This is a genomic window from Azospirillum oryzae (genome assembly GCF_900177515.1).
In the GTDB taxonomy this organism is placed as follows: Bacteria; Pseudomonadota; Alphaproteobacteria; order Azospirillales; family Azospirillaceae; genus Azospirillum; species Azospirillum oryzae_A.
In genome coordinates this window covers 1,895,987-2,782,500 of record NZ_FXAK01000007.1, presented here as the reverse complement: position 1 = coordinate 2,782,500, position 886,514 = coordinate 1,895,987, and the positions used below count along the sequence as shown (strand labels likewise).

The window sequence follows — 886,514 nt, the reverse complement described above, 5'->3', positions numbered from 1 at the left end:
CTTGTGCCGGCCTTGCCGGACCGTCTGGTCTCGCTGCTGGACGGCGTGCCGACCAAGCCGGCGGAGCAGGCTCCGGACCAGTCAACCAGCGCGCTGGGTCAGCCGGCAGCCGCTCCCGAGGTGCCCACGCCGGTGATCGCGTCCGCTTCGCCTTCGTCGACTCCGGCACCTCCCGCCGCGGTTCCGCCGTCCGCAGTCACCGCACCGGTCGCGTCTGCCGCGCCGTCCCTGTCCACCACTTCGCCCGCAGCCGGCAATCCGCAGGACGTCGCGTCGGCGCCGTCCGCGGCATTGCCGCCGCCTGGGCAGCCTGCAGCGAAATCTCCGGCAGCCACCGCGCCCGCTGTGGCAAGCGCAGGGCAGGGCATCGTCAATGTGCCGGCCCCGCCGGCGGAGGATGACGACGAGGCCTCGCCGCAGGACCCGACTCCGCTGAATGCCGCGACGGCTCCTCCGGCCGCGCCCACCGCCCCGACGGCAACGGTGCCGGCCAACGGCAAGGTGTACGGCACGCTGAACACCAACGCGAAGCTGATCCTGAAGGCGACGCAGGACAGCTGGCTGCAGGTGCGCGACGGCGGCGACATCGTGTTCACCCGCGTGCTGAAGCCGGGCGACACCTTCCGTGTTCCCGACAAGCCGAACGTGAAGATCCGCACCGGCAATGCCGGCGGGCTGGTGGTGATGGCCGATGGCGGCGAGAGCCCGCCGCTGGGGTCGGTCGGACAGGTTCTGCGCGACGTCACCATCGACGCCCATGGGGTGGTGCGGCGCTGAATCGGATGGTGGGTGCCAGCCATGCATCGGCGGTGCCCCACCACCGCTCTCCCCTGAAGCCCAGGCCTTGAATCCCGGGCGCCGGAGCGCACTTCTGGCCTGACGCCGGCTGCGCTAGGATGCGGCATCCGGTATTGCTTTCCGCTGTCCAGAGGCTGACCTGAGATGACCGTCCGCGCCTACCGCCAGATCCTTCGCCGCAAATCGCGCCAGATTCGCGTCGGCAACGTGTTGGTCGGCGGCGATGCGCCGATCTCGGTCCAGACCATGACCAACACGCCGACCACCGACGTCAAGGCGACGGTGGAGCAGATCCAGGCGGCCGAGCGGGTGGGGGCCGACATCGTCCGCGTGTCCTGCCCAGACCGCGAGTCGGCGCTGGCGCTGAAGGAGATCGTGCGTCAGGTGAAGGTGCCGATCGTCGCCGACATCCATTTCCACTACAAGCGCGCCATCGAGGCGGCGGAGAGCGGCGCCGCCTGCCTGCGCATCAACCCCGGCAACATCGGCTCGGCCGAGCGGGTGCGCGAGGTGGTGAAGGCTGCCAAAGATCATGGCTGTTCGATGCGAATCGGCGTCAATGCTGGCTCGCTGGAGCAGGATCTGCTGGAAAAATACGGCGAGCCCTGCCCGGAGGCGATGGTCGAGAGCGCGCTGAACCACGCGAAGATCCTGGAAGACAACGATTTCCGCGAGTTCAAGATCTCGGTGAAGGCGTCGGATGCCTTCCTGGCCGTCGCCGCCTACCAGGGGTTGGCCGAGGCCTGCGACTACCCGCTGCACATCGGCATCACCGAGGCGGGCGGCCTGCGGGCCGGTACGGTGAAGTCGTCCATCGGGCTCGGCATGCTGCTGTGGTCGGGCATCGGCGACACGCTGCGCGTTTCGCTGTCGGCCGATCCGGCGGAAGAGGTGCTGGTCGGCTACGACATCCTGAAGTCGCTGGGCCTGCGCCGGCGCGGCGTCACCGTCATCTCCTGCCCCAGCTGCGCCCGGCAGAACTTCAACGTCATCAAGACGGTAGAGTTGCTGGAACAGAAGCTGGCCCACATCACCACGCCGCTGACTCTGTCGGTGATCGGCTGCGTCGTGAACGGTCCGGGCGAGGCGCGGGAGACCGACATCGGCCTGACCGGCGGCGGCAACAACACCCATCAGGTCTATCTGTCCGGCGTCACCGACCACCGGCTGAAGGACCAGGACATCGTTCAGCATCTGGTCGGGCTGGTCGAGAAGAAGGCGGCGGAGATCGAAGCGGCGAAGGCCGAGGCTGAGGCTGCCGAAGCCGAAACCACCGGAGAAACCAAGCGAGACGTGGCCCCCGCCGCGGAGTAAGCTGCCCGGAATTCGGGCAGGGACAGCGACTCCAGGCGTGACCACCACCTCCTACCTCGTCATCGGCGCCAGCCACCGGACCTGTTCCGGTGTCGTCCGCGACCGGCTGTCCACCGACGAGCCGGAAGTGGCGGGCATGCTGGACCGGCTGCGCGCCGCGGGGGTCGGGCAGGCGCTGTGGCTCAGCACCTGCGACCGGGTGGAGGTGCAGGCCGTCCACGAGCGCCCGAACGAGGCGGCGCTGGCGATCGCCGAGGTAATGGCCGACCGCGCCGGGCTGGCGACATCCGATCTGGCACCGCAGCTCTACACCCGAACCGGCATCGACGCCGTGCGCCACCTGTTCGCGGTGGCCTGCTCGCTCGACAGCCAGATCGTCGGCGAGCCGCATATCCTCGGCCAACTGAAGGCCGCCCACCGCAGCGCCGCCGGTGCCGGGATGACCGGGCCCGAACTGGAGGCGGTGCTGCAGGCGGCCTATGCCGCCGCCAAGCGGGTGCGCAGCGAGACGCCGATTGCAGAGGGCGCCACCTCGCTGGCCGCCGCCGCCATCCAGGTGGCGCGCGACCTGCACGGCGACATCAGGCGCTGCGGCGCCCTGCTGGTCGGGTTGGGCGACATGGGCGCCCTGGTGCTGGAGGGGCTGCGCGAGGCCGGGCTGCCGCGGCTGACGGTCGCAGCACCGGTGGATCGGCGGGCGGAAGCGGCGGCGCGGCGGCTCGATGGACATTTCGCCCCTTGGGCCGATCTGGAGACGGCACTGACCGGCGCCGATATCCTGGTGACCGCGGCCGGTCTTGGGCGCTATATCCTGACCGCCCCGATGATGGAGGCGGTGCTGAAACGCCGCCGCCGCCGCCCGGTCTTCGTCGTCGATGCCGCCATCCCGGCCGACGTCGATCCGGAGGTCGCCGGCATGGACGGTGCCTTCGTCTATGATCTGGGCGATCTGGAGCGGGTGGCTCTGCAGGGCCGCGTCGGGCGCGAGGCGGCGACCCAGGCGGCCTGGATGATCGTGGACGAGGCGGTGGCCGCCTTCGCCCGCGACCGTGCGGAACGCGCCGCGGTGCCTGCCGTGGCGGCGCTCCGCACCCATTTCGAGGCGGAGCGGCGGCGCCTGCTGGCCGGCCATGCCGATCTGGACGCGGCGTCGGCGACGCGGCTGCTGGTCAACCGGCTGCTGCACGCCCCGTCGGAGGCGCTGCGGGCGCTGGCCGCCGACGGCAGCGGCGAAGGGCTGGCCGAACGGGCCGCGGCCGAACGGCTGATGTTCCGCCTGTTTGGGCTGGACAGGCTGACCGGCGCGGCACTGGAAGAGACTGAACGGGATAAGGACGAGCGACGTGAGCCTGGACGAGAAGTTCGATAAGGTGATGGCCCGCTATGACGAGCTGCGCGACACGCTTGCGGCCGGCCTGACCGAGTCCGGCGACTTTGCCCGGCTGTCCAAGGAATATGCCGACCTCACCCCGATCGCCGAGGCCATCGCGGAGTTGAAGAAGGGCCGTGCCGAAGCTGCCGATCTCGCAGAGATGATCGCCGCTCCTGATGCCGATCCCGAGATGAAGGCGATGGCGGAGGAGGAATTCCACGTCCTGACCAAGCGCATCCCGGAGTTGGAGCGCAAGGTGCAGATCTCGCTTCTGCCCAAGGACGAGGCGGACGAGAAGAACGCCATCCTGGAAGTGCGCGCCGGCACCGGCGGCGACGAAGCCGCCCTGTTCGCCGCGGAGCTGTTCGAGATGTACCGCCGCTATGCCGGCCTGCGTGGCTGGCGGTTCGAGGCGATGGACGTCAGCGAGACCGGCATCGGCGGCTACAAGGAAGCCACCGCCAACATCACCGGCCGCGGCGTGTTCGCCCGGCTGAAGTTCGAGTCCGGCGTCCACCGGGTCCAGCGCGTGCCGGCGACCGAGGCGCAGGGCCGCATCCACACCTCCGCCGCCACCGTCGCCGTGCTGCCGGAGGCGGAGGAGGTGGACATCCACATCGACGAAAAGGATCTGCGGATCGACGTCTTCCGCTCCTCCGGTCCCGGCGGCCAGTCGGTCAACACCACCGACAGCGCGGTGCGCATCACCCACCTGCCGACCGGGCTGGTGGTGAGCCAGCAGGACGAGAAGTCGCAGCACAAGAACAAGGCCAAGGCGCTGAAGGTGCTGCGCGCCCGGCTCTACGACATGGAGCGCGCCGCCAAGGACGCCGTCCGCGCCGCCGACCGCAAGAACCAGGTCGGCAGCGGCGACCGTTCGGAACGCATCCGCACCTACAACTTCCCGCAAGGCCGGGTGACCGACCATCGCATCAACCTGACGCTCTACAAGATCGACAAGGTGATGGCCGGCGAGGCGCTGGACGAGTTGGTCGACGCGCTGGTCGCCGAGGACGAGGCGGCACGGCTGGCGGAATTGGGGTGAGCGGCTTTCCGCGCCGACACCTAATTCCCTCCCCCGCCCAGCGGGGGAGGGTCAGGGTGGGGGCAAGTGTCCGCACGTCGAACTCCTCCCAAAGCTTCAAGCACGCTCGCCGCCACTCCCTCCGGGTTGCGAAGAACATCGTTGTTCCAGAACCTGAGCACCCGCCAGCCGCGACTCTTCAAAAACGCTGTGCGCGCCTCGTCATAGCCGGAGTCGGCATGCTGCCCGCCATCGACCTCTACCGCGAGACAGACCTCCAGGCAGACAAAATCAAGGATGTAAGGAGGGATCGGATGCTGACGCCTGAACCGCCAGCCGCCAAGCTGGCCATTGCGAAGGTATTGCCACAGATGCCGCTCGGCATCGGTCGGCACCATGCGCATGCCGCGAGCGCGGTGTTTGAGGACGGGGTCGCGCATGGAATGAGTTCGTATGTGTGGGGGGCTTGCCCCCACCCTAACCCTCCCCCGCTGGGCGGGGGAGGGGACGACGTGTCGCATCGGAGGGCTGCATGAACCTCCGCACCCTGCGGGCGCAGGCCGAGGCGCGGCTGCGCGAGGCCGGTGTCGATACGCCGGACCTCGACGCCCGCTACCTGCTGGAACATGCGCTGACCCTCACCCGCACAGACTTCATTACGAAGGCGAAACAACTGATCCCCGACGCCGATGCCGCCCGCGCCCTGGCGCTGGTCGAGCGTCGCGTGGCGCGGGAGCCGGTGGGGCGCATCCTGGGTCACCGGGAGTTCTGGACCATCGACCTCGCCCTCAACGCCGACACGCTGGAGCCGCGGCCGGACACCGAGACGGTGGTGGAGGCGGTGCTAGCCGCGATCCCTGACCGGAAGGCCCCGTTGCGCCTGATCGATTTCGGAACCGGAACGGGTTGCATCCTGCTGGCGCTGCTGTCGGAACTGCCGAACGCCACCGGCCTTGGCGTCGATCTCAGCCCGCTGGCGGTGGAGGCGGCGGCCGGGAACGCCGAACGCAATGGGCTGGCGGATCGCGCCCGCTTCCAGACCGGCGATTGGGCCAAGGGGATCGCGGATCGTTTCGATATCGTGGTGTCCAATCCGCCCTACATCCCCAGCGCCGACATCGCCGCGCTGGAGCCGGAGGTGCGGGAGCATGATCCGCGCCGTGCGCTGGACGGCGGCCCGGACGGGTTGGAGCCTTACCGCATCCTCGCCGCCGACCTTTCGCGCCTGCTGGTCCCCGGCGGGCTGGTGGCGTTCGAGGTCGGGCAGGGTCAGGCGGAGGACGTGGCGGCGCTGGTCGAGGCGCAGGGGCTGGGCGAGACCGCCATCCTGTGTGACCTTGGTGGGGTAAAGCGTTGCGTCAGGGCACGAAAGGCATTGTGAGGCGGTCGCTTATCCAAAAAAACGGTTGGATCGGCGGGCTTTGGCGGGTAGTGTGCGGTACACGACCGCGAACCTATGGCCTGCGGAGCAAGAATCTCGGATGGTTTTCTGCCGAGCGCTGACCGCCATGGCCTGCCGCACGCGATGCGGACGCGTCGTTTGAACCCCGTGAGCGACCCATGGAAATCGTCCATGGCGGGCTCGGTGGCCGGGCCGCAAGGCCGGATGGCCGCCGGAGCGTTCCGGGGACTGCACTTCTCTTGCATGGGGCCTTAAGAGCCGAATGAGACAGGGACCGAACTCCAGGCGTTCGCGTGGTCGTGGCAACAGCGGCGGCGGGGGCAGCGGCGGCGGTGGTGGCGGGGGCGGCGGTGCCGGCCGGCGCCAGAACGTTCCGCTGCGTCATCAGACCTTCGACAGCAACGGTCCCGACGTCCGCATCCGCGGCAATGCGTGGCAGGTGCAGGAGAAGTATCAGGCGCTGGCCCGCGACGCGATGTCGTCCGGCGACCGCGTGCAGGCGGAAAACTACCTGCAGCATGCGGAGCATTATCTCCGCATCATCAACCAGATCCAGGAATCGGAAAACCGTCAGCGTGGCGGCCAGCCCGGCAACGGGCACGGTCATCAGCCGCAGAGCGCCTCGCATGCCGGCGACGACGACGACCAGGGCGGCGAAGACGAGACCGACGGCGAGGAACGGGCGGCCGTCAACGCCTGATACCTGACGGTTATTCGAGCGGCGTGACCGGGTCGCCCATCGCGATCCGGCCGCCGCCGATCACCCGGGCGCGCAGCAGGATTTGGCTGTGGCCAAGCCCGCGCTCCAGAATGTTCGGCAGGCTGAGATCGGCGACGCCGCTGTCCGGGTTCACGTCATTGCCGGGCGTGCAGTCCAGCGCCTCCACCACCTCCAGAGTCGCGCCCCCTACGGCCAGGGTCCGGCCGATCCAGTTCCGTTCCGCCCAAGGATCGATGCCGTCCACCAGCAGGTTGGCCCGCATGCGCCGGGGATCGACCGGCTGTTTGGCGATCCGCTCTTCCAGGTCGCGCAGGCTGGCGAGGTTCAGCAGCGTGACCGACGGCTCCTCGCTGTTGCCGAAGGCGCCGTGCTGCGCCTCGATCAGCCGGGGCATGCCGGGTACGATCCCGGCCAGATAGGCGGCAAAGAACTGTTCCAGCAGCGTGCGGCCCATCGGCTGGTCCAGCCGGCCGCGCGACACCTGCCGTCCGCCGCGGCGGATGATCAGCGCCCGCGTCGCCTCGTCGAATTCGGTCTGCAAGGCCGCCAGCTTTTCCGTGCGGTCCAGCGTGAAGAAGTCCGACGGCAGGCGCCAGCCTTCCGTCTCCGTATCCAGGGCCGCCGGGCCGTGCAGCAGGCCGTAACGGCGGTCGAGTGGGATCGCCTGACCGGCGGTCAGGTCGGTGGCGGGAAGGTCCTGGCCGCTCATGCCCTTGACGGGATAGCGGCGGATGGCGGTCAGTGTGGCGTTCATTGCACTGCACAATGAAAGGGCTGGAGCGTCCCTGTCAACCGATGCGGTGCCAGTTTCTCACGCCACGGCTGGGATATCGGCGGCCGGGAGCGTCCCGGACCGCCCGCTCCAGCCCTAATCTGGTGCCTCTACCAGCGTTCGGCGACCGGTCGGTGCCCGAGAAATTCCTCCAGCCGCCGTCCGGTGGCCGGCGACAGCCCGGCCGGCAGCCGGTCGAGCGGGAAGAACCGGGTCTCGACGATCTCGACCCCATCCGCCCTGGGGCTGCCGCTCCAGCCGCGCACGACATAGACCGCCACATGGTCGCTCGCGCCGTTGCGGAAACGGGCGTAGATGCCGAAAGGCTGAGCGGGGCGGTCGGCGATCAGCCCGACCTCTTCCCGCACCTCCCGCCGCATGGCGTCGACCAGCGTCTCCCCACGTCCGACGCCGCCGCCCGGCAGGTGCCAGCCATCGACATAGCTGTGCCGGATCAGCAGAACACAGGGGGCGGCCGGGTCCGAGTCGTCGATGATGATCGCCCGCACCCCCATGGTCAGCGGCCGGGCGATCCGGTGCCAGGCCCCGCGCAGGGTCCAGGCGAGACGAAGCAGGCGGGCCGTCATGGTCCTGGGCATGGCGTGGTGGGCGGGAACCGGCGACGGTTTCGTGGTGGGCGCGGCGGTGCGCGTGCTGGTGCTGGAGGCGGCCAAATCGGTCATGATGGACATCCGGAAGGACCCATGGACGGCGGGCGGGCGGAAGTCTAGCCGGGCCGGGCGCGTGCCGTGTAGGGGGGCAATCGGCGGTGCGGGTGCTACCCCTTTTCCCCGGTCCTAGGCGGTCCGGCGGAGGGGGCGTCGGCGGCGTTTCTCCAGCGATAACCTTTCTGTGCCGATGGTCTTGCATGGCCCTTTGCCCTGCCTACATCTTCGGCAGCATCCTTGCGGATCGCACAGTTGCGTGGATCGAGTCGACTGGGCTGCCTCGCGGACGGTCGACAGGAGAAGGGGGAGCATCATGGATTTCGAGCAATATACCGAGCGCAGCCGCGGGTTCATTCAGGCCGCGCAGACCCTGGCCGTGCGCCGTGGGCATCAGCGCCTGACCCCGGAACATCTGCTGAAGACCCTGCTGGACGACAAGGAAGGGCTAGCCGCCAACCTGATCCGTGCGGCGGGCGGCGACCCCAAGGCGGCGCTGTCAGCGGTCGATGCCGAACTGGACAAGCTGCCGAAGGTCGAGGGCAGCGGCGCCGGGCAGCTCTACCTGACGCCCGAACTCTCCCGCGTGTTCGAACAGGCGGAGAAGGTCGCCGAGAAGGCCGGCGACAGCTTCGTCACCGCCGAACGCATCCTGCTGGCGCTGGCCATGGCCGACGGCACCCCGTCTGGCAAGGCCCTGAAGTCCGCCGGCGTGACGCCGCAGGCGCTGAACACCGCCATCAACGACATCCGCAAGGGCCGCACCGCCGACAGCGCCAGCGCCGAGCAGGGCTATGACGCGCTGAAGAAGTATGCCCGCGACCTGACCGCGGCGGCGCGCGACGGCAAGCTCGACCCGGTGATCGGCCGCGACGAGGAAATCCGCCGCACCATCCAGGTGCTGGCCCGCCGCACCAAGAACAACCCCGTGCTGATCGGCGAACCCGGCGTCGGCAAGACCGCCATCGTCGAGGGGCTGGCCCAGCGCATCGTCAAGGGCGACGTGCCGGAAGGGCTGAAGAACAAGCAGCTGCTGTCGCTCGACCTCGGCGCACTGGTGGCCGGCGCCAAGTACCGCGGCGAGTTCGAAGAGCGGCTGAAGGCCGTGCTGTCGGAAATCCAGGCGGCGGCCGGCGAGATCGTCGTCTTCATCGACGAGCTGCACACGCTGGTCGGCGCCGGCAAGTCGGACGGCGCGATGGACGCCTCCAACATGCTGAAGCCCGCGCTGGCGCGTGGCGAGCTGCACTGCGTCGGCGCCACCACGCTGGACGAGTTCCGCAAATATATCGAGAAGGACGCGGCGCTGGCCCGGCGTTTCCAGCCGGTCTTCGTGTCGGAGCCGACGGTGGAGGACACCATCTCCATCCTGCGCGGCCTGAAAGAGCGCTATGAGGTCCACCATGGCGTGCGCATCACTGACAGCGCCATCGTCTCGGCGGCGACCCTGTCCAACCGCTACATCACCGACCGCTTCCTGCCCGACAAGGCCATCGACCTGATCGACGAGGCGGCGAGCCGCCTGCGCATGGCGGTGGACAGCAAGCCGGAAGCCATCGACGAACTGGACCGCCGCATCATCCAGCTGAAGATCGAGCGCGAGGCGCTGAAGCGTGAGCAGGACGCCGCGTCGCGCGACCGCCTGACCAACCTGGAGCGCGAGCTGTCGGATCTGGAGCAGGAATCGGCCGAGTTGACTGCCAAGTGGCAGGCCGAGAAGGACCAGCTGCAGGGCGCGCAGAAGATCAAGGAGGATCTGGAGAAGGCCCGCACCGAACTGGAGACTTCGCAGCGTGATGGCAACTGGGGCCGCGCGGGCGAACTGGCCTATGGCGTCATTCCGGGCCTGGAGAAGGCGTTGAAGGATGCCGAGGAGCATGCCAGCAGCCGCATGCTGAACGAAGAGGTGCGCGACAGCGACATCGCCGCGGTGGTCAGCCGCTGGACCGGCGTGCCGGTCGACAAGATGCTGGCCGGCGAGCGCGAGAAGCTGCTGGCGATGGAAGACAAGCTGCGCAGCCGGGTGATCGGCCAGGACGAGGCGATCGTCGCCGTGTCCAACGCCGTGCGCCGGGCGCGGGCCGGGCTGCAGGACCCGAACCGTCCGATCGGCTCCTTCCTGTTCCTGGGTCCGACCGGCGTCGGCAAGACCGAGTTGACCAAGGCGCTGGCCGAATTCCTGTTCGATGACGAGACCGCCATGGTCCGGCTCGACATGTCGGAATACATGGAAAAGCACTCCGTCGCCCGCATGATCGGCGCGCCTCCGGGCTATGTCGGCTATGAGGAGGGTGGGGCGCTGACCGAGGCGGTGCGCCGCCGGCCCTATCAGGTCGTGCTGTTCGACGAGGTGGAGAAGGCCCACCCAGACGTCTTCAACGTGCTGCTGCAGGTGCTGGACGACGGCCGGCTGACCGACGGGCAGGGCCGCACCGTCGATTTCCGCAACGTCGTCATCATCATGACCTCCAACCTCGGCTCGCAGGCGCTGGCCGAACAGCCGGAGGGCCAGGATAGCTCGGCGGTGCGCGACGAGGTGATGGAAGCCGTCCGCGCCCATTTCCGGCCGGAATTCCTGAACCGCCTGGACGAGATCCTGCTGTTCCACCGGCTCGACCGCCGGCATATGGGCGGCATCGTCAAGATCCAGCTCGGCCGCCTGACGAAGATGCTCGCCGACCGCGAGATCACGCTGACGGTGGACGAGGCCGCGACCGAATGGCTGGCGGAGGCCGGCTACGACCCGGTGTACGGCGCCCGTCCGCTGAAGCGGGTGATTCAGCGCGAGCTGCAGAATCCGATGGCGACCCTGATCCTGGAAGGCCGCATCAAGGACGGCCAGACGGTGGCGGTCGGGGCCGAAGGCGGCTCCCTGACCATCGACGGCCAGCCGGTGAGCGGGCTGGTTCGCAAGGGGTGACGTCTGTGCCGGCCGCATTGCACCGATGAGTGCGATGCAGCTTTGTCGGGTGGCTGAACTGTGCGTATGATCGGCGGAACTGTTTAACATATCGAACAGTTTCCGCCGATCCTTCGCGGACGGCGGGCAGTGCCCCCGAACGCCCGAACAGGAAGCCCAGTTCCATGACCGCTCCCGTCAGCACCGCCGGCAATTCCGCCGCCAGCCGCGACAAGGCCTTCGTCCTCCATCCCTACACCAACCTGGATGCCCACGAGACGCAGGGGCCGATGATCATCGAGCGCGGCGAAGGCATCCGCGTCTTCGACGACGGCGGCAAGGATTACATCGAGGGGATGGCCAGCCTGTGGTGCGTCTCGCTCGGCTGGGGGGAGGAGCGGCTGGTCCAGGCGGCGACCAAGCAGATGCGGCAGCTGTCCACCTATCACATCTTCGGCCACAAGTCGCACGAACCGGGCATCGATCTGGCGGAAAAGCTGATCGGGTTGGCGCCGGTGCCGATGTCGAAGGTCTTCTTCGCCAATTCAGGCTCGGAAGCCAACGACACCGCGATCAAGCTGATCTGGTACTACAACAACGCGCTCGGCCGGCCGGAGAAGAAGAAGATCCTCTCGCGCCAGCGCGCTTATCACGGCGTGACGGTGGCGACCGCCAGCCTGACCGGACTGCCCAACAACCACCGCGACTTCGACCTGCCGATCGCCCGCATCATCCACGGCGACTGCCCGCACCATTACCGCAACGCGCTTGAGGGCGAGAGCGAAGAGGCCTTCGCCACCCGCCTCGCCGAACAGCTGGAGGCGCTGATCCTGGCCGAGGGGCCGGACACCATCGCCGCCATGTTCGCCGAGCCGATCATGGGCGCCGGCGGCGTCGTGGTCCCGCCCGCGACCTACTTCGCCAAGATCCAGCCGGTGTTGAGGAAATACGACATCCTGCTGGTCGCCGACGAGGTGATCTGCGGATTCGGCCGCACCGGCAATTTCTGGGGCAGCCAGACCGTGGGCATGCAGCCGGACATCCTGACCTGCGCCAAGCAGCTGTCGTCCGGCTATCTGCCGATCTCCGCCGTCATGGTGACCGACGCGATCTACCGCGCCTGCGTCGACGAGAGCCGGAAGATCGGCACCTTCGGCCATGGCTACACCTACTCCGCCCATCCGGTGGCGGCGGCGGTGGCGCTGGAAACGCTGAAGATCTACGAGGAACGCGACATCGTCGGCCATGTCCGCTCGGTCGCCCCGGCCTTCCAGTCGCGGCTGAAGGCGCTGGCGGAGCATCCGCTGGTCGGCGAGGCCCGCGGCATCGGCCTGATCGGCGCGCTGGAGCTGGTGGCCGACAAGGCGACCCGGATCCCCTTCGACCCGCCCGGCCGCGCCGGTGCGCTGATCAACGGTCTGGTTCAGGAAAACGGCCTGATCGTCCGCGCCATGGGCGATTCCATCGCGCTGTGCCCGCCGCTGGTGATCTCCGAGGCGGAAATCCACGAGGTCTTCGACCGCCTGACCAAGGCGCTGGACGCCGCGGTGCCCGTGCTGCGGGGGTGAGGTGGCACCCTCTCCCGCCCCTCAGATCCCCTCTCCCCCCCTGGGGAGAGGGTTAGGGTGAGGGGGAGGCGCGGCGAGAATTAATTCGGGAACCCGCGCGTCTCGTTTTCCCGTGATCCATGCGGTGCATCCCCCTCACCCCGACCCTCTCCCCGGGGGGAGAGGGAGAAAAGCCCGTGGGGAGAGGGAAATCAGGGGCGCTGCAGGTGCATCTTGCCCAGGCCGCCCAGCGTGTCGAACAGCTGACGGAACTGGGTGAGGAACTGCTCCCAGGTCGCTTTCGTCGTCGGTTCGATGGCGGCGTGCAGGGCGCCCAGGCTGGTCCGGCCGTCGATCCGCGACAGGATCGGGCCGGCCAGCCGGGGCAGGGGCAGCGCCACCACGCTGCCCATCAGGTCGAACTCCAGGCTGCCGCCGGGCGGCACGTTCTTAGCCACCATCGGGCCGTCGATGTCGCGCAGGACCGGGATAACGTCCGGCCCGTCCGGCAGGATGCGGGCGGCCTCAAGATCGGCCGGGCGCAGCAGGTAGGCGATATGCTTGGTGAAGGCGCCGGTGATGCGCTCAGTCCAGGCGGCGCGCTCCAGCATGCCCATTCCCTCCAGCCGCTTCAGCACGCGGGCGTCCTTGACCCACAGCGATGGCTCGTAGCGCAGCGGGTCGATCAGCGTGGCGATGGCCAGCCCGGCGCTGTCCGCCAGTTCCGCCAGCTGCGGCACGCTGTAGGGACGGTCGCAGCTGTGCAGCAGCAGGTCGTAGAGATTGGCGTCGGCCAGCCGGTGGTCGCTGATGTGCGGGTTGTTCAGCAGCCAGTTGGTCGGCGGCAGCGCCTGGATCACCCGGCGGGCCAACGCCACCTTCTCGGCCGGCGGCAACCCCTCGGTCATGCCGCGCAGGGCCTCCTGCATCGGATAGACGCCGGTGCGGCCATAGGGCGCGTAGACCATGATGCCGATGCCGCCGCCGGGCGCCAGCGCCGAGGCCAGCGAGCGCAGGCCGGCCGACGGCTCGTCCAGATGGTGCAGCACGCCGCAGCAGTCGATGTAGTCGAACGGCCCGGCTTCCGATACGAGCCCATCGAGTTCGAGCAGGGAGCCGCGGCGGAAGTCGATGTTGGTCAGGCCGCGCGCCTTGGCCCGCGCCTCTGCGATGGCGCGGCTGGCATCGGACAGGTCGATGTAGCTGATCCGCCCAGGATTGCCGGCGTCGGTCATCTGCTGCGCCAGCATGATGGTGCCGTCCCCCGTGCCGCCGCCGGCCACCAGCACGCGCAGAGGCTTGGAATGATCGATCCGGCCGCCGAAGACGTGCTGGACGACCTCGTCCAGATGGCTGGGCGAGCCGGTGACCAGCCGCTTTGCCTCGTCGGCCGGGTTGCGCGCCGGGTAGGGATAGGCTTCGTATTGGGCGCGCAGGTCGTCGATGCTCATGGGAGGACTGCTCATAAGGAACGGGCGCGGCGACCATAGCACCGCGCCCGCCCAATGACAGCCGTTCGGTGGCGATCCTTGCAGCGCCTCAGCCCGGCCACCCCGCTGCCGGCCGCACCTCGCCCACCTGCGTGCCGGCGCGGTTCAGCAGCGGGGTGGTCAGCAGTTGCGGCACCCGCGCCCATTGGGCGTCGGTCAGCGCCCTGGTCGAGCGGATCAGGGCTGCCAGCGCCACCTCGCGGGCGCGGGCGGCGCCATCTTCGATCTTCAGCGCGATGCCGATGCCCTGCTCCGGGATCACGGCGCAGCCGACCCCCTCGGCCCCGCCCTTGACCAGGACGGCGCCGTCGGCGGCTTCCATCAGCGCGGTGTCGAAGGTGCCGGTGCCGCCGATCAGGAAGGGGTGCCTGCCCCAGGCGGCGGCGATGCGGGTGACCGCCTCGGCCCGCGCGTCGGGCAGGTCGACCGGGTCGGCGATGCGGGCCATGGCATAGGCGATGGCGCCCAGCGGGATGCCGATGGTGGGGATGGAACAGCCGTCGACGCCCCAGGGGGCGCCGAACAGGTCCTGGCCGGTCATCTGCTCCATCACGCCAAGGATACGCTGCTGCACCGGGTGCTCGTAGCGGACATAGCCCTTCAGCCGTTCGCCCTTGTGCTTCGCCGTGGTCAGGAAACCGCTGTGCTTGCCGGAGCAGTTGTTGTGGAAGGCGGTCGGCGCCTCGCCGCGGCGGACCAGATCCTCGGCGGTGGCGGGATCGTAGGGGATCTGCGCGCCGCATTCGTAGTCGTCGAGCGTCAGCCCGACCCGCTCCGCCCAGGACCGCACCAGTTCGGTGTGGCGCGCCTCGCCATTGTGGGAGGAGCAGGCGAGCGCCAGCTCCTCATCTCCCAGCCCGAAGGAGTCGAGCGCGCCGCTTTCCACCAGCGGGATCGCCTGCAGCGACTTGATGGCGGAGCGTGGGAAGACCGGTGCGTCGATGTCGCCCCAGCGCGCCAGCACATGGCCGCCGGCATCGACGATGCAGGCGCGGGCGCGGTGGACCGACTCCACCAGGCTGCCGCGCGTCACCTCGACGGTGATCGGACTTTCAGCCGGGCCGGAAAGGTCGGCGCGGCCCTCGGCCGCCTGATGATGCGACTGGTCGTGGTGGTGGTGGTCACCGCCGCCGCAACAGGAGGAATGGTCGTGAGTATGGTCTGGGGTCATGCCGGCAAGCTTGCCTCGGGCGGGCGGTGGCGGCAAGCTCCCGCCCGGTTATCCTTACCTCGGAATGTGCGGGTTCTTCATGCGTGGTTATTTCGGAATAGGGGTGGAGCGGATCAGCAAGCCGGGCAATGTCGGCAACCTGATGCGCACAGCCCATGCCTTCGGCGCCTCCTTCTTCTTCGCCATCGATCCGGAACCGGATCTGCGGGAGACGAAGCTGGTCGACACCTCGGGCGCCACGCTGCACCTGCCGCTCTATATCCACGAGCGGGTCGCCGACTTCACCCTGCCCAGGGACTGCATGCTGGTCGGGGTGGAACTGACCGACGACGCGGTGGAACTGCCGAGCTTCCGCCACCCGTCGCGCGCCGCCTATGTGCTGGGGCCGGAGCGCGACAGCCTGTCGCCCGCCCTGCTGGCGCGCTGCGACCATGTGGTGAAGATCCCGATGTCCTTCTGCATCAATGTCGGCGTCGCCGGGGCGCTGGTGATGTATGACCGCATGATCTCGCTCGGCCGCTTCGCCGAGCGCCCGGTCCGTCCCGGCGGTCCGCTGGAGGCACCGGCCCAGCACCGCCACGGCCGTCAGATCATGCGCAACGCCGACCGCCGCCGCCGCATCCGCGGAGAGCAGAAGCCGGCGGAGAGCGAGGTCGACGAGTAAGGATGACTCAGAGCGGCAGCGGATCGTCCCCGGCGACGGCGCAGATCCGCTGCACCACCGCGGGCTTCGGCGCCGACACCTCGCCCTGTTCGAAGGCGACCACCTGAAGCACGCCGCGTACGGCCTCCAGCAGCTCGCCGCGGCGCAGCAGGAAGTCGGGGGAAGAGGGGCGGCCGAAGCGGGCGTTGCCGTCGGCGAAAGTCTCGTAGATCAGCACGCCGCCCGGCTCCAGCGCCGCCAGCAGGGCGGGAAAGAGCGGCCGGTGCAGGTAGTTGGTGACGACGATCCCGGCGAAGCGGGCGTCGGCGGGCAGGGGGCCGAGGCGACCTGCCGAATCGGCGGTTTCCAGATCGGACCTTTCAAGATCACCCTGGATCAGGGTGATGCCGGCGGTGCCCTCCAGGTCGGCGACGCCGCCAAGGTCGCAGTCCAGCCCCACCACCGGATGACCAAGCCGGTGGAACAGCCGCAGGTGCCGCCCGCCGCCGCAGGCGAGGTCGAGCACAGGGCCGCCCGCGCGCACCAGCGGGGCGAAGCGCTCCACCCAGGGGGAAGGCGGCGAAAGCGGATGCGGCGTCGGCATGGTCGGATTTCCCTTCGCGGACTTTTCTTCGGCGTTTGCGGGAACGATATCACAGGAGCCGGGTCGGACAGGCCCGTCCGGCGTTTGACGGCGCGGCCCCGCCGTGCTGAATTAGGGCGATTCCCCGAGTCGCGCCGCTACCCGGACCGGCGTACCGGGGCCTGTCCTTCCTGCTGCGGGTTAGTTTGGGGCTTGTGGGGATATGATCCTCTTCGCGTTGAGATGCTCGGCCGACCACCAGTTCGAAGCGTGGTTCCGCAATGGCGCCGCCTATGACGAACAGGCGGCGGCGCACCAGATCGCCTGTCCGATCTGCGGCGACACCGTCGTCGGCAAGGCGCCGATGGCCCCGCGCATCGCTAAGGGAGTCGCCAGGGCCGCCGACCGCGCCCGCGAACAGGCCGAAGCGGTGGCGGCGAACGCCCCGCCGTCCGCTGCCCCGGCCAACGCCGTGCCCACGGCCCTTCCCGCGCCGATCCCCGCCCCTGTCCCTCTGCCGAACGCCGCCGATGTCGTCGCCGCCCTGCCGCCCAGCCTGAACGACGCCCAGCGCGAGGCGGTGGCCGAGGTGATGCGGCAGCTGACCGAGGTGCGGCGCAGCGTGGAAAAGAACTGCGACTATGTCGGCGACCGCTTCGCCGAGGAGGCGCGGCGCATCCATTACGGCGAGTCCGACCCGCGCGGCATCTATGGTGAGGCGTCGGACGAGGAGGTCGCCGAACTCAACGAGGAGGGTGTGACATTTCACCGCATTCCGTGGATCCCGCGCACCGATTCCTGAGGATGGCAGCGGCCGCGCGACCGTGGCCGCGGCACTGATTCCGAACGAAACCATCTGAAAAGCTGACGGTTTGCAAGGCGCACCCGGAAACGGGGGCGCCTTTTCCATATCCCGCCACAGCCCGGCCCAAGCCTGGGTTTCCGGGGGATCGTCCCCGACCGGCCCGCCGTCCCATCGACCAAGGTAGGGGGTGCGCCCAACAATGATCTGTATCAAACAATTGGGCAGGTCAAGGGCGTACGAATTACGGGGAGAAACCCGGACGCGACCGCCCGGACGGCAAATGCCGGACTGTCCCGCAGACGGGGCTCTGAAGGACAGCCGAAAAATTGCCGGCACTCGATGAGGGGACGCACATGAATCAAAACGCACAACGGATTTTGAACAATCCGAAGTTCCAGGAGCTGGTGGCGAAACGGTCCGCCTTTGCCTGGACTTTGTCGATTGCCATGCTGGTCATTTATTTCGGTTTCATCCTGCTGGTGGCGTTCGGGAAATCGTTCCTGGGCACGCCGATCGGCTCCGGCGTCACGACCTGGGGCATTCCGGTCGGCGTCTTCACCATCGTGTCCGCCTTCATCCTGACCGGCATCTATGTCTACCGGGCGAACGGCGAATTCGACGAGCTGAACCGCCAGATCCTGGAGGAATCGAAGTGATGCGCGCCACCACCCGTTTCGCCGCTCCGGTCGCCGCTGCGGCGGCAGCCGCCGGCGCGCTGGTTCCCACCACGGTCCTGGCCGACGCCATCGGCGGCGCCGTGCAGAAGCAGGCGACCAACTGGTCTGCCATCCTGATGTTCCTGGCCTTCGTGCTGTTCACGTTGGGCATCACCTACTGGGCGGCCCGCCGCACCAAGTCGGCCAAGGACTTCTACGCCGCCGGCGGCGGCATCACCGGCTTCCAGAACGGCCTCGCCATCGCCGGCGACTACATGTCGGCCGCGTCCTTCCTGGGCATTGCCGGTCTGGTGTACGCCTCGGGCTTCGACGGCCTGATCTATTCGGTGGGCTGGCTGGTCGGCTGGCCGATCGTGCTGTTCCTGGTGGCCGAGCGGCTGCGCAACCTCGGCAAGTACACCTTCGCCGACGTCGCCTCCTATCGCTTCCAGCAGACGCCGATCCGCACGCTGTCGGCCTGCGGCTCGCTGGCGACCGTCACCTTCTACCTGATCGCCCAGATGGTCGGCGCCGGCAAGCTGATCCAGCTGCTGTTCGGCCTCGACTACATGGTCGCCGTCATCATCGTCGGCGTGCTGATGATCGGCTACGTGACCTTCGGCGGCATGCTGGCGACCACCTGGGTGCAGATCATCAAGGCGGTGATGCTGCTGTCCGGCGCCTCCTTCATGGCCTTCATGATCCTGGCAAAGTTCGGCTTCAGCCCCGAGGCGATGTTCAAGGCCGCCGTCGAGGCCCACCCGAAGGGTCTGGCGATCATGTCGCCGGGCGCCCTGGTCACCGACCCGGTCTCGGCGATCTCGCTGGGCATGGCGCTGATGTTCGGCACCGCCGGCCTGCCGCACATCCTGATGCGCTTCTTCACCGTCGCCGACGCCAAGGAAGCCCGCAAGTCGGTCTTCTACGCCACCGGCTTCATCGGCTACTTCTACATCCTGACCTTCATCATCGGCTTCGGCGCCATCCTGATGATCCTGGCTCCCGACGCCAACGGCGCCTATCCGTTCCTGACGGCGGCCCCGGCGGCCGGCGCCAAGGCGGTGATCGCCAACGTCATCGGCGGCACCAACATGGCGGCCATCCACACCGCCCATGCGGTCGGCGGCGACCTGTTCTACGGCTTCATCTCGGCGGTCGCCTTCGCCACCATCCTGGCGGTGGTCGCGGGTCTGACGCTGGCCGGTGCCTCGGCGGTCTCCCATGACCTCTACGCTTCGGTCTTCGCCAAGGGCCGTGCCAACGAGGCGGACGAAATCCGCGTCTCGAAGATCACCACCGTCGCCATCGGCATCCTGTCGATCGTGCTGGGCATCGCCTTCGAAAACCAGAACGTCGCCTTCATGGTCGGCCTGGCCTTCGTCATCGCCGCTTCGGCCAACTTCCCGATCCTGCTGATGTCGATGTTCTGGAGCAAGATGACCACCCGCGGTGCGGTGCTGGGCGGCGGCCTGGGCCTGATCTCGGCGATCGTCCTGCTGGTTCTGGGTCCGACCGTGTGGAAGGCCGTGCTGGGCAACCCGACTGCCATCTTCCCGTACGACAACCCGGGCCTCTTCTCGATCCTGCTGTCCTTCGCCGGCATCTGGTTCTTCTCGATCACCGACAACAGCGCGCAGGCCCAGAAGGAGCGCAAGGACTTCGAAGCCCAGTACATCCGGTCGCAGACCGGCCTGGGTGCCGAGGGTGCGTCCGCCCACTAAGAAGAACCAAGGAAGGGATCGCGTCTCGCACCGCATCCCTTCCCCCCCTCGGGCAAGCCTGAACCCGGGGGGCCAAGTGCGGGCGGTGACCGAACCACGCCGCCAAATGTCGCACCCGCTTCCGGCGTCCCGCCCGGCGGGTGTATCCTGAAAAGCGCCTCCGGACCCGATCCGGGGGCGCTTTTTTCATGATCAGCCATCTCCCGACCCTGCCATCTCCCGACGGAGTCCGCCCGTGCAGCATGCGATGCCGACCGCTTCTCCGGACTTCGATTTCGGGCGTCCTCCCTTCGACCTGCTGACGGAGGGGCAGCGCGTGGCGCTGGCCGGTGCGCTCGACATCGCGCTCTATCCGCGCGACACCGTCATCCTCAGCCGGGAGGAACCGGCCGACGCGCTCTATGTCGTGCTGCGCGGCGCCGTGCAGGAACGCCGCGGTGGCGAGGTTGCGGCAGTCCATGGTCCGGGCGACCGGTTCGGCTTGCAGGCGCTGTACGCCACCACGGGGGACGGAGCCGGCGTGACCGGCGCCCGCCGCTTCGTCGCGGCGGAGGACTGCGTTTGCCACCTGATCCCGCGCGCGGCGCTGGAGGCGTTGGCCGCCGAGAATCCCGCCTTCGGAACCGCCATCCTCGGCGATTTCGCCCAGCGCATGCGCGATCTGGCTGCCTTGCGCTCCAACCGCGAGATGGCGGCGCTGACCATGGCCCGCATCCGGCAGGCCTATCTTCACCCGCCGCTGTTCGTCGATGCCGCCGCCAGCCTGCGCGACGCGGCCGAGGCGATGCGGCAGAACCGCGCCAGCAGCGTTCTGGTGCGCGGCGCGGATGGCACCACCGGCATCCTGACCGGCACCGACCTGCGCGATCTGGTGGTGCTGGACGGCAGGCCGGTGACCGACCCGGTCGGGCCGCTCGCCCGCTACGGCCTGCTGACGCTGGACCGCGACGACCTGCTGTTCAACGCGCTGGTGCTGATGACCAAGCATGCGGTGCGCCGCATCGTGGTGACGGAGAATGGCGCCATCGTCGGGCTGTTGGGGCAAAGCGACCTGCTGGCGGTGCTGTCCAACCATTCCCAGGTCATCGGGCTGCAGGTGGAGCATGCCACCGATCCCGCCGACCTCCGCCGGGCCAGCCGCTCCATCGTCGAGCTGATCCGCACCCTGCATGCCACCGGCGTGAAGGTCGCCTTCATCGCCGATCTGGTGACCGAGCTGAACCGCCGCATCTTCCGCAAGCTGTTCGAGCTGCTGGCCCCGCCGGAGCTGCTGGCCAACAGCTGCCTGATCGTGATGGGCAGCGAGGGGCGCGGCGAACAGCTGCTGAAGACCGACCAGGACAACGGCCTGATCCTGCGCGACGGCTTCGACTGCCCCGACCTGCCGAGGATCGCCGCCGACTTCACCCGCCATCTGGTCGAGTTCGGCTATCCCCCCTGTCCCGGTAACATCATGGTCTCCAATCCGGAGTGGACCCGGCCGCTCGCCGGCTACAAGGACGCGCTGTTCAACTGGGTCCACCGCCCGGACGAGGCGGCGCAGATGAACCTCGCCATCTTCTACGACGCCGCTCCGGTGGCCGGCGACGCCACCCTGCTGGCCGAGGCGAAGGACTATCTGCTGAGCCGCCTGCAGGACAACCAGATGTTCTTCACCCAGTTCGCCCGGCCGACCCTGTCCTTCGACACGCCGAGCGGCCTGTTCGCCGCGCTGTTCGAACGGCGCCGGGCGGAGCCGGTCGACATCAAGAAGGCCGGCATCTTCCCCATCGTCCATGGCGTCCGCGCGCTGGCGCTGGAAAAGCACCGGGCGGAGACCAACACGGTGGAGCGCATCCAGGTGCTGGCCGAACTGGGGGCGCTGGACCGCAAGATGGCCGCCGATTTGGTGGAGGCCTTCACCATCCTGTCGACCATCCGCCTGAAGGCGCGCGTCGATCTGCCGGAAGAAAACGAAGGAGGGGAGGAAGGGGCGGAACTGGCGATCGACAACCTCGTCCACCCCGACCGGCTGGGCAAGCTGGACCGCGACCAGTTCAAGGACTGCCTGGCGCTGGTGAAAAGCTTCAAGGAGCTGATCGCCCACCATTTCCGCCTGAATCATTGAGGCGGCGACGATGGGACATCCCGATCACGGCGACACCGACCGGCGCGAACGCGTGGCGATCCATTGCGAGGCGACCAGCTTCGATCCGGAGGCCGCAACGCCTCTGGCCTTCGCCGCCATCCGCATCCGCGGCCCCCGCATCCTGACCGGCAGCGCGCTGCTGCTCCATCCCGGTTGCGATACCGGGCTGGCCGAGGCCGGCGACCTGCTGCACGCCTTCATCGGCGACCGTCCGCTGGTGGGCTACTATCTCGACTTCTCCGTCGCCATGGCCGAGCGCCTGACCGGGCGATCGCTGTCGGACGAGCGGACGGAGGTTTCCAGTCTCTATTACGCCCGCAAGCTCCGCAGCATGTCCAAACAGGCGGTCGATTTGCGGCTGGACAGCATGATCCGCGACCTCGATCTGCCGGTGCGGCCCGACGGCGCCTTCGGCATCGCGTTGACCACCGCCATGGCGTGGCTTCGGCTGACGCAGGACGGGCGCTGAGAGATCAGAACCCGAGGCGCTCCACCGCGACGCCGCGGTCGTGGGTCAGCGACGGCACCATGGCGCGGGCCTCCGCCACGCGGTCGAGGTCGAGGTCGGCGGTGATGAAGCCGACATCGGTGCCGGCGTCGGCCAGCACCTCGCCCCAGGGGGCGATCAGCAGGGAATGGCCGTAGGTCTGGCGGCCCTGGTCGTGGCTGCCGGTCTGGGCCGGGGCAACGACGAAGCAGCCGGTTTCGATGGCGCGGGCGCGCAGCAGCGTGTGCCAATGGGCCCGGCCGGTCGGCACGGTGAAGGCGGCCGGCACGGTCAGGATCGACGCCCCCGCCTGGGCCAGCGCCCGGTACAGATAGGCGAAGCGCACGTCGTAACAGACCGTCATGCCGATGCCGCCCCAGGGGCTGGCCGCCACCACCGCCCGCTCGCCCGGCTGGAAGGTCGCCGATTCGCGATAGGATTCGCCGTCCTTCAGCGTGACGTCGAACATGTGGATCTTGTCGTAGGAGGCGACGACCCGCCCCCTGGCATCGAAAAGGTAGCTGCGGTTGGCGGCGCGCCCGTCGTCGAGCAGGACATGCAGGGTGCCGCCGAGAATCCAGGCACCGGTCTCCCGCGCCAGATCGGCGAAGAAGGGGATGCCGGGATGCTCCGACTCGGTGCGGACGCGCTCCATGGTCTTGGCGCGGCCCTGGACGATCCAGCCGACATTCTCCGGCAAGGCGATGAAATCCGCCCCGGCGTCGCGGGCGCGGCGGACGAGGTCGCCCGCCGCCCGCAGGTTCGGCTCAAGCTCCGTCCCCGCATTCACCTGGACGCAGGCGGCCTTCAGCGTGCCGCCGCCAACGAGGTCCGAAGCCGCGCCGTCGCTCATGCGGCGATGCCGAGCAGCGGGTCCAGCTTGCCGGCACGATCCAGCGCGTGGATGTCGTCGCTGCCGCCATAGGGCTTCCCGTCGATGAAGATCTGCGGGACGGTGGTCCGGCCCTCCGACCGCTCGATCATCTCGCTGCGGCGGCCCGGCTGGGCGTAAAGGTCGATTTCCTCGTATGTCACGCCCTTGCCGTCGAGCAGGCTCTTGGCCCGCATGCAGTAGGGACAGAAGGGCGTGGTGTAGATGACGACGTCGGCCATGCCACTGGGCTCCTGTTGCAGGTGGGGAAACTATAGGATCAACCTGCGGGAGGCGCCAGACGTTGCAATCCGCGCTGAGCGCCGGTCAGCGTCGCCGGGCACGCCCCTTTTCAAGCGTCAGCGATGCACCACACGCGCCAGCGTCAGCACGTCGACCCGGGCCGCCCCGGCCCGCCGCAGGACCCGTGCGCATTCCGCCAGCGTCGCCCCGGTGGTCATCACGTCGTCGATCAGCACCAGACGCTGACCGGTCACCGACTGTCCAGGCCGCAGGCGGAAGGCGCCCTTGACGTTGCGGTGGCGGCCCTGACGGTCCAGCCCGCCCTGGGTCGGGGTAGACCGGTGGCGTTGCAGCAGGTCCGGGACGGCGGGGACGCCGCAGTGGCGCGACAGCGCCTGCGCCAGCAGGGCCGCCTGATTGTAGCGGCGGTGGAACAGGCGGGCACGGTGCAGCGGCACCGGCAGCAGCCGGTCGGCATCCTCCAGCAGTTCCCGTCCGGCGCGGGCCAGCCAGACGCCGTAGGCCTTGGCGGCATGGATGCGGTCGCCATGCTTGAAGCCCAGCACCAGCGGCCGGCTGCCGTCGTCATAGGCCAGGACGGCGCGGGCGCGAGCGAAGGGGGGCGGGGAGGCCATGCAGGAGCCGCACAGCGTGCCCTCCTGCGCCTCATACTCGAAGGGAAGGCCGCAGCAGGCGCAGAGCGGTGGGGCGATGAAGGTCAGCTTGACCCAGCAGGCCGCACACAGGCCACCCTGGCGGTCCACCGCCTCGCCGCAACTGAGGCAGCGCGGCGGCAGCAGCGCGTCGAGCAGCAGGGTCGCCGCGCCTGCCGCGGTGCGGCCCAGTCCGGACAGGATCGCGGATGGCTGCATCGCCGCCGCCCCGGTCACTGAAGCATGGCGATGCGTTCGAAGATCACGCCGGTGTAGTCGCGCAGCGCCAGATAGATGGCCGGGCCGGTGACGAACAGGATCACCAGCGTCGCGAAGAACTTGGTGTCCTGCTGCAGCGACGACTCGTTGATGTTGGTGGCGCTCTGGAACAGCATCAGCCCGGCCGACAGCACGGCGGTGATGCCCAGCGGCGGCAGCGAAATCTTCAGGATGACCATCAGCGCTTCGTGGCTGACGGCGATGGCTTCGTCGATGCCCATTCCAATGCCTGTGCGTGGGGTGGCGTGGCGAAGGTGATTTGAAGAAGGTATCTGGGCTGCGAGTGTAGCACGGTTGTCGTGCCGCCGGGCTGGGGTATAGTGCGGGCATGACAAGCCCCGACAGCATGACCGTCTTCGACCGCGCGCTGGTCCGCCGCCGCCGCGACCGCGCCGTCGCCGAATTCACCGACCACGCCTTCCTGTTCGAGGAGATCGCCGACCGCCTGGCCGACCGGCTGGAGGACGTGATCCGCCCCTTCCCGCTGGCCCTCGACGTCGGCTGCCACGACGGGGCGATGGGGCGCATCCTGAAAGGCCGCAAGGGGATCGAACGGCTGGTCGCCTGCGACCTGTCGCCGGACTTCGCGCGTGCCGCCGGCGGTCCGGGCAACCCCACCGTCGCCGCTGACGAGGAGTTCCTGCCCTTCGCCCCCGGCAGCTTCGATCTTGTGGTCAGCAATCTCAGCCTGCACTGGGTCAACGACCTGCCGGGCGCCCTGGTGCAGATCCGGCAGGCGTTGAAGCCGGATGGATTCTTCTGTGCCTCCATGCTCGGTGGCCAGACGCTGGCCGAACTGCGCCGCTGCCTCTTCGAGGCGGAGATGGAGGTGTCGGGCGGCGTATCCCCCCGCGTGTCGCCCTTCGCCGAGATCAAGGACGCTGGCGGGTTGCTGCAACGTGCCGGCTTCGCCCTGCCGGTGGTCGACAGCGACGTCATCACCGTGACCTACTCCGACGCCTTCGCCCTGATGCGCGAACTGCGCGGCATGGGCGAGACCAACGCCGTGCTCGCCCGTCGCAAGGTTCCGGCAACCCGGTCCATGCTGTTCGACGCGGCCCAGCGCTATGCCCAACTCTATGCCGAGCCGGACGGGCGCATCCCGGTGACCTTCGAGGTGCTCTATCTCGCCGGCTGGTCGCCGCATGAAAGCCAGCAGCAGCCCTTGAAGCCCGGCAGCGGACAGATCCCGCTGGGCGACGCGCTGAAGGGCGGCGGTATCCACTAACCGGTGGCGTGAGGCAGGTTTACGCAACCAGCTTCCAGGCCATCCAGCCCAGAACCCCGGCGTTCACCAGCATGATCGCCGGGGCGACGCGGGCGACGGCGGTCCGCCAGGTGCGGCCGGCGATATGGCCGGCCAGCCCGACCGCCAGCAGGCTCGGCACCGTGCCGAGCGCGAAGGCGGCCATGCCCAGCGCGCCGGTCAGCGCGCTGCCGCTCGCCGCCGCGACCGCGATGGCGCCATAGAGCATCCCGCAAGGAATGAAGCCCAGCGCCACACCCAGCCCATAGCCGCGCCAGCCCGTCGGATTGCCGAACAGCGGCCGGGCGACGCCGGACACCCGGTCGCCCCACCAGCGCTGCAGCCCGTTGCCGCCCAAGGACGGGAGCTTGGGGAACCAGGACAGGACGCTGCGCGCGGCATAGCCTAGGAAGAACAGCGCCGCCAGCGCCAGCAACGCGACCGACAGCCAGCGCAGGCCGGGCAGCGCCCCGACATGGCCGGCGACCGAGGCCGACAGCGCGCCGATCAGCGCATAGGTCGACGCCCGGCCGGCATGGTAGGGCAGCACGGCGGCTCCGGTCAGGCGCCGGAACTCCGACATCGCCGACAGCGGCACCCGCTCCAGCCGCGCCGACACCTGGGCCAGCACGAAGGGACCGCACATGCCGGTGCAATGGGTGGTGCCGCCGACCAGCCCGGCGGTCAGCAGGGCCAGCAGCAGCCCACCGTCGCGGTCGATGACCACGGCACACTGGTTCAGTCCGGCATCCAGCAGCGACAGCGCGTCCAAGGCAAGACCTCTCCGGTTCGGGAACTGACGGCGATCATAGGGGGAGGGGGAGGGCGGCCCAATGACGTGCGTCAATGGATTGAAGGGTGTGGGGGAAAGCGACCGGGGGACTGTCGTGGGGCTGCACGATGCCGCCTCCCTAACGCTCCCCCACCTTCGGTGGGAGAGGGGACTGCCGCCGCTTTGCGACTGACTCCCTCTCCCACGAAGAGGGGGAGGGTTGGGGAGGGGGCATTCGCAAGCTGACATCCACCGGTCGCTTAACCCCACGGCGCTCACGCCAGCAGGCGGGCGATGGGCGGGCGGCTGGGATGGAGCACGACGCCGTCATCGGCCGGTTCGACCTTGGCATCCGGATAGGCCGCCAGCGCATATTGCAGGGCCTGGACGAAGCGCGGCTTGAAATGCTTCATCTGGTCGTAGCCGGCGCCGAACTGGGCATAGAGCGACGGCCAGGAGATCGGCTGCGGCCGGCTCAGCGAATGCAGCCGGTAGGCCAGCCAGACATAGAGATCGAGGCTGAGCGAACGGTCCTTCAACTGCCGCACTGCCTCCTCCAGCAGCGGCACCGGGTGGTCGCGCAGGGCCTGGAAGAAGGTCTCGTCCAACTGCACCACGTCGTTCCACAGCGTGCCCTGGCGGTCGTCGCCGAGATCGTCGTGGAAGATCAGGCCGCGCTTGACGATGCCGCCCTTCTCGAACACGTCGGCGTCCTCGCCGTCCCAGAAGAACTTCAAGGTGCAGGCGGAAATGCGCAGCGACTGCTCGCGGAAGCCGCGGAAGGTCTCGCCGCCGACGCTGATCCCCATCCGGGTCAGCCAGTCGCGCATGGACCGGCCCAGTTCGACCTCGCGGCGGCCGGTGCGCACCGCCTGGGTCTGCAGATAGATCAGGATCATGCGCGCCCGCGCGCCATAGGGGACGCCGAACAGCTTCATCTTGCCGTTCACCTTCAGACGGCCCGGTTCGACCAGCAGCGTCACCTGATGGCCGCGCTTTTCCCAGGGAACGTCGTCCGCCAGCTTCTTGTGCGGCAGGCTGGTCAGGCAGAAGCCGCTGTAGGTGATTCCGAGATGCTGGTTCTCGTCCGCCAGGATGTCGGCGGCGATGTCCACCAGCGTCCGCTCCTCCGGCCGGACCAGGGCGCGCGCCTTGTCCCGGCCATGTTCGATCACCAGCCTGTGTATGTCGCCCATGGCAGCCTCACCCGGATGTTGTGGCATCCTGGTGAGCGGCGGGCGGTGGAGTCAATGTGGGGTTAGGCGACCGTGCTAGTCGACGGTTAGTTGTTAGACTTATTAGTTGAGTCGCCGCTTATCCCCATGGGGAAAGCCCGAGTCGCGCCGCTTTTCCCCACGATTCCGACGCTTTTCCCCACAGTGAACGGGGTGGAAAAGGGTGCCGGTCGCTTTTCCCCACGGGCGGCGAGGGGGCGACTCGCGCTGGTTGCGGAGGGACTCGGGGGAGGGGCGGTCGCTTAACCCCACGGACGTGGAAACGATGCCCCCTCCCTCCCCCGCCTTGGGCGGGAGAGGGTGAGTTTGCGAAGCGGCGGCTGTTCCCTCTCCCTCGAAGAGGGGGAGGGTTAGGGTGGGGGCATTCGAAGCCGAATCGTCCTCAATGGCTCATCAGCACCGGAATCGTCATGTGCCGCAGCATGAAGCGGGTCATGCCGCCCAGCACCAGTTCGCGGAACCGGGAGCGGCCATAGGCGCCCATCACCAGCAGGTCGCAGCTTTCGTCGGCCGCCATGTTCAGCAGGGTGTCGCCCGGCTCCACCACGTCGGTGGCGACATGGGTCGCCTCGACGCGGCAACCGTGGCGGGACAGGTGGCGGGCGATGTCGGCGCAGGGCTCGTCGCCCAGGCCGTCCATGCCGGGCTTCGGATTGGCGGCCATCACCACCACGCGCTTGGCGGCGGTCAGCAGGGGCAGGGCGTCGCCGACGGCGCGGGCCGCCTCGCGGCTGCCGTTCCAGCCGACCAGGATCCGCTCTCCGATGGTGGCGAAGCGGCCGGCATAGGGCACGACCAGAAGCGGCCGGCCGCATTCGAACAGTAGGTCGGCCGGCTGGGCGACGGGCTGGTCGCGGTCGCGCTCCGGATCGGGCTGGCCCACCACGATCAGGTCGGCATAACGGCCGCGAACCGCGGCGGTGATGGTCGGATCGCCTTCCTGCGCCAGCCATTCGGACCGGTCGGTCAGGCCATGGTGGCGCATGGCGTCGTCGAAGGCCGCCGCCATCCGGTCCGTCTGGTCCTTGCGGCTCTGCCGGCGGCTGTCGCGCAACTCCTGCGGGATTTCGGCTTCGATATAGCCGGGGAACACCATGTCGGTGAAGGCATAGAGGGCGGTCAGATGCGCATCGCACCGGGTCGCGATCCGCGCCGCAAGGTCGAGACGTGCCGCGGACGCGGGCGTATCATCGACGACGACCAGGAAGTCCTTGAGAGCCATGGCGTGATTCCTGCCCAATTTGTGAGCGTTGCCGTTATCGTCGGGGGGTGTACGACCATGCGGTGCCGATCGGGGCGGCATCCCCAGCCGCGTTGGCCCCACTTGTATTGGCAGTATAAATCCGACCGGCCCGGCCGCCGCCTTTCCATTCCAGGGCACAGCCATGCCCTTGCCGCGTTCCTGCACTGCACAAAAGCGACCTGAGGTCGGATTTCCGATCAAGCTTGCAATCCCAGGCCGCAAGTGGTGTGACAAAGAACGCAGATAAATCCAACGCTCTTACTCTGCGGAACGGAAAACCCGGATTGTGTGCTTTGTTTTGCTGCAACCGCGACTTGAATGAATACCATGATATGCCCATGGTCATCACCATGTGTCTCCGTTGCATCGCCTGTAGAAATGTCCAAGCTCTGTTGCACTATGGCAGCTTTGGTTTTGACGGGCGGGTGACACTTCGCGTAAGTGTTGGGTATCGATTTCCTGATGAGTACCCCACTCTATCCTCGCCATGAGTCCAGATCCCCGAATCTCCGCGCTGGCCGACGCTTTATCGGGTGCCGCTTCCGGTGCGCCGGGGCTTGACGCCCTGCGTCAGATTCTCGACGCCATGACGGTGAAGGTGGCGTTGATGGACCCGCAGCGGCGGCACATCTACGCCAACCGCGCCTATCTGGAGATGATGGGGACGACGCTGGACAAGGCGGTCGGCGGCACCATCGGCGAGCTTTTGGGGCCGGATCTGCTCCGCAACACACAGGGCGCCGCCGAGCGCGCGCTGGCGGGCGAGACGGTGCAGACCGAAGGCTGGATCACCCAGGCCGACGGCCAGCAGCGCTACGTGATGCGGCTGCACGCGCCGCACCGGGCGGAAGACGGCGCCATCACCGGCTATTTCGTCATCCTGCAGGACATGACCGAGCGACGGCAGGTGCAGGACGACCTGTTCCGCCTCGCCTACTACGACCCGGTGACCGGACTCGCAAACCGCCTGATGCTGCTGAAGCACATGGCGGACTATCGCAACATGGGCGAGCCCTTCACGCTCGTCATCCTGGACATCGACCGCTTCGCCGAAATCCGCAGCAGCATGGGGCAGGGTTTCGCCAACGAGCTGCTGGACGGCCTGGCGCAGCGCATGGCGGCGCAGGCCGCGGCCTTCGACCTGATCGCGCGCGTCAGCGACCATGCCTTCGCCATGCTGGCCGGCGGCGTCTGCGACCGGCCGGCGCTGGAAAGCTCCATCGAGGAGCTGGCGGCGGTGGTGCGCTCGGCCCGCTCCAGTTCCGGCGGCACCGTATTCCTGTCCGCCAGCATCGGCGTCGCTATCTCGATGCCGACGCACGAGCGTCCCGACGATGTGCTGCGCGATGCCGAGATCGCAACCGCCCGCGCCCGCGAGCAGGGCGGCGGGCGGCAGGCCTGGTTCGATCCGGCGATGCATTCCCATGTGGTCGAGCAGGTGCGGCTGGAGCACGATCTGCGCGGCGCGCTGGACAGCGGCAGCGACCTGTGGGTCGCCTACCAGCCGATCGTCGAGATGGTGACCGGCGGTCTGGCGGGGTTCGAGGCGCTGATGCGCTGGACCCATCCCGAACGCGGCAACATTCCGCCCGGCATCTTCATCCCGATCGCCGAGAGCACGGGTCTGGTGGTATCGCTCGGCACCTGGGTATTGCGGCAGGCCTGCCTGCAGATCGCTGAGTGGCAGGATCGCCGCGAACCGGGGTCCGCCCCGCTGTTCATGAGCGTCAACCTGTCCAGCCACCAGCTGTCCGACCCCAACTTCGTCCAGGTCGTGCGCGAGGTCCTGCGCGAAACCGGGGTGGAGCCGTCCTGGATCAAGCTGGAGCTGACGGAAAGCGCGGTGATGGACAAGGCGGAACAGTCGATCCGCCTGCTGCGCGACCTGCGGGCGCTGGGCATCAAGCTGTCGATCGACGATTTCGGCACCGGCTATTCGTCGCTGTCCTACCTGCACAAGCTGCCGATCGACAGCCTGAAGGTCGACCGCTCCTTCGTCTCGGCCATGCACCAGTCGGAGGAAAACCGCGCCATCGTCCGCATCATCATGGATCTGGCGCGCCTGTTGGGTTTCGATGTGATCGCCGAGGGCATCGAGACCAGCGCCGACGCCAACCTGCTGCGCGCGCTGGCCTGCGACTATGGCCAGGGCTACCATTTCGCCCGCCCGCTGCCGTCGGCGGAGGCGGGCAAGCTGGTCGGCGGGGAGTTGCCGTGGCGGATGCCGCAGTGAGGGGTGGTTTGGTCGCGTTGGGAGTGGTTTAGCGGTGCCCCATCCCCCTCTCCCTCGAAGAGGGGGAGGGGCAATAGGCCTCCGTCTCCCGACCTCACTTCCCCCGAACGAACTTCGGCGTACCCGCCGCGCTGGGCAGCAGGCGGATGGCGTAGGGGCTGGTGCGCATCTGCGCCACCGCTTGGGCCGGGCCCGGCACGCTCTCGTGATAGCCGACGATCAGGTCGGCGCCCTTCTGCTGCACGCTGTCGATGGCGACGCCGTAGCCGGCCGTATCGCGCGGCCCCAGGAAGACCGCCACCGCCATCCGGCCGCCGGGCAGGGAGGACGGGGCCGGCTCCCCAACCCGCGCCCACAAGGCGCTCCATTCGCCGGCGTCGCGGGCGACGACATAGGCGCGTTCGGCCGCGCTGCTGTGATCGCCCTGCCAGCCGGTGCCGGCCTCCGCCTGGGCCGGCAGAAGGTTGCCGTCGGCACGGTCGTTGCCGCCCTGGCAGGCGGCCAGAAACAGCGCGGGCGTGAACAGCAGCGGGATCAGGCGGAGGCGGAACGGCATCTTCATGGGACGGTCAGGCGCTCCGCGGCAGGATCGTCTCGACCAGCGACGCCCAATAGCTGGCGCCGGTGGTCAGGATCGCGTCGTTGAAGTCGTAGTGCGGGTTGTGCAGGCGGCAGGAGGGCCCGCGATGTCCGCCATGGCCAAGCCAGATGTAGGCGCCCGGCCGCTCCTTCAGCATATAGCCGAAATCCTCCGCCGCCATGGTCGGGTCGGGGGCCCAGACCACATTCTCCTCGCCCACCACCTTGGCCGCCGCGGCCGCTGCGATGCGCGCCTCGGGCTCGCTGTTCACCGTGGCGGGATAGCCGGGACGGAAGCGCAGTTCTGCCTTGGCGCCCAGCCCCTCGGCGATGCTGGAGACGAGGCGGGCGAACTGTTCCTGGATGCGGCGGTGGTTCTCTTCCGAGAAGGTACGCATGGTGCCGAGCATCCGTGCGCTGTCGGGGATGACGTTGGCCGCGGTCCCGGCCTCCACCACCGTGATCGACACCACCGCACTGTCGGCCGGGTTGGTGCCGCGGCTGACCAGGCTCTGCGCCGCGGTGATGATGTGGGCCGACACCAGCACCGGGTCGATGCCGCGGTGGGGCATGGCGGCGTGGGCGCCGTGGCCGGTCACATGAATTTCGAACTGGTTGGCCGCCGCCATCACCGGGCCGGGATGCACGGCGATCTGGCCGGCCGGCAGCTCCGGCCAATTGTGCAGGCCATAGACCTGCTCGCAGTCGAACTGCCGGAACAGCCCGTCCTCGATCATCCGCTTTGCACCGCCCAGCCCTTCCTCGGCCGGCTGGAAGATGAAGTGGACGGTGCCGTCGAAGTTGCGCGTCTCCGCCAGATAGCGGGCGGCGCCCAGCAGCATCGTCGTGTGCCCGTCATGGCCACAGGCGTGCATTTTGCCGGCATGGCGCGAGGCATGGTCGAAGTCGTTGGCCTCCGGCATCGGCAGCGCGTCCATGTCGGCGCGCAGGCCGATGGTCCGGCCGCTGCCGGTCCCCAGCCCCTTCAGGGTGCCGACCACCCCGGTCCCGCCCAGGCCGCGATGCACCGTGATGCCGAATTCCGTCAGCTTCGCGGCGACGATGTCGGAGGTGCGCTTCTCCTCGAACCCCAGTTCCGGGTGGGCATGGATGTCGCGCCGCCACGCGGTCATGTCGTCCTGGAAGGCGGCGATGCGGTTGTTGATCGGCATGTCTCTAACGTCTGGTTGGAACGGCCGGATGGCGTTCGGGGGAACTGGCGGGAGAAGGTGGCAAAGAACAGTGGATGGGCAAGGAAGATGGGGCGTTCGGCCGGAACCGGCCAGATCGGGGCGGGTTCTCCCGGACTTGGCGGCGCCAGTCTGGCCGATTTGTGTGGCGAACGCCAGCGGCAGCAAGGAGCAATTCCGGGACTTAAAACGGTGCGGCTCCGCCGCTGGTGAACAGCGCGGCGCAGCCGTCGGGCTTGACGATCCGCGTGGTAGACGGCGGGCTGGCCACCAGTTTCGACGCCGGACGGATCGGCCGCCGTACCAGCTCGCCCCCGCAGTTCGGGCAGCGCTCCCCCGGCAGACGGGCGCGGCAGTCGGCGCAGAAGGTGCACTCGAAGGAGCAGATATAGGCGTCCGTCGCGTCCGGCGGCAGGTCGCGGTCGCAGCATTCGCAGTTGGGGCGCAGGTCCAGCATGGCGTGGTCTCCGGTTCAGGGATGCGCCATGGAGGATAGCGGGAGTTTCGGCGGCCGGTGAGTGGCGTGAATGCCGATGGGCGTCAAGATCCTGCCAAAGCGTTGCGCCCTGATCGGGAGACGCCAACGATAGGCGGTTCAGCCCGCGACGAGCGCCGCCAGGACTTCGGACGCCAGCAGGCTGGGATTGACCGGCTTGGCGATGACACGGGTCACGCCCAGCTTGGCGAAGGCGGCGGAGGTCAGTTGGGACGGCACCTTGTCGTCGATGGCCGACAGGATGACCACAGGCATTTCCGGACGCAGGGAGCGGGCGGCCTTGATCACCTCGAACCCGTCATGGTCCGGCATGATGATGTCGGTCAGGACAAGGTCGAATTTCTGCACATACAGGATGCCGATGGCCTCCGTGGCGCCGGCGCACAGGGTCAGCTCATGACCTTCGCGCGTCAGGATCGCGCGGATCAGGTTGCGCGTGACCGGATCGTCGTCAACCACAAGCAGCTTGGCCATGCCAGTTCCCGTCGCCCAGTTCCAGTCATTTGGATGCCGCGCGCAGATATAGCCTGAACTTCGGCATAAGCCAGAGGTCCTAGTCAACAGTACGGGCGCCATTCTGCGTGTCAAAATGTCACGCAGTGTCCAGCCCACGCTGTGAGAAACAGACCGGTTCCGGTCCGCCGGCCTTGGAATGCGTTGTCCGATTGGGGTAGTGTCCGCCCGCACCCCACGGACCAACAACGAGCAGACGCAAGACCGATGTTGCTTCCCAACGCCGTCCGCCGAATTGCCGGGGCCGCCTTTGCCGGTTCTGTCCTGTCCACCGTTTTCGCCGCCGCGCTTTTCGCCTCCGGCATGGCCGCCGCGCCGGCCGCCGCGGCCGATCCGCGCCATCTCGGCACCTTCAAGGACTGGAACGCTTTCGTGTTCGAGGAGAAGGGGCAGAAGGTCTGCTACATCTCCAGCCAGCCCAAGAAGACGGAGCCGAAGGCGAAGCGCGGCGACATCTATACGCTGGTCACCCACCGTCCGGCCGAAAAGGCCCTGGACGTCGTCAGCGTCATCGTCGGCTATCCGTTCAAGAAGGGCAGCGAGGCCGAGGTTGACATCGACGGCAAGGACTTCAAGCTGTTCACCGACGGCGAGACCGCCTGGGCTCGCGATGCCGACGGCGACCGCGCCGTGACCGCGGCGATGCGTGACGGCAAGCAGATGGTGGTGAAGGGCGTGTCCAGCCGCGGCACCAAGACCACCGACACCTACAGCCTGACCGGCGTCAGCCAAGCCTATGACGCCATCAACGAGGCCTGCGGCGTGAAGCGCTGATCGTCACAGCACTTTACTCGGTCTTTTTCCCCTCGAGTCTTTTGACTCCGCGCGCGCATGGCCCTATGTAGTGGGGCCATGAGCGCCTCCAATCATGCCTCCGCCTTCGTTCCGCCGGCGACCGATGCCGACGGACGCAAGAACCTTGTCGGCCTGTCCCGCGAAGAGCTGGAAGCCGAGATGCTGTCGATCGGCCTGGAAAAATTCCGGGCGCGCCAGCTCTGGCACTGGATCTATCACCGCGGCTCCACCGATTTCGCCGAGATGACCACGCTGGCCAAGCCGGTGCGGGAAAAGCTGGCCGACGTCTACATCGTGGCGCGGCCGACGGTGGTGAAGGACCTGAAGTCGGCGGACGGCACCCGCAAGTGGCTGCTGCGCATGCCCGACGGGCAAGAGGTGGAGAGCGTCCACATTCCCGAGGAGGACCGCGGCACGCTCTGCGTCTCCTCCCAGGTCGGCTGCACGCTGACCTGCCGCTTCTGCCACACCGGCACGCAGCGTCTGGTGCGCAATCTCGATTCGGCGGAGATCGTGGCGCAGGTGATGCTGGCGCGCGACATGCTGGGCGAATGGCCGGCGCCGCCCGACGGGCGCATGCTGTCCAACATCGTCATGATGGGCATGGGCGAACCGCTGTTCAATTACGACAACGTCGCCAAGGCGTTGAAGATCGTGATGGACGGCGACGGCATCTCGATCTCCAAGCGGCGCATCACGCTGTCGACCTCCGGCGTCGTGCCGATGATGGAACGCTGCGGCGAGGAGCTGAACGTCAACCTCGCGGTCAGCCTGCATGCGGTGACCGACGAGCTGCGCGACATCATCATGCCCATCAACCGCAAATATCCGCTGCGGGATCTGATGGAGGCCTGCCGCAATTACCCCGGCCTGTCGAATGCCCGGCGCATCACCTTCGAGTATGTGATGCTGAAGGGGATCAACGACACGCCGGCCGATGCGCGGGCGCTGGTGAAGCTGCTGGAAGGCATACCGGCCAAGATCAACCTGATCCCCTTCAACGAATGGCCGGGTGCGCCGTACGAGCGCTCGACCGCGCGGGCGATCCAGGTCTTCGGCGACATCGTCAACAACGCCGGCTATGCCAGCCCCGTCCGCACCCCGCGCGGCGAGGACATCATGGCCGCCTGCGGCCAGCTGAAGAGCGCCAGCCTGCGCCTGACCGCAGCCGAACGCGCCGCCATCGCCAACGTCATCGCGGAGAAGGACGCGGCGCTGGTGTCGTGAGGGCCGATTGCCAAGCATCGGCTGCGACATTCAGGATTGACCCGGATTTCAAGGTCTTGTTCTCACTTACGGATGGTCCATCTCCGCATCTTCGGGAATGGCTGACATCCATGTGGCCGGCGTTGAAATCCGGGCAATCGCCGTCCATCTCTTCTTTATATCAAGGCTTTCCGAAAAGCCTGCAGCCGCCGGGAATTGCGGACGGCGCCGTGCTGTGACAGGGTGACGCCACTCCCGCCAACCAGACCCGGCCCCAGCATCGGCATGCCCGCCCCCATCGAGGACATCATCGCCAAGGCGATCAAGGACGCCGACAAGTCCTTCTTCAACGAGGATTACGCCAAGCAGGCGAAGGCCGTGACCGCCGCGCTGAAGAAGGCGGGGTACGAGGTGGCGCCGGTGAAGCCGCCGCCGGGTCTGGTCGAATGGGCCAAGGACAACATTCCGTTCGGCCGTCTTAGGCCCGCGGAACTGATTACGCAGATGTACTCGATGATGGTCGAGAACGTGCGCCGCTTCGACAAGTAGCGGGGAGCCAAGCGCGGCGGCCTGGGACTGGCCTCATTCGCTGGTAATACCACAGAACCGGAAGGCCGTTTCTTTTCAGCCACTTCCCGCGCTGCGCCAAAATCGTCACACCAGCACTTTCGGCCACCCCCCGCCGTTGACTCGGCTGCTGCGGGAGCGTAATTCATTGCGCCAACCAATAGGACGGGACAGCCGTCTTAAAAAGGGCACGCACCACCCAGCCGCCGCGGCAATCGTCATGTTGCGCCGCGTCCGGCCGCGAACAGAGGACGACGCAATGGCAAACGGCAGCGGTCGGCCGCTCTCCCCGCACCTTCAAGTCTACAAACTCCCGTTGACCGCAGTCATGTCCATCACGCACCGCATCACGGGCGTCGGGCTGGCTGTCGGCACGCTTCTGCTGGTCTGGTGGCTGGTCGCCGCCGCCGCCGGTCCGGAGGCGTTTGCGCGCGCGCAGGGCTTCATCGGGTCGTTCTTCGGCCTGCTGCTGATGTTCGGCTGGTCGGCGGCGCTGTACTACCACCTGTGCAACGGCATCCGCCATCTGGTCTGGGACGCCGGCAAGGCGTTCGAGCTGACCGATGCCGACCGCAACAACAAGGTCGTCCTCGGCGCGACGGCGGTGCTGACCGTGCTGACCTGGATCGTCGGCTTGGCCGTGTGGTGAGGAGATAAGACATGGCGTCCAATAGCAAGACCCTCCGTTCGCCGCTGCAGGTCGCGCGCGGTCTGGGTTCCGCCAAGCATGGCACCGAACACTGGTGGTCGCAGCGCCTGACGTCGATCGCCCTGGTCCCGCTGACCGTCTGGTTCGTCTTCGGCGTCATCGGCCATCTCGGTGCCGGTCATGCCGAATTCATCGCCTGGATGAAGTCGCCCTTCTCGGCCGTGATGATGGTCCTCACCGCCGTGGTCACCTTCCACCACGCCCAATCCGGACTGCAGGTGGTCATCGAGGACTACGTGAACGTCGAATGGCAGAAGATGGCGCTGATCATCGGCGTCAAGTTCCTGTCCTTCGCCCTGGCGGCGGCCTGCGTGCTGGCCGTCGTGAAGATCTTCATCGGAGCCTGACGACCATGGCGACCGCCTACAACATCATCGACCACACCTATGACGTCGTCGTCGTCGGCGCCGGCGGCGCCGGTCTGCGCGCCACCTTCGGCATGGCCGAAAAGGGACTGAAGACCGCTTGCATCACCAAGGTGTTCCCGACCCGCTCGCACACCGTGGCGGCGCAGGGCGGCATCTCGGCCGCGCTCGGCAACATGGGCGAGGACGACTGGCGCTACCACATGTACGACACCGTGAAGGGGTCGGACTGGCTGGGCGACCAGGACGCCATCGAGTACATGTGCCGCGAGGCAATCCCGGCGATCATCGAGCTGGAGCATTATGGCGTGCCCTTCTCGCGCACGCCGGAAGGCAAGATCTACCAGCGCGCCTTCGGCGGCATGACCGCGCAGTACGGCAAGACCCAGGCCTACCGGACCTGCGCCGCCGCCGACCGCACCGGCCACGCCATCCTGCACACGCTCTACCAGCAGTCGCTGAAGCATGAGGCGGAGTTCTTCGTCGAATACTTCGCGCTCGACCTCATCATGGAGGACGGCGTCTGCAAGGGCGTGCTGGCCTGGAACCTGGACGACGGCACGCTGCACCGCTTCCGCGGCCAGATGGTCGTGCTGGCGACCGGCGGCTACGGCCGCGCCTATTTCTCGGCGACCTCGGCCCACACCTGCACCGGCGACGGCGGCGGCATGATCCTGCGCGCCGGCCTGCCGCTGCAGGACATGGAGTTCGTGCAGTTCCACCCGACCGGCATCTACGGCTCCGGCTGCCTCATCACCGAGGGCGTGCGCGGCGAGGGCGGATACCTGACCAACTCCAACGGCGAGCGCTTCATGGAGCGCTATGCCCCGTCGGCCAAGGATCTGGCGTCGCGCGACGTCGTGTCCCGCTCGATGACCATCGAGATCCGCGAAGGCCGCGGCGTGGGTGAGCACAAGGACCACATCCACCTGCACCTGGAGCACCTGCCGCCGGAGATCATCCACCAGCGCCTGCCCGGCATCGCCGAGACGGCCAAGATCTTCGCCGGCGTGGACGTGACCAAGGAGCCGATCCCGGTTCTGCCGACCGTCCACTACAACATGGGCGGCATCCCGACCAACGTTCACTGCGAGGTTCTGTCGCCGACCGCTTCGAACCCGGACCAGGTGGTCCCGGGCCTGATGGCGATCGGCGAGGCCGCCTGCGTGTCGGTCCACGGCGCCAACCGCCTGGGCTCCAACTCGCTGCTCGATCTGGTGGTGTTCGGCCGCGCGGCCGCCATCCGCGCCGCCGAGGTCGTCCAGCCGGGCAAGGCTCCTTCGGTCAAGGCCGACAGCTGCGACAAGGCGCTGGAGCGGTTCGACCGCATCCGCAACGCCAAGGGCACGATCAAGTCGGCCGACCTGCGGCTGGAGATGCAGCGGACGATGCAGAACAACTGCGCCGTCTTCCGCACCGGCGAGGTCCTGGACGAGGGCGTGAAGAAGATCGACGCCGTCTATGCCAAGAAGGGCGAGATGGCGATCTCCGATCGCACGCTGGTCTGGAACTCCGATCTGGTCGAGGCGCTGGAGCTGGACAATCTCCTGGGCCAGGCGGTCGCCACCCTGCACTCCGCCCAGAACCGTCCGGAAAGCCGCGGCGCGCATGCCCGCGAGGACTATCCGAACCGCGACGACGAAGGCTGGATGAAGCACACCGTCATCTGGGTCGCGGACAACGGCGAGACGAAGATCGATTACCGCCCGGTCCACATGTACACCCTGACCGACGAGGTCGAGGTCTTCCCGCCCAAGGCCCGCGTGTACTAAGGCCCGCCGGATAAAGGAAATCAGCCATGGTTGAATTCAACCTGCCAGCCAACTCCAAGGTCGGCGTCGGCAAGACCGTCAACGTCGCGAACGGCGCCAAGCGGGCCAAGACCTTCAAGATCTACCGCTGGAACCCTGAGGACGGCCAGAACCCGCGCGTCGACTCCTACGTGGTCGACCTCGACAAGTTCGGGCCGATGATCCTCGACGCGATCATCTACATCAAGAACCAGGTCGACAGCACCCTGACCTTCCGCCGGTCCTGCCGCGAGGGCATCTGCGGGTCGTGCGCGATGAACATCGACGGCACGAACACGCTGGCCTGCCTGAAGGCGATCGACGAGGTTCCGGGCGACGTCAAGATCTACCCGCTGCCGCACATGCCGGTGGTGAAGGATCTGGTCCCCGACCTGAAGCACATCTATGCCCAGCTCGCCTCGATCAAGCCGTGGCTGCAGACCCAGTCGCCGGCCCCGAGCCGCGAGCGCCTGCAGTCGCCGGAGGACCGCGCCAAGCTGGACGGCCTCTACGAGTGCATCCTGTGCTTCTGCTGCTCGACCTCCTGCCCCAGCTACTGGTGGAACGGCGACCGCTATCTCGGCCCGTCGATCCTGCTCCAGGCCTATCGCTGGATCGCCGACAGCCGCGACGAGATGACGGGCGAGCGCCTCGACAACCTCGAGGACCCGTTCCGCCTCTATCGCTGCCACACCATCATGAACTGCACCAAGGCGTGCCCGAAGGGTCTGAACCCCGCCAAGGCCATCGCCGAGATCAAGAAGCTGATGGTCGTGCGCCGCTGACCGCGAAGAGCGGTCGTTTTCCGCTGATCGCGGAGAGCGTTTGCGACAAGGAAAAGGCGCCCCTTCGGGGGCGCCTTTTTCGTTTGTGCGGGGTCAGACGAAGTCCGGATCGGTGGGCCGCGACGGCGGCAGGTCGTTGCCGGGAACCGGGCTGTCGGTGGTGCCGGGGCCGCCGGGGTCGGGCAGGTCGGGATTGTCGGTGCCCGGCAGGTCGGTGCCGGGAATGTCCTCGTGCGGGCCGGGGAACGGATTGGGCGGGGCGGCGCTGAGGCCGGGTTCGGTGATCGGCATGCGATGGGTCCTCTCCGTCGATTGGTCGCGGTCGTGCGCTCCCCTGTATCAACGGCCGAGTCCGCAATCCGCTCCCTCGCACGGGACGATTGCATGCGGACCGGTTGACCGGCGGCGGCGAGGGGGTATGCTCTTCGGGAGATCACCAACGACGACGAACCACGAATGGGCGGTGCCGGCCGGCGGCGCCCAGCGTATGGACACATTTTCTTGTCAGGGAAGGACCAATCATGGGCGGCATGGCAGGCCAGGCGTGGAGCTGGATCCAGGGCGAATGGATGGAGGGCAATCCGCCCATCGTCGGACCGCTGTCCCACACGCTGTGGCTCTCTTCGACGGTCTTCGACGGCGCACGCGCCTTCCAGGGCGTGGCCCCCGACCTCGACCTGCATTGCGCCCGCGCCATCCGCTCGGCCCAGGTGATGGGGCTGGAGCCGATGGTCACCGCCGGCGAGATCGAGGAGCTGTGCTGGGACGGCATCCGCCGCTTCCCCAAGGAAGCCGAGCTGTACATCCGCCCGATGTTCTACGCCGATGACGGATTCGTCGCCCCGGCGCCGGAGAGCACGCGCTTCGTCCTGTCGATCTACGAGGACCCGCTGCCGCAGCCGACCGGCTTCGCCGCCTGCATCTCCACCCGCCGCCGCCCGATCCCGACCATGGCCCCGACCGAGGCCAAGGCCGCCTGCCTCTATCCCAACGCCGGCATGGCGCTGACCGAGGCGCGCAAGCGCGGCTTCCAGAACGCCATCATGCTGGACGCCATCGGCAATGTGGCGGAGTTCGCCACCTCCAACATCTTCATCGCCAAGGACGGCGTCGTGCGCACCCCGGTGCCGAACGGCTGCTTCCTGAACGGCATCACCCGCCAGCGCATCATCGCCCTGCTGCGGGGCGACGGCGTGACGGTGGAGGAATGCACCCTGACCCCGCGGGATGTGCTGGAGGCCGACGAGGTCTTCTCCACCGGCAACCACGCCAAATGCGTGCCGGTGATCAAGGTGGAGGACCGGAGCCTCGCCGCGGGTCCGATCTTCCAGCGGGCGCGGGCGCTTTATTGGGAATACGCCTTCCGCTGATCGAGCAGTGCCACCGCGGCCCCGCGGTGATGGGCCAGCGTGGCGGCCAAGCGGGCCAGCCACGCATCGGTCCGGCAGGTGGTCGCGCTCAGGGCGCCGCGACGCCGGGCCGCGGCGAGCCGCGCTTCGGCCGCGAGGGTGCTGTGCAGATGGAGTTTTGCGGCGCGTTTGACGGCATTGGCGCGGGCAGGGCCGCCAAGCAGGGCGGTGCGAAGCTCGGGCTTCGGTGTCGGGCCGTCATGGGTGCGGTGAAGGCTGTCCAGGCGGGCGGCGCGGTCCATGGGATGGACGTTAGCGCCTGCCCGGAAGGCGGTAAAGGTAAATTTTCCTAGGAAGAATTAGGGTATGGAGAGGCATTGCCCCCTCCCTAACCCTCCCCCGCTCTCAGCGGACCTACGGTCCGCCTGTCGCGTCAGCACAAAGCGAGGCTTTGTGCGAGAGCTTTGCGGGAGAGGGGACTGCCGCCGCTCCGTTGGATAACTCCCGCAAGCGTTCTACCCCCTCTCCCTCGAAGAGGGGGAGGGATGGGGAGGGGGCAACCGAAGCCGAACCCTATCTCACTGGCTCGCCCAGATGATCCGTGCCATCCAGGCGACGTCCGCCATCGGGATGCTGCGGTCGGGGTGGGCGCGGTTGATCGACAGCAGTTCGATCTTGGTCGCCGTCTCGCGGATCAGCTGCTTGGCCATCACCTCGCCGCCCTTGGTGCGGACGACGACGCGGTCGTTGCGGCGGATCTGTGCGGCGGGGGAGACGATGATGGTGTCGCCGTCGCGATAAACCGGCTCCATGCTGTCGCCGGAGATCTCCAGCGCATAGGCGTGCGGGTCGCCAAGGCTGGGGAACAGCAGTTCGTCCCAGCCGCTGCCGGCGGGGAAACCGGCGTCGTCGAAATAGCCGGCCGATCCGGCCTGGGCATAGCCGATCACCGGAACCCGCTGCAGCGGGGCGGTTCCGGCGCCGTCACCGACCAGCGACACGAATTCCGACAGCGACGCGCCGGTGGCGTCCAGCACCTTCGAGATGCTTTCCGTCGAGGGCCAGCGCAGCTTGCCGTCGTTGGTCGTGCGCTTGCTCTTGTTGAAGGTGGTCGGGTCCAGTCCGGCGCGCCGCGCCAGCCCGGAGGCGGAGAGCCCGTGCTGCGCCGCAAGACGGTCGATGGCCCGCCAGATGTCCGTGTGTTTCAGCATGGGACGATAATCTCATAAAGTAGCGACAGCGTCCCTAGGAACTTTTTCATAAACCTGTTGACCGCATGCGTCGGGCGGAACATAACGCAAACGGATGGCGCGACCACACCCCAGGTCCGGCGCCCGCTCTTTCAAAAATCCGAAGCCGCAAGGAGACCAGCATGCTGAGTCCGGCCGCCCCCGCTTTGCCCGCCGCCCGCCTGTCCCAAAGCGTGCCCTTGAAGGCGGAGCCTTACAGTGTCGAAGGCGATCCCTTTGCCGGCGCGGAAGAGGCGTGGTTCTGGGCGGTGCAGGCGCACGACGCCAAGGCGGCGGGGGCGCGGGTCGTCGCCGGCTGCGGACAGGTGGCGCGGCCCTGCGAACCGCAGGACGTGCTGCGCGTGGTCGACCGGCTGTACGGATGCGCAAGCTGATGCGCGACCATCTGCATGTGCTGGTCCATTACGGCCGCCGCCAGAGCGCGCCGGAGCCGGAGCGCTTCCGCGAACAGCGCGCCCATTCCCTGTGGACCGAGGCCTTCGCCGCCATCGCCCCCGCCCTGCGCGACAAGGGCATTGTCCGGGGAATCGCCCGATGACCGCCACCCCCTGGACGGCGGCGTGGGTGGTCTATCGCGGAGAGGCGCCGCTGTGGTGGCTGCGGCCGCTGAAGCCCGGCTTCCGCCATTGCCTGGCCCTGCTGACCGACGGGCGGCGCTGGGTGGCGGTCGATCCCCTGGCGGGCTTCACCGACGTGGCCGTGCTGGACCTGCCGGCCGAGTTCGACCTGCCGGGCTGGTACCGCGCCCAGGGGCTGACGGTGGACGCCGCCCCGCTGCGCCGCCCGGCCGGCCCCGCCCCCTGGGGACCCTTCACCTGTGTCGAGGCGGTCAAGCGCCTGATCGGCCTGCGCGCCCGCCGGGTGCTGACCCCCTGGCAACTGCACCGCCACCTGACCGGAGGAACCCGCGCATGCCCGCATCCGCAACCGTGAAACCGCCCGCCCGCCGAAGCAAGGAACTGTCGGAGCCCGAGGCCCTGCTGGAGCGTTACCGCGCCGCCCGCGAACGCCGCAGGGTGTGGGAAAGCCATTGGCAGGAGTGCTACGACCATGCGCTGCCCAACGGCCGGCCCTTCCGCAGTGGCGGCACGCCCGGCGAACGCCGGGTCGACCGCCTGTTTGACGGCACCGCGCCCGACGCGGTGGAGCAGCTGGCCGCCAGCCTTTTGTCGGAACTGACGCCGCCCTGGTCGCGCTGGTTCGGCTTCCAGCCCGGCCCCACCCTGACTGGGTCGGAGCGCGACCGCGTCGCCCCGCTGCTCGACCGCGCCGCCGGCATCGTCCAGGCCCATTTCGACCGCTCCAACTTCGCGGTGGAGATCCATCAGGCCTTCCTCGACCTCGTCACCGTCGGCACCGCCAGCCTGCTGATGGAGGAGGCCGCGCCCGGCGCGCCGTCCAGCCTGCGCTTCACCGCCGTGCCGCTGGCCGAAGCGGTGCTGGAGGAGGGGCCGGACGGCCGGCTCGACGCCACCTTCCGCCGCAGCGAGGCGACGCTGGCGCAGATCCTCCAGCGCTTTCCCGGCGCCGACCTGCCCGACGAACTGCGCAAGCAGGCCGCCGAGGATCCCGACAGCCGCTTTCCCCTGGTCGAGGCGGTGCTGCCCGACGGCGCGGCCTATCGCTGGGGCGTGGTGCTGGACAGCGGGCTGGCCGAGCCGTCCTGGCTGGCGCAGGGGCGCTTTGCCCAGTCGCCCTTCGTCAATTTCCGCTGGCTGAAGGCGCCGGGCGAGACCTATGGCCGCTCGCCGGTGATGAAGGCGCTGCCCGACATCAAGACCGCCAACAAGGTGGTGGAGCTGGTGCTGAAGAACGCCTCCATCGCCGTCACCGGCATCTGGCAGGCGGACGATGACGGGGTGCTGAACCCCACCACCATCCGGCTGGTGCCCGGCACCATCATCCCGAAGGCGGTGGGATCGGCCGGACTGACGCCGCTGGCCAACCCCGGCCGGTTCGACGTGTCGCAGCTGGTGCTGGACGACCTGCGCGTGCGCATCCGCCACGCGCTGCTGGTCGACCGGCTGGGGCCGGTGGAGTCGGCGCGGATGACCGCGACCGAGGTGCTGGAACGCTCCGTCGAGATGGCGCGTCTGCTGGGCGCCACCTATGGCCGGCTGCAGGCGGAGCTGATGACGCCGCTGGTGCTGCGGGCGGTGTCGATCCTGCGCCGGCGCGGCGAGATCCCGGACATCACCGTCGATGGCCGGCTGGTGGAACTGCAGCACCGCTCCCCGCTCGCCCAGGCGCAGGCCCAGCGCGATGTGCAGGCGGCGCTGCGCTGGCTCGACAGCGTCAAGGCGCTGGGGCCGGAGGCGGAGGCGACGGTGGACGCGGCGGCGACCGCCCATTGGCTGGGCGAGGCCTTCGGCGTGCCGGCCAAGCTGATGCGGGCGGAGGTCGCCGCGCCTGTAGCCGCTCCTCTTGTCACGCCGCCGGCATCCCCCGCGGCGGCGGCCGATGCCGGAGCCTCCAATGGCTGAGCGAGCCACCGGCGAAGAGGCCGGCTGGGACTGGCTGGAGGCGCCGGCCTCCGCCGGTCCGGGCCCTGCCGCGGCATCCGAGGCCGATCCGGCGCCCAGCTTCGCCCGCTGCTTCGCCGGGGGTGACGGCCTGCGGGTTCTGGCGGTGCTGCGGGCGATGACGCTCGACCGCGCGCTTGGTCCCGACGCGCCGGAGGCGGCGCTGCGTCACCTCGAAGGACAGCGCCAGCTGGTCGCCACCATCCTCGCGCTGGTCGCGCGCGGGCAGGCGGGCTGACCGGCGGCGCTGCCGCTCTTCTTTTTCCTTTCCCTGCAGGAGTTGATGATGGCCGACACTCTGCTGACCGAATCCGCAGCCGCGATCGACGGCGTTCCGCCGCTGCCGATTCCGGAGAAGTTCCGCGATCCCAAGACCGGCGCCCTGCGCGTCGAGGCTCTGCTGAAATCCTATCTGGAGCTGGAACGCCGCCTGTCGTCGCAGGGGCGGTCCGGACAGGTGCCGCCGGATGCCGCGTCCGAGTCGGGCTCCGAGGCCGCTCCCACTCCCTTCGATCCCGCCGGCCTCGACCCGGTGCAACTCCGCCGGCTGCTGGGTGCGCCGGAGACGCCGGACGGCTACAGCATCGCCTGCGACCATGGCCTGTTCCAGCCCGATCCGGAGATCAACGGCCGTCTGCATCAGGCCGGCTATACCCCGGATCAGGCGCAGCTTCTGTACGATCTCGCCGCCGAGCGGATGATCCCGCTGATCCAGACGATGGCCGCCGAGTTCCAGGCGGAGCGCGAGGTCGAGCGGCTGGTCGCCCGCTTCGGCAGCGAGGAGCGCTGGCGCGAGGTGTCGCGGCAACTGCTGGCCTGGGCCGGCAAGACCCTGCCGCCGGCTGCGGTGGAAGGGCTGGCGACCACCTACGAAGGTGTCATGGCGCTTTATGCCATGATGACCGGCAGCGAGCCCGCCGCTCTGTCGATGGCGGGCAACCGGCCCGCCGGCAGCGAGGGCGAGGCCGAACTGCGCACCCTGATGCGCGACCCGCGCTATTGGCGGGACCGCGACCCGGCGGTGATCGCCCGCGTCACCGAAGGATTCCAGCGCCTCTACCCCGGCCAGCGCTGAGTTGAGCCGTCGTCGGCCGCCATTCCCGCCAGTACAAGGCGAGTGGCGGCCGACACCAAGTGCGCGGACAGGGACAAAGCGCCGCAGCATGCAACCTTCGTATAGGTTGGACATGTGTCTATTGCGCGTGCGAAGAAAAATTGCATTGCACGACTGAAACGAAGTCGTCACTTTCCCCTCTGCACGACTAACCGTCCGTTTACCGAACGGACAAGAGAGCGACGCCGGGCCCGATGACGCTGCGCCGCAAGATTCGCTGGCTGACCTGGATCGGCCTGATCGGCTGCCTGATGGCGGCGATTCCCGCGCTCTACCTGCTGCGGCAGGGCATGATCGCCGAGCGGGGGCAGGTCGCTGCCGCCCTGGTGGACTCGGCGGGGCTGCTGCTGCGCGATCTGGAGCGGTCGGCCTCCTCCGGTGCGATCTCCGGCGACGAGGCGCGCGACCGCGCGAGGACGGCCTTGCAGGCGCTGTCCGCCAAGCCCTTTCATGTCAGGATTTTCACGGACGGCGTCGTTCAGCCGGGCTGGCCGGCCATCGACCGCGTGGTGACGGCTGAGGGACGGTTCGAGCCCTGGGGCTGGGCCATCGCCGCGGCCGGCGACATCGGCGACCTCGACCGCGATTTCGTGATCGAAGCGTCGGGTTTCCTGCTGTTCCTGGCGGCGTTGCTGGTGCTGAGCTGGCCGGGGTCGCGCTTCCTGTCGCAGCATGTCGTCGGCCCCCTGGAAGCGCTGTCCGACCGCATGCGCCTGCTGACGGAGGGGCGGACCGACATCGACATTCCCGGCTGCGACCGCCGCGACGAGTTCGGCGCGATGGCCCGCGCCATGGAGTTCTTCCGCCGCGCCGCCATCGCCCTGATCGAACGGGACGAGCGGCTGGCCGGCATCATGAACAATGTCGGCGACGCGATCCTGCTGGTCGATGCCCGCGGCCGGATCGAGGAGTACAACCCCGCCGCCGTAGCCCTGTTCGGCGTGCCTGCCGGGGACCTGCGCGGCCGGCCGCTGTCCGGGCTGTTCGCCGCCGCCGACCGCGCGCGCATCGATGCGCTGCTGGCCGGCATGGCGGCGGAGGCGGATGTTCCGGAACCGGTGCGGGAGGAGGCGCTGGGGATCGAGCGCGCGGGAAGCGGCGAGCGGATCGACGCATCGCTCAGCATCTCGCCGCTGGTGGTGCAGGGACGGCGCGGCTTCGTCTGCGCGCTGGCCGACGTGACCGAACGGCTGCGCCATGAACGCGAACTGATGCGTCTGGCCACCCGCGACCGGCTGACCGGCCTGCCCAACCGCGCGATGATCGAATCGCTGCTGGAGGCGGCGGTGGAGCGGAGCCGCCGTTACCGGCGCCCCTTCGCCGTTCTGTGCCTCGACCTGTCGCGCTTCAAGCTGATCACCGACACGCTGGGCCATCAGGCCGGCGACGCGCTGCTGCAGGAGGTGGCGCGGCGGATCGTCGCCTCGGTGCGCGCCGCCGATCTGGTCGGCCGCATCGGCACCGACGATTTCGCCGTCGTGCTGGAGGAGATCGGTGACGCCGACGAGGCGGCGGCGATCGCCGGGCGCATCCTGGACGCCTTCGACGCGCCGGTCACCCTGCCGGGCTGTGAGCATTACGTCCGCCCGGCGGTCGGTATCGCCGTCTATCCGACCGACCTTGCGGGGGAGGGAGCCAGCGATGGCGACGACCCGCAGGCGCTTCTGCGCTCGGCCGAAACGGCGCTCTATGCCGCCAAGCGGATGGGCGGGCGCCGCCATGCCTTCTTCCGTCCCGAACTGGCCGAACAGGCGCGGCGCCAGCTGGCGCTGGACGGCGATCTGCGCGCGGCGCTGGCGCTGAAGCAGTTCCGCCTGCATTACCAGCCCAAGGTGTCGCTGATCGACTATTCGCTTGAAGGCTTCGAGGCGCTGCTGCGCTGGGAGAAGCCGGGGGAAGGACCGGAGCGGGGAGTGATGATCCCGCCCGGCGAGTTCATTCCGGTGGCGGAGGAAACCGGCTTCATCGTGCCGTTGGGCGACTGGGTGCTGGACGAGGCGTGCCGGCAGATGCGCGAATGGCTGGATGCGGGGATGGAGCCGGTGCCGGTCGCCGTCAACATCTCTCCCAAGCATCTGCGCAACCGCACCGCCGAGGATTTCCAGCGCATCATCGACCGCCACGGACTGCCCTCCGGCCTGATCGAACTGGAGATCACCGAAGGCGCCGTCATGCAGGACCTCGACCACGCGCTGTCCGTGCTGGCGTCGCTGAAGGCGATGGGCATCCGGGTGGCGGTGGACGATTTCGGCACCGGCCATTCGTCCTTGAGCTATCTGAAGCGGCTGCCGATCACCACGCTGAAGATCGACCGCTCCTTCATCAACGGCGTGCCGAACGAGCGCGAGGACGCCGGCATCGTCTCCACCATCATCGCCATGGCCGACATGCTGGGCCTGCATGTGGTCGCCGAAGGGGTGGAGAAGACGGAGCAGGCCAATTTCCTGCGCCACCACAACTGCACCCAGGTGCAGGGCTGGCTGACCGGCCGCCCGGTTCCGGCCGAGGCCGCCTGCCGCCTGCTGATGGAGCGGCTGCGGCAGGCGGCGCTAGGGGCTGCCTGACGCGCCGCCTGAAGCCGGGCCAGAAGCTGGGATCGCCTTCCGCCGCGGGCGGGGGATCGTCAGTTCGGCCAGCGTGACCGGGCGGAAATTCCAGACATCGACGCCGACGTCGATCTGTCGGGGCTGCGGTTTTAATTGTCCGTGGCTGTGGCCGTGCAGGTTCAGCGCCCGGCGGTGCATGCCGTTCCAGGTGCGGAAGGCGTAATGGCACATCACCAGATCGGTGCCATCCAGCGTCAGTTCGGCGTAATGCCCGACGCTGGCCCAGCCGGGGAGCGCCAGCGTCGCCGGGCCGTCGTTGTTGCCGGCGATCAGGTGCTTGGTGCCGTTCAGCCGGCCGAGCAGGGCGGCCATGGCCTCGGGCTTCATGTGCAGGGCGAAGTCGCCGAGGTGCCAGACCTCGTCGTCCGGGCCGACGGTGGCGTTCCAGTTCGCCTCCATCGCCGCGTCCATCTCGGCGGTGGACTCGAAGGGGCGGCGGAAACGGCCGCGGGCGCCGCCATGGCCGAAATGGGTGTCGGAGGTGAAGTATACGGTCATCGACCGGTCAACGCCGGCGCGCCGCGGGCTGTTCCCACCGGGAACCCGCCGCGGGCGCGCTGGCCGCCCGATGCTCAGTGCTTGTGGTCGTCCGCCGCCGGGTCGAGGAAGCGGTGCAGGTGGACGATGTAGTAGCGGGTGTGGGCGTCGTCGATGGTCTGGCCGGTGGCGCCGCGCCATGCCTTGTAGGCGTCCTCATAGCTCGGGAAGATGCCGACGATGTGCAGCTTCGACGGATCGACGAACTGGTCCGTGTCCGGACGCACGAGTTCGCCGCCGAACACGAGGTGGAGGAGCTGTTTGTCGGGCATGACCTTTGTCCTTGTAGCCGGGAGTGATTGGGGAGTTATGGCTGTCTTTGCGCCGGCAGGCCGGCTGATGCGTCGCATTCTCATATCCGCCGTCCGGGCGGCGCTTCAAGCCTGTTGACAGGTCCACCGACCTTTGCCACCACGGAACCGCGGCGTTTTCAGGATCAGCATAAAGAATCCGTCCATTTGCCGCAGATGACGAACGCCGAAAATATGGCCGAACACTGCGAGGATCGAGCGATGCCAAGTGGTCATACCGCGACTCGGGAGAAACACGGGCGCGAGCTGCGGGTCTGGGACCTGCCGACCCGCCTGTTTCATTGGGGGCTGGTCGCCGCGGTGGCGGTCGCGATTCTGTCGGCCGAGCTTGGTGTGCTTGATGTTCATATGTTGGCGGGTGAAACAGTTCTGATTCTCGTGCTGTTCCGGCTGGTCTGGGGCGTGGTGGGCAGCCAGACCGCGCGCTTCGCCGACTTCGTGAAGGGACCGGGCGCCATCCGCGACTATCTGAGGCGGTCGCGTGCGGGCGGGGAGGCCGCCTTCACCCTGGGTCACAACCCGCTGGGTGCGCTGATGGTGGTGGCGCTGTTGCTGGTGCTGCTGGTCCAGGCGGGCAGCGGGCTGTTCACCAGCGACGATATCCTGGTCGACGGCCCGCTGGTGCCGCTGGTCTCCGGCTCCATGGTGGCGCTGCTCAGTTCGCTGCACCGGCTGCTCGCCAACGGCATCTTCGTGCTGGTCGGGCTGCATGTGGTGGCGGTGTTCTTCTATCTGCTGGTCAAGAAGGACAACCTGATCCGCCCGATGGTGACCGGCCGCAAGATCCTGCCGGCGCGGCTGGCGGCGGCGGAGCCGCGGCGCGCCCCGGCGGCGCTGGCGCTGGCGGTTCTGGCCGCGACCGCCGGGCTGGTCTTCCTGGTGCTGCGCAGCGCGGGCTGACCCTGCCGGCCGGCAGTAGGGCGGCCCTCCACGGCATATGCCAATGGTTGTGTGCGACAATGCGCCGTCTGGGGCTTCACGTCTTCTAGTCTAGAATAACTCCAGATTGATCCGCCCGAAGCGTCACGAAACCAACGAAGCCGGCCCGACTTCCGGGATCGATTGACCTTTGCCTGAATGAAGCTTCAGGTTGCGGTGAGAATGTGGGCCGGCCGGGAGACCGCCAGTCATGCACGCACAAACCGGACACCGACCGACCGCAGCCCTGAAGGGCCTGCTGGTCGCCACCGCCGCCGCTTTCGGCATCCTGGCCGCCACCGCAGGCGCGGTATCGGCCGCCGATCCGGCCGCATCCGGGGCCGCAACTGGGGCTGCTGCCGGTGGCGACACCCTGATGGGCCGTGCGCGCGAGCTGTTCAAGCCGCTGCCCGCCACCTTGCCCGTGGTCCGCAACAATGCGGTCACCCATGAGAAGATCGAATTGGGCAAGATGCTGTTCTTCGATCCGCGCCTGTCGGCCAGCGGCATCTTCTCGTGCAACAGCTGCCACAATCTGGGGCTCGGCGGTGTCGACGGGTTGGAGACCTCGGTCGGCCATGGCTGGCAGAAGGGGCCGCGCAACGCGCCGACCGTTTTGAATGCGGTGCTGAACGTCGCCCAGTTCTGGGACGGCCGGGCGGAAGACCTGAAGGCCCAGGCCAAGGGGCCGATCCAAGCCGGGGTGGAGATGAACAGCACGCCCGACCGGGTGTTGGCGGTGCTGAACAGCATTCCCGCCTACAAGGCCAAGTTCGCCGACGCCTTCCCCAACGAGAAGAACCCGGTCAGCTTCGACAATGTCGCCATGGCGATCGAGGTGTTCGAAGCGACGCTGACCACCCCCGCCGCTCCCTTCGACCAGTATCTGGAGGGCAAGGCCGATGCGCTGACCGACACGCAGAAGGCCGGTCTGGAGCTGTTCATCGACAAGGGCTGCGCCGGCTGCCACAACGGCGTCAATGTCGGCGGCCACGATTACTTCCCCTTCGGCGTCGTGACCAAGCCGGGGGCGGAGATCCTGCCGCCGGGCGACAAGGGCCGCTTCGCCGTCACCAAGACCGCCGACGACGAATATGTCTTCCGCGCACCCACCCTGCGCAATGTCGCGCTGACCGCGCCCTACTTCCATTCCGGCAAGGTGTGGGACCTGCGGCAGGCGGTTGCGGTGATGGGGTCGAGCCAGCTCGGCGCCACCCTGTCCGACCAGGAGATCGACAAGATCACCGCCTTCCTGACCGCGCTGACCGGCCAGCAGCCGCGTGTCGACTACCCGCTGCTGCCGGCCAGCACCCCGGCCACGCCGCAGCCCGTGTTCAAGTAAGGAGCCGCCAAAGGAAAAGCCCTTCCCCACGCCGGTGGGGAAGGGCTTCTTTCGTCAGGCCGGCCGCTTATTCGGAGCGGTAGCGCTGGTGGCAGGCCTTGCAGCTGTCGGCCATGGCGCCGAACGCCTTGCCCGTCGCGGCCTTGTCGCCGGAAGCGGCAGCGACCTTCAGCGCGTTGGCGGACGCCTGCAGGTCATGCGCCTTGGCGGTGAAATCCGGGAAGTTGGCCCAGATCACTTCCTTGGCCGCCGTCTTGCCCTTGTCGGAGCCCGGCGGGAACAGGCTGGGGATCTTGGCGGCGAAGGCGTCGATGCGGTCGGTGACCGGGCCGATGGCGGCGAGGTCGCCCTTGCCCACCGCGTCCTTGATCTCGCCCATCGCCTTCTTGTAGTCCTCGAACCCGGCCTTGCGGGTCTGGATCACGTCCTGGGCCAGAGCAGCGCCGCCGGTCAGCATCAGCGCGGCCGACGCCGCAAGCACGATACGGGAAAACACGGTTCTCATCCCTTCTTTGAATTTTGCCCCCACGCCAGACGTTACACACCGCCATGCTGAAGCTGTCAAGTGAAGTGGGGGTGACGATGCCGCACCGTCATCACGTTCATTTGTGTTGTAAGAAATAATGCTGCGACGGGTTGGAGCCGGGATTTGCCGGGGGCGGCATCTCGACCCTTGAATGGTTGGAAACGCCGACGACTGCGGCCCGGTACAACGCCGCCACAGGGTGGAAAAACCGCCGATCCCCGCGGTTTTCACCGGCCGAGCGGCCTTGCAACCGGGGTGGAGCGGAAGTAAGGTCCCGCCTCGCGCCTTCCACCCGAAGGGGCAGGCGTCGCACGACGTCTCCGCCACACCGTCTCCATAGCCCTGAGGGGGCCCATCGCCATGTCGATCATCGCGTCCCGCCTGTCCCGCATCAAGCCGTCGCCGACCATCGCCGTGACCAATAAAGCCCGCGAGCTGAAAGCGGCCGGTCGCGATGTCATCGGCCTGGGTGCCGGCGAGCCGGATTTCGATACCCCCGACAACATCAAGGCCGCCGCGATCAAGGCGATCGAGTCCGGCGACACCAAGTACACCGCGGTGGATGGCACCCCCGCCCTGAAGAAGGCGATCTGCGCCAAGTTCGAGCGCGAGAACGGCCTGAAGTACACGCCCGACCAGATCACCGTCGGCGTCGGCGGCAAGCAGGTGCTGTACAACGCCCTGATGGCGACGCTGAACCAGGGTGATGAGGTCATCATCCCGGCCCCTTACTGGGTCAGCTATCCGGACATGGTGGAACTGGCGGAAGGCACGCCGGTCTTCGTCTCCTGCCCGGCCGAGCAGGGCTTCAAGCTGCAGCCCGCCGACCTGGAGAAGGCGATCACTCCGAAGACCAAGTGGCTGATCCTCAACTCGCCCTCGAACCCGTCGGGTGCCGCCTACACCCGCGCCGAGATGAAGGCGCTGACCGACGTGCTGGTCAAGCATCCGCATGTCTGGGTGATGACCGACGACATGTACGAGCACCTGCTGTATGACGGCCTGGAGTTCGTCACCCCGGCCCAGGTCGAGCCGTCGCTGTACGACCGCACCCTGACCGTCAACGGCGTGTCGAAGTCCTACGCGATGACCGGCTGGCGCATCGGCTATGCCGGCGGCCCGAAGGAGCTGATCAAGGCCATCGGCGTCATCCAGAGCCAGTCGACCTCCAACCCGACCTCCATCGCCCAGGCCGCCGCCGTCGAGGCGCTGAACGGTCCGCAGGACTTCATCAAGGAGCGTGGCGAGGCCTTCCGCCAGCGCCGCGACCTGGTGGTGTCGATGCTGAACCAGGCCACCGGCATCAGCTGCCCGAAGCCGGAAGGCGCCTTCTACGTCTATCCGTCCTGCGCCGGCACCATCGGCAAGACCACCCCGGACGGCAAGGTGATCGAGACCGACGAGGATTTCGTCACCTACCTGCTGGAGTCGGAGGGCGTCGCCGTCGTCCAGGGTTCGGCCTTCGGCCTCGCCCCGCACTTCCGCATCTCCTACGCGACCTCGACGGAAGCGCTGGAAGAGGCGTGCAAGCGCATCCAGCGCGCCTGCGGCAACCTGCGCTGATCGCTGCGGTTATCAAGTAAGGAAAAGGGCCGGCATCCCATGGGGTGCCGGCCCTTCTTCTTTGTGGGGTGTTACTTCGCGGCGAGCATCCGGTCGATGGCGCCCAGCGAGAATTTCAGCACCGCTTCGTCGGCCAGCTTGCCGTCCTTGATCTTGTCGGCGACGCTGCCGATGACGACCTGCGGGCCGGCCGTCAGCTTGGCTGGAAGGGCCAGCAGCGTGTCGTTCACCTGCTGATGCGCCCGCACGCCGCCGGTGAAGGCGGGGGAGTTGGAAATGACCAGCACCGGCTTGCCGATCAGCGCCGACTTGCCGTAGGGGCGCGAGGCCCAGTCGAGCGCGTTCTTCAGCACGCCCGGCATGCCGTAATTGTATTCCGGCGTTACGATGACGACGCCGTCGGCCTCCGCGATGGCCTGACGCAGGGCATGGACCTCCGCCGGGGCATCGGGGTTGTCGATGTCCTGGTCGTAGAGCGGCAGGCGCAGGTCGCGGATGTCCATGCTGACACCGGCCGGCAGGGCGTTCTGCAAGCCGCGCAGCACGGCCAGCGAGTTGGAGTTGCTGCGCAGGCTGCCGGGCAGGCCCAGCAGTTTGGCGCGCACCGTTGCGTCGGTCATGAAGCGGTTGCCTTTCTTCAGTTCTTGACGGGTATTCCTGCGGGCCGCTGCCCGCCCTGTCAGGGCGATGGATCCGATGGCGCTGACATGGTCGGTCCAAGCGCAGCTTTCCAACCGGTCATGACCGAATTGTCGATAGGGCAGGTCCGATTTGTGTGCCCGGTCCGGCTGTGACCATCTTGGGATCCGGCTGTTGACGGAGGGGACGGCTACCTAATTAGAGGGTACACAAAGGATGGTGCGCGCAACCGGGCGTGTCCATCGGTTTTGGTCATCTGTGTGGGCGGATCGGAAATAGGGGAGGCGACATGGCGACGCGGCGACTGGATCGGGATGACCACGTCCGTAAACATCTGGCGCTGATGCTGCAGGAATGGCAGGAGCAGACCGGCCGCGACATGGCGACCGCCACCGCCGACCAGCGGCTTCAGCACTGCACCACTCTGCTGATCGACCTGCTGGGCGAGGCGGAACGGGCGGACGAAGCCGCCATGACCGAGGCCTGATAGCTGCGGGAGCGGCCCCGCGGCCTGGAAGCCGCCCCTGCCGGATATGACGTCCTTACTGCGGCGCCATGCGGATGGCACCGTCCAGGCGGATGACGTCGCCGTTCAGCATCTCGTTCTCCAGGATGTGCTGGACGAGGCGGGCGTATTCCTCCGGCTTGCCGAAGCGCTTGGGGAAGGGGACCGTCGCGGCGAGGCTGTCCTGCACCTCCTGCGGCATGTTCAGCAGCATCGGCGTGCCGATCAGTCCGGGGGCCACCGTCATCACGCGGATGCCGTGGCGGGCGAGGTCGCGGGCGGCGCAGATGGTCAGGGCGACGATGCCACCCTTCGACGCGGCATAGGCGGCCTGCCCGATCTGCCCCTCATAGGCGGCGACGGAGGCGGTGTTGACGATCACGCCGCGCTCGCCGCTGTCCAGCGGATCCAGCTTCGCCATGTCGGCAGCGGCAAGCCGCAGGATGTTGAAGCTGCCGATCAGGTTGACCTCGATCACCGCGCGGAAATTCTCCAGCGGCATCGGGCCGTCGCGGCCGACGATGCGCTGGGCCGGGGCGATGCCGGCGCAGTTGACCGCGATGCGGGCCGGGCCGTGGGCGGAGCGCGCCTGATCGAGCGCCCGCTCTGCCGAGGCGCCGTCGGTGACGTCGCAGACCAGACCCAGCCCGCCGATCTCGTGCGCGGTCTTCAGAACCGCGTCCTCGTTGACGTCCAGAACGGTCACCTTGGCGCCGAGACCGGCCAGATGACGCGCCGTCGCCGCCCCCATGCCCGAGGCGCCGCCGGTGACGATGGCGGACAGACCCTGGATGTTCATGGCATCTCCTCCTTAATTGCGACCGGTCCGCGCATGGCGCCGGCCTTGTGTCCAACAGGATGCGATCGCACTTGTTGTTTACCAGATGGCTTGTTTACCAGATGGCCGGCGCACCATACCACACCGTATGGAAGGGGCCATCATGCCGACGACGATGCCGCCGGCCGATTTCCGAATGGGACCGTCTTCCGAAAGGGTTTCAGCGTCCATGACAGCACCGTCCGCCTTCCACTCCCTTGGCCCCTCCATTGGCACCGGCACCGCACTGGCGGTTCCCGATCCCGACCGGGTCGAGCGTGACGAACGGCTGGTCCGCCGCCGTTTCTGGCAGAAGCTGCGCGCCAACCTGCACCGCATTCCCTTCCTGGAAGACCTGCTGGCCGCCTATTTCTGTGCGACCGATCCGGCGACCCCCTATCGGGCGAAGGCGATCCTGCTGGGGGCGCTGGCCTATTTCGTGCTGCCGGTGGATGCGCTGCCCGATTGGCTGCTGATCGCCGGCTTCACCGATGATGCCGCGGTGCTCGCCGCCGCCGTGCAGACGGTGCGCGCCAATCTGACCCCGGCCCATTGGGGGCGGGCGAAGGAGGTCCTGCGCGCCGAAACCGGTAATAGCGACGCGGGGACGACGGGCTAGGCGCGCTGCGCCCGCTCCAGCGCCGTCTTGCGTCCGTCGGCCGCGTCGCGGTGCATGGTGTAGAGGGCGGAGCCGGCGATCACCAGGGCGCCGGCCCACCCCCACGGATCCATCGTCTGGCCGAAGGCGATCCAGGCGACGAAGGCGGTGAAGGGCAGCCGGGCGTAATCGTAGGGCATCATCGCCGAGGATTCGGCCAGCGACAGCGACTTCGTCATCGCCAGCTGCCCGAGCGTCAGCAGACCGCCGAGCAGCGCCAGCCCGCCCAATACGCTCCAACTTGGCCAAGTCCAGACGAACAGCGCCGGCACCAGCGCCATCGGGGTGACCAGAAGGCCCAGGAAGGTGACGATCACCAGCGCGTTGTCCCGCCGGCTGAGCAGCCTCATCTGCAGGATGGTGCCGGCGGCGGCGACGCAGTGGACGACCAGCGCGAGAAAAGCCAGATCGATCGGCGCCGCGCCCGGCCTCAGCACGATGGTCACCCCGGCAAGACCGACGAAGATCGCGGCCCAGCGCCGTGGCCGCACCCGCTCGCGCAGGATCAGCGCCGCCCCCGCCGCAACGAACAGCGGGATGGCGAAGCTGACCGCCGTCGCGGTCGGCAGCGGAATCCGGGAGATCGCGTAGAACCATGCGCTCATGGCGCAGAGCGTGGTCAGTGCCCGTGTCACATAGGGCCCCAGCCGCCGTTCCGCCAGCACCGCCCGGCAGGCGGGCGCCCCGGCCGTCAGCGCCCAGGGCAGCATCCACAGCAGGCTGAACAGGTTGCGGAAGAACACGACCTCCAGCGGATCCATCACCGTCGCGGCCCAATGCACCGCCGTGTTGCCGATTCCGAACAGCAGCGCAGACAGCAACATGTATCCGGCACCGAGCAGAAGCCGGTTGGTTGGTACCCGCAGGCGTGGGCCGGCGTCCATGGGGGAGGTGACGGTCACGATCAATCGTCCCTGACAAGCCGTTGGCGGATGATCCGGTCCAGCGCGTCGCCCGCGGCGTTAGCGCGAACATCGAGCCGTTCGGAACACCGGCAGCCGGTGCGGAGGCAGCGATGATCCTCTGGAGAAAATCGCAAGGACGCAAGTAAAATGTCGGGAACGAACGCGGCATACTCCCTTATGACGCGTACGGGTCCGCCCGGTATGAAACCGTTTGGGGCGGGGATGATGGGATCGGCCGAGTGGGTCGAATCCCGGCTCAGCGAATCGAGTCGTTGTGCAGCACCATCTCGGTCGCCAGACGGGCGGCGCACAGGTCGGCCAGGGCGGTGCCGACCGATTTGAACAGGGTGATCTGGTCGTAGAAACGCCGGCCGGCCCGTTCGCCGCGGCTCAGTTCGAACAGGTCGCCGGCGATGTCGTCGGGGTTCAGCGTGCCGGAAGACACCGGCTGGGCGATGTCGCCGGACTCGGCCGGGGTGCGGTCGCGGCTGTCGACGAAGACGCGGGCGCGGCGGATGCAGCCGTCGTCGGCCTCGCGCATGTCCGGCGTCACGCCGCCCAGCAGGTCCAGATGCTGTCCGGGCTGCAGCCAGTCGCCGCGGATCAGCGGCTCGCGCGCCGTGGTGGCGCAGGCGACGATGTCGGCGCCGCGCACCGCCCCTTCCAGGTCGGCGGTCGCCTCGATGCGGAATTTCGGCCGGTGGAAGCGGGCGGTGAGCTTGCGCGCCTTCTGCGGATCCCGTCCCCAGACCAGCACATGGCGGATCGGCCGCACCGCGGTGTAGGCCTCCACCAGTTCCAGGGCGAGCGCACCGGTGCCGACCACCAGCATCCGCTCGGCGTCCGGCCGCGCCAGATAGGAGGCGGCGAGCGCCGAGGCTGCCGCGCCGCTGCGCCGGCCGAGCGCGGCCGAGGAATCCATCAGCACCTGCGGCACCCCGGTCTTGCCGTCGACCAGCAGATAGACGCCCTGGGTCTGCGGCAGGTCGCTGCCGGCATTGTCGGGAAAGACGCTGTCGATCCGCACCCCGACTGCCTGGTTCACCTCCCAGGCAGGGGCGATCAGCAGGGCGGCGTCACCGGTGCCGTAGGTCTCGACGCGGTGCCGATGGGCCGGCGGGGACTGCACGCCGGCGCGGAAGGTCTGCCGCAGGCGCTCGATCAGCATGCGGTGGTGCAGAACGGATCGAAGCTCGGCGGCACTGACGGTGCGCATGGAACCCCCCTCCGCCGACCGGCGACCTGTCTCGCTCCCTCGGGGAGCCGATCCTGCGACCGGCGACGCTCAGTGAACGGTCGGCGTGCTGTTCTCGGCAGCCGGGACCGGCAGGGCGGAACCGGGCAGAGTGCCGGCGACCGGGCCGGAAACCGGGCGGGTGCTCTCGGCCAGACGCTTTTCGGCGGCGGCGGCGCGGGCCTGCGCCTCCTTCAGTTCACGCTCCAGATACAGGACGCGGTTGCCCTCGCGGCGGGCGCGGCGGCGATGGCGGCGCTGGCTGTTCCAAACGACGAAGCCGCCGGCCAGGAAGCCCAGCACCAGCGCCACCAGCGTGGCCAGATAGACCGGCGTGGCGAGCGTGAAGGGCAGCGGCCACAGCGACAGCGTCACGATCCCGCGGTTGGAGATCGCGAACAGGATCGCGACGAGAGCCACGGGGATGGTGACGATCCAGGAAATATGGCGCAAGGCGAAGGTTCCTTGAAAGATACGGCGAGAGATAGAATGGCCGGGCCGGCGCTCACTCCGTGTTCAGGCGCTCGCGAAGCTGCTTGCCGGTCTTGAAGAAAGGAATGCATTTCTCGCCGACGTCAACCGATTCTCCGGTCCGGGGATTGCGACCCGTGCGCGCGTCCCGCTTCTTGATGGAGAAGGCGCCGAAACCGCGCAGTTCCACCCGGTCGCCGCGCGCCAGCGCTTCGGTGATCTCGTCGAAGATGGTGCCGACGATCTTCTCGATGTCGCGCTGGTACAGGTGCGGGTTCCGCTCCGCCAGCCGTTGGATCAGTTCCGACTTGGTCATGATCGTTGACGTTCCCCCATTCGATGCGGGCGCTTATGGTCGGGCCGCGCCGCGCTTGGACAGCAGCGTGCCACCGGCCGCATGAGGCGTCAAGCCCCACCCGCCGTGCTAAGCCGTTACGACACAATCGTTTTTCCGGACAGCGGAAGTGTTTTTCCGTCTGATTTCCCCACTCCGGCCGAGGGGGTGCGCGGCAATCTCCGGCATGGATCGTGACGGAAATTTGAAAGCAATCAACGGCTTCGCGAAAGAAAACCCGGTGCGGGGTCAGGCGCCGCCCAGCCGCGTCCCCTCCAGGATCGCACCCTCCAGCACCGCCGACGAGCGGTCGCAGCCGGTCAGGTCGGCCAACGTCAGATCGCTGCCCTTCATGTTGGTCTCAGTCAGCGAGGCGCCGGCAAGCCGCGCCCGCACCAGCGACGCACGCATCACCTTGGCCCCGGCACTGACCAGCAGCATGCCCAGATTGGCGCCGTCCAGCCGGCTGTCGATCAGGATGGCGCGGTCCAGCTTCACCCCGCGCAGGTCGGCGCGGCTGAGGTCGGCGGAGCGCAGGTCGGCGCCGTCGAATTGGGCGGCCTGCAGTTGGGCGCCGTTCAGCCGGGCATGGCGCAGCCGGGCGCCGCTGCCCTTGGCCAGCGTCAGGATCTTGCCCGTCAGGTCGGCCCCCTCCAGGTTCAGCCCGGTCAGGTCGAGTTGGCTGCCCTGCTTGCCGCTGGTGCCCAGCCAGATCATGTGCTGGCGCAGCATGCTGTCCAGCTGGTCGACCGGCAGGGCCGGCAGTTCGGCGGCGGCGGCCGTCTCCTCGGGTTCGGGCTCGGGCGCCGGAGCCTGGGGCGGCGTCTGCCGGGCGGCCTGCGCCTGCTCGTCGGTGCGGATCGCCTGTTCCAGCCCGTCCTGATCCAGGCTGGCCCCGTCCAGGATGGCGCCGCGCAGGTCGGAACCGTTGAGGTCCGCCCCGCGCAGGTCGGCGCCGGAGAAGTTGGCGTCGCGCAGGTCGGTGCGGTCCAGCCGGGCGCCGGCCAGCCGCGTGTTGGTGAAGTCGGCCGCCCGCGCGAAGCTGCCGGACAGCTTGGCCCGCGCCATGTCGGCGTTGGTCAGCTTCGCCGACGCCATGTCGGCCGGGCCGGGGTCGAAGCCGACCACCTTCAGCTCGCCGGCGCTGTTGCGGTTGACCATGCTGCCGTCGCGCAGGTCGACCTCCACCATGGTGGCGCCGTCCAGCCGGGCGCCGCGCACGTTGGCGCCGCGCATGTCGGTGCGGAACAGCCGCGCCTCCGACAAATCGGCCCCGCGCAGATCGGCGCCATAGAGGTCGGCATGGTCCAGCACCGCGCCGCGCAGGTCGGCGTCACGCAGGATGGCGCCGGCCAGATGGGCGCCGGTCAGGTTGCGGCCGGCCAGCGACAGGCCGGACAGGTCGAAGAAGGGCAGATTGGCGCGGGCGCCGTTCGGGCGTCCCTCGGCGAATCGGACATGGCGCTCGCACACGCGGTCGAGCTGGTCCTGGGTCAGGCGGATGCGGGATTTGCCGTCTTGCGCCATGGCCGGTCACGCGAACAGGGCGTCGATGTCGGCCTGGGAGATCCCGCCGCCGCCGTCGCCGCCGGTCGGGGCGGCGGGCGGCGGAGGGGGCGGCGGGGCCGGCTTCGCGACGGGGGGTGGCGGAGGGGGTGGCGGAGGCGGAGGCGGCGGAGGCGGCGGTGAGGGCGCCACGTCGGCCGGCAGCGGTTCCGCCCGTTCCGCCACCTCCGGCACGCTGTCGAACAGCGCGTCGATGGCGTCCTGGCTGACCTCCGGCCCGCCCAGCTGCGGACCGTTCAGCAGATGGGCGTCGGGGCGGGTGTCACCCAGCTTGCGGTGCGAGGCGACCTCGCCCGGGGCGTGATGCTGCGGGTCGGCGGCCGTCAGCCGCTCGACGCCCCAGATCTCGATCATCGTGTTCACGCGCTCTTCGATGTAGCGCAGTGTGTTGACGACCTTGGTGGTGCGCTGGCCGGTGATGTCCTGGAAGGAGCAGGCGGTCATGATCTCGATGCACCACGCCTCGATCGCGTCGATCCGTTCGGCCAGATCGTCGTCGTCGCGCGGGATCGACATGGTGATTTCCTGGATCTTCTCCGTCGCGTTCAGGATGTCGGTGGTGGCGCGTTCGGTGGCGGCGACGATCTCGTCCAGCTCGCCGGTCGCCGCCTCGATGCGGTTGGACCCGGTGTCGGTCGCCTTCAGGGCGGCGATGTCGCTGCGCGCCTCGCGCACCACCTGGGTGATGGCGGTCAGCTCCTGCTGGATGCGCGGATCGTCGCCGGGGACGAAGGAGGTGAAGGCGCTGGACGAGGTGCCGCTCAGCCGGTCGACCTGTCCTTCCAGCCTGTCGACCAGCCGGTGGAATTCATCGGAGGCGACGACGCGGCTGCGCCGGTCGCGCATGCGCAGGAAGGCCCGTCCCCGCGCCGTCTGCGACAGGGCCTCTTCCATCTGCAGATACTCTTGCTCGGTCAGTTCGAGCAGTGACCCGCCGCTCATAACGCTCAACCCGTTTTCGACAGCCGCGCCTCCCTGGCATCTCCGGGGGCTGCGCCGACCTTCGTCCTATACCACCGAATTTCTTTACCGGGAGTTTCCGCCGCCACCGCGCTATCATCGCCGCAACGGGGAGGCCGGAGGGCGGCCAGAGGCTGGACAACCTTGAATCGCCTTCCTTTTTGTCCCAAATCAGCCCGATCGAGCGACGATCTGCACAAGAAATTCCCAGCAAGAAAGGAAAAGGCCATGAAGAGGGCGGTGCGTCCGGTGGTGTTTGCTGCGGCGGTCGGACTGGCGGCGGTGACCGGCGGCGCGCTGGTCGCCCCGGCCGACTCGGCGCTGGGCCGGTTCGGGTCCGCCATCGGCCTCGGCGCCTCGCCCGCGGCGGCGGCACTGCCGCTGGGCGCGGTCGGCGGCGGCACCATCGCCCCGATGCTGGAGCAGGTGACGCCGGCCGTCGTGAACATCTCGGTGTTGAGCCAGGCTCCCCAGGCGGAAAACCCGCTGCTGCGCGACCCCTTCTTCCGCCGCTTCTTCAACCTGCCGGACCAGATGCCGCAGTCCCGTCCGCAGGTCAGCGCCGGGTCGGGCGTGATCGTCGACGCCCGCAACGGCTATGTCGTCACCAACAACCATGTGGTGGAGAACGCGCAGGAGATCGCGGTCACCCTGAAGGACCGCCGCCGCCTGCGCGCCAAGCTGATCGGCCGCGACGCCGCCACCGACATCGCCCTGCTGCAGATCAAGGCGGAGGGGCTGACCGCGCTGCCGCTCGGCGACTCGGACCGCGCCAAGGTCGGCGACTTCGTCGTCGCCATCGGCAACCCGTTCGGGCTGGGGCAGACGGTGACCTCCGGCATCGTTTCCGCGCTCGGCCGCAGCGGGCTCAAGATCGAGGGGTACGAGGATTTCATCCAGACCGACGCCTCGATCAACCCCGGCAACTCCGGCGGCGCGCTGGTCAATTTCCAGGGCGAGCTGATCGGCATCAACACCGCCATTATCGGCCCGGCCGGCGGCTCTGTCGGCATCGGCTTCGCCGTGCCGGTCAGCATCGTCCGCTCGGTGATGGAGCAGCTGCGCGAATATGGCGAGGTGCGGCGCGGCCGGCTGGGCGTCGCCATCCAGGATCTGACGCCGGATCTGGCGGAAAGCATGAGCCTGAACGGCGACGAGGGCGCGCTGATCGCCAAGATCGAACGCGGATCGCCGGCCGAGAACGGAGGTTTGCGCAGCGGCGACGTGGTGATCGCGGTCGATGGCCGGCCGGTGCGCAGCGCCACCGACTTCCGCAACCGCATCGGTCTTCTGCGCGTCGGCACGCCGGTGCAGTTGACGGTGGTGCGCGCGGGCGGGCAAAAGTCCGTCACCGTCCGCACCGCCCGGTGACCTTACCCGCTGATCGTTGAGGAGCCACCCCGTACCGGCATGATGCGTTCCAACCCACCCCGCCGCCCGGCCGCCCCGCCGGCGCCCACGCCCGGCCGCAGCGCGGCCCAGCGGCAGCGCGAGATCGCGACGCTGCTGATGCGGCTCGACGCCATGCTGAAGCAGTCGGCGGAGCTGGCGCAGACGGCGCGCGAGCGGGTGTCGGTCGGCGGGCTGGCCCGCTACCGCCGCTTCAGCCGGCGGGTGCGCGACTTCTTCGCGCTGGCCGCTCTGACGCAGGAGCGGCTGGATGCGGCGCCGGAGGAGATGGAGGATCTGATCGATCCCATGACCACGGCGCTGGAGCGTCTGCATGCCCGCATGGTGGTCCAGTTCGTGGAGGGCAGCGCCGGCTTCTTCGCCAGCTTCGCGCGGGTGAAGGCGCTGCCCATCGGCACCCACGAGATGTGCGGGGTGGAACTGCGCGGCGTGCTGGAGATCCGCAAGTTCCTCGACGATCCGCTTTATGAGGGGGAGCGGGGGCAGGCGCTGCGCGCCGAGGCCGACCGCATCGCCGCCCTGATCCGCCGGGTGATGGACCGTATTCCGCCGCTGCCCGATTTCGGCGACGAGCCCAGCATCGGCCCGCGCGGCACGCTGAACAGTCCGCTGAAGGGGCCAAACGCCCATATGCCGCCCGGCCGCGCCGCCCGACCGGCTGTTGCACGGCCGGCCAACATGCCGCCGCCCGCTCCGCCGGCGCCGAATCCGAGTACCGAGGTCCGTTCGCTGAGCCTCGACCAGTTCGAGGACGACGAGGACTAGGAAGGGAAGGGGCGGCGTACCGCCCCCACCGTCCGTTACGGGCGGTGCTTGCCCACATCCGCCGTCAAGGCGCCGACAGCGGCGCCGGCGGCACCGCCCAACAGGCCGCCATAGATCGCGCTGCCGCCGGTGACGGCGCCGATGGCCGCACCGCCGGCCGCACCGATGGCGCCGCCGGTCAGCGCGCGATTCTCGCGATGATTCAGGTTCGAACAGCCGCCGAGCAGGGTCGCGCCGATCAGCAGCGCCGTCGCCCCGGTGGTGAATGTCCGCGTGGTGGTCTTCATCGGTCTCTTCCTTCAAGCATAGGCACGGCAACATCAGGGACCGCCGCCGATGCCGCGTCGTCGGGCAGGGCTGGGCGGTCAAGCTTATGTTTGGTGAGCGCCGGCGCCTGCTGCTGTGACCATTTCGGGGTATCCGGCCTAGCCGGCCGGTGTGCCCCACCCCCTTCGATCTTTCAAAGCTGCGGAAGATGGCCCGCGACGTTCATGCCGTCGCTTATCAGCACGACTAATGTTGATGGCTTGCATTCCCTTTCATCGAATATGGTTATCGAACTATGTGGTAAGACCACATCAATTGTATGCGCGCGATTACAAAGAGACACAAAATTCCCGATGAAAAATCGTTGTGACTTGTCTAGGAAGCCTTTTCGGCCCCCGAAGCATCATGCTTTGGGAAACGGAGATCGGCCGTTGCCGCTTGTCGATGGACACTGCGCAGCGAAAGGCCGGCACAGGGAAGACCAGAGATGACGATCAACGACAGGGATCTGGACGGGGGCGGACCACCTCGCCTGCCATCCGCACCGCCGCCCGATGTGCAAATGGGACGGATCATCGAGATGGCGTTCACCGGCTTGTGGGTGATCCGGCGCCAGGGGGCATTGACGGAGGTCGGCGGGCGGCTCTATTGGCCCGACCGTGCTTCGTTGGAACGCGCGGCGGCGCAGGCCGGCTTGCACCTGTCCGACATCGTCGTCCACACCGGCCGACTCGGTTCCAGCCGGCGATAGAGGGACGGCCATTCTCCTTCCGGGTGATGGGAACGCGACGAACGGACAGTTGCGCGGGTGACAGGCTTCTTCCAATATCCAATGAATCGGCGGCCGTCAGAACTGGACGTTCCGCAATCTCCGCTTCATTGGGGCCTATGGAAGACATCGACCGCCAAAGAACGCTCGCCTATTTCGAAAGGCTGGGAAAAGAGCGGGTTCGACTCTATACCGCCATCGACTGCGACCGTTTTCTCGGTGACTGGCAGGTCCGTGAATTGGCCGACCAGTGGCTTGACGCGAAGAATGCGGAAGACAGGCCGCGTTTGCTCGGCCGGCCGTTGTGGCGGCGGCTGCTGGCCGACCGCCGTCCCTGACCGGTCTTCCCGTCAGCCCCGTTTCGGAACCAGCCCCGGTACCTCGATCAACCGGCGGGCCCGCGTGACGTTGAAGGCGTAGAGGATGGCGATGCCTCCACGTCCGGTCGGATGGTGAGATAGGCCATCCCGTCGATCCGCATAAAACCTGACCCTCCTTGCCGTTCCAGTCGCCACCCCGGCCCTACCAAGGCGGGATGACTTTGTCGGCACCCCGCAATAGGTGGTGGCCGCTGCGGCTTCAACACGGGTAGCGTTCGGCGGAACCGTCACCCGCCGGGCGGTGTTACCGTTTCCGGCTAAGCAAGAAGTGGCCGTATCCCCACATGGTTTCCGAAACGATGCCGTTGCGCGCGCTGCGTTCCCATCCCTCCCCGCTCTACCGGTTGCCCGGTTCGGCGCTGGTCCTGATTGCCTGCACCGCCGCGGTTCTGCTGACCATCGGGCTGTCGGCGGTCTTCGCCTGGCGCGACCGAGACGAGGCGGTGCAGCAGGCGACCGGCGTCGCCGGCAACATCGGCCTGCTGGCGGCGGAGCATGCCGCCCGGCTGATCGAGTCGGGTGACCTGCTGCTGACCCAGACCGCGGCGCTGGCCGGTCCGGCCGGGACGCCGCTGCCCGACGATGCGGCGACGCGCGACCGCATGGCCCTGCTGGCGGCCAGCGCCCCCCATGTGGTCGGTCTGGAGATCCGCGACCCGTCGGGCGCGCTGCGGCTGTCGAGCCTGCCCGAGGCGGCACCGGGCGGCGCCCGGCCGACACTGAGGCCGGACGGCATGGCCATCGGTCTCGGGCGGATGAGCGGCAGGCCAGGGGGGCGTTCGGTCATCACCCTGGCGCAACCCCTGCCGGGAGCGGCGAACGGCGCGCCGCGCGGCTGGGCGGTGGTCGGACTGGATACGCGGGCCTTCCGCGACGTCTACCGTTCGCTCGATGTCGGCTATGGCCACAGCATCGCCATCCTGCAGCCGGACGGCACCCCGCTGCTGCGCGAGCCGGAGGGCGGCGGCACCATGGGCGGCAATGCCGGGGACGACACCGCCAGCCATGCCGACGACATCGTCGTCACCCGTCCGGTGGGCGACACCGGCCTGACGTCCACCGTGACCATCGCCACCGGCAGCGTGCTGCGGCGTTGGAGCGAGCGGCTGTGGATCTACGCCGCCTTCGCCGCCGCGGCCTGCGCCACGGTCGCGGTGATCGGCGCCCTCGCCATCCAGCGCGCCCGGCGCGAGCGCGAGGCGGAGGACGCCCTGCAGCACGCCTATGACACGCTGGAGGAGCATGTTCACCAGCGTACCGCCCAGTTGGAACGCGCCAATGCCCAGCTGGAAGCGGCGGTGACCGACAAGGAGGTCCTGCTGAAGGAGGTGCAGCACCGGGTGAAGAACAACCTGCAGGTCATCTGCAGCCTGCTGCGCCTGCAGGCCGCCCGCATCGACGAACAGGCCCGCCGCGGCTTCGACGAGAGTCTGCGCCGCATCCAGACCATGAGCCTGCTGCACGAGTTGCTTCACCGCTCCGACGAGCCGGCGCACATCAACTTCGCCGATGCGCTGCGCCAGATGTGCGACGGGCTGGTCCGCTCCGACAATCCGACCGCCGCCCGGCTGGAGCTGGAGGCGCAGGACTGGATCGTCGACGCCGACCGCGCCACGCCGCTCGCCATCGCCACCAGCGAACTGGTGTCGAACGCCCTGCTGCATGCCTTCCCGCACGGGCATCCCGGCACCGTCCGCGTGATGCTGGAGCGCGACGAGGCCGGCATGCGGCTGATCGTGCGCGACGACGGCGTCGGGCTGCCGGCCGGCATGCCGAGCCAGCACAAGCGTCCCGGCCGCGGCGGCTCCAGCAGCGGCCTCGGCCTGAATCTGGTGCAGGCGCTGTCCCATCAGGCCGGCGCCACGCTGAAGATCGAGCGCGACGGCGGCACCATCTTCACCCTGACCATTCCCGAACAGACGGCCCGCCAGCGCGCCAAGACCGCGGCGTAGGGAAGCGTCTGCTTGAAAAGGAAAGGGCCTCCCCATCCTGCCGGACGGGGGGCCCTGATCCTGTGCCGTAAACCGCCCTTGCGACGATGGCCCCGACTATTCCAGCATGCTGCGCAGCATCCAGGCGGTCTTGTCGTGGATCTGCAGGCGCTGGGTCAGCAGGTCGGCGGTCGGCTCGTCGCTGCCCTGCTCGGCCAGCGGGAAGACGCTGCGGATGGTGCGGGCGGCGGCCTCGTGGCCTTCGACCAGCTGGCGGATCATGTCGTTCGCCTTGGGAACGCCGACCTCTTCCTTGATCGAGGCCAACTCCGCGAACTGCGAGAAGCTGCCCGGCGCCGGATAGCCCAGCGCGCGGATGCGTTCCGCGATCTCATCCAGCGCGGTCCACAGCTCCGTATACTGGGTCATGAACATGGTGTGGAGCGTGTTGAACATCGGACCGGTGACGTTCCAGTGGAACGAATGGGTCTTGATGTAGAGCGCGAAGGTGTCGGCCAGAACCTTGTTCAGCCCTTCGGCGATGGATTTGCGGTCTGCGTCCGAGATCCCGATGTCGATTTTCATGCTTCGATCCTTCTTGTTGGGTCCTGCATTATACCCCGGCATTGGCGCAGCCGTCAGCGGCCGCCGCCCCGCGGTCCCGGGACAACAGCTTGGGCGCAGGCGGATCGTTTCAAGTGCGATGCGACCAAACTTCGCGGCCAAACCTCAAGAATGGGTGATGAAACCCCAGCGTATAGGCCGACCAACCGGCCCCCATTCAGCCTGCCCGCAGCCGGCCGATGAAGTGCGTCACCTCGCGGTTCAGCGTCGATGCCTGACCGTCCAGCAGTTCCGCGGCGCGCAGGACCTCGCCGGCCGCGGTGCCGGTCTCTCCGGCGCTGGTGGAGACGGTGGCGATGGTTTGGGAGACTTCGGCGGTACCGGCGGCGGCCTCCTGCACGTTGCGGGTGATCTCCTCCGTCGCGGCGGCCTGCTGTTCCATGGCGCCGGCGATGGAGCCGACGATCTCGTCGATGCCGACCACCGTCTCGCCCACCCCCTTGATGGCGGCGACGGCGGCCCCGGTCACCTGCTGCATGGAGGTGATCTGGGTGCCGATCTCCTCGGTCGCCTTGGCGGTCTGGGTGGCGAGGCTCTTTACCTCGCTCGCCACCACGGCAAAGCCCTTGCCGGCCTCGCCCGCCCGCGCCGCCTCGATGGTGGCGTTCAGCGCCAGCAGGTTGGTCTGGGCGGCGATGGAGTTGATGAGGCCGACGATCTCGCCGATGCGGTTGGCGGCGTCGGACAGGCCGACGACATGGGCGTTGGTCTCCTCCACCGCCCGCACGGCACCGCGCACCATGTCGAAGGAGCGGCGGACCTGACCGCCGATCTCGGCGATGGAGGCCGACATCTCCTCCGTCGCGGCCGCCGCCGTCTGGACGCTGCTCCCCGCCTGGGCGCTGGCGGCGGCGACGGTGGCGGCCTGTCGGTTGGCGCTGTTGGCGCGCTCCAGCATGCCGGCGGCGTTGCTGCGCACCTGATGGGCGCCGGCCCCCACCTGCTGCACCACCTCGGCCACGCGGACCTCGAACAGGTCGGCCAGTTCCCGGATGGCGCGGTGCTTTTCCGCCTCGGCCTCCGCCTTCTGGCGCTGCTGGTCGGCGGTCAGCCGCTCCACCTCGCGGGCGTTGGTTTGGAACACCTCCAGCGCGCGGGCCATGGCGCCGATCTCGTTGCGCATCCAGCCGCCCTCGACCGCGGTGTCGAGCTTTCCGGCGGCCAGATCGGCCGTGTTGCTGGACAGCCGCTGCAGCGGCCGGGTGATCGACCGCGCCAGCAGCAACCCTGCCGCCATCATCGCCGCCAGCAGCCCGGCCATCACCAGCGCGAAGTCGCGGCGGGCGGAGGCCGCGGCATCGCGGGTGGCCTGGGTGGCGGCGGCGGTGGAGCGGCCGATGGCCTCCTGCGTCTCCATCACCTTGGCGGTCAGGGCGGCGAACTGGTCGTCGGTGTGGGCCATCATCGGGATGCCGATCAGGCGGTCGATGGCCGCCATCTGGTTCATCTCGTCCACCGCCTTGGCATAGGCGCCGATCCGCACCGACACCTCGTCCAGCATCGCCCGCTCCGTCTCGGCCAGCGGCATGGCGCGCAACTCGGCGATGGCGGTGCGCGCCTTGCCCAGGTTGGCGGCGATGGCATCGCGCATGGCCTGCAGCTTCGCCTCCTCGATGCCGGAGCCGGACAGGGCCAGGTGCCGCGACACGTCGCTGTGGATGACATAGGCGATGGCGACCAGCCGGTCGATCCGGCCCAGCCGCTCCGCCGCCTCGCGGTGAATGGCGTCCACCGCGCCCAGCGCCTGCTCCGACTGGCGGTCGGCCAGCACCAGCGCCGCCACCGTCAGGACGATCCCCATCAGGGGAGCCGCGAAGACCCGGCCCGCCACCGACAGGCCCGACAGACGCGCAAAGACACCGCCGTTCATGCTCACCCCCAAAGATCCACCACCAACGGTTCTACCGGCCGATCACCGCCTTACGCGGCAGCAGCCGTGTCATGCCGTCACTTGTAGATGCCGACATAGGCGACCAGATCCTGGCCGGGCACGCGCTTCACATAGGTGATCTTCGGTTCGATCTTGTTGCTGGCCGGATTCAGCCAGCGATACTCGACCCAGCCCTCGTCCTTCTCCTTGGCGACGGCCAGCACATCCTGGACGATGAAGCGGCCATCCGGATCCTTGACGTTGATGACGCTCTGGCCGACGCCGGCCGGGCGCGGCGGATAGACCTTCCAGACGCCGGCGAAGTCGATGACGTTGACGTAGATCTCGCCGTGCTTGAACGGGCCTTCGGCGTTGAAGGCCTTGGCGGCCTCGTCCAGGCCCTGGGCGGCGATCAGGTCGGCGGCCTTCAGGGTGATCGACTTGGCGTCCTCCTGCGTCGGCTTGGCCTCCTGGGCGACGGCGGGGGTGGACAGAGGGACCGAGACGGCAGTCCCGACGGCAATCAGGGCGGCCGTCAGCAAACGAAACCACAGGCGCATGTGCTCTTTCCCCAGGGAATGGGGGGCGGACGGCGGACGCCGGGCGCCCCATCGATTGTTATCCGGCCGTCATCGCCTTCACGCGCGGCCATTATCACCTGAGGCTACTAGCAGAAGGTTTCATGCGTTTGTCCGTCGCATTTCGATGCGCTCATATTGCATTGCAACATAGCAATGTTACGAATGATCGGCGCAATGAGACAGCTTCAGGAGGTATTCCGTTCATTTTGAACGCTTTAGACGGTCGGTTGACGCTCTTGACGGCGGATGGACGGGCCGGGCTCCGTTCGATGCGGCCAATCGACGCATTGGCCGCGCCGCAGCATCGCGCGTGACGGTTTGCCGCCCCTTTTTTCCATCGACAGCCGTGCCGTTCGGGTGGAGCATCGGAGGTCCGATGCGGGCGCTCCGCCGGCCCCGGACCCGATGCGCGTTTCCGCCACGCGTCCGCCGCCCCCCGATCCGGACGTGCCTGTCTTCTGGACGTGCAAGTTTCTGGAAGTGCCAGTTTCTGGAAGTACAAGTTTTCAAACGGACTTGTCTGAAGAGCCACACGCGAACGGGCCGCCCCGGCGGCCGGCGCCGGCGGCCCATCTCCGGCCCAGGCCCCGTCCCCGGACACGACAGCCCGAAGCTTCGACGGGAGGTGTGAATGCCGCATACGCAAATCCGGACGGCGCGCTGCGCGGCGCTGGTCGGCCCCTATCTCGCCGGCAAGACGACGCTGCTGGAAAGCCTGCTGTTCGCCGCCGGGGCCGTCACCCGCAAGGGCAGCGTGCGCGACGGCAACGCCGTGGGCGACAATTCGCCGGAGGCCAAGGCCCGGTCGATGAGCACCGAGCTGAACGTCGCCTCCTTCGACTATCTGGGGGAACGCTGGTCGATCCTGGACTGCCCCGGCTCGGTGGAACTGACGGGGGAGGCGCAGGCGGCACTGATGGCCGCCGACATCGCCGTCGTGGTGGCGGAGGCGGCGCCGGAGAAGGCGGTGCTGCTGGCCCCGCTGTTCAAGATGCTGGACGACCACCGCATCCCGCATCTGCTGTTCATCAACAAGATAGACACGCTGGGCGACCTGCGCGTGCGCGACGTCGTCGCCGCCTATCAGGAGGTCTCGGCCCGCAAGCTGGTTCTGCGCGAAGTGCCGCTGCGCGAGAACGGCCAGATCACCGGACTGGTCGACCTGGTCAGCGAACGCGCCTGGCGCTTCAATCCGCACAAGCCGTCCGATCTGGTGGCCCTGCCCGACAGCGCCCGCGACTGGGAGGCGGAGGCGCGGCAGGCAATGCTGGAATCGGCCGCCGACTTCGACGACGGCCTGCTGGAAAAGCTGCTGGAGGACATGGCCCCCGACAGCGCCGAACTGTACGAGACGCTGGCGCACGAACTGGCCGACGATTTGATCGTGCCGGTCTTTTTCGGATCGGCGGAGAACGACAACGGCATCCGCCGCCTGCTGAAGGCCCTGCGGCACGAGGGGCCGGAGGTGTCCACCACCGCCGCCCGCATCGACATCCCGGCCGACACGGCGGTGGCGGCGCAGGTGGTGAAGACGATGATGGGCTCCCATGCCGGGAAGCTCAGCCTCGCCCGCGTCTGGCGTGGCACCGTCACCGACGGCATGACCCTGGGCGGCGAACGGGTGTCCGGAATCTTCCAGCTGTTCGGCCGCGACCAGACCAAGGTGCCGCAGGCCGCCGCCGGCGATCTGGTGGCGCTCGGCCGGCTGGAGAAGGCGGCGACCGGCGACCGGCTGACCGAGAAGGCCAACCTCGGCCCGCCCGACGACTGGCCGGCGGCCGCCCCGCCGGTGCATGGGCTGGCGCTCCGCGCCGAGAACCGCAACGACGAGGTCAAGCTGTCCGCCGCCCTGCAGAAACTGCGGGAGGAGGACCCGTCCCTGACGCTCGATCAGTCGGCGGAGACCGGCGAACTGGTGCTGTGGGGCCAGGGCGACGTGCATCTGAAGCTGGCGATGGACCGGCTTCGCAGCCGCTTCAACGTCGCGGTGAAGGGGCAGCCGCCGCAGGTCCCCTATAAGGAGACGATCCGCAAGGGCACCAGCCACCACGCCCGCTTCAAGCGCCAGACCGGCGGCCACGGCCAGTTCGCCGACATCCATGTCGAGGTCCGGCCGCTGCCGCGCGGATCGGGCATCCAGTTCGAGGACGCGGTGGTCGGCGGCGCCGTGCCGCGCCAGTATATCCCGGCGGTGGAGGCCGGCGTGCGTGAGGCGGCGGTGCGCGGGCCGCTGGGCTTTCCCGTGGTGGATTTCGCGGTGACGCTGACCGGCGGCCAGTTCCACGCCGTCGACAGCTCGGACATGGCCTTCAAGACAGTGGCGCGGCAGGCGATGGCCGACGCGCTGCCGGCTTGCGAGCCGGTGCTGCTGGAACCGATCCTGACCATCACCATCGCAGTGCCCAGCGCCTTCACGCCGAAGGTGCAGCGTCTGGTCAGCGGCCGGCGCGGCCAGCTTCTGGGATTCGACGCTCGACCGGGCTGGCCCGGCTGGGACGAGGTGAAGGCGTGCATGCCGCAGGCCGACATGCAGGACCTGATCGTGGAACTGCGGTCGCTGACCTTCGGCGTCGGCAGCTACAGCGCCGAGTTCGACCGGCTTCAGGAGGTCGTCGGCAAGGCGGCGGACCGGGCCGTGGAAATCCGCCGCGACATGCTGGCGGCACAATAAGAAGGAGGATGCTCCACCGCCCGGCTGGCGGGCGGTGGAGCCGGTCCCTGGATCAGCCGATCTTCTGCTTGGCCATCGCGCCCAGGCGCAGGCGGAGCGCGTTCAGCTTGATGAAGCCTTCCGCGTCCTTCTGGTTGTAGACGCTGTCCTGCTCGAAGGTCACATAGTCCATGCGGTACAGCGAGTTCGGCGACTTGCGGCCGACGACCGTGACGTTGCCCTTGAACAGCTTCAGACGGACGGTGCCGTTGACCAGCGACTGGGTCTGGTCGATCAGCGCCTGGATGGCCAGACGCTCCGGGCTCCACCAATAGCCGCAATAGATCAGCTCGGCGTAGCGCGGCATCAACTCGTCCTTCAGGTGCGCGGCACCGCGGTCGAGGGTGATGCTCTCCATCGCGCGGTGGGCCACCAGCAGGATGCTGCCGCCCGGGGTCTCGTAGACGCCGCGCGACTTCATGCCGACATAGCGGTTCTCGACCAGATCGAGGCGGCCGATGCCGTTCTCTCCGCCCAGGCGGTTCAGCTCGGTCAGCAGGGCGGCCGGCGACAGCGCCTTGCCGTCGATGGCGACCGCGTCACCGTTCTTGAACTCGACCTCGATGTAGGTCGGGGTGTCCGGCGCCTTTTCCGGGGCGACGGAGCGGGTGAACATGTCCTCGTCCGGCTCGACCCACGGGTCCTCCAGCGCCTTGCCCTCGTAGGAGATGTGCAGGAGGTTGGCGTCGGTGGAGTAGGGGGCCTCGCCGCGCTTGTCCTTCGCGATCGGAATCTGGTTCTTCTCGGCGTAGTCCAGCAGCGTGGTGCGGCTGTTCAGGGTCCACTCGCGCCACGGCGCGATGACCGTGATGTCCGGGCGCAGGGCGTAGTAACCCAGCTCGAAGCGGACCTGGTCGTTGCCCTTGCCGGTGGCGCCATGGGCGACGGCGTCGGCGCCGACCATGTTGGCGATCTCGATCTGGCGCTTGGCGATCAGCGGCCGGGCGATCGAGGTGCCGAGCAGATAGGTGCCCTCATAGAGCGTGTTGGCGCGGAACATCGGAAAGACGAAGTCCCGCACGAATTCCTCGCGCAGATCGTCGATGAAGATGTTTTCCGGCTTGATGCCCAGAAGCTCGGCCTTCTTGCGGGCGGGCTCCAGCTCCTCGCCCTGGCCGAGGTCGGCGGTGAAGGTCACCACCTCGCAGGAATAGGTCTCCTGCAGCCACTTCAGGATGACCGAGGTGTCGAGGCCGCCCGAATAGGCGAGCACCACTTTCTTGATCTGTTTGCCGGACGCGCCGCTCATGGGACTGCTCTTGCAGTAGAGAAAGGTAAGGCCGCGACCGTACGGCCTTTCCCGCCCGCCTTCAAGCCCCGCCGGCGGCGATCATATTCGGAGAAGAGCCGGGACCGGCTATTCGATCTTTTCGCCGGGGTAGGTGCCCCAGAAATCGGTGCGCTTCATCCAGCCGCGATAGCCCTTCACATCGACCTCGCACCACTCGTCGCGGCACTTCTTCAGCGACCCGACGACGCCGGGCTCCGCCCGGGCCACCACGGCGCTGTCGCCGCGCGGCGACTCATGGATCGCGCGGGTCTGTCCGACGATCAGGATGCCGCGGCGGCCGGACAGCGCGCTCTGGTGAACCCAGCCTTCCGCCCCCTCCCAGTCGCGGATGCGGCGCCAAGTGTCGAATTCCTGGATGATCTCGACCGGCATGTCCTTGCGCTTGAACACCCATTCGATCGGATAGCTGCCGTTGGGGCCGGAGCGCAGGTTCACCTCGCCGACGCGCACGGTGACGAAGCGGGGGATCGGCAGGCCCGACGCGTGGGTCGGATCCTTGCCCTCCGCGGCCAGGGCCGTTACCCCGCCGCCCGCGACAAGCCCCACTCCCAACCCCGCGATCAGGGCCAGGGAGGCGAGGACGGAGCGGCGGACAGGCATGGCGGCACCGGAGCTGACGAGGGGAAAAACCGGGCCGCACTATAGTGACCACCCGTTCGATAGGGCAAGCGCCGCCGCCCCCGGCCGGAGGCGGCATGCGCGTTGTCGCAGGGCGGGCTTTCGCGACGGACTTCTGGACAGTCCCACGACCGCTTGGTATGGCAACCATGGACCGGAGCAGCCCGTGCCGGGACCTCGATGCGGGCGGGCCGGGGCAAGGGAGGACCAGCACCGATGACCGACAAGAAGAAGCCGCTCGTTGTCGTCACCCGCAAGCTGCCGGACGTCATCGAGACGCGGATGATGGAGCTGTTCGACACCCGGCTCAATCCGGACGACGTGCCGCTGACCCCCACCCAGATGCAGGAGGCGATGGCCGTCGCCGAGGTGCTGGTGCCCACCGTCACCGACCGCATCGACCGCGCGCTGATTGAATCCGCCGGGCCGCAGCTGCGGCTGATCGCCTCCTTCGGCACCGGCGTCGACCACATCGACCTGAAGGCCGCGCGCGAGCGCGGCATCGTCGTCACCAACACCCCCGGCGTCCTGACCGAGGACACCGCCGACATGACCATGGCGCTGCTGCTGGCCACCGCGCGCCGCGTGGCGGAGGGCGAGCGGCTGGTCCGCTCCGGCCAATGGACCGGCTGGGGGCCGACCACCATGCTGGGCCACCGCATCAGCGGCAAGCGGCTGGGCATCCTGGGCATGGGCCGCATTGGCTCGGCGCTGGCCAAGCGGGCGCGCGCCTTCGGAATGTCGATCCACTACCACAACCGCCGCCGCGTCCATCCGGAGCTGGAGCAGGAGCTGGAGGCGACCTACTGGTCCAGCCTGGACCAGATGCTGGCGCGGATGGACATCGTGTCGATCAACTGCCCGCACACGCCGGCCACCTATCACCTGCTGTCGGAGCGCCGGCTGAAGCTGCTGCGCCCGCACTGCTACATCGTCAACACCTCGCGCGGGGAGGTGATCGACGAGGTGGCGCTGACCCGCATGCTGTCGAAGGGCGAGATCGCCGGCGCCGGGCTGGACGTGTTCGAGCATGAGCCGGCGGTCAACCCTAAGCTCCTGCGGCTGGACAATGTCGTCCTGCTGCCGCACATGGGCTCCGCCACCATCGAGGGTCGCATCGACATGGGCGAGAAGGTGGTGATCAACATCAAGACCTTCACCGACGGCCACGCCCCGCCCGACCGCGTGCTGGAAGCGCTGCTGTAAGGGCGGGAAGGACCACTCAGGGCGCGGAGGCTTCCAGTGCGGCGGCCTCCCGCGTCGGCACATCCTGCAACGCCGCCTCCAGCCTTGCCTTGGCGGCGGCGGCCAGTTCCTCGTCGGCCCGGATGCGGGCCATGTCCTCCGGTGCCACCGCGCCGGCGGCGATCACCAGCTCGGCGAAATCGGACAGATAGACGCTGCCCTTCACGGTGCGCTGGACCAGCACGTTGCGCTTGTCCTCCGCATCGCGCTTGCGCTTGACGAAGCCCAGCACCGACAGGCGGTCGAGCGCGCGGGTCACCGCCGGTTTCGAGATGTTCAGCAGGGATGCCAGACCGCGCACGGTGTGCGGCGGGTCGGTCAGATAGACCTGGAGAAGGATCGCCAGCTGCCGCGCCGACAGGTCCGGCGCGTCCTTGCGGACGCTGGCGACCAGCGCGGTGCGCCACAACCCGAGCGCCTTGAGGTTCCGTGCCATGCCTCCCCCCGGAAAGCCGCGCCCGGTTCCGCAACCGCAGCACGCGCCGCGAAGTGTCGCCTACCCGAACGATGCAGGCAAGACTTTCGCGTTCGGGATTTTCGCGTTCCCCGGGGAGAGCAGGGCCGGCGCCCGGATCGGTCTATTTCCCTTCGCGCTTCAGCACCACCGGCTTGGCCGTACCGGCGACCAGCAGATTGCCGCCAGCGAGCGGGACGATTGTCAGGCTGGCGCCGGCCGATACCGGGGCAAGGCTGACCGCCTGTTTGGCGGCATTGGGGGCGGGCTTGACGTCCTTCGGCACCTCCTTGGGATCGAAGGGGGCGTCCTCCCCCTGGCCGGCGACGTCATAGCCGCCGCAATCGCTGCCGACGCAGATGGCGGTCTCGTCGATGCGCGCCTTTCCGGCGGGACCAGTGAAGGGCGTGTCCTCGGACCCAGCGCCGCTCCAGCTCCAGTTGCCGCGCAGCCAGTCGGGGAGGCGGGTGTCTTTCTGGAGTTCCAGATTGTCGGTGATCAGGCCGACGCTGCCGCTCAACCCCTGCGCGGCCACCGCCTCGGCCACCCGGCGGGCCTCCGGCATGGCCATGCCGTAGCGGGCGGTGATCCGCGGCGTCCAGTCCGTCACCGTGGCGTCCACCGCCTTGCGCAGGCGGTCGCCCCAGCCGGGCGCGACCCAGCGCGGGTTTGACCAGCCGGCGGTGTCCGTGACCAGCGGCGCCAGTGCCGGTGCGTCGGCGACGAACAGGCGCGGATCGACCGCCGACTTCATGCGGTCGATGCCCATCTGGCGGTAGGCGGCGAAGCGGATGGTGCCGGTGCGGTTGGAGGCCGCCTCCAGCATCGGGGCGAACAACTCGTCCACTGCCTTCCAGGCCGGCGAGGCGAGCAGGGCGTTGTCGTCGGGGCAGGCGGGATAGGCGCCGAAATTGTCGCGGCTGCTGCCATAGAGCGGCTCCATCGCCTTCCAGGCCGCCGCCCCGCGCTTTTCCATCACGGAACAGGGCCAGGCCATCTCCACATCGTCGCTGACGACGCGGAGCGCGGTGAGGAAGCCATCGTCGGTGGCGAGATCGACACCGGACGCGGTTTCGCGGGCATAGGAATCGTCGATGCCCGCGATGGCCTCGCGCAGCAGCGCCTCGGCCTTGGCGCGGTCGGAAGAGGGGCCGAAGCGCAGCAGATAGGCGCTCCACCCCTTGCCCAGCCCGCCGCGGATCTCGGCCAGCCGCTTGGCGGCGCCGGCCGGGTCGGCGGCGATGCCGTCGACGATGGCGGTCAACGCGGCGACCGCCTTGGGCACCGACTCGGACAAAGCGGTGCGGCGGGCGTCCAGCACCGGGCCCAGGCAGGCGCCGGGGGAGGGTGCTGCCGCGCACTGGTTGCGCTGGGCCAGCCAGGCCCGCTGCTCGGTGCGCAGCCGCTCGCGGTCGGCGGTGCCCAACAGATCCTGCAGGGTCTTGTAGGTGTCGGCGATCTCGCGGTCGGCATCGGCCAGTTTGGGATCGGCGCAGATCGCCCTTTCCACCGGCGTGGCGGCCGCCTTGCAGTCGAAGGACGGTTCGGCCCGCGCGGCGCCGGTCGCAACCATGACCGGGAGTGCCAACGCCGCTCCCACGAGTATCGCACGGCCGATCGATCGGCTTCCGACGTCTCTCTGGCCCATCACTGCCCGGCCCATCCTGTTTCCCATGGATCGTGATCCGGGGAAGATACGGAATCGGCAGCCGCTTGTCCCATGCGGCCCCGGCATTTCAGAGACACGCCGATCAGAGAAACACCCATCAAAGAAGCGCCCATCAAAGAAGCGCCCATCAAAGGAACGCCAATGTGATCGCGGCGAAGTGGCAGCCGGCGGCGGTCAGCACCAGCAGGTGCCAGACCGCGTTGTTGTAGGGCATGCGCTCCATCAGGTGGAAGACGACGCCGACGGTATAGACCAGCCCGCCGGCGATCAGCAGCCACAGGGCGGGGGCCGACAATGCCGTCCCCAATGGCTCCAGCGCGGTGACCACCGCCCAGCCGAGCCCGAGATAGAGCGCCAGCCCAAGCCGGTTGAAGCGCCCCGGAAAGCGCAGCTTCAGCGCCGCGCCGAAGGCGGCTCCGCCCCATACGGCGCCTCCCAGCCCAATCCCCTGGCCCAGGCCCAGCGTGAAGGGCGTGTAGGTGCCGGCGATCATCACGAAGATCATGGCATGGTCGATCCGCCGCAGCAGCGCCTTGCCCAGGCCGGGCGGGGCGAGGTTGTAGGCGGCCGACGCCGTCAGCATCCCCACAAGCCCCAGGCCGTAGACGACCAGCGCCAGCGCCGTACGGACCGGAACCGCGCCGGAGAACACGCCGGCGTTCAGCAGCCAGACGAAGCCGGCGACGCCCGCCGTTACCCCGATGGCATGGACGACCGCATCCGCCCGCCGCTCGGCGGCGCTGTAGACGGGAAACTGGTGGGCATCCGGCATCGGCACACCGCTTCGGTCGACGCAAGGAAGGTGGGTGGCCGCCGTAAGGGGGCCTGCGTCGAACATGGTGTGCCGGCCGTGGCGGCGCCACGGGTCCTGTCCGATGGGTGGACCCCCGGCGGCCGGGGCTTCGGCGAACCGCTTATGCGGGATAGATTTTATGCGGGATGGGCCGGGCGGTTATTCCGCCGCGAAGGCCACGGCCGCCGGCGCGCGGTGGCGAGGCATCGGCTCCGACAGGCTGGCGGCCTTGCGGAAATAGCACAGCGCATAGACGCGGACGCAGCCGGTGAGATTGTCGCAGTCCTGGCGTTCGGCATCGATCTTCGAAACCAGTTCGCTCATCGTCATGTTCTCGCGGGCGCAGATTTCCTCGAGCGACTCCCACTCCACCGGCATCAGCTTCATGCTGGTCCGCTTGCCGTTCACCCTGATGTTGCGCATGTGCATGGGGGAGCCCTCCGTTGCCGATGCATAAATGGGTATGTGAATCGGCGGGAAGCCGGCTGTGAAATTCTTCACAGGCGATGGGGCGGCGGAGAGGCCGGGTCTGCTCGGGCGACGAGCGGACTGCATGAAACCGGAGGTGGGCATGACACGGGACGACGCCTTGCGCGCAATCATAAGTGAAGCCGCGTCAGCACGTTCCGCCCTGTGCGAGAACGAACTGGTGATCCGGCTGGACAACATCCTCGCCCTTGCGCGGGCGGCGCTGGAGGGACGGGAATCGGACGAAATGCCGCAGTCGGCGACCGGCGCATCTGCGACAATTGGTCACCGGCAGTCGTAACTCCGCACAACTTCGCGGCCCCATCGATTGCTTGACGGAGTAACCTTTTCGGAGTGCGCCACTGCCGTGCCGGACATCGAGAGGTTTGGCGCGGCCGGTGGAGGGCTTTCAATTGATATAGGAAACTTCGGACCATGGCTCCCGAACCGACACCAACCTGCATCCTCCGCGGCACTTATGTCCGTTCCATGTTCGGCGATGTGCCCGTCGAAAGCCTGAAGATCGGCGATGTGATCCAGTCTTCGGTGACCGGCGAGTTCCGTGCGATCCGCTGGATCGGCCGGCGGCTGCTGGCGGGGTCGTCCTTCGACACCGATCATCTGCGCAAGGTTCACCTACCGGTCAGGATCGCCCGCGGCGCCATCGCCCAAGGTGTGCCCGCCCGCGACCTCTACATCTCCCCCGGTCATGCGCTGCTGATCGGCGAGTATGGTGTCTCGGCCCGCCTGCTGATCAACGGGTCGTCGATTCGGCAAGTCGATGCGATGGAGGAGATCGAATATTTCCACATCGAACTCGACAGCCATGACGGCATGTATGCCGAGGGGCTGCCGGTCGAGACCTATCTCGAAGCTGACAACCGCCAGGCCTACGACAATGCCGCCGAGTACGAGGCGCTCTATCCGGGGGACGATCCGCGCATTCAGGAGCCTTGCGTGAAGATCGACATTCCGCTGGCTGCGCTGGAGCGGATCCGCACCAATGTGAACGAGCGCGCCGCGCAGTTCGAACTGGTTGAGACGGCTTGAAGGGCAGGCAGCCGAGCATGAACAGGGGGCCGTCCGATGGGGCGGCCCTTTGTGCGTCGGCGCCATGGCGGTGACTTGTCCGCCGCCGCAGGACATTGGCAATGCGGTCCGATCATTCCCCCGGCGAGACCCCAGCCCCTGCGCACATAAAAAAACCGCCGCTAACCCGTTGGATTAGCGGCGAGTTGAACAGGGAGGCTTCACGTCTGGGAGACGCTGGGTCCGAGGACCCAACCCCGGAGGGGAGACCTCCGGGACGAAACATCGGATGCTGCGTCGCAACAACCAACGGTCAAAATTTGACCATTCTGCTGCCAACTTTCCAGGCACAAATGTATAAATCTACCATGCAAGACTCGCATGGCTTCAAAATACCCTTAGAAGGCTAATAAAAATGCCGAAATTGACGGTGCCGCTCCGGAAAGTAGGAAGGGCGCCGTCGATTTCGGCAATTCTCTTACAGGATCGCTAAAAATGTTCGTGGTTAGAACGGAGTTTCTGCCACTTTTTTAACCAGGAAGTCGCGGAAGACCGCGATGCGCTTGGAATGGCGCAATTCTTCGGCATAGACGAAATAGGCATCGACCTTCGGCCCGTCGACGTCCGGCAGGATCCGGGTCACGTCCTTGGAGAAGCTGTCGACCAGGAAGTCGGGCAGCGCGCCGATGCCGAGCCCGCTCTCCACCGCGCGATAGATGGCGTAGACGCTGTTGACCTGCAGGATCGGCTTCCGGTTGGGCGAGGGGTCGCCCACCTCCATGATCCAGTTGACGTTCGGGATCGGGGCCCGCACGTCGGGCGGATAGGTGATCAGGTCGTGGCTGTCCAGCTCGGCCGCCGTCTTGGGCGTACCCTTCCTCTTCAGGTAGCCCTGGCTGGCATAGAGATGGAAGCGGATCGACATCAAATGCCGCTGGATCAGGTCCGGCTGGCGCGGCGTGTTCATGCGGATGGCGATGTCCGCCTCCCGCATCGCCAAATCCAGCTCGTCGTCGTCGATCAGCAGCGTCAGCTGGATGTCGGGATAGATCGACATGAATTCGTTGATGCGCGGCGTCAGCCAGGTTGATCCGAAGGCGACGGTCGTCGTCACCCGCAGCGGTCCCTTGGGATGCTCCCGGCTTTCGGTCAGCATCGCCTCGGTCATCGACAGCTTGGCGAACACGTCGCGGGCGGTGCGGTGAAGCAGCTCGCCCTGTTCGGTCAGGATCAGCCCGCGGGCGTGGCGGTGAAACAGCGGAACGCCCAGGCTTTCCTCAAGCGCGCTGATCTGGCGGCTGACCGCCGACTGGCTGAGGTTCAACGTCTCGCCGGCATGCGTGAAGCTGCCGGCTTCGGCCACCGCGTGGAATACCCGCAGCTTGTCCCAATCCATCATGCTGTCCCGCCCCGGTGCGCAGCCGCCCGGAGCCTCCCGTTTATCTTGAGGACGGCGCATGGCCGCCATGCATGTTTATAGCGGGAACGCGCCCGGAACGCACGCGCTAGTAAAAGCGACTCGCACGAAAATTAATCATGATCGCCGGAATTATTCTCATCCGAAGTCACAGCGATCCGGGCATATCCGTATAATGGATAGGGGTGTTTGCGATGCTCGGAAATGGGACGGCGGCCATTCGCCCCCGTCTTTGCTAATCCGCGGCGTCGGTCAGGGCGGCGGCCTTGACGGTTGCGCTGCGGGCGGCGTCACGCCGTGTTTCGGGGGGCGTTCCCGGGCGGGGGGTGCCGATATGTCCGCTGATCTCGTCGCCGGCATCGGCGGGCAGGCGCCAGAAGGGCAGGCTGGAGGCGCAGGCCATCAGCCCCACCGTCAGGAAGGCGGGAACGAAGGAGGACGGGGTCAGGGCGCCGCCGCTCCATTGGGTGGTCAGGTGCAGCGCGGTGGCGCCGACGGCGACGCCCAGGCTCAGCGACAGCTGCTGCATCACGCTGGCGAGCGTGTTGGCCCGGCTGGTCATCGCCTGCGGCACCTCGGCGTAGCTCAGCGTGTTCATGCCGGTGAACTGCAGCGAGCGGAAAAAGCCGCCCAGCAGCAGTGCCCCCAGGATCACCAGATGCGGCGTGTCGGGGCGGAAGGCGCCATAGCCGGCCAGGATCGCGCCGCTGACCAGGGAGTTGAGGGTCAGCACCAGACGGAAGCCGAAGCGCCGCAGGATCGGGCCGGCCAGCGCCTTCATGGTCAGCGCCCCCGCCGCCCCGGCGAAGGTGAGGGCTCCCGACTCGAAGGCGGTCAGGCCGAAACCGATCTGCAGCATCACCGGCATCAGGAAGGGCACCGCCCCGATGCCGATGCGGAACAGCGTGCCGCCGAGGACCGAGGCGCGGTAGGTCGGCAGCCGGAACAGTGACGGGTCCAGCACCGGCCGCGCCACGCGGCGGGCATGGCGCAGATAGGCCAGCGTCGCCAGCAGCGCCACCGCCAGCAGGATCGCCACCGCGCTGGCCGGCAGCAGGTCGCGCCCGACATTCTCGAAGCCGAACATGAAGGCGGCCAGCGCGATGGCGCTCCACAGGAAGCCGCGGGCGTCGAAGGGGTCGCGCTGCTCCTCCTTCAGGTTGGGGATCAGCGCCAGCACCAGGGCGATGCCGACCAGCCCGATCGGTACGTTGATGAAGAAGATCCAGCGCCAGGAGGCATAGGTGGTGATCGCGCCGCCCACCAGCGGCCCCAGCGCCGGCCCGATCAGCGCCGGCAGGGTCATCCGCGCCATCGCCGTCACCAGCTGGTCCTTCGGCACCGTGCGCAGCAGGATCAGCCGGCCGACCGGCACCATCATCGCCCCGCCGATCCCCTGGACGATGCGGGCGGCGACCAGTTCCGCCAGCCCGTTCGACAGGCCGCAGGCGACCGAGCCCAGCGTGAAGACGCCGATGGCGCTGGCGAAGACGGTGCGCGCGCCGTAGCGGTCCGCCGCCCAGCCGCTGACCGGCAGGAACACCGCCAGGGCCAGCATGTAGGAGGTCATCGCCAGACTGAGCCGCAGCGGATCCTCGCCCATCGACCGCGCGATCGCCGGCAGCGCGGTGGCGATCACCGTCGCGTCGAGATTCTCCATGAACAGGGCGCAGGCGATGATCAGCGGGGTGACGCGCGACATGACGGACCGTCAGGCAGGGAGCGGAACCCTACGAATGTGAGACGTTCCGCCGCATTGACCACCGCACATGCGAAAGCCCTGCCATGCGTAAGCGCGCTGTTTCTCGGGGAGTGCGGGATCGGCGGGCAAGATCGACACGGATGTCACGGATTGAAGCACGGAATTCACGGATGTGGCGTTGCCCGGGTGGCAGTCTGACGGGAAGAGCCTGGGCGTCGTCACGATCAAGGAAAATCCGTGTAATCCGTGTCTAAATCCGTGACATCCGTGTCGATCTTGTAATCCGCGACCACACCATTCCCAAAGATCAGCGCCCGGTAAACACCGGCTTCCGCTTCTCCAGGAAGGCGCGGTAGCCCTCGCGGAAGTCTTCGGTGCCGAAGCAGCGGTAGCATTCGGCGATCTCCGCCTCGGTCAGCGGCGCCGGGTCGGACAGGCGGCGGACGTAGCGCTTGTGCAGGGTGGCTGCCAGTGGTGCGCCGGCGGCGATACGCTGGATCGTGGCGGCGATCTCCGCCTCAAAGCCTTCGTCCGCGACGACCCGGTGGACGAGGTTCTTGTCCTTGGCCTCGGCGGCACCGAAGACGCGGCCCTCCAGCAGGATCTCCAGCGCCGCCGGACCGCCGGCGACGTCGGCGACCAGCTTCAGCTCCGTCGGGCCCATGGAGATGCCGAGCCGGCTGACCGGAACGCCGAAGCGGCTGCTTTCCGAACAGACCCTGAGGTCGCAGGCCAGCGCCACCGCCAGACCGATGCCGCAGCAGGGACCGTCGATGGCAGCCAGAACCGGGTGGCGCAAGGACCGCAGCCCGTCCAGCCCCTCGTCCATCAGGTCGCCATAGCCGGCGCCCTGTTCGGGGCTGTTGCGCTCGCTCTCGAACTCCGAGATGTCGGCGCCGGGGGAGAAGGTGCGGGACCCGGTGGAGCCGGGGCCGCCGCGCATCACCACGACGCGGGTTCCCTCGTCGGCTTCAAGCGCGGCCAGGTGGCCGATCAGGGCGTGCCACATCGGCTTGTCGAAGGCGTTCAGCTTGTCCGGGTTGGACAGGGTCAGGGTCGCGACCACGCCATCGCGGGTCAGAGTGATGGTGCCGGCCATGCCGCACTCTCCATCCGTTGCCGTATGGTCGCGTACCATAGCGCGCCTCCGCCGGGACGCAAGGCGCCGGGTGCCGCAGCGTAGCAGGGGCTGGAAGGCTGTCGCGAAAAAAGTGAGAGTGCAGTGAATTTTCCTCTTGCGGCGGAGGCCGCGTTTCCGTAGAAAGCGGCTCCCGGACGACGGGAGCGCGGGCGTAGCTCAGGGGTAGAGCACAACCTTGCCAAGGTTGGGGTCGAGGGTTCGAATCCCTTCGCCCGCTCCAGTTCTCCGGTAGAGAAGCGAAGACCTAAGGGCCGGGCGGCAACGCACCGGCCCTTCGCTTTTTCCGGCCCCGCATTTTCGCGCTCCACAGCTTGGAAACACCGGGCATCCCTTATCGACACTGGCCGTCCGGCGCGCTAGATCCATACCCATGACCGACACTTCCCTCGCCGCCCGCGGCGTTGCGCTCGACTTGCTGCGCGACGTGCTGCGCAAGTCCGTTCCCTTCGACGACGCGTTCGACGCGCATCCCGAACTGGCGGCGCTGCAGCCGCGCGACCGCGGCTTCGTCCGCCTGCTGGTCGCCACCGTCCTGCGCCGGCTGGGCCAGATCGACGAGATGATCCAGGCCAGCCTCGCCAAGCCGGGTCTGCCCAAGGCCGCCATCCACGACATGCTGCGGTTGGGCACGGCGCAGCTGGTGTTCCTGAACACTCCCGCCCATGCCGCGGTCGACACCGCGGTTGAACTGGCGGCGGCGCGCAATGCGGCTCCCTACAAGGGGCTGATCAATGCCGTTCTGCGCCGAATCGGGCGCGAGGGGGCGGAGATGGCGGCGCGGCAGGATGCCGGACGGCTCAACACGCCGGATTGGCTGTGGCTGTCCTGGCGCTCCGCCTACGGCACCGCCCGCACCCGCGGCATCGTCGAGGCGCACCTGCACGAGGCGCCGCTGGACATCACGGTGAAGTCGGACCCGGAGGGCTGGGCCGAGCGGCTGGGCGCCACCCTGCTGCCGACCGGATCGTTGCGCCGCCCGCCCGGCGGGTCGGTGACCGAGCTTCCCGGCTTCGAGGAGGGGGAATGGTGGGTGCAGGACCTCGCCGCCTCGCTGCCGGCCAAGCTGTTCGGCGATCTGGCGGGCAAACGGGTGTTCGACCTGTGCGCCGCTCCCGGCGGCAAGACGGCGCAGCTGGTGGTGCAGGGCGCACAGGTCACCGCCATCGACCGCTCGGCCCGCCGGCTGGAGCGGGTGACGGAGAACCTGAAGCGCCTGCGGCTGGAGGCCGAGGTGCTGGCCGCCGATGCCGCCACCTGGGAGCCGGAGGAGCCGGCCGACGCCGTGCTGCTCGATGCGCCCTGCTCGGCCACGGGGGCGATCCGCCGCCACCCCGACATCCTGCGGGTCAAGACGCCCGACGACATCGCCAAGCTGGCCCGCGCCCAGTCGCGGCTGCTCGCCCGCTCGGTCGATCTGGTCAAGCCCGGCGGCACGCTGATCTACTGCACCTGCTCGATCCAGCCGGAGGAGGGGGAGGCGCAGGTTGCCCGCCTGCTGGAACAGGACAGGCGGGTGGAGCGTTGGCCTGTGACCGCCGACGAACTCGGCGGCTTGTCGGAGCCGATCAACGAGGCGGGAGAGGTGCGCAGCCTTCCGGGCATGCTGGCCGACCTCGGCGGGATCGACGGCTTCTTCGTGGCGCGCCTGCGCCGACGCCCGGACTGAGGCCTTATGCGGTCCGCACCGCGGGATAAATCCCAGGCCTGTCTTGCGGTCCAGACGGCGAATTGATACGACACCACCTATGCTTTCGTCCGTGTTCTCCCGCACCGCATCATCACCCTCCGCCGGCTGCCGACGCCGCTCGCGGTCCTGAAGGAGTCGGCGCAGATGGGCGACGGGAACGGACGGTTTCGCAGCGGCATGGCGCGCCTTGCCTATGGGAATCCCCTCTACGCCCTGATGCTGGGCGGCAAGGCACCGGGGGCGCTGGCGGTGATCCCGCCCGATCCCTGGCCGGGCGACACCGACAACGGCAACGCCATGCTGGCCGGACGGATGAGCTTCGCCGGGCAACCGATCATGGTCGATCCCAACGGCGCCCCCAACTGGCGGCCCCAGGGCGCCGGCGCCGGCTGGCTGCGCGCCGCCCATGGCTTCGAGTGGCTGCGCGACCTGCGGGCGGTCGGCGGCGACACCGCGCGGCGGCGGGCGCGGGTGCTGGTGTGGTCGTGGCTGGACCAGAATGGCGGCTGGCACGCGCAGAGCTGGGCGCCCGACGTGCTGGGCGTGCGGCTGGCCAGTTGGATCGGTCTGCATGACTTCTACTGCGCCTCCGCCGACGACGAGTTCCGTGCGCGGGTGTTCGAGAGCATGGCCCGCCAGCTTCGCCACCTGCTGCGGGTGGCGCCGGCCAAGCTGGACGGCGAACGGCTGATCGGCGCGATCAAGGGCCTGCTCTATGGCGGCTATTGCCTGCCCGACCAGGACAAGGCGGCGCGCGAGGCATTGCGCCTGCTCGACAAGGAGTTGCCGCGCCAGATCCTGCCCGACGGCGGCCATGTGGAGCGCAACCCGTCGATCCAGATGCGGGTTCTGCGCGACCTGATCGACATGCGCGCCGTTCTGCGCGTCGCGAAGGAGGAGGTGCCGGAAAGCCTGCAGCATGCCATCGACCGCATGACGCCGGCCTTGCGCTTCTTCCGCCATGTCGATGGCGGGCTCGCCCTGTTCAACGGCGGGCGGGAAGAGGAGCCAGCGCTGATCGACACGGTTCTGGCCCAGGCCGACGCCCGCGGCCGTCCGCTGAAGAGCGCGCCGCACACCGGGTTCGAGCGGCTGCTCGCCGGGCGCACGCTGGTTCTGCTCGACACCGGCGCGCCGCCGCCGGTCGGGCTGGACCGCACCGCCCATGCCGGCACCCTGTCGATGGAGGTCTCCGTCAGCAAGGAGCGGCTGATCGTCAATTGCGGCAGCCATCCGTCCCAGCGCGGCCCCTGGCGCGCGGCGCTGGCCGGGACCGCCGCCCATTCGACCATGGTGGTGGCCGACACCAACTCGTCGGAAGTGCTGGAGAAGGGCGGGCTGGGCCGCCGGCCGACCAATGTCAGCTGCGAACGGCAGGAATCCGATGGCGCCATGCTGGTGGTGGCCAGCCACAACGGCTACAGCAAGGGCTTCGGCCTGCTGCACCGCCGCCGCGTCTATCTGGCCGACAATGGCGAGGATCTGCGCGGCGAGGACACGCTGGAGCCGGTGATCGGCGCCACGCCGCAGCCGCAGCCCTACGCCATCCGCTTCCACCTGCACCCCAACGTCGAGGTGGTGCCGGTGCAGGGAAACGATCAGGTTCTTCTGCGCCTGCCCAGCGGCAATGCCTGGCGCATGCGGGTAACCGGCGCCGTGCTGGAGGTGGCGGAGAGCGTCTATCTCGGCAGCGGGGAGGAACCGCGCCGCAGCCGGCAGATCATGATGCAGGGACAATGCGGCCCCGAAGGGCTGACGGTGAAATGGGCCTTGCGCCGCGAGCGCAAGGCGGCGTAAATCGCGCCCATCCGCGGTGGCCGGGCCTATTCCGTTCGGAAGAGGCGTGGAAACACGGATGAACACGGGATTTGGGGCACGGACGACCACGGGACTCGTCTCGCCGTGCTTATCCAAGTCCGTCCGGGCCGGCATCGCCGGGGGGCGGGCAGGGATAAGCACAGCCGAGCGGCATTTCCGTGGCCGTCCGTGCTTTTCTTCTTCCGTGCTTGTCCGGGTCTCCCCGGTTGCCTGCGGCCTCGATCCAACACCCGCAGCGATCAGGATGACGCCATGAGCCCGCCCAAAGCCAACCACGCCCCCGCCCCCGACAAGGTCCGCATCACCCGCGCCCTGATCTCCGTGTCCGACAAGGCCGGTCTGGTGGAACTGGGCAAGGCGCTCGCCGCCCGCGGCGTCGAGATCCTGTCGACCGGCGGCTCGGCCCAGCGTCTGGCCGAGGCCGGCGTGCCGGTGAAGGAGGTCTCCGACCACACCGGCTTCCCGGAGATCATGGACGGCCGCGTCAAGACGCTGCACCCGCGCGTCCATGGCGGCATCCTGGCCCGCCGCGACATCCACGCCGACGCGATGGCGCAGCACGACATCCCCGGCATCGATCTGGTGGTGGTCAACCTCTACCCGTTCGAGGCGACGGTCGCCAAGGGCGCGGCCTATGACGACTGCGTCGAGAACATCGACATCGGCGGGCCGGCGATGATCCGCGCCGCCGCCAAGAACCACGACTTCGTCGCCATCGTCACCGAGCCGTCCGATTACGAGGCGGTGATGGACGAGCTGGCGACCCATGACGGCTGCGTCACGCTGGCCCTGCGCCGCAAGCTGGCGCAGCGCGCCTATGCCCGCACCGCCGCCTACGACGCCGCCATCTCCACCTGGCTGGCCGGCCAGTTGGGCGAAACCTTCCCGCCGCGCACCACCCTGTCGGGATCGCTGGCCCAAACCCTGCGCTATGGCGAGAACCCGCACCAGCAGGCGGCCTTCTACGTCACCGGCGAGAAGCGTCCCGGCGTCGCCACCGCCGTCCAGCTGCAGGGCAAGGAGCTGTCCTACAACAACCTGAACGACACCGACGCCGCTTTCGAGCTGGTGGCGGAGTTCGAGCAGCCGGCCGTCGCCATCATCAAGCACGCCAACCCCTGCGGCGTGGCGCAGGGTGCGAACCTGCTGGAGGCCTACAAGTCGGCCCTGCTGTGCGATCCGGTCAGTGCCTTCGGCGGCATCATCGCCGTCAACCGCAGCCTGGACGCCGAGACGGCCGAGGAGATCTCCAAGCTGTTCGCCGAGGTGGTGATCGCTCCGGATGCCGACGAGGCCGCCCGCGCGCTGCTGGCGACCAAGAAGAACCTGCGCGTGCTTCTGACCAAGGATGTGCCGAACCCGGCCGAGCCCGGCATGATGATCAAGCAGCTGTCCGGCGGCTTCCTGCTGCAGAACCGCGACAGCGGCCGCGTCAACCCGGCCGAGCTGAAGGTCGTCACCAAGCGCGCGCCGACCGAGCAGGAACTGGCCGACCTGCTGTTCGCCTTCCGCGTCGCCAAGCACGTCAAGTCGAACGCGATCGTCTATGCCAAGAACGGCGCCACGGTCGGTGTCGGCGCCGGCCAGATGAGCCGCGTCGACTCGGCCCGCATCGCCGCCATCAAGTCGGCCGAAGCCGCCAAGGCCGCCGGCCTGTCGGAGCCGCTGACCAAGGGCTCGGTCGTCGCGTCGGACGCCTTCTTCCCCTTCGCCGACGGCCTGCTGGCCGCTGCCGAGGCGGGCGTCACGGCCGTGATTCAGCCGGGCGGTTCGATCCGCGACGCCGACGTGATCGCCGCCGCGGACGAAAAGGGTTTGGCGATGGTGCTGACCGGAATGCGGCACTTCCGGCATTGATGGTGTGAAGGGGTGGGGGCGCTTGGTTGTTGCCCCCTCCCTAACCCTCCCCCGCTTCGCGGGAGAGGGAACTCCGCCGCCCTTGCACTAAACTCACGTTCTCCCGCGATAGCGAGGGAGGGTCGGGGGTGGGGGCAGCCGGTGCGAAACCCTCACGCCTCCGCCAGCAGGTCGTCTGAATCCTCGACCCGCTTCAGCATCGACTGCCGCAGTTTCAGCAGCGCCCGATGCTCCAGCTGGCGCACGCGCTCCTTGCTGACGCCCAGTTCGCGGCCCAACTCCTCCAGCGTGGCGCCTTCCTCGCGCAGGCGGCGTTCGCGGATGATGGTGCGTTCGCGCGGGCTCAGTTCGCCCAAAGCGTCCGCCAGCCATTGCGACCGGGTGTTGGCGTCGCGCATGCCGATCACCACGTCCTCGGGCGAGGGGCGCTGGTCGGCCAGGAAATCCTGCCAGTCGTCGTCGGAGCCGTCGGCCACCGGCGTGTTCAGCGACTGGTCGGATCCGGACAGGCGCATCTCCATCGCCTCGACCTCCGACACCTCGACCTGCAGTTCGCCGGCGATCCACTCGCGGCCTTCCTTGGTCAGGGGGGCGCCGCTGCCGTTCTGGGTGGCGCTGTCGATCTTGGCGCGCAGTCGGCGCAGGTTGAAGAACAGGGATTTCTGCGCGGCGGTGGTGCCGGTCCGCACGATCGACCAGTTGCGCAGGATGTAGTCCTGCATGGCCGAGCGGATCCACCAGGCGGCGTAGGTGGAGAAACGCACCTCGCGGTCGGGTTCGAAACGGCTGGCCGCCTGCATCAGGCCGACATTGCCTTCCTGGACGAGGTCGCCCATCGGCAGGCCGTAATTGCGGAAGCGCGATGCGGTGGCCACCACCAGACGGGTATAGGCCCGGACCAGCTGATGCAGCGCCCGTTCGTCATGGCCTTCGCGCCATTTTCGGGCGAGGTCGAATTCATGGTCGCGCGACAGCAACGGTTCGCGCATGGATGCCTTGATGAAGCTCAGATTAGCACGCTGAGTCTCCGGATCGTCGATGTATGCCATCCGTCCCTTCCTTCCCGTCTGGGCGGCATCGTGTTCCTTCGCATATCCCCGTACTATCGGGTCTTCGCCGCTTTGCCGCCTGCCCCCGGTCGATGCCGTCGGGTTAGACAACAAGCATGAGCGCGCCCTGTTGCGGAATCATACGCAGGTGTAGGGGGGGCGGATCACAAGGTACGGAGGATTTTTGCCGGCGGCCCATGGGATGGCTGCCGGAAGGATAGCCGGACCTATACGGGGGAAGGGGGCGGACGGGATTAAAGGTCAGGCTGGACCTAAGGATGGATCACGCTTGGAAAAGATCCAGCATCTCGCCGAAAGAATCGAAACAGGCGCAAACGAGGTGGCCACCTCGGCCGCAGCCGCCGTCCAGCGTCACCGTCACCGGTCCGACATCCACGCCGGGGCTTTCCGGCGTCCAGCCGGGATCGTAGCCGCGCACCAGTCGATTGAAGCCGCCATAGGGCTGCTCCAGCCGGGCGAAGGCGGCGCTGCCCCACCAGAAGGCATCGCCCTGGCCAGTCAGCGGGCGCCGGGGATCGATGCCGGAGTTCACCAGCAGCAGGCTTCCGCCGCCCCGGCTGCTGCCGGTCCAGCCTTCGCCGCCGGCGGTCCCATCCGGTGCCCCGTCATTCGCGGTCCCCTCATTCGCGGGCCCGCCGGTGTAGGCGGCGCGGCGCAGGGCGTTGAACAGCTGCTCGTGCCCCGGCCGCGCGGCCACCGCCTGCCGAAGCTCGCGCGTCCAGCGGCCCAGCATCACCGCCCCGCCGCGCGCCCCCGCCATCCCGGCGTCCAGGTTGCCGCCATAGGCGGCCAGCGTCGGCGCCACGCCCTGGCGCAGCATCCAGTCCAGCACGGTGCGGGGATCGGGAGCGAAATGGAGTTGCAGCAACTTCTGCCACATCTCCTCCTGCTGGCCGCGCAGATAGACGATGTCCGACGCGATCATGCCCGGCATCGCCAGCAGGGCGATGCGGAAGGCCAGCAGCCGGTCGATGGTCTCCACCACCCGGTCGCCGAACCCGATCATGTTGCCGAGATAGACCAGCCGGTCGCCGGGGCGGAATCGCTGGCCGATGGCGTTATGGATCAAGTCCAGCCGGTCGGGCTGCGCATGGATGGCGCCGATGGCCCAGACGCGGCGCGGCCGGCCGAGCGAGGCGAAACGGCTGCCGTCCTCGACGGCGCCGACAATGCTCGCGGCATGGCGGCTGGCCTGACGATTGGGAAGAGCAAGGCGCGGCGGCAGACCCAAACTGGATTCCCTTCGACGTCGTTCGCGAAGTCGTTCCGGCGGCGTCTGCCGGAAGGCGGCGGGAGTTTAGGCGTGTCATGCCACGGAAACAAAGGCGAAAAACGAGACGGGCGCGCGGCGTGACGTAGCAGCCGCGCGCCCGTTCGTGTCACAAACGGCTATGTGGAGGCCGGCAACCGGGACCAGGACTCAGGCGGCCTTGGACAGCACCGATTCCAGACGCTCCGTCGCCTTGGTCTCGTCGATCTTCTCGACGGCGGCCAGTTCGCGGGCCAGACGCTCCAGGGCGGCCTGATAGATCTGGCGCTCGCTGTAGGACTGGTCGGACTGGTCGGCACCGCGATACAGGTCGCGCACCACCTCGGCGATGGACACCGGATCGCCGGAGTTGATCTTGGCCTCATACTCCTGGGCGCGGCGGCTCCACATCGTGCGGCGGACGCGCGACCGGCCCTGCAGCGTCTCCAGCGCGACCTTGATGCGGTCCTTGGAGGACAGGCGGCGCAGGCCGGCGTTGCGGGCCTTGGTAACCGGAACCTTGAGCGTCATGCGCTCTTTCTCGAACGTGATCGCGTAGAGTTGAACCTCGAGTCCGGCAATGCTGTGGGTCTCGATCCCTTCGACCCGACCGACGCCATGAGCCGGATAAACGACGAAGTCACCGGCTTCGAAGTCAAGCTTGTTCGACATGTGGATTGGCTCTCACTTCTCGCGATCACGCCATTTTGCCGCCCCGGTGGAAGGGACGAAAAAGGACCCCGGACAGTTGTGGCGCCGTGGGGATGGGACCCATCCACGACGATCACAAAAGCCACAGGTCCTGGAACGTAGGGAAAACCGGCAATGGCGCGGAGGCCGGCTCCGGTCGCGCATTATAGCGATGTTACGCCCGAGTTACAAAGGGAACGCGCAATCTACCGGGCGGAAATCGTCCATCGCCCGGCCATGGCCGCCCCGTCGATTTTGCATAGCAACATCGGCGGGCACAATTGGTTGATGCAGCCCGACTCGGAATAGCCGGGCCGCATCCGCTGGTCCGGCCTCAGCCGCCCGCCTTCGGAGAGAAGTACTTCTCGAACTTGCCGTCGACTCCCTTGAACTCGTCGGCGTCGGGCGGCGCGTCCTTCTTGCGGGTGATGTTCGGCCACTGGCCGGAATAGTCGCGGTTCATCTCCAGCCACTTGGTCGCGCGGTCGTCGGTATCGGGGACGATCGCCTCGGCCGGGCATTCCGGCTCGCACACGCCGCAGTCGATGCATTCGTCCGGGTGGATGACCAGCATGTTCTCACCCTCGTAGAAGCAATCCACGGGGCAGACTTCGACGCAGTCGGTGTACTTGCACTTGATGCAGCCGTCGGTGACGACGTAGGGCATGATCTCTTCTCCGCTGTTCCGGCCGGCGGCGCCGGCGGGACTGGGCACGCGCATGGCACCGGGCCGGATGGCCAACCCGCGCCTGCCTAGCATGCCGCGGACGAGCCGTTCAACCCTGCGCGTGATGTGGGCGACCCTGTCGCACCCGTGGCGGCCTTTTTCTAAGCGGCAACGGAAGCGGTGTCGGTGGAAAAGGCTTCGAGAAAGGCGCGCAGGCTCGCGGTCTCGATGGCGTCGGCGCGGCGCACGAACTGCGTCGGCATGCGGCCCAGCGCTTGCGGGAGCGGCCGGGCGACCAGCAGCTCGCGCCAGGGATCGCGCTCCACCACCGACCGCGGGATGACCGTCACCCCCATGCCGGCGCCGACGCAGCCCAGGATGGCGTCCAGCGCCCCGAACTCCATGACGCGGAAGGGCACGCGCCCGGCCTCGCGCATCGCCATCTCCGCCCGGCCGCGATAGGCGCAGGCCCGGCCGAAGGCGATCAGGGTGCGGCGGGCGGAGTCGGTGGTCAGCCCGGCGGCCGGTTCGGCCAGCACAAGCTCCTCGTCGAAGATGCGCCGGGCGATCAGGTCGGGGTGGGCCACCTCGCCGCCGACGAAGGCGCCGTCCAGCCGCCCGGCCAGCACGTCGCCCAGCAGGGTCTCGGTCGGGCCGGGGGTGATGGTCAGTTCCACGTCGGGATGGTCGCGGTGAAAGCGCGCCAGGATCGGCGGCAACCGCACCGCGGCGGTCGATTCCATGCTGCCCACCGCCAGCCGGCCGCCGCGCCCGGCCGCCTCCGCCACCGCGTCGCGGGCCTGGGCGACCAGCCGCAGCACCCGGTCGGCATAGCCGCTGAGCACCCGGCCGGCCGGCGTCGGCTCCATCCCGCGGCTGAGGCGCAGGAACAGGTCGACGCCCAAATCCTCCTCCAGCCGCTTGATCCGCGCGGTGACGTTGGACTGCACGCAGTTCAGCGCCTCCGCCGCCCGGCTGACGCTGCCGGTGTCGGCCACCGCCTTCACCACCCGCAAACCGGCCAGATCCATCGCGCTGCCTCCTTCGCCGTTCCGTGCATGGCACCCATCACTGAAAGTGGAGCTTATCATCAGAACAATTCATTGGAAATGAGGGCAGTGCCGCGGCCATGATGGAGGACAAATCAATCGGCCGGCCGAACAGTTCCCGATCAAAAGAGCCGGCTGAAAAACCGAGAGGGCGTGGATCATGGTTCGGGTGCTGGTTGGCGGCCTGATCGGGCTTGCCATCGCGATGGGGGTTGCGCGCTTTGCCTTCACCCCGATCCTGCCGGCGATGCAGGACGCCACCGGGCTGAGGGCCGACGGGGCGGGGCTGCTCGCCTCGCTCAACTATCTGGGATATTTCATCGGCGCGCTGGGGGCCGGGCTGGTGCCGCACGGCGCCACGCGCACCGCCGTTTTCCGGCTGTCGCTGCTGGTCAGCGTCGCCACCACCGCGGCGATGGGGCTCGATCTGGGGGACGCCGGGCAGGCGATGCCGGCCTGGCTGGTCCTGCGCTTCCTGTCGGGGGTGTCGAGCGCCGGCATCTTCATCCTGGGCATCGCCATGGTGCTGGACACGCTGACCCGCGGCGGCGGGGAGCGGCTGGCCGGCTGGCTCTACACCGGGATCGGGGTGGGCATCGCCTCCTCCGGCCTGTTCGTCGCGCTGTTCGGCGGGCGGCTGGGCTGGGACGGCGATTGGCTGGCGTTGGGGGCGATCTGCGCCGTGCTGGGGCTGATGCCCGGCCTTTGGGTGCGCGATCCGGCGCCGCAGCATCATGCCAGGGCCGCCAAGGCGGAGGGGGCTGCCCCGGCGCGGGCGGGCGGGCTGTCGGCGCCGCTGCTGCTGCTGACGCTCGCCTACTTCCTGGAGGGTGGCGGCTACATCGTGTCGGCCACCTTCCTGGTATCGATCCTGAAGACCGATCCCGGCACCGCCGCGGTGGGCGAAGCCGCCTGGATGGTGGTCGGCATCGGCGCGATGGGCGCCGGGGTGTTCTGGGCCGCAGTCGCCCGTCGCACCAACAGCTGGTGGTCGCTGATCCTGGCGCACCTGACGCAGACGGTGGCCATCCTGCTGCCGATGACCGGATCGCCCACCGCGTCCGTCGTCTCCGCCCTGCTGTTCGGCGGCACCTTCGTCGGCATCGTGTCGCAGGCCTTCGCGCTGGGGCGGCAGCTTTCGGGGGGCGCGTCGGCGCGGGTGGTCGGGGCGCTGACCGCGGCCTATGGGCTGGGGCAGATCATCGGGCCGTTGCCGGCCGGGCTGGTGGTGACGCGCACCGGCAGCTTCAACGCCGCGCTGCTGGGGGCCGCCGCCGCGGTGGTGCTGGGCACGCTGTTGCTGGTGCTGGGCATGGTGATTGCCGGGCGGCAGTCACCGGCGGGGTCGGCCTACGCCTCGCCAAAAGCTTCGTAAGTATTCGAAAGGTGAACCTGCGACAATCGGCGCCGCTTCTGCTGCGATGCCGTTGTTCTCCCCGATCGTCCGCTTTGGCTACAGTCTGGTCCACAACAACCAGATCATCGGGGGAGTCATGAAACGCAAGCTGGTTCCGGACGTCGTGAAGTCGCAGGAACTGATCCTGGTGCCGGAGGACACCTCCGTCGCCACCGTGTCGAAGATGATGGCGGACAAGAACATCGGCGCGGTGCTGGTGGTCGATCACGGCGCCCTGATCGGCATCGTCACCGAGCGCGACCTGAACAACAAGGTGCTGTCCAAGGACCTCGACCCGTCGGCGGTGGAGGTGGGGACGGTGATGACCCGCAACCCCGACAGCCTGCCGCCCGACGCCGACGCGGTCGACGCGCTGAAGCTGATGCACGACAAGCATTACCGCCACCTGCCGATCACCCAGGGCAAGCGCGCGGTCGGCATCGTGTCGATCCGCGACCTGTTCAAGGTCGCCTACGAGCACATGATGGCCGAACGCGCCGAGGCGTGAGGAAGAAGGGGGGCGCCGGGACGGGCGTCCCCCACCTTGCCGTCAGTGCCCTGGGCTCTGCTTGCGCCGGGCCATCAGGTTCAGCGCCTCCACCAGGGCGGAGAAGGCGATGGCGAAGTACAGGTAGCCCTTGGGGATGTGGAAGCCCAGGCCGTCCGCCACCAGCGCCACGCCGACCAGCAGCAGGAAGGACAGCGCCAGCATCTTCACCGTGGTGTGACGGTTGACGAAGTCGCCGACCGGGCCGGAGGCGAACAGCATCACCGCCATGGCGATGACGACGGCGGCGATCATCACCGGCAGGTGATCGGACATGCCGACGGCGGTGATGACGCTGTCGAGCGAGAAGACGATGTCCAGGAACATGATCTGGACGACCACCGAGGTGAAGGTGGCGTGCTTGGGCGCCGACCCGGTCTCCTCATGGCCTTCGACGGTGTGGTGGATCTCCAGCGTGCCCTTGGCCAGCAGGAACAGGCCGCCCAGGATCAGGATCAGGTCGCGGCCCGACACCTCCCAGCCGGCGACGGTGAACAGCGGCTGGGTCAGCTGCGCCACCCAGGCGATGGAGGCCAGCAGCGCCAAGCGGGTCAGCAGCGCCAGCGCCAGGCCGACGCGGCGTGCGCTGTGCTGCCGTTCGGGCGGCAGCTTCGACGCCATGATCGAGATGAAGATGATGTTGTCGATGCCCAGCACGATCTCCAACGCGGTCAACGTCAGAAGGCTGGCCCAGACATTCGGGTCGGCGAGAAGGTCGAGCATGAAGGGGCGGCGCTCCGGCGGTCAAATGGGTGCAGTCGACAGGCTGCACGCCGGCACCGCAGGGCACCAGCGTGACCGCGACCACATGAGGTCGGCCGCGGTCCGCTGCAAGAGGGGCCGGTTCCATTTTTCCGCCATTCCTCCCCCGTCCTGCCGCCGTCTTGCCGCCGATCCGGGGGGCGGTGCGTTTCACCTCCAGGAGGCTGCGGTCCGCCGTCCGCCCGCTGCGGCGGGGAGGCGGCCGAAGGGGGCCGGCTCCACCTCGTGCCGCTCGACGGTCTGCCGGGTGGCCGTCCTGTCGCGGCTCATCCGATCACTCCAGGCGCGCCGACGGATCGCCATCTGAAGCCGGCAATCCTGGGAGCAATAGAAGGGCGCCGGACCGCGGGCGGACATGCGGACGAAGGGCCTGCCGCAGCAGGCGCAGTAAAGCGTGGTCATGGTCGTTTCCTCCGGAACGGGCGGCCGTTTGCCGGCCTGCCCAGAGCCTTGCGGGTGATCGCCCTTCGGCTCTGCTTGATGCTGTTGGGTGAATTGTGTCGGCTGCCCGCGGGCATCGCCAGCGATCAAAAGACATAAGCCCGACTGGCTTCAAGTATTCGGCGTCGAAAACCGGAGCGGCAGCAGCAGCTTAGATGCACATGCGCGTCAATTCGCCGCGATGCTCTGCCGATCGTTGGCACGCACATTTTTTTCGACATCCGCATCTTTCAACGGAAGCCTGACGGTGCCATTTGTTCCTTTCGACCAACAGCCCGGAAAGACGAGACGCGATGACGCTTGGACGCCTCGCCACCTTCCTGAAAACCGAAAGCGCCAGCGGCGTGGTCCTGATGATTGCGGCGGTGCTCGCCCTGTTGTGGGCGAACTCGCCGGCGGCCCCGCTGTACGACACGATCCTGGCGACGAAGCTGGCGGTGACGGCGGGCGGCGTCGGTCTGGACAAGCCGCTGATCCTGTGGATCAACGACGGGCTGATGGCGATCTTCTTCCTGCTGGTCGGGCTGGAGATCAAGCGCGAGGTGCTGGAGGGCGAATTGTCCAGCCCGGCCAAGGCGATGCTGCCGGGCATCGCGGCTGTGGGCGGCATGGCGGTGCCGGCGCTGGTCTATTGCCTGTTCGCCCAGGCCGAACCGGGCGCCCTGCAGGGCTGGGCGATCCCGGCGGCGACCGACATCGCCTTCGCCCTCGGCGTGCTGGCCCTGCTGGGCAACCGCGTGCCGGCCAGCCTGCGCGTCTTCCTGCTGGCGCTGGCGATCATGGACGATCTGGGCGCCATCGTGATCATCGCCGTCTTCTACAGCCACGGGCTGGTGCCGATGGCGCTGGGGCTGGCGGCGGCATCGGCGGTCGGGCTGTGGCTGCTGAACCGGGCCGGGGTGCGCTCGCTGGCGCCCTATCTGCTGCTGGGGCTGGTGCTGTGGGTGTGCGTGCTGAAATCGGGCATCCACGCCACGCTGGCCGGCGTCGTCCTGGCCTTTGCCATTCCGCTGCGGGTCAAGGATGCCGACGGCAAGCGGGCGGAGGATGCGCCGCTCTATTGCCTGGAGCATGCGCTGCATCCCTGGGTCGCCTTCCTCATCATGCCGGTCTTCGCGCTGGCCAATGCCGGTGTGCCGCTGGACGGCATCACCCCCGCCAGCCTGCTGGAACCGGTGCCGCTGGGCATCGCGCTCGGCCTGTTCGTGGGCAAGCAGGTGGGCGTGTTCCTGGCCGTGTGGATCGCCGTGCATATCGGCGTGGTCGAGCGGCCGGCACGGGCCAACTGGGGCCAGATCTACGGCGTCGCCGTGCTGACCGGCATCGGCTTCACCATGAGCCTGTTCATCGGCACGCTGGCCTTCGCCGACCCGCAGCATGCGGTGGCGGTGCGGCTGGGCGTGCTGACCGGCTCGCTCGCCTCGGCGCTGGCCGGTTATGCGCTGCTTTATGCCGCCGGCACCAGGCGGGAGCGGGCGGCGGCCCGGGCGACCTGATGCCGATCGGCAAAGGTTATCGTCAAAGATAGTTGTTGATGGTATCTGTTGGGTGCGCGAACTTTGTTCCGGAGCGGCGGAACCCGTTGGCCTGCTGGCCGGTTCTTCCTTTGTGGGGAGTCGCGCGGCAGGCGCGGGACCGACAGATCGGGGGGACTTGCGATGATCGACGCCATCCGCACACGCCGGCGCACCGTTGCCGAAGATCCCGCTCCGGGCGGGGCCGGCAGCTCGGTCTCCATCGATTTCCAGCGGCTGGAGCGGCTGCGCCGCCTGTCCCGCCTGATGGACAGCCGCTGGCGTATCCCCTTCACCCGCATCCCGGTCGGGCTGGACGGCATCGCCAGCCTGGTGCCGGTGGCGGGCGACACCGCGACCGCGCTGGTTTCCGCCTACATCATCATGGAAGCCGCCCGCTTCGACCTGCCCAAGACGCTGGTGGCCCGCATGGTCTTCAACGTCCTGCTGGACTGGGCCGGCGGGTCCGTCCCGGTGCTGGGCACGGTGTTCGACATCGCCTTCAAGGCCAACCGGGCCAACCTGAACCTGCTGCACGAGCATCTGGAACAGCGTCTGGCCGCTGCCGCGGCGAAGCGCTGAGGGGGGCGCCTCCGCGATCTTGACGTGGATCAAGGCAGGGGTGGGGGGACTGCGGCACTCTGTCGCTCATGAACGCCATCACCGCCCTGGCCGTAAAGCCGGCCCCCGCCCCGTCCCGTTCCCACGGTGTCGATCCCGCGCTGCTCGCCAAGTATGACGGGCTGCGGGTGCCGCGTTACACCAGCTACCCGACCGCGCCGCACTTCACGCCCGAGGTGAACGGCGACGTCTATGGCGGCTGGCTGGAGGCGATCGATCCCGCCCGCTCGGGTTCGCTCTACCTGCACATTCCCTTCTGTCAGAAGATGTGCTGGTACTGCGGCTGCCACACCAAGATCGTCGCGCGCTACGAGCCGATCGCCGAGTATCTCAGCCATCTGCGGCGCGAGATCGCCATGGTGGCCGAACGCGTTCCCGGCCGGCTGGCGGTGCGCCACATCCATTTCGGCGGCGGCACCCCGACCATGATGGCGCCGGACGATTTCGAGGCGATCATCGCGCTGCTGCGCACCCGCTTCGATGTCGTCGCCGATGCCGAACTGGCGGTGGAGATCGACCCCCGCACCCTGACTGCGGAAATGGCGGCGGCGCTGGGCCGCGCCGGCGTCAACCGCGCCTCGCTGGGCGTGCAGGATTTCGACGAGACGGTGCAGCAGGCGATCAACCGCGTCCAGCCGCGCGCCGTCACCGAACAGGCGCTGGCCTGGCTGAATGAGGCCGGGATCACCAGCGTCAACCTCGACCTGATGTACGGCCTGCCGCACCAGTCGGTGGAGAGCGTCACCCGCTCCGCCCTGATCGCGCTGGAGATGGCGCCCGACCGGCTGTCGGTCTTCGGCTACGCCCATGTGCCGTGGATGAAGACCCACCAGAAGAAGATCGACGAGTCGGTGCTGGCCGGTTCGCTCGGCCGCTGGGAACAGTTCGCCGCCATCGGCGACACGCTGGCCGCCGCCGGCTACAGCGCCATCGGCCTCGACCATTTCGCCCGCCCCGGCGACGAACTGGCGGTGCAGCAGGAGGAAGGGCGGCTGGGCCGCAACTTCCAGGGCTACACCACCGACGACGCCGAGGTGCTGCTGGGCTTCGGTTCCTCCTCCATCGGCGCGCTGCCTCAGGGCTATGTGCAGAACGCGGTGCCCTTCGACCATTACGCCACCGCCATCGAGGAAGGCCGCCTGCCCACCGGCAAGGGCATCGCGCTGACCACGGACGACAAGGTGCGGCGCGACCTGATCATGCGGCTGATGTGCGACCTGTCGGTCGATACCGCCGCCATCGCCCAGGCTCACGGCTTGCCTGAGTCGGCCTTCGACGCGGAACTGGAGGGCATGGCCGATCTGGTCGCCGACGGCGTCGCGGTGGTGGAGGGCCGGCGCGTCCATGTGCCGGAGAGCGCCCGCCCCCTGATGCGCATCGTCGCCGCCCGCTTCGACACCCACCTGTCCAAGGGCGCCGGGCGGCATAGCCGGGCGGTCTGAGGGGCGGGCGGTCTGAGGGCCGTTCTAAAAAAGAAAAGGCGGCCGGCGCCACCCGCCGACCGCCCTTTCCCGTGCCGCGCATCCGAACCCACAAGGCTACGCGGCAACCTCGTTGATGCCCTGCATCAATGTCCGCAGCATGTCGCCGCTCAGGCGGTTGGACGTCACGCCGCCCGCCTGCTGCTGCGTGCCGCCGCCATAGGCGGCCATCCGTTCCTGTTCCGACACATAGCCGTCCTTGTTGGTGTCCAGCGGGTCGTAGCTGGTCGTGCCGCCCGCCGACGCGGTGCCGCTGTCGGACGTGCTGTCGGAAGCGCTGGCCGTGTCGCTGTCGTTGGCGGGCGGCGGGGGAGGCGGCGGTGGGCGGTTGGCGTCGGCTTCCTTCAGCGCGCTGCTCAACTCGTCCTCGGAAATCGATCCGTCCTCGTCGCTGTCGAGGCTGCCGAACAGCGACGAGGCGTCGGTGGACGACTGGCCGGCGGAGGTGAGGGCCGAGGTCAGCTCGTCGGTGCTGATGCCGCCGCTGCTGTCGCTGTCCAGGCTGGAATAGAGGTTCTGCGCGAACTGCTGCTGCATCGCGCTCGCCTGCTCCTGCGCCGCCAGCAGGGCGCTGCCGCTGCCATGGTCGAACCGGCTGGAGAAGGAACTGAACTCCGTCGCGCTGAGCGAGCCGCTCTTGTCGCTGTCCAGGCTGCCGATCAGGCCGTCGACCGCCGAGGACAGCGTGTCACTGTCGGATGCGGCCGAGGTGCCGCCGAGCGCACCGAGAAGCTCGTCCTTGGACAGCGACGAATCGCTGTTGGCATCCGCCTTGGAAAAGAATTTCTGGAGCGTCGCCGCGCTGCTGGAACTGCCGAGGGAAGAGATCATGGCCGGATGCCCCCGCAAGGTGCCGTCGTGATGGTCGAGATACGCGGCGCGCGGCGGAACTCCTGCGCTGAAGCGGTGCGAAAAGATTGGATTTGCGCTAATTTTTTTTTGGGGGCGGGCAACGTGCCCCAAAAAGCGCATAGCGAGGTTGGGTGTGCTGCGGTGGCGAAGAGGGGGGCTCCTCCTGTATGGTCGCGCCGAAGGTCCATTGCTCCTGTCCGCCAACCCCTTTCGCCCTTCCTGCAAATCACCGATCCATAGCAAGGTGAGCGATGATCCGGCGTGTGCGTTCCCTTCCGCTGATGGTGGCCCTGGCCACGCTGATGGTTCCCGGCTGCATGCCGTACCAGCGGATTCCGAATCCGCCGACCGTGCGCACCGCGCCCGATACCGGGACCGGGCTGGAACCGATCTATGGGGAATGGCAGGTGGACAGGCCGACACCGCTGCGCGCCCAGCCGTCCGCCGGTGCGGGCGTCGTCGCCACGCTGGGAGCCGGGCAGGCGGTGACCACGCTGGGCCGGGTGCGCAACAGCGATTGGGTGGCGGTGAAAGCCGGCGGGTCCACCGCCTATGTCCGGCTGCATCTGCTCAGCCTGAAGAGCAACACGCCGCGCGGCAGCCGCGGCACCTCCACCACCCTGGCGAAGCCGACCGACAATGCCGGCCCGACCATCAAGGCCGCCCCGCGCAGCAAGATCGGCGTCACGCCCATCGCCAACTGACCTGAAGGGCCGGCGAGCCCTAGGGCAGTCGGTCACAGAACAAGACAGGAGTCGCAGACTCCCCCTCGACATGGCTCCATGGTAGAACATATCAGGAACATATGCCTGTCGAGCGGAGCCGAGTCATGCCTGTCCAGCCGTCCCCTTCGCCGTCCGCGGAGGCTGCGCCGCGCGATCGTGCCGGCGTGCTGGCCGACCTGCGCGCGCGCATCCGGCGGATCGAAGGGGCGGGCGGGGAGGGTGGGAGGACCCTGCCGTTCGGCATCGATGCGGTCGACGGCCATCTACCCGACGGCGGGCTGCCGCTGGGTTGCCTGCATGCGGTGGCGGCGCAGGATCCGGGGGCGGGCACCGGTTTCGCCGCGGCGCTGCTGGCCCGGCTGGCGACGCCGAGGACGCCGGCGCTGTGGATCCTGCGCGGGCGCGACCTGTATGCCCCAGGGCTGGCGGCCTATGGGCTGACGCCGGACCGGCTGGTGGCGGTGCGGGCGGTTCGGCCGGTCGATGCGCTGTGGGCGATGGAGGAGGCGTTGCGCTGCTCCACCCTGTCGGCGGTGCTGGGCGAATTGGAGGGGCTGGACCTCACCGCCAGCCGACGGCTGCAGCTCGCCGCCGAGTCGTCGGGGGTGACCGGCTTCCTGCTGGATGTGAGTGCCGGCGCCGTCGCGTCGGGTGGACGCAACCGGCTAGCGGCGGGCCGGCTGGTGGAGGGCCGGCGGGCGGAAGGGCTCAGCGCCGCGGTGACCCGCTGGCGACTGGATGCGGCACCCAGCCTGGATGGGGAGGAGGATGCGGTCCCGCGCCCGGCCGGAGGGCCGCCGGGGCTGGGAAAGCCGCGCTGGTCCGTCGCGCTGGACCGTTGCCGGGGCGGACGTCCGGGCCACTGGACCCTCTCCTGGGACGGGGAGGGCTGGCGCGACGCGGGGAAAGAGGATGGAAGCGGCCTTTGGCAGGCCGCGGGAGGCGACTCGGGGCTATGGCCGGCCCGGCATTCGAGGGGGCTGGACTCGATGGCCCTGGACTCGATGGCCCTGGACTCGATGTCCGACAACCGACAGGGTCGTTTGTCGGATCACCGCAGACCGGCTGTCGCGCGCTGAGCGCCGGATCAGTAGTTGGTGGCCCAGTCGGGTTCGCGGCGGGCGGGCTGCTCCGACCCGTCCGGCTCGGTCATCCAGCGCGGGTCATCCGCATCCAATGGCGCGTCCAGCGGGGCGTAGAGCGGCAGCTGGCGGGCGAATTCCGCGCTGTCGGCATCGCGGCGCTGCTTCAGCAGGCGGTCGGCAAGGTGGGCGGGCAGCATGGCAGGTCTCCTTCTGAGCGCCGGATGGCACCGTGGATCAGCCTGACTAAGGCCGGTCCTGGCCCACCCGTCGTCCTGTTTGCCTGGATAATAACTACGCAAGTTCCAGGCCAGCTGTTAAGCGCGTCACACGAGTTCCATGACACACGACGAAGTCTCTACAAACGGTTTATACGAAGCCACTTGAACCCACATGAACCGGTGTGACACGAGGGATTGTTGGGGGATCTGTCGTATGCGCCGTGGCGGCCCTCGCCCTTCGATCGGGCATCGCCGCCGTCCCGTGTGAGATGTGTTCCCTTCCGTGCCGTTCCAACCCATATTCGGGGCCAATCCTCTTCAAGGAATGCGTACCTCCCATGCACAGCGCCACCGCACCCGATTCTTGCCCGACTTGCCTAAAACCTAATCATCTGTGCATTTGCGAGGCAGTGCAGCCGATCGACAACGGCGTGTTCCTGCTGATCCTGCAGCACCCGCAGGAGAAGCGGGAAAATCTGGGCACCGCCCAGATCGCCCATCTGCAGTTCGCCAATTCGATGGTGAAGGTCGGGCTGAGCTGGCCGGGTCTGAAGCGCATCCTGGGGCGGGAGGTCGATCCCAAGCGCTGGGGCGTGCTGTATCTCGGCCCGGTGAAGGATGGCGGCGCTCCCCGGGCGGAGGTGGCGGTGGTCGACAGGAACGGCCAGCCGCTTCGCGACAGCGCTGAGATCCTGGAGGATCTGGAGGGCGTCATCGTCCTGGACGGCACCTGGAGCCAGGCCAAGACCCTGTGGTGGCGCAATGCCTGGCTGCTGAAATGCCGCCGCATCGTGCTGAACCCGCAGTTCCGCTCGCTCTACGGGCAGGCGCGCAAGGAGCCGCGGCGCGACAGCGTCTCCACCCTGGAGGCCGGCGCCTTCCTGCTGTCGCGGCTGGAGGGTGACCAGACCATCATGGACACCGCGCTGAAGCCCTTCTCGTTGCTGCTGAAGAAGCTGCGCACCCGCCGTCCGCGCCCCACGCCCACGACGCCGACGCCGCCGGCCGGCGAGGACGCCGGCCCGGCCGTTTCCGACGGCGTGGGGGACGACGAGGCCTGAGCGTTCCTTCCGCCGCTGCAACCAACCGGCGGCCTGAGCCGTTGATAACGGGTGAGAGGGCCGGCGCCGGCCGGCCGGATCGCCCGTTGCAATGGCGGAAGGAGAGGATTCGTGCGAGGCATTCTGCTGTGGCTGGTCGGCATTCCGATCCCCGTCATTCTCCTGCTCTACCTGTTCAACATTCTTTGACCCGACCGCCGGGTTGACGGCGCTGCCGCACCGGATGCCAAATGCGGGTCTCCAGCGCCCTGTTTTCCTTCCACCGCAATCGAACGAGAGAATGATGGCCAGCGATTTCGTGCCTTTCGGCCTGACCGTCTGCGGTCTCAGCGAACTTTGCAATTTCGGCGGCGGCAAGGTCAGCCACGTCCTGTCCATCCTCGACCCCGAGATGACGGAGCCGAGCGAGTTCGGCGATTACGGCGAGCATGAGCGGCTGGAACTGCGCTTCCACGATGTGATCGAACCGACCCGCGGCCAGATCGCGCCGGAACGGTCGGACGTGGAACGCATCCTGGCCTTCGGCCGCGACCTGCTGGCCGAGCCGGTGGACTGCCGCCATCTGCTGGTTCACTGCCACGCCGGCGTATCGCGGTCCACCGCGGCGCTGACCATGATCCTGGCCCAGGCGCGCCCCGACCTTCCGGCGGCCGACGCGGTGGGGACGGTGGTCGGCATCCGTGCTCAGACCTGGCCCAACCTGCGCATGATCGAGTTCGCCGACGACATCCTCGGCCGCAAGGGCGAGTTGATCGCCGCCGTCCGCCAGCGTCACCGCACGCTGGGCAAGCAGCGTCCGGAACTGGTCCAGTTCATGATCGACAATGGCCGCATCCGCGAGGTCGAGGACCTGATCGACTGAGGGGCGCGGCAGCCCGTTCCTCTCGGCCCGCCCCCTCGGCCTTTCCCTCAGTAGCCTGCCGACTGCTGGCTGCCGAAGACGCCCTTCGCCCAGGCGCCGATGCGGTGGCGCCACTGTTCGTGCCAGATATAGACGCTGCCCTTGACCCAGTTCATCTGGATCGCGCGACGCTGGCCTTCGAAGGGATAGTGTCCGTGCCAGGAGGTGTCGCTGCGGCGGAAGCACATCAGGGTGCCTTCCTCCGGCGGGACCTCGGCGGCGTAATCCTCCAGGTTCTGGGAGCGCAGGATGCGCAGGCGACCGCCGGTCGCCTCCCAGGGCGGGTTCATGTAGATCAGCACGGTGATGACCTTGCTGGCCGAATCCGGATGGATCTTGCCGTCGGTCGGCCGGCACATGCCGCGCGCCGTGAACATGGTCGGGTATTTCGACAGATCCAGATCGAACTTGTCGGAGAAGGCCTTGCAGACCTCCGGCCCCTTCAGTTCGGCGATCAGGCGGTCGAAGCTCGGCCCCTGGGGGAAGACGCCCAGCGGGATCGAACCGGGCTTGTCGACCTTGGGGTAGTCGCGGTGCAGCTCTTCAAGAAACTCCCGCTTCACGAAACCCGGGACGCACAGGAAATCATAGGGGTCGTGCTGCAGGGGGGTGGAGCGGAATTTGTCCAGATCAAGCATGGACATGGCTGCGGAACTCCCAAAGAGCGTGCCGACGATGGCTTTGCCCCCCAAAACCGGCGTCACTTAATCACGACGGAAGTTTTATGCAACAGGTTTGTCGGGGAAGCACAATTCTTGCCGTGCCCGCCATTCGGGGCCGACATAGTTGACGATGATCGATTTGCGCACGCCGTCGATCGGACGTTTCTCGAAGCCATGCCAAGTATTGCTTCCGGGGATGAAGATCAGCCCTTCGTTGAAGGCGTAGGGCGCGCGGGCGACGACCGTCCGGCTCTCGTCCAGCACGTCGGTGCCCCAGTGCGAGCAGTTCGGCCCCTTCGAGAGATAGATCAGCATCGTGTATTTCTTGACGCCGATGTCGGTGTGCGGCTCCAGCCAGAAGCCGTCGGTGTCCTGGCAATATTCGATGCGCAGGCTGGTGCCGGTCAGGTCGACGTTGCAGGTCTTCTGGATGGCGTCCACCACCGGGCGGCTCTGGAAGGCCTGGGCCACCGTTTCGCACACCGCGTACTTCGCGCGGTTCTCCTCACCGAAATAGGTGCGCGACGCGTTGTTGGTCTCGCGCTTGCCGTAGGTGTCGGACACCGGGGGCGGACCCCAGGGCAGGTCGGCGATGGCGTCGGCGGACTCCTCCGGCAGCGCCTCGGCCAGCAGCCAGTGATTGTAGGGCCGGTCGAACAGCCGGCTGTTTTCCAGGCAGCGCAGGAAGGAGGCGGAAACGGCGTCGGGGGTGGTCATGGCGGCGAAGTTCCGGATGGAAGGACGGCCCCGGACCGTGCTTTTCGGAGACGGCCGGTTCGCCAGCGCTTATGGCATGGCCCACGGCGGAACTCCGCACCCAAACCGGTCCTACCAGCGGGGTGCGCGCATTGGTCGCGCCGCACCCCGCCGGCGCCATCACGACAGGCCGAAGCGCTTCCGGTGCAGTGGCAGGCGGCGGCGCACCTCGTCGGCCACCACCTCCGTCTCGTTCAGCGGCGGGTAGCTCCACTGGTCCAGCGAGCCGTCGAAGGGCCGCGTGATGCCGTCCTGGTACAGCCCGTCATGGAAGGCGCGGAACTTGGGCGACCCGCCCTCCAGCTCGATCACATAGACCGGCTTGCCGGTGGAGCAGGCCTCCGACGTCATCGACACGCTGTCGCAGGTCACCACCACCGCGTCCGCCAGACCGAGATAGGCGAAATAGGGGTTCTCACCGGTGCCGTCCCACACCTCCGCCGATAGGCCGGACAGGCGGGCGCGCAGGATCGCCTCGTTGTCGGCGCCGGTGCGGCGCGACGGGGTGACCATCAGCCCGGCGCCGTGGCTGCGCGTCAGGTTGGCCAGCCGTTCGGCCACGTCGCCCATGATGGTGGGCGTCAGGCGGTAGACGCCGTTGTTGCCGCCGATCAGCACGGCGATGCGCGGGTGCGGCAGATGGGCCAGGCGGGGGGCGAAGCGCTCGGCCGCGTCGGCCAGGATGCCGGGCGTCACCCGGTGCAGGGCACCGCGGGTCACCAGCACATTGTCGCCGCGCAGCTTGTCGTGGCGCGGCACGACCACCAGATCGAACTGGCGCGGGTTCATCACCGGATCCTGGATCTGGACGGTGAAGGTCCGGCCGCCCGACTGGCGGCGCACAGCCAGCGAGACGGCGATGGACTGCCGCCCGGTGCCGATCAGCAGGTCGGGCCAGGGCGGTTCCACCGGATCGCCCTTCGGGCCGGCGGCGAAACGGTTGCCGATGCGCCAGTAGGGGGTCAGCTGGCGCCAGGGCGTGCGCAGGTGGACGCGCTTGACGACCGGCGTCAGGCCAAGCGACTCCGCCAAGCCGATGCACTGGTTTTCCATGCCGGCCTTGCCGTCCGACACCACCCAACAGGTCAAAGGTTGCATGAGAACTCGGATCGTTGAGGCTGCGAAGGGGATTGCGGCGAAAAGACCGTTATCCGGGTTGCTCGCCCTTGCGGGGGTTTCCGTCTTGGCGTAGACACCATGCCCGTGTAATATCCTTTCTCCAAATCATCCCCGGAGCGACCGAGTAAACCATGCGGCGGGTCAAACTCGACCGAATTGACCGTCGGATTCTGCGCGATCTGCAGAACGACGGCCGGATGACCAACGTGGAGCTTGCCCGACGTGCAGGCATCTCCGCTCCGCCCTGCCTGCGCCGCGTCCGCGCGCTGGAGGAGGCGGGATTCATCCGTGGCTACCACGCCGACGTCAACCCCGATGCATTGGGGTTCGGCGTCACGGTGTTCGCCCAGGTCGGCCTCAGCAGCCAGGCCGAAGCGGACCTAAAGAAATTCGAGGAGCTCGTCAACAGCTGGCCGCTGGTGCGTGAGTGCAACATGCTGGCCGGCGAATATGATTTCATCCTGAAGATCGTGGCGGAGGACTGGGACGACTACCAGCGCTTCTTGACGACCAAGCTGACGGCGGCCCCCAACGTCGCCCATGTGAAGTCGGCCCTGTCGATCCGCACCAGCAAGCACACCCCCGGCGTTCCCATCGACGTCGATTCGCCCGACATCCCGGAAGGGACCGAGGACGACGAGGACGAGGATTTCGTCGAGGACGAGGCCGAGACGCCCGCCCGCGCCACCCGGCGCTGAGCGGGCTCGGGGTTCTCTTTACAGGGAAGATGCGGCGAGCGCCTGGAGCAGGCCCGCCGCCGCTCCCCCCAGCACCACCCAGTGGATCGCCATGTTGCGGCGGGTCAGCGCATAGAGCGCGCCCAGCATGATCGCCCAGGTCCAGATCATGTGCCCGGCCGTCTGGCCGTCCGGCAGCAGCACAGCCACCCCCAGATAGACGCCCAGGTTCAGGATCACCCCCACCACCGCCGCGGCGATGGCGGCCAGCGCCCCCGTGGCCAGACGGTTATGGATCAGCCGCTCCACATATGGCGCGCCGGCGAAGATGAACAGGAAGCAGGGCAGGAAGGTGACGTAGGTCGTCAGCGCCGCCCCCAGAATCCCCGCCAGTGCCGGCGACAGCGCGCCCGGCCGGTTCCAGCCGGCGAAGAAGCCGACATATTGCGTCACCAGGATCAGCGGTCCCGGAGTCGTCTCGGCCAACGCCAGGCCGTCGACCATCTCGCGCGGGCTGAGCCAGCCATAGGCGTCCACCGCCTGCCCGGCGATGTAGGGCAGCACGGCATAGGCGCCGCCGAAGGTGACGAAGGCCGCCTTGGTGAACAGCGCCGCGATGCCGCGCCAGGGATCGGCACCGAAGGCCAGCAGGACCGCCCCGACCGGAACCAGCCACAGCAGCACGAACAGGCCCGCAAGGGCCGCCAGCCGGCCGCGTCCCGGCGCTGGCTCCACCGGGCCGGCATCGCCGTCGGCCAGCGGATGCGGGTGGGCGAACCAATGGCGGCCCATGCGCGCCGCCACGCCGCCGACCACCGCCGCCCCGCCGATGACCAGCGGGAAGGGCAGGTGCAGCGCGAACAGCGCCAGGAAGGCGGCACCGGCCATGGCGACGGCCGCCGGTCCCTTCAGCGTGCGGCGGCCCATCCGCCAGACCGCGGCGGCGATGATCGCCACCACCGCCGGCTTGATGCCGTCGAACAGCGCGGCGACCGGTCCGGTGTCGCCATGGGCGGCGGCGATCCAGGACAGGGCGAGCAGCACCAGGGCACCCGGCAGCACGAACAGCCCGCCCGCCACCAACCCGCCGCGCACCCCGTGCAACCGCCAGCCGATGTAGGTGGCGAGTTGCTGCGCCTCCGGCCCCGGCAGCAGCATGCAAAAGTTCAGCGCGTGCAGGAACCGGGTCTGGTCGATCCAGCGGCGGCGGTCGACCAGCTCGCTCTGCATCATCGCGATCTGCCCTGCCGGCCCGCCGAAGCTGGTCAGCCCCAGCCGCAGCCAGTAGAGGCAGAAGGCGCCGAAGGGCGGGGTGGGGGGAGTGGATTCGGTCATGGTGCCGCACCCTAGCGCAAACGTCGCCGCAAGGCAGCCAGCCCGGAGACAATTGCGGGGCGCCCATGGTCTTCCGCAGCGCGGAGGATTAATATTGCAACCGCGAGCGCCGCCGTCGTGGCAGGCGCCGGACGTCGGGGACGTTGCAGAATGAAGGCTTCCGCCCGCGGTCGTGCGGCTGTGTTTGGTGCTGCGCTGTGTGCCGGTGTCGGGTTGACGGCTCTTGGGCAATTGGCGCTGGCGGGGCCGGCGCAGGCCGCCGTCGGCGTCCATGCCGAGGAGATCGTGCGCTTTCCCTCCGCCGACGGGGATCTGACCGGCGGAGCGCCGACGATGCTGAGCGGTCGTCTGCTGCGCCCGGCCGGCAACGGCCCGCATCCGGCGGTGGTCATGCTGCATGGCTGCGGTGGCCTCTATGCCCGCAACGGCCGGGTGTCGCCGCGCCATGTCTGGTGGGCCACCCACCTGCAGCGGCAGGGCTTCGAAGTGCTGATGGTCGACAGCTTCGGCCCGCGCGACGTGGAGGAGGTCTGCTCCACGGCGCTGAAGGACCGCACCGTCCGCGCCACGGTGGAGCGCAAGCGCGACGCCTGGGCGGCGCTGGCCTTCCTGCGCAAGCGGCCGGAGGTCGATCATGAGCGCATCGGCCTGATCGGTTGGTCGCAGGGGGCGAGCAGCGTGCTGGCCGCCTATGGGGCGGGCGAGGATGGGCCCGCCGGGACGGAGGACGGTGGCTTCCGCGCCGCCGTGGCCTTCTACCCCGGCTGCAGGGCGCCGCTGAGCGACGAGGACTGGCAACCCGACGGTCCGCTGCTGCTGCTGGTCGGCGGCAAGGACGACTGGACCCCGCCGGAGAGCTGCGTCGAGCTGGCCGGCCGCGACGGGGTCAAGGACAAGGTCGATCTGGTGGTCTATCCCGACGCCTATCACGGCTTCGATGCGCCGGACGCCCCGGTGCGCAAGCGCCAGGACCTCGCCACCGCCCCCGGCGGCACCGCCCATATCGGTACGAACGAAGACGCCCGCTCGGACGCGATCCGGCGGGTGATGGAGTTCTTCAAGGAGAAGCTCAGGGGGTGATGTCCTGAACGTTCCCTCTCCCCCCGGGGAGAGGGTTAGGGTGAGGGGGACGCGTTGCGAGGATTATGTCGGATGCAAGGGCGTAGCGCGACGAGCTACACCACTCTGTGCATCCCCCTCACCCCGACCCTCTCCCCGGGGGGGAGAGGGGGATTTTGGGGGAGAGGGTTACACCCTCAACGGAACTCGACCGAAACGATCTCGTACAGCTTGGAGCCGCCGGGGGTGGAGACCTCCACGCTGTCGCCGACGGCCTTGTTGATCAGGGCGCGGGCCAGCGGCGCCTGGATCGACAGAAGGCGGTTCTTGATGTCGCTCTCGTCCTGGCCGACGATCTGATAGGTCGTCTCCTCGTCCGTGTCCTGGTCGGCCAGGGTCACGGTCGCACCGAATTTCACGGTGTTGCCGGTCAGCTTGGCCGGGTCGATGACCTCGGCGCGGCTGATCTTGTCCTCAAGCTCCAGCACGCGGCCTTCGATGAAGCTCTGACGTTCGCGCGCCGCGTGATACTCGGCGTTTTCCGAAAGGTCGCCATGTTCGCGGGCTTCCGCGATGGCTTTGATGACCGCCGGGCGTTCGGTGATCTTAAGGTGCTTCAATTCCTCCTGGAGGCGGTTGAAGCCCGCCGCTGTCATCGGAACTTTTTCCATGTTCGGTCCATCACCGCTTGCAGTCGTTCGACCTGTCCAAAGCGACATCAAGGACGAAGACGGCGCGGAGGAGGTCCGCCGCGCCGTCGTCCGTCCTTAATACGATCCGCTAAGGTACGACTGCAACGGGGCGACTTCAAGGCTGCCGTTCCGGAGTGCGGCAATCGCTTCCACCGCCGCGCGTGCTCCCGCTACGGTGGTGTAATACGGAATGTTGTAGGTCAGCGCGGTGCGACGCAGGCTGAAGCTGTCGGCCAGCGCCTGGGCGCCTTCCGTGGTGTTGATGACCAGATGCACGTCGCCGTTGATCATGGCGTCGACGATGTGCGGCTGGCCTTCCACCACCTTGTTGATGGTCTCCGCCGGCACGCCGGCATCGCTCAGCACCTTGGCGGTGCCGGACGTGGCGAGGATGCGGAAGCCCATCTCGTGCAGCTTCTTGGAGATCACCGCCAGCGCCGGCTTGTCGTGGTCCTTGACCGAGACGAAGACGCTGCCCTTGACCGGCAGGGTGACGCCGGCGCCGAGCTGCGCCTTGGCGAAGGCCAGCGCGAAGTTGTGGTCGAGGCCCATGACCTCGCCCGTCGACTTCATCTCCGGACCCAGCACGATGTCGACGCCGGGGAAGCGGGCGAAGGGGAAGACCGCTTCCTTGACCGCGGTGTGCGGCGGGGTCGGGCCGTTCAGGGTGAAGGCGGACAGCTTCTCTCCCGCCATGACGCGGGCGGCGATCTTGGCGATGGCGGTGCCGGTGGCCTTGGCGACGAAGGGCACCGTACGGCTGGCGCGCGGGTTGACCTCCAGGATGTAGACGGTGCCGTCCTTGACTGCGAACTGCACGTTCATCAGGCCGACCACCTTCAGCGCATGGGCGAGCGCGTCCGACTGGCGGTTGATCTCGGCGATGATGTCGGCCGGCAGCGTGTAGGGCGGCAGGGCGCAGGCGCTGTCGCCGGAGTGGATGCCGGCCTCCTCGATGTGCTCCATCACGCCGGCGACATAGACCTGCTCGCCGTCGCAGACGACGTCGACGTCGACCTCGATGGCGTCCTGCAGGTAGCTGTCGATCAGCACCGGGTTCTTGCCCGACACCTGCACGGCGGTGCCCATGTAGCGCTGCAGACCGGCCATGTCGTGGACGATCTCCATCGCCCGGCCGCCCAGCACGTAGGACGGACGGATGACGACCGGGAAGCCGATCCTGGTCGCGACCGCCTCGGCCTCTTCCAGCGAGCGGGCGAGGCCGTTGGCCGGCTGCTTCAGGTTCAGCTCGTGCAGCAGCTTCTGGAAGCGCTCGCGGTCCTCGGCCAGGTCGATGGCGTCGGGCGAGGTGCCCAGGATCGGGATGCCGGCGGCCTCAAGGGCGGCGGCAAGCTTCAGCGGGGTCTGGCCGCCGAACTGCACGATGCAGCCCAGCACGGTGCCGTTGCGCTGCTCGACCCGCACCAGCTCCACCACATCCTCGGCCGTCAGCGGCTCGAAATACAGGCGGTCGGCGGTATCGTAGTCGGTGGAGACGGTTTCCGGGTTGCAGTTGACCATGATGGTCTCGATGCCGGCCTCCTGCAGGGCGTAGACGGCATGGACGCAGCAATAGTCGAACTCGATGCCCTGGCCGATGCGGTTCGGGCCGCCGCCGAGGATGACGACCTTGCGCTTGTCGGTCGGCTCGGATTCGCACTCCGCCTCGCCGGTCCCGTCGGTCTCGTAGGTCGAGTACATGTAGGGGGTGGCGGACGCGAACTCGGCGGCGCAGGTGTCGATGCGCTTGTAGACCGGGGTGACGCCGGCCATGCGGCGGGCCGCGGCGACCGCCGCCTCGCTGGTCTTGGCCAGCTCGGCCAGACGGGCGTCGGAGAAGCCCATCTGCTTCAGCTTCAGCCAGCCGGCCTTGTCGGACGGAAGGCCGCCGTCGCGGATCGCCGCCTCACGGTCGGTGATTTCCTTGATCTGCTCCAGGAACCACGGGTCGTACTTGGAGACGGCCTGCACCTCGTCGATGCTGAAGCCGTGGCGGAAGGCCTGGGCGATGACCAGCAGGCGGTCGGGCGTCGGGGTGGCCAGCGCGCCGCGGATGGCGGTGCGGTCCGGGGTCTCGTCGGAGCCGATCTTGACCTCGTTGAAGCCGGTCAGGCCGGTTTCCATCGAGCGCAGCGCCTTCTGCACCGATTCCTGGAAGGTACGGCCGATCGACATCGCCTCGCCCACCGACTTCATCGAGGTGGTCAGCAGCGGCTCCGAGCCCTTGAACTTCTCGAAGGTGAAGCGCGGCATCTTGGTGACGACATAGTCGATCGTCGGCTCGAAGCTCGCGGGCGTGGTGCCGGTGATGTCGTTGGTCAGCTCGTCCAGGCGGTAGCCGACGGCCAGCTTGGCGGCGATCTTGGCGATCGGGAAGCCGGTGGCCTTCGACGCCAGCGCCGAGGAGCGCGACACGCGCGGGTTCATCTCGATGACGATCAGGCGGCCGTTGGCCGGATTGACCGCGAACTGCACGTTCGAGCCGCCGGTGTCCACCCCGATCTCGCGCAGCACCGCGATCGAGGCGTTGCGCATGATCTGGTATTCCTTGTCCGTCAGCGTCAGCGCCGGCGCGACCGTGATCGAGTCGCCGGTGTGGACGCCCATCGGATCGATGTTCTCGATGGCGCAGACGATGATGCAGTTGTCGGCGCCGTCGCGCACGACCTCCATCTCGTACTCCTTCCAGCCCAGCACCGATTCCTCGATCAGCACCTCGCCGACCGGGCTGGCGCGCAGGCCGCCGCGCACGATGTCTTCGAACTCCGCCCGGTTGTAGGCGATGCCGCCGCCGGTGCCGGCCAGCGTGAAGCTGGGACGGATGATGGCGGGCAGGCCCACCAGTTCCAGCGCCTCCATGCCCTCGTCCAGCGTGCGGACCATGCGCGACTTGGGCGATTCGAGGCCCAGCTTGTCCATGGCGTCGCGGAACAGGATGCGGTCCTCGGCCTTGGCGATGACGTCGCGCTTGGCGCCGATCATCTCCACGCCCAGCCGCTCCAGCGTGCCGTCGTCGGACAGCGCCATCGCCGTGTTCAGCGCGGTCTGGCCGCCCATGGTCGGCAGCAGGGCGTCGGGACGCTCCTTCTCCAGGATCTTGGCGACGACGGCCGGGGTGATCGGCTCGATGTAGGTGGCGTCGGCCAGACCGGGGTCGGTCATGATGGTGGCCGGGTTGGAGTTGACGAGGATGACCCGGTAGCCTTCCTCGCGCAGCGCCTTGCACGCCTGAACGCCGGAATAGTCGAACTCGCAAGCCTGTCCGATGACGATCGGACCCGCGCCGATGATGCAGATGGATTTGATGTCGGTGCGTTTGGGCATGGGTCCGCTTCTCTGGAATGTGGTCAGCCGAAAACCCCCCGGCACCGGAGGACCGGAGACGGAGAGCGGGGATGGGCATGTCGTGCAAGGCCCCCTTATAGGGGGTTCCGGGCCGGGGGGGAAGGGGTGGCATGGATGTCACCCTCGCATGACTGAATCTCGGGCAGGGCAGTTCCGGCCCATGCGGCCCTTGAACCGATGGGGAAAGGGACGCATCAATTCCCATTCTCCCGCTTCGCATACCCTTTGGAGATACGCCCCGATGAGCCACGCATTCGCCAAGGACAGCCGCGCCTGCGCCGCCTGCGTCTCGTGGGGCGGGGAGCGCGCGCTGTCGGAGGACAATACGCTGGTGCACGTCGCCCGCCACGGGGTGGAGGGCGAATGCCGCACCGCCAGCAGCCAGGACTACCGCCGCATCACCAAGGGCTATCACACCTGCACCGCCTGGGCGCCGCTGCCGATGCTGAAGAAGCATGGCGGAAGGATCGGCCACACGCCGGCGGGACAGGCGCACACGCTGGTCACCGCCGCGGCGTCGCGGCCGGTGCAGCAGCCGGTCTCTCAGCCGGTGCCGGCGGCGGCTGCCTTCGCGTCGGCGCCGGTGGCTGTGCCGGTGATCGACGCGCCGCCGCCGCCCTGCCGGGCGGATGTGATCGATGTGGAGCAGACGCCGCAGGTCCGCATCCTCTACACCCACTGGGTGCGGCTGAAGCGCAAGCGCCGCATGCCGCTGGCGACCGAGATCGACACCGCTCAGGTGCGGGAGAGCGTTCCGCGCATCGCCCTGATGGAGCCGACCGCCGACGGTGGCGATTTCGTCTACAAATCCTGCGGCCGGGCCCTGCAGCGCCGGCTGGCCGGGCGGCCGACGACGAAGCGGGTGACCGACTGCCATCCGGAACAGGCGGCGCAGCGCTGGCTGTCCGACCTGCGTGCCTGCCTGGAGAGCGGCGAGCCGCGTTGCCTGCTGGTGCGTGACGACCCGATGCTGCCGGGGGCGAAGTTCGTCGAACTACTGCTGCCGCTGGCCGATGTCGAGGGCGGCCCGGCGACGCGCGTGCTCGCCTACCGCCATGTGCCGGGTGGTTGAGGGAGGGCGGCGATGGGGGAGCAGCCGAAGGAAGGGCCGCCGCAGAATGGGCCGGGGCCGGAGATCGTCGGCGTCTGGCCGGCGGCGGTGTGGATCGTCGTCGGCACCGGGCATTACCTGAACGACCCCGACCATTTTGCCGGCTGGAAGGGCGCTCTGTATTTCGTGCTGGGCACGGGACTGGTGGCGCTGGTCGGCGGCATCGCCGGCCTGTCGGCCCGCCGCACCGTTGCCGGCATCCAGGAACGTCTGTTGAAGGAGGTCCGCTATCGGCGCGACCTGACCACCTGGGCCATCGCGCTGGGACTACGCGGACTTGTGGGCTTGGGCGAAGCGGTGCTGGTGACTCTGCTGGCGCTGTCGGTGGTGGGGATGCTGGGGTAGAGTTGGTGTAGGTATGTAGTTACATCGGACTTGTGTCGGGCTGGGGCTACCGTTATCCTCTTCACTAGGGCCGTCTATCGACGCCTGAACAGCGATTTTCGGGAGGGAGACGTCATGGGCCGCATGATTTCCAGCCGGGAATTCAATCAAAACCCGAGCGAGGCCAAACGAGCGGCTGAAGATGGACCCGTGATCGTCACCGATCGTGGTGAACCGGCCTTTGTTCTGTTGCGGTACGACACGTATCGCCGCCTGTCAGGCGAGGGGGGCTCGCTTTTGGACCTTCTGCGGCAGGATGGAGACGAGGCTGATTTCGATTTCGATCCACCGAAACTTCAAGCTATAGCCCGCCCGGTGGATTTGGACTGATGTATCTGTTAGATACCAATGTCGTGTCGGAGTTGCGGCGGCCGGCACGAGCCAATCCCGGCTTGGTGACTTGGGCTTCCGACGTGATGCCGGCCGACTTGTTCATTTCGGCAATCACCCTGTTCGAAATCGAACGTGGCGCCGGGTTGGTGGCGCGGAAGGATCCTGCCCATAGCGCGGCGTTGCGTGGTTGGATCGACGGCCACATCCTGGTCGTGTTCCGGGGGCGGATCCTGCCTGTCGATGCTGACGTGGCTCAGCGTTGCGCCACATTGCATATACCGACTCCGCGTCCCGACCGTGACAGCATGATCGCTGCAACGGCACTGGTCCATCGTTTGACGGTGGTTACGCGAAACACCAAGGATTTCGAGCCGATGGGTGTTGCGTTGCTCAATCCCTGGACCTCCGGTTGACACGTTTCCCGTGAAACGCAAACAGCCCCGCTCCTTTCGGAGACGGGGCTGTTGCGGCAACCTGATCCTTACTTCGCGCTGGTCTTCATGCTCCAGCCCGGCTCGATCCCGTGCATGTCGGGCAGGCGGTGGGCGATGCCCTTGTGGCAGTCGATGCAGGTGTTCTCGCCGGTGAACAGGTAGGTCTCGTGCATCTTCGCGGCGCGCGGATTCTGTTTGGTGATGTCCATCGAATCGGCGCTGTGGCAGTTGCGGCATTCCAGCGAGTTGTTCGCCTTCAACCGCGCCCATTCGTGCTCGGCCAGTTCGCGGCGCTTGTCCAGGAACTTCTCGCGCGTGTCGATGGTGCCGAAGATCTTGCCCCAGACCTCCTTGGATGCCTGCATCTTGCGGGCGATCTTGTCGGTCCATTCATGCGGCACATGGCAGTCCGGGCAACTGGCGCGCACGCCCGACCGGTTGGTGAAGTGGATGGTCTGCTTCAGCTCCTCATAGGGGTTGTCGCGCATTTCGTGGCAGCTGATGCAGAAGGCTTCCTTGTTGGTGGCTTCCAGGGCGGTGTTGAAGCCGCCCCAGAAGATCACGCCGGCGATGAAGCCGCCCAGCGTCAGGAAGCCCAGGCTGAAATGGACGCTGGGGCGGGCGAACAGCCGCCACAGGCCCAGCAATGCGGAGCGGATCGTCATTTCTGGCCGCCTTGGGCATGGCCCAGGACCGAGTCGAAGTCTTGGAAGCTGTTGGGGACGATCGGCTGGGCGTCGGTCTGCGGCACATGGCACTGGGTGCAGAAGTAGCGCCGCGCCGCCACCGTGCCCAGAGTCTGGCCGTCACGGTCCTGGAAATGGGTGACCGACAGCATCGGCGCCTGCGAGCCGGCCGTGTTGCGGCGGTCGTGGCAGGTCAGGCACTTGTTGATGTTCAGGTCGATCTGATAGTCGCGGATGGCATGCGGGATCAGCGGCGGCTGGTCGGCATAGTTGCGCACGCGCTTCTGGTCGTCGGTGATCTCGCGGTGGGTCGCCTCGGCCGGGACGTTCAGGGTGATCGGGTGGTTGGTCGAGGGGACCTTGATCCCCCCGACCGTGCCGGTGCCGGTCGCGGTGGGCTTGTCGGCGGCCACGCCGTTGGTGGCGACGCCGATGGTCAGGGCCGGAACGCCGGCCAGCAGGGCCAGCGCGGCAATCAGGAAACGGGTCTTCATGATGCCGACACTCCTCAGGCGTTCACGGGCGTGATCTTGACCGCGCATTTCTTGAAGTCGGTCTGCTTGCTGATGGGGTCGGTGGCGTCGAGCGTCACCTTGTTGATGAGGACCGTCTGGTCGAAGAAGGGCACGAAGACCAGGCCGCGCGGCGGCTTGTTACGCCCGCGCGTCTCGACCCGCACCCGCACCTCGCCCCGGCGGGAGGTGACGCGCACCTCCTGGCCGCGCCGGACGTTCAGTTCCTTGGCGTCGTCGGGGTGCATGAAGACCACGGCATTGGGGAAGGCCTTGCGCAGTTCGGGAACCCGCATGGTCATCGACCCGCTGTGCCAGTGCTCGATCACGCGGCCGGTGCTGAGCCAGAACGGATAATCGGCATCGGGCGCCTCGGCCGGCGGCTCGTAGGGCAGGGCGAAGACGTTGGCCTTGCCGTCCTTGTTGCCGTAGAAGCGCATGCCCTCGCCCGCCTTTACATACGGGTCGGAGCCCTCGCGGTAGCGCCACTTGGTCTCCTTGCCGTCCACCACCGGCCAGCGCAGGCCGCGTTCCTGGTGGTACTGCTCGAAGGGCGCCAGATCGTGGCCATGGCCGCGGCCGAAGGCGGCATATTCCTCGAACAGGCCCTTCTGGACGTAGAAGCCGGCGTCCTTGGCCTCCTGGTTGTTGTAGGCCGGGTCGAGGTCGGACAGCGGGAAGCGGTCGACCTGACCGTTGCGGAACAGCACGTCGTAGAGGGTCTTGCCGCGCAGCTCCGGCTTCTTGTTCAGCAGCTCCTCCGGCCACACCTCCTCGATCTGGAAGCGCTTGGAGAACTCCATGATCTGCCACAGGTCGGAGCGTGCGCCGTCCGGGGCATCGACCAGCTGGCGCCACAGCTGGGTGCGGCGCTCGGCGTTGCCGTAGCCGCCCTCCTTCTCCACCCACATGGCGGTCGGCAGGATCAGGTCGGCGGCCAGTGCCGTGACGGTGGGGTAGGGGTCGGAGACGACGATGAAGTTCTCCGGGTTGCGGTAGCCGGGGAAGGTCTCCTTCGCCGTGTTCGGGGCCGTCTGCATGTTGTTGTTGCACATGACCCAGTAGGCGTTGAGCTTGCCGTCCTTCAGCATGCGGTCCTGCAGAACGGCGTGGTAGCCGATCTTGTCGGGGATGGTCCCCTCCGGCAGCTTCCAGATCTCCTCGGCGTGTTTGCGGTGCTCGGGGTTGGTCACCACCATGTCGGCGGGCAGCCGGTGGGAGAAGGTGCCGACCTCGCGCGCGGTGCCGCAGGCCGACGGCTGGCCGGTCAGCGAGAAGGGGCCGTTGCCGGGCTGCGAGATTTTGCCGGTCAGCAGGTGGATGTTGTAGACGAGGTTGTTGGCCCAGACGCCGCGGACATGCTGGTTGAAGCCCATGGTCCAGAAGGACACGACCTTCACCTTCGGGTCGGCGTACAGCTCGGCCAGCGCCTCCAGCCGGTTCTTCGGCACGCCCGACAGCTCGTGCGCCTTGTCCAGCGTGTAGGGTTCGACGAACTTGGCGAACTCGTCGAAGGTGATCGGGTCGGAGTCGTTGGCCTTGGCGGCGTTCTTCGCCTTCTGCTCCAGCGGGTTCTCGGGACGCAGGCCATAGCCGATGTCGTCGCGGCCGCGCTTGAAGTTGCAGTGCTTCTCGATGAACTCCTTGTTCACCCGGCCGGTCTTGATGATGTGGTTGGCGATGTAGTTGAGGATCGCCAGGTCGGAGCCGGGGGTGAAGACCAGGCCGATGTCGGCGAGGTCGAAGCTGCGGTGCTCGAAGGTGGACAGCACGGCAACCTTGCAGCCGGGGTGGCTGAGGCGGCGGTCGGTGACGCGCGTCCACAGGATGGGGTGCATCTCCGCCATGTTGGAGCCCCACAGCACGAAGGCGTCGGCGTGCTCCATGTCGTCGTAGCAGCCCATCGGCTCGTCCATGCCGAAGGTGCGCATGAAGCCGGCCACCGCCGACGCCATGCAGTGGCGGGCGTTCGGGTCCAGGTTGTTGGAGCGCAGCCCGGCCTTCATCAGCTTGGAGGCGGCATAACCCTCGTAGATGGTCCACTGGCCGGAGCCGAACATGCCGACGGCGGTCGGACCCTTCTTCTTCAGGGTCTCCTTCCACTTCTGCGCCATGATGTCGAAGGCGGCGTCCCAGGTGATGGGCTCGAACTCGCCGTCCTTGTCGAACTTGCCGTCCTTCATGCGCAGCAGCGGCTGGTTCAGCCGGTCCTCGCCATACATGATCTTCGACAGGAAATAGCCCTTCACGCAGTTCAGGCCGCGGTTCACCTCGGCCTTCACGTCGCCGTGGGTGGCGACGACGCGGCCGTCCTTGACGCCGACCATCACGCTGCAGCCGGTGCCGCAGAAGCGGCAGGGGGCCTTGGACCAGTTCAGCTTGGCGCCTTCACCGGTCAGGATGTTGGCGGCGGATGCGGGCAGCGAGATTCCGGCCGCCGCGGCGGCGGCAGCGGCGGCTTGCGCCTTCAGGTAATCGCGGCGGGACAGGAACATGGCAGGCAGACTCCAGTTTCGGAGGAATTTCGTTCGGGACTGCGCCGCCCTCAGGCGGCGTCGATCGCGTCCGCAGGTTCGTAGTGGTGGTAGACCATGGTGGTGCTGTGCACGCCGGGGACGGCGTTCAGCAGGGCGATGCGGTCGACCACCTCGGCCGCGCTGGCGGTGACCAGCGTCACCACCGCCTTGCCGTTCTCCGCCGCGCACCACTCCAGCCCGGCGACGGAGGCCGCCGCTTCGCGCAGCGCGTCGGTGCGGTCAGGACTGTGCTGGATGACGAGGCTGGAGATGTGGACTTCGGGGGCGCGGGGCATATCGGGGACTCAGTGGGTGAGGAGCTGGTACATCCAGATCGAGAAGCCATAGGCGGCGACGGTGCCGACGGCGATCAACGGCCAGACCAGGAATGCCAGCCACAGGAACATCAGCCCTTCGGCCCGGCGGGTCGGGGCCGGCGCGGAGTCGGTCGCCTTCCGGTCGGACGGATGGGACAGGACGGGGGAAGGGATGGGCCTCATGGCGGCACTCTCGGTCGGAGCGGAACGGGGCGGAGCGGAAATGGTCTGAGCCGGTCCGGGTGTCAGTTCTTTAGCCTGATACTTAGGTACCGGTTTTCGGCCCTTAGTATCGGTACTTTCCGGCGGTCTGGAATTGACCCAGGTCAAGCGGGGCCCTACACGCCCTGTGACGGAATGGCGCCTTGCGCCGCGCGGGCGCGCCGCCTCCGGCTGCGTTAGAGTGATGCCGAGGGCATGAACCGGACGCTCCGGTTTGCGATAGGATGGGCCATGGATTTGCTGCGCTCCTACTGGTCGCCAGCCGAGCTGGCGACCAACGGATTGATTCTCCTCCATCTTTTAGGGGCTTTGGCGGTTGGGCTGCTGCTGGGGTACGAGCGCAGCTATCACGGCCGGGCGGCCGGGATGCGGACCTACGGGCTGGTCTGCCTGGCGTCGGCTGCGCTGACCGTGGTCAACGCCTACCCGTCGATGTGGTATGGCGGCATCGGGACGCAGGGGGCGGCGCAAGGGGCGGCGCTGGTGGGCGATCCGACGCGGGTGATCCAGGGAATCGTCACCGGCATCGGCTTCCTCGGCGCAGGGGTCATCATGCGCGAAGGGCTGTCGATCCGCGGCCTGTCCACCGCCGCGTCGATCTGGGCGACCTCCGCCATCGGCATCACCATCGGGCTCGGCTTCTATGCGGTCGCCATCGCCGCGGCGCTGCTGACCATTCTGGTGATGAGCCTGCTGCAGCCGGTCGAGCGTCTGCTGCCGCACCAGTCGGTGATCCATCTGACCCTGGTCTTCCCGCGCGACAAGGCGCCGCCGCCGGAGGATTTGCGGGCACAGGCCAAGAAGCACGGGTTCGAGGTGATCGACTGGGCCTTCCACCTCGCCAGCGGCAGCGGCCAGTTCGAATGCCAACTGGTGCTGCAGGGAAAGGGCGATCCCGATCCGATGGCGCTGGTCGGCGCCCTCGCCTCGACCGATGCCGTCGTGGAGTTCAGGCTGTCGCCGTCGCGTATCTAAGGCGGCTCAGGAAGGGGCCGCATTCCAGAGGACAAAATACATACCAGCTTAATCTTTTCCTAAAACTTTAGCTTTATTCATACCTTACGATGACGACGGACTTGAACAACGGCCGTGAAGGCGGAAGCGGGAAAGGCAGCTTGCCGGCCCGGCGAACCGTCGGCGGCGCATGCGACGCGGCTCCCGCGGCTGCGATACCCGTTCATTTTCGCCGGATCGCAAGGCTGTTCGTCCTGCTCTGGGCAGTCCTGCCGTTCTTCGCCGGTGCGGCGCATGCGGCGGGAGCGGCCGTGGAGCCATTGCTGCTGGGCCCCGCCACCACCGGCGCGACGCTGGCCGGCCATTTCGCCCGGCTGGTCGATCCCGACCGCAAGCTGGACTTCGCCGACGTTCTGAAGGCCGATGGCGATGGCGGAATGGAGCCGCGGGAGGATTTCCGCGGCGCCGGCCAGACCCGCGACATCCATTGGTACCGCTTCGACCTGATGCGGGAGCCCGGCGCCCCGGCCGACTGGCTGCTGGAGATGGGCGAAGCCTATATCGACCATCTCGACCTGTTCATTCCAAAGGGCATCGGGCCAAAGGGCATCGGGCCGAAGGCGACGGCGGCAGCGGGCCGGCCGCAGGATTCCGCCGCCTACCGGCTGGTCCGGCTGGGCGATTTCGTCCCCTTCAGCCAGCGGCCGATGAAGACCCGGCTGCATGCCCTGCCGCTGACCCTGCCGGAAGGACAGTCGGTCTCGCTCTATCTGCGCGTCGATTCGGTCAGCGCCATCCGCCTGTCTGCGCGGGTGTGGGCGCCGGCCGCCTATATCGGCCACCAGACGACCGATCTGCTGTTCCAGGGGCTGTTCCTGGGGGTGCTGGGCATTCTGGTCCTGGGCTATGTCGCGCTGGGCCTTCTGCTGCGCGATGGGGCACTGCTGGCCTACACCGCCTATGTCGCCACCGTCTTCTGTTACTACCTGTTCGCCAACGGCATCGCCGCCACCCTGCTGCCGGACCTGCCGGGCTGGTTCATGAACATGATGGTGGGCAGCAGCGGTTTCCTGGGCTTTGCCGCGGCGCTGATCATGTGGGTCTATATCCTCGACCTGCGGACCTGGGCGCCCTGGCTGCGCCGCTGCTACCAGGGGCTGGCGCTGCTGGCCCTGCTGATGCTGCCGTCGACGGTTTCGCCGCTCTACACCCTGACCAACCCGATCGTGACGCTGTCGGCGCTGATCGTCGTGGTGGTCGCGCTGGTGCTGACCGCGCGCATGACCTGGCTGAACCGCGCCGACCCGACCCCGCGCTTTTATCTTGCCAGCACGCTGATCTCGCTTTGCGGGCTGCTGTTGACGCAGATGTCGCTGCGCGGTGTCCTGCCGGCCGATTTCGCCGTCGCCGATCCCTATCAGATCTCCTCGATGCTGGCGGTGCTGGTGCTGGGTACCGGTCTGGCCCTCCGCATCGGCCGCCTGCAGACGGAGCGGTTGCGCGCCCGCGAGGAATCGGCCTTCGCCACCAAGCGGGCGGAGGAGCAGCGCAGCTTCGTCGCCATGCTGTCGCACGAGTTCCGCACCCCGCTGGCCTCCATCGACAGCGCCGCGCAGATGATCGAGCTGTCGGGAGCGGTGGAGGCGCCGTCGGCGCTGACCCGGCTGCAGCGCATCCGCAACACCACCCGCAAGATGGCGGATCTGGTGGAACTGTTCCTGTCCGCCGATGCGCTGGATCAGGGGGCGCTGGCCCTGAAGCCGGAACCGGTGGCGCTGGGCCAGCTGTTGGATGAGGTTCGCGCTGGCCTGACGGGGACGGAGGCGGAAGAGCGTCTGGAACTGTCGGTGGAGGCTCCCGACCGCACGCTTCTGGCCGACGCGCCGTTCCTGGGGGTGGCGATCGGCAATCTGGTGCAGAACGCGTTGCGCTACTCGCCTCCGGACACGCCGGTCCGGGTGAGCGCCGGCGATGATGGCGGCGGCATCGTCATCCGCGTCGCCGACCAGGGCCGCGGCATGAGCCCCGACGAGGTGGAGCGCATCGGTTCGATCTATTTCCGCGCCTCGTCCTCACGCGGGACCAAGGGGTCGGGGCTGGGGCTCTACATGACGCAGAAGATCGTCGCCGCCCATGGCGGCACCCTGACGGTGGAGAGCGTGCGCGACGAGGGCTCCGTCTTCACCATTAGGCTGCCGGACGGCGGCGCTCAATTGCCGGTTCCCGGCAGGCTCGCCGCGCAGTAGCGGCCAAGGTTCAGTAGAGCGACTTCGGAATCCGCTCGGCCAGCGACCGGTCATAGGCGTCGCCGCCCTCGCGCCCGGCACTGGCCTCCGCCAGCAAGGCGCCTGTCGACGGCAGGTCGCTCCGCCGTACCTGGGCCGCCGGATCCCATAGGCGGGAGCGCAGCAGGGCGCGGGCGCACTGGAAGAACACCGTCTCGATGGTGACCACCAGCACCGACTTCGGCGCCTTGCCGTCGACGGCGAAGCTGTCGCACAGCGCGGGGTCGGTATCGATCACCGCACGGCCGTTGACGCGCAGCGTCTCGTTCAGGCCCGGCACCAGGAACAGCAGCCCGACCCGCGGATCGGCCAGGATGTTGCGCAGGCTGTCGATGCGGTTGTTGCCGCGGCGGTCAGGGATCTGCAGGGTGCGGTCGTCCGCCACCCGGACGAAGCCCGGCCCGTCGCCGCGCGGCGAGGCGTCCAGCCCGCCCGGCCCGCTGGTGGCGAGGATGAGGAAGGGCGACGCCTCGATCAGCGCGCGATAGCCGGGCGTCAGCGCCGGCACCTCCTTGGCGACGGAGGCGGCGACCGGCTCGCCATAGAGGGCTTCCAGCGCGGCGAGGTCGGTGATGGGGCGGCTCATTTCGCTTCCAGCAGGAAATAGACGAAATCCAGCACCGGAGTCGCCAGCCCGAACTGACCGAGCAGCGTGTGCGCCTGTCCGCGATGGTGGGTCTGGTGGTTGAAGACGTGGGTCAGGACCTGCGCGAAGGGCAGCTCGTACGGCGTGCCGGCCATGCTGCGGTAGGAGAGGACCGACTCGAACCGCTCCGCCGGAGTCGCGGCGACCACGCGCAGGATGCGCTCGTCCTCTGCCTCGCGGGCGGCGCGCAGGCTGGCGAAGTCGTCATGCAGGATTTCGTCGAGTGACGACGGCTTCGGCCCGCCGCCTTCGATCCGCTCCAGCCACACCCGGTCGGCGACCAGGATGTGGTTCAGCGTGCCGCACATCGAGCGGAAGAAGGCGCCGCGATCCTCGCGGAACTGCGCATCGGACAACGGGGCCGCGGCGTCGTACAGGCGGCGGTTGGCCCAGCGGTTGTAGCGGGCGAGGGTCTCGAAATGCGGCTTGGGGTCCATGGGGAGCCTTTTGCAGGGGAGAGAGGATCAAACCCCCGCGCGCTTGGCGGACAGGCCGGCGTGGGACAGCAGAACCTCCCGCTTGCCCTGGTGGTTGGCCGGGCCGACCACGCGTTCGGTCTCCATCCGCTCGACCAGACGGGCGGCGCGGTTGTAGCCGATCTGCAGCTGGCGCTGGATGAAGCTGACCGACACCTTGCCCTCGCGCACCACGAGATTGACGGCCTGCATGTAGAGGTCGTCGCCGGTCGCGGCCGAACCGCCGTCCTCGTCCTCCACCGCGGCGGTTTCCTCTTCCTCCTCGGTGATGGCAGTGACGTAGTTGGGGGCGCCCTGCGCCTTGACGTACTGGACGATCTCCTCGACCTCCGAATCGGAGACGAAGGGGCCGTGGACGCGGGTGATGCGGCCGCCGCCCTGCATGTACAGCATGTCGCCCTGGCCCAGCAGCTGCTCCGCCCCAGCCTCGCCGAGGATGGTGCGGCTGTCGATCTTGCTGGTGACCTGGAAGCTGATGCGGGTCGGGAAGTTGGCCTTGATGGTGCCGGTGATGACGTCGACCGAGGGACGCTGCGTCGCCATGATCAGGTGGATGCCGGCGGCACGCGCCATCTGGGCCAGACGCTGGATCGCCGCCTCGATCTCCTTGCCGGCGACCAGCATCAGGTCGGCCATCTCATCGACGATGACGACGATGTAGGGCAGCGGCGTCGGTTCCGACGGCGTCAGGTCGAAGACATTCTCGGGCTCGCCCGGCGCCGGGGTGCGGCGCGGCATCTTTTCGCCGGCGGCGATCATCTCCGCCATGCGGGCGTTGTAGCCCTCGATGTTGCGCACGCCGAGCTTGGACATCGCCTCGTAACGGCTTTCCATCTCGCGCACGGCCCAGCGCAATGCCACCACCGCCTTCTTGGGATCGGTGACGACGGGGGTCAGCAGATGCGGGATGCCATCATAGACCGACAGCTCTAGCATCTTGGGATCGACCATGATGAAGCGGCAGCGCTCCGGCGGCAGCCGGTAGAGCAGCGACAGGATCATGGTGTTGATCGCCACCGATTTTCCCGAGCCGGTGGTGCCGGCGACCAGCAGGTGCGGCATGCGGGCGAGGTCGGCCACCACCGGCTCGCCGCTGATGTCCTTGCCCAGCGCGATGGCGAGTTGCGCCGTGGTGTTGCGGAAGGCGTCGTGGTCGAAGCTTTCGCGCAGGTAGACCATCTCGCGCACCGGGTTCGGCAGCTCGACGCCGATGACGCTGCGGCCGGGGACGATGGCGATGCGGGCGGTCACCACGCTCATCGAGCGGGCGATGTCGTCGGTCAGGTTGATGACGGTGGCCGACTTGGTGCCGGGCGCCGGCTCGAACTCGTACAGCGTCACCACGGGGCCGGGGCGGACGTCCATGATCTCGCCGCGGACGCGGAAGTTCTTCAGGACGGTTTCCAGCATCCGCGCGTTGCGGGCCAGCACCGATTCGTCATGCTGCTGGACCGGGCGCGGCGGCGGGTTCTGCAGCAGCGAGACGGCGGGCAGCGAATAGACGGCGGGATACTCCACCGGCTCCGCCGGAGCGGCGGGCGCGGCCGGGGCGCAGGGTGCCACCGCCGCCGACACGGGGGCCGGAGCGGGGGCCGCGGCAGCCGGGGCGGCCTCGCACGGGGCGGCGGCGGGCGCTTCGGCCTCCGCCGGGTCGCGCGCCTCATAGGCCCATTCAACGCCCGACAGGAAGGCGAAGCCGGCGACCACCGCCAGCGCCTCGTCCGACAGGTTGGTGGAATAGACGGTGCCGGCGCGCGGCGTGCCGGGCAGGACCTCAACATCCCACATCACCCGGCCGTCGGGGCGCGGATTGGGGACGAGATTGAACGGGCGGCCGTTCAGCGCGCACCACAGATTGAACTCGTCGGCGGTCACCACGCCCGCCTGGGTGGGCGGGGCGGCGAGATGCGGCATACGCGGGGTCATGCCGAGGCTCCCGGCTTCTGAACGGTGAGGGGGACTGGACCGGAGGAGGAGCCGCCTGGAAGTGGGGCACGCGCCGCCAGTTCGCGCGGCGTCATCTCGTAGGCGGCGACCAGCAGCTTGTCGATGCTGACCCCGTCGCTGGACATCGGCAGCACCAGCCGTTCGAAACTGCGGGTGCGCCCGCCGAAGACGGCGGTGTGGACACGGGCGACGGGCAGCCGTTCGCGGCGCACCGTCTCGTATTCCGGCTGCAGCAATGCCCGCTGTTCCGGCGGCAGATCGTCCAGCGTGGCGCCCAGGCGCGACTGGCCGAAGGCGGCGGCCAGCGCCTTGCCGTAATAGGAGTAGACGAAGGTGCCGGATTCCTCCCCGATCACCTCGAACACGGCGATGTTGTCCTTCCACGGCCGCAAGTCGGCCGGGGCGATGCTGCTGGGGACCGGCGGGCGGCCGGCGACGGATTTGGTGAGCCAGAATTCGAGCAGGCCGCTGAGATACGGCGTCGCCAGCTCGGTTCTTTCCTTGGTCATGACAATCGCAGCTGGACGGGCGGCGCTCCCGCGGGGTAACGCCGCCGGAGCTTTCAAGAGCCGCCCGAACCATACCCGCAAGGGCCGGTGCGGCGCAACCGCAAGGGCTAAGCCCGGCAGGGGCGCCGCATCCCATCCTTTACCGGCGCTTCATCAGGCCGCACAGGTGACGCCGGTGCCGCCCAGCCCGCAATAGCCGTTGGGATTCTTGGCGAGATACTGCTGGTGGTAGCCTTCCGCGAAGTAGAAGGGCGGAGCCTCGCGGATCTCGGTGGTGATCGGGCCGTAGCCGGCCTGGGCCAGCCGTTCCTGATAGGCGGCCAGCGTCGACTCCGCCGCCGCCTTCTGGGCGGGGCTGTGGGTGTAGACGGCGGAGCGGTACTGGGTGCCGACGTCGTTGCCCTGGCGCATGCCCTGGGTCGGGTCGTGCGATTCCCAGAAGACGCGCAGCAGATCCTCGACCTTCACCATCGCCGGGTCATAGACGACGCGCACCGCCTCGGTGTGGCCGGTGCGGCCGGAGCAGACCTCTTCATAGGTCGGGTTCGGGGTGTGGCCGCCCTGATAGCCGACGGCGGTCACCCAGACGCCGGGAAGCTGCCAGAATTTGCGCTCCGCTCCCCAGAAACAGCCGAGCCCGAGGTCGATGACCTTCAGCCCCGGCGGGTAGGGGCCGGTCAGGCGATGGCCGTTGACGTGATGCTGTTCGGGAACCGGAACGGGTTGGCTGCGGCCGGGCAGCGCCTCCTCCGGCGTCGGCAGCGTCGCCGGCTTGCGCAGAAAATGCCCCAGCATGGTCGGGTCTCCCATCAGTGACGCGATCCGACGGATCGATGACGATCCGTTGGAGTGACCACTTATGTCGGGTGGAGTCCGGGCCGCGGCAAGGTGGCGCAGGGGAAGAGGATGGGGGGTGCCGTGAACCTTCGCCCGGTTCCGTGCGTTTGAACCTGTAGACCGCCCTGCCCGATTTCCGAGGGCCACCTTTTGAAAAAGGTCAAGAAGGAGAGCCATCATGGCCAGCACCACTGACGACCGCCTCATCCAATCGCTGATCGACCGTGGCCGCCGCAACGGCAACCGCCTGAGCGCCGAAGCGCTGGGCGAGATCCTGCCCGTCGACAGCATGACCCCGGAGGAAACCGCCGCGGTGATCGAGCGGGTGGAGGCTGCCGGAGTCGAGGTCGAATTGGATGATTCCCGCCTGATGCAGGGCCGGCCCAATCCGGCACTGGCGCGCCAGCGCGGCGACTATCACCGTGGCGACGGCGTGGTCGACATGGCGAATCCGGCGGCTCCGGCGGTGTCGGCGCCGGGTGCGGTGCCGTCGCGCCATGGCTGGGCAGACGACATTGCGGACGGCCATGCCGGTAGTCATCACAGCGGTGCGCCGACCTGGAAGCGTGACGGCGTGGAACTGCTGCCGCTCGTCTCCATAGCCGCAGTGGCGGTTGTCATGATCGTCGCGCTTGGTTAAGAAATGGATATGCAGGAAAATTTCTGATCCGCTCAGGTTGTCTTCTTAATGTTGCCGGACGATCATGGCGGACGGTGAGGGGTGCGGAAGCCGACGGGTAACCGGATATGCCGGGTCCAAGGCGTCGGAAAAGACGAAAAACGGCTTCCGCCCTCCGCATTGCGGCCAATGATCGATCGGTGGGGGAAATATGGGCTTTTCAGATGCGCCGGTGTCGGAATCGGCGGTGGTCACGTCCTTTGCCAAGGCGTTCCGCCTGGACCCGGATCAGCTTTACGTTCCCATTCTGCAGGCGCGCAGCTTCATCGCCGGGCGCCTGACCATGCTGCCGCGGATCGGCAGCAGCCTGGAGAGCGCCGACCTGGAATCCGGCCCCGGTCTGGTGGAGTGTCTGAAGGTGCTGGGCGGTCTGGTGATGGTGTCCGAAGGGCTGTCGGTGCTGACCCAGGCCGGGGCGGCGGGCGTGGCGGTCGCGACGATGCTCGGCGTCACCGTGTCCGCCGGTACCGGCATCCTGATCGGGATGGGGCTTTTCCTGCTCGGCGCCTATCTGCTCTACAAAGGGGTGCAGGCGCTGTGGCCCTTCATCCGGCGTCGGCTGCAAGCGGAGCTGGGGCTGTCGCTCAATCTGTTCGCCACCTTCTGACGGCGACGATCCGGCCCCGCCTCAGCCTGCCGTCAGCGCGTGGATGAGGATGGCTGCGGTGGCGGCGACGTTCAGCGACTGGACGCGCCCGCTGCCGGGAATGGTCAGCACCGCCTCGCAGGCCGCCAGCGTGGCCGGCGGGATGCCGTCCTCCTCGTTGCCGAGCACAACTGCGGGGGGCTTGGCTCCCTGCTTGCCGCGCCAGCCGGTCAGCGCGCCGGCATCGACCGTCGGCCGGGTCTGGTCCAGCGCCGTTCCGAACACCCGGTGGCTGGCGCGCAGACGCTTCAGCGCGGCCGGCAGGGCGGGGGCGCGCTCCAGAGTCACCCACTCGAACCCGCCCTCTGCCACGCGATAGGCGGCTTCCGACGGCAGGGCCTGGCCGGGATGGTCCGACACCAGGACGCGGGGCAGGCCGAAGAAGGCGGCAGTGCGCAGGATGGCGCCGAGATTGTGCGGGTTGCCGACGCCGTCGAGGATCAGCAGCGGCTCGGACGCCCGGCGGGCGGCCTCCGTGTCGAACAGCGGCAGCGTCCGCGGCGCCATCAGCGCCACCACCCCGCCATGCAGCACGGTGCCGGCGACCTTCGCCAGTTCGTCCGCCTCCACCATGCGGTAGGGCTTGCGGGCCGCCGCCATCGCCTTGCAGTAGGCGCCCACCGCCGGCTTCAGCCGCTCGTCGAAGAACAGGCGTTCCACCCGCTCCGGCTCATGGGCGAAGAGGGCGGAGACGGCGGCCAGCCCGGCGACGCGGAACAGCTTGCGCGATTCGGTGGGCTCCGGGGCTGACGGAGGGACGGGGGCGGCGATCCGGGAACGGGCGCGGCTGGGTTGGGGCGGGCGTCCGCGCGGAGGCATGGAGGTCCTGTCTGTCTGGAATGGGGTGGCGGCTTACAGCAGCTTCACCACCAGGAAGCCGCCGATCAGCGCCACCGCGAACACGCTGGTGACCAGGGTCAGCCGCTTTTCGATGAAGGCGCGGATCGGCGGACCGAAGAAATACAGCAGCGCCGCCACCAGATAGAAGCGGATCGACCGCGAGATGATCGACGCGCCGATGAACACCCACAGCGGCAGATGCGCGACGCCGGCCGTGATGGTCAGCAGCTTGTAGGGGATGGGCGTCATGCCCTTGATGATGAGGATTTCCGCCCCGTACTCGACGAAGGTGTGGCGCAGCTGCTCGAACTTGTCGGTCAGGTGATAGAACTCGATCACCCAGCGGCCGATCGTCTCGTACAGGAAATAGCCGATCATGTAGCCGGCGATGCCGCCGACGACGGAGGCCAGCGTGCAGATCGTCGCCAGCTTCCACGCGGCCTTGCGGTTGGCGATGACCATCGGCACCAGCAGCAGGTCCGGCGGCAGCGGGAAGAAGGAGCTTTCGGCGAAGGAGACCCCGGCCAGCCAGGCTGTCGAATCCTTCGACGCGGCCTTGGCCATCGTCCAGTCGTAAAGACGCTTCAGCATGAATGGGCCGTCCTTCGTCGCTGCCGTTGCGGTGCACGACGCATCTTTTAGGCGCGACGGTCCCGGTGCGCCAGTGCCCAATTTGACCGCCCCCGGACAGGGTGAAGCCCTCCGGAGGCGTTAGCCCGTTCCGGCGGACTCCTCTCCGGGCTTTGTTCCCCCGGCCTTCTCTCCCCTGGGCTTCTCTGTGGGAGTTTCCTCCTTCAGCACCTCGTCCAGCCAGCGCAGGTGCGGCTCGGCGGCCTTGCGCGCCTCTTCCTGGGTCTGGCGGTAGCGGGCGACCACCTCCTGGCCCAGCGGGGTCAGGCCGGCGCCGCCGCCTTCACGCCCGCCGACGCTGGTGCGGATCACCGGCTCGCGGAAGGCGGTGTTCATCGTCTCCACCAGGAACCAGGCGCGGCGGAAGGTCATGTCCAGCGAGCGCGCGGCGGCGGAGATCGAGCCGGTGCGGTCGATGGTCTCCAGCAGGGCGATCTTGCCGGGGCCGATGGCGCCCGACGGGTGCAGGAAGCGGACACGAAGGTCGGCGGGCATGGTGTTCCGTTGCGAATCCGAAAGGGATGGGAACAACCATGTGGGGTCCGCCCCACCGGTTCAAGCGGCAAGTGGGGCGATAGGGGACACCACCGATGGGGGGTGCGATCCGCCGCACCCCCGGCCGATCAACGCTACTCCGCCCCGGCGGCCTCGGCGAGGCCCAGGAAGGCGGGCAGGTCGTGGGTGATGACATAGGTGGGGATCGGGGCCAGGAAGTCGCGCATCCGGCCCTTTTCCGTAAAGCGCTTGCGGAAGCGCGAATGGGTGAACAGCGTGCCCAGCTTCGGCACGATGCCGCCGGCGATATAGACGCCGCCGCGCGCGCCCAGCGTCAGGGCGAGGTTGCCGGCCACGGTGCCCAGCATGGCGCAGAACATCTCCACCGCCTCCACGCAATGCGGCTCGCTGCCGTTGAGCGCGTTGTCGGCCACCTGCGCGGGCGTAAGAGCGGCCGGTTCCCGCCCGTCCAGGATCGACAGCGCGCCATAGAGGTTGACGAGGCCCGGCCCGGACAGCACCCGCTCGGCCGAGACATGGTCGAAGCTCTTGCGCAGCTGGCCCAGCACGGCGCTCTCGCGGTCGCTGATCGGCGCCATGCTGACATGGCCGCCCTCGCCCGACAGCGCGGTCCAGCGGGCGTTGGCGCCCGGTACCAGACCGGACACGCCCAGCCCGCTGCCCGGCCCCAGCACCCCGACGACGGCCCCCGCCTGCGGCGCGCCGTCGCCGATCTGGCGCCGGTCCTCCTCCGCCAGACGCGGCACAGACAGGGCGACGGCGGTGAAATCGTTGATGACGACCAGCCCCTCCAGCCCCAGGGCGTCGCGCACCCGGTTAACGGAGAACTGCCAGACCAGATTGGTCATGGCGATGTGGTCGCCGGTGACCGGCCCGGCCACTGCGAAAGCGCCGCGCCGCGGCCGGCCGGGGGTGCCGACCGTCGCCAGCCCGACCGCCGACAGATAGGCGTTCGCCGCATCCTCGATCGAGGCGTAGTCGGCGCAGCGCAGCACGCGGGTGTCGCGCACGATCCTGCCGTCGATCAGGCCGAAGCGGGCATTGGTGCCGCCGATGTCGGCAACCAGAATGGGGGCAAGGATGGGAGCCGGGGTGGAGGAGAGATCGGCGGCCATGGATCCGGGTCTGCGTTGTTGGTGGGCCGAGCGGATGCTCGTTTGATGGGCCGAGCGGATGCTCGATTATGGATCGAACTGATGCTCAGGTGACCGGAAAGTCATACGGTGCCCGGGTCAGCGCGTCCACATAGCTTTCACGCCACCAGCTGATGTCGTGCCGGCGCAGGGTCTGCATCAGGGCGGCGTGGCGTTCCTTGCGCTCGCCCAGCGGCATGGTCAGCGCCCGCTGCAGCGCGTCGCCGACGCCTTCGATGTCAAAGGGGTTGACGATCAGCGCCTCGCCCATCTCGTGGGCGGCGCCGGCGAACTGGGACAGCACCAGCACGCCCGGATTGTCGGCGTCCTGGCAGGCGACATATTCCTTGGCGACGAGGTTCATGCCGTCGCGCAGCGGCGTCACCAGCCCGACATTGGCCAGCCGGTAGAAACCCGCCAGCACGCGCTGGCCGAAGCTGCGGTTCAGGTAGCGGATCGGCTGCCAGTCGAACTCGGCGAATCGGCCGTTGATGCGGCCGGCCATCTCCGACAGCTCGCGGCGGATGGCGATGTATTCCGGCACATCCTCGCGCGAGGGCGGGGCGACCTGCAGGAAGGAGACGCGGTTGCAATGCTCCGGATAGCTTTCCAGAAGCTGTTCGAAGGCGGCGAAGCGCTGCGGCAGGCCCTTGGAATAGTCGAGCCGGTCGACGCCGATGATCAGGCGGCGGCCGACCAGGCTCTCGCGCAGACGTTCGGCCTGCCGCGAGCGGCCGGCGGTTCGGGCCAGGCTCTCCAGCGCCTCGGTGTCGATGCTGATGGGAAAGACCTTCGCCAGCAGGGTGCGGCCGAAGGCGCGGATCATCGCCGTGCCGTAGGCGCCGCGCTGTTCCACCGTGCCGTCGGTCTCGGTGCGGATATAGTCGCAGAAGCCGCGCAGGTCGGTGGCGGTGTGGAAGCCGACCAGATCGTAGGCGCACAACTCGCGGATCAGGTCGCGGTGGTTGGGCAGGGCGGTCAGCAATTCCGGCGGCGGGAAGGGCGTGTGCAGGAAGAAGCCCATGCGCTGCGAGCAGCCGCGGCGGCGCAACTCGTCGCCGAAGGGGATCAGGTGATAGTCGTGGACCCAGATCATGTCGTCGGTGCGCAGCAACGGCTCCAGCTTGTCGGCGAAATAGGCGTTGACCCGTTCATATCCTTCGCGCGTGCGCCGGTTCACCGAGATCAGGCCCAGCCGGTAATGGAACAGCGGCCATAAGGTCTGGTTGGCGAAGCCGTTGTAATATTCCTCGTGGTCGCGGCGGCCCAGATCCAGGGTGGCATAGGTCAGCTTGCCGGCTTCCGTCCGTGTCGGTTCCGCCTGAGACTCGCCATCGACGACCTTTCCGCTCCACCCGAACCAGATGCCGCCGGTCTTCTTCAAGGCCGCGAGGATGGCGACGGCGAGACCGCCGGCCGCCTGCTTGCCCTCTTCCATCAGGGCCACCCGGTTCGATACGACGACGAGCCTGCTCACGATGTTCTTCTCCTTATTGGCCGCCGGCAGGGCGTTCCGCAGCCCGCGAGGTCCGGCTGTCCTTGCGGACACCCTATGCGGGACTACTACGAAACGACCATGGGCGGGCTTGGTTCCGAGCGCCGGCCGTCAAGCTCAAGACGCTGGTCCGAAGGTCCGGCGCTCCCTGTCCTTTGGGGCAGACCACTCCACGAAGGGTTATGTTGCATCGCAACATAACATCCCTAGGCGCTATCCGGTTCGCGATACCTCCAACTCCGGTTAACGTGATGTAATGAATAAGAAATTCTTTTTTGGGCTTGAAGCCGGGCCGGGTCGCGTTCATATTGTGCAGTGCGGCAACGGTCGCGCCTCGGCGTGGACGTTGGCGTAACGCACTTCTTGGGCGTTTCCTCCCTAGACTGAGGCCGCGGGTCCGCCCGCGGCCTTTTTTTGTGCGAAAAGCACCCGCTTCCGACGCGACGGCGCGCCGGCCCGGAAAAGGGCGCGGCGGTGCCAAGCCGAAGCTTGGCCCTGACGTGATAGGGCGAAACTGTGGCAGAGACGGGGCAATGGTCCCTTACGGGCGTCTCATCCGCCGATCAGCGCGGACCCAGCCCGTGCGGCGGCAGCAGGCCCAGCGTGTCGACCAGCTCGGTCATGTGGCGGGCGAGAACGTCCAGGTAAGGCAGGCGCGTCAGCGCCGCCTCGTCCATGTAGAGGTCGCGGGCGATTTCGATCTGAAGCGTGTGGATGCCCTGGCGCGGCCGGCCGTAATGGCGGGTGGTGTAGCCGCCGGCATAGGGATTGTTGCGGCTGACGGCATAGCCCAGCCCGCACAGGTATTCCTCCGCCGCATCGATCACCGCCGGGGCGCAGGCGTTGCCGAAACAGTCGCCCAGCACGATGTCGGGATGGCTGCCGCCGCGCCCGCCGCCTCGTCCGTTGCCCCGCCGTCCATCGGTGGTGGCGCTGGCGGACGGCATCGAATGGCAGTCGATCAGCAGTGCGTGGCCGAAGGCGTCGCGGGTTGCGTCCACCAGCTGGCGCAGCGCGTTGTGATAGGGGGTGTAGCAGCGGCCGACCCGGTCCAGCGCCTCGGCGAAGCGCAGCTTGCCCCGATAGATGTCCTCGCCGTTGGCGACCACGCGGGCGATGGTGCCCAGCCCCGCCGCCACCCGGGGCGACCGGGTGTTGACGTAGGCCGGCAGCGGATCGGCGAACATCTCCGGGTCCAGTTCGTAGGCCTCGCGGTTGACATCCAGATAGGCGCGCGGGAACAGGGCGCGGATCAGCGGCACGCCGAAGCCGGGGGCGAAGGCGAAGATCTCGTCGACGAAGCAGTCCTCCGACTTGCGCAGCGCGCGGGCATCCAGGCGGGACGAGGCGAGGAAGGCGGCGGAATAGGCGTTCCCGCTGTGCGGCGACGCCAGCACGAGCGGCAGCCTCTGGCTCTGCGGGGCCAGGATTTCGAAGGCCGGGGCGTTTGGCGGCGAAGCGACGGCGGCCGGATCGGGACCGGCGCCGGCATCGCGCTGCGCGTCGAAGGAGGCGTCCATGGTCGAATGATGTAATGGACGCTGGCCGCCGTGTCACGGGACCTCTGTCACGGGACCGGCTGCCGCTCTACCGCCGGCGGATAAAAAAAGCGGGAGTGGTCATGAAAGGTCTTGCGTGTCGGCAAGGAGGTCGGTATACACCCGCCCACGCCGGACGGAACGACGCCAAGCGCTCCTCCACCGGCCGCTACAGTGGGCGGTTAGCTCAGCGGGAGAGCACTACGTTGACATCGTAGGGGTCACTGGTTCAATCCCAGTACCGCCCACCATTCTGAAGGCCGCGAACCGGAACGGGTTCGCGGCCTTCTCCATTTTGGCGTTCTGCAATTTTGGGGGCCGTCGGGGCTTCGTCACGCGCCCGGCCTGACGGCGATGAACAGGGCCAGCGCGACGATGGCCAATCCGCAGGTCCGGTTGATCCGTCCGATGGCCCGCGCCGTGACGCGGGCGCGCGCCAGTCCGACCGCTCCGCTCAGCACCAGCCACCAAAGCGACGATCCCGCGAACACGCCGGCCGGCAGCGACAGAACCTCCGCCCAACCGGCTTGCGGCTGCGCCTCTGCGGGGATTGCCGGTACCAGCATCATGAAGAAGGACAGGGTCACCGGGTTGGTCAGGGACAGGGCAACCGCCGCAGCGTAGTTGCCGATGGTGCCCTCCACGGCCCGTTTCGGGCTGGCCACGGGCACAGGCAGGGACAGGTCCGGGCCGGTCGCCGAAAGCGCCGTCCGTTCCAGGCTGCGCGACAACATGCGCCAGCCGATCCATAACAGGAAAGCGGCGGCGGCGATCCGGCCATAGAGGTTCCAGATGCCGGCCGCGGGGGCAATATGGACAAGCCCGGCGGTGACCAGTGCCGCATAGAGCGCGTGCACGGTTGCGGCCCCCAGACCGGCGGCGAAGCCTGGGCGAAATCCTCCCGCCAATGTCCGCTCGATGCACAACATGCCCATCGGACCGACCGGTGCCGCGACGGACAGCCCCAGAACCAGCCCCGAGATCATTCCGTCCATGGCTTGCGTCCGTGCCCGATCCTCCCCGCGATCGTGCTATTGCCGGATCAGCCAGGGGCGCGACACTTCGCTCGGCACCATCTCCGTTCCATCGGGGCGCAGCCCCTGGCCCACCCGAACCGCACCCGCCGCCGAATCGTCGTCGGGCCGGAGAGGCGATTGGCCGGCCGATGGTGCGATGACCTGCCCTGGCTGAAGGGCGACGGTGTCCTTTTCCGGGTCGGGGGCGGGACTCCGCTCGGCCGGCGGTGTGGCGGCCATCTGTGGCGGCGCCGGGTCTTCGGCCATGGCGGCTCCTGCCGCGAGCGCAACGAGGGCCGGCAGCAGCGCGCCGGCCACCGCCGCCTGAACCGCCGACCGAACCGCTGACTGGGGAATTCGTAGCCGGATCGCATTCATCTCTGCCTCCCTGCCTCGGGCGGTCCTTCGGGAACGCCATGGGTCCAGCGTTGCAAGGCAATCGCGGAGGAGCATCGTCCGAACGCAGGAGGCATGGCCTTCTGGATGGGCCGGCATCCGAACGGATAACCGTGCCCGGCCGCTCACCGCTGCAGGGTGAAGCGAACCTGTGGCCGGAGTCCCGACAGCAGGCGCACCAGTTCGGCCTGCCGCCTGGTCCCGGTCTTTTCGAAGACATGGCCCAGATGGGTGCGGGCGGTGGTCTGCGAAATTCCAAGCCGGCCGGCACAGGCCTGCAACCCGTCGCCGGCCAGGATCTCCCTCGCCAGACTGGCCTCGGCCGCGGTCAGTCCGAAGCAGGATTGAAGCTGCGCGGCCGATGGGCCGCGGCGGCACCGCGGATCGGCCAGGAACAGCGCGGCCACGGGAAATCCCTGCTTCGTCCCGCGCAGTTCCGCCGGTAGGGCGGCGACGCAGCCCGCCAGCGGTGTCGCGCCGCGGCCGCAGACGATGGGCAGGGCATGTTTTCCGCCGGTCTCCTCCAACTGCAGGCAGGCGGTGACGGCATCCTGCAGAGCCCTGGTTTCGGATCGGCAGGAGGTCTCCACGGTCCCGTTGTGCAACCGAATGGACCGACCCTCCCGCAGCATCTCCTCTGCCGCGCGGTTGGCGAAAAGCAGATGGGCGCCGGCATCGACCAGCAGAACGATCTGGTCGAGCCGGTCAAGCAGCCAAACAAGGGTGAACGCGTCGACGTCCGCAACGGTTCCGGTCGAACGGACGCCCAGGGGGGCTGCCGGTCCCTGATGGTCGGACGCCTCCGCGGATGGCGGAAGTCCCGGTGAGAAGAAAGCCGACAGGCCGGCGGTTGAGTGGGCGGCGAGACCGATCATGACGGACCTCCCATCCGCACCGCAGGACACCGCGGGCGGCTCGTTTGGACTGGTTATGGTAGGTCCAAAAACAGTCCAAAGCCAAGCGATCGTGAGGGGTACGAACAACCGCGATTCGTGGACGCCGTCATCCTCAGGAACCGGCCAGAAAGCGCTCCAGCTCTTCGGTGGTCGGCAGTGCGGCGGCCACGCCGATCCGTCCGGCAACGATCGCCCCGCAGGCGGCGGCACGCTCCAGGCACTCCTCCAGCGGCCGGCCCTGGACCAGTCCGGCCGCCAACCCGGCGGTAAAGGCGTCGCCGGCGCCCAGCGTATCGACCGTCGCGACCGGGAAAGCCGGCTGGTGGAGGGGCGCGGCCCCCCGCCGACAGGCCACGGCACCGCGCGCACCCAAGGTGACGACCACAAGGCCGGGACCAAGGGCGAGAAACGCGTCGGCCGATGCGGCGGCCGACAGCGGCTCGGCATCCATGTCGATATCGAGCCTTGGGGCAAGGGCCTGCGCCATCTGTGCGGCTTCCACCGCGTTCACCACCAGGATGTCGGTGTGCGCCAGCAGGCCGGCGGGCAGGGCGCGGAACGGGGAAGGGTTGAGCAGGGTCCGAACCCCGGCGGCACGGGCAAGGGCGAAGGCTTCGACGATGGCCCCGTCGTCGATTTCGAACTGCGCCAGCACCAGAGCCGCCCTCCGGAGGCCGGTAGCGGCGCGGACATGATCTGCCGACAGCTGGCGGTTGGCGCCGGGATAGACGGCCAGGCAGTTCTCCCCGCCGCGATCGGTGAAGCCGATTCCGGCGCCGGTCGCCCCCGGGCAGCGGCGTATCAGCGCCGGAGACAGTCCGGCGCCGGCCAGCGCCTGTTCCGCCAGCCCGCCGAACAGGTCGTCGCCGACCGCGAACAGGCCGTCCACCCCCACGCCCAGCCGGCGGGCGCCGATGGCGAGGTTCAGCCCCTTGCCGCCGGCTTCCACCGTGAAGGCCTCGGCCCGCAGCGACTCGCCGGGCTGCGGGAATCTGTCGACTTTGGCGGAGCAGGCGATCACGAAACTCCCCAAGACAAAGAGAAACATGTTCTCATCCGTCGAGGCTGTCGCCATGTTGGCCTCCGTCAGTTGGGGGTTCGCCATGTCGAACCGGGTCATTTCTCCACAGAGAGCTGTCGACCACGCCGTGGAACGGGACACCGAAAAGCAGGCCACGGAAACGCAGGCCGCCGGAACAAGGCCGTCGCTGCCCTCGCTGATTCGCCTGCGCGACGATACCGCACAGCCGCTCTATCAGCAGCTTGAGGAACAGCTGCTTGCGCTGATCGAGAACGGGAGCGTGCCAGCAGGTACGACCTTGCCGGCGGAGCGTCAATTGGCCGAAGGACTCGGTGTCAGCCGGGCGACGGTGCAGCGGGCCTACCAGATGCTGCGCCACCGCAAGCTGATCAGCGCCCATGGCCGGCTGGGCTTCATCGTGCAGGGCGACGGGCCGCGGCTCCATCCCGGCATGGACCGGCTGAAAGGCTTCACCGAGGAGATGCGCGAACTGGGACGGACCCCGTCGGCGGATATCCTGGAGCAGCGGGTCGTCAGCGATCGGTCCATCGCCTCCATCTTCGGGCTGCCGTCGACCGCGCAATTCCTGAAGCTGGTGCGGGTGCGCCGGGGCGACGGCATTCCCATGTCGCGCGAAACCGCCTGGTACGATCTGGCCGCCGCCCCCGCCCTGCCGGACTGCGACCTGTCGCGGTCGGTCTATGCCAGCCTCGGCGAGCAGTGCGGCGTTCCCCTGACCCACTGCGACCAGACCATCGAGGCGACGCTGCCGCTGCCGCAGGAATGCGCGGTGTTCGGATTTTCCGAACCGGTCGCCTGCCTGCTCATCAAACGGCGCAGCTACACCGCCGCCGGCCGGATGATCGAATATGTGGAGGGGCTGTTCCGCGGCGACGTCTACACCTACCGGCTGACGCTGAAGGCCTGAGAGGCGCGATCCCTCGTCAAGCGGCGCCGTCTCCTCTAAAGTCCGGCTCTACTGTTCGTTGGCGAAGCAATCTACAGGGAGAAGCCTTCATGCCTGTCCATACCCTGCGCCGCAGCGGCCGGAGCCTGGCCGCCGCCGTCGGCGCGGTTCTGGTCTGTGCCGTCGCCGCCATGTCGTCCACCACGGCCGTGGCGCAGACCGCACCCGCCGCGCAGGCCGCCGGCACGGCAACCGAGACGTCGCGCCTGGACGCCGTGCTGTCGGCCGGCACGCTGCGCGTCGGCACCACCGGCGACTACAAGCCCTTCACCTACCTGAACCCGCAGACCCAGAAGTTCGAGGGCATGGACATCGACCTTGCCGAGGCCATGGGCAAGGCCATGGGCGTCAAGGTGGAGTTCGTGAAGACGACGTGGGGCACCCTGCTGCCCGACCTGCTGGCCGACAAGTACGACATCGCCGTCGGCGGTGTTTCCGTGACGTTGGAGCGGCAGAAGAAGGCGCTGTTCTCCGACGCGCTGATGCGCGACGGCAAGACGCCGATCACCCGCTGCGAAAACAAGGACCGCTTCCAGACCGTCGCCGACATCGACAAGCCCGGCGTCCGCCTGATCGTCAACCCCGGCGGCACCAACGAGAAATTCGCCCGCGCCCACATCCACAATGCGCAGATCGAGGTGCATCCGGACAACGTCACCATCTTCGACCAGATCGTCGCCGGCAAGGCCGACCTGATGATCACCGACGCGGTGGAGACCCGGCTTCAGCAGAAGCTGCATCCGGAGCTGTGCGCCGTCCATCCGGACAAGCCCTTCGACTTCTCGGAAAAGGCCTTCCTGCTGCCGCGCGACATCGTGCTGAAGCTGTGGATCGACCAGTGGCTGCACCAAGCCGTTGCCACCGGCCAGTATCAGGCGGTGTTCGATCGCTGGCTGAAGTAGCCGGCCGGAACCCTGCGGATGCCGCCGTGCCGATTCCTTGCGCGGCGGCATCGCATATGCCCGGCCATTTATCCAGACTGAACCGGCAAGTATGGGCAAAGCCGGCGGTTCGACCGGGAGCATGGTGCAAAAGCATCAAGGGCCCGGCGATTGCTCGCCGAGCCCTTGATCGATTTGGTGGAGCCAAGGAGGATCGAACTCCTGACCTCTACAATGCCATTGTAGCGCTCTCCCAGCTGAGCTATGGCCCCTTTAACTCTGGGGGCCGGTCGTTTCCGTCCGGCCTTGGTGGAGCGGGATAATAGTCAGGCGGTGGAGTGATGCAAGCGGAAAATTCGCCCCGCCGCGCTTTTTTTCACCACCCCGCCGGACCTTCCGCCCCCACCGGAAAGCAGTCACCGGGAAGGGCGCCGGTCAGCGCTCCTCCTCGTCCTCGCCTTCGACATCGACGACCTCGTCCATGTCGTCCTCGCCCAGTTCGGACGTGTCCTCGATCAGGACGTCGTCCTCATCCTCGGTGGCGTCGTCGGCTTCCTCGATGTCGTCGACGGACATGTCGTCCTCGACGTCCTCCAGTTCCGTGGTCTCGGTCTCGGTCTCGGCCTCTTCCTCGTCCTCCGCCACGGCGACCACCTTCTTGGTGTCGTCGGCCGGGGCCGGACGGGCCTTGCGGGACTTCAGCAGAGCCTCGGGATCGAACTGCGCGCCACAGCTCGGGCAGACCGGCGGGTCCTTGCGCATGTCATAGTAACGAGCGCCACAGCTCGGGCAGATGCGCTTGACGCCCCATTCGGGTTTGGCCACGCCACGTCCTCCGTCACAAAAAATCAGGGGGTTCTCAAGAGGCGCCCTTTGCCATGCCCTGAGACGCTTGTCAAAAAAAAGATGAAGCGGCCGGGTGATCGCCGTGCCGCGGCAGCAGCGGGAAAGAGGTATCCCGCTCGGACAGGGGTTGCCTTTACAGGGCGTTAACCATAACTCGCTAGAACGGACCTGCACAGTGTGCAACTCCTCCATTTGGTTTCCTCCTTGAACTCGGGGCCGCCTTCGGGCGGCCTCTTTTCATTGGTGCCCGGCCGTATTTGCCCGGCTCGCCTGAGGGAGGGCCCGAGGAGGGGAGGGGGGAGTGCCCGGCCCTCTCGCATCGGGGCGGGGGCTGTGATAGGAACGGCGGCCATATCCGCTTCCCGTTCCGATCCGAAGGACCCGTCCCATGACGCATGCAAGGCCGCTGCGCTCCACCACCACCGGCGCGATCCGGGGCAGCATCCGCGTGCCCGGCGACAAGTCGATCTCGCACCGGTCGCTGATGCTGGGCGCCATCGCGGTGGGCGAGACGGTGATCCACGGCCTGCTGGAGGGGGAAGACGTCCTGCACACCGCGGCGGCGATGCGCCTGCTGGGAGCGGAGGCGGAGCGGAACGAGAACGGCGTCTGGCGCGTGCGCGGCGTCGGGCTGGGGGCGTTGCAGGAACCGGCGCAGGTTCTGGACATGGGCAACAGCGGCACCGCCGCCCGCCTGCTGATGGGGCTGGTCGCCGGCCATCCGATCACCTGCGTCTTCACCGGCGACGCCTCGCTGAACAAGCGCCCGATGGCCCGCGTCACCAAACCGCTGGAGGAGATGGGCGCCCGCTTCGTCGGCCGGTCCGGCGGGCGGCTGCCGCTGACCGTGGTCGGCAGCGGCGATCTGGTCCCGATCACCTACCGCCTGCCGGTGGCCTCCGCCCAGGTCAAGTCGGCGATCCTGCTGGCCGGCCTGAACACCGCCGGCGCCACCACGGTGATCGAGGCGGAGCCGACGCGCGACCACACCGAACTGATGCTGCGCCATTTCGGCGCAACCGTGACGACCGAGCGGCTGGAGGACGGCGCGCTGGCCGTCACCGTCGTCGGCCAGCCGGAGCTGACCGGCCGCACCATCCATGTTCCGGCCGATCCCAGCAGCGCCGCCTTCCCGGCGGTCGCCGCCCTGCTGCGGCCGGGCTCGGAGCTGCTGCTGAACGACGTCGGCATGAACCCGCGCCGCACCGGTCTCTATGACACGCTGGTGGAGATGGGCGCCGATATCGCCTTCGAGAACCGCCGCGATCAGGCGGGCGAGCCGGTGGCCGACCTGCGGGTGAAGCACAGCGCCCTGAAGGGCGTGGTGGTGCCGGCCGACCGCGCGCCCAGCATGATCGACGAATACCCGGTCCTGGCCGCCGCCGCCGCCTGTGCCGAGGGCACCACGGTGATGCTGGGCCTGAAGGAACTGCGGGTGAAGGAGAGCGACCGCCTCGCCATGGTGGCGGAAGGCCTGACCCGCTGCGGCGTGTCGGTCGAGGTCGGCGCCGACGACAGCCTGACGGTGCATGGCACCGGGGGAACCGGCAAGGGGCCGAAGGGCGGCGCCACCGTCCTCACCGCCATGGACCACCGCATCGCCATGAGCTTCCTGGTGCTGGGCATGGCGACGGAGGAGCCGGTGTCGGTCGACGACGGCGCCTTCATCGACACCAGCTTCCCCGGCTTCGTCGGGTTGATGAACGGGCTCGGCGCGAAGATTGTGGAGGCGTGAGGCGATGACGCAGCCGCTTTCCAACCAGGAGTCGCCGGGCAAGGCGGTCGTCGTCGCCATCGACGGCCCGGCCGCCAGCGGCAAGGGCACCCTGTCGCAGCGCATCGCCGACGCCTTCGGCTTCGCCCATCTCGACACCGGCGTGCTGTACCGCGCGGTCGGCGTGTCGGTCCTGCGGGCCGGCGGCGATCCGGCCGACAATGCAGCGGCGGCGCGCGCGGCCTACGAGCTGCACCCCGAGCACCCGATCCTGCAGGAGGTGGCCCTGCGCACCGACGAGGCGGCGCAGGCGGCCAGCAAGGTGGCGGCGGTGCCGGAGGTGCGGGCGGCGCTTCTCGACTTCCAGCGGCGCTTTGCAAGCCATCCGCCGGGCGGCGCGCCGGGGGCGGTTCTGGACGGGCGCGACATCGGAACGGTGGTCTGTCCCGATGCCCAGGCCAAACTCTTCATTACCGCTTCGGTGGAGGTCCGGGCCGAACGGCGACTCAAGGAGTTGCAGAGACGGGGGATTCCGGCTATATCCTCCGATGTCCTGGAGGACATGAAGGCTCGTGATGCGCGCGACAGCCAGAGAGCGGTGGCCCCGCTCCGTCCGGCTGCCGACGCTTTTGTGCTTGATACGTCCGCTCTCGATGCCGATCAGGTGTTCTCGATGGCGGTCGCCCACATCGGTTCGAAAACCGGCCTGAAGCCCGCGGCGTAACGCGGTCGCTTCCGACCTCCGTTGACGGGCCGCCGGTGGCGGCGCGAACGGGTCCGACTCCCTCCAAGGAAAACCATCAACCAAGTCGCCGGGCGTGGTGCCCGGCGCGGCGGTTCGGTCGAGGTCCCACCCGTTTTGCCGCGGGAGGGACCGGAACGGGGCCGCTTTCGCGCCACCTTTAGGAGTTTCAATGGCACAGTCACTGGCCCGCACGGTCGAAAAGGAAAGCTTTGCGTCTCTGCTCGAAGAGTCGCTGGGCGCGGCCGAGTCGCTCGAAGGTACGGTCGTCAAGGGACGCGTCGTCGCCGTCGAGAACGACATGGTCACCATCGACGTCGGTCTGAAGTCGGAAGGCCGCGTCGCGCTGAAGGAATTCGCCGTTGCCGGCCAGCCGCCCGAGCTGAAGGCGGGCGACACCGTCGAGGTCTACCTCGAGCGGATGGAAGACAAGAACGGCGAAGCGATGCTGAGCCGTGAGAAGGCGAAGCGCGAAGAGGCCTGGGCCCTGCTGGAGAAGTCGTTCAACGACCAGACCCGCGTCACCGGCGTCATCTTCGGCCGCGTCAAGGGCGGCTTCACGGTCGACCTGTCGGGCGCCGTTGCCTTCCTGCCCGGTTCGCAGGTCGACATCCGTCCGGTCCGCGACATCTCCCCGCTGCTGGGCACCCCGCAGCCGTTCCAGATCCTGAAGATGGACCGCTCGCGCGGCAACATCGTCGTGTCTCGCCGCGCCGTGCTCGAAGAGAGCCGCGCCGAGGCCCGTTCGGAGCTGGTGGCCAACCTCAAGGAAGGCCAGATCCTCCAGGGCGTCGTCAAGAACATCACCGACTACGGTGCGTTCGTCGACCTGGGCGGCGTCGATGGCCTGCTGCACGTCACCGACATCGCGTGGCGCCGCATCAACCATCCGTCGGAAGCCCTGCAGATCGGCCAGACCGTCACGGTCCAGGTCATCCGCTTCAACCCGGAAACCCAGCGCATCAGCCTGGGCATGAAGCAGCTCGAAGCCGACCCGTGGGAAGGCGTCGAGGCCAAGTATCCGGTCGGCGCGAAGTTCAAGGGCCGCGTCACCAACATCACCGACTACGGCGCCTTCGTGGAGCTGGAGCCGGGGATCGAGGGCCTGGTCCACGTTTCGGAAATGTCCTGGACCAAGAAGAACGTCCATCCGGGCAAGATCGTGTCGACTTCGCAGGAAGTCGAGGTCATGGTCCTGGACGTCGATCCGCAGAAGCGCCGCATCAGCCTCGGCCTGAAGCAGTGCCTGGACAACCCGTGGGAGACCTTCACCGACAAGTTCGGTCCTGGCACCGAGCTGGAAGGCGAAGTCAAGAACATCACCGAGTTCGGTCTGTTCGTCGGCCTCCCGGGCGACATCGACGGCATGGTCCACATGTCCGATCTCGACTGGAACAAGTCGGGTGAAGAGGCGATCGCCGAGTACAAGAAGGGCGACCGCGTCAAGGTCAAGGTTCTCGACGTCGACGTCGAGAAGGAGCGCATCAGCCTGGGCATCAAGCAGCTGGCCAGCGATCCGTTCGAGTCGGCCACTGCCGGCCTGAAGAAGAACGAGGTCGTGACCTGCACCGTGACGCAGGTGACGGACGGCGGCATCGAAGTGACCGTCGGCGAGGGCTACACCGGCTTCATCCGCAAGTCGGACCTGTCCCGCGACCGTTCCGAACAGCGCCCGGACCGTTTCGCCGTCGGCGAGAAGGTCGATGCCAAGGTCACCCAGATCGACCGCGCTTCCCGCCGCATCTCGCTGTCCATCAAGGCCCGCGAGATGGAGGAAGAGAAGCAGGCGATGGCCGAGTTCGGTTCGTCCGACTCGGGCGCCTCGCTGGGCGACATCCTGGGCGCCGCTCTGAAGCGCAAGCAGCAGAACGACGAGTGATCGTCTGAGGCCATCCTCCCTTACGGTGACGTAGGGGAGGGGGCTCGCGATCTCCCGGAAGAGTAAGAGAAAGGCCGCGTCCCGGTTGGGGCGCGGCCTTTCTCTTTAGAAGTTCGGTGGAGGCGGTTGGCAGTCGGCGGCGTGCCGGGATGTCGGGCAAGATAAACACGGATGTCACGGATTTAGACACGGATTACACGGATTTTTTGGCTTGGTAAACGGACGCCCTGCCGACCGACGAACGTTACGCAAGCCCTGTTCCTGTCGATGGATGCAGTGGCTTTTCATTCCGCAACTGCTTCGCGACGCCACATCCGTGTAATCCGTGACATCCATGTCAAACCTTGTGCCCACACTCTCGATCTCCCGAACCGCCAAGCACCCGTCGCCTACCGCTGCGGCTCCGGACTGCGGGTCAGGGACGTGATGCTGTCGTCGTAGCGGAATTCCGGCATGTCGCGGACGCTGGCGGCGGTCACTTCGCGCAGACGGATCGCCTCGCTGCCGGTGCGCAGGTCGGCCAGGGTCAGGTCGGCCGCGATGTCCTTGCCGCCGAAGCCCAGAATGCCGCCCGAATGGATGACGATGTATTGGGCCTCGCCCTTGTCATCGAGGATCACGTCGGTGACGGTGCCGATCTTCGACCCGTCGGCGCCGACGACGCTGCGATTCATCAACTGGTCGACGCTGGGGCCGGTCTTGCGCTCCACCGTGGCGCCGACGGCCGGAGTCGAGCCGTCGATGATGACCGTCTGTCCGGCCGCCCCCTGCGGAGTCGCCATGCCGACCAGCAGTGTCAGCGCAGGCAATGCAAACCACATCTTGTGGGTGATCTTCAGCATGGGCGCCTCTCCTCCCCCAGGATCGTGTGAGATTCACCTTGGCTCCATGGGCCTCAACCGGGATCGCATGAAATAGTTGCGGGCTCGCTGCCACTACCCCTCTTCCGTGCCGAACCCTCGGCGAAACAGCGGCGACTCGGGGGTGGGAACGACGGGCCTTTTCGAGTCGCCCCTTGGATTCCGGTGGCTTGGTCCGAGTCGCTCCGCGGCGAATCGGTGGTGGGTGCAACAGCATATTGGCAACAACATGTTGATTTTCACCGCAAGGAAGCTCTGGCGGTCGGGCACGTTTTGCGCTCTAATCGGGGGTGCCGCGGTCATCGTCAGCACCGGCGGCCATTGAGTGCCCACAATTGGTGCCTTCCGGCCGCAATGCGGCCCAGCCACCGCCTCCCCAAAAAATTTGCTTGGCAGGCGGGAACAGGATCCCCGGTAACGGGTTGAACACCACAAGATCAAGGTTTTGAGGGGTTCTGTCATGTCAACCACAATATCTAGCAGAGTGGGGCTTGCTTGGCCCCGTCGCGCTGGCTAGGATGCGGCCCACGTGACCCGGCCGGCCTCAAGCGGCGGCCCCGGTCCCGGCAGCACAGCGGCGACGGCGGACAGTCGGGCAAGAGGCCCCTGTTTGTACGGCGCCATCTGCGTTGCCGGGCCGGACGGCGGACAGAACCGCCGGCAGCTTCGGATCGGTACGGGTCGCACCACATTTCCATTCGAGCGCGCCGCGGCGTGCTCCAAGCAGGGGACAGTCTCATCATGCGGATCGAGCGTCGTTTCACGCACGAAGGTCAGGACGCCTACGCCAGCCTCGGTTTCCGCCAGGCGACCAGCGAGATCCGCAACCCGGATGGAACGATCGTCTTCCAGCAGACCGGCATCGAGGTGCCGGACAACTTCTCGCAGGTCGCCAGCGACATTCTGGCCCAGAAGTATTTCCGCAAGGCCGGCGTCCCCGCCGCGCTCCGCGCCGTGGAGGAGAACACCGTTCCGTCCTGGCTGTGGCGCAAGGAAGCGGACCAAGAGAAGCTGGCCGCGCTGCCGAAGGAAAAGCGCTTTGTCGGTGAGAATTCGGCCAAGCAGGTGTTCGATCGTCTGGCCGGCACCTGGACCTATTGGGGCTGGAAGGGCGGCTATTTCGACACTGAAGCCGATGCCCGCACTTTCTTCGACGAGATGCGCTTCATGCTGGCCGCCCAGATGGCGGCCCCGAACAGCCCGCAGTGGTTCAACACCGGCCTGCACTGGGCCTATGGCATCGACGGCCCGAGCCAGGGCCACTTCTACGTCGATTTCAAGACCGGCCTGCTGACCTCGTCCGCCTCGGCCTACGAGCACCCGCAGCCGCACGCCTGCTTCATCCAGTCCGTCGCCGACGACCTCGTCAACGAGGGCGGCATCATGGACCTGTGGGTGCGTGAGGCCCGCCTGTTCAAGTATGGCTCGGGCACCGGCTCCAACTTCTCCAAGCTGCGCGGCGAGGGCGAGAAGCTGGCCGGCGGCGGCAAGTCGTCGGGCCTGATGAGCTTCCTGAAGATCGGCGACCGCGCGGCCGGCGCCATCAAGTCGGGCGGCACCACCCGCCGTGCGGCCAAGATGGTCACGGTGGACATGGACCACCCGGACATCGAAGGCTACATCGACTGGAAGGTGAACGAGGAGCAGAAGGTCGCCGCACTGGTGACCGGCTCCAAGATCTGCCAGAAGCACCTGACGGCGGTGATGGCCGCCGCCCAGTCGGGTCTGGACCCGAAGGAGAACAAGGAGCTGAAGAAGGCGATCCTCGCCGCCCGCAAGGATCAGGTGTCGGAGAACTACATCCAGCGCGTGATCCAGTTCGCCGGCCAGGGCTTCACCTCCATTGAGTTCAAGACCTACAACACCGACTGGGATTCGGAAGCCTATCTGACGGTCTCCGGCCAGAACTCCAACAACTCCGTGCGCATCTCCAACGAGTTCGTGCAGGCGGTGCTGGACGATGCCGACTGGAACCTGATCGGCCGCACCAACGGCAAGGTGGTGAAGACCGTCCGCGCCCGCGACCTGTGGGACAAGGTCGGCTACGCCGCCTGGGCCTGCGCCGACCCGGGCGTGCAGTTCGACAGCACCATCAACGAGTGGCACACCTGCCCGGCCTCGGGGCGCATCAACGCCTCGAACCCGTGCTCGGAGTACATGTTCCTCGACGACACCGCCTGCAATCTGGCGTCGCTGAACCTGATGTCGTTCCGTCTGAAGGACGGCTCCTTCGACGTCGAGGCGTTCGAGCATGCCTGCCGGCTGTGGACCATCGTGCTGGAAATCTCCGTGCTGATGGCGCAGTTCCCGTCGAAGGAAATCGCCCAGCTCTCCTACGAGTTCCGCACGCTGGGCCTGGGCTTCGCCAACCTCGGCGGCCTGCTGATGGCGTCGGGCCTGTCCTACGACTCGGACGAGGGCCGCGCCTACTGCGCCGGCATCTCCGCCGTCATGACCGGCGTCGCCTATGCCACCTCGGCCGAGATGGCGCAGGAGCTGGGCCCGTTCCCGGGCTTCGAGGCCAACCGCGACCACATGCTGCGGGTCATCCGCAACCATCGCCGCGCCGCCAACGGCGAGATGAACGGCTATGAGGGTCTGGCGGTCGAGCCGGTGCCCTTCGTCGCCGACCTCTGCCCGGACCAGGAGCTGGCGCTCGCCGCCGTCCGCGTGTGGGACGAGGCGCTGGAACTGGGCGAGGCCCACGGCTACCGCAACGCCCAGGCCACCGTGGTCGCCCCGACCGGCACCATCGGTCTGGTGATGGACTGCGACACCACCGGCATCGAGCCCGACTTCGCCCTGGTGAAGTTCAAGAAGCTGGCCGGCGGCGGCTACTTCAAGATCGTCAACCGGCTGGTGCCGGAGGCGCTGAAGACGCTCGGCTACACCCCGGAGCAGATCGAAGAGATCGCGCTCTACGCCGTCGGCCACGGCACGCTGAAGAACGCCCCCGGCGTGAACCACGAGTCGCTGAAGGCCAAGGGCTTCACCGACGAGCTGCTGGAGCGTCTGGAAGGCAACCTGACCACCGCCTTCGACATCAAGTTCGTCTTCAACCGCTGGACCATCGGCGCCGACTTCTGCACCCAGACTCTGGGCATCCCGGCGGAGACGCTGGACGCCCCCGGCTTCGACCTGCTGAGCCACATCGGCTTCACCAAGGCGCAGATCGAGCAGGCCAACACCTTCTGCTGCGGCGCCATGACGCTGGAAGGCGCGCCCTTCCTCAAGGACGAGCATCTGGCGGTGTTCGACTGCGCCAACCCCTGCGGCCGCATCGGCAAGCGCTTCCTGTCCTGGGAATCGCACATCACGATGATGGCGGCGGCGCAGCCCTTCATCTCCGGCGCCATCTCCAAGACCATCAACATGCCGAACACGGCGACGGTCGACGAGTGCAAGGACGCCTACCTGATGTCCTGGCGCCTGGGCCTGAAGGCGAACGCGCTGTACCGCGACGGCTCCAAGCTGAGCCAGCCGCTGCAGGCCGCCCTGCTTGACGACGAGGAGGATGGCGAGGCGGTCGAGGCGGTGATCGAGGCGCCGGCCGCCGTCCGCGCCCAGATGGTCACCGAGCGCATCGTCGAGAAGGTGATCGAGCGGGTGGTGGAGCGGAAGAGCAGCTCGCGCGAGCGTCTGCCGCACCGCCGCAAGGGCTACACCCAGAAGGCCAATGTCGGCGGCCACAAGGTGTATCTGCGCACCGGCGAGTATGAGGACGGCCGCCTGGGCGAGATCTTCATCGACATGCACAAGGAAGGCGCCGCCTTCCGGTCGCTGATGAACAACTTCGCCATCGCGGTGTCGATCGGCCTGCAGTATGGCGTGCCGCTGGAGGAGTTCGTGGAGGCCTTTACCTTCACGCGCTTCGAGCCGTCGGGCATGGTGACCGGCAACGACACCATCAAGATGGCGACGTCGATCATCGACTACATCTTCCGCGAGATCGCCATCTCCTACCTGAACCGCACCGATCTGGCGCACGCCACGCCGGAGGATCTGGTGCCTTCGACGGTCGGCAGCGGCGACAAGCAGGGCGACCTGCCGGATACCCCGGTGCAGCCGTCCGACATCGTCCGCCGCATCGCGTCGACCGGCTATGTCCGTAACAACCTGCGCGTCCTGCATGGCGGCCAGACCCAACGGGCCAGCGCCGCGGCGGCCTTCGCCGCCACCGGCACCGACACCGCTGCCGTGAGCGTCACGGCGTCGGCCGGCACCCAGGCTTCCGCCCAAGCGGCCATGGCGGCCAGCCCGACGGTCGCCGCCGCCACTGCCCAGGGCCATGTCGCCGCCACCGCGGCCACCGGCACGGCCTATGGCGGCAGCACCAGCGATCAGCGTTTCGACCGCATCCGCGAGGCCCGCGCCCGTGGTTACGAGGGCGACCCCTGCGGCGAGTGCGGCAACATGACCCTGGTCCGCAACGGCACCTGCCTGAAGTGCGACAGCTGCGGGTCGACCACCGGCTGCAGCTGATCCTCCACAGAGCGCTCCCCCGGGAGCCTCGCCGGACGATGAATGACAAAGGGGAGGGAGCGGGAAACCGCTTCCTCCCTTTTGCTTGTGCACGAACAAGATCACCGCGCGCTGTTTGGAACCGTTCTCGTATGGATGCAACAGGATGGCCGGATGATGAGGGGCCTTGACCGCGCCGCGTGTGTTCATGTTAGCTGACTCCCCCGGGGCGCCGGCGCGGCGTTCCCGAAGCATGTCCGGAGGGATCAGGGGTCATGGATTCGGCCGGGACCGCGCTGGACGACCGCCTGCCGTCCGATCGCCTGTTGCGGGCGACCGCTGCGCAATGGAGCGCGGCCTTGGTCTGGACATCGGCCGACGGCACCATCGTCGGCGCCAATCCCGGTTTCGCCCGGCTGGCCGGCATCCCTCTGGATGCGCTGATCGGCCGCCCGCTGCCCGGCCTGCTCGATTTCGGTGGTCGTGACTGGCTGGCGGTGTGGGATGGGGCGAAGGAGAGCGACCATCCACCGCCCGGCACCGGTGCCTTGCGCGTTCCCCGCCGTGATCCGGTTCCGGTCGATCTGCACTGGCAGCACCTGACCGATGGCGACGACGTCCTGCTTCTGTGCGAGATGCGCGATTTCGACGAGCGCGAGCGGGCGGAGGCGGTGGCACGCCTGCAGCAGAATGTCCTGGAACTGGTGGCCGCCGGCCGGTCGCTGAAACAGGTCCTGGATTTCCTCTGCCGGCAGGTGGAGGCCTGCGCGCCGGAGGTCGCCTGTTCGGTGATGCTGCGTGACGACGAGAACCGCATGCGGGTCGCCGCCGCCCCTTCGCTGCCCGCCGTCTATGCCAATGCCATCGACGGGCTGGCCATCGGCCCCGACGTCGGCTGCTGCGGCAGCGCGATGAGCCGGGGCGAGGCGGTGATGTCCGTCGACATCGCCGAAGACCCGCGCTGGGCGCCCTATCGCGAGGTTCCGCTGGCCCATGGGCTGGCCGCCTGCTGGTCCAATCCGATCAAGGGGCGGGACGCCCGCATGCTGGGCAGCTTCGCGCTCTATTACCGCGAGCCGCGCCCTGCCGCCCCCTTTCACCGCCGGCTGGTGGAGGCCTGCGTGCATCTGTGCGCGCTCGCCATCGAACATGACCGGGCACGGGCGGAGATCAACCGGCTGGCCTATTTCGACATGCTGACCGGGCTGCCCAACCGCCAGCTCCTGGCCGACCGCGCCACCGCGGCGCTGGCGTTGGCCGGGCGGACGCGGCAGCCGGTGACGCTGATGTTCCTGGACATCGACCGTTTCAAGACCGTCAACGATTCGCTGGGCCATGCGGTCGGCGACCGGCTGCTGGTGGAGGTGGCGACCCGGCTGAAGCGCCTGTTCATCGAGGGCGACACGCTGGCCAGGCTGGGTGGGGACGAGTTCGTGGCATTGCTGCCGGGCTGCGACGCCGCCCATGCCTCGCTGCTGGCCGAGCGGGTGCTGGCCACCCTGTCGGTGCCGCTGACGGTGGCCGACCTGACGCTGACCCCGACCGCCAGCATCGGCATCGCCGTCCATCCCGACGATGGCTTGGACTTCGACACGCTGCTGCGCCAGGCCGACGCGGCGATGTACCGGGCCAAGCAGGCCGGCCGCAACCGCTGCCACTTCTTCCGCCGCGACATGAACGAACAGGCGGTGCGCCGGCTGGAGATGGAGGCGGCGCTGCGCGAGGCGCTGGACCGCCAGGAGGCCGGCTGCCCGGACGGCGAGGCACCGTTCGAGCTGCATTACCAGCCCCAGGTCCGGCTGAAGCCGCACTGCCTGCATCGGGTGGAGGCACTGATCCGCTGGACCCACCCGCGATGGGGGGCGGTGTCGCCGGCGGAGTTCGTGCCGCTGGCCGAGGAGTGCGGGTTGATCGACCGGCTGGACAGCTGGGTTCTGCAGACATCGGTGGCGCAGTTGGGCCGCTGGCGCGCGGGGGGGGTGCCGGTGCCGGGGCTGGCGGTGAATGTCTCGGCCGTCCGCTTCGCCCGCGGCGACCTGCCGGATCAGGTCCGTGCCGTGCTGGCCGCCAACGGCATTCCGGCCAATGACCTGACGCTGGAGATCACAGAGCGGCTGATGATGACGGAGGAGGTCGGCGTCCATGACGCGCTGGATGCCCTGCATGCGCTGGGCGTCACCCTGTCGATCGACGATTTCGGCACCGGCTATTCGTCCCTCAGCTACCTGAAGCGCTTCCCCGTCGGCGAACTGAAGATCGACCGCAGCTTCGTCAAGGAGCTGGACATCGACGCCGCCAACCGGCCGCTGGTGCGCGCCATCATCCAGATCGGCGAGGCGCTGGGCCTGACCGTCGTGGCGGAGGGGGTGGAGCGCGAGGCCCAGCACCTCATGCTGGAGGCGGAAGGCTGCGCCATCGGCCAGGGATACCGCTTTGCCCGACCGATGCCGGCCGATGCGCTGGTGCGCTGGCTGGCGGGGGAGGGCAAGCACTGGGTGGAGTGTCCGGTCAACGCCTGCTTCAGCATCTGAAACATTTGCAGTGGAAATGGTCCCGTTTTTCTTTGGATTTACGGGGTACTTCGACCGCATTTCACCATTCGAATCGGTGCTTATGCGGATCCGCCGGAGTAATGGAGATCCGGCAATACGATATAGTCGCAACGCTCCTTTGCCGGCAAAGCGCAGGTCATCCCGTTCTAGACCACGCGACTGTCTTGTGTCCCAACGTTTGGGGCGATAGAAGGTCCACTCAGCGGCATGTGCGGTCAAGCAAACTGACCACGGTGTTTCGCTGAGCGGAAAGGACCCGCCCGGTGGATCGCCCGTGGAGCACAAGGGGAGCACCCGCATGCCGGACGACCATGGGGCGAGAGGAATTCCGCGATGGCGAGCCAGGGTGAATCCAAGTGGGTCTACAGCTTCGGGGCCGGTGCCACCGAAGGACGGGCCGATATGAAGAACCTGCTGGGCGGCAAGGGCGCCAATCTGGCCGAGATGGCCAATCTTGGCCTGCCCGTTCCGCCGGGCTTCACGATCACCACCGAGCTGTGCACCTATTTCTACGCCAACGGCCGCTCCTATCCGCCGGAGCTGACGGCGCAGGTGAACGCCGCCATCGCGCGGCTGGAACAGGCGATGGACGCCAAGTTCGGCGACCCGGCCAACCCGCTGCTGGTGTCGGTCCGCTCCGGCGCCCGCGCGTCGATGCCGGGCATGATGGACACCGTCCTGAACCTGGGCCTGAACGACGCGACCGCCGCCGGTCTCGCCAAGCGGTCGGGCGACGGCCGCTTCGCCTACGACAGCTATCGCCGCTTCATCCAGATGTACTCCAACGTCGTTCTCGACGTTGAGCATCACCATTTCGAGGACATCCTCGACAACCACAAGCGCGACAAGTCCTACAACCTCGACACCGACCTGTCGGCCGAGGATTGGCAGGCGGTGATCGAGGACTACAAGAAGGCGGTCGAGCGCGAGCTGGGCAAGCCCTTCCCGCAGGATGTGCAGGAGCAGCTGTGGGGCGCCATCGGCGCCGTCTTCGGCTCCTGGATGAACGCCCGCGCCATCACCTACCGCAAGCTGCACGACATCCCGGCCGACTGGGGCACCGCGGTCAACGTGCAGTGCATGGTCTTCGGCAACATGGGCAACGACTGCGCCACCGGCGTGGCCTTCACCCGCAACCCGTCGACCGGCGAGAATGCCTTCTACGGCGAGTATCTGGTCAACGCCCAGGGTGAGGACGTCGTCGCCGGCATCCGTACGCCGCAGCACCTGACCATCGCCGGCAAGATCGCCAACAAGTCCGACCTCCCCGCCATGGAGGAGGTGATGCCGGAGGTGTTCAACCAGCTGAACGAGGTCCGCCTCACGCTGGAGAAGCACTACCGCGACATGCAGGACATCGAGTTCACGGTTCAGCAGAACAAGCTGTTCATGCTGCAGACTCGCAACGGCAAGCGCACCGCCCCGGCGGCGCTGAAGATCGCCGTCGATCTGGCGAACGAGGGCGTCATCGACCGGAACGAGGCGGTCCGCCGCATCGATCCGGCCTCGCTCGACCAGCTGCTGCACCCGACGCTGGACCCCAAGGCCGACCGCAAGGTCATCGCCAAGGGCCTGCCGGCCTCCCCCGGCGCCGCGTCCGGCAAGGTGGTGTTCACCGCCGACGAGGCCGAGCAGATGGCGGGCAAGGGCGAGGCGGTGATCCTCTGCCGCATCGAGACCTCGCCCGAGGACATCCACGGCATGCACGCCGCCCGCGGCATCCTGACCAGCCGCGGCGGCATGACCAGCCACGCGGCGGTGGTCGCCCGCGGCATGGGCCGTGCCTGCGTGTCGGGCGCCGGCGACCTGCGCATCGACTACAAGACCAAGCAGATGGCCGTCCGCGGCGTCACCGTGAAGGAAGGCGACATCGTCACCATCGACGGCTCCACCGGCGAGGTGATGCTGGGCGAGGTGCCGACGATCCAGCCGGAGCTGTCGGGCGACTTCGCCACCCTGATGGGCTGGGCCGACGGCATCCGCCGGATGAAGATCCGCGCCAACGCCGAGACCCCGCTGGACGCCCGCACCGCGCGGAAGTTCGGCGCCGAGGGCATCGGCCTGTCGCGCACCGAGCACATGTTCTTCGACCCGGAGCGCATCCTGGCCGTCCGCGAGATGATCCTGGCGGAGGACGAGGCCGGCCGCCGCAAGGCGCTCGCCAAGCTGGAGCCCTTCCAGAAGAAGGACTTCGTCGATCTGTTCACGATCATGACCGGCCTGCCGGTGACGATCCGCCTGCTCGACCCGCCGCTGCATGAGTTCCTGCCGAACACCGAAGAGGACATGGCGGAGGTCGCCCAGGCCACCGGCACCGATCCGCTGCGGGTGCGCCACCGCACCATCCAGCTGCATGAAGCGAACCCGATGCTGGGCCATCGCGGCTGCCGTCTGGGCATCTCGTACCCCGAGATCTACGAGATGCAGGCCCGCGCCATCTTCGCCGCCGCCGCCGAGGTCGCCAAGACCACCGGCGAGGCCGTCATTCCCGAAGTGATGATCCCGCTGATCATCACGAAGAAGGAGTTCGACATCCTCAAGGCGGTGATCGACCGCGCCGCCGAGCAGGTGAAGGCCGAGACCGGCGTGACGGTGGAGTACCTGACCGGCACGATGATCGAGATCCCGCGCGCGGCCCTGAAGGCCGGCGAGATCGCCGAGTCGGCCGAGTTCTTCAGCTACGGCACCAACGACCTGACCCAGACCACGCTGGGCCTGTCGCGCGACGACGCCGGCAGCTTCCTGCCGGAGTACCAGCGCCAGGGCATCCTGGAGCAGGACCCGTTCCAGTCGCTGGACGTCACCGGCGTCGGCGAACTGGTGGAGATCGCCACCGAGCGCGGCCGCAAGGTCCGTCCGGACATCAAGCTGGGCATCTGCGGCGAGCATGGCGGCGACCCGGCCTCGATCTCCTTCTGCGAGAAGGTCGGGCTGACCTATGTCTCCTGCTCGCCCTACCGCGTGCCGATCGCCCGCCTCGCCGCCGCCCAGGCCGCGCTGAACAGCGACACGGTCAAGCGCGACTGAGCCGGTTCGGATAGCTGAAACGACGTCGGCCCTCTTCCCGCACGGGAAGGGGGCCGTTTCGTTTTGGGGCGGAGGTGAAGACAGCAGTGGTGCAAAAGATTTTTGCAAGCGCTCTGTAAGCGCCAACTGGATCAAATGAAAATCATTTCTTGCGCTTTGGATTGAGAATTATATTATTAACAATCGACGAGCACTTCTATGCTTTTTATCATATCGATTTGACCTACGCAGCATACTGTTGTCGTTGGATAAGAGGACTCCATTTCTAGGTGTCTTAGGGTCTTTGTCTTTATATACAAATTGTGTATTATTAAGCTTTTTTCCATATTTCTAAATATTGACCTAGTAATAATGGCGTCGTCCAGTCTAATATCTTTACGCTTCTTTATAGACAAATCTCTTCTATGCTTTAACTTTTCTGTGTTTTGTTCAATGAACAGGTTCCTGTGATAATTGAATTGCTTCGCATGCGCTTCTAATCTTAGATCAAGGACATTTTTGTAATCAGCCTTGATGCTGCAGTATAGGATGCACGGCTTATCAATTCTATTTCGGAAGCATGACCAATCCGCGGCCATGTCTTTTGCTGATGATATGCCGTCTATAAAAAAGTAAATGCCGCTGCCAACCCAATCTTCCTCTCCTTCGTTGACTCGAAATCCCTTATCAAGTATCTCTTTCGCTCTATCAGGCGTAGTGCCATGATACCCGGTTATCTCTAAGTATCGCTTTTCGGACATAGTAGGGCCAAGTATGTTGCGTTATATATTCATTGAACATGCTCATGAATATATTAAGAAGAGGTTAAATCAAGGACCTTTTCTAGTCGCTGCAAAAGGTTTCCTGTGGTTGGTAGCTTTGACCTTGGCAGGTCCAAGCGTAATAGAGATTGTTATTCAAATTTCTATTTTGATTGTCGATTCCAGGTGCGGCGAACAAGGAAAAAGCGTTGCTGCGACAATCCAAAAATTGAACGAACTTGTTCATGGATCCGACAGCATGCTTACTATTATTTTATCTGCTTTTAGCTCGGCATTTTTTGTTATGTCATTTATTTTTGCACGTAAGAAGGAAGTCAAACTAAACAATTTTAAAACAATACGAGGGCCTGTTGAGATTGGGAGCTTTTTAATTTATTGCTATTTGGGAAATGTAGCCCACATAAACGAGGTTGATGTAATTGTTACATCAGAAGATAACAGTCTGGATCTAGGGTCAATATCCGGAACTTCAGTCTCTGGACGCATCAGAAAGCTCGCGGCAACAAAAAATGAAGCTGGAGAAGTAGTAACCGATAATATCAAAATTTTTCTTGATGAATGGAAGAGAAGAATCGGGAAGAGCTCCAATTTCGAATTGGGAACTTGCGTCTTTTTAGATAATTCATATGGTGCGTCGGAAAATAATGTAAAATCAATTATATTATCTGTTGCTATTACTAGAGATGAAAATGGAAAAGCCGACATAAGTGGCGCAGCAATATCAGCTATCATCGATAAGTGCGTGCGCCACGCTCATGCAAGCAACTATGATTCCATTTTCTTTCCGGTGTTTGGGCTTGGTAGTGGTGGGGTCGCGCCTGACAAAGCATTGTCTTATTTTGTAGATGGGATTCTGTCATGTGCAGGAAAATATAAGAGTAAAACAAAAATATATATAGGTGTTTATAGAGAAAATGATATGCGGGATCTTGTTATCTTTCTTGAAAAACTGAAAAGGAAAGCAAGGAGTTCGTCACGATGAGATTTTCCCAGATAATAATTGATATAAAATTATCGAAACCTCAATATTTAGGTTATGTAAGCGGTGTTTTTGATGTTTTCCACCAAGGTCACCAAAAATACATAGAGAAGTGCCAGCAAAAATGCGACGCTTTAGTTATTGGTGTTGACTCTGACCATCGCGTCAAGGAAATGAAAGGTCCTTCCAGACCTTTTGATGATCAGTATCTGAGAGAAAAGAATGTAGAGCGGATAAATGAATATGTATTTGTAAAGATGTTGCCATCTAGTAGATATATTAATGTTCTTCGACCAAATGTTCTATTTTACCCTTCAGATGCTCCGGAGAAGGGTGAGAAACTCACTAAACTACATAAATGTTGTAAAGTTATAATGATTGAGGTAACTCCTTCCGTTTCTAGCACCAATATAATAAATTCTATTGTGAGTTCTCTCTAAAGATTGGTGTAATATTACCGCATCGTAGTTTATAAATATCATATTGGAAGAATATAGAAATATATTTCATACAATCTCGTCATTTTCAAGATATATTGAAAGGTTCTTCAATTATCTCGTCTCCTGAAATGAATTTGAGCAAATGGACATTGACCTTCTTGCTGGTCTTGATTTGGCGAGGTCACTGATAAAAATCACCGCCCCCTCGGCTTCGCCCTGGCGGTCGGCTCGGCCTCCAGCGGGTTGTCGGGCCAGTAGTGTTTCGGGTACTGGCCCTTCAAATCCGCCTTCACCGCCTTGTAGGCGTTGGCCCAGAAGCTCGCGAGGTCGCGGGTGACCTGCACCGGGCGGCGGGCGGGGGACAGCAGGTGCAGCAGAAGCGGAACCCGGCCGCCGGCGATGCGCGGGGTCTCGGCCAGGCCGAACATTTCCTGCAGGCGAACCGCCAGCACCGGCTCCTCGCCGTCATAGTCGATGGGGATGCGGGAGCCGCTCGGCACCTCGACATGGGTCGGGGCCTCGGCGTCCAGGCGGGTCCGCAACTCCCAGGGCAGCAGGGCGCGCAGGGCGCTCGACAGGTCGATGCGCTCCAGATGGGCGCGGCGCGACACGCCGTCGAGGAAGGGGGCCAGCCACTCCTCCAGACCGTCCATCAGGGCCGCGTCGGACAGGTCGGGCCAGTTGTGGGCGTCGCCCTCCCGCGCGCGCAGGAACATCACGCGGGTGCGCCATTTGCGCAGCTCGTCGGTCCAGGGCAGGCAGGCGGGGCCCAGCGCGCGGATGCCCTCGATCATCGCGGCGGTCATCGCGTCGGCCGGCGGCTTGGCCAGCTTCTCGTCCTTCAGGATCAGGGCGAACAGCATGCGGCGGCGCCGCGCCAGCACCATCTGCTCGCGCGCGTCCCAGGCGACGATGGTCTCCGTGCGGATGTCGTCGGCGAAGCTCTCCTCCAGATCGGCCAGCGTGACCGGGGCGGCCAGGAAGATGCGCGAGTCGCGGGCGGCGCCGTCGAGGTCGGCGATGGCGAGCCACTCCTCGGCCGACAGCGGCTCGGCCTCCTGGAAATAGGCGCCGCGCCCGCCCGACAGGCGATACTGCGCGGCAACGCCGCCGGGCTGGCCGCCGGGCCGCCGCTGGCCGATGCGGTCGGGATAGGCGAGCGCCACCAGAATGCCGACGGCGTTCGAGTGCATCGCGTCGTCGTCGCGCACGCCGAGTTGGCGGCGCCACTGCCGGGCCTGCTTCACCGCCTGCTGGGCGCCGCCGCGGTCGACGCTGAGGCCGCGCGCCGCGCCCTGGCCGCCGCGCTCCTCGCCGCGCAGCAGGTCGACGCGCAGGCGCAGGTCGGCGTCGCGGAACCCAGGCTGGCTGCGGACGATGTCGCGCTCGCCGAGCAGGGCCGCGATCAGACAGGCGAGCGCGCCCTGGCCCATCGCCTTGCCGGCCAGCATCATGTGGGCCAGACGCGGATGCACGCCGAAGCCGGCCATGCGGCGGCCGTGCGGGGTGATGGCGCCTGATTTATCGAGCGCGCCGAGGCCGGTCAGCAGCTCGCGCGCCTGGGCCATCGCCGCGGCGGGCGGCTGGTCGAGCCAGGACAGGCTGGCGGGGTCGGAGACTCCCCACACCGCAAGCTCCAGCGCCAGCGGGGCGAGGTCGGCGTCGGCGATCTCCGGCGTGGTGAAGGGGGCCAGCGCCTTGTGCGTCGCCTCCGGCCACAGGCGGTAACAGACGCCGGGCTCCAGGCGGCCGGCGCGGCCGCGGCGCTGCTCGGCGGAGGCCTGGCTGACCTTCACCGTCGCCAGACGGGTCATGCCGCCGCGCGGGTCGAAACGCGGAACCCGCATCAGGCCGCTGTCGACCACGATGCGGATGCCCTCGATGGTCAGGCTGGTCTCGGCGATGGAGGTCGCCAGCACGATCTTGCGCTGGCCGGGCGGGGTGGGGGAGATGGCGCGGTCCTGCGCCTCGGCCGACAGGTCGCCATAGAGCGGGGCGAGGATGACGTTCGGACCCAGGTCGGACTGGTCGAGCAGGGACTGGACGCGGCGGATCTCGCCGACGCCGGGCAGGAAGACCAGGGCGTTGCCGGGCTCCTCGCGCAGGGCGCGGCGGACGGCGGCGGCCACCGCGTCCTCGATGCGGGTGCCTTGGGGGGGCGCGTCGAGGTGGCGGGTCTCGACGGGGTAGGCGCGGCCCTCGCTGGTCACCATCGCGGCGGGGCCGTCCGCATCCGTGAGTAGGGTGGCGACGGGGGCGGCGTCGAGCGTCGCCGACATGACGATTAGGCGCAGGTCGTCGCGCAGGGCGCCGCGCGCCTCCTGCACCAGGGCAAGGGCGAGGTCGCTGTCGATGCCGCGCTCGTGGAACTCGTCGAACAGGACGGCGCCGACGGCGGGAAGCTCCGGATCCTCTTGCAGTTGGCGCAGGAACAGGCCGTCGGTCACCACCTCGATCCGGGTCTTCGGGCCGATCTTGGTGTCGAGGCGCACGCGGTAGCCGACGGTCTCGCCCACCGCCTCCCCCAGCATCGACGCCATCCGGCGGGCGGCGGCGCGGGCGGCGAGGCGCCGCGGCTCCAGCACCAGGATCTTGCGGCCCTTCAGCCAACCGGCCTCCAGCAGGGCCAGCGGCACCCGCGTGGTCTTGCCGGCGCCGGGCGGGGCCTGCAGCACGGCGGTGCCGCGGCGGTCCAGCGCCTCCAACAGGGCGGGCAGGACTGGGTCTATTGGAAGGGGGGGAAGGGCGGGGAAGGCGGGCTTGCTCATGAGGGGGAGTCTGCTGCCGCGAACCGGGGCGAAAGGCAATGCTTTTCGGGAGGCGACGGGCACGGCGCGCGCCAAAAGGTCGCAGGGGCGGGGGAGGGGGACGGGGGCCGCGACCGATGGCCGCAAAAAATGTATGGTTTTGGGGTCGTCGGGCTTATTCGCTTATCAAAGGGATCCATGACCGATATCCACGACGCCGCCCTGTTCCTCGCCCACGCCTGCGCGCTGGAAGAGGACGCCGCCAACCGCTTCGCCGATCTGTCGGAAGCGATGAAGACCTATGGCAACCAGGAGGTCGCGGCCTTCTTCGGCCAGATGGCGAAATTCTCGCGCATGCATCTGGCCGAGGCGCGGGAACGGTCGGGCTTCCGCAAGATCCCCGACCTTGCGCCGGAAGACTTCCAGTGGCCGGACGGCGACAGCCCGGAAGCGGCCTCGATGGAAGGCTCGCACTATCTGATGACGGTGGAATACGCGCTGGAACTGGCGCTGGAGAGCGAGCGGCGCGGGCAGGCCTTCTATGCCGAGGTGGCGAAGACCACCACCGATTCGGAAGTCCGCATGATGGCCGAGGAGTTCGCCGCCGAAGAGGCCGAGCATGTCGCCCAGCTGGAGGTGTGGGCCAAGCGCTATCCGGCGCTGCAGCAGTAGACGGCGTGTGAGGAAGGGGGCGTTGGCGGCCCCCTCCCCTGGTTACTTTGACAGGGCGGACCAGTCGATCTCGTACACCTTGTCGGCCGGCTTGTAGGTCTTGAAGGCGGCGATCACGTCGTCGACGGTGACGTCGCCCGGCACATTCTGGATTTCATAGACGACCGAGCTGCCGCTGGTCGGGCCGACGTCGGCGTTGCGGTGAGCCTGCGAGACCAGCCCTTCGCCGGCCTTCTTGATCATGATGGAAGCCATGCATCCGTCTCCTGTTGCGACTCGCCCGACGGCAAAACCATAAACAAAAAGTGGTTTAACCGGAAGGCGGAAAGCGCGGGGCCGGGTGCACTGCGTCATTTGGGGGCGGCAATTACGGCAAGGGCATCAGGGCAGCGCGGCGGATTCGGTCACCACGGCGCGGCCGGGCATGCGGTCGGGCTGGGCGCCGGCCACCGCGCCGGCGATGCCGCCGGTCAGCCAAGCGGAGAAGGCGCTGCGTCCGTCGGTGCTGGCCTGACCGCAGGCGGTGGCGGGGACGGCGTCCTCGTCATCGTAGTTCCACAGCGGCAGGTTGATGCCGGAGGGTTCGGCGGACGGCTCCGCGGCGGATGCGGTGGCGATCAGGCCGGTGGAGCGCGGGGCGGCGGGGCGGCTGTGCACCTCGATCAGCGCGACGCGGATGCCGGCGGCCCAGGCGCGCTCGATGAAGGCGCGCACCTGCCGCGCGGTGGCGGTGGCGCCGTCGACGGCGCCGGGAGCCCCGCCGGTCAGCCAGGCCGACGGCGTCGGGCCGCAGCCGCGCCGGTATTGCAGCGCCACCTGATCCTGCACATAGGCCTGACCGCGATAGAGCCGCAGCAGGCCGTGGCCGTAGCGCTCCAGCTCGTCGACCGGGCCGCGGCTGGCGGTCAGCAGGTTGCGGTCGAGCAGGATCAGCGTCGGCTTGACGGCGATCAGCCGGTCGAGCAGCGGCTCGAAATCGGCGAACTGGGCCTGCCGGTGGACGATGCGCAGGAACTCCAGGTCGGGCACGCCACGCTCGGCGGCGACCTTCGCCATGCCGCGCTCGTCCAGCGTGGCGTCGCGCAGCGCGGTGTCGCCGAGCGCCACCACCATCACCGAATCGGGATTGCGCGCCGCCCGGTCGGCCATGGCGTCGATGCGGTTCAGGTTGTACCAGGCGAAGGGCTGGTCGTAGAGCATGGAGCCGGCCCACAGGACCGCCAGCACCGCCAGACCGCCCAGCGCCAGCGGTGCCAGCAGCAGCCCGGTCCCCAGCATCCACCAGCGCCGCCGGCCGCGGCGCGGTGTCGCGGCGGAGGTGGTCTCCTCGGCATGGGGAGGGACGGGGGGGAGGTCCTGTTTCGGCTCCTGCGGCTCAAGATGGGACATCGGGCGTCTCCAGGCGTGCTGCGGCTACTCCCACAACGCGCGGGGGAGGAGATTCGACCCGTGGAAATTGGGGGTATCCCCAAGGCCCCCGAACACCCCCGTGGCAGGGTCCCGGTTTGCCGAACGCGCCGTTTCTGTGTAGGCTCCGTCCATCCAGGGAAGCCTTTCAGCAGGGTTGGGCGATGAGCACCGAGATCCGCACCTTCACCATTCCCGACGCCGCCGCCGAAGAGGCGCAGACGCAGCTGTCCGCCTTCCTGCGGACGGTCGAGGTCCAGCGCATCGAGACCGCCTATGCCGACGGCGCGTGGCGGGTGCTGGTGCTGTTCACCGACCTGCGCCGCAAGGAGGAGTCGCAGCAGATCGAGGCGGCCATCGCCGCCGCGCTGAACGGCTGGCGCGACAAGGCCGCCACCCAGGCCGGGGTGACGCGCGACGCCGTGCTGGCCGACGATCTGGTGCAGGAGATCGCCCGCTTCGCCCCGACGACGGAGCATGAGCTGTCGATCATCGTCAACGCCCGCGGCCAGGCCAGCTCGACCTATGGCGGGGAGATCGTGCAGGTGGTCCGCTCGACGCTGGACCTGCTGATCGACTGAGCGGTTCTGCGGGGGAGCCCGGACGGGAAGGTCCTATCCGGTTCGGTCGGGTCCGGGCACACCCAAAGGCTGCGCTGCCGCTGCCGTAAGCGTCAGTTGGTTCCTGAGCCCTGCCGTGTCAGGATTGCGCCCTTCACCGGCATCGACGGATGGGGTGGTTTGTGGCTTCGAAAGATCATCCGAAGGCTCGCGGCACGGCCGACGCGGCGTGGACCACGGTTCCGGACTATCGGAAGATGGCCCTTGAACTGGCCCAACTGGGGGCGGAGGCCGCCCGGCGCGCCCGCACGACCGGCAACGGCCATTACGACCGGCTGGCCCGTACCCTGACCAGCCGGGCGGGAGAAATCCTCGACGATCTGGAGCGCGGCGGGAAGGCGTAGGGGTCTAGGGGGTGGGAAAAAGAAAACGGCGCCCGGGTGGGGCGCCGTTGTCGTTTGTGGGGAGTGGTTGCTGATTTGCCCCCACCCCGACCCTCCCCCGCTGGGCGGGGGAGGGGGATTAAGTGCAAGTGCGACCTGCCTCAGACCACCTTGGCGTCGTGCATGGCGGCGATCTGGTCCTTGCTGTAGCCGAGCTGGGCCAGGACCTCGTCGGTGTGCTCGCCGAGCAGCGGGGAGCCGGTGACCTCGACCTTCATGTCGGAGAACTTGATCGGGCTGCCGACGGTCAGGTACTTGCCGCGCACCTTGTGGTCGACCTCGACGACCGTGCCGCTGGCGCGCAGCGACGGGTCGTTGGCGATCTCCTTCATCGACAGCACCGGCGCGCACGGGATGTCATACTTGCGCAGGATATCGACGGCTTCGAACTTGGTCTTGTCCTTCAGCCAATCCTCGATCACCGCGAAGATGTCGAAGATCTTGTCCTGGCGCGCCTCGGCGGTGTTGTAGGCCGGATCGTCGATCCACTCCTCGCGGCCGAGAGCCTTACAGATCGGCGCCCAGGCATGGCCCTGGATGGTGAAGTAGATGTAGGCGTTGGGATCGGTCTCCCAGCCCTTGCACTTCAGCACCCAGCCCGGCTGGCCGCCGCCGCCGGCATTGCCGCCGCGCGGAACCACGTCGGAGAAGGTGCCGTGCGGGTACTGCGGGTATTCCTCCAGATAGCCGACGCGGTCGAGGCGCTGCTGGTCGCGCAGCTTGACGCGGCAGAGGTTCAGCACGCTGTCCTGCATCGACACGGCGACCTTCTGGCCCTTGCCGGTCTTGGTGCGGGCCATCAGCGCGGTCAGGATGCCGATGGCGAGGTGCATGCCGGTGTTGCTGTCGCCGAGAGCGGCGGCGGACACGGTCGGCGGGCCATCCCAGAAGCCGGTGGTCGAGGCGGCGCCGCCGGCGCACTGGGCGACGTTCTCATAGACCTTCAGGTCCTGGTAGTGGTGGCCGTCGCTGAAGCCCTTGACCGAGGCGACGATCAGGCCGGGGTTCAGCTCCTTGATCTTTTCCCAGCTGAAGCCCATGCGGTCGAGCGCGCCGGGGCCGAAATTCTCCACCAGAACGTCGGATTCCTTGATCAGACGGGTCAGGACTTCCTTGCCCTCGGCCGTCTTGGTGTCGAGCGTCAGGGAGCGCTTGTTGCTGTTCAGCATCGTGAAATAGAGCGCGTCGGCGCCCGGAATGTCACGCAGCTGGCTGCGGGTGACGTCGCCGGCGCCCGGACGTTCGACCTTGATCACGTCCGCGCCGTACCAGGCCAGAAGCTGGGTGCAGGCGGGGCCGGCCTGCACATGGGTGAAGTCGATGATCTTAATGCCTTCGAGCGGCTTGGTCATGACTGCAACACTCCCTTTTTTCACGTTGATTCAGATTGTCTCTTGGATTTGCTCTTCTGCCCGGCCGGCCCACGCCCGGAGATCGGGGGCGTCGAGGCCGCTGCCGGCCGGAATTCACTCAATGCCGCAGGGCGCCGTCAGCCGGCCGTCGCTTCGAGTTCGGTGAGGCGGCGGCGCAGTTTCCGTTCTTCGGTCCAGCGGGCGGTTTCGTCCCGCACCACGGCGACGATCCCGGACACCCCACCGTCGGTCCCGCGCAAAAGCGCGACGGTGAAGGCGATCGACAGGCTGTGCCCGTCCTTGTGCACCGCCGGAACCCGCAGCAGGTCATGGCCGTAGCGGGTCTCGCCGGTGGCCATGGTCTTTTCGTAACCGTCCCAATGACGCTGGCGCTGGCGTTCGGGAATGATGATGTCGAGCGACTTGCCCATCGCCTCGTCGGCGGTGAAGCCGAACATCCGCTCCGCCGCCGCATTCCACAGCGTGATGGCGCCGGCCGGGTCGGACACGATGACGGCATCGCCGATCACCGCCACCAGCTGTTCGCAATCCACAACCGCGGGCGAACCCGCTGCTGCTGTCTGATCCATGTCGATCTCCTTGGCGCTCGCCCCCTCTTGGATTGGGCGCCGGGGGAGCCGGTGCTGCATTGGCCGGAAACCAAGGCTGCACTGACATTATCGATACGGTATACCAGATACCATCGACCATGCAAGAGGATTTGAGCGCTCCGCGAACTGTGGTGAATGCGAACAGATCGGAGGGGTCGGCGGTCGGCGACGGACGCGGCCGGAATGGGCCGGAGACGGGGACGCAGCGGATTTGCTGCAAACATCAATCAATTTTGTGCTTATGATTATCCGGCATAGCGTATAGCCGGTCGGCGACCGATCGGCGGAGGCGCCGGGCACCGATCTTCCGACATCGATGGGGAATGGAATGGCCGCGTTCGACAGCTATTGTGTGGCGCCGTTCAAGCAGCGCATGCCGATCCAGCGGATGTTCCCGTCGGATCACGAGGTCAACAGCGGAATTTGCTTCGGCCTCAGCCTGGAGTGGATCGCACGCCACCGCTCGCACAAGGGCGAGACGTCGAAGGCGCGCATCGCCTACATCGACCTGGACAACACGATCCTGCACGCCAGCATCAAGCAGCGCCTTTACGGCGCCGAACTGAGCCACGATCTGGACCAGTCCTCCGAGCAACTCGGCTCACGCAACCAGGCGATGGCGCAGGCCGGGTTCAAGATTGCCGCGACCAGGACGGAGTGGGTGAGCGTGAACAGTCCGGAAAGCCTCAAAGAGGTGATGAAGGCGATCACCGCCGCCACCGCCGGCCCCCACACCTATCACGTCGTCACCATGATCTTCGAGCAGCGGGGGATGGCGCACGCAACCTGCTGCTACAAGTCCGGCGGCAAGGCCTTCGGACTGGGATCGCACCTGTATTTCTTCGACCCCAACTTCGGCGAATACAAGGCGTCCAGCGGCAGCGTCGGCGACCTGTTCGCCGGACTGGTCGACCGATACCGCAACTTCGTGAAGCGGGATGGGTCGACCGTCGACTATAAAGTCAAGGAGTTCGTGGTGCAGAGCATCTCGTTCAATTGACCCGGCAACCGGCCGGAATCAGCCGACCAGACTGAAGAAGGGCATCGAGGCGTATTTGCTGGACTTGATGTTGGCGACCACCTTGTCCTGCGAATGGCCGCCGGTCGACAGGGTCGCCGGCAGTTTGATCACCTTGCCGACCGCCTTCGACGATTTGCTGATCGGGTCCCACTGCAGGTTGAAGTTGATGATCTGCTTTTCGATGGACGCCAGGTCTTCGGTGGGCACCCGGACATAGGGGCCGTGGATGATGCCGCCGCGCACCATCTTCGACACCGTCGGCGCATTGAAGGCACAGCAGGGCAGGGCGGTCTCGACCGCGACGATGGTGGCAATGGCTCCGCCCAGCGAATGGCCGCACAGGATCGGACGGGCAGCGCCCAGCAGCATCTTCGCCTGTTCCAGCAGAAGATGGGCGGCACGGATGCCGGCCGGCAGGCTTTCGATGGTGTAGAGCGCGATGTCGGTCTTCAGGTTCTTGGTGCCGGCCATCTGGCCCGACGTGCTGCTGCCGACCGCCGTGCCGCGATAGGCGATGATGTACTGGTCGGAGTGCTTTTCCTGATAGACGGCGCCGAAGAAGCCGACGTCGGTATCCTCGTGGGTGAAGATCACCTGGAAGCCGGGCGGAGATCGCCGCGCCCCTTCCGCCTTGCTGAAGGCGGCGGCGTCGTTGCCGCGGCCCTTCTGGAAATTGTAGACGGTGTTCGCGGCAACGGCCAGATCGAGGATATTGACCGGCATGATGGCGCCCTTCGTCGTAAACGGGAAGCCGAGACAATACCGGCACGCAGGGGCTGTCAACGAACCGGAGCGATTGTTATCGGCGTTTACGCCTTTATTTCGGTTGTGGTGCCGATTTCAGCCGGTCGGCCAAAAGAAAAGGGCGCCGTTCGGCGCCCTTCCAGGGTTCCAAGGACAACGGCCCTTGGCATGTGGGTCAGGGGAGGGCGTGTGCCCTCCCTTGCCTCGTTTGGCTCAGACGTCCAGCAGCAGGCGGCGCGGATCCTCGATCAGCTCCTTGATGCGGACGAGGAAGGTGACCGCCTCCTTGCCGTCGATGATGCGGTGGTCGTAGGACAGCGCCAGATACATCATCGGGCGGACCTCGATCTTGCCGCCGACGACGACCGCGCGGTCCATCGTCTTGTGCATGCCGAGGATGGCGGACTGCGGCGGGTTGATGATCGGGGTCGACATCAGCGAGCCGTAGACACCACCGTTGGAGATGGTGAAGGTGCCACCGGTCAGCTCGTCCATCGACAGCTTGCCGTCGCGGCCCTTCTTGCCCAGCGCGGCGATGGTGCCCTCGACGCCGGCGAAGTCCAGCTTGTCGGCGTCGCGGACGACCGGAACCACCAGACCCTGCGGCGTGCCGACGGCGACGCCGATGTCATAGTAGTTCTTGTAGACGATGTCGGTGCCGTCGATCTCGGCGTTGACGGCCGGGATCTCCTTCAGGGCCTGGACGGCGGCCTTGACGAAGAAGGACATGAAGCCGAGCCGCACCTTGTGGCGCTTTTCGAAATAGTCCTTGTACTCGGCGCGGAGCGCGATCGCCGCCGACATGTCCACCTCGTTGAAGGTGGTCAGCATGGCGGCGCTGTTCTGCGCCTCCTTCAGGCGCTCGGCGATGCGCTGGCGCAGGCGGGTCATGCGGACGCGCTCTTCCTGCGCGGCGCGCGGACGGTCGCCCTGGGTGCCGGCGGCCCACACCATCTTCGGCGCCGCAGCCGGGGCCGGAGCGGCCGGCTTGGCGGCCGGAGCGGGGGCGGCCAGCACGTCGCCCTTGGTCACGCGGCCATCCTTGCCCGAACCGGCGATGGACGAGCCGTCGATGCCCTTCTCGTCCGCCAGCTTGCGGGCGGCCGGGCCGGAGGCGGCCAGGTTGCCGGGGGCCGACGCCGGTGCCGGCGCGGCGGCCGGGGCCGGAGCGGCAGCGGCCGGAGCCGGCGCAGCGGCCGGGGCGGCGGCGGCCGGGGCGGCACCGGCGCTGGCGCCTTCGTTGATGACGCCCAGCAGGGCGCCGACCTCGACGTTCGCCCCTTCCGGAGCGACGATTTCCGCCAGCACGCCGGCGGCAGACGCGTTCACCTCAAGCGTGACCTTGTCGGTCTCCAGCTCGACCAGCGCCTCGTCCATGGCGACGGCCTCGCCGGCCTTCTTCAGCCAGCGGGCGACCGTCGCCTCGGAGACGGACTCACCCAGCGTGGGGACCTTGATGTCGGTAGCCATTTCTTATCCTCGTTCGTCTTCTTGTTCGCTTGGGTGATGGTCAGCGGACCGTCAGGGCCTGATCCAGAAGCTTGGCCTGCTCCTGGTTGTGACGCTTCAGCAGGCCGGTCGCCGGCGATGCGGTGGCCGGGCGGCCGACATAGGACGGGCGGCCGGCCTTGTGGCCGACGTCCTTCAGCACGGCTTCCAGGCGGCGGTCGGCGAAATGCCAGGCGCCCTGGTTCTCCGGCTCTTCCTGGCACCAGACCAGCTCGGCGTTCGGATACTTGGCGAACTCGGCCGCCAGAGCGTCCTTCGGGAACGGGTAGAGCTGTTCCAGGCGCAGGATGACCACGTCCTTGATGCCCCGGCTCATGCGCTCCTGCAGCAGGTCGTAATAGACCTTGCCGGAGCAGACGACGATGCGGCGGATCTTGTCGTTGGCGGCCAGATCGTTGGCGGTCTCGCCCAGCACGCGGTGGAAGCTGGTGCCCGGGCCCATCTCCGACAGGTCGGAGATGCACAGCTTGTGGCGCAGCAGCGACTTCGGCGTGAACAGGACCAGCGGCTTGCGGAAGCTGCGGCGGATCTGGCGGCGGAAGACGTGGAACAGGTTGGCCGGCGTCGTCACGTTGCAGATCTGCCAGTTGTCCTCGGCGCACATCTGCAGGAAGCGTTCCGGACGGGCGGAGGAGTGCTCCGGACCCTGACCCTCGTAGCCGTGCGGCAGCAGCATCACCAGGCCGGACATGCGCAGCCACTTGGACTCGCCCGACGAGATGAACTGGTCGATGATGGTCTGCGCGGTGTTGGCGAAATCGCCGAACTGCGCCTCCCACAGCACCAGATTGTGCGGCTCGGCCAGCGAATAGCCGTATTCGTAACCGACGACGGCGGCTTCCGACAGCGGGCTGTCATGGACCTCGAAGGTCGCCTGATCCGGGCCGACGTGGCAGAGCGGGACGTACTTCTCTTCGGTGTTCTGGTCGTACATCACCGCATGGCGGTGCGAGAAGGTGCCGCGGCCGGAATCCTGGCCCGACAGGCGGACGCCGGTGCCCTCGGCGACCAGCGTGCCGTAGGCCAGCGCCTCGGCGGTCGCCCAGTCGATGCCTTCGCCGGTTTCCAGCGTCTTCTTCTTGGCTTCCAGCTGGCGCGCGATCTTGGAGTTGATCGCGAAGTCCTTCGGGTACTCGCAGAGCTTGAAGCCGATCTGCTTCAGCTTGTCGATGTCCACGCCGGTCTCGCCGCGGTGGGCGGTGTCGGCGCCCTGGGCCTGCAGGCCGGCCCACTTGCCTTCCAGCCAGTCGGCCTTGTTCGGCTTGTAGGTGCTGGACGCCTCGAACTCACCCTCCAGCTTCTTCATGAAGTCCTGGGTGATCTGGTCGCCCTCGGCCTGGGTGATCACGTTCTCCTCGACCAGCTGCTTGGCATACAGCTCGCGCGTGGTCGCGTGGGCACGGATCTTCTTGTACATCAGCGGCTGGGTGAAGCCCGGCTCGTCGCCCTCGTTGTGGCCGTGGCGGCGGTAGCAGACCATGTCGATCACGACGTCCCGCTTGAACTTCTGGCGGAACTCGATGGCGATGCGGCTGACATGGACGACGGCTTCGGGATCGTCGCCGTTCACGTGGAAGATCGGCGCCTGCACCATCTTGGCCATGTCGGAGCAGTACACGCCCGACCGCGAATAGGTCGGGTTGGTGGTGAAGCCGATCTGGTTGTTGATGATGAAGTGCATGGTGCCGCCGGTGCGGTAGCCGCGCAGCTCGGACAGGCCCAGCGTCTCGGCCACGATGCCCTGGCCGGCGAAGGCGGCGTCGCCGTGGATCAGCACGCCCATCACCTGCTCGCGCTCCAGGTCGCGGCGCTGCTGCTGCTTGGCGCGCACCTTGCCCAGCACGACCGGGTTGACCCATTCCAGGTGGGACGGGTTGGCGGTCAGCGACAGGTGGACGATGTTGCCGTTGAAGTCGCGGTCCGACGAGGTGCCGAGATGGTACTTCACGTCGCCGGAGCCCTGGACGTCCTCGGGGCTCGACGGGTTGCCCTGGAACTCCGAGAAGACCGCGGAGAAGGGCTTGCCCATGAAGTTGGTCAGCACGTTCAGACGGCCGCGGTGGGCCATGCCGACGACGACTTCCCGGAGGCCGAGCTGGCCGCCGCGCTTCAGGATCTGCTCCAGCGCGGGGATCATCGACTCGCCGCCCTCAAGGCCGAAGCGCTTGGTGCCGGTGTATTTCAGCTGCAGGAACTTCTCGAAGCCCTCGGCCGCGGTCAGGCGCTCCAGGATGGCGCGCTTGCCGTTCACCGTGAAGTCGGTGTGGTTGCGGCCGCCCTCGATGCGCTCCTGGATCCAGGCCTTCTCTTCCGGGTCCTGGATGTGCATGAACTCGACGCCGATCGTCCCGCAATAGGTCTTGTGCAGGATCTCAAGGATCTGGCGCAGCGTTGCCGTTTCCAGGCCGAGCGAGTAGTTCAGGAAGATCGGGCGGTCGAGGTCGTCCGGGCCGAAGCCGTAGGTCGCCGGATCCAGTTCCGGGTGCGGCTCGCGCTTTTCCAGGCCCAGCGGGTCGAAATGCGCGTTCATGTGGCCGCGGACGCGGAAGACGCGGATCAGCATCAGGGCGCGGATGCTGTCCAGCGTGGCGGCGCGCAGCTGCTGCGGGCTGATGCCGCCATAGACCTGCTGGGCGTGGGCCAGCATGGCGCCGTTGCCGGGGCCGTTCATCGCGGCGGCGGCGCCGTTGGCGGCACCATTCGGGGCACCGACGATGAAGCTCTCGGCGACCGGGTCGCGCTTGGCCTTGGGGTCTTCCAGATCGGACACGGTCCAGGACGCGCCGCGCAGCTCGTCCAGGACGGCGCGCGAATCCTCGTCCAGATCCTGGAAGAAGCTGTTCCAGCTGGGGTCGACGGCGGCCGGGTTGGACAGATAGCTGGCGTAGAGTTCGGCGACGTAACCGGCGTTCGAGCCGAAGAGGAACGAGGTCTGTTCCAGATTTGCCGACATGGTTTCACCTCGGGCCGTGAGCCCGGGTCCCTGTGGGAGATGATCGCGGGTGATGAAGGAGGCGGTGGGTCGATGGATACCCATGTGCAAGAACCGGCGGAGACAGCCGGTGGGGTGCCGGGTGCACCGCCGACGCTTGCATATGGGTTCCCAGGACCATCCGTCCAAGAGGATAGGCCGAAGGGGCGGCGGGCGGGGCACCGCAGCGTCCCGCCCGTCGGCCTCTTTCGAGGCATCCTCTTTTCAAAGGCAACCGGCCGCGGGCGTCACCGCTGAGGTGACGCCCGCAGGCCATCAGCCCTTGAACACCTTCAGCATGGTGGAGCCCAGGCTGGCGGGGCTGTCGGCGACGGCGATGCCGACCGACTTCATGAAGTCGATCTTGAAGTCGGCGGTGTCGTTGCCGCCGGAGATCACCGCGCCGGCATGGCCCATGCGGCGGCCCGGAGGCGCCGTGCGGCCGGCGATGAAGCCGACGACCGGCTTCTTGGTGCCCGAGGCCTTGATGAACTCGGCGCCGCGGACTTCGGCGTCGCCGCCGATCTCGCCGATCATGATGATGCCCTCGGTCTCCGGGTCCTTCACGAACAGCTCCAGGCTGTCGACGAAGTTGGTGCCGTTGACCGGGTCGCCGCCGATGCCGATGCAGGTGGTCTGGCCCAGGCCGGCCGCCGTGGTCTGCGCGACGGCCTCATAGGTCAGCGTGCCGGAGCGCGACACGATGCCGATCTTGCCGCGCTTGTGGATGTGGCCCGGCATGATGCCGATCTTGCACTCGTCCGGCGTGATGATGCCGGGGCAGTTCGGGCCGATCAGGCGGGTCTTGGAGCCATCCAGGGCGCGCTTGACGCGGACCATGTCCAGCACCGGGATGCCTTCGGTGATGCAGACCACCAGCGGGATCTCGGCGTCGATGGCTTCCAGGATCGCGTCGGCCGCGAAGGGCGGCGGCACGTAGATCACGGAGGCGTTGGCACCGGTCTTCTCCACCGCTTCCGACACGGTGTCGAAGATCGGCAGGTCGAGGTGCTTGGCGCCGCCCTTACCGGGCGTGACGCCGCCGACCATCTTGGTGCCGTAGGCGATCGCCTGCTCGGAGTGGAAGGTGCCCTGGGCTCCGGTGAAGCCCTGGCAGATCACCTTCGTGTTCTTGTCGACGAGAACAGCCATGTTACGCGGCCTCCTTCACGGCCTTGACCACCTTTTCGGCGGCATCGGCGAGGTTGTCGGCCGAGAGGATCGGCAGGCCGGATTCGGCCAGGATCTTCTTGCCCAGATCGACGTTGGTGCCTTCCAGGCGCACCACCAGCGGAACGTGCAGGTGCACTTCGCGCGCCGCGGCGACGACGCCCTCGGCGATCACGTCGCAGCGCATGATGCCGCCGAAGATGTTGACCAGGATGCCTTCGACGTTGCTGTCGGACAGGATCAGCTTGAAGGCCGCGGTGACGCGCTCCTTCGTGGCGCCGCCGCCGACGTCGAGGAAGTTGGCCGGCTCGCCGCCATACAGCTTGATGATGTCCATGGTGGCCATCGCCAGACCGGCGCCGTTCACCATGCAGCCGATGTTGCCGTCGAGCTTGACGTAGTTGAGGCTGTGCTTGGCCGCCTCGATCTCCGCCGGATCCTCTTCGGCTTCGTCGCGCAGCTCTTCCACGTCCTTGTGACGGAACAGCGCGTTGTCGTCGAAGTTCATCTTGGCGTCGAGCGCCAGGATGTCGCCCGAACCGGTGACGATCAGCGGGTTGATCTCGACGATGGCGCAGTCCAGATCCACGAAGGCCTTGTAGGCGGCCTGGATGAACTTGGCGGCGGCACCGACCTGCTTGCCTTCCAGGCCCAGCGCGAAGGCGACCTTGCGGGTGTGGTAGCCCTGGATGCCCGTGGCCGGATCGACGGCGACCTTGATGATCTTCTCGGGCGTGTTGTGGGCGACCTCTTCGATCTCCATACCGCCTTCGGTCGAGGCCATGATCGTCACGCGGCCGGTGGCGCGGTCGATCAGCATGCCGAGGTACAGCTCGCGCTTGATGTCGGCGCCTTCCTCGATGTAGAGGCGCTTGACCTCACGGCCTTCCGCGCCGGTCTGCTTCGTCACCAGGACGTGGTTCAGCATCTCGGCGGCGTTCTTGCCGACTTCCTCGATCGACTTGACGACGCGGACGCCGCCCTTGCCCTCGGGGTTGTCCTTGAAGCGGCCGGCGCCGCGGCCGCCGGCGTGGATCTGGGACTTCACGACCCAGACCGGACCGCCCAGCTCGCGGGCGACCGTCTCGGCCTCCTGCGGGGTGTAGGCAACGCCGCCGCGGGGAACCGCGACGCCGTACTTCTTCAGCAGGCTTTTCGCCTGATACTCATGGATGTTCATCGGGCGTCCATCTGTTTTTTGGTTCGGCTGACGAGAACGGGTCGACTGAAGGACAAGACGGGCGCACCACCGGCGCCGTCCCTGACCCGGAAAATGGGCCGGGACGGCGCCGGAGACCGCGCGGTCCGTTCCTTAGGAAGCGGCCTTTTCGGCGTCCAGCTTCTTGACGACGTCGACCAGCGTCTTCACCGCGTCGACGGAGTTCTGGAACATCGCCTTCTCTTCGTCGTTCAGCTCGATCTCGATGATCTTCTCGACGCCGCCGGCGCCAATGACCGTCGGGACGCCGACGTAGAGGTCGTCCTGGCCGTACTGGCCGCTCAGGTGGGCGGCGACCGGCAGGACGCGCTTCTGGTCCTTCAGGTAGGACTCGGCCATCTGGATGGCGGAGGCGGCCGGGGCGTAGAAGGCGGAACCGGTCTTCAGCAGCTTGACGATCTCGGCGCCGCCGTCACGGGTGCGCTGAACGATGGCGTCCAGCTTCTCCTGCGTGGTCCAGCCCATCTTGACCAGATCGGGCAGCGGGATGCCGGCGACGGTGGAGTAGCGCACCAGCGGGACCATCGTGTCGCCGTGGCCGCCCAGCACGAAGGCGGTGACGTCCTCGACCGAGACGTTGAACTCTTCGGCCAGGAAGTAGCGGAAGCGGGCCGAGTCGAGCACGCCGGCCATGCCGACCACGCGCTCCGGCGGCAGGCCGGACGCCTGCTGCAGCACCCACACCATCACGTCGAGCGGGTTGGTGATGACGATGACGAAGGCGTTCGGGGCATACTTGCCGATGGCCTCGCCGACCGTCTTGCAGACGCCGCTGTTGATGCCGATCAGGTCGTCGCGGCTCATGCCCGGCTTGCGCGGGATGCCGGCGGTGACGATCACGACGTCGGCACCCTCGATGACCGAATAGTCGTTGCCGCCGGTGAGGCTGGCGTTGAAGCCCTCGACCGGGGAGGTTTCGGCGAGATCCAGCGCCTTGCCGGCCGGCATGCCTTCGGCGATGTCGAACAGGACGACGTCGCCCAGTTCCTTCTGAGCAGCGAGCAAAGCCAGCGTGCCGCCGATCTGGCCGGCACCGACGAGCGCAATCTTCTTGCGAGCCATGGAGCGTTCCCTAAAACGTTTGAGCGTCCCCCATTCAGCGGGAGACTAGAACCGTTGGTCATTCTAACGTCTTAGGGATCCAGCGCCCCGAGATTTCGGAAGCGTAGGTAGCGCGTTTTGTCGCGGAGGGCAAGCCTGACCGCTAGCGAGGCATTGCAGCTTTGCGTCGCACCCCCGATGATCCTTTCCAACGACTGGACCGTTCGGCTTTATACGTATGGTTCGCGTCCGGTCCTTACCTTGTTCAAAGACGGTCGAAGGAGAGCGCAGATGGCCAAGCTCGTGGCCCGTTTCATTCCCGGTCTGACCATGTCGCTGGCGCTTGCCGCCGGCATTGCCGGCGTCTCGACCGCCCAGGCGCAGACTGTCGGCGACTATACCGCTGCCATCGCGGCCGCCCCGATCGTCGATGCCACGGCGGAAGCCAGCATCGCCTATTGCCGGCCGCTGACCAACTACGTCTACACCTCGATCCCCGCCGACCAGCGGGCGAACTGGGTGCTGCCGCTGGTGACGCTGGACGGATCGCAGCCGGCGGAACTGGCGGCCAAGCGCGAAGCCTGCCTGAAGGTGCGCCAGTTGCCGCTGATCGCCTTCGACGCCGGCACCGGCGAGCAGATCGTCACCCCGGCCGAAGCGATGGAAGGCCCGACCGACCGCGGCCCCTATTACAAGGAGGTCTCGCCCGACACCCCGGTGCCGCGCACCGGCCGCGCCACGCCGCGCCAGCCGATCCCGCGCGGGGGGGTGCAGTAAGCTTTGAGGGGGCTTGATGCACTTGCCCCCACCCTAACCCTCCCCCGCTCTCAGCGGACCTACGGTCCGCCTGCCGCGTCAGCACAAAGCGAGGCTTTGTGCGAGAGCCGGGCGGGGGAGGGAAACAACGCTCGCTGACGACACCATGCTTACGGCCCGATGCCGTAGCGTTCCAGGTGTCGGGCCATCTCGGCGGGGGACAGCGGGAAGCCGCTGCCCTGCCGGGCGTTCAGCATGGCGCGCGGGTGGATGCCGGCCGCGCGGGTCTGGATCTGCATGGCGCAACGCATCGACAGGCCGGCACGCCAGACCAGCGCGGTGACCGCCTGCGGGTCGTGGGCGTCCAGGATCAGGTCCACCACCTCCGGCGCCACGCGGGCACGCAAGGTCAGCGCTGCCCGCACGAATCCGGTCTCGTTCCACGACATCGCGTCGCCCAGCGCCGTCTCGTCCAGCTTGCCCAGCCGGTGCAGGCGGACGGCGCGGCGTTCCGGCGACTCGGCCGACTCGGGCGCTTCGGCCCAGTCGATGCGGCGGCGGGTGGTGGCGGCGATCTCCGCCACCGTGGAGTCGTCGAAGTCGGGACGCCGCCGCAGAGTCTCCACCACCGCCAGATCGACGAAATCGGCCAGCCGCAGCGCCAGCCGGCGGGGCAGGGCGGGACGGCGGGCCAGCTTCTCCCGCCAGTCGGGATGGTCGGCCGACCGCTCCACCAGCGATTCCAGCGTCGGTTCGGCGATCACCGCGCCGGTGTTGTCGAGCAGGATGCCGGTCGCCTCGGCATGGCCGCTGCCGGCGATGGCGTCGGACAGGGCGGCGCCGATGCTGTGGCGCCGGGCGATGGCCGACAACGCCCAGCCGGCGGGCGCCGCGGCGACGATGTCCAGCAGATCCTCGTCGCCGAGCGCCGCGCAGCAGCGCAGAACCGGCTCCGCCACCGAGCGTTCGACATCGCGCGCCAGCGTCGCCACCACCGAGGGCGGGGCGCAGGCGATGTCCTTGATCGCCGTCGCCAGCGCCTCGCGCACCCGGACGATGTGGTCGCGGGCCAGTTGCTCCAGCGCGCGGACGGCGACCGTGCTGACGGTGTCGGCCCCGCCCGGCGGCAGGTCGGGCAGCAGCCGGCACAGCTTGCGGGCCAGATTGGAGCGCACGTCGGCGTCGCCCATTCCGGCCAGCCGCGATTCGACCAGCACGTCGCCGACCTGTCGGGCGACGTTGCGGCCGGGCGGCGCGGGAGGAGGGGCCGTGTCGGACGACTCGGCGAACAGGTAGTCCATCAGTTCGGGCGCGACGCCGCAGTCCGTCTCCGGCGGGAGGCGGGGGGAGGGGCGGAACGGGGAGCGCCGGGCTGTCACCGGACCTGAAGCCTTGTGGTTGTGCCGCGGCAGGGTTGGAGCGGCAGTGGTGGGATCATGCGGTCCATCGAAGCGCCCCCCTGGTTAACGGCGTCCTAATTCGGCACCGGCCCGGCTTGTGACAACCGGTACGGCCGGCTGCGGGGCTCAGCGCCGTTTGGCGGCGGGGGTGGCGCCCAGCATGCTGCGTTGCGCCAGCATCGGGCGCGCCACCTGCCGGCCGCCCAGCACGCGGACCGGAACCGACTGCTCCAGCCGGTGCTTGTCGAACTGGTCGAAGATGCGCAGCAGCGCCTCCGCCGTGCCCTCGCCGTAATGGATGTCGGTGCGGGCGCGGTCCAGCTCGGTGCGCAGGCCGTTGCGAAGGCGGCCAAACAGGGCGTCGAACAACGCCTGGAAATGCTCCTCGGCGAACACGAAATGCCGCTCGCGCAGATGGTCGGTCATCCGCCGGATGAAGGTCTGGCGCTGCTGGTGGAACTGGCGGAAGCGCAGCATCACCCGGATGAACGGCGTGTCGGCCAGCACCGCCAGCGTTTCCTCATGGGCCAGCCGCCGCCAGACCTCGGCGTCGCGGTCGGTCCCCAGCCGGTTGAACAGGGCGATGGCGCTGGTGTTCATCGCCTCCCACTCCTTCTCGTAGAACAGGGCGGTCAGCGTCGATTGCAGGCCGGGGAGGATCAGCTGGGGAAAGCTGGCGCCGGTGATCGGGTCCATGCTGTCGGGCAGGCGGGTGCGCAGGGCCGATACCATCAGACGGGTGACGAAATCCCGGCGGCGGCCATCGTGATGAAGAGGCTGTTGCCCGTCTCCCGCCGCGTCTCCCGCCGGCGCGCAGCCGCCGCAGCCGGACGCGGTGCAGGAGGCTGCGGTACAGGATTGGCAGATCGAGGCGAACAGTGGCAGCACCGACGGCCAGTGCGCCATCATCAGCCCCATGGCGCGGGCGAATTCCTCGCGCGACAGCACGCCCTTGGCGGTGAATTGCGGCTCCAGCGCCTCCTGAAAGGTGCTGACCAGAGCCTGCGCCGTGCGATGGTGGCGTTCGAACGGCGGCGGATCGGCGGTCATCCCACGCCCTCCCTTCCGATGCATCCCGGCCCGCCGGCCCTGTGGGCCGGTCACGGTTACTGGAACAATTTATCGGGTATTTTATCTATATTGGCTGTGACGGTCATCACAGGGGGAGGGGCGGGAGCCGGCGGCCGAGCCAAAAAAAAGGGCCGCTGCCCATGCGGGCGCGGCCTTTAGTCTAGGGAGGAAACGCACTGCAAAATGCAGTAACGAGGCGGAGTTTAAGCCGACAGCCGTGTTAGCGGTACCACCCTTTTCGAATTGGTGCGGTGCGACATCCGCATAGCGCGGTATGGAATTTGTTTAGACTCGCCTATCTGGTGAGCGGAAAGGCAGTTTTCCGCACTCTTTTCGGGCATAGGGCCGGTCGCTGGTCAGACGGACGATCGATTGCGAAAATCGTTTCGTTCGGAGCGGTTCGGAAACGAAAAGGAGGCGCCTTTCGACGCCCCCCTTCAGGCACATGGAAACCGGCGGGCGTCAGGCCGCCAGCTTCTCGCGGATCAGCGCCTTGGTCTCGTCGATGCCGTAGAGCTGGATGAAGGAACCCATGCGCGGGCCGGTGGTCTGGCCCAGCAGCACCTCGTACAGCGCCTGGAACCAGGCCCGCAACTCGGTGAAGCCGTGGGTCTTGCCGACCTCGAACACCTCGTTCTGGATGGTGTCGGCGCGGGCGTCGGCCGGCAGCCCGTCCAGCTTGGCCAGCAGGTCCTGCAGGGCGGCGCGCTCGGCATCGGTGGGGGCGCGGAACCGCTTGGTCGGCTTCACCTGATCCTGGTAGTAGCGCACGGCATAGCCGACCATGCTGTCCAGGAAGGGGCTGTTCTCCGGCGTGGCGTCGGGCGCGTAGCGGCGGATGAAGCCCCACATGGTGTCCTTGGTCTCGGCGTTGGCGGCGCCGGCCAGATTGAGCAGCAGGTTGAAGGACACGTCGGAGCGCACGGCAGGCGGCTTGCCGTTGTGGATGTGCCAGGCCGGGTTCTCCAGCTTCTTGGCCGGCTCCTCGCCATGGACCTTGTCGACGAAGGTCAGATATTCGTCGACGGCGCGCGGGATGACGTCGAAGTACAGGCGCTTGGCCGACTTCGGCTTCTGGAACATGTAGAGGGCGAGGCTTTCCTGCGGGGCGTAGGCCAGCCATTCCTCCATGGTCAGGCCGTTGCCCTTCGACTTGGAGATCTTCTGACCCTTATCGTCGAGGAACAGCTCGTAATTGAAGCCTTCCGGCGGGGTGCCGCCGAGGATTTTGCAGATCTTGCCGGCGAGATCGGCCGACGGGATCAGATCCTTGCCGTACATCTCGTAATCGACGCCGAGGCCGAACCAGCGCATGCCCCAGTCGGGCTTCCACTGCAGCTTCACATGGCCGCCGGTGACGGGCAGTTCGACCTTCTTCCCGTCCTCGTCCTCGAAGACGATGGTGCCGGCATCGACGTTGCGCTCCAGCATCGGGACCTGGAGGACCCGGCCGGTGGAGGGGGAGACCGGCAGGAAGGGGCTGTAGGTCGCCTGACGCTCCGCGCCGAGGGTGGGCAGCATCACCGCCATCACCTCGTCGTAATGGCGCAGGATGCCGAGCAGCGCCTCGTCGAAGCGGCCGGACTTGTACCAGTCGGTGGAGGACTGGAACTCGTACTCGAAGCCGAAGCTGTCGAGGAATGCGCGCAGCCGGGCGTTGTTGTGGGCGCCGAAGCTGTCATGGGTGCCGAAGGGATCGGGCACCTGGGTCAGCGGCTTGCCGAGGTTGGCCGCCACCATCTCCTTGTTGGGGATGTTGTCGGGGACCTTGCGCAGCCCGTCCATGTCGTCCGAGAAGCAGAACAGCTTGGTCGGAATGTCGCTCATGGTCTGGAAGGCGTGGCGCACCATGCTGGTGCGCGCCACCTCGCCGAAGGTGCCGAGATGCGGCAGGCCCGACGGGCCATAGCCGGTCTCGAACAGGACATAGCCTTTGGCGGGCGGCGCTTTCGCGAAGCGCGCGACCAGTTTGCGCGCCTCCTCGAACGGCCATGCCTTCGCCTGCAACGCCAGATCCCGTTCGCCGGTCATCGTCGGACCCTTTCGAAACCACATAGATAGAGTTGGGAATGAGGGCAAAGACCCTAGGGCCGGGCGGGCTTGGCGTCAACCGTGGGTGTCCGGCGTGGGTGTCCGGCGTGGGATGTGCGAGGGGGAGTCTTGCGGCGCCCTTCCGCCCGGTCCATCCTGCGTTCCCCGCGGGATCGGCCTTGCGGGATCGGCCTTGCGGGAGCGGTCGGGGTTGGCGGGGTCCTTGGGCGATGAGCTGGCTGTATCTGGTTGTGGCGATCCTGTTCGAGGTGGTCGGCACCTCCGCGATGAAAATGTCGGATGGAATGACGCGGCTGGGGCCGGCGGCGGCGGTGGTCGTCTGTTACGGCATCGCCTTCGTGCTGCTGGCCAAGGCACTGCGCACCATGGAGGTCGGCATCGCCTATGCCATCTGGTCGGCGACGGGCACCGCGGCCATCGCCGCCATCGGCGTGTTCGTCTTCGGCGAGTCGCTGACCGTGATGAAAATGGTCGGCATCGCCCTGATCGTCGCCGGGGTCATCAGCCTGCACATGGCGAGCGGGCCGGCGTGACCGCAATGGTTAGGAATTGACCTAAGTGTTTTCTCCCGCTAGGGTGCCGTCATGGATGCAGCACTCGACAGGACGTTCCGTGCGCTGGCGGACCCCACGCGCCGGGCGGTGATCCAGGCGCTGGGGCGCGGACCGGCATCGGTCGGCGACCTTGCGAAACCCTTCGGCATGGCCCTGCCCAGCTTCCTGCAGCACCTGAAGATGCTGGAGGACAGCGGGCTGGTCGAAACGCGCAAAGAGGGGCGGGTGCGCACCTGCACGCTGAAGCCGGAGGCGCTGGCGGCCGCGGAAAGCTGGCTGGAAGCCCAGCGCAGCCTGTGGACGAGGCGGCTCGATCAACTGGACAGCTTGGTGCTGGACCTGAACAAACGGGAGGAAGGGACACCATGACCACCGACACGCCAGGGGTTTTCAATCCGCAGCTCGACCTTGAACTGAAGCGTGAAGTCGCGGTTCCGCCGGGCCTCGTCTGGCGGGCCTGGACCGAGCCGGATCTGCTGATGAAGTGGTTTACGCCGGCGCCGTGGCGCACCACCGCCTGCGAGATCGACCTGCGGCCCGGCGGCAAGTTCCGCACGGTGATGGAAGGGCCGAACGGCGAGAGGAACGACAACACCGGATGCTTCCTGGCCGTTGAGCCCGAGCGGCGGCTGGTCTTCACCGACGCGCTGGGTCCGGGCTTCCGCCCCACCGGCGGCGGCTTCATGACCGCGTCCGTCACCATCGAGCCGACGGCCGGCGGCACGCTCTATACCGCCGTCGCGCTCCACAAGGACGAAGCGACGAAGAAACAGCATGAGGAGATGGGCTTCCATCACGGCTGGAGTGCCGCGCTCGACCAGCTCGTCACCCTGGTGAAGGGCATGTAAGGAACGGGGTGGCCTTACACCCCGACCTTGAACGGGTTCACCTGCCGGGCGGCGCGTTCGACCGCCTCGGCGGGGCCGGGGCGGCCCAGGTAATAGCCCTGGGCGACGTCGCAGCGCAGGGCGCGCAGGGCCTCCAGTGTCCCGGCGTCCTCCACGCCTTCGGCCACGGCGGTCAGGTTCAGGCTGTGGGCCATCTGGATGACGGCGGCGGTGATCTTGGCGCTGTCGTGGTTGCTGGTGAGATCGGCGACGAAGCTGCGGTCGATCTTCAGCTTGTCCACCGCCAGACGGCCGATGTAGGACAGGTTGGAATAGCCGGTACCGAAATCGTCGATCGACACCTGCACGCCCATCGCCTTGATGCGGCGCAGATTGTCCATCACCAATTCGGTGTTCTGGATCAGCATCGATTCGGTCAGCTCCAGCTCCAGCAGAAGCGGGTCGAGCCCGCTGTCGGCCAGCGCCCGCGTCACCGTGGCGACGAGGTCGTTGCGCTGAAGCTGCAGGGCCGACAGGTTGACCGCCACCGACAGCGACAGGCCGCGGGCATGCCATGCCGCCGCCTGCCGGCAGGCCTCCGTCAGGACCCAGGCGCCGATGGGCACGATCAGGCCGCTGTCCTCGGCGATCGGGATGAAGTCGCCGGGCGGGACCATGCCCTTGTCGGGGTGGTTCCAGCGCACGAGCGCTTCCGCACCCGTGACGGCGCCGCTCTCCAGGCTGACCTGCGGCTGGTAATGGATCAGGAACTCCCCGCGGTCGAGCGCGCGGCGCAGGCCGCTGCGGGTGGACAGGTGGGCCACCGCCTCGGCGTTCATCGCCTCGGCATAGAAGCGGTGGGTGTCGCGGCCGGCCGCCTTGGCGTGGTGGAGCGCGGTGTCGGCGTTCTTCAGCAGGGTGGCGAAGTCCTTGCCGTCGGCTGGGGCCAGCGCCACGCCCGACGACAGGGTCACGGTCAGCTCATGGCCGCCGACCTGGAAGGGTTCGGCCATCGCCTCGTGCAGGTTGGCGACGGCCTCCACCACCGCGTCGATGTCGGGCTGGCCTGACAGCAGCAGGATGAACTCGTCGCCGCCGCCGCGGCTGACCGTGTCGGTGTCGCGCACCGCCGCCTTCAGCCGCTCCGCCACCGCGCGCAGCAGGGCGTCGCCGACGGCGTGGCCGAGGCTGTCGTTCACCGTCTTGAAGCGGTCGAGGCCGCAGGCGACCAGCGCCACCAGCCGGCCGTTGCGTTCCGACCGGGCCAGCGCCTGTTCGGTGCGGTCCTGCACCAGGACGCGGTTGGGCAGCAGGGTCAAGGCGTCGTGGCGCGACAGATACTCCATCCGCTCCTGCGCCGCCTTGCGTTCGGTGATGTCGCGGACCAGGACCAGCAGCCGGCGGTCGTTGCCGTCGATGACGGCGCGCCGCATGCTGACCTCCACCCAGAACAGCGCGCCGTCCAGCCGGCGGGCGTGCCATTCGAACAGCTGCGGCTCGCCGTCGGCCGCCCTGCGGATACGGACGGCGGCGTCGTGCCGGGTGTAGGGCGGCACGCCGGAACTGATCATCGCGACGGTGAGATCCGACAGCGACAGGTCGCCCACCCGGTACATCTCCCGCATCCGGCGGTTGACCTCCAGGATGGCGCCGCTGTCGAGATCGTGGATGAAGATGCCGTCGGTGACGTTGTCGAAGATGGTGCGGACGCGCTCCTCGCTGGCGGTCAGGGCCGCGACCGCGGCGCGCAGGCTTTGCGTCTTGCTTTCCACCTGCCGGCGCAGCAGCAGCACCCACACCAGCGCGCCGAAGCCCAGCACCGCCAGTCCGGTCAGCAGCTTGAGCAGCAGGTCCATCATCTGGGGGCTGACGAGACCGGTGAGGCTGCGGCCGAGCCAGCGCTCCTCGACCGCCTTGCGCTCTTCCGGGGTGATGCGGGCGAAGCCGTCGGTGATCAGGCGGAGCAGCGCCGTGTTTCCCTTGCGCACCGCCCAGTGCAGTTCGCCGGTGTAGAGCGGGTCGGTGTAGCGGAAGCGCCCCTGCACGCCGCGCTTGGTCATGTAATAGCGGGCGGAGGGGTCGTCCATGCAGAAGACGCGGGTTTCCTGCCTTGCGGCGGCGTCCACCATCGCTTCGAAGCCGGGATAGCGCTGGAAGGCGGTGATGCCCTGGTCGGTCAGCCATTCGATGCAGAAATCGGCGTCCTTCACCCCGACCGTGAAGGCGCGCAGCGACTCCACCCCGGTGATGCCGCTGAGGTCGGCGCTGAACCAGATCGGCACGTCGACGCGGGCATAGGGCTTGGAGAAGTCGTAGATCAGGTCGCGGGCGTCATTGCGGAAGATCGTCTCGATGACGTCGGCGCCGCCGCCGTCCATGGTCTTGCGGGCAAGCCCCCAATCGAGCGGAAGCATGCGGACCGGGATGCCGGTCTTCTGCGACCACAGCGTCCACATGTCCTTCACGATGCCGACATGGGCGCCGTCTGGGGTGCGGAAGCTGTAGGGCGGGTAATTGTCGTCCAGCGTCACCCGGATTTCCGCCGGGCGCGGGCCGGCGTCCGGCGTCGCCGCGGCCGTTGCCGGCGTGCTGATCGCCGCCGCCGGGTCGCCGGCCAGCAAGGACAGCAGCAGGATGGCAAGCAACCGCAAGACGGTCCGGCGCGCCGCGGAGCGGATCATGGCGGCGCACCGTCGGGCAGGAGCGGCGGACAGCGCGTGGCGGACATGGACATGGCCCTTGCCGAGGTCATGGACAGCGCAGGCGTGCGAGGCCTTCGCCATCCCACCGCCATCGCCAGCTTATCCAAGAGGGTAACCCGTTCGACGCGCTGCGGCAACGGGGGGTTCTCCCCACCCTGTGACAAGCTCCCGCAGTGGGCGAAATCGCGCCGGGGCCGGCGGGAGGATCAGGGGGTAGGGTCGGCGGAGGGCGGCCGGGCGCCGGTCTGACTATTGGCCTGAGCGCCAGATTGAATACCGGCTTGGGCGCGCAGGGCGTCGCGGATTTCCTCAAGCAGCAGTTCCTGCCGCGGTGGGGCCTTCGGCGCCTCCTTGTGCAGGACATGCAGGCGGTTGACCTGCCGGACGATCATGAACAGGGCGCCCGACACGATCAGGAAATTGATGCAGGCGTTGATGAAGCGGCCGTAGTTGATGGTGGCCGCCCCTGCCTTCTCGGCAGCCTGGAGCGAATCGTAATGGCCGCCCGACAGGCTGATGAAATAGTTCGAGAAGTCGATGCCACCCATGATCCAGCCGATCGGCGGCATCAGGATGTCCTTGACCAGGGAATTGACGATCCCGGTGAAGGCGGCACCGATGATGATGCCGACGGCCAGCTCCACGACATTGCCGCGGCTGATGAATTTCTTGAATTCTTCGAACATGGCGTCCCGTTTTTCCGTGGTCGTGGAAGGGAAACGGGGTGGGGAGGGGTTGGTTTCACATGGGGGAGTGCATGCTGGAATTGCCCCCACCCTAACCCTCCCCCGCTGGGCGGGGGAGGGGACTGCCGCCGCATCGCAAATCGACCCTCTCCCGCAGAAAGCGTGGGAGGGAGGGGGCACCGGCAGATACCCCCACCTCCAAACCCCTTACGCCATGCGGCCGTGGCAGTGCTTGAACTTCTTGCCCGACCCGCAGGGGCAGGCGGCGTTGCGCGGGGTGTTCTCCATCACCTCGGCCGGCAGCGGCTGGTCTTCCGGCGTGCCGGTCAGCGACGAGGCGCGGACCATGCCGTCGGGCAGGGTTTCGCCGTCACCGGCCCCCATGGCCGCCATCGCCAGCGCCGGGTCCGTGCGGCCCTCGTGCATCTCCTGCATCTGGCGGGCGAACAGCTCCTCCTGCGACGGCGCCATGCGGATTTCGACATGCATCAGGATGGTGGTGACCTGCTCGCGCAGGGCCATCAGCATCGAGTCGAACAGCTCGAACGCCTCGCGCTTGTACTCGTTCAGCGGGTCCTTCTGGGCGTAGGCGCGCAGGTTGATGCCCTGGCGCAGGTGGTCGAGCTGGAGGAGGTGGTCCTTCCATTCCTGGTCCAGGATCTGGAGCAGGATGCTCTTTTCCACATGCCGCATCGTCTCGGCGCCGTAGGCCTCCTCCTTGTCCGCATATTTGCGGTCGGCGGCCTCGCGCACGCGCTCCTCGATTTCCGGCTCGGCGATGCCCTCTTCCTTGGCCCACTCGTGCACCGGCAGGTCCATGCCCAGCACGCGGTTGACCGCCTCGTGCAGGCCGTCGATGTCCCACTGCTCGGAGTAGCTGTTGGCGGGGATGGCGGCCGAGACCATGTTGGCGATGATCTGGTGGCGCATCTCGCGGATTTCCTCCGCGATGTCCTCGCTCTCCATCACCTCGTGGCGCTGTTCATAGACGACCTTGCGCTGGTCGTTCATGACGTTGTCGAACTTCAGCAGGTTCTTGCGGACCTCGAAGTGATGCGCCTCGACCTTCTGCTGCGCCTTTTCCAGCGCCTTGTTGATCCAGGGATGGATGATCGCCTCGCCTTCCTTCAGGCCGAGACGCTGGAGCATGCTGTCCATCCGCTCCGACCCGAAGATGCGCATCAGGTCGTCTTCCAGCGACAGGAAGAACTTGGAGGTGCCGGGGTCACCCTGGCGGCCGGAACGGCCGCGCAGCTGGTTGTCGATGCGGCGGCTCTCGTGCCGCTCGGTGCCGACGACATAGAGGCCGCCGGCCTCCTTCACCTTCTCGCGCGCCTCGGCGATCTCGGCCTCGATCTGCTTGATGCGGGCCTCGCGCTCCGGGCCTTCGGGAACGTCGGCCAGCTCGACCTCGATCCGCATCTGGAGATTGCCGCCCAGCTGGATGTCGGTGCCGCGGCCGGCCATGTTGGTGGCGACCGTCACCGCGCCGGCGCGGCCGGCCTGCGCGACGATGTAGGCTTCCTGTTCGTGGTGGCGGGCGTTCAGGACGTTGTGCGGGATGCCGCGCTTGTTGAGCAGCTCCGACAGCAGTTCCGACTTCTCGATCGAGGTGGTGCCGACCAGCACCGGCTGGCCGCGTTTGCGGGCATCCTCGATCAGGTCGATCATCGCATGGTATTTCTCGGTCGCGGTGCGATAGACCTCGTCGTCGTGGTCGATGCGCTTGACCGGGACGTTGGTCGGGATGTCGACGACCTCGAGCCCGTAGATCTCGCCGAACTCCGCCGCCTCGGTCAGGGCGGTGCCGGTCATGCCGGCCAGCTTCGGGTAGATGCGGAAATAGTTCTGGAAGGTGATGGAGGCCAGCGTCTGGTTCTCGCGCTGGATCGTCACCTTCTCCTTGGCTTCCAGCGCCTGGTGCAGGCCTTCGGAGAAGCGGCGGCCTTCCATCATGCGGCCGGTGAATTCGTCGATGATGACGACCTTGTCGTCCTTGACGATGTAGTCCTTGTCGCGCTGGAACAGCATGTGGGCGCGCAGCGCCTGCTGCGAATGGTGGACCAGCGCCACGTTCTGGATGTCGTAAAGGCCGCCGGTCTTCAGCAGCCCGGCTTCGCTGAGCAGCTGCTCCATATGCTCCTGGCCGGCTTCGGTGAAGCTGACGGAGCGGTGCTTCTCGTCCTTCTCGTAATCCTCGGCCACCAGCATCGGGATCAGCCGGTCGACCTGGACATACATCTCCGACGAATCGGTCGAGGGGCCGGAGATGATGAGCGGGGTGCGCGCCTCGTCGATCAGGATCGAGTCGACCTCGTCGACGATGGCGTAGTTGAAGGGCCGCTGGACCAGCTCCTCCAGCCGGAACTTCATGTTGTCGCGCAGATAGTCGAAGCCGAACTCGTTGTTCGTGCCGTAGGTGATGTCGGCGGCGTAGGCGGCGCGGCGCTCGTCGTCGTCCAGCCCGTGGACGATGCAGCCGGTGGTCAGGCCGAGGAAGCCGTACACCCGCGCCATCCAGCCGCTGTCGCGCGAGGCGAGATAGTCGTTCACGGTGACGACGTGGACGCCCTTGCCTTCCAGCGCGTTCAGATAGACGGCCAGCGTTGCGACCAGGGTCTTGCCTTCGCCGGTGCGCATCTCGGCGATCTTGCCGCTGTGCAGCACCATGCCGCCCATCAGCTGGACGTCGAAATGACGCTGGCCCAGCACGCGCTTGGCCGCCTCGCGCACGGTGGCGAAGGCGTCGGGCAGGATGTCGTCCAGCGTCTCGCCCTTGGCCAGCCGCTCGCGCAGCCAGTCGGTGCGACCCTTCAGCTGGTCGTCCGACAGCGCGGCGACCGACGGCTCCAGCGCGTTGATCTGAGCGACGGTCTTGTGCAGCGCCTTGACCGCGCGCGTGTTGGCGGTGCCGAAAATCTTGCGGGCGAGAGCGCCGAACATGAAAACCTCGGGAGTAAAGCGGAATGTGGGCCAGCCTATCGACGGGTCTCACATAGGACTATGGCAAGGCCCTGTCAACGAGACCGGGCCGGCGGGGCGCCGGTTGCGGCAATTGCGCGGCCGGATCGGGCCGGAGGGCAGGGGACGGGGAAGGCGGCGGAGACGGCATGGACCATCCATGACGGCCGCCACCCTGTGCCGGCATGACCGGTTCATGAATTCGCGTCCAGAAAGCGCCGCGGCGGTTGGCCGGTGCCGGCCGGGGCTGGTATCCCCTTGGCGGGGCACACAGCTATAGGGCGATTGCCGGGCATGGGGCGACGGGGACCCTTGCCCCGCGCGGCGTAGCCATGCTTAATCCCCTGCGGAATCGGGCGCGGAGCGGCGGATGGCTCCGATGCCGCAGGCCATGCGAAACGGACGGCGACCCTGCCGCCGCCCATTTGTTGCGAAGCATCCGCCGGAAGGAAACAGACACGCCATGGTTCAACGAGTGTTCCGCACCGCGCTCCTGTCGGTTGCCGCCTGCGGCATCGCGCTGGCCGCCCACGCCCAGACGCCGGCTCCCGCCACCCCCGCGCTGGCAACTCCGGCCCCGGCTGCCGCCGCTGCTCCGGCCCAGGCCGCCCCGGCCGATCCGGTGGTCGCCCGCGTCAACGGCGAGGAGCTGCACAAGTCGGACGTCACCCGCATGGTCTCGCAGCTGCCGCCCCAGGTGCAGCAGATGCCGATCGAGATGATCTATCCGGCGGTGATCGACCAGCTCGTCAGCGGCAAGCTGGTCTCCTCGGCCGGCTACAAGGCCGGTCTGGCCGATTCGGCCGAGGTGAAGGACGAGATCAAGCGCGCCGAGGAGCGCGCGGTCCAGCGCGCCTACATCCAGAAGGAAATCAAGGCCCGCGTGACGCCCGAGGCGCTGAACAAGGCCTATCAGGATTACCTGAAGGAGAACCCGGCGCAGGAGGAGGTCAAGGCCGCCCACATCCTGGTCGAGAAGGAAGACGAGGCCAAGGCCATCATCGCCCAGCTGAAGAAGGGCGCCGATTTCGCCAAGCTGGCCAAGGAGAAGTCCAAGGATGCCGCCGCGGCGGCCCAGGGCGGCGACCTCGGCTACTTCACCAAGGACGCGATGGTCGAGCCCTTCGCCAACGCCGCCTTCGCCATGAAGCCGGGCGAGGTCAGCAAGGAGCCTGTGAAGACCCAGTTCGGCTGGCACATCATCAAGGTCGAGGACAAGCGGACCCAGCCGCAGCCGACGCTTGAAGAGGTGAAGCCGCAGCTGGAGCAGGCGCTGTCGAAGGACATCGTCACCGCTCTGGTCGAAGAGCTGCGCGGCAAGGCGAAGATCGAGACCTTCCAGATCGACGGCTCGCCGATGCCGAAGGAAGAGCCGGCCGCCGCTCCGGCGACTCCGGCCCCGGCCGCGCCCGCCACTCCGGCGGAACCGGCGAAGAAGTAAGGAGACGGGGGCGTATTGCCCCCACCCCGACCCTCCCCCGCTTCGCAGGGGAGGGGGCTGCCGCCGCTCTCCCGCATCAGCACCTCCTCCCTCCTCCGCCCAGCGGGGGAGGGTTGGGGTGGGGGCAAGCGTCGGCGCTCCGACAAGTACCAGCCACGCCACCACCACTCCCCCACCACGGGAATTCGCTTCATGGCCACGACCCTCTCCCCCTTGGCTCCCGCCAGCTTCCCGACGCTGCCGCCCATCGCGGGCGTGCGCATCGCCACGGCGAACAGCGGAATCCGATACAAGGGCCGCGACGATCTGCTGCTGGCCGTGCTGGATCCCGGCACCAGCGTGGCGGGCGTGCTGACCCGGTCGCTGACCTGCTCGGCCCCGGTGATCTGGTGCCGCGACAGCCTGCCCAAGGGCTCGGCCCGCGCTGTGGTGGTGAATGCCGGCAACGCCAACGCCTTCACCGGCAAGGCGGGCGACGCCACCGTGCAGGCGACCGTCACCGCCGCCGCCGATCTGGCGGGCTGCGCCCCGGATGAGGTCTATATCGCCTCGACCGGCGTGATCGGCATCCCGCTGGCCGCCGACGCCATCGGCAAGTGCCTGGCGCCGATGGCGCCCAACCTCGCCGCCGATTCGGCCGCGTGGGAGAAGGCCGCGCGCGCCATCATGACCACCGACACCTTCCCGAAGGGGTCGGTGCGCACCGCCAAGATCGGCGGGACGACGGTGACCATCGCCGGCTTCGCCAAGGGCTCCGGCATGATCGCGCCGGACATGGCGACGATGCTGGGCTTCGTCTTCACCGACGCCGCCATCGCCGCCACCGCGCTGCAGGACATGCTGTCGGAATTCACCGAGCGCACCTTCAACGCCGTCACGGTCGACGGCGACACCTCGACCAGCGACACGCTGCTGCTGTTCGCGACGGCCAAGGCCGGCAACGCCCCGGTGTCGAGCGCCGATGCCGCCGAGCTGACGGAGTTCCGTGCCGCGCTGGAGGACCTGCTGCTCGATCTGGCGCTGCAGGTGGTGCGTGACGGCGAGGGGGCGACCAAGTTCATCGCCATCACCGTGCGCGGCGCCGACAGCGACGCCGCCGCCAAGCGGATCGGCATGACGGTGGCGAACTCGCCGCTGGTCAAGACCGCGGTGGCCGGCGAGGACGCCAACTGGGGCCGCATCGTCGCCGCCATCGGCCGCGCCGGCGAGCGCGCCGACCGCGACCTGATCAGGATCACCGTCGGCGGCACCCTGATCTGCGCCGACGGGATGGAGGTCCCCGGCTATGACGAGACGCCGGTTGCCGCCCACATGAAGGGCAAGGAGATCGACATCGACATCGACCTGGGCCTCGGCAAGGGCACGGCGAAGGTGTGGACCTGTGACCTGACGCACGGCTACATCGACATCAACGGCAGCTACCGGAGCTGACCAGCCGTGACCGCCTGTTTCGATCCCAACTCCACCCCCGCCCGCGGCTCGCTGCCGGTGCTGATGGTGGTCGCGGTGGCGCTCGTCGATGCCGACGGGCGCGTGCTGCTGGCCCAGCGTCCGCCCGGCAAGTCGCTGGCCGGCCTGTGGGAATTCCCCGGCGGCAAGGTCGATGCCGGGGAGACGCCGGAGGCCGCGCTGGTGCGCGAGTTGAAGGAGGAGCTGGGCATCGACACGGCGGCCAGCTGCCTTGCCCCCTTCACCTTCGCATCCCACAGCTACGAGAGCTTCCACCTGCTGATGCCGCTCTATGTCTGCCGGGTGTGGGAGGGCGACGTGATGCCGCAGGAGGGGCAGAAACTCGCCTGGGTCTACCCGAACCGGATGGGCGACTACCCGATGCCGCCGGCCGACGTGCCGCTGGTGGCGATGCTGCGGGATCTGCTGTAAGGGCCAATACCGCGCGTTGAAAATCGGGCCGCGCGGCTGTATATTTTTCGGAGGTGGCCGGCGGGTGCTGCTACACCCGCCGGCACGCTCCCGGTGCTTAGCGACGGATCAGGCGGATTTCGATCCGCCATCGCCGCCACTGGAGCACCAGGAAGAAGGGCATCTTCTTCATGCCAGCTTCCTCTCTGAAACGGCGGATGGCCTATTCCATCCGCCGTTTTCACTTTACACGCGGACGATGAGCGGGCGCCACCTTTTCACACCAATGTGTGGTGGTGCCTGGACAGGTCCGACCTTTGTTCCCAGGCGTGACCCTTTGCGGCTTTGCCGCGGGGGCGATCTGTGCGACATGATGGGGCGTTGAGACGACAAGCCGGATCTCCGGCACCACTTTCCTGAACCGCATCGGCGTGGATTCGTTGTTTTCCTACAGCAACCGGGGTGCGTCGGATGACGATCCCGGTCAACGGCCGGCCACGGCGCTCGACGCGCTGCGGACGGTGTTCGGCTACGACTCCTTCCGCGGCCAGCAGGCCGACATCATCGACCATGTGGTGCGCGGCGGCGACGCGCTGGTGCTGATGCCGACCGGCGGCGGCAAGTCGCTGTGCTACCAGATCCCGGCGCTGGTGCGCGACGGGGTGACGGTGGTGGTCTCGCCGCTGATCGCCCTGATGCGCGATCAGGTGACGGCTCTGCGGGAGCTTGGCGTGCGCGCCGCCTTCCTCAACTCCTCGCTCGGCCCGGCCGAGGCGCGGGAGGTGGAGCGGGCGATGGTGCAGGGCGAGATCGACCTCGTCTATGTCGCGCCGGAACGGCTGGTGACGCCGCGCTTCCTCGACCTGCTCGACCGCACGAAGCTGGCGCTGTTCGCGCTGGACGAGGCGCATTGCGTGTCGCAGTGGGGGCATGATTTCCGCCCCGAATATCTGCAGCTGTCGATCCTGCACGAACGCCACCCGATGGTGCCGCGCATCGCGCTGACCGCCACCGCCGACGTGCAGACCCGCGCCGAGATCAAGGACAAGCTGGGGCTGACCGACGCCCGCGTCTTCCTGTCCAGCTTCGACCGGCCCAACATCACCTACCGCGTGGTGCCGAAGAAGAGCGAGCGTCAGCAGATGCTGGCCTTCCTGCGCGAGAACCACCCGGAAGATGCCGGCATCGTCTATTGCATGTCGCGCAACAAGGTGGAGGATGTCGCCGCCTGGCTGAACCAACAGGGCCGCGAGGCTCTGCCCTATCATGCCGGGTTGCCGGCCGAGGTGCGCGAAGCCAACCAGGACCGCTTCATCAAGAGCGAGGGTCTGGTGATGGTCGCCACCGTCGCCTTCGGCATGGGCATCGACAAGCCGAACGTCCGTTTCGTCTGCCACCTCGACCCGCCCAAGAGCCTGGAAGCCTATTACCAGGAGACCGGCCGCGCCGGCCGCGACGGCCTGCCCGCCAACGCCTGGATGGCCTACGGCATGGCCGACGTGGTGATGCTGCGCCAGATGCTGGAACAGTCGGAGGCCGGCGACAGCCACCGCCGGGTGGAGCGCGGCAAGCTGGAGGCCCTGCTGGGCTTCTGCGAGACATCGGACTGCCGCCGTCAGGTGCTGCTGAATTATTTCAACGAAACGCTGCCGGAGCCCTGCGGCAACTGCGACACCTGCCTCGACCCGGTCGAGACCTGGGACGGCACCATCGCCGCGCAGAAGGCGCTGTCGGCGGTCTACCGCACCGGCCAGCGTTATGGCGCCGGCCACCTGATCGACGTGCTGGTCGGCAACGCCACCGAGAAGGTGATCCAGCAGCAGCATGACCGGCTGAAGACCTTCGCCGTCGGCAAGGATTTGTCGAAGGTCGAATGGCAGTCGGTCTACCGCCAGCTGGTGGCGACCGGTCTGCTGACCGTCGATCTGGAGGGCTATGGCGGCTTCCGCCTGACCGATGCCGGGGTGGCCGTCATCAAGGGGCAGCGGGTGGTGAAACTGCGCAAGGACCCGGTGCTGGAACGCCGCCGCGGCGTCCACGACGCGCTGCGCCGCCACACGGCGCGGGGCGGGTGCATCGGCGGTGGATCGAGCGGGGAGGGCGTGTCGCGCTCCGGCGCCCGCGGTGCGCTGTCGGCGGCGGATGATGCGCTGTGGCACGCGCTGAAGGACTGCCGCACGGCGCTGGCCAAGGCGCAGAGCGTGCCGCCCTATGTGATCTTCCACGACAGCACGCTGTTGGAGATGGTAGCCCAGCGCCCCCACGACCACGCCACCTTCGCCCATCTGCCGGGGGTGGGCGGCCGCAAGCTGGAGCGCTACGCCGACGCCTTCCTGGAGGTGATCCGGCAGCACGGATGAGGCGTTCGGGTGCATGGCAGGCTTGAGAGCGGGCGGTCGATTTTTCCGAAATTCACCGCTTGCATCCCGCGAAGCACCTCGCTATGTTCCGCGCCACAACGACGCCGCAGTAGCTCAGGGGTAGAGCAACTGATTCGTAATCAGTAGGTCCGGGGTTCAAATCCCTGTTGCGGCACCAGTTTCTAAGGCCCTGAAAGGCAACGCCTTTCAGGGCTTTTTCATATCCGGCCGGTGGTGGATACTCTGGGTTGTTCGGCGGTTGCATGGGAAACCGCCCGGGATGGAGGATTGCACTTCAGCTGTGCGATAACTCCAGATCGCCCGAAGCCAGCAACCGTAGCCATGTTTTCCCGTAATCGGTGAGATGCTCGCTTTTTCTCAGGATCTCCCGTGCCGTGAGACCCGCCCCGGCGATGATCTGTCGGGCGCGCGTGGGCTGGTTTGCCTGACGCATGAACAGCTTCAGGCCCATCGACACATAGAGCGAATGGAAAGCGATGTTGTAGTTGCGCGGGCTTTCGAGAATGGCCGTCAACACCATCGATTCCGTCCGGTTGCCATGGTGGGGGTGCGAAAAAATCTTCCGCGTCATATCGGCGATGGAAATGGCGTTGTGAATGTATTCGTGGACGATGTTTTCCGCATAGTCGAGAACGCGCCAATCATCCTTCGGGCTGAGCCAGAACAGCCCCATCAAGGATGAGACGCTGCCACTTTGCCCCTGCCGGTCCAGGCAGACGATCGTTCCGACCGTGTCCACGATGAGGCGGTGAAGCGGTTCATCGACCGCTCTGATGAAATCCAGCGCATCGCCGATGCCTGTGACGATCCGCTTTCGGACTGAGGGGTCGCGGATCGGCTTTGCCGCAGTCTCGGGTGAGGCGATGCCTTCCCGTTCAAGACAGCGCCAGAGATCGGCGCTGTCGGCGAAGGAAACCAGGATTTTGTTGTCCAGATAGGGGATCGGCGACACCTGAACCTGATTCAGCGCGTCGATCAGTTCGGCCTTCAACCTGTCTTCCGCCGGCCGGCGGCCGGTCGTCGCCAGACAGAACGCGCGGCAATTCTCCAGGGTGCTGTCGGGGTCGAAGGGCGGAAGATCGCGAAACCTCGCCTCCCTGATATGGACGGAGGTCAACCGGTCTTTCTCGATGTCGGGGATGGCCGGCATATAGACATGATGGGCATAGCCATCGTCGGCTTCGGGCCGGATCTGCCGGTCGGCGCCATGGATGCCGTGCGCCATATGGGTCCGGCAATACGCAATGACATTCTCTGAAATTTCACACATCGTTCCGGGTATTCCGCTTGCCGGTTGCAGGCGGCCAGGGCAGCCGCGCAACCCGGAATCAGGTTGCGCGGCTGGACCGCCCTGTCCGCGGACGCCGGGATCAAGGCGGTCAGCCCAGGCCGAATGTGCGGGACGGAGCCGTCCTTATTCGGCGCTCGCCACCGCGGAGGAATCGTCGACGGCCGCCTGGGTCTTGCCACCCCACACGTAATTGGCCGTCTTGGTGGAACCCCAGACATACTGCGCCGTGACCGGAGCCGCGGAGTCGATCACCTGCTTGCCGGCCGTCTTCACCGAAACATGGCCATCGCCCGTGATTTCGACCTCGGCAATGACCTTGTTGCCATCCTTAACAGAAAAAGTAACATCCATTCTGAGTCCCCGTCTTAAATATGAGTTCAAATGCGTGAATCCACTCGCAAGTTACGCATGTAACCCACGAACGCCACAAAAAATATGCTAGATATGCATTCCAGAAGAATCAAACGAAAATGTTTGAATACTTTTGTGTCCAGAAGAGTGTATCTGTGAAGACAAATGATTATTATTGTATGATTTAGTACCGCTCGGGCGGCTGTTCGGGAAGGATGCGAGAGGGGGGAGTTGGCGTCGCCATCGGCGGTGCCGGTTCTTTCAAAGCGGTGCATGCGAAAAGAGTTCGGGCGCCGCTTCGGTGGAGAAGCGGCGCCCGAATCAAAGCGCTTTTTCCAAATTGAACAGGTGTCGACCGGCCCGGCCGGAGCGTCAGAGGTTCCAGAGCAGGGAGGTCACTCCACCGCATAAGGCGGCTTGGTGTACCCCGCCGGCGACAGGGTGAAGATCTCCGCGCCGTCCGCCGTCACGCCGATGGAATGCTCGAACTGGGCGGACAGGGACTTGTCCTTGGTCACGGCGGTCCAGCCGTCGCCCAGGATCTTCACGTCGGGGCGGCCGGTGTTGATCATCGGCTCGATGGTGAAGATCATGCCTTCCTTCAACACCAGCCCCTCGCCCGGCTTGCCGTAATGCAGGACCGACGGCGGCTCGTGGAAGACGCGGCCGACGCCGTGGCCGCAGAAATCGCGCACCACCGAGAAACGGTGGGACTCGGCGAAGGTTTGGATGGCGTGGCCGATGTCGCCCAGCGTGGCGCCCGGCTTCACCGCGGCGATGCCGATCATCAGCGCGTCATAGGTGACGTCCACCAGCTTGCGTGCCTTCACCCCGACCTCGCCGCACAGATACATGCGGCTGCTGTCGCCGTACCAGCCGTCGACGATCGGGGTGACGTCGATGTTCAGGATATCGCCGTCGACCAGACGCTTGTCACCGGGGATGCCGTGGCAGACGACATGGTTGACCGAGATGCAGTTGGCGCGCGGAAAGCCGCGATAGCCCAGCGGGGCGGGGATGCCGCCATGGTCGCGGATGAACTGCTCCAGCAGGCGGTCGAGCTCGCCGGTGGTGACGCCCGGCTGCACATAGGGGACGATGTAGTCCAGTGCCAGTGCGGCCAGCCGGCCGGCCTTGCGCATGCCTTCGAATCCCTCCGGACCATGAAGACGGACGCGGTTGGAGTCGACGTGATCCTGTTCCAAGACGAAAGCCCCTATGCCAGGTAACCAAAAGCCGGATGCCGAAGCCCGCCGCAGCCCTAAAGCCGGATCGGCAGCGGCCGGTCCAATTCAATCGATTCGGGCGTGATCGCGCAAGACCAACACAGCGCCTCCACCCCCGAATCCAGCGCGCTGCGCAGACCATCATGATACGTCGGATCGAGATCGGCCGCCGTGCGGAAATGGGAACAATCGCCGCGCTGGACAAGGTAGAGCATGACCGCACGGCAGCCCTGGGCCACCATCGCCGCCATCTCCTCCAGATGCTTGGCGCCGCGGGCGGTGACGCAGTCGGGGAATTCGGCGGCGTCACCATGCGGGCCGTCGGGGCGGCGGAGGTGGACGTTCTTGACCTCGACATAGGCGGGAGGCCGGGCGTCTGGCTTGGCCAGGTCGTCCTCCAGCAGCACGTCGATGCGGCTGTTGCGGCCGTACTTCACCTCGCGCCGCAGCCGGTCGTAGCCGGCCAGTTCCGGGATGGTGCCGGCGGCGATGGCGGCGGCGACCAGCGCGTTGGGATGGCCGGTGTTGACGCCGACCAGCCCCTCGCCCCACGGGGCGGCGGCCTCCACCAGCTCCAGCGTGTAGGCCAGCTTGCGGTTGGGGTTGTCGGAGCGCGACAGCCAGACGATGGAGCCGGGGATGTCCAGCCCGATCATGCTGCCGGAATTGGGGACATGCGCCGTCACCTCCACCCCGTCCAGCAGGACATCGGCGAGAAACCGCTTGTAGCGGCGGATCAGGCGGCCTTGAAGAAGGGGGGTGGGAAAGCGCATCTTGGCCGCGACGCTACCCCTGGCCTTCCCGCTCGACAAGAGCGTTCCACGGAGACCCGCACCGCCATGACGTCCGAGACCGCAGAAAACCCGGTTGCCGCAAACCCGACCGCTGCAAATCCCACTGCCGCCGTCCTGGTGATCGGCAACGAGATCCTGTCGGGCCGCACCAAGGACGCCAACCTCGGCCACATCGCCGAGAAGCTGACGGAGATCGGCGTGCGGCTGCGCGAGGCCCGCGTGGTGCCGGACGTGGAGGAGGAGGTCGTCGCCGCGGTCAACGCGCTGCGCGCCCGCTACACCTATGTCTTCACCACCGGCGGCATCGGCCCGACCCACGACGACATCACCGCCGCCTGCGTCGCCAAGGCCTTCGGCGTGGCGCTGGAGCGCAATCCGGAGGCGGTCGCCCGGCTGGAGCGTCATTACGCCGCCGGCCAACTGAATGAGGCGCGGCTGCGCATGGCCAACGTCCCGGCCGGCGGCATCCTGATCGACAACCCGATCAGCCAGGCGCCGGGATTCCAGATCGGCAACGTCTTCGTCATGGCCGGCGTGCCGAACATCATGCGGGCGATGCTGGACGGCATCCTGCCGCGGCTGGCCGGCGGCCCGGCCCTGCATGCCCGCACGGTGGCCTGCGAACTGGCGGAGGGGGTGATCGCCGCCGAGCTGTCGGCTCTGCAGGACCGCCACCCGGCGCTGGAGATCGGCAGCTATCCTTACTTCCGCGCCGGCTTCTTCGGCGTCAGCCTGGTGCTGCGCGGCACCGACGAGGCGGAGGTGACCGCCGCGACCGACGAACTGGCGGAGATCGTCCGCCGCCTGGGCGGCACGCCCACCGTCACGGTTGGTACGAAAGGGTAGTCGGGCTATGACCGCCGGTATGTCGGCGGGTCGATTGTCGCGGACCGATTCGGTCCTACATTAACTGGCTGTCATCCAAATCAGCTTTGCCGCGGGAGTCCCGCCATGAAGAGCTTCGAGAAAGCAGCGCTGCTGTTTCTTCTCCGCCATCTGTTCGCCGGCATCGTCGGCGCCGTGGTTCTGGCATCCGGGCTCTTGTGGTTCGACGTCGCCAAGCTGGCGACGCTGATCGGCAACAGCGACTACGGCATCACCGCCACGGTGATGCTCTATGCCGGCCTGATGCTGACCTTCGGCAGCGTGTCGATGGGAATCGGCATCATGACGATGAACGAGGACACCCGTCCTTAAACCCGCTGCCGAACGCCCGGCGTCAGTTGCCGAACGGCCCGAAATGGTCGTAAGCCCAGACCAGGGCGACGATCAGCGCCAGCCAGAGCGCGGCATTGCGCAGCACGACTCCGCGGTTCCGGCGAAGAGCGGCCGGCACCACCAGGACCGCGACCATCAGCAGCGCCACCAGCGACATCCATTGCGTCTCGTTCACGCCGCCTCCCTCCCTATGCCGGCCCTGTCCCGGGCCTGTCTCCCAGTTGCGCATCCTTCGATATGGGAATGCCTGCGGTATTGCGAAGGCCTCTTGACCCGCAGCCCCGCGATTGTCTAAGTCATGACCACGGAACGGTGCGTTGCATATGAAAGTATGCAATCTGCGCGGGCAGCGCAGGACCGCTCCGTGGACGTGAGCTTTGCCGTACGGATCCGGTCGCACGGGCTGGATTGCGGTGGCAGAGTCCGGGGCGCGGGCGTGGCGAAACCGGTAGACGCAAGGGACTTAAAATCCCTCACCCTAAGGTATGCGGGTTCGAGTCCCGCCGCCCGCACCACATTGAAAATGTTGGAGAAAACCCGGAATAGCTGCTGGTAGGTGTTCAGCGGTAAATCTGCCAGCAATCACATAGCAATCACGCGGATCGGTTTCGGCGAACTTGGTGCGTCCGTGAGGACGCTGCCGCGTGATTGGCAGTCTCCGATGCCGCTCACTACTTCAGATAGGAGCGGATAGGACGGCCATCCGACAAGCCCGGTACCGCACCGGGTTTCCGCTCCTATCGACCATGCGGCACGCCATGCGGAGGCGTTGACTTGCCCAACCGTTTCCGGATCCCTGGAATTCCGTCCCTTGTCGAGGTTGCCGAGCATTGGAGCCGTTGCCCTGGTGCTCCCGGCTTGATGGAGATCGAGACCGCGCTGTACCGGGCCCTCATGCGCTACGAGTTCATGAAGAGGGAGCGGTCATTCACAGTTATGGCGCATCCGCCAAAAGGCGGGCGTCTTCCCAATGGCGATACCGAATCCTTCTCAGGCAATCCCGTGGAGGGGACATGCACTCGCACGCGAAAGCGCGCGGAGCCTCCACCCTTCATGCAGATCGCCGCGAGAGTGGAGGGCGTTTCTGGAGCGATCTATGACTCGAGCATATGCGGGGAGCGTCGGATCTTGGGGTGGGTTGTCGTGCCTACCGAAGGTGATCCGGTGTCGCCAACTGACCTTCCCGCAGGATCGGAGGAGCAGCAGCGATTCATTTGGTATGCGCAGTCCGACGGTGAAGACCCAACGCAGCCAGACGAAGAGGAAACCGCCGAGTTTGTGCTTGTTCCCTACACCCCTGATCAGGTGGCGTCCGGTATTGCGATGTATGCAAGCGCACACGGCGGCGATCTACCGAAGCTCCCGGCGAATCTTGCACGCTTAAACTTTCGAGACCTTCCAGAATGGGCTCACACCTACTATCTCGACCCACTTCGCATCCGGTGCGAAGACCTTGCGGTGTGGTACGATGCCCACGGCGTGGCGTTGGGCTGGCCCCGCCCAGTTTGGTTGCCGCCGCAGAATCTGTTCCCCGATCTGACGTTCGTCGACGATGGCGCCCCCCAGCCCGATTTCCGCGATAGGAAGGCCAACACCATAAGGGAGGTAGTCCGCGACCTGGAAGACCGACGCGAGGAGGCATTCCTTGCAGACGCCATCCCCGCCATTCGCGCCGGCCGGCTTGCGGTGATGACTCGCGCTCACCGCCGGGACCCGCGTGTTCGGGGCGCGTTGATGCCGGTATCTCCCGAAGCCATAGAGATCATGATGCAGGATCTGAAGGGCGACGACAGAAAGGAGTTCGTCCTTGGCCTTCTGGTGACCAGGGAAGCACTGGCAGCGTGGTATAGCCCGCGAGGGCAGGCGCCAACTTTGGACGAACTTTGGCCCGCGCCGTCCGCTCCGACGGAGGAGGCCTCTCCGTTGCCAGCTGGTGGGACGAAGCACCCAGCGGAGCAGTTGCTCGCCACGCAGCAGGAAACGGAGCATTCGAAACCCCGAAGGGGACGCACGAAGGGAAGCGGCCGGCAAAGAGCCGACGAGCCATACCTTGAGGAGATGCACAGGTTGATGCTGGAAAAGCCAAGCCTTCAGCCACACCCCGCCGCTGAAGAGGTGGCGGAACGCGCCAAACTGAGGGGCGAAGACATAGGTTCAGGCACTTTGAAAAGCGCGGCGAAGAGACTCGCTCTGCGTTATTCAGAAAAATTCAGCGCTCCAAATCGCGCGCAATAAAACGGGATTAAACTGAAGAGACCAAGGATTTTTGGGGTGATATCTTCCTCTTGTTTCCGGCGATTGCCGATCTGGAACGTAAGAGGAAAGATAATCAATGTCGAACCCTCCACGTCTCAATCGAAAGAAGGCAAGTGAATACTTGCTGGACCGACATGGAGTCCGTCGCGCTCCGCAGACTTTGGCGCGATTGGCTTGCGAGGGGCGGGGCCCCGACTATGTGTCGGATGGTCGTTTCGCGCTTTACACCCCAGAGAGTTTGGATCGGTGGGTTGCGTCAATTCTGAACTCATCGCCTGCCAGAACGCCTTCTTTTGGGAGGGCGGCCTGAAATGGACAACTTCAGTTCGTTCGCCGAAGGCTCTCACAACGGCCTCCTTCGGGTTCCTGACAGCAAATGGCTGAGCCGCAGGGAAGCGGCTGATTTGCTCACGGCACTTGGGCTGAAGACGTCGCCGGCCACCCTGGCGACTTGGTTCACTCGCCGCTCCGACGGGCCGCCGGTCCAGCACTTTGGACGCTTCGCCAAGTACCAGGCCGGCCCTCTTCGGGAATGGGCGGTGTCTTGCCTCTCGAAGCCGCGACGCTCGTCGTCCGAGTCGAGGGAGGCCGCGTGATGAAAAACCGCCCCGCGTTGGCAGTACGCGGAGCGGTTGGAACCGGAAACATGGGTGAGCTGACGGCCCATCTTAATCCGGAACCATCCTCATCCGCAATCTTCCCGACTTCGCGACTGATCCGATACTATGGCCTTTCTGCCGCTACCGCGCGCACGCTGGCAGAACTGGCTGGCTGGGTGGCGCCGCTATGACCGCGTCCGTCCTCCGCCTCCCCGTTCGCCGCCGGCTGCGCATCGCCCGGCCGCTGACGCCCGTTCAGACCATCGGCGGCGTGGTCGCTGATCTGGAGGCGCTGCCCCAGCATCCCGCCCCCGCGGAGATCCGCGCCATCGCCGGCCGGCTGACCACGCTGGCCGACCGGCTGGAGGGGGGAGCCTCGGCATGAGCTTCCTCATCCCGATCCGCATCGCCCCCGTCGAGGAAGCCGTGATCGACGCCAGCGCCCCGTCGGAGCGCGTCGGTATCGTCATGCAGGCTTGCGCCGGGTGTCAACCGGCTTCCAATTTCCAGCCGGCATCGGCTTGCAATTTCCAGCCACGCTTGCGGTTGCAGAACCTGTTGTCCAGGGAGTCCACGGGAGGGTCCCGCGCGCGCCGCGGAGTGCCCTCATGGCTGACGCAGCGGCGCGTGTGGGAGGGGCCTGTGGGCCCCCCTGGGCAACGGACGGGGGGAGGGCTTTGGATCAGGAGCGGTTCTTGAACCGCCAGCTCTCGTTGCCGGTTTCCAGGATGTCGCAGTGATGCGTCAGCCGGTCGAGCAAAGCGGTGGTCATCTTGGCGTCGCCAGCGAACACCGTTGGCCATTCAGCGAAGCTCAAGTTGGTGGTGATCAACACCGAGGTCCGCGAGTACAACTGGCTGAGCGCGTGGAACAGCAGTTGGCCGCCACTCTGTGAGAACGGCAGGTAGCCGAGTTCGTCCAGCACCACGAGATCAACGCGGGTCAACTGGTCAGCGAGCTTGCCCGCCTGCCCGATCCGGGCTTCGGCCTCCAGCCGGTTCACCAGGTCGATGACGTTGAAGAACCGGGCACGGGCGCCGCGGCGCACGCAGTTGGCCGTAATGGCGATGCACATGTGCGTCTTGCCGGTCCCGGTTCCCCCGATGAACACGGCGTTGCGCTGGGTTTCCAGAAAGCCGCCATCGTGCAGGTCGCGCACCAGCCCCTCGTTGAGGGGACTGGCGGTGAAGTCGAACTCGGCCAGCGTCTTGGCCAGGGGCAGCTTGGCGGCGCCGAGCTGGTAACGGATCGAGCGCGCCTGCTTCTCCGCCCGCTCCGCCGCCAGCAGATCGCCCAGGATCTGCTGGACGGTGCGCTGCCGCTTCAGCCCGTCGCTCATCACCTCGTCGTAGGCGGCACGCATGCCGGCCAAGCTGAGCTCGGCCATCAGCGCCATCAGCTCATGCCGTTCCATGGCAGCCCTCCCGCACCGCGCGCAGGCGGTCGTAGCGCCCGCAGTCGGCGGCCGGCTCGATGGACAGCGTCAACGCCGTCGGCACCGCCATGGCCGGTGCCGGTGTGACGTCGTGGCGCCGGGCGAGGATGTTCAGGATCACGTCCCGGCTGTGCGTACCGCTCGCCAGTGCCTCGCGGCAGGCGACCTCCACCGCCTCCAGGCCATCGGTGAGGATGGCGGCGAGCACGCCAACGAACTGCCGGTCAGCGTCGTCGCCGCGGCCCAGGCGGGTCCGCACCGTCGCCAGGGCTGGCGGCAAATCCCAGTCCCGGAACGGCGCCCCGTTGCGCAGCGCCCCCGGCTTGCGGACGAGAACCGGCAGGTAGTGCAGCGGATTGTACCGCGTGTGGCCGTGCCCGAAAGCTCGTGGGTGCTCGGCGACGATCGCGCCGTTGAACCACACCACGATCCGTGTCGCGTAGGCGCGGACCTGCACCGGCTTGCCGGCGGCGATCGCGGCCACGCTGTAGCGGTTGCGGTCAAAGTGGATCAGGCAGGTTTTCGAGACGCTGAGCGTGGCCTCGTGGAAGCCGTCGAAAGGATCGCTCACGGTGATCAACGCCGGCCGCTCCGCCTGGAACACCTCCCACACCGTCCGGCTCCTATCCTCTGGATGCGGCGTCTGTTGGGCCCAGACGATCACCTCGTCGTGCAGGCGGTCGTTCACCTCTTCCAGCGTCTTGGCCCGCAGCCGCGGCGTGAACAGCCGCTGGCGCAAGGTGCCGACCTGGTTCTCGACCTGGCCCTTTTCCCAGCCCGAAGCCGGGGTGCAGGCCACCGGCTCGACCAGGTAATGCGAGCACATCTGGGCGAAGCGGCGGTTGAAGCGGCGCTCTTTGCCGACAAATACGGCGTCCACCGCCGTCTTCATGTTGTCGTAGATGCCGCGCTCGCACAGGCCGCCGTAGAAGGCCGCGGCACGGGCGTGGGCGTCGAACACCATCTCCTGGGTCTGGCGCGGGTAGACCGCCACGAACGGCATGCGGCTGTGGCACAGGCGGGCATGGGCCACCTGCACCTTGGTCGTCACGCCGTCCAGGATGATCCACTCTTCCGCCCAGTCGAACTGGTACGCCTCGGCCGGGGCAAAGGTGAGCGGAACGTAGGCGTTCACCGGCCCACTCGGCGGCTGGCGCTGCTTGAAGCGCTTGATGTAGCGCCGCACCGTGTCGTAGCCGCCCTGGAACCCGGCATCCTTCAGCCGTCCGAAGAGCCCCAGATAATCGAGCCGGTCACGCACCGGCCGCCGCTCGTTCTCCGTGATCAGCCGTTCCAGCTCCTCCTGGAACCCGGCCAACTTCGGAAGCGGCTGGTGCTGGCGTTCGTAGCGCGGCGCCGTCTCGCCCGAGCGCAGGTATTTCGTCACCGTCTCCCGCGACACCTTCAGCGACCGGGCAATGGCCCGGATGCTTTTCCCCTTCGCGTGCTCGCGTCGTATCCGTGCGATCGTCTCCACCGTCAACATCCCTGTCCGCCACCCTGTCGTCCAAACCCAGGGTGGTAGTCTGCCAGATCAGGGGTGGCTGGTTATTGGACGCCGATCACCCCTGAAACTGGCCCAGTGTTGCAGGCCGATGCACACATAAGGGGGCATCTGTTGCTGCGTTGGGTGCCGCCATTCTCCTTGGTGGCTGCAACGCGCAGAACGCCAAGGAGGCGGGTGGCGCTATCGGAACCGTGCTGGGGGTGGTTGTCGGGGCGGCCATCGGGGGAAATAGCGATATGGGGGCGGCTGGTGGCGCCCTGTTCGGCGGTGTCGCCGGTTTCATCGCCGGATCCATGGTCGGCCAAATCATCGATGATGTCGATCGAGCCAAGCAACAGGAGGCCACGCAGGCGGCCTTGAATGGGAATGGTTCGACGATCTATTGGGCCAGCCCCAAGAATCCAACGACGGTCTATGGCCGGACCGAAATTCTTGGCACTCGCACCGTCCCCACGACTGTAATGCCGACTCCCACAGGGCAAACGGTTACCATGCCCGTGACGGAGGCGCCCTATACTGGACCGGTTGTCTACTGCGATCCTGGCAACGGCAGGCCGTATCGGCTGGAGGCGCAGCGGTGCCCGAGTAACGGAAGTGTGGTCGAGATTAGTCGAGAGCGTTATCTCGCTATGGTTCCGGACACCATGCCCGCTCCTGCCTCAAAAAGCCAGCAGGAGAACTCCGCTCCGAAGCCATCGCGCGCCAAGAACGGAGACAAGCCGGCGAGGGTGCAGACCGCTTCCGTCCCGGTAGAAAAGACGCCAAAGCCGGCTTCTGTGGTCGAGCCTCCACCGCCTCAAATGGAGACGGTATGTAAGACTGCTCGGGAGGTGATCTACGTTGATGGCAAAGAGCAGGCCGACCAAGTCGAATACTGCCGGGCTCCTGGAGCGGTGGGTTGGACGCGGCGGGCGGCGTGAGTAGAACACAAGTTATATTGGCTATCCTGTTTATCTGGATCGTTGGCGCTTATCGAGGCGCGGACGCTCTGGAGTTCAAGCAGCGGGTGGTCGGCAATGAGCAAATCCTGCTCGCCACTGGCACATTTGTGCCAGACGACGACAAGCGCCTGAAGAGGGCCGTGGAGCGAGCGGGGCGTGTCGACGAAGTATGGCTGTCGTCGGATGGAGGTTCGCTTTACGCCGGTTTGGCGGTCGGTCGTTATCTGAGAAGAACGGGCTTAGCGACACGCGTTCCTCCAGAAGCTATCTGTGCCAGCGCCTGTGCTTATGCTTTTATTGGAGGCGTTTTCCGTGTCGTCGACGGCCGGATCGGAGTGCATATGACAGCCCGAGAAGTTGATCCGGAGCTACTGGCAACTATCACCGTGTTGATTAGGAATTATGGTGCCAACGCAGCACGAGCTATTATTCCACACGTTGAACAATGGGCTGCGAGATCGGCTGCCGCGCAGGCTAAGTATTTAGTTGAGATGTCGGTAAGTCTCGAGCTTATGGTGCCAATCGTTGAGACTCATAAGGATAATGTTCATTGGCTAACGCGAGATGAACTTAAGCGATACAATGTAGTGAACCAATAGGGGGTTGCCTATGCGTGTCGCGTTGTGAGCGATATGACATTGCTTTCTTCCGCTTTGGGATTGCCCTTTTGGGAGTTGAGCGCTGCTGTGATGCGGTTCTCCACCTTGTCCGATAGGGTCCGCAGCGGATCGGCGTCCCGGTTGACGTAACGGCTAGTCATTGCCAGCGTCTTGTGCCCGAGCTTGTCGCGCACCAGGAAGGCGTTGGCTCCGGTCTGGCCGGCGTATGTGCCGACCGTATGGCGGAGGTCATGGAGGCGCATGTCGTCCAGCTTCGCCTTTTCCCGGATACGGCGCCATGCGTTCTCCATCGTGTTTTTCGACAACGATTCTTTCGGGTCCCGGCCGAACAGCACCCATTCTCCGGCCCGCGGCAACTCGTTCAGGAAGGCGATGGTCTGGGCGCCGATGGGATGGACGCGGGCGCCAGCCTTTCCCTTCTCCTCCGGGATGATGAGCGCGCCGGCGGTGAGGTCGACTTCGTCCCAACGCAGCCCCACCACTTCGCCCAGACGACAGCCCGTCAGTAGCAGCAACCGGATGCCGTTGATGACGCCCGGCAACTCCGTCGGCTCACGCTCCGACAGAACGGCGCCCAAGGTGGCGAGTTCGCCTTCGGACAGGAAGCGCTCCCGCTTCGCCTCCTTGTACCGCTCGATCTTCCGGCAGGGGTTCGGCTCGTCCGGGCGAAAGCCCCAGACCTCGGCGAGGTGGAACATCTTCGACATCACGGCCAGCGTCTGATTGGCCTGGCGGGGAGTCGCCCGCATGTCGTGGTGCAGCTTCGAGATATCGGCGCGGGTGACCGCCGAGACGGCAAGCTCGCCCAGGACGGGCTTCACGTGCTTGTCGACCAGCCGGCGGAAGCCCTTCGCCGTGCTGGTCCGGTTCTTCACGTCGACATGCTCTTCGAGGTAGCGCTTGCACAGGTCGAGCACCGTGTAGGCTTGGGCGCGTTGCGCCTTCTCCTCCGCCGCCGGGTCGATGCCGTTCGACACCTTCGCCAGCAGCTTTTCGGCCCTATCGGCGCGGTGTCCGGGGTGAACGGTCCGTGCTTCCCAACGGTGTATCGCTTGGTCGTCGAGCCGCGCCCGCCGAGGCGGTACTGGATGAGATACACCTTGCTGCCGGACGGGGTGACCTTCAGGCCGAAGCCCTTCAGCCCGGTGTCCCAGACGAAGAGTTCCCGCTCACCCGGACCCAAGCTGTCGACGAGCCGCTTCGTGATCTTGGCCTACATGTCGTCCGCCGTCTCTGCGCGTCAGCAATCACCCAGCAATCACCAGGGATCAAGCGAGGGCATCCTACCGCAAACATGAACAAACGAGGAAGGCAGGAAAATGGCAGGATTTCAGCATATTCGCAACGCATGGCAAACTTGCTCAATTCGCCGCAAAGTCAGAGGCTTGAGTATTAAAATCCCTCACCCTTAGGTATGCGGGTTCGAGTCCCGCCGCCCGCACCACTTTGAAAAGAAACAAATTTTCCCGCTCTGTGCGGGGCGGCTCCGGAGGGCCGGAACGCTCCAGGACCCGCTCGCACCCCATCCGTGCGACTCCCGCACCGGCGGTCGCTCACCGCGCCTCGACCGGGCCGCAGGTCCGGCGGTGGGCCAGCAGGCAGTCTTCGGTCTTCGACTGCCGCATCAAGGCATCCATCAGCCAATAGCCCAGCATGAGGACGATCATGATGGCGATAGCGGCGCCGAGATTGGCGGCCATGCGCGGGCGGTCGTCGTTCGGCGTCCTGTCGGGCATCATTTCCTGCCCGGCTTCCGCCTGGTCCGGCCGTTGGCCGCCTCGCCCTCCTTGCGCTGGAGGAACAGGCGGCCGGCCTGCATCGCGGCGGCACGGCTGATGTAGCTGCCGCAGTCGAAGCGCTGGCCGTCGAACATCACCGTCAGGGTGAAGGTCTGCGGGGCGGCTTCATCGACCAAGATCGAGGAAGGGACGGGCTTCATGTGGCGGTCTCTGCTTGTTGCCTGCGGCGTAGGGACTCATACGTCCCCGGCTGCGCACAGGCCAGCGGCTTCGACCGGCCCGCCTCCCGATCAGCGCTCCACCTTTCCGCCGGCATTGACCCAGGCGGCAAAGCCGCCGCGCAGACGGTTGATGGTGCCGGTGTGGCCGGCGGCCATCATGCGCTCCGCCGCCGGGCCGCAGCGCATGCCGCCCTGGCAGTGGAAGACCAGATGCTTGCCCGAGTCGGTGGGCACGCGCGACGGGTCGAACCGCGACAGCGGGTTCAGGATCGCGCCGGGGATGTGGCCGGCCGCGTGCTCATGCGGTTCGCGGACGTCGACGATCACCGCCTCGCCCTTGGACAGCCATTGGATCGCGGTCGCGGCGTCGATCTGCTGGATGCGGCCGGCGCCGCCCTGTCCATCCGAGGGAGCGGCGGGAATCAGGCGGCGGAAAAGCGAGCACAGCGACATGGTTCGTGGTCCTTGCAAGGGAGGAGAGTGCGGCCGCGGTCGGCCCTTGACCTATAGATTAGTATATTCTAATTTATTGTCAATGAATGGCGGTGCCGCCTGGGCACAGATGGTCCGGCGGACGCCATTCGAGAACAGGAGACGACCATGCATAAGAACTGGCCGCAGATGACTGGTGAGTTGTCCGGCGCCATCCGCGAATTGCGCGGTGGTGCGCCCGACGTCATGAAGGCCTTTTCCGGAATGGCCCAGGCGGCGCTGAAGGCGAATGCGCTCGACACCAAGACCAAGGAACTGATTGCGCTGGCCATCGCGGTGGCGATTCGCTGCGACGGCTGCGTCGCCTTCCATGCGGAAGCGGCGATGAAGCAGGGGGCGAGCCGCGACGAGGTGATGGAGACGATGGGGATGGCGGTCTATATGGGCGCCGGGCCGTCGGTGATGTATGCCGCCCAGGCGGTCGAGGCGTTCGACCAGTTCGCCGAAAAGACGGCCGGCTGACCGGAAGCCGGCTGATCCGACAGCACGATCCCAGGTGAGGGGATCGGGTGGTGCGGGCGGTCGGACTCGAACCGACACTCCTTGCGGAACCGGATTTTGAGTCCGGCGCGTCTACCAATTTCACCACGCCCGCAGCGACGCCTCTTCTAACGCAACCGTCCGGAAACGGAAAGTGCAAAAGAACGGGGCGTCCGGGCAACCCCGTCGGGACATCGCAAGGCGTGGGGGACGCCGCCGCGGTGCCGCTTATTCCACGAAGCGGCCGTGGCCCCTGCCATGCCGTCGCAGGAGCGCCGCGGGTGTCGCGGACGTCTGGCCGAACGGCCCAGTACGCGCTACCTTGTCGGCCATGACGACCAAGCCCTTCATGTCCCGCATCTTCGACGATCCCCGCGTGGCCGCCCTGCTGCTGGCGCTGGCCAGCGCCGGGGTGCTGCTGTCGGCCCTGTTCTTCCAGTTCGTGCTGGATTACCAACCCTGCGTGCTGTGCATCATGCAGCGCTGGCCCTATGTGGCGGTGATGGTGCTGGGGCTGGTGACCTGGCTGTTCCGCCGCTGGAAGGGGCTGGGCGACGCGCTGCTGGTGGTGAGCGGGCTGGCCCTGCTGGCCGGCGCCGGCATCGCCGCCTATCATGTCGGGGTGGAGCAGCATTGGTGGGCCGGCACCTCGTCCTGCGGCGGGTCGGCGCCGGCCAATTCGCTGGAGGCGTTGCGCGCCCAGGTGATGGCCGCCCCGGTCACCCGCTGTGACGAAGTGGCGTGGTCGCTGTTCGGGATCTCAATGGCGGGCTACAACGTGGTGATCTCGCTGGCGCTGGCGGCCTACGCCTTCGTCGCGGCACGCATCGCCTACACCCGCACCCCGGTGTCGAGGACCGCATTGTGAGTGAAACGACGTCTGCCTCCGCTGTTTCGCGTTCCGGATCGCTGCCCGGTTCGCTGCCCGGCGATCTGCCGCGGCGAGAGCGGCTGGCCCGCATCGTCCGGGTCGACCATGCCGGCGAGTACGGCGCCAAGCGCATCTATGAGGGCCAGATCGCCGTCATGGGCAAGGGGCGCCACGGCAGGACCCTGCGCCACATGGCGGAGCAGGAGCTGGTCCATCTGGAATATTTCGAAAAGCAGCTGAACCGGCGCCGGGTGCGGCCGACCCTGCTGCAGCCGCTGTGGCACGTCACCGGCTTCCTGCTGGGCGCCGGCACCGCGATCCTGGGCGAGCGCGCGGCGATGGCCTGCACCGTCGCGGTGGAAGAGGTGATCGAGGAGCATTACGAGGCGCAGTTGAAGCATCTCGGCCCCGAGGAGCAGGAGCTGACCGACAGCATCCGCAAGTTCCAGGCGGAGGAGGTCGAGCACCGCGACATCGGGCTGCAGAACGAGGCGGAGCGCGCGGCGGGCTATCCGATCCTGTCGGCGGCGATCAAGGCCGGCACCCGGGCGGTGATCTGGGTGGCCGAAAGGGTGTAGCGGGCGGGCGTAACCGGCGGGCGCAGGGGGGCGACAGCGTCCCCCCATCCGCACCGTGCTACATCGGGTCCAATTCCGAGTCCCAATAAAGAAAATCCCGCCAACTTTCATGGAGGAAGTTTGGCGGGAAGGCGCGTCCGTTCTCTTGCAGCTCATACGCACTGGGCTGGAAGGGCGGACTGAGGGGGATCATGCCGCAGACGTGGGGAAGGCGGTCGCCCTTCGCCAGATTGCAGGCCGAACAGGATGTGATGACGTTTTCCCACGTCGTCCGACCGCCGCGGGACCGCGGGATCACATGGTCGAAGGTCAGGTCGTGGGTGGGGAAGGGGCGGCCGCAATACTGGCAGGTGAAGCGGTCGCGCAGGAAGACGTTGAAGCGGGTGAAGGCTGGGCGGCGCGTGGCCGGGATGAACTCTTTCAGCGAGATGACGCTGGGCAACCGGACTTCGAAACTGGGGGATCTGACGACCCGGTCATAGTGCGATACGATGTTGACCCGTTCGAGAAAGACCGCCTTGACCGCTTCCTGCCAGGACCATAGCGACAAGGGGAAGTAACTGAGCGGGCGGAAATCCGCGTTCAGCACCAGAGCCGGACAGTGATCGGGTGGTGGAGCCAATGGCCACTCCCTTATCTGAAACCGTTGTCTGACGTGTCTGGATCCCGGCACGCGACACTGGTGCGGCTTGTGCGCGGGGTCGTCTCTGCTCCGCCCCGGCGGCCGGATGGCGATCCGGGACAACCAGATACATAGTGGATCAGGGGGCCGGACTCAACATCTTGACCCGGTGCGGCCGAATTTCTTCACCGATGTGTAACCTTTTTTGCGCTGTGGACATGCCCGGAAAGGCGGCAGACCGCCGTCCGGACCTTCGCGCAGGGGCTGTGACATCGACAACGGCATCGGCAGAAAGTCCGCCCATCTCCCTTGCGCGCTTACCCCTCGTTAACCATGACGGCGCCATGGTGGGTCTCGTTGATCCAAGCCGATCCCGCCGGTCCGAGCCGGCCGGAAGCGACCCCGAGGAAAGTCCGCCATGACCGCCGTCATCATCGACCTCGCCCAGAAGCGCCGTGAACGCGAGGAGCGTGAGCGCCAGATCCGCATCGATGCGTTCGATCGCGAGCTGCGCCGCCGTCTGGCGCTGTATCTGGAAGGCGAAGAGATCCCGGTCGAGCCGATCCGCGACAATCCTTACATCTGATCCGCACCCGACCTTCACATCCCGCGCCCGGTCCGGCGCGCGATCCGCTATAAAGCGGGGATGAGCGATCTCGTCACCCGCTTCGCCCCCAGCCCCACCGGGCACCTGCATCTGGGCCATGCCCATTCCGCGCTGTTCGGCTGGACCACCGCCCGCAGCGCCGCCCGTAGCGCCGCCGGCCGCTTCCTGTTGCGGATCGAGGACATCGACCCCAACCGCTGCCGCCCCGAGTATGAGCGCGACCTGATCGAGGATCTGGCGTGGCTCGGTCTCGACTGGGACGGCCCGATCCGGCGCCAGTCCGATCATTTCGACGATTTCCGCGCAGCGCTGGCCCGGCTCGAGTCGCTGGGCGTGCTCTATCCCTGTTTCTGCACCCGCAAGGATATCGCCGCCGAAATCGCGCGGGCCGGTGCGGCGCCTCATGGCCCGGACGGGCCGCTCTATCCCGGCACCTGCCGGCATCGCTCGGCCGATGAGCGGGCCGAGCGAAGCGGCCGTGGCGACGGTTGGGCGCTGCGACTCGATGTGGAGGCCGCCCGGCGGCTGACCGGGCCGCTGCGCTGGCACGACCGGGCAAAGGGTTGGCAGGAGGCGACTCCGGAACTGCTGGGCGACGTGGTGCTGGCGCGCAAGGACACGCCGACCAGCTATCACCTCAGCGTCACCGTCGACGACCATCTGCAGGGGGTGACGCTGGTCACCCGCGGCGAGGACCTGTTCTTCGCCACCCACCTGCACCGGCTGCTGCAGGCGCTGCTGGGCTACGATCCGCCGGACTATCACCATCACGGCCTGCTGCGGAACGCGGCGGGCGAGCGGCTGGCCAAGCGCGACCGCGCCCAGTCGCTGCGCTCGCTCCGCAATGAGGGCCGCAGCCCCGCCGAGGTGCGGGCGTTGGCCGGCTTTCCAGGCAAGGTTTGAAAACCAGGGCTCAGCCCATCTGCGCCACCGGCAGGGCAGGGGCGTGGACGGCGCGCCCGGCGGTGCCGCGCAGGGCCTCCGGCGTCAGGTTTTCCTTGCCCAGCAGGGCTTCGGCCGCCAGACGGCCGGAGATGACGCAGGCTTCCACCCCCGGACCCGGGAAGACGCCGGCGCCGGTCAGGCACAGGCCGGGGATCGGGCTGCGGCGGGTCAGCCGCTGCTGGTCGGGGGCGATGCCGTAGATGCTACCGGCGCTGGTGTGGGCATAGCGGGCGAAGGTGGCGGCGCTGGCCTCCTGCCGCGTGGTGATGTGGCGTTCCAAGTCGGGGATCAGGCGGGCGGCGGCGGCGACCATCGCGTCGCCCTCCGCCCGCTTGCGCGCCTTGTAGGCGGGATCGGCGCGGTTCCAGCCGGCATCGGCCGGGGCCAGCCGCAGCAGGGTCACCGCGGCATGGCCGGCGGGGGCGAGGCTGCGGTCGTGGGTGGAGGGGACGGCGATCGCCATGCCGAAACCGGCCTCATCAGGCGGCAGGAAGGTCATTGCCGGCAGGTCGGGGACGATGTCCAGCCCCAGCGTGACCATGAAGGCCGAGGTCGAGGGACGCAGCGCCGCGCAACGGGCGGCGTAGGCGGCCGGCAGATGCTCCGCCCCCACCAGTTCCAGCATGGTCCGCCGCACGTCGGCGTTGGAGATCACGGCGGGGGCGCGGATGACGCGGCCATCAGCGGTCTCGACACCGGCAGCGCGGCCGTTTTCGATCAGGATGCGGCTGACGGGGGTGCGCAGCCGAACCTCGCCGCCGTCGGAACGGATCGACTGGGCCAGCGCGTCAGCCAGCGCCTGCGACCCGCCGGCGGGATAGCGGCCGCCGTTGAACCAGTAGCCGAAGATCGGCGCCATCTGGCCGGCGGTCAGCAGGTCCGCCCGGTCGCTGAGATAGCCGGTCAGCACCGTCAGCAGGCGCTGGCCGGCAGGGTCGGGGATGTAATGGTCCAGCATCTCCTGGAACGGCCGGCCCATCCATCGGAAGGCATGCGGGCAGTCGGTCACGTAGCGGCGCATCGCGGCTACCGAATCGGGGATGTTGGGCAGGCCGTGCTCGCCACAGCCGCGGAACATCTCGTCATAGATCGCCCGCATCTCCGCCAGGAAGGCAGTGGCGCCGGCGGCGCTGGGCGGGTGGTCGGCGGCGATCTGGGTTGCCAGTCCGTCGGCATCATCGGCCAGTTGGAGCAACCTGCCGTTCATGGCCACGCCGCGGCTGACCGGCTGCCACTCCACTTGGTCCCGAACGCCGAGCGTGCGCAGCAGATGGTCGACCGGGCCGCCGGGCTGGGCGCCGCTGATGTCGTGGACGCCGGCATCGAAGACGTAGCGGAAGGGCTCGGCCCCCGGTTCACTGCGGTTGCGCGCCTTGACCGTCCAGCTGGTGCAGAAGCCGCCGGGGCGGTCATGCGCCTCCAGAACCGTGACCCGCGCCCCGGCCCGCGCCAGCAGCGCCGCCGCCGTCAGCCCGCCGATGCCGGACCCGACCACCACCACGTCGCGCTCATCGGGGGCGGTGCGCGTCCGGTTCAGGATCGCCGGAGCCGGCCAGGGGTGCGGGTCGGACTCGCGGAGCCGGCGGCGCATGCCCATGGTGACGAGCCAGTTCGGCAGCAGCCGGTTGGCGAGCATGCCCAGCGCGCTGGCGCCGACGGAGACCGGCGCCTCCCAGCCGGGCAGGGCGGCGAAGCCGAGACCGCCGACCAGGAAAAGCACGCCCCACACCGCCGTCATCAGCCGGTTGACGGCGACGAACTGCGGCAGGTGCCAATACTCGCGCGGCCAGTCGTCGCGGGCATATTGCAGGGTGAAGGGGCTGCCGATGGCGATGCTGCCGAAGGCCATGGCGGACAGCGCCAAATGGACCGTGAGGCCGATATTGTGCACCGGCCAGTCCCAGCCCAGCGGCGCGCAGAGCGGCAGGGCAGCGAAGAAGGCGGCGGCGACCAGCTCCGGCGCCTTGTAGGAACCGCGCAGCCGGTCGAGGACGCAGAGGGCGAGGCTGGCCGCCAGTGCGGCGAGGGAAGCCGGCAGCAGTCCGGCGAGCGGCAGGACGGCGCCGAACAGCAGCCAGGGGGAGAAGCCCAGCAGGATGCGGAGGATGACGGGGAGTTTGCGCATCGGGATGGTGCCTTCGCGGGGGAGGTGGGTTGCGAAGGACCATCGTCGGCAGGCGGGTGTACGTGCCAGCGTGGGTACGTGGGAGGCGGGCGTGGCTTCGTGAAGTGCGGTGTACGGCGGTTCGCGATGCGTGAAGTGCGGGGGCGTACGTGGCGTGTACGTGTGCCCCCTCCCTCCCACGGCTTCGGCAGCGGAGGGTAAGATTGCGGCAGTCCCCTCTCCCTCGAAGAGGGGAGGGTTAGGGAGGAGGCCGCGTGGCTGGAGCTACAACGGCCGCCGTGCCTTCAACGCCGCGGTCAGCGTGCCGTCGTCGAGATAGTCCAGTTCGCCGCCGACGGGGACGCCGTGGGCGAGGCGGGAGACCGAGACGTCGGAGTCGGTCAGGCGGTCGGTCACCACATGGGCGGTGGTCTGGCCGTCAACGGTGGCGTTCAGCGCCAGGATGATCTCCCGCACCGCCGGGTCCTTGGCGCGTTCGGCGAGGCCGGCGATGTTCAGGTCGTCGGGGCCGACGCCCTGCAGGGCCGACAGCAGGCCGCCCAGAACATGGTAGGTGCCGCGGAAGGCGCGGGTGCGTTCCAGCGCCCACAAATCGCCGGCATCCTCCACCACACAGATGACCGAACGGTCGCGGGTGGGGTCGGAGCAGACGGTGCAGGGATCGCGGCTGTCGAGATTGCCGCAGATGGAGCAGGCACGGATCGACTCGCCGGCCGCCGCCATCGCTTCCGACAATGGCACCAGCAGGCTGTCCCGCCGCTTCATCAGATGCAGAGCCGCCCGCCGCGCCGACCGGGGGCCGAGCCCCGGCAGCTTGGACAGCAACTGGATCAGGCGTTCGATTTCAGGTCCGATCATCAAGCGTACTCGCCTCTCCCCCCCGGGGAGAGGTCGGGCGGCGATAGCCGTCCGGGTGAGGGGGCGGACCCTCTCCCCCCTAGGGAGAGGGTGGCTGCTCCAGCAGCCGGGTGAGGGACTGCGCAACGCCTGGAAAATCCAAGGAACGTATCCCCCTCACCCTGACCCTCTCCCCGGGGGGGAGAGGGGATTTTTACGGATAATTTCGGGATCAGAACGGCAGCTTCATGCCGGGCGGGAGCTTCAGGCCACCCATCATCTTCGAGGTCTCCTCGGCGACGTGCTGTTCGACCTTCTTCTTGGCGTCGTTGAAGGCGGCGACGATCAGGTCCTCCAGCACCTCGACGTCCTCGGGATCGACGACGGACTTGTCGAGCTTGACCTTCTTCATCTCGCTCTTGCCGTTGACGGTCACGACGACCATGCCGGCGGCGCTCTGGCCGGTCACTTCGACCTGCTCCAGGCTCGCCTGCATTTCCTGCATCTTGGCCTGCATCTGCTGGGCCTGCTTCATCATGTTGCCGATATTCTTCATCGGTCAGTACTCTCCTTCGTCGTCGAGGGGGTAATAGACCCCATCGTCCTGCTGCTGAACCATGAAATCGGGTGTCTCGCCGTCATCCGCAACCGCCGCGCTCTCCGCCGCGGCAACTTCGGCGAGGTCGCGGACGTCGATGATCTTCGCGCCGCTGAAGGCGTCGAGCACGGCGCGCACCACCGGGTTGGCCTGCGCCTCCGCCCAGGCGCGGTGCTTTTCGGCCTGATCCTGTTCGGCCAGCGTCGGCTGGGCCGGGCCTTCGGACAGGGCGACGATCCAGCGATGGCCGGTCCATTCGCTCAGGAACTGCCCGACCTTGGCCGGCAGGGTCGGCGGGGCGGCGGGGCGGAGCTTCAGCTCCAGCCGGCCGGGCTCCATGCGGACCAGCTGAACCGTCTCCATCAGGTAGCCGTAGAGCGCGCCCTCGCGCCGGTCGGAAAACAGCTGCACCAGCGCCCGGAAGTCCGGCGGCATCGGCGACAGCTCCTCGCCGGCCGCAATGGGGGCCGGGGTGGCGGGGGCGGGAGCCGCCTGCGCAACGGGGGCGCTCTGCGGCTGGGCCGAACCCATGGAGCGGGCGACCGCATGCGTCGACTGGCTGGCGACCGCGACCGGACCGCCGCCACCGCCGGGGCCGCGGCCCATCGGTGCGCCTCCACTGCCGCCATTGGCCTGCTGGGCCTGGAACTGGCGGATCAGGTCGCCCGGCGTCGGCAGGTCGGCGGCGTAGGACAGGCGGACGATCACCATCTCCAGCGCCTGTTGCGGCACGGGGGCGGCCTGTACCTCGTTCAGTCCCTTCAGCAGCAGCTGCCACGCCCGGGTCAGCGCCGGCATGCCGAGCCTGGTCGACAGGGTGGCGCCGCGCGTGCGTTCGGCTTCCGGCAGGGACGGGTCGTTGGCGCTGTCGGGCACCACCTTCAGGCGGGTCAGATTGTGGACGAGGTCCAGCAGGTCCTGCAGGATCACCACCGGATCGGCGCCGACCCGGTGCAGGTCGGCCAGGATGTCCATCGCCTCGGCGGGCTTGGCGGAGACGGCGGCCTCGAACAGGTCGATGACGCGGGTGCGGTCGGCCAGACCCAGCATGTCGCGCACCTGCTGCGCCGTGACGGTGCCGGCGGCGAGCGCGATGGCCTGATCGAGGAGCGACAGCCCGTCGCGCACCGACCCGTCGGCGGCCCGCGCGATCAGGGCGGCGGCATCGCCTTCGATCTCCGCGCCTTCCATGGCGGTGACGCGGGTGAAATGCTCCTTCAGCACCTGGGCGTCGACGCGGCGCAAGTCGAAGCGCTGGCAGCGCGACAGCACCGTCACCGGCACCTTGCGGATCTCGGTGGTGGCGAAGACGAACTTCACATGGCTCGGCGGTTCCTCAAGCGTCTTCAGGAGCGCGTTGAACGCGCTCTTCGACAGCATGTGGACCTCGTCGATGATGTAGAGCTTGTAGCGGGCCGAGACCGGCGAGTAGCGCACGCCGTCGATGATCTCGCGGATGTCGTCGACGCCGGTGTGGCTGGCGGCGTCCATCTCCATCACGTCGACGTGGCGGTCCTCGGCGATGGCGCGGCAGTTGTCGCAGACGCCGCAGGGAGTGACCGTCGGCCCGCCGGTGCCGTCCGGGCCGGTGCAGTTCAGCGCGCGGGCGATGATGCGGGCGGTGGTGGTCTTGCCGACGCCGCGCACGCCGGTCAGCATGAAGGCCTGGGCGATGCGGCCGGACTGGATGGCGTTGGTCAGGGTGCGGACCAGCGCGTCCTGGCCGATCAGCTCGTCGAAGGTCTTCGGCCGGTATTTGCGCGCCAGCACCCGGTAAGCCTGCCCGGTGGCGGGAGCCGCGGCGGGGGCGGAGACGGCGGTGATGTCGGCGGTGGTATCGGTCACGCGGCTGGCCTGTCGAAACGACGGGAGGGGAATTGCGGGCCGCAGGATAGCGTCCCGGCGCCGCGCTGTCGCCGTCTGTTTCGTGCTGGCAATTTTCGGGTAGGGTGGGAGACTGGACGAACGACCCGAGCCGTAACTCGTTGCGGCTGCTTCCTTCCGGACCTGACCGGGTTGGCGAGGGACTCGTCCGACGCCAGCCTCCCGCCGCTGTTATGGCGATCTGCGCGGGCGGATGCAAGGGGAAACGGTTCGTGTGCGCGGGCGGCTGCGGACTATGGCCGATTATTTTTCGGACTATAATTTATGGTCCCGCCCATAATTGGTCCTAAAGGGTGTGTGGAAGCCTTTGTCCTCCCAGGGGCGGCCAGGACCAATGAAAAAAGGGGGGCGCCGCGGCACCCCCCTTCTCGAACCCGTTGGACCGGGTAACCCTTACTTCTTCAGCGCCGCGACGCCCGGCAGCTCCTTGCCTTCCAGCCATTCCAGGAAGGCGCCGCCGGCGGCCGAGACGTAGGTGAACTTGTCCTCGGCACCGGCATGGGCGAGTGCCGCGACGGTGTCGCCGCCGCCGGCGACCGACAGCAGGCCGCCCGACTCGGTGCGGGCGGCGACCAGACCGGCCACCGCGTTGGTGCCGGCGTCGAAGGGCTGAATCTCGAAGGCGCCGAGCGGGCCGTTCCAGACGATGGTCTTGGCGCCCTGCAGCTTCACGCCCAGGAACTCCACCGTGGCCGGGCCGATGTCGAGAGCCATCTCGTCGGCGCCGATGGCGTCGAAGGCGACGACGCGGTTGGCGGCGCCGGCCTTGAACTCCTTGGCGACGACGAAGTCCTTCGGCAGCAGGATCTCGCAGTTGGCTTCCTTGGCGGTCGCCATGATGGCGCGGGCCTGGTCGGCCATGTCCTTCTCGCACAGCGAGGCGCCGACATCGGTGCCCTGGGCGAACAGGAAGGTGTTGGCCATGCCGCCGCCCAGCACCAGCAGGTCCACCTTGCGGACCATGTTGCCGAGCAGTTCCAGCTTGGTGGAGATCTTCGCACCGCCGACGACGGCGGCGACCGGGCGCTCCGGCTTCTCCAGCGCGAGCGTCAGGGCCTTCAGCTCCGCTTCCATCAGGCGGCCGGCGGCGTTCGGCAGCAGGCGGGCGACGCCCTCGGTCGAGGCATGGGCGCGGTGCGCGGCGGAGAAGGCGTCGTTGACGTAGATGTCGCCCAGCGCGGCCATTTCCTTGGAGAAGGCCGGATCGTTCTTTTCCTCTTCGGCGTGGAAGCGGGTGTTCTCCAGCAGCACGATGGCGCCGTCATGCACCTTGGCGATGGCCTCCTTGGCCTTGTCGCCGACGCAATCCTCGGCGAAGGCCACCTTCTGGCCGACGGCGGCGCTGAGCGCGTCCAGCACGTTGCGCAAGGAGTTCTTGGCGTCCGGGCCGTTCTTCGGCCGACCGAAATGCGACAGGACCACGACCTTGGCGCCCTTGGAGGACAGCTCCTTCAGGGTGGGGGCGAGGCGGTCGATGCGGGTGGTGTCGGACACCTTGCCATCCTGCATCGGAACGTTCAGGTCGGCGCGGACCAGCACCGTCTTGCCGCTCACCTCAAGGTCGTCGATCGTGTTGAAATCGGTCATCGTCACACTTCCCCAAGTATGGCCGGTTCCTGTCGGGCCGGCCGTTTCAGTTTGCGGGAACCCAACCACAGCGCTGCTCGCTTTGCAACGCCCCAAGGGTGGGGTGAAATGGGGCATAATGACCCTGCAACCGCATGTTTGGGGTTCCGTTCCGGTTATCTCGAAACGAACCGGGATGCAGGGGCGGGGAGTACCGCAACCGCAGGCTCCTGCAACATTTCCGTAACTTGACCCTGTCCATAGGCTGTGCAAACACCCAACTGTAGGCCGCTGGGCCGCAAAACGGGGGTTGAAGCGCAGGCGATGGCTGAGGCCGAGATCAACCGCGAGACGGAACTGAAGCTGGCGGCGAAGCCGGAAGACTTCGACAGGCTGCGCGCCGCTTCCGCCATCGCAGACCGGACGGCTGGGCCGGCGGTGACGCGGACCCTGGAAAGCACCTATTACGACACCGAGGACCGGCGGCTCGCCGGGCGGAAGGTGACGCTGCGGGTGCGCAAGACCGGCGACGGCTATGTCCAGACGGTCAAGTCCGCGCCGGACGAGGACGGGCTGGGCCGCGGCGAGTGGGAATGCGCGGTGACCTCCGCCGCGCCCGACCTGACGCTGATCGCCGACGGCGCCGCCATAGAGCTGCTGGGGTCGCTCAGCGACTCGGAGCTGCGGCCGGTCTTCACCTCAATCGTCGAACGGACCACGCAGGACGTGACGCTGGGCGAGGGCGACGATGCCGCGCTGATCGAGGTCGCCTTCGACCGCGGCCGGATCGAACTGCCCGACGGCCGGTCGCGCGACCTGTGCGAAGTCGAACTGGAGCTGAAGAGCGGCACACCCGCCGCGCTCTACGATCTGGCGCAGGAGCTGACCAAGTCCGCCCCGCTGCGGCTGGAGATGCGGACCAAGGCGGAACGCGGCCACGCGCTGGCGAACGGCGCCGCCGACAAGGCGCTGAAGGCTGAAAAGCTGGTGCTGGACCCGGAGACCACGGTGGAAGGGGCGGTGGCGCGGATCGTGCGCGCCTGCCTCGCCCATATGGTGGCGAACGAGGCGGTGACGCTGGCCGGCGAGGATCCGGAGGGCGTGCACCAGATGCGCGTCGCGCTGCGCCGGCTGCGCTCGGCGACCGCGCTGTTCCGGCCCTTCATTCCGGCCGCGCAATATCTGTGGCTGGTCGGCGAGATCAAGTGGCTGGCGGGCAGCCTGGGGCCGGCGCGCGACTGGGACGTGTTCGGCGAGGAACTGCTGGCGCCGGTGCGGGACGCCTTCCACAAGGCCGACGGCCATGGCCGCTCGGCGGTCGAGGATCTCGACACGCTGGCGGCGGCGGCCGAGGCCAAGCGGCTGCGCGCCTATGAGGGCGTGCGCGAGGCGATCCGCTCGGAACGCTACACCGCCTTTCTGCTGGGGGTCGGCAGCTGGGTGGAGAAGCGCGGCTGGCGCGACCAGCCGGTCAGCGAGGAGTCGGTGCGGCTGTTCCAGCCGGTGATCGGGCTGGCCGACCATCTGCTGAACAAGCGCCACAAGAAGGCCAAGCGGGCCGGCCACGGCTTCGCCCACCTGCCGGTGGCCCAGCGCCACCAGCTGCGCATCGCCCTGAAGAAGCTGCGCTATGCGGTGGAGTTCTTCCGCAGCCTGTATGACGACAAGCCGGTGCGCCGCTACATCCAGCAGCTTGCCGCCCTGCAGGACGCGCTGGGGCATCTGAACGACGTGGCGACGGCGACGCGGCTTCTGCACGAACTGCACGACGACGGCAGCCGCTCGGCCCCCGGCGAGCCGCGCGCCGCCGGCATCGTCATCGGCTGGCACGCCCGCGGGGTGGCCGACACCGAGGCGGCGCTGGTCGCCCTGTGGCATGATTTCATCGACACCAAGCATTTCTGGTCGAAGCCGGACGCCGCGGTGTAGAGTCCGCAGCCATGCTCACGATCCTCGTCGCCAACATCAAGGGCGGCTGCGGCAAGACGACCGTCGCCACCCACCTCGCCGCCGCGTCCGCCGCGGCGGGCCTGCCCACCGTGCTGGCCGACGTCGACCGCCAGCGCTCCTCGCTCGGCTGGCTGGAGCGCCGGCCGGAGAAGGCGCCGCCGCTGGTCGGGCTGGACTGGGCCAAGGACTTCACCGACACGCCGCGCGGGACCAAGCGGTTGGTCATCGACGCGCCGGCCGCGCTGAAGACCAAGCAGATCGAGGATCTGGTGAAGATGGCCGACATCGTCGTGCTGCCGGTGTTGCCCGGCGCCTTCGACGAGCAGGCGACCCAGCGCTTCCTCACCAAGCTGGACGAGTTGAAGCGGATCGCCAAGAAGAAGACGACGGTGGCGGTGGTCGGCAACCGCATGCGCGCCCGCACCAAGGCCGCCGACCGGCTCGACCGCTTCCTGGGCGGCGTCGGCCATCAGGTGGTGACGCGGCTGCGCGACAGCCAGATCTACGCCGACGCGGCGGAAAGCGGTCTCAGCCTGTTCGACATGCCGGGCAAACGCGCCGCCGAGCATCGCGGCGACTGGCAGCCTCTGCTGAGCTATATCGACGGGGTTTGATGGCGGGGCGGGTGCCCCCCTACACCCGCACCACCATGAACAGCCATTTGGTCGGGATCAGCGCGCTGCCGCTGGAATGCTCGGGATAGGCGACCTCCAGCCGGCGGCGGTAGGCGGCGAGGAAGCGGTCGAGTTCGGGGCCGGTCAGGCGGTCCATCACCGGGACCAGCGCCGACTGGTGCAGCCATTGCAGAAGCGGGACATCGCCGTCCAGCGCGTGGAAATACTCGGTCTCCCACAGATCGACGGCGGCGGCCTGGGGGCTGAGCCAGTCATAGTAGTCCTGCGGGCCATAGCTGCGGCTGCCGCTTGGCTGGGCAGCGGGCCAGGCGCCGTGCAGACGGTCGGACCAGGGGCCGTCGGCAGCCGTTTCCAGCAGCAGGCGGTGGGCGGTCTGGTCCTGCGGGCGGGGCAGGGCGACGGCGAGGACCCCGCCGGGGCCGAGCGCCTGCAGCAGGTCGGGGAACAGCCGCTCGTGCCCGCCGACATGCTGCAGCCCACCGGCGGAGATGACGAGATCCGCCGGCCAGTGCGGGCGCCAGACGGTCAGGTCGGCCTGCTGGTAGCGCACGCGCGACGGCGTATCGGCGGCCCAGCGCAGCATCGCCGGGGACTGGTCGACCGCCAGCACGTCGGCCAGCGGCCAGCGCGTCGCCAGCAGCCGGGACAGCTGTCCGGCACCGCAGCCGAGATCGACGATGGTGTTCGGAGCCAGGGAGAAGGGAAGCGCCGCCGTCAGGTCCATGACGGGACGACGGCGCAGGACGTCAATCGTCGCGAAGGCGTTGGGGTCCCATGCCATGTTCAGAGCCATGTGGCACCCGCTTGTGTTGGGCGCCTGCCCCCGGGTCTTTCACCCGGCCATCGCGTTACCGGTCGCCTGTGCGGACGGTCAGTGGGCGGAGCCCATGCGGTCGAAATAGCGGCCGATCGACGCGAAGATGAAGAGCACGCAGCCGAGGAAAACGATCAGACCGCCGGCCGCGAAGGCTTCGTCCGCCGCGCGCGAGGAGGCGAGCAGGCCGACGAAGGCCATGATGCCGGCGAGGATGGGGTTGATCCAGAAGGAGAAGGCTTTCACGTCCCGGAGTCCTTTCAGAACAAGGCGTTGTCAGGGTGGAAGCGCCCGCCTCCCGCCCCGCCGGGCTGCCCGCGAACGCTTCGCTGTTGAAGGAATTCTGCGGGAGGGAACCCGCGGAATCAATGCGACACAAACGACTTGTGCGTTGCAACAGCTACCGCAGCGGTGTCCGCGTTGCATTGCGGTATGTCAAGGGCGAAGGCCGTTCCTTCCGAGCCGCTCTCCACCAGCCGGAGATCGCCGCCATGGGCGCGCAGCACCTCGCGCGCGATGGCGAGGCCGAGGCCGATCCCGCCGGCCCGCGCCGATCCGGCGAAGGGCTGGAACAGGTTTTCCCGCGCCCGCGGGGCGAGGCCGGGGCCGTTGTCGGCGATGGTCAGGGTCAGCCGGCCGGATGGTCCTGATTGGGCGGAGAGGCGCACCCGGTCGGCGCCGGCCTGCACCGCGTTGCGGCCGAGATTGACCAGGGCGCGGCCGAGCTGGGCGGCATCGACCTGAACCAGCGTGCCGGCGGGGACGTCGTTGATCCACTCCGCCTCCACCCGGCCGCCGTCGGGGCGGGCGGTGGCGAGCACCTCGGCCCCCGCCTCCTCGGCCAGCCGGTGCAGGTCGGTGGGCGCGGGGGAGAGCGGCAGCACGCCGTCTCGGGTGAAGGACAGGGTCTGGCTGCACAGCTCCACCGCGCGGTCGAGCGAGGCGACCAGCCGCGGCGTCACCCGCCGCACCTCCGGATCGGCGCTCTCGGTCAGCCGCTCCGACAGGAGGGAGGCGGTGGAGAGGATGCCGCGCAGGTCGTGGTTGATCTTCGCCACCGCGGTGCCGAGCGTGGCGAGCCGTTCGCGCTGGCGCAGCGCCGCGCGCACCGTGCCCTGCATGGCGGCAAGCTCGCGCTCCGCCACGCCGATCTCGTCGGCGCGGCTGCCGGGCACCAGCGGCGGGGCGCCGTCGGGGTCGTGGCGGAAGGCGACCACTTCGGCGGTCAGCCGGCGCATCGGCCGCACCAAGAGGGCATGCAGCGTGAGATAGACCAGGATCGCCGCGATCAGCGAGATGGCGACCGACACCGTCAGGATGCGGCGGGAGAAGTCCAGCATGGCGTCGATCAGCGGCCGTTCGTCCATCGTCACCTCGACGCGCTGGGCCGGGTCGTTGGGCGAGCGGTCGATCACCCGGATCACCCGGTCGCGCTGAGGGCCGAAGGCACCCTCCAGGGCGAGCCACAGGGCGTTGCCGGCATCGACGAACTGCATGCCCATGCCGGTGCCGCGCAGGTCGTACACCGCATCGGCCCGTGGTGGCATCGGGCTGGACAGCATGTAGACCCGCGCGCCCGGCTGAATCAGGTCGATGACGTGGGCGCCGGTGTAGGCCAGCAGCTTTGCCTGAAGCTCCTTGGTCACCATCAGGTCGGGGGCGGCCTCCACCGACAAGGCCGCGATGTGGGCGGCGGCCAGCCGCTCCTCCAGGTAGCTCATGCGGAAGCGGGCGATGGAGGGGGCGTAGATCAGCACCTCCGCCAGCAGCACGAACAGGATGGTGAGCAGCAGCAGCTTGGCCGACAGGCTGGTCGCGACGGTGGGACGGGACATGGGGAGGACCAGCGGGGAGGGAGGGGGGTGTTGCCGGAACGCCATCGTACGACGGTGACAAACGAGCGTCACCAGTTCGGAGGCCCCGATCCGCTGGCGTTACCGCTTTGGCATTGGTAAGACAGGCGCCATGAGCGACCTTGCCCGTCACATCGACACCCTGTCGCGCGCCAACGTGCTGTGCCTTGGCGACGTGATGCTCGACCGTTTCGTCTATGGTTCGGTGGACCGGGTGTCGCCGGAGGCGCCGATCCCCGTCCTGCGCGTGGACCGTGAAGTGCCCAAGCTGGGCGGCGCCGGTAATGTCGCCGCCAATCTGGTGGCGCTGGAGGCGGCCTGCCGCTTCGTCTCGGTGGTGGGGCGCGACGGCATCGGCACCGACCTGCTGGCCCTGCTGCGGCGCGAGGGCGTCAGCGACGGCGCCATCGTGGTCGAGGACGGCCGCCAGACCACGGTCAAGACCCGCTTCATCGCCGGCCAGCAGCAGCTTCTGCGCACCGACATCGAGACGGTGGTGCCGATCACCGTCGCCGACCGCGTGCTGGAGCGCGTGCGCGAACTGCTGCCCGAGGTGGGCGGCGTCATCCTGTCCGACTACGGCAAGGGTGTGCTGACCGACGAGCTGGTGGTGGCGGTGATCGCCGCCGCGCGGGACGCCGGGCGCACCGTCGTGGTGGACCCGAAGGGGCGCGACTACCGCCGCTATCGCGGGGCCGACATCGTCACGCCCAACCGCAAGGAGCTGATGGAGGCCACCGGCCTGCCGGCCCGCACGGACGAGGAGGTGATCGCCGCCGCGCGTCATCTGATCGCCACCTGCGGCATCGGCGCCGTCGTCGCCACCCGCAGCGAACAGGGCATGTCGGTGGTGACGGCCGGGGACGCCGTGCATCTGCCGGCCGAAGCGCGCGAGGTGTTCGACGTGTCGGGCGCCGGCGACACGGTGGTGGCGACGCTGACCGCCGCGCTGTCGGTGGGGATCGATCTGGTCGATTCGGCGCGGCTGGCCAACCTGGCCGCCGGCATCGTGGTGGGCAAGGTCGGCACCGCGGTGGTCCGCTCGGCCGAGCTGCTGTCCAGCCTGCACGAGCAGGAATGGCGCCACGGCGAGGAAAAGGTGCTGACCCGCGACGCCGCGGCGGAACGGGCGGAGCGCTGGCGGCTGCGCGGCAAGCGGGTGGGCTTCACCAACGGCTGTTTCGACCTGCTGCACCCCGGCCACATCTCGCTGCTGAAGCAGGCCCGCGCGGCCTGCGATGTGCTGGTGGTCGGGCTGAACAGCGACGCCTCGGTGAAGCGGCTGAAGGGTGAAAGCCGGCCGGTGCAGAACGAGACGGCGCGCGCCACCGTGCTGGCGTCGTTGGGCTGCGTCGATCTGGTGGTGATATTCGGCGAGGACACGCCGGAAACGCTGATCCACGCCCTGCGCCCCGACGTGCTGGTCAAGGGGGCGGACTACACCATCGCCACGGTGGTGGGGGCGGATTTCGTCCAGAGCTATGGTGGAAAAGTGGTGCTGGCCGAACTGGTCCAGGGCCAGAGCACGACCAACACCATCAAGCGCATGAAGGGCTGAGGCAAAAGGACTGAGACAATCGGTCGGGCATTGGCGGCGAGCGTCGATTGTCGCTTGTAAGCTGCCGATGCAGGACCCATCTATGGATGGTCGACGTTGCTCTGGGCTTTGTTATTCTGATCCGTCACACGGATCTGGGTCTCTTCCCCGCAGTGAAATTGATGCGCCTGCGCAAACTCGCGCGGCGCAACGCCAGGAAGGGAACTGACCCATGGCTATCGGAACCGTCAAGTTTTTCAACTCCACCAAGGGCTTCGGCTTCATCCAGCCGGAAGACGGCACGGCCGACGTGTTCGTCCACATCTCCGCCGTCGAGCGCGCCGGGATCAACAATCTCGGCGAGGGCCAGAAGCTGTCCTTCGACGCGATCCGCGATCCGCGCCGCGGCAAGGTTGCAGCCGAGAACCTCCGCGCTCTCTGAGCGCGGCAGGTTCGAAGAGAAAGGGCGGCTCCGGCCGCCTTTTTTTGTATCCGCCCCCTCGGTTGACGATGCCCGGCCCGACCGGCCCCCTGATCTTCCCAAGGATGATCTTCCCGAGGGCTTGGCGAAATTCACGAAATGGATGGACATGAACGGTTTTAAGGATGCAGGGCTTTCGGAGCGTCTGAGCGCGGCCGCCGGCGCGAAGAAGGCACTGTTGGACAAGTTCAAGGCGCAGCCCGGTGTGAACGATCCGGTCTTCGTGGAGCGCGAAGAGGCGCGACGGGCCGTCCGCGTCGCCCGTGAGGCCCGCGAGACCGAACGCAATGCGGCGCGCGAAGCCCGCAAGGCGGCCGAACAGGAAGCGTTGCAGGCCGAACAGGCCGAGCGGGCCGCCTGCGAGGCGCTGGCCGCCCAGGAGATCGCCGAACAGGCCAAGCGCCAGGTTGCGACGGCAGCCGAGGCGAAAGCCGCCCGCGACGCCCGCTATGCGGCGCGCAAGGCCAGGAGCCGCTGACCCGCATCGCTGATGCCGGCTCCGGTCGCCTGACCAAACAAAGCCATGGGGCCTGACGCGGTCGATCCGAACCGCATCGGGCCCCATTGCTGTTGTGTTGGTGATTGTTTTGTTGGGGGCCCCGGAAGGATGGATTTCCAGGGCCGCGCTGACTGCGGACTTACATCTTCTTCTGGACGTTGTCGGCACCGCGTTCGATGGCGCGGCCACCGGCCTGCACGTCCTGGCCGGCGCCCTCCATTGTGTTGCAGGCGGCCAGCGTGGTGCCCAGCAGCGTGCCCAGGACGGCAAGCAGGGCGAACTTCTTGACGGTGGTCATGGTGGTCTCCGTTGCGGTGGCTGTGTGATGTCGATTGGAACGCAAGCGGGGCCGTAAAGGTTTCCGGATTCGAAAGGGGAGGGGGCTTGCGCAAAGGTGGTGCCCTTCGCATCGGCAGAGACATTCCGATATCTGATTCCGGCCGCAACCCTGCATCCAGAGACGAAGTGTCCCGTTGCCACGGGGCGTGAGCGCGGGCATAAATCGCCCCGCGGAATATCTCGCGGCCCTCCCCGCTGGATGGGACGGCTTTTGGCAACGAGCAAGAATGGCGAAAGGAAAGCCTCTCATGGCTGAAAGCACTTTTGACGTCGTCGTCGTCGGCGGCGGTCCCGGCGGGTATGTCTGCGCGATCCGTGCGGCGCAGCTCGGCTTCAAGGTCGCCTGCGTGGAAAAGCGGGGGACGCTCGGCGGCACCTGCCTGAATGTCGGCTGCATCCCGTCCAAGGCTCTGCTGGCCGCCTCGGAGAAGTTCGAGGAAGCGGCCCACGGCCTCGCCAAGTTCGGCATCAAGGTCGGCGGCGTCGAGCTGGACCTGCCGGGCATGCTGGCCCACAAGGACAAGGTCGTTAAGGACAACGTCGGCGGCATCGAGTTCCTGTTCAAGAAGAACAAGGTCACCTGGCTGAAGGGCGCCGGCAAGATCACCGCCGCCAACACCGTCGAGGTCGAGGGCGTCGGCACCGTCACCGCGTCGAAGGCGATCGTCATCGCCACCGGCTCCGACGTGACCCCGCTGCCGGGCATCGCCATCGACGAGAAGCGCGTGGTGTCCTCCACCGGTGCCCTGTCGCTGCCGGAAGTGCCGAAGCATCTGGTCGTCATCGGCGGCGGCGTCATCGGCCTGGAACTGGGCTCCGTCTGGGGCCGGCTGGGCGCCAAGGTGACGGTGGTCGAGTATCTCGACCGCGTGCTGCCGACCATGGACAACGAGCTGTCGAAGCAGGCCCAGCGCATCTTCGCCAAGCAGGGCATGGACTTCAAGCTGAGCACCAAGGTGACCGGGGCGTCGGTGACCGAGACCGGCGTGACCCTGACGGTCGAGCCCGCCGCCGGCGGCGAGGCGCAGACCATCGAGGCCGACACCGTGCTGGTCGCCATCGGCCGCCGCCCCTACACCGAAGGGCTGGGGCTGGAAGCGGTCGGCGTCGAGCTGGAGCGCGGCCGGGTCAAGATCGACGGCCATTTCCAGACCAACGTGCCCGGCATCTACGCCATCGGCGACGTGGTCGAAGGCCCGATGCTGGCCCACAAGGCCGAGGAAGAGGGCGTCGCCCTGGCCGAGCAGCTGGCCGGCCAGAAGAGCCACGTCAACCACGACCTGGTTCCCGGCGTCGTCTACACCTGGCCGGAAGTCGCCGCCGTCGGCAAGACCGAGGAGCAGCTGAAGGCCGCGGGCGTCGCCTACAAGGCCGGCAAGTTCCCGTTCACCGCCAACGGCCGCGCCCGTGCCGGCGGCAACACCGACGGCTTCGTGAAGATCCTGTCGGATGCCTCCACCGATCAGGTGCTGGGCGTCCACATGATCGGCCCGAACGTGTCGGAAATGATCGGCGAGCTGGTGCTGGCCATGGAGTTCAGCGCGTCCGCCGAAGACGTCGCCCGCACCTGCCACGCCCATCCGACTCTGTCGGAAGCGGTCAAGGAAGCGGCCCTGGCGGTGGACGGGCGTCCGCTGCACATCTGATCGGGCTTTTCGTCAGGACCACCGGTGCCAAGCGCCCTCTCCCGCATAAGCGGGAGGGGGCGTTTTCATTTCAGGAGCGTTGGGGACGATGTGATTTGAGGAAGGACAGTGCCCGCTCTGCCGCATCGCGTGCCATGTAGCGCTGCCCTCCGGCTGTCGAATTGATGTCGGCCGCCGCCGCCATGGCATAGTCCGGAAGCAGCCGCTCGACCCGGTCGATGACCTTGTCCATGCGGTCCTCCACCTCCGGCAGGGAGGCTGCCAAGTCCGCAGGATCGCGGTCGAGTACCGCCGCAAGATCGAAGACATCGCGGACCTTGAAAGAAGACGGTCGATAAAAGATCTTTTTGATCGCAATTTCCCACGGCGTCTCAATCAGGATTTCTTCGCCATCAAAAATCCAGGGCCGTGTTGGATTCTCTGTACGGCGCCCGGCGACGATAAAATCGATTTCGCCGCCATCCAGATTGAGTTTGAGGTAGTTGCCCGGATATTCGAATCCACGTCCCGCCAGCAGCGCGCGGGTGGCCGCATTGCGTGCCGGGGTCAGGTCACGCAGCACATCCGAGTCCGATACGAAGATGTCGATGTCGTAGCTGACGCGGTGGTCATATTGTGCGGCGAGCGCCGTGCCGCCGCCGAAGCTCCAGCGCGGTCTGTCCGGGAGCGACCGTAGCAGACGGAGGGCGTCCGCGAGCAATGCAGGCCAGTGTGAGAGCGGCCATTTCTTCGATCCAAGGGTGGTTTCGTCCATCGGTCATGCCCCAAATGCGCGCCGCGCGGTCCAGTTGGTCGAAATCCACCACCCCGGCCAGCACCAGATCGTGCAGCGCCTCGATGGACACCTCGTCGAACAGGGCTTCGATGTGCGGGCGCCAGCGGGGGGCGGGACGGTCGGCGTCGAGGCAGTCGAGCAGCGTCGCCTCGTCCATGGTGACCGGTCGGGGTGCGTTGATGGTGCCCAGCACGAAGTCAATGGCCCGCCTCGCCCGCTCCGACAGCGTCACATCCGACATTTCCGCCTCCGGTCTCCCGCCTCCAGTGTGGGGAGACGGGGGAGGAGCGTCAACATCGCCGGAAGCCGCAGACGGCCAAGGGCTCCCCCGCTGGCTGGCAGGGGAGCCCTTCTGCGGTTCCTTGGGCGGTCAGGCTGCGCGGATGGTCGACAGGAAGCCGTTCACCGCGTTGCGCAGGCGGCCAGCGTCGCCGGCGAGTTGGCCGGACACCGACAGGACGGTCTCGGCGGAACGGCCGGCTTCGACGGCGGCGCTGCGGACGTCGGCGATGGTCTTCGTCACCTCCTGGGTGCCGCTGGCGGCCTGCTGGACGTTGCGGGCGATCTCGGCGGTGGCGGAGCCCTGTTCCTCCACCGCGGCGGCGATGGCGGTGGAGATCTCGTCGATCTGGGCGATGATGCCGCCGATCCCCTTGATCGCGCTTGCCGTCTCGTCGGTGACGCGCTGCATGCCGGTGACGTGGCCGGCGATCTCCTCCGTCGCGCGGGCGGTCTGGCTGGCCAGGCTCTTCACCTCCTGAGCCACCACGGCGAAGCCCTTGCCGGCCTCTCCGGCGCGGGCGGCCTCGATGGTGGCGTTGAGGGCCAGAAGGTTGGTCTGGCTGGCGATGTCCTGGATCAGCTGCACCACCGTGCCGATCTTCTCCGCCGCTTCGGTCAGGCTGAGCACCTGTCCGTTGGCCTGCTGGGCCGCCCCCACCGCCTCGCGGGCGATCTGGGCGGAGCGGTTGACGCGCTCGCCGATCTCCTGGATCGACGCCGACAGCTCCTCGGTGGCGCTGGCGACGGTCTGCACGTTGCTGCTGGCATCCTGGGAGGCATTGGCGACGACGCCCGCCTGCTGGCTGGTCTGGGTCGCGGTGGCGGTCATGGCCTGGGCGGTGCCGGTCATCGACTGGGCGGCGCGGTCGACGCCGTCCACCACATTCATCACCTGGGCTTCCAGAGTGTCGGCCAGCTGCAGCATGGCCTTGCGGCGTTCGGCGTCGGCCTTGGCCTGATCCTCGGCCCGCTGGTCGATCATCCGCTTCAGGTCGGCCAGCATCTTGCGCAGGGCGTCGGCGAGCGCGCCAACCTCGTCGACCTGCCGGATGTCCAGCGTCTGGTCGAAGCGGCCGGCGGCGATACCTTCGGCGAAGGAGACGCTGGCGCGGATCGGCCGGGCGACGCCGCCGGCGACCACCCACATCACCGCGACCGCGCCAAGGGCGACCAGGGCGCCGACGGTGACCTGCCACAGGACGCTGGAGTTGGCACGCCCGCCCAGTTCCGAGGCCAGGGCCATGCCGTCGGCCAGCACGATGTCCTTCGGCACCTGGACCAGCACGGCCCACGGCTTCCCGGTGTTGCCGAGCGTGATGGGCGCGAAGCTGCGCAGCATGTTGGTGGAGGCTTCAATGTCGACATGCGGCTTGCCGGCCTGGACGCTCGTCAGATCGGCCTGCCACGAGCTGTCGAAGGTGGAGATCGGCTGGCCGATCAGGTCGGGCCGCGCGCTGTGGGCGACGATCAGGCCCATGTTGCTGATGATGACCACTTGGCTGCGGCCGTTGAAGACGGCGGCGCTGACCTTGGTCGACAGTTGCTGCACGAAATCGAGGTTGAAGTCGGCGCCGGCCACGCCGCGGAACTTGCCGCCGATGACGACCGGAACCGACAGGGTGGCCAGGAACACCTGCTTGCCCTGCACGACATAGGGCAGGGGATCGAGCACGCTTTCGCGCCCATTCTCCTGCGGGCCGATGTACCAGCCGCCTTTCATCACGCCGTTGGGGTGACGGTCGCGGCTGTCATATTCGACCAGCGGCTGCATGGCGACGTGGCCGTTCTGGTCGCGGTTCCAGTAGGGGATGAAGCGGCCGGTGGCGTCGGTGCCGGTTTCGCGGCGGTTGCGGAACTCCTCGTCCCGGCCGTCGAGCGCGTCCGGTTCCCAGGCCGAATAGGTGCCGTTGAACAGCGGGTTGTTTTTCAGGACCGACAGCAGGACGCCGTTGAAGGCCTCGCGCCGTTTTTCCGGCGGGACGTGGCCGGGCAACCCATCGTCGGCGAGGCTGGCGAAGCTGCTTGCCATCGTCCGCGCGGCGTTCAGCGCGGTATCGAACTCCGACCGCAGCAGGCCGGCCTGGGTGGCCGCGAGGTTCTGCAGGGATTCCGTCGTCTTGCTCTCGATGATCCGTTCGACGTTGTCGGTCACGAACTCGTTGCTGGAGCGCGTCGACAGGACGGCGAAGCCGACGAGCACCGCAACGGTGCCCGCCAGACAGAGCCCGGACAGCATGGCTATCTTGGACTGGATGGACTTTATTTGCATGACGATATCCCCCGCTTAAATCCTGCGCTGGGATGACTGTCATTTTCGCGGATTAACGGAGTGTTAAGGCGAAGTAAGGGGCGGCCCCCTGCGCTTTGCACCAAAGTAGGGTGTCTGACGTTTCTCTGTGCGGATGTTTGAATTACGTGTACAAAATGTTTGTCGGGCGATTGGTTTGTCTTTTGTCTATACTGTCGTATGACCGGACAGTGGTATTCATCGTCGCCGCCGGGAGGAGAGGAGGACTGCGACGGAGCGTAAGTCGCCGTGAATATTAGGGTATGTCTGACCGGTTGCGAAGGCCGGTCCCGGTCATCCCTTCCGCGCCCGAGGATGGGCGTTGCGGTACACGTTCATCAACTGCTCGTTTTCGACATCCGTGTAACGCTGGGTTGTCGACAGCGACGCATGGCCGAGCAGATCCTGGATGGCGCGCAGGTCGCCGCCGTCCGCCAAAAGGTGGGTCGCGAAACTATGCCGCAGGGCATGCGGGGTGGCGCTGTCCGGCATTCCCATCAGAGCGCGCAGCTTCTGCATCTGGTGCTGGGCGACGCTGGCGTTCAGCCGGCCGCCGCGGGTGCCGACGAACAGCGGGCCGTCGGGCGCCAGCGTGAAGGGGCACGACTCGATATAGGCGCGCACCGCCTCCGTCACCGCCGGCAGGACGGGGATCATGCGGTCCTTGCGCCCCTTGCCGGTGACGCGAAGCGTGTCGGTCAGCGGCGCCTCCTTGCGGGCCAGCCCCAGCGCTTCGGAAATGCGCAGGCCGCAACCGTAGAGCAGGGTGAACAGGGCGCGGTCGCGCTTGCCGATCCAGGGTTCGTCGCGGTCGCGCTCGGCCTCCTCCAGCAGGCGGTCGGCATCGATCTCGGTCAGCGGCCGCGGAGCGGGACGCTTGACCTTCGGCGTCGCCAGGGTGGCGACCGCCGGGTTGTGCAGCCGGCCGCTGCGGTCCAGCCAGCGGAACAGGTTGCGCACCGCCGCCAGCTTACGGGCCCGGCTGGCCCCGACCAGACCGTCCATCGCCAGCCGGGACATCCAGGCGCGGAAATCCGCCGCCTTCAGGTCGCCGAGGTCGTTCAGTGAGGGCGGCGAGCCGCCGCGGAATTCGGTGAGGAAGCGCAGGAACTCTCCCACATCGGCGGTATAGGCCGACAGGGTATGGCGGGAGACCGCCTTTTCGCTCTCCATCCAGCGCCGCCAGTGGGCCAGCACGTCCTGGACGTCGGGCTTGGCGGAGAACCCCAGAACTGGCTCGGTCACGCCGGCAGCTCCAGCCAGCCGCGGATCACCCGCTCGATCACGCGGGCGAGGAAGCCGACCAGTTCGGTGCCCTGGCCGGTGTGGAAGGTGTCGGGCTCGCGGCTGCCGAAGGCGAGCAGGCCGTCGGGCGTCTCGCTGGAGACCTGGATGCGGATCAGCGCCTCCGACCGGACGAGTCCGGCGCCGGGGCCGTAGATCTCGGGATCGCCCTGGATGTCGGTGTTCAGCACCACGTCGGCGCGGCCCAGCCGGTCGGCGATGGCGCCCGGCTCCACCACCCGCACGCCGGAGCGGTGGACGTGGGGAATGTCGCTGCCGTTGGATTCGATGACCAGACAGGCGACGTCGAGGTCGAGCAGGACCGCGAGGTCGGTGGTGATGGTCTGGATCAGCTGCTCGAAGCTTTGGGCGTCGAGCAGGAACAGCACCGCGGCATGGATGCGGTTCTGGCTGTTCAGGTTGGCCCGGCTGGTGCCGATCAGCTCGCGCTGCTGGTCCTTGAGGGTGCGGACCTCGGCGCGCAGCCGGTCGACCATGAAGGCCTGGAGGTCCACCACCCCACGCCCGCGGTCGACCGACGGCGGTGTCAGGTGGTGGACCAGATCGGCGTTCTGGGCCAGGAAGTCCGGGTGGGTCCGCAGATAGGCGCGCACATCCTCAGACGAGAGAGACGACGTCCGGTGCGGGCTGTGGCCCGGTTCGCGGCCCCTGTCGGCCATGATCGCTCCGGCCCGCCTTACAGGATCGACTGGCCGGTCTTCTTCCAGTCATCGACGAACTGGGAGAGACCCTTGTCGGTCAGCGGGTGGTTGAACAGCTGCTTCAGCACCGACGCCGGCGCGGTCACGACATGGGCGCCCAGGCGGGCGGCCTTGACGATGTGCATCGGGTTGCGGATCGAGGCGACCAGCACCTCGGTCTTGAAGGCGTCGTAGTTGTTATAGATCTCGCAGATGTCCTTGATGATGCCCATGCCGTCCTGGCCGATGTCGTCCAGGCGGCCGACGAAGGGCGACACGAAGCTGGCGCCGGCCTTGGCCGCCAGGATCGCCTGGGCGGGGGAGAAGCACAGCGTGACGTTGACCATCGTGCCTTCGGACGAGATGATCTTGCAGACCTTCAGGCCGGCCGGGGTCAGCGGCACCTTCACCGCGACGCGGTGGGAGATCTTGGCGATCTTGTGGGCCTCGGCGAGCATGGTCTCGAAGTCGGTGGACGCCACCTCGGCGCTGACCGGACCGTTGACGACGTCGCAAATCTCGGCCACGAGGTCGAGGAATTGACGGCCGGACTTGGCGATCAGGGAGGGATTGGTGGTAACACCGTCCAGCAGACCGGTATCGGCCAGATCGCGGATCTCGGCGATGTCGGCGGTGTCGACGAAGAACTTCATGACGAAGGGTCCATGCTTGCTGATGTTGACCGGAACCGGCCGCGCCGGAAAGCTGACCGCCGCGCCGTCCCGCCCGGTGCCCGGGACATGAGGCCACTCTAGCCGATGCGTTCGACTTCCGCCAGTTCCGCCCCGGGCTTCCAGGGGGATCTTCTTGGGGACACGCCCGAAACGGGGCAGCCCGAAGGCGATTCCGCAGCCAATTCCAGGGCCAATTCCGCAGATTTTCCGGCGAAGCCGCAGCCTCGCGGGTCGGACCGCCGCGTGGCCGTCCTGTTGCCGCTGCCGCTGCGTGAGGCCTACGACTACCGCGTGCCGGACGGCATGGACCTCGTCCCCGGCGATTTCGTCGAGGTGCCGCTGGGTCCGCGCCGGGTGATCGGCGTGGTCTGGGGACCCGGCGCCGGGACGCTGGAGTCCGGCCGGCTGAAGCCGGTGGTGCGCCGGTTCGACGTGCCGCCGATGACCGAGGTCGGCCGCCGCTTCGTCGACTGGGTCGCCGCCTACACCATGACGCCGCCGGGCTTTGTCCTGCGGATGGCGGTCAGCGTGCCGTCGGCGCTGGAGCCGCCCAAGCCGATGCTGGCCTATCTGCGCAAGCAGGGGGCGGAGCCGCCGCCCGGCTTCAAGATGACCGATCCGCGCAAGCGCATCCTGGCCTTGCTGGAGGATGGGCCGCCCCGCACCCCGGCGGAACTGGCCGAGGAGGCCGGCTGCGGCGTGACGGTGGTGCGCGGGCTGGCCGAGGCCGGGCTGCTGGATCCCGTCATGCTGCAGCCGACGCGGCTCGGCCGGCCGGACTGGCGCCGGCCCGGACCCAGCCTGTCGCCCGACCAGCGGGCGGCGGCCGATGATCTGCGGGCGCGGGTGGCGTCCGGCAGCTATTCCACCGTGCTGCTCGACGGCGTCACCGGGTCGGGCAAGACGGAGGTCTATTACGAGGCGATCTCGGCGGCGCTGGAACAGGGCAAACAGGCGCTGGTGCTGCTGCCGGAGATCGCGCTGTCGGCGCAGTGGCTCGACCGCTTCGCCCGGCGTTTCGGCGCGCCGCCGGCGGAATGGCATTCGGAGCTGACCGGCGCCCAGCGCCGCGACACTTGGCGCGCGGTGGCGAAGGGCGAGGTGCCGGTGGTGGTCGGCGCACGCTCGGCGCTGTTCCTGCCCTATCCGGACCTGGGCGTCATCATCGTCGATGAGGAGCACGACTCCGCCTACAAGCAGGAGGAGGGGGCGATCTACCACGCCCGCGACATGGCGGTGGCGCGGGCGCATCTCGGCGGGCTGCCGATCGCGCTGGTCTCCGCCACGCCGTCGCTGGAGACCAAGGTCAATGCCGACAGCCACCGCTATGCCCGCATCGAGCTGCCGGCCCGGCATGGCGGCGCCGTGCTGCCTGACGTTGAGCTGATCGACCTGCGGCGCGACCGTCCTCCCGCCCGGCACTGGCTGGCGCCCAGCCTGCGCAAGGCGCTGACCGACACGCTGGCGGGGGGCGAGCAGGCGATGCTGTTCCTGAACCGCCGCGGCTACGCCCCGCTGACGCTGTGCCGCGCCTGCGGTCACCGCATGCAATGCCCGAACTGCACGGCGTGGCTGGTCGAGCACCGGCTCGCCCGCAAGCTGCAATGCCACCATTGCGGCCTGCAGCAGCCCTTGCCGCACGCCTGCCCGGAATGCGGGGAGGAGGGCACCATGGCTGCCTGCGGTCCCGGCGTGGAGCGCATCGCCGAGGAGGTGGCGGAGCTGTTCCCCGACGCCCGCGCCGCCATCATGGCGTCCGACACCCTGCACGGCCCGCGCGCCATCCAGGAGATGGTGGAAAGCATCGGCCGGCACGAGTTGGACATCATCATCGGCACCCAGGTGATGGCGAAGGGCCACCATTTCCCGATGCTGACGCTGGTGGGGGTGGTCGATGCCGATCTGGGGCTGAACGGCGGCGACCTGCGGGCGGCGGAGCGCACCTATCAGCTGCTGCATCAGGTGGCGGGGCGCGCCGGGCGCGGCGAACGGCCGGGCCGGGTGATGCTGCAGACCTTCATGCCCGAACATCCGGTGATGCAGGCGCTGGCCGCCGGCGACCGCGACGGCTTCTATCAGCTGGAGGCCGAGATGCGGCTGGAGGCCGGCATGCCGCCCTTCGGCCGGCTGGCGGCGCTGATTGTATCCGGCGAGGACCCGACGCTGGTGGAGCGGGTGGCGATGGCGCTGGGCCGGGCCGCCCCGCGCAGCGACTCGGTCCATATATTGGGGCCGGCCCCGGCGCCGCTCGCCCTGCTGCGCGGTCGGCACCGCCGCCGCCTGCTGCTGAAGGCGCCGCGCAGCACCCAGGTGCAGCCGCTGATCGCGGAGTGGCTGGAGCGGGTGGAGATTCCGCCGGCCATCCGGGTGCAGATCGATGTCGACCCCTATAGCTTCCTTTAGGCGCAGTTAGCGCGGACGGGGCAGGCTGCGGCGAATTGACACGATTCGGTCGTGGGAGGGGTCAGGCATGGCACCTGTGACGTTTGGTCCATTGCGCGGCGCCGGACATGGTATTACCACGGCCGGGATGGTTCCGAATCCAAACTTCCTTCCCGGAGCCAAACGTCACAGGCACAGGTTCAGGCTGATGGTCGGCATGCTCTCCAAGCTTCGTCTGCGGGTTCAGCGGCAAACCCTGCTGACCGTCCTGCCTGTTCTTCTGCTGCTGGTGGTCATTGCTTTTGCCGCCGGCGCCCCGGCCCGCACCCGCGGCACCGATGCCGAAGCGCTGACGATGATCGACCGCGCCGAACAGCTGCTGGAGCGGATCGGTCCGGACGCGGCGGCCGAAGCCTTTGCCGCCCATGATAGCGCTTTCACCGACCGCGACCTCTACCCGATGCTGCTGGACGACAAGGGTGTGATGGTCGCCCATGGCTGGACCGCGACGCTGAACGGATCGAACCTGAAGGAGCTGCGCGACGTCGACGGCAGGCCCTTCATCCGCGAGGCGCTGGACGGGGTGGCGCGCGACGGCCGCACCGACGTCACCTATCAGTGGATCGACCCGCTTACGGGCCAGGTCGCGCGCAAGACGATGCATGCCCGCCGTCTGGTTCTGAACGGCAAGCCCTACATGCTGGCGGTCGGGGTCTATCGCTGAGGCGTTTATGAAACTGCTGCGGCGGGATGCCGCAGGCCGCTTTTTTACATGGTGAAAATTACCGCGGCCAAATCGAAGGGACCAAATCCGAGGGGGCCAAATCCGAGGGAGGTCAGGGCGACCGCGGGCGGCGCGGGCGCCAGATCGACAGGCATTCGGCGGCGTTGTCGCCGGCCCCGATGCCGTACCAGCCCGAGCGGTCGTGGAAAGACAGGCTGTAGCGTCCTTTGACGTCGCGCTCGAAGCGGAAGACCGGGCGGTCGACCTCCGGCAACAGCACCAGAAGCCGGTCGTGGGTGCGTGCCGACTCGCGCAGCACGCCGACCCAATGCCCGTCGCGAATCTTCGGTTCGGCCACGGCGGCGAAGGCGTCCAGATCGTCCGGGGTAAAGCGGGCGCGACTGAACTGGATGACGTTCGGCGCGCGCTCCTCCAGCCGGGTGCCGGCGCCGGCGTCGCTGTCCGCAGAGGTGTCGGTCGTCGGCAGGATGGTCATGGCGGATAAGGCCTCTGGTCTCTCGGGACCGGCTGCGGCGGGGCAAAACGACAGCAATACCAAGGTCGGATCGGCCGCCCGCGCGGTTCAGGGCGACCGTGGATCAGATTGGTTAACCTTGAATTAAACCGGGAATAGGGCCACATCGAAGTCACAGCCGGTATGACCAGTCGAGCGTCGCCCGAGTCCTCGGCGAACGCAGTTGCGACCAATGATTCCGCAGTTGCTCAAAACGCCGCAGCCAAATTGTCCAGACCCCGTTGCGTGGTGGCGATTCCTGTGATATTGGACCGCTCGCTTTCGCGGCCGGGGTGTTTGTGCCTCGGGTTGACACCCTATAAGGCCGCCGAATTCACCGTCTACCGAACTCAATTCGAGGGATCAGGTGGCATCCGAAGGAACAGGCGTATCCGAACTCGCCGCGCGTTACTCCACCGCGCTGTTCGAGCTTGCGGACGAAAACCAGGCGTTGGACACGGTCGCGAGCGATCTGGCCACGCTGAAGCAGATCCTGGCCGAGAGCGCTGACCTCCGTCGCCTCGTCCGCAGCCCCGTCATCAGCCGCGCCGATCAGGGCAAGGCCATGGCCGCTGTCCTGGACAGCGCCGGCGTGTCCGATCTGACCAAGCGCTTCATCGGGCTGGTGGCGGCCAACCGCCGCCTGTTCTCGATCGACGGGATGATCGAAGGCTTCCTGGCCGAGCTGGCCCGGCGCCGCGGCGAGGTCACGGCGCAGGTCACCTCGGCCCAGCCGCTGAGCGACGCCCAGCGCAACGCCGTCATCGACGCGCTCAAGGCGTCCATCGGTTCCAAGGTGTTGGTGAACACCTCCGTCGATCCGGAGCTGATCGGCGGCATGATCGTTAAGTTCGGCTCGCGCATGGTCGATACCTCGGTGCGCACGAAGCTGAACAAATTGCAACTCGCCATGAAGGCCTCAGGGGGATCAGTCTGATGGATATCCGCGCCGCAGAAATCTCTGCGATCCTCAAGCAGCAGATCGCGAATTTCGGGACCGAGGCGGATGTCGCCGAGGTTGGTCAGGTCCTGTCGGTGGGTGACGGCGTCGCCCGCGTGCACGGCCTGGACAACGTCCGCGCCGGCGAAATGGTCGAGTTCCCGGGTGGCCTGCAGGGCATGGCGCTGAACCTCGAGACCGACAATGTCGGTATCGTGATCTTCGGCGACGACCGCGGCATCAAGGAAGGCGACACCGTCAAGCGCACCGGCACCATTGTCGACGTTCCGGTCGGCCGTGGCCTGCTGGGCCGCGTGGTCGACGGTCTCGGCAACCCGATCGACGGCAAGGGTCCGCTGGTCAACGTCGAGCGCAAGCGCGTCGAGGTGAAGGCCCCCGGCATCATCCCGCGCAAGTCGGTGCACGAGCCGATGCAGACCGGCCTGAAGGCCGTCGACAGCCTGGTTCCGATCGGGCGCGGCCAGCGCGAGCTGATCATCGGTGACCGTCAGACCGGCAAGACCGCCGTCGTCATCGACACCTTCCTGAACCAGAAGCCGATCAACCAGGGCGACGACGAGAGCAAGAAGCTCTACTGCATCTACGTCGCCGTCGGCCAGAAGCGCTCCACCGTCGCCCAGATCGTCAAGACCCTGGAAGACGCCGGCGCCATGGAATACTCCATCGTCGTCGCCGCCACCGCGTCGGAGCCGGCTCCGCTGCAGTTCCTGGCGCCGTACACCGGCTGCACGATGGGCGAGTATTTCCGCGACAACGGCATGCACGCCCTGATCGTGTACGACGATCTGTCCAAGCAGGCCGTCGCCTACCGCCAGATGTCGCTGCTGCTCCGCCGTCCGCCGGGCCGCGAAGCCTATCCGGGCGACGTGTTCTACCTCCACAGCCGCCTGCTGGAGCGCGCCGCCAAGATGGGCGACGCCCACGGCAACGGCTCGCTGACCGCCCTGCCGGTCATCGAGACCCAGGCCGGCGACGTGTCCGCCTACATCCCGACCAACGTGATCTCGATCACCGACGGTCAGATCTTCCTGGAAACCGGCCTGTTCTATAAGGGCATCCGCCCCGCCATCAACGTCGGTCTGTCGGTGAGCCGCGTCGGCTCCGCCGCCCAGATCAAGGCGATGAAGCAGGTCGCCGGCACCATCAAGATGGAACTCGCGCAGTACCGCGAGATGGCCGCCTTCGCCCAGTTCGCCTCGGACCTCGACGCCTCGACCCAGCGCCTGCTGGCCCGCGGCGCCCGTCTGACCGAGCTGCTGAAGCAGGGCCAGTTCCAGCCGCTGCCCGTCGAAGAGCAGGTCGTGTCGATCTTCGCCGGCGTGAAGGGCTACCTGGACGCCATCCGCGTCGAGGACGTGAACCGCTTCGAGGCCAAGTTCCTGTCGGAAATCCGCGCCAAGGGCGCCGATATCCTGGCGGCGATCCGCACCGACAAGCAGATCACCTCGGCGACCGAAGAGAAGCTGAAGGCCTTCCTCGACGGCTTCGCCAAGGTCTTCGCCTGACCGACCGCGCGCGGGGGCGGGAAACCGCCCCCCATCGTCCTGTAAAGACGGTCGCGGAATGACCTCGAGCGGAATTGAAGGGCCGGCATGCCTAACCTCAAGGACCTAAAGAACCGGATCTCGAGCGTCCAGTCGACGCGCAAGATCACCTCGGCCATGAAGATGGTCGCGGCTTCCAAGCTGCGCCGTGCTCAGGAGCAGGCGGAAGCCAGCGGTCCCTACGCGGAGCGTATGGGCCGCATGCTGTCGTCGCTGGCCGCCAACGTGCAGGACAGCGGCAACGGCCCGAAGCTGATGACCGGGACGGGCGCCGATCAGGTGCATCTGCTGGTCGTCATCAGCTCCGACCGCGGCCTTTGCGGCGCCTTCAACGGCTCCATCGTCCGCGAGGCCAAGCGCCAGATCACCCGCCTGCAGGGCGAGGGCAAGACCGTCAAGCTGCTGACCGTCGGCCGCAAGGCCCGCGACCAGCTGAAGCGCGAATACGCCTCCCTGATCGTCGAGAGCTACGAGGATGTCGGCCGCCGCCGGCTCGGCTTCAGCGACGCCGACATGGTGGCGACGAAGGTGCTGTCGATGTTCGACGCCGGCGAGTTCGACGTCTGCTCGGTCATCTTCAACAAGTTCAAGTCGGCGATCTCTCAGGTCGTCACGGTTCAGCAGCTCATCCCCTTCGCCGTCGCCACCGAGGCCGCCGAGGCCGCCGGTGCGGACGCCAAGGCGATGTACGAGTTCGAGCCGGACGAGGAGCAAATCCTGGCGGAGCTGCTGCCGCGCAACCTGTCCATCCAGATCTACCGCGCCCTCCTGGAGAGCGCCGCGTCCGAACAGGGCGCCCGGATGACCGCGATGGACAACGCGACGCGCAACGCCGGCGACATGATCAACAAGCTGACGATCACCTACAACCGGACGCGCCAGGCCTACATCACCAAGGAGCTGATCGAGATCATCTCCGGTGCCGAGGCCCTGTAACGGCCGCATCCGACACGTAGCGTCCAGCCTATTTGCGCCGGCGACGGCATACCGACACTTACCGAGTTCCTAGGGAGCTTTACTCCATGGCCACCACCAATTCTGTCGGCAAGATCACGCAGGTCACGGGCGCCGTCGTGGACGTGCAGTTCGACGGCGACCTGCCGGCGATCCTGAACGCGCTGCACACCCAGAACGACGGCAAGACCCTCGTTCTGGAAGTGGCGCAGCACCTGGGCGAGAGCACGGTCCGCACCATCGCCATGGACAGCACCGACGGTCTGGTGCGTGGCGCCGAGGTGACCGACACCGGCGCCCCGATCGCCGTGCCGGTCGGCCCCGAGACCCTGGGCCGCATCATCAACGTCATCGGCGAGCCGATCGACGAGCGCGGCGCGGTCAACGCCGCCCGCTCGCTGCCGATCCACCGTCAGGCCCCGGACTTCGTCGACCAGTCGACGGACGCCGAAGTGCTGATCACCGGCATCAAGGTCATCGACCTGCTGGCCCCCTACGCCAAGGGCGGCAAGATCGGCCTGTTCGGCGGCGCCGGCGTCGGCAAGACCGTGACGATCATGGAGCTGATCAACAACGTCGCCAAGGCGCACGGCGGTGTGTCGGTGTTCGCCGGCGTGGGTGAGCGTACCCGTGAGGGCAACGACCTCTACCACGAGATGATCGAGTCGGGCGTCATCAAGCTCGACGGCCCGGGCTCCAAGGTGGCCCTGGTGTACGGCCAGATGAACGAGCCGCCGGGCGCCCGCGCCCGCGTCGCGCTGAGCGGCCTGACGCTCGCGGAGTACTTCCGCGACGAGGAAGGCCAGGACGTGCTGTTCTTCGTGGACAACATCTTCCGCTTCACCCAGGCCGGTTCGGAAGTGTCGGCTCTGCTGGGCCGCATCCCGTCGGCGGTGGGTTACCAGCCGACGCTGGGCACCGACATGGGCGCCCTGCAGGAGCGCATCACCTCGACGAAGAAGGGCTCGATCACCTCGGTGCAGGCCATCTACGTGCCCGCCGACGATCTGACCGACCCGGCCCCGGCCGCCTCCTTCGCCCACCTGGACGCCACCACGGTGCTGTCGCGCTCGATCGCCGAAATGGCCATCTTCCCGGCCGTGGACCCGCTCGACTCGACCAGCCGCATCCTCGACCCGCGCGTCGTCGGTGAGGAGCACTACCAGGTCGCCCGCTCGGTGCAGCGCGTTCTGCAGACCTACAAGTCGCTGCAGGACATCATCGCCATCCTGGGCATGGACGAGCTGTCGGAAGAGGACAAGCTGGTCGTGGCCCGCGCCCGCAAGATCCAGCGCTTCCTGTCGCAGCCGTTCCACGTCGCCGAGGTGTTCACCGGCACCCCGGGCGTGCTGGTCAGCCTGGAAGACACCATCAAGGGCTTCAAGGGCATCGTGAACGGCGACTACGATCACCTGCCGGAGGCCGCCTTCTACATGGTCGGCACCATCGACGAGGCGATCGCCAAGGCCAAGAAGCTGGCCGCCGCCTGATCCTGATCCGGGATCGCGGCATTCCGACCCGGCTCCGACGACCCCGTGACGGGGCCTGAGAAAGCCGGGCGGAAATCGACATCAGCACACCCCCTCTCCCCGTCATCGGGGGAGGGGGTTCCTATGAAGAGGCACCAGGAAACCCATGGCCGATAAAGTCGAATTCGAGCTGGTCTCGCCGGAAAAGCTGCTGAAGTCGCAGCCCGTGGACATGGTCGTGGTGCCGGGTTCGGAAGGCGATTTCGGCGTGCTCGCCGGTCATTCGCCGATGATCTCGACCGTGCGTCCGGGTGTCATCGACGTCTATGAGGGCGACCGCGTGGTCGACCGCGTCTTCGTCGCCGGCGGCTTCGCCGAGGTCACCGAGGCCCGCTGCACCGTGCTGGCCGAGGAAGCGGTGGCGCTGACCGACCTGGACCGTGCCACGGTCGAGAAGCAGATCAAGGATCTGTCCGAGGATGTGGACGACAGCAAGTCGGACGCCGAGCGCGCTGCCGCCGAGTCCAAGCTGGCCGTCGCGCGCGCCAAGCTGGACGCGCTGAGCCAGTCCTCCGCTCACTGAGCGGAGACCGTCGGCCCGCTTCCCGTTCTTGCGGGATCGCGGCGCCAACGGCATATCTCTCTTCGGTCGAACGGGCGGCTTGGGCATCCAGGCCGCCCGTTTGCATTGCGACTTGGTTGCATCGCGAAAAAGAGCGATTACATTCGAAGGCCTGAACCGTGAACCCCGCCGTACCCGACGGCATGAAGGCGGGGACACGGGAGCGGCGAACCCTTTCCCGATATGAACCGGCCGCACCGGCAGCGCGGCCCACAACGAGGCGGTAGAGCGGACATGGCGCGTGCGCATTGGCGGATCGACGAGCTTCCCTGGGACCGTTTCGACGCCGGCAGGATCGATCCCGATCTGGTCCCGCTGATCAAGGCGGCGGCCCTGGTGGAATTCAACGCCGACGACTACACAGCCTATCTGTGCAACGTCTTCAAGGACGATCCGGAGTTCCAGCAGGCCGCCCGCGGCTGGGCGATCGAGGAGGTCCAGCATGGCGAGGCGCTGGGCCGCTGGGCCGAACTGGTCGACCCGACCTTCGACTTCCGCGCGGCGGTGGAGCGCTTCCGCGCCGGCTACCGCGTTCCGATCGACCTCGACGCCTCGGTCCGCGGCTCGCGCACCGGGGAGATGATCGCCCGCTGCATGGTGGAGACCGGCACCAGTTCCTACTACGCCGCCATCGGCGATTCGACCGACGAGCCGGTGCTGAAGGAGATCTGCCGCAACATCGCCGCCGACGAGCTGCGCCACTACAAGATCTTCTACACCTACGCCAAGAAGTATCTGGACCGCGAGGGGCTGAACAAGGTGCAGCGGCTGAAGGTGGCGCTGTCGCGCATCGGCGAGTCGGAGGATGACGAGCTGGCCTATGCCTACTACGCCGCCAACGCCCCGGCCGACGCCGTGTACGAGCACAAGCTCTACAACGCCGCCTACAAGCGCCGCGCCTTTGGCCGCTACCGCCGCAAGCATGTCGACCGCGCCATCGCCATGGTGTTCAAGGCCTGCGGGCTGAAGCCGCACACCCGCCTGTGCAGCGTCGCCTCGCGCGGGGCGTGGTGGTTCATCGACCGTCAGGCCAGGAAGCTGGCGGCTCAGGCGGTTTGATCGCGGGCGGTCCGACCCCCGCCGCGACGCTGGCGGCGCCGATCTCTTTGGGGTAGCCATGACGGCGTGAACCACCCAAAGAGGGTTTCGGAGACATGAAGCTCTATTACAAGCCCGGCGCCTGCTCGCTGTCGCCGCACATCGTCCTGCGCGAGGCCGGGCTGCCCTTCGATCTGGTCAAGGTCGATCTGGCGGCCAAGACCCTGCCCGACGGCAGCGATTTCCGTGCGGTGAACCCGAAGGGGCAGGTGCCGACCCTGGCGCTCGACGAGGGCGGAATCCTGACCGAATGCGCCGTCATCGTCCAGTACGTCGCCGACAAGGCGCCGGACAGCGGCCTGATCCCGGCGGCGGGCACGATGGAGCGCTACCGCGTGCAGGAGCTGCTGAACTTCATCGCCTCGGAGCTGCACAAGGGCGTCGTCCCGCTGTTCCCGATGCTGAAGGACGTGGTGTCGGAGACGTACAAGGGCTTTGCCGCCAAGGTGCTGGGCGGCAAGCTGTCGGTGCTGAACCAGCAGCTGGAGGGCAAGGCCTATCTGACCGGCGAGGTCTTCACCGTCGCCGACGCCTATGCCTATACGGTGCTGAGTTGGCTGCCGCGCATCGCCTTCGACCTGTCGCCCTGGCCGAATCTGGTGGCCTTCGCCGAGCGCGTCGCCGCCCGTCCGGCGGTGCAGGCGGCGCACGCCGCGGAAGCGCAGGGCTGACGGCCGAGCGATCGTAATGAAAAAAGGCCCCGTCTCGCTGAGACGGGGCCTTTTTTCGTGGGTGCTGTCCGGATCAGGCGGCGCTGGGCTTGCGGCGCAGCGGGGTGTTGCCGCCGGGGGTGCCGGCGGTGCGCGGCGCCTGCTTGCCGCTCCCCTGGCTGTTGCCGTGCGACACGGCATGCGGAGCCGGGCGGCGGTCGTGGCGGTTCTGGTCGTTGCGGGCGGCATCGGGACGCGCGCCGCCGGCCGGCTTGCCGGCCTTCTGCGGAGCCGGCTTGCCCGGCTGCTGAGCCGGCTTCGCGGCGCTCTTCGGCGCGGCGTTCGCCGGACGGGCCTGCTGCTGGTTGCGGTTGTTCTGATTGCGGTTGCTGCCCGGCGCCTTGGGGCGGGGCGGCGGCTTGGACGAGGCGTGGATCTGAGCCACATCCACCGCGTGGTAGGGGTGGGTGGTGTCGGACGGGATCGGCTGGCGGATCGTCTTCTCGATGTCCTTCAGATAGCCGACCTCTTCATGGTCGCAGAAGGACACCGCGCTGCCGTCGGTGCCGGCGCGCGCGGTGCGGCCGATGCGGTGGACGTAGCTTTCCGGCTCGTTCGGCAGGTCGAAGTTGATGACGTGGCTGATGCCGTCGATGTCGATGCCGCGCGCGGCGATGTCGGTCGCCACCAGCGCCCGCAGCTCGCCGTTGCGGAAGCTGTCCAGGGCGCGGACGCGGGCCGACTGGGACTTGTCGCCATGGATGGCGTCGGCGGCGATGCCGGCCTTCTTCAGGTGGTCGGCGATGCGGTCGGCGCCATGCTTGGTGCGGGCGAAGACGATGGTGCGGGCCATCGCCGAATCGGCCAGCAGGTCGGCCAGCAGGCGGCGCTTGTCGCTGCGTTCGACGAACAGGACGCGCTGGTTGATGCGCTCCACCGTGGTCGATTGCGGCGTCACCTCGATGCGCTCGGCATCTGTCAGGATGCTGTTGGCCAGTTCGGCCACCGCGTCGGGCATGGTGGCGGAGAACAGCAGGGTCTGCCGCTCCTTCGGCAGCACCGCCACCACCTTCCGCACGTCGCGGATGAAGCCCATGTCGAGCATGCGGTCGGCCTCGTCCAGCACGAACAGCTCGATGCCGCCGAGATTGACGTGGTTCTGCGCCATCAGGTCGAGCAGGCGGCCGGGGGTGGCGATCAGCACCTCCGTCCCACGGGCGATGGCGGCGACCTGCGGGCTCTGGCCGACGCCGCCATGGATGACGGTGCGGCGGATCGGCAGATGGCGGCCGTAGGTGGTGAAGCTGTCGCCGATCTGCAGCGCCAGCTCACGCGTCGGGGTCAGGATCAGGGCGCGCGGCGACTTGGCGGCCACGCGCTTCTTGTTCTGGAACAGCCGCTGCAGGATCGGCAGGGTGAAGGCGGCGGTCTTGCCGGTGCCGGTCTGGGCGAGGCCCAGCACGTCGCGGCCGGCCAGCAGAAGCGGGATGGCGCCGGCCTGGATCGGCGTGGCCGTGGAGTATCCCTCCTCCGCGACGGCGCGCAGAAGAGGCTCGATCAGGCCGAGGCCGGAAAATTCGGTCATGGAAGCGATGGTCCTGGTCACCAGAATGGGGGCCGCGCCAGGAGGGAGCGGCCGGGCTTGCGCGCTCCGCGGCGGGTTGGCGCGGAGCCGTCGGGCGGCGGGCGATCAGGTGCCTGCGCGGACTCGCGCGGCGCCGGGCGCCGTCCGACCCCGGACAGATAGGGCCGGTGGCTTGATTTGGCAAGCAAACTCGTCGCGCGGCAGGGGTGCGCGGAGTGTTGCGTGGGGTCGAGCGGAGACGTGGCAGGAGAGGAAGGGGCGCGAGCCGGCGCCGCGATGCTGCGGCAGATGGTCGCGCCCCGGTGCCGTCCGTCGGCGTTTACGGCTTCTTGATGATGCCGCAGGCGAGGCGGTCGCCGGAATTGCCGGCAGGCTGGCTGAGGTAATCGTCGGGCTGGGCGTGGATGATGATCGAGGTGCCGCCCTGCTTGAACAGGCCGTCGGCGCCGTCGGTCAGGCTGACCATGTGGGTGATTGCCTCGAACCCGGCCTTGCCGGCCTCGTTGGCCCAGATGTTGGGAAGCTCGCCGTAATGCATGTGCTCGGATTCGAGCCCGTGCTTGGAGCCCTGGGCGCCGAAATGGCCGCCGGCCGCCTTGAAATCGGGGGTGCAGGCGCCGTTTTCATGGATGTGGATGCCGTGCCAACCCGGCGGCAGCCCTTCCAGCTGGCCATGCACCAGGATGCCGTGCGGGAATTTGGTGAAGGTGACGGTGCCCAGCGGCTTGCCCTGGGCATCGGCGATGGCGGCCTGGGCGGCCGGAGCGGGCGCCGGGGCGGATTGCTGGGCAAGCGCCGGAGCGGCCGCCAGCGACAGACCGGCGAGCAGCAGGGCCGGGCCAAAGCCCAGATGGCGGCCCAGAAGGCGGTGCGGATGGCGGGGCGGGGTGCACGACATTCCGGTGGGTCCTCCGTCATTGCCGGCGCGCGAGATGCCGCCGGCGGGATCGCGACGTCGCGTCGCTGCGAAACCGCTCTGGGATTGCGAACGGTTTTCAGTATGATGGGGTCTCGGCAAGCAAAGACCAGGGTTGGGGTTATGACGTCGCGTCTGGAAGCATTGTGCATGGAGAAGGGGCTGAAGATGACCGGGCAGCGCCGGGTCATCTCGCAGGTGTTGTCGGAGGCGGACGACCATCCCGACGTCGAGGAGGTGCATCGCCGCGCCGTGCAGATCGACCCGCGCATCTCCATCGCCACCGTCTACCGCACCATGCGGCTGCTGGAGGACGCGCAGGTGATCGAGCGCGTCGATCTGGGCGACGGACGCGCGCGGTATGAAGAGGCGACGGCCGACCATCACCATCACCTGATCGACACCCGCACCGGCCGGATCATCGAATTCGCCAGTCCGGAGCTGGAGGCGATGAAGGAGCGGATCGCCCACGAACTCGGCTACAAGATCGTCGGCCACCGGCTGGAAATCTATGGCGTGCCGCTGGACGACGCGGGTGACGACGCCCAGGATGAGGAGGAGCGTCCATGACCGATCCCCGTTTCCTTGAGGCCGATCAGCCGATCGCCGACGCCATCGCCTGCCGCGACGCGGTGCAGCGCTGCTATTCCGGCCTGTGCCGCTGCGGCCAGCCGGAGCGCTATGCGCTGGAGGCTGCGGTGACGGTGTATCGCTACCATCACCCGGAGATCCCGCCGGCCCAGGCGGAGACCATCGTCAGCCATTGGGTGGCGGGGCCGGTTCGGCATTGAGGGGTTTCGGTGGGTTGATGTCGGCTGACGAATGCCCCCACCCTGACCCTCCCCCGCTCTCAGCGGACCTATGGTCCGCCTGTCGCGTCAGCACAAAGCAAAGCTTTGTGCGAGAGCTGGGCAGGGGAGGGGATCTGTTATGAAAATAGTCCTTGACCGCTCCCGCATAAAATCCTAGAACCAATCCTGTCAAGGCGACGGGTCCGCCCCTGGACCTGCCGCCCGACAGCACCAAAGCTCCCCCCTCGCTTCGGTCTGAAAAGGGCCGGTCGGACACTTCCAAAGTCCGGCCGGCCCTTTTCGTTTTCGCGTTTCGCCCGCGGCCGGCGCTGCGTCCCGCACGCATCCCGACAACCGGACGGCGGAACGATCCCTCCCGCCGCCCCACGAGCGGGAGCCCGCAGGAACGCGAAAGGAAAACATCCCCATGTCGACCAGCATCGCCCAGGCTTTCGTCAAGCAGTTCGAGCGCGAGGTCCACGAGGCCTACCAGCGCATGGGCTCCAAGCTGCGCAACACGGTGCGCAGCAAGAACAACGTGCAGGGCGCCTCCACCGTCTTCCAGAAGGTGGGCAAGGGTGCCGCCTCCACCAAGTCGCGCCACGGCGCGGTTCCGGTGATGAACCTGGACCACACGCCGGTGGAATGCGCGCTGTACGATTTCTATGCCGGCGACTGGGTCGACCGGCTGGACGAGCTGAAGACCAACATCGACGAGCGCCAGATCATCGCCAATGCCGGCGCCTATGCGCTGGGCCGCAAGACCGACGAGCTGCTGATCGCCGAGCTGAACAAGTCCGTCAACTATGCCGGCGGCGCCACCGACGGGCTGACCAAGGCGAAGATCCTGGCCGCCTTCGAGATGATGGGCGAGGCCGACGTGCCGGACGACGGCCAGCGCTTCGCCGTCGTCGGCTGGAAGCAGTGGAGCCAGCTGCTGGGCATCGAGGAGTTCGCCAGCGCCGACTATGTCGGCTCCGACGAGCTGCCCTGGCGCGGCACCCAGGCCAAGCGCTGGCTCGGCACGCTGTGGCTGCCGCATTCCGGCCTGACGCTGAACGGCGGCGTCCGGCTCTGCCACTGAAAGCCAACGACATTGATTTCGCTGCGTTTTTCAGCCGTTTTGCAGGAGTTTGCAAACGCCGTTTTCTACCTAGAAAGCCAAGCAATGCCGCTAAAAACTATAAGATGTTGAATCCAATTTCGGATTACCTAATCTTGATAGGATGCGGCAATAAAAGAACCGGCCGAGCGCCAACTCGGTCGGTTCCTGTGCCGTGACAACGTGTTGCCTTGGCACTGCCTTCTGCATACCTGTGTATGTAAGCGACACGGTGGTCAGGCGTCAAGGCAACTCGCAACCATGTCAGTTGGAGCTGCTATGTTTGACCAGAACCACTACGTTCCCCTTCTGAAATGCAAGCGTGGTGAACTTAATGCTGTTGCTGCGCTGACACCGGCCGCAAGGCGGTGGATGACGCCACTATTTGATCTCCTGTACGAGGCTGATTTCGATCCCAACGCTTCAGGCATTGATGCGGCATTCGATGCTCGCGCTGTGCGATATGTTCCGCAACTCGTTCAAAGCTGGGGCATCAATGCTCCACTCTTCATCGATGCCGGCCAAGTGGAAGCCCATGCCCGTGTCGGTGGTACCACGCACATTGTGACTGCTGTGTTCAGCGATGCGCGAACCGCAGGTCTTCAGGCTGTACCGGTAACGAGCTTCGACCGCGACCCCGCTTATCAAGCGGCGGTGCGGAATGCAGTTTCCATCGATAGCCGAGGGGCCTGCCTCCGGCTTGAACTTGCAGACCTCGATCGACCAAGTCTTGCTCTCGATCTGGCAAACCTAATGGCGTCGATTGGTGCGCCAGCGGATCAGTGTGACGTGATCGTCGATCTCAGCGCGGTCGATTCCGTTTCAAACCCTGGTCTCCTGGCCAGAATGATCGTTGCAGGTCTCCGTGCGCTGCCCTATGCGGCAATTCTGCGTTCGCTGACGTTGGTCGGCGGAGCGTTCCCGCAGGCACTCGGAGGTTACGCGGTCGGCACCCATACAATTCCGCGGATCGACTGGCTGATCTACAACGCTGTTCGCGGGGCTACCCTCCCACGCATTCCTGCCTATGGCGACTATGCAACGGTGCATCCGGTTCTCGGTGACATTGACCCCGTTCTCGTAAACCCAAGCGCAAGTGTTCGTTATACGCGGGAAGATTATTGGCTTGTACTTCGAGGGCAGGGGGTAAAGACGCCGGGCGGTGGTAAGTACACCCAATTCTACACTCACGCAACAACACTAGTTTCTCACCCAGACTACTGCGGTTCTCATTTCAGCGCTGGTGATCAGGAGATCCATGACATTGCTTCGGGCACCGCAAAAGCTGGGAACTTGGAAACTTGGGTCCGAATTGGGGTCAACCACCACATAACCTTCGTGGCGGGGCAGATGAGCGCCATTGCGTCCGGGCCTTCAGGCACGTCCTCACCTGGTCACGGAGCTGCTCCAGCGGCATCACTTCCGTAAGGCGCCTATAAAGTACAGCGCGGCTTTTGCCCTTCATACCCTTGGCTGCTCCTGCAGCTTGGAGGAGGGCAAGAGCCTCGTGGCTCCAGAGAAGGGTCGCAACGGCTTCGGCATCAATTGATCGATTTAGCTTCGGGCGTCTAATATCTTCAAAGTGGACAGCCCGTCGCGGTCCGCCGATAGCTAATTTTAAGCCCCACCAATCCGGAATAATTGCCTCGGCTTTTTCTCGGTGAGCGGCTCCGCACACAAGAGTTACTTTGTCTAAGCTACGGCAGTAAACTTCGATCTGAAAAGGCAACCTTTCCAGGGTATCTGCATCGCTTTTTATCTCGTAACCGTGGATGCTGCCATTAATGACCGCGACATCTACTCTGCAGGTTCCATGCTCAAGCCCAAGCTCGTCTAGAACAAGGGTGTCGGGTTCCTCATGGTGCTCAGCCAACACCTTCCTATGGAGAGCGCTTCTTACTTCGCTATCCTTGACAATAACCTTGCGGCTGCCGCGTTGAGTGGCCTCCGTTGTCATAGCTACCGTTTTCGCCCCGTGGAACCCGGAGCCTGTTCTAAAGCAAAGAGACTCGGCAGTGGAGACGCGATTTTGCAACACTCTTCACTGGAGTTGGGTAGCTCGTGAGGGAGCGCCTAACGCACCAAGGCCACTACGTTTCGATCCCCTGGCTCGGCGGCCGACCGCGCCAGCTTTCCAAACGCCCCCAGCGCCAGCTTCCTCGTCCGGGCCTGATAGTCGCGCAGGCTGGTCTCTGACCGGCCTGCATGTCCGGAGATCGAGGACACTTCGGCGTCGGTGCAGCCGGCCTCATAGAGCCGCGTGATGGCCGTGCCGCGCAGGTCGTGCCAGTGCAGGTCCACATCCTCGCCCAGGACCTTATCGCGCAGCTTGCGCCATTGGTAATCGACGTTGCCGGGCTCCAGCGCCCGATAGCCCCGCTCGCCGTCCCAGGGCAGCAGCGCGCCGCCGCAGTCGGGTAGGGCGAGCAGCTCCTCCATCAGCTCCTGGAGCGGGGGCAGGGCGAAGACCGGGATCCACACCTGGGCGCCGGTCGTCTTCCGCGTTTTCGTCGGGATGATGTGCAGCCAGCCGTCGCGGTATTGGTCGCGCCGGATGCTGCACATGTCCCGCTGGCGCACCGCGGTCAGCAGGGCGAACCGGATCGCCCGCGCCAGATGCGGCGGAGCGGCGGCCAGCAGGGCGGCCTCCTGCTCGCTGGTCAGGATGATGTCCTTGCGGGAGCCGTGGCTGGTCAGGCGCTTGATGCGGGATGCGTGGTTCACATCGACCATGCCGCGGTCGTAGGCGAACTGCAGCAGCAGCGACATGAGGCCGGTGATCTTGTCGGCCTTCGCCGGTGTGGCGGCCAGCTCGTCGCGCCAGCGGTAGAAATCCTCCCGCACGCGCCGGCGGCTGAGATCGGTCAGGGTCTGGAATTCGAACCGGTCGATGATCTCGCCGATCATGCGGTCCCGGTCCCGGCGCGTCTTCGGCACCAGGACGAGGTATTCGGGGCTCTGCTGATAGGCGTGGCCGATGACCTTCCAAGCCGACTCGGGCTTCTTGGCCTTCGCGCGGCGCGGCCGGCCGGCGCGGCGTGCTCGGCGGAGGCTGGCCTCGAACTCGGCGGTGCCCGGCTCTCCCTCCAGCTTCTGATTGGTCGCGCGGTCGTAGTGGTAGAAACGGACGGTGCCGTCAGCGAGCGTGCGCCTGACGCTGTTTATGCCTTTTGGCTTCGTGGGCTTCGCGCCGCCGGTCATAGTCGTCGTCCTCCGCTTCCTGCATCTTCGACGCGAAGGGGCCGGAGTCAACAGCCCGGTCGATTGCGACCCGATCCCAGGTGATCCGGCCTTCCCGGGCGCCGCGTCGGACGCCCGGTGGCCAGATACCGGCGTTCACCTCCTCGTCGAAGGTGGTTGTCGACACCCCGAGGTAGGCCGCAGCCTGCTCACGGCTGAGGAAGCGCGGCCAGAAGGGCAGGGCGGCCATGTCATCGAGTCGCGCGACCATGCTGCTACCGATCCTCCGGGTGGGTGTCGCGCCGGTTTCCAGTTCCGGCAAGGACAAGCGGGGTAGTGTCAACCGGCATCGGCCGGCGGCGGGAGGGCCGGCCCGACGACCCGGCCGATGACGATGACGTTCTCGTGCGAGCGGTATCCCTCCGAGCTTCGGACGCCATCGTCGACGCGCCCGATCCAGCTCAGGCAGTGGTGGAAGAGGAAGTGCCGGTCGGGGGCGTCCTCCAGCAGCGTGTAGAGTCCCAGATTGCCGTTACGAAGTCGCACGGCGACACGGTCGCCCTTCCGGTAGCTGGGTGGCGTCATGTCGATCAGCTGGCCCTGGACGACGGCATAGCCTTCGCGCAGACCCACCAGCCCGGCCGGCGGTGCCGCGGCGATCTTCGGCGCTTCCCTGGTCGATCCCTCGAGGCGGAGCCGGTACTCGTTCGGCGCCTTCTGGTGCGGCCCCTTCCGGCGCCAGAGCAGCTTGCGGTCGACCAGGGCGTTCACGACGGTGCTGACCGAGGAGTAGCGGACACCGCTGCCGGCGGCCACGTCCGACAGGGCGATCGGCATCCACGACTCGGCCGACAGCCGGGGCTCCATGTAGGCCCAGACCAGCCGGGCCTTCTCCGGCAGGTCCACTGAGAGGCCGGGTGGACGACCGCGACGAGGCGCGTCGTTGGCGACCTGGGCGATCTCGCCGGTCAGGAGACCGCGCCGGTAGGCCATGAAGACCTCGATCACCTCTTTGCGGACCTGGGCGGCCTGGGGCGTCCGGGACAGCATGCAGATGACCAGCACCTGACCCTCGTTGAGCCAGTAGATCGTGACCATCGTAACGCGACCTTTGCCGCTACGGATTGGCTCACACGTGGTGTGAACCAATCCGTAGCTCTCTAACTCGGCGCGGTTTCGCTCGATGGATTGACGGATGTTGAGAGGCTGAGCCATGCCAAGCCGCTCTGCGACTCTAAGGTCGCGAATACGAGGCTCGTCGTTCGCGAACCCCTTCAAGTCTGCCGATGAAAGGGGCGCAGTCCCTTCCCGACTAATCAAGCTTGGCGATGCTGCAACGCAAATCATTGCATCCTCCGACCCATATGTGTAGGTTGTGTATGTCACACATTTCATAAGCGACATACACATGTCAAGCATATTGCCTACATCCAGTGTCCCGCTTAGGTTCGGCTGCATGGCTAGCGAACCAAAGACAGAGCGCATTCAGATGCTGATGGAGCCGTCATTGCGGCGCGCGATCCGTGAATGGCGCTTTGCGAATCAGGTCGATACTGAAGGCGAGGCAATCCGACGTCTCATCCAGATTGCACTAGAGGTCGAGGCGGAGAAGAAGCCTTCCTGACCGCGTCGGCCAGCGGTTTGGTGAGTTGGTTCGTGACATGGTGTCGCAAACTGGTTTCTCAGTTCTGCCGATAAACCAAACTGGGCTGTTGGCCTGTGGCCACCGACGATCATTTCACGCGCCGTGTGGAATGATGCACTCGACGAGTGCATCATCAGTGCCCCGAATTTTCTGCTCATACTGAGGCGATTTGCGGGTAACTCCCGCAAATTCTGCATCGCCCCACCGCGGGGCGGCCTGCCCAAACAAAAGCGCCTCCCTGGTTGACCGGCGGGCTTGATGCCCAGCCGCAGGGAGACGCTATGCCGACATGGTGTTTTCAGTCCAGAGCTTTCTAAATCCAATCCGGTATGGGTTATGGCTCCTGTAGTCCGACGACGGTATGGACGGTGTCGAGGTCTTCCTCGGCCACGGTGAACTCCCGCGCCTCCGGCTGGTACTCCCGCAGGACCACGCCCTCCGGTGACCGCCGAACGAATTCCTTGATCAGGATGGCTTGGTTGCGCTTCACGACGATTACGCCGGCGCCGCAGGCCGGGGGCTTGTACGGGTTGATGTGAAGGATCTGAGCCGGTCGGAAACGGGGCATCATCGATTCGCCGACCACATACATACCGTACGGATCGCGGGCGTTCTTCAGGTAGTCCGGTTTCTTCACCCAATCGATGGGGCCGTCCTCCAGGAACATCTCCTGATCGACACCGCCGCGGGCTGCGGCGCGGACTGGCATGTTTTCGTGAGGATTGTTGGGAAGGACTAGGGCTTGAGGCTGCGCGGTGATTGCGTTGCGGAGGGCCCTTGTAGTGTTCTTGAGCTCCGATCCCGATAAAGGGGGCTCTATGAGGCCCAGCCCTAAAAGCGCCGCGGGCTCGACGCCCAACGGCTTCGCAAGTTTCACGGCCCAGTCGACGGTCATCTTCCGCTGACCGGCTTCCAGCTTGTTGATCTGCGGCTGCGAGGTCCCGGCCAGTTCTGCCAGCTTCTCTTGGCTCAACCCGGCGGCCTGCCGCAATTCGCGCAATGTGCTCATGCTTGAACGATACCGTACTGGTATTAGAAAGTCCACACCGGTTTGCACATACCGCTTGCCGCGATAATCTGAATTGGTGTAATCCAATTCGTTATGACGCTGGACCAATGGTTAGCCCTCGCTCGGCACACGGAAACGTCCTTCGCGGCCCTCATCGGTTCGACCCAGGCAGCGGTCAACCGGTACCGGCGCGGCAAGCGCATCCCTCAGCCTGACGTGATGGCCAGGATCGTGAAGGAGACCGGAGGTCTCGTCACGCCGAACGACTTCTACGGCTGCACCCTGGAAGTCAAAGCCCTCGAACCGAAGAGCGCCGCTCCGCAGCCGCGATAGCGCGCTCACAGCCTGGACGGAGACCTGTCGATGGTGGTTCCGATCAACGCGCCGAAGGGCGCGAACGCCCGCGCTTTGCCTATTCTCCCGCTGATCGGCAATGCGGTTGCGCTGGCCCTGCTGTGGGCTGGGCTTCTGGCTTTCAGCCTGATCATCGGCGGGTGAGCCATGAAAGGCCGCCCTCTCATCAAGCTGCTGACGGCCGAGTTGGCCCGGCATGGTATCGCCGATTACCGCCTGGGACGCGCCAAGAAGCACCCCCGCCTGTGCTTCGTGGCGAACGGTCGGAAGCACGCCTTCACCTTCTCCCCGAACGGCTGGGATGGCCCGGTCCGCCTCGTCTACCTCGCCAAGCTGCGCGCCACGCTGCACCGCGCCGGCTGCTCCCCTCTCCCCACCGACTGAAAGCCTTCCCCATGGCCGTGATCCTCGGCATCGACCCCGGCTTGTCCGGTGCCCTGACCTATCTCGACGGACCCTCGATCCGGGTCTACGACCTGCCGGTGCTGCAGCTCGCCCGCGGCGGGAAGAAGAAGACCGAGCCTGACTTCATCGAATTGGCCCGCGTCATCCAGGGCGAGCTGCGCCCCGACGTCGCCGTCGTCGAGCAGGTGGGCGCCATGCCCGGTCAGGGCGTCAGCTCCATGTTCGCCTTCGGCAAGACCTTCGGCGGCATCCTCGGCGCTCTGGCCGCCTTCAACATCCGCACCGAGATGGTGCCGCCGCAGACCTGGAAGCGCTGGCATCGCATCCAGAAGGACAGCGGCAAGGACGCCTCCCGCGCCATCGCCAAGAACCTTTTCCCCACCCAGGCTGGCCTCTTCGCCCGCGTGAAGGACGACGGCCGCGCCGAGTCGGCGCTGATCGCTTGGTGGGGCCTCCACCAGAACTTCACCACCCCCTGACCCGGAAAGGTTCCCCCATGAGCAACCGTGTGACCCTCGACCAATTCCTCGCCATGCAGCATGGCGAACGCGCCGCGCTGCCGGTGGACCAGCTCCACCTCCTGCAAGAGGAAGTCAGCGCCCTCGACAACCGCCTGAAGGCCGTCAAGGCGGCGCTGGAGGCCGCGCTGCTGGTGCGCTTCGGCGAGCGTGCCACCGCCCAGCGCCGCGTCCTCGGCAAGGACAGCGGCAAGGTGACCCTGGCCGTCGGCGATTTCATCGTCGCCGCCGATCTGCCGAAGAAGCCGAAGTGGGACCAGGACAAGCTGGTCGACATCGAGGCCCAGCTGCTCGACATGGGCGAACCTGTCGGCGATTACCTGACCGTCGAGCGCAAGGTCAGCGAGCGCGCCTACACCAGCTGGCCGGCCAGCCTGCGCACCCTGTTCGAACCGGCCCGCACGCTGGAGTTCGGCAAGCCCACCTTCAAGATCGAGCCGGCGAAGGCCGGCGGGGTGGCCGCCTGATGGCTCAGGAACTCCGCATCACCCTGAAGGCGACCATCCCCGTCGAGGACGGCGACGCCTTCGCCCTGGCCGAGCAGGTCGCCGACACCAAGGCCAAGCTGAAGGAGCTGACGGACCACATCGTCGGCGCCGGCGGCGAGGCGATCATCACCTCCAAGCTGGTCTCGCCCCGCAAGCGCGACGACGCGGCCGAGGAGCAGGGCGAACCCGCTCCCACCGGTGCCGAGCCGGGGGAGGGCTGACCCGATGGCTCGGACCAAGGACGAGTGGCTGGCGGCCTGCGCCGCCCGCTTCCAGGCCCGGCAGGCGGCCACCTCGGACGACGCCTGGAAGCTCGCTCCCGCCTGCTTCGACAACGCCGTGAAGATCTTCGGGACGGAGGAGGGGGCGATCGCTTCCTCCCCGGAGGAAGCGGCCGACGAAGAAATCTCCTGCTGGGAGGGCAGCTGACCATGGCCTTCAAGATCACCACCGCGACCGAGCGGATGGAGCGGCCACGCGGCAAGAAAGGCGTCATCGTCGGTCCGTCGGGCATCGGCAAGACGTCGCTCCTGTGGACGCTCGACCCAGCCACCACCCTGTTCGTCAACCTGGAGGCCGGCGACTTGTCGGTGCAGGGCTGGACGGGCGACTCCATCGAGGGCCGGACCTGGGACGAATGCCGGAACCTCGCCTGCCTGATCGGCGGGCCGAACCCGGCGCTGCGCCCTGATCAGCCCTATTCCCAGGCCCACTATGACTTCGTCGTCTCGGATTCCGGCGGCATCGACCTGTCGAAGTACAAGACGCTGTTCGTCGACTCCATCACCGTGGCGTCGCGTCTGTGCTTCCAATGGGCCAAGGGGCAGCCCCAGGCCTTCACCGAGAAGGGAAAGCCGGACACCCGCGGCGCCTATGGGCTGCTCGGCCAGGAAGTCATCGGCTGGCTGACGCAGTGGCAGCACACGCCGGGGCTCAACGTCTGGCTGGTCGGCATCCTCGACAAGAAGGTCGACGACTACAAGGTGCCCTACTGGTCGATGCAGATCGAGGGCAGCAAGGCCGGTTTGGAGATCCCCGGCATCGTCGACCAGCTGATTTCCATGGTCGAGATGCGCCCGATCGACGGCCCGCCTTACCGCGCCTTCGTCTGCCACACCATGAACGAGTGGGGCTATCCGGCCAAGGACCGTTCCGGCCGGCTCGACCTGATCGAAGAGCCGCACCTCGGCAAGCTGATGGCGAAGATCGACGGGCCGGCCCAGCCGGCGGCCGAACGCCTGACGCACACCATTCCCACCAACACCCCCGCGACCTGAAGGAGTTCGAGCGATGCTCGATTTCAACGACGCCGAGCCGCAACGCTCCGGCGACCTGATCCCGCCCTGCTACGCCAAGCTGAAGGGCGTCATCCGCCCCGGCGGCGTCGATGGCTACGCGCCCGGCGACCAGGGTTTGCTGAAGGCCAGCAACAGCAGCGACGCGATGATGCTCGACTTCGAGTTCACCGTGATGATGGGCCCGAACGCCAACCGCAAGCTGTTCACCAACATGGTGGTCAGCGGCGGCAGCGTCGACGAGAAGGGCGTGTCGAAGGGCTGGAAGGTGTCGAAGTCCATCATGCGCGCCATGGTGGAGTCGGCGCTGGGCATCCGCCCCGACGACATGAGCCCCGCCGCGGTGCAGAAGCGCCAGCTCCCCAACTTTGCGGCGTTCTCCGGCATCGAGTTCGCCGCCCTGATCGAGGTGGAGAAGGGCAAGCCGAAGCCGGACGGGTCCGGCAACTACGACGACAAGAACGTCATCAAGACCGTGATCACGCCCGACCGGGCCGAGTGGCAGGCCATCATGAACGGCCAGGACGTGCCGCTCCCGGCGAAAGCCGGTGGCGCTACCGGCGGTGCGCCGGCCGCCGGAAAGCCCGCCTGGGGCGGCGGCGCCGCGACCGCAAGCCCGCCGGCCCAGGCGAAGCCCGCCGCCGGTCCGGCCTGGGGTGGCAACGGTGGCACACAGCCCGCCGCCCAGCAGCAGGCCGCCCCCGCCCAGCAGCAGCCGGCCAAGGCCGCCGGCCCGGCTTGGCTGAACGGCTGATCTCGTGACCGACGACGAGTTCCAGGCACACGCAACCCGGGAAGCGGCGAAGGCGATTGGCGAATGGCTCGAAGCAACCCTCCAACTCGACCGTCAGCTCCGGACACTCCGGCTCTTCGAGTTGGAGGCCATCGCGGCGGCGGCAATCAGCCGCTACGTGGTGGTGGCGTCGGGGGAGGCCGCAAAGGGCAACACGACGCCGGTCGACTCGCTTCTCTACGGCGGATGACCGCGCCGCACGCCTGCGCCGTCTGCGGTTTTCAGGACCGGGGGTTCATCTTCGTGGATCCCCATCGTCCCGCCGCGCCGGTGCGCCGCTTCTGCAGCATGCACCACCTGAAATTCTGGTCGTCCACCTCCAGGAGGAACGACGGCATGGTCGACATGACCAAGATGGAAAAACAGGCCATCAAGGATGCCCGGCGCCCGTTCGCCGAGGCACTGACCGAGCTGGGCCTGATGGAGCCCTTCTTCAACCGCTCGGCCGAGGACATCGACCGGCTGATCACCGCCGCCGTTACCGGCTTCAAGAAGTCGATGGACCGGCAGTCGCCGCTGACCGACGACGAGGTGCCCTTCTGATGGGCGCCGCGCTGATCGACCTCAACAGCGGCTCGGGCTTCGTCCCCGGTCAGGCTCCGGCACCGCCGTCGCTGAACGACCTGATCGACGCCGGCCTGCGCCGGCGGGCGGAAAGGGAGCAGCGGCGGACCTACCTCGGCGGCTCCCGTCTGGGCGTGGAGTGCCTGCGGGCGCTCCAGTTCGAGTTCACCGGAACCCCGGTCGATCCCGGCCGGGAGTTCTCCGCGCAAATCCTCCGTGTCTTCGAGCGGGGCCACCGCTTCGAGGACATGATGGCCGGTTGGCTCCGGCTGGCCGGGCTGGACCTGCGCACCGAGCGCGCCGACGGCCGCCAGTTCGGCTTTCGGACGGCTGGCAGCCGGATCGCTGGTCATATCGACGGCGTCATCGTCGGCATGGCCGACGGCTCGCCCTGTCCCATCGCCACGCCCGCCCTGTGGGAGTGCAAGGCCCTCAACAACAAGTCCTGGCAGGACACCCGCAAGAAGGGCGTCACGATCTCCAAGCCGGTCTATGCCGGCCAGATTGCGACCTATCAGGCGTACATGGAGCTGACCGACGCTCCTGCGATCTTCACCGCGATCAACTCCGACACGATGGAAATCCTCGTCGAGGAGGTTCCCTTCGATCCGGCGCTTGCGCAGCGCATGACCGACCGTGGCGTCCAGGTGCTGGAAGCCACCGACGCCAACGAGCTGCTGCCGCGCATCGCCCTTTCCCGCGACCACTTTGGGTGCCGGTTCTGCAGCTGGCAGGACCGGTGCTGGAGGCTCCCCGCATGACCTCTTTTCCGCTCCCTCCCGGCTTCGCGCTGGACGACATCGTCGCCTTGACCCTCATCGCCGCTGAGATGGCGCGCGTCCGCACCGCGGAGCAGCGTCCCGCCGACGGAGATGCCGTCTACACCGACGGCGACTTGGCCGCCGCCGGTGGCGTCTACCTGCTCAATGCCGGCGCTTCCGATCTCGTGCGGGCCGACTACCCGCCCGGCAAGCCCTGCGACCTCTGGCCCTGGGCCAACGACCAGTGGAAGCCGAAGAGCCCCATCCGTGATGCGGTGCGCGGCTGCGCGCTGGGCGCCTTCGAAATCTCCCGCCGTCTCCGGGCCGGCGAACCGGTGGAGGGTTGATCACGTGACCTCCTCCCCTTGGCCCTTCGGCGAACTGATACCGCTGCGCTATCGCGTGATCTTGGCCGATCCCGCATGGATGTTCTCCCTGCGCAGCCCGAAGGGCGAGGGGAAGTCGCCGCAGGCCCATTACCGCTGCATGCCGCTCGCCGACATCCAGGCCCTGCCGGTGTCGCAGCTGGCGGCGCCGGACTGCGCCTGCATCATGTGGGCGACGGCGCCGATGCTGCCGCAGGCGATCGATACGCTCGCCGCCTGGGGTTTCGCTTTCAAGAGCGCTGGCGCCTGGGCGAAGCAATCGCCGACCGCCGCCAGCTGGGCTTTCGGGCCCGGCTACATCTACCGCTCCGCCGCTGAATTCTGGCTGCTCGGCACCATCGGCCGACCGGCCCAACGCTCCCGCTCCATCCGCAACCTGATCGTCGCCCCGCGCCGCGAGCACAGCCGCAAGCCCGACCAGATGCACACCGACATCGAGGCGCTGTTCGACGGCCCCTATGTCGAGCTGTTCGCACGGTCGCAGCGGCCGGGCTGGGATTGCTGGGGCAACGAAACTACGAAATTCGAGGCCGTCGCATGACCGACCCCATCAAGCCCCCGATGATCCGCACCCATCACTTCGGCGGCCGGGAAATGCCGCTCATCACCGTTCTGCGCGCGCTGGCCGCGCAGGAAGGCAACGACGGCGACGAGGGCAACGCTATGCAGATGGCGGCCGACGTGCTCACCAAGCTGATGACCGAGATCGAGCGGCTGACCGTCATGGCCGACGAGCCCACCACAAAGCGCGTGTGGGACGGCATCCAAGTCATGGCCGCACTCTTCGCCGATCCGGACCACATGCCGACCGTGCTGGAGTTCCAAGCAGCCTTCGAGGCCGCGTTCGTGATCAGCGGCAAGCCCTACGACGTGGAGCGCATCAAGGCGGAGTGGCAGGCCGACTATGCGGCCTTGACGGTCGAACGGGACCAGATGCGGGCGGTACTGACCGGCCTCGCCGATCTGGTGCAGCACGAATGCGGGGTCGAGCCCTGCGCCGCATCCATGGCTCCGGCCGAGCATTACCTCGGGCTGGCCCGTGACCTCCTCCAGCCGAAGGACGCCACCCATGGCTGACATCACCCCGTCCGCCCTGCAGGCCCAGGCCATCGCCGAGACCACGGCTTGGTTCAAGTCGGCCGACAAGAAGCAGCAGCAGGTTTTCCGCATCTTCGGCTATGCCGGTACCGGTAAGACGACGATCCTCAACCTCGCCATCAAGGAGCTGGGCCTCTCCGCCTTCTGCCCGGTCGGTGACGACGTCAAGGAAGGCGAGGACACCGGCGGGCATCAGAGCGGCCGGGGTGTGCTCTACGCCGCCTTCACCGGCAAGGCCGCCTTGGTCATGTCCCGCAAGGGCACGCCGGCCAGCACCATTCACAGCCTGATCTACCGCGTCTCCGAACCCACGAAGGAGGAGATGGAGCGGGTCAAGAAGGAGATCTCCGACATCGAGGGCAAACTGGGTGCGCTGGGACCGGCCGAGCGGATGCTGATGGAGGCGCAGGCCTCCCAGTTGAAGCTCCGGCTGAAGGACATGCACAAGCCTGCCTTCATCCTCAACACCGAATCGGCCGTCCGCGACGCCAGCCTGATCGTGCTGGACGAGGTGTCCATGGTCGGCGACGACATGGCCCGCGACCTGCTGTCCTTCGGCAAGCCCATCCTGGTGCTGGGCGACCCCGGACAGCTCCCGCCGATTAAGGGGGAGGGTTACTTCGTCCAGGCTGAGCCGAACGTCATGCTGACCGAGATCCATCGACAGGCCGGCGAGAGCGCAATCATCCGCCTTGCCACCATGGCTCGCCAGGGCCAGCCGATCCCCTACGGCCAGCATGACGATTTCGTGTGGAAGATGCGTCGCCTGGAGGTGGGGCCGGCGCAGATGCTGAACGGCGGACAGGTCATCTGCGGCAAGAACGCCACCCGCATGCAGCTGAACAACGCCATGCGGCAGGCGGCCGGCTTCTCCTCGATCTACCCGAGCGGGCAGGGCGAGAAGATCATCTGCCTGAAGAACCGGAACGACCTCGGCGTCGTCAACGGCATGTTCCTGACCCTGACCGACATCGAGGACGTCAGCGACATCAGTTTCAAGGCGCGGGTGACGACGGAGGATGGCAACCCGGTCGGCCCACTCGACGAGGACGGCAAGCCCGAGAAGCAGATCCTCTACAAAGGCCACTTCGACGACCATGTCCGCGTCGATAAGGACCGCGACCAGCGGGATTACTGGCACAAGCGGACCCTGATGGAAACGTCGTGGGGCTGGGCCATCACCGGGCACAAGAGCCAGGGCAGCCAGTGGGAGAACATCGTCGTGGTCGACGATGGCCTGGGCCGCACCATGGAGGATCGCTCCCGTTGGCTCTACACCGCCATCACCCGCGCCGAGAAAGGCTTGGTGCTCCTTGGCTGAAGTCCTGCTCCCGGTGCCGCCCAGCGCGGCGGCGCCCTGGATCCTTGACCTGAACCCGGACGAGCCGCCGGCGCGCCCGTGGGTGCTCGACCTCAACCCCGATCCGGACGAGCGGTCGCGCCGGTCTGCCCGTGCGGAGCGAGATGAGATCGACGCGGCGCTTCGTGATCAGGTCGAAGCGCTGGTGACGCACCTCCGCGGCGGCCCGAATCCGGCCCTGTCCACTGACACCCAGTTGCGCTACGGCACCAAGGGCAGCCTCCATGTCTGCGTCGCCGGCAAGGAGAAGGGCCGGATCACCGACTTCGAAGCCGGCGGCGAGAAGGGCATGGGCCCTATCGACTTCATCATGGCCGAGCGGATGCTGCCGGTCGGCGAGGCTTTGCGTTGGGCTGCCGACTGGCTCGGCCTGCAGCCGCCACCCCCGACCCGGCCGGAGGTGGTGGACGAAGGGGAGCCGACCGACACCAGCGCCTGGGCCCGGCAGCAGTGGGGCGAAGCGACCAGCGCCGCTGGCACGGTGGCGGAGCGCTATCTGGTCGATCACCGCGGCATCGCGCTGGAAGCGGTGGAGAGATTGGTCGCGCTCGACCTGATCCGCTTCCACCCCGGACACCGCGCCAGCAGTAAGCCGGGCTCGCGCAGCTGGTCCGCCATCCTGTTTCCGATCTTCGACCAAGCCGGCGAGCTGCAGGCCATCCAGGCGGTGCGGCTGAACCCCGTCACCGGCCGGAAGATCACCGGCACCTCCAAGATCAGCAACGGACCGCTGGCCGGCCATGGGTTGATGCTACCCGGCGATGGTGGCGTCATTCTGGCCGAGGGGCCGGAGAACGGCATCAGCGCGTGGCAGGAAACCGGCCGGCCGGTGCTGATCGCCTTCGGAGGCATCGTCAAGGTGCAGGACTGGCCGCCTGCCGGCGCCGTGGTCACGGTGCTGGCGGATGGCGACGCTGTCGGCTCCGCCGCCGCGAAGTCGCGGGCGAAAGCCTGCGACGCCATGGCCGACCGCGGCGTGACCGTGCTGGTGACCGATACGCCCGACGGCATGGACGCGAACAAGCTGCTGCTCGACCCGGCGGCCGGCGACCTGCTGGCGCTGATCAACCACCCTCTGCATTGGAGCGATCCAGCGCCGGTGGCCGAAGCCGCCCCAACCGCCTGGCAGCCGGTCGACGGCGACCTGTCCGCCCGCATCGGTGCCCTGACCAAGGACACCGCGGCGAACGACCCGGCGGCGATCACGGCGGTGCTGTCGGAGATCGCCGCTTCCCGCATGGACCCGATCCAGCAGCGCGGGCTGCTCGAACGGGTGAAGCGACAGACCGGCATGTCGGTGCAGGTGCTGGAGAAGGGGATCAAGGCCACGCGCAAGCAGGCCATCGCCAACCGGGAGGGCTTCGCCGACATCTGCAAGCGCTACGTCTATGTGAAGGCGACGGACTGTTTCTGGGACCGGGTGACCTGCGAGATGGTGACGCTCCAGTCGGTGCGGAATCACCACTGGCGTGATATGCCGGCCGGCGAAGGCGGCCCCATCAGCCCGCTGGAGGTGATGCTGCAGGACCCGCACCATGGGTGCGACCGGGCCGACAGTGTGACGTTCCTTCCGCGCGCGCCGACCATCATCGAGGCGCCCGGCGGCCTGCGGCAGCTCAACATGTGGACGCCGCCGGACGTTGCGGCCATCGCCGGCGACGTCACGCCGCTGCTGGATCACCTCTGGTACATCCTCGACCAGGACCCGGCGGCGGTGGAGTTCGTCCTGGACTACCTCGCCCACCTCGTCCAGTTCCCGGAAATCAAGATGCGCAAGTGCGTCCTGATCATCGGCGTGCCGGGCATCGGCAAATCCATCGTGTACGAGTGGATGATGCGCCTGCTCGGGCCGAAGAACTGCACCCCCGTGGAGGAAAGCGACCTGCGCAGCCAGTTCAACGACTGGGCGGACGGTGTGCAACTCATCGTCGTGCATGAGCTGATGGCCATGGAGCACAAGGAGGTGATGAACCGGCTGAAGAACTACATCACGGATCCGACCATCCGGATCAACCGGAAGCAGCTCGCGACCTACCGCTATGAGAATCGGGCCAACTTCCTGATGGCCAGCAACCACCGCGACGCGGCGCAGATCGAGAAGGGGGACCGACGCTATTTCATCTGGCACAGCAAGGCCAGACCCCGGCCGTCGACCTACTATGACGCACTCGGCGCGTGGTTCGATAACGGCGGTGCCGAGGCGATGCTGCACTTCCTCGCCACACGCCCGCTCGACCGCTTCAACCCGTTCTCGCCCGCGCCCCTCACCCAGGCGAAGGCCGAGATCATTGAGGAGAGCCGGGCCGGGATGGACGGCTATCTGCACGAGGCCTGGGAGACCGAGCGGGCGCCGTTCCAGCACGACCTCGTGACGGTGAACGACGTCATCGACTTCATGGCCAAGGACAAGAAGATCAGCCTCTCCCACAAGAAGGTGTCGCTCTTCCTGCGCTCCATCGGCGCCGAGCTGCTGGGCAACAAGCGGCTGGACGGCGGCCGACAACAGAAGGTCTGGGCGATCCGTGACCAGGAACGATGGATGGAGGCTCCGGAGCGCGCGATCGCGCTCGCCTACCGATCCGCCTGGACCCTCCCCGATGAATGATCCGCCGCGCCCCTCGCGCCGCCCTTCGCGCCGTCCCGGTCACCATGCCGGGACGGCGTTTCCATTTTCAGCTTGCGCCGGTTCGGGGCAATGCGACGGGTAACGCGACGGATCGAGAAGCGAACGGTCGCAGCAAAAATGCGAGCAATTTCAATGCCTAACATCTATTTGCGACGGTTGCGACGGATGATGTATGTACTATACACGCAGTGAAGAGTGTGTGTTTGATGGGGGGGCCTATATACACACACGTTATGCATTAATAATGGGGAGAAACCGTCGCAACATTCGCAGCCGTCGCGGCACCGATAAAGCTTTGATCTGTCTTTGAAATTCCTGCTGACGTTGGCGCGACGGTTCAATTTAACCTCCGCATAACACCTTTCGTTTAACTTGCATGGTGCGCACTACCTCATTCCCGCGATATAATTCGGGCATGCACCGCCAGGAACCCAACGCCATGCAGCACTCTGTCGAGACGCCGGCCCTTGAAGGCAAGCGCTGGCATGTCGCTGTCGTGAAGCCACAGTTGCAGTATCGGGAGATCGCCCAAAAGGCGCTCAAGGCGCGCGGCTATGGCGTGTTCCTCCCGATGTGCCGGGAGATGGTCGTCAAGGACGGAAAATCTGTGGCCGTCGAGCATACGATGTTCGGGCGTTACCTGTTCGTCGGTGTCGAGCCCGGCCAGGACAGTTGGGACATCCGCTGGACGCCCGGCATTCAGCACATGACCCTTGATGCGCGTCGTCGGCCCGTCACCGTCGGCGTCACGGTCCTACAGGCTATCCTGTCGAGGATGATCCAGGATGGCGGGATTGTGGATCTCTGTCCCAAGCCCGCGGCCATCGGTTCCGGCTTCATCCCTGGCCAACGGGTTCGGATCTCCGATGGAGCGCTCTCCGGGTGGGAAGGGCTTTTCCAGGGCGATCAGGGAGAACGTTGCCGGGTTCTGCTGAACGTTGCCGGTCCGGAATCGGCACTGGTGGTTCCGGCCAAAGACTTGGTTGCGGCGTGACTGTTGACTGCTCCAAACGATAGAGCTACAAGGGTCGCAAGTGGACCCGATTTCCGGGTCCACTGCGGACGCCGTGCAGCGATCCGCCTTCCGCCCGCCCGGTCCCTACCGCGGCGGGTTTCGTCGTTTCGGGGATCACCATCATGGAAAACCTGCCGATCCCCGATGTCGGGGAGACCATCGTCCGCCTTGCAGGCTTGTCACCGGCTGCCCAGGTCGCCGCTGTCGTCGGAATCGCCTGCATCGCCATCGCCTGGATTTGGACGCGCCGGCCGCAGCCTGTGTCCAACGTCGATGCCGCTACCGTGGTCGAAGCCCTGCGCCTTACCGCGCAGGCGCAAGCAGAGATGACCGCCAGCATGGCGACCATCGCGCATAGCATCGAGACTGTCGGCGATGAAGTGCGCCAGCTCACTGGGCTGGTGCTGACCCACCTGAAGCAGACGGCCTGATCATGGAGTTGCTGAACATCCCGTCGGGTGTGCTGGAACGGATGATTGAGGTGGTTGAGAGAGCTGCGTCAGTTACCAGAGCGTCTGAATCGGCGCGCCGTCAGGAGTTCGTAGTGCATCCGGATTTGGGGTTGCCAGGAGCGACGTCCGGTTTGGTCTTCGATGATTGCGCTGGATTGAGCTGAAGCCGGCAGGTGCTGCATGACAAAGCATGCTGCGCTGTCGTAGTCCGGCATTGCGATGCGTCCGAGCATATAGGGGTCTTCGGGCTGCCGAAAAATAACCATGATGTCCATAGTAGCCTCCCCAGCGCACGGCATGCGTGTCAGTGCAACTGTAGGAAATCTATAGGCGTAGTCCGAAAGTATGGTTGACCGACATCAAATGTGTCGGGCGTGAAATAGTACCAGCCTCAGCTCTACCCTGCGTTTGGGCGCGGCAAGCGTCTGGTGAGAAGTCATTGACGATGGCGCGTCTCCGCACCCTCCGCTCGCCCCTGTCCATCTTGGACACCCGCACCGGCAAGGCCCTGGCGCCGGTGGCGTCGGAACAGGACCGCAAGCGTCGGCTGGATAAGACCCGCGGTTCTGCCCGTCAGCGTGGCTATGACCGCGACTGGGAGAAGCTGCGGGATGTGGTGGTGATCGAACGGGGCTGCCGCTGTGAGGCCTGCGGCATCATCGTGGTGCTGCGCAAGCGGGAGGCGACGGTCACCACTCCGGTTGCAGAGGTGGACCACATCGAGAGCATCACCGACAGGCCCGACCTGCGGCTGGAGCGGTCGAACCTGCGGGTGCTGTGCAAGCCCTGCCACTCGGGGCGGACTGCACGGGATCAGGGGTTCGCCCGCGGCTGACCCGATCTGTAACACGACGCAAGAATGTGTCGCTTTGTTACGGGGTAGGGGGCGGTCGAAAGTCTGGGAGGCGGCCGACCGGGGGACCGCGCCTCCCCCCACGCGCAGAATTTTTCCCGGCCAACGAGGGCTGGAGGGATTTGCTAATGTCGCTGACCCCGAAGCAGCTTCGCTTTGTCGAAGCCTATCTTCTTGACCCGAATGGGAAAAAGGCCGCTATCGCTGCCGGCTACAGCGAGAAAAACGCCGCCGTCGAGGCCAGCCGTTTGCTAACCCATGCTAAGGTGGTCGCGGAACTGGAACGGCGTCGCATCCTGCTGCAAACGCGCACCGGCATCACCCCGGAGCGGGTGCTGTCCGAACTGGCCAAGCTGGGCTTCGCCGACATCCGCGATGTGGTCCAGTGGCGCGCGAACGTCCAGCAGGTCGCGGAGGATCCCGAAACCGGCGAGCCGCTGCTGGAGATCGGCAACGAGGTGGTGATCACCGACAGTTCGAAGCTGTCGGCCGACGCTGCCGCCGCGATCCTGGAGGTTTCCCAGACCAAGGACGGCGCGCTGAAGGTGCGGATGCACGACAAGCTCGGCGCGCTGGTGAAGATCGGTCAGCACCTCGGCATGTTCCGGCCGGTCGGGGCACCGGAGGAGAAGGGCAAGAAAGAGAAGGCCGCCGAGGACGCCCGTGCCGTCGCTTCGTCGGATGCCTGGGGCGATGACCTCGCTTTCAACGGCGCGCGGCCGAACTGATGACAGCCTGGAACACCGCCTGTCTCGACTGGGAGGACCGCATCCTCTCCGGCCGCTCGCTGGTGCCTGACCTGCCGTTGAACCAGGAGGAGGCAGCAAAGGCGATCCGCATCTTCAACCGGCTGCGCCTGCCCGACGTGATCGGCACGCCGCTGTTGGCTGACGCGACTGGCGACTGGTTCCGCGACATCGTCGCCGCCCTGTTCGGCTCCTATGACCCGGTGACGCACCGGCGGGCCATTCAGGAAGTGTTCCTCCTGGTGCCCAAGAAGAACGGGAAGTCAACCAACGCCGCCGCGGTGATGGTGACGGCGGCGATCATCAACCGCCGGCCCGAGGCCGAGTTGCTGCTGGTCGCACCGACGAAGGAAATTGCTGACATCTCGTTCCGGCAGGCCGCCGGCATGATCCGTGCCGACGAGGCGCTGAAGAAGCTGTTCCACCCCCAGCGCCACATCCGGACCATCACCCACCGGATCAGCGGCGCGGCGATCAAGATCGTGGCTGCCGACACCGACGCGGTGACCGGCGCCAAGGCCACCTTCATCCTGATCGACGAGACCCACGTTTTCGCCAGCAAGTCGCGCGCCGCCGACGTCTTCGTCGAGCTGCGCGGCGCCCTGGCGGCCCGGCCGGACGGGTTCCTCTTCCAGATCTCGACGCAGAGCAAGACGACACCAGCCGGCGTGTTCAAGTCGGAGTTGGGAACGGCCCGGCGGGTGCGCGATGGGGAGCAGTCTCTGCCCCTGCTGCCGGTCATCTACGAGTTGCCCGCGCGCGTCGCCGAAGGCAAGGGCTGGACCCGGTCGGAGAACATGGGCTTGGTCAACCCGAACCTGGGCCGGTCGGTGAACACCGACTTCCTCGTGCGCGAGTTGGGCAAGGCCGAACGGGAAGGGCCGGACGCCCTGGCGCTGTTCGCCTCCCAGCACCTCAACGTCGAGATCGGGCTGAACCTGCGCTCCGACCGTTGGGCCGGGGCGGACCATTGGGAGGCCCGCGGCGACAAGTCGCTGACGCTCGAGGCGATCCTGGAGCGGTCGGACGTGGTGGTGGCGGGCATCGACGGTGGCGGTCTGGACGATCTTCTCGGGCTGGCCATCCTTGGCCGCGACAAGCTCACGCGGGAATGGCTGCTGTGGGCCCACGCCTGGGCACACCGCGGCGTGCTGACCCGGCGGAAGGAGGAGGCGCCGCGTCTTCTCGACTTCGAGAAGGGTGGCGACCTGACCATCGTTGACAATCTGCCCGACGACGTGACGCAGCTGGTGGACATCATCGCCAAGGTTGACGCGTCCGGCCTTCTAGCGACGGTTGGTCTCGATCCGATGGGTGTCGGCGCCATCGTTGACGCGTTGGCGGAGCGGAAGATCGGCGGCGAGGAGGATTCTTCCGGCAAGGATCGCGTCATCGGCGTGTCACAGGGCTGGAAGCTGACCGGAGCCATCAAGACGGCCGAGCGCAAGCTGGTCGATGGGACCCTGGCCCACGCCGGCCAGCCGCTCATGGCATGGTGCGTCGGCAATGCGAAGGTGGAGCCCCGCGGCAACGCCGTCGTCATTACCAAGCAGGCGGCAGGCGCCGGCAAGATCGATGCGTTGATGGCCGCCTTCGACGCGGTCGCGCTCATGTCCACAAACCCGGAAGCGCAGGGGCCGTCGGTCTACACGACGCGCGGCCTGCTGATCATGTGAGGCGCCGATGGGCCTGTTCGATTTCTTCCGCGGCGGCCGGGCGCAGGGCGGCCAGCGGCCCCAGGCGAGCGGCGGGCAGCTTTTCACCGGCCTGGACGACCCGTCCCTGCTGGAGTTCCTGCGCACGGGAGCCTTGGCCGGCACCACCGTGTCGGTCGACGAAGCGCTGCGCAACTCGGCCGTCTTCCGTTGCGTCGATCTGGTGTCGAGCAGCATCGGCATGCTGCCGGTCTTCCTCATGCGCCGGGAAGCCGGCTCCGTCGTGAAGAACGAGGCCCACCCGCTGTTCGACCTGCTCGCCTACCAGCCGAACAGCTGGCAGACGGCGTTCGAGTTCAAGCAGCTCATGCAGACCTGGGTGCTGGTCCACGGCAACGCCTACGCCATCATCGTGCGCACCGGCGCCAAGATCACCCAGTTCATCCCGGTCGACCCCTGCCGCGTCATGGTGCGGCAGATGCCGGACCTGACCGTGCGCTACGAGATCACCCGCGCCGACGGCTCGCTCGGCTATTACGCTGCCCGCGACGTTCTGCACCTGCGCGGCCTGTCGCTGAACGGCCTGACCGGTCTGTCCCGCGTCCAGAAGGCAGCCGAGACGATCTCGCTCGCCCTCCAGTCCGGCCGCGCCGCGGAGCGCATCTTCCGCAACGGCATGATGGTCGGCGGCAACCTGAAGCACCCCGGCAAGCTCGGGCCCGAGGGCAAGCAGTTCCTGCGCGACTCGTTGAACGAGATCCACGCCGGTCCGGAGAATGCCGGAAAGTGGATCATCACCGAGGAGGGGATGGAGGCGAAGCCCTTCGCCAGCACGGCCAAGGACGGCCAGCTGATCGAGACCCGCGCCTCGCTGGTCGAGGAGATCGCCCGCGTCTTTGGCGTGCCGCGCCCGCTGATGGGGGTGGATGACACCTCCTGGGGCTCGGGCATCGAACAGTTGAGCATCCTCTTCGTCCGTTACGGCCTGGCGCCCTGGTTCCAGGCCTGGGAGCAGGCGATCACCCGGTCCTGCATCCCTCTGGCGGATCGCGGGACCCTCTTCCCCGACTTCGACGAGACCGAGCTGCTGCGCGGCACCCTGAAGGATCAGGCCGAGTTCTTCGCCAAGGCGCTCGGTGCCGGCGGTCAGCGGCCATGGATGGAAGTCAACGAGGTCCGCGAGTCGGTCGGCCTGGGAGCGCACCCCGACGGCGGCGGCCTCATCAGCGCAGGAGAAACCCGCAATGTCGCTCCGTAACCTGCCGGCCGCCCAGGCGCTCGAACGCCCCGAGGGCCTGCATTGGGACCCGCCGTCCGACGCGCTGGAGCGCTGGGCCGCCACCGCCACCATGGCGGAGGCGCCCGGCACCATCGGCATCATGGACGTCATCGGCACGGACAGCTGGACTGGCGAGGGGGTGACGGCCAAGCGCATCTCCGGCGCGCTGCGCTCCATCGGCTCCAAGCCGGTGACGGTCAGCATCAACAGCCCCGGCGGCGACATGTTCGAAGGGCTGGCGATCTACAACCTCCTGCGTGAACACCCGGCCGAGGTGACGGTCAAGGTGATGGGGCTGGCCGCGTCGGCGGCGTCCATCGTCGCCATGGCCGGCGACCGGATCGAGGTGGGGCTCGGCTCCTTCCTGATGATCCACAACGCCTGGGGCGCGGTGGTCGGCAACCGCCACGACTGGCGGGCCGCCGCCGACATCTTCGAGCAGTACGACGCGGCCATGGCCGACATCTATGCCGCCCGCACCGGCCAGCCGGTGAAGGAGGTGGCGAAGATGATGGACGCCGAGACCTTCATGCGGGCGTCGGAGGCCGTCGACAAGGGCTTCGCCGACGCCACCTTCAACGATCCCACCCCCTCTTCCGACGGCGCTTCCGCGCGGGCCGATCTGTCCGCCCGGCGCCGTCTCGACGCCCTTCTCGCCAAGGACGGCATGCCGCGATCCGAGCGGCGGCGCCTGATGCGAGAGGCCCTCGGCACGTCCGGCGCTGCCGAGCCCCCCGCCACGCTCCGCGCTGGCTTCGATCCCGCCGCAGCCCTGCGGCTTCTCGAAACCATTCGTTCCTGAAAGGACGACCATGAAGATGCAGACCGCCCGCAAGTTCCGCGGGATCGCATCGGTGCGCGCGGACGCGGCCGATGCCAACACCATCCTGGCCAACCTCCAGAGGGCCTTTTCCGAGTTCAAGACGGAGAACGACGCCCGCCTGAAGGAGGTGAGCAAGGGCTTCGACGATGTGGTGAAGGCCGAGAAGGTCGAGCGCATCAACTCCGCCGTCACCGAGCTGCAGTCGGCGCTGGACCAGACCAACGCCCAGCTTGCCGCCCTGAAGCTGAACGGCACCGGCGGCAACGACAACGACCCGGCCCGCGCCGAGCATGCCCAGGCCTTCAACCAGTTCTTCCGCAAGGGGGCCGAGGCCAACCTGCGCGACCTGGAGGTGAAGGCGAAGCTGACCACCCAGTCCGACCCGGACGGCGGCTATGTCGTGCCGACGCAGATGGAGAGCGCCATCGACCGGGTGCTCGGCACCATGTCGACGATGCGCTCCCTCGCCACCGTCCGCCCCATCGGCGCCGCCACCTACAAGAAGCTGGTGAATGTCGGCGGCGCCACCAGCGGATGGGTGGGCGAGAACAGCGGCCGGCCCGAGACCGCCACGCCCCGTTTGATCGGGCTGGAGTTCGGCATGAAGGAGCTGTATGCCCAGCCGGGCGCCACCCAGACCATGCTCGACGACGCCGGCATGAACATCGAGCAGTGGCTGGCCGATGAGGTGTCGATCGAGTTCGCCGAGCAGGAGGGCGCCGCCCACATCAGCGGCAATGGCGTCGACGAGCCGCGCGGGCTGCTGTCCTACGACATGGTGGCGAACGCCGGCTATGCCTGGGGCAAGCTCGGCTTCGTCGTGTCGGGCAAGGCGGACGGCTTCGCCGCCACCAACCCGTCGGATGCCTTCCTGGACCTGATCTACGCGCTGAAGCGCGGCTATCGCCAGAACGCCTCCTGGCTGATGAACGACGCTACGATCGGCAAGATCCGCAAGTTCAAGGACGGCCAGGGCAACTACCTGTGGCAGCCGTCGGTGCTGGCCGGTGAACCGGCGTCCTTCATGGGCTACCCGGTGGCGGACGACGACAACATGCCGGACGTTGCCGCCAACACCGTCCCCATCGCCTTCGGCGACTTCAAGCGGGCTTACCTGATCCTGGACCGGATCGGCGTGCGGGTGCTGCGCGACCCCTTCACCAGCAAGCCGAACATCCTGTTCTACACCACCAAGCGCACCGGCGGCGGCGTGCAGAATTTCGAAGCCGTGAAGCTGATGAAGGTCTCCACCTGATCCCCGGCCGAAGGAGGGCCATTCCATGCGCGACCTGATGAACAGCATCGCCCCGAAGCGGGCGATCTCCCCGGCGGTTGCCGTCGCCGACAACACCCCAATCGTCTCCCAGATCATCGACGTGCTGGGCTTTGGCAGCCTGACGTTCCTGATCCTGACTGGCGCCCTGGCCGATGCCGACGCCACCTTCACCGTGCTGGTGGAGCACGGCGACGCCGCCAACCTGTCCGACGCCGCCGCGGTGTCGGATGCCGACCTGCTGGGCACCGAGGCGCTGGCGAGCTTCACCTTCGCCGACGACGACAAGGTGTTCAAGATCGGCTACGTCGGCATCAAGCGCTATGTGCGGCTGACGGTGACGCCGGCCGGCAACAGCGGCAACGCCTTCGTCTCGGCGGTGGCGCTGCTGGGCCACCCGGCGATGTTCCCGACCGCCAACCCGCCCGTCTGACCTGGATGAGGGGGCGACGCCGCCCCCTCGCTTCGGAGCATCCCGCATGTCCATCGTCACACTGGACGAGGCGAAGGCCCATCTGCGCGTTGACGGTGCGGATGAGGACGCCGACATCGCGCTGAAGCTGGCGGCGGCCGAGGATGCCGCCGTGCAGCATCTTAACCGGTCGGTGCCCTGGACGGATGCCGACGGCATCGAGGTGCCGGTCCCGCCTTCGGTGAAGGTCGCCGTTCTGGTGATCCTGGGCGACCTCTACGCCGTCCGCGAGGGCGCGATCATCGGTGCCACCCATGCCGTGAACCCGACGGTGGAGCGGCTGCTCGCCCCCTACCGCAGGATCACCTTCGCATGAAGCCGCTGCTGATCCTGGGCTATGCCGCCTGTCTGTTCGACGATCTGGCGGCGATGGGACCGATCGACGCCGACCTGATGGCCGTCAACCGTGCCGGCCTAGTGGTCGGTGCGCTGGACCATTGGGTGTCGCTTCACCCGGACCAGCTGGCCGGCTTCGTCGCCGCTCGTGCTGCTGGCGGCCTCGTCGGCGGCTTCACCACCTGGGCGCCCGATGCGGGCCCCGGCATCGACCGGGTGACGACCGACGTCGAGCGGTTCGGCACCTCCAGCCTCTATGCCATCCGGATCGCCCTGCACAAGCTGGGCTACCGGCGGGTGATCCTGGCCGGCGTGCCGCTGGACGATGCCCAGCCCTATGCCGACGGATCGCCGATCCCCCGGCGCTTGGGTGGGCACCGCGTCGCTTGGCACCATGCCGTGCCGGAAATGGACGGCCGGGTGCGGTCGCTGTCGGGCTGGACCCGCTCGCTGTTGTGCGCTCCATCGCCCGCATGGTGGGCGGCATGATCGGGGCCGGCGAGCTGGACCAGCGGGTGCGGATCGAAAAGCCGGCCAACATCCCGGACGGCCGCGGCGGCACGGTCAAGGGCTGGGCTGAACTGGCGACCGTCTGGGCCAAGGTCCGGCCGCTCTCCGGCCGGGAGCGGGCCGCCGCCGGCCAGATCGAGGCGGCGGCGACTTATCGCGTGGTCATCCGCCGCCGTACCGACGTCACGGCCGACTGTCGGATCCTCTGGCAGGGCATGGCCATGAACATCCGCTTCGTGCCGGCCAGCGGATCGCGCGCGATGTGGACCGTCATCGACTGCGACGCCGGCGTTCCCGTCTGACCGGAGACCATCCATGGCCCGTCAACGCAGCCGCGTCAAAGGCGCGGCGAAGCTTCAGCGCGTCCTGCGCCAGCTGCCGGACGAGGTGACTGGCGAGGTGAAGGAGGCGGTCGCCGAGAGCGCCTTCGCCCTCTTCGCCGACGCCTATCGGGCGATGCCCAAGCCCGGCACCGGGCACCCCTACGCCGACGGCACGCTGATGCGGAAGTTCCAGGTGAAGTTCACCAAGGGCGGCTTGGCCGCGCGCATCGGCTCCTGGGGCAAGGGCCGCGCCGCCCACATCCACCTTGTCGAGTTCGGCGCCGCACCGCACGACATCCCGATGCCCGACGGTGGTGTGATCCATCACCCCGGCGCCCCGGCGCAGCCCTTCCTGTTCCCGGCCTATGAGGCCAACCGCAACGGGGCGATCAAGCGGGTGCGCGTGGCGGTCAATCGCGCGCTGGGGCGGGTGGTCGCCGCTGGGAAGGGATTGGAATGAGCACAGCCGCCGACACTCTGCAGGCGGCCCTCTACGCCCGCCTGACCGCCGCCCTGGCGCCGGTGCCGGTCTTCGATGGCGCGCCGGCCGGCCAGTCCTACCCATACGCCACCATCGGCGACGTCAGTGCCTCGGCCGGCCCGCTGGTCGATGTCGAGACCGAAGAGCATCTGGTCACCGTCCATGTCTGGTCCGACCAAGGCGGCTATACCGAGACCAACACGCTGCTGGCCAGCATCAAGACGGCCCTGCACGACCGCCCGCTGACGGTCGCCGGCTTCGAGCCGGTGCGCCCGGTCTACCGGAGCTCCACCGCCTTCACCCAACCCGACGGCGTCATCCGCCACGGGGTCATCCAGTTCCGGGCGCTGATCGTTCGCCCGTGATCCCGGCGGCGCCCGCCGTCATCCACCAACAATGAGGACTATCATGAGCGTCCAATCCACGATTGGCACGAAGCTGTTCGTCGGCACCAAGGCGGCCAGCCTGACCACCGACACCTATCTGCGCGTCGGCAAGGTGGAGAACTTCGGCGAGTTCGGCGACGAGGCCGAGGTCATCAAGTTCAACGCCACCGACGAGGGCAAGGTCTACAAGGCCAAGGGCATCGTCGATCCCGGCGCGATGCAGCTGTCCATCGCCGACATCGAGGACGATCCCGCCCGCGAGCGCCTGGAAGCGGCGATGATCGACCCCAACGCCTACAACTTCTATCTGGAAAAGAACGACGTCGACCGCGATCCCGATACCGGCCTGCCGCTGGCCGGGCATCACGGCACCCGCTTCTATTTCCGCGCCCTGGTGACCTCCACCCGTCGCGTCCCCGGCGGCGGCAGCGACACCTGGAAGCGCACGCTGAAGCTGGAACTGGTCGAGAGCTACACCCCGGTGCCGAAGGGCAGCAGCTAAGCCCTTCGCCCGCGTGTGAGGGGCCGGTGGCGTGTCAGGGCGCCGCCGGCTTTTTTCTGCCCGCCCTGACGCCCCGTTTCCCCTGACATTCGAGGACTCCCGTCATGAGCTCCGCTCCGAAGTACGCCCGCGGCGTCGTCACCGTCACCGTCAACGGCGCCGACGTCGCCCTGATCTGCAGCCCGCGCGCCGCCGGCATCATCTCCAAGGTCACCAGCGGCCTGCAGAACGCACTGAACAGCCTGATCGCCGTCGACTACGAGACCGTGCTCGGCATCTACTGCGCCGGCAGTGGCAAGGCCCCGGCGGACGCCGAACAGGAGCTGTTCGACCACGGCATCACCCCGATGGCGCGCGTGCTCTACCAGTATGTGCTGATGCTGCTGAACGGTGGCCGCACCGCCGAAGAGCGCGCGGCCGACGAAGCGGCGGCGGCCAAGCGGGGAAACGGGGACGCGGCGGCACCGGTGCCAATGGCCGACGCCGGCGAGCCCGCCGCTTCCTGACCTTCGAGGACTACCTCGATGACTTGGTCGAGCGCGTGCTGGGCGCCAAGGACTGGCCCCCGGATGTCGTGCTCGACACGCCGATTCCGCTGCTCGAGATCGCGCTCAAGGGAACGACGGCCTTCATCATCGCAACCTCTCCCTTCGGCAAGCCGGCCGAAGAGGATGAGGACGAGGGCCCGGCCGATCCGGCTGAAGCCGTCGAAGATTTCGTCTCGTTCCTGTCGCAGCGCTCCAAGGGAAGGCCGCCTCCGTAACGGGCGGCCTTTCGCATTTCCAGGGGCACCCCATGGCTGAAGATCTGGCCGGTCTTTCGATCCCCATCGAGGCGTCCACCGCCCTGCTGCGCGAGCAGATGGAGGCGGCGGCGCAGGTTGTCGGCGGCACCACCGACCGCATCGACCGGTCGTTGTCGAAGGTCGACAAGGCCTTCGACCGCCTGGATCAGGCATCGCGGGCGGTCAAGCGCGCTGTCGGCACCGTCCAGAAGGATCTGGAGACCGCTGCGGCCGGTGTCGGCACGGTGGCGGAGCGGATCAACCGCTCGCTGGGCATCGTCGGCCAGGGCACCAACACCCGTTCGCGCGCGGCCGACATCGAGGCGTGGGGCCGGGAACTCGACCGGCTGGAAGCCAAGTTCGACCCGGTCACCACCGCCACCAAGCGGTACGAGGCCGAGCTTGCCGATCTGGAGGATGCCCATCGCGCCGGCATCGTCACCGGTGCCGCCTACGAGCAGCAGCTGCAGCGGATCGCCGACAGCTACGATCCGGTGACGGTTGCCGCCCGCAAGCTGAAGGAGGCGGCGGAGAAGGAGGCCGTCGCTTTCCAGGCGCTGGAAGATCGGCTGGACAGCCATGGTGCTGCCGCGCGTCGGGCGGCGGACGATCAGGCCAAGCTGGACAAGGCCCTGGCCGAGGGCCGGATCTCGAACGACCGCTACACCACCCTGACGCGCGCCCTGCGCGACACCGGGACGGCGGGAGAGACGGCGGCCAAGGGCACCAAGCTCGCCTCGCACGAGCTGACCAACCTGACCTATCAGCTGCAGGACGCCGCGGTCACTCTTGCCGGTGGCATGAACCCGCTGATGGTGCTGATGCAGCAGGGGCCGCAGGCAACGTCTGCCGTCGGTGGCGTCGGCCGCGCCATGTCGCTGCTGGCGTCTCCGGCCGGGCTGGCCACGCTGGGCATCGGCGCCGTCGCCGGCGCTTTCGCGCTGGTGGTCGCAGCCGGAGAGTCCTATCAGCGCAAGCTGGCGGAGGTCTCCACCGCCAACCGGATGATGGGCGGGCAGGTGGGAGCGACGGCCGACCAGCTCGAGCAGCTGGCAATCCGCGCCGCCGATGCCGCCTCGATCTCCGTCTCCGCCGCCCGCGATCAGGAAGCCGCCTACATCCGCGCCGGCAAGATCGGCACGGAGTCGATGGAAAAGCTGATCACGCTGTCGCGCGATTATGCCGCCGGCACCAAGCAGAGCGCGGAAGAGGCGGCGGCCGACCTTGCTGGCATGTTCAAGGACCCGGTGACGGCGGCGGAGAAGCTGCAGGCGTCCTACGGTATCCTGACCGCCAAGGAAATGGAGCATGTCCGCCAGTTGAAGGCGACCGGCCGGGAGGAAGAAGCCCGAGTTCTGGTCGCCGACAAGCTGGCGGTGCGGGTGCGCGGGCTGGCCGACACCACCACCACCTTCGCCCAGGCCTGGGAGCGGGTAGGGCGTGCGGTGTCGAACGCCTTCAACGCCGTTGGCGAGGCCGTGGCGCCGGAGACCAACGCCCAGGCGATCCGCCGTCTCGAGGCGGAGCGGCAACGGCTGATCGACGCCCGCAAGCTGGACCGCGCCCGCGTCGATGCCGAGACCGGCGGCGCCGCGTCGGCCGATGCTGTGCCCGTCGACAGCCGCTTCAGCGCGCCCGGTACCGGGGCCGCCGGCAACCAGCGCATGATCGAGATCGAGGCGGAACTCGTCCGCCGCCGCGCGACAGAAGCCCGCACCCGCGAACAGGCGGCGATCCGCAAAAACAACCAAGACCGTGACCGTTTCGGGGTGGAGGCGGCGGAGATCACCCGCGCCGCCCGGCCGCTTGGCGACCAGATCGATCAGGTGACGGAGAAGGTCACCAAGCTCCGCCGCGCCTTCGGGCCCGACATGGCCGGGGCGTCAGACGAGACTAAGCGGGCGCTGAGCGGCTTCGAGAACCAGCTTGCCGACCTGCAGGAAGCCAGCAAGCGGGGCGTCGACCTCGAGGCCTACAAGCGCCAGAAGCTGGCCGACGTCGACAAGCAGGCCGCCGGCATGGTCGGGCCGAGCCGGGAACGGTATCTGGCCGAGCAGCGTACCGCTATCGACCTGATCGGCACCGCCACCTCTGCGACAGAGCGTAAGGCCCAGGTCGACCAAGCCGGCGCCGCCGCCATCAACAGCCAGACCCAGGCCGTCGCCCAGCAGAACGCCCAGACCGCGACGGCGATCAAGGGGCAGGTCGCGGCAGCCGATGCCTATCAGCAGTCGCTGGCGGCTGGGATTGAGGCGGACGCCCGCCGGCAGGCGCAGAGCGAGGCGGTGACGTCGGCGATCGACGTGGAGGCGCGCACCCGACAGATCGTCGCGGAGAAGGCAGCCGATCAGGCGGTGTCGCTGGCCCAGACCACCCGGCAGCTTGATCTGGAAACCGAAGCCCAGCGTCAGGTGGTCAACGCCACCGATGACGGCATCGCCGCCCGGATAGAGGCCGAACGCAAGGCGCAGGTGGCCAAGACGACGTCGGAGGCTCTGGCGGCGGCGCAGGCGGCGGAGGCCACCGGCAACAGCGAACTGGCCAAGAAGCTGCGCGAGTTGGCGGCCGGCTATGACAATGCGTCCAAGGCGGCGTCGGAACTGTCCAAGCTGGACGCGCTGAAGCAGTACAATCAGCAGCAGCGCGACGGGTTGGAGCTGGCGCGCAAGGAAGCGTCTCTGGTCGGCAAGTCGGCCGACGACCGCTCCCGGGCGCGCGCCGCCTATCAGGCCGAACTGCAAATCCGTCAGAACGGGATCGACGTCACCAAGCAGCTATCGGCCGAGCAGCTGCAGGAGGTGGAGCGCACCCGCCAACTGGCGGCCGAGACGGTGGAGTGGCAGATCGCCACCCAGCACGCCGAATCTGCGTGGCAGGGCGTGGGGGACGCCATCGATGACGCGGTGGTGCGGCCGCTCGAGAGCGCCATCGACGCCATCGTCAAGGGTCAGGGCGAGACGGTCAAATGGGGCAACCTGTGGCGGGCCGCCCTGACCTCGCTGGCGGTCGATTTCGGCAAAATGGCGCTGCTGAACCCAGCAAAGAACATGCTGGGGCTGGGCTCCAACTCTCCATCGCTTTGGGACCTGCAGATCTCCGGCGTCAGCGGGCAGGCGGGGCAGGCCAGCGGAGCGGCCGGCACGCTGAACAATGCCTCCACCCTGATCAGCGCCGGACGGGCCGGATGGTCGCTGCTCAACGGCGGCGCCGGGCTGGCGGCGACCCAATACGCCGGCTCCTTCGCCACCAGCAGCCTGGGCGAAGCACTTGGGCTGTCGACGTCGGCGGCCGGGGTGATCCCGGAGGCCGCCGCCACCGACATGATGCTGACCAGCACCGGCAACGCCGTGGTTGGCGCCGCTGGCACCATCGGCGCGGCGATGCCTTATGGCGTCATCGGTGGAATCGGCGGCAGCTACATCGCCAACAATTACCTGGGAGGGTCGAAGGTCGGTGGCGCCCTCACCGGCGCAGCGCTGGGCGCCGGTTCGGCCGGACTGGGCGCATCCATCTGGGGCCTGGGAGCCGTTGGCGGGCCGTGGGGCATCGCCGCCGCCGCTGTCATTTCCGCCATCATGGCGGCGATCGGCACGCAGAAGCCGAGCGTCGGCCCGAACATGTCAGGCAACGTCACCCTTAACGGCAAGGGCGGCTTCCGGAGCGACACGGCCCTGGCGGACAACGGGGCCGACGCCGGTCAGATGCAGTCGGTCACCAACGCCGTCGCTGGCGCCATGAATACGCTGGTGACCGCGATCGGCGGCAAGGTCACCGGCGGCGATGGTCTGAACACCGGCCTGCTGCAGTATTTCGCCAAGGACGACAAGTGGTATGTGACCCCGCAGGTGGGGGACAAGGCCGGACAGAAGGCCGAGTTTGCCTCGCAGGACGAGGCGCTCGCCTACTACATGCGCGAGAGCCTGAAGGGGCTGATCGGCACCGGCCAGCTGACCGGCGCCAATGACGATGTGAAGAAGGCGCTGGAGACGTCCAAGGCGACCAAGGCCGAGGACCTCGCCACCGATCTGAGCTTCGCCGCCGGCTTCCGCCAACAGTTCGACGCCATGAACGCGGCGCTCGATCCGGTCAACAACCAGATCAAGACGTTCACCGAAGCGGCCAAGGCGATCGGTGAACAGGTCAAAACCAACATCACCGACTGGCGCGACAAGGCCAGCGAGCTGGGGCTGGCCACCGAAGGCGATCTGACCGCCGCCGCCCGCAAGGGCATCACCGCCATGATGGGGCTGGGCCCGGCGGTGGAGCCGCTGCGCGGCGTCGCCGCCGTGACCAAGCAGGCGGAGATCGAGTTCGAGCAGTTCCGGCCGGCGCTGCTGTCGTTGGGCTACACCGCGGCGGAGGTGGCCGACCTCGCCACCCAATACACCGCCAAACTGGTGAAGGCGCGGGCCGACGCGGTGGCGCTGACCCAGCGGCAGGGTGCCGCGTCCATCGAAGCGCTGGTCGACCCACTGGCGAAGACCAGCGCACTGGATCGCCTGACCGGTCTGGGGCTGGATCGCAACAACAGCGTCATCACCGGCTTGGCGCAGGCGATCGACGCGGTGGAGGCATCGGCGCGCCGGGGCACGCTGACCATCGGCGAAGAGCGCCATGCGCGCGAGCTGCTCGACCAGCAGCTGGACGCCGGCTATCTGACCGCCGACCAGTACACCACGGCCATCGGCTACCTGACGCAGGCTTGGGCGGACAGCGCGCAGGTGGCGCAGGCGCTCGCCTCCTACCAGTCCGATCTGGCGAGCCGGATGCAGACGGTGCTGGGCAACAGCCGTGGCGCCGGGCTGCTGACCCTGGACGCCCAGCAGGCTCGGCAGCTGGCCGATGCCCGTGCCGCCGGGTATGACGTCGGCCAGCTGATCCAGGTACAGGCGGCGGAGCGCGCCACCAGGGCCTATGAGCTGGCCAACGCCGATCTTCTGGCCGCCTATGATCAGCAGATCAGCGCCCAGCAGGATCTGATCACCGGGCTGCAGGAGGGTGCCGTCGCTGCCGCCAAGGTGGCGGACCAGTTCATCAAGGCGCGCAACAGCCTCGCCATCTCCGACGATGCGCCGATCAGTCCCGGTGAGAAGCTGGCGGAAGCGGCCCGGCAGTGGAACGAGGCCCTGGCCACCGTGCGATCGGACACTGCGTCCGAGAGCGCGAAAACCGATGCCCGGGCAGTGCTGACCCAACTGGGTCCCACCCTGGTCAGCATAGAGAAGGCCAACTCCGCCGGCACCGCGCGCACTTGGTACGACGCGGTGATGCAGGTGTTCGGCGAACTGGGCGACAAGACGGCCTTGGGCGTCGACACGGCGGATCAGCAGCTCGAGGCGGCGCAGGACACGCTGAAGGAGCTGCAGCAGGGGCGCAAGGACGCCGCCAACGCCGCCCAGAAGCAGTATGGCGCGATTACCGACCTCAAGAGCGTGGCCGAGCAGAGCAAGGCCGAGATGCTGGCGGCCCTGGCGCCGCTGCAGCGGCTCAGCGGCTCGGCCGTCACCGCCCCGCACTATTCGGCGCCGGCGCAGGTGCAAGCGGCCTGGGACGGTCTGTCCGGGGCGCAGCAGCTGGGCATCGCCCGCGCCATGGGCTGGGGCGGGCAGCTGGACGAGGCCTTCAATGTCTGGCTGGCGATGGACAGCGGCAGGGCAACGGCCTTCGGCGCCAACGTCACCAGCATCGCCGGCGGCGCGCGATATGCCGCTCCGGAAGATGTCGGCCGGGCCTGGGAGGCGCTGACCCAGGCGCAGCAGCTCGCCGCCGTCCGCGCCGCCGGCTACGACGGCGGAATCGACGGCGGGCTGAACGCCTGGGTGCAACTCGGGCATCACGCCGCCTTCGAGGCGGCGGTGCGGGCACAGGCGCACAGCGCGCAGGTGCCCGGCTTCGCCACTGGCGGCATGCATGTCGGCGGGCTGCGGATCGTCGGCGAGCGCGGCCCTGAGCTCGAAGCGACCGGACCCGCCCGCATCTGGACCGCCGATCAGATCGCCACCGCGGTGTCGGCCGCGCGTGGCGAGCTCGGTCCCACCGTCGTCGGCTTCCTGCCGGCGGCGTTGGGCGGCGGCGGTGGCATCGCCACGCTGGTGAAGGCGGTGGAGGCGGTGGGCGGTCGGATCGACCGCCTGTCCGGCCAGATCGAAACCTTCGCCCGGGCCGGCGCCCAGCAGGCGGCCGACATTGGCACCGACATGGTCCGCGCCCTCGATCGCATCCAAGACGAGCTGCAGGACCTTCCCGTCCGGATCGCAGGAGCAAGCTGAGATGAAACTCCGCCTCTACGAGCTGTCGACCCACCATTGGGCCGACGGGCACACGCACGTCTGGTACCTGTGCGCCGGATCCAAGGGCTACCAGTCCTGGGCCAGCGACACGCCGGCATCGGTGACGTGGCTGCCGCTGGTCGGGCAGTGGGCATCGGTGCTGGTGCAGGCGGCCGGCGGCGAGGCCGGCAGCGCTCCCAAGCGGGACGACCTGTCGCTGATCAACGTGCGATCGGCCGACACCCTGCCGCGCTACGCCAATGTCTGGGACGCCACTGCCGGTCTGTGGCTGCGGGTGCCGCTGGGCGTGCGACCGCTCAACCCGCTGCTGACCAACTATGCTATCCGGACTATCACCGAAAAGGAGGTGGACGAGGCCGCTCCTTACGCGAGCGCCGTGACGGTGTGGACCGCGCGGGCCGGGCTGCCGGCGCCAGATGGGCGCACCGGTATCAAGGTCCCGCTCTACGACCGGCAGGCCGACTTCGACGATCCGGTTCAGGTCGACCGCTACCAGGGCACCGGCGGGCTCGAAGGGCCGGCGGAGCTGAAGGACGTGCTGAAGGAGGCGCCGATCGGTCACTGTCCGCTGGCGGCGCCGACCTATCTCGGCATCATCGACGGCCTGCATGTCTGGTCCGCCGGTGGCGGCCGGGCGATCCAGGCGGTGCCGCGCGCTTGGTCGCTGGCCGTGCCGGTCGTCCCGACCACCGGCACTCCGTCGGCTGGCCAGTTCCGCGTCGATCTGACCACCGGCCTGATCCGCACTGCGGTGAAATACGACGACTTCCGGGTGGAGGTTCAGGGCCGGCTCTTCGGAGGGGTGTGGAAGCACCTGATCGGCGAGACGGTGGCGGCGCTCGCGCTCGAGGCCGGGCTGGTCAGCACGGTGGACACCGCCGGCATGGACAGCACGCCGCGCACCGTCGGCGTCTATCTTCCGGCCGGCGACGGCCGCAGCCACAGGGACGTCTACGACAAGCTGGTGGGATCGGTGGCGCGGGGCCGCTGGTACATCGGCCTGTCCGACCAGTTGGTGGTGACCCGGCTGCCGCGCGGTGCCGGCGCCGCCTCGTCCCGCTCCTACAGCACATCCGACGGCTCCACCCCCGGGGCTAAGCCGCTGACCCGCTCCAACACGCCGCCGGCCAAGCAGGTGGTGTTGCGCTATGCCGAGAACCCCAACCCGGTGTCGCAGACCGCCTACGACGCCACCGACGCCGCGGATGTCGCGGTGTGGACCAAGCAGTGGCGGGAGGTTGCAGGTGAGACCGACGCGGCCATCGTCGCGGCTTACGGCAAGGGCGCCAAGGTGGCGACGGTGGAGACCGCCCTGACGGTGGCGGCCGAAGCGGCGGCCGAACTGCCGGCCTGGGAGGCGGAGAAGCAGGACCCTCCGCAGCCCTACGAGGTGAAGGTCCGCGACGGCGCGCCCGGGCTGTGGATCGGCGACGGCTTCACCGTCACCGACGACATCGCCGGGTTCGAGGCCGGCGCCACGCTGGTCTGCTACGGCCGGACCAACCGCGACCGGGGCGGCGGCGCCACCCTTTATGGGGAGCGCTGATCATGGCGGGCTTCTTCGCCGACACCAACGAGGTGTCCAACGAGCTGGTGAACCCATGCGAGGTGACCAGCACCACCGCGTTCGCCACCACTGCGCCGCTCACCTCGATCCTGACCACGCCGCTCGAGGATCGGGCGGTAACCGACCGACTTGGCACCGCCGACGAGCCGTTGGTGATCGAGATGGAATGGACCTACCCGGTGGACGTCGCCTATGCCGGCCTGTTCCACGCCAACCTCTGGCAGGAATCCTTCTTCCGCATGGAAGCCTTCTGGGATGCCGGCCGGACGCAGAAGGTGGCCGACACACGGCTGCCCAACGGCCGCGACCGGAGGGTGATTCCGGGGCTCTATGATCCCAAGACGCTGCAGCCCGGCTACAGCAGCTGGCTGCGCGGCGGCCTGCCAAACGAGGACTTCCGCCGCTACACCACCAACATCCATGCCAACGTCGGCCTGTGCCGCGCCCGGGTGATCCGGTGGAGCCTGTGGGGCGGCGCCTACAAGCCCGACGGCACCGACGACACTGTCTACCGGCTGGGTCTGGGCTGGGCCGGCAATGGTCTGTCCATCACCCGCCACGCCCCGGGATCGAGCGACGGGGTGAAGCCCAACACCGAGCTGATCGAGCAGCCGGGCGGCTATGTCTGGGCCGAACCCGGCCTGCGCAAGCGCACCGCGGTGATCGATCTGGCGGCGATCCAGCCGACGCTGCGCGACAAGCTGTTCGCCGCCGCCCATCGCGCTGGCAACGAAAAGCCCATCGTCTGGCTGCCGAAGCTTGCCAGCCCGGAAGCCTGCTTCTGGTACGGCGGCCTGTTCCGCCTGATCGGCGATTACCAGCACAAGTACCTGCCGCCGATCTGGGCATCCACAACCCTTAACCTGCTGGAGTGGCGGGAATGAGCCTGCTTTCCGATGCGCTGGACCGGCTGAAGAAATACAATCTCGGCCCGTTCAGCCTCTCGTCCAACCCCTTCGGCCTGACCGGCGCCGGCGGGCCTGACACCAACCTTGAGCCAATGCTGGGCGATGTCGCCACGGTGGGGCAGGCATCGGCGGACAATGCGATCGCTGCGGAAGGAAGCGCTGCTGCCGCTGCTGACAGCGAGGATGCCGCCGCCGGCAGCGCACAAAGCGCCCAGCAGGACGCCCAGGCAACCGCTGCCGATCGGCAGGCTACTGGGCTGGATCGGCAGGCGACCGCCGCCGACCGGCAGGCTGTGGCGCAGGATAGGACGGCGGTGGAGGGTAGTGCGTCGGCTGCCTCCACCAGCGCCACCCTGTCCGGCCAGTATGCCGCAGCGGCCGGCGGCGCCGTCCCATCGGTGCGCCTCGCCTGGGACACCGGCACCGCCGACGCCGATCCGGGCAATGGCAAGGTGCGGCTGAACAGCGCCACGGTCACCGCGGCAACGGCGCTCTATGTGGACAACCTGGACGCTGCCGGCGCCAGCATCACCACCGTGCTGGACCGCTGGACTGCCAGCACCAATACGACCAAGGGCACGCTGCGGATCGCCCACCGCACCGACGCCACCAAATGGCTGGAGTTCCAGGTCACCGGCACCGTGGTCGATGGTACCGGCTATCGCAAGATCACGGTGACCGGTGGCACCGGGCCGGGGGGCTTCGGCGCCGACGATCCGGTCGCGGTGGGGTTCGTCCGAGCCGGTGATGTCGGGGCACAGGGACCGGCCGGGCCCGCTGGGGCTACCGGTCCAACTGGCGCGACTGGCGACACCGGAGCTGTCGGTCCCGTCGGCCCGATTACGACCTACTGGTGCGGCACTGCTGGCGGTACGGCCAACGCGCTGACCGCGATCACCAGCTCCGGTCTGTCCAGCCTGACGCGCGGGCAAGTCGTCGGCCTGAAGATCGGCGCCGCGGCTAACTCCGGCGCGGCCACGCTGAATGTGGATGGCATCGGGGGCAAGGCCATCCAAAAGAATGGGGCCGCGCTGGTCGGCGGCGAGTTGGTCGCGGGCTCGACGCTGTTCCTCCAGTACGACGGCGCCGCGTTCCAACTGGTCGGCGGCTCTGGCAGTGGGCCCGTCAACTTTCCATCGACTGGCCAGAAAACAGGCGCCTACACCGTTACGATTGCCGACGCGGGCAAGCTGATCCCGTGCTCCGGCACATGGACGCTCTCACTGCCGTCCGTCGTGGCTGCCGGCAATGGCGCGGTCATTCCTGTCGCCAATAACGGGACCGGTACGATCACCATCGACCCGGCCGGGACCGAAACCGCCAATGGATCTGGGGCGGTCGCAATCGCGCCGGGAGGCAATGTCATCCTCGTCTCCGATGGTGTGTCCAACTGGACCGTGTTCGGCGCGATATCGTCGATCACGACCCTCGATCCGTCTGCAAAAGGGGCGAGTGTCGTGCTATCGAACGGCAACCTTTCGGCAAAGAACCCGGCCGGTTCCTGGTCCGTCGTGCGGTCGACCGCCTCCGTTCCATCGGGCAAGTTCTATGTGGAAAATCGGCTGGAGGTTACAGACGCAGGCCCGGGATGGGCTATGTTCGGCCTTGCCGCATCAACCGTGTCCATGATCGATGGCAATAACTTGGGCAGCGGCGTCGCCAACTCCTGGTCCCTGTCCGACGCTGGAACTCTGTACAGCAATACCGCGTCAACGTCCGGCTGGTCGCCGGCATGGAGTGCCGCAGGTAAGGTCGTCGGTCTTCACATCGACACTACCAACGTCGCGAGTATCAAGGGATGGTTCTCCGTCGATGGTGTCATGACTGGGGGTGGAGACCCGGCAACAGGAACCAATCCAGCGTTCATAATAACCGGCAGTCCAACCCTGTACCTTGCCATGGCTCTCATCAGCAACATGCAGATGACCTTGAAAGTCGCCAGGAACACTTGGCAATACACGCCGGCTTCCGGTTACAGTTCGTTTCCGTAAAGGTGACGCATGGAAATATTTCAGATCGACCCGCCCTATGACAGTCGCACGCATCGTCGCGCATCCACCCATCAGCCTGACGCTCCGGACCCGGAGAACAACCGGATCATCCGGGTCTGGAATGTGGAGCCGATCCCACTGGGCGAGGTACGGGCAGCTCGCAAGGAAGCCTTGGCTGACATTCGATGGGAACACGAGTGCGGTGGCATCACGATGCCAGACGGCTCTGTCATCGCTACCGACGATAGGTCAAAGACCTTGCTCAATGGGAAGTACCGGACGGCCGAGAAGTATCCGGATCGCTTTCACCGGTGGAAGGGGACAGACGGAACAGAGATCGCTTTGACCAGTGCGCAGGTGATCGCAATCGGTGATGCCGTTTCTGACCACGTCCAGGCTTGCTTCGACCGCGAGTTGGATCTTATCGCTGCCATTGATGCGGCGGACACCGCCGAAGCGGTGCTGGCTGTGGACATCGCCGCCGACTGGCCCTGATCGCGCGACAACATTCCAACTGCCGTGGCGGTCGCGAGTAGGGGGGTAGGGCCATTCCTGAGTTTCCTGGCTTTGCACCGCAGAAGCGCGTGTGTTCTTCTGGGTGCCACTGCCTACGCTATCCACTAAGCACGCCGGAAGGAATTGGCATCTGAACGGCAGTGCTGACAGGTGCATGGCATATATCTGCCTTGTGCTGCCGTACGGATCCGGCTTAGGTGGGCGAGATAACTGGCTAAATCTGGACGCGCGCTAAAAGTATACTTGGCATACATCCTGGAATGCTATTTCTGCAGGTATTCCAGGATGTATGAATTCAATCGAACTACTAGACTTCCAGCGTGTACATGCCCTCGTACTGCGAGAATTTATCCTTTACAAATTCTATAGACTCCGCCGGGCTCATACCAATGAGGGCATCCATACCTTCATTCCAGTAAAACTTCTTTTTCCTATCCTCGCGGTTAACGTAACCTTTCAGATAGGCTTCTTCTGCACTCATGGAAGTGAAATTCACTAGTCTTTTATCAATTAGAAACAAGTTGTTGTATTCAAGCAAATATATCCCGTAGCCGGTTTTTTCTGCCAGCTCTGATACTTTGGAGATACTGCAGCCAAAGAAGTGGTTAACTTGCCACCAATAGTCTGGTCGATACAAAACCGAGAATTTCAAGGGCGGCGGCAGGCTTTCATTAATCTCCATGCAAATAACCGATGGCCGATATTCTTCCAAAAGTCTCTCTAGAACGAACCAGTCGTAGCCATCAATATCAAGGCTGAGAAAACCAAATCTCTTAGGAGCATTGAACGCTGACAAAATGTTCAAGATATTCTCTGGCGTCGCCAAACCTCTAAATAGGCTTGCTCCCTCGAAAGATCTGTAATAATTAGCGAGGCACGCGAACTTATCGGCATTCGCTTCTACAGAAATTCCTGACCACCCACTTGCAACCAGGGCAAATGTGTTGCTCATCTGGATGCCGTTGCTTGCCCCAATATCCACATAGTATCGCTCGCTTCCTGAAATTCCCATCTGAGAGACAATATGCTCTATTATCTTGTCTTCATTCTGGAATGACTGACCTTGCTCAACATCGGGGTACAGGGTGCCGGTACGACTCTTCCCGTCACCATCTTTGAAAGCAAGTTTCTGAAACATCGAAGACCCCATCTAGGCGGCAGCGCCGGGACGATGACAAGCGCATTGCGTACATTGGGCGCAACCAAGAGTCCACAGCATTTAAGCTGTAAGCCGTGCCTTCGACATGCCTCACCCCTCTCCGGCGCCCGCGTGGCGCCTTTTCCATGCCCGGAGTTTGAACCATGGTGACACTCAACACCGAAGCCATCATCGACACCATCCTCCGTCGGGAGGGCTGGCCCCGCTACACCGACCGGCCGAGCGACCGCGGCGGCCCGACGAAGGGCGGCATCACACTGGCGACGCTGGCCAGCTGGCGGAAGCGCCCGGTCACGGCGGCCGATGTCGCCGCCCTGGATGAAGCCGAGGTGCGGGCGATCTACCGCGCCCGCTACATCGAGGAGCCGGGCTTCGCCGGCATCACCGACGACGCTCTCCGCGCCCTGGTGATCGACTCGGGCGTCAACCATGGCCCGACGCGCGCCGGGACGTGGCTTCAGGATGCGGTCAATGATCTGGTCGGCCGGCCGGTGCTGAAAGTCGACGGCGCCGTCGGCCCGAAGACACTGGCCGCGGTCAACGGTGGCGATGCGGCCGGGCTGCGGCGCTCGATCTTTGTGGCCCGAATGTGCTTCTACGGCGACCTAATCTCGGGCGACGCTCGGAAGCGTGGCCGCACCGACGATCAGGCGCTCAACGCCGCCGGCTGGTTCAACCGGCTGGCCGAGTTCATGGAGGCGTAACTCTCATTGCCTCAGCATCACTCGACGAACGTGCCAGCCTTGCTGGTTGAGCTTCCACCGCCCAATCTGCTCAGCCTGTTCTATCAGTCCGCGATCGCGACATTCGTACATCGCCGGCAGAGATACTGCGCAGGAAAGCGTGCCGGTCACGCTATTGGCCGTCACAATCCACAGAACCGCATTCTGTGAGAGCTGGCTCTGGACTTCTTCCGGGGAATTGTACTGCAGCTCCTGCATGTTCAGCCTCGAGACTATGAGCACGCTTAATACGATACCTTGATCACATCTGTAACACATACCCGTCCCGCCCGCGCCATCTCGGCTGCGGGCTTTTTCATTCCTGAAAGGAGGCATCCATGGCCGTCGCCATTCCGCTTATCACCGCTCTGACACCGCTGCTGGCCGATCTGCTGGACAAGATCCCGGACCCGGACGCCAAAGCGAAGGCCGCCGCGTCGGCCAACGCCCAGCTGGTGGCCATGCTCCAGTCCGGCGACTCGTCGCAACTCGCCGTCAACGCTGCGGAGGCCGCCAACCCGAACCTGTTCGTCTCCGGGTGGCGGCCCGCTGCCGGATGGGTCTGTGTGGGCGGCCTGCTGGTCCAGACGGTTGGCTACCCGTTGATGGGCTGGGCGCTGTCGATCTGGTCGCCCGGCACTCCGATGCCGGTCATCGACACTGACACGCTAATGGGGCTGCTGGTGCCGCTGCTGGGTCTGGGTGCTTACCGGAGCTATGAGAAGGTGAAGGGTGTGGCGCGATGATGCTGCGCTTAACCGGCAAGGGCCGCCCTGAAGGACGGCCCTTGCCATATCTATTCGACAACCGCCGTTGAAGTGGCCTCACGCCACTTCGACGGATTCAATCTGCTCGGCGCGTTTATTCACATTGGTGCGGATCTGCTCCAGCGCAGCCAGCGGAATGTCGATCTTCACGCAGGGCTCCTGGACGCGCGGATCGTCCCCCGGATACAGCGCCTCGTACTCGGCGGCGTTGTCGTAAGCCTGACGGTTGTCCGCTTCGAGATAAGTCTCGACCGGCAGTCCCTCGGCGTACATGCCGTCATGGCTGTCGAGTTCGATGTGGAAATACTCGATTTCCTCCATCGCATCGACTTGCCGAATGGACGAGCCGTTGATCAGCAGGCGAGCCGAAACACCGTACTCGCCAATCAGCAGCGCGTGACCGGGGGAGATGTAGAGGTCGCGGGAGGGCAGGCCTTGGGCGATGGCGTCGCGGGCGATCCGCACTGGCAGATGAACCTTGCGCAGATGTTCGGTGTCGAACGACGAGCCAGCCAGTAGCCGCTGCCCAATCCAACGGATGGGGCGGAACTCACCAGTGACGGACGACTTGATCATGTCGCCGATCTTCAGGCTCTCGACAGGCACGTCGCCAAACATGGACCGGACGTACGTGCCGCGGAGGATGCAGGTAGGCGTCGGAAGTGGGGTCATGGTGTTGGGAGCCCTGATCTATATTAGAAGTACCCACATACAGCGAAGTTGAACCTTGTCAGGTTCCCAAACTGTAGGGCGCGCTGCCTATAGGGTAGCCCTTTTGGCTGATGGGGGAACCCTGCAAATGCAGCGAAATGTGATGACTTGCGACTTTTAATTTCGGGCAACAACTGTGCTGCGATGGAGCAAGTGTGTGCGTTTATGCATCCGTTGCTGAAGCCTTAAATCCAGCTGAGGGCTGCCACCGGATCAAGTGCCGCCCCTGATGCGCTCTGGGCAGGGATAAATGCGTCCGCTGTAGGCGGCCGGGACTCAGAGCCGGCCGGGGCGCGAGCACATAGGGGCGGTATCGCTACTGCAGCGACGGGGCGATCCGGTCGCCCCGCCGGCAGCGTGGCGCGCAGAGAACACGGAAAGAACAAACTGCCCAGCAAAAGACTTCGATGTTCTCATCCCGCTGCAAAATGTTCCGCAAAACAGCATGCTAACCGTTTGAAAACACAGGTTTTGCGGCCCGCCACTGGTACCACAAGACGGCGGTCGGCCACGCGGCGGGCGCCGACGTGAAGACCGACATCACCTGGCACGGCGACCGCGCGGCCCACTTCGTCAACAACATGATGAGCCAGGGCGCCGCGCTGATCGACACCACCGGCGTGGTGACCCTGCGCTGCCTGGAGAGCTGATCCGGGGACGGTGATCCTCCCCTTCTCCCGCATCCCCCCAATAGATTCCGGAGACTTCGATCCATGGCCTATGCGTCCAAGGATTTGAGCGTGCTCGCCTATGCCAACGGCTTCACGCTCTGGCACTACACCACGGCCGATGCGGCGACCGATGTCGACACCGCCGGCTATTTCAACGGCGCGGCCGACCTGCTGCGGGTGGGCGACATGCTGCTGGCCAACTGCGCGGTCGGCGGCGCCACGCCGGCAACCGGTGTGCTGGTGGTGGCGGCCAGCGCCAACGGGGCGGTGGATGTCGCCAACCTGACGCCGTTCGGCAGCGCCAACAGCGACTGATCCGCCGATGGGGGAGGGCGCCGCACGTCGACCATAGGGGGCGGCGCCTTTCCGGAACCCTGGAAGGGAGACCAGACCATGGCCCTGACCGCCATCGGCCTGTGCGGCCGGGCGCTGATCAAGCTCGGCGCCACCGCCATCGCGTCCTTCGACGACGGCACAGCGGAGGCGGAGGTCGCCGCCGCCCTCTATGCGCCGACGCGCGACGCGCTGCTGTCGGCCAATGCCTGGAGCTTCGCCAGCGTCCAGGCGACGCTGCCGCGGCTGGCCGAACCGCCGGTCGCCGACTATGCCTGCGCCTTCCAGCTGCCGGCCAATTTCCTGCGGGCGCTGGGGGCAGGCGGCGACGGGCGGGGGCGCGGCCTGTCCTATCGCATCAATGGCCGGACGCTGCTGTGCGATGCCGGCGCCGTCACCCTGTCCTACATCGGCCGCCTGGCGGAGGAGGATTTCCCGCCCTTCTTCGATCAGGTGCTGATCGCCCGGCTCGCCGCCGAGTTCTGCCTGCCGCTGACCGAAAGCTCGACGCGGGCGGAGTTGCTGGCCCAACTGGCCGAAAGCGAGTTCCGCCGCGCCCGCCAGATCGATGCCCAGCAGGACAGCCAGCCCGGCTTCGAGGACTTCACCCTGATCGATGCGAGGGCCTGATGGGACGGCTGCATCAGGTCAAGACCAACTTCACCGCCGGCGAGGTGTCGCGCCGCCTGCTCGGGCGCGGCGATCTCAAGGCCTATGACAACGGCGCGCTGGCGCTGCGCAACCTGTTCATCGACCCGACCGGCGGGGTGACGCGGCGGTCGGGGCTGGCCTTCACCGGGCTGGCCCGCGGCGACGGCCGGTTGGTGGCGTTCGAGCGGAACAGCGAACAGACCTATCTGCTGGTCTTCACCGACGGCTGGATCGACGTGTTCCAGGGTGGGAGCAAGCTGGCGTCGGTTGCCGCACCCTGGACGTTGACGCAACTGGCGCAGATCACCTGGACGCAGAGCGCCGATACGCTGCTGGTCTGCCACCCCGACCTGTCGCCGCGCAAGCTGACGCGCGGCGACGACGGAGTGTGGACGCTGGCGGAGTGGACCTTCGCGGTGGAAGGTGAACTGGTGCGCACGCCCTTCCACCGCTTCGGCGATCCGGCGGTGACGGTGACGCCGTCGGGGACCAGCGGGGCGATCACCGTCACCGCCTCGGCCCCGGTGTTCGACCCGCGCCACGACGGCACCCGCATCCGCATCAAGGGCAAGCAGTTGCAGGTGACCGGCGTGGTGTCGGCCACGCAGGTCAACGCCACGGTGAAGGAGGTGTTGGCCGACACCCAGCCGACGACGCAGTGGGAGGAACAGGCCTTCTCGGGCTTGCGCGGCTGGCCGGTGTCGGCGGCCTTCCATCAGGACCGGCTGGTCATCGGCGGGTCGCGCGACCTGCCCAACCGGCTGTGGCTGTCGCGTTCCGCCCAGATCTGGAACTTCGATTTGGGCGAGGGGCTGGACGATCAGGCCATCGAGTTCGGCATCCTGTCGGATCAGGTCAACGCGGTGCGCGCCGTCTTCTCCGGCCGGCATCTGCAGGTCTTCACCTCGGGCGCCGAGTATATGGTGACCGGCGATCCGCTGACCCCGCAGAGCATGCAGGTCAACCGGCAGACGCGCATCGGCTCCCCCATGGACCGCGCCATCCCGCCGCGCGACGTCGAGGGGGCGACCCTGTTCGTGCCGCGCAACCGGCGTGAAATCCGCGAGTTCCTCTACACCGACACCGAAGCGGCCTATCAGGCCAACGATCTGGCGCTGCTGGCCCGCCATCTGGTGGCGAACCCGCGCGACCAGGATTACGACCAGAACCGCCGGCTGCTGTTCGTGGCGATGGAGGACGGCACGCTGGGGGCGCTGACCGCCTACCGGGCGGAGAATGTCACCGCCTGGACCCTGCTGGAGACCGACGGGGCGGTGCGCTCCGTCGCCGCGGTGGGGGACGAGGTCTATGCGCTGGTGGAGCGGCGGGGCGTGTGGACCGTCGAGCGGTTCGATGACGCGCTGAACCTCGACGCCGCGATCACCGGCGAAAGGGGTGAGGCAACCGCCGTCTGGGGCGGGCTGGCGCATCTGGAGGGGCGGACGGTCGCCATCGTCGCCGATGGGGTGATCCGCAACCCGGCCACGGTGCAGGCCGGCAGCGTCACGCTCGACCCGCCGGCGCGCAAGGTGGAGATCGGGCTGCCCTACACCCACCGGGTCGAACCGCTGCCGCCCAACCTGCTGGGGCAGGCGACCGGGGCCGACATCGTCCGGCTGGTCGCCGTCACCTTCCGGCTGGAGGAGACGGCGGCGCTGCGGGTCGATCTGGGACGCGGGTTGCAGGAACTTCCGCTTCACCGGCTGGGGCCGCAACCGGCCGGCGGGGTGCCGCCGCGCGTGTCCGGCGATCGCCGGCTGCGGGCGCTCGGCTGGCGCCATGACACCGACGTGCCGCTGTGGCGCATCGAACAGGATGCGCCGCTGCCCTTCACGCTGCTTTCCGTGACCATGGAACTGAAGGTGAATGACTGATGGGTGGAATCGCTCCCCTCGTGACCACGGCGCTGCCGCTGGCGAACTCCGTCATCGGCACCGTGCGCAACGCCGGCGCCGGCCAGTCCAGTGCCGCCGCGCAACAGGCTGCCGCCCAGCAGGCCGCAGCCGAGCTTGAGTACAAGCGCCAGCAGGACGCGGCGCAGGCCGCCGCCGCCCAGGCGGCGCTTGAGCAGAAATACCGCGAGGAAGCGGCGGCGGCCGAACGCAGCGCCCAGGCCGCCGCCGCCGCCCGCCAGCAGCAGGCCCAGTTGGAGGCCGAGGCGCAGGCCCGACAATGGGCGCATGACGCCGAGTTGCGGCAACGGGAGGAGGAGCTGCAACGTCAGAAGGACGAGGCCGCCGCTGCGGCGGCTGCGGCGGCGCGGGCCAAGGAGATGGACGATTACCGTTCGTCCCAGGAACAGACGCTGGCCCAGCTGCGCGCCAGCCAGGAGGAGGCGGTCCGCGCCAAGGAGACCGACGCGCAGACCCAGCTGGCGCAGCTGACCGCCGCGGCGGACGCTGCCGAACAGCGCCGGCTGACGGCGTTGCGGCAGGCGGTCAGCAAGACCCGCGCCGGTCTGGGCGCGCGGGGGGTGACCGCGCAGGACGGCTCCGGCGAGGCGATCCTGCTGGGGCTGACCAACTCCAGCGAGACCGAGCGCAAGGACGCCCAGGCGACCGACCAGTTGAAGCGCGCCGCCATCCAGCAGAGCCTGGACGAGGCCAAGCGCCGCAACCTGCTGGAGTTGTCGCAACTCGCCGACCGTCAGCGGCTGGAATACATGAGCAAGTTCTTTTGAGCGCGCTTGTGTCCGTTTTCGCGGAGACCCCCGATGACCACGTCGCTTCTCATCCCGCGCGGGACCCCGCGCGTGCAGTATCTCGCCGACGGCATGCAGCGGGTCTTCACCTACCCGTTTCCGATCTTCGCCGATGAGGACCTGCAGGTCTTCCTGGGCGCCGCGCTCCAGAGCACCGGCTATGCCGTCGGCGGGGCCGGTGCCGGCGCCGGCGGGGCGGTGACCTTTGCCGCGGCACCGGCGGAGGGAACAATGGTGCTGCTGCGCCGCCGGCTTCCCATCGAACGGCGCAGCGATTTCGGCGAGAGCGGGCCGCTGCCGGCCTCTGCCCTCAATGGCGAACTTGACCGGCTGACGGCGATGCTCCAGCAGGTGGCGGGCGACCAGGAGCTGATGCTGCGCTATGGCGACAGCGACCTGCCGGCCTCGCCGCTGCTGCCGGAGCGGGACTTGCGCCGGGGCAAGCTGCTGGCCTTCGACAGCGCCGGCAATCCGACGATCCGCCCACCGGTGGACGAGGAGGCGCTGGCGACCTATGTGCCGCCGGGGGCCGGGGCCACTGCCCGGCCGGTGCGCGACAAGCTGGCCGACCTCGCGTCGGTCAAGGATTTCGGCGCGGTGGGCGATGGGCTGGTCGACGACACGCTGGCCCTGCAGACGGCGCTGACCTCCGCCCGCGCGGTGTTCGTGCCACCGGGGACCTACCGCATCGCCAACACGCTGACGCTCGGCCATGGGCGGACGCTGTACGGGGTGGGGCAGGCGTCGGTGATCCGCGGGGCGTCCAACGGCTTCGACCTGATCCATCTGCCGGACGGCTACGCCACCCTGTCGGGCCTGCGGCTGGAACAGGGCAAGGCGGGGGTGCGGCTGTTCGGGCGCGACGGTCCTTGCGTGCAGAACAGCCTGACCGACCTGACGATCTGGGAGCCGGAGGTGGGACTGCTGTTTGATGGCTACATTGACCCGAACCTGCCCTGCTATTGGAACAACATCGCCCGCGTGCTGGTGGCGCGGCCGTCGCGCCATGGGGTGTGGCTGACGCGGACCGGGGCGGGCGACACGCCGAACGCCAACCGCTTCCACGCCGTGCGGGTCTATTCGCTGTCGGCGCCGATGAGCGGCTGCGGGTTCTTCGTCGAGCAGGGGCGCTTCAACAATGCCTTCTTCGACTGCGAGGCCAACCTGTGGCCGGAGGCTGAGGCCTGCTTCCGCGTCGGCGCCGTCACCGACAAGACGCTGATCGTGAATTTCTACGCCGAGTCGCTGGGCGCCCTGCCGAACCTGCAGCTGGATGCCGGGTCGGTGGAGACGGCGGTCGTCAACCTGTTCTCCGCCGCCGCCGGGCCGGCGATCCTCGACCGGTCGGGCGGGCAGTACACGGCGGTCAACGCCGGCTATCCGGAAAAGAACCGGCTTCAGCGCAGCCGCGTCACCGAACTGGTGGTGGAGGCTCTGCGCTATGACACCGAGTATGTCGAGCCGGCCACGGGCGGGGTGGTGGCGCTGGACCTGACCAGCTCCGTCTATCTGGCCAGCGCCTATGGCGGGGCGGTGGAGTTGCGTCTGCCCAAGGCTGTGGACGCCAACGGCCATGCGGTGACGATCAAGCGCACCGATGCCTCGACCAACCCGCTGACGGTGACGGAGACCGGCGGGCCGGGGCCAGACGGGCGGGCGCTGTCGCTGGGCAATCGGTATGATTTCGTGACGCTGGTGTCGAACGGCGCCGGCTGGTGGATCGTCGCCGGCAACAGCCAGCCCGGCAACGCCCACTATCACGACACCCCCGGCCTGTTCGAGCCGGACCTGAACCAGCAGCTCTATCTGGTCAGCGCCTGGAGCGGGGCGGTGGAGGTGCGGCTGCCGGCCCCCTCGGCCCCGCATGCGGTCGGCCGGACGGTCACCGTCAAGAAGTCCGACACCAGCGGCAACCGCGTCACCGTCACCCAGGCCGGCGGCGGCGGGCCGGACAGCGAGGCCATCGCGCTGATCGCCCAGGGCCATGCGGTGACGGCGATGTCCAACGGCGCCGGCTGGCACATCCTGGGGCGGAATCCATGACGGGGAAGGACGACGACAGCTTTGCCGGCTTCGTCCAGGGCTGGAACGCCATGGTGGAGCTGAAGACCCCCGCCCACCATGCGCGGATGGCCGGCTGGCTGGAGGAGCAATTGGCCGGGTCGAACCGGCGCATGCTGCTGATGGCCTTCCGCGGGTCGGGCAAATCGACGCTGGTCGGGCTGTTCGCGGCATGGCTGCTGCTGCGCGACCCCAACCGCCGGCTGCTGGTGCTGGCCGCCGATTTGAAGCTGGCGATGAAGATGGTGCGCAACGTCAAGCGCATCCTGGAACGCCATCCCGATTGCAGCCATCTGAAACCGCCGACCAGGGAGCGCGACCAGTGGGCGGCCGACCGCTTCACCGTGGTGCGGCCGATGGAGCTGCGCGACCCGTCGATGGCGGCGGCCGGCATCGGCGGCAACATCACCGGCAGCCGCGCCGACGTGGTGATCTGCGACGACGTCGAGGTGCCGCGCAACGCCGACACCGCGGTGAAGCGCGCCGCATTGCGCGAGCGTCTGTCGGAACTGGAGTATGTGCTGGTGCCGGGCGGGGCGCAGCTCTATGTCGGCACGCCGCACGCGCAGGACAGCCTCTATGCCGAGGAGACCGACGACGGCAGCCCGCCCTTCCTGGACGGGTTCGAGCGGCTGGTCCTGCCGGTCTACACCGAGGATGAGCAGGGCCGCCGCACCTACACCTGGAAGGAGCGGTTCGGCGAGGCGCATGTCGCCCGCATCCGCAAATCCACCGGCCCCAACAAATTCACCAGCCAGATGCTGCTGCGTCCGGTCAGCATCACCGACGGGGTGCTGAATGTCGACAATCTCGGACGCTATGACGCGGAGTTGGAGTATCGCGAGGCGCTGGGCCGGGCGGTGCTGACGCTGGACGGGGTGAAGCTGGTCTCCGCCACCTGCTGGTGGGACCCGGCCTTCGCCCGGCCGGCGGGGGAGGGGGACGGCAGGTCGAAAGGCGGCGACGGCAGCGTGGTCGCCGCGGTCTTCGCCGGGGAGGACAAGCGCCTCTACCTGCACCGGGTGCAGTATCTGGCCGTCGATCCCAAGGCGCCGGAGACGGAGGCCGACCAGCAATGCCGGCAGGTCTCCCGCTTCCTGGCCGACAACCATCTGCCGGCGATCCACATCGAGGTGAACGGCCTCGGCCGCTTCCTGCCCGGACTGCTGCGCGAACGGCTGCGCGACGACCGGCTGGCGGCCGGCGTGGTCGAACATTTCAGCCACACGCCCAAGGCGCGCCGGATCATGGAGGCCTTCAACGCCCTGCTGGCCGACCGCCGCCTGCTGGCTCATCGGCAGGTCTGGCAAACCCCGCTGATCCGCGAGATGCGCGACTGGCGGCCCGACGGCCGCTATCGCGGCCCCGACGACGGGCTGGACGCGGTGGCCGGCTGCCTGGGTGCCGAACCCTACCGCTTCGACCGCAGCACCGCCCCGGCAGAGCGCCGCGCCGACTGGCGCGGTGCGGGTGCGGTGATGGCGGAGGCGGATTGGGAGCTTTGAGTCGTTTCCTCACCACACGAACGGGAGACCCCGATGCATGATGCCCTGACCGGAGGACTGGATCTCGCCTGGTGGATTACCGCGGTCGAACTGCCGGCGATGGGCGGGCTGTTCTGGCTGATCGCGCGGGTGCGCAAGGATGCGGACAGCGCGCTGGACGATCTGCGCAGCCGGGCCGAGGAGGCCCAGGCGCAGGTGCGCGAGAGCCTTGCCGCCTACAAGCTGGAGGTCGCGAAGACCTATGTCTCCTTCGCGACGCTCAAGGACGTGGAACAGCGCCTGACCGACCATCTGCTGCGGATCGAGACCAAGCTCGATTCGGGCTTCATGCCGTTCGACAGCGGACGGCGCTGACCTTGACCGTCTGGGCCGGCTCAGTCGGCGTGGTGGATCATCGCCTGGTAGATCTTCCAGGCGACCTCGACCGACACGCCGCCGGCCCGCGCGCCGGCTGCCAGCATGGTGGCGCTCGGCTTCAACGGGACCGCGGTCTGACCCGGTTCGCACAGCGCGCCCATGGCGGTGACCGAGGCGCCCAGATCGCTGTCGCAGGGCTGGCTCTTCTTCATCAGGGTCATGGCAATCGCGTTCATGGCGGGTCCTCCGTTGACTTGGAACCGTCACAGCAAAAGCGGTGCCAACCGATGCGCACGGCCTGAAATCAGGGAATCGCGGAGGTTGAGAGGGCGAAGCGGCCGATCCGGCGGAGAAGGGCGCCGCCGAATTTCAAAAATACCCGCAAAATGCCGAATAGTTTCGAGTGTGCTTTGCAAAATGCAACGCGCGAAGCGTGCGGAATTGCATTCGGGGAGTCGATCTTGCGTTGTGCCGGGATGAGCAGAACGGTGGGTTTCCAAGGCGCGGCAAAGCTGCGGCTTCGAGGTCTCTGGCCGGTGGCCGCGCGTTGCGTTAGTGTCCCACCGCCATGACCGACCGCATCATTCATCACATGTGCCGCGCGGACGAGTGGGACGCCGCCCGCCCGGCCGGCCGCTATCCCGGCTCGTCCCAGGATGTCCAGGACGGCTTCATCCATTTCTCGACCGCCGCGCAGGTGGTGGAGAGCGCCGCCAAGCACCGCGCCGGCCAGGACGGCCTGCTGCTGCTGACGGTGGACGCCGACCGGCTGGGCGACGCCCTGCGCTGGGAGCCGTCGCGCGGCGGGCAGCTGTTCCCGCACCTCTACGGGCCGCTGCCGGTGGATGCCGTGCTGCGCGTCGATCCGCTGCCGCTGGGGCCGGACGGGCGCCATGTCTTCCCGGCCGGCTTCCCCTTCACCCTTCAGGACCTCGTTCCGTGATCGACCTCTATCCGCTTGCCGGGCCGCTGCTGTTCCGCTTCGACCCTGAGACCGCGCATGGCCTGACCATCAAGGCGCTGAAGTCGGGATTGGTCCCGCCGGCCCGCGGCAAGGACGAACCGGCGCTGCACACCCGCGTCTGGGGGCTGGACTTCGCCAACCCGGTCGGGCTGGCCGCCGGCTTCGACAAGAATGCCGAGGTGGTCGACGCCATGCTGAATCTCGGCTTCGGCTTCGTCGAGCCCGGCAGCGTCACCCCGCGGCCCCAGCCCGGCAACCCGCGTCCCCGCCTGTTCCGGCTGGTGGAGCAGCGGGCGGTCATCAACCGCATGGGCTTCAACAACGAGGGGCTGGAGGCCTTCGCCCAGCGGCTGGAGCGCCGCCGCGAGAAGGCCAAGCGTGCGCCCGGCATCGTCGGCGCCAACCTGGGCAAGAACAAGGACACGGTTGATGCCGCCGACGATTACGTGATCGGCGTTCGCCGGCTGGCGCCGCTTGCCGATTACCTGGTCGTCAACGTCTCCTCCCCCAACACCCCGGGCTTGCGCGCGCTGCAGGGCCGCGATCCGCTGCGCGCGCTGCTGGAACGGGTGCTGGAGGCGCGGGCATCCTGCGGCCTGAGCCGCAACCCGCCGCTGCTGCTGAAGATCGCCCCCGACCTGACGGTGGAGGACAAGAGCGACATCGCCGCGGTGGCGCTGGAGTCCGGCATCGACGGGCTGATCGTCTCCAACACCACCATCGCCCGGCCCGACAGCATCCCGGCGGCGATGCGCAGCGAGGCCGGCGGCCTGTCCGGTGCGCCGCTGTTCGAGCCCTCGACCTCCGTCCTGCGCGAGATCTACGCGCTGACCGGCGGCAAGCTGCCGATCGTCGGGGTGGGCGGCGTGGCGACCGGCGAGGACGCCTATGCCAAGATCCGGGCCGGCGCGTCGCTGGTGCAGCTCTATTCGGCGATGGTTTATGCCGGGCCGGCGGTGGTCCACCGCATCCGCCGCGAGCTGGCGGAACTGCTGCGCCGCGACGGCTTCCGGTCGGTCGCCGAGGCGGTGGGGGCGGATCACCGCTGAGGGATCACCGCTGAAGGTCCGCAGGACGCGGCGGGCAGGGACGTAGCATTAACGGATCGTCAAGCGGGTGTCCCGACAGTGGGTCCCAGGGTTGGGACGCCCGCGCGGTTCCGTGTCATGCTCCTGCCGAAGGCTGCGCACCCGTGAAGGCCCTGACCGCCGATCTCCGCCCCGGAACCGCCGCCTTATCCGCGGCCGTTCCCTTCACCCTGGTTCCCGCGATGACCCTGCTGACGCACCTCGTCTATGCGCTGGCCTATCTGATCGCCGGGGTTTCGGCCGGTGCGGCGCTGTGGGCGCTGCGGCCGGAGGCCGATCCGCTGGTGGCGTGGCTGGCCGGCGCGCTGGTGGTGCTGGCCGGCGCCCTTGTCCATGACGTGGTGACGCGGCTGGAGTGCGAACGCAAGGCCGCCCGCCGCATCGCCCGCCTGAACGACCGGGTGGAGGAGCTGGCCCATCTGCTGGAGCAGCGGCTCGCCGCCGAATCCGGCGCCCAGCCCGACGGCGGTACGCGCTACGACGCGGTGATGCAGGAGGTGAAGCTTCTGCAGTCGCTGGTCGCCCGCCTGACCGAAAGACGCGCGCCCCGTCCGCCGGCCGCCAGCGCGGAGCGCCGTCCCGCGCCGGCCCCGTCCGCCGCCGCTCCGTCCGCCACTGCGCCTGTGGCGGCGCCGATGGACGACGCCGCGGTGCTGGAGGCGGTGCGCGACGCGCTGAAGGCCGACCGCATCGACGTCTATCTCCAGCCCATCGTCAGCCTGCCCCAGCGCAAGCACCGCTTCTATGAGGTGTTTTCGCGGGTGCGGGCCGCCGACGGGCAGCAGATCATGCCCGACCGCTATCTCGACATCGCCGAGCGCGAGGGGCTGATCGCCACCATCGACAACCTGCTGCTGGTCCGCTGCGTTCAGCTGATCCGCGAGACGGAGCGGCGCCAGCACGCCATCGGCTTCTTCGCCAACATCTCCGCCGCGACACTGGCCGACGCGGAGTTCATGCGCCAGTTCCTGAACATGATGGCGCAGCACCACGCCCTGGTGCCGAAGCTGGTGTTCGAGTTGAGCCAGCAGGATCTGCGCGCCGGCGGGGCGGTGACGATGGGCATCCTGTCGCAGCTGGCGCGGCTGGGCTTCCGCTTCTCCATGGATCAGGTGACGGACCTCGCCATCGACCTGGACCGGCTGCTGCGCCACGAGTTCCGCTGCATCAAGCTGGACCGCGCCCTGGTGCTCGACCCCGCCAACGCCGGGCGCATCCGCGAGCTGCGCCACCGCTGCGCCGCCGAGGGCATCGACCTGATCGTCGAGAAGATCGAGACGGAGAACCAGCTGGTCGAGGTGCTCGACACCGGCTTCGACTTCGGCCAGGGCTACCTGTTCGGCGAACCGCGGCTGAGCCGGAAGCCGGAGTGAGGTGTCGTTAGACCCCCACCTAACCTCCCCCGCCCAGCGGGGAGGGTTGGGGTGGGGGCAAGTGCTTGAGCCGCGCTCCCCTTGATTTCCGCCACCGCGCTTGACATTCCCCCATGCGGCGATGGAAATTTCGCGTTCCCGGCCAAGTCCGGGCACCCGATGCGGGTGAGACCAACACTAGTGAAATGGTGACTTCGGTGACGTCCAACATCGCCATCACGCTGCCCGACGGCAGCGTGCGGGAGTTCGACCGGCCGGTGACGGGGCTTGAGATTGCCCAGTCCATCGGTTCGCGCCTGGCCAAAGATGCGCTTGCCGTCAAGATCGACGGCACGGTGAAGGACCTCACCACCACCGTCACTACCAACGCCAAGATCGAGATCGTCACGCGCAACCACGCCGACGCTCTCGAGGTCATCCGCCACGACGCCGCCCATGTGCTGGCCGACGCGGTGCAGAAGCTCTATCCCGGCACGCAGGTCACGATCGGCCCGTCGATCGCCACCGGCTTCTATTATGACTTCGCGCGCGACGAGCCGTTCACGCCCGAGGATCTGGAGAAGATCGAGGCGAAGATGCGCGAGATCGTCGGGGCCGACATCCCGATCGTGCGCGAGGTGTGGGACCGCGACGAGGCGGTCGCCTACTTCAAGAAGCTCGGCGAGCATTATAAGGCCGAGCTGATCGCCGCGATCCCGCAGGGTGAGCCGGTGTCGATCTACCGCCAGGGCGACTGGCTGGATCTGTGCCGCGGGCCCCACGCCATGACGACCGGCAAGGTCGGGCAGGGCTTCAAGCTGATGAAGGTGGCCGGCGCCTATTGGCGCGGCGACAGCCGCAACCCCATGCTCCAGCGCATCTACGGCACCGCCTGGCGCGACGAGAAGGAGCTGAAGGCCTACCTGCACCAGCTGGAGGAGGCGGAGAAGCGCGACCACCGCAAGCTGGGCAAGGAACTGGATCTGTTCCATGTGCAGGAAGAGGCGGTCGGCTCGGTCTTCTGGCATCCGAAGGGCTGGACGCTCTACCAGACGCTGGAAACCTACATCCGCACCAAGCTGAAGGCCGCCGGCTATGTCGAGGTCAAGACGCCGCAGCTGATCGACAGCTCGCTGTTCAAGGCGTCGGGCCACTGGGACATGTATGGCGACAACATGTTCAAGGTGGAGGCCGACGGCGGCGAGAAGCTGCTGGGCATCAAGCCGATGAACTGCCCCGGCCATGTCCAGATCTTCCGCCATGGCCTGCGCTCCTACCGCGACCTGCCGATCCGCATGGCGGAGTTCGGCGCCTGCCACCGCAACGAGCCGTCGGGCGCGCTGCACGGCATCATGCGCGTCCGCGCCTTCACCCAGGACGACGCCCACATCTTCTGCACCGAGGATCAGGTGCAGAGCGAGGCGGCCGAGTATTTCAAGCTGCAGCTCGGCGTCTACAAGGACCTGGGCTTCGACACGATCTCGGTGAAGCTGGCGCTGCGTCCGGACGTCCGCACCGGCGCCGACGAGCTGTGGGACCGCGCCGAAGGGGCGCTGGCCCAGGCGCTGCGCGACGCCGGGCTGGAGTATGAGGAGCTGCCGGGCGAGGGCGCCTTCTACGGCCCCAAGGTGGAGTTCCACCTGACCGACGCCATCGGCCGGACCTGGCAGTGCGGCACGCTGCAGTACGATCCGAACCTGCCGGAACGACTCGATGCCAGCTACATCGGCGAGGATGGCGCCCGCCATCGGCCGATCATGCTGCACCGGGCGATCCTGGGGTCGATGGAGCGCTTCATCGGCATGCTGATCGAGCATTACGCCGGCAAGTTCCCGCTGTGGCTGTCGCCGGTGCAGGTCACCGTCGCCACCATCACCAGCGAGGCCGACGGCTATGCCGAGGAAGTGGCCAAGCTGTTGAAGCGCAAGGGCCTGCGCGTCGAACTCGACACCCGCAACGAGAAGATCAACCTGAAGGTCCGCGAGCACAGCCTGCAGAAGGTCCCCCTGATGCTGGTTGTCGGAAAGCGGGAAGCGGATGAACGGACGGTCGCGCTCCGCGTGCTGGGCGGCAAGGATCAGGAAATTCTTGCCCTCGACGCGGCGGTGAATAAACTGGTTGAGGAAGCGAGATCGCCTGCCGGCGATGCCGTGACCGATTCGCCGTTTTAACCGACCGCGCGACGCCGCCGGCCCTCCTCTGGATGGCCGGCTTCCGCGTGGTTTCAGACCATGGAGAAGCGTCCATAGCCAGGATTCCGTCCGAAGCCGCCCCGACCCGCGAAGGCCCGCGGGTTAACCGGGAGATCTCGGCTCGTTCCGTTCGTCTCGTCGGTGCCGACGGCGAGATGATCGGGGTGGTGTCGTTGCGCGATGCCCTGCTGGCCGCTGAGGATGCCGGTCTCGACCTGGTCGAGATTGCTCCCCAGGCGGAACCGCCTGTCTGCAAAATCCTCGACTATGGCAAGTTCAAGTACGAGGCGCAGAAGAAGGCGAACGAGGCCCGCAAGAAGCAGAAGATCATCGAGGTCAAGGAGATCAAGCTCCGGCCGAACATCGATGACAACGACTATGACGTGAAGATGCGCTCGGCGCGCCGTTTCCTTGAGGAAGGTGACAAGGTCAAGGTGACCCTGCGCTTCCGCGGCCGTGAAATGGCGCACCAGGATCTGGGTATGAATGTGCTGGTCCGCGTCCGCGACGAGCTGGAGGCGCTGGCGAAGGTCGAGCAGATGCCGAAGCTCGAAGGCCGCCAGATGGTCATGGTGCTGGCTCCGCGCTGACGCGGGGCGAGGTTGCGGAAAAGGCCCGTCCGGGATGCCGGACGGGCCTTTTTCATTTGTTGCGATGGGGCGGCGCCTCAGCGCAGCGGCCGGTCGTCGACGATCACGACATAGCAGGTGTGGCGGGTGAATTTGGCGCAGTTGTCGAGGGCGGCGCGGCGGGCGGCGTCCTCGCTGGGCATGCCGGCCTTCCAGCCGAAGGCGCCGTCCTGCGACACCGCGAATGCCTTGCGCCCGGCAGCCTCGACATAGGCGCCGAACTTGTCGCGGCCGGAGGCCGACAGTTCCTGCGGCGGCTCCAGCCTGACGCGGGTGCCGCGCGGCGCCTCCGCCGGGGCGGCGACTTCGGCGGTGTTGGCGGCGGAGGCGGCACCGGCCGGGCGGTCGTTGAGATAGGCGATGCGGCAGCCCTTCTGGGTGTGCGACGCGCAATTCTCCAGCGCGCCGTTCTGCGCCTCATCCAGGCTGCGCATGCCGGACTTCCAGCCATAGGCGCCGTCGGGGGACACGGCGAAGGCCTTGTTGCCGCCGGCCTCGACATAGGCGGGGAACTTGGCGCGGTTGGCGGCGGACAGCTCCGGTGGCGGGGGAAGCGCCGGCAGCGTCAGCGCCATCGGCATGTCGCGCAGCACCAGCCCGTTCTTCGCCAGGAACCGGTCGACCATCGGCGTCCATTGCGGGATGGCGGCGCTGAAGAAGCCGTGCCCGTCCTTGCCGTTGGGCGGGGCGGCGATGAACTCCGCCCGCCCGCCCTCGTGGGTGAAGGCCTCCCACAGGCGGCGGGCGAGGTCGGGACCGAAGAACAGGTCGTTCTCGGCATAGATCCACAGGGTGGGAACGCGCGAACTGCGGCCCAGCGTGCCGAAGGCGGCGACCAGCCGCTCCTCCCGGCAGACTTCGTTGTCGGCGACGGAGCCGCGGCCGCCGGCGAAGCTGATGGCCGCCTTCAGTCCCGGCGGCGGGTCGGCGCTGAGCGCGATGCTGGCCAGCCCGCCGGCCGACACGCCGACCGCGACGATGCGGCTGGCATCGGCGAAGGGCTGGGCCGCGACATAGCGGATGGCCTGACGCAGGTCCTCGGCGCTCTGGCGGGCGGAGTGCAGGTAGTCGGGGTTGCTGCAGGCGCCGGTCGTCTCGCTGTAGGGACCGTCCGACCCGCCATAGCCGCGCCGCATCACCGCCACCACCGCCCAGCCGCGCCGCGCGAACTCGCGGGCTTCCGGCAGGTAGCGCAGCGGCGTCATCTGCGCCCGGTCCCCCGGGTTGCGCGGCGTGCCGTGGCTGAGCAGGACGACGGGGTAGGGGCCGGGACCGTCCGGCCGCAGCAGCATTGCCTCCAGCGTGGCGGAACTGCCGTCGGGGAAGCGCACGGGGATCGACAGCGCCGTCTGCGTCAGCCCCTCGGCCAGGGCTTGGCCGCAGCACAGCAGCATGAGCAGCAGGGGGAGCAGGCGGCGCAGGATCATGGTCGGCGCAGTCTTCGCGTGGGGAAGGGCTCTTGCGCCTTTGTACGCCATCTTGGGCTTGGCGTCAGGGGGGAGGTGGGGGCGGGCCGCCTCCCCCCCACCTCCGTTACTCCACCCCCTGCCGCGCCACGCGCAACGCCTCGGCCAGAACCTCTGCGTCGCCGATGTGGTTGGCGAGCAGCAGGATCAGCTTGGCGTTCAGGCGGGTGCTCTGGTCGGGGGTCAGGTCGCGGTGGCTGTCGATCAGCAACTGGTACACGTCGTCCGGGCTGGCGAAACGCTGCTCGGTCATCAGTTTGGCCATGGGAGGGCTCCACGAGTTCAAAAATCAGCGCCCGGTGGCGCGGTTCAGCGCGGCGGACAGCGCGTCCGCGTCGAAGCGGCGCCAGCGGGCGGCGATGTGCTGGTCGGGGCGGATCAGATAGACGCTGCCCGGCGTCAGGTCGTAGCGCTCGCGCAGGCGGCCGGCGCTGTCGACCAGTTCCCCGGCGATGCCGCGCCGCCGCTCGGTCACCGCGTGCCAGGCCAGCGGCAGCGGCCCGGCGGCAAGACCGTCCAGCGCCTCCGCCACCTCCGCCGGGACCGGCCCGCCCATTTCATCGCCGGCGGCGGCGTAGAGCACGGTGAAGCGGCCGTCCAGCGCCTCCATCAGCCAGCCGGCATGGCCGTCGCGTTCCACCGGCGCGTCGGTGGCGGGCGCTCCGGGCACCATCCGGCCGGCGAAGGCGTCGCTGTCCGGCGTGTTCAGCGGGCTGTCGGTGTAGGTGGTGGGGGTGGACAGCCGGCCGGAATTGACCAGCGAGCGGGCGAAGGGCTGGTCGACCGCAAGCTCCAGCACGGCGTCGCGGAAGACGCGGCTCATCTCGCTCTTCGGCGTGATGAAGTCGGTGGAGCGGGTGGAGTTCAGGATGTTCTCCTTCGCCGCCGTGACCCGTTCGTCGCTGTAGCTGTCGAGCAGCGAGTCGGGCGCCTTGCCGTCCAGCACCAGCGCCAGCTTCCACACCAGATTGTCGGCGTCGGGCACGCCGCTGTTGGCGCCGCGGGCACCGAAGGGCGAGACCTGATGGGCCGAATCGCCGGCGAACAGGATGCGGCCATGACGGAACCGCTCCAGCCGGCGGCACTGGAAGGTGTAGACCGACACCCATTCCAGCTCGAACGGCGTGTCGGCGCCCAGCATCGCCTGGACGCGGGGAATGACGCGCTCCGGCTTCTTCTCTTCCTCCGGGTCGGCATCCCAGCCCAGCTGGAAATCCAGGCGCCAGACATTGTCGGGCTGCATGTGCAGCAGGGCCGACTGCTTGCGGTGGAAGGGCGGGTCGAACCAGAACCAGCGCTCCGCCGGGAAATCGGCCTTCATCACCACGTCGGCGATCAGGAAGCGGTCCTTGAACACCTCTCCCTGGAATTCCAGCCCCAGCATCTTGCGCACCGACGACTTGGCGCCGTCGCAGGCGATGACCCAATCGGCCTCCACCGCATGGACGCCGTCGGGCGTCTCGACCTGCAGGACGACATGGTCGGCCTCCTGCTTGGCCGAGATGACGCGGGAGAGCCAGCGCAGGTCGATCAGCTCGCTTTTCCGCGCTTCCGTGACCAGGAAATCCTCCAGATAATATTGCTGGAGGTTGATGAAGGCGGGGATCTTGTGGTCCGGCTCCGGCAGCAGGTCGAACTGGTAGACCATGCGGTCGCCGTTGAAGACCTTGCCGATCTTCCACACCACGCCCTTGTCGATCATGCGCTGGCCGACGCCCAGCCGGTCCCACACCTCCAGCGCCCGCTTGGCATAGCAGACGGCGCGGCTGCCGACGCTGACGGTGTCCTCGGCGTCGAGCACCACCACCGGCACGCCCTTGCGCGCGAAGTCGAGCGCGGCGGTCAGCCCGACCGGGCCGGCGCCGATGACCACCACCGGATGGCGCCGGACCGTGCCGGTGCGCTGTTCCTCCGACGGTGTGAAGCTGTATTTCGGATAGCTGAAGGTCGCGTGCATTGGGCGTTTCCTCCCCCGGAAACCATGACAGGACGCGTTGGCGGCCCGGCCGCGGAGCGGTCGGCTTTGCGGTGATTTGTTATTGTTGCCAACGATACAGTTGCATTTGATACCAATCAAGCCCCGATCCGACGGCCGGAGACGGCGTTGGCGAAGCGATACAGGTATGTTCACTATGACGGAAAATCAGTATCGCGTACAGCGCGCGGCGGTGTAGCCTTGCAGCAAAAGACCGGAAAGAGAAACCGAGGAGCGCCCGACCATGCCCAACCCTACCTTGCCGCGCCCCACCGTCTATGCCATCGACGGCGTGATCCCCGTCATCGACCCGACCGCATTCGTCCATCCCTCCGCCGTGCTGATCGGCGACGTGGTGGTGGGGCCGGGCTGCTATGTCGGCCCCTGCGCCAGCCTGCGCGGCGATTTCGGCAGGATCGTGCTGCAGCGGGGCAGCAACGTGCAGGACAACTGCACGATCCACGCCTTCCCCGGCCATGATGCCATCGTCGAGGAGGACGGGCATGTTGGCCATGGCGCCGTGCTGCACGGCTGCATCGTCCGGCGCAACGCGCTGGTCGGCATGAATGTGGTGGTGATGGACGGGGCGGAGATCGGCGAGGAGTCGATCGTCGCCGCCATGGCCTTCGTCAAGGCCGGCTTCGTCGTGCCACCGCGCACGCTGGCGGCCGGCCTGCCGGCCAAGGTGATGCGCGAGCTGCGGCCCGAGGAGGTTGCCTGGAAGTCGGAAGGCACGGAGGAATACCAGCGCCTCGCCCGCCGCTCGCTCGCCACCATGGTCGCCTGCGCCCCCCTGGAGGCGGAGGAACCCGGCCGCGGCCGCGTGGATGCCGGCACCAGCCAGCCGCTGCACAAGGTGAAGGGGGGCTGAGCGGCTTTACTCCTCCACAGGCTCCACCTGTGCGGCGACAGGCGCCGGGCGGGCGGCCAGCTGGTCGGCGCGGGCCTGCAGCTTGGACAGCAGAGTGTCGAGCTGCGCGCGCTCGTCGATCGACAGGGCGTCGGTGACCTCGTCCTCATAGGTCAGGGCCATCGGCACGATCTCGGCATAGATCGCCAGAGCCTTCGGCGTCAGGGTGAGCAGGGCCTTGCGCCGGTCGGTGTCGCCCGATTCGCGCAGGATCAGGCTCGAGTCGAGCATGCGGCTGATGGCGCGGCTGACCTGCACCTTGTCCATGGCGGTGCGCTGCGCGATCTCTCCCGCGCTCATCGTCTCGCCGCCGCCCAGCACGGCGATGATCCGCCATTCCGGGATGGTGATGCCGAACCGCTTCTCGTACAGCTTGGCCAGCGTGTGGCTGACGGTATTCGCCAGCACCGACAGCCGGTAAGGCAGGAAGCGCGTCAGGTGCAGAGCCGGGATGTCGGCCGGCGCGGCAGCGGATTTCGATGATGCGGTTCTGGAACGGCGGGCGGGCGGCATCGGCTGTCGTCGTCTGTAGGAGGAATCGCGGAGGATCCCATCCTGCGCCGGAATTTGGCTCTTGCAACAGTTTCAAACGAAACTAAAATGGCGGCAACGGAACAAGCCTGCCGGTGCCCGATGCGGAAGCAGCCGGCGGCATGGAATGGGGAAGCGCCATGAAGAACTGGATTTCGTTTCCGAAGGTCGAAGGCAACGCGTCGCGTCAGGCCCATGTCCGGCTCCCCGCCGGCACCTACGAGCGCGAGATGGGGCGCGAGGGCTTCTTCGGCCCGGCGACCCAGATGCACCATGCCCACCCGCCGACCGGCTGGACCAGCTTCGACGGGCCGCTGCGCCCGCGCGCCTTCGACCTGAACCATGTCGACACAATGCCGGGTTGTCCCTTGGAGGCGCCCGCCCTGCTGGGCAACGGGGCGACCCAGCTGCGGCTGTGGCGCTTCAAGGGCAAGATGGACCATCTGGTCCGCAACGCCGACGGCGACGACCTGCTGTTCTTCCACCAGGGCGGCGGCCACCTCTATTGCGACTACGGCCATCTGGAGGTGCGCGAGGGCGACTATGTCGTGCTGCCGCGCAACACCTGCTGGCGGCTGGAGACGGACGAGGCGGTGATGGTGCTGATGGTGGAGGCCACCAACGACGCCTACAAGCTGCCGCACAAGGGGCTGGTCGGCACCCACGCCATCTTCGACCCGGCGGTGCTGGACGTCCCGGCGCTGGACGACGCCTTCCAGGCGCAGAAGCACGAGCGCGAGACGCTGGTCCGGGTCAGGAAGCGCGGGCAGATCTGCGCCATGACCTATCCGTTCAACCCGCTGGACGCGGTGGGCTGGCACGGCGATCTGGCGCCGGTGCGGCTGAACTGGCGCGACATCCGGCCGCTGATGAGCCACCGTTACCACCTGCCGCCCTCGGCGCACAGCACCTGGATCGCAGGGCGCTTCATCATCTGCACCTTCGTGCCGCGCCCCATCGAGTCGGACCCGGAGGCGCTGAAGCTGCCCTATTATCATTCCAACGAGGATTTCGACGAGGTGCTGTTCTATCACCGCGGCCAGTTCTTCTCGCGCGACAACATCCATCCCGGCATGGTCACCTATCACCCCTCGGGCTTCCCGCACGGGCCGCACCCGAAGGCCTATGAGGTGGCGCAGAAGTTCGAGCGCAAGGAGACCGACGAGGTCGCGGTGATGATCGACACCCGCGATCCGCTGGACGTCTATCAGGCGATGGAAGGCGTCGAATGGGGCGGCTACGCCGACAGCTGGAAGGCGAAATGAGCGGCCATAAGGTCGCCGGACGCCGAATTCTGAGGAAGGGAAGAGACGAATGAAGCTGGCAAGTTTGAAGGCGGGCGGGCGCGACGGCACCCTGGTGGTGGTGTCGCGCGACCTGACCCGCGCCACCCCGGTGCCGGAGATCGCCCGCACGCTGCAGGCGGCGCTGGACGACTGGACGGCGCTGGCGCCGAAGCTGGAGGAGGCCTACCGTGCGCTGAACGCCGATCCGGCGATCGGCCAACCCTTTGATCCGTCGCAGGCGGCGTCGCCGCTGCCGCGCGCCTACCAGTGGGCGGACGGGTCGGCCTACGTCAACCATGTGGAGCTGGTCCGCAAGGCGCGCGGGGCGGAGATGCCGCCCAGCTTCTGGACCGATCCGCTGATGTATCAGGGCTGTTCCGACAGCTTCCTGGCGCCGACCGACCCGATCCCGGCGGCGACCGAGGCCTGGGGCATCGATTTCGAGGCAGAGATCGCCGTCATCACCGGCGACGTGCCGATGGGCGTTTCGGCCGAGGCGGCGGGCGGCCACATCCGGCTGCTGATGCTGGTCAACGACGTCAGCTTGCGCAACCTGATCCCGGCGGAACTGGGCAAGGGCTTCGGCTTCTTCCAGTCCAAGCCGGCCTCCAGCTTCTCCCCCGTCGCGGTGACGCCGGACGAGCTGGGCGACGCCTGGGACGGCGGCAAGCTGCACCGGCCGCTGGTGACGACGCTGAACGGCGAAGCTTTCGGCAAGCCGGATGCCGGGGTCGACATGACCTTCGACTTTCCGACGCTGATCGCCCACGCCGCCAAGACCCGCCATCTGGCGGCCGGCAGCATCATCGGGTCGGGCACCGTGTCGAACAAGCTGGACGGCGGCCCCGGCAAGCCGGTCGCGGCCGGTGGCGTCGGCTATTCCTGCCTCGCCGAGTTGCGGATGATCGAAACCATCGAGCACGGCGCGCCGAAGACCCCCTTCATGCGCTTCGGCGACCGCGTGCGGATCGAGCTGTTCGACAAGGACGGCGCCAGCGTGTTCGGTGCCATCGACCAGCAGGTGGTGCGGTACGAGGGGGCTTGAGGAAGGTCAGGCTGTCGGCGTTTCCGGCCGGCGGCGGAGCGGGTAGGGACGGATCAGGGCTTCGGCCGGGATCCGCCACTCCCGATGCAGTTTCCAGGCCTGCTCAAGTGTCAGGTGGCGGGTGCGGTTCATGACCTCGGATGCCCGCGCCTTGGAGCCCAGCAGTTCGGCCAAGTCCTTCTGCCGCTTACCCGTCTGTTCCATGCGGGCGCGCAGGGCGTCGGGTGCTTCGGGCGGGTCGATCGGCCAATGTTCGTCCTCATACCGCTCGATAACCAGGGCAAGCAGGTCGAACCGGTCGGCCTCAGGGGTTCCCGGTTCGGGTTCCTGCTCGAAATACGGCTCGATCTCGCGCAGAGCCCAGTCGTAGTCGGCTTCGGTCTTCAGCGGGCGGATATCCATGGTCAGACGGTCTCCGGGTCGATGCGGTCGTAGTCCTTGTGCGTACCAACGAACTTCACCAGAACGCGCTTGAAGCGATAGGCGACATGGACGATGAGGCGGTATTTGTTGCCGCCGATGTCGAAGATCACGCGGTTGTCCGCAATGAAATCAACCGTGGACCCGAATTCACGCTTGATGTCCGCCGGTGACTGCCATGACGCGCTCTTCACCTGTGCATACCATACCTCCAGCGGCGCTTCCGCCTGGGGATGACGGTCCCAGAACTCTTTCAGCGTTCGCCGGGCTATGATCTGCATGGCATCAGATTAGCAAGTTCCATATTTGGGAACAACGGAAAGAAAACGCCCGGACCAGTGCGATCCAGGCGTTTTCATCGTCGTCGTGATTCACTTTACCCCAGTGCGCCGGCCAGCAGGCGTTCCGGTGGCGGGGCTTCGGGGATGTGCTGGGAGACGTAGCCTTCGCTGTGGATCTGGTCGTCCCGGGCGCCCAGCGCGCGGGCGGCGGCGACGCAGGACTCGACGAAGGCGGGGCTGCCGGCGGTGAAGATGGCGTGGCCGGACAGGTCGGGGAACAGGTCGGGCAGGATGGCGGGGATGCGGCCCTTCAGATGACCGGCGGCCTCCTCGCGCGTCAGGGTCACCTTGACCTTGAAGTTGCGGTATCTGGCCTGCCAGTAGCTGAGCAGCCCCAGCTCATACACGTCGGCCTGCGTGCAGGCGGAGAACAGCAGCGTCACCGGCGGGCGGTAGCCGCGGCGCAGCGCCGCGTCGGTCAGCGCCAGGATGGGGGCGAGGCCGGAGCCGGCGGCCATGCACAGCACCGGACTGTCCACCGACGGGTCGCCGATGAAGGTGCCGTAGGGGCCGGACAGCTTCACCATGCTGCCGACGGTGAGCGTGTCGTGGATCCAGTTGCTGGTCGGGCCGCCATCGACGCGGGTCACCTGCAGCACGATCTCGCCGTCGGGACGGGGCGCGTTGGCGATGGAATAGCAGCGCGGCGGCGCGCCGGCCGCGGCATCGCCCAGCATCACATACTGCCCCGGCCAGTAGCGCAGCGGCTGGCCCAGCGGGCGCAGGCGCAGCTCGACGATGCGCGGCGTGCGCGGGATGCGGTCGGTGACGATGAACAGCACATTCTCGCGCGGCGGGAACAGCTTGGGCTGGGCGTCGGCGGTGCCGTATTCGATCACCAGCTCGTCGGAGATCGGCTTGGCCATGCACATCAGGCCATAGCCGTCCTTCCGCTCGGGCTGGGACAGCGCCATGTCCAGCACCATGCCCTGGTCGAACTGGCCGCTGAGAACCTTGACCTTGCATTCGCCGCACGCGCCGGCGCGGCAGTTGTTGGGCAGGGCGTAGCCGGCCTGTTCCAGCGCCGACAGGACGGTCTCGCCGTCGCGGCACTCGACCGTGCGGCCCGAGGGGTGGAGGCGGATGCGGCTCACCGGGGGGATCCTTGGGGTCGTTTTACAGAGGGACACTTGCCCCCACCCCGACCCTCCCCCGCTTCGCAGGGGAGGGAGCAAGTGCTGATACGGGAGAGTGGCGGCAGTCCCCTCCCCTGCGAAGCGGGGGAGGGTTAGGGTGGGGGCAAGTCGGATCGGCGCCTCAGAACACCGGAATGATCTCGTCCATGTCGACGTCCCGGACTTCCTCGCCGGTGATGCCGACCTCCGGGATCGCCGGGAAGGGGATGCCGTAGCGGTCCAGCACGCCCTTCAGGTTCAGCATGGCGTTGCGCCAGTTCTCCTTCTTCGCCTCGTAATCCGGGATGTGGAAACCGGCGTTGCGGGCGATGGCCTCGGCCTCGCGCTGGGTGGCGATGAAGTCGTCGGGCAGGTCCCAGAACTGGGGCGGCGGCTCGAACAGGACGGCGGACAGGAACAGGTAGCCGGCGCGGATCTGCTTGGTGATGATCGACCGGTCCTCCACCGCCAGATGGGGGTAGTCGCGCTCCATCACCGACATGCAGATCGCCATGTGGCGGCCCTCGTCGCGGCCGATGTTGCGGAATGCCTCCTTGAACACCGGCTCGCTGCAGCCGGCCGCCATCTGGTGGAAGATGGTCGCCGCCGCGATCTCGCCCATCAGGAAGGAGCTGAACAGCACGGCCAGCGAGTATTTCGGAACCGCCTTCTTGTAGCCGTCCCAATAGCGACCGCCATTGTAGTACAGCCAGTGGGCGTTCTTCTGCAGCCGGCGGCCGAGATCGGTCTTCGGCTCGTAGGTCAGCGGGCTGGTGGCCTCCAGCAGCTTGGTGATGGCCAGACCGCACATCTGCTCGTGGTTCTGCTCGTCCCGGGTGACGGAGAAGAAGCAGCGGCGGACGGGATCCTCCTCATGCACCTCGTAGGTCTTGATCAGGGCATGGGCGAAGACCGGCGGGGCCGAGGCGTCGAACACCGACAGGATGGTCCACCAATAGGCGATGGCCTCCCGCTCCTCCCAGCTGTAGCGCGACACGTCGAAGCTGTCCCAGGGCAGCTTGGCCGGATCCCAGTTCTCGCGCTGGGCGGCGGCATAGACCTCTTCCAGCTTCTTGGTCTGCGACACCCAGGACAGCGGGTAGACGTTCGGCTGCGGCGTGGCGGGGGGCAGCTCCATCGTGTTGGCGATGGGGGTGTAGTCCTTGGACATGGGGGCGTTTCCTCCGGGAGCATTCCGCGGGCGCTCACATTACCATCGGCGCCCTGTGGTCTTTATATGACACAAAATTCTTCCTCTATCAACGGTATCTGTATCACGTTAATCAGCCCGGAAAACGGTGCCAAACTTTTGATTTCAAAAGAGAATGCATGCGCATGCGCCGAATTGATCCAGATCAATTCGTTCGCAAAGCGGATTTCATGCGGCAATGCGGTATCGGAAGACGGAGTCTCCGCCGGGGGTCAGGCCGCTTCGAAGAGGGGGATGTTGCCGCGCACGAGTTCGCGTGCCGCCGGATCAATGTCGGCGACGATGCAGGCGTGCATGTAGGCCCGCGCCAGGACGTCCAGCGCGAAGTCGGCGTCATGCGAGCGGCGGCGGAACTCCTCGATCCTGACCGGAGACCCGAAGACCGCCTGCCATAAGGTCGGTGTGTCGAGCGGGCCGAAATTCATCGCCCAGAAGCCGAAATTGGGCTGCCCAACCGTGGTTTCGCGCAGCAGCAGCTCGACCTTGGTGTGGCGGGCGTCGGCGGCGATGTGGGCGAAAAGCGTCTCCACCACATCCGGTTCGCCTTCCAGCACCTGGAGGAAGATGCCCTCGAACTCCACCAGGAAGCCGGTCACGCCCAACTCGCGGTTCTTGCGGGCGCTGAACAGGCAGATATCGGCCAAGGCGCTGTAGGGCAGCCGGTCGACGGCCTCGCTGCGGTAGACGATGGTCAGCATGGGCGGCGTTCCGGTGGTGGTCGGATGACGATCCCAGCTTACAGCGATAGCTTGCATTTTATGTATGAACTTTAGGCCGAGGGGGCGGCCTCCGCCGGTGCCCTTTGTCGCAGATCGCTGGGCAGTCCACCGGTTCAGCCCGCCGGTATGCTCTCCAGCCCGCCGAACCGGCCGTGGAAGGCGGGTTGGGCATCGGGCAGCGGCCCGTTGGCGGTGGTCGCAGCCTGCATCAGGAAGGATTCAGACGGGCCGGCGAGGCGGCGGTAGAGGTTGCGGGTCAGCATCCGCGATTCCTGGCCCGGCCAGTCCGCCGGCAGCAGGTCGGGCGGCAGCATCGGGTCGCGCAGCAGGATGCGGCGGAAATCATGGATCATCAGCGTGCGCAGGACGAAGCAGGCGGCGGGGGCCGGCGCCTCTGCGGCGTCGATCGCCGCCCAGACCGGACGGAAGTGATCCAAAAACGCCGCATAGTCGTGTTCGAGCTGGTCGATGTCCCAGCAGCCGCGCACCAGATCGCGCAGCGCGCCGAACCCTTCCGCCCGGTCCAGGCTGGCCTTCATGTGGACGATCCTGTCGGCGACCCCGAGTTCGGCCAGCGAGCGGTGCATCGCCGCCTCGTCGCAGTTGGGATGGGCGTAGACGGTGGCCGACGCGGCACCGAAGCCCTGCCAGGTCAGCTCCCGCCGCAGGGCGTCGCGCGTCTCGGCGTCCAGCGCGTTGGGCGGCACCATCAGCAGGTCCCAGCCGCGGTCCCATTCACGGGCCAGCGGCGCGTAGATCCGCCGTTCCGCCGCTGCGAAGCGTTCCTTCCCGCTGTCGGTGACGCGATAGAAGCTGCGCCGGCCGATCTGGGTGTTGGTCAGCCAGTCGTCCTTGCCCAGGCGGAAGACCGAGGTGCGGACGATCCGCTCGCTCATCCCGAACAGCCCCATCAGTTCGATCAGGCTGCCCAGCCACAGCGATCCGCCATGCGGCAGCACCGCGTCGCCATAGACGGTGATGATCAGCGACTTCGCCCGCGGCGCGATGGCTTCGGTCAGCTGGGCGGCGAGGTCTTCGGGGCGGCGCGGGCGGGCCATGCGGGTGGGGCGTCCTTATGGGTGCGGCTTGTGATGCGGGCGGAGTGGAACGAGACGGCACGACGGAGTTGTATACGAAACCCGGTGCCGGTTGGGCCAGTGCCACGACAGCGCGGGCGGCCGGGGCGGAAACAGCGGCGGCGGCCGATAGGAGGCAATCCGGACTTTCCGTTTGACAATCATTAATGTGATACACTAGGTTGGTCGTGCAAAGTAAATTTGTGTCATAAAACGAAATGACGATTCCCGTAGCGCAAGCCGGAGGGATCGCAAAGGGAAGGGGAGGCGGGCGGCAACATCCGTACTTCGATTGTGGTCACGCCTGCTGAAATTTTTCTTCCGAAACGATTTCGTTTGAAACATTATGTGAAGCAAATCGTCCCGCAGCACGGGGATCGGGCCGCTGCCCGGCCTGGTGCAAAGGGGGGCAGCACTCGGGAGGACATCATGCGCAAAAGCCTGCTTGCCACCATTGCCTTCACCGCCATGACCGCCATGACGGCGGCGTCCGGCCTGCTGTCCGGGGCGGCGCAGGCCGCGGACCCGATCAAGGTCGGCGCCATCGTCTCTGCCACCGGCCCGGCCTCCTTCCTCGGCGATCCGGAGAAGAAGGTGCTGGAGCTGTACGCCGACCGCATCAACAAGGCGGGCGGCGTCGACGGCCGACAGGTCCAGCTGACCGTCTATGACGACGGCGGCGCGGCCGACAAGGCGGCCTCCTTCACCAAGCGCCTGATCGAGAGCGACGGCGTCGACGTGATCGTCGGCGGCACCACGACGGCGGCGACCATGGCGGCGGTGCCGCTGGTGGAGCGGGCCGGCGTGCCCTTCATCTCGCTGGCCGGCGCGGTGGTGATCGTCGAGCCGGTGAAGAAGTGGGTGTTCAAGACCCCCCACACCGACCGCATGGCCGCGGAAAAGGTGATGGAGGACATGAAGAAGCGCGGGCTGACCAAGCTGGCGCTGTTGTCCGAGGATAGCGGCTTCGGCAAGTCGGGCCGCGAGCAGACGCTGGCCGTCGCCAAGGAGCGCGGGATCGAACTGGTCGCCGACGAGACCTATGGCGCCAAGGACACCGACGTCACCGCGCAGCTGACCAAGATCAAGAACACCGCGTCGGCGCAGGCGGTTCTGGTGTTCGGCCTGGGCCAGGGGCCGGCGGTGGTGACCAAGAACTACCGCCAGCTCGGCATCTCGCTGCCGCTGTACCAGTCGCACGGCGTCGCGTCGAAGGAATACATCCGTCTGGCCGGTGGCGCCGCCGAGGGTGTCCGCCTGCCGGCCGCCGGTCTGGTCGTCGCCGCCCAGCTGCCCGACAGCGACCCGCAGAAGAAGGTCGTGACCGAGTTCACCAAGGTCTACGAGGACAGCTTCAATTCGGAGGTCTCGACCTTCGCCGGCCATGCCTATGACGGGCTGATGATCGCGCTGGACGCGGTGAAGCGCGCCGGCGGCACCGACAAGGCCAAGCTGCGCGACGCCATCGAGCAGACCAAGGGCTATGTCGGCACCGGCGGCACCGTGACCATGAGCCCGAAGGACCACATGGGCCTGACGCTGGACGCCTTCCACATGGTGGAGGTCAAGCAGGGTGACTGGTCGCTGGTGAAGTGAGCCCAGCTCTCTGACGGGCGCAGCGTCCCTCTCCCGCCCCGGGAGAGGGAGGGGACCCGCCGCAGGCGGGGAGGGTGAGGGGTGATCCAAACATGGATCCCTGATCCTTGCCGCACCCTCACCCTTCCCATGCTGCGCATGGGCCCCTTCCCTCTCCCGGGGCGGGAGAGGGAGTTTTGGAACCCAACGATGTTCGCGGAACTGCTGCAATATCTGCTGTCGGGGCTGACCATCGGCGCGATCTATGCGCTGGCGGGGCTCGGCTTTTCGATCATCTACAACGCCAGCCATGTCATCAACTTCGCCCAGGGCGAGTTCATCATGATCGGCGGCATGGCGTCGGCCACCCTGACTGCGTCGGGCGTGCCGCTGCCGCTGGCGATCCTGATCGGCTGCGGCGGCGCCATGCTGGTCGGCGTGGCAGTGGCGAAATTCGCGGTCGAGCGCGCCCGCAACGCCTCCACCGTCACCCTCATCATCATCACCATCGGCGCCTCGATCTTCCTGCGCGGCGTGGCGGAGCTGGTCTGGGGCAAGGATTTCAAGCGGCTGGACGCCTTTTCCGGCGAGACGCCGATCCAGGTCCTCGGCGCCTCGATGCAGCCGCAGTCGCTGTGGGTGGTGGGGACCGCGGCGGTGCTGATCGTCGCCATCGGCCTGTTCTTCAACCGGACCCTGACCGGCAAGGCGATCCTCGCCACCTCGCACAACCGGCTGGCCGCACAGCTGGTCGGCATCGACGTGAAGCGGGTGGTGCTCGCCTCCTTCGCGCTGTCGGCGGCGCTGGGTGCCGTCGGCGGCGCGGTGGTCGCCCCCATCACCTTCTCCTACACCGAGATGGGCATCATGCTGGGGCTGAAGGGCTTCACCGCCGCGGTGCTGGGCGGGCTGGGGAACGGGCCGGGCGCGGTGGTCGGCGGCGTGATCGTCGGGGTCGCCGAGGCGCTGGGCGCCGGCTACATCTCGTCGGCCTACAAGGATGCCATCGCCTTCGTCATCATCCTGGCCGTCCTTCTCTTCATGCCGAACGGGCTGTTCGGCAAGCGCGGCACCGAACGGGTGTAAGGACTTATCTCCGATGAACACACTCCTTCACGGGCGGCTGACCGGGCTTCTGGCACTGGGCGCGGTGATCGCGGTCCTGCCGGCCTTCCTGCCCAACAACTTCTATCTCGACATCGCCATCCTGGCCGGCTTCAACGCCGTGGTCTGCGTCGGGCTGAATTTGCTGATCGGTTATGCCGGGCAGATCAGCCTGGGCCATGCCGGCTTCTTCGGCATCGGCGCCTATGCCTCGGGCGTGCTGGTCGGCGTTTATGGCTGGCCGCCGATCCTGGCGCTGCTGACCGGCGCCGTGGTGGTCGGGCTGCTGGCCTTCCTGGTCGCCAAGCCGATCCTGCGGCTGAAAGGGCATTACCTTGCCATGGCGACGCTGGGCATCGGCATCATCGTGTCGATCGTGCTGCGCACCGAAAGCGGGCTGACCGGCGGTCCCGACGGGATGATGGTGGAGCCTTTCAAGATCTTCGGCTTTGAGCTGTATGGCGAAAAGGTCTGGTACTGGGTGGTCGGCGTGCTGCTGGTCGGCGTGGTCTGGCTGTCCTTGAACCTGATCGACAGCCCGATGGGCCGGGCGCTGCGCGCCGTCCACGGGTCGGAGGTGGCGGCCGAGGTGGTCGGCGTCGACACCGCCCGCTTCAAGGTGCTGGTCTTCGTGGTCTCGGCGGTGTTCGCCAGCGTGGCCGGCAGCCTGTTCGCCCACTACACCGGCCTGATCACCCCGGCCAAGGCCGACTTCTTCAAGTCGATCGAGCTGGTGACCATGGTGGTGTTCGGCGGCATGGCCTCCACCTTCGGCGCCGTCGTCGGCGCCGTGGTGCTGACGCTGCTGCCGCAGGCGCTGACCGTCTTCCAGGATTACCAGCAGATCGTGCTGGGCGGCATCCTGATGGCGACGATGGTGTTCATGCCCAAGGGCCTCCTCCCCACCCTGGCGGCGCTGCTCCCGGCGCGGAGGCGGGCATGAAGATGCTGGCGACCACGGATCTTTCTCCCGACACCACGTCGCAGGCCCGCCGCGTCGGCCCGCCGATCCTGAAGGTGGAGCATCTGAGCCGCGAGTTCGGCGGCGTGCTCGCCATCGGCGATCTCAGCTTCACCGTCGCCGCCGGCGACATCCATTCGATCATCGGGCCGAACGGCGCCGGCAAGACCACGCTGTTCAACCTGGTGACCGGCGTCTACAAGCCGTCGGGCGGCCGGGTGCTGTTCGACGGGGCCGACGTGTCGGGCATGGCGCCCTACAGGCTGGCCGCGCGCGGCATGTCGCGCACCTTCCAGAACCTGCAGATCTTCTTCAACATGACGGCGCTGGAGAACGTCATGGTGGGGCGGCACCTGCACCTGAACACGCGGCTTCTGCCGGCGCTGTTCCGCTTCCCCTCGCTGGTGCGCAAGGACCGCGAGGCGAAGGACCGGGCGGCGCAGCTGATGACCGAGGTCGGGCTGGAGAAATACATCGATGCCGACGCGGCGGCGATGCCCTACGGCGCGCTGAAGCGGCTGGAAATCGCCCGCGCGCTGGCGTCGGAGCCGAAGCTGCTTCTGCTGGACGAGCCGGCGGCCGGCCTGAACGCCACCGAAAGCCGCGAGATCGACGAGGTCATCAAGACCGTCGCGGCGACCGGCGTCACCATCATCCTGGTGGAACACGACATGAAGATGGTGATGGGCATCTCGCATCGGATCACCGCGCTGAACCAGGGCCGCATGCTGGCCGAGGGCACCCCGCAGGAAGTGGCGGCCAACGCCGACGTCATCGCCGCCTATCTCGGCGCAGCACCGTAAGGGAGGCCCGGAGCATGCTTCTGGAGATCGAGGGCCTCAACAGCCATTACGGTCGCATCCACGCGCTGAAATCGGCCAGCCTGACCGTGCGGGAGGGCGAGCTGGTGGCGCTGGTCGGCGCCAACGGCGCCGGCAAGACGACGCTTCTGCGCACCCTGTCCGGCGTCCACCCCGCCAGCAGCGGGCGCATCACCTTCGACGGCTGCGACATCACCCGGATGAAGGCGTCGCGCCGCGTCGCCGAAGGGGTGGTGCAGGTGCCGGAGGGCCGGCAACTGTTCGGTCCGCAGAGCGTGGAGGACAACCTCCGTCTCGGCGCCTACCGCCGCGGCAGCGGCAAGCCGGACGACGACATCGACCGGCTGTACGAGATGTTCCCGGTGCTGAAGGTCAAGCGCGACCAGCCCGCCGGCACCCTGTCGGGCGGCCAGCAGCAGATCGTGGCCTTGTGCCGCGCGCTGATGGCGAAGCCGCGCCTGCTTCTGCTCGACGAGCCCAGCATGGGGCTGGCGCCGCTGCTGGTGGCCGAGATCTTCGACGCCGTGCAGCGGCTGAAGCGGGAGGGCACGACCATCCTGCTGGTGGAGCAGAACGCCCACGCCGCGCTGGCCATCGCCGACCGCGGCTATGTGATCGAGACCGGCGAGATCGTGCTGAGCGACAGCGGCGCCGCGCTGTTGAGCAACGAGCGGGTGCGGCAGGCTTATCTGGGGCTGTGATAGGCTCTGACGCAACACTATCGCCGCGACACATCAACGGACCCAAACCCGTGAAACTCCACACCTATTTCCGCTCCTCCGCCGCCTATCGCGTGCGCATCGCCCTGAACCTGAAGGGGCTGGCGCCGGAGCAGGCCTTCGTCCATCTCCGCCGGGGCGAGCAGGCCAAGCCGCCCTATTCCGACCTCAACCCGGAGCATCTGGTGCCGGCGCTGGAGGTCGACGGGCCGGACGGGCACCATGTGCTGACCCAGTCGCTCGCCATCATCGAGTATCTGGACGAGACGCACCCGACCCCGGCGCTGCTGCCGGCCGATCCGCTGGACCGGGCGCGGGTGCGGGCGCTGGCGTTGGCGGTGGCCTGCGACGTTCACCCGCTCAACAACCTGCGGGTGCTGAACCATCTGAAGACGATGGGCCACAGCCAGGAGGAGGTCGACGGCTGGTACCGGCACTGGATCGCCGTCGGGCTGACCGCGCTGGAGGCGCAGCTGGCCGGCGATCCGCGCACCGGACGCTTCTGCCATGGCGACGAACCCGGGCTGGCCGACATCCTGCTCGTGCCGCAGCTGGCGAACGCCCGCCGGCTCGACTGCCCGCTGGACGGCTATCCCACCCTGTTGCGCATCGACGGGGCCTGCCAGTCCCTGCCGGCCTTCGCCGCCGCCGCACCCGCCCGCCAGCCGGACGCGGAGGCCTGATCCGCCCCCGCGCGAGACTCAGGGCCGCCCTTTGTCCCCGGCAGATCACATCCCCGCCCGTTGGTGTTAGCGGTTTCGCGACACCCTTCCGTGGTATAGAGGTAACCGGAATCGGGTAGGGACGGCGGCCGGACGATGTTGGGCAACTTTTCTTCGATGGCGTACGACCTTGCCGAGAATATTGCGGCAAGCGCCTTCGTCGTTCTCGCCTACACCTTCCTGATCCGCCGTTCCGACGGCTGGGGGCTGAACACCCGCCAGATCGTCTTCGGCACGGTGATGGCGCTGACCGCCGTTTTCTCGATGGTCCACCCGATCCATATCGGGCCGGGCATCTTCATCGACGCGCGCACGCCGCTGATCGGGCTGAGCGCCCTGTTCGGCGGCCCGCTGTCCGCCGCCATCACCGCCGCGACGGTCGCCGGCTACCGCCTCTATCTGGGCGGGGCGGGTATGGAGGCGGGCGTTGCCAACGCGCTGCTGTCCTTCCTGACCGGCGTCGGCTTCGCGATGTGGGTGAAGCGGCGCGGCGTGGTCCTTGGTGCCGTGTCGTTGCTGGGCTTCGGCCTGCTGCTGACGCTGGTGTCGCTGCTGACCCTGCTGCTGCTGCCGACCCTGGATCTGGCGCTGCAGGTGGGGCAGCGCACCGCACCGCCGCTGCTGGCCATGGTCCCGCTCGGCACCCTGTTCCTGGGCGGCCTGCTGCTGCGCGAGCAGCGCCAGCACGATGCCGAGCGGCGGCTGGGCGAGAGCGAGGCGCGTTACCGCCTGCTGGCCGACAATGCCACCGATATGATCCTGGAGATGAAGGCGGACGGGGCGGTGCGTTACCTGTCGCCGTCGGTGCGCGACATCCTGGGCCATGATCCGGCGGAGATCGTCGGCCGCGCCCCGGCAACGCTGCTGCACCCCGACGATGTGGAGAGTGCCGCGACGGCCTTCGCCGGCATGAATCCGGGATCGCCTCCCGTCACCTTCACCCATCGGCTGCGCCACCGCGACGGCCATTACCTGTGGGTCGAATCCAGCATGCGCCCGACGGTCGGGGCCGACGGCGAGTTCGTGGTGGTCGGCGTCGTCCGCGACGTGACCGAGCGCAAGCGCCAGGAGGAGGAACTGTCCGCCGCCCGCGCCGAGGCGGAGGCGGCCAACCGCGTGAAGTCGGAGTTCCTGGCCTCGATGAGCCACGAGATCCGAACGCCGCTGAACGGCGTCATCGGCTTCGCCGACCTGCTGCTGGGCACCGACCTGTCGGCCGAACAGCGCCAGTATGTGGCGCTCCAGCGCGAGGCCGGGCGCGGGCTGCTGGCGATCATCGGCGACATCCTGGATTATTCGAAGATCGAGGCCGGCAAGCTGGAGCTGGAGGAACGCGCCTTCGACCTGCACCGGCTGCTGCGCGACTGCCGCGACCTGATGAGCAACGCCGCCTCGCAGAAGGGGCTGCTGCTGCAGCTGTCGCTGGGCGGCACGGTGCCGCATTTCGTCCATGGCGACGAGGCGCGCATCCGCCAGATCCTGCTGAACCTCGTCGGCAACGCGGTGAAGTTCACCGAACGCGGGTCGGTTCTGGTCTCGGCCGGGCTGCTGTCGGGGGAAGGTGGCGACGGCGGGGCGCCGGTCCTGCTGCGCTTCTCCGTCAGCGACACCGGCCCCGGCATCACGTTTGCCGAACAGGCCAACCTGTTCCAGCGCTTCAGCCAGGGCGACCGCTCCACCACCCGGCGCTATGGCGGCACCGGGCTCGGCCTCATCATTTCGAAACAGCTGTCGGAGCTGATGGGCGGGCGGATCGGCGTGCAGAGCAGTCCGGGCGTCGGCAGCACCTTCTGGTTCGAACTGCCGCTGCCGGTCGCCGCCGCACCGGGGCTGGCCGCCGAACGCCGGGAGGCTGCGGCCACGCGCTGCGCCCGCATCCTGCTGGCCGAAGACGTGCCGATGAACCAGATCGTCACCTCCTCCATCCTCTGCAAGGCCGGTCATACGGTCGAGGTGGTGGAGGACGGCGTGCTGGCGGTCGAGGCGATGCGCAAGGGGGAGTTCGACCTTGTCCTGATGGACATGCAGATGCCACGCATGGACGGCTTGCAGGCGACCGCGGCGATCCGTCAGCTTGGCGGACGGCGGGGTATGGTGCCCATCATCGCGCTGACCGCCAATGCGCTGACCGATCAGCTGCAGCTTTGCCTGGATGTCGGCATGAACGACCATGTGACCAAGCCGATCGAGCGCGACACCCTGCTGACGGCGGTCGACCGCTGGCTCGACGCCGGGGCGGAGGACGCCCTGGACGACGCGGCGGTGCTGGCCGGCGTGGCCCCGGTCTCCGACAATCCGCCGGTGCTGAACCTCGCGACGCTGGAAACGCTGGCCGAAACGCTGGGCGCCGAGGTGCTGCCCCGCTTCGTCAACGGAACGCTGGCCGAACTGGCCCTGCGCGCCGACCGCATCAGCGAGGCGGAGTCGGCGAAGACGGCGGCGGCCGACGCCCACGCCATGGTGTCGCTGGCCGGCAATGTCGGCCTGCTGGAACTGTCGCGCATCGCCCGCAGGCTGCAGCATGCCTGCGAGCAGGATCGGCCGGACGCGCCGATGCTGAAGGCCGAGTTGCGCGACGCCGTCAACCGCGCCTCCGCCGCGCTTCAGGCGGCGCTGCCTACCCTGGGCGTGGCGGCCCTGGGCGTGGCGGTGGAGACGGCGCGCTGAGGCCGCTGCTTACCGGTTGACGATCAGGGCGACGCCGGCCACGGCGACCGCGGCGCCGACCCAGGCGCCCAGCGCCGGGCGCTGGCCCGTCAGAAGCCACATCATCGGCAGGATCAGGACGGGGCTGAGCGCCGACAGGGTGGCGACCACTCCGGCATTGCCGTGGGCCAGCCCGACCAGCAGCAGCGTCATCCCCAGCCCGACGCCCAGCAGCCCGTTGCCGGCGATCTGCAGCATCAGCTTCGGCGTCAGCCCGCGCGGCAGCAGCAGCCCGCCCAGCATCCCGCCGAACTGTCCGCCGGGCAGCCCGCCGCCGGCCATCGCCGCGCCGCCGCCGCGGAGCGCCGACAGGACGCCGATCGCCGTGAACATCAACGCCGCCGTGGTGACCCGCACCGCGGCGGAGGCGATCGGGTCGGCGCCCGCCGCCATCACCGGCTTGGCGATGATCGAGCCGGCGGCCTGCCCGACCGCCGCCAGCAGGCAGACCGACACGCCGGCCAGCAAGCTGCCCTGGATCGCCTCCCAGCTGTGGGTGGAGCCGGAGCGCAGAGCCACCGCCAGCATCACCCCCAGCGTGACCAGCGCCACGCCCAGGACGGTCCAGGGCCCCAGCGCCTCTCCCAGCAGGGCATAGGCGAGCAGGGCGGTCAGCGGCGCGTTGGCGGCGTAGATCACCACGTTGCGGCGCGGTCCCAGCCGGCTGAGCGACCAGAACAGCGCCATGTCCCCCACCACGATCCCCAGCAGCCCCGACAGCGCCAGCGTCAGCGCCGATCCCGTATCCAGCGTCTGCCAGCCGCCCATCAGCGTCGTGGCGATCAGCAGCGCGGTGGCGACGATGGTCAGCCGCACGCGGTTGAAGGCGATGGAGCCCAGCACCCGCACCGGTCCGATGGCGATCAGGCCGCCCGCGGCCCAGCACAGCGCCGCGCCCAGCGCGGCCATGTTGGCGATCATGATGGAAAAATGAACCGATGGTTGAGGAGGGGGAGCAGCACTCTACAGCCGCCACCCGCTGCCTGCGAAATGAGCAAGATGCATGGCCGGGCCGATCTTCCGTCCGTCCGCCGGAACCGCGCCCCGCCCCCTGCCGTTGAGTCGGTCGGAACCCGCCTCTTGTGGCATAGCCGATACGAGGAGCACGCGACCGATGCGGACAGATTTCATGAGGCTTGGCGCCGTCGCCCCCGTCGCCCTGCTCGTGGCGGCGGGGCTTCTCTCCGCCCGGCCGGCGGCGGCCCAGACCGGAGGGGCGGCCCCGGCGGGCTGCGCCGCGATGGTGGAGCAGTTCGCCGCCGACCAGGGCCTGTCGACCGAACCGCCGCCGGTCGCGGTTCCCGGCACCGCCGCGCCCGGCCTGTCCGGCTCCTCGCCGCGCGGGGAAGAGGGGTCGGGCGTCAGCAGCGGGGAGCTGGCGCAGTCCGGCGGCATGGTGGCGCCGCCCGCCGTCGGCGATCAGGCGGTGATCGAACCGCCGGCCATCGGCAGCAACATGCCGACCGCTCCTGCGGTCAGTCCGCAAGCGAATTCGCGCGCAAAGCCGGATAGCGGGCCGGGCGGCTCGGGCGGCGTCGACGGCATGATGGGGCAGGCGGCGCGGAACGCCCAACTGGAATCGCTGGTCACCGCCGCCCGCAGCGCCGCCCACGACGGCGACGAGACCCGCTGCATGAACAGTCTGAACGATGCCCGCCGGCTGTCGCGGACGGCACCCGGCGGCCATGGCGGCTGACCGGGCCGGCAGTTTTCCGATTTTCGCGGTTTTCCGATTTTCGCAGTTTTCCGATCTTCAAGGAGCGATGCATGACGTCAAGGCTTGGACCTTATCCGCCCGCGCCGCCGCGCGAACCGTCCGTGCCCGACGCGCCGCCGCCGGTGCCGGGCGATCCGTCGCGCCCGCCGCTGGGGGAGCCGCCGGGACCGATCCCGGTTCCGCCGCGCGAACCGCCGCCGGTTCCGGACCGCTTGGCTGCGGACAGTGTGATGGACCGCCTGATGGGCTGACGCCCGCCAGCGCGGCGTCACGAATGCGATTTCACACCCCGTCCGGCCTATTCGGAGCGGTCCCGACTTGCCAAGAGCGCCCGGACGGGCGATGTGTCAGGGGTTGGCGTCCGCCGGTCCAGAAGATGGCCGGCATGGGCGCCGCTTCTGTTTGCCGGAGTTCGGGTTTCCCATGCACAATCAGCCGCCCCGCAGCCACGTCTATCGCCAGCCCAACGTCGTCGCCACCCAGGTGACGGCCACCGTGAAATGGTTCAACCCCGAACGCGGCTACGGCTTCGTCAAGGTCGGCGACAGCGGCAAGGACGCTTTGCTGCCGGCCTCGCTCGTCGTTCCCGCCGGCCATACCACCCTGCCGGACGGCGCCACCGTCGTCGTCGACATCGTCGAGGACCGCAAGGGCCAGCAGGTCAGCGTCCTGCATTCCGTCGACCTCTCCACCGCGGCTCCGGCCCGTCCGCCGGCGCGCGACCGCGGATTTGGCGATCGGGGCGGCGACCGCGGCTTCGGCGACCGTGGCGATCGCGGGTTCGGGACGCGCCGCGATGCCGGCGGTCCGCGTGAGCGCAGCTTCGGTGATCGTGGGGGCGACCGCAATTTCGGTGATCGGGGCGGCGACCGTGGCGGCTTCCAGGGGCGCGGCCAGGATCGCGGGTATCAGGATCGGAGTTTCCAAGATCGGGGCCAGGATCGTGGCTTCCAGGACCGGGGCCAGGATCGGGGCCCGCGCCGGCCGCAGGCCAGCGGCCCGACCAGCGAGGTGGGCGCGACCGTGAAGTGGTTCAACGGCGGCAAGGGCTATGGCTTCGCGCAGCCTGACGACGGCGGGCGCGACGTCTTTATTCCCGCCCGCGCGCTGGAAAGCGCCGGCCTGCGTGGCCTGGACGACGGGCAGCGTGTGCGCATGACCATCCGCCAGGGCGAAAAGGGGATGGAAGCGGTCAGCCTCAAGATCGAGTGACCGCTTCCCCCGTTTCGTAACCGGTCGTCAGCTGTCCGACGGCACCGAGGATTGGCCCAGATGCGCCGCCGCCTCCCGCTGGTTGCGGGCGGCGACGTCATCCGGGACCGCCAGCCCGGCTTCCGGGCTGTTGACATGGGGGCCGCCGGAGTTGCGGCGGTCCTCCTCCTCGATCTCGCGCACGGCCTGCGCCCAATGATCGAGATGGCGGTGGTCGGGCCGCCCCTCCTGCTCCCAAAGCTGATAGGCCCGTTCACGGACCCGCGGGTCGTTGGGACCCAGAGTGTGTTCCATGATGGTCGGTTCCTGTTCTGAACGTGAAGGAGGCCGTCAGGTCCGGTCCGGCTGGGAGGGGGAGGAAATCCGCTCCAGCGCATCCTGAACCGCACGGTCGTTCTTGGCATCGGTGGCAAGGTCGCCCAGAGAGACGATGCCGGTCAGCCGGTCGTTGCGGTCCACCACCGGCACCCGCCGGACCTGCTGGCCGGCCATCAGTTCGGTCACGCTGCCGACCGGGTCGTCCTCGTAGCAATAGCGCGGGTTGGCGGTCATCACCTCCGACACCTTGCAGCGGTCGGGCTGCTTCCCGGCGGAAATCGCCCGGACGGTGATGTCGCGGTCGGTCACCACGCCGACAAGATCCCGCCCGTCGCAGACGGGGAGAATGCCGACGTTCAACTGGTCCATCAATTGCGCGGCCCGGCGGATGCTGTCGTCGGGCCGTACCGTCTGCACGTCGCGGGTCATGATCTCGCGGATTTTCATGCGGTGGCTTCCTGGCAGGGGGCGGTGGGCACAGTGGCGGAGGGCACGGTGGCGGAGGGGTGCGGTACTCCTGTCCCGTCCCCAACAGATGCGCCGGTCCGCCGTCCCGCTCAACCTACCCAGTAGAGTGGATCCACCCTGAAGAGCAGGGGGTGCAGCATCAGCATGCCCCCATAGGCGGCAAGCCCGCCGGCCAGCCGCGCCGGCCCCATCTCCGCCAGGCCGCGCAGCGCGCCGCGCCAGCCCTGCGGCCCCGCCAGCGGCAGCAGAGAGGTCTCGGCGCGGAAGGAGCGGCCGGCCGGGGTGCGGCGCAGCACGATCTCGTTCTTCACCAGTGCGAACAGGGCGATGGCCGCCATGGTGCCGAACAGCAGGACGCGGCGCCCGTCGCCGGTGGCATTCAGATGGGCAAGCGCCCACAGCAGCAGCGCCAGGCTGCCCGGCGCGCGGGTCAGGCGGTAGACGCCGCGCGGCGGGTTGGGCTCGCTCTGGCTGCCGAAGCGGGTGGTGACGCGGGCGACCAGCAGCAGGAAGACGATGGGCATCACCACGGCGACCAGCGGGGCCGCCCAGTCGAAGGGGGTGAACACCACCTCCCCGCCGTCGGCGGCGCGGTAGGCCAGCACGAACAGGGCCAGCGTGACCAGGGAGCCGACGGAATGGATCGTTGCGAAGCCGCCGCGGCCGAGCCGGGCGATCAGGGCGGGCCGCACCCCCGGCCAGGACGGCAGGGCATGGCTGAGGAACAGCAGGGCGGCGGCGAGGGTGAGGGATGCGGTCATGATGGAGACACTAAACCGTGGACGAACGCCCCCTGCCTTGATTGGGGTCAAGAAGACGGGAAATGGGGAACGCCCGCGCGGCCCGCGCGGTTCACAGGTGGAGACCGGCTCATCCCCCGACCTTTGTGGACCCCCGACCCCCGTGGACACCATGACCGAGTGGATCATCCAGATCGTGCAGCAGTTCGGCTATCTCGGCATCTTCCTGATGCTGATCCTGGCCCGCGTGCTGCCGCCGGTGCCGGCGGAGACGGTGATCCCGCTGGCCGGCATGGGCGCCGCGACGGGGGAGTTCAACCTGCTGCTGGTGGCGCTGGCCGCCGGCGCGGGCTCCGCCGTCGGGGAACTGATGTGGTATCTGCCGGCCCACTGGATGGGGCGCGAGCGGTTCGAGGCCTTCCTGCGCCGCCATGGCCATTGGCTGACGGTGAAGCCGGAGCAGGTCCACCGCGCCACCGAATGGTTCGCCCGGCGCGGCGGCCTTGCCGTGCTGCTGTGCCAGCCGCTGCCGGGGTTGCGCACGCTGATCTCCGTTCCCGCCGGCGCCTGCGGGCTGCCGATGGGGATTTTCCTGCTCTATGCCGCCGCCGGTGCGGCGCTGTGGTCGCTGGTGCTGGCCGCCACCGGCTATCTGGTGCGGGTGGGCTTCCCCTGGGTCGCCGACTGGATGGTGCCGGCGACGCTGGTGCTGTTCATCGTCCTGCTGGGGACCTATGTGCTGCGGCTGGTGCGCCACCGCCGTGACAACCGTCGGGAGGAACGCCGGGAGGCGCGCAGCGAGCTTCCAGGCGGTGGCGGCTGAGTTCCTGCGGAACCTTCTCCCCGCCTTGCGCGTTTGAGGCGCGAGACATCCCCGAAAGGACATGGCCCCAAAGGACGTCGTCCAGAAGGACATGGTCTTCCGGCCAGACCCCGGTTTCCGGCGTGAAGCCCGATCCGAAAGGAACCGATCCGATGACCCGCAAATCCGCAATGACGATCCGGTGGCGAGCCGCCGCCGTGCTGTCGGCGGCGCTCGGCATGGCCGCCTGCGCCTCCGACGTGCCGCCGCCCACCGCCCAGCTCGGCGCCGCGTCCCAGGCGGTGCAGGAGGCCGAGCGCGCCAACGCGCTGCAGTACGCTCCGGTGGCGCTGCAGAGCGCCCGCGACAAGCTGGCCGCTGCCGACAAGGCGATGCGTGCCGACGAACGGACCCGCGCCCGCCGCCTCGCCGAGGAGGCCCGCGTCGACGCCGAACTGGCGACGGTGACTTCGCAGCGCGCGGTGACGCAGCAGGCCGCCAGCGCGGTGGCCAAGTCCGCCATTCCCAACAGCTCGCGGTCGGCTGCCGCGCCGAACACGGCGCCGGTCTACAGCGGGTCGTCCGCGGGCGCGCCGCCGTACAGCGGGTCGAGCTACGGCACGCCCGCTCCGGCCGGCTCCCTTGGAACCAGTGGCGGGACCAGCGGCGGCAACAGCTGGGGCTACAGCTATCCGGAGGTGCGTCAATGACCGCGTTCGCTCCCCGCACCATCCTCGTGCTGGCCGGGCTGGGTCTCGGGCTTGCCGGTTGCGCCACCCAGCCGACCGACAGTGCCGCCCTGACCCAGGCGCGCCAGGACTACAGCCTCGCCGCCGCCAATCCGCAGGTCGCCGGCAACGCCCCGCTGCAGCTGCGCGACGCCGAGCAGGCGCTGCGCCGGGCCGAGGCGATGCGTGACCAGGGCGCCGACGCCGCCGAGGTCGACCATCAGGCCTACATCGCCAGCCGCCGGGTGCAGATCGCCCAGGAGACGGCCGGGGTGAAGGGCGCCCAGACCGTGGTCGCCAACGCCGACACCTACCGCCTCCAGGCCCGCAACACGGAGCTTGAGCAGCAGCTGCGCGACCTGCAGGCGCAGCGGACCGAGCGCGGGCTGGTCATGACGCTGGGCGATATCCTGTTCTCCACCGGCCGGGCGGAGCTGACCCCCGGTGCTTATGACCGGATCGACCGGCTCGCCAGCTTCCTGCAGGCGCAGCCCGGCCGCACCATCCGGATCGAGGGCCACACCGACAACACCGGCAGCGACGCCACCAACCTGCGCCTGTCGGAGGCCCGCGCCAACGCCGTGCGCGACGCGCTGACCGCCCGCGGCGTCTCGCCGTCGCGCATCGTCACCCAGGGCATGGGCGAGGCGCAGCCGGTCGCCAGCAACAGCAATGACGCCGGCCGCCAGCAGAACCGCCGCGTCGAAATCGTCATCTCCGACGACGGCAGGGTCGCGGAGACGCGGTAAGGGCTCCGCGCGTCCCCCTTCAGGTCCCCGCCCCCCGCGCAGGCGTCAGTCGCGCGGGGGGTGTTTCTTTGCCTGCATGGTCCGGAAGACGCCCCAGGCCCCGGCGGCCAGCCCGACCGTCAGCAATGCGGCGGCGCCGGCCCGCAGGGCGGAGCGCGGTGGCGAGGGCAAGCGCTTCCACGGCGCCCAGGCCTCGTCCGGGTCGTCCGGGTCGGCGATGCGCAGGGCGGCGAAAGCCTGTTCGGTCAGGCTGGGATCGCTGGCCGGCAAATCCGCCAACCGGCGGCCGGATTGCCGGCACAGCCGGTCGATGGCGGCCACCACGCTGCCGGTCCTCGCGATCTCCGCCTCCAGCCGGTCCTGCGCGATGCCCATATGCTCGGCCAGCAGGCGGTTGCGCACGCCCTCGATGGCGGCCCTCGCCCGGTCCCGCTCCGGTCCGTCCTCCTGCGGCGCCTCGATGGTCAGGTCGCATTCGGTGTCGTAGCCCATCGAGCGGTTGTTCAGGTTGGAAGACCCGATGCGCAGCAGCCGGCCGTCGACCGCCACCACCTTGGAATGGACGATCACCGGCTGGCCCTGCTCCGTCACCGGGGTCAGGGCACGCAGCCGGCCGAAGCGGTCGGCCTCGCGCAGGCAGCGCAAGGCGACCGAGCGCGGCGTGTCCATCGCCATGCGGTCGAACCAGCTCGGGCTTTCCATCGACACCACCAGCACCACCTCCGGCCCGTCGGGTTCGGCCAGACGGCGGGCCAGCGCCTCGGCGACGCGGGCGGAGGCGAAATACTGGTTCTCCAGATAGATCGTCCGCTCCGCCGCGGCGATGGCGGCGTAGGTTAGCGCCTCGCTCTCGCGGATCGCCGGCCGCTCGTCGGTCGCCGGCACGGTGCGCGACACGCCGACCTGTGCGTCGGTCAGTACCGGGTGGGCGCAGTCGGGCAGGGGGCAGTCCGGCCAGGGATCATGATCGGCGGAATCCGGATCGGAGGTTTCCATATCTGGAGGAGGGCAGGGTTCCAGCGCCTCGCCGGTGGCGCAGCGCCAGCGCTCCCGCGCCAGCTCGCCGAGCGCGCGGGCGGCATCGCCGTCGACCATCATCATCACGTCGTGGCGCGGGCCATAGGGCTCGCCGTTCGGACAGCGGCGGCGCGGGTCGTCGTCGCGATGCTCGGACGTGTCCCAGCGGTCGAAGGAAAAGTCGATCCCGCCGCAGAAGGCCAGCGCGTCGTCGATCACCAGCAGCTTCTGGTGCTGGGCGGCGCCGACCGGCAACTCGCCGTCCAGCCGGGCGGTCAGCCGGCGGCCGGTGCTGCGGTCCAGCCGTTCCAGCGGCTTGTGCGGGTGGTCCAGCGCGATGGGAAAGGGCATGTCCCATTTCAGCGCCCGCACATGCAGGCCGGCCTTCCTGCGCATCAGCCGGGCGAGGAAGCGGCCCAGCGTCTCCCGGCTGTCGGGATCGAGGCGCATGCGCGGGTCGATGTCCCAGCCGACCAGCAGGATCGACTGCCGCGCCCGCTCCATCGCGGCGCGGGCGGCGACGAAATAGTCGGCGCCGTCGACCAGCACCGCCACCCGCCCGGCCCGTTCCGTCCGCCAGCAGGTGAGACCGGGGCGGAGCACCGGCCCGGCCGCCGGCTGCGGCGGTTCGGGCTGGGAAGACGCAGGTTCGGAGGTGTCGGCGGGGAGGGCTGAGGAATTGAGCTTCATCGGGGCACGTCGACAGTGTGGGCGGCGGCATCGTGGGCGGCATCCGGCGCGAAGACGCGCATCGGAGGGAACGCCCGGGACCGTCCGCCTCGCGGCTTGAACCCCGGTGGAGCCCCGATGTTCCCGTTTCGCCGGCGGGGCGTCCGTATCTCGCCGAAGGAGACCGGTTCGGTACGCTTTTTGTCACCGGCTTCTCAAAAAAGAAAAGGCGAAGACCGAAACCAAGTCAGCGCTGCCCTGTTCTAAACCGATGAAAGACGCGAGGCCTGTGCCGGAAGTCGCGAGGCGGCTAGAGGCGCGGCAGTCGCCCCGTTTTGAAAGACGCCCGAATGCGAGGCGTTGCCACCATGAAGGAGTTCGAGGATGCGTAACCTGATGATCGGCGCCGTTTCAGCGGTTCTCCTGATGGCCGCACCGGCCATGGCCCAGACGGCTCAGTCGGGGAGCCCGGGCGCTGTCAAGAGCAGCGGCGCCTACGACACCGCTCCGGGCAGCAGCAGCAGCGGCTACACCGGCCCGGACGGCGTCGTCCGCACCGCGCCGGGCGCAACCACCTCGCCGTCGGCCGGTTCCTCGACCGGCGGCGTGGACATGCCGGGCACGTCCGGTTCGTCGGGCACCTACAGCAACGGCTCTGGCTCGTCGATGCCGGGCGTGACCACCGCGCCGTCGGGCATGGGCAACAACACCGGCAGCACCGTCCCGCGCGACAACCAGACCGCCACCGGCACCCACTGCCCGCCGGGCACCCCGAACTGCGGCCCGGACCAGGGCGGCAGCCAGTAACCTTCCGCATCGCGGCAGTTACCGCGGGCGCCCCGGAGCCATCCCTCCGGCGGCGCCCGCGTCGTTTTTGGGCATGACGAACGGGCGTGAGAGACCCGGTAGGGCATCAGGCGCGAGCGCGCCGTATCAGCCGGGCATCAGCCGGGAGCGCGGACCGAGCGGCGGGGCGGGGCCTCCGCGAAGTCGTCCAGCGGAGCGGTGCCGGCGGCGGTGGCGACCAGACGGCGGAACAGCGCCTGCTGGCGGTTGTCGGCGACCAGATATTCCGGATGCCATTGCACGCCGATCAGGAAGGGCTCGTTCGGCGCCTCGATGCCCTGGACGACGCCCGCACGTTCGCGGGCGACGACGCGCATCCCGTCGCCGACACGGTCCACCGACTGGTGGTGCAGGGCGTTCACCCGGCATTCGGCGATGCCGAGGATGCGGTAGAGCCGGCTGTCCGGTTCGATCCGGATGCGCTTGCGCGGCAGCACCGTGCGCATGTGCGGCGCCTCCTCGTACACCTCGTGGATGTCGACGTGGAGCGAGCCGCCGCGGTGGACGTTGATCATCTGCGATCCGCGGCAGATGCCCAGCACCGGCAGCGCGATCTTCGCCGCGCAGTCCAGCGCCCGCATCTCCAGCCGGTCGCGTTCGGGATCGATGCGGATGTGCGGGCGGGCGGATTCGCCGTAGAGCGAGGCGTCGATGTCGTCGCCGCCGCCGACCACCAGCGCGTCCAGCCGGTCGATGGGAAAGGGTGACTCGGCCGTGATGCGGACGGACGAGGCGCCGGCCCGCCACAGGGCCAGCCGGTTGGCCATGGCGGCGATGCGGCTGCCATGGATCGAGGCGGTGATGCCGACCAGCGGCCGGGACCTGCCGACGATGGATGCCATGGCGCGCCCCTCAGCCGGCCTGACGGGCGGAGTCGTCCAGGGCGCCGTCCTGGCCGGCGGCGCCACCCGGCGTCGAGTTGCGCAGGCTCGGATTGGCGGCAAGCAGCGCGTCGATGCGCTCGGCCCAGCCGTCCAATTGCTGCGCCTCGGCCGCGCGGCGGTAATCCGTGCCGAGACCGTCCAGCAGGGCGCGGTCGGCGGCCAGCCGCTCCACCGTCACCCAGCGGTTCCAGTCGGCGGCGAGCGACCAGCCGGGGTCGCTCAGCCGCGCGTTCGGCAGCCGGTAATGGAAGGTCGGGCGCGGGCGGACATGCGGGTCCTCCATCGCCGCGGCCAGCCGGTCGCGGTCGAGATGGGCGAACAGCGGGAACAGGTCCAGCTCGCGGTTGCGGGTGGGGTTGTCGGCCAGATAATCGTCGATCAGCCCGCCGAGATCGGGCCGGTATGCCGGATCGACCACCTTGGCGGCGTAGGGCGTCGGGAAGGCGGCGATGAAGCCGGACAGCCGCCGGGTGACGTCGACGCGGATCTCCCGCCGCAGCCAGGGGGCCAGCAGCAGGAAGGACTTCAAGGTGTCCAGCAGGTAATCGCCGTCGGTTCGCGCCACTTCCGGATTGAAATGCAGGCCGAAGGCGAAGAGCGGGCTGGCCTCCGTCCCGGCGGCCCCCAGCGCGCGCAGGCGGGCGACCATCTCCTCCAGTTCCGGCATCTGCTCCACCGTCACCGGCGGCGCGGCGATCTCGAAGGGCATCACCAGGCTGCCGATGTTGCCCCACAGCGGACGCAGCGGGTCGAGCATCGCCACCCCCCCCTTGCCGCTGTGGGCGGAGCGCATGTCCAGCTCCACCGTGAAGTCGCCGAGCCGGGTTCCCGTCACCAGACATCGGTGCGGGTTCTCGACGACGACCGTTCCACCGAACAGCCTGTGCACGCAGGCCGCGGCGGACGGCGCGTCCAGGTCGGCGAATTCAAGTTCCACCCCCACGCGGCGCGGCGTGCCCTGGGGAGTGGTGCGGAGCGGGGGGAGGAGGAAGGGTATGGTCATCGAAAGCCATCAACAGCGCATGCCCTGCGCTGTTCCCTCGCCCGGTCTTCGGCAAAAATCGGGGTTGCGGAAGTCGCCGTTCGACTTGCGTGCGGGAAATCGAGGAAGTGGTGCGGGCATACCCCTTTTGGCTTCAGCCGTCCGATGGTGGTATGTTTGGAGTTCGGATGTTAATGTCGCTCAATTACCGGCACTTTAGAGAAAATCTACCGACTTTCGTTCATGTCCTTCCGCTTATGCTGTGCCGCAGTTCTCTAAATTAACCGGCGCTTAACCATAAGTGCGTTAGCGATAGATGCGCGGCACGGTGGGGCGTCTGCTGTTCCATCCGGTCGGCTTCGCGGAGGAGCCTCGTCTACGCCATGACCCTTCTGGCACGCCTCTTCATCCTGGTCCTGCTCGCGGTGCTTCCGGCGATCGGGATCCAGATCTACAGCGTGCTCGAACAGCGGGCGGAGCGCGAGGCCGACGTCACGCTCCAGGCCGAGCGGCTGCTGCGTCAGGTGGAAAGCGAGCATTTCCGCATCATCGACAGTGCCCGCCTGATGGTCACGGCGGTGACGGAATCGCGGTTCCTGCGCCGGGGCGAGATCGAAAACTGCCAAGCCTATCTGGAGCGGCTGGCCGCCCGCTCCGCCGATTACCGGACCCTGTCGATCACCGACGCCGAAGGGCGCATCCTGTGCAGCGCCGACCCGTCGCGCATCGGCGCCTCGCTGGCCGCCCAGCCGCATTTCCGCCGGGCGATGGCCCAGGGGCGCTTTTCCGTCGGCGAATGGACGATCACCCACTCCGGCGACGCCAGCGGTGAATTGCCGGTGGCCGCTCCCTATGCCGATGCCGCCGGGCGGCGGGCCGGGGTGGTCGCGCTGTCGCTCGACGTGTCGCGGCTGGCCACCATGTTCGCCACCCGTCCGATGCCGGAGAACACCACCCTGACCGTTGCCGACCGCTCCGGCACCATCCTGGTCAAGTTGCCGGGCACGTCGGGCCGTCCGGGAGAACGGCTGCCGGCCAGCTATCTGCCGCTGCTGTCGGGCGCGGATGCCGGGCTGACGACGCTTCCCGGATTGGACAGCGTGCCGCGCATCCTGGCCTACTCCCCGCCGTCCGCCGGCATCCGCGACCTGTTCATCAGCGTCGGCGTCGATCGCAGCGCCGCGATGGGCGCGGTGGACCGCGCCACCCGCGACGGGTTGCTGATGACGCTGTCCGGCTTCCTGGTCGCCGCCGCCGCCGCCTGGATCGGCGGCACCCTGTTCATCCGCCGTCCAGTCGACGCGCTGGTCTGCGCCGCCCGCGACTGGAGCGAGGGCAAGACCGCCACCCGCGTCAAACTGTCCGACCGCTCGTCGGAGATCGGCCAGCTCGGCCACGCATTCGATACGATGGCCGACCGGCTGGAGGCGCGCGAAGCCGCGCTGCGCCAGTCGGAGAGCCACATCCGCGCCGTGCTGGACGCGCTGCCGGCCTTCGTCGGCGTGCTGACGCCGGACGGGGCGGTGGCCCAGGTCAACCGCGTCGCGGCCGACGCCGCCGGGCTGCCGGCCGCGCGCATCATCGGCCGTCCCTTCGACGAGATCTGCTGGCTGTCCTTCGACGATGCCGGGCGCGAGCGGCTGCGGCAGGCCCTGACGCTGGGGGCGGGTGGCCGCTCCTCGCGCTTCGACGCCGGGCTGCGGCTGGCGCCGGGGCGGGACACGGCAGGCCGCGAGACGGCCCTGCGCGAGATGACGGTGGACGTCAACCTGACCCCGATGGTCGACGCCGACGGCCATGTCACCCACCTGATCGCCACGGGCATCGACATCACCGAGCGCAAACGCACGGAGGAGGCGCTGCGCGTCGCCGAGGAGCGCGTGCGCACCGGCCTGCGCAATTCCGGCGTGGTGGTGTTCAACCAGGACCAGGATTTGCGCTACACCTGGGCGCATTCGGAATGGCTCGGCGTCGCTCCCGACGCGCTGATCGGCCGTACCGACGCCGACCTGTTCGACCATGGCGAGGATGCCGACGGCATGATGGCGCTGAAGCGCCGCGTGATGGACAGCGGTGTCGGCGCGCGGGAAGAGGTGCGCATCCGCAGCAAGGGCGAGGACCGCTTCTTCGACCTGACCGTCGATCCGCTGCGCGACCCCTCCGGCCGGGTGGAGGGCGTCACCTGCGCCGCGGTCGAGGTCACCGACCGCAAGAAGGCCGAGGCCGAGCTGCGCCGCGCGCGGGAGGAGGCCGATCAGGCCAACGAGGGCAAGTCGAAGTTCCTCGCCGCCGCCAGCCACGACCTGCGCCAGCCGGTGCAGTCGCTCTACCTCTTCACCGCGGCGCTGAGCGACCGGCTGCAGGGCAATCCGGCCCTGCCGATCCTCGACAACATCCGCCAGGGGCTGGACACGCTGAAGACGCTGCTGGACGGTCTGCTGGACATGTCGCGGCTGGAATCCGGCAAGATCGTCGCCACTCCGGTCGAGGTGCGTCTGAACCAGCTGCTCGGCCGGCTGGTCGCCGAATACGGCCCGCGCGCTGCCCAGAAGGGGTTGGAACTGCGCGCCGTGCCGACCCGCGCCTGGGTCCGCACCGATCCGGCCCATCTGGAACGCATCCTGCGCAACCTCGTCGAGAACGCGCTGCGCTACACCACCAAGGGCAAGGTGCTGCTGGGCTGCCGCCGGACGCCGTCCGGCATGCGGGTCGAGGTGTGGGACACCGGCAGCGGCATTCCCGCCGACCGGCTGGAGGACATCTTCGAGGAGTTCACCCAGCTGGGCGAGCGCAGCGAACGCGGCCTCGGCCTCGGTCTGGCGATCGTCAAGCGCCTGTCGCGCCTGCTCGGCCATCCGGTGACGGTGCGCTCGTGGGAGGGCCGGGGCTCGGCCTTCGCGGTCGAGCTGCCGCGGGTGATCCTGGGCGCTCCCAAGGGCAACTCCCGGAGCACGCCGCGTCCGGCCGGCGGCACCGCCGCCGCCGCTGCGACGCTGGCGCGCCACTCCGTCGCCAACGATGCCGCCGCGACCGCCGCCGCCAACGACCGCGGGCAGGCGATCAGCGCCATCACCAACGCCTTCGGCGGCGGACGGAGCGGCGGTGGGGCCGCGAAGGCGGGAGCGGCGACGATTGCCGCCCCGGCGGCCGGGGCCACTGCGGAAAAGGGCATGGTGCTGGTGATCGACGACGAGGCGATCATCCTGCTCGGCCTCAAGGCGATCCTGGAAGGCTGGGGCTATGACGTGGTGACCGCCAAGTCGGGCGATCAGGCGCTGGAGCGGCTGCGCGCCGACGGCCGCTGTCCGCAGATCGTGCTGGCCGACTATCAGCTCCAGCAGGGCCGCACCGGTCCGGAGGCGGTCAGTGCCGTCCAGACCATGCTGGGCCAGACGGTCCCCGGTATCATCCTGACCGGCGACACCAGCACCGAACGCCAGGAGGAGGCCGAGCGCCGCGGCTTCCGCATCCTGCACAAGCCGGTCTTCCCCAACGACCTGCGCCGCATGATGGCGAGCGCCGGGGCGGCGTGAGGGGGGGCCGCTGCGGGGTTGCCCCCACCCTCCCGCTTCGCGGGCCCCTCCCTCCCCCGCCTTCGGCAGGAGAGGGCAGATTTGCGATGCGACGTCATCCCTCTCTCCCGCCGAAGGCGGCGGAGGGTTGGGGAGGGGGCAAGGTGTAATGCAACCTCCGCACCTCCCACAGAAGAAAGGGCCGCTCCCCGGCGGGGGCGGCCCTTTCCTTATCCGAACTCCGGCAGCCTTACTTCGCCAGATTCCGCAGCACGAAGTTCAGCACGCCGCCGTTCCTGTAATACTCCACCTCGTCCAGCGTATCGATGCGCAGCAGCAGCGGGTAGGTCTCCACCGTGCCGTCGGCGCGGGTCAGGGTCAGGGTGACGTCCTTGCGCGGGCGCAGGTCCTGTTCGATGCCGGCGATGTCGAAGGTCTCCGACCCGTCCAGCTTCAGGTCGGCGCGGGTGACGCCGTCCTTGAACTGCAGGGGAAGGATGCCCATCCCGACGAGGTTGGAGCGGTGGATGCGCTCGAAGCTCTCGGCGATCACCGCACGGATGCCCAGCAGGCGGGTGCCCTTCGCCGCCCAGTCGCGGCTCGACCCCGTGCCGTATTCCTTGCCGGCGACCACCACCAGCGGCACGCCCTCGTCGGCGTAGCGCATGGCGGCGGTGTAGATCGGCAGCCGCTCGCCCGACGGGTAATGCTTGGTCTCGCCGCCTTCCACGCCGGGGATCAGCTCGTTGCGGATGCGGATGTTGGCGAAGGTGCCGCGCATCATGACTTCATGGTTGCCGCGGCGTGCGCCGTAGCTGTTGAAGTCCTGCGGACGGACCTGATAGCTCAGCAGATACTCGCCGGCCGGGCTGGTCTTCTTGATCGAGCCGGCGGGGGAGATGTGGTCGGTGGTGATGGAATCGCCCAGCACCGCCAGCGCCCGCGCGCCGCGCACGTCCGACACCGGGTCCGGCGTCTTGGTCAGGCCGGTGAAGAAGGGCGGCAGCTTCACATAGGTGGAGCCTTCCTGCCACTGGTAGGTCTGGCCCTCCGCCGTGGCGATGGCCTGCCACTGTTCCGGACCCTTGAAGACGTCGGAATAGCGGCTGCGGAACATCTCGGCGGTCAGCGAGGCGTCGATGGCGTCCTGCACCTCGCGGTTGCTCGGCCAGATGTCCTTCAGATAGACCGGGCCGTCGGTGCCCTCGCCGATGGGGTCCTTGGTCAGGTCGATGTTCAGGTTGCCGGCCAGCGCATAGGCGACGCACAGCGGCGGCGAGGCCAGATAGTTGGCGCGGGTGTGCGGGTTGACGCGGCCCTCGAAATTGCGGTTGCCCGACAGCACGGCGCCGACGACGAGGTTGCCTTCCTCCACCGCCGCGGCGATCGGCTCCGGCAGCGGGCCGGAATTGCCGATGCAGGTGGTGCAGCCATAGCCGACGATGTTGAAGCCGATGCGGTCGAGATAGGGCTGCAGCCCGGCCTTGGCGAGATAGTCGGTGACCACCTGCGATCCCGGCGCCAGCGAGGTCTTGACCCATGGCTTTTGCTTCAGCCCCTTTTCCACCGCCTTCTTGGCCAGCAGGCCGGCGGCGACCAGCACCGCCGGGTTGGAGGTGTTGGTGCAGGACGTGATGGCCGCGATGACGACGGCGCCCTGCTCCAGGCTGTAGTCGGTACCCTGGACCGGAACCGCCTTCTTGGGATCGTCGGCCTTGTAGGCCTCGGTCATGTCCTTGGCGAAGCCCTGGGCGATGCCCGACAGGGCGACGCGGTCCTGCGGGCGCTTCGGGCCGGCCAGCGACGGCTCCACCGTTGCCATGTCCAGTTCCAGAACGTCGGTGAAGACCGGGTCGGGGCTGTTCGGCTCGCGCCACATGCCCTGGGCCTTGGCATAGGCCTCCACCAGCGCCACGCGGTCGGGGTCGCGGCCGGTGAAGGTCAGGTAGCGGATGGTTTCGGCATCGACGGGGAAGATGCCGCAGGTGGCGCCATATTCCGGCGCCATGTTGCCGATGGTGGCGCGGTCGGGCAGCGTCATGCTGTCCAGCCCCGGCCCGAAGAACTCCACGAACTTGCCGACCACGCCCTTCTTGCGCAGCATCTGCGTGACGGTCAGAACCAGATCGGTGGCGGTCATGCCCTCCTTCATCCGGCCGGTCAGCTTGAAGCCGACGACCTCGGGGATCAGCATGGAGATCGGCTGGCCCAGCATCGCGGCCTCCGCCTCGATGCCGCCGACGCCCCAGCCAAGGACGGACAGGCCGTTGACCATGGTGGTGTGGCTGTCGGTGCCGACCAGCGTGTCGGGATAGGCCACCGGCTTGCCCGCCGGGTCGGCGTCGGTCCACACGACCTGCGCCAGATACTCGGTGTTGACCTGATGGCAGATGCCGGTGCCCGGCGGCACCACGCGGAAATTGTCGAAGGCCTTCTGGCCCCAGCGCAGGAACTCGTAGCGTTCCAGGTTGCGCTCGAACTCCAGGTCGACGTTCTTCTGGAAGGCGTCGTTGCCGCCGAAATAGTCGACCATCACCGAGTGGTCGATGACGAGGTCGACCGGCACCAGCGGGTTGATCCTCGTGGGGTCGCCGCCCAGCGACGCCATCGCCTCGCGCATCGCCGCCAGGTCGCAGACCGCCGGCACGCCGGTGAAGTCCTGCATCAGCACGCGCGCCGGGCGATAGGCGATTTCACGATCGGACCGCTTGTCGACCAGCCATTGGGCCACCGCCTTCACGTCGTCGACCGAGACGGTGCGCCCGTCCTCGAACCGCAGCAGGTTTTCCAGCAGCACCTTCATGGAGAACGGCAGCCGCGACAGATCGCCGAGACCCGCCTCCTCGGCGGCCTTCAGGCTGAAATAGTCGTAGCTCTTGCCGCCGGCGGTAAGGGAGCGGCGGGTCTTGAGCGAGTCCTGACCGGTGAAGGTGGTCACGGGAAGCCTCCTTGGCGTTTGGGTCGGGCGTGCGCCTTGGTCGGCGCTTGGGAGAGCGCTTCGGTTACGGTCCAGGTGATGACGGTCCAAAGGACGATCGGTCAAATGACCCTAAAGATCGTCCAAAAGACTGGGGCGGCCACGCGGGCGCCCGTACATCATGCAGGCAAGATGTAGGGTGAAGCCCCGGCAGATCAAACGCATGGCTCCAAGAAAGCGCGGGCATGGGCATGGTTGACGGGGGTCGTGCCGTCACCTCCCTGCCGGGCGGCGGCGGGGCCGACCCCGTCCATCATCCTATGACGTCTCTGCGGATTCGTTCTTTACTCATATGAACATTGAGCGAGTCACGCCGGCTTCATCGCCACATAACGGACGAAGCGCAGGCCGCTGCCCAGCACCCGCAGCCGCGCCCACCACAGCGCAAGCTCCCGCTTCAGCGCCGCCAGCACCGGGGCCGGCGGCGGGACGGCGTTCGCCAGCGTGTCGGCCAGCCTGCGCACGCGGTCGATGATGTGGCGGCGGTGCAGCTGGGTCAGATCCTCCGAAATGCGGAGGTCGAGGTTGCGCTGGGTCAGCTCGTCGGCCATGCGGGTGGCGGTCCAGGGATAGACCTCCATCGGCTCCTCCTCCCGCCAGCCGTTCCAGGCGTCCCAGGAGCCGGGAGTGCCGTCGATCACGTAATCGAACAGGGCGATGCCGCCCTTGGGCTTCACGCAGTCGCCAACACGGTCGAGGAACAGCTCCTTGTCGCGCAGCCGGTGGACGATGCGGTCGGCCATCACGAGGTCGAAGCTGCCGGCCTGATTGAAATGCTCCGGATCATACTGGGCGATCGGCGCCTTCTTCGACAGGCCCAGCGCCATCGACCGGTCCATCGCCAGCTTCGCCAGCAGCGGCGACGGCTCCAGCCCGGTCACCCAGGTGTCGCAGCTTTCCACCAGCGCGCGGGCGGTGCCGCCGAGGCCGGCCGACAGGTCCAGCACGCTCTTGGCCGGGTTCAGCCCGAAGGAGCGGACGGAGTCGACCATCCACGCCGCCTCTTCCGGGCCGGTCATGTCCTGGCCCCACAGAAGCTGAGCCCCCTCGCTGCGCGCCGGCGACCAGACGGGTTCGCCGTGGCGGTCGAGCTGCATCAGCGCCAGACGCTCCAGTTCCGGATTGCCGCCGGCCGCCGGGTCAGACGATGCCGGGTCGGGCAATGCCGGATCCGACACCGCCACAGGCCGGACGGCAGTGCCGACCGCATCCACCGGACTGGGATGGCGCCGCTCCGCCAAGTTACGCAGGTCAGACCGGTGCGAGACGCGGGGCAGGCGGGACAGGTCATAACCCTCCCACCAGGCGGCCAAACGGATGCGCCAGTCGGGGTTACGCCACCGCTCCAAATCCTGCGGACTGATCTGCGGAACCACGCATCTGTCCTTTCCAGGTCAAGGGGCGCCCTACCATACCACCCCTTCTGAGGCATGACATAGGCATTCGGCGCTGTGATTTAGAAGTAGGCGTGACCGATTTGTCTGTCAAGAAACCATTATTTAACCATTTCGACTTCGTTTTCTCCAATTGTTTGAAAATTTTACCGGTTTTTGTCTGTGGGCATGCTGTGTGTGGGCATTGCGGCAGAGGTGCTGCCTCACTATACTCCGGCCGCAACCGACGAAGGGGGCTTCGCGTGCCGATCGAAACCGGTGAGGACACCGGCAATCCCTGGACCGTGCTGACCAGCACGACGAAATACGAAAACGCCTGGATGGAGGTGGTCGAACACAAGGTTCTGACCCCGAAGGGCGCCCCGGGAATCTACGGCGTCGTCCATCCCCGCAGCATCGCCACCGGCGTCGTGCCGATCCATGACGACGGCACGGTGACGCTGGTCGGTCAGTACCGCTTCCCGCTGAAGCAATACAGCTGGGAAATCCCCGAAGGCGGCGGGCGCAAGGGGTTGGAGCCGCAGGAATCCGCGGCGCGCGAGCTGCGCGAGGAGACCGGCCTGACGGCGCGGCGCTGGATGCCGCTGATGAAGCTGCACCTGTCCAACTGCATCACCGACGAGGTCGCCTATACCTTCGTCGCCTGGGGACTGGAGCAGGGCGACTCCGCTCCCGACGAGACCGAGGTCCTGGCGGTGCGCCGCCTGCCCTTCGCCGAGGTGATCGACCTGGTGATGGACGGTGCCATCACCGACGCCATGGCGGTCGCCAGCCTGTTGAAGCTGCGGGTCCTGGCGGCGGAAGATGCGCTGCCCGAGGATCTTGCAAGCATTCTGCGCCTGTGACCTGCCTGTTCATCGGATCTCAATGACCGTCATTTCCGGCCACGCCGTCGCCATCGATTTCGAAACCGCCAACGAGACCCGCACCAGCGCCTGCTCCATCGGCGTCGCCTGGATCGAGGACGGCCGCGTGACCCGGACGGAGGAGCATCTGATCCGCCCGCGCGAGCTGCGCTTCAACTCCTTCAACAGCGCCATCCACGGCATCCGGGAGGCGGACGTCGCCGACGCCCCCGAATTCCCGGAGGTGTGGGCGACCTTGCGCGAACGGGTGCAGGGCCGGCTGATCCTGGCCCACAATGCCGCCTTCGACATCAGCGTGCTGCGCCACACCCTGACCGACTATGGCCTGGACTGGCCGGCCTGCGACTATCTCTGCACCGTGGTGATGGCGCGGCGCGCCTGGCCGACGCTGACGGCGCACCGGCTGAACCATCTGGCCGACTTCCTGGGCATCGCGCTGGAACACCACCATGCCGGCAGCGACGCCGAGGCCTGCGGCCGTATCGCGCTGGCCGCCGCCGCGGAGATGGGGCTGCGCGGCTTCGGCGAGATCCATCGCACCGGGATCAATCCGGGCCGCATCGCCCCCGGCGGTTATTCCCCCTGCAAGGGTGGCAAGGCACTGCCGCGGCGTCCGCGCGTGGTGGTGTGACGCTTCAGCCGACGCTTTCCCATCCTCCTTCCCTGCGCTAGGCTCCCGCTCCACCGTATGAAGGAGCGAGCCGCATGCTGTTCATGTTCCATTGCGTCGACAAGGCGGGTGCCGCCGATATCCGCGCCGCCAACCGTGCCGAGCATCTGGCCTATCTGGAGGCCAACGCCGACCGCATCTTCGTCGCCGGTCCGCTGCTGTCGGACGACCAGAGCGGCATGGTCGGCAGCCTGCTGCTCGTCGAGTGCGCCGATGCCGCCGCGGCACAGGATTTCGCCGCCGGCGATCCCTATGCCAAGGCCGGCCTGTTCGACAGCGTGACGATCCGGCCCTGGCGCCGCGTCTACCCCAAGGCCTGAGCGGGAGAGCGCCGGAGATGGCCTATTGGCTGGTGAAATCCGAGCCGTTCAAATATTCCTGGGACCGCATGGTCGCCGACGGCCGGACCCATTGGGACGGGGTGCGCAATTACCAGGCGTCCAACAATCTGAAGGCGATGGAGGTGGGCGACCGCGCCTTCTTCTATCACTCCAACGAAGGGCTGGAGATCGTCGGCATCGTCGAGATCGTCCGCACCTATTACCCGGACCCCAGCGACGAGTCCGGCCGCTTCGGCATGGTCGACGTGGCCCCGGTGATGCCGGTGAAGACGCCCGTCACGCTGAAGCAGATCAAGGCCGACCCGCTGCTGCAGTCGATGGCCCTGGTCCGCCAGTCCCGCCTGTCGGTCTGCCCGGTCAGCGAGGAGGAATGGGCCCGCGTGTGCGATCTGGCGGGAGTGGGTGTTCCGGCTTGAGAGTGTGCGGGGTGAGGTAACACTTACCCCCACTCACCACTTACTTAGAAAGACCTACTCCGCCGCGTCCTGCATCGCCGCGCGGAAGTCGTTGGTCGCCTGCAGCATGCGTCGGGCGATGTCGGCCATGCCGGCGGCGGAGGTGGCGGTGAGGGGCGCGCCCAGGGCGCGCAGCGTGGCGTCGATGGCCGTCAGGCTGATGCCGTCGGCCAGACCGGTCAGGCGGCCGGCGGTGTCGCCCGCTTCGGGAAGATCGTCCGCGTTGGTGGTGCTGGCCATTGCGATCCTTGCCGCCGATGATCGTTACCGTGATGCAGCAACTCTATAGCTGTCGGTCGGTTAAGGTCGGGTTAAGCAAGGGACTGTTCGTTACAGGGCCGACATGGCCCATGCTGCACCGCGGCGCGGCGGATGGTCGCGGCACGCGGTCGTCCATGCTTCGGGCCCGAACGGCGCCGAAAGCTGCGTGCCTTGGTATGCTTGGGGAAGAAACAGTCTCGCGCTGCAAAATCAGCGACACAATCCTCCTTTGGTCGGGGGGCCTGCAGGGGCCGATTTGCTTGTTCGTCCCGCAACTTGTGTGGATAATGCCGCTCAATTCCGGGCGGCGGCCCGCCGCCCTGCAACATCTTCCGGCCAATTCGGAAGCACCACGGGGGAATCGCACTCATGACCGACAACAGCTTCTTTCCGGTGAAGCCCGAGATCGCGGCGACCGCCCACGTGAACGCGGAAGCCTATGCCCGCATGTACGAGCAGTCGGTCAAGGACCCCGAGGCGTTCTGGGGCGAGCAGGGCAAGCGGCTCGACTGGATCAAGCCCTACAGCAAGGTGAAGGACGTCAATTACAATGACGACGTCCACATCCGCTGGTTCTACGACGGCACGCTGAACGTTTCCGCCAACTGCATCGACCGCCACCTGGCGACCCGCGGCGACCAGACCGCGATCCTGTTCGAAGGCGACGACCCCGGCGTTTCCAAGGCGATCACCTACAAGGAACTGCACGAGAAGGTCTGCCGTCTCGCCAACGTGATGAAGAAGAACGGCGTCAAGAAGGGCGACCGCGTCACCATCTATCTGCCGATGATCCCGGAGGCCGCCTATGCGATGCTGGCCTGCACCCGCATCGGCGCCATCCATTCCATCGTCTTCGGCGGCTTCTCGCCCGACAGCCTGAAGGACCGCATCGTCGACTGCGACAGCCACTTCGTCATCACCTCCGACGAGGGCCTGCGCGGCGGCCGCAAGGTGCCGCTGAAGGCCAACGCCGACAAGGCGGTGGCCGGCGCGCCGATGGTCAAGCATGTGTTGGTGGTCAAGCACACCGGTGGCGACGTCGCCTGGACCGAAGGCCGCGACCTCTGGTACCACGAGGAGATGGAGAGCGTCTCCGCCGACTGCCCGCCGGAGGAGATGAACGCCGAGGATCCGCTGTTCATCCTCTACACCTCCGGTTCGACCGGCAAGCCGAAGGGCGTGCTCCACACCACCGGCGGCTATCTCGTCTATGCGTCGATGACCCATCAGTATGTCTTCGACTACAAGGACGGCGAGGTCTACTGGTGCACCGCCGACGTGGGCTGGGTCACCGGCCACAGCTACATCGTCTATGGTCCGCTTGCCAACGGCGCCACCACGCTGATGTTCGAAGGCGTGCCGACCTATCCGGACGTCTCGCGCTTCTGGCAGGTCATCGACAAGCACAAGGTCAACATCTTCTACACCGCGCCCACCGCCATCCGCTCGCTGATGCGCGAGGGTGAGGGACCGGTCAAGAAGACCTCGCGCGCGTCCTTGCGCGTGCTGGGTTCGGTCGGCGAGCCGATCAATCCGGAAGCGTGGCTGTGGTACTACAACGTGGTCGGCGACGCCCGCTGCCCGATCGTCGACACCTGGTGGCAGACGGAGACCGGCGGCATCCTGATCACCCCGCTGATCGGCGCCATCGGCCAGAAGCCGGGCTCGGCGACCAAGCCCTTCTTCGGCGTCCAGCCGGTCGTCGTCGACAACGAAGGCCAGATCCTGGAAGGCGAGACCGAGGGCAACCTCTGCATCGCCGACAGCTGGCCGGGCCAGATGCGCACGGTGTTCGGCGACCACGAGCGCTTCGTCCAGACCTACTTCTCGACCTTCCCCGGCAAGTACTTCACCGGTGACGGCTGCCGCCGCGACGCCGACGGCTATTACTGGATCACCGGCCGCGTCGACGACGTCATCAACGTGTCCGGCCACCGCATGGGCACCGCCGAGGTCGAAAGCGCGCTGGTCGCCCACCCGAAGGTCGCCGAGGCCGCGGTCGTCGGCTATCCGCACGACCTGAAGGGCCAGGGCATCTACGCCTACGTCACGCTGAACGCCGGCGAGACCCCGACGGAAGAGCTGCGCAAGGAGCTGGTCGCCTGGGTCCGCAAGGAGATCGGCCCGATCGCCTCGCCCGACCTGATCCAGTGGGCTCCCGGCCTGCCGAAGACCCGCTCCGGCAAGATCATGCGCCGCATCCTGCGCAAGATCGCCGCGAACGAGCATGACAGCCTGGGCGACACCTCGACGCTGGCCGATCCGGGTGTGGTGACCGACCTGATCGACAACCGCATGAACAACGGTTGATCGGCGGTTGATGGGGAAGAGGGGGCGCTCCGGTTGGGGCGCCCTTTTTCCTTGCGGAGTTGTCGGTTTTTGCCCCCACCCCCTCAACACCGACCCCTCTCAACCCTCCGGCAGCACCAGAGGGGCGGCGGGGGAGATGGCGAAAGCGGTGGGGGAGGGGTGGCGTTCGGCAATCCGCTTGCGGGCGTCCTCCGCGCTGTCGGCGGCGACGGCATAGGTTCGCACGCCGGTCCAGGGGGCGGTGGCGTCCAGCGCCTCCACCGCGACATACCACAGCGGGCCGCTGGAGCGGGCGACGCGGTCGACGCAGTGGAACTCCATCGGCGCCAGGGCCAAATCGTCGGTCATGGCGGACTGCAGGGACAGGATCTCGCCCTCGACCTCCGCCACCTCGTGGCGCAGGCCGGCCAGCGTTTCCTCCGCCTCCACCCGGCGGACGGCGGCGAGCTTGGCGTAATTGGCGTAGACGTCCAGCCGCTCCTTCAGTGCGGCCAGCTTCTCCGACTGGCGGCGGGCGCGGATGCCGAGGATCCGTTCGCCCAGCATGCCGACGCCAAGGCTGGTGACCGCCCCCAGCAGCCAGACGACGGTCATGGCCCGACGGCTCCGGCTCCGGCAACCGCCTCTTCGTCCGCGCCCTCGCTGGAAACCGTCACGCCCACCCCGTCGTGGAAGATGTTGCGGGTCAGCATCTGGGCGGCGGCGAAATCGGAGGCCCAGACCTGCGCCTCGTTCTCGAAGCGCCAGATGGCGGGGTGAACCACCGCCTTGGCGTCGGGACGGGCGGTGAAGCCGGGCGCCATCGCCAGCCGGAAGACGAAGCGGTTGCGTCCCGCTTCCGGCCGGCCGATCTCGTGGATGAAGCGGCGCGTGGTGGTGGCGCGCTTGCCGCCGCGGCGGTTGAGGATAAGCTTTTCGGTCGACAGTTCGACCAGCTTCGCCTTCATCGCCCCGATCTCTGCCTGCATGGCCTCAAGCTCGTTGGCCTGGCCTTCCAGGGAATCGCGTTCGGCGGCCAGGGTGGCGCCGCAGCGGCGGATCTGCCGGTCGGCCCGCAGGATCAAGGCACGGCGGATGCCCAGGAACAACAGAGTGGCGCCGATGCAGAACAGCGCCAGCAGCATCTCCGACGTCATAGGCGCCCGCTCCGCAAACCAATCGGCGAAGTTGAGGAGTTGTAGCGCAATCCGCGCGGGTACGCATCACAAGCAAGTGCCTTGCGACCATGAAAAAACGGCGCCACGGAGGGCGCCGTCATTCGTCACATCAGCGAAGAAGGATCACTTCCGCGCGGCGATGGCGGATTGCGCTGCCTTCACCAGATCGGGGCCGATCTGCTTGGTCCACTTGTCGAAGACCGGCTGGGTGGCGGTCTGGAAGGCCTTCTGCTCCTCCGGCGTCAGTCGCACCACATCGACGCCCTGGGCGGTGATTTCCTTCAGCAGGCTGTCGTCCTCGGCGGTGATGCCCTTGCGGGACAGCGCCACCTCTTCCGCCGCGGCCTGGACGGCTGCGGCACGCACCGCCTCCTGGTCTTCCTTCGACCAACTGGCCCAGACCTCCTTGTTGACGACGAAGATCAACGGGTCGGCGACATAGCCCCACAGGGTCAGGTTCTTCTGGCCCAGCGTCGCCAGCTTGGCAGCGACGAAGATGGCCAGCGGGTTCTCCTGCCCGTCAACGGCGCCGGTGGACAGCGCCGGCTGCGCGTCGGCCCAGCTCATCTGCGTCGGGTTGGCGCCCAGCGCGGTGAAGGTGTCGAGATAGAGCGGCGAGCCGACGACGCGGATCTTCATCCCCTTCAGGTCGGCCGGGGTGCGGATCGGGTGCTTGGAGTTGGAGATCTCGCGGAAGCCGTTCTCGCCCCAGGCCAGCGGCACCACGTCCTTGGTGGCGAGCAGGTCGAACAGCGTCTTGCCGACCTCGCCCTGGGTCAGGGCGTCGAGCGCCTTGTGGTCGGGCATCAGGAAGGGCAGGGAGAAGAGGTTCAGCTCCTTCACCTGGGGCGACCAGTTGATGGTGGAGCCGACCGCCATGTCGATGGTGCCCTGGCGGAGCGCGGTGAATTCCTTGGTCTGGTCGCCGTTCACCAGCGAGGTGCCGGGATACATCTTGATGTTGATGCGGCCGCCGGTCTTCTCCTTGACCAGCTCGGCCCAGCGGTCGCCGCCGACGCCCCAGGGGAAGGGCTTGCCCAGAACGGTGGAAAGCTTGTACTCCGCCTTGTAGTCGGCAGCGTTCGCCGCGCCGGCAACCATGGCCGGAACCGTCAGCGCGGCCAGCGCGATGCCGGCGAGCAGAGCCTTCAGCGATTTCATGCTTGTTTCCTCCCAAGCGCCCTATACGAAAGATACGGACCGGGATCGTACAGATGCACGCAGGACTGTTCCACGAGCAATTTGACACGACCGTCCGCGGTCCGAACAATGCGGCCATGCGGCTGGGCTTGGCTCTGGGTGCTTGCGTCTGGCTGGTCCTGCCGGTCGCGGCGGGCGCCCAAGGCTTGCCGAACCCGGCGATGCCGATGGGGCCGAACCCCAGCGAATGCGAGATCCAGGCGGCGCTGCTCGGCACCACCGGCCCCAATTGCCCGCCGGTGGCGATGCAGCGGCCGGCCGTGCCGCCGCCGGCCACTCCCCCGGCTTCACCTCCGGCCGGGCGGCCGGCGCCGGTGACGGTGCCGCCCCTGCCCGAGCCGGCGGCGGTGCCCGCGCCGGAACTGCGCGCCGCCTTCCGGGTGGAGTTCGATTTCAACTCCGCCCGCATCCGGCCGGAATCGCGGGCGATCCTCGACAAGGTGGCGGCGGTGATGGCGGCGGCCGGCAACACCCGCTTCCGCATTGTCGGCCACACCGACGGCGTCGGCAGCGACGCGGCGAACCTTGCCTTGTCCAAGCGGCGGGCGACGGCGGTGGTCGAGTATCTGGTGTCGCATCACCATATCCGCCGCGACCGGCTGGAGGCGTCGGGCATGGGCGCGCGGGAACTGCTGCTGCCCGACCAGCCCAAGGCGGCGGCCAACCGGCGGGTGGAGATCGTCAATCTGGGCGGCTGAAATTTTTCGCAGCTGGCGGAACCTTCGGCGGTGTGAGGTGTTGCGCAGGGGCGCCACCCGGCCGTGGCTCTGCCGTGGCCGTGCGCGCACCGACCCTCCATCCTCCGACTGGGAGAGCCGATGCCCGACCACACCCCCATTCCGATCGACAGCCGCCGCATCGCAGACGACGAGGTCGGCAAGCCGGCGGTTTTCGGCGCCATCCTGTCCGGCCAGCCGCTGGAGATTCACCGCAACATTTTCGAAGGCGACTATGGCCGCTTCCGGTCGGGGGTGTGGCAGTGCACGCCGGGCCTCGTCGCGATGAAGGACTGGCCCTATCACGAGTTCTGCGTCCTGCTGTCCGGCCGGGTCATCATCACGCCGGAAGGCGGGTCCCCGCGCGAATACAAGGCTGGCGACGCGCTGGTGCTGCCGATGGGCTTCACCGGCACCTGGGAGATCCTGGAGACGGTGCGCAAATACTATGCGGTGCAGGCGCGTCAGCCGCTGATGCGCCGGGTGAAGGAGCGGGTGAAGGGCTGGCTGCGGCCGGGCGCCAAGGGCGGGCAGGCCACCGATGCGAAAGCCGGGGTCGCGTTCTGATGCCTCGCCATCGGCCGGACGCCCGTGTTAGGGTCCGCCGCGCCGTCCGTCGGGGCGGCCATCGAAGACCCTGACACCGGTGTTCCGACCATGACCAAGCCCCCCATGACCCTCACCGAGATCGCCGAAGCGCTGGGCGCCGCGGTCGAAGGCGACGGCTCCCTCACCATCCGCCGCGCCGTCCACCCGTCGGAAGCGGAGGGGCCGGAGGATCTGGCGCTGGCGATGGACAAGGACCTGATGGCCCTGCTGCCAGGCAGCAAGGCGGTCGCCGCCGTGGTCGCCGAGGGAGTCGAGGTGCCGGACACGATCAAGGGCCGCATCGTGGTGAAGCGTCCGCGCTATGCCATGGCCGGGATGCTCGACATCTTCGAGCGTCCGGTCCATGCCGAACCGGGCGTCTCGCCGCAGGCCTATGTGGCGCCCGATGCGGTGGTGGCGCCCGATGCCTCCATCGCTCCCTTCGCCTATGTCGGCCCGCGTGCCCGCATCGGGGCCGGGGTCGTCATCCTGCCGCACGTCACCGTCGGCGCCGACGCGGTGATCGGCGAGGGCTGCCTGCTGCATCCCGGCGCCCGCATCGGCGAGCGGGTGGAGATGGGCGCCCGCTGCATCATCCATCCCAACGCCGCCGTCGGCAACGACGGCTTCAGCTTCGTCACGCCGGAACCGGGCAGCGTCGAATCGGCCAAGACCACCGGCCGCGTCGTCGGCACCAACGTGCTGATCCGCCGGGTGAACTCCATCGGCACGGTGATCCTCGGCGACGATGTCGAGATCGGGGCCGGCGCCACCATCGACCGCGGAACGGTGACGGCCACCCGCATCGGCAACGGCACCAAGATCGACAACCTCGTCCAGATCGGCCACAACGTCCAGGTCGGCACCAACTGCATGCTGTGCGGCCATGTCGGCATCGCCGGCAGCACGATCATCGGCGATCGCGTGGTGCTGGCCGGCAAGGTGGGCGTGGCCGACCATGTGAAGATCGGCAGCGACGCGGTGGTGGCCGCCAATTCCGGCGTCGGCATGGACATCCCGCCCAAGTCGGTGTGGATGGGCTATCCCGCCGTGCCGCGCGCCCGCGCCTTCGAACAATACAAGGGCCTCGCCCGCCTCAAGCGCCTGTACGCGGACGTCTCCGACCTGAAGAAGCGCCTGACCGCCATCGACGGCGGCCCGGTGAAGGTCGAGGCGGAGCCGGCGGAGCAGCAGGAATAGGGGGAGCGCGGGTACGGATTGCCCCCTCCCTAACCCTCCCCCACCTTCGGTGGGAGAGGGGACTGCCGCCGCTCTGCGACCGACTCCCTCTCCCTCGAAGAGGGGGAGGGTTGGGGAGGGGGGCAACAGCACTTGACCTCAAACGAACTTACGTCCAATGACCTCCGGCCAGAACCCCACCCGTGAGTCCATCCTTGGCGGCCCGGCCGTCATCCTGGTGCAGCCGCAGCTCGGCGAGAACATCGGCGCCTGCGCGCGTGCGATGCTGAATTGCGGGCTGACCGACCTCCGCCTCGTCAAGCCGCGCGACGGCTGGCCGAACCCGAAGGCCAGTGCGGCGGCGTCCGGCGCCGACCTCGTCATCGACAACGCGAAGATCTTCGAGACGACGGCCGAGGCGGTCGCCGACCTGGAGGCGGTCTATGCCACCACGGTGCGCACCCGCGACATGATCCAGCGCTTCGTCACCCCGCGCGTGGCGGCCGGCGAGATGCGGGAACGCTATGCCGCCGGGCAGAAGGTCGGCGTGATGTTCGGGCCGGAGCGCACCGGGCTGGTCAACGACGACCTGACCTTCGCCCAGACGCTGGTGACGGTGCCGCTGAACCCGGCCTTCTCGTCGCTCAACCTGGCGCAGGCGGTGCTGCTGATCGGCTATGAGTGGTTCCAGGCCGGCGACCGCACGCCCGACCGCTTCCTGCACACCGGCCAGACCCGCCCGGCGACGATGGCGGAGCGGGTGAACTTCTTCGAGCGGCTGGAGGCGGCGCTGGACCGCACCGGCTTCTTCACCAGCGAGGAGAAGCGCCCCTCGATGGTCCGCACGCTCCGCAACGCCTTCGAGCGGATGGAGATGACCGAGCAGGAGGTGCGCACCTTCCACGGCGTCGTCGCCGCCCTGGTCCAGGGCGACAAGCGGAAAGGCGGGAGCCAGGACTGAAACCCCGCTATAGTGGGCGTCCATGGACTATGCGTTGCAAAACATGGATGTCGGGCTGGTGCTGCTGGACGGCGCGCGGCGGGTGCTGGCGCTGAACCCGGCGGCGGTGCGGCTGCTGGGGGAACGGGCGGCCGGGCTGGTCGGCGCCTATCTGCACGACCTGCACCCGCCCTCGCACCGGGCCAAGGTGGAGTTGCTGCTGGCCGCCGCCGGCGATCCGTCCGCCCCGGCGTCCGCCTGCTCGATGATGGTGGCGCTGCCCGGCCGGGTTCTGGTGGTCAAGGCCACGGCGCTGGCGCCCGCCGCGGAGGTGGCGGAGGGAAGTGCGGTCACCGCCCTGATGCTGATGGAGGCGGGGCGGCCTGTCGCGGCGGAGATCCAGAACCCCGCAGCGCAGCCGACAGGAAATTTGGCCGAACCGTTGGTCAAGCTGCCGGTGGAGAAGGGGCAGGGCATCGTGCTGCTCGACCCGGCCGATGCCGTCTATCTGCAGGCCGACGGCCATTACACCACGGTCCACACCGCCGACGGCGCCTTCTTCTGCGGCCTGCCTTTGTCGGAGCTGGAGGCACGGCTCGACGCCCGGTCCTTTGTGCGCACCCATCGCGGCTACATCGTCAATCTGCGCCATGCCCGCGCGGTGGAACGGCAGGACGGCCGCGCCGCCTTCGTCATGGCCGCCCCCGGCGCCCCCCGCGTGCCGGTCAGCCGCAACCGGGCCGAGGCGCTGAAGAAGCGGCTGGCGCTGTAGGGCGGCACCGTTCGTGCGGCGATCCGGCCGTTCGCGCAGGCCGGATGCGCTTGGTGCAGGGCCGCTTGAGGGTGGGGCCGCGGACGGGAGAGCATCGGCGCAATGTTCCCCACTCCGCACCGCTACAGGAGACCGCCCCCGTGGACAGCATCGACGCGCCCGACCGTTACGTCTCGTTCAAGGGCATCGACTGCGAAGGCAACAGCCGCCGCATCATCGACCGGCTGTACATGCACATCGACGATCCCGCCAAGACCAACGCTTTCTGGGAGCGGTTCCGCGCCAAGCTGGCGGTCGCCGAGGACCCGCTGAAGCGGCAGGCCGACGGGCTGTGCCTGCTCTGCGCCAACATCTACTACATCGCCGACCTGTTCGAGGAGCATGACGACGAGGACGGGCTGGCGATGCTGCGCCAACTGGAGGACGAGTGCTGCTGAGCGTTCGGCGATCAACAGTCAGCGCTTGGGGCCCGCCGCCGGCTCCTTCTCCGCTTCCTTGTCCGCCGCGGCATAGGCGATGCGCCAGACCGAACCGGAAGCATCTTCTGCGATCAGCAGGGCGCCGTCGGCAGTCACTGCCAAGCCGCTCGGCCGCCCCCAGACCTTCGGCGTCTCGTCGCCCTCGGCGGCGCTTCCGGTGGCGGTGCCGGCGGGGCTGGTCACGCGGAAGCCGGTGACGAAGGTCTCGTAGGTGCCCGTCGGCTTGCTCTTGTCGAAGGGCGCAGTATCGAAGGGCACGAAGGCGACGGCGTAGCCGGTGGGGCGCGACCGGTTCCAGGAGCCGTGCAGCGACACGAAGGCGCCCATGCGGTAGCGCTCCGGGAAATGGGTGGCGTCGCCGAAGACCAGCCCGATCGGCGCCGAATGGGCCTGGAACAGCAGCCCCGGCACCAGCGCCGCCTTCACCAGATCGGGCCGCCGTTCGGCGAGGTCCGGCTGCGGGTTGTCGCCGATGTAGGAATAGGGCCAGCCATAGAAGCCGCCCGGCTTCACCATCGTCAGGAAATCGGGCACCAGCTGGTCGCCCAGCCCGTCGCGCTCGTTCACCACGGCATAGAGATCGCCGGTGCCGGGCTTGAAGGCGAGGCCGACCGGGTTGCGCAGGCCCGCGGCGTAGGTGCGCTGGCCGCTGCCGTCCATGCGGAATTCCTGGATGGTGGCGCGCGGTTCGGGTTCCACCCCGATGTTCGATTCCGATCCGATGCCGACATAGAAATGCCGTCCGTCCGGCGCCACCGCGATGGAGCGGGTGTTGTGGCCGCCGCGCCGGCCGAAGGCGCCCTCGGCCGTCAGTCGCCGCCGTTCCCCTGCCTGGACCGTCCCGGCGGTCCAGGGCAGCCGCCACACGCCCGCCAGATCGCCGACCAGCACCGCCCCATCGTGGAAGGCGAGGCCGAAGGGATGGTCGAATCCGTCGGCCCAGACCTGGGCCATCTCCGCCCGGCCGTCGCCGTCGGCATCGCGCAGCAGCGTCAGGGTGCCCGGCCGCTGCTGCGCCACCATCACGTCGCCGTTGGGCAGGACCAGCAGGTTGCGTGCATTCTCCACATGGTCGCGGAACAGGGTGACGGTGAAGCCGCGCGGGACGCGCAGCGGCTGGTCCTCCGGACGCGGCACCTCCACCGCCTGGTTGGCGACGGCGGGGGTGGCGTAGGGCTTCGGCAGCGTTTCGATCCGCACATGGACCTCGGCACCGACCGTCTGCATCGGATCGGAGCGCACCGGGCCGGTCATCGCCGCCTGGGCCAGGGCGGCGGCCGGCAGCATGGCCTGGGCGAGGGCGGAACCGGCGGCCAGCGCGAGCAGGCCGGCCAGAAGAGGCTTGAGCGACGGGGCAGGGCGGTCGGCCATCGGACGGGCGCTTTCACGGCGAAACGGAGGATCGGACGGCGGAGAACCAGACGGGAGATGAGACAAATAGTGGGCGTGATTATGGCGACGATGCCGCAGACCGCACGGAAAGGCAGGCGGTGCAAGGGGGGCTGTACCGGAGGGGTCCCCCGCAAGCGCCGGGTGTCGCCAACGCCATCGTTGCACCCATCAAGTTGCTTGCGGTCTCAGCCGGCGCAAGACCATACTCCGACCGATCTAGGCGGAAGGGCCGGCGGGCGGCGATGATTCGGCAATGATGGACAGACACGGGATCGACGCTGCGGCTCTCACGCTCTCGCCCACGCGGACCCGCCTGCTGCTGGCCGCCGCCTTCGCCCTGATCGCGCTGCTGGGTGCCGGCTTCTGGGGCTCCGTCGTCTGGGCCGACCGGGAAGAGACCCTGCGCCACAGCCGGGAGCAGGCCCAATCCACCGCCCGCCTGCTGCAGGAGCATGTGCGGCGAACGGTCGCAACCGCCGACCTCGCCATCGGCCGCGTGCAGGATCTGATCCATCACCACGGAATGCCGGGGCTGGACGTCAACCGCGAGGCCTGGATCACCATCCGCGACATGGTGGAGAACCTGCCGGAGATCTCGGCGCTGTGGGTGCACGGCCCGACCGGCGACAACATCCTGTCCAGCCGCCAGTTTCCGGCGCCGGGCGGCAACGTGTCCGACCGCGGCTATTTCCAGGCCCACCGCGACGGCGCCGATTTCCATGTCGGCGAGCGGATCACCGGCCGTCTGACCGGCACCCAGTCCTTCACCGTCGGCCGGTCCATCCTGGAGGACGGCCGTTTCCTGGGCGTCATCCACGCCAACATCGAGATCGATTACTATCGGATGCTGTTCGAGGGGCTGGATCTCGGCCCCGGATCGGCGATCGCGCTCTACCGCACCGACGGCAAGCCGGTGCTGCGTTTCCCCTCCACCGAACCGCTGGACGGGCCGGAAGGGCCGACGGTGCTGCGCCATGCGGCGGAGGCCGCGACCGAGACATTCGAGGTGGACGGGCCGGCGGGCCGGCGCGTCCTGTCCTACCAGCGGGTGCCGACCCTGCCGCTGGTCGTCTTCGTCGCCTTGTCGGAGGGGACGGAACTGGCCCCCTGGCGGGACCGGACCTTCCGCGGCAGCCTGCTGGTCGGGCTGGCGGTGCTGGCCTGCGCCGGGCTGGCCTATGCCGCTCTGCGCAGCCTGGAACGCGAGGTCGCCGGCCGCCGGGAACTGGCCGACACCAACGCCGAGCTGGACGCCAAGAAGCGCGAGCTGGAAACCGCCAACGAGGCCTTCGCCAGCGCCAACCGCCGGCTGAACCTGATCCTGCATTCGGCGTCCGACAGCATCTGCGGCGTCGACCGCCAGGGGCTGATCACCTTCGCCAACCCCGCCACCTCCGCGCTGACCGGCTATGCCAACGAGGAGCTGCTGGGCGGCAACCTGCATCTGCTGATCCATTCCCGCCGTGCCGACGGCAGCCATTTCCCGGCGCTGGAATGCCCGGTGACCGAGGTGCTGCTGAGCGGGGAAAGCCGCCGCGGATTGGAGGACACATACTGGACCAAGGCCGGCAAGCCGTTCCTGGTCGAGTACACGGCCTCGCCCATGCTGGCCGACGGCAAGGTGGAGGGCGCCGTGGTGGTCTTCCACGAGATCGCCGAGCGCAAGCGGGCGGAGGCGGCGATGCAGCGCGCCCGTCTGGCGGCGGAGGCGGCGAGCCGCGCCAAGAGCGAGTTCCTGGCCAACATGAGCCACGAGATCCGCACGCCGATGAACGCGATCCTCGGGCTGATCCACCTGCTGCAGCAGACGGAGCTGACCGGCCGGCAGGCGGACTATGTGCAGAAGGTGCGGGTTTCGGCGCAATCGCTGCTGGGCATCCTGAACGACATCCTCGACTTCTCCAAGGTGGAGGCCGGAAAGCTGGAGCTGGAACGGGTCGATTTCCGCCTGGACGACCTCTTGCAGACGCTGGCGGTGATCGTCGGGTCGGCCGCGCAGGAGAAGGACATCGACGTCCTGTTCTCCGTCGCGCCGGACGTGCCGCTGGATCTGATCGGCGACCCGCTACGCCTTCAGCAGATCCTGATCAACCTGACCGGCAACGCCATCAAGTTCACCGATGCCGGCGAGGTGGTGGTGTCGGTCCGGGTGCGGTCGCTGGGCGACGAGCGCGCCGTGCTGGACTTCGCCGTGCGCGACACCGGCATCGGCATCGCGCCGGAGCAGCGCGAGCGGCTGTTCCAGGCCTTCAGCCAGGGCGACAGCTCCACCACGCGGCGGTTCGGCGGCACCGGTCTGGGGCTGGCGATCTGCGCGCGGCTGGTCCGGCTGATGAACGGCGCCATGGATGTGGAGAGCGAACCCGGCAAGGGCAGCGTCTTCCGCTTCCAGGCGGAATTCGGCCTCCAGCGCGGCGCGGCGGGACGACCGGCCCTGCCGCTGCGGCCGGTGCCGCGCGACCTGGCGGTGCTGGTGGTCGACGACAACCCCACCGCCCGCGACGTGCTGGGCGAGATCGCCACCGCCTTCGGCTGGACGGTCAGCGCCTGCTGCGACGGGCAGTCCGCCATCGACGAACTGGAGCGCGCCGCCGCCGCTGGCCATCCCTATGACGTGGTGCTGATGGACTGGAAGATGCCGGGGATGGACGGCATCGAGGCGGCACGCCGCATCCGCGCCGACGCCGAGTCCGGCACGCCGATGATCATCGTCATCAGCGGCTATGGCCGGGAGCGGCTGGGCAGCCGGTTCGAGGAGGCCGGGATCTCCGGTTTCCTGGTGAAGCCGGTGACCGCCTCCACCCTGCTCGACGCCGTCACGGTCGCCTATGCCCAGGCTGGTCGCGTCCTGGCCGCCACGGAAAATGGCGGCGCGGGCGAGATCGGCTCGATGGGCGGCTCGGCGGGCGGCTCGGCGGGCGGCGGTCTCCGCCTGCCGGCTCCGGTCCCGCCGCCCGCCAGGGAGCAGGGTGCCGGATCGCCGGGCGGCGGGCTTTTCGGACCGGTCTGGGATGCCAGCCGGGGGCTGCATGGCCGCCGTCTGCTGCTGGCCGACGACAACGCCATCAGCCGTCAGGTGGCGCAGGAGATCCTCGAACGTGCCGGGGCGAGCGTCACCACGGCCGGCACCGGGCGGCAGGCGGTGGAGTGCGTGCGGACCGCGGAGCAGCCCTTCGATGCGGCGCTGCTGGACGTCCAGATGCCGGACATGGACGGCTTCGCCGCCACGGCGGCGATCCGGGCGCTGCCGGGCGGCAGTCGACTGCCGATCATCGCGATGACCGCCAGCGCCCTGCCGGCCGACCGGCAGCGCTGCCTCGACAATGGGATGGACGCCCATGTGCCGAAGCCGCTCGACCTGTCGCAGCTGTTCACGACGCTGGCCCGCTGGATCGGCCCGCCGCTGGTTGCGGTCCGGCCCTGCGCGCCCTGCGGTGCCGGGCCGATCCCGCCCCGGGGGAAGGCCATGCTGACGGCCGCCGGCGCTTCCGCGTCGGGCATCGCCGCCGCTTCGCCCGCGCCGGCCGGCCGCGGGACCGGGAAAGGGACAGGCCACGGGATCACTTTGCCCGACGAGCTGCCGGGCATCGACCTTGCCGACGCGCTCAACCGGCTGGACGGCGATGCCGGCCTGTTCCGCCGCTTCATCGGCCAGTTCGCCGGCAGCTATGGCGATGTGGTCGAGCGGATCGCCGGGGCGCTGGAGGGCGGCGACCTGTCGGCGGCGAAATCCATCGCGCATGAGCTGAAGAGCGTCGCCGGCAACGTCGGTGCCCGCCGCCTGTCGGAGTCCGCCGATGCGGTGCAGATCGCGGCCCAGCGCGGGGATGCCGCGGCGGTTGAGGCCGAGGTGCCGGTGCTGCGTGCCGAACTGGCGCTGGTGCTGGACAGCGCACGCCGGCTGCAGGCGGAGTCAGTCGGATGGGCGGCCGACGGAGGGACGGGAGATCCGGCCACGCCCGCGCGGTCGGCGGAAAGCCGGCGGCTGCTGGCCGGGCAGCTCCCGCATTTCGCAACATTGTTGCAGGACAGCAACTTCGCAGCGGCGGAAGAGTTCGCTATGCTGGCGCCGTTGCTGACGGACTGGATCGAGCCCTCGACGATGAAGGGGCTGTCCGCCGCCATCGACGCCCTGGACTTCACCAAGGCGCTTGGGATCGTGCAGCGGATCGCACGCGACCTCGGCCTTTCGTTACCGACGGTCTGAACGCGCCCATGGCCGAACCCCGCCCGAAAATCCTGGTGGTGGACGATATCCCGTCCAACGTCCATGTGCTCAGCCGCATCCTGAAGGACGATTACGACATCTATTTCGCCACCGACGGCGAGAAGGCGCTGGATCTGGTCCAGGCGCGCATGCCGGACCTCGTCCTGCTGGACATCATGATGCCGGGGATGGACGGGTTCGAGGTGTGCCGTCGCATCAAGGACGATCCCACCACCCACGACATCCCCGTCATCTTCATCTCCGCCAAGAGCGAGGTGGAGGACGAGACCCGCGGGCTGGAGGTGGGAGCCATCGACTTCATCACCAAGCCGATCAGCCCGCCCATCGTGAAGGCGCGGGTGCGCAACCATCTGCTGCTGAAACGGCAGACCGACCTGCTGCGCAGCCTGTCCTTCCTGGACGGGCTGACCGGCATCGCCAACCGGCGCCGCTTCGACGACACGATGGCGCGTGAATGGCGGCGCTGTGCCCGGTCGCACCTGCCTCTGTCGCTCATCATTCTCGATGTCGACCATTTCAAGGCCTACAACGACCAGTACGGCCATCAGGCCGGCGACGAATGCCTGCGCATCGTCGCCGACGTGCTGGCGGAGCGGGCAAGGCGGCCGAGCGACCTCGTCGCCCGCTATGGCGGCGAGGAGTTCGTCTGTCTGCTGCCGGAGACCGACGGCCCCGGCGCCGCCCGCGTGGCCGAGGGGTTCCGGGCCGGCGTCGCCGAACGCCGCATCCCGCACGCCCAGTCGCCGGTCGCCCCCTATGTCACCATCAGCCTGGGCGTCGCCACCGTGATCCCGTCCGCCGACAGCAGCCCCGAAAGCCTGGCGGAGATGGCCGACCAGCTGCTCTACCGCGCCAAGCGCACCGGCCGGAACCGCGTGCAGGACGCCACGGTGCCGGCGCTGTGACCGCCCCGCCGCCGCCGCCGACTTCGTCATCCGTCCATGACGTCCGTGGCCGCGGCTTCGCCCGCCGCGCGCCGCTGACGGACGCCTGGGATTGGGTCGACGCCCGGGTCGCCCCGCCGCCTGCAAGGAGTCTGCCCCTGGCGGCGTGTGCCGGGCTGCGGCTGGCCGATGCGGTCGCGGCGGCGGGCGATTGGCCGCCGGCCGACCGGGCGGCGGTGGACGGCTATGCCGTGGCGGCGGCTGACACACTGGGGGCCGGCTCCTACAACCCGGTGCCGCTGACGGCGGCGGTGGCGGTGAGCACCGGCGACCCGCTGCCGCCGGGATCGGACGCGGTGATCCCATACGAGGCGGCGCAGACCGTCGGCCCCTTCATCGAGGCGATCGACGCGGTGGCGCCCGGCAGCGGGGTGGAGCGGCGCGGCGCCTGGACCACAGCCGGAAGCCCGCTGCTGCCGGCGGGACGGCGCCTGCGCCCCGGCGACCTCGGCCTGCTCGCCGCCGCTGGGCACAGCACCGTGCCGATCCTGCCGGCGCCGCGGGTGCGCATCCTGATTGCCGGCGGACCCAAGGCCGGCGCGCCGGAGCAGAACGGCGCGATGCTGGCTGCGCTGGTGGCGCGCGACGGCGGCGTGGTCGAGGCGGTCGAGGAGCTGCCCGGCGACCTCGACGCCCTGGCCGAGGCTTTTGCCCGGCCGGGCGCCGACCTGATCCTGTCGGCCGGGCGCACCGGCACCGGTCCCGACGACGTGGCGCCGCCCGCCCTGGCGCAGGCCGGCAGCCTCGACCTGCACGGCATCGCCATGCGGCCGGGCGGCAGCGCCGCGCTCGGGTTTGCGGGCGGGCTTGAGGGCCGCGTTCCGGTCCTGCTGCTGCCGGGCGAGCCGATGGCGGCGCTGGCCGCCTATGAGCTGCTGGCCGGGCGCGCGGTGCGGCATGCCGCCGGCTTGCCGGCCGCTCTGCCCCATGCCACGGTCGAGGCGGTGACAACGCGCAAGCTGGTGTCGGAGATCGGCTGTCTCGACCTGCACCGGGTGCGGCTGGACGAGGACGGCCGGGTGGAGCCGGTGGCCTCGCCCAACTGGCCGGGACTGGCGGCGGCGGCGCGGGCCGACGGCTTCGTCCTGATCGGGGCGGACAGCGAAGGCGTGCCGGACGGCGCGCCCGTCACCATGTATCGTTTCGCCTGATCTTCTTCCGTCCTGATCTTCTTCCGTAAGGGTTTGCCGCGTGCACAGCTCCGACCGCAGCCGTGAGGACATCCGCCGTTTCGTCGCCCAGGCCGCCCGCCAGGACCAGTTTCTGGAGGTGGTCAGCGGGGAGGAGGCGCGCGCCCGTTTCCACCGCCATCTCGACCTGTCGCCGCGGGGGGAGGAGCGGGTGCCGCTGTCCGCCGCATTGGGCCGCGTGCTGTCCGCCGACGTGGTGGCGGAGGTGGACGTGCCCGGCTTCGACCGCTCGGTGGTCGATGGCTTCGCGGTGCGGGCCGCCGATACGGTCGGCGCGGCGGAGGACCGACCCGTCGCCCTGCGCCTGAACGACGAGGTGCTGGCCGCCGGCCATGCCCCCGAACTGACGGTGGAACCCGGCACCGCCACGGTGATCGCCACCGGTGGCATGCTGCCGCGTGGCGCCGACGCCGTGGTGATGGTGGAGACGACCGAGGCGGTGGAGCGGCCCGACGGCCTGTTCGTCACCCTGAGCCGCCCGGCGACGCCCGGCGCCTTCGTCGCCGCCGCCGGCTCCGACATCGGCCGGGGCGAGGTGGTGCTGCGTCGGGGCCAGTCGCTGACCTCGCGCGAGATCGGCGTGCTCGCCGCCATCGGGCTGGCCGAGGTGCCGGTGGTGCGCCGGCCGCGCGTCGCCATCCTGTCGACCGGCGACGAGATCGTGGCGCCGGGCCAGCCGATCCGCACCGGGGCGGTCTATGACAGCAACGGCGCCATCCTGGCCGCCGCGGTTACCGAGCTGGGCGGCGAACCGGTGCCGCTGGGCATCGCCCCGGACGAGGACGCGGCGCTGGAGCGGCTGGTCGCCCAAGGGCTGGAATGCGACGCGCTTCTGCTGTCGGGCGGCACGTCGAAGGGGGCGGGTGACCGCTCGCACCGCATCGTCGCGCGGCTGTCCGATCCCGGCATCGTCGCCCATGGCGTGGCGCTGAAGCCGGGCAAGCCGCTGTGCCTCGCGGTGACCGGCGGCAAGCCGGTGGTGATCCTGCCGGGCTTTCCGACCTCGGCCATGTTCACCTTCCACAGCTTCGTGGCCCCGGTGATCCGCGCCTTGGCCGGCCTGCCGCCTGCGCTCGCCGAAGAGGTGCCGGCCACCCTGCCGGTGCGGCTGGGGTCGGAGCGCGGGCGCACCGAATATGTGATGGTCTCGCTGGTCCATGGAGCCGGTGGGGGCGCCAACGAGGACGAGCTGGTCGCCTATCCGCTGTCCAAGGGGTCGGGCGCGGTCACCGCCTTCAGCCACGCCGACGGCTTCCTGGCCATCGAAGCCCAGGCGGAGGCGATGGAGGCCGGAACGCCGGTGTCGGTCCAGCTGCTCGGCCGCTCGCTGGCGCCGGCCGACCTGATCGTGGTCGGCAGCCAGTGCATCGGGCTGAACGCCGTGCTCGGCCGGCTGATCGGGGAGGGGATGAGCGTCAAGGCGCTGAATGTCGGCTCGATGGGCGGGCTGGCGGCGGCGCGGCGCGGGGAGTGCGACATCGCCCCCGTCCATCTGATGGACCCGGCCACCGGCGCCTACAACACGCCCTTCCTCGCGCCGGGGCTGGACCTCGTCACCGGCTATCGCCGCATGCAGGGCATCGTCTTCCGCCGCGGCGACCCGCGGTTCGAGGGCAGGACGGCGGAAGAGGCGGTGGCGGCGGTCGCCGGTCTGGCCGACTGCATCCTGATCAACCGCAATGCCGGCAGCGGCACCCGCATCCTGACCGACCGGCTGCTGGGCGCGGCACGGCCGACCGGCTATTGGACGCAGGCCAAGTCCCACAACGCCGTCGCCGTCGCGGTGGCGCAGAACCGCGCCGACTGGGGCGTCGCCATCGAAACGGCGGCCAACCTCTATGGGCTGGGCTTCCTGCCGCTGCAGGAGGAACATTACGACTTCGTCATCCCCGCCGCCCGCCGCGACCGTCCGGCCGTCCGCCGCTTCGTCGAGGCGCTGGAGACGCCGGAGGTGGCCGACGCCCTGCGCGCCATGGGCTTCATCAGATAGACTCTGACCAAATCGTCCGGCAAATCCGAACAAAATGGCCAAGGTCGGGTTTTTTCGTGATCCAACGGTCGGACAGTTGCGTACCGAAGGTCACGATGCGACATACAGCCCGGCGTGAAACCCCGCGGGATGCAGGATTGACGCAGGGTCCTTGAAAAAGGGGGCGCTGCCGCGAATTCCGGGAATGGGTGCCATCCCCGGCTTGTGCGGCGGCCGATGTTCCCCTTGAATGGGACCATGCAGGACCAGCACACCCCCGCGGCCGACACGGCCCCCGGCCTGGAAGCCCTGCTCGTCGCCGTCGGGCGCGAGCGGGACAAACAGGCATTCGGGGTGCTGTTCGGCCACTTCGCGCCGCGGCTGAAGACGTATCTGCGCCGGTTGGGATGCGATTCCAGTGCGGCGGAAGAGCTTGTTCAGGAGGTCATGCTGTTGGTCTGGCGTCGTGCCGAAACCTACGATCCGAGGCACGCCTCGGCCGGCACCTGGGTGTTCACCATCGCCCGCAACAAGCGAATCGATGTGTTGCGCCGCGAACAGCGACCGGAGATCGACCCCGACGATCCCGCCCTGGTGCCCGAGCCCGAGGAGTCCGCCGACCGCCGGATCGAGGCGAAGGAAAGCAGCGGGCGCCTGCGCGCCGCGCTGAAGGATCTGCCGCCGGAACAGGCCGAGCTTCTGCGCATGGCTTATTTCGAGGACAAGCCGCACAGCGTCATTTCCGCGGAGCACGGCATCCCGCTCGGCACCGTCAAATCGCGCCTGCGTCTGGCGATGGAACGCCTGCGCCGGTCGCTGAAGGATGTCGGATGAGGCATTTCCGATGAACCGGCCGAGCCACCACCCCGGCGATACCCTGCTGATCGACTATGCCGGCGGCGCCCTGTGCGAAGGCGCGTCGCTGGCCGTCGCCACCCACATGGCCTTCTGCCCCGCCTGCCGCCATGCGGTGGCGGAGATGGAGGCGATCGGCGGCGCCCTGCTGGACGATCTGGAGCCGGAACCGCTGTCCGACGGCTGCCTGGAAGCGCTGATGGCCCGCCTGGACCACGAGCGGCCGGCGCCCTGCCGCCCGGCGGTAAAGCCGTCGCCCGAGACGTCGTGCTATCCGGAACCACTGCGCAGCTATCTGCGCGGCCGGCTCGACCGCGACGGGCGGATCGGGGAGGGCGGCTGGCGCTTCCTTCAGCCGGGCATGCGCTGCATGGATTTGCTGTCGGGTCCGAACGGCACCACCCGGCTGATCCGCATGAAAGGCGGGGTCGGCGTGCCGCAGCACACCCATGGCGGCATCGAGCTGACCGTGGTGCTGGAGGGCGGCTTCTCCGACGAGTTCGGTGCTTTCCTGCCCGGCGACCTCGCCATCGGCGATCCGTCGCTGGTCCACCGGCCGGTGTCGGACCCGGAAGGCTGCCTGTGCCTCGCCACCACCATCGGCGGGCTGAGACTGACCGGGCCGTTGGGGCGGTGGTTCAACCGGTTCGTGAAGTTCTGAGGAGGATGGGCGCCGGAGCGCCCATCGCACGCGCTTTACTGGAACGCGATCTTGGCGTTGTCGCCGGGGTCCGGCGATTGGCCGGTCAGCTTCGCCTTCACATAGCCATAGGCGTAGACCATGGTGCTCGACGGGCTGTCCCAATATTCGGCCTGATCGACCGACACCTTCAGCAGCGCCACCTCGGGATCGTCCGGGCCCTGGGGGAACCAGGTGCTCATGATGTCGCGCCACAGGAAGCGGATCTTGTCGCGGTCGCGCACCACTTCGGCGACGCCGGAGACGGACACGTAGTCCTGCTTGTCGGGGTTGGCGTAGGCGAGATTGACGCGCCAGTGGCGATCGATCTCATCCACCTTTTCGGAATGGGCGCGGGTGAAGAACCACAAGGTTCCGTCTTCGAACCCCGCATGGGACAGCGTCGCCATCGGACGGGAGTTCATCCGGCCGTTGTCGTCCAGCGTCGTCATCATCGCGACCTGAACGCCCTTCATCATTTCCCAGAGCTTCTTCACTTCGCCCTGGTCCGGGTTGTGGCCGGCGGTGGTGCTATGGACCATGGTCTGCCTCTCGTTCGGTAGCCCAACGGAGACTGGGGAACGCCCGCCGCGGTCAGAAAGTTCCGACCTGCTGATTCACTCCCCCGACAGACCAGGATCCTGTCCCGGTGTGATAGTGGTCGATCCGGGTCAGCGACCAGGGGTCGATCCGCAGCCGCAACGCCGCCTCCGGCGTGAGATCCAGCGCCAGGGCCAGCGCGCCGCGGATGCTGCCGGCATGGATCACCGCAACCACGTCGCGTCCGGCATGAAGGTCGGTCAGCCGCCGCAGCGCGGCCGCCGTGCGCTCCATCACCGTGGCGAAGCTCTCGCCGTCGGGCGGGGCGTGGCGGGCCGGGTTGCGCCAGAAGCGGGCCGCCGCCTCGGCATCGCGCGCCGCCGCGGTGTCGTGGCTGATGCCCTCCCACCCGCCGAAATCCTGCTCGGCCAATGCCGGCTCCACCACGGCGGTGCCGGCAAGCCGAGGGTTGCGGCTCCACAGCGCCTGCGCGGTCTGGCGGCTGCGGCGGAGCGGGCTGGTCAGCCACAGCGCGTCGGCGGGGAGGCCGGCCGCCAGCGCCGCCGCGGCGGCGCGGTTGCCGGTGTCGGCCTCGCGGTCGCTCGCCCCGCAAATGACGTTGTCGGGGTTTTGGACCGGCGCATGGCGGATCAGCCACCAGCGGGTGACGGTCAGGGGGGTGAGGCTCACCGTGCTCATGCAACTGCTCCCAGGAAGGCCGACAGAGTCAGCAGCACGGCAGCCTCCGCCACTTGCTGCGCGGCGCCGAAGACGTCGCCGGTGTGCCCGCCGATCTGCCGCCGCGCCAGCGCCGCCACCGCGATCACCGCCAGAAGCGAGGCCGCCAGCGCCGGCAGGGCCAAGCCGCGGAGCGCCACTGCCGCGATCATGACGCCGAAGACCAGCGCCAGGAGAACCGTCGCCATCGCCGGCCGGCCCTGTGCCGCCGCCAGCCCGTCGCGCCGCGCCGGGGACAGGGCGCGCGCCATCGCCGCCAGCCCGCAGCGCGACAGGGCGCCGGCCGCTACCAGCCCCGCTACCGCCGCCGGCACCGGAAGGGCGGCCAGCGCCGCCGCACGGATGCCGATGGAGAAGACCAGCGCCAGCACGCCATAGCTGCCGACCCGGCTGTCGCGCATGATCTCCAGCTTGCGCGCCAGATCGCGTCCGCCGCCGAAGCCGTCGGCGACATCGGCCGCGCCATCCTCATGCAGTCCGCCGGTCAGCCGCACGGTCGCCGCCAGGGCCAGCAGCGCACCCGCCAGCGGCGGCAGGTGCAGCAGCGCCGCCGCCGCGAAGACGGCACCGCCCGCCAGCCCGACCAGCGCGCCGACCAGCGGAAACCATCCCATCGCCCGCGCCGCCGCGCCCTCGGCCAGCGGGCCGTTGAGCGGACCGATGGAGGGCAAGGGCAGGCGCGTCAGGAAAACCAGCGCCAGGGCGGCGTCCTGGGTCCAACTTGGCGGTGGGGGAGGGGCGGTGGTCGCGTCACGCATGATCGGCATCGACTACGCCCAAGCGGCGTCCGGCGCAACCCTGCTCGGCGGGTGGTTCCTCACCCTTCGCACAGGTCCGATTCCTTGACCAAAACACTCGGTCCGCCTACTTTATCTGTTTGAACTCCCCCTATCAGCATCGAGCACCCATGGCCCGTCTTCCGATCCTCGTCGCCCCGCATCCGATCCTGAAGCGCAAGGCGCAACCCGTCGCCGAAGTGGATGCGCGCGTCGTCAAGCTGATGGACGACATGGTGGAGACCATGTACGACGCCAACGGCATCGGTCTGGCCGCCCCGCAGGTCGGCGTGCTCGACCGCGTCATCGTCGTCGACGTCCACGAGAAGGGCGAGCCGGCGAACCCGATCCGCCTCGCCAACCCGGAAATCGTCTGGTCGTCCGACGAGAAGTCGGTGTGCGAGGAAGGCTGCCTGTCGGTGCCGGAGCAGTATGCCGAGGTCACCCGGCCCCAGCGCATCCGCGTCCGCTATCTGGACGAAAAGAACCAGCAGCAGGAGATCGAGGCCGACGGCATGCTCGCCACCTGCATCCAGCATGAGATCGACCATCTGAACGGCGTTCTGTTCGTCGATTACCTGTCGATGCTGAAGCGGAACATCCTGCTGAAGAAGGTCCAGAAGATGCAGAAGGCGACGGCCTGACCCGCCTCGAATTAATGATGACCCCGCTCCGTCTCGTCTTCATGGGCACGCCGGACTTCGCCGTGCCCAGCCTTGCCGCGCTGATCGAGGCCGGGCATCAGGTCGTCTGCGCCTACAGCCAGCCGCCGCGCCCGGCCGGTCGTGGCCAGCAGGTGCAGAAATCCCCCGTCCATCGCTTCGCCGAGGAGCACGGCATCCCCGTGCGCACGCCCAAGAGCCTGCGCAACGCCGAGGCCCAGGCCGAGTTCGCCGACTTGAAGGCCGATGTCGCGGTGGTCGCCGCCTATGGCCTGATCCTGCCGCAGCCGATCCTGGACGCGCCGCGGCTGGGTTGCGTCAACGTGCATGGCTCGCTGCTGCCGCGCTGGCGCGGAGCGGCGCCGATCCAGCGCTCCATCCTGGCCGGCGATGCCGAGACCGGGATCACCATCATGCAGATGGACATCGGGCTCGACACCGGCGCCATGCTTTCGAAAGAGACGGTGGCGATCACCCCCGCCACCACCGCCAGCAGCCTGCATGACGATCTGGCGGCGCTCGGCGCCCGCATGATCGTCCCGGCGCTGGAAGGTCTGGCCGCCGGCACGCTGGCCGCCGTGCCGCAGCCGGAAGAGGGCGTCACCTATGCCGCCAAGCTGACGCGCGAGGATGGCCGGCTCGACTGGACTCAGCCCGCCGCTTACGTCGAGCGGCAGGTCCGGGCGCTGACGCCGTGGCCGGGCTGCTGGTTCGATGCGGCCAACGGCGAGCGCATCAAGGTGCTGGCCGCCGAACCGGCGACCGGCACCGGCACGCCCGGCACGCTTCTGGACGAGCGGCTGACGGTCGCCTGCGCCGACGGTGCGGTGCGGCTGACCAAGGTGCAGCGGCCGGGCAAGGCGCCGGTGGATGGCGCGGCCTTCCTGCGCGGCTTCGCGCTGGCGGTCGGCCAGCCGGTCTCGGCGCAAGCCGTCGCGGACTGACCGCCGTGCAGCGCTGGAAACTGACCGTCGAGTATGACGGCCGTCCCTTCGTCGGCTGGCAGCGCCAGGACAACGGCCCCTCCATTCAGCAGAGCCTGGAAGAGGCGGTGCAGCGCCTGTCGGGCGAGGTGGTGCGGGTCCATGGCTCCGGCCGCACCGACGCCGGCGTGCATGCGCTGGGGCAGGTCTGCCATTTCGATCTTGAAAAGCCCTTCACCGGGCTGAAGCTGCGCGACGCCCTGAACTTCCACCTGAAGCCGGCCCCCATCGCGGTGCTGGAGGTGGAGGCGGTTGCTGAGGACTTCCATGCCCGGCTGACCTCGACCGGCCGCGCCTATGTCTACCGCATCGTCAACCGCCGGGCGCCGCTGGCTCTCGATGCCGGCCGGGCGTGGCACGTCACCCGTCCGCTGGATGCGGAGGCGATGCACGCGGCGGCGCAGGTGCTGGTCGGCCAGCATGACTTCACCAGCTTCCGCGCCGCGCTGTGCCAAGCGAAGTCGCCGGTGAAGACGCTCGACCGGTTGGATGTGGAGCGCCAGGGCGAGGAAATCCGCGTCCATGCCGCCGCGCGCTCCTTCCTGCACCATCAGGTCCGCAACATGGTCGGCACGCTGGAACTGGTCGGCGCCGGCAAATGGAGCGCGGACGACGTCCGCCGCGCGCTGGAGGCCCGCGACCGCGCCAAGGCCGGGCCGACCTGCCCGTCGGACGGGCTGTATTTCATGGCGGCGCGTTACTGAGCGACGGCGCCTCCCGCCAACCGCTCCTTCCCGGCGGTGAAGACCGCCACCAGATGCTCGATCACCGCCCGCACCCGCGGCACCTCGCGGCGGTCGCGGTGGACCAGCAGCCACGCCTCGCGGGTTAATGGTGGGCCGGGCAGCGGGCGGCGCTCCAACCCCGGCACGCCGTCCGCCAACATGCAGGGCAGGAAGGCGATGCCGAAGCCGGCGACCGCCGCCGCAAGCTGGCCCTGCACGCTGTTGGAGCGGAAGGCGACCCGCCGGCCACCGCCATGGCGGTCCAGCCACAGCGCCTCCGGCAACTCCGCCATCGACTCGTCATAGGCAATCAGCGTGTCGGGGGCGTCCGGTGCGGCGTACAGCCCATAGCCCAGCGTCGCCAGCCGTCGCCCGACCAGATCGCCGCGCTGCGGCCGGGCCAGCCGGATCGCCAGATCGGCCTCCCGCCGGGCGAGGCTGAGGGTGCGGTTGTCGACGAGGATTTCCAGGTCCAGGGACGGGTTGGCCGCCCGCAGCGGCCCCAGCCGGGGGATCAGGAAGATGTCGGCCAGCCCCTGGGTCATGGTCAGCCGCACGCTGCCGGTCAGCCCGGCGGCGTCGCCCTCGCAGCGGCGGATCGCCTGCGCCCGCTCGTCCATCGCCTCGGCCAGGGCGCGGACGCTCTCGCCCTCCTGGGTCAGGACATAGCCGTCGGGGCGGCGCTCCATCAGGCTGCGGCCGAGCGTGGTTTCCAGCGCGGCGAGCCGGCGCCCGACCGTGGCGTGGCTAAGCCGCAGGCTGCGCGCCGCCGCCGACAGGCTGCCGGCGCGCGCCAGTTCCAGGAAGACGCGCAAATCGTCCCAGTCGAGCGGGCCTGTGAATTTCTGAACAGTCATCGTGCAAGGATAATGGATGGCCGCGCATCGGTGAACGGGGCAGCATGACGCCCATCACCATTCAACGACAGCGGAGCATCTCCCGATGACGACCCTTCCCGCCCGGACCCTGCGCCAGATCGTCGGCGCGCCGAGCACGCCCGCGCCGCTCGACAAGGCGGTTCTGGTGCTGATCGATCTGCAGCGCGAATACACCGACGGCGCCCTGCGGCTGTCCGGCGTCGATGCGGCGGTGGAGCGGGCGGCGGAGTTGCTTGCCCTTGCCCGCGCCAACGGCGTGCCGGTAATCCACATCGTCCATCACACCGCGGCAGGCGCGCCGGTGTTCGACCCGACCGGGCCGATGGCGGAGATCGTCCCGGCGGTTGCCCCGCGTGACGGCGAGCCGGTGATCGTCAAGAAGCTCGCCAACGCCTTCGCCGGGACGGATTTGCAGACGGTGGCGCGCGATACCGGGCGGACGGAGATGATCGTCGCCGGCTTCATGACCCACAACTGCGTCAGCAGCACCGCGCGGTCGGCGGTGGATCATGGCTGGCGGGTGACGGTCGTGGCGTCGGCCACCGCCACCCGCGACCTGCCGGACGGCAAGGGCGGCGTGGTGCCGGCGGCCGACATCCAGCGCGGCGTGCTGACCGGCCTGTCCGACAGCCTCGCCACCGTGGTGGAGGACGCGCGGGCTTGGGGGTGAGACGGGAGGGGGCGCGGTCGGCGCCCCCGCCGCATTCTTACTTCTTCTCGGCCTTCCAGTAGTAGTTGGTGTCGAAGCTCGGGCCCCAGACGAGGCCGGTGACGTCCTTGCGCTCGGCCACCATCTCGGTCTGCTGGAACATGATGACGAAGGGCGAATCGGCCAGGACCGAGCGCTGCAGTTCCTCGTACATCTTGGCGCGCTTGGCGCTGTCGCGTTCCTCGACCGCGGCGGCGGTCTTCTTGGTCAGTTCCGGAATGTCCCAGGCGTTGCGCCAGGCCAGCGGCTTCGACTTGGCGTCGTCGCTGTTGTCGGGGTTGGAAGCGAAGGTGTCGGCGTTGGAGTTCGGATCCTGGTAATCCGCGCCCCACTGCTGGATCATCAGTTCATGGTTGCGGGCGCGGAACTTGGTCAGCACCTGCTTGCCGTCGCCGGGGATGATCTCGATCTTCACGCCGGCCTTGGCGGCGCTGGCCTGGATCGCCTGGGCCATGTCCTGGGTCGGGTTGGTGTTGCGCACGTCCATGCTGACGGTGAAGCCGTCGGGATAGCCGGCCTTCGCCAGCAGTTCCTTCGCCTTGGCCGGATCGTACTTGTAGGGGTTGTCGTTGACGGCGCCCAGGAAGCCCTTGGGCAGGAAGGCCTGATGGACGGTGCCAATGCCGTTCATGATCGAGCCGGCCATGCCGTCGTAATCGACCAGATACTTGAAGGCCTCGCGCACCTCGGGCTTGGCCAGGGCGGGGACCTTCTGGTTCAGGCTGAGGTACCACAGCGTGCCCTTCGGCGCCTGGACCAGACGGATGGCGTCGCTGGACTTCAGCGGTTCGAACTGCTCCGGCTTCAGGTTGCGCGCGACGTCGACATCGCCCTTCTCCAGCAGCAGGCGCTGGGTCGCCGGTTCCGCGATGTGGCGGATCAGCACGCGCTTCAGCTTCGGCGCGCCGCGCCAGTATTTCGTGTTGGCGTCGAAGGTCAGCAGCTCGCTCGGCTTCCACTGCTTCAGGATGAAGGGGCCGGAGCCGGCGGAGTTGGTCTTCAGCCAGCCGGCGCCGAAATCGCCGTCCTTCTCCTTGCTCTTCACCAGCTTGGAATCGATGACCGACGCGACGTCGGCGGTCAGGCAGTAGAGCACGAAGGTCGGGGCATAGGCCTTGTCGGTGGTGAAGACCAGCGTGTGCGGATCGGTGGCGCGCACCATCTGGTCGACATTGTCCGGGGTCAGGCCGAACTGGGTCAGGATGAAGGCCGGTCCCTTGTTCATCTTCACCGCGCGGGCGAAGGACCATGCCACGTCGTCGGCGGTCAGCGGGTTGCCGGAATGGAAATTGATGCCATTGCGGATCTTGAAGGTGAAGGTCTTGCCGTCGGGCGACACGGTCCAGCTTTCGGCGACCTCGCCCTCGATCTTGCTGACGTCGTTGACGTCGAAATGGATCAGGCGGTCATAGACCTGGGCGCTGTATTCCGCGCCCGACAGCTCGAAGATCTCGCCGGGGTCGAGGCTGACGATGTCGTCGAACTGCCACGCCATCACCAGCGCATCCTTGGGCGTGGCGGCCATGGCGGGGGCGGTGAGGCTGACGAGGGCGAGAGCGGCGGCGCCGAGAACGGTCTGGGCAATAAGGCCGCGCCTGAAGCTGGTCATCCGTGAAGTCTCCCTGGAGGCCCGTTCGGGCACTGTTGAGGGGTGAATCTTCCTGCTGCCTTCCCCGGTATGTCAATCCGGCAGATTGGCCGTTTCCGCCCCGCCTGCCGTTTCCGCCCGGGACGGGTTGCAATTCGTGGGGAAAGCGCCTAGCTCCTATCGCCCCCCGGCACCATTCTTGTATTCGCGGACATTCGGCAGAAGGAAACCACCGTCATGGGCTATACCGTCGCGGTCATCGGCGCCACCGGCAATGTCGGGCGCGAGATCCTGCAAACGCTGGCCGAGCGGAAGTTCCCGGCCGACAAGGTCATCGCCCTCGCCTCGGAAAAGTCGATCGGCCAGGAGGTGTCCTATGGCGAGGACGACATCCTCAAGGTCCAGGATCTGAACAAGTTCGACTTCCATGGCGTCGACATCGTCCTGTCGTCGCCCGGCGCCAAGGTCTCGGCCGTGCATGTGCCGCGTGCCGCCGCCGCCGGTGCCATGGTGATCGACAACACCTCGCACTTCCGCATGGACCCCGACGTGCCGCTGGTGGTGCCGGAGGTGAACCCGGAGGCGCTTGCCGGCTATCGCAAGCGCGGCATCATCGCCAACCCCAACTGCTCCACCATCCAGATGGCGGTGGCGCTGAAGCCGCTGCACGACCGTTACAAGATCCGCCGCGTCGTGGTGTCGACCTACCAGTCGGTGTCGGGCGCCGGCAAGGAGGCGATGGACGAGTTGTTCACCCAGACCCGCGCCATCTTCGTCAACGACCCCATCGCCAAGAGCGTCTTCCCCAAGCAGATCGCCTTCAACGTCATCCCCCAGATCGACGCCTTCATGGAGGACGGTTCCACCAAGGAAGAGTGGAAGATGATGGTGGAGACCAAGAAGATCCTCGATCCCAAGATCAAGGTCGCCGCCACCTGCGTCCGCGTTCCCACCTTCATCGGCCATGCCCTGTCGATCAACATCGAGACGGAGGAGCCGATCAACGCCGAGGAGGCCCGCGTCATCCTGCGCGCCGCCCCCGGCGTGTCGGTGGTCGACCAGCAGACCAGCGACGGCTATGTCACCCCGGTCGAGATCGCCGGCGACAACCCGGTCTTCGTCAGCCGCATCCGCGACGACTTCACGGTGGAGAACGGCCTGTCCTTCTGGTGCGTCGCCGACAACCTGCGCAAGGGCGCGGCGCTGAACGCCGTGCAGATCGCGGAACTGCTGGTGCGGGATTACATGGTGGAGTGACGGGGTAGGCTCAGCTCTTGCCCCCTCCCTAACCCTCCCCCGCCTTCGGCGGGAGAGGGAACTGCCGCCGCTTTGGCACATACATCACGCCAACAAGCATTCGGCCCCCTCTCCCTCGAAGAGGGGGAGGGATGGGGAGGGGGCACCCGCGCGACCACCTTCCCACCCTCCCAAATTGTCGGTAGGCTGAACCATCCCACCTGACCGGGCGGTTCCGTGCCTCGCATCCTGCCGCTGTTGTGCCTCGTCCTGCTGCTCACCGGGTGCGGTGTCGATGCCGACCAGGATGCGCTGTGCCGGAAGCTGATCCCGGCCTTCGACGACGGTCCCGTCACCGGCCTGTCCACCCGCGCTTACGCCGAAGACAAGCGGGTGCTGCGCATCGATTACCGCAGCGGCGGGCAGGCGCACTGGATCGCCTGCCGCTTCGCCGGCACCTCGATGGAAGAGGGGCGGCGCACCCTGGTCGCGGTGGCCACCGACCGCAACGGCTGGCTGACCGGCATCCGCTTCGCCATGCTGCAGCAATGGCTGCGCATCCGGCCGCCGCGCGATGCCGTCGGCGGGGTGGTGGAGATCGACAGACCGCAGCCGACGCGCTGGACGCCCGTCCTGTTCCTGGTCCAGCAAATCATCAACGCCGCCACCGTCGCCTGCGTCTATGGGCTGCTGGCGCTGGGCTACACCCTGGTCTACGCCATCCTCGGCCAGATCAATCTGGCGATGGGGGAGCTGACGATGATCGGCGCCATGCTGACGGCGATGGCGGCGGCCGGGTTGGGCATGGCCGGCTGGGCGACATGGCCGCCGGCGCTGCTCGGCGTGCTGGTGCTGGTGATGGGCTTCACCGCGGTGCAGGGCTGGACGATGGACCGGCTGGTCTTCCGCCGACTGCGCGGGGTGCGCAGCCACACGCCGCTGATCGTCGCGGTCGGGCTGTCCATCGCCTGTCAGGAGGGGGTGCGGCTGCTGCACGGCGCGCGCGACTGGTGGCCGGCGCCGGTAATGACCGGGCGGTACGACCTGCTGAGCGATGGGGCCTTCACCGTCACCGCCCTGACGGCGCAGCTGGCGATCCTGGCGCTGACCGGCGGGCTCTATGCCTTGCTGTGGGGCATCATGCAGCGCACCGCCTTCGGCCGGGCCCATCGCGCCTGCACCGACGACATCGCGGCGGCGGAGCTGGTGGGGGTGGACGTCAACCGGACGGTGGCGGCGACCTTCGCCATCGGCGGCGGGCTGGCCGCGGCGGCAGGGGCGGTGATCGCGCTGTATTATGGTGGGGTGAGCTTCTTCACCGGCTATCTGATCGGCTTCAAGGCGCTGGCCGCGGCGGTGGTCGGCGGCATCGGATCGGTGCCGGGGGCGATGCTGGGCGGCGCCCTGCTGGGGTTGGTTGAGACCTTCTGGTCGGCCTATTTCGCGCTCGCCTACAAGGACATCGTCGCGTTCGGGCTGCTGACGCTGTTCCTGATCTACCGGCCGCAGGGACTGATGGGGCAGGCGCGGGGCAGGGGAGATTAGGCGGGAGGTGCCGGCCGGCGACTCAAGGCCCCGGCCGGCACCGTGACCCTGCTTACCCCACCTTCACCAGCGCATGCCGCTTCTTGCCGGCACTGAGCTTGACCACGCCGTCGGCGTTCAGGTCCGCCGCCGTCGCCTTCGCCGTCTCGTCGGCGATCGGCCCGTCGTTCAGCTTGGCCCCGCCGCCCTTGATCAGGCGCCGCGCCTCGCCCTTCGACGCCGCCAGACCGGCCGACACCAGCAGATCGACCACCGGCAGGCCGGCCTCCAGATCGGCGCGGGCGACCTCGATGCTGGGCAGCCCCTCGGCCGCGGCGCCTTCCTCGAAGGCGCGGCGCGCGGTCTCGGCGGCCTCCAGCGCGGCCTCCTCGCCATGGGCGAGCCTGGTGACCTCGTTGGCGAGGATCTTCTTGGCCTCGTTGATCTCGGCGCCCTGCAGGCTTTCCAGCCGGGCGACCTCGTCCAGCGGCAGCTCGGTGTAGAGGCGCAGGAAGCGGCCGACGTCGGCATCCTCGGTGTTGCGCCAGTACTGCCAGAAATCATAGCTGCCGAGCTTGTCGGCGGTCAGCCACACCGCGCCGGCGGCCGTCTTGCCCATCTTGGCGCCCGACGAGGTGGTTAGCAGCGGCGTGGTCAGGCCGAACAGCTCCGCCCCGTCGGTGCGGCGGCCGAGTTCGACGCCGTTGACGATGTTGCCCCACTGGTCCGACCCGCCCATCTGCAAACTGCAGCCATAGCGCCGCTTCAGCTCCACGAAGTCGTAGGCCTGCAGGATCATGTAGTTGAATTCGAGGAAGGTCAGCGGCTGCTCGCGGTCCAGCCGCAGCTTGACCGACTCGAAGCTCATCATCCGGTTGATGGTGAAATGCCGGCCGATGTCGCGCAGCAGCGGGATGTATTTCAGCTCGTCCAGCCAGTCGGCGTTGTTCGCCATCACAGCGTCGGTCGGACCGTCCCCGAAGGTGAGATAGCGGCCGAAGATGCGCTTGATGCCCGCCATGTTGTTGGCGATGACCTCGTCGGTCAGCAGCTGGCGCGCCTCGTCCTTGCCGGACGGATCGCCGATCTTGGTGGTGCCGCCGCCCATCAGGACGATCGGCTTGTGGCCGGTCTTCTGCAGCCAGCGCAGCATCATGATCGGCAGCAGGCTGCCGACATGCAAGGAGTCGGCGGTGCAGTCGAAGCCGATATAGGCGACGATCGGCCCCTTCTGCGCCCGCTCGTCCAGCGTGGCGAGATCGGTGCACTGATGGATGAACCCGCGCTCCTGAAGGGTGCGCAGGAACTCCGAAGAGGGGGCCGAGGGGGTGGTCGTCGTCATGGCCGCAATCCGGCTGTCGTTGAAATGAAGGGCGAGGAATTCCCGCGGTCTGTTACCACGGAACGGCCACTGCCTCAATGCGGCGGCCGGATCGGGGTGGCGGGAACCGGCGCCGCCGCCGGCCTGTTTTCCGGCTCAAGCATCGCTGCGCTGCCGCAAGTCAAATCCCATAAGTCATGCCGGGGATTTCCCTCATTTCCTTCCCAATCGCAATTGACATTGATTCGCAAAACAGACATCCGGCCTTGACTGTATTTTGTGCAGCTCGCCACCAGCCCAAATGATAGTGACTATCAACTACATTTTTGTTTTCGCAGGAGATTTTTATTGTGCGATTCCTTCGTTTGTGACAAGGTGCGACAAATTATCCATTCAGGAGCATCCCACCATGCAAGGCGATCAAGGGGTCCTGGACCGTTTGAACAAGCTGCTTACCGGCGAACTGAGCGCGGCCGACCAGTATCTGTCCCATGCGCGCAGCATGGAGGACATGGGCCTCAAGGCGATCGCCGAGCGCATCTCGCACGAGCGGGAAGAGGAACTGGAGCATGCCGACAAGCTGATCCGCCGCATCCTGTTCCTGGAAGGCACGCCCGACGTCGCCAGCCGCGACCCGATTCACATCGGCAAGACCGTTCCGGAGATGATGCGGAACGACCTGAACCTGGAATATGAGGTGGTGGCCGCCCTGAAGGAGGCAATCGCCTATTGCGAGCAGGTGAAGGATTACGACACCCGCCGCATCCTGCTGGAACTGCTGGTCGACACGGAAGAAGACCACGCCCACTGGCTGGAGCAGCAGCTTGGCCTGATCGACATGCTCGGCGTGCAGAATTACCTGCAGTCGGCCATGGGCGGCTTCCCGACCTGAGCGGAGGACGGATCATGAAAGGCAACAGCGACGTCATCGCCCAGCTTCAGATCGTCCTGAAGGACCAGCTGACGCAGATCAACCAGTATTTCCTGCACGCCCGCATGCTGAAGAACTGGGGCGTCAGGGCCCTGGGCAAGTGGGAGTATCACGCCTCCATCGAGGTGATGAAGAGCGCGGACGAGATCATCGAACGCATCCTGTTCATCGAGGCGATCCCCAACCTCCAGGACCTCGGCAAGCTGCACATCGGCGAGGATGTGCCGGAGATCCTCTCCAGCGACCTCGCCGCCGAGCGCGAGGCCCGCGACCGTATCGCCAACGCCATCGCCGTGTGCGAGGAAAAGGCCGACTACGTGTCGCGCGACGAGCTGTCCGAACTGCTGGAGGAGTCGGAAGAGCGCATCGACTATCTGGAAACCCAGCTGAGCCTGATCGACGACATCGGGCTGCCGAACTACATCCAGTCGGCGATGGGCGAGTTCAAGGAGTGAGGTTGGGGGTGTCGGAGCTTTGCGGCGCTAGACCCCCACCCTAACCCTCCCCCGCTGGGCGGGGGAGGGGACAAGCGCTTGTTCGGGAGAGTGGCGGCAGTCCCTCCCCCGCCCAGCGGGGGAGGTTAGGTGGGGGTCTAACTCCCCTCAAAGACATCCCCCCTCAAACCCGCCCCAAAATCTCCTCGGCCAGCGCCTGCATTTCGGCCGCCGCCTGGGTCTTGCGTGCGGCTTCCGTCACCGACAGGCCGGTCATCAGCGTGCCGGCATAGGCGGTGCGGTTGCCGACTTGGGCCGCCGCCAGTTCCACCGCCGGCGGATCGACCAGTTCATGCACCTTGGCGATCAGTTCGTCGGCGATGCGGGCGCGCGGCGGCACGCGGTTCAGCACCAGCAGCAGGCGGCGCTTCTCCTGCGCCGCCAGATCGATGGTCGGATGCACCGCCCACAGATCCATCGGGCTCGGCTGCACCGGCGCAACCACCAGCGTGGCGGCACGGACGGCGATGCGCGCCTCCGTCTGGGCGTGCGGCGGGCTGTCGATCACCACGATGTCGTGGGCACGGGCCAGCTTCTCCACCTCGGCCTGGGTGCGCCAGCCGGTGATCTGCACATGGGTGAAGCCGGGCTGCCCACCGGTCGCCTCGGCCCGTACGGCGTGCCAGCGGGTCAGGCTGCCCTGCGGGTCGATGTCGACGGTGGCGACCCTGTACCCGAGCTGCGCCCAGGCAATGGCGAGGTGGGCGGCCAGCGTGGTCTTGCCGGCGCCGCCTTTCTGCTGCGCCACGGTGAAGACCTTGCCCGTCATGCCCGCACCCATCATGTTGTGTTGCTTGATTGCGCACTCCCCTCATAACCTTGGGCATGGCACCGGTGCAACCGCGCGAATTGACACCGGTGCTGCACGGGCTAGAAAGACGCCGTGACCGACCATTCCGCACCCGATACCGGTGAGAAGCGCCCGGCGCTGATCCCGGCCACCCCCGCCGGCATTGCTCGCGCTGCCGAGATGCTGCGCGCCGGCCGTCTGGTCGCCTTCCCGACCGAGACGGTCTATGGCTTGGGCGCCGACGCCACTGACGACCGCGCCGTGGCCGCCATCTTCGCCGCCAAGGGCAGGCCGCAGTTCAACCCGCTGATCGTCCATGTCCCCGATCTGGTCGCCGCCCATTCCTGGGGCCTGTTCGACGACCGCGCTCATGATCTGGCGACGCAGTTCTGGCCCGGCCCGCTGACCATGGTGGTGCCGCGTCCGGCCAACTCCGCGCTGTCGCTGCTGGTCAGCGCCGGGCTGGACAGCATCGCCATCCGCGTGCCCAACCACCCGGTGGCCCAGGCCATCCTGCGTGCCGCCGGCAAGCCGATCGCCGCGCCCAGCGCCAACCGTTCCGGCGCCGTCAGCCCGACCACGCCGCACCATGTGCTGGAAAGCCTGGGCGACCGGGTGGACGGCATCGTCACCGGCGGCAAATGCATGGTCGGGCTTGAGTCCACCGTCATCGACCTGACCGGCCCCGAAGCGGTGCTGCTGCGGCCCGGCGCCGTGCTGCCCGACGAGATGGAGCGGCTGATCGGCCCGATCCGCCTGTCGGCCGGCGACCCGACCGCGCCCAAATCCCCCGGCCAGTTGGAAAGCCACTACGCCCCGAATGCGGCGGTGCGCCTCAACGCCTCGTCGGCGGAAGAGGACGAGGCGTTCCTGACCTTCGGCCCCGACCGCTTCGTCTTCGGCGGCATCACCCGCCTGAACCTGAGCCTGGAAGGCGACCTGAACGAGGCGGCGGCCAACCTGTTCTCGCACCTGCGCAACCTGGACCAGAGCGGGGCGAAGCGCATCGCCGTGATGCCGATCCCGGAGGTCGGGCTGGGCATGGCGATCAACGACCGCCTGCGCCGGGCGGCGGCTCCGCGGAGCTAACGCACCGCGTGGCGGCTGGTCTGCGCAACAGTTGCATGGAAATGGGGGCGGCTAGATTGTAGAAGTGTCGCGCTTCGATGCGCCAACTTCCCTTCTGCCGGACCCCGCGCCATGACCAACATCGCCGCCGCTCTCGATCAGATCCGCGCCATCGTCGGCCCGTCCGGCATCCTCACCGACGCCGCCGACATGGCCCCCTACCTTGCGGAGTGGCGCGGGCGCTTCAAGGGCAACAGCCCGGCGGTGGTCCGACCGGCCAGCACCGAGGAAGTCGCGGCGGTCGTGAAGATCTGCGCCGAGGCCGGCATCCCCATCGTGCCGCAGGGAGGCAACACCAGCCTCGTCGGCGGCTCCATCCCCTACGAGGAGGGGCGGGAGATCGTGCTGAGCCTGTCGCGCATGAACCGCATCCGCGACATCGACACGCTGAACTACACCATGACGGTGGAGGCCGGAGTTGTCCTGACCAGCATCCAGGAGGCTGCGGCCGACGCCGACCGCCTGTTCCCGCTGAGCCTGGGGGCGGAGGGCACGGCGCAGATCGGCGGCCTGATCTCCACCAACGCCGGCGGCATCAACGTCCTGCGCTACGGCAACACCCGCGACCTCGTGCTGGGGCTTGAGGTGGTTCTGGCCGACGGCCGCGTCTGGGACGGCATGCGCCGGCTGCGCAAGAACAACACCGGCTACGACCTGAAGAACCTGTTCGTCGGCGCCGAAGGCACGCTGGGCATCATCACCGCCGCGGTGCTGAAGCTGTTCCCGCGCCCGCGCCAGTCGATCACCGCCTTCGTCGCCGTGCCGAGCCCCGCCGCCGCCATCGAGTTGCTGGCCCGCCTGCGCGCCGCCTCCGGTGACGCCGTGTCGGCCTTTGAGCTGATGTCGCGCCGCTGCCTGGATTTCGCCCTGAAGCACGTCGCCGGCACCATCGACCCGCTGTCGGAGCCGTCGCCCTGGTATGTCCTGACCGAGCTGACCGCCGGCACCCAGTCCGACGCCTTCCAGGAGACGGTGGAGACCGCGCTGGGCGAGGCGTTCGAAGCCGAACTGGCGACCGACGCCACGCTGGCCCAGTCGGACGCCCAGGCCAAGCAGCTGTGGTTCATCCGTGAGGCCATCGTCGAGGCGCAGAAGTTCGAAGGCGGCTCGATCAAGAACGACGTGTCGATCCCGGTGTCCCGCGTCGCCGAATTCATCGAACTGGCCGAGGCCGCGGTGGCGCAGGCTTGCCCCGGCATCCGTCCCACCCCCTTCGGCCATGTCGGCGACGGCAACATTCACTTCAACCTCAGCCAGCCCGAGGGCACCGACACCAAGGCCTATCTCGACCGCTGGGACGAGATCTGCCACGTGGTGAACGAGGTGATCTTCAAGCTCGACGGCTCGATCTCCGCCGAGCATGGCGTCGGCCGCTTCAAGAAGGACGAGATGCCGGTCATCAAGGGGCCGGTGGAGTTCGACATGTTGCGCGCCATCAAGGCGACGCTCGACCCCAAGGGCCTGCTGAATCCGGGGAAGATGCTGCCGTAAGGGCTTAGCGCGTCATAATATTGCGGGGGACAGGCTTGCGGCGAAAGACGTATGGCCGCGCTTGTCCCCGGCGCGACACAAGGCTATGGTGCGGCCTCCGATTGTTCTGCGCCTGTCGTACCGCGAGAGAGAGTTTTTCCGATGTCCAAGCCGCGCACTCTGTTCGACAAGATTTGGGACAGCCACGTCGTGCATCGCCAGGACGACGGCACCTGCATCCTCTATATCGACCGCCATCTGGTCCATGAAGTGACCAGCCCGCAGGCGTTCGAAGGACTGCGCGTCGCCGGCCGCAAGGTGCGGCGTCCGGAAGCCACTCTCGCCGTCCCCGACCACAACGTCCCCACCACTGACCGCTCCAAGGGCATCACCGAGGAGGAAAGCCGGATCCAGGTGGAGACGCTGGACAAGAACGCCCGCGACTTCGGCGTCCGCTATTTCCCGATGGACGACGTCCGCCAGGGCATCGTGCACATCGTCGGTCCGGAACAGGGCTTCACCCTGCCCGGCGCCACCATCGTCTGCGGCGACAGCCACACCGCCACCCATGGCGCCTTCGGTGCGCTGGCCTTCGGCATCGGCACGTCGGAGGTGGAGCATGTGCTGGCCACCCAGACCCTGCTGCAGAAGCCGGCCAAGAACATGCTGATCCGCGTGGACGGCAAGGTGAATCCGGGCGTCACCGCCAAGGACATCGTGCTGGCCATCATCGGCAAGATCGGCACCGCCGGCGGCACCGGCTATGTCATCGAATTCGCCGGCGAAGCCATCCGCGACCTGTCGATGGAAGGCCGCATGACCGTCTGCAACATGGCGATCGAAGGCGGCGCCCGCGCCGGCCTGATCGCCCCGGACGAGAAGACCTTCGAATACGTTAAGGGCCGCGCCCTGGCCCCCAAGGCCGGCGCCTGGGAGCAGGCCGTCCAGTATTGGAAGACGCTGCCGTCGGACGAGGGTGCGGTCTATGACGCCACCGTCGTGCTGAACGCCGCCGACATCGTCCCGCAGGTCACCTGGGGCACCAGCCCGGAAGACGTGCTGCCGATCACCGCGACCGTGCCGAACCCGGCCGAGATCGCCGACGCCGGCAAGCGCGCCGCCGTCGAGCGCTCGCTCGCCTACATGGGCCTGACCCCCGGCCAGCCGCTGACCGAGGTCAAGGTCGACACCGTCTTCATCGGCTCCTGCACCAACGGCCGCATCGAAGACCTGCGCGCCGCCGCCGAAGTCGCCAAGGGCCGCAAGGTCGCCGAGGGCGTGCGCGCCCTGGTCGTCCCCGGCTCGGGTCTGGTCAAGGAGCAGGCCGAGGAAGAGGGTCTGGACAAGATCTTCACCGAGGCCGGCTTCGAGTGGCGCGAGCCGGGCTGCTCCATGTGCCTGGCGATGAATGCCGACCGTCTGGCTCCCGGCGAGCGCAGCGCCTCGACCTCGAACCGCAACTTCGAAGGCCGTCAGGGCCGCGGCGGCCGTACCCACCTCGTCAGCCCGGCGATGGCCGTGGCGGCGGCGGTGACCGGCCATCTGGCCGACGTCCGCGCGCTGTAAGGCTGTCAGGTTTAGCTGCTGAAGGGGCAGGGTCGGGGTTCTCCCCCGATCCTGCCCTTTTTGCTTGAGGCCTCAGCGCGTATGCGCCTCCGGCGGCGCCTTGGTGTCGGGCATCGGCGTGCCGTCGCCGCCCAGGAAGAACAGGTTGCGCAGGAAACCCGGCGCCAGCACCGCCAGCGGGTTGACCGACACGTCCGGGTCGGACAGCGGTCCCTGCACATGCCAGGTGGCGGAGAAGATGCCCTGGCCCTCGCCGCCGCTCAGGATGTCGCCCAGCAGCGGGATCTGGCCGATCAGGCGGTTCAGGCCATAGACCGGGACGATGGTGCCCTGCAGGTTGGCGGTTTCCGTCTCCAGATCGATCTGCCCCTCCAGCGTCAGGCCGAGCGCCGAGCCCGAGGTGCGCAGGTCCTTCAGGTTCAGCAGCCGGCCCTCCTTGCGGAAGTCCGCGACCATGCGGCCGAAGGCGATGCCCTTGCCGCCGCCCAGCAGCTCCGCGAAGCCCGACGGCGAAATGGCGTTCAGGATGCGGGCCAGCGCCGGAACGTCGATCAGCGTGTAATCCCGGATCTCGGCCTTGCCGACGATGGCGGCATCGGCCCGCGGCTCGGCCGAGCGGCCGGTCAGGGTCAGTCGGCCGCCGCGCATGCGGTCGTTCAGATCCATCGCCTGCAGGGCGGAACCCAGATCCTCCGCATTGATTGCAAGGTCGTAGACGCCCTGCGGACCCGGCCGCCATTTCAGCGACACGCCGCCGCCCTCGCTGCGGCCGGTGAGGTCGAGCAGGGTCCAGGCGGAGGCGTTCCGCCGCATGGTTCCCGAGACCTGCCGCAGCCGCCGTCCCTCGCCGAACACAACCGAATCGAACTTGATAGCGACGTCCAGCGGTGTCTTGCGGCCGTCGTCGGTGGGGGAGGGCGGCTTCTTGGGCGGCGGTGCGACGGCGCCCTCGCCGGACGGCGTCTTGCCGGTCAGTCCGCGGGCGTCCAGGCTGGTGCCGGCGATGGTGCCGGCATAGCCGCCGGCCGGCCCGCCCGGCTTGGCGGGAGGCAGCACGGTCAAATCGGCGCGCAGGTCGGTCTGGCCCAGCTTGAAGCTGGGGGCCTGCACCCGCGCCACCCGCTTGCCGCCGTCGGCCAGTTCCAGATTGGCGACGGTCTTCAGCCCGCCGGCATCGACGGTCAGGTTGCTGATGCGGGTCGGGCGGTCCTTGTCGAACTCCAGCGTCAGTTTGCCGGTGCCGGGCTTTCCGGGGGGCTTGGCCCAGCCCAGCTCTTCGATCGAAAGGCGGGTCTTCTCCAGGTTCAGATTGCCGGTCAGCAGCAGCTTGTGCTTGCGGTCCACCGTGAACAGGATGTCGGCGCCGAAGGGACCCTGTACCCGGTCCTCCAGATCGATGCCGTGGGCGCGCAGATCGTCGGCGGTGGCGTCGCCCTTCACCGCGATGCGGGTGCGCGGACCCTTGGCGGCGCTGTCGAAGGACTCGTTCCAGTCGACGGTGACGGGAATGCCGTCCAGCTTGGTGGCGCCCTTGATCTGCATCGCCTTGAGGTCGAGCGCCAGCGACAGTTCGCCGTCGGTGGCATTCAGCCCGGCCGCGACCTTCTCCACCGCCACCTTGTGCAGCTTGCCGGCCACGTCGAGTTCAAGCTGCTCCACCTTCAGGTCGGCCAGCAGGGGGAAGGCAAAATGCAGCTGCGCCTCGGCGGTGCCCTGGGTGCGCTTCGGGTCCATCTCCAGCTTGGTCGGGTAACCCAGCGGCGGCATGTCGATCAGCGTCAGGATGGAGCGCACCGGCCCCTGGACCGGCAGGCGGATGTCCATCGTCTCCTTGCCGACATCCAGCCCGCCGATCACCACCTTGCCGTCGCCGATCTCGATGTCGCCGGACTTGGGGTCGGCGATCCGGCCGCCCTTGGTCTGGATGGTGAAGGTCTTGCCGTCGGTCGTCGCCTCCAGCCCCGCACCGGTGACCGGCGTCAGGTCGTGGAAATAGCGGACGCTGATGTCCTCCCCGGCCATGGTGGCGAGGAAGCGCCTCTGTTCGGGCGGTCCCGACCCGTCGAGTGGTATCGAGAGGTCCGCTTCCGCCCGCGCCTCCGTCACCGTCCCATGCGACAGGTTGCGGGTCACCCATTCCCGCGCGTTGGGACCGGCGACGGTCGGCCAATAGCGGTGCAGCTCGTCCAACGCGACGCCGCGGGCGGTCGCCTGCGCCTCCACCGCCATGCGGTTGCCCTGGCGCAGCGCGGTGCCGCTGGCCTCGACCTTCGGCTGCGGCCCGCCGGATTCGCCCAGCACCGCGTTCAGCCCGTCCAGTTCGATGCGGTCGAGGTCGCCATGCAGGCGCAGTTGGGCCGACTCGACCGGCAGCGGCCCTTCGAACAGGTCGGGGCGGAGCAACTGCCCGCGTCCGGCGGTGATGTCGGCCTTGCCGCCGGTCGGCTGCAGCGACGGGTCGAAGGCGACCTCCACCGTTCCCGACAGCGGCAGGTCTGCCGCCTTCAGCGGTTCCAGCAGCGGGGCGAGACCGGCGACGGCGGCGGGGGTGAAGCCGGTCAGCCGCGCGGTCGCCCGGCCGTCCTTGTCCGGTCCCTGCCGTCCCGACAGTTCCAGCCCGGCGGTCCGGCCGCCGGCGGTCAGCGACAGGCTGGCCCGGAGGTCGCGTCCGCCATCGGTCTCCACCAGTTCGCCCCGGCCGGTCAGGCCCAGCGGTTCGCCGCCGTCCGCCGCCGCCAGCGACAGGTCGTCGATCCGCAGCCGCCGGCCCGGCACGTCCAGGCTGCCGCGCAGTTCCAGGCTGCGCACGGCGACCGGCTCCGGCCGCAGGTCGGCGGGCAGGGCGACGGTGCCGGCGCCGCCGCGCAGGTCCAGATCGACCGTCATCGGTTCGAAGCGCGGGTCGAGCCGCGCCGAGACCGTGCCGGACAGCGCCAGCTTCACCGCCGACAGCGGCGCCAGTGCCGGCCCGACCTCCGCCAGCGCCGCCGGCTCCAGCCCGTCGACGGACAGGGTCAGGTCGGTGGTGGCGTCGGCGATGTTGTAATGGCCGGCGGCGGCGACGGTCACCGCCTGGGGCGTCGCTCCACCGCCGCCATTCCCGAGATCCAGCGTGACGCGGGCGCGGCCCTGGGCGCCCTGGGAATCGCGGGTCAGCACGATGTCCGCGCGGGTGGCGTGCCAGGACAGGTCGAGCATGCGGTTCTCGACCCGCAGGTCGGCGCCGACCACCGACAGCCGGCGCAGCAGCCCCAGCGGCCGGTCGATGTCGGGCGGGCGGCGCAGGCTGTCCAGCGCCTCGTCCATCAGGTCGGGACCGGCAGTGTCGGAGTTGCCGGTGGACTCGGCGTCGGCCCGCACGTCGAAGGCGAGGCTGCCGTCGGCGCGGCGCAGCACGGTCAGGCGCGGCCGGACCAGATCCAGGCGCGTCGGCGACAGCGTGCCGCGGAACAGGGCCGGGATGGAGAAGCCGATGCCCATCTCCGGCACCGCGGCCAGCTCCGCCCCCTCCGCATTCAGCGCCTGCACCCGGCGGGCGCGCAGGTCGAGACGCCGTCCGCCGGTGTTCTCAAGCCCGTCCTCGCCCTCCAGCGACAGCACCAGTTCGCCGATGTCGATGTGGAAGCGGCCGTCGCGGTCGCTCAGCGCCTGCTCGACATAGGGGATCAGCGGGTCGAGCGCGATCGGCCCCTGCGACAGCCGCCACGTGAACAGCCCGCCGGCGGCAAGCGCCACGGCGCCGACCCCGGTCAGCGTCAGGCCGAGGATCTTCGCGGTTCGGCGGATCATCGGGCACCGGCCGAGGGAGAAGAAGGAGATACGCGCGAATCGGCCCGATTGACCTTCCCGTCCGACACGTGCAGCTTTCTGCCCATGATTTGAGCAGGAAAGACGGTTGCCATGCCCAGCCCCATCGCGTTCTCAAGCCCCTTGCCGAAGCCCTTCGACGCCGCGCAGGCGGCGCTGGGGATGGAGCGCTGGCGCCAGCAGGCCGCCGCGGCGGAGCCGGAGATTCGCGCTTGGGCGGAGGCCTTCGCCGATTCGGAACCCGGCCGGGCGCTGATCGAGGCGGTGTGCGGCAACAGCCCGTATCTCGGCCACAGCCTGACGCGGGAGCTGCCCTTCGTCGCCCGGACGGTGCGGGACGGGTTCGACGACAGCTTCGCCGCCCTGATCGCCTCGCTCCATGCCGAGCATGGCGAGGAGAAGTCGATGGACCGGCTGATGGCGGGATTGCGGGTGGCGAAGCGGCGGGCGGCGCTGCTGATCGCGCTGGCCGACATCGCAGGCGCCTGGCCGCTGTTCCGCGTCACCGGCGCCCTGTCGGAGCTGGCGGAGACGGGGGTCCAGCTGGCCGCGAATTTCTTGCTGCGCCGCGCCGGGGAGGCGGGGACGCTGACGCTGCCGGATCCGCAGCGACCGTGGGTCGGTTCGGGCCTGATCGTGTTGGGCATGGGTAAGCTTGGCGGGCGCGAACTCAACTATTCCAGCGACATCGACCTGATCGTCCTGTACGACGACGCTGTTGTGCAGACGCCCCAGCCGGACAACCTCGCGCGAACCTTCATCAGGCTCGCACGCGATCTTGTCCGTATTATGGATGAACGGACCAAGGACGGCTACGTCTTCCGCACCGACCTTCGGCTTAGGCCGGATCCCGGAGCCACGCCGCTGGCGGTGTCCGTGTCGGCGGCCGAAATTTATTACGGCAGCGTCGGCCAGAACTGGGAACGCGCGGCGATGATCAAGGCCCGCCCCATCGCCGGCGATCCGGAGGCGGGGGCGTCCTTCATCCGCTTCCTGGAGCCCTTCGTCTGGCGCCGCAATTTGGATTTCGCCGCCATCCAGGACATCCATTCGATCAAGCGCCAGATCAACGCGCACAAGGGCCACCGCGAGGTGACGGTCAACGGCCACGACATCAAGGTCGGCCGCGGCGGCATCCGCGAGATCGAGTTCTTCGCCCAGACCCAGCAGCTGATCTTCGGCGGGCGCGACCCGCGCGTGCGCATCGCCCCGACGCTGATGGCGAACGAGGCGCTGCGCGATGTCGGCCGGGTGCCGCCGCAGACGGTGGAGGAGCTTGCCGGGGCCTATCATTTCCTGCGCCGTGTCGAACACCGCATCCAGATGATCGACGACCAGCAGACCCACCGTATTCCCGCCGACGATGCCGGAGTGGCGCATCTGGCGACCTTCCTCGGCTATGCCGACCCCGCCGATTTCCGGGCGGAGCTGCTGGCGACGCTGGGGCAGGTCGAGGACCGCTATGCCGAACTGTTCGAGGAGGCGCCGTCGCTGTCGGGGCCGGGCAATCTGGTCTTCACCGGCACCGACCCCGATCCCGGCACGGTGGAGACGCTGAGCGGCATGGGATTCGCCGATCCGGCGCGCGTCATCAACGTGGTGTCGGCCTGGCACCGCGGCCGTTACCGCGCCACCCGGTCGGGACGCGCGCGGGAACTGCTGACCGAAATGACGCCGGCCCTGCTGAGCGCGCTGGCCAAGACGCCGGCCCCCGATTCGGCGCTGATGAACTTCGACGACTTCCTCGGCAAGCTGCCCGCCGGTGTCGGGCTGTTCTCCCTGTTCGTCGCCAATCCCTGGCTCTTGGAGCTGGTGGCGGAGATCATGGGCATCGCGCCGCAGATGGCGAAGACGCTGTCGCGCAACCCGTCGCTGCTGGACGCCGTGCTCTCGCCGGACTTCTTCGATCCGCTGCCGGGCAAGGCGGACGGGCTGGCCGACGACCATGCCCGGGTGATGGCGCCGGCCCGCGACTTCGAGGATGCGCTGACGCTGGCCCGGCGCTGGACCAACGACCAGCGCTTCCGCGCCGGCGTGCATATCCTGCGCGGCATCACCGACGGCGACCGCTGCGGCGCCTTCCTGGCCGATCTGGCCGACATCGTCGTCCCCGACCTCGCCCGCCGGGTGGAGGAGGAGTTCGCCCAGCGCCATGGCCGCATCCCCGGCGGCGCCTGGGTGGTGGTCGCGATGGGCAAGCTGGGCAGCCGGCAGCTGACGATCACGTCCGACATCGACCTGATCGTCATCTACGACGTGGCGCCCGGTGAAGGGCCCCGCCTGTCGGACGGGACCAAGCCGCTGTCGCCGAACGAGTACTACATCAAGCTGACCCAGCGCCTGACCAACGCCATCACCGCGCCGATGGGCGACGGGCGGCTCTACGAGGTCGACATGCGGCTGCGCCCGTCGGGCAATGCCGGGCCGCTGGCCACCTCGCTGGACGCTTTCGTCAAGTATCAGGCCACCGACGCCTGGACCTGGGAGCATATGGCGCTGACCCGCGCCCGCGTGATCGGCGGCGATCCGGAGCTGGGGGACCGCGTGTCGGCGGCGATCCGCTCGGTGCTGACCGCGCCGCGTGATGCCGACCGGCTGCTGTGGGACGTCGCCGACATGCGGCGGCGAATCGAGAAGGAGTTCGGGACGACAAACGTCTGGAACGTCAAATACGCCCGCGGCGGCCTGATCGACATCGAGTTCATCGCCCAGTACCTGCAGCTGCGCCATGGGCACGAGCGGCCCGACATCCTGCACATCGGCACCGCCAAGGCGCTGGGCTGCGCCGCCCGGACCGGCGCGCTGGACCCGGAGGTGGCGGAGGACCTGGAAGCGACTCTGCGGCTGTGGCGGCGGGTGCAGGGCTTCCTGCGGCTGACCACCGCCGGGGTGCTCGACCCCAATCAGGTGTCTCCCAGCCTGCTGGCCGGTTTGGTCCGCGCCGCCTTTCCTGACGAGCGTGAGCCTGGCACTGTTGACTTCCCGGAACTGGACAACAGAATCCGTGCCGTTGCCGCCCGCGCCCATGGCCATTTCAAGGCCCTGGTCGAGGAACCGGCAGGCCGTCTGGCCCCACCCAACACCGCCACGCCTCCGGCCTGAGGACAGAGATCCCGGCCGGCAAGAAGAAGGCCGGCAAGAAGAAGGATAATCGAGCAGCCATGACCGTAGACGTCGGATCGCCCGCCCCGGATTTCACCATGCCGACCGACGGCGGGGGCAGCGTCACGCTGTCGGCCCTGCGCGGCAAGCCGGTGGTGCTGTATTTCTACCCGAAGGACGACACGTCGGGCTGCACGTCGGAGGCCTGCGGCTTCCGCGACCAGCTGCCCGACTTCTCCGCCGTGGATGCGGTGGTGATCGGCGTCTCCAAGGACAGCGTCGCCAGCCACGACAAGTTCAAGGCCAAGCACGAGCTGACCTTCACCCTGGCGTCGGACACCGACGGCGCAGTGTGCGAAGCCTATGGCACCTGGGTTGAAAAGAGCATGTACGGTCGTAAGTACATGGGTATCGACCGCGCCACCTTCCTGATCGACAAGGACGGCATCGTCCGCAATGTCTGGCGCAAGGTGAAAGTCACCGGCCATGTCGCCGCGGTACTAAAGGCCGTGCAGGCGCTGTAACCTCCAACGGGAGGGTGGGGCGCCTTTTTCTCCCGGCATGGACCGGACGGGAAGGGCGCCCTTCCGGCCCGGCTATTCCCCCGGCGTGTGGGCTTACGCCCGAAGGGTATTTTTAGAATCGCCCCAAACAAGCCTACACTTCGTGCATTCCCGCACCAGAGGCCGCGCAACCCACCGCGGTTTTGGTTCTTCGGCTGCCCCAGGGATGCACACGCCATGAACGTTGCGAACATTGCCCGGCGCCTCGTCGCCGGAGAGCTTCACTATGCGCTGGGCCGGTTCGAATCGGTGCGGCGCGGCTACAGTGCTCTGCGCCGCCTGTCTCCCCGGTCTCGCCAGCGGGCGCCGGCCGGCCCGCCCATACCGCTGCCTCCGCTTCCGGTCAGCCTGTTCGCCGGCCAGACCATCGACCGCGCGCTGGCCGACCTGCGGCGCGACTCGATCGCGCTCGGTTTCGATCTGCCCTGGGCGATGGTGGAGGAGATGGTGGAGTTCGCCACCCACTCCCCGCTGCAGCGGCGGCTGCGCGACGACCGCGTGTTCTATCGCCACGATGTCCGCAAGGGCCGGCTGGAGGACGGGTCGCCCGCGGTGATGGGCATCGTCCCCGATCCGCTTGACTGTCCGGCGGTGCGCCGGGTCTGCCGCGATCCGCTGCTGATGCAATGTGCCGGGGCTTTCCTGGGCTTCCCCGCCACCAAGATCATCCCGCGCCTGTTCTGGAGCTTCGTCACCGACGCCACCGATGACGAGCGCCGTCAGCTGGGCCAGACCATCGACTGGCATTACGACGTCCACGACTTCCATTTCTGCTCGGCGCAGTTCTATCTGACCGATGTCGGCCCCGGTTCCGGCGAGCACGCGCTGGTCCGCGGCAGCCATCACGGCAAGTCGCTGCGCATGCTGCTGGGCTCCGCCAACGCCCGCGACGAGCAGCTGTTCACCCGCTTCGCCCGCGACCGCATCCTGGTGGTGGAGGGACCGGCCGGCACCGGCTTCCTCGAGGACACCTCCTGCTACCACCGCGCCACCCCGCCGGCCAGCCGCGAGCGGCTGATGCTGCAGCTCTGGATCAGCTGAGCTAGACTGCGCCGCATCGTCACGAGGGGATGCGGAACGGATGATGGAAGCGAAGGACGGGCTGCGCACGGTCGTCGGCCTGATGAGCGGCACCTCGATGGACGGCATCGACGCTGCTCTGCTGCGCACCGACGGCCGCGACCGGGTGGAGGCGCTGGACTTCCTGACCATCCCCTATGACGACGGCTTCCGCGCCCGGCTGCGCGGCTGCCTGGGCAGGACCGACAGCGACGGGACGGTGGCGGCGGTGGAGCGCGACCTGACCGACGCCCATGCCGACGCGGTGCGCCGCCTGCTGGACAAGGCGGGCGGCGCGGCGGCGGCGATCGAACTGATCGGTTTCCACGGCCACACAATCCACCATGACCCGGATCGGCGCATCACCCGCCAGATCGGCGACGGCGCCCGGTTGGCGGCGGCGACCGGCATCGCCGTGGTCAATGATTTCCGCAGCGCCGACGTTGCCGCGGGCGGGCAGGGGGCGCCTTTGGTCCCGCTGTTCCACCGGGCGCTGGCGCACGGGCTGCCGCGTCCGCTCGCCGTCCTCAACATCGGCGGTGTCGCCAATGTCAGCTGGATCGGTCCCGAACCGGCGGACGGGGAGGCCGACGTCGTCGCCTGCGACACCGGGCCGGGCAACGCCCTGATCGACGATTGGGTGCTGCGCCACGGGCTCGGCCGCTTCGATGCAGGCGGTGCGCTGGCGGCGTCAGGGCAAGTGGATGACGCGGCGCTGGCCCAACTGATGGCCCATCCCTATTTCGGCCGTCCGGCTCCGAAGTCGCTGGACCGCGACGCCTTCGACCCGGCGCCGGTGGCGGCATTGCCGCCGGAGGACGGCGCCGCCACCCTGACCGCCTTCACCGCAGAGTCAGTCGCCCAGGTCGTTCCCCATCTGCCGGCCCCGCCGGTGCGTTGGCTGGTCTGCGGCGGCGGGCGGCACAACGCCACGCTGATGGCGATGCTGGCCGACCGGCTGGGCGTGCCCGTCGAGTCGGCCGATCTCGTCGGCTGGGATGGCGACGCGCTGGAGGCGCAGGCCTTCGGATATCTGGCGGTGCGCAGCCGGCTGGGGCTGCCGCTCAGCCTGCCGGCGACCACCGGCGTGCCGGCGCCGATGCCGGGCGGGGTGTTCCACCCGAAACCCTAATCCGTGGCCGACCCCAGCAGGTCCGCCAGCGCCGCCTGCTGGTCGACGCCGCGGAAGTCGGTCTTGCGCTCCATCGCGGCGGCGAGGCGGCGGCGGTAGTCGGTGCGCGGGATCTCGATGGCGCCGAACCGGCTCAGATGCTCCGTCACGAACTGGGTGTCGAGCAGGGCGAAGCCGGCGGCGCGCAGCCGGGCGACCAGATGGACCAGCGCCACCTTGCTGGCCCCGGTCTCGCGGCTGAACATGCTCTCGCCGAAATAGGCGCCGCCGATCGACACCCCGTACAGCCCGCCGACCAGCCGGCCGTCGCGCCAGCATTCCACGCTGTGGGCGAATCCGCTGTCGAACAGGTCGCCGTAGAGACGGACGATGTCGTCGTTGATCCAGGTCTTCGGCCGGTCCTCCGTCGCCTCGGCGCAGCCCTTGATCACCGCGCGGAAGGCGCTGTCGAACCGCAGTTCGAACGGGCAGCGCCGCAGCGTCTTGCGCAGGCTGCGCGGCACATGGAAGCCGTCCAGCGGCAGGATGCCGCGGAGCTCCGGGTCGAACCAGTGAAGCTCCCGCGATTCGGCGCTCTCGGCCATCGGGAAGATGCCGGCGGCGTAGGCACGCAGCAAAATCGGTGCGGACAGGGTGAACATGCCGGTCACTATACCCGCTGATGGGGCGGAACGCGCAAACGTTCGGCCGAAGTTTGGCTGAGTGATACTGGTGTCGAGACCCCGCGACAGCAATCTCCTTCCATGGTATGCAACGCAGGGAAGCACATCCGTGGGGAAGATCGTCATGAGAAGCGCCGTCGCCGCCATCCTGTCCGTCATGGTTGCCGGACTGTTCGCCGCAAGCCCCTCCTGGGCGCAGAGGCGGGCGGAGCCGGGCAACTTCGACTATTACCTCCTGTCGCTGTCCTGGACGCCGACCTATTGCACCCGCGACAAGTACGGCCCCGATCCCGACCAGTGCGGCGACCGCAAATATGGCTTCGTCGTCCATGGCCTGTGGCCGCAATACAATGACGGAAGCTATCCCGCCACCTGCAGCCGCGACCGCAACCTGCCCAAGGCGGTGGTGGACCAGACCATGCCGGTGATGCCCAGCGTCGGGCTGATGATGCATGAATGGCGCAAGCACGGGACCTGCTCCGGCCTGAACGCCACTGACTATTTCGCCAAGCTGCGCGCTGCTGCATCCAAGGTGGCGATCCCGGAGACGCTGAAGGTTCCCGGCCCGACCGTGCCGGCGACGCAGGTGGAGCGCCTGTTCCTGGAGGCAAATCCCGGCCTGACGGCGGAGGGGGTGGCGGTCATCTGTTCCCGCCGCGACGTGGCGGAGGTGCGGGTCTGCCTGAACAAGGATCTGGGCTTCATCGCCTGCGGCCAAAAGGTGGTCGACCGCTGCCGCGACCGCGACGCCGCCCTCTCCGCCGACGTGGTCCCGTCCCAGCCGCGCCGCAGCGCGACGCCGCCCGCCGCCCCGGCCCTGCCGCCGGCGCCTGCCGCGGCACCCGCCCCGGCGCAGTAAGGCTCAGCTGCCCGTTCCGTCGGCCAGGGACGCCATCACCGCCGGGATTTCCGCCAGCAGTTCGCGGGCGAGGAATCCCAGCGGGCCGATTCGGCGGCTCAGCCGGTTGCCGGCCTCGCCATGCAGGTAGACGCCCCAGATGGCGGCCTGTTCCGGGCTGGCGCCGCGGGCCAGCAGACCGGTGACGATCCCGGCCAGCGTGTCGCCGGACCCGGAGGTCGCCAGCCCGACCGTGCCTTCGCGGTAGGCCCAGGCGCGGCCGTCCGGTGCGACGATGCGGGTGCAGCCACCCTTGAGCGCCACCACCGCCTTGAGCCGCGCCGCCGCCTGCCTGGCGCTGCCGAGCGGATCGGCCATCACTTGGTCGCGCGGGCAGCCCAGCAGGCCGGCCATCTCGCCGGCATGGGGGGTGACGACCACGCGGCCTTCATGGCGGTGCAGCGGCGACGGGTCCTGCCCCAGCCCGGCCAGCGCCCCGGCATCCAGGACGAATCGCGGCCCGTTCTTGTCCCCATCCGGCTCCAGGCGCCTCAGCAGGTCGGCGGTCAGGGCCGCCGTTGCCGGCTCGTCCATCATGCCGGGACCGATCAGCACCGTATCGCAGCGCGAGGCCCGCTCGGCCAACGCCTGGGCCGACTCGGCGGCGATCCCGCCTTCCGGTGTCTCAGGCAGGCCGGCGACCAGGGCCTCCGGCAGGGCGAGGCCCAGATGCGCAGCGACGCTGGCCGCGGTGGCGATCTGCAGCTTGCCGGCGCCGGCGCGCAGAACGCCGATCCCGGCCAGCAGGGCACCGCCCGGCACCGGCACGCTGCCGGCCACCACCAGCGCCCGGCCGCGGGTTTCCTTGTCGCCGTCGCCGTCCGGCTGGGGCAGGGGCATGTCGCGCAGAAGCCCGGCGGTGATGGGGATCTCGGCGTCCAATCGGCTCTCCACGGCGGGTCGTCTTCAGCGGGCGGCGATTTATCGGGCGGCAACGGCGGCATCCGGCTCGGCGGTGACCGGGGCGCCGGCCTCCTCCAGCGGGGCGACGAAGTTGTAGCGGTGCAGCAGCAGTCCGCCGCGCGGCCCGGCCTGGGCATCGAAGCGGTATTCGGTGACGGAGCAGTTGGCGACGTCGCCGGCCGCGTCGATGGCCAGGATTTCCTCCTCCGTCATGTTTTCCAGCAGATAGCGCAGGCACAGCACCACCACCTGATGCCCGACGATCAGCACCCGCCGGCCGCCGTGATGCAAGCTGACGGTGTCGAGCGCGCTGCGCAGCCGCAGGATCACATCGCACCAGCTCTCGCCCCCGGGCGGACGGTGATAGAATTTGCCGAGCAGGCGGCGGAACTCGGCCTGTTCGGGGAATTCCTGACGGATGCCGGCGGTGGTCAGCCGGTCGAGAACGCCGAACTCCTTCTCGCGCAGCCGCTCGTCGATGACGAAATCGGCCGGGTCGATCGGCAGCCCGCCCGACTGGTGCAGCCGTTCCGCCGTGCGCAGCGCCCGACGATAGGGCGAGGTCAGCACCACGTCCGGCCGCTCAACCGCCGGCATGGCGGCGAACCAGCGGCCGAGCGCATCCGACTGCCGCTCACCCAGCGGGCTGAGCGGCACGTCGACGTCGCGCTCGTCGATGTCGATCCGGACATGGCCGGCGGCGTGGGCGGCGTCGCGCGCGACGTTCCCGGCGCTTTCGCCATGGCGGACGATCCACAATCGGTCGGGCCAGCGCTGTTGCATCGGCGATCCCATTCCCTGACAGGCGAAACTGTCGGAAATAACCGCCGGGCGGGCCGAAAGGTCCCTTATCCGTGCCGGTCACGGTATGGCAGCCATGCTGCCTGTTCCGCCGCTGCGGCGACGCGGGACCTTGCCGCTGGCGTCGGCCGGGCCACACTTTCCTGTCGAGTTTCCAACCAGCAGCCAGTCTTCAACCATACAGAATGGATCGGACATGACGGACAGCCAGGACGCGGCCCCCCTGTTCCAGCCGGTGACGGTCGGGCGCCTTACCCTGCCCAACCGCATCGCCATGGCGCCGCTGACCCGCAGCCGCACCGACAACGCCACCGGCGTGCCGACCGCGATGAACGCCGAATATTACGCCCAGCGCGCTAGCGCCGGCCTGATCATCGCCGAGGCGACGCAGATCTCGCCGCAGGGCAAGGGCTATGCCTACACCCCCGGCATCCACAGCGCCGAACAGGTGGCGGGCTGGAAGCTGGTGACCGATGCGGTCCACGCGAAGGGCGGGCACATGTGCCTGCAGCTCTGGCATGTCGGCCGCATCTCCCACCCTGACCTGCAGCCGGGCGGCGCCCTGCCGGTGGCGCCCTCCGCGGTCAAGCCGGAGATGAAGGCATTTACCGTCGACGGCTTCAAGGACATCCCGGCCCCGCGGGCGCTGGAGCTGTCGGAACTGCCGGGCATCGTCGAGGATTACCGCCGCGCCACCCGCAACGCGCTGGCCGCCGGGTTCGACATGGTGGAGGTGCATGCCGCCAACGGTTACCTGATCGACCAGTTCCTGCGCGACGGCACCAACAAGCGCACCGACGCCTATGGCGGCTCGGTCGAGAATCGCGCCCGCTTCCTGTTCGAAGTGCTGGACGCCGTGGTGGCGGAGGCCGGGGCCGACCGCGTCGGCATCCGCCTGTCGCCGCTGAGCCCGGCCAACGACGCCCAGGAAAGCGATCCGGTCGGCACCTTCAGCCCGGTGATCCGCCGCCTGAACAATTACGGCCTTGCCTATCTGCACATGATCGAGGGGGTGACCCGCGGCCCGCATCCCGGATTCGGCGGCGATCTCGCCGAGTTGCGCGGGCTCTACAAGGGCCGCTACATGGCCAACAACGTCTATGACCGCGCCATGGCGATCCAGGCGACGGCCAGCGGCCATGCCGACATGATCGCCTTCGGCCGGCCCTTCATCGCCAACCCGGACTTGGTGGAGCGGCTGCGCATCGACGCCCCGCTGGCCGAGCCGGACCAGAAGACCTTCTATGGCGGCGACCGTCACGGCTACACCGATTATCCGACGCTTGCCCAGTCGGCGGCCTGATCCGGCGGCGCACGGCCTGCGTGCAAAAACCCTCCCGAGTCGCAGCGGGGCAGGCCGGCCGGGGGTGCCGGGCAGGGCCGGCGAGGCGGCACTTCGGTGCCGCTTCGGGAGGGCGGAAGCACCGGGGATGCCGCAAGCGTGAGCCAGGGGTGAGGCATTTAAGGGCGATTTGGTCATCTTTCCTTTGGAAGGCTTGACCTGGGACCCGATCCCTGTGACAAAAGACATTCGGCACACTCTATGAGCTTGAAGACACATGTTCGACCGCCCGCCCCGCCAGGGCTTCCGCGCTCCCGAGATCACCAAGTCCAACGTCACCGCCACCGTGAAGTGGTTCAACCCCACCAAGGGGTTCGGCTTCGTGTCGCCTGAGGACGGTTCGCCCGATGCCTTCCTGCACGTCTCCGCGGTTCAGGCCGCCGGCTACGACGCGCTGGACGAAGGCACCACCATCACCTGTGACCTGGCCCGTGGGCCGAAGGGTCCGCAGGTGGCCTCCATCCACACGGTCGATGCGTCGACCGCTCAGCGTTCGGCCCGTCCGCGGACCGGCGGCTTCGACCGTGGCGGCTATGACCGCGGCGGCTACGATGCCGGCGGCGCCGGTGGCGAAGAAGTCGACGGCACCGTGAAGTGGTTCAATGCCGACAAGGGCTTTGGCTTCATCACGCCCAGCACCGGTGGCAAGGACGTCTTCGTCCACGTCAACGTGCTGCGCCGTTCGGGCATGCAGACCCTTCAGGAAGGCGATCAGGTGCGCGTCACCGTTCGCCAGGGCCAGAAGGGTCCGGAAGCGGGCAAGGTCGAGTACCTGTAAGGCTCCGGGAAACCCGGGCCTCGGCCGTGCGGCGCTCGTCCTCTCCGGACACGCGCCACACCGGTCGGCTCCGCTTGGCTGAATAGCCTCATGGGGTCCTGAGTCGTAACGGCTCCGGACCTCCCGGTGGAAATCCGGATTTTCAGCGCACGGCGCCTCCCTTCGGGGGCGCGCCGTGCGTTCCTGTCTTTTATGCTGCTGCTTTTGCGGTCCTGGCTCGTGAGTGATCCGGCCGTGGCTCTGTTTGCCCCGGCTGTTCGTTGCGTGTGTCTTCCGCTCTTTCTTTTGTTCCTGCTTTCTTCGTGACGCCTGTTCTCCTGCGCCGCCCTTCGGGGCGGCCGGCGCCACGTCTCCCTCCCGTTGCCCCCTTGCTGCCAAAGGTCCGATCCGGCATGAGCGAGGTGCTGACCGACTTAGTCACCGTCCTGGCAGGCGGAGGAGGGGTGGCGGGCGGTGGTTGGTCCGCGGCCCAACTGATCGGCTTCTGCGGCACCATTGGCGGCATGCTCTGGCCATTCTTCCGCAGCCGGGCCGGCATGCTGCTGGTCCAGCTGGTGCCCTGCCTGTGCTTCACCGTGCATTACGCCATGATGGGCGCGCCGACAGCCTCGGCGTTGAACGCGCTTGCGGCGTTGCAGGTGCTTGCGGCGCTGGCGATCGGTGCGCGGCCGGCCTTCCGACTCGTCTATCTGGCGATCCTTCCGGTGATCGCCGCGGTTATGGCCGTCACCTGGACTGGGCTGCCGTCCGTCTTTGCCGCGGCCGGCATGGCGGCGATCAGCCTTGCCCGCTACCAGACGCGGGTCACCCCCTTCCGCGGCATCATGCTGGTGGCTTTGCCCTGTTGGTTCGTGCACAACAGTCTGGTGGGGTCGGTGCCGGCAATGATCTCGGACGTGACCGGAATAGCCGTCAATGGCTGGATGCTGCTGCGCGGCACCGGACTGACGCCGCCCTCACCAACACCAATGCCACCGGCTGCAGCAGCGATGCCGCCGGCGGCCGGGGAGGCGAAGCTGTCATGACCGTCAACCATTCCAACCTGTCGGCGGAAGACGCCGCCGCACTGCGCGCGATCCCGCTGTTCGCCAAGCTGACCGATCGTGCGGTGTCGCTGCTGGGCGGGGTCGCCATCGTGCGCCCGGTGTCGCGCGGCACCACCCTGTTCCTGCAGGATGAGCCGGCCGACCGCTTCTTCGTGCTGCTCGACGGCTGGGTGAAGCTGTACCGCCTGACCCGCGACGGGACGGAGGCGGTGGTCCATGTCATCGGCCCGGCGGAGAGCTTTGCCGAGGCCGCGATGTTCGCCGACGGCAAATTCCCGGTTTGCGCCGAGGCGGTGACCGACGCCCGCGTCATGACCCTGACCGCCGACGGATTCGCCCGCTGTTTGCGCGAGGACGACCGGATCGCCTTCGGCATGCTGGGCTCTCTCTCCGTCCGCTTGCGCCATCTGGTGACGCAGATCGAACAGCTCCAGGTCCAGCCGGCGCCGCAGCGGGTCGCCGCCTTCCTGGTGCGGGTCTGCCCGCCGGGCGACGGACCGGCGCAGTTCCAGCTTCCCTTCGACAAGGCGCTGATCGCGCGGCGCCTGGGCATGCAGCCGGAGACCCTGTCGCGGGCACTGGCCAAGCTGCGCGCCGTGGGTGTGGAAACCCAGGGGCTGACCGTCAGCGTCGCCGAACGCGCTTCTCTGCGCGCCATGGCCGAGGCCGGCGAGGAGGAGTGACGGGGTCGTGTGCCGGCCCCTGTGACAGCGTCGGCGGAGCGGTTCAGACCCGATTGACGGCGCTGTCCCCCCGTGCGAGTTTGCACACCTCCCGGTACCGCATTTGTTCAGGATTTCGAGGCAGCGATGGGCGACAGCAAGACGGTGGAGACGGCATCGGATCCGGCGCAGGATCTGGTGGCCTTCGCCGGTGACCGGCGCTTCGCCACCGTGATGGCGGACCCGCCCTGGCGCTTCGTCAACCGCACCGGCAAGATGGCGCCGGAGCATCGCCGCCTGTCGCGCTACGGCACCATGACGGTGGAGGACATCTGCGCCCTGCCGGTCGCCGACATCGCCGCCCCCACCGCGCACCTCTATCTCTGGGTCCCCAACGCCCTGCTGCCGGAAGGGCTGCAGGTGATGCGCAGCTGGGGGTTCGAGTACAAGACCAACCTGATCTGGCACAAGGTGCGCAAGGACGGCGGTTCCGACGGGCGCGGCGTCGGCTTCTACTTCCGCAACGTCACCGAACTGATCCTATTCGGGGTGCGAGGCAAGAAGGCCCGCACGCTGCCGCCCGGCCGCACCCAGGTCAACCTGATCGAGAGCCGCAAGCGCGAGCACAGCCGCAAGCCGGACGAGCAGTATGACCTGATCGAGTCCTGCAGCCCCGGCCCCTATCTGGAGATGTTCGCCCGCGGCGCCCGGCCCAACTGGTCGGTCTGGGGCAATCAGGCCGACGACGGCTACGAGCCGACCTGGAAGACCTACGCGTTCAATTCCGCGACGGATCGCGAGGCTGCGGCGGAGTAGGGGGCCGCATCAAAGCAGCCCCACCGCCTCCAGATCGCGCCGCAGCGCCTCGGCGCCCAGGAACAGGTGCGCCGACATTCCCACCGACCTTGCCGTCTCGACATTGTCGGGGTTGTCGTCGATGAAGTAGCAGTCTTTCGGTTCAAGACCGTAACGATCCATCAGCAGCCGGTAGATCGCCGGTTCCGGTTTCACCAGTCGTTCCTGACCCGAAACGATGATCCCGTCGAAGCCGTTCAGGAAGTCGAAGCGCTTGCGCGTTAGCTCGAACTTGTCGACCGAGAAGTTGGTGATGGCATAGACGGGAACGCCGCGGGCCTTCAGCTCCGCCAGGATGTCCGGCGTGCCGGGGATCGGGCCGGGCACCATGTGTTCCCACATGTCGTCATAGGCGCGGATCAGCTCGGCGCAGTCCGGATGCTCCTCGGTCAGCAGGGCGACGGCGTCCGCCCAGGGACGGCCGCGGTCCTGCTCCAGGTTCCAGGCCGGGGTGCAGACCCGGTCGAGGAAATCCTCCATCAGGTCTTCGTAGCCGTCGAACAGCTCGCGGTAGAGGTGCCGCGGATCCCATTCGATCAGCACCTGCCCGACGTCGAAAACGACGACGGACGGCTTCGCCTGCTCAGTCATTCCGGTCATGGAACGGTCCGCCTCAGCCCTTGGCGCGGGCGGCTTCGGTCAGCCGCTTCATGTCGTCCAGGCGGATGGCGCCGGGCACCAGCTCGTCGCCGAAGATGAAGGCGGGGGTGCCGCGGATGTTCAGCTTCTCGGCCAGCGCCTGGTTGGCGGCGATCACCTTCAGCACGTCCGGCGACTCCATGTCCTTCTTCAGCCGGTCGGTGTCGAGCCCGACCGACTTGGCGAGGCGCATGATGACGGCCTCGTCCAACTGGCCGCGCTGGGCCATCAGGGCATTGTGGAATTCCATGTATTTGCCCTGCGCGCGGGAGGCCAGCGCCGCCTTGGAGGCGACAACCGAGGCCGGGCCCAGGATCGGGAATTCCTTCAGCACGAAGCGCAGCTTGGGATCGCCCTTGATCAGCGACTGGGTGTCGGCCTGCACCGCCTTGCAGTAGCCGCACTGGTAGTCGAAGAACTCCACCACCGTCACGTCGCCCTGCGGGTTGCCGGCGACCGGATCGGCGGGGTTGCGGGTCAGCTCCTGCTTGTTCTCGATCAGCGCCTTGCGGGCCTGTTCGGCTTCCGCCGTCTTCTGACGCTCCTGCATGGCGTCGACGGCCTGCAGGATCACCTCCGGATGCTCCATCAGGTAGTCGCGGACGATCTTCTCGATGGCGGTCTTCTGGGTGCTGTCGAAGCTCGCCGATTGCGCACGGGCCGGGGCGGTGGCGGACAGCGCCAGCGCCGCGACGGGCAGGGCCAGCAGGGCGGAACGCAGGAACGGCAGGGCGGGGCGCATGAGGGGCGGTCTCCGAAACACGAAGGGAATTGGGCCGAAGGCCGCCCACACTGGACCGACAATCCGGTCCGGACAAGTGCAAAGCGCCTGTCCGGACATCACCTTTCCGCGATCAGCGATTGGCGATCATTTGGCGCGCAGCAGCTCGCCCACCGACAGCAGCGCCATCTCGTCGCCGTCGGCCTTGCCGATGGTCCGGCCGGTGGAGTAGGGCAGGTTGTTGTCGTTGACGACGACGATGTGGTCGGCATCGACGACGTTCACCCCCTCCGGCCCCAGATGGGGCATGACGAAGCGGCCTTCCGGCGCCTGCCCGGAGCGGGCCTTGTGGTCGGGGTCGGCGATGTCGGTCAGGTCGATGTAACCGACCTTGCGGACGAAGCCGTCGGCATCTGCCCCGGCGATGTCGATCTTGTAGATGCGCTTGAAGGCGGCCGGGGCGTTGAAGCAGTCCGGCTTCGCCTCGCCCTGGCAGGCCTGGGTCCTCGCCCCTTCGGTGCTGTCGTCGCGCTCGATCACCAGGGCGCTGCCGGCGTCGATCATCGCCATGTCGGCGACGACGTTGGCGTTGTCCTCCAGCCTGTACTTCCACGACTTGCCGGTGTACGTGCGGCCGGCGACGTCGAACTCCAGGATGCGGGTGTACGCGTGGCCGTCCTTGTTCTCGAAGCTGTTGCCGGCGGCGTTCCACAGCGGGCCTTCCAGCGACGGGTACAGCGTCTTGCCGTCGGGCGACACGCCCATCGGCTCGAACCCGCGGGAGCGGCGGACCTCGAAGCTGACGGCGCCGGGGACCGCCGGCAGGCCGTTGTTGCGGTAATGGTCGGGGGAGCGGGCCGGCTTGCCGTCGATCACCGTCTCATGCGCGGCGATGACCACGCCGTCGCGGCTCAGCTCCAGGATGTACGGGCCGAACTCGTCGCCGATGAATAGGCGGTCGTTCTGGACCACCAGCGATTCGGGGTCGAAGTCGGCGCCGGTCAGATAGCGGCCGGTGCTGTTCTCGTTGACGATGGCGAAGGGGACCTTGCGGTCGGGATCGCGCAGGAAGATGGTCTCCAGCCGCTGCATGGAGCCGCTCTGCCAGTCCGGCTTGACGCGATGGACCATCAGCAGGGCGTCGACGGAGTTCACCTTGCTGCCGAAGCCGTTGTCGGTCAGGGCCAGGAACTCGCCGTTGCCCTGCGGCACGATGGCGGAGAAGCCCTGCACCGCCTGCCCCGCGACCGGCAGCATGATCTCCGTCCCGCGCGGCGCCTTGGGGTCGGCGGCGAAGGAGGTGGCGCGGATGGTGCCCACGGCGTCCACCCGCTTGCGGTCGGCGTTGGTGAACTTGCCGGCGCTGGCGAACAGCGGCCCGGCATCGGCCGGCGGCTGCACCAGCGTGTCGGCCGGCAGCACCGCATGACCGGCGAGCGTGGCGGGATAGCGCTTGGCCTGCTGCTCCTGGGCCAGCGCCGGGATGGCGGCGAGGCTGGCGGACAGAAGGGCCGCGGTGGCGAGCAGGGGGCCGCGCCAGGATTTCGGACGGACGGACGGCATGCGGTTTACTCCGTGGACGGAACCGCGCGCCCGGCCGGCCGGGCGCGCTCGATGTCCGCGGAATAGCAAGCGGCGATGACGTAGCCGGGACGGTTCGGTGACCGTTGCGTTACCGGAAGGACGCTTTCGTCATATGACCCGCAAGCTGGCGTTACTGTCCGCCGCCGGTCTGGCCGCGGATATCCTGGGCGCGCAGCCAACCGGGCGAGCCGGCGGGCAGCAGCTTCTCCGCCCGCTCCGCCTGTGCCTTGGCCATCGGCATGTCGCCGCGCGCCAATGCCTCCTCCGCCGTGGCGTAGGCGACCATGCCGTCGTTCTTCTTCATGCTCCAGGCCTGCGCGGTCAGCCGCCACAGGAAGGCGGACTGCGCCTTGCCCTTGGAAGCGATCTGCAGATTCTTCAGCGCCTCGTCCGCCAGACGGGGATCATGCTGTTCCAAGAGGGCGTGGGCGAGGGAGACGCGGATCGTTCCGGCTTCGGAACCAGCCAGATCGACGGCCTTTCGATACGGGGCCACCGCATCCGGCGCCCGGCCGGTCTGCAGCATCAGGTCGCCCTTCATCTCATAAAGGTAGGGGTTTTTCGGCTCGTCGGCGATCAGCCCGTCGATCAGCGGCGTCGCCTGCTTGATGTCGCCCTGGCGGAAATAGGCATAGGCGCGGCCATAGCGGGCGGCCGGCGACGGGTCGTTCGCCTTGTAGCGCTGCAGGGCGCCGCGCGGGTCGAGATAGCCGTACAGCTTGGCCTGGATGCGCTGCAGATCGGCCTCCGTCGCCGCCGGCAGATGGGCGTTGGCGTAGCGGGAGCGGGCGACGAAGTTCTTCACCGCGTCGATGCGCTCGCGGGTCAGCGGGTGGGTCAGGCGATAGCCGGCGTCGCGGTCGTTCATCAGCGGATCGCCGACGCCCAGCTTTTCCAGGAAGGTCTCCATCCCCTTGGCGGAGATGCCCGACTGTTCCAGGAAGGACAGGCCGGCCTGATCGGCCGAAGCCTCCTGCGTGCGGGAGAAGGACAGGTAGTTCCGCTCCGCCAGATGCTGGCCCAGCATCACGCCGGCGGCGCCCGCCCCGGCATTGCGCGAGGCCAGGCCGCCGATGACGCCCAGCCCCATGCCGAGCAGCGAGGAGAGGAAGGCGTTGTCCATCGCCTCCGCCCCGCGCACAAGATGTCCGCCGGCGATGTGGCCGGTCTCGTGCGCGATCACGCCCAGCAGCTGGTCGGCGTTGTCGACGTCCAGCAGCAGGCCGGTGTGGATGAAGATGTTCTGCCCGCCGGCGACGAAGGCGTTCACCGACGGGTCGTTGACCAGCAGGATCTGCACCGAATCCGGGTCGACGCCTGCCGCCTGGAAGATTGGCCGGGCCATCTTGCGGATGATATGGTCCGTCTCGGCGTCGCTGAGGATTTGCATGTCCGAGCGGCGCTGCGCGCTCGCCGGTGGCGCTCCCCACACCAGCGACATCAGACAAACGGACATGATGGCGACGACCGAAACCAGCCTGCTGGGCTTGCGCACCGTGACGACCTCCGGCTTGGAACAGCGGATTCCCGCGCGCGACCGGCGGAACTCCGGACCGCGATACACTCGCTTGCAAATCTGGCAACGGTTGGGCGCGGTTGCCATAGCTGCATCACTGCTGCCGGGCTGCGTCAATACCAAGTTCAAGACCGACGCCACGGTGCAGAGCTTCGTCGTCGCCGACGAACCCTATGCCGCCGGGGTGGGGCGCGACATCATCGCCCAAGGCGGCAAGGCCGGCGATGCGGTGGCGGCGATGGCGCTGACGATGACCGCCAGCCTGCCGTCGCGGGTCGGCCTGACCGGCGGCGGCGTCTGCGTGCTGTTCGACGCCGCCTCGAAGAAGGCGCGCACCATCGATTTCCTGCCGCGCCCGGCCGGTGCCGGCGGCGTCGCCATGCCCGCCATGGCGCGCGGCCTGTTCGCCGTCCAGGCCTCCGCCGGCGTGATGCGATGGGAGCAGGTCGTCTCCCCGGCCGAACAGCTGGCCCAATTCTCCCCCGGCCTCAGCCGCGCGCTGGTGCAGGACCTGACCGCCTTCGGGGGGCGGCTGGCTCCCGATTCTGAGACGCGGCGGCGCTTCCTCGGCAGCGGCACCCCCGCCGTCGGGGCGGTGGTCGGCCAGCCGGAACTGGCCGCGACCCTGTCGGTCCTGCGGCGGCAGGGGGTGGGCGCCTTCTACAGCGGGCCGCTCGCCGCCACCGTTGCCCAGGGCACCGGCATCGACCCGGCGCAGCTGCGCGCCTATCAGCCGCGCGTTGCCGGAACGCTGACCGTGCCCTTCGACATCAGCGACCTGCATGTGCCCGACCTGAACGAGCCGGACTCCGGCGCCGCCCTGATCCAGGCCTGGAAGGCGGTGGCATCGCTGCCGCCGGCCGAGCGAGCCACCCGCGCCGCCCAAATGCTGGGCGCCACCGGCAGGGGCGCAACCGCCGCCGGAGCCGGGGTGATGGTGATCGATCCGGACGAGAACGGTGCGGCCTGCGCCTTCACCCAGGGTGCGCCCTTCGGCACCGGCCGCGGCATCCCCGGCACCGGCATGCTGGTGGCCCAGGGGGTTGACCGCGGCGGCTTCGGCGCGCCGGCGCTGATCGCCAACTCCATCATCGGCCGCACCCTGTTCGCCGGGGTCGGCACCGCGAGCGGCGACGACGGCCCGGCCGCCGGCCCGGCGGCGCTGCTGTCGGCCGCCCTTCCGGCCGGTCTGGAGGACAAGTCCACCGCCCCGCAGATCCAGGCGGCCCGTCCGCAATCCATCCCCGGACGGGTCAGCTTCGTCGGATGCCGGGTTTCGATCGAGGACGGGGTCCGCTATTGCCAGATGGCAATCGACCCGCGCGCCGCCAGTCTGGGGCTGACGGTCGAAAGCGAACGAAAGCGGGAATGACGCTGCCGGAAAACGGCACGCCCGAAGAGAGCCCGGCCAAAGAGAGCCCGGCCAAAGAAAGTTAGAGACGGACGATCATGAGCAAGCAGCCCAAGGTTTCCAAGCGGGGCGCGATTCCGCCCTTCTTCGTGATGGAAGTGATGCGCGCCGCGGCCGAGCGCGAGGCCGCCGGTCTAGAGGTCCTGCATATGGAGGTGGGGCAGCCCTCCACCGGCGCACCGAAGGGCGTGGTGCAGGCGGCGGCCACCGCGGTGGTGGGCGCCGACCCGCTGGGCTACACCGGCGCGCTAGGCATCCCGCCGCTGCGCGCGGCCATTGCCAAATGGTACAAGGACCGTTACGGCGTCGATGTGCCGGAGCGGCGGGTGGTCGTCACCACCGGATCGTCGGGCGCCTTCCAGCTGGGCTTCCTCGCCGCCTTCGATCCCGGCGACCGGGTGGCGATGGCGTCGCCCAGCTATCCCGCCTACCGCCACACCCTGACCGCGGCCGGCGTGGTTCCGGTGGAACTGCCGACCGGGCCGGAGCATCGCTTCCAGCCGACCATCGAGCTTCTGGAAGCCCTGGATGAGCCGGTGCAGGGCCTGATCGTCGCCAGCCCGGCCAACCCGACCGGCACGATGCTGAGCCGCGAGGAGCTGACCGCCCTGTCCGACTGGTGCCGTGCCAACGGCGTGCGCATGGTGTCGGATGAGATCTACCACGGACTGACTTATGGCACCGACGCGGTGACGGCCGCCGAGGTGAACGATCAGGCGCTGGTGGTCAACAGCTTCTCCAAATATTTCTCGATGACCGGCTGGCGTCTCGGCTGGATGATCGTGCCGGATGACCTGCTGCGCTCGGTCGAATGTCTGGCGCAGAACCTGTTCATCTCCGCCCCGACTCTCAGTCAGGTTTCGGCGGTCGCCGCCTTCGACTGCACGGAAGAGCTGGACGGCCACGTCGCCCGCTATGCCCGCAATCGCAAGCTGCTGCTGGAGGAGCTGCCGAAGGCGGGCTTCACCAAGATGGCTCCGGCCGACGGCGCCTTCTACATCTATGCTGACGTGTCGGACATGACCGACGACAGCGAGGCGCTGGCGAAGCGGATCCTGGAGGAGACGGGCATCGCCTGTACCCCTGGCATCGATTTCGACACCGCCCGCGGCCGCCGCTTCCTGCGCTTCAGCTTCGCCGGGTCGGAGGAGACCATCGCCGAGGCGGCGCGGCGGCTGATCGCCTGGAGGGCGGGGAAGTAAGGGGGCGGCGTTAGCCCCCACCTAACCTCCCCCGCTGCGCAGGGGAGGGACTGCCGCCGCTCTCCCAAACAAGCACTTGTCCCCTCCCCCGCCCAGCGGGGGAGGGTTAGGGTGGGGGTCTGACTCCGCACCCTCAGAACAGATGCTGCCCGCCGGTGATGAAGGTCTCCGTGCCCGTCACATAAGCCGAGTCCGGGCCGCAGAGATAGAAGATCACCGCGGCGACATCCTCCGGCGTGCCCATCCGCTTCAGCGGGATGCGCGGGATCAGCACGTCGTATTCGGGGCCGGTCATCGCGGTTTCGATCTCGCCGGGGGCGACGGCGTTGACGCGGACGCCGATCTCCGCGAACTCCACCGCCATTTCGCGGGTCAGGCCCGACAGCGCCGCCTTCGACGTCGAATAGGCCGATCCCGCAAAGGGATGCACCGAATGGCCGGCGATCGAGGTGACGTTGACGATCGCCCCCTTCCCCCGCGACAGCGGGGCGGCGAAGCCGCGCGCCAGAACCAAAGCGGCGAAGAAGTTCAGCTCGAACACCCGGTGCCAACCCTCGATTGAGCCGTTCAGGCAGCCGAGCCGCTCCTTGATCGGGGTCTTCGGCGAGATCCCGGCGTTGTTGATCAGGGCGTGCAGCGGCGCGCCGTCCAGCGCCTTGTTCGCCTCCTCCACGAAGGCGGCGCGGCTGGCGGGATCCGACAGGTCGGCCGGAATGTGGTGGGTCCAGTTGGGGTCGCGCCGGCAATGGTCCGGCACCTCCTCGCGCGAGCAGGAGATCACGCGCCAGCCTTCGTTGCTGAACCGGGTGACGGTGGCGTGTCCAATACCCCGGCTGGCGCCGGTGAGAATGACGACTTTGCGGTGCGGCATGGGGCTGCGCTTCACGAATGATTGCGGTCGGCGGGGAAGCGGTACCCTGGGAACGGCCTTGGGTTTACGGATGCGGGAGCCTGCGCTCGCGATCCGCCGGTGGTCCACCGCCTGCGGCGATCCTAACCGCCGTCGTTCCGCCTGTCATCCGGCAGTATGCCGGCCACCGGTCCGCCGTCCGGCGCGGCGGAACGACGCAATCGCCGGCCTTGTCCATTGACGTTGCGCCCGACAGCGCCAACCTTGGCGCAATCCCCGCACCGACGGAGCCAGCCCTTGCCGCGCCAGCCCTTCCGTCCCGCCGCGCCCGTTCCGCGCCTCCGCTTCGCCCTGCTGACCGTCGCGGCGCTGTTCCTGAGCGTTCCCGCCGCTCGGGCCACGGAGGCCAGGGCGGAGGACGCCGCGCGCATCGGCTGCGTGCCGCCCGGCGTCTGGGCCGACGGCACCGGCACGGCGGTGGAGCCGGTCCCGCTGCTGCGCCGGATCGCCGAGGCGCCCGTGGTCCTGCTGGGGGAGCAGCATGACAAGCCGGACCATCACCGCTGGCAGCTCCACACCCTGGCCGGGCTCCATGCGCTGAACCCCGATCTCGCCATCGGGATGGAGATGCTGCCGCGGCGGCTGCAGCCGGTGCTCGACCGCTGGGTGGCGGGAGACCTGACGGAGAGCGAGTTCCTGAAGCAGACGGACTGGCGCACGGTCTGGGGCTTCGAACCGCAATTCTATCTGCCGATCCTGCAGTTCGCCCGTCTGCACCGGCTGCCGGTGGTGGCGCTGAATGTCGAGCGCTCGCTGGTCAGCCGAACCGCCCGCAATGGCTGGGCCACCATCCCGGAGGCTGACCGCGAGGGCGTCGGCACGCCGGCCCCTCCGACCGACGCCTACCGCAGCCGCCTGACCGAGACGCTGGCGGCGCACGACCACTCGGAAGCCCGCGCCGCCGCGCCCGACGATGCCCCCAACAAGGCGGCCCAGCGCTTCATCGAGGCGCAGGGCGTCTGGGACCGCGCGATGGCGGAGAAGATCGCCGAGACCCGCCGCACCACCGGCCGCAGCGTGATCGGCATCCTCGGCGAGGGGCATGTCGCTCGCAGGGAGGGCGTGCCGCACCAGCTGGCCGATCTCGGCATCGGCGACGCCGCCGTGCTGCTGCCCTGGGACGCCGACCGCGATTGCGACGAGCTTGACGGCCGCATCGCCGATGCCGTTTTCGGCCTGGGGCCGGAGCGGGAGGATGCCGAACCGCAACGGCCGAAGCTGGGTGTGCAGCTCGACCCGACGCCGGAGGGCATCAGGGTGGGGGCGGTCGGCAACGGCAGCGTCGCCGAGGCCGCGGGCCTGCGCACCGGTGACCGCATCCTGGTCGCCGCGGGAACGCCGGTGCGTGCCCCGGCCGATCTGGTCGCGGTGATCCGCCGTCAGGCGCCGGGGACCTGGCTGCCGCTGACCATCCGGCGCGACGGGGCGGAGCAGGAGCTGGTGGCGAAGTTCCCGACGGAGGGGGCCGGGACGCCTTAAAGCATCTTCTCCCATCGGGCGAGCGCGTCAGGCGTGGGGTTGACCGCCGGCGCGCAGTCCGACCGGCCGAGCCGCTCGTGATGCTCGCGCAGGGCCCAGACGACGGTGGGGAAGGCAAGCTCGCTCCAGGGGATGTCCTTCCAGGCGAACAGGCCGACCTCCAGGCTTTCCGGGCCGGGCTCCACGTCGGGGGACAGCAGGCGGGCGCGGAAGATCATCTGGACCTGGCTGATGCGCGGGATGTCGTAGATCGCCAGCAGATGGTCAATGTCGATGCGCGCCCGCGCCTCCTCCCAGGCTTCGCGGGCGGCACCCTCGCGGGTGCTCTCCCGCTCTTCCATATAGCCGGCGGGCAGGGTCCAGAAGCCCTTGCGCGGTTCGATGGCGCGGCGGCAGAGCAGGATGCGGCCGTCTTCCCAGGTCGCCACCGCCCCCACCACGATCAGCGGATTCTGATAGGCGATATAGCCGCAGTCCGGGCACATCAGCCGCTCGCGATCCTCGCCGGGCGGGATGCCGCGGACGCGCGGGCCGCCGCAGTTCGGGCCGCAATCGGAAGAGCTGGTGTCGGGAGTCGTGTCGTTCGGCATGGCCACCGATATGGCGCCGCATCCTTGGTTGGGCAAGCGGAGAAAGCGGCGGCTCGGCCGCCGCGGCTCCCACTGCGGCTCCCGTTGCGGCGCTCTGTCCGTTCGTGGCCTGTTCCAATTCGCGATTCGTTCCGATAGGCTGCGCCCATATCGGACGGTGAGGGAAATCGGGGTGACGCAGTTCCTGGTGAACGGGATGGTGATTGACGGCCTGTCGCTGGCGGTCGGGCTGGTGGCCGGCCTGCTGCTGGGCGCCGCCGTCGCCTGGGCGGTGATGCGCGCCGCCGCCGGCCGGGCGGAAACCGCCGCCGCCGCCCTGCATGCGGAGTTCGCCACCCGTCTCGACCTTGCCGAACGGACCGAGGACGATCTCCGCGAGGAGATCGAGGCGCGCGACCACCAGATTGCCCGCCTGCATGGCGAGGTCGCCGACGCCCGCGAGCGCCATGCCCAGCTGTCCACCCGGCTGGAGGCGGAGCGAACCGCCGCGGCGGAGAAGATGGCGCTGCTGGAGCGCGCCCAAGCGGCGCTGGCCGACAGCTTCAAAGCCCTGTCGGCGGAGGCGCTGCACCAGAACAACCGCAGCTTCCTCGATCTGGCGCGGGAGACGCTGACCGGCTTCCAGGAGCAGGCGAAGGGCGACCTGGACAAGCGCCAGACCGCCATCGCCGCCATCGTCGACCCGGTGCGGCAGTCACTGGAGGCGATGGACCGCCAAATCCGTGAACTGGAAAGCACGCGGGCCGGCGCCTATGAGGGGCTGAAGCAGCAGGTGCTGTCGCTGGTGGAAACCCAGACCCAGCTGCGGGCGGAGACCGGCAACCTCGTGCGGGCTTTGCGCACGCCGGCGGCGCGCGGGCGCTGGGGCGAAATCCAGCTGCGCCGGGTCTGCGAAATGGCGGGGATGCTCGACCATTGCGACTTCGTCGAGCAGGTTTCAGTCGACAGCGGGCGGCTGCGTCCCGACCTGATCGTCACGCTGCCCGGCGGCAAGACCATCGTGGTCGATGCCAAGACGCCGCTGGAGGGCTATCTGGACGGCATCCAGGCGGTGGAGGAGACGGGGCGGCGCGACGGCATGGTCCGCCATGCCCGCCATGTCCGCGAGCATATGAAGCAGCTCGGCACCAAGGGCTATTGGGACCAGTTCGACGACAGCCCGGAATTCGTCGTGCTGTTCCTGCCCGGCGAGAACTTCTTCTCCGCGGCGCTGGAGCAGGACCCGGCGCTGATCGAGGCCGGCATCGACCATCGCGTCATCCTGGCGACGCCGACCACCCTGATCGCGCTGCTGCGCGCCGTCGCCTATGGCTGGCGGCAGGAGCGGCTGGCCGACAATGCACGCGAAATCAGTGCGCTGGGTGCCGAGCTGTACAAGCGGCTGTCCGACCTCGGCGGCCATATGGAGAAGCTGGGCGGGCAGCTGGACAAGGCCGTCGGCTGCTACAACAGTGCGGTCGGCACGCTGGAATCGCGGGTACTGGTCAGCGCGCGCCGCTTCCGCGACCTGCACGCCGCACCGGAGGGGGCGGAGATGCCGCTGCTGGAACCATTGGACCACAGCCCGCGCCGTCTGCAGGCGGCCGAACTGCGTGCCGTGCCGCCGGTTGAGTCCACCGCCGCCGATTGAGGCGCATCCACTCCGGTGATGCGGCATTTCGCCCCACCGATGACGGCACCCGGCAGCCGCTGATCGACGCTGCGGTGCGGCGGCGGGCGTGCTATCCATGCGGTGTTACCGCCCTTCGACTCCATGGAACCCGCCGATGTCGGACCAGACCGCAACCGACCAGACCGTCCGCTGCGACCGCTGCGCCCACCGCTATCCCGCCGCCGAGGGCGGGTGCCCGCGCTGCCGTTCGATTCGCCGCACCAACTCCGTGATCGTGGCGCTGCTGGTGATGCTGGTGATCCTCACGATCGTCGGCTGGATCGGCACCTTGGTTCTGACCTGAGCCCGCACCCGGCACCTTGGTCTCTCCTTGCGCAGACTCTGCACAATCCGCGTGCAAAGCGCTCAATGAAACATCATTTCCCTTTTACCCGATAATCGAGCAAGTTTTTTGCTTGTCACATTAGGTTTATTTTGAGAATCAACCCTTATGCTGTCGTCTTTGCGCAGGGGTTGCACCATGCTGAAAAACCTCCGGATTGCCGCGCTTACCAATCTGTTCGGGGTGGTGGTCACGCTCGGTTTCCTGGCGGTGGTCGTCACCAGCGCGCTGGCGATCCGCGAGCTGAAGGTGGGTGGGCCGATCTACCAGCGCATCGTCCTGGGCAAGGACCTGATCGCCGACATCCTGCCGCCGCCGGAATATGTGATCGAAGCCTACCTGGAGGCGACGCTGGCGATGAACGACCCGGCGTCGGTCGACCAACGCCGCACCCGGCTGGCGCAGCTGCGCAAGGATTATGACGAGCGGCACGAATATTGGCTGAAGGAGAGCTTCGAGCCGTCGCTGCTCGACCAGCTGACCCGGACCTCCCACGCGCCGGTGATGCGCTTCTGGAGCGAGATCGAGACCAAGTTCCTGCCGGCGCTGGCCCGCAAGGACGAGGCGGCGGCGCGCGCCTCCTATGCGGTCATCGCCGAGGCCTATGCCGCCCACCGCGCGGTCGTCGACCGGATCGTCGCGGACACCACCCGCTACAACAGCGAGACGGAGGTCTATGCCGCCGGCCGCGAAAGCCTGTTCATGACCGCGGTCTGGGGCGTGTCGGCCGTCGTGCTGGCGGTCGTGGTGCTGGGCGTGCTGGGCATCCGGCGCCGGGTGGTGCGGCCGGTGGGCGAACTGACGGTGGCGATGCGGACCCTGGCCCAGGGCAACCTCGCCGTCGCCATTCCCGGCGCCGACCGCGGCGACGAGGTGGGGGCAATGGCCCAGGCGCTCAGCGTCTTCAAGGAGAATGCCGAAGAGGCCGAGCGCATGCGCCGCCTGCGCGACGAGGAGCGCGAACGGTTGGAGCGCGAGAAGCAGGCGGCCCTGCTGCGCATGGCCGAAACGGTGGAGACCGAGGCGTCGAACGCCGTCGACGTGGTCGCCAACCAGACCAGCCAGATGGCCGGCAACGCCACCCGCATGGCTGAGTCGGCCCGCGCGGTCAGCGACAACAGCCAGAATGTCGCCGCCGCCGCGACGCAGGCGCTGTCGAACGCCCAGACCGTGGCCGCGGCGTCGGAGCAGCTCAGCGCCTCCATCCGCGAGATCGCGGCCCAGATCGGCACCGCCACCACCATGACCGGCGACGCCGTCGGCGCGTCGGTCCGGGCGGAGGAGACCATCCAGCGGCTGGCCGAGGCGGTGACCCGCATCGGCGAGGTGACCGACCTCATCAACGACGTCGCCGGCCAGACCAATTTGCTGGCGCTGAACGCCACCATCGAAGCGGCGCGGGCCGGGGAGGCGGGCAAGGGATTCGCCGTGGTGGCGAGCGAGGTCAAGCAGCTGGCCGGTCAGACCGCTCGGGCGACCGACGAGATCGAAAGCCAGATCGCCGCCATCCAGGCCACCACGGCCGAGGCGGTGAACGCCGTGCGCGCCATCGCCGAGCGGGTGCGCGGCGTCGAATCGGTGTCGGCCACCGTCGCCGCCGCCATCGAGGAGCAGGAGGCTGCCACCGGCGAGATCGCCCGCAACGTCGTCCAGACCTCCAATGCCGCGCAGGAGGTGGCGACCCGCATCGCCGCCGTTTCGCAGGAGGCGACGGCCACCGGCGAGCGGGCAAGCGAAGTCAACGCGCTGTCTACCCGTGTCGCCACCAGCATCGACCAGCTCCGCCGCGTCCTGATCGAGGCGATCCGCACGGCGACGCCGGAGGTGAACCGCCGGGCCGCCCCGCGCTACCCGCTGAACCGTCCGGGCCGGCTGATGGTGGCCGGGCGCGATTTGCCGGTGACGGTCGACAATGCCTCAGAAGGCGGCGCCCAACTGAGCGGACTGCCGCAGGAGGCGTGGAGCGGACTGGCGGAAGGAACCGCGCTGCGGGTTGCCCTGCCGGGGCTGGAGCCGGTGCCTGCCGTCGTGCGCGCGGCAGAACGCGGTGCCGCCGGACGCCTGCATGTCACCTTCACCCTGACCGGGGCCGAGCGTGACCGGTTCGCGGCGCAGTTCGGCCGCGGCGTCGCCGGTCTGGTGCCGATGGAGCGCGCGGCCTGAGCGGCTGGCCCGCCACGACGCGGGAAAAGCCTTAAGTATGACAGGGATTTCATGACGTTCGGGCGGGGCGCGGGTCCAGAATGGCCTTGGTTCCAGGGCCTCCCGCCCATGCTGAAAGCCCGTCTGCCATGGTCGACACCACAGCCTGTCCCTATTGCGGGTCCGATTACGGGCATGGTCCCGACGACTGCCCGCTGTGCCGTTCCGCCCGACGCAAGGATCTGATCGTGCGCTGCGTCATCGGGCTGATGTTCCTGATCCCGATCCTGACGCTGTTCGCCACCATCCTGCTGGACAACGGCATGGGGAAGATGCTGTCGATGGATTGAAGGCGGCTGGGAATCGCGGGCAGCCGGCGCCTACAGGTGGCTGATCCGCGCCGACTGTTCCAGCGCCTTGATGTGCGACAGGCCGGGCAGGATCTCCGACTTCACGAACTCCATGCGGCGGTTGGGGCCGCCGCCACCGCGGGCGAAGCGGTGCTTCCACAGGTTCATCTTCACCGCCAGACCGCACAGCACGCCGCCGATGGTGACGTGGTGGGAGGAGATCAGCTCGCGGATCGACCGGAAGGTGTCGGCGTTGATGTCGCTCCAGAAGTCCTTGGAGCGGTTGTCGAAGCTCTCGAACCGGCCGGTGATGGAGGTCGAGATGTCGGTCAGGTCGCGGGCGATGTCGTCCAGCATCCTGATCTGGCGCGGGTCGCGCTTGACCTCGGCGGAGCTGCGGATTTCGCCCATCCAGCCGACGAAGCGCTGCACCTCCGGCACGATCTCGTCCAGGCATTTGCGGAAATAGGCCAGCGACAGGAAGACGTCGCCGTATTCCTCGAGGAACTGCGGGATCTCGCCCAGGCCGATGTCCAGCCGGTCGGCCATCATGCGCAGGTTGCGCAGAGCCTCGTCCCGGTTGGGATTGGCGAACAGCTGGATGATGTCGGTCACGTCGGAGACCTGCACCTCCTCCGTGCCATAGACATATTCCATCAGCGGCCGGGTGAAGACCCGCATGTAGCTGGTCAGTTCCGCCTTCTTGCGGTCGGACAGGGTCAGCGATTCGACATTGTTGACGTCGATGTTCAGCCGCCGCAGCTCGATCCGCGAGGAATAGACGTCGAAGCTGGAGGCGGCGCCGATCTTCTCCAGCTTCACCAGATCGCGTTCGATCTCGTCCTTGTAGGATTCGAAATAAGCGGGGATATGGCGGGGGGAGACCTGCCCGCTGCCGGTCTGGGCATCGCGGAACATCTCCACCACCGTCTGCAGCCGGACATTCTTGATCAGGCGCGCATGCTGCAGGCCGGGCGTTTCCAAAGGGATCGCCGACAAGGGCAGGATGTGAAGGGAATCGCGCGCCTCGTCGTCCCAGGCCCTGCGCTTTTCCGTGTCGGGGGCCGACTTCGCGTCCGCCGCCGTATCGCTTGCCCCGCCGTCCAACCGACCGTCCCCCACTGCCTCTTCGCGTCTTGTCTCGGCGATTATCGCAGAGCGCACCTTACAACAGGAGTCAGGGCTGACAAGGATCGAGATGTGGCGGATTGCAGCGCGACCGACCGGGGACGTCCGCCGATGGCGGCGCCCCGGCCGGAGCGGTCAATGGACGCTGACCGGCTCCATGTCGTTCTGCACGATGGCGGCGAAGGCCAGATCGCGGTCGGCCACCACGCTCAGCGGCGTGCCGTCGGCGGCGTGGATGGCGAAGGCGGCAGTGCCGTCCATCTCGACCGGGCGGACATAGGCGACGTCGCCCAGGCCGAAGCTGGCGAAATCCTGCGGGGACAGCTGGCGCAGCTGGGTGTGGGTATCGTTCATCATGGTCGTGATCTCCCGGCGGCTCCCCGTCATGGGCGGCCGCGCGTGCAGAGTGTCGGGGGTAGAGTGTCGGAGAACAGGGGTGAAGGCAGTGACCTGGATCATCCCAACAGGCGATCAGTCGTCCCGGCCGTCGGCGGACACGTCGATGGTGCGGGGCATGGCGCCGCCGGCGGCCTTCTTCGGCTGCTCGATCTTGATGGTGCGGACCTTCGGCTCCGGCATCGGGCGGGTCAGGTCGATGTTGAGCAGCCCGTTGTCGAGCGAGCAGCCCACCACCTCGATCCCCTCGGCCAGGACGAAGCTGCGCTGGAACTGCCGCGCGGCGATGCCGCGGTGCAGGTAGACGCGCGACTTGTCGTCGGTCTGGCGGCCGCGGATGACCAGCTGGTTGTCCTCGATCTGGACCGACAGGTCATCGGAGGTGAAGCCGGCCACGGCGAGCGTGATGCGCAGGCCGTCGTCGCCGATCTGCTCGATGTTGTAGGGGGGATAGCCTTCGGCCGAATTCTTGGCGATCCGGTCGAGCGTCCGCTCGAACTGGTCGAAGCCGAGCAGAAGCGGGCTGTTGAAGAGCGAAAGGCGAGTCGTCACGACGCATCCTCCTCACGACGGGAGCGAGTTGCGGAAGATGGGCCCGTTTCCGGCGCCCGGCGGGTCGGCGGCCCAGCATCGGCCGGCGCCGCCATGCCTATAGATTGGGAGAGCCGGGGTCGCGGTCAAGAACCCTGTGAGCCTTGAGAATGGTTAAGAATTTCAGGCGCCTCGCCAAGCGCCATCGCCACCGCGTCGGCGATGGCCAGACAGGAGGTCAGGCCCGGCGATTCGATGCCGAACAGGTTGACCAGACCATCCACCCCATGGGTGTCCGGCCCCTGGATCAGGAAGTCGGCCTGCTGCTGCCCCGGCCCGCTCAGCTTCGGCCGCACGCCGGAATAGGCCGGCACCAGCGCACCGTCCGGCAGCCCCGGCCAATAGGCGCGCACCGCGCCATAGAAGGAATCGGCGCGGGTGGGATCGACGGCGTAATCGACGGTGCCCTCCACGTCGCCCAGCCATTCCACGTCGGGACCGAACCGGGCCTGTCCGGCGAGGTCCAGCGTCAGGTGCACCCCCAGCCCGCCCTCCACCGGCACCGGATAGACCAGCCGCGAGAAGGGGGAGCGGCCGGCGGCCAGCGCATAGTAGTTGCCCTTCGCCAGCACGCGCGGCGGCACATGGGCGGGGTCCAGACCCTCCAGCCCGCGCGCCACGCCCCAGGCGCCCAAGCCCCCTGCATTGATCAGGGTGGAGCAGGCGATGCGCATCGGCTCCGCCCCGCCGACCTCCAGTTCGAAGCCGCTGGCGGTGCGGTGCGAGCGCGTTAGCGGGCTCAGCAGCGCCAGCATCGCCCCGGCCTCCTCCGCGTCGCCCAGCAGGGCCAGCATCAGTCCATGGCTGTCGATGATGCCGGTGGAGGGTGACAGCAGGGCGCCGGCGGTGCGCAGGTTCGGCTCCCACGCCCGCGCGGTGGCGGCGTCGATCTCGGTCAGGTCGGTGACGCCGTTGGCGGCGGCCTGGGCGCGGATCGCCGCCAGCTTCGGCAGCTGGTTCTCCTCCGTCGCGACGATCAGCTTGCCGACGCGGCGATGCTCCACCCCATGGGCGGCGCAGTAGTCATAGAGCGCGTCGCGGCCGGGTACGCACAGCCGGGCGCGCAGGCTGCCGGTGGGGTAATAGATGCCGGCATGGATGACCTCGGAGTTGCGCGAACTGGTGCCGGTGCCGATGGCGTCGGCCGCCTCCAGCACGATCACCTCGCGCCCGGCCCGTGCCAGCCGCCGCGCCACCGCCAGCCCGACCACGCCCGCCCCGACGACCACGCACTCCACCCGTTCCATCGCGCCATTCCTGCCTGCAGCTTGCGGTGCCCGGAAGGGGAGCGCAAAAGGGTGGGGGGACGCAAGAAGTTCCGGATATGCCGTCAGGCTTGACTCCGGCACGCCAATGGGTATTGTGCGCGCCTTCACCTCCTGGGAAAGCGGGCGCGCGCAATCTTTGACGCCCCGTCCGCCGCCTGTAACAGGGCGGATGGAACTACCGGGACAACATCAACTCGTGTCCAACGAGGCCTGAGAGTTATGAGCAAGCGTCAAGAGTCCAAGTACAAGATCGACCGCCGCCTTGGCGTCAACCTGTGGGGCCGTGCCAAGAGCCCGCTGAACAAGCGCGAGTATGGCCCGGGCCAGCATGGCCAGCGCCGCAAGAAGCCGTCGGACTACGGTCTGCAGCTGATGGCCAAGCAGAAGCTGAAGGGCTACTACGGCAACATCGGCGAGAAGCAGTTCCGCCGCATCTATGCCGAGGCCGTCCGCCGCAAGGGCGACACCGGCGAAAACCTGGTCGGCCTGCTGGAGCGCCGTCTGGACGCGGTGGTCTACCGCATGAAGTTCGCGCCGACTCCGTTCGCCGCGCGCCAGCTGATCAACCACGGCCACATCCTGGTCAACGGCCGCCGCCTGAACATCGCGTCGGCCCGCATCAAGGACAACGACACCGTCGAGGTGCGCGCCAAGTCCAAGCAGATGGCGCTGATCCTGGAAGCCTCCGCTTCCGGTGAGCGTGACATCCCCGATTACCTGGAAGTCGACAGCAGCGCGCTGAAGGGCCGCTTCGTCCGCGCCCCGCTGCTGGCCGACGTTCCGTACCCGGTCCAGATGGAACCGAACCTGGTCATCGAGTTCTACTCGCGCTGATCGGTCGGCTCCCGCCGAACGCGAAAGGCCGCTCCCTCGGGAGCGGCCTTTTTGCTTTTCGGCCGGTGCCGTCAGCACTGTCAGCGTCGTCCGGCAGGCGGCGTCATTCCCGCCGCGTCAGCAGCAGCGCCGTCAGGTCGTCGTCGATGGGGCCGGTCGCCGCCAGATCGGCGAGCAGGCCGGACAGCAGGGCGGCGTCGTCCGGCTCCTGCAAGCGGCGGGCGAACAGGGTGGCGAGGCCGTATTCGTCCAGAACCTCGTGGCTGTCCTCGCCGCCGATCGGAATCTCGATGGCGGCGTCGGAATAGAGGAACAGGCGGGCGCCGGGCGGCATCGGCATCAGGCGGCTGTCGTAGCTGGCCGACGCCAGCAGGCCGAGCGGCAGGCCGCTGCCGTCGCCCAGCCGCGGTGCCTCGTCGCCGGGATGCCACATCATCGGCGCCGTCGATCCGGCCGAGGCATAGTGGAACAGGCCGGCCGCCGGGTCGATCACGCCGGTCAGCATCGTCGCGAACTGGCCGCAGGGCAGCAGCCCGCACAGCCGGCGGTTCACGGCGGCCAGGAACTCCGCCGGGCTCAGCTCCGTGCTGCCGATCTGGCGGCAGATGGCGTCCAGCCGGAAGGTGTTCAGCGCCGCGCCGACGCCATGGCCGGAGAAATCGACCAGATAGACGGCCACCCGGCCGTCCGGCAGCCGGTCGATCCCCCAGAAATCGCCGCCCAGCTCGGACGAGGGGGCGAAATGGGTGTGGATGGCGATGCCGGTCGCCGCTTCCAGCTCCGCCAGCCGGTCGGGGCCGGGCAGCATCCGGGCCTGCATGGCGCGGGCCAGCTCCAACTCGGCTTCCGTGCAGCTGTGGTACTGCTGCAGATCGCGCAGCATGGTGCGCTTGCGCAGGTGGATGCGGACGCGGGCCAGCAGTTCCACCGCATTGATCGGCTTGGTGACATAGTCGGTCGCCCCGGCGGCGAAGGCGCGGGCGCGGTCCTCCGCCCGGTTCAGGCTGGACTGCACGAGGACCGGCAGCGATTTCCAGCGCGGATCGGCGCGCAGGCGCCGGCACATCTCGAACCCGTCCATCTGCGGCATCATCAGGTCGAGCAGCACGAGGTCGGGCTTGAACCGCTCGATCCGGACCAGGGCGTCGTGTCCGTCCTCCGCCTGCTCGATCAGGGTGATGCCGCCGCGTTCCAGCAATGCCAGCAACAGATGGCGGTTGATGCGGTTGTCGTCGACGACCAATACGCGGGCACCGGCCAGCCCGTCGAAGGCATCGCGCGTCTCGATCGGCAGCAGGCCGGGCGGCGGGGATCCGGTCATGGCGCCGTCTCCCGCTCGATCCACAGCAAGGTGTGGTCGTCGCCGCTGCCCTGACCCAGCGCAAAGCCCAGCGAGCGGACCACCGCGTCGAAACCCTCGCCTTCCGCCACCGCGCGGGCGATCATCCAGCCAAGCCCGATTCCGGTCCCGCCGGCGTCCAGCGCTTCCAGCACGGCGACGGAGTAGAGCGCCAGCACGCCGCCGCGCGGCAGTTCCATCATTTCGCTGCGATAGCGGGTGCCAGGGGCGATGCCGATCGGCAAGCCGGTGGCCAGACCGAAATGCGGCCCGCCGTCGTCGTCCAGGATCATCGGCGGCGCGCCGTCGGCCGAGGCGTGGATGAAGCGCCCGGCCTCGCCGTCCACCACCCCATAGGTCATGGTCGCCTTTTCCCCTGCGGCCAGAAGCCCGGCGGCGCGGTCGTTCAGCGCGGTCAGCAGGCCGGCGGCATCCCGGCCGTGGACGGGGCCAAGCTCCTGCAGAAGGGTATGCAGGCGGAAGGCGTTCAGTGCCGCAGAAACCCCGCAACCCGCGACATTCAGCAGATAGACGCCGAATCGCCGGCCACCGAGCGGCAGAAGCCCCCACAGGTCGCCACCGAGATGGGGGGAGATCACGCTGTGGGCCCGCAGGCGGCAGCCGGCGGCGGCGGCCACCGCATCGCATTGTGCCGGGGTCGGCAGCAGATGCTCATGCATCGACCGGGCGATGGACAGTTCCGCCTCCACCCGCGCCCGATAGGCCTGCAGGCGGCGGATCAGCACCCGGTCTTCCAGATGGATGCGCACGCGGGCCAGAAGTTCGGTGCGTTCCAGCGGCTTAGACACCAGATCGGTGGTGCCGGCGGCGAAGGCGCGGTTGCGGTCCTCGCCGGACGACAGGGCGGTCTGCACCAGGATCGGCAGGTCGGCCGTCTCAGGCATGGCGCGCAGGCGGCGGCAGACCTCGAAGCCGTCCATTCCCGGCATCATGATGTCGAGGATCAGCAGGTCGGGGACGGCGGCCTCGATCATCGCCAGCGCCTCCAGCCCGCTTTCGGCGAAGGAGACCCGGCGGAAGCCGGCCTCGGCCAGGAAGGCGCCGATCAGGGTGCGGTTGAAGGCGGTGTCGTCCACCACCAGGATCGGGCAATCCAGGACGGTGCAGTCGGGTTCCTGGCATTCGCAGGCGTGGCCGTCCGGTCGCGGCGGTTCGGCGATGCTGTCCGGCGGCACCGACATGGCCTCGGAACCGGGGCTATGCCATCCCGCCGCGGTCACAGCCGGAACCTCAGGCGGATGCTGCGGCCGCCATTTCCGATCTCCAGCTCTTCGGCGATGTTGCCGATCAGGTCCAGACCGCGGCCGGAGGCGCCGGAACTGGTGCGTGGGCCGGGGATGAAGCCGGCGCCTTCGTCGGCGACCTCCACCGTCGCCAGTGCCCGGCCATCCTGCGCCGGGCCATCTTCCGCCGGCCCATCTGTTGCAGGATCGATCCGCAACGCGATGACGATGCGGCGGGCGGCCAGGGCCGGGTCGGCAAGACTGTCGCCCAGGTCGCGGGAAAAGCGTTCCAGCTCCTGCGCGCTCAGCTCCTTCATGCCGGCGACGCCCAGGTTGCCATGGACCAGCGCGTTGCTGACCGCCTCATGCAGGGCCAGCTCCAGATCGTCGCGGCGGTCCCCGTCCAGCGGATACCGCGCGTTCAGCGCGGCCAGCAGACGGCCGCCGAGCTGGAGATCATGGGCGGTCGCGGTGGTCAGGTTGAGGTAGAGGTCGTTGCCCGCCGCTTCGGCGAGCAGCGGCGCCAGCCCGGCGGCATCGCTGCCGGCCGGCGGCTCGATCCAGGCGGCGATGGGGGGAAGCCACAGTTCGTCGGCATCGCTGCCGGGAGCCGCGCCGGTCAGCAGGACGGCAAGCGCCGCCGGCCCGGCGGGCTCCGCAACCGGGGCCAGACCCAGAGACTGAGCCAGTCGCCCAAGCCGTTCGACCGGCATCCCGGGAGCCGCGAGGCCGGCGAAGCGGGTGCGGCATCCGACCGTCCCGGCATTGTTCTGGGTCGTACTGTGGGTCGTCCCGCCGCTCACCGGGATCAGTCCTCCATCGGAACGATCTTGGCGATCTGCGCCACGGTCAGCACCCGCTTCACCTGACCGGCGGCGCCCCGCAGAACGAATTGCTTGGCGGCGCGGTCCATCTCCTCCCGCGCGATCAGCAGCATGCCGATGCCGGCCGAATCGACGAACTCCAGCGACGACAGGTCGAGCACCTGACGCTTGAGCTTGTTCTGCCCCATCTCGCCGATCAGGGTCCGCAACTTTGCATGGTCGTTGAAGGTCAGGCGACCGCGCAGGCGGACGACTGCCTCCTGGTCGCGCACTTCTATGCCGTAATCCATGGGCCCGTCTTTCCGGAAAGTGGTTCACTGTACAGGCGGCGGGCGCACCGCGCTAGAAGAGTTCAATATCACCGCCTGAGCCGCTTCCCCCTGCGGCATTGAGGTCGAGCACGCCGTTTTCGTCCAGCGCGGTGCCTTCCAGCAGCAGTTTGCGGACGAAGCGCTCGCGCATCTCGCTGAGCGTGAAGCGGCCCATCAGCTGGTTCAGCCATTCCTGCGGCTCGCGCGCGCCGATGCCGGCGGGCACCTGGGCGCGGATCCGGGTTTCCAGCTCTCCCAGCCCGGCGCCCATGATGGCGAGACTGTCGTTGATCGCCTCGATCCGCTGCTTGGTCAGGTCCTGGAACTGCATGCCGGTGATGACATGGGCGATGGTGGCGGACATGTCGGACGACACCGACGCGGCCGTTTCCAGCACCGATTGGAAATGGGTGGTCTGCGCCACCAGGCTGTCCATCGTCTTGTCGACGCGCTCCTTCGCCAGCATCTGCGGCGACATGTCGGTGTTGGCGATCTGGCGCAGGATGTCGTGGCCGTTGCGGACGCCCTTCACCACGGCGGTGACCTTGCTGCGCATGCGCTCGGCCAGTTCGCCGGTGGAGCGGGAGAGGTGCCGCACCTCCTGCGCCACCACGGCGAAGGTGCGCCCGGCCTCCCCGGCGCGGCTGGCCTCGATGGTGGCGTTCAGCGCCAGGAAGTTGGTCTGGCGGTTGATGCCGTCGATGTCGCCGATCGACTTCTCCAGCTCGGCCACGTCCTTCTGCACGTCGTCCAGCAGATAGACCATGCTCATGGCGTGGCGCGACAGGGTGACGATGTTGGTCACCATGTCGGTGATGATGTCCTGCATGCCGACGACCAGCGTGTCGAGCGGCACACGTTCGCCGTCGATGTCGACCGAGCCGGCCATGGCGACGATCTGCGCCACCCGCTCCGACTGTTCCAGCGCCTTCTGGGCCAGCTCGCGGAAGCGGTCCGACAGGTCGAGGGTGGAAGCCTCCACATGATTCGAGGTGCGCGTCAGCTCGCCCTGCACGACGTCCAGGGTACGGCGCTGCACATCGGCGAAGCCGAGCCATGTCGACAGAAGCTCCGCGGTGACCGCGACCTTGGCGTTTCCGCCCTGGGAGTCGTCCCGGAAATTATCCGGCGTCGCGGGCACGGCATCGGTGGAAGCGGGGGTAAACATACTGGTGCTCCTTGGAAACTCTGCCCGGGGAAACTCTGCCCGGATGCCCGGTGGAATCAGGCGGTGCGGGGGCGCTCGCCGACGGCGTCGAAGGCGCGCAGCATTTCGGCGGGGATTTGGACCAGCGGCAGTTCGACCGCCACGGCGCCGGCCTCCCTGGCGGCCCGCGGCATGCCATAGACGACGCAGCTCGATTCCTGCTCGCCGATGGTGAAGGCGCCGGCCTCATGCATCGCCTTCATGCCGATGGCGCCGTCGCGGCCCATGCCGGACAGGATGACGCCGACCGCATTGCCGCCGGCCGCCTTGGCGACGGAGGCGAACAGCACGTCGACCGACGGCCGGTGGCCGCTGACCGCCGGGGTGTCCTGGATGTGGCAGATGAAGCCGGCGGTGTCGCGGACGACGGCGAGATGGCGGTCGCCGGGGGCGATCAGCACCAGGCCCTGGGCCGGCCGGTCGCCATGGGCGGCCACCCGGACGGTCGGCGCCGACAGCCGGTCGAGCCGGGCCGCGAAGCTGGGCACGTAGCTCGGCCCCATATGCTGTGTGATGACGATGGGCGGGCAATCCGCCGGCATGGCGGCCAGCACGTCGCGGATGCGCTCCACCCCGCCGGTCGAGGCGCCGATGGCGATCAGCCGCTTGCCCGAACCGGCGCGGCGCGGCGTCGGCAGGACGCCGTGCGCGGCGGCCGGGCGGCGCATGGTCAGGCGTGCGGTGGCGGCGACGCGGATCTTGGAGACCAGCTCCATCGCCGTCGCCTCGAACCCGTGCCCGTCGGAGCCGCCGGGCTTGGCGACGCAGTCCACCGCCCCCAGCTCCAGCGCGCGGATGGCGGCGTCGGAGCCCTCGCGGGTCAGGGAGGAGACCATGATGACCGGCGTCGGCCGCAGGGTCATGATCTTCTCCAGGAAGGACAGGCCGTCCATCTTCGGCATTTCGACGTCCAGGGTGATGACGTCGGGGTTGGTAGCCTTGATGACCTCGCGCGCCTCGAAGGGGTCGCGGGCGACGCCGGCCACCTCCATCCCCGCCTCCCGGCTCAGGATGTCCTTCAGCATTTCGCGCATCAGGGCGCTGTCGTCGACGATGACGACACGGATCGGTCTGGGCATCGGTCAGCTCCCTCCCGGATCGGCGGGCGCGAACAGTTCGACCTCGCCTTCCTCGGGGGTCCGGCTCAGGTGGGTGATGAAGCGCCGTTCGCGGGCCATGGTGTCGGCCGCCGCCTCCGGCCGCAGCAGGCGCCGCAGCGCCCGGCCGCTGTGGGGGAAGTAATGCAGCCGCCGGGCGGAGCCGCCGCCCAGATCCTGGCCGGCCAGCGTCAGCCCCTCCGCTCGCACGTAATCGAGCGCGAACCGGCTGTTCAGCCCGCCGATGTCATAGCTCGACTCGATGACCCGGCCGCCGCCGAACAGCTTGACCTGCAGGCGCCGGCGCTCCGCACCCGCCGCCAGCAGCGCGTTGATCAGCCGCTCCATCGCCACCGAGCCGTAGCGCGCGGCGACGCCGGCCCCCTCCAGTTCGCTCGCCGGCAGGTCGGGCAGCATGAAATGGTTCATGCCGCCGATGCCGCGCACCGGGTCGTGGATGCAGGCCGCCACACAGGACCCCAGCGTCGTCGCGATCATCAGGTCGGGCCGGTCGCTGACCGCCTGCTGCCCCAGCGCGATCTTGACGGTGTCGACCTTGAATTCCTGATTGAAGTAGCGCCCGCTGCCCAGACGGCGGGGGGATACGGCATGTGTGGAGTCATGTCGGGGGAGGGGGGCGGCATTCATCGCTCAGTCCCTCCGGTAGATCGTCGGACCGGCCTGGCGGAACAGGTTCGACACGCCATACAGGCTCTCCGAGTGGCCGAGGAACAGATACCCGCCGGGGCGGAGCATCCGGGCGAAGTTTTCTATCACCTGCATCCGGCCGCGGCGGTCGAAATAGATCAGAACGTTGCGGCAAAAGATCGCGTCGAACGGGCCGGACATCGGCCAATGTTCCAGCAGGTTCAGCGGCTTGACGGTGACGAGGCGTTTCAGCTCCTCGCCCATCGCCACCGCCGGCTCGCCGTCAAGCCGCACGTCCTGGGTGAAGCGCTGGCGGACCTGTGGCGGGATGCCGGTTGCGCCCGACAGCGGGTAGATGCCGCGCCGGGCGGTGTCCACCATGTGGGTGTCGATGTCGGTGGCGAGGATGCGGGCGTCCCAGCGGCGCAGATCGGCGCCCATGGTCGAGACCAGCACCATCGCCATGGTGTAGGGCTCCGGCCCCGACGAACAGCCGGCCGACCACAGCCGCAGGCGCGGCTTCGACCGGTGGGCGTTCAAGTCCCGCACCTCCGGCAGGACGGTGGAGGCCAGGAAATCGAAATGGTGCGATTCGCGGTAGAAGCTGGTCAGGTTGGTGGTCAGTGCATTGACCAGGAAGCCGATCTCGTCCGCCACCCCGTCGCTCTGGAGCAGGGCGCAATAGGCGTCGAAATCGGGCAGCCGCAACTCGCGCAGGCGCCGCGCCAGCCGGGCATAAACCATCTCCGCCTTGTGCGGCGCCAGCGCGATGCCGGCCAGCTGGTAGAGCAGCCCGGCGATCAGGTCGAAATGGTGCCGCTCGAAATGGAACTCGCGCGCGCCGCCGAACACCGCGGCCGGGGGGGCGGCGGGGGAGCGCCGCAGCGTCGCGGGTTCGGTCGATAAGGCGGGCGAGCGGTCGGTCATCGCGGCACCGGTGGCGTCCTCAGGCGGATCTGCGAGAAGCGGACTGGCGGTCCAGGGTGAAGAAGGTCATCTGGCGGCGCAGCTGGTCGGCCTGCTCCTCCAGCGAGCGGGCGGCGGCGGTGCTTTCCTCCACCAGGGCGGCGTTCTTCTGGGTCATCTCGTCCATCTGGGCGATGGCGATGTTGACCTCGTCCAGGCCGGACGCCTGCTCGGCGGTCGCCCGCGCGATCTCCGACACCAGATCGGCGACGCGGCCGATGCCCGACACGATTTCGGTCAGCGAGCTGCCGGCGGAGCGCACGAGGTCGACGCCGTCGCGCACCTGCCCGCCGCTGTCCATGATCAGCGCCTTGATCTCCTTCGAGGCCTGGGCGGAGCGCTGGGCGAGCTGCCGCACCTCCTGCGCCACCACGGCGAAGCCGCGCCCGGCGTCGCCGGCCCGCGCCGCCTCCACCGCCGCGTTCAGCGCCAGCAGGTTGGTCTGGAAGGCGATCTCGTCGATCACCCCGATGATGTCGGAAATCTTCTGCGACGACTGCTCGATCCGGCGCATCGCCTCGACCGCGCTGGTCGCCACCTCGCCGCCGCGCGAGGCCGCGCTGCGCGCCTCGGTGGCATAGCTGTTGACCTGCTGGGCATTGTCGGCGTTGGAGCGAACGGTGGCGGCGAGCTGTTCCATGCTGGCCGCGGTCTCCTCCAGCGAGGACGCCTGCTGCTCGGTCCGTTCCGACAGGTCCAGGCTGCCTTCCGCTACCTCGCGGCTGGCGACGGCGATGGAGCCGGCGGCCTGGTCGATGCGCTGGACGATCTCCGACAGATGGGAAACCGTGCCGTTGAAATCGTCCTTCAGCCGCTGGAACACGCCTTGATACTGCTTGTCGATGCGGCGGGTCAGGTCGCCCTGCGACAGCGCCTCCAGCACCGAGGCGAGTTCCTCGGTGACGGCGGCGATGTTCTCGGACAGCCGGTTGATGCCCTCGCTGACCAGCCGGAAGAAGCCGGTCTTGCCGTCCAGCGCGATGCGGTGGGTGAAGTCGCCGCGCACGGCATTCTCCACCATCGCGCCGATCTCCGCCTCGATCGCCAGCTCCTCGGTCAGGTCGCGCCACTCGATGACGGTGCCCAGCCGCTCGCCCTGGCGGCTGACCACCGGGTTGGCGATGACCTGGAAGGTGCGGCCGCCGGTCTTGGCCCAGCCGCGGTGGGTCTGGGTCAGGTCGGCCAGCAGGCGGCGCTGGTGGCCGGGGTCGCGGTGGAAGACGTCGAAGTTGCGGCCGACCAGCGTGTTCGCGTCGAAGCCGGGCAGCGAGACGCGCAGGTCCGCCTCGGCATGGCGGAACATGGCCATGATCGAATCGTTGGCGTAGAGGATGCGGCCGTCGACGTCCGCCATCATGATGTTGGCCGACACCCGTTCCAGCGCGATGCGGGAGCGCAGGGCCTCCACCGCCTCGTCCTTGAAGGCGGCGACGGCGCGGGCCATGTCGCCCAGCTCGTCCTTCTGGCCGGTGTGGGGGACGCTGACCGACAGCTTGCCTTCGGTCAGGTCGGACATCACCCGGCGGATGCCGGTGACCGGCCCGATGATCGAGGCGGCGATGCGGTTGGCGGCGACGATGCCGATCACCAGCGACAGCAGCCCCAGACCCAGCGTCAGGCGGATGGTGAAGGCGGCCTCGCTCCCGGCCTCCTCCTCGGTCGCCCTGGCGCTGGCGGCGATGGAGGCGACGATGCCGTCGATGGCCCGGTTGATCGCCGTCGCGGCGGCGGCGAGGTCGTCGGTCAGCCGCTTCGCTTCGTCATTGGCGGCCATCGCGTCGCGGAAGGCGGCACGGTAATCGGCGGCGCGGGCGTCGATCTCGCGCAGGGCCGCCGGCAGGCCGCCATTGCTGCGGACCACGGACGACAGCCGGGCGATGCTGTCGCTCATCGCCTCGCCCACCGCCTCGACCTGCGCCGCGGCAGCGGCGTCGCGCAGGCCGATGGCGCGGTTGGCCTGGAAACGGGTCATCAGCCAACGGTTCTCCACCTCCTGTGCGCCGAAGGCGAAGTCCTTGTCGCCGGACGCCTCGGTGGCGGACACCATGTCCTCCAGCCGCTTGGTCACCTGGGCGCCCAGCGGGTCCATGCGCTCGTGCAGCAGGCGGTCGGCCCGTTCGCGCACGGCGCGCACCGTCTCGAACCGCTCATGGTAGGCGGTGTGCAGACTGCCCAGTTCGGCAAAGGCGGCGGCCTGGGGCGAGGCCTTCACCTTGGCCTGCCGGGCCGCCATCGCCTGGTCGAACTCGCCGCGCAGGACGCGCAGCCGGTCCAGCGCCTCGGTCGAGCCGATGTTGATGTATTCGCGGGTCTGCAGCCGTTCGGCGGCCAGGCGGCTTTCCAGGTCCTTGGCGAAGACGGCGAGGTCGCCCGACGCGATGATGCCGTCGATGCGGCGGTTCAGCCCGTCCAGCCCGAAGATGCCGGTGCCGGACTGGGCGGCGATCAACACCAGCAGCAGGCCGAAGGCCAGCCACAGCCGTTTGCCGATGCGCATGTTGCTGAGGAAGGTGCCGGCTTTGGCGATCGTACCGTCGGTGGCCATCGGGGACGTTTCCTCTTCTTATTTCTTCTCGTTGCGGCTTGCCTGCCGTGGGCTCGACAGCCTGCTGCGGTCAGGTCGTTTCCAGGGCGGCGCGGGGCATGGCGTCCTGGTCGACATGCTCGCCCGCGAACAGCTTGCCCACATTCAGCAGAGTCACCATGCGGTTCTCGGCGGTGTAGAGGCCGCTGAGATATTCGGCGTCGATCAGCCCGCTGTCGACGTCGGGCGGCGGCTTGATCGCGTCATGGCCGATGGCCAGGATGTCGGAGATGGCGTCGACCAGGATGCCGCGCGTGCGCTCGCCCACCTGCATCACCACCACGACATGGCGCTTCGTCACCTGGGTCAGGCCGCCTCCGAAACGGGCGCGCAGGTCGAAGATCGGGATGATGATGCCGCGCAGGTTGATGACGCCGCGGACATAGTCGGGCAGGTTCGGCAGGCGGCTTTCCGGCGTCCAGCCGCGGATCTCGCGCACGGCCAGGATGTTGACGCCATACTCCTCGCTGCCGACCGTGAAGGTCACATATTGCTCCTCCGTCCCGTTGGCGGCGGAGCCTGCGGCCGAAAGGTCGGCGCGGGAGCTGACGGGGGCGATTGCGGTGGAACTGCTCATCGCTGGGCCTCAAACCGTTTGGCGTTGACGCTGGTCGGACCTGTCCGCCGGGGCGGGCAGGGACGGGGAAGCGGAAGGGCTGCCGGCATCGCTGCCGGAAGTGTTGTGGCGGCTCATTTCGCGCAGGCCGGCGACGTCCAGGATCAGGGCGACCCGCCCGTCGCCCAGGATGGTCGCGGCGGCGACGCCGTCCAGCCGGCGGAAGTTGGCCTCCAGGCTCTTGATGACGACCTGCTGCTGACCCAGCACCTCGTCCACCACGAGGCCGAGGCGGGAACCGTCCTCCGTCTCCACCAGCACGACCAGACCCTTGGTGGCGTCGTCGATGGCCTTGGGGATGCCGAACAGCCGGTGCAGGTGCACCAGCCGCACATACTCGCCGCGCGCCATCATGACGTCGCACTTGTTGACCAGCCCGTGCAGGTCGGCGGGCTTCGGCCGCAGGCTTTCCACGATGTTGGTCAGCGGCAGGACGAAACGCTCCTCCCCCACCGAGATCACCATGCCGTCCAGCACCGCCAGCGTCAGCGGCAGCGACAGGACGAAGCGCGAGCCCTCGCCCGGCGTCGAATAGACGCCGATGCGCCCGCCGAGGCTGGAGATGTTCCGCCGCACCACGTCCATGCCGACGCCGCGGCCGGACAGGTTGGACACCTGATCGGCGGTGGAGAAGCCGGGCAGGAAGATCAGGTTGTCGATCTCCTCGTCCGACAGGCTGGCACCCGGCTGGACCAGCCCCTTCTCGATCGCCTTGGACAGCACCTTGGCGCGGTTGATGCCGCGGCCGTCGTCGGTAACCTCGATCACGATGCGGCCGGACCGGTGGGCGGCCGACAGATGCACGGTGCCGGCGCGCGGCTTGCCGATGCGCTCCCGCTCGTCGGGGCCTTCCAGCCCGTGGTCGATGGAGTTGCGGATCATGTGGGTCAGCGGATCGACGAGGTTCTCCACCACCGTCTTGTCGACCTCCGTCGTCTCGCCCGAGGTGACCAGCATCACCTCCTTGCCGGTCATGGCGGCGCATTCGCGCACCAGCCGCGGCATGCGCGAGAAGACGCTGGAGACCGGCTGGGCGCGGATCGACATCACGCTCTCCCGCAACTCGCGGGTGTGCTGGGCGAGACCTTCCAGCCCTTCCAGCAGCTCCTGGAACTGGCCCGGCGGCAGGTCGCGCAGATGCTCCGCGATCATCGCCTGGGTGATGACCATCTCGCCGACCATGTTGACCAGCCGGTCGATCTTGTCGAGGTCGACGCGGATGGTGTGGGTGGTCGGCCCGGAATGGTCGCCGCCGGTGCCGCCGGCACCGCCATTGGGTCGCTTGGCGCCGTCGCCGGGCTTCGCCGAGCCCGAGGTGGTGGCGGCCGGGGTCGTCGGCGGAGCCGCAGGGGCGGCCGGTTGCGGCAGGTTGGCGGCGGTCGAGACGGGAGCTGGCTGAGGAACGGAGGCGGGTTCCACCGGCGGGATGACCGCGGGCGGTGGGGCTTCGGCGCTGATGCGGATGTCGCAGTCGTCGGCGACGAATTCGAACACGTCGTCGATCTGGGCGCGGTCGACCTGCGGGTCGGCCAGCAGCGTCACCGTCCAGGACAGGTGCAGCAGTTCGGCGTCGAGGTCGCGCAGGGACGGCAGCTTGTCCAGATGGCAGACCACCTCCGCCTCGCCCAGCCGGCGCAGGGCACGCAGCATGTAGGTCGGCTCGTTGCCCGACAGCAGCAGTTCCGCCTTCGGGCGGAAGACGATGGTCCAGCGGACCTTGCCTTCGGGGATCGGACCACCGGATGCCGGCTGGTCGTCGCGGGCGGCCTGGATGGCGGCCAGGGCGTCGCCGAAGATGCCGGCCTCGTCATCCTCGTCGTCGGGATAGACCGTGGCGGGTGGTGGTGCCGCGGGCGGTTCCTCAGCCGGCGTTTCGTCCTTGCCCAGGAAGCGGCGGAGCGCGGCGACGGTGTCGTCGGTGGTGCCGGCCGGCGCCTCCGTCTCGTCGGAGGCATGGGACAGCAGGCGGGCCAGCAGGTCGTTGGCGCGGATCAGCGTGTCGACCAGTTCGGTGGTGACGGGGATCTCGGCGTTGCGCACGCCGTCCATCACCGTTTCGAATTCATGGGCGAAGGCGACGAGATCGTTGAATCCGAAGGCACCGCCGCCGCCCTTGATCGAATGGACGGCGCGGAAGATCGCGTTCACCTCGTCCATGTCGACCTCGCCGGGGGCGAGGCGCAGCAGCCCGGCCTCGGCGACCGCCAGCAATTCGGCGCTCTCGTCGAAGTAGGTCTGCTTGAAGCGGCTGAGATCGTCCACGGCTGTCCCCCTACCTTCGCTGACGGCTTGCGGTCAGCCGCAGACCTTCTGCACCACCGACACCAGCTTGTCGGGGTTGAAGGGCTTTACGATCCAGCCGGTGGCGCCGGCGGCGCGGCCCTCGGCCTTCTTGCTTTCGTCCGCTTCGGTGGTCAGCATCAGGATCGGCAGGGTGCGGTGGGCCGGGATGGCGCGCAGCTTGCGGATCAGGGTCAGACCGTCCATCACCGGCATGTTCAGGTCGGTGATGACCAGATCGACCTTGGTGGTGGCGATGGCGCTCATCGCCTGCTGGCCGTCGGCGGCCTCCACCACCTCGTAACCGGCGCCGCGCAGGGTGAAGGACACCATGTCGCGCATGGTCCGCGAATCGTCCACCGTCATTACTTTCTTCTTCACGCACGCCTCCACTGCTTCAGCCAGCCGGCCAGCCCCAGATCCTCGCAGGCATCGGCGAGGACCTCCGACGGGCGCAGGATGGCGAAGGAATTTCCCTGTTCCGCCGCATCGCGGGCGGCGACGACCAGCGCCTGGATGCAGGCGACGCTGATGCGTTCCACCGCGTCCGCCTGGACGCCGATGTCCACCGACGCCTTGAAGGCGGCGCGCAGGCTGTCGAGCAGAGGTTGCGCCATGGGCAAATCGAGGTCGCTCGGCAGGCCCAGGCGAATGCGCCCGTCATCCTCCTCCGTCCACTTGATCAGCGACACGCCACCCCTCCGTCCAAAGCCGGCCCGCTCCTGCGCACTCCGGTTGCAGGAGCGACGTTGCCAGAAGGCGTCTCAAGGATTCGTTAAGCGGAAGTGGGGGATGGACCGGGCGTCGTCGGGAAGTTGGGGATAACCGCAGTCAAATTTGGGACATGCCGGCGGGGCCGGCGCAGGGGCCGATGCGGGGGTATGCGGATCAGCCCTTTGCCTGGGCGATGAGCGGACGGAATTCCGCCAGCACCGATTCGTAGACCGGCCGTTTGAAGGCGACGATCAGGCCCGGCAATTCTTCGGCGTCGATCCATTTCCAGGCGTCGAATTCCGGATGATCGGTGTCGAGCCGGATGTCGGCCTCCGTTCCCGTGAAGCGGGCCAGCATCCACATCTGCTCCTGCCCGCGCCAGCGGCCCTTCCACACCTTGCCCAGCAGGTCGTCGGGCAGGTCGTAGCGGTGGGGGGCGACGGTCATGGCGATGAACTCCGCCTTGGCGGTGCCGATCTCCTCCTCCAGCTCGCGGAAGGCGGCGCTGCGGGCGTCCTCGCCGTCATCGACGCCGCCCTGCGGCATTTGCCAGTCGGCCTCCGACCCGCAGCGCTTCGCGACGAACACCTCGCCGCGGTCGTTCAGCAGCATGATGCCGACGCAGGGACGGTAGGGCAGGGCGTCACGGTCGATGGAGGCGGTCATGCCGGGGGAACTCCGTTCGGGTCAGGTCTTGGTGATGAAGAAATAGACGGTCATGCCCGCCCCCACCAGGATCACCAGCTTGCGCAGGACCGGCGGCGGGATGTGGCGGGCGACCGACGCACCGGCATAGCCGCCGGCCATGGCAGCGACCAGCATGACCAGGGCCTCCGGCCAATAGACCGCTCCGCCGGCGACGAAGGCCGCCACGGCGACGGCGTTCAGGCAGCCGGAGACCAGCGACTTCAGCCCGTTCATGGCGTGCAGGTCGGTCAGGCCGAAGACGCCGAGCGTCGCCAGGATCAGGATGCCGATGCCGCCGCCGAAATAGCCGCCATAGACGGCGATCAGGAACTGCACCGCCAGCACCGTGCCGTGGCCGATGGTGAAGTTGCGGCGGATCCAGGCCGACGCGGTCGGGCCGATGGCGAACAGCAGCGTCGCGAACAGCAGAAGCCACGGCACGATGATCTCGAAGGTCTTCTGCGGCGTCCACAGCAGCAGCAGGGCGCCCAGCAGCCCGCCGACGAGGCTGATGCCGAGGAAGGAGGGCAGGTGGATGTCGCGGATACGACCCAGCTCCCGCCGATAGCCGAAGGCGCTGGCCAGCGCGCCGGGCGACACCGCGACGGTGCTGGTGGCGTTGGCGTTCAGCGGCGGCACCCCGGCCATGATCAGCGCCGGAAAGGTCAGGAAGCTGCCGCCCCCGGCCACGGCGTTCAGCACGCCGGCGAAGAAAGCGGAGACGATCAGCAGCAGCGTCAGCATGTTACCTTACCCGAAAACCTTGCCCCGGCACTGCGGGTGCCGCGTTGCGTTTTGCACACGCCCGCCCATACCGCAACGCCGAAGTCCCACAACCGCGCGGCTTTCGCAACCCCGAACAATTCGTTAAGGTCGTCGTCCCTTCAACGGATAGAGTGTCCGGAGACCTCCATGTCCGCCCTGCTCGACACCACCGACGCCCTGCACGACCAGATGATCGCCCTCGGCCGCGCCGCCCGCGCCGCCGCGGCCGCGCTGGCGACCGTGCCAGGACCGTCGAAGGACCGGGCGCTGAGGGCGGCGGCGGCGGCCATCCGCGCCCGCGCGTCCGAGATCAAGGCCGCCAATGCCGAGGACATGGCGAACGCCCGCGATCTGTCCGGCCCCATGCGCGAACGGCTGATGCTGGACGACAAGCGCATCGAGGCGATGGCCAAGGGGTTGGAGGACATCGCCGACTTCCCCGATCCCATCGGTGGCGTGCTGGCGGAATGGACGCGGCCCAACGGCCTGCGCATCCAGCGCGTCCGCGTGCCGCTGGGCGTCGTCGGCATCATCTATGAAAGCCGGCCCAACGTGACGGCGGATGCCGGCGGAATCTGCCTGAAGTCGGGCAACGCCGCCATCCTGCGCGGCGGGTCGGAGAGCATCCGCTCGTCCCGCGCCATCGCCGACTGCCTGGTCCAGGGTCTGCGCGAGGCCGGACTGCCGGAGGCGGCGATCCAGCTGGTGCCGACCACCGACCGCGCCGCCGTCGGCCACATGCTGACCATGCGCGATTATATCGACGTCATCATCCCGCGCGGCGGCAAGTCGCTGATCCAGCGCATCGCCGACGAGAGCCGGGTGCCGGTCATCAAGCATCTGGACGGCAACTGCCATGTCTATGTCGATGCCGGCGCCGACCTGGAAAAGGCGCGCAAGGTGGTGCTGAACGCCAAGATGCGCCGCACCTCCATCTGCGGCGCCGCCGAGACGCTGCTGGTCGACCGCGCCATCGCCGACACCGCGCTGCCGGTGCTGGTGAAGGACCTGCTGGATGCCGGCTGCGCCGTGCGCGGCGACGCGGCGGCCCAGGCGGTCGATCCGCGGGTGACGGCGGTGGCACCGGGGGATTGGGACACCGAGTATCTCGACGCCATCATCGCCTGCGGCGTGGTGGATGGGGTGGATGCGGCGATCGACCACATCAACGCCCACAGCTCCCACCACACCGAATCGATCCTGACCGAGGATCCGGCGGCGGCGGAGCGGTTCCTGTCGCGGGTGGACAGCGGCATCGTGCTGTGGAACGCCTCGACCCAGTTCGCCGACGGCGGCGAGTTCGGCATGGGGGCGGAGATCGGCATCTCCACCGACAAGTTCCACGCCCGCGGCCCGGTGGGGGCGGAGCAGCTGACCAGCTACAAGTATGTCGTGCGCGGCGATGGCCAGACGCGACCGTAAGGATCAGGCCCAGGCCCCCCACCTCTATTCCGGCCCGCTCTATGCCGGCCTCACCGTCGGCATTCTCGGCGGGTCGTTCAATCCGGCCCATGCCGGGCACCGGCACATCAGCCTGTTCGCGCTGAAGGCGCTCGGGCTCGACCGGGTCTGGTGGATGGTCAGCCCGCAGAACCCGCTAAAATCCGCCGCCGGCATGGCTTCGCTGTCCGACCGGATGGCGGAGGCGCGGGCGGTCGCCGCCCATCCGCGGATCGAGGTGACGGCGATCGAGACCGCGCTCGGCACCCGCTACACCGCCGACACGCTGGCGAAGCTTCAGCACCGCTTCCCCGGAACACGCTTCGTTTGGTTGATGGGGGCGGACAATTTGCGACAAATTCCGCGCTGGAAGCATTGGAATCGAATCTTCGACTCGGTGGCCGTTGCGGTTTTCGCCCGCCCCACCTATTCTCTTAGTGCGTTGAGCGGTCAGGCCGCCCAGCGCTACACCCGTCGACGGGTGTCGGTGTCGGGGGTCAAAGGGCTGGCGCGCCGCAGGCGGCCGGCCTGGGCGTTCTTACGCAACCCCTTGCACCCGGCCTCGGCGACGGCGATCCGGCAGGCACGGGCCGCCGGGTCGTGAAACCGTTGCAAGAGGTTGGAGCCATCACCACGCACACCGAAACGGCCGCGACCGCTCCGCGGCCAGCCGCCGTTCCCCAGATCCTGGAACCGCAGGACCTGAAGGCGCTCATTCAGGCGTCGCTCGACGCCGATCAGGCGGATGACGTCACCGTCATCGATCTCGCCGGGAAAACCACCTTCGCCGATTACATGATCGTGGCGTCGGGCCGCAACACGCGGCACATCGCCGCCATGGCGATGAAGCTGGCCGAAAAGCTGAAGCAGGCCGGCGTCCGCGGCGTCGAGATGGAAGGCATGGCCCAGTGCGACTGGGTTCTGGTCGATGCCGGCGACGTGATCGTCCACCTGTTCAAGCCGGAAGTCCGGACCTTCTACAACATCGAGAAGATGTGGGGTCTGGAGCTGCCGACGCCGTCGGGCACGGCACGGCTGAGCGCCTGACGGGCCGGAGGCGGAGGGCCGCACCATGCGTCTGTGGCTCGCCGCCGTCGGGCGGTCGCGGGGTGGACCGACCCGCGACCTGTTCGACGAGTATGTCGGACGGCTCGGGTGGCCCTTTACCCTGAAGGAGGTCGAGGTGAAGAAACGCCTCTCCTCCGACGAATTGAAACGGCAGGAGGCGGAGCTGCTGCTCGCCGCCGTGCCTGCCGGCGCCATCGTGGTGGCGCTGGACGAACGCGGTAAGGCGCTGCCCAGCGAAGCCTTCGCCGCCAAGATCGGCGAGTGGCGCGACCGCGGCGCCGGTGACCTCGCCTTCCTGATCGGCGGTGCCGACGGCCATGGCGAGGCGGTGCGCGCGCGGGCCGACTTCCTGCTCGCCTTCGGGCCGATGACCTGGCCCCACATGCTGGTGCGCGGCATGCTTGCGGAGCAACTCTATCGCGCCCAACAAATTCTTGCCGGTCACCCCTATCACAGATCCTGATTCCCTGCGTCGCATCCGGCGCGCGGAAAAGCGCCGGAGCCGAAAAACACAGATCTCCGAGACCACAACCTTTCGAGAAAGGTAAGCGCGATGACCGAGACCAACCGACCCCGCCCCGTCGTCCTCTGCATCCTGGACGGCTGGGGCTATCGCGAGGAGCGGTCCGACAACGCGATTGCGCTGGGTGACACCCCGAACTGGGACCGCCTGTGGTCGGCCGAGCCGACGGCCTTCCTCGACGCCAGCGAGGAGGAGGTCGGCCTGCCCAAGGGCCAGATGGGCAACTCCGAGGTCGGCCACATGAATCTCGGCGCCGGCCGGGTCGTCATGCAGGATCTCGTGATGATCGACCACGCCATCGTCGAGGGCGAGCTTGAGCGCAACGCCGCGCTGAACGATCTGGTCAAGGCGATGCACAAGACCGGCGGGCGCGTCCACCTGATGGGCCTGCTGTCGCCGGGCGGCGTGCACTCCCACCAGGACCACATCGCCGCGCTGGCCGGCGTGCTGTCGCGCGAGGGCGTGCCGGTGGCGGTCCATGCCTTCACCGACGGCCGCGACGTTCCGCCGCAGAGTGCCAAGGATCAGGTCGCCGAGTTCATGGCCGACGTCTTCGAGCTGCCGGGCGTCGAGGTGGCGACCGTCATCGGCCGCTATTACGCCATGGACCGCGACAAGCGCTGGGACCGCGTCGCCAAGGCCTATGCGGCGATGACCAAGGCGGAGGGCGAGCGCGCCGCCGACCCGATCCAGGCGATCGAGCAGAGCTATGCCGCCGACAAGCATGACGAGTTCATCCTCCCGACGGTGATCGGCGGCTATGCCGGCATGAAGGACGGCGACGCCATCCTGATGGCGAATTTCCGCGCCGACCGCGCCCGCGAGATCCTGGCCGCCTATGTCGATCCGGCTTTCGACGGCTTCCCGGTCGACGGTGCGCCCAAGCTGGCCGCCGCCGTCGGCATGGTCGAATATTCGTCGGCGCTGGCGAAGCTGATGACCACCATCTTTCCGCCGAAATCTCTCACCAAGGTGCTGGGCGAGGTGGTTTCCGAGGCCGGAATGAAGCAGCTGCGCATCGCCGAGACGGAGAAGTACCCGCACGTCACCTTCTTCTTCAACGGCGGCGAGGAGCGGGTCTATGAGGGCGAGGACCGCATCCTGGTCCCGTCGCCGAAGGTCGCCACCTACGACCTGCAGCCGGAGATGTCCGCCGCCGAGGTGACCGGCAAGCTGGTCGGCGCCATCGATTCCGGCAAGTATGACCTGATCGTCGTCAACTTCGCCAACCCCGACATGGTCGGCCACAGCGGCATGCTCGACGCCGCCATCAAGGCGGTGCAGGCGGTCGACGGCAGCCTGGGTCAGGTGGAGGCGGCGGTGCGCCGCGCCGGCGGCACCATGCTGGTCACCGCCGATCATGGCAATTGCGAGTTGATGAAGGACCCGGAGACCGGCGGCCCGCACACCGCCCACACGCTGGACAAGGTGCCGCTGGTGCTGGTCAACGGCCCGGCCGGCGCCCGGATCGAGAGCGGCCGGCTGGCCGACATCGCGCCGACGCTGCTCGACCTGCTGGGCCTGCCGAAGCCGGCCGAGATGACCGGCCGCAACCTGCTGGTCCGCACCGCCGCCCGCGCGGCGGCGGAGTAACGGATGGCGCCGCGTGGCTCTTTCATGCCGTATTCCCCCTCTCCCCCCCGCTCACGCGCAAACGAAGTTTGCGCTGACGCGACAGGCGGATCGAAGATCCGCCGAGAGCGGGGAGAGGGTCGGGGTGAGGGGGACGCGTGGCGTGGAGATGCAGAATCTTCAGAACGTAGCTCAGCTTTTCAATCTACGTCTCGCAATGCATCCCCCTCACCCAGCCCTCTCCCCGGGGGGGAGAGGGTATCCGGGGCGGGAGAGGGAATCCTCGCCGGATTCGTCGTCATCGCCGGCCTGATCCTCGCCCAGCCGGCGAATGCGCAAAGCGATGCGCCCAAGGAGACGCTGAAGCGGGTCGAACAGCAGCTCCAGACCGGCAAGCAGCGCCAGCAGCAGCTTGAACGCCAGTCGCAGGCGCTTCAGACCGAACTCGACGACCTGCGCGGCCGGCTGATCGCCTTGGCCGATCAGGCGCGCGGGCAGGAACAGACGCTCGACCAGTTGGAGGAGTCGCTCGCCGGGCTGGAGGCGGAGGAGCGCGAGCGGTCCGCCGGGCTCGACGCCGAGCGGCAGCAGATCGCCACCCTGCTGGCCGCCCTGCAGCGGCTGGCGCGCATTCCGCCGGAAGCGGCGCTGGCCCGGCCGGAAAGCCCGGTCGACACGCTGCGCTCCGCCCTGCTGCTGCGCGATGCGGTGCCGGCGCTCAAGGCGCGGGCCGATGCCTTGGCACAGGCGCTGACTGCGCTGGCCGACACCCGCGGCAAGCTGGTGGACCAGCGGTCGAAGGCGCTGGCGGCGCGGGTGGCGCTGTCCGAGAAGCAGGACGAGATGAACCGCCTGATCGCCCGGCGCGAGGAGCTGTCGCGCCAGACGGAGGAGGAGCGCGTCCAGGTCGGCCAGCGCATGGCGGACCTGTCCGGTCAGGCCACCGACCTGCGCCAGCTGATGGAGCGGATCGAGGCCGAACGCCGCGCCGCCATCGAGGCTGCCGCCCGCCGCGAGGCCGAACGGCGCGAGGCTGAACGCAAGGAAGCCGCCCGCCGGGAGGCGGAAAAGCGCGAGGCTGAACGCCGCCTCGCCGCCCAGAAGGAAGCGGAGCGCAAGGCGGCCGAGCACAAGCTGGCCGAACTGCGCGCCGCCGAACAGAAGATCGCCGAACAGAAGGCCGCCGAGGAAAAGCGGGCGAAGGACGAAGCGGCCAAGGAAGCGGCGCGCGAGCGCGAGCTTGCCGCCCGCGCTCCCGACGGCCCGCCGGCCATCGCCGGCATGGTGCTGCCCGCCGCCGGCAAGCTGACCACCCGCTTCGGCGAATCCGACCGCTTCGGCGCCACCAGCCGCGGCGTGACGGTGCAGACCCGCCCCGGCGCCGCCGTGGTGGCGCCGCGCGGCGGCACGATCGTGTTCGCCGGCCCCTTCAAGGGCTATGGCCTCATCTTGATCGTGGAACACGGCAACGGATATCATAGTTTGATTGCGGGTTTGGGCCGGATCGACACGGCCGTCGGGCGTAAGGTGGCCAGCGGGGAACCGCTGGCGGTCATGCCGTCGGACGGCAATCCGGATCTCTATTTCGAGCTGCGACGAAACGGCCAGCCGATCAACCCGCAACGCGGGTTCGGCGCCCCGGAGGGGAAAGGACAAGGGTAGATGAGGATGATCAAGCGCGCCGCCACGGCGGCTGCTCTGGTGTTTCTGGGCGCCGGCGTCGCCACCGTCACCGCGCAGTCCAGCAATTCGTCGGACACCTACCGGCAACTGAACCTGTTCGGCGACGTCTTCGAGCGCGTCCGCGCCGAATATGTCGAGCCGGTGACCGATGAACAGCTGATCGAATCGGCGATCAACGGGATGCTGACCTCGCTCGACCCGCATTCGAGCTATCTGAACAAGAAGAGCTTCCAGGACATGCAGGTCCAGACCCGCGGGGAGTTCGGCGGGCTGGGCATCGAGGTGACGATGGAGAACGGCCTGGTGAAGGTCGTGTCGCCCATCGACGACACCCCGGCCTTCCGCGCCGGCCTGCAGCCGGGCGACCTGATCGTCCAGCTGAACGGCGAGGCGGTGATGGGCCTCAGCCTGAACGAGGCGGTGGAGAAGATGCGCGGCCCGGTGGGCAGCGAGCTGAAGGTCACCGTCCGCCGCGGCGAGGCGGGCGAGCCCTTCACCGTGTCGCTGACCCGCGCCGTCATCAAGGTGCAGTCGGTCCGCTACCGTACGGAAGGCGACATCGGCTATATCCGCATCACCAGCTTCAACGAGCAGACGCAGAGCGGGCTGGAGAAGGCGATCTCCTCCATCCAGCAGCAGTTGGGCGACAAGCTGAAGGGCTTCGTCCTCGACCTGCGCAACAATCCGGGCGGCCTGCTCGATCAGGCGGTGTCGGTGTCCGATACCTTCCTGGAAAAGGGCGAGATTGTGTCGACCCGCGGCCGGCGGGCGGAGGAGGGCACCCGCTTCAACGCCAAGCCGGGCGACCTGATCAAGGGCCTGCCGATGGTGGTGCTGGTCAATGGCGGGTCGGCCTCGGCCTCGGAAATCGTCGCCGGCGCCCTGCAGGACCACAAGCGCGCGATCATCATGGGCACCCAGAGCTTCGGCAAGGGATCGGTGCAGACCATCATCCCGCTGCCGGGCCATGGCGCCATGCGCCTGACCACGGCGCGCTACTACACGCCGTCGGGCCGCTCGATCCAGCAGCTGGGCATCACCCCGGACATCGAGGTGCATGTCGCCAAGGTGGAGGATCTGGACAAGAACGTCGTCCGCCGCCGCGAAGCCGACCTGAAGGGCGCGCTGGTCAACCCCGATGCCGCCAATCAGAATAAGGCGCCGCGCCCGGCCACCACCAACCCGGCCGCTCCGGGCACGCCGGCCGCTCCCAATCCGGGGGCACCCGCTCCGGGTCCGGGCGCCGGCGCTGCTCCGGGGGCTGCTCCTGCGCCCGGTGCCGCTCCTGCGCCGGGCGCCGCTCCGGCCGAGGGGGCGGCGGCGGAAGGGGCCGAGCCGCCCTTCGATTTCCAGCTCGCCCGCGCGCTGGATCTCCTGCGTGGCGTCGCACTGTTCCAGCAGCGCGCCGCAGCGCGCTGACCGGAGCAACCGACGGTGAAGGCTCCCGCCCTACTGGGTCGTCTGCGGTTCGATGTCCGGGGTCTGCGCCCCGGACTCGGCTGGCTGCGCCGCTTCCGCCGCAATGGAGGCGATTCGGCGGGACGGCCGCGCAAACCGCTGTCCAAGCCTCTGCTGGCTGCCGTCGCCCTGGTGGCGGTTGCCGGCGGCGGGCTGGCCGGCTGGCTGGCGCTGAACGGCGAGGCGACGCGGGAGGCCTGGCAGGCGTCGATTCCGGCGGCGACGGTGGCGGTCGCTCCGCTGCCGCTGCCACCGGTGCCGGAACCCAAGGCTGCGGCACCGGCGGCGCCTTTGCCCACCGACGCCGCCCCGCTGCCTTTGCCGGGCGTTCCGGCGGCGGCGGTGACGCTGACCCCGGCGCCGGTGCCGGGGCTGGTGGAGGACAGCCGCAACGGTCCGCTGCCGCGCATCGCCCAGGATGGGCGCAAGCCCTGGCAGGTCTATGCCCGGCCCTTCCCGGCCACCGACAAGCGGCCGCGCATCGCCATCGTCATGTCCGACCTGGGACTCAGCGGCGTCACCACCGGCAATGCGCTGGCGAAGCTGCCGCCAGGCATCACCCTGGCCTTCCTGCCCTATGCCGAGCGGCTGGACGACTGGGTCGAGCGGGCCCGCACCAAGGGTCACGAGGTGATGCTGTCGGTGCCGATGGAGCCGCTGAACTACCCGCGTGACGATCCCGGTCCGAACGCGCTGCTGACCATGCTCGGCCCCGACCGCAATGTCGAACGGCTGGAATGGTCGCTGGGCAAGGCGGTCGGCTATGTCGGCATCACCAGCACCACCGGCAGCAAATTCACCGCCAACCCGGCGGCGATGCAGCCGGTGATCGACGCGCTGAAGGCGCGGGGCCTGCTGCTGGTCGATTCGCGGGTCAATCCGAAGAGCGTGGCCGGGCCGCTCGCCAATCTGGCCGGCGTGCCGCGCGCACTGGGCGACCGCGTCATCGACCGCGATCTATCGCGCGGCGCCATCGACGACCAGCTGCACGAACTGGAGGAGCTGGCCAAGACCAACGGCGCGGCCGTCGGTTTCGCCTCTCCCTATCCGACGACGATCGAGCGCCTCAATCTGTGGCTGACCTCGCTGGCCGACCGCGGCATCGCGCTGGCCCCGGTGTCGGCGGTGGTCAACATCCAGAAATAGCGGCCCCAGAAATAGGGGCTGCGACGGGACCGCCCGATGCGACAACGCGCATCGGGTGGATTTCCGTGTGCGGCTTGCCTGATTGCGCCCGTTGCGCGAATATCTCGACCGAATTTCGAATTGGTGGAGAGGGCGGATGTATCACCCCGAAGCGCTGGACCCTATTGTCGCCTTCCTGCGCGGGATCGGCATGCAGGTGGAATATGGCGAGGGCGGGCGCGACGGCTTTCTGCCCGGCGTGAACATCCGTGCTGGCGCGCTCCATGTCGATTCGGAGACCCTGAAGGGACCGGGCGACCTGCTGCACGAGGCCGGCCACATCATCGTCATGCCACGCCGGTACTGGCCGCTGCTGAACCGCGACGTGCAGACGGACATTGACGCCATCCTCGCCGATCAGACCGCGCGCGACGGCACCCCCGATCCGATCCTGACCCGTGCCGCCCGCCAGGGCGAGTTCATGTCGCAGGCCTGGTCCTATGCCGTGGTCCAGCATCTGGGTCTGCCGCAGGAATGCCTGTTCTTTCCCGGCTCCTATCAGCACAAGGAGTATCAGGGCACCCACCCGATGCAGGCCTGGATCGAGCAGGGAACCCATTTCGGCCTGATCAATCTGGCGCAGGCCGACTTCACCGGCTATGCGGGGATGTTCGCCTATATGGGCAACAACGGGCTGGCGCCGTTTCCGCAGATGGCAAAATGGACGCTGGATTGATGGGGTTTCCGGCAGAAATCCCTCACCCGCAAAGCGCATCCCAATCCAGCGACCCCGGATCCTCCACCAGATGGTCGACGGTGTCGAAGACCACGGCGGGGTGCTGGGGCCAGGCGATGGTCAGCATGCCGGCGGCCTTGGCGCTGCGGGCGCCGGTGGGGCTGTCCTCGATCACCGCGCAGGCTTCCGGGGCCAAGCCCAGCATCTTCGCGGCCAGCAGGTAGGGCTCCGGATGGGGCTTGCCGTTGGCGACGTCCTCGCGGGCGATGCTGAAGCGGAAATGCGGGATCGACATCGCGCGCATGTTGGCGTCGACGATCATACGCCCGCCGTTCGACACGCAGGCCTGCGCCAACCCGCGGGCGGCAAAGGCCTCCACCAGGGCGAAGGCGCCCTCGCGCGGGCGCACCTGATCGACGCGGGCGACGTACTGCGCGTTGATCTCGTCGGCCCAGGCATGGAGGTCGATGGGGAAGGGGCGGCGGGCGTGAAGCGCGGCGTAGATCTCGCGGAACGCCACGCCATGCATCGACCGGCAATCCTCGTCGCTCAACTCATGGCCATAGCCGCGGCAGACATCGACGGTGATCTGCTGGTGCCAGGGCTCGCTGTCCATCAGCGTGCCGTCGATGTCCCACAGGACGGCCCGGATCGGGCTGCGGATCATGCCGGTCACCGCACCACCAGATCGTCGCGGTGGATCATCTCGTCGCGCCCCTGATAGCCCAGGATTTCCGGGATCTCGGTGCTCCTGTGGCGCAGGATCTTGCGGGCGTCGTCGGCGCTGTAGGCGACGAGGCCGCGGGCGACCTCGCGCCCCTCCTGGGTGCGGACGATCACCACGTCGCCGCGGTCGAAGTCGCCCTGCACGGCGGTGACGCCGGCCGGCAGCAGGCTGGCACCGTGGGACAGGGCGCGCATGGCGCCGTCATCGACCACAAGCACGCCGGTGGCGTTGACATGGCCGGCGATCCAGGCCTTGCGGGCGCTGGTCGGCTCGGCGGACGGCAGGAACCAGGTGCAGAGCGCGCCGCCATCCTCCGGCCGCCGCTCCAGCGCCGCCAGCGGGTTCATGCGCTTGCCCTTGGCGATGACCATGCGGCAGCCGGCCGACAGGGCCACGCGCGCCGCGGCGATCTTGGTCACCATGCCGCCGCTGCTGTAGCCGGGGGGCGGCTCGCCGGCCATGCCCTCGATCTCCGGCGTCAGTTCACGCACGGTGGGGATATGGCGGGCGTCCGGATCCTTGCGCGGATCGGCGGTGTAGAGGCCGTCGATGTCCGACAGCAGCACCAGCGTATCGGCGCTGACCATCTGCGCCACGCGGGCGGCCAGCCGGTCGTTGTCGCCGAAGCGGATTTCCGCGGTGGCGACCGTGTCGTTCTCGTTGATGACCGGAACGGCGCCCAGCTTCAGCAGCGTGTCGATGGTGTTGCGGGCGTTCAGGTGGCGCCGACGCTCCTCCGTGTCCTCCAGCGTCACCAGGACCTGGGCGACGGTGACGTCATGGCGGGCCAGCGTTTCCTGATAGGCGTGGGCAAGGCGGATCTGGCCGGTGGCGGCGGCCGCCTGCTTCTCCTCCAGCTTCAGCGCCCGGCCGACGAGGCCGAGATGCTCGCGCCCGCAGGCGACGGCGCCGGAGGTGACGATCACCACCTCCTGCCCGCGCTTGCGGCAGGCGGCGACGTCGTCGGCCAGCGCGTCGAGCCAGTCCCGGCGGATTTGCCGGGTTTCCCCATCGACCAGAAGGGCCGAGCCGATCTTTACGACCAGCCGGCGGGATTCGAGAAGGGTAGGGGCGTCAAGCGCCATGGCGGGAGATTCCGTCCGTATCGTCGTCCGAACCGTCCTCTTCGTCCTCCGGCTCGTCCGCGTCAAGGACTTCGTCCGAGTCGCCTTCCAACTCCTCACCCTCTTCGAGAACGCCCTCTTCGAGGTCGTCCTCCTCGAAGTCCTCGGTCTCGCCGCCGACCCACTCGCCGGTCTCGTCGTCCCACTGCATCTCGCTGTCGTCGGGCAGCTTCTGGCCGACCGGCGGGCGCGGAATGGAGCGGGTCGCGGGGGCGTGGATGACCTCGGGTTCTTCCGCCTTGGACTCCTTGATGACCGTCAGCAGCCGGTACAGCACCTGCTTCACGCCCTGGCCGGTGGCACCGGACAGCACCATGACCTCGGCGCCCGAAGCCTCCTCCAACGCCGCCTTCTTCTCCTCGATCTCCTCGTCCAGCAGGGCGTCGGCCTTGTTCAGCCCGATGACCTCCGGCTTGTCGGCGAGGTTGCCGCCATAGGCCTCCAGCTCGTTCCGGATCGTGCGGTAGGAGGCGACGACGTCGTCGGCCGTGCCGTCGATCAAGTGCAGCAGGATGCGCGAGCGCTCGACATGGCCGAGGAAACGGTCACCCAGCCCATGGCCCTCGTGCGCGCCCTCGATCAGGCCGGGGATGTCGGCGATGACGAACTCTTCGTCACCGGCGCGGACGACGCCCAGGTTGGGGGCCAGCGTGGTGAAGGGGTAGTCGGCGATCTTCGGCTTGGCCGCCGTGGTGGCGGCCAGGAAGGTCGACTTGCCGGCATTGGGCAGCCCCAGAAGGCCGGCATCGGCGATCAGCTTCAGCCGCAGCCACACCCACTGCTCCTGCCCCGGCCAGCCGGGGTGGAACTTGCGCGGAGCCCGGTTGGTCGGCGTCTTGAAGTGAGCGTTGCCGTGCCCGCCGTCGCCGCCGCGCAGGAAGACGCGACGCTGGCCGGCCTCGGTCAGGTCGCACAGCACGGTTTCCTGATTCTCGTCGAGAATCTGGGTTCCGACCGGCACGCGCAGGACGACATCCTCGCCGCGCGCGCCGTTGCGGTTGCTGCCCATGCCGTGATGGCCGCGCTGCGCCTTGAAGTGCTGCTTGTAGCGGTAGTCAATCAGCGTGTTCAGGCCGTCCGCCGCCTCGATGATCACGTCGCCGCCGCGACCGCCGTCGCCGCCGTCCGGGCCGCCGAACTCGATGAACTTCTCGCGCCGGAACGCGACGGCACCGGGGCCGCCGTCACCGCTCTTCAGGAAGACCTTGGCTTGATCGAGAAACTTCATCGGGGGACCTTGCCCGTAAACGGAAGGGAAACCGGCGGAGGGACGGCACCGGACTGAAAACGAAAATCGGGGAGCCGGTCGCCCGGTCCCCCGATTCTATCCCACAAGCGTGCTGGCCTGCGACACAGGCCGCGCAACGACCTTAGAGGTTACTCGGCCGCGACGGCCGGAACTTCCTGGTCGTTGGCCGGAACGACGTTCACGAAGGTACGGCCGTTCGAGCTGTGCTTGAAGTAGACCTGACCGTCGGCCATCGCGAACAGGGTGTGGTCGCGGCCGATGCCGACATTCTCGCCCGGGTGGAACTTCGTGCCACGCTGACGGACGATGATGTTGCCGGAGATGACGTTCTCGCCACCGAAACGCTTCACGCCGAGACGGCGACCGGCGGAGTCACGGCCGTTGCGGGACGAGCCGCCTGCCTTTTTGTGTGCCATGGGGTGTTGCTCCTAAACTGAAGATGCGCCTGGAAGCCCGACCGGAGGACCCGGATCAGGCCGCGCCGTTGATGCCGGTGATGCGCAGGACGGTCAGGTCCTGGCGGTGGCCGTTCTTGCGGCGATAGTTCTGGCGGCGCTTCTTCTTGAAGACGATGATCTTCGGGCCGCGGTCCTGGGCGACGACCTCGGCGACGACCGAGGCGCCGGCCACGGTCGGGGTGCCGATGGTGGTGTTGCCTGCGTCGCCGACCATCAGCACGTCATCGAGCGTGATGGAGGCGCCAGCATCGGCCTCGAGCTTCTCAACACGGATCACGTCGCCATTGGCGACCTTGTACTGCTTGCCGCCGGTGCGGATCACTGCAAACATTGTCGTCACTGCCTATGTCAAAACAAACGGCGGGCTTCTCGCCCACCGTTCGATGCGCAAGCCCGTTCATGGGAGCGACGATCTATACTCAGGAGGGGCTGAGAGTCAACAGGGATGCGGGCCAAGACCTTCGCATTTTTCTGCAAAAAAGGCTTGCACGCCCGAAGGCGTTTATATAGGTTCCGCCCACCCCGCCAAACGGGGCAGCGGATGGGTGGCAGAGCGGTTGAATGCACCGCACTCGAAATGCGGCATACCCTCACGGGTATCGGGAGTTCGAATCTCCCCCCATCCGCCACTCTCTCCCAGGAGAGAGAAAATTGGAAGCGCCAGCCGGATCGGCTAGGCGCTTTTTTCTTGTCCCGATGCCGCCTCGGCCGGTCGGGTTTCCCCTTTTTCGCCGCGCCGCCGCGATGGCCGTTCCCCCGGCTGGTTTGTTGGTCATGTCGACGCCAACGCCCAGATAACCAACGCTCAAGATCCCTTTGGTGCGATCCGCCAGGGGTGCGACCGGAGGGGTGCCGCCATGAACACGCTCAGCCGCCGTGATGGATGTTTGCGATTCTCCTATGTCGCCGAGGGTGGTCTGCGGGTGGAAGGCACGCACGACCCGGCGGAGCAGGTGCTGATCCTGAAGGTGATGGCGCCGCAGGGGCGGGTGATTCATATGGATGCGATCCCCTGCGACGATCCCCGTGTCATTCTGGACGCCCTGCGCGAATGGGGCGAGCCGCCGGAGGAGGTGCGCGATGCGCTGCCGGCGCTGGGCGGCAACACGATCCTGCTGGAGACGCGGCTCGGCGACTCGGTGCAGGCCTCGGTCCGCCGTCACGGCATGAAGGTGGAGGTCGTCTTCATCGACGCCGACGGCCGGCGGCTGGCGGAACTGCGCGCCGGCAGCCTGGAGGCGCTCGATGCGAAGGCCGGCGGGCTGCTGCGCCTGTCGCAGCGGACCCGCGCGGTGCTCGGCGCCTGGCTCTCGGCCGAGCCGTTGTGGCTGGCGGCATTCCTGCTGGGCGGGCCGTTCCTGGGGGCTCTGCTGATCGGATTCGGGGCGCAGGTGTCGCCGGAGCAGGTGCTGGTCACCGCCTATGCCGGGGCGGCCGGGCTGGTCGCCGCCTATGAGCTGATGCGGGCGGGTTATGCGGAGTGGGTGCTGGCGCCGCCGGACAGCTTTCCGCGCGCCTGAGTCCGAAGTCCGAATTGCCGGCAAAGGAAACGGCGCCCCGGATGGTCCGAGGCGCCGTTCTCATGTCCGCATCATGCGCGGACGGACCGCGTCAGGCGTCAGGCCGCCTGCTGGGTCAGGGCGGGCGTCTCGACCTCCACCGCGTCGCTGCCGGCGGCGGTGACGATCGGGATGCTCCGCGGCTTCATCGCTTCGGGTACCTCGCGCGCCAGCTCGATGTGCAGAAGGCCATTCTGAAGAGACGCGTCGGTCACCTTGATGAAATCGGCCAGCTGAAAGCGGCGCTCGAACGCGCGCCCGGCGATACCCCGGTAGAGGAATTGGCCGGTCGGCTCGTCCTTCTTAGCTTTACCCGTGACGGTCAACGAGTTCTGGTGAGCGACGATGTTGAGGTCGTCGATCCCAAAGCCGGCGACGGCCATGGTGATCCGATACGAATCCTCGCTCAGCTTTTCGATGTTGTAGGGCGGATAGGATGCCGCCTCGTCACCGGTGGTCGCGGTCTCCAGCAGACGCGACAGGCGGTCGAAACCGACGGTGGAACGGAACAGCGGCGAAAGGTCGTAGCTACGCATGACATATCCTCCGAAAGAGCGATACGGCCGTCGAGGACCACGGCATCGGTCGGTCCTCTTGGGGCGGGTTGATGGCGGACCCCGTATGGGCATCCGCCGGACGAGCGAGAGATAATCGACGCTTTTCCCTGTTCAAGAGGGCGGATCCACAAAGACCGGTCAATCCCCGCCTGGGGTTGCCGGGTGCCGCCCGGTCACCAATTGTTAATCAGTTGCGGCAAGGCTCACGCTAGGGCCGTAAGTCCGCAGGAGGGGGCCGACGACCATGACTTCGCATACCTTCTTCTTCAACGGTCCCTACGACGAGACGATGGCCCTCTTGATCGAGGCGCGGAATTACATCGCCTATCATGACGCGGCCGAACACCGGAAGCTGCCGCCGCAGGTGCGTCTTCAGATTTCCTATGAATCCATGCGGGTGACCAGCCGCCTGACCCAGGTGATGGCGTGGCTCCTGGCGCAGAAGGCCGTGCATGCCGGCGAGATGACGAAGGAGCAGGCGGCGAGCGAGGATTTCGCGCTGTCCGGCGGCGAGATCTGTTCCGACCCCAGCGGCCCCGACAACGAGGATTTGCCGTCCGGCCTGCGCAGCCTGCTGGAGCGCAGCCACAGCCTGTACATGCGCGTCCATCGGCTCGACGCCATGGTCCGTGCCGATGTGGAGCGCGAGGCCGCGGCGGCGGTGGGCTAACGGTTCCCTCGCGGATCTTTCACAAACGATCCTGCGGATCATGCACAATCGATCCTGCGGATCTTTCGCAAACGAAAAGGGCGTCCGAACCGGTCGGACGCCCTTTTCGCATCGGCAGGATAGAAGCGCGGTAACGCTTACTTCTTGAGGCCGAAGTTCGCGAAGCGCTTGTTGAACTTGGCGATCTGCCCGCCGGTGTCCAGCAGCTTCTGCACGCCGGTCCAGGCAGGGTGCGACTTCGGGTCGATGTCGAGGCGCAGCGTGTCGCCCGGCTTGCCCATGGTGGAGCGGGTCGTGAACGAGCTGCCGTCGGTCATGACCACGGTGATCTCGTGATAGTCGGGATGGATGTCAGTCTTCATGGCCGGGGTTCCTGCAAAGCGAGCGGCGTCTATACCAAAACCCCCTCCCCGGCGCAACCCCGGAATCTCGCCTCATTCGGGGTGCCGGTGACGGCTTCCACGGCCATTTTCCGGGCGGTTTCACCGGCACGTCGCCTTGTTGGCTTCACCTTACCGCGCTATATGCCAGCGATCCGCATCAATAACCCCAACAGACAAGCGGGAACAGCGTGGCTCGCCAACCCTCCCCCGACATGATCGCCGCCTCCGCCCGTGGCGAGGCGGATGTCCGCCGCCGCGACCTTGGACCGCTTCGCCGTCTGGTGCCGTTCCTGCTTCCTTACAAATGGCGGATCCTGGGCGCCATGTTGGCGCTGACCGTGGCCGCCGGCACCGTGCTGGGGCTGGGGCAGGGGATGCGGGTGCTGATCGACCAGGGCTTCGCCGGCGGCGACACCTCGCTGCTCGACCGGGCGTTGCTGGTGCTGCTTGGGGTGATCGCGCTGATGGCAGCCTCCACCTACGGCCGCTTCTATCTGGTGAGCTGGATCGGCGAGCGGGTGGTCGCCGACATCCGGCGCGCCGTCTACGACCATGTGCTGACGCTGTCGCCGGGCTTCTTCGAGACGACCAAGACCGGGGAGATCCTGTCGCGCCTGACCACCGACACCACCCTGCTGCAGGTGGTGGTCGGATCGTCCGCCTCCATCGCGCTGCGCAATGCGCTGCTGTTCCTCGGCGGCACTGGCATGCTGCTGATCACTTCGCCGAAGCTGACCGGGCTGGTCGCGCTGGTGGTTCCGCTGGTGGTGGCGCCGATCATTTTCTTCGGCCGGCGGGTGCGCAAGCTGTCGCGCGATAGCCAGGACCGCATCGCCGACGTGGGATCCTTCGTGGAGGAGACGCTGGCGGCGATCCGCACGGTCCAGGCCTACACCCACGAAGCCATCGACCGCGCCCTGTTCGGCCGCCGCGTGGAGGATGCCTTCGACGTCGCCATCCGCCGGGTGCGGGTGCGGGCGGTGATGACGGTGATCGTCATCGTGCTGGTGTTCGGCGCCGTCGGCATCATCCTGTGGATCGGCGGCCATGACGTGGTGGCCGGCCGCCTGACTCCGGGCGAGCTGTCGGCCTTCGTCATCTATTCGGTGGTCGTCGCCGGATCGGTCGGCGCCATCAGCGAGGTGATCGGCGACCTGCAGCGCGCCGCCGGCGCGACCGAGCGGCTGTTCAGCCTGCTGTCCGTCGAGTCGGAGATCCGCGCCCCCGCCGTGCCGAAGCCGCTGCCGCTCCCGGCGGCGGGTGCGCTGTCCTTCGACGCTGTCCGCTTCCATTACCCGTCGCGGCCCGATTGGGCGGCGCTGGAGGGCTTCTCGCTGGACGTCAAGCCGGGCGAGCGGGTGGCGCTGGTCGGTCCGTCGGGCGCCGGCAAGTCGACGGTGTTCCAGCTTCTGCTGCGCTATTACGACCCGCAGGCCGGTTCGGTGCGGCTCGACGGAGTCGAACTGCGCGACGCCGATCCGGTGGAGGTGCGCCGCCGTCTGGGGCTCGTGGCGCAGGACCCGGTGGTCTTTTCCGCCAATGCCTGGGAGAACATCCGCTACGGCCGGCCCGACGCCTCCGACACCGAGGTGCGTGCCGCCGCCGAGGCCGCACATGCGCTGGACTTCCTCGATGCGCTGCCGGAGGGGTTCGATACCTTTCTGGGTGAGAAGGGCGTGCGGCTGTCGGGCGGCCAGCGCCAGCGCCTTGCCATCGCCCGTGCCATCCTGCGCGACCCGCCGGTGCTGCTGCTGGACGAGGCGACCAGCGCGCTCGACGCCGAGAGCGAGCGGATGGTGCAGGATGCGCTCGACCGGCTGATGCATGGCCGCACGACGCTGATCGTCGCCCACCGGCTGGCGACGGTGCTGAACGCCGACCGCATCGTGGTGATGGACCAGGGCCGCGTGGTGGAGACCGGCACCCATGGTGAGCTGGTGGCGCAGGGCGGGCTCTATGCAAGGCTCGCGGCCCTGCAGTTCGACCGGGCGGACGGGGTGGCGTAGGGGGAACATCTGGGGGGCGTCGACGCCTCCATCGAACCGCGCTACCCTCCTCGCACCCCCAGCCCTGTGAGGCAGTGCGATGGCGCGGATATCGGCGGGCCGCCTGATGGCGGTGATGGTGAAGGAATTCATCCAGATGCGGCGCGACCGGCTGACCTTCGCCATGATGGTGGGGGTGCCGATCCTGCAGCTGATCCTGTTCGGCTTCGCCATCAACTCCGACCCCAAGGCGCTGCCGACCGCCGTGCTGGTCGCCGATTCCAGCCCCTTCGCCCGCACGCTGGTCGCGGCGATGGAGAATTCCCGCTATTTCGCCATCACCCGAACTGCGACGTCGGAGGCCGAGATCGACCGGCTGCTGGCGGAGGGGGAGGTGCAGTTCGCCGTCACCATCCCCATCGGTTTCGCCCGTGATCTCCAGCGCGGCACCCGCCCGGTCCTGCTGGTGGAGGCCGACGCGACCGACCCGGCGGCGACCAGCAACGCGCTGTCGGCGCTGTCCACCATCGCAAGGCAGGCGCTGAACCCCGACCTGACCGGGCCGCTGGCGGGCCTGCGCGCCGGGCCGGACCCGGTGGAGCTGCGCGTTCACCGCCGCTACAACCCGGAGGGCATCACGCAATACAATGTCGTGCCGGGCCTGATGGGCGTGGTGCTGACCATGACCATGGTGATGATGACGGCGCTGGCCGTCACCCGCGAGCGGGAGCGCGGGACCATGGAGAACCTGCTCGCCATGCCGGTTCGGCCGTTCGAGGTCATGCTGGGCAAGATCGTGCCCTTCGTCGTCGTCGGCTATGTCCAGGTGCTGCTGATCGTGGTGGCGGCGCGGCTGCTGTTCGACGTGCCGATCGTGGGCAGTCTGGGGCTGCTGTCCGCCGTGCTGATCCTGTTCATCGCCGCCAATCTGGCCGTCGGCTTCACCTTCTCCACGCTGGCGCGCAACCAACTGCAGGCGATGCAGATGTCGTTCTTCTTCTTCCTGCCGTCGATGCTGCTGTCGGGCTTCATGTTTCCGTTCCGCGGCATGCCGGGCTGGGCGCAGGCGGTGGGTGAGATCCTGCCGCTGACCCACTTCCTGCGCATCGTCCGCGGCATCCTGCTGAAGGGGAACGGGTTCGCCGAGATCGCGGCGGAGGTGCTGGCGCTGGCGCTGTTCCTGACGGTGGTCACCGTGGTGGCGTTGAAGCGCTACCGGCAGACGCTGGACTGAGCCGGCGCCTTCCCGTCGGGCGCAACCCGGACGGATTGCCCGGATGGACCGGGCCGGTGCCGGAGGGTCCGGTTGTGCGGCCTGGATGCATCCTCCATCATTCCTTAACCACGGATCCGCTATAGCGGTATCGGCCGCGGTGCCGGGGACGGCGGGGGGACGGACATGGGGAATCTTGCGGGGATTCGTGCTTTCGGGGGGCGTGCCTTCAGGGTGATTGCGTGCGTCGGGCTGGTGGCCGCTCTGCTGGCGGCCGGCGATGCCGACGCCAAGTCGCGGAAGAAGAAGCCGGTCCCGATCCCGGCCTACGCCACCAGCGTCGCCTGGGGGGCGGTTGCCGGCCCGTCGCTGGGGGCGCCGAGATCCATCGGCGGTTACGCGGCCGGCTGCGTCGCCGGTGCCCGCGCCCTGCCGCCGGAAGGCGTCGGCTATCAGGTGATCCGTCTGTCGCGCCAGCGCAATTTCGGCCATCCGGTGCTTGTCGACATGCTGCGCGACTTCGGCCAGCGGGTGGCGCATGCCGGGCTGGGCACGGCGCTGATCGGCGACATGGGGCAGGCGCGCGGCGGACCGATGCCGTCGGGCCATGCCAGCCACCAGATCGGGCTGGACGCCGATGTCTGGCTGCGGCTGGACCTGCCGCCGATGGGACGCGCCGGACGCGAGCGGCTGGATGAGATCAAATACGTCGATTACGACCGCATGCGCGTCACCGCCGACTGGTCGGACCGGCAGGCCCGGATGATCCAGATCGCCGCCAGCGACCCCCGCGTCGCCCGCATCTTCGTCAATCCGGCGATCAAGCTGGCGATGTGCCAGCGCAGTTGGCCGGACCGAGGCTTCCTGAACAAGCTGCGGCCCTGGCACGGCCATGACGGCCACATGCACATCCGGCTGAATTGCCCGGCCGGCAGCCCGCTGTGCGAACAGCAGGCGGCCCAGCCCGACGGCGACGGCTGTGACGACGAACTGATGTCCTGGCTGGACAGCGCCTCCCCCGCGATCGAGCATCCGCCGGGCTACAAGCCCGAGCCGCGGGTGGTCCGCAAGATGCCGGCGGCCTGTGCCCCGGTGCTGAATGCGGCGGGCACGCGCATGGCCTCCCTGCCCGAATCGGGCTCTGCCCCTGCCAAAACAGCGCGCTGACGGGTGTGTTTCCACCAAGAAATTTTTCCACTTGCATGCAATTAGCGTCCGTCTAACCTGAGACCGGACGGATTCTTGCGGTCGCTGTGTTGGGACTCGGCCGGACAACCGCAAGATTGCTGTGCCGTCCGGCGCCGGATGGGGAATTCGGCGTTGGCAGGTCGATCGGCGGATGGGGTGCCACGGCGATGACGGACAAAGGGCGATGACGGACAAGGACGGATCGTCCGGGCATGGACCGAGCCTGAAGACGCGCCTCTATGCGTGGTGGGAAGGCTATGACCTGTCCGGCCTGAAGGCGAAGAAGGGCGAGGAGCAGCCGCAACAGCCCGAACAGCCGCAGCCTGCCGCACCCGGCCCCGGCATGAACCGCTGGGGCAAGCCGCTGTGGACCGCCACCCGCATCGAGGTCGCGGAGAAGATGTGGGGCGAGGGCTTCAACACCCCCGGCGGCGCCGACCACATCCCCTATCTGGTCAAGCCGCTGGGCCTGAACCCGGCGATGAGCGTGCTGGACCTCGCCGCGGGATTGGGCGGCACCAGCCGCACCATGGCCGGCAAGTACGGCTGCTGGGTCACCGGGCTGGAGGCGTCGGAACTGCTGGCGAAGGAGGGCATGGTCCGATCCTTCAAGCTGGGGCTGGAGAAGAAGGCGCCGATCGAGACCTTCAATCCCGAACATTTCGGCTATCCAAAGCGCGTCGACGCCATCGTCTACAAGGAAGGCCTGTTCTTCGTCCGCGACAAGGAACAGATGTTCGACGGCATGGAATTGGCGCTGAAGCCGCGCGGCCATCTGCTGATCACCGACTACATCGCCGAAGCGGATGTGATGGGCGCCAAGGCGATCCAGACCTGGTGCGACAAGGAGCCGTTGACGCCGAACCTGTGGCCGAAAGACCGCATGGCGAACGCGTTCGCCCAGCGCAACCTCGACCTCCGCATCGCCGAGGACATCTCCGACACCCACCGTGGCCTGATCCTGTCCGCCATCCAGGGGCTTGTCGAGCATCTGGAGAAATTCCAGCTCGACACCCCCACCAAGCTGGCGGTGATGGAGGAGGTCGAATTGTGGGCCCGCCGCGTCGCCGCCATCGAGGCCGGCGTGCGGGTCTACCGTTTCTACGCGATCAAGCCGGCGGAGTAGGGGGCGTTCGGCCTCCATCCCAAAAAACTTTTGCGCAATCGCATTTTCTCCTTGAGCACAACGCCCGGTCTGGGTACATAGAGCGCCCCGCGTGACCCCAAGTAACGCGGATGCGCTTGTGGCGGAACTGGTAGACGCGCTAGGTTCAGGTCCTAGTGGCTGAAAGGCCGTGGGGGTTCGACTCCCTCCAAGCGCACCAACACCTCTTGTGTTGGTGAAGAGTAGAAGAAATATAGTGGGGCCATAGCTCAGCTGGGAGAGCGCTACAATGGCATTGTAGAGGTCAGGAGTTCGATCCTCCTTGGCTCCACCATTTCTTCCCGCCTGTCGGGGCGGCCAATTCCCGACCAATCCGGATATTTATCGGTACAGCCACTGTGGCTATCCTGCATCAGCAGGAGGCTGACAGGGTGTTACCACCTTGGAGAGCATGGCCGAACGGGTGCCGCGCACGGATAATTGCGCCTGTCGAACCGCGAACTTTCACCTGTTCGCTTCGATACACACGCACCAGAACCGCACGCCATTCCGATTTTCCGGAGCCCCCCGCCATGTCCACACGGATGGAACACGGGTTGAGGACGCTTGTCCTTGCCCTTTACGATGAAGCCGCATTGACCGCGGCTGCCAAGGGCCTGACCGGCCTGCTGGCCGAACGGGCGGCTTTGTACGAGGCCGCCAGCCTCGCCTCCGTCACCGCCCGTCGTGCGGTGTCCGAGGAGGAGGTGCTGCGCCTCGTGCTGTCGGCACGCCGGCTCCAGCGGCTCGGCGGCACGCGCGACGACCGGCCGGTGCTCGTCCCCAATTTGGCGGCGATCCCGCCGGTGCATCGGGTGGCCGAGGCGATGAAGCCGCGCCGTGGCCGTCTGGCGCTGTGGGCGATGCGGTCGCTTGCGCGGAATCCCTCGGCGCCGCTGATCTGACGCGCGCCGCAGTCCGGACCGGGCCGCTGCCGCCTTTCGCCGCAGCGGCCCGTCTCGTTTTGGGTCGATTGAGGGCGGTCAATTGGGGGCAGCCCCATTCGGCGCGGTTCCGACGGTCCCCGGCGAGGGGGAGCTATCGCGGATGCGCGCTGGTGCGCTGCAGCGGAACGGGTTACATACGCAAGGCTGTGCTTGCGCCGCAGTGATTGCATCGCGAGCATCCGCGCCTGCGTCGGATTGGCCCCCGGAGTTAAGTGTTGACCAGTGGATCGTTGACCAGCCTGCTGCCCGTCTCCCTTTCCACGCGCCGGCCCGTCGCCGCCGTGCGCGGTCCGGCTCGCCGGCGCTGACGTCCGCGGATCGGAACGGGCATGCGAAGGACGACGATGAAGCCACGGGCCGATTGGCGCCCGGGTCTCCGCAAATATCCCTATGGTGTGCGCGCCATGTCGGCCGGAGCCGCCTGGCGGGAGGACACCGTCTATGAGTTCACCGCGTCGCAGATCGACCTGATCGAAAGCGTGGCGGATGAACTGCACAGCATGATCGCGGTCGCCGTTCGCCATGTGATGGAGCACAAGCTGTTCGCCTCGCTCGGCATCCGTGGCGACCTTGCGCGCATGCTGGAGGCGTCCTGGCTCGATTACTGGGCCGGCGGTCGGCGCAACGAACGGGCGGGCGGGCTGGCCGGACGATTGACGCTGGCCTATGACGGGCGCGACAGCGTCAAGCTGCTGGGCTGCAATTACGACACCTGCGAGGGGCTGTTCGCCGCCTCGCTGATCCAGCGCAACTGGCGCGAGGCGATGGCCCCCGACGCCAACCAGTTCAACGGCCTGCACGAGGCGCTGGTCGAGCGGTGGGAGGAACTGGCGACGGGCGTGCCCGGCCGCGGCCGCATGCATGCGACCTGCGCCACCCCCGATCCGGTGCGCGAGGGCGAACTGGTCTATCTCGCTGCCACCGCGGCGGAGGCCGGTATCGACACCCGCCTGCTGCCGCTGCACTCCATCGCCTGGGACGGCCGCCGCTTCCTGGATGACGAGGGGCAGCCGATCTCCTGGCTGGCGAAGCTCTATCCCTGGGACGGGCTGGCCGACGACGGGTTCCTTCAGCGGCTGCGCAGCAGCGGCATGAGCGTGCTGTCGCCGCTGTGGTGCTGGCTGTGGTCGAACCACGGGCTGCTGGCGGTGCTGTCCTACCTCTATCCACGCCACCCGAACCTGTGCCGTGCGGCGCTGGACCCCAGCGGCGTGGCCGGGGCCGACATGGTGACCGTTCGCGCCCTGCACGGACTGGACGGCGCGCCGAGCCGCATCCTGGAACAGGGGGTGGTGATCGCCGACGACGGGCCGGACATCGGCGAGGATGTCGCGGCCCATGGCGCGGTCTGGCTGGAAACCCCGCCCGGATTCCGCGAGGAGGACACGCGCGCCGTCCTGCACGCCTGGATCGTCGGCGACAAGTGCCTGGGCATGGGGGTGCGGGAATCCGCCGATCCGCGCCTGGGTTCCGGCGTCGGCCCGGATTCGGCGATGGTCCCGCACCTGTTCAGGGGCTGATCGCCCCGGTTGCGGCGCCTTTAAGGGGCGAACGGGTTCTTAAGCGCCGGGCCGAAGGTCGCCTTGCGGGCGGCGCGCCAGATATTCTCGGCCGCCACGTCGTTGCCGCGGTCCGCGATGGCCATGCCAGCCACGCCCGGCTGATGGCTGAGCCAGTCGCGCAACAGATTTTCAAAACGCGTGACCTCGCGCGGGTCGTCGCTGGCCAGGGTGATTGAGACGGTCAGTTCGGTGGTCATGGTCGGTTCCTTCCGATCTGTTGAACGGCCGGTCGACCCAGCAATAATGCCGGACCGGCACGGTGGCCGAGAAGGTGCCCCCTATGCACGGATGCAAGCCTGCGCGCCCGTCCCGGCCCGCGCAATGAAAAAGGCGGGGTATGACCCCGCCTTCCGTGCCGTCCGCTTATCGGGAACGTTTTCCGCCGGACCTGTCCGACCGCCCCGTTACTTTGTGTCCGACTTGCTGCCCGGGCTGGCGATGCTGGCGATCTGCTTCTGCAGTTCGTCGATCTGCTTCTGCAGCTCGTCGAACGTCACGCCGCCCGGACCGGCGGGCGGGTTGTTGGTGGACGCCGGGCCGGGCTGGCCGGCCGGACGCTGGCCACCGGGCATTTCGTCCGGGGCGCCGGCGGCGCCGAAGGGCGTGAACATGCGCATGGCGCGCTCGAACATCGCCATGTTCTGCTTGCTGACCTCGTCCAGCCGGCCGAACGGGAACATGCCGCCCAGCGTGTTCTGGAAATAGTCGCGCATCTGCTCCTGATTGCGGGAGAAGGCCTGCATCGAATATTCCAGATAGCGCGGCACCACCGACTGCATGTTGTCGCCGTAGAAGCCGATCAGTTGGCGCAGGAAGCTGATGGGCAGCAGGTTCTGCCCCTTGCTTTCCTCTTCCACGATGATCTGGGTCAGGACGGAGCGGGTGATGTCCTCACCGGTCTTGGCGTCATAGACCACGAAATCCAAGCCGTCCTTCACCATCTGACACAGATGGTCCAGCGTCACGTAGCTGCTGGTGGCGGTATTGTAGAGCCGCCGGTTGGCGTACTTCTTGATCGTGATCGGAGCGGACTTCTGGTCTTCCTTGTCGGCCATCGCGGACTCTTTCAAGAAGGGACATGTTCCAGGGCGGGTGTTCCGGAACATGCGGGACAGGCGGCGAAAATTGTTCCGTCATTAGGACTACTCGAAGGGATAGCAATTTGTCCAGCGTTGCGCCGCGGCATAGCGCCGCGGTTGCGTTGGATCTGCCGGTCCAGACGGAGAAATGGAACGCACCCGGGCCACTCCCGCCGATACCCGAAAGGTCAGGTGACCCGCCATGCCGGACTGGTCAATCCGGCCCCGCAGCCCCTATAATCCGGCCATGGCCGACCCGTCGAATCCAGACCGACCCTCCGATCAATCGTCCTGCGATCCGCCGTCCTACGAATCGCTGGCGCGCCGCTATCTGGACCTGTGGCAGGACCAATGGACGGCCAGCGCCGCCGATCCGGAAATGGCGGACATGATGACCCGCCTGTTCCAGATGATGGGGCAGGGCGCCGGGCCGTTCGGTTTCGGAATGGGCGGTTTCGGAATGGGCGGGTTTGGCGCCGGCTCTATGGCAGGTTCCATGGCCGGCACCGGCTGGGATCCCCGCCCGTGGCCATTCTCCAACACCGGCTCCCCCCAACACGGACAGCCCACCGATGAGCGATCGTCTGGCGGACGACAGGCAGGCGGAGAAGACGCCGCCCGGCCAAGGGACAAGGCCGGGGATGCGGCAGGGGCCGCGCCCGCTGGCCCTGCATCTGACGGCGGCTCTGGGCAGCTTGCTCAGCTCCTCGGCCGCATTGCCGCTCTTGAGGAACGGCTTGCTGCCTTGGAGTCCGGCCCTGCGGGACCGGGCGGCGGCGCTCAGGGACGAAATGTCGCAGGCCGACCGGATGACCCGGGGCCGGCCCCATCTGGGCGGCGGGGCGGGCGGCGCCGACCGTCTGAGCGGTGAGGTCGACCGCGAGATCCGCCGCCGCATCGACGCCGTCCTGACCGGGATCGAGCGGTATCGCCACCACCCTTACCGCCGCGACCTGCCCGACCCGCCGGTGGTCTGGACGGAAGGGGGATCGCGCCTGCTGGATTATGGCGAAGGGGCCGGTGACGGCGGGACGGGCGGCCGGCCGGTCCTGTTCGTGCCGTCGCTGGTCAACCGCGGCTATATCCTGGACCTGTCGCGGGACAAGAGCCTGATGCGCTGGCTGGCTGCGCGCGGATTCCGGCCGCTTTTGCTGGATTGGGGCAGGCCGGGGCCGCTGGAGCGCCGCTTCACCCTGACCGACTACATCGCCGGCCGGCTGGAGCGGGCGCTGAACTTCGTCGTGGAGGGGGTGGGGGCGCCGGTGCCGGTGGTCGGCTATTGCATGGGCGGGCTGCTGGCCGCGTCGCTGGCGCAGCGTCGGCCGCGCGCCGTCGCCGGGCTGGTGCTGATGGCCACGCCCTGGGATTTCCATGCGGAGGATGCTGCCACCGCGCGCCGGGTGGCGACCTTCATCCAGCCCTGGGGCCCGGTGCTGGACCGCTGGGGCGAGTTGCCGACCGATGCGCTGCAGGCACTGTTCGCCCAGCTCGACCCGCTGCTGGCGCTGAAGAAGTTTTCCAGCTTCGCCCGCATGGCGCCGGAGTCCCGCGCCGCCGCCGCCTTCGTCGCGCTGGAGGATTGGCTGAACGACGGGGTGCCGCTGGTGGCCGGGGTGGCGCGCGACGCGCTGGCCGGCTGGTACGGGCGCAACGACACCATGGCCGGCGCCTGGATGGTCGCGGGCCTGCCGGTCGATCCCGGCGCCATCCGCGTGCCCACCCTGGCCCTGATCCCGGAGCGCGACCGCATCGTGCCCCCGGCCTCCGCCCTGGCGCTGGGCGCCGCGATCCCCGGCGCCCGGATCCTGCGCCCGCCGCTCGGCCATATCGGAATGGTGGTGAGCGCGGGCGCCGAGACCGGAGTGTGGAAGCCGCTGGCCGAATGGCTTGCTGCGACAGGTTAGCGCCGCGACCTTCGGCCAGCTTGCACCTGTCATGTTGCCCGACTTAAGGTAACAATCACTCCGAGCGTCCCACCAGCGCTATAATAAAACTGTCCTATTTCGAGGAGCGTTCAATGACCGAAGTCGTCATCGCCGGTGCCGCCCGTACGCCCATCGGCAGCTTCAACGGTGCCCTCAGCGCCGTTCCCGCCCACGTTCTGGGCGAGGTCGCGATCCGCGAAGCGCTGGCCCGCGCCAAGACCGACGCGGCGGAAGTGAACGAGGTCATCTTTGGCCAGATCCTGACCGCCGGCCAGGGCCAGAACCCCGCCCGCCAGGCCGCCGTCAACGCCGGCATCCCGGTGGAGGCGACCGCCATCGGCGTCAACCAGCTCTGCGGTTCCGGCCTGCGCACCGTGGCACTCGGCTATCAGGCGATCAAGAACGGCGACGCCGACGTCCTGGTCGTCGGCGGCCAGGAGAGCATGAGCATGGCGCCGCACGTCATGCACCTGCGCAACGGCACCAAGATGGGTTCCGCCGAACTGCTCGACACCATGCTGCGCGACGGCCTGACCGACGCCTTCCATGGCTATCACATGGGCAACACCGCGGAAAACATCGCCCAGAAGTGGCAGCTGACCCGCGAGGAGCAGGACGCCTTCGCCGCCGCCAGCCAGCAGAAAGCCGAGGCCGCCCAGAAGGCCGGCCGCTTCAAGGACGAGATCGTCCCGGTCACCATCAAGGGCCGCAAGGGCGACGTCGTCGTGTCGGAAGACGAATACCCCAAGCACGGGACCACGGTGGAATCCCTGGCCAAGCTGCGCCCGGCCTTCTCGAAGGATGGCACGGTGACCGCCGGCAACGCCTCGGGCATCAATGACGGCGCCGCCGCCCTGGTGCTGATGACGGCGGAGAACGCGGCCAAGCGCGGCGTCACCCCGCTGGCCCGCATCGTGTCATGGGCGACCGCGGGCGTCGATCCGGCGATCATGGGCACCGGCCCGATCCCGGCCTCGCGCAAGGCGCTGGAGAAAGCCGGCTGGACCGTTGACGACCTCGACCTGATCGAGGCGAACGAAGCCTTCGCCGCCCAGGCGCTGTCGGTCAACAAGGACCTGGGCTGGGACACCAGCAAGGTCAACGTCAACGGCGGCGCCATCGCGCTCGGCCATCCGGTCGGCGCCTCGGGCGCCCGCGTGCTGACCACGCTGCTGTTCGAAATGCAGAAGCGTGACGCGAAGAAGGGTCTCGCCACCCTGTGCATCGGCGGCGGCATGGGCATTGCCCTCTGCGTCCAGCGCGACTGAGGACCGGACGGGCCGCTTTCCAATAGGGCAAGCGGCCCGCTTCGCTTGACGGTTTGGGATATCCGCCGGACCTGCGGAGGGAGTCCCGTACCCAAAAATAAAAAGTCAAAGAAACCAACCAACCATCACTAAATCTGGGGAGAAGAACTATGGCTCGTGTTGCAGTCGTCACTGGTGGCACCCGCGGCATCGGCGAGGCGGTTGCCGTCGCCCTGAAGAATGCCGGCTACAAGGTCGCCGCCAACTATGCCGGCAACGATCAGGCGGCGGAGGAATTCACCGCCCGCACCGGCATCCCGACCTACAAGTTCGACGTCGCGGATTTCGACGCCTGCAAGAAGGGTATCGCCGCGATCGAGTCCGACCTGGGCCCGGTCGACGTGCTCATCAACAACGCCGGCATCACCCGTGACGGCGTGATGCACCGCATGACCTACGAGCAGTGGGAGAAGGTGATCCACACCAACCTGTCCTCCTGCTTCAACATGTGCCGCAACGTCATCGACGGCATGCGCGAGCGCGGTTTCGGCCGCATCGTCAACATCGGCTCGGTTAACGGCCAGGCCGGCCAGTACGGTCAGGTCAACTACGCCGCCGCGAAGTCCGGCATCCACGGCTTCACCAAGGCGCTGGCGCAGGAGAGCGCGGCCAAGGGCATCACTGTCAACGCCATCGCGCCGGGCTACATCGACACCGACATGGTGCGCGCGGTGCCGGCCAACGTGCTGGAGAAGATCGTCGCCCGTATCCCGGTCGGCCGCCTGGGCCGTGCGTCGGAGATCGCCAAGGCCGTGCTGTACCTCGTCGACGACGACAACGGCTTCATGACCGGCTCGACCCTGTCGGTCAACGGCGGCCAGCACATGTACTGATCCCAGGCCCTGATCCCTGTCCGGGTCTCGCACCCCGGTTCCTGAGTTGTGACGAAGCCCCTTTCCCGCTTTCGGCCGGACCCTTGGTCCGCCGAGGGTGGGGGAGGGGTTTTGTTTTGGAATCGGCCCCGCCGCACTTGACGGGGCGGCCGCCGAGTTGAAGGTTATCGTCCGTTTCGGACGCACCACCACCACATCGGACACCCTGCGATGCCCTACACCTCGTTGCGTGACTTCATCGACCGGCTGGAGAAGGCGGGGCGGCTGGTGGTGGTGAAGGAACCGGTGTCCACCGTGCTGGAGATGACCGAGATCCAGACCCGCCTGCTGGCCGAGAACGGCCCGGCGGTGCTGTTCGAGAATGTCATCAAGGCGGACGGCACGCGCTCCGAGATGCCGGTGCTGGTCAACCTGTTCGGCACGGTGGAGCGGGTCGCCTGGGGCATGGACCGCGAGCCGCACCAGCTGCGCGCCGTCGGCGAAACGCTGGCCTTCCTCAAGCAGCCGGAGCCGCCGGGCGGCTTCCGCGAGGCGCTGGAACTGATCCCGCTCGCCAAGACCGTGCTGTCGATGAAGCCGAAGACCGTCGGTTCGGCGCCGTGCCAGGAGGTGGTGCTGACCGGCGACGACATCGACCTCGGCCGCCTGCCGGTGCAGGGCTGCTGGCCGGGCGAACCGGCGCCGCTGATCACCTGGCCGCTGGTGGTCACCAAGGGGCCGACGGGGAAGCGCGAGGACGACTTCAACCTCGGCATCTACCGCATGCAGGTGCTGGGCAAGAACAAGACGATCATGCGCTGGCTGAAGCACCGCGGCGGCGCCCAGCACCATCACCGCTGGGCCGCCAGCGGAAAGCGCGAGCCGCTGCCCTGCGCCGTCGTGCTGGGGGCCGATCCCGGCACCATCCTGGCGGCGGTGACGCCGGTGCCCGATACCCTGTCCGAATACCAGTTCGCCGGCCTGCTGCGCGGCAAGAAGGTGGAGCTGGTGGAGTGCAGGACGGTGCCGCTGAAGGTGCCGGCCCAGGCGGAGATCGTGCTGGAGGGCCATGTCAGCCTGGACGAGTACGCCGACGAGGGGCCGTACGGCGACCACACCGGCTATTACAACTCGGTCGAGCCCTTCCCGGTCTTCACCGTCACCGCCATGACGATGCGGCGCAAACCGATCTACCTGTCCACCTTCACCGGCCGCCCGCCCGACGAGCCGTCGGTGCTGGGCGAGGCGCTGAACGAAGTGTTCATCCCGCTGCTGGTCCAGCAATTCCCGGAAATCGTCGACTTCTGGCTGCCGCCGGAAGGCTGCTCCTACCGCATCGCGGTGGTCAGCATGAAGAAGGCCTATCCGGGCCACGCCAAGCGGGTGATGATGGGCGTCTGGTCCTTCCTGCGCCAGTTCATGTACACGAAATGGGTGATCGTCGTGGACGACGACATCGACGCGCGGAACTGGAAGGACGTGATGTGGGCGATCTCCACCCGCATGGACCCGGCCCGTGACATCACCGTGATCGAGGGCACACCGATCGATTATCTAGACTTCGCCAGCCCGGAGTCGGGTCTCGGCGGTAAGGTCGGCCTGGACGCCACCAACAAATGGCCGCCGGAGACCAAGCGAGAATGGGGCGAGAAGCTCCACATGACCGATGAGGTCGTGGAGAAGGTCAGCCGCAAATGGGATCTGTACGGCCTGCCGGGCAGCGGGAAGCCGATCTGGAAGAAGTGAGGGAACGGGAAACACCCTCTCCCGCTGCGGGAGAGGGATTGTCCACAGTAATCACCGCCGCGGGTCGCGGCTCAGGCCCTTGGCCTGCAGCTCTTCGAGATACTCGGCCCACAGGGTCTCCTGTTCGGCGCCGATCTCGTAGAGGTATTTCCAGCTGTAGATGCCGCTGTCGTGCAGGTCGTCGAAGACGATGCGGATGGCGTAGTTGCCGACCGGCTCCAGCCGCATGATGCCGACATGGCGGCGGCCGGCAACCGTCTGCTTCTGGCTGGGGTTGTGGCCCTGCACCTCGGCGGACGGGCTGACCACGCGCAGGAACTCCGCCGGGTAGGAGAAGGTCCGGCCGTCGTCGAAATCGACCTCCAGCCGCTTTTCCTCCTTCTTCAGGCGGATTTCGGTCGGCCAGTGAACCGTGCCGAACCCATCTTCACTCATCGCTGCGACCCCGCTTTGTCCAGGCTGCGGGCCTCGTCGATCAGCATGATCGGGATGCCGTCGCGAATCGGATAGGCCAGGCCGGCGCGCTCGCTGACCAGTTCGGCGCGTTCGGCGTCATAGCGCAGCGGACCCTTGGTCAGTGGGCAGACCAGGATCTCCAGCAGCTTCGGATCGACGCGGGCGTTGGTTTTCGCGTCGCTGCTCTTGTCCTCGGGCGTCGCCATCTCGTGTCTCATAATGATTGGAAGAAGGGCGGTGATTGGAAGACCGTCAATGCTTGGGCGGCGGACCGTCCCCGTCATGGCTGTCGAGAATGGCCATCTCGACCAGCCCGATCAAGAGCTTCCCGCGTTCCGCCAGGGTAGGGGCCTCCAGCAGCGCCTGTTTTTCGCCGGGCGTGAAGGGGCAGATCATGGCCAGCGAGTTGACGAGCCGCTCGTCCAGCGTCGATTCGATGGATTTCCAGTCGACCGACAGGCCCTGAACCCGGAAATAGCTCTTCAGCGCGCCGAGCAGCCGGTTGCGGTCGATGTCGCCGCAGCCCTCGGGCTCCAGATCGGCGCGGAACGGGCGCCAGTCGGGAACGACCCGGCGATAGCCGCGCGCCCCCTCCACCTCCCGTCCGATCTCGAAACGGGCGACTCCGGTCAGGGTGATGAGGTAACGGCCGTCGTCGGTCTCGGCGAAGCTGGTGACGCGGCCGGCGCAGCCGCAGGAATAGACGGCCGGCTCGCGCTCCCGTCCCGCCGGGTCGAGCGGCTGGACCATGCCGATCATGCGGCCGCTGCCCAGCGCGTCCTCGACCATGGCGAGATAGCGCGGCTCGAAGATGTTCAGCGGCAGCCGCGCCCGCGGCAGCAGCAGGACGCCGGCCAGCGGGAAGATCGGCATCATCGCCGGCAACTGGCTGAACTCAGGGTCGAAGGGGTTTCTGGTCATGCCAATCAGATAGAACCCCTTCGCCGATGGAACAGCCGTCCTGTTTTCGGAAAAAGCCTCAGCTGAACATCATGGTCGACAGGCGGCGGCGGGTCTTCACCGTCAGCGGATCGGTATGACCGAACGCCTCGAAGAACTTCAGCAACTGCTTGCGGGCGCCGTCGTCGTTCCAGGTCCGGTCGCGCTTGAAGATCTCCAGAAGCTCGTCCACCGCGGCCTCGCGCTTGCCGGCGGCGAACAGCGCCATGGCGAGGTCGAAGCGCGAAGCGTGGTCGTTGGGATCGTGGGCGACCTTCTCCATCAGCTCCGGAATCGGGCCGGCATTGGCAGCCTGCTCCGCCACGTCGAGAGAGGCGCGGACGTTGGCCAGTTCCTTGTCCTTGGCGATGGCTTCCGGGGCCTGGGCCAGCATCTGCTTGGCGTTCTCCAGGTCGCCGGCGGCGATCAGGCAGCGGATGATGCCGGCATAGGCCTGGGCGTTCTCCGGCTCGGCCTGCATGATCTGGCTGTAGAGGTCGAGCGCGCCCTGCAGGTCGCCGCCCTCCATCATCTCCTTGGCCTGGGCGAGAGCTTCCTCCAGCATATCGTCGGCACCACCGCCGGCACCGGCCTGCTTGGCCAGCGCCACCAGCTTGTCGACGAAGGCCTTCACCTGCGATTCCGGCAGGGCGCCCATGAAGCCGTCGACCGGACGGCCCTGGAAGAAGGCGTAGACCGCCGGGATCGACTGCACGCGCAGTTGCGAGGCGATCATCGGGTTGGCGTCGGTGTCGATCTTCACCAGGCGCACCGCACCCTTGGCGGCGCGCACCACCTTTTCGATGATCGGACCCAACTGCTTGCAGGGGCCGCACCAGGGCGCCCAGAAATCGACGATCACCGGGACCTCGGCCGAGGCCTCGATCACGTCCGCCATGAAGGCGCGGTCAGTGCTGTCCTTGACGATGTCGGCGGCACCGGGGGCGGCGGGAGCGGCGGGCTTGGACCCGTTGGCGGGGGGCATGGAGAACATGGCGTGTTTCGGTCCCGTTGGTGATGCCTGGCCCATTAGGACATCCCGGTGGGCCATGGAGTTGCCGGTCCGGCCGCTGGCGGTCCGAACCCTGTCGTTGCCGACATATGTGAGCGCGCAAGCCGGCTCAAGCAAGCATTGCATGGGCAAGCATTGCGTGGGCAAGCATTGCATGGACAAGCAGTGCGAGGAACCCCCGCTTGCCGGTCAGTCCGCCCTGTCGCCCTCCATGCGGCCGAACTCGACGATCGCCGGTTCATGACCGCAGGCGCGGATGAAGCGCAGCAGGTCGTCGCGCCGGATCGCCGTGGTGCGGTCGTTCAGCAGCGGATGATAGTTCAGCAGCTCATGCTCCATCATCGCCTGCTGCAGGACCACGCGCACCTTGCGTTCGGTGTCGTTGACCAGGGCGAAGGGCGTGACCGACCCCGGCCGGATGCCGAGGAAGCGCCAAAGCCGCTCCGCCGAGGCGAAGGACAGCCGCGCCGACCCGATGACCTTGTCCAGCCGGTTCAGGTCGACCTTGGCATCCTCCAGCGCCACCACAAGCCAATGCTGGTCCTTCTTGTCCTTCAGGAACAGGTTCTTGCAATGGCCGCCGGGCAGGGCGCCGCGCAGGGCCTTGCTCTCCTCCACCGTGTGCAGCGGCGGGTGGCTGTGCGTGGTCGCCCGGATGCCCAGCGCGTCGAGCCGCGCCAGCAGCTGGTCCGGAGAGGTCGGCAGCGGCGCGTCGCCATCTGGCAGGGAGGCGCCCGGAAGGGGGAGCGATGCGGTGTCCATGACAGTCCTTTTACCGGCTGTGCGGAAAATCGTCCAGCCGGTGAAAAAATCTGAAACAAGGCCCTTGCATTGCGTCGGCCGATGAGTATAGTCCGCCGCACACCGCCGGACGGCACCGACAAGTTGCTGAAGCAAGAGTTGGTTGGAAGGCGGTACGGAGCGCGGGCGTAGCTCAGGGGTAGAGCACAACCTTGCCAAGGTTGGGGTCGAGGGTTCGAATCCCTTCGCCCGCTCCAGTTTCCTCCGGTCTTTACGCCGGAGCATGCGATCTCAAAAGGCCGGACCTTCGGGTGCCGGCCTTTCGCATTTTGGCTCCGTGACAGCTTGCGCATCTTGCCAGCCGTGACGGCGCCGTCCGTGAGCCGAGGCCCGGCCGGACGGCACACGGTCACCGCAATCTCGTTAAAACTGCGGGGAAAGCACCCGGGCACCCTGGCGGGCATCCGCCCAGTCGCGCGCCGTTGTCGGGCGGCCGTCGGCGTCGATCAGGCCGCGGGTGAACAGTTCCTCGGCGTGACGGATGAAGAAGGCGGCGGTGCTCGGCCGCTCCCAATGCTCCATCCAGTTCTGCTCCAGGAAGGCCAGGATTCCCGGCTGACCCAGCTCGACCTCCCACAGCACGCCGAGCAGGGAAGTCTGCTGCTCCTCGTGCATGCAGTCCTCGAAGCACAGGCGCTTGTCGGCGCGAGCCTCCTTGCGGGCGGTGGTCTCCGGGCCGGGGCCCAGGCCGTAATCGATCAGCGTCCGCCGCTCCGGCGCCGCGCACAGCCAGTGCGCCACCTCATGCACGATCACCGTCGCCTCGACATCGGTGCGGATCACCTTGCCGTCCCACATGAAGGAGCGGCTCGGCGGCTCGTCCAGCGTGTCGATGCCGTGGGCATGGGCCAACCGCACCGCGTCGGCCCGGTGGGCCGGCGTGTCGACGCCGCCGCCGGGCTCGTCCGCCGGCCGCACCGGCCAGGTGGAGGCAATGCGGCGGAAGGCGGCCCGCGCTTGGGCGTGGCCGTCCAAGTGGGCGTCGAAGGCGGCGATGGCCTTCGGCATGTCGTCGATGGCGATGGGGGTCAGGATCATGGCGCCTATGTGCCCAAGGGGGCGGCGTGGCGCAAGGGGAAAGTAACCGGACAAAGGAGCAGAGCTGCCCGCCAGAAGAAGGGCGCCGGCAAGCCCCGGTCCATTCGGGTCCTGCCGGCGCCATAACTGTCACCGCAGCGCTGAAGATCGGTGCCGTTTCTTACGCGGCGCGCATTTCGGCCAGGAAGCGCGACACGAAGCCGCGCAGGTCGGTCGCCTCGTGGTTCAGCCCGTCGGCGGCGGTCAGCACCTCGCGCGAGGCATCGCCGGTGGAGGCCGCGGCCTCCGACACGCCGGCGATGTTGCCGGACACCTGCTGCGTGCCGCGCGCCGCCTGCTGGACGTTGCGGCTGATCTCCTTGGTGGCGGCGCCCTGTTCCTCCACCGCGGCGGCGATGGTGGTGGAGATGTGGCTGATCTCCGCGATCACCCGGCCGATCTCGGCGATGGCGCCGGCGGCCTGCCGGCTGATCTCCTGAATGCCGGCGATCTGGCTGCCGATCTCCTCCGTCGCCTTGGCGGTCTGACTGGCGAGGTTCTTGACCTCCGACGCCACCACGGCGAAGCCCTTGCCCGCCTCGCCGGCGCGCGCCGCCTCGATGGTGGCGTTCAGGGCGAGAAGGTTGGTCTGGCTGGCGATATCGGTGATCAGCTGCACCACCTCGCCGATGCGCTGGGCGGCGTCGACCAGACCGCGGACGGTGCCGTCGGTCTTCTCGGCGGTGGCGACCGCCTGACCGGCGATGCGGGTGCTTTCCGCCACCTGCCGGCCGATCTCGGCGATCGAGGCGGTCAGTTCCTCCGTCGCGGCGGCCACCGTCTCCACGTTGCCGGTCGCTTCATTGGAGGCGCTGGCGACCGCATCGGCCTGCCGGGTGGTCTGCTCCGCGGTGGCGGACATGGTTTGGGCGGTCGCCTGAAGCTGGGTCGCCGCCGCCGAGACCCGGCCCAGCGCCTGCAGCACCAGCCGGTCGAACTCCTGGGTCAGCCGGTCGATGCGTTCGCCGCGTCCCCGCTGCGCCGCATGGTCGGCGCGCTGGGTCTCGGCCAGCCGGTCGCTCTCGATCAGGCTGTCCTTGAACACCTGCAGTGCTTTCGCCATGCCGCCGATCTCGTCGGCGCGGTCCAGGCCGGGGATGTCGACGCTGCGGTCGCCGCCGGCCAGCCGGGTCATGCGGTCGGTCATCGCCACAACCGGCCGCGACAGGCCGCGGCCGATCAGCAGCGCCGTCGCCAGACCCAGGACCACGGCGACCAGCGACGCAAGCACCATCCCGCCGCGCGCCTTGTCGAGGAAGGCGCCGGTCGCCATGCCCAGATCCTTCTGGTGGCCGACGCTGGCTTCCGTCAGCTGCTCCGCCTCGCTGGCGATGGAATCGCCGACGGGGATCAGCACCTCGTTGACCAGCCGGTCGCGCTCGGTGGTGGCCTTGACCACGGCGTTGAAGCCGGTGATGTAGACGCGCAGCATGGCGGTATAGGACATCGCCATCTTGCGGCGGTCCAGGTCGGTCAGCTTCGCCATCATCGCACCGCCGCGGCTGGCGGCGTCGGTGAACTGAGACCGGGTCTGGCTGGCCAGCGCCAGCGTGCCGTCGACATTGTAGCGCGTCGCCGAGATGCGGGCCGACAGCATGTGGCGCAGCGCCATGCCCGCCAGATAGGCGGCGTCGGTGTCGCCCGCCGCGCCGGCGCTGTCCATGATGCCGTCCAGCGCGGTTTCCAGCCGCGGCCCGATCTCGTCCAAGTCGGCGATGGCCTTGCTGCGCTGGTCCTGGAACTCCATCATGGCGGCGAAGGCTTCCCGATACTGGGCGATCTCCTGCGCCATATGGTCGGCGGTCTGAAGCAGCGCGGGATCGGTGAACAGGGCGCGGGCCTTGTCGATGGTCTGCGCCGCATCCTCCGCGGTGCGGCGGACGGTGGCGCCGACCTCCGCATCGCCGGTCAGCAGGAAGCGGGTCGCCTGCTGGCGCATCTCCAGCATCAGGGCCTGGAGGCGTCCCAGCTCGTTGGTCTGCTGGCCGAGCCGCCGGTAGGTGTCCACGGCGCCGCCGGCCTCCGACAGGGCCGCGATGCCGATACCGCCGATCAGCACCAGGAACACCAGGATGCCGGCGCTGGCCGCCGTGATCTTGCTTCCTACGGAAAAGCGATTGAAAAGGCTCATGGTCGAGGCCTCCGTCGGCACAGGGACGTTGCCCGACGCCTGTTCGGGCCCCAACGCTTTTTTGGGAACGAGCCGAAAGGGTCAGGCATTGCGACCTGTTTCAGAAAGCGTGCCACATGCCCCCGTATGGTGCGGTTGTGTGTGCGGGCAACCGGAGAGACCGATGGGTGACGTAGGGGAATGCGGCCGTTCCGCCACCGTGGAATAAACGGCAACGGCGGATGTTTGCCTGTTTCGTCGGATCGCAGGTGACCAGGGTCCGGACGCTTTCACGGGCGAACAGGCCATTTTTTGTGCCGTGGCGGTCACAGGAGAGGCATTTTGAACATCCCCCCGTATCGTGATATATGCCGAAGGGCGCAGCGGCCGACCGGGGTCGTCGCCGATCCCTTCATCTCCCGGTCCCTGACGCATTGACCCGACGGCTGGCCATGTCCATTCCCGACGCGCCCCTTTCCGCGGCTTCTCCGGAGGTCCGCACCGCTCCCGTCCGCCTTGAGGGCGAGGTCCTTCCATCGGCGAACCGGCCTCCGGCGAACAGGTCGGGCCGTCCGCGGCGCGGCTGCCTGTCGGTCGTCATTCCCTTCTATAACGAAGGTCCCAACATCGAGGCGCTGTTCGCCCGGTTGGTCCCGGTACTGGACGGGCTGGACATGGATTGGGAGGTGGTCTGCGTCAACGATGGCAGCCGCGACGACACCATCGACCGGCTGCTGGACGTCCATGACCGCGAGCCGCGGGTGAAGGTGGTCGATCTGTCGCGCAATTTCGGCAAGGAATTGGCGCTGTCCGCCGGCCTGAGCCACACCACCGGCGATGCCGTGGTGCCGATGGATGCCGACCTGCAGCATCCGCCGGAACTGCTGCCGGCCTTTATCGCCAAATGGCGCGAAGGATTCGATGTGGTCGTCGCCGTGCGCCATGCCCGTGTCGGGCAGAGCCTGAAGCACCGGCTGTTCGCCCGGTTGTTCTACTGGGTCTTCGACCATCTGTCGGAGATCAAGCTTCCGCGCGAGGTCGGCGATTTCCGCCTGATGGACCGCCGCGTCGTCGAGGTCATCAACCGGATGCCGGAGCGCACGCGCTTCATGAAGGGCATCTTCGCCTGGGTTGGCTTCCGCCAGGCTGCCATCCCCTATGAACAGGGGGAGCGCGCCGGCGGCGATACCAAATGGGGCTTCGTCAAGCTGCTGCGCCTGTCCTTCGATGGGCTGACCGCCTTTTCCACCTTCCCCCTGCGGGTGTGGAGCCTGGTCGGGATGGCGGTTTCGGGCGTCGCCTTCGTCTACATCATCATCCGCCTGATCCGCACGCTGGTCCACGGCATCGACGTGCCGGGCTATGAATCGCTGCTGGTTGCGGTGCTGTTCCTGGGTGGCATCCAGCTGATCACGCTGGGCATCATCGGCGACTATCTCGGCCGTGTCTTCGCCGAGGTGAAGGGGCGGCCGCTGTTCATCGTGCGATCGGCCCACGGCTTCGGCCCGGCGGATGGCCGGGAGGATCATGAGTTCGATCCCGTCGGCGGATCAGTGGGGCGGGAGCAGCGCCGATGAGCGTCGAGACCGGCCTGCGCGACGACGGAGATACCGTCGGCGGCCCCACTTCCTCTGCCCGCCGCCCCGCCGTGGCGACGGCCGCGCCGTCCACCGGCGGCGCCGGCGTCGTCGTGCTGCCGCGCGGCGAGGCGGCGCTGTGGGACGGGCTGTCGCGCGCGCTCCTGCTCGGCCTGTTGATCCTCGCCGCGCTGACCTTCCTCAGCTACGGCATCAGCACGGACGAGGAGGTGCAGCACATCTACGGCAAGAAGCTGCTGTCCTACTACCTCAGCGGCTTCCAGGACCGGTCGGCCTTCCATTTCAAGGATCTGGCCTATTACGGCGGTCTGTTCGACCTCGTCACCGCCGTGGTCGTGCCCTTCTCTCCCTTCGAGGAGTATGAGACGCGGCACCTGCTCTGTGCTCTGGTGGGCGTGCTGGGCATTGCCGGGACATGGCGCTACACCCGGCTGCTGGCCGGTCCGCGCGCCGGCTTCATCGCGGCGGCGCTGCTGTCGCTGAGCGGCGTCTATTATGGTGCCATGTTCAACAACACCAAGGACGTGCCCTTCGCGGCCGGCATGGTGTGGACGCTCTATTTCGCCACCCGCATCCTGAAGCAGATGCCGCGGCCGAGCCGCAGCGCGGTGCTGAAGTTCGGGCTGGTGCTGGGCCTGACCCTGGCGATCCGCGTCGGCGCGGTGCTGGCCGGCTTCTATCTGGCGGTCGCCATGGCGATGCATTTCGCGCTGGTGACGCAGCAGGAGGGCCGGCGCTGGGCGCTGGTCGATGCGCGGCGCGCCTTCCTCAGCCTGTGGCCGGCGATTCCCGTCGCCTATGGCATCATGGCGGTGTTCTGGCCCTGGGTGGTGCAGCGGCCGTTCCGCAACCCGTTGGAGGCCCTGCGCGTCGTCTCCCATTTCCCCATCGACATCCAGACGCTGTTCATGGGCGAGCTGGTCCATTCCAACGCGCCGCCGGCGCTGTACCTGCCGGTCTATCTGGCGGTGAAGCTGCCGGAGGCGGTGGTGATCGGCGTCGGTGTGGCGGTGGTGATGGCGGCGGTCTGGCTGGTGCGCGGCGGCTGGCGGCGGACCGGCGCCTTCACGGTCGTCCGCTACACGCCGCTGGTTCTGGCGGGCTTCCTGCCGATCCTGCTGTTCGTGCTGATGCGGCCGTCGGTCTACAACGGCATCCGCCATTTCCTGTTCCTAGCCCCGCCCATGGTGGTGATGGCGGCCATCGCCGCCGACCGGCTGTGGACGCTGTGCCAGCGCGGCGGCCGGGCGCTGGGGCAGACCTTCGCCGCGGCGATGACCGTGGTCGGCGTGGTGTACGCGTGGCAGCTGGGCGCCATGCACCCGAACCAGTACGTGTACTACAACCAGTTCGTCGGAGGCGTACGGGGCGCCGACGGCAAGTTCGAGCTGGATTACTGGGGCAATTCCCTGCACGAGGCCCTGCAGGAACTGATCGAGTATGTCGAGCGTGAGAATGATGGTCACGCGCCGCCGCGCCAGTATACGCTGACCGTCTGCGGCAACACGCTGGCGGTGCGGTTCGAACTGCCGCCCTGGCTGCGTCTGGTCAACGGGATCGAGCCGGACTGGCGCAAGGCCGACTTCTTCCTGGCCTTCACCCAGGTGAAGCGCTGCCCGTCGCTGCTGGACGGCCATCCGATCCTGGAGATCGCGGCCGACGACGTGCCGCTGTCCATCGTCAAGGACCGCCGCCCGCCCAGGGCCGATATCCCCACCGAATAACCATCCCCGCTCTGCCAAGCCCGACCGGTCGGGCGGTAGCGGGGCGGTGGTGGAGTACCCCGGCGGCTCCCGCCCCGTCTTTCGCCGCATCGCCCTTCGCGGGCCTGTGCGCCCGCCGTACGTCCGCCCACTCTCTCCGTACTCTCGATTGAGGCCGGGCGGAGGCGGGGATGCGGCGCGGGCTGCTCTGGGTCGTTTTGTGTCTGCTGCTGTGGAGCGTTCCGCTTGGTCCCACCGGGGCCATCGGCCTGGACCGGAGTCCCGACCGGCTGGTGGACGACGTGACCCGCGCGGTGGAGGACCGGCAGCCGCCGGACGGCGGCGGCAGCCTGGTGGTCGGCGTGATCCGCGACGGCCGGACTCTGGTGGTCGGGCGCGGCGATGCCGGGCGCCCCGACGGCGGGCCGCCCGATGGGCGCACCCTGTTCCAGATCGCCTCGCTGACCAAGCCCTTCACCGGCACCATCATGGCGGAGCTGATGCGGGAGGGTCGGGTCGATCCCGCCGACCCGCTACAGCGTCATCTGCGCCGCGTCGGCCCGGTGCCGGTCGCCCATATGCCGGAGTATGAGGGCCGGCCGATCCGGCTGCGCGACCTCGCCACCCACACGGCCGGCTTGCCCAACGTGCCGGAAACCCCGCGTTTCTCGTGGAACCGGCTGGAGGATCCGCGCAACCCCTACAAGCCGCTGTCGCGCGGCGAACTGGCGCTGTGGCTGTCCGGCTATCGGCTGCCGGTGCCGCCGGGCGTGCGCTTCAGCTATTCCAATGCCGGCATGTCGGTTCTGGGGGAGGCGCTGTCGGCGGCGGCCGGCCAGCCTTACGAAACGCTGCTGAAGCGGGTGGTGACCGACCGCTTCGGGATGCGCGACACCACCCTGCATCCGACCGCCGAGCAGCGGGCGCGCAAGGCGGCCGGCCATGCCCGCGGCCGGGTCGTTCCGGATTGGGAAGCGCCGGCGATGCTGCCTGCCTTCGGCCTCTATTCCTCGGCCGACGATCTGCTGCGCTGGCTGTCCGCCAATCTCGGCGACTGCCCGGCGGGTGCGGCTGCCGGGCCGGACGGCCATGGCTGTGCCCAGCCGGTGGCGGCGACGCTGGCGCTGGCGCAGTCGGTGCAGGTGGACGGCCGGGCGCTGGCCGATCCGGGAAGCCTGGGCAGCGGGGCGATGGCACTCGGCTGGTTCGTCGCCTGGGCCACGGACGGCACGCCGATCCATTGGCATTCCGGCTCCACCGGCGGCTTCAACGCCTACATCGCCTTCTCGAAGGCGCATCGCTGGGGTGTCGTGGCGCTGACCAACAGCGACCCCGACCGCGTCACTGCCGACCATGTGGTCATCGACCTCGTGCGCCGCCTGGAAGCACGGCCGGAGGTGGCCAGCCTGCCCTGAGGGCGAAATCGATCAGTGCAGGCGGTGCGGCGGCTTGGCCGGCACTTCGACATCGGCGCGGGCGTGGGCGATGGGGCCGGCCTGATGATGGGCGAGGCGCCAGCTGCCCTTTTCGCGGGCGAACAGGTTGGTGGCGGCGAGCACGGCGTCGCCCAGCGTTTCCTCGCAGACCACCAGCGCGGTGTCGCCATGCAGGGTCACGCGCTCGTTCCGCGCCTCGACGACGATGCCGCTGGGCGCGCGCAGCACGTCCCGCCAGCTGGTCAGCACCGCGTCGCGCCCGAACAGGGCGGTCCAGCCGGGATGGATGCAGGAGACAGGCAGCGTTTCCGCCCACAGGGCTTCCATCGCGGCGGCGTCGCGGTTGGTGAAGGCCCGATAAAAGGCTTGGTTCAGGGCCAGCAGCGTGTCGCGGTCGGTCATGGCGTTCATCCGGGCGATGGTTCCGGGAGGACGGACAGTGCACGGCCTTGGCAGGCCGCCACCGCGACCGCTTGTAAAGAAGCCATCCCGCATGGGCAAGCGCCGGTCCGGACGGATCCGGGCCGGCGCTGTGACAATGAACGCAGGAAACCGGGTCAGGCGGTCAGGTCGACGCCCTGCGGCTTCGCGGCCGTGCCGGCCGTTGCAGCGGTCGCATCCCCGGCTTTCCCCGCCGACAGCCCCGCGATCGGCGTGGACAGGTCGAGCGTCAGGTGGGTGACGCCGTCCTTCGACGTGGTCGGCTTCAGCACCGCCAGCCCCTTCATCCCGTCGCCGCCGCCGTTCTTGGCAGCCATGTCGTTCAGCTTGCCGAGGATGTCCTTGATCTCATCCTCGCTGAAGCCTTCGGAGCGGACGATCATGCCGGTCGACTTGCCGGTGGCGGTGGTGGTCATGCCGGTGGCGCTGAGCGCCATGTCGCCGCCCTTGCCCAGCGACGCCTGCAGCCGCTGGTCATCGCGGCGGAAGTCCAGGGTCGACTTGGCGAAGGAGATCTTGACGCTGCGGTCGCCGTCCTGGATTTCCAGGTCGATCCCGTGCGACTCGATCGACCATTGCGACTGGCTGGCCTGCATGTCCACCGACAGGTCGCTGAGGTTCATGCCGTCGAGCTTGGACTTCAGGCCGTCGCCGAAGCCCTTCACGGCATCGTCGATGCGGTTCTGCGGAACGCCCAGCGCGCTCAGCGTATCGCCCAGCCCCTGCTTCAGCGCGTCGATGCCCTTTCCGAACATGCCGGCCAGGCCCTTGCCGTGGTCCAGCGCCGATTGCATCAGCGATTGCGCCTGCTTGGCGCGATCCACGCCGCTGTTGGCGGAGGCCAGGCCGCCACCGCCGCCCGCAGCCTGGGCGCCGCCCTTGCCGGTCATGCTGTCCAGCAGCGATTCCATCGACTGGCTGATGGTGTAGGCCGGCGACTGGGACTTCTTGTCGCCGTCCACCGGTTTCGCGTCCGATTTGGCCAGCCCGTCCTTCGCCGTGCCGGTCGTCTTTGACGAACCGTTCTGCACAGCCGTGGACAGCACCGACGGTTTGCCGTTCGGGCCGCTGAGCTCCGCGTAGTACATGGATGCCCCCGCATCGCGTTGTTTGTGCGCAAGCGGAAGCATGGCGCCGACAACCTTTACCATTTCTTAATTTCGCGATTTTCTTTCAATAATTGAAATAAATTCGTTACCTTACTAATTGTTCGCGACTTTGGAACTTCATTCGATCTCTTGCCGCCACTTGTTCCGCCTGCGTGATGACCTGCGACGAGCGGCGGCTTTCGCCCTTGGGATGGCGCTGCTACCCTTGTCGCAAAAGGACCCGCCAGAAGGAAGCCGACCATCATGACCGATCGCCTGTCCATCGCGCTCGCCCAGATCAACCCGGCCGCGGGCGACCTCACTGCGAATGCCGGCCTGATCCGTGCGGCACGCGCGGAGGCCGCGGCCCGCGGCGCCGACCTCGTCATCTGCCCCGCCGGAGCATTGTCCGGAACTCCGCTTCTGGATCTGGCGGCGCTTCCCGCCTTCCTTGACGCGGTGGAGGAGACGGTTAGGACGCTGGCGGAGGACACCGCCGACGGCGGCCCGGCCTTGCTGGTTGGCGCGCCCTGGCGGGAGGGCAAGGGGCGCCACAACTCCGCCCTGTTGCTGAACGGCGGAAGGCTCGCCGCCGTTCGTTTTCAGGCCGTAACGGATGCCGGCGAGATTGGTACGGCGGAAGAGGACCGTTTCGATAGCGGTCCCATGCCCGGCCCGGTCAATGTCCGCGGGGTGCGGATCGGCCTGCTGATCGGCGATGATCTGGCAACCGGCGACGTGGCGGAGACCCTGGCGGAGAGTGGGGCCGAGCTTCTGGTCGCGATGCTGGCCGGCCCCTTCGCCCCCGGCCGCGCCGATGAACGGGTGCAGGCCGCCGTCGCTCGGGTGGTGGAATGCGGATTGCCGCTGGTTGCGGTGAATCTCGTCGGCGGGCAGGACGAGCGGGTGTTCGACGGCGGCAGCTTCGCGCTCGCCCCCGGTGGCCGGCTGGTCGCCCAGGCTCCGCTGTTCGCCGAACATCTGCTGCTGACCCGGTGGGAGCGCGGACCCGACGACAGCTGGGACAGTTCCGAGGCCGAAACGATTGCTCCGGCCGAGGGGACGGAGGCGCTTTACACGGCGCTGATGCTGGGCCTGCACGATGCCGTAACGAAAAGCGGCGCGCCGGGCGTGGTGGTCGGGCTGACCGGCGGGCTGGACTCGGCGCTGGTCGCCGCGCTGGCGGTCGACGCGCTGGGAGCGGAGCGGGTGCTGGCCGTACGAGCTCCGCTGCCGGCCGGCGAGGCCGGGGCCTCGGTCGATGGCTTGGCCGATAGCTTGGCCGATGCGGCGGAGATCGTCGAGTTGCTGGGCTGCCGCCTGGACAATGTCGCGCTCACGCCGGTGCTCAAGGCCGCCGATTCGCTGTTGGCCCCCGCCTTTGCCGGGCGCGACTCGGCTGCGGCGGCCGACCGCCTGCATGCCCGCCTGCGGGCTGCGACCCTGGCGGCGCTGGCGGAGCGGATGGGCGCCGTGCTGCTGTCCACGGCGGACCGGACCGACCGGCTGCTCGGCCTTGCAGCGGATGAGGCGGGCTGCGGCTATGCCGTGCTGTCCGACGTGCCGAAGACGGCGGTTCTGGAACTGACGCGCTGGCGCAACGCCAACCAGCCGGCGGGATCGCGCGGGCCGGCGGGGCGGGTTGTTCCGGAACGGGTGCTGGCGCGCAGACTGAAGGCCGAGACTCCGGCCGGACTGCCGCCGGTGGAGGCGCTGGACGATCTACTGGCCGGCTTGCTCGACGGCGGGCTGTCGCCGGCCGACCTTGCCGGGCGCGGCCATGCGGCCGAGACGGTGGAGATGGTTTGGCGGCTGGTGGTTCAGGCGGAAGCGGGCCGCCGCCGGGCGCCGCCGGGGCCGCGGATTTCCCGCCGCACGGTCGCGCGGTTGCGCCGCTTTCCCGTTGCCGGCGGCTTCATCGACTTGATGTAGAGCGGGCGGGGGAGGGGAGCGGCGCCCCTTTCCCCCGTTCGCATCCGCGCCGGACTCAGCCGCGCGTCAGCTTGATGATCGTGGCGATCATGCCGAAGGTCCACAGCACGGCCGGCAGCACCACCCAGGTCGGGTGGAAGATGATTGCCAGGGGCATGATGAAGATCAGCAGCATGGCGGGAAAGACGAAGAGGGGCGAATTTCCCCAGTTGCTCAGCAACCCGGCCGGGTTCTCGTCTTCACCGTAAAATGCATCGGCGGTAACCGCTTGGTCCGTCATCTCTATCACCCAAAGTTTTTGTGGTTATTCCCCTGTCCTGCACTGCAGCAGGACAGGGGTTCATACGCCACGATGCTTTGGATGACCAGAGCGCAGCCTTGGCCGGCCCTTTCGACTTTGGTCGAAGGTTTGGGGCCGAAGGCCGGGGGGAGATTACGCCGCTTCCGTCAGCGCCAATTGCGGACGGCGCAGGCTGGACTGGATGGTGAAGGGGGCGCGGACGCCGCCGTTGAACAGCTCGGCGCATTCCAACGCCTTCAGCACGCGCTCTTCCGGCGGTTGGCCGATGGTGGACGCCAGCGAGCCCAGCGCGTAATCCGACCCGCAGCCGATGGCGTGGTAGCCGCGCACCGCTTCGCCGACCTGATAATCGGACTGCACGGTGAACAGCCGGCCTTCCAGCCCGACCATGAAGGTGCCTCCGGTCTCCACATCGTTGGAGCGGTGGGCGTAACCGCCATCCTTCAGGCAGTTGCGGACGGCATCGACGAAGTCCACGACCATGTAGCGGAACAGGTCGGTGTCATGCTCGCGCGGCGGGACCTCCAGCCGATAATGCAGCAGCTGGCCCATGCGGAAAGAGCTGGTGAAGCCGATCAGGCTGTCGCCATTGCGGAACACCTTGGTGTCGGCGCGCACCGTGATGTCCAGGCCGTTCACACCGGCGCTGTCGCCGCCCATCCATACCCGGTCGCCGTCCACCAATCCCACAATGCAGGTCATCGCCAACCCTCACCTGATAGAAAAGAAGCTGAGGCAAAGGGTGTGGGAAGGCGGTTAATGAATTATTGCTCAGCTTTGTGACATTACAGGTGACAAAGGAGGTATCGCTACCTCCTTCGCCGGCCGATTTCACTTGGTCACTTCGCCAGTTCGACCAGAGCCTTGACAGTATTCTCCGCGCCCTCCGCGATCTGGACCAGATTGGCATCCAGCATGTAGCAGGGCGAGGTGACGACCTTCAGGCCGCGGTCGACTACGATCTCGCCATGGGTGGTGGTGCGGTGGACGGCGCCCATCGACTCCAGCGCGGCGGCGGTGCCGGAATCATTGCCGATGGTCAACTCCACGCTCTGCTGGCCCAGGATCTTGGCGAGGATGGCCGGCGCGATGCACAGCGCGCCGATCGGCTTGCCGGCCGCGCGCATGGCGGCGACTGCGGCGACCACCTGCGGGTTGACCGAGCAATCGGCGCCCTTGAAGGCGAAATCGCTGAGGTTCTTGGCGGCACCGAAACCGCCGGGGAAGATCAGCGCGTCGACGTCGCCGGCCGAGAACTCGCTGAGCGCGGTGATCTTGCCGCGGGCGATGCGGGCCGATTCGACCAGCACGTTGCGGCTCTCACCGGTCTCCTGGCCGGTCAGATGGTTGACGACATGGGCCTGCGGGATGTCGGGGGCATAGCACACCGCCACAGCGCCTACCTTGGCGATGGCCAGCAGTGTGCAGACCGCCTCGTGGATTTCCGCACCGTCATACACGCCGCAACCCGACAGCACGACGCCGATGCGCAAGCTCTTGTCCGCCATAGGATGTCTCCGAGATTGGATTTGCCGCCAAGCTATCGCAGGCGGACGGCCGCGCCTACCGCGCGGACGGACGCAGGGCACCACCTGTTGCCGGGATGCATCGGTTGCGGACCGCTTTCGGAAGGCGCGCCGGCCGTGCTAGGACTGCCTGCCTGTCCCGTCCGCAACCCGAGTCCTGCCATGTCCACCGCCGTCCGTTTCGCCCCCAGCCCGACCGGCCGCATCCATGTCGGCAATGTGCGCCTCGCGCTCGTCAACTGGCTGTTCGCGCGCAAGACCGGCGGCAGCTTCATGTTCCGGCTGGACGACACCGACGAGGAACGCTCCACCCAGGAGTTCGCCGACCGCATTGCCGCCGACCTGACATGGCTCGGCCTGACCTGGGATCGTTTCGCCCGCGAAAGCGACCGCTATCCGCGCTATGACGAGGCAGCCGCCGCGCTGAAGGCCGCCGGCCGGCTCTATCCCTGCTACGAGACGCCGGAGGAGCTGAGCCTCAAGCGCGCCAGTCTGGTGTCGCAAGGCCGCCCGCCGATCTACGACCGTGCCGCTCTCCGCCTGACCGACGAGGACCGCGCCCGGCTGGAAGGGGAAGGGCGAAAGGCCCATTGGCGCTTCAAGCTGACCCCGACTCCGGTGGAATGGACAGACCTCGTCCGCGGGCCGGTGCACTTCGAGGGCACGGCGCTGAGCGACCCGGTGCTGATCCGCGAGGATGGCCGGCCGCTCTACACCCTGACCAGCGTGGTGGACGACGCCGACTTCGCCATCACCCACATCATCCGCGGCGAGGACCATGTCGCCAACACCGCGGTCCAGATCCAGATCTTCGAAGCTCTTGATGCCGCTGTGCCGTCCTTCGCCCATCTGCCGCTGCTGACCGACGCCGGCGGGCAGGGGCTGTCGAAGCGGCTGGGCAGCCTGTCGGTCGGCAGCCTGCGCGACGAGGACGGCATCGAGCCGATGGCGGTCAACAGCCTGCTGGCCAAGCTCGGCACCTCCGACCCGATCGAGGCGCGGTTGACCCTGGACGAGCTGGTGGCGGAATTCGACCTGTCGAAGATCGCCCGCGGCACGCCGAAATTTGACCCGGAGGAGTTGGGCCGGCTGAACGCCCGCATCCTGCACCTGACGCCGTTCGAGGCGGTTGCATCCCGGCTGGAGGATCTCGGCCTGACCGGTGCCGATGCCGCCTTCTGGGACGCGGTTCGGCCCAATCTGGCGCGGTTGAGTGACGCGCGCGACTGGTGGGCGGTGACCCATGCGCCGGTGACGCCGGTGGTCGAGGATGCCGGTTTCCTGGCCCAGGCGGCGGCGCTGCTGCCGGACGAGCCGTGGGACCTCGGCACCTGGGGCGCCTGGACCAATGCGGTGAAGAATGCTTCGGGGCGCAAGGGCAAGGAGCTGTTCCTCCCTCTGCGCCGGGCGCTGACCGGGCGCGACCATGGACCGGAATTGAAGAACCTGCTACCCCTGATCGGACGGGCGCGCAGCCTCCGGCGACTCGCCGGCGAGACCGCCTGAAACCTTCTCTATATCTCTCTTTTTTGGGAGTTCAGACCGTGCCGTTGGACCTCTACAACACGCTGACCCGCCGTAAGGAGCGCTTCGAGCCGCTTCGCCCGGACCATGTCGGCATGTATGTCTGTGGTCCGACCGTCTACGACACCGCCCACATCGGCAACGCCCGACCGGTGGTGGTGTTCGACCTGCTGTTCCGGCTGCTGTCGCGGCTCTATCCGGCGGTGACCTATGTCCGCAACATCACCGATGTGGACGACAAGATCATCGACCGGGCGCGCGACAGCGGCGAGCCGATCGACGCGCTGACCGCGCGCACCACCGACCTGTTCCATGCCGACATGGACGCGTTGAACGCGCTCCGCCCGACCATCGAGCCGCGGGCGACCCAGCATATCGGCCAGATGATCGCGCTGATCGCCACGCTGATCGAACGCGGCAACGCCTATGCCGCGGAAGGGCATGTGCTGTTCTCGGTGCCGTCGATGCCCAGCTATGGCCAGCTGTCCCGCCGTTCGCTGGACGACATGATCGCCGGCGCGCGGGTGGAGGTGGCTCCCTACAAGCGCGATGCCTCCGACTTCGTGCTGTGGAAGCCCAGCACGCCGGACCAGCCCGGCTGGGACAGCCCATGGGGCCGCGGCCGTCCGGGTTGGCATATCGAGTGCTCCGCCATGGCGAAGGAGCATCTCGGCGCCACCTTCGACATCCATGGCGGCGGGCTGGACCTGATCTTCCCGCACCATGAGAACGAGATCGCGCAGAGCTGCTGCGCCAACGGCACCGACCGGTTGGCCCGCACCTGGGTCCACAACGGATTCGTGACGGTCGAAGGCGAGAAGATGTCGAAGTCGCTCGGCAACTTCTTCACGGTGCACGACCTGCTGGACGAGTTCCCTGGCGAGGCGATCCGCCTGACCCTGCTGAGCGCGCATTACCGCCAGCCGCTGGACTTCACCCGCGACGGCATCCGGCAGGCAAAGGGCACGCTCGACCGCTGGTATCAGGCCCTGCGTGGCGAGCCGGTGCCGATGGCGGCGGAGCTGCCCTTCGACGTGCTGGCGGCGCTGGAGGACGACCTGAACAGCCCGCTCGCCATCGCGCATCTGCACGAGTTGGCAACCGCGGTGAACAAGGCCAAGAGCGACGCCGAGAAGGCTGCCGCCAAGGGCGCGCTGCTGGCGGCCGGGCAGCAGCTCGGCCTGCTGCAGCAGGACCCGGAGGCATGGTTCCGCTGGGCGCCGGCCGGCGGCGGTGCCGAGGGGCTGAGCGATGCCGACGTCGAGCAGCTGATCGCCGACCGCAAGGCGGCCCGCGCCGCGAAGAACTTTGCCGAGGCCGACCGCATCCGCAAGGAACTGGCCGACAAGGGAATCGTCCTGGAAGACGGCCCGCAGGGCACGACTTGGAAGCGGGGGTGATGCGCTGAGGATCCCCTCTCCCGTCCCGGGAGAGGGAAGGGGCCCATGCGGAGCATGGGAAGGGTGAGGGGTAAGGCGAGGATCAGAAATCCATGTTCGGAATGCCCCTCACCCTCCCCGCTTCGCGGGTCCCCTCCCTCTCCCGGGGCGGGAGAGGGCGTTACACCTCACCCATTGTCTCTTCCTGCGCAACAAGCCTTCATCAACTCCGCTGATTATCCCGCACCTCGATCCGGCCTAATCTCCTCTTCAGACAAAACGCGGCCCTGACCGGCCACCCTGATCGAGGAGACCCTGACCATGATCGACAATCGCACCGCCCCCTATGCCGCCTTCCTGCTGCGCGTCGGCCTCGGCCTGCTGTTCCTGGCCCACGGCTTGGTGCTGAAGGTGCTGACCTTCACCATTCCCGGCACCGTCGGCTACTTTGAAAGCATCGGCTATCCCGGTTTCTTCGCCTATCTGGTGATCCTGGGCGAGATCGGCGGCGGGCTGCTGCTGATCGCCGGTGTCTACACCCGCTGGATCGCGCTGGCCCTGCTGCCGATCATGATCGGCGCCACGCTGCAGCATGTCGGCAATGGCTGGGTCTTCAACGCCCAGGGCGGCGGTTGGGAGTTCCCGGCCTTCTGGACGGTCCTGCTGGTGGTGCAGTCGCTGCTGGGTGAGGGCGCCTTCGCGCTGAAGGTTCCGGCGCTGACCGCCTCACCGGCCCGTCGCGAGCTGGCCTGATCCGCAATAGAAACCAGCATTCGGTTGCGACGCGGAGCGGGGAGGGGGCAATTTGCCTCTTCCCCGTTCCGCGTCGCCGTCCCATTTGGTAGACAGGACGGAGACCAACCGGAGAGCCTGATGACCGTTTCGCCGAACGACCAGCACAAGACGGATTCGTCCGGGGTCCTGAATCTGCTGGACGACCTGATCGCCAAGGCGCGCGCCGCCGGTGCGGATGCCGCCGATGCCGTGCTGTTCGACAGCGCGTCCGTCTCCCTTTCCCATCGGCTGGGCCAGACCGAAAAGCTGGAGCGCTCCGAATCCGGCGATCTCGGCCTGCGGGTGTTCGTCGGCAAGCGGCAGGCCATCGTCTCCTCCACCGACCGCAGCGGCAAGGCGCTGGACGAGTTGGTCGAGCGCGCCATCGCCATGGCCCGCGTGGTGCCGGAGGACGGCTTTGCCGGAATCGCCGATCCGGAGCAGTTGGCCCGCAGCTGGCCCGACCTCGACATCTGCGACAGCGAGGAACCGTCTGCGGAAACGCTGATCGAGCGCGCCCGCATCGCCGAAGAGGCGGCGCTGGCGGTTCAGGGCGTCACCAATTCCGAAGGGGGCGACGCCGGCTGGAGCCGTTCGACCATCGCGATCGCCGCGTCCAATGGCTTTGCCGGCAGCTATGGCGTGTCGCGCCAGTCGCTGTCGGCCTCCGTCCTGGCCGGGACCGGGACGGGAATGGAGCGCGACTACGACTATGACAGCAAGGTCTATGGCGCCGACCTGCGCGATCCGGCCGAGATCGGCCGCGAGGCCGGCGAGCGTGCCGTCCGCCGCCTGAACCCGCGCCGGGTCAAGAGCTGCAAGGTGCCGGTGTTCTTCGACCCGCGGGTGTCGCGCGGCCTGCTCGGTCATCTGACCGGCGCCATCAGCGGTCCCAGCATCGCCCGTGGCACCAGCTTCCTGAAGGACAAGATGGGGCAGCGCATCTTCGCGCCCTCCATCACCATCGTCGATGACCCGCATGTGAAGCGCGGCCTGCGTTCCCGCCCCTTCGATGCCGAGGGCGTCGAAGTGTCGCGCCGCACGATCATCGAGGACGGCGTGCTGACGACATGGCTGCTCGACCTGCGGTCGGCGCGGCAACTCGGCCTGCAGACCACCGGCCACGCCGCCCGCGGCACCTCCGGCCCTCCGGGCCCGGCGCCGGCCAACGTCTACATGGCCGCCGGCAAGCGCAGCCGTGCCGACATGCTGGCGGAGATCAAGGACGGCTTCTACGTCACCGATCTGATGGGCATGGGCGTCAACGGCGTCACCGGCGACTACAGCCGTGGCGCCGGCGGCTTCTGGATCGAGAACGGCCAGATCACCTATCCCGTCAACGAGATCACCATCGCCGGCAACCTCAAGGACATGTTCCTGAACATGGAAGCCGCGGACGATCTGGAACTGCGCTTCGGCATGGATGCGCCGACCGTGCGCATCGACGGCATGACCATCGCCGGTATGTAGGCGTAGCTTAGGGCGGAGGCACTTCCGCCCGTCTCTTCATCATTTGGCATCGTTCTTGCGCAGACAGCGGGCAACCCAAAGCGGGTTCGCCCGCTTTTTTGTGCTGCATTTCCGCCACTCTGCCTGTCCAAACGTCAGCTAGGCCCTTGCGCATATTTGCCTGATCTGTTAGCAATCTGCCGCTTTTTTGGGCAAAATGCTGAAGGCTTGTGCAAATGGATGCGGCAAAGACGGGTGGCGACGTCCTTTTCGTGCTGATGGGCGCTGTGATGGTGCTGGCGATGCATTGCGGCTTCGCCCTGCTGGAGGTCGGGACGGTCCGGCGCAAGAATCAGGTCAACGCACTGGTGAAGATCCTGTCGGACTTCGCCATGTCGACCATCGCCTATTTCTTCATCGGCTATGCGGTCGCCTACGGCCTCGATTTCTTCGCCGACGCCCACACGCTGGTCGGCAAGGGTGCCGGCGGCTTCGCGGCTTACGGCTATGATCTGGTGAAGTTCTTCTTCCTGGCGACCTTCGCCGCCGCGGTGCCGGCCATCGTGTCGGGCGGCATCGCCGAGCGCGCCAAATTTTGGCCGCAAGCCGGCGCCACGCTGGCGCTGATCGCGCTGTTCTACCCGCTGCTGGAAGGCACCGTGTGGGGCACCCGCTTCGGGCTGCAAGGCTGGATGGCGGCGACCTTCGGCCAGCCCTTTCATGACTTCGCGGGATCGGTGGTGGTGCACGCCTTCGGCGGCTGGGTGGCGCTGGGGGCCGTGCTGAACCTGGGCAACCGCCGCGGCCGCTACCGTCCCAACGGCTCGCTGATCGCCATTCCACCGTCGAACATCCCCTTCCTGGCCTTGGGAGCCTGGGTGCTGTGCGTGGGCTGGTTCGGCTTCAATGTGATGAGCGCGCAGGTTCTGGACGGCGTGACCGGGCTGGTCGCGCTGAATTCGCTGATGGCGATGGTCGGCGGCATCGTCACTTCGCTGGTCATCAGCCGCACCGACCCCGGTTTCGTCCACAACGGCGCGCTGGCCGGTCTGGTGGCGGTCTGCGCCGGCTCCGACGTCATGCACCCGCTGGGCGCGCTGCTCACCGGCGGCATCGCCGGCCTGCTGTTCGTCTGGGCCTTCAACAAGTGCCAGATCGACTGGAAGATCGACGACGTGCTGGGCGTCTGGCCGCTGCACGGGTTGTGCGGCCTGACCGGCGGCCTGCTGGCCGGCGTGTTCGGGCAGGAGGCGCTGGGCGGCTTGGGCGGGGTGTCGATCCTCAGCCAGATCGTCGGCACGTTGGGCGGCGCCGGCTTCGGATTCGCCGCCGGTCTGGCGGTCTACGGCCTGCTGCGCGTCACCGTCGGCATCCGCCTCGACCCCGAACAGGAGTATAAGGGCGCCGACCTGTCGTTGCACCACATCACCGCGTACCCGGAAGAGGACGCGCCGGGGATGTGAGGCGCAGATATGGAGCGCCGGGAGCCGGCGCTCCGATCCCAGCGCGGCGTCTCGGTCAAGCGGGCTACGAGTGCTTGAGGACGAAGCCGGTGGTGATGGAATCCAGCAGCAGCGCCATGTGATGGGGGCTGATGTTGCGGAAGCGCAGATTGTAGATCAGAGACGTGTAGTTGAAGGAATCGGAGATTTTCCAATAAGCCGCCAAGTAAGACTGCAAACGTGATGCGCGTGGCCCACCATCGACGTCTTTCATGATCGCGGCGGCGAACCGATGGTCGGCGCACCGAAGCAGAAGTTCGTGCATAAGCCAGACGGATACCTGCTCGTTGATGTCGCAGATCTCGACATCCTCATGGATCTTTGCAGCGTACCGGATCGGCTTCAGGCGACGGACCCAGAAAGCGAGTCCGGCGATCCGCTTGTTGACGGAAATCTCATTGCCTTGGTGATATTCGAGCTTTCCCAAGTCTTTCTGATAATGGGAAGCCACCTGAACCAGGCAATCGTCTGAAAGCTCAATCTGAACCTTGTTACGTTTGCAGAGGGCAAACAGAAAATTGCGAAGCCTGAAGGCTTGCAGGGCGACGCGGTCGCTGTTCATACGATAGATCCGGCACCCGGAGAGGGATTTTTGAGGTTGGACGGCGAAGAAGCCGCCGTTAGCGCTTCGTCTGATAAAGACCGGCCGTGAAAGAAGGATCGGGGAATGTGTCGGGTGCCGTCATGAGGTCGTCAGTAACGGACAACAGCTCATCACAGAACTCTTCATCCGATGGGCCGCCGTTCGCAGGCTCCTGAATCGGGGTGCGGTCAACAAGCTTACGGAAGCGTTCAATCGTTTCTGGCGTCTCTTCCAGAAACCCGGTTATGAACTGCCTGGACACGCACACACTCCTGCAAAAGGCAACAACTGGCTGGAGGCGGGCCATATCATGACGGTCCCACTGCCGCAACAGCTATTATTTTTGCAATCCTTAGAACAGTTTAGCAGCCTTCATTAAAGTCAGGGTCGCACAAATCGCTACCGCGGTATGCATAGAACGCGACTCAGCTCAGCCAAATGGCTGTGTTTCATCCCCTCCGACTCTTGCTTTGCCGGGGCGGCGGCTTTAGTGTCCGGCGCGAACTCCTCCCCCTCACGACGCCGGATTTTGACCGCCCCATGAAGGCCGCCATCGTCGTTTTCCCCGGCTCCAACCGCGAACGCGACGCCGTCGCCGCGCTGGAGGCCGTCAGCGGGACCAAGCCGCATCTGGTCTGGCACCGCGACACCGAACTGCCCAAGGTCGACCTGATCGTCGTGCCCGGCGGCTTCTCCTATGGCGATTACCTGCGCTCCGGCGCCATGGCGGCGCATTCGCCGATCATGCGCGAGGTGAAGGCGCGGGCCGATCAGGGCGTGCGGGTGCTCGGCATCTGCAACGGCTTTCAGATCATCACCGAGGCCGGTCTGCTGCCCGGCGCGCTGATGCGCAACGGCGGGCTGAAGTTCATTTGCCGCGTCCAGCATCTGCGGGTGGAGAACACCGACAGCCCCTTCACGGCGAAATACGCCAAGGGTCAGGTCGTCCGTTACCCGATCGCCCATGGCGACGGCAACTATTGGACCGACGCCGAAATGGTGAAGCGTCTGGACGGCGAGGGCCAGGTGGCCTTCCGCTACATCGCCGACGAGACCCGCGCCGATCCGCGCGGCAATCCCAACGGTTCGGTCACGGACATCGCCGGCATCTTCAACGCCAAGCGCACCGTGCTGGGCCTGATGCCGCACCCCGAGGACGCCGTGGAGGCCCTGCACGGCAACACCGACGGCAAGCCCATGTTCGAAGGTCTGGTGGAGGCCCTGTCGTGAGCGCTGAAGCTACCAAGGCGCAGGAGCGTCCGGTCACCGTCGAACTCGCCAAGGAGTTCGGCCTGTCCGCCGAGGAATACCAGAACGCCCTGGACATCCTGGGCCGCACCCCGACCTTCACCGAACTGGGCATCATCTCGGTCATGTGGTCGGAGCATTGCTCCTACAAGTCGTCCAAGGTGTGGCTGAAGACGCTGCCGACCACCGGCCCGCAGGTGATCTGCGGCCCCGGCGAGAATGCCGGCGTGGTCGACATCGGCGACGGCGACGCCGTCATCTTCAAGATGGAGAGCCACAACCACCCGTCCTACATCGAGCCCTTCCAGGGCGCGGCGACGGGCGTCGGCGGCATCCTGCGCGACGTGTTCACCATGGGCGCCCGCCCCATCGCCAACATGAACGCGCTGCGTTTCGGCTCGCCCGACCATTCCAAGACCCGCCATCTGGTGTCGGGCGTGGTCGCCGGCATCGCCCATTACGGCAACTGCGTCGGCGTGCCGACCGTGGGGGGCGAGACCAACTTCCACCCGGCCTTCAACGGCAACATCCTGGTCAACGCCATGACCGTGGGTGTCGCCAAGACCGACAAGATCTTCTATTCGGCCGCCGCCGGAATCGGCAACCCGGTCGTCTATGTCGGGTCCAAGACCGGCCGCGACGGCATCCACGGCGCCACCATGGCGTCGGCGGAGTTCACCGAGGATTCGGAGGAGAAGCGCCCGACCGTGCAGGTCGGCGACCCCTTCACCGAGAAGCTGCTGATCGAAGCCTGCCTGGAGTTGATGGAGACCGACGCCATCGTCGCCATCCAGGACATGGGCGCGGCCGGCCTGACTTCCAGCTCGGTCGAGATGGCGGGCAAGGGCGGCCTGGGCATCGAGCTGACGCTCGACACCCTGCCGATGCGCGAACAGGCGATGACGCCCTATGAGATCATGCTCTCCGAAAGCCAGGAGCGCATGCTGATCATCCTGAAGCCCGGCCGCGAGGAGGTGGCGAAGGCCATCTTCGACAAGTGGGAACTGGACTTCGCCGTCATCGGCCACCTGACCGACACCGGCAACCTCGTCATCAAGATGTATGGCGAGACCTGGTGCGACATGCCGATCGCCCCGGTGTCCAACGCCGCGCCGGAATACAACCGTCCGTGGGAGCCGACGCCGAAGGCGTCGGACGTCGACGACAGCGCGCTGGCCGGTTATTCCGGCGATTTGGGCGATACGCTGACCAAGCTGTTCGGCTGCCCCGACCTGGCTTCCAAGCGCTGGATCTGGGAGCAGTATGACAGCCTCGTCGGCGGCGACACCCGCTTCATGTCGGGGCAGGCCGATGCCGCGGTCGTCCGCGTGCCGGGCCAGACCAAGGCGGTCGCCATCACCACCGACTGCACCCCGCGCTACTGCCTGGCCGATCCGGTCGAGGGCGGCCGCCAAGCGGTGGCCGAGGCGTGGCGCAACCTGTCGGCGGTGGGCGCCCTGCCGCTCGCCATCACCGACAACATGAACTTCGGCAACCCCGAGAAGCCGCGGATCATGGGTCAGTTCGTCGGCGCCGTTCAGGGCATCGGCGAGGCCTGCAAGGCGCTGGACTTCCCGGTCGTGTCGGGCAACGTCTCGCTCTACAACGAGACCAACGGCGAGGCGATCCTGCCCACCCCGGCCATCGGCGGCGTCGGCATCATGCCGGACGCGATGATCGCGGTCGGCATCGCCTTCAAGAACGAGGGCGACGTGATCCTCGCCGTGGGCGAGACGAAAGGCCATATCGGCCAGTCGATCTTCCTGCGCGAGATCCTCGGCCGCGAAGAGGGGGCTCCCCCGCCGGTCGATCTGGCGGTGGAGCGCCGCAACGGCGACTTCGTCCGTGGCCTGATCCGCGAAGGTCTGGTGGTGTCGAGTCATGACGTGGCCGATGGCGGCCTGATCGTCACCATCGCCGAGATGGCGCTGGCCGGCGGCGTCGGCGCCTATCTGACCGCCTTCGACGGCGCCGGTCCGCGCGTGCTGTTCGGCGAGGACCAGGGCCGCTACGTCCTGGCCGTCCGTCCGGACGTCGCCGCGACGGTGCAGGAGAAGGCCAAGGCCGCCGGCGTGCCGGTCAGCGTGCTGGGCGAGACCCGCGGCACCGCGCTGTCGGGCCGTGGCGGCGACATCGTCTCGCTGAAGCGCCTGCGCGATGCCAACGAAGGCTGGCTGCCCACCTACATGGCTGCCGAGCTGTAAGACGGTCGAAAGGCAGGACGATTGGCGGGGTCGCTTCCTGTGAAGCGGCCCCGTCCGTTTTTCGGCGATCATTCCTTGCCGAACGTCCACCATCGTGTACATACCGAAGGATCGCGCTAAACTCGCCGTCCAAAGGGGTTGGAACGGTGCATCGTTGCGCCTGGAGGCGGGGGTATGGGGTTTTCAGTCACCTTCTGGGGGGTGCGCGGCACGATTCCCTGCCCGATGGCCTCGCATCTGGGTTTCGGCGGCAATACGTCCTGCGTCGAAGTGCAGGCGGGAAAGCAGCGGATCATCATCGATGCCGGCACCGGACTGCGGATGCTGGGCCGCAAGCTGCTGGCCGAGGGGGTGACCAGCGCGACGCTGCTGCTGAGTCATACCCATCTGGACCATATCAGCGGTTTTCCCTTCTTCGCGCCGGCCTACACCAAGGGGTTCGACCTGCGGGTGATCTCCGGCCATCTGACCGGCAGTCCCGACATCGAATCGGTGATGGCGCGCCAGATGGAACGGCCGCTGTTCCCGGTGCCGCTGCGCACCATGGGCGGCAATCTGAGCTTCCTGGAGGTGCCGCCCGGCCACAGCTTCAAGCTGGAGGGTGGGGTGCGCATCCACACCGCGGCGCTGAACCACCCCGACGGCGCCACCGGCTACCGGATCGAGTATCAGGGCCGGTCGGTGGCCTATGTCACCGACACCGAACATGTGCCGGACCAGCCCGACCGCAACATCCTGAACCTAGTCGATGGCGTCGATCTGCTGCTCTACGACTCGACCTACACGGACGAGGAGTGGGCGCAGCGGGTCGGCTGGGGCCATTCCACCTGGATGGAGGCGGTGCGGATCGCCCGCGCGGCCCATGTGAAGACGCTGGGCCTGTTCCACCATGATCCCGACCACGACGATGCCGCCATGGAACGGATCGAAGCGGCGGCCAAGGCGGAGTTCCCGAACTGCTTCGCCGCGCGCGAGGGAACCACCATCTCCCTCGACTGACCTTCCCTGCGCATCGGGCATTATGACCGCCACCATCCTGATTCTGTTCACCGCCACCTATCTGGGCATGGCGCTGGGGCGCTTTCCCGGTCTCAGCATCGACCGCACCGGTATCGCGCTGGTCGCGGCGATCCTGCTGCTGGCGACCGGGGCGCTCGACACCACGCAGCTGGTGGCGGCGGTCGATTTTCCGACGATCTTCATCCTGCTCGGGCTGATGATCCTGTCGGCGCAATATGCCGGCAGCCGATTCTACGACTGGTGCGCGCTCCGGGTCGCACGGGCGGCGCGCTCGCCGGCGCGATTGCTGGCGGTGATCGTGCTGGTCGCCGGCGGCCTGTCGGCGGTGCTGGCGAACGACGTGGTCGTCTTCGCGATGACGCCGATGCTGTGCCTGGGCCTGCAGGCGCGCAAGCTGGACCCACGGCCCTACCTGATCGCGCTGGCGGGGGCGGCCAATGCCGGATCGGCGGCCACGCTGATCGGCAACCCGCAGAACATTCTGATCGGGCAGATCGGACACCTCGATTTCTGGCGTTTCCTGGCGGTCTGCGGCGGCCCGGCATTGGCGGCCATGGCCATCGTCTACGGCACCGTCTGGATAGTCTGGCGCGGGCGCTTCGGCATGCCGCAGGAGGGCGGGGCGCCGGTGGCGTCGGTGGCGCTCGACCGCTGGCAACTTGGCAAGGCGGTGGCGGCGACGCTGGTGCTGCTGGTGCTGTTCACCCGCGACATCCCGCAGGAACATGCGGTACTGCTGGTTGCCGGCGTGATGATGATCAGCCGGCGCATGGCAAGCCGCGACATGCTGGGGATGGTCGACTGGCATCTGCTGGTGCTGTTCGCCGCACTCTTCGCCATCAACCACGCGCTGGGTCTGACCGGAATCCCGGCGGCGCTGGTCGGCGACCTGCAGGCGGCGGGATGGCTGCCCGACCGGCTGGCGGTGATGCTGCCGCTGGCGCTGGCGGGCAGCAACAGCATCGGAAACGTCCCGGCGGTGATCCTGCTGCTGGCTGCCTGGCCGTCGCCGCCGGAGGGGGCGCTTTACGGTCTGGCGCTGCTGTCGACCCTGGCCGGCAACCTGCTGCTGCCGGGCAGCCTCGCCAACATCATCGTGGCGGAGCGGGCGGCGGCGGCCGGTGTCCGGCTGGGATTCATTGAGCATGCCCGCTGCGGCGTGCCGATGGCGCTGCTGTCGATGGCGCTGGCGGCGGTCTGGCTGTGGGCCGGCGGATGGATGGGGCTGTGACGCGTCGTCTGTGACCTGTGATCAGTGCGTGACTTTCGGATCTGCAAGCCCCTTCTGCCGGGTGCGACAAATAGGGTACTCTGTTCGCGCAACGCCGTATGTGCGTCGGGGTGGGGGGGAGCGCTGTGGGTCTGGTCGGCCAATTCCTTGAATTTATCGAAAGTGCGCCGAACCAGTCGCTGCGATCGCTCAGCGATCGGGTGCTGCGCAAATGCCGCGACCTGACGGGAGCGGAGGCCGGCACGGTCTTCATGCTGCGCGGGCAGGGACGGCATCGGCATCTGGAAGCGGTCAGCGCCCAGAACGACGTGATCCGTGCCAAACCGACGCTGTTTTCCGTGCCGGTGAGCCAAACCTCCATCGTCGGCTATGTCGCGGCGACCGGCGAGACGCTGCTGCTGGAGGATGCCTACGCCATCCCGGCGGATCGGCCTTACAACTTCAACCCCGCCTTCGACCAGCGCACCGGCTTCCGCACACGGTCCATCATGGCCTTCGCGCTTAAAGGATTCCGCGACCGGCCGATCGGGGTGGTGCAGTTGATCAACCGCCGGCCGGTGGAGGGTCCGCCCGCCTTTCTGCCGGAACACGAGCAGATGATCGCACCGGTCAACCACATCGTCGGCCGGGCGCTGGAGCGGGCGGCGACGCTGGAGCGGCTGACCGAGCGCAATCGTGCCCTGACCCGGGAGCGCCGACGCGTCGCCGAACTTCAGGCGGAGACGGAGCGCGCCTTCATGGTGTCGGTCAATCTGCTGGCCCGCGCCGCCGAGGTGCATGACGAGGACACCGGCAACCACATCCTGCGCGTCAACGAATACTCCCACGCGCTGGCGACCTGGGCCGGCTGCAGCCGCGCCTTCTGCCACGAGATCCGCTTTTCCGCCGCTCTGCACGATGTCGGCAAGATGAGCGTCGATCAGGCGGTGCTGCACAAGAAGGGCAGGCTCGACGACCGCGAACTGGCGGAGATGCGGCGCCATCCGGTCTATGGCCACGACATCCTGGTGGCGTCGGATCGGTTGAAGATGGCCGCCGAGATCGCGCTGTACCACCACGAGCAATGGGCCGGAACCGGCTATCCCCATGGCCTGAAAGGGGAGGAGATCCCGCTGGCCGCCCGCATCGTCGCCATCGCCGACTGCTACGACGCGCTGCGCAGCGCCCGTCCCTACAAGCCGTCATTCAGCCACCAGAAGGCGGTCGACATCCTGCTGAACGGTGACGACCGCCTGGACCCCAGGGTCCATTTCGACCCGCGCCTGCTGTCGCTGTTCGCCGGCCGCCATGCGGAGTTCGATGCGATCTGGGAGCGGTTGAAGGATCAGGAGACCGTCACCGCCTGAGAGGCCGGCGGATCACTCCGCCGGATTGGTCGCTGCGAGCGCGCGGCGGCGGACCCAGCGGAAGCTCTTGATCGCCAGCCACAGGCCGCCGATGGCAAGCCCGGACAGCAGCAGGATCTTCGGCCCGTCCTCGCCGATGGCGGCGGCGGCTTCACCGAACAGGTAACCGGCACCGGCAAAGCTCCAGGCCCAGATGCCGGCGGCGATGAAGTTCCAGAACAGGAAGCGCGACCACGGCATGCCGGAGGTGCCGATGGCGACGGACGCGATGTTGCGCACGCCATAGAGGAAGCGGAAGACCAGAATGAAGGCGACGCCGTACCTCTCCAGCCAGTTCAGGACCCTGCAGGCATGGGCATCGGCGGACGGAAAGCGTGCCAGTGCCTTTTTGCCCCAGCGGCGACCCAGCCAGAACCACACCTGATCGCCCAGGAAGCTGCCGATCCATACCGAACCGACCAGCCAGTAGAGATTGACGATGCCAAGTTTGGCGCCCATCCCACCGAAGATTACAAATGTTTCACCTTCAAAAAAGGCCCAGATAAAGGCCATCGGGTAAAAGGCGTTCCCCCATTCCTGCAACCAAGTGATCCAGTCCAAAGCCCCCTCCGGGAGACGTCGCTTGTGGGTTCGGCGGGCCCGGTGGCGCTTTGTAACCGCTATATTGTGCGATGCGGCATGTAGAGCGTGGGCTGGGACAGATCATGACATAAAGTCGCGCCGTTTGTCTCGGAAACTTTATTGACTAAGGGGCTGCCCCAACAGCGGAGCGTGCCTCAGAAATCATCGCCGGACAATTCGCCGACCGCCTGCCGGGCGGCGCGCAGAAGGGCAGGGTTGGGCTCCATCGGGACTTCCCCATCCTCGCCGTCGGCATCGCTGCGGTCGGGGGCGGCGCGGCGTTTCAGTTCGCGCGCCGCCTCGATCAGCAGATGGGCCAGCCGCTGGTCGGGCAGCGCCTGCACCAGCGCCCGAAGCTCGGGGTTGGACAGTGCGGCCGGATCGAAGGCCGGCGGCGGCGGCGGAGGAGCGGGCGGGGCGAGCGGCAGGGTCGCGATATTGGACGCTATGGCCGCCGTCATCGCCGCAACCCTGGGCAAGGGGGCGGCCTCCCGCACCACATCGACCGCGACCTGGGCGGCCATCGTCGAGGATGTGGCGCCCGATGCGGCAGCCCGGGCCCGGCGCGGCTTGCGCGCCGGTTCGGTCTCCGGCAGATCGTCGAACAGAAGCCGTTGGACGCTCATCGCTGCGGTTGCCCCCTGCGCTCCGCCAATATCGCCGGCGCTTCGTGCGCAGGCCATTCCCTGTTCACCCGCGGTTTGCGGTGTGTTCTCTTTTCATTCTAGGAAGAGCGTCGGGTTTGTCGAGCGGATTCTGCCGGCTATATCCGACGGCCATTCCTGGGAGCATTCGGGAGAGCCAGCGCCTCCAGGAAGCGTTCGGGCCGCAGCACCCGCGTTTCGGCGGCGCGGCGCACCGACAGAAGCTGGCGGTCGACCGTTACCAGCCAGGGCACCGATCCGCCCACCGCCGCCGCCAGGAACATGTCGTCCTCCGGATCGCGGCACAGGCGCCCGACCGCGGCGGGGGCGACCAGCGTCATCTCCCCGCTGATGCGATCCAGGAAGGCGCGGCGATCCGCCGCGGGGGTGTAGCGGTCGAAGGTCGGGCGCATCAGCACCTCCTCCAGTTCCGCCAGCGTTTCGGTGCTGCCGACGAGGCCCCGGTCGGCGCGCACCCGTTCAACGCAGCGGCGGATCGCGTCGTGCCGGCGTGCCGCGGCATCGCCAAGCAGCGCATAGGCGACCAGGATGTTGGTGTCGAGCACGGCCCGGATCGGCGTCGGCGCCGAAGGGCGAACCGCGTCGGGGTCGGTGTTGTCGCGGCTGAGCATTGATATATTGCTGGACCATCGCGGTTGAAGTTGTCGGGGCCAGTGCGAAGCGTCTGTTGTGGGCAGGGGCGCTTTGCGGTAAGAAGCCCGCAAGGTGTGAACGGAACCTTTAGGACGGAAGTATCGGCATGACCAGCATCCTCGTCGTCGACGACAGCCGACTTGCGCGCAACATGGTCTCCAGCGTCATCGCCTCTCTGCGGCCTGACTGGACCATCGTCACCGCGGCCAGCGGCGAAGAGGGGCTGGAGATCGTCGGAGAGGTGCCGCCGGTCGCCGCCATCGTCGATTACAACATGCCGGGCATGGACGGGCTGCAGCTGGCCGAGCGACTGAAGGAGCGTTTCATCGGCCTGCCCATCGGCCTGCTGACCGCCAACGTCCAGGACGCGCTGAAGCGCAAGGCCGAGGCGCTGGGCGTCCGCTTCATCGCCAAGCCGATCACCTCGGACAAGATCCGCGAGTTTCTCGCCGCGGCCGGGCAGTGACGCCGATGGCCGACTCCACATCATCCGGCCCGGCATCGGACGACCCGCTCCGCCTCGACGCCGACGAGGCCGACGCCATCGCCGAGCTGTTCAACATCGGCATGGGCGAACCGGCCGCCGCGCTCAGCTCCATGCTGGGCGAGGAGGTGCATCTGTCGGTGCCGTCCTTCGCGGTGTCGACCCGCGCCCGCATCACCAGCGAGGTGGGCGGCGAGCTGGAGGGCGACCAGCCGGTCTGCGCCGTGCGCGGCGCCTTCACCGGCCCGTTCACCGGCGAAGCGATGCTGATCTTCCCGGAACGCGGCACGCTGGCCCTGGTCGGCCGCCTCGTCCCCGTCGATCCTGCCGCCAAGGCGCCGGGCGAGATGGAGCAGGATGCGCTGACCGAGATCGGCAACATCATCCTGAACGGCTGCCTCGCCAGCCTGTCCAACCTGATCGGCGGCGAGCTGTCGGGGGCCGTTCCCGGCTATGGCACCGGCGCGCCGTCGGCGGTCATCGGATCCGCCACCGATCCGGTGCTGTTCGTGCGCATCGACATGGCGCTGGCCGCCGGCGATGCCAGCGGTCACGCGCTGTTCCTGCTGGACATCGCGTCGCTGGACGCCTTCCGCGAGGCGATCCGGCGGGCTTTGGCAGGGTTGTGAGAGAGGAGTTGAAGGGGGGGTGAGGTTTTTGCCCCCTCCCTAACCCTCCCCCGCGTACCGCGGGAGAGGGGACTGCCGCTGTACTCTTGCAAAGCTCCAACCCCCTCCACCGCCAAAGGCGGGGGAGGGATGGGGAGGGGGCAAAAGCGGGGGCGCCCACCCCCAAGCCTCACCCCTCGATCTTCGAGAAGTCGGCCACCGCGTTCAGCGTGGTGCGGATCTGAGTCAGCAGGCGCAGGCGGTTGGCGCGCAGGTCCTTGTCCTCCGCGTTCACCGTGACCTTGTCGAAGAAGGCATCCACCGGGCCGCGCAGTTTCGCCAGCGCCGCCATGGTGCCGGTGAAGTCCTCCGCGTCCAGAAGCGGCTTGGCGGTGGCCGAGGCCTCGTTCAGCGCGGCGAACAGCGCCTTTTCCTCGTCCTGGGCCAGACGGTCGGCGTCGACCGGCTGGTCGAAGCTGGCGCCGTCCTTCTTCTCCTCGATGCGGACGATGTTGGAGGCGCGCTTGTAGGCCGCTGCCAGGTTGGCGCCCTCCTCGGAGCCGACGAAGGCCTGCAGAGCCTTCACCCGCGCCAGCAGCCGCACCAGATCGTCCTCGCCGCCAAGAGCGAAGACCGCATCGACCAGATCGTGACGCACGCCCTTCTCGCGCAGCACCACCTTCAGGCGGTCGGCGAAGAAGGACATCAGGTCGCCGCCGACGCTGCCGGCCGGGGCGAAGCCGCTGACCGTGTAGGCGCCATGGGCCGCAGCGAAAATCTCCGACAGCTTCACGCGCAGCCCGTTCTCCAGCACCAGCCGGATCACGCCCAGCGCGGCGCGGCGCAGCGCATAGGGGTCCTTCGAGCCCGTCGGCTTCTCGTCGATGGCGAAGAAGCCGACCAGCGTGTCGATCTTGTCGGCCAGCGCCACCGAAACCGAAACCGGCGCGGTCGGGCAGCTGTCGGATGGACCCAGCGGCTTGTAATGGTCGGCAATCGCGTTGGCGACGTCGGCGCTCTCGCCCTGGCCCAGCGCGTAGTAACGGCCCATGATCCCCTGCACCTCGGGGAACTCGCCGACCACTTCGGTCACCAGATCGGCCTTGCAGAGCAGGGCGGCGCGGCTGGCGGCGTCGCTGTCGGCACCGATGGCGCGGGCGATCTCGGCGGCCAGCAGCTGCACGCGGGTGACCTTCTCGGCCACCGTGCCCAGCTTGGCGTGGAAGGTGATCTTCTCCAGCGCCGGGACGCGGGCTTCCAGCTTGGTCTTGCGGTCCTGGTCCCAGAAGAACTTGGCGTCGGACAGGCGGGCGCGCAGAACGCGCTCGTTGCCGGCAACCACGGCCTTGCCGCCGTCCAGCGTCTCGGTGTTCGCCACGACGATGAAGCGCGGGGCCATCCGGCCTTCGGCGTCCAGCACGGCGAAATACTTCTGATGGGTGCGCATGGAGGTGATGAGGACCTCCGACGGCACGTCCATGAAGCTCTCGTCGATGCCGCCCATCAGCACGACCGGCCATTCGACGAGGCCGGCGACCTCCTCCAGCAGCGCGTCGTCGGGCGACAGGGTCAGGCCCTGCGCGGCGGCCAACGCCTCGGCATCGGCCTTGATCTTGGCCTTGCGCTCCTCGCGGTCGAGCACGACCTTGGCGGCCAGCAGCTTCTCCTTGTAGTCGGCGAAGCTCTCCACCGTGAAGGCGTCGGGCGCCAGGAAACGGTGGCCGCGGGTGACGTTGCCGAAGGCGACGCGGCCCTGGGTGCCGCCGATGTCATAGCCGCCGTCGAGCACACGCCCGCCGAACAGCGCGATGATCGAGTGCAGCGGGCGGACCCAGCGCACGGTGCCGGTGCCCCAGCGCATCGATTTCGGCCAGGGCAGTTCGGCCATGGCGGCGGGGATGATCTCCGCCAGCACCGCTGCGGTCTCGCGGCCCTTCTTCTCGGTCACCGCGAAATAGAACACGCCTTTGCCGGTGTCACGCTGCTCGCACTGGTCGAGGCTGTCGAGGCCGGCCGACTTCAGGAAGCCGGCGACCGCCTGCTCCGGCGAGCCGACGCGCGGACCCTTCTTCTCCTCGCGCACGTCGGCGGTGCGCTCCGGCAGCCCGTCGACCACCAGGGCCAGACGGCGCGGGGTGGAATGCGCTTCGGCCTTGGCGAAGGTCAGGCCGTTCGCCGCCAGCTTGTCGGTGACGAGGCGCTTCAGGTCGTCGGCGGCCCGCGCCTGCATGCGGGCGGGGATTTCTTCGGAGAAGAATTCGATCAGGAGTTCGGTCATTGGATTACTTCGCCCCCGTCCAGACTTCACAGCAGGCCTTGGCCAGCGTGCGCACGCGGCCGATATAGGCGGCGCGCTCGACAACGCTGATCACGCCGCGGGCGTCCAGCAGGTTGAACAGATGCGACGCCTTGATGCACTGGTCATAGGCGGGCAGCGCAAGGTTCTGCGCGACCAGCGCCTGGCACTCGGCCTCGGCGTCCTTGAAATGCTGGAGCAGCATGTCGGTGTTGGCGAACTCGAAATTGTGCTTCGAATATTCGACCTCGGCGCGCTTGAACACGTCGCCGTACTTCACGCCCTGGCCGTTGAAGTCCAGGTCGTAGACATTCTCCACGCCCTGCACATACATGGCGAGGCGCTCCAGCCCATAGGTCAGCTCGACCGCGACGGGGTCGCATTCGATGCCGCCAACCTGCTGGAAATAGGTGTACTGCGTCACTTCCATGCCGTCGCACCACACTTCCCAGCCCAGGCCCCAGGCGCCCAGCGTCGGGCTTTCCCAGTCGTCCTCGACGAAGCGGATGTCGTGCAGCGCCGGGTCGATGCCGATGGCGCGCAGGCTGTCCAGGTAAAGCTCCTGCGCGTTGGCCGGCGAGGGCTTCATGATGACCTGGTACTGGTAGTAATGCTGCAGGCGGTTCGGGTTCTCGCCATAGCGGCCGTCCTTCGGCCGGCGCGACGGCTGCACATAGGCCGCCTTCCAGGCATCCGGACCCAGCGCGCGCAGCGTGGTCGCCGGGTGGAAGGTGCCGGCGCCGACCTCCATGTCGTAGGGCTGCAGGATGACGCAACCCTGCTCCGACCAGAACTGGTGGAGCTTGAGGATCAGGGCCTGGAACGACAGGCCGCGGCGGTCGGCGGAGTTTCCGCCGTCGGAAGTCCCGATCTGGGAGGCCATGGACGGTCCACAATAGAAATGTTGAAAACGCGCCGCACGATAGGCGGGTGGGACCGTCAAATCAAGCCGCAGCGCGGAGCGCGGTCAGAGCGCAGCGCGGCAGACCGCTCCCGCCGTCAGCGTCCGTAGGGGCAGGCCGGGCGGCCGCAGGACACGGCGGAGCGGGGAGCGACATAGGCGCCGCATTCCGGACATTTCTCCATATCCTCCGCCTCCATGGCGGGGGTGTGGGTACCGGAGTCGCGCGAAGAGGCGCCGGCGGCATCGCGCCGTCCATCCGGGCGGCGGGCGGCGGTGCGGGCGCGGCCGATCTCCTGAACGCGGTTGACCCAGCGCCAGCCGTACCAGACCGCGCCGATCACCAGCGCAAGGAGAATAATCTTGGACAAGGATATCATCGCCGGCAACCCGTCTGATCTCCCGGGCATTCAGCCCGCGGGTGACGGGAAGTCAAGAGAATAGGGTGGGGACGGAAAAGGCGGGACCGCCGCAAAGGGGAGGCGGCGGTCCCGTCCGGCCGCGTTACTTGGCGGCGACCGCCGGGCGCCAGCTGTAGACCGGAACGACGCCGTAGGTGCGGGTCATGTCGGCCTGCCGCACGCTGCGCACCAGCACTTCCGCACCGGTCGCGACGCGGATGTCGGTGCCGAGCAGGCCGCAATCCTCCGGCACGATGTTGACGCACTGGGTGGCGTCGACCCGGGTCAGCACGATGTCGAAGGGCAGGCCATTGCGGGCATAGACGCCGAGCAGCCCGGGGGCGGAGGTCGCCGTGCGCAGCGTCACCACCCCGGCCGGCAGCGCGCGGTCGCTGGGCGCGGTCGGACGCTGGTTGTGGCTTTCGTCCCACACGGGCTGGCCCGAGGAATCCAGCTTGGACTGGGCTGCGGCGCCGCCGCTGAAGCCGGTGAGGGCCAAGGTTGCGCCGCTCATCGCCGTCAGGGCCAGAACCGCCATCCGAAACCGCGACATCGTCGTACTCCGTTCTTGTGTCCGTTCTTCTTGTCCCCCACGGTCGCGGGACCGGGAGGCGCGCTACTATATGGGATGCCGGAGGCGCCGCCACCCTAGCCCAGAACGCCTAGGGTTTTCCGCTTAGATGAAGGGGTAGTACCGACAGTTCGCTCTGGACGGACGGCTGATGCCTGTGAATTATGATTCGTCCATGCGTTGTTTGTCACGGGGCTGCTATGTGTCTTCGGTTGTCGGTTATCCTCGATCTGCGCGCGACGCCAAGGATCCTCATAAGGCATATTCCCGGCCTGGGTTGGCCCTTTTCCCGGTGCTTTCCATTCGGCGATGGTGGCATCCATGGGTGAACCGGTGCTGGAAACCGCGCGCCTGATCCTTCGGCCCACGCGCGCGGAGGACTTCGACGCATGGGCTGCGATGATGACCGATCCCCAGGCGACCGTCTTCATAGGCGGCCTGCAGTCGCGGTCCGTGGCGTGGCGTGGATTCGTCGGCATGGCCGGTGCCTGGGCGATCCAGGGCTTCGGCATGTTTTCGGTGATCGAGAAGGCCAGCGGCCGGTGGGTGGGACGGGTCGGCCCATGGGTGCCGGAAGGCTGGCCGGTGACGGAGGTCGGCTGGGTTCTTCCGCGCGAATGCTGGGGGCGCGGCTATGCGATGGAAAGTGCCGTCGCGGCCATCGACTGGGTGTTCGACCATCTCGGCTGGACCGAGGTCGTCCATTCGATCCACCCGGACAATGCCGCCTCCCAGGCCGTGGCGCGCCGTCTCGGTTCCCGGATCCGCGGGTCGGGCCTTCTGCCTGAACCGATGGTCCCCGCCGAGGCCGATTTCTGGCGCCAGACGCGGGAGGAGTGGTTCGGCGACGGTCGCGCCCAGGCAGTCCGGTCGCTGCAGCGCCGGACCTGCTGATCGGAAAGCCTGTCGGTAGCAATATTCCCGAGCAACGCAACTTTTTAACTTGTTCGAGACTGAGTCTTCACAGTACCGTCGTCATGCCCGCTGGACCCGACCGGCATGAATGATGGAGGCGATGAACATGGCCGACTCGACGGCTCTCGATCTCTTGAAGTCCCTCGCTACCGACCATGGCTTTCGCAGCCAGCTGCAATCTCTCGACGCACGGGGGAAGCGCGATCTTCTCCAGCGTTGCGGCTTCGGAACGCTGACGGCGTCCGACATGCGCACGGCCGCAGCGAACGCCTTCGGCGCGCAAGCGGAGGCTGCCGTTTCCCACCTCGTTCCGAGCGCAGGCGTGGTGAACGCCGTTGCCGCCAGCGCGTCCGCGATCGAGACCGCTGACGGCCGGGCGCTGGCTCCGCTGCCTGTGGCGATGAGCGCGTCCGCGATCGAGACCGCTGATGGCCGTGCGCTGGCGCCGACGCTTGTGGCGATGAGCGCGTCCGCAATCGAGACCGCTGATGGCTATGCGCTGGCTCCGCTGCCGGTGGCGATGAGCGCGTCTGCGATCGAGACCGCTGACGGCCGGGCGTTGGCTCCGACGCATGTCGCTGCCAGCGCGTCAGCGATTGAAACCGTCGATGCTCATGTGATGGCGTCGTTCAACGCGAACTTCAGCCATGCATCGGCCTCTGCTTATCAGAAGGCCGCCTGAATCCAGGGGCGGTAGTGGATGGGCTGGCTGAAGCAATGTCGAGTTGCTCCAGTCAGCCTGCCGCTTTCGTCTTTGCGTAGTGCGGCTGTTGTTCAACACAATCCGATTGATGCGTCGTGTTTTCTTCGCGGATTGGCGGAGTTTCCGTCACATGCCGCACCAGCCGCCCAATATTAAATTTGTGCGCGATTTGTCGGAAGCTGCAGGATTTTGGTAGAAATTTGCCCGATTGCCTATGCTATTGGTTTAGCCGTTGCTCAACGATAGTAACAATCATATTGGCAGTCCCGTTGCAGGAGGGGCCAAATGGCCAGCGAACAGGCTCTTGACCTTATAAAGCGTCTCGCCACCGATGGCGGATTTAGGGATCAGTTGAACACGTCGGATATTGCCGGCAAGCACGCCCTTCTTGCGCAGGGCGGTTTCGCCGGAGTAACGGCGGAGGATGTGCGCTCTGCCGCGGCCGAGGCATTCGGCAATCTGTCGGACGAGACGGGTGTCGCAACCGTCGCTGAATCGATTGCGAATGCAGCGTCGGCTGTTTCGCTGGCGGGCGTTGCGCTTCCGTCCTTTGCCGGCGCGGGCATGGCCGGGCACGCCACTGCAGGTGCTGCCGGCACCGCCGGGTTTGCTGCCGCTGGCGCTCCGTCTCCTGCGGCCGGCGCTGCCGGTACGGCTGGCTTTGCCGCGGCGGGGGCTCCGTCGCCTGCGGCCAGTGCTGCCGGTATGGCTGGCTTCGCTGCGGCCGGTGCTGCCGGCACGGCCGGGTTCGCCGCGGCTGGCGCTCCGTCTCCTGCGGCCGGCGCTGCCGGTACGGCTGGCTTCGCCGCGGCGGGTGCTGCCGGTACCGCCGGGTTTGCTGCGGCTGGCGCTCCGTCGCCTGCGGCCAGCGCTGCCGGTACGGCTGGGTTCGCCGCGGCGGGTGCTGCTGGCACGGCCGGGTTTGCCGCAGCCGGTGCTCCGTCTCCTGCGGCCAGCGCTGCCGGCACGGCTGGGTTCGCCGCGGCGGGTGCTGCTGGCACGGCCGGGTTTGCTGCAGCCGGTGCTCCGTCTCCTGCGGCCAGCGCTGCCGGCACGGCTGGGTTCGCCGCGGCGGGTGCTGCTGGCACGGCCGGGTTTGCTGCAGCCGGTGCTCCGTCTCCTGCGGCCAGCGCTGCCGGCACGGCTGGGTTCGCCGCGGCGGGTGCTGCTGGCACGGCCGGGTTTGCTGCAGCCGGTGCTCCGTCTCCTGCGGCCAGCGCTGCCGGTACGGCTGGGTTCGCCGCTGCTGGCGCCCCGTCGCCTGCGGCCAGCGCTGCCGGTACGGCCGGGTTCGCTGCGGCTGGCGCTCCGTCGCCTGCGGCGAGCGCTGCCGGCACGGCCGGGTTCGCTGCGGCTGGTGCTCCGTCTCCTGCGGCCAGTGCTGCCGGTACGGCCGGGTTCGCTGCGGCTGGCGCTCCGTCTCCTGCGGCCAGTGCTGCCGGCATGGCTGGCTTCGCCGCGGCGGGTGCTGCCGGCACCGCCGGGTTTGCTGCGGCTGGCGCTCCGTCGCCTGCGGCCAGTGCTGCCGGTATGGCCGGCTTCGCCGCGGCGGGGGCTGCCGGCACGGCCGGGTTCGCTGCAGCCGGTGCTCCGTCGCCTGCGGCTAGCGCTGCCGGCACGGCCAATCCGGCGGCGACCGACGACGACACGCCGATCAAGTCGTGATGTCGTGGGGGCCGGCGTTCTCGCGACGTCCGGCCCCCGCGTCATGCTGGTTCCGCAGAGTTGGCTATTGCCGACGGCGGCGTGACGATCAATGCTGACGTCTCTATCCGAACCGGCCGCAGCCGAGGGCCAAGACCGCACCCATGCCAGTCAACGCTTCGTTCGATCAAAGCCGCCCGGCATCGCCGCCTTCGGCCGTGCCGCAGTTCGGTGTCTCTCCCGTTCCGAATGGGACGGCGCCTTTCGGCATAAGGTTGGGCGATACCGTCCACCATGCGGCCAAGCGCTTCTTCCTGGGCACTCATCGCACGTCGACGCCGGAAGAGACGCTGGCCCGCATTTCTCCCCATTTCGCGCGCTGCGGAATCACCCGGCTGGCCGATGTCACCGGGCTGGACCGGCTGGGCATCCACACGGTGCTGGGCCACCGTCCCAACAGCCCCACCTTGTCGGGCAGTGCCGGCAAGGGGTTCAGCCTTGCCGCCGCCACCGTGTCGGCCGCGATGGAAGCGATCGAGTTCCACCACGCCGAAACGCTGCAGCTTCCTTATCTTGAGGTCAGCTGGAACCAGCTGCCCGCCGACGGGCGCATCCCGCTCGACCGGATTCCCGGCACCAAGGGCGGGGCTTTCCGTCCCGACAATCCGGAGTTCTGGACCTGGGGCTGGGATCTGATGAACGGACGCCCGGTCGCCGCGCCGTGGACCTCCGTCGGTCTTTACAGCAACCCGGTCGCCCGGCCGGGCCTGCGCAGCTTCTATGCGATGGGGACCAACGGACTGGCCAGCGGCAACCACATCCTCGAGGCGATCGCCGCCGGCCTCTACGAGGTGATCGAGCGCGACTCGGTGGCGTGCTGGCGCTATGCCAGCGACGTGCTGCGCATGCCGATGCCCCGGGTGGACCTGTCGACCATCGATGCGCCCTCCGTACTCGATCTGCTGCGCCGGTTCGATGAAGCCGGGATCCGCCCGTTGCTTTACGATGTCACCAATGACATGGGGGTGCCGAGTTATCTGGCGATGGTGTATGACCGGGACGTCCGCAAGACCGGCATGCATCGCGGTTACGGCAGCCATCTGGAGCCGGCGGTCGCCATGTGCCGGGCCCTGACCGAGGCGGTGCAGTCGCGACTGGTGCTGATCGCGGGATCGCGGGACGACTTTTTCCGCCGCGACCTGATCCGCAACCAGAACGCCGACGGCACGGCGGAGATCGCGGCGCTCGAAAGCGCTCCATGCACTGTTGACGGCCGGCGCCATGCGAACCTCTCGACGCCGACCTTCGAGGGCGATATCGCGATACTGCTGGGCGTCCTGCGCCGGTCCGGCATCGATCAGGCCCTGGTCTTCGATCTGACCCAGCCGGAGATCGGCATTCCGGTCGTGCGGGTGGTGGTGCCCGGCCTGGAAGGCTATCTCTTCGACTTCTATACCCCGGGCCCACGCCCCCTGGCCTTCGCCAAGGCATTGCAGGCGCAGGCCGGCCGGGTGGGAGCGGTCGCATGAACAGGATGGGGCGCATGAAGATCTGCGTGTTCCTCGGCCCGACGATGCCGTTGGACGATGCCCGGGCGCTGCTGCCCGACGCGATCTATCTGCCGCCGGCGGCGCAGGCGGATGTCCTCAGCGCGATGACCATTCATCGCCCGGACGTGATCGCCTTGATCGACGGCGTGTTCGGCCAGTCGCTGTCGGTCTGGCACAAGGAGATCCTGTTCGCCCTGCATCAGGGAATCGCCGTCTATGGCGCCTCCAGCATGGGGGCATTGCGGGCGGCGGAATGCCATCCCTTCGGCATGGTGCCGGTGGGCGAGGTGGCGCGGCAGTTCATCGATGGCCGCCTGACCGGCGACGACGAGGTTGCGCTTGCCCACGCCGGACCGGAGGACGGCTATTTCCCATTGTCGGAGCCGCTGGTGAATCTGCGCGCCAGCATGGCGGCCGCGCTGGCGGCGGGGGTGGTCGACGCCGCCTTGCACGACCGGGTGATCGCGGCGGCCAAGCGGCTCTACTTCACCGACCGCAAGCGCGACCGCATCTGGGCGGATGCCGGGCTGACCGACGCGGAGACGCAGCGGATCGAGGCTTTCCTGGCGGACGGTGCGGTCGACCAGAAGCGCCGCGACGCCGAGGCGCTGTTGATCCATCTCGCCAGCCTGATCACCCCGCCGCGCCCGGCCCCCTTCACCTTCAACGCCTCGCATGCGTTCAGCGTGCTGTACGAGCGAGACCGGCGCGTCGCCCATGGCGGCTACAGCGTGCCGCTGTCGGAAATTGCCAGCCATGCGGCGCTGCACCGTCCGGACTTCGCCCAGATCAACAAGGCGGCGCTTGGGCGGCTGCTGATCATGCAGCTGGCGGAGGTGGTCGGCGTGACCGTCGATCAGGCGGCGATCGATGCCGAGGTCTGGCGTTTTTGCAACGCACGGAAGCTCGGCAGCCCGGAAGCGTTGGCCGACTGGTGCCGCCGCAACGACCTGACCGACGCCGAATTCGCCGAACTGATGCATGAGCTGGCGGTCGAGCGGGCGATGATCCGCTGGCTGATCCCCCGCCGCATGATGGCGCGCACGACCAAGCCGGTGTTGAACGAACTGCGCCTGCGCGGGCTGTACGAGGCGACGGCGGAGGAGGCGGCGCTGATCGAACAGGTGATGGCGCTGCATTTCGGCGACAGCAGCCAGCAACCGACCGAATCGATCGACGAACTGATTGCCGACCATCTCGCCCACACCAATTGCCACATGGATGCGCCGGCCGATGTCTGGGCCAACGAGGCCGGCTTCAAGGACGTGCTCGACCTGCGCATCGACCTGATGCGGGCCAAGCAGGTGCGCGATCTGTTCCGCCGTCTGGCCGCCGAGGCGGAGGCGGCGCTTGGCAAGGCCGCGGAGGCCCTGCCCGAAAAGGAGATGCAGGCGTGACCGAGGTGACGATTCGCATACCGACCCCGCTGCGTGGCTTCGTCGGCGGGAAGGATCAGGTGGCGGTTCCGGCTGCCACCGTGCGTGAGGCGCTGGCAGCGCTGACCGCCGGGCAGGAGACGTTCCGCGACCGGCTGTTCACCGCGGAGGGCGAGTTGCGCCGGTTCGTGAACGTCTATCTCGGTCGTGACGACGTGCGGCGCCTGGGTGGGTTGGAGGCCGCATTGCCGGCCGGCGCCACCCTGACGCTGATGGTCGCCCTGGCGGGCGGTTGAGGAGCAGTCATGAGCCTGAAGGACCGGCGCCTGTCCGACCTGCGCGCCCGTATTCCGGAGATCGCCGCCGCCGAGGCGCTGTCCCAGCAGACGGGAGGCGCCCTGCTCGTCGATGTTCGCGAGGACGAGGAGACGGCGTCCGGCACTCCGGCCGGGGCGCTGCGCCTGCCGCGCGGTTTCCTGGAGTTGCGCATCGAAGAGGCGGCGCCCGATCCTATGCGCCCGATCCTGCTGATGTGCGCCGGCGGCACCCGGTCGCTCTTCGCTGCCGAGGATCTGCTGCGGCTGGGGTATGGCGATGTGCGTTCGGTCGCCGGCGGTTTCTCCGCCTGGAAGGCCGCAGGCCTCCCGGTGGAGGTGCCGCCGCGGCTCGACGCCGCCCAGCGCGAGCGCTACCGCCGTCATCTGACCATGCCCGAGGTTGGCGAGGCCGGACAGCACAAGCTGCTGCGCAGCCGCGTCGCCCTGATCGGCGCCGGCGGCCTGGGGTCGCCGATCGCACTGTATCTGGCTGCGGCCGGCGTCGGTCGGCTGACCCTGATCGACGATGACCGGGTGGAGCGCAGCAATCTGCAACGCCAGATTCTGCATGCCGAAAGCCGGCTGGGGCAGCGCAAGGTGGAGAGCGGTCGCACCGCGCTGCTCGACCTGAACCCGACCATCGAGGTGGTGGCCCACGAAGCCCGGCTGGAAGCCGCCAACGTGCTGGATTTGCTCGCTGGCCACGATGTGGTGGTCGACGGGTCCGACAATCTGCCGACGCGCTATCTCGTCAACGATGCCTGCCTGCGGCTGGGCGTGCCGAACGTCTACGGCGCCATCTTCCGGTTCGAAGGGCAGGTCTCGGTGTTCGGCGGCGCCGCACCGGGCGTGCGCCCCTGTTACCGGTGCCTGTTCCCCGAACCGCCGCCGGCCGAATACGCCCCATCCTGTGCCGAGGCCGGCGTGCTGGGCGTGCTGCCCGGTGTGATCGGCACCATTATGGCGGCCGAGACGATCAAGCTTCTGCTGGGGCTGGGAGAACCGATGGCCGGCCGCCTGCTGCTCTATGACGGCCTGCGGGGCGAGTTCAGCGAGATCGCGGTTCCGGTCGACCCGCACTGCCCATCCTGCGCAGCCGGCGCGTCATCGGAACTGACCGACATCGCGGCGGTATGCGGGGCATGAAGGGATTGAGCCGGAATGCCCGGTCAGGCGGCGCTCTTCTGCTCGATGACGCTGTGGACCAGCTTTTTCAGCGCGACGAAATCGACCGGCTTGGTCACCAGGTCGGTGGCACCGATGTCGAGCGCCCGGCGGCGGTTCTCGTTGTCGCCATAGGCGGTGACCATGATGACCGGCACGTCCGGCGAGTCGACCCGCAGGCGCTCCAGCAGCTCCAGCCCGCTCATGCCCGGCATGTTGATGTCGCTGAGGACGAGTACTGCCTCCGGTTGCAACCCGGAGTTCAGATTTTGCAGCGCTTCCTCGGCGGAAGCGGCGAAGTGAAAGACCAATTCACCGCGGCGAAGTTCGGCGCGAAAGCGCTGGCGGAACAGATCCTCGATGTCGGGTTCGTCGTCGACGACAAGAATTCCCAGGGTCATGTCTTTCGGCGCTCCCCTAACGACACCGCGGTCGCTGCACGCGGCAGCGTGATTGTGAATTCGGCGTGGTCGTTCTCGACGCTGGACACGTCGAATCGCCCCCTGTGCTGATGTACCACGATGTCATAGCTCAGCGAAAGGCCTAAGCCGGTCCCCTCCCCGGTCGGCTTGGTTGTGAAGAAGGGCGTGAACAGCTTGTCGAGGACGGCCGGCGGCATGCCGATGCCATTGTCCCGGATGCGGATCGACACATCGGCGGCGCTTGCAGAGGTTGTAACGTCGACCCGCGGCGCGAAGGTCGGGTCGCCGCAGATCAGTTGGCGTTTCCGGATGGCGTAGAAGCTGTTGGTGAACAGGTTGACCAGGACACGCGACACGTCCTGCGGCACCAGCTTCACCTCTCCGACCACAAGGTCGAAATGCTTCGTCAATATGGCGTTGAAGGCACGGTCCTGGGCGCGGAAGGCGTGGTAGGACAGGGTCAGCGCCTCTTCGACCAGCGCATTCAGGTCCGTCGCCTGCCACTCGCCACCGCCGCCACGCGAATGGGCCAGCATGCTCTTCACGATGCCGTCGGCGCGCCGGCCATGGTCGGCAATCTTGCGCAAATTGCCTTGCAGGCTGCCGGCCAAATCGTTGACATCGATACGCGTGGCATCATCCAGATGGCCGTTCAGCGGCTCCAGCAGTTCCAGAAGTTCGTCCAGCAATTCGCCCGAAAGCTCGGCGAAATTGTTGACGAAGTTCAGCGGGTTCTTCAATTCATGGGCAATTCCGGCAGTCAATTGGCCCAAGGCGGCCATCTTTTCCTGCACGATCAGTTGCCGTTGGGTTTCCCGCAGTTCCTTCAGGATCGCTTCGGCACGTTCCTTGGCCTGGCGCAGCTCATCCTCGATGCGTTTGCGGTCGGTAATGTCATGGTGGGTGATGACATAGCCGCCATCGGCACGTGGCGCGGTGCGGATATCGAGGGTGCGGCCGTTCGGTACGCGGCGTTCGGAGTTGAAGACACCCTTGACCAGGTAACGGGAGCACAATTCCGCGACGGTCTCTTCACAGGGAACGTCGCCGTAATCGCCGCGTGCGTGGTTGTAGGTCAGAATCAAGGCAACGGCCGTCCCGGGGGGGAACATGCCGATGGGATAATCCCACAGCCGATAGAATTCGCTGTTGGCGCCTTCGACATTCAGGTCGCGATCCAGCATCAGAACGCCGTTCGGCATGGCGTCGATCGCCGCCTGCAGCAACTGTTCCTGATGCGGCAGCTCGGCATTGGCAGCCAGCGGGCGCATCAGGGTCAGCATCTCCATCACCGCCGGCTGTCCGCCCCAGTCGACCGACTCCATGAGCTGGTCGAACCACTGGACGCTGCCGTCCGCTCGGTGCCGCTTGATCCGGCGCACCTGCGAGCGGATCAATCCCCTCAGGCAGCGCGTGTAGACATCCTGTTCCGTGTGCCGGTCGTCCTCGGGGACCAGCGTCATGGCGCCCGGCAGTGCCTGGATGCTTTCGGTCGACTCGTATCCAAGCAGGCGGGCGAGGGTGGCGCTGCAATGCAGGATGGTGTCGTTGCTGTGGACGAGCAGGCCGGGCATCGCAGCGACGAGTTGATCATGGTAGACGCGCCCGAGGTCCAGGGCCTCCTGCACGGACCGAGGCGGCAAAACCTTGAGGTTGGTGAAATCGTCCATGTCCGGTTCCCGTCTCCCGTCGCCCGTATCGGTCTTGCGAGGTGGTCATCCAAGCCGTGTCAGGGGGCATCCAGCGGCAGGCGCAGGATCACGGTCGTTCCACGGCCGACCGCGCTGTCGATGTCGATCTCGCCGCCCAGCTTGCCGGTAACGAGGTTGAACGCCGCATAAAGCCCCAGCCCCATGCTGCCCGATCCACGCCGGGTGGTGGCGAAGGGCTGGAACAGCCGCGGCTGGATGTCGTCCGGGATGCCGCGGCCGTTGTCTGACACCACAAGTTCAATGCGCTCGTTGTCGAGCAGCCTGACCGAAACCGTGACCCGGCCCCGGCGGTTCCGGTTGCCATCCGGTTCCTCTTCCAGACCATCGGCTCCGCCGGCGGCCATCGCGCCGACGCTTTCCACGACGGCCGCCGGGGCCGGCTCCGTTTCGAAGGCGTGGGCGAAGGCATTGGTCAGCAGGGCCAGGAGCACCTCGGTCAGCGCACCGGGATAGGTGTCGAGGGCAATGCCGTCGGGGCAGTCAAGAACCAGCTGGTGCCTGGACGCGGCCGGCTGCACCTGCACCGCCAGCGCGATGTCGGACAGATAGTCGCGCAGGTCGAAGCGGCTGCGCGGGGAGTTGGCCTTGCCCTCCGTCACCAGTTTCAGGCTCTGGATCAGGGCGGCGGCGCGTTCGATGTTCGCGACCAGGAGCGTCGAAACCTCGCTGGCCGTGCCGATATATTCCTGAAAATCGCTTTTGCGCAGCTGTCCGCCGTTGAAGGTCAGGATGATCGCTTCCGACGCCGTCTGCAGATGGGTGGCGGCGGTCAGCGCGATGCCGACGGGCGTGTTGATCTCGTGCGCGACCGCGGCGATCAGCTGTCCGATCACCGCCATCTTCTCCGCCCGGATCAGGTCGGACTGCATGCGTTCAAGGTCGGCCAGTGCCTGTTCGGCCGAATCCTTGGCGCGGCGCAGAGCCTCCGCCTGCACCTTGCGTTCGGTGATGTCATAGAGCCAGACGATGAAGACCGGCTTGCTTTCGTAGTTGGTGCGGTCGACGGACATCGCCATCCACACCGTTCGCCCGTCCTCGCGGACGTAATGGATCTCTTCCGAAGCCGACAGGGCCTCGGTTTCCGATGGCCGTCCCGTCAGCCGGTCCTGGACATGGCGGAACAGGGTGGGGGCGCAGTGATGCTGCAGCGTCTCCGCCGGCACGCCGAACAGGTCGGTGCAGCGCTGGTTGCAGTAAAGCAGTTCGCCGCTTTCCGTGATGATCGCCACGCCGATCGGGCTGCCGTCCAGGACCCGGCGCAGGCGGGCGGCCTGGGCACGCGACGCCGCCTCCGCCGTCCGGGTTTCCTGCAGCGCGTCGCGCAGCCGGCGCACGGAACGGCAGGCCTCCAGCGTCTTGTGGATGGTGGCTTCCAGATCGGCGAAGTCGATGGGCTTGATGATGAAGTCGAAGGCGCCGCGGTTCATCGCCGCGCGGACATTGCCGAGATCGCCATAGGCCGACACCATCACCGCGCGGATGTCGGCATTCACCTGCGGCAAATGGTCCAGCAGCGTCAGCCCGTCCATGCCCGGCATGTTGATGTCGCTCAGCACCATGTCGATGTCGGGCCGGGCGCGCAGGGTCTCCAGCGCCTCCTTCCCGTCATGGGCGAACAGGAATTCCAGTTCGCCGGCACGTACGGCGCGGCGGAAACGCTGCATGATCAGCGTCTGGACGTCCCGCTCGTCGTCGACAACCAGTATCTTGCCCATCCCGCCTTCCTACCGCCAACCCGCCCGACAGGCGGGCCGCTCTGCCGGACCCGCATGGCGCCCCGTATCGCACCCAGCTCCGCGCAGCGTACCATAAGCGCGCATCGTCCGAACGGGAAGGGCTGTGGCGTATGGCACCCCATCGGTTGTATGCCGCTCGAGGTGCGAGCTTGGGCCGGACCGCAAGCGGGAATCCTTATCTTCGATGAGGAACACAGATATCCTGCAGGATAACACGGGATTGCGGCGCTGCCAGACCATTGTAAAGGATCGGTGTCCGATCACTCCCGCCGCTCGCCAAACTCCGGGGCATCGGCCGGGTTCCCGGCGAGCGGCAGCGTGAACCAGAATGCGGCGCCCTTGCCCGACTCGGGGCCCGGCCCGGCCGGCGCGTCCGCCACCCCGATCCGTCCGCCGAGATGCTCGACGATTCGCTTGGCGATGGCCAGCCCCAGGCCGGTGCCGGCCGGCTTGCCGGTCAGCGTGTCGCCGGACTGGCGGAAGCGGTCGAACACGAGTTCGCGGTCCTTCGCCGCAACGCCGGGGCCGCTGTCGGTCACCGTCACCCGCAGGAAGCCACTCTCCAAGCGCGTCTCCAGCCGGGTCCGGCCGCCGGGCGGCGTGAACTTGGCAGCGTTGGACAGCAGGTTGACCACGACCTGGATCACCCGGTCGACATCGCCGCGCACCGCCGGCAGGTGGTCCGGAATATCCAACGACAGCGTGATGCCACGCTCCAGGAACAGCGCCTCCGTCGCGGCGACCGCCTCGGTCAGCGCCGGTCCGACGTCAATGGTCTCGATCCGCCAGTCCAGCGCCCCGGCCTCGATCTTCGCCATGTCCAGCACCTGATTGATCAGGCGGGTCAGCCGCTCGCTCTCCTTGATGATGACGGCCAGGAACTCCTGCCGCTGGTCGGTGTCGAGGTCGGGGGAATCGTGCAGGATCTCGCTCAGCGCCCGGATCGAGGTCAGCGGCGTGCGCAGTTCGTGGGTGACGGTGGACAGGAAATCGTCCTTCAGCCGGTCCAGCTCGGTCAGCCGTTCGTTGGCGGCGCGCAGGGCGTCGGTGGCGCGCTCCAGCTCCGCGGTCTTGCGCTCCAACTCGCGGCTGTGGGCGATAACGTCGCTGGTCTCGTCGAGCATGCGCAGAAGCTCCGCCGCCTCCACCGCCCCGGCCGAGACGGAGGAGGCGAGGGCGACGCGGGCCGACGCCCCACCAATCGCGCCGGCCAGCAGCCGTTCGGCCAACCGCAGCCGCTCCGGCCCGGCCGGCTCATCCGGCTCGGCGCCGGCGAAGGCCCGCTCGGCACGCTGCGGGCCGAGGAAACGGGCGACCACGCGGGTGAGATCGCCGACGCTGGCGGCGCTGCGCCAGTCCGGCGGCGCCTCCCGCAGCGGTGCGGCGTCATTCGGGGCGGGTTGGAAGACATCGACGAAGGCGGCGGCCTGCGCCCGCTCCGCAGCGCCGGGCCGATCGAACAGCGACAGGCCGACATAGGCGCCGATGTTGGCAAGTGCGGTCCAGAACAGGGAATGGGCCAGCGAGTCCCAGCCCTCCAGCCCGAACAGCGCATAGGGCCGCAGGGCGGCGACGCCCCACGGGCCGTCGGCGATGAAGCTGGCCGGCAGCCAGCCCGACCGCGCGAAGCTGGGCAGCAGCAGGGTGTAGGCCCAGACCAGCGTCCCGGCCGTCACCCCGCCGATGGCGCCGCGCCGGGTCGCTCCGCGCCAATACAGGCCGCCGATCAGGGCCGGGGCGAACTGCGCCACCGCGGTGAAGGAGATCAGCCCGATCGACACCAGCGCGTAGGCCGACCCCGCCAGCCGGAAATATCCGTAGCCGAACAGCAGGATCGCCACGATGGCGATGCGCCGGACCGCCAGCAGCAGCGGCGCCAGATCGGCGGAGCGCGCCAGCGCCCGCGACCGGGTGCGCAGCAGGATCGGCATCACCAGATCGTTGCACAGCATGGTGGACAGCGCCACCGACTCCACGACGATCATCCCCGCCGCCGCCGACAGCCCGCCCAGGAAGGCCAGCAGCGCCAGCCAGTCCGCTCCGCCGCTGAGGGGAAGGGCGACCATGAACAGGTCGGGATCGACCCGTCCGCCGAAGCTCAGCAGTCCCGACAGGGCAACCGGCAGCACGAACAGGTTGATGAGCAGGAGGTAGAGCGGGAACAGCCACACCGCGCGGTCGAGATGGCGCTCGTCCACCGATTCGATCACCATCACCTGGAACTGGCGCGGCAGGCACAGCATCGCCGCGGCCGACAGGATCGTGGTGGTGACCCAGGCACCCCACGGCCCATTCCCCACCGGCCCGTTTCCCGTCGGCGCATGGCCGAGTGCCGGATCGCTGCCCATCAGGCGGGCAAGGTCGGGGCGGGCGGCTGCCGCATCGAACAGGCTCTCCAGCCCGTCATGCAGGCCCCAGACGACGAACAGCCCGACCGCCAGGAAGGCGATCAGCTTCACCAGAGATTCCAGGGCGATGGCGGCGACCATGCCGGGATGGTGCTCGGCCGCGTCGATCTGGCGGGCGCCGAAGACGATGGCGAACAGCGCCATCACCGCGGCGATCAGGAAGCCATGGTCGAGGAACGGGCCTTCCGCCGGCCCGAGCCCGCCGCCGCCGGTCAGCGCGTCGAAGCTGACGGCGACCGCCTTCAATTGCAGGGCGATGTAGGGCGTCACGCCCACGGTCGCGGTCAACGCCACCAGCCCGCCCAGCAGCGGGCTGTGGCCGTAGCGGCTGGCGAGGAAATCGGCGATGGAGGTGATGCGCTGCGCCTTGGCGATGCGCAGGATCTTGCGCAGGACCAGCGGCGCCAGCAGCATCAGCAGGGTGGGGCCGAGATAGACCGGCAGGAAGCCGATGCCCAGCGTCGCCGCCCGCCCGACCGAGCCGTAGAAGGTCCAGGTCGTGCAGTAGACGCCCAGAGACAGCGCGAAGACGGTGGGGGAGGCGATGACGCTGTGCCCCGCCGCCTCCCGCCGGTCGGCCCAATGGGCGATGGCGAACAGGGCGGAAAGATAGGCGAGGGCGGCGATCAAGACGGTGGTCCAGTCCAGTCCGACCTCCATGCCGCGCCCCTATCGCGTCCGGCCGGCCAGCGCGGCCAGCGCGATCACCGCCGCCCACAGGCCAAACACCCAGACATAGAGCGCCGGCACCCCCAGGACTCTCCCCTCCACCCCGAACAGGCCGAGCAGCGGCGGGTTGAACAGCGCCGCCGCCAGCAGGAACAGGCCGATCATCCGGTCGCGATGGCGGCCGGGGCTTCGGCCAGGATTGCGGTCGGGCGCGTTCAAAAGGCACGTTCCCGGGCGGCGAGTTCGACCAGGATGTTGGCGCCGCGGATGGCGTCGTCCAGCGTCCGAACATCGCGCTCGCGCAGCATCTCGACCATCCGCAGGAAGACCGCGGCGGTGACCAGACTGTCGCCAAGCGCGGTGTGGCGGTCGACCACCTCGATGCCCAACCGCTCGGCGATGCCGTCCAGCGTGTGGTCGCCGTCATTGCCCAGCAGCATGCGGGACAGCAGCATGGTGTCAAGCACCGGGCAGTCGAAGGCCACCCCCGCCGCCCGTTCCTTCATCTTCAGGAATTTCAGGTCGAAGGCGGCGTTGTGCGCCACCATCACCGCGCCGGAGACGAAGCTGCGGAACTGCGGCAGCACGGCGTCGATGGTCGGCTTGCCCGCAACCATGCCGTCGGTGATGCCGTGGAAGGGGACCGACTCCGGCGGGATCGGCCGCCGGGGATCGACCAGCGTGTTGAAGGTCTCGCCGGTGAGGATGCGCCCGCCGACGACGCGGACTGCGGCGATCTGGATGATCTCGTCACCGGTGCTGGGCGACAGGCCGGTGGTCTCGGTGTCGAACACCACGTAATGCAGCCGGTCCAGCGGCGTCCGGCCAAGCTCGCTGGTCGCCAGCGGCTGGTGCAGCAGCCCGAAATCGAAGAACTCCGGACGGGCGCCGGCCCGTGGGCGCGGCTGGGCGGTGCGCGGCGACTGCGCCGGCGGCAGCGGCACGCGCAGCCGGGCGCGGCCGGCGCCGCCGGGCAGGTCGTCCGGCAGCGGCTCGCTCCAGGCGGTGCTGCGGTGGTGCTGCAGCACGTCGCCGGCGCTGAGGCCGCCCAGGCCGTCGGGCAGCGTCTGGTCCAGCCAGCCGTCCAGCATGGCGCTGGGCACCGCCGGCCCTTGCCAGACGAGGTCGAGATAGACCCAGCGGTCGCCGTCCTGCGGCCCGGCGGCCTCCAGGTCGAAGGCGGTGGCGCCGGTCAGCGCCTGTACCCGCCCGATCAGATAGGCGAACAGCAGGACGAGGCTGTGGCTGTCGCAATGCACCCATTGCGGCAGGCCGGTCAGCGTCACCGTGGTGGCGGTCTCCGTCCCGACCCGATGGGCCACGAGATTGATCAGGTTGTTGGAATGGATGTCGCTCATCGGCCAGCTGCCGGTGACGACGTTGCGGTAGGCGGTTGTCACCCGCTCCAGCCTTTGCGACAGGCTGTCGCAGGATTCCAGCATCGCGCTTTCGAAGGCGGCGCGGTCGCCGGGGCCGAGGTCCGGCGCGTCGTACAGCGTCTCCACCGCCGCGCGCAGGTTGGCGATCGGCGCGCGGAACCCCTCCGTCGCCTCGCGCAGCAGGGCGTCTCGCTGGCCGAGCGCGGCCAGTTCGCTGGTGGCGTCGGACAGGGTCAGCACATAGCCGGTGATGGCAGGACCGATGATGGTTGACGGCTCGTCCGACGCAGGATCGGCGTCCTGCAGGATGGCGCTCATCCGCCCTTCCAACAGGATGCGGCCGTCGGTGGTGGCGCCGACGAACTGGGCGGTGGTGCCGTGCTCGTGGTTGACGTGCCGGCCTTCGCGGACGCGCAGGCTCAGCCGTTCCAGCGTGTGGGTCACCGGCTCCGCCACCACGAAATGCAGAAGCGAGCGGCCGAGCCCGAGATCGCCGGTCAGGTGAAGGATGTCGAGGGCGGTTTGGTTGTAGAGCAGGATCTGGTGTTTGGTGTTGCAGACCAGAACGCCTTCGTGCAGGTCGCGCAGCACGGCGGCGAGCTGGGTCTTCTGCGCCTCCGCCTTGGCGGTGTGGTCGGCGACGGTGCGGGCGATGTCGCGGCGGACCTGGGCCAGCTTGTCCGACAGTTCGTTCACCGCGCGGGCGATGGGCAGCAGGTCTCCGTACCGGGCGAGCGGCACCCGGCCGCCGACGGCCCCCTCCGCATTGCCATGGGCGATCAGCCCGGCCTCGCGGCTCAGGGTCTCGGCGGCGCGCAGCAGGTAACGGTCGACCGCCAGCCAGAGCCCCCAAACCGCCGCGGCGCAGGCCGCCGTCATCACCACGGCATAGGTCAGCAGCGGATCCGAGGCGTCCGACCCGCGCACCGCCGCCGCCAGCCCGACCGCCAGCGCCACCAGACCGAAGCCGGCGGCGCGGAAGGCCAGCGGGATCATGCGGCGGGGCAGGGGAGCGGCGGAGGGGGCGGCTGAGGAAGCGGCCGTGGGCGCCGGGGCGGTCATGGCGCCGGCTCCCCGCCGCCAGCCGCCGTCAGGCCCAGATGGCGGCGGACGGTGGTCAGCAGGTCGCGGGTGGAGAAGGGTTTGGTAATGTAGTCGGTGGCGCCCAGCGCCAGACCCTTCTGCCGTTCGACGTCGCGGCTGCGCGCCGTCAGCATGATGATGGGCAGCGATTTCCAGGCCGGATTGGTCCGCAGGGTCTGGCAGACGTCGAAGCCGTCGCGCTTCGGCATCATCGCGTCGAGCAGGATCAGGTCGGGGGTGAAATTCTCCACCGAGCGCAGCGCCTCGTCCCCGTCGCGGGCGATGCGCACGTCGAACCCGGCGCGCTGCATGAGAACCTGGAGCGACAGGACGATGCTGGGCTCGTCGTCGACAACCAGGATGGTCGGCTTCATGGCGGGGCGTCCTCCGGTACGCCGGTCTTTTGCCGGCTTCCCATTTTGTGGCCGGGGCAATGCATTCGTGCCCTGGAATGTCCATGGTACGAGCAAAGAGAAGCAGGGATCAAGCGGCACTCCCGGCTCCCCCGACCAAAGAACGGGGGTGCCAAGCCCAAGAAAAAGCCCGGCCGCGACCAAATGTCGCCGCCGGGCTTTCGTTTGGATGACACAGTGTCGCAGGGGCAAGAACCGGCTGCGAATCGCCTCCGGTCCGGACCGGGATCAGCGCGTGGTCACGACGACCGGGTTGAGCCCCATCTTCGATTTCAACTGCTCCGCCTCGCGCTTGGCCGCGGCCGGATCGGGGAAGCCGCCGACGCGCACGGCGCGCCAGGACCGGTTGGAACTGTCGGTCCAGTCCACCGTATAGGCCTGGAAACCGCCGCCCTGCAGCCGCTGCGCCAGCGAATCGGCGTTGGCCGTCACCGAGAAGGTGCCGACCTGCACGGTGTAGCGCCCGGCCGGCGGCGTGGCGGACGGGGCTGCCGATGGGGCGGCAGACGGGGCGGCGGCCTTGGCGTTCGGCTTCGACTCGCCATTGCCGGCCGCCGCGGCGGGCGGACGCTTCGCGGCATCCTTGGGCGGCGCCAGCATCGCCTGCAGCGAACCGGTATCGTTCGGCGTCGCGGCCGGCTGTTCCGGTTTGGCCGCTTCTGGTTTCGGCGGCTCCGGCTTCTGTGCGGCCGGTGCGGCGGGCGCGGTCTCCGACGGGGCGGCGGCCCGCGGTTTCGGCGAGGTGGCGGGGGCAGTGGCCGGCACGGTCGGGGGCTCCGGCACCTTCAGGACCGGCGGCGGGCTGGCGGGCAGGGCGGCGACCGGCGGCGGCGGCGCGGCGGACGGCATGGACTGGACCGGCGGTGACTGAACCGGTGCCGTTTGAACGGGAGCCGTTTGAACAGGAGCCGGCAGGCTCTCGGGCGCCGTGGCCGCTGGGGCGGGGGCCGGATTGGCGGGCGCGCGGGTGATGGCCGGGGCCGGCACCATCGGCGCCGAGCTGTTGGTGGCGGTCGTCACCGGTGCAGGATCGCCCGAGCCGAAATAGACGACGCCGACGGCAATGCCGCCGGCCGCCAGCAGGGCCAGCGCGATCTTGCCCAGCGGCAGGCTGCGGCCCGCGGGCTCCTCCTCCTCATACTCCACGTCCTCGTCCTGCGGGTCGGCCCGCAGATCCTCGTTCAAGGCGCGAAGCAGCTTGGCGATGTCCTCGTTCTCCGGCGGCGGAGTCTCGGAAGGTTTGCCGTTGGCCTTCATCTCGTCCTTGGAAGTCGGTGTCGTCAGGGTGGGAGCCCGCCGGGGCGGTGGCTGGAGCGTCACGGTCGACCTGCGCTTGCCCGTCATGCGGGCCGGCTGAATGCACAAAAAAGGGCCTTCCGTTTGCCGGGGCCGCGGTGACACGGCCCGGCTGCGGAAAGCCCCTTCTCTTTATCGTATTTTGCCGCTCCATCAAACCGCCATGCGGTCGCGCCCGGCGGATGGGCGGCACGAAAGAAGGGACGTCAGCCCTGATGCGGCCTGTTCGGGTCGGCGGGCTGAGTCTGGGCCGGCTGGGTGTGGGCAGGCTGAGCGGCCGCGGACTGGGTCGGCTGGGCGGGGGCCGGGTTGATCGCGGCGGGCGGAGCCTGGGCGGTGGTCGCCGCGGGCGGATTGGCCTCGTCCTCGTCCTTCAGGCCGGACTTGAAGGCCTTCACGCCCTTGGCGATGTCGCCCATCACGTTGGGCAGCTTGCCGGCGCCGAACAGGAGAAGCACGATGACCAGAACGATCAACCAGTGCCAGATGCTGAAGCTGCCCATCGATCATTACCTCTGAAATTCGGTCGGAGCGGACGTCGTCGCGGTCGCCACCAATGTGAGTGCCCCTTCCGCGCCGCACAAGAGGCGGCCGTCGGGAATGCCGTGATAAAGGACGCCCCTCAGGCCGCCGGGCCGCTTTCCGCCGGTTCCTCCGGCAGTTGGTGGCGCATGATCAGCGGCGCCTGGAAGGCGCTGAACAGCAAGGTCAGCGGCATGATGCCGAATACCTTGAAGTTGACCCACATGTCGGTGGTGAAGTTGCGCCACACCACCTCGTTCAGCACCGCCAGCAGCAGGAAGAACCAGGCCCAGCGGATGCCAAGCGTGCGCCAGCCCTCGTCCGACAGGTTCAGCACCGTGCCCAGCAGGCGTTTCATCACGTTGCGCCGCATCGCATGGGCGACGAACAGGACGATGGCGAACAGCAGATTGACCAGGGTCGGCTTGATCTTGATGAACAGGTCGTCCTGCAGCCACAGGGTAAGACCGCCGAACAGCAGCACGAATCCGGCGCCGACCACCGGCATGATCGGGATGCGGCGTTCCAGGCGCCAGGACACCGCCACCGCGATGGTGATGGCGACCATGAAGACCGCGGTGCCGGTCATGATGCCGGCCTGAGAATTGGCAACGAAGAAGGCGGCGAGCGGGCCGGCCTCGATCGCCAGGCGTGCGAACTGGTTCATGCCTCCTGACATAGCCCGAACCGGCCGCCCATGAAAGGGGCGAATGTTGGCGGGCGGGACATTCGGATGGATGAGGCCGGCCGCTCAGAACTGGACCGACAGACGCAGGGAGCCGTAGTTGGTCAGCGATTTCTGGCCGCGGAATTCCGGCGTCTGGAGGGTCTGGGCATAGGTCAGGCCGTAGCGGCCGTAACGCAGGGTCAGGCCGGCCTGCATGCTGCCGACGAAGGGATGCTTGGCGACCGACCGGCTTTCGCGGAACGTGTTGCCGTCCAGGAAGATGTTGCGCGCCACCGCCCGCCCTTCGGCACTGGCGTAGACATACCAGGAAAAGCGTCCCGGCCGTCCTGAATAGGGATCGTCCTGGTAGGGGATGCTGGAGGTCGGGCGCGTCACCAGCGCGCCCACCGGCGGCGGCATGTTGCCGCCCAGCCGGACGGTGGCCCCGACCGCGGCGAAGGTCAGCACATTGCCCAGGCTGCCGGCGACGTGGGGGCTGAGGTCCCACTCCACCGGGCCGAGGCTGTTCGGCTTCTCGTCGCGCCAGACATGCTCGTAGCTCAGCACCACGCCCGGCTCGTCACGCAGTTGATAATTCCAGCCCTCCGGGTAGGTGGCGCCGCCGACGATCTTGTGGACCGTCTTCTGCGTCTGCTCCGCCAGCGAGGCCGGGCCGACCATGCCGAGGTCGAGGTCGATGCGATCCACCGCCGTCGGCGCCTCGTTCAGCACCGACAGCCGGCCATAGAGCCAGCCGGCATAGGGCCGGTCCCTGGGGTCCGGGTTGCGGGCGCTCAGGTTGCTGGGCGTGTAGATGTTCTGACCGAAGGCGAAGCCATAGCGCCGCACCCCGCCCGGCTCGATCCAGGGCACGAGGTTGGCCAGCAGGTCGATGCTGCCGTAGGTCGGCCGCGCACCGGAGAAGTAATAGAACTGGAACCCGTTGGTGTAATAGCGGTCGGTCCCGCCGCCGAACAGGTCGTTGTCGATCCAGAAGCCGATGGCCGGGCCGGAGGTCGCCGGCTCATCGCCGGGGGGAGGTGTGGTTTCCTGCGCGCTTGTCCCCGATGCGGTCAGCAGCAGGGTCGCAAATGCCGCGGCCAAGGCAGGGCCGCTGTTCGTCACCATTCCGGCACGCTCCATCCGTTTCGCAGAGTAACGGACGGAGGGTGCGTGTGTTGCGCTGCGATGCGGCTTCTTTGGGGGTAGGGAGTTGGCGTGTTGGCTGACGAATGCCCCCTCCCCATCCCTCCCCCGCGTTCCGCGGGAGAGGGGGCAGGACGCTTGCGGAAGTTTTGCAAAGGAGCGGCGGCAGTCCCCTCTCCCGCAAAGCGGGGGAGGGTTAGGGAGGGGGCATCGTCAGCCAACACCTCCCCAAAACTCAGATCTTTGCCCGCAGCCCCTCCACCGCCTCTTCCAGCGGCATGTCGATGCGCTTGATCCCGTGCAGCGCCAGGAAGCGTGCCTCGTTCTTCGACAGCTCGCCGGGGATCACCGCCCAATGGCTGTCGGAGGAGCGCTTGGCGATCTGCCGGGCGAAGGTGCGTTGGATCTCGTGGTCGAAGCGGCAGCCGAGGAACAGGAAATGCCGGCCGGCGCGGCGCTCCTTCACGATGGCGGGGATCGGGGTCTGGATGTCGATCTCCGTCAGGATCTCGACATAGTCGCTGTCGGAAATCAGGTAGTTGCCGGCCGGCGTCGCCGCGCCCGACGGCTTGTACAGCACGGTGTCCCAGGCGGCCGCCGCCTCCGCCGTCGTCTCGGCGCCGTCGGGGGCGTAGTAGCGCACCCACTCGCCGGTCGATTGCGGGTGCGACACCCCCTGGATCTGGCCCCAGGTCCGGTCGGCGGCGGCGCTCAGCAGGCTGTCCAGCACGCTGTCGTACCAGACGTCGACCAGCAGCGGCGGCGCCGGGATCGCCGCCAGCAGGGCATGGACCGGGGTCGCCGGCATGGTCTGGCGGAAGATCTCGTTGAGGATGGTCTCCAGCGTCTTGCGGTGCTTGCGCGTCTCGATGAACTGGGCGACCGCCGTCAGGTTGGAGCGGATGCGGCCGGGGGCGGCGACCTTAACGTTCAGGCGCTGCACCAGCTCCGCCGAATTGCGCGGGATCGGGCATTGGTCGGGCGGCAGCAGGGCGAAGGCACCGGGGCCGAGGTAGGGCACCACCTGCCTTGCCGCCAGCGCGGCGGCGATGTCGGCCAGCGCCGCCGCGGCGTCCGGAACCGTGACGGAGTCGGAATCGGTTGCAAGCGTGGTGACGGTCATGGGTGCCTCTTCCCTCTTGGTCTTCACAGATAGATCGCGGCGCCGGCGCCGGTGTTGACGCTGGCGTCCTTCAGCGTCTCCACGATGAAGGCGACCTGATCGCGGGTGATCTTGCGGTGCAGCGGCAGGGCCAGAACTCGGTCGGCCGTCTTGGTGCAGACCGGGCAGGCGCCCCGTCCGGCCCGCTGTTCGCCCAGGGCCTCGCCCAGCGCCTCGATGTAATATTGCTGGGTGTGCAGCGGCTGGCCGTAGTCGCTGGCGTCGATGTCGTGGGTGTCCAGATCCTCGATGATCGACCGGCGCCCCGATGCGGTGAAGCGGGTGCCGAGATGGACGCAATAGACCATCGGGTTGACCACCTCCGCCCCCGGCCCGCGATAGGGCGGCTTGATCCCCTCGAAACTCGCCATCGCCGCGTCGTAATAGGCGATCACCAGATTGCGGCGGGTCAGGATCTCCGGCAGCCGTTTCAACTGGACCAGGGCGAGCGCCGCGTTCAGGTCGCTCATCCCCGCCTGCCAGGGCAGGGTGCGGGTGATGACGACCGTGTTGCGATGCTCCGTCTCGCGCCGGCGCATGTAGCGCAGCCGGTGGGCGAGGTCGCGGTCGTCGGTGACGATCATGCCGCCCTGACCGGCCAGCAGGATGCCGGGTTCGGAAAAGTCGAAGACCGCCGCGTCGCCGAAGGTGCCGACCATCTGCCCCTTGTAGGTGGAGCCGATGGCCTCGGTCGAATCCTCTAGCAGGATCAGGCCCTTGGCGTCGGCCAGCGCGCGCAGCTCGTCCCAATGGGCGGGGTGGCCGTTGACGTTGGCGGCCAGGATCGCCCTGGTCCGTGGCGACACCAGCGCCGCCGCCTTCTCCGGGTTGATGGTGTGCTGCCAATAATCGATGTCGACCAGCACCGGCGTGGCGCCGGACAGCGCCACCGCATGCTGGACCTGATGCCAGCCGAAGGGGCTGCACAGCACCTCGTCGCCCTCGCCGATGCCATAGCCCTTCAGCATCAGCAGCGTCGCCATGGTGCCGCTGGACACCGCCACCGCATGGTCGCGACCGACATAGGCGGCAAAGGCATCCTCGAACGCCCGCACCATCCGCCCGTCGCCCAAGGCCCCGGACGACAGCAGGCGGCCGAGCATCTCGACCTCCGCCCCCGAAATGTCGGGGTCGGTCAGCGGGATGTAGTCGTCAACCCCGTCGTCATCGGGGGCGGTGTGATCCAATGCTGCGGCGGCATCGCTCATTCACTCGTCCTCGTCCCGTTGGGCGATCACGACGCCGGTGGCAAGCTCCGGCTTGTTGGTGATGAGCCAGCAGTGGTTGTTGCCGTCGACCAGATGCAGGTCGAAGCCCGCCTCTTCCCGGAAGGGATCCTCGGCCATCACCGCGGCCATGGCGCCGGTGACGGTCTTCAGGTCGGGATTGGCCTCGCGCACGCCGCGGACCACGGCGTCGAGCTTGCCGCCCCCGGCAAACAACCGGCCGGCCAGCGTGGCGATGCTGTCGATGCGCTCAGGCGACAGGGCCATGGGCGTCACTCCGTTCCGCGTTTCTTGGCTTCGACGGTGATCGGCAGGCGGGTGTCCGCCGGCATTTCCGGCAGATCGAGCGTCCAGCCGTTGGCGACCTTGATCCAGCCGCCCCACAGGTCCGGCTTCTCCATCTCGACGATGGGTTCCTCCAGGTCCTTCTTGGCGACGTAGATCGTGTATTGCTCGGACGCCTTGCGGATCATCACCTTCATCGCGGACACTCCATCCTATTGTTCTGATTTCGTTTTTGTCTCAGGCGGCGATCAGCCGGGCATGCAGCGCCGGCAATTCCGACAGGACGGCGTCCACCTCCGCCGCGGTGGTGTAGCGGCTGAGCGAGAAGCGCAGGCTGGCGGCGGCCTGGGCGCCGCTCAGCCCCATGGCGGTCAGCACATGGCTCGGCTCGTTGCCGCCGGACGAGCAGGCGGCGCCCATCGACACGGCGATGCCGGCGCGGTCGAGCCGCATCAGCAACTCCTCCGCATCCACCGGATGGCCGCGGCCGTCGGCGAAGCGGATGTTGCTGGTGTTGGGCAGCCGGGCGGCACCGGCGCCGTTCACCGCCGCACCGGGCCAGCGGGCGAGGATGCCCTGTTCCAGCCGGTCGCGCAGGAAGGCGATCAGGTCGGCCTCGTCAAGCCAGAGGGACGCCAGCGAGGCGGCGCCGCCGAAGCCGACGATGCCCGGCACATTCTCCGTCCCGCCGCGTCGGCGGCGTTCCTGATGGCCATGGATCATCGCGTGGAAGGGCGCGCCCTTGCGGACATAGAGTGCGCCGACGCCCTTCGGCCCGTGCATCTTGTGGGCGGACAAGGTCAGGTAGTCGGCGATGCCGCAATCGACCGGCACTCGGCCGGCCGCCTGCACCGCATCGCTGTGGAACAGCGCGCCATGGGCATGGGCGATGGCCGACGCTCCTTCGACCGGCATCAGCACGCCGGTCTCGTTGTTGGCCCACATCATGGAGACCAGCGCCGTCGCCTCCGTCACCACGGCGGCGAGATCGACCAGCGATGGCAGGCCGTCGCGATTCACCGGCAGGATGCTGACGCGCCAGCCGCGCTGGCGCAGGTCGTCGAACAATGCCAGCGTCGCCGGATGCTCCACCGCGGTGGTGACGATGTGGTCGCGGCGGTGGTCGGTCTCCTCGATGACGCGGAGCGCGCCGAGGATGGCGGCGTGCGTCGCCTCGGTGGCGCTGCCGGTCATAACGAGGTCGGCGGGCTTGGCGCCGATCAAGGCGGCGATCTGCGCCTTGGCCTCGCTGACCGCGCGGCGGGCGGCCATGCCGGCGGAATGGGGGCTGGACGGGTTGGCGAACTCCCCGAACAGGTGCGGCATCATGGCGTCGCGCACCTCGGGGGCCAGGGCGGTGGTGGCGTTGTTGTCGAGATAGATGGTCATCACATCGCCCCCCTCACATCACGCCGGGCACGCCGCGCCGCGACCCGTCGGCCGGGACGATCTCCTCCTCCAGGCAGCCGACGACGGTGCCGCCGGGGAATTCCACCAGATAGACCGGCAGGCTGCCTTCCTCGGTGCGGCCGACGCGGACGATCACGCCGGGCGTGCCCTTGGGCGCCAGCAGCGCGCCGTCCGGCACCTGCGGATGGCTGCCGTCGTTGAACAGGTCCTCCTGCACCGTGACCCGCAGGCCCCAGTCGTACAGCGGTTCGCGCGGCGGGATGAAACCGGGCTTGGCGGCGGCTTCGACGTCGGACATCGCGAGGCTCCTTATCGGGTGGGGACCAGGGTCTTGGACCGAGTTACTGGGGGTCGTTGCAATGGGCGTCGATCACCTCCAGCTCGCGCGCGCGCATGCCGACGACGACCCGTTTCTCATAAAAATCAATGGCGTAGATGTAATACATCTGCAGGTAGGTCCCGATGGAGATGACGTAGCCGACGTCGCCCTCGCGGATCAGGAAGTCGCCGACCGGCCGGCCGGGATAGGTGCCGTCGTTGCGCACGTCGCGCAGAGCCTTGACCTTGAAGCCCTGCTCCAGCACCGGCGGGCCGACCAGCTCGTTGGCGTCTTCGGCGCTGCGGGCGCGTTGGCGGCGGTATGGGGCGGCTGTCTCTGTCATCGGGCTGCGCTCCGTCGGTTGAGGGGCCGCTACAACGGCGGAAGGTCGTTGGCGATGGCGAGGCCGGCGGCGCGCTGGCGGGCGATGGCGCGCACCTCCTCCTCCGGGTCGTCGAGCAGGGGCCCCAGCTGTCCGGCGTCGATCCGCCCGGCGACGGCGAGGCGAACCATCCAGTCGGCATCCGGCAGCAGCACATGCAGCTTCGACGCCGGCAGCCGCTGCGCCACCACCAGCCGCACCCGCGGGCTGTCGTCCCAGGCGAGGCTGGGCAGCCAGTCCATGGACAGGCGGCGGGCGACCTCCACCCGCACCTCCGGATCCTCGTCATGCATCATCGCCGGCAGCATGCCGTCGGGAATCCGCCGCACCACGCGCAGCCGCACCGAACAGTCGGGGTCGCGCATCAGCGGGGCGAGGTCGGCATCCTCCAGCCGGCTTGCGACGGCGATCCGCACCTCGCGGTCGGGGTCTTCGCGCAGCTTCAGCAGCAGCCGGCGCGGCAGCCGGCGGGCCAGGACGGAACGCACCGTCTCGTCCGGGTCGTTCATCAGGCGGGGAAGCTGGAAGATCGGGGCGAAACGCGCGGCGTTGGCCCGAACCTCGAAATAGGGATGGTCGAGATGGCCGGCGGCGAGGTCCGGGTTCCATTCGAAGAAGCGCTGGATGCGCTTGGCGTAGCGGTCCTGCACGCAGGCCTTCAGCGGCAGGCAGTGGCCGGACAGCTTGCCGCCCGCAGGAAGGACAGTGGTGTCCGGGTCGAGCCGGCGGTCGCGGTGGGTGCAGGCGGTGCAGTCCACCGGTTCGCCGCGCCAATCCAGGGAGTCGAGGATGTCGTCGCTCATGCGTCGGCCTCCTCAAGTTCATGCTGGTCGGCGACGGCGATCAGGCGGGCGGCGCCGAAGCGGTCGTCGGGGTCGAGGTCGCAGACCTTGGTCAGCGCCTCCCGTCCGGCATTGAGCTGGCCGGTGCGCAGCAGCAGGTAGCCGATGGCGACCAGGGCGAACAGGAACAGGCGGGGCGCCGGCTCCAGCCCGCGGAAATCGGCGGTGGCCGGGGTGATGCTGCGCCAGTCCGTGTGGTTGACGCCGAGCGCGGCCATGGCGTGCCCGATCATGCGCTCGCCATAGACCAGCGCCTGGGCGAGGTTGGCCTTGTAGAAGTGGAACTTGTAATGGCCGAGATCGACCAGGCGATGCCCGGGGGCGACTTCCGCCGCGCGGGCGAGATGAGCGAGCGCCGCCCCGCTGTCGGCATAGCTGGCGGCAGCCAGATGCAGGCAGCGTTCCGCTTCGGGCGGAAGATCCCCGCCGTAGTAGCGGCGGGCGAGCCAGTCCTCATCCACCTCGTCCAGCATGGCGCGGTGCTCCTGGGGTTTCCCCTCCCCACCAGGAGGGAGGGGATTTCACATCACGCCGGGACGCAGCAGTCGGCCGGGCAGACGGCGGCGCATTGCGGGCTGTCGAACTGGCCCTGGCATTCGGTGCACTTCGCCGGATCGATGACGTAGGTGCCCTTCTTCAGGCTGATCGCGACGTTCGGGCACTCGGCCTCGCAGGCGCCGCAGACGGTGCATTCGGCGGACTTGATCTTGTAGGCCATGGCTCTCTCCTTCGGTGATGGGATGGCTGTGGAAGGGGGAAAGGGGGTGTCAGGCGCGGCGCGCGGTCAGCGCCCCGGTGCGGATCACCGCGTCCTGGCCGGCGCGGGACTGGACGGCGCCCTGGCCGAGCCGCTCGGCGTAGTCCTTGAAGTAGGCCAGCGCCGATTCCTCGATGTAATCGAAGGCGAAGCGGTCGACCGGCTCGATCCCGGCATCGGCCAGCGATTTGGACGGGCAGCCGCCGATCTTGGCGACGAACACCGCGGTGCAGTCGTTGATGGCCGCCAGCACGCCGTCCAGCGTGTCGACGTCGCCGGAGCCGCCCTCGCAATACTGGTCGACGCGGCGGTGGCCGACGAACTTGGCGCCGTTCGGGCCGACCTCGTAGATCTGGAATTCCTTGGCGTGGCCGAAATGCTCGTTGATGCGCTCGCCGCCCTTGGTGGCGACGGCGATCAGGATCGGGTCGACGGCGGTGCCGACGCTGTCCCGCACATCGGCCTGGGCGGCGGCCTTGGAGGCGTGGCGGCCGGCGCGTTCGGCCTCGACATGCTCGCGGTAGCTGCGGCGGGCCTCGTCGTCATAGTCGATGGCGCCCATCGCCTCGATCTTCTCGGCGGTGAACTCCTCGCCGCGGTCCTCGCCCAGCAGGCCGACGGCGTCGGCGCGGCACTGGCGGCAATGGCGCATCAGCTTGGCGCCGCCTTCGCAGGCGTCCTGCACCACCTTCAGCTCCTGCGCGGTCGGCCCACGCTGGCCGTTCAGGCCGAAATAGGTGCCGTGGGCGGGGTCGGAGATCAGCGGCATGATGTTGTGCAGGAAAGCGCCGCGGCTCTTCACCGCCTTGTTCACCTCCAGAAGGTGATCGTCGTTGACCCCCGGGATCATGACGGAGTTGACCTTCACCAGGATGCCGCGCGAGGTCAGCATCTCCAGCCCCAGCATCTGCTGCTCGTGCAGGATCTTGGCGGCGTCCAGCCCGGTCCAGCGCTTGTGCTTGTAGAAGATCCACGGGTAGATCTGCGCGCCGACCTCCGGATCGACCATGTTGATGGTGATGGTGACGTGGTCGATGTTGTACTGCGCGATGGTGTCCACATGGTCGGGCAGGGCCAGACCGTTGGTGGACAGGCACAGCTTCAGGTCCGGCGCCTTCTTCTGCAGCATTTCGAAGGTGGCGAAGGTGTTCCTGCCATTCGCCGCCAGACTGTCGCCGGGGCCGGCGATGCCGATCACCGACAGCTGCGGGATTTCCTGGGCGACGGCGAGGATCTTCTTGATCGCCTGATCGGGGGTCAGCTTTTCGGAGACCACGCCCGGGCGGCTCTCGTTCGAGCAATCGTATTTGCGGTTGCAGTAGTTGCACTGGATGTTGCAGGCCGGGGCGACCGCGACATGCATGCGGGCGAAATAGTGATGCGCCTCTTCCGAATAGCAGGGGTGGTTCTTCACCTTCTCCCACACCGCCGGGTCCATGTCGGCCGGACCGTCGGAGGATCCGCAGGACGACGACGAACAGCCGGACGCCGCCTCGGGCGCTGCCGGCATCGCCGCGGGCGGGGCCAGCTCCCCCAGCCCGAAGATGCTGTCGAGCGAAATTACGTTGCTCATCATCCACTCCTTCCCTGCCGTGCCGGACGACACCGTTGGACGAATGGAGGAAAAGCAAGTTCGGGGCCAGAGCGGGGAATTCAGGAATTACAACGGCTTGCCGGGATTTGTCGGCGTCGCGGACGCTGTCGTCATTGCGACAATGGCGGGTGCGGCAAGGGGCTTTGTCGGGGTGCCGACAAACCGGTCAGGCCAGTTCGCCGCGGAAGGCGACGACATGGTCCTGGCTCTCGTCCAGCGCCTCCGCCCCGAAGCCGATCAGGCCGCTGCCGACCAGCTTGGTCGAATCGCGGCGCAGCACCACCGGTGGCGACCCGCCGCTGCGGATGTAGGTGCCGTTGGTGGAATGGTCGGTCAGCAGGAAGCTTTCGCGGGTGAAATCGATCACCGCATGCTGGCGCGAGGTCTGGCGCGAGGCGATGCGCAGGCCGCTGCTGTCCTCCCGGCCGATGGTGACGCGGGGCAGGGCGCTGCTCATCGTGATGTCCTGCCCGCGGTAGGAGAGGTGCAGCGTCACCATGCTTCGGCTAGCCGCCGGCACCAGGGAGAAGCCCAGCGTGGTGCTTTCGATGGCGTCGTCGGCCTCGTCGTCGGTGCGGATCTGGTGGACGCGGATCGGCGCGGCCTTGCCCTTCATCGCCACGTTGCTCAGCGGCTTGGTCCGGCCCCGCAGGTCCGGCGACAGGCCGTCGACCAGCGCCTGGGTCGCCAGGATCTCGCCCGGCCGGGCGATCTGCTGCACCCTTGCCGCCACGTTGCAGGCGTCGCCGTACAGGTCGCCCACCCCTTCGATCACCGTACCGAAATGGATGCCGACGCGCAGGCGCATCCCGTGCTGGTCCTGGATGCCGATCATCGCGCAGGCGGCGCGGGCGCTGTCGTCGCATACCGGGAAGGCGGCGAGCAGCCCGTCGCCCAGGCTCTTGATGACGCCGCCGCGCTGCTCTTCCACCAGCCGGCGCAGATGGGTCAGCACCCGCTGCGTCAGCGCCGCGGCGGTGGCGTTGCCGATTCGCTCGTACAGCATCGTGCTGTCGGCGATGTCGACGAACAGCAGGGCAAGGGGTTTTTCAAGCGAAGGCAAAACGGAGATCCGTTGGAACGGGGAACGCGCCATCGATCCGAGGGCCCGTCAGGGTAGCACGAAATCGCGGCGAGGTGTGACGGAGAGGGAGCTTCGCCCGATTCCTAGAATCTCTTGATCTCGATGTTGTACTTGCGCAGCGCGTAGCTCACCTGTCGCGTCGTCATGCCCAGCAGGCGGGCGGCCTTGGCCTGGACCCAGCCCGTCCGTTCCATCGCCCAGACCAGGCGGTCGCGCAACGGACCCGACTCGGGCTCGTCCAACGGCAGGTCGGGGCCGGCGGCTGCCGGCTGCGGCGCCGGCGCGGAGGGTATCGGCGGGGCGGACACCGCGGGCTGGGGGGCGGGCAGGGGAACGATGGCCGAGGGCGGCAGCGGCTTGGAGGCGCCGCAGACCGGCATCGGCCCAGCCCCGCAGCCGGACGCGCAGGCGGGCCATTGTGCACCATTGGGGGCGCCGTTCGGGGCGCCGTTGGCGGGGGCCGGCACGGCCGGCGGCATGGCGGATCCGTTCATGGGGGCCGGCTGAGCCCTCCCCTGCGCCGGGTTGCCCACCCCCGGATTGCCGGCCGCCGGGTTGGTGGGGGTCCCGCTCATCGACGGGGCCAGCCCGCCCACGGCGGCACCCATGGTGCGGTACTGGAACAGCACCGACGAATTGCAGAGATTCATGCTGCAGGACAGGTCGGGCACCCGGATGGTGCCGTTGCGGCACTGGGTCGCCGCGCGCTCGATGCAGTTCTCCAGCTCGCGCACGTTGCCGGGCCAGGTGCAGCGGTTCAGCACCTCCAGTGCCTCCGCGGCGATGTCCAGGTTCAGGCCGTTGTCGCGGCCGAACTTGGCGACGAAGTGCTTGGCCAGCGTGGCGATGTCGCCGCGCCGCTCGCGCAGCGGCGGCAGGTGGATCGTCACCACGTTGATGCGGAAATACAAATCGGCGCGGAACTTGCCGTGGCCGACCGCCTCCTCCAGATTCAGGTTGGTGGCGCAGATCAGCCGCACGTCGGTCTTGATCGTCTTCGACCCGCCGACCCGCTCGAACTCCTGCTCCTGCAGCACGCGCAGCAGCTTGGCTTGGAAGTTGGAGGAGATATCGCCGATCTCGTCCAGGAACAGCGTGCCGCCCGACGCCAGTTCGAACCGGCCCTTGTGGTCCTTCTGCGCGCCGGTGAAGGAGCCCTTCTCGTGGCCGAACAGCTCCGACTCCAGAAGCGATTCGGGCAGGGCGGCGCAGTTGACGCGGATGAAGGGGGCGTCCTTGCGCGGCGACAGGTTGTGGATGGCGCGCGCGATCAGCTCCTTGCCGGTGCCGCTCTCGCCGCGGATCAGCACGGTCGACTTGAAGGGCGCCACCCGGTGCACCTGGGCCAGCACGTCGACCATGTTCGGGCTGGTGCAGACCACGTCGTTGACGGGGGCCACCACCGGCCGCAGCTCCTTCTGGACGCGGAAGGTCTCGCGCATCATGAAGCGCCGCTCCTCCGCCACCGTCCGGTGCAGGCGCACGGTCTGGCCGATCAGGTTGGCGACCATGGTCAGGAATCGGACGTCGGAGCCGAAATGGCCGCTGGGGCCGTCGTCGGAGATGCGGTCGATGGTCAGCACGCCGATGACGGTGCCGGCGGCCTTGATCGGCACGCCGACCAGCGAGGCCACCTGTTCGTCCAGATCGTCGCGTCCGCCGGAGCGGTTGTTGAACAGCGGCTCTTCCGCCAGGTTGGGAACGACGGCCGGCATGCCGGTCTTCAGGATGCGGCCGCTGATGCCTTCGCCCTGGTTATAGTCGATCTCCTGCGCCGGCGAGTCCTTCGGCAGTCCTTGTGCGGCGACGAGCCGCAGAGCCCCGTCCTCGCCCTGGAGATAGACCCGGCCGCGATGCATCTGCAGCTGATAGGACAGCGCGCGCAGCACCTCGCGCAGGGTCTGTTCCAGATCGAGCGACGACCCGAGGATCTTGCTGACCTCGTAGATCGTCAGCAGCTCCAGGCTGGAGGATGACGCGGACTGGGCAGCACTCGGCATGATCGATCCCCTTGCTCGGCAGGGGGCCCGGGCATGGGCCGGACGGATGGGTCCAGGCATCGCAATGCATCGGGTCCCGGCGTCTGCGCCTTGAACCGTACCTCCCGAAAACCGCGGCGACCGTTGGTCCGGCCACGCCGTTCATGCCCTGTTTTGGAGCCCGCCGTCCGGGCCGGGGATGGCCGCGACTCTGTTCGTACGCGGCCAGCCGGTGGAAAGTGTCCGTGACTGCTCGCCGAAAGGCAAGACCTTTTGCATAGATTCTGCTGCGTCGCACAATGACCTTGGCCATTGGTGGAAGGGCCGAATCATGTTAATAACTGACTGGTCAGTTATAAAAAGGGGCGAGCCATGCCCTCCCGCCAGCCCGGTCCACACTCCGATCCCGACCCTGTGCCGCCCGGCGACCCGCCGCGCTGGCGCCGCCGCAAGGAGGCCCGCCCGCAGGAGATCGTTGCCGCCGCGATGGATGTCTTCGCCGAACGCGGTTTCGCCGCCGCGAGGCTGGAGGAGGTGGCGGCCCGCGCCGGCGTCAGCAAGGGCACGCTCTATCTCTACTTTCCCAGCAAGGACGAGCTGTTCAAGGCGGTGATCCGTGCCGCCATCCTGCCCAACCTGCAGCAGGCCGAAGCGTTGGTCGCCGCGGCCGGGGGACCCTGCTTTCCGGTGCTGGAGCGGCTGCTGCGCATGGTGGCGCGGCTGATCGCGACAACCCGCATGGCCGTCATCCCACGGCTGGTGATCGCCGAGGCCGGCAATTTCCCGGAGCTTGCCGCCTTCTACCACCGCGAGGTGATCCGCCGCGGCTTCGGCTTGCTGGCTGCCCTGCTTCGGCGGGGAGTCGAGAATGGCGAGTTCCGCCCCGTGGCCGTCGATCCCACGGTGCGCCTGATCGTGGCGCCGCTGCTGATGAGCGCGGTGTGGCGGACCTCCTTCGACGGTGTCGATGGCGAGCCGCCGCTGGAGGTGACGGCGCTGGTGGAAATCCACATCGACAATTTGCGCCGGGTGCTGCTGCAGGATTCAGGGGAGGGCGCGCCATGAGCGGCTTTCTCGGGACCATCTTGGACGGGCTGACAGCTCTCGCGCTGGCGGTCGGTCTGCCCGTCGCGGCCGGCGGGCCGCCGCCGCTCGCCCATGGCTATGTGGAGGGAGAGTATCTGCGCATCGCCGCCCCTAGCGCCGGCATGCTGGAAAGGCTGTCGGTCACCCGCGGCACCCAGGTGGCGACCGGGGCGCCGCTGTTCGCCATCGACCGCGCCACCGCGACGGCGGAGCGCGATCGGCTGGCCGCGGCGCTGGCCCAGGCGCGGGCGCAACGCGCCGACCTCGCCACCGGCAAACGGCCGCAGGAGGTGGCGGTTCTGGCCGCACAGAAGGCGCGGGCGGAAGCGGCTCTGCGCTATTCCACCGCCGAACTGGCCCGCCAGAGGGAATTGGTCGCCCGCAAGGTCTCCTCTCCCGACAAGCTCGATCAGGCCCTTGCCGCCTATGACCGCGACCGCGGCCAAATGGCGGAGGCGGAGGCGCAGTTGGCGGTCGCGGCGCTGCCCGCCCGTCCGGACCAGTTGCGGGCGGCCGACGAGGCGGTGACCCAGGCGGAGGCGGCATTGGCCCAGGCGGAGCGCCGGCTGGCCGATCTGGCGCCCGTCGCCCCGGCGGGGGCCCTGGTGGAGGATACGCTCTACAATCCCGGCGAATGGGTGCCGGCCGGCTCGCCGGTGGTGTCGCTGCTGCCGCCGGAGCGGGTGAAGCTGGTGCTGTTCGTACCGGAAACCGCCATGACGGGGGTGGCGCCGGGGGGAACCCTGTCGGTGCGCTGCGACGGATGCCCGCCCGGCCTTTCGGCGCGGGTGACGCGGGTCGCCTCCCAGGCGGAATACACGCCGCCGGTGATCTACAGCGTCGGCAGCCGCGAGAAACTGGTCTTCCGGGTGGAGGCGGTGCCGGACCGGCCGCTGAACCCCGGCCTGCCGGTCGATGTCTGGCCGGCGGGGGCGGGGCAATGACGGAGGTAGGCACTCCCGCCGCCGGCACTCCCGCCATCGACGTGCGCGGGCTGGTCAAGCGCTTCGGCAGCAAGACCGTGGTCGACGATGTGTCGATCCGGGTGGAGACCGGGGAGATCTACGGCTTCCTCGGCCCGAACGGGTCGGGCAAGACCACGACGATCCGGCTGCTGTGCGGTCTGCTGACCCCCGATGCGGGAGAGGGCACCTGCCTGGGCCTCGACATCCGGCGGCAGAGCGCGGCGATCAAGCGGCAGGTCGGCTACATGACCCAGAAGTTCAGCTTCTGGGAGGATCTGAGCATCGCCGAGAATCTGGATTTCGTCGCCCGCATGTATGGTCTGCCCGACCGCCGCCGCCGGGTGGATGAGGCGCTGGACCGGCTGGGGCTGTCCAACCGCCGCACGCAGCTGGCGGGGGAATTGTCGGGCGGCTGGAAGCAGCGTCTGGCGCTGGCCGCCTGCATCCTGCACGAACCGAAGCTTCTGCTGCTGGACGAGCCGACGGCGGGCGTCGATCCCAAGGCGCGGCGGGAATTCTGGGACGAGATCCACCGGCTGGCCGGGGAAGGGCTGACGGTGCTGGTCAGCACCCACTACATGGACGAGGCGGAACGCTGCCACCGCATCGCCTACATCGCCTATGGGACGCTGATGACCCACGGGACGGTCGATCAGGTCGTCGCCGATTCGGGCCTGCACACCCGTCTGGTCGCCGGCAACGGTCTGCACCGCATCGCCGCGGCGCTGGAAGGACAGCCGGGGGTGGAGATGGTCGCGGTCTTCGGCAGCCGCCTGCATGTCAGCGGCATGGACCCCGCGGCGCTTGACCGGGCGCTCGCTCCCTGGACTGGAGAGTCGGGGACTGGAGAGCCGGGGACTGGACAGCCGGCGCTGCGGATCACCGCGACGGAGCCGACGCTGGAAGACGTCTTCATCCACCTGATGAACCGCAGCACCGACAATTTCCGCTGACGCGCTTACTCGGTCTTGGCGGAGGTGACGCCCGTGCTCTTGTTCCACTTCAGCGTCAGCTTGGTGATCTGGCAGAGGTTCAGGCCCTGCCACACCGCCGACTCGCCGTCGTCATAGACGACCTTCATGTCCCACTTGCAGGTCTTCTCGGCCTTGTCGAAGGCGACCTCGAAATATTCGCCGTCCTCCAGAACATCGCGGCCGAGGATGTCCTCGTCCCAGCTGTTGTTGTTGTTCTCCGAGACATAGATGTGCTTCAGCGGATAGCCGGTCTTGTTAACGATGGTGAAATCCTGCTGTCCGGCGAACGCCGCACCATTCAGCAGGAACAGCGAGGACGCAACCAGCAGGGCCTTGGCGGCGACGTTCTTCAAGATGAGCTCCGTGTGGGGAAATTGAGTTTGTGTCGAAATTTGGGCACTGAAATCGAGAAACGTCAACTGTGGAGTTAATCCAAAATTTCGTCATGACTCTGAAGCTTTATTTCTTTGTCCGGAAAGAAAAAGCCGATGGCGCCGCTCCACGGCGGAACGCAGGGGAAACGGCGATGCGAAGCCGTTCGCCGGTTGCAAGAGGCCAATGGTCGCAAGCGCTTGGCGCGTCGGGAACTTTGTCGCGGCGCACACAATGTGGTACATGATGGAAACCGGCATCCGAAGCCGGGCAAGATCATGACCAAGTTCTGGACCGCAGCCGGTCCCGCCGGGGCGGTCCCAATCCAGGGGAAGGAACAACGCATGTCGGGATTCAAGGACGCGCCGCCGGACGACCGCTCGGAGCTGACTCCGGAGCAGGAAAGCGCCATCCGCATCGTCGCCAACAACCTGCATCGCCTGAACGACGCCGTCGTCAAGGCGGTCGAGGCCGGCGTGACGGTGGAGCTGATGCGCACCGCCCGCTACCACAACGAGGCCGGCAACTGGGGCGATCAGCTCACCCCGGTGATCCGCCCCGGCAAGTGACCGCTTCCGGCCGACCAGGCCGGTAGCTTTGCGAAAAGGCCCCATCCGTCCAGCGGATGGCGGCCTTTTTTCGTATGTCGACAAAATTTGATGGCTGACGGAAGAAAGGGTGGCCGGCGGCGGCAGTAGCCACAAACTTGTTGGGCATTCCGCTATCGATGCGAGGCCCAGCCATGCTGTCACGCGACCCTGAACGGCGCGCAGCCGCAAGCCGTGAACCGACCGACGGCCGTGCCGCCGGTTCCGATGCCGATTCTTCCGGCCGGGCGCCGACGCCGGGTGAGTTGAACGCGATGTGGAGGCTGAACCGTCTGGAGCAGCCGACCTTCGACGACCTGACCCGCGGCCTGTGCCTTGGTCTCGTCTGGTGCATGGCGATGTGGACGCCGATGTTCCTCAGCGCCCTTACCTGACTCCGTCGGGCCGCGCCGATCCGGCATCCGCCTGCACCAGCGATCGGATGCGGGCCGCCAACTGGTCTGGGCTGAAGGGCTTCGCCAGGACGGACGCGGTGTCGGCGCCCATGGTGGCCAGCGACTCCGGGCTGTAGCCGGACGCCAGCAGCACGCGCAGCTGCGGCCAGCGCTCGCGGATTTGACGGGCAAGGTCGATGCCGGAGACGCCGCCCGGCATGACCACGTCCGACACCACCAGATCGAAATTCCGGTCGGTCTCCAGCAGGGTCAGGGCCGACACCCCGTCTTCCGCGGTCTCCACCGTGAAGCCCTCCTGGGTCAGCCCCTCGACCGTGGCCATCAGCACCAGCGGATTGTCCTCCACCACCAGGATGCGCAGCGGGCGGACGTCCGCCTCCACGGCTGCCGGGGCCGGGGGCGGTTCGGCCGGCCGCAGGTCGGTCAGCGGCAGGTCGATGCGGACGCAGGTGCCCTCGCCCGGCCGGCTGTCGATGGCGGCGACGCCGCCCGACTGGCGGGCGAAGCCGTAGACCATCGACAGCCCGAGCCCCGTCCCCTTGCCGATGCCCTTGGTGGTGAAGAAGGGATCGAAGGCGCGGGCCATCACCTCCGGCGGCATGCCGGCTCCGGTGTCGGAAACCGCGATGCGGGCGGTGCGCGGCTCCGGCCCGGGGGATGCGGCGATGCGGATGCGGCCGCCCCCGGGCATGGCGTCGCGGGCGTTCAGCACGAGGTTCAGGACCGCCATTTCCAACTGCACCGGATCGACGGCGACCGGCATCGGCGTTGGCGCGATGTCCCACTCCAGCGGGATGTCGGCGCGGACCGACCGCTCCAGCAGGTCGGCCATCCGACGCAGGCTGTCGCCCAGATCGACCACCGTCGGGTTGACGGCGTCCTGGCGGGAGAAGGACAGCAGTTGCCGGGTCAGCTTCTCCGCCCGGTCCAGCGCGGTCCGCGCCCCGGCCAGGAAGCGCTGGCTCTCGGCCGGCAGATGGCGGGACATCAGATGAAGGTTGGCGAGCGCGGCGGTCAGCAGGTTGTTGAAGTCGTGCGCCACGCCGCCGGTCAACTGGCCCAGCGCCTCCATCTTCTGGCTCTGGCGCAGTGCCTCCTCCAGCCGCTCGCGGTTGCGCACCTCGTCCGCCCAGCGCCGGACCGCGGCACTTTCGGAGGCGGCGCGGCTGTAGGCCAGCCAGGCGATCAGCGCCAGCGCCAGCGTCGCCGGGGCGACGAAGGCGGCGTCCAGTGCCATGTTCCGCCACCAGGAGCGGGCGATCTGCGTCTGGTCCAGCCCATAGACGACATAGACCGGGAAATCGCCGACCCGTTTGTAGGCGAACACGCGCGACAGTCCCTGCACATGGCTGCGCCCGGTGCGGAAGATCCCCTCCTCCGGCTGTCTGCCGATCTCGGCGCGCAGGCCGCGGTCGGCGGGCAGGGTGGGCAACGCCGCCGTTGGTCGTGACGGGTCCAGGGTGGGGTAGCGCATCAGGATCGCACCGTCCTCGCGGATCAGCGAAATGGACTCCCCTTCGTCGCCGATGACCTGCCGGTAGAAGCTGGCGAAGTAATCGGGATTTACGATGGCGGCGATCATCCCGTCGAAGCTGCCGTCCGGTCCGCCGGGACCGCTGCGGCGCCGGCTGATGCCGAAGCTGGGCTTGCCGGTGGCGGGATCGGCGACCGGGCCGGCGATGAGCAGCCCGGAATCCTGCTCCCGCTGTTCCCGGAAATCCGCCCGGTTGCCGACATAGGTCTTGCGCGAGGGGAAGACGAGGCTGGAATTGCGCACGATCCCGTCCGGATCGGTCAGCCCGATGGCGCCGATCTGGTCAAGTTCGCCTTCCAGCGTCCGTAGATAGTGGTGCAGCGACTCCGACTCGGCGATCTCGCGCCAGCTGCGGCCATGAATGCGCTCGTCCACCCGGTCCAGCACCTGGGCCATGGTGTCGAACACCTTCAGCACATGCTCGTGCAGGATCAGTGCGTTCTTGCGGCTGTTCCTTTCGGCTTCCTCCTGGGCCTCCCACCGCTCGCGCCAGCCGATGCCGGCGAACAGTACCAACGGCAGGGCGACCGACACCGCCAGAAGGAGGCGCAGGAGGCGCAAGGATCCCCTGCGGTCGGTGCGACTGTCGAAGCTGCGAAAGGGCATCACCAACCATTGCCAAGGAAATGGACCGTGCCGACCCGCGCCGGCAGGGCGAAGCCCGCCCCGGTCACCATGGCCCAAGCATTTGAGGCCGGGCAACTCAGACTTTACGGCAGGACGCCGCCGGAGGCGTCAGGGGTCGCAGGTGCAGGCGCGGGGGAAGCGGCCCTCGGTCCAGCGGCGGCGGCGGCGGACATCGCATCCGTCCTCGGCCGGCCGCGGCAGTCCGCAGGCTTCGCCGAGCCGGTCGCGCAGATCGTCGAGCAGCGCGTTGGTCAGGATGGCGATGCCGGCGAAGAAAGGCTCCCGGCAGCGGGTGGCGACCCGGCTGCAGAAATCGGGAACCCAGCGCAGCGGATGACGGTCGAGAAAGCGGACGGCATCGATCATGCGGTCGCGGCCGAGCAACTCCGCCAGCAGCACCAGTTCCGCGGCGATATGGTCGTCCGGCAGCCGGTCGAGCGGCGGCTGCCGCAACGCCGCCTCCAGGCCGATCCGCCAGCGGGCCAGGGAGGCGGCGGCATCGGCCCGCAACTCCTCGTCCAGCCAAGGGCCTTCGGTCGGGCAGGCGCGCAGTTCGCTGGTCCGGTGGATGGTGGCGAAATCGGCAGCCAGCGGGGCGAGGCTGCGGCGGGTGATCCGCGTCGGCAGATCGCTCACCACCTCGTCGACCAGGGCGGCGGCCTGCAGGGCGTCGTCGCGGTCGAGAGCCAGGGGGCCGCGGGCGACCGGGGCATTGCGCAGCGCCTCCAGCAGGGCGGGGGTCGGCTCTTCGGCATGCAGATGGGCGAGAAGGCGCAGTCCCTCGGCGACGGCGGCCGGATCCAGGCCGCCGGTCCCGGTGCCGTCCGTGACGGGGACCCCGTCCTGGTGGGGCGGTGACAGGGTTTCCAGAACCGTGCTCTGCACGCTGTTCCTCCCGGCAGTCGGGCCGGATCGGGCGAGAGTGCCGGGACCGGGCCGCATGGGAACGCTGCACGAATGGATTTCGTGTCTTATGGAAGTCTTGCGGTGCCGCCGCTTGCGGCCGGATCAGCGTCCGAACGTTTGCGCGATCTGTTGCAAGTCTCTACTACCAGGGGGGCAAGCATTGGTCAATGTGGCCGATGGATCGGGGAAAGGCATAGACCGGCGGTTGCCTTGCGACACGATGTCCGGCCTTATCGCAGGATCAGAACCCAAGCAGGAGGTCCCGCCGCCATGCCGCTCCCCCTCATCGAACAGGCCGATGCCGCGCCGGAGGTCCGCGCCGTCTACGACGACATCAAGGCGACGCGCGACGTTCCCGACGTCAACAATTTCTGGAAGATGATCGCCCACCACCCGCCGACCCTGGCGCGGACCTGGGACAGCCTGAAGGAGGTGATGGCCCCCGGCGCGCTGGACCCGCTGGTGAAGGAGATGATCTTCGTCGCGGTCAGCATCACCAACAACTGCCAGTACTGCATCCGCTCGCACGAGGCGGCGGCGCGCCGGCTGGGCATGACCGACGCGCAGTTCGGCGAGCTGATGGCGGTGGTGGGGATGGCGAACGAGACCAACCGCCTCGCCGTCGGCTATCAGGTCGAGCTGGACGAGCGGCTGAAGTGATCCCTTGTCAGGCGGCGCGCGGCAGCGTCCGTGTCGCCGCTCCTTCCAGACGGCGCTGCGGCATGCCGTTGATCAGGTCGCTGCGGACGATGAAATGGGCGATGCTGCGGCCGTCGCCCAACTCCTCGCTGGCGATGCGTTCCACCCGAACCTCCACGTCCCAGCCGATGTCGGCCCAGGCGGTGCGGATGCGGCGGGCCAGTTCGCGGGCGCCGCGCTCGCTGAAGCTGTCGAGCCGACCGGCCGACGGGCCGGGATGGAAGCGGGGATAGGGCTGGGGCATGGCCAAGTCTCCTTGATCGGTTGCGGCGCGCCGGACTGTCCGGCGATCCGACGACCAAGGAATAATCCAAAATGGATTTACCTGGCGACGAAAAGTCGATACCGAAGCGGTATGGACGTCAGGGCTCCTGCAGACCGACCACCGTGTGCAGGGTGTCGAGATCTTCCAGCGCCACGGCGAACTCGCGGTCGGCCGGGCGGTATTCGCGCAGGACCACCGCATCGGGGCTGCGGCGCACGAACTCCTTCACCAGCACCGCCTTGTTGCGCTTGACCACCACGACGCCGGCTCCCGGCGCCGGCGGCTTGTGCGGATTGACGTGCAGAAGCTGGGCCGGGCGGAAGCGCGGCATCATCGACTCGCCGACCACATACATGGCGTATGGATCGCGGGCGTTCTTCAGGTAATCGGGCCGGGCGATCCAGTCGATGGGGCCGTCCTCCAGGAACATTTCCTGGTCAACCCCACCGCGCGCCGCCGCCCGCACCGGCATCGAGGCGGCGGCCTGCGCCTGCGGAACCGGTGCCGTGCGGAGCAGCGGCGCAAGCGCCGGGCGGGTGGGGCGGGGTGCCGCCGGGGGAGCCGCCGGCATATCGAGGCCAAGCAGGAGCGCCGGCTCCACACCCAGCGGGCGGGCGAGCTTGACCGCCCAGTCGACGGTCATCTTGCGCTGGCCGGTCTCCAGCTTGTTGATCTGGGGCTGGGAGGTGCCCGCCAGTTCGGCCAGCTTCTCCTGGCTCAGTCCGGCGGCCTGCCGCAGTTCGCGCATTGTGGTCATGGGCCGTTCATACCAAAACGGCTTTGGAAAGTCCATAACTGCGGCATAAATCCAGTTGCGCGCAGAAGCCGGCTTGGTCTAAACCATTGCGGTATGACGCTCGACGACTGGCTCACCCGGACCGCAACCAAGGAAGAGGCCTTCGCCGCCCTGATCGGGACGAGCCAGGCCACGGTCAACCGCTACCGTCACGGCCGCCGCGTCCCCCGTCCCGCCGTAATGGCCCGCATCGCCGCCGCCACCGGCGGGCAGGTGACGGCGAACGATTTCCATGGGTTGGGGGAGGGGTGAAGGCGGATTGCGCGCAACAAAAAAGGCCCCCTCCCGATGGGAAAGGGCCTTTCCTGTAACGCTGCCGCTGTTACGAGAACAGGCTCGACACCGACCGTTCCTCACTGATGCGCATGATTGCTTCGGCGAGCAGGGGGGCGATGGTCAGTTGGCGGATGTTGCGCGACACGCGCACCGCTTCGGTCGCCTGGATGCTGTCGGTGGTGACCAGCTGCTCCAGCGGCGAGACGGCGACGCGGGCAACCGCACCGCCGGACAGAACGCCGTGGGTGCAGAAGGCGTGAACCGACTTGGCGCCGGCTTCCATCAGCGCGACCGCGGCGTTGCACAGCGTGCCGCCCGAGTCGACGATGTCGTCGATCAGGATGCAGCGGCGGCCGTTTGCGTCGCCGATGATGTTCATCACCTCCGACACGCCGGCGCGCTCGCGCCGCTTGTCGATGATGGCCAGATCGGCATCCAGGCGCTTGGCCAGCGCGCGGGCGCGCACCACGCCGCCGACGTCCGGCGACACGATGGTGACCTCGCCGATGTTCTCGAAGGACTGGCGGATGTCCTTCTCGAAGACCGGGGCGGCCATCAGGTTGTCGGTGGGGATGTCGAAGAAGCCCTGGATCTGACCCGCATGCAGGTCCATCGTCAGAACGCGGTTGGCGCCGGCCTGGGTGATCAGGTTGGCGACCAGCTTGGCCGAGATCGGCGTGCGCGGGCCGGTCTTGCGATCCTGCCGGGCGTAGCCGTAGTAGGGGATGACCGCCGTGATGCGCCGGGCCGATCCGCGCCGAAGGGCGTCGATCGTCACCAGCAGTTCCATCAGGTTGTCGTTGGCCGGAGCCGAGGTCGACTGGACGACGAACACGTCCTCGCCGCGCACGTTCTCCAGGATCTCGACGAACACCTCCATGTCGGAGAAACGGCGCACGCTCGCTTTCGTCAGCGGCACGCCGAGACAGGTGGAGATCGCCTCGGCCAGCGGACGGTTGCTGTTGCCGGCAAGCACCTTCATCGGGGTCGGCTCTCTTTGCAGGGAAACGGCTCAAGGCACGTTCGCCGCTTGCGCGCCGTCGCCCCTTGAAAACGGGGCGGACCATAACAAAGGGTCGGGCCCATGTAAACGTTCCATGACGGTCGGGTCTTTCCCCATTGGGGAATGCCGCCCTGCGCGGGCGGCATGACGATGGACCCGGCGGTTGCCCGTTCGGGCCGGTTCAGGTCTGCAGGACGATGGCCGAAAGGCCGCGGCCGTAATCCGATTCGCCCCGAAGGCAGGACCGGCGATAGCTGAAGAAGCGGTCCTCCTCCGCCACCGTGTCGTTGGGGCAGCGCTGGATCACCGTGACGCCGGAATCGCCCAGCCGGCGCGTGACGTAGGCGGCCAGATCGAACAGGAAATGGCCGGGCTTGCGGGCCGGGGCGAAGTAATCGCGGTTGCGCGGGTCCTCCTCCTCGAACGGGGCGGGAAACTCCGGACCGACCTCGTAGGAGCGCTGGGCGATGCAGGGGCCGATGCAGGCGACGATCCGGTTCGGTTTGGCGCCCAGTTCCACCATGCGTGCGACGGTCGCCTCGATGACGCCGGCCTTGGCGCCCTTCCAGCCGGCATGGGCGGCGCCGATCACCCGCGCCTTGCTGTCGGCGAACAGCACGGGCGCGCAGTCGGCGGTCAGGATGCCCAGCGCGATTCCCGATTGCCGGGTCGCCATGGCGTCGGCCTTCGGCGCCGTCTCCGGCGTCCAGGGTTCCTCCACCACCACGCAGGTCGGGCTGTGGACCTGATGGCAGGTGATGAGGTTGCCGGGCTCCACCTCCATCCGCGCCGCGGCGCGGGCGCGGTTCTCATGCACGGCTGCGGCGGAGTCGTTGGACCCCAGCCCGCAGTTCAGTGAGGCGTAGAGCCCGGTGGACACCCCGCCGGTGCGGGTGAAAAAGGCGTGGCGGATATGGGTGATGTCGTTCAGCGCGCCGAGTGTGATCACGAACGCCGTCCTTCCCTGTTCTGTGGCCTTCCGCATGCCCGGCAGGGCAGGGGGCCGCTATGCACGGTCCGCCCGGATTGTCTTGGTGGCGGTTATGGTGCGATGTCTCCAACCGGGGTCTGCGCCCGCCGGGTCAGAAGCCGGCCGGCGGGTTGGCGTCGGCGAAGGCTCCGGGCGTGGCGAGCGCGACCAGCTTGAACAGCCTGCCCATTTGCGCCGGATCGATCAAGCGGTCCAGCGCGCCGCGGATGTCCTGCGCCTGGGTCGGGCTGGCCTTGGCCGACAGGGCCGATGCCCGCTGGCGGATGCCGAGGCGGGTCAGCCATTCCCCCTGCTCCACCGGGCCGAAGGACTGTGCGCCGCCGTCGCGCGCCGCCGCGGCGATGGCGGCAAAATCGACGTGGGCGGTCAGGTCGGCTTCGCCCGGCGCCTCCAGCACGGGGGCATAGGCATGGCGGCGCATCGCCTGCAGCGTGTCGCCGACCGCCGGACCCTGGGCATAGCCATAGTCGATCACTAGCGCGGCACCGGGGGCCGCGGCCAGCCGGGTGCCGATCAGCCGCGCCACCGCCTGCGATGCGGGGGAAACCTCGACCACGCTGCCGTCGGGCGCATTGCGCAGGGCATCGGGCACCAGCCGGCTGCCGGAGCTGCCGAAGGCTTCCAGCACGAAGCGGAAGCACGGGTCGTCCTGCCGACTGTCGGGGTCGATGTCGACCAGCCGTTCGAACCAGCCATGGTTGGTCTTCTGCACCTGACGGATCGGCAGGGCATCGAAGAACTCGTTCGCGATCAGGATGGTCGGGCCGTCCGGCACATCCTCCAGCCGGTCATGCCACTGGACGGCGTCGCCCAGGATCGGCTGCAGCGTCTGGCGCTGGCGGTCGCGCAAGGCCGGGCTGGTCTCCACCAGATGGACGACGGCGTTGTCGCGGAACAGCGGCAGCACCGCCGCCGCCCGCAGCACGTCGGCCATCAGCGTGCCGCGGCCGGGACCCAGCTCCACCAGATGGAAGGGGCCGGGGCCGCCCAGCCGCGCCCAACTGTCGACGCACCAGAGCCCGACCAGCTCGCCGAACATCTGGCTGATTTCCGGCGCGGTGGTGAAGTCGCCGCCGCTGCCGAACGGATCGCGCCGCATGTAGTAGCCGAAGCGCGGATGGCCCAGCGCCTCCGCCATGAAGGCGCCGACGCTGATCGGCCCGTCCATGACGATGCGGCGGGCCAGCAGGCGGGCCAGACTGTCCGGAGCGGCGCGCTCGTCCTCCAACATAACGTCGGAACCGGCCATGGCGTCAGGCCGGGATGGCGTGGCGCCGGCCGCGGACGACCAGCCACAGCCCGATCGCCAGCATCGGCAGCGACAGCAGCTGTCCCATCGTCGCGCCGGCGAACAGGAAGCCCAACTGCGGGTCGGGCTCGCGGAAGAACTCCACGATGATGCGCGACAGGCCGTAGCCGATCAGGAACAGCCCGCCGACCGTGCCCGGCCGGTGGCGCACCGCCGGAATGCGGATGGCGATCGCCAGCAGGATGAACAGCACCACGCCCTCAAGCGCCGCCTCATAGAGCTGGCTGGGATGGCGCGGCACCTGCAGCGGATCGCGCGGGAACACCATGGCATAGGCGAAATCCGGGGCCGGCCGGCCATATAGCTCGCCATTGATGAAGTTGGCGATGCGGCCGAAGAACAGGCCGATGGGCGCGCAGGCGGCGATGATGTCGCCGAAGACGAAGGGCGAGATGCCGCGGCGCCAGCAGAACAGCCCGATGGCCGTCAGCACGCCGACCATGCCGCCATGGAACGACATGCCGCCATGCCAGACCTGGAGCGCGTCCAGCGGGTTTTCCATGTAATAGGGCAGGTTGTAGAACAGCACATAGCCGATCCGCCCGCCCAGGATGGTGCCGATCACCGCCCAGGTCAGGAAGTCGTCGAACTCCTCTGGCTTCGGCCGCAGATCGGGATCGAGCCGCGCCAGCCCCATGCAATAGCGCCAGCCCAGCACGAACCCGGCCAGATAGGCCAGCGCATACCAGCGGACGACGACCGGGCCGACCGCGATGGCGACCGGATCGATGGTGGGAAAGGCGACGACTGGCAGGGTGGCGAACATGGGGACTCCGGTCAGCGGTACGGGTCGGGCTGCGACAGGAAATCCTGCACATAGCGCCGGACACCCTCTTCCAGTTCGGTGAAGGGCTGGTCGAACCCGGCGGCGCGCAGGCGATCCGTCGTCGCCTGCGTGAAATATTGGTATTTGCCGCGCAGATGCTCAGGCATGTCGAAGTACTCAGTCCGGGGGGGTAGCCCCAGGGCGGCGAACGTCGCCAGCGCGAGGTCCTTGAAGCTGCGCGCCTTGCCGGTGCCGACGTTGAACAGGCCGCTGACCTCGGGATGGTCGTACAGCCACAGCATGACCGCCACGCAATCGTCGACGTAAATGAAGTCGCGCAGTTGGCCGCCGTCCTCGAAGCCGTCCTTGTGCGACTTGAACAGGCGCGCCGGATTGCCGGCCGTCAGCTGGGGATGCAGCTTGGCGACCACGCTCATCATATCGCCCTTGTGGGCTTCGTTGGGGCCGTAGACGTTGAAGAACTTCAGCCCGGCCCACTGCGGCGGCACGAGGTCGCCGCCGGCAACGGCGCGGGCGATGCGGCGGTCGACCAGATGCTTCGACCAGCCATAGGCGTTCAGCGGCCGCAGCCGCGCCAGCCCGTCGCAGGAGCCGTCGTCGTCGAATCCGGCGGAGCCGTCGCCGTAGGTCGCGGCAGAGGAGGCGTAGATCAGCCGGCAGCCGCGCCACGAACACCAGCGCCACAGGTCCAGCGTCAGCGCCACATTGTTGGCGACGATCTTGTCGACGTCCCGCTCGGTGGTGGCGGAGACGGCGCCGAGATGGAAGACGGTGTCGATCTCCGCCGCATGCTGGTCGAGGAAGGCCAGCGTCTGCTCCGGCGGCACCAGCGCCGCGACCTCGCGCTTGGCGAGGTTCTGCCACTTCTCGCCGTCGCGGAAGCGGTCGATGACCGCCACGTCGGTGATGCCGCGCGCGGCCAATGCCGCGACAAGGTTGGACCCGATGAAGCCGGCCCCGCCGGTGACCACGATCATAGCGCTGTCCGCTGTTGCTCGACGCGTTTCGTGGGGACTTATAGGCGGGGAGGGGCGTGGGGGCAAGGTTGGGGCGACAGCGATGCTCTCTTGTGGCGGCCTGGACAATATAGGTATGAGTTAGTTAGGTTTTCTAATTTTTGGGTGATCTATGACTGCGAAGCCTACCCTCAGGCTCATCAACAATAAGAAAGAAACTCTAGAATTGTCACGGCATTATACAAGGAGAGTCCGTGCAAAATTGATTGGCGTTATGAACGCAAGGCTCAGAGATTTTTTGGGTATTGATGCCGTGAAAAGAACTTTCGACGAGATATCGAGGTTAGCGTTCTGGATAAATTTAGTGTCAATAGGCTTCATATTTAGCTTAATCATATCAAACTCCCAAATTTTTTACTATAAAGATTGTGAGTCATATTACGTTTCTTCTTTGTATATGAGATACATGCTTGATGCTCTTGGCTTATATATTAATTTGCTGATGTGGCCTGCATTGCCTGTCGGCTTAGGAATGTTAGGAATTTCAATCATGGCGTCTTCAATATACGTATGGCCGTCGCGGAAGAACTACTTTGTTCGCCATCCGGAAGTAGCCGAGAGATGCGCCAGTCTTCTGAAGAACCTATCTGTTTTCTTGTCAATACTATCTATAGTTGCTTGGGGGTTTATTTTTCGGGAAATTTTTCCTCTGTTCGTATCATATCACTCTATTGAATCTGCAGTGCAATTTCATCAAATGGCCTCACTTAGGTGCAGCGTCATCGAAAACGGAATGAAGGGGAAAATGTCACTCCCAAGGAATGCTCTTTAATAAAGAAGAAAGAATTTGTGAAAAGCACGGCTCTCCCAGTCGGAGAGCCGTATTTATTTAAATCCGTGCTACAACTTCTTTTTTTCTGTTACCGCGCCGCCCGGTTGGCTGCGCTCACCAGCGCCCGCAGCGAGGCGGTCACGATGTCGGCGTCGATGCCCACGCCGAACAGCGTCTTGTCGCCGGTCTTCACCTCGACATAGGCGCAGGCCTGGGCGTCCTCGCCGGAGCCGATGGCGTGCTCGCGGTAGTCGACGACGTGCAGGTCGGTGCCGCAGCCCTGGCGTAGGGCATCCAGGAAGGCGTCGATCGGGCCGTTGCCCTTGCCCTTGGTGGTGATGATCTCGCCGTCGCGGCGCATCACCACGCTCATGGCGCGGGCGCCGGAGTTCGGGCCGCGCGGCTCGGTCGAATGCTCGACCAGTTCCAGCGGGGTGTCGGCGTCCAGATACTCGGCCTTGAAGGCGGCATGGATGTCGGCGGGCGACAGCTCCTTGCCGGTCTCGTCGGCGACGCGCTGGACGACCTTGGAGAATTCGATCTGCAGGCGGCGCGGGATCTGCAGGCCGTAGTCCTTCTCCAGCACATAGGCGATGCCGCCCTTGCCGGACTGGCTGTTGATGCGGATCACCGCCTCATAGCTGCGGCCCAGATCCTGCGGGTCGATGGGCAGGTACGGGACCTCCCACTTTCCGGTGTTGGACTTGGTCAACGCCTTCAGGCCCTTGTTGATGGCGTCCTGGTGCGAGCCCGAGAAGGCGGTGAACACCAGCTCGCCGGCATAGGGATGGCGCGGATGGACCGGCAGCTGCGTGCAGTATTCCGATACGCGGACGATCTCGTTGATGTCGTCGATGTTCAGTTCCGGATCGACGCCCTGGGTGAACATGTTCAGCGCCAGCGTGACGACGTCGACGTTGCCGGTGCGCTCGCCGTTGCCGAACAGAGTGCCTTCGACGCGGTCGGCACCGGCCAGCAGCCCCATCTCCGCCGCAGCGACGCCGGTGCCGCGGTCGTTGTGCGGGTGCAGCGAGATGATCGCCGATTCGCGGTTCTTCAGGGTGCGGCAGAACCACTCGATCTGGTCGGCATGCACGTTGGGCATCGACATCTCGACCGTGGCCGGCAGGTTCAGGATGACCTTGTTGGTGGGCGAAGCGCCCCAGGTCTCCATCACCGCTTCGCAAATCTCGACCGCGAAATCCAGCTCCGTGCCGGTGAAGCTTTCCGGCGAGTATTGCAGGACGATCTCGGTGTCCGGCGTCTCGGCGGCCAACTGCTTGATCAGCTTGGTGCCGGCGACGGCGATGTCGACGATGCCCTGGCGGTCCAGCCCGAACACCACGCGGCGCTGCAGCTCCGAGGTGGAGTTGTACAGGTGGACGATGGCGCGCTTGGCGCCCTTGATGCCGTCGAAGGTGCGGCGGATCAGTTCCTCACGCGACTGGGTCAGCACCTGGATGGTGACGCCGTCGGGGATCTTGCCCTGCTCGATGATTTCGCGGCAGAAGTCGAAATCGGTCTGCGAGGCGGCGGGGAAGCCGACCTCGATCTCCTTGAAGCCCATGCGCAGCAGCAGGTCGAACATCGCGCGCTTGCGGTCCGGCCCCATCGGCTCGATCAGCGCCTGGTTGCCGTCGCGCAGATCGACCGAGCACCACATCGGCGCCTTGTCCAGGGTGCGCGACGGCCATTGGCGGTCGGTCAGCTTCACCTGGGGGAAGGGGGCGTACTTGGACGGGGACTTCGGCAGGGTCGGGATGCCAGCGTTCGTTTGGGTGGCGGTGCTCATGACGTCGTTCGGCTCCAGTGGCGGCTCCGGCCCTATAGGTCTTCTTTGCGGCCGGGAGCGGCGGATCGGAATTTGAAAGGCGGAGGGACCGGCGAGGGGTACGGCCGCGGAGCCGCCGGAAGTGGCTCAGCGACCGTCGGTAAGTCGCAGTCCCGGCCCCTGCCGGGCGACGCCGATGCCGGCGCCTTTGCAAACATCGCTCATGGAACAGACACTTCGACCGATGGAAATAGTGTGCGAACGCGACAAACCCGGACGCTTAAAGCGCCGGGCCGAGAAGTCGAAGAAGGGCGTTCTTGCGGTCGATGGTGTTCATAGGGCGCACTGTGCGCAGGTGCGGCATGGCTGTCAAGCCCGGATTGGCGAAAATCGGACTGCGGGACGCACCAACCATTGCCGCCCCGTTCGCCCGCCTCAGCCCCAGATCAAATGGTACAGCGTCGGCAGCAGCAGCGCCGTCGCCAGCCCGTTCAGGCCCATGCCCAGCCCGGCGAAGGCGCCGGCCACCTCGTTGACCTGCAGGGCACGGGCGGTGCCGATGCCGTGCGCCGCCACCCCCATGCCGAATCCGCGGGCTCGCCAGTCCTTGACCCGGACGAGGTTCAGCACCCAGGTGCCGAGGCTGGCGGCGACGATGCCGGTGATGATGACGAACACCGCGGTCAGCGAAGGCAGGCCGCCGATCTGCTCCGACACGCCCATGGCAATGGGAGAGGTGACGGATTTCGGCGCCATCGACAGGATCGTCACCTTGGTACCGCCGCAGATCCAGACCAGCGCGACCGCGCTGAGTGCCGACGCCGCGGACCCGACCAGCAGCGCCACCACCAGCGCCAGGGCCGAACGGCGCACCTCCTGGAACTGGTTGTAGAGCGGGACGGCGAGCGCCACCGTGGCCGGGCCGAGCAGGAAATGGACGAACTGCGCGCCGTCGAAATAGGTGCGGTAATCGATGCCCGACAGGCCGAGCGTGCCGGCGATCAGGATGACGGCGATCAGCACCGGGTTCAGCACCGGCCGCCGGCCCAGCTTCTCGAACACCCACACGCCGATCTGGTAGGCGACGAGGGTCAGCGTCAGCCCGGCCAGCGGGTTGGCCGACAGATAGACCCAGATCTGGTGGAGATCGGCGCTCATGTCCGGTCTCCCTTCGCCGAATTCCCCGCGGCCGGCTCTTCCTCCAACCGCGGCTCGCTGCGGCTCAGCAGAAAGGCCATCAGCTTGGCGGTCACCGCGATGCCGAACAGGGTGCTGCCGAACAGGGCGACGACGATCGGCAGCGCCTCCGTCTCCAGACGGGTGACATGCACCATCACCCCGACGCCGGCCGGCACGAACAGCAGGGACAGGTGACGCAGAAGCCCACCGGCCGTGTCCTGGATCGCGGCCGGAACGCCGCCGCGCAGCAGCAGGCCGGCGAACAGCAGCAGCATGCCCAGCACCGGGCCAGGGACCGGCAGGTGCAACAGGCGGGCGGCCAACTCGCCGGCCAATTGGCAGAGCAGCAGGAGCGTCAGGGTTCCGAGCATCGCGGACTCCGGTGGAAGGGGAGCTGTGCGTCCCTTCTACCGCAGTTGCGAAGGCGCCGGGCTGCATTCCGCGAATGCGAGCATCGCGAATCGGCTATGAAGTTGGCTGGAACGCGAAAGGGGAGTTATTGCAGCTTGGTGCGGGCGTGCAGACCGCGGCGGACGACGGATTGGGCCTCCACCGTCACTTCCTTCTTGCCGAACAGGCGCAGGAAAATGGCATTGACGGTGGCGTGGGCGCTGACCGTCAGTGTGCCGGCCGCCGCATCTTCGGCGATCGTCAGCGGCGACAGGTGCGATCCCAGGAAGCCGTTGGGGAAGGCCTTGTCGAAGAAGCTGCGGATGTGGCCGTCGCGCTGCGAATCGAACATCACGCGACCGCCGGCCAAGGCAGCGGCATCGACGGCCTGCGACAGCCGCGCCTCCACCGCATAGCTGCGCAAGGCGTCGACGGTGCAGCCGGCGCCCAAAGCGGTCGGAATGGCGAGGATCAGGGCGACCACCAGAAGCAGGTGGCGGCCCGTCCGCCGGTCTTCGTGCCCGCCATAGGGCAGGGGACGATAGACCAAAGTCATTGCCGGCCTCCTAAGCAATTGGCTATGCAGAAAGGAGTGTTTCGATTGGATGCATTACTCTTAGCATCATCCGACAAGCAGGCAAACCAGGAAATGCAGCAAAAGCACAGCAAAAATCGCGTCGCAAATTGCTATGTATTTTACGCAAAGGCGGTAACTCGAATTTGCGATGGTGCCCGCAAAGGGTAGATCCCTCCATGGCGGACGCGGAGCGCAGTCTTGACTTTGAAAACGCCTCCGATTCGAAATAGAGCTGAGACAAAAGCGGGGCAATCGGCCTCGGATCGGGCGCCGTTAAGGGTTCGTTCGTCCTCTCCGCCGGTAGGCTGGCGCCCCAATGCCTTGATCCATGCCGGAGCCGCCAGCGATGCCGTTCTTCCAAATCCCCTTCCGCAACCGTTCAGGGGCGCGGCGACCGGCCTGGCCGCTTGTGGATCATGCGCTGGCGGTTGCGCTGGTGGCGCTGCTGCTGTTCGGGCTGTCGGGCGAGGTGCGTGGCGCACTCGCCGACCTGATGGCGCAGGTGGAGGGTGCGCGGGCGGCGGCCGTGGCGCGCTGAACACGCGCGCGGCTTCTCCGTTTCCGTTCTGCCGGCTAGACTCGGCATGCAATGACGGGGAGACGGCCCGATGAAGGGCGGCGTTTGGCGCGTGGTGATGCTTGGACTGGCGGTGGCGGCTGCCGCACTGGTCTTTCTCGGCGTGGAGATCACGCAGCTGGCGGCCGACGACCGCACCGCCTTCACCCGCGGGCTGGCGATCTGCGGACTGGGCCTGCTGGCGGTCTGGTTCGTCTTCGCCCGCCTGTCGCGCCATTTCCGCGACCTAGACCGACTGTCCGACCGCCTGTCCGGCACCCGCAGCCGGGTGGATCTGGAGCCGATTTCCGGCGGACGGAGCGGCGAGCTGGCGCGTCTTGCCGAAGCGGTGAACCTGGCCCGCGGCGGCGAGCGCGGGCTTGGTGACGGCCCTCTTGCGGGTGGACCGCTTGGGGGCGGACGCGCGGAGCGGGCGCTGCGGGCGGTGCTGGCGCTGACCGGCGATCCCGTGCTGGTCCTCGACGAGCTGGGACGGGTGGAGCAGTTGAACCCCGCCGCCGCACGCCTGCTGGAGGTGGAGGAGGGAGCCGACATCGGCAAGTCCCTGCTGCGCGACGACCTGGCCCGTGCGATGGAGCGGGCGCGCGGCGGCGGTGCTCCCGTGACCGCCGTGCTGCGCCGGATCGAAGAGGGCGAGCTGTCGGCGCGGATCGCCGATCTGGGCCTGAGCGCCGGTGCGATCCTGTCCTTCCCCGCCCGCGGCATGGCCCATGCCGCCGGGCTCAGCGGCAAGCGCACGCTCAGCCTGCGGGCGGCCCCTGCCGCCGGCCCGCTCGGTGATGAGGAGCCGCTGGCGGCCCTGCCCTTCGTCGCGCTCTGGGTGGCGACCGCGGGGGCGGAGCCGGACAGCGGCCCGGTGATTGCGGTCGGCACCGTGCGGCTGGTGGGATCGCGCATCTTCCCCACCGTGTCGCTCACCCTGCTGATCGACCCGATCGACCCCGTTCCGGCCGAGGCGACCGCCCGTCACGGCATCGGCACCGCCATGGTGGCGGGCGAGCGCCCGTTCGCCGCGGTGTGGCCGGCGATCCAGGATGCGCTGCACAACTGCATCGCCGTCGGCATCGGCATCGACGCGAGCCTCGCCGCCCTGGCGCAGTCGGCCGCCCAGGCCGGTATCGCCGATCCGGCGCTGCCGCCGTCGCTGGATCTCGGGGCATTGGCTACGGCGCTGGATCCAGCTTTGACCGGCGCGTCCCCCGACCGGCTGGCCGAGGCTTTCGGCGTGCCCCGCCATCCGCGCACTGGTTACATGGGGGAGGGACCCCAGGGCGAGGCGCTGTTCCAGGCCGAACTGGCCGTTGCGCTGCTGTCCCGCCTGACGGAGCGCGGAATCGTCACCCAGGGGCAGGCGCGGGCACTGACCGCCGGCGTGGGCGCACACGTCTCCCCGCAAACCTCTCCCTAGCGGTCCGCGCCGAACGAACCTTTACGTACGTAGCTGGCGAGGGATGACCGCAGGTCGCGCCTCTGTCCATCTACAAACGATTTGATCGGTTTGGTTCGGTCCATCAACTGCCGCTTGTGATCGACACGACCACGCTGCCCCTCTTGTGGCCGGTCTCCACGTGGGCATGCGCGTCAGCGATCTGTGAGAAGCCATAGATCCTGTCGATCACCGGTTTCAGCACTCCGGCTTCTGCCAGTCTGGCAAGTTCCAGCACATCCTCCGGCCGCTCCGAGGCGGGACCGGCAATCGATCTTTTCGTACCCACAGGGCGGGCGAACAGGCCTGGCAAATCCGCCGACACCCCCAGATATCGGCCATGTTCGTTCAGCACCGGAAGGCACTTGGCGAAGGAGCTTGCGCCGACCGTGTCTGCGACGATGTCGTAGGTCTCATCGGCCTCGGCGAAATCTTGGCGGGTGTAATCGATCACCGCCTGGGCCCCGAGCGACCGGACAAGGTCGATGTTCCGGGTGCTGGTGACGCCGGTCACCCTGGCGCCCATGTGGCTCGCCAACTGCACCATGGCACTGCCGACGGCCCCCGAGGCGCCGATGACCAGCAGGCTTTCGCCAGCCTTCAGACCTGCCCTGCGCAGGAAGTGCAGCGCCGTCGTCCCGCCGAAGCACAGGCTCGCGGCCTCCTCGAAGGAGAGATTGGCTGGCTTGGGTGCAATGGGCTTGTCGGCCGCCATGACCCGGTATTCCGCATGGCAGCCCATCGCTGCACCGGGAAAGCCGATGACCGCGTCGCCCGGCTTCCAGGTGGTGACAAACCGGCCAACGGCTTCGACTGTGCCAGCCAGTTCCGCGCCCAGAATGGGCTGCCGCGGGCGAGTCACGCCGAAGACAAGGCGCGCAATGAGCCCGAAGCCTCGTGGCATCTTCAGGGTCCGCACCCGCATGTCACCCGATGCGACTGTGGTGGCGCAAATCCTGATGAGCACCTCGTTATCTTTGGGAACGGGCTTCCGCCGAGTTTCGAGCGTGAGAACCTCGGGTCCGCCATAGTTTAGGCAGATCCAAGCCTTCATGGCCGGAGGTTCCGGAAATTGAAAATCATGTGTGTCGAGCGCTCCGGTGCTTACGCGTGATTTGCGCCTCGCGATGGATTTTTTACCTACTTCGAAAATCATTCGACGGTAAAGGTGACCGGACTCTGGCGTCCTGCGGCAAAATGCCCGATGCCAGCCCGACAACGGCCGAACGAACACCGCCTTGCCCAGGGGCCAAACCTTCAGATCGCGCCTGATGCCCGTTTAGCCTTGTTGATGCGGGCGATGATGCGGTCGGGATCGGCGGTCTACGATGCCTCGAAAGCTGCCCCGGCGCAGGCGCTTGCGGGTCAGCGTGGCGAAGAAGCCCTCCGCCGCGTTCAGCCAGGAGGCCGAAGTGGGGGCGAAATGGAAGACCCAGCGCGGGTGCTTTTTCAGCCAGGCCAGGACCTTCGGGTGCTTGTGGGTGGCATAGTTGTCGAGAATGACGTGCACCACCTTGCCGACCGGCACCCCGGCCTCGACGGCATTGAGAAAGCGGATGAACTCCTGATGGCGGTGCCGCGCCGCGCATCGTCCCAGCACCGTACCGTCCAGCACGTTGAGCGCCGCGAACAGCGTCGTCGTGCCGTGGCGGGCTGACCCTTGGCCAGCGGTAAGCCCGGCTGGGTGCGCTCCAGCGCCTGGATCTGCGACTTCCCATCGACCGACAGCACCAAGGCATGCTGGGGCGGGTCCATGTACAGCCCGACCACGTCTTGGACCTTCTCGACGAACTTGGGATCGCGCGAGAGCTTGAAGGTGCGCACCCGATGCGGCTTGGGGCCGTGAGCGCGCCAGATCCGACGCACGCTGGTGCCGCTCACCCCGCTGGCGGCCGCCATCGTGCGGCTGCTCCAGTGCGTGGCTTCGCCGGGCGGCTCGTGAAGCGTCATCTCCACGACGCGCTCGACCAACTCCGGCGCCAAGGCCGGGATGCGCGACGGGCGTGTCTTGTCACGCAACAGCCCGCCCACGCCCTGCTCCTGAACGGGGCGCTGCCCGCGATGGACAGTGGGCAAGGCGACGCCGACCTCCCGGGCAATGGCGCCGTTCAGGCGCGTGCCGTCGCTCAGCAAAGCGATCCGGGCACGCGGCACCAGCTTCTACGGCGTGTTGCCGTTGCGGATGAGGCCCTCCACCGATCCCGGACGGCAGCAGCCAGCTTCAGGTCAACGGCCCACGGCGAGATATCCATATCCCGCAGCCTGCCAGCATCCTTTGTAGAACGTAACTGTCCGTTCGGCACGGACCACTAGGCATCCTCCGCCAGCCGGAACCCACTGACCGACAGCCGGGTCTCCGGCCGCAGATAGTGTCGCGTCCAGGGGCCGGCATGGTCGAAGGGCGTCAGGCAACTGCCCCCGCGCAGGACCATGCGGTTGCTGGCAAGCCGCCCGTTGAACGCCTCGTCCGGGACGGTCTTGTCCGCCCCGTGGGGACTGCGGTAGCCGGGATATGTCAGGAAGGCGTCGCCGGTCCATTCCCACACGTCCCCGCACATCTGCCAGGGACCGGTGCCGTGGCAGGTCCCGGCGCGGGGGTGGCGATGGCCGGTGCCAAGCAGATTGCCCATGCTGTCGCAGCCGGCGGCGACCGCCTCCCACTCCGCTTCCCGCGGCAGGCGCTTGCCGGTCCAGCGGGCGTAGGCGTCGGCCTCGTACCAGCTGACATGGCAGACCGGCTCGTCGGGGTCGAGCGGCTGCATGCCGTAAAGGGTGAAGACCTGCCAGCGGGCACCGGACCCGAAGCCGCCGCGCTCCCAATAGAGCGGGGCGCTCCAGCCTTCCGCCTTGGCGGTCTCCCATCCATCGGTCAGCCACAGCGAACGGTCGCTGTATCCGCCGGCCTCGATGAAGGCCAGGAACTCCCCGCAGGTGACCGGGCGGGCGGCCAGCCGGTAGGGCTCCAGCCAGACGCGATGGCGCGGTCCCTCGTGGTCGAATCCCGGCAGCGGCGTCGGCCTGCCAATCTCGACGAGCCCGCCGGGCTGCTCCAGCCAGCCGTCCGGCGGGGCGCCGAGATGCGGGTGGTCCGGCGCCTGTTCATAGGCGGGACGCAGCGGGTTGCACCACAGGGCATGCTTGATGTGCAGCAGCATCCGCTCCTGGTGGCGCCGTTCATGGGCGATGGCCATCATCAGCGCCGATTCGGCGGCATCCCACAGCGACTCGTCCAGCGCGTCGATCAGATGCAGCACCGCGCCGTTGATCTGGTCGCGGTGGCGCATGATCTCGGCCGCCGTCGGGCGCGACAGCACGCGGGGAGGCGCAGGGCCGCCATCGGTGCGGGCAGCGAACAGGTCGAGGAAGGCCGGGTCGGCCGGCCGGTAGCCGGGGCTGAAGGGGATCAGCACCGCGACCTCAAACAGCCAACTGGTGTGGGCGAGGTGCCATTTCGCTGGCGCGCCGTCCGCCACCGTCTGCACCATCAGGTCTTCGGGCGACAGGGTGGCGACCAACTCCGCAGTGCGGGCGCGCGCCTTCTGGAAGCGGGTGGCGAGGGTTTGCCGGCGTTCAGCGTCCGATGGTGCGGCTGATGGCTCGGCGCTCTGGATGGGATGTGTGTCGGGCACGGGCGGTCCCTCCGAAAACCGAATCTTTCGGAGAGTGTCCACCCGGAGCGCCTCTTTTGGAATGCATGCATCCGTGGTGTGGCCGTCACCGCAAATAGCGGCTGCGACAGGACGCCGCATCAGTCAAGGCGTGGAGGATGCAGGGTGGCGCTTGCGCCGTTGGCCCAAAAACGAAAAGGCCGCCAGAAAGGCGGCCTTGTTCATTCGAAGCACAGCTCAGTGTCGGACAAGCCTTACTTGATCTTGGCTTCCTTGAACTCGACGTGCTTGCGCGCCACCGGGTCGTACTTGCGGAACGACAGCTTCTCGGTGGTCTTCTTCGGGTTCTTCTTCTTGACGTAGAAGAAACCGGTGTCTGCCGTGCTCACCAGCTTGATGAGGACGGTGTTCTGCTTGGCCATGATCTCGATCCCGACAAAAAATCCGTGCCCCGCCGGCCCGGCGGGGCGGCGTCGTAGCGGCGGAAAATACCGTCTGACGCCGCAATGTCAAGCGTTATGGGCGGTGAAATCGGCGTCCGACGGCAATTGCCACAGCGCCAGCCGCTTCGACGCCGCCCGTTGGCCCGATCAGCGTTCCGCCACGGTGTTGACCACCGCGGAGGCGACCGCCCGCTGGTACAGCGCCGGCTCCGCCAGCAGCCGCATGGCGACCTTCAGGTCCAGTTCCGGCTCATGCTCCTTCCACGGGCAGGCTTCGCGCAGGGCGTTCAGCGCATGCTCGTCGTCGGCTGCCTTTGACCGCCAGCTGGCGATCTGGGCCGGGCGCAGCCGCCCTTCGCGCAGGTCGGACAGCAGCGCCTCCGGATCGGCCTGGCCGGCCCGGCTGGTGCAGACGGTGGGCTGTACGCCCTGGCGATGCAGGGTGTAGCCGGCCGGCGTGTAGATGCGGCTCCAGGTCAGGAACAGCTCGCCGTCATTGGGAAGGCGGTTGACTGTCTGGACGCTGCCCTTGCCGTAGCTGGACGCCCCCACCACCACCGCGCGGCCGGAGTCCTGCAGTGCGGACGCCACCACCTCGGCCGAGGAGGCGGACCGGCCGTCGACCAGAACCACCAGCGGCAACCCGTCGAGCAAATCGTCGGGATTGGCATCGAAGCGCTGGCGGCTTTCGGGATTGCGCCCTTCGGTGGAGATGATCCGGCCGCGGCGGATGAACAGGTCGGCGACCGCGACCGCCTGGTCGAGCAGCCCGCCCGGATTGCCGCGCAGGTCAAGAACCATGCCCTGCAGCGTCGGGCCGGCCGCCTGCCGGATGGAGGTCACCGCCGAGCGCAGGCTGGAGGCCGTGGTGGCGTTGAAGCGGTCGAGCTTGACGATGCCGACGTCGCCGGACAGCGAATAGGTGACGGTGTTCGGCACCACCCGCTCGCGGCGCAGGGGCAGCCGGCGCGGCGCGGCGCCGTCGCGGGCGACGGTGAGGGTGAGCAGGGTGCCGGTGGGGCCGCGCAGACGCTCGCGCATGTCCGCGGCGGTCATCCGCGTCGTCAGGTCGCCGTCGATGGCCAGCAGCAGGTCGCCGCCGACGATGCCGGCGCGCTCGGCCGGGCTGTGCGGCATGACGTCGTTCACGGTGACGCGGCCGTTGGCGGCGCTGTCCAGCGAAATGCCGACGCCGCCATAGCCTTCGCGCTGGGCGCGCTCGTTGCTGGCGCGCTGGACGCCGGTATAGCGGGAATAGCCGTCGAGGTCGGCGGTGACGCCGTCGAAGACGACCTGATACAGGCGTTCCGGCGTCGCCTTCGCCAGGATCGGCGAATGGCTGCGGGCGCGGTCGATGACACGGGTGGTCAGAACCGCCCAGCCGGCGGCATCGCGGTCCGCCGCGGCACCATACTCCGCCGCCAGCGCGCCCGACACGTACAGGCGTACGGTGTTGCCGGTCTGCTCCACAGTCACCGACGGATCGATGGTGCTCAGGCCCTTCAGCCCGTCCATTCCCAGCCGGTCGAAGGAAACCGGGTCCAGATAGACCTCGGCGATCTTGCCGAACCCCACGCTGAAGACCTGCTCCGTCACCGGGGGCGGCGGCGAGGCGATCGCGACCTGCGGCGGCCCGGCGAAGGCGGTGGTGGCGAAAAGGGCTGCGGTGGGAAGCTGGAACGCAAGATGGCGGAGCGAACGGCCCAGGCGGCGCGCCATGTTCGACATCGCGGGGATTCGAAAAGGCAGAACGCGGAGCGGTGCATTCGGATCGCACACGCCGTGATCGCACAGGTTGTGATCGAACTGGGCCATGGGGCGAACCGCGGCCTCCCTTTCCTGCAGCCGGACCGGACGAGGATGTTGCCGATCCCGGATGGGTGATAGATACACCTTCGTTCAGGAGGTCGGGCGGGACAAAATTGCGGGCTGCACCACAATGTCGCGGATTGTCCGATTCTGTGTCGCCAAGGTCACGCTGGTATGGTGGGGGTGTGGCCAAAGCTTGGCCGGGCCACGATTCGGCCACATTGCTTAAGCGTTGCCTTTATGCAACGGAGTCAGCGGTCCCCCGAGTCGTCAGCCTGAGTCGGCCAGCCGGAAGAGCGTGCTGCCGCTGACCGGATCGGCCTCCACCAGCACCACCTTGACCGGGCTGCTGAGGCGGTAGGTCCGCCCCGTACGCTGTCCGACCAGCGCGTGTGCGGCCTCGTCGTGATCGTACCTGTCGTCGGGCAGGCTGCTGGCCGGGATCAGCCCGTCGGCGCCGCTTTCGTCCAGCCGGACGAACAGCCCGAAGCGGCTGACGCCGGAAATCCGGCCGCTGAAGCGTTCCCCCACCCGGTCGGCCAGGAAGGCGGCGGTGTAGCGGTCCACCGCGTCGCGTTCCGCCGCCGCGGCACGGCGTTCGGTGCCGGACAGATGCTCGCCGATCTCCGCCAGCCGGCCCAGCGTCTCGTCGTCCAGCCCGCCGACGCCCAGCCCCAGCGTGCGGATCAGCGCCCGGTGGACGATCAGGTCGGCATAGCGGCGGATCGGCGAGGTGAAATGGGCGTAGCGGTGCAGCGCCAGCCCGAAATGGCCGATGTTGTCCGGGCTGTAGGCGGCCTGGGCCTGGGCGCGCAGGATCACCTCGCTGACCAGCGGCGCGTGCGATGTGCCTTCCACCTTGCGCAGGATGCGGGTGAAGTGGTTGGGCGTCAGGTCGGCGCTCTTGACCAGCGGATGGCCGATCTCCGCCAGAAAGCCGCGCAGCGCCTCCATCTTGTCCATGGAGGGGCGGTCGTGGATGCGGTAGAGACCGGGCATGCTGCGCCCTTCCAGCACCTCCGCCGCCGCGACGTTGGCGGCGATCATGAACTCCTCGATCAGCCTGTGGCTGTCTTGGCGGTCGCGCTTGGCGATCTCGGCGACCCGGCCGCGCTCGTCGATCCGCACCCGGCGTTCGGGCAGGTCCAGTTCCAGCGTGCCGCGTTTGGCGCGGGCGGCGGCCAGCCGGGCGTAGGCGCCGAACAGCGGGGCAATGACGCCGTCGGCCAGCGGCGCCGTCACCTCGTCCGGCCGGCCCTCGTGGCAATCCTGCACCTGTTCATAGGTCAGCCGTGCCGCCGACCGCATGAGTCCGCGGACCAGCCGGTGCCGGATCAGCACACCGTTGCGGTCGATCCACAGGTGGAAGGCCAGACAGGCGCGATCCTCCCCCGGCCGGAGCGAACACAGCCCGTTCGACAGCGCTTCCGGCAGCATCGGCACAACGCGGTCGGGGAAGTACACCGAGTTGCCGCGCTCGTACGCCGTCCGGTCCAGCGCCGATCCGGGGCGTACGTAATAGGATACATCGGCGATGGCGACGATCAGGTGCCAGCCTTCCGGATTCTCCGGGTCGCTGTCCGGCCCGGCCCACACCGCGTCGTCGAAGTCGCGGGCATCGGCGCCGTCAATGGTCACCAGCGGAATGTCGCGCAGATCCTCGCGCTGCATCAGCGCCGGCACCGCCGCCAGTTCCGCCTCGCGCAAGGCGGCATGCGGGAAGGCGGTGGGGATGCCGTGGGCGTGGATGGCGATCAGGCTGAAGGCGCGCGGCTCGTCGGTGGAGCCGAGACGCTCCACTACGCGGGCCTGCGGCTGGCCGGCGCGCCCGGCCGGCAGGATGTCGGCGAAGACGAGGTCGCCCGCTTCGGCGTCGCCGCGGTTGGGCGGCAGCACCAGGAACTCGGTCTTGTGGCGGCGGTCGGTCGGGTGGATGCGCCCGCCATCGGCGCTCGGCCGGTAGACGCCGAGGATGCGGCCCTCGCGCTCGCCGTCTATCCGGCGGATGACGCGGCCCTCATAGAGGCGGTCGTTGATGCGGGCGAGCTTCGCCAGCAGCGTGTCGCCGACCGCCAGCGGCTTGTCCTCACCCCGTGACTTCTTTTCCGGCAGCAGGAAGATGCGCGGCGGGTCGCCCTCGCCGGTCCATGTCAGCGGACGGGCCGACAACTCGCCGTCCGCATCGGCGCCGGTGACCAGCAGCACGGCGACCGCCGGCAGGGCCTGCGGCGGGGCCATGCGCTTGTTGCGGCCACGCTCCACCGCGCCGTCGGCCTCCAATTCGCGCAGCAGATCCTTCAGCATCTCGCGGTCGGCTGATCCGGACAGCTTGAAGGCGCGGGCGATCTCGCGCTTGCCGACCGGGGTGGTGCTGGACCGGATGAAGGCGAGGATGGCGTCCTTGCCGGGGAAATGGCTGTCGGTCACTGGGCGGGGGATCCGTCGGTTCTTGTCGCTGGTAGGGCTATATAGGGATCAATCGCCATCAGGTCTGGTCGCCCATGATCTGCCCGCCATCGCCCGGATGGCGTCGCTGCGTTCCAGCGCCTCGCGGAAGCCGGCGAGGGGGAAACGAACCTCCGTCTTCTCGCCGGCCGGCGACTGGCCGACGATGGAGACTTCCGGGGCCGGCGCCATCTTCTCCACCATGCGGCGGTTGATGTCGGGATCGGTCACGGCGCAGGTGTTGGTCTCGAACCGGTAGGGCTTGCAGGGGGAATCGGGCTTGAACACCGCCCGGTCGGCCCAGACCCGCACCAGCTTGTCGAGGTCCAGTGATTCGCCGGCCACGCGGAAGCGCAGCCCCTCGCGCCATTTTTCGGTGGAGCGCAGCCAGACCAGCCGGGCGGTGCGGTCGTTGGTGCCGCGGGCGGTCAACTCGCACTCCACCTGCCGCGTGCCGGTCCAGAGCTGACAGTAGAGCTTCCAGGACTTGAAGGTCTCGTCGAACTCCTGGAAGGGCTTGTCGGCCGCCGAAGCCGCCGGGGCGGCGCCAGGGGCGATGACCGCCAGCATCGCCAGGGCGAGGATCAGGCGCTGTCCGTGGCGGCGGGCGGGCATGGGGTGGTCACTCCCGCCGTTCCGCCCGCCGCCGCAGCAAATGGTCGGCCAGCACGCAGGCCATCATCGCCTCGCCCACGGGGACGGCACGGATGCCGACGCAGGGGTCGTGGCGGCCCTTGGTCAGGATGTCGGTGTCGTTGCCGGCGGTGTCCACCGTCTGGCGCGGGGTCAGGATCGAACTGGTCGGCTTCACCGCGAAGCGCAGGACGATGTCCTGCCCGGTGGAGATGCCGCCCAGGATGCCGCCGGCATTGTTGGACAGGAACTGCGGCTGGCCGTCGGCGCCCATGCGCATCTCGTCGGCATTCAGCTCGCCGGTCAGTTCCGCGGCGGCGAAGCCGTTGCCGATCTCCACACCCTTCACCGCGTTGATCGTCATCATCGCGCAGGCGAGGTCGCTGTCCAGCTTGTCATAGAGCGGGTCGCCCAGCCCCACCGGAACGCCGGATGCCACCAGTTCCACCACCGCGCCGACCGACGAGCCGCTCTTGCGGATGCCGTCGAGATACTCGGCCCATTGCGTGGCCGCGACCGGGTCGGGGCAGAAGAAGGGGTTGTTGTCGATCTCCGCCCAGTCCCAGCGGCTGCGGTCGATCCTGTGCGGGCCGATCTGCACCAGCGCGCCGCGCACCTGGATGGCGGAGCCCAGCACCTTGCGCGCCACCGCGCCGGCGGCGACCCGGCAGGCGGTTTCCCGCGCCGAGGAGCGACCGCCGCCGCGGTAATCGCGGATGCCGTACTTCTGCCAGTAGGTGTAGTCGGCATGGCCGGGGCGGAATTTCCCGGCGATGTCGCTGTAGTCCTTGGACCGCTGGTCGGTGTTCTCGATCAGCAGCGAGATCGGCGTGCCGGTCGTCTTGCCCTCGAACACGCCGGACAGGATCTTCACTTGGTCGGGTTCCTGGCGCTGGGTGGTGTAGCGCGACTGGCCGGGACGGCGCTTGTCCATCCAGGGCTGGATGTCGGTTTCCGCGACGAGGTCGATCAGCGACGGGCAGCCGTCCACGACGACGCCGATGGCCGGACCGTGGCTCTCGCCCCAGGTGGTGAAGCGGAAAAGCGTGCCGAAGCTGTTGCCGGCCATGGTGACATCCTCCCGAAACGAACCCGCGACCGCAAAGCGGTAGCGCGCGTTTCTTGCGGCCTTTCGGCGGCAAGGTCAAGGAAGCGATGCGCTGATTTTTAAGAGAGTTTTTTAAAGAGGAATGGTGCTGCCAGAGAGGATTGAACTCTCGACCTCTCCCTTACCAAGGGAGTGCTCTACCACTGAGCTACGGCAGCGCCGGATACGAACGCCTGATCACAGGATCGGAGGAATGGTGCTGCCAGAGAGGATTGAACTCTCGACCTCTCCCTTACCAAGGGAGTGCTCTACCACTGAGCTACGGCAGCCCCGATAACCGATCATCGCCGGGGCGATGCGTCCGGGTGAGGCGTCCAGGCTTGGCCGCCCCCCGAAGTGGCGCGGGTTATGCCACAGGCCTTTGGGGGATGCAAGCGCTTAAAATCACCCCGCGACCCACTTTTTTTCGCGCTCCGAACAAGCGCCTGACTCACGCCTGCGTCGCGGCGGACGGAAGCACCGCCTCGGCACGGAAATCGGGCACCACGGTGCCCAGGATCGACAGAACCCGCTCGCCGTCGCCGGCCCGCGCCGCCGCCTCCAGCTCCCCCACGGCCCGGTTGATCAGCGCATAGTCGATCAGGCGGGGGGAGGCGAGGAAGACGCCGTCGGCCTCGGTGCGGCTCGGCGCCTCCGCCGCGGTCAGGATTTCCTCGAACAGCTTCTCGCCGGGCCGCAGGCCGGTATAGGCGATCTCGATGTCGACGCCGGGCCGGTAGCCGGCCAGACGGATCATCTGGCGGGCGAGATCGGCGATCTTCACCGGCTCGCCCATATCCAGCACCAGGATCTTGCCGCGGTCCTCCGCGCGCGTGGCGCCGTGGGCGGAGGCCTGCAGCACCAGCTCCACCGCCTCGCGGACCGTCATGAAATAGCGGCGCATGTCGGGATGGGTGACGGTCAGCGGGCCGCCATTCGCCAGTTGGCGGGTGAACAGCGGCACCACCGAGCCGGAGGAGCCCAGCACATTGCCGAAGCGCACGGTCATGTAGCGGGTGGCCTGTTCCGTCGCGTCGCGCGGCGGCAGGACGTCCAGCGCCTGGCAATAGGTCTCGGCGAAGCGCTTGGCCGCGCCCATCACGCTGGTCGGGCGGATCGCCTTGTCGGTGGAAATCAGCACCATGGCGAGGCAGCCGGCGGCGCGCGCCGCGTCCGCCACGTTGCGGGTGCCGATGACGTTGGTCAGCGCGCCCTCGCACGGGTTGGCCTCCACCAGCGGTACATGCTTCAGCGCCGCGGCATGGAAGACCAGGGCCGGGCGCTCGTCCTGGAACAGGCGCATGACGCGGTCGCGGTCGCGCACGTCGGCGATCACCGCGCGGGTGTCGAGGCCGGGGAATTTCTCCCGCACCTCCATCTCGATGCTGTAGAGGTTGAACTCCCCGGCATCGAGCAGGATCAGCCGCTCCGGCCCCAGCGTGGCGATCTGGCGGACCAACTCGCTGCCGATGGTGCCGCCGGCGCCGGTGACGATCACCCGCCGCCCGCCGATCAGCCCGGAGATGGCGCCGCGATCCAGCACCGCCTGCGGCCGTCCCAGCAGATCCTCCAGCGCGATGGGCCGCACCTCCACACCCTTGCCTTCGCCGAGTGCCGATTTGAACTCGGTCAGGCTGGGCAGGCGGGACATCACGAGCCCCTGCGCCTCCGCCCGGTCGAGCAGGCTGCGCAGGGTCGATCCCTTCAGCTCGGCATTGCCCTTGGTGACGATCAGCCGCTGCGGCCGTTCGCCCTTGCGCTCCAGCGTCTGAACCACCTGTTCGAGATCGTCGGGGCCGCCCAGCACCGGCACGCCGCGCACCGCATGGCCGATGCGCCGGCCCTTGTCGTCCAGGATGCCGACGACGCGGTAGGCCGACTGCCCCGGCTGGTCGAGCGAGCGGATGAACAGCTCCGCCGCGTCGCCGACGCCCAGCAGCAGGACGGGAATGCGCGGCACGCCCTCCACCGCTTCGGCCCAGCTGAAGCGGCGGTCCTTCATGAAGCGGTAGGCGAAGCGCGGCCCGCCGAGCAGAAGCATCTGCACCAGCCACAGGATCGGCGGCAGGGAGCGTGGCAGCAGCTCCGCGCGCGTCAGCAGGAACATCGCCAGCACAAAGCACAGCACCGCCACCGTGACGGCGCGCACCACCTGCATCAGATCGGGGATGGAGGCGTAGCGCCAGATGCCGCGGTACAGCCCGAACAGCACGAAAACGGCTGCCGAAATGCCGACCAGCGTCGGCAGCGCGATGACCAGCGCATCGAAATACAGACCGAAGGCGGAGCCACCCACCCGCAGATACAGGGCGACGACCAGGGCGACCCCGGTCATCACCAGATCATGCAGGAAAACCAGGGATGCCCGTGCGGACGGGATACGCATGCCGCTAAACCTTGTTCATTCGTTCGGCCTTGAGAACCGGGGGCCGAAGCCGGCCATCGCCGATCCGGCCGGGTGATCAGCCGCGGGAAGCTTTGAACCATTCCGCGGTGGCGCGCAACCCGGACGCAAGGTCATGGGGCGGGCGCCAGCCGAGCCTTTTACGGATGGGTCCGTCATCCACCGTCAGCGTGCCGGCCAGCCGGTCGAACACCGCGCGCGTGCCGGTCAGCGCTGCCCCCAGCGCCATCAGGCCGCGCGGCACCGGGAGCAGCCGCGCCGGCCGGCCCAGCGCCGCGGCGATGGCGCGCACCAGATCGGCGGTCGAAACCGGCTCTCCGTCCTGGACCAGGAAGGTCCCGCCGGCGGCATCCGGATGTTCCAGCACCGTCACCACCGCGTCGGCGAGATTGCCGACATAGATCAGGCTCCGCCGGTTGTGGATGCCGCCCAGCGGCAGCGGCAGGCCGGTCGCCACCAGCTTCACCAGTGCCCGCATGTTGCCGGCGGCGCCGGGGCCGTAGACCAGCGGCGGCCGGATCACAGCCACCTCCATGCCGGTGCGGGCGGAAATCGCGGCCAGCGCCCGCTCGGCCTCCAGCTTGGAGATGCCGTAGGGGCTGTGCGGGTCGGGCGGCATCGCGGCGTCCAGTGGGGTGGGGCGGCTTTCGTCCACCATCGCCTTGATGCTGCTGAGGAAGACGAAGCGCTTGACCCCGGCCGCCGCCGCCTGCTCCGCCAGCCGGACGGTGCCGGCGGTGTTGACGCGGCGGAACTCCGCCAGCGGGTCGGCGGCCTTGTCGCGCATCACATGGACGCGGGCCGCCATATGGATCACCGCGTCGACGTCTTTGAGCGCCGCGGTCCAGTCGGTGTCGGGACCGATGTCGCCGACCACTGCCGGCTCCCACGGCCCTTCCTTGCTGGTGCGCAGGGCGGCGCGCACCATATGTCCGCGGGCGGCCAGCAGCGGGACGGTGTGGCGGCCGACGAAGCCGGTGGCGCCGGTCAGGAGAACGCGCATGGGCAGGGGTGTCCGGGCTGGTATCGTATCATGGATCGAACCATGCCTTAGTATCCGGTTTGGCCAGGTGACGCCACGGCGCAAAGTCCCAGAACCCTTTTCCAGCTTTCGGTTGGTGGTGGGAATGGCTATAAGCTGAATAGGGACGCGTGAATAAGGACGCTACCAAGACATGTCACACATTGTGGACGGTGCAAATGATCGGCACAGCCGGATCATCATCGTCAGCTTTAACTGCGCCGACTTCGTCAATCGCGTCATTGGCTGTCTGCTCGACCAGACCGACCCCGCCTTCGAGGTGGTGATCGTCGACAACGCGTCGAAGGACGTCGACGGAATCGCCTTGCCCGCCGATCCGCGGTTCCGCATGGTCCGGCTGGACAGCAATGTCGGTTTCGCCAAGGCCAACAACATCGGCGCCGCCGGCGCCACTGTCCCCTGGATCGTCACGCTGAACCCCGACGCCTTCCCGCGCCGCGACTGGATGGAGCGGCTGCAGGCCGCCGCCCGTGCGCAGCCCGACGTGGCGATGTTCGGCTCGACCCAGCTCTTCTCGCACGACCCCCGCATGATCGACGGCGAGGGCGACCAGTATTCCATTTTCGGCTTCGCCTGGCGGGTCAATTATCGTCGCATGCTGAAGCCGCCCTATTACAGCGGTGAAGTCTTCTCGCCCTGCGCTGCCGCCGCCATGTACCGGCGCGATTGTTTCGAGGCGGTCGGCGGTTTCGACGAGGATTTCTTCTGTTATTGCGAGGATGTCGACCTCGGCTTCCGCATCCGTCTGAACGGCGGTCCGGCGGTGCAGGTCGGCGACGCTGTCGTGGAGCATGTCAGCAGCGGCGTGTCCAAGCAGTATGGCACCTTCGCCCAGTATCACGGCGTCCGCAATCTGGTGTGGACGATGGTGAAGAACATGCCGCTGCCGTTGCTGCCGCTGGCCTTCGCCGGCCATGCGCTGCTGGTTGTCTATCTGGTGTTCCGCAGCCTGGGCAGCGGGCGCACCGGCGCCATCGGCCGCGGCATCCGCGACGCGCTGTGCGGCCTGCCGCGCATGATGGCCAAGCGCCGCGTCATCCAACGCGACCGCAAGGCGACGCTGGGGCAGGTCGCCCGCATGATCGCCTGGAACCCGCTGCTGCTGAAGACCCGCGGCCGGCCGGGGCTGCGGAAGTCGCACAGCTCAGACCAGCCGCCATCCGTGGGTGTTGAAAAAGCGTAGGGCCGAGCGGGCGAACATGCGGATATGCGCGCGGCCCTTGCGCGCCGCCTTGCCGCCGAAATGCACCATGCGCACGTCCGGCACATAGGCGATCTCGCCCAGCGCCATCGCTCGGCGCGACAGGTCGAAATCCTCGAAATACAGAAAATAGCCGTCGTCGAACCCGCCGAGCCGGGTCAGAGCGTCGCGCCGGAACAGCATGAAGGCGCCGCTGACCTGCTCCAGCCCGGTGACGACGCTGTCGCCGGTGACGTCGCGCATCTCGTACCGGTTCAGCCGCTTGGCGAACATCCGCTTGACGGAGGCCGGGGCGAAGGCGCGCAGACCCAGATCCAGCACGGTCGGCCGGCGCTTGCACAGGAACTCCTGCTCTCCCGACGGCCCGAACACCTTGGGCGTCAGCAGCACGGTGCGCGGGTGCGCCTCCATATAGCGCCAGCCGGCCAGCAGCGCGTCGGGCTCAAGCAGGATGTCGTAGTTCAGGATCAGGTGGTAAGGCGCATCGCCCTGCCGGATCGCCAGATTGTGCCCGGCGCCGTAGCCGACATTGCCGTGCCCGGCGATCAGCGTCACCGGCGGACGGCCGGCCTCGGCATAGCGGTCCAGCAGCGGCCGGAACGGGTTCGCCGCCGGTTCGCTGCCCTTCGGTGCGCCATTGTCGACGATCCACAGCCGGGTCTGCACCCCGGTACCCTCGGCCAGCCGGTCGGCGGCGGCGGCGATGGTGGCGAGCGAGCGGGCCAGCAGGTCGGGATCGGGGTGGTAAAGGACGACGGAGAGGTCGAGGAACGTGGCGGTCATGGGGATCAGGCCTTCGACATGCGCGTCAGCGTCGCCAGCAGCAGCGCGACCGTGACCGCGCCCGGCGCCAGCGTCCAGGCGCCGAAGGTCCTGGCGGCCAGCGCGGCGGCGACGAGGACGAGGCTGTAGCCGATGATGGTCAGCACCACGCGGTCGTGCCGGCCCGCACCCTTGGCGGCCTTCTGATAGAAATGCTCGCGGTGGGCCTGCCAGATCTTCTCGCCGCGCAACAGCCGGCGCAGCAGCGTGATGGTGGCGTCGGTCAGGTAATAGGCGGGCAGGATCAGCGCCGCCGCCCAATCGCCGCGCGCCGCCAGCGAGGCCAACAGGAAGGCCAGGATATGGCCGAGCGGGATGCTGCCGACATCGCCCATGAACATGCGGGCCGGCCGCCAATTGTGGGTCAGGAACCCGGCCGCCGCCCCGGCCAGCGCAGCCCCGGCGACACCGGTCAGCCCGAAATCGCCCACAACCAGCGACACCAGCGCGACGCCGCCGCCGATCAGGATGGTCTCGCTGCCGGCCAGCCCGTCGATCCCGTCCATGAAATTGTAGAGGTTGACGAACCACAGCCACAGGAAGGCCGTCGCTGCCCGGTCCAGCCCCCAGGGCAGCCAGCCCTGCCACACCAGCTGGTCGGACGGCAGCGCCAGCAGCCCGAAGGCCACCGCCAGCGCCTGCACCGCCAGCCGCAGCAGCGGCGACAGGGTGCGCCGGTCGTCCATCCACGACACCCCCATCAGCGCCAGCGTGCCCAGCAGCACCGCCCCGGCTTCCAGCGGCCGGCCGAAGGCGATCCCGGCGATGGCGAAGACCGGCATCACCGTCAGCATCACCGCCCAGCCGCCGCCGCGCGGGGTGGGGGCCTGATGGCTCGACCGCTCGTTCGGGATGTCCATGATGCTGCTGGCGAGCAGATAGCGCAGCACCCGCGTCGACAGGTACCAGCCGACGGCCAGACACAGCAGGAAGACGCCGATCAGCGCGGACGAATAGGCGGTGGAGGTCATGGTGGCTCGGGTGTTGTCGGGAAGGGCATGCGATCGGTCGTCAATGGCAGCCGCAAAGGCTGACCTTGTATCACGTTTCCCCGTGCCGATGCGTAGAGCCGGTCACGCACTTGCCCCTAGGCCGTCGGGATGCCGGCCGGAGGCGACGATGCATGGCGTTTGCGGTCAGCGAACCCAGCCGAACCGTTCCAGCAACTGGTCGGGGAGGAGCGCGTTGCAGGCCTCGATCTGGGGCGGGGTGTAGACCGACCGCCATTCGTCCGGATCGCCCTTGCGGAAATGCACGCCACGGTCCTTCGGCAAGGGCGTGAACTGAAAGCGCTGCCGCGCAATGCCGTGGAAGTCGAGGATGCGGCCGAACAGACGATGCTCGTCCGTGATCAGTTCATCGTAGGTCGTCAGCAGGATGTTGAAGCGTCCCCGGTCGTAAACCTTCAGCCAGCCGCGCAGCCAGTCGACCAGGGCCGGGGAATAATGGACGATGTTCCAGCCGATCTTGTCCGTCAGGTCCAGATCGAAATATCCCGCTGGCGGCGTCGGCGTCACCCAGAGAAGGGCATCCTCGCGATTTTCCGCCTTCAGCAGGTCGAGGTGATGCACCCAGCTCAGCAACGCCTGGCGCGGATCACGGATGTGCAGGATCCAGCGGCCGACCAGCCGGTCCAGAATCTGGACGTTGATGTCCGACGGTTCGAAATGGTTCTGCGCGATGCTGCTCGCCCCGATGAAGGACTTCGCGCTCCAATACTGCACCTGATCGGCCAGCGTATAGCCGTTGCCGAGGTTGCTGAAGGGCATGCCGAGGGCTTGGCCCAGGTGCTTATGGATATAGACGCTGCCGGATTTCGGCATGGTGTTGATGAGGATGCTGGGCAGCGGAGGGTTGCGCAGCCGCTCCAGTTCGGCTTCGGCGGCCCGGCGCTCCTGCCGCTCGGCCTCGATTGCGGCGAGACAGGCGTCGAAGGAGGAGCGGAAGCGGTCGCGCTCTGCCGTCAACTGCCGTATCCGCTCCTCGGCATCGGCCAGTGAAGCGGCAAGGGTGGCTGGCCCGTCTTCCGTCACGTCTTCCGGAATGGCCTCTGCAGTGCAGGGGGGAGAGACGGTCTCGGTGGCGGCTTCGGCGTCGGTGCTGTCGGTCATGCTGATCTTCGGAAGCCTGCTTCAGGTTCGAGCGCCGCAGTATATGATGCCAGCCAGGGTGGTGGAAGATCGTGCCGTCACCGGATCCCGTGATAGCCCTTGTACCACTCCACGAATCGGGGCAGGCCGATCTCGATCGGGGTCTTCGGCTCGAAGCCCAGCACCTGACGGCTCAGCTCGATGTCGGCGGCGGTCTCCGGCACGTCGCCGGCCTGCATCGGCTCCATCACCTTGACGGCCTCGCGGCCGAAAGCCTGCTCCAGCACGGTGATGAAGCGCATCAGCTCCTCGCACCGGTTGTTGCCCAGGTTGAAGACGCGGTGCGGGGCGCCAGTCTCGGCATCTACCGGAGCCGGGCGGTCGAGGGCGGCCAGCACGCCTGAGACGATGTCGTCGATATAGGTGAAGTCGCGCTTCATCTTGCCGCCGTTGAAGACGCGGATCGGCCGGCCGGCGGTGATGGCGTCGGCGAACAGCCAGGTCGCCATGTCCGGGCGGCTCCACGGGCCATAGACGGTGAAGAAGCGCAGGCCGGTCATCGGCAGCTGGTAGAGGTGGCTATAGGTGAAGGCCAGCATCTCCGCCGCCTTCTTGGTGGCGGCATAGACCGATACCGGGCTGTCCACCCGGTCCTCCACCGAGAAGGGCATCTTGCGGTTGGCGCCATAGACGGACGAGGTGGAGGCGTAGACGAAATGCCGCAAATCCGGCATGCGCCGCGCCGCCTCCAGCAGCGTCACCTGACCGGTGACGTTGGCGTCGACATAGGCATAGGGGTTCTCGATCGAATAGCGCACGCCCGGCTGCGCTGCCAGATGGACCACGCCCGTCACGTCGCCGAACTGCGGCCACAGCCCCTCCACCGTCGCGCGGTCGGAGATGTCGGCCCTGATGAAGCGGAAGCCGGGCCGGCCGGTCAGCCGGGCCAGCCGCGCCTCCTTCAGCGCCACGGCGTAATAGTCGTTCAGGTTGTCGATGCCGAGCACGCTCTCCCCGCGGTCCAGCAGCGCAGCCGCGACATGCGATCCGATGAAGCCGGCGGCCCCGGTGACGAGGATGGTCATGGTCCGACACCTTGATATGACGATGGTCCGACGGTCTTATGCCCCAGCGGCGACCGGGGCGCCAGCCTCCATCCAAGCCTCTCCCATGACCGGTTCGCACGCTTGACAGCCGATCCGCCCTGCCGGTCTACTGCGCGACCGCGACACACCAGGACCGATGAGACCATCGATGCCCCCGAAGAAGAACCCGCTGAACCTGAACCCGCTGCAGCTGCGCACCCTGACCCTTCTGCAGGAGATCGCGCGTCTGGAGAACGCTCCGGCCGAGGATGAGGAGGGTGGCTTCCAGATCACCTCCCTGCCGCACGCGCACGGCAACCACTTCCACCTCGGCCATGCCGTGGTCGCCGCCAAGGATGCCACCGGCCTGCAGAACGATGCCGTCTGGACCATCCTGGAACGCAAGGGCATCGTGAAGCGCACCCCCGGCGCCGCGATCCTGACCGCGACCGGCGTCGGCTACGAGACCGGCCTGCGCGATCAGATCCTGCATCATTCCGATCACTGACAGCCCGGGCGGAGCCGCGCCGATGGACGACACCGCCGAGACGCTGAACACTCCGCCGGCACCGGTGAAGCCGAAGCCGGCGGTGTCGGCCCGCGACGAACGCCTCGCCGCCCGCCTGCGCGAGAACCTGCGCAAGCGCAAGGAGCAGGCGCGGCAGCGGGGGGAGTGAGGGGGCGGGTGCGGCGTTAGACCCCCACCCTCACAATCCAACACCCTAAGCCAAATCCTTCCTGAACCAGATCTGCCGGTGCCCCGGCGGATAGCCCTCCATCTCCGCCCACACCTCATAGCCCTGCTTCGGGTAGAAGCCGGGCGCCTGGAAGTCGTAGGTGTAGAGCCGCGACCAGCGGCAGCCGCGGGTCTTGGCCTCCGCCTCCGCCGTGGCCAGCAATCGGCCGCCGAGGCCGCTGCCGCGGGTGGAGTCGTCCACCCACAGCAAATCGACATACAGCCAGTCCCAATTGGTGTAGCCGACCAGCCCGCCCTTCAGCGCGCCGTCCGCATCGCGGGCGACGGCGACCAAGTCGCGGCGGTCATAGGCGCGGCCGAGCGACGCCTCGTTGTAGGCGCGCAGGCCGTCGAAGACGCCGGCCAGATCGGCCGGGGCGGGGGTGTCCGTCACGGACAGGATGAAGCTCTGTGTCATGCGGCGAAGCTTAGCCGCGAGCGCGCGGAAGACCAGCGCCGTGATAAAGAACCGTCCATGCACCACAAGCGGCCCGGCTTTTCTTGAGCCTCGCCGCGCGCTCGGCTACAAACCAGCCTCACCACCCCTCCACCCAATCGATACGCCAAGGAGTACCCCCGCGATGGGCATCATGCCGGACAGCTGGATCCGCGAGATGGCCGAGACCAAGGGCATGATCGAGCCCTTCGTCGAGACCCAGAAGCGCGAAGGCGTGATTTCCTACGGCGTGTCGTCCTACGGCTACGACGCCCGGGTCGCCGACGAGTTCAAGATCTTCACCAACGTCGACAATGCCATCGTCGACCCGAAGCGCTTCGACGATTCGAGCTTCGTCGACCGCAAGACCGACGTCTGCATCATCCCGCCCAACAGCTTCGCGCTGGCCCGCACGGTGGAATATTTCCGCATCCCGCGCGACGTTCTGGTCATCTGCCTGGGCAAGAGCACCTATGCCCGCTGCGGCCTGATCGTGAACGTCACCCCGCTGGAGCCGGAGTGGGAAGGCCACGTCACGCTGGAGATCTCCAACACCACGCCGCTGCCCGCCAAAGTCTACGCGAACGAGGGGCTGTGCCAGTTCCTGTTCCTGAAGGGCGACAGCGTGTGCGAGGTGTCCTACGCCGACAAGTCCGGCAAATACATGGGGCAGAAGGGCGTCACGCTGCCCCGGCTCTGAGCACTCCTAATCTGAACGCCTTTTCCGAAGGCGTATCCGCGAAAGAAACAGGTCCATGGACAAGATCCGCATCCGCGGCGGCCGCCCGCTGAACGGCTCCATCACCGTTGGTGGCGCCAAGAACGCCGCCCTGCCGCTGATGACGGCGTCGCTTCTCACCGACGAGACGCTGACGCTGACCAACCTGCCGATCCTGGCCGACATCAACACGCTCTGCAATCTGCTGTTGCAGCACGGCGTGGCGATCCACATGGCCGGGGCCGGCGGCGATTGTGCCGGCCGTGCCGTGGACTTCACCGCGCGCGACGTCACCAACACCACCGCCCCCTACGATCTGGTCCGCAAGATGCGCGCCAGCGTGCTGGTGCTGGGGCCGCTGCTGGCCCGCTGCGGCGAGGCCAAGGTGTCGCTGCCCGGCGGCTGCGCCATCGGCGCCCGTCCGGTGGACCTGCACATCAAGGGCCTGGAGGCGATGGGCGCCGACATCCGGATCGAGGCGGGCTACATCGTCGCCAAGGCGCCGGCCGGCGGCCTGCGCGGTGCGGAGTACGTCTTCCCCAAGGTGTCGGTGGGGGCGACCGAGAACCTGCTGATGGCCGCCACCCTGGCCAAGGGCACCACCATCCTGGTCAACGCCGCGCGCGAGCCGGAAGTGACCGACCTCGCCGAATGCCTGGTCAGGATGGGCGCCAAGATCACCGGCATCGGCACCGACCGGCTGGTGATCGAGGGGGTCGACCGCCTGCACGGTGCCCGCCATATGGTGGTGGCCGACCGCATCGAGACCGGCACCTACGCCATGGCCGCTGCGATCACCGGTGGCCGTCTTGACATCATGAACACCCGTCTCGATTTGATCAAAGCGGCGGTCAAGGCGCTGGCTCCGGCCGGCGTCGCCTTCGAGGAGATCGAGAACGGGATCCGCGTTTCGCGCGCCAATGGCGAACTGCACGGTGTCGATGTGATGACCGAGCCGTTCCCGGGCTTCCCCACCGACCTTCAGGCCCAGATGATGGCCCTGATGTGCACGGCGAAGGGCGCGGCGATGATCACGGAAACGATCTTCGAGAACCGCTTCATGCATGCGCCGGAGTTGACGCGCATGGGCGCGCGGATCACGGTCCACGGCTCGTCGGCCCTGGTGCGCGGCGTGGAGCGGCTGACCGGTGCGCCCGTGATGGCGACGGACCTGCGCGCTTCGGTGTCGCTGGTGCTCGCCGGGCTGGCGGCGGAGGGGGAGACGATGGTCAATCGTGTCTACCATCTCGACCGCGGCTATGAGCGGGTGGAGGAGAAGCTGGCCGCCTGCGGTGCGGAGATCGAACGCATCCACGGCGGCGACGAGTAAGCGGCGGGGGCGCCCCTCCCGCCATCCCGATAAGGTTGGCCATTCCCCGAGAGGTGCCCCCGATCATGACGGCCTCAGCCATGACCCCGATCCGCCTGCGTGCCGAAGACGAGGAGGATCTGAAGGTCGTCTCCGCTTGCCTGCAGGACGCCATCCTTCCGGTCGGCGACATGTGCTTCCAGCCCGACGACAAGCGGTTCGTCATGGTCGTCAACCGCTTCCGCTGGGAAGCCGCCGACCGCCCGCGTCCCGGTCCCTCCGCCGACGACGACGATCTGGCCCCCTACGAGCGGGTCCATTGCGGCGTGCGGGTGGATGGGGTGACCGGCGCCAAGCTGCGCGGCTTCGATCTTAAGGACCGCGGCCGGATCCTGGAATTGCTGTCGATGGAGACGATGGAGGGCGGGATCGCCCTGCATTTCGCCGGCGGCGGCTGCGTCCGCCTGGACGGGGAGTCCTGGCGCATGGTGGTGGAGGATCTGGGCGAGCCCTGGCCCACCGGCTGCAAACCCTGCCACCCCGACGAACCGGCCTGAGGCGCGGTATGGCGCGCGGGGCGCCGGTTCAGCGCTCCGCGACCTGGGTGTCGTTGTGGATGCGGCGGATCACGTCCTGCGCGGTCTTCTTGTAGGTGACGGTGTCCACGTCCTCGCCCGGCGACAGTTGCGAGCGGGAGACGGTGAAGAAGCGGTGGCCGACATCCAGCATGCCGCTGGCCTCGACCAGGATGCTGGTGTCCTTACCGTCGGCGCTGGGCGAAACCGAAACGATCTGGCCCAGCTCCTCGCCGAGCAGACCGGTCACTTCGAGCCCGACAAGATCGTCGCCGGCGCGCGGATCCGCGGCCTGGACCGACTCGATGTGGGCGAATGGCAGGGTCGCTGCCAGCGCAAGGCCGGCCAATAGGGTCTGGAACCTCATGATTCGGGCTCCCATCGTTGATGTGTGTCTCGTATGTCACAATCAACATGGGAATTGCGGGACAGTTCCCAGGGAACCATGCAGGGGTAATCCGGTTGCTGCGGCATAACCAACAGCGAAGGAAGCCCCTCCATGGCTAAGAACCTCAATGGAAAAACCGTGGCCGTTCTCGCCACCGACGGCTTCGAACAGGTGGAGCTGACCGAGCCGGTGAAGGCCCTGCGCGACGCCGGTGCCACCGTGCATGTGGTTGCCCCGAAAAGCGGGCAGATTCAGGGCTGGAACCACCATGACCGTGGCGACAAGGTCGATGTCGACGTGACGCTCGACCAGGCCGATGCCGGCCGCTATGACGCGCTGATGCTGCCGGGCGGCGTGATGAATCCGGACAGCCTGCGGCTGGAGCCGAAGGCGATCGAGTTCGTGAAGAGCTTCGTGACTTCGGATCGTCCCATCGCCGCAATTTGTCACGGCCCCTGGACGCTGATCGACGCCGGCGGCGTGCGCGGCAAGCGCATGACCTCCTGGCCGTCGCTGCAGACCGACCTGCGCAACGCGGGCGCGACCTGGGTCGACGAGCAGGTGGTGACCGACCATGGTCTGGTCACCTCGCGCAAGCCCGACGACATTCCGGCCTTCTGCCGCAAAATGATCGAGGAATTCTGTGAAGGCCGCCACCCCGGCCATCGCCACGCGGCGGAGTAGGGGAGCGCTTCTGCCCCCTCCCTAACCCTCCCCCGCTTTGCGGGAGAGGGGACTGTTCCGGCTATCGCAAATCGCCCCTCTCCCGCGAAGCGGGGGAGGGAAGGCGCCCATGCGAAAGCATGGGAAGGGAGGGGGCAATCCCCGCCTACGCCGACACCAACGGCGAAAGCCCGTTCTGGATCGCCCACACCGCCGCCTGCGTGCGGTTCTGCGCGTTGATCTTCCGCATCACGTTCTTGAAATGCATCTTCACGGTCGATTCCGTGATGTGCAGGTTGCGGGCGATGGCCTTGTTCGACTGGCCGGCCAGCAGGCAGCGCAGGATCTGCACCTCGCGCTTCGACAGGTCGCCGCTGGGCGGCATGGCGATCGGGGTCGGGCTGTGCTGCGGGCGCTCGTTGGCGGCGGCCATCAGCAGGCCGGCGACATGGGTCGGATAGACCACCTCGCCCAGCATCACCAGCCGCAGCGAGCGCAGCAGGCTCTCGCTCGACATGCTCTTGTTCAGATAGGCGTCGGCGCCGGCCTTCAGCGACTGGGACAGGCTGCGGTCGGCGATGGTGTCGGCCAGCACCGCGATCCGCGCCGACGTGCCGTCGCGCAGGCGCCGGATGCCGGCGATCTCCTCAGGCATGCCGTCCTGGAGCGCCAGCACGATCAGGTCGGGCTCCTCGCCGTCGGCAATGAGGTCGAGCGCGTCGTCGGCGCTGGCCGCGTGGGCGCTGACCCGGAAGGGGCCGCCGCCGATCAACGTTGCCAAGGCCGCCGAAAACAGCCGGTCATGGTCGACCAGCATCACATTCCATGTCGTCATTGATCATCCTCCGCTGAGCCACCCTTATTGCCGGGCGGCGGCGATCCCCCCTTTTTGTCCGCGCCTGAAGGATCAGGCCAAGGACCGGACCGGTCGATCCGGCCCACGCAGACTCCGAACATAGAAAATTAGAACAATATTGTTCGGAACAGCGGGCTTTACGCTTCATGCCGGGATGATTTATACGGTTCATTAACCAACGGCGCAAGGTGAGAACAGGAAAGTCACAGGCAATAGATCAGATTTGGCAGGGAATTGAACGCAGGTCCGTTCATTCGATATTTAGGGGTAGCTGCGCCAAAGAGCGGCGCGAATGAACCGCTTTTCCGTTGGGGCTTTTTGGTGTTCTTGGCCCTACTGAGGAGCGGTCCGCTGAGAATAAGGGGACACGATGGAGTTCGAGCTTCAAGCGCGCGGTGGTTCGCGTAGCGCGGGCAATCCCACGCGGATTTTTCTGGTGGTCGACGAGCAGCCGATGGTGCGCCATGGCTTCGCTCTGTCCATCGGCGAAATCTGCCCTGGGACGCGCGTGCTGGAGGCCGGGTCGTTGGATGAAGCGCTGAACATCGGCCGCCAGACCCCCGAGCTGGCCCTGGTCCTGTACGATCCCGGTCCGCCGCGCGTGGACGACGAGGATGCCGGCGGCGGCGCCATCGCCGGGCTGCGCCGGCTGAAAGACACGCTGGGCGACGTGCCGGTCCTGATCCTCACCAATTCCGACGAAGTTGCCGACATTGTCGACAGCGTCCGCATGGGCGCCCGCGGCTATGTGTTGAAGACCAGTCCGCCGGAGGTGCTGGAGCATGCCATCTCGCTGGCGCTCAGCGGCGACATCTTCCTGCCGCTGCCGCGCGCGGTGCTGAACGGGGCGCTGGCGGAGGGGCCGCGCGGCAACGACGACATCCTCGACCGCCTGACCGACCGCCAGCGCGACGTCTTCGAGCTGCTGCTGGCCGGGCATTCCAACAAGGAGATCGCCCGCGGTCTGGGCGTGCTGGAAGGCACGGTGAAGGTGCATGTGCGCGCCATCATGCAGAAGCTCGGCGTGCGCAACCGCACCCAGGTCGCGGTGGTCGCCGCCCGCAACGGCTGCTTCAACGGCGAAGGCTGAGCGGGGGCGAAGGCTGAGCGGAGCGGAGTGTTCGTCCGCATTGCCTGAACGGCCCCGCTTCCGGCAGACTGGCGCCCGCATCATCCAGTTGGCAGTTGGGGAGCGGGCGCTTGGTTCAGGTGGCGGTGGCCGACAGGCCGGAAGTGACGGCTCCCGAGGAAAAGAAGGTCGCCGTCCATGGCGCCGCGACCGTCCGGTTCGAACATCGCCATGGCGAGACCAGGCTGGCGACCCTCTACCATCACGACCCGCTGCGGGTGCTGATGCCGACGCCGCGCCGCGATGACCTGCCTATCGCGGTGCTCGCCACCACGTCCGGCGGGATGGTCGGCGGCGACCGCATGGACATCGCGCTGTCGGTTGGGTCGGGCGCCAGGGCGCTGGTCACCACCCAGGCGGCCGAGAAGGTCTATCGCTCCACCGGCGCCGACTGCCGCATCGACACCGCTTTGTCGGTGGAGGACGGCGCGTGGCTGGAATGGATGCCGCAGGAGGCGATCGTCTTCGAAGGCTCCCGCCTGCGCCGGCTGACCCGGATCGACCTGTCGGGCAATGGCCGCGTCATCGCCGGCGAGATGCTGGTCTTCGGCCGCGCCGCCTTCGGCGAGACGGTCACCCGCGGCCTGATCCGCGACGCCTGGGAGGTCGCGCGCGATGGCCGGCTGATCTGGGCCGACGCCCTGCATCTGGACGACGACATCGCCGAGGCGCTGGCCCACCCCGCCGGCTTCGGTGGAGCCGCCGCCTGCGCCACCCTGCTGCACGCCGCTCCCGACGCCCCACGCCATCTCGATGCCGTCCGTGCCTTGGCCGAACCGCTGGCCCAATCGTCGGAAGGCGCCCGCATCGGCGCCACCGCGCTGGACGGGTTGCTGATCGTCCGCATTCTCGGCGGCGATGCCCGTGCGGTGCGCCGGGCCTATGCGATGCTGTGGTCGGGTTTGCGCGCCGAGGCCGCCGGCCTGCCCACCCGCCTGCCGCGGCTTTGGGAGGTGTAAAAGCCAAGTCCAGGCTTTGGCATCAATTGTTTCAACCCTCTACGTCATACGACGCACTTGGCGTGCCGCCTCAGCGTGGCATAATCGCCGGCAACGAACAGGGCGGCGAAAGGGCAATCCCCCGATGAACCTGACAGGGCGCGAGAAGGACAAGCTGCTCGTTGCGATGGCGGCGATGGTGGCGCGGCGGCGGCTGGAACGCGGGGTCAAGCTGAACCATCCGGAGGCGGTCGCCCTCATCACCGACTATGTGGTGGAAGGCGCGCGCGACGGCCGCACGGTGGCCGAACTGATGCGCGACGGGGCCACCGTGCTGACCCGCGATCAGGTGATGGACGGCGTGGCCGACATGATCCACGACATCCAGGTCGAGGCGACCTTCCCCGACGGCACCAAGCTCGTCACCGTCCACCAGCCGATCCGTTGAGGGGGACTGCCCGATGAAACCCGGTGAAATCTTCCCGGCGGCCGGCGAGATCGTGTTGAACGACGGCCGCGATACCGTCGAACTCGACGTCGCCAATGCCGGCGACCGCCCGATCCAGGTCGGCTCGCACTTCCACTTCTACGAGACCAACAGCGCGCTGACCTTCGACCGCGAGAAGGCTAGAGGCTTCCGGCTCGACATTCCGGCCGGAACGGCGGTGCGTTTCGAGCCCGGCCAGACCCGGCGCGTGTCACTGGTCGCCTATGGCGGCGACCGGGTGGTGATCGGCTTCAACCGCAAGGTCAACGGCGCCCTCTGACGGGCCGACAGGGAAGGGCGAACGACAATGGCGCACCGCATCGACCGGGCCGAATATGCGGCCCTCTACGGCCCGACCACCGGCGACCGCGTCCGGCTGGCCGATACCGACCTGATTGTGGAGGTCGAACGCGACCACACCGTCTATGGCGAGGAGGTGAAGTTCGGCGGCGGCAAGGTGATCCGCGACGGCATGGGGCAGTCGCAGCGCTCGCGTCACCAGGGAGCCGTCGACACCGTCATCACCAACGCCCTCATCATCGACCACTGGGGCATCGTAAAGGCCGACATCGGCATCACCGGCGGGCGCATCGCCGCCATCGGCAAGGCCGGCAACCCCGACATCCAGCCGGGCGTCGACGTCATCATCGGTCCGGGGACCGAGGTGATCGCGGGCGAGGGCAAGATCGTCACCGCCGGCGGCATCGACGCCCACATCCATTTCATCTGCCCACAGCAGGTGGACGAGGCGCTGAACAGCGGCGTCACCACCATGCTGGGCGGCGGCACCGGTCCCGCCGCCGGCACCTCCGCCACCACCTGCACCCCCGGTCCCTGGCATATGGAGCGGATGCTCCAGGCCGCCGAAGGGCTGCCGATCAACCTCGGCTTTTTCGGCAAGGGCAACGCCAGCCGTCCTGACGCGCTGCTGGAGCAGATCGCCGCCGGCGCCTGCGGCCTGAAACTGCACGAGGATTGGGGCACCACGCCCGACGCCATCGACACCTGCCTGACGGTCGCCGACCAGCTCGACGTCCAGGTGGCGATCCACACCGACACGCTGAATGAATCGGGCTTCGTCGAGGACACCATCGCGGCGTTCAAGGGCCGCACCATCCACACCTTCCACACCGAAGGGGCGGGCGGCGGCCATGCGCCGGACATCATCCGGGTGGCCAGCCTCGGCAACGTGCTGCCCAGCTCGACCAACCCGACGCGGCCCTTCACCATCAACACGGTGGACGAGCATCTGGACATGCTGATGGTGTGCCACCACCTCAGCCCGCGCATTCCGGAGGACGTCGCCTTCGCCGAAAGCCGCATCCGGCGCGAGACCATCGCGGCGGAGGACATCCTGCACGACCTGGGCGTCTTCTCCATGATCTCGTCGGACAGCCAGGCGATGGGCCGGCTGGGCGAGGTGATCATCCGCACCTGGCAGACAGCCCACAAAATGAAGCTCCAGCGCGGCCGGCTTCCGCAGGAGACCGGCGACAACGACAATTTCCGGGTCAAGCGCTACATCGCGAAATACACCATCAATCCGGCGCTGTCGCATGGCATCGGCCATGTCGTCGGCTCGGTCGAGGTCGGCAAGCTGGCCGATCTGGTGGTGTGGTCGCCGGCTTTCTTCGGCGTGAAGCCGGACATGGTGATCAAGTGCGGCACCATCGCCGCGGCGCTGATGGGCGACCCCAACGCCTCGATCCCGACGCCGCAGCCGGTGCATTACCGTCCGATGTTCGGCGCCTTCGGCCGGGCGATGCAGGCCAGCAGCGTCACCTTCGTCAGCGCCAAGGCGATGGAGCTGGAGGTCGGCCGCCAGCTTGGCCTGCACCGCGAGCTGATCGCCGTCCATGGCACCCGCACCGTCGGCAAGAAGGATATGATCCACAACGACGCCACCCCGCATATCGAGGTGGACCCGGAAACCTACGAGGTGCGGGCGGACGGTCAACTGCTGACCTGCGAACCGGCCGACGTCCTGCCGATGGCGCAGCGGTATTTCCTGTTCTGATGGTACGCTCCCTCTCCCGTCCCGGGAGAGGGAAGGGGCCCAAGCGAAGCTTGGGAAGGGTGAGGGGTAAGGCAAGGATCAGAATCCATGTCCGGATCCCCCATCACCCTCCCGCCTTCGGCGGGTCCCTCCCTCTCCCGGGGCGGGAGAGGGTAATGGTTGCGAAGGCTCAAACAGTTGATCGGTGTATTCGACTCAGGACATGGCGGATTGACGGTGTTGCGCGCCCTGGTGGATGCGGCACCCGACCGGCCCTTCGTCTATCTCGGCGACCATGCCGCCGCTCCCTACGGCCCGCGCAGCGAGGACGACATCTACCGGCTGACCATCGCCGGGATGGACCGGCTGTTCGAGCAGGGCTGCCGGTTGGTCGTCATCGCCTGCAACACCGCAGCCGCGGTGGCGCTGCGCCGGCTGCAGCAGGAATGGCTGCCGTCCGCCCATCCCGGCCGCAATGTCCTGGGCGTGCTGGTGCCGATGGTGGAGGCGATCACACGCGTATCGTGGATGATCGACACGGTCCCGCCCGACCATCTCGCCGAACCGCGCAGCGTCGGCATCTTCGCCACGGCGGCGACGGTCAACTCCGGCTCCTTCCCGCGCGAGATCGGCAAGCGCGCCCCCTCCGTCCGCGTCGTGCAGCAGGCCTGCCCCGACCTCGTGCCGCTGATCGAGCGCGGGGCCTCGGATGACGAGATCGAACCGGCGGTGGCCGGCTATGTCCGCGTCCTGCTGGACAAGATGGGGAGCCAGCCGCTGGACACGGTGGTTTTGGGATGCACCCATTACCCGCTGGTCCGTCACCTGTTCGCCCGCGCCCTGCCGCCGGGGGTGGAGGTGCTGTGCCAGCCGACCCTGACCGCCCGCTCGCTGGAGCAGTATCTCGACCGCCACCCCGAATACCGCCCCGATCCATCCGAAAAGGGCCTGCGCTTTTTCACCACCGGGGACGCGGCGCTGGTCAGCGAACTGGCCGGCCGATTCTTCGGTCACCCGACCCCCTTCGAACGGCTTAGCTGATGACCGATCCCACCCGCCGCGCCACCCGAGTCCATGCCCGCGGCCATTGGCCGGCAGAGCGCGCCTCCGGCACCGTGACGCTGGCGTTCGACGACCGCTTTCGCCGCCGCATGGCGATGACCGACGATGCCGGCGGCGCCTTCCTGCTCGACCTGCCGCGGGCGGTGGCGCTGGACGATGGCGACGGGCTGGAACTGGGCGACGGCAGCTTTCTGCGCGTGGTCGCCGCCGCGGAGGACCTGATGGAGGTCCGCGTGCCCGGCCCGGTGGAGGCCTTCGCGCGGGTCGCCTGGCATCTGGGCAACCGCCACCTGCCGGTGCAGATCGTCGGCGACACCATCCGCCTGCGCCGCGACCATGTGATCGAGGACATGCTGCGCGGGCTGGGGGCCGAAGTGCGCGACGTGACGGCGCCCTTCATGCCGGAAGGCGGCGCCTATGGTGGGCATTCGCATGGCGGCGGGCATGGGCATTCGCACTGAGGTGGATAGCGTCTCCACCCACGCCCTGACGCGCCTGTTGGCGTGGCTGTCGCCCAGCTTTCCCGTCGGCGGCTTTTCCTACAGCCATGGGATCGAGGCGGCGGTGGAGCAAGGGCTGGTGCGGGATCGGGCGACGATGATCGTCTGGCTCGACGGCATCCTGCGCCATGGCGCCGGGCGGACCGACGGCATGCTGTTCGCCGCCGCCCACCGCGCCGTGCTGGCCGGTGACGAGGCCGGCTTCGCCTGGGCGGTGGAGCGGGCCGACATCCTGCGGGCCACTGCCGAGACGGCGCTCGAATCGCGGGCGCAGGGGCAGGCCTTCCTGCTGGCGATCCGCGCCGCATGGCCGCTCGATGACCTGCCGCGCTGGGATGCGGTAATCGCCGGAACCGGCCGGCCCGTCGCCTATGCGGTGGCGGTGGCGCTGGTGTCGGCGCTGATCGGTGTGGCGGAGGGGCCGGCGCTGACCGCCTATCTGCACGCTTTCGCCGCCAATCTGGTGTCGGCCGGCGTCCGGCTGGTGCCGCTGGGCCAGACCGACGGGCAGCGGGCGCTGGCCGCGCTCGACCCCATCACCCACCGGGCGGCGGAGGCGGCGCTGACGGCCCCGCTCGACGATCTCGGCGGCCGGGCGATGGCCGTCGACTGGACCTCGATGATCCACGAAACCCAATATACGAGGCTGTTCCGCTCATGAGCGCTCTCCCCGCTATCGAAAAGAGCCACGCCGGTCCGCTTCGCGTCGGCATCGGCGGTCCCGTCGGCTCCGGCAAGACCGCGTTGACCGACGCGCTGTGCAAGCGAATGCGCGACGATTGGGAGGTCGCGGCGATCACCAACGACATCTACACCAAGGAGGATGCGGAGTTCCTCACCCGCTCCGGCGCCCTGAAGCCGGAACGGATCATGGGTGTGGAGACCGGCGGCTGCCCGCACACCGCGATCCGCGAGGATGCCTCGATCAACCTCGCCGCCGTCGATCAGATGAACGCGAAGTTCCCCGACCTCGACCTGATCTTCATCGAATCGGGCGGCGACAACCTCGCGGCCACTTTCTCGCCGGAATTGGCGGACATCACCATCTACGTCATCGACGTGTCGGCCGGCGACAAGATCCCGCGCAAGGGCGGGCCGGGCATCACCCGGTCGGACCTGCTGGTCATCAACAAGACCGACCTCGCCCCGATGGTCGGCGCCAGCCTGGAGGTGATGGACCGCGACGCCCGCAAGATGCGCGGCGACCGCCCCTTCGTCTTCACCAACGTCAAGGCGGGCGAAGGGTTGGATGCGATCCAGTCCTTCATCGTCCAGCGCGGCGGCTTGCCGCTGCCGGGCTGACCCTTCTTCACAACTGGAAGAAGATTCGCGCTCGGGAACCTCCGGCTTGGCCATGCTGTTCATACGGCATGAGACGATTCAAGCCGGAGGATGCCCCGATGATGCGCCCGACCCCCAGTAGGACCATGGGCACGGCCCTGCTGCTGGCCGCGCTGGGACCCCTGTCCATTGCCGCGCCCGCGTTGGCGGCCGACGACTGCGCAGCGGGGCTCGACCGGCTGGGACAGCAGGCGGCGGCTCTCGAGGCTGCCGGCCCCGGCACCCCCGCTCCGGTGACCCAGCAGGAAACCGCGCAACTCCGCGCCCTGCAGCAGGCGGCGCAGGCCGCGGCACAGAAGGGCAACGCCCCCGCCTGTCAGGCCATCCTGGGCGAGGCGGCTGCCCTGCAGGACTCCATCGCCCACCCGCGCGCGGTCGCCGCCGACGAGCTTGAGGACGCCAAGCTGCGCAGTCCGGACGGCAAGGATCTCGGCAGCGTGTCCGAACTGATCATCGATCCCGCCAGTGGGCGGGTCGCCTATGCGGTGGTCGAACTGGGCGGCTTCCTCGGCATTGGCGACAGCGACTTTCCCGTGCCTTGGGCGCTGTTCACCCCGTCCGGCGACGGCTATGTCCTGAACGTGCCGAAGGACAAGCTGACCAACGCCCCGCGCTTCGACGAGAAGAACCGCCCGAACATGAACGACCGCCAGTGGGCGATGGCGATCCACACCTATTACGGCGTGTCGCCCTACTGGATGCGCGATTCGGCGACACTGGCCGCAATCGCCGGCTCGGCTGGCGGCGATGCTTCGGCCGGGCCGATGCGCCAGGAGGTGCAGCGCCTGTCGCAGGAGGTGGCGCGCCTGAACCGCGAACTGCAGCAGGCCCGCGGCGCCGCCGGCTCCAGCGGCCAGCAGACCGGCGGGGGAAGCGGGCAGGGCGGTGCGTCGCAGGCGCCGCCGGAGTCCGCGTCGCAGGCACCTTCCGGGAACGGCACCCCCCAGCCGCCGGTTTCCCAACAGTGACGCGATAACCATCCGATGGCGGACGATCCCCGACCGGGACCCGCATTCAGGAGGACCGACATGGAACTCTCTTCCATCACCGAAACGGCCCAGCGCAACCTGCGCGGCCTCAACGACCGCATCCAAGGCCCGGGCGGCGGCTACAGCATCAATTGCGGCCATACCGAGCGGCTGGCCTCGCTGGCCGGCGGCGTGGCGTTGGCGGTCCTTGGCCTGCGCCGGCCCAACTGGACCGGCGCCGCCATGGCGCTGGCCGGCGGCGCCCTCGTGGCGCGCGGCCTGACCGGCTATTGCCCCGGCAAGGCGATGCTGTCCGACTGGAGGCACAACGACCGGGCGGCCATTCCGTCGCAGGACGTGGACCAGGGCGTCAATCGCTACTCCCGTCATCCCGGCGACATCTATGAGGAGGCCTGTGAGGAGGAGATCGTCGACGAGGCCTCGCAGGAATCCTTCCCGGCCAGCGATCCGCCGTCCTTCACGCCGGGTGTTGCCCGGTAAGGAGGCAAATGGCACAAGCGACGTGTCGCCATAACAGAAATGTCATCAAGAAACGGCCTGCCGGTCCGCCGCCGGCAGGCCGTCTTGATATGGATCAATGAAAGACTGAAACGACGCCAATTCTGCTTTTACTAACCGCTCTCCGAACAATGCTGCGCAATGATTGAGGTGCATGTGCGGATCGCTCCCATTGCACGTTGCGGACCTGCGGCGATTGGATTATGGTGCACTGCACAAGGAACGCCGCGTGATCTCACCCGGCGACAGGCGGCCGGGATTGCGGCCGCTCCTCCCGTCCCATCGACCGCAGGACAGTCCGCATGACCACGATCATTCCCGCCGCCGCCACGCTCGAAGGCAAGAAGGGGCTCGTCCTTGGCATTGCCAACGACCAGTCGATCGCCTGGGGCTGTGCCCGCGCCTTCCGCGCCATGGGTGCCGACCTTGCGGTCAGCTATCTGAACGACAAGGCCAAGAAGTTCGTCGAGCCGCTGGCCCAGCAGCTGGAGGCCGAGATCTTCGAACCGGTGGACGTCACCGGCGAAGGCCAGCTGAAGGCCATGTTCGACAAGATCGGCGAGAAGTGGGGCAAGCTCGACTTCGCGCTGCACAGCATCGCCTTCGCGCCGAAGGAGGACCTGCACGGCCGCGTCGTCGACTGCTCGCGCGAGGGCTTCCAGCAGGCGATGGACGTCTCCTGCCACTCCTTCATCCGAATGGCCAAGTATGCGGAGCCGCTGATGAAGGACGGCGGGTCGCTGTTCACCATGTCCTATTTCGGCGCCAACCGCGTCATCGACAATTACGGCGTCATGGGCCCCGTCAAGGCGGCGCTGGAGGCCAGCGTGCGCTATCTGGCGGCCGAGCTGGGTCCGAAGGGCATCCGCGTCCACGCCATCTCGCCCGGCCCGATCAAGACCCGCGCCGCCTCCGGCATCGCCCATTTCGACGAGCTGATGAACAAGGCCGCCGAGCGTGCGCCGGAAGGCCGTCTGGTGACGATCGAAGAGGTCGGCTACACCACCGCCTTCCTCGCCACCGACGGCGCCAAGGGCATCACCGGCGACACCACCTATGTCGATTGCGGCTACTCGATCGTCGGCTGACGTCGACAGAATCACGGTTGCGGAAAGGGGGCGGGTGCGGCGACGCATCCGCCCCGTTCCGTTCCGGCTCGCTTCATACGGGTGCGTCAAATTGCCGTGTGACGTCGGCGGCTGTTTGGGTGCGGTGGTAACACCATTCATAATCCTCCCCAACGGGGTGCCGGTTAAGGGGGGAGGCCGCAAGGTCATGGGCGCCATCACATGGCGACGGCAGTTGAGCGTCGGGCAGCCGGCCATCGACGACGATCACAAACACCTGATCGAGTATCTGAACGAACTCGACGCCGCGCTGGCCGCCCCGCGGTTCCAGCCGGTTCGCGTCGCCAAGATCCTGATCAAGCTGCTGGAATACACCAAGGAGCATTTCGCCCGCGAAGAGCGGATCATGCAGATCGTGCATTACCCGAAATTCGACGAGCATGTCGCCATGCACCGCGCCGCCGTCCAGAAGGTCAGCGAGCTGTCGAACCAGTTCTCCGGCGAACCGACCCACGAGAACGCCGAGAAGCTCTATAAATTCACCGCCGACTGGCTGGTCCGCCACATCATCCTGACGGACACCCAGCTGACGCCGTATGTTCGCGGCGTGTGGGCCTAAACGGGCAAAGGCGAGGCCTTACCCCACGAACTCCGCCGCCCGGTAGCCCTGGGCGTAGAGCAGGGCGGTCAGGTCGCCATGGTCGACGCGGGCGCGGGCTTCGGCGGCGACCACCGCCTTGGCGTGGAAGGCGACTCCCAAGCCGGCGGCCAGCAGCATCGGCAGATCGTTGGCGCCGTCGCCGACGGCCATGGTCTCCGCCATCGGCACGCGGTGCTCGCCAGCATAGGCCATCAGCGCCTGCAGCTTGCTGTCCTTGTCCAGGATCGGCTCGATCACCTTGCCGGTCATCACGCCGTCGATCACCTCCAGCTCGTTGCCGCGGTCGTCGTCGAAGCCGATCCAGCTGCGCACCCGGCCGGTGAAGCAGCGGAAGCCGCCCGACACCAGGACGCAGGCGGCGCCGTTGGCGCGCATGGTGCCGACCAGTTGGGCGGCGCCCGGCATCAGGGTGGCACGCTGCCACACCTCGTCGATCACCGACTCCTTCAGCCCCTTCAGCAGGGCGACCCGCTCGCGAACCGCGTCCTTGAAGTCGATCTCGCCGTTCATTGCGCGGGCGGTTATGTCGGCGATGTGGTCCTTCAGCCCGACATAGTCGCCCAGTTCGTCCAGCATCTCCTGCTCGATGATCGTCGATTCCATGTCGGCGACCAGCAGCCGCTTGCGCCGGGTCGCCGCCGTCTGGGCGACGATGTCCAGCGCGGCACCGGTCAGGGCATGGCGGATCGCCGCCTCCGCCTGCTCGGGCGCCAGATTGCCGAAGGGCAGGTCGCAGGCGGTGCCGGGAGCCAGCCAGTCCGGCACGCCGGCATCGGCGCCCAGGCCCACCAGCGCCGCCTTGGCGGTCTGGACGGCGGCCTCGTCGAGCGTGGCGGTGCGGGGGGCGATCAGCGTGGCGACGGCGTTCATCGGCGGGTGTCCCGAGCAAAAGAGGGCCTTTGCGCGCTGCCTACCACAGGCGACGGGTCCGGTCCAACGAAGCTTCGGCGTCGGCATGCGGCTGGGGCATGCGGATGGGTGTTGCAAAGGGAGCGTCGCGGCCCCATGGAAGGGCGATGAACACGTTCACCGATGTCATCGTCATCGGCGGCCCGACCGCTTCGGGCAAGTCGGGGCTGGCGCTGGCGATTGCCGAGGCGTTCGACGGCACCGTCATCAACGCCGACAGCATGCAGCTCTACGCCGACCTGGACGTGCTGACCGCCCGGCCGCCGGCGGAGGATCTGGCACGGGCGCCCCATCGCCTGTATGGCGTGCTGCCTGCTACGGAACGCGGGTCGGCGGCGCGCTGGCGCGACATGGCTCTGGCGGAGATCGCCGCCGCGAAGGCCGACGGCCGGCTGCCGTTGGTGGTCGGCGGCACCGGTCTTTACCTGCGCGCCCTGATGCAGGGTCTGAGCGAGGTCCCGCCCATTCCGGACGAGGTGCGCGCCGCCGCCCATGCCCGGCTGGCGGCCCTCGGCGGTGAGGCCTTCCGTGCCGAACTGGTCGCCCGCGACCCGGCGTCGGCCAAGCTGAACCCCGGCGATACCACCCGCCTGACCCGCGCGTGGGAGGTGCTGGAGGCCACCGGCCATCCGCTGTCCCACTGGCAGAGCCAAACGGCCCAGGGTGCGCCGGAGGATCTGCGCTTCACCATCCTGGTGCTCGACCCGCCGCGGGCCGACCTCTACGCCCAATGCGACAAGCGCTTCCATCTGATGATGGAACAGGGCGCGCTGGAGGAGGTGCGGCGGTTGGACGCACTGGCTGAAGAGCGGGCGCTCGCCCCTGACCTGCCGGTGCTGAAGGCCTTGGGTGTGCCGGAGCTGCGCCGCGTCCTGTATGGCGAGAGTCTGCTCGACGAGGCCATTGCACTGGCCCAGCAATCGACCCGCCGCTATGCCAAACGGCAGGTCACTTGGTTTCGGCATCAGATTGTTGGCAAATTCTCCGATATGCTGGTAAGTGATACAGGACAGCATAGCTGCCATACCATCGATCTGCCTTGTTCGCCTGCGGTACGAAATGCAATGCTCGGCCGCCTGAGAACGATACTAAATTACTGATCCGAAGGAGAAGCACCGTGTCGGTTGATTGGGGTCATGTGTTCGCGGGCCGCGTGGGCGGCATGACGGCGTCCGAAATCCGGGAACTGCTGAAGCTGATCGACCGTCCGGAGATCATCTCCTTCGCCGGCGGCATTCCCGACCCGGACCTGTTCCCCAGCTCCGCCATCGCGCGGTCCTACGAGAAGATCTTCCAGTCCAACGCCGGTGCCGGCACTGCCCTGCAATATTCCATCACCGAGGGCTATACGCCGCTGCGGGAATGGATCTGCGATTACATGGGCGGCAAGGGCGTCAACATCGGCCTGGACGGCGTTCTCATCACCAACGGCTCGCAGCAGGTGCTGGAGTTCGTCGGCAAGCTGCTGATCGGTCCCGGCGACAAGATCGTCGTCACCCGCCCGACCTATCTCGGCGCGCTGCAGGCCTTTTCGCCCTACGAGCCGACCTACCTCTCCATCCCGATGGACGAGGAAGGGCCGGAGATGACGGCGCTGACCGAGGCGCTGGCCCAGAAGCCGAAGTTCTTTTACCTCGTCCCCGATTTCCAGAACCCCAACGGTACCACGGTGACGCTGGCCCGTCGCCACGCCATCCTGGACGCCTGCGAGGCGGCTGGCGTGCCGGTGATCGAGGACACCGCCTATTGTGAGCTGCGCTATGACGGCGAGCATCTGCCGCTTCTGGCGGCGCTGGATTGCGAGCGCAACGGCGGCAAGCTGACCAACGTGATCTTCGGCGGCACCTTCTCCAAGACGATGGTCCCAGCGATGCGCGTGGGCTGGGTCAATGCGGCGCCGGAGGTGGTGAACCGGCTGGTGCTGATGAAGCAGGCCGCCGACCTGCATGCCAGCACGATCAACCAGATCGTGATGCACGACGTCGTCTCGCAGATCTTCGACAGCCACATCAAGCTGCTGCGCACCCAGTACAAGGAGCGTCGCGACGCCATGCTGGCGGCGCTGGACGAATTCGCCCCGCCGGGCGTCACCTGGACCAAGCCGGAAGGCGGCCTGTTCGTCTGGATCGAGGCGCCGGAGGGCGTCGACGGCACCGAACTGCTGGCCCGCGCCATCAAGGAATCGAATGTGGCCTTCGTTCCGGGCTCGGCCTTCCATGCCGACCGGTCGGGCAAGAACACACTGCGTCTGGCCTTCTCCGTCACCAAGCCGGCCCAGATCCGCGAGGGCATCCGCCGGCTGTGCGAGTTGCTGAAGACCGCCGCCTGACGGCTCACCTCTTCGGCCCTTCGCCTGTCGGAAACGGCGGCCGCGCTTCGGTGCGGCCGCCGTTTCCGTTTGCGGCAAGCGCTGACGGGGCAGGGGGGCGGAGCGGGGTGGACACCTCCAATGGGCGCGCAACAATTGGAAAAACTGCGGCAAAAAAACTTTGCAAACATTCGCGAATTGGGTTGACCTATGACGGATGATTTGACTAATTTGCCCGTCCCAGCACACGCCATCGGAGCTAAGCCGTTGTTATGAACGGTATCCCCTCCAGGCGGGGTTGGTGTTCCCAAGGAACCGGGCGCCCTAGAGGAGGCGCCCACATGAGAAGGTCGTGAGCGATGTCCGAACAGAAGCTGACCGGCGCCCAGATCGTCATCAAAGCCCTGAAGGATCAGGGCGTTGACATCATCTTCGGCTATCCCGGCGGCGCCGTACTTCCCATCTACGACGCGCTGTTCCAGCAGAACGACCTGAAACATGTCCTTGTACGCCACGAGCAGGCCGCGGTTCACGCGGCGGAGGGCTACGCGCGCTCGACCGGCAAGGTCGGCTGCGTGCTGGTGACCTCCGGCCCCGGCGCCACCAACGCGGTGACCGGCCTGCTGGACGCCCTGTGCGACAGCATTCCGATCGTCTGCCTGTCGGGCCAGGTGCCCACCCACCTGATCGGCAACGATGCCTTCCAGGAAGCCGACACCACCGGCATCACCCGTCCCTGCACCAAGCATAACTATCTGGTGAAGGACGTCGACAGCTTGGCCCGCACGCTGCACGAGGCCTTCTATGTCGCGCGCAGCGGCCGTCCCGGCCCGGTGCTGGTCGACATCCCGAAGGACGTGCAGTTCGCCGACGGCAGCTACGTCCCGCCGGCGGAGGTCAAGCACAAGACCTACCGTCCGCAGGTGAAGGCGGAGATCGCCCGCATCGAAGAGGCGGTGGAACTGATCGCCAATGCCAAGCGGCCGGTCTTCTACACCGGCGGCGGCGTCATCAATGCCGGCCCCTTCGCCGCCAAGCTGCTGACCCAGTTCGTCAAGACCACCGGCTACCCGATCACCTCCACCCTGATGGGCTTGGGCGCCTTCCCGGCGTCCGACAACCAGTGGCTGGGCATGGTCGGCATGCACGGCACGTACGAGGCGAACCTCGCCATGTACGAGTGCGACGTCATGATCAACATCGGCGCCCGCTTCGACGACCGCGTGACCGGCAAGCTGTCGGCCTTCTCGCCGGGCTCCAAGAAGATCCACGTCGACATCGACCCCAGCTCGATCAACAAGAACGTCGCGGTCGACATCCCGATCGTCGGCGACTGCGGCGCCGTTCTGGAAGACATGCTGCGCATCTGGAAGGCGCGCGCCAAGTCGCCGGACAAGGCCGCGCTGAAGGAGTGGTGGGGCAAGGTCGAGGGCTGGCGCGCCCGCAATTGCCTGAACTACAACCGCACCGAATCGGTCATCAAGCCGCAGTACGCGCTGGAGCGCCTGCGCGAGGCCCTGCGCGGCAAGGACCACTACATCACGACCGAAGTCGGCCAGCACCAGATGTGGGCCGCCCAGTTCCTGCCCTTCGACCAGCCGAACCGCTGGATGACCTCGGGTGGCCTGGGCACCATGGGCTACGGCCTGCCGGCCGCCATCGGTGCCCAGCTGGCCCACCCCGACGCCATCGTGGTGGACGTGTCGGGCGAGGCGTCCTTCCTGATGAACATGCAGGAGATCGGCACCGCCGTGCAGTACCGCGCGCCGGTCAAGATCTTCATCCTGAACAACCAGTATATGGGCATGGTGCGCCAGTGGCAGGAACTGCTGCACGGCTCGCGCTACTCCCAGAGCTACTCCGAAGCCCTGCCGGACTTCGTGAAGCTGGCGGAGGCCTGGGGCTGCGTCGGCCTGCGCGCCACCACGGTGGCCGAGGTCGATCAGGTGATCGAGAAGATGCTGGCCGTCACCGACCGCCCCTGCATCGTCGACATCGCCGTCGACCAGAAGGAAAACTGCTTCCCGATGATTCCGGGCGGCAAGGCCCACAACGAGATCCTGTTCGGTCCGGACGACAGCCCGTCCGACGCCACGCCGGAAGACGGCATGGTGCTGGTCTGATCGGCTGACGACGAACGAACAGGGGGACGGGTCTCATGGAAAACGCGATCGAAAAGCACACCATCGCCGTGCTGGTGGACAACGAGCCGGGCGTCCTCGCCCGCGTCATCGGGCTGTTCTCCGGCCGCGGCTACAACATCGAAAGCCTGACGGTGGCCGAGGTGAACAATGCCGACCACCTGTCGCGCATCACGCTCGTCACCTCCGGCACCCGGATGATCATCGAGCAGATCAAGGCGCAACTCGGCCGGCTGGTTCCGGTCCACCGCGTCCATGATCTAACCGACGAGGGACCGTCGGTGGAGCGCGAACTGGCGCTGGTCAAGGTGGCCGGAACCGGCGACCGCCGGATCGAGGCGCTGCGCCTTGCCGACATCTTCAAGGCCAAGGTGGTGGACGCCACCCTGACCAGCTTCGTCTTTGAGCTGACCGGCACCACCGAGCAGGTCGACGACTTCGTCGGTCTGATGACCCAGCTCGGCCTCGTGGAAGCCAGCCGCACCGGCGTGGTCGCCATGTCGAAGGGACCGGCGGCGTTCTAAGGTCTCGCCGGTAAAGGCCTTTTGGTATTCTACGCAAGATCGGGGCGGCAAAAACGCAAGGAAGCTCTGCGTTTCGTCGCCCGGTCGAGCAATTGTTTCCCTTGACGGTTGGCTTTGCTCAATGGAGTAATCCGCCGCAGGAAACGCACTCAGTCTTCGTTCGTTGCGAATTCAAGGAACCATCTCCATGCGCGTCTATTACGATCGTGATGCCGACGTCAACCTGATCAAGGGCAAGAAGGTCGTCATCGTCGGCTACGGCAGCCAGGGCCATGCCCACGCCCACAACCTGCGTGACAGCGGCGTGAAGGACGTGCGGATCGCGCTCCGCCCGGGTTCGGCCACCATCAAGAAGGCCGAGACTGCCGGCTTCACCGTGATGACCCCGGCCGAGGCCGCCGCCTGGGCCGATGTCGTGATGGTTCTGACTCCGGACGAACTGCAGGCCGACCTGTACCGTGACGATCTGGCCCCGAACATGAAGCAGGGCGCCGCCCTGGCCTTCGCGCACGGCCTGAACGTCCACTTCAACCTGATCGAGCCGCGCGCCGATCTCGACGTGTTCATGATCGCGCCGAAGGGCCCCGGCCACACCGTGCGCAGCGAATACCAGCGTGGCGGCGGCGTGCCGTCGCTGGTCGCCGTGCACCAGAACGCCTCGGGCAACGCGCTGGACATCGCCCTGTCCTACGCCTCGGCCAACGGCGGCGGCCGCGCCGGCATCATCGAGACGACCTTCAAGGAAGAGTGCGAGACCGACCTGTTTGGTGAGCAGGCCGTGCTCTGCGGTGGCCTGACCGAGCTGATCCGCGCCGGCTACGAGACGCTGGTCGAGGCGGGCTATGCCCCCGAGATGGCCTACTTCGAGTGCCTGCACGAAGTGAAGCTGATCGTCGACCTGATGTACGAGGGCGGCATGGCCAACATGCGCTACTCGATCTCCAACACGGCCGAGTACGGCGACTACCGCACCGGCCCGCGCATCATCACGCCCGAGACCAAGGCCGAGATGAAGCGCGTCCTGACCGACATCCAGGAAGGCCGCTTCGTCCGCGACTGGATGCTGGAATGCAAGGCCGGCCAGCCGTCCTTCAAGGCGATCCGCCGCCGCAACGCCGAGCACGAGATCGAGAAGGTCGGCGAGAAGCTGCGCGCCATGATGCCGTGGATCGCCGAGCGCCGTCTGGTCGACAAGTCGAAGAACTGATCCGGCGAAAGCCGCATCGGCCTGTTGAGAAGCGCGTCCCTTCGGGGGCGCGCTTTTCATTTGGCGGTCATGTGCTCCGGTGCGATGCCGAAAAAAGTCGTGAAAGCGTGAGTCCCAGCGTCGGTGATCGAGACCGCGCGGCTGTCGGGGATGCGGGCGATCCAGCCGCGTTCGAGCGAACAGGTCAGAAGCGCCGCGCCCAGCCGTCCGGCCAGATGATGGCGGCGCTCGCTCCAGTCCAGGCAGACCCGGCACAGCGGCCGGCGGCTTCCATTCGCTCCCCTGTCATTGCCGTCCGGAAGGACAACACCCAGGCCGACCAGGAATTCCCGGCCGACCGTCGTCAACAGGGCGCCGCCGTCACCGAGGATCACAAGGCCACGGTTGTCCAGCGATCCCGCCAGCGCGGTGCCAAGCCGTCCCGCAAGGTGGTCGTAACAGGTCCGGGCCGTTCGCAGCGCCTCGTCCTTCGGGCCGGGCGGCCGGTGGCGGTGTGGTCCGGCGGCTGCCAGCGCCATCAGGCTTTCCATCGCCTGGGCGATGTCGGGGGAGGCCAGCCGGTAATAGCGGTGCCGGCCCTGGCGCTCCACTGCCAGCAATCCAGCCTCGCTCAATTTCGCGAGGTGGCCGCTGGTGGTGGGCGCACCGACGCCGGCATGCCAGGACAATTCCCCGGCGGTCAGCGCCTGTCCGCCCATCAGGGCGGAGAGGATGTTCGCACGCGCCGGATCGCCGATCAGCGCGGCGATGGTGGCGATGCCGTTGGCGGAGGCGGTGGGGTAGGACGGGCTGTTCATGTCCATCAGTTTAGGTCGCTTCGCCAGACCCGTCAGCCGCCGACGTTTCGTCCACGACCGAAGCGTTCGCGGCAGTCTTCCACGTGCCGGGCTGGCATGGTGGGCCGGCTTGCAGACCGACGGAGCCATCATGACCATCCTTCCCGTCTCCGATACCCCGGCTTGGCAGCCGAACCTGCGTGTCGAACTTGCCTTGCTGCTGGTCCTCGCCACCCTATGGGGCGCGTCCTACAGCTTCATCCGCATCGGTGTGGAGACGATCCCGCCTTTGACCTTCATTGCAGGGAGGACGCTGATCGCGGGAGCGATCCTTCTGGTGGTTATCCGCTGGCGCCGCCTTTCGCTGCCACGCGATCCGGCGCTTTGGCGCCGCTTCCTGGTTCAGGCCTGTTTGAACAGCGTCCTTCCCTTCACCCTGATCGCTTGGGCGGAACAGACGGTCGATGCCGGAACCGCCGTCATCCTCAACGCGACCACGCCGATTTTCGCGTTTCTCATCACCCTTCTGTTCACCCGGCACGAGCCTTTGAGCATCCGGAAGGCGGTCGGCGTGCTCTCCGGTCTCGGTGGGACGGTTCTCATCATCGGGGTGGGAGCGGTGGATGGCATCGGCCGCGATCTGCTGGCTCAAGGCGCGATTGTCCTCGCGACGCTTTGCTATGCCGGAGCCGCCATCTTCGGCCGCGGGTTCAAGGGATATGACCCGGTCATGCCGGCCGCGGGAGCGCTGCTGTGCGGAGCGGCTGTCCTGTTGCCGGTCAGTCTGGCGGTCGACCGGCCTTGGACCCTGGCGCCGTCCTGGGACTCGCTGCTCGCGCTTGTCGCCCTATCGGTCTTCTCGACCGCGCTGGCATTCGTTCTCTATTTCCGCCTGGTTCAAACCCTGGGATCGGTGCCGACCACTGCGCAGGCCTATCTGCGGGTGCCCATCGGGGTCGGGATTGGCGCACTTCTGTTGGGCGAGGCGCTGGAGCCGACCATGCTGGCCGGCTGTGCCGCGGTGGTGATTGGCGTCGCAGCGATGAGCATCCCGGCCCGTCGGCGAGGGTGAGCCCAGCGGAGCGATGTCAGCCCCGCGGCTCCGGTATTCCGCTCGGCGGCGGGGTTTCGGCGACGGCGGCGCGGCCCGGGTCGCGCTTCTGGGTTTCCAGCAGGATATCGCGGGCAATCGGCGCCGCCGCGGTCGACCCGCCGCCGCCATGTTCGACGAAGACGGCGCAGGCATAGCGCGGCGCCTGGATCGGCGCGAAGGCGACGAACAGGGCGTGGTCGCGCTCGCGCCAGGGCAGGTCTTCGTTCTTCTTCACGCCGGTGTTGCGTTCGGCCATGGTGATGCGGCGGACCTGGGCGGACCCGGTCTTGCCGGCCATTTCGTAGCCGACCTCGGTGATGCGCGACTTGTAGGCGGTGCCGTTGGGGGCGTTCACCACCTCGGTCATGCCGCGCAGCACGATGTCGAGATTCTCCTTCTTCACGCCGATGCCGGGCCATGCGGTCTGTTCGCCGCTGACGGTCTTGATCTGCTTGGTCAGGTGCGGCTTGACCGCATAGCCGCCATTGGCCAGCCGGCAGACCATCACCGCCAGTTGCAGCGGCGTTGTCAGCACATAGCCCTGGCCGATGGAGGCGACCAGCGTCTCGCCCATGTCCCAGCCCTTGCCCAGCGTCGCCTTCTTCCAGGCGATGGAGGGGATCAGCCCGGCGCGCTCGTGCGGCAGGTCGATGTCGGTGCGGTGGCCCAGGCCGAAGCGGTTGGACATCTCGGCAATGCGGTCGATGCCGATCCGGCGCGACACGTCGTAGAAGAACACGTCACAGGAATGGCGCAGCGCGCCGACGAAATCGACCGTGCCGTGCCCGCCGCGCTTCCAGCAGTGGAACCGGTGGTCGCCCAGCTCGAGGTAGCCGGGGCAGAACACCGTATGGCGGTTGCTGACCACCCCCGATTCCAGCGCCGCCAGCGCCGCCATCATCTTGAAGGTGGAGCCGGGCGGGTACTGGCCGACCACCGCCTTGTTGTTCAGCGGCGTCGCCGGGTTGGACAGCAGCTCCTCCCACAGCTCGGCGCTGATGCCCATGGTGAACTGGTTGGGGTCGTAGCTGGGGTGCGAGCACAGGGCGTAGATACCGCCGGTGTGCACGTCCATCACCACTGCCGAGGCGCTGACCTCCTGCGACAGCCGTTCCTGCACGAAGCGCTGCAGCGACATGTCGATGGTCAGCTGGATTTCCCGGCCCGACTGTCCCTCGTCGCGGGAGAGTTCGCGGATGACGCGGCCGACCGCGTTGACCTCCAACTGGCTGGTGCCGGCGGTGCCGCGCAGCACCTTCTCGTGATACTTCTCGATGCCGGCCTTGCCGATGCGGAAACCGGGCAGGGACAGCACGGGATCGCTGTTGCCGCTCAGCTCCGCTTCCGACACGGCGCCGACATAGCCCAGGATATGGGCGGTCGCGTCCGCCTGCGGGTAATGCCGCAGTTCGCCCACCTCGATCGCCACGCCGGGCAGATCGGGGGTGTTGGTCTCCAGCGTCGCCACCTGCTCCCAGGTCAGGTTCTCGCGCACGGTGACGGGCACGAAGCGGCGCTTGCGATGCAACTCGCGCAGCACGCGGCGGCGGTCGCCGTCGGTCAGCGGCACGATGCGGGAGATCTTGTCGAGCGTCTCCTGGATGTTATGGGTGCGCTCCGACACCACGACAACGCGATAGTTCTGCTCGTTGACCGCCAGCGGCACGCCGAAACGATCGACGATGTTGCCGCGCGACGGCGCGATCAGCCGCAGGCTGATGCGGTTCTCCTCCGCCAGCATGGTGTAGCGGGCCGACTCGACGACCTGCAGGTAATAGAGGCGACCGACCAGCGCGGACAGGCCGGCCAGCTTGATGCCGCCCAGCACCAGGGCGCGGCGCGCCAGCAGGCGGGAGCGGTCGGTGTCGCGATCGATTGAACTCATGAGATCCGTCGGGGCCCTTTACCCGTTCAGGAACGCGCGGTGGACGCGGATCAGCAGCCAACCCACCGCAGGAAACACAGCCACCGTCAGCAGGCCCTGGAACAGCGCCGGCAGGATCGACAGCGCCGCGGCGTCCAGCACCGAGAAGGCCAGCCATTGCAGCAGCACGGCACCCGCCATCACCAGCGTGAAGCCGAACCACAGCAGGGCGAAGGTGCTGGCCAGGAACACCCGGCGCTGGTTCAGCACCGCCCATTGGGCGACGACCAGCAGCAGGGCGTTCACGCCCAGCGGCCCGCCGACCAGGAAATCCTGCAGCAAGCCGATCAGAAAGGCCACCCCCGGACGCATCAGGTCAGGCCTGTGGATCGTCCAGTAATAGACCGAAACCAGCGTCAGGTTCGGCGCCACCGGGGCATAGCCGGGCACCGGCACCGGGATCATGCCGACCAGCACCATCATCACCGTGACGGCGAAGGGCGCCAGATTGCGCCCGGTCTTGTCCACCTTCTGCCAGAAAGTCGCCGTCATATCGGCAATTCCCCGGTCGGTGGACTGTCCGTCCGGCTCACTTGCACATCCAGCTCACTTCGAGTCCGGCGACGGGTCCAGATCGGTGCTCGGCAGGCCGAAATCCACCAGACGCAGATATTCGACGCGCGACAGATCGGCGCTGGGCAGGACGCGGATGCCACGCTCGCTGACCGCGGTCACCACGCCGACCGGCAGGCCGGGCGGGAACAGACCGCCGTCCCCCGAGGTCACCACACGCTCTCCCACCTGGATCGGCGAGTCGGGCGGCAGGTACAGAAGCTTGGCCTGATCGGAATTGTCGCCGGCCAGGATCGAGCGCTGGCGCGTGTTCGACAGGATCACAGGAATGCGGGCGTTGATGTCGGTCAGCAGCAGGACGCGGGACGACCATTCGCCGACCTCGATCACCCGGCCGACCAGACCGGCCCCGGCCAGCGCCGCCTGTCCCTTGCGCACCCCGTCGCGCCGGCCGGCGGTGACCACCAGCGTGCGGACGAAGGAACTGCCGGGCGTGGCGATGACGCGGGCGGCGATGTAGTTGACGGCCGGCTCGGGGCGGACGCGCAGCAGGCTGCGCAGGCTGTTGTTCTCCGCCTCCAGCCGCAGGGCCGCCTGCTTCCATTGCAGAAGCCGGGCGTTCTCGGCCTTCAGCCGCTGGTTCTCGTCGAAGGCGTTCTCAAGCTCCACCGCGGATTCGACCACGCGCGCCGCCGTCGCGGCGGGGCGGGAGATGGCGTCCAGGATGGGGGCGAAGGCATCGGTCACGCGTGCGCGGGCGCTGTCCACCGAAACGGACTCGATCTTGCCCACCATCATCAGTGCGACGGAGGCCAGAACCAGCAGAAGGAAGGAGAAGCGCTGCGCGAGAGCCCGCAAAGGGGCGGCAAGGCGGATGACGGAGCCGGATGAGCGTGGCTTCACAGGAAATTCCCGTCCAGATACGCGGTCCGTCTCCGGTCCTCAGCAACCCGAAGAGGGGTGCGGGACCGGAGGCCTTCCAACCAGGGATACACCAATCAGTAGGCGCTGACCAAGACGTTTCGCAGCGTCTTCATCTCCTCCAGCGCGCGGCCGGTGCCGAGCGCCACGCAGGAGAGGGGATCGTCGGCGATCGACACCGGCAGGCCGGTGGCGTGGCGCAGAACGAAGTCCAGGTTGCCCAGCAGGGCGCCGCCGCCGGTCAGGACGATGCCCTTGTCGACGATGTCGGCGGCCAGCTCCGGAGCGGTGTGCTCCAGCGCCACCTTCACCGCCTCGACGATGGCGGAGACGGGCTCGGCCAGCGACTCGGCGATCTGGCGCTCGGAGATGATCAACTCCTTGGGCACGCCGTTCATCAGGTCGCGGCCCTTGATCTCCAGGATGCGGCCTTCACCGTCCTCGGGCGGACAGGCGGAGCCGATTTCCTTCTTGATCCGCTCGGCGGAGCCTTCGCCGACCAACAGATTGTGGCTGCGACGGATGTAGCCGATGATGGCCTCGTCCATCTTGTCGCCGCCGACGCGGACCGAGCGGGAATAGACGATGCCGCCCAGCGACAGCACGGCCACCTCGGTGGTGCCGCCGCCGATGTCGACGACCATCGAGCCCGTCGGTTCCGTCACCGGAAGCCCGGCGCCGATCGCGGCGGCCATCGGCTCCTCGATCAGGAAGACGCGGCGGGCGCCGGCGGCCTCCGCCGATTCCTGGATCGCCCGGCGTTCCACCGCGGTCGAGCCCGACGGCACGCAGATGATGACCTGCGGGCTGGCGAAGCTGCGGCGGTTGTGAACCTTGCGGATGAAATGCTTGATCATTTCCTCCGCGACTTCGAAATCGGCGATGACGCCGTCGCGAAGCGGCCGGATGGCCTGGATGTTTCCGGGCGTGCGGCCAAGCATCATCTTCGCCTCGTCACCGACGGCGAGAACCTGCTTTTTGCCGCGCACGTTGGCGATGGCGACGACGGACGGTTCGTTCAGGACGATGCCGCGGCCCTTGACATAGACCAGGGTGTTGGCCGTCCCCAGATCGATCGCCATGTCGGCGGACAGAACGCCGAGCAGTTTGGAGAGCATGGAGCTGACGAACTCTATCAAAGCGGTTGAGACGGCCGAGCCGGCGGACTGGCATAGCATGCCCGCCAACGGTTCCATAGTCGAATGCGCCCGCACGCTCAAGCGGAGAGTGCGCCCGGCAGCCCTGAAACCTGCCGCGAAGACAGCCCCCGGAGGACCGGTGACCGCCGCGGCGCGGTGTCTGGTGATCGGGACATTGGCGGGTTAGGGTTAATATTCCGTCAACGGCCAGAAGCCCTGCGGTCAAGCCCGTTCCGATCCGCCGACAGCCCGGAAGGCCGGTGTGACCGTGACGTGTCTATCCCTGTCGATGCGGCGCCGCAACGGCCTTTTGTCGGCCGTGCCCGGCAATTCAGTGCTGGTCCGCCGCGGTTTTGGCTCCGGGCTTCGCGGCGGGGGCGTGGTGGCCCTCCAGCCTGTCCATGCAGGCGAGCAAAACGCCTGAGATCACGAAGGTCATGTGGATGATGACCAGCCACATCAACTCGTCGCGCGAGGTCTGCGACAGGTTCATGAAGGCCTTCAGCAGGTGAATGCCCGAGATGGCGACGATGGAGGCGATCAGTTTCAGCTTCAGTCCGCCGAAATCGACCTTGCCCATCCAGTCCGGCCGGTCCTCGTGATTGGCGACGTCGATCTTGGAGACGAAGTTCTCGTAGCCGGCGAAGATCACCATCAGCAGAAGGTTTCCGGCGAAGGACAGGTCGATCAGCGTCAGCACGGCCAGAAGCACGTCCTTCTCGCTCATTTCCAGCACATGCGGGATGATGTGCAGGATCTCCTGCGTGAACTTCACCAGCAGGGCGCCCAACGAGACGACCAGCCCGAGATAGAAGGGGGCGAGCAGCCAACGGCTGGCAAAAATGATCTGTTCAAAGCGGCGTTCGATCATGGCGGGTTCGGCACGTCGTTGAGGGAGGGAAAAGCGCGGACTCCGCCATGTGTCGCAATGCTGCGCCGCAAAATCAATCCGGCTGTTTACGGAATGCGTGAGAGGGAGGTGGAGCCGCCTTTGGTCATAGGGATTGTCATCGTACCGTAACGTCCGGGCGCTATGGTGAGTGCTTTGCACAAGACCGCCGGGAAGGGTTTGGCGACCATGAAGACCTCCGCTCCGCACATCGTGTCCGCGTTCGAGGACGCGCTGAAGCGGCTGAAATCCGCCATCGTGCAGATGGCCGGCGCTGCGGAGACGCAGATCGATCAGGCGCTGACCTGTCTTGCCCAGCGCAATCCCGAGCTTGCGCGGGAAATCGTGGAGTCGGATGCGCGACTCGACTCCTTCGAGCACGACATCGAAGCCCACTGCATGCGCCTGCTGGCCCTGCGCCAGCCGGTTGCCGACGATCTGCGCGAGGTGATCGCGGCGCTGAAGATCGCCGGCAATCTGGAGCGGATCGGCGACCATGCCGCCAACACCGCCAAGCGGGCCGTGGCCATCTTCAGCCTGCCCGACGCCGGATCGATGGCGGGGCTGCCGCAGCTCGGCCGGCTGGTGCGCGAACGGCTCAGCGCCGTCATCGACGCCTATGTCGACAACGACGGTGAGGCGGCCCTGCGCATCTGGCGCACCGACGACGAGGTGGATGCGCTCTACACCAGCCTCGTTGCGGAAGTGGAACGGTCGGCATTGGCGGCGCCGGACCAGTTCACGGCGCACATGCACCTGATGATGATCGCCAAAAACCTGGAGCGGATCGGCGACCACGCCACCAACATCGCCGAGGTCGTCTATTTCGTCAGCACCGGCGAAGCCCTGCTGGACGAGCGTCCGAAGGCCGACCATTCCTATGATCCGGTGAGCTGAAACGGCGCAGCGCCGCAAGGCATAAGGCCATCGTGCGGCGCCTTCGGGCCTATGGGGGATGGTAATTCCGCCGCGGAGCGATCACGTTATCGAAACGATGCTTCCGTCGCCCGCACACGAGACAAATCCCGCCTGATGACCGACGACCTGATCCGCCTCTATGCCGCCATCCTCGACCGCCAGCAGATGGATCCGGCGCACTCCAAGACCGCGCGGCTGATCGCCGCCGGCCCGAAGAAGATCGCCAAGAAGGTGGGCGAGGAGGCGGTCGAGGTGGCGCTGGACGCCATGAACGAGGATCGCCAGGGCGTCATCAACGAAAGCGCCGACCTGCTGTACAACCTGTCGGTCCTGTGGGCGACGCTGAACATCCATCCCGACGACGTCTTCGCCGAAATCCGCCGGCGCGAGGCGCTCTACGGCATCGCCGAAAAGCTGCCGAAGACGGCGGCGGAGCGGTGACGCTGTCACTCAGGTTCAAGCCACCCCGAGTCCTTGCAGCAACAACAATCGCCGCTGCGCGAAAGCCGCATGACGGCGCGCCAGTTCCGCGCGGTTGGCGTCGTCTCCCTCGCAACGCTCACCGTCCCGGCCGAGCACGATGCCGTCGGCCGACAGGTGACGCCACGCGAAGGCAGCCGGTTCCTCACCCTGCCGCGCAGCCAGCAGGAACAGCGCCTCGACCCGCGACACCGGCACACCGGCGCCCAGAAGGGGAGAGGCGAGCTGCCCCGGCGTGTCGCCAAAGCGGTGGCGCTCCAGCACCGCGGCGTTGAAGCGGTCGCTTGAGGTCTTCCGTTCGGCAAATCCGTCGTCCGGCATCACCGGTGCCGCCAGCGACAGGCTGGTCAGCAGCACCAGCGCGCGCAGCACCGCCTCTTCCCCCTGCGCCGCCAGGGCCGGCCGGGCGAGCAGCGCGTTGAGGCCCTGCGGCCCCTCGGCCAGCGCTTCCGCCAGCGGGTGGTAGAGCGCCCGCGGGAAGGGCAGGCGGCCGACGGGCGTGGACGCGACCTCCGGCAGATCGTCGGTGGCGACCAGAAGCGTGAACCGGGTCGCGCCCAGCAGTGCGCGCCGCTCGGCCGGACCCAGCCGTTCGCCGCCCTTCACGAAAAGGTCGCGGCGGAAGCTGCGGTTGGTCATCACGTCGCGCAGGGTTTCCGCCTGGGCGGGGTCGCGCGCCTCGGACGCCAGCGCCTGCTGCGCGGGGGAGAGGGTGAGGTCGTCCAGTTGCTCCATCGGCACGGCGGCGCCGGCGAATTCCAACTTCGCGCCGGCCAGTTCGCGCGCCACGTCGGCATGGTAGAAGGCGGTCCAGTCACCATTGAGATATTCGTGGGCGATGTAGTTCGGCGATTTGTGGCGAAGCTGCTCGATCCGCTCCACCACCCCCTCGGTGTTGGCGAACCAGCCGCCGCCCTGCGCCGCCATCCGCGCGGCGAACTCCACCGCGCGGGCGATGCGGTCGGGCAGGGGGCCGTCGCCTTCGGCGCAGCGCTCCACCAGCAGACGGCGCAGCGGCATGTGGGCCAACGTGCCGGGCAGGGCGTTGTAGCTGACGAAGACGACACCACCGGGCGCCAGCCGGCGGCGCAGCACCTCCAGCAGGATCTTGCGGTTCTCCGCACTGACCCAGGACCAGACGCCGTGAAGGGCCACCGCGTCCAGCATGGGGCCGTCGCGCCGGGCGTATTCGGCGAAGCTCTCCTCCAGGAACTCGGCATTGGTCAATCCGGCGTCGGCGGCCAGCCGGCGGACGCCGGCGATGTGGGAGGGATTGAAGTCCATCGCCTCGAACCGCGCGGCCGGGTGGGCGCCGGCCAGCAGGGCGCTGGTCAGCCCATGGCCGCAACCGGGCTCCGCCATGGTGAAGCGGCCGCGGCGCAGCGCCTCGGGCGGGCGCCAGCCGCCCAGCGTCAGCGCGAAGCAGAGCAGGGCCGGCGACCAGTCGCGATAGACGGCGCGGATATAGTCGATGCCGCCGACATAGCCTTCGGTCCAGCCGCCCATCCCCGATCTCCCGTTCCGATGTCCCGTTTCGACAGCGCCGGTGTAGCCGCCGGGGGTGGAGTCCGGCCACCGAAAAGCGCGCGCCAAAAAATTCACATGGAGTGCGTTTTTGCTATCGACAGGCCAAAAGCCCTTCGCTATAAACCGCGCCACACCGGCCGGGACAACGGCTTGGCCGGCGCGATGAACAGTCGGCTGATTTCAGCAAGGATTTCAGTCAGGTTCACCGCATCAAGAGATGGGCGCATAGCTCAGTTGGTAGAGCAGCTGACTCTTAATCAGCGGGTCCAAGGTTCGAGTCCTTGTGCGCCCACCATCTCTTGTACATTTCCTACGGATGGGCGCATAGCTCAGTTGGTAGAGCAGCTGACTCTTAATCAGCGGGTCCAAGGTTCGAGTCCTTGTGCGCCCACCATCCGTTCTCAAAAAGCCGTGTAGCTTCGATGCCTGGCCTTGAGCCGGGCTTTTTCAATTTGTACCATCGAGCCTTGTCCCGTTTGATGATTGAGTTCGCATGAGCGGGGCCATGATGGGAAGCCGCAATGCAAGAATCATTGGTTCAATTGGATTCTAACCTGGCGGAATCTCAGCGTGCCTATTACAGGAAGACTGCGCAACTTTATGATCAGATGCATGTCTCCCAGGCTGATGAACATACATTCGCTTTGCAGTGGTTGACCGGACTCGTTCGGCTTTATGAATTCCGACGTGTGCTTGACGTTGGGTGTGGGACCGGTCGCGTCGGGCTGTGGCTGGCCCAGCATGCGCCGGATGTTGAGGTCTTCGGGTTGGAACCCGTTCCCGAGATGATTGCCGAGGCAATTCGCAAGGGTCATCGCCACGACCGGCTTGTTGAAGGCAGCGCCCTCGACATCCCCTACCCCGACGACAGTTTCGATTTGGTCTGCGCATTCGGCATGTTGCATCATGTGCGCGACGATATGCGGGCTGTCCGCGAGATGTCGCGTGTGGCCGGTAAAGCCGTCTTCATTTCCGATTCCAACAATTTCGGCCATGGAAGCCCGGTGGCCCGTCTCGTCAAGCAACTCATTCACCGGCTGGGGTTTTGGCCGCTGGCCGATTTCCTGAAGACCCGCGGGAAGGGCTATGTGGAATCGGAAGGGGATGGGATTGCCTACAGCTACAGCGCTTTCGACAGTCTCTCGCTACTGCGGTCCAAATTCCCGAAGTCCTATTTTCTGAATACGGCTCCCGCGGGTCCGAACCTCTATCGCACCGCGCCCAGCGTCGCGATGTTCCTTACCAAAACCTGAAAGTGGAGCCATCCGGATCGGAGCCGTTCCTCCGCTTCCCGTTGCGGCACGGGACCCGGACGGTCCGTCCTGTTCTTCACCCCTCCGCCTGCGCCAGGAAATCCGCGGTCACCCGGTCCATCGTCGCCAGATGGGTGTGGAACCAGTCGGGGAAATGCTCGGTCACATACAGGCGGGCGCGGGCCTCGTTTCCCTCTTCCAGTTCGGCTTCCATGGTTGCGACCACGTTCAGGACGCGGGCGTGCTCGTCCTTGTGACAGTGCAGGGCGAAGAAGCCGTGCTGGGTCATCAGTGCGTTCTCGCGGGCGAAATGCTCGCGCAGATGCTTGGCGAAAGCGGCGAAGGGGGCTTGAAGCTCGCCGGCCGGGGCGTCGTGGGCGGCTTGCCAGAGGGCCAGGGAGTCGGCGTGGTCGCGGTCCATAACCTCGTAGCCGAGAACGGGGGCATCGGCTGATGGGGCGGCAGATGGGGCGGCTGAGGGGATGGCGGGCGTGGTGGTCGCAAGCATGATGTTCGCTTCCAAAAGAGATGGCCTTCGGAGACGACGCTCCGAAGGCCACCATACCCGCAAGTCCGTCAGGGTTTCTTGACGGCGGTCAAGACACCCGGATCGTCAGGCTTTCGCCTCGCCGGCCTCAAGCTCGTCGATGAAGCCGCGGATGACGCCAAGGCCCCTCTGCCAGAAGGCGGGGTCGGAGGCATCGAGCCCGAACGGAGCCAGCAGCTCCTTGTGGCGCAGCGTGCCGCCGGCCTCCAGCATGGCCAGATACTTCTCGGCGAAACCCTTCTCTGCGTCCTGATAGACCGCATAGAGCGAGTTCACCAGGCAGTCGCCGAAGGCATAGGCATAGACATAGAAGGGCGAGTGGATGAAGTGGGGGATGTAGGACCAGTAATGCCGGTATCCCTCGTCGAAGCGCAGCGCCGGGCCCAGGCTTTCGACCTGCACCGCCATCCAGATTTCGCCGATCCGTTCCGGCGTCAGTTCGCCCTCGCGCCGTTCGGTGTGGACGCGGCGTTCGAAATCGAAAAAGGCGATCTGGCGCACCACCGTGTTCAACATGTCCTCGACCTTGCCGGCCAGCATGATGCGGCGGCGCTTAGGGTCGGTCTCCGCCGCCAGCAGGGCGCGGAAGGTCAGCATCTCGCCGAACACCGACGCGGTCTCCGCCAGTGTCAGCGGGGTGTCGGACAGGAAGTGACCTTGGCGGCCGGCCAGGATCTGGTGGACGCCATGCCCAAGCTCATGGGCCAGCGTCATCACGTCGCGCGTCTTGCCCTGGTAGTTGACCAGCAGATAGGGGTGGACGCTGGGCACGGTCGGGTGGGCGAAGGCGCCCGGCGCCTTGCCGGGGCGGACCGGGGCGTCGATCCAGGGATTGTCGAAGAAGCGCTTGCCCAGACTGGCGAGGTCGGGGGAGAAGCGGCCATAGGCGCCCAGCACGATGTCGCGCGCCTCGTCCCACGGGATGCTGCGGTCGGCATCCTCCGGCAGGGGTGCGTTGCGGTCCCAGTAATCCAGATGGTCCTGGCCGAACCACTTCGCCTTCATCGCATAATAGCGGTGCGACAGCTCCGGATAGGCGCTCTTGACGGCGGAGACCAGCGCGTCGACGACTTCATCTTCGACCCGGTTGGACAGGTTGCGGGAGGAGGTCGGCGTCGGGTAGTTGCGCCAGTCGTCCTCGATCTCCTTGTCCTTGGCCAGCGTGTTGGTGATCAGCGCGAACAGACGCGCATTCTCGCCCAGCACCTTACCCACCGACTCGCCGGCTTCGCGGCGGACGGCGGGGTTGCGGTCGGACAGGCGGTTCAGCGCCTCCGCACAGGTCAGCTCCTTGCCGCCCATGGGGAAGCGCAGGCTGGCGATGGTCTCGTCGAACAGGCGGTTCCAGGCGGCGCGGCCGACGACGTGCTTTTCGTGCAGCAGCCGTTCGATCTCGTCGGACAGCTGGTGATCGCGATAGAGGCGGACGTCGCGCAGCCACGGCTCGTAATGGCGCAGGGCCGAGGACGCTTTCTGCTTGGCCGCCAGATCCTTGTCGTCCAGCCGGTTGATCTCCAGCGTGAAGAAGATCAGGTGGGCGGAGATGTCGTTCACCCGCTCCTGTGCCGACTGGTAGAACTTGGCGATGGCCGGGTCGACCATGTTGCCGTTGTAGACCAGCCCGGCATAGGACATGACGCGCGACAGCGTCTCGTCGATGTCCTCATACTTGCGGATCGCCGCAGCCAGATCGTCGCCGTTCAGCGCCGCCAGCTTGCCGGCATAGCGCTCGCGGAAGGCCTTGCACTCCCGCTCCATCCGGTCGAGGTCGGCCTTCAGCTCCGGCGACTCGGTGCCCGGGTAGAGGTCGCTCAGGTCCCAGGTGGGAAGCGCGCCCAGATCGGGGGTGTCGTTTGCGGCCGTGGCGGCGCTGCTGGTCATCGGGTCGCTCCAGAGATTTGCCAGAGATTTGTCGGATCCATATAAGCGCGCACTCGGCGCGGGCAAAGCCTTCATCGGGCGGGCGGGCGTTCCAGCGCTCCGCCGGTGGGATGCAGCGCCCGCCGTCCGGCCCGCAGGACCGCGCGTGACAGGTCGGCCAGCGCGGTTCCGGCGATCCGGCTCTGCTGCCAATAGAGCGGCACGTCCAGCGGGCGGCCGGCAACCAACTCCACCAGACGGCCCGCCGCCAGATGGTCGGCCACCAGCGGATCCGGGTTCATCCCCCATCCCAACCCGGCCAACGCCCCGTCGACGAAGGCATGGGTGGAGGGCAGCCAATGGGTCGGCGGAGTGAGCGCGGGTCCTTGATCGCCGTCGCCCAGCACCATGCGCAACCACTGCGCCTGCAACTGGTCCTTGCGGTTGAAGGTCAGGCACGGCGCGTTCGCCAAGGCGTCCGCCGTCACCCCGTCGGCGAAATGGCGCCGCAGGTAATCCGGGCTGGCGGTGGCGCGGTAGCGGAGTGCGCCCAGCGGGTGGCTGTTGCAGCCGGGAACCGGTGCCGCGCTGGCGGTGACGGCGGCCACCACCTCGCCCTTGCGCAGCCATTCGGCGCTGTGGTCCTGGTCGTCCAGCACCAGATCGAAGAGGCAGTCGGGCAACTCGGCCATCGCCGCGACGAACCATGTGGCGAGGCTGTCGGCATTCACCGCGATTCGCAGGGTGACCGGACCGTCCGCCGGACTCAGGCCGGGCAGGGCGCCGCGCAGTTCGCTTTCCAGCAGCGCCACCTGTTCCACGTGCTGACACAGGCGCTGGCCGGCGGCGGTGCCGGTGCAGGGCTGGCCGCGCACGACCAGGACGGTGCCCAGCCGCTCCTCCAGCAGTTTCACCCGCTGTGACACCGCCGACGGGGTGACGTGCAGCTGCCGGGCGGCGCGCTCGAAGCTGCCGGTGCGGATGACGGCGGCCAGAGCCGTCAGCAGCGGATAGTCAAGCATGAATTAGCTCTGCTTAATCAGGTCAAGGAGGATTAAGTACGGCAATAGGGTGGGCGGTGGTAGCGGAATGGCACACAGCCACTCCGGAACCTCCACCATGACCGACCTTTCCCCCGCCGCATTGTTGCCGGCCTTCCTGCCGGGCCTGTTCCTGGGCTTCAGCCTGATCGTCGCCATCGGGGCGCAGAACGCCTTCGTGCTGCGACAGGGCCTGCGCAACGAGCATGTGCTGGCGATCTGCGCCACCTGTGCCCTGTCGGACGCCATCCTGATCCTGGCCGGGGTGAGCGGATTCGCCACCGTCGCGGCACGCTGGCCGTGGCTGGAGCCGCTGATGCGTTATGCCGGCGCCGCCTTCCTGTTGGTCTATGGCCTGCGTAGCGCCCGGTCGGCGTGGGCCGGCGGCAGCGGGCTGAACCCGGCCGACCGGGAGCCGGGCGGGCTGCTGCCGGCGCTGCTGACCTGCCTGGCGCTGACTTGGCTGAACCCGCATGTCTATCTGGATACGGTGGTGCTGGTCGGCTCCGTCTCAGCCCGCTTCGCCGAGGCGCGGGGGGCCTTCGCGCTGGGGGCGATGACGGCGTCCTTCCTGTTCTTCTTCGCGCTCGGCTACGGCGCCCGGCTGCTGCGCCCACTGTTTGCCCGGCCCAGCGCGTGGCGGGTGATGGACGGCGTCATCGCCCTGGTGATGTGGGCGATCGCGGTGGGGCTGCTGATGGGGCAGACAGGGGCGTGAGGTCGCCGTTCCTCAATCCCCCTCCTGCGCCCGGCGGATGGCCGCCTCCACGCATTGCAGGTGCAGCTTCTTGCGGGCGAGCTGGCGGGCGCGGCGTTCCTCCAGGTCGGTGGTCGCCATCGCCTCGATGATGCAGCCGCGCCAGCCATTGGCGTCCAGGGCGCGGGCGACCTCGGCATAGCCGAAATAGCCCTTGTCCGGCTGTTCCCAGGGCGCGCGGAAATCGGCGCGGCGCAGGACGAAGCGGTTGGACTGGCTGCCGCCGCCCAGGTTGGTGAGACGGGCCACGATCAGGCGCTCGCCGTTGCCGTGAACGACGGTCAGGATCGGGCGAATCCCGGTGATGGGTGGATCGACGGCCATGATCCATGCATAACGGTCCGGGGGCGTCCTGACCAGAGCGTCGCTGATCGCACTGCCGACGCTCCATCTCCCGCCCGAACGGAGAATCGCTCATGCGTCTCTTCAACCGCACCGTCCTGCACCATGTTCCCAGCCTGTCGTCCGCCGCCCTTGCGCTCCTTCTGCTGACCGGCCCCGCCGCGGCCCAGCTGGCGCCCGCGCCGACGGTGTCGCCGACCGTCTGCGAGGCCTATGCGGCAGGCGCGATGATCGAGGCGCAATTGTTCTTTGGGCGCAACATCGGCAGCGAGCTTGGCGTCAGCGATCGCGATTGGACCGACTTCCTCGACCGTGAGGTTACGCCGCGCTTTCCCAACGGGCTGACCGTCGTCGATGCCTCCGGTCATTGGCGTGATATCCAGACCGGCCATCTGGTGCGGGAGCCCAGCAAAATCCTCACTCTGCTGGCCGATGGCGACCCGGCGACCCTGCGGCTGATCCACGAAATCGTCGACCTGTACAAGGACCGCTTCCACCAGCAGTCGGTCGGGCTGGCCATTCGACCGGTGTGCGTGTCCTTCTGAGTTTCAAGAGTCGGAACATCGTTTCACGAATGGGGAATGCGACAGCCCGTCGCACCCCCGACCTTCTGACATTTGCCTGCACTTATGCTTTTGTCGCAGATTGTGGAGGCTGCGTAACGGATCGTTTCGCGGCCGAGAGGAAATACGCACCGAATAGTACCAAAATAGAACGAGGGACGCCCTGCCATGAGCGCGATCGCCAGCACCACCACTGCCGAGCTTTTCGACCAGATGCATGCCCGCTCCTTGTCGGACCCGGCCGGGTTCTGGGGAGAGGCGGCGAAGGACATCTCCTGGTACAAGCCATGGGACAAGGTGCTGGACGACAGCAACGCGCCCTTCTACCGCTGGTTCACCGGCGGGGAGCTGAACACCTGCTACAACGCGGTGGACCGCCATGTGGAAGGCGGGCGCGGCGATCAGGCCGCGATCATCTATGACAGCCCGGTCACCCAGACCGTCCAGACCATCACCTATGTCGAGTTGCAGGACCAGGTCGCCCGTTTCGCCGGCGCGCTGCGCGCCCAGGGGGTGGAGAAGGGCGACCGCGTTCTCCTCTACATGCCGATGATCCCGCAGTCTCTGGTCGCCATGCTGGCCTGCGCCCGTCTGGGCGCGGTGCATTCGGTGGTGTTCGGCGGCTTTGCCCCGCACGAACTTGCAACCCGCATCGACGACGCCAAGCCCAAGGCCATCGTTTCGGCCTCCTGCGGCATCGAGCCGAACCGCATCGTCAAGTACAAGCCGATGCTGGATGCCGCCATCGAGCAATCGGCCCACAAGCCGGGCAGCGTCATCGTCTGGCAGCGCCCGCAGGAAACCGCCTCCCTGATCGCAGGCCGCGACGTCGATTGGGCCGAGGCGGTGGCGAAGGCCGAGCCGGCGGAGTGCGTGGCGGTCAAGGCGACCGACCCGCTCTATATCCTCTACACCTCCGGCACGACCGGCCAGCCCAAGGGCGTGGTGCGCGACAATGGCGGCCATGCGGTGGCCCTGCGCTGGACCATGACAAACATCTACAACGTCAAGCCGGGCGAGGTGTATTGGGCGGCGTCGGACGTGGGTTGGGTCGTCGGCCATTCCTACATCGTCTATGCGCCGCTGCTGACCGGCTGCACCACCGTGGTCTTCGAAGGCAAGCCGGTCGGGACCCCCGATCCGGGCACCTTCTGGCGGGTGATCGAGCAGCACAAGGTCGGCACGCTGTTCACCGCCCCCACCGCCTTCCGCGCTATCAAGCGCGAGGATCCGGACGCCAATTACCTGAAGAAGTACGACCTGTCGCACTTCCGCGCCCTGTTCCTGGCCGGCGAGCGGTCGGACCCCGACACGCTGCATTGGGCCGAGGACAATCTGAACGTCCCGGTGATCGACCACTGGTGGCAGACGGAGACCGGCTGGGCGATCTCCGGCAATCCGCTGGGCGTCCACCTGTTCCCGATCAAGTACGGCTCCGCCACCCGGCCGATGCCGGGCTGGGACGTGCGGGTGCTGAACGCCGAGCTGAAGGAGGTTCCGCGCGGCGACATCGGCGCCATCTGCGTCAAGCTGCCGCTGCCTCCGGGCACGCTGCCGACGCTGTGGAACGCCGACGAGCGCTTCAAGAAGTCCTACCTCGCCGATTATCCCGGCTACTACCAGACCGGCGACGCCGGATTCATCGACGATGACGGCTATGTCTATGTCATGGCCCGCACCGACGACATCATCAACGTCGCCGGCCACCGCCTGTCGACCGGCGCCATGGAAGAGGTGCTGTCGAGCCACAAGGACGTCGCCGAATGCGCGGTGATCGGCGTGGCCGACGACCTGAAGGGGCAGGTGCCGCTGGGATTCGTCTGCCTGAAGGCCGGCGTGACCCGCCCGCACGAGGAGATCGTCCGGGAAGTCGTCCAGTTGGTGCGCGAGCAGATCGGCCCGGTCGCCGACTTCAAGCGGGCCCTGGTGGTCGATCGCCTGCCGAAGACCCGCTCCGGCAAGATCCTGCGCGGCACCATGCAGAAGATCGCCGACAGCCAGGACTACAAGATGCCGGCGACCATCGACGATCCGGGCATCCTGCCGGAGATCGCCGACGCGTTGAAGACGCTGGGCTACGCCAAGGCCAGCAGCACGTCGGCCTGACAGGCTTCATGAAAGCGGGGCGGCCTTCGGGCCGCCCTTCTTCATTTCGGGACCGGGATCAGCATGAGACGACCGACAGGTTTTCCGGCTCCTCGCTGCCGAGGTCGAGCAGCGGCAGGAAACTCGCGGGCTCCTGCGCGCCGGAGAGCGCGTAGCGGCGGTTGAAGATATAGCAGGGTACCGCCTGCAGCCCCATCTGACGGGCCAACGTATCGGCGGCTAGGACAGAGGCCGATTCGGCATCGGTGGACAACTGGCGCCGTGTCTCGACGAAATCCATTCCCAGCCCGGCAGCGACGCTGGCGAGTGCGTCAGGGTCGCCGATGTCCACGCCCTCGACGAAATAGGCGGCGAACAGCGCGTCGGCCATGGCGTTGCCCAGCCCCAGCCGGCCGGCGATGCGGACCAGACGGTGGGCGTCGAAGCTGTTGGGCGTGCGCTGGATGCGGTCGAGTGCCAGCGGCAATCCGTCGCGCGCCGCCGTATCCTCCACCACCCGGTGAATCTGCCGCGCCCGCTCCGCCCCGCCGAACTTGGCGGCGAGATACTCGTCACGCGACATACCGCCGCGCGGCATGTCCGGGTTCAACTGGAACGGCTGCCAGCGGATTTCCGGGCGCAGGTTCGGGCGCTGCACCAGCGCGCGGTCGAGCCGGCGCTTGCCGATGTAGCACCAGGGGCAGATCAGGTCGGCGAAGGTTTCGATCAGCATGCCGCCACTATCCGCGCCTCCTCCAATTGGAGCAACCGCTTCTTCCGTCTCATCCCGCGGGGTGGAAGGGCCATGCAACCGTTTGTTAACCGAGTTGGCTCAACAGTCCTGAACAGTCCCGCCGATATTTGCAAGGTCGGCGGACACATCCCGGTGGGCGATTCCCGATGAGCAATTCCTACGTCGACGGCAAGGTGCGCGAAGCGATCCTGGCGGCCAAGGGCAGCCGGATGAACGCGCAGAAGATCCTAATGGCCTGGGCCGTCGAGGATCCCGACCTGCTGCGCGGCATCGCCCAGCCCTTCCTGAAAGCCATCGCCGCCGCCGCCATCGAACGCGCCGGCCGTCCCGCCAGCAGCAGGCCGGCCGCACGCCCAGCCGCCGCCGGCGGTGCGGGGGGCGGGCGTCCGTCGGCCTCCGGCCTCAGCCGCGATGCGCTCGAGACTCTGCTGAACCAACTGGGCCGCGAGCCGGACGAACAGCAGGCTCCACAGCGCGCAACGCCTGCCGGCAAGTCCGCGCCGGCGGGGAAGGGCGCCACCATCCACAGCGCCCCGGCCGGCGGGCCGAATCATGAAAAGGCTATGATGGCGATCGCCAAGGCCTTCGTCGCCAAGAAGGTGCGTTGACGCCTTACGACCCGTTGTTGGCCGTATAGGGCGTGGCGTCGTCGAACCAGCTCCGCTTGCGCGGCAGCGTCCGCACGTCCGGCGGCGGACTGGCCAGCGCGGTGTTGCCGTTGCGGTAGGGATCCGGAATGTGGTGGCATTCGACGTCGGCCAGCGTGCGGTAGCAATAGAGCCGCGACCGGTCGATCTCGACCTTGTCGGGGCAATAATCGCCGTCCTTCTCGAAGCTGAGGATGGAGCAATCGCGCCCGGTGGCCGCCGAAACGATATGGTCGCCGATGGTCTTCTTGGTCGCGTTCAGCGTCACGACATCGGCCCCAGCCGCAGCCAGACCGAGCGGGGAGGTGCAGCCGGCCAGTGCCCACGCCGAAATCGCCAGCGACAGGACAAGCCGGGCCCGCCTGGACCCCATTCGCGCCGCATTCATCACTGCGCCCACCATCCTGCAAATCCCCTTGCCGGCCCCTCCTGCCAAGCAGGGGCCACCCATCCTGCACATTGCGCGCGAACCCGGTTAACGAGCGGTGAATTCGCCGATGGGGCGAGCCTTAACGAAGCAGGGTGCAGATGCGCGCCCGGCATTGCACGACGACGAAGGCGTCCTTTTCCTCGGTGCAGCCGACCTTGAAGGTCGTCGATCCTTCCCGTCCGACGGTGTAACGCAGCACCTCGACCTTGGCCGGCGTGCAGTTGCCCATCGACTTGGCGATTTCCTTCGCCTCGGCCTGGGCGGCTGAGACATTGGCAGCCGCCATGGCGGGGCCCGCAGCCGCGAAGACGGCGACGGCTGGAACAACGGCGATGAGACGGAAGAGGAGCGAGTCACGGAACGTCATGGGCGGACTATCGCACGGGGTAGGGCGGTTCCGGAAGGGCTGCCTCCGAAATGTCGCAGCGATGCGAATCCCGCGCGCAGGACTGACGAAGCTGCTATTCTCGGCTCGAAACGCAAGCGGGACGGCGCCTCGCCGACCGCTGCCGGATACGGGTGGGGAAACGCATGACCTTGAATGAACGGCGGCTCGGCGACCGCATCCTTGCCGCGCTGGAGCTGGCGCTGGAACAGAAGCATCTCGACGTCGCTGAACATCTGGCCCGCGCGCTGGAAGAGACGCTGACCCGGTTCGGCGGACCGGATGCGGTCGACCATCGCGAACTGTCCGCCGGTATGCTGCAGGCCTTCGACCGGCTGGAGGCCCTGCGTCGCGACGCCCACCGTCTGCCCTGAGCGGGCGGGCGGATCATCCCGGTGCCGCCGGCTCCGCCTTCGGAAAATTTTTTGCAATTTGGTGATTGACAGGCGGCGGCCGGGGCGACTACAAACCGCCCACCGAACGACGGGGGCCTTCAACGGTTCCGGTTGAAAACACTAAGCGGTTCAAGCCTTTGGCTCTGTAACGGCGTGGTGTTTTGAAACAAGTCGCTCTGCGCGGGTGTAGCTCAGTTGGTTAGAGCGCCGGCCTGTCACGCCGGAGGCCGCGGGTTCAAGTCCCGTCACTCGCGCCACTCTCTTTTTTAAATTGCGCGTAACGCGCCAGTATGTCCAAAGGACTCGCAAACCGCGGGTCCTTTTTCGCATGCGTATTGTCTTTCCTTTTCCCCGTTTTAAAAACGTGGTATTACCAAGCTCTCTCGCGGGGGCCGGCTTGTCCTTCCGCGTGGTGAAAAGCGATTCAAAGCGCTTTCCTTGCCCACGGTCTCGGCATATATTCCGGCCCGTCTGATGGGCTAATCCAAGGCATGGCTGCCACGGCTTTGCGCTTCCGCCGATTTCCCGGCCGGAACGGCGCCCGTGGTCGTGGGCTTATGGGAGGAACGCGGTGTCGACTCCGCTGATCATTGAGTATCTTCCGATCCTGGTGTTTCTGCTGATCGGCATCGCGCTGGCCGCGGTGATGGTTGGGGCATCCTACGTCATCAGCCCGAAGAACCCGGACGCCGAGAAGGTCTCCCCCTACGAATGCGGCTTCGAGCCGTTCGAGGACGCGCGCACCAAGTTCGACGTGCGGTTCTACCTGGTCTCGATCCTGTTCATCATCTTCGACCTGGAAGTCGCCTTCCTGTTCCCGTGGGCGGTCGCCCTGGGCGACATCGGGCTGTTCGGCTTCTGGTCGATGATGCTGTTCCTGGGCATCCTGACCATCGGCTTCATTTATGAGTGGAAGAAAGGAGCTCTGGAATGGGAGTAGAGGTCGCCAAGCCGCTGGCGCCGATTCCGCCCGGACCGGAACAGGACGCCTACATCCGCGCGGTCTCGGACGAGATCCAGGACAAGGGCTTCGTGCTGGCGAAGTACGAGGACCTGCTGGCCTGGGCCCGGACGGGCTCGCTGTGGCCGATGACCTTCGGTCTGGCCTGCTGCGCGGTGGAGATGATCCACGCCTATATGAGCCGGTATGACCTGGACCGTTTCGGCGTGATTCCGCGTCCCAGCCCGCGCCAGTCCGACTGCATGATCGTCGCCGGCACCCTGACCAACAAGATGGCCCCGGCACTCCGCAAGGTCTACGACCAGATGCCGGAGCCGCGCTGGGTCATCTCGATGGGCTCCTGCGCCAACGGCGGCGGCTACTACCACTATTCCTACGCGGTGGTGCGTGGCTGCGACCGGATCGTGCCGGTGGACATCTATGTGCCCGGCTGCCCGCCGACGGCGGAGGCGCTGATTTACGGCATCCTCCAGCTCCAGAAGAAGATCAAGCGCGGCAACCGCATCGCCCGCTGATCCCAGCGGACCGGACCGGCCGGGGCCAAGCAAGAGGCTCCGGACCCGCGGCCGGAAGAGAAGCGCGCTGAAGACAAGTAGGAAGGCAGGGTCCCACCCATGTCCGAACAGGCGTTGAAGGAACTCGGGGACGACATCGCGGCCAAGATCGGCGGCGACGTCCTGAAGGTCGAGGTGAGGCTCGGCGAACTGATGGTAACGGTCAAACGGCCGGCCATCCTGGCGGTGCTGACAGCGCTGCGCGACGATCCGGCCACCCGGTTCGAGCAGCTGACCGACATCACCGCGGTCGATTACCCGGACCGCGTGGAGCGGTTCGAGGTCGTCTACCAGCTGCTCAGCTACACCCACAACCAGCGCATGCGCGTGAAGCTGGCCACCGACGAGGACACGCCCGTCCCGTCGGCCGTTGCCGTCTTCAGCGCCGCGAACTGGTTCGAGCGCGAGGTGTGGGACCTGTTCGGCATCTTCTTCGAGAACCATCCGGACCTGCGCCGCATCCTCACCGACTACGGGTTCGAGGGGCACCCCTTCCGCAAGGACTTCCCGCTGACCGGCTACGTCGAAGCCCGCTACGACGAAGACCAGAAGCGCGTGATCTACGAGCCGGTCCGTCTGACCCAGGATTTCCGCGCCTTCGACTTCCTCAGCCCGTGGGAAGGCATGACCAACGTCATGCTGCCCGGCGATGAGAAGGCGGCCCTCCAGGACGGGAGCAAGAAGCCGTGAGCATGACCGTTTCGACCGAATCGGCGACCGGCGTCGTAGCAACTGGTCCGAACGGGGCGAACAGCGCCTCCGGTCCGGAGACCAAGACGCAGATCAAGCCCTACACGATGAATTTCGGGCCGCAGCACCCGGCCGCCCACGGCGTGCTCCGTCTGGTGATGGAGCTGAACGGCGAGGTGGTGGAGCGTTGCGATCCGCACATCGGCCTGCTGCACCGCGGCACCGAAAAGCTGATCGAGTACAAGACCTACATCCAGGCCGTGCCGTATTTCGACCGCCTGGATTATGTCAGCCCGATGTGCATGGAGCACGCCTATGTGCTCGGCATCGAGAACCTGCTGCAGATCAAGGCGCCGCTGCGCGCCCAATACATCCGCGTGCTGTTCTCGGAAATCACGCGCATCCTGAACCACATCCTGTCGATCACGACCGGTGCGCTGGACGTCGGCGCGATCACCCCGGCGCTGTGGGGCTTCGAGGAACGCGAAATCCTCATGGAGTTCTACGAGCGCGTGTCGGGTGCCCGCCTGCACGCCAACTACTTCCGGCCGGGCGGCGTCGCCTGGGACATCCCGGACGGCCTGCTGGACGACATCTGGGCCTTCACCGAGCGTTTTCCGAAGTTCATGGACGACCTCGAAAGCCTGCTGACCGAGAACCGCATCTTCAAGCAGCGCACGGTCGACATCGGCATCGTCACCAAGGAGCAGGCGCTCGACTGGGCCTTCACCGGCCCGATGCTGCGCGGCTCCGGCGTCGCCTGGGATCTGCGCAAGTCGCAGCCCTACGAGGTCTATGACCGCATGGAGTTCGACGTCCCGGTCGGCCTGACAGGCGACTGCTGGGCGCGCTATCTCGTGCGCATGGAGGAGATGAAGCAGTCGCTGCGCATCATCCGCCAGTGCTGCAAGGAGATGCCTGCCGGTCCCTACAAGATCGAGGACCGCAAGGTGTCCCCGCCGCCGCGCGGCGAGATGAAGCGCTCGATGGAAGCGCTGATCCACCACTTCAAGCTCTTCACCGAGGGCTTCCACGTTCCGGCCGGCGAGACCTACACCGCCATCGAGGCGCCCAAGGGCGAGTTCGGCGTGTATTTGGTGTCCGACGGCACCAACAAGCCCTACCGCTGCAAGATCCGCGCGCCGGGCTTCGCCCATCTTCAGGGCCTGGACTTCATGTCGAAGGGTCACATGCTGGCCGACGCAGTCGCCAACATCGCCTCGATGGACATCGTTTTCGGAGAAATCGATCGATGAGCGCGCCCGCTTCCGATCACGGCCACGCCGAGCCGACCAGCTTCACCTTCACCCAGGAAAACCTGGAACTGGCGAAGCGCATCATCGCCAAGTACCCGGAAGGCAAGCAGGCCAGCGCCTGCATGCCGCTGCTGGACGTGGCCCAGCGTCAGAACGGCGGCTGGCTGCCGCGCGTCGCCATGGACGCCGTGGCCGACCTGCTGGGCATGCCGCGCATCCGCGTGTACGAGGTCGCGACCTTCTACACGATGTACAACAAGACCCCGGTCGGCCGGCACCACGTCCAGGTCTGCACCACCACCCCCTGCTGGCTGCGCGGGTCGGACGAGATCGTCCACACCTGCAAGAAGAAGCTCGGCATCGAGGTGGGCGAGACCACGGCCGACGGCCAGTTCACGCTGGGCGAGGTCGAATGCTCGGGCGCCTGCGTCAACGCGCCGGTTGTGCAGATCGGTGACGATTACTACGAAGACGTCGGCCCAGAGCATATGGAGCGCATCCTCGACGCGCTGGCGCGCGGCGAGACGCCCAAGCCCGGTTCGCAGATCGGCCGTCAGTCCTCGGAGCCGGTCGGCGGCCCGACGACGCTGAAGGCTTTCACCACCGCGCAAGCGGACGCCACCACCGCGCAAGCGGACGATTGAGGGGGAGGGGACAGCGATGCTTCGCGATGAGGACCGCATCTTCACCAACCTCTACGGCTACCAGGACTTCGGTCTCGAGGCGGCCCGCAAGCGCGGTGACTGGGACAACACGGCGTCCTTCCTGGCCAATGGCCGGGACTGGATCATCGATCAGGTGAAGGAATCGGGGCTGCGCGGCCGTGGCGGCGCCGGCTTCTCGACCGGCATGAAGTGGTCCTTCATGCCGAAGAACGTGACCGACAAGCCCGTCTACCTCGTCATCAACGCCGACGAGGGCGAGCCCGGCACCTGCAAGGACCGCGACATCCTGCGCCACGATCCGCATAAGCTGATCGAGGGCTGCCTGATCGCCGGTTTCGCCATCGGCGCCAGCGCCTGCTACATCTACATCCGCGGCGAGTTCTACAACGAGGGTTCCAACGTACAGCGCGCCATCGACGAGGCGTACGCGGCGGGGCTGATCGGCAAGAACGCCTGCGGCACCGGCTACAGCTACGACGTCTACATCCACCGGGGTGCGGGCGCGTATATCTGTGGCGAGGAAACCGCGCTCATCGAGTCGATCGAGGGCAAGAAGGGGCAGCCGCGCAACAAGCCGCCGTTCCCCGCCCAGGCCGGTCTCTATTCCTGCCCGACCACGGTGAACAACGTCGAATCCATCGCGGTTGTTCCCACCATCCTGCGTCGCGGCGCGTCCTGGTTCGCCGGTCTCGGCCGTCCGAAGAACTCGGGCACCAAGCTCTTCTGCATCTCCGGGCACGTCAACAAGCCGTGCAACGTGGAAGAGGAGATGGGCATCCCGCTGAAGGAGCTGATCGAAAAGCACGCCGGCGGCGTGCGCGGCGGCTGGGACAATCTGCTGGCGGTCATCCCCGGCGGCTCGTCGGTTCCGGTCCTGCCGAAGTCGATCTGCGACACCGTCCTGATGGATTTCGACAGCCTGCGCGAAGTGCAGTCCGGCCTCGGCACCGCCGCGGTGATCGTGATGGACAAGTCCACCGACATCGTGAAGGCCATCGCCCGCCTGTCGCAGTTCTATGCGCATGAGTCCTGCGGCCAGTGCACGCCGTGCCGCGAAGGCACCGGCTGGATGAACCGCGTCATGCAGCGCATGGTCACCGGCAACGCGCGCATGGAAGAGATCGACATGCTGCTGCAGGTCACCAAGCAGGTCGAAGGCCACACCATCTGCGCGCTCGGCGACGCTGCCGCCTGGCCGATCCAGGGCCTGTTCCGCCACTTCCGTCCGGAAGTGGAGCGGCGCATCCAGGCCTACCGCAACAGCGCCCCGCTGGCGGCCGAGTAAGGAGTTCCCGTTCCCATGCCGAAACTGACCATCGACGGGATCGAGATCGAGGTCGAGCCGGGCACCTCGATCCTCCAGGCTTGCGAGCAGCTGGGGATCGAGATTCCGCGCTTCTGCTACCATGAGCGTCTCAGCGTGCCGGCCAACTGCCGCATGTGCCTCGTGGAAATGGAGCGCGCGCCCAAGCCGGTCGCGTCCTGCGCCATGCCCTGCGGCGACGGAATGGTCGTCCGCACCAACAGCGAGACCGTCCTGAAGGCCCGCAAGGGCGTCATGGAGTTCCTGCTGATCAACCACCCGCTGGATTGTCCGATCTGCGATCAGGGCGGCGAGTGCGATCTGCAGGATCAGGCCATGGCCTATGGCTTCGACCGCGGCCGCTACGGCGAGAACAAGCGCGCGGTCAAGGACAAGTATATGGGTCCGGTCATCAAGACCATCATGACCCGTTGCATCCATTGCACCCGCTGCATCCGCTTCATCAACGAAGTGGCCGGTGTTCCCGATGTCGGCGCCGTCTATCGCGGCGAGCACATGGAGATCACCACCTTCGTCGAGAAGGCGATCGGGTCCGAGCTGTCGGGCAACCTCGCCGACGTCTGCCCGGTCGGCGCGCTGACCCACAAGCCCTACGCCTTCACGGCGCGCCCGTGGGAGCTGCGCAAGACCGAGACCATCGACGTCCTCGACGCCGTCGGCTCGAACATCCGCGTCGACGCCCGTGGCGCCGAGGTGATGCGCGTCCTGCCGCGGGTCAACGACGACATCAACGAGGAGTGGCTGAACGACAAGAGCCGCTACTCCTACGACGGTCTGAAGCGCCAGCGCCTCGATCGCCCCTACATCCGCCAGAACGGCAAGCTGGTCCCGGCCAGCTGGGCCGAGGCCTTCACCGCCGTCGCGGCGCGCCTGAAGGGTCTGTCCGGCAACCGCATCGCCGCCATCTCCGGCGATCTGGTCGATGTCGAGGCGCAGTTCGCGCTGAAGGAGCTGCTGTCGCGTCTCGGTTCGACGAACCTGGACTGCCGTCAGGACGGTGCGCGGTTCGACACCTCGGTCCGCGCCGGCTATCTGTTCAACTCGGGCATCGCCGGCATCGAAAAGGCCGACGTGATCCTGCTGGTCGGCACCAACCCGCGCTGGGAAGGCACGCTGGTCAACGCCCGCATCCGCAAGCGCTATCTGGCGGGCGGCGTCACCATCGCCTCCATCGGCGAGCAGCGTGACCTGACCTATCCCTACAGCGTGATCGGCTCCGGTCCGGACACGCTGCAGCAGCTGGTCGACGGCAGCCATCCGTTCGCCGAGACGCTGCGCGCCGCCAAGAACCCGATGATCATCGTCGGCATGGGCGCCTTCCAGCGCGCCGACGGTCTCGCGGTCCAGGCCGCCGCCCGTCTGGTCGGCGAGGCCTACGGCATGTTCCGCGACGACTGGAACGGCTTCAACGTCCTGCACACCGCCGCGGCGCGTGTCGGCGGCATCGAGGCAGGCTTCCTGCCGGGCGAGGGCGGCCGCGACATCCACGGCATCCTCGACGGCGCGTCGAAGGGTGAGATCGACTTCGTCTACCTGCTGGGTGCCGACGAGATCGACATGGCCAAGCTCGGCAACGCCTTTGTCGTCTATCAGGGCCACCATGGCGATGCCGGCGCCCACCGCGCCGACGTCATCCTGCCCGGTGCCGCCTACACCGAGAAGAACGCGGTCTACGTCAACACCGAAGGTCGTCCGCAGCTCGCCCGCCTCGCGGTCTTCCCGCCGGGCGAAGCGCGCGAGGACTGGAAGATCGTCCGCGCCCTGTCGGAAGTCCTGGGCACCACGCTGCCCTTTGACACCCACGGCCAGCTGCGCCAGCGGCTGATGGCGGCCAACCCGATCTTCGGCGCGGTCGGCGAGATGACCCCGGCCAGCTGGGCGCCGTTCGGCGCGCAGGGCCCGGTTGGCGCCGCCCCCTTCGTGACGCCGATCACCAACTTCTACATGACCGACCCGATCAGCCGGGCGTCGGTGACGATGGCCAACTGCACGGAAGCGCTGGTGGGCCCTGCTCAGGAGAGGACTGGCACCCATGGCTGAGTTCTGGAGCGGCTTCCTCCTGCCGCTGATCATTATGGTCCTGCAAATCCTGGCGATCACCGTGCCTCTGCTGGTGGCCGTCGCCTTCATGACCTATGCCGAGCGCAAGATCATGGGCGCGATGCAACTGCGCCAGGGCCCGGCGATCGTCGGTCCATTCGGCCTGATGCAGCCCTTCGCCGACGGCCTGAAGCTGTTCGCCAAGGAGCAGATCCTGCCGGAAGGCGCCAACCGCATCGTGTTCTATGTCGCACCGATGCTGACCTTCTTCCTGGCGCTGATCGCCTGGGCGGTCATCCCGTTCGACTACGGGGTGGTGCTGTCCAACATCAACGTCGGCGTGCTGTACCTGTTCGCGATCTCCTCGCTGGGCGTGTACGGCATCGTGATGGCCGGCTGGGCCTCGAACTCGCGCTACGCCTTCCTCGGTGCGCTCCGCTCCGCGGCACAGATGGTGTCCTACGAGGTCTCGATGGGCCTCATCATCATCACCGTGCTGCTGTGCGTCGGTTCGCTGAACCTGACCGACATCGTGCGGGCCCAGGAGACGGTCTGGTTCTGCATCCCGCTGCTGCCGATGTTCGTGATGTTCTTCATCTCGGCGCTCGCGGAAACCAACCGCGCCCCCTTCGATCTGCCGGAAGGCGAGTCGGAGCTGGTCGCCGGCTTCATGGTCGAGTACAGCTCGGCTCCCTTCGCGCTCTTCTTCCTTGGCGAATACGCCAACATGATCCTGATGAGCGCGATGACGAGCATCCTGTTCCTCGGCGGCTGGCTGCCCCCGCTGCCCTTCGCGCCCTTCACCTGGGTGCCGGGTATCGTGTGGTTCGCGCTGAAGATCGCGTTCTGCCTGTTCACCTATGTCTGGGTTCGCGCCACCGTGCCTCGCTACCGCTACGACCAGTTGATGCGGCTGGGTTGGAAGGTCTTCCTGCCCCTGTCGCTGTTCTGGGTCGTGCTGACCGCCGGCGTCCTGGTGACCTTCGGCTGGCTGCCGAAGTAAGCGACGGCGAAAGCCTGCACCGAACCCACCATCGACATGTCGATTTGAGTGCCGGCGAGCCGCCCGACCAAAGGGCGGCCGCCGGCGAGGAAGGAGACGAAGAGGCCATGGCGTTCCTCGACCGCGCGGCGCGCAGCCTGTTCCTGACCGAGCTGCTGGGCGGCATGGCGCTGACCTTGCGCTACATGTTCAAGCCCAAGGTCACGATCAACTACCCCTATGAGAAGGGCCCCATCAGCTCCCGCTTCCGCGGTGAGCATGTGCTCCGCCGTTATGCGAACGGCGAGGAGCGCTGCATCGCGTGCAAGCTGTGCGAAGCGGTGTGCCCGGCTCTCGCCATCACCATCGAGGCCGAACCGCGCGACGACGGCAGCCGCCGCACCACGCGCTACGACATCGACATGACCAAGTGCATCTACTGCGGCCTGTGCCAGGAAGCCTGCCCGGTCGATGCGGTGGTCATGGGGCCGAACTTCGAGTTCTCCACCGAATCCCGTGAAGAGCTTTTCTACAACAAGCAGAAGCTGCTGGCGAACGGCGACCGCTGGGAGGCGGAAATCGCCCAGAACCTCGCGGCCGAGGCTCCCTACCGGTAAGCGGAAGCGAGAAAAACGATGATACTCCAAGGCATCGCCTTCTACGTGTTCGCCGCGCTGCTGGTGGCCTCCGGTGTGATGGTCATCTCGGCGCGGAACCCCGTTCATTCGGTCCTTTTCCTGATCCTCGCCTTTTTCCAGGCGGCCGGTCTCTGCGTCCTGATGGGCGCCGAGTTCATCGCGATGATCCTCGTCATCGTCTATGTCGGCGCCGTCGCCGTGCTGTTCCTGTTCGTGGTGATGATGCTCGACATCAACTTCCGCGAGCTGCGCAAGGGTGCGATGGAAGCGCTGCCGCTGGGCGCGCTGGTCGGGTTGATCCTGCTGGCCGAACTGGCCGCCGTGCTCGGCGGCTGGATCGTGGCTCCGAACGTCGCCGCCATCGCCGGCGCGCCGACGCCGGCGCTCGATCAGGTGACGAACACCCATGCGCTGGGACGGCTGATGTACACGCAGTACGTCTACCTGTTCCAGGCGTCGGGCATCGTTCTGCTGATCGCCATGATCGGCGCGATCGTGCTGACGCTGCGGCATCGTCCGGGCGTGCGCAAACAGAACATCGGCGTCCAGATCGCCCGTCGCCGGGAAGACGTGGTCGCTATCCGCAAGGTCTCGACCGGGGAGGGCGTGTGATCATGGAGATCGGTCTCGGACATTATCTGACGGTCTCGGCCATCATCTTCACGCTGGGTGTGCTGGGGATCTTCCTGAACCGGAAGAACGTCATCATCATCCTGATGTCGATCGAGATGATGCTGCTGGCGGTGAACCTGAACCTCGTCGCCTTCTCGACCTTCCTGCACGATCTGGTCGGCCAGATCTTCGCCATGATCATCCTGACCGTCGCCGCCGCCGAGGCGGCCATCGGCCTCGCCATCCTGGTGGTCTACTTCCGCAACCGCGGCTCGATCCGAGTCGAAGACATCAACATGATGAAGGGCTGAGGCGGCGCCATGGAAGTGCTAGTCGTATTCCTTCCGCTCCTGGCGTTCCTCGTCGCCGGATCGATCGCGCTGTTCGGCGGGCCGAAGGCCGAGCCGGCTGCTGCGGGTCACGGAAGCCACGGTCATGGTCATGACGATCATGGGCATGCCCAGATCGCCCATGCCCATGACGATCATTCCCACCACATCTCGCACGACGAGCTGGACCACGCGCACGACGACGCCCACGACGACCATCACGTCGTCGCCGGCCCGCCGACCGTGGGCGACCGGGTCTCGCAGTTCGTGACCGCGGGTGCCGTCATCGTCTCGGCGATCCTGTCCTGGATCCTGTTCTTCGACGTCGCCGTGCACGGCAATCCGCGCACGATCGAGCTGATGACCTGGATCCAGAGCGGCACGCTGGACGTGAAGTGGGCGCTGCGCGTCGACCAGCTCACTGCGGTGATGCTGATCGTCGTCAACACCGTCTCGGCCTGCGTGCACGTCTATTCCATTGGCTACATGGCCGAGGACCCGCAGAAGCCGCGTTTCATGGGCTACCTGTCGCTGTTCACCTTCGCCATGCTGATGCTGGTGACGGCCGACAATCTGGTCCAGCTGTTCTTCGGCTGGGAGGGCGTCGGTCTGGCCTCCTACCTGCTGATCAACTTCTGGTACGAGAAGCCGTCGGCCAACGCCGCCGCGATGAAGGCCTTCCTGGTCAACCGCGTCGGCGACTTCGGCTTCGCGCTCGGCATCTTCGCGATCTTCGTGCTGACCGGGTCGGTCCAGTTCGACACGATCTTCGCCAAGGCTCCGACGCTGACCGGCGAGACGCTTCATTTCCTCAGCTGGGACTTCAACGGCCTGACCATCGCCTGCCTGCTGCTGTTCATGGGCGCCATGGGCAAGTCGGCGCAGCTCGGCCTGCACACCTGGCTGCCGGACGCGATGGAAGGCCCGACCCCGGTGTCGGCGCTCATCCACGCCGCCACCATGGTGACCGCCGGCGTCTTCATGGTCTGCCGCCTGTCGCCCGTGTTCGAATACGCCCCGACGGCGCTCGAGGTGGTGACGGTGGTCGGCGGCCTGACCGCCTTCGTCGCGGCGACCATCGGTTTCACCCAGTTCGACATCAAGCGCGTCATCGCCTATTCGACGATGTCGCAGCTCGGCTACATGTTCTTCGCCGCCGGCGTCTCCGCCTACGGCGCGGCCATGTTCCACCTGTTCACGCATGCCTTCTTCAAGGCCCTGCTGTTCCTTGGCGCCGGCTCGGTCATACATGCCCTGCACCATGAGCAGGACATGCGGAAGATGGGCGGCGTCTGGCGCAAGATCCCCTTCACCTATGCGGTGATGTGGATCGGCAATCTGGCGCTCGCCGGTCTGCCCTTCTTCGCCGGCTACTATTCCAAGGACATGATCCTGGAGGCGGCCTTCGCCTCCGGCAGCGGGGTGGGGCGCTTCGCCTTCGCCCTGGGCATTGCCGCGGCGCTGCTGACTGCCTTCTACTCCTGGCGCCTGCTGTTCATGACCTTCCACGGCACGCCGCGGATGGACAAGGAAGTGTACGACCACGCCCATGAGTCGCCTGTCGTCATGCTGGTCCCGCTGGCGGTGCTGACGCTGGGAGCCCTGTTCGCCGGTGTCGGCTTCCACGAATATTTCGTCGGTCATGACCGCGCGGAGTTCTGGGGCAAGGCCATCATGGTCCTGGCCGACCACGACGCTGTCGAGGCTGCGCACCACCACACCCCGGGCTGGGTCGCCATCGCTCCGCTGGTGGTCGGCCTGATCGGCATTGCCATGGCCTATATCGGCTATATCCAGATGCCGCGCCTGCCGGGCAAGATCGCCGGCACATTCCGCGGCATCCACCAGTTCCTCTACAACAAGTGGTATTTCGACGAGCTGTATGACGCGCTGTTCACCCGTCCGGCCAAGGCCCTGGGCTACGGCCTGTGGAAGTCGGGCGACGGGGCGGTGATCGACGGCGTGGGTCCGGACGGCATCGCCGCCGCCACCCGCGACGTCGCGGCACGCGCCAGCCGGCTGCAGTCGGGGTACGTCTATCATTACGCCTTTGCCATGGTGATCGGGGTCGTCCTGCTCGTCGCCTGGCTGTCGGTCTTCGGCTGAGCGGTTTCGAAGGAGAACAACAACAATGGCTAGCTGGCCGATCCTGTCGTTCGCGACCTTCCTGCCGCTCGTGGGCGTCGCGCTGATCCTGCTGTTCTGCCGGGGCAATTCCCCGGACGTGCTGCGGAACGTGCGGTACATCTCGCTGTGGACGACCCTCGTCACCTTCGTCCTGACCCTGCTGGTCTGGGCCAACTTCGATCCGCGCAATCCCGGCTACCAGATGGTCGAGAAGGCGGGCTGGATCCCTGAGTTCGGCATCAACTACCACATGGGCGTCGACGGCATTTCGGTGCTGTTCGTCGTCCTGTCCGGCTTCCTGATGCCGCTGTGCATCCTGGCGAGCTGGGAGTCGGTGCAGGTTCGCCTGAAGGAATACATGATCGCCTTCCTGGCGCTGGAAACCCTGATGATCGGGATGTTCTGCGCGCTGGACTTCGTGCTGTTCTACATGTTCTTCGAAGGCGTCCTGATCCCGATGTTCCTGATCATCGGTGTCTGGGGCGGTCCGCGCCGCGTCTATGCCGCCTTCAAGTTCTTCCTCTACACGCTGCTCGGCTCGGTCCTGATGCTGCTGGCGATCCTGGCCATGTATTATGTGGCCGGCACCACCGACATCCCGACCATCACCGCCACCCAGTTCCCCCGCTCCATGCAGCTGTGGCTGTGGCTGGCCTTCTTCGCGTCCTTCGCGGTGAAGGTGCCGATGTGGCCGGTCCACACCTGGCTGCCGGACGCCCACGTCGAGGCGCCGACCGCCGGTTCGGTGATCCTGGCCGGCGTGCTGCTGAAGATGGGCGGGTACGGCTTCCTGCGCTTCAACATTCCGATCCTGCCGGAAGCGACCGAGTATTTCGCGCCGCTGATCTACACGCTGTCGGTCGTCGCCGTGATCTACACCTCGCTGGTCGCTCTCGCCCAGGAGGACATGAAGAAGCTGATCGCCTACTCGTCGGTCGCCCACATGGGCTTCGTCACCATCGGCATGTTCGCGCTGAACCAGCAGGGCATCGAAGGCTCGGTGTTCCAGATGCTGTCGCACGGCGTGGTGTCGGGTGCGCTGTTCCTGTGCGTCGGCGTCGTCTATGACCGGCTGCACACCCGCGAGATCGCCCGCTACGGCGGCCTCGTGAAGAACATGCCGAAATACGCGGTGGTCTTCCTGTTCATGACCATGGCCTCGGTCGGCCTGCCGGGCACCGCCGGCTTCGTCGGCGAGTTCCTGGTGCTGATGGGCGTCTTCCGCGACAACACCTGGGTCGCCGCCCTGGCCGCCACCGGCATGGTTCTCGGCGCCGCATACGCGCTGTGGCTGTACCGTCGCGTCGTCTACGGCAAGCTGACCAAGCCGGACGTCAAGGCGATGTTCGACATGACCCCGCGCGAAATCGCGGTGTTCGTGCCGCTGATCGCCGTGGTCCTGTGGATGGGCGTCTATCCCAGCAGCTTCCTGAACGTCACCTCGGCATCGGTCGAGCAGCTGATCCAGACCTACCAGACCAAGCTGGCCGCGTCGCACGCCGCGTCCGGTGTCTCGGTCGCCGCTCGGTAAGGGGTTCTTCGACATGACCGCAGTGTTTCCCGACATCTGGCCGGCCCTGCCGGAGATCTTCCTGGCGCTCTCGGGCGTCGCCCTGCTGATGCTGGGCGTGTTCCGCGGTGACGGCTTCACCCGTCCCGTCTCCTATCTGGCGATCGTCTGCATGCTGCTCGCCGCCGTCCTGGCGATGGGCTACGGCAGCGGCCGGGTTGTCACCTTCAACGGCATGTTCGTGATGGATGCCTTCGGCGTCTTCATGAAGGTGCTGGTGCTGGTCTCCGCGGCCTTCGCGGTCATCCTCTCGCTCGGCTTCAACGAGCGGGAGCAAATGGCCCGCTTCGAGTTCCCGGTGCTGATGATCTTCGCCACGCTCGGCATGCTGATGATGATTTCGGCCAACGATTTCATCTCGCTGTATGTCGGCCTGGAGACGCAGAGCCTGGCGCTCTATGTCATCGCCGCCTTCCGCCGCGACAGCGGCAAGTCCTCGGAAGCCGGTCTGAAGTATTTCGTCCTCGGCTCGCTCTCCTCGGGCATGCTGCTGTACGGTGCTTCGCTGGTCTACGGCTTCGCCGGCACCACCTCCTTCGACAAGGTCGCGGCGCTGTTCGCCGGCGGTGCCCATGTGTCACCGGGTCTGGTGATCGGCCTCGTCTTCGTGATGGCCGGTCTGGCCTTCAAGGTCTCGGCCGCTCCGTTCCACATGTGGACGCCGGACGTGTATGAGGGTGCGCCGACCCCGGTCACCGCTTTCTTCGCTGCGGCGCCGAAGGTGGCGGCCATCGCCCTGCTGACCCGCGTGGTGATGGAGCCGTTCGGCCATCTCGCCGCCCAGTGGCATCAGGTGCTGGTGGCGACCGCCATCCTGTCGATGGTGATCGGTTCCTTCGTCGCCATCATGCAGACCAACATCAAGCGCCTGATGGCCTACAGCTCCATCGGCCATGTCGGTTACGCGCTGGTGGGCCTGACCACCGGCACGCAGGACGGCGTGCGCGGCGTGCTGATCTACATGGCGCTCTACATCGCCATGAACATCGGCGCCTTCGCGGTCATCCTGAGCATGAAGGCCAAGGGCCAGATGCTGGAGGAGATCAAGGACTTCGCCGGCCTGTCGAAGACCAATCCGATGCTGGCCGCGACCATGGCGATCTTCATGTTCTCCATGGCCGGCATCCCGCCGATGGCCGGCTTCTTCGGCAAGCTGTACGTCTTCCTCGCCGCCATTGCCGCCCAGGAGTACACGCTGGCGGTCGTCGGTGTGCTGACCAGCGTCGTGGGCGCCTTCTACTATCTGCGCATCATCAAGATCATGTATTTCGATGAGCCCGTGGTGGTGGTCGACAAGGTCGACGACGACGGCATGACCGGCGTCCTGGTGCTGACCAGCCTGTTCACCCTGCTGTTCTTCGTCGCTCCGGCGCCGATCCTGAACGGTGCGGCGGCTGCCGCGGCGGCCCTGTTCGCCGGGTGACATCCTACCGATGACGCTATCGCTTGAAGCGGAGGCGGCGCGACTGCGCCTGCCTCCGGGCTTCCAGGTCAAGGCCTTCGACTCCGTCGGCAGCACGAACGACGAAGCGAAGGCCTTGTCGCGTTCAGGGGCGCCGGAAGGCACCATCGTCTGGGCCCGTCGGCAGGACAGCGGCCGTGGCCGCCGTGGCCGGGCTTGGACCTCTCCCGAGGGCAACCTCTACAGCACGACCATCCTGCGGCCCGGTCTGCCGCCGGCGGAGGCGGCGCAGATATCGTTCGTTGCGGCGCTTGCCATCGCCGAAACTGCCGAGTCGGTCCTTCCCGATCCGAGCGGTGTTCGCTGCAAATGGCCAAACGACGTTCTGGTGCATGACCGCAAGCTGTCGGGCATCCTGCTCGAGTCGGAGCCGGCGGCCGACGGCAAGGTCGCCTGGGTGGTGCTGGGGGTCGGCATCAACCTGCGGCATTTTCCCGCGACCGTCGATTACGGCGCCACCTCCCTGATCGCCGAGGGCGCACCGCCGATGGGACCGGGCGCGCTGCTCGAGGTCTATGCGGAGCATCTGGCGACTTGGTATGGCCGCTGGCGCGCCCATGGTTTCGCACCCGTGCGCGAGGCGTGGCTGGCGCGGGCCAAGGGGCTGGGCGGGCCGATCCTGGTCAGGCTGGCCGATCGGACGATCTCCGGCACCTTCGCCGATCTGGACAGCGACGGCGTTCTGTTGCTTGATCCAACGGACGGCGGGCCGCGCCAGCGGATCGCCGCCGGCGACGTGTTCTTCGCGCCGCATCCCGAAAGCTGAGTCCGTCAGCCGAGTTCAAACGCCCACCGCCTTCAGGACCTTGCCATGCTGCTTGCCATCGACGCCGGAAACACGAACGTGGTGTTCGCCATCTATGACGGCGACCGCCAGCGCGGCATCTGGCGCACGGCGACCGATCCGAAACGCACCTCCGACGAATACATGGTGTGGCTGACCCACCTGATGGCGTTGAAGGGGCTGAAGCCGGTCGACATCCATGGCGCCATCATCGCCAGCGTGGTGCCCGGCGCCACCTTCAACCTGAAGCGGCTGTGCAAGGATCATTTCGGCTGCGAGCCGGTGATCGTCGGCCAGCCCGGCGTCGACCTCGGTGCCAAGGCGCTGGTCGACCGGCCGGAGGAGGTCGGTGCCGACCGTCTGGTCAACACGGTGGCTGCCGCCGCGACCTACAAGACGCCGCTGATCGTCATCGATTTCGGCACGGCGACCACCTTCGACGTGGTCGATGCCGACGGCAACTACTGCGGCGGCGTGATCGCGCCGGGGCTGAACCTATCGCTGGAGGCCCTGCAGAGGGCCGCGTCCAAGCTCCCGCGCGTCGAGATCCAGCCGCCGGCCGAGGTGATCGGCAAGAACACCATCGCCTGCATGCAGTCCGGCATCTTCTGGGGGTATGTCGGGCTGATCGAAGGGCTGGTTTCCCGCATCCGGGCGGAGTACGGCGAACCGATGCGGGTGGTCGCCACCGGCGGATTGGCTGTTCTTTTCGCCAAGGCTACCCATGTCATCGAGCACACCGACAACGAGCTGACGCTCCGCGGTCTCCTCCTGATCCACAAGCGCAACACGGTCCAATGACACAATCCTCCAAGACAGCCGCCGGAACGTCCGAAGCCCCGGCGGACACCTTCGTACCGGAGGATGGCGCACTGTATTTTGTCCCGCTCGGCGGTTCCGGCGAGATTGGGATGAACCTCAATCTCTACGGGCACCAGGGCAAATGGCTGATGGTGGACCTCGGCATCTCCTTTGCCGACGACACCATGCCCGGGCTGGACGTCATCATGCCGGACCCGACCTTCATCGCCGAGCGTCGCAGCGATCTGGTCGGTCTGGTGCTGACCCATGCGCATGAGGACCATCTGGGCGCCGTCCAATATCTGTGGCCGGAACTGCGCTGCCCCGTCTATTGCACGCCATTCACCGCGGCGTTCCTGCGCGCCAAGCTGCATGAGAAGGGCTTGAGCAGCTCGGTGCCGATCCACGAGATCCCGCTGGGCGGCACGGTGGAGGTCGGTCCCTTCTCCGTCGAATATGTCACCATGACGCATTCGATCCCGGAGCCGAACGCGCTCGCCATCCGCACCTCGGCCGGCACCGTCCTGCACACAGGCGACTGGAAGCTGGATCCCGATCCGCTGGTCGGCGAGACGGCCGACGAGGAGCGGCTGCGCGCCATCGGCGACGAGGGGGTGCTGGCGCTGGTCGGCGACAGCACCAACGCGCTGGTGCCGGGCGCCGCCGGGTCGGAGGCGACCGTCCGCGCGGCTCTGATGGAGCTGTTCGGCCGCTACCGTGACCGCCGCATTGCCGTCAGCTGCTTCGCCACCAATGTGGCGCGGCTGGAGAGCATCGCCGCTGCCGCCGCCGCGCATGACCGCCATGTGGCGCTGGTCGGCCGATCGCTGTGGCGTATCAACGAGGCGGCGCGGGCCACCGGCTATCTCGCCGACGTGCCGAAATTCCTGTCGGAGCATGATGCCAGCTACCTGCCGCGCGAGAAGCTGGTGCTGATCTGCACCGGCAGCCAGGGGGAGCCGCGCTCGGCCCTTGCCCGCATCGCCGCCAACGACCATCCGCAGATCACGCTGTCGCGCGGCGACGTGGTGATCTTCTCCTCCCGCGAGATCCCCGGCAATGAGCGCGCCATCGGCCGCATGCAGAACCAGCTGGTCGCCCAGGGCGTTGAGCTGGTCACGGCGGACGAGGCGCCGGTCCATGTCTCCGGCCACCCGGCGCGGGACGAGCTGGTGCGCATGTACCAGTGGGTGCGCCCGCGCATCGCCGTGCCTGTTCATGGCGAGCAGCGCCACCAGCAGGCCCATGCCGCCCTGGCGGAGGAGTGTCAGGTCGCCCACAGCATCGTGCCGGCCAACGGCGAAGTCCTACGGCTCGACGGGCCGGAAGGCGCGCGAGTGGTGGCCAATGTGCGCGCCGGACGCATGGCGGTGGACGGCAAGCGTCTGGTGCCGCTCGACACCGGCATGATGCGCGCGCGCAACCGCATGGTGAACAACGGCGCCGCCGTGGTGACGCTGGTGATGACCGGAACGGGCGAGCTGATGACCGCCCCGCAGCTGGCGGTGATGGGGCTGATCGACGAGGCGACCGACCGCGACCTGCTGCTGGACGTGGTGGATGCGGTGCGTGAGTCGGTGGCGATGCTGCCCAAGTCGGCGCGGGCCGACGATGCCCAGGTGAAGGAGGCGGCGCGGATCGCCGTACGCCGCTGCTTCAACGCGACCCACGGCAAGAAGCCGGTGACGGAGGTCCATCTGGTCCGCGTCTGAACGAATCCAAGACCGGATTTGACGTATAACAGGCTTATCAGAGCCCGCTAACGGGCCAGCCACAGCCAGCGAGAGGACACGCATGATCGGGAAGCTCAACCACGTCGCCATCGTCGTTCCGGACCTTCCGGCGGCGACCGCGCTCTACCGCGACACGCTCGGCGCCGCGGTGTCGCAGCCGGTGGATCTGCCGCCGCACGGCGTCACCGTCGTCTTCGTCACCCTACCCAACACAAAGATCGAACTGCTGCATCCGTTCGGCGAGAAGTCGCCGATCGCCGGCTTCCTGGAAAAGAACCCGTCCGGCGGCATCCACCACATCTGCTATGAGGTGGAGGACATCCTGGCCGCCCGTGACCGGCTGAAGGAGCAGGGCGCCCGCGTGCTGGGCGACGGCGAGCCGAAGATCGGCGCCCACGACAAGCCGGTCCTGTTCCTGCACCCAAAGGATTTCTGCGGGACGCTGGTGGAACTGGAGCAGGCCTGAGGCGGGACTGAGACGAATTAGACGCGGAGGTAACGATGGACAACTGGGTGACTGGAGCCTTCGTTTACGTCGTCGTCTGGTGGGTGGTGCTGTTCGCGGTGCTGCCCTGGGGCGTCCGGACACCGGAGAATCCGGAGCCGGGCATGGCCTCCTCCGCGCCGGTCGAGCCGCACATCCTGCGCAAATTCATGATCACTTCGCTGGTCGCCCTGCTGGTGTGGCTGGTGATCTTCGGCATCGAGCGGTCCGGCATCATCTCCTTCCGGGACATGGCGCGGGACATGTTCTGACGAACCAGAGGAGAGGATCGGGTGAGCCTGACCTATTGCGCAGCCGCGCCCGGCCATCCGCACCATGGCCCCTACCATGACGGCGAGTACGGCTTTCCCAGCAGCGACGACCGGGTCCTGTTCGAGCGTCTGGTGCTGGAGATCAATCAGGCCGGCCTGTCCTGGCTGACCATCCTGAAGAAGCGTGACGCCTTCCGCGCCGCCTTCGACGGGTTCGACATCGACCGCGTCGCGGCCTATGGCGAGGCGGAGCGGGCGCGGCTGCTGGCCGATGCCGGCATCATCCGCAACCGCCTGAAGGTGGACGCGGTGATCGAGAACGCCCGCCGCATCGTCGCATTGCGGGAAACCCACGGCTCTTTCGACGGCTGGCTGCGGGCTCATCACCCGCTGACCAAGGCGGAGTGGGTGAAGCTGTTCGGGCGCACCTTCCGCTTCACGGGCGGCGAGATCGTCGGGGAGTTCCTGATGAGCCTGGGCTATCTGCCCGGCGCTCATCAGGCCGACTGCCCGGTTCAGGCCACGGTGCTTGCCCAGAGTCCACCCTGGAAAGCTGCCGTGGACGCCGGCTACCGCGGGTATACGCCCATGGAATAGGCAAACGCCCGCCTAGATCGGCAGCAACCGCCGAAGAGCTGTGCAAATTTGCAAAAACTTTGTGCATGGGACGCATCTGCCTGTGTTTTGGGCTTGCCATCGTCCTGGCACGGGTTCACTCTTTTGGAGTGATGAGGGGGGATATTCCTCCCTTTCCGACGCCTGGTGGCGATTCCTCCCTAAACTCGACAGGCCGCGCCGCTTTTGCCGCGCGGCCTTTCTTTATTCGGCGGTCGGGAGGCGACGGGGCAGGGGTGCGGACAGGAAATTTCCGCCGCCGCTCCAGAAAACGTTAACGGTTTACTTGGTAGCGTTGCTTGGCTTAGCTCGCATCGGGGTTTTTCCCAATCAGGGCCATCAGCCGGGCTGCGCGAACGCCTTCGGTGGCCATACCGCCGGGGCGAATCCGCTTTGGCCGCTTTCCAGGTGAACCTTTGCCCGCTTCGGCGGGTGGCAGGAAGAGGACGACAGTCGAGGCGCCGATGGCCGCGAATGAAAACGAACGGTTCGATCAGTTCGCCGCGGTTCTGTCGACTGAACTGATGGAGCGGACAAAGAAAAGCATGGAGCTGCTGGCGCCTGAGCTTCAGCCATGCTCGATCCTGCCCTTCATCCAGACACCGTCCTTCGTCGAGTTCTACCAGGAGTTGGTGCGCGTCGGCATCCTGCCGGTGGTGCTCAGCCGCCGTCCGGTGCGCGCCATCGTCGGCGATGTCGATTGGGCGCGGGAGGGGCGCGAATATCTGCTGACGGTGCTCGACGACCGGTCCAACGCTGTCTTCACCGCCTGGGAATATGCCTGGGACTCGCTGTGGGACGAACGCAAGGTCGGGCAGGACAGCGGTGGCGGGAATCAGGCCAAGCCGAAGAAGGGGTTCTTCAGCGCACTGTTCAGCCGGAAGCGCGAGGAGAAGACGGACAACGGCGGCGGTGAGGGCGGCGAGGGCGGCGTCATGGCCGGCCTGCATACGATGCTGACCGAACTCGCGGAAAAGCGGGGCTTTTTACCGCTGTTTCACGACGATGTGCGCATCCTGAAGGCGCTGCCGCGGCTGAAGCCCGGCCGGGTGGCGCAGGCGTGGAAGGAGATCTCGCAGTACCACCACCAGGAATTCTACCTGCCGGAGCCCGAACAGGCGAAGCCGGGTGTGACCTCCGACTGCCTGCAGAAATGGCATTACAATTTGCCGGACAAGATCGGCGAGTTCCTGGTGCTGAAGGCCGCGGTGGACCTGGAGCATGTGAACAAGCCCTTCATCGGCAAGTACATCCGTCAGTCGGCGCGGACCCAGGAGGAGGCGGAGAAAGGAATGCCCTACCTGTCGATCTACTGGAAATCCATGCGCAACACGGCCCCGGTGGCCGAACGGCACACGCTGTGACCGCCCGCGGCACCCTGTATGCCGGATTGGCGGTGGCGCTGTTCCTGGCGGCCCTACCGGTATCGGCGCAAACCCAGACGCCGCGTCCCGGCCCGGTGCCGCTGACCCCCGACGCCGCCCGCGACCGGCCGGTGGTGGATCTGTCGCTGTGCCAGCGGCTGACCCGCCATGTGCCGGCCGCCGACGTCGAATACCGGCCGGGCGTGGATGTGCATGGCCGCGCGGTCGCCCCCGCCGACCTGCCCGGCAGCGCCGGGGCGCAGCCGCCGATCCCCATCGATCTGCCGCTGTCGGTCGATCTCGCCCGGCGGATGGGCATCGCCTTGCCGTCGGTGCCGTTCCTGCCCGATGACGTCACCGCGGTGTGGCTGACCGTCGTCGGAAATCAGCTCTATCTCAACGGCCAGCCGATCGATCCGGGTGCCGAGGAACGCCTCTACGTCTATTGCCGCGCCCGGTAACCGGCGGCCAAGCGGGGGGCTTACAGTGGACAAGTGCGGGCGACCTTCCTAAAGTCGCTCACCCGCCGCTCCCGTGTCCGTTCCTGTCCGCAGGAGCCATGCGCGCGCGGCCTTGTCGAACACCTCGCACACGAGAGCAGAGCCATGCGGCTGTCCAGCTTCTTCATGCCGACCCTCAAGGAGACCCCGACCGAGGCGCAGATCGTCTCGCACCGCCTGATGCTGCGGGCCGGGATGATCCGCCAGACCAGCGCCGGCATCTATGCCTGGCTGCCGCTGGGCTATCGGGTTCTGCGCAAGATCGAGCAGATCGTCCGCGAGGAACAGGACGCCGCCGGCGCGCAGGAACTGCTGATGCCGACCATCCAGTCGGCCGATCTGTGGCGCGAGAGCGGCCGTTACGACGATTACGGCAAGGAGATGCTGCGCATCACCGACCGTCACGACCGCGATATGCTGTTCGGCCCGACGAACGAGGAGATGATCACTGACATCTTCCGCTCCTTCGTCAAGAGCTACCGCCAGTTGCCGCTGAACCTCTACCACATCCAGTGGAAGTTCCGTGACGAGATCCGCCCGCGCTTCGGCGTGATGCGCGGCCGCGAATTCCTGATGAAGGACGCCTATTCCTTCGACATCGATGCGGACAGTGCCCGCCGTTCGTACCAGAAGATGTTCCTGGCGTACTTGCGCACCTTCGCCCGCATCGGGCTGAAGGCGATTCCGATGCGTGCCGACACCGGCCCGATCGGCGGCGACCTGAGCCACGAGTTCATCATCCTGGCCGAGACCGGCGAGAGCGGCGTCTTCTGCCACAAGGACTGGATGACCCTGGACGTGCTGAAGGACGCCCCCGGCATCGAGGACGACCTGCAGCCCTTCTTCGACCGCGTCACCGCCATCTACGCCGCGACCGACGAGAAGCACGACCCGGCCAACAGCCCGGTTCCGGAAGCCGATCTGGTGTCGGCCCGCGGCATTGAGGTCGGCCACATCTTCAACTTCGGCACCAAGTACTCCAAGCCGATGAACGCCGTGGTCGCCGGCCCGAACGGCGAGTCGATCCCGGTGGAGATGGGCAGCTACGGCATCGGCGTGTCGCGCCTGATGGGCGCCATCATCGAGGCCAGCCACGACGACAACGGCATCATCTGGCCGGACGCCGTCGCCCCCTTCAACGTCGGCCTGATCAACCTGAAGTCCGGCGATGCCGAGACCGACCGCGTCTGCGCCGAGCTGTATGCGAAGCTGGAATCGGCCGGCCTGGAGGTCGCCTATGACGACCGCGAGGAGCGCCCCGGCGCCAAGTTCGCCGACATGGACCTGATCGGCGTTCCCTGGCAGCTGGTCGTCGGCCCGCGCGGCCTGAAGAACGGCGTCGTCGAGCTGAAGCGCCGCGCGACGGGCGAGAAGGAAGAGCTGCCGGTCGAGGCGGCGCTGGCAAAGCTGCTGGGCTGATCGGCTTAGCTCGAACAGGAAGCCCGGATCGCCCAAGTCGGCGGTCCGGGCTTTGCCCTTTTCCCGCCACGCTCACGTTCTTATGTAGGGCATCGTTTCCGCCCACCCACAGGACCCCCGCCTCATGATCTTCAACGCCTTCGAACGCATGGTCGCGATGCGTTACCTTCGGGCGCGCCGCCAGGAAGGGTTCATCTCGGTCATCGCGGGGTTCTCGCTGCTGGGCATCGCGCTCGGCGTGGCGACGCTCATCATCGTAATGGCGGTGATGAACGGCTTCCGGGCGGAGCTGCTGGGCCGGGTGCTCGGCCTCAACGGGCATTTGAACGTCTACAACATGCGCGGCGGCCCGCTGCCGGACTTCGACATCCTGGCCGGCAAGCTGCGCAACACGCCGGGCGTGGTGAACGTCACCCCGACGGTGGAGGGGCAGGCGCTGGTTTCGGTGCGCGGGGTCGCCTCCGGTGCCGTCATCCGCGGCGTGCGGCCGGAGGATTTCCGGGTGCGGCCGACGCTCGCCAACAACATCATCCGCGGCTCGGTGGATGAGTTCGGCGATGACCGCGTCGCGATCGGCGTGCGCATGGCCCAGCGGTTGGGCCTGAGCATCGGCGACCAGATCACGCTGATCGCGCCGCAGGGCAACGTCACCGCCTTCGGCACCGTGCCGCGGATGCGCAGCTATCCCATCGGCGCGATCTTCGACGTCGGCATGTTCGAATACGACAACAGCTTCATCTTCCTGCCGCTGGAGGAGGCGCAGGCCTTCTTCCGCACCGGCGACGCCGTGACCTCGCTGGAGGTCTTCGTCAGCGACCCGATGCAGATCGCGTCCGCCCGCGCCGCCGTCCAGTCGGTGGTGGCGGGGGAGGGCAGAGTGGTCGACTGGCAGCAGTCGAACGCCAGCTTCTTCACCGCGCTGCAGGTCGAACGCAACGTGATGTTCCTGATCCTGTCGCTGATCATCATGGTGGCGGCCTTCAACATCATCTCCAGCCTGATCATGCTGGTGAAGGACAAGGGGCGCGACATCGCGATCCTGCGCACCATGGGGGCGACGCGCGGCATGATCATGCGCATCTTCTTCCTGTCCGGCGCCAGCGTCGGGGTGACGGGGACCTTGCTGGGACTTGCGCTCGGCGTGTCCTTCGCGCTGAACATCGAGAGCATCCGGCAGGTCATCCAGGGTCTGACCGGCACCAACCTGTTCAATGCCGAGATCTATTTCCTGTCCCACCTGCCGGCGAAGATCGACTGGAGCGAGGTCATTCAGGTGACGCTGATGGCGCTCGGCCTGTCCTTCGCCGCCACCATCTACCCGTCCTGGCGCGCCGCCCGGCTCGATCCGGTGGAGGCCCTGCGCTATGAGTGACGTTGTCATGCAGCCGATGCTGGAACTGAAGGGCATCGTCCGCCGCTTCGAACAGGCGGGCGAGACGCTGGAGGTGCTGCGCGGGGTCGACCTGACCGTCGGCGCCGGCGAGCTGGTGGCGCTGGTCGGCCCGTCGGGTGCCGGCAAATCGACGCTGCTGCACATCGCCGGCCTGCTGGAACGGCCGACCGACGGCGTCGTGCGCATCGCCGGAACCGACGTGTCAAATCTGGACGACGGCAAGCGGACCGAGGTGCGGCGGCGCTCCATCGGCTTCGTCTATCAGTTCCACCACCTGCTGCCGGAATTCTCGGCGCGGGAGAACATCGTCCTGCCGCAGATGATCGCCGGCGTGTCGAAGTCGGTCGCCCGCCAGCGCGCGGACGAGCTTCTGCGCATGGTCGGGCTGGAGCAGCGCGGCACCCACCGGCCGGCCCGCCTGTCCGGCGGCGAGCAGCAGCGCGTCGCCATCGCCCGCGCGCTCGCCAACGCCCCGTCGCTGCTGATCGCCGACGAGCCGACCGGCAACCTCGACCCCCACACGGCGGAGCATGTCTTCGCCATGCTGTCGGCCATCGTCCGGCAGGCCAAGGTCGGGGCTCTGGTGGCGACCCACAATCTCGACCTCGCCCGCCGCATGGACCGGGTTCTGGAGATGCGCGACGGCCATCTGGTGGAGTATCAGCCGTCGGAACTGGTCCCGCTGAGCGAGGTGGCGCCGGAAGCCTCCTAAGCGGCGTCATAGGCCGAAAGCGGATCCGCCCCCACGGTTGCCAAGCCGGTACGGCGCCCCCACTCTCATGCGCGACCGCACCGGCTGAGCTGCGGCACCGACAAGACAGGGGGCATCGGGGATGGACCAGCGGATCATCGACCTCTACGACGAATACACCCATGCGCCGCTGCCGCGCCGGGTCTTCCTGGAGCGGCTGGCGGGGCTGGCGGGTAGCGCTGCGGCCATTCCCGCGATCCTGGCGGCGATCGAGCCGAACTATGCCCGCGCGGCCATCGTCGGTGAGGACGACACTCGTCTGGCGGCGGAAGAGATCAGTTTCCAGGGGGCGACCGGGGACGTGTCAGGCTATCTCGCCCGGCCCAAGCTGATCGACAAGGCTCCGGCGGTGCTGGTCATCCACGAGAACCGCGGCCTGAACGCCTACGTCAAGGACGTCACCCGGCGCCTTGCCACCGAAGGCTTCGTGGCGATGGCGCCGGACCTGCTGTCGCCGCTGGGCGGCACCCCGCAGGACGCAGACAAGGCCCGCGACATGATCGGCCAGCTCGACGCCGACAAGACGGTCAACAATCTGATCGCCGGCATGAGCTATCTGATGGCCTACCGCTATTCCTCGGCCAAGGTCGGGGCGGTCGGCTTCTGCTGGGGCGGCGGCATGATCAACCGGCTGGCGATCAAGGCGCCCGACCTGAAGGCCGGCGTCGCCTTCTACGGCCCGACCCCCGATCCGGCGCTGGTCGGTACGGTGAAGTCGCCGCTGCTGCTGCACTATGCCGGGCTGGACCAGCGCATCAATGCCGGCATCCCCGCTTACGACGAGGCGCTGAAGAAGGCCGGCGTCGAGCACCAGATTTTTGTGTACGAGGGCGTCAACCACGCCTTCCACAACGACACCTCGGCCGAGCGCTACAACAAGGAGGCCGCCGATCTGGCCTGGAAGCGTACGGTGGAGTTCCTGAAGGCGAAGCTGGCGTAGGGGAGTGCTCTTGCCCCCTCCCTAACCCTCCCCCGCTTCGCGGGAGAGGGAACTGCCGCCGCTCCTTTGCAGAATTCCCGCAAGCGTCCTGCCCCCTCTCCCGCGAAGCGGGGGAGGGATGGGGAGGGGGCATTCAGCCCACCACCTCCGCCGTCTCCACCACCGTCGCGTACTCCCCATCCATGTTAGCGAGCGACAGGTCGTGGACCTCGTCGGCCGTCCGCAGCCTCCCTGACCGATCGAGCCGGGCGAAGGTGAAGCAGGCGTCGGCCACCAGACGCACGTCGTAGCCGAGGTTGCCGGCCATCCGCACCGTCGCCTCGACGCTGTTGTTGGTGATGACGCCGGCCACCACCAGCGTACCTATGCCGCGGGCGCGCAGCCAGTCGTCCAGACCGGTGCCAATGAAGGCGCTGTTCACCCGCTTGCCGATCACCGTCTCGCCGGGCAGCGGCATCGCCTCCGCCTTGAAGGCGTGGCCGGGGCCGCCGGGGCGGTAGGTGGACTCCGGCTCCGTCGAATCGTGGCGGACATGGACGATGGGCCGCCCCTCCCGCCGCCAAGCGGCCAGCAAGGCGGCGATGTTGGTCTCCGCCTGCGGATTGTTGCGCGGGCCGACGAGGCTCCAGCGCGGGTCGTCGATGGCCTGTTGCAGGTCGACGATCAGCAAAGCGGTGTTGGCGGGCAGGAGAGTTGGCAGGTTTTCCATGCCGACGATCCTGCCGCGATAGTCCATCGCGTGACAAGTCCGCCGGTTTCTGGCTCTAATCCGGCGCTCGCCCCTCGTTTCCCGTTCCATGCGCTCGTCCGGAGGCGCCGTGCTCGCATCCCCCCTGTCCTTACTCGCCGTCGCCGCCGGAGGTGCCGCCGGATCGGTGGCGCGTTACCTGACGCTGCTGCTGGTCGCGCAGTGGGTCGGCACCCGCTTTCCGATGGGGACGATCATCGTCAACGTGATCGGCTGCACGGCGATGGGCGTGCTGTCCGAACTGGCGAGCCTGACATGGTCGCCGCCGCCGGAAATCCGCGCCCTGATCATGGTGGGCGTGCTGGGCGGCTTCACCACCTTCTCCTCCTTCACGTTGGACATCGGCGTCCTCGTCGCCCGCGACGAGATCGCCGCGGCGGCGGGATACTTCCTCGCTTCGACGCTGTTCAGCGTGGTGGGCTTCTTTGCCGGCCTGTGGGCCGTGCGTTCTCTTGTTTCGGTGTCCCTCTGATGACTGACTCTCCCGATCACGCCGATATGCCGTCGACCGAAGCCAAAAGCGACAGCAAGGTCGAAACCCGCATCGTCACGGCCGACGAGGCCGACATGCGGCTCGACCGCTGGTTCAAGCGGCATTTCCCCGACGTGAACCACAGCTATCTGCAGAAGCTGCTGCGCACCGGTCAGGTCCGCATCGACGGCAAGCGGGCGGAGACGTCGTCGCGGCTGGCGGCCGGGCAGGGCGTGCGCATCCCGCCGCTGGCCGCCTGGGCCGCTCCGGTCAAGGGGCCGAATCCGGGGGCGGGCAAGCCCAAGGGCATGTCGGACAAGCAGATAGCCGAGTTGCAGGCGCTGGTGCTCTACCGCGACGCCGACGTCATCGCCATCAACAAGCCGGCCGGTCTGGCGGTGCAGGGCGGCACCGGCACCTCCAAGCATCTGGACGCCATGCTGGACGCCCTGCGCTTCGACGGCAACGAGCGGCCGAAGCTGGTCCACCGGCTGGACAAGGACACCTCGGGCGTGCTGCTGCTGGCCCGCACCACCTTCGCCGCCAGCAAGCTGACGGAACTGTTCCGCGGCAGCGCCGTGCGCAAGATCTACTGGGCCGTCACCGTCGGCGTGCCGTCGCCCTACCAGGGCAAGATCGACCTCGCGCTGGCCAAGGAAGGCGGCCCGCATGGCGAGCGGGTGGCCGAGAACAAGGAAGAGGGCAAGCGCGCCGTCACCGTCTATTCGGTGCAGGAGAATGTCGGCAAGCAGGCGGCCTTCGTTGCCATGTGGCCGCTGACCGGCCGCACCCACCAGCTGCGCGTCCACATGGCCGCCGTCGGCACGCCGATCCTGGGCGACGGCAAATATGCCGGGCAGGGCGCCTTCCTGGCCGGGGCGGAGGTGGCGAAGAAGCTGCACCTGCATGCCCGCCGGCTGATCCTGCCGCACCCGCGCGGCGGCAAGACCATCGACGTGACGGCGCCGCTGCCCGACCACATGCAGGCGACCTGGAAATATTTCGGCTTCAGCCCCAACCTGCGCGACGACCCGTTCGAGGATTTCGAATAATGGCGCCCCCTCTGCGCCTTGCCCTGTTCGACTGCGACGGCACGCTGGTCGACAGCCAGTTCGCCATCATCGACGCCATGACCCAGGCCTGGGCAGAGCATGGGCTGGGCGAACCGGACCCGGCCGATGTCCGCCGCATGGTCGGGCTGTCGCTGGTCGAAGCGGTGGCCCTGCTGCTGCCGCAGCGGGACGCAGACCTGCATGTGGCGGTGGCGGAGAGCTACAAGCGCGCCTTCTCCTCCGCCCGCAGCCGCGGCGAGGTGGACGAGCCGCTGTTCCCCGGCATCGTCGACACGCTGACGGCGCTGGAGGAGGCCGGCGTGCTGCTGGGCGTCGCCACCGGCAAGTCGCGGCGCGGGCTGGATGCGGTGCTGAAGGGCCATGGGCTGACCGGCAGGTTCGTCACGCTGCAGACCGCCGATATCGGTCCCGGCAAGCCCAACCCGCACATGGTGCAGCGTGCGCTGGCGGAGACCGGTGCGGACGAGGCGGCGACGGTTGTGATCGGCGACACCACCTACGACATTCAGATGGCCCGCAACGCGCGGGTGCGGTCGGTCGGCGTCTCCTGGGGCTACCACGCGGTGCCGGAGCTGGAGCGGGCCGGGGCCGACCGCATCGTCCACCGCGGACGTGATGTCGCCACCGCGGTGCTGGAGCTTTTGGAAGGGTAAGCGATGAAGCGTTTCTACAAGGCTGCGGGCGTCGGCGAGACCGAGGGCGGTTTCCAGGTCGAACTGGACGGACGTCCGGTGCGCAGCCCGGCCAAGGCGGCGCTGGTCTTCTCCAGCCGGCCGCTGGCCCAGGGGGTGGCGGATGAGTGGGCGGCGCAGGGCGACCAGATCGACGCCCATTCGATGCCGCTGATGCAGCTTTCGAGCACCGCGATCGACCTGATCCCGGCCAAGCGGCCGGATATCGTCCAGGCCATCAGCGCCTATGCCGGCACCGACCTGCTGTGCTACCGCGCAGAGCATCCCCAGCCGCTGGTGGAGCGGCAGGCTCAGCTATGGCAGCCGCTGCTGGATTGGGCGGCGCTGACCTATGATGCGCCGCTGCATGTCTGCGCCGGGCTGATGCCCAAGCCGCAGCCGGAGGAGGCGCTGGCCGCCCTGCGCCGGGTGGTGGAGCAGACCGATGACTGGTATCTGTCGGCGCTGCAGACCGCGACCGGCGTCTGCGGGTCGATCATCGTGGCGCTGGCCCTGCTGGAAGGCCGCCTCAGCGCCGAAGAAGCGTTCGAGGTCTCGCAGCTGGACGAGACCTATCAGATCGAGCAATGGGGCGAAGACGCCGAGGCCACGAAGCGCCGCGCCAACGTGCGCGCGGAGATCGTGGCCTGCAGGCGGTTCGTGGATCTGCTGCGGGGGTGAGGTGTGGGGGCGTCGGCCCCCCACACCGTCAGGAACCCCTTACTTCGTGGTGGTGGTGCCGGTCGTCGAACCCGCGGTCGGGGCGGCGCCCGGCGCGACTGTTTCGGTCTCGGCCGGCTTCCGGTTCTTGTTCAGCGACGTCATGGTGTCGTCATACTTGAACTCCGGCATCGCCTTCACGTCGTCGCGGCTCATGCCGGCCAGGTTCAGGCGGTTGTTCTGCGAATCCCAGTTGGCGGCGCTGTAATCGACGGCGACCTGCTTCTCGCCGATGCCGAGGAAGCCGCCGGAGCTGACGACCAGCTGCTTGGCCTTGCCGTCGGCGTCGAGGATGACGTCGTCGACTTCACCGATCTTGTTGTTGTCGCGGCCATACACGTTCTTGCCGATCAGTTCGTCGGCGCTGGCCAGCTGGCCGCCCATGCCGCCGGACGTCGCGGCACTGCCGGAGGTCATGCTGTCCGACTTGGTGGCGTCGGACTTCATCGTATCCGACGTCGTACCGGTCTTGGCTCCGTCCGGGGCCGCGGTGTTGGACATGCTGGAGGTGGAGGAAGACGGATTGCCCACGGTCGGCGAAGTGGTCTGTGCGACGGCGGCGCCGGTCATGAGAGCCAGCGAAGCGGCGGAAGCGATCAGGATGCGACGCATGGGGATGGCTCCTTTGTCGTTGTGTCGAGGACACGAGGTTCGTGTGTCGAGAGACATCGGAACAACAGCGACGGAGCCCGTTTTATTTCACCTTCCGGGAATTCTTTTGGTGAGGGACTACCCCTTTGAGGTGTGATCCCAGTCCGGTGCATGCGGAATCAACGCCACCGAACCGGCCTGGAAGGTTAGCCCGTTCTCGGCCGCGCGCTGCACGTCCTCCAGCCGCAGCAGGGCGAGCGCGACGCCATCGCGGGCGCTGCGGACCTCGCCGGCATCCTTGCCGTCGAGCGTCACCGGCGTGCCCGCTTCCGGCGTCGGACCATCGAAGGTCATGGGGAACAGCTTCTTCTTGATGAGAGCGCGGTACTTGGTGCGGGCGGTCAGCTCCTGCCCCATGTAGCAGCCCTTGTCCCAGGAGATGGCGTTCAGCGCGTCCATCCGGCTTTCCAGCGGGATCGACTTCTCCGGGATCAGGTCAAGCGTGCCGTCGGGAACGCCGAGCGACAGGCGCATCCGGTCGTAATCCGCGGCGTCACGCCGTGCCAATCCCGCCGACTCCAATGCCGCTAACCCGTCGGCCGGCAGGAACAGGCGCGCGCCCAAAGCCGGCAGCCGCGGATCGGTGAAGGCGACGCCGCCGGCGAAGGGCCGCGCCGCACCCGCTTCCGCCGGCAGCCCCAGCGCCTCCAGCGCGCCGTCCCCGAAGACGACGGCCACGCGCAACCGGTCCGCCCGGTCTTCGAGGGCGATCTTCGACCGCAGCTTGTACATCTTCAGCCGCCGCAGCAGGTCGGCGCGCCGGTCCGTTTCCGGGTCCAGCAGCAGGACGGCGTCCCCGCCGCTGTCCGACTCGACCATGCTGAAATCATGCAGGAACTTGCCCTGCGGGGTCAGGAACAGGGCATAGGCGGCATGGTCGGGTGTGACCCGCAGCACGTCGTTGGACACCAGCCCCTGCAGGAAGGCCTTGCGGTCCTCGCCCGAAACCGCCACCACGCTCCGCTGGTCCAGCACTGCGTAACCCGCCGACATCCTAGCCTCCACGTCATCCGATGGTCTGGAGTGTTGGGCCGAACGGGCCCGCTGGCAAGAGTCTGCCGTTTTGCGGAGGGCTGGGTTGCGGGGGCCGACTGTGGCATGATGACCAAAGCGGCAGATGCATCACCGTTGGGCAGAGGATCGGTTGTTGACGGCCGGTGGTGCCGCCGGATTACTCTGTTGGTAGCGGTGGCACGGCTTTGGCAATGCCATGCAGGTTTGACCTTTTCCCGGATTGCTCCTCCTTGCCTTCGCACGCCGAGACCTTACCCCCGGACGCTCCGCCGCCCCGACTGGAGCTGCGCGGCATCACCAAGCGATTCCCCGGCTGTCTGGCCAACGACCATGTCGACCTTGTCCTGCAACCGGGCGAGATCCATGCGCTGCTGGGCGAGAACGGGGCCGGCAAGTCCACCCTGGTCAAGATGATCTACGGGGTGCTGCACCCCGATTCCGGCACGATGCTGTGGCAGGGGGCGGAGACGACGGTGCCCGATCCGGCCGGTGCGCGGCGGCTCGGCATCGGCATGGTGTTCCAGCATTTCTCGCTGTTCGACACGCTGACGGTGACGGAGAACATCGCACTTGGCCTCGACAATGCCGGGCCGATGGACCAGCTCGCCGGCCGCATTCGCGAGGTGTCCGAACGCTATGGGCTGGCGCTCGACCCCGGCCGCCATGTCTTCCACCTGTCGGTGGGCGAGCGGCAGCGGGTGGAGATCGTGCGCTGCCTGCTGCAGGACCCGAAGCTGCTGATCATGGACGAGCCGACCTCGGTCCTGACGCCGCAGGAGGCCGCCAAGCTGTTCGAGACGCTGCGCGTCCTGGCGGCGGAGGGCTGCACGATCCTCTACATCTCGCACAAGCTGGAGGAAATCCGCGCGCTGTGCAGCCGCGCCACCGTTCTGCGGGCCGGCAAGGTGGTGGGCGCAGCCGATCCGCGGCAGGAAACCGCCCGCAGCCTTGCCGAGATGATGATGGGGGCGGAGCTGTTCACCCCGGAACGGCCGCCGCAGAGCGCCGCCGGGGCCGCACGCCTGTCGGTGCGGCACCTATCCACCACCTCCGACAACCCCTTCGCCACCAACCTCAAGGATGTCAGCTTCGAGGTGCGGGCGGGCGAGATCCTGGGCATCGCCGGTGTCGCCGGCAACGGGCAGGCCGAGCTGATGGCGGCGCTCAGCGGCGAGGTGCTGCTGGCCGACGCGGGCGCCGTGGTGATCGAGGGTACGTCGGCCGGTCATCTGGGGCCGCGGGCGCGCCGGGAACTCGGCCTCGCCTTCGTGCCGGAGGAACGGCTGGGCCGCGGCGCCGTGCCGGAACTGAGTTTGTCGGAGAATGCACTGCTGTCAGGCTATGCCCGCGAGCCGCTGGTGCGCGGCGGCATGGTCCATTTCGCCCGTGCCCGCGCCTATGCCGAGACCATCATCCGCGGCTTCAACGTCGTCGCCCATGGCCATCGGGCGGAGGCGCGGTCGCTGTCCGGCGGCAACCTGCAGAAATTCATCATCGGCCGCGAGATCCTGCAAAAGCCCAAGCTTCTGGTCGTCGGGCAGCCGACCTGGGGCGTCGATGCCGGTGCCGCGGCCGCCATCCACAAGGCGCTGATCGATCTGGCGCGGTCGGGTGCGGCGGTGCTGGTCATCAGCCAGGATTTGGACGAGCTGTTCGTGCTGAGCGACCGGATTTCCGTGCTGTTCCACGGCCGCCTGTCCGACAGCCGGCCCACACATGAAACTACGGTGGAGCGCATCGGCCTGCTGATGGGCGGCCTGTTCGGCACGCCGCCGGACGAAGACGGGGAGATCACGCGTGCGGTCTGATGGGTATTTGAGCGCCGGAGACGCCGCATGAGCTTCATCCGTCTCGAGCCGCGCGGGCAGGCGTCGAAGACCATGGTCTATGTCACACCGCTGCTGGCGGTGGCGCTGACCCTGCTCAGCGGCTTCATCCTGTTCATGGCGATGGGCTTCGACCCGCTGAAGGCGCTCTATGCCTTCTTCGTCGCGCCGCTGACCTCGGTCCGTGGGCTGGGCGAGCTGGTGGTGAAGGCGACGCCGTTGGTGCTCTGCGCCGTGGGTCTCGCCATCGGCTTCCGCGCCAATGTCTGGAACATCGGCGCCGAAGGACAGCTGACGCTGGGCGCCATCACCGGCGGCGGGCTGGCGCTGGCCTTCTATGGCGAGGGCGGCTGGTGGCTGCTGCCGCTGATGGTGATCGGCGGGGCCATCGGCGGGGCGGCCTGGGCGGCGGTGCCGGCCTATCTGCGGCTGCGATTCAACGCCAGCGAGATCCTGACCAGCCTGATGCTGAACTATGTGGCCCTGCTGCTGCTGAACTATCTGGTCCATGGCCCCTACCGTGACCCGGACGGCTTCGCTTTCCCCGAATCGCGGCTGTTCGAGGCCGACGCCACGCTGCCGATCCTGTGGGCGGGGACGCGCGTCCATCTGGGGGCGCTGTTCGCCCTGCTGGCCGTGGCCGGCGGCTGGCTGCTGATCGCGCGGACCTTCATCGGCTTCCAGATCAAGGTGATCGGCCTGACCCCGGCCGCCGCCGGCTATGCCGGCTTCGACCAGAAGCGCATCGTCTGGCTGACGCTGCTGTTGTCCGGCGCGCTCGCCGGCATCGCCGGCATGGGGGAGATCGCCGGTCCGATCGGCCAGATCACCGCCAGCATCTCGCCCGGCTACGGCTATACCGCCATCATCGTCGCCTTCCTGGGCCGGCTGCATCCGGTCGGCATCCTGCTGGCGGCGCTGCTGATGGCGCTGTCCTTCATCGGCGGCGAGGCGGCGCAGATCGCCATGGGCCTGCCCAAGGCCATCACCGGAGTGTTCCAGGGCATGCTTCTGTTCTTCCTGCTGGCAAGCGACGTGCTGATCCGCTACCGGGTCCGCTTCGGCGCGCGGAGGGCCGTGGCATGACCGACCTTGCCCTGATCGGCCCGATCCTGGCCGCCATGTTCGCGGCGGCGACGCCGCTGCTGTTCGCCGCGCTGGGCGAACTGGTGGTCGAGAAGTCGGGCGTCCTCAACCTGGGTGTCGAGGGCATGATGCTGGTCGGTGCCGTCTGCGGCTTTGCCGTGACCGTGCAGACCGGCAGCGCGACCACCGGCTTCCTCGTCGCCGCGCTGGCCGGTGCCGCCACCGCCTCGCTGTTCGCGGTGCTGACCCTGTTCCTGCTGGCCAACCAGGTGGCGACCGGGCTGGCGCTCACCCTGTTCGGCGTCGGCCTGTCGGCGCTGATCGGCCAGGGATTCGTCGGCATCCCGCTGGACGGGCTGCCGAAGTTGTATATCCCCGGCCTGACCGACCTGCCGGTGGTGGGGCAGGCGGTGTTCGGACAGGACGTGATGGTCTATCTGGCGGTGGCCGCCGTGCCGCTGGTGCATCTGTTCCTCTACCGCACCCGCGTCGGTCTGGTGCTGCGCGCGGTGGGGGAAAACCACACGGCCGCCCATGCGCTTGGCTATAAGGTGCTGCGCATCCGCTTCCTTGCCGTGCTGTTCGGCGGGGCCATGGCCGGGCTGGGCGGTGCCTTCCTGTCGATGGACTACACGCCGATGTGGGCGGAGAACATGACGTCGGGCCGCGGCTGGATCGCGCTGGCGCTGGTGGTCTTCGCCACCTGGAAACCGGCGCGCGCCATGCTGGGCGCCTGGCTGTTCGGCGGCGTCACCATCCTGCAGCTGCACGTCCAGGGACTGGGCATCGACGTGCCGTCGCAGCTCTTGTCGATGCTGCCGTATCTGGCTACCGTTCTGGTTCTGGTGCTGATTTCGCGGGACGTCGCCCGCATCCGCCTGAACGCGCCGGCCTGTCTGGGAAAACTGTTTCATCCCGATGCTTGACGCGTCGTTTTGAAATCGAAACAAAGCCCATATCTAAAGACATCAAGAACAAGGAGCGTCGACGTGAACAGAAGGACGATGGGCAAGGCGGTGCTTGGCTTGGCCGGTGCCGCGGTCGCGCTGAGCGTGGGCATGGGATCCGCCTTCGCGCAGGAGAAGCTGAAGGTCGGATTCGTCTATGTCGGCCCGGTCAGCGACCACGGCTACAGCTATCAGCACGACCAGGGCCGTCTGGCCGTGGAGAAGGCGCTGGGCGACAAGGTCACCACCACCTTCGTCGAAAACGTGCCGGAAGGCGCCGATGCGGAGCGCGTGATCGAGCAGCTGGCCGCCAGCGGCCACAAGCTGATCTTCACCACGTCCTTCGGCTTCATGAACCCGACGCTGAAGGTGGCCAAGCGCCATCCCGATGTGAAGTTCGAGCACGCCACCGGCTACAAGCGCGCCGAGAACGTCGCCACCTATTCGGGCCGCTTCTACGAGGCCCGCACGGTGGTCGGCGCCATCGCCGGCAAGATGACCAAGTCGAACATCATCGGCTATATCGGCTCCTACCCGATTCCCGAGGTGGTCGGCGGCATCAACGCCTTCACCATCGCGCTGCGCGAGCAGAACCCGAAGGCCGAGGTCCGCGTGGTCTGGGTCAACAGCTGGTACGACCCCGGCAAGGAGGCCGAGGCGGCCAAGGCGCTGATCGACCAGGGCGCCGACGTGATCGTCCAGCACACTGACAGCCCGGCCCCGATCCAGACCGCGCAGGAGCGCGGGCTGTGGTCGGTCGGCCAGTCGTCCGACATGACCCGCTTCGGTCCGAAGTCGCACCTGACCGCGATCGTCGAGGACTGGAACGGCTATTACGTCGACCGCGTCAAGGCGGTGCTGGACGGCACCTGGAAGCCGATCGACACCTGGGGCGGGATCAAGACCGGCATGGTCGAACTGGCACCCTATAACCCGGCCATCCCGGCCGACGTCGTGAAGCTGGCCGACCAGATCAAGGCCGACATCGTGTCGGGCAAGCGCCACTCCTTCCAGGGCCCGGTCAAGGACCAGTCCGGCAAGGTCGTGATCCCGGAAGGCAAGCATGCCACCGACGAACAGATCCTGAAGATGGACTGGTATGTCGAGGGCGTGCAGGGCAAGGTTCCGAAGTAAGCACCGTTGCAGCACGGGCGGACCGGGGGCGACAGCCTCCGGCCTGCCGTGCCGGCCGGCGATCTGGGCCGATGTGGAGAGGTGGGCCATGGACGGAAGCAGCCTCTACGACCGCGATTTCTACGCCTGGGCGAACGAACAGGCTGCCCTTCTGCGGGCCGGCAAGCTCGACGCGGCGGACATCGAGCACATCGCCGAGGAGATCGAGAGCATGGGGCGCAGCGAAAAGCGTGAACTGGTAAACCGCTTGGTCGTTCTGCTCCTTCACCTGCTGAAATGGCGCTATCAGGCGCCGCTGCGCGGCAACAGTTGGCGCCTCAGCATAGAGGAGCAGCGCTATCGGCTAGCCGCCCATTTGCGCGACAACCCAAGCCTCAAGTCGTCGCTCGGGGAGTCGGTAGAGGACGCATACCGGCTTTCATTGATTGCGGCCGAACGCGAAACCGGTATTTCGCGACTGGTCTTTCCGGCGGAATGCCCGTGGAGCTTCGCCGAGATGATGGACGAGTCGTTCTGGCCGGACGCCTGAGCGGCGCCTTTCGACGCCGTCCCGCCTTACAGATACTCGCCCAGCAGCCGCAGGAACGGGCGTGCCTCCTGCAGGACCAGGATGGTCTGGTGGAACAGGTCCTCGGGCGAGGCGTGATGTTCCAGCCGGATTTCCGAGAACAGGATGATCTTCTGTCCGCCCTGGACGATGAAGCGGACATGCGGCAGCCCCTCGATCCCGCGCAGGACGGCCAGCAGGGCGCGGCGGCGCTCCGGCGCCTGGGCGGTGTAGGGGACATGGCCGACGTCGGCCCAGATCTGGCAGATCGACCCGCCCCCTTCCTCCGGCCCCTCATGACGGACGGCGACGTTGAAGGGCAGGCCATCGGCCATGAAGGTCAGCTTGCAAGGGCGGGGCGGCTTGGCGATGCCCAGCACGCCTTCCGGCGTCACCTCGATCGAACCGGGGGTGATGGGCAAAGCGCCGTCCGGCACTTCGGCCAGCGATTGAATGGTCTTCAGATCGGGAACGGACAAGGCGGCACGCTCGGCTTCTGGGGCGACGGAAACGACAGCATGGGCGCTGGCCGCTAAAATTCTGTAAAGGCTCGGAACGCACAGCTAGAATGGCTGTTCGCTGTGGTCTGAAAATACGAAGAAAGCAGGCGATGTCCGCCATCGATACCGTCGTCGTCCCCATCCACCGTGCCGGCTGGCCCTTCATCGCCGGATTCGCCGTGGTTTCCCTGATCCTCGGCCTCGCCGTCTGGGCGCCGCTCGGCTGGATCGGCTTGGTGCTCACCCTGTGGTGCGCCTATTTCTTCCGCGATCCCGACCGGGTGACGCCGACGCGGCCCGGCCTGCTGGTCAGCCCGGCGGACGGGCGTGTCACCATGATCGTCCAGGCCGTCCCGCCGAAGGAATTGGGCATGGGCGACAAGGCGCTGACCCGGATCAGCGTCTTCCTCAACGTCTTCAACGTCCACGTCAACCGCGTGCCGGCCGACGGCACCATCGTGGCGGCGGAATACCACAAGGGCACCTTCGTCAACGCCGCGCTGGACAAGGCGAGCGACGAGAATGAACGCATGGCCTTCCGCCACCGTCTGCCCGACGGGCGCGAGATCGCCTATGTCCAGATCGCCGGTCTGGTGGCGCGCCGCATCCTGTGGTGGGTGAAGGCCGGGCAGGAGGTGAAGGCGGGCGAGCGCTTCGGCCTGATCCGATTCGGCAGCCGCACCGACATCTATCTTCCAGACGGCGTCGCCCCGCTGGTCTGCGTCGGCCAGACCGCCATCGGCGGCGAGACGATCCTGGCCGATCTGAACGGCACCGAACCGCAGCGGCAGGGGGACGTGCGGCGATGAAACGACCGCCCGTCTTCCGCCAGCAAATCTTCCGCCCGCACCGGGCCCGCCGTCCCGGCCGGCCGCATCCGCGGCTGAAAGGGCTGTCGATCAACCACCTGTTGCCGAACGTCCTGACGGTGCTGGCGCTCTGCTCCGGCCTGACGGCGATCCGATTCGCCATGCAGGGGCGGTGGGAGCCGGCGGTCATCGCCATCGTCATCGCTGCGATCCTGGACGCGCTCGACGGCCGCATCGCCCGTCTGCTGAACGGGCAGAGCAAGTTCGGGGCGGAGCTGGACAGCCTGTCCGACGCCATCAGCTTCGGCGTCGCCCCGGCCTTCATGATGTATCTGTGGGGTTTGAACGGGGCAGGTAGCCTGGGCTGGATCGCCGCCATGGCCTATGCCGTGTGCTGCGCCCTGCGGCTGGCGCGCTTCAATTCGCGCCTCGGCGTGGTCGATCTGCCGCCCTGGGCCTACAACTACTTCACCGGCGTGCCGGCGCCGGCCGGTGCCGGCCTCGTGCTGCTGCCGATGATCCTGGGATTCGAGATCGGGCCGCAATATCCCGGCCACCCGGCGGTCATCGTGCCGTGGACGCTGCTGATCGGCGGGCTGATGGTCAGCACCCTGCCGACCTTCTCCTTCAAGGGCGCGCGGGTTCCGGCCCATTGGGTGGTGCCGGCGCTGGCCGGTGTCGGCCTGCTGGCGGCGATGATGGTCAGCCAGCCCTGGTGGACGCTGTCCATCGTCGGCATCGTCTATATGGTCACCCTGCCATTCTCCATCGTCCAGTTCCGCAAGCTGCAGCGCGCCGCGGAACTGATGCGCACGGAGATTGAAGAGCCGGCTCCCGAGTCGCCAGAGTCGCAGGCCGCGGAAGCCACGGCCCCCGAGGGTGAGCCCGGGAAGCCGGTCTGATCGGCTTCCCGCATTCTCATTCCGCCGCAGCCAGTTCCGTCACCAGATCGGCCGCCGACGCAGTTGCGGCCATTTCTGTGACGGTGACCCGCGCCACCATCGGGATCTGTCCCAGGCAGCGGCCGATATGGTCGGTTTCCGCCTGCGGCAGGTCGCCGACCTCCATGGAAATGGCGAGCGTATCATCGGTCAGCCGGCTGTGCAGGGCCAGCGGGACCAGCCCGCGCTTGGCGACGTATTCGAGGATGCGGGGCAGGGTGCCGGGATCGGCGTCGGCGACCAGCGAAAAGGCGACGCGGCGGCCGGGCGCGGTAACGCGCGCATCCGAAGCGGACGCGGCAACGGTGTTCATGGTCTTGGACATGGCGTGATCGGGCCTTCAGACGGTTCTGCGGAATGGACGAGCGAAATCCCCGGCTCTCAAAGGAGAACCGGGCCGCTAATTCGCAGAATGCCGTCGAAGTGATGCACGTTCATGGGCAGGAGCCTAAGCGCCCATTCGGCGACAGTCAACAGGGGTGAACTCGCCGAACGGTCGAGGGCGTCGCGTTCGGGGAGCGCCGGAGGAGCCGTCCTCTCCCTTGGTGGTGGCAAGCGGTCACGTTCGAGCCGGACAGGAACAAAGTCCAGGGGATGCCGTTCAGGTTCCGCTTGTCCGTCACGAATACTCCACCGGAAGGGAGAAGGCCATGCTCGGCACAATTCTGCTCATCATCCTGATTCTGCTGCTTCTCGGTGCCGTTCCGGCCTGGCCGCACAGCCGTGGCTGGGGCTATGGTCCCAGCGGCATCCTCGGCGTGCTGCTGATCGTCCTGATCGTTCTGCTGCTGATGGGCCGGATCTGATCCCCAGCCCATTTGCGTGATGCTATCTGCCGGATGCGCGGCGGGGCCGGCGGAGTGCGAACATCAGCCATCCGACCGGCCCCAGCATCAGCACCATCACAAGCCAGCCGGCGCGCGGTCCGAAGGGGCAGCGCGATCCGGCCGGCGGGCGCCAGCCGCCTCCGCGGCGCGACAGCGCCACATGCAGCAGCGGCAGCCCGTAGAGGGCGAACAGCACCAGCCAGGGGATCAGGGCCCCAGGAATGCAGGCGGAAAGATCGGCGTTCATCGACCGACGATAGCATCATTCCCTGACCTGTTGCGACCGATCGTCACGTCATAGTACGGGTGCATGCAGTCTCGGTTGCGCTGCACACAGGGCAACGAGGTTGAAGCCGGCAGGGACTTTCGGCTAGGGTCATCGGTGAGTTCGTCCGAAGGGCCTAGCCATGGCACTGGAAATCGAGCGGCGCTTTCTGGTCCGCAAGGATGTCCGGCATCTGTGCCGGGACGGCGTCCGAATCCTCCAGGGATACCTGCCGTCCGACGGCGCCAGCACGGTCCGCGTTCGAATCGCGGAAGACCGCGCCACCCTGACCATCAAATCGCTGAAGCGCGGCGCCTGCCGGGACGAGGTGGAACACCCCCTGGCAATGGAATTCGCCTGCCAGCTCCTGCTGCATGGCTGCGAAGGGCGGGTGATCGAAAAGACGCGCTACCGCCACTGCCAGGACGGCCTGTGCTGGGAGATCGACGTCTTCCACGGCGAGAATGCCGGGCTGGTCATCGCGGAGGTCGAACTGGACTCGCCCGACCAGATGGTGCCGCTGCCGGACTGGATTGGCGCGGAGGTCACCACCCTGCGCGCCTATGGCAACTCCGCCCTCTCCCGCGCGCCGATCCGGCGCTGGTCGGCCGCCGCGGCCTGACGGCGCGGCCTGAAGGCGCGGAGGTGGGGCGTGCGGCTCCGCTGCCGCACGCCTCCAAAGAAAGTCAGGCTCAAAGGGTCAGGCCGTCCGAACCTTGTTCAGGAATCCCTGGACCTCGCCGCGCAGGCGGTCGGCCTGGGTGGCGAGCGTGCGGCTGGCGTCCAGGACCGCATCGGCGGCGCCGCCGGTCTTGGTCGCGGCGGTGGTCACCTCGGCTATGTTGCGCATCACTTGCTGGGTGCCTTCGGCCGCCTGCTGGACATTCTGGGCGATCTCGCGGGTGGCGCTGCCCTGCTGCTCCATCTCCTGGGCGATGTCGGTGACGGTGCCGCTGATGGCGGTCACGGCTTCGGAGATGGTGCGGATGGCGTCCACCGCGCTGGTGGTGGCGGTCTGCATCTCCGCGACCTGGGCGGCGATTTCCTCGGTCGCCTTGGCGGTCTGGCCGGCGAGGTTCTTCACCTCGGTCGCCACCACGGCGAAGCCCTTGCCGGCTTCGCCGGCGCGGGCGGCCTCGATGGTGGCGTTGAGCGCCAGCAGGTTGGTCTGCTCGGCGATCTCGCCGATCAGGCCGACGACCTGACCGATCCGCTCGGCGGCGAGCGACAGCCCTTCGACGATGCTGTTGGTCTGCACCGCCTTGTCGGCGGCCCCCGATGCGGTGGCGGAACTGGCGTTGAGCTGGCGGGAGATCTCGGCGATGGACGCCGACAGCTCCTCCGCCGCCGCCGCGACCGTCTGCACGTTGGCGGTGGCCTGCTGCGAGGCCGTGGCGACGGCGGTGGACTTCGCGGTGGTCAGCGCCGCGTCGGACGACATCTCCTGCGCATCCCGGCCCAGCGAGTTGGCCGATTCGGTCAGCGACATGACGACGCCCGACACCGCCTGTTCGAAGCCGTTGGCGAACTCGTTCATCGTGCGGCGGCGGTCGGCGTCGATCTGGATGCGCATCTCTTCCCGCTCGCGCTCCATCCGCCGCATCTCCAGGGCATTGTCCTTGAAGATGGTCATGGCGGCGGCCATGTTGCGCAGCTCGTCCTTGCGGTCGCTGCCGGGGATGTCGACCGTCAGGTCGCCTTCGGCCAGCCGGCCCATCGCGCCGGTCATGGCGTGCAGCGGGTGGGTGATGGCGCGGTCGATGATCCAGGCCATCAGCATGCCGAGAATCAGCGCCACGGCGGCCCCCACGGCGATCACCATCCCGGCGCTGGCGCGCCCGGCTTCACGGTCGTCGCGTTGCAAGGCGACCAGCCGGCCGACCTGCCCGCTGACCGTCGCAGAGGCCTTGGCCATCGCCGCCGATGCCTCGTGCTGCTTGGCGACGGCCGACGACAGCGAGGCGAATTCCGAATCGAAGGCCCGCGCTGCTTCGGTGATGGCGGCGATCAGCGCGCGCCCTTCCTGGTCGACCAGCACCGCGCCGGCCTGTCCGGCAAGCTCCAGGATTTCCTTCACCGCGGTGTCGGCCTTGGCCTTTGCGTCGGCGGTGCCGGTCAGCAGGAAGTCGCGCTGGCCCAGCATCGCCGACTGGGCGCCCTGCACCAGCCGCATCGCCAGACCGCGCAGCATCACAGCCTCGTTCACCTCGCTTTGGGCGTATTTGGAGGCCTCGTTCAGGGCCTCGGTCACCATCGCCTGGTTCTGCTGCAGCTCCACCGCGCGGTCCTGCACGCCGCGTGCGGCCTCGTCCAGGCCGGTCGCCACATCGACACCGGTCAGAGCAGCGACACCTTTGCCGCGAAGGGCCTTGACGGTATCGCGATAGGCGCGGGCATCGCCGGCGATCCGGGCGGCGAGTTCCTCGTCATTGGTGCCGACGAGGTCCGTGGCGACGGTGTCGGTGGTCTGGACCAGTTCGTCCAGTGCCGCCACGATGCGGTCGGCCAGCGCCTCGTCCGCTTTGCGGCGGAGTTCGCTCTGCTGGCGCCGGACCTCCAGCACCCGTTCGATCACGCGGTTCGCGCGCTCTGCCGTGTCCATGCTGTGGCGCAGCTCGGTGTCGGCGTCGCGCTTGCTGGTCATGTTCAGGTCATAGCGCTCGGATTGCTGCTTGCCGATCTTCTCGGCGATGTCGCGCAGCGCGCGGGCACGGGTTTCCATGCTGGCGGTGCGGGCGTGTGCCTCGCCGTCCTGCGCGACGAAATTGGCGAAGGCGGCGCGATAGCCGTCGATGCCCGACAGAACCTCGTCCAGCAGACGCCGGCCCTCGCCCTCGGTCAGGGCGGCACGGGTTTCCTGCGCTTCGGTCTGCAGGGCGTCCAGCATGCCCGGAACATTGGCGGCGGCCTTGGCATCGCGTTCGGTGACGAAGCGCGCCTCCTCCAGCCGGACCGACTTGAGCCGGGTGTCGAGGTCGGCGGTGTGTGACGCCAAATCGACCCGCTCGGCATAGGTGCTCAGGCTGTTCCAGCCGACGAACGCCACGCCAACGGTCAGCAGCAGCACGGCGGCGAAGCCAAGCGCGATCCGCGTTCCGATCGTCATGGATTTTGGACTCCCCGATGGCATCGCCTGTGCGGCGATCCTTTTCTCCCGATCATTGGGACGATTGAACCACAGCTCGGTTAACGTCCGGTTTGATTCAGGTCAGGAAACCCACTTATTTCAGAAGCGGTCCGGCATCCACGACGGTGCGCCGCAAAATATGCGGTGCAAACGGTCGATCATCTTTTCTTCACCATGAAGCAAACCGGCTCTCCACAATGAACGAGCGTTTGCATGGCCTGTGAACAGACTGGCGAAGGCAGCGGCGCCCATCCGGATCGGCGGTTCAAAGACTTGCTCCATTTCGGAGATGTTTCCCCTGGACTGGGCAACCTCAAGATGATACTTCCCGCAACTGCGGTGAATTAAATTATCTTTTATCTCAAAAGTGGCAGATTCCGAAAGGCCGGCCGGATAGCCGCGCGCCTCCAGCGCCAGGACGATATTCAATGGGCGAGTCAGCCACTCCTCGCGCATGTCCAGCGTCACGCCGTCACCGGCCATCAGCGCCAGCGTGTCGTCGGGGCCGCCGCGCCATGTCACCCGGTCGACCTGGGCGCGGAAGCCGGCCAGCAGGGCCATGGCGGGCTCCAGCGCCCACGGCGAGGGCAGGCAGGCATCCGCGACGGCCAGACGCCCGTCCTGCGGCGGCGTCACCGCGATATAGCCGTCGTCGTTGCGGTAGAGGTCGGCCGGTTCGCCGTCCGGGCAGAGGGCGAGCGTCCACAGCGCCTCCGTCCGTTCCGGCAGGCCGTTCCGTTCCGCCAGCATCGACCGCCGGAGCATCGCCAGCGGCGCGGCATCGAGCGGATCCGCGGGCAAAAGGGACGTCGCGGTCGCTCCGGCCCGCGCGAAGGCCATCGGCGGAGCGCTCCAGCGGCAGGTGACGCCGCCGCGGCCGAAGCCGAGTCGCTGATAGAAGGGAAGGGTTGCCGGGCAGAGGACCGAAAGCGCCGCCCCGGCATTCCGCCCCTCCATCATCAGGGACCGCATCAGCGCACTGCCATGGCCGGCGCCGCGCAGGGCCGGGTCGACCGCCACCATGGCGATGGCCTGCACCGGAACCGGGCGTCCGCCGAACCACTGGTCCATCATCCAGTGCGCGGCGCAGGCAGCCAATACGGTGCCCGTGGCCCGTGGAACTCTGAGAACGCGGATGCTGTCGATGCCGAACAGCCCGGCATAGCGGTCGAACAGATCGCGGGACAGTCCGAATCCGAGGCGCGCGAGGCGTGCGACGTCGCTCAGTTCGTCCGGATGGGCCGGGCCATACCCATGATGTGGAGCGGGGAGGGTAACGGCCGGCCTCCGCTCATTCGGCGGCGGGCGGGACCGCGGCGACGCGGGTCGGGATCAACGCGGCAAGGATGCGCGATTGCTCGTACAGGCGCTGCTCGGCTCCATCGAGCCGCGGCGCCATACGGTCGACCTGCTGCTCCAACCGCTCGAATCTACCGTCGATGTGGGTTTTCAGGTCCAGGATCGCGTTCAGAAATTCGGCATTGTCCGACATGCATGCCTCCGCCTGGATCATAGCGCAACAGCGCGTGCGGCGACAAGCTAGGCGGTGAGTGCCGTCAGTTCTAAGAAGCGCCACTCAAGGGTGTGCATTTGCCGCTCTACTCAGCCTGTCTGCCGCCCAGCCGGCCGCCTCGCGCACCACATCGCTCGCATCCTGGCACAGGGCCTCCGCCACGGGCTTCAACGTCGGGTCGCCGCTGTTGCCGATGGCGACCAGCACGTTACGGACGAAGCGGTCGCGGCCGATGCGCTTGATGGGGGAACCGCTGAACACCTGCCGGAAGCTGGCATCGTCCAGCTGTGCGAGATCGGCCAGCCGTGGTGCCGTCAGTTCGGCGCGCGGCAGAAAGGCGGGCTCAACCGTCGCGCGAGCGAACTTGTTCCAGGGGCAGGCGGCAAGGCAATCGTCGCAGCCATAGATGCGGTTGCCCAACAGCGGCTTGAACTCGTCGGGGATCGGCCCCTTATGCTCGATGGTCAGATAGCTGATGCAGCGCCGGGCGTCGATCTGGTAGGGCGCCGGGAAGGCGGCGGTCGGGCAGGCGGTCTGGCAGCGGTCGCAGGAGCCGCAGCGGTCCCGCGCCGGCGGGTCGGGCGGCAGTTCCAGCGTCGTGTAGATCTCGCCCAAAAATAGCCAGGAGCCATGGTCGCGCGACACCAGATTTGTATGCTTGCCCTGCCAGCCTAGCCCGGCCTGCGCCGCCAGCGGCTTTTCCATCACCGGCGCGGTGTCGACGAACACCTTCACGCCGGCCTTGGTCTGGTGGGCCAGCCATTGGGCCAGCGTCTTCAGCCGCCCCTTGATCAGGTCGTGATAGTCGCGGTTGCGGGCATAGACGGAGACGATGCCGCGGTCGGGGTGCTCCGCCAGCCGGCGCGGGTCGTCGTGGGGGGCGTAGCTGGTGCCCAGCGCGATGACGGTGCGCGCCTCGTCCCACAGGGATTGCGGATGGCTGCGCTGGTCGCTGCGCTCGGCCATCCATCCCATGTCGCCGTGCCGCCCCTCGGCGACGAAGCGGGCGAGGCGCTCGCGCGCCTCCGGCCCCAGAGCGGCGGGGGCGAAGCCCACCGCGTCGAACCCCACCGCCAGCGCGCGGTCGCGGATGGCCTCCCGCAGCCGCGCCGGGTCGGAGGGCAGGGTACCGGACTTAGCCGCGGCCACGGTAGGTCGGGACGTCCTGCGACGGGATCCAGACGCCTTTCGGCGGCTCACCGGTCTGGAAGAAGACGTCGATTGGAATGCCGCCGCGCGGATACCAATAGCCGCCGATGCGCAGCCACACCGGCGACAGCTCGTCGACCAGCCGCTTGCCGATGCCGACGGTGCAGGCCTCGTGGAAAGCACCGTGGTTGCGGAAGCTGGTCAGGAACAGCTTCAGCGACTTCGACTCCACCAGCCAGTCGCCGGGCACATAGTCGATGACCAGATGGGCGAAGTCCGGCTGGCCGGTGATCGGGCAGAGCGAGGTGAACTCCGGCGCGGTGAAGCGCACGCAATAGGGATCGCCGGGGTTCGGGTTCGGCACCCGCTCCAGCACCGCCTCTTCCGGGGACTTCGGCTGGACGGTTGAGCCGCCGAGCTGGGTCAGGCCGGCATAGATGTTTTCAGTCATCGGTCTTTTCCTCCGCCACCCGCTCTGCCTTCGGCGGATCGCTGTCTTTGCCCGCCTTCGGCGGGCGGCCTTGCTTCGGCGGCTTGCCGGGCTTGGCGATGGGGTCCACGGTCGCCTCGATGTCGCCATCGTTCATACGGGATTCCATCGCGCTGGCGACCTCTTCGAAGTTGCCGTCCTCGATGGCCTGCCGCATCGTCCGCATCACGTCCTGGTAGTAATGCAGGTTGTGCCAAGTCAACAGCATCGGCCCCAGCATCTCGTCCGCCTTGAACAGATGATGCAGATAGCCCCGGCTGTAGCTGCGGCAAGCGGGGCAGCCGCATTCGGCGTCGAGCGGGCGCTCGTCATGGGCATGGCGGGCGTTGCGGATGTTGATGGTGCCGCGGCGGACGAAGGCCTGTCCGGTGCGGCCCGAGCGCGTCGGCATCACGCAGTCGAACATGTCGACGCCGCGCCGCACCGCGCCGATCAGGTCGCTCGGCCGGCCGACGCCCATCAGGTAGCGCGGGCGGTCCTTCACCATCAGCGGTTCGGTGAAGTCGAGCACGCGGAACATCGTCTCCTGCCCCTCGCCGACCGCCAGCCCACCGATGGCGTAGCCGTCGAAGCCGATGTCGCTCAGCGCGGCGACGCTCTCCGCCCGCAAATCGGGATAGACGCTGCCCTGGACGATGCCGAACAGGCCGTAGCCCGGCCGCTCGACGAAGGCGTCCTTGCTGCGGCGCGCCCAGCGCATCGACAGGCGCATGGAGGATTCGGCCTGCGCTTCCGTCGCCGGGAAGGGCGTGCACTCGTCCAGGCACATGGTGATGTTGCTGTCCAGCATGTGCTGGATCTGGATGGAGCGTTCCGGAGTCAGGTGATGGCGGCTGCCGTCCAGGTGGGATTTGAAGGTGACGCCTTCCTCCGACATGGTGCGCAGGTCGGACAGGCTCATCACCTGGAAGCCGCCGCTGTCGGTCAGGATCGGCTTGTCCCAGTTCATGAAACGGTGCAGCCCGCCCAGCTGCGCCACCCGTTCCGCCGTCGGACGCAGCATCAGGTGGTAGGTGTTGCCGAGCAGGATCTCCGCACCGGTCGAGGCCACCGCGTCGGTGGTCATCGCCTTCACCGTCGCCGCTGTGCCCACCGGCATGAAGGCCGGCGTCTCGATGGTGCCGTGGGCGGTGGTCACGCGGCCGCGCCGCGCCCGCCCGTCGGTCGCCAGAAGGTCAAAGCCGATGCCGGTCATGATGGGTCCGTCCTGTGCAGCAGCGAGGCGTCGCCGTAGCTGAAGAAGCGATAGTTGCGGTCGATGGCGTGCCCATAGGCCGCCCGCATGCGGTCATAGCCGGCGAAGGCGCAGACCAGCATGAACAGGGTCGATTTCGGCAGGTGGAAGTTGGTCCACAGCAGATCGACGATGCGGAAGCGGTAGCCGGGGGTGATGAAGATGTCGGTGTCGCCGCTGAAGGGGACCAGCGTCCCGTCCTCCCGCCCCGCCGTCTCCAGGATACGCAGCGCCGTGGTTCCGACCGAGACGATCCGGCCGCCCGCCTTGCGCGTCTCGTTCACCGCCGCGGCGGTCTCCGGGGAGATCTCGCCCCACTCGCTGTGCATCTTGTGGTCGGCGATGTCGTCCACCTTCACCGGCAGGAAGGTGCCGGCGCCGACATGCAGCGTCACCGGCACCCGCCGCACGCCACGCGCCTCGAGCGCCGCCAGCAGCTCCGGCGTGAAATGCAGCCCGGCGGTGGGGGCGGCGACGGCGCCCTCGCGGGCGGCGAAGACGGTCTGGTAATCGGCGTTGTCGCCCTCGTCGGACTTGCGGCGGATATAGGGCGGCAGCGGCATCCGGCCATGGCGGTGCAGCGCCTCCATCAGCTCCGCCCCGCCGGCGGAGAAGCGCAGCCGCACCTCCATCCCGTCCTTGGCGATCACCTCGGCGCTGAAGTCTTCCGCGATGACGATGGTGTCACCGGGCTTCAGCCGCTTGCCGGGCTTGGAGAAGGTTGCCCATTCCCGCTCGCCCAGCCGCTTGTGCAGCGTAATCTCGACCGCCACCTCGCCGCGCCGGCCGTCGAGCCGGGCGGGGATGACGCGGGTGTCGTTGACGACCATCAGGTCGCCCGGCTGCAGCAGCGTCGGCAGGTCCCGCACGATGAAGTCGCGCAAGGTCGGGCCCACCTCCAGCAGGCGGGCGGCGTCACGCGGCCGGACGGGATGCTCGGCGATCCGGTCGGGCGGCAGGTCGAAGTCGAAATCGGCGGTCTTCATGGGAGGGGCAAGCTATAGACTGAACGGTGGGCGGATGGAAAGGGTTTGGGGGCAAGTCATTTGTTGGTTCGCAGGCTTTTTGTCCCCACTCCCCTCACTCCGCCTGCGGCAACCCCTGCGTTGCCAGCGCCGCGCTCTGCCGCGCCGCCAGGGCGTTGACATCGAAGTCGCGAATCAGTCCCTGGAACATCTGGTACCAGTTCAACTCCGCCTTCAGATGCAGGAAGACAGAGCCCAGCCCCACCGCGGCGCGGTCCATGAACACGAACTCGCGCGGAATCTCGACGCCGCCTACCCGGCGCAACTCGGCATGGACCTTGCCGGCGGTCTCGCGGCCGTAATGGCCGCCGTTGGTCTCCTCAATCTTGCGCTGGCGGTCCTCCATGATCGGGGCATAGACGAAGCGCGCCCAGATGTTCAGCACGTCGACCAGCTCGTTCGACGGGTTGATGAAGCCCCAGGTGCGGTAGGCTTCCACCGCCTGCTCGCGGTTGTCGGTGCGCAACGCGTTGTAGAGGTCGATTACGCCCTTGACGAAGCTGGGCTTGAAGACGCGGATGCAGCCGAAATCCAGCAGGTTGATCGAGCGGTCGGGACGGACCGTGTAGTTGCCCAGATGCGGGTCGCCGTGGATGACGCCGTAATTGTAGAAAGGCACGTACCAGGCGCGGAACATGTTCATCGCCAACTCGTCGCGCGCCTCCGGATGCTCGGCGACGAACTCCAGGATCTTGCGGCCATGCACCCAGCCCATGGTCAGCAGCCGCTTGCTCGACAACTCCGGCACCACGTCCGGCACATGGACACCGGGCGTGCCGGCCAGCATCGACTGATACAGGCGGGTGTGTTTCGCCTCCCGTTCGTAATCCAGCTCCTCGCGCAGGCGGGCGCCGATCTCCTTTTGGATCTGGCGGGTGGAGATGGCGCTGTCGGTGCGCTCGAAGATCGCGAAGATCAGCCCCAACTGCCGCAGGTCGGCCTCCACCGCCGAGGCCATGTCGGGGTATTGCAGCTTGCAGGCAAGCTCCCGCCCGTCCAGGCCGGTGGCCTTGTGGACCTGTCCCAGCGACGCGGCGGCGGCGGCCGTGTGCTCGAAGCTGCGGAACCGAGACTGCCAGTTGGGACCAAGCTCGCTCGCCATCCGCCGCTTGACGAAGGGCCAGCCCATCGATGGCGCGTCGGCCTGTAGCTGCGCCAGTTCCTGGGTGTATTCCTTCGGCAGGGCGTCGGGGATGGTGGACAGGATCTGCGCCACCTTCATCAGCGGCCCTTTCAGCCCGCCGAGTGCCGCCCGCAGCTCGGCGGCGTGGCGTTCCCGCTCCACGCGGATTCCCAGCACGCGCTCGCCCGCCAACCGCGCGGCCAACCCGCCAACGGCGGTGCCGACCCGCGCATACCGCGCGACCCGTCCGCCCCATGTGTTCTCATCGTGTTCCGGCATGCCCACAAGGTGGGTTCGCCCCCGGCAAAAGGCCAGCCCTCCCCCGATTGGAGAAGGCCGATGGATGCTCTCCGGATGGTACTGCGCCGCAGCATGCGATTTTCTTGACAGCCCTGTGAAAGGGGAGCAGGCTCTGTCTTACAGTAATCGACATCGAGGTGAAGTGAGCGAGCATCGGAAACGCCTTACCGTTCAAGCAGATAGCTTGGGCGGAACAGTAGAGACCGATACCAGGGAGGGTGAGTAAGATCATGACTCCACCGGCGCTTACGTGATAATGCCGAACCATTCGGCCGAAATCGCTCAGTTTTATTTCGCCTGATTGGCGACACCATTTGGGCCGTTGATGCCCGATGCGAAAGCCCTCGCCCGACTTCGGAGCGAGGGCTTTTGTTTTGCGCCAAACCTTCAGATGAATAGGTTTCAGACGATACTGTTTGCATATGAAATTAAATCCCGCTATCCACGGGGATGAACGGTGCGGCAGGGCGTCGCAGGCTGACGAGCACCCGCCACACAAGACCAAGGATGGGGAGGATTGCATGGGTCGGTTGCTGAAGCCCTTTGCGTTGGCGACGTTGCTTGCCACGACTGCGTTGTCGGCTGTGGCGCTTTCCGCGCAGGCGCAGACTGTCAAGCCGGTGCGCATCGGCGTGCTGGCGGACGAGGCGGGCTTCGCGTCGGACATCGGCGGCAAGGGCGCGGTGCTCGCCACCCGGATGGCGGTGGAGGATTTCGGCGGCAGCGTGCTCGGCCGGCCGGTGGAGGTGCTGTCCGCCGACATGCAGAACAAGCCGGACGTGGCGTCCAACATCGTGCGCAGCTGGTTCGACGTTGACGGTGTCGACATGGTGACCGACATCCCGGTCTCCTCCGTCGCGCTGGCGGTGCAGGCGGTCGCGCGCGAGAAGAAGAAGGTGCTGATGATCAGCGCCGCGACGACGACCGAGCTGACCAACGCCCAATGCTCGCCCTACAGCATCCATTGGGCCGACGACACCGCGTCGCTGGCGGTCGGCACGACCAAGGCGGTGGTGCAGTCGGGCGGCACCAGCTGGTACTTCATCACCGCCGACTTCGCCTTCGGCTCCGCCATGGAGAAGGCGGCGACCGAGGCGATCAAACAGGCCGGCGGCACGGTGGTCGGCGGCGTGCGTCACCCGATGGGCACCAGCGATTTCGGGTCCTATCTGCTCAGCGCCCAGGGCAGCGGCGCCAAGGTGGTGGCGCTCGCCAATGTGGGTGCGGAGACCATCGGCACCATCAAGCAGGCGGGCGAGTTCGGTCTGACGGAATCGGGCCAGCGACTGGTCGGCTACATCGTCTTCATCACCGACATCCATTCGCTGGGTCTCGACCTCGCCAAGGGCCTGTATGTCACCAGCGGCTTTTATTGGGACAAGAACGACCAGACACGGGCCTGGGCCAAGCGCTTCTTCGACCGGCACGGCAAGATGCCGACCAAGGAGCAGGCCAACACCTACCTCGCCACCCTGCATTGGCTGAAGGGCGTCAAGGCGGCTGGCACCACCGATGCCGAGGCGGTCACCGCCGCGATGAAGGCGATGCCGACCGACTATTTCGGCACCCCCGGCAGCATCCGCAAGGACGGCCGCGTGCTGTACGACCTTGAGCTGTACCAAGTGAAGGCCCCGGCGGAGAGCAAGGCGCCGTGGGATTATTACAAGCAGGTCCGCAGCATCCCGGCAGCGGAGGCCTTCCTGCCGATCGAATCCAGCGCCTGTCCCTTCGTGAAAGCCAAGTGAGGTTTGTGAAAGCCAAGTGATTGGCGCAGATGTGACCTGCGGGTCGCCGCCGGCGGAAACCGAGTCGAGAAGGGTTCCCGCCGGACCGCGATCCGGGTTACACTCCGCTCTTTAGTCACGGCGGGGACGGTACGTGGATCTACAGGTGCAAAGCGAGCGGCAGAACGACACCGGACGGTTGCGTTCGTCGGCGCTGGTGCGCCCGGTCTTCGCCGCGCTGGACCTTGGCACCAACAATTGCCGCCTGCTGATCGCCAAATCGGCGCCGGGCGGCTTCCGCGTCATCGACGCCTTTTCCCGCATCGTCCGCCTGGGCGAGGGGCTGAGTCGCAACGACCATCTGTCGGAACCCGCGATGGAACGCACCATCGCGGCGCTTCGCGTCTGCGGCTCCAAGATCGAGCGCCGCGGCTGCACCGCCGTGCGGGCGGTCGGGACCGAGGCCTGCCGCCGCGCCGCCAACGGCGCCGCCTTCGTCGAGGCGGTGGAGCGCGAGACCGGCATCCCGCTCGAAATCATCTCCAGCCAGGAGGAGGGGCGTCTGGCGCTGGCCGGCTGTGCCGCGCTGCTGGAGCCGACCCATCCCTATGCCCTCGTCTTCGACATCGGCGGCGGATCGACCGAGCTGATGTGGCTGCAGGTGGAGAAGGGCAGGGCGCCGCGCCTGCTCGACCAGACCTCCATCCGCTGCGGCGTCATCGGCCTGACCGAGGAATATGGCGGCCCCAACGTCACCCGCGCCAACTACACCCAGATGGTGGAGGCGGTCGCCGACGCCATCGCGCCGTTCGAGGCGCGCAACCGCATCCAGAGCCGCATCGCCGCCGGCAAGGTGCAGATGCTCGGCACCTCCGGCACGGTGACCACGCTGGCCGGCGTCCATCTGGGGCTTTGCCGTTACGACCGGCGGGCGGTGGACGGCAGCTATCTGCGGGTGGACCATGCCCGCGCGGTGATAGACCATCTGGTCGCCCAGGATTTCGACGGCCGCGCCCGCCATCCCTGCATCGGCCAGGACCGCGCCGATCTGGTGGTCGCAGGCTGCGCCGTCCTGGACGCGCTGTGCGACGTCTGGCCGGTGGAGCGGCTGCGCATCGCCGACCGCGGCTTGCGGGAAGGAATTCTGGTGGACCTGATCGGGGCTGCCGGCGAATAAACCGGTGAACGATGCCGGATGTATGATCGGGCAGGTGGGGACGGCTTCCCGCCTGCGCCGGATGACCGAGGAACTGCAGCGATCATGACCGAAAAGACTCCGTCGACGCGCCCGGGCGGGCGCCGTGCCACGGTCCGTGTGAAGACCGCCGGCAAGCGCACGGAATCCTCCAAGCGCTGGCTGGAGCGCCACCTGAACGACCCCTATGTGGCCGAGGCGACCAAGCGCGGTTACCGCTCGCGCGCGGCGTTCAAGCTGTTGCAGCTGGACGAGAAGTTCCGCCTGCTCGGCCCCGGCAAGCGCGTGGTCGATCTCGGCGCCGCCCCCGGCGGCTGGACGCAGATCGCGGTGGAGAAGGTGCAGACCGCCAAGGACGGCTGGAAGGTCGTCGGGCTGGACATCCTGCCGATGGACCCGGTTCCCGGTGCCACCACTATGCAGGCCGATTTCCTTGAGGAAGGCGCCGCCGAGGCGTTGAAGGAAGCGCTGGGCGGCCCGGCCGATCTGGTGCTGAGCGACATGGCCGCCCCCACCACCGGCCACCAGCAGACCGACCATCTGCGCATCATGGGGCTGGCCGAGGCCGCTTACGACTTCGCCGAGGAGGTGCTGGCCCCCGGCGGCGCCTTTGTCGCCAAGCTGTTCCAGGGCGGGGCGGAGCGGTCGCTGCTCGACCGGCTGCGGCGCGACTTCGCCGTGGTCAAGCATGCCAAGCCGCCGGCCAGCCGCGCGGAGTCCTCCGAGACCTACGTCGTCGCCACCGGCTTCCGCGGCGGCAAGGTCGAGGACTGAACCATTTCACCCTCCTGGATCGGGAGAGGGCCGTTTTTCGCACTTGCATAACAGATGCTGTGTGCGCACGGGTTCACAAGCCCATGGTCTTGTGTATAAGTGCGCCACGTTTATCTTCCGGGAGATTCACACATGGCGCGCGACACCAAAATCCGCGAGGCCCTGACCTTCGACGACGTCCTGCTGGTTCCGGCCGAAAGCTCGGTCCTGCCGAACGACGTGGATACCCGGACAAGATTGACGAAGACCATCGAACTGGGCATCCCGCTGATGTCCTCGGCGATGGACACGGTGACCGAGAGCCGCCTCGCCATCGCCATGGCCCAGGCCGGCGGCATCGGCGTCGTCCACCGCAACCTGACCATCGAGCAGCAGGCCGAAGAGGTCCGCAAGGTCAAGCGGTTCGAATCGGGCATGGTCGTCAACCCGATCACCATCACGCCGAACGCGACGCTGGCCGACGCGCTGCAGCTGATGGCCGACTACCGCATCTCCGGCATCCCGGTGGTGGAAAGCCGCGATCAGCTCGGCAGCGGCAAGCTGGTCGGCATGTTGACTAACCGCGACGTCCGCTTCGCCACCGATCCCAAGCAGCCGGTCAGCGAACTGATGACCAAGGAGCTGGTTACGGTCCGCGAGGGCGTCAGCCAGGAGGAAGGCAAGCGCCTGCTCCACCAGCACCGCATCGAGAAGCTGCTGGTCGTCGACGAGGATTACCGCTGCATCGGCCTCGTCACCGTCAAGGACATCGAGAAGGCGCAGGCCTATCCGAACGCCTGCAAGGACAGCAAGGGCCGCCTGCGCGTCGCCGCCGCCACCGGCACCGGCAGCGACGGTCTGGCCCGTGCGGAGGCTCTGTTCGACGCCGGCGTCGACGTGCTGGTGGTCGACACCGCGCATGGCCACTCCGCCAAGGTGCTGGAGCAGGTCCGCGCCGCCCGCGCCATGTCCAGCTACACCCAAGTGATCGCCGGCAACGTCGCCACCGCCGAAGCGGCCAAGGCGCTGATCGACGCCGGTGCAGACGCCGTCAAGGTTGGCATCGGTCCGGGCTCCATCTGCACCACCCGCATCATCGCCGGCGTCGGCGTGCCGCAGTTGACCGCGGTCATGGATGTGGTGGACGAGTGTGAGAAGCACGGCATTCCGGTGATCGCCGACGGCGGCATCAAGTATTCGGGCGATCTGGCCAAGGCCATTGCCGGCGGCGCCAGCGTCGCCATGCTCGGCAGCCTGTTCGCCGGCACCGACGAGAGCCCGGGCGAGGTCATCCTGTTCCAGGGCCGCTCCTACAAGAGCTATCGCGGCATGGGCTCGGTCGGCGCCATGGCGCGCGGCTCGGCGGATCGTTACTTCCAGCAGGAGGTTTCGACCATGAAGCTGGTGCCGGAGGGCGTCGAAGGCCGCGTCCCTTACAAGGGGCCGGTGTCGGCGGTCATCCACCAACTGGTCGGCGGCCTGCGCGCGGCCATGGGCTACACCGGCAGCGCCTCCATCGCCGAGATGCGCGAGAAGTGCCAGTTCGTCCGCATCACCAACGCGGGCCTGCGCGAGAGCCATGTCCACGACATCACCATCACCAACGAGTCGCCGAACTACCGGCAGGGGTGAGGTGGGCTTTGGGGTAGACGTCGGCTGACGAATGCCCCCTCCCTAACCCTCCCCCGCTTCCCGGGAGAGGGGACTGCCGCCGTCCTTTTTACAGCCTCTGCAAGCATCCTGCCCCCTCTCCCGCGGAACGCGGGGGAGGGATGGGGAGGGGGCAACCCGCCCAGAAGCTCACCCGGCGGCGCTCACCCCCTCCGCCACCAGCTTCCAAGGCTGCCAGCCGCCCAGCCGCACGCCGACGGCGAGGCTGGTGAAGGGAATCCGCAGCTCGATATCCCGCGGCTGGAAGAAGGTCAGCCGTTCCGGTTCGCCCTTGTCGTCGAACTCCAGCCGGGCGCCCTTGGGCTCGGGCGCGTATTCGTCGCTCATCACCTGCCAGATTTCCAGGTCGCTGCCGTGGTTGGTGATCTTGTACTGGCCGCAGCGCCAAGTCGCCGATTCGCCGACGCTGCCCTCCACCACCTTCTTGTCGCCCTCCATCCGCACGTCGCCGATCCCGGCGGCCTCGCCCTTCATCGAAGGCCCCTGCCGTTCGGCGCGGAAGCCCAGCCGCAGCCACGCCGAGCGGCTGTGCGGGATCAGCCGGCGCACGGTGCGTGCGTCCTCGGCCGCGAAATGGTCGGGGTCGTCGTAGAGGATGCGGTCCAGCGCGGCGGCGACGATCATCCGGTCGTCGATGCGCAGGTCCGGCGGATAGGCTTTGCTCATCAGGCCAGCGGACTCCGAAGGGTGTGTCCGTCAGTATATAGGGACTTGCCCCGGCCGTCGCCGAGATGCGCCCCCCGACAGACTCCCGAAACCGGTTCTCAGGCGCTATCCTGCGCGGCCCTTCTCCGGAAGCCCCCGATTCCTCACGAGACGCGCCATGCAGGACCTGTTCGACACGCCGCCCGATCCCCGCAGCATCGCCGTCGATGCCCTGACGCCGGAACAGGCCGCGGCCGATCTGGCGGCGCTGGCCGCCGAAATCGCCCACCATGACCGGCTCTATCACCAGCAGGACCAGCCGGAGGTCTCCGACGCCGAGTATGACGCGCTGGTCCGCCGCAACCTCACCATCGAGGCGCGCTTTCCCGACCTGCGCCGCGTCGATTCGCCGAGCCTGCGCGTCGGCGCCGCTCCGGCCGCCGGCTTTGGCAAGGTCCGCCACGCCATTCCAATGCTGTCGCTGGGCAACGCCTTCGCCCCCGAAGACGTGGCGGAGTTCGACGCCCGCGTTCGCCGCTTCCTCGGCCTGTCCGACGACGCCCCGCTGACCTTCGTGGCGGAACCGAAGATCGATGGCCTGTCCTGTTCGCTGCGGTACGAGCGCGGCGAACTGGTGCTGGCCGCCACCCGCGGCGACGGGGCGGAGGGCGAGAACGTCACCGCCAATGTCCGCACCATCCGCGACGTGCCGCACCGCCTGCCGGCGCCCTTCCCTGATGTGCTGGAGGTCCGCGGCGAGGTCTATATGAGCCGCGACGACTTCCTGGCGATGAACGCTGCCCGCACGGAGAAGGGCGAGCAGCTGTTCGCCAACCCGCGCAATGCAGCGGCCGGCAGCCTGCGCCAGCTCGACCCGTCCATCACCGCGTCCCGGCCGCTCTGCTTTTTCGGCTATGCGCTGGGCGAGGTGTCGGAGCCGATTGCCGAGACGCAATGGGGCATCCGCGAGCGGCTGAAGGGCTGGGGCTTCCAGTTGAACCGGCCGGCGGAGTTGTGCGACGGCAAGGACAAGCTGCTGGCCTATTACGAGGGGATCGGCCGGCGTCGCGCCGGCCTTCCCTTCGACATCGACGGCGTCGTCTACAAGGTCGACAGCCTGGAGCTTCAGCAGCGGCTCGGCTTCGTCAGCCGGGCACCGCGCTGGGCCATCGCCCACAAGTTCCCGGCGGAGCAGGCGCAGACCCGACTGAAAGCCATCACCATCCAGGTCGGCCGCACCGGCGCCCTGACTCCCGTCGCCGAACTGGAGGACATCACCGTCGGCGGCGTCGTGGTCAGCCGGGCCACCTTGCACAATGAGGACGAGATCGCCCGCAAGGACATCCGCGTCGGTGATCTCGTGGTGGTCCAGCGCGCCGGCGACGTCATCCCGCAGGTGGTGGAGGTGGTGCTGTCGCAACGCCCTGCCGACTCCGTCCCCTATGTCGCGCCGGAGACCTGCCCGGTCTGCGGCAGCCTCGCCATCCGCGAGGCGGGCGAGGTGGTGCGCCGCTGCACCGGCGGTCTGATCTGCGCGGCCCAGGCGAAGGAACGGCTTCGCCATTTCGTCTCGCGCGACGCCTTCGACATCGAAGGGCTGGGCGAGAAGATCATCGAGGAGTTCTGGGACGAGGGCTTCATCAAGTCGCCGGTCGACATCTTCACCCTGGAAGGCCGCGTCGAGCTGATCGGCCGACCGGGCTGGAAGGAGAAGTCGGTCCAGAACCTGTTCAAGGCCATCCAGCAACGCCGTGATGGCATCGAGTTGCACCGGGTGATCTACGCGCTCGGCATCCGCCATGTCGGCGAGGTGACGGCCAAGTCGCTGGCCCGCCAGTACAAGACCATGCAGGGCTGGGTCGATGGCATGCTGGCGGCGGAACGGGCGATGCCCGGCCAGGACTGGCGTGATCTGCATGAGCTGAAGGGCGTCGGCCGCGCCACCGCCGACGCCATCGTCGGCTGGTTCGCCGATCCGGAATGCGGGGCGAAGCTGGACTTCTATGCCGGGAAAGATGGGGCCGGCAACGATGCGCTGCGGCTGGAGACCATCATCGCCTCGCTGGGAATCAAGGGGGTCAAGAAGCCGGCGGCACAGGCGCTGGCCGAACGCTACGGCACGTTGGCGGAGTGGCGGGCGGCGATGGAGCGCGCGGCCGGGCAGACGCCGGGTCAGCCCTGGCTCGATCTGGTCGCCACCCCCGATGTCGGCGAGGTCGCGGCGGAGGAACTGGCCGGTTTCTTCGCCGAAGAGCGCAACCTCGCCATCGTCCACGGCCTGATGGAGCGGCTGACCGTGCTGGAGGCCGAGGTGCCGAAGGCCAGCAACTCTCCCATCGCCGGGAAGACCGTGGTCTTCACCGGGACGCTGGAGCGGATGACCCGGTCGGAGGCGAAGGCGCGTGCCGAGTCGCTGGGCGCCAAGGTGGCGGGCTCCGTCTCCGGCAAGACCGACTATCTGGTCGCCGGGGCCGACGCCGGCAGCAAGGCGGCCAAGGCCAAGGAACTGGGCGTCGAGATCCTGACCGAGGACGAGTGGCTGGCCAGGATCGGCGGTTGACCCGATAGCGGATCCTGCATTCGCCAAAGTGTCGCATCTCCGTTCGGTCGGATTGACGGACGGGGATAGGGGGAGTGAAATCAGACAAAGCTTATAGGAAAAGCGAAACCATGCCGGACAGGTCGCCCGACCCTCCAGCGGAGGGCGGTGCCGACGGGCGGTCAACGCCCGCACCCGCCCGTCCGGCGCCAATCAGACGGGGGATGAAGGAAACGTCATGGAGCCAATTCAGTGGTCGCGCTGGATGAGCGTGGGCAACGACGCGTTGGACGAGGATCACCGCGTGCTGATCGGCATCGTCAACAAGCTGTATGACGAGGCCAGCCGCCAGGACCCCGCCCTGATTGAAGCCATTCTCAACGAACTGATCGCCTACACCCGCCATCACTTCGCGGAGGAGGAGGCGCAGATGGAGCGGCTGAACTATCCGACCTTCGCCGCGCACAAGGCCCTTCACGACCGGCTGACCCGGCAGGTCGAAAGCTACCGTGACGATTTCCGTGCCAACGGCGGCCGGATCAGTGGCGAGGAGGTGTTCCTGTTCTGCTCCGACTGGCTGGGCAAGCACATCCTGAAGGAAGATACCCGCTTCGGCGAATATGCAGGCAATGGCGCTGAGCTGGCGGTGGCGGAGTAGGGGAGAGTGATGCCTCCCTCTTCCTTTTGGAGTCTCGTCTAAAGAAAATTACCTAAAATACTGAAACACATAGAAAATCAGAAGACCGCTCTGAATTGCGCATAGCGCCCGTCCCGAGAGGGGAGGGCGCTTTTCTTTTGCGTGACCCATCGCGACGGCAGGGGAGGGGAGTGTACGCAAAGAAAAAGCCCTCCCCGGTGGGGGAGGGCAGGGGCAAACCCAGCGAAAACCGGCCTTATCGAAACCCGGTGGCGATCAGGCGACCGCCAGCTGCTCGAGGCCGCGGCGCGCGACCGGCAGCGATACCGCCGTCTCGTAACGCCAGGCGCTACGGTCGGCGAACAGAGCGCGCAGCAGCTGGTTGTTCAGCGCGTGGCCGGAGCGCACGCCGTGGAAATGGCCGACGATCGGCGCGCCGGCCAGATACAGGTCGCCGACGGCGTCCAGGATCTTGTGGCGGACGAACTCGTCCTTGAAGCGCAGCCCCTCGGCGTTCATCACCGTGTCGCCGGAGATGACCACCGCGTTGTCCAGCGAGCCGCCGCGGGCGAGGCCCATCTTGCGCAGACCCTCAACCTCGTGCAGGAAGCCGAAGGTGCGGGCGCGGCTGATCTCGTCCTTGAAGCTGTCCGGGTCGATCTCCAGCGCGCGGGCCTGACGGGAGATGGCGGCGCTGTCGAAGTCGATCTCGAAGCTGTAGCTGGTGGCGTCGTCCGGCGTGAAGGAGGCGCTCTTCACGCCGTCGCCGATGACGACCGGCTTCAGGATGCGGATGATGCGGCGGGGCGACTTCTGCACGGCGATGCCGGCCTGCTCAATGGCGGAGACGAAAGGGGCGGCGCTGCCGTCCATGATCGGCACCTCGATGCCGTCGAGCGACACGATGGCGTTGTCGATGCCGCAGCCGGCCAGCGCGGACATCAGATGCTCGATCGTGCCGACGGTGGTGCCATGGTCGTTGCCGATCACGGTGCACAGGCGGGTGTCGACCACGGTGTCCCAGCGCGCCGGAATGACGGCGGCGGCACCCTGACGGTCGGTGCGCAGGAAGGTGATCCCGGAATTCGCATCGGCCGGCGAAATCGTCAGCGTGACGATGACGCCCGAATGCAGCCCAACGCCGGCGATGGTCACCGACTTCTTCAGGGTCTGCTGGAACATTCCGTCCGCGTTGCTGCGATTGTTGGCCACGATGTCTTTTCCATCTTGGTCGTGAAGGAGAGGTTCCCAGCAATGCCGCGCCGCAAGATCTTGGAAAATCATCACGTCGGCGACGTTCGCTTTCGACCATGCTGATAGGTAACACCCGAGGTCGGAAATCGGCAAATCACTCATTGTTACCGTTTGTTGCAGGGCAAAAGTGGTGCGCAATACAAGCAATCAGCTTGTCCCTGCGTGAAAGAGGCAACAAAAAATCCCCGGAGACGCACGATGGCGCCGCCGGGGTCCGAAAAGTTCGGTCAGGTTGTGGAGCCGCCGGCGCCGCGATTAGGAGGCTGCGGCGACGGCGGTTATCTCCGGCTTTCGCCGGGATCGGCCGGCCGCCGGAAAGGATCCGGCGGCCAAGGTCGGTTCACGTCCGTGTCGGTCCGTCCGCTCAGTTGGCCTGACGACGCAGGAACGCCGGAATGTCCAATTCCTCCTGCTCGCCCGGCTTGGCATCCACCCGCGGGGCCGGAGCCTGCGGCTGCGGAGCGGCCGGATAGCCCGGAGCCTGCTGCGGAGCGCTCTGCTGCGGCTGGTAGGCCGGCTGCGGGGCCGCCGGGTACTGATGACCCGCCGGGTAGCCCTGGTGGGGAGCCTGCGGCTGCTGCGGATAGGCCGGCTGCTGCTGCGGATAGCTCTGGGGCGCGGGCTGATAGGCCTGCGGAGCCTGCTGCGGCTGGTACGCCTGCGGGGCCGGCTGATGCGCGGGCTGGGGCGCCGGCGGGTGCGCCGGCTCGGACTTGCGGCCGAGGCCGGTCACCAGACCGAACAGGAAGTTGCCCTTGCGGGCAGGCGCCGGTTCCGGCGCGGGGGCCGGGGCCGGACCGACGGACAGGCCGCCGGGGTGCTGCTGATGACCCTGCGGCGCGGCATGGTGGTGCTGCGGCGCGGCCATCGCAGGCTGCTGCGGCTGATGCTGCGGCTGCTGGTGACCCTGCATCTGCAGCGCCTGGGGGGCGTGCTGCTGCGGAGCCGGCTGCTGCGGGGCCGACAGCGGCGCGGCGCCGACGGTCACCGGCTGGCGCGGGGCATCGGCCGGCTTGGGCGCGAAGAAGTGGCCGCCCTGGTTCTCGCCATGCAGCGGTCCGGCCGACGGCTTCGGCGCTTCCGCATGCTGTTGGGCCGCATGCTGCTGGGCTGCCTGCGGGTGGGCCGGCTGCTGCTGGGCCGGGTCGTGCTGGATGGCGGCGGCACCGGCGGTGACCGGCTGCGGCGTGCGCAGGCCGGCGGCGGCGCTGGGGATCGCGGAGGCCTGGGCCGCGGCCGGAGCCGGCGCGCCGGTCAGGTTGCCGGGAGCGGCCGGCTTCTTGGCGCGGTCGCCGGGGACCAGCGACAGGTTGACCGGGTGCAGGGTGCGCGGGTTGCTCATCGCCGCGGCGTCGATGCCGGTGGCGACGACCGACACGCGCATCACGCCATCCAGCGAGCTGTCGAAGGTCGAGCCGAAGATGATGTTGGCGTCGGGATCGACCTCGTCACGGACGCGGTTGGCGGCCTCGTCGACCTCGAACAGGGTCATGTCGTAGCCGCCGGTGATGTTGATGAGGACGCCGCGGGCACCCTTCATCGACACGTCGTCCAGCAGCGGGTTGGAGATGGCGGCCTCGGCGGCCTCGATGGCGCGGCGCTCGCCGCCGGCCTCGCCGGTGCCCATCATCGCCTTGCCCATCTCGGTCATGACGGACCGGATGTCGGCGAAATCCAGGTTGATCAGGCCGGGCATCACCATCAGGTCGGTGACGCCGCGCACGCCCGAATGCAGAACGTCGTCGGCCATCTTGAAGGCGTCCGCGAAGGTCGTCTTCTCGTTGGCGATGCGGAACAGGTTCTGGTTCGGGATGATGATGAGGGTGTCGACATACTGCTGAAGCTCGGCGATGCCGCCTTCCGCCAGCCGCATGCGGTGACCGCCCTCGAAATGGAAGGGTTTGGTGACGACGCCGACGGTCAGGATGCCGCGCTCGCGGGCCGCGCGCGCGATGACCGGTGCCGCACCGGTGCCGGTGCCGCCGCCCATGCCGGCGGTGATGAACACCATGTTGGAGCCTTCGAGATACTGGACGATCTCGTCGATCTGCTCCTCGGCCGAGGCACGGCCGACATCCGGCTTGGAGCCGGCGCCCAGGCCGCGGGTGGTGCCGGTGCCCAGCTGGATGCGCTTCTCGCACAGCGAACCCTTCAGCGCCTGCGCGTCGGTGTTGCCGACGACGAAGTCCACGCCTTCCAGGTTCGACTTGATCATGTTGTTGACGGCGTTGCCGCCGGCGCCGCCGACGCCGAACACGGTGATGCGCGGCTTCAGCTCGGGCTCGATCTGGGGGATGGTCACGTTGATCATTCTATTCAGGCCTCCACAACCTGTTTTCGTTGGGTTTGATGTTTGATATGCCGCGACCGGCGCCCGGTTGTGTCCGGTGTCTGTCCGATCGGGAATCGGTGAATGGCGGCGGGGAGAGTCATCTACAGATTTTCCCGCAGCCACAGGCCGACGCGGCCGAGGAGCCCGGTTGACGCGACCGCCTCTTGGCCGGTCACCATCAGCTCCGTCGGGTTGCGGACGGCATGTAGGAGAAGGCCCGCCACCGTCGAGAAGGCCGGCCCGCCATGCGCCTCGTTGAGGCCGGCGATCCGGGTGGGACGGGCGATGCGAACCTGCTTGTCCAGGATGGGGGCCGCCATGTCGCGCGTGTTCGGCAACTGGCTGGCGCCGCCGGTCAGCACGACGCGCCGGCCGACCAGTTTGGAATGGCCGGACTGCTCGATGGCGCTGCGCACCTCTTCGAAGATCTCTTCCATCCGGGCCTGGATGATGCTGACCAGGAAGGAGCGCGGGTGGCTGGCGGTGCCGCTGCCGCTGCGCTCGTCCTCGCCGATCTGCGGCACCTCGATCATCTCGCGCTCGTCGGCCGGATTCACCCGGGCGCTGCCGTAGAGCACCTTCAGCCGTTCGGCGTGGGACAGCGGCGTGGCCAAGCCGTGGGCGATGTCGTTGGTCACGTGGCGTCCGCCCAAGGGCACGAAGCCGGTCCACACCAGATTGCCCTCGGCGAAGATCGAGATGGTGGTGCCGCCGCCGCCGATGTCGACGCAGGCGGCGCCCATCTCCATCTCGTCCTCCACCAGACAGGCGAGGCCGGAGGCGAAGGGGCTGACCACGACGGAATCGACGTGCAGATGGCAGCGCCCGACGCAGGCGCCCAGCGTGAGAATGGCGCCCTTGGCCGCGGTGACCACATGCAGCTGGGTGCCCAGCGTATGGCCGCTCATCCCTTTGGGATCGCGGATGCCGCGGATGCCGTCCAGGGTGAAGCTCAGCGGGATGGTGTGGATCAGCGCCTGATCGGGGCCGGCCTGCAGGGTGCGGGCATGGGCCATGGCGCGGCGGATGTCGCCCTCCGTCACCTCCTGGCCGGAAACGGGGACGGTGGCGGTGAAGGCGTGGGAGCGGGGATTGCCCATCGACAGGTTGATGACGACGTCGTGCACCGTCTCACCGGCCATCTGTTCGGCCGCGTGCACGGCGGCGCCGATCGAGGTCTCCGCCGCCTCCATGTCGATGATGGTCCCGGCGCGGATGCCCGTGGCGATCTGGTGGCCGACGCCGATCACGCGGAGGGAGCCGGGCTCCTCCATCCGCGCGATGACGCAGCACACCTTCGTCGAGCCGACGTCCAGCGCCGTGACGATCCCGCCACGGGCCGGCCGCTTCGGCTTCTTGGCACCGTTGAATCCCATCCCGAACATGCCCCCCAAGACTTACCCTCTACTCATGTCTGCCGGCGATAAGCGCTTCCCCACAAGAGCTTGCCGCCGGCCGGCCTTATGATTTCTTGCCGTTCTTCTTCTTCGCATCATCGTCCCAGCCCGGAAGCTGGGCGGTGGCGGAGGTCTGAATCGCTGCCTTGTCGGGCAGGCGCAGGTCGATGGCGACGATGTCGCGGTCGAGCACACGGCTGGCGGTCTGCATCTGCTCCAACTGGCGGAGCGCCCGGCGCATGTCGGTGGTGCCTTCCGGCAGCTTTACCGTCACGCCGTTGCTGAGCTGCAGGTTCCAGCGGCGGTCGCTGATCCAGCTGGCCGAGGACAGCAGCGGCGCGACCGTGGGCGCGGCTTCCAGCGCCGATAGCAGGGTATGGACCTGCTGCGGAGCGTTGGCGCCGATCACCTGGGGCAGGGTCTCGATCCGCTGGTTGCCGCGGCGGGCCAGCTCCGCCGCGTCGGCCAGCGGACGGCCGGCGCGGTCGATGACGGTGAATTGGCGGTCATGCTGCCAGATCGCCATCGGCTGGCGTTCGGACAGCTGGACATAGAGAAATCCGGGCAGACGCCGCTCGATGGAGGCCGACGACACCCAGGGCAGTTCCTCCAGCCGCTGCTTGGCGTCGGCCAGATCGATCGACAGGATCGGCTCGCCCCGGCGCACGCCCAGCGCGTCGAGCACGGCGTCGCGCTCCGTCTCGCTGCGGCCGACCACCAGGATCTCCGACAGGCGGAAGCCCAGGTCGCCGGTCAGCCGGATGACGCTGTCCTGCGCCGCCTCCACCGTGTCGGCCAGGGTGCCGCGATTCCAGGCGGAGCCGGCGGCGGCGGTCAGGCCCAGCACCGGCACCAGCAGCAGCGTCGCCTTGACGGCGGAGCGGGTCCAGCGCGGCCAGGCGCGGCGGCGCTTGCCTTTCTGCGCCGATGCGGCCATGGCGCGCGGCGGGGTCGGCATCTCGTCCCGGGCGCGCGCACCGGCGGCGGCGGCGCGAAAATCCGGGTCGGCCATCAGGCGAGCTGACATGCGGCGTTCTCCACGAGCCAGCCGACCAGCGCGCCGTAGGTGATCCCCACATGCGCGGCCTGTTCGGGCACCAGCGACAGGGGCGTCATGCCCGGCTGGTTGTTGATCTCCAGGAAGTACAGACCGTCCGTTCCCGGCCGGCTGTCATCCCAGCGGAAGTCGCTGCGCGACACGCCCCGGCAGCCCAGGGTGTGGTGCGCAAGCACCGCCAGCCGCTTCGCCTCCTCCGCCACCGCCTCGGGGACCGCGGCGGGGATGGTGTGGACGGCGTGGCCGGCGCTGTATTTTGCGGTGTAGTCGTAGACCTGAGCCTGAAAGACGATCTCGGTCACCGCCAAAGCGCGGTCACCCATGACGCCCACGGTCAGCTCGCGACCGGGGATGAACTCCTCGACCAGCGCGCGCTCACCGAAGATCCACGCGTCGCCGACCGGGCTGTTCTGCCCCTCGCGGACCAGGGTTACGCCAACGGTCGAGCCTTCGTCCACAGGCTTGACGATATAGGGCGCAGGCATGGGGTGGTCGCCGCCGGTGATCTCCCCGCGGGACAGAACCATGCCTTTGGGGGAGCGGATGCCGACGGTGTCCAGCACCCGCTTCGTCATCGCCTTGTCCATGGCGATGGCGGCGGCCTGGACGCCCGAGTGGGTGTAGGGCAGGCCCAGGAACTCCAGCACGCCCTGGATCGTCCCGTCCTCGCCGCCGCGGCCGTGCAGGGCGTTGAACACCACGTCGGGCCGCGGGTTGGTCAGGGCATGCATCAGCCCGGCCAGGTCACGCTGCACGTCGACGGCCGTGACGCGGTAGCCTTCCTCCTCCAGCGCCTTGGCGACGCCGGCCCCGCTGACCAGCGACACCTCGCGCTCGGCCGACCAGCCGCCCATCAGGACGGCGACATGCTTCTTGTGGGCGTGGAGCAGGGCTTCGGTCATTGGGCGGCTCCTTCGGCGGCGGGAACGCCGATGCGCTTGATTTCCCACTCCAGCGTGACGCCGCTGGTCTCGAACACGCGGCGGCGGACCTCCTCGCCCAGCGCTTCCAGCTGGGCGGCGGTGGCCGTACCGTTGTTGATCAGGAAGTTGCAGTGCTTTTCCGACACCTGCGCGTCGCCGATGGACAGGCCGCGGCAGCCGGCCTTGTCGATCAGTTCCCAGGCCTTATGGCCCCCAGATATTTGAGGGGCAGGATTCTTGAAGGTCGACCCGCCGGTGCGGGAGCGGACCGGCTGGCTGTCGGCGCGCTTGTCGGAGATCTCGGCCATGCGCCGCGCGATCTCCAGCGGGTTGCCGGGCTCGCCGCGCAGGACCGCGCCGGTGAAGATGCAATCCTCCGGCGCCGCGCTGTGGCGGTAGGTGAAGCCCATGCCGGCATGGCTGAACTCCAGCCGCCGGCCGTCGCGCGCCACGGCGCTGGCGGAGACCAGCACGTCGGCAAGCTCGCGGCCATAGGCGCCGCCGTTCATGCGCAACGCGCCGCCGACGGTGCCGGGGATGCCGGAGAGGAACTCCAGCCCGGCGATCCCGGCGTCACGGGCGACCATGGCGACATTCAGGTCGAGCGCCGCCGCACCGGCGGTCAGGGTCATCCCGTCGGCCACAATGTCGGTGAAGCCGCGGCCGAGCCGGATGGTGACCCCCGGCACGCCGCCGTCCCGCACCAGCAGGTTGGAGGCGACGCCGATCACCGTCACCGGCACCTCGGCCGGCAGGGCGGCCAGGAAGTCGGCGAGGTCGTCGGCGTCGGCCGGGCGGAACATCACCTCGGCCGGGCCGCCGACGCGGAACCACGTCACCGGCGCCAGCGGGGCGTCGGCGGACAGCCGGCCGCGCACCGCGGGCATCCGTGTCATCAGATGGCCGTTGGGCAGGTGGCCTTCAGCCGGGCTCATGCGGGGTACTGCCGTCATCGTGTCGCGCCGTAGAGTGAGGACAGCTCACCCGGCAGGGCGTTCGCCCACTGGGTGATGTTGCCGGCGCCCAGGCAGACGACGAAGTCGCCGGGCCGCGCCATCTCGCGCACGACCTGCGCCAGTTCCTGCTGGTTCTGCAGGGCCACAACATGGCGGTGGCCATGCATGCGCAGGCCCTCCACCAGGCTGTCGCGGCTGACGCCCTCGATCGGCGCCTCACCGGCGGCATAGACGTCGGCGACGATCACGGCGTCGGCGTCGTTGAAGCAGGTGCAGAACTCCTCGAACAGGGCGGCGAGGCGGGAGTAGCGATGCGGCTGGACCACGGCGATCGTGCGGCCGGTGCCAGCGGTGCGCGCGGCCTTCAGCACCGCGGCGATCTCCACCGGGTGGTGGCCGTAATCGTCGATGACGGTGATGCCGTTGGCCTCACCGGTCTTGGTGAAGCGGCGCTTCACGCCCTGGAACTTGGCCATGCTGTCGCGCATCACCACGTCGGGCAGGCCCATCTCGTTGCCGACCGCGAAGCAGGCCAGCGAGTTCTGGACATTGTGCGGCCCGTACATCGGCAGGCGCACGCCGGCGATGGCGCGGCTCTCTCCGGTGTGGCGGTCATAGATCAGCACGTCGTACTTGGCGCCGTCCGGACCCAGTTCCACGTTGACCGCGCGGATGTCGGCCTGCGGCGAGAAGCCGTAGGTGACGATGCGGCGATCCGACACGCGGGGGATCATCGCCTGCACCTCGGGGTGGTCGATGCAGAGCGCGGCGAAGCCGTAGAAGGGGATGTTCTGGACGAAGCTGTCGAAGGCGGCCCGCGCGTTGTCGAAGGTGCCGTAGAAGTCCAGATGCTCCGGATCCATGTTGGTGACGACCGCAATGCAAGCCGGCAGCTTCACGAAGGTGCCGTCGCTCTCGTCCGCCTCCACCACCATCCAGTCGCCTGTGCCGAGCCGGGTGTTGGAGCCGTAGGCGTTGATGATGCCGCCGTTGATGACGGTCGGGTCGAGGTTGGCATGCTCCAGCATATGGCCGACCATCGAGGTGGTCGTGGTCTTGCCATGGGTGCCGCCGATGGCGATGGCCCATTTCAGGCGCATCAGCTCGCCCAGCATCTCGGCGCGGCGGACCACCGGCACCAGGGCGGCGCGGGCGGCCACCACTTCCGGATTGTCGCGCTTGACGGCGGAGGAGACGACGACCACGGCGGCGCCGGCGATGTTCTCGCCGCGATGGCCGACGAACACCTTGATGCCCAGCTCGCGCAGGCGCTTGACGTTGGCGTTCTCGGCAAGATCGGAGCCCTGGACGGTATAGCCCAGGTTCCGCAGCACCTCGGCGATGCCGCTCATGCCGATGCCGCCGATGCCGACGAAGTGGATGGTGCCGATCGAGAGGGGGAGGGCGCGCATGTCAGGCTTACTTTCCGCGGCGAAGCATCAGGCGAAGGGTGGCGTCGACCGCCTCATCGGACAGGTCGTCGGGGAGGGGCTGCGATCCGTGGATCATCGACAGGCGATCCCGCAGGAAGCCGCCTTCGGCGAGGAAGCGCGGCACCAGCGGGCAGCCGGGACGGTTGTACCAGCCGCCCTCGGTCCGCGTCATGTCCGCCGGCCAGTCCTGCAGCGGACGGGGCGTCGGTCGGGTCAGAGTCCTGGCTTTGATCATTCCGCGGCCCCCTTGGCGCTGGCGCCGGCGGCGGACCGCCGGGCGTTGTGGGATTGGTCGTGGTCAGTCAGGTTTGTGTCGGGCAGGCTTGGATCGGCGTTGTAGGAATTGGTGCGGGCGGCCGGGCCGCCGTCCAGCATCGCCAGCACGGCGTCGGCTAGCGCGGTGGCGGCGTCGGCGGTGCCCCAGTCGTGGGCGGCCCGCGCCGCTGCTGCGAGCGCCTGCGGGTCGGCCAGCAGGGAGGACAGCCGCTCGGCAAGGGCCCGGGCGGTGAAGGAGGGCTGCGGCACCAGCCAGGCGGCGCCGGCCTCCGCCAGATGGCGGGCGTTGGCGGTCTGGTGGTCGTCGGTGGCGTGCGGATAGGGCACCAAGATCGCCGGACGGCCGACGCAGGTCAGCTCGGCGATGGTGGACGCACCGGCACGGGTGACGGCGAGGTGGCAGGCGGCCAGCCGCTCCGGCACGTCGCGGAAGAAGGTCTGCAGCTCCAGCCGGGCGAGGCCCAGCGGTTCCAGCGCGTCGCGGGCGGCTTCCAAATCTTCCGGGCGGCACTGCTGCGCCAGATGGATGCGGGCGCGCATCTCCTCGGGCAGCAGGGCGAGCGCCGCCGGGATCACCTCGGAAAAGACGCGGGCACCCTGGCTGCCGCCCATCACCAGCAGGCGGATCGGGCCGGCGGTGCCGGGCGCTTCGTAGGGGGAGAGGCGGCGGGCGGCGACCGCCGGACGGACCGGGTTGCCGGTGCGGACCATCTTGGCGCGCTGCGCCTCGCCCAGCTTTTCGATGTCGGAAAAGGCGACGGCGATGCGGCTGGCCCCGGCGACCAGCATCCGGTTGGCGCGGCCCAGAACGGCGTTCTGTTCGTGCAGAAGGGCCGGCAGCTTAGACTGGATGGCGGCATAGACGGTGGGGACGGACGGGTAGCCGCCGAAGCCGACGACCGCGGCGGGATCGAGCCGGCGCATCAGCGCCCGCGCCTCCAGCAGGCCGAGGCCCATCTGCAGGGCGGCCTTCAGCTTGCCGACGATGCCGGCGCCGGGCGAGGCGGCGCGGATGCGGTGGACCGGCACCTCCGGCAGGTTCTCGCCGAAGGCGTGGCCGCGCTTATCGGTGACCAGCGTCACGGCGCGACCGCGCGACAGCAGCTCGCGCGCCAGGGCTTCGGCCGGGAACATGTGTCCGCCGGTGCCGCCGGCGGCCAGCACGATCACTTTGTTGGCGTTCGCGTCGAGGGGCGTCGCGCTCAAGTCCGTCGGCCTCCTCATTCCAGGGGGCCGAAGCGTTTGCGTGTCAAAGCCAGTACCATGCCCATGCCGAACCCGAGAGCGAGCAGCGAGGAGCCGCCATATGAGATGAACGGGAGGGTCATGCCCTTGGTCGGCATAAGATGCAAGGACGAACCCATGTTGATGGCCGCCTGAAGCCCGAACTGGATCAGAAGACCAGCGGCGGCGAGCAGGACGAAGTAGTTGTTGTCGTTGAAGATGCGGGCGAACCCGCGCAGCACGACAAAGGCGAACAGCACCACCAGGCCCAAGCAGAAGATCAGCCCCAGCTCTTCCCCGGCGACGGCGAAGATGAAGTCGGCGTGGCTGTCGGGCAGGTAGAACTTGACCGTGCCCTGGCCGGGACCGGTTCCCATCAGCCCGCCGTTGGCGAAGGCCTCCAGCGACCGGTTGACTTGGTAATTGTCGCCGGCATGCGGGTCGAGGAAGCGGTCGATGCGGCTGGTGACGTGCGGCAGCGTGTAATAGGCGCCGACCAGCCCGACGATGCCCAGCCCGCCGAGACCCATCACCAGCACGAGGTTCAACCCGGCCAGGAAGAACTGGGTGAACCAGACGGCGGAGACCACGAAGGTCATGCCCAGGTCGGGCTGCAGGATCAGGCCGACCATGGTGACGCCGTACAGCACCATCGACACCAGCGCGCCGGGGAAGCCCGGATTGGTGCGCGACAGCGAGAACAGCCAGGCCGCGACCACGGCGAAGGCCGGCTTCACGAACTCCGACGGCTGGATCGACAGGCCGGGGACATGGATCCAGCGGCGGGCGCCCTTGATCTCCACACCCACCACCAGGGTGGCGTAGACCAGCAGCACCGAGATCAGGAACACGCCCAGCGCCACCCTCCGCACGCCGCGCGGGCTCAGCAGCGAGACGCCGATCATGATGATGATCGCCGGGATCAGCATCATCACGTGGCGTTCGACGAAATAGAAGGTGTCCTGGATGCCGATGCGCTCCGCCACCGGCGGGCTGGCCGCGGTGATCAGGACGGTGCCTAGGAACATCAGCAGGGCGACGGCGCCCAACTGCCAGCGGTCGACGGTCCACCACCAGCGGCCGAAGATCGATTGGTCGGTGCGGTCGAAGGTGATCATGCAACGCCTCCGCTGGTGCCGTCCCCGGTGTTCTCATGCGCCTCGATGATGCCCGCGACATAGGCCGCGAAGGCGTCGCCGCGCTTCTCGAAGTTGGCGAACTGGTCCCAGGACGCGCAGGCCGGCGACAGCAGCACGCAAGATCCCTCCAGCCGCTCCGCCAGCGCCATCCCGGCCGCCTTCGCGGTCGCGACATCCAACGTCCCGCAGCGTGTATAGGCAACGCCCTGCGCGTCGAGCCATGCGGCGAATTGTTCCTGCGCCTCGCCGATCAGGAAGGCGTGGCGCACGCGGCCCATATAGCCCTCCAGCCCGTTCAGCCCGGTGTCCTTGGCCTGTCCGCCGAGGATCCAGTAGATCGGGTCGAAGGTTGCCAGCGCCTTTTCCGTGGCGTCGGCGTTGGTCGCCTTGCTGTCGTTGACGAAGCGCACGCCCTCCAGCGAACCGACCAGCTGCTGCCGGTGGGCGAGGCCGGGGAAGGTCGCCATCGCCGCGACGATGGCCGGCACCGGCAGGCCGGCGGCCTTGCAGGTGGCGAAGGCGGCGGCGGCGTTCTGCCAGTTGTGGGCGCCCAGCAGGGTCGGCAGCGCCGACAGCTCCGCCACGCGCACCGCCTCGCCGTCGGTGTCGTCGACCAGCCAGCCGTCGGCGGCATAGACTCCGCCCGCGACCGGTCCCCGGGCCGAGATCGGCCAGATGCGCTGGTCGCCGGCGGCGACGAGGTCGGCGTGGATCGTCCGGCAATGCTCGTCGTCCACCCCGATCACCGCAGTGCGCGGCCAGGTCTGGCGGTGGAAGATCAGCTTCTTGGCGGCAACATAGCCCTCCATCCCGCCATGGCGGGCGAGATGGTCGGGCGTGATGTTCAGAAGGACCGCGATGTCGAAGGTGATGGAGTGGGTCAGCTCCAGCTGGTAGCTCGACATCTCCAGCACGCAGGTGTTGCCCGCTCCGATCGGGTCGAAGGTCAGCACCGGCGTGCCGAGGTTGCCGCCCACCGCGGCCTTGCGCCCGGCGGCGGCCAGGATGTGGCCGACCAGCGTGGTGGTGGTCGATTTGCCGTTGGTGCCGGTGATGCCGATGAAGGCGCAGTCGCGCTCGGCCCGGCCCAGCAGCTCGATGTCGCAGATCAGCTCGATCCCCAGCGCGCGGGCGCGCTCTGCCACCGGGTGCGGCTTGGGGAAGGTGTGGGGGATGCCGGGCGACCAGACGATGGTGGTCAGGTCCGACAGGTCGGCGGTGGCGAGATCGACGACGGCGAAGCCCTCCGCCTCTGCCGCGGCGCGGGAGGCGGGGTTGTCGTCCCACACCCGCACCTCGGCCCCGCTGTCGCGCAGCGCGCGGGCAGTGGCGAGGCCGGACTTGCCCAGCCCCATCACCGCGACGGGAAGCTCCTGCATATAGAACAGGTCGATCATCGCCGGTCCCCCCTCAGCGCAGCTTCAGCGTGGACAGGCCGACCAGCGCCAGGATCGAGGCGATGATCCAGAAGCGGATCACCACCGTCGGTTCGGCCCAGCCTTTTTTCTCGAAATGATGGTGCAGCGGCGCCATGCGGAACACCCGCTTGCCGGTCAGCTTGAAGGAGGCGACCTGCACGATCACCGACACCGTCTCCAGCACGAACAGGCCGCCGATGATGGCGAGAACGATCTCGTGCTTGGTCACCACGCTGACCGCGCCCAGCGCGCCGCCCAGCGACAGCGACCCGGTGTCGCCCATGAAGACCATCGCCGGCGGGGCGTTGTACCAGAGGAAGCCGATGCCGGCGCCGATCAGCGCGCCGCAGAAGATCGTCAGCTCGCCGGACCCCGGCACATGGTGGATCTGCAGGTAGTTGGCGAAGATCGCGTTGCCCGACAGGTAGGAGATCAGCGCGAAGCAGCCGGCCGCGATCATCGTCGGCACGATGGCCAGCCCGTCCAGCCCGTCGGTCAGGTTCACAGAGTTCGACGCGCCGACCATGATGAAGGCGCCGAAGGGCACGAAGAACCAGGACAGCTGGATCAGGAAATCCTTGACGAAGGGCACCGCGACGCCGCCCGACAGCGGCGGGGCCGACACCCACATGATGAGCGCAGAGGCGACCAGCCCGATGGTGATCTCCCATCCCAGGCGGAAGCGGCCGGACAGCCCCTTGGTGTTGCGCTTGGTCAGCTTCAGGTAGTCGTCGCCGAAACCGATCAGGCCGTAGCCGATGGTCACCAGCAGGACGATCCAGATATAGGCGTTGGTCAGGTCGGCCCACAGCAGGGTGCTGACCGTCATCGCGATCAGGATCATCAGGCCGCCCATGGTGGGCGTGCCCTTCTTCTTGAAATGGGTCTCCGGGCCGTCGGCGCGGATGGGCTGGCCTTCGCCCTGCTTGCGCTTCAGCCAGGCGATCAGGCGCGGAAAGAACACGAAGCTGATGACCAGCGACGTCAGCACGGCGCCGCCGGTCCGGAAGGTGAGATACCGGAACAGGTTGAACGGCGTGAAGACGTCGGCCAGACCGAAGAGGAGGTTGTAGAGCATTTGGGTCCGTCAGCCTCGCGGCGCCTGCGCGGACTGCGCCGCCGCCAGTGGCTGGTTGGTGGTTCGGGAGGCGGCTTTGTCCTCGCTTTCGCGCCCGCTGTCGAGTGCCGCGAGCGCATCGACGACCAGACCTGTGCGGCTGCCCAGCGATCCCTTGACCATGATGACGTCGCCGCCCTTTACGGTCCCGGTCACGATGGGGGCCAGCTCCACGCTGGTCTCGGTCCAGGCGCCGCGCATCGCCGCCGGCAGGCGGTCGAACAGCGCCTTCATGTGCGGCCCGCAGGCATAGACGGTGTCGACCTGCGCGGCGCGCAGCGGCTCGGCCAGCGCGATGTGCAGCGCGTCGGCGCGGTCGCCCAGCTCGCGCATGTCGCCCAGCACGGCGATGCGCCGGCCGCCGGCGCCGGGGTCGATCTTGCCCAGCACCTCCAGCGTCGCCGTCATGGCCGCCGGGCTGGCATTGTAGCTCTCGTCGATCAGGGTGAAGGCGCCCTGCGGCAGCTGGATGCGCTTGCGGGTGCCGCGCCCCTTGACCGGCTGCAGGCTGGACAGGGAACGGGCGGATGCTGCGACATCGGCGCCCAGCGCCTTCACCGCCAGCAGCACCGCGAGGCTGTTCATCACCCAATGCTTGCCCGGCAGCGACAGGCAATATTGCAGCCGCTCGCCGCGGATGACCGCGGTCACCGCGCTGCAGGTCGCGTGCAGCGAACAGTCGACCAGCCGGGCGTCGGCCTCCACATGGGCGCCGAAGCTCCAGATGTCGGTCAGGCCGTGGCGGCGCGCGGCGGCGGCCAGCCGGGCATATTGCCCGTTGTCGCGGTTCAGCACGGCGACGCCGTCCGCATCCAGCCCCTCGAAGATCTCGGCCTTGGCGTCGGCGATGGCCTCGACGCCGGAGAAGAACTCCAGATGCGCCGCCTCGACCGTGGTGATGATGGCGACATGCGGCCTGACCTGCCGGGACAGGGGGCCGAGTTCGCCGGCGTGGTTCATCCCCAGCTCGAACACGCCATAGTCGCAGTCGGCGGGCAGGCGGGCGAGCGACAGCGGCACGCCCCAATGGTTGTTCAGGCTTCCTTCGGTGGCGTAGGTCGCGCCTTGTGCCGACAGGACGTGGCGCAGGGTCTCCTTGGTGCCGGTCTTGCCGACCGAGCCGGTGACGCCGACGAAGCGCGCGCCGCAGCGGGCCCGCGCGACCTTGCCCAGCGCCGCCATCGCCTCCAGTGTATCGGCCGGGGCAATCAGCAGCGGGGCGTCGGCGGGCAGCCCATCGGGCAGATGGTCGACCAGCGCCGCGGCGGCCCCGGCGGCCAGGGCGGCGCCGACGAAGGCGTGCCCGTCGAAATTCGGTCCGCGGATGGCGACGAACAGGTCGCCCGGCGCCACCTTGCGGCTGTCGATGGTGACGCCGGTGGCGGTCCAGGCGGACGGGCCGGCCAGACGCCCGCCGGTGGCGGCCGCCGCGTCCCCGGCAGTCCAGAGGACCGTCTTTTCCGCACTCATGCTCCAACCTCCGCTACGGCTTTCCGGGCCTCGTCCGCATCGTCGAACGGACGCACCTCGGTGCCGATCGTTTGTCCCTGTTCATGGCCCTTGCCGGCGATGACCAGCACGTCGCCGGGCTGAAGCTGCCGCACCGCGGTGCGGATCGCTTCGGCCCGGTCGCCGATCTCCTCCAGCTTGCCGGCCAGTTCCCCGGTGGCGCCGGCCAGCACCTGGCTCCGCACGAAGGCGGGATCCTCGGTGCGCGGGTTGTCGTCGGTGACGATGGCGCGGTCGGCCAGTCTGGCCGCCAGCGCCCCCATCACCGGCCGCTTGCTGCGGTCGCGGTCGCCGCCGCAGCCGAACACCGTCACCAGATGGCGCGCGGCATGCGGCTTCAGCGCCCGCAGCACCGTTTCCAGCGCGTCGGGCGTGTGGGCGTAATCGACGTAGACCGTCGCCCCGTTGGGGTGGGTCGCGACATGCTGCAGCCGGCCCGGCACGCCTTCCAGTGAGGACAGCGTGTCCAGCGCCCGCCCGGCGTCGCCGCCGGATCCGATGACCAGACCCAGCGCGCAGAGCACGTTCCAGGCCTGGAAGCGACCCGCCAGCGGCAGGTCCACCGTCACGTCGCGGCCGAGCACGGACAGGGCGAGGCGCTGGCCATGGGCCAGCGGCTCCACCCCGGTCACCCGAAGCTCGGTGCCGGCCAGACCATAGGACAGGACGCGGTGTCCACGGTGGTTACAAATGGTGGCAAAATGTTGAAATTCCGGAGAGTCGGCATTCAGCACCGCGACGGCGCCCGGCGGCAGGACCCGGTCGAACAGCATCGCCTTGGCGTCGCGATACGCCTCCATCGTGCCGTGATAGTCCAGATGGTCCAGCGTCAGGTTGGTGAAGCCGGCGGCCTTGATCGCCACGCCGTCCAGCCGGAACTGCTCCAGTCCGTGGCTCGACGCCTCCATCGCCAGATGGTCGATGCCGGCATCCCTGGCGGCGGCGAGGTCGCGGTGCAGCGACACCGGGTCGGGCGTCGTCATTCCGCCATAGCCGTGCAGGCCGGGGCCGAGCAGGCCCAGCGTGCCCAGGCTGCCGGCGGGCAGGCCGAGCCGCGTCCAGATCTGGGCGGCGAACTGGACGGTGGAGGTCTTGCCGTTGGTGCCGGTCACCGCCACCACCGTCTCCGGCTGGCGCCCGCCGTGGAAGGCGGCGGCCATGCGCGCGAAGGCGAGGCGGGGCTGCGGATCGGTCAACAGGACGGCGGTGGAACCGGCGGGCAACTCGGTGCCCTCGGGCGCCAGCACCGCGACGGCGCCCTTGGCGAGCGCGTCGGCGATGAAGGCGCGGCCGTCGGCCTTCACGCCGGGCAGGGCGGCAAAGACAAAGCCGGGCCTGACCGCGCGGCTGTCGGCGGTCAGCCCGGCGACGTCGGGATCGGCGGCGCCGACGGTGATGTCAGCGCGGTTTGGTCTGAGTTGGGAAAGACGCAACGGTGCTTCCCTTCGACGGGGGTGGGGCGGTGACGGGGGGCAGGGACTGCTGCCAGTTGGTGGAACCGGCGGCGTTCAGGTAGGTGGAATTCAGGATTTCTGGCGCGTTCTCGTCCACCATCGGCACGTTCAGCAGCGGACCGATCTGCTTGACGATGCGGCCCACCGCCGGGGCGGCGACCCAGCCGCCGGTGGCGTAGCCGTAGGTCTTGGCCGTGGCCTTGGGCTCGTCCACCAGCACATAGACGATGTAGCGCGGATCGTTCATCGGGAAGGCGCCCAGGAACGACGACATGCGCGAGTTCTTCTGGTAATGCCGTCCCTTCTGCTTGTCGGCGGTGCCGGTTTTTCCACCGACGACATAGCCCTTGACTTCCGCCGACTTGCCGGTGCCTTCGGTGACCACGAAGCGGAACATGCGCCGCATCATGTCGGAGGTCGAGCGGGACACCACCTGCTCGGTCGGGATCTCGTCGGCCGTCTTGCGTTTCAGCAACGTCGGCTTGTGGAAGAGGCCGCCGTTGATGACGGAGGCCGCCGCAGCCACCGTGTGCATCGGGCTGACCGAGAGGCCGTGGCCGAAGGAGATGGTGTAGCTGTTGACCTCGCGCCACGGATTGGGCACCAGCGGCCAGCCGCTTTCCGGCAGTTCCAGACCGGTGGGCTTGGTGAAGCCCATCTTGGTCATGAAGGCCTTCTGCGCCGCCACGCCCACCTGCTGCACCATGCGCACGGAGCCGAGGTTGGAGGAGTGCTGGAACACTTCCGCCACCGTCAGGGCGCGGTGCAGGTTGTGGTAGTCGTTGATGGTGAAACGGCCGATCTTGATCGGGTGCGCCGCGTCGAACATGTCCGACACCCGGATCTTGCCGCTGTCGAATGCCAACGCAGAGTTGAAGATCTTGAAGGTCGAGCCCATTTCGTACACGCCGAGGGTCGCCCGGTTGAACAGCGTGTCGGGGTTCAGGCCGGTCGGGTCCTGCGGGTCGAAATCCGGCAGCGAGACCATCGCCAGCACTTCGCCGTTGCGCACGTCGAAGACGATGCCGGCGGCGCCGATGGCGCTGAACTCCTGCACCGTGGCGGCCAGTTCCTTCTTCAGGACATGCTGCAACCGCAGGTCGATGGACAGCTGCAGCGGTGTTCCCGGATCCTCGGTCAGCCGCTTGTTGAAGCCCTGCTCCATGCCGGCAAGGCCGTTGTTGTCGATGCCGGTGAAGCCGACGACGTGGGAGGTCAGCGGGCCGGCGGGGTAGAAGCGGCGCTCCTCCCGTTCGAAGGCGATGCCCGGAATGCCGAGCCGATGGACGGCGGCCTGCTGCTTCGGCGTCAGGTTGCGCTTCAGCCAGACGAAGCGGCGGTCGCCGACCAGCTTGCTTAGGACATCCTTGTAGTCGAGTTCCGGCAGGACGCTGACCAGCTTCTGCGCGGCCTCTTCCGGGCGCGACACCAGCTTGGGGTCGGCGTAGAGCGACTGGGTGACCAGCGAGGTCGCCAGTAGGTTGCCGTTGCGGTCGACGATGTCGCCGCGGTTGGTGGTGGTGTTGTCCACCTCCAGCGCCACATGCTGGCGCGGCTCGCCGCCGCCGGCGAATAGGGTGGCCATCGCCAGCTTGACGCTGATCGCGGTGAAGACGGTCGTGACCACGGCAGCCGTCACCATCAGGCGGTAGCGGCTCTGTTCCAGCGCAACCGCCAGAGAGGTCCGCGGCTTGGCGGACTGCTGCTGGGGCGACGGCGGAAAGGGCGAGGGCGCCGGCGGCGGCACATAGGTGCTGCCGGTGCTGGCGCCGGGCTGGCCGTAGCCGGCCGGGCCGCCGTGGTCGTGACCGTTCATCGATTGGCCCCCAGGCGCGCAACGAGCAGCCCGAGGCTGTCGGTCGGCTTGGGCTGGTAGGGCTGCTGGGCCGCGGGAGCCGCCTTTGGAGCCGGTGCCGGCGGGGTCGGTCGGGCCGCCAGTTCGGTCGGGCGCGCGGTCGGCGCGTTGGGCGCCAGCTTGCCGGCGGCGCGGTCGGGTGCCTTCTCCGCCGGCGCGCGGGCGGAGCCGGGAACCAGGGCGGAGGGCTTGATCCGGGTGCCGCGCGACGGGTCGGCCAGACCGCCGGTGGAGGGCAGGGAGGCGGGCACGACGACCGGCGCGCGTTCCAGCGCCTTGTCCATCGGCAGCGGCTTCGCCAGCGCCGCGCCGGCCGGCAGGCTGACCGGAACGATTCCGGCGCCGCCGCTGTTGTTGGGAGCGGCGGGGATGCGGGCGGCGGCGACCTGCGGGGCGCCGGTGCCGGGCGCGCGCACCATCGGCGGCAGCGGGGCAGGGTTGGTCTGGGAAGGCGGCTGGACGGCGTCGCCCGGACGCATCGGGATCATGTCCATCGCCATGTACTGGCGCGGCTCGGTCGGCTGCAGCGCCAGATAGGCCTGCGCCATCTGTTCCAGCTTGGTGGGGTCGTTCAGGTAGCTCCACTCGGCCTTCAGGACCTGGATGGACTCCTGCTCCTGGATGATCTTGCGGTTCAGCCCGGCGAGCTTCTCCTCAAGATCCTGGACGTCGTAGCTGGTCTGGAACAGCACGCCACCGGCGGCCGCGATCAGGCCGCCCCAGAACAGCCAGGTCTTGCCTTTCATGCTGCCTCCTTGCCGGGCGCCGGGAACGCGGGCGCCTCGGTACGTTCAGCCGCGCGCAGCCGGGCGGACCGGGCGCGGGGGTTGTTGCGGGCTTCGGCCTCGCTCGGGTCCACGGGTTTCCGGGAGAGCAGGCGGAAGGATGGATGATGCGCCGCGACGGCGGTCACGGGCGTATGGCGGGACGGGGAGGGCGGCGGCGAAGACCGTTCCCGCAGGAACGCCTTGACCTCGCGGTCCTCCAGCGAATGGAAGGAGACGACGGCCAGACGCCCGCCGGGCGCCAGCAGCGACTCGGCGGCGGACAGGCCGCGCCGCAACTCGCCCAATTCGTCGTTCACATGGATGCGCAGGGCCTGGAAGGTCCGGGTGGCCGGGTCGATCCCGTCGCCCTTCCCCTTCGGCACCACCGAACGGATGATGTCGGCCAGCCGCGCCGTGCGCTCGATCGGCGCCTCGCGGCGGGCGGCGACGATGGCGCGGGCGACGCGGCGCGCCATCCGTTCCTCGCCCAACTGATAGATGATGTCGGCCAGCTCCGCCTCGTCGGCGGTGTTGACCACGTCGGCGGCGGTCGGCCCATCCCGTCCCATCCGCATGTCGAGCGGGCCGTCGAAACGGAAGGAGAAGCCGCGCTCCGGCTCGTCGATCTGCGGGGAGGAGACGCCGACGTCGAGCGCCACGCCGTCGACCTTGCCGACGCCATGGTCGGCCAGCAGCGTAGCCATGTCGCCGAAACGGCCCTCGATCACCTCGAGTCGTCCCGGGAATTCCTGGGCCAGCGCACGGCCGCGCTCGATCGCCGCGGGGTCGCGGTCGATGCCGATGACGCGGCAGGAGGCCGACCGCAGCAGGGCGCGGCTGTAGCCGCCGGCGCCGAAGGTGCCGTCGACATAGAGACCGCCGTCGCGGGGGGACAGCGCGGCGATCACCTCCTCCAGCAGGACGGGAATATGGATGCGGGTGTCGGTCATCAGGCGCCCTCCCCGCTCCGGCCGGCGGCGCCGCGGGAGGCCTTGGCGACGATCTGGCTGAGGGAGATGTCCTTGCGCACGACCTGCTCGCGGAGTGCAGCCTCGTGGGCCTTCAGCGCGTCGGGTTCCCAAATCTGGAAGGTCTTGCGGCGGCCGATGAAGGCGGCCTCCTCGGTGATGCCGGCGAACTCGGCCAGCTCCTTGGGCAGGACGATGCGGCCTTCGGCGTCGGAGGAGACGGGGATCAGCTTTCCGAAGATGAAGGTCTCGATCATGTCGCGCTCGTCGGCATCGAGGTCAGGGGATTCGAGGCTCTCGGAGAGGACGTCGAGATAGTCCTGGTCGGCGCCTTCCAGCGCCTGGTGGTTCAGCGAAGGCCAGAGGTAGACGGTGCTGGGAGCCGACGTCTTGGCAAGCGACTGCCTGAACTGTGCCGGGATGGACACACGCCCTTTCCTGTCAACTTTGTTGACGTATGTGGACAGGAAAACGGCCATAGGCCCGGTGGTCCCCCCTGCTATCCCCCATGCGCGGTCGGGTGCCCCGCGCTAGCCCCGCTTGGCCCATTCAGCCCCCGCCCCCGGTGTTAACCAAAATGGGTAGGAGCCCCCCTTAAATGGGCATTCTTGGGATAGCATGGGACGGCATGGGCGTCAACGGCCCCCCGAGTATTCAGACGGGGGTGTCAAGACTTTTGGGTCAGGCTGTGGCATCCGCGCAAGTTGGTGTACGAAATCTCAGAATCTTCGCAGTATTCCGCTGGACTCCCGCGATGTGGATAAAGTTATCCACACAAGTTCTTCGAACGTTCCAAAATTTTAATAAAATATCGAGTTCACATGGTTTGCTACACGGTCGAATCGACCCCCTCGGACGGCATAGGACCTTGGGTGGGAAAACCCGGTCAGGCATGGGACGGCATGGGAAATCGCCCCACAGTTATCCACCGGCTGTGGATTAGTCTGGGGAAAATGTGGATGGGACCGTGCACATCCTGGGGATGGCCACGGGAAAGCCCGGAGAACCGTGGGGAGAGGCGGCGTCCGCCCTGTGGATGACGTGGGCAGCCGCCCACGCAATCGCCCATGCCGTCCCAGGCCGAACCATCCGATCGGGCGGGGCGGGGGCAAAAGGGTGCCACCATGGGGCGGCATGGGATCATGCGCCCAGCCGGAGGCTCCGGATTGGGACGAACCGGGCAAAGGGTATGGGAAAAGCGCCAGATGGCCTGTAAGCCGGGTTCTGTGTCCCGCCCCGAGGGGCAGGCGATGGCCATTCGTCTGGGACGCCGGTTGCCCGGACGCCTCGCGCGACCAACCCGAGCGGCGGCGCGGAAACGCGCTTGACCCACGCCCGTCCCGTTGCGGGGACGGTGGTCGGGCCGCTCCTATTCGGTCTTGCTCCCGGTGGGGTTTACCGTGCCGTCCCCGTTGCCGGGTCCGCGGTGCGCTCTTACCGCACCCTTTCACCCTTACCTGCGTCGAAACGCCGGCGGTTTGCTTTCTGTGGCACTGTCCCTAGGGTCGCCCCCGCCGGCCGTTAGCCGGCACCGTGTTTCCGTGGAGCCCGGACTTTCCTCCCCCGGTCGAAACCGAAGGCGGCCATCCGGCCATCTGGCGCGGTCGTTCATATAGGGAAGCGGCCGTGGGGGCAAATCCCAAATATGGAAGCGCCTCGATCGGACTGACGGCTCATGTGAGACATCACCGCCCCGTCAGCCGCAGCAGCGCGCGCAGACGCCGCACCGTTTCGGGATCGGGGGTGCCGGTCAGGCAATCGGGATGGAAATGGCGCTGGAAGGCCAGCAGGGCCCGCGGTTCGGCCGGGTCGTACCCATAGCGTCCCAGCAGTGCGGCGACCTCCGCATCGGTGAAGGGGCCGTCGTCGGCCTGGGACGGCGTGGGCCAAAGCCCGATACCCTGTGCGGCGAGGCCCGGCCAGTCGAACAGCTCGCCCGGATCCTCCTTGCGGGTCGGCGCCACGTCGCTGTGGCCCAGCACGTCGGCGGGCGCGATCCCGTGGCGTTTCACGATGCCTCGGCACAGTTCTGTCACCGCGGCCATCTGCACGGGCGGGAAGGGGCGATAGCCGAACTCGTGGCCCGGATTGACGATCTCGACGCCGATGGAGCGGCTGTTGACGTCCTCCGCCCCGCGCCAGCTCGACCGGCCGGCATGCCAGGCGCGCCGGTCCTCCGGAACATGGGCGTAGATGGTGCCGTCCTCGTCCACCGTGTAATGGGCGCTGACCTGGGCCGCCGGGTCGCACAACCGGTCCAGCGCATGGGCGGCGGTGGGCATGCCGGTATAGTGCAGAATCAGCAGTTCCACCCGCGAACCATCGGCCCGCGGGCCGTGGTTGGGGGAGGGGCGGTCGATCCGGCGGAAGGCGCTCATGTCGGCATCCTATCAGACCGGCGCTCCTTCAGGTCGGGTTGGTGACGGTCTCGTTGACGGTGCGCGGGCGCCGCCGGACGATCACCGCGACGCCGCCGATGGTCAGCAAGCCGCCGATGGCGAGGTTCACCGTCAGCGGATCGCCCATCAGGAACGCGCCGCTGGCGACGCCGAAGACCGGCACCGTCAGCAGATAGGGCATGGTCTGGTTCACGTCATAGCGTCCAAGCAACGGATACCACAGCCCATAGGCGACGATGGTGACCGCGACCGCCATGTAGACGATCGACGCCCAGCCGACCCAGGTGGAGTTGGCCAGCGCCTCCATCTGCCCATGTTCCAGCAGCAGCGACAGGCCGAGCAGCTGCGGCATGGCGAACAGCGCCATCCAGCCGTTGACGGCGAAGCCGTTCACCGACCCGATCAGCTTCATCTGCACGCTGGCAACGGCGAAGGCGAAGCTCGCCGCCAGGATCAGTAGCAGCGAATAGAGCGATTCGCCCAGCCGCGGCTCGCCCGCGATCACCGCTACGCCGGCGAAGGCGGCGGCCATGCCGATGCCGCGGCGCCAGCCCAGCTTGTCCTTGAACACCAGCGCGGCCAGCAGGGAGGAGAAGGGCACCTGCGCCTGCGCCGCCAGCGAGGCTGTGGCGGCGTCGATCCCCTGCAGTCCGCTGAACATCATCGGGAAATGGATGCTGCCGAGCGTCACCGACAACAGCGCGATCTTCCACAGCTTGTCGCGCGGCACGCGGAAGAAGGGGATGATCAGCACCGCCACCAGGGCGAAGCGCAGGAACATCACGAACAGGGGCGGGAATTCGGCCAGCGCCCATTTCGCCACGACGAAGTTCAGCCCCCACAGCGCCATCACCACCAGCGCCTGAAGGGTGTGGGCGAAACTCATGCCCTGCCGCCTTCCAGTTCTTCGCGCATCGCCTCCAGCTCCAGCCAGCGCTCCTCCGCCGCGGCGAGCGCCGCCTGCCTGGCGTGCAGCTGCTCGCCGGTCTTCTGGAACTTGGCCGGGTCGCGGGTGAACAGGTCGGGGTCGGCCAAAGCCTTCTCCAGCTTGGCGATCTCTGTCCCCAGCCCGTCCATGCGGGCCGGCAGCTCGTCCAGTTCGCGCTGGTCCTTGTAGCTCAGCTTGCCGCGCGGCTTGGCCGCGGCGGCCGGGGCGGTGGCGGCCGGCTTCGGTTTGGCGGCGGCAGCGGCGGGCGCCGCCTTGGCCGGGCGCTGCACCAGATAGTCGGAATAGCCGCCGGCATACTCGGTGGCGGTGCCGTCGCCCTCCAGCGCGATGGTGCTGGTCACCAGCCGGTCGAGGAAGTCGCGGTCGTGGCTGACCAGCAGCAGCGTGCCCTGATAGTCGCCCAGCACGTCCTCCAGCAGGTCCAGCGTGTCCATGTCGAGGTCGTTGGTCGGCTCGTCGAGGATCATCACGTTGCTGGGCTTGGCGAACAGCCGGGCCAGCAGCAGCCGGTTGCGCTCGCCGCCCGACAGCGCCTTCACCGGGCTGTCCAACTGGCGGGTGTCGAACAGGAAGTCCTTGATATAGCCGGCGACATGGCGCGACACGCCGTTGACCATCACCGCGTCGCCGCCGAAGGGGCACAGCACCTTGCGGATGGTGTCCTCCGGGTCCAGCCCCTCGCGCCGCTGGTCGAAATAGGCGGTGTCGAGGCTGGTGCCCAGCTTCACCGTGCCCTCGTCGGGGTCGAGCTGGCCGGTCAGCATCTTCAGCAGGGTCGATTTGCCGGCGCCGTTCGGCCCGATCAGCCCGACCCGGTCGCCGCGCAGGATGCGGGTGGAGAAGTTCTTCACGATGGTCTTGCGGCCCTCGGGCGTGTCGAAGCCCTTGGAGATGCCGGTCGCCTCGATCACCAGCCGGCCGCCGCGCTCGGCCTCGGCGATGGCGAGCTTGGCCTGCTGGCCGCCCTTGATCTGCTCCGCGCGTCCGGCACGCAGGTCCAGCAGGTTGCGCACGCGGCCCATGTTGCGGGTGCGCCGGGCGGAAATGCCCTCGCGCAACCACTTCATCTCGCTTTCGATCTTGCGGTCAAGCTTGTGGGCCGCGGCCTCCTCCGCCTCGAACACCTCGGCCTGCCAGGTCTCGAACTCGGCGAAGCCGCGGTCGGTGGCGCGCACCGTGCCGCGGTCGAGCCACAGCGTCCGCTTGGCCAGCCGGTTCAGGAAGGCGCGGTCGTGGCTGATCAGCAGCAGCCCGCCGCGGAAGGACAGCAACTCCTCCTCCAGCCACTCGATGGTGGGGAGGTCCAGGTGGTTGGTCGGCTCGTCCAGCAGCATGACGTCGGGGTTGCCGACCAGCGTGCGGGCCAGCGCCGTCCGTCGCGATTCGCCGCCCGACAGGGTGCGGGGATCGAGATTGCCGTCGACCTGGAGCCTGTCCAGAACGGCATCGACCCGGTGCGCCTCGTCCTGCTCGTCGGCGGGCAGGCCCTGCACGACATAGTCGTGTACGGTGGCGCAGCCGGTGAAGTCCGGCTCCTGCGGCAGATAGGCGAGGCGGGCGCCGGGTTGGACAAAGACGGTGCCGCCGTCGGGTTGGATCATCCCGGCCAGCACCTTCATCAGCGTCGACTTGCCCGACCCGTTGCGCCCGACCAGACAGGCGCGGTCCCCGCGGCCGATGGACAGGTCGATGCCGTCGAACAGCGGACGGCCGCCGAAGGTGACGGTGACGCCCTGGAGCGCCGTGATGGGTGCGGGAGGAGCCATGGACCGTTCGTGCGCCGGAAAATCGAGGGAAGGGGATGGGTTATAGCGCGCCATCCCCCTCCGCCGCGACCCGGAAAAACGGTTGGGCGGGTTGCGTTCCCCGCGATTGCCGTCCCGTTACGCGGTCCCGGTCGGCGTCGGCACCTGCTGTTCCTGCATCTTGAAGCCGAAATAGGTGCCGTTGCTGATGCCGGTCAGTGCCAGCAGGTTGGCGGACAGCTCCGGCATGCCCAGCGTGCGGGTGACCTCGTAGAGGAAGGTGATGCCCAGCACGCCGGTCCAGGCCAGCAACTGCAGGCGGTGGATGTTGTAGCCGGCGGCGTCGCTCAGCAGGTCGGGCAGCAGCCCCTGGGAGGGCGGATAGACCTCGGCCAGGCTGGCGGCCATCGCGGTCTGGTCGGGCGGGGTGGCCGCCGCGGCGGCGAGGTAGGCGGCTGCATGCTGGTGGCGTCGCGTGTCGTCGTCGCTCGGCCGGCGGTCCTGGAAGGCGGCCAGGACGGAGGTGCCGCCGACGATCCCCATCAGCGCCATGGTGCCGGTGGTGATGGTGTCCATCGACCCGGTGATGGTCAGGATGGCGACGTAGGAGGCGGTGACGATCCCGCTCCACCACAACAGCTGGAAGCGCGCGAGGCTGTAGGGCGCCCGGTAATTGGCCGGCATCGGCACGCCGGCGATCGGCGTGATGGCGTCGGTGCGGCCGAAATGGCGGAAGAAGGCGACCAGGAACAGCGCCGCCACCAGGGCGAACCAGAGGGCGGCCAGCCCCAGGTCGCGGTCGCTGGCGCCCTGGATGGAGACCATCTTCGGCGTGGTGGTCATGCCGCCGGTGGCGGGGCCGAAGGCGACCGGCAGGGTCTTGGCGCCGGCAAGGCTGAAGAAGCCGCTGAAGGCGGTCTGCCACGCCGCCCGCCGCTGTGCCGCGTCATCGCCGTTGCCGGAGATGGAGGTAGAGGCGGTGCCCACCAGCTCGCCCTTGGCCGAGCAGCCGAAGCTGGCGCGGGCGCCGGGGATCGTCTGGCCGTTGGCGACCAGGACAAGCGCTTGCGCGTTCAGCATCGCCGCCTGGGTGGCGCAGTCGGTGCCGGCCGGCGGCACCCCCAGGTTCAGCGTCAGTGGTTGACCCAGCACAACCGCCGTGTCGGTGGCTGCCGTCGGCATCTGCGCCTGCGCGGCGCCGCCCGCCGCGATCGTCGTTCCCAAAACCGCAGCGAAGATCGTTCGGATGATCGTGCGTCGCATCGTCATGTCGTCCCCAAAGCGCGCAGGCAACCGATCGCCCGCCCCTTTGGGAACGATATGTCAGGAAACGGGATAAAGCCTATGGCAAAGCAATTTCAAGTCATCAAAATCTGTGACGAATCGCGACATGTCAGGACAGCGCGGCGGCCCCCTCCCGCTCCCGACGAATGCGGTCGTAGGCAGCGTTGATCAGCGCGAGCTTCTGGGTGGCGAGGTCGATGAATTCCTGCGGCAAGCCCTGGGCGATCAGCCGGTCCGGGTGGTGTTCGCGCACCAGCGCCCGGTGGGCGGTTTTCACCGCGTTGTCATCCGCGAGACGCGACACCCCCAGCACGGCATAGGGATCCGATTCGGTCGGGCCGCCGGCCAGATGGTGGCCGGCGAGGATGCGGCGGAAGTCGGCCTCGTCGAAGCCGAAGATCACGGCGACCGCGCGCAGATACTCCACTTCCGTCTCGTGCAGCTCGTCGTCGGCTTCGGCGATCATCAGCAGGCTGTCGAGCAGTTCCTCCAGCACCGCGTGCTTGTCCTCGAACAGCTTGGCGATCTGGCGGGCATACTCCTCGAACCCGCGGGTGTCGCGGCGGGCGAGGTCGAAGACGCGGCCGACATTGTCCAGTTCTTCCGGCGGGACGCGGAACAGCCGCTTGAAGGTGTCGACCTCCACCCGCTTCACCACGCCGTCGGCCCGCGCCATCTTGGCGGCCAGCGCGATCACGCCGATGGTGAAGGCGACGGTCTGCTTGGCCGCTTCGGCATCGGCGTCGCTCATGCCCCGGTACGGCTGGTCGTCCGGACCGCAGGGCGACCACCGGTCGACCGCATGCCCGGCCAGACCGCCCAGCAGGGCGCCGATCGGTCCGCCGGTGAACAGGCCGGCCGCGCCGCCCAGGATCTTGCCCCAAATGCTCATGCTACGCCTTTAAGTCCGCAGGCTCCCCAACCGGGGGCAGCATAGCGGCCGGAAGACGGCGGGCCAACTGTGGCGCACCGGCAACAGGCCAGCATTGTTCGCATTGCGAATTTCTAATAAGCGCTTGCGATTCCCATCGGTCACGCCATGTTGCAATGCAACAAAGGGCGCCGCAGAGAGCGCCGGCCTGACAAAGACGGCGGCCGCCGGTGGCGGCGCCGGAGCCTGGGGAAAAACGTTCTGCGCGAATGCGTTTTCGAATTTCGAGAACCGTGAGCAGAGCCATGCCTGTTATCCGCAAGATCCTGCCGACCGAACTGCCCCAGTACCGGGCGCATCTTCTCCGCCTCGACCGGGCCGACCGCTATGCCCGCTTCACCGGCACCCTGTCGGACGAGGCGGTGGAGCGGCATTGCGCGGCCATCGACTGGGGCCGGACGGTCATTCTCGGCGCGTTCGAGAACGGCGTGCTGCGCGGCGCGGTGGAGCTGTGCGGCGACCGCATCCTCTGGCCGCAACAGGCGGAGTTCGGCATCAGCGTCGAGTCGACGCTGCAGGGCAAGGGGGTCGGCAGCACGCTGGTCCGCCGCATCCTGAACGTCGCCCGCAACCGCGGCATCCGCCATGTCCACATGATGTGCCTGTCGGAGAATGTCCGCATGCGTGCGCTGGCCCGCCGCTTCGGCGGCCGGCTGGCGCTGGACAGCGGCGAGATCACCTCGCGCTTCGAACTGCCGCCGCCCAACCAGTTCTCTCTCGCCCTGGAAGCGCTGGAGGATGGGACCGGCGCCTTCAACAGCATCCTGTCCGGCAACGCCATCCTTGGCCGCCTGCCCACCCCGTCGCCGCAGCGGCTGGCCGCCTGAGCGGCGGGGCTCTTCATCGGTGATCCTGTGTTCTTTCCGCCGCTTCCCAACCTCCTGATGGGGACGGGCCACTCAAGCGGTTGAAATTCGCTGCCGGATCGCGAAACTCCGGCCCACGCGCGGTGCGGTTGCCGCGCATGGATTTCGGCGGGTGCGACGATGGGTGAGACGGAAAACGGGACGGTTGCCGGTGGGGCTGAGACCAGGCCGGCCCGGTGGCAGTTCTGGGTGGATCGCGGCGGCACCTTCACCGACATCGTCGGCCGCCGGCCCGACGGGTCGGTGGTGACGCACAAGCTGCTGTCGGAGAATCCGGAGCGCTATGCCGACGCCGCCGTCCAGGGCATCCGCGACCTGCTGGGCCTGAAGCCGGGCCAGCCGATCCCGCCGGACACGGTGGAGGTGGTGAAGATGGGCACCACCGTCGCCACCAACGCCCTGCTGGAACGCAAGGGCGAGCCGACCGTCCTCGTCATCACCGAAGGGCTGGGCGACCAGCTGCGCATCGGCCATCAGGCGCGGCCGAAAATCTTCGCCCGCCACATCCATCTGCCCGACCAGCTCTATTCCCATGTGGTGGAGGTGCCGGAGCGGGTGATGGCCGACGGCCGCGTGCTGAAGCCGATCGATCTGCACGCCGTCCGCCGCGGGCTGGAGGAGGCCTTCCGCCAGGGCTTCCGCGCCGCCGCCATCGCGCTGATGCACGGCTACCGCTATCCGGAGCATGAACGGCAGGTCGCCTCGCTGGCCCGCGCGGTCGGCTTCACCCAGGTCTCCGTCAGTCATCTGGTCAGCCCGCTGATGAAGCTGGTCGGCCGCGGCGATACCACGGTGGCCGACGCCTATCTCTCCCCGGTGCTGCGCCGCTATGTCGACCGGGTCGCCAACGACCTCAGCGTCGACGGCATGCCGGTGCCGCTGATGTTCATGCAGTCCAACGGCGGCCTGACCGACGCCCGCCGCTTCCAGGGCAAGGACGCCATCCTGTCGGGTCCGGCCGGCGGCGTGGTCGGGGCGGTGCGCACCGCCGGGATGGCCGGCTTCGACCGGGTCATCGGCTTCGACATGGGCGGCACCTCCACCGACGTGTCGCATTATGCCGGCGAGTATGAGCGCGCCTTCGATGCGGTGGTGGCCGGGGTGCGCGTGCGCGCGCCGATGATGCACATCCACACGGTCGCTGCCGGCGGCGGCTCGCTCTGCGTCTTCGACGGCACCCGCTTCCGCGTCGGACCGGACAGCGCCGGCGCCAATCCGGGTCCGGCCTGCTACCGCCGCGGCGGGCCGCTGACCGTCACCGACTGCAACGTGATGGTCGGCAAGATCCAGCCGCGCTTCTTCCCGCATGTCTTCGGCCCGAATGGCGACCAGCCGCTGGATGCCGAGGTGGTGAAGGCCCGCTTTACCGAACTGGCCGCCACCGTCAATGCCAAGCTCGGCACGACGATGACCCCGCAGGAGGTCGCCGAGGGCTTCCTGCGCATCGCCGTCGACAATATGGCGAACGCCATCAAGAAGATTTCCGTCGAGCGTGGCTACGACGTCACCGGCTACACGCTGAACGGCTTCGGCGGGGCGGCCGGCCAGCATGTCTGTGCCGTCGCCGATGCGCTCGGCATGACGCGGGTGTTCCTGCACCCGCAGGCCGGCGTGCTGTCCGCCTATGGCATCGGTCTGGCCGATACCGTGGCCATCCGCGAGCGCGCGGTGGAAGGTCCGCTGAGCGACGCCGTGGTCGACCGACTGACCATGCTGTTCACCGACCTGGAGACCGAGGGGCGGGCGGAGCTGACCCGCCAGGGTGTGGATACCGACCGGCAGGCGATCAACCGCCGTGTCCACCTGAAGGCCGCCGGTTCCGACACCACGCTGACCGTCGCCTTCGGCTCGAAGGTGGCGATGACCAAGTCCTTCGAGGAGGCGCACCGCCGCCGCTACGGCTTCCTCACCCCCGGCACCGCGTTGGAGGTGGAGTCGGTGACGCTGGAGGCGGTCGGCCTGACCGACGTGCTGGAGGATCCGGAGCTTCCCGCCACCACCGCGGTGCTGCCGCGCCGGCTCGCCACCGTCGCCATGCATATCGGCGGCCAGCGCCGGGAGGCGCCGCTCTATGACCGCCGCCAGCTTCAGCCCGGCAACCGGGTGGTCGGCCCGGCGATCCTGGCCGAAGCCGTCTCCACCACCGTGGTCGAGCCCGGCTGGATGGCGGAAGTCACCCGCAAGAACCATCTGGTGCTGACCCGGCTGGAACCGGCGACCCAGCGTCAGGCCGCCGGCATCAAGGGCGGGGCGAAGGTCGATCCGGTGATGCTGGAGGTCTTCAACAACCTGTTCATGTCCATCGCCGAGCGGATGGGCGTGACGCTGGAGAAGACCGCCCGCTCGGTGAACATCAAGGAGCGGCTGGACTTCTCCTGTGCCCTGTTCGACCGCGAGGGCGGGCTGATCGCCAACGCCCCGCACATGCCGGTCCATCTGGGCTCCATGGGCGAGAGCGTGCGCGCGGTCATCGAGCGGCGCGGCGGGAGCTTCACGGCGGGCGAGTGCTTCGCGCTGAACGATCCCTACCATGGCGGTACCCATCTGCCGGACATCACCGTGGTCTCCCCGGTGTTCGACGAGGCGGGCAAGGACCTGCTGTTCTTCGTCGCCTCGCGCGGGCATCACGCCGACGTCGGCGGCATCACCCCCGGCTCCATGCCGCCGGACAGCACGACCATCGCCGACGAAGGCGTGCTGCTGGATTGCGTGCCGCTGGTGGAGAACGGCCAGTTCCGCGAGGAGGCAATGGTGGAACTCCTGCGCTCGGGCCCGCATCCCGCGCGCAACCCGGCGCAGAACATCGGTGACCTGAAGGCGCAGGTCGCCGCCAACGAGCAGGGCACCCGCGAGTTGCACCGCGTCGTCCGCCTGCACGGCCTGTCCACCGTCATCGCCTATATGCGCCACGTCCAGGACAATGCGGAGGAGCAGGTCCGTCGCGCCATCGGCGTGCTGAGCGACGGCGACTTCGCGGTGACGCTGGACAATGGGGCGGTCATCAAGCTGCGGGTGTCGATCGACCACGCTGCCCGCTCGGCCATCGTCGATTTCTCCGGCACCAGCACCCAGCTGAGCAACAACTTCAACGCACCGTCGGCGGTCTGCCGGGCGGCGGTGCTCTATGTCTTCCGCTGTCTGGTGGACGACGAGATCCCGATGAACGAGGGCTGCCTGCGCCCGATCGAGATCGTCATCCCGCCGGGCTCCATGCTGTCGCCCAACCCACCCGCCGCCGTGGTGGCCGGCAACGTGGAGACCAGCCAGTGCATCGTCGACGCGCTGTTCGGCGCGCTGGGGGTGATGGCGTCGGCCCAGGGGACAATGAACAACACCACCTTCGGCAACGAGTGGCACCAGTATTACGAGACGGTCTGCGGCGGCTCCGGCGCCGGCAACGGCTTCGACGGCACCGACGCGGTGCAGACCCACATGACCAACTCGCGCCTCACCGATCCGGAGGTGCTGGAGTGGCGCTTCCCGGTGCTGGTGGAGAGCTTCCGAATCCGCCGCGGCTCCGGCGGGGCAGGGCGCTGGCGCGGCGGCGACGGCGTGATCCGCCGCCTGCGCTTCCTTGAGCCGATGACGGCGGCCATCCTCGCCAACCACCGCAAGATCGCCCCCTTCGGCCTGAAGGGCGGGGCCGACGGCGCGGTCGGCCGGACCTGGGTCCAGCGCACCGACGGCAGCGTGCAGGAACTGGCCTCCCAGGACAGCACCGCCATGCGTCCGGGCGACGCCCTGGTGGTGGAGACGCCGGGCGGCGGCGGATTCGGGGCGGTGGGGTAAGGAAGGGCTTTGGGGACGTGATGCCCCCTCCCTAGCCCTCCCCCGCTAACGCGGGAGAGGGGACTGCCGCCGCTTTGTCAGTTACGTCACGCTGACAAGCATCCTACCCCCTCTCCCGCCCCCTCTCCCGCGAAGCGGGGAGGGATGGGGAGGGGGCAACCGCCGCAGAACGCTGTCGCCCCTCAATCCGCCCGATGCGGCGCCACGATGCCGAAGCGGTGCATCTGCCGATGGACGGTCGAACGGTCGACCCCCAGCGCCCGCGCCGTCGCCGATACGTTCCAGTGGTGCCGCCGCAGCGTCTCGCGCAGCCGGGCCGCCGGATCCTCCTCCGCCACCACCGTCTGCGCCACCTCCGCCGGCCAAGCCTGGAACAGGCCGCTGTGCTGCACCGGCTCCGGAATGTCGTCGAGGTCGATCAGCCCGCCGTCGCAGACTGCGCAGGCATAGTCGAGCGCATTCACCAGCTCCCGCACATTGCCCGGCCAGCCGTGGCCCCGCAGAGCCGCCAGCGCCGCCGGGGTCAGTCGATAGCCGATGCCGTCGCGCTCCGTCCGCTCGGCCAGCAATCGCTCGATCAGCCACTCCAGGTCGCCGCGCTGGCGCAGCGGCGGCACGGTGAACACCGCGCCGTTGAGACGAAAGTACAAGTCGTCGCGGAACTTGCCGGCCTTGACCAGTTCCACCAGATCGCGGTGGGTGGCGCCGATGACGCGGACATCCACCGAAACCGCCTTTGTCCGGCCGATCGGCGTCACCTCCCGCTCCGCAAGCACGCGCAACAGGCGGGTCTGCGATGACAGCGGCATGTCGCCGATCTCGTCCAGGAACAGGGTGCCGCCGTCGGCCTCCAGGATCAGCCCCTTCTTGCCGCGCGCCGTCGCGCCGGTGAAGGACCCGGGCTCGTAGCCGAACAGCTCGCTCTCGATCAGGTTTTCCGGCAGGGCCGCGCAGTTGATGGCGACGAAGGGCTTGTTGCGGCGGACGCTGGCCTTGTGCAGGGCCTTGGCCAGATGCTCCTTGCCGGTGCCGGTCTCGCCATGGATCAGCAGGCTCATGCGGGTGTTGACCAGCTTCGCCGCCCGCGTCAGCACCGCCTTCAGCGCTGGATCGCCGCCTGACACCACGCGCAGCGGGTCCGGCAGCGTATCGCCGCCATGGTCGGGCACGTGGCTGCGCGGCAATGACACGGCGGGTGGCGGCATCGCCTGGGCGAACAGCGGCAGGCCGGTGCGGCGCAGGCGCAGCGTCCGCTGTTCGGTCGGCAGCGAACGGACGAAATGGACGAGATCGTCGACCTCGCAGTCGAACAGCTCGGCGAAGGAGCGGCCGAGCGGCGACACCCCATCCTCCACCAGCAGGTCGCGGGCCTTGTGGTTGAATCCGACCACCCGTCCGCCGGCGTCGAGCGCCAGGACAAAATCGGGGTCGACCTCCGCGAACTCCTGCGACGCCGACAGCTTCACCACCCAGTCGCGGCGGAAGTTGTTGTAGAGATTGGCGGTTTCGATCTTATGGACATAGGCGCGCACCATCTGCAGCGCCAGATATTGGCTGATCTTCGGCTCCGGCGAATGCAGGGCGGAGATGTCGAGCACGGCGGCCAGTTCCCCGCCGCTGTCGAACACCGGCGCGGCGGTGCAGGTCAGCGGGATGTGGGTGGCGTCGAAATGGTCGGTCTGGTGGACGGTCAGCGCCTGGGCGGTGGCGATGCAGGTGCCGACCGCGCAGGTGCCGGCATGCCCCTCGTTCCAGTCGGCCCCCAGATACAGCCCGGCCCGGCGCAGATGGTTGTCGAAGGTCGGGTCGCCGATGAAGTCCACCGTGACGCCGTTGCTGTCGGTCAGCAGCAGGACATAGCCCATCCCGGCCACCTGCCGGTACAGCGCCTCCAGCCCGAAGCGGGCCATGCGCAGGAACTCGTCCATGGCGTCGCGATGCTCGCGCAGCCGTTCCTGCGGCAGGATGTGCGGCTCGCGGCCGACGGTGGGGTCCAGCTTGTGATCGGCGACGCAGCGGCGCCAGGAGCTTTCGATGATCGGATCGCGGGCGGACCGCAAGCCGGCGGAGACACGGCCAGTGGAGACACGGACGAGTTCATCGATGTGGGCCGCGCGCGCGCTGTCCATGGTCGTGCCTCCCGCAGTCATCGTCCGCTTGTCCCGCGAACATATTTATAGGGAACAGTACCAACCGGCCGACCCGATAGGCAACATGTGCAAAAGCATCAGACCGCCCCGCCGGCCGACCCCCCGGCGCGACCGCCATCATGCCCGGGGCATACCGGCGTATGACCTCGGCTTTTCGTTATTGTTCTGCGACATGACGTTAAGGACATTTGCACAAGTCGGGCCTCATGCTCCATAAACGGGCAGGGATCGCCGGGAGTTTTCGATTTGCGGATTCTGATCGTCGACGATTCACCGCGCCACCTGACCATGATGGTGTATGAGCTGAACAAGCTCGGCTACGCCACCAGCGTGGTCCACAACGGTGCCGCCGCCATCGAGGCGGTGGCGAATGAGCGCTTCGACGTGGTGATGGCCGACATCCGTCTGGCCGACATGACCGGCATCGAACTGTGCTGGCACCTGCGCACCGCCCAGGGGCTTCGCCATCTCTATCTGATCCTGATGATCCCCGGCAGCATGACCGATCAGTTTCACGAACTGGTGGAGGCCGGCGCCGACGAGTTCCTGCGCAAGCCTCTGGACTGGAAGTGGACGGCGGCGCGCCTGCTGGCGGCCTCGCGCGTCGTGGCGATGCAGCGCGACCTGGAGCGTCTGGCGACCACCGACGCCCTGACCGGCGCCCTGAACCGCCGCCGCTTCCTGGAGAGGGGGGCTGAAGAGGTTGTCCGCTCGCGACGATACGAACGCCCGCTGTCGGTGGTGATGCTGGATATCGATCACTTCAAGCGGGTCAACGACACCCACGGCCACGCCACCGGCGACGAGGCGATCCGCAGCACGGTGCGCGCCTGCAAGGACACCTTGCGCTCCTGCGACCTCATCGGCCGTCTGGGCGGCGAGGAATTCGCCGTGGTGATGCCGGAAACCCCGCCGGTGAATGCCTTCGCCGCCGCCCAGCGCCTGCGCCAGGCGATCGCCGCCCGGCCGGTGATGCTGGAGGACGGCGGTGAGCTGTACCTGACCGTCAGCCTCGGACTGAGCTGGCTGACCGGCAATGATGCCGGCATCGAACCCTTGCTGGCCCGCGCCGACGCCGCGCTCTACCGCGCCAAGAACGCCGGCCGCAACCGCGTGGAGGTCGAACCGCAGATCGCGCTGCCGAAGTCGATGATGGGGTAGGGTCGCGAGGTGCCGTCAGCGTTTCACCTCCCAATCGATCACAACAGACAAAAGACAATAAGGGGCACTGCGGGAAACTCCAAACTTTAAGTCTCCCCAGGAGCGGCGATAGATAAAGTATTCTGGAGCATCAGCTGGCTGCCGTGCATTTGGCGGCGAGTACTCGGGTGGAGAGCCATATTTTCTTGTAATATCATTGCTCGATACACACCCGTCGGCGGGAGCAAGTGATAGGATTATCAGCCCATTGGCTGTTTGAGGGTGTGAGGGGACGCGCATTTCGAAAGTTCTGAAGGGGGCGGAAACGCTGATGTCAGCAGTGAACACGTCAACATAAGGGGTCGACCATTCCGGTATTTTTTTTGGTGTTGAATGGAAAAGACTGGCAACCGTAGCGACATCACTTTCCCGCATGGATGCGGCATCTTCAATGATGGAGAAAATTCTTTCGGGTGGCAGCATTTTTTCGCTCCCCATTTGTGCGGATAGAACCAATAGGCCAAAGGCCGTTAATGTCGTTATCATCCAGTGATGGCCTACGGCTTTTTAAGCTTGGGTGCAATCACATTGTCCCAATGATCTGAGTAACTTTGAGAATAATAAATTCTGTAAGTTGTTCCTGCGGGGGACCCGCTTGGCTTCTCATTATCGGCAAATATATCTGCGATCTCCTGTCGGGCTTTGTCTCGATCCTTATCAGAAGTATACTTTGATATTATTTTTTCATAGGATGCCGTCTGCGATCCTGCAATTCCGATATCAGTACCAGAGCTTTTCAAAATTTCCTGCCTTACTCTTGCATTTACTAATGTTGCTTCTCCTTCATCCTTGAGGTGCCTATTTGCATTCAAAGAAACATATTCAGCCTTTGTGCGTCCCGTTTCGTTTACATAAGGGTCAGCTGTATAGAGTGCATGGCCGCTTTCGTGAGAAAGAATTTGCGTCACCACCGAGCTGTTATTTTGGAATTGCGAATCGATAACAATGGTTTTCTGATCTTTATTGCAATAACTACCTTTGCCCGCATCGCCATAGCGAATGGTCCAGCCACCTTTCTGCAGAGTGTCGATGTTGGATTTCAGGGTTGGAGATTGAGAGGCCAGAGCATCCACCGATGGACCGAGACCAGTGACTGTCGGCGGTGCCGACGTGTTTCCATCGCATTTTTGGGCTGCTGCGCCCGGGCTCTCTGTTTTCGAAAAGCCGAGATTCTCAAGTGAGCTTTTAATTTTTTGCTTTATTGCATCTATCCAGGACATTATTCACCTAAATTAATTTGCGCTGATTAACAAAAGTCAAAGCCATTTCGAGAAGACGGCTTAAACGATCGCCGGCAGGTATGTTGGTTTGGGCCAGAATCCTTTGTGCCCATGGTTTATTTTTGTCTGTATCAAAGTTCTTGCCAAGTATGAACATTATATCAATATAGACACAAATTTCATATTCAGAATTGAATCCGTAAATTCTTCCCTTATCTATTGCGTATGAAACTATATTTTTACATGTATCCAAACTGATTTGTGCGGGTAAATCTGGAAAGCAGGTGGTTATATGCTTCTGAATTTTAGCGACAAAATTGTCCATGCGCTCGTAAGAGAGCGATGAAATCTGATATTCGCTTAAAGATAACAATTTTTTGGATCCATCACAAAATAATGGTTGTTTCCAGGATATCCTACTCAGAATACGCAATCAAACCTCAATTTGCCTTTCTGGTGGTTGTTGGGATGACGAAGCGTTCAAAACTCCAGGATGCTATGGTCGTCCAAGAGTGCGGTAGAAGGCGAGTCGATCATCTTATCTCTATGAACGCTGATTGCGTGTTGCTCCAGCAGAGCCAGATCATTGGGTGGAGATGTTTTCGGTTTTGGAGCGGATGGATCGAATGACCATCGAAACATGCGCAGCGCGAGCTTCGGCTCACATCTCGGGTGCTTGCCGTCCGCCGACATGATGCAGGTTCGATCGGGCGCGTCCACCAACGAGGTGGAAAACAAAAAGCCCACCAAGTCAGCGGCTTGGTGGGCTTTTTATGTGATGGTAGCAGCGGAGGGATTTGAACCCCCGACCAAGGGATTATGATTCCCCTGCTCTACCACTGAGCTACGCTGCCATCGTGAGCGCCTTTGTTGGCGTTTCCGCCGCCGTTGGCTACCATCGTGTCCCGTCGTTGCCGCCGGGAGCCGCTATATAGGATAGGGCGACTTGGCCTGTCAACGCGGAATTTTCCAGGGGTGCGATTTTTTTCGGCCGCCAGCCGGAAACCCGCATAACCCCCTGATTTAGGCCGTCGTTTCGCCTGCCTCCACGCCCTCGGCCACGCCACCGGCGGTGCCGGAAATCCAGCCGCCGCCCAGCACGCGGTCGCCTTGATAGACGACGCAGGCCTGTCCGGGGGCGATGCCGTGCTGGGCCTCCAGCAACTCCACCAGCGCAGTGCCGTCGGGGCCGGCACGCCACAGGGCAGGGGCGGCGGGCTGGGCGGAGCGCAGCTTTACCGACACCTCGATGCCGGCGCCATCGGCCAAATCAGGACCCAGCCAGTTCACGTCGCGCACCATCACCAGAGAACGGGCGAGGTCGCGGCGCGGGCCGACAACGACGCGGCGGCGGGCCGGCTCCAGGCGGACGACGTAGAGCGCCTCCTCCTCCTGGCCGCGGATGCCGCCGATGCCCAGCCCCTTGCGCTGGCCGACCGTGTAGTGGACGACGCCCTTGTGGCGGCCCAGCACCCGGCCATCGACATGGACGATGTCGCCGGGCTCGACGGAGCCGGGGCGCAGCTTCGCCACCACCTCGGCGTAGTTGCCGTTGGGGACGAAGCAGATGTCCTGGCTGTCGGGCTTGGCCGCGACCTCCAACCCATGGCGCTCGGCCAGCGCGCGGGTCTCCGGCTTGGTCAGGCCGCCCAGCGGGAAGCGCAGGAACTCCAGCTGCTCGCGCGTGGTGGCGAACAGGAAATAGCTCTGGTCCTTGCCCGGATCGACGGCGCGGTGCAGTTCGGCGCCCTGCGGGCCGGCGATGCGGCGGACGTAATGGCCGGTGGCGAGCGCGTCGGCTCCCAAATCGCGGGCGGTGTTCAGCAGGTCGCGGAACTTGACGCGCTGGTTGCAGCGCACGCAGGGGATCGGCGTCTCGCCGCGCAGATAGCTGTCGGCGAAGTCGTCCATCACGTCCTGGCTGAAGCGGCCCTCGTAATCCAGCACGTAATGCGGGATGCCGATGCGGTCTGCGACCTGACGGGCGTCGTAGATATCCTGGCCGGCGCAGCAGGCGCCCGGCTTCTGCAGGGCGAGGCCATGGTCGTAAAGCTGCAGCGTGATGCCGACGACGTCATAGCCCTCCTCCCGCAGCACGGCGGCGGTGACGGAGGAATCAACCCCGCCGGACATCGCGACGACGACGCGGGTGTCCTGGGGGCGCTTGGAAAGACCGAGGGAGTTCATGGCGCCCTATATAAGGCGGGCAGGCGCCCGGAAAAGGCAGGAAAGAGGCCGCCGGGGGTCGCGTCTACATGACGACGCCCCGGCGGCCGGAACAGGTTCCCCTGGACCGTCACTTCATCGCGTTGTTGCTGCCGCCCGGCAGGCGGACGACCAGACCGTCCAGCTCTTCGGTCATGATGATCTGGCAGCCCAGGCGCGAGGTCTTGGTCAGGCCGAAGGCGAGGTCCAGCATGTCCTCCTCGTCCTCCTGCGCGTCCGGCAGGACGTCGAACCATTCCGGCTCGATCACGACGTGGCAGGTGGAGCAGGCAAGCGAGCCCTCGCAGGCGCCTTCCAGGTCCAGGCTGTTCTTGTGCGCGATCTCCAGCACGGACAGGCCGAGCGGGGCCTCCACCTCGCGGCGGGTGCCATCGGGCTCGATGAAGGTCATCTTGGGCATGGGGTCCTCGTTCCTTTAAGGTTGCCTAGCGATTGTATGGGAAAATGTAACGGAAAAGCGGATCAGGGCCGCGGCGGCGTCAGGGCGGCGCGGCGGTCGCGGACTTCGGTGGCCAGCGCCTCCAGCCGTTCCAGCCGGGCCAGGATGCGGGCGGCACCGTCGGAAGCCGGCGGGCTATCCGGGCCGGAGGCCGTCTGCGCCTTGCGGAAGGCGGGGGCGAGATATTTGATGCAGGCCTCGACCCGTTGTCTGAGTTCCAGCCCGATGCGGTCCAGTTCCTGCGCGTCCTCGGCGCGGGAGAGCCGGGTGGCAAGGTCGGCGATTTCTTCGTCCTCATCCCCGACGGCCGGCTGGCCGCCCAGCAGGGCGAGAAGCGCATGGGCGCGGCGGATGGGATCGCGCAGCACCTCATAGGCGTCGCGCAGAGCCTCGACCTGGGCCTTGGCGTTCGCCTTCTGGCGTGGGCCGCGGGCGGCGAAACGCTCCGGGTCCATGGCGCGGGTGAAGCCGGCATGCTGCTTCGACAGCTGCTCCAGATCGATGTCGAAGCGGCGTTCCAGTCCCAGCCGGGTGAAGGGATCGAGCGGCCGCGGCGGCTGGGCCGCACCGCAGGCGTGGCAGAACAGGGCGCGTGGCGCCACCGAGCGGCCACAGGTGCCGCAGGGCTCCAGATCGCCGGCGATGGCGCCGGAAATTCCGCCGCTGCTGTTGCCGGGCGGGCCGGATTTGGAACGGGTCATGCGCACAGTCCGTCAAAACGCCGAAAGGATCGGCCGATAGGATCGATACCCCGACATCAGGCCGCCACTGCAAGCCGGCGGGCCTTCCGCGGGGTCATACCCATAAGCCGCAGCCGGCGCAATGCGCGAATGCGGACTTTCCGGGCGGGGGACAGATGGTCGCGCGGCCATGGCGGGCGGGACGCGGGCGACAGCGGATCTCAGCCATCCGCGGACGCGCTTCGCCGCGCCATCGCGGTCCAGGCTGTCAGGAAGCGGTCAACCGCCTCCTCGTCGCTGGTCCAGCCCAGGCTGACGCGGATGGCGCTGGCGGCGGAACGGTCGTCCTCGCCCATCGCCGCCAGCACATGGGAGGGCTTCACCTTGCCGCTGGAACAGGCCGATCCGGCGCTGACCGCCACCCCGGAGAGGTCCAGCGTCATCACCTGGGTCTCGCCGGGCAGGCCGGGCAGCATCAGGCAGCTGGTGTTGGCGACCCGCGCGGCACCGACCCCAATCACGCGGGCGCGCGGCATGGCGGCCAGCGCCTCACGCTCCAGCCGGTCGCGCAGGGCCGCAAGGTCGGCGGCCTCCGCCAGCCCCTCCCGCGCCAGCCTTGCGGCGGCGCCGAAGCCGACGATGCCCAGCAGGTTCTCGGTGCCGGCCCGCTTGCGCCGCTCCTGCCCGCCGCCGCGGATCAGCGCATCCGGCTCCAGCCCCTCGGCCAGGATCAGGGCGCCGACGCCGGTTGGGCCGCCCAGCTTGTGGGCCGACAGCGTCATCAGGTCGACGCCGAGGTCGGGTAGCGACAGCGGCAGCCGCCCGGCGGCCTGCACCGCGTCGCAGTGGACCAGCGCGCCATGGGCATGGGCGATCCGGGCAGCCTCGGCCACCGGCTGGATCACACCTGTCTCGTTGTTGACCAGCATCAGCGAGACCAGAGCCGGACCGTCCGCACTGGCCAGCCGGTGCTCCAGATCCTCCAGGGCGGCGACGCCGTCGCGGGTCACGCCGAAGCGCTCGGCATGGGGGCAAGCGGCCAGCACCGACTCATGCTCGATGGCGGAGGTCAGCACCCGGCGACCGGCGAAGCCGCGCAGGGCGAAGTTGTTCGCCTCCGTCCCGCTGCCGGTGAACAGCACCTGCGCCGGCTTCACCCCCACCAGCGCCGCGACGGCGGCGCGCGCCTCCTCGACCGCCCGGCGGGCGCTGCGGCCGAAGGCGTGAACGGAGGACGGGTTGCCGACCAGGTCCATCGCCTGACCCATCGCCGCCTTGACCTCCGGCTTCAGCGGAGCGGTGGCGTTGTGGTCGAGATAGACACCGGTCCGCCGGAAGGGGGAGACGAACGGGACGGTCACTTTTCAGGCACGCTCAACTGCGAAGGCCAATCTCATCCGGCGGCGTTATTCGGCGGCGGCAACGGCGGTGCTGTCGGCGGCCGGGGCCGGGCGCAGCAGGTTCAGGCCGCTGGTGCCGATGATCCGCCGCTCCACCACGTCGGCGACGGTGACCGAGCTGAGATACATATGGATCTGGTTGCCCAGCTCTTCCCACAGGTCATGGGTCAGGCAGCGCGAGCGGTTGGTGCGGCAACCCTGCGGCGTGCCGTTGGCGCAGCGGGTGGTGCGGATCGGCTCGTCCACCGCCAGGATGATGTCGGATACGCGGGTGGCGTCGGCCGGGTGGGCCAGCAGATAGCCGCCGCCGGGGCCGCGCACGCTCTTGACCAGCCCGCCCTTGCGCAGCTTGGCGAACAGCTGCTCCAGATAGGACAGGGAGATTTCCTGCCGCTCCGCGATGTCCGCCAGCGCGACCGGGCTGCCCTGGCTGGTGGCGGCCAGATCGACCATCGCCATCACGGCATAGCGTCCCTTGGTGCTGAGTCTCATCGCGATTCTCCTTGCGCTTCGTGCATCCCGCCATTGTGGGACGCCACCGTCTCTAGCGGTGTGGATGTTGAACGGGGAAGGGCGGCGGGCGGGCGGTCCGCCTCCAACTCGCCGACACGGGCCTGCAGCGCCGTCACCTGATCGAGCAGGCCGGTCAGCGCGCGGGCGACCGGATCGGGGATCTCGCCGCAGGGGGTGCCATAGGGCATGAATTTCCGGGTTTCCGCGCGGTCGCGCGGCACCACCGGCTTGGCAGGGATGCCGACCACCGCGGTGTCGGCGGGCACGTCGGCCACCACCACCGCGTTGGCGCCGATGCGCGCGCCGCGGCCGATGGTGATGGCGCCCAGGATCTTGGCGCCGGCACCGACGATCACGCCGTCGCCCAGCGTCGGATGGCGCTTGCCTTGGTTGAGCGAGGTGCCGCCCAGCGTCACCCCATGATAGAGCATGACGTCGTCGCCGATCTCCGCCGTCTCGCCGATTACCACGCCCATGCCGTGGTCGATGAAGAAGCGGCGGCCGATGGTGGCGCCGGGATGGATTTCGATGCCGGTCAGCGAGCGGGCGATCTGCGAGATCAGCCGGGCGGTGGTGTGCCAGCCGGCGTCGCGGGCGCGCCGGGCGATGCGGTGGAGCACGATCGCATGCAAGCCCGGGTAGCAGAGCGCCACCTCGAACCGGGACCGGGCGGCGGGGTCCCGCGCCATGATCCCATCGATCTCTTCGCGAAGATGCTTGAACACGCCATCACCCGCCGTGGTATAGTCCGCCGCTCTCATCGGCCGCCCGCGCCCGGCTTCGGCCTGTCGGACCCTCGCGGTTCAGGACCTTTCCGGTTCGGACCCGTTCGGGTTCCGGCCGGCAGGGACCCGGACTTAATCGATCGGTCCTGCCAGTGCTGGGGCCGATCGGGCGGGTCAGGCGGGTTGTCCCGGAGGACGTTACGACGCATATATGATGACCAAGCAAAACGGTCAAGAATTGTGTGCGGAAAACCCCACTCCAAGACGGGAAAATCCGTGACGGGCCCGAAGGCCCGCGCCGGGGCGGCTTGCCGGATGAAGGTCCGGCCGGTCGCCGTGGCGGTCCCAACAACCCTTTGTCCGCGTCAGGAACGTCGTTCCCATGCCTGAAGTGCTCTTCAACGGTCCCGCCGGTCGCCTGGAAGGCCGTTACACCCACGGCAAGCAGCCGAACGCCCCGGTTGCGCTGCTGTTGCACCCGCACCCGCAGCACAATGGGACGATGAACAACAAGGTGGTCTTCACCCTGTTCCAGTCCTTCACCAAGCGCGGCTATTCGGCCCTGCGCTTCAACTTCCGCGGCGTCGGGCGCAGCCAGGGCACCTACGACAAGGGGGAGGGCGAGCTGGCGGATGCGGCGGCGGCGCTCGACTGGCTGCAGACCTACAACCCCAATGCGCCGCTCTGCTGGATCGGCGGCGTGTCCTTCGGCGCCTGGATCGGCATGCAGCTTCTGATGCGCCGTCCGGAGATCGACGGCTTCGTCTCGGTCTCGCCGCCGGCCAACCTGTTCGACTTCTCCTTCCTGGCGCCGTGCCCGTCCTCGGGCCTGATCATCCATGGCGACAAGGACGAGGTGGTGCCCCAGGCCGCGGTGACCAAGCTGGTGACCAAGCTGTCGCACCAGAAGGACATCCGCATCGACCACCGCGTCGTTCCCGGTGCCAGTCACTTCTTCGTCAACCGCACCGACGATCTGGCGACCCAGGTGGACGACTATCTGGACAAGGCGCTGGGCAATCCCATCGCGGCGGTGGCGGAGTAAGCAAGCCCAACCCCATCCAACCGTGCCCACGAGAGCGTGGGCGGTTGGATGGGGGCTGGCGCCGTGTCTATTATTGCTCGCAGCCCAGAACCCACACGTCGTAGATCGGGTTCTCCATCGCCGACAGGGCGGGGCTGGAGGCGAACATCCAGCCGCTGAAGACCGGTTCCGCCTGCTCGCCGGGTTTGATTTCCGTCACTTCCAGGAAAGCGGCGGATTCCGGCGTTTCGATCGGCGGGTTCTCGCGGCAGGCGCGCAGCGTGATGCGCAGGCTGCTCATCGCCTTGGTCTCTCCGACCTTCATGGTGAAGGTGGAGGTGCGGGCGGTCACCTTGTCCAGCCATTGCAGCTTGGCCGCAGGCCGTTCGATCATCTGGTTCGGGACCGGGGCGGCCTGGACGGACGCGGTCGCCAGCAGGGCGGCAGCCAGCGGAAGAAGTCGGAGAAGTCTCGTCACGTCGGATCGCTTCCGTAATTGCGGACGGCGCCCCATGGCAGGATCCTGTCAACCAGATGATTTCCGCCGGGGCGCTCCGCCTTCTATCGCGGAAGCGGGGTCAGCGTCCAGTGGCGGGGGACGCCGGGGTGCGTTGTGCGGGACGGGTGTTTCAGCGCGGAACGGTGCTGCGCGAGGCGGGGGCGCTGTAGGTGGCGCCGGAACCGCTCTGGGCTTCGTCGCGGTCTTCGATCTTCTGGGTCGCCGCCCCGGCGCCGGCGCCCGCGGCGGCACCGACCACGGCCCCTACCGGTCCGCCGACCACCGCGCCGGCTGCGGCGCCGCCAAGCCCGCCGGAGGCCGCTTTCTCTTCCATGTCGGCGCCGCAGGCGGCGGTCGCCAGGGCAAGGCCGAGCACGACCAAATGGGACAGACGCATCGCAATTCCTCCTGCCTCGTGATCCGGAGGCATCGCCGTCCGGATTGCAGAAGGAACGCGTGAACGTGACGGTCGGTTCCGGCCACGCCCAGGGTTGGGTGCTTACAGCTTCGGCGGCTGGGCCGGCGCCTGGCTGGGAGCTTGACCCTGCTGGCCGCCGGACGGCTGGCCGTTGGCCTGGTCGCCGGACTTGCTCATGCTCTGCAGCGAGAAGATGACCTGACCCAGCAGCTGTTCCAGGCCCGGGGTGCTCTGCGTGAACTCGATCTTGCCGTTCGGCTTGATCATGTCGGGATCGCCGCCCGGCTCCAGCGACAGGAACTTGCCGCCCAGCAGGCTTTCCGATGCGATGACCGCCGCGGTGTCCTTGGGCAGCTTCACTGAATTGTCGACCGACAGATGGACGACCGCCTGATAGCTGGTGGGATCGAGCGTCAGCCCGGTGACTGTGCCGACCTTCACGCCGCTGATGCGCACGTCGGCGCCGCTCTGCAGGCCGGTGATGCTGTTGAAGTTGGCGGTGACGTCATAGCCCTGCACCTTGCGCAGGTCCGCGCTTTTGTAGGCGAAGGCAAGGAACACGGCGGCCACGGCGAGCACGACGCCGCCCAGCACGGTTTCGATCACATTCCGGCGCATAGAGCTATCCTGCTGCGAGTTCCCGAATCGAAACCCGGCCCGAAAGGGGCCGGGCTTTCCGTTCCGACGTGATGGTCAGTCCCGGCAGGGATCAGCTCGGCGTCCAGGGCTCGTAATCGCCGGTGGCCGGCACGCGCTGTCCGCCGGCCAGCACATGGCCGGGCGGACGGTAGGCCTGGACCGAGCCCGACATGTTGGGCAGGTGTTCCTTCTGCCACGGCTTATGGAAGGCGCTCGACCCCTCGGGCAGCGGCTCCTTGGTGGTGTGGTGCAGCCACCCGTGCCATTCCGGCGGGATCTTGGAGGCGTCGGGCTCACCGGCATACAGGACCCAGCGGCGCTCGCGCGTGCCGGGCTGGGTGTCCTTGGTGCGGTAATAGACGTTGCCGAAGCGGTCGCTGCCGACCTTGGCGCCCCGACGCCACGTGACGTAACGGATGTGGATGTTCGCCAGTTTGGTGAACAGGGAGATCGGCTCGCTCATCGTCGCTCACGAATTCCGGAGTCTGGCCCCGCGGACACGGGGCTGGTCGAATGCGGGCCGCACTATGACACCGCAAGTGCCGCGCGTCCACCGTTGGTGAGGTCCAATTCGCCGACCGGTGATCCTTGCAGGCATGGGCGCCCCGGAGAAATCCCCCTTTTCCTTGACGTGTCCATCCGTTTGCCTTATCCACCCCCGCGCATGCGTCGGCACCCCTGGAGGCCGGCGCCCTTTTCGTTTTGGAGCATCGTCATGACCAAGATCATTCCGCTCGGCGCTGAGACGCGCGAACGGGCCGGCAAGGGGACCGCCCGCCAGACCCGCCGTGACGGCCGCATTCCGGCCGTCATCTACGGTGGCAAGCAGGCTCCCCTCACCATTTCGCTCGAGAAGTTCGAGTTCACCCGCGTCCTGCATCAGCCGGGCTTCTTCACCCACCTGTTCGAAGTGACCGTCGACGGCGCCGCCCACCGCGTCCTGCCGCGCGACGTGCAGTTCCACCCGGTGACCGATGTCCCGCTGCATGTCGACTTCCTGCGCGTGTCCTCCGACACCCGCACCAACGTGCAGGTTCCGGTCGAGTTCGTCGACCAGGACAAGTCGGCCGGTCTGAAGCGCGGCGGCGTGCTGAACATCGTCCGTCACGAGCTGGAGCTGAGCTGCCCGGCTGACAACATCCCCGAGCACATCACCATCTCGTGCGAAGGCTTCGACGTTGGCGACTCGATCCACATCTCCTCGGTCAAGCTGCCGGAGGGTGTGACCTCGACGATCACCGACCGCGATTTCACCATCGCGACCATCGTTGCGCCGTCGGGCCTGAAGTCGGAAGAGGGCGCCGCTTCCTGATAAGGAGCGTTCGACCTTCGAAGATGGTTACGGTGGGGGGCTTCGGCCCCCCGCTTCGTTTTGTGGAGAGTGCTTTCCAAAGGGTGAGGGACATGCTGCTTCTGGTCGGACTGGGCAACCCCGGCAACGAGTATGCCCGCAACCGCCACAACATCGGCTTCATGGCGGTGGAGACCATCGCCCAGCGCCACCGCTTCACCCCGTGGAAGAAGCGTTTCCAGGGACAGACCGCCGAGGGCACCGTCGCCGGCGACAAGGTGCTGGCGCTGGAGCCCGCCACCTTCATGAACCTGTCCGGCCAGTCGGTGGTGGCGGCCCTGCAGTTCTACAAGCTGAAGCCCGAGAACGTCGTCGTCATCCATGACGAGCTGGACCTGCCCCCCGGCAAGATCCGGGTGAAGAAGGGCGGCGGCCATGGCGGGCACAACGGCCTGCGCTCCATCGATGCGCATATCGGCAAGGAATACTGGCGCATCCGCCTTGGTATCGGCCATCCCGGCAACAAGGATCTGGTCAGCGGCTATGTCCTGCACGACTTCGCCAAGGCCGACCAGACCTGGATCGACCCGCTGCTGGATGCAGTTTCAGACAACCTGCCGCTGATGGTGGAAGGCCAGCCGGAGCTGTTCATGAACAAGGTGACGGTGGCGACGCAGGCACGATAGGCCGCGGCCTGCCAACCCTTCCCCCACTTCGCGTTTGCGCTTTGTCCCCCATCGTAGGATAAAGCGCCTCAATTCCAGAATTTCCGACGGCGAGCACCCACCCATGGGCTTCAATTGCGGCATCGTCGGCCTGCCGAACGTCGGCAAGTCGACCCTGTTCAACGCGCTGACCGCCACCCAGGCGGCCGAGGCGGCGAATTTCCCCTTCTGCACCAAGGAGCCGAACGTCGGCCGCGTCGGTGTGCCCGACCCGCGGCAGGACAAGCTGGCGGAAATCGCCAAGTCGCAGAAGATCATCCCGACCCAGCTGGAGTTCGTGGACATCGCCGGCCTGATCCGCGGCGCGTCGAAGGGTGAAGGGCTGGGCAACCAGTTCCTCGCCAACATCCGCGAGGTCGACGCTATCGTCCATGTGCTGCGCTGCTTCGAGGACGACGACATCACCCATGTCGAGGGCAACGTCGATCCGCTGCGCGACGCCGAGGTGGTCGAGACCGAGCTGATGCTCGCCGACATGGAAAGCCTGGAACGCCAGCTGACCAGCCTGCAGAAGAAGGCCAAGGGCGGCGACAAGGACAGCAAGATCAAGGCCGACCTGATGGAGCGCGCCCTGAAGGTGCTGCAGGACGGCAAGCCGGCCCGCGTGGTCGAGCTGTCGGACGACGAGCGGCCGGTGTTCAAGCAGTTCATGCTGCTGACCGACAAGCCGGTGCTCTACGTCTGCAACGTCGAAGAGGCGTCGGCCGCCACCGGCAATGCCTTCTCCGCCAAGGTCGCCGAAAAGGCCAAGGCTGAGAACGCCGAGGTCGTCGTCATCTCCGCCGCCATCGAGTCCGAGGTCGCCCAGCTCTCCGACCCGGCCGAGAAGGCCGAATTCCTGGAATCGATGGGTCTGGAGGAAACCGGCCTGAACAAGCTGATCCGCGCCGGCTTCAAGCTGCTGGACCTGATCACCTTCTTCACCGTCGGTCCGAAGGAGACGCGGGCCTGGACCGTGCGCCGCAATGCCAAGGCTCCCGAGGCCGCCGGCGTCATCCACACCGACTTCGAGCGCGGCTTCATCCGCGCCGAGACCATCGACTACACCAGCTTCGTCACGCTGGGTGGCGAGCAGGGGGCGAAGGACGCCGGCAAGATGCGCCAGGAAGGCAAGGAGTATGTCGTCCAGGACGGCGACATCTTCCACTTCCGCTTCAACGTCTGAGTAAGCGGGGATCGGGGAGGCGGCGGCATCACCGCCCCCCTTTCCACCTCCGCCGTCACCCAACTGTCATATTGTCGTAACAATCGGCACTCCCCACCCTTCAGTTGGGGGTGTGCCCTGATCGCACCTCCGATCCGACAGAGGGGGTGCGATGCAGGCGACGCGGGTGCTGCTGGAATTGGCCGGGAATGTCGTGCTGCTCCTGTGGGGGCTGCACATGGTGCAGAGCGGGCTGACCCGCGCGCTGGGCGGCGACCTGCGCCGCATCCTGGGGGCCGGGCTGCGCAACCGCTGGACCGCCTTCCTGTCCGGCATGGGCATCACCATGCTGCTGCAGAGCAGCACCGCCACCGGCCTGATGGCGACCGGCTTCACCGCCACCGGGCTGGTGTCGCTGATGCCGGCGCTGGCGGTGATGCTGGGGGCCAATGTCGGCTCCACCCTGATTGTCCAGATTCTCGCCTTCGACGTCGCGCATGTGGCGCCGGTCCTGCTGCTGGGCGGCTTCATCGCCTTCCGCCGCGGGGCGCGGACGCGCAGCCGCGACCTGGGCCGGGTCGCCATCGGGCTGGGCCTGATGCTGCTGTCGCTGCATTTGCTGCTGGCGACCATCGCCCCGGCGGAGAATGCGCCGATGCTGCGGCGGATGCTGGCAATGCTGACCGCCGATCCGGTGGTGGCGGTGATGCTGGCGGCGCTGCTGTCCTGGGCCGCCCATTCCAGCGTCGCCGCCATCCTGCTGATCGCGTCGCTGGCCGGCGGCGGGGTGATCGGGCCGGAGGCCGCCGTCGCCATGGTGGCCGGCGCCAATCTGGGCAGCGCCGTCAATCCGGTGGTGGAGGGGCCGGGCGGCGACGGCCGCAACCCGGCGGCAAGGCGGCTGCCGGTGGGCAATCTCATCAATCGATTCGTCGGCTGCCTCATCGTCGTGCCGCTGTTGGGACCGATCACCGCCGGACTGCAGGCGGTGTCGCCGGATGCCACGCGGCTGGCGGCCAACTTCCACCTCGCCTTCAATCTGGCGATGGCCGGATTGTTCATCGGTCCGCTGCCCTGGTTCGCGCGGGCCTTGACCAGGATGTTCCCGGAGCGAGTTGCGGTCGCCGATCCGGCGATGCCGCTCTATCTCGACCGCAGCGCGCTCCGCATCCCCCACCTCGCCATCGCCAACGCGTCACGCGAGGCGCTGCGTATGGCCGACACGGTGGACAGCATGCTGCGCGGTGCGCTGGACGTGATCCAGACCGACGACCGCAAACGGGTGCAGGAGATCCGGCGGATGGACGATGTGCTGGACCGGCTGCACGACGCCATCAAGCGCTATCTCACCCAGATCAATGTCGAGGATCTGGACGAACGCGACGCCCGCCGGGTGTCCGATGTGCTCACCTTCACCATCAACCTGGAGCATGTCGGCGACATCGTCGACCGCAACCTGATGGAGGCGGCATCGAAGAAGATCCGGCGCAGGCTGCGCTTCTCCACCGAGGGGGCGGCCGAGATCGCCGGCATGCTGGAGCGGCTGAGTGAGACCCAGCGTCTGGCCGCCGCCGTCTTCGTGTCGGGCGACGTCCGGTCCGCCCGCTCGCTGATCCATGAGAAGGAGGTGATCCGCGATCTGGAAACCAGCGCCACCGAGGCGCATTTCGCCCGACTGCGCGCCGGCCGCAAGGAAAGTGTGGAGACCAGCGCCCTTCATCTGGACATCCTGCGCGACCTGCGCCGGATCAACGCCCATCTGGTCGCCGCCGCCTATCCCGTACTCGATCAATCGGGGGAGCTTCTGCCCAGCCGCCTCAAACGGGGGGCAGCGCGGGCGTGACCACCTGCGCCCGATTGGGGCATGGTGCGGCTTCCGCTTCGACCTTTTCTTGTCACCGATCCAGCCACGTTAACACTTTCGTAACCATATAAAATTCGTCAAGCTCTTTCGCGACATGGTTAACAAACCGCTCCTGTGGTTGTTATGGCAGTGAGTGCCAAGGAACGGTTGTCGAGAGGGAGCGGACGGTGGCGAACACGCACGCGACGTCGAATGGACCCAATGCACAGGGGGTATCCGACGCCGGATTCGCCGAGCGAGTGCGCGATGCCATCGACCGGCAGGAGCTTTCCCTGGTCTTCCAGCCGCAGGCGGACGTCGTCACCAACCGCCTGACCGGCTTCGAGGCGCTGTCGCGCTGGCGCCTGTCCGACGGCACCATGCTGCCCCCCGATGTTTTCGTGCCGATGGCGGAGCAGGGGGAGGCGATCCATCTGCTGGGCGAATGGACCCTGCGGACCGCCTGCCGGGCGGCCGCCGGCTGGCTGCGCGCCGGCTATCCCGACATTCCGGTGTCGGTGAACCTGTCGGCGCGGCAGCTCGACGATCCGGGGCTGGTGCTGAAGGTGCTGGCGATCCTGGCGGAGACCGGCCTGCCCGCCGCCAACCTGAAGCTGGAACTGACCGAAACCAGCATGTTCAGCCAAGGCGCCGACGCACGCGAGGCCTTGCTGCAGCTGCGCGGCGCCGGAATCCGGCTGGTGCTGGACGATTTCGGCACCGGCTGGTCGTCGCTGGCCACCCTGCGCCGGGTGCCGGTGGAGGCGCTGAAGATCGACAAGCAGTTCGTCCAGGCGATGGTGGAGGACCGCGATGCCGCCGCCATCGTCCAGGCGGTGGTGGCGCTGGCCCACGCGCTGGAATTGGGCGTGGTGGCGGAAGGTGTGGAGACGCCGGAACAGCGGCTCTATCTGCAGGCCTACCGCTGCGATGTCCTGCAGGGTTATTGGCTGTCGCGTCCGCTGAGCGCCGACGGGGTGAGCGAGTTCCTGGCCGAGCGGAGCGTCATCGGAACCCTGCGGCCTATGGGGTCGGGCCCCGCCGCTGGGCCGCAGACATCAGGATGACCCGCCGGGTCTCGTCCCATTCCGTCAGTTCGCCCGCCTCCTCGGCAGTGGCCCAGCAGGCTTCCAGCGCATCGTCGGCGCAGATCGGGTCGCCCTCGGCACTCTCCGCCGCCACTTCCACCAGAGTATAGTGGTAATGGACGCGCCCGTCGGCATCGGGGGTGATGGCGTCGACCACAGTGACGATTCCGGTCGGCACCACCTCCAGCCCGGTCTCCTCGCGCACCTCGCGCACGGCGGTCTCGAACACGGTTTCGCCGACCGACTGGGCGCCGCCCGGCAGGCTCCACTGGCCCATCCGCGGCGCCTTGCCCCGGCGGATCAGCAGCACCTTGTCTCCGCGCCAGACGACGGCCCCGACACCGACCCACGGGCGGTCGGGATATTCGCGGCTGGAACGGTCGGGCAGGGTGGCGGGAGGATTGGATTCGATGGTCATGAGCGGCAGCCTAGCGCACCGCTTGACAGGCTGTCACCCCGTGCCGAGAGTCACCAATGTGGTGATTGATGACGGAGGGCGGCCATGGGTGTGTTGTATTCCAAAGCCGACGACCCAGGCCTTGATGCCGCCATCGAGCGTGCCTTGGCGGAGGGGCCTTTGACCATCGTCCGCCCTGGCAAGCCGTCGATGGTCATGCTGTCCGCTGCCGACTATGAACGGCTGTGTGGGGAAAGCGCCGCTGCTCCCAACCCTATGCCCACGAATGTGATCGAAGCGCTTCTGCGACCCGTCGATGCGACAGACATCGATCTGAACGAGGCAATTGGCGAGCGCCATGGGCCGAATACCCGCAAGCCGGTCGACTTCGCTACAGACTCCTTATGATGGGCTTCCTGCTGGATACCAATATCTTGTCCGAGCCAAGGCGGCCGAGACCGGATCCACTAGCAATTGCCTGGCTGGAGCGTCTTCCGCCATCGGAAGCCTTCATCAGCGTCATCAGCATCGGGGAAATCCATCGCGGAATTACCAATCTCCGCTCATCCAATGCCGCGAAGGCTGAACAACTCGACCTTTGGATTAAAGGCGTGGAAACCTGGACCGAGCGCATACTGCCCGTGTCGCTGACGGTCGCGACGCTCTGGGGACATCTTCGCAACGCTCACCGCAACTGCGATCCAGTGGACGCACTGATCGCCGCCACGGCACAGGCCCACGGATTGATCATCGCAACCCGCAATGTCCGTGACTTCCACGCCTTTGGGATTCCATTGCTGAACCCGTTCGAGGCCCCATGAAGCTCAACGAGATCCGCACCTTCATCGCCGTGGCCGATGCGCAGTCGGTGCAGGAGGCCGGCAACCGGCTGGGGCTTACGCAGTCTGCGGTGTCGCGGTTGATCCAGCGGCTGGAGGCGGAACTTGGCGTCGTGCTGTTCGACCGGCAGACAAAGCCGCTGGCCCTGACCCGCGACGGCGAATTGGCGCTGGCCCATGCCCGGCGCATCCTGGCGGCGACGAGCGACTTCGCCGACGCTTTCGCCGGGTCGGTCGAGCCGCGCGGGCTGCTGCGGCTGGGGACGGCGCATGTTCTGACCGCGCTGGCAGCCGGCCGGCCTCTGGACGAGTTGCGCGCCGGCTTCCCCGGCCTGACCCTGCGGCTGCATGCGGACTGGAGCAACCCGCTGATCGAGCAGGTCCGCGCCGGCAGCCTGGACGGCGCGGTGATCCTGCTGTGCGAGGATCAGCCGCCTCCCGACGATCTGCCGGTCCGCCGGATCGCGACGGAGCCGGTCAGCATCATCGCCTCTCCCGACGACGGCTCCGCCGATCTGGCGGCCATGAACCGGCGCGGCTGGGTGTTGCAGCCGAACGGCTGCCGCTACCGCGAGGCGCTCCATCAGGCGCTGGCGCCGCTCGGCCTGCAGCCGAATGTGACGGTGGAGGCCTATGACCAGAGCTTGCTGGTGTCGCTGGTGGCGCGCGGCGTCGGCTTCGGTCTGGCGCCGATGGGGCTGATCGCGCCGATTCCGGGCGCGGTCGCCGTCCGGCCGCTCGAGCTGCCCGATTTCCGGATGGCGGTGACGATCTGGCTGATCCAGTCGCGGACGACCGGGCGTATTGCACCGGTGTTCGACCGGCTGGAGGAATCACTGCGGCGCGAATTGTCGGCGGGACAGCGGCACGACTGCGGGACCGCGCAACCTTCCGTCCTGCATTCCGCCGCGGAATGACCCGGTTGCCGATTATGAATTTGCCGAACTGTTGGTGCCCGCCTATCGTCGGGGCATAGCAGTTCCACAACACCGGCACGCAATGCCGGACCCTTCCGGGAGGACGCCTTGACCACCGCCACCCCCGCACCGGCGCCCTCCTGGAGGACGCCCGCACTCGTCGTCGTTTGCGGCTGCCTGATCTCGATGCTGGCCTTCGGACCGCGGTCCAGCATGGGCCTGTTCATCGGCCCGCTTTCGGAAACCCGCGGATGGGGCCGCGACGTTTTCGCGCTGGCGATGGCGATCCAGAACATCCTGTGGGGCGCCGGCGGCCCCTTCGCCGGGGCGCTGACCGACCGCTACGGCCCGGCACCGGTGCTGGCCGGCGGCGGGATCCTCTATGCGGCCGGGCTGGCGCTCATGCCCTACGCTACCACCAGCGTCGAGCTGTACCTGACCGCCGGCGTGCTGATCGGCCTCGGCCTGTCCGGCGCATCCTTCGGCATCATCATCGCCGGCTTCACCCGGCTGCTGCCGCCGGAACAGCGCAGTTGGTCGGTCGGTATCGCCACCGCCGCCGGATCGATGGGCCAGTTCCTGTTCGCACCGATGGGGCAGGCCTTTATCGCCGGCTTCGGCTGGCAGACCGCCCTGCTGCTGCTGGCGGCCTCGATGATCGCGGTGCCGCTGCTGGCCGGCGTCTTCCCCGGTCCGAAGGGCATGACGGCGGGCAACGCCCCGGCGGTGACCGGCGCCAACATCGGCTTCGTCGCCGCCGTGCGCCAGGCTTTCCAGCACCGCAGTTATGTGCTGCTGGTCGCCGGATTCTTCGTCTGCGGCTTCCAACTGGCCTTCATCACCACCCATCTGCCGCCCTACCTGACCGAAGCCGGCATCAGCCCGTCGCTGGCCGCCTGGGCGCTGGCGTTGATCGGTCTGTTCAACGTCATCGGCTCCTATGCGTCCGGCATCCTCGCGGGCAAGGTCAGCAAGCGCTATCTGCTGTGCGGCAACTATTTCTCGCGCGGCATCGCCACGGCGATCTTCATCCTGCTGCCGATCTCGCCGGTCACCGTCATCGCCTATGCCGCGGTGATGGGCCTGCTGTGGCTGTCCACCGTGCCGCCGACCTCCGGCCTCGTCGCGCTGATGTTCGGCACCCGCTACATGGGCACGCTCTACGGCTTCGCCTTCTTCAGCCATCAGGTCGGCGGCTTCCTGGGCGTCTGGCTGGGCGGCGTGCTGTACGAGCGCACGGGATCCTACGATGTCGTCTGGTGGCTGGGCGTCGCGCTTGCCATGTTCGCGACCATCATCCACTGGCCGATCGCCGAGAAGCCCGCCCCGTCGCTGGCGGCGGCCGAGGCGAAGGCGTAAGGTAGTCCACCATGAGCGACAGCCCCGCCCAATCCTCTTCCGGACTTCCCATCGGCCACGGACTTGCCGCGGCGCTGCTGGGCGGCGTCCTGCTGGTCTGGGCCGGGCTGATGGGGCTGTCGCTTCAGCGCGCCGCGCTGCCGGATGCGACCGACGGCATGATGCTGGCGGTCTTCTCGCCCGGCACCAGCGATGCCGAGGCGATGACGGCGATGGTGCGGGCGGGCGGCGAGCCGGTGCGCTCCACCTGGCTCGGCTTCGCCTGGGTCGCCCGCGGGGTGGAGCCCGGTTTCGTCGGCCGGCTGAAGGCGGAAGGCGCGCTGGCCGCCTTCGGCGAGCTTCCGGTCGGTCCGACGCTGGGCGGCTGCACCGCCACTCCGGTCGACACCGCCAAGATCGCCGCCACCAGGCTGCAATAGGCCCGGCTTCAATAGGCAGGTCTTCCGCCCCTTACAGGCCGGTGGGCGTCGCGCGCGTGTCGGCGGTGCGGGTGGTGCCCTGGTCGATCAGCGGCTGCAGCGCCGGGGCTAGGCTTTTCAGAAGCTGGGCGGGCAGGGCGCTGGTGAAGCGGTAGTTGTCGGCCTCCGGCCCATGGACGAAGGCGGTCATCGTCCCGAAGAAGCGGTCGCCGATGTAGAAGACGAAGGTCGCGGTGCGGTTGACCGCCTTCGATTCGATCAGCACGCCGCCCGGCCCCCAGCGGTCCAGCCGATGGTCGCCGGTTCCGGTCTTGCCGCCCATCGGGATCGGTGCACCGGCCGGGTCCTTGAAGGAGCCCCAGACCCGTTTGGCGGTGCCGTTCTGCGCCACATCCATCAGGGCGCGGCGCAGGGTGGCGCAGACCTCCGGCCGCAGGACGCGTTCGCCCTTCAGCGGCCCCAGCCCAAGCTTCGCCTCGTAAGGCGTGCCGGCGGCGAAATGCAGCGAGCGGATCTTCACCGTCGGCTGGCGCACCCCGTCGTTCAGGATCAGCCCCATCAGTTCGGCAAGCGCCGCCGGGCGGTCGGCCGAGCTGCCGATGGAGGTCGCCAGCGACGGCACCAGTGTTTCGAACGGATAGCCGACGCTGCGCCACTGGGCGGTGATGCGCTGGAACGCCTCTTCCTCCAGCCCGATGCGGATGCGGGTGTTCTGGGCGGCCATGCCCTTCTTGAACAGCCACCGATAGCTTTCCTGGCGTTCGTCGGCGCTGGCGGCCAGCACCTCCGCCCGCGTGGCGCCGGGATGCTGCTGGAGGTAGGCGACCAGCCACAGCTCCAGCGGATGGACGCGGGCGAGATAGCCGAGGTCGTTCAGCGGGAAGCGGTCCGGCCCGTATTTGGCGTAGAGCGCCGAGAGCTGCCCGTCGGACAGCGCCATCTTTGGCAACTGGGCGCGCAGGAAGGTGGAGAACTCGGCCAGCCCGGCCTTGGGCCGCACGGTGCGGAAGATCACCGCCAGCCGGTGCGGCACCGGGCGCGAGCGGGTCGCCAGCCGGGCCAGCGCCTCGTCCGGCGTGCGCTTGCGGTAGTCGTTGTAGAAGCGGTTGAGGAAGTCCGAACCTTCGCGGTCGGCGAAACGGGCGAGATAGGCTTGGCGTGCCGGGTGATCGGGCGAGCGCAGGATGTCGGCGCCGTCGTCCGCGCCCTCGTCCATATAGAATTGGACGATGTCGCGCATCAGCCGGATGAAGGGCAGGTTGACGCTGTTCCGCAACGCCTCCTGCAGGGTCAGGATGCGGCCGTTGTCGTCCTTGTTGAAGTTCACGAAGCTATGCTGGCCGCCGCCGGTGAAGAACACCTCGCCGGGGCTGGCGGAGTAGCGCCGCTCCATTGCCGCGTCCAACATGGCCGGCAGCCGGCGGTCGGGGGCGGAGGCCAGCCACGCCGTCGCCCAGCGGGTCAGGTTGTCCGACGCCTCGTCCTGCACATCGGCCAGCAGATCCTTCGGCAGATGGGCGTAGCGGCTGTGCAGCTCCGCCATGATCTCCAGATAGGTGGTCAGCGTGCGCAGCTTGGCGGTGGAGCCGAGATCGAGCTTCGCGCCGTCGTTGATGTCCAGCGGCTGGTCGAGGTTGTCGGCCTGGACACGCAGGTAATTGGCCTCCGGACCGCGCTCGTACAGGGTGATCGAGTAGACCAGCTTGGACAGGTCGTTGTTGCGGGCGTCGAGGAGCCGTTCGCCGGTCAATCCGAGCGAGCGGGCATAGTCGGGATCGTTCAGCTTGCCCAGCACATCGACCACGCGGGCCTGCGTCTCGGCATCCAGGGTCGATTGCGCGGTGAGGTCGAGCCGGTCGAGCGCATAAAAGTTGGAAACGCCGAGCATGCCCAGCAGCCGGGCACGGATGGCATTGGTCGCCTTCTGCTCGACGAAGGAGGTCGCGGGGGCGGTCGGCGCCTCCTCCCGGAAGGCCAGCGGCGTCGCGAGTGCCGCGTCGCGCAGGACCGGATCGATCACCCCGGCCTGGGCCAGTGCCCGCAGATGGGCGTCGGCCAACCGGTCGAGCGCGGCGCGGTCCTGGATCAGGTAATAGGACGGCCGCCGCTGCGCCAGCAGCAATGCCAGCACCTGCTTGTAGGCCAGCGCCTTCAGCTTCAGGGCGCGGGCGTCCGGGGCAGGTTCGGCCAGCACGCGCTTGGCGATGGACAGGTCGGTGCCGAACCAGGCCCACAGCCCATCGCCGAGCCCGTTCACCTCGCCGAAGCCGGCCCGCGCGGTCAGCGGGGTGGAGTTCAGGTAATCGACCAGGATGCGTCGGCGGGCCAGCGTCGTGTCCTCGCCGTCGCTGTAGGCGCGGACACTGGCCGACGCCATCTGGCGCAGCTTCTCCACGCTGCCGGCGGTCTGGCCATCGGGAGAGTGGCGGTATTTCTCGATCTGGGTGGCGAGCGTCGAGCCGCCGGGGGAACGCTGGCCCGGCCGGACCATCTGCAAGGGCAGCATCGCCACCGCGGCGCCGAAGCGGTCCCATTCCACCGCCGGGTTGCGGCGGGGCTGGTCCTCGTCCAGCAGTTCGCGGTTCTCGATGAACAGCAGCGTGTCGGCGACCAGCGTCGGCACGTCGTCGAAGCCGTCGAACACCCGTTCGGGATAGCGCGCCGAGTACATGACCGCGCCGTTGCGGTCGAGCAGGGTTAGCCCGGCCTGCGTCTTCTCGCGATAGATCGGAAAGCCGCCGCCGGCCATGAAGCGGTCGAGCGCCGGGGACAGCACCGCCTGCCGTTCGACCGCATAGAGGTCATGGGTCAGCGACTCGAGATAGTCGGGCAGGGCGGTGTAGCCGAGCCGCTCGTTGTACGGCCCATGCTTGGGATAGCGCGCCTGCGGGTTGGGGCCTTCGCGCAAGGACACGGTCATCGACTGGGCGACGCCGGACAGCAGCCGGGCCTGGAGACGCGAGGTCTGCATCTCCTGCCAGCCGGCATAGCCGGCGGCGGCCACGGTGGTCGCCAGCGTCGCGCCGATCGCCGCCCGCCGGGCCCAACGCCCAACCTGCATCCACCCCTTGGCCATCTCGGAAGCGAACCCCCTGCCGCCCGACCCACACGGTCGGTGTAGGCCGGAACGATAGGGGGTTTATGGTTAACGGGGGTTTAAGGTGGTACCTCTCACCCCTCCAGCAGCGCCTTCGCACGCGCCGCCAATTCCGCCAGCGGGACCTCGACCTGTTCGCCCTTGACCAGATGCTTCAGGGTCGCGGTGCCGCGGGCCTTCTCGTCGGAGCCCATCAGCAGAACGACGGGGATGCCGGCACGGTCGGCGTATTTCATCTGCTTGGCGATCTTGCCGCCATCCAGCTGGATTTCCGTGTTGATGCCGGCGGCGCGCAGCTCGCTCGCCATGCGGAAATAGTCGGCGGACAGGACGGGGTCCATCTGGGTCACCAGCACCTGGGCGGTGGGGGCGGCGTCCTTGATGATGCCGGCCTCCATCAGTTGGTAGAACAGGCGGGTCGCGCCGATGGAGATGCCGACGCCCGGCAGCTTCGACTTGGTGTAGTGGCTGGCGAGATTCTCGTAGCGCCCGCCGGAGCAGACCGAGCCGATACCGGGATGGTCGTTCAGGAAGGTCTCGTAGACGGTGCCGGTGTAGTAATCGAGCCCCCGCGCGATGGCGAGGTTGATGCGCACCGTCCCCTCCGGAACCTGGAAGGCCTTCAGCCCCTCGATGACGGTGGTCAGTTCGCCGACGCCCTCGCGGAAGATGGCGTTTTCGATGTCCAGCGCGCCAAGTGCCGCCAGAGTCTCGGCGTTGCTGCCCTTTATGTCGATCAGCGACAGGATGGTGTCGGCGGCATGCTCGGTCACGCCGAGGCCAAGCAGGCTGTCGCGCACCTTGTCGCGGCCGATCTTGTCCAGCTTGTCGATCTCGCGCAGCACCAGCACGCGGGTGTCGGCATCGGCGACGCCCAGGCCGTCGAGCAGGCCCAGCAGGATCTTGCGGTTGTTCACGTTGATGGTGAAGCCGCCGAAGTTCAGTTCGCTGAAGACATGGTGGATGACCGCCGGGATTTCGGCGTCGTAATGGGCGGACAGGCTGTCCTTGCCGATCACGTCGATGTCGCACTGGTAGAATTCGCGGAAGCGCCCGCGCTGCGCCCGCTCGCCGCGGTAGACCCGCTGGATCTGATAGCGGCGGAAGGGGAAGGCGAGGTCGCGCTCATGCTCCGCCACATAGCGGGCGAGCGGCACGGTCAGATCGAAGCGCAGGGCCAGTTCCGGCTTGTTGCCCTGCTGGATGGCGCCGGTCGACTGGACGAAATAGACCTGCTTCTCCGTCTCGCCGCCCGACTTGGTCAACAGCGTGTCCACCGTCTCGAACACCGGGGTTTCTACGGGGACGAAGCCGAACCGCTCGTAACCGCGGCGGATGGTGTCCAGCATGCGCTGGAAGGCCACCTGCTGGCGCGGCAGCAGCTCCATCGTTCCGGGCGGGGTGCGGGGCGTGATCAGGCTCATCGGAGAAGGTCCGCGCTTGGATAGGAAAAGCGTGCGTTTTCTAGCCCCTTTCGCCGGTCCCGTCACCTGCGCCCAAAAAGGCCGGGATAAATTTTTCAGTTGGGGCGGAAATTTTTTGGAAGAGCGTGGAATGAACGTCAGCCGGGCCGCGTTCATCTAAGCACGATCCCGCAACGAGGATCGCTCACCGAAATGGAGAAACCAAATGTCCGGCACCGTCTTTGGGTCGCGTATCCGCTCGTCCGTTTCGACCTTTGCGTTTGCCGCCCTGGTGGCGACTGTCCCTGTGCTGAGCGCGGGTGCCGCAACGGTCGTTCCGGCCGCTCCGGCCGCGTCCGCCCCCGCCGCGACGACCGACTCCACCACGACTGCGCCCGCTCCGACCGCCAAGGTCGAGCAGAAGGCCGTCACCAAGAGCGAGGCTACCAAGACCGAAGCCCCGAAAGCCGACGCCACCAAGGCCGAGGCCGGCAAGACCAAGCATGAGCAGGTCGCCGCCACTCCGAAGGCCGAGGTGACCAAGACCCAGGCCGATGCCGTCGCCAAGGAACTGGGCGCCAAGCCGACCGAGCAGTTGACGGTCCAGCTCGGCAAGTATCACGAGCAGATGCTGGCCGCCCATGCGCTGAAGGACAGCGCCGCCCGCGACAAGGCGGTGGCCGAGGCACGGCAGCAGCTCGCCACCATCGGCGGCAAGCCGGTGACCGCCGAGCAGGCCGCGAAGATCGACGACATCCTGGGGGTCAAGACCTCGACGACCGTCCAGTAAGGTCTCGGCAAGACGGCCAGCCCCTCGCCAACGCCGGCCGGCGGGGGGCTGCCGGCTTCACCTCTTGTTTCCCGTCCGTGTTTCCAGTCCGTGCCCGCCTCTGTTGAGATGCGGCGACGATGGCGATAGAACGTCGTCCAAGCGAACCGCCCCACTCGACAGCAGCGCCGGGACCCGATCCATGCCGAACGACCGCCTTGTCATCCGCCGTCCCGACGACTGGCATGTCCATTTGCGCGATGGCGCCATGCTGAAAGCGGTTCTACCCTTCACCGCCCGTCAGTTTGGCCGCGCCATCGTGATGCCGAACCTGAAGCCGCCGGTGGCGACGGCCGCCGATGCCGTGGCCTACCGCGAGCGCATCCTGGCGGCCCTGCCGGACGGCGTGGCCTTCACCCCGCTGATGACCGCCTATCTGACCGACGGCACCGATGCCGACGATCTGGCCCAGGGCTTCAGGGACGGGGTGTTCGCAGCGGCCAAGCTCTATCCCGCCAACGCCACCACCAACAGCGCCCATGGCGTCACCGACATCGCCCGCATCGCCCCGGTGCTGGAGCGCATGGCGGAAATCGGCATGCCGCTGCTGATCCATGGCGAGGTGACCGACCAGTCGGTCGACATCTTCGACCGCGAGGCGGTGTTCATCGACACCATCCTGGCCCCGCTGCTGGAGCGTCACAAGACCCTGCGCGTGGTGCTGGAGCATGTGACGACGGCCGACGCCGTGCAGTTCGTGCGGGCGCATGCCGCCAGCGGCCGGATCGGCGCCACCATCACCGCGCACCATCTGCTGATCAACCGCAGCCACATCTTCCAGGGCGGCATTCGTCCGCATCTCTACTGCCTGCCGATCGCCAAGCGCGAGACGCACAGGGTGGCGCTCGTCGAGGCGGCGACGAGCGGCGAGGGGCCGTTCTTCCTGGGCACCGACACTGCCCCGCACACGGTGACGGCCAAGGAAGCCGCCTGCGGCTGCGCCGGCTGCTTCACCGCCGCCAATGCGCTGGAACTCTACGCCGAGGCATTCGACGAGGCCGGCGCGCTCGACAGGCTGGAGGCCTTCGCCAGCCTGAACGGCCCGCGTTTCTACAACCTGCCGGTCAGCGAGGAGCGCGTCGCTCTGGAACGCCGTCGGTCGATCGCCCCCGACCTGATCCTGGTCAGCGAGGGCGACGCCGTCCTGCCCTTCCGCAGCGGCGAGACCCTGCGCTGGAGCTTCGCGGGGGCGGTGTGAGGCGAACAAGGCCGCGCCCGGTGAGGCGCGGCCTTTCCGGTCAGAAAAGTGTCCCCTGCACCGGCGTCACCCGCGGCTTGCGCGCTGCCGGCTTCTTCTCCGGCTTGGCCTCCGCCGGTGCCTCGGTCTTGACCTCCGCCTTCGGGGCGCCGCCGTCGATGGTTGCTGCAACTTTTGCGTCATCGGCGAAGACGATGTTGACGGCCAGACCCGGCGTCGCCTGATCGGCGCGGGTCACCGGGCGGCCGTCGCGATCCTCGACCAGGGCGAAGCCGCGGGCCAGAACGCCCTTGTAGCTGTAACTTTCCAGCAATTGGCCGAGCGACGCCAGCTTCGCCGCCTTGTCGGCAACCCCCTTGGCATAGCTGCGGTCGAGGCGCGGAGTCAGGTCGGCGACGCGGCGCTCTCCATCCGCCAGCTTCACCCGCGCCGGGGTCAGCGACAGCCGGCCGGCGATGCGGTCGAACCGGCCGCCGGCGGTGGTCACCGCATGGCGCAGAGCCGAATCGAGGGCACGGCTTTCGGACGCCAGTTTCTGTTCCGCCTGGGCAAGCTTCTCGCGCGGATGGCGCAGCTTGGCGGCCAGCTCGCCGACGCGGGTGCGCCGCCGCTCCAGCAGGGCGGAGGCGGCAAGGTTCAGGCGTTCGGCGCGGTCGTCCAGCCGCTGGGCATGACCCTCCAGCAGGGCGCGGGGATCGCCCAGGCCACGGGCCAGCCCCTCCACTCGGTTGCGGCGGTCCTCCACCGCGCGCGACGCGCAGGCGAGCAGGCGGCGCTCGTCGTCCAGGATCTGGGCCAGCAACTCGCCACGCACCGGCACCGCCATTTCGGCGGCGGCGGTCGGGGTGGGCGCGCGCAGGTCCGACGCGAAGTCGATCAGGGTGGTGTCGGTCTCGTGCCCGACGGCGGAGATCAGCGGGATGGCGCTGGCCGCCGCGGCACGGACGACATTTTCCTCGTTGAAGGCCATCAGGTCCTCCAGCGAGCCGCCGCCGCGCGCCACGATGATCAGGTCCGGGCGGGGGATGCGGCCGCCGGGCTGGATGCGGTTGAAGCCCTCGATGGCTGCCGTCACCTCGGCTGCCGCGCGCTCGCCCTGGACGGCGACCGGCCACAGCAGGACATGGCGGGGGAAGCGGTCGTTCAGCCGGTGCAGGATGTCGCGGATCACCGCCCCGGTGGGGGAGGTGACGACGCCGATCACGTCCGGCAGGAAGGGGATGCGCCTCTTGCGGGCGGGGTCGAACAGCCCCTCCGCCGCCAGCCGGCGCTTGCGCTCCTCCAGCATCTTCAGCAGCGCGCCTTCGCCGGCCAGCTCCATCGACTCGACGATCAGCTGGTATTGCGAGCGGCCGGGGTAGGTGGTCATCCGCCCGGTGACGATGACCTCCAGCCCTTCCTCCGGCCGGACCGCCAGCTTCGCCATGGTTCCGCGCCAGCACACCGCCTCGATCACCGCGGTGTCGTCCTTGAGGCGCATGTAGCAGTGGCCGGAGCTGTGCTTCTTCGGCTGGCTGATCTCGCCGCGAACGCGGACGAAGCCGAATTCCTCCTCGATGCTGCGCTTCAGCCGGCGGGCGAGGTCGCCGACGGTGAATTCCGGAAGGTTGGAGCCGGGGCGCGGTTCGGGGGCGATGAGGGGTGCGTTTTCGGACGTCATGGCGCTCTTGAGTTGGGGCGCCGCCATGATACAAGGCGCGCTGTCGGCAACAAGGCGGAAGGAGCGCCACCCCATGAAAGTCCTCGTCGTCGGATCGGGCGGTCGTGAGCACGCGCTCTGCTGGGCCATTTCCAATTCGCCGCTGTGCGACGCGCTCTATTGCGCGCCGGGCAATGCCGGCATCGCCGACGTCGCCACGCTGGTCCCCATCGGGTCGGAGGATGTCGACGCGCTGGTGCGCTTCGTCCAGGACACCGCCATCGACTTCGTCGTCGTCGGCCCGGAAGGCCCGCTGGTGCTGGGTTTGGTCGACAAGCTGACGGCGCTGGGCGTCAAGGCCTTCGGCCCCAGCGCGGCGGCGGCGGAGCTTGAGGGCTCCAAGGGCTTCATGAAGGACATCCTGGCGAAATACGGGGTGCCCACCGCCTTCTACGAGCGCTTCAAGGATCCGGAAGCGGCCAAGGCCTATGTCCGCAAGCATGGTGCGCCCATCGTGGTGAAGGCCGACGGGCTGGCCGCCGGCAAGGGCGTCACCGTCGCCCGCACCGAGCAGGAGGCGTTCGAGGCCATCGATGACGCGCTGGTCGGTGGCCGCTTCGGTGCCGCCGGTGCCGAGGTGGTGGTGGAGGAGTTCCTGGACGGCGAGGAGGTCAGCTTCTTCGCGCTGTGCGACGGCGAGAACGCGCTGCCGCTGGCCTCGGCCCAGGACCACAAGGCGGTCGGCGACGGCGACACCGGCCCCAACACCGGCGGCATGGGCGCCTATTCCCCCGCGCCGGTGCTGACGCCCGATCTGCAGGACCGCGTGATGCGCGAGATCATCCTGCCGACGGTCAAGGGCATGGCGGCGGAAGGCAAGCCCTTCAAGGGCGTGCTGTTCGCCGGCCTGATGATCATGCAGACGCCGGACGGCCCCGTGCCGAAGACGCTGGAGTTCAACGTCCGCTTCGGCGACCCGGAATGCCAGACGCTGATGATGCGGCTGAAGTCCGACGTGCTGGCCGCTCTGGTGGCGGCGGCCGACGGGGTGCTGGACAGCATCGACCTGCGCTGGCACGACCAGACCGCGCTGTGCGTGGTGATGGCGGCCAACGGCTATCCCGGCGACTACGCCAAGAACACTGAGATCCGCGGGCTGGACAAGGCCGGCGCGGTGGAGAATGTGACCGTCTTCCATGCCGGAACGAAGCGCGCCGAGGATGGCCGGGTGCTGTCGGTCGGCGGCCGGGTGCTGGGCGTCACCGCGCTGGCGCCGACGGTGGCCGAGGCGCAGGCGGCGGCCTACAAGGCGGTTGATGCGCTGGACTGGCCGGACGGCTTCTGCCGCCGCGACATCGGCTGGCGGGCGGTGGGGCGGTAGGACCGCTTTCGCTTCTATAGGAAAACCGGGGGCGCATCGCTGCGCCCCCTTTTTCATGTCCGTACTTACGCCCGCAGACGCTCCGATGCGGACGCGATGTTCTGCGACACCACCTCGATGTCGCGGACAACGCGGGTGACGCTGTGAGCGATCTCCTTGGTCGCCGATTCCTGCTGCGACACGGCGGCGGCGATGGTGGTGGAGATCTGCTGGACGTCGGTGACGATGGTGCCGATGCGGCGGATGGCGTCCACCGCGTGCAGCGCCTCCTGCTGGACAGAGGCGATCTGCGCCGCGATGTCGTCGGCCGCGCTGCCGCTCTGCTGGGCCAGCGACTTCACCTCGTTCGCCACGACGGCGAAGCCGCGGCCGGCCTCTCCGGCACGGGCGGCTTCGATGGTGGCGTTCAGGGCCAGCAGGTTGGTCTGCGACGCGATGCTGTTGATCAGCTTGGTGATGGCGCCGATGCGCTCGGCCGAGGTGACCAGGGCCTCAACCGCGGCATTCGTGCGCGACGCCTCCTCGGACGCCTTCAGCGAGGCGCCCGACGCCTCGTTGGCGCGGTTGCTGATGTCGGAGATGGAGGCCGACAGCTCTTCCGTCGCAGCGGCGACGGTCTGGGCGTTGGCGGTGGCACGGTCGGCGGCGGTGCCGACCTCACGGTCCAGCGATTCGGCAAGGCCGGACACGGTGCGGCGGCGCTCGCCGTCCATCTCCACCTGCCGCAGCTCGGCCAGCTTCTCCGCATCGATGTCGATCAGCGATCCGCAGGCGCGCAACGCCAAGCCGTTGTTGTCGCGGGCGACGCCGCCGATGGCGCGGAACCAGCGATAGCTGCCGTCCTTCACCTTCAGCCGGTAATCGACATCGTAGCCGGTGCGACCGCTGCGGTCGTTCAGGCAGGCCATGAAGGCGTCGAAGGTGCGTCCGGCATCGTCCGGATGCAGCCGGTCGGCCCAGGAATTGACGACATTGGGGAAGCCCGTCGTGTCGTCGCGCTCGAATCCGGCGAGACGGCGGAATTCCGGCGACCAGTGCCAACGGCTTTGCGCGTGCATCGGATCGCCATTGTGGAAGACCGCATCCCACAGCCCGACGCCGGCATGGCGGTCGAGCAGCTTGGCCCGCTCCAGTTCATTGCGCTCGGCATCGATGTCGATCAGCGATCCGCAGGCGCGCAACGCCAGTCCGCTGCTGTCGCGGGCGACGCCGCCGATGGCGCGGAACCAGCGATAGCTGCCGTCCTTCACCTTCAGCCGGTAATTCACATCATAGCCGGTGCGACCGCTGCGGTCGTTCAGGCAGGCCATGAAGGCGTCGAAAGTCCGCTTCGCATCGTCCGGATGCAGCCGGTCGGCCCAGGAATTGACGACGTTGGGGAAACCCGTCGTGTCGTCGCGGTCGAAGCCGACGAGGCGGCGGAATTCCGGCGACCAGTGCCAACGGCTTTGCGCATGCATCGGATCGCCGTTGTGGATCACCGCGTCCCACAGCCCGACACCCGCATGGCGCCCCAGCAGAGCCAGCTCTTCGGCAGCCTGATTGTCCTGTGGCTTGCGGAACGACAACATTTGCGACTCCTGATGGCTTAAAGCGGTCCGCGCATCATCGGCATATATTCGCTGAACAAACACTTAACAGGCTAATCAGTATTTACGCGTTACATCTCCGCGGCTGCTGAGGGGGCGGGGATTTTCATCCGTGCCTTCTGCGAATGAAGATGCGTCATTTACTGTCTTTTTGAAGAAATTCTATTGCTTGATGCAGGAAGCAATATTGCGCGTGCAGTCCATGGTGGCGGGCGGCAGGCTCACCGCCGTTCCCTGAAGAACCCCCGCAGCAGCGCCCCCGCCCGTGTCTCGCCGATGCCGCTGTAGACCTCCGGCGCGTGGTGGCAGGTCGGCTGCGTAAAGAATCGCGGGCCGTGATCGACAGCGCCCCCCTTGGGGTCGTAGGCGCCGTAATAGACCCGCCGGATGCGGGCGAAGCTGATCGCCGCGGCGCACAGCGCGCAGGGCTCCAGGGTCACATAGAGGTCGCAGCCGGGCAGGCGGGGCTGGCCGCGGACGGCGCAGGCGGCACGGATCGCCAGCAGCTCGGCATGGGCGGACGGGTCGCACAGCTCCTCCGTCCGGTTGCCGGCGGTGGCGAGGACGGAGCCCGTCGCGGGGTCGACGACGACGGCGCCGACCGGCACCTCGCCACGCGCGGCGGCGGCCTCGGCAGCGGCGAAGGCGAGGTCCATATAGCGGGGAGACGGCATGGCCGGGCAGGGTGCCAACCCCGCCGGGAGCGCGTCAACCGGATTCCGGTGTCCGGGCACTGGACTCGTGTTGCGGGCGGCGCGTCCAGGCCCTATGGTCCGGCCATGGACCGCTCCGATACCGCCAAGAAATCCAAATCCGCCACCCCTGCCGCCGGCTCCGCTGCCGACGGCGGCGAACGCATCGCCAAGCGACTGGCGCGCGCCGGGCTCTGCTCGCGCCGCGACGCCGAACGCTGGATCGCCGAGGGCCGCGTCGCGGTCAACAGCCGCGTGCTCGACAGCCCCGCCTGCGTGGTCCGCTCCGGCGACATCGTGCAGGTCGACGGCAAGGTCATTCCGGAGCCGGAGCCTGCCCGCCTGTGGCGCTATCACAAGCCGTCGGGGCTGGTCACCACCGCCCGTGACGAGAAGGGTCGCGAAACCGTCTTCGACCGCCTGCCGCCCGACCTGCCGCGCGTGGTTTCCATCGGCCGTCTCGACCTGACGACCGAGGGGCTGCTGCTGCTGACCAACGACGGCGAGTTGGCCCGCTTCCTGGAACTGCCGGCGACTGGCTGGACCCGCCGCTATCGCGTGCGCGTCTTCGGCGAGGTTGACGAGCGGCAACTGGCGGCACTGGAAAAGGGTCCGACCATCGAAGGCGTGAAGTACGGCCCGATCGAGGCCGTTCTTGACCGCATCCAGGGCCGCAACGCCTGGCTGACCGTTAGCCTGAAGGAAGGCAAGAACCGCGAGATCCGCAAGGTGATGGAGTCGCTCGGGCTCCAGGTGAACCGGCTGATCCGCGTCGCCTATGGTCCCTTCCAGCTCGGCAAGCTGGAGGAGGGCGCCGTCGAGGAGGTGCCGAAGCGCGTCGTCCGCGAACAGATCGCCCCCTTCTTCGGCACGCCCGAAGGGGCGGAGCCTGCCGAATCCGGGACCAAGCAGCGCGCCAAGGCGAGAGCCGATGCGGCGGTGAAGGCCGTTCCGGCGAAGGCGGCGCCCGGCGGCCGTGCAACCGGCAAGACGGATGCGAAGGCGGACGCGAGGACGGACGCCAAGGCCGCTCCGAAACGTGCGCCCCGCTCCGCCACCAAGCGGCACGAAGCCGAAGCCGCCCGCACCGAGGAGGCCAAGCCCGCCCGGCGGGGCGCATCGACCCGGGGCACCCTGTCTCTCGGCGGTGGTGCGGCCGGTGGACGGGGGACGAAGTCCGGCGGATCCAAGGCCGGAGCCCCGAAGCCGGATGGTTTCCGGTCGGAGGGTGGCCGTTCGGAAGGTACAAGGTCCCGCGACACCAAGCCGAGGGACGGTAAGCCGACGGGTCCGAAGGGCGCCGGTCCGGCACCGCGCGGCGGCGGGCCGAAGGCCGGCGGCGGCGACAGGTCCGGTGGCGGTACCGGCGGACGGACGGAGCGCCCGCGTGCGGATCGTCGGCGGTAAGCACCGCGGCCGCAGTCTGGTGGCGCCGGGCGGGCGCGATACCCGTCCCACCACCGACCGCACCCGGCAAGCCATCTTCAACATCCTGGCCCATGCCGACTGGGCGCCCGAGTTCGAGGGCGCCACGGTCGTCGATGCGTTCTGCGGCACCGGCGCGCTGGGGCTGGAAGCCCTGTCGCGCGGGGCGTCCTGGTGCGGCTTCCTCGACATGGGGCGGCCGGCGCTGGACGCAGTGCGTGCCAATGTCGAGGCGTTGCTCGAGGCGGGGAATGCCCAAATCCTGCGCGCCGATGCCACCAAGCCACCCCCGGCGTCCCGTGCCTGCATGCTGGCTTTCCTCGACCCTCCCTATGGCCGGGGGCTGGCGCCGCGCGCGCTGGAGGGTTTGCTGCGCGCTGGCTGGCTGGCCGACGGCGCGCTCGCGGTGGTCGAGGTTGCCGATCGCGACCCCTTGCCGCTTCCCGACGGTTTCACGGCGGTCGATGAACGCCGCTACGGCGACACCCGCGTCGCCTTCCTGACGGTCCGCCACCCGGTCTGACCGCAGCGAGGGACGCCGCGCCCCTATCCCCGGGGTTGCCGGTCCGCTGTTTCAATACCCCCGAGTTCCATTTTTGTCTGACCATGCCCAGAGGCCGGTGGTAACGCATCCCTTGCGTTCCAAGGCTGCCCTCCGTGTTTTTCCATCATGCGGAAAGACGAAACGGACTGTTGAGTTCCAAAACAATCCGAGCAAAAGATCATGTGTCGCCGATGCGGTTCCTTATGGAAACGGCGGCATCTACCTATCTCCTAAGACTGCACACCCTCGTTCGAGGGGGCCGTGCAGGTACCGGCACGGCTTCTTTTTGCAGAACCTACGTCAAAGCGGGTGAACCGACACAAGAACCGGTGTGGACCGGGCATCCGGCGCGACGCGAATTGTAGTGTTTACTTTGTCTATCTGTATGCCTACGGCGTCGATCCGGCCGTCGGTGTCTTTTTGTCCCCGGTTTTGGTATACCAGATTACATATCTGGCATTCCTAAATCGGGACAATCGAACTCCGAGCGATTGTCGGCATCCGCGCCGAGTTCCGGAAAGGAACCGTCAGCAAGAGCGGTCCGTCCGGGTCATTCCGCAATCGTGATTGGCGTGCCGGTCCCCGGGAGAGGGGCCGCGCCGCCGGCTCAGGCAAGTTAAACGGGAGGCACGATGGCTCATATGAATTCACAACCGGCGGCTTCGGCGCCGCCGGTGTCCGATGCGGTCCGCTGGACGCAGATCGTCGTCGGCATCGTCTGCATGGTGGCGGCCGCCAACATCCAGTACGCCTGGACGCTGTTCGTCCCGGAAATCCAGGCGACCCATGGCTGGACGCGTGCGTCGATCCAGACCGCCTTCACCATCTTCGTCGTCGTGCAGACCTGGCTGACGCCGATCGAGGGCTATTTCATCGACAAATACGGTCCCCGCGTGATCGTCGCCGCCGGCGGCTTCTTCACCGGCCTGTCCTGGGTCATCGACAGCTACGCCGGCTCGCTCGCAATGCTGTATGTCGGCTCGGCCATCGGCGGCATCGGCGTCGGTTGCGTCTACGCCACCTGCGTCAACAACGCACTGAAGTGGTTCCCGGAAAAGCGCGGACTGGCGGTGGGCCTGACCGCGGGCGGCTATGGCGCCGGCTCGGCGCTGACCATCCTGCCGATCTCGGCCATGATCCACAGCAGCGGCTATCAGACCACCTTCTTCTGGTTCGGCCTGCTGCAGGGCGCCCTCATCATCGCCGCCTCGCTGTTCCTGCGCATGCCGCAGAAGGAGCAGGTCAAGGCCTCCACCAAGGTGGCGCAGACCCGTCGCGACTACACGCTGGGCGAGGCGATCCGCACCCCGGTGTTCTGGGTGATGTGGGCGATGTTCATCGGCACCGTCACCGGCGGCCTGATGGCTGTGGCCCAGCTGGGCGTCATCGCCCACGATCTGGGCGTGAAGGAAGCCCCGGTCAGCGTCTTCGGCCTGACCATGGCGGCTCTGCCCTTCGCCCTGATGCTGGACCGCGTGATGAACGGCATCTCGCGCCCGCTGTTCGGCTTCATCTCCGACCATATCGGCCGTGAAGCGACCATGTTCGTCGCCTTCACGCTGGAAGGCATCGGCATCATCATGCTGAGCCGCTTCGGCCATGACCCGATGATGTTCCTGATCCTCAGCGGCATGGTCTTCCTGGCCTGGGGCGAAGTGTACAGCCTGTTCAGCGCCACCTCGGCCGACACCTTCGGCACCAAGCATGCCGGCAAGATCTATGGCGTCCTGTACTGCGCCAAGGGTGTCGCGGCCCTGCTGGTGCCGATGGGCAACCTGCTGATGGAAGCCACCGGCACCTGGGCGACTGTGCTGTACGTCACCGCCACCATGGACCTGACCGCGGCGGCCTGTGCGCTGCTGGTTCTGAAGCCGATGCTGGCCCGCCACCATGCCCGCAATGCGGAACTGGCGCGCCGGGCGGAGCAGGATGAAGCCGGACATTCCGTCCCGGTCGGGGCCGCAGCCGGCACCGCCAACGGGTAAGGCAACAGCCGGGGGGCTGGTTCAGGGAACCGGCTGACGGAAATGGGGCGGGGATGCGCGAAGCGCCCCGGCCCATTCCGTCATTCGATCCAGAAGGGGCGGTCCTTCGCCTTGTCGGACTTGGGATCGCTGTGAGCCGCCTGCTGGAACCGCTCGGAAGAGAACAGGATGCCCGGCTCTTCCTCCGTCTCTTCCTTCTCTGGCTCGATCACGGTGAAGCCGCCGCGGCCGCTGGCCATATAGACGGCGTGGCCGATCATGCCGGTCAGTGCGAGGAACAGAAGGGCCTGGGTCTCGATCATGGTTAAGGCGTCCTTATCGGGGAGGGGAGGGCGTCGACAGGAACAACAGCGCATGACTGCAAACGGCATCCCCGCGGGCGGTGAGCGCCCACGGTGACGGTCAAGTCATGCTGTGCTGCAACATAAGCAAACTGGCATGCCATCGCAAAAAGTTTTGCATGCCAGATGCCGGATGCCTGACCTGCAACTTTGCCGCAGGCACCCCTACCGCTGAAGACCGGTCCATCCCGCAACCAAAGTGCCCTTGCCGCTGTTCCCCGCCTGTCGCCCCCGCATCGGGCCGGGGAGTGGCAAATGGGATGGAGCGGCCATGATCCGGGACCTTTGGTACAAGAACGCGGTCATCTACAATCTGTCGCTGTCGACCTTCATGGACGCCAATGCCGACGGCATCGGCGACTTCCAGGGGCTGCTGCGCCGGCTGGATTACCTGCAAGGGCTTGGCGTGACCTGCCTGTGGCTGGGGCCGTTCCAGACATCGCCGATGAAGGACGGCGGGTACGACGTCGCCGATTACTACACTGTCGATCCGCGCTATGGCACGCTGGGCGACTTCGTGGAATTCACCCACGCCTGCGAACAGCGCGGCATCCGCGTCATCATCGATCTGGTCATCAACCACACCTCCGACCAGCATCCCTGGTTCCAGCAGGCGCGCAGCGATCCCGGCAGCAAATACCGCAACTGGTATGTCTGGTCGGACAAGAAGCCGGAGAATGCCGACAAGGGCATGGTCTTTCCCGGCGTGCAGAAATCGACCTGGACCTATGACCGCGAGGCCAAGGCCTGGTATTTCCACCGCTTCTACAAATTCCAGCCCGACCTGAACACCTCGCACCCGGAGGTTCATGCCGAACTGCTGAAGATCATGGGCTTCTGGATCCAGCTGGGCGTCGCCGGCTTCCGCATGGATGCCGTGCCCTTCATCATCGCGGAGAAGGGGGCGGACATCGCCAAGCCGAAGGAGCAGTTCCGCATGCTGCGCAGCTTCCGCGAGTTCGTGCAGTGGCGCCGCGGCGACGCCGTTCTGCTGGCGGAGGCCAACATCCTGCCGGAGGACGACCTGGAATATTTCGGCGAGGACGGCGATCGCTGCCACATGATGTTCAATTTCCAGGTCAACCAGCACCTGTTCTACGCGCTCGCCACCGCCGACACCGGGCCGCTGGCCAAGGCGCTGGAGATCACCAAGCCGCGCCCGGCCACCGCGCAATGGGGCAGCTTCCTGCGCAACCATGACGAACTCGACCTCGGGCGGCTGACCGAAGAGCAGCGCCAGGCGGTGTTCGCCGCCTTCGGGCCGGATAAATCCATGCAGCTCTATGACCGCGGCATCCGGCGGCGACTGGCGCCGATGCTGCACGACGACCGGCGGCGGATCGAACTGGCCTACAGCCTGATGTTCACCCTGCCGGGGACGCCGGTCATCCGCTATGGCGACGAGATCGGCATGGGTGACGACCTGTCGCTGCCCGAGCGCGAGTGCGCCCGCACGCCGATGCAGTGGTCGGACGAGCCGCATGGCGGCTTCACCAAGTCCGACGAACCGGAAAGCCCGGTCATCAGCGGCGGCGTCTTCGGGTTCGAGCGGATCAATGCCGCGATCCAGCGCCGCGATCCCGGCTCGCTGCTGAACTGGACCGAGCGCATCATCCGCATGCGCAAGGAATGCCCGGAGATCGGCTGGGGCGACTTCCGCATCCTGAAGACCGGCCGGCCGGAGGTGCTGGCCCTGCGCTATGACTGGCGCAACAACGGCGTCGTCGTGATGCACAACCTGTCGGACAAGCCTTGCGAGGTCGTCCTGGACGTGGACGGCCATGGCCAGTCCTGCCGGCTGGTCAACCTGCTGTCGGAGGACCACAGCGAACCCGACGCCGAGGGCCGCCACCGTCTGGTGATGGAGGCCTACGGCTATCGCTGGTTCCGGGTCGGCGGGCTAGATTACCTGCTGCGGCGAACGGAGGCGGACAAGAAGCCTGGGGAAGAAGTCTAAGCGACGTCCAGCCGGGCCGGTCCATCCTCCTCGCTGCGGTCATAGGCGGCGCGGGCTTCCAGCATCTGTGCGATGTGGGTCTCGGCCCACACGCGCAGGGGCACCAGCGTTTCGGCCAGTGTCGCGCCCAGCGGCGTGATGGAATATTCGACGGTGACCGGCACGGTGGCGAAGACCTTGCGGCTGACCAGCCCATCGCGCTCCAGGCTTTTCAGGGTCTGCGACAGCATCTTCTGCGAGATGCCTTCGATCTCGCGGCGCAGCCTGTTGAAGCGCATCGGCCCGCTTTCCAGCAATCCCAGGATCAGCACCGTCCATTTGTCGGCGATCCGGTCCAGCGCCTGCCGCGTCGGGCAGGCGGAGGCATAGGCGTCCGGGAGATCATCCACCTCCGACGGCCGCTTGCCGCCGAGCCCCAGCAGGCTGTTGTCCATCCGCATCCACTCCCAAGAGGTCGGCCCCGGCGGTTACATGCGGGTGACCATGTCACGAAAAGGTGCCTTCTTTACACCAGATTTCTAAAACGGCATCAAGTCACCATTGGAAACCTAGTGGAAGACCACCTGCCATGAAGATCGCCATCATCGGCGCCGCCGGCCGCGCCGGCAGCCGCATCCAGGCCGAACTGCTGCGCCGCGGCCACAGCGTGACCGCCATCGTCCGTGACCCGGCCAAGGTCGCCGCCGCTCCCGGCCTGACCGTTAAGGCGGGCGACGCCAACGATGCTAAAACGCTGGCCCCGCTGCTGGCCGGCCATGACGCCGTGGTCAGTGCCGTGATGTTCCTGATGGGCGACGCCGATCGCCTGATCGGCGCGGTGAAGCAGTCCGGCGTGCCGCGCTATCTGGTTGTCGGCGGCGCCGGCAGCCTGGAGGTCGCCCCCGGCGTCCGCCTGATCGACACCCCGGAGTTCCCCGACCTCTACAAGGCCGAAGCCACCAAGGGCGCCGAGTTCCTCGACCGCCTGAAGGCCGAGCCCGACCTGAACTGGACCTTCCTGTCGCCGTCCGCCGAGTTCGTGCTGGGCGAGCGGACGGGCAAGTTTCGCCTGGGCGACGACGCGCTGCTGGTGGACGGCTCGGGGCGCAGCTGGATCAGCTACGAGGACTTCGCCGTGGCGCTGGTCGACGAGATCGAGACGCCGAAGCACGAGCGCAAGCGGTTCACGGTGGGGTACTGAGGGGAGGCGTCAGAGGCGGAGCGACAGCAGGGGCGCCAGTTTGGCAAGTACCTGCTGGAGCACCGCTTCGGGCACCGAGCCGGCCGGGTCGAGTTGGCGAACACGGCGGTCGAGGCTCTTCACCTGATCCGCCAGCACGACCCCGCCGACCGGCAGCCCCGGCGGCAGCGCGACTTCGAACGGGTAGCCTTTCACTTTGCTGGTGATCGGGCAGACCACGACGAAGGGCGTGCGATTGTGATACGCGCGGGGCGACAGCACCAATCCAGGGCGTCGCCCCACCTGCTCGTGCCCCGCCTGCGACGTGAAGTCGATCCACACCAGATCGCCGCGATCCGGCATCATCACAGCAATTCCTGCCCACGCGGTTCATCTTCGAAGGACTCGTCCGGCAGATTGTCCGCCGTGATGCCGGCGAGCAGATCGTCCAGGGCATACCGCGGCGTGGCCGGACGAATGACGATGCGCCCGTTTTCGACTTCGATTTCGACCGGCGTGCCTTCGGCGAAGCCGGTCTGATCGGCAATCGGGCTCGGCAGGCGGAGGGCAAGGCTGTTGCCCCAACGGGCGACTTCGGTGCGCATGATGGGCTCCCGCCGTAGATACGAGGGCTATACATAGCGTGGAGGTGAGTGTCAATTGAACTCCGGGGGAAGCGCAGGCTTATAGATTTCTCTGTGGTCAGAATGTTGCAGGTGCGCATTAAACTATTTATTGCGCATCGCCCTACCTCCGCCCAAACAGCCTCTCAATATCCGCCAGCTTCAATTCCACATACGTCGGCCGCCCATGGTTGCACTGTCCGCTGTGCGGAGTCGCCTCCATCTGCCGCAGCAGCGCGTTCATCTCGTCGACGCTCAGCGTGCGGCCGGCGCGGACGGAGCCGTGGCAGGCCATCGTCGCGCAGACCTCCTCCAGGCGCTCCTTCAGCGACAGGGCGTCGCCCAGTTCGGACAATTCCTCGGCAAGGTCGCGGATCAGGTTCTTCACGTCGGATTGGCCGAGCAGGGCCGGGACCTCGCGCACCATGACGCAGCCGTGGCCGAAGCCCTCGATCACCAGACCCAACTCGGCCAGTTCGGCGCTGCGGGCCAGCAGGCGATTGGCGGAGGGTTCGTCCAACTCGATCAGTTCGGGGATCAGCAGGGCTTGGCGTTTCACCCCGCCTTCCAGCAGGGCGGTCTTCATCCGCTCGTAGACCAGCCGTTCATGGGCGGCGTGCTGGTCGACGATGACGATTCCCTCGCGGGTCTGCGCCACGATGTAGGTGGTGTGGACCTGCGCCCGCGCCGCGCCCAGCGGGTGGCTGTCGGGCGGCGGCTCGGGCTTTTGCGCGGCCGGGTCGGGGGTGCGGTATTCCGGCGGGCGGGCGCCGGGGGCGAAGCCGTTGCCGAAACCGCTGAGACGGCCTTGCAAGGGCGGCAGTCCCGTCTGGGTCGGCGCCTGGAAGGCGGCGGAGCGTTCCGCCAGACCGCGCGGCACGGCGGCCGGCGTGTAGGAACCACCCCAATTCCCGCCCGAACTGCCGCCGGAACGTCCGTAGGGGAGGGGCGAGGGGGTGAAACCGCTGTCGCTCTCGCCAGACTGTTCTGGCCGCAGGGCGCCGAGCGTGGCGAGGCCGACGGTGGTGGAGGCGCGGTGGCCGGCCTCGGCCAAGGCGTGTTTCAGCGACCCGACGATCAGGCCGCGCACCAGACCCTGGTCGCGGAAGCGCACCTCGGCCTTGGCCGGGTGGACGTTCACGTCGACCTCCTGCGGGTCGATGTCGAGGAACAGCGCCAGCATCGGGTGGCGGTCGCGCGGCAGGAAATCGGCGTAGGCGGCGCGCACGGCACCGACCATCAGCTTGTCGCGCACCGGGCGGCCGTTGACGAACAGGTGCTGGTGCTTGGCGGTCGGGCGATGCAGGGTGGGCAGGCCGATCCAGCCGGCCAGCGACACGCCCTCGCGCTCGGCCATCACCGGCACGGCGTTCTCCTGGAAATCGCGGCCCATCAGCGCGCCCAGCCGGGTCAGCCGGGCGTCCAGCAGGTCGCCCTGCGCCGCGCTCAGCCGCAACCCGCCGCGCCCGCCGTCGCTGAGCGTGAAAGCGACGCCGGGATGGGCCATCGCCAGCCGCTCCAGGCAATCGGCGATGTGGTCGTATTCGGTGCGCGACGCCTTCAGGAACTTCAGCCGGGCCGGCACGGCGGCGAACAGGTCGCGCACCTCGATCCGCGTGCCCTGGGCCAGCGCCGCCGGCTGCGGCGACCCCTTGGCGCCGGCATCCACCGTCAGGCTCCAGGCGCTGTCGGCGCCGCGCGCGCGGCTGGTGATGGTCAGGCAGCTGACGGCGCCGATGGAGGGCAGAGCCTCCCCCCGGAAACCGAGAGAGCGGATGTCGAGCAGGTCGTCGCCCGGCAGCTTGGAGGTGGCATGGCGTTCGACCGCCAGGACCAGCTCGTCGGCGGTCATGCCGCAGCCGTCGTCGGTGACGGCGATCAGCGATTTGCCGCCGTCGCGCGCCACCACGTCGATGCGGGTGGCGCCGGCATCGATGGCGTTCTCCACCAGTTCCTTGACGGCGGCGGCGGGACGTTCGACCACCTCGCCGGCGGCGATGCGGTTGACCAGTGTTTCGGGAAGCAGACGGATCGGCATGCCCATAGATATAGTGGCAGCCGGCGCCCGGCACCACCATCTTCGGGCATAGTCGCGCGCTTAAAGACCCTTCAGCGCCTTCATGTACTCGACGAGCTTGCGTTCGTAGAAGGGCTGCGGCGACTGGTAGCGGGCGACGAGGCCGGCCTCCTCCGTCAGCTTCACCACCATCCCGATGCAGGACACGTCCACCGGGTCGCCGCCGAGGTCGAACTGCAGGCGGAAGTCGAACTTCTGCTTGGCGATCAGGTCGCCGTCATAGGGACGGATGCGGAAGGAGCCGAGGACGAACTCCTCCGGCACATAGTCGTGGTGGTCGATCACGATTTTGGGCGGGGTGGACGGGCGCTCCTTACGCGGTTCCGCGGCGGCTTTCGTGCCACCCGGCTCCTTGTTGCCTCCGGAGAATTTCGACAGCCAAGACATGAAGAGATACGTCCCCTGGTTTTCGAAGGCGTGAAACCGTGCCGACATATTCCGACAGTTTCGGCGCCATATCCTTTAACAACGGTTAATGACCTAAGCATCGGTTACGGCACGGTAATTTCAGTATTCAGGATCCGCTCCGACGGCGTTGCCGCGCGGCCTTCAGAGTTCGACCTCCCTGCCGTGATGGCCGAGGCCGTGCTACGATCGGTCCTCGCCTTGTCGCTGCCCATTGGGGAGGCTCCGCCATGCCGCTGTTGCCGGTGATCCGCGATTTCGCCGCCGAGGCCTCGGACCCGCGGCGCTATGCGGCGCTGGACGGCGGATGGTCGCTGGCGGTGGCCGACGTCACCGGCAGCACGCGACTAGCCGGGCAGGGCCGTCACCGCGACGTGAATTTCGTTGCCGCCGGGGTGGTCGCGGTGCTGTCCGACGCGGTGCGGGTCGGGCAGGAGCCGGCGGCTTGCCAGTTCGGCGGCGACGGCGCCATCGCCGCGGTGCCGCCGGGACGGGAGGACGCGGCGCGGGCTGCGCTCTCGGCGCTCGCCCACTGGTCGGCGGCGGTGATGGACGTGCCGCTGCGCGTCGGACTGGTGCCGGTGCGGGCGCTGCTCGACCAGGGGCTGGAGGTGATGGCCGCCCTGCACGATGTCGGCAACGGCAACAGCTTCGGGCTGTTCCTGGGCGCCGGGGTGGTGGCCGCCGATGCCTGGGTGAAGGAGGATGCGCGCTGGCGCCTGCCGCCGCAGGAAGGACCGCTGCCGGGCCTTGAGTCGGTGTCCTGCCGCTGGAACCCGGTGCCGCCGCGGCACGGAACCGTACTGTGCGTGATCGTCGATGCGGTCGATCCGGGCGCGGCCGGGCTGCTGGAGCTGGCCCGCGTCCAGCGCGCCATCGAGGCCATCGTACCCACCGCCGGCGCCGCTCCGCTGGGGCTGGGGGAGCGGCTGGAGGCGCGCTGGCCGCCGGACTGGCGCGCCCTGCTGATGGAGGCGCGCGGCGGCCGGGACGGCGCCCGTGTGGGAACGGGCATCCGGCGGGTGGGCAAGGCCCTGGCCGGATCGGGGCTGCTGGTCCTGCTGCTGAAGTTGGGGCTGACGCTGGGCCGTTTCGATCCGCAGCGCTACCGCCGACACATGGCGGAGCGCACCGATTTCCGCAAATCGGCAGGCGGTCCGCGGCTGGTGCTTGACGTGACGGAGGGGGAGGCGGACGCGATCGAAACTCTGCTGGCCCAGGCGGCCCAGGCCGGCTCGATCCGCTACGGCACCGCGCGGGCCGATGCCACCACCGTCACCTGTCTGGTCGGCGACGTGACGGCGGACCGCCATGTGCATTTCGTCGACGGCGCCGGGCTGGGTTTCTGGCGGGCGTCGGTCATGCTGAAGGCGATGAAGGCGCGGGAAAAGTCCGGGCAGGAAGGCGGGGCGGCGAAGGAAATGGAAGCCGCCGCCCTGGGATGAGTTGGCGGAACGTGGCGCTGGTCCGGGATCAGAGCCGCCCGGCCACACGCCGGCCGGCGTCGTCCGACGGCACGATCTCCGTCCCCACCGGCCAGAGCGCCAGCAGCGCGAGCTTCAGATGCGCCCAGGCGAAAGGCAGGCCGATGATGGTGATGGCAAGGCCGACCGCAGAGATCAGGTGGCCGAGCGCCAGCCACCACCCGGCCAGCACGAACCAGACGATATTGCCGATGAAGCCCAAGGCGCCGGTGCCCATGTCTTCGCGCCCGCGGAACTCATCCCGCCGCACGGCGGTTTGCCCAAAGGGGAGCAGGGTGTAATGGGCGATGGTCAGGGCGGACCGGGCCCAGGGCAGGCCGACGATGGACAACGCCATCAGAACCGCGGCCAGCAGCCAGCCCACCGCCATCCAGATGCCGCCCGTGAACAACCACAGCACATTGAGGAGAAGACTGAGCAGTGACATGACAAGAAACCTCCCTTTCGCCGCAGATGTGGTGACGGTCGCGCCGCGCGCCTAGAGGCGGGCCTTTCAGCTTCCGGCCGTTTGGACCTTGCTCCTTTGGAAATTGGCCACTCCAAAGATGGGGCACCCCGTCCGGCGGCGCGAAAGAGGGGGTGGTGTATGCCATCCATGCCTTGAACCGTATCCGTTCGGTCCACAGATCCGGGACAGGCATCATGACGACGCATCCGGACGGGTCCTTCGTCGGCAGCATCGCCGGCGGGCCGCCCGTTTCCGGTTCACACGGATCGGAGGCCGCATGAACGAGGCTTTGAACACCGACTCCGGCGCCGATGCGCCGAATGTTCCGGGCGACGGCGAATCGCTCTCGCCGGTGGTCGCTGCCATCCTCGGCACCGCCGTCGCGGCGGCGGCCAAGCGCGGCGGCAACGGGGACGTGGTCCGCGGGCTGATCGCGGGCTTGCGCATCCTGCGCGCCACCGTCGAGGAGGAGGCCGGCTACACCATGGCCGCCGCGGTCGACAACGCCATCCGCACCCGCCTGCTGGCCGACAACCTGTCGCGCCTGCGCGTGAGCGGGGAGAAGCCGCAGGCCATCCCGCTGCCGGATCCCGGACCGGGCGCCAGCGCCGCAGCCGCCATCTTCGAAAGCGCTGCGGAATCCTGCCTGACCGTCAACGCCCATGCCGAGGACAACGGGCCGTTGGAACATGCCGTCTTCGCCTTCACCGCACAGTTGCTGCAACAGCTGGGTGGAGCGCCGGAATGGCGCAGCCTGGCCGGCGAGCTGCGCCGCCCGCTGGCGGTGGTGCCGGATGGCGAGGGCGAGGAGGTGACCCTGCATTGACCGATTGCCTTGCCGGCCGGCGGCCGATGATCGGCACAAGCCGGCAAGTCTTGGAATTTGCTTTGCTTTTGTCGTGTTTCGGCGGCGGCTGAAACCTTTTGCGGACAGGGCGGCTTTTCGGGCCGTGTTAAGGTTTCTGCCCGATTTATCGTACGGGACGATTTGGGTTCCGCTTCGTTAGGGTTGGCTTCGGCGATGGGGCAGTCCCATCGCGGAATGCCAGCACCGGGGACCGCGACCGTGTTCTTTCACACCCAGCCTTCCACCGTCCGCGCCGGACGGCCAGATGCCGCCCGCTTTCCGGTGACCGGCTTGGCCGTGGATGGGGTGGCTCCCGGGGCTGACTGTTCCAGGGTGGACGACCGTACGGCCGACCGCGCCGGCGATCCGTCGGGACGGCGGGTGATCTTCCTTCACCCCGGCAAGGGGGCGTGGTGGCGCCTGCTGGACCATGTGCCGACGGGCCAGGAATGGTTGACCGTGCCGGCGTCTGCCGGAGCGGCGATCCTCTCCCCTTTGCTGGTGGAGCGCGGCGGACGCCGGCCGGTGCTGGTGGCGGGCGCGGTGACGGCGCCGCTCGCCATCGCCGCGGCGTTGGATTACCCGGAACGGGTGGGCGGCGTGATGATCGTCGACGATGTCGGGGCCGAATCGCCGATGCGCCGCCGTTGGAATGCGCTGGCCGCCCGTTTCGGATGGGCGCTGCCGGCGGTGCTGTCCGGCGACCTGGGAGATCTCGATTCGGAATTGCCGGCCGTCCGGGTGCCGGTGACCCTGATGCAGGGCAGTGACCCGGCCGGTCTGTTCACACGGCTGGAAGACGGGTTGACCGGCTGCCGGACCTTGACGGTCGTCGCCGTGCCCGACGCCGCCGCCATCCGTCCGCGGACCCATGCGGCGGAGCTGCGCGGCGCGCTGCTGGCGCTGGTCTCCGCGGTGGAGCGAGGCCAGCGGTAGGGGGCGGCGCAGCCGCCCTCCGTCAGAAACTCTGGGCGGTGAGAGCGGCCTGGGTGCGGTTGCGGACGCCGAGATGCCGCAGGATCGCGGTGACGTGGACCTTCACCGTGCCTTCCGTCAGCCCCAGTTCATGGGCGATCTGCTTGTTGGATTTGCCGTCGCGCAGGCGGGCCAGAACGTCGCGCTGGCGTGGCGTCAACTGGTCGCCGTTGCCGTTGCCCAGCGCCGTGGACTCGTCCATCGTGTCGCCGGAGCCGTTTCCGCCATGGCCGGCATGCATCTGCTCGACACGGTCGCCGCCGCGGATCGCCTGTTCGGGAAGATAGATGCCGCCGGCAAGCACCAGTTGCAGCGCACCCAGCAGGACCTTGGCGCTGGAGGATTTCGGGATATAGCCGGCGGCGCCGTTCTCGAGGGCCGCCAGCAGGTCGGAGCGCTTCTCCGACCCCGAAACCACCACCAGAAGCGCCTTCGGCAGGCTGGCATGGATGTCGCCGAGCGCCGAGAAGCCGGTCCAGCCGGGCATTCCCAGATCGAGCAGGATCAGGTCGAAGGGTCTGGTGCCATCGCACAGCGCCCGCACCTCGTCATAGGTGCTGGCTTCGAAAAAGGTCATGTCGGCGTCGAATTGCGCCAGCAGCCGGCGCAGACCGTCTCGGAACAGCAGGTGATCGTCGGCGATCAGCACGTTCATCGCGGGCATTTCCAGAAGGTTGCGGCGATCCGACACCGGGATGGCGTCATCGGCCCGGACGTTCACATAGGAAGGCCGGTTCTGACGCTGTAGTTCGCTTTTGGTCTTAGACCGCTTCCTCTATGCCCGTCCCCTTTCCTGGCCCCCTTTCCTGGTGGAGGGGCAGGGCCGCACCGCAAATTGAGGGCGCCGGAAACGGAAAAGCGCTGCAAAAGGCAACGCTCCGCCCCGCCGACCGCCTGCCCCGGATGGATGGGGCGGGCGGCCTGGACGGAAGGCGGGCGAGACCTTTTGGCAGAGCGGTCGAATGGATCGAGGGAGATCAGACGGTGGCGGCGACGCCGGCCTCGGCAGCCTGATCGCCGATGCCGTTGTTCAGCGCCCAGATGGCGGCCTGGGTACGGTTGGAGGCGTTGATCTTGCGCAGCAGGCTCTTCAGGTGAACCTTCACGGTGGCTTCCGTGATGTTCAGGTGGTTGGCGATCATCTTGTTGCTGTTGCCGTTCAGCAGGCAGCGCAGGATCTGGACTTCGCGCTGCGACAGGCCCTTGCGGCGGGTCGGCAGCTCGGCGCCCATGTCCTCGGTGCGGCCGTTGACCAGCAGTTCGGCCAGATGGGTCGGGAACACCTTCTCGCCCATCATCACCAGCTTCAGCGACTGCATCAGCGCCTCGCAGGCGATGTCCTTCAGCAGATAGCCGCCGGCGCCGGCGCTCAGGGCCGCCGACAGGCGGCGGGTTTCCAGGTCGTTGGTCAGGATGACGACCTTGATCGACGGGTGGTTCTCACGCAGCGTGCGCATCGCATCGACTTCCTCGTCGGCGCCGCTCGGCAGGTCGATCAGGATCAGGTCGGGGTTGCTGCCGGTGCCGAGCGCCGACAGGCCCTCGCGCAGGCTGCCGGCCTCGCCGACGACGTTGAAGGACGTGCCCTCGAACAGGCGCTTCATGCCTTCACGGAAAAGCTTGTTGGCGTCGATGAGGAAAACGTTGATGGCATCCATGGTCTCAGCCCGCCTTTTGTTCCGTTCGGATCGATGTGGCGCCGATTGGCGCTTCGGAGGCATCCCCGACCTTCCGCTCCCGCGTCCGGCCCATTCCCCCTCAGGGTTCGGGGGTGCCTCGTTGTGATCCATAGATACCCCCGATTTGCGCCGCGCAAAATTTCGCTTAGGTAAATTTCGCGTCGAGCAATGGGCATATGCCGTAAGCCTGCATAAGACAAGATGCGGACATAAATTAGCTCGCATTGGTCAGGTGGAATAACTGTCTGTGACAGAAAAGGGGAAATCGTTAACCTGATACCTGTGACCTCGTCGGGACACTGAACTACAGCGGCGATGGACTATCATAGGCGATGGATCCGGAAGATCAGGACTATGTCATCGCCCGTTGGTTGGAGTCCTACATCTCAGGAGCTTGCCGTTCGGCATAAGCGCGGGTGCCGAGGAGCGCGGTTCCCGAAGGGATGAGGCGCTTCTCACGGGGGGTCGTGCCGGCCGGCTCTGTGCTGTATACGTTCCAACCGCAAGACAGCATTCGCATGCTTGAGCAGATTTTCGTTCATCCCCGGACCGGGACGCCATGTCAGACGCTTTTGATGATGATCCGCTGAGCCACGCCGCTCCTGCCGCAGCCGTTCCCGCTGCCGCGCAGCGCTTCGCCTATCTGGACGGGCTGAACCCGACCCAGCGGGCGGCGGTGGAGGCTCTGGACGGACCGGTCCTGGTGCTGGCGGGTGCCGGCACCGGCAAGACGCGGGTGCTGACCACCCGGCTGGCCCATCTTCTGATGACGCGCCGCGCCGCCGCCTTCCAGATCCTGGCGGTGACCTTCACCAACAAGGCCGCCCGCGAAATGCGCGAGCGTGTCGCCCATCTGGTGGGGATCGAGCCGGAGGGCTGGTGGCTCGGAACCTTCCACGCACTGGCCGCCCGCATCCTGCGCCGCCATGCCGAACTGGTCGGGCTGAAGTCGAATTTCACCATCCTCGACACCGACGATCAGGTCCGCCTGATCAAGCAGTTGCTGGAAGCCGCGAACATCGATTCCAAGAAATGGCCGCCCCGTCAGGTGCTGGGCGCCATCGAACGCTGGAAGGATCGCGGCCTGACCCCCGACCGTCTCGGCGACGCCGACGGCGGCGACGTGGCCGGCGGTCGGGTGGTGGCGATCTACCGCGCCTACCAGGAACGCCTGCGCACCCTGAACGCCTGCGACTTCGGCGACCTGTTGCTGCACAACATCACGATCTTCCAGAACAATCCGGACGTGCTGGCGGAATATCACCGCAAGTTCAAGTATGTTCTGGTGGACGAGTATCAAGATACGAACGTCGCACAGTATCTGTGGCTGAGAATACTTTCTCAAGCTCACAAGAACATTTGTTGTGTTGGTGACGAAGATCAGTCGATCTACGCTTGGCGTGGGGCTGAGATTGGGAATATTCTTAGATTTGAAACGGATTTCCCCGGCGCCACCATCATCAAGCTGGAGCAGAACTACCGCTCCACCGGCCATATCCTGGCGGCAGCCTCCGGCCTGATCGCCAACAACCAGGGCCGCCTCGGCAAGACGCTGTGGACCGAGGCCGACGGCGGCGAGCCGGTCAAGGTCAAGGCGGTGTGGGACGGCGAGGAGGAGGCGCGCTGGGTCGGCGAGGAGATCGAGACGCTCCAGCGCAAGGGCACGCCTCTGTCGCAGATCGCCGTGCTGGTCCGCGCCGGCTTTCAGACCCGCGAGTTCGAAGAGCGCTTCATCACGCTCGGTCTGCCCTACAAGGTTCTGGGCGGGCCGCGCTTCTACGAGCGGCAGGAAATCCGCGATGCGCTGGCCTATTTCCGCGTGGTCAATTCCGGCGACGACGATCTGGCGTTCGAACGCATCGTCAACCTGCCCAAGCGCGGTGTCGGTCCGGCGGCGATGCAGACCCTCTACACCGCGGCGCGGGCGCAGGGATTGTCGCTGACCGAGGCCGGTTGGGCGCTGACCGAGACGGACGAGCTGAAGCCGAAGCTGCGCGCCACCCTGCGCGGGCTGCTGCAGGACTTCTTCCGCTGGCGGACGCTGATGTCGACGGTTCCGCACACCGAGCTTGCCCGAACCATCCTGGACGAATCCGGCTACACCCGCATGTGGCAGGAGGACAAGACGCCCGAGGCGCCCGGCCGGCTGGAGAACCTCAAGGAACTCGTCACCGCCATGGCGGAGTTCGAGAATCTGCCGGGCTTCCTGGAACATGTAGCGCTGGTGATGGAGAATGCCGAGGCCGCCGGGATCGAGCAGGTGACGGTGATGACCCTGCATGGCGCCAAGGGGCTGGAGTTCGACCATGTCTTCCTGCCGGGCTGGGAGGAGGGCGTGTTCCCCAACCAGCGTGCGCTGGACGAGACCGGCATCGCCGGGCTGGAGGAGGAGCGGCGGCTGGCCTATGTCGGCCTGACCCGGGCGCGCCGCCGCGCCTATGTCAGCCATGCCGCCAACCGCCGGCTCTACGGCAACTGGGTCAGCGCCGTGCCGTCCCGCTTCGTCGAGGAAATCCCGCAGGACAATGTGGAGGCCGAGGCCGCCAACGGCCTGTTCGCCGGCAGCGGCGGCCGTGGGAGTTTCGGCGGCGGCTTCGGCGGCGGGGCAGGGGGGTATGGCGGAGGCGCAGGGGCCGGTGGATTCCAGTTCCGCGGCTCGACCCGGCAGGCGCCGGCGCCGAAGACCATCACGTTGGACCAGGGCGCCTATGCGGTGGCGCCGCGGGCGCGGCCCGATGCGCCCTTCGCCAAGGGGGCGCGGGTCTTCCACCAGAAATTCGGCTACGGCACCGTCGTCGCCGTGTCGGAGGACAAGCTGGAGATCGACTTCGACCATTCCGGCAGCAAGAAGGTGATGGACAGCTTCGTCGTGCCCGCCGAGAAGGCGGGCTGAATCGAGGCATGCCCGCCGAGAAGGCGGGCTGACGGATCGTCGCACTGTGACGGCCGTCACAGCCGCGGCGGCCGGTGCGGCTCAAGATTGCAGCGGTGCAACAGAGCCGGAGGCTATCCGCCGTGTTCGGAACGGGCAGCGTCAGTTACGAGGTGCAGAGCCGCCGCGAAGGCCGCTGGCGCATCGAGGGGGCCTACACCGATCAGGAGTCGGCGCTGTCGGCCGCCCGCTCGCAACTGGCCGCCTCCGGGGTGGAAGAGGCGAAGGTGGTGAAGTTCCGCACCATCGCCGGCCTGTCGCTGGAAACCGTGATCCTGCACAAGACCGCTCCGCAGGCCCCGCGCAAGGGAATGACCCTGGGCGGCACGGCGGAGGGGGCACCGCTCTGCCGCACGCCCGACGATCTGCGCGGCTTCGAGAGCCGGGTGGTGATCGGCCGGTTGCTGCGCCCCTACCTGGACGCCCAGCGCATCACCCCGACCGAGCTGCTGCATTCCTGGCCGCTGTTCCGCCGGTTCGAGGAGCAGGGGGCGCTGCTTGGCGCCGCCATCCACGCCGCCGCCCGCCATCATGCCGACATCCACGGCGTTTCCCACGCCGTCCGCGCCCGCGAACTGCGCCAGCTGGTGGAGGCGGTCGTCGGCGCCGCCCGCGACGCGCTGGCCGAACGGCGCCGGCTGCCGCGCTTCGACCCCGACGACCTGTCCGGCACCAGCGACCGCATCGAGGAGGCGGTGGGGCCAGCCGGCCATGACGCGCTGTTCCTGATCCTGCTGTGCCAGCATCTGGAGGCCGGCGGGCCGCTGGCGGGAAAGCTGGACCTGCTGCTGGCGATGATGGGCGAGGATGCCGAACCGCGCCATCTCGCCCTGCTGGATGGGGTGGTCGCCGACATCATGGGATCCGCCGACACGGTGAAGGAGTTGCTGGGGGCCCAGCCCAGCCTGCATGCCGGGCTTTGCGCGCTGGCCGACGGGCTGTTCGACCGCGATCCCGATCCGGCGCTGGCGCCGATGGCCGGTTCGCTGCGCCGGGTCTGCCGCCTCGCCCTGCAGGGCCGTGCGCCGCAGAGCCGGGCCGTTCTGCTGGAACGCCTGCGCCAGAGCATCGCCGGCGAACAGCCGCTCGACCGCCGCGACGCCAAGGCGGACGGGATGCTGGCCCATGACCTTGCCGACCGGCTGAAGGGGGCGGACGGAGCGCTGCTCGGCGGGGCGGCGGTGGAGAAGGCGCTGGACCGCCGGCTGCTGCGCCACCGCCAGTCGGTCCTGCGCGCCCAGGGCATGCATGATATCGCCGACCGGCTGTCGGGACGGTAGCGGGCAGCCGGACGATTAAGGATTCTCCCGATAACCTGAAACCTTGGTCTCTTTCCGGCTTGATGCTAAAAACGCCGCTTGTTGTTCTCGCGTCGTTGTCGGAAAGCCCCTGTCATGTCGCAAACCCCGCTCTGGCGCATCGCGCTGGTCGTTCCCGAAGCCCATGCGCCCGCCTTTGCCGAGGCGGTGGGGGACCATGCCGATGCGGTGTCGACCTTCGAACTGGAGGAGGGCGGCAACTGGCTGGTGGAGGCGACGCTGTACGGCGCCCCGGACGAGGCGCGGCTGCAATCCCGCGTCGCCGTGCTGGCCAAGGCGCTGGGGATCGAGGAGCCGAGGCTGGCGGTCGAGAACCTGCCGCCGATCGACTGGGTGTCGCACAGCTACCAGGGCTTCCCGCCGATTCGCGCCGGGCGCTTCTTCGTCCACGGCTCCCACCATGAGGGCATCGTGCCGGCCGGCAGCATCCCGCTGCTGGTCGACGCCGCCACCGCCTTCGGCACGGGGGAGCATGGCTCGACCAACGGCTGTCTGCAGGCGCTTGACCGGCTGTCGCGCCATCTGAAGCTGCCGCGCGGCGGCCGGCGCGGGGCGCTCGACATGGGCTGCGGCTCCGGCATCCTGGCGCTGGCGGTGGCCAAGCGCTGGCGCGTGCCGGTCACCGCCGTCGACATCGACCCGGAGGCCGTGCGCGTCACCCTCATCAACGCGGCGCTGAACGGGCAGAAGCGCATGATCCGCGCCCAGGGCGGCGACGGCTACCACACCCCGATCGTCGGGCGGCACAAGCCCTACACGCTCATCACCGCCAACATCCTGGCCCGGCCGCTGTCGCGCATGGCGCCGCAACTGCGCCGCCACCTGAAGAAGGGCGGCTATGCCGTGCTGGCCGGCCTGCTGAACCGGCAGGAACGCCACGTCATCCAGGCCCACCGGAACCAGGGCCTGCGGCTGGTGGCGCGCATCCCGGTCGGGGAATGGACCACTCTTGTGGTGAAGCGTTGAAACCAAAGGGCGGCGACGCGACTTCCCCTAGTGACGATGTTCCGACACGTTTCTGGGGAGCCACCATGCTGAACCGCATCCGGTCCTTGTTCGCAGGCGACGACGGCGTCGAGCCGGGCGAGGACGCCCTGCAGGCCGCCGCCGCCGCCCTGATGGTCGAGGCCGCGCGCACCGACGACACCATCTCCGAATCCGAGCGCGACCGCATCATGTCGGTCGCCCGACGCCACTTCAATCTGAACGAGGAAGAGGCGCAGGACCTGCTGTCCGCCGCCGTCTTCGACACCGAGGACGTGTCGCCCTACCACCGCTATGTCAGCATCATCATGGACCGCTGCCCGCCCGGCCAGCGAATCTGGATCATCGAGATGCTGTGGGAGGTCGCCTACGCCGACGGCGTGCTGAACGACCTGGAGTCGAGCCTGCTGCGGCGGATCGGCGGGTTGCTGCACATCTCCGACGTCGAGCGCGGCGAGGCCCGCAAGCGCGTGCTGGCACGGCTGGGGCTGCCGGACGATGCGGGTTTGCCGGCCTGAGGGGGCCTTAGCCCCGTAAGTTTGACCCCCACCCAGCGGGGGAGGCTAGGTGGGGGCGCCGTCAGCCGACACCCCCACCCCAACCGGCATAGCCGCCGCCCCGCCGCTTGCGCAGCGCCTGCGGGGTGCCTAGCCTGTGTCCACAGGATTCACTCTTCCGAGGAACAGGTTCCGTGCCCAGCGCGATTCCCTCCGCTGCCTATCGTGGCGACGACGCCCTTGTGACCCTGTTGACCGAGGCCGGGACCGGCCGGTCTCCCGCCGATGTTCGCGCGCTGCTCGCCGGCGTGCTGGCGGCGCCGGAGGGGGAGGATCCCGCCGCCTGGACGGTGCTGGTCGGCGAGAACCTCCCGCCGGCCCTGACCGAACAGCTACAGGCGCTGAAAGCGCTGCTGACGGCCGAGGCACCGGCGAAAAAGCCCGGCGCGGCCGAGCGTCTGACCGATTTGCGCGCCGCGTTGAAGCGCCGCGACCTCGACGGCTTCATCATCCCGCGCGGTGACGAGCATCAGGGCGAATATGTGCCGCCGCGCGCCCAGCGGCTCGGCTGGCTGACCGGCTTCACCGGATCGGCCGGCAACGCCGTGGTGACGTCCGACCGCGCCGCGATCTTCGTCGACGGCCGCTATACCCTGCAGGTCCGCAGCGAGGTGCCGGCCGACCTGTACGAGTACAAGCATCTGGTCGAGGACCCGCTGACCGACTGGATCGCCGCCGCCTTGCCAGAGGGCGGCCGCTTCGGCTTCGATCCCTGGCTGCACACCATCGGCTGGGTGGAGAAGACCCGCGCCGCTCTGGAACGCGCCGGCATCCTGCTGGTGGCGTGCGAGGACAACCCGCTCGATTCGGTATGGCAGGGCCAGCCGCCGGCCCCGCTGACACCCGTGGTGCCGCAGGACAATGCCTTCGCCGGCGAAAGCTCCGCCGATAAGCGAGCCCGCATCGCCGACGAGCTGGGGCAGAAGGGCATCGCCGCCGCCGTGCTGACCCAGCCGGACAGCATCGCCTGGCTGTTGAACATCCGCGGCGCCGACGTGCCCTGTACGCCGCTGCCGCTGTCCTTCGCCATCCTGTCTGCCGATGCGTCGGTGGAGCTGTTCCTCGACCCGCGCAAGCTGGCGCCGCAGACCCCTGCCCATCTCGGCAATCAGGTGCGGGTGCGGCCGGTGGAGGAATTCGGCCCGGCGCTCGACGCCGTCGCCCGTGGTTCCGCCCGCGTGCTGGCTGACCCGTCCTGCACCTCCGCCTGGATCGTCGACCGTCTGCATCTGGCCGGTGCGAGGGTGGAGCGCGACGGCGATCCGTGCGCCCTGCCCAAGGCCTGCAAGAATGTGGCGGAGTTGGCCGGCACCCGCGCCGCCCATGTCCGTGACGGTGCCGCGCTCGTCCGCTTCCTGCACTGGTTCTCCGAAGAGGCGCCGAAGGGCAACCTCACCGAACTGGCGGTGGTGGAGCGCCTGCTGGCCTGCCGCCGAGAGAATGAGCGGTTCCGCGGTGTCAGCTTCGACACCATCGCCGGGGCCGGGCCCAACGGCGCCATCGTCCATTATCGTGTCACGCCGGAGACCGACCGCCGGCTGGAGCCGGGCAGCCTGTTCCTGCTGGACAGCGGCGCCCAGTATCTGGACGGCACCACCGACGTGACCCGCACGCTCGCGGTCGGCGAACTGAGCCCGGCAACCGCAGCGGAAATGCGCGACCGCTTCACCCGCGTGCTGAAGGGCCACATCGCCCTGTCCACCGCCCGCTTCCCGCAGGGCACCACCGGCTCGCAATTGGATGCGCTGGCGCGGCTGCCGCTGTGGCAGGCCGGGCTGGACTATGACCATGGCACCGGCCACGGCGTCGGCAGCTTCCTGTCGGTGCATGAGGGGCCGCAGCGGGTGTCGAAGGTCGGCAACACCGTGGCATTGCAGCCGGGCATGATCCTGTCCAACGAGCCCGGCTATTACAAGACCGGCGCCTATGGCATCCGCATCGAGAACCTGATCGTCGTGCAGCCGGTGGACCCGGAGGGTGAACTGGCCGGCGCCGAACGCCCGATGTTGGAGTTCGAGCCGCTGACCCTGGTGCCGATCGACCGGTCGGTGATCGAGCGGGCGCTGCTGACCGATGCGGAGGCCGCCTGGATCGACGCCTATCATGCGCGGGTGCGCGAGTCGCTGTCGCCGCTGCTGGACGAAGCGGCCCGCCGCTGGCTGGAGCAGGCCACCGCTCCCCTGTGATGGGGGCGGACGGCTGTATCAAATCATGGCCGGGTGCTGGGGGCGCCCCTGATTCCGCAAGATGTTGACGTCCGTGGTAACACGTTCTTTACCAGCCTGCTGCAGTGTGACCCAAGGGGATGACTTTTGGCGGCAGTTAGGGCACTACAGTCGGCATCACTTCCCGGATTACGGCGCAGCCCCCGCGCCGGGTGGGCGTAACGGCCGGTCAGACACCGGCAACGGATTATTGCGGAGACGTCTAGATGAAGATCCTCGTCGTCGATGATTACGCCACCATGCGGCGCATCGTGCGGAACCTGTTGACCCAGATCGGCTACACCGACATCGACGAGGCCGGCGACGGCGTGTCGGCGCTGGCGAAGCTGCGTGAGAGCAAGTTCGGCCTCATCATCTCCGACTGGAACATGGAGCCGATGACCGGTCTGCAGTTGCTGAAGGAAATCCGCGCGGACGCGAAGCTGGCGGCGACGCCCTTCATCATGGTCACCGCCGAGAGCAAGACCGAGAACGTGATCGCCGCCAAGCAGGCCGGCGTGAACAACTACATCGTCAAGCCCTTCAACGCCGACACGCTGAAGCAGAAGATCCAGGCCGTCATCGGCGGCTGATCCTCGGTTTTCGTGATCGCGACTGACTGTTTGGTCCGGGCGGACGGCGGCACCTGCCGTTCGGTGCCCGGTCCATAGGGCGGCCGGCGAATCCAGTTTGGGGAGTGGACCGGTTTGGAGCAGCTTCCGCAGCTGTCCGATGAGGAGTTCGAGCAGATCGAGGACGCCATCGCCCGATCGGCGAAGGGCAGGGCGTTCCTGCGGCGGCTCCACCGGCGGTCCCTCGGGGCCGCGACGGAGGAGGTGCGCGCCATGCTCCAGGAGTTCCGCGACTCCTGGAACCGCCAGAACGAGGCGGTGGAGGCCGGCAAGCATGTCGGCGTCCTGCGCCGCGAGCTGATGGAAATGGCCGCCTCGATCGAGCAGGCGCGGCGGGAAGTGGCGGCGCTGCGGCCACCCGACGGGTCGGGCGACAAGATCCTGTCCGCCACCAACGAGCTGGACGCCATCGTCATCTCGACCGAACGCGCGTCCTTCGAGATCCTGAACGCCGCGGAGCGGCTGATGGATCTTTCGGGCAAGCTCAGGGCCAGCGGCGCCGATCCCGCGATGTGCGGCGAGATCGACACCCAGGTGAACGACATCTTCACCGCCTGTTCCTTCCAGGACCTGACCGGCCAGCGCACCAGCAAGGTCGTCAACGCGCTCCGCTATATCGAGCAGCGCGTCATGGCGATGATCAGCATCTGGGGCGAGGATGGGCTGGCCGGCATCATCGTCAAGGAAGAGCAGACGGACAGCCGTCCCGACGCCCATCTGCTGAACGGTCCGCAGCTGGACGGCCACGGCGTCAGCCAGGCCGACGTCGACAGCATGTTCGACAGCCCGGCCCCGGTCGCGGCCCCGCCGCCGCCGCCTCCACCGCCCGCTCCGGTCCAGTCGAGCCAGGCCGACATCGACAGCATGTTCGACAGTCCGGCTCCCGCTCCGGCTCCCACTCCGGCTCCCACTGCGGCTCCGGTCCAGGCGAGTCAGGCCGACATCGACAGCCTGTTCGATTCGCCCGCTCCCGCCGCCGCTCCGGCGGTGGCGAGCCAGTCGGACATCGACAGCATGTTCGACACGCCCGCACCCGCTCCGGCGAAAAAGCCGGTTCCGAAGCCGCCGGGCGCCGCACCGAAGGCCAAGGCCGCTCCCAAGCCTGCCGCCCCGCCTCCGCCGCCCGCTGCGGCAGAGCCGCCGGTGCCGCTGGATCAGGCGGCCATCGACGCTCTGTTCGGTTAGGGGGCGGTCCGGATCCGACACCGGCATTCCGATAAGGGCATCCCGACACCGGCATTCAGGCTCTCTCCCGATTGACCGCCTCCGCCCGCCGATGGCTGGATGGCGTGCGGTCAGCCGATCCAAACGCAGAACCGACGCACGCGACCAGACATCCACCACACACAGGCCACTGGCGGCCGTTTCCGAGAGGCGGGACCGAGGATGAAGCAGATGACCAAGCCCTTCATGGCCGAGCTTCAGAAAGCCCGCAAATCCGGGCATCCCTTCCAGTCCCTGATCGAGGACGGCGCGGCGGCCGCGGCCCTTCCGGTGCCGGCCCAGGTCGTCCAGGCCGACAACACCGAGGTGCTGCGCGCCATCGGCGATCTCGGCGCAAAGCTGGACCGCTTCCTGACCATGGACGCGGCGCAGATCGACCAGATCCAGGTGGAGATCGCCGACATCTCCGGCCGCATCAAGGCGACCAAGGTGGAAATGGCGGCCATCCGCCACCCGCTGGCCGGCGACGACAAGTTCCAGCAGGCCAGCCAGGAACTGAGCGCCGTCGTCGCCGCGACGGAGGCCGCGACCAACACCATCATGGCCTGCGCGGAAGAGCTGGAAGAGGTGGTGTCGGAACTGAAGTCGTCCCTGCCGGAGGGCTATCACAACGACCGCGTCAACGACATGGTCGACGTCATCGTCCGCATCTACGAGGCCTGCAACTTCCAGGACTTGACCGGCCAGCGCATCACCAAGGTCGTCCGCGCCATGTCCTTCATCGAAGAGCGCGTCGACGCGATGATGGGCCTGTGGAACAAGCGCGAGTTCGAAGCGATGCCGCTGCCGCCGTCCGTCACCAAGAAGGACGAGGACCTGGACCTGCACGGCCCGGCCGAAGCGACGCCCGAGAGCGGCAACATCAGCCAGGCCGACATCGACGCGCTGTTCGGCTAAGGCGCTTTCCATCCATTTTCCGCCAGGGGCGGGGAGGGGCATATCGCCCGCCCCCGCGTTACCGCTTGCGGCGCCCTCACCCCGGCGTGCTATACAGGGGCAACTTCGAAAGCGCCCAAGACGACGATGCTTCCTCGCCCGTACCGCCTGCCGCTGACGGCCATCCTCCTGTCCGCCGCCCTGTCCGCCTGCTCCTCCACCAAGGAGGATGCGTATGTCGAACGCCCGGCCGACCAGCTTCTGTCGGAAGCCGACGCGGCGATGCGCGAAGAGGCGTACAAGAAGGCCGCGAAGCTCTATGACGAGGTGGAGCGCCAGCATCCCTATGCGGATTCGGCCAGCAAGGCGCAGCTTCTCGCCGCCTACGCCCACTATCAGGATCTGAAGTACGACGACGCCATCCTGGCGCTCGACCGCTTCATCCAGCTTCATCCGGGCAGCCCGGATGTCGACTACGCCTATTACATGCGGGCGTTGTGCTATTACGAGCAGATCACCGACGTGCGCCGCGATCAGAAGATGACGCGTCAGGCGCTCGACGCCCTGCAGGAAGTGGTCCGCCGCTTCCCCGACAGCAAATACGCCCGCGACGCGAAGTTGAAGATCGACCTGACCAACGATCACCTTGCCGGCAAGGAGATGGAGGTCGGGCGCTTCTACCTGCGTCAGCATCAGTATACCGCCGCGATCAACCGGTTCCGCACCGTCGTTGAAAACTACCAGACCACGTCCCATGTGCCTGAGGCGCTGCACCGCCTGGTGGAGTGCTATCTGGCGCTGGGCGTGACCGACGAGGCGAAGGCCGCCGCGGCCGTGCTCGGCCACAACTTCCCCGGCAGCGAATGGTACACGGACAGCTACGCACTGCTGGTGGACGCCAATCTGCGTCCCGAGCGAAACGAGAAGTCGTGGCTCAATCGAGCCTGGAACTCCCTGTTCTAGGACGCTCCATGCTCGTGTCGCTGACGATCCGGGACGTCGTCCTGATCGAGCGTCTGAGCCTGTCCTTCCGCAAGGGCCTGTGCGCCCTGACCGGCGAGACCGGTGCCGGCAAGTCCATCCTGCTCGACGCGCTGGGGCTGGCCCTTGGCGCGCGCGCGGATTCCGGCCTGGTGCGCCATGGCGCCGATCAGGCCGCCGTCACCGCGGAGTTCGAGCTGTCGGGCGACCACCCGGCCTTCGCCATCCTGAAGGAACAGGGGCTGGACGCCGATTCCGGCGACTCCGCCTCCGGCTATGGCACGCTGGTGATCCGCCGCACCGTCAACACCGACGGCCGCAGCCGCGCCTGGGTGAACGACCAGCCGGTCGGCGTCGGCCTGCTGAAGACGCTGGGCGCCGAACTGGTCGAAGTACATGGGCAATTCGACACCCACGGCCTGCTGAACCCGCAGACCCACCGCGGCGTGCTCGACGCCTATGCCGGACTGTCGGCGCAGGCGGCGCAGGTCGCCGCCGCGCACCGCGCCTGGAGACAGGTCGAGGATGCCCGCCATTCCGCCGCCGCCGACATCGCCCGCGCCCGCTCGGAAGAGGAATATCTCCGCCACGCCGTGGCCGAGCTGGATGCGCTCGCCCCCAAGGCCGGCGAAGAGGAGGAACTGTCGGAGACCCGCGCGGTGCTGATGCACCGGGAAAAGCTGGTCGACGGCATGAACGCCGCCTATGCGGAACTGTCGGGCGACCGTGGCGTCGAGCGCGCCCTGTCCTCTGCCATTCGTACCCTGAGCCGCATCGCCGACAAGGCCGGCGGCACGCTGGACCCGGTCATCGCCGCGCTCGACCGCGCCGCGACCGAGGCGGGGGAGGCGATTGCTGCGCTGCAGGCCGCCTCCAGCGGTGTCGACATGGACCCGCGGGCGCTGGAGAAGCTGGAGGAGCGGCTGTTCGCGCTCCGCGCCGCCGCCCGCAAGCATGGCGTCGATGTCGATGCGCTGGCCCCCCTGCGCGAGGAGATGGCCGGCCGGCTGCTGCTGATCGAGGATCAGGGCGATCTGTTGGCCAAGCTGGCGAAGGAGGCCGAACAGGCCCGCGCTGCCTTCCACAAGGCCGCGGAGGCGCTGAGCGCCGCCCGCCGCGAGGCCGCCGGCCGTCTGGACGTGGCGGTCGCCGGCGAACTGGCGCCGTTGAAGATGGAGAAGGCGAAGTTCCGGACGCTGGTCGAGCCGCTCGACGAGTCCGAATGGAACGCGTCCGGCATCGACCGCGTCGCCTTCCAGGTCGCCACCAACCCCGGCTCCCCGCCGGGTGCCTTGAACAAGATCGCGTCGGGCGGCGAACTGGCGCGCTTCATGCTGGCGTTGAAGGTGGTGCTGGCACAGACATCCACCGTCGGCACGCTGGTGTTCGACGAGGTGGACACCGGCATCGGCGGCGCCGTCGCCGCGGCGGTGGGCGAGCGGCTGGAAACGCTGGGCCACGGCCTGCAGGTGCTGGTCGTTACCCACAGCCCCCAGGTCGCGGCGCGCGGCGCCGTTCACCTGAAGGTGCAGAAGTCGCAGAAGGGCGAGCAGGTCACCACCGGCGTCGCCGAATTGGACGGAGACGAGCGGCGCGAGGAGATCGCCCGCATGCTGTCCGGCGCCACCGTCACCGCCGAAGCTCGCGCAGCGGCCGACAGCCTGATCGCCGGCCGCGGCTGACGCGCAATCACCGTTAACCTTTTTGCATGTCGAGGCTCCGGCATCAGGGCTGGAGCCTCGATCCGCGTTTGTGGGCGTGGTTAAAAAAATCTAAAGCTGCGGTCGGAATCTGCATCGAGTAGAGCAACAAAAGCACGCCGGCCGTTACGTAACTTATCCTATGTTAAGTTAATGCGCCCTAGTAAGAGCATAGGAATAGCCATTTTGGAGCGTTGCGGCATTCCCTCATCCTGCCTAAATTGTTGATGATATCCCTTGGCTGTGCGTGACAAACGCCGCCGGTCCAGCTTCCGCTTGAGGTCGCGTTTGTCTGAAGTCTTTGCTCGATGAGCGGCCCGGTTCCTTCGGGGTCTGTCGACCTCACCGATTGTGACCGGGAGCCCATCCACCAGCTGGGTTTTATTCAGCCCACAGGTTTCCTGATCGCCGTAACGGCCGATTGGATCATCCTGCATGTCTCCGCCAACATCGGCCGTTGGCTGGGGGTGGAGCCCGACGACCTGTTGGGGCATCCGCTGTCGCGGGTCATCAAGGGCGAGGCGCTGCACACCATCCGTGGCCGGCTGCAGGTCGCTCATATCAACGGCAGCGTCGAGCGGGCCTTCGGCATCCACCTGTCTGACATCACCCCTGTCTGCGACGTTGCCGTCCACCTGTCCGGCTCCACCATCGTGATCGAGGCGGAACCGAGCGAGGGGGAGGGGCCGCAGGATTCGGGATCGCTGCTGCGTTCGATGATCGCACGGGTCCAGAACACCCGCGGCTTCGACGGCTTCTGCCGCGAGGCGGCGCGCCAGATGCGGGCGCTGACCGGCTTCGACCGGGTCATGGTTTACCGCTTCGGTCCCGACGGGTCGGGGGAAGTGATCGCGGAATCGGCGGTGCACGGCATCGGCAGCTTCCTCGGCCAGCGCTATCCGGCATCCGACATCCCGCAGCAGGCCCGGCGCCTGTACGAGCGCAACTGGTTGCGCTGCATCGCCGATGTGAACGCGCCGCCGGTGCCGGTGGTGCCGATGCTCGATCCCTTGGGGCAGCCGCTGGACCTGTCGCTCAGCCTGCTGCGCAGCGTCTCGCTGATCCATGTCGAATATCTGCGCAACATGGGCGTGAACGCCTCGCTGTCGGTGTCGATCCTGCGGCACGGCAAACTGTGGGGCCTGTTCGCCTGCCATCACCGTCACGCCCGCTCGCTCTCCTTCGAACGGCGCACCACCGCCGAGCTGTTCGGCCAGATGGTTTCGCTGCTGCTGGAAGGGCGGGAGCGCGAACAGGAAAGCCAGCAGGAGGCGCAGGCCCGCCGCGCCCATGTCCGCATCATGTCGATGCTGGCCGACAGCGAATCGCCGCTGGACAGCCTCGTCACCTTCGCGGCGGAACTGCGGACCCTGATCGAGTGCGACGGCTTCGCCTGCTGCACCGACGGCCAGCTGCACATGGAGGGCGAGACGCCGACGCGGGAGGAGACGCTGGGCGTCATGCGCTTCCTGCACCGGACGCCGCCCAGCAAGGTCTATGTGACCGACGAGTTGGGGGCCGTCCATCCGCCGGCCCGCGACTTCACCGAACGGGCTTGCGGGCTGCTGGCGATCCCGGTGTCGCGCATGCCGCGCGACTATCTGGTCTTCTTCCGCAAGGAGATGATCCGCACCGTCACTTGGGGCGGCGACCCGACCAAGCCGGCGCAGTACGGCCCCAACGGACCGCGCTTGACCCCGCGCAAGAGCTTCGAGGCCTGGAAGGAAACCGTGCGCGGCCGGTCCAAGCCCTGGAGCGAGCTGGACGAGCGCAACGCCGAATCCCTGCGGGTGACCCTGCTGGAGGTGGTGCTGCGGCTGGCCGACGTCGCCGGCCGCACCCGCAAGGAGGCGACCGAGCGGCAGGAGTTGCTGATCGCCGAACTGAATCATCGCGTCCGCAACATCCTCAGCCTCGTCCGTGCCCTGGTGCGGCAGAGCGAGACCGGGGCGGAGACGGTGCAGCAGTTCGCCGCCATCGTCGCCGGCCGCATCGAGGCGCTGGCCCGCGCCCATGACCAGATCACCGCCGACAATTGGGGGCCGGCATCCCTGCGCGCCCTGATCGCGGCGGAGATCGGCGCCTATCTTTCGGCCAAGAGCGAGCGGGTGCGGCTGACCGGGCCGGAGGTGCTGCTGGCGCCGCAGGCCTTCTCCGTCTTCGCGCTGGTGGTGCATGAGCTGACCACCAATTCGGCCAAGTACGGCGCGCTCAGCGACAGCGGCGGCTGGGTCGAGGCCGACTGGTCGATCGACGAAGGCGGCCGTCTGCTGATCGACTGGCAGGAGAATGGCGGCCCGCCGGTGCGGGCGCCGTCGCGCACCGGCTTCGGCACCACGGTGATCGAGCGCTCCGTCCCCCACGATCTGCAGGGCGAGGCGGAGGTGACCTATGCCCTGTCCGGCCTGCAGGCGCGTTTCATGATCCCGGCCCAATATGTCACTGTCGCCGCCAGCCTGCCGGACAGCGGCCGGCGCAGCCTGCCGGTGCCTGCGGCCGATTTCTCCATCGGTGGTCCGGTGCTGCTGCTGGAGGACAACATGATCATCGCCATGGCGACGGAGGACGTGCTGCTGAGCTTCAACGCCAGCCGGGTCAACACCGCCGCCGGCGTCCGCCACGCCCTGCGCCTGATCGACGAGGACCCGCCGGTGGTCGGCGTGCTGGACATCAACCTGGGCAACGAGACCTCGCTCGCGGTCGCCGAGCGGTTGCGGGAACTGGGGGTCCCCTTCGTCTTTGCCACCGGCTATGGCGAGAGTGCTGCGGTGCCGGAGCGGTTCGCGGACGTCCCGGTGCTGAAGAAGCCCTATGGGTCGGATCAGGTGGTGCAGGTGCTGGCGTCGGTGATGGGGTAGGGGGTTAAATTCTTGCGGAGTTAAACCCCCTCCCCAACCCTCTCCCGCGAAGCGGGGGAGGATAGGTGGGGGCATTCGAAGCCTACCCCCTAACCACCCCATACCGCGCGAACAGCGCCACGCTGACCGCCACTGTGGCGTTCAGCGACTCCACCGCGCCGGTCGTCGGCACCGACAGCCGCGTCGCCGGGCAGTCGGCGGGTACGCCCTGGCCTTCCTCGCCCAGGATCAGCCGCATGTCGGCCGGCCAGTCGAAGCGAGTCAGATCCTCGCCGCCGCCGTCCAATGCATAGAGCGGCCCGGCCGCCTCATTCACCGCCGCCCAGCGCGGCCCGCGCAGCAGGGTCAGCGCGAACTGCGCGTTCGAGGCCGCGCGCAGGCATTTCGGGTGGAAGGGATGCGCCGCGCCCTCCAGCAGCACGATCCGCGACACGCCGAAGGCGGCGGCGCTGCGCAGCAAGGCGCCGAGATTGCTCGGATCGCCCAGCGCGCACAGCAGTTCCAGCCCCTGCGGCTGCTGCGACAGGTCGATGGCCGGCATCTTCGGCACCGCGCCGACCAGCAGCGGAAAGCCGGTGCCCGACACGTCCAGCGTCCGGAACAGGGCGGGGGCCAATTGTACCGGCTCCACTCCCGGCGGCAGGCGCCAGCCCGCGATCTGCGCCGGATCGGTGAACAGCAGCCGCTCGAACCGCTCGGGATGCTGGCGCAACGCTTCCGGCACGGTCTTCAGCCCGGCCAGCAGGAATTTGCCGTTCTTCTTCAGCCCGCGGCTTTCCAGCGCCGATTCCCAAAGCTTGAACTGCGGGTTCTGCGGGCTTTCGATCAGCAGGGACGGGCGGGTCATGGCAACGGGCTTTCCGACAAGGGGATACCCCTGCCTAGCACAGCCATGCCCCAGAAGTCAGGCGTTCAGGCGCCGTCCCAGGAACAGCAGGGGACCGCGCTGACAGGCATCTGTGAAGCCGGCGCGCTGGTAGAACTCGACATTGCGGGCGAAGACGGCGGTGACCAGATGCACGCCGGGCAGGCCGTCGGCCCGGCAATCCTCGGCAAAGCGGTCGACCAGCCGTCGGCCCAGCCCATGCTCCCGCCATCCCGGCCGGACATTCACATGGAAATGGGCGGGATATGCTGCAAAATGGTCGGCGAAGACCTCGTATTTCGGAATGCGTCGCGCCAGTTCGACCGATGCCGCACTGTCCTTGCATCCGGTGAGATAGCCGACCACCTGCCCGTCGTCCGTCACCGCCATCCAGATGTCCCGCGGCGCCTCCGCCACGAACCAGCCGGTCCAGGTGTCCAGGAAGGCGGCGCGGTCGGCGTCCGACGCGAATTCCGTCCGGGTGGTGGAGGCGAAGAAGATCTCCTCCAGCGCGGCCAGCGCCGCCCCGCGGTCGGGTAGGGCGGTCAGGCGTTCCAGCCGGATCCCGTCGCCCTCCGTCATCACTTCCGCTGTGCGGTCTGGACCGACAGGCTGCGCGGGGTCAGCATGGTGTAGCGGCCGCGCGCCTTCATCACGCCGGCCCCTTCCTCCGCCTGCGGACCGTGGCCCCAGAACAGGTCGCCGCGCACCGGTCCCTTGATGGCGCCGCCGGTGTCCTGTGCGACCACCAGCCGGTTGATGGCGCCGCCCGGTACCGGGGCGTCGCGCACTTCCAGCCAGAGCGGTACGCCCAGCGGGATATGCTCTGCATCCACGGCGAGGCTGCGGCCGGGGGTCAGTTCCATGTTGCGGGCGCCGCGGGCGCCGACCTCGGGCTTGACCCTGAAGAAGACATAGGAGGGGTTGAGGTTCATCACCCGCTGGGCCTCGGCCGGATGGTCCTTCAGCCAGCGGCGGATCAGTTGCAGCGACATCTGTTCCGGCGTGGCCTCGCCGCGGTCGATAATATGGCGGCCGATCGGGTAATAGCTGTGACCGTTCTGGCCGGCATAATGGATGCCGACCACCGACCCGTCGGCCATGATCGCCCGGCCGGAGCCCTGGATTTCCAGGAAGAAGGCGTCGACCGGGTCGTCCACCCACATCAGCTCCAGCCCCTTGCCCTTCAGCGCGCCGGCCTCGATCCGGGCGCGGGTCGGCAGGCCGCGCTTGCCGCGCGCCGGCATGCGGTAGAGCGGGACGTTGTAGCGTTCGGTCCGCGTCCAGCTGCCGTGCAGCTCGATCTCGTAGTAACCGGTGAACAGGCCGTTCTCGCCGTTGCTGACGTCGCGCGGGGTGAAGAAGGTTTCGAAGAAGCGGCGGGCCGCCTCGCTGTCGCCGGCGGGCAGGTCGCGGGCGGCGGCGCAGATGGCGCGCCAGTCGTCGGTTGTGCCGGCGGCGCGCAGCGATCCCAAAGCTTTGCCCGGCGGCTGGTTCTTCACCCAGCCGCAGGTGCGCTGTACCGCCGGGACCGCCTGGGCATGGTCGTCGTCGATCCAGCCGGCAAGGTGGCGGAAGTCGGGCGACACCTGATCCCAGGTCGGGCGCTGTGCGGTGCTCCGCTGCCCCTCCACCATCGGCGTTGTGCCGGCGCAGGCCGCCAGCGTCGCCAGCAGGCCGCCGAGCAGGGAAAGCCGCAGGAGCTGCCGCTTTTTGGGCCGCTTCATCTCACGCGCACACGCCACCCCAGCCGCAGCCGCCATCGCGCACTCCGCCACCAGCAATCGATCTGTCCGTCGGAGACCCTGATCGTCCGGCCGCGCTGGCGGTCCGGTCACGATAAGGTCACATCACCCGAACGTTTGTGCCGGTGGTTACCCCGAGTCGTCAATCCCCAACCTGCACTTTCGGGTAGGTCGCGGCCGGTTGTCACGGGTGGGCGCCGGCCGGGCCTTTCCGGCGGCAAGCGGGGCAGCCGCGCGGCGGCAGGGCGTGACAGAGCGCGGCAAACGCGGTATCGACAGCCCATACGTGAAGGACCGTCCGCAACTGTGCATCCCGTCCCCGATCCGATGCGGGGGAACATGCGGGCGGCCGGTCCTGTTCGCCGCCATGTGACACCCCAAGGGACCAGACGCCATGACACCCGCCGCCCGCCTCCAGGCGGTCATCGATCTGCTGACCGAGATCGACGAGACCCCTCGCCCCGCCGACGCGGTGATGAGCGCCTATTTCCGCAACCGCCGCTACATCGGGTCGAAGGACCGCACCGCCATCGCCCAGATGGCCTACGCGATCCTGCGCCGCCATGCCCGGCTCGGCTGGTGGATCGAGCGCGGCGGCTACGAGCGCGCCACCCCGCGCGCCCGCGTGCTGGCCTATCTGCTGCTGGAGGAGAACCGCAACGCCGGCGTGGTGTTGGAGATGTTCAGCGGCGGCAAGTTCGCCCCGGCCCGCCTGACCGACGACGAGCTGGCGATGGTCGGCAAGCTGGAATGCCATACGATGGACCATCCCGACATGCCGGAGACGGTGCGGGTGGAGTGTCCGGAGTGGGCGGAAGCGGCGATGCGCGCCTCGCTGGGTGACCGCTTCGGGGTGGAGATGGAGAAGCTGCTGGAGGCGGCGCCTCTCGACCTGCGCATCAACCCGCTGAAGGCCAACCAGCAGAGCGCCATCAAGGCGCTGGCCAAGGCGCAGATCACGGCGGAGACCACGCGCTGGTCGCCGCTTGGCCTGCGCGTCAAGGGCCGGCCGCCGCTGGGCAGCGTCGACGCCTTCAAGGACGGTCTGGTCGAGATCCAGGACGAGGGCTCACAGCTGGTGGCGCTGGCGGTGGCGCCGAAGCCGGGTCATCAGGTGGTCGATTTCTGCGCCGGGGCCGGCGGCAAGACGCTGGCCGTGGCGGCGCTGATGAAGAACAAGGGCCGTGTCGTCGCCTGCGACGTGCTCGACAAGCGCCTGAAGCGCGCCGCCGAGCGGTTCCGCCGCGCCGGCCTGCACAACATCGAGGCCCACCCGCTGACCAGCGAGCGCGATCCTTGGGTGAAGCGCCACAAGCGCAAGTTCGACCGCGTTCTGGTGGATGCTCCCTGCTCCGGCACCGGCACCTGGCGCCGCAACCCGGATGCCCGCTGGCGCCAGCTCGGGCCGGGTCTGGAACAACTGCTGCCCTTGCAGGCCAACATCCTGGACAGCGCGGCGCGTCTGGTGAAGCCGGGCGGGCGGCTGATCTACGCCACCTGCTCCATGCTGCATGACGAGAACGAGGCGCAGGTTGAGGCCTTCCTGCAGACCCACCACGACTTCATCGTGAAGCCGGTCGCCGAGGTGTGGGCGGAGGAGGAGGCCGGCGCGCCGCCGGTCGAGGGTCCGTACCTGCGCCTGACCCCGGCCCGCCACGACACCGACGGCTTCTTCGCCGCCGTGCTGGAACGCCGCGCGGAAGAGAGCGTATCGGAAGAGAGCGTGTCCGATGTCGGGCTGGAGCAGGGAGAGGTCGATCCGGTCGAGCTGGGCAAGGCGATCGATGCGTGAGTGAGGGGGTGGGGAGCAGTCGGCTTCGATTGCCCCCACCCTAACCCTCCCCCGCCCAGCGGGGGAGGGAAGGGGCCCATGGCGCAGCCATGGGAAGGGAGGGGGCATGGCGAGGCAACTCCCCCACCTTGACAGCCGGGGTGGCGCGCTCCTTATCCGTGGGGTAGGCTTTCCGCCGCTGACATCATCCGGGCGTATTCGCCCAATCCCCCACAAGAGGACCAGATGAAGTTCTCCTTCGCCAAGCCGTCCCTGCCGTCCTCCGGCGTGCTCGCCGTGACCGTCGCCGCCGACCGCAGCCTCGGTCCGATCGGGCGGGATCTGGATCAGAAGACCGGCGGGGCGCTGGCCCGCGCCATGGCCGCCGCCCGCTTCACCGGCAAGAAGGACGAGACGCTGACGCTGCTCGCCCCGGCGGGGACCGAGCTTGACCGCATCCTGCTGGTCGGCATCGGCAAGGGCGCCGACCTGACCGATCTGGTCCTCCAGGCTGCCGGCGGCGCCATCGCCGTCCAGCTCGACAAGGCCGCCGACGAGGCCGCGCTGCTGGTCGAACTGCCGGAGGAGGCCAAGCTTTCCCCGGCCGCCGCCTCGGCCGAGATCGCCTTCGGCGCGCAGCTGCGCAGCTACAAGTTCGACAAGTACCGGACCAACGACAAAAAGTCCGACAAGAAGGACCCGAAGCCCAGCCTGCGCAAGCTGACGCTGCTGGTCGAGGATGACGGCGCCGCCAAGGCCGCCTTCAAGAAGCTGGACACGCTGGCCGACGCCATCCGCTTCACCCGCGATCTGGTGTCCGAACCGGCCAACGTCATCTATCCGGAAAGCCTCGCCGAGAAGACGAAGGACCTGGAGCAGTTCGGCGTCGAGGTCGAGATCCTCGATCAGAAGAAGCTGAAGAAGCTCGGCATGGGCGCCCTGCTGGGCGTGGCGCAAGGCAGCGCCTGCGAGCCGCGCGTGGTCGTCATGCGCTGGAACGGCAACCCGGATGCCGACGACAAGCGCCCGGTCGCCTTCATCGGCAAGGGCGTGACCTTCGACAGCGGCGGCATCTCGATCAAGGGTGCGGCCGGCATGGAAGACATGAAGTGGGACATGGGCGGCTCCGCCACCGTGATCGGCACCATGTACGCGCTGGCCGCCCGCAAGGCGAAGGTCAACGCCGTCGGCATCGTCGGCCTGGTGGAGAACATGCCGTCCGGCACGGCGCAGCGTCCGGGCGACATCGTCACCTCGGCCTCGGGCCAGACCATCGAGGTCATCAACACCGACGCCGAAGGCCGTCTGGTGCTGGCCGACTGCCTGTGGTACGCGCAGGACGCCTACAAGCCCAAGCTGATGATCGATCTCGCCACCCTGACCGGCGCCGTCATCGTGGCGCTCGGTCACGAGCATGCCGGCCTGTTCGCCAACGATGACGATCTCGCCATGAACCTGACGGCCGCCGGCCTGAAGGTGGGCCAGCCGGTGTGGCGGATGCCGCTCGGCGACGGCTATGACAAGGAGATCGATTCGCCGGCCGCCGACATGAAGAACACCGGGTCGGGCGGCGGCGCCGGCAGCATCGTCGGCGCGCAGTTCCTGAAGCGCTTCGTCAACGACGTGCCGTGGGCGCACATCGACATCGCCGGCGTGGCCTGGGCGAAGAAGGACGGCGCCACGGTGCCGAAGGGCGCCACCGCCTTCGGCGTGCGCCTGCTCGACCGCTTCGTGGCGGAATACCACGAAGCCTGATGACCTGAGTTGTGTGAAGGAGCCATGACCGAAGTCCGCTTCTACCACCTGCAACGGCGCACGATGGAGCAGGCGCTGCCCAAGATCCTGGAGAAGGTTCTTGAGCGGAACTGGCGTGCCGTCGTGCTGGCCGGTTCGCCGGAGCGGGTGGACATGCTGAACCAGCATCTGTGGACCTACGATCCCGGCTCCTTCCTGCCACACGGGGCGGCGCGCGACGGCTTCGCCGACAAGCAACCGGTGTGGCTGACCGACGCCGACGAGAACCCCAACGGCGCCACCGTGCTGGTCACGGTGGATGGCTGCGTCAGCGACCGCATGGACGGCTTTGAACTCGTCTGCGATCTGTTCGACGGCAACGACGAGGAGGCGGTTTTGGCCGCCCGCCAGCGCTGGAAGGCCTGCAAGGCGGCCGGCCACAGCCTGACCTATTGGCAGCAGACCGACCGCGGCGGCTGGGAAAAGCGGGCCTGAGTGGAGACCGCCGCAGAACCCGGTTGTTTTCCGATCATTTCATTTGCATTCGATCCGTTCAGCGGCAAATCTAATTTCCCACGCGGACGGTTCAAAGGTGCATGCCCCCGATGAACAGGAGCCAGATCGACCCGGCGCTCGCCCAGCAGGTCAAGGACGCGAGCATCCTGATCGTGGACGACAACCCGTCCAACGTCGACCTGTTGCGGGAAATCCTGAGCCACGACGGCTATCGCCAAGTCCGTGGCGAGACCGATCCGCGCAAGGTGCCGGACCTGTGCGCGGCCGAGCCGTTCGACCTCCTGCTGATCGACATCCGCATGCCGCACATGAGCGGCTTTGACCTGATGGAGCGGCTGAAGCCGATCTTCGGCGACGATTACGTGCCGATCCTGGTGCTGACCGCCCAGACCGACCAGGAGACCCGGCGCAAGTCGCTGGAGCTGGGTGCGAACGATTTCCTGACCAAGCCCTTCATCGCCTGGGAGCTTCTGCACCGCGTCCGCAACATGGTGGAGATCCGCAAGCTCTACCGCCGCGCCGCCGAACAGAACCGCGAGCTTGAACACCGGGTATCGGAACGCACCGCCGAACTGTCGGACGCGCTGGAGGCGGCGCGCAAGGCGGACCGTGCCAAGCTGGACTTCCTGGCGGTGATGAGCCACGAGCTGCGCACGCCGCTGAATTCCATCATCGGCTTCGCCGACGTGCTGGCGGGGGAGGGGATGGGCAAGCTGGGCCATCCCGATTACCTGGAATATGTGAAGCTGATCGAGGAAAGCGGCCGGTCGCTGCTGACCATGGTCAACAACATCCTGGACTATACCCGCGGCTCCACCGGCTCCATCGAGATCCAGGAAAGCGACGTCAACATCCCCCAACTGCTGACCGGCTGCGCCGACATGCTGGCGCCGAAGGCGGCGGGCAAGCGGCTGACGCTGGCCGTCCATCCCTGTCCCGCCTTCCGCATGCGCATCGACCGCCGGCGGCTGCGCGAGATGGTGCTGAACCTGCTGGACAATGCGGTCAAGTTCACGCCCACCGGCGGCCATGTCGCCGTGGCGGTGGAGGACCGCGGCAACTTCGTCGGTCTGACCGTGCGCGACGACGGGCCCGGCATCCCGGCCGAGCTGATGGGGCGCATTTTCAACCCCTTCACCCAAGCGGAACGCTCGCTGGTCCGCCAGCATGAAGGCGTCGGGCTGGGGCTGCCCATCGTCCGCCGCTTCGCCGAGCTGCATGGCGGCGGCGTGGAGATCGACAGCGCACCGGGGCGCGGCACGGCGGTGACCATCCTGCTGCCGAAGGACCGGTTGCTGGAGGGGTGATTCCTCCCTCTCAGTGGAACGTGAACATCTCCGGCGCAGCGCCGATGCGCGCCACCAGCCCGCCGCTGGGGGGAACTTGCCGCCACTGGTCGCGCTGGGCGTCGACCGGCTCCGACACCACGATCAGGCCATTCTCACCCCGGCGCCAGTACAGGCTGGGCGGCTTGTCGTCGGAGGCCCAGCGCACCGCCCACACCCGCTCGCCGTCGGTCCAGGTCGCGGTGAAGCGCAGCGGCGCGGTGATATCCAACGCCTGCATCTCGTCGCGGATGGAATGCAGCACGCGCTGGAAAGCGCCGACCGACTCCTGTTCCAGCCCCTGGCCCAGCGCGGCGAGGAAGATCGCCTCGCTGTCGGTGGTGCCGGTGCGGGTGCTGTACAGCTCGTCCGGGATCATCGCCTCCACCCGGCGGCGCAGGCGGGGCCAGTCGCCGACCTGCCCGTTGTGCATGAACAGGAAACGCCCGGCCTTGAAGGGATGGCAGTTGGCCCGGCTGACCGCGGTGCCGGTGGCCGCCCGCACATGGGCGAAAAACAGGTGGGAGCGGACATGGCTGCAGATCGACTGCAGGTTCTCGTCCGACCAAGCCGGGCGGATCTCGCAATAGCGGCCGGGCTCGGTCCGCTCGCTGTACCAGCCGACACCGAAACCATCACCGTTGGTTTCGGTCTTCGCCTCCGCAGCGTGCATCGACTGTTCGATCAGGGAATGGCAGGGCGTGCAGACCAGCGTTTCCAGGAACACGGGTTCGCCGCAATAGGCAAGAAACCGACACATCGACCGACGCACCATGGCAGCCGCGACAGGGACTGCGTCAATTTGACCTGATGCGCCGTGTGAAACAAGGGGGCGGAGTCATGGAAGCGTCATGCCCGCCGCCACCTGTTGCATTTCCGCCGTTTATCGGCGGTTCCGCCCGATACTTGTCACCAGACCAGCTTGGGCAATGCCGCGACGCGCAACGGCCCGACATAAAGCGCGCGATCCTGCACCGTGACCGGAGCGGTGACCACCGGTTCGCCGTTCGGGCCGGTTGGACGCGCCAGCATGGCCAGCACGGTCTTGGCGATGGCGGCCTCGTTCGGGCGCATCATCGGCTTCACCGCGTCCAGTATGGCCGGCGCGCCGCGAATCTCCGCGGTCAGCGCCGCCTGCGGCTGCAACTGCGCGTCCAGCGCCAGCGTGCCGGACAGCACCGCCCCCAGCGGACCCCAGTCCAGCGCCAGCCGGTCCAGTTCCACCGTGCCGCCGTCGCGGCTCCAGGCCGACAGGCTCGCCGGTTCCGGCCGGGGCGGGGCGCCCATGACGCGCAGGGTCAGCTCCGTCCGCTTCACCTCGCGGCCCAGCGTCGGGGGCATGCCGTCGGGCAGGGTCAGTCCGTCGGCGCTCAATGTCACGGTCAGGCCGGCGGTGCCGCGTTCGGTCGGCGGCTGGTCCGGCTGGGCGGCGCTGACGTCGAGCGCGGCGACCGGCACCGGCTGTCCGGCGACCCGCGCGGTCAGGCCGGTGAAATGCAGGGCTAGCCGCTCCAGCGTGCCCGACATCCGCATGGTCACGTCGCCGCTGCCGCCCTGCGGGGCCAGGATGTCGACGGGCGGCTGACCCGGCTGGACGACGGACAGGCGCTGCTCGCCGGGAAAGGTCAGGGCGATGCGGGTGGGGTTCCACGGGGCCGCCTCCGCCACCAGGCCCGCGCCCTGCCAGTCGGCGCCGCGGGTCGCCAGATGGAGCGTTTCCAACTTGGCGCGCAGGGTGAAGGGGAAACCGCCGACGGTCAGCCCGCCATGTTCGACCACCGCCCCATTGGCGCGCTGGTCGGCGACCCAGGTCTCCAGCCCTGCACGCACGGAGCGGGCCGCCTGCCACCACCACAGCGAATAGAGAAGGGCAGGCAGCAGCAGGACCATCAGCACCAGGATGGTCGCGATCCGGCGCCCGGTCAGCAGGCGGCGCGGGGCGGAAGAGGTGGCGTTGGGTCGCATCGGTGGCATGTCCGTTCCATCTCCGTACCGTTATAGCGACCCCGTAACCCGCATGCTAGGCTCGGTGGCTGCCGATTCGCGTCCAACCATCCCCAAGCGATCTTTCCTCCTGCGATCTCCCATGGCTCCCGATTCACCGCTTCCGACTCCTGCGTGGACCGGCGACATCGCCGTCGAACCCGGCGCCGACCTGTGGGTGTTCGGCTATGGCTCGCTGATGTGGAACCCCGGCTTCATGTTCGCGGAGCGACATGCGGCGACCCTGGCGGGATACCACCGCAGCTTCTGCGTCGCTTCTTACCGCTATCGCGGAACGCCGGAGCGGCCGGGGCTGGTGCTGGGGCTGGACCGCGGCGGCTCCTGCCGGGGCATTGTCTTCCGGGTGGCCGCGGCGGACGTGCCGTCCACTCTCGACTACCTGTGGGAGCGGGAGATGGACAGCCGGGTCTATCGGCCGAGGCTGCTGCGCGTGCGCCTGCGCGACGGCCGGTCGGCGGAGGGGCTGGAGTCGGTCAGTGCCTGCTGCTTCGTCGTCGACCGCAACCACCCGCAATATTGCCGCGGCCTCGAAGAGACTGCGGTCGTTTGTCGCATCGCCGGCTGCTGCGGCCAGCGCGGCCCCAACATCGATTACCTGGCCAACACGGTGGAGCACCTGAAGGAGCTAGGGATTTGCGATCAAAGATTGTCAAAGTTGTATGACCGGGTGCGCGGCTATCCCGGTTGACCTAGGGTCTGGGGCTGTTTTCTGGAGTCTTTTCGCTGAAATGTGATGATTTGCGGCGAATGCCTTATTACTTTGTAACGTGTCGCTGTGCTTTTCCGCAAAATGATGTCCGAATTGTACGGTTTTGACTCCGACAGACCGGTTCCATAGACTTCGAATGTCTATCCGGGAGGTCGTTTGAATGCATAACATCAGCATAAGCAAAAAATTCCTCACCATTTCCGCGATCATGCTGTGCGCGATCGTCGGTGTCGCAGTCATCGTTTTGTCATCCCTTCGCGACACCCAAGAGGAAAGCAGCCGTGCCAAGGTGCGGTCCATTGTCGAAGTGGCGATCGGCACCATCAAAGACTTCGAAGTGCGGGCGGCGAAAGGCGAGTTGCCGCAGGATGCGGCACGTGCCGCAGCCAGGAACGCGGTTCGGGCAATGCGGTATGCCGGGAGCGAATATCTGTTCGTTACAGACGTGGACGGGAAAATCGAAGTCCATGGCGGGCAGCCACAAATCGAAGGACAGAACCTTGGCGCCTTCAAGGATCCGAATGGCGTTCCCTTCGCACAGCTTCTGGTGGAGGAGGCGCGCAAGGGTGGTGGCTACGTCTCTTATTCCTGGCCGAAGGCGGCGCAGACGGTGCCGAGCCCGAAGATCGCCTATGCGCAGATGACGCCGGGCTGGAACTGGGTCGTCGGTACCGGCGTCTATATCGACGATATCGAGGCGGATTTCCGTCGTTACGCGCTGCAGGCCGGGCTGCTCGGCGGCGGGCTGGGCATCGCGGCCCTGCTGCTGGCGCTGTGGATTGCCCGCTCCATTACAGAACCGCTGTCGCGGCTGACCGCGGCGATGCGCCGGCTGGCCAATGACGACCTCGACGTCGAGGTCACCGACACCGGTCGCCGGGACGAGATCGGCCTGATCGCCGCAACGGTCGGTGTGTTCAAGGAACGCGGGCTGGAAAGCCGCCGTCTGCGCGCCCAGCAGGAGGAAATGCACGTCAAGGCGGAAGCGGAGCGTGTGGCCCTGCTGTCCAGGCTGGCCGACGGTTTCGAACGGTCGATCGGCGAGGTGGTGCGGCAGGTGACGGCCTCGGCCGGCACCATGCGGCAGACCGCCCAGTCGCTGACCGCCAGCACCGGCACCGCCACCAGCCGCAGCAGCGCCGCTGCCCAGGCCGCGGAAGAGGCGGCGGTCAGCGTCAACACCGTTGCCGGCGCCACGGAGGAACTGTCCAGTTCCATCGGCGAGATCGGCCGGCAGGTCAGCGCCTCCAACGACGTCGCCAATCAGGCGGTGGCCGAGGCGACCAGGACCAACGAGGTGATGAACGGACTCGTCCGCGCCGCCAACGAGGTGGGCGAGGTGGTGAGCCTCATCAACTCCATCGCCGGGCAGACCAACCTGCTGGCGCTGAACGCCACCATCGAGGCTGCGCGCGCCGGCGAGCATGGCAAGGGCTTCGCCGTCGTGGCAAGCGAGGTGAAGGGGCTGGCCAACCAGACCGCCCGCGCAACCGAGGACATCCAGAAGAAGATCGCGGAAATCCAGCAGGCGACCAATGTGGCTGTGGTGGCCATCCGCGACATCGGCCATGTCATCGGCGAGATGACCAGCATCTCCAGCGCCATCGCCGCGGCGGTGGATCAGCAGGGTGCGGCGACGCGCGACATCTCCGCCAACGTCCATCAGGCGGCCCAGGGGGCGCAGGCGGTCTCGATCAACGTCGCCGGCGCCAGCGAGGCGACGACCGATGCCGGCGCCAAGGCCAACGAGATGCTGGACGAATCCGGACGTCTGACCGGCGTCGCCGACCGGCTGCGCAGCGAGGTGGACGGTTTCCTGGAGAGCATCCGCGCGGCATGACGCCGCGCTGGCCCTTCGACGGTCCGGCGCCCATCTTCAGGGGCATGACGATCCTGCGCATCCCGGTCCCGACCCTGGGGGCCTTGGCGGGAGCGGCCTTGGCCCTGGGCGCAATCGCCCCGGCCGGTGCCGCACCGCTGCACCACGACATCGACCTGACGCTCGATCCCGCCTCCGGACGGATAGAGGCCGTGGATCGGCTGACCCTGCCGGCCGGGGCGCAGTCCTTGCGGCTGGACCCGGCCTTGGCGCTGCAGGAGGTGCGGGCCGGCGACAGGGTCCTTCCGGTGGACCGGCGTGGCGACCGGCTGCAACTGGTGGTGCCGGAGGGAGGCGGGCCGGTGACGCTGCGCTACGGCGGCCGGCTGCCGGGCTTCACCGCCGGCACCGGCCTTGCGCTGGACGGCGAGGGCGCCTTCCTGCCGGCGCTCGGCGGTTGGCTGCCCGATCCGGCTTCCGCGGTCGGTGAGCCGCCGACCTGGCGCCTGTCGGTGCGGGTGCCGGCGCCCTATGTCGCCGTCGCCACCGGGCGGCTGGTGGAGGAGGTGCGCGACGCCGCCGGCTACCGCGGGGTGTTCGAGGAAAGCCGCAGCGTGGAGGAACCCTCCGTCTTCGCCGGCCCCTGGATGGTCGAGGAAAGGGTGGCGGGAGACCTCCGCCTGCGTCTCTACCGCCATCCGGAGCAGACGGGGCTGGCCGACGGCTATCTCGGCCTGTCGGAGCAGGCGATCGCCGCCGGGTCCGCCCGCATCGGCGCCTATCCCTTCGACGGCTTCAGCATCGTTTCCGTTCCACCGCCGGTGGGGCTGGGCTTTCCCGGCCTGACCGCCATCGGCCGCGCCGTCCTGCCGCTGCCCTTCATCCGCAGCCAGTCGCTGACCCACGAGATCATGCACAATTGGTGGGGCAACGGCGTGCGGGTAGGCGAGGGCGGCAATTGGGCGGAGGGGCTGACCACCTACATGGCCGATTATGCCGCCGCCCGTGAACGCGGCGCCGATGCCGCACGGGCGATGCGGTTGGACTGGCTGCGCGACTATGCCGCCCTGCCGGCCGAGCGCGACCGGCCGCTGACGGCGTTCCTGTCCAAGACGCACGACGCGTCGCAGATCGTCGGCTACGGCAAGGCGGCGATGCTGTTCCACATGCTGGAGGCGGAGATCGGGCGCGACGCCTTCGACGCCGGCGTCCGCCGGTTCTGGAGTGAACATGCTTTCCAGACGGCCGGCTGGTCCGACCTGCGCAATGCCTTCGAGACGGCATCCGGCCGTGACCTGGGCTGGCTGTTCAGCCAGTGGGTGGAGCGGCAGGGGGCGCCGATGCTGACCCTGGCCGATGCCCGTGCCGATGGCGACGGCGTGCTGCTGACCCTGCGGCAGGAGGCCGACACGCCTTATTCCTTGACCGTGCCGGTGCGGCTGGAAACGGCGGCCGGGGTGGAGGAGCATGGCGTCCGCTTCGACAGCCGGCAGGCGACGCTGCGCATTCCAGCGAAAGCGGAGGTTCGGGCGGTGGCGGTCGATCCTGACTTCGACCTGTTCCGTCGCTTGGCGCCGGGGGAAGCGCCGCCGATCCTGCGCGACGTGACCCTGCGTCCGGGTGCGGAGCGGGTGATCGCCGCCGACGGCGAAGCGGCGGGGGCCGCAAGGACGCTGGCCGGACGGCTGATGGACGGCGCCGGGAAGCAAGGCGGTGGTGGAGCTGCCCCGCTGCTGCTGGTCGGCACCGACGCTGCGGTGGCGCGGGAATTGGAGGCGCGCGGGCTGCCCCCGGTGCCGCCGGAACTGGCCGGACGAGGCAGCGCGCGGGTGTGGGTGTCGCGCGCGGCGGACGGGCGGACGGCCCTGGTGGTGTCGGGTGCCGACGCAGAGGCGCTGCGGGCGCTCGTCCGGCCGCTGCCGCATTACGGGCGGCAGAGCTGGCTGGTGTTCGACGGCGCGAAGGCGATGGACCGCGGGGTGTGGGCGGTTGGCGACAGTCCGCTGCGGCGGGTGGTGGGGCGGTGAGGGTGGGGGAGGTGTCGGCTTCTAATGCCCCCACCCCAACCCTCCCCCGCTGGGCGGGGGAGGGTTGGGGTGGGAGTCTAACATAGGCAAATAAGAGGACTGACTTTACTTCCCCTCGCCCCAGACCAACCCGTTGAACAGCGGCTCGATCACCGGCTGGCCGACGTCACGGGTGATGAAGACCAGCTTGGTACGATGGTCGTCGCTGGGCCACTCCTCCAGCCGGACGGGCGGGTGGAACATGTGCTGGACGCCGTGGACGACCACGGGCAGCTCGCTTTCCTGGACGTTCAGCAAGCCCTTCACCCGCAGCAGGTTCTCGCCGGCCTGGGCGATCAGCGCCTCCATGAAGTCGACGAAGCCGTTCCAGGGAATCGGCCGGTCGATCACCATGCAGAAAGCTCGGATGTGGTCGTCATGGCGGTTGGCGTCGTGGTGGTGATGGTCATGGCCACAGTCGGGGCCGCAATGGTCGCCGTGATCGTGGTCGTGCCCATGGTGATCATGGTCATGATGCCCGTGCGCCTTGGCCTGCTCATCGCGATAGGCCTCCTCGCGCAGCCAGCGGGCGACATCGGGGCTCTTGGTCTCCGGGTTGTAGAGCCCGGCGTCGAACAGTTTGTTCGGATCGACCTCGCCGTGGGCGGCGGGGATGATCGGGGCGGCCGGGTTGATGGCGGCGAGGCGCTGCATCAGGGCGGCGGTGGCCGCCGGGGTGGCAACGTCGGTCTTGGTCAGCACGATGCGGTCGGCGACGGCGGCCTGCTTCACGCTTTCCGGTTGGCGGTCGAGCTGGAGCGAGCCGTGCGCCGCGTCCACCGTGGCGATGACGCCGTCCAGGCGGAAGCGGGCGGCCAGCAGCGGGTCCGACATCAGGGTGTGGATGATCGGGGCGGGATCGGCCAGCCCGGTCGTCTCCACCACCACCCGGTCGAATTCCGGGATCTCTCCCTTCACCCGCTTCAGGAACAGGTCGCGCAGCGTGTCGACCAGATCGCCGCGGATAGTGCAGCACAGGCAGCCGCTGTCCATCAGCACCATGTTCTCAGACGCCTTGGCGACCAGCAGATGGTCGAGTCCGACCTCGCCGAACTCATTGATGACGATGGCGGTGCGGGCCATGGCCGGGTTGCGCAGCAGCGCCTGCAGCAGCGTGGTCTTGCCGCTGCCGAGGAAGCCGGTCAGCACCGAGACGGGAAGACGGGCGGGAGGGGCGGCGGGAGCGCTCAACGGGGATTCTCCTGACAGGATTTGCACAGGCCGCGCACCTCGACGGTAGGGCGCTGGACGCGGAAGCCGCGCTCGGCCGCCGCGGCGTCGATGGCGGCACCGACGCCCGGATCATCGATCTCGGCGGCGTCGCCGCAGGCTTCGCACACCAGGAACTGTCCGGAATGGACATCCCCCGGTGCGGCGCAGCCGACATAGGCATTCAGCGATTCGATGCGGTGGACCAGCCCCTGCTCGACCAGGAACTCCAGCGCACGGTAGACGGTCAGCGGCGCCGCCGCCTTGCCGTCCTGCTGGCTCAGATCCTCCAGGATCGCATAGGCGCCGCGCGGCCGGTGGCTGGACCAGACCAGCTCCAGCACGCGGCGGCGCAGCGCGGTCAGCCGCGCCCCCCGTTCGGCGCACAGCGCGTCGGCACGGGTGAGAGCATCGGCGATGCAGTGGGTATGGTCGTGAAGCGCGGACATAGGTGTTACTTTATAACACCCTTGTCGTCGGCGCAACCGGCGCACCGATGCGGTGCGGCATGGAAAAGGCGGCTCCGGACGTGGAGCCGCCTTGCCGAGTGGGCATTGTTCTTTTTGGGGCCGGGCTTTTTCCAAGCCAACATGGGCAACGACGGCGGGGGAGCGGTCGGTGTCCTTCTCACGCGAACCCAGGAGGCTGTGCGGGACGGCGCGGCCGCACCGGGCCGCTGTTGGCAGGATAGCGGCGGCGCGTGACCGTTTGCGGGCGCGGCTGTGACCGTTCGATGAAGATCGCCGCTCAGGTCGCGGCCTCCGCCTTGCCCTTGCGCTCGTTGTAGAGGGCCAACGCGCGGTCGCGGGCGACGCCATGGTCGAGGATCGGGCGCGGGTAGTCCTCGCCCAGCCGGACGCCGGCCTGCCGCAGCACCTCGGTCGGTGCGGCCCAGGGCTGATGGATCCAGCGCGGCGGCAACCGGTCCAACTCGGGGACGTAGCGACGGACGTAATCGCCCTCTGGATCGAACTTCTCGCCCTGCAGGACGGGATTGAAGACGCGGAAGAAGGGCGCGGCGTCGGCGCCGCAGCCGGCCACCCACTGCCAGTTGCCGGCATTCTGGGCCAGATCGGCATCGACCAGCGTATCCCAGAACCAGCGCTCCCCTTCCTGCCAGGGCAGGAGCAGGTCCTTGATCAGGAAGGAAGCGACGATCATGCGCACCCGGTTGTGCATCCAACCGGTCTCCCACAGCTGGCGCATGCCGGCATCGACGATGGGATAGCCTGTGCGCCCGCACTGCCAAGCCTTCAGGCCCGCGGCATCCTCGCGCCAGGGGAAATCGGCGAAGCGGCGGTCGAGCGGCTGGTCGGGCAGTTCAGGCGCGTGGTGCAGCAGGTGGTATTGGAACTCGCGCCAGCCGATTTCGCGCAGGAAGGCGTCTATGCCGGGCGCCAGTTCCGGCCGGGCGTCGGCGGCATGGCGGGCGGCGTGCCAGACCTGCCGCGGCCCGATCTCCCCGAAGGCCAGATGCGGCGACAGGGCGGAGGTGCCGGGGCGATCCGGCCGGTCGCGCTCCGTCGCATAGACCCCGACCGGCCCGTCGAGGAAATCTGCGAGGTGGGACAGCGCCGCCGTCTCCCCCGGCACCCAGCGCTTGCGCAGGCCGGCGGCCCAGTCGGGCTTTGTCGGCAGCAGGCCCCAGCTTTCCAGCGCGTCGCTGGCCGGTGCAGTCGCCGGCGCCATCAGTTCGGAGGGTGCGCGCGTCGGCAGCGGCGGGCTCAGCGTGGCCGACAGATGACGCCAGAAGGGGGTGAAGACCTTGAAGGGACCGCCGCTCTTGTTGCGGACGGTCCAGGGCTCGGCGAGCAGGCCGGCGTTGAAGCTGCGCGTGTCTATGCCGCGTTGCTTCAACCCGGTCTTGATTGCCGAATCCCGTGCGGTCTGCGCGGGGGTGTAGCGCCGGTTCCACAGCACGCACTCCGCCCCCGTCTCCGCGATCAGCGCATCGAGCACGGCGCCCGGTTCGCCCCGGCGCAGCACCAGCGGCGAGCCGTGGCGGGCGCAGCAGGTGGCGAGCCGTTCCAGGCTGCCATGCAGCCACCAGCGCTGCGCCCCACCGAGCGCCCAAGGTTCCCCGTTTTCCTCCTCGAGGATATAGAGCGGAATGACCGGGGCACCGCGTTCGGTGGAGGCCTGGGCGGCGGCGGTCAGCGCCGGATTGTCGGCGAGGCGCAGATCGTTGCGGAACCAGACGATGATGGGGGCGGGCATGCGCGGTGCTCGGTTGGTCTCATCCGGATCCACCGATATAGGCCGCGCTCACGCTTCGGCCAGAGCATCAGCGCGTGCGGTCCGGCGACAAACGGGCGCAGGGGAAGCGATAGACCCGGCCGCGCGCCGTCATCAGCACTTCGAAGTCCGGCGCCAGCAGCCCGTCGAAGGCGGCGTCCAGCACGTTCAGCCCGCCGGTGAAGCTGCCGAAGGCCGGCAGGATCAGCTTGGCGCCGTCATGGACGAAGCAGCGGTCGCGCACCCGCCGCCCGGCCAGCGCCACGGCGGCGGCCGGGTGCAGGTGTCCCGACAACTCGCCCACCGCGCCCGGCTGTGCCTCGTGCCGGAAGGTCAGCGGGCCGACGGACAGCTCCGCCACCACCCGGCCGCCGAAGCCCTGCGGCGGCTCCGGATCGTGGTTGCCGGTGATCCACACCCAATCGGCGACGGCGGCGGTCAGTCCGCGCAGCCGCTCCACGTCGGCGGCGTCCATCCGCTCCGCCGCACGGCGGTCATGGAAACTGTCGCCCAGGCACAGCACCCGCGCCGGCCGCGCCGCCGCGATCAATTGCGCCAGCCGGTCCAGCGTCGCCCGCGTGTCGTAGGGCGGCAGCATCCGGCCGCGCGCGGCGAAGGCCGATCCCTTCTCCAGATGCAGGTCGGCGACGGCGAGGATGCTCTCCGCCGGCCACAGCAGCCCGCCCGATGGATCGGCCAGCAGGTCGGCGCCGCGGAAGGTCAGGGCGGCGCGGCTGTCATCGCCCTGACAGGCAGAGCCGTGAGCTTGGGAGGAAGCTGACAACATTCGTTTACCGGCGATCATCGGAAGCGGCCAATATCCATGAAATTTCTGTGGGCATGATGTTTGCAGCCGGACGGGCCGCCGCCGTGGAGGCATGGCGGATCACAACCATACCCGGAGGATACCCATGGCCACAGTGACGTTCACCGGCCTGAACATGCCCAAGGACATGACCGTCTACGCGGTCGCCGGCGATACCGGCACTTTGCTGGCGCTGGCGAAGAAGCACGACATTCCGATACCGTTCCAGTGCCAGGACGGCGAGTGCGGGTCCTGCCTCGTCAAGGTGACCTATCTGGACGGGAAGACGCCGATGGCCATCGACCTGACCGAAAAGGAGAAAGTCACCCTGTCCGTCAACGGCAAGCTGAACCGGGACCTGCTGGAGGCGGCCGAGAACGCCCACCGCCCGCCGCCCTACCGTCTGGCCTGCCAGTTCATCGTCCGTGACGAGACCATTCTGGTCGAGTTCAGCGGCGAGCCGGGAGTGGAGCCGGAGCTGCGCAAGTAACCTGCGGGCGGCATGGGGCGGTGTCACAACGACAACCGTCCCTGCTGCGGGCGCCCCGTTTCCGATTTCCCAGGCCGTGGCGGCGCCAGTTCCGGCATCGCCTCCGCCAGCAGTTCGGCCTCGGCGGCGGCGAGCAACTCGTCGGTGGCGCTGCCGTCCACCCGCTCGCGCCCGATCTCCAGGATCACCGGCACTGCCAGCGGAGAGATGCGGTCGAGGTCCTTGTGGGTGATGCGCCCGCGCACCCGCGCCAGGAAATCGGACAGGCGGCGGATGTCGGTCAGCCCGCCGGCGGCATCGGCCCGCGTCGCCCGCAGCAGCACATGGCCGGGGTCGTGCTTGCGCAGCACGTCATAGATCAGGTCGGAGGAGAAGGTGACCTGCCGCCCGGTCTTCTCCTGCCCCGGATGGCGGCGGTCGATCACCCCGGCGATCAGCGCCACATTGCGGAAGGTCCGCCGCAGCATCGACGATTCGTCCATCCAGGCTTCCAGATCGTCGCCCAGCATGTCCTGGTCGAACAGCGCGTCCATGTCGCCGGGCGAGCGCAAGGACCACACCGCCAGCACATAGTCGGTGGCGACGAAGCCCAGCGGTCCAAGGCCGAAGCGCTCCATCCGCCGGGTCAACAGCATGCCCAGCGTCTGGTGCGCATTCCGCCCCTCGAAGGCATAGGCGACGAGGAAGCGCTTGCCGGCCTTGGGGAAGGTCTCCACCAGCAGCCCATCGCGATTCGGCAGGACCGAGCGGTAGCGCTGCATCCGCAGCCATTCCCGCACATCCTCCGGCAGCCCGTCCCACTGGCGCGGATCGGCCAGCATGGCGCGCACGCGCTCGGCAAGATGGGTGGTCAGCGGAAGCCGGCCGCCGGCATAGGCGGGGACCTTCGGATCGCCGGTGCCGCCCTTGGCGACCTGAGCCTCCATCTCTCGCACGCCGAGGAACTTCAGAAGCTGTCCGGCGAAGAGGAAGGTATCGCCGGGGGTCAGGCCCTGGATGAAATACTCCTCCACCTCGCCCAGCACCGGGCCGCGGTTCATGCGGACGCGCAGCAGCGCCTCCTGCGTGATGGTGCCGACATTCATCCGATACTGGCGCGCCACCGCCGGGCCGGCCACCGCCATCCGCCCATCCTCGCGCAGCTTCAACCGCTGGAACCGTTCATAAGCGCCGAGCGCGTAGCCGCCGGTCGTGACGAAATCCAGAACGTCGTCGAACTCGTCACGCGTCATCGCGGCATAGGGGGCGGCGGAGACCACCTCCTCATACAGCTCGTCGGCCAAGAAGGGGGCGGCGCAGGCCATGCCGAGCAGATGCTGGGCCAGCACGTCCAGCCCGCCCGGCCGCGGCGCTTCGCCGTCCAGCGTGTGGTCGTGCACCGCCTCCAGCGCGGCGCGGCATTCCAGCACCTCGAAGCGGTTGGCGGGAACCAGCAGGGCGCGGCTGGGCTCGTCCAGCCGGTGGTTGGCGCGGCCGATGCGCTGGACCAGCCGGCTCGACCCCTTGGGCGCGCCGATCTGCACCACGAGGTCAACCGCCGCCCAGTCGATGCCGAGATCCAGCGAGGAGGTGGCGACCACTGCCCGCAACTCGCCGCGCGCCATGGCGCCTTCGACCTTGCGGCGCTGTTCCACCGCCAGCGAGCCGTGGTGGAGCGCGATGGGAAGGTTGTCGTCATTGACCCGCCACAGCGCCTGGAACACCAACTCGGCCTGGGCGCGGGTGTTGACGAACAGCAGGGTGGTGCGCTGGCAGCGGATGCGCTCGTAAATCTCCTTCATGGCGTGCATCGCCATGTGGCCGGCCCAGGGCACCCGCTCCTGCGAGGTCAGGATCTCCACCTCCGCCTGCGCGCCGCTGCGACCCATCACAAGCCGCACGTCGTCGGAGTCGGTTCCGTCATACCGCCCGCGCCGCGACAGCCAAGCCAGCAGCCGTTCCGGCTCCGCCACCGTGGCCGACAGCCCGACGCGGCGGGCGGCGGGGGCGAGCCGCGACAGCCGGGCCAGACCCAGCGCCAGCAGGTCGCCGCGCTTGGTGCCGGCCAGCGCATGCAACTCGTCGATGATCACGCAGCGCAGGTTGCGGAACAGCCGGTCGGCGTCGGTGTAGGACAGCAGCAGCGCCAGGCTTTCCGGCGTCGTCATCAGCATGTGCGGCGGATGGCTGCGCTGTCTCCTGCGCTTGGCTTCCGGCGTGTCGCCGGTGCGGGTCTCCGCGCGGATCGGCAGCCGCATCTCGGCGATGGGCTGTTCGAGATTGCGCTGGATGTCGACCGCCAGGGCCTTCAGCGGCGAGATATAGAGGGTGTGCAGCCCCTCGCGCGGCCGTTCCGCTAGTTCGATCAGCGATGGCAGGAAGCCGGCCAGCGTCTTGCCGCCGCCGGTGGGCGCGATCAGCAGGGCGCTTTCCCCCCGCTCCGCCGCCTCCACCATGGCGACCTGATGCGGGTGCGGCGCCCAGCCGCGCGACCGGAACCACGCGGCGACATTGGGCGGGATCAAGGCGGGGGAGGGGGCGTCCATGGCGGTCGGACTGTAGCGGATCGCCTGGAACGGAGGAAGAACGATGTGCGGATGAGGGCGTTACGCCGTGGCCGCCTTCTTCACCCCGAAGCAATGTTCCGGACCCGGAAAGGCTCGGGCCCGCACCTCGGCGGCGTAGGTCGCGGCGGCCTCGCCGACCGTTTCGCCCAGGTTGGCGTAGCGTTTGACGAATTTCGGCTGGAAGGCGCCGAACAGGCCCAGCATGTCGTCGGTGACCAGCACCTGCCCATCGCAAGCCGGCGAGCCGCCGATGCCGATGGTGGGGATCGCCACCTCTTCGGTGATGCGGCGGGCGAGCTGCTCCATCGTGCCCTCGATCACCAGGGTGAAGGCGCCGGCCTCCGCGATGGCGCGGGCGTCGGCGGCGATGCGCTCGGCGGCCTCGGCGTCGCGTCCGACCGCCTTGTAGCCGCCCAGCGTGTTGACGGATTGCGGCGTCAGTCCGACATGGCCCATCACCGGGATGCCGCGGGCGGTCAGGAAGGCAACCGTCTCCGCCATCTCCAGCCCGCCTTCCAGCTTGACCGCCTGGGCGCCGGTTTCCGCCATCACGCGGGCCGAGGCGCGGAAGGCGGCCTCCTTGCTCTCCTGATAGCTGCCGAAGGGCAGATCGACGACGACGCAGGCGCGTTCCGACGCGCGCACCACCGCGGCGCCATGGGCGATCATCATGTCCAGCGTCACCGGCAGCGTGCTGTCCAGCCCATACACCACCATGCCCAGCGAATCGCCGACCAGCAGGATATCGACATGCGGGTCGAGCAGACGGGCCACCGGCGCGGTATAGGCGGTCAGGCAGACGATCGGCTCGCCCCCCTTGCGGGCGCGCAGAGCCGGGACCGAGTGGCGGGCGGTGAGGTTGGAAGCGCTCATGGTCGGGTCTTTCCGGGGCTGGCTGCCTGTTCGCTCTCAATTTGTTCGATACGCTTATCCGGCAATACGCTTGACCGGCGGACAATCGGGTCGAACAAAATGGCGCAGATACACCAAAACCGCCCACGCGAGGATCGCGGGACGGTCGGGTGCAAGACACAAGGGGTCTTGGGCGCGCATCACACGCGCCCTTCGCAGTCGCTACGTGCGACCGACGATTAATAGCCCTCGCGTTCCATCCGCTTGCGGAGCAGCTTGCGGGTGCGACGCACCGCTTCAGCCTTCTCACGCGCGCGCTTCTCCGAGGGCTTCTCGTAGTTGCGGCGCAGCTTCATTTCACGGAAAATGCCCTCGCGCTGCATCTTCTTCTTCAGCGCGCGGAGGGCCTGATCGACGTTGTTATCTCGGACCAGAACTTGCACGTTTACCGTCACCCTTCCAAGTGAGCCGTGTTGCACCAAGGCAACAAATAGGCATGCGCGGCGGGCGCACCCCTTGTGTGGGCGCAGTGTGTAGCATGCCCCACCGCCTTTGTGAAGGGGAGTCTTCGGCGCGCAAGCATAAGCCCGGCCGGAAGCACAGGAATCGGTTGCTCCGGCCGCGTTCACACTCCAGATATAGCGGCATGCCAGTGCTTCCAATCGCCCGGATGGGCAATCCCGTACTCCGCAAGATCGCGGAGCCCATCGCCGACCCGACCGATCCGGCAGTATGCCGGTTGGCGGCCGACATGATCGCAACCATGCTGGACGCCCCCGGAGTCGGGCTGGCCGCGCCGCAGATATCGGAGTCTCGCCGGATCATCGTTTTCCGCGTCCCCGCCGACCGCGGCGAGGGGGAGGAGGTGGCCAACACCGTCCTGGTCAATCCGGTGATCGAACCGCTGACGGATGACAAGGTCCTGGGTTGGGAAGGCTGCCTGTCGATTCCCGGTCTGCGCGGGCTGGTGCCGCGCTATGCCCGCATCCGCTACCGCGGTTATGGCCTGGACGGCGCCCGGATCGAGCGGGAAGCGTCGGGATTCCATGCCCGTGTGGTCCAGCACGAGGTCGACCACCTGGATGGCGTGCTCTATCTTGATCGCATGGACGATCTGCGGCTCCTCGTCTGCACCGAGGAGATGCATCACCTCAACGCCGCGCTGGCCGCGGCAAAGGACGCGCCGACCCCCGCCTGAGGGCGAGCGCAGGGAGAGCTAGCGATGAGCATCGACACGCTTCGTGACGAGATCCTGGTGGCCAGCCTGCCCAACGTCGTCTTCGACGGCTGGAGCCTGCAGGCTCTGCGCGACGGCACCGAGATGGCGGGGCGCGAGCCGTCGGCGCTGCTGCGCGCCTTCCCCGGCGGCGTCACCGATGCGGTGGAGCATTTCGCCGACTGGACCGACCGTCAGATGCTGGACCGGTTGGAAGCACAGCCGATGGCCGAGATGAAGGTGCGCGAGCGCATCTCTCTCGCCGCCCGCACCTATTTCGAGGTGCTGGAACCCTATCGCGAGGCCAAGCGCCGGCAGCTGTCCTACTTGGCGCTGCCGCAGAACGTGGCGCTCGGACTGCGGCTGCTCTACCGCACGGTGGACGCCATGTGGTTCGCCGCCGGGGACACCTCCACCGACTACAACCACTACACCAAGCGGGCGCTGCTGGCGGCGGTGGTCAGTTCCTCCACCTTCTATTGGCTGGACGACAAGTCGGACGACCATGCGGAAACCCGCGCCTTCATCGACCGGCGGCTGGCCGACGTGATGGCGGTGGGCAAGGCGACGTCGTCGGTCGGCAAGATCGGCTCGATGCTGAACTTCCTGCCCAACCCGCTGCGCTTCGCCCGCCAGATGCGCCAGCGCACCGCCGGCGCCCAGGCGAGCAACGCGACGATCCATATGGCGGAGAATATCTGAGGGGAATCGCCGCCCTCTCTCGTCTCAGGAGGGGGCCTATTCCGCGACGGTGGGCTTCTTCCGCTTCGCCTTCGCGGCCTTCTTCACTGCCGCGCGCAAGGCCGCCTCGAACCCGGACCGGGCCCAGGGCAGCAGTTCGTCGCGCTCATCCAGTGCCGAGTCGGGAGGCGGGTAGTAGGACAGGGTGGTCGGCTTGTCCGGCATCGGCCGGAAGGGCTCAAGCCCCAGTTCCGTGAACGCCGTGCGGTTCACGTCGTCCGCCTTGAAATACAGCGTGTCAGCCGCGACCAGCGCAAAGGTCCGCCCGTCGATGGACAGGCCATAGCCGCCGAACATGCGGCGCGCCCGTACATCGCCCAGCGGCGCCATCATCTCGCAGAGCGTGACGACATACTCGCTGGGCGGTTGGGCAGGCATTTTGGGAAGCGGTTACTTCTTGCGGAAGGCGTCCAGCGCCACGACCTCGCCGCGCTTCGGCTCTTCGGCCGGGGCGGCTTCCTCCGCCTTCTCCTCGGCGCGTTCGGCGGCGGGGCGGGGCGGCATGGTCGAGACCTCCGCCGATTCGGCGGCGGCCAGCGGCTGGAACTGCAGCGCGAAGTTCACCGACGGGTCGGCGAAGGTGGTGATGGCGGCGAAGGGAATCACCAGCCGCTCATGCACATTGTTGAAGCTCAGCGTGACCTCGAAATGGTCGTCCGTCACGTCCAGCCCGTAATACTGGAACTGCAGGACGATGGTCATCTCGTTCGGATACTGGGAGGCCAGGTAATCCGGGATCTCCACGCCGGGGAAGCCGGTGCGGAAGGTCAGGTAGAAATGATGATTGCCCGGCAAGCCGCGCTCGGCAACCTCGGTCAGCGCGTCGCGGACAACGCCGCGCAACGCGGTCTCGACCATGCGGTCATAGCGGAGCTGCTCTTTCGGCATGCTTGGGCGGGTCCCTGATAACGCGATCGGTCCGGCGTCCCGCCTTGGCCGAGAGCCGGCACGAAACGCTGGAAAGAGAAGTGTGGGCCTTCTGTTGCTAGGCGGCCCACGGCCCCACCCTTAGGCGCTAACCCTCGGGGATTAGGTTTAGGCTACCAGCCGCCGTTAGGCAGCGAGGCGAGCCTGAGCAACGTTGTCGTTGGCAACTATTGCAACGGCCCGATAACGGCGGAACCATGCCGAGCGAAAACCATGCCTTTACCACGCGTGTCGATCCTATTTCGCCCCCAACGACCCCGGTCAACGAGTCCGGTGTATGGTTGGTGGAGGCGCCGGGTACCGCCCCCGGGTCCACAACGCTTATTCCACAAGGCGTTTATCGCCATAGTCGGCGAACCGACGACGCGAATATAGGCACTTGCGCCCGGCAAGGGAAGGGGGTGTGTGCATGATCGCCGAATGCGTTGCGGTGACGCGGGCAGGTCAGGTGTCAGAATGCTGACTTGCACCCTTGTGTCGCACTGCTTAAGAGTCCGGCCGTTGCAGCCCCGGAGTCACCATGCCGATCACGCCCGAGCAGCGCGACGAAATCGATCGCCTGCGCGCCGTCACCGCCACCACCCGCCGCGCCACCGTGCCCGCGCTGGAAGAGATCCTCTATCAGCCGCTGGAGGTGCTGGACCACGGCTTCGTCCGCGTCATCGACTATATGGGCGACGATTCGGCGGTCGTGCAGGCGGCACGCGTGTCCTATGGCAAGGGCACCAAGAAGGTCAGCGAGGATTCCGGCCTCATCAAGTATCTGATGCGCCATCGCCACTCGACCCCGTTCGAGATGTGCGAGATCAAGTTCCATGTGAAGCTGCCGATCTTCGTCGCCCGCCAGTGGATTCGCCACCGCACCGCGAATGTGAACGAGTATTCGGCGCGCTACTCCATCCTCGACCGCGAGTTCTACGTGCCGGCGCCGGAACAGCTGGGTGCCCAGGCCGTGGTGAACCGCCAGGGCCGCGGCGACGTGCTGGAGGGCGAGGAGGCGGCCGACGTCATGCGGCTGCTGCGCGAGGATTCCGAACGCGCCTACAGCCATTATGAAGAGATGCTGAACCATCGTGAGGACGGCAGCGTCATCGACCCGACCCGTCAGGGTCTGGCGCGCGAACTGGCGCGCATGAACCTGTCGCTGAACTACTACACGCAGTGGTACTGGAAGGTCGATCTCCACAACCTTTTGCACTTCCTGTCGCTGCGCGCCGACAGCCATGCCCAATACGAAATCCGCGTCTATGCCGACGCCATGCTGGACGTGGTGAAGCGCTGGGTTCCGGCGGTCTTCGAGTCCTTCACCGAATACCGCATGGGCGGCGCCCACCTGTCGCGCACCGGGCTCGACGTGGTGAAGCGCCTGCTGGCCGGCGAGCCGGTGACGCAGGAGGCCAGCGGCCTGTCCAAGCGTGAATGGCGCGAACTGATGGACCAGCTGGGCCGCACCGAAGCGTAAGAAGGACCGAAGACGATGACGCCGGATCAGGCCGAAAGCACCTATCGCCAGGGCCTGATCGCCGCGCAGGCCGGCCGCTGGGCCGAGGCGCAGGATCTTCTCGCCCAGGCCATCACCGCTTGCCCCGGCGTCGCGGTCTGGTGGGCCAATTACGGGTTGGTGCTGGAAAGCCGGGGCGACGTTCCGGGCGCGGCGCAGGCCTATGCCGGGGCGCTGAACCTCGACGGCGGTCTCGCCATGGCGATGGACGGTCTGCTGGTGATGGCGGAGACGCTGGCCGGCGCCGGGCGCGCCGATCTGGCGGAGGGATGCTACCGCCGCGCCATCGCGCTCAACCCCGCCACGCTGGCCGCGCTGGTGAATGCCGGCAATCTGCTGCGGGCACAGGCCCGCCGGGCCGAGTCGGCGGCGCTGCACCGTCGCGCCGCACATATCGAACCAGACAGCTGGATCCCGCCTTACAACATCGGCAACGCACTGGCCGAGATGAACCGGCCGGGCAAGGCCGACCGCGCCTATCGCGCCGGGCTTTGCCTGGAGCCGTCGCGGGTGGAGCTGTGGGCCAACCGCGCCAGCCGGTCGCTCGCGCCCCAGGCCCGCATCGGCGAGGCCTTGGCCGCGCTCGATCGCGCCCTGCGGCTGGTGCCCGGCGCCGATTCGCTGCACAGCGCCCGGCTGTTCCTGATGCAATATGATCCGGCGCGGACGATGCCGCAGATCGCGCAGGCCCATGCCGATTGGGGCGCCCGCTACCCTGACCGGCCGGCCGCCACGGTGGCGGCTCCCTCGCCGCGGCTGCGCGTCGGCTACGTCTCCGCCGATTTCCGTGCCCATCCCGTCGGCACATTCCTTGAGCCGGTGCTGGCCGCCCACGACCGCGGTGCGGTCGAGGCGATCTGCTATTCCAACACCGCCAATCCCGACGCGGTGACGGCGCGGCTACGCGGTCTGGCCGACGGCTGGGTCGACAGCGCGGCGATGGACGACACGGCTCTGCTGGAGCGCATCCGCGCCGACGGCATCCATATCCTTGTCGATCTGGCCGGCCATACGCTGGGCAACCGGTTGGGCGTGTTCGCCCGGCGAGCGGCGCCGGTGCAGGTCACCTGGGCCGGCTATGTCGGCACCACCGGCCTGCCGGCGATGGATTACCTGATTTCCGACCCGCGGCAGAGCCCGGAGGGGGCCGACGGCTGGGCCATCGAGGGCATCGTCCGCATGCCCGACGCCTATGTGCCCTGGTCTCCGCCGGCCGCCGCACCCGCCGTGGCGCCGTTGCCGATGATCGCGCGCGGCGCCCCGACCTTCGGGTCGCTGAACGCCCTGCCCAAGCTGAACGCGCAGGTCGCCTCCTTGTGGACCCGCCTGCTGGCGGCGGTGCCCGGATCGCGGCTGCTTCTGCGCACGCCCGGCCTGGACGACCCCGACCTGCGGGCGCGGACGCTGGCGCTGTTCACGGCCGCCGGGGCCGACGAGTCCCGCATCGAACTGCGCGGTGCCGCGCCTCACGCCGAATTCCTGGCGACCTATGGCGAGATCGACGTCGCGCTCGACCCATTCCCCTATTCGGGTGGGCTGACGACGCTGGAGGCGCTGTGGATGGGCGTTCCGGTGGTGACCCTGGGCGGCGACCGCTTCTGCGCCCGCCATACAGTGACCCACCTGACCTCAGCCGGGCTTCCGGCGCTGGCGGTCGAAGGGGAGGAGGCCTACATCGCCATGGCCGCCGCGTTGGTGTCCGATCCGGACGGTCTGGCGAGCATCCGCAGCCGCCTGCGCGACCGGCTCGCGGCTTCACCGGCGCTGGACGGCGTGCGCTTCACCCGCGCGCTGGAGGCAGCCTTCGGCGCCATGTGGCAGCGCGCCGCGGCGGGGCAGGGGAGGGCATCCTTTGCCCTGAACTTCGACTGAAGGAACGACGGCGGGAACCCTCGTCAATCGCGGTCGTCGTAATCGTCGTCCCGCTCGTCCGCGTCGTCTTCCTCTTCCGCGGCGAGGCGGCGCTGGTTGGCCAGCATGTCGAGCGCGCCCTGAAGGATGTAGGCGGCGGCCATCTTGTCCACCACCTCGTCGCGGCGCTTGCGGGTCATGTCGGCCTCGCCGATCATGAAGCGCTCGACGGCCGAGGTGGACAGCCGCTCGTCCCAAAAGGCGATCTCGGCGTCCCAGCCCAGCAGGTCGGGTCGCTCCAGCAGGTTCTTGGCGAAGGCGCGCACCGACTCGGCGCGCGGCCCCTCCGTCCCGTCCATGTTCAGCGGCAGCCCGACCACCAGCCCGCCGATGCCGTAATCGCGGATGGTCTTGCCCAACTCGCGCGCGTCCTGGGTGAATTTGGTGCGCTTCAGCGTGCCGATGGGGGATGCGACGATCAGTCCCGGATCGGCGACCGCCAGCCCGACGGTCTTGGTGCCGACGTCAAGGCCAAGCAAACGTTGGTTTTTGCCCAGCCGGGCCGCGAGTTCGGAGAGGGTATGGATCATGGCCCGACCATAAGGCCGCAGCCTTGTCACTGCAAGATCGCTTGAGTTGTTGTAAAAGATACTTATTCTTCTAAGTATGAGCAGCGCACTCTCCCTTACCCCCCTGTCGCACCGGCCGCTCGCCGACGCCGACATCCCCACCATCTGCGGGTTCCCACGCACCGCAGAGGAGCTGTATTTCCTGTTCCCGCGCGCGGTCTGGCCGCTGACCCCGGATCAGGTCCGGGCGACGCTGGGGCTTCGCCGCGATCCGACCGTGGTCACATTGACCGAGGATGGGCGGGAGCGCGTGGTCGGCTATGCCAACTATGCCACCTTCGAGGATGGCCGCACCGCCAGCATCGGCAATGTCAGCGTCGACCCGACCCTGCGTCGCCGCGGCATTGCCGAATATCTGGTGCGGACGATGATCGACCGCGCCTTCGATCACCATCACCTTCCCGAACTGACGCTCTACTGCTTCAACACCAACACGCCGGGCCTCCTGCTCTATGCCAAGCTCGGCTTGACGCCGATCGCGCTGGAGACGCGGGTGACGCCCTGGGGCGAGCCGATCGCTCTGTTCAAACTGCGCATGGACCGCGCAAGCTGGCGCTCTGCGGCCCCCATAGCCGCCTGACCCGCCATATTTGTAATGATGCCGCCGCTGGCGAACCAGCGCGGCCGGCGTATAGTCGGAAGCCGGACCGATGAGCGATGGCCGACGGATTGGTCACGTCGAGGGAGCGGGCGGATGAGCGGAAATGCGAACCGGCGTGCGGTGCTGGCTGGGCTGATCGCCGGCGGTGCAGGGCTGTTTGGCTCCGGTGGGGCGAAGGCCATCACAGCGCAGTCCAGTTCGGATTACGGCGCCATGCTGGACGTCGCCTGCGGCGCCAGCGCCGACCATAAGCGTCAGATCGCCTCCGTAGAGAAAGCGCTGGGTGTGGTTCTGCCTGACGCGCGGGTGGTGGAGGCGTTGCAACGCACCCAATGCCCGTCCTGCGGATGCCCGTTGGCGCTGGCCGCCGGCCTCCCCAAAGGCGATGCCGGCGCCTTCTGAGTGAAGGAATGGCCGCAATCGTTGCGGTGCGCGTGCGCGGGTGATAGCTTCGCGGCCGATTTCCAATGTTTTGGAAGAGAGTAGAGGCATGTCGCTCGACAAGGCCACGGTGGCCAAGATCGCGCATCTGGCCCGCATCAAGGTGCCGGACGAGGAACTGGAATCCCTGGCCGGGGAACTGAGCCAGATTCTGACCTTCGTGGAACAGCTCAACGAGGTCGACACGAAGGACGTGCCGCCGATGACCAGCGTGGCTGCGCAAAAGCTGCGCCGCCGCAAGGACGAGGTCACCGACGGCGGTTACGCCGCGCAGGTCCTGTCGAACGGTCCGGAAACGGCCGAAGGCTTCTATGTCGTGCCCAAGGTGGTCGAGTGATGACGGCGCTCACGCATCTGACGATGGCCGAGGCCCTGGACGGCCTCGCCAAGAAGGACTTCACCGCGGTCGAGTTGACCGAGGCGCATGTGCGCGCGGTCGAGGCCGTGCGCCCCTTCAACATCTTCATCACCGAGACCCCCGACGCCGCCCTGTCGATGGCCAAGGCCAGCGACGAGCGCCGCGCGCAGGGCTCGGCCGGTCCGATGGACGGCCTGCCCATCGCGGTGAAGGACCTGTTCTGCACCAAGGGCGTGTCGACCACCGCCGGCAGCCATATCCTGGACGGCTTCAAGCCGGAGTATGAGTCCACGGTCACCTCCCAGCTGTGGCGCGACGGCGCCGTCATGCTGGGCAAGGTGAACCTGGACGAATTCGCCATGGGCTCCGCCACCATCACCGCCCATCAGGGCGAGACGGTCAGCCCGTGGAGCCCCGGCGCGCCGGGTGCCTGGGAAAAGAAGATCGTTGCCGGCGGCTCTTCGGGCGGTTCGGCCGCGGTCATCGCCGCGCGTGCGGCGCTGGGCGCCACCGGCACCGACACCGGCGGCTCGATCCGCCAGCCGGCCGGCTACACCGGCACCGTGGGCATCAAGCCGACCTACGGCCGCTGCTCGCGCTGGGGCATCGTCGCCTACGCCTCCTCGCTGGACCAGGCCGGGCCGATGACCCGCACGGTCGAGGATGCGGCGATCATGCTGCGCTCCATGTGCGGCTTCGATCCGAAGGACTCCACCTCGGTCGACATGCCGGTGCCGGATTTCCGCGCCGCGCTGACCGGCGACATCCGCGGCCTGCGCGTCGGCATTCCCAAGGAATACCGGGTGGAGGGCCTGTCGGCCGAGATCGCCGCGCTGTGGGACCAGGGCATCGCCTGGCTGAAGGAGGCCGGCGCCGAGCCGGTCGAGGTCAGCCTGCCGCACACCAAATACGCGCTGGCCGCCTACTACATCATCGCCCCGGCCGAGGCGTCGTCCAACCTCGCGCGCTATGACGGCGTGCGTTACGGCCTGCGGGTCGAGGGCGGCAACCTCAAGGAAATGTACGAGAACACCCGCGGCGCCGGCTTCGGCAAGGAAGTGCAGCGCCGCATCCTGATCGGCACCTATGTGCTGTCGGCCGGCTATTACGACGCCTACTACAACAAGGCCCGTCAGGTGCGCACGCGCATCAAGTGGGACTTCGACGAAGCGTTCAAGAGCTGCGATGTCATCCTGACGCCGACCGCCCCCAGCACGCCGTTTGCCATCGGCGAGAAGATGGACGATCCGGTGCAGATGTACCTGAACGACGTCTTCACCGTTCCGATCAACCTCGCCGGCCTGCCGGCCATGTCGGTCCCGGCCGGCCTGGGCGCCGACGGCCTGCCGCTCGGCCTGCAGCTGATCGGCCGTCCGTTCGATGAGGAGACGCTGCTGCGCGTCGGCCAGGTCGTCGAAAAGGCCGCCAACTTCACCGCGCTTCCGCCCTTCGTGGCGTGACACCGGCAGCATGACAGCGAAAGGGCCGGCTCGTGTGAGCCGGCCCTTTTCGTTTGTGCCCTATTCTTTGGGGTTGGCGTCGACCGACGCCTTGCTGTCACGCCCCGCCGATCCCCTGCACATAGGTCTCGCCGGTCTTCGGATCGATGTTCTCGCCCGTCCCCGGCGTCCCCGGGGGCGCTTCGTCCTTGTCGCTCATCGGCTCGACCGCCGGCTTCACCGGAATCGGCTTGGTGGCGGGACGATCGTTCTGCTGCGTCTTCTCTTCGGCCATGGCGCCATTCTCCCTCTGTTGGCTCGGTTCATCCCCACCAACAGGCTGTCCGCCGCTTCGTCACCCTCCGCCCCCACTATTCGGCGGCCTCCAGCGCCACCCGTGCCAACTCCAGCAACTTCTTGTCCACCTCGGCCGCATCATAACCGGGGTTGTCGGCCAGGGAGTCGCGCAGGCGCATGGTGATGAACTCACCGGTGTGGTGCTTCTCGTAAAGGCGGACGTCGCCCAGTGCCTTGGCGACGCGGTGCAGCCTATCGCGATCCATCTTGCCCTCCCGTCTTGGTCACCCAACTTGATCACTGCTGTGGCAACAGTCGGGCCGCCGCATCATTCCTGTGCGTTGAGTTCCTCTTGCGCCGTACTGCGCATGGATGCCGGAACAGGACGCGGCTCTCCGGCGTCCCTGTTCATGGCGGCAATCACTGGCGATTGGGGGCGAAGGCATGGACCCGGGACACGATCAACGGCGCGAACTGCTCACCCGCGTCCGCCATGTCGTCGAGCATTACGAGCGCCACAGCACCGCCGGCCCAGCCATCATGCGCGGCGTGCGCTACGACCTTGCGGTGCGGGCGACCGACCTGAACGGCGACGGCTGCCTGTTCCCGGCCTGCAATTGCGCGAAGGCCGATTGCGCCGAGCGGACGGCATGCGCTCCGCCGGACATCGGTGTATGGAACGGCTCCGATCCCGGGTAAGGCTGGATCAGGCCAGACCGATCACGCCCCAACTCAGCTTGTAGTGGCCATTGCGATCATAGGGCCAGTCGATTTCATGGCGACGGTAGAATTCTTCCATCTCATGAGGGTTGGGGATGTAGCGGGCTTTGCCGCATTTGAACACGGCAAAACGGTCGTCCGCCTTTACGCCCCGATTATCGGGGTGGTCCCAATCATCCTGACAGCCATGCTGAAATCGGCTGACCATCTGGGCGTTTATGGCCGTCAGCAGTGCCGTTGCCTGCTTGGACATCTGAGATGCTTTGTTGGGGTTGGCGCCCGTCACTGGGATGCGGCTGCACGCACCATTTTCCCCGACACTGCAAATCGACATGAGGTCATAGTCGGAGACATACATCCGCCCTTGGTCATCAATGGCAATCCCTGTGCTGTCGTTTGATTTCACCTTCTTTTTGCTGGCGCCATAAGACTTGGGCGGCATCGTCCCGTGCCAAGACAAGGCCGCATGCGGAGGGCAGCGCACGATGATCAGCAGTCTGGACAGCAGGGTGAAGTGCCGCAATGCATGGACATCGGAAGGATCGATGCCCGATAGCTTCGAAAAGGAAATGTCCCCCTGACTGGCGCCTTGCTTCAGCGCCTTGACTGCTTGTGCGCCGGCCAGCCTTTCCCCGATCGTCCACCCCATCGCAATTCCCTCCGGTCAGCCACCATAGAGCACGCGCCTCCTCCCATACTGCCGAATTAGGAAGACTAGGCTGAATGGGGAAGCGTCAAAAGAGAGTAGGCGGATAACCCGAGCCTGGAAATTGTAAAAGCCAGGCAGCATTGCCGCAGGGGTGACGGCAGCCAAACGAAAGAAGGCTCCCCAAGTCGCCTTGGGGAGCCATTTTCGCAGTTACACCGGACCGGTACACCCTCCGTTTCCGAAGTGATGAAAGACCCGGTGTTTTCGAGGACCAAATCAGACCGAGTAGTACATCTTGTACTCGATCGGGTGCGGCATGGTCTCGAAGGCCATCATCTCTTCCGTGCGGAGGTCGATGTAGCCGTCGATCATGTCCTGCGAGAAGACGTCGCCCTTGCGCAGGAACTCGTTGTCCTCGCGCAGGGAGTTCAGGGCTTCGCGCAGCGAGCCGCAGACGGTCGGGACCTTCGCCAGCTCTTCCGGCGGCAGGTCGTACAGGTTCTTGTCCATCGCGTCGCCAGGATGGATCTTGTTCTGGATGCCGTCCAGGCCGGCCATCAGCATGGCGGCGAAGGCCAGGTACGGGTTGGCCGACGGATCCGGGAAGCGGACCTCGACGCGCTTGCCCTTCGGCGAGGCGACGTACGGGATGCGGCAGGACGCCGAACGGTTGCGGGCCGAGTAGGCCAGCAGCACCGGGGCCTCATAGCCCGGGACCAGACGCTTGTAGCTGTTGGTCGACGGGTTGGTGAAGGCGTTCAGCGCCTTGGCGTGCTTGATGATGCCGCCGATGTAGTACAGAGCCAGTTCCGACAGGTCGGCATACTGGTTGCCGGCGAACAGCGGCTGGCCGTCCTTCCAGATCGACTGGTGGCAGTGCATGCCCGAACCGTTGTCGCCGAAGACCGGCTTCGGCATGAAGGTCGCGGTCTTGCCATAGGCGTGGGCGACGTTATGCACCACGTACTTGTAGTACTGCATGTTGTCGCCGGTGCGGACCAGCGTGTCGAACTTGATGCCCAGCTCGTGCTGGGCGGCGGCCACCTCGTGGTGGTGCTTCTCGACCGGAACGCCCATCTCGGCCAGGACGCTCAGCATCTCGGCGCGCAGGTCGTTGCAGCTGTCGATCGGGGCGACCGGGAAATAGCCGCCCTTGGTGCCCGGGCGGTGACCCAGGTTGCCGTCCTCATACTCTTTGCCCGAGGAGTAGGAGCCTTCGTCCGAGGCGAACTCGTAGGACACCTTGTTCATGTCGACGGAGTACTTGACGTCGTCGAACACGAAGAACTCGGCTTCCGGACCGAAGAAGACGGTGTCGCCGATGCCGGCCGAAGCGGTGTACTTCTCGGCGGCCTTGGCGATGCCGCGCGGGCAGCGGGCATAGGCGCCGCCGGTGCCCGGATCATAGACGTCGCAGAGGATGTTCAGCGTCGGCTGGGCGGCGAACGGATCCATGACGGCCGTCGTCGGGTCCAGCTTCAGGATCATGTCCGACTCTTCGATGCCCTTCCAGCCGGCGATCGAGGAACCGTCGAACATGATGCCGTCTTCGAACACGTCCTCGTCGATGGTCGAGACGTGCTGGGCCGTGTGGTGCAGCTTGCCGCGCGGGTCGGTGAAGCGCAGGTCCACGTACTTGACGTCGTGTTCCTTGATCAGGTCGAAGACCTTGCTGATGTCGGACATGTCTCTTTTTCCACGCTTTAAGAGGGTTGGATCCCGCTGCGTCAAGCCGCTGCCCGGGCCCCTGCGGGGGCTTGGCGGCGGAGGGCGGCGCTCGCGGCGGACGTTATCTCACGCCTTTCTTCCCCGCACAACGCGCCAACCCAAAAAGTCGCACGTTCGCCATAGGCGGCCATCGGCCGTTCGGCAAGGTGCGCGGCCGGGGCCGGCATGAGGTGATGGGGAAAGCGGCGCATGTTGGCGGATGCTGGTCGGGAGGATGCCGGTTTGAAGGAAGGAGCCGGTGGACGATGCTATCCGGGCGCGATCAGATCGCGTCGGCGCCCTTCTCCCCGGTGCGGATGCGAACCACCTCCTCCACGGGCGTGACGAAGATCTTGCCGTCGCCGATGCGGCCGGTATGGGCGGCCTGCTGGATCGCCTCGATCGCCCGCTCCACCAGGGAATCCTCCATCACCACCTCGATCTTCACCTTCGGCAGGAAGTCCACGACGTATTCCGCGCCGCGGTAAAGCTCCGTGTGGCCCTTCTGGCGGCCGAAGCCCTTGGCTTCGGTGACGGTGATCCCCTTGATCCCGACTTCGTGAAGGGCTTCCTTCACCTCGTCGAGCTTGAACGGCTTGATGATGGCTTCGATCTTCTTCATGGGTCTCTCGTGTACGAGGTGCCAACGCCGGCAGGCACCGTCCACGGCACTGCCGACAGCGACGACGATAAGCATGGAGCGTGCCACATTCGGCCGATCCGATCCGGCGGCATCGACGCTGGTCACAAGACGGTCGGGTGCCGTCCAATGGGGCAGGGGGCTGCCGAAGGATTCGGCGGAGTGAACAATATTTGTGCAGGTGGTGCAAGCGCTCCGCGCTGTCGGGTGCAGGACGGTTGCTGCGGCCCGGCGGCTGAGGCGGCCTTGAGGAGCCGAAATAGGTTTTTTCATTTTTCGTGAAAAAGGTGCTTGACCGGAAAGCCGAGCTGGAGGATAACGCGGCTCCCGACGGCGGAAACGCTGACGGCGGCGGTGGTAGCTCAGTTGGTAGAGCCCTCGGTTGTGGTCCGAGTGGTCGTGGGTTCGAGTCCCATCCATCGCCCCATCTTCTCTTTTCTTTCCCCTGGAAATCCGTTCTTCTTATCGTCCGCACGGCTGGTTGGCCGTTTCGCGGGCGTTTATGCTTGTCTGCATCGTGCTTTCCGGGCAAAGACGCAGCCCACGGGTAGAGTGGGGGCGTGCAAGTTCGCTCTTGAAGGTTCGCCCGCAACGGAAGGCAGCGTCGGGGGAGTGGGGGATGGATGAGCTTCTGTCCGTCGCGGAGATGTATCGGGCCGACCAGCTGGCCATCGCCGCCGGGGTGCCCGGCCCGGCCCTGATGGAGGCCGCCGGCGCCGCCGTGGTCCGCGCCGTGTGCGAGCGCTGGGCGCCTCATCCGACCGCCGTTCTCTGCGGCCCCGGCAACAATGGCGGCGATGGATTCGTCATCGCCCGGCTTCTGCTGGAGGCCGGCTGGCCGGTGCGGCTGGCGCTGCTCGGCACGCGCTCGGCCCTGACCGGCGATGCCGCTGTGGCGGCGGAGCGCTGGCCCGGCCCGATCGAGGCGGCCGATCCCTACATCCTCAAGGGCAACCCCCTGGTCATCGACGCGCTGTTCGGCGCCGGCCTGTCCCGGCCGCTCGACGGCCTCGCCCGCGCGATCGTCGAGGCGATGGAGGGCCGCACCGTCGTTGCCGTCGATGTGCCGAGCGGCCTTCACGGCGACAGCGGCCGGGTGCTTGGTGCCGCTCCGCAAGCGGCGCTGACCGTCACCTTCTTCCGCCGCAAGCCTGGCCATGTGCTGCTGCCCGGCCGCACCCTGTGCGGCGAGGTGGTGGTCGCCGACATCGGCATTCCGGAGCGGGTGCTGGACAGCATCGCCCCGCAGACCGCGGTGAACGAGCCGTCGTTGTGGCATCATCGCTTTCCCTGGCCGGCGCTGGACGGCCACAAATATGCGCGCGGCCATGCCGTGGTGCTGGGCGGCGCACGGATGACCGGTGCCGCCCGGCTGGCCTCGGTCGCGGCCCTGCGTGCCGGTGCCGGACTGGTCACCATCGCCTGCCCGCAGGAAGCCTTCCCCATCTATGCCGCCGGTTGCGCCAGCGTCATCGTCGATCCGCTGGAGGATGCCGATACTTTCGCCCGGCTGTTGCAGGACCCGCGCAAGAACGCGGTGCTGATCGGTCCGGGGGCGGGCAGGGGCGGGCAGACCCGCGCCGCGGTGATGGCCGCGCTGGATGCCCGGCGGGCCTGTGTTCTGGATGCCGACGCGCTGACCAGCTTCGCCGAGTCGGCCGACGAACTGCTCGACCGGCTCGACCAGCGCTGCGTCCTCACCCCGCATGAAGGGGAGTTTGCCCGGCTGTTCGGCGATTCGGTCGGCATGGACGGCGACAAGCTGTCGCGGGTGCGGGCCGCCGCGGCTCGGTCGGGCGCGGTCGTCGTGCTGAAGGGTGCGGATACGGTGGTCGCCGCCCCCGACGGCCGCGCCGTGGTCAACGTCAACGCGCCGCCCGACCTGGCGACCGCCGGCACTGGCGACGTGCTGGCCGGCATCGTTCTGGGACTGCTGGCGCAGGGAATGGACGGGTTCGAGGCCGCCTGCACCGCCGTCTGGCTGCATGGCGAAGCCGGACGCGCGCTCGGTCCCGGCCTGATCTCCGACGATCTGGCGGGGGCGCTGCCCGGCGTGCTGAAGGCGCTGAAGGCTCAGGGCTGAGGCCTGCCTAGAGCGGCGTCAGCGGTACCCCTGACGACTGCGTCCGCGCGACCCCTTGCGGCGCCGCTCCCGGCACGCCAGACTCCGGGGCATGAGCGACGCACCTGACACCACCATCCTGGAGCCTGTGCCGCCATCCCCGGCCGCGCAGCCCAATTTCTTCGACCGCGCGCTGGACAATCTGCGCACCCGATGGCGCGAGATCGCGGCGTCGGCCCGCGGTGCCGTCGGCGCGCCGCCGCGCACCCATCTGCCGAAGGAGGACGCCGAGCGCCTCAAGGAGCAGATCGAAGCCTGCCTGGAATCGCGCGGCGGCGAGGTTTCGGCCCGCGCCCGCGCCGCCCAGCTCGGCCGCACCTATCTGGCGCTGGATCCGCAGGGACGGCGCAACTTCCTTGTAATGCTCGCGCGCGACTTCGACGTCGACCGCGATGCGGTGATGGATGCGATGACGACCTTCCAGGCCGCCGCCGACCCGGTGGCGCGCGGCCATGCCGAACGGGCGCTGCGCCGGGCGCTGGAGCCACCGCGCCTACGGCTGCTGACCCAGTTCAACGCCCTGCCGGAAGGGGTGAAGTTCCTGGTCGACCTGCGCGCCGAGCTGATGGAGATGGCGCGCGGCGAGCCGCTGCTGCAGGCGCTGGAAGACGATCTGAAGAACCTGCTGCGGGCGTGGTTCGACGTCGGTTTTCTGGAGATGCACCGCATCACCTGGGACAGTCCGGCCTCGCTGCTGGAAAAGCTGATCAAGTATGAGGCGGTGCACGAGATCAGCGGCTGGCAGGACCTGAAGGACCGGCTCGATTCGGACCGGCGCTGCTTCGCTTTCTTCCACCCGCGCATGCCGCACGAGCCGCTGATCTTCGTCGAGGTGGCTCTGGTCCAGGGCATGTCGGACAATGTGCAGGCCCTGCTCGACCCCACCGCGCCCGTCTGCGATCCCAAGAGCGCCGACAGCGCCATCTTCTACTCGATTTCCAACGCCCAGACCGGGCTCGCCGGCATCAGCTTCGGCAATTTCCTGATCAAGCGGGTGGTCGACGGGCTGGCGACCGAGTTCCCCAACATCAAGTGCTACGCCACCCTGTCGCCGATCCCCGGTTTCCGCCGCTGGTTCGACCGGACGCTGGACCGCGACGGCGACGCCATGCTGACCAACACGGAGGCCGAGCGCATCGCCGAACGGTTGACCGAACTGGAGCAGGCCGACGACGACGAGTCCCCCACCAAAGGCGGCGTCGGCACCGACGAATCGCCTCTGCTTGCCCGCGCTCTCTCCCGTGCGGGCTGGGCGGAGGATGATGAACTGCAGAAGCGCCTGCGCGGCCCGCTGATGCGGCTGTGCATGCATTACCTGACCGGCGTGCAGGAGGCGAAGGGCAACGGTCGCCCCCGGGCGCTGGATCCGGTGGCGCATTTCCACCTGACCAACGGCGCGCGGATGGAGCGGTTGAACTGGCTGGCCGACCGCTCGGCCAAGGGGCTGAAGCAGTCGCTGGGGATGATGATCAACTACCGCTACCGGCTGGGCGAGATCGACGCCAATCACGAGGCCTACACCGGCGAAGGGCGCATCATCACCTCGTCGGCTGTGCGCTCGCTGGGCAAGGCCGGCGGCTGACGCGAACAGAGCGGGCCTCACTCTCTTGAGTGGGGCCATTTTGCCTGTTTGCTTCCGGCGCGCTGTGCTATAGACCGGACTTCGCCGGCGGTCCGGCGGGTGTTTCGGCACCCGCCGCGGCTGCCTTTGCCATGAACGCGGGCGTGGCGGAATTGGTAGACGCGCTGGATTTAGGTTCCAGTGACTTCGGTCGTATGGGTTCAAGTCCCTTCGCCCGCACCATGGCAACACCTTGGACCGCATGGACAACACGGATTCGGGCCGCCCGGACGGGCGCCGCCGGGCCGGAACAACGAGATAGGCTTTCGTTCCGATGAACATCACCGAGACCAGCACCGACGGCCTCAAGCGCGAATTTCAGGTCGTCATTTCCGCCAAGGACATCGAAGAGAAGGTGAACGGCAAGCTGGAAGAGCTGCGCCGCACGGTCCAGCTGCCGGGCTTCCGTCCGGGCAAGGTGCCGGTCACCGTGATCAAGCAGCGCTATTTCGGCGGCGTGCTGTCCGAGGTGCTGGAGGACGCCATCTCCGACAGCTCGCGCCAGGCGCTGAGCGAGCGCGGCCTGCGCATCGCCCTTCAGCCGAAGATCGAAGTCGAGAAGTACGAGGACGGCGGCGACCTCACCTACAAGATGGCGGTCGAGCTGCTTCCGGACGTCGAGCCGGGCGACTTCTCGGGCATCGAGCTGGAGAAGCCGGTCGCCGAGGTCACCGAGGAGTCGGTGGAAGAGGCGCTCACCCGTCTGGCCTCCGCCCACTCGACCCAGGCCCCGGTCACCGAGGACCGCGCCGCCGAGACCGGCGACATCGCCGTGATCGATTTCGCGGGCTCCGTCGACGGCGAGGCCCTGCCGGGCATGGACGGCAAGGACTACCCGCTGGAGCTGGGCGCCGGCCGCTTCGTGCCGGGCTTCGAGGAGCAGCTGGTCGGCGCCAAGGTCGGCGAGCACCGCACCGTCAACGTCACCTTCCCGGAAGACTACCCGCATGAGCGCCTGAAGGGCGCCGCGACGATCTTCGAGGTCGACGTGAAGGAACTGCGCAAGAACGTCCCGGCCGAGGTCAATGACGAACTCGCCAAGGAGTTCGGCATGGAGAGCCTGGAGAAGATGCGCGAAGCCATCCGCGACCGCATCAAGGGCGAATATGACGGCCTGTCGCGCCTGCGCGTGAAGCGCCAGCTGCTCGACAAGCTGGCCGAGGCCCACTCCTTCGAGGTGCCGGCCGGCATGGTCGACATCGAGTTCGAGGGCATCTGGGCCCGCCTGCAGGAAGAGCTGAAGAACGGCACCGCCGGCGAGGACGCCAGCAAGTCCGAGGACGAGCTGAAGGCCGAGTACCGCTCGATCGCCGAGCGCCGCGTCCGCCTGGGCCTGCTGCTGTCGGAAGTCGGTCGCCGCAACAACATCCAGGTCACCCAGGACGAGGTGAACCGCGCCCTGATCAACGAAGCCCGCCGCTTCCCCGGTCAGGAGCGTCAGGTGTTCGAATTCTTCAAGCAGAACCAGCAGGCGCTCGAGAACCTCCGCGCCCCGATCTTCGAGGACAAGGTCGTCGACCACATCCTGGATCAGGCCAAGGTGACCGAGAAGACCGTCAGCGTCGAAGAGCTGAGCAAGGACGAGGACGAGGCAGGCAGCGAGTCTGCGGCGGCCTAACTCCCCGAAAGGAGTGGGGGCGGACTACCATCCGCCCCCAAAGGTTCCTATATGTGGTTCCGTGCCGGCAACGATCACCGGTTCAGCCAACTGCGGGGGCAGGGAAGAACACATGTACGACTTCGAGCCGAAGATGAATGCTCTGGTCCCGATGGTCATCGAACAGACCAACCGGGGCGAGCGCGCGTACGACATCTATTCGCGCCTGCTGAAGGAGCGGATCATCTTCCTGATCGGCGGAGTGAACGACGCCGTCGCCAGCCTGATCTGCTCGCAGCTGCTGTTCCTTGAGTCGGAGAACCCGAACAAGGACATTGCGCTCTACATCAATTCGCCGGGCGGCTACGTCTCGGCCGGCCTCGCCATCTACGACACCATGCAGTACATCCGTCCGCAGGTGTCTACGGTGTGCATGGGGCAGGCGGCCTCGATGGGCTCGCTGCTGCTGGCCGCCGGCGCGCCGGGCAAGCGCTTCTCGCTGCCCAACAGCCGCATCATGATCCACCAGCCGTCGGGCGGCGCCCAGGGCCAGGCCTCGGACATTGAAATCCAGGCCCAGGAAATCCTGAAGCTGCGCTCGCGCCTGAACGACATCTACGTCAAGCACACCGGGCAAGACCTCGACACCATCGAGACCGCCATGGAGCGTGACAAGTTCATGTCGCCGGAAGAGGCGAAGGCCTTCGGTCTGATCGACGAGGTGGTGGAGAAGCGCCCCGGCGTCGATCACCATTCGTAAGCCGCGGTTTCCAAGCCCTCCCAACAAAGGGTTGATCGGGTCGTGACGCTGTTGTTGAATGGCAGTGACACGATCCGGTCATAGGGGCCGGTCATAGGGGAAGCCCCTTGTGGCATGTCCGGTATGCGGATTGTGATGCGTCGGCAAAACGGCGCATGACCTTGTCGCGGACGCCGTCCGCGATAACCTGAGTAGGACCGGCGTCGGGGGGCGCCGCGAACGGGCATGGTCCTCGAGGATCACGCCTCCCGCGAGATGACGGAGTACCGATGAGCAAGTCCAGCAGCGGCGATTCGAAGAATACGCTCTACTGCTCCTTCTGCGGCAAGAGCCAGCACGAGGTCCGCAAGCTGATTGCCGGTCCGACGGTGTTCATCTGCGATGAATGCGTCGAACTGTGCATGGACATCATTCGCGAGGAGAACAAGACGACCCTCGTGAAGTCCCGCGACGGGGTTCCGACTCCGCGCGACATTCATGCGGTGCTCGACGATTACGTCATCGGACAGTCCTACGCCAAGCGCGTGCTGTCGGTGGCGGTCCACAACCATTACAAGCGCCTCGCCCACGGGACGAAGCACAACGACGTCGAACTGGCGAAGTCGAACATCCTGCTGATCGGCCCGACCGGCTGCGGCAAGACGCTGCTGGCCCAGACCCTGGCCCGCATCATCGATGTTCCCTTCACCATGGCCGACGCCACGACGCTGACCGAAGCCGGTTACGTCGGCGAGGATGTCGAGAACATCATCCTCAAGCTGCTGCAGGCCGCCGATTACAATGTCGAGCGGGCGCAGCGCGGCATCGTCTACATCGACGAGGTCGACAAGATCAGCCGCAAGTCCGACAATCCGTCGATCACCCGCGACGTGTCGGGCGAGGGCGTGCAGCAGGCCCTGCTGAAGATCATGGAGGGCACCGTCGCCTCCGTGCCGCCGCAGGGCGGGCGCAAGCATCCGCAGCAGGAGTTCCTGCAGGTCGACACCAGCAACATCCTGTTCATCTGCGGCGGCGCCTTCGCCGGCCTGGACAAGATCATCGCCCAGCGCGGCAAGGGCACCAGCATCGGCTTCGGCGCCGATGTGCGCTCCGCCGATGAGCGGGCCACCGGTGAGATCCTGCACGAGGTCGAGCCCGAGGATCTGCTGAAGTTCGGCCTGATCCCCGAGTTCATCGGCCGTCTGCCGGTGCTCGCCACCCTGTCCGACCTGGACGAGGCGGCGCTGGTCGAGATCCTCAGCAAGCCGAAGAACGCCCTGGTCAAGCAGTACCAGCGCCTGTTCGAGATGGAGGACGTCCATCTGGAGTTCTCCGAGGACGCCATGCGCGCCATCGCCCACAAGGCGATTGCCCGCAAGACCGGCGCCCGCGGTCTGCGGTCGATCATGGAGGCCATCCTGCTCGACCCGATGTTCGACCTGCCGGGCCTGACCGGCATCGAAAGCATCCTGGTCAACAAGGAAGTGGTCGAAGGGCGCGCCAAGCCGCTCTACGTCCATGCCGAACGGCGCAGCGAAGCGCCAGGGGCCTGATCGGACGACAGGCCGTCGCACTCTTTGCGGCGGGACGATGAGAGGGGCGCTTCGGCGCCCCTTTTTCTTTTTAGCCCACTTTCCGTTGCGATTGGCGCATGGCGTGCGGACTGACCATGCCGAATCGTCGACCCTCCAGAGCCGATGGAGCGGATCGACTTCCGCTGACAGGGTGAATGAGGCCGCGAAGCTTCTGTTTGGGTGGCCGAAGGGGGGCAAAACCGGCCCTAACCGCCCATTAAGCCGCCCGAAAGGGGAGCAAAGGTGGCCTTGGCCGGCCAAACGGCCGTTTCACCTTGCGGAAACGGCGGGAAGACGGTCGCAGCCCCTTGAAGGGCGCATGGCCGTGTGCCACGTTAGTCCGGTGCCGTAGGCGATCCCCGCGCTCAGCCCGAGGCGGGGGCCGTGTCAGGCCCATTCCGGGCTGGCGGCGATCCATTCATTGAGGCCCTGCCCATGATCGAACTCTCCCGTGGTGCCCTCTACCCGGTCCTGCCGCTGCGCGACATCGTGGTCTTCCCCCACATGATCGTGCCGCTGTTCGTCGGGCGCGAGAAGTCCGTGCGCGCGCTGGAAGACGTGATGAAGGATGACAAGCAGATCCTGCTCGTCACCCAGAAGAACGCCGCGCAGGACGATCCGACTCCGGCCGACATCTACAGCGTCGGCACCGTCGGCACCGTGTTGCAGTTGCTCAAGCTGCCGGACGGGACCGTCAAGGTGCTGGTGGAAGGTGGCCAGCGCGCCGCCATCACCAAATTCGCCGACAATGAGGAGTTCTTCCAGGCCCAGGCCGAACTGGTCGAGGAAAAGACCGGCGAGAACCAGGAGCTGGAGGCGCTGAGTCGCGCCGTCGTCTCCCAGTTCGAGCAGTACATCAAGCTGAACAAGAAGATCCCGCCGGAGGTTCTGGTCTCGATCAACCAGATCGAGGAAGCCGGCAAGCTGGCCGACACCGTCGCCTCGCATCTGGCGCTGAAGATTCCGGAAAAGCAGCAGCTGCTGGAATGCGCCACCGTGTCGGAGCGTCTGGAGCGGGTCTATGCCTTCATGGAAGGCGAGATCGGCGTGCTGCAGGTGGAAAAGCGCATCCGCAACCGCGTCAAGCGGCAGATGGAGAAGACCCAGCGCGAGTACTATCTGAACGAGCAGCTGAAGGCGATCCAGAAGGAACTCGGCGAGACCGAGGATGGCCGCGACGAATCGGCGGAGCTGGAAGAGAAGATCAACAAGACGCGCTTCTCCAAGGAAGCCCGCGAGAAGGCTCTGGCCGAGCTGAAGAAGCTGCGGTCGATGAGCCCGATGTCGGCGGAAGCCACCGTGGTCCGCAACTATCTGGATTGGATGCTGTCCATTCCGTGGAAGAAGCGCACCAAGGTGAAGCGCGACCTGAAGCTGGCCCAGAAGGTGCTGGACGCCGACCATTACGGTCTGGAGAAGGTCAAGGAGCGCATCCTTGAGTATCTCGCCGTCCAGAACCGCATGAACAAGGTCAAGGGCCCGATCCTCTGCCTCGTCGGCCCGCCCGGCGTCGGCAAGACCTCGCTCGGCAAGTCGATCGCCAAGTCCACCGGCCGCAACTTCGTCCGCATGTCGCTGGGCGGCGTCCGTGACGAGGCGGAAGTGCGCGGTCACCGCCGCACCTACATCGGCTCGATGCCCGGCAAGGTCATCCAGGGCATGAAGAAGGCCAAGTCCTCCAACCCGCTCTTCCTTCTGGATGAGATCGACAAGCTCGGCGCCGATTGGCGCGGCGACCCGTCGTCCGCCCTGCTGGAGGTCCTGGATCCGGAGCAGAACGGCACCTTCAACGACCATTACCTGGAGGTCGATTACGACCTGTCCGACGTGATGTTCGTCTGCACGGCCAACACGATGCGCATGCCGCAGCCGTTGCTGGACCGCATGGAGATCATCCGCGTCGCCGGCTATACCGAGGACGAGAAGGTCGAGATCTCCAAGCGTCACCTGATCGAGAAGCAGATTGAGGCGAACGGCCTGAAGAAGGGCGAGTTCACCATCTCCGACGACGCGATGCGCGACCTGATCCGCTATTACACGCGGGAAGCCGGCGTCCGGTCGCTGGAGCGCGAGATCGCCAACCTCTGCCGCAAGGCGGTGAAGGAGATCCTGCTGAAGGGCGGCAATGCCAAGGTTTCGGTCACCCGCCGCAACCTGGACAAGTATGCTGGCGTCCGCCGCTTCCATTACGGTGAGGCGGAGCTGGAGGATCTGGTGGGTGTCACCACCGGTCTGGCCTGGACCGAGGTCGGCGGCGAGCTGCTGTCGATCGAGGCCGTCGGCCTGCCCGGCAAGGGCCGCGTCACCACCACCGGCAAGCTGGGCGACGTGATGAAGGAATCGGTCCAGGCGGCCGAAAGCTACGTGAAGTCGCGCGCTGTCGCCTTCGGCATCAAGCCGACGCTGTTCGAGAAGAAGGACATCCACGTCCACGTTCCCGAAGGCGCCACGCCGAAGGACGGTCCGTCGGCCGGTGTCGCCATGGCCACCTCCATCGTCTCGGTGCTGACCGGCATTCCGGTTCGCAAGGACGTGGCGATGACCGGCGAGATCACGCTGCGCGGCCGGGTCCTTCCCATCGGTGGACTGAAGGAGAAGCTGCTGGCCGCTCTGCGTGGCGGCATCAAGCATGTGCTGATCCCGAAGGACAACGAGAAGGATTTGGCGGACATCCCCGACAACGTGAAGCGCGGGCTGGAGATCATGCCCGTCGGCACGGTTGACGAGGTGCTGCGCAATGCGCTGGTCCGTCCGCTGGAGCCGATCGAGTGGACCGAGCCCGAGGTCGATCCGGCCGCGGCAAAGGCCCAGGAGAAGGGTGCCGACGGCGAGGTCCTGCGTCACTGATCCGGGGCCAGAACGGCCATGATCTGATCGTAGCCGTCGCCGGACAGTCGACTTTTGGGACAAGAGGAGCTTTGCCGCCCGTCGGGAATTGACGGGCGGCAAACGCTGTGCTTATCCTTTGCTTCCAAAAAGTCGTGGACGAAAAGTCCTGGGGCGGCTTTTGTCTTTCAGTATTTGCTGAATTTCGAAGGGGGATTGCGTGAACAAGAACGATCTCGTGGCGCATGTTGCCGAAGCGTCCGGTCTGTCCAAGACCGACGCCACGAAGGCCGTCGACGCCGTGTTCGACAGCATCGCTGAATCCTTGAAGAACGGCGATGAGGTCCGTCTGGTCGGCTTCGGCACCTTCGCGGTGGCTGAGCGCCCCGCGACCGAGGGCCGCAACCCGCGCACCGGCGAAAAGATCGACATCCCGGCGTCCAAGCAGCCGAAGTTCAAGGCCGGCAAGACCCTCAAGGACGCTCTGAACTGAGCGTGAGGTTTTAGCGCGCTTGAAGTTTTCAGCCCGTTCAGGGCATAGTGCGGCCGGCCGGGCAACCACCCGGCCGGCTTGCATTTCAGTGCATGGTTTTTCAGGTCCGGGCGATTAGCTCAGCGGTAGAGCGTCTCGTTTACACCGAGAATGTCGGGGGTTCGATCCCCTCATCGCCCACCATTCCCGCCTCTGCCGAGCCCCCTTCCGGGGCTTTTTTCATGCCCGCACGCCTATGACTGCAAGCCAGGGAGCGCCCGATGGGGCGCCCCCTTGCCGGTCACTGCTCGCCGCAGGGGTTCGGCTGATCCTTCATGCCGACATAGCCCTGCTTCGCGTCGTACAGGAACTGGTACTGCCGCAGGAAATGACGGCCCGTGTTGATGAAGGGCGCGCGCGTGTCGGTGCTGGAGGGGATCACCTGCGCCGGTTCGTTCGGTGCGCCGGCGCCAACGATGAAGGCATCGGTGGCGATCGGGTCGGCGGCGTTCGGAATCCGGACGGCCACCGACGTGTCGGGCGCCAGCACGCCAACCTTCTTCGTCGGCTCGCTCAGGTCCGTCTGCTCCACCTTGTCGAACTGGATCGCGGTGGGCAGCGTCATGTAGCTCTGCGGAATGCCGGTGTCGACCAGGATGTTCGCCGGCGTGCAGATCGGACCATTGGCGTCCCGGTTCTGATCCGGGTTCACCGTGATACATCCGCGCGGCATCATCCAGTCGCCGGGATATTGCGCGTAGGGTTCCAGCTTGGCGAAGCGGAAGCCGGCGGTGTTGGCGGCGGTCAGGCCGACCTGGATGCCCTGGCGGCCGATGATGTAGCCCTTGTTCAGCGTGCCGTCGGCGATGGGCTGGCCGTTCACGCTGCGCAGGTTCAGCAGGACGTTCTTGTCCGGCGTGCCCTGAGGCTGGAAATCCGCCTCCTGGCCGAAGCCGACGCCCATATACAGCACCGGCTTTTCCGGGGCCGGCAGTCCGGGGCAGATCTGCTGATCGGTCTGGTAGCTGTCGCAGATCCCAGACTTCTCCACGCCCAGGATGAAGACGTCGGATGTCGCGACGGATTGGTTGGCGCGGTCGTACAGGGTAACCGTCATCGGCACCCAGGTGCCGACCCACAGCACCTTGCTGCTCGACAGGAACTGAGTTCCCGGCTTGGCGCCCGGCGCGGTCTTCAGCTTTTCGTAGTTGGGGATGTTCGTGGCGGACATGGCCACGCCGACCGACCCGGTGTCCATGGTCACCGTGTGGATCGTGCTGTCGCCGGCGATGCTGAAATTCAGCTTCGGCGGGTCCGTGAAGGACACCGGCTGGAAATTCGCGAAGGGAATGCATTGCGTCACGCTGGCGCCGCCGTAGTTCGGCAGGCCCTGGGCCAGCGCGGGAGCGGTCGCGACCAGGGTCAGCGCTACGGCGGTGACGGTGCGCGATGTCCGACCGGAAAATCTCATGGAAAGTGCTCAGCAATAATTGTGTGTTCCACAAGAATTGCCGGTGTGACGGGTGGAGTCCAGCGATCCTTTCCGCCAAAGTGGCGCATCTTGTGACAATCTCCGCAACCGTGAGCGCGGCTGCGGAGATTGTCAGCGGGCGTGCTGATCCAAGAAGCTGCGGCATTGATCGAAGTCGCGCAGGCATGGGTCGGGCAGGGCGATGCCCTTGCGTTCCGCCAGGCTGCGGGCGAAGGCGACCATGCGCTCGGTCGGTTCGCGGCGGCGTCGCGACTCCGGCATGGGCGATGCCTCCGCCGGCGCGCTTTCGGGCACTGCGACAGCGGACGGGGCGCTGCCGGCTCCCTTGGTCTTGCGGGGGCGTCGCGGTTTCGGTGCCGCCACGTCCCCGTCGGCGGGCGCCGCCACCTTGCGGGGTCGCCGTCGTACAGGTTTCGTCACATCGCCCGATACAGCGCCGCCGCCTCGAGTGGCCATGATGCTTCGTCCGCTCGCGCCGCGGCGGGTGAATCGGACCTTGGCGGCGGGCAGGCCGAGATCCAGCGCGGCACCGCGCTGTCCGACCAATGCGCCGATCAGCCGGTCGGCCTCTCTGGCGATCGCGTCGATGACATGACGGAAATCGGCGCGGCCGGTCACCACCTCGTCCAGCTTCATCTCCCACAGTGCGGTGGTGCCGGGATCGACCAGGGTCGGGGCGGCGGCGCGCAGGGTTTCGAACAGATGCAGGCCGGCCGGGGTCGGCACCAGCCATTTGCCGTCGGCTCCCAGCAGGTTCTGCTTGCGCAGCCCCTTGATCACCTCGGCGCGGGTGGCGGGGGTGCCGATTCCCTTCGCCTCCTTCAGCCGGTCGCGCAGAGCCGGATCCTCGATGAACCGCCAGGCGTTCTGCATGGCGTCGACCAGCGTGCCTTCGTTGTAGCGCGGCGGCGCCTGCGTGCGCTTGGCCTCCACCTTGGGGTCGCTCAGGGTCGCTTGCTCGCCGTCGGTCAGCGGCGGCAGGGTCTGCTCGACCTCCTCCTCCGGCTTGCCATCGGATTCGGCGGAGCCGAAGGCGGCCTTCCAGCCGAGCTTCAGCGGAATGCGGCCGACGGCGCGGAAGGCCACCGGTTTGGCCCCCTCGGGCGTCGGCACCGGAACCGGCATGGTCACGCTGGTCTGGCGATATTCGTAATCCGGCATCACCGCGGCGAGGTAGGAGCGGCAGATCAGCGCGAACAGCCGCTTTTCGTCGTCGGTCAGCCTGACCAGCCGCGACTCCAGATCGTCCAGCACATTGACGTTCGGAATCACCGCATGGTGCGACACGCCTTCCAGCGCCTTGTCGCAGAAATGGCCGGACTTGCCCTTGCGGATCACCGGCCGCCGAACATCCATGTGATCGTCGAGATGGGCGAAGCCGCGCAGCCGGGTCAGCGCGCCGACAATGGCCGGCGCGTCGGCGATCTGGTTCTCCGACAGGTAGCGCGCCTCGGCGCGCGGATAGGTGATGAGCTTCTTGCCCTCGCCGTCATACAGCTCCTGCGCCACCGCCAGCGTACGGTCGGCGGTCCAGCCCCAGCGCTGGCCGCAGGTCTTCTGCAGCGAGGGCAGGTCGTACAGTTTGGGCGGCGCCTGCCGCTTCTCCTCCACCGTGACGGTCAACGGGGCGCGGTGGTTGTCGGCGGCACAGGCAATCGCCTCGGCGGTGGCGCGGTCCTTGATGCGGTCCTTCGGCGCTGGAGCATGGCGCATCAGGAAGCTGCCCTCCGCCACGGTGGCGGTCGCCACGATCTCGAAATAATCCTCGGGCTTGAAGTTGCGGATTTCCAGCTCGCGCAGGCAGACGATGGCGAGCGTCGGCGTCTTCACCCGGCCGATCCCAATGACGCCGCGTGTGCCGGGGGCCAGCAGGGTCTTGGTCGCCGTGCGGGTCAGCGACAGGTTGTAGATCTGGTCGGCCTGCTGCCGCGCCACCGCCGCCTCGTAGAGAGGCCGCATGGAGTCGTTTGGCTTCAGTGCGGCGAAGGCGTCGCGCAGGGTTTTCGGATCCTGTGCCGTGAAAAGCGCGCGCCGCACCTTGCCGCGATAGCCGACATGCTCCAGGATTTCCTGGCCGATCAACTGGCCCTCGCGGTCGCAGTCGGTGGCGAGGATAACCTCGTCGCAGGCGCGCAGAGCGGCGGTGATCGCCTGCAGCTTCGCAGCCTTGTTGCCGCCCTGGTCGGGACGGGTGGGAAAGAGCCCGTCCGGCTTCAGCAGGGTCGGCGACCAGCGCTTCCAGGCGGGATCGACCTCGTCCGGCTCGGCAAGCCGCAGCAGATGGCCCTCGGCCGGCAGGATGCGGCCGTAGCGGTCGCCCAGCGCCGCGCGCAGGTCCTTCGCCTGGCTGGATTTTTCGGTGATGATCAGCGTCGCCATGCGGCGGAGGATACGGGATTGAAGGAAACGGAGCAAGAACATGCATGGGCTTGGCGCAAGCCTGGCCGCGGCCTTATGGTCGCAGCCGGCGTCGCGTTGGCGGTGCTGGCCGGTGCTCCCGCCGTCCATGCCGAGCGGCCGCTGTTACCCGGCGTCGGGCCCGGCGACCGGCGGGCGCCGGTGGATGCGACCGCGGAACCCTGGCGCAGCATCGTCCGGGTCCAGACCAATCTGGCCGGCCGCTGCACCGGGGCGCTGGTCGGACGGCGCACGGTGGTGACCGCCGGCCATTGCCTGTTCAATCCGCGCACGCGCCGTTTCCTGCAGGCGTCCTCCCTGCATGTCCTGTTCGGCTATGACCGGGGGGAGTTCACCCGCCATGTCACGGTGGCGCGGGTGGCGACCGATCCGGCCTACGATCCCGCATCCGCGACTCCGATGGTCGCCGCCGACTGGGCGGTGCTGACCTTGTCGGAGCCTGCCCCGGAGTCGGTGCCCTCGCTGGCCCTCGGTGCCGGACAGCTGCCGCCGGGAACGCCGGCGATGCTCGGCGGCTACAGCCAGGACCGGGCGCAGATCCTGATGGCCGACCGCGACTGTCATCTCCTGGGGACGAGCGCCGGTCTGCTGGTGCACGATTGCGATGCCACGCGCGGGACCAGCGGCGGGCCGCTGCTGGTGAGGACGGCGAATGGCGAGGGCTGGTCGGTTGCCGGAGTCGGTGTTGCCGCCGGGCCCGGTCCGGCCGTGCGCAATTTTGCGGTTCCGTCCGCGCGTTTCGCCGCACTTTTGGCGAAGGATACCGCTGCGGGTCAGCCCTGAGCGCATGAGGCGCATTTTTCGCTTCGCGCGAGGGCCCGAATGGCATAGACGTACCCCGGTCTTTTTCGAGCCACCCGGAACCCGGAGTCTTTCCGTCATGTCGATCCAGCGCTTCCACACCGGACCGCGCATGAGCCAGATGGTCGTCCACAAGGACACGGTCTATCTCGCCGGTCAGGTCGCCGACGAGCCGACGCCCGACGTCGAGCGTCAGACCGCCCAGATCCTGGCCCAGATCGACGCCTTGCTGGCGGAAGCGGGCAGTGACAAGAGCAAGCTGCTGTCGGCCACGATCTATCTGGTGGACATCGCCAGCTTCGGCGCGATGAACAAGGCGTGGGAGGCCTGGGTCGACCCGGCCAATCCGCCGGCCCGCGCCACGGTGGAAGCCAAGCTGGCCGCGCCCGAGTATCTCGTTGAAATTCAGGTCACCGCTGCTAAATAAGGCGGCGGAAACGGGGCGACCCGGCAGCCTCGGTTGGGGTGTGCCGGCGTGGCCCGAACGCTGTGAGGGCCGCGCGCTTCAATATTCCGACAAATTGCTTGTCGGTTTACGGAATGTTAATGACGCCTTAACAGATCGCCCGTAAAACCCCGACCAACCTCTGCCGCCGAAGCGGACGACCCTGACGGTCGCGCTTCGGTTGTCGCGTTACTGCAATGGAACCGCAACATGCCGCGCCAAACGCCACTGTCTGACATTCGGAACATCGGCATCATCGCCCACGTCGACGCGGGCAAGACGACGACCACCGAGCGTATTCTGTACTACACCGGTCGCAAGCACACGATCATCGACGTCCACGAGACGAAGGATCTGAAGACGTCGACCACGACCGACTATATGGAGCAGGAGCAGAAGCGCGGCATCACCATTCAGTCCGCCGCGGTTTCGGCCTTCTGGCGCGACAAGAAGATCAACGTCATCGACACCCCGGGCCACGTCGATTTCACCATCGAAGTGAACCGCAGCTTGCGTGTCCTCGACGGTGCGGTCGTGGTGTTCGACGGCGTCGCCGGCGTGGAGCCGCAGTCGGAGACCAACTGGCGTCTGGCGGACAACTACAACGTTCCGCGCATCTGCTACGTCAACAAGATGGACCGCTCGGGCGCCAACTTCCAGCGCTGCGTCGGCATGATCCGTCAGCGTCTGAACGCGCGCCCGGTCTGCATCCAGGTTCCGCTCGGCTCGGAAGACAACTTCCGCGGCATGGTCGACCTGATCGAGATGAAGGCCTATGTCTGGTTCTCGGACGACAAGGACTCCAAGTGGGAGATCTGGGAGATCACCGACGATCTCGCCGAGAAGCTGAACCTGACCGTCAAGGAAGACCTCGACAACATCGCGCTGATCCCGCAGCTGCGTTCCGAGCTGGTCGACACCGCCCTGGAGCAGGACGACGCGGCGATGGAAGCCTACCTGGAGTCGGGCGAGGAGCCGTCGGCCGACGTGCTGCGCGCCTGCCTGCGCAAGGGCACCATCACCAGCGCCTTCACGCCCGTCCTCTGCGGCTCGTCCTACAAGAACAAGGGCGTCCAGCAGGTTCTGGACGCGGTCGTCGATCTGCTGCCGGCCCCGACCGACGTCGAGGCCATCAAGACGGTGGACGAGGACGGTAACCCGAACGGCGAGCGTCTCAGCTCCGACGACGCGCCCTTCTCGGCGCTGGCCTTCAAGGTGCTGAACGACACCTACGGCTCGATGACCTTCATCCGCGTCTATTCGGGCGTGTTGACGAAGGGCATGTCGATCCTGAACTCGACCCGCGGCAAGCGCGAGAAGATCGGCCGCATGGTCGAGATGTTCGCGAAGGAAGCCAACCCGATCGAGGAAGCCCGCGCCGGCGACATCATCGCGCTCGTCTCCCTGCAGGAGACCGAGACCGGTGACACGCTCTGCGACGCCGCCCACCCGGTCATCCTGGAGCGCATGCGCTTCCCCGACCCCGTCATCAGCGTCTCGGTCGAGCCGAAGACCAAGGGCGAGCAGGAGAAGTTCTCGATCGCGCTCGGCAAGATGGTCCGCGCCGATCCGTCGCTCCGCCTGGAGACCGACCGTGAAACCGGCCAGACCATCCTGCGCGGCATGGGCGAGCTGCACCTGGAAGTGACGCTGGACCGCATGCGCACGGAGTTCGGCGTGGAAGGCAACATGGGCAAGCCCCAGGTCGCCTACCGCGAGACGATCACCAAGCCGGTCGAATACACCTACACCCACAAGAAGCAGACCGGTGGTTCGGGCCAGTTCGCCGAAGTGAAGATCATCTTCGAGCCGCTGGAGCGTGGCGCCGGCTTCACCTTCAAGGACGAGACGGTCGGCGGTTCGGTTCCGCGCGAATATGTCCCGTCGGTCGGCAAGGGTCTGGAGATGCAGAAGGAAGACGGCGTCCTCGCCGGCTATCCGACGGTCGACTTCAGCGCCCGCCTGGTGGACGGCAAGTACCACGACGTCGACTCGAACGCCCTGACGTTCGAAATCGCCGCCAAGGCCTGCTTCCGTGAGGCTCTGCCGAAGGCCGGTCCGATCCTGCTGGAGCCGGTGATGAAGGTCGAGATCGTCACGCCGGAGGATTACCTGGGCGACGTCATCGGCGACGTGAACCGTCGTCGCGGCACCGTCTTGGGCCAGCTGGAGCGTGGTTCGAACATCGCCGTCGAGGCCAATGTCCCGCTGAACGAAATGTTCGGCTACATCGGCCAGCTGCGCGGCATGACCTCGGGCCGTGCGTCCTACTCGATGGAGTTCAGCCACTACGAGCCGGTGCCGCGCAACGTCACCGACGAAATCGTGGCCGGCCGCAACAAGGCCGCCTGATCGCCCAACCGGCAATCAGGATACATTCGGTAAAGCAGACGGCCGGCGGAGCGATCCGCCGGCCGTTTGCCGTTTATGCCTCTTCCTTCGCCTGCACCATCGGTATAAGGGGCATAGGTCGGCGGCTCTAGAGCCCAACGGCAGCGCCTCTGACCAATTCTTTAGCGATTTGCAACCAAAAAATAGTTGGCAGCTCGTCGAATCCGTGCCCAAATTTGGAGCATGATGATTCGACGCTTCTTTTCCTTGACAGTGCTTTTGCTGATGACCCTCGGGGTGCCGGCTGGCGCGGGGCAGGGGAACATGCGTCTCGACAGTCTTTTCCAGGCTTTGCACAGCACCACCGACGCCGCCTATGCCGAATCGGTGGAGGAGCATATCTGGGACTTTTGGCTGGAGCATCCCGACCCGGTGATGGTGCGCGACATGCGCGCCGGGGTGTTCAGCCTGAACAGCGACGATTACGAGTCGGCGCTGCATGCCTTCGACGCGGTGATCGTCCGCGACCCGTCCTATGCCGAAGGATGGAACAAGCGCGCCGCTGCCCAATACATGCTGGGCGACTATCGCGCCGCCATGCTGGACCTGCGCCATGCCCTGTCGCTCGAGCCCCGTCACTTCGGGGCGCTGGTGGAGTTGGGTCTCGTCTATCTGGCGCTGGGCGATGAAAAGCCGGCGCTGCGGGCGTTCGATGCGGCGCTGAAGATCAACCCGCATCTCAGCCGCGTCCGTGTCCAGGCCGAGGCGATCCGTCATCGGATTGCGGGGACCGACCTGTAGGCGGATGGGATTGCTCTGCGGAATGTCACGCGCAAAATTGCACTGAAAATCCCTCAATAAGAGTATAACCTTCGGCAGTGCGACCGTGGGGCGGTCGCTTTGTCTTGGCCGCACGTCGGAAATGCGACGTGTCGGCACTGCGGGCTTGGGGCCGGCCGGGGGCGTGATGTTCGATCAAGTGGTTCATGTGGTTGGCGAATTGCGGGTGTTGAGCGCGCTCGGTCTGCTCGGCCTGTCCTTCATTCTGCCGCTGACGATCTTCATCGGCCGCAGCAACATCAAGAATGTGCGGCAGAAGATCATCGCGGACCTCGAGTCGGTCTTCCGCATCGAAGGACAGGAGCACGACCAGCTGATCCCCTCCTTCGAATTCGCCGCCTACAAGTACCGCGCGCTGCCGCAGGGACCGGACAACACGCAGCCATCGGAATGGCGCGCCTACTTCTTTCCGGTCCTGGTCTTCATCATGGTGTCCTTCAGCGGCTTTCTGACCTCCAGCGGCATGCTGCTGAGCAAGGATCGGCTGGACCATTTCCAGCCGCTGTTCAGCGGCATGACTCTGTACGGAGTCGACGGGATCACGCCGATGGATCTGGTGCATTACCAGCTCCAGACCGTGGCAGTGCTGTCCTTCGCCTTCTTCGGGGCCTATGTCTGGTCGATCGACTATCTGATCCGCCGCATTTCCAATTACGACCTGTCACCGATCTCATTCCTGCGGGTGACCGGCCACATCATCCTGGCCTGCATCACCGCGGTTACCCTGCATCACGCCTATATGGACATGGCGAAGATCGTGCCGGAGGGGGCGGTCGGCGACGGCGTGCCGGAGTTGCTGGTCGCCTTCCTGACCGGCTTCTTCCCCAAGCTCGGCCTGCAGACCCTGTTGAGCCGGGTGCCGCAATTGCAGGTCCGGCGGATCGATCCCCGGGCCCAGGGCTTCGTCCGCGAATATCCGATCGACATGATTCTCGGCATCGATGCGGCCATCAAGTTCCGGCTGGCCGAGTTCGAGATCGAGGACGTGCAGAACCTGGCCACGGCAAACCCGATCCTGCTGTTCGTCGAAACGCCCTACGGCATCTACGAGACGATGGACTGGGTGGCGCAGGCGCAACTGATCCTGGCGCTGGACCTCGACCAGATCGAGGCGCTGCGGGTCATCAATATCCGCACCATCTTCGACATCGAACGCTTCATGAGCCGGCCGGAGTCGCGACCGCGGCTGGTGCAGGCGCTGAATTGCCCGAAGACCGACGGCAAGGGAACGGTGCTGCTGGCCGACCGCGGCATCACGCTGGAGAATCTCGAATCGGTGGTGCAGGCGATCGGCGAGGATCTGCATGTCCAGCGCCTGCGCCAGATCTGGCGCAACATCGAATTGAAGCTCAGCCTTGACCTGCCGCAGGTCCTGCGCGACCGTGCCCTGCTGAATGCCGGCCGGATGCCGTTGCGGCCGGCTCTGGCAGAGGACATGCCGGACGACGACTCCGGTTCCGGCCTCGCGCAGGGCGCCACCGGCCTGGCGCCGATCCGGCAACCGGTTCCCGCCGAATAGCGACCGGCATTTCACCTTGACAAGCTCTGCGGTTTTTCTATAGTCGCACCCTCTCGCCACCCCGCAAGGGCGGCGGGTAACATTGTGCGTTCCCGGTTCCGGCGTGGTGCTGGCGGGATTTGCTCGGTGTGTAGGCGGCCCGACGGGCTGCCGTTGAGATATCGAGATCGAGGAGAGCAGCGTGGCGCGTATCGCTGGCGTCAACATCCCCGCGCAGAAGCGCGTGGAGATCGGGTTGACCTACATCCATGGCATCGGCCCCTTCAAGGCCAAGGAAATCTGCGCGAAGCTGGACATCCCGGCCGAGCGTCGCGTGAACGAGCTGACGGACGACGAAGTCCTGAAGATCCGCGAGACCATCGACGCCGACTACCGCGTCGAGGGCGATCTTCGTCGTGAAGTCGCCATGAACATCAAGCGTCTGATGGACCTGGGCTGCTACCGCGGCCTGCGTCACCGCAAGGGCCTGCCGGTCCGCGGCCAGCGCACCCACACGAACGCCCGCACCCGCAAGGGTCCGGCCAAGCCGATCGCCGGCAAGAAGAAGTAAGAGGACGAACGCAAAATGGCCAAGCCCTCCGCTGCTTCTCAGCGCCTGCGTCGTCGCGAGCGCAAGAACATCACCGCCGGCGTCGCTCACGTGAACGCCTCGTTCAACAACACGATGATCACCATCACCGACGCGCAGGGCAACACCATTGCCTGGTCGTCGTCGGGCACCATGGGCTTCAAGGGTTCGCGCAAGTCGACCCCGTACGCTGCTCAGGTGGCTGCCGAGGACGCCGGCCGCAAGGCTCAGGAACACGGCATGAAGACCCTGGAAGTCGAAGTGAAGGGTCCGGGTTCGGGGCGTGAGTCCGCCCTGCGCGCCCTGCAGTCGATCGGCTTCCAGATCACGTCGATCCGCGACGTCACGCCGATCCCGCACAACGGCGTTCGCCCGCCGAAGAAGCGTCGCGTCTAAGTTCATTACCGTTTCCGCACCCGCGGGGACCAGCCATTCCGGGACAGGGGGCCGCAGCCATCGCGGCCCCCTCAGCATGGGAATGGTTCGGGCCCCGCGGGTTCGTGTTCACCCGATGGCATCTTGAGGTCGATCCGTGCTTCAGAAGAACTGGCAGGAACTGATTAAGCCGAGCAAGCTGGACATCCAGCCCGGTGACGACGCCGACCGTTTCGCGACGGTGGTCGCCGAACCGCTGGAACGCGGCTTCGGTCTGACCCTGGGCAACGCCCTGCGCCGCATCCTGCTCTCCTCGCTGCAGGGTGCCGCCGTCACGTCGATCCACATCGACGGCGTGCTGCACGAGTTCTCGTCCATCCCCGGCGTCCGCGAGGACGTGACCGACATCGTCCTGAACATCAAGACGATGGGTCTGCGCATGGGCGGCGACGGCCCGAAGCGCATGCGCCTGCGCGCCGAAGGCCCGGGCGAGGTCAAGGCCGGCATGATCGAGACCGGGCCCGACATCCAGGTCATGGATCCGGAACTGGTCATCTGCACGCTGGACAACGGCGCGCGGCTGAACATGGAACTGACGGTCGAGACCGGCAAGGGCTATGTCCCGGCCAGCCAGAACCGTCCGGAAGACGCGCCCATCGGCCTGATTCCGATCGACGCCCTGTTCTCCCCGGTCCGCAAGGTGTCCTACAAGGTCGACAATGCCCGCGTCGGGCAGGTCACCGACTATGACCGCCTGTCGATGACGGTGGAGACCAACGGTTCGGTCAAGCCGGACGACGCGGTGGCTCTGGCCGCCCGCATCCTGCAGGACCAGCTGCAGCTGTTCATCAACTTCGAGGAGCCGACGCACGCCGTCTCCGAGGAGAAGCACGAGGAGGTTCCGTTCAACAAGAACCTGCTCCGCAAGGTGGACGAGCTGGAACTGTCGGTCCGTTCGGCCAACTGCCTCAAGAACGACAACATCGTCTACATCGGCGATCTTGTGCAGAAGACGGAAGCGGAAATGCTCCGCACTCCGAACTTCGGCCGCAAGTCGCTGAACGAGATCAAGGAAGTGCTGTCCCAGATGGGCCTGCACCTGGGTATGGAAATTCCGAACTGGCCGCCGGAGAACATCGAAGAGCTGGCCAAGCGTCTGGAAGAGCCGTACTAAGCATCTCGCTTGTTTCCCGCGCCCTTTCCGTCGTCAGGCGGGGAGGGCGCATTTCCCAGGGCCGTACCGGCCCGTCCCCGTTGCCGTACCAGCACTCGACTGGGCGGCGGGGTTCACGATCGGCTCCCCGAGGGGGGCCATGCCATGAAGGAGGACCGCCATGCGTCACGGCGTTTCGGGACGTAAGTTCAGCAAGACCAGCAGCCACCGCAAGGCCATGTTCTCGAACATGGCGAACGCGGTGATCAAGCACGAGCAGATCACCACCACCCTGCCGAAGGCGAAGGACCTGCGTCCGATCGTCGAGAAGCTGATCACGCTCGGCAAGAAGGGTGGCCTGGCCAACCGTCGTCTGGCTTTCGCCCAGCTGCGCGACAACGACACGGTGACCAAGCTGTTCACGGTCCTGGCCGACCGCTACAAGGACCGTCAGGGTGGCTACAGCCGCGTCCTGAAGGCCGGCTTCCGCTATGGTGACGCCGCCGACATGGCGGTGTTCGAGCTGGTCGACCGCGACGTCGCCGCCAAGGGTCAGGATTCGGGCCCGACGCAGGATGCCGTCGATGCCGAAGCCGAGACCGCCGAGTAACATGACCGGACATCGCGCCGGTCATCCGCCCCGTGCGGCATCGGGCCTCAGGGCCCCGTGTCGTGCAGGACGGAACCGCCGATATCGGTGATATGTTAGACCCTTCCTTCGGGGACACCCCCGGAGGAAGGGTTTTCTCTTATGTGGCCGGTCGAATGTTGCGTTCCCTTTACACGCGCCTCCAGCGCCTGTCCGCCCGCGACGATGCCGTCTGGTGGATGTCGGCGATCTCCTTCGCCGAAAGCTCCTTCTTCCCGTTGCCGCCGGACGTGATGCTGGTGCCGATGTGCCTGGAGAAGCCGAAGCGACTCTGGTTCTACACCAACATCTGCGCCTTCGCGTCGCTTCTGGGCGGCCTGCTTGGCTATGCGCTGGGCTTCTATCTGTTCGAGAGCGTCGGGCGGATGATCATCGACTTCTACAATGCGCAGGAGTCGTTCCATCATTTCCAGGAGATGTTCACCGAGTTCGGCCCCTGGTTCCTGATTCTGAAGGGGGTGACGCCGATCCCCTACAAGCTGCTGACGATCACCGCCGGATTCGCCCATCTGGACCTGACGGTCTTCATCCTCTGTTCGATCGTCGCGCGCTTCTCCCGATTCTACATGATCGCCATCCTGCTGCATTTCTACGGGCCGCAGGTTCAGCACATCATCGAGAAGCGGCTGATGCTGGTGGCCACCGTCCTTCTGGTCGTGGTGGTCGGCGGCCTGCTCAGCTTCAAGTTCGTCTGATCGCGCCGGTCCGGTCAGTCCGGCATCCCCTGGTCCTGCCGATTGCGGCGGGACGGGGGCAGGGCGTCGCGGTCCGCGCGGTCGCGGCGCACGATCAGGACGATGGCAACGGCCACGAACAGCCCGCCCAGAAGCGGGATGATCATCTCGGCCATGCCGACATTGGGCAGCGCCAGCGCGCGCGAGGCCAGCATGACAAGGCCAAGGACAAGCAGAGCCAGCAGCAGTCGCAGGGACCGGTTGCGCGGCGGTCTGCCGTCCGAATTCGGAGTCATTTCAGTCATTCCCTTCTTACAGCTGATATCGGCATAGTGGGGGCCGAACGGGGGATGGTCCAGAGGGGTGTGGCATTCCGTCATGCCCATGGCCGTCCTCACAACAAGAAGAATAGGAGCCGTCGTGGCTAAGTTCCGTCCGGTCCGTCTCATCGCCCCGCTCGTGGCCATGGCCCTGCTCGGCCTGTCGGCCTGCGCCGACCATCCGGCGTCGCACCCTGCCGCTTCCGGCCCGGCACCCACCGTCACGGTGGTCCCGGGACCCTCCACCCCGCGCGGCGGTGCCGACGACCAGTCGTTGCGGATCGACGGCGGCACCGGCGCCGGCGCCTCCTGTCAGGCGCAGTGCGAGCGCAGCCACAATGTGTGCATGGATTCGGTTGCCGCGCGCAACCAGGGCGGCATCGACCGCACCGATTCGACCCCCTTCAGCCCGACCGACAACTGCAGCTATCAGCTGAAGCAGTGCTACCAGCGCTGCGGCGCGGCGCGCTGAGGCATCCATCATGGCGAAACGCGGCGAGTCGGGCGGGGATGCCGGGCTGTTCGAGTCGGCGGCTCCCCGCCCGTTCGCCGACCGTCTGCGTCCGCGCACGCTGGACGAGGTGGTCGGGCAGGACCATCTGCTGAAGCCCGACGGGCCGCTGGGCCGCATGGTCGCGGCGCGGCGGCTGGCCTCCATGATCCTGTGGGGGCCGCCCGGCTGCGGCAAGACCACCATCGCCCGTCTGCTGGCCCACAGCACCGACCTGCATTTCGAACCGCTTTCGGCGGTGTTCTCCGGCGTCGCCGATCTGCGCAAGGTTTTCGACGCCGCCCGCGCCCGGCGGGTGGCGGGGCCGGGCACGCTTCTGTTCATCGACGAGATCCACCGCTTCAACCGCTCCCAGCAGGACGGCTTCCTGCCATTCGTCGAGGACGGCACTGTCACGCTCGTCGGCGCCACCACCGAGAATCCGTCTTTCGAACTGAATGCCGCCTTGCTGTCGCGGGCGCAGGTCTTCGTGCTGAACCGGCTGGACGATGCGGCGCTGGAAAAACTGCTGTCGCGGGCGGAGGCGGAGATGGGCCGGCCGCTGCCGCTGGACGCCGACGCGCGCGCCGCGGTGAAGGCGATGGCCGACGGCGACGGCCGCTTCTGCCTGAACCTGTGCGAGGAGCTGTTCGCGCTGCCGGGCGGGACGGTGCTGGACACCAATGCTCTCGCCGCCACCATCCAGCGCCGCGCCCCGCTCTACGACAAGGCGCAGGAGGGGCATTACAACCTCATCAGCGCGCTTCACAAGTCGCTACGCGGGTCGGACACCGACGCGGCGCTCTACTGGTACAGCCGCATGCTGGATGGCGGGGAGGACCCGCGCTACATCGCGCGGCGCCTGACCCGCTTCGCGGTGGAGGATGTCGGTCTGGCCGATCCCAACGCCCTGACCCAGGCCATTGCCGCCTGGGAGGCCTACGAGCGGCTGGGCAGCCCGGAGGGCGAACTGGCCCTGGCGCAGCTGGTCATCTATCTGGGGACGGCGCCGAAATCGAACGCCGGCTACACGGCCTACAAGTCGGCGGTGCGCGCGGCGAAGGAGACGGGTTCGCTGATGCCGCCCAAGCATATCCTGAACGCGCCGACCAAGCTGATGAAGAGCATCGGCTACGGCAAGGGATACGAGTACGACCACGATACGGCTGAAGGCTTCTCCGGCCAGAACTACTTCCCGGAAGGGATGGCCCGGCGCGAGTTCTACCAGCCGGTGGAGCGGGGGTTCGAACGCGACCTGCGCAAGCGGCTGGACTATTGGGCCAAGCTGCGCGAACGGCGGGGAGAAGAGTAGTGGGCGGACGTCATACCGGCGTCGAACAACGTCCGCTGAACCGCGCCCTTTACGCCGCCATCCCATCGGCCGGCGCCGAGGCGATCAGGCGGTAGTGGCTGGTGTCGGCGAGGACCGAGCAGCTCAGGGTCTTCGACACACCCTCGTCTTCGGTGCTGACGACGCGGGCGTGCGGGATGCCCAGCAGGCTGACCGTTGCCGTCACCCGCCAACCGCGGCCGCCGGCACTGCCGACCGGTTGGAAAACCTGCCCGATCTGGACATGCTTCTTGCTCATGACGGATAAACCCTCGGACGGCCGGTTGCCCGTGGGCGAAACCCGGCCTGTTGCGCAAAACCTCAACCCACAGTTAAGCGCAGCAGCGAGTCGCGATCAACAGGGAAACCGTCGCACGCCCCCTGGATCGGCAAACCCGATGTGAAATGTCACGGGACGTCGCCCCGCCGTCAGCATCCCGACTTCGGCAACGCCTCGATCTTGTCCAGCACCGCGTTGACGGTGAAATCGCCATAGTCGATCTGCATGGACTCGGCGATGCCGTTTTCCAGCAGATGCAGGCTCATCTCATATTCCGGCTGCGCCGAATCGCTCTGGGTCGGGAAGAAGGCCATGCGGACCGGCCAGGCCTTGCCCACCTTCAGCAGCGGGTCCTTGCCGGCGTCCGTCGGCGCGCCGGGCTTGCCGACGACGGTCGACACCTCGGTCGGTCCTTCCGCGTCGGACCCGTCGAAGATGGTGCGGGTGAAGAAGGGATCCTTCCGTTCGGCGTGGTCCAGGATCGCCAGCGTGTGGGCGGTCGGGAACATGGTGCCGGCCGGCAGCTCCATCTCCTGCGGTTCGGGCTTGGTGAACTGGGCGGTGCCGGCGCCGTCGCGGTTCAGGTTCGCCTCGCCGCGCACCTCTTCGTCCACCTCGCCATTCACCAGCTTGCGGACGTTGAAGCGGTAGCGCAGTCCGTCCTTCGATTCCCAGGTGGTGTAGTTGGTGTTCATCGCCATGTCGTCGCCTTCGCTGTAGACGAAGCGCAGCTGAAAGCGCTGCTCCGTCGTCCAGCCGTCGCAGGCGTCGGCCCATTCGAACATCATGCGGCCGCGGACGTCGCTGACCTTCGATCCGTTGCGCGCCGAAGCCAGCGACATGGTGTAGATCGCCCGGTGCGGCTGGATTTTGGCCGCCACCGCCGCCATGGAGGTCGCGGCCGGCTGAGCCAGGACGGGGGAGGCCGCGAGGAGCGCACCGGTGGAAACGGCGGCCGCGAGGACCGCGCCGACGGTAGCCGGAAAGGCGGAAAGACGGTCGAGCAAGACGGGATCCACAGGTGATTGACGGCTCTTGGTGAAGTATGGGTGTTTTTGCCGCGGTCCGAAAGGCCCGCCACCCGAATGTCTTATCAATGGAAGGGAACCGCCGGAATGACAAGCCCTGCCGAGTTGCCGTTCGCGGCGCAGTCGGACAGTCCCGCCTCCAACTCCGCCTCCAGTTCTGACGCCCGCCCCGTGCTGCTGCTGACCCGCCGTCTTCCCGATGCGGTGGAGGCGCGGGCGTCGCACGACTACCGCGCGCTGCTCAATCCGGAGGACCGCGCCTTCAGCGGGGCGGAGATCGCCGCCCGCGCGGCCGACGCCGGGGCCGACGCCGTGCTCTGCTGTGCCGGCGACCGCTTGGACGCCGCCGCCATCGCGGCGATGCCGCAGCGGGTGCGGGTGCTGGCGACCTTCTCCGTCGGCACCGACCATATCGACCTGGAGGCGGCGCGCGCCCGCGGTCTGACCGTCACCAACACGCCCGACGTGCTGACCGACGCCACCGCCGACATCGCGCTGCTTCTGCTGCTGGGGGCCGCGCGCCGCGCGTCTGAGGGTGAGCGGATGATCCGCGCCAATGCCTGGACCGGCTGGACGCCGACCCAACTGATGGGCACCCATGTCGGCGGCAAGCGGCTGGGCATCGTCGGCATGGGCCGCATCGGACAGGCGGTTGCGGCGCGCGCCCGCGCCTTCGGCATGACCATCCATTACAGCAACCGCCGCCGGCTGGCTCCGGAGCTGGAACTGGGCGCCATCTATCATGCCGATCCGGAGGCGATGCTGCCGGTGTGCGATGTCCTGTCGCTTCACTTCCCCGCCACGGCGGAAACCCGACATTGGCTGAACGCCAAACGGATCGGACGGATGCCACCGGGGGCCATTCTGGTCAACACCGCCCGCGGCACCGTGGTGGACGACGAGGCGGTAATCGACGCGCTGAAGGCCGGGCGGTTGGCGTCCGCCGGGCTCGACGTCTTCGAGAACGAACCGAACCTGCATCCCGGCTACCGCGAGCTGCCCAACGCCTTCCTGCTGCCGCATCTGGGCAGCGCCACGGTGGAGACCCGGAATGCCATGGGATTCAAGGCGCTGGACAACATCGACGCGGTGATGGCCGGCCAGCCCGCCCCCGATCGGGTGGTGTAACGGGGGAACGGAGCCTTTTGCCGGGCCACCCCCTCACCGGCAGGGATTTCCTGCCCCGAACGGATGGGGTGGGCAGAAGATGCCGGTCCGCTGGGAAAGAGGCTCCATTCCTTCCCGATGATCCGGCGGCGCAATCCGCCGGAAATTCATAAAATGCTTGGTATCTGCGGTGTGCGTCGGGTTGGCACAGTGGTTGCTTGGGTGAGGGCGAAGTGTTCCGACCTTCATCAGAGGAGCCGACCCCATGAACGCCATCGTCGCCGCCCTGGACCTGAAGCACCACGCCTCCGACCGTTTCGACGTGCCGGCCGGATGGTCGCCGGTCGCGTTGGCCTCGCGTGTCGGGCTTCTGCGGGGGACCGAGCGCCAGACGCTGGACGAGACGATCGCGCTGCTCGCCGAAGCCAAGGAGACGATCGCCGAACTGCATGAGCGCATCGCCTACCTGGAAAGCCTGACGATGACGGACGAGCTGACCGGCCTGTTGAACCGGCGCGGCTTCTACAGCCACTTCCGGCGCGAACTGGCCTCCGCCCGCCGCAACGGGTCCGCCGGCGGCCTTCTGGTCATGATCGACCTGGACGGCTTCAAGGCGATCAACGACACCCACGGCCATGTGGCCGGCGACGCCTATCTGCGGCAGGTGGCCCGGATGATCGTCGGCAATGTCCGGCAGGAGGACGTGGTCGCCCGGCTGGGTGGCGACGAGTTCGCCGTGCTGCTGACCAACACCGACACCGCCAGCGGCCTCGCCCGCGCCCGCCAGCTGGCCGCCATCGCCGACGCCACCCATGTGGAATGGGGCGGGCAGTCGCTGCCGGTCCGTTTCTCCGTCGGCACCCAGCCCTATGGCGCCGACGACAGCGAGGACGAGGTGATGCGCCGCGCCGACGCCATGATGTACGGCGCCAAGGGTGCCCGCCGCCGCGATGCCAAGCGCAAGGTGAAGCGGGCGGCCTGAGCCGTCACACCCATCCCAGCCGCCGTGCATTGCCGCTGCCGATAATCAAGAACCGCCCGCGCCAGCCGCAGGCGGTTTTTCGTTTGAATGCAGGGCGGTCGGCGCTCATCAGGGCTGTCATCCAGCGGTCCGGTAACGACTATTTAACCGTCGCGACCTAATCAGAAAGGGGCTATACCGGTTCTGCGACCCCGCAATCGCGGTGCGCGATCCGGCAAGGGACGGCGTGAACGCGGGGGTCACTCCCAGGGAGGATGCATGTCAGCGGAGCCGTGCGGTCCATTGGCGACCGGTGGTGGGCCGACCAAGACCGTCCTCATCGTCGAGGACAACGAGCTGAACATGAAGCTCTTTCATGACCTGCTCGAAGCGCACGGCTATGGCACGCTGCAGACCCGTGAAGGCATGGAAGCGATGCGGCTGGCCCGTCAGCACCGCCCCGACCTGATCCTGATGGACATCCAGCTGCCGGAGGTTTCCGGGCTGGAGGTGACCCGCTGGATCAAGGACGATCCGGACCTGAGGAGCATTCCGGTCGTGGCCGTCACCGCCTTTGCCATGAAAGGCGACGAAGAGAAAATCCGTCAGGGCGGCTGCGAGGATTATGTGGCAAAGCCCATTTCGGTTGTGAAGTTCCTCGAGACAGTCAAAAAGTTTCTCGGCTAAGTTAGTTTGCTCTGTAGCAATTCTGCAGGAATTTCCTTCCGATGTCCGCGCGTGTCCTTGTCGTTGACGATGTACTGCCGAATGTGAAGCTGCTCGCGGCGAAGCTGACGCGCGAGTACTTCAATGTTCTGACGGCCTTCAACGGACCCGACGCGCTTGAGATGGTGCGGAAGGAATCGCCGGACATCGTCCTCCTCGACGTCATGATGCCGGGCATGGACGGGTTCGAGGTTTGCGAGAAGATCCGCTCCGATCCCGCCACCATGCACATCCCCGTGGTGATGGTTACGGCGCTGTCGGACATCGCCGACCGCGTCCGCGGGCTGGAGGCCGGGGCCGACGATTTCCTGACCAAGCCGGTGAACGACATCGCGCTGTTCGCGCGCGTCCGCTCGCTGGTGCGGCTGAAGATGATGATGGACGAATGGCGCCTGCGTGAAAGCACGTCCGGCCAGTTCGGCGTCATCGAGCGCAGCGGCACCATGCTGAGCGAATCCTTCGAGCGGGCCAACGTGCTGGTGCTGGAGGATTCCGCCCTCGACCTGGAAAAGGTGACGGAGACGCTTCAGCGCGACCACAACGTGGTCTTCTCCGCCGACACCGGTGCCAAGGCACTGGAACGCGCGCTGGGCACGCCGCTCGATCTGGTGGTGGTCAGCCTGACCCTGCTGAACGAGGACGGTCTGCGGCTCTGTTCGCAGCTTCGCTCGCACGAGCGCACGCGGCAGGTGCCGATCCTGCTGATGGTGGACGACGGCGACCTGGGGCAGGTGGCGAAGGGGCTGGAACTCGGCGCCAACGATTACGTCATCAAGCCGGTCGACAGGAACGAACTGCTGGCCCGCGCCCGCACCCAGATCCGGCGCAAGCGCTATCAGGAACGGCTGCGCTCCAATTACGAGCAGAGCCTGTCGATGGCGCTGACCGACAGCCTGACCGGGGTCTTCAACCGCCGTTACGTCAACGCCCATCTGCCGCGGCTGCTGGAACGCGCCATCGACAGCCACAAGCCGGTGTCGGTGCTGATGTTCGACATCGACCATTTCAAGGTGGTCAACGACACCTACGGCCACGCCATCGGCGACGAGGTCCTGCGTGAAGTGTCCGCCCGCGCCAGCCGCAACCTGCGCACCTTCGACCTTGTCGCCCGGCTGGGTGGCGAGGAGTTCATCGTCATCCTGCCGGACACCGACGGGGAAGCCGCGCTGATTGTCGCCGAACGCCTGCGTTCGCGCATCGCCGACACCCCCTTCGCCGTATCGGCCGACCGTGGCGAGATCAACGTGACGGTGTCCGTCGGCATCTCGATCGGCGGGCGGCTGGGCGACACCGCCGAAGGGCTGGTCCGCCGGGCCGACGAAGCGCTGTACGAAGCCAAGCGGTCGGGCCGCAACTGCGTCATCGCCGACGCGCGCGCCGACCAGCTAGAGGGGTAGGGGCGGGGCTTTCGACTCGTCCTCTTGCCGATCCTGCTGCGCCGCACCATCTGGCAAAGCCGTTCGTTTCCACCGGCATCCATGGGGGACCGATGCTCGCCACCGCCAGCGGCGCCATCACCCATCTGGGCAGCAGCAGCCTTCTCGTCCCGCTTTCCGCCCTCTATGCGACTGCGCTTTGGCGGCACCATTCGGCGCCGCTGGCGTTGCGCTGGCTGCTCGCCCTGTCGCTCTGCCTGGGCGCCATGGTGGTGCTGAAGCTGGTGGGGCATGGCTGCGGCCTGCCGGACTTTCCGCTGTTCCCGTCGCTGTTCGCCGGCGACCGCTTCATCAGCCCCAGCGGCCACGCCGCCTTCTCCGCCGTCTTCTACGGGTCGGTGTCGGCGCTGGCGGCGCGCAACGCCAGATCGCGCCGGCTGCGCATCGCACTGCCGCTGGCGGCGGTGGCGCTGGTGCTGGCCATCGGCGCCTCGCGCGTCGCCGTTTCCGCCCATTCGGGGGCGGAGGTGGTGGCCGGGCTGATGATCGGCGGGCTGTCGGCCCTGCTGTTCCTGTGGAGCAGCCGCAACGACGCCGTACCGCGCCTGCGCCCCTCCCCCTGGCTGGCGGGAGCGATGGCGCTGGGGCTGGCCCTGCTGGTCCATGCCGGCGATCCGTCCTTCGTCGAAGGGACGATCCGCTGGGCCGCCCATCAGTTGGGCAGCGAGGGGGGGCTGTGCGAGTTGGCCGGCCGGGTGTTCCCCGGCAATCGCGGGTAAATCACCAACCGGGGTGAAGCCGGTGGCGTCCTGTGTTATGACGGACGGCCGCGCCCGGTTCCGCCGATGCGGCGCCGTTCGCGTCAATGCTTGAGCCTAAGGCTTGCGCCACGCCGCGCAAGATCCTATACCGACGCCCCGTTTCCGTTCCGTTCCGCCCCATTCCATCAGCTTTCGTCTGGTCACCTCGCACCGCATGTCGCTTTTCGATGCCCTGCCGCGTGGCCCTTCGTCGGGTGGCGCCGCCGTCCCCTTCGGTCAGGAGGACCTGACGCGCGTCTTTGATGCCAAGACGCTGCAGCGCGGTCGCACGCTGATGATGACCGGTGCGGTGACGCTGGGTTCCCCCGGCGGCGACCGAATCGAGGCGGAGGTCAGCGATCTCGGCCGCCGGCTGGCGGTGACGGTGACGCCGGTGCAGGGCAAGCGCAGCGTCGTGCTCGACCGCAGCTGTTCCTGTGGCCGTAACGCCTGCGCCCATATGGCGGCGGCGGCGATGCTGGCGCTGGAAAGCCGGCCGGAATGGCGCCGCGCCTCCCTGTTCGACGTGGCCGACGTGAAGGCGCCGCTGGCCCCGCCTCCTCCACCTCCGCCTGTCCCGGTGACGTCCACGCCTGCTACGGCCCCCTCGGCGCCGCCCGCTCCCAAGCCCCCGCTGACCCTGGTCCGCCCGCCGGTCCCGCCGCCGATCCGCAGCGTGGCGCCCCCACCTCCGCCTCCACCCCCGGTGCCGAAGCCGGAGCCGGTGCGCAGCGTGCGTTGGACGCTGGAGCCGGGGCAGGGCGACGTCGCCTGCTACATCCTGGTGGAGTTCGTGGCGGAGGGGGCGGCGGACGCCAGCCCCGCCAGCCCGCGCGACGTGCTGGCCAAGGCCCCGCGCTCCGTCGACGGCGATGCCGACCGTGCCATCGCCCGGCTGCTCGGCGGCGGCGGAACCGAGCGCACCCCCGTTGCCAAGAGCCGGGGGGAGGCGGTTGACCGCCTGCTGCGCCGCCTGCTCGCAACCGGCCGCCTGCGCTGGCGCGACGGCACCCCGCTGGCCGAGGCGCCGGGCCGCACCGTCCGTGCCTTCCGCGACCCCGCGACCCGTAAGCTGCGCCCGACCGGCCTGCCGGAACGCAGCGTTCTGGTGAAGGGCCAGTCCTATTGGTGCGTGGACAGTGCCACCGGCACCGTCTTTCCGGTCGATCTCCAGGTGGTCGAAGTGCCGAAGGCCAAGCCGGTGCCGGCGGCCCCGCCACCGCCGCCGGTTCCGTCCAAAACAACTCCGTCGCGCCTGTTCGGCCCGTCGCGCAGTTCCGTCGCGGCGATGCCGCGCATCACAGCGCCGCCTTCGATGCCGAGTTCCAGCTTCCGCGACAATGCCATTCCCGGCGTGCGCAGCGGGGCGGCGGACGCGGCGGCCATCGTAGAGCGCTCCCCCCGCATCATCGCCCGCCTCGGCCGCGTGGTGACGCCGGCCGATGGGCTGGTCGACGTGCTGCGCCTGTCCTTCGACTATGGCGAGCCCGGCCGGGCGGTGGAGATCGAACCCGACGACCAGCGCCAGTTCGCCCGTTACGAGGACGACTTCGGCGACGTCACCTTCGTTCGCCGCGACAAGGCCGACGAGCAGGCGGCGCTGGACCGGCTGTCCGGCCTCGGCTTCGCCCAGGCGCGGATCGAGCCGCCGAAGGGTGCGCTGAACGCCCGCGGCTCCCGCGTCCACTGGCTGACCGGCCGCGACGTCGAGGAGCGCTGGCAGCATTTTCTCACCAACGAGGTCCCGGCCCTGACCAAGGCCGGCTGGATCGTCGAGGTCGGCGCCGATTTCGGCACCAGGGTCATCGAACCGGGCGCGGAGGTGGAGGTCGCCGTCCGCGATGCCGGCGACGGCTGGTTCGACCTGGATGTCGGCGTCGAGATCGACGGCGAGCGACAGCCGCTTCTGCCGATCCTCGCCCGGCTGGTGGAGAAGGGCGGTCTGTCGACCACCCGTGTCATCGACGGCCGCGCCCACATCGTTCTCGACGACGGCAACGTCCTGGCCCTGCCGGCCGAACGGATCGAGCGGTTGCTCAGCGTTCTGGAAGCCATGCTGGACAGCGGGCGCAGCAGCGGCGACCGGCTGAAGGTTCCGCTGGCCGAGGCGGACTCGCTGCTGGACATCGACGACCTGATCGCCCGGCGCGGCGACGAGACGGCGCAGATCGACGGCTATCTCCAGCGCCTGCGCGCCGACGAGATGCCGGGCGACATGACCCCGCCGCCGGGCTTCAAGGGCGAGTTGCGTGACTATCAGCGCGGCGGGTTGGCCTGGATGCAGAGCCTGCGCGCCAACAACGTCGCCGGCATCCTCGCCGACGATATGGGCCTGGGCAAGACCGCCCAGACGCTGGCCCACATCGCCATGGAGGAGCATGAGGGCCGGCTGACCGATCCCTGCCTCGTCGTGGTGCCGACCAGTCTCGTGCCCAACTGGGTGGCGGAGGCGGAGCGCTTCACGCCGCATCTGCGCGTCGTCGTGCTGCACGGCGTCGACCGCCACGGCAAGCTGGCGGAACTCGATCGCGCCCACATCGTCGTCACCACCTACGGCGTGGTGGGGCGCGACGTCGATCTGCTGAAGCGCCTGACCTGGCACATGATCGTGCTGGACGAGGCGCAGGCGATCAAGAACCCCGACGGCAAGGCCACCCGCGCGGTGGCGGCGCTGCCGGCGCGGCACCGGCTCTGCCTGTCCGGCACGCCGGTTGAGAACAATCTGGGCGAGTTGTGGAGCCAGTTCGCCTTCCTGATGCCGGGCCTGCTGGGCGACCGCAAGGAGTTCGGCAAGCGGTACCGCGTGCCCATCGAAAAGCGTGGCGACAACACCCGCGCCAACCTGCTGATGCGCCGCATCCGCCCCTTCCTGCTCCGCCGCACCAAGGAGGCGGTGGCGAAGGAACTGCCGCCGAAGACCGAGGTGGTGGTGCGCATCGACCTCGAACGCGACCAGCGCGACCTCTACGAGACCATCCGCCTGTCGGTGAACGAAACGGTGCGCGCGGCGCTGGCCGCCAGCGGCAAGGGGCTGGGCCAGAACGCCATCGCGGTGATCGACGCGCTGTTGAAGCTGCGTCAGGTCTGCTGCGACCCGCGTCTGCTGAAATCCATCGCGGCGCTGGGCGGCAAGATGCGGCCGAGCGCCAAGCTGCACGCCCTGACCGAGATGGTGAAGGAGATGGTGCCGGAAGGCCGGCGCATCCTGATCTTCTCGCAGTTCACCACCATGCTCGACCTGATCAAGCTGGAGCTGGAGAAGGCGCACATCCCCTATGTCGAGCTGACCGGCCGCACGCTGGACCGCGCCGAGCCGGTGAACCGCTTCCAGAACCGCGAGGTCCCCGTCTTCCTCATCAGCCTGAAGGCGGGCGGGCGCGGCCTGAACCTGACCGCCGCCGACACGGTGATCCACTACGATCCCTGGTGGAACCCGGCCGCTGAGGATCAGGCGACCGACCGCGCCTATCGCATCGGCCAGGACAAGCCGGTCTTCGTCTACAAGCTGATCGCCGCCAACACGGTGGAGGAACGCATCCTCGACCTTCAACGCCGCAAGGGCAGCCTGTCCGCCGCCACCATCGAGGGCAAGGGGCTGGTCAGCGCGCTCGATGGCGGCGACATCGACTATCTGCTCGGCGACGGGGACGGCGACGAGGAGTAGGCGTCCGGCTCAGCGAGGCCGCTTCGCCGCCAGCAGGCTGGCGACCGCCGCGCCGTTCCTGCCGGAACGCTCGCCGATGGCGGTCAGGGTCTCGCCCGGTGCGGCGTCGATGTTGGCGGCCTTCAGCACCTCCACCGCCTTGTCCGGCGTCAGCCCCAGCGCCGGCGCCGCCGCTTCAAGCGTCGCGCCGGACAGTGCGCCGAACACCGCCCCCGGATTGACGCTGCCGCCGCCGGTGGTTCCGGTCATGCCGGTGAAGACCACCGACACGACGATGCTGGCGATGAAGGCGGCTTGCGCGGCATACCGCTTCAGATAGCCCAGGAACGCCCGCCAGTTCTTCGCCAGATGCCAGAGCGCGATGGCGGAGAACAGCATGCTCAGCCATTCGTGGGAGAAGCGCACCAGCCCGGTGTTCCAGTGCAGGAGCAGCATCACGCCGGTCACCGTGGACACGACGAAGGTGACGATGGTGACGGGGGTGACCACGTCGCGGGTCATGGTCTTGATGATGGTCATGGCAGTCGCCCTTGATCCGGTGTCGTTTCTTGTTGGCGTCCATGATCGCGCGCGACTGTAACTGGACAATATCCGGCGGGGTGCTGCTGTGTAACAGTGTGTAACGCAGGGGTCGGCATGCCATCGGCCGCTTCGCCCGTCATTGTCCGCGATGTGTTTGGGGAGTGTCATGGCCTCGATTCAGGAAGCCTTGCGGGTCGCCGTCGACCATCACGGGGCCGGGCGGCTGCGGGAGGCGGAAATCCTCTATGGCCGCGTCCTCGATGCCGCCCCCGCGACGCATGCCGCCTCCCATCTGCTGGGGATGCTGCTGGCACAGACCGGCCGTCTGGAGGCCGCGGCGCCGCGCATCGCCGCGGCGGTACGCGCCCAGCCGGACGTCGCCGATTACCACCGCGATCTCGGCAAGGTCCATCAGGCGCTGGGCCAGCCGGCGGAGGCCATGGCCAATCTGCGCCGCGCAGCCGCCCTGCAACCCGACGACGCGGCGGCCCTGGCACTCCTCGGTGTGGCGGCGCAGATGACCGGCGACACCGACGCCGCCATTGACGCGCTGGGCCGGGCGTTGGCGCTGGATCCGCAGGACGGCGAAACCCGGCAGCGCTTGTCCCTGCTGTTGGAACTGCGCGGCATCCACCATCTGGAGCGGGGTCGGGCAGAGGCGGCGGTCGCCGACCTGTCGCGCTTGATTGCGGAGGAACCGCCGACGGTGGAGCGGCTGTTCCAGCTTGGCAACGCCTTGTCCCGCGCCGGCCGGCCGGGTGATGGGCTGGCCTGCTATCGGCAGGCACTGGCGCTGCAGCCCGACCATGTCGGGGCGGTCTTCAACCTCGGCATCCTGACCCGGCAAGCGGCGGGCCTGGATCTGGAGGCGCTGGAACAGGCGGCGACGAGTCTGAGCCGGGCGGTGGTGCTGGCGCCCGATTTCCTTGATGCGCGCGAGAACCTCGCCATCCTTCTGTTCCAGACCTATCGGGAGGCGGAATCGCTGATCCAGATCGACAGGCTTCTGACGCAGAAGGCGCAACTGGCGGCGCGGGAAGGCGCGGTGCTCGCCCTGCCGCCGCTTCGCGACCGCCCGACCGCTCCGGAAAGGCGCATCTGCGACGTGGTGGCCTTCAGCCTGTGGGGAGCGGCCGACGTCTACCGTCGCGGGGCGCTGGAGAATGCCCGGCTGGTGCGGTCGGTCTATCCCGGCTGGACCTGCCGGATTTACCACGACGACAGCGTGCCGCCGGAGGTTCTGGCGGAACTGGACGCGCTGGGGGCTGAGCGGGTGGTGATGCCGCCCGACAGCGGCCCGATCAGCGGCCTCTATTGGCGCTTCCTCGCCTCCGACGATCCAACCGTCCGGCGCTTCATCTGCCGCGACTGCGATTCGCGGGTCGGCCCGCGCGAGCGCGCGGCGGTGGAGGCGTGGATCGCGTCCGGCAAGCCCTTCCACGTCATGCGCGACCACCCGCTGCACAGCGAGCTTATGCTGGCCGGCATGTGGGGCGGGGTCGCCGGCCTGCTGCCGCCGCTGGAACCGCTGATCGACCGCTTCGCCGCGGCGGAGGCCGACCGCTGGCAGGACCAGCGCTTCCTCCGCTCCCACCTGTGGCCGCTGATCGCCGATGCCTGTCTGGTCCATGACAGCCACCAGCCGGGCCATGGCTTCCCGTTCCCCGACCATCCCGGTGATCCGGCGGAACATGCCGTCGGCCGGCGCATCATCTAGGCCGCAATCCTGTCCAAGACGACCGCCGCGCCCACCTGTTAGACTGCGGCATGGACCAGCAATCAGCACTGACCCGGACACCGGCCGGCGGCGGCGATTTCGCCCGGCTGTGGCGGGAGGCGCGCTTCGACGGCATGGAATGCCTGAACGCCCGCTTCCAGCGCCACAGCTACGCGCCGCACACGCACGAGACCTATGTGGTCGGAGTCATCACCGCCGGGACCGAGCTGTACCGCTGCCGCGGTGCCGACCGGGTGGCGCGGGCCGGACAGGTGGTTGTGCTGGACCCGGAGGTGCTGCATGACGGCCGCCCGGCCGAGGACGGCTATGCCTACCGCATGTTCTATCCCTCGGTGGCGCTGTTCGAACAGGCGATGACCGAGGCGCTGGGACGGCCCGTTGCCCCGCATTTCGCCGCCACCGAACTGGACGACGCGGAATTGTTCCAGGCTCTGCGCGGCCTGCACCATGGGCTGGAGGGGCCGTACCGCGAACCGCTGAGCACCGACACCGACGCGTTGCGCGCCTTCACCGCTCTGGCTTTGCGCCACGGCGACCTGACCGCCCGCCCGCGCGACGTCGGGCAGGAGTCGGCGGCCGTCCGCCGCGCGCGGGAGTATCTGGATGCCCACCTCGACAGCCCGGTGGAACTGGCCGATCTGGCCGAGGCGGCGGGGCTCAGCCGCTTCCACCTGCTGCGCGTCTTCCGCGCGGCGGTTGGCACCACACCGCACGGTTATCTGACCGACCGGCGCGTCGCCCAGGCCAAGCGGCTGCTCGCCGGGCCTCTGCCACTGGCCGATGTCGCGCTGGCCTGCGGCTTCTGCGATCAGGCGCATTTCAACCGGGTGTTCAAGGGGCGGGTCGGCGTCTCTCCCGGCCAATACCGGCGCGGCAGCAATCCCATCCAAGACGCGCCCGCCGCGACCGCCTAGCTTCCCGCACATGAGCATGGACAGCATCACCATCCCGGCATCCCCGCGGCAGGAGTTCGCGGTGGGCGTCGTCCATTGCCTGCCTATCGTGGCGGGCGCGGTTCCCTTCGGCTTCCTGCTGGGCAGCCTCGCCGCCAAGGCCGGCTTGTCGGCGTTGGACATGGGGCTGATGAGCGCGCTGGTCTTCGCCGGCAGTTCCCAGTTCGTCGCCGTCGAACTGCTGGACAAGGGCAGTGCCGGGTTGGCGGTGGTCGGCGCCATCCTGCTGGTTAACCTGCGCCACCTGCTGATGGGCGCGACGCTGGAGCCGCGCTTCCGCGGCATCCCCTGCGCGCGGGCGGGGCTGGCGCTGTTCTTCATGACCGACGAGCAATGGGCGCTGGCGCTCCGCCGTGGGCCGGAGCTGACGCTCGCCTACTGGTACGGGGTGGCGGCGACGCTCTATCTGGCGTGGCTGTCCAGCACGGTGGCGGGGACGCTGGCCGGCGCGCTGATCGCCGACCCGACCGCCTGGGGGCTGGATTTCACCTTCATCGCCGTTTTCCTTTGCCTGCTGGCCGGGTTCTGGCGCGGCGTCGGTTCGCTGCCGCCCTGGCTGGCGAGCGCCGCCGCCGCGCTGGCGGTGCATGCGCTGTCCTCCGGAGGGACCTGGCACATACTGGCCGGTGCGCTGGCCGGCGGATCGGTCGCCGCCCTTCAAGCCAAGGGGCAGGGGAGGGCGCAGGATGCTTGAGTCGCTGCATCTCGATTGGAGCGTCTTCGCCATCGTGCTGGGCGGGGCGCTGGTCACCTGGATGACGCGGATCGGCGGCCCGTGGCTGATCGCACGGGTGCGGCCCGGCCGGGCGGCGAGCGCGGCACTGGAGGCGACGCCGGGCGCGGTTCTGGTCGCCCTGGTGGCGCCCGCCGCCCTGTCGCGCCCCTCCGACGCGCTGGCCGCCGCCTTCGTCTGCCTGATTGCCCGGCGCGTGCCGATGGTGGTCGCCGTGGTGGCTGGTGTTGTCGCCGTCGTGCTGCTGCGCCGCCTGCTGTAGCCGCCACCTGTTGCCACTCTTGCAAACTGCCGTCTGGTGAAGCGCGTGGGGGATGCCTATAAGTCGGGAATGACCGACCCGATCCACGCCCCCGCCGCGCCCGCATCCACCCCGGCCGCTTTCGACCCGCACGCCCTGCCGCCGTTGCGCGACGTGATCGCGCGTTTCGGGTTGGAGGCGCGCAAGTCGCTGGGACAGAACTTCCTGCTCGACCTGAACCTGACAGGGCGGATCGCGCGGTCGGCCAACTTGCCGGCCGGCACCACCGCCATCGAGGTCGGTCCCGGCCCCGGCGGCCTGACCCGCGCGCTGCTGGCGACCAACGCGGTGAAGGTCATCGCCATCGAACGCGACCGCCGCTTCATCGAGGCGCTGCAGGACGTAATCGAGGCGTCACAGGGCCGCCTGAGCATCGTCGAGGCCGACGCCCTGACGGTTGACCCGGAGGACCTGGCTCCCGCCCCGCGCGCCATCGTCGCCAATCTGCCCTACAATGTCGCGACGCCGCTCCTGCTCGGCTGGCTGGCGCGGATCGAAGCCTATGTCAGCCTGACCCTGATGTTCCAGAAGGAGGTTGCCGACCGGCTGGTGGCGAAGCCGGGCAGCAAGGCCTATGGCCGGCTGTCGGTCATCACCCAATGGCGCTCCGACGCCCGCGTCCTGTTCAACCTGCCGCCGCGCGCCTTTACCCCGCCGCCGAAGGTTGAATCGACGGTCGTCCACCTGACTCCGCGCGTGAACCCCGAGCCGGCCGACTGGCGGGCGCTGGAGCAGGTCACCGCCGCTGCCTTCGGTCAGCGCCGCAAGATGCTGCGCCAGAGCCTGAAGTCCCTGGGCAATGCCGAGGCTCTGCTGGAGGAAACCGGCATCGCCCCGACCGCGCGTGCGGAGGAGATCGACGTCGCCGGCTTTGCTGCGCTGGCCCGCGCCTTCCGCGCCCGCCACCCGCTGGAGAGTCCTGCATGATCAGGGTCAACCCCCGCATCAGCCTGGACGAAAGTGAGCTGCAGGAGGAGTTCGTCCGCGCCTCCGGCCCCGGCGGCCAACATGTCAACAAGACGGAAACGGCGGTGCAGCTGCGCTTCGACGTGCGCCGCTCACCGAACCTTCCCGACCCGGTGCGCTACCGGCTGGAGCGGTTGGCCGGCTCCCGCCTGACCCAGGACGGCGTACTGATCCTGGTGGCCGACCGTTACCGCTCGCAGATGCGCAACCGCGAGGACGCCCGCGAGCGCCTGATCGACCTGATCCGCGAAGCCGCCGCCCCGCCGCCGCCGCCCCGCCGCCCGACCAAGCCGACAAAGGGCTCCAAGGAGCGGCGGCTGGAGGGCAAGGCCAAGCGGTCGGAGGTGAAGAAGATGCGCGGGAATATTCACGACTGATTTGACGGCCCAGGCATGCCGGCCATGAGGCAGGCGCATTGGACGGTTCAACCAACCCGTGCCAGCCTTGCATTTCGCTTGCCTGTGAAACATTTCCCGGTCCGGACAGGTCCGGGGTCGGAGATGTTCGATGAGCTATCCATCCGCCGCCGCCCTGCCGTCGCCGACCTCGGCGCGGCTGTCCGTCGGGTTCGCCTGGGTCGGGCATTCGCTGATGCACATCGTGTCGGCACTGTTCCTGACCATCGTGCTGGCGCTGGAAACGGAATGGAAGCTCTCCTATGACGAACTGATCCGGCTGTGGACGCTGGGCGCTTTCATGATCGGGCTGGGGGCGCCGCTGGCCGGCTGGCTGGGCGACCGCTGGAGTTCGGCCGGCATGATCGCCGTCTTCTACCTGATGACCGGCGGCGGCGCGGTTCTGGCCGGGCTATCGGACGGGCCGGAGATGCTGATGTGGTCGCTGGCCCTGCTGGGGTTGGGCGCGTCGATCTACCACCCCGTCGGCATGGCCTGGATGATGGCGAATGCCGAGAACCGCGGCAAGGCGATGGGCTGGCTCGGCCTGTTCGGCACCTTCGGCGTCGCCACCGCCGCGGTGGTCGCCGGAAGCCTGACGCAATGGCTGAACTGGCGAATGGCCTTCATCATTCCCGGTGCTGTCTGCCTCGTGCTGGGTGTCGTTCTGGCCCTGCTGATGATGACCGGCGTCGTTCAGGACCGCCACGCCGACGTGAAGCCGCAGCCCAAGCCGTCGCGCGGCGACGTGGTGCGTGCCTTCTTCGTGCTGTCGCTGACCATGGTCTGCGCCGGTCTGATCTTCAACGCCATGCAGGTGGTGCTGCCCAAGCTGTTCGAGGCGCGGCTGGGCGGCTGGCTCGGTACCGGCACGCTTGGGGTCGGCGGGCTGGTGACGGTGGTCTACCTGATCTCCGCCCTGCCGCAGATGGTCGGCGGCGTGCTGGCCGACCGCCATTCGCTCAAAAGGGTCTATATGCTCTGCCTGCTGGCCCAGATCCCGCTGATGGCGGCGGTGGCCGTGCTGGCCGACGTGCCGCTGGTGGCCGCCGCCGCCTTCGTGGTCATCGCCTCGCAGACTCAGATCCCGGCGGAGAACATGCTGCTGGCCCGCTACACCCCGGACAAGCACCGCGGGCTGGCCTTCGGCGCCAAATACATCCTGTCCTTCGGTGCCGGCCCGCTGGCGGTGCAGCTGGTCGCCTGGGTCTATGAGCGCACGGGAGAGTTCACCATGCTCTACCTGACCCTGTCGGCGCTGGCCGCCATCGCATTCGCCGCCGCCCTGTTGCTGCCCGACGACCGCCGCAAGGCCGAACCGGTGGCGGAGCCGCTGCCGGCGGCGGAGTGAGGTGCGTTACAGGTTGTCCCGCAGGTCGGCCAGAGTGACCATCAGCATCATCGGGTCAATCGGCGAGGTATCGAGTCCGAGGCGGAGATAAAAGCTCTTCGCCTCTTCCGACAATGCATGAACGATCAACCCGCGGACACCGATCAGATCGGCTGCCTGCACGACCCGTAGAGCGGCGTCACGGAACAATGCCCGGCCGAGTCCCTGCCCCTGCCGAGTCCGGGAAGCGGCGAGCCGCGCCAGCACCACCACCGGGATCGGATCTGGCATGTTGCGGCGGAAACGTCCCGGCGCATCGGTGACCGCCACCGCGCTCGATGCCAAAGCGTAATAGCCGGCAATTTCGTCGCCGGCGCAGGTGACGAAGGTGCGCGAAGCGCCGCTGGCCTGATTTGCCATCGCACGGCGCCTCAGCCAAATATCCAGCGACGGCGTGCCGGAGTCGAACAGGTCGACGCGATGATGGGATGCAAGCGGCTCGGGCGCGGCCAGCGTCATTCGCTGTCCCAGGGTGCCGGTGTCCGCAATGTCCGGCGCAGCTTCTCGTTAGGCTTGGGCGGCGCGTCGAGCCGGGCCAGGAATGCGGCGTAGGCGTCCGGGCTGGCCGCGATGATCGCGCGGTCGAGAAGAGTATCCTCGGCAGCGCGGCGAGCCGCTTCCAAGATGAAGTCGGTGCGGTTCTTGCCCTGTGCCTGGGCCGCCCGGTCGATCAAGCTGCGCTCCTCCGGCCGGATGCGGATGTTGAGCGTCTCGCGTCGGGACTTCTCTTCTGATGGTTCGACAGGCTGCATGGCGGCCACCTCCGGATAATGAGATAGCCTGCCACAGCGCAATGACAATGTCATTACGAACTGGCTCTTCCGTGTCGGGAGTGCGCCGGTCGTCCCGGCGCTCCCCTCGGCAGACCCTTACGCAAGGGTCTTGTTCAGCGCCTGATCCAGGTCGGCGATGATGTCCTCAGGCGTTTCCAGCCCAATCGACAAGCGGATCACGTCGGGACCGGCGCCGGCCGAGGCCTGGGCCTCCGCCGACAGCTGGCGGTGGGTGGTCGAGGACGGATGGATGATGAGGGAACGCGCGTCGCCGATGTTGGCGAGGTGGCTGAACAGCTCCACGCTCTCCACCACCTTCACGCCGGCCTCGAAGCCGCCCTTGACGCCGAAGGTCAGCACCGCACCGGCGCCGCGCGGCAGGTACTTCCTCGCGAGGTCACGGTACTTGGACGACTCAAGCCCGGCATAGCTGACCCAGCCCACCGCCGGATGCCCTTCCAGGAAGTGCGCCACCTTCAGCGCGCTGTCGGCATGGCGCTGCATGCGCAGCGGCAGGGTCTCGATGCCGTTCAGCGTCAGGAAGGCGTTCATCGGCGCCTGGCTCGGCCCCAGGTCGCGCAGGCCCACGGCATGGCCGTGGATGGTGAAGGCCAGATGGCCGAAGGTTTCGTGGAATCGCAGGCCGTGATAGCCGGGGTCGGGCTCGCTCAGCGCCGGGAACTTGCCGGACTTGCTCCAGTCGAACTTGCCGCTGTCCACCACCACGCCGCCGACCGAGGTGCCGTTGCCGGACAGGAACTTGGTGGTCGAATGAACCACCAGCGTGGCGCCCCACTGGATCGGGTTGATCAGGTAAGGGGTGGCGAGCGTGTTGTCGACGATTAGCGGAATGCCGGCCTCGTCGGCAATCTTGGCGATGGCCTCGATGTCCGTCACCACACCGCCGGGGTTGGCGAGGCTTTCCACGAAGATCGCCTTGGTCTTCTCGGTCAGCGCCGCCTTGACGTTCTCGACGGTGTCGGTGTCGACGAAGCTCGGCTGCCAGCCGAAGGCGCGCGGGAAACTGATGCCGAGCTGGTTCAGCGAGCCGCCATAGAGCTTCTTCGAGGCGACGATGTGGTCGCCGGGCGCCATCAGCGGGAACAGGGCGAGCAGCTGTGCGGCATGGCCGGACGAGGTCGCGGTGGCGCCGGCGCCGCCCTCCAGGTTGGCCAGACGCTCTTCCAGCACGGCCACCGTCGGGTTGGTCAGGCGGGAATAGATGAAGCCGACCTTCTGCAGGTTGAACAGCGAGGCGGCGTCGTCGACATCCTCGAAGACGAAGCTGGTGGTTTGGTAGATCGGCGTCTGCCGCGCGCCGGTCGCCGGGTCGGGAGCGGCGCCGGCATGGATGGCGCGGGTCTCGAAGCCGAAGCCCTTCTGCTCAGTCATATGCGTGATTCCCCCAATTTTTCAGATCAGTTTTTTGAACGATTTCGTCGGCGTCCTGCGGCGTGTCACCAGAACGTTGGAATTGACACCGATCCGGCCGATTTCGCCGTAGAGCCGCTGGATTTCCATCTTCGGACAGCGATCCATCACCACGGTCAGGCCGGCGGCCTGCGCCCGCGCCGCCGCCTCGTCGTTGCGCACGCCAAGCTGCATCCACACCACCTTGGCCCCGGCGGCGATCGCCTCGTCCGTCACCCCGCCGGCAGCGGCGGAGTTGCGGAAGATGTCGACCATGTCCGGCGGTTCCGGCAAATCCTTCAGGCTGGCGTAGACGGGCAGGCCGAGAATGGTCTGGCCCGCCATCTTCGGGTTGACCGGGATGACCGTGTAGCCCTTGTCGCGCAGATACTTCATCACGAAGAAGCTGGCCTTCACCGGGTCGGCGCTGGCCCCCACCACGGCGATGCTCTTCACGCGGTCCAGCACGCCGCGCAGGAAGGCGTCGGTGTAGTCGGCCGGCTCGGTGATTTCCAGGTCGGTCATCGGCCGCACCAGACCGGCGTGCGTTTGCCCAGGAAGGCGTCGATGCCCTCGGCGGCATCCTGCGCCATCATGTTTTCGGTCATCACCTTGGCGGCGTAGGCATAGGCGCCCTCGGCGTCCATGTCGATCTGGCGATAGAACGCCTCCTTGCCGGTGGCGAGGGTCAGCGGCGACTTCGACGCAATCTTGGCAGCGACAGCGTCCACCACCTCGTCCAACTGGTCGGCCGGAACCGCGCGGTTGACGAGGCCGATGCGCTCCGCCTCCTCAGCGTCGATCAGGTCGCCCAGCAGCAGCATCTCCATCGCCGCCTTGCGTCCGACCGCGCGGGTCAGCGCCACCATCGGCGTCGAGCAGAACAGCCCGATGTTGACGCCCGGAGTCGCGAAGCACGCCTCCTCCTCGCAATAGGCGAGGTCGCAGGTCGCCACCAGCTGGCAGCCGGCCGCGGTCGCCACGCCGCGAACCTTGGCAATCACCGGTTGGCGGACGCGATTGATCGTCAGCATCAGGCGGGAGCACTGGGTGAACAGCGCCTCGTACAGCTCGCGCGACGGGGCGGCGCGCATTTCCTTGAGGTCGTGCCCGGCGCAGAAGGCGCCGCCGGCCCCGGCCAGCACCACGGCGCGTACGGAATTGTCCTCGTGAATGGCGTCCAGCGCGTCCTGCAGCGCCGCCATCAGCCCCATCGACAGGGCATTGCGCGCCTTCGGCCGGTTCAGCGTCAGCGTGGCGATCCCATCGCGATCCTCGCGCAGGACCAGCGGTGTATCCTGCGGGGGATGGGAATCGTGTGTCGAAACCGCGGCGCTCATGGTCGTTGTCCTCCCGTATTCCTTTGGTCGCGCACCGCCGGCAGCTTAACGCGCTGGGCCTATGGGTGACACGGGGAACCTGCAGGGCAGGGACAATGAGACGTCAGACCGCAGGGAATTTCAACGTAAAAACTCGCCTAAACCGGAGTAATGTCTTTTTGTTTAGTAGGAAAATGGCCTGCAAAAATCCCCTCTCCCAGGGCAGGAGAGGGGACTTCGGTTACGATGCCTTGGCGGTCTTCTTCTTCGGCGTGGCGGCTTCCGCCGGGGCGTCCTTGGCGGCCTTGGCCTTGCTTGACTTCTTGGCGGCGGGCTTCTTCGCCGCGGCCTTCGCCTTGGCGGGCTTCTCCGTCTCCGCGCCCTCGGCCTTGGCCGGTTCGGCCTCCTTTGGAGTCTTGCCCTTCTTGGCGGCGTCCTTGGCGACCTTGGCGTCGATCAGTTCCAGCGCCTGTTCCAGCGTGACGCTGTCCGGCTCGGTGCCCTTGGGGATCGAGGCATAGACGCTGGCGTGCTTCACATAGGGACCGAAGCGGCCGGAGCCCATGGTGATCGGCTTGCCGGTCTTGGGGTGGTCGCCCAGCGTCTTGGCCGGGGCCGACGCCTTCTTCGCGGCACCGGCCAGCAGGTCGACGGCGCGGTTGATGCCGATGGTCAGCACGTCGTCATCGGGCGTCAGCGACTTGTAGACGCTGCCATGCTTCAGATAGGGGCCGAAGCGGCCGATGCCGGCGCTGATCTCCTCGCCGGTTTCCGGGTGGTTGCCGATCACGCGGGGCAGGGCCAGCAGCTTCAGCGCGGTGTCGAGATCGACGTCGCCGGCCGCCATGCCCTTGGGCAGCGACACCCGCTTGGGCTTCGGCGTATCGTCCTTCTTCTTTTTCTTGGCCTTCGGCTTCTTGCCGTCGGCGGCCGGCTCTTCCGCCGCCGGCTCCTCCGGCGGAGCGACCGCCGCGGCGGGCGGCGGGCCCAGCTGGATATAGGCGCCGTAGGGGCCGCGGCGCACCGTCACCGGCAGACCGGTCTCCGGATCGTTGCCCAGCTCGCGCGGGCCTTCCTGCGCCTCGCCATTCTCGTCGTTGGCGACGGCCAGCGGCCGGGTGTAGCGGCAGTCGGGATAGCGCGAGCAGCCGATGAAGGCACCCATCTTGCCCAGCTTCAGCCCCAGCCGGCCCTCACGGCAGACCGGGCAGACGCGCGGGTCGTGTCCATCCTCGGTGGCGGCGGGGAAGAAATGGGCGCCGAGTTCGTTGTCGAGCGTGGTCAGCACCTGGGTGATCGTCAGGTCCTTGGTGCCGTTCACCGCCGCGTCGAATGCGGTCCAGAAATCGCGCAGGACGGTCTTCCAATCGATCTTGCCGTCGGAGATCTCATCCAGCTGGTTCTCCAGCTCCGCGGTGAAGTTGTACTCCACATAGCGGTGGAAGAAGTTCTCAAGGAAGGCGGTGACCAGCCGGCCGCGGTCTTCTGGAATGAAGCGCCGCTTGTCCAGCCGGACGTAATTGCGGTCCTGCAGCACCTGCAGGATCGAGGCATAGGTTGACGGCCGGCCGATGCCCAGTTCCTCCAGCTTCTTGACGAGGCTGGCTTCGGAATAGCGCGGCGGCGGCTGGGTGAAGTGCTGGTCCGGGACGATGTCGCCGCGGTCCAGAGCGTCGCCCTGGTCCATGGCCGGCAGGCGGCGTTCCTGCTGGTCGTCCTCGGCCGCGTCGTCGCGGTCCTCCTGATAGACCTTCAGGAAGCCGTCGAACACGACGATGGAGCCGGTAGCGCGCAGCACCACGTCCTTCGACGGGCTGGCGATGTCCACCGCCACCTGATCCAGCACGGCGCTTTCCATCTGGCTGGCCAGCGTGCGCTTCCAGATCAGTTCGTAGAGCCGCAGCTCGTCGCCTTCCAGATAGCCGGCCACCGATTCGGGACGGCGGTGCAGGTCGGTCGGGCGGATGGCCTCGTGGGCCTCCTGGGCGTTCTTGGCGGCGGTCTTGTAGACGCGGGGCTGGGCCGGGACGTAGCGCTCGCCATAATGCGAGCCGATCAGGCCACGGGCGCCGTCGATGGCCTCCTGCGACAGGCTGACGCCGTCGGTTCGCATATAGGTGATGAGGCCGACCGTCTCGCCGCCGATGTCGACGCCCTCATACAGCTTCTGCGCCGTGCGCATGGTGCGGGTGGCGCCGAAGCCCAGCTTGCGCGAGGCCTCCTGCTGCAGGGTGGAGGTGGTGAAGGGCGGCGACGGGTTGCGGCGGCTCTGCTTGCGCTCGACCTGTGATACGGCGAAAGCCTGCGGGCGGATCTTCGCCACCGCGGCCTCGGCCGCCTCGCGGTTGGGCAGGCCGAACTTGTCGAGCTTCCTGCCATCCAGCTGGGTCAGCGACGCGGTGAAGGATGCCCCCGCCGGCGTGGTGAAGCCCACCGCGATCGACCAGTATTCCTGCGGCTTGAAGACCTCGATCTCCGACTCGCGCTCGCAGATCAGGCGCAGGGCCACCGACTGCACGCGGCCGGCCGACTTGGAGCCCGGCAGCTTGCGCCACAGCACGGGCGACAGGGTGAAGCCCACCAGATAGTCCAGCGCCCGGCGCGCCAGATAGGCGTCGACCAGTTCGCGGGAAACGTCGCGCGGGTTGGCGATGGCGGCCTGCACGGCGCTCTTGGTGATCTCGTTGAAGGTGATGCGCTGGACGTCGCGGTTGTCGGTCAGGTGCTTCTCGCGCAGCAGTTCCGACAGGTGCCAGGCGATGGCCTCTCCCTCGCGATCCGGGTCGGTTGCGAGATAGACGCGGTCGGCCGACTTCACCGCCTTGGCGATCTCGTCGATGTGGCGCTTGGAGCGGTCGCCCAGCTCCCATTCCATCGCGAAGTCTTCATCCGGGCGCACCGAACCGTCCCGCGCCGGAAGGTCGCGGACATGGCCGAAGCTGGCGATGACGGTGTAGTCGTCGCCCAGATACTTGTTGATGGTCTTCGCCTTGGCCGGCGATTCGACGATGACGACGTTGCTGCCCGGCAAGAAACCAGCCCTTCGCGTATGCCCACCTAAACCACGGCGATGACGATCAGGCGAGAGAGACCTGATGACCGGGAAGACGCTGGACTCGGCCGGCAAGCTCAAGTTCCAGAACCACGGTCAGCACCACCGGAGCGGACAATTGGCACCCGCGGACGAGTTCGTCAATGGTGACGGGCGAGTGGCCCAGGTTTTCCAGCACCAGGGCGCGTGCCTTGGCGAGGTCGGATTCGTCCGGCTCGGTTGCAGGGGAAGGGGCATGGATGGGGGCGCTGAACAGGTCGCGCTGCCGTTCCGCCAGCGTCGGAGGCCGCAGGTTCTCGATGGCGCGCAGCACGTCGTCGGCGCGTTCCACCAGCGTGGCGCCCTGGCGCAGCAGGTTGTTGGTGCCGTGGCACCGCGGGTCGAGCGGGGAACCCGGGACCGCCATCACCTCGCGCCCCTGTTCCAGAGCCATCCGCGCGGTGATGAGAGAGCCGGAGCGCAACGCCGCCTCCACCACCAGCACGCCCAGCGACAGACCGGAGATCAGGCGGTTGCGGCGCGGAAAATGGCGGGCTTGCGGCTGGGTGCCGATCGGGCTTTCCGCCACCACCACGCCCTGCGCCATGATGTCGCGGTAGAGCCCTTCGTTCTCGGGCGGATAGACCACGTCGATGCCGCCTGCCAGCACCGCAGCGGTGCCGCCGACGATGGATCCGGCGTGTGCGGCGGTGTCGATGCCGCGGGCAAGGCCGGAGACGACCAGCAACCCGGCCTCCCCAAGGTCGCGTGCCAGCGATTCGGCGAACTTCTTGCCGTTCAGCGAGGCGTTGCGCGCGCCGACGATGGCGACGGCGCGCCGCCGCAGCAGATGGGCATGCCCGGCAACCGAGATCACCGGCGGCGCATCGTCCACCGCCGCCAGCGGTTCCGGATAGTCGGGTTCGCAGGCGCAGATCAGCCTGGCGCCGAAGCGGCGATTGGCCTGCACTTCCCGCTCCGCCTCCGCCTTCGGGGCGACGCGCAGCGGCTTGCTCCGCCCACCGCGCCGTGCCAGTTCCGGCAGCATGTCCAGTGCCTTGGCGGCGCTGCCATACTGTTCCATCAGGCGGTGAAAGGTGATCGGACCCACATTCTCGGTGCGAATGAGGCGAATCCAATCGAGCCGTTCAGCGTCGGTCAGGGGGTGGCGTGGTTGTGTCATGCCTGGATTTAATACAACTGATCGGATGTGCGGGCAACATGCATTCGTGTGGATGAAGGCTTGGGCGGGTGCCGATGCTCCTGTTTGTGCGGGCCGCTGCATTTCCGGTGCGTATGTCGGGCTCCGGCTTTGCCAAGAGCTGTTACGCTTGGCCTGTGGTGGTCGGCGCTGCATCGCGACATGAATGGCATGCTGCTGAGCAACATTGTTTCCGGCCCTCTGTGCCCGATCAAAGATGCCGCTGCGGTTTGGTTTGTGGAACTTATGCGATGGGTTGTTGGCTAAGCTGCCGAACCTTGTTGTGTATTTCAAATATCTAAAGAAAATGTCACAAGATGTCGGAGTTACCCTTATGGAATTCTCATAAATTGCCGGTATTATCGGACCCATACCAGCGTACTCACGAGGGAAGGCCGATGTTCGGACGGGGGAAGATCAATCAGGTGCTCGGGCGCAAGATGGCGGCGCTCGATTCGCTGCGCGCCAAGGTGATGGTGGCGGATGAGAATCTGACCATCGTCCACGTCAATCCCGCCGTGGTGACGTTGCTGCGCGAGGCCGAAAGCGATCTGCGCAAGGATTTGCCGCGCCTGGACGTCAATCGGCTGGTCGGCAGCAACATTGATGTGTTCCACAAGAACCCGAGCCACCAGCGCGGGCTGCTGGCGTCGCTGAGCAAGCCTTACAGCGCCACCATCAAGGTCGGCGGACACCAGTTCGACCTGCTGGTCACGCCGTTGACCGAAGACGGCCGGCGCATCGGCTTCGTCGTCGAATGGGCGGATGCCAAGGAAAGGCTGGAGAACCTCGATTATGCCGGGCAGATGGCGGCGATCAGCCGATCGCAGGCGGTGATCGAGTTCACGACCGAAGGCATCATCACCAAGGCCAACGATAATTTCCTGAAGGTGATGGGCTATCGTCTGGACGAGGTCGTCGGCAAGCACCACAACATATTCGTCGAGCCGGCCTATCGCGACAGCGCCGATTACGCCCGTTTTTGGGAAACCCTGCGGCGCGGAGAATTCCAGGCGGCGCAGTACAAGCGGATCGGCAAGTCCGGCAATCCGGTCTGGATCGAAGGCGCCTACAACCCGATCCTCGACGAGAAGGGGCGGGTCGTCAAAGTGGTGAAGTTCGCGGTCGACGTGACCGCGCAGGTCCAGTTGCTGAACAACCTCAAGGTAATGATCGACAAGAATTTCGGCGAGATCGACCAGGCGCTCCACCTGTCGATGGGGGAGGCGCATTCCGCCAACGACGCCGCGGGCTCCACCTCCGCCAGCGTCCAGGCGGTGGCGGCAAGCGCGGAGGAACTGGTCGCCTCCATCGGCGAGATCTCCCAGAGCATGACCCGCGCCCGCTCGGCGACCGACGGCGCCTTCGACCGCACCGTCGCGGTGGCGGAAAGCACAGACCGCCTGGCCGCCGCCGCCCAGGCGATGAACGGCATCGTCGGGCTGATCAACAGCATCGCCGGCCAGATCAACTTGCTTGCGCTGAACGCCACCATCGAAGCGGCCCGTGCCGGCGAGGCGGGGAAGGGCTTTGCCGTCGTCGCCTCGGAGGTGAAGAACCTCGCCAATCAGGCCGGCAAGGCGACCGAGCAGATCTCCGCCGAGATCGAAGGCATCCAGTCGACCTCGACCGAAGTCGCCAATGCGCTGAACGCCATCCGCGAAGCCGTCTCGGTGGTGCGGGAGCATGTGACCGGCACGGCCTCGGCGGTGGAGGAGCAGAGCGCCGTCACACAGAACATGTCGTCCAACATGCAGAACGCGTCCGCCGCAGTGGCGACGGTGACGTCCAACATCGCCGCCATCTCCACCGCGGTCAATCAAGTGGCCGGTGCGGTCGGGCGGACGAAGGAGGCGGCGCACGTCCTTGTGCGGTGATGCGGAGCCGGCCGGATGCCGCGACCGACGGCGCCCGGCCCGCTTTATCGCTCAGCGCTTGTGAAACACCGGCCGGCGCTTCTCGAAGAAGGCGGTGATGCCCTCCTTCGCCTCGCCATGGTGCAGGGCCTCGACGAACAGGTCGCTTTCGCGGGCAAGCTGGGTGGCGAAGCTGCCATAGGCCAGTTCCATCAGCTTCTTCGCCCGGCCCATGGCGCCGGCCGGCCCTTCGGCGATTGTCTGCGCCCAGGCGGTCGCCTCGTCCAGCGCCCGGCCCGGCGCGGTGACGCGGTTGACGACGCCGGCGGCATGCAGGCGCGCGGCATCGACCGGGCCGCCGGTCAGCATCAGTTCGGCATAGAGCTGCGGCGGCAGCGCGCGGGCGAGCGAGGCGGAGGCGCCGCCGTCGGCGGTCAGCCCGACCCTGACATAGGCGGTCAGGAACTGCGCGTCCTCTGCCGCGACGATCAGGTCGCAGGCCAGCGCCAGCGAGAAACCGGCGCCGGCGGCCGGCCCCTCCACCGCGGCGATGATCGGCTTGGGGCATTCGCGCATCGCCCTGACCCAACCGTGGAAGCGCTCGATCCCGTCCCGGTTCTCCGACCGCGAGCGGCTGCCATGGTGATAGAGGTTGTTCAGGTGTCCGCCGCTGCTGAAGGCGCCGCCGGCGCCGGTCAGCACGATGGCGCCGATGCCGGGGTCGTGCGTCGCTTCGTCCAGCGCATCGCGGCCGGCGGCCATCATCTTCAAGCCCAGCGCGTTGCGGGTGCCGGCGTCGTTCATGGTCAGCACCATGACGCGCCCCTGGCGGTCCACCGTCATGCTGCCGGTATCCTGACGTTCGTTCATGGTCGCTTCTTTCCCGGTTGTCGTTATCCGGCGAACGGACCCTCACCGGATGGTAGAGCCACTGTGCCAGCCGGTGGCCGGCGCTCCAATCCGTACAACCGGTATAGGAGGGCCCTGAACGGGACAGAAAACGGCTGTTTTTCGCCAATACCCCTTCTTACATTGGGGTGAGACTTATCGCCGCGCGAAGCGGCGGCACCGAACAGCGGGGGCAGGGGATGGCGCTGGCGCTGGACCGGCAAGGCCGGAGCGGGGGAACTGGGCCGGTCGCCGTTGCGCCAATCCCGCCCTATGCCAACCGCACCGTCATCCTTGTCTGCGTGCTGGCCTTCGTCCTGCGGCTGCCGCCGGAATCCTTCGCCTTCGTCCCCGCCTATTTCTTCGGAACGGTCGAGCTGGCGGGGCCGCTGCCCACCGGGGCGCTGTGGCGCGGGCTGTTCGGGCATGTGCTGATCCATGGCGACCTGACGCATCTGGTCTCCAACATGGCCGTGCTGTGGCTGTTGGGCGACGTGGTGGAGCGGGAGGCGGGGCATCTCCGCTATCTGGCGCTGTTCCTCACCGGAATGGTGGCGGCGGCGCTGACGGAGGGGCTGCTCGCCGTCGACCGGATGGCGCCGTTGATCGGGGCGAGCGGTGCGATCTGCGCGCTGATGGGCGCCTTCCTGTGGATGCGGCCACGCTTCGGACTGCTGTCGCGGCGCTTGCCCCGGCGGCTGGTGCAGGGGGCGATCCTGGCTTTCGCGCTGTTGAACGCGGCGATGACGCTGGTGCCGCTGAAGGCCGACTCCCCCTTTGCCGAGGTCGGATGGGCGGCGCATGCGGGAGGGCTGGCGGCCGGGCTGCTGTTGGGCGGCGTGCTGCTGTGCCTGCGTCCCAGGCACGGCCGGCTGACCGGCGTTCCTTGAGCGGTCGCGATTCTCCCCTGTTGGCGATCGTGAAGCGCGCGCTGGGGTGAGGCGTTGCCGTCGGCGTGAAAAAGCACTATTTTCGGGGTGGGTGTGCCGGGGCTCCTATCCCCGGCACACCCACCCGATCAGCGGTTCAGGTACTCAAGCACCAGCTTGACCACCTGCAACAGCAGGATCAGGAGAGTGAGGATTTTGCTCATCCTCTTGCCCTCCGTTGGTGCGGCGCGGGCGGTGGCCGTTCCACCGCCCCGACCGCTTGGCAAACATGCCAAGCATCCCATTCAGTTGGAAGCTGCAAGTTGCACGCGATGGCGTGTGTTCGCCTTTGCATGCGTATGACGCGCTTGCACGTGGCGCGGCCGACGGCGTGTTTCGGAACTGCCGCCGATGAACGAAAGTAGGGGTGGGTGCCATTCCGGGCGTCGCATATATCATCGGTACACGTAACCATTCAGGCGACGGCAAGACGGTTCCGCGGTTGATCGATGAGGCTGATGGATGCTCCCCCGAGCAGATGTCAGTCTTGGTATCTTCCCGCGATGCATTGCTTTGAAAATCCTGCAGAGGGCGACGGACTCCCGTCGCCGTTTCAGCCGCGCCTGCGCGCTGTATTTTCCATGCGATGGAATAGGGCGGGAATGGAAGCCATGCATTTTGACGAATTGTCCAACAGCCATCGCAATTTCTAGGATTGTTCAGGCACCATAGTGTCTTCTGTTCGGCAAATGGCGTCATCGCTTAACCGGCGCCATGGCCATAACGATGAGGAAACGTTCATGAAGCGTCGTTCCTTCCTGACCTCTGCCGGTGTCGGCGTCGCCGCCAGCACCCTGGCGGCCCCCGCCATTGCGCAGACCCAGCCGGAAATCCACTGGCGTCTGGCGTCCAGTTTCCCCAAGAGCCTGGACACCATCTACGGTGGCGCCGACACCATCGCCGCCCGCGTCGCCGCGGCCACCGACGGCAAGTTCCAGATCCGTCCCTTCGCCGCCGGTGAGATCGTCCCCGGCCTGCAGGTGCTGGATGCGGTGCAGAACGGCACGGTCGAATGCGGCCACACCGCCAGCTATTACTATGTCGGCAAGGACCCGACCTTCACCTTCGACGCGACGGTGCCCTTCGGCCTGAACGCCCGTCAGCAGAACGCCTGGATCTACAATGGCGGCGGCATGCCGCTGCTGCGCGAGTTCTTCGACGGCTACGGTGTCGTGAACTTCCCGGCCGGCAACACCGGCGTGCAGATGGGCGGCTGGTTCCGCAAGGAGATCAAGACCGTCGAGGATCTGAAGGGCCTGAAGTTCCGCATCGGCGGCTTCGCCGGTCAGGTCCTGGCCAAGCTGGGAGTCGTGCCGCAGCAGATCGCCGGCGGCGACATCTATCCGTCGCTGGAAAAGGGCACCATCGACGCCGCCGAGTGGATCGGCCCCTACGACGACGAGAAGCTCGGCTTCAACAAGGTCGCCAAGTACTACTATTATCCGGGCTGGTGGGAAGGCGGGCTGAACGTCTCGCTGCTGGTCAACAAGCAGCAGTGGGAACAACTGCCCAAGCAGTACAAGGCCGTTCTGGAGGCCGCCTGCTTCGAAGCCAACCTGACCATGAACGCCAAATACGACGCCGAGAATCCGGCGGCGCTGAAGCGTCTGGTCGGCGGCGGCGCCCAGCTGCGCCCCTTCCCGCGTGACGTGATGGAGGCCTGCTACAAGGCCGCCACCGAGCTGTACGATGAAACGGCGAAGAGCAACCCGAAGTTCGCCAAGATTTACGAGCCGTGGAAGAAGTTCCGTGACGACGAATATCTGTGGTTCCGGGTGGCCGAGAACTCCTTCGACAACTTCGCTTTCACGGCCGGCCTGAAGCGCTGACCGCAGGAAACCGGATTTAGTCAGCTTTGACTGCGGCCCCCGCATCCCCTCCCGGATGCGGGGGCTTTCTTTTTCAGGAGGGGCGGCCGGGTGCCAGCAGGTTGGCGATCATGGTCTGCACCACCTCGTCATTCTGGTTGAAGGTGGTGGTCTTCACCCGCAGCACGCCCTGGTCGGGGCGCTTGGCGGAGCGGCGGGCCTCCATCACCTCCATCTCGATGCGCAGCACGTCGCCGGGCCGGGTCGGGCGGGGCCAGCCGATGGAATCGACGCCCATGCCGATATAGCCGCCGGCCAGTTCGGCGCTGCTGCCGACGATCATCCGCATGGTCATCCCGGCGGTGTGCCAGCCGCTGGCCGCCAGCCCGCGGAACAGCGTGTCCTTCGCCGCCTCGGGGTCCAGATGGAAGGGCTGCGGGTCGAACTTTTTGGCATAGGCGACGATCTCCGCCGCCTCGACGGTCAGCGGCCCGCCGGTGAAGCGGTCGCCCACCGTGACATCCTCGAAATAGCGCATCCCCCGGAACTCCATTCATTGTGACGGACAGATCCGCATCGTCCAGCGATGATACAGACCTGTCTCTTCGTTGCGATGGTAGAGACAGGTCTGTATCATTGTCAACGGCGGGCTTGAACCCGGCCGTTCGGATCGGATGGGGTGGGAATGGCAGAAGCGGCAAGCGCAAGGAAGCCGGCGCGGGATCGGATTCTGGATACGGCGGCGGAGCTGTTCTATCGCGAGGGCATCCGCGCGGTTGGCATCGACACGATCATCGCCAAATCCGGCGTCGCGAAGATGAGCCTGTACCGGAACTTCGAGTCCAAGGACGATCTGGTCTGCGCCTATCTGGAGCGCAGCATCGCCCAGCATAGCGCATGGTGGGACCGGGTGGTGGCCCGCCATCCCGGCGACCCGCGCGCCCAGATGAAGGCGCTGTTCGTGGCGCTCGCCCACTGGATCGACCATCCGAAGTTCCAGGGCTGCCCCTTCACCAGCGCCGCCGCGGAGTTGCGTGACCCCGCCAACCCGGCCCGCGCGCTGGCGCTGACCCACAAGCGCATGGTGCGCGATCGTCTGCACGCGTTGGCGGTCGCGGCCGGCGCCGACGATCCGGACCGGCTGTGCGCGCAACTGCAGCTGCTGATGGAAGGCGCCTATGCCGCCGGCCGCGCGCTGGATCTGGGACCAAGCAATGATGCGGTGGCAAGCGCGGCTGCGGCGCTGATCGACGGGGCGTGTGGGCAGGCGCGGCCATAGGCGGCGGGTGACCCGGCCTCAACCGCCCCAAACGCAAAAAAGCGCCGCAGGTCGGCCCCGCGGCGCCTCGTCAACTCTGTGTGTGCTGTCTCAGTCGGCGCCGACGCGGTCGCGGACGGACTGGCCGGGGCGGTAATCCTGCAGGCGGGTGGCGCGCAGGCCGCGCATGCCGTGGCTGTCGATCAGCCGCTGCCAGGACAGGAACTCCTCCACCGACAGCGTGTAGCGGCGGCAGGCCTCTTCCAGGCTGATGAGGCCCGAACGGACGCCTGCGACCACTTCCGCCTTGCGGCGCATCACCCAACGCTTGGTGTCGGGCGGGGGAAGGTCGTTTTCGGTCATGGGACGCCCCTCAGGACCAATGACCGATGCACCGGCTGCAGAGTCGTCGCCGGTGTCGAGTTCGATGAGTGCCATGCGCGGACGCTCCAACCCAAACTGTGGATTCCACGATTTCGGGGTACTGTATGCGCCGGCACTTAACAAATGCCTAAACGAAAGGGTTAACTTTTTATCGGGTGGTAGCTGCTCACCCGAACGGATGGAACGGTCGCGGCGCCCCATCCGGTAAGCAGGCCGACTATCCGTGTGTGCAACGAGTCGCGATCAATAGACGGTGGTCAGCTTCGACAGCGGGACTTCGCTGGCACCAATGTTCAGCACGGTTTCGCCGTCCTTGTTGCTGCCGATACCGGCGACGGTGCCGAAGGTATAGGTGGTGGTCTTGATGGTGTCGCTCTTGTTCTCGGCCACCGGCGCGATGTTCATGCGGTAGGTGCCGGGCTGGACCGCGCGGCCGTTGTTGTCCTTGAAGTCCCAGTTGACGGCATGCTTGGTGCCGGCGGTGGTCTCGCCCGGCATCGAACGGATGATGTTGCCTTTGCCGTCCAGGATGTCGACGCGCACCGACTTGGCCGAGGTTTCCAACTCGTAACCCAGCGGCGCCTGTGTCATGCCCTCGCTGTACTGGAAGCTGTCGCCCTCGAAGGCGACGGTGCGGCCGAGATAGGCGAGGTTGGTCGACGCGGTGCCGGCCGACTGCAGCTGAACCAGCTTGTCCAGGCGGCTGTTGGTGCCGATGTTCTGCTCGACGTTGGCGAAGTCGACCAGTTGCTTGGTCATGTCGTTGGTGTCAAGCGGCTTCAGCGGGTCCTGGTTCTTCATCTGCGTGGTCAGCATGGTGAGGAACGTCTGGAAATTGTCGCCGAGGCCCTTGGTCGCCGATGCGGTCTTGTCGGCATCGGTCTGCGGAGTCTTGGCCGTTTCGGACGCCGTCTTCGACCCGGTGGACAGGCCACCCGAATAGGTGCCGTACTGGTTCAGGGTCGGGCTGGTGGTGTTGGTCGTCGTGGTCATGGCGGTCGTCCTTCGTTGGCCTCTCGGCCGATATCTCTCTTGTGACGGTGGACTGTGGCGGGGTAGCCGCCAGCGTCGTCAGGCGCGGATGTCGACGCGTCCGTTGCCGAGCGTTGCCGTGTAGACGGTGCTGTCGGTCCCGTTATCGTCGCCACCCCCGCCGAAGCCGCGGCCGCGCCGACCCGATCCACCGTTCTTGCCGTCGCCCCGGCCGTCGCCTGCGAAGGGATTGCCCTCGCCGCGCAGGCTGAAGTTCAGGCTGTTCGAGTCCGTCTGAAGTCCAGCGTCTTGCAAGGCGCGTTCCAGGCTGCGGCTGTCGCGCTGCAGAAGTTCGAGGGTCTGAGCCTTTTCCACCGCGACCATCGCGTTGACCCGGCCATCGGCGCCGA

Annotated in this window: 858 protein-coding genes, 19 tRNA genes, 3 other RNA genes and 6 pseudogenes (2 of these 886 running past the window's edge); 474 read left to right on the top strand and 412 right to left on the bottom strand. The window is 67.7% G+C overall.

The window, feature by feature from the left end; all coding sequences use genetic code 11:
• From B9N97_RS25685 to prfA, 4 genes are all read left to right on the top strand, one after another.
• Window positions 1-777: the 3' portion of a helix-turn-helix domain-containing protein gene (locus B9N97_RS25685; RefSeq protein WP_085090482.1), read on the top strand. The gene continues 429 nt to the left of window position 1, outside the view; 777 of the gene's 1,206 nt are visible here — the last part of the coding sequence; its start codon lies beyond the left edge, outside the window; the stop codon is at window positions 775-777.
• A 165-nt stretch (window positions 778-942) separates the two neighbouring features.
• Entirely contained in the window at window positions 943-2,112 is a 1,170-nt protein-coding gene (ispG, locus tag B9N97_RS25680; RefSeq protein WP_085090481.1) for a flavodoxin-dependent (E)-4-hydroxy-3-methylbut-2-enyl-diphosphate synthase, read from the top strand.
• 37 nt (window positions 2,113-2,149) lie between these two features.
• On the top strand, window positions 2,150-3,481 hold the full coding sequence (gene hemA / locus B9N97_RS25675; protein ID WP_085090480.1) for a glutamyl-tRNA reductase: 1,332 nt from the start codon (window positions 2,150-2,152) through the stop codon (window positions 3,479-3,481).
• Window positions 3,456-4,529 (top strand): peptide chain release factor 1, encoded by a 1,074-nt coding sequence (gene prfA / locus B9N97_RS25670; protein ID WP_085090479.1) that lies wholly within the window; start codon window positions 3,456-3,458, stop codon window positions 4,527-4,529. The genes hemA and prfA overlap by 26 nt, the downstream gene beginning before the upstream one ends.
• 20 nt (window positions 4,530-4,549) lie before the next feature.
• Here the strand turns inward: prfA and B9N97_RS25665 are convergent, their stop codons facing one another.
• Window positions 4,550-4,948 carry an endonuclease domain-containing protein gene (locus B9N97_RS25665; protein WP_085090478.1) on the bottom strand — a complete coding sequence of 133 codons (399 nt, stop codon included), beginning with the start codon at window positions 4,946-4,948 and terminating at the stop codon, window positions 4,550-4,552.
• A 92-nt stretch (window positions 4,949-5,040) separates the two neighbouring features.
• Between B9N97_RS25665 and prmC the strand changes: the two genes are divergently transcribed.
• Complete coding sequence (gene prmC, locus B9N97_RS25660) at window positions 5,041-5,889, top strand: peptide chain release factor N(5)-glutamine methyltransferase (RefSeq protein WP_085090477.1); 849 nt, start codon at window positions 5,041-5,043, stop codon at window positions 5,887-5,889.
• 283 nt (window positions 5,890-6,172) lie between these two features.
• Entirely contained in the window at window positions 6,173-6,610 is a 438-nt protein-coding gene (locus B9N97_RS25655) for a DUF4167 domain-containing protein (protein ID WP_085090476.1), read from the top strand.
• 10 nt (window positions 6,611-6,620) lie between these two features.
• Here B9N97_RS25655 and B9N97_RS25650 read toward each other — a convergent pair whose 3' ends face one another.
• Both B9N97_RS25650 and B9N97_RS25645 read right to left on the bottom strand, forming a co-directional pair.
• Window positions 6,621-7,385 carry an MOSC domain-containing protein gene (locus B9N97_RS25650; RefSeq protein ID WP_085090475.1) on the bottom strand — a complete coding sequence of 255 codons (765 nt, stop codon included), beginning with the start codon at window positions 7,383-7,385 and terminating at the stop codon, window positions 6,621-6,623.
• A gap of 128 nt (window positions 7,386-7,513) precedes the next feature.
• Window positions 7,514-8,086, bottom strand: a complete 573-nt coding sequence (locus tag B9N97_RS25645) for an NUDIX domain-containing protein (protein ID WP_085090761.1) — start codon at window positions 8,084-8,086, stop codon at window positions 7,514-7,516.
• 298 nt (window positions 8,087-8,384) lie between these two features.
• Here B9N97_RS25645 and clpB point away from each other — a divergent pair, with 298 nt between their 5' ends.
• Both clpB and B9N97_RS25635 read left to right on the top strand, forming a co-directional pair.
• On the top strand, window positions 8,385-10,988 hold the full coding sequence (gene clpB, locus B9N97_RS25640; protein ID WP_085090474.1) for an ATP-dependent chaperone ClpB: 2,604 nt from the start codon (window positions 8,385-8,387) through the stop codon (window positions 10,986-10,988).
• A 164-nt stretch (window positions 10,989-11,152) separates the two neighbouring features.
• Window positions 11,153-12,535: an aspartate aminotransferase family protein gene (locus B9N97_RS25635; protein ID WP_085090473.1), complete on the top strand. Its 1,383-nt coding sequence runs from the start codon at window positions 11,153-11,155 to the stop codon at window positions 12,533-12,535.
• 191 nt (window positions 12,536-12,726) lie between these two features.
• Here B9N97_RS25635 and B9N97_RS25630 read toward each other — a convergent pair whose 3' ends face one another.
• Complete coding sequence (locus B9N97_RS25630; RefSeq protein WP_085090472.1) at window positions 12,727-13,965, bottom strand: class I SAM-dependent methyltransferase; 1,239 nt, start codon at window positions 13,963-13,965, stop codon at window positions 12,727-12,729.
• Window positions 13,966-14,053: 88 nt separating this feature from the next.
• Window positions 14,054-15,175, bottom strand: coding sequence for an asparaginase (locus B9N97_RS25625; RefSeq protein ID WP_085090471.1), 1,122 nt, complete (start codon window positions 15,173-15,175; stop codon window positions 14,054-14,056).
• A gap of 79 nt (window positions 15,176-15,254) precedes the next feature.
• Between B9N97_RS25625 and B9N97_RS25620 the strand changes: the two genes are divergently transcribed.
• A complete protein-coding gene (locus tag B9N97_RS25620) occupies window positions 15,255-15,839 on the top strand; it encodes an RNA methyltransferase (protein WP_085090760.1) in 585 nt (194 codons plus the stop codon).
• 7 nt (window positions 15,840-15,846) lie between these two features.
• Here the strand turns inward: B9N97_RS25620 and B9N97_RS25615 are convergent, their stop codons facing one another.
• Entirely contained in the window at window positions 15,847-16,422 is a 576-nt protein-coding gene (locus B9N97_RS25615; RefSeq protein ID WP_085090470.1) for a class I SAM-dependent methyltransferase, read from the bottom strand.
• A gap of 202 nt (window positions 16,423-16,624) precedes the next feature.
• Here B9N97_RS25615 and B9N97_RS25610 point away from each other — a divergent pair, with 202 nt between their 5' ends.
• The 5 genes from B9N97_RS25610 to B9N97_RS25590 all read left to right on the top strand — a co-directional run bounded on the left by B9N97_RS25610 (window position 16,625) and on the right by B9N97_RS25590 (window position 22,180).
• Complete coding sequence (locus tag B9N97_RS25610) at window positions 16,625-17,203, top strand: DUF1178 family protein (protein WP_085090469.1); 579 nt, start codon at window positions 16,625-16,627, stop codon at window positions 17,201-17,203.
• 356 nt (window positions 17,204-17,559) lie between these two features.
• The gene (locus B9N97_RS25605; RefSeq protein WP_063635501.1) at window positions 17,560-17,862 is read left to right on the top strand and encodes a DUF485 domain-containing protein; all 303 of its coding nucleotides are present in this window, start codon (window positions 17,560-17,562) and stop codon (window positions 17,860-17,862) included.
• Window positions 17,862-19,583, top strand: a complete 1,722-nt coding sequence (locus B9N97_RS25600; protein WP_085090468.1) for a cation acetate symporter — start codon at window positions 17,862-17,864, stop codon at window positions 19,581-19,583. Before B9N97_RS25605 ends, B9N97_RS25600 begins: the two co-directional genes overlap by 1 nt.
• A gap of 235 nt (window positions 19,584-19,818) precedes the next feature.
• Window positions 19,819-21,690 carry a DUF294 nucleotidyltransferase-like domain-containing protein gene (locus B9N97_RS25595; RefSeq protein WP_085090467.1) on the top strand — a complete coding sequence of 624 codons (1,872 nt, stop codon included), beginning with the start codon at window positions 19,819-19,821 and terminating at the stop codon, window positions 21,688-21,690.
• A 10-nt stretch (window positions 21,691-21,700) separates the two neighbouring features.
• Window positions 21,701-22,180, top strand: a complete 480-nt coding sequence (locus tag B9N97_RS25590) for a 3'-5' exonuclease family protein (protein ID WP_085090466.1) — start codon at window positions 21,701-21,703, stop codon at window positions 22,178-22,180.
• Between the two features lie 4 nt (window positions 22,181-22,184).
• Here the strand turns inward: B9N97_RS25590 and B9N97_RS25585 are convergent, their stop codons facing one another.
• From B9N97_RS25585 to B9N97_RS25570, 4 genes are all read right to left on the bottom strand, one after another.
• The gene (locus B9N97_RS25585) at window positions 22,185-23,051 is read right to left on the bottom strand and encodes a carbon-nitrogen hydrolase family protein (protein WP_085090465.1); all 867 of its coding nucleotides are present in this window, start codon (window positions 23,049-23,051) and stop codon (window positions 22,185-22,187) included.
• Window positions 23,048-23,311 (bottom strand): glutaredoxin 3, encoded by a 264-nt coding sequence (grxC, locus tag B9N97_RS25580; RefSeq protein ID WP_014248998.1) that lies wholly within the window; start codon window positions 23,309-23,311, stop codon window positions 23,048-23,050. Before grxC ends, B9N97_RS25585 begins: the two co-directional genes overlap by 4 nt.
• Before the next feature lie 117 nt (window positions 23,312-23,428).
• On the bottom strand, window positions 23,429-24,184 hold the full coding sequence (locus B9N97_RS25575) for a ComF family protein (RefSeq protein ID WP_085090464.1): 756 nt from the start codon (window positions 24,182-24,184) through the stop codon (window positions 23,429-23,431).
• A gap of 14 nt (window positions 24,185-24,198) precedes the next feature.
• Window positions 24,199-24,465, bottom strand: a complete 267-nt coding sequence (locus B9N97_RS25570) for a flagellar biosynthetic protein FliQ (RefSeq protein WP_085090463.1) — start codon at window positions 24,463-24,465, stop codon at window positions 24,199-24,201.
• A 107-nt stretch (window positions 24,466-24,572) separates the two neighbouring features.
• Here B9N97_RS25570 and B9N97_RS25565 point away from each other — a divergent pair, with 107 nt between their 5' ends.
• Entirely contained in the window at window positions 24,573-25,472 is a 900-nt protein-coding gene (locus B9N97_RS25565) for a methyltransferase domain-containing protein (protein WP_085090462.1), read from the top strand.
• Window positions 25,473-25,491: 19 nt separating this feature from the next.
• Here the strand turns inward: B9N97_RS25565 and B9N97_RS25560 are convergent, their stop codons facing one another.
• The 3 genes from B9N97_RS25560 to B9N97_RS25550 form a co-directional block, all read right to left on the bottom strand.
• Window positions 25,492-26,262, bottom strand: a complete 771-nt coding sequence (locus B9N97_RS25560) for a sulfite exporter TauE/SafE family protein (RefSeq protein WP_085090461.1) — start codon at window positions 26,260-26,262, stop codon at window positions 25,492-25,494.
• Between the two features lie 275 nt (window positions 26,263-26,537).
• Window positions 26,538-27,458, bottom strand: coding sequence for a replication protein RepA (locus tag B9N97_RS25555; RefSeq protein ID WP_085090460.1), 921 nt, complete (start codon window positions 27,456-27,458; stop codon window positions 26,538-26,540).
• 421 nt (window positions 27,459-27,879) lie between these two features.
• Complete coding sequence (locus B9N97_RS25550; protein WP_085090459.1) at window positions 27,880-28,719, bottom strand: universal stress protein; 840 nt, start codon at window positions 28,717-28,719, stop codon at window positions 27,880-27,882.
• Window positions 28,720-29,227: 508 nt separating this feature from the next.
• Between B9N97_RS25550 and B9N97_RS25545 the strand changes: the two genes are divergently transcribed.
• Window positions 29,228-30,973 (top strand): putative bifunctional diguanylate cyclase/phosphodiesterase, encoded by a 1,746-nt coding sequence (locus B9N97_RS25545; protein ID WP_085090458.1) that lies wholly within the window; start codon window positions 29,228-29,230, stop codon window positions 30,971-30,973.
• Window positions 30,974-31,067: 94 nt separating this feature from the next.
• Here B9N97_RS25545 and B9N97_RS25540 read toward each other — a convergent pair whose 3' ends face one another.
• From B9N97_RS25540 to B9N97_RS25525, 4 genes are all read right to left on the bottom strand, one after another.
• On the bottom strand, window positions 31,068-31,535 hold the full coding sequence (locus B9N97_RS25540; protein WP_085090457.1) for a protease complex subunit PrcB family protein: 468 nt from the start codon (window positions 31,533-31,535) through the stop codon (window positions 31,068-31,070).
• Window positions 31,536-31,542: 7 nt separating this feature from the next.
• Window positions 31,543-32,724: a M20 aminoacylase family protein gene (locus B9N97_RS25535; protein WP_085090456.1), complete on the bottom strand. Its 1,182-nt coding sequence runs from the start codon at window positions 32,722-32,724 to the stop codon at window positions 31,543-31,545.
• Between the two features lie 202 nt (window positions 32,725-32,926).
• Window positions 32,927-33,199, bottom strand: a complete 273-nt coding sequence (locus B9N97_RS25530; RefSeq protein ID WP_085090455.1) for a DUF1272 domain-containing protein — start codon at window positions 33,197-33,199, stop codon at window positions 32,927-32,929.
• 138 nt (window positions 33,200-33,337) lie between these two features.
• The gene (locus B9N97_RS25525) at window positions 33,338-33,712 is read right to left on the bottom strand and encodes a response regulator (RefSeq protein ID WP_085090454.1); all 375 of its coding nucleotides are present in this window, start codon (window positions 33,710-33,712) and stop codon (window positions 33,338-33,340) included.
• Between the two features lie 246 nt (window positions 33,713-33,958).
• Here B9N97_RS25525 and B9N97_RS25520 point away from each other — a divergent pair, with 246 nt between their 5' ends.
• The 7 genes from B9N97_RS25520 (at window position 33,959) to B9N97_RS25490 (ending at window position 39,968) form a co-directional block, all read left to right on the top strand.
• Entirely contained in the window at window positions 33,959-34,525 is a 567-nt protein-coding gene (locus B9N97_RS25520; protein ID WP_085090453.1) for an invasion associated locus B family protein, read from the top strand.
• A 78-nt stretch (window positions 34,526-34,603) separates the two neighbouring features.
• Window positions 34,604-35,773: a dual-specificity RNA methyltransferase RlmN gene (gene rlmN / locus B9N97_RS25515; protein ID WP_085090452.1), complete on the top strand. Its 1,170-nt coding sequence runs from the start codon at window positions 34,604-34,606 to the stop codon at window positions 35,771-35,773.
• A 264-nt stretch (window positions 35,774-36,037) separates the two neighbouring features.
• Window positions 36,038-36,301, top strand: a complete 264-nt coding sequence (locus B9N97_RS25510; RefSeq protein WP_014248979.1) for a hypothetical protein — start codon at window positions 36,038-36,040, stop codon at window positions 36,299-36,301.
• Between the two features lie 277 nt (window positions 36,302-36,578).
• Window positions 36,579-36,968 carry a succinate dehydrogenase, cytochrome b556 subunit gene (gene sdhC / locus B9N97_RS25505; RefSeq protein WP_085090451.1) on the top strand — a complete coding sequence of 130 codons (390 nt, stop codon included), beginning with the start codon at window positions 36,579-36,581 and terminating at the stop codon, window positions 36,966-36,968.
• Between the two features lie 11 nt (window positions 36,969-36,979).
• The gene (gene sdhD / locus B9N97_RS25500; protein ID WP_085090450.1) at window positions 36,980-37,375 is read left to right on the top strand and encodes a succinate dehydrogenase, hydrophobic membrane anchor protein; all 396 of its coding nucleotides are present in this window, start codon (window positions 36,980-36,982) and stop codon (window positions 37,373-37,375) included.
• Between the two features lie 5 nt (window positions 37,376-37,380).
• Window positions 37,381-39,165, top strand: coding sequence for a succinate dehydrogenase flavoprotein subunit (sdhA, locus tag B9N97_RS25495; protein ID WP_085090449.1), 1,785 nt, complete (start codon window positions 37,381-37,383; stop codon window positions 39,163-39,165).
• A gap of 26 nt (window positions 39,166-39,191) precedes the next feature.
• Window positions 39,192-39,968, top strand: a complete 777-nt coding sequence (locus B9N97_RS25490) for a succinate dehydrogenase iron-sulfur subunit (RefSeq protein WP_085090448.1) — start codon at window positions 39,192-39,194, stop codon at window positions 39,966-39,968.
• 93 nt (window positions 39,969-40,061) lie between these two features.
• Here the strand turns inward: B9N97_RS25490 and B9N97_RS25485 are convergent, their stop codons facing one another.
• Complete coding sequence (locus B9N97_RS25485; protein ID WP_085090447.1) at window positions 40,062-40,259, bottom strand: hypothetical protein; 198 nt, start codon at window positions 40,257-40,259, stop codon at window positions 40,062-40,064.
• A gap of 230 nt (window positions 40,260-40,489) precedes the next feature.
• Here B9N97_RS25485 and B9N97_RS25480 point away from each other — a divergent pair, with 230 nt between their 5' ends.
• On the top strand, window positions 40,490-41,338 hold the full coding sequence (locus B9N97_RS25480; RefSeq protein ID WP_085090446.1) for a branched-chain amino acid aminotransferase: 849 nt from the start codon (window positions 40,490-40,492) through the stop codon (window positions 41,336-41,338).
• On the opposite strand, the gene B9N97_RS25475 is transcribed toward B9N97_RS25480, so the two are convergent.
• Together B9N97_RS25475 and B9N97_RS25470 are read right to left on the bottom strand one after the other, a co-directional pair.
• Window positions 41,314-41,619, bottom strand: coding sequence for a hypothetical protein (locus tag B9N97_RS25475; protein WP_085090445.1), 306 nt, complete (start codon window positions 41,617-41,619; stop codon window positions 41,314-41,316). The genes B9N97_RS25480 and B9N97_RS25475 overlap by 25 nt on opposite strands.
• Before the next feature lie 276 nt (window positions 41,620-41,895).
• On the bottom strand, window positions 41,896-42,528 hold the full coding sequence (locus tag B9N97_RS25470) for a S24 family peptidase (protein WP_085090444.1): 633 nt from the start codon (window positions 42,526-42,528) through the stop codon (window positions 41,896-41,898).
• 161 nt (window positions 42,529-42,689) lie between these two features.
• On the opposite strand from B9N97_RS25470, the gene B9N97_RS36450 reads away from it, so the two are divergent.
• The 7 genes from B9N97_RS36450 (at window position 42,690) to B9N97_RS25440 (ending at window position 48,767) form a co-directional block, all read left to right on the top strand.
• Window positions 42,690-42,941, top strand: a complete 252-nt coding sequence (locus B9N97_RS36450) for a hypothetical protein (protein ID WP_244560897.1) — start codon at window positions 42,690-42,692, stop codon at window positions 42,939-42,941.
• Complete coding sequence (locus tag B9N97_RS36445; protein WP_244560896.1) at window positions 42,941-43,105, top strand: hypothetical protein; 165 nt, start codon at window positions 42,941-42,943, stop codon at window positions 43,103-43,105. Before B9N97_RS36450 ends, B9N97_RS36445 begins: the two co-directional genes overlap by 1 nt.
• Window positions 43,102-43,500 (top strand): hypothetical protein, encoded by a 399-nt coding sequence (locus B9N97_RS25460; protein ID WP_085090443.1) that lies wholly within the window; start codon window positions 43,102-43,104, stop codon window positions 43,498-43,500. The genes B9N97_RS36445 and B9N97_RS25460 overlap by 4 nt, the downstream gene beginning before the upstream one ends.
• On the top strand, window positions 43,479-45,050 hold the full coding sequence (locus B9N97_RS25455) for a portal protein (protein ID WP_085090442.1): 1,572 nt from the start codon (window positions 43,479-43,481) through the stop codon (window positions 45,048-45,050). The genes B9N97_RS25460 and B9N97_RS25455 overlap by 22 nt, the downstream gene beginning before the upstream one ends.
• Window positions 45,043-45,327 (top strand): Bbp19 family protein, encoded by a 285-nt coding sequence (locus B9N97_RS25450; protein ID WP_244560895.1) that lies wholly within the window; start codon window positions 45,043-45,045, stop codon window positions 45,325-45,327. The genes B9N97_RS25455 and B9N97_RS25450 overlap by 8 nt, the downstream gene beginning before the upstream one ends.
• Before the next feature lie 45 nt (window positions 45,328-45,372).
• Window positions 45,373-46,164, top strand: a complete 792-nt coding sequence (locus B9N97_RS25445; protein WP_244560894.1) for a capsid assembly protein — start codon at window positions 45,373-45,375, stop codon at window positions 46,162-46,164.
• Window positions 46,165-46,397: 233 nt separating this feature from the next.
• The gene (locus tag B9N97_RS25440; RefSeq protein WP_085090440.1) at window positions 46,398-48,767 is read left to right on the top strand and encodes a putative bifunctional diguanylate cyclase/phosphodiesterase; all 2,370 of its coding nucleotides are present in this window, start codon (window positions 46,398-46,400) and stop codon (window positions 48,765-48,767) included.
• On the opposite strand, the gene B9N97_RS25435 is transcribed toward B9N97_RS25440, so the two are convergent.
• Both B9N97_RS25435 and B9N97_RS25430 read right to left on the bottom strand, forming a co-directional pair.
• Entirely contained in the window at window positions 48,753-49,307 is a 555-nt protein-coding gene (locus B9N97_RS25435) for a metallophosphoesterase family protein (RefSeq protein WP_085090439.1), read from the bottom strand. The genes B9N97_RS25440 and B9N97_RS25435 overlap by 15 nt on opposite strands.
• 74 nt (window positions 49,308-49,381) lie before the next feature.
• Window positions 49,382-49,618: a DUF4170 domain-containing protein gene (locus B9N97_RS25430; protein ID WP_085090438.1), complete on the bottom strand. Its 237-nt coding sequence runs from the start codon at window positions 49,616-49,618 to the stop codon at window positions 49,382-49,384.
• A 240-nt stretch (window positions 49,619-49,858) separates the two neighbouring features.
• On the opposite strand from B9N97_RS25430, the gene B9N97_RS25425 reads away from it, so the two are divergent.
• A complete protein-coding gene (locus B9N97_RS25425) occupies window positions 49,859-50,557 on the top strand; it encodes a cytochrome b/b6 domain-containing protein (RefSeq protein WP_085090437.1) in 699 nt (232 codons plus the stop codon).
• A 229-nt stretch (window positions 50,558-50,786) separates the two neighbouring features.
• Window positions 50,787-51,917 carry a cytochrome-c peroxidase gene (locus tag B9N97_RS25420; protein ID WP_085090436.1) on the top strand — a complete coding sequence of 377 codons (1,131 nt, stop codon included), beginning with the start codon at window positions 50,787-50,789 and terminating at the stop codon, window positions 51,915-51,917.
• A 67-nt stretch (window positions 51,918-51,984) separates the two neighbouring features.
• Here B9N97_RS25420 and B9N97_RS25415 read toward each other — a convergent pair whose 3' ends face one another.
• Entirely contained in the window at window positions 51,985-52,422 is a 438-nt protein-coding gene (locus B9N97_RS25415; RefSeq protein ID WP_085090435.1) for a c-type cytochrome, read from the bottom strand.
• A gap of 381 nt (window positions 52,423-52,803) precedes the next feature.
• Here B9N97_RS25415 and B9N97_RS25410 point away from each other — a divergent pair, with 381 nt between their 5' ends.
• A complete protein-coding gene (locus B9N97_RS25410) occupies window positions 52,804-54,006 on the top strand; it encodes an aspartate transaminase (RefSeq protein ID WP_085090434.1) in 1,203 nt (400 codons plus the stop codon).
• 71 nt (window positions 54,007-54,077) lie between these two features.
• Here the strand turns inward: B9N97_RS25410 and B9N97_RS25405 are convergent, their stop codons facing one another.
• Window positions 54,078-54,626, bottom strand: a complete 549-nt coding sequence (locus B9N97_RS25405) for an NADPH-dependent FMN reductase (protein ID WP_085090758.1) — start codon at window positions 54,624-54,626, stop codon at window positions 54,078-54,080.
• Window positions 54,627-54,934: 308 nt separating this feature from the next.
• On the opposite strand from B9N97_RS25405, the gene B9N97_RS25400 reads away from it, so the two are divergent.
• Window positions 54,935-55,132 (top strand): hypothetical protein, encoded by a 198-nt coding sequence (locus tag B9N97_RS25400; RefSeq protein WP_085090433.1) that lies wholly within the window; start codon window positions 54,935-54,937, stop codon window positions 55,130-55,132.
• Between the two features lie 55 nt (window positions 55,133-55,187).
• Here B9N97_RS25400 and B9N97_RS25395 read toward each other — a convergent pair whose 3' ends face one another.
• Entirely contained in the window at window positions 55,188-55,949 is a 762-nt protein-coding gene (locus tag B9N97_RS25395; RefSeq protein ID WP_085090432.1) for an SDR family NAD(P)-dependent oxidoreductase, read from the bottom strand.
• Window positions 55,950-56,157: 208 nt separating this feature from the next.
• Here B9N97_RS25395 and B9N97_RS25390 point away from each other — a divergent pair, with 208 nt between their 5' ends.
• Complete coding sequence (locus B9N97_RS25390; protein WP_085090431.1) at window positions 56,158-56,586, top strand: YkvA family protein; 429 nt, start codon at window positions 56,158-56,160, stop codon at window positions 56,584-56,586.
• Here B9N97_RS25390 and B9N97_RS25385 read toward each other — a convergent pair.
• The 6 genes from B9N97_RS25385 to B9N97_RS35985 form a co-directional block, all read right to left on the bottom strand.
• Window positions 56,583-57,527, bottom strand: a complete 945-nt coding sequence (locus B9N97_RS25385) for a DMT family transporter (protein ID WP_244560893.1) — start codon at window positions 57,525-57,527, stop codon at window positions 56,583-56,585. The genes B9N97_RS25390 and B9N97_RS25385 overlap by 4 nt on opposite strands.
• Before the next feature lie 259 nt (window positions 57,528-57,786).
• A complete protein-coding gene (locus B9N97_RS25380; protein ID WP_085090430.1) occupies window positions 57,787-58,746 on the bottom strand; it encodes a bifunctional Delta(1)-pyrroline-2-carboxylate/Delta(1)-piperideine-2-carboxylate reductase in 960 nt (319 codons plus the stop codon).
• 69 nt (window positions 58,747-58,815) lie between these two features.
• A complete protein-coding gene (locus B9N97_RS25375; protein ID WP_085090429.1) occupies window positions 58,816-59,217 on the bottom strand; it encodes a lipopolysaccharide assembly protein LapA domain-containing protein in 402 nt (133 codons plus the stop codon).
• Between the two features lie 52 nt (window positions 59,218-59,269).
• The gene (gene ihfB / locus B9N97_RS25370) at window positions 59,270-59,551 is read right to left on the bottom strand and encodes an integration host factor subunit beta (RefSeq protein ID WP_085090428.1); all 282 of its coding nucleotides are present in this window, start codon (window positions 59,549-59,551) and stop codon (window positions 59,270-59,272) included.
• A 267-nt stretch (window positions 59,552-59,818) separates the two neighbouring features.
• Entirely contained in the window at window positions 59,819-61,096 is a 1,278-nt protein-coding gene (locus B9N97_RS25365) for a pentapeptide repeat-containing protein (protein WP_085090427.1), read from the bottom strand.
• A gap of 6 nt (window positions 61,097-61,102) precedes the next feature.
• Complete coding sequence (locus B9N97_RS35985; protein ID WP_085090426.1) at window positions 61,103-62,077, bottom strand: hypothetical protein; 975 nt, start codon at window positions 62,075-62,077, stop codon at window positions 61,103-61,105.
• Between the two features lie 246 nt (window positions 62,078-62,323).
• Between B9N97_RS35985 and B9N97_RS25355 the strand changes: the two genes are divergently transcribed.
• A complete protein-coding gene (locus B9N97_RS25355; RefSeq protein WP_085090425.1) occupies window positions 62,324-63,466 on the top strand; it encodes a Do family serine endopeptidase in 1,143 nt (380 codons plus the stop codon).
• Between the two features lie 39 nt (window positions 63,467-63,505).
• Window positions 63,506-64,270 (top strand): hypothetical protein, encoded by a 765-nt coding sequence (locus B9N97_RS25350; protein ID WP_085090424.1) that lies wholly within the window; start codon window positions 63,506-63,508, stop codon window positions 64,268-64,270.
• Between the two features lie 35 nt (window positions 64,271-64,305).
• Here the strand turns inward: B9N97_RS25350 and B9N97_RS25345 are convergent, their stop codons facing one another.
• Window positions 64,306-64,557 (bottom strand): hypothetical protein, encoded by a 252-nt coding sequence (locus tag B9N97_RS25345; protein WP_085090423.1) that lies wholly within the window; start codon window positions 64,555-64,557, stop codon window positions 64,306-64,308.
• A gap of 467 nt (window positions 64,558-65,024) precedes the next feature.
• Between B9N97_RS25345 and B9N97_RS25340 the strand changes: the two genes are divergently transcribed.
• The 3 genes from B9N97_RS25340 to B9N97_RS25330 all read left to right on the top strand — a co-directional run bounded on the left by B9N97_RS25340 (window position 65,025) and on the right by B9N97_RS25330 (window position 67,638).
• Window positions 65,025-65,288, top strand: coding sequence for a hypothetical protein (locus B9N97_RS25340; protein WP_085090422.1), 264 nt, complete (start codon window positions 65,025-65,027; stop codon window positions 65,286-65,288).
• 137 nt (window positions 65,289-65,425) lie between these two features.
• On the top strand, window positions 65,426-65,644 hold the full coding sequence (locus tag B9N97_RS25335) for a hypothetical protein (RefSeq protein WP_085090421.1): 219 nt from the start codon (window positions 65,426-65,428) through the stop codon (window positions 65,642-65,644).
• A 326-nt stretch (window positions 65,645-65,970) separates the two neighbouring features.
• Window positions 65,971-67,638 carry a sensor histidine kinase gene (locus B9N97_RS25330; protein WP_085090420.1) on the top strand — a complete coding sequence of 556 codons (1,668 nt, stop codon included), beginning with the start codon at window positions 65,971-65,973 and terminating at the stop codon, window positions 67,636-67,638.
• 96 nt (window positions 67,639-67,734) lie between these two features.
• Here B9N97_RS25330 and B9N97_RS25325 read toward each other — a convergent pair whose 3' ends face one another.
• From B9N97_RS25325 to B9N97_RS25315, 3 genes are all read right to left on the bottom strand, one after another.
• On the bottom strand, window positions 67,735-68,202 hold the full coding sequence (locus tag B9N97_RS25325; protein WP_045581209.1) for a Dps family protein: 468 nt from the start codon (window positions 68,200-68,202) through the stop codon (window positions 67,735-67,737).
• A gap of 196 nt (window positions 68,203-68,398) precedes the next feature.
• Window positions 68,399-70,111 (bottom strand): methyl-accepting chemotaxis protein, encoded by a 1,713-nt coding sequence (locus B9N97_RS25320; protein ID WP_085090419.1) that lies wholly within the window; start codon window positions 70,109-70,111, stop codon window positions 68,399-68,401.
• Window positions 70,112-70,188: 77 nt separating this feature from the next.
• Window positions 70,189-70,671, bottom strand: coding sequence for a cache domain-containing protein (locus tag B9N97_RS25315; protein WP_085090418.1), 483 nt, complete (start codon window positions 70,669-70,671; stop codon window positions 70,189-70,191).
• A gap of 652 nt (window positions 70,672-71,323) precedes the next feature.
• Between B9N97_RS25315 and B9N97_RS25310 the strand changes: the two genes are divergently transcribed.
• Window positions 71,324-73,363, top strand: coding sequence for an elongation factor G (locus B9N97_RS25310; protein ID WP_085090417.1), 2,040 nt, complete (start codon window positions 71,324-71,326; stop codon window positions 73,361-73,363).
• 52 nt (window positions 73,364-73,415) lie between these two features.
• On the opposite strand, the gene B9N97_RS25305 is transcribed toward B9N97_RS25310, so the two are convergent.
• Together B9N97_RS25305 and B9N97_RS25300 are read right to left on the bottom strand one after the other, a co-directional pair.
• Window positions 73,416-74,651 (bottom strand): argininosuccinate synthase, encoded by a 1,236-nt coding sequence (locus B9N97_RS25305; RefSeq protein ID WP_085090416.1) that lies wholly within the window; start codon window positions 74,649-74,651, stop codon window positions 73,416-73,418.
• 108 nt (window positions 74,652-74,759) lie between these two features.
• Window positions 74,760-75,293 (bottom strand): SH3 domain-containing protein, encoded by a 534-nt coding sequence (locus tag B9N97_RS25300; RefSeq protein ID WP_085090415.1) that lies wholly within the window; start codon window positions 75,291-75,293, stop codon window positions 74,760-74,762.
• 234 nt (window positions 75,294-75,527) lie between these two features.
• Between B9N97_RS25300 and B9N97_RS25295 the strand changes: the two genes are divergently transcribed.
• Window positions 75,528-76,517 (top strand): 2-hydroxyacid dehydrogenase, encoded by a 990-nt coding sequence (locus B9N97_RS25295; protein ID WP_085090414.1) that lies wholly within the window; start codon window positions 75,528-75,530, stop codon window positions 76,515-76,517.
• Window positions 76,518-76,533: 16 nt separating this feature from the next.
• On the opposite strand, the gene B9N97_RS25290 is transcribed toward B9N97_RS25295, so the two are convergent.
• From B9N97_RS25290 to B9N97_RS25275, 4 genes are all read right to left on the bottom strand, one after another.
• Entirely contained in the window at window positions 76,534-76,992 is a 459-nt protein-coding gene (locus tag B9N97_RS25290) for a MarR family transcriptional regulator (protein ID WP_085090413.1), read from the bottom strand.
• Window positions 76,993-77,134: 142 nt separating this feature from the next.
• Window positions 77,135-78,598 (bottom strand): lysozyme inhibitor LprI family protein, encoded by a 1,464-nt coding sequence (locus B9N97_RS25285; protein ID WP_244560892.1) that lies wholly within the window; start codon window positions 78,596-78,598, stop codon window positions 77,135-77,137.
• Between the two features lie 208 nt (window positions 78,599-78,806).
• Window positions 78,807-79,451: a PAQR family membrane homeostasis protein TrhA gene (gene trhA, locus B9N97_RS25280; protein ID WP_244560891.1), complete on the bottom strand. Its 645-nt coding sequence runs from the start codon at window positions 79,449-79,451 to the stop codon at window positions 78,807-78,809.
• 180 nt (window positions 79,452-79,631) lie between these two features.
• Entirely contained in the window at window positions 79,632-79,901 is a 270-nt protein-coding gene (locus tag B9N97_RS25275; RefSeq protein WP_085090410.1) for a ribbon-helix-helix domain-containing protein, read from the bottom strand.
• Window positions 79,902-80,043: 142 nt separating this feature from the next.
• On the opposite strand from B9N97_RS25275, the gene B9N97_RS25270 reads away from it, so the two are divergent.
• Both B9N97_RS25270 and B9N97_RS25265 read left to right on the top strand, forming a co-directional pair.
• Window positions 80,044-80,241 (top strand): hypothetical protein, encoded by a 198-nt coding sequence (locus B9N97_RS25270; RefSeq protein ID WP_143266843.1) that lies wholly within the window; start codon window positions 80,044-80,046, stop codon window positions 80,239-80,241.
• A gap of 134 nt (window positions 80,242-80,375) precedes the next feature.
• A complete protein-coding gene (locus B9N97_RS25265; protein ID WP_085090408.1) occupies window positions 80,376-80,990 on the top strand; it encodes a Hint domain-containing protein in 615 nt (204 codons plus the stop codon).
• Between the two features lie 484 nt (window positions 80,991-81,474).
• On the opposite strand, the gene B9N97_RS25260 is transcribed toward B9N97_RS25265, so the two are convergent.
• From B9N97_RS25260 to B9N97_RS25250, 3 genes are all read right to left on the bottom strand, one after another.
• On the bottom strand, window positions 81,475-82,365 hold the full coding sequence (locus B9N97_RS25260) for a LysR family transcriptional regulator (RefSeq protein ID WP_167393386.1): 891 nt from the start codon (window positions 82,363-82,365) through the stop codon (window positions 81,475-81,477).
• 256 nt (window positions 82,366-82,621) lie between these two features.
• Complete coding sequence (locus B9N97_RS25255; RefSeq protein WP_085090406.1) at window positions 82,622-84,088, bottom strand: DHA2 family efflux MFS transporter permease subunit; 1,467 nt, start codon at window positions 84,086-84,088, stop codon at window positions 82,622-82,624.
• A gap of 307 nt (window positions 84,089-84,395) precedes the next feature.
• The gene (locus B9N97_RS25250; RefSeq protein ID WP_085090405.1) at window positions 84,396-85,187 is read right to left on the bottom strand and encodes an enoyl-CoA hydratase/isomerase family protein; all 792 of its coding nucleotides are present in this window, start codon (window positions 85,185-85,187) and stop codon (window positions 84,396-84,398) included.
• Between the two features lie 187 nt (window positions 85,188-85,374).
• On the opposite strand from B9N97_RS25250, the gene B9N97_RS25245 reads away from it, so the two are divergent.
• The 4 genes from B9N97_RS25245 to purH all read left to right on the top strand — a co-directional run bounded on the left by B9N97_RS25245 (window position 85,375) and on the right by purH (window position 90,591).
• Window positions 85,375-85,449, top strand: a tRNA-Gly gene (locus B9N97_RS25245).
• Between the two features lie 150 nt (window positions 85,450-85,599).
• Window positions 85,600-86,895, top strand: coding sequence for an RsmB/NOP family class I SAM-dependent RNA methyltransferase (locus B9N97_RS25240; RefSeq protein ID WP_085090404.1), 1,296 nt, complete (start codon window positions 85,600-85,602; stop codon window positions 86,893-86,895).
• Between the two features lie 165 nt (window positions 86,896-87,060).
• Window positions 87,061-88,713: a heparinase II/III family protein gene (locus B9N97_RS25235; RefSeq protein ID WP_085090403.1), complete on the top strand. Its 1,653-nt coding sequence runs from the start codon at window positions 87,061-87,063 to the stop codon at window positions 88,711-88,713.
• A gap of 273 nt (window positions 88,714-88,986) precedes the next feature.
• On the top strand, window positions 88,987-90,591 hold the full coding sequence (gene purH / locus B9N97_RS25230; protein ID WP_085090402.1) for a bifunctional phosphoribosylaminoimidazolecarboxamide formyltransferase/IMP cyclohydrolase: 1,605 nt from the start codon (window positions 88,987-88,989) through the stop codon (window positions 90,589-90,591).
• Window positions 90,592-90,743: 152 nt separating this feature from the next.
• Here the strand turns inward: purH and B9N97_RS25225 are convergent, their stop codons facing one another.
• The 5 genes from B9N97_RS25225 to B9N97_RS25205 form a co-directional block, all read right to left on the bottom strand.
• The gene (locus B9N97_RS25225) at window positions 90,744-91,640 is read right to left on the bottom strand and encodes an RNA polymerase factor sigma-32 (RefSeq protein ID WP_085090401.1); all 897 of its coding nucleotides are present in this window, start codon (window positions 91,638-91,640) and stop codon (window positions 90,744-90,746) included.
• Between the two features lie 283 nt (window positions 91,641-91,923).
• Window positions 91,924-92,892 carry a metallophosphoesterase family protein gene (locus B9N97_RS25220; protein WP_085090400.1) on the bottom strand — a complete coding sequence of 323 codons (969 nt, stop codon included), beginning with the start codon at window positions 92,890-92,892 and terminating at the stop codon, window positions 91,924-91,926.
• 189 nt (window positions 92,893-93,081) lie between these two features.
• On the bottom strand, window positions 93,082-93,582 hold the full coding sequence (locus tag B9N97_RS25215; protein ID WP_014248912.1) for a CarD family transcriptional regulator: 501 nt from the start codon (window positions 93,580-93,582) through the stop codon (window positions 93,082-93,084).
• 352 nt (window positions 93,583-93,934) lie between these two features.
• Window positions 93,935-94,267 carry a ferredoxin FdxA gene (gene fdxA / locus B9N97_RS25210; protein ID WP_085090756.1) on the bottom strand — a complete coding sequence of 111 codons (333 nt, stop codon included), beginning with the start codon at window positions 94,265-94,267 and terminating at the stop codon, window positions 93,935-93,937.
• 161 nt (window positions 94,268-94,428) lie between these two features.
• Window positions 94,429-95,298 (bottom strand): LysR family transcriptional regulator, encoded by an 870-nt coding sequence (locus tag B9N97_RS25205; RefSeq protein ID WP_244560890.1) that lies wholly within the window; start codon window positions 95,296-95,298, stop codon window positions 94,429-94,431.
• Between the two features lie 178 nt (window positions 95,299-95,476).
• Here B9N97_RS25205 and B9N97_RS25200 point away from each other — a divergent pair, with 178 nt between their 5' ends.
• Window positions 95,477-96,691, top strand: coding sequence for a YbfB/YjiJ family MFS transporter (locus B9N97_RS25200; protein ID WP_085090399.1), 1,215 nt, complete (start codon window positions 95,477-95,479; stop codon window positions 96,689-96,691).
• Window positions 96,692-96,809: 118 nt separating this feature from the next.
• Entirely contained in the window at window positions 96,810-97,220 is a 411-nt protein-coding gene (locus tag B9N97_RS25195; protein WP_244560889.1) for a CBS domain-containing protein, read from the top strand.
• A gap of 42 nt (window positions 97,221-97,262) precedes the next feature.
• Here the strand turns inward: B9N97_RS25195 and B9N97_RS25190 are convergent, their stop codons facing one another.
• Together B9N97_RS25190 and B9N97_RS25185 are read right to left on the bottom strand one after the other, a co-directional pair.
• A complete protein-coding gene (locus tag B9N97_RS25190) occupies window positions 97,263-97,982 on the bottom strand; it encodes a TerC family protein (RefSeq protein WP_085090397.1) in 720 nt (239 codons plus the stop codon).
• 189 nt (window positions 97,983-98,171) lie between these two features.
• On the bottom strand, window positions 98,172-98,423 hold the full coding sequence (locus B9N97_RS25185) for a hypothetical protein (RefSeq protein WP_085090396.1): 252 nt from the start codon (window positions 98,421-98,423) through the stop codon (window positions 98,172-98,174).
• 332 nt (window positions 98,424-98,755) lie between these two features.
• Here B9N97_RS25185 and nhaA point away from each other — a divergent pair, with 332 nt between their 5' ends.
• The 3 genes from nhaA to hemN all read left to right on the top strand — a co-directional run bounded on the left by nhaA (window position 98,756) and on the right by hemN (window position 102,039).
• Window positions 98,756-99,958, top strand: coding sequence for a Na+/H+ antiporter NhaA (nhaA, locus tag B9N97_RS25180; protein WP_085090395.1), 1,203 nt, complete (start codon window positions 98,756-98,758; stop codon window positions 99,956-99,958).
• A 162-nt stretch (window positions 99,959-100,120) separates the two neighbouring features.
• Entirely contained in the window at window positions 100,121-100,558 is a 438-nt protein-coding gene (locus tag B9N97_RS25175) for a DUF4112 domain-containing protein (RefSeq protein ID WP_085090394.1), read from the top strand.
• A gap of 68 nt (window positions 100,559-100,626) precedes the next feature.
• Window positions 100,627-102,039, top strand: coding sequence for an oxygen-independent coproporphyrinogen III oxidase (gene hemN, locus B9N97_RS25170; protein ID WP_085090393.1), 1,413 nt, complete (start codon window positions 100,627-100,629; stop codon window positions 102,037-102,039).
• A gap of 96 nt (window positions 102,040-102,135) precedes the next feature.
• Here the strand turns inward: hemN and B9N97_RS25165 are convergent, their stop codons facing one another.
• Window positions 102,136-102,909 carry an EF-hand domain-containing protein gene (locus tag B9N97_RS25165; protein ID WP_143266842.1) on the bottom strand — a complete coding sequence of 258 codons (774 nt, stop codon included), beginning with the start codon at window positions 102,907-102,909 and terminating at the stop codon, window positions 102,136-102,138.
• A gap of 272 nt (window positions 102,910-103,181) precedes the next feature.
• Between B9N97_RS25165 and B9N97_RS25160 the strand changes: the two genes are divergently transcribed.
• Window positions 103,182-103,634, top strand: a complete 453-nt coding sequence (locus B9N97_RS25160; protein WP_085090391.1) for an SH3 domain-containing protein — start codon at window positions 103,182-103,184, stop codon at window positions 103,632-103,634.
• Between the two features lie 125 nt (window positions 103,635-103,759).
• Window positions 103,760-104,734: an ImuA family protein gene (locus B9N97_RS25155; protein WP_244560888.1), complete on the top strand. Its 975-nt coding sequence runs from the start codon at window positions 103,760-103,762 to the stop codon at window positions 104,732-104,734.
• Between the two features lie 8 nt (window positions 104,735-104,742).
• Here B9N97_RS25155 and B9N97_RS25150 read toward each other — a convergent pair whose 3' ends face one another.
• A complete protein-coding gene (locus B9N97_RS25150; RefSeq protein ID WP_085090390.1) occupies window positions 104,743-104,937 on the bottom strand; it encodes a hypothetical protein in 195 nt (64 codons plus the stop codon).
• Window positions 104,938-105,368: 431 nt separating this feature from the next.
• Between B9N97_RS25150 and B9N97_RS25145 the strand changes: the two genes are divergently transcribed.
• Both B9N97_RS25145 and B9N97_RS25140 read left to right on the top strand, forming a co-directional pair.
• Window positions 105,369-106,019, top strand: coding sequence for a DTW domain-containing protein (locus B9N97_RS25145; protein ID WP_244560887.1), 651 nt, complete (start codon window positions 105,369-105,371; stop codon window positions 106,017-106,019).
• 280 nt (window positions 106,020-106,299) lie between these two features.
• Entirely contained in the window at window positions 106,300-106,881 is a 582-nt protein-coding gene (locus tag B9N97_RS25140; RefSeq protein WP_244560886.1) for a tyrosine phosphatase family protein, read from the top strand.
• A 47-nt stretch (window positions 106,882-106,928) separates the two neighbouring features.
• Here the strand turns inward: B9N97_RS25140 and B9N97_RS25135 are convergent, their stop codons facing one another.
• The 3 genes from B9N97_RS25135 to B9N97_RS25125 all read right to left on the bottom strand — a co-directional run bounded on the left by B9N97_RS25135 (window position 106,929) and on the right by B9N97_RS25125 (window position 109,436).
• On the bottom strand, window positions 106,929-107,564 hold the full coding sequence (locus B9N97_RS25135) for a 2OG-Fe(II) oxygenase (protein ID WP_085090388.1): 636 nt from the start codon (window positions 107,562-107,564) through the stop codon (window positions 106,929-106,931).
• A gap of 78 nt (window positions 107,565-107,642) precedes the next feature.
• Window positions 107,643-108,299, bottom strand: a complete 657-nt coding sequence (locus tag B9N97_RS25130; protein WP_085090387.1) for a 2OG-Fe(II) oxygenase — start codon at window positions 108,297-108,299, stop codon at window positions 107,643-107,645.
• Window positions 108,300-108,458: 159 nt separating this feature from the next.
• Window positions 108,459-109,436: a mitochondrial fission ELM1 family protein gene (locus tag B9N97_RS25125; RefSeq protein WP_085090386.1), complete on the bottom strand. Its 978-nt coding sequence runs from the start codon at window positions 109,434-109,436 to the stop codon at window positions 108,459-108,461.
• A 152-nt stretch (window positions 109,437-109,588) separates the two neighbouring features.
• On the opposite strand from B9N97_RS25125, the gene B9N97_RS25120 reads away from it, so the two are divergent.
• Entirely contained in the window at window positions 109,589-110,155 is a 567-nt protein-coding gene (locus B9N97_RS25120; protein WP_085090385.1) for an Lrp/AsnC family transcriptional regulator, read from the top strand.
• A gap of 18 nt (window positions 110,156-110,173) precedes the next feature.
• Here B9N97_RS25120 and chrA read toward each other — a convergent pair whose 3' ends face one another.
• Window positions 110,174-111,469 (bottom strand): chromate efflux transporter, encoded by a 1,296-nt coding sequence (gene chrA / locus B9N97_RS25115; protein WP_085090384.1) that lies wholly within the window; start codon window positions 111,467-111,469, stop codon window positions 110,174-110,176.
• Between the two features lie 150 nt (window positions 111,470-111,619).
• Here chrA and B9N97_RS25110 point away from each other — a divergent pair, with 150 nt between their 5' ends.
• Window positions 111,620-112,549: a dienelactone hydrolase family protein gene (locus B9N97_RS25110; RefSeq protein WP_085090383.1), complete on the top strand. Its 930-nt coding sequence runs from the start codon at window positions 111,620-111,622 to the stop codon at window positions 112,547-112,549.
• Window positions 112,550-112,725: 176 nt separating this feature from the next.
• On the opposite strand, the gene greA is transcribed toward B9N97_RS25110, so the two are convergent.
• Together greA and carB are read right to left on the bottom strand one after the other, a co-directional pair.
• Window positions 112,726-113,199, bottom strand: coding sequence for a transcription elongation factor GreA (gene greA / locus B9N97_RS25105; RefSeq protein WP_085090382.1), 474 nt, complete (start codon window positions 113,197-113,199; stop codon window positions 112,726-112,728).
• 96 nt (window positions 113,200-113,295) lie between these two features.
• Window positions 113,296-116,544: a carbamoyl-phosphate synthase large subunit gene (carB, locus tag B9N97_RS25100; protein WP_085090381.1), complete on the bottom strand. Its 3,249-nt coding sequence runs from the start codon at window positions 116,542-116,544 to the stop codon at window positions 113,296-113,298.
• 262 nt (window positions 116,545-116,806) lie between these two features.
• Between carB and B9N97_RS25095 the strand changes: the two genes are divergently transcribed.
• The 4 genes from B9N97_RS25095 (at window position 116,807) to B9N97_RS25080 (ending at window position 118,806) form a co-directional block, all read left to right on the top strand.
• Complete coding sequence (locus B9N97_RS25095; protein WP_085090380.1) at window positions 116,807-117,637, top strand: PAS domain-containing protein; 831 nt, start codon at window positions 116,807-116,809, stop codon at window positions 117,635-117,637.
• 12 nt (window positions 117,638-117,649) lie between these two features.
• Window positions 117,650-118,021, top strand: coding sequence for a hypothetical protein (locus B9N97_RS25090; protein WP_085090379.1), 372 nt, complete (start codon window positions 117,650-117,652; stop codon window positions 118,019-118,021).
• Window positions 118,022-118,135: 114 nt separating this feature from the next.
• Window positions 118,136-118,390 carry a type II toxin-antitoxin system Phd/YefM family antitoxin gene (locus B9N97_RS25085; protein WP_085090378.1) on the top strand — a complete coding sequence of 85 codons (255 nt, stop codon included), beginning with the start codon at window positions 118,136-118,138 and terminating at the stop codon, window positions 118,388-118,390.
• Window positions 118,390-118,806, top strand: coding sequence for a type II toxin-antitoxin system VapC family toxin (locus B9N97_RS25080; RefSeq protein WP_085090377.1), 417 nt, complete (start codon window positions 118,390-118,392; stop codon window positions 118,804-118,806). The genes B9N97_RS25085 and B9N97_RS25080 overlap by 1 nt, the downstream gene beginning before the upstream one ends.
• A gap of 68 nt (window positions 118,807-118,874) precedes the next feature.
• On the opposite strand, the gene B9N97_RS25075 is transcribed toward B9N97_RS25080, so the two are convergent.
• The 5 genes from B9N97_RS25075 to B9N97_RS25055 are packed head-to-tail and all read right to left on the bottom strand — an operon-like array spanning window position 118,875 to window position 123,041.
• Entirely contained in the window at window positions 118,875-119,492 is a 618-nt protein-coding gene (locus B9N97_RS25075; RefSeq protein ID WP_085090376.1) for a cytochrome c3 family protein, read from the bottom strand.
• Complete coding sequence (locus tag B9N97_RS25070) at window positions 119,489-120,007, bottom strand: nitrate reductase cytochrome c-type subunit (RefSeq protein ID WP_208621249.1); 519 nt, start codon at window positions 120,005-120,007, stop codon at window positions 119,489-119,491. The genes B9N97_RS25075 and B9N97_RS25070 overlap by 4 nt, the downstream gene beginning before the upstream one ends.
• A 14-nt stretch (window positions 120,008-120,021) precedes the next feature.
• Window positions 120,022-122,520, bottom strand: a complete 2,499-nt coding sequence (napA, locus tag B9N97_RS25065) for a nitrate reductase catalytic subunit NapA (protein WP_085090374.1) — start codon at window positions 122,518-122,520, stop codon at window positions 120,022-120,024.
• A gap of 50 nt (window positions 122,521-122,570) precedes the next feature.
• Window positions 122,571-122,837, bottom strand: a complete 267-nt coding sequence (locus B9N97_RS25060) for a chaperone NapD (protein ID WP_085090373.1) — start codon at window positions 122,835-122,837, stop codon at window positions 122,571-122,573.
• A 9-nt stretch (window positions 122,838-122,846) separates the two neighbouring features.
• Window positions 122,847-123,041, bottom strand: coding sequence for a periplasmic nitrate reductase, NapE protein (locus B9N97_RS25055; RefSeq protein ID WP_085090372.1), 195 nt, complete (start codon window positions 123,039-123,041; stop codon window positions 122,847-122,849).
• Between the two features lie 270 nt (window positions 123,042-123,311).
• On the opposite strand from B9N97_RS25055, the gene B9N97_RS25050 reads away from it, so the two are divergent.
• Window positions 123,312-124,055 carry an MgtC/SapB family protein gene (locus B9N97_RS25050; protein ID WP_085090371.1) on the top strand — a complete coding sequence of 248 codons (744 nt, stop codon included), beginning with the start codon at window positions 123,312-123,314 and terminating at the stop codon, window positions 124,053-124,055.
• A gap of 290 nt (window positions 124,056-124,345) precedes the next feature.
• A complete protein-coding gene (locus B9N97_RS25045) occupies window positions 124,346-126,280 on the top strand; it encodes a sensor histidine kinase (protein ID WP_244560885.1) in 1,935 nt (644 codons plus the stop codon).
• A gap of 10 nt (window positions 126,281-126,290) precedes the next feature.
• Here B9N97_RS25045 and B9N97_RS25040 read toward each other — a convergent pair whose 3' ends face one another.
• The 5 genes from B9N97_RS25040 to msrA all read right to left on the bottom strand — a co-directional run bounded on the left by B9N97_RS25040 (window position 126,291) and on the right by msrA (window position 130,692).
• Window positions 126,291-126,905, bottom strand: coding sequence for a pyridoxamine 5'-phosphate oxidase family protein (locus tag B9N97_RS25040; RefSeq protein WP_085090369.1), 615 nt, complete (start codon window positions 126,903-126,905; stop codon window positions 126,291-126,293).
• Window positions 126,902-127,402 (bottom strand): DinB family protein, encoded by a 501-nt coding sequence (locus B9N97_RS25035; protein ID WP_085090368.1) that lies wholly within the window; start codon window positions 127,400-127,402, stop codon window positions 126,902-126,904. The genes B9N97_RS25040 and B9N97_RS25035 overlap by 4 nt, the downstream gene beginning before the upstream one ends.
• A 27-nt stretch (window positions 127,403-127,429) precedes the next feature.
• On the bottom strand, window positions 127,430-129,367 hold the full coding sequence (locus B9N97_RS25030; protein WP_085090367.1) for a DNA translocase FtsK: 1,938 nt from the start codon (window positions 129,365-129,367) through the stop codon (window positions 127,430-127,432).
• Window positions 129,364-129,897 carry a PAS domain-containing protein gene (locus B9N97_RS25025; protein WP_085090366.1) on the bottom strand — a complete coding sequence of 178 codons (534 nt, stop codon included), beginning with the start codon at window positions 129,895-129,897 and terminating at the stop codon, window positions 129,364-129,366. Before B9N97_RS25025 ends, B9N97_RS25030 begins: the two co-directional genes overlap by 4 nt.
• Window positions 129,898-130,050: 153 nt before the next feature.
• A complete protein-coding gene (gene msrA / locus B9N97_RS25020; RefSeq protein ID WP_085090754.1) occupies window positions 130,051-130,692 on the bottom strand; it encodes a peptide-methionine (S)-S-oxide reductase MsrA in 642 nt (213 codons plus the stop codon).
• 220 nt (window positions 130,693-130,912) lie between these two features.
• Between msrA and B9N97_RS25015 the strand changes: the two genes are divergently transcribed.
• Together B9N97_RS25015 and B9N97_RS25010 are read left to right on the top strand one after the other, a co-directional pair.
• Complete coding sequence (locus B9N97_RS25015) at window positions 130,913-131,374, top strand: RNA polymerase sigma factor region1.1 domain-containing protein (protein ID WP_085090365.1); 462 nt, start codon at window positions 130,913-130,915, stop codon at window positions 131,372-131,374.
• A gap of 190 nt (window positions 131,375-131,564) precedes the next feature.
• Window positions 131,565-132,020, top strand: coding sequence for a hypothetical protein (locus B9N97_RS25010; RefSeq protein ID WP_085090364.1), 456 nt, complete (start codon window positions 131,565-131,567; stop codon window positions 132,018-132,020).
• A gap of 21 nt (window positions 132,021-132,041) precedes the next feature.
• Here B9N97_RS25010 and B9N97_RS25005 read toward each other — a convergent pair whose 3' ends face one another.
• From B9N97_RS25005 to B9N97_RS24980, 6 genes are all read right to left on the bottom strand, one after another.
• A complete protein-coding gene (locus B9N97_RS25005) occupies window positions 132,042-132,878 on the bottom strand; it encodes a TrmH family RNA methyltransferase (RefSeq protein ID WP_085090363.1) in 837 nt (278 codons plus the stop codon).
• Window positions 132,879-132,911: 33 nt separating this feature from the next.
• On the bottom strand, window positions 132,912-133,490 hold the full coding sequence (locus B9N97_RS25000; protein WP_085090362.1) for a YqaA family protein: 579 nt from the start codon (window positions 133,488-133,490) through the stop codon (window positions 132,912-132,914).
• A gap of 120 nt (window positions 133,491-133,610) precedes the next feature.
• On the bottom strand, window positions 133,611-134,024 hold the full coding sequence (locus B9N97_RS24995) for a winged helix-turn-helix domain-containing protein (protein WP_085090361.1): 414 nt from the start codon (window positions 134,022-134,024) through the stop codon (window positions 133,611-133,613).
• A 134-nt stretch (window positions 134,025-134,158) separates the two neighbouring features.
• Window positions 134,159-135,160, bottom strand: a complete 1,002-nt coding sequence (locus tag B9N97_RS24990; protein WP_085090360.1) for a glucokinase — start codon at window positions 135,158-135,160, stop codon at window positions 134,159-134,161.
• An 85-nt stretch (window positions 135,161-135,245) separates the two neighbouring features.
• On the bottom strand, window positions 135,246-136,655 hold the full coding sequence (gene otsA / locus B9N97_RS24985) for an alpha,alpha-trehalose-phosphate synthase (UDP-forming) (protein WP_085090359.1): 1,410 nt from the start codon (window positions 136,653-136,655) through the stop codon (window positions 135,246-135,248).
• A 581-nt stretch (window positions 136,656-137,236) separates the two neighbouring features.
• Window positions 137,237-138,193 carry an N-formylglutamate amidohydrolase gene (locus B9N97_RS24980; protein ID WP_085090358.1) on the bottom strand — a complete coding sequence of 319 codons (957 nt, stop codon included), beginning with the start codon at window positions 138,191-138,193 and terminating at the stop codon, window positions 137,237-137,239.
• 194 nt (window positions 138,194-138,387) lie between these two features.
• Between B9N97_RS24980 and B9N97_RS24975 the strand changes: the two genes are divergently transcribed.
• A tRNA-Val gene (locus B9N97_RS24975) sits at window positions 138,388-138,462 on the top strand.
• An 81-nt stretch (window positions 138,463-138,543) separates the two neighbouring features.
• Here the strand turns inward: B9N97_RS24975 and B9N97_RS24970 are convergent.
• The 4 genes from B9N97_RS24970 to B9N97_RS24955 all read right to left on the bottom strand — a co-directional run bounded on the left by B9N97_RS24970 (window position 138,544) and on the right by B9N97_RS24955 (window position 141,567).
• The gene (locus B9N97_RS24970) at window positions 138,544-139,206 is read right to left on the bottom strand and encodes a LysE family translocator (RefSeq protein WP_085090357.1); all 663 of its coding nucleotides are present in this window, start codon (window positions 139,204-139,206) and stop codon (window positions 138,544-138,546) included.
• Window positions 139,207-139,242: 36 nt separating this feature from the next.
• Window positions 139,243-139,605, bottom strand: coding sequence for a hypothetical protein (locus tag B9N97_RS35205; protein WP_143266840.1), 363 nt, complete (start codon window positions 139,603-139,605; stop codon window positions 139,243-139,245).
• 143 nt (window positions 139,606-139,748) lie between these two features.
• Window positions 139,749-140,498, bottom strand: coding sequence for a helix-turn-helix transcriptional regulator (locus B9N97_RS24960; protein WP_085090355.1), 750 nt, complete (start codon window positions 140,496-140,498; stop codon window positions 139,749-139,751).
• Between the two features lie 133 nt (window positions 140,499-140,631).
• Entirely contained in the window at window positions 140,632-141,567 is a 936-nt protein-coding gene (locus B9N97_RS24955; RefSeq protein ID WP_244560884.1) for a ribokinase, read from the bottom strand.
• A 100-nt stretch (window positions 141,568-141,667) separates the two neighbouring features.
• Here B9N97_RS24955 and B9N97_RS24950 point away from each other — a divergent pair, with 100 nt between their 5' ends.
• Together B9N97_RS24950 and B9N97_RS24945 are read left to right on the top strand one after the other, a co-directional pair.
• Window positions 141,668-142,468, top strand: coding sequence for a GntR family transcriptional regulator (locus B9N97_RS24950; protein WP_085090354.1), 801 nt, complete (start codon window positions 141,668-141,670; stop codon window positions 142,466-142,468).
• Window positions 142,469-142,557: 89 nt separating this feature from the next.
• Window positions 142,558-143,409: a transporter substrate-binding domain-containing protein gene (locus B9N97_RS24945; RefSeq protein WP_208621248.1), complete on the top strand. Its 852-nt coding sequence runs from the start codon at window positions 142,558-142,560 to the stop codon at window positions 143,407-143,409.
• 175 nt (window positions 143,410-143,584) lie between these two features.
• Here the strand turns inward: B9N97_RS24945 and B9N97_RS24940 are convergent.
• A tRNA-Ala gene (locus B9N97_RS24940) sits at window positions 143,585-143,660 on the bottom strand.
• Between the two features lie 163 nt (window positions 143,661-143,823).
• Window positions 143,824-144,213 carry a TIGR02300 family protein gene (locus B9N97_RS24935; RefSeq protein ID WP_085090353.1) on the bottom strand — a complete coding sequence of 130 codons (390 nt, stop codon included), beginning with the start codon at window positions 144,211-144,213 and terminating at the stop codon, window positions 143,824-143,826.
• Window positions 144,214-144,622: 409 nt separating this feature from the next.
• On the opposite strand from B9N97_RS24935, the gene aroA reads away from it, so the two are divergent.
• From aroA to rpsA, 3 genes are all read left to right on the top strand, one after another.
• The gene (aroA, locus tag B9N97_RS24930; protein ID WP_085090352.1) at window positions 144,623-145,969 is read left to right on the top strand and encodes a 3-phosphoshikimate 1-carboxyvinyltransferase; all 1,347 of its coding nucleotides are present in this window, start codon (window positions 144,623-144,625) and stop codon (window positions 145,967-145,969) included.
• Window positions 145,970-145,973: 4 nt separating this feature from the next.
• A complete protein-coding gene (gene cmk, locus B9N97_RS24925; protein WP_085090351.1) occupies window positions 145,974-146,672 on the top strand; it encodes a (d)CMP kinase in 699 nt (232 codons plus the stop codon).
• 190 nt (window positions 146,673-146,862) lie between these two features.
• The gene (rpsA, locus tag B9N97_RS24920; RefSeq protein ID WP_042694362.1) at window positions 146,863-148,569 is read left to right on the top strand and encodes a 30S ribosomal protein S1; all 1,707 of its coding nucleotides are present in this window, start codon (window positions 146,863-146,865) and stop codon (window positions 148,567-148,569) included.
• Between the two features lie 389 nt (window positions 148,570-148,958).
• On the opposite strand, the gene B9N97_RS24915 is transcribed toward rpsA, so the two are convergent.
• Window positions 148,959-149,411, bottom strand: coding sequence for a PRC-barrel domain-containing protein (locus B9N97_RS24915; protein ID WP_085090350.1), 453 nt, complete (start codon window positions 149,409-149,411; stop codon window positions 148,959-148,961).
• Between the two features lie 759 nt (window positions 149,412-150,170).
• On the opposite strand from B9N97_RS24915, the gene B9N97_RS24910 reads away from it, so the two are divergent.
• The 5 genes from B9N97_RS24910 to B9N97_RS24895 all read left to right on the top strand — a co-directional run bounded on the left by B9N97_RS24910 (window position 150,171) and on the right by B9N97_RS24895 (window position 161,649).
• Complete coding sequence (locus B9N97_RS24910; RefSeq protein ID WP_085090349.1) at window positions 150,171-153,911, top strand: vitamin B12-dependent ribonucleotide reductase; 3,741 nt, start codon at window positions 150,171-150,173, stop codon at window positions 153,909-153,911.
• A gap of 254 nt (window positions 153,912-154,165) precedes the next feature.
• A complete protein-coding gene (locus tag B9N97_RS24905) occupies window positions 154,166-156,421 on the top strand; it encodes a putative bifunctional diguanylate cyclase/phosphodiesterase (RefSeq protein WP_085090348.1) in 2,256 nt (751 codons plus the stop codon).
• A gap of 354 nt (window positions 156,422-156,775) precedes the next feature.
• A complete protein-coding gene (gene ppdK / locus B9N97_RS24900; protein WP_085090347.1) occupies window positions 156,776-159,469 on the top strand; it encodes a pyruvate, phosphate dikinase in 2,694 nt (897 codons plus the stop codon).
• 753 nt (window positions 159,470-160,222) lie between these two features.
• Window positions 160,223-161,212, top strand: a complete 990-nt coding sequence (locus B9N97_RS35200; RefSeq protein WP_143266839.1) for a macro domain-containing protein — start codon at window positions 160,223-160,225, stop codon at window positions 161,210-161,212.
• Window positions 161,209-161,649, top strand: coding sequence for an adenylyltransferase/cytidyltransferase family protein (locus B9N97_RS24895; RefSeq protein ID WP_085090346.1), 441 nt, complete (start codon window positions 161,209-161,211; stop codon window positions 161,647-161,649). The genes B9N97_RS35200 and B9N97_RS24895 overlap by 4 nt, the downstream gene beginning before the upstream one ends.
• Window positions 161,650-161,843: 194 nt before the next feature.
• On the opposite strand, the gene hrpB is transcribed toward B9N97_RS24895, so the two are convergent.
• Window positions 161,844-164,417: an ATP-dependent helicase HrpB gene (hrpB, locus tag B9N97_RS24890; protein WP_085090345.1), complete on the bottom strand. Its 2,574-nt coding sequence runs from the start codon at window positions 164,415-164,417 to the stop codon at window positions 161,844-161,846.
• A gap of 177 nt (window positions 164,418-164,594) precedes the next feature.
• On the opposite strand from hrpB, the gene B9N97_RS24885 reads away from it, so the two are divergent.
• Window positions 164,595-165,068 carry a ferritin-like domain-containing protein gene (locus B9N97_RS24885; protein ID WP_085090344.1) on the top strand — a complete coding sequence of 158 codons (474 nt, stop codon included), beginning with the start codon at window positions 164,595-164,597 and terminating at the stop codon, window positions 165,066-165,068.
• 42 nt (window positions 165,069-165,110) lie between these two features.
• Here the strand turns inward: B9N97_RS24885 and B9N97_RS24880 are convergent, their stop codons facing one another.
• Both B9N97_RS24880 and B9N97_RS24875 read right to left on the bottom strand, forming a co-directional pair.
• Window positions 165,111-165,323: a hypothetical protein gene (locus tag B9N97_RS24880; RefSeq protein WP_085090343.1), complete on the bottom strand. Its 213-nt coding sequence runs from the start codon at window positions 165,321-165,323 to the stop codon at window positions 165,111-165,113.
• Between the two features lie 126 nt (window positions 165,324-165,449).
• On the bottom strand, window positions 165,450-166,457 hold the full coding sequence (locus B9N97_RS24875; RefSeq protein WP_085090342.1) for a hypothetical protein: 1,008 nt from the start codon (window positions 166,455-166,457) through the stop codon (window positions 165,450-165,452).
• Window positions 166,458-166,639: 182 nt separating this feature from the next.
• On the opposite strand from B9N97_RS24875, the gene B9N97_RS24870 reads away from it, so the two are divergent.
• Both B9N97_RS24870 and B9N97_RS24865 read left to right on the top strand, forming a co-directional pair.
• Entirely contained in the window at window positions 166,640-167,056 is a 417-nt protein-coding gene (locus B9N97_RS24870) for an HRDC domain-containing protein (protein WP_085090341.1), read from the top strand.
• 236 nt (window positions 167,057-167,292) lie between these two features.
• Entirely contained in the window at window positions 167,293-167,439 is a 147-nt protein-coding gene (locus B9N97_RS24865) for a hypothetical protein (RefSeq protein ID WP_244560883.1), read from the top strand.
• A gap of 140 nt (window positions 167,440-167,579) precedes the next feature.
• Here the strand turns inward: B9N97_RS24865 and frc are convergent, their stop codons facing one another.
• Both frc and B9N97_RS24855 read right to left on the bottom strand, forming a co-directional pair.
• Window positions 167,580-168,830, bottom strand: a complete 1,251-nt coding sequence (gene frc / locus B9N97_RS24860) for a formyl-CoA transferase (RefSeq protein ID WP_085090339.1) — start codon at window positions 168,828-168,830, stop codon at window positions 167,580-167,582.
• A gap of 137 nt (window positions 168,831-168,967) precedes the next feature.
• Complete coding sequence (locus B9N97_RS24855; RefSeq protein WP_085090338.1) at window positions 168,968-169,420, bottom strand: PAS domain-containing protein; 453 nt, start codon at window positions 169,418-169,420, stop codon at window positions 168,968-168,970.
• Between the two features lie 349 nt (window positions 169,421-169,769).
• Here B9N97_RS24855 and B9N97_RS24850 point away from each other — a divergent pair, with 349 nt between their 5' ends.
• Window positions 169,770-170,441: a YopT-type cysteine protease domain-containing protein gene (locus B9N97_RS24850; RefSeq protein ID WP_167393353.1), complete on the top strand. Its 672-nt coding sequence runs from the start codon at window positions 169,770-169,772 to the stop codon at window positions 170,439-170,441.
• Window positions 170,442-170,459: 18 nt separating this feature from the next.
• Here B9N97_RS24850 and B9N97_RS24845 read toward each other — a convergent pair whose 3' ends face one another.
• The 6 genes from B9N97_RS24845 to mdh all read right to left on the bottom strand — a co-directional run bounded on the left by B9N97_RS24845 (window position 170,460) and on the right by mdh (window position 179,137).
• On the bottom strand, window positions 170,460-171,185 hold the full coding sequence (locus tag B9N97_RS24845) for a hypothetical protein (RefSeq protein ID WP_085090336.1): 726 nt from the start codon (window positions 171,183-171,185) through the stop codon (window positions 170,460-170,462).
• Window positions 171,186-171,419: 234 nt separating this feature from the next.
• Window positions 171,420-172,676 (bottom strand): 2-oxoglutarate dehydrogenase complex dihydrolipoyllysine-residue succinyltransferase, encoded by a 1,257-nt coding sequence (gene odhB / locus B9N97_RS24840; RefSeq protein ID WP_085090335.1) that lies wholly within the window; start codon window positions 172,674-172,676, stop codon window positions 171,420-171,422.
• Between the two features lie 40 nt (window positions 172,677-172,716).
• A complete protein-coding gene (locus tag B9N97_RS24835; RefSeq protein ID WP_085090334.1) occupies window positions 172,717-175,668 on the bottom strand; it encodes a 2-oxoglutarate dehydrogenase E1 component in 2,952 nt (983 codons plus the stop codon).
• 294 nt (window positions 175,669-175,962) lie between these two features.
• Complete coding sequence (sucD, locus tag B9N97_RS24830) at window positions 175,963-176,838, bottom strand: succinate--CoA ligase subunit alpha (protein ID WP_014246680.1); 876 nt, start codon at window positions 176,836-176,838, stop codon at window positions 175,963-175,965.
• A 1-nt stretch (window position 176,839) separates the two neighbouring features.
• Window positions 176,840-178,036, bottom strand: coding sequence for an ADP-forming succinate--CoA ligase subunit beta (gene sucC / locus B9N97_RS24825; protein WP_085090333.1), 1,197 nt, complete (start codon window positions 178,034-178,036; stop codon window positions 176,840-176,842).
• 132 nt (window positions 178,037-178,168) lie between these two features.
• Window positions 178,169-179,137: a malate dehydrogenase gene (gene mdh, locus B9N97_RS24820; RefSeq protein WP_085090332.1), complete on the bottom strand. Its 969-nt coding sequence runs from the start codon at window positions 179,135-179,137 to the stop codon at window positions 178,169-178,171.
• Window positions 179,138-179,407: 270 nt separating this feature from the next.
• Here mdh and B9N97_RS24815 point away from each other — a divergent pair, with 270 nt between their 5' ends.
• Window positions 179,408-179,893 (top strand): hypothetical protein, encoded by a 486-nt coding sequence (locus B9N97_RS24815; RefSeq protein WP_085090331.1) that lies wholly within the window; start codon window positions 179,408-179,410, stop codon window positions 179,891-179,893.
• Window positions 179,894-180,042: 149 nt separating this feature from the next.
• On the opposite strand, the gene B9N97_RS24810 is transcribed toward B9N97_RS24815, so the two are convergent.
• From B9N97_RS24810 to B9N97_RS24800, 3 genes are all read right to left on the bottom strand, one after another.
• Window positions 180,043-181,173, bottom strand: coding sequence for a DUF2336 domain-containing protein (locus B9N97_RS24810; protein ID WP_085090330.1), 1,131 nt, complete (start codon window positions 181,171-181,173; stop codon window positions 180,043-180,045).
• A 225-nt stretch (window positions 181,174-181,398) separates the two neighbouring features.
• Window positions 181,399-182,322: a hypothetical protein gene (locus B9N97_RS24805; protein WP_085090329.1), complete on the bottom strand. Its 924-nt coding sequence runs from the start codon at window positions 182,320-182,322 to the stop codon at window positions 181,399-181,401.
• Between the two features lie 483 nt (window positions 182,323-182,805).
• A complete protein-coding gene (locus B9N97_RS24800; RefSeq protein ID WP_085090328.1) occupies window positions 182,806-184,374 on the bottom strand; it encodes a lysine--tRNA ligase in 1,569 nt (522 codons plus the stop codon).
• Between the two features lie 230 nt (window positions 184,375-184,604).
• Between B9N97_RS24800 and B9N97_RS24795 the strand changes: the two genes are divergently transcribed.
• The 3 genes from B9N97_RS24795 to B9N97_RS24785 are packed head-to-tail and all read left to right on the top strand — an operon-like array spanning window position 184,605 to window position 185,797.
• Entirely contained in the window at window positions 184,605-184,928 is a 324-nt protein-coding gene (locus tag B9N97_RS24795) for a DMT family transporter (protein WP_085090327.1), read from the top strand.
• A 51-nt stretch (window positions 184,929-184,979) separates the two neighbouring features.
• Window positions 184,980-185,318, top strand: coding sequence for an ArsR/SmtB family transcription factor (locus B9N97_RS24790; protein ID WP_085090326.1), 339 nt, complete (start codon window positions 184,980-184,982; stop codon window positions 185,316-185,318).
• Window positions 185,315-185,797 carry an SRPBCC family protein gene (locus B9N97_RS24785; protein WP_085090325.1) on the top strand — a complete coding sequence of 161 codons (483 nt, stop codon included), beginning with the start codon at window positions 185,315-185,317 and terminating at the stop codon, window positions 185,795-185,797. Before B9N97_RS24790 ends, B9N97_RS24785 begins: the two co-directional genes overlap by 4 nt.
• A gap of 14 nt (window positions 185,798-185,811) precedes the next feature.
• On the opposite strand, the gene B9N97_RS24780 is transcribed toward B9N97_RS24785, so the two are convergent.
• The 3 genes from B9N97_RS24780 to secA all read right to left on the bottom strand — a co-directional run bounded on the left by B9N97_RS24780 (window position 185,812) and on the right by secA (window position 192,107).
• Complete coding sequence (locus tag B9N97_RS24780; protein ID WP_244560882.1) at window positions 185,812-188,559, bottom strand: EAL domain-containing protein; 2,748 nt, start codon at window positions 188,557-188,559, stop codon at window positions 185,812-185,814.
• A 125-nt stretch (window positions 188,560-188,684) separates the two neighbouring features.
• Window positions 188,685-189,164, bottom strand: a complete 480-nt coding sequence (mscL, locus tag B9N97_RS24775) for a large conductance mechanosensitive channel protein MscL (protein WP_085090324.1) — start codon at window positions 189,162-189,164, stop codon at window positions 188,685-188,687.
• A gap of 207 nt (window positions 189,165-189,371) precedes the next feature.
• Entirely contained in the window at window positions 189,372-192,107 is a 2,736-nt protein-coding gene (gene secA, locus B9N97_RS24770) for a preprotein translocase subunit SecA (protein ID WP_085090323.1), read from the bottom strand.
• A gap of 481 nt (window positions 192,108-192,588) precedes the next feature.
• On the opposite strand from secA, the gene B9N97_RS24765 reads away from it, so the two are divergent.
• The 5 genes from B9N97_RS24765 (at window position 192,589) to B9N97_RS24745 (ending at window position 197,964) form a co-directional block, all read left to right on the top strand.
• Window positions 192,589-193,566, top strand: coding sequence for a peptidylprolyl isomerase (locus B9N97_RS24765; RefSeq protein WP_085090322.1), 978 nt, complete (start codon window positions 192,589-192,591; stop codon window positions 193,564-193,566).
• A 192-nt stretch (window positions 193,567-193,758) separates the two neighbouring features.
• Window positions 193,759-194,997, top strand: coding sequence for a bifunctional glutamate N-acetyltransferase/amino-acid acetyltransferase ArgJ (argJ, locus tag B9N97_RS24760; protein WP_085090321.1), 1,239 nt, complete (start codon window positions 193,759-193,761; stop codon window positions 194,995-194,997).
• A gap of 6 nt (window positions 194,998-195,003) precedes the next feature.
• Window positions 195,004-195,447, top strand: coding sequence for a (deoxy)nucleoside triphosphate pyrophosphohydrolase (locus B9N97_RS24755; RefSeq protein ID WP_085090320.1), 444 nt, complete (start codon window positions 195,004-195,006; stop codon window positions 195,445-195,447).
• Between the two features lie 410 nt (window positions 195,448-195,857).
• Window positions 195,858-197,786 (top strand): DNA helicase RecQ, encoded by a 1,929-nt coding sequence (gene recQ, locus B9N97_RS24750; protein ID WP_085090319.1) that lies wholly within the window; start codon window positions 195,858-195,860, stop codon window positions 197,784-197,786.
• 103 nt (window positions 197,787-197,889) lie between these two features.
• A tRNA-Thr gene (locus B9N97_RS24745) sits at window positions 197,890-197,964 on the top strand.
• 117 nt (window positions 197,965-198,081) lie between these two features.
• Here B9N97_RS24745 and B9N97_RS24740 read toward each other — a convergent pair.
• The 4 genes from B9N97_RS24740 to sfsA form a co-directional block, all read right to left on the bottom strand.
• Window positions 198,082-199,032, bottom strand: a complete 951-nt coding sequence (locus B9N97_RS24740; RefSeq protein WP_085090318.1) for an aKG-HExxH-type peptide beta-hydroxylase — start codon at window positions 199,030-199,032, stop codon at window positions 198,082-198,084.
• A gap of 189 nt (window positions 199,033-199,221) precedes the next feature.
• The gene (locus B9N97_RS24735) at window positions 199,222-199,449 is read right to left on the bottom strand and encodes a hypothetical protein (RefSeq protein WP_085090317.1); all 228 of its coding nucleotides are present in this window, start codon (window positions 199,447-199,449) and stop codon (window positions 199,222-199,224) included.
• Window positions 199,450-199,844: 395 nt separating this feature from the next.
• Window positions 199,845-200,654 (bottom strand): type I methionyl aminopeptidase, encoded by an 810-nt coding sequence (gene map, locus B9N97_RS24730; protein ID WP_085090316.1) that lies wholly within the window; start codon window positions 200,652-200,654, stop codon window positions 199,845-199,847.
• 56 nt (window positions 200,655-200,710) lie between these two features.
• Window positions 200,711-201,448, bottom strand: coding sequence for a DNA/RNA nuclease SfsA (sfsA, locus tag B9N97_RS24725; protein WP_085090315.1), 738 nt, complete (start codon window positions 201,446-201,448; stop codon window positions 200,711-200,713).
• Window positions 201,449-201,514: 66 nt separating this feature from the next.
• Between sfsA and B9N97_RS24720 the strand changes: the two genes are divergently transcribed.
• Window positions 201,515-202,315 carry a competence/damage-inducible protein A gene (locus B9N97_RS24720; protein ID WP_085090314.1) on the top strand — a complete coding sequence of 267 codons (801 nt, stop codon included), beginning with the start codon at window positions 201,515-201,517 and terminating at the stop codon, window positions 202,313-202,315.
• A 105-nt stretch (window positions 202,316-202,420) separates the two neighbouring features.
• Window positions 202,421-202,666 carry a hypothetical protein gene (locus B9N97_RS24715; RefSeq protein ID WP_085090313.1) on the top strand — a complete coding sequence of 82 codons (246 nt, stop codon included), beginning with the start codon at window positions 202,421-202,423 and terminating at the stop codon, window positions 202,664-202,666.
• Window positions 202,667-202,688: 22 nt separating this feature from the next.
• Here the strand turns inward: B9N97_RS24715 and B9N97_RS35750 are convergent, their stop codons facing one another.
• The gene (locus tag B9N97_RS35750; RefSeq protein ID WP_167393351.1) at window positions 202,689-202,862 is read right to left on the bottom strand and encodes a hypothetical protein; all 174 of its coding nucleotides are present in this window, start codon (window positions 202,860-202,862) and stop codon (window positions 202,689-202,691) included.
• Between the two features lie 255 nt (window positions 202,863-203,117).
• Here B9N97_RS35750 and B9N97_RS24710 point away from each other — a divergent pair.
• The 3 genes from B9N97_RS24710 to B9N97_RS24695 all read left to right on the top strand — a co-directional run bounded on the left by B9N97_RS24710 (window position 203,118) and on the right by B9N97_RS24695 (window position 205,927).
• Window positions 203,118-203,202 (top strand) — tRNA-Leu (locus tag B9N97_RS24710).
• Between the two features lie 346 nt (window positions 203,203-203,548).
• Window positions 203,549-204,922 (top strand): hypothetical protein, encoded by a 1,374-nt coding sequence (locus B9N97_RS24705; protein ID WP_085090312.1) that lies wholly within the window; start codon window positions 203,549-203,551, stop codon window positions 204,920-204,922.
• An 807-nt stretch (window positions 204,923-205,729) separates the two neighbouring features.
• Window positions 205,730-205,927, top strand: coding sequence for a hypothetical protein (locus B9N97_RS24695; RefSeq protein ID WP_085090310.1), 198 nt, complete (start codon window positions 205,730-205,732; stop codon window positions 205,925-205,927).
• A gap of 297 nt (window positions 205,928-206,224) precedes the next feature.
• Here B9N97_RS24695 and istB read toward each other — a convergent pair whose 3' ends face one another.
• Both istB and istA read right to left on the bottom strand, forming a co-directional pair.
• A complete protein-coding gene (gene istB / locus B9N97_RS24690; protein WP_085082852.1) occupies window positions 206,225-206,956 on the bottom strand; it encodes an IS21-like element helper ATPase IstB in 732 nt (243 codons plus the stop codon).
• On the bottom strand, window positions 206,943-208,463 hold the full coding sequence (gene istA, locus B9N97_RS24685) for an IS21 family transposase (RefSeq protein WP_085082850.1): 1,521 nt from the start codon (window positions 208,461-208,463) through the stop codon (window positions 206,943-206,945). Before istA ends, istB begins: the two co-directional genes overlap by 14 nt.
• Window positions 208,464-208,603: 140 nt before the next feature.
• On the opposite strand from istA, the gene B9N97_RS35195 reads away from it, so the two are divergent.
• Together B9N97_RS35195 and B9N97_RS35190 are read left to right on the top strand one after the other, a co-directional pair.
• Window positions 208,604-209,404, top strand: coding sequence for a hypothetical protein (locus B9N97_RS35195; protein WP_143266837.1), 801 nt, complete (start codon window positions 208,604-208,606; stop codon window positions 209,402-209,404).
• Window positions 209,383-210,024: a COG3904 family protein gene (locus B9N97_RS35190; RefSeq protein ID WP_143266836.1), complete on the top strand. Its 642-nt coding sequence runs from the start codon at window positions 209,383-209,385 to the stop codon at window positions 210,022-210,024. Before B9N97_RS35195 ends, B9N97_RS35190 begins: the two co-directional genes overlap by 22 nt.
• Window positions 210,025-210,032: 8 nt before the next feature.
• Here B9N97_RS35190 and B9N97_RS24680 read toward each other — a convergent pair whose 3' ends face one another.
• From B9N97_RS24680 to B9N97_RS24665, 4 genes are all read right to left on the bottom strand, one after another.
• Window positions 210,033-211,022 carry a tyrosine-type recombinase/integrase gene (locus tag B9N97_RS24680; protein ID WP_208621247.1) on the bottom strand — a complete coding sequence of 330 codons (990 nt, stop codon included), beginning with the start codon at window positions 211,020-211,022 and terminating at the stop codon, window positions 210,033-210,035.
• Between the two features lie 576 nt (window positions 211,023-211,598).
• Window positions 211,599-211,784, bottom strand: coding sequence for a hypothetical protein (locus tag B9N97_RS24675; RefSeq protein ID WP_085090309.1), 186 nt, complete (start codon window positions 211,782-211,784; stop codon window positions 211,599-211,601).
• Complete coding sequence (locus B9N97_RS24670) at window positions 211,781-211,984, bottom strand: hypothetical protein (protein ID WP_085090308.1); 204 nt, start codon at window positions 211,982-211,984, stop codon at window positions 211,781-211,783. The genes B9N97_RS24675 and B9N97_RS24670 overlap by 4 nt, the downstream gene beginning before the upstream one ends.
• 90 nt (window positions 211,985-212,074) lie before the next feature.
• Window positions 212,075-212,458: a rhodanese-like domain-containing protein gene (locus B9N97_RS24665; RefSeq protein ID WP_085090307.1), complete on the bottom strand. Its 384-nt coding sequence runs from the start codon at window positions 212,456-212,458 to the stop codon at window positions 212,075-212,077.
• Between the two features lie 147 nt (window positions 212,459-212,605).
• On the opposite strand from B9N97_RS24665, the gene B9N97_RS24660 reads away from it, so the two are divergent.
• A complete protein-coding gene (locus B9N97_RS24660) occupies window positions 212,606-212,959 on the top strand; it encodes a carboxymuconolactone decarboxylase family protein (RefSeq protein ID WP_085090306.1) in 354 nt (117 codons plus the stop codon).
• Between the two features lie 48 nt (window positions 212,960-213,007).
• Here the strand turns inward: B9N97_RS24660 and B9N97_RS24655 are convergent.
• Window positions 213,008-213,092 (bottom strand) — tRNA-Leu (locus B9N97_RS24655).
• A gap of 216 nt (window positions 213,093-213,308) precedes the next feature.
• On the opposite strand from B9N97_RS24655, the gene B9N97_RS24650 reads away from it, so the two are divergent.
• Window positions 213,309-213,845 carry a disulfide bond formation protein B gene (locus B9N97_RS24650; protein ID WP_244560881.1) on the top strand — a complete coding sequence of 179 codons (537 nt, stop codon included), beginning with the start codon at window positions 213,309-213,311 and terminating at the stop codon, window positions 213,843-213,845.
• Window positions 213,842-214,426, top strand: coding sequence for a demethoxyubiquinone hydroxylase family protein (locus tag B9N97_RS24645; protein ID WP_085090305.1), 585 nt, complete (start codon window positions 213,842-213,844; stop codon window positions 214,424-214,426). The genes B9N97_RS24650 and B9N97_RS24645 overlap by 4 nt, the downstream gene beginning before the upstream one ends.
• A 58-nt stretch (window positions 214,427-214,484) precedes the next feature.
• Here the strand turns inward: B9N97_RS24645 and B9N97_RS24640 are convergent, their stop codons facing one another.
• A complete protein-coding gene (locus tag B9N97_RS24640; protein ID WP_042688610.1) occupies window positions 214,485-215,048 on the bottom strand; it encodes an HNH endonuclease in 564 nt (187 codons plus the stop codon).
• A gap of 418 nt (window positions 215,049-215,466) precedes the next feature.
• On the opposite strand from B9N97_RS24640, the gene B9N97_RS35745 reads away from it, so the two are divergent.
• Together B9N97_RS35745 and gluQRS are read left to right on the top strand one after the other, a co-directional pair.
• Entirely contained in the window at window positions 215,467-215,634 is a 168-nt protein-coding gene (locus tag B9N97_RS35745) for a hypothetical protein (protein ID WP_014248815.1), read from the top strand.
• A gap of 60 nt (window positions 215,635-215,694) precedes the next feature.
• Entirely contained in the window at window positions 215,695-216,558 is an 864-nt protein-coding gene (gene gluQRS / locus B9N97_RS24635) for a tRNA glutamyl-Q(34) synthetase GluQRS (protein ID WP_085090304.1), read from the top strand.
• A 10-nt stretch (window positions 216,559-216,568) separates the two neighbouring features.
• Here the strand turns inward: gluQRS and B9N97_RS24630 are convergent, their stop codons facing one another.
• From B9N97_RS24630 to B9N97_RS24605, 6 genes are all read right to left on the bottom strand, one after another.
• Window positions 216,569-218,725 (bottom strand): phytoene desaturase family protein, encoded by a 2,157-nt coding sequence (locus B9N97_RS24630; RefSeq protein WP_085090303.1) that lies wholly within the window; start codon window positions 218,723-218,725, stop codon window positions 216,569-216,571.
• A gap of 264 nt (window positions 218,726-218,989) precedes the next feature.
• Window positions 218,990-219,583, bottom strand: coding sequence for a recombination mediator RecR (gene recR / locus B9N97_RS24625; RefSeq protein ID WP_085090302.1), 594 nt, complete (start codon window positions 219,581-219,583; stop codon window positions 218,990-218,992).
• Window positions 219,584-219,794: 211 nt separating this feature from the next.
• On the bottom strand, window positions 219,795-220,118 hold the full coding sequence (locus tag B9N97_RS24620; protein ID WP_085090301.1) for a YbaB/EbfC family nucleoid-associated protein: 324 nt from the start codon (window positions 220,116-220,118) through the stop codon (window positions 219,795-219,797).
• 3 nt (window positions 220,119-220,121) lie between these two features.
• On the bottom strand, window positions 220,122-222,005 hold the full coding sequence (locus B9N97_RS24615; RefSeq protein ID WP_085090300.1) for a DNA polymerase III subunit gamma/tau: 1,884 nt from the start codon (window positions 222,003-222,005) through the stop codon (window positions 220,122-220,124).
• A gap of 104 nt (window positions 222,006-222,109) precedes the next feature.
• Window positions 222,110-222,207: signal recognition particle sRNA small type (gene ffs / locus B9N97_RS24610), an RNA gene on the bottom strand.
• 230 nt (window positions 222,208-222,437) lie between these two features.
• On the bottom strand, window positions 222,438-223,631 hold the full coding sequence (locus tag B9N97_RS24605) for a phosphoglycerate kinase (RefSeq protein ID WP_085090299.1): 1,194 nt from the start codon (window positions 223,629-223,631) through the stop codon (window positions 222,438-222,440).
• Window positions 223,632-223,934: 303 nt separating this feature from the next.
• Here B9N97_RS24605 and B9N97_RS24600 point away from each other — a divergent pair, with 303 nt between their 5' ends.
• Window positions 223,935-225,539 (top strand): CYTH and CHAD domain-containing protein, encoded by a 1,605-nt coding sequence (locus B9N97_RS24600; RefSeq protein WP_085090298.1) that lies wholly within the window; start codon window positions 223,935-223,937, stop codon window positions 225,537-225,539.
• Between the two features lie 11 nt (window positions 225,540-225,550).
• A complete protein-coding gene (locus B9N97_RS24595; protein ID WP_085090297.1) occupies window positions 225,551-226,174 on the top strand; it encodes a ParA family protein in 624 nt (207 codons plus the stop codon).
• A 19-nt stretch (window positions 226,175-226,193) separates the two neighbouring features.
• Here B9N97_RS24595 and B9N97_RS24590 read toward each other — a convergent pair whose 3' ends face one another.
• The 3 genes from B9N97_RS24590 to B9N97_RS24580 all read right to left on the bottom strand — a co-directional run bounded on the left by B9N97_RS24590 (window position 226,194) and on the right by B9N97_RS24580 (window position 228,844).
• Window positions 226,194-226,988: a methyltransferase domain-containing protein gene (locus B9N97_RS24590; protein WP_244560880.1), complete on the bottom strand. Its 795-nt coding sequence runs from the start codon at window positions 226,986-226,988 to the stop codon at window positions 226,194-226,196.
• Between the two features lie 78 nt (window positions 226,989-227,066).
• Window positions 227,067-227,255, bottom strand: coding sequence for a hypothetical protein (locus B9N97_RS24585; RefSeq protein WP_085090296.1), 189 nt, complete (start codon window positions 227,253-227,255; stop codon window positions 227,067-227,069).
• Between the two features lie 119 nt (window positions 227,256-227,374).
• Window positions 227,375-228,844 carry a sensor histidine kinase gene (locus tag B9N97_RS24580; protein ID WP_085090295.1) on the bottom strand — a complete coding sequence of 490 codons (1,470 nt, stop codon included), beginning with the start codon at window positions 228,842-228,844 and terminating at the stop codon, window positions 227,375-227,377.
• A gap of 130 nt (window positions 228,845-228,974) precedes the next feature.
• On the opposite strand from B9N97_RS24580, the gene rfaE1 reads away from it, so the two are divergent.
• The 3 genes from rfaE1 (at window position 228,975) to B9N97_RS24565 (ending at window position 231,358) form a co-directional block, all read left to right on the top strand.
• Window positions 228,975-230,420: a D-glycero-beta-D-manno-heptose-7-phosphate kinase gene (gene rfaE1 / locus B9N97_RS24575; protein WP_085090294.1), complete on the top strand. Its 1,446-nt coding sequence runs from the start codon at window positions 228,975-228,977 to the stop codon at window positions 230,418-230,420.
• 211 nt (window positions 230,421-230,631) lie between these two features.
• Window positions 230,632-230,841 (top strand): cold-shock protein, encoded by a 210-nt coding sequence (locus B9N97_RS24570; protein WP_085090293.1) that lies wholly within the window; start codon window positions 230,632-230,634, stop codon window positions 230,839-230,841.
• 148 nt (window positions 230,842-230,989) lie between these two features.
• On the top strand, window positions 230,990-231,358 hold the full coding sequence (locus B9N97_RS24565; RefSeq protein ID WP_085090748.1) for a DUF6481 family protein: 369 nt from the start codon (window positions 230,990-230,992) through the stop codon (window positions 231,356-231,358).
• Window positions 231,359-231,518: 160 nt separating this feature from the next.
• On the opposite strand, the gene B9N97_RS24560 is transcribed toward B9N97_RS24565, so the two are convergent.
• Window positions 231,519-231,677 carry an entericidin A/B family lipoprotein gene (locus B9N97_RS24560; RefSeq protein ID WP_014248797.1) on the bottom strand — a complete coding sequence of 53 codons (159 nt, stop codon included), beginning with the start codon at window positions 231,675-231,677 and terminating at the stop codon, window positions 231,519-231,521.
• A gap of 289 nt (window positions 231,678-231,966) precedes the next feature.
• On the opposite strand from B9N97_RS24560, the gene lpdA reads away from it, so the two are divergent.
• Window positions 231,967-233,364, top strand: a complete 1,398-nt coding sequence (gene lpdA / locus B9N97_RS24555) for a dihydrolipoyl dehydrogenase (protein WP_085090292.1) — start codon at window positions 231,967-231,969, stop codon at window positions 233,362-233,364.
• 70 nt (window positions 233,365-233,434) lie between these two features.
• Here the strand turns inward: lpdA and B9N97_RS24550 are convergent, their stop codons facing one another.
• The 6 genes from B9N97_RS24550 to fsa form a co-directional block, all read right to left on the bottom strand.
• Window positions 233,435-234,064, bottom strand: a complete 630-nt coding sequence (locus B9N97_RS24550; RefSeq protein ID WP_244560928.1) for a nucleotidyl transferase AbiEii/AbiGii toxin family protein — start codon at window positions 234,062-234,064, stop codon at window positions 233,435-233,437.
• Window positions 233,973-234,380 (bottom strand): hypothetical protein, encoded by a 408-nt coding sequence (locus B9N97_RS36440; protein WP_244560879.1) that lies wholly within the window; start codon window positions 234,378-234,380, stop codon window positions 233,973-233,975. The genes B9N97_RS24550 and B9N97_RS36440 overlap by 92 nt, the downstream gene beginning before the upstream one ends.
• A gap of 129 nt (window positions 234,381-234,509) precedes the next feature.
• A complete protein-coding gene (locus B9N97_RS24545) occupies window positions 234,510-236,690 on the bottom strand; it encodes a methyl-accepting chemotaxis protein (protein WP_085090290.1) in 2,181 nt (726 codons plus the stop codon).
• A 312-nt stretch (window positions 236,691-237,002) separates the two neighbouring features.
• Entirely contained in the window at window positions 237,003-237,953 is a 951-nt protein-coding gene (locus B9N97_RS24540; RefSeq protein WP_085090289.1) for a tyrosine recombinase XerC, read from the bottom strand.
• Window positions 237,950-238,672, bottom strand: coding sequence for a DUF484 family protein (locus tag B9N97_RS24535; protein WP_085090288.1), 723 nt, complete (start codon window positions 238,670-238,672; stop codon window positions 237,950-237,952). The genes B9N97_RS24540 and B9N97_RS24535 overlap by 4 nt, the downstream gene beginning before the upstream one ends.
• A 17-nt stretch (window positions 238,673-238,689) precedes the next feature.
• A complete protein-coding gene (gene fsa / locus B9N97_RS24530) occupies window positions 238,690-239,346 on the bottom strand; it encodes a fructose-6-phosphate aldolase (RefSeq protein WP_085090287.1) in 657 nt (218 codons plus the stop codon).
• 243 nt (window positions 239,347-239,589) lie between these two features.
• Between fsa and B9N97_RS24525 the strand changes: the two are divergent.
• Together B9N97_RS24525 and B9N97_RS24520 are read left to right on the top strand one after the other, a co-directional pair.
• Window positions 239,590-241,770, top strand: a pseudogene (locus B9N97_RS24525) (primosomal protein N'); the annotation flags it as partial.
• 196 nt (window positions 241,771-241,966) lie between these two features.
• Window positions 241,967-242,473, top strand: a complete 507-nt coding sequence (locus tag B9N97_RS24520; RefSeq protein ID WP_244560878.1) for a cache domain-containing protein — start codon at window positions 241,967-241,969, stop codon at window positions 242,471-242,473.
• A gap of 112 nt (window positions 242,474-242,585) precedes the next feature.
• Here B9N97_RS24520 and B9N97_RS24515 read toward each other — a convergent pair whose 3' ends face one another.
• Complete coding sequence (locus B9N97_RS24515; protein ID WP_085090284.1) at window positions 242,586-242,969, bottom strand: hypothetical protein; 384 nt, start codon at window positions 242,967-242,969, stop codon at window positions 242,586-242,588.
• A gap of 385 nt (window positions 242,970-243,354) precedes the next feature.
• Here B9N97_RS24515 and B9N97_RS24510 point away from each other — a divergent pair, with 385 nt between their 5' ends.
• The 7 genes from B9N97_RS24510 (at window position 243,355) to gstA (ending at window position 250,306) form a co-directional block, all read left to right on the top strand.
• Window positions 243,355-243,924 carry a F0F1 ATP synthase subunit delta gene (locus B9N97_RS24510; protein ID WP_085090283.1) on the top strand — a complete coding sequence of 190 codons (570 nt, stop codon included), beginning with the start codon at window positions 243,355-243,357 and terminating at the stop codon, window positions 243,922-243,924.
• Window positions 243,924-245,453 carry a F0F1 ATP synthase subunit alpha gene (atpA, locus tag B9N97_RS24505; RefSeq protein WP_014248784.1) on the top strand — a complete coding sequence of 510 codons (1,530 nt, stop codon included), beginning with the start codon at window positions 243,924-243,926 and terminating at the stop codon, window positions 245,451-245,453. Before B9N97_RS24510 ends, atpA begins: the two co-directional genes overlap by 1 nt.
• Before the next feature lie 87 nt (window positions 245,454-245,540).
• Window positions 245,541-246,428 carry a F0F1 ATP synthase subunit gamma gene (locus B9N97_RS24500; protein WP_085090282.1) on the top strand — a complete coding sequence of 296 codons (888 nt, stop codon included), beginning with the start codon at window positions 245,541-245,543 and terminating at the stop codon, window positions 246,426-246,428.
• An 86-nt stretch (window positions 246,429-246,514) separates the two neighbouring features.
• Window positions 246,515-247,936 (top strand): F0F1 ATP synthase subunit beta, encoded by a 1,422-nt coding sequence (gene atpD / locus B9N97_RS24495; RefSeq protein ID WP_085090281.1) that lies wholly within the window; start codon window positions 246,515-246,517, stop codon window positions 247,934-247,936.
• A gap of 145 nt (window positions 247,937-248,081) precedes the next feature.
• A complete protein-coding gene (locus tag B9N97_RS24490; protein ID WP_085090280.1) occupies window positions 248,082-248,498 on the top strand; it encodes a F0F1 ATP synthase subunit epsilon in 417 nt (138 codons plus the stop codon).
• A gap of 273 nt (window positions 248,499-248,771) precedes the next feature.
• Complete coding sequence (locus B9N97_RS24485) at window positions 248,772-249,596, top strand: acyl-ACP desaturase (RefSeq protein ID WP_085090279.1); 825 nt, start codon at window positions 248,772-248,774, stop codon at window positions 249,594-249,596.
• Window positions 249,597-249,691: 95 nt separating this feature from the next.
• Complete coding sequence (gene gstA / locus B9N97_RS24480; protein ID WP_085090278.1) at window positions 249,692-250,306, top strand: glutathione transferase GstA; 615 nt, start codon at window positions 249,692-249,694, stop codon at window positions 250,304-250,306.
• A gap of 73 nt (window positions 250,307-250,379) precedes the next feature.
• On the opposite strand, the gene B9N97_RS24475 is transcribed toward gstA, so the two are convergent.
• Both B9N97_RS24475 and B9N97_RS24470 read right to left on the bottom strand, forming a co-directional pair.
• Window positions 250,380-251,870, bottom strand: a complete 1,491-nt coding sequence (locus B9N97_RS24475) for a DEAD/DEAH box helicase (RefSeq protein WP_085090277.1) — start codon at window positions 251,868-251,870, stop codon at window positions 250,380-250,382.
• Between the two features lie 319 nt (window positions 251,871-252,189).
• On the bottom strand, window positions 252,190-252,768 hold the full coding sequence (locus tag B9N97_RS24470; protein WP_244560877.1) for a superoxide dismutase family protein: 579 nt from the start codon (window positions 252,766-252,768) through the stop codon (window positions 252,190-252,192).
• A 141-nt stretch (window positions 252,769-252,909) separates the two neighbouring features.
• On the opposite strand from B9N97_RS24470, the gene B9N97_RS24465 reads away from it, so the two are divergent.
• The 4 genes and pseudogenes from B9N97_RS24465 to B9N97_RS24450 all read left to right on the top strand — a co-directional run bounded on the left by B9N97_RS24465 (window position 252,910) and on the right by B9N97_RS24450 (window position 256,107).
• Window positions 252,910-253,356 carry a Fur family transcriptional regulator gene (locus B9N97_RS24465; protein ID WP_085090276.1) on the top strand — a complete coding sequence of 149 codons (447 nt, stop codon included), beginning with the start codon at window positions 252,910-252,912 and terminating at the stop codon, window positions 253,354-253,356.
• Window positions 253,353-253,577 (top strand): hypothetical protein, encoded by a 225-nt coding sequence (locus B9N97_RS24460; RefSeq protein WP_085090275.1) that lies wholly within the window; start codon window positions 253,353-253,355, stop codon window positions 253,575-253,577. Before B9N97_RS24465 ends, B9N97_RS24460 begins: the two co-directional genes overlap by 4 nt.
• A 427-nt stretch (window positions 253,578-254,004) precedes the next feature.
• Window positions 254,005-254,658 (top strand): annotated as a pseudogene (locus tag B9N97_RS24455) (phage capsid protein); the annotation flags it as partial.
• 300 nt (window positions 254,659-254,958) lie between these two features.
• Complete coding sequence (locus B9N97_RS24450) at window positions 254,959-256,107, top strand: beta family protein (protein ID WP_167393350.1); 1,149 nt, start codon at window positions 254,959-254,961, stop codon at window positions 256,105-256,107.
• On the opposite strand, the gene B9N97_RS37055 is transcribed toward B9N97_RS24450, so the two are convergent.
• The 4 genes from B9N97_RS37055 to B9N97_RS24430 all read right to left on the bottom strand — a co-directional run bounded on the left by B9N97_RS37055 (window position 255,998) and on the right by B9N97_RS24430 (window position 258,957).
• Entirely contained in the window at window positions 255,998-256,636 is a 639-nt protein-coding gene (locus tag B9N97_RS37055; protein WP_085090272.1) for a sce7726 family protein, read from the bottom strand. The two genes, B9N97_RS24450 and B9N97_RS37055, sit on opposite strands and share 110 nt — an antisense overlap.
• A 116-nt stretch (window positions 256,637-256,752) precedes the next feature.
• The gene (locus tag B9N97_RS24440; RefSeq protein WP_085090271.1) at window positions 256,753-257,880 is read right to left on the bottom strand and encodes a tyrosine-type recombinase/integrase; all 1,128 of its coding nucleotides are present in this window, start codon (window positions 257,878-257,880) and stop codon (window positions 256,753-256,755) included.
• The gene (locus B9N97_RS24435; protein WP_085090270.1) at window positions 257,816-258,130 is read right to left on the bottom strand and encodes a helix-turn-helix transcriptional regulator; all 315 of its coding nucleotides are present in this window, start codon (window positions 258,128-258,130) and stop codon (window positions 257,816-257,818) included. Before B9N97_RS24435 ends, B9N97_RS24440 begins: the two co-directional genes overlap by 65 nt.
• A gap of 68 nt (window positions 258,131-258,198) precedes the next feature.
• Entirely contained in the window at window positions 258,199-258,957 is a 759-nt protein-coding gene (locus tag B9N97_RS24430; protein ID WP_085090269.1) for a hypothetical protein, read from the bottom strand.
• A 391-nt stretch (window positions 258,958-259,348) separates the two neighbouring features.
• Here B9N97_RS24430 and B9N97_RS36840 point away from each other — a divergent pair, with 391 nt between their 5' ends.
• A complete protein-coding gene (locus B9N97_RS36840) occupies window positions 259,349-259,483 on the top strand; it encodes a hypothetical protein (protein WP_280174796.1) in 135 nt (44 codons plus the stop codon).
• 355 nt (window positions 259,484-259,838) lie between these two features.
• On the opposite strand, the gene B9N97_RS24425 is transcribed toward B9N97_RS36840, so the two are convergent.
• The gene (locus tag B9N97_RS24425; RefSeq protein WP_085090268.1) at window positions 259,839-260,513 is read right to left on the bottom strand and encodes an XRE family transcriptional regulator; all 675 of its coding nucleotides are present in this window, start codon (window positions 260,511-260,513) and stop codon (window positions 259,839-259,841) included.
• Window positions 260,514-260,606: 93 nt separating this feature from the next.
• Between B9N97_RS24425 and B9N97_RS24420 the strand changes: the two genes are divergently transcribed.
• From B9N97_RS24420 to B9N97_RS24335, 19 genes are all read left to right on the top strand, one after another.
• Window positions 260,607-260,846, top strand: coding sequence for a helix-turn-helix domain-containing protein (locus B9N97_RS24420; protein ID WP_085090267.1), 240 nt, complete (start codon window positions 260,607-260,609; stop codon window positions 260,844-260,846).
• Between the two features lie 30 nt (window positions 260,847-260,876).
• The gene (locus B9N97_RS36835) at window positions 260,877-261,011 is read left to right on the top strand and encodes a hypothetical protein (protein ID WP_280174795.1); all 135 of its coding nucleotides are present in this window, start codon (window positions 260,877-260,879) and stop codon (window positions 261,009-261,011) included.
• A gap of 3 nt (window positions 261,012-261,014) precedes the next feature.
• Window positions 261,015-261,251 (top strand): hypothetical protein, encoded by a 237-nt coding sequence (locus B9N97_RS24415; RefSeq protein WP_085090266.1) that lies wholly within the window; start codon window positions 261,015-261,017, stop codon window positions 261,249-261,251.
• A gap of 11 nt (window positions 261,252-261,262) precedes the next feature.
• The gene (locus tag B9N97_RS24410; RefSeq protein ID WP_085090265.1) at window positions 261,263-261,751 is read left to right on the top strand and encodes a RuvC family protein; all 489 of its coding nucleotides are present in this window, start codon (window positions 261,263-261,265) and stop codon (window positions 261,749-261,751) included.
• 17 nt (window positions 261,752-261,768) lie between these two features.
• Entirely contained in the window at window positions 261,769-262,257 is a 489-nt protein-coding gene (locus B9N97_RS24405) for a hypothetical protein (protein ID WP_085090264.1), read from the top strand.
• Window positions 262,257-262,499, top strand: a complete 243-nt coding sequence (locus B9N97_RS24400; RefSeq protein ID WP_085090263.1) for a hypothetical protein — start codon at window positions 262,257-262,259, stop codon at window positions 262,497-262,499. Before B9N97_RS24405 ends, B9N97_RS24400 begins: the two co-directional genes overlap by 1 nt.
• A 4-nt stretch (window positions 262,500-262,503) precedes the next feature.
• The gene (locus tag B9N97_RS24395) at window positions 262,504-262,707 is read left to right on the top strand and encodes a hypothetical protein (RefSeq protein WP_085090262.1); all 204 of its coding nucleotides are present in this window, start codon (window positions 262,504-262,506) and stop codon (window positions 262,705-262,707) included.
• Window positions 262,708-262,709: 2 nt separating this feature from the next.
• Window positions 262,710-263,555 (top strand): ATP-binding protein, encoded by an 846-nt coding sequence (locus B9N97_RS24390; protein WP_085090261.1) that lies wholly within the window; start codon window positions 262,710-262,712, stop codon window positions 263,553-263,555.
• 13 nt (window positions 263,556-263,568) lie between these two features.
• The gene (locus B9N97_RS24385; RefSeq protein WP_085090260.1) at window positions 263,569-264,327 is read left to right on the top strand and encodes a hypothetical protein; all 759 of its coding nucleotides are present in this window, start codon (window positions 263,569-263,571) and stop codon (window positions 264,325-264,327) included.
• Window positions 264,328-264,331: 4 nt separating this feature from the next.
• A complete protein-coding gene (locus tag B9N97_RS24380; protein ID WP_085090259.1) occupies window positions 264,332-264,556 on the top strand; it encodes a hypothetical protein in 225 nt (74 codons plus the stop codon).
• Window positions 264,557-264,609: 53 nt separating this feature from the next.
• Window positions 264,610-264,909 carry a DUF6511 domain-containing protein gene (locus tag B9N97_RS35975; protein WP_244560876.1) on the top strand — a complete coding sequence of 100 codons (300 nt, stop codon included), beginning with the start codon at window positions 264,610-264,612 and terminating at the stop codon, window positions 264,907-264,909.
• A complete protein-coding gene (locus B9N97_RS24370) occupies window positions 264,909-265,691 on the top strand; it encodes a hypothetical protein (protein WP_244560875.1) in 783 nt (260 codons plus the stop codon). Before B9N97_RS35975 ends, B9N97_RS24370 begins: the two co-directional genes overlap by 1 nt.
• Window positions 265,688-266,038, top strand: coding sequence for a hypothetical protein (locus B9N97_RS24365; RefSeq protein ID WP_085090258.1), 351 nt, complete (start codon window positions 265,688-265,690; stop codon window positions 266,036-266,038). The genes B9N97_RS24370 and B9N97_RS24365 overlap by 4 nt, the downstream gene beginning before the upstream one ends.
• Window positions 266,039-266,042: 4 nt before the next feature.
• Complete coding sequence (locus B9N97_RS24360) at window positions 266,043-266,618, top strand: MT-A70 family methyltransferase (RefSeq protein ID WP_208621244.1); 576 nt, start codon at window positions 266,043-266,045, stop codon at window positions 266,616-266,618.
• A complete protein-coding gene (locus B9N97_RS24355; RefSeq protein ID WP_085090256.1) occupies window positions 266,615-267,154 on the top strand; it encodes a hypothetical protein in 540 nt (179 codons plus the stop codon). Before B9N97_RS24360 ends, B9N97_RS24355 begins: the two co-directional genes overlap by 4 nt.
• Complete coding sequence (locus B9N97_RS24350; protein WP_085090255.1) at window positions 267,147-268,496, top strand: ATP-dependent DNA helicase; 1,350 nt, start codon at window positions 267,147-267,149, stop codon at window positions 268,494-268,496. Before B9N97_RS24355 ends, B9N97_RS24350 begins: the two co-directional genes overlap by 8 nt.
• Complete coding sequence (locus B9N97_RS24345) at window positions 268,489-271,140, top strand: primase-helicase family protein (protein WP_085090254.1); 2,652 nt, start codon at window positions 268,489-268,491, stop codon at window positions 271,138-271,140. Before B9N97_RS24350 ends, B9N97_RS24345 begins: the two co-directional genes overlap by 8 nt.
• A 460-nt stretch (window positions 271,141-271,600) precedes the next feature.
• Window positions 271,601-272,155 carry a transcription termination/antitermination NusG family protein gene (locus B9N97_RS24340; protein WP_167393349.1) on the top strand — a complete coding sequence of 185 codons (555 nt, stop codon included), beginning with the start codon at window positions 271,601-271,603 and terminating at the stop codon, window positions 272,153-272,155.
• 143 nt (window positions 272,156-272,298) lie between these two features.
• A complete protein-coding gene (locus B9N97_RS24335; protein ID WP_085090252.1) occupies window positions 272,299-272,607 on the top strand; it encodes a hypothetical protein in 309 nt (102 codons plus the stop codon).
• A gap of 68 nt (window positions 272,608-272,675) precedes the next feature.
• Here B9N97_RS24335 and B9N97_RS35185 read toward each other — a convergent pair whose 3' ends face one another.
• Window positions 272,676-272,903, bottom strand: coding sequence for a hypothetical protein (locus tag B9N97_RS35185; protein WP_143266834.1), 228 nt, complete (start codon window positions 272,901-272,903; stop codon window positions 272,676-272,678).
• A 170-nt stretch (window positions 272,904-273,073) separates the two neighbouring features.
• On the opposite strand from B9N97_RS35185, the gene B9N97_RS24330 reads away from it, so the two are divergent.
• The 20 genes from B9N97_RS24330 to B9N97_RS24235 all read left to right on the top strand — a co-directional run bounded on the left by B9N97_RS24330 (window position 273,074) and on the right by B9N97_RS24235 (window position 294,302).
• Window positions 273,074-273,463, top strand: a complete 390-nt coding sequence (locus tag B9N97_RS24330; protein ID WP_085090251.1) for an HNH endonuclease — start codon at window positions 273,074-273,076, stop codon at window positions 273,461-273,463.
• Window positions 273,464-273,609: 146 nt separating this feature from the next.
• Entirely contained in the window at window positions 273,610-274,209 is a 600-nt protein-coding gene (locus B9N97_RS24325; protein ID WP_085090250.1) for a terminase small subunit, read from the top strand.
• Entirely contained in the window at window positions 274,209-275,903 is a 1,695-nt protein-coding gene (locus B9N97_RS24320) for a terminase large subunit (protein WP_085090249.1), read from the top strand. Before B9N97_RS24325 ends, B9N97_RS24320 begins: the two co-directional genes overlap by 1 nt.
• Window positions 275,904-275,910: 7 nt before the next feature.
• Window positions 275,911-277,140 carry a phage portal protein gene (locus tag B9N97_RS24315; protein WP_085090248.1) on the top strand — a complete coding sequence of 410 codons (1,230 nt, stop codon included), beginning with the start codon at window positions 275,911-275,913 and terminating at the stop codon, window positions 277,138-277,140.
• Entirely contained in the window at window positions 277,127-277,963 is an 837-nt protein-coding gene (locus B9N97_RS24310; protein ID WP_085090247.1) for a head maturation protease, ClpP-related, read from the top strand. Before B9N97_RS24315 ends, B9N97_RS24310 begins: the two co-directional genes overlap by 14 nt.
• Before the next feature lie 10 nt (window positions 277,964-277,973).
• Window positions 277,974-279,239 (top strand): phage major capsid protein, encoded by a 1,266-nt coding sequence (locus B9N97_RS24305; RefSeq protein ID WP_085090246.1) that lies wholly within the window; start codon window positions 277,974-277,976, stop codon window positions 279,237-279,239.
• A gap of 25 nt (window positions 279,240-279,264) precedes the next feature.
• Entirely contained in the window at window positions 279,265-279,690 is a 426-nt protein-coding gene (locus B9N97_RS24300; protein WP_085090245.1) for a hypothetical protein, read from the top strand.
• A 46-nt stretch (window positions 279,691-279,736) separates the two neighbouring features.
• Window positions 279,737-280,045, top strand: coding sequence for a head-tail connector protein (locus B9N97_RS24295; protein ID WP_085090244.1), 309 nt, complete (start codon window positions 279,737-279,739; stop codon window positions 280,043-280,045).
• A complete protein-coding gene (locus B9N97_RS24290; RefSeq protein WP_085090243.1) occupies window positions 280,042-280,554 on the top strand; it encodes a hypothetical protein in 513 nt (170 codons plus the stop codon). The genes B9N97_RS24295 and B9N97_RS24290 overlap by 4 nt, the downstream gene beginning before the upstream one ends.
• Window positions 280,551-280,877, top strand: coding sequence for a phage head closure protein (locus tag B9N97_RS24285; protein ID WP_167393348.1), 327 nt, complete (start codon window positions 280,551-280,553; stop codon window positions 280,875-280,877). Before B9N97_RS24290 ends, B9N97_RS24285 begins: the two co-directional genes overlap by 4 nt.
• A 13-nt stretch (window positions 280,878-280,890) precedes the next feature.
• A complete protein-coding gene (locus tag B9N97_RS24280) occupies window positions 280,891-281,358 on the top strand; it encodes a hypothetical protein (RefSeq protein WP_085090241.1) in 468 nt (155 codons plus the stop codon).
• Window positions 281,355-281,744: a DUF3168 domain-containing protein gene (locus B9N97_RS24275; protein WP_085090240.1), complete on the top strand. Its 390-nt coding sequence runs from the start codon at window positions 281,355-281,357 to the stop codon at window positions 281,742-281,744. The genes B9N97_RS24280 and B9N97_RS24275 overlap by 4 nt, the downstream gene beginning before the upstream one ends.
• A gap of 43 nt (window positions 281,745-281,787) precedes the next feature.
• Window positions 281,788-282,267, top strand: coding sequence for a hypothetical protein (locus B9N97_RS24270; protein WP_085090239.1), 480 nt, complete (start codon window positions 281,788-281,790; stop codon window positions 282,265-282,267).
• Between the two features lie 104 nt (window positions 282,268-282,371).
• Window positions 282,372-282,773 carry a hypothetical protein gene (locus B9N97_RS24265; protein ID WP_085090238.1) on the top strand — a complete coding sequence of 134 codons (402 nt, stop codon included), beginning with the start codon at window positions 282,372-282,374 and terminating at the stop codon, window positions 282,771-282,773.
• Between the two features lie 23 nt (window positions 282,774-282,796).
• The gene (locus tag B9N97_RS24260; protein ID WP_085090237.1) at window positions 282,797-283,030 is read left to right on the top strand and encodes a hypothetical protein; all 234 of its coding nucleotides are present in this window, start codon (window positions 282,797-282,799) and stop codon (window positions 283,028-283,030) included.
• A 32-nt stretch (window positions 283,031-283,062) separates the two neighbouring features.
• The gene (locus B9N97_RS24255) at window positions 283,063-289,320 is read left to right on the top strand and encodes a phage tail length tape measure family protein (protein ID WP_085090236.1); all 6,258 of its coding nucleotides are present in this window, start codon (window positions 283,063-283,065) and stop codon (window positions 289,318-289,320) included.
• A gap of 1 nt (window position 289,321) precedes the next feature.
• On the top strand, window positions 289,322-290,887 hold the full coding sequence (locus tag B9N97_RS24250; protein WP_085090235.1) for a hypothetical protein: 1,566 nt from the start codon (window positions 289,322-289,324) through the stop codon (window positions 290,885-290,887).
• A 2-nt stretch (window positions 290,888-290,889) separates the two neighbouring features.
• Entirely contained in the window at window positions 290,890-291,792 is a 903-nt protein-coding gene (locus B9N97_RS24245) for a hypothetical protein (RefSeq protein ID WP_085090234.1), read from the top strand.
• On the top strand, window positions 291,789-293,807 hold the full coding sequence (locus B9N97_RS24240; protein WP_085090233.1) for a hypothetical protein: 2,019 nt from the start codon (window positions 291,789-291,791) through the stop codon (window positions 293,805-293,807). Before B9N97_RS24245 ends, B9N97_RS24240 begins: the two co-directional genes overlap by 4 nt.
• A gap of 9 nt (window positions 293,808-293,816) precedes the next feature.
• Entirely contained in the window at window positions 293,817-294,302 is a 486-nt protein-coding gene (locus B9N97_RS24235) for a DUF4376 domain-containing protein (RefSeq protein ID WP_085090232.1), read from the top strand.
• Window positions 294,303-294,630: 328 nt separating this feature from the next.
• Here B9N97_RS24235 and B9N97_RS35180 read toward each other — a convergent pair whose 3' ends face one another.
• A complete protein-coding gene (locus B9N97_RS35180) occupies window positions 294,631-295,461 on the bottom strand; it encodes an FkbM family methyltransferase (protein ID WP_143266833.1) in 831 nt (276 codons plus the stop codon).
• 164 nt (window positions 295,462-295,625) lie between these two features.
• Here B9N97_RS35180 and B9N97_RS24230 point away from each other — a divergent pair, with 164 nt between their 5' ends.
• Window positions 295,626-296,186, top strand: coding sequence for a glycoside hydrolase family 108 protein (locus B9N97_RS24230; RefSeq protein ID WP_085090231.1), 561 nt, complete (start codon window positions 295,626-295,628; stop codon window positions 296,184-296,186).
• Between the two features lie 3 nt (window positions 296,187-296,189).
• Here B9N97_RS24230 and B9N97_RS24225 read toward each other — a convergent pair whose 3' ends face one another.
• Complete coding sequence (locus B9N97_RS24225) at window positions 296,190-296,423, bottom strand: hypothetical protein (protein ID WP_143266832.1); 234 nt, start codon at window positions 296,421-296,423, stop codon at window positions 296,190-296,192.
• A gap of 119 nt (window positions 296,424-296,542) precedes the next feature.
• Between B9N97_RS24225 and B9N97_RS24220 the strand changes: the two genes are divergently transcribed.
• The gene (locus B9N97_RS24220) at window positions 296,543-296,950 is read left to right on the top strand and encodes a 3TM-type holin (RefSeq protein ID WP_085090229.1); all 408 of its coding nucleotides are present in this window, start codon (window positions 296,543-296,545) and stop codon (window positions 296,948-296,950) included.
• 78 nt (window positions 296,951-297,028) lie between these two features.
• Here B9N97_RS24220 and B9N97_RS24215 read toward each other — a convergent pair whose 3' ends face one another.
• Window positions 297,029-297,643 carry a Hint domain-containing protein gene (locus tag B9N97_RS24215; RefSeq protein ID WP_085090228.1) on the bottom strand — a complete coding sequence of 205 codons (615 nt, stop codon included), beginning with the start codon at window positions 297,641-297,643 and terminating at the stop codon, window positions 297,029-297,031.
• Between the two features lie 521 nt (window positions 297,644-298,164).
• Here B9N97_RS24215 and B9N97_RS36435 point away from each other — a divergent pair.
• From B9N97_RS36435 to B9N97_RS24180, 8 genes and pseudogenes are all read left to right on the top strand, one after another.
• A pseudogene (locus tag B9N97_RS36435) lies at window positions 298,165-298,332 on the top strand (phage capsid protein); the annotation flags it as partial.
• A gap of 63 nt (window positions 298,333-298,395) precedes the next feature.
• Window positions 298,396-298,668 (top strand): hypothetical protein, encoded by a 273-nt coding sequence (locus B9N97_RS24210; RefSeq protein WP_085090227.1) that lies wholly within the window; start codon window positions 298,396-298,398, stop codon window positions 298,666-298,668.
• 78 nt (window positions 298,669-298,746) lie between these two features.
• Complete coding sequence (locus B9N97_RS24205) at window positions 298,747-299,316, top strand: phage connector family protein (protein WP_085090226.1); 570 nt, start codon at window positions 298,747-298,749, stop codon at window positions 299,314-299,316.
• Window positions 299,316-301,211 (top strand): phage tail protein, encoded by a 1,896-nt coding sequence (locus B9N97_RS24200; protein ID WP_085090225.1) that lies wholly within the window; start codon window positions 299,316-299,318, stop codon window positions 301,209-301,211. Before B9N97_RS24205 ends, B9N97_RS24200 begins: the two co-directional genes overlap by 1 nt.
• Entirely contained in the window at window positions 301,211-302,017 is an 807-nt protein-coding gene (locus B9N97_RS24195) for a hypothetical protein (RefSeq protein WP_085090224.1), read from the top strand. Before B9N97_RS24200 ends, B9N97_RS24195 begins: the two co-directional genes overlap by 1 nt.
• 33 nt (window positions 302,018-302,050) lie before the next feature.
• Window positions 302,051-304,081: a glycosyl hydrolase family 28-related protein gene (locus B9N97_RS24190; protein WP_085090223.1), complete on the top strand. Its 2,031-nt coding sequence runs from the start codon at window positions 302,051-302,053 to the stop codon at window positions 304,079-304,081.
• The gene (terL, locus tag B9N97_RS24185) at window positions 304,078-305,604 is read left to right on the top strand and encodes a phage terminase large subunit (RefSeq protein WP_085090222.1); all 1,527 of its coding nucleotides are present in this window, start codon (window positions 304,078-304,080) and stop codon (window positions 305,602-305,604) included. The genes B9N97_RS24190 and terL overlap by 4 nt, the downstream gene beginning before the upstream one ends.
• Window positions 305,605-305,637: 33 nt before the next feature.
• A complete protein-coding gene (locus tag B9N97_RS24180) occupies window positions 305,638-305,958 on the top strand; it encodes a hypothetical protein (protein ID WP_085090221.1) in 321 nt (106 codons plus the stop codon).
• A gap of 20 nt (window positions 305,959-305,978) precedes the next feature.
• On the opposite strand, the gene B9N97_RS24175 is transcribed toward B9N97_RS24180, so the two are convergent.
• Window positions 305,979-306,197, bottom strand: a complete 219-nt coding sequence (locus B9N97_RS24175; RefSeq protein WP_085090220.1) for a hypothetical protein — start codon at window positions 306,195-306,197, stop codon at window positions 305,979-305,981.
• 332 nt (window positions 306,198-306,529) lie between these two features.
• Between B9N97_RS24175 and B9N97_RS24170 the strand changes: the two genes are divergently transcribed.
• The 5 genes from B9N97_RS24170 (at window position 306,530) to infC (ending at window position 312,147) form a co-directional block, all read left to right on the top strand.
• Complete coding sequence (locus tag B9N97_RS24170) at window positions 306,530-306,904, top strand: DUF952 domain-containing protein (RefSeq protein WP_085090219.1); 375 nt, start codon at window positions 306,530-306,532, stop codon at window positions 306,902-306,904.
• Window positions 306,901-307,974 (top strand): quinone-dependent dihydroorotate dehydrogenase, encoded by a 1,074-nt coding sequence (locus tag B9N97_RS24165; protein ID WP_085090218.1) that lies wholly within the window; start codon window positions 306,901-306,903, stop codon window positions 307,972-307,974. The genes B9N97_RS24170 and B9N97_RS24165 overlap by 4 nt, the downstream gene beginning before the upstream one ends.
• Before the next feature lie 143 nt (window positions 307,975-308,117).
• Entirely contained in the window at window positions 308,118-309,386 is a 1,269-nt protein-coding gene (locus B9N97_RS24160) for an EAL domain-containing protein (protein ID WP_244560874.1), read from the top strand.
• Window positions 309,387-309,571: 185 nt separating this feature from the next.
• Complete coding sequence (gene thrS / locus B9N97_RS24155; RefSeq protein WP_085090216.1) at window positions 309,572-311,536, top strand: threonine--tRNA ligase; 1,965 nt, start codon at window positions 309,572-309,574, stop codon at window positions 311,534-311,536.
• 32 nt (window positions 311,537-311,568) lie between these two features.
• Window positions 311,569-312,147, top strand: coding sequence for a translation initiation factor IF-3 (gene infC / locus B9N97_RS24150; protein WP_244560873.1), 579 nt, complete (start codon window positions 311,569-311,571; stop codon window positions 312,145-312,147).
• 77 nt (window positions 312,148-312,224) lie between these two features.
• Here the strand turns inward: infC and B9N97_RS24145 are convergent, their stop codons facing one another.
• The 3 genes from B9N97_RS24145 to B9N97_RS24135 all read right to left on the bottom strand — a co-directional run bounded on the left by B9N97_RS24145 (window position 312,225) and on the right by B9N97_RS24135 (window position 315,609).
• Complete coding sequence (locus B9N97_RS24145) at window positions 312,225-313,613, bottom strand: CocE/NonD family hydrolase (RefSeq protein ID WP_085090215.1); 1,389 nt, start codon at window positions 313,611-313,613, stop codon at window positions 312,225-312,227.
• Window positions 313,614-313,719: 106 nt separating this feature from the next.
• On the bottom strand, window positions 313,720-313,917 hold the full coding sequence (locus B9N97_RS24140) for a DUF2783 domain-containing protein (protein ID WP_014248756.1): 198 nt from the start codon (window positions 313,915-313,917) through the stop codon (window positions 313,720-313,722).
• Window positions 313,918-313,941: 24 nt separating this feature from the next.
• Window positions 313,942-315,609, bottom strand: coding sequence for an FAD-dependent oxidoreductase (locus B9N97_RS24135; RefSeq protein WP_085090214.1), 1,668 nt, complete (start codon window positions 315,607-315,609; stop codon window positions 313,942-313,944).
• Window positions 315,610-315,871: 262 nt separating this feature from the next.
• Here B9N97_RS24135 and B9N97_RS24130 point away from each other — a divergent pair, with 262 nt between their 5' ends.
• Window positions 315,872-316,498, top strand: a complete 627-nt coding sequence (locus B9N97_RS24130) for an acyltransferase (RefSeq protein WP_085090213.1) — start codon at window positions 315,872-315,874, stop codon at window positions 316,496-316,498.
• Window positions 316,499-316,504: 6 nt separating this feature from the next.
• Here B9N97_RS24130 and B9N97_RS24125 read toward each other — a convergent pair whose 3' ends face one another.
• Window positions 316,505-317,050 (bottom strand): MarR family winged helix-turn-helix transcriptional regulator, encoded by a 546-nt coding sequence (locus B9N97_RS24125; RefSeq protein WP_085090212.1) that lies wholly within the window; start codon window positions 317,048-317,050, stop codon window positions 316,505-316,507.
• A 158-nt stretch (window positions 317,051-317,208) separates the two neighbouring features.
• On the opposite strand from B9N97_RS24125, the gene B9N97_RS24120 reads away from it, so the two are divergent.
• Entirely contained in the window at window positions 317,209-318,333 is a 1,125-nt protein-coding gene (locus B9N97_RS24120) for a homogentisate 1,2-dioxygenase (protein WP_085090743.1), read from the top strand.
• A gap of 49 nt (window positions 318,334-318,382) precedes the next feature.
• The gene (locus B9N97_RS24115) at window positions 318,383-319,399 is read left to right on the top strand and encodes a fumarylacetoacetate hydrolase family protein (protein WP_085090211.1); all 1,017 of its coding nucleotides are present in this window, start codon (window positions 318,383-318,385) and stop codon (window positions 319,397-319,399) included.
• Between the two features lie 6 nt (window positions 319,400-319,405).
• On the opposite strand, the gene B9N97_RS24110 is transcribed toward B9N97_RS24115, so the two are convergent.
• From B9N97_RS24110 to paaX, 6 genes are all read right to left on the bottom strand, one after another.
• Window positions 319,406-319,801: a helix-turn-helix domain-containing protein gene (locus B9N97_RS24110; protein ID WP_085090210.1), complete on the bottom strand. Its 396-nt coding sequence runs from the start codon at window positions 319,799-319,801 to the stop codon at window positions 319,406-319,408.
• Between the two features lie 2 nt (window positions 319,802-319,803).
• The gene (locus tag B9N97_RS24105; protein WP_085090209.1) at window positions 319,804-320,100 is read right to left on the bottom strand and encodes a type II toxin-antitoxin system HigB family toxin; all 297 of its coding nucleotides are present in this window, start codon (window positions 320,098-320,100) and stop codon (window positions 319,804-319,806) included.
• Window positions 320,101-320,195: 95 nt separating this feature from the next.
• Complete coding sequence (locus tag B9N97_RS24100) at window positions 320,196-321,254, bottom strand: 2Fe-2S iron-sulfur cluster-binding protein (RefSeq protein ID WP_085090208.1); 1,059 nt, start codon at window positions 321,252-321,254, stop codon at window positions 320,196-320,198.
• A gap of 163 nt (window positions 321,255-321,417) precedes the next feature.
• Window positions 321,418-322,446, bottom strand: a complete 1,029-nt coding sequence (locus B9N97_RS24095; RefSeq protein WP_085090207.1) for a hypothetical protein — start codon at window positions 322,444-322,446, stop codon at window positions 321,418-321,420.
• A 251-nt stretch (window positions 322,447-322,697) separates the two neighbouring features.
• Window positions 322,698-323,183: a BLUF domain-containing protein gene (locus B9N97_RS24090; protein ID WP_085090206.1), complete on the bottom strand. Its 486-nt coding sequence runs from the start codon at window positions 323,181-323,183 to the stop codon at window positions 322,698-322,700.
• A gap of 134 nt (window positions 323,184-323,317) precedes the next feature.
• Complete coding sequence (gene paaX, locus B9N97_RS24085; protein ID WP_085090205.1) at window positions 323,318-324,262, bottom strand: phenylacetic acid degradation operon negative regulatory protein PaaX; 945 nt, start codon at window positions 324,260-324,262, stop codon at window positions 323,318-323,320.
• A gap of 447 nt (window positions 324,263-324,709) precedes the next feature.
• Here paaX and B9N97_RS24080 point away from each other — a divergent pair, with 447 nt between their 5' ends.
• From B9N97_RS24080 to B9N97_RS24050, 7 genes are all read left to right on the top strand, one after another.
• On the top strand, window positions 324,710-325,876 hold the full coding sequence (locus tag B9N97_RS24080; RefSeq protein ID WP_085090204.1) for an ABC transporter substrate-binding protein: 1,167 nt from the start codon (window positions 324,710-324,712) through the stop codon (window positions 325,874-325,876).
• Window positions 325,877-326,065: 189 nt separating this feature from the next.
• The gene (locus tag B9N97_RS24075) at window positions 326,066-326,941 is read left to right on the top strand and encodes a branched-chain amino acid ABC transporter permease (RefSeq protein ID WP_085090203.1); all 876 of its coding nucleotides are present in this window, start codon (window positions 326,066-326,068) and stop codon (window positions 326,939-326,941) included.
• A gap of 13 nt (window positions 326,942-326,954) precedes the next feature.
• Entirely contained in the window at window positions 326,955-327,902 is a 948-nt protein-coding gene (locus B9N97_RS24070) for a branched-chain amino acid ABC transporter permease (RefSeq protein ID WP_085090202.1), read from the top strand.
• Window positions 327,899-328,723 (top strand): ABC transporter ATP-binding protein, encoded by an 825-nt coding sequence (locus tag B9N97_RS24065; RefSeq protein ID WP_085090201.1) that lies wholly within the window; start codon window positions 327,899-327,901, stop codon window positions 328,721-328,723. Before B9N97_RS24070 ends, B9N97_RS24065 begins: the two co-directional genes overlap by 4 nt.
• 14 nt (window positions 328,724-328,737) lie before the next feature.
• Window positions 328,738-329,442, top strand: coding sequence for an ABC transporter ATP-binding protein (locus B9N97_RS24060; protein ID WP_085090200.1), 705 nt, complete (start codon window positions 328,738-328,740; stop codon window positions 329,440-329,442).
• Between the two features lie 50 nt (window positions 329,443-329,492).
• Window positions 329,493-330,143, top strand: a complete 651-nt coding sequence (gene maiA / locus B9N97_RS24055) for a maleylacetoacetate isomerase (RefSeq protein WP_085090199.1) — start codon at window positions 329,493-329,495, stop codon at window positions 330,141-330,143.
• 156 nt (window positions 330,144-330,299) lie between these two features.
• Entirely contained in the window at window positions 330,300-332,849 is a 2,550-nt protein-coding gene (locus B9N97_RS24050) for a hybrid sensor histidine kinase/response regulator (protein WP_085090198.1), read from the top strand.
• A gap of 9 nt (window positions 332,850-332,858) precedes the next feature.
• Here B9N97_RS24050 and B9N97_RS24045 read toward each other — a convergent pair whose 3' ends face one another.
• Window positions 332,859-333,809, bottom strand: coding sequence for a DMT family transporter (locus tag B9N97_RS24045; RefSeq protein ID WP_085090197.1), 951 nt, complete (start codon window positions 333,807-333,809; stop codon window positions 332,859-332,861).
• A gap of 193 nt (window positions 333,810-334,002) precedes the next feature.
• Between B9N97_RS24045 and B9N97_RS24040 the strand changes: the two genes are divergently transcribed.
• The 3 genes from B9N97_RS24040 to B9N97_RS24030 all read left to right on the top strand — a co-directional run bounded on the left by B9N97_RS24040 (window position 334,003) and on the right by B9N97_RS24030 (window position 335,817).
• A complete protein-coding gene (locus B9N97_RS24040; protein ID WP_085090196.1) occupies window positions 334,003-334,584 on the top strand; it encodes a hypothetical protein in 582 nt (193 codons plus the stop codon).
• A gap of 71 nt (window positions 334,585-334,655) precedes the next feature.
• Window positions 334,656-334,856 (top strand): hypothetical protein, encoded by a 201-nt coding sequence (locus B9N97_RS24035; RefSeq protein WP_085090195.1) that lies wholly within the window; start codon window positions 334,656-334,658, stop codon window positions 334,854-334,856.
• Between the two features lie 172 nt (window positions 334,857-335,028).
• Window positions 335,029-335,817 (top strand): cold-shock protein, encoded by a 789-nt coding sequence (locus tag B9N97_RS24030; RefSeq protein WP_085090194.1) that lies wholly within the window; start codon window positions 335,029-335,031, stop codon window positions 335,815-335,817.
• A 27-nt stretch (window positions 335,818-335,844) separates the two neighbouring features.
• Here the strand turns inward: B9N97_RS24030 and B9N97_RS24025 are convergent, their stop codons facing one another.
• The 3 genes from B9N97_RS24025 to B9N97_RS24015 all read right to left on the bottom strand — a co-directional run bounded on the left by B9N97_RS24025 (window position 335,845) and on the right by B9N97_RS24015 (window position 337,364).
• Complete coding sequence (locus B9N97_RS24025) at window positions 335,845-336,111, bottom strand: DUF2934 domain-containing protein (protein WP_085090193.1); 267 nt, start codon at window positions 336,109-336,111, stop codon at window positions 335,845-335,847.
• A gap of 36 nt (window positions 336,112-336,147) precedes the next feature.
• On the bottom strand, window positions 336,148-336,582 hold the full coding sequence (locus tag B9N97_RS24020) for a CBS domain-containing protein (RefSeq protein ID WP_085090192.1): 435 nt from the start codon (window positions 336,580-336,582) through the stop codon (window positions 336,148-336,150).
• A gap of 110 nt (window positions 336,583-336,692) precedes the next feature.
• Window positions 336,693-337,364 carry an NnrU family protein gene (locus B9N97_RS24015; protein WP_085090191.1) on the bottom strand — a complete coding sequence of 224 codons (672 nt, stop codon included), beginning with the start codon at window positions 337,362-337,364 and terminating at the stop codon, window positions 336,693-336,695.
• A 151-nt stretch (window positions 337,365-337,515) separates the two neighbouring features.
• On the opposite strand from B9N97_RS24015, the gene B9N97_RS24010 reads away from it, so the two are divergent.
• The 3 genes from B9N97_RS24010 (at window position 337,516) to B9N97_RS24000 (ending at window position 339,622) form a co-directional block, all read left to right on the top strand.
• The gene (locus B9N97_RS24010) at window positions 337,516-338,166 is read left to right on the top strand and encodes a DedA family protein (protein ID WP_085090742.1); all 651 of its coding nucleotides are present in this window, start codon (window positions 337,516-337,518) and stop codon (window positions 338,164-338,166) included.
• Between the two features lie 152 nt (window positions 338,167-338,318).
• Window positions 338,319-338,855 carry a DUF4398 domain-containing protein gene (locus B9N97_RS24005; protein ID WP_085090190.1) on the top strand — a complete coding sequence of 179 codons (537 nt, stop codon included), beginning with the start codon at window positions 338,319-338,321 and terminating at the stop codon, window positions 338,853-338,855.
• Complete coding sequence (locus B9N97_RS24000) at window positions 338,852-339,622, top strand: OmpA family protein (protein ID WP_085090189.1); 771 nt, start codon at window positions 338,852-338,854, stop codon at window positions 339,620-339,622. The genes B9N97_RS24005 and B9N97_RS24000 overlap by 4 nt, the downstream gene beginning before the upstream one ends.
• A gap of 45 nt (window positions 339,623-339,667) precedes the next feature.
• Here B9N97_RS24000 and B9N97_RS23995 read toward each other — a convergent pair whose 3' ends face one another.
• Window positions 339,668-341,329 (bottom strand): phospholipase D-like domain-containing protein, encoded by a 1,662-nt coding sequence (locus B9N97_RS23995; RefSeq protein WP_085090188.1) that lies wholly within the window; start codon window positions 341,327-341,329, stop codon window positions 339,668-339,670.
• A gap of 363 nt (window positions 341,330-341,692) precedes the next feature.
• Here B9N97_RS23995 and B9N97_RS23990 point away from each other — a divergent pair, with 363 nt between their 5' ends.
• A complete protein-coding gene (locus B9N97_RS23990; protein ID WP_085090187.1) occupies window positions 341,693-342,115 on the top strand; it encodes a hypothetical protein in 423 nt (140 codons plus the stop codon).
• 137 nt (window positions 342,116-342,252) lie between these two features.
• Here B9N97_RS23990 and B9N97_RS23985 read toward each other — a convergent pair whose 3' ends face one another.
• Both B9N97_RS23985 and B9N97_RS23980 read right to left on the bottom strand, forming a co-directional pair.
• Entirely contained in the window at window positions 342,253-342,996 is a 744-nt protein-coding gene (locus tag B9N97_RS23985; protein ID WP_085090186.1) for a gamma-glutamyl-gamma-aminobutyrate hydrolase family protein, read from the bottom strand.
• 10 nt (window positions 342,997-343,006) lie between these two features.
• Window positions 343,007-344,041, bottom strand: coding sequence for an amidoligase family protein (locus B9N97_RS23980; RefSeq protein ID WP_085090185.1), 1,035 nt, complete (start codon window positions 344,039-344,041; stop codon window positions 343,007-343,009).
• Between the two features lie 362 nt (window positions 344,042-344,403).
• On the opposite strand from B9N97_RS23980, the gene B9N97_RS23975 reads away from it, so the two are divergent.
• On the top strand, window positions 344,404-347,553 hold the full coding sequence (locus B9N97_RS23975; RefSeq protein ID WP_085090184.1) for a PAS domain-containing protein: 3,150 nt from the start codon (window positions 344,404-344,406) through the stop codon (window positions 347,551-347,553).
• 229 nt (window positions 347,554-347,782) lie between these two features.
• On the opposite strand, the gene acnA is transcribed toward B9N97_RS23975, so the two are convergent.
• Window positions 347,783-350,470, bottom strand: coding sequence for an aconitate hydratase AcnA (acnA, locus tag B9N97_RS23970; protein WP_085090183.1), 2,688 nt, complete (start codon window positions 350,468-350,470; stop codon window positions 347,783-347,785).
• Between the two features lie 347 nt (window positions 350,471-350,817).
• The gene (locus B9N97_RS23965; protein WP_085090182.1) at window positions 350,818-351,885 is read right to left on the bottom strand and encodes a class I SAM-dependent methyltransferase; all 1,068 of its coding nucleotides are present in this window, start codon (window positions 351,883-351,885) and stop codon (window positions 350,818-350,820) included.
• Between the two features lie 260 nt (window positions 351,886-352,145).
• On the opposite strand from B9N97_RS23965, the gene B9N97_RS23960 reads away from it, so the two are divergent.
• The 4 genes from B9N97_RS23960 (at window position 352,146) to B9N97_RS23945 (ending at window position 354,196) form a co-directional block, all read left to right on the top strand.
• Window positions 352,146-352,748, top strand: coding sequence for an NUDIX domain-containing protein (locus B9N97_RS23960; RefSeq protein WP_085090181.1), 603 nt, complete (start codon window positions 352,146-352,148; stop codon window positions 352,746-352,748).
• A 22-nt stretch (window positions 352,749-352,770) separates the two neighbouring features.
• A complete protein-coding gene (locus tag B9N97_RS23955; protein ID WP_085090180.1) occupies window positions 352,771-353,400 on the top strand; it encodes a 3'-5' exonuclease in 630 nt (209 codons plus the stop codon).
• A 74-nt stretch (window positions 353,401-353,474) separates the two neighbouring features.
• Window positions 353,475-353,759, top strand: a complete 285-nt coding sequence (locus tag B9N97_RS23950) for a YciI family protein (RefSeq protein ID WP_085090179.1) — start codon at window positions 353,475-353,477, stop codon at window positions 353,757-353,759.
• A 17-nt stretch (window positions 353,760-353,776) separates the two neighbouring features.
• Window positions 353,777-354,196: an EVE domain-containing protein gene (locus tag B9N97_RS23945; RefSeq protein WP_085090178.1), complete on the top strand. Its 420-nt coding sequence runs from the start codon at window positions 353,777-353,779 to the stop codon at window positions 354,194-354,196.
• A 54-nt stretch (window positions 354,197-354,250) separates the two neighbouring features.
• Here B9N97_RS23945 and B9N97_RS23940 read toward each other — a convergent pair whose 3' ends face one another.
• Complete coding sequence (locus B9N97_RS23940; protein WP_085090177.1) at window positions 354,251-354,475, bottom strand: hypothetical protein; 225 nt, start codon at window positions 354,473-354,475, stop codon at window positions 354,251-354,253.
• Between the two features lie 390 nt (window positions 354,476-354,865).
• Here B9N97_RS23940 and acs point away from each other — a divergent pair, with 390 nt between their 5' ends.
• Window positions 354,866-356,806 (top strand): acetate--CoA ligase, encoded by a 1,941-nt coding sequence (gene acs, locus B9N97_RS23935; protein WP_085090176.1) that lies wholly within the window; start codon window positions 354,866-354,868, stop codon window positions 356,804-356,806.
• A gap of 99 nt (window positions 356,807-356,905) precedes the next feature.
• Here the strand turns inward: acs and B9N97_RS23930 are convergent, their stop codons facing one another.
• The 3 genes from B9N97_RS23930 to B9N97_RS23920 all read right to left on the bottom strand — a co-directional run bounded on the left by B9N97_RS23930 (window position 356,906) and on the right by B9N97_RS23920 (window position 359,124).
• Window positions 356,906-357,400, bottom strand: a complete 495-nt coding sequence (locus B9N97_RS23930) for a hypothetical protein (RefSeq protein WP_085090175.1) — start codon at window positions 357,398-357,400, stop codon at window positions 356,906-356,908.
• Window positions 357,397-357,942 carry a hypothetical protein gene (locus B9N97_RS23925; protein ID WP_085090174.1) on the bottom strand — a complete coding sequence of 182 codons (546 nt, stop codon included), beginning with the start codon at window positions 357,940-357,942 and terminating at the stop codon, window positions 357,397-357,399. Before B9N97_RS23925 ends, B9N97_RS23930 begins: the two co-directional genes overlap by 4 nt.
• Before the next feature lie 144 nt (window positions 357,943-358,086).
• Window positions 358,087-359,124 carry a DctP family TRAP transporter solute-binding subunit gene (locus B9N97_RS23920; protein WP_085090173.1) on the bottom strand — a complete coding sequence of 346 codons (1,038 nt, stop codon included), beginning with the start codon at window positions 359,122-359,124 and terminating at the stop codon, window positions 358,087-358,089.
• A 53-nt stretch (window positions 359,125-359,177) separates the two neighbouring features.
• On the opposite strand from B9N97_RS23920, the gene B9N97_RS23915 reads away from it, so the two are divergent.
• From B9N97_RS23915 to cowN, 6 genes are all read left to right on the top strand, one after another.
• Complete coding sequence (locus B9N97_RS23915) at window positions 359,178-359,861, top strand: OmpA family protein (protein WP_085090172.1); 684 nt, start codon at window positions 359,178-359,180, stop codon at window positions 359,859-359,861.
• A 120-nt stretch (window positions 359,862-359,981) separates the two neighbouring features.
• Window positions 359,982-360,446 (top strand): cupin domain-containing protein, encoded by a 465-nt coding sequence (locus B9N97_RS23910; RefSeq protein ID WP_085090171.1) that lies wholly within the window; start codon window positions 359,982-359,984, stop codon window positions 360,444-360,446.
• A gap of 90 nt (window positions 360,447-360,536) precedes the next feature.
• A complete protein-coding gene (gene lpxD, locus B9N97_RS23905) occupies window positions 360,537-361,667 on the top strand; it encodes a UDP-3-O-(3-hydroxymyristoyl)glucosamine N-acyltransferase (protein WP_085090170.1) in 1,131 nt (376 codons plus the stop codon).
• 157 nt (window positions 361,668-361,824) lie between these two features.
• Complete coding sequence (locus B9N97_RS23900; RefSeq protein WP_085090169.1) at window positions 361,825-362,607, top strand: RNA methyltransferase; 783 nt, start codon at window positions 361,825-361,827, stop codon at window positions 362,605-362,607.
• A gap of 22 nt (window positions 362,608-362,629) precedes the next feature.
• The gene (locus B9N97_RS23895; protein ID WP_085090168.1) at window positions 362,630-363,358 is read left to right on the top strand and encodes a LytTR family DNA-binding domain-containing protein; all 729 of its coding nucleotides are present in this window, start codon (window positions 362,630-362,632) and stop codon (window positions 363,356-363,358) included.
• A gap of 140 nt (window positions 363,359-363,498) precedes the next feature.
• Window positions 363,499-363,795 carry a N(2)-fixation sustaining protein CowN gene (cowN, locus tag B9N97_RS23890; RefSeq protein ID WP_085090167.1) on the top strand — a complete coding sequence of 99 codons (297 nt, stop codon included), beginning with the start codon at window positions 363,499-363,501 and terminating at the stop codon, window positions 363,793-363,795.
• An 18-nt stretch (window positions 363,796-363,813) separates the two neighbouring features.
• Here the strand turns inward: cowN and B9N97_RS23885 are convergent, their stop codons facing one another.
• The gene (locus B9N97_RS23885) at window positions 363,814-365,208 is read right to left on the bottom strand and encodes a PQQ-dependent sugar dehydrogenase (protein ID WP_085090166.1); all 1,395 of its coding nucleotides are present in this window, start codon (window positions 365,206-365,208) and stop codon (window positions 363,814-363,816) included.
• Window positions 365,209-365,482: 274 nt separating this feature from the next.
• Between B9N97_RS23885 and B9N97_RS23880 the strand changes: the two genes are divergently transcribed.
• The 6 genes from B9N97_RS23880 (at window position 365,483) to B9N97_RS23855 (ending at window position 375,076) form a co-directional block, all read left to right on the top strand.
• Window positions 365,483-369,436 carry a response regulator gene (locus tag B9N97_RS23880; RefSeq protein WP_085090165.1) on the top strand — a complete coding sequence of 1,318 codons (3,954 nt, stop codon included), beginning with the start codon at window positions 365,483-365,485 and terminating at the stop codon, window positions 369,434-369,436.
• Window positions 369,437-369,444: 8 nt separating this feature from the next.
• Window positions 369,445-370,362, top strand: a complete 918-nt coding sequence (locus tag B9N97_RS23875; RefSeq protein WP_085090164.1) for a diguanylate cyclase domain-containing protein — start codon at window positions 369,445-369,447, stop codon at window positions 370,360-370,362.
• The gene (locus B9N97_RS23870) at window positions 370,359-371,552 is read left to right on the top strand and encodes a molybdopterin molybdotransferase MoeA (RefSeq protein WP_085090163.1); all 1,194 of its coding nucleotides are present in this window, start codon (window positions 370,359-370,361) and stop codon (window positions 371,550-371,552) included. The genes B9N97_RS23875 and B9N97_RS23870 overlap by 4 nt, the downstream gene beginning before the upstream one ends.
• A 40-nt stretch (window positions 371,553-371,592) precedes the next feature.
• Window positions 371,593-373,581 carry a molybdopterin biosynthesis protein gene (locus tag B9N97_RS23865; protein WP_085090162.1) on the top strand — a complete coding sequence of 663 codons (1,989 nt, stop codon included), beginning with the start codon at window positions 371,593-371,595 and terminating at the stop codon, window positions 373,579-373,581.
• A 237-nt stretch (window positions 373,582-373,818) separates the two neighbouring features.
• Window positions 373,819-374,394 (top strand): sigma-70 family RNA polymerase sigma factor, encoded by a 576-nt coding sequence (locus B9N97_RS23860; protein ID WP_085090741.1) that lies wholly within the window; start codon window positions 373,819-373,821, stop codon window positions 374,392-374,394.
• A 10-nt stretch (window positions 374,395-374,404) separates the two neighbouring features.
• The gene (locus B9N97_RS23855; RefSeq protein ID WP_244560872.1) at window positions 374,405-375,076 is read left to right on the top strand and encodes a ChrR family anti-sigma-E factor; all 672 of its coding nucleotides are present in this window, start codon (window positions 374,405-374,407) and stop codon (window positions 375,074-375,076) included.
• Between the two features lie 35 nt (window positions 375,077-375,111).
• Here the strand turns inward: B9N97_RS23855 and B9N97_RS23850 are convergent, their stop codons facing one another.
• From B9N97_RS23850 to cobS, 3 genes are read right to left on the bottom strand one after another with little or no spacing between them, the layout of a single operon-like run.
• Window positions 375,112-375,636, bottom strand: coding sequence for a pyridoxamine 5'-phosphate oxidase family protein (locus B9N97_RS23850; protein ID WP_085090160.1), 525 nt, complete (start codon window positions 375,634-375,636; stop codon window positions 375,112-375,114).
• Window positions 375,637-375,688: 52 nt separating this feature from the next.
• The gene (locus B9N97_RS23845; RefSeq protein ID WP_085090159.1) at window positions 375,689-376,333 is read right to left on the bottom strand and encodes a histidine phosphatase family protein; all 645 of its coding nucleotides are present in this window, start codon (window positions 376,331-376,333) and stop codon (window positions 375,689-375,691) included.
• Window positions 376,330-377,130 (bottom strand): adenosylcobinamide-GDP ribazoletransferase, encoded by an 801-nt coding sequence (cobS, locus tag B9N97_RS23840; protein WP_348520092.1) that lies wholly within the window; start codon window positions 377,128-377,130, stop codon window positions 376,330-376,332. The genes B9N97_RS23845 and cobS overlap by 4 nt, the downstream gene beginning before the upstream one ends.
• 149 nt (window positions 377,131-377,279) lie before the next feature.
• On the opposite strand from cobS, the gene def (B9N97_RS23835) reads away from it, so the two are divergent.
• Genes def (B9N97_RS23835) through truA form a run of 3 tightly spaced genes read left to right on the top strand, consistent with a single transcriptional unit; the run spans window position 377,280 to window position 379,497 of the window.
• On the top strand, window positions 377,280-377,792 hold the full coding sequence (def, locus tag B9N97_RS23835) for a peptide deformylase (RefSeq protein WP_085090157.1): 513 nt from the start codon (window positions 377,280-377,282) through the stop codon (window positions 377,790-377,792).
• Window positions 377,793-377,809: 17 nt separating this feature from the next.
• On the top strand, window positions 377,810-378,754 hold the full coding sequence (gene fmt, locus B9N97_RS23830) for a methionyl-tRNA formyltransferase (RefSeq protein ID WP_085090740.1): 945 nt from the start codon (window positions 377,810-377,812) through the stop codon (window positions 378,752-378,754).
• A 5-nt stretch (window positions 378,755-378,759) separates the two neighbouring features.
• The gene (gene truA, locus B9N97_RS23825) at window positions 378,760-379,497 is read left to right on the top strand and encodes a tRNA pseudouridine(38-40) synthase TruA (RefSeq protein ID WP_085090156.1); all 738 of its coding nucleotides are present in this window, start codon (window positions 378,760-378,762) and stop codon (window positions 379,495-379,497) included.
• Here truA and B9N97_RS23820 read toward each other — a convergent pair.
• On the bottom strand, window positions 379,491-380,375 hold the full coding sequence (locus B9N97_RS23820; RefSeq protein ID WP_085090155.1) for a LysR family transcriptional regulator: 885 nt from the start codon (window positions 380,373-380,375) through the stop codon (window positions 379,491-379,493). The two genes, truA and B9N97_RS23820, sit on opposite strands and share 7 nt — an antisense overlap.
• An 85-nt stretch (window positions 380,376-380,460) precedes the next feature.
• Between B9N97_RS23820 and B9N97_RS23815 the strand changes: the two genes are divergently transcribed.
• Window positions 380,461-381,066 carry a cysteine hydrolase family protein gene (locus B9N97_RS23815; RefSeq protein WP_085090154.1) on the top strand — a complete coding sequence of 202 codons (606 nt, stop codon included), beginning with the start codon at window positions 380,461-380,463 and terminating at the stop codon, window positions 381,064-381,066.
• A 37-nt stretch (window positions 381,067-381,103) separates the two neighbouring features.
• Here B9N97_RS23815 and B9N97_RS23810 read toward each other — a convergent pair whose 3' ends face one another.
• Entirely contained in the window at window positions 381,104-382,714 is a 1,611-nt protein-coding gene (locus tag B9N97_RS23810) for an ABC transporter substrate-binding protein (RefSeq protein ID WP_085090153.1), read from the bottom strand.
• A gap of 216 nt (window positions 382,715-382,930) precedes the next feature.
• On the opposite strand from B9N97_RS23810, the gene B9N97_RS23805 reads away from it, so the two are divergent.
• Together B9N97_RS23805 and B9N97_RS23800 are read left to right on the top strand one after the other, a co-directional pair.
• A complete protein-coding gene (locus tag B9N97_RS23805; RefSeq protein WP_085090152.1) occupies window positions 382,931-383,950 on the top strand; it encodes an aspartate-semialdehyde dehydrogenase in 1,020 nt (339 codons plus the stop codon).
• Between the two features lie 216 nt (window positions 383,951-384,166).
• Window positions 384,167-385,474, top strand: coding sequence for a branched-chain amino acid ABC transporter permease (locus tag B9N97_RS23800; RefSeq protein WP_085090151.1), 1,308 nt, complete (start codon window positions 384,167-384,169; stop codon window positions 385,472-385,474).
• A gap of 52 nt (window positions 385,475-385,526) precedes the next feature.
• On the opposite strand, the gene tyrS is transcribed toward B9N97_RS23800, so the two are convergent.
• Window positions 385,527-386,795, bottom strand: a complete 1,269-nt coding sequence (tyrS, locus tag B9N97_RS23795; protein WP_085090150.1) for a tyrosine--tRNA ligase — start codon at window positions 386,793-386,795, stop codon at window positions 385,527-385,529.
• A 388-nt stretch (window positions 386,796-387,183) separates the two neighbouring features.
• On the opposite strand from tyrS, the gene bfr (B9N97_RS23790) reads away from it, so the two are divergent.
• Window positions 387,184-387,666, top strand: coding sequence for a bacterioferritin (bfr, locus tag B9N97_RS23790; protein ID WP_085090149.1), 483 nt, complete (start codon window positions 387,184-387,186; stop codon window positions 387,664-387,666).
• A gap of 14 nt (window positions 387,667-387,680) precedes the next feature.
• Window positions 387,681-388,160, top strand: coding sequence for a bacterioferritin (gene bfr / locus B9N97_RS23785; RefSeq protein ID WP_085090148.1), 480 nt, complete (start codon window positions 387,681-387,683; stop codon window positions 388,158-388,160).
• Between the two features lie 163 nt (window positions 388,161-388,323).
• Here the strand turns inward: bfr (B9N97_RS23785) and parA are convergent, their stop codons facing one another.
• Complete coding sequence (gene parA / locus B9N97_RS23780; RefSeq protein WP_085090739.1) at window positions 388,324-388,968, bottom strand: ParA family partition ATPase; 645 nt, start codon at window positions 388,966-388,968, stop codon at window positions 388,324-388,326.
• Window positions 388,969-389,082: 114 nt separating this feature from the next.
• Here parA and B9N97_RS23775 point away from each other — a divergent pair, with 114 nt between their 5' ends.
• The 3 genes from B9N97_RS23775 (at window position 389,083) to leuC (ending at window position 393,153) form a co-directional block, all read left to right on the top strand.
• A complete protein-coding gene (locus tag B9N97_RS23775; protein WP_085090147.1) occupies window positions 389,083-390,078 on the top strand; it encodes an L-threonylcarbamoyladenylate synthase in 996 nt (331 codons plus the stop codon).
• 111 nt (window positions 390,079-390,189) lie between these two features.
• Entirely contained in the window at window positions 390,190-391,608 is a 1,419-nt protein-coding gene (locus tag B9N97_RS23770) for an FAD-binding oxidoreductase (protein WP_085090146.1), read from the top strand.
• 141 nt (window positions 391,609-391,749) lie between these two features.
• Window positions 391,750-393,153 (top strand): 3-isopropylmalate dehydratase large subunit, encoded by a 1,404-nt coding sequence (gene leuC, locus B9N97_RS23765; RefSeq protein ID WP_085090145.1) that lies wholly within the window; start codon window positions 391,750-391,752, stop codon window positions 393,151-393,153.
• 72 nt (window positions 393,154-393,225) lie between these two features.
• Here leuC and B9N97_RS23760 read toward each other — a convergent pair whose 3' ends face one another.
• Window positions 393,226-396,942, bottom strand: a complete 3,717-nt coding sequence (locus B9N97_RS23760) for a DUF3971 domain-containing protein (protein WP_085090144.1) — start codon at window positions 396,940-396,942, stop codon at window positions 393,226-393,228.
• 111 nt (window positions 396,943-397,053) lie between these two features.
• On the opposite strand from B9N97_RS23760, the gene B9N97_RS23755 reads away from it, so the two are divergent.
• The 4 genes from B9N97_RS23755 to B9N97_RS23740 all read left to right on the top strand — a co-directional run bounded on the left by B9N97_RS23755 (window position 397,054) and on the right by B9N97_RS23740 (window position 402,816).
• Window positions 397,054-400,062, top strand: coding sequence for a bifunctional [glutamine synthetase] adenylyltransferase/[glutamine synthetase]-adenylyl-L-tyrosine phosphorylase (locus B9N97_RS23755; protein ID WP_085090143.1), 3,009 nt, complete (start codon window positions 397,054-397,056; stop codon window positions 400,060-400,062).
• Window positions 400,063-400,121: 59 nt separating this feature from the next.
• Window positions 400,122-400,586, top strand: coding sequence for a thioredoxin-dependent thiol peroxidase (gene bcp / locus B9N97_RS23750; RefSeq protein ID WP_085090142.1), 465 nt, complete (start codon window positions 400,122-400,124; stop codon window positions 400,584-400,586).
• A gap of 216 nt (window positions 400,587-400,802) precedes the next feature.
• Window positions 400,803-401,666: a phytanoyl-CoA dioxygenase family protein gene (locus B9N97_RS23745; protein WP_085090141.1), complete on the top strand. Its 864-nt coding sequence runs from the start codon at window positions 400,803-400,805 to the stop codon at window positions 401,664-401,666.
• Between the two features lie 40 nt (window positions 401,667-401,706).
• Window positions 401,707-402,816: an anhydro-N-acetylmuramic acid kinase gene (locus B9N97_RS23740; RefSeq protein ID WP_208621243.1), complete on the top strand. Its 1,110-nt coding sequence runs from the start codon at window positions 401,707-401,709 to the stop codon at window positions 402,814-402,816.
• Here the strand turns inward: B9N97_RS23740 and aat are convergent.
• The gene (gene aat / locus B9N97_RS23735) at window positions 402,813-403,457 is read right to left on the bottom strand and encodes a leucyl/phenylalanyl-tRNA--protein transferase (RefSeq protein ID WP_085090738.1); all 645 of its coding nucleotides are present in this window, start codon (window positions 403,455-403,457) and stop codon (window positions 402,813-402,815) included. The two genes, B9N97_RS23740 and aat, sit on opposite strands and share 4 nt — an antisense overlap.
• Window positions 403,458-403,602: 145 nt before the next feature.
• Here aat and B9N97_RS23730 point away from each other — a divergent pair, with 145 nt between their 5' ends.
• The gene (locus B9N97_RS23730) at window positions 403,603-404,337 is read left to right on the top strand and encodes a ribonuclease T2 family protein (RefSeq protein WP_085090139.1); all 735 of its coding nucleotides are present in this window, start codon (window positions 403,603-403,605) and stop codon (window positions 404,335-404,337) included.
• A 3-nt stretch (window positions 404,338-404,340) separates the two neighbouring features.
• Here the strand turns inward: B9N97_RS23730 and B9N97_RS23725 are convergent, their stop codons facing one another.
• Both B9N97_RS23725 and B9N97_RS23720 read right to left on the bottom strand, forming a co-directional pair.
• Window positions 404,341-405,258 (bottom strand): NAD(P)H-hydrate dehydratase, encoded by a 918-nt coding sequence (locus B9N97_RS23725; protein ID WP_244560871.1) that lies wholly within the window; start codon window positions 405,256-405,258, stop codon window positions 404,341-404,343.
• Window positions 405,259-405,297: 39 nt separating this feature from the next.
• A complete protein-coding gene (locus B9N97_RS23720; RefSeq protein ID WP_085090138.1) occupies window positions 405,298-406,062 on the bottom strand; it encodes a histidine phosphatase family protein in 765 nt (254 codons plus the stop codon).
• Between the two features lie 214 nt (window positions 406,063-406,276).
• Here B9N97_RS23720 and B9N97_RS23715 point away from each other — a divergent pair, with 214 nt between their 5' ends.
• From B9N97_RS23715 to B9N97_RS23695, 5 genes are all read left to right on the top strand, one after another.
• Window positions 406,277-407,383, top strand: coding sequence for an alkene reductase (locus B9N97_RS23715; protein WP_085090137.1), 1,107 nt, complete (start codon window positions 406,277-406,279; stop codon window positions 407,381-407,383).
• 256 nt (window positions 407,384-407,639) lie between these two features.
• The gene (locus B9N97_RS36830) at window positions 407,640-408,200 is read left to right on the top strand and encodes a cold-shock protein (protein WP_085090136.1); all 561 of its coding nucleotides are present in this window, start codon (window positions 407,640-407,642) and stop codon (window positions 408,198-408,200) included.
• A 392-nt stretch (window positions 408,201-408,592) separates the two neighbouring features.
• A complete protein-coding gene (locus tag B9N97_RS23705; protein ID WP_085090135.1) occupies window positions 408,593-409,225 on the top strand; it encodes a YgjV family protein in 633 nt (210 codons plus the stop codon).
• Window positions 409,222-409,929, top strand: coding sequence for a Crp/Fnr family transcriptional regulator (locus B9N97_RS23700; protein ID WP_244560870.1), 708 nt, complete (start codon window positions 409,222-409,224; stop codon window positions 409,927-409,929). Before B9N97_RS23705 ends, B9N97_RS23700 begins: the two co-directional genes overlap by 4 nt.
• Window positions 409,930-410,055: 126 nt before the next feature.
• Window positions 410,056-410,724, top strand: coding sequence for an MT-A70 family methyltransferase (locus B9N97_RS23695; protein WP_085090134.1), 669 nt, complete (start codon window positions 410,056-410,058; stop codon window positions 410,722-410,724).
• 9 nt (window positions 410,725-410,733) lie between these two features.
• Here B9N97_RS23695 and B9N97_RS23690 read toward each other — a convergent pair whose 3' ends face one another.
• From B9N97_RS23690 to B9N97_RS23675, 4 genes are all read right to left on the bottom strand, one after another.
• Window positions 410,734-411,363 carry an HAD family hydrolase gene (locus B9N97_RS23690; protein WP_244560869.1) on the bottom strand — a complete coding sequence of 210 codons (630 nt, stop codon included), beginning with the start codon at window positions 411,361-411,363 and terminating at the stop codon, window positions 410,734-410,736.
• 13 nt (window positions 411,364-411,376) lie between these two features.
• Window positions 411,377-412,144, bottom strand: a complete 768-nt coding sequence (locus tag B9N97_RS23685) for a DsbA family protein (RefSeq protein ID WP_085090133.1) — start codon at window positions 412,142-412,144, stop codon at window positions 411,377-411,379.
• A 126-nt stretch (window positions 412,145-412,270) separates the two neighbouring features.
• Entirely contained in the window at window positions 412,271-413,686 is a 1,416-nt protein-coding gene (locus B9N97_RS23680; RefSeq protein ID WP_085090132.1) for an esterase-like activity of phytase family protein, read from the bottom strand.
• A 151-nt stretch (window positions 413,687-413,837) separates the two neighbouring features.
• Window positions 413,838-415,202, bottom strand: a complete 1,365-nt coding sequence (locus B9N97_RS23675; protein ID WP_085090734.1) for a M48 family metalloprotease — start codon at window positions 415,200-415,202, stop codon at window positions 413,838-413,840.
• Between B9N97_RS23675 and B9N97_RS23670 the strand changes: the two genes are divergently transcribed.
• Both B9N97_RS23670 and B9N97_RS23665 read left to right on the top strand, forming a co-directional pair.
• Window positions 415,162-416,595: a gamma-glutamyltransferase gene (locus tag B9N97_RS23670; RefSeq protein WP_244560868.1), complete on the top strand. Its 1,434-nt coding sequence runs from the start codon at window positions 415,162-415,164 to the stop codon at window positions 416,593-416,595. The two genes, B9N97_RS23675 and B9N97_RS23670, sit on opposite strands and share 41 nt — an antisense overlap.
• 77 nt (window positions 416,596-416,672) lie before the next feature.
• On the top strand, window positions 416,673-417,836 hold the full coding sequence (locus B9N97_RS23665; RefSeq protein ID WP_085090130.1) for a pyridoxal phosphate-dependent aminotransferase: 1,164 nt from the start codon (window positions 416,673-416,675) through the stop codon (window positions 417,834-417,836).
• A 133-nt stretch (window positions 417,837-417,969) separates the two neighbouring features.
• Here B9N97_RS23665 and B9N97_RS23660 read toward each other — a convergent pair whose 3' ends face one another.
• Window positions 417,970-418,707, bottom strand: coding sequence for an SDR family NAD(P)-dependent oxidoreductase (locus tag B9N97_RS23660; RefSeq protein ID WP_085090129.1), 738 nt, complete (start codon window positions 418,705-418,707; stop codon window positions 417,970-417,972).
• 276 nt (window positions 418,708-418,983) lie between these two features.
• Between B9N97_RS23660 and B9N97_RS23655 the strand changes: the two genes are divergently transcribed.
• The gene (locus tag B9N97_RS23655; RefSeq protein WP_244560867.1) at window positions 418,984-420,225 is read left to right on the top strand and encodes a ChaN family lipoprotein; all 1,242 of its coding nucleotides are present in this window, start codon (window positions 418,984-418,986) and stop codon (window positions 420,223-420,225) included.
• Here B9N97_RS23655 and B9N97_RS23650 read toward each other — a convergent pair.
• Window positions 420,222-420,815 carry an NUDIX hydrolase gene (locus B9N97_RS23650; protein WP_085090128.1) on the bottom strand — a complete coding sequence of 198 codons (594 nt, stop codon included), beginning with the start codon at window positions 420,813-420,815 and terminating at the stop codon, window positions 420,222-420,224. The genes B9N97_RS23655 and B9N97_RS23650 overlap by 4 nt on opposite strands.
• A 172-nt stretch (window positions 420,816-420,987) precedes the next feature.
• On the opposite strand from B9N97_RS23650, the gene rmuC reads away from it, so the two are divergent.
• The 4 genes from rmuC to B9N97_RS23630 all read left to right on the top strand — a co-directional run bounded on the left by rmuC (window position 420,988) and on the right by B9N97_RS23630 (window position 425,301).
• Entirely contained in the window at window positions 420,988-422,445 is a 1,458-nt protein-coding gene (gene rmuC, locus B9N97_RS23645; protein ID WP_244560866.1) for a DNA recombination protein RmuC, read from the top strand.
• A gap of 136 nt (window positions 422,446-422,581) precedes the next feature.
• Window positions 422,582-422,770: a hypothetical protein gene (locus tag B9N97_RS23640; RefSeq protein WP_085090127.1), complete on the top strand. Its 189-nt coding sequence runs from the start codon at window positions 422,582-422,584 to the stop codon at window positions 422,768-422,770.
• A gap of 177 nt (window positions 422,771-422,947) precedes the next feature.
• Window positions 422,948-424,972 carry a methyl-accepting chemotaxis protein gene (locus B9N97_RS23635; RefSeq protein ID WP_085090126.1) on the top strand — a complete coding sequence of 675 codons (2,025 nt, stop codon included), beginning with the start codon at window positions 422,948-422,950 and terminating at the stop codon, window positions 424,970-424,972.
• Between the two features lie 128 nt (window positions 424,973-425,100).
• Complete coding sequence (locus B9N97_RS23630) at window positions 425,101-425,301, top strand: hypothetical protein (RefSeq protein ID WP_244560865.1); 201 nt, start codon at window positions 425,101-425,103, stop codon at window positions 425,299-425,301.
• 30 nt (window positions 425,302-425,331) lie between these two features.
• Here B9N97_RS23630 and B9N97_RS23625 read toward each other — a convergent pair whose 3' ends face one another.
• From B9N97_RS23625 to B9N97_RS23610, 4 genes are all read right to left on the bottom strand, one after another.
• Window positions 425,332-426,408 (bottom strand): hypothetical protein, encoded by a 1,077-nt coding sequence (locus B9N97_RS23625; RefSeq protein ID WP_085090124.1) that lies wholly within the window; start codon window positions 426,406-426,408, stop codon window positions 425,332-425,334.
• Window positions 426,409-426,564: 156 nt separating this feature from the next.
• Window positions 426,565-426,786: a DUF1150 family protein gene (locus B9N97_RS23620; protein ID WP_085090731.1), complete on the bottom strand. Its 222-nt coding sequence runs from the start codon at window positions 426,784-426,786 to the stop codon at window positions 426,565-426,567.
• Window positions 426,787-426,900: 114 nt separating this feature from the next.
• On the bottom strand, window positions 426,901-427,377 hold the full coding sequence (locus B9N97_RS23615) for an Hsp20 family protein (RefSeq protein ID WP_042689584.1): 477 nt from the start codon (window positions 427,375-427,377) through the stop codon (window positions 426,901-426,903).
• Window positions 427,378-427,502: 125 nt separating this feature from the next.
• Entirely contained in the window at window positions 427,503-428,663 is a 1,161-nt protein-coding gene (locus tag B9N97_RS23610; RefSeq protein WP_085090123.1) for an NAD(P)/FAD-dependent oxidoreductase, read from the bottom strand.
• Window positions 428,664-428,903: 240 nt separating this feature from the next.
• Here B9N97_RS23610 and rpsD point away from each other — a divergent pair, with 240 nt between their 5' ends.
• Window positions 428,904-429,518: a 30S ribosomal protein S4 gene (gene rpsD, locus B9N97_RS23605; RefSeq protein ID WP_014248629.1), complete on the top strand. Its 615-nt coding sequence runs from the start codon at window positions 428,904-428,906 to the stop codon at window positions 429,516-429,518.
• A gap of 103 nt (window positions 429,519-429,621) precedes the next feature.
• Here rpsD and B9N97_RS23600 read toward each other — a convergent pair whose 3' ends face one another.
• The 15 genes from B9N97_RS23600 to B9N97_RS23530 form a co-directional block, all read right to left on the bottom strand.
• Complete coding sequence (locus B9N97_RS23600) at window positions 429,622-430,839, bottom strand: PP2C family protein-serine/threonine phosphatase (RefSeq protein WP_085090122.1); 1,218 nt, start codon at window positions 430,837-430,839, stop codon at window positions 429,622-429,624.
• Window positions 430,836-432,059 carry a response regulator gene (locus tag B9N97_RS36825; RefSeq protein WP_085090121.1) on the bottom strand — a complete coding sequence of 408 codons (1,224 nt, stop codon included), beginning with the start codon at window positions 432,057-432,059 and terminating at the stop codon, window positions 430,836-430,838. The genes B9N97_RS23600 and B9N97_RS36825 overlap by 4 nt, the downstream gene beginning before the upstream one ends.
• Window positions 432,060-432,094: 35 nt before the next feature.
• On the bottom strand, window positions 432,095-432,904 hold the full coding sequence (locus B9N97_RS23590; RefSeq protein ID WP_244560864.1) for an ATP-binding protein: 810 nt from the start codon (window positions 432,902-432,904) through the stop codon (window positions 432,095-432,097).
• A 5-nt stretch (window positions 432,905-432,909) separates the two neighbouring features.
• Window positions 432,910-433,215: an STAS domain-containing protein gene (locus B9N97_RS23585; RefSeq protein ID WP_085090120.1), complete on the bottom strand. Its 306-nt coding sequence runs from the start codon at window positions 433,213-433,215 to the stop codon at window positions 432,910-432,912.
• Between the two features lie 52 nt (window positions 433,216-433,267).
• The gene (locus tag B9N97_RS36820; RefSeq protein WP_085090119.1) at window positions 433,268-434,404 is read right to left on the bottom strand and encodes a methyl-accepting chemotaxis protein; all 1,137 of its coding nucleotides are present in this window, start codon (window positions 434,402-434,404) and stop codon (window positions 433,268-433,270) included.
• A 56-nt stretch (window positions 434,405-434,460) separates the two neighbouring features.
• Complete coding sequence (locus tag B9N97_RS23575; RefSeq protein ID WP_085090118.1) at window positions 434,461-435,522, bottom strand: protein-glutamate methylesterase/protein-glutamine glutaminase; 1,062 nt, start codon at window positions 435,520-435,522, stop codon at window positions 434,461-434,463.
• Window positions 435,523-435,525: 3 nt separating this feature from the next.
• A complete protein-coding gene (locus tag B9N97_RS23570; RefSeq protein ID WP_085090117.1) occupies window positions 435,526-436,188 on the bottom strand; it encodes a chemotaxis protein in 663 nt (220 codons plus the stop codon).
• Between the two features lie 3 nt (window positions 436,189-436,191).
• Complete coding sequence (locus B9N97_RS23565; RefSeq protein WP_085090116.1) at window positions 436,192-437,115, bottom strand: CheR family methyltransferase; 924 nt, start codon at window positions 437,113-437,115, stop codon at window positions 436,192-436,194.
• A 19-nt stretch (window positions 437,116-437,134) separates the two neighbouring features.
• Entirely contained in the window at window positions 437,135-439,699 is a 2,565-nt protein-coding gene (locus tag B9N97_RS23560; protein WP_085090115.1) for a methyl-accepting chemotaxis protein, read from the bottom strand.
• A 70-nt stretch (window positions 439,700-439,769) separates the two neighbouring features.
• Entirely contained in the window at window positions 439,770-440,315 is a 546-nt protein-coding gene (locus tag B9N97_RS23555) for a chemotaxis protein CheW (RefSeq protein WP_085090114.1), read from the bottom strand.
• 9 nt (window positions 440,316-440,324) lie between these two features.
• Window positions 440,325-442,616: a chemotaxis protein CheA gene (locus B9N97_RS23550; protein ID WP_085090113.1), complete on the bottom strand. Its 2,292-nt coding sequence runs from the start codon at window positions 442,614-442,616 to the stop codon at window positions 440,325-440,327.
• 33 nt (window positions 442,617-442,649) lie between these two features.
• A complete protein-coding gene (locus tag B9N97_RS23545) occupies window positions 442,650-443,015 on the bottom strand; it encodes a response regulator (protein WP_199231895.1) in 366 nt (121 codons plus the stop codon).
• Window positions 443,012-443,326 (bottom strand): STAS domain-containing protein, encoded by a 315-nt coding sequence (locus B9N97_RS23540; protein ID WP_085090111.1) that lies wholly within the window; start codon window positions 443,324-443,326, stop codon window positions 443,012-443,014. The genes B9N97_RS23545 and B9N97_RS23540 overlap by 4 nt, the downstream gene beginning before the upstream one ends.
• A gap of 196 nt (window positions 443,327-443,522) precedes the next feature.
• On the bottom strand, window positions 443,523-444,014 hold the full coding sequence (locus B9N97_RS23535) for an RNA pyrophosphohydrolase (RefSeq protein WP_085090110.1): 492 nt from the start codon (window positions 444,012-444,014) through the stop codon (window positions 443,523-443,525).
• 21 nt (window positions 444,015-444,035) lie between these two features.
• Complete coding sequence (locus tag B9N97_RS23530; RefSeq protein ID WP_085090109.1) at window positions 444,036-444,779, bottom strand: sulfite exporter TauE/SafE family protein; 744 nt, start codon at window positions 444,777-444,779, stop codon at window positions 444,036-444,038.
• A 168-nt stretch (window positions 444,780-444,947) separates the two neighbouring features.
• Here B9N97_RS23530 and B9N97_RS23525 point away from each other — a divergent pair, with 168 nt between their 5' ends.
• The 9 genes from B9N97_RS23525 (at window position 444,948) to B9N97_RS23485 (ending at window position 454,405) form a co-directional block, all read left to right on the top strand.
• A complete protein-coding gene (locus tag B9N97_RS23525; RefSeq protein WP_085090108.1) occupies window positions 444,948-446,222 on the top strand; it encodes a glutamate-5-semialdehyde dehydrogenase in 1,275 nt (424 codons plus the stop codon).
• Window positions 446,203-446,844: a nicotinate-nucleotide adenylyltransferase gene (locus B9N97_RS23520; protein ID WP_085090107.1), complete on the top strand. Its 642-nt coding sequence runs from the start codon at window positions 446,203-446,205 to the stop codon at window positions 446,842-446,844. The genes B9N97_RS23525 and B9N97_RS23520 overlap by 20 nt, the downstream gene beginning before the upstream one ends.
• Window positions 446,841-447,287: a ribosome silencing factor gene (rsfS, locus tag B9N97_RS23515; RefSeq protein ID WP_014248611.1), complete on the top strand. Its 447-nt coding sequence runs from the start codon at window positions 446,841-446,843 to the stop codon at window positions 447,285-447,287. Before B9N97_RS23520 ends, rsfS begins: the two co-directional genes overlap by 4 nt.
• A gap of 25 nt (window positions 447,288-447,312) precedes the next feature.
• Window positions 447,313-447,771, top strand: coding sequence for a 23S rRNA (pseudouridine(1915)-N(3))-methyltransferase RlmH (gene rlmH / locus B9N97_RS23510; RefSeq protein WP_085090106.1), 459 nt, complete (start codon window positions 447,313-447,315; stop codon window positions 447,769-447,771).
• A 90-nt stretch (window positions 447,772-447,861) separates the two neighbouring features.
• Window positions 447,862-449,424 (top strand): 2,3-bisphosphoglycerate-independent phosphoglycerate mutase, encoded by a 1,563-nt coding sequence (gene gpmI, locus B9N97_RS23505; RefSeq protein WP_085090105.1) that lies wholly within the window; start codon window positions 447,862-447,864, stop codon window positions 449,422-449,424.
• 453 nt (window positions 449,425-449,877) lie between these two features.
• Window positions 449,878-451,065 carry a murein hydrolase activator EnvC family protein gene (locus B9N97_RS23500; protein WP_244560863.1) on the top strand — a complete coding sequence of 396 codons (1,188 nt, stop codon included), beginning with the start codon at window positions 449,878-449,880 and terminating at the stop codon, window positions 451,063-451,065.
• Entirely contained in the window at window positions 451,066-452,505 is a 1,440-nt protein-coding gene (locus tag B9N97_RS23495) for a S41 family peptidase (protein WP_085090104.1), read from the top strand.
• A 15-nt stretch (window positions 452,506-452,520) separates the two neighbouring features.
• The gene (locus B9N97_RS23490; protein WP_085090103.1) at window positions 452,521-453,690 is read left to right on the top strand and encodes a divergent polysaccharide deacetylase family protein; all 1,170 of its coding nucleotides are present in this window, start codon (window positions 452,521-452,523) and stop codon (window positions 453,688-453,690) included.
• Between the two features lie 136 nt (window positions 453,691-453,826).
• Complete coding sequence (locus tag B9N97_RS23485) at window positions 453,827-454,405, top strand: hypothetical protein (protein ID WP_085090102.1); 579 nt, start codon at window positions 453,827-453,829, stop codon at window positions 454,403-454,405.
• Between the two features lie 22 nt (window positions 454,406-454,427).
• On the opposite strand, the gene B9N97_RS23480 is transcribed toward B9N97_RS23485, so the two are convergent.
• The 5 genes from B9N97_RS23480 to rplU form a co-directional block, all read right to left on the bottom strand.
• Window positions 454,428-455,072, bottom strand: coding sequence for an HAD family hydrolase (locus B9N97_RS23480; RefSeq protein WP_244560862.1), 645 nt, complete (start codon window positions 455,070-455,072; stop codon window positions 454,428-454,430).
• 5 nt (window positions 455,073-455,077) lie between these two features.
• Window positions 455,078-456,217 (bottom strand): glutamate 5-kinase, encoded by a 1,140-nt coding sequence (gene proB, locus B9N97_RS23475; RefSeq protein ID WP_085090100.1) that lies wholly within the window; start codon window positions 456,215-456,217, stop codon window positions 455,078-455,080.
• Window positions 456,207-457,484, bottom strand: coding sequence for a GTPase ObgE (gene obgE, locus B9N97_RS23470; protein WP_085090099.1), 1,278 nt, complete (start codon window positions 457,482-457,484; stop codon window positions 456,207-456,209). Before obgE ends, proB begins: the two co-directional genes overlap by 11 nt.
• Before the next feature lie 149 nt (window positions 457,485-457,633).
• Window positions 457,634-457,921 (bottom strand): 50S ribosomal protein L27, encoded by a 288-nt coding sequence (rpmA, locus tag B9N97_RS23465; RefSeq protein WP_014248601.1) that lies wholly within the window; start codon window positions 457,919-457,921, stop codon window positions 457,634-457,636.
• Between the two features lie 55 nt (window positions 457,922-457,976).
• Window positions 457,977-458,294: a 50S ribosomal protein L21 gene (gene rplU, locus B9N97_RS23460; RefSeq protein WP_012974890.1), complete on the bottom strand. Its 318-nt coding sequence runs from the start codon at window positions 458,292-458,294 to the stop codon at window positions 457,977-457,979.
• A gap of 208 nt (window positions 458,295-458,502) precedes the next feature.
• Between rplU and B9N97_RS23455 the strand changes: the two genes are divergently transcribed.
• Together B9N97_RS23455 and B9N97_RS23450 are read left to right on the top strand one after the other, a co-directional pair.
• Window positions 458,503-458,592 (top strand) — tRNA-Ser (locus B9N97_RS23455).
• A 228-nt stretch (window positions 458,593-458,820) separates the two neighbouring features.
• Window positions 458,821-459,483 carry a hypothetical protein gene (locus B9N97_RS23450; protein ID WP_085090098.1) on the top strand — a complete coding sequence of 221 codons (663 nt, stop codon included), beginning with the start codon at window positions 458,821-458,823 and terminating at the stop codon, window positions 459,481-459,483.
• A gap of 98 nt (window positions 459,484-459,581) precedes the next feature.
• Here B9N97_RS23450 and B9N97_RS23445 read toward each other — a convergent pair whose 3' ends face one another.
• Window positions 459,582-460,058, bottom strand: a complete 477-nt coding sequence (locus B9N97_RS23445) for an Hsp20 family protein (RefSeq protein WP_085090097.1) — start codon at window positions 460,056-460,058, stop codon at window positions 459,582-459,584.
• A gap of 265 nt (window positions 460,059-460,323) precedes the next feature.
• On the opposite strand from B9N97_RS23445, the gene B9N97_RS23440 reads away from it, so the two are divergent.
• Window positions 460,324-460,749 (top strand): DUF1465 family protein, encoded by a 426-nt coding sequence (locus B9N97_RS23440; RefSeq protein ID WP_085090096.1) that lies wholly within the window; start codon window positions 460,324-460,326, stop codon window positions 460,747-460,749.
• A gap of 137 nt (window positions 460,750-460,886) precedes the next feature.
• Here the strand turns inward: B9N97_RS23440 and rpmE are convergent, their stop codons facing one another.
• Entirely contained in the window at window positions 460,887-461,111 is a 225-nt protein-coding gene (rpmE, locus tag B9N97_RS23435) for a 50S ribosomal protein L31 (RefSeq protein WP_012974887.1), read from the bottom strand.
• 233 nt (window positions 461,112-461,344) lie between these two features.
• On the opposite strand from rpmE, the gene B9N97_RS23430 reads away from it, so the two are divergent.
• From B9N97_RS23430 to B9N97_RS23395, 8 genes are all read left to right on the top strand, one after another.
• On the top strand, window positions 461,345-463,138 hold the full coding sequence (locus tag B9N97_RS23430; protein WP_085090095.1) for an ABC transporter transmembrane domain-containing protein: 1,794 nt from the start codon (window positions 461,345-461,347) through the stop codon (window positions 463,136-463,138).
• Window positions 463,139-463,217: 79 nt separating this feature from the next.
• The gene (locus B9N97_RS23425; protein ID WP_085090094.1) at window positions 463,218-464,351 is read left to right on the top strand and encodes an ABC transporter permease; all 1,134 of its coding nucleotides are present in this window, start codon (window positions 463,218-463,220) and stop codon (window positions 464,349-464,351) included.
• Between the two features lie 213 nt (window positions 464,352-464,564).
• The gene (mepA, locus tag B9N97_RS23420) at window positions 464,565-465,497 is read left to right on the top strand and encodes a penicillin-insensitive murein endopeptidase (protein WP_244560861.1); all 933 of its coding nucleotides are present in this window, start codon (window positions 464,565-464,567) and stop codon (window positions 465,495-465,497) included.
• 205 nt (window positions 465,498-465,702) lie between these two features.
• Window positions 465,703-466,644 (top strand): methyltransferase domain-containing protein, encoded by a 942-nt coding sequence (locus B9N97_RS23415; RefSeq protein WP_244560860.1) that lies wholly within the window; start codon window positions 465,703-465,705, stop codon window positions 466,642-466,644.
• A 112-nt stretch (window positions 466,645-466,756) separates the two neighbouring features.
• Window positions 466,757-466,843, top strand: a tRNA-Leu gene (locus tag B9N97_RS23410).
• A 38-nt stretch (window positions 466,844-466,881) separates the two neighbouring features.
• Window positions 466,882-466,957: transfer RNA gene (locus B9N97_RS23405), tRNA-Ala, on the top strand.
• A gap of 238 nt (window positions 466,958-467,195) precedes the next feature.
• Window positions 467,196-467,567 (top strand): hypothetical protein, encoded by a 372-nt coding sequence (locus B9N97_RS23400; protein WP_085090091.1) that lies wholly within the window; start codon window positions 467,196-467,198, stop codon window positions 467,565-467,567.
• Between the two features lie 446 nt (window positions 467,568-468,013).
• Complete coding sequence (locus B9N97_RS23395) at window positions 468,014-469,129, top strand: glutathionylspermidine synthase family protein (protein ID WP_244560859.1); 1,116 nt, start codon at window positions 468,014-468,016, stop codon at window positions 469,127-469,129.
• A 20-nt stretch (window positions 469,130-469,149) separates the two neighbouring features.
• Here B9N97_RS23395 and B9N97_RS23390 read toward each other — a convergent pair whose 3' ends face one another.
• Together B9N97_RS23390 and phaR are read right to left on the bottom strand one after the other, a co-directional pair.
• Window positions 469,150-469,368: a hypothetical protein gene (locus tag B9N97_RS23390; RefSeq protein ID WP_085090089.1), complete on the bottom strand. Its 219-nt coding sequence runs from the start codon at window positions 469,366-469,368 to the stop codon at window positions 469,150-469,152.
• A 207-nt stretch (window positions 469,369-469,575) separates the two neighbouring features.
• Window positions 469,576-470,226 (bottom strand): polyhydroxyalkanoate synthesis repressor PhaR, encoded by a 651-nt coding sequence (gene phaR / locus B9N97_RS23385; protein ID WP_085090088.1) that lies wholly within the window; start codon window positions 470,224-470,226, stop codon window positions 469,576-469,578.
• Window positions 470,227-470,822: 596 nt separating this feature from the next.
• On the opposite strand from phaR, the gene B9N97_RS23380 reads away from it, so the two are divergent.
• The 4 genes from B9N97_RS23380 to B9N97_RS23365 all read left to right on the top strand — a co-directional run bounded on the left by B9N97_RS23380 (window position 470,823) and on the right by B9N97_RS23365 (window position 476,040).
• Window positions 470,823-472,154, top strand: coding sequence for an alpha/beta fold hydrolase (locus B9N97_RS23380; RefSeq protein WP_085090087.1), 1,332 nt, complete (start codon window positions 470,823-470,825; stop codon window positions 472,152-472,154).
• A gap of 113 nt (window positions 472,155-472,267) precedes the next feature.
• Entirely contained in the window at window positions 472,268-473,443 is a 1,176-nt protein-coding gene (locus tag B9N97_RS23375; RefSeq protein WP_085090086.1) for an acetyl-CoA C-acetyltransferase, read from the top strand.
• Between the two features lie 149 nt (window positions 473,444-473,592).
• Window positions 473,593-474,315, top strand: a complete 723-nt coding sequence (phbB, locus tag B9N97_RS23370; protein ID WP_085090085.1) for an acetoacetyl-CoA reductase — start codon at window positions 473,593-473,595, stop codon at window positions 474,313-474,315.
• 210 nt (window positions 474,316-474,525) lie between these two features.
• On the top strand, window positions 474,526-476,040 hold the full coding sequence (locus B9N97_RS23365; protein WP_085090084.1) for a UbiD family decarboxylase: 1,515 nt from the start codon (window positions 474,526-474,528) through the stop codon (window positions 476,038-476,040).
• Between the two features lie 51 nt (window positions 476,041-476,091).
• Here B9N97_RS23365 and B9N97_RS23360 read toward each other — a convergent pair whose 3' ends face one another.
• From B9N97_RS23360 to B9N97_RS23340, 5 genes are all read right to left on the bottom strand, one after another.
• Window positions 476,092-476,475: a gamma-butyrobetaine hydroxylase family protein gene (locus tag B9N97_RS23360; protein ID WP_085090083.1), complete on the bottom strand. Its 384-nt coding sequence runs from the start codon at window positions 476,473-476,475 to the stop codon at window positions 476,092-476,094.
• Window positions 476,472-476,702, bottom strand: a complete 231-nt coding sequence (locus tag B9N97_RS23355) for a Trm112 family protein (protein ID WP_085090082.1) — start codon at window positions 476,700-476,702, stop codon at window positions 476,472-476,474. The genes B9N97_RS23360 and B9N97_RS23355 overlap by 4 nt, the downstream gene beginning before the upstream one ends.
• A gap of 46 nt (window positions 476,703-476,748) precedes the next feature.
• Complete coding sequence (locus B9N97_RS23350; protein ID WP_085090081.1) at window positions 476,749-477,417, bottom strand: LON peptidase substrate-binding domain-containing protein; 669 nt, start codon at window positions 477,415-477,417, stop codon at window positions 476,749-476,751.
• Window positions 477,418-477,475: 58 nt separating this feature from the next.
• Window positions 477,476-478,429, bottom strand: coding sequence for a thioredoxin family protein (locus B9N97_RS23345; RefSeq protein WP_085090080.1), 954 nt, complete (start codon window positions 478,427-478,429; stop codon window positions 477,476-477,478).
• 207 nt (window positions 478,430-478,636) lie between these two features.
• Entirely contained in the window at window positions 478,637-479,209 is a 573-nt protein-coding gene (locus tag B9N97_RS23340) for a prolyl-tRNA synthetase associated domain-containing protein (RefSeq protein ID WP_085090079.1), read from the bottom strand.
• Window positions 479,210-479,370: 161 nt separating this feature from the next.
• Here B9N97_RS23340 and B9N97_RS23335 point away from each other — a divergent pair.
• A tRNA-Gly gene (locus B9N97_RS23335) sits at window positions 479,371-479,445 on the top strand.
• Between the two features lie 166 nt (window positions 479,446-479,611).
• Here B9N97_RS23335 and B9N97_RS23330 read toward each other — a convergent pair.
• Both B9N97_RS23330 and B9N97_RS23325 read right to left on the bottom strand, forming a co-directional pair.
• Window positions 479,612-480,286 carry an elongation factor P hydroxylase gene (locus tag B9N97_RS23330; RefSeq protein ID WP_085090078.1) on the bottom strand — a complete coding sequence of 225 codons (675 nt, stop codon included), beginning with the start codon at window positions 480,284-480,286 and terminating at the stop codon, window positions 479,612-479,614.
• A gap of 160 nt (window positions 480,287-480,446) precedes the next feature.
• A complete protein-coding gene (locus B9N97_RS23325) occupies window positions 480,447-482,456 on the bottom strand; it encodes a methyl-accepting chemotaxis protein (RefSeq protein WP_085090077.1) in 2,010 nt (669 codons plus the stop codon).
• 431 nt (window positions 482,457-482,887) lie between these two features.
• Here B9N97_RS23325 and B9N97_RS23320 point away from each other — a divergent pair, with 431 nt between their 5' ends.
• The 3 genes from B9N97_RS23320 to B9N97_RS23310 all read left to right on the top strand — a co-directional run bounded on the left by B9N97_RS23320 (window position 482,888) and on the right by B9N97_RS23310 (window position 487,151).
• Window positions 482,888-484,012 carry a glycosyltransferase family 2 protein gene (locus B9N97_RS23320; protein WP_085090076.1) on the top strand — a complete coding sequence of 375 codons (1,125 nt, stop codon included), beginning with the start codon at window positions 482,888-482,890 and terminating at the stop codon, window positions 484,010-484,012.
• On the top strand, window positions 484,009-485,757 hold the full coding sequence (locus B9N97_RS23315; protein WP_085090075.1) for a glycosyltransferase family 39 protein: 1,749 nt from the start codon (window positions 484,009-484,011) through the stop codon (window positions 485,755-485,757). Before B9N97_RS23320 ends, B9N97_RS23315 begins: the two co-directional genes overlap by 4 nt.
• A gap of 170 nt (window positions 485,758-485,927) precedes the next feature.
• A complete protein-coding gene (locus B9N97_RS23310; protein ID WP_085090074.1) occupies window positions 485,928-487,151 on the top strand; it encodes a serine hydrolase domain-containing protein in 1,224 nt (407 codons plus the stop codon).
• 12 nt (window positions 487,152-487,163) lie between these two features.
• Here B9N97_RS23310 and B9N97_RS23305 read toward each other — a convergent pair whose 3' ends face one another.
• Together B9N97_RS23305 and B9N97_RS23300 are read right to left on the bottom strand one after the other, a co-directional pair.
• Window positions 487,164-487,574: a nuclear transport factor 2 family protein gene (locus tag B9N97_RS23305; protein ID WP_244560858.1), complete on the bottom strand. Its 411-nt coding sequence runs from the start codon at window positions 487,572-487,574 to the stop codon at window positions 487,164-487,166.
• Window positions 487,575-487,729: 155 nt separating this feature from the next.
• Window positions 487,730-488,701: a hypothetical protein gene (locus B9N97_RS23300; protein WP_143266829.1), complete on the bottom strand. Its 972-nt coding sequence runs from the start codon at window positions 488,699-488,701 to the stop codon at window positions 487,730-487,732.
• Window positions 488,702-488,965: 264 nt separating this feature from the next.
• On the opposite strand from B9N97_RS23300, the gene nadE reads away from it, so the two are divergent.
• Window positions 488,966-490,633 (top strand): NAD(+) synthase, encoded by a 1,668-nt coding sequence (nadE, locus tag B9N97_RS23295; RefSeq protein WP_085090071.1) that lies wholly within the window; start codon window positions 488,966-488,968, stop codon window positions 490,631-490,633.
• A gap of 55 nt (window positions 490,634-490,688) precedes the next feature.
• Here the strand turns inward: nadE and B9N97_RS23290 are convergent, their stop codons facing one another.
• From B9N97_RS23290 to elbB, 3 genes are all read right to left on the bottom strand, one after another.
• On the bottom strand, window positions 490,689-490,913 hold the full coding sequence (locus tag B9N97_RS23290; RefSeq protein WP_085090070.1) for a hypothetical protein: 225 nt from the start codon (window positions 490,911-490,913) through the stop codon (window positions 490,689-490,691).
• Between the two features lie 153 nt (window positions 490,914-491,066).
• Window positions 491,067-491,636, bottom strand: a complete 570-nt coding sequence (locus tag B9N97_RS23285) for a hypothetical protein (RefSeq protein ID WP_085090069.1) — start codon at window positions 491,634-491,636, stop codon at window positions 491,067-491,069.
• 137 nt (window positions 491,637-491,773) lie between these two features.
• Window positions 491,774-492,442, bottom strand: coding sequence for an isoprenoid biosynthesis glyoxalase ElbB (elbB, locus tag B9N97_RS23280; protein WP_085090068.1), 669 nt, complete (start codon window positions 492,440-492,442; stop codon window positions 491,774-491,776).
• Between the two features lie 180 nt (window positions 492,443-492,622).
• Between elbB and gltX the strand changes: the two genes are divergently transcribed.
• From gltX to B9N97_RS23255, 5 genes are all read left to right on the top strand, one after another.
• Window positions 492,623-493,966, top strand: coding sequence for a glutamate--tRNA ligase (gene gltX, locus B9N97_RS23275; protein WP_085090067.1), 1,344 nt, complete (start codon window positions 492,623-492,625; stop codon window positions 493,964-493,966).
• Between the two features lie 38 nt (window positions 493,967-494,004).
• A complete protein-coding gene (gene cysS / locus B9N97_RS23270) occupies window positions 494,005-495,384 on the top strand; it encodes a cysteine--tRNA ligase (RefSeq protein ID WP_085090728.1) in 1,380 nt (459 codons plus the stop codon).
• A 300-nt stretch (window positions 495,385-495,684) separates the two neighbouring features.
• Window positions 495,685-496,116: a DoxX family protein gene (locus B9N97_RS23265; protein ID WP_085090066.1), complete on the top strand. Its 432-nt coding sequence runs from the start codon at window positions 495,685-495,687 to the stop codon at window positions 496,114-496,116.
• A 120-nt stretch (window positions 496,117-496,236) separates the two neighbouring features.
• Window positions 496,237-497,607, top strand: coding sequence for a TldD/PmbA family protein (locus tag B9N97_RS23260; RefSeq protein WP_085090065.1), 1,371 nt, complete (start codon window positions 496,237-496,239; stop codon window positions 497,605-497,607).
• A gap of 215 nt (window positions 497,608-497,822) precedes the next feature.
• Entirely contained in the window at window positions 497,823-499,049 is a 1,227-nt protein-coding gene (locus B9N97_RS23255) for an ammonium transporter (RefSeq protein ID WP_085090064.1), read from the top strand.
• Window positions 499,050-499,113: 64 nt separating this feature from the next.
• Here B9N97_RS23255 and B9N97_RS23250 read toward each other — a convergent pair whose 3' ends face one another.
• Together B9N97_RS23250 and B9N97_RS23245 are read right to left on the bottom strand one after the other, a co-directional pair.
• Window positions 499,114-499,650: a hypothetical protein gene (locus tag B9N97_RS23250; protein WP_085090063.1), complete on the bottom strand. Its 537-nt coding sequence runs from the start codon at window positions 499,648-499,650 to the stop codon at window positions 499,114-499,116.
• Window positions 499,651-499,708: 58 nt separating this feature from the next.
• Window positions 499,709-499,933 (bottom strand): hypothetical protein, encoded by a 225-nt coding sequence (locus tag B9N97_RS23245; RefSeq protein ID WP_143266827.1) that lies wholly within the window; start codon window positions 499,931-499,933, stop codon window positions 499,709-499,711.
• Between the two features lie 278 nt (window positions 499,934-500,211).
• On the opposite strand from B9N97_RS23245, the gene purQ reads away from it, so the two are divergent.
• From purQ to B9N97_RS23220, 5 genes are all read left to right on the top strand, one after another.
• On the top strand, window positions 500,212-500,901 hold the full coding sequence (purQ, locus tag B9N97_RS23240) for a phosphoribosylformylglycinamidine synthase subunit PurQ (RefSeq protein WP_085090061.1): 690 nt from the start codon (window positions 500,212-500,214) through the stop codon (window positions 500,899-500,901).
• A complete protein-coding gene (gene purL / locus B9N97_RS23235; protein ID WP_085090060.1) occupies window positions 500,898-503,123 on the top strand; it encodes a phosphoribosylformylglycinamidine synthase subunit PurL in 2,226 nt (741 codons plus the stop codon). Before purQ ends, purL begins: the two co-directional genes overlap by 4 nt.
• 174 nt (window positions 503,124-503,297) lie before the next feature.
• Window positions 503,298-504,122 (top strand): MBL fold metallo-hydrolase, encoded by an 825-nt coding sequence (locus B9N97_RS23230; RefSeq protein WP_085090059.1) that lies wholly within the window; start codon window positions 503,298-503,300, stop codon window positions 504,120-504,122.
• A 22-nt stretch (window positions 504,123-504,144) separates the two neighbouring features.
• Window positions 504,145-505,374 (top strand): SLC13 family permease, encoded by a 1,230-nt coding sequence (locus tag B9N97_RS23225; RefSeq protein ID WP_085090058.1) that lies wholly within the window; start codon window positions 504,145-504,147, stop codon window positions 505,372-505,374.
• 125 nt (window positions 505,375-505,499) lie between these two features.
• Window positions 505,500-506,720 carry an HD-GYP domain-containing protein gene (locus tag B9N97_RS23220; protein WP_244560857.1) on the top strand — a complete coding sequence of 407 codons (1,221 nt, stop codon included), beginning with the start codon at window positions 505,500-505,502 and terminating at the stop codon, window positions 506,718-506,720.
• Between the two features lie 12 nt (window positions 506,721-506,732).
• On the opposite strand, the gene B9N97_RS23215 is transcribed toward B9N97_RS23220, so the two are convergent.
• The 3 genes from B9N97_RS23215 to B9N97_RS23205 form a co-directional block, all read right to left on the bottom strand.
• Window positions 506,733-507,272, bottom strand: a complete 540-nt coding sequence (locus B9N97_RS23215) for a DedA family protein (RefSeq protein ID WP_280174800.1) — start codon at window positions 507,270-507,272, stop codon at window positions 506,733-506,735.
• 224 nt (window positions 507,273-507,496) lie between these two features.
• Window positions 507,497-507,967 carry a hypothetical protein gene (locus B9N97_RS23210; protein WP_085090055.1) on the bottom strand — a complete coding sequence of 157 codons (471 nt, stop codon included), beginning with the start codon at window positions 507,965-507,967 and terminating at the stop codon, window positions 507,497-507,499.
• Window positions 507,968-508,104: 137 nt separating this feature from the next.
• Complete coding sequence (locus B9N97_RS23205; protein ID WP_085090054.1) at window positions 508,105-508,617, bottom strand: putative toxin-antitoxin system toxin component, PIN family; 513 nt, start codon at window positions 508,615-508,617, stop codon at window positions 508,105-508,107.
• Between the two features lie 128 nt (window positions 508,618-508,745).
• Here B9N97_RS23205 and B9N97_RS23200 point away from each other — a divergent pair, with 128 nt between their 5' ends.
• A complete protein-coding gene (locus tag B9N97_RS23200; RefSeq protein ID WP_085090053.1) occupies window positions 508,746-509,105 on the top strand; it encodes a response regulator in 360 nt (119 codons plus the stop codon).
• 5 nt (window positions 509,106-509,110) lie between these two features.
• Window positions 509,111-509,752 (top strand): chemotaxis protein, encoded by a 642-nt coding sequence (locus B9N97_RS23195; protein ID WP_085090727.1) that lies wholly within the window; start codon window positions 509,111-509,113, stop codon window positions 509,750-509,752.
• A gap of 169 nt (window positions 509,753-509,921) precedes the next feature.
• Here B9N97_RS23195 and glyS read toward each other — a convergent pair whose 3' ends face one another.
• The 4 genes from glyS to B9N97_RS23175 all read right to left on the bottom strand — a co-directional run bounded on the left by glyS (window position 509,922) and on the right by B9N97_RS23175 (window position 513,882).
• A complete protein-coding gene (gene glyS / locus B9N97_RS23190) occupies window positions 509,922-512,009 on the bottom strand; it encodes a glycine--tRNA ligase subunit beta (protein ID WP_085090052.1) in 2,088 nt (695 codons plus the stop codon).
• A gap of 4 nt (window positions 512,010-512,013) precedes the next feature.
• On the bottom strand, window positions 512,014-512,910 hold the full coding sequence (locus tag B9N97_RS23185; protein WP_014248542.1) for a glycine--tRNA ligase subunit alpha: 897 nt from the start codon (window positions 512,908-512,910) through the stop codon (window positions 512,014-512,016).
• Between the two features lie 116 nt (window positions 512,911-513,026).
• Entirely contained in the window at window positions 513,027-513,308 is a 282-nt protein-coding gene (locus B9N97_RS23180; RefSeq protein ID WP_085090051.1) for a hypothetical protein, read from the bottom strand.
• 124 nt (window positions 513,309-513,432) lie between these two features.
• A complete protein-coding gene (locus B9N97_RS23175; protein WP_085090050.1) occupies window positions 513,433-513,882 on the bottom strand; it encodes a hypothetical protein in 450 nt (149 codons plus the stop codon).
• 339 nt (window positions 513,883-514,221) lie between these two features.
• Here B9N97_RS23175 and B9N97_RS23170 point away from each other — a divergent pair, with 339 nt between their 5' ends.
• The 7 genes from B9N97_RS23170 to moeB all read left to right on the top strand — a co-directional run bounded on the left by B9N97_RS23170 (window position 514,222) and on the right by moeB (window position 521,551).
• Complete coding sequence (locus tag B9N97_RS23170) at window positions 514,222-514,794, top strand: GNAT family N-acetyltransferase (protein WP_085090049.1); 573 nt, start codon at window positions 514,222-514,224, stop codon at window positions 514,792-514,794.
• Window positions 514,795-514,921: 127 nt separating this feature from the next.
• Window positions 514,922-515,497, top strand: a complete 576-nt coding sequence (locus B9N97_RS23165) for a hypothetical protein (RefSeq protein ID WP_143266825.1) — start codon at window positions 514,922-514,924, stop codon at window positions 515,495-515,497.
• A 526-nt stretch (window positions 515,498-516,023) separates the two neighbouring features.
• The gene (locus tag B9N97_RS35160; RefSeq protein WP_167393346.1) at window positions 516,024-517,268 is read left to right on the top strand and encodes a hypothetical protein; all 1,245 of its coding nucleotides are present in this window, start codon (window positions 516,024-516,026) and stop codon (window positions 517,266-517,268) included.
• A 169-nt stretch (window positions 517,269-517,437) separates the two neighbouring features.
• Entirely contained in the window at window positions 517,438-518,691 is a 1,254-nt protein-coding gene (locus B9N97_RS23160; protein WP_244560855.1) for a YcaO-like family protein, read from the top strand.
• Window positions 518,692-518,705: 14 nt separating this feature from the next.
• The gene (locus B9N97_RS23155) at window positions 518,706-520,109 is read left to right on the top strand and encodes a TfuA-like protein (protein ID WP_085090725.1); all 1,404 of its coding nucleotides are present in this window, start codon (window positions 518,706-518,708) and stop codon (window positions 520,107-520,109) included.
• A complete protein-coding gene (locus tag B9N97_RS35970; protein ID WP_244560854.1) occupies window positions 520,106-520,384 on the top strand; it encodes a MoaD/ThiS family protein in 279 nt (92 codons plus the stop codon). The genes B9N97_RS23155 and B9N97_RS35970 overlap by 4 nt, the downstream gene beginning before the upstream one ends.
• A gap of 9 nt (window positions 520,385-520,393) precedes the next feature.
• Window positions 520,394-521,551 (top strand): molybdopterin-synthase adenylyltransferase MoeB, encoded by a 1,158-nt coding sequence (gene moeB, locus B9N97_RS23145; RefSeq protein ID WP_085090046.1) that lies wholly within the window; start codon window positions 520,394-520,396, stop codon window positions 521,549-521,551.
• A gap of 23 nt (window positions 521,552-521,574) precedes the next feature.
• On the opposite strand, the gene B9N97_RS23140 is transcribed toward moeB, so the two are convergent.
• The 24 genes from B9N97_RS23140 to nifA form a co-directional block, all read right to left on the bottom strand.
• The gene (locus tag B9N97_RS23140; RefSeq protein WP_085090045.1) at window positions 521,575-521,970 is read right to left on the bottom strand and encodes a response regulator; all 396 of its coding nucleotides are present in this window, start codon (window positions 521,968-521,970) and stop codon (window positions 521,575-521,577) included.
• Window positions 521,967-523,661: a PAS domain-containing sensor histidine kinase gene (locus B9N97_RS23135; protein WP_085090044.1), complete on the bottom strand. Its 1,695-nt coding sequence runs from the start codon at window positions 523,659-523,661 to the stop codon at window positions 521,967-521,969. The genes B9N97_RS23140 and B9N97_RS23135 overlap by 4 nt, the downstream gene beginning before the upstream one ends.
• Window positions 523,662-523,720: 59 nt before the next feature.
• Window positions 523,721-525,418, bottom strand: coding sequence for a hybrid sensor histidine kinase/response regulator (locus B9N97_RS23130; RefSeq protein WP_085090043.1), 1,698 nt, complete (start codon window positions 525,416-525,418; stop codon window positions 523,721-523,723).
• A 281-nt stretch (window positions 525,419-525,699) separates the two neighbouring features.
• A complete protein-coding gene (locus B9N97_RS23125; RefSeq protein WP_085090042.1) occupies window positions 525,700-528,507 on the bottom strand; it encodes a sensor histidine kinase in 2,808 nt (935 codons plus the stop codon).
• Window positions 528,508-528,516: 9 nt separating this feature from the next.
• Entirely contained in the window at window positions 528,517-528,735 is a 219-nt protein-coding gene (locus B9N97_RS23120; RefSeq protein WP_085090041.1) for a hypothetical protein, read from the bottom strand.
• The gene (locus B9N97_RS23115) at window positions 528,732-530,957 is read right to left on the bottom strand and encodes a 3'-5' exonuclease (protein WP_085090040.1); all 2,226 of its coding nucleotides are present in this window, start codon (window positions 530,955-530,957) and stop codon (window positions 528,732-528,734) included. The genes B9N97_RS23120 and B9N97_RS23115 overlap by 4 nt, the downstream gene beginning before the upstream one ends.
• Window positions 530,954-531,352, bottom strand: coding sequence for a response regulator transcription factor (locus tag B9N97_RS23110; protein WP_085090039.1), 399 nt, complete (start codon window positions 531,350-531,352; stop codon window positions 530,954-530,956). The genes B9N97_RS23115 and B9N97_RS23110 overlap by 4 nt, the downstream gene beginning before the upstream one ends.
• Before the next feature lie 267 nt (window positions 531,353-531,619).
• Window positions 531,620-532,711 (bottom strand): SPOR domain-containing protein, encoded by a 1,092-nt coding sequence (locus B9N97_RS23105; protein ID WP_244560853.1) that lies wholly within the window; start codon window positions 532,709-532,711, stop codon window positions 531,620-531,622.
• A gap of 182 nt (window positions 532,712-532,893) precedes the next feature.
• Window positions 532,894-533,190, bottom strand: coding sequence for a twin-arginine translocase TatA/TatE family subunit (locus B9N97_RS23100; RefSeq protein ID WP_085090037.1), 297 nt, complete (start codon window positions 533,188-533,190; stop codon window positions 532,894-532,896).
• A gap of 119 nt (window positions 533,191-533,309) precedes the next feature.
• The gene (locus B9N97_RS23095) at window positions 533,310-533,876 is read right to left on the bottom strand and encodes a septation protein A (RefSeq protein ID WP_085090036.1); all 567 of its coding nucleotides are present in this window, start codon (window positions 533,874-533,876) and stop codon (window positions 533,310-533,312) included.
• A gap of 84 nt (window positions 533,877-533,960) precedes the next feature.
• Window positions 533,961-535,004 carry a lipid A deacylase LpxR family protein gene (locus tag B9N97_RS23090; protein WP_085090035.1) on the bottom strand — a complete coding sequence of 348 codons (1,044 nt, stop codon included), beginning with the start codon at window positions 535,002-535,004 and terminating at the stop codon, window positions 533,961-533,963.
• Between the two features lie 253 nt (window positions 535,005-535,257).
• Window positions 535,258-536,145: an SIR2 family protein gene (locus tag B9N97_RS23085; protein ID WP_085090034.1), complete on the bottom strand. Its 888-nt coding sequence runs from the start codon at window positions 536,143-536,145 to the stop codon at window positions 535,258-535,260.
• Between the two features lie 23 nt (window positions 536,146-536,168).
• A complete protein-coding gene (locus B9N97_RS23080; RefSeq protein WP_208621242.1) occupies window positions 536,169-537,392 on the bottom strand; it encodes a DegT/DnrJ/EryC1/StrS family aminotransferase in 1,224 nt (407 codons plus the stop codon).
• Window positions 537,393-537,677: a hypothetical protein gene (locus B9N97_RS23075; protein ID WP_085090033.1), complete on the bottom strand. Its 285-nt coding sequence runs from the start codon at window positions 537,675-537,677 to the stop codon at window positions 537,393-537,395. It lies immediately after the preceding gene.
• Between the two features lie 5 nt (window positions 537,678-537,682).
• Window positions 537,683-537,892 (bottom strand): putative nitrogen fixation protein NifT, encoded by a 210-nt coding sequence (gene nifT / locus B9N97_RS23070; RefSeq protein WP_085090032.1) that lies wholly within the window; start codon window positions 537,890-537,892, stop codon window positions 537,683-537,685.
• A 40-nt stretch (window positions 537,893-537,932) separates the two neighbouring features.
• Window positions 537,933-539,084: a cysteine desulfurase family protein gene (locus B9N97_RS23065; protein ID WP_085090031.1), complete on the bottom strand. Its 1,152-nt coding sequence runs from the start codon at window positions 539,082-539,084 to the stop codon at window positions 537,933-537,935.
• 13 nt (window positions 539,085-539,097) lie between these two features.
• Window positions 539,098-539,403 carry a nitrogen fixation protein NifZ gene (locus B9N97_RS23060; RefSeq protein ID WP_063635114.1) on the bottom strand — a complete coding sequence of 102 codons (306 nt, stop codon included), beginning with the start codon at window positions 539,401-539,403 and terminating at the stop codon, window positions 539,098-539,100.
• 43 nt (window positions 539,404-539,446) lie between these two features.
• Window positions 539,447-539,767: a nitrogen fixation protein NifZ gene (locus tag B9N97_RS23055; RefSeq protein WP_085090030.1), complete on the bottom strand. Its 321-nt coding sequence runs from the start codon at window positions 539,765-539,767 to the stop codon at window positions 539,447-539,449.
• A gap of 29 nt (window positions 539,768-539,796) precedes the next feature.
• The gene (locus B9N97_RS23050; protein ID WP_085090029.1) at window positions 539,797-540,609 is read right to left on the bottom strand and encodes a 4Fe4S-binding leucine-rich repeat protein; all 813 of its coding nucleotides are present in this window, start codon (window positions 540,607-540,609) and stop codon (window positions 539,797-539,799) included.
• Entirely contained in the window at window positions 540,606-541,121 is a 516-nt protein-coding gene (locus tag B9N97_RS23045; protein WP_085090028.1) for a hypothetical protein, read from the bottom strand. The genes B9N97_RS23050 and B9N97_RS23045 overlap by 4 nt, the downstream gene beginning before the upstream one ends.
• A 53-nt stretch (window positions 541,122-541,174) precedes the next feature.
• A complete protein-coding gene (locus B9N97_RS23040) occupies window positions 541,175-541,366 on the bottom strand; it encodes a 4Fe-4S dicluster domain-containing protein (protein ID WP_085090027.1) in 192 nt (63 codons plus the stop codon).
• Between the two features lie 49 nt (window positions 541,367-541,415).
• Window positions 541,416-542,981 (bottom strand): nitrogenase cofactor biosynthesis protein NifB, encoded by a 1,566-nt coding sequence (nifB, locus tag B9N97_RS23035; RefSeq protein WP_208621241.1) that lies wholly within the window; start codon window positions 542,979-542,981, stop codon window positions 541,416-541,418.
• Window positions 542,982-543,165: 184 nt separating this feature from the next.
• Window positions 543,166-544,062, bottom strand: coding sequence for an adenylate/guanylate cyclase domain-containing protein (locus B9N97_RS23030; protein WP_244560852.1), 897 nt, complete (start codon window positions 544,060-544,062; stop codon window positions 543,166-543,168).
• Window positions 544,063-544,166: 104 nt separating this feature from the next.
• Entirely contained in the window at window positions 544,167-546,083 is a 1,917-nt protein-coding gene (gene nifA, locus B9N97_RS23025) for a nif-specific transcriptional activator NifA (protein WP_085090026.1), read from the bottom strand.
• 351 nt (window positions 546,084-546,434) lie between these two features.
• Here nifA and B9N97_RS23020 point away from each other — a divergent pair, with 351 nt between their 5' ends.
• From B9N97_RS23020 to B9N97_RS23010, 3 genes are read left to right on the top strand one after another with little or no spacing between them, the layout of a single operon-like run.
• The gene (locus tag B9N97_RS23020) at window positions 546,435-547,127 is read left to right on the top strand and encodes a TetR/AcrR family transcriptional regulator (RefSeq protein WP_085090025.1); all 693 of its coding nucleotides are present in this window, start codon (window positions 546,435-546,437) and stop codon (window positions 547,125-547,127) included.
• Entirely contained in the window at window positions 547,124-548,092 is a 969-nt protein-coding gene (locus B9N97_RS36815; protein WP_085090024.1) for an HlyD family secretion protein, read from the top strand. The genes B9N97_RS23020 and B9N97_RS36815 overlap by 4 nt, the downstream gene beginning before the upstream one ends.
• Window positions 548,089-549,066 (top strand): ABC transporter ATP-binding protein, encoded by a 978-nt coding sequence (locus B9N97_RS23010; protein ID WP_085090023.1) that lies wholly within the window; start codon window positions 548,089-548,091, stop codon window positions 549,064-549,066. The genes B9N97_RS36815 and B9N97_RS23010 overlap by 4 nt, the downstream gene beginning before the upstream one ends.
• 5 nt (window positions 549,067-549,071) lie before the next feature.
• Here the strand turns inward: B9N97_RS23010 and B9N97_RS23005 are convergent, their stop codons facing one another.
• Window positions 549,072-549,440, bottom strand: coding sequence for a hypothetical protein (locus B9N97_RS23005; RefSeq protein WP_085090022.1), 369 nt, complete (start codon window positions 549,438-549,440; stop codon window positions 549,072-549,074).
• 363 nt (window positions 549,441-549,803) lie between these two features.
• On the opposite strand from B9N97_RS23005, the gene B9N97_RS23000 reads away from it, so the two are divergent.
• Complete coding sequence (locus tag B9N97_RS23000; protein ID WP_085090721.1) at window positions 549,804-550,028, top strand: SMc00767 family acetate metabolism repressor; 225 nt, start codon at window positions 549,804-549,806, stop codon at window positions 550,026-550,028.
• Between the two features lie 173 nt (window positions 550,029-550,201).
• Window positions 550,202-550,441 carry a hypothetical protein gene (locus tag B9N97_RS35155; protein ID WP_143266821.1) on the top strand — a complete coding sequence of 80 codons (240 nt, stop codon included), beginning with the start codon at window positions 550,202-550,204 and terminating at the stop codon, window positions 550,439-550,441.
• Here B9N97_RS35155 and B9N97_RS22995 read toward each other — a convergent pair.
• On the bottom strand, window positions 550,434-552,557 hold the full coding sequence (locus tag B9N97_RS22995) for an ATP-binding protein (protein WP_244560851.1): 2,124 nt from the start codon (window positions 552,555-552,557) through the stop codon (window positions 550,434-550,436). The genes B9N97_RS35155 and B9N97_RS22995 overlap by 8 nt on opposite strands.
• Before the next feature lie 174 nt (window positions 552,558-552,731).
• Window positions 552,732-553,508, bottom strand: a complete 777-nt coding sequence (locus tag B9N97_RS22990; RefSeq protein WP_085090020.1) for a TorD/DmsD family molecular chaperone — start codon at window positions 553,506-553,508, stop codon at window positions 552,732-552,734.
• Between the two features lie 291 nt (window positions 553,509-553,799).
• Here B9N97_RS22990 and B9N97_RS22985 point away from each other — a divergent pair, with 291 nt between their 5' ends.
• Window positions 553,800-554,189 carry a carboxymuconolactone decarboxylase family protein gene (locus tag B9N97_RS22985; protein ID WP_085090019.1) on the top strand — a complete coding sequence of 130 codons (390 nt, stop codon included), beginning with the start codon at window positions 553,800-553,802 and terminating at the stop codon, window positions 554,187-554,189.
• A gap of 7 nt (window positions 554,190-554,196) precedes the next feature.
• On the opposite strand, the gene B9N97_RS22980 is transcribed toward B9N97_RS22985, so the two are convergent.
• Together B9N97_RS22980 and B9N97_RS22975 are read right to left on the bottom strand one after the other, a co-directional pair.
• Window positions 554,197-554,472, bottom strand: coding sequence for a hypothetical protein (locus B9N97_RS22980; RefSeq protein ID WP_085090018.1), 276 nt, complete (start codon window positions 554,470-554,472; stop codon window positions 554,197-554,199).
• A gap of 118 nt (window positions 554,473-554,590) precedes the next feature.
• Window positions 554,591-555,250, bottom strand: coding sequence for an XRE family transcriptional regulator (locus tag B9N97_RS22975; RefSeq protein WP_085090017.1), 660 nt, complete (start codon window positions 555,248-555,250; stop codon window positions 554,591-554,593).
• Window positions 555,251-555,343: 93 nt separating this feature from the next.
• On the opposite strand from B9N97_RS22975, the gene B9N97_RS22970 reads away from it, so the two are divergent.
• Window positions 555,344-555,541, top strand: a complete 198-nt coding sequence (locus tag B9N97_RS22970) for a helix-turn-helix domain-containing protein (RefSeq protein WP_085090016.1) — start codon at window positions 555,344-555,346, stop codon at window positions 555,539-555,541.
• Window positions 555,542-555,611: 70 nt separating this feature from the next.
• Here B9N97_RS22970 and B9N97_RS22965 read toward each other — a convergent pair whose 3' ends face one another.
• From B9N97_RS22965 to B9N97_RS22925, 9 genes are all read right to left on the bottom strand, one after another.
• Window positions 555,612-556,547: a ribose-phosphate pyrophosphokinase gene (locus B9N97_RS22965; RefSeq protein WP_085090015.1), complete on the bottom strand. Its 936-nt coding sequence runs from the start codon at window positions 556,545-556,547 to the stop codon at window positions 555,612-555,614.
• A gap of 202 nt (window positions 556,548-556,749) precedes the next feature.
• Window positions 556,750-557,517, bottom strand: a complete 768-nt coding sequence (gene pgeF / locus B9N97_RS22960; RefSeq protein ID WP_085090014.1) for a peptidoglycan editing factor PgeF — start codon at window positions 557,515-557,517, stop codon at window positions 556,750-556,752.
• 133 nt (window positions 557,518-557,650) lie between these two features.
• Window positions 557,651-558,808, bottom strand: a complete 1,158-nt coding sequence (locus tag B9N97_RS22955) for a class I SAM-dependent methyltransferase (RefSeq protein ID WP_244560850.1) — start codon at window positions 558,806-558,808, stop codon at window positions 557,651-557,653.
• A 4-nt stretch (window positions 558,809-558,812) separates the two neighbouring features.
• Window positions 558,813-559,634: a prolipoprotein diacylglyceryl transferase gene (lgt, locus tag B9N97_RS22950; protein ID WP_085090013.1), complete on the bottom strand. Its 822-nt coding sequence runs from the start codon at window positions 559,632-559,634 to the stop codon at window positions 558,813-558,815.
• Window positions 559,635-559,645: 11 nt separating this feature from the next.
• On the bottom strand, window positions 559,646-560,632 hold the full coding sequence (gene rfaD, locus B9N97_RS22945; RefSeq protein ID WP_085090012.1) for an ADP-glyceromanno-heptose 6-epimerase: 987 nt from the start codon (window positions 560,630-560,632) through the stop codon (window positions 559,646-559,648).
• A gap of 899 nt (window positions 560,633-561,531) precedes the next feature.
• Window positions 561,532-563,235 (bottom strand): 2-isopropylmalate synthase, encoded by a 1,704-nt coding sequence (leuA, locus tag B9N97_RS22940; RefSeq protein WP_085090011.1) that lies wholly within the window; start codon window positions 563,233-563,235, stop codon window positions 561,532-561,534.
• A 414-nt stretch (window positions 563,236-563,649) separates the two neighbouring features.
• Window positions 563,650-564,372 carry an LrgB family protein gene (locus B9N97_RS22935; protein WP_085090010.1) on the bottom strand — a complete coding sequence of 241 codons (723 nt, stop codon included), beginning with the start codon at window positions 564,370-564,372 and terminating at the stop codon, window positions 563,650-563,652.
• Complete coding sequence (locus tag B9N97_RS22930) at window positions 564,369-564,764, bottom strand: CidA/LrgA family protein (protein WP_085090009.1); 396 nt, start codon at window positions 564,762-564,764, stop codon at window positions 564,369-564,371. Before B9N97_RS22930 ends, B9N97_RS22935 begins: the two co-directional genes overlap by 4 nt.
• Window positions 564,765-564,889: 125 nt before the next feature.
• Window positions 564,890-565,339: a pilus assembly protein TadG-related protein gene (locus B9N97_RS22925; protein WP_085090008.1), complete on the bottom strand. Its 450-nt coding sequence runs from the start codon at window positions 565,337-565,339 to the stop codon at window positions 564,890-564,892.
• Window positions 565,340-565,706: 367 nt separating this feature from the next.
• On the opposite strand from B9N97_RS22925, the gene B9N97_RS22920 reads away from it, so the two are divergent.
• Both B9N97_RS22920 and B9N97_RS22915 read left to right on the top strand, forming a co-directional pair.
• On the top strand, window positions 565,707-565,898 hold the full coding sequence (locus tag B9N97_RS22920; RefSeq protein WP_085090007.1) for a hypothetical protein: 192 nt from the start codon (window positions 565,707-565,709) through the stop codon (window positions 565,896-565,898).
• Window positions 565,899-565,968: 70 nt separating this feature from the next.
• Entirely contained in the window at window positions 565,969-567,345 is a 1,377-nt protein-coding gene (locus B9N97_RS22915) for a PAS domain-containing protein (protein ID WP_085090006.1), read from the top strand.
• A 103-nt stretch (window positions 567,346-567,448) separates the two neighbouring features.
• On the opposite strand, the gene B9N97_RS22910 is transcribed toward B9N97_RS22915, so the two are convergent.
• The 12 genes and pseudogenes from B9N97_RS22910 to B9N97_RS22855 all read right to left on the bottom strand — a co-directional run bounded on the left by B9N97_RS22910 (window position 567,449) and on the right by B9N97_RS22855 (window position 580,795).
• A complete protein-coding gene (locus B9N97_RS22910; protein WP_085090005.1) occupies window positions 567,449-568,417 on the bottom strand; it encodes an NAD(P)-dependent alcohol dehydrogenase in 969 nt (322 codons plus the stop codon).
• 267 nt (window positions 568,418-568,684) lie between these two features.
• Window positions 568,685-569,523: pseudogene (locus B9N97_RS22905) on the bottom strand (IS630 family transposase); the annotation flags it as partial.
• Between the two features lie 149 nt (window positions 569,524-569,672).
• Window positions 569,673-570,992, bottom strand: a complete 1,320-nt coding sequence (gene egtB / locus B9N97_RS22900; protein WP_244560849.1) for an ergothioneine biosynthesis protein EgtB — start codon at window positions 570,990-570,992, stop codon at window positions 569,673-569,675.
• A 233-nt stretch (window positions 570,993-571,225) separates the two neighbouring features.
• Window positions 571,226-571,393 carry a 50S ribosomal protein L33 gene (gene rpmG, locus B9N97_RS22895; RefSeq protein WP_012974790.1) on the bottom strand — a complete coding sequence of 56 codons (168 nt, stop codon included), beginning with the start codon at window positions 571,391-571,393 and terminating at the stop codon, window positions 571,226-571,228.
• 168 nt (window positions 571,394-571,561) lie between these two features.
• Window positions 571,562-573,133, bottom strand: coding sequence for a S41 family peptidase (locus B9N97_RS22890; protein ID WP_244560848.1), 1,572 nt, complete (start codon window positions 573,131-573,133; stop codon window positions 571,562-571,564).
• Window positions 573,134-573,493: 360 nt separating this feature from the next.
• Window positions 573,494-575,650, bottom strand: a complete 2,157-nt coding sequence (rnr, locus tag B9N97_RS22885) for a ribonuclease R (protein WP_085090002.1) — start codon at window positions 575,648-575,650, stop codon at window positions 573,494-573,496.
• A gap of 48 nt (window positions 575,651-575,698) precedes the next feature.
• On the bottom strand, window positions 575,699-576,283 hold the full coding sequence (locus tag B9N97_RS22880) for an invasion associated locus B family protein (protein ID WP_085090001.1): 585 nt from the start codon (window positions 576,281-576,283) through the stop codon (window positions 575,699-575,701).
• 7 nt (window positions 576,284-576,290) lie between these two features.
• Window positions 576,291-577,370 carry a chorismate synthase gene (aroC, locus tag B9N97_RS22875; protein ID WP_085090000.1) on the bottom strand — a complete coding sequence of 360 codons (1,080 nt, stop codon included), beginning with the start codon at window positions 577,368-577,370 and terminating at the stop codon, window positions 576,291-576,293.
• A 122-nt stretch (window positions 577,371-577,492) separates the two neighbouring features.
• Window positions 577,493-577,567: transfer RNA gene (locus B9N97_RS22870), tRNA-Thr, on the bottom strand.
• A 36-nt stretch (window positions 577,568-577,603) separates the two neighbouring features.
• Window positions 577,604-577,678: transfer RNA gene (locus B9N97_RS22865), tRNA-Thr, on the bottom strand.
• Between the two features lie 161 nt (window positions 577,679-577,839).
• Entirely contained in the window at window positions 577,840-579,774 is a 1,935-nt protein-coding gene (locus B9N97_RS22860) for a polysaccharide biosynthesis protein (protein WP_085089999.1), read from the bottom strand.
• A 76-nt stretch (window positions 579,775-579,850) separates the two neighbouring features.
• Window positions 579,851-580,795 (bottom strand): UDP-glucose 4-epimerase family protein, encoded by a 945-nt coding sequence (locus tag B9N97_RS22855; RefSeq protein ID WP_085089998.1) that lies wholly within the window; start codon window positions 580,793-580,795, stop codon window positions 579,851-579,853.
• A gap of 172 nt (window positions 580,796-580,967) precedes the next feature.
• Here B9N97_RS22855 and B9N97_RS22850 point away from each other — a divergent pair, with 172 nt between their 5' ends.
• The gene (locus tag B9N97_RS22850; protein ID WP_085089997.1) at window positions 580,968-582,017 is read left to right on the top strand and encodes a glycosyltransferase family 2 protein; all 1,050 of its coding nucleotides are present in this window, start codon (window positions 580,968-580,970) and stop codon (window positions 582,015-582,017) included.
• On the opposite strand, the gene B9N97_RS22845 is transcribed toward B9N97_RS22850, so the two are convergent.
• The 4 genes from B9N97_RS22845 to B9N97_RS22830 all read right to left on the bottom strand — a co-directional run bounded on the left by B9N97_RS22845 (window position 581,979) and on the right by B9N97_RS22830 (window position 586,032).
• Window positions 581,979-582,818, bottom strand: a complete 840-nt coding sequence (locus B9N97_RS22845) for a glycosyltransferase family 2 protein (protein ID WP_085089996.1) — start codon at window positions 582,816-582,818, stop codon at window positions 581,979-581,981. The genes B9N97_RS22850 and B9N97_RS22845 overlap by 39 nt on opposite strands.
• Before the next feature lie 5 nt (window positions 582,819-582,823).
• Entirely contained in the window at window positions 582,824-583,828 is a 1,005-nt protein-coding gene (locus B9N97_RS22840) for an MraY family glycosyltransferase (RefSeq protein WP_085089995.1), read from the bottom strand.
• 165 nt (window positions 583,829-583,993) lie between these two features.
• Entirely contained in the window at window positions 583,994-584,968 is a 975-nt protein-coding gene (locus B9N97_RS22835; RefSeq protein ID WP_085089994.1) for a sulfotransferase domain-containing protein, read from the bottom strand.
• Window positions 584,969-585,045: 77 nt separating this feature from the next.
• Window positions 585,046-586,032 carry an SDR family NAD(P)-dependent oxidoreductase gene (locus tag B9N97_RS22830; protein ID WP_085089993.1) on the bottom strand — a complete coding sequence of 329 codons (987 nt, stop codon included), beginning with the start codon at window positions 586,030-586,032 and terminating at the stop codon, window positions 585,046-585,048.
• Window positions 586,033-586,201: 169 nt separating this feature from the next.
• Here B9N97_RS22830 and B9N97_RS22825 point away from each other — a divergent pair, with 169 nt between their 5' ends.
• Together B9N97_RS22825 and B9N97_RS35740 are read left to right on the top strand one after the other, a co-directional pair.
• Window positions 586,202-586,540: a hypothetical protein gene (locus B9N97_RS22825; protein ID WP_085089992.1), complete on the top strand. Its 339-nt coding sequence runs from the start codon at window positions 586,202-586,204 to the stop codon at window positions 586,538-586,540.
• Window positions 586,541-586,562: 22 nt separating this feature from the next.
• Window positions 586,563-586,709: a hypothetical protein gene (locus tag B9N97_RS35740; protein ID WP_167393344.1), complete on the top strand. Its 147-nt coding sequence runs from the start codon at window positions 586,563-586,565 to the stop codon at window positions 586,707-586,709.
• A 45-nt stretch (window positions 586,710-586,754) separates the two neighbouring features.
• Here B9N97_RS35740 and B9N97_RS22820 read toward each other — a convergent pair whose 3' ends face one another.
• Window positions 586,755-587,186, bottom strand: coding sequence for a GNAT family N-acetyltransferase (locus B9N97_RS22820; protein WP_085090718.1), 432 nt, complete (start codon window positions 587,184-587,186; stop codon window positions 586,755-586,757).
• Between the two features lie 163 nt (window positions 587,187-587,349).
• On the opposite strand from B9N97_RS22820, the gene dcd reads away from it, so the two are divergent.
• The 3 genes from dcd (at window position 587,350) to B9N97_RS22805 (ending at window position 589,788) form a co-directional block, all read left to right on the top strand.
• Window positions 587,350-587,904, top strand: coding sequence for a dCTP deaminase (gene dcd / locus B9N97_RS22815; protein WP_014248468.1), 555 nt, complete (start codon window positions 587,350-587,352; stop codon window positions 587,902-587,904).
• 55 nt (window positions 587,905-587,959) lie between these two features.
• Window positions 587,960-589,252 (top strand): UDP-N-acetylglucosamine 1-carboxyvinyltransferase, encoded by a 1,293-nt coding sequence (murA, locus tag B9N97_RS22810; protein ID WP_085089991.1) that lies wholly within the window; start codon window positions 587,960-587,962, stop codon window positions 589,250-589,252.
• A gap of 65 nt (window positions 589,253-589,317) precedes the next feature.
• On the top strand, window positions 589,318-589,788 hold the full coding sequence (locus tag B9N97_RS22805) for a DUF2948 family protein (RefSeq protein WP_085089990.1): 471 nt from the start codon (window positions 589,318-589,320) through the stop codon (window positions 589,786-589,788).
• A 28-nt stretch (window positions 589,789-589,816) separates the two neighbouring features.
• Here the strand turns inward: B9N97_RS22805 and B9N97_RS22800 are convergent, their stop codons facing one another.
• Window positions 589,817-590,173, bottom strand: a complete 357-nt coding sequence (locus B9N97_RS22800) for a hypothetical protein (protein ID WP_085089989.1) — start codon at window positions 590,171-590,173, stop codon at window positions 589,817-589,819.
• 132 nt (window positions 590,174-590,305) lie between these two features.
• Between B9N97_RS22800 and B9N97_RS22795 the strand changes: the two genes are divergently transcribed.
• On the top strand, window positions 590,306-590,878 hold the full coding sequence (locus B9N97_RS22795; protein WP_085089988.1) for a type 1 glutamine amidotransferase domain-containing protein: 573 nt from the start codon (window positions 590,306-590,308) through the stop codon (window positions 590,876-590,878).
• Between the two features lie 145 nt (window positions 590,879-591,023).
• On the opposite strand, the gene B9N97_RS22790 is transcribed toward B9N97_RS22795, so the two are convergent.
• Window positions 591,024-591,692 (bottom strand): LuxR C-terminal-related transcriptional regulator, encoded by a 669-nt coding sequence (locus tag B9N97_RS22790; RefSeq protein WP_085089987.1) that lies wholly within the window; start codon window positions 591,690-591,692, stop codon window positions 591,024-591,026.
• A gap of 457 nt (window positions 591,693-592,149) precedes the next feature.
• On the opposite strand from B9N97_RS22790, the gene B9N97_RS35965 reads away from it, so the two are divergent.
• From B9N97_RS35965 to B9N97_RS22725, 13 genes are all read left to right on the top strand, one after another.
• Complete coding sequence (locus B9N97_RS35965) at window positions 592,150-592,803, top strand: LuxR C-terminal-related transcriptional regulator (protein ID WP_244560847.1); 654 nt, start codon at window positions 592,150-592,152, stop codon at window positions 592,801-592,803.
• Window positions 592,804-592,922: 119 nt separating this feature from the next.
• Window positions 592,923-593,801 carry an urease accessory protein UreD gene (locus B9N97_RS22780; RefSeq protein WP_244560925.1) on the top strand — a complete coding sequence of 293 codons (879 nt, stop codon included), beginning with the start codon at window positions 592,923-592,925 and terminating at the stop codon, window positions 593,799-593,801.
• A gap of 124 nt (window positions 593,802-593,925) precedes the next feature.
• Window positions 593,926-594,228 (top strand): urease subunit gamma, encoded by a 303-nt coding sequence (locus tag B9N97_RS22775; protein ID WP_085089984.1) that lies wholly within the window; start codon window positions 593,926-593,928, stop codon window positions 594,226-594,228.
• Window positions 594,229-594,241: 13 nt separating this feature from the next.
• Complete coding sequence (locus B9N97_RS22770; RefSeq protein WP_085089983.1) at window positions 594,242-594,547, top strand: urease subunit beta; 306 nt, start codon at window positions 594,242-594,244, stop codon at window positions 594,545-594,547.
• Between the two features lie 27 nt (window positions 594,548-594,574).
• Window positions 594,575-596,284 carry an urease subunit alpha gene (gene ureC, locus B9N97_RS22765; RefSeq protein WP_085089982.1) on the top strand — a complete coding sequence of 570 codons (1,710 nt, stop codon included), beginning with the start codon at window positions 594,575-594,577 and terminating at the stop codon, window positions 596,282-596,284.
• A 159-nt stretch (window positions 596,285-596,443) separates the two neighbouring features.
• Entirely contained in the window at window positions 596,444-597,304 is an 861-nt protein-coding gene (murI, locus tag B9N97_RS22760) for a glutamate racemase (RefSeq protein ID WP_348520091.1), read from the top strand.
• Window positions 597,304-597,786, top strand: a complete 483-nt coding sequence (locus B9N97_RS22755) for an urease accessory protein UreE (RefSeq protein ID WP_085089980.1) — start codon at window positions 597,304-597,306, stop codon at window positions 597,784-597,786. Before murI ends, B9N97_RS22755 begins: the two co-directional genes overlap by 1 nt.
• Window positions 597,770-598,486, top strand: a complete 717-nt coding sequence (locus tag B9N97_RS22750) for an urease accessory protein UreF (RefSeq protein WP_244560846.1) — start codon at window positions 597,770-597,772, stop codon at window positions 598,484-598,486. Before B9N97_RS22755 ends, B9N97_RS22750 begins: the two co-directional genes overlap by 17 nt.
• Window positions 598,483-599,127: an urease accessory protein UreG gene (gene ureG / locus B9N97_RS22745; RefSeq protein WP_085089978.1), complete on the top strand. Its 645-nt coding sequence runs from the start codon at window positions 598,483-598,485 to the stop codon at window positions 599,125-599,127. Before B9N97_RS22750 ends, ureG begins: the two co-directional genes overlap by 4 nt.
• A 98-nt stretch (window positions 599,128-599,225) precedes the next feature.
• Window positions 599,226-600,134 (top strand): PRC-barrel domain-containing protein, encoded by a 909-nt coding sequence (locus B9N97_RS22740; RefSeq protein WP_085089977.1) that lies wholly within the window; start codon window positions 599,226-599,228, stop codon window positions 600,132-600,134.
• Window positions 600,135-600,194: 60 nt separating this feature from the next.
• Entirely contained in the window at window positions 600,195-600,635 is a 441-nt protein-coding gene (locus B9N97_RS22735) for a YgaP family membrane protein (protein ID WP_085089976.1), read from the top strand.
• Window positions 600,636-600,955: 320 nt separating this feature from the next.
• Complete coding sequence (gene fabI / locus B9N97_RS22730) at window positions 600,956-601,741, top strand: enoyl-ACP reductase FabI (protein WP_085089975.1); 786 nt, start codon at window positions 600,956-600,958, stop codon at window positions 601,739-601,741.
• A gap of 187 nt (window positions 601,742-601,928) precedes the next feature.
• Window positions 601,929-602,339: a bacteriohemerythrin gene (locus B9N97_RS22725; protein ID WP_085089974.1), complete on the top strand. Its 411-nt coding sequence runs from the start codon at window positions 601,929-601,931 to the stop codon at window positions 602,337-602,339.
• Between the two features lie 18 nt (window positions 602,340-602,357).
• On the opposite strand, the gene serB is transcribed toward B9N97_RS22725, so the two are convergent.
• Window positions 602,358-603,251, bottom strand: coding sequence for a phosphoserine phosphatase SerB (serB, locus tag B9N97_RS22720; protein WP_085089973.1), 894 nt, complete (start codon window positions 603,249-603,251; stop codon window positions 602,358-602,360).
• Window positions 603,252-603,397: 146 nt separating this feature from the next.
• Between serB and miaA the strand changes: the two genes are divergently transcribed.
• From miaA to ilvC, 5 genes are all read left to right on the top strand, one after another.
• On the top strand, window positions 603,398-604,390 hold the full coding sequence (gene miaA / locus B9N97_RS22715; RefSeq protein ID WP_085089972.1) for a tRNA (adenosine(37)-N6)-dimethylallyltransferase MiaA: 993 nt from the start codon (window positions 603,398-603,400) through the stop codon (window positions 604,388-604,390).
• 17 nt (window positions 604,391-604,407) lie between these two features.
• On the top strand, window positions 604,408-605,619 hold the full coding sequence (locus B9N97_RS22710; protein WP_085089971.1) for an aminotransferase-like domain-containing protein: 1,212 nt from the start codon (window positions 604,408-604,410) through the stop codon (window positions 605,617-605,619).
• Between the two features lie 338 nt (window positions 605,620-605,957).
• Window positions 605,958-607,721 (top strand): acetolactate synthase 3 large subunit, encoded by a 1,764-nt coding sequence (locus tag B9N97_RS22705; RefSeq protein ID WP_085089970.1) that lies wholly within the window; start codon window positions 605,958-605,960, stop codon window positions 607,719-607,721.
• A 35-nt stretch (window positions 607,722-607,756) separates the two neighbouring features.
• Window positions 607,757-608,263, top strand: a complete 507-nt coding sequence (gene ilvN / locus B9N97_RS22700; protein WP_085089969.1) for an acetolactate synthase small subunit — start codon at window positions 607,757-607,759, stop codon at window positions 608,261-608,263.
• Between the two features lie 187 nt (window positions 608,264-608,450).
• Window positions 608,451-609,470 (top strand): ketol-acid reductoisomerase, encoded by a 1,020-nt coding sequence (gene ilvC, locus B9N97_RS22695; RefSeq protein ID WP_014248441.1) that lies wholly within the window; start codon window positions 608,451-608,453, stop codon window positions 609,468-609,470.
• 56 nt (window positions 609,471-609,526) lie between these two features.
• Here the strand turns inward: ilvC and B9N97_RS22690 are convergent, their stop codons facing one another.
• Window positions 609,527-610,273 carry an ArsR/SmtB family transcription factor gene (locus B9N97_RS22690; RefSeq protein WP_244560845.1) on the bottom strand — a complete coding sequence of 249 codons (747 nt, stop codon included), beginning with the start codon at window positions 610,271-610,273 and terminating at the stop codon, window positions 609,527-609,529.
• Between the two features lie 124 nt (window positions 610,274-610,397).
• Between B9N97_RS22690 and B9N97_RS22685 the strand changes: the two genes are divergently transcribed.
• Window positions 610,398-611,318 (top strand): DMT family transporter, encoded by a 921-nt coding sequence (locus B9N97_RS22685; protein WP_085090716.1) that lies wholly within the window; start codon window positions 610,398-610,400, stop codon window positions 611,316-611,318.
• Window positions 611,319-611,334: 16 nt separating this feature from the next.
• Here B9N97_RS22685 and mrdA read toward each other — a convergent pair whose 3' ends face one another.
• The 5 genes from mrdA to B9N97_RS22660 form a co-directional block, all read right to left on the bottom strand.
• Entirely contained in the window at window positions 611,335-613,224 is a 1,890-nt protein-coding gene (mrdA, locus tag B9N97_RS22680) for a penicillin-binding protein 2 (RefSeq protein ID WP_085089968.1), read from the bottom strand.
• A gap of 18 nt (window positions 613,225-613,242) precedes the next feature.
• Window positions 613,243-613,755, bottom strand: coding sequence for a rod shape-determining protein MreD (gene mreD, locus B9N97_RS22675; protein ID WP_085089967.1), 513 nt, complete (start codon window positions 613,753-613,755; stop codon window positions 613,243-613,245).
• A gap of 54 nt (window positions 613,756-613,809) precedes the next feature.
• The gene (mreC, locus tag B9N97_RS22670) at window positions 613,810-614,679 is read right to left on the bottom strand and encodes a rod shape-determining protein MreC (RefSeq protein WP_085089966.1); all 870 of its coding nucleotides are present in this window, start codon (window positions 614,677-614,679) and stop codon (window positions 613,810-613,812) included.
• A gap of 95 nt (window positions 614,680-614,774) precedes the next feature.
• Window positions 614,775-615,815, bottom strand: coding sequence for a rod shape-determining protein (locus tag B9N97_RS22665; protein WP_012974729.1), 1,041 nt, complete (start codon window positions 615,813-615,815; stop codon window positions 614,775-614,777).
• A 352-nt stretch (window positions 615,816-616,167) separates the two neighbouring features.
• Window positions 616,168-616,707 carry a TIGR00645 family protein gene (locus B9N97_RS22660; protein ID WP_085089965.1) on the bottom strand — a complete coding sequence of 180 codons (540 nt, stop codon included), beginning with the start codon at window positions 616,705-616,707 and terminating at the stop codon, window positions 616,168-616,170.
• A 207-nt stretch (window positions 616,708-616,914) separates the two neighbouring features.
• Here B9N97_RS22660 and phoU point away from each other — a divergent pair, with 207 nt between their 5' ends.
• Both phoU and hisE read left to right on the top strand, forming a co-directional pair.
• Window positions 616,915-617,622, top strand: coding sequence for a phosphate signaling complex protein PhoU (gene phoU, locus B9N97_RS22655; RefSeq protein ID WP_085089964.1), 708 nt, complete (start codon window positions 616,915-616,917; stop codon window positions 617,620-617,622).
• Between the two features lie 135 nt (window positions 617,623-617,757).
• Window positions 617,758-618,084 carry a phosphoribosyl-ATP diphosphatase gene (hisE, locus tag B9N97_RS22650; protein WP_085089963.1) on the top strand — a complete coding sequence of 109 codons (327 nt, stop codon included), beginning with the start codon at window positions 617,758-617,760 and terminating at the stop codon, window positions 618,082-618,084.
• A gap of 15 nt (window positions 618,085-618,099) precedes the next feature.
• Here hisE and B9N97_RS22645 read toward each other — a convergent pair whose 3' ends face one another.
• Window positions 618,100-619,629: a class I SAM-dependent methyltransferase gene (locus B9N97_RS22645; protein ID WP_085089962.1), complete on the bottom strand. Its 1,530-nt coding sequence runs from the start codon at window positions 619,627-619,629 to the stop codon at window positions 618,100-618,102.
• A 240-nt stretch (window positions 619,630-619,869) separates the two neighbouring features.
• Between B9N97_RS22645 and B9N97_RS22640 the strand changes: the two genes are divergently transcribed.
• The 3 genes from B9N97_RS22640 (at window position 619,870) to B9N97_RS22630 (ending at window position 620,903) form a co-directional block, all read left to right on the top strand.
• Window positions 619,870-619,945: transfer RNA gene (locus tag B9N97_RS22640), tRNA-Lys, on the top strand.
• Window positions 619,946-619,968: 23 nt separating this feature from the next.
• Window positions 619,969-620,044 (top strand) — tRNA-Lys (locus B9N97_RS22635).
• Window positions 620,045-620,171: 127 nt separating this feature from the next.
• Complete coding sequence (locus B9N97_RS22630; RefSeq protein ID WP_085089961.1) at window positions 620,172-620,903, top strand: class I SAM-dependent methyltransferase; 732 nt, start codon at window positions 620,172-620,174, stop codon at window positions 620,901-620,903.
• 76 nt (window positions 620,904-620,979) lie between these two features.
• Here the strand turns inward: B9N97_RS22630 and B9N97_RS22625 are convergent, their stop codons facing one another.
• The 3 genes from B9N97_RS22625 to B9N97_RS22615 all read right to left on the bottom strand — a co-directional run bounded on the left by B9N97_RS22625 (window position 620,980) and on the right by B9N97_RS22615 (window position 624,332).
• The gene (locus tag B9N97_RS22625) at window positions 620,980-621,411 is read right to left on the bottom strand and encodes a bacteriohemerythrin (protein ID WP_085090715.1); all 432 of its coding nucleotides are present in this window, start codon (window positions 621,409-621,411) and stop codon (window positions 620,980-620,982) included.
• A gap of 105 nt (window positions 621,412-621,516) precedes the next feature.
• Window positions 621,517-623,331 (bottom strand): M3 family oligoendopeptidase, encoded by a 1,815-nt coding sequence (locus tag B9N97_RS22620; protein ID WP_085089960.1) that lies wholly within the window; start codon window positions 623,329-623,331, stop codon window positions 621,517-621,519.
• 71 nt (window positions 623,332-623,402) lie between these two features.
• Window positions 623,403-624,332: a LysR family transcriptional regulator ArgP gene (locus B9N97_RS22615; protein WP_085089959.1), complete on the bottom strand. Its 930-nt coding sequence runs from the start codon at window positions 624,330-624,332 to the stop codon at window positions 623,403-623,405.
• A 97-nt stretch (window positions 624,333-624,429) separates the two neighbouring features.
• Between B9N97_RS22615 and B9N97_RS22610 the strand changes: the two genes are divergently transcribed.
• The gene (locus B9N97_RS22610; RefSeq protein WP_085089958.1) at window positions 624,430-625,068 is read left to right on the top strand and encodes a LysE/ArgO family amino acid transporter; all 639 of its coding nucleotides are present in this window, start codon (window positions 624,430-624,432) and stop codon (window positions 625,066-625,068) included.
• A gap of 12 nt (window positions 625,069-625,080) precedes the next feature.
• Here B9N97_RS22610 and B9N97_RS22605 read toward each other — a convergent pair whose 3' ends face one another.
• Window positions 625,081-625,431, bottom strand: a complete 351-nt coding sequence (locus B9N97_RS22605) for a hypothetical protein (RefSeq protein ID WP_085089957.1) — start codon at window positions 625,429-625,431, stop codon at window positions 625,081-625,083.
• A 92-nt stretch (window positions 625,432-625,523) separates the two neighbouring features.
• On the opposite strand from B9N97_RS22605, the gene B9N97_RS22600 reads away from it, so the two are divergent.
• Complete coding sequence (locus tag B9N97_RS22600) at window positions 625,524-625,994, top strand: DUF3574 domain-containing protein (protein ID WP_085089956.1); 471 nt, start codon at window positions 625,524-625,526, stop codon at window positions 625,992-625,994.
• Window positions 625,995-626,180: 186 nt separating this feature from the next.
• The gene (locus B9N97_RS22595; protein WP_085089955.1) at window positions 626,181-628,118 is read left to right on the top strand and encodes a propionyl-CoA synthetase; all 1,938 of its coding nucleotides are present in this window, start codon (window positions 626,181-626,183) and stop codon (window positions 628,116-628,118) included.
• Between the two features lie 58 nt (window positions 628,119-628,176).
• Here B9N97_RS22595 and B9N97_RS22590 read toward each other — a convergent pair whose 3' ends face one another.
• Window positions 628,177-628,830 (bottom strand): DsbA family oxidoreductase, encoded by a 654-nt coding sequence (locus B9N97_RS22590; RefSeq protein WP_085089954.1) that lies wholly within the window; start codon window positions 628,828-628,830, stop codon window positions 628,177-628,179.
• Between the two features lie 167 nt (window positions 628,831-628,997).
• On the opposite strand from B9N97_RS22590, the gene B9N97_RS22585 reads away from it, so the two are divergent.
• On the top strand, window positions 628,998-629,459 hold the full coding sequence (locus B9N97_RS22585) for a hypothetical protein (protein WP_085089953.1): 462 nt from the start codon (window positions 628,998-629,000) through the stop codon (window positions 629,457-629,459).
• Window positions 629,460-629,463: 4 nt separating this feature from the next.
• On the opposite strand, the gene B9N97_RS22580 is transcribed toward B9N97_RS22585, so the two are convergent.
• Together B9N97_RS22580 and B9N97_RS22575 are read right to left on the bottom strand one after the other, a co-directional pair.
• Window positions 629,464-629,871, bottom strand: coding sequence for a hypothetical protein (locus B9N97_RS22580; RefSeq protein ID WP_143266817.1), 408 nt, complete (start codon window positions 629,869-629,871; stop codon window positions 629,464-629,466).
• Between the two features lie 136 nt (window positions 629,872-630,007).
• Window positions 630,008-630,295, bottom strand: a complete 288-nt coding sequence (locus tag B9N97_RS22575; RefSeq protein WP_244560844.1) for a hypothetical protein — start codon at window positions 630,293-630,295, stop codon at window positions 630,008-630,010.
• A 164-nt stretch (window positions 630,296-630,459) separates the two neighbouring features.
• On the opposite strand from B9N97_RS22575, the gene B9N97_RS22570 reads away from it, so the two are divergent.
• The 29 genes and pseudogenes from B9N97_RS22570 to B9N97_RS22435 all read left to right on the top strand — a co-directional run bounded on the left by B9N97_RS22570 (window position 630,460) and on the right by B9N97_RS22435 (window position 656,974).
• The gene (locus B9N97_RS22570) at window positions 630,460-630,687 is read left to right on the top strand and encodes a hypothetical protein (protein WP_085089951.1); all 228 of its coding nucleotides are present in this window, start codon (window positions 630,460-630,462) and stop codon (window positions 630,685-630,687) included.
• Window positions 630,688-630,888: 201 nt separating this feature from the next.
• Window positions 630,889-630,965: transfer RNA gene (locus B9N97_RS22565), tRNA-Asp, on the top strand.
• A gap of 314 nt (window positions 630,966-631,279) precedes the next feature.
• Window positions 631,280-631,648, top strand: coding sequence for an NADH-quinone oxidoreductase subunit A (locus tag B9N97_RS22560; protein ID WP_045580751.1), 369 nt, complete (start codon window positions 631,280-631,282; stop codon window positions 631,646-631,648).
• Window positions 631,639-632,184: a NuoB/complex I 20 kDa subunit family protein gene (locus tag B9N97_RS22555; protein ID WP_174470176.1), complete on the top strand. Its 546-nt coding sequence runs from the start codon at window positions 631,639-631,641 to the stop codon at window positions 632,182-632,184. Before B9N97_RS22560 ends, B9N97_RS22555 begins: the two co-directional genes overlap by 10 nt.
• A 99-nt stretch (window positions 632,185-632,283) precedes the next feature.
• Window positions 632,284-632,913: an NADH-quinone oxidoreductase subunit C gene (locus tag B9N97_RS22550; RefSeq protein WP_085089950.1), complete on the top strand. Its 630-nt coding sequence runs from the start codon at window positions 632,284-632,286 to the stop codon at window positions 632,911-632,913.
• 107 nt (window positions 632,914-633,020) lie between these two features.
• Window positions 633,021-634,169, top strand: coding sequence for an NADH-quinone oxidoreductase subunit D (locus B9N97_RS22545; RefSeq protein ID WP_244560922.1), 1,149 nt, complete (start codon window positions 633,021-633,023; stop codon window positions 634,167-634,169).
• Window positions 634,166-634,813 (top strand): NADH-quinone oxidoreductase subunit NuoE, encoded by a 648-nt coding sequence (nuoE, locus tag B9N97_RS22540; RefSeq protein ID WP_085089948.1) that lies wholly within the window; start codon window positions 634,166-634,168, stop codon window positions 634,811-634,813. Before B9N97_RS22545 ends, nuoE begins: the two co-directional genes overlap by 4 nt.
• 16 nt (window positions 634,814-634,829) lie before the next feature.
• The gene (gene nuoF, locus B9N97_RS22535; protein WP_085089947.1) at window positions 634,830-636,119 is read left to right on the top strand and encodes an NADH-quinone oxidoreductase subunit NuoF; all 1,290 of its coding nucleotides are present in this window, start codon (window positions 634,830-634,832) and stop codon (window positions 636,117-636,119) included.
• A 15-nt stretch (window positions 636,120-636,134) separates the two neighbouring features.
• Window positions 636,135-638,198 carry an NADH-quinone oxidoreductase subunit NuoG gene (gene nuoG, locus B9N97_RS22530; RefSeq protein ID WP_085089946.1) on the top strand — a complete coding sequence of 688 codons (2,064 nt, stop codon included), beginning with the start codon at window positions 636,135-636,137 and terminating at the stop codon, window positions 638,196-638,198.
• Window positions 638,191-639,201 carry an NADH-quinone oxidoreductase subunit NuoH gene (gene nuoH, locus B9N97_RS22525; protein ID WP_085089945.1) on the top strand — a complete coding sequence of 337 codons (1,011 nt, stop codon included), beginning with the start codon at window positions 638,191-638,193 and terminating at the stop codon, window positions 639,199-639,201. Before nuoG ends, nuoH begins: the two co-directional genes overlap by 8 nt.
• Before the next feature lie 107 nt (window positions 639,202-639,308).
• A complete protein-coding gene (nuoI, locus tag B9N97_RS22520; RefSeq protein ID WP_014248411.1) occupies window positions 639,309-639,797 on the top strand; it encodes an NADH-quinone oxidoreductase subunit NuoI in 489 nt (162 codons plus the stop codon).
• An 18-nt stretch (window positions 639,798-639,815) separates the two neighbouring features.
• Window positions 639,816-640,430 (top strand): NADH-quinone oxidoreductase subunit J, encoded by a 615-nt coding sequence (locus tag B9N97_RS22515; RefSeq protein ID WP_085089944.1) that lies wholly within the window; start codon window positions 639,816-639,818, stop codon window positions 640,428-640,430.
• Window positions 640,431-640,432: 2 nt separating this feature from the next.
• Window positions 640,433-640,741, top strand: coding sequence for an NADH-quinone oxidoreductase subunit NuoK (nuoK, locus tag B9N97_RS22510; protein WP_014248409.1), 309 nt, complete (start codon window positions 640,433-640,435; stop codon window positions 640,739-640,741).
• A 9-nt stretch (window positions 640,742-640,750) separates the two neighbouring features.
• The gene (gene nuoL, locus B9N97_RS22505; RefSeq protein ID WP_085089943.1) at window positions 640,751-642,865 is read left to right on the top strand and encodes an NADH-quinone oxidoreductase subunit L; all 2,115 of its coding nucleotides are present in this window, start codon (window positions 640,751-640,753) and stop codon (window positions 642,863-642,865) included.
• Window positions 642,866-642,890: 25 nt separating this feature from the next.
• Window positions 642,891-644,417, top strand: a complete 1,527-nt coding sequence (locus tag B9N97_RS22500; RefSeq protein ID WP_085089942.1) for an NADH-quinone oxidoreductase subunit M — start codon at window positions 642,891-642,893, stop codon at window positions 644,415-644,417.
• A 13-nt stretch (window positions 644,418-644,430) separates the two neighbouring features.
• Window positions 644,431-645,879 (top strand): NADH-quinone oxidoreductase subunit NuoN, encoded by a 1,449-nt coding sequence (gene nuoN / locus B9N97_RS22495; protein ID WP_085089941.1) that lies wholly within the window; start codon window positions 644,431-644,433, stop codon window positions 645,877-645,879.
• A gap of 10 nt (window positions 645,880-645,889) precedes the next feature.
• Window positions 645,890-646,684 carry a biotin--[acetyl-CoA-carboxylase] ligase gene (locus B9N97_RS22490; RefSeq protein WP_085090713.1) on the top strand — a complete coding sequence of 265 codons (795 nt, stop codon included), beginning with the start codon at window positions 645,890-645,892 and terminating at the stop codon, window positions 646,682-646,684.
• 45 nt (window positions 646,685-646,729) lie between these two features.
• On the top strand, window positions 646,730-647,503 hold the full coding sequence (locus tag B9N97_RS22485) for a type III pantothenate kinase (protein WP_085089940.1): 774 nt from the start codon (window positions 646,730-646,732) through the stop codon (window positions 647,501-647,503).
• The gene (locus tag B9N97_RS22480) at window positions 647,500-649,215 is read left to right on the top strand and encodes a ribonuclease J (RefSeq protein ID WP_143266816.1); all 1,716 of its coding nucleotides are present in this window, start codon (window positions 647,500-647,502) and stop codon (window positions 649,213-649,215) included. Before B9N97_RS22485 ends, B9N97_RS22480 begins: the two co-directional genes overlap by 4 nt.
• Window positions 649,216-649,297: 82 nt before the next feature.
• Window positions 649,298-649,702 (top strand): methylmalonyl-CoA epimerase, encoded by a 405-nt coding sequence (mce, locus tag B9N97_RS22475; RefSeq protein ID WP_085089939.1) that lies wholly within the window; start codon window positions 649,298-649,300, stop codon window positions 649,700-649,702.
• Between the two features lie 35 nt (window positions 649,703-649,737).
• Entirely contained in the window at window positions 649,738-649,992 is a 255-nt protein-coding gene (locus tag B9N97_RS22470; protein WP_085089938.1) for a DUF1467 family protein, read from the top strand.
• Window positions 649,993-650,013: 21 nt separating this feature from the next.
• A complete protein-coding gene (locus tag B9N97_RS22465; protein ID WP_085089937.1) occupies window positions 650,014-650,589 on the top strand; it encodes a DNA-3-methyladenine glycosylase I in 576 nt (191 codons plus the stop codon).
• Window positions 650,590-651,071: 482 nt separating this feature from the next.
• Entirely contained in the window at window positions 651,072-651,971 is a 900-nt protein-coding gene (locus B9N97_RS22460) for a hypothetical protein (protein WP_085089936.1), read from the top strand.
• Window positions 651,968-652,432, top strand: a complete 465-nt coding sequence (locus tag B9N97_RS22455; protein ID WP_085089935.1) for a hypothetical protein — start codon at window positions 651,968-651,970, stop codon at window positions 652,430-652,432. The genes B9N97_RS22460 and B9N97_RS22455 overlap by 4 nt, the downstream gene beginning before the upstream one ends.
• Before the next feature lie 144 nt (window positions 652,433-652,576).
• On the top strand, window positions 652,577-653,890 hold the full coding sequence (gene proS, locus B9N97_RS22450; protein WP_085089934.1) for a proline--tRNA ligase: 1,314 nt from the start codon (window positions 652,577-652,579) through the stop codon (window positions 653,888-653,890).
• A 124-nt stretch (window positions 653,891-654,014) separates the two neighbouring features.
• Window positions 654,015-655,262 carry a lipoprotein-releasing ABC transporter permease subunit gene (locus B9N97_RS22445; RefSeq protein WP_085089933.1) on the top strand — a complete coding sequence of 416 codons (1,248 nt, stop codon included), beginning with the start codon at window positions 654,015-654,017 and terminating at the stop codon, window positions 655,260-655,262.
• On the top strand, window positions 655,255-655,995 hold the full coding sequence (locus tag B9N97_RS22440) for an ABC transporter ATP-binding protein (protein ID WP_085089932.1): 741 nt from the start codon (window positions 655,255-655,257) through the stop codon (window positions 655,993-655,995). The genes B9N97_RS22445 and B9N97_RS22440 overlap by 8 nt, the downstream gene beginning before the upstream one ends.
• 112 nt (window positions 655,996-656,107) lie before the next feature.
• Window positions 656,108-656,185: pseudogene (locus tag B9N97_RS37050) on the top strand (hypothetical protein); the annotation flags it as partial.
• A gap of 150 nt (window positions 656,186-656,335) precedes the next feature.
• Window positions 656,336-656,974 (top strand): dienelactone hydrolase family protein, encoded by a 639-nt coding sequence (locus tag B9N97_RS22435; protein ID WP_432264204.1) that lies wholly within the window; start codon window positions 656,336-656,338, stop codon window positions 656,972-656,974.
• 133 nt (window positions 656,975-657,107) lie between these two features.
• Here the strand turns inward: B9N97_RS22435 and B9N97_RS22430 are convergent, their stop codons facing one another.
• The gene (locus B9N97_RS22430; RefSeq protein WP_244560843.1) at window positions 657,108-657,683 is read right to left on the bottom strand and encodes a cysteine hydrolase family protein; all 576 of its coding nucleotides are present in this window, start codon (window positions 657,681-657,683) and stop codon (window positions 657,108-657,110) included.
• Window positions 657,684-657,792: 109 nt separating this feature from the next.
• On the opposite strand from B9N97_RS22430, the gene B9N97_RS22425 reads away from it, so the two are divergent.
• The 4 genes from B9N97_RS22425 to B9N97_RS22410 are packed head-to-tail and all read left to right on the top strand — an operon-like array spanning window position 657,793 to window position 660,619.
• Window positions 657,793-658,194 (top strand): CrcB family protein, encoded by a 402-nt coding sequence (locus B9N97_RS22425; RefSeq protein ID WP_085089929.1) that lies wholly within the window; start codon window positions 657,793-657,795, stop codon window positions 658,192-658,194.
• Window positions 658,194-659,246, top strand: coding sequence for an RluA family pseudouridine synthase (locus B9N97_RS22420; RefSeq protein WP_085089928.1), 1,053 nt, complete (start codon window positions 658,194-658,196; stop codon window positions 659,244-659,246). Before B9N97_RS22425 ends, B9N97_RS22420 begins: the two co-directional genes overlap by 1 nt.
• Window positions 659,246-659,920: an HAD-IA family hydrolase gene (locus B9N97_RS22415; RefSeq protein ID WP_085089927.1), complete on the top strand. Its 675-nt coding sequence runs from the start codon at window positions 659,246-659,248 to the stop codon at window positions 659,918-659,920. The genes B9N97_RS22420 and B9N97_RS22415 overlap by 1 nt, the downstream gene beginning before the upstream one ends.
• Window positions 659,921-659,923: 3 nt before the next feature.
• On the top strand, window positions 659,924-660,619 hold the full coding sequence (locus B9N97_RS22410; protein ID WP_085089926.1) for an ATP12 family chaperone protein: 696 nt from the start codon (window positions 659,924-659,926) through the stop codon (window positions 660,617-660,619).
• A 39-nt stretch (window positions 660,620-660,658) separates the two neighbouring features.
• On the opposite strand, the gene B9N97_RS22405 is transcribed toward B9N97_RS22410, so the two are convergent.
• Window positions 660,659-661,270 (bottom strand): PRC-barrel domain-containing protein, encoded by a 612-nt coding sequence (locus B9N97_RS22405; RefSeq protein WP_085089925.1) that lies wholly within the window; start codon window positions 661,268-661,270, stop codon window positions 660,659-660,661.
• A 117-nt stretch (window positions 661,271-661,387) separates the two neighbouring features.
• Window positions 661,388-662,302, bottom strand: a complete 915-nt coding sequence (locus tag B9N97_RS22400) for a CAF17-like 4Fe-4S cluster assembly/insertion protein YgfZ (protein WP_085089924.1) — start codon at window positions 662,300-662,302, stop codon at window positions 661,388-661,390.
• Between the two features lie 251 nt (window positions 662,303-662,553).
• Here B9N97_RS22400 and B9N97_RS22395 point away from each other — a divergent pair, with 251 nt between their 5' ends.
• The 5 genes from B9N97_RS22395 to B9N97_RS22375 all read left to right on the top strand — a co-directional run bounded on the left by B9N97_RS22395 (window position 662,554) and on the right by B9N97_RS22375 (window position 667,845).
• Window positions 662,554-664,131: an ABC transporter ATP-binding protein gene (locus B9N97_RS22395; RefSeq protein WP_085089923.1), complete on the top strand. Its 1,578-nt coding sequence runs from the start codon at window positions 662,554-662,556 to the stop codon at window positions 664,129-664,131.
• 27 nt (window positions 664,132-664,158) lie between these two features.
• Entirely contained in the window at window positions 664,159-665,235 is a 1,077-nt protein-coding gene (locus B9N97_RS22390; RefSeq protein ID WP_085089922.1) for an ABC transporter permease, read from the top strand.
• Window positions 665,232-666,161 carry an ABC transporter permease gene (locus tag B9N97_RS22385; protein ID WP_085089921.1) on the top strand — a complete coding sequence of 310 codons (930 nt, stop codon included), beginning with the start codon at window positions 665,232-665,234 and terminating at the stop codon, window positions 666,159-666,161. Before B9N97_RS22390 ends, B9N97_RS22385 begins: the two co-directional genes overlap by 4 nt.
• A 78-nt stretch (window positions 666,162-666,239) precedes the next feature.
• On the top strand, window positions 666,240-667,316 hold the full coding sequence (locus B9N97_RS22380) for a BMP family ABC transporter substrate-binding protein (RefSeq protein WP_085089920.1): 1,077 nt from the start codon (window positions 666,240-666,242) through the stop codon (window positions 667,314-667,316).
• 88 nt (window positions 667,317-667,404) lie between these two features.
• On the top strand, window positions 667,405-667,845 hold the full coding sequence (locus B9N97_RS22375; protein WP_085089919.1) for a DUF29 domain-containing protein: 441 nt from the start codon (window positions 667,405-667,407) through the stop codon (window positions 667,843-667,845).
• Window positions 667,846-667,871: 26 nt separating this feature from the next.
• On the opposite strand, the gene B9N97_RS22370 is transcribed toward B9N97_RS22375, so the two are convergent.
• On the bottom strand, window positions 667,872-668,342 hold the full coding sequence (locus B9N97_RS22370) for a hypothetical protein (RefSeq protein WP_085089918.1): 471 nt from the start codon (window positions 668,340-668,342) through the stop codon (window positions 667,872-667,874).
• An 89-nt stretch (window positions 668,343-668,431) separates the two neighbouring features.
• Here B9N97_RS22370 and B9N97_RS22365 point away from each other — a divergent pair, with 89 nt between their 5' ends.
• On the top strand, window positions 668,432-669,172 hold the full coding sequence (locus B9N97_RS22365) for a phosphatidylserine decarboxylase (RefSeq protein WP_085089917.1): 741 nt from the start codon (window positions 668,432-668,434) through the stop codon (window positions 669,170-669,172).
• On the top strand, window positions 669,169-670,074 hold the full coding sequence (locus B9N97_RS22360; protein WP_085089916.1) for a CDP-alcohol phosphatidyltransferase family protein: 906 nt from the start codon (window positions 669,169-669,171) through the stop codon (window positions 670,072-670,074). Before B9N97_RS22365 ends, B9N97_RS22360 begins: the two co-directional genes overlap by 4 nt.
• 16 nt (window positions 670,075-670,090) lie before the next feature.
• On the opposite strand, the gene B9N97_RS22355 is transcribed toward B9N97_RS22360, so the two are convergent.
• On the bottom strand, window positions 670,091-670,438 hold the full coding sequence (locus tag B9N97_RS22355) for a hypothetical protein (RefSeq protein ID WP_085089915.1): 348 nt from the start codon (window positions 670,436-670,438) through the stop codon (window positions 670,091-670,093).
• Between the two features lie 325 nt (window positions 670,439-670,763).
• Between B9N97_RS22355 and B9N97_RS22350 the strand changes: the two genes are divergently transcribed.
• Window positions 670,764-670,919: a DUF3309 family protein gene (locus tag B9N97_RS22350; protein WP_082860756.1), complete on the top strand. Its 156-nt coding sequence runs from the start codon at window positions 670,764-670,766 to the stop codon at window positions 670,917-670,919.
• Between the two features lie 22 nt (window positions 670,920-670,941).
• Here B9N97_RS22350 and B9N97_RS22345 read toward each other — a convergent pair whose 3' ends face one another.
• Window positions 670,942-671,187, bottom strand: a complete 246-nt coding sequence (locus B9N97_RS22345; protein WP_085089914.1) for a hypothetical protein — start codon at window positions 671,185-671,187, stop codon at window positions 670,942-670,944.
• 160 nt (window positions 671,188-671,347) lie between these two features.
• Between B9N97_RS22345 and B9N97_RS22340 the strand changes: the two genes are divergently transcribed.
• Complete coding sequence (locus tag B9N97_RS22340; RefSeq protein WP_085089913.1) at window positions 671,348-671,827, top strand: CYTH domain-containing protein; 480 nt, start codon at window positions 671,348-671,350, stop codon at window positions 671,825-671,827.
• A gap of 78 nt (window positions 671,828-671,905) precedes the next feature.
• On the opposite strand, the gene B9N97_RS22335 is transcribed toward B9N97_RS22340, so the two are convergent.
• The 9 genes and pseudogenes from B9N97_RS22335 to B9N97_RS22300 all read right to left on the bottom strand — a co-directional run bounded on the left by B9N97_RS22335 (window position 671,906) and on the right by B9N97_RS22300 (window position 681,145).
• A complete protein-coding gene (locus B9N97_RS22335; RefSeq protein WP_085089912.1) occupies window positions 671,906-674,311 on the bottom strand; it encodes a methyl-accepting chemotaxis protein in 2,406 nt (801 codons plus the stop codon).
• Between the two features lie 120 nt (window positions 674,312-674,431).
• Window positions 674,432-674,788: a sterol carrier protein domain-containing protein gene (locus B9N97_RS36810; protein WP_280174799.1), complete on the bottom strand. Its 357-nt coding sequence runs from the start codon at window positions 674,786-674,788 to the stop codon at window positions 674,432-674,434.
• Between the two features lie 432 nt (window positions 674,789-675,220).
• Window positions 675,221-675,562, bottom strand: a pseudogene (locus tag B9N97_RS36805) (GNAT family N-acetyltransferase); the annotation flags it as partial.
• Window positions 675,563-675,623: 61 nt separating this feature from the next.
• Window positions 675,624-675,824 carry a hypothetical protein gene (locus B9N97_RS22325; RefSeq protein ID WP_143266814.1) on the bottom strand — a complete coding sequence of 67 codons (201 nt, stop codon included), beginning with the start codon at window positions 675,822-675,824 and terminating at the stop codon, window positions 675,624-675,626.
• Window positions 675,825-675,908: 84 nt separating this feature from the next.
• Window positions 675,909-676,994 (bottom strand): tRNA epoxyqueuosine(34) reductase QueG, encoded by a 1,086-nt coding sequence (gene queG / locus B9N97_RS22320; protein WP_085089910.1) that lies wholly within the window; start codon window positions 676,992-676,994, stop codon window positions 675,909-675,911.
• Window positions 676,981-677,445: a preQ(1) synthase gene (gene queF, locus B9N97_RS22315; protein WP_085089909.1), complete on the bottom strand. Its 465-nt coding sequence runs from the start codon at window positions 677,443-677,445 to the stop codon at window positions 676,981-676,983. Before queF ends, queG begins: the two co-directional genes overlap by 14 nt.
• Window positions 677,438-678,679, bottom strand: coding sequence for a tRNA guanosine(34) transglycosylase Tgt (tgt, locus tag B9N97_RS22310; protein ID WP_085089908.1), 1,242 nt, complete (start codon window positions 678,677-678,679; stop codon window positions 677,438-677,440). Before tgt ends, queF begins: the two co-directional genes overlap by 8 nt.
• Complete coding sequence (gene queA, locus B9N97_RS22305; RefSeq protein WP_085089907.1) at window positions 678,676-679,704, bottom strand: tRNA preQ1(34) S-adenosylmethionine ribosyltransferase-isomerase QueA; 1,029 nt, start codon at window positions 679,702-679,704, stop codon at window positions 678,676-678,678. Before queA ends, tgt begins: the two co-directional genes overlap by 4 nt.
• 94 nt (window positions 679,705-679,798) lie before the next feature.
• Window positions 679,799-681,145: an ABC1 kinase family protein gene (locus B9N97_RS22300; RefSeq protein WP_085089906.1), complete on the bottom strand. Its 1,347-nt coding sequence runs from the start codon at window positions 681,143-681,145 to the stop codon at window positions 679,799-679,801.
• Between the two features lie 542 nt (window positions 681,146-681,687).
• On the opposite strand from B9N97_RS22300, the gene B9N97_RS22295 reads away from it, so the two are divergent.
• The 4 genes from B9N97_RS22295 to guaB all read left to right on the top strand — a co-directional run bounded on the left by B9N97_RS22295 (window position 681,688) and on the right by guaB (window position 686,470).
• Window positions 681,688-682,911: an ABC transporter substrate-binding protein gene (locus B9N97_RS22295; RefSeq protein WP_085089905.1), complete on the top strand. Its 1,224-nt coding sequence runs from the start codon at window positions 681,688-681,690 to the stop codon at window positions 682,909-682,911.
• Window positions 682,912-683,044: 133 nt separating this feature from the next.
• Window positions 683,045-684,067: a Ppx/GppA phosphatase family protein gene (locus B9N97_RS22290; protein ID WP_085089904.1), complete on the top strand. Its 1,023-nt coding sequence runs from the start codon at window positions 683,045-683,047 to the stop codon at window positions 684,065-684,067.
• A gap of 84 nt (window positions 684,068-684,151) precedes the next feature.
• A complete protein-coding gene (locus B9N97_RS22285; RefSeq protein ID WP_085089903.1) occupies window positions 684,152-684,859 on the top strand; it encodes an RlmE family RNA methyltransferase in 708 nt (235 codons plus the stop codon).
• A 132-nt stretch (window positions 684,860-684,991) separates the two neighbouring features.
• Complete coding sequence (guaB, locus tag B9N97_RS22280; protein ID WP_085089902.1) at window positions 684,992-686,470, top strand: IMP dehydrogenase; 1,479 nt, start codon at window positions 684,992-684,994, stop codon at window positions 686,468-686,470.
• Between the two features lie 168 nt (window positions 686,471-686,638).
• On the opposite strand, the gene B9N97_RS22275 is transcribed toward guaB, so the two are convergent.
• Window positions 686,639-687,175, bottom strand: a complete 537-nt coding sequence (locus B9N97_RS22275; protein WP_085089901.1) for a hypothetical protein — start codon at window positions 687,173-687,175, stop codon at window positions 686,639-686,641.
• Window positions 687,176-687,332: 157 nt separating this feature from the next.
• On the opposite strand from B9N97_RS22275, the gene ligA reads away from it, so the two are divergent.
• Complete coding sequence (ligA, locus tag B9N97_RS22270; protein ID WP_085089900.1) at window positions 687,333-689,714, top strand: NAD-dependent DNA ligase LigA; 2,382 nt, start codon at window positions 687,333-687,335, stop codon at window positions 689,712-689,714.
• Between the two features lie 217 nt (window positions 689,715-689,931).
• The gene (locus B9N97_RS22265; RefSeq protein WP_085089899.1) at window positions 689,932-690,351 is read left to right on the top strand and encodes a bacteriohemerythrin; all 420 of its coding nucleotides are present in this window, start codon (window positions 689,932-689,934) and stop codon (window positions 690,349-690,351) included.
• 255 nt (window positions 690,352-690,606) lie between these two features.
• On the opposite strand, the gene lpxC is transcribed toward B9N97_RS22265, so the two are convergent.
• The 24 genes from lpxC to B9N97_RS22145 form a co-directional block, all read right to left on the bottom strand.
• Complete coding sequence (gene lpxC / locus B9N97_RS22260; RefSeq protein WP_085089898.1) at window positions 690,607-691,542, bottom strand: UDP-3-O-acyl-N-acetylglucosamine deacetylase; 936 nt, start codon at window positions 691,540-691,542, stop codon at window positions 690,607-690,609.
• A 406-nt stretch (window positions 691,543-691,948) separates the two neighbouring features.
• Window positions 691,949-693,895, bottom strand: coding sequence for a cell division protein FtsZ (ftsZ, locus tag B9N97_RS22255; RefSeq protein WP_085089897.1), 1,947 nt, complete (start codon window positions 693,893-693,895; stop codon window positions 691,949-691,951).
• A 122-nt stretch (window positions 693,896-694,017) separates the two neighbouring features.
• Window positions 694,018-695,292, bottom strand: a complete 1,275-nt coding sequence (gene ftsA, locus B9N97_RS22250; protein WP_085090711.1) for a cell division protein FtsA — start codon at window positions 695,290-695,292, stop codon at window positions 694,018-694,020.
• Window positions 695,293-695,377: 85 nt separating this feature from the next.
• Window positions 695,378-696,340: a cell division protein FtsQ/DivIB gene (locus B9N97_RS22245; RefSeq protein ID WP_085089896.1), complete on the bottom strand. Its 963-nt coding sequence runs from the start codon at window positions 696,338-696,340 to the stop codon at window positions 695,378-695,380.
• Window positions 696,325-697,272 carry a D-alanine--D-alanine ligase gene (locus B9N97_RS22240; protein WP_085089895.1) on the bottom strand — a complete coding sequence of 316 codons (948 nt, stop codon included), beginning with the start codon at window positions 697,270-697,272 and terminating at the stop codon, window positions 696,325-696,327. The genes B9N97_RS22245 and B9N97_RS22240 overlap by 16 nt, the downstream gene beginning before the upstream one ends.
• Window positions 697,269-698,228 carry a UDP-N-acetylmuramate dehydrogenase gene (gene murB, locus B9N97_RS22235; protein WP_244560840.1) on the bottom strand — a complete coding sequence of 320 codons (960 nt, stop codon included), beginning with the start codon at window positions 698,226-698,228 and terminating at the stop codon, window positions 697,269-697,271. Before murB ends, B9N97_RS22240 begins: the two co-directional genes overlap by 4 nt.
• A 14-nt stretch (window positions 698,229-698,242) precedes the next feature.
• The gene (gene murC, locus B9N97_RS22230) at window positions 698,243-699,661 is read right to left on the bottom strand and encodes a UDP-N-acetylmuramate--L-alanine ligase (protein WP_085089893.1); all 1,419 of its coding nucleotides are present in this window, start codon (window positions 699,659-699,661) and stop codon (window positions 698,243-698,245) included.
• Between the two features lie 7 nt (window positions 699,662-699,668).
• On the bottom strand, window positions 699,669-699,917 hold the full coding sequence (locus B9N97_RS22225) for a hypothetical protein (protein ID WP_085089892.1): 249 nt from the start codon (window positions 699,915-699,917) through the stop codon (window positions 699,669-699,671).
• A complete protein-coding gene (murG, locus tag B9N97_RS22220) occupies window positions 699,914-701,182 on the bottom strand; it encodes an undecaprenyldiphospho-muramoylpentapeptide beta-N-acetylglucosaminyltransferase (protein WP_085089891.1) in 1,269 nt (422 codons plus the stop codon). Before murG ends, B9N97_RS22225 begins: the two co-directional genes overlap by 4 nt.
• On the bottom strand, window positions 701,179-702,300 hold the full coding sequence (locus B9N97_RS22215) for an FtsW/RodA/SpoVE family cell cycle protein (protein WP_085089890.1): 1,122 nt from the start codon (window positions 702,298-702,300) through the stop codon (window positions 701,179-701,181). Before B9N97_RS22215 ends, murG begins: the two co-directional genes overlap by 4 nt.
• Window positions 702,297-703,718 carry a UDP-N-acetylmuramoyl-L-alanine--D-glutamate ligase gene (murD, locus tag B9N97_RS22210; RefSeq protein ID WP_085089889.1) on the bottom strand — a complete coding sequence of 474 codons (1,422 nt, stop codon included), beginning with the start codon at window positions 703,716-703,718 and terminating at the stop codon, window positions 702,297-702,299. The genes B9N97_RS22215 and murD overlap by 4 nt, the downstream gene beginning before the upstream one ends.
• Window positions 703,719-703,731: 13 nt before the next feature.
• On the bottom strand, window positions 703,732-704,817 hold the full coding sequence (mraY, locus tag B9N97_RS22205; RefSeq protein WP_085089888.1) for a phospho-N-acetylmuramoyl-pentapeptide-transferase: 1,086 nt from the start codon (window positions 704,815-704,817) through the stop codon (window positions 703,732-703,734).
• Window positions 704,818-704,826: 9 nt separating this feature from the next.
• Window positions 704,827-706,326, bottom strand: coding sequence for a UDP-N-acetylmuramoylalanyl-D-glutamyl-2,6-diaminopimelate--D-alanyl-D-alanine ligase (locus B9N97_RS22200; RefSeq protein ID WP_085089887.1), 1,500 nt, complete (start codon window positions 706,324-706,326; stop codon window positions 704,827-704,829).
• The gene (locus B9N97_RS22195; protein WP_085089886.1) at window positions 706,323-707,798 is read right to left on the bottom strand and encodes a UDP-N-acetylmuramoyl-L-alanyl-D-glutamate--2,6-diaminopimelate ligase; all 1,476 of its coding nucleotides are present in this window, start codon (window positions 707,796-707,798) and stop codon (window positions 706,323-706,325) included. The genes B9N97_RS22200 and B9N97_RS22195 overlap by 4 nt, the downstream gene beginning before the upstream one ends.
• Window positions 707,764-709,635, bottom strand: a complete 1,872-nt coding sequence (locus B9N97_RS22190; protein ID WP_085089885.1) for a peptidoglycan D,D-transpeptidase FtsI family protein — start codon at window positions 709,633-709,635, stop codon at window positions 707,764-707,766. Before B9N97_RS22190 ends, B9N97_RS22195 begins: the two co-directional genes overlap by 35 nt.
• A complete protein-coding gene (gene ftsL / locus B9N97_RS22185; protein ID WP_085089884.1) occupies window positions 709,632-710,420 on the bottom strand; it encodes a cell division protein FtsL in 789 nt (262 codons plus the stop codon). Before ftsL ends, B9N97_RS22190 begins: the two co-directional genes overlap by 4 nt.
• Window positions 710,417-711,391: a 16S rRNA (cytosine(1402)-N(4))-methyltransferase RsmH gene (gene rsmH, locus B9N97_RS22180; RefSeq protein WP_085089883.1), complete on the bottom strand. Its 975-nt coding sequence runs from the start codon at window positions 711,389-711,391 to the stop codon at window positions 710,417-710,419. The genes ftsL and rsmH overlap by 4 nt, the downstream gene beginning before the upstream one ends.
• Complete coding sequence (locus B9N97_RS22175) at window positions 711,391-711,837, bottom strand: division/cell wall cluster transcriptional repressor MraZ (RefSeq protein ID WP_244560839.1); 447 nt, start codon at window positions 711,835-711,837, stop codon at window positions 711,391-711,393. The genes rsmH and B9N97_RS22175 overlap by 1 nt, the downstream gene beginning before the upstream one ends.
• Before the next feature lie 769 nt (window positions 711,838-712,606).
• Window positions 712,607-713,008: RNase P RNA component class A (rnpB, locus tag B9N97_RS22170), an RNA gene on the bottom strand.
• Between the two features lie 86 nt (window positions 713,009-713,094).
• Window positions 713,095-713,787, bottom strand: a complete 693-nt coding sequence (locus B9N97_RS22165) for an N-acetylmuramoyl-L-alanine amidase (RefSeq protein WP_085089881.1) — start codon at window positions 713,785-713,787, stop codon at window positions 713,095-713,097.
• 28 nt (window positions 713,788-713,815) lie between these two features.
• Window positions 713,816-714,694 (bottom strand): DMT family transporter, encoded by an 879-nt coding sequence (locus B9N97_RS22160; protein WP_085089880.1) that lies wholly within the window; start codon window positions 714,692-714,694, stop codon window positions 713,816-713,818.
• Entirely contained in the window at window positions 714,691-716,523 is a 1,833-nt protein-coding gene (locus tag B9N97_RS22155; protein WP_085089879.1) for an ABC-F family ATP-binding cassette domain-containing protein, read from the bottom strand. The genes B9N97_RS22160 and B9N97_RS22155 overlap by 4 nt, the downstream gene beginning before the upstream one ends.
• A 117-nt stretch (window positions 716,524-716,640) precedes the next feature.
• Window positions 716,641-717,765, bottom strand: a complete 1,125-nt coding sequence (locus tag B9N97_RS22150; RefSeq protein ID WP_244560838.1) for a hypothetical protein — start codon at window positions 717,763-717,765, stop codon at window positions 716,641-716,643.
• Between the two features lie 130 nt (window positions 717,766-717,895).
• Entirely contained in the window at window positions 717,896-718,678 is a 783-nt protein-coding gene (locus B9N97_RS22145; protein WP_085089877.1) for a TerB family tellurite resistance protein, read from the bottom strand.
• Window positions 718,679-718,962: 284 nt separating this feature from the next.
• Between B9N97_RS22145 and B9N97_RS22140 the strand changes: the two genes are divergently transcribed.
• A complete protein-coding gene (locus B9N97_RS22140) occupies window positions 718,963-719,544 on the top strand; it encodes a GNAT family N-acetyltransferase (RefSeq protein ID WP_085089876.1) in 582 nt (193 codons plus the stop codon).
• 159 nt (window positions 719,545-719,703) lie between these two features.
• Window positions 719,704-723,372, top strand: coding sequence for a hydantoinase B/oxoprolinase family protein (locus B9N97_RS22135; protein WP_085089875.1), 3,669 nt, complete (start codon window positions 719,704-719,706; stop codon window positions 723,370-723,372).
• Window positions 723,373-723,554: 182 nt separating this feature from the next.
• On the opposite strand, the gene B9N97_RS22130 is transcribed toward B9N97_RS22135, so the two are convergent.
• On the bottom strand, window positions 723,555-725,501 hold the full coding sequence (locus tag B9N97_RS22130) for a sigma-54-dependent Fis family transcriptional regulator (protein WP_085089874.1): 1,947 nt from the start codon (window positions 725,499-725,501) through the stop codon (window positions 723,555-723,557).
• Window positions 725,502-725,768: 267 nt separating this feature from the next.
• On the opposite strand from B9N97_RS22130, the gene B9N97_RS22125 reads away from it, so the two are divergent.
• Window positions 725,769-726,683, top strand: a complete 915-nt coding sequence (locus B9N97_RS22125) for a GGDEF domain-containing protein (RefSeq protein ID WP_085089873.1) — start codon at window positions 725,769-725,771, stop codon at window positions 726,681-726,683.
• 15 nt (window positions 726,684-726,698) lie between these two features.
• Here the strand turns inward: B9N97_RS22125 and B9N97_RS35145 are convergent, their stop codons facing one another.
• The 10 genes from B9N97_RS35145 to epsC all read right to left on the bottom strand — a co-directional run bounded on the left by B9N97_RS35145 (window position 726,699) and on the right by epsC (window position 733,961).
• Window positions 726,699-727,145, bottom strand: a complete 447-nt coding sequence (locus B9N97_RS35145; RefSeq protein ID WP_143266812.1) for a hypothetical protein — start codon at window positions 727,143-727,145, stop codon at window positions 726,699-726,701.
• A 74-nt stretch (window positions 727,146-727,219) separates the two neighbouring features.
• Window positions 727,220-727,942 (bottom strand): hypothetical protein, encoded by a 723-nt coding sequence (locus B9N97_RS35140; protein ID WP_143266810.1) that lies wholly within the window; start codon window positions 727,940-727,942, stop codon window positions 727,220-727,222.
• Window positions 727,943-727,949: 7 nt separating this feature from the next.
• Complete coding sequence (locus B9N97_RS35135) at window positions 727,950-728,267, bottom strand: hypothetical protein (RefSeq protein ID WP_143266809.1); 318 nt, start codon at window positions 728,265-728,267, stop codon at window positions 727,950-727,952.
• Between the two features lie 454 nt (window positions 728,268-728,721).
• Window positions 728,722-728,796: transfer RNA gene (locus B9N97_RS22120), tRNA-Met, on the bottom strand.
• Window positions 728,797-728,965: 169 nt separating this feature from the next.
• Window positions 728,966-730,129, bottom strand: coding sequence for a tRNA 2-thiouridine(34) synthase MnmA (gene mnmA / locus B9N97_RS22115; protein ID WP_085089872.1), 1,164 nt, complete (start codon window positions 730,127-730,129; stop codon window positions 728,966-728,968).
• A gap of 109 nt (window positions 730,130-730,238) precedes the next feature.
• Window positions 730,239-730,568 carry a ferredoxin family 2Fe-2S iron-sulfur cluster binding protein gene (locus B9N97_RS22110; protein WP_085089871.1) on the bottom strand — a complete coding sequence of 110 codons (330 nt, stop codon included), beginning with the start codon at window positions 730,566-730,568 and terminating at the stop codon, window positions 730,239-730,241.
• A 62-nt stretch (window positions 730,569-730,630) separates the two neighbouring features.
• Complete coding sequence (locus tag B9N97_RS22105) at window positions 730,631-731,308, bottom strand: molecular chaperone DnaJ (protein ID WP_085089870.1); 678 nt, start codon at window positions 731,306-731,308, stop codon at window positions 730,631-730,633.
• A 200-nt stretch (window positions 731,309-731,508) separates the two neighbouring features.
• A complete protein-coding gene (locus B9N97_RS22100; RefSeq protein WP_085089869.1) occupies window positions 731,509-732,648 on the bottom strand; it encodes a cysteine desulfurase family protein in 1,140 nt (379 codons plus the stop codon).
• Between the two features lie 45 nt (window positions 732,649-732,693).
• Window positions 732,694-733,179, bottom strand: coding sequence for an Rrf2 family transcriptional regulator (locus tag B9N97_RS22095; protein WP_085089868.1), 486 nt, complete (start codon window positions 733,177-733,179; stop codon window positions 732,694-732,696).
• Entirely contained in the window at window positions 733,176-733,961 is a 786-nt protein-coding gene (epsC, locus tag B9N97_RS22090) for a serine O-acetyltransferase (protein WP_085089867.1), read from the bottom strand. The genes B9N97_RS22095 and epsC overlap by 4 nt, the downstream gene beginning before the upstream one ends.
• A 346-nt stretch (window positions 733,962-734,307) precedes the next feature.
• Between epsC and B9N97_RS22085 the strand changes: the two genes are divergently transcribed.
• Complete coding sequence (locus B9N97_RS22085; RefSeq protein ID WP_085089866.1) at window positions 734,308-734,970, top strand: alpha/beta hydrolase; 663 nt, start codon at window positions 734,308-734,310, stop codon at window positions 734,968-734,970.
• A 70-nt stretch (window positions 734,971-735,040) separates the two neighbouring features.
• Here the strand turns inward: B9N97_RS22085 and B9N97_RS22080 are convergent, their stop codons facing one another.
• The 4 genes from B9N97_RS22080 to B9N97_RS22065 all read right to left on the bottom strand — a co-directional run bounded on the left by B9N97_RS22080 (window position 735,041) and on the right by B9N97_RS22065 (window position 736,968).
• Window positions 735,041-735,427 (bottom strand): DUF2155 domain-containing protein, encoded by a 387-nt coding sequence (locus B9N97_RS22080; protein WP_143266807.1) that lies wholly within the window; start codon window positions 735,425-735,427, stop codon window positions 735,041-735,043.
• 151 nt (window positions 735,428-735,578) lie between these two features.
• Window positions 735,579-735,845, bottom strand: a complete 267-nt coding sequence (locus B9N97_RS22075; protein WP_143266806.1) for a hypothetical protein — start codon at window positions 735,843-735,845, stop codon at window positions 735,579-735,581.
• Between the two features lie 102 nt (window positions 735,846-735,947).
• Window positions 735,948-736,484: an outer membrane lipid asymmetry maintenance protein MlaD gene (gene mlaD / locus B9N97_RS22070; protein ID WP_085089865.1), complete on the bottom strand. Its 537-nt coding sequence runs from the start codon at window positions 736,482-736,484 to the stop codon at window positions 735,948-735,950.
• A gap of 91 nt (window positions 736,485-736,575) precedes the next feature.
• Window positions 736,576-736,968, bottom strand: coding sequence for an NADH:ubiquinone oxidoreductase subunit NDUFA12 (locus tag B9N97_RS22065; protein ID WP_085089864.1), 393 nt, complete (start codon window positions 736,966-736,968; stop codon window positions 736,576-736,578).
• A 252-nt stretch (window positions 736,969-737,220) separates the two neighbouring features.
• On the opposite strand from B9N97_RS22065, the gene B9N97_RS22060 reads away from it, so the two are divergent.
• From B9N97_RS22060 to B9N97_RS22040, 5 genes are all read left to right on the top strand, one after another.
• A complete protein-coding gene (locus B9N97_RS22060) occupies window positions 737,221-737,817 on the top strand; it encodes a 50S ribosomal protein L25/general stress protein Ctc (RefSeq protein ID WP_085089863.1) in 597 nt (198 codons plus the stop codon).
• 92 nt (window positions 737,818-737,909) lie between these two features.
• Complete coding sequence (pth, locus tag B9N97_RS22055) at window positions 737,910-738,482, top strand: aminoacyl-tRNA hydrolase (protein WP_085089862.1); 573 nt, start codon at window positions 737,910-737,912, stop codon at window positions 738,480-738,482.
• Between the two features lie 103 nt (window positions 738,483-738,585).
• Window positions 738,586-739,686, top strand: coding sequence for a redox-regulated ATPase YchF (ychF, locus tag B9N97_RS22050; RefSeq protein WP_085089861.1), 1,101 nt, complete (start codon window positions 738,586-738,588; stop codon window positions 739,684-739,686).
• Between the two features lie 151 nt (window positions 739,687-739,837).
• Window positions 739,838-741,508: a Na/Pi cotransporter family protein gene (locus B9N97_RS22045; protein WP_085089860.1), complete on the top strand. Its 1,671-nt coding sequence runs from the start codon at window positions 739,838-739,840 to the stop codon at window positions 741,506-741,508.
• Window positions 741,509-741,696: 188 nt separating this feature from the next.
• Window positions 741,697-742,575, top strand: coding sequence for an EAL domain-containing protein (locus B9N97_RS22040; RefSeq protein WP_085089859.1), 879 nt, complete (start codon window positions 741,697-741,699; stop codon window positions 742,573-742,575).
• Here B9N97_RS22040 and B9N97_RS22035 read toward each other — a convergent pair.
• Entirely contained in the window at window positions 742,532-743,014 is a 483-nt protein-coding gene (locus B9N97_RS22035) for an NUDIX hydrolase (RefSeq protein ID WP_085089858.1), read from the bottom strand. The genes B9N97_RS22040 and B9N97_RS22035 overlap by 44 nt on opposite strands.
• Before the next feature lie 84 nt (window positions 743,015-743,098).
• On the opposite strand from B9N97_RS22035, the gene B9N97_RS22030 reads away from it, so the two are divergent.
• The 5 genes from B9N97_RS22030 (at window position 743,099) to B9N97_RS22010 (ending at window position 746,527) form a co-directional block, all read left to right on the top strand.
• Window positions 743,099-743,401 carry a type II toxin-antitoxin system Phd/YefM family antitoxin gene (locus tag B9N97_RS22030; protein ID WP_085089857.1) on the top strand — a complete coding sequence of 101 codons (303 nt, stop codon included), beginning with the start codon at window positions 743,099-743,101 and terminating at the stop codon, window positions 743,399-743,401.
• A complete protein-coding gene (locus B9N97_RS22025; RefSeq protein ID WP_085089856.1) occupies window positions 743,398-743,814 on the top strand; it encodes a type II toxin-antitoxin system VapC family toxin in 417 nt (138 codons plus the stop codon). The genes B9N97_RS22030 and B9N97_RS22025 overlap by 4 nt, the downstream gene beginning before the upstream one ends.
• Complete coding sequence (locus B9N97_RS22020) at window positions 743,811-744,749, top strand: LysR family transcriptional regulator (RefSeq protein WP_085089855.1); 939 nt, start codon at window positions 743,811-743,813, stop codon at window positions 744,747-744,749. The genes B9N97_RS22025 and B9N97_RS22020 overlap by 4 nt, the downstream gene beginning before the upstream one ends.
• Window positions 744,750-744,857: 108 nt before the next feature.
• Window positions 744,858-746,108, top strand: a complete 1,251-nt coding sequence (locus B9N97_RS22015; protein ID WP_085089854.1) for an MFS transporter — start codon at window positions 744,858-744,860, stop codon at window positions 746,106-746,108.
• 11 nt (window positions 746,109-746,119) lie between these two features.
• Window positions 746,120-746,527, top strand: coding sequence for a hypothetical protein (locus tag B9N97_RS22010; protein ID WP_085089853.1), 408 nt, complete (start codon window positions 746,120-746,122; stop codon window positions 746,525-746,527).
• A 31-nt stretch (window positions 746,528-746,558) separates the two neighbouring features.
• On the opposite strand, the gene B9N97_RS22005 is transcribed toward B9N97_RS22010, so the two are convergent.
• Both B9N97_RS22005 and hisS read right to left on the bottom strand, forming a co-directional pair.
• Entirely contained in the window at window positions 746,559-749,588 is a 3,030-nt protein-coding gene (locus B9N97_RS22005; protein WP_244560837.1) for a transglycosylase domain-containing protein, read from the bottom strand.
• A gap of 110 nt (window positions 749,589-749,698) precedes the next feature.
• A complete protein-coding gene (gene hisS, locus B9N97_RS22000; RefSeq protein ID WP_085089851.1) occupies window positions 749,699-751,048 on the bottom strand; it encodes a histidine--tRNA ligase in 1,350 nt (449 codons plus the stop codon).
• Between the two features lie 205 nt (window positions 751,049-751,253).
• Between hisS and B9N97_RS21995 the strand changes: the two genes are divergently transcribed.
• Both B9N97_RS21995 and pyrC read left to right on the top strand, forming a co-directional pair.
• Window positions 751,254-751,817 carry a hypothetical protein gene (locus tag B9N97_RS21995; protein WP_085089850.1) on the top strand — a complete coding sequence of 188 codons (564 nt, stop codon included), beginning with the start codon at window positions 751,254-751,256 and terminating at the stop codon, window positions 751,815-751,817.
• A gap of 181 nt (window positions 751,818-751,998) precedes the next feature.
• On the top strand, window positions 751,999-753,054 hold the full coding sequence (gene pyrC, locus B9N97_RS21990; protein WP_085089849.1) for a dihydroorotase: 1,056 nt from the start codon (window positions 751,999-752,001) through the stop codon (window positions 753,052-753,054).
• 40 nt (window positions 753,055-753,094) lie between these two features.
• Here the strand turns inward: pyrC and xseA are convergent, their stop codons facing one another.
• Window positions 753,095-754,714 (bottom strand): exodeoxyribonuclease VII large subunit, encoded by a 1,620-nt coding sequence (gene xseA / locus B9N97_RS21985; protein ID WP_085089848.1) that lies wholly within the window; start codon window positions 754,712-754,714, stop codon window positions 753,095-753,097.
• Between the two features lie 73 nt (window positions 754,715-754,787).
• Between xseA and purD the strand changes: the two genes are divergently transcribed.
• Entirely contained in the window at window positions 754,788-756,074 is a 1,287-nt protein-coding gene (gene purD, locus B9N97_RS21980; protein ID WP_085089847.1) for a phosphoribosylamine--glycine ligase, read from the top strand.
• Between the two features lie 65 nt (window positions 756,075-756,139).
• Here purD and B9N97_RS21975 read toward each other — a convergent pair whose 3' ends face one another.
• Together B9N97_RS21975 and B9N97_RS21970 are read right to left on the bottom strand one after the other, a co-directional pair.
• Window positions 756,140-757,645 (bottom strand): methyl-accepting chemotaxis protein, encoded by a 1,506-nt coding sequence (locus B9N97_RS21975; RefSeq protein WP_085089846.1) that lies wholly within the window; start codon window positions 757,643-757,645, stop codon window positions 756,140-756,142.
• 239 nt (window positions 757,646-757,884) lie between these two features.
• On the bottom strand, window positions 757,885-758,337 hold the full coding sequence (locus tag B9N97_RS21970; RefSeq protein WP_085089845.1) for a nucleoside deaminase: 453 nt from the start codon (window positions 758,335-758,337) through the stop codon (window positions 757,885-757,887).
• Window positions 758,338-758,442: 105 nt separating this feature from the next.
• On the opposite strand from B9N97_RS21970, the gene B9N97_RS37045 reads away from it, so the two are divergent.
• From B9N97_RS37045 to oxlT, 3 genes are all read left to right on the top strand, one after another.
• On the top strand, window positions 758,443-759,762 hold the full coding sequence (locus tag B9N97_RS37045; protein WP_085089844.1) for a pseudouridine synthase: 1,320 nt from the start codon (window positions 758,443-758,445) through the stop codon (window positions 759,760-759,762).
• A complete protein-coding gene (rsmD, locus tag B9N97_RS21960; protein ID WP_085089843.1) occupies window positions 759,743-760,303 on the top strand; it encodes a 16S rRNA (guanine(966)-N(2))-methyltransferase RsmD in 561 nt (186 codons plus the stop codon). Before B9N97_RS37045 ends, rsmD begins: the two co-directional genes overlap by 20 nt.
• A gap of 662 nt (window positions 760,304-760,965) precedes the next feature.
• Window positions 760,966-762,309 (top strand): oxalate/formate MFS antiporter, encoded by a 1,344-nt coding sequence (oxlT, locus tag B9N97_RS21955; RefSeq protein ID WP_085089842.1) that lies wholly within the window; start codon window positions 760,966-760,968, stop codon window positions 762,307-762,309.
• Window positions 762,310-762,389: 80 nt separating this feature from the next.
• On the opposite strand, the gene B9N97_RS21950 is transcribed toward oxlT, so the two are convergent.
• The gene (locus B9N97_RS21950; RefSeq protein ID WP_085089841.1) at window positions 762,390-762,611 is read right to left on the bottom strand and encodes a hypothetical protein; all 222 of its coding nucleotides are present in this window, start codon (window positions 762,609-762,611) and stop codon (window positions 762,390-762,392) included.
• A 310-nt stretch (window positions 762,612-762,921) separates the two neighbouring features.
• Here B9N97_RS21950 and B9N97_RS21945 point away from each other — a divergent pair, with 310 nt between their 5' ends.
• On the top strand, window positions 762,922-764,607 hold the full coding sequence (locus B9N97_RS21945) for an alpha-amylase family protein (RefSeq protein WP_085089840.1): 1,686 nt from the start codon (window positions 762,922-762,924) through the stop codon (window positions 764,605-764,607).
• Here the strand turns inward: B9N97_RS21945 and B9N97_RS21940 are convergent.
• On the bottom strand, window positions 764,604-765,041 hold the full coding sequence (locus B9N97_RS21940) for a winged helix-turn-helix transcriptional regulator (protein ID WP_208621240.1): 438 nt from the start codon (window positions 765,039-765,041) through the stop codon (window positions 764,604-764,606). The genes B9N97_RS21945 and B9N97_RS21940 overlap by 4 nt on opposite strands.
• A 134-nt stretch (window positions 765,042-765,175) precedes the next feature.
• On the opposite strand from B9N97_RS21940, the gene B9N97_RS21935 reads away from it, so the two are divergent.
• Window positions 765,176-765,787, top strand: coding sequence for an NAD(P)-dependent oxidoreductase (locus tag B9N97_RS21935; protein WP_085089838.1), 612 nt, complete (start codon window positions 765,176-765,178; stop codon window positions 765,785-765,787).
• 9 nt (window positions 765,788-765,796) lie between these two features.
• Here B9N97_RS21935 and B9N97_RS21930 read toward each other — a convergent pair whose 3' ends face one another.
• The 4 genes from B9N97_RS21930 to B9N97_RS21915 all read right to left on the bottom strand — a co-directional run bounded on the left by B9N97_RS21930 (window position 765,797) and on the right by B9N97_RS21915 (window position 768,853).
• Window positions 765,797-766,132: a type II toxin-antitoxin system PemK/MazF family toxin gene (locus tag B9N97_RS21930; protein WP_085089837.1), complete on the bottom strand. Its 336-nt coding sequence runs from the start codon at window positions 766,130-766,132 to the stop codon at window positions 765,797-765,799.
• Window positions 766,132-766,371 (bottom strand): AbrB/MazE/SpoVT family DNA-binding domain-containing protein, encoded by a 240-nt coding sequence (locus B9N97_RS21925; RefSeq protein ID WP_085089836.1) that lies wholly within the window; start codon window positions 766,369-766,371, stop codon window positions 766,132-766,134. Before B9N97_RS21925 ends, B9N97_RS21930 begins: the two co-directional genes overlap by 1 nt.
• A gap of 142 nt (window positions 766,372-766,513) precedes the next feature.
• Entirely contained in the window at window positions 766,514-768,427 is a 1,914-nt protein-coding gene (gene mutL, locus B9N97_RS21920; RefSeq protein ID WP_085090709.1) for a DNA mismatch repair endonuclease MutL, read from the bottom strand.
• 60 nt (window positions 768,428-768,487) lie between these two features.
• Window positions 768,488-768,853 carry a hypothetical protein gene (locus tag B9N97_RS21915; protein WP_085090708.1) on the bottom strand — a complete coding sequence of 122 codons (366 nt, stop codon included), beginning with the start codon at window positions 768,851-768,853 and terminating at the stop codon, window positions 768,488-768,490.
• Between the two features lie 248 nt (window positions 768,854-769,101).
• Here B9N97_RS21915 and B9N97_RS21910 point away from each other — a divergent pair, with 248 nt between their 5' ends.
• The gene (locus B9N97_RS21910) at window positions 769,102-770,316 is read left to right on the top strand and encodes a DUF3095 family protein (RefSeq protein ID WP_085089835.1); all 1,215 of its coding nucleotides are present in this window, start codon (window positions 769,102-769,104) and stop codon (window positions 770,314-770,316) included.
• Window positions 770,317-770,344: 28 nt separating this feature from the next.
• On the opposite strand, the gene B9N97_RS21905 is transcribed toward B9N97_RS21910, so the two are convergent.
• Complete coding sequence (locus B9N97_RS21905) at window positions 770,345-770,782, bottom strand: YccF domain-containing protein (protein WP_085089834.1); 438 nt, start codon at window positions 770,780-770,782, stop codon at window positions 770,345-770,347.
• Between the two features lie 298 nt (window positions 770,783-771,080).
• On the opposite strand from B9N97_RS21905, the gene B9N97_RS21900 reads away from it, so the two are divergent.
• Together B9N97_RS21900 and B9N97_RS21895 are read left to right on the top strand one after the other, a co-directional pair.
• Window positions 771,081-771,629, top strand: a complete 549-nt coding sequence (locus tag B9N97_RS21900) for a hypothetical protein (protein ID WP_085089833.1) — start codon at window positions 771,081-771,083, stop codon at window positions 771,627-771,629.
• Window positions 771,630-771,983: 354 nt separating this feature from the next.
• A complete protein-coding gene (locus B9N97_RS21895) occupies window positions 771,984-772,586 on the top strand; it encodes an alpha/beta fold hydrolase (protein ID WP_244560836.1) in 603 nt (200 codons plus the stop codon).
• Between the two features lie 22 nt (window positions 772,587-772,608).
• Here B9N97_RS21895 and B9N97_RS21890 read toward each other — a convergent pair whose 3' ends face one another.
• Window positions 772,609-773,280, bottom strand: coding sequence for a LuxR C-terminal-related transcriptional regulator (locus tag B9N97_RS21890; protein WP_085090707.1), 672 nt, complete (start codon window positions 773,278-773,280; stop codon window positions 772,609-772,611).
• Window positions 773,281-773,602: 322 nt separating this feature from the next.
• A complete protein-coding gene (locus B9N97_RS21885) occupies window positions 773,603-774,283 on the bottom strand; it encodes a LuxR C-terminal-related transcriptional regulator (RefSeq protein ID WP_085089831.1) in 681 nt (226 codons plus the stop codon).
• A gap of 580 nt (window positions 774,284-774,863) precedes the next feature.
• On the opposite strand from B9N97_RS21885, the gene B9N97_RS21880 reads away from it, so the two are divergent.
• The 11 genes from B9N97_RS21880 to B9N97_RS21830 all read left to right on the top strand — a co-directional run bounded on the left by B9N97_RS21880 (window position 774,864) and on the right by B9N97_RS21830 (window position 790,571).
• Window positions 774,864-777,197, top strand: coding sequence for an ATP-dependent helicase (locus B9N97_RS21880; RefSeq protein WP_085089830.1), 2,334 nt, complete (start codon window positions 774,864-774,866; stop codon window positions 777,195-777,197).
• A 122-nt stretch (window positions 777,198-777,319) separates the two neighbouring features.
• A complete protein-coding gene (locus B9N97_RS21875) occupies window positions 777,320-778,516 on the top strand; it encodes a hypothetical protein (protein WP_085089829.1) in 1,197 nt (398 codons plus the stop codon).
• A gap of 114 nt (window positions 778,517-778,630) precedes the next feature.
• Window positions 778,631-779,521 carry a 50S ribosomal protein L11 methyltransferase gene (locus B9N97_RS21870; protein ID WP_085089828.1) on the top strand — a complete coding sequence of 297 codons (891 nt, stop codon included), beginning with the start codon at window positions 778,631-778,633 and terminating at the stop codon, window positions 779,519-779,521.
• Between the two features lie 65 nt (window positions 779,522-779,586).
• Entirely contained in the window at window positions 779,587-780,057 is a 471-nt protein-coding gene (locus B9N97_RS21865; RefSeq protein ID WP_085089827.1) for a tellurite resistance TerB family protein, read from the top strand.
• A gap of 173 nt (window positions 780,058-780,230) precedes the next feature.
• Complete coding sequence (locus B9N97_RS21860; protein ID WP_085089826.1) at window positions 780,231-782,282, top strand: aminopeptidase P family protein; 2,052 nt, start codon at window positions 780,231-780,233, stop codon at window positions 782,280-782,282.
• 245 nt (window positions 782,283-782,527) lie between these two features.
• On the top strand, window positions 782,528-782,893 hold the full coding sequence (locus tag B9N97_RS21855) for a chemotaxis response regulator CheY (RefSeq protein WP_012974572.1): 366 nt from the start codon (window positions 782,528-782,530) through the stop codon (window positions 782,891-782,893).
• 114 nt (window positions 782,894-783,007) lie between these two features.
• The gene (locus B9N97_RS36800) at window positions 783,008-784,117 is read left to right on the top strand and encodes a protein phosphatase CheZ (protein ID WP_085089825.1); all 1,110 of its coding nucleotides are present in this window, start codon (window positions 783,008-783,010) and stop codon (window positions 784,115-784,117) included.
• Window positions 784,118-784,327: 210 nt separating this feature from the next.
• Window positions 784,328-785,053: a protein phosphatase CheZ gene (locus tag B9N97_RS21845; RefSeq protein ID WP_244560835.1), complete on the top strand. Its 726-nt coding sequence runs from the start codon at window positions 784,328-784,330 to the stop codon at window positions 785,051-785,053.
• Between the two features lie 126 nt (window positions 785,054-785,179).
• Window positions 785,180-785,995: an outer membrane protein assembly factor BamD gene (locus B9N97_RS21840; RefSeq protein ID WP_085089823.1), complete on the top strand. Its 816-nt coding sequence runs from the start codon at window positions 785,180-785,182 to the stop codon at window positions 785,993-785,995.
• Between the two features lie 8 nt (window positions 785,996-786,003).
• Window positions 786,004-787,695 carry a DNA repair protein RecN gene (recN, locus tag B9N97_RS21835; protein ID WP_085089822.1) on the top strand — a complete coding sequence of 564 codons (1,692 nt, stop codon included), beginning with the start codon at window positions 786,004-786,006 and terminating at the stop codon, window positions 787,693-787,695.
• A gap of 326 nt (window positions 787,696-788,021) precedes the next feature.
• The gene (locus B9N97_RS21830) at window positions 788,022-790,571 is read left to right on the top strand and encodes an HWE histidine kinase domain-containing protein (protein ID WP_085089821.1); all 2,550 of its coding nucleotides are present in this window, start codon (window positions 788,022-788,024) and stop codon (window positions 790,569-790,571) included.
• An 82-nt stretch (window positions 790,572-790,653) separates the two neighbouring features.
• On the opposite strand, the gene B9N97_RS21825 is transcribed toward B9N97_RS21830, so the two are convergent.
• From B9N97_RS21825 to mltA, 3 genes are read right to left on the bottom strand one after another with little or no spacing between them, the layout of a single operon-like run.
• Window positions 790,654-791,418: a TrmH family RNA methyltransferase gene (locus tag B9N97_RS21825; protein ID WP_085089820.1), complete on the bottom strand. Its 765-nt coding sequence runs from the start codon at window positions 791,416-791,418 to the stop codon at window positions 790,654-790,656.
• Between the two features lie 57 nt (window positions 791,419-791,475).
• Window positions 791,476-792,018, bottom strand: coding sequence for a GNAT family N-acetyltransferase (locus B9N97_RS21820; protein WP_085089819.1), 543 nt, complete (start codon window positions 792,016-792,018; stop codon window positions 791,476-791,478).
• A complete protein-coding gene (gene mltA / locus B9N97_RS21815; protein WP_244560834.1) occupies window positions 792,018-793,163 on the bottom strand; it encodes a murein transglycosylase A in 1,146 nt (381 codons plus the stop codon). The genes B9N97_RS21820 and mltA overlap by 1 nt, the downstream gene beginning before the upstream one ends.
• 412 nt (window positions 793,164-793,575) lie before the next feature.
• Here mltA and B9N97_RS21810 point away from each other — a divergent pair, with 412 nt between their 5' ends.
• From B9N97_RS21810 to B9N97_RS21795, 4 genes are all read left to right on the top strand, one after another.
• Window positions 793,576-794,973, top strand: coding sequence for an RsmB/NOP family class I SAM-dependent RNA methyltransferase (locus B9N97_RS21810; RefSeq protein ID WP_085089818.1), 1,398 nt, complete (start codon window positions 793,576-793,578; stop codon window positions 794,971-794,973).
• Between the two features lie 225 nt (window positions 794,974-795,198).
• Window positions 795,199-796,707 (top strand): leucyl aminopeptidase, encoded by a 1,509-nt coding sequence (locus B9N97_RS21805; RefSeq protein WP_085089817.1) that lies wholly within the window; start codon window positions 795,199-795,201, stop codon window positions 796,705-796,707.
• Window positions 796,708-796,731: 24 nt separating this feature from the next.
• A complete protein-coding gene (locus tag B9N97_RS21800; RefSeq protein WP_085089816.1) occupies window positions 796,732-797,181 on the top strand; it encodes a DNA polymerase III subunit chi in 450 nt (149 codons plus the stop codon).
• Between the two features lie 110 nt (window positions 797,182-797,291).
• Complete coding sequence (locus tag B9N97_RS21795) at window positions 797,292-798,509, top strand: ATP-binding response regulator (protein ID WP_085089815.1); 1,218 nt, start codon at window positions 797,292-797,294, stop codon at window positions 798,507-798,509.
• 10 nt (window positions 798,510-798,519) lie between these two features.
• On the opposite strand, the gene B9N97_RS21790 is transcribed toward B9N97_RS21795, so the two are convergent.
• On the bottom strand, window positions 798,520-799,287 hold the full coding sequence (locus B9N97_RS21790; protein ID WP_085090705.1) for a class II glutamine amidotransferase: 768 nt from the start codon (window positions 799,285-799,287) through the stop codon (window positions 798,520-798,522).
• Window positions 799,288-799,436: 149 nt separating this feature from the next.
• The gene (locus B9N97_RS21785; RefSeq protein ID WP_244560833.1) at window positions 799,437-800,501 is read right to left on the bottom strand and encodes a DUF2125 domain-containing protein; all 1,065 of its coding nucleotides are present in this window, start codon (window positions 800,499-800,501) and stop codon (window positions 799,437-799,439) included.
• Between the two features lie 112 nt (window positions 800,502-800,613).
• Between B9N97_RS21785 and B9N97_RS21780 the strand changes: the two genes are divergently transcribed.
• The 3 genes from B9N97_RS21780 (at window position 800,614) to B9N97_RS21770 (ending at window position 805,086) form a co-directional block, all read left to right on the top strand.
• The gene (locus B9N97_RS21780) at window positions 800,614-801,219 is read left to right on the top strand and encodes a gamma-glutamylcyclotransferase (RefSeq protein WP_085089813.1); all 606 of its coding nucleotides are present in this window, start codon (window positions 800,614-800,616) and stop codon (window positions 801,217-801,219) included.
• A gap of 181 nt (window positions 801,220-801,400) precedes the next feature.
• Complete coding sequence (locus tag B9N97_RS21775) at window positions 801,401-803,080, top strand: methyl-accepting chemotaxis protein (protein WP_085089812.1); 1,680 nt, start codon at window positions 801,401-801,403, stop codon at window positions 803,078-803,080.
• Window positions 803,077-805,086, top strand: coding sequence for a M1 family metallopeptidase (locus B9N97_RS21770; protein ID WP_244560832.1), 2,010 nt, complete (start codon window positions 803,077-803,079; stop codon window positions 805,084-805,086). The genes B9N97_RS21775 and B9N97_RS21770 overlap by 4 nt, the downstream gene beginning before the upstream one ends.
• Before the next feature lie 105 nt (window positions 805,087-805,191).
• Here the strand turns inward: B9N97_RS21770 and B9N97_RS21765 are convergent, their stop codons facing one another.
• The 4 genes from B9N97_RS21765 to pdeM all read right to left on the bottom strand — a co-directional run bounded on the left by B9N97_RS21765 (window position 805,192) and on the right by pdeM (window position 809,356).
• A complete protein-coding gene (locus B9N97_RS21765) occupies window positions 805,192-806,343 on the bottom strand; it encodes a CobW family GTP-binding protein (RefSeq protein WP_085089811.1) in 1,152 nt (383 codons plus the stop codon).
• Window positions 806,313-806,783 carry a Fur family transcriptional regulator gene (locus tag B9N97_RS21760; protein ID WP_085089810.1) on the bottom strand — a complete coding sequence of 157 codons (471 nt, stop codon included), beginning with the start codon at window positions 806,781-806,783 and terminating at the stop codon, window positions 806,313-806,315. The genes B9N97_RS21765 and B9N97_RS21760 overlap by 31 nt, the downstream gene beginning before the upstream one ends.
• A gap of 298 nt (window positions 806,784-807,081) precedes the next feature.
• Window positions 807,082-808,551, bottom strand: coding sequence for a cryptochrome/photolyase family protein (locus tag B9N97_RS21755; RefSeq protein WP_085089809.1), 1,470 nt, complete (start codon window positions 808,549-808,551; stop codon window positions 807,082-807,084).
• Window positions 808,552-808,618: 67 nt separating this feature from the next.
• Window positions 808,619-809,356: a ligase-associated DNA damage response endonuclease PdeM gene (pdeM, locus tag B9N97_RS21750; RefSeq protein WP_085089808.1), complete on the bottom strand. Its 738-nt coding sequence runs from the start codon at window positions 809,354-809,356 to the stop codon at window positions 808,619-808,621.
• Window positions 809,357-809,480: 124 nt separating this feature from the next.
• Here pdeM and B9N97_RS21745 point away from each other — a divergent pair, with 124 nt between their 5' ends.
• Window positions 809,481-809,864, top strand: a complete 384-nt coding sequence (locus B9N97_RS21745; protein WP_085089807.1) for a 2Fe-2S iron-sulfur cluster-binding protein — start codon at window positions 809,481-809,483, stop codon at window positions 809,862-809,864.
• 23 nt (window positions 809,865-809,887) lie between these two features.
• Here B9N97_RS21745 and B9N97_RS21740 read toward each other — a convergent pair whose 3' ends face one another.
• From B9N97_RS21740 to rpsU, 3 genes are all read right to left on the bottom strand, one after another.
• Window positions 809,888-812,389 carry a ligase-associated DNA damage response DEXH box helicase gene (locus B9N97_RS21740; protein ID WP_085089806.1) on the bottom strand — a complete coding sequence of 834 codons (2,502 nt, stop codon included), beginning with the start codon at window positions 812,387-812,389 and terminating at the stop codon, window positions 809,888-809,890.
• 60 nt (window positions 812,390-812,449) lie between these two features.
• Window positions 812,450-813,283, bottom strand: coding sequence for a 3-methyl-2-oxobutanoate hydroxymethyltransferase (gene panB / locus B9N97_RS21735; RefSeq protein WP_085089805.1), 834 nt, complete (start codon window positions 813,281-813,283; stop codon window positions 812,450-812,452).
• Window positions 813,284-813,501: 218 nt separating this feature from the next.
• Window positions 813,502-813,705 carry a 30S ribosomal protein S21 gene (gene rpsU, locus B9N97_RS21730; protein WP_012974546.1) on the bottom strand — a complete coding sequence of 68 codons (204 nt, stop codon included), beginning with the start codon at window positions 813,703-813,705 and terminating at the stop codon, window positions 813,502-813,504.
• Between the two features lie 203 nt (window positions 813,706-813,908).
• Here rpsU and def (B9N97_RS21725) point away from each other — a divergent pair, with 203 nt between their 5' ends.
• A complete protein-coding gene (def, locus tag B9N97_RS21725) occupies window positions 813,909-814,460 on the top strand; it encodes a peptide deformylase (protein WP_085089804.1) in 552 nt (183 codons plus the stop codon).
• Between the two features lie 24 nt (window positions 814,461-814,484).
• Window positions 814,485-815,180 carry a COQ9 family protein gene (locus B9N97_RS21720; protein WP_085089803.1) on the top strand — a complete coding sequence of 232 codons (696 nt, stop codon included), beginning with the start codon at window positions 814,485-814,487 and terminating at the stop codon, window positions 815,178-815,180.
• A 36-nt stretch (window positions 815,181-815,216) separates the two neighbouring features.
• Here B9N97_RS21720 and B9N97_RS21715 read toward each other — a convergent pair whose 3' ends face one another.
• From B9N97_RS21715 to ssrA, 3 genes are all read right to left on the bottom strand, one after another.
• Complete coding sequence (locus B9N97_RS21715) at window positions 815,217-815,597, bottom strand: TfoX/Sxy family protein (RefSeq protein ID WP_085089802.1); 381 nt, start codon at window positions 815,595-815,597, stop codon at window positions 815,217-815,219.
• Between the two features lie 12 nt (window positions 815,598-815,609).
• Window positions 815,610-816,107, bottom strand: a complete 498-nt coding sequence (locus tag B9N97_RS21710) for an SspB family protein (protein ID WP_085089801.1) — start codon at window positions 816,105-816,107, stop codon at window positions 815,610-815,612.
• Between the two features lie 79 nt (window positions 816,108-816,186).
• Window positions 816,187-816,547, bottom strand: a transfer-messenger RNA (tmRNA) gene (ssrA, locus tag B9N97_RS21705).
• Between the two features lie 119 nt (window positions 816,548-816,666).
• Here ssrA and thyX point away from each other — a divergent pair.
• Window positions 816,667-817,608, top strand: a complete 942-nt coding sequence (gene thyX, locus B9N97_RS21700) for an FAD-dependent thymidylate synthase (protein ID WP_085089800.1) — start codon at window positions 816,667-816,669, stop codon at window positions 817,606-817,608.
• Between the two features lie 15 nt (window positions 817,609-817,623).
• The gene (locus tag B9N97_RS21695) at window positions 817,624-819,519 is read left to right on the top strand and encodes an O-linked N-acetylglucosamine transferase, SPINDLY family protein (RefSeq protein ID WP_085089799.1); all 1,896 of its coding nucleotides are present in this window, start codon (window positions 817,624-817,626) and stop codon (window positions 819,517-819,519) included.
• Window positions 819,520-819,542: 23 nt separating this feature from the next.
• Here B9N97_RS21695 and ruvX read toward each other — a convergent pair whose 3' ends face one another.
• Window positions 819,543-820,088 carry a Holliday junction resolvase RuvX gene (gene ruvX / locus B9N97_RS21690; RefSeq protein WP_085089798.1) on the bottom strand — a complete coding sequence of 182 codons (546 nt, stop codon included), beginning with the start codon at window positions 820,086-820,088 and terminating at the stop codon, window positions 819,543-819,545.
• Window positions 820,089-820,164: 76 nt separating this feature from the next.
• Here ruvX and B9N97_RS21685 point away from each other — a divergent pair, with 76 nt between their 5' ends.
• The 4 genes from B9N97_RS21685 to gatA all read left to right on the top strand — a co-directional run bounded on the left by B9N97_RS21685 (window position 820,165) and on the right by gatA (window position 822,987).
• A complete protein-coding gene (locus B9N97_RS21685) occupies window positions 820,165-820,707 on the top strand; it encodes a GNAT family N-acetyltransferase (protein WP_085089797.1) in 543 nt (180 codons plus the stop codon).
• 114 nt (window positions 820,708-820,821) lie between these two features.
• Window positions 820,822-821,130 carry a hypothetical protein gene (locus B9N97_RS21680; RefSeq protein WP_244560831.1) on the top strand — a complete coding sequence of 103 codons (309 nt, stop codon included), beginning with the start codon at window positions 820,822-820,824 and terminating at the stop codon, window positions 821,128-821,130.
• An 88-nt stretch (window positions 821,131-821,218) separates the two neighbouring features.
• Window positions 821,219-821,506 (top strand): Asp-tRNA(Asn)/Glu-tRNA(Gln) amidotransferase subunit GatC, encoded by a 288-nt coding sequence (gene gatC / locus B9N97_RS21675; RefSeq protein ID WP_014248134.1) that lies wholly within the window; start codon window positions 821,219-821,221, stop codon window positions 821,504-821,506.
• Complete coding sequence (gatA, locus tag B9N97_RS21670) at window positions 821,506-822,987, top strand: Asp-tRNA(Asn)/Glu-tRNA(Gln) amidotransferase subunit GatA (RefSeq protein WP_085089796.1); 1,482 nt, start codon at window positions 821,506-821,508, stop codon at window positions 822,985-822,987. The genes gatC and gatA overlap by 1 nt, the downstream gene beginning before the upstream one ends.
• Window positions 822,988-823,084: 97 nt before the next feature.
• On the opposite strand, the gene B9N97_RS35730 is transcribed toward gatA, so the two are convergent.
• Together B9N97_RS35730 and B9N97_RS21665 are read right to left on the bottom strand one after the other, a co-directional pair.
• Entirely contained in the window at window positions 823,085-823,261 is a 177-nt protein-coding gene (locus B9N97_RS35730; protein WP_167393342.1) for a hypothetical protein, read from the bottom strand.
• A 76-nt stretch (window positions 823,262-823,337) separates the two neighbouring features.
• Complete coding sequence (locus tag B9N97_RS21665) at window positions 823,338-823,529, bottom strand: hypothetical protein (protein WP_085089795.1); 192 nt, start codon at window positions 823,527-823,529, stop codon at window positions 823,338-823,340.
• Window positions 823,530-823,707: 178 nt separating this feature from the next.
• Here B9N97_RS21665 and B9N97_RS21660 point away from each other — a divergent pair, with 178 nt between their 5' ends.
• Entirely contained in the window at window positions 823,708-823,962 is a 255-nt protein-coding gene (locus B9N97_RS21660; RefSeq protein WP_085089794.1) for a hypothetical protein, read from the top strand.
• 7 nt (window positions 823,963-823,969) lie between these two features.
• Here B9N97_RS21660 and B9N97_RS21655 read toward each other — a convergent pair whose 3' ends face one another.
• The 3 genes from B9N97_RS21655 to B9N97_RS35725 all read right to left on the bottom strand — a co-directional run bounded on the left by B9N97_RS21655 (window position 823,970) and on the right by B9N97_RS35725 (window position 826,961).
• Window positions 823,970-824,632, bottom strand: coding sequence for a hypothetical protein (locus B9N97_RS21655; protein WP_085089793.1), 663 nt, complete (start codon window positions 824,630-824,632; stop codon window positions 823,970-823,972).
• A gap of 276 nt (window positions 824,633-824,908) precedes the next feature.
• Window positions 824,909-826,318: a type I glutamate--ammonia ligase gene (gene glnA / locus B9N97_RS21650; RefSeq protein WP_085089792.1), complete on the bottom strand. Its 1,410-nt coding sequence runs from the start codon at window positions 826,316-826,318 to the stop codon at window positions 824,909-824,911.
• 304 nt (window positions 826,319-826,622) lie between these two features.
• A complete protein-coding gene (locus B9N97_RS35725; RefSeq protein WP_012974531.1) occupies window positions 826,623-826,961 on the bottom strand; it encodes a P-II family nitrogen regulator in 339 nt (112 codons plus the stop codon).
• Window positions 826,962-827,330: 369 nt separating this feature from the next.
• Between B9N97_RS35725 and B9N97_RS21640 the strand changes: the two genes are divergently transcribed.
• The 10 genes from B9N97_RS21640 to B9N97_RS21595 all read left to right on the top strand — a co-directional run bounded on the left by B9N97_RS21640 (window position 827,331) and on the right by B9N97_RS21595 (window position 838,134).
• A tRNA-His gene (locus tag B9N97_RS21640) sits at window positions 827,331-827,406 on the top strand.
• A gap of 192 nt (window positions 827,407-827,598) precedes the next feature.
• Window positions 827,599-829,062, top strand: a complete 1,464-nt coding sequence (locus B9N97_RS21635; RefSeq protein ID WP_085089790.1) for an NAD(P)H-hydrate dehydratase — start codon at window positions 827,599-827,601, stop codon at window positions 829,060-829,062.
• 91 nt (window positions 829,063-829,153) lie between these two features.
• The gene (locus tag B9N97_RS21630) at window positions 829,154-830,683 is read left to right on the top strand and encodes a malonyl-CoA decarboxylase (RefSeq protein WP_085089789.1); all 1,530 of its coding nucleotides are present in this window, start codon (window positions 829,154-829,156) and stop codon (window positions 830,681-830,683) included.
• Between the two features lie 137 nt (window positions 830,684-830,820).
• A tRNA-Leu gene (locus tag B9N97_RS21625) sits at window positions 830,821-830,905 on the top strand.
• A 91-nt stretch (window positions 830,906-830,996) separates the two neighbouring features.
• Entirely contained in the window at window positions 830,997-832,340 is a 1,344-nt protein-coding gene (gene tig / locus B9N97_RS21620) for a trigger factor (protein WP_085089788.1), read from the top strand.
• A gap of 112 nt (window positions 832,341-832,452) precedes the next feature.
• Window positions 832,453-833,079, top strand: a complete 627-nt coding sequence (gene clpP, locus B9N97_RS21615; protein WP_042688570.1) for an ATP-dependent Clp endopeptidase proteolytic subunit ClpP — start codon at window positions 832,453-832,455, stop codon at window positions 833,077-833,079.
• Window positions 833,080-833,348: 269 nt separating this feature from the next.
• Entirely contained in the window at window positions 833,349-834,611 is a 1,263-nt protein-coding gene (gene clpX / locus B9N97_RS21610) for an ATP-dependent Clp protease ATP-binding subunit ClpX (RefSeq protein WP_012974526.1), read from the top strand.
• Window positions 834,612-835,067: 456 nt separating this feature from the next.
• Window positions 835,068-837,479, top strand: coding sequence for an endopeptidase La (lon, locus tag B9N97_RS21605; RefSeq protein WP_085089787.1), 2,412 nt, complete (start codon window positions 835,068-835,070; stop codon window positions 837,477-837,479).
• A 199-nt stretch (window positions 837,480-837,678) separates the two neighbouring features.
• A complete protein-coding gene (locus tag B9N97_RS21600; RefSeq protein WP_012974523.1) occupies window positions 837,679-837,951 on the top strand; it encodes an HU family DNA-binding protein in 273 nt (90 codons plus the stop codon).
• Between the two features lie 108 nt (window positions 837,952-838,059).
• A tRNA-Val gene (locus tag B9N97_RS21595) sits at window positions 838,060-838,134 on the top strand.
• A 97-nt stretch (window positions 838,135-838,231) separates the two neighbouring features.
• On the opposite strand, the gene B9N97_RS21590 is transcribed toward B9N97_RS21595, so the two are convergent.
• Together B9N97_RS21590 and B9N97_RS21585 are read right to left on the bottom strand one after the other, a co-directional pair.
• Window positions 838,232-839,401: a hypothetical protein gene (locus B9N97_RS21590; RefSeq protein ID WP_085089786.1), complete on the bottom strand. Its 1,170-nt coding sequence runs from the start codon at window positions 839,399-839,401 to the stop codon at window positions 838,232-838,234.
• A gap of 132 nt (window positions 839,402-839,533) precedes the next feature.
• Complete coding sequence (locus tag B9N97_RS21585) at window positions 839,534-841,801, bottom strand: DNA topoisomerase (RefSeq protein WP_085090702.1); 2,268 nt, start codon at window positions 841,799-841,801, stop codon at window positions 839,534-839,536.
• Between the two features lie 75 nt (window positions 841,802-841,876).
• Here B9N97_RS21585 and B9N97_RS21580 point away from each other — a divergent pair, with 75 nt between their 5' ends.
• The 10 genes from B9N97_RS21580 to B9N97_RS21535 all read left to right on the top strand — a co-directional run bounded on the left by B9N97_RS21580 (window position 841,877) and on the right by B9N97_RS21535 (window position 851,216).
• Window positions 841,877-842,623 (top strand): trypsin-like serine peptidase, encoded by a 747-nt coding sequence (locus B9N97_RS21580; RefSeq protein WP_244560830.1) that lies wholly within the window; start codon window positions 841,877-841,879, stop codon window positions 842,621-842,623.
• Window positions 842,624-842,720: 97 nt separating this feature from the next.
• Window positions 842,721-843,068: a RidA family protein gene (locus tag B9N97_RS21575; RefSeq protein WP_014248117.1), complete on the top strand. Its 348-nt coding sequence runs from the start codon at window positions 842,721-842,723 to the stop codon at window positions 843,066-843,068.
• 228 nt (window positions 843,069-843,296) lie between these two features.
• Window positions 843,297-845,438 carry an elongation factor G gene (gene fusA / locus B9N97_RS21570; RefSeq protein WP_085089785.1) on the top strand — a complete coding sequence of 714 codons (2,142 nt, stop codon included), beginning with the start codon at window positions 843,297-843,299 and terminating at the stop codon, window positions 845,436-845,438.
• Between the two features lie 303 nt (window positions 845,439-845,741).
• Window positions 845,742-846,218: a tetratricopeptide repeat protein gene (locus B9N97_RS21565; protein WP_244560829.1), complete on the top strand. Its 477-nt coding sequence runs from the start codon at window positions 845,742-845,744 to the stop codon at window positions 846,216-846,218.
• Window positions 846,219-846,384: 166 nt separating this feature from the next.
• On the top strand, window positions 846,385-847,776 hold the full coding sequence (locus tag B9N97_RS21560) for a hypothetical protein (protein ID WP_143266804.1): 1,392 nt from the start codon (window positions 846,385-846,387) through the stop codon (window positions 847,774-847,776).
• A gap of 181 nt (window positions 847,777-847,957) precedes the next feature.
• Window positions 847,958-848,326, top strand: a complete 369-nt coding sequence (gene rpsM / locus B9N97_RS21555) for a 30S ribosomal protein S13 (RefSeq protein WP_014248113.1) — start codon at window positions 847,958-847,960, stop codon at window positions 848,324-848,326.
• 15 nt (window positions 848,327-848,341) lie between these two features.
• Window positions 848,342-848,740 (top strand): 30S ribosomal protein S11, encoded by a 399-nt coding sequence (gene rpsK / locus B9N97_RS21550; RefSeq protein WP_012974490.1) that lies wholly within the window; start codon window positions 848,342-848,344, stop codon window positions 848,738-848,740.
• Window positions 848,741-848,876: 136 nt separating this feature from the next.
• The gene (locus B9N97_RS21545) at window positions 848,877-849,893 is read left to right on the top strand and encodes a DNA-directed RNA polymerase subunit alpha (RefSeq protein ID WP_085089782.1); all 1,017 of its coding nucleotides are present in this window, start codon (window positions 848,877-848,879) and stop codon (window positions 849,891-849,893) included.
• Between the two features lie 160 nt (window positions 849,894-850,053).
• The gene (rplQ, locus tag B9N97_RS21540; RefSeq protein WP_085089781.1) at window positions 850,054-850,482 is read left to right on the top strand and encodes a 50S ribosomal protein L17; all 429 of its coding nucleotides are present in this window, start codon (window positions 850,054-850,056) and stop codon (window positions 850,480-850,482) included.
• A 155-nt stretch (window positions 850,483-850,637) separates the two neighbouring features.
• On the top strand, window positions 850,638-851,216 hold the full coding sequence (locus tag B9N97_RS21535; RefSeq protein WP_085089780.1) for a YqaA family protein: 579 nt from the start codon (window positions 850,638-850,640) through the stop codon (window positions 851,214-851,216).
• 14 nt (window positions 851,217-851,230) lie between these two features.
• Here B9N97_RS21535 and B9N97_RS21530 read toward each other — a convergent pair whose 3' ends face one another.
• Window positions 851,231-851,491, bottom strand: a complete 261-nt coding sequence (locus tag B9N97_RS21530; RefSeq protein WP_085089779.1) for a hypothetical protein — start codon at window positions 851,489-851,491, stop codon at window positions 851,231-851,233.
• A 124-nt stretch (window positions 851,492-851,615) separates the two neighbouring features.
• On the opposite strand from B9N97_RS21530, the gene B9N97_RS35960 reads away from it, so the two are divergent.
• A complete protein-coding gene (locus B9N97_RS35960) occupies window positions 851,616-851,987 on the top strand; it encodes a hypothetical protein (RefSeq protein WP_085089778.1) in 372 nt (123 codons plus the stop codon).
• A gap of 10 nt (window positions 851,988-851,997) precedes the next feature.
• Window positions 851,998-853,317 (top strand): replication-associated recombination protein A, encoded by a 1,320-nt coding sequence (locus B9N97_RS21520; protein ID WP_085089777.1) that lies wholly within the window; start codon window positions 851,998-852,000, stop codon window positions 853,315-853,317.
• Between the two features lie 49 nt (window positions 853,318-853,366).
• Here the strand turns inward: B9N97_RS21520 and B9N97_RS21515 are convergent, their stop codons facing one another.
• Complete coding sequence (locus tag B9N97_RS21515) at window positions 853,367-853,594, bottom strand: hypothetical protein (RefSeq protein WP_085089776.1); 228 nt, start codon at window positions 853,592-853,594, stop codon at window positions 853,367-853,369.
• Window positions 853,595-853,764: 170 nt separating this feature from the next.
• Window positions 853,765-854,622 carry a cell envelope integrity EipB family protein gene (locus B9N97_RS21510; protein WP_244560828.1) on the bottom strand — a complete coding sequence of 286 codons (858 nt, stop codon included), beginning with the start codon at window positions 854,620-854,622 and terminating at the stop codon, window positions 853,765-853,767.
• 108 nt (window positions 854,623-854,730) lie between these two features.
• Between B9N97_RS21510 and B9N97_RS21505 the strand changes: the two genes are divergently transcribed.
• From B9N97_RS21505 to B9N97_RS21480, 6 genes are all read left to right on the top strand, one after another.
• Window positions 854,731-855,771, top strand: a complete 1,041-nt coding sequence (locus tag B9N97_RS21505; RefSeq protein WP_244560827.1) for a 2-hydroxyacid dehydrogenase — start codon at window positions 854,731-854,733, stop codon at window positions 855,769-855,771.
• A 244-nt stretch (window positions 855,772-856,015) separates the two neighbouring features.
• On the top strand, window positions 856,016-856,732 hold the full coding sequence (locus tag B9N97_RS21500) for a GGDEF domain-containing protein (protein ID WP_085089774.1): 717 nt from the start codon (window positions 856,016-856,018) through the stop codon (window positions 856,730-856,732).
• 258 nt (window positions 856,733-856,990) lie between these two features.
• Entirely contained in the window at window positions 856,991-857,398 is a 408-nt protein-coding gene (locus B9N97_RS21495; protein ID WP_085089773.1) for a response regulator, read from the top strand.
• 41 nt (window positions 857,399-857,439) lie between these two features.
• Window positions 857,440-858,834, top strand: a complete 1,395-nt coding sequence (locus B9N97_RS21490) for a PleD family two-component system response regulator (protein ID WP_085089772.1) — start codon at window positions 857,440-857,442, stop codon at window positions 858,832-858,834.
• A gap of 92 nt (window positions 858,835-858,926) precedes the next feature.
• The gene (locus B9N97_RS21485; protein WP_085089771.1) at window positions 858,927-859,592 is read left to right on the top strand and encodes a phosphatase PAP2 family protein; all 666 of its coding nucleotides are present in this window, start codon (window positions 858,927-858,929) and stop codon (window positions 859,590-859,592) included.
• Window positions 859,593-859,788: 196 nt separating this feature from the next.
• Entirely contained in the window at window positions 859,789-863,277 is a 3,489-nt protein-coding gene (locus B9N97_RS21480; protein WP_085089770.1) for a DEAD/DEAH box helicase, read from the top strand.
• Window positions 863,278-863,286: 9 nt separating this feature from the next.
• Here the strand turns inward: B9N97_RS21480 and B9N97_RS21475 are convergent, their stop codons facing one another.
• Complete coding sequence (locus B9N97_RS21475; RefSeq protein WP_085089769.1) at window positions 863,287-863,796, bottom strand: DUF4405 domain-containing protein; 510 nt, start codon at window positions 863,794-863,796, stop codon at window positions 863,287-863,289.
• A 169-nt stretch (window positions 863,797-863,965) separates the two neighbouring features.
• Here B9N97_RS21475 and B9N97_RS21470 point away from each other — a divergent pair, with 169 nt between their 5' ends.
• From B9N97_RS21470 to B9N97_RS21440, 7 genes are all read left to right on the top strand, one after another.
• The gene (locus tag B9N97_RS21470) at window positions 863,966-865,516 is read left to right on the top strand and encodes a tetratricopeptide repeat protein (protein ID WP_167393341.1); all 1,551 of its coding nucleotides are present in this window, start codon (window positions 863,966-863,968) and stop codon (window positions 865,514-865,516) included.
• Window positions 865,517-865,566: 50 nt separating this feature from the next.
• Entirely contained in the window at window positions 865,567-866,451 is an 885-nt protein-coding gene (locus B9N97_RS21465) for an AraC family transcriptional regulator (protein ID WP_085089767.1), read from the top strand.
• A 10-nt stretch (window positions 866,452-866,461) separates the two neighbouring features.
• On the top strand, window positions 866,462-867,184 hold the full coding sequence (locus B9N97_RS21460) for an AzlC family ABC transporter permease (protein WP_167393340.1): 723 nt from the start codon (window positions 866,462-866,464) through the stop codon (window positions 867,182-867,184).
• Window positions 867,177-867,485 (top strand): AzlD family protein, encoded by a 309-nt coding sequence (locus B9N97_RS21455; protein ID WP_085089766.1) that lies wholly within the window; start codon window positions 867,177-867,179, stop codon window positions 867,483-867,485. Before B9N97_RS21460 ends, B9N97_RS21455 begins: the two co-directional genes overlap by 8 nt.
• A 69-nt stretch (window positions 867,486-867,554) precedes the next feature.
• Window positions 867,555-868,451: a 16S rRNA (adenine(1518)-N(6)/adenine(1519)-N(6))-dimethyltransferase RsmA gene (gene rsmA / locus B9N97_RS21450; RefSeq protein ID WP_085089765.1), complete on the top strand. Its 897-nt coding sequence runs from the start codon at window positions 867,555-867,557 to the stop codon at window positions 868,449-868,451.
• On the top strand, window positions 868,448-868,867 hold the full coding sequence (arfB, locus tag B9N97_RS21445; protein WP_085089764.1) for an alternative ribosome rescue aminoacyl-tRNA hydrolase ArfB: 420 nt from the start codon (window positions 868,448-868,450) through the stop codon (window positions 868,865-868,867). Before rsmA ends, arfB begins: the two co-directional genes overlap by 4 nt.
• 130 nt (window positions 868,868-868,997) lie before the next feature.
• Window positions 868,998-870,236: an MFS transporter gene (locus B9N97_RS21440; protein ID WP_085089763.1), complete on the top strand. Its 1,239-nt coding sequence runs from the start codon at window positions 868,998-869,000 to the stop codon at window positions 870,234-870,236.
• 6 nt (window positions 870,237-870,242) lie between these two features.
• Here the strand turns inward: B9N97_RS21440 and B9N97_RS21435 are convergent, their stop codons facing one another.
• The 7 genes from B9N97_RS21435 to dprA form a co-directional block, all read right to left on the bottom strand.
• Entirely contained in the window at window positions 870,243-870,734 is a 492-nt protein-coding gene (locus tag B9N97_RS21435; protein WP_085089762.1) for a GNAT family N-acetyltransferase, read from the bottom strand.
• On the bottom strand, window positions 870,731-871,027 hold the full coding sequence (locus tag B9N97_RS21430; protein ID WP_085089761.1) for a type II toxin-antitoxin system TacA family antitoxin: 297 nt from the start codon (window positions 871,025-871,027) through the stop codon (window positions 870,731-870,733). Before B9N97_RS21430 ends, B9N97_RS21435 begins: the two co-directional genes overlap by 4 nt.
• Window positions 871,028-871,144: 117 nt before the next feature.
• Entirely contained in the window at window positions 871,145-872,440 is a 1,296-nt protein-coding gene (locus tag B9N97_RS21425) for an O-acetylhomoserine aminocarboxypropyltransferase (RefSeq protein WP_085089760.1), read from the bottom strand.
• Window positions 872,441-872,461: 21 nt separating this feature from the next.
• Complete coding sequence (locus B9N97_RS21420) at window positions 872,462-872,983, bottom strand: CoA-binding protein (RefSeq protein ID WP_085089759.1); 522 nt, start codon at window positions 872,981-872,983, stop codon at window positions 872,462-872,464.
• A complete protein-coding gene (locus B9N97_RS21415; RefSeq protein WP_085089758.1) occupies window positions 872,980-873,798 on the bottom strand; it encodes an enoyl-CoA hydratase in 819 nt (272 codons plus the stop codon). The genes B9N97_RS21420 and B9N97_RS21415 overlap by 4 nt, the downstream gene beginning before the upstream one ends.
• 220 nt (window positions 873,799-874,018) lie before the next feature.
• The gene (gene topA / locus B9N97_RS21410; protein ID WP_085089757.1) at window positions 874,019-876,808 is read right to left on the bottom strand and encodes a type I DNA topoisomerase; all 2,790 of its coding nucleotides are present in this window, start codon (window positions 876,806-876,808) and stop codon (window positions 874,019-874,021) included.
• 46 nt (window positions 876,809-876,854) lie between these two features.
• A complete protein-coding gene (gene dprA / locus B9N97_RS21405; RefSeq protein WP_085089756.1) occupies window positions 876,855-877,991 on the bottom strand; it encodes a DNA-processing protein DprA in 1,137 nt (378 codons plus the stop codon).
• 416 nt (window positions 877,992-878,407) lie between these two features.
• On the opposite strand from dprA, the gene B9N97_RS21400 reads away from it, so the two are divergent.
• Entirely contained in the window at window positions 878,408-879,886 is a 1,479-nt protein-coding gene (locus B9N97_RS21400; protein ID WP_085089755.1) for a methyl-accepting chemotaxis protein, read from the top strand.
• A gap of 51 nt (window positions 879,887-879,937) precedes the next feature.
• Here B9N97_RS21400 and B9N97_RS21395 read toward each other — a convergent pair whose 3' ends face one another.
• Entirely contained in the window at window positions 879,938-880,735 is a 798-nt protein-coding gene (locus B9N97_RS21395; protein ID WP_085089754.1) for an oxepin-CoA hydrolase, alternative type, read from the bottom strand.
• A 218-nt stretch (window positions 880,736-880,953) separates the two neighbouring features.
• On the opposite strand from B9N97_RS21395, the gene B9N97_RS21390 reads away from it, so the two are divergent.
• Both B9N97_RS21390 and B9N97_RS21385 read left to right on the top strand, forming a co-directional pair.
• Window positions 880,954-881,643: a rhomboid family intramembrane serine protease gene (locus B9N97_RS21390; protein WP_085089753.1), complete on the top strand. Its 690-nt coding sequence runs from the start codon at window positions 880,954-880,956 to the stop codon at window positions 881,641-881,643.
• Between the two features lie 779 nt (window positions 881,644-882,422).
• Window positions 882,423-883,511, top strand: a complete 1,089-nt coding sequence (locus B9N97_RS21385) for a TRAP transporter substrate-binding protein (protein ID WP_085089752.1) — start codon at window positions 882,423-882,425, stop codon at window positions 883,509-883,511.
• A gap of 73 nt (window positions 883,512-883,584) precedes the next feature.
• Here B9N97_RS21385 and B9N97_RS21380 read toward each other — a convergent pair whose 3' ends face one another.
• Window positions 883,585-884,028: a MaoC family dehydratase gene (locus tag B9N97_RS21380; RefSeq protein WP_085090698.1), complete on the bottom strand. Its 444-nt coding sequence runs from the start codon at window positions 884,026-884,028 to the stop codon at window positions 883,585-883,587.
• 147 nt (window positions 884,029-884,175) lie between these two features.
• Between B9N97_RS21380 and B9N97_RS21375 the strand changes: the two genes are divergently transcribed.
• A complete protein-coding gene (locus tag B9N97_RS21375) occupies window positions 884,176-884,769 on the top strand; it encodes a TetR/AcrR family transcriptional regulator (protein WP_085089751.1) in 594 nt (197 codons plus the stop codon).
• A gap of 90 nt (window positions 884,770-884,859) precedes the next feature.
• On the opposite strand, the gene B9N97_RS21370 is transcribed toward B9N97_RS21375, so the two are convergent.
• The 3 genes from B9N97_RS21370 to B9N97_RS21360 form a co-directional block, all read right to left on the bottom strand.
• Window positions 884,860-885,186 (bottom strand): CtrA inhibitor SciP, encoded by a 327-nt coding sequence (locus B9N97_RS21370; RefSeq protein ID WP_085089750.1) that lies wholly within the window; start codon window positions 885,184-885,186, stop codon window positions 884,860-884,862.
• A gap of 189 nt (window positions 885,187-885,375) precedes the next feature.
• Window positions 885,376-886,125, bottom strand: coding sequence for a flagellar hook assembly protein FlgD (locus tag B9N97_RS21365; protein ID WP_085089749.1), 750 nt, complete (start codon window positions 886,123-886,125; stop codon window positions 885,376-885,378).
• Between the two features lie 78 nt (window positions 886,126-886,203).
• Window positions 886,204-886,514: the 3' portion of a flagellar hook-length control protein FliK gene (locus tag B9N97_RS21360; RefSeq protein ID WP_085089748.1), read on the bottom strand. 1,519 nt of this gene lie beyond the right edge of the window; the window shows 311 of its 1,830 coding nt (coding positions 1,520-1,830); the start codon falls outside the window, past its right edge; the stop codon is at window positions 886,204-886,206.

Coding starts and splice junctions, on each gene's coding strand:
- rpsD (WP_014248629.1), top strand. CDS start 428,904: ATGAGCAAGCGTCAAGAGTCCAAGTACAAGATCGACCGCCGCCTTGGC.
- B9N97_RS24135 (WP_085090214.1), bottom strand. CDS start 315,609: ATGCACGCGACCTTCAGCTATCCGAAATACAGCTTCACACCGTCGGAG.
- lon (WP_085089787.1), top strand. CDS start 835,068: ATGATCGAACTCTCCCGTGGTGCCCTCTACCCGGTCCTGCCGCTGCGC.
- ychF (WP_085089861.1), top strand. CDS start 738,586: ATGGGCTTCAATTGCGGCATCGTCGGCCTGCCGAACGTCGGCAAGTCG.
- B9N97_RS23315 (WP_085090075.1), top strand. CDS start 484,009: ATGAGCGTCGAGACCGGCCTGCGCGACGACGGAGATACCGTCGGCGGC.
- murD (WP_085089889.1), bottom strand. CDS start 703,718: ATGATCGACCTGTTCTATATGCAGGAGCTTCCCGTCGCGGTGATGGGG.
- B9N97_RS22025 (WP_085089856.1), top strand. CDS start 743,398: ATGATGGGCTTCCTGCTGGATACCAATATCTTGTCCGAGCCAAGGCGG.
- B9N97_RS24980 (WP_085090358.1), bottom strand. CDS start 138,193: ATGGACGCCTCCTTCGACGCGCAGCGCGATGCCGGCGCCGGTCCCGAT.
- B9N97_RS22665 (WP_012974729.1), bottom strand. CDS start 615,815: ATGCTCTCCAAACTGCTCGGCGTTCTGTCCGCCGACATGGCGATCGAT.
- B9N97_RS24300 (WP_085090245.1), top strand. CDS start 279,265: ATGCGCGACCTGATGAACAGCATCGCCCCGAAGCGGGCGATCTCCCCG.
- B9N97_RS25510 (WP_014248979.1), top strand. CDS start 36,038: ATGCCCGCCCCCATCGAGGACATCATCGCCAAGGCGATCAAGGACGCC.
- B9N97_RS23815 (WP_085090154.1), top strand. CDS start 380,461: ATGACGACCCTTCCCGCCCGGACCCTGCGCCAGATCGTCGGCGCGCCG.
- B9N97_RS21770 (WP_244560832.1), top strand. CDS start 803,077: ATGACGCCGCGCTGGCCCTTCGACGGTCCGGCGCCCATCTTCAGGGGC.
- ispG (WP_085090481.1), top strand. CDS start 943: ATGACCGTCCGCGCCTACCGCCAGATCCTTCGCCGCAAATCGCGCCAG.
- B9N97_RS24805 (WP_085090329.1), bottom strand. CDS start 182,322: ATGACCGCCGATCCGCCGCCGTTCGAACGCCACCATCGCACGGCGCAG.
- gltX (WP_085090067.1), top strand. CDS start 492,623: ATGTCCACCGCCGTCCGTTTCGCCCCCAGCCCGACCGGCCGCATCCAT.
- B9N97_RS25620 (WP_085090760.1), top strand. CDS start 15,255: ATGCGTGGTTATTTCGGAATAGGGGTGGAGCGGATCAGCAAGCCGGGC.
- B9N97_RS23715 (WP_085090137.1), top strand. CDS start 406,277: ATGACGGACAGCCAGGACGCGGCCCCCCTGTTCCAGCCGGTGACGGTC.
- B9N97_RS24270 (WP_085090239.1), top strand. CDS start 281,788: ATGAGCGTCCAATCCACGATTGGCACGAAGCTGTTCGTCGGCACCAAG.
- B9N97_RS22970 (WP_085090016.1), top strand. CDS start 555,344: ATGACGCTCGACGACTGGCTCACCCGGACCGCAACCAAGGAAGAGGCC.
- B9N97_RS24960 (WP_085090355.1), bottom strand. CDS start 140,498: ATGATCGGTCTCGCCGCCCACTCAACCGCCGGCCTGTCGGCTTTCTTC.
- bfr (WP_085090149.1), top strand. CDS start 387,184: ATGCAAGGCGATCAAGGGGTCCTGGACCGTTTGAACAAGCTGCTTACC.
- B9N97_RS24855 (WP_085090338.1), bottom strand. CDS start 169,420: ATGGATCAGACAGCAGCAGCGGGTTCGCCCGCGGTTGTGGATTGCGAA.
- ftsZ (WP_085089897.1), bottom strand. CDS start 693,895: ATGATCAACGTGACCATCCCCCAGATCGAGCCCGAGCTGAAGCCGCGC.
- B9N97_RS23200 (WP_085090053.1), top strand. CDS start 508,746: ATGACCAGCATCCTCGTCGTCGACGACAGCCGACTTGCGCGCAACATG.
- B9N97_RS25225 (WP_085090401.1), bottom strand. CDS start 91,640: ATGGCATACATCGACGATCCGGAGACTCAGCGTGCTAATCTGAGCTTC.
- B9N97_RS22880 (WP_085090001.1), bottom strand. CDS start 576,283: ATGCCCGCCCGCCGCCACGGACAGCGCCTGATCCTCGCCCTGGCGATG.
- B9N97_RS22480 (WP_143266816.1), top strand. CDS start 647,500: ATGACACAATCCTCCAAGACAGCCGCCGGAACGTCCGAAGCCCCGGCG.
- B9N97_RS25485 (WP_085090447.1), bottom strand. CDS start 40,259: ATGCCGATCACCGAACCCGGCCTCAGCGCCGCCCCGCCCAATCCGTTC.
- B9N97_RS23125 (WP_085090042.1), bottom strand. CDS start 528,507: ATGGAGGTCGGACTGGACTGGACCACCGTCTTGATCGCCGCCCTCGCC.
- B9N97_RS25305 (WP_085090416.1), bottom strand. CDS start 74,651: ATGAGCGGCGCGTCCGGCAAACAGATCAAGAAAGTGGTGCTCGCCTAT.
- rfaE1 (WP_085090294.1), top strand. CDS start 228,975: ATGAGCGACCTTGCCCGTCACATCGACACCCTGTCGCGCGCCAACGTG.
- fabI (WP_085089975.1), top strand. CDS start 600,956: ATGACCACGATCATTCCCGCCGCCGCCACGCTCGAAGGCAAGAAGGGG.
- B9N97_RS21400 (WP_085089755.1), top strand. CDS start 878,408: ATGTTCGGACGGGGGAAGATCAATCAGGTGCTCGGGCGCAAGATGGCG.
- B9N97_RS24835 (WP_085090334.1), bottom strand. CDS start 175,668: ATGTCGGCAAATCTGGAACAGACCTCGTTCCTCTTCGGCTCGAACGCC.
- B9N97_RS22555 (WP_174470176.1), top strand. CDS start 631,639: ATGGGAGTAGAGGTCGCCAAGCCGCTGGCGCCGATTCCGCCCGGACCG.
- B9N97_RS23620 (WP_085090731.1), bottom strand. CDS start 426,786: ATGATGAACGATACCCACACCCAGCTGCGCCAGCTGTCCCCGCAGGAT.
- B9N97_RS22265 (WP_085089899.1), top strand. CDS start 689,932: ATGGAGCCAATTCAGTGGTCGCGCTGGATGAGCGTGGGCAACGACGCG.
- proS (WP_085089934.1), top strand. CDS start 652,577: ATGCGGCTGTCCAGCTTCTTCATGCCGACCCTCAAGGAGACCCCGACC.
- B9N97_RS25440 (WP_085090440.1), top strand. CDS start 46,398: ATGACGCTGCGCCGCAAGATTCGCTGGCTGACCTGGATCGGCCTGATC.
- nuoE (WP_085089948.1), top strand. CDS start 634,166: ATGAGCGCGCCCGCTTCCGATCACGGCCACGCCGAGCCGACCAGCTTC.
- B9N97_RS25085 (WP_085090378.1), top strand. CDS start 118,136: ATGGGCCGCATGATTTCCAGCCGGGAATTCAATCAAAACCCGAGCGAG.
- B9N97_RS21560 (WP_143266804.1), top strand. CDS start 846,385: ATGTTCGATCAAGTGGTTCATGTGGTTGGCGAATTGCGGGTGTTGAGC.
- B9N97_RS25610 (WP_085090469.1), top strand. CDS start 16,625: ATGATCCTCTTCGCGTTGAGATGCTCGGCCGACCACCAGTTCGAAGCG.
- B9N97_RS23730 (WP_085090139.1), top strand. CDS start 403,603: ATGAGAAGCGCCGTCGCCGCCATCCTGTCCGTCATGGTTGCCGGACTG.
- B9N97_RS23640 (WP_085090127.1), top strand. CDS start 422,582: ATGTCGGACCAGACCGCAACCGACCAGACCGTCCGCTGCGACCGCTGC.
- B9N97_RS24305 (WP_085090246.1), top strand. CDS start 277,974: ATGAAGATGCAGACCGCCCGCAAGTTCCGCGGGATCGCATCGGTGCGC.
- elbB (WP_085090068.1), bottom strand. CDS start 492,442: ATGGCGGACAAGAGCTTGCGCATCGGCGTCGTGCTGTCGGGTTGCGGC.
- B9N97_RS23085 (WP_085090034.1), bottom strand. CDS start 536,145: ATGACCGTCACCACGCTTGCAACCGATTCCGACTCCGTCACGGTTCCG.
- B9N97_RS24200 (WP_085090225.1), top strand. CDS start 299,316: ATGGGACGGCTGCATCAGGTCAAGACCAACTTCACCGCCGGCGAGGTG.
- B9N97_RS22630 (WP_085089961.1), top strand. CDS start 620,172: ATGCAAGAATCATTGGTTCAATTGGATTCTAACCTGGCGGAATCTCAG.
- B9N97_RS23210 (WP_085090055.1), bottom strand. CDS start 507,967: ATGAGCGTCCAACGGCTTCTGTTCGACGATCTGCCGGAGACCGAACCG.
- B9N97_RS24785 (WP_085090325.1), top strand. CDS start 185,315: ATGACCACCGACACGCCAGGGGTTTTCAATCCGCAGCTCGACCTTGAA.
- B9N97_RS21775 (WP_085089812.1), top strand. CDS start 801,401: ATGCATAACATCAGCATAAGCAAAAAATTCCTCACCATTTCCGCGATC.
- B9N97_RS22725 (WP_085089974.1), top strand. CDS start 601,929: ATGGGCGCCATCACATGGCGACGGCAGTTGAGCGTCGGGCAGCCGGCC.
- B9N97_RS35745 (WP_014248815.1), top strand. CDS start 215,467: ATGACCGCCGTCATCATCGACCTCGCCCAGAAGCGCCGTGAACGCGAG.
- B9N97_RS23945 (WP_085090178.1), top strand. CDS start 353,777: ATGGCCTATTGGCTGGTGAAATCCGAGCCGTTCAAATATTCCTGGGAC.
- B9N97_RS21830 (WP_085089821.1), top strand. CDS start 788,022: ATGAGCGGCCCGGTTCCTTCGGGGTCTGTCGACCTCACCGATTGTGAC.
- guaB (WP_085089902.1), top strand. CDS start 684,992: ATGGCGCGCGACACCAAAATCCGCGAGGCCCTGACCTTCGACGACGTC.
- B9N97_RS22855 (WP_085089998.1), bottom strand. CDS start 580,795: ATGCGCGTTCTCCTGACCGGCGCCACCGGCTTCGTCGGCCGCCACACC.
- B9N97_RS23705 (WP_085090135.1), top strand. CDS start 408,593: ATGAGCGAGGTGCTGACCGACTTAGTCACCGTCCTGGCAGGCGGAGGA.
- B9N97_RS23930 (WP_085090175.1), bottom strand. CDS start 357,400: ATGACCGTCGTCTGGCTGCTGGGGGCGGTCACCAGCCTTGGCGTCGGC.
- pdeM (WP_085089808.1), bottom strand. CDS start 809,356: ATGTTGTCAGCTTCCTCCCAAGCTCACGGCTCTGCCTGTCAGGGCGAT.
- B9N97_RS23260 (WP_085090065.1), top strand. CDS start 496,237: ATGACCGTTTCGCCGAACGACCAGCACAAGACGGATTCGTCCGGGGTC.
- nifB (WP_208621241.1), bottom strand. CDS start 542,981: ATGATGAGCAACGTAATTTCGCTCGACAGCATCTTCGGGCTGGGGGAG.
- B9N97_RS24675 (WP_085090309.1), bottom strand. CDS start 211,784: ATGATGCCCGACAGGACGCCGAACGACGACCGCCCGCGCATGGCCGCC.
- B9N97_RS24515 (WP_085090284.1), bottom strand. CDS start 242,969: ATGACCATCCTGCCGACGACCGACACCTCTGCGGACAGCGACGCCGGC.
- hisE (WP_085089963.1), top strand. CDS start 617,758: ATGACCGACGACCTGATCCGCCTCTATGCCGCCATCCTCGACCGCCAG.
- msrA (WP_085090754.1), bottom strand. CDS start 130,692: ATGCTGGGGCATTTTCTGCGCAAGCCGGCGACGCTGCCGACGCCGGAG.
- B9N97_RS25130 (WP_085090387.1), bottom strand. CDS start 108,299: ATGACCACCCCCGACGCCGTTTCCGCCTCCTTCCTGCGCTGCCTGGAA.
- B9N97_RS21660 (WP_085089794.1), top strand. CDS start 823,708: ATGGACCCGGGACACGATCAACGGCGCGAACTGCTCACCCGCGTCCGC.
- B9N97_RS24630 (WP_085090303.1), bottom strand. CDS start 218,725: ATGCGCAAACTCCCCGTCATCCTCCGCATCCTGCTGGGCTTCTCCCCC.
- B9N97_RS22935 (WP_085090010.1), bottom strand. CDS start 564,372: ATGAGCGCCGATCTCCACCAGATCTGGGTCTATCTGTCGGCCAACCCG.
- fdxA (WP_085090756.1), bottom strand. CDS start 94,267: ATGCCCTACGTCGTCACCGACGGCTGCATCAAGTGCAAGTACACCGAC.
- B9N97_RS24105 (WP_085090209.1), bottom strand. CDS start 320,100: ATGCAGATCATAGCCCGGCGAACGCTGAAAGAGTTCTGGGACCGTCAT.
- mlaD (WP_085089865.1), bottom strand. CDS start 736,484: ATGCGCCGGAATGTGATCGAAACCGTGCTGGGCGGCGTCGTGCTCGCC.
- B9N97_RS25250 (WP_085090405.1), bottom strand. CDS start 85,187: ATGGCCGGCACCATCACTCTGACCCGCGATGGCGTGGTCGCGACCCTG.
- B9N97_RS25175 (WP_085090394.1), top strand. CDS start 100,121: ATGATCGACGCCATCCGCACACGCCGGCGCACCGTTGCCGAAGATCCC.
- B9N97_RS24815 (WP_085090331.1), top strand. CDS start 179,408: ATGGCCAAGCTCGTGGCCCGTTTCATTCCCGGTCTGACCATGTCGCTG.
- B9N97_RS25445 (WP_244560894.1), top strand. CDS start 45,373: ATGATGGCCGACACTCTGCTGACCGAATCCGCAGCCGCGATCGACGGC.
- B9N97_RS22130 (WP_085089874.1), bottom strand. CDS start 725,501: ATGGACAGCGCGCGCGCGGCCCACATCGATGAACTCGTCCGTGTCTCC.
- B9N97_RS24580 (WP_085090295.1), bottom strand. CDS start 228,844: ATGTCCCGTCCCACCGTCGCGACCAGCCTGTCGGCCAAGCTGCTGCTG.
- B9N97_RS22380 (WP_085089920.1), top strand. CDS start 666,240: ATGGGCAAGGCGGTGCTTGGCTTGGCCGGTGCCGCGGTCGCGCTGAGC.
- B9N97_RS23050 (WP_085090029.1), bottom strand. CDS start 540,609: ATGAGCGACGACATCCTCGACTCCCTGGATTGGCGCGGCGAACCGGTG.
- B9N97_RS22160 (WP_085089880.1), bottom strand. CDS start 714,694: ATGAGTTTCGCCCACACCCTTCAGGCGCTGGTGGTGATGGCGCTGTGG.
- glnA (WP_085089792.1), bottom strand. CDS start 826,318: ATGTCCGACATCAGCAAGGTCTTCGACCTGATCAAGGAACACGACGTC.
- B9N97_RS21720 (WP_085089803.1), top strand. CDS start 814,485: ATGAGCATCGACACGCTTCGTGACGAGATCCTGGTGGCCAGCCTGCCC.
- B9N97_RS24040 (WP_085090196.1), top strand. CDS start 334,003: ATGCGGACAGATTTCATGAGGCTTGGCGCCGTCGCCCCCGTCGCCCTG.
- B9N97_RS23155 (WP_085090725.1), top strand. CDS start 518,706: ATGAAGATCTGCGTGTTCCTCGGCCCGACGATGCCGTTGGACGATGCC.
- B9N97_RS23925 (WP_085090174.1), bottom strand. CDS start 357,942: ATGACGTCGGAGATGCTGCTGGCGCTGTTCTGCATCGGCGCCACTCTG.
- B9N97_RS24010 (WP_085090742.1), top strand. CDS start 337,516: ATGACCGAGTGGATCATCCAGATCGTGCAGCAGTTCGGCTATCTCGGC.
- B9N97_RS25055 (WP_085090372.1), bottom strand. CDS start 123,041: ATGAGGCCCATCCCTTCCCCCGTCCTGTCCCATCCGTCCGACCGGAAG.
- lpdA (WP_085090292.1), top strand. CDS start 231,967: ATGGCTGAAAGCACTTTTGACGTCGTCGTCGTCGGCGGCGGTCCCGGC.
- mce (WP_085089939.1), top strand. CDS start 649,298: ATGATCGGGAAGCTCAACCACGTCGCCATCGTCGTTCCGGACCTTCCG.
- leuA (WP_085090011.1), bottom strand. CDS start 563,235: ATGAGCACCGCCACCCAAACGAACGCTGGCATCCCGACCCTGCCGAAG.
- B9N97_RS23665 (WP_085090130.1), top strand. CDS start 416,673: ATGAGCAAGCAGCCCAAGGTTTCCAAGCGGGGCGCGATTCCGCCCTTC.
- B9N97_RS24180 (WP_085090221.1), top strand. CDS start 305,638: ATGCATGATGCCCTGACCGGAGGACTGGATCTCGCCTGGTGGATTACC.
- B9N97_RS24340 (WP_167393349.1), top strand. CDS start 271,601: ATGCAGCACTCTGTCGAGACGCCGGCCCTTGAAGGCAAGCGCTGGCAT.
- B9N97_RS21745 (WP_085089807.1), top strand. CDS start 809,481: ATGGCCACAGTGACGTTCACCGGCCTGAACATGCCCAAGGACATGACC.
- B9N97_RS25645 (WP_085090761.1), bottom strand. CDS start 8,086: ATGACCGATTTGGCCGCCTCCAGCACCAGCACGCGCACCGCCGCGCCC.
- B9N97_RS24870 (WP_085090341.1), top strand. CDS start 166,640: ATGAGCACCGAGATCCGCACCTTCACCATTCCCGACGCCGCCGCCGAA.
- B9N97_RS22590 (WP_085089954.1), bottom strand. CDS start 628,830: ATGCTGATCGAAACCTTCGCCGACCTGATCTGCCCCTGGTGCTACATC.
- B9N97_RS23695 (WP_085090134.1), top strand. CDS start 410,056: ATGGGCGACAGCAAGACGGTGGAGACGGCATCGGATCCGGCGCAGGAT.
- B9N97_RS24715 (WP_085090313.1), top strand. CDS start 202,421: ATGAAGAGCTTCGAGAAAGCAGCGCTGCTGTTTCTTCTCCGCCATCTG.
- nuoH (WP_085089945.1), top strand. CDS start 638,191: ATGGCTGAGTTCTGGAGCGGCTTCCTCCTGCCGCTGATCATTATGGTC.
- B9N97_RS23390 (WP_085090089.1), bottom strand. CDS start 469,368: ATGACCACCGAACTGACCGTCTCAATCACCCTGGCCAGCGACGACCCG.
- B9N97_RS24045 (WP_085090197.1), bottom strand. CDS start 333,809: ATGATCGCCAACATGGCCGCGCTGGGCGCGGCGCTGTGCTGGGCCGCG.
- B9N97_RS25270 (WP_143266843.1), top strand. CDS start 80,044: ATGACACGGGACGACGCCTTGCGCGCAATCATAAGTGAAGCCGCGTCA.
- B9N97_RS22835 (WP_085089994.1), bottom strand. CDS start 584,968: ATGACCGACAGCACCGACGCCGAAGCCGCCACCGAGACCGTCTCTCCC.
- B9N97_RS24800 (WP_085090328.1), bottom strand. CDS start 184,374: ATGACCGGCGAACGGGATCTGGCGTTGCAGGCGAAGGCATGGCCGTTC.
- B9N97_RS35155 (WP_143266821.1), top strand. CDS start 550,202: ATGCTGTCACGCGACCCTGAACGGCGCGCAGCCGCAAGCCGTGAACCG.
- B9N97_RS23285 (WP_085090069.1), bottom strand. CDS start 491,636: ATGACCTGCATTGTGGGATTGGTGGACGGCGACCGGGTATGGATGGGC.
- B9N97_RS25425 (WP_085090437.1), top strand. CDS start 49,859: ATGCCAAGTGGTCATACCGCGACTCGGGAGAAACACGGGCGCGAGCTG.
- B9N97_RS36445 (WP_244560896.1), top strand. CDS start 42,941: ATGCGCGACCATCTGCATGTGCTGGTCCATTACGGCCGCCGCCAGAGC.
- B9N97_RS22775 (WP_085089984.1), top strand. CDS start 593,926: ATGAACCTGACAGGGCGCGAGAAGGACAAGCTGCTCGTTGCGATGGCG.
- rpsK (WP_012974490.1), top strand. CDS start 848,342: ATGGCCAAGCCCTCCGCTGCTTCTCAGCGCCTGCGTCGTCGCGAGCGC.
- B9N97_RS23400 (WP_085090091.1), top strand. CDS start 467,196: ATGTCCACACGGATGGAACACGGGTTGAGGACGCTTGTCCTTGCCCTT.
- B9N97_RS24535 (WP_085090288.1), bottom strand. CDS start 238,672: ATGGCCGACAGGGGCCGCGAACCGGGCCACAGCCCGCACCGGACGTCG.
- B9N97_RS21430 (WP_085089761.1), bottom strand. CDS start 871,027: ATGCAGCCTGTCGAACCATCAGAAGAGAAGTCCCGACGCGAGACGCTC.
- B9N97_RS36840 (WP_280174796.1), top strand. CDS start 259,349: ATGCTGATGGAGCCGTCATTGCGGCGCGCGATCCGTGAATGGCGCTTT.
- trhA (WP_244560891.1), bottom strand. CDS start 79,451: ATGCCGGATGCCCACCAGTTTCCCGTCTACAGCGCCGCCGAGCGGCGG.
- B9N97_RS24170 (WP_085090219.1), top strand. CDS start 306,530: ATGACCGACCGCATCATTCATCACATGTGCCGCGCGGACGAGTGGGAC.
- dcd (WP_014248468.1), top strand. CDS start 587,350: ATGGGCATCATGCCGGACAGCTGGATCCGCGAGATGGCCGAGACCAAG.
- B9N97_RS23975 (WP_085090184.1), top strand. CDS start 344,404: ATGACCCTTCTGGCACGCCTCTTCATCCTGGTCCTGCTCGCGGTGCTT.
- B9N97_RS24520 (WP_244560878.1), top strand. CDS start 241,967: ATGCTCTCCAAGCTTCGTCTGCGGGTTCAGCGGCAAACCCTGCTGACC.
- B9N97_RS21530 (WP_085089779.1), bottom strand. CDS start 851,491: ATGACTCCGAATTCGGACGGCAGACCGCCGCGCAACCGGTCCCTGCGA.
- B9N97_RS22350 (WP_082860756.1), top strand. CDS start 670,764: ATGCTCGGCACAATTCTGCTCATCATCCTGATTCTGCTGCTTCTCGGT.
- B9N97_RS24275 (WP_085090240.1), top strand. CDS start 281,355: ATGAGCACAGCCGCCGACACTCTGCAGGCGGCCCTCTACGCCCGCCTG.
- B9N97_RS23690 (WP_244560869.1), bottom strand. CDS start 411,363: ATGACCGGAATGACTGAGCAGGCGAAGCCGTCCGTCGTCGTTTTCGAC.
- B9N97_RS24420 (WP_085090267.1), top strand. CDS start 260,607: ATGACGCTGGACCAATGGTTAGCCCTCGCTCGGCACACGGAAACGTCC.
- B9N97_RS23000 (WP_085090721.1), top strand. CDS start 549,804: ATGTCGGGATTCAAGGACGCGCCGCCGGACGACCGCTCGGAGCTGACT.
- rpmE (WP_012974887.1), bottom strand. CDS start 461,111: ATGAAGACTGACATCCATCCCGACTATCACGAGATCACCGTGGTCATG.
- B9N97_RS35725 (WP_012974531.1), bottom strand. CDS start 826,961: ATGAAGAAGATCGAAGCCATCATCAAGCCGTTCAAGCTCGACGAGGTG.
- B9N97_RS22110 (WP_085089871.1), bottom strand. CDS start 730,568: ATGCCCAAGATGACCTTCATCGAGCCCGATGGCACCCGCCGCGAGGTG.
- B9N97_RS23950 (WP_085090179.1), top strand. CDS start 353,475: ATGCTGTTCATGTTCCATTGCGTCGACAAGGCGGGTGCCGCCGATATC.
- hisS (WP_085089851.1), bottom strand. CDS start 751,048: ATGAGCCTGATCACGCCCCGCACCCCGCCCGGAACGATGGAGCTGCTG.
- B9N97_RS24895 (WP_085090346.1), top strand. CDS start 161,209: ATGAGATTTTCCCAGATAATAATTGATATAAAATTATCGAAACCTCAA.
- B9N97_RS22240 (WP_085089895.1), bottom strand. CDS start 697,272: ATGACCGAAGCCCTGCTCCACGCCCACAAGAAGCATGTCGCCGTCCTG.
- B9N97_RS21740 (WP_085089806.1), bottom strand. CDS start 812,389: ATGGACGCCCCCTCCCCCGCCTTGATCCCGCCCAATGTCGCCGCGTGG.
- napA (WP_085090374.1), bottom strand. CDS start 122,520: ATGTTCCTGTCCCGCCGCGATTACCTGAAGGCGCAAGCCGCCGCTGCC.
- B9N97_RS24945 (WP_208621248.1), top strand. CDS start 142,558: ATGCCTGTCCATACCCTGCGCCGCAGCGGCCGGAGCCTGGCCGCCGCC.
- B9N97_RS24440 (WP_085090271.1), bottom strand. CDS start 257,880: ATGACCGGCGGCGCGAAGCCCACGAAGCCAAAAGGCATAAACAGCGTC.
- grxC (WP_014248998.1), bottom strand. CDS start 23,311: ATGGCCGACGTCGTCATCTACACCACGCCCTTCTGTCCCTACTGCATG.
- B9N97_RS25415 (WP_085090435.1), bottom strand. CDS start 52,422: ATGAGAACCGTGTTTTCCCGTATCGTGCTTGCGGCGTCGGCCGCGCTG.
- B9N97_RS22490 (WP_085090713.1), top strand. CDS start 645,890: ATGACGCTATCGCTTGAAGCGGAGGCGGCGCGACTGCGCCTGCCTCCG.
- B9N97_RS25265 (WP_085090408.1), top strand. CDS start 80,376: ATGGCTCCCGAACCGACACCAACCTGCATCCTCCGCGGCACTTATGTC.
- B9N97_RS23570 (WP_085090117.1), bottom strand. CDS start 436,188: ATGAATGCCGCCCCCCTCCCCCGACATGACTCCACACATGCCGTATCC.
- B9N97_RS24295 (WP_085090244.1), top strand. CDS start 279,737: ATGTCCATCGTCACACTGGACGAGGCGAAGGCCCATCTGCGCGTTGAC.
- hemN (WP_085090393.1), top strand. CDS start 100,627: ATGAACGCCATCACCGCCCTGGCCGTAAAGCCGGCCCCCGCCCCGTCC.
- paaX (WP_085090205.1), bottom strand. CDS start 324,262: ATGGCCCGCCCGCGCCGCCCCGAAGACCTCGCCGCCCAGCTGACCGAA.
- B9N97_RS23885 (WP_085090166.1), bottom strand. CDS start 365,208: ATGGCCGACCGCCCTGCCCCGTCGCTCAAGCCTCTTCTGGCCGGCCTG.
- xseA (WP_085089848.1), bottom strand. CDS start 754,714: ATGACGTCCGAAAACGCACCCCTCATCGCCCCCGAACCGCGCCCCGGC.
- arfB (WP_085089764.1), top strand. CDS start 868,448: ATGATCAGGGTCAACCCCCGCATCAGCCTGGACGAAAGTGAGCTGCAG.
- B9N97_RS21590 (WP_085089786.1), bottom strand. CDS start 839,401: ATGAGATTTTCCGGTCGGACATCGCGCACCGTCACCGCCGTAGCGCTG.
- B9N97_RS24660 (WP_085090306.1), top strand. CDS start 212,606: ATGCATAAGAACTGGCCGCAGATGACTGGTGAGTTGTCCGGCGCCATC.
- B9N97_RS21585 (WP_085090702.1), bottom strand. CDS start 841,801: ATGGCGACGCTGATCATCACCGAAAAATCCAGCCAGGCGAAGGACCTG.
- B9N97_RS22605 (WP_085089957.1), bottom strand. CDS start 625,431: ATGGCCGTCGATCCACCCATCACCGGGATTCGCCCGATCCTGACCGTC.
- B9N97_RS21470 (WP_167393341.1), top strand. CDS start 863,966: ATGGCCTCGATTCAGGAAGCCTTGCGGGTCGCCGTCGACCATCACGGG.
- B9N97_RS21520 (WP_085089777.1), top strand. CDS start 851,998: ATGGCGAAACGCGGCGAGTCGGGCGGGGATGCCGGGCTGTTCGAGTCG.
- B9N97_RS23320 (WP_085090076.1), top strand. CDS start 482,888: ATGTCCATTCCCGACGCGCCCCTTTCCGCGGCTTCTCCGGAGGTCCGC.
- B9N97_RS24395 (WP_085090262.1), top strand. CDS start 262,504: ATGGCTCGGACCAAGGACGAGTGGCTGGCGGCCTGCGCCGCCCGCTTC.
- B9N97_RS23010 (WP_085090023.1), top strand. CDS start 548,089: ATGACGGAGGTAGGCACTCCCGCCGCCGGCACTCCCGCCATCGACGTG.
- B9N97_RS24030 (WP_085090194.1), top strand. CDS start 335,029: ATGCACAATCAGCCGCCCCGCAGCCACGTCTATCGCCAGCCCAACGTC.
- mutL (WP_085090709.1), bottom strand. CDS start 768,427: ATGCCGATCCGTCTGCTTCCCGAAACACTGGTCAACCGCATCGCCGCC.
- B9N97_RS21900 (WP_085089833.1), top strand. CDS start 771,081: ATGAACGAGGCTTTGAACACCGACTCCGGCGCCGATGCGCCGAATGTT.
- queF (WP_085089909.1), bottom strand. CDS start 677,445: ATGACTGAAAACATCTATGCCGGCCTGACCCAGCTCGGCGGCTCAACC.
- proB (WP_085090100.1), bottom strand. CDS start 456,217: ATGGCGCTTGACGCCCCTACCCTTCTCGAATCCCGCCGGCTGGTCGTA.
- B9N97_RS22600 (WP_085089956.1), top strand. CDS start 625,524: ATGCGTCTCTTCAACCGCACCGTCCTGCACCATGTTCCCAGCCTGTCG.
- sucD (WP_014246680.1), bottom strand. CDS start 176,838: ATGGCTGTTCTCGTCGACAAGAACACGAAGGTGATCTGCCAGGGCTTC.
- B9N97_RS23135 (WP_085090044.1), bottom strand. CDS start 523,661: ATGGACGATTTCACCAACCTCAAGGTTTTGCCGCCTCGGTCCGTGCAG.
- B9N97_RS35730 (WP_167393342.1), bottom strand. CDS start 823,261: ATGGCCGAAGAGAAGACGCAGCAGAACGATCGTCCCGCCACCAAGCCG.
- B9N97_RS24415 (WP_085090266.1), top strand. CDS start 261,015: ATGAAAGGCCGCCCTCTCATCAAGCTGCTGACGGCCGAGTTGGCCCGG.
- B9N97_RS24145 (WP_085090215.1), bottom strand. CDS start 313,613: ATGATCCTGCGCCGCCTGCTCCCCCTGCTGCTCATGCTGCTGTGCTGC.
- B9N97_RS25655 (WP_085090476.1), top strand. CDS start 6,173: ATGAGACAGGGACCGAACTCCAGGCGTTCGCGTGGTCGTGGCAACAGC.
- B9N97_RS25110 (WP_085090383.1), top strand. CDS start 111,620: ATGAAGGCTTCCGCCCGCGGTCGTGCGGCTGTGTTTGGTGCTGCGCTG.
- B9N97_RS23325 (WP_085090077.1), bottom strand. CDS start 482,456: ATGAGCCTTTTCAATCGCTTTTCCGTAGGAAGCAAGATCACGGCGGCC.
- B9N97_RS23215 (WP_280174800.1), bottom strand. CDS start 507,272: ATGGCCTTTATCTGGGCCTTTTTTGAAGGTGAAACATTTGTAATCTTC.
- nifA (WP_085090026.1), bottom strand. CDS start 546,083: ATGCCGAGTGCTGCCCAGTCCGCGTCATCCTCCAGCCTGGAGCTGCTG.
- B9N97_RS21685 (WP_085089797.1), top strand. CDS start 820,165: ATGAGCAGCGCACTCTCCCTTACCCCCCTGTCGCACCGGCCGCTCGCC.
- B9N97_RS23250 (WP_085090063.1), bottom strand. CDS start 499,650: ATGAACAGCGACCGCGTCGCCCTGCAAGCCTTCAGGCTTCGCAATTTT.
- B9N97_RS25405 (WP_085090758.1), bottom strand. CDS start 54,626: ATGACCGACGCAACGGTGCGCGCCAAACTGCTGGGCCTGCCCGGCAGC.
- B9N97_RS21375 (WP_085089751.1), top strand. CDS start 884,176: ATGGCAGAAGCGGCAAGCGCAAGGAAGCCGGCGCGGGATCGGATTCTG.
- B9N97_RS25665 (WP_085090478.1), bottom strand. CDS start 4,948: ATGCGCGACCCCGTCCTCAAACACCGCGCTCGCGGCATGCGCATGGTG.
- B9N97_RS24665 (WP_085090307.1), bottom strand. CDS start 212,458: ATGTCGCTGTGCTCGCTTTTCCGCCGCCTGATTCCCGCCGCTCCCTCG.
- B9N97_RS23290 (WP_085090070.1), bottom strand. CDS start 490,913: ATGACGGACCAAGCGGTTACCGCCGATGCATTTTACGGTGAAGACGAG.
- B9N97_RS22415 (WP_085089927.1), top strand. CDS start 659,246: ATGGCGCCCCCTCTGCGCCTTGCCCTGTTCGACTGCGACGGCACGCTG.
- B9N97_RS22285 (WP_085089903.1), top strand. CDS start 684,152: ATGACCGAAAAGACTCCGTCGACGCGCCCGGGCGGGCGCCGTGCCACG.
- queA (WP_085089907.1), bottom strand. CDS start 679,704: ATGAAGACCGCCGATTTCGACTTCGACCTGCCGCCCGACCGGATCGCC.
- clpX (WP_012974526.1), top strand. CDS start 833,349: ATGAGCAAGTCCAGCAGCGGCGATTCGAAGAATACGCTCTACTGCTCC.
- B9N97_RS25165 (WP_143266842.1), bottom strand. CDS start 102,909: ATGATCTCTTCCCTCGGCAGTTCCAGCAGCGCGGCGACGCTCCAGAAA.
- bcp (WP_085090142.1), top strand. CDS start 400,122: ATGACCGTAGACGTCGGATCGCCCGCCCCGGATTTCACCATGCCGACC.
- B9N97_RS22045 (WP_085089860.1), top strand. CDS start 739,838: ATGCAGGCGACGCGGGTGCTGCTGGAATTGGCCGGGAATGTCGTGCTG.
- B9N97_RS25185 (WP_085090396.1), bottom strand. CDS start 98,423: ATGACCACGCTTTACTGCGCCTGCTGCGGCAGGCCCTTCGTCCGCATG.
- serB (WP_085089973.1), bottom strand. CDS start 603,251: ATGAACGCCGTCGCCACGCTGATCGCCCCCCGCACCGCCACGCTCGAC.
- B9N97_RS25455 (WP_085090442.1), top strand. CDS start 43,479: ATGCCCGCATCCGCAACCGTGAAACCGCCCGCCCGCCGAAGCAAGGAA.
- B9N97_RS23875 (WP_085090164.1), top strand. CDS start 369,445: ATGGCCGAACCCCGCCCGAAAATCCTGGTGGTGGACGATATCCCGTCC.
- B9N97_RS21810 (WP_085089818.1), top strand. CDS start 793,576: ATGACACCCGCCGCCCGCCTCCAGGCGGTCATCGATCTGCTGACCGAG.
- B9N97_RS23395 (WP_244560859.1), top strand. CDS start 468,014: ATGTCGGCCGGAGCCGCCTGGCGGGAGGACACCGTCTATGAGTTCACC.
- B9N97_RS24325 (WP_085090250.1), top strand. CDS start 273,610: ATGTCGCTGACCCCGAAGCAGCTTCGCTTTGTCGAAGCCTATCTTCTT.
- B9N97_RS22365 (WP_085089917.1), top strand. CDS start 668,432: ATGGCTGTTCGCTGTGGTCTGAAAATACGAAGAAAGCAGGCGATGTCC.
- infC (WP_244560873.1), top strand. CDS start 311,569: ATGGCCGGCTTCCGCGTGGTTTCAGACCATGGAGAAGCGTCCATAGCC.
- sdhA (WP_085090449.1), top strand. CDS start 37,381: ATGGCGACCGCCTACAACATCATCGACCACACCTATGACGTCGTCGTC.
- B9N97_RS21890 (WP_085090707.1), bottom strand. CDS start 773,280: ATGAACGTGCTGATCGCCGACGATCACCTGCTGTTCCGAGACGGTCTG.
- B9N97_RS23565 (WP_085090116.1), bottom strand. CDS start 437,115: ATGACCGACCGCTCGCCCGCCTTATCGACCGAACCCGCGACGCTGCGG.
- B9N97_RS25625 (WP_085090471.1), bottom strand. CDS start 15,175: ATGACCCCAGACCATACTCACGACCATTCCTCCTGTTGCGGCGGCGGT.
- B9N97_RS21710 (WP_085089801.1), bottom strand. CDS start 816,107: ATGCCGAAAGAGCAGCTCCGCTATGACCGCATGGTCGAGACCGCGTTG.
- B9N97_RS24330 (WP_085090251.1), top strand. CDS start 273,074: ATGGCGCGTCTCCGCACCCTCCGCTCGCCCCTGTCCATCTTGGACACC.
- B9N97_RS23685 (WP_085090133.1), bottom strand. CDS start 412,144: ATGCGCCCCGCCCTGCCGTTCCTGCGTTCCGCCCTGCTGGCCCTGCCC.
- gatC (WP_014248134.1), top strand. CDS start 821,219: ATGTCGCTCGACAAGGCCACGGTGGCCAAGATCGCGCATCTGGCCCGC.
- B9N97_RS25060 (WP_085090373.1), bottom strand. CDS start 122,837: ATGCCCCGCGCCCCCGAAGTCCACATCTCCAGCCTCGTCATCCAGCAC.
- B9N97_RS21845 (WP_244560835.1), top strand. CDS start 784,328: ATGACCAAGCCCTTCATGGCCGAGCTTCAGAAAGCCCGCAAATCCGGG.
- B9N97_RS22740 (WP_085089977.1), top strand. CDS start 599,226: ATGATGCGCCCGACCCCCAGTAGGACCATGGGCACGGCCCTGCTGCTG.
- B9N97_RS25260 (WP_167393386.1), bottom strand. CDS start 82,365: ATGGATTGGGACAAGCTGCGGGTATTCCACGCGGTGGCCGAAGCCGGC.
- B9N97_RS24285 (WP_167393348.1), top strand. CDS start 280,551: ATGATCGGGGCCGGCGAGCTGGACCAGCGGGTGCGGATCGAAAAGCCG.
- B9N97_RS21930 (WP_085089837.1), bottom strand. CDS start 766,132: ATGATGCCGGATCGCGGCGATCTGGTGTGGATCGACTTCACGTCGCAG.
- B9N97_RS23345 (WP_085090080.1), bottom strand. CDS start 478,429: ATGTTCTCCATGCCCCCCGCCAACGGGTCCAAGCCCGCCGCTCCCGCC.
- B9N97_RS25380 (WP_085090430.1), bottom strand. CDS start 58,746: ATGCGCACCGTCAGTGCCGCCGAGCTTCGATCCGTTCTGCACCACCGC.
- B9N97_RS25195 (WP_244560889.1), top strand. CDS start 96,810: ATGAAACGCAAGCTGGTTCCGGACGTCGTGAAGTCGCAGGAACTGATC.
- B9N97_RS24065 (WP_085090201.1), top strand. CDS start 327,899: ATGAAGATGCTGGCGACCACGGATCTTTCTCCCGACACCACGTCGCAG.
- B9N97_RS21390 (WP_085089753.1), top strand. CDS start 880,954: ATGGCGCTGGCGCTGGACCGGCAAGGCCGGAGCGGGGGAACTGGGCCG.
- B9N97_RS24430 (WP_085090269.1), bottom strand. CDS start 258,957: ATGGTCACGATCTACTGGCTCAACGAGGGTCAGGTGCTGGTCATCTGC.
- B9N97_RS25235 (WP_085090403.1), top strand. CDS start 87,061: ATGGGCGACGGGAACGGACGGTTTCGCAGCGGCATGGCGCGCCTTGCC.
- B9N97_RS21500 (WP_085089774.1), top strand. CDS start 856,016: ATGAACGCCATCGTCGCCGCCCTGGACCTGAAGCACCACGCCTCCGAC.
- B9N97_RS23165 (WP_143266825.1), top strand. CDS start 514,922: ATGGCCGACTCGACGGCTCTCGATCTCTTGAAGTCCCTCGCTACCGAC.
- B9N97_RS24025 (WP_085090193.1), bottom strand. CDS start 336,111: ATGGAACACACTCTGGGTCCCAACGACCCGCGGGTCCGTGAACGGGCC.
- B9N97_RS24995 (WP_085090361.1), bottom strand. CDS start 134,024: ATGCCCGCCGACCTTCGTGTCCGCTTCCTGCACCCGTCGGGCGCCATC.
- hrpB (WP_085090345.1), bottom strand. CDS start 164,417: ATGAGCAAGCCCGCCTTCCCCGCCCTTCCCCCCCTTCCAATAGACCCA.
- B9N97_RS22965 (WP_085090015.1), bottom strand. CDS start 556,547: ATGAAGGTGCTTGCCGGCAACAGCAACCGTCCGCTGGCCGAGGCGATC.
- B9N97_RS23555 (WP_085090114.1), bottom strand. CDS start 440,315: ATGAGCAGTTCCACCGCAATCGCCCCCGTCAGCTCCCGCGCCGACCTT.
- B9N97_RS22035 (WP_085089858.1), bottom strand. CDS start 743,014: ATGACCATCGAATCCAATCCTCCCGCCACCCTGCCCGACCGTTCCAGC.
- B9N97_RS22005 (WP_244560837.1), bottom strand. CDS start 749,588: ATGCAGGTTGGGCGTTGGGCCCGGCGGGCGGCGATCGGCGCGACGCTG.
- B9N97_RS22405 (WP_085089925.1), bottom strand. CDS start 661,270: ATGCGTCGCATCCTGATCGCTTCCGCCGCTTCGCTGGCTCTCATGACC.
- B9N97_RS21805 (WP_085089817.1), top strand. CDS start 795,199: ATGAAGTTCTCCTTCGCCAAGCCGTCCCTGCCGTCCTCCGGCGTGCTC.
- B9N97_RS21505 (WP_244560827.1), top strand. CDS start 854,731: ATGACAAGCCCTGCCGAGTTGCCGTTCGCGGCGCAGTCGGACAGTCCC.
- sfsA (WP_085090315.1), bottom strand. CDS start 201,448: ATGCGCTTTCCCACCCCCCTTCTTCAAGGCCGCCTGATCCGCCGCTAC.
- obgE (WP_085090099.1), bottom strand. CDS start 457,484: ATGAAGTTTCTCGATCAAGCCAAGGTCTTCCTGAAGAGCGGTGACGGC.
- B9N97_RS36825 (WP_085090121.1), bottom strand. CDS start 432,059: ATGTCGGTGCCGCCGGACAGCATCGCCGAACCGCCGCGACCGGACGGC.
- B9N97_RS22150 (WP_244560838.1), bottom strand. CDS start 717,765: ATGCGACGCACGATCATCCGAACGATCTTCGCTGCGGTTTTGGGAACG.
- clpP (WP_042688570.1), top strand. CDS start 832,453: ATGTACGACTTCGAGCCGAAGATGAATGCTCTGGTCCCGATGGTCATC.
- B9N97_RS25310 (WP_085090417.1), top strand. CDS start 71,324: ATGCCGCATACGCAAATCCGGACGGCGCGCTGCGCGGCGCTGGTCGGC.
- purH (WP_085090402.1), top strand. CDS start 88,987: ATGAGCCCGCCCAAAGCCAACCACGCCCCCGCCCCCGACAAGGTCCGC.
- B9N97_RS24115 (WP_085090211.1), top strand. CDS start 318,383: ATGAAGCTGGCAAGTTTGAAGGCGGGCGGGCGCGACGGCACCCTGGTG.
- thyX (WP_085089800.1), top strand. CDS start 816,667: ATGCCGATCACGCCCGAGCAGCGCGACGAAATCGATCGCCTGCGCGCC.
- B9N97_RS25400 (WP_085090433.1), top strand. CDS start 54,935: ATGGCGACGCGGCGACTGGATCGGGATGACCACGTCCGTAAACATCTG.
- sdhC (WP_085090451.1), top strand. CDS start 36,579: ATGGCAAACGGCAGCGGTCGGCCGCTCTCCCCGCACCTTCAAGTCTAC.
- B9N97_RS22010 (WP_085089853.1), top strand. CDS start 746,120: ATGAGCGACAGCCCCGCCCAATCCTCTTCCGGACTTCCCATCGGCCAC.
- murB (WP_244560840.1), bottom strand. CDS start 698,228: ATGAGCCCGGCTGAAGGCCACCTGCCCAACGGCCATCTGATGACACGG.
- B9N97_RS24410 (WP_085090265.1), top strand. CDS start 261,263: ATGGCCGTGATCCTCGGCATCGACCCCGGCTTGTCCGGTGCCCTGACC.
- B9N97_RS25095 (WP_085090380.1), top strand. CDS start 116,807: ATGAGCCACGCATTCGCCAAGGACAGCCGCGCCTGCGCCGCCTGCGTC.
- nifT (WP_085090032.1), bottom strand. CDS start 537,892: ATGAAGGTGATGATCCGCAAGGCGTCCGAGCAATACACGATCTACGTC.
- B9N97_RS24245 (WP_085090234.1), top strand. CDS start 290,890: ATGGCGGGCTTCTTCGCCGACACCAACGAGGTGTCCAACGAGCTGGTG.
- B9N97_RS21440 (WP_085089763.1), top strand. CDS start 868,998: ATGAGCTATCCATCCGCCGCCGCCCTGCCGTCGCCGACCTCGGCGCGG.
- B9N97_RS23445 (WP_085090097.1), bottom strand. CDS start 460,058: ATGCGTAGCTACGACCTTTCGCCGCTGTTCCGTTCCACCGTCGGTTTC.
- B9N97_RS24195 (WP_085090224.1), top strand. CDS start 301,211: ATGGGTGGAATCGCTCCCCTCGTGACCACGGCGCTGCCGCTGGCGAAC.
- B9N97_RS22795 (WP_085089988.1), top strand. CDS start 590,306: ATGGCTAAGAACCTCAATGGAAAAACCGTGGCCGTTCTCGCCACCGAC.
- B9N97_RS23480 (WP_244560862.1), bottom strand. CDS start 455,072: ATGATCCGCAGCCCGATCCGGGCCGTCCTGTGGGACATCGACGGCACG.
- B9N97_RS24570 (WP_085090293.1), top strand. CDS start 230,632: ATGGCTATCGGAACCGTCAAGTTTTTCAACTCCACCAAGGGCTTCGGC.
- B9N97_RS24120 (WP_085090743.1), top strand. CDS start 317,209: ATGAAGAACTGGATTTCGTTTCCGAAGGTCGAAGGCAACGCGTCGCGT.
- pth (WP_085089862.1), top strand. CDS start 737,910: ATGCTGCTTCTGGTCGGACTGGGCAACCCCGGCAACGAGTATGCCCGC.
- B9N97_RS25430 (WP_085090438.1), bottom strand. CDS start 49,618: ATGCCCGACAAACAGCTCCTCCACCTCGTGTTCGGCGGCGAACTCGTG.
- B9N97_RS23180 (WP_085090051.1), bottom strand. CDS start 513,308: ATGATATCCTTGTCCAAGATTATTCTCCTTGCGCTGGTGATCGGCGCG.
- B9N97_RS22095 (WP_085089868.1), bottom strand. CDS start 733,179: ATGAGACTCAGCACCAAGGGACGCTATGCCGTGATGGCGATGGTCGAT.
- B9N97_RS21825 (WP_085089820.1), bottom strand. CDS start 791,418: ATGACCCGCCCGTCCCTGCTGATCGAAAGCCCGCAGAACCCGCAGTTC.
- panB (WP_085089805.1), bottom strand. CDS start 813,283: ATGAGCGCTTCCAACCTCACCGCCCGCCACTCGGTCCCGGCTCTGCGC.
- B9N97_RS23055 (WP_085090030.1), bottom strand. CDS start 539,767: ATGACAGAGACAGCCGCCCCATACCGCCGCCAACGCGCCCGCAGCGCC.
- B9N97_RS23530 (WP_085090109.1), bottom strand. CDS start 444,779: ATGCTGACGCTGCTGCTGATCGTCTCCGCTTTCTTCGCCGGCGTGCTG.
- B9N97_RS22500 (WP_085089942.1), top strand. CDS start 642,891: ATGGCTAGCTGGCCGATCCTGTCGTTCGCGACCTTCCTGCCGCTCGTG.
- B9N97_RS23310 (WP_085090074.1), top strand. CDS start 485,928: ATGCGGCGCGGGCTGCTCTGGGTCGTTTTGTGTCTGCTGCTGTGGAGC.
- B9N97_RS25395 (WP_085090432.1), bottom strand. CDS start 55,949: ATGAACATCCAGGGTCTGTCCGCCATCGTCACCGGCGGCGCCTCGGGC.
- B9N97_RS24790 (WP_085090326.1), top strand. CDS start 184,980: ATGGATGCAGCACTCGACAGGACGTTCCGTGCGCTGGCGGACCCCACG.
- B9N97_RS23040 (WP_085090027.1), bottom strand. CDS start 541,366: ATGGCCTACAAGATCAAGTCCGCCGAATGCACCGTCTGCGGCGCCTGC.
- istB (WP_085082852.1), bottom strand. CDS start 206,956: ATGGAACGGCATGAGCTGATGGCGCTGATGGCCGAGCTCAGCTTGGCC.
- leuC (WP_085090145.1), top strand. CDS start 391,750: ATGTCCAAGCCGCGCACTCTGTTCGACAAGATTTGGGACAGCCACGTC.
- B9N97_RS23805 (WP_085090152.1), top strand. CDS start 382,931: ATGGGCTATACCGTCGCGGTCATCGGCGCCACCGGCAATGTCGGGCGC.
- atpA (WP_014248784.1), top strand. CDS start 243,924: ATGGATATCCGCGCCGCAGAAATCTCTGCGATCCTCAAGCAGCAGATC.
- B9N97_RS35140 (WP_143266810.1), bottom strand. CDS start 727,942: ATGTCCTGGATAGATGCAATAAAGCAAAAAATTAAAAGCTCACTTGAG.
- recN (WP_085089822.1), top strand. CDS start 786,004: ATGCTCGTGTCGCTGACGATCCGGGACGTCGTCCTGATCGAGCGTCTG.
- B9N97_RS21910 (WP_085089835.1), top strand. CDS start 769,102: ATGCCGCTGTTGCCGGTGATCCGCGATTTCGCCGCCGAGGCCTCGGAC.
- B9N97_RS24590 (WP_244560880.1), bottom strand. CDS start 226,988: ATGGCTCTGAACATGGCATGGGACCCCAACGCCTTCGCGACGATTGAC.
- carB (WP_085090381.1), bottom strand. CDS start 116,544: ATGCCCAAACGCACCGACATCAAATCCATCTGCATCATCGGCGCGGGT.
- B9N97_RS24210 (WP_085090227.1), top strand. CDS start 298,396: ATGGCCTATGCGTCCAAGGATTTGAGCGTGCTCGCCTATGCCAACGGC.
- B9N97_RS23060 (WP_063635114.1), bottom strand. CDS start 539,403: ATGTCCGACGTCGAAGCCGCCGCCAAGCCCGGTTTCATCCCGCCGCGC.
- B9N97_RS24485 (WP_085090279.1), top strand. CDS start 248,772: ATGGCGCGTGCGCATTGGCGGATCGACGAGCTTCCCTGGGACCGTTTC.
- B9N97_RS22340 (WP_085089913.1), top strand. CDS start 671,348: ATGGCACTGGAAATCGAGCGGCGCTTTCTGGTCCGCAAGGATGTCCGG.
- B9N97_RS24650 (WP_244560881.1), top strand. CDS start 213,309: ATGACGACCAAGCCCTTCATGTCCCGCATCTTCGACGATCCCCGCGTG.
- B9N97_RS24850 (WP_167393353.1), top strand. CDS start 169,770: ATGGCCGCGTTCGACAGCTATTGTGTGGCGCCGTTCAAGCAGCGCATG.
- B9N97_RS24465 (WP_085090276.1), top strand. CDS start 252,910: ATGACGTCGCGTCTGGAAGCATTGTGCATGGAGAAGGGGCTGAAGATG.
- B9N97_RS22470 (WP_085089938.1), top strand. CDS start 649,738: ATGGACAACTGGGTGACTGGAGCCTTCGTTTACGTCGTCGTCTGGTGG.
- dprA (WP_085089756.1), bottom strand. CDS start 877,991: ATGACACAACCACGCCACCCCCTGACCGACGCTGAACGGCTCGATTGG.
- B9N97_RS24500 (WP_085090282.1), top strand. CDS start 245,541: ATGCCTAACCTCAAGGACCTAAAGAACCGGATCTCGAGCGTCCAGTCG.
- B9N97_RS23755 (WP_085090143.1), top strand. CDS start 397,054: ATGCCCAGCCCCATCGCGTTCTCAAGCCCCTTGCCGAAGCCCTTCGAC.
- B9N97_RS24190 (WP_085090223.1), top strand. CDS start 302,051: ATGACCACGTCGCTTCTCATCCCGCGCGGGACCCCGCGCGTGCAGTAT.
- istA (WP_085082850.1), bottom strand. CDS start 208,463: ATGTTGACGGTGGAGACGATCGCACGGATACGACGCGAGCACGCGAAG.
- B9N97_RS22325 (WP_143266814.1), bottom strand. CDS start 675,824: ATGTCGGACAATGCCGAATTTCTGAACGCGATCCTGGACCTGAAAACC.
- B9N97_RS35180 (WP_143266833.1), bottom strand. CDS start 295,461: ATGTTTCAGAAACTTGCTTTCAAAGATGGTGACGGGAAGAGTCGTACC.
- ureG (WP_085089978.1), top strand. CDS start 598,483: ATGAGCGCTCTCCCCGCTATCGAAAAGAGCCACGCCGGTCCGCTTCGC.
- B9N97_RS21580 (WP_244560830.1), top strand. CDS start 841,877: ATGGTCGCAGCCGGCGTCGCGTTGGCGGTGCTGGCCGGTGCTCCCGCC.
- B9N97_RS21715 (WP_085089802.1), bottom strand. CDS start 815,597: ATGCCTGCCCAACCGCCCAGCGAGTATGTCGTCACGCTCTGCGAGATG.
- B9N97_RS21970 (WP_085089845.1), bottom strand. CDS start 758,337: ATGCCGTCTCCCCGCTATATGGACCTCGCCTTCGCCGCTGCCGAGGCC.
- B9N97_RS23670 (WP_244560868.1), top strand. CDS start 415,162: ATGATGGCGACGACCGAAACCAGCCTGCTGGGCTTGCGCACCGTGACG.
- B9N97_RS23205 (WP_085090054.1), bottom strand. CDS start 508,617: ATGCTCAGCCGCGACAACACCGACCCCGACGCGGTTCGCCCTTCGGCG.
- B9N97_RS22770 (WP_085089983.1), top strand. CDS start 594,242: ATGAAACCCGGTGAAATCTTCCCGGCGGCCGGCGAGATCGTGTTGAAC.
- B9N97_RS36815 (WP_085090024.1), top strand. CDS start 547,124: ATGAGCGGCTTTCTCGGGACCATCTTGGACGGGCTGACAGCTCTCGCG.
- B9N97_RS22385 (WP_085089921.1), top strand. CDS start 665,232: ATGACCGACCTTGCCCTGATCGGCCCGATCCTGGCCGCCATGTTCGCG.
- B9N97_RS24915 (WP_085090350.1), bottom strand. CDS start 149,411: ATGCTGAAGATCACCCACAAGATGTGGTTTGCATTGCCTGCGCTGACA.
- B9N97_RS25080 (WP_085090377.1), top strand. CDS start 118,390: ATGTATCTGTTAGATACCAATGTCGTGTCGGAGTTGCGGCGGCCGGCA.
- B9N97_RS21790 (WP_085090705.1), bottom strand. CDS start 799,287: ATGTGTCGGTTTCTTGCCTATTGCGGCGAACCCGTGTTCCTGGAAACG.
- B9N97_RS22200 (WP_085089887.1), bottom strand. CDS start 706,326: ATGAGTGCGGAAAAGACGGTCCTCTGGACTGCCGGGGACGCGGCGGCC.
- B9N97_RS23330 (WP_085090078.1), bottom strand. CDS start 480,286: ATGATCCTGACCCCCATCGCCATCGACGACATGCCGAAGGCCATCGCC.
- B9N97_RS24050 (WP_085090198.1), top strand. CDS start 330,300: ATGGCGTACGACCTTGCCGAGAATATTGCGGCAAGCGCCTTCGTCGTT.
- B9N97_RS21455 (WP_085089766.1), top strand. CDS start 867,177: ATGCTTGAGTCGCTGCATCTCGATTGGAGCGTCTTCGCCATCGTGCTG.
- B9N97_RS21760 (WP_085089810.1), bottom strand. CDS start 806,783: ATGTCCGCGCTTCACGACCATACCCACTGCATCGCCGATGCTCTCACC.
- B9N97_RS24490 (WP_085090280.1), top strand. CDS start 248,082: ATGGCCGATAAAGTCGAATTCGAGCTGGTCTCGCCGGAAAAGCTGCTG.
- B9N97_RS25450 (WP_244560895.1), top strand. CDS start 45,043: ATGGCTGAGCGAGCCACCGGCGAAGAGGCCGGCTGGGACTGGCTGGAG.
- B9N97_RS21915 (WP_085090708.1), bottom strand. CDS start 768,853: ATGTCTTGGCTGTCGAAATTCTCCGGAGGCAACAAGGAGCCGGGTGGC.
- sucC (WP_085090333.1), bottom strand. CDS start 178,036: ATGAACATCCATGAGTATCAGGCGAAAAGCCTGCTGAAGAAGTACGGC.
- B9N97_RS25140 (WP_244560886.1), top strand. CDS start 106,300: ATGATGGCCAGCGATTTCGTGCCTTTCGGCCTGACCGTCTGCGGTCTC.
- B9N97_RS24605 (WP_085090299.1), bottom strand. CDS start 223,631: ATGACCGATTTCAACACGATCGACGACCTTGAGGTGAGCGGCAAGACG.
- B9N97_RS25420 (WP_085090436.1), top strand. CDS start 50,787: ATGCACGCACAAACCGGACACCGACCGACCGCAGCCCTGAAGGGCCTG.
- B9N97_RS25035 (WP_085090368.1), bottom strand. CDS start 127,402: ATGGACCCCAAGCCGCATTTCGAGACCCTCGCCCGCTACAACCGCTGG.
- B9N97_RS22930 (WP_085090009.1), bottom strand. CDS start 564,764: ATGCTCGGAACCCTGACGCTCCTGCTGCTCTGCCAATTGGCCGGCGAG.
- B9N97_RS21365 (WP_085089749.1), bottom strand. CDS start 886,125: ATGACCACGACGACCAACACCACCAGCCCGACCCTGAACCAGTACGGC.
- B9N97_RS24470 (WP_244560877.1), bottom strand. CDS start 252,768: ATGTCGTGCACCCCGCCCCGCCATCCGCACCGCCTTCTGGGCCGCCAT.
- B9N97_RS23495 (WP_085090104.1), top strand. CDS start 451,066: ATGAGGATGATCAAGCGCGCCGCCACGGCGGCTGCTCTGGTGTTTCTG.
- B9N97_RS25090 (WP_085090379.1), top strand. CDS start 117,650: ATGGGGGAGCAGCCGAAGGAAGGGCCGCCGCAGAATGGGCCGGGGCCG.
- tyrS (WP_085090150.1), bottom strand. CDS start 386,795: ATGACGACGACCACCCCCTCGGCCCCCTCTTCGGAGTTCCTGCGCACC.
- rlmN (WP_085090452.1), top strand. CDS start 34,604: ATGAGCGCCTCCAATCATGCCTCCGCCTTCGTTCCGCCGGCGACCGAT.
- B9N97_RS35200 (WP_143266839.1), top strand. CDS start 160,223: ATGTTGCGTTATATATTCATTGAACATGCTCATGAATATATTAAGAAG.
- B9N97_RS22910 (WP_085090005.1), bottom strand. CDS start 568,417: ATGAAGGCTTGGATCTGCCTAAACTATGGCGGACCCGAGGTTCTCACG.
- moeB (WP_085090046.1), top strand. CDS start 520,394: ATGAGCCTGAAGGACCGGCGCCTGTCCGACCTGCGCGCCCGTATTCCG.
- B9N97_RS21460 (WP_167393340.1), top strand. CDS start 866,462: ATGAGCATGGACAGCATCACCATCCCGGCATCCCCGCGGCAGGAGTTC.
- ilvN (WP_085089969.1), top strand. CDS start 607,757: ATGGAAAACGCGATCGAAAAGCACACCATCGCCGTGCTGGTGGACAAC.
- purQ (WP_085090061.1), top strand. CDS start 500,212: ATGAAGGCCGCCATCGTCGTTTTCCCCGGCTCCAACCGCGAACGCGAC.
- B9N97_RS21665 (WP_085089795.1), bottom strand. CDS start 823,529: ATGGATCGCGATAGGCTGCACCGCGTCGCCAAGGCACTGGGCGACGTC.
- B9N97_RS25340 (WP_085090422.1), top strand. CDS start 65,025: ATGACGATCAACGACAGGGATCTGGACGGGGGCGGACCACCTCGCCTG.
- B9N97_RS23450 (WP_085090098.1), top strand. CDS start 458,821: ATGAACACGCTCAGCCGCCGTGATGGATGTTTGCGATTCTCCTATGTC.
- B9N97_RS25520 (WP_085090453.1), top strand. CDS start 33,959: ATGTTGCTTCCCAACGCCGTCCGCCGAATTGCCGGGGCCGCCTTTGCC.
- B9N97_RS25120 (WP_085090385.1), top strand. CDS start 109,589: ATGCGGCGGGTCAAACTCGACCGAATTGACCGTCGGATTCTGCGCGAT.
- B9N97_RS24175 (WP_085090220.1), bottom strand. CDS start 306,197: ATGAACGCGATTGCCATGACCCTGATGAAGAAGAGCCAGCCCTGCGAC.
- B9N97_RS25635 (WP_085090473.1), top strand. CDS start 11,153: ATGACCGCTCCCGTCAGCACCGCCGGCAATTCCGCCGCCAGCCGCGAC.
- B9N97_RS23700 (WP_244560870.1), top strand. CDS start 409,222: ATGACCGTCAACCATTCCAACCTGTCGGCGGAAGACGCCGCCGCACTG.
- B9N97_RS24705 (WP_085090312.1), top strand. CDS start 203,549: ATGGAGATCGAGACCGCGCTGTACCGGGCCCTCATGCGCTACGAGTTC.
- B9N97_RS23175 (WP_085090050.1), bottom strand. CDS start 513,882: ATGTCGCGGTTTCGGATGGCGGTTCTGGCCCTGACGGCGATGAGCGGC.
- B9N97_RS22135 (WP_085089875.1), top strand. CDS start 719,704: ATGGGTGAGACGGAAAACGGGACGGTTGCCGGTGGGGCTGAGACCAGG.
- B9N97_RS24035 (WP_085090195.1), top strand. CDS start 334,656: ATGACGTCAAGGCTTGGACCTTATCCGCCCGCGCCGCCGCGCGAACCG.
- B9N97_RS22975 (WP_085090017.1), bottom strand. CDS start 555,250: ATGACCACAATGCGCGAACTGCGGCAGGCCGCCGGACTGAGCCAGGAG.
- B9N97_RS22075 (WP_143266806.1), bottom strand. CDS start 735,845: ATGCGTCTGTCCCATTTGGTCGTGCTCGGCCTTGCCCTGGCGACCGCC.
- def (WP_085090157.1), top strand. CDS start 377,280: ATGGCCCGTCTTCCGATCCTCGTCGCCCCGCATCCGATCCTGAAGCGC.
- B9N97_RS23020 (WP_085090025.1), top strand. CDS start 546,435: ATGCCCTCCCGCCAGCCCGGTCCACACTCCGATCCCGACCCTGTGCCG.
- B9N97_RS25025 (WP_085090366.1), bottom strand. CDS start 129,897: ATGACCAAGGAAAGAACCGAGCTGGCGACGCCGTATCTCAGCGGCCTG.
- B9N97_RS25460 (WP_085090443.1), top strand. CDS start 43,102: ATGACCGCCACCCCCTGGACGGCGGCGTGGGTGGTCTATCGCGGAGAG.
- B9N97_RS35145 (WP_143266812.1), bottom strand. CDS start 727,145: ATGCTGCCACCCGAAAGAATTTTCTCCATCATTGAAGATGCCGCATCC.
- B9N97_RS22980 (WP_085090018.1), bottom strand. CDS start 554,472: ATGCCCCAGCCCTATCCCCGCTTCCATCCCGGCCCGTCGGCCGGTCGG.
- B9N97_RS21630 (WP_085089789.1), top strand. CDS start 829,154: ATGAGCGACGCACCTGACACCACCATCCTGGAGCCTGTGCCGCCATCC.
- B9N97_RS23115 (WP_085090040.1), bottom strand. CDS start 530,957: ATGACCGCCCCGGCGCCCACGGCCGCTTCCTCAGCCGCCCCCTCCGCC.
- nuoI (WP_014248411.1), top strand. CDS start 639,309: ATGGCGTTCCTCGACCGCGCGGCGCGCAGCCTGTTCCTGACCGAGCTG.
- glyS (WP_085090052.1), bottom strand. CDS start 512,009: ATGACCGAACTCCTGATCGAATTCTTCTCCGAAGAAATCCCCGCCCGC.
- thrS (WP_085090216.1), top strand. CDS start 309,572: ATGGTGACTTCGGTGACGTCCAACATCGCCATCACGCTGCCCGACGGC.
- B9N97_RS35205 (WP_143266840.1), bottom strand. CDS start 139,605: ATGAATGCGATCCGGCTACGAATTCCCCAGTCAGCGGTTCGGTCGGCG.
- rpmG (WP_012974790.1), bottom strand. CDS start 571,393: ATGGCCAAGCAGAACACCGTCCTCATCAAGCTGGTGAGCACGGCAGAC.
- B9N97_RS22830 (WP_085089993.1), bottom strand. CDS start 586,032: ATGACCATCCTCGTCACCGGGGCCGCCGGCTTCATCGGATCGCATGTC.
- B9N97_RS22820 (WP_085090718.1), bottom strand. CDS start 587,186: ATGACACAGAGCTTCATCCTGTCCGTGACGGACACCCCCGCCCCGGCC.
- B9N97_RS35740 (WP_167393344.1), top strand. CDS start 586,563: ATGGACGACACCGCCGAGACGCTGAACACTCCGCCGGCACCGGTGAAG.
- B9N97_RS25330 (WP_085090420.1), top strand. CDS start 65,971: ATGGTTTCCGAAACGATGCCGTTGCGCGCGCTGCGTTCCCATCCCTCC.
- B9N97_RS23365 (WP_085090084.1), top strand. CDS start 474,526: ATGCCCTACACCTCGTTGCGTGACTTCATCGACCGGCTGGAGAAGGCG.
- B9N97_RS24090 (WP_085090206.1), bottom strand. CDS start 323,183: ATGCTGACCATCGTCTACCGCAGCGAGGCCGTCGACCGGCTGCCCTAC.
- B9N97_RS21940 (WP_208621240.1), bottom strand. CDS start 765,041: ATGGACAACAGCCTGCTGGGGCTCGGCGGCAAGCGGCCGTCGGAGGTG.
- B9N97_RS23910 (WP_085090171.1), top strand. CDS start 359,982: ATGCCCGACCACACCCCCATTCCGATCGACAGCCGCCGCATCGCAGAC.
- B9N97_RS22485 (WP_085089940.1), top strand. CDS start 646,730: ATGCTGCTTGCCATCGACGCCGGAAACACGAACGTGGTGTTCGCCATC.
- B9N97_RS23375 (WP_085090086.1), top strand. CDS start 472,268: ATGACCGAAGTCGTCATCGCCGGTGCCGCCCGTACGCCCATCGGCAGC.
- rlmH (WP_085090106.1), top strand. CDS start 447,313: ATGCGTCTGTGGCTCGCCGCCGTCGGGCGGTCGCGGGGTGGACCGACC.
- bfr (WP_085090148.1), top strand. CDS start 387,681: ATGAAAGGCAACAGCGACGTCATCGCCCAGCTTCAGATCGTCCTGAAG.
- purD (WP_085089847.1), top strand. CDS start 754,788: ATGAAAGTCCTCGTCGTCGGATCGGGCGGTCGTGAGCACGCGCTCTGC.
- B9N97_RS23100 (WP_085090037.1), bottom strand. CDS start 533,190: ATGGGCAGCTTCAGCATCTGGCACTGGTTGATCGTTCTGGTCATCGTG.
- B9N97_RS24140 (WP_014248756.1), bottom strand. CDS start 313,917: ATGGCCAAACTGATGACCGAGCAGCGTTTCGCCAGCCCGGACGACGTG.
- nadE (WP_085090071.1), top strand. CDS start 488,966: ATGACCGATCGCCTGTCCATCGCGCTCGCCCAGATCAACCCGGCCGCG.
- prmC (WP_085090477.1), top strand. CDS start 5,041: ATGAACCTCCGCACCCTGCGGGCGCAGGCCGAGGCGCGGCTGCGCGAG.
- B9N97_RS24110 (WP_085090210.1), bottom strand. CDS start 319,801: ATGGATATCCGCCCGCTGAAGACCGAAGCCGACTACGACTGGGCTCTG.
- B9N97_RS23900 (WP_085090169.1), top strand. CDS start 361,825: ATGACCTCCGGCCAGAACCCCACCCGTGAGTCCATCCTTGGCGGCCCG.
- rplU (WP_012974890.1), bottom strand. CDS start 458,294: ATGTTTGCAGTGATCCGCACCGGCGGCAAGCAGTACAAGGTCGCCAAT.
- gluQRS (WP_085090304.1), top strand. CDS start 215,695: ATGAGCGATCTCGTCACCCGCTTCGCCCCCAGCCCCACCGGGCACCTG.
- B9N97_RS22660 (WP_085089965.1), bottom strand. CDS start 616,707: ATGATCGAACGCCGCTTTGAACAGATCATTTTTGCCAGCCGTTGGCTG.
- B9N97_RS21385 (WP_085089752.1), top strand. CDS start 882,423: ATGAAGCGTCGTTCCTTCCTGACCTCTGCCGGTGTCGGCGTCGCCGCC.
- B9N97_RS25390 (WP_085090431.1), top strand. CDS start 56,158: ATGACAGCACCGTCCGCCTTCCACTCCCTTGGCCCCTCCATTGGCACC.
- B9N97_RS24435 (WP_085090270.1), bottom strand. CDS start 258,130: ATGGTCGCGCGACTCGATGACATGGCCGCCCTGCCCTTCTGGCCGCGC.
- gpmI (WP_085090105.1), top strand. CDS start 447,862: ATGACCGAGACCAACCGACCCCGCCCCGTCGTCCTCTGCATCCTGGAC.
- B9N97_RS21840 (WP_085089823.1), top strand. CDS start 785,180: ATGCTTCCTCGCCCGTACCGCCTGCCGCTGACGGCCATCCTCCTGTCC.
- B9N97_RS25555 (WP_085090460.1), bottom strand. CDS start 27,458: ATGGGCGACATACACAGGCTGGTGATCGAACATGGCCGGGACAAGGCG.
- B9N97_RS21535 (WP_085089780.1), top strand. CDS start 850,638: ATGTTGCGTTCCCTTTACACGCGCCTCCAGCGCCTGTCCGCCCGCGAC.
- B9N97_RS24355 (WP_085090256.1), top strand. CDS start 266,615: ATGACCGACCCCATCAAGCCCCCGATGATCCGCACCCATCACTTCGGC.
- ftsA (WP_085090711.1), bottom strand. CDS start 695,292: ATGGGATTCAACGGTGCCAAGAAGCCGAAGCGGCCGGCCCGTGGCGGG.
- B9N97_RS23660 (WP_085090129.1), bottom strand. CDS start 418,707: ATGCCGCACCGCAAAGTCGTCATTCTCACCGGCGCCAGCCGGGGTATT.
- B9N97_RS24695 (WP_085090310.1), top strand. CDS start 205,730: ATGACCGCGTCCGTCCTCCGCCTCCCCGTTCGCCGCCGGCTGCGCATC.
- B9N97_RS24905 (WP_085090348.1), top strand. CDS start 154,166: ATGGATTCGGCCGGGACCGCGCTGGACGACCGCCTGCCGTCCGATCGC.
- B9N97_RS23170 (WP_085090049.1), top strand. CDS start 514,222: ATGGGTGAACCGGTGCTGGAAACCGCGCGCCTGATCCTTCGGCCCACG.
- clpB (WP_085090474.1), top strand. CDS start 8,385: ATGGATTTCGAGCAATATACCGAGCGCAGCCGCGGGTTCATTCAGGCC.
- tgt (WP_085089908.1), bottom strand. CDS start 678,679: ATGACCGGCATCGGCTTTGACCTTCTGGCGACCGACGGGCGGGCGCGG.
- B9N97_RS24795 (WP_085090327.1), top strand. CDS start 184,605: ATGAGCTGGCTGTATCTGGTTGTGGCGATCCTGTTCGAGGTGGTCGGC.
- B9N97_RS25550 (WP_085090459.1), bottom strand. CDS start 28,719: ATGGCTCTCAAGGACTTCCTGGTCGTCGTCGATGATACGCCCGCGTCC.
- B9N97_RS36820 (WP_085090119.1), bottom strand. CDS start 434,404: ATGTTTACCCCCGCTTCCACCGATGCCGTGCCCGCGACGCCGGATAAT.
- B9N97_RS23065 (WP_085090031.1), bottom strand. CDS start 539,084: ATGACCATCTATCTCGACAACAACGCCACCACCGCCCTGGCCCCCGAG.
- B9N97_RS22585 (WP_085089953.1), top strand. CDS start 628,998: ATGAGCAATTCCTACGTCGACGGCAAGGTGCGCGAAGCGATCCTGGCG.
- B9N97_RS23360 (WP_085090083.1), bottom strand. CDS start 476,475: ATGAGTGAAGATGGGTTCGGCACGGTTCACTGGCCGACCGAAATCCGC.
- B9N97_RS21755 (WP_085089809.1), bottom strand. CDS start 808,551: ATGCCCGCCCCCATCATCGTCTGGTTCCGCAACGATCTGCGCCTCGCC.
- tig (WP_085089788.1), top strand. CDS start 830,997: ATGAACATCACCGAGACCAGCACCGACGGCCTCAAGCGCGAATTTCAG.
- gstA (WP_085090278.1), top strand. CDS start 249,692: ATGAAGCTCTATTACAAGCCCGGCGCCTGCTCGCTGTCGCCGCACATC.
- cobS (WP_348520092.1), bottom strand. CDS start 377,130: ATGCGTGACGCGACCACCGCCCCTCCCCCACCGCCAAGTTGGACCCAG.
- B9N97_RS23485 (WP_085090102.1), top strand. CDS start 453,827: ATGTATCACCCCGAAGCGCTGGACCCTATTGTCGCCTTCCTGCGCGGG.
- B9N97_RS22620 (WP_085089960.1), bottom strand. CDS start 623,331: ATGACCAGCAGCGCCGCCACGGCCGCAAACGACACCCCCGATCTGGGC.
- aat (WP_085090738.1), bottom strand. CDS start 403,457: ATGTTCACCCTGTCCGCACCGATTTTGCTGCGTGCCTACGCCGCCGGC.
- B9N97_RS21995 (WP_085089850.1), top strand. CDS start 751,254: ATGTCCGGCACCGTCTTTGGGTCGCGTATCCGCTCGTCCGTTTCGACC.
- miaA (WP_085089972.1), top strand. CDS start 603,398: ATGAACACGTTCACCGATGTCATCGTCATCGGCGGCCCGACCGCTTCG.
- B9N97_RS25355 (WP_085090425.1), top strand. CDS start 62,324: ATGAAGAGGGCGGTGCGTCCGGTGGTGTTTGCTGCGGCGGTCGGACTG.
- B9N97_RS25200 (WP_085090399.1), top strand. CDS start 95,477: ATGGTTCGGGTGCTGGTTGGCGGCCTGATCGGGCTTGCCATCGCGATG.
- B9N97_RS24290 (WP_085090243.1), top strand. CDS start 280,042: ATGAAGCCGCTGCTGATCCTGGGCTATGCCGCCTGTCTGTTCGACGAT.
- B9N97_RS21800 (WP_085089816.1), top strand. CDS start 796,732: ATGACCGAAGTCCGCTTCTACCACCTGCAACGGCGCACGATGGAGCAG.
- B9N97_RS24215 (WP_085090228.1), bottom strand. CDS start 297,643: ATGACCCCACTTCCGACGCCTACCTGCATCCTCCGCGGCACGTACGTC.
- B9N97_RS23820 (WP_085090155.1), bottom strand. CDS start 380,375: ATGACTGTTCAGAAATTCACAGGCCCGCTCGACTGGGACGATTTGCGC.
- B9N97_RS23265 (WP_085090066.1), top strand. CDS start 495,685: ATGATCGACAATCGCACCGCCCCCTATGCCGCCTTCCTGCTGCGCGTC.
- acs (WP_085090176.1), top strand. CDS start 354,866: ATGACCGACAACAGCTTCTTTCCGGTGAAGCCCGAGATCGCGGCGACC.
- B9N97_RS25575 (WP_085090464.1), bottom strand. CDS start 24,184: ATGCAGCCATCCGCGATCCTGTCCGGACTGGGCCGCACCGCGGCAGGC.
- murC (WP_085089893.1), bottom strand. CDS start 699,661: ATGCGCGCCCTCCCCCTCTCGATCGGCACCATCCACTTCGTCGGCATC.
- B9N97_RS21380 (WP_085090698.1), bottom strand. CDS start 884,028: ATGCGCTATTTCGAGGATGTCACGGTGGGCGACCGCTTCACCGGCGGG.
- B9N97_RS21855 (WP_012974572.1), top strand. CDS start 782,528: ATGAAGATCCTCGTCGTCGATGATTACGCCACCATGCGGCGCATCGTG.
- B9N97_RS23810 (WP_085090153.1), bottom strand. CDS start 382,714: ATGACCAGCTTCAGGCGCGGCCTTATTGCCCAGACCGTTCTCGGCGCC.
- B9N97_RS24865 (WP_244560883.1), top strand. CDS start 167,293: ATGGCCCTTGAACTGGCCCAACTGGGGGCGGAGGCCGCCCGGCGCGCC.
- B9N97_RS23195 (WP_085090727.1), top strand. CDS start 509,111: ATGGCCGACTCCACATCATCCGGCCCGGCATCGGACGACCCGCTCCGC.
- B9N97_RS25590 (WP_085090466.1), top strand. CDS start 21,701: ATGGGACATCCCGATCACGGCGACACCGACCGGCGCGAACGCGTGGCG.
- B9N97_RS23635 (WP_085090126.1), top strand. CDS start 422,948: ATGCTGAAAAACCTCCGGATTGCCGCGCTTACCAATCTGTTCGGGGTG.
- B9N97_RS24720 (WP_085090314.1), top strand. CDS start 201,515: ATGACGTCCGAGACCGCAGAAAACCCGGTTGCCGCAAACCCGACCGCT.
- oxlT (WP_085089842.1), top strand. CDS start 760,966: ATGAATTCACAACCGGCGGCTTCGGCGCCGCCGGTGTCCGATGCGGTC.
- B9N97_RS24545 (WP_085090290.1), bottom strand. CDS start 236,690: ATGCAAATAAAGTCCATCCAGTCCAAGATAGCCATGCTGTCCGGGCTC.
- B9N97_RS25565 (WP_085090462.1), top strand. CDS start 24,573: ATGACAAGCCCCGACAGCATGACCGTCTTCGACCGCGCGCTGGTCCGC.
- B9N97_RS23140 (WP_085090045.1), bottom strand. CDS start 521,970: ATGACCCTGGGAATTCTTGTCGTCGACGACGAACCCGACATCGAGGAT.
- B9N97_RS22545 (WP_244560922.1), top strand. CDS start 633,021: ATGAATTTCGGGCCGCAGCACCCGGCCGCCCACGGCGTGCTCCGTCTG.
- B9N97_RS24620 (WP_085090301.1), bottom strand. CDS start 220,118: ATGAAGAATATCGGCAACATGATGAAGCAGGCCCAGCAGATGCAGGCC.
- B9N97_RS24250 (WP_085090235.1), top strand. CDS start 289,322: ATGAAACTCCGCCTCTACGAGCTGTCGACCCACCATTGGGCCGACGGG.
- secA (WP_085090323.1), bottom strand. CDS start 192,107: ATGTTCGGCGCTCTCGCCCGCAAGATTTTCGGCACCGCCAACACGCGC.
- B9N97_RS24220 (WP_085090229.1), top strand. CDS start 296,543: ATGGCCGTCGCCATTCCGCTTATCACCGCTCTGACACCGCTGCTGGCC.
- B9N97_RS25150 (WP_085090390.1), bottom strand. CDS start 104,937: ATGCTGCCCGCCCACCTTGCCGACCGCCTGCTGAAGCAGCGCCGCGAT.
- argJ (WP_085090321.1), top strand. CDS start 193,759: ATGGCCACGACCCTCTCCCCCTTGGCTCCCGCCAGCTTCCCGACGCTG.
- B9N97_RS24000 (WP_085090189.1), top strand. CDS start 338,852: ATGACCGCGTTCGCTCCCCGCACCATCCTCGTGCTGGCCGGGCTGGGT.
- B9N97_RS25540 (WP_085090457.1), bottom strand. CDS start 31,535: ATGAAGATGCCGTTCCGCCTCCGCCTGATCCCGCTGCTGTTCACGCCC.
- murG (WP_085089891.1), bottom strand. CDS start 701,182: ATGAGGAGGCCGACGGACTTGAGCGCGACGCCCCTCGACGCGAACGCC.
- ihfB (WP_085090428.1), bottom strand. CDS start 59,551: ATGACCAAGTCGGAACTGATCCAACGGCTGGCGGAGCGGAACCCGCAC.
- B9N97_RS23880 (WP_085090165.1), top strand. CDS start 365,483: ATGATGGACAGACACGGGATCGACGCTGCGGCTCTCACGCTCTCGCCC.
- B9N97_RS25490 (WP_085090448.1), top strand. CDS start 39,192: ATGGTTGAATTCAACCTGCCAGCCAACTCCAAGGTCGGCGTCGGCAAG.
- B9N97_RS24130 (WP_085090213.1), top strand. CDS start 315,872: ATGCCCAACCCTACCTTGCCGCGCCCCACCGTCTATGCCATCGACGGC.
- frc (WP_085090339.1), bottom strand. CDS start 168,830: ATGACCAAGCCGCTCGAAGGCATTAAGATCATCGACTTCACCCATGTG.
- B9N97_RS24255 (WP_085090236.1), top strand. CDS start 283,063: ATGGCTGAAGATCTGGCCGGTCTTTCGATCCCCATCGAGGCGTCCACC.
- cmk (WP_085090351.1), top strand. CDS start 145,974: ATGACGCAGCCGCTTTCCAACCAGGAGTCGCCGGGCAAGGCGGTCGTC.
- B9N97_RS22355 (WP_085089915.1), bottom strand. CDS start 670,438: ATGTCCAAGACCATGAACACCGTTGCCGCGTCCGCTTCGGATGCGCGC.
- B9N97_RS21485 (WP_085089771.1), top strand. CDS start 858,927: ATGCTCGCCACCGCCAGCGGCGCCATCACCCATCTGGGCAGCAGCAGC.
- B9N97_RS24020 (WP_085090192.1), bottom strand. CDS start 336,582: ATGAAAATCCGCGAGATCATGACCCGCGACGTGCAGACGGTACGGCCC.
- B9N97_RS36835 (WP_280174795.1), top strand. CDS start 260,877: ATGGTGGTTCCGATCAACGCGCCGAAGGGCGCGAACGCCCGCGCTTTG.
- ureC (WP_085089982.1), top strand. CDS start 594,575: ATGGCGCACCGCATCGACCGGGCCGAATATGCGGCCCTCTACGGCCCG.
- B9N97_RS24095 (WP_085090207.1), bottom strand. CDS start 322,446: ATGTCCAAGGACTACACCCCCATCGCCAACACGATGGAGCTGCCCCCC.
- B9N97_RS23895 (WP_085090168.1), top strand. CDS start 362,630: ATGGACTATGCGTTGCAAAACATGGATGTCGGGCTGGTGCTGCTGGAC.
- B9N97_RS23110 (WP_085090039.1), bottom strand. CDS start 531,352: ATGAAGCCGACCATCCTGGTTGTCGACGACGAGCCCAGCATCGTCCTG.
- sdhD (WP_085090450.1), top strand. CDS start 36,980: ATGGCGTCCAATAGCAAGACCCTCCGTTCGCCGCTGCAGGTCGCGCGC.
- B9N97_RS23845 (WP_085090159.1), bottom strand. CDS start 376,333: ATGAGCACGGTGAGCCTCACCCCCCTGACCGTCACCCGCTGGTGGCTG.
- B9N97_RS24910 (WP_085090349.1), top strand. CDS start 150,171: ATGCGGATCGAGCGTCGTTTCACGCACGAAGGTCAGGACGCCTACGCC.
- B9N97_RS25435 (WP_085090439.1), bottom strand. CDS start 49,307: ATGACCGTATACTTCACCTCCGACACCCATTTCGGCCATGGCGGCGCC.
- rsmA (WP_085089765.1), top strand. CDS start 867,555: ATGACCGACCCGATCCACGCCCCCGCCGCGCCCGCATCCACCCCGGCC.
- B9N97_RS24565 (WP_085090748.1), top strand. CDS start 230,990: ATGAACGGTTTTAAGGATGCAGGGCTTTCGGAGCGTCTGAGCGCGGCC.
- B9N97_RS24765 (WP_085090322.1), top strand. CDS start 192,589: ATGGTTCAACGAGTGTTCCGCACCGCGCTCCTGTCGGTTGCCGCCTGC.
- greA (WP_085090382.1), bottom strand. CDS start 113,199: ATGGAAAAAGTTCCGATGACAGCGGCGGGCTTCAACCGCCTCCAGGAG.
- B9N97_RS24740 (WP_085090318.1), bottom strand. CDS start 199,032: ATGGCGCACGGCATCCATGGCGCCGACCGGCAGATCCGGCCCGAAGCC.
- B9N97_RS24235 (WP_085090232.1), top strand. CDS start 293,817: ATGGAAATATTTCAGATCGACCCGCCCTATGACAGTCGCACGCATCGT.
- B9N97_RS25570 (WP_085090463.1), bottom strand. CDS start 24,465: ATGGGCATCGACGAAGCCATCGCCGTCAGCCACGAAGCGCTGATGGTC.
- B9N97_RS25530 (WP_085090455.1), bottom strand. CDS start 33,199: ATGCTGGACCTGCGCCCCAACTGCGAATGCTGCGACCGCGACCTGCCG.
- B9N97_RS22445 (WP_085089933.1), top strand. CDS start 654,015: ATGATCTTCAACGCCTTCGAACGCATGGTCGCGATGCGTTACCTTCGG.
- B9N97_RS24955 (WP_244560884.1), bottom strand. CDS start 141,567: ATGTTTCTCTTTGTCTTGGGGAGTTTCGTGATCGCCTGCTCCGCCAAA.
- B9N97_RS24405 (WP_085090264.1), top strand. CDS start 261,769: ATGAGCAACCGTGTGACCCTCGACCAATTCCTCGCCATGCAGCATGGC.
- B9N97_RS21935 (WP_085089838.1), top strand. CDS start 765,176: ATGAAGATCGCCATCATCGGCGCCGCCGGCCGCGCCGGCAGCCGCATC.
- B9N97_RS22550 (WP_085089950.1), top strand. CDS start 632,284: ATGTCCGAACAGGCGTTGAAGGAACTCGGGGACGACATCGCGGCCAAG.
- B9N97_RS22645 (WP_085089962.1), bottom strand. CDS start 619,629: ATGGGCGGCTGGACCGAAGGCTATGTCGGCGGCATCGACTATATCCGC.
- B9N97_RS22845 (WP_085089996.1), bottom strand. CDS start 582,818: ATGACCGCCACGTTCCTCGACCTCTCCGTCGTCCTTTACCACCCCGAT.
- epsC (WP_085089867.1), bottom strand. CDS start 733,961: ATGAGAGCGGCGGACTATACCACGGCGGGTGATGGCGTGTTCAAGCAT.
- mraY (WP_085089888.1), bottom strand. CDS start 704,817: ATGCTCTACAACCTCCTCTTCGGTCTGGCCGACGTCTTCACGCCGTTC.
- nhaA (WP_085090395.1), top strand. CDS start 98,756: ATGACGCTTGGACGCCTCGCCACCTTCCTGAAAACCGAAAGCGCCAGC.
- B9N97_RS24015 (WP_085090191.1), bottom strand. CDS start 337,364: ATGACCGCATCCCTCACCCTCGCCGCCGCCCTGCTGTTCCTCAGCCAT.
- phaR (WP_085090088.1), bottom strand. CDS start 470,226: ATGGCCGACAAGGAAGACCAGAAGTCCGCTCCGATCACGATCAAGAAG.
- parA (WP_085090739.1), bottom strand. CDS start 388,968: ATGACGGGCAAGGTCTTCACCGTGGCGCAGCAGAAAGGCGGCGCCGGC.
- B9N97_RS23940 (WP_085090177.1), bottom strand. CDS start 354,475: ATGGCCAGCACCACCAACGCGGACGATCTTCCCGAAGCGGGCGACACC.
- B9N97_RS23225 (WP_085090058.1), top strand. CDS start 504,145: ATGACCGCCACCATCCTGATTCTGTTCACCGCCACCTATCTGGGCATG.
- B9N97_RS23920 (WP_085090173.1), bottom strand. CDS start 359,124: ATGAAATCGCTGAAGGCTCTGCTCGCCGGCATCGCGCTGGCCGCGCTG.
- B9N97_RS35135 (WP_143266809.1), bottom strand. CDS start 728,267: ATGGACAATTTTGTCGCTAAAATTCAGAAGCATATAACCACCTGCTTT.
- B9N97_RS23740 (WP_208621243.1), top strand. CDS start 401,707: ATGATGGAAGCGAAGGACGGGCTGCGCACGGTCGTCGGCCTGATGAGC.
- B9N97_RS22360 (WP_085089916.1), top strand. CDS start 669,169: ATGAAACGACCGCCCGTCTTCCGCCAGCAAATCTTCCGCCCGCACCGG.
- mrdA (WP_085089968.1), bottom strand. CDS start 613,224: ATGAGTTCAATCGATCGCGACACCGACCGCTCCCGCCTGCTGGCGCGC.
- B9N97_RS24875 (WP_085090342.1), bottom strand. CDS start 166,457: ATGTCCCATCTTGAGCCGCAGGAGCCGAAACAGGACCTCCCCCCCGTC.
- B9N97_RS37045 (WP_085089844.1), top strand. CDS start 758,443: ATGGACCGCTCCGATACCGCCAAGAAATCCAAATCCGCCACCCCTGCC.
- B9N97_RS23520 (WP_085090107.1), top strand. CDS start 446,203: ATGGCCAGACGCGACCGTAAGGATCAGGCCCAGGCCCCCCACCTCTAT.
- B9N97_RS21820 (WP_085089819.1), bottom strand. CDS start 792,018: ATGACGGAGGGCGACGGGATCCGGCTGGAACGCCTGACCGCCCTACCC.
- B9N97_RS21480 (WP_085089770.1), top strand. CDS start 859,789: ATGTCGCTTTTCGATGCCCTGCCGCGTGGCCCTTCGTCGGGTGGCGCC.
- B9N97_RS23650 (WP_085090128.1), bottom strand. CDS start 420,815: ATGCCGAACGACACGACTCCCGACACCAGCTCTTCCGATTGCGGCCCG.
- B9N97_RS23300 (WP_143266829.1), bottom strand. CDS start 488,701: ATGTACTACGCGGAGCTCAGCGGCCCGAACGGCAAACCGTCGGTGCTG.
- B9N97_RS24780 (WP_244560882.1), bottom strand. CDS start 188,559: ATGGCGAAGGCCTCGCACGCCTGCGCTGTCCATGACCTCGGCAAGGGC.
- rpsA (WP_042694362.1), top strand. CDS start 146,863: ATGGCACAGTCACTGGCCCGCACGGTCGAAAAGGAAAGCTTTGCGTCT.
- B9N97_RS22140 (WP_085089876.1), top strand. CDS start 718,963: ATGCCTGTTATCCGCAAGATCCTGCCGACCGAACTGCCCCAGTACCGG.
- B9N97_RS21950 (WP_085089841.1), bottom strand. CDS start 762,611: ATGATCGAGACCCAGGCCCTTCTGTTCCTCGCACTGACCGGCATGATC.
- B9N97_RS25600 (WP_085090468.1), top strand. CDS start 17,862: ATGCGCGCCACCACCCGTTTCGCCGCTCCGGTCGCCGCTGCGGCGGCA.
- B9N97_RS22295 (WP_085089905.1), top strand. CDS start 681,688: ATGGGTCGGTTGCTGAAGCCCTTTGCGTTGGCGACGTTGCTTGCCACG.
- B9N97_RS25365 (WP_085090427.1), bottom strand. CDS start 61,096: ATGGCGCAAGACGGCAAATCCCGCATCCGCCTGACCCAGGACCAGCTC.
- B9N97_RS25475 (WP_085090445.1), bottom strand. CDS start 41,619: ATGGACCGCGCCGCCCGCCTGGACAGCCTTCACCGCACCCATGACGGC.
- B9N97_RS24125 (WP_085090212.1), bottom strand. CDS start 317,050: ATGCCGCCCGCCCGCCGTTCCAGAACCGCATCATCGAAATCCGCTGCC.
- B9N97_RS21975 (WP_085089846.1), bottom strand. CDS start 757,645: ATGTTGTCGTTCCGCAAGCCACAGGACAATCAGGCTGCCGAAGAGCTG.
- rsmH (WP_085089883.1), bottom strand. CDS start 711,391: ATGACCGACACCCGCATCCATATTCCCGTCCTGCTGGAGGAGGTGATC.
- B9N97_RS22750 (WP_244560846.1), top strand. CDS start 597,770: ATGGGCATTCGCACTGAGGTGGATAGCGTCTCCACCCACGCCCTGACG.
- B9N97_RS23990 (WP_085090187.1), top strand. CDS start 341,693: ATGCGTAACCTGATGATCGGCGCCGTTTCAGCGGTTCTCCTGATGGCC.
- B9N97_RS35985 (WP_085090426.1), bottom strand. CDS start 62,077: ATGAGCGGCGGGTCACTGCTCGAACTGACCGAGCAAGAGTATCTGCAG.
- B9N97_RS22225 (WP_085089892.1), bottom strand. CDS start 699,917: ATGATCAAAGCCAGGACTCTGACCCGACCGACGCCCCGTCCGCTGCAG.
- B9N97_RS23075 (WP_085090033.1), bottom strand. CDS start 537,677: ATGGCCCTGTCGCCTGAGCGCATCGACAGCATCGCCACGCTGGCCGGC.
- B9N97_RS25585 (WP_085090465.1), bottom strand. CDS start 23,051: ATGAGCGACGGCGCGGCTTCGGACCTCGTTGGCGGCGGCACGCTGAAG.
- nuoG (WP_085089946.1), top strand. CDS start 636,135: ATGCCGAAACTGACCATCGACGGGATCGAGATCGAGGTCGAGCCGGGC.
- B9N97_RS22825 (WP_085089992.1), top strand. CDS start 586,202: ATGCCCCCGAAGAAGAACCCGCTGAACCTGAACCCGCTGCAGCTGCGC.
- B9N97_RS21395 (WP_085089754.1), bottom strand. CDS start 880,735: ATGAACGAACGTCAGGATACCGGCAGCATGACGGTGGACCGCCAGGGG.
- B9N97_RS21880 (WP_085089830.1), top strand. CDS start 774,864: ATGTCAGACGCTTTTGATGATGATCCGCTGAGCCACGCCGCTCCTGCC.
- B9N97_RS24205 (WP_085090226.1), top strand. CDS start 298,747: ATGGCCCTGACCGCCATCGGCCTGTGCGGCCGGGCGCTGATCAAGCTC.
- B9N97_RS25015 (WP_085090365.1), top strand. CDS start 130,913: ATGGCCAGCACCACTGACGACCGCCTCATCCAATCGCTGATCGACCGT.
- B9N97_RS24810 (WP_085090330.1), bottom strand. CDS start 181,173: ATGGACTACCTGTTCGCCGAGTCGTCCGACACGGCCCCTCCTCCCGCG.
- pyrC (WP_085089849.1), top strand. CDS start 751,999: ATGCCGAACGACCGCCTTGTCATCCGCCGTCCCGACGACTGGCATGTC.
- B9N97_RS25480 (WP_085090446.1), top strand. CDS start 40,490: ATGGGCGGCATGGCAGGCCAGGCGTGGAGCTGGATCCAGGGCGAATGG.
- gatA (WP_085089796.1), top strand. CDS start 821,506: ATGACGGCGCTCACGCATCTGACGATGGCCGAGGCCCTGGACGGCCTC.
- B9N97_RS23415 (WP_244560860.1), top strand. CDS start 465,703: ATGACGGACAAGGACGGATCGTCCGGGCATGGACCGAGCCTGAAGACG.
- B9N97_RS24400 (WP_085090263.1), top strand. CDS start 262,257: ATGGCTCAGGAACTCCGCATCACCCTGAAGGCGACCATCCCCGTCGAG.
- B9N97_RS24390 (WP_085090261.1), top strand. CDS start 262,710: ATGGCCTTCAAGATCACCACCGCGACCGAGCGGATGGAGCGGCCACGC.
- B9N97_RS24350 (WP_085090255.1), top strand. CDS start 267,147: ATGGCTGACATCACCCCGTCCGCCCTGCAGGCCCAGGCCATCGCCGAG.
- B9N97_RS24460 (WP_085090275.1), top strand. CDS start 253,353: ATGACCGATCCCCGTTTCCTTGAGGCCGATCAGCCGATCGCCGACGCC.
- B9N97_RS23680 (WP_085090132.1), bottom strand. CDS start 413,686: ATGCCGTCCGTCCGTCCGAAATCCTGGCGCGGCCCCCTGCTCGCCACC.
- B9N97_RS25215 (WP_014248912.1), bottom strand. CDS start 93,582: ATGTCGAACAAGCTTGACTTCGAAGCCGGTGACTTCGTCGTTTATCCG.
- atpD (WP_085090281.1), top strand. CDS start 246,515: ATGGCCACCACCAATTCTGTCGGCAAGATCACGCAGGTCACGGGCGCC.
- aroA (WP_085090352.1), top strand. CDS start 144,623: ATGACGCATGCAAGGCCGCTGCGCTCCACCACCACCGGCGCGATCCGG.
- B9N97_RS25410 (WP_085090434.1), top strand. CDS start 52,804: ATGTCGATCATCGCGTCCCGCCTGTCCCGCATCAAGCCGTCGCCGACC.
- B9N97_RS22800 (WP_085089989.1), bottom strand. CDS start 590,173: ATGAGGTTCCAGACCCTATTGGCCGGCCTTGCGCTGGCAGCGACCCTG.
- B9N97_RS21635 (WP_085089790.1), top strand. CDS start 827,599: ATGGATGAGCTTCTGTCCGTCGCGGAGATGTATCGGGCCGACCAGCTG.
- B9N97_RS25190 (WP_085090397.1), bottom strand. CDS start 97,982: ATGCTCGACCTTCTCGCCGACCCGAATGTCTGGGCCAGCCTTCTGACG.
- B9N97_RS25315 (WP_085090418.1), bottom strand. CDS start 70,671: ATGCGCCTGTGGTTTCGTTTGCTGACGGCCGCCCTGATTGCCGTCGGG.
- B9N97_RS36830 (WP_085090136.1), top strand. CDS start 407,640: ATGTTCGACCGCCCGCCCCGCCAGGGCTTCCGCGCTCCCGAGATCACC.
- B9N97_RS22570 (WP_085089951.1), top strand. CDS start 630,460: ATGACCTTGAATGAACGGCGGCTCGGCGACCGCATCCTTGCCGCGCTG.
- B9N97_RS21495 (WP_085089773.1), top strand. CDS start 856,991: ATGTCAGCGGAGCCGTGCGGTCCATTGGCGACCGGTGGTGGGCCGACC.
- B9N97_RS22615 (WP_085089959.1), bottom strand. CDS start 624,332: ATGCTTGACTATCCGCTGCTGACGGCTCTGGCCGCCGTCATCCGCACC.
- B9N97_RS23095 (WP_085090036.1), bottom strand. CDS start 533,876: ATGAACCAGTTCGCACGCCTGGCGATCGAGGCCGGCCCGCTCGCCGCC.
- B9N97_RS23230 (WP_085090059.1), top strand. CDS start 503,298: ATGGGGTTTTCAGTCACCTTCTGGGGGGTGCGCGGCACGATTCCCTGC.
- B9N97_RS35160 (WP_167393346.1), top strand. CDS start 516,024: ATGCAGCGTCGGCTGTTTCGCTGGCGGGCGTTGCGCTTCCGTCCTTTG.
- B9N97_RS21695 (WP_085089799.1), top strand. CDS start 817,624: ATGACGCCGGATCAGGCCGAAAGCACCTATCGCCAGGGCCTGATCGCC.
- B9N97_RS23090 (WP_085090035.1), bottom strand. CDS start 535,004: ATGGTGACGAACAGCGGCCCTGCCTTGGCCGCGGCATTTGCGACCCTG.
- B9N97_RS22515 (WP_085089944.1), top strand. CDS start 639,816: ATGATACTCCAAGGCATCGCCTTCTACGTGTTCGCCGCGCTGCTGGTG.
- B9N97_RS22920 (WP_085090007.1), top strand. CDS start 565,707: ATGCCGTTCTTCCAAATCCCCTTCCGCAACCGTTCAGGGGCGCGGCGA.
- B9N97_RS21475 (WP_085089769.1), bottom strand. CDS start 863,796: ATGACCATCATCAAGACCATGACCCGCGACGTGGTCACCCCCGTCACC.
- chrA (WP_085090384.1), bottom strand. CDS start 111,469: ATGACCGAATCCACTCCCCCCACCCCGCCCTTCGGCGCCTTCTGCCTC.
- B9N97_RS25320 (WP_085090419.1), bottom strand. CDS start 70,111: ATGAACGGCGGTGTCTTTGCGCGTCTGTCGGGCCTGTCGGTGGCGGGC.
- B9N97_RS22890 (WP_244560848.1), bottom strand. CDS start 573,133: ATGGCGCGCCGCCTGGGCCGTTCGCTCCGCCATCTTGCGTTCCAGCTT.
- B9N97_RS25470 (WP_085090444.1), bottom strand. CDS start 42,528: ATGCTGAAACACACGGACATCTGGCGGGCCATCGACCGTCTTGCGGCG.
- B9N97_RS24070 (WP_085090202.1), top strand. CDS start 326,955: ATGAACACACTCCTTCACGGGCGGCTGACCGGGCTTCTGGCACTGGGC.
- B9N97_RS23855 (WP_244560872.1), top strand. CDS start 374,405: ATGAACCGGCCGAGCCACCACCCCGGCGATACCCTGCTGATCGACTAT.
- B9N97_RS25125 (WP_085090386.1), bottom strand. CDS start 109,436: ATGCAACCTTTGACCTGTTGGGTGGTGTCGGACGGCAAGGCCGGCATG.
- B9N97_RS22020 (WP_085089855.1), top strand. CDS start 743,811: ATGAAGCTCAACGAGATCCGCACCTTCATCGCCGTGGCCGATGCGCAG.
- B9N97_RS25155 (WP_244560888.1), top strand. CDS start 103,760: ATGCCTGTCCAGCCGTCCCCTTCGCCGTCCGCGGAGGCTGCGCCGCGC.
- B9N97_RS22420 (WP_085089928.1), top strand. CDS start 658,194: ATGACTGACTCTCCCGATCACGCCGATATGCCGTCGACCGAAGCCAAA.
- B9N97_RS25300 (WP_085090415.1), bottom strand. CDS start 75,293: ATGCCTGTCCGCCGCTCCGTCCTCGCCTCCCTGGCCCTGATCGCGGGG.
- B9N97_RS24225 (WP_143266832.1), bottom strand. CDS start 296,423: ATGCAGGAGCTGCAGTACAATTCCCCGGAAGAAGTCCAGAGCCAGCTC.
- nuoN (WP_085089941.1), top strand. CDS start 644,431: ATGACCGCAGTGTTTCCCGACATCTGGCCGGCCCTGCCGGAGATCTTC.
- B9N97_RS25040 (WP_085090369.1), bottom strand. CDS start 126,905: ATGAGCCGCCCCATCACCGACCTCGCCGCGCTGGAAGCCCTCTATGGC.
- B9N97_RS22105 (WP_085089870.1), bottom strand. CDS start 731,308: ATGACCCGTTCCAAATCCGGCCCGCCCGGCAACAGCAGCGGCGGAATT.
- B9N97_RS25240 (WP_085090404.1), top strand. CDS start 85,600: ATGACCGACACTTCCCTCGCCGCCCGCGGCGTTGCGCTCGACTTGCTG.
- B9N97_RS23305 (WP_244560858.1), bottom strand. CDS start 487,574: ATGACCGACCGCGACACGCTGCTGGCCCTGAACCAAGCCTTTTATCGG.
- B9N97_RS25605 (WP_063635501.1), top strand. CDS start 17,560: ATGAATCAAAACGCACAACGGATTTTGAACAATCCGAAGTTCCAGGAG.
- B9N97_RS22375 (WP_085089919.1), top strand. CDS start 667,405: ATGGACGGAAGCAGCCTCTACGACCGCGATTTCTACGCCTGGGCGAAC.
- B9N97_RS22400 (WP_085089924.1), bottom strand. CDS start 662,302: ATGTCGGCGGGTTACGCAGTGCTGGACCAGCGGAGCGTGGTGGCGGTT.
- nuoF (WP_085089947.1), top strand. CDS start 634,830: ATGCTTCGCGATGAGGACCGCATCTTCACCAACCTCTACGGCTACCAG.
- nuoK (WP_014248409.1), top strand. CDS start 640,433: ATGGAGATCGGTCTCGGACATTATCTGACGGTCTCGGCCATCATCTTC.
- B9N97_RS25160 (WP_085090391.1), top strand. CDS start 103,182: ATGATCCGGCGTGTGCGTTCCCTTCCGCTGATGGTGGCCCTGGCCACG.
- B9N97_RS22755 (WP_085089980.1), top strand. CDS start 597,304: ATGACCGATCCCACCCGCCGCGCCACCCGAGTCCATGCCCGCGGCCAT.
- B9N97_RS24845 (WP_085090336.1), bottom strand. CDS start 171,185: ATGCCGGTCAATATCCTCGATCTGGCCGTTGCCGCGAACACCGTCTAC.
- B9N97_RS25335 (WP_085090421.1), top strand. CDS start 65,426: ATGGAAGACATCGACCGCCAAAGAACGCTCGCCTATTTCGAAAGGCTG.
- B9N97_RS25005 (WP_085090363.1), bottom strand. CDS start 132,878: ATGCCTCCGCGCGGACGCCCGCCCCAACCCAGCCGCGCCCGTTCCCGG.
- B9N97_RS24670 (WP_085090308.1), bottom strand. CDS start 211,984: ATGAAGCCCGTCCCTTCCTCGATCTTGGTCGATGAAGCCGCCCCGCAG.
- ftsL (WP_085089884.1), bottom strand. CDS start 710,420: ATGAAAGGCAAGACCTGGCTGTTCTGGGGCGGCCTGATCGCGGCCGCC.
- B9N97_RS23255 (WP_085090064.1), top strand. CDS start 497,823: ATGGATGCGGCAAAGACGGGTGGCGACGTCCTTTTCGTGCTGATGGGC.
- B9N97_RS22690 (WP_244560845.1), bottom strand. CDS start 610,273: ATGGACATGAACAGCCCGTCCTACCCCACCGCCTCCGCCAACGGCATC.
- B9N97_RS21680 (WP_244560831.1), top strand. CDS start 820,822: ATGAGCGGAAATGCGAACCGGCGTGCGGTGCTGGCTGGGCTGATCGCC.
- B9N97_RS23915 (WP_085090172.1), top strand. CDS start 359,178: ATGCACGCAGGACTGTTCCACGAGCAATTTGACACGACCGTCCGCGGT.
- B9N97_RS23080 (WP_208621242.1), bottom strand. CDS start 537,392: ATGAGCGATGCCGCCGCAGCATTGGATCACACCGCCCCCGATGACGAC.
- B9N97_RS23560 (WP_085090115.1), bottom strand. CDS start 439,699: ATGGCCACCGACGGTACGATCGCCAAAGCCGGCACCTTCCTCAGCAAC.
- B9N97_RS23600 (WP_085090122.1), bottom strand. CDS start 430,839: ATGACCGGATCCCCGCCGCCCGGCCTGCTGCCGATCGAGACGCGCGAT.
- B9N97_RS25135 (WP_085090388.1), bottom strand. CDS start 107,564: ATGTCCATGCTTGATCTGGACAAATTCCGCTCCACCCCCCTGCAGCAC.
- lpxD (WP_085090170.1), top strand. CDS start 360,537: ATGACCAAGCCCCCCATGACCCTCACCGAGATCGCCGAAGCGCTGGGC.
- B9N97_RS24735 (WP_085090317.1), bottom strand. CDS start 199,449: ATGGATGTTACTTTTTCTGTTAAGGATGGCAACAAGGTCATTGCCGAG.
- B9N97_RS23585 (WP_085090120.1), bottom strand. CDS start 433,215: ATGGATTACGGCATAGAAGTGCGCGACCAGGAGGCAGTCGTCCGCCTG.
- B9N97_RS21870 (WP_085089828.1), top strand. CDS start 778,631: ATGTCGCAAACCCCGCTCTGGCGCATCGCGCTGGTCGTTCCCGAAGCC.
- B9N97_RS22860 (WP_085089999.1), bottom strand. CDS start 579,774: ATGCGTATCCCGTCCGCACGGGCATCCCTGGTTTTCCTGCATGATCTG.
- B9N97_RS23630 (WP_244560865.1), top strand. CDS start 425,101: ATGGTCGACACCACAGCCTGTCCCTATTGCGGGTCCGATTACGGGCAT.
- B9N97_RS22190 (WP_085089885.1), bottom strand. CDS start 709,635: ATGAACGGTCACGACCACGGCGGCCCGGCCGGCTACGGCCAGCCCGGC.
- B9N97_RS24450 (WP_167393350.1), top strand. CDS start 254,959: ATGTTTGACCAGAACCACTACGTTCCCCTTCTGAAATGCAAGCGTGGT.
- B9N97_RS36810 (WP_280174799.1), bottom strand. CDS start 674,788: ATGCGCGAGGAGTGGCTGACTCGCCCATTGAATATCGTCCTGGCGCTG.
- B9N97_RS24365 (WP_085090258.1), top strand. CDS start 265,688: ATGACCTCTTTTCCGCTCCCTCCCGGCTTCGCGCTGGACGACATCGTC.
- phbB (WP_085090085.1), top strand. CDS start 473,593: ATGGCTCGTGTTGCAGTCGTCACTGGTGGCACCCGCGGCATCGGCGAG.
- B9N97_RS22915 (WP_085090006.1), top strand. CDS start 565,969: ATGAAGGGCGGCGTTTGGCGCGTGGTGATGCTTGGACTGGCGGTGGCG.
- B9N97_RS25615 (WP_085090470.1), bottom strand. CDS start 16,422: ATGCCGACGCCGCATCCGCTTTCGCCGCCTTCCCCCTGGGTGGAGCGC.
- B9N97_RS22065 (WP_085089864.1), bottom strand. CDS start 736,968: ATGAGCGAGCCGATCTCCCTGTTCACCAAACTGGCGAACATCCACATC.
- mscL (WP_085090324.1), bottom strand. CDS start 189,164: ATGTTCGAAGAATTCAAGAAATTCATCAGCCGCGGCAATGTCGTGGAG.
- B9N97_RS22085 (WP_085089866.1), top strand. CDS start 734,308: ATGCCTGAAGTGCTCTTCAACGGTCCCGCCGGTCGCCTGGAAGGCCGT.
- B9N97_RS25050 (WP_085090371.1), top strand. CDS start 123,312: ATGGATTTGCTGCGCTCCTACTGGTCGCCAGCCGAGCTGGCGACCAAC.
- B9N97_RS23130 (WP_085090043.1), bottom strand. CDS start 525,418: ATGGGCAAGATACTGGTTGTCGACGACGAGCGGGACGTCCAGACGCTG.
- B9N97_RS23985 (WP_085090186.1), bottom strand. CDS start 342,996: ATGGCATCCATCGTCGGCAGGTCCCGGCCGCTGGTCGGCATCACCGCC.
- B9N97_RS22625 (WP_085090715.1), bottom strand. CDS start 621,411: ATGCTTGCGACCACCACGCCCGCCATCCCCTCAGCCGCCCCATCTGCC.
- B9N97_RS25010 (WP_085090364.1), top strand. CDS start 131,565: ATGGGCTTTTCAGATGCGCCGGTGTCGGAATCGGCGGTGGTCACGTCC.
- fmt (WP_085090740.1), top strand. CDS start 377,810: ATGACCCCGCTCCGTCTCGTCTTCATGGGCACGCCGGACTTCGCCGTG.
- ruvX (WP_085089798.1), bottom strand. CDS start 820,088: ATGATCCATACCCTCTCCGAACTCGCGGCCCGGCTGGGCAAAAACCAA.
- B9N97_RS23955 (WP_085090180.1), top strand. CDS start 352,771: ATGACCGTCATTTCCGGCCACGCCGTCGCCATCGATTTCGAAACCGCC.
- rpmA (WP_014248601.1), bottom strand. CDS start 457,921: ATGGCACACAAAAAGGCAGGCGGCTCGTCCCGCAACGGCCGTGACTCC.
- fsa (WP_085090287.1), bottom strand. CDS start 239,346: ATGAAGTTCTTCGTCGACACCGCCGACATCGCCGAGATCCGCGATCTG.
- B9N97_RS22335 (WP_085089912.1), bottom strand. CDS start 674,311: ATGACGATCGGAACGCGGATCGCGCTTGGCTTCGCCGCCGTGCTGCTG.
- B9N97_RS22985 (WP_085090019.1), top strand. CDS start 553,800: ATGCCGCTCCCCCTCATCGAACAGGCCGATGCCGCGCCGGAGGTCCGC.
- B9N97_RS24885 (WP_085090344.1), top strand. CDS start 164,595: ATGACCGATATCCACGACGCCGCCCTGTTCCTCGCCCACGCCTGCGCG.
- B9N97_RS23995 (WP_085090188.1), bottom strand. CDS start 341,329: ATGAAGCTCAATTCCTCAGCCCTCCCCGCCGACACCTCCGAACCTGCG.
- B9N97_RS21945 (WP_085089840.1), top strand. CDS start 762,922: ATGATCCGGGACCTTTGGTACAAGAACGCGGTCATCTACAATCTGTCG.
- B9N97_RS24970 (WP_085090357.1), bottom strand. CDS start 139,206: ATGGACGGAATGATCTCGGGGCTGGTTCTGGGGCTGTCCGTCGCGGCA.
- B9N97_RS25290 (WP_085090413.1), bottom strand. CDS start 76,992: ATGGCACGGAACCTCAAGGCGCTCGGGTTGTGGCGCACCGCGCTGGTC.
- B9N97_RS22580 (WP_143266817.1), bottom strand. CDS start 629,871: ATGGGGTCCAGGCGGGCCCGGCTTGTCCTGTCGCTGGCGATTTCGGCG.
- B9N97_RS25275 (WP_085090410.1), bottom strand. CDS start 79,901: ATGCACATGCGCAACATCAGGGTGAACGGCAAGCGGACCAGCATGAAG.
- B9N97_RS25075 (WP_085090376.1), bottom strand. CDS start 119,492: ATGACGATCCGCTCCGCATTGCTGGGCCTGTGGCGGCTGTTCGCCCGC.
- B9N97_RS21905 (WP_085089834.1), bottom strand. CDS start 770,782: ATGTCACTGCTCAGTCTTCTCCTCAATGTGCTGTGGTTGTTCACGGGC.
- B9N97_RS22245 (WP_085089896.1), bottom strand. CDS start 696,340: ATGTCAGCTCGCCTGATGGCCGACCCGGATTTTCGCGCCGCCGCCGCC.
- B9N97_RS22460 (WP_085089936.1), top strand. CDS start 651,072: ATGGCCGCGAATGAAAACGAACGGTTCGATCAGTTCGCCGCGGTTCTG.
- B9N97_RS22275 (WP_085089901.1), bottom strand. CDS start 687,175: ATGAGCAAAGCCTATCCGCCGGACCTGCGCATCGACGACCGGATGATC.
- B9N97_RS21465 (WP_085089767.1), top strand. CDS start 865,567: ATGGACCAGCAATCAGCACTGACCCGGACACCGGCCGGCGGCGGCGAT.
- B9N97_RS24265 (WP_085090238.1), top strand. CDS start 282,372: ATGAGCTCCGCTCCGAAGTACGCCCGCGGCGTCGTCACCGTCACCGTC.
- B9N97_RS22595 (WP_085089955.1), top strand. CDS start 626,181: ATGAGCGCGATCGCCAGCACCACCACTGCCGAGCTTTTCGACCAGATG.
- B9N97_RS24990 (WP_085090360.1), bottom strand. CDS start 135,160: ATGGCCGCCGATCTCTCCTCCACCCCGGCTCCCATCCTTGCCCCCATT.
- B9N97_RS23535 (WP_085090110.1), bottom strand. CDS start 444,014: ATGACCGCCTCCATCGACCGTGACGCCCTGCCCTACCGTCCCTGCGTC.
- B9N97_RS25535 (WP_085090456.1), bottom strand. CDS start 32,724: ATGCCGATCAACAACCGCATCGCCGCCTTCCAGGACGACATGACCGCG.
- B9N97_RS24425 (WP_085090268.1), bottom strand. CDS start 260,513: ATGAGCACATTGCGCGAATTGCGGCAGGCCGCCGGGTTGAGCCAAGAG.
- B9N97_RS22925 (WP_085090008.1), bottom strand. CDS start 565,339: ATGACTTTGGTCTATCGTCCCCTGCCCTATGGCGGGCACGAAGACCGG.
- B9N97_RS24240 (WP_085090233.1), top strand. CDS start 291,789: ATGAGCCTGCTTTCCGATGCGCTGGACCGGCTGAAGAAATACAATCTC.
- B9N97_RS24280 (WP_085090241.1), top strand. CDS start 280,891: ATGGCCCGTCAACGCAGCCGCGTCAAAGGCGCGGCGAAGCTTCAGCGC.
- B9N97_RS25650 (WP_085090475.1), bottom strand. CDS start 7,385: ATGAACGCCACACTGACCGCCATCCGCCGCTATCCCGTCAAGGGCATG.
- B9N97_RS25205 (WP_244560890.1), bottom strand. CDS start 95,298: ATGGATCTGGCCGGTTTGCGGGTGGTGAAGGCGGTGGCCGACACCGGC.
- B9N97_RS25630 (WP_085090472.1), bottom strand. CDS start 13,965: ATGAGCATCGACGACCTGCGCGCCCAATACGAAGCCTATCCCTACCCG.
- B9N97_RS24075 (WP_085090203.1), top strand. CDS start 326,066: ATGTTCGCGGAACTGCTGCAATATCTGCTGTCGGGGCTGACCATCGGC.
- B9N97_RS24320 (WP_085090249.1), top strand. CDS start 274,209: ATGACAGCCTGGAACACCGCCTGTCTCGACTGGGAGGACCGCATCCTC.
- B9N97_RS23185 (WP_014248542.1), bottom strand. CDS start 512,910: ATGGCCTCCCAGATCGGGACTTCCGACGGCGGAAACTCCGCCGACCGC.
- B9N97_RS25325 (WP_045581209.1), bottom strand. CDS start 68,202: ATGAAAATCGACATCGGGATCTCGGACGCAGACCGCAAATCCATCGCC.
- B9N97_RS22345 (WP_085089914.1), bottom strand. CDS start 671,187: ATGAACGCCGATCTTTCCGCCTGCATTCCTGGGGCCCTGATCCCCTGG.
- B9N97_RS22955 (WP_244560850.1), bottom strand. CDS start 558,808: ATGGCCGGTTCCGACGTTATGTTGGAGGACGAGCGCGCCGCTCCGGAC.
- odhB (WP_085090335.1), bottom strand. CDS start 172,676: ATGGCTACCGACATCAAGGTCCCCACGCTGGGTGAGTCCGTCTCCGAG.
- B9N97_RS22610 (WP_085089958.1), top strand. CDS start 624,430: ATGACCGACCTTTCCCCCGCCGCATTGTTGCCGGCCTTCCTGCCGGGC.
- B9N97_RS21515 (WP_085089776.1), bottom strand. CDS start 853,594: ATGAGCAAGAAGCATGTCCAGATCGGGCAGGTTTTCCAACCGGTCGGC.
- B9N97_RS21425 (WP_085089760.1), bottom strand. CDS start 872,440: ATGACTGAGCAGAAGGGCTTCGGCTTCGAGACCCGCGCCATCCATGCC.
- B9N97_RS22300 (WP_085089906.1), bottom strand. CDS start 681,145: ATGCCGGAACACGATGAGAACACATGGGGCGGACGGGTCGCGCGGTAT.
- B9N97_RS23045 (WP_085090028.1), bottom strand. CDS start 541,121: ATGCTGGACGAGGTGGATGAGGACTGGCTCGCCCGCCGCTACTACGGC.
- aroC (WP_085090000.1), bottom strand. CDS start 577,370: ATGGCCGGCAACAGCTTCGGCACGCTTTTCCGCTTCACCACCTGGGGC.
- B9N97_RS24230 (WP_085090231.1), top strand. CDS start 295,626: ATGGTGACACTCAACACCGAAGCCATCATCGACACCATCCTCCGTCGG.
- B9N97_RS22840 (WP_085089995.1), bottom strand. CDS start 583,828: ATGACCTCCACCGCCTATTCGTCCGCGCTGATCGGCGTCTTCCTGCTG.
- B9N97_RS23745 (WP_085090141.1), top strand. CDS start 400,803: ATGAACGTTGCGAACATTGCCCGGCGCCTCGTCGCCGGAGAGCTTCAC.
- B9N97_RS23525 (WP_085090108.1), top strand. CDS start 444,948: ATGTCCGCCCTGCTCGACACCACCGACGCCCTGCACGACCAGATGATC.
- B9N97_RS22145 (WP_085089877.1), bottom strand. CDS start 718,678: ATGAGCATTTGGGGCAAGATCCTGGGCGGCGCGGCCGGCCTGTTCACC.
- B9N97_RS24600 (WP_085090298.1), top strand. CDS start 223,935: ATGGCTGAGGCCGAGATCAACCGCGAGACGGAACTGAAGCTGGCGGCG.
- mreD (WP_085089967.1), bottom strand. CDS start 613,755: ATGACGGCGACTTTCTGGCAGAAGGTGGACAAGACCGGGCGCAATCTG.
- B9N97_RS22060 (WP_085089863.1), top strand. CDS start 737,221: ATGACCAAGATCATTCCGCTCGGCGCTGAGACGCGCGAACGGGCCGGC.
- B9N97_RS25345 (WP_085090423.1), bottom strand. CDS start 64,557: ATGAAGACCACCACGCGGACATTCACCACCGGGGCGACGGCGCTGCTG.
- B9N97_RS21575 (WP_014248117.1), top strand. CDS start 842,721: ATGTCGATCCAGCGCTTCCACACCGGACCGCGCATGAGCCAGATGGTC.
- nuoL (WP_085089943.1), top strand. CDS start 640,751: ATGGAAGTGCTAGTCGTATTCCTTCCGCTCCTGGCGTTCCTCGTCGCC.
- mltA (WP_244560834.1), bottom strand. CDS start 793,163: ATGAAGCGGCCCAAAAAGCGGCAGCTCCTGCGGCTTTCCCTGCTCGGC.
- mnmA (WP_085089872.1), bottom strand. CDS start 730,129: ATGAACTCCCTCGGTCTTTCCAAGCGCCCCCAGGACACCCGCGTCGTC.
- B9N97_RS22215 (WP_085089890.1), bottom strand. CDS start 702,300: ATGATCACCTTCGACCGCACCGACCAATCGATCTTCGGCCGCTGGTGG.
- phoU (WP_085089964.1), top strand. CDS start 616,915: ATGAAGACCTCCGCTCCGCACATCGTGTCCGCGTTCGAGGACGCGCTG.
- B9N97_RS22165 (WP_085089881.1), bottom strand. CDS start 713,787: ATGAGCGCCTTCCGCCGGATCGACCGCCCCTCCCCCAACCACGGCCCG.
- B9N97_RS23980 (WP_085090185.1), bottom strand. CDS start 344,041: ATGACCATACCCTTCCTCCTCCCCCCGCTCCGCACCACTCCCCAGGGC.
- B9N97_RS24560 (WP_014248797.1), bottom strand. CDS start 231,677: ATGACCACCGTCAAGAAGTTCGCCCTGCTTGCCGTCCTGGGCACGCTG.
- B9N97_RS25070 (WP_208621249.1), bottom strand. CDS start 120,007: ATGAAGACCCGTTTCCTGATTGCCGCGCTGGCCCTGCTGGCCGGCGTT.
- B9N97_RS24080 (WP_085090204.1), top strand. CDS start 324,710: ATGCGCAAAAGCCTGCTTGCCACCATTGCCTTCACCGCCATGACCGCC.
- B9N97_RS21420 (WP_085089759.1), bottom strand. CDS start 872,983: ATGACCGACCTGGAAATCACCGAGCCGGCCGACTACACCGACGCCTTC.
- B9N97_RS24310 (WP_085090247.1), top strand. CDS start 277,127: ATGTCGCTCCGTAACCTGCCGGCCGCCCAGGCGCTCGAACGCCCCGAG.
- B9N97_RS22790 (WP_085089987.1), bottom strand. CDS start 591,692: ATGACGACATGGAATGTGATGCTGGTCGACCATGACCGGCTGTTTTCG.
- B9N97_RS21925 (WP_085089836.1), bottom strand. CDS start 766,371: ATGCGCACCGAAGTCGCCCGTTGGGGCAACAGCCTTGCCCTCCGCCTG.
- B9N97_RS23760 (WP_085090144.1), bottom strand. CDS start 396,942: ATGATCCGCCGAACCGCGAAGATCCTCGGCCTGACGCTGACCGGGGTC.
- B9N97_RS23350 (WP_085090081.1), bottom strand. CDS start 477,417: ATGACCAGAAACCCCTTCGACCCTGAGTTCAGCCAGTTGCCGGCGATG.
- B9N97_RS21780 (WP_085089813.1), top strand. CDS start 800,614: ATGGCTCCCGATTCACCGCTTCCGACTCCTGCGTGGACCGGCGACATC.
- ppdK (WP_085090347.1), top strand. CDS start 156,776: ATGGCGAGCCAGGGTGAATCCAAGTGGGTCTACAGCTTCGGGGCCGGT.
- B9N97_RS22805 (WP_085089990.1), top strand. CDS start 589,318: ATGACGGCCTCAGCCATGACCCCGATCCGCCTGCGTGCCGAAGACGAG.
- B9N97_RS37055 (WP_085090272.1), bottom strand. CDS start 256,636: ATGACAACGGAGGCCACTCAACGCGGCAGCCGCAAGGTTATTGTCAAG.
- B9N97_RS25525 (WP_085090454.1), bottom strand. CDS start 33,712: ATGGCCAAGCTGCTTGTGGTTGACGACGATCCGGTCACGCGCAACCTG.
- B9N97_RS22155 (WP_085089879.1), bottom strand. CDS start 716,523: ATGGCTCCTCCCGCACCCATCACGGCGCTCCAGGGCGTCACCGTCACC.
- B9N97_RS24005 (WP_085090190.1), top strand. CDS start 338,319: ATGACCCGCAAATCCGCAATGACGATCCGGTGGCGAGCCGCCGCCGTG.
- B9N97_RS23575 (WP_085090118.1), bottom strand. CDS start 435,522: ATGCCCAGACCGATCCGTGTCGTCATCGTCGACGACAGCGCCCTGATG.
- B9N97_RS21415 (WP_085089758.1), bottom strand. CDS start 873,798: ATGAGCGCCGCGGTTTCGACACACGATTCCCATCCCCCGCAGGATACA.
- B9N97_RS24475 (WP_085090277.1), bottom strand. CDS start 251,870: ATGACCGAATTTTCCGGCCTCGGCCTGATCGAGCCTCTTCTGCGCGCC.
- ligA (WP_085089900.1), top strand. CDS start 687,333: ATGCAGGACCTGTTCGACACGCCGCCCGATCCCCGCAGCATCGCCGTC.
- B9N97_RS25255 (WP_085090406.1), bottom strand. CDS start 84,088: ATGTCGCGCGTCACCCCGCTGATCATCGCCTGCGCCCTGTTCATGGAG.
- B9N97_RS22410 (WP_085089926.1), top strand. CDS start 659,924: ATGAAGCGTTTCTACAAGGCTGCGGGCGTCGGCGAGACCGAGGGCGGT.
- B9N97_RS23340 (WP_085090079.1), bottom strand. CDS start 479,209: ATGGACACCGCATCGCTCCCCCTTCCGGGCGCCTCCCTGCCAGATGGC.
- B9N97_RS24335 (WP_085090252.1), top strand. CDS start 272,299: ATGGAAAACCTGCCGATCCCCGATGTCGGGGAGACCATCGTCCGCCTT.
- B9N97_RS23610 (WP_085090123.1), bottom strand. CDS start 428,663: ATGGAACGGGTGGAGTGCGTGGTCGTCGGGGCGGGCGTGGTCGGGCTG.
- rfaD (WP_085090012.1), bottom strand. CDS start 560,632: ATGATCGTGGTCACCGGCGGGGCCGGCTTCATCGGGTCCAACCTTGTC.
- B9N97_RS25545 (WP_085090458.1), top strand. CDS start 29,228: ATGAGTCCAGATCCCCGAATCTCCGCGCTGGCCGACGCTTTATCGGGT.
- B9N97_RS22685 (WP_085090716.1), top strand. CDS start 610,398: ATGACCATCCTTCCCGTCTCCGATACCCCGGCTTGGCAGCCGAACCTG.
- B9N97_RS24880 (WP_085090343.1), bottom strand. CDS start 165,323: ATGGCTTCCATCATGATCAAGAAGGCCGGCGAAGGGCTGGTCTCGCAG.
- B9N97_RS22440 (WP_085089932.1), top strand. CDS start 655,255: ATGAGTGACGTTGTCATGCAGCCGATGCTGGAACTGAAGGGCATCGTC.
- B9N97_RS21490 (WP_085089772.1), top strand. CDS start 857,440: ATGTCCGCGCGTGTCCTTGTCGTTGACGATGTACTGCCGAATGTGAAG.
- B9N97_RS25030 (WP_085090367.1), bottom strand. CDS start 129,367: ATGACCCCGCGTATGCCGCATCTCGCCGCCCCGCCCACCCAGGCGGGC.
- B9N97_RS21795 (WP_085089815.1), top strand. CDS start 797,292: ATGAACAGGAGCCAGATCGACCCGGCGCTCGCCCAGCAGGTCAAGGAC.
- B9N97_RS23380 (WP_085090087.1), top strand. CDS start 470,823: ATGAGCGATCGTCTGGCGGACGACAGGCAGGCGGAGAAGACGCCGCCC.
- mdh (WP_085090332.1), bottom strand. CDS start 179,137: ATGGCTCGCAAGAAGATTGCGCTCGTCGGTGCCGGCCAGATCGGCGGC.
- B9N97_RS36440 (WP_244560879.1), bottom strand. CDS start 234,380: ATGTCGGATGTGACGCTGTCGGAGCGGGCGAGGCGGGCCATTGACTTC.
- rplQ (WP_085089781.1), top strand. CDS start 850,054: ATGCGTCACGGCGTTTCGGGACGTAAGTTCAGCAAGACCAGCAGCCAC.
- B9N97_RS23850 (WP_085090160.1), bottom strand. CDS start 375,636: ATGGTCCATAGCACCACCGCCGGCCACAACCCGGACCAGGGCGAAGTG.
- B9N97_RS23720 (WP_085090138.1), bottom strand. CDS start 406,062: ATGCAACAGCGCTGGCCCGACCGATTGTGGATCGTCCGCCATGGCGAA.
- B9N97_RS21785 (WP_244560833.1), bottom strand. CDS start 800,501: ATGCCACCGATGCGACCCAACGCCACCTCTTCCGCCCCGCGCCGCCTG.
- B9N97_RS22850 (WP_085089997.1), top strand. CDS start 580,968: ATGTCACACATTGTGGACGGTGCAAATGATCGGCACAGCCGGATCATC.
- B9N97_RS22390 (WP_085089922.1), top strand. CDS start 664,159: ATGAGCTTCATCCGTCTCGAGCCGCGCGGGCAGGCGTCGAAGACCATG.
- ilvC (WP_014248441.1), top strand. CDS start 608,451: ATGCGCGTCTATTACGATCGTGATGCCGACGTCAACCTGATCAAGGGC.
- B9N97_RS23425 (WP_085090094.1), top strand. CDS start 463,218: ATGGCGCGGATATCGGCGGGCCGCCTGATGGCGGTGATGGTGAAGGAA.
- B9N97_RS23355 (WP_085090082.1), bottom strand. CDS start 476,702: ATGGCGACGCCCGAGGACAAGAGCAGCGACGCGAAAACCAACGCCCGC.
- B9N97_RS35185 (WP_143266834.1), bottom strand. CDS start 272,903: ATGGACATCATGGTTATTTTTCGGCAGCCCGAAGACCCCTATATGCTC.
- B9N97_RS22575 (WP_244560844.1), bottom strand. CDS start 630,295: ATGACGTTCCGTGACTCGCTCCTCTTCCGTCTCATCGCCGTTGTTCCA.
- B9N97_RS21370 (WP_085089750.1), bottom strand. CDS start 885,186: ATGGCACTCATCGAACTCGACACCGGCGACGACTCTGCAGCCGGTGCA.
- B9N97_RS25000 (WP_085090362.1), bottom strand. CDS start 133,490: ATGCTGAAGCGTCTTTACGACTGGACGATGGCCAAGGCCGCGTCGAAG.
- B9N97_RS22430 (WP_244560843.1), bottom strand. CDS start 657,683: ATGGAAAACCTGCCAACTCTCCTGCCCGCCAACACCGCTTTGCTGATC.
- B9N97_RS24595 (WP_085090297.1), top strand. CDS start 225,551: ATGCTCACGATCCTCGTCGCCAACATCAAGGGCGGCTGCGGCAAGACG.
- B9N97_RS23440 (WP_085090096.1), top strand. CDS start 460,324: ATGACTTCGCATACCTTCTTCTTCAACGGTCCCTACGACGAGACGATG.
- lgt (WP_085090013.1), bottom strand. CDS start 559,634: ATGTTCGCCACCCTGCCAGTCGTCGCCTTTCCCACCATCGATCCGGTC.
- def (WP_085089804.1), top strand. CDS start 813,909: ATGCCAGTGCTTCCAATCGCCCGGATGGGCAATCCCGTACTCCGCAAG.
- murA (WP_085089991.1), top strand. CDS start 587,960: ATGGACAAGATCCGCATCCGCGGCGGCCGCCCGCTGAACGGCTCCATC.
- B9N97_RS22030 (WP_085089857.1), top strand. CDS start 743,099: ATGGGTGTGTTGTATTCCAAAGCCGACGACCCAGGCCTTGATGCCGCC.
- B9N97_RS24370 (WP_244560875.1), top strand. CDS start 264,909: ATGGGCGCCGCGCTGATCGACCTCAACAGCGGCTCGGGCTTCGTCCCC.
- B9N97_RS24385 (WP_085090260.1), top strand. CDS start 263,569: ATGCTCGATTTCAACGACGCCGAGCCGCAACGCTCCGGCGACCTGATC.
- B9N97_RS25350 (WP_085090424.1), top strand. CDS start 63,506: ATGATGCGTTCCAACCCACCCCGCCGCCCGGCCGCCCCGCCGGCGCCC.
- B9N97_RS21865 (WP_085089827.1), top strand. CDS start 779,587: ATGCTGAACCGCATCCGGTCCTTGTTCGCAGGCGACGACGGCGTCGAG.
- recR (WP_085090302.1), bottom strand. CDS start 219,583: ATGATCGGACCTGAAATCGAACGCCTGATCCAGTTGCTGTCCAAGCTG.
- B9N97_RS23430 (WP_085090095.1), top strand. CDS start 461,345: ATGATCGCCGCCTCCGCCCGTGGCGAGGCGGATGTCCGCCGCCGCGAC.
- B9N97_RS23860 (WP_085090741.1), top strand. CDS start 373,819: ATGCAGGACCAGCACACCCCCGCGGCCGACACGGCCCCCGGCCTGGAA.
- B9N97_RS25295 (WP_085090414.1), top strand. CDS start 75,528: ATGACCGACAAGAAGAAGCCGCTCGTTGTCGTCACCCGCAAGCTGCCG.
- terL (WP_085090222.1), top strand. CDS start 304,078: ATGACGGGGAAGGACGACGACAGCTTTGCCGGCTTCGTCCAGGGCTGG.
- fusA (WP_085089785.1), top strand. CDS start 843,297: ATGCCGCGCCAAACGCCACTGTCTGACATTCGGAACATCGGCATCATC.
- B9N97_RS24060 (WP_085090200.1), top strand. CDS start 328,738: ATGCTTCTGGAGATCGAGGGCCTCAACAGCCATTACGGTCGCATCCAC.
- B9N97_RS24315 (WP_085090248.1), top strand. CDS start 275,911: ATGGGCCTGTTCGATTTCTTCCGCGGCGGCCGGGCGCAGGGCGGCCAG.
- B9N97_RS21435 (WP_085089762.1), bottom strand. CDS start 870,734: ATGACGCTGGCCGCGCCCGAGCCGCTTGCATCCCATCATCGCGTCGAC.
- B9N97_RS22735 (WP_085089976.1), top strand. CDS start 600,195: ATGGAACTCTCTTCCATCACCGAAACGGCCCAGCGCAACCTGCGCGGC.
- B9N97_RS23770 (WP_085090146.1), top strand. CDS start 390,190: ATGACCAACATCGCCGCCGCTCTCGATCAGATCCGCGCCATCGTCGGC.
- B9N97_RS21655 (WP_085089793.1), bottom strand. CDS start 824,632: ATGGGGTGGACGATCGGGGAAAGGCTGGCCGGCGCACAAGCAGTCAAG.
- B9N97_RS21565 (WP_244560829.1), top strand. CDS start 845,742: ATGCGTCTCGACAGTCTTTTCCAGGCTTTGCACAGCACCACCGACGCC.
- B9N97_RS36450 (WP_244560897.1), top strand. CDS start 42,690: ATGCTGAGTCCGGCCGCCCCCGCTTTGCCCGCCGCCCGCCTGTCCCAA.
- B9N97_RS21885 (WP_085089831.1), bottom strand. CDS start 774,283: ATGGATGCCATCAACGTTTTCCTCATCGACGCCAACAAGCTTTTCCGT.
- B9N97_RS22705 (WP_085089970.1), top strand. CDS start 605,958: ATGTCCGAACAGAAGCTGACCGGCGCCCAGATCGTCATCAAAGCCCTG.